Consider the following 922,746-nt stretch of genomic DNA (forward strand, 5'->3'; position numbering starts at 1 on the left):
TAATGTGGGTCATGGAGAGCTAGTGGAGACTCAGCATGGTGACTGGTGGATGTTCTGCTTGGCTTCACGAACCAGCGGTGGTTATTACCGCAATCTGGGACGTGAAACCTTCCTGACACCGGTAATCTGGGAGAACGAATGGCCTGTGGTCAATCCCGGCAAAGGGGTGCTGGAATTTGAGACGGAGGCTCCGGATTTGCCGGAGACAAAATGGCCGGAATTGCCTGCGCGCGATGAGTTTATAGGTTATGAGCTGGCACCGATCTGGAATTTCCTGCGGACACCGCGGGGTGAATTCTGGAGTCTCACCGACAAGCCTGGAGTTCTGCGGCTTCGCCTGAAGCCAGAACGGCTCTCGGAGATCACCAATCCATCTTATATCGGTAGACGCCAGCAGCATTTGAGCTTCAGAGCGGCGACGGACATGACGTTTAGTCCCGCTGCAGAAGGGGAAGTGGCTGGTCTTGTTCTCCTCCAAAATGCGGATCACCACTTCCGTTATGAACTGGGGCTGGAGGCAGGCGAACGCGTATTACAGCTGATTCATCGGATGGGGGGCAGCGAGCAGCTGCTGGCGTCAGTGCCATATCCACAGGATCAGGTACAGCTTAAGGTGGAAGCCAGAGGACAAGAGTACAGCTTCTATTACAGACCTTCTGAAGCCGCCAAGTGGACAGCCTTCTGCGAACGGACGGATGGCAGAGTGCTCAGCACCGATCTGGCCGGAGGGTTCACAGGAGCATACATCGGGATGTACACAAGCTCTCAAGGTGCAAAGAGCGAAAGCTATGCTGATTTCGACTGGTTTAGCTATGAAGGACTTGAGTAATAGGAGGAGGTGAAATTCAATGAGCAGCAATCTTGTAACCAATACGTATCCGATTCCCGAGCTTCCCCAGATTCCCGAGCGGACTTTTACAATCACGGATTATGGGGCGGAAGAGGGTGGATTAACGCTATGTACCTCTGCTATTCAGGCTGCACTGGACGCCTGCGCTGCAGCGGGAGGCGGAAAGGTTGTTATTCCCGCTGGTATCTGGCGCACAGGACCTCTTACTTTGCATAGTCGAATTAATCTGTATGTAGACAAGGGAGCATTGGTGCAGTTTGATCCTGATCATACCTTGTATCCGCTACTTTCTTCCCATTATGAGGGGAATGCCGGCTGGCGCTGTCAGGCTCCGCTCGATGGAGAAGGCTTAAGCGATGTGGCAATAACCGGTGAGGGAATATTCGACGGCAGCGGTGAAGGCTGGCGTCCAGTGAAGCGGTTTAAGATGACCGAGAAGCAATGGGAGCGTTTGATCGAATCTGGAGGAGTACTTGATCCCCAGGGCGAAGTATGGTGGCCTTCCCGGGAAGCCATGGAAGGTGAGGACTTCTGCCGGAAGCTGTGGGACAAGGGAGAAACTAGTATGGAGGCTTATCTGCCTGCTCGTACGTATCTGCGTCCGACGTTACTTAGCCTGCGCAACTGCCGGCGTGTGCTGCTGGAAGGGCCGACCTTCCAGAATTCACCTGCTTGGTGTCTTCATCCCATTGGTTGCGAACAGATTACCGTACGAAATGTTCAGGTACGTAATCCTTGGTATTCGCAGAACGGGGATGGCCTTGATTTGGAATCCTGCACGCATGCTCTAGTTGAGCACAGCAGCTTTGATGTGGGTGATGACGCCATCTGTCTCAAATCAGGCAAGGATGAGGAAGGCCGTAAGTGGGGAATGCCCTGCCAGTATATTACCATCCGGAATTGCACGGTATATCACGGACATGGAGGCGTTGTGATCGGCAGCGAGATGTCCGGAGGTGTACATGCAGTTCGAGTTAGTGACTGCCTGTTCATCGGCACGGACATCGGCCTGCGGTTCAAAAGCACCCGGGGAAGAGGCGGTGTGGTGGAGGATATTGTAATGGAGAATATCAACATGACCGGCATCATCCACGAGGCTGTATCCTTTCATATGTTCTATGCAGGGGTTGAAGGATCGGAAGGGTATGACGAGCAGTTATTTTCGGTTACAGAGGAAACTCCGCAATTTCGGAAGATTACCCTGAAGAACATTGTGTGCCATGGTGCGGCAACCGCTCTACTGGTTAACGGGCTGCCGGAGATGCCGCTTGCTGATCTAACCATTGAAAAATTCCACGCAGTGAGTGACCGGGGAATTGTGCTGCGGCATGCTACGGGGCTTAAGCTGGATCGTATCCGGTTGCAGACTTCGGAAATGCCGAAGATAACAGCGCATAGATGCAGCCACGTCACGCTCACTAATTCCGAAGATTTGACGATCACAGAGAGATAAAAAATTCTATGGATGATGGAAATCCGTCTTGAACTTCCGTGGGTGTGACCTTGCTTCTTTTCGGTATTGGAGCGGGGTCAGACCGGTTGATTTTTTGAATGTTTTATTGAAATGGGAAAGATGTTCAAATCCGACAGCGGAGGCGATCTCCTGGATTTTGCCTGTAGATCCGACAAGCAGGCGTTCGGCTTCCCTTACACGGACATGAACGATGTATTCCCGAAAGTGAAAACCCGTCAATCGGTGAAATACCCGGCTCAAGTATGAAGGACTAATGTAAAAATTACTTGCAGTTTCTTCCAGAGTAAGGGCCTCACGGTAGTGATCACGGATATAGGTGGCTACATCAGTTACTAGATGATGGAGCGGATGTTTCGTCCCTCCAGCTTGTGAGATACTCTCTGAACGCTGAAGGAGAATCATCAGCTCGGCGAATAAAGCGATTACGCTGGTTTCGTAATACGGTCGCTGTAACCGGCATTCTTCCAGCATCCGGTTCATTAGGATTTCCGCTTCGTCCTGCTCGCGCAGGGTCAGCTTGAACAAGCGGTACCCGCGGTCATGAAACCAGATGGCTTCATTCTGCAGGGAAGGCGGTAGAAGAGCAGGATCATAGTTGATCAGAATCCGCTCGAACTCGGCTACTTCCGAGCTTGCTGTGGAATGAAGCTCCCGGCCGGAGATAAGAATAAGCTCACCCTTATGAACCGTAATGACTCGGTCGTCCACAAAGTATACCCGCTCCCCTTGTATCAGATAGTACAGCTCGGCTAAGTCATGGCTGTGGGGACGTGGCATAGCAGTGATGCCTTTACGTTTCATATGTTGGATGCTGTAGCGGTCTTCTTCAATATGATATTTGTGATTGGGGCTAGTCAGGCTAGTCATAATTCTCCTCTTCTCTTACGAAGCGTTACGGTTATTATAGAATAAACTCAGGTTGATAGGAAAGGAGCCGCAGATGTTAATTACAGTCTCTAAGAGTGTCGACGAAGGATTCAGTAGTCTACAGGCAGCGTTGGATTCAATTCCACAGGAACACAAGGAAGAAGTGACGATCCGTATCAAACCCGGCATTTACGAGGAAAAAATTACAGTGAAACAGGGAACGCCTCCGGTTCTGCTATTGGGGGAAGACACGAATTCCACCATCATTACCTGGTCAGACAACGCCCATACTTTAGGTCCGGACGGAGAGCCGCTTGGTACGTTCAAATCCGGCACCTTGAATGTATTCGCTGAGCATTTCACGGCTGAAAATCTGACCATTCGAAATGCATCAGGTCCCGGCACTGGCCAGGCGGTGGCTGCTTTTGTTGATGCTGGTCATGCTGTATTCCGGCGTGTACGCCTGCTGGGTGATCAGGATACTTTGTATACAGGGCAAGGGAAGCAATATTATAACGAATGCTACATTGAAGGCGATGTGGATTATATTTTTGGCGCGGCTACGGCTTTGTTTGAACGTTGCCGGCTGCATAACAAGCGTTCCAGAGGATATATTACAGCCGCATCAACGCCTGAAGACGCATCGTTTGGTTATGTATTCCTCGATTGTGAAATTACTGGCGGTCAAGGTGTAAGTGAAGTGTATCTTGGCCGACCTTGGCGCCCTTATGCACATGTGGCTTTTATCCGCACCGTCATGGACAGTTCGATTATCGGGGAAGGCTGGCATAATTGGGGACAGCCGGACAGGGAGGAAACTAGCCGCTATGAAGAATATGGCAGCAGTGGACCGGGAGCTAATCCCGAAGCCAGAGCTGCATGGTCGCGGCAGCTGATTCCACAGGAAGCTGCGGAGTATAGGGTGCTGTCCGTGCTTGATGGCTGGCATCCTGAAGGATATTAAGGGAAGGAGCACTTCGGATGGAGCCTCTGGAACAATACATGAAAGAACTATCTGGTTCAGCTCAACGCAACTCGGCTTTCAGCAAAGATATACCCTTTCAGCAATGGCGCGATGAGCTTACCGCAGCATTTACGGAGCGATTAGGTGGCTTTCCAGAAATAGCTGAGGAGCTGCAACCGGTTCTGCTGGAACGTACAGTCTGCTCCGGGTATACCCGTGAACGTATAGAGATAACTACCTATGAAGGGTTGCGCATGCCGCTGTATCTTTTGATCCCGGATCAGCCGTTCTCTACCCCTGCCCCTGCCGTTCTTGCCATTCATGGACATGGCTATGGAAGCCGGGAGATCGTAGGCTTGAATCCGGACGGATCGGATCGGCAGGGAGATCCCGGGCTGCACAAGGACTTCGCTGTTTCACTGGTAAAACAGGGTTTTGTAGTGGCAGCTCCGGAGCTGTTCGGCTTTGGCGACAGACGACTGGAAGAAGACCTAACAAGCGGGGAGCCTGGACGTAATTCCTGCTTCCGCCTGTCATCAGCATTGTTGATGGTTGGGAAGACGATGGCCGGCTACCGTATCTACGAAACCATGCGGGCACTGGATTATTTGCAGACAAGAAAAGAGGTTGAGAGCGAACGGATTGGAATTATGGGTATTTCCGGTGGAGGACTGGTAGCTGGCTTCACAGCTGCACTTGACGAACGAATCGCTTGTGCGGTCGTAAGCGGGTATGCCAATACTTTCGTGGACAGTATTCTGACACGCAATCATTGCCTTGACAATTATATTCCAGGGATTTTGCTGGAAGCGGAGATGCCTGATCTACTGGGCCTCATTGCCCCACGTGGCCTGTTCCTCGAATCGGGAGATGCCGATCATCTGTTTGGCCCGCGCGGAACAAAATTTGCTTTAACCCAGTTGCAGACGATTTACAGGTCGGCGAATCATATCGGACAGGTAGAGGCGGACTTCTTCACCGGAGGTCATGAGATTCATGGTGAACCAGCCTTTGCCTGGCTGCGCAAGCAGCTCACCTGAGCATAAGATTAGACTTCATATGGATGACAAACGAAGGAGGAATAAGGATGTCTATAACTGAAGCAACAACCGTTCGCTTGTCCAGTAAAATTGCGAATACGATTCTTAGAGGGTGCAACAAGCAGGGAGAGCATGAATATGTGCTGGAAAGATGGGCGTATGTTCCGGGCATGTTGCTGATGGCAATGGCCCGGGCGGGTGTTCAGCTCCACCAGTCTGAGTATGTCTCCTTTATGGAGCGGCATATGGACACATTTATTGGAGATGATGGTTCCATCCGTACCTACAGGCTGGAAGAATATAATCTGGACCAGATTAACGAGGGGAAAAACCTGTTCCTGCTATACCAGAAAACCGGAGAAAAACGGTATGCTGAAGCAGCCCATTTGCTGGCCGCACAGCTTATTGGACATCCCCGCACCTCCGAAGGGGGATTCTGGCATAAGAAGGTATACCCTTTCCAGATGTGGCTGGACGGGCTGTACATGGCATCGCCATTCCTAGCGGAATACGGCAAGGTCTTTCAACGACCTGAACTGATTGACGAAGCGGCGCATCAGCTGCTGCTGGTTGAGCGACGGACCCGTGATCCACGGACCGGCCTGCTCTATCATGGCTGGGATGAATCCAAAGAGCAGGAATGGGCTGACTCGTCTACCGGATTGTCCTCTCATTTCTGGAGTCGGGCGATGGGATGGTATGCGATGGCTGTGGTTGATTGCCTGGAGCATTTTCCGCTCACTCATCCGCAGCGGGGGACGATCATTGGCATTTTCCAGCGGATGTGCGGCGCGCTTCTGGAGGTTCAAGACAAGGAGACTGGCCTCTGGTACCAGGTGTTAGATCAAGCGGGGAGAAAAGGCAATTATCTTGAAGCTTCCGGCTCGTGCATGTTTGTTTATGCGATGGCTAAGGGACTAAGATTAGGTTATCTGGAACCCTCTTTTATAGAGGCGATGTTGCAAGGATATGAAGGCATTCTGACGCATTTGACTGAAGAGGATGAACAAGGTGTTCACTTGCACCAGATTTGTCATGGAGCGGGTCTGAGCAAAGACCGTAATGGCTCATACGATTACTATATCTCTGAGGACGTACTGTCGGATGTGCCTATGGGCGTCGCTCCATTGTTATTAGCATCACTTGAAGTGGAACGGTACCAAGCTGAAAAATAACAGAAGCCCAATCATTCCCTAAGAAATGGAATGATTGGGCCTTTTTTTGCTGCCAGATATATATTTATTAGCGTTTCAGCAGATCCTCGCGGATTGGTGTAAAGACATCGAGCAGCGCGGAGTCTGCTTCCAATGCGGTTACACCGTGCTTTGCATCTGGCGGTATGGCAATACTTTGCCCCGCGGTTACCTTATGCTTCTCGCCGTCAATACGAAATTCAAAGCTTCCACGCAGACAGTAGCTCATCTGCTCGTGAGGATGGCTATGCTCATAGCCCTCGGCTCCCTTTTCGAAATGAACCTCCATCATCATCAGACTGGCTGCAGCATTCAAGATACAGCGTTTAACTCCCGGTTCTGCTGGTTCCCATACTCCAAGATTGCTCATGTTCTAATCTTCCTCCTTCTATATAGTTATCGGGGCATGGCGATGTGAATTTTGCCTGCCTCAATTCTTAATTGGGTTGGTTCAGGTTGCCCGGACGTTGACTCAGGTTCCCCGAGCAGCCTAAGCGGTCCGAGACCCGGAACAGTAACAAGGCGTTCCTCCTTGGTGCCGTTGATGGCGGCGATAAACCATTTTCCATCCGTACGGGATATCCTGTACAAGCGTACTCCTTCGACAGCCTCTTCATAATCAAGCTGTTCAAGCTGTAGTGAAGGAGCATCTTCTGTCCGGGGATGAAGCAGAATGACGTAGTCGCTTGTACCACCATAAACACGGAAATGTTGCTGCTCTGCCAGCGGATAATTCCCGGCTACAGCGCCTTCTCCCATTGTAATCACTGGAAGTTCTGGCTCGGCGATATAAGCGCTTAGGTGCTTGCCGTTCAGGCAAGCTGCATCAATGGATTGCTCCATTATACTTGCATCAGTACTGAGTGTATGCAGATTCCAGACGCTGTTCGATGCTCCCTCGATTCGATCCCATATCAAGTAGACGTTAAAGCCTGCTTTAATGAATAAGAAATTCCGCTCATATTCCCTGGCGTTAGCATCTGGAATAAGACTGCTGGCATGATCTAACTCTTCTGAGAAGCGTACTTCCTTGCAAGTGCTTTGCAGTGGCCCATTGGCAAAATTTCCGAATGAATCGGTAAATTGGACAACATTATGAGCTGCGCTGGATACATACCAATGCCGATCCCCGTTATAATAACCTCCCGTTCCAGAATCAAGGGTTACTGGAACACCATCTGCCCAGATGGAGAAGTGCCCTTCATCGTGATGAGCGTGATAAGTCAGCGGTGAAGCCTCGTAGATTGCATAATGCTGAAGGTTCTGTTCTCCGTTGCGGAAGATGACATAACCGATATCGGGATAATGTACGGAGTCGAGTGCAGGCCTTTGTTCTGCTAAATCGGGCTGTGGATATAACAGCGCGACCAGAGGCAGAGGAAATGCGCCACTATCCTCAATCGGTTCTCCGCCGTGCTTCCACGTCCAGAGCATTTCCCCGGCAAGCTGGGGGTCTTCGTCCATATAGAATGGGGCAGCGTATCCAAGCAGGCGAAACCATTGTTCCTGCACATTGGCATCGCCGACCGCTGGTGTAAGCAGGATGGGGGAGCCAGAAGAGCCTCCTTGAATAATATCGGGTGCAGTCACTGTGCCGATTAGGAAACGGTACACGCCCTTTACCTTTTCATGCTTGAAATAATCAATGCCCTTCAAACGCTTTAATAGGACGAAGAAGAGAAAATAGCGATGCAATACTGCGCCATGGTAACGAATATTTTCTGGCCACGCGCCGTCTGAATCCACCACTTCTGCCAGCTGCCAGTTGATGACAGAGAGGGCATGATCAAGATATGCCTCACTTTGTTTTTCATTGGGAAAGAGGAGGGCATATACACCCAGTCCGGTTGCCCGGTCGGCATTCCAATTACTGCGTTTTCCTCCCTTTTCATCTGGAAAGGTCTCCAGATCAAACCGGTAGTAGTGGGTATCCATCATCATGTCTGCGATATACCGGAAATGAGCGAGAAGTTCAGTTTCTTCACCAGTGAGGAATACACTGCTGCCAGCAATCTGATCGTAGATTACCGAAGCAGCAGCGAGCCCCCTCCCGATATGCACCGCGCCGTAAGTATCATCGTCATGCCAGCCGTCTCTACGGAAAATATCCATGCCTACCCGCATATCGGCAAGCATGTACTGGAGCTTTTGCTTGGCTCGAACCGCAAATTCACTTTCACCCGTGATCATATACATATTGGCGTCCGCTCCCGTAGCCTCCAGCAGGTAGGCCCAATTGGTAAGCGTCGGCCGATTAAAAAGCGGGGAGAGCAGCTCAGTTCCTAACGGCTGCCCCGCAGCATTTAGAAAATGGACCCCGATGCAGATTCCTTCGTCTAGAGGAACTTCCAGACTGAGTGCTGTCTGCACGCTGTAATGATCTCCTTCGTATACAGGTATGGTCTCTCCATAATGAAGGATTGTCAATCCCTTCACTTCCTCATTACTGATGCAGATACATTGCAAATCGTCTGCCAGACTAGCGCCAGATGGAGTCACACCAGATGGCTGAAGACCCTGCTGCCAGCTGGCCAATTTCTCTAGATATACTTTGCTTCCGTTTTCTCGGTCCTGACTCCACCCCAGCATCCCAGATTCTAGACCGCCATTCGCTAGTTCAACCGGCAAGCCAAGCTGCGAATGAGTCAGACGCAAGCCCCCGATGCGTGCCGTGCCCTTTCCCCGAATCTGTACAGAAAGCTTCAGGAAGGCCGTACTGGGAGGGGTTTTAAAAACAAAGGGTTCTACCCGGAACACGCCGAGTTTATGGAGTGGCGCAGCAGCTTCTCGGCTGGCAAATTGTTCAGATAGCTGCCGTTGTCTTTCGTACTCTTGCCGGACCTTGGGAAGCTGTTCGATTCTAAGGCGTATGCCCTCCAGCTCTCCTTCGGTATAACATCCGAAGGGGCGTGTACAGCCACCATATGCTGAAATCATCGGTAGTTCTAACCTCCTTTTAAACTTGTCATATTTCGTGGGTGAGCTTTCTCTTAATTAGTATAAACGTGGCTTTACGAAGGGCGGGATAGATAAACAAATGAAGGAAAGGGGACAAAGCAACTGAAAAAGTGAAATTCTCCCCCAAGCGCAGTCGCTTTCTCCCTAACCGTTACGAACGGATAGAATTATCATTAAGGACATAAGCTTAGTCCAATGGACAGGAGGAACAATAAATGAATTTATCAAAACGTCAAATTAACGCCTGGACCTTCGTTGCTCCCAGTTTGATTCTGACGCTGGTTTTTGGAGTATATCCGATCTTTTGGGCTCTGAAGTACATGTTCTATGATTACCAGGGCTTCGGCGAACCCCTGTTTATCGGACTGGAGAATTTCGAGCGCCTATTAAGGGATCAGGAATTCTGGAAATCAGTGGTCAACACCTTTATCTACGCTGGAGGGAAGCTGCTCATCACCTTGCCATTATCATTTTTACTGGCGGTTGTCCTCAATCGTGCTTTGAAAGGGCGGCAGCTGCTAAGAGCGATTTACTTTATGCCGACCGTAATCAGTGCTTCGGTTATGGCCATCGTATTCTACGTTATCTTTAATTCATACAATGGGATGGTTAACCAGCTATTGGTCGGCTCTGGAATTATTTCCGCTCCGATAGATTGGCTAGGGCCGAAATATGCCTTACTAACAGCTATTATGATTGCAATATGGGGGGCTATCGGTAACTATATGCTGCTCTTTATCGCTGGTTTACAGAACATTCCTGAGGATCTCTATGAGGCGGCTTCTATAGATGGAGCTGGACCCTTCAGAAAAATGTGGAACATCACCGTTCCCATGCTCGGACCTGTATTGCAAATGATCATTATGCTCGCTATTACCGCCTCCCTAAAAGGCTATGAGAGTATTATGGTGCTTACCGAAGGCGGTCCTTATGGCAAGACGGAAGTTATGTACCTGTACCTGTATAAGCTGTTCTTCCCTGTATCCAGTGGAGGTACAAGCATTCAGCAATTTGGCTACGGTAGTGCGGTTGGTTTTGCCACAGCAGTTATTGTAGGTCTGATTACCTTAGTCTACTTTTATGTATCTAAAAAGCTAAATGATATCTATTAAAAGAGAGGAGAATGAACAGTGAGTACATTACATGCGGAGACGAAGAATACTTCGGTCCAGCCTGTCCGATCCTTCAAGACCCGAGCGGTGCTGTCCCGGACCTTGCTGTGGATTTTTCTACTTATAGTGGCGGCTTTTGCATTGTTTCCGATTATTCTGGCTTTTTTCGGATCCCTTAAGACCAATCTGGAGTTGACGACAGGAACCACCTTGCTGCCTAAATCTTGGCAGATTGGAAACTACGCGCAGGCTTGGAATTCGGCTAACTTTGCCCGCTTTACATGGAACAGTGTGTTTATCAGTATCTTTACCACCTTAGGCACTCTATTAATTGGAACGATGGCCGCATATGCGGTAGCGAGAGTCGATTTTTATGGGAAACGCATATATGTTGTAATTCAGTCCTGCACGCTGTTCATCTCGATCGGTGCTGTGGTGCTTCGGCCACAATTTGACCTTATGGTAGCGCTTAATCTACAGAAATCGTTATGGGGTGTCATTATTATTCTGATTAGTGCGCATGCCACGGCATTTTTTATGTTGATTGGTTTTGTACGAGCGATTCCGAAGGATCTGGATGAGGCTGCTTTTATTGACGGCTGTAATTTCTATAGCGTATACTTTCGAGTTATCTTACCTCTTCTGACGCCCGCCCTTGGAGTCACGGCGCTCTGGACCTTCCGCGGAGCATGGAACGAATATATTCTGCCGCTGGTTTTTACTATGACACAGCCAAAATTACAGACACTCACCGTAGGATTGGCGGGGCTAAAATATGGTATCGGCGATGCGGCGCAACCTCAATTGATGCTCGCGGGTGCATGTCTGTCCATGTTGCCAATGATTGTTGTCTATATTTTCGCTAATAAATCGTTCATGCAGATGACAGCTGGCTCTGTAAAGGGCTAAATTCGGGGCGGGCTTCGGACAGCTATTCAAGAAGGATGTGAATACATGCTGAAGGCCTGGGTTTATCGTACCTCTTTGAAGAAAAGAATATGGCTATCTTTTACCGCACTGACGGTATTCTGTATTTCAGTCACCGGTTTATTGGCTTACTCCATTGCTTCTCGGGCGATGGAGCGTAACTCTGTCGAGTTAAATCAAAATGTGCTGAATCAGTCAATCAATGTCCTAGACCAGAAGTTAAAGCAAATCATTGTGGCTTCCTCCACGATGATGTTGAGCGAAGCTTATCAGCAGACCATCCGGGATATTAAAGCTCATAATATGGAACGTTTTTTTGCCAATTTTTCTATGCTGCAAGCGCCCTTCACGCAGGTAGAGTTGACGGAAAACTCTATTGAATCTATCTTGATCAGTACGCCAGACGGGGATTTCTACTCTACCAGCAATCAGCGCAGAACCTTGACCCCATTTCTAGAATCTTCGCTGTACCAACGGGTTAAGGAGAAACCTGAATCCAATTGGGTGGAGAGCCATCGGGACGAGCTATTTGCCGGGAAACATCATGTTATTTCCCTAGTTTTGCAGCCGCTTACAGACAATTATGTCCCTGATCTATTTTTGATCGTTAATGTAAAAGAGGACATTCTTGAAGATACTGTAAGTGGAGGCGGGAGCCTTGGCTCCGCGCGTTTTTTACTGATCAATAAAGAGGGAACAAGCGTCTTCGGAGACGGGGAACGCCCGGAATGGTCTCGGGACTCTGTGTTTTTAGACAAACTGAGGGAGGCGGACCGGGGTAATTTTGAATATTCCGCTGGTGACGGGACAATGCTGCTCAGCTATGCCAGTTCAGGGTATGCAAAAGACTGGGTGTTGGTCAGCTACCTGTCCAAAAAGGAACTGCTGCAACCTGTTCGGAGTATTCAATGGCTGGTGTTGATGATCATGGCGGCATGTATCGTCATCGCGCTTTTTCTTGCAAGGTATCTGTCCGCTTTGCTACTGGGACCGCTGCTGAAACTGCAACGGACGATGTCTCGTGTAGAGCAGGAGGATCTCAGTGCTCGCTTCCAGAGTCCTTTCCAGGATGAGATTGGGGAGGCAGGACGCAAATTTAACCAGATGTTAGACCGGATCGGCGAGTTGATTGTTGAAGTCAAGGATACAGAAAAAGAAAAGAGAAAAGCGGAGATCAAGGCGCTTCAGGCGCAGATCGAGCCTCATTTTTTATATAACACATTAAACACGATTTTCTGGAAATGTGAGATGGATGAATATGAGGACGTGAAACAGATGGTCATTTCGCTGTCTGCGCTGTTTCAGCTGGGACTGAACAACGGGCAGGAAATTACGACCTTAGGCAAGGAACTGGAACATGTCCGCCAGTATCTAAACCTTCAGCAGCAATGTTATGAAGGGTTGTTTGACTATACAATTGATGCCGGAGTGGAACTGCTGGAGCTTCCTGTGTTGAAAATTATTATTCAGCCCTTGGTAGAGAACTCTATCCTGCACGGTCTTAAGGAATTAAGGGGAGGGGGAGTGATCCGGATCTCCGTAGAAGTAGCCAAAAATACACTGCTCATCCGGGTTACCGATAACGGAACCGGCATGAATGCGGAGAAACTCAATGCCTGGCTGAAGGAGCCGAACGGCAGTGGAGGGTACGCTCTGTCTAATATATGTAGCCGATTGCAGCTGTACTACGGCAAAGAAGCCGGATTGGTCTTTCGAAGCAGTCCGCGTGTTGAAACCGAAGCTGTTCTATCCATTCCTGTGGAAGGGGGAATAAATCCTGAGCGCCCATTCAATTAAAATATGTATTGTTGATGATATTCCTGCAGTGGTCCGCGGATTGTCGCAGCGGATTCCTTGGGAGGAACATGGGATTGTGATCGCGGCCACCGCGGCAGACGGGGAAGAAGGTCTGGAGCAGATCCGCAAGCATCGTCCTGACATCGTATTGACGGATATCCGAATGCCTTTTAAGGATGGTTTAGAGATGATGCGGAGCCTTCAAGCGGAGCAGCCAGGCATCAAACTGATTTTTTTGACGGGTTATTCTGATTTCACTTATGCCCAGGAAGCTGTTAAGCTGGGTGCCTTTGATCTGATTGTAAAACCGTACACCAAGGTTCAAGTGCTTGAATCCGTGTTGAAGGCCAAGGAAGTGTTGGAACGGGAACGCAGTCAAGCTGAGCAGATGATGGGCATGGAACAAAAGCTGCGCGAGAGCTTACCCTATTTGCGTCAGGAATATATGCGTCTGCTCATCCGTTACGGAACTAGACAGCAGCATTTGAGCCAGCAGTGGGATTTTTACAATATCGAGATGAATAACCATAACTTTTGCGTGATGGTAGCGGAAGTGGATTTTTTTGTGGAACGTACATCAGAACTTACGGTTTCCGAGGTGGAGTTAATCCGCTTTGCCGTACAGAATATTTTGGAAAATACAATATCTGAATACACTCGGGGCATTGTGTTCCGGGAAAATGTGAATCAATTCGTTATTGTGATGAACCCTCTGGCGGAGCCGAATATGGAGCAACTTGCAGAGAAATGCCGGGAAAATGTACATCGGTATACGTACCAGACGGTGTCCATTGGACTGGGTGGAGAGGTAGAAGAGGTAGGGCAGCTTTCTGCTTCTTATGCGCAGGCACTGTCTGCACTTGCGAACACCTTTCTAAATGGTGGGAACAGCGTGTACACCTATGTTGAAGATGCAGTCGTGAATGCCGCGCTACCCAGATACTCATATGACAAGGAGAAAGAATTGCTTTATTGTCTGCGTTCGGCAAATTTGTCCAAAGCAGAGGAGCAGCTGGATAACATTTGGCATGATTGGATTACTGCACCGGCAACGCCTAACCCGTCCATCGTTAAGACACTCTGTCTTGAACTGGCTCATTCTATCCATCGGATTTTTTCGGAAAAAGCAACAGATTCGGAAGTTAAAACTCTGGAAAACAAACTTGCAGACATGAGCAGTGCAGTCTCTTTTGAAGATCTTAGCCGCCAGATTCGGGAATTTTGCCGTTTGGGCTGTACGTATTTGCAACAACGCCAATGCAGCGACGCGCGTATGCTTGTGGATCGGGCCATCACTCATATCAATGGCAATCTGCAGCGAAATCTATCCGTCGCCGACTGTGCACGGGAGGTGCATCTTAGTCCTAGCTACTTCTCCAATCTTTTTAAAAAGGAGACGGGGATGACACTCGCCCAATATATTATTGGGAGACGAATGGACAAAGCCAAGGAGCTGGTGCTGGAAGGCATACAGGTTCAGGATATTGCCATCTCTTTGGGCTATGAGGATCGACCCTATTTTACAGAGCAGTTCAAAAAATATACCGGAATGACGCCGACTGACTTTCGTGCAAAATATACCTTACCCAAAGTGGAGGGAAACAGTGATTTCGTCTCCCATTGACAGTTGTTTTCTCCTTCACTGATAAAAGGGCAGCGGAATTATAATTTTCTTAAGAAATGAATGCGATTTCAAAAGAAAAGGGAGGCATTTTAGATGAAAAGAAACAAATGGATATTAGCTGGAGTTTCGCTGATGCTGGCTGGCTCGTTGGCCGCCTGTTCATCATCCGAATCTAATACGGAGGTAAGCAGCAGCAATACAAACTCCGAAAAAACAAAATTGGTCTACTGGACCATTGATCGTCACGATTCTGATTTTATTGAACAAAAAATCAGTGAGTATGAAGGTCTTAATCCCAATATTGAGATTGAAATGAAGGTTATGGCAGAGAACTATACCCAGTCGGTGGATATTGCCTTCTCCAGCATGCAGGCGCCTGATATTCTCCGGGTGGATACTTATAACGTGCCAACCTGGGTCAAAAGAGGGTATCTGGAATCTTTTGATAGCTACATTTCACCAGAGATGAAGAGCCGGTTCGAGAACGTACTTATCAACGAGAAAAATACCGTTGACGGCAAAATATATAGCCTTCCCAATATTGGTCAGTTCTGGCGCCTCATCTATAACGTAGATTTGTTCGAGAAGGCTGGCATTACAGAGCCGCCTACCACACTCGCAGAGATGGTCGAGGATGCCAAGAAAATTACGGCAGCGGGAAAAGATATAGGCGCTTACGGCTTCGCGGGTAATTTCAAAAGTACCAGCGGATTTGAGCGTATCGCTTATCCAATAACAACACTTAGCAAGACTAAGGGCACAGAGGGCTTCGACTTCCAGACCGGGCAATTTGATTTTAGCGTGTATAAAGAGGTTGCTGAGGCGCTGCGGCAGATTAAGGTGGATGGAAGCATGATGCCAGGATCGGAATCGCTTGATATCGACCCGCTGCGTGCGCAATTTGCTCAAGGCAAGATCGGTATGTATTTCAACCATTCCGTTGAGCCGACGGTCTACAAAACCCAATTCCCAACTGAAATTCGCTGGGCAGCTGCGATTCCTCCAACTATTGACGGGGAGCAGAAGGGTGTCAGCCAAGTTATTGCAGGAAGTTATTTGGCTATGAGCAAGGATTCTAAGCATAAGGAAGAAGCTTGGAAGTTTATTGAATGGATGTACAGTGATGATGTGCAGATTGCTTATCAGGAAGCAGGGTACGGGGTTTCGGTTATTCCATCGGTTGCTACTGTTGCCAAGGCACCAGACATTGCAGGGATTGAAGATTTTCTGCCTACAAAGTTAGACGGGATTTATCCAGCGACTCCGATGGTCATTAGTGAGGGACGTCTGGAAGGACTAAAGAAGGTTGATGTCTTCAATAGATACATTTTTGGTGGTGGAGATTTAGATAAAGAGCTTCAGGACTTGAATACTCGCTATAATGCGGCACTTGAAAAAGCCAAAGCCGCAGGTGACACCGATATCGAAGCACAGCCGGACTTCGATGCAGGTTCCCTGCAGGGATCATTGGCCAAATAAATCGAAAAGACGCCCCTTCGGCTTCGTATTAATACGAGCTAGGGGCGTCTTTTTTTGATGACTATTAAGATAATTTTTATTCCTCAGTCGTTTTAGCTGTGCTGGGGGTTCCTTTGTTATTGTAGAGCCACAGCGCGTATTCCAGAGGGCGAATAAGGGCTTTGCGGTATGTGGTTCCGTCACCTGATCTTGCGAACACTTCACGGGCGGGCTTTGGATTAACCTCCAGCACGTAAATTTTCCCTTCGCGATCAATGGCGAGGTCCAATGCAAGCTCACATAAGGCTCCGTAACTTTCTTCCAGGAAGGCTGCGGCATCAAGGCCTAACCTCTCGGCAGTCTTCATGACCTTATCGGTTTTATCCTGACTACCCAGCCATTCCTTCAGCAGTGTTTCCGCTCGAACGGCATGACCACCGCCATGAAGATTGGAGGTTACACTCCGCGCTGCACCGACCCGTGCTGCCATACCTGTGAGTTCCCAGACACCTTGCCCATTCTTTTGAACGAGCATCCGGTAATCATGGAAACGTCCGCCCGGCAGACGTAATGGAATCCCTTGTTGGATAAGGAAACGTCCGCCGATGCACCATTGCCGTACGATGGAATCCAGCCGAGTAGAAGAGACTTTACGTGTGGGAATGATTCGGCGATCCTGGCGACGGCCTTGAATATCATATACCCCACGCCCATTCTTCATTCTCTCAATTCTGAGGATGCCACGTCCACCTGTGCCGTTTGCCGGCTTGATATAGACTACTGAATTGGTTTTCAGCATCCGGCGCAGGTCGGCAGAGGACTGATAGAGTAAAGTTTCTGGCATATGTTGCCGGAAACGGCTTTTTTGTGAGAATGTTTGGTGAATGGTCCATTTGTTGCGCAGTGGACGATTCAGAAATAACAGATGATTGTAGCGTTCTCGGAAACGAAGCAGTTGCTGAAAGCGTGAGCTGCGCTGAATACGGCAACGGTCATAAATCATGTTCGGAAAAGAACGCCATTTGCGTGACCATTTTCCGCTCTTGGGATCAAAGACAAGGGCATGGATCTGCTCTTTACTGGGATGAACATCCATGGGGGTGAAAACAAAGACATCCAAGCCAATTCGTTTGCCCTCGACGATCATTCTCCGGTACACGGCCTTTTCTTCAAGCTGCTTGGCTTCGTTAATATATAAAGTAAGAATGCCTAAGACGGGCTCTGGCACAGGAGTTCACCTTCTTGTGGAGAATTAGTAGTGCTGCCGGTATGATGGGGTGACCGGAGCAGTAATGTTGGCTTGCCGGTAGGACCAGTGGTAAGTGTGTCGGCAGCAAGGCCGATATTGAAGCACATCTTTAGGCTAGCTGTATTGTCACAGGCAACACTGCATTGCAGATGCCCGAGGCGTTTCAGCTGGGCAGCCATTAAGGCAGTGCCGGTGTGTCTATTCCGGTAGAAGGGGTGCACAGCGACAAGACAGGCTTCTGCACCGAAACCGGATACGAAGCTGACTCCTGCGAGCTGGCGCCCATTCTGACCGCGTACGGTGGCGACAAGCAGCGAGATACCCGGCTCTGACAACTGATCCGGTGTTAAACGGGCCAGTACTTTGCAAGCTTGGTTTGTGATTCGCTTCTCCCCATGCGCTCTTATAAACTCAAGCAGTCCAGCCAGCCGTGATTTCCACTGTTTGGCATTTGTGTCATAGATGGAGGATATCTGCATGCTGTGTCACATCCTTTTAATGATTTCTATTTAAACTGGCGCGCTAAGTGCTGGCCGTAGTGAAAGATTCGCTCTAGGGACAGCTTGCGGATCGCGGGTTCATCAAATTTCATCGGCCGGGAGTTGGCCTCAAAGAACCAGAGTCCCCCGTTCTCATCTACACCCAGATCCATCGACATCTCTCCGAGCATAGAGTCAGAAGCTCTTTCGATTTGTCTAGCGATAAGAAGGGCGGTTGTAGGCACGCTCTTCAGGATCATGGCTGCTCTTTCGGTTCCAAATGTACTTTCCAGCATGCTGGCAGGCTCTTCAATACTACCGCCGCGTGGTACATGTGTCGTTATACTTCGGGCACCGGCGAGGCGTGCGCCTATGCCGGTCACTCCCCAGCCGCCTCTGCTGTTTTTTTGCAGCAGCACCCGCAGATCAAACGGTCTTCCCCGATGAGTCGCCAGTTCAATAGCCTGCTGCACAATATAACGAGAGATTCCTTTTTCTTTTCCGATTCTTGCCCAGAGCCGGTCCATGGAAGCTGCTTTGTACGTCACATTTTTTTTGCCGCTTTGAATTTGAAGCCGGTAAGGCAAAGCGGTATCTGCACGATATTTCAGGCGCATAATTCCTTTTCCTGCTTTGCCGTTCTCTGGTTTAAGGTAGAGGCTGGTATGCTGGTTCAGCATGGCAGTAAGGGTGTTTGCACTGCGTAATCGTCTCGTTTTTGGAACATGCTTTGAGGTGGAGTGCGAACCCCTTAACCATTCGAATAGACTCCATTTATTGAAAAAATATGGATTATATAGCTTAATGCCTGGATGTTCCAGGCATTGAGCTATTTTACGTACCACAGCAGGTTTTTCCTCATCCTCACGGGTGGGAATTCGGTTATAAATGATTTGTGGAAGAGGTACAGGAATGCTGTACCAGATTTTACCGCTGGACGATGGGACATATCCGTTCACCATCCGTTCCTCAAGCTTGAGGTCACGGACAGTGACGACGTAGACAAGAAATCCCATTTCTTTGCCTGTGCGAATAATGTCCCGGAAGTTGCTGCGGTTGCCATTAAATTGCCGTACTTTATCGCTGGTGGTCAGTATGGCAATAACAGGTTTTGTATCTTCCGGATTATGGGTGCTCACATCTCATCCCTCCTGCGGAATTTGCTGAGGTATAGACAATGCTCCAGAATGTGCTCGATGGAAGCTTTGCCCTCAGCGCGCAGGGAAGGGTGACGGAAGATGGAACGACCTGGTTTGGCGTTGGCCTCGAACATCCAGATGTCTTCATCCTGATCAATTCCGAGATCAAAGCCAATTTCACCGAGCAAATGACGATGCTGGACTTCTAGTGATTCTGCCAGCTTGATGGCTGTAGTCTTTGCACGCTGCAGTACTTCGTCAGCTCTTGCGCCGAATACACGTCCGAGTGCTTGCTGAGGTGTAAGCAATGCTCCTCCATTTTTAAGGTGAGTGGTGACACTGCCACGGCCGGCTTTTTTAGCGCCTATGCCGACTACAATCCACTGATTACTGCCGTTTTTATGCATATGGAACCGGAAATCAATCGGGCAGCCATCTATTTCAATGAGGCGTATTCCCTGCTGAACTATATAATTTTGCAGATTTTGACCGTGACGCGAACGAAGCATACGCATAAGGGCTTCAAAGGTGGTAAAGCGTAAAAGAACGTTTTTTCCACCGCGGCGGTAGCGGGCAAAATACCCCTTTTTCGGGAGATAGGTAAGCCGATAAATTCCGTGACCCAGACTTCCCGCAGAAGGTTTATAGTATACAAAATGATGGTGATCCAGCATTTCTCTCATTTTTTCCGTGGACGGATTGCTGTGGGTTTCAGGTACGTAACGATTTGCCGCCCCATCATTTTCTAAAAGCTTATAGATATCGGATTTATTGAAAAAGCTCCAGTTAAAGTATGGAATTCTTTTCCGCATAAATCGTTCGCGAAGTTGGTTGATATAGGGTGAGGTCTCAGCTCTCCGACTGGGCAATCGATTATAGACAACATCAGGCAGAGGGACCATTTTTCGTTCAAACTTACCGCTTGAAGTCAAAAAATATCCATAGACCTGTTCCTGTTGCCAGTTGATGTCACGCGGCATAAAGGCAAATATATAACATTTGTTGCTGCCTTCCCGCAGTAATTGCTTGATGAACCCTGTGCGAGAACCGAAAGGCTGAGACGAGGAAGCAGGACCATCGGACAATATGCCAACTAAAGGTCCTAGCTGCACCTCGTCATTCTGTAGATTGCGTAAATAGACACCGCCTGATTTCGGAACCTTGATAGCGCTTTTTACGCCTGAGGCGAGATATAGGTGATTTCCGGCGCGCTTGATGGGCTTGATCATGGTCGGGGTGGCATCTTTACCGAGCCTTAAGCGTATATTTTTTTTCCCGGTTAACTTCAAGCTTTTCATCAGTGCACCTGATACATATACAACTCTTTGGGGCTGCTTAGTGAAATGCACATTGCAAAAAGTGAGACTCATTTATGAATCCTCCTTAGGAACCATTGTTATCATTCTCCCGTTTGTAACGGAGCTGTCCGTAGATAGGGATGGTATCCGTCGTTGTGTGAGCAGTAGATGGCGCGCATAAGACAGTGGATTCTCGGCGGCGAGCTTAGCAGCCCGGCGGTCGCCCGTCAGCCGGAATACCGTGCGCCCTGGCTTGGAATTTGCTTCTAGTAAATGAATCCGACCGCTCGAATCAATACCGAAATCAAGGCCGAGTTCTCCAAGCCTGCCGCATGCAGCCTCCAGTAGTGGAGGCAAGTATGCAGCTTCTGCAGCAAGCTCACGCATGATGTCTTTTCCACCCTGACCATATTCTGCAAGCAAAAAAGGCAGGGGAGAAACAGCTGTTCCGCCGCCATGCAGGTTCGAAGTCAGCGAACCTTGGTTACCCAGCCGTACGGCCATGCCGGTAAGAGTCCAGCGGCCAAGGCCATTCTTTTGCATCAATACACGCACATCGAACGGTTGCCCCTTACTATTAGTTAGGTGCAGGAAAGGCTGTATAATATAGCGGCGTGAGCCGATAAATTCATGAATCCAGTTCAGTCCTTCAGCCTGTGAGTCGAAAACATATTGAAATGGTGTATTTGTTCCGTCACGCCCTCGTACTCTCATGCCTCTGTTCTGCAGTATGGAATGTAATGTACGTTTGCCATGGGTGCCGGCCTTGGGCTTTAGAAAAACTCCATATTCTCTTTCAGCAAGCATTGTACTTAACCTGCGGGTACCGGTATAGAGTACAGTTTCCGGCAGTATTGCCGCTGCTCTCCGGTCGCGCTTCAATATCTCATGTACACCCCATTTATCTGGCAAACCTCGAGACCAAGGTAGAGAACGATGAAGAGAAGAAAGTGCAGCGGAAGCTTCTTTTCTTTCTTTCGGACCTTCGTGAAAACAGCGATTATAGACAATATCTGGCGGTGAAGAAGTGGTATTCTGCCAGCTTCCATCTTTCCAGGTATAGCCGGTAATGGAGGAACCGTCTGCCGCTACTCCGTCTGGATGAAATACGAGGACTTTTAGGCTGTATAGAGGAGCTGCCCGGCATAAATGACTGCAAAACTCTGGCTCGGCGATCGGTGGATTCCCGTTGCGGCGGCCTGTCATAATGCCGAGGAACCCCACTTCTTTTTCAGTCATCGTGTCCTCCTTATAAACCGGCCAAGTAGCGGCAATATAAAATCATTTGCTTGACGGACGGTCTTATTTTTTGATCGTTTAACGGTGTATTATCGTTCTTGGAGGGCTTGGAGTTAACCTCTAAGAGCCATATTCGTCCTGATTGATCCAGTGCCAGATCGATTCCGAGCTCTCCGAAATGAGCGGGGATAAAGGTTTCGACCCCTCTTGCAATGGCAAGTGCTGCTCTGGGCAGCTGAAGCTGAACGTTTTCTTTTGCGCCCGGAGGAAGACTGCTCTTGCTAATCGCTTCTTTCACTGTGCTGAGACTGCCACCTCTAGCTAAATTAGACACGAAGTGATTGCTTCCGGCGGTGCGGGCGACAATGGAGGTAACTCCCCATTTTCCGCTGCCATTCTTCTGAACAAGTGCCCGGAAATCTACAGGTCGCCTTCCTAGCTCCATCAAAGGCAATCCCTGCTGAATCTGGTATCGAGTGGTCTTCATTTTGGGAGCGATGGACTGGTACAATTTAGCGAGAGTGGTGTAGCTTTGCTTGCGTGTACCTATGGAGGTAGTAGACAATAGACGGTAACCTCCGCCTTCTTCTTTAGAGATACGAAGTATGCCTTTGCCGAGACTGCCTCGTACAGGTTTCAAAAATACACTTGGGTAATGGCTGCACATCTTCTTCATTACGGCAAAGCCGTTCAACGCATGCGATTCAGGTAAATACCGCTGCAGGGAAGGGTCTTGCGCTAAAGCTTCAAATACCTCTGTCTTGTCAAGAAATTTTTCGTTGAAGAAATGCGTTCCATATCGCGATTTTACATCCGCCAAAAAATGCTGTACGCTAGGTTTATTCTCCACCTTTCGCGTCGTTAACCGATTGTTGATTACATCGGCAATGGGCAGACTCATTTTTCTCCAACCCTCGTTGTATACCCAGCCCTGAATGGAAGAACTGCGTGTTTCCAGCGCTTCCGGGGTAAAGAAATATACATAGGCGCCTTGTGTGTGGCAGGCATTTGTCAATTCCCGGCAGAACATGGTAATGGGTCCAAACAACCTGTCGAGATTATCTGGATGGTCACGACTGACGAGCACGCCGATCAACGGTCCAAGCCGCAAGGTGCGGCTTACAGAGCTGTAAGAAACGTTGAGGGTTTGTCGGTGTTTCCATCCGGTCCGCCGCGCCAGTCCTTCGCTTACACGCAGGATGTCGGATTTGGGAGCCGAGATAATGGTAACCTCCTGCCGGAAAGAGCCGAATGCCAGCTGGAGTGTTCCGTGAGACGGGATTTTGAGTCTTTTCATGGATTTTTCGCCAAGCATTATAGCGTTTTCCTGCAGGATGCCCGAGTTGACCGTATGGACCGGGATCTTGAATTGGGACATCGTGGATCTCCTTCCGGTAGGCAGCATGATGCCGGCAATTTGGTAGCTAAGGGTTACATATCATTCATCATATGGAGACAGATGACCCTTGGTGATTGACCTAATCGCTAAAAACCTTGCCCAGTCATTTCATAAGCTCGGCCCAAGAAGCGAAACAAGTATGGAATGAGCGAATATTGGAAACTAAAGCAGCGTGGATTCAGGAAGCGGCTGCTAACAAAACTTAAGCGTATGTTTTCGGAGTGAGTTTTTAGAGCAGAGTAGATTCAGGAAGCAGCTGTTACAAAACCTAAGCGTAAGCTTCCGAAGTGAGTTTTGCACGAAGACGATCTGAGGAGTGTACGCTAACAAAACTTTTAGGAGGAATCATAATGAGCATTCACGACAAAGCACATGAACTGGCGAAAGCCATTAAAGAGAGCAGCGAGGTATCGGACATCAGAAATGCCATGAAGGTCGTAGAAACGGATCCTGAAGCGAAAGCGATGCTGGACAATTTCCGCCAAGGTCAGATGGAGCTGCAACAACGGATGATGAGCGGAGAAATGCCTCCACAAGAAGAAATGGAAAAGATGGAGAAGCTGTTCGAGGTGCTTAATTTGAATCTTGGCATTCGTCGTCTGTTCGATGCGGAACGCCGTCTGAGCGTTGTAATCGAGGATGTAAATAAAATTATCACCGAGAGTTTGTCCCAATTGTACGGTGAATAAATTTCAGCAATGAAAATCAAAAGAGGGTGTTCCCGAAGCCGATGGCTCTGGAAGCACCCTCTTTCTTGTGGCTGTGACTATATGGCTAGCCTAAGCTCAAGCTCGACCTCAACCTCAACCTCAACCTCAACTAATCTTGTTTACCTTCGACTGCGCAGAGAAGAATACCAGCTGCCAAACCTAAGCGGCGATCAAGCTTGCCTTTTCGATCCTCCGAGAAGTCAGCCATAATTTTGGTGACAAATGGATTGAAATTTTGCTTGAAGGCAGGGATCGTAGTATCATCCATCTCGATATTATATTTCTGCGGAATAATAGCGATGAAGCGGCGCAGTAAAGCCATCGCGGTGCTGTCTTCCTTGATTTTTCCGATTTCCTGATCATGACGGTCAAGAATAATCCATTCATCCTTCAAAATAGATTTGAGACCCTTACGGCGAAAAGCACCAATATGCTCACCGGACTCTGTATCGTGTACATCATAAGTAGCGCTAAAATCGACGACGCTACGGGCTTTTATGCGCAGAAGCTCCTTCTGCATAGATTCATCCGTATAAAGTGCAATGTCTTCTTTAAGCTTGAACGCTTTCATTTGTGAATAGAGCACAAGCTGCTCAGAGCTGTCAAAAATATGAAGTTTCGCACCCATGATCGAAAATACCTTTTTGCGAATTATGTATTCGGTATGATTATAAGCTGCATTCAATTCAAAAACGCCTCCCCTAAATGAAATCATCATCTCATATATAAGCGTCTCTTGCTATATAAATGCTAACCTTTTATACATAATTTTGAAAAGGTTATATTTTTTAATGGACTTGTCTCATATTACGGGCCTCATGTTCATAGAGTAGAGATATAGATTCAATCGAATATCCTGTCTACGAAGGAGCTGTTATTAATGAGAAAAAGAAACAAGTTCAAACACGGTGTCTATCTCTTGCTGGCGTTGGCCATGCTTTTGTATGCACTGCCGAAGCTTTCGCTTGCGAATGGACCGAGTTGGGTGTTTGGTTTTGGAGTCGTCTGGTCACTTTTTGCGTTTATGGTCATTGCGGCACATCTGCATTTTATTATCGGGGTTGATGAGGAAAAGACCAAACGTTTGGAAGCTGTGCGAAAAGAAAAGCTGGAGCAATGGCAGACAAAGTGGAATGAAGAAACTAGAGTTTCGCAAAGATAATAGAGTTGGGGTCGATTACTAAAAAAAGCTAGATTAGCTTCAGGTCTCTCGAAAAGCACGGCAGTCGTGCAAAGAGAGGCATAAGTGCCTTAGAATGTTGCGGAAAGCGCAGAAGTGCCGAAAAGAGAGGTATAAATACCGTAGAATGCCGCGGAAAGCGTAGAAGTAGCTAAAAGAGAAGTATAAATGCCTTAGAATGCCGCGCAAAACACCAAAGTAGCCAAAAGAAAGGTATAAATACCGTAGAATGCCGGGCAAAACGCAAAAGTCGTGAAAAGAGAAGTATAAATACCGTAGAATGCCGGGCAAAACACCAAAGTAGCCAAAAGAAAGGTATAAATACCGTAGAATGCCGGGCAAAACGCAAAAGACGTGAAAAGAGAAGTATAAATACCGTAGAATGTCGCACAAAACGCATAAGTAGCCAAAAGAGAAGTATAAATACCGTAGAATGCCGCACAAAACGCACAAGTACCCAAAAGAGAGGTATAAATACCGTAGAATGCCGCGGAAATCGCACAAGTAGCCAAAAGAGAGGTATAAATACCGTAGAATGCCGGGCAAAACACCAAAGTAGCCAAAAGAAAGGTATAAATACCGTAGAATGCCGGGCAAATCGTAAAAGTAGCCAAAAGAGAAGTATAAATACCGTAGAATGTCGCACAAAACGCATAAGTAGCCAAAAGAGAAGTATAAATACCTCAGAATGCCGAGCCAAGCGCAAAAGTCACACAAAGAGGCATACAAAAAAGACACACTCATACGAAAAAGCCCACTAGCCTAAGCAGTGGGCTTTAATATGCCCCCTGCATTGCTTGCAGGGGGTTAAATGTTATTTTTCACCCGTAAAAGGATTGATCTCATTGGTGAGATCTCTTCCAGCCTTCTTTTCTTCGGCAGATATCCGTTTACCAAGAGCCGCGTAATACCACACTGCAGGAACGAGGACCGCGAGTATAAAAAGAAATTGCATAAGCTCAGCTCCTTTCACGTCGATAGTATAAACTTTTTTCCTGATCGTAGAGAGGATGGACTTAATCCTACCATCATCCGACCATCATCCGACCATCATCCGACCATCCCATCCACGTGTTAAGCAAAAACAATCCGATTACTTTTTACTGACCGAGCATTGAACTTCAAATACATAACTGGCGCTTCCCTGAGGCCATCTTGCATGGATGATATATAGGTGTCTGCCGCTACCTGCTGCGAGTTTTGTCCACGGAAAGGGCTTCGTCTGGTCGTTCCCCACCAGGAAATGAAGCCATAACCTCCATCTCCTTGGGTGCATATGAGAATTCGAGTTCTACCTGATCACCGCTGATGGCTTTGGGATGTACCTTCTGTTTGGAAACCAGCTCATCGTAAGAAGCCATATCCACACATACGCCTTTGCCATTGTCGGTCCAGCAATAAGAGCCTTGAATAGCCTCGAACTGCTCACCGCCAACAGTAACTTGAACGCTTGGGGGCTGTGGGTTAACAGTGTCTTCTGATGAATTCTTATCTTCATTAAAAGTTGATTGAAACAAGTCCAATAGATCCTTTTTGCTGGTATCTGACAGGCGATAGTGGCCCATTTGTCCTGATTTAATGAGTAACCCATTGTTACTTCCGACGATCCAAAAAGAGAATTCATAACTTATGCCATCCTTCATGTTCACAGTGGTTCTGTAATCGCTGGGAGCAATATCTAGTTGTCCTCTATCATATTCAGCAGTAGTTATGGCTTGAACGAAACGTTCAAAGGAGGATGTATCAGAAATAGTCGTCGTTGGCTGTTTTCTTTCAATTAAGTTGATAGAAACTATATTATTTGCATCCAGCTCTATCTGGTCTGCTTGTTTTATTTCGTTTCCCGTATTTCCACAGCTGACCAGTCCTATGAAAAGCAAAGTAAGGGTAAGTAGTAATAAAGCGGTCTTGTTCATATCTTCAATGCTCCTTTACACATTCATTAATTCTCAGACTATAAAAAAGAGGAAAAGGTTGCTAAATAAAGGCAGCGAATTTTTAAGGTCAGCTTAAAACGCATCAGAGATATTCAGTTTCAAAAAATTCGATTTTAAGGTGGTTTTCAAACTTGCTATGTGGCAATACCTACCTTAATCGTAGATTGTGTAAGGAGAGTGAAATTCGAATCCGAAGCTTATGAATCGGTTGTACTGAGCCATTCTATCGTTGTATAATAGGTACAGTATAGTACAGATCGGAGCATGGGGGTGTAACAGTTGGAAGGTCAAGGCGATGCGATTACTAAACACGAGCAACTGCTGCAGCATATTGAAAGTCTTAAGGTAGGTACCAAAATATCTGTTCGCAAGCTCGCCAAAGAAATGTTAGTCAGCGAAGGGACTGCTTACCGTGCAGTGAAGGAAGCTGAGAATCTCGGGATAGTCATCACGAAGGAACGGATTGGTACAGTTCGTGTAGAAAAGAAACCTCGGAACATTTCAGAGCAGCTGACGTTTGGCGATGTAGTTGATATTGTTGAAGGGCATGTGCTTGGCGGGGCAAGTGGACTAAATAAACATCTGCATAAATACGTGATCGGGGCGATGAAGGTCGATGCGATGATCCGTTATATAGACGCTGACAGTCTGTTGATTGTGGGTAACCGTGATGATGTTCACTCTCTGGCGCTGGAGCAGGGTGCAGGGGTTCTGGTGACAGGGGGCTTCGGGACGAGCCGTGAAGTGAAGGCATTGGCAGACGAGCTGGATCTTCCCATTATTTCTTCGAGACATGACACGTTTACCGTCGCTTCAATGATTAACCGTGCTATTTTTGATAGATTGATAAAGAAAAAAATTATGCTGGTAGAGGATATTATCGACAGCAAACCGCGCCTGAATACGTTAAAAATCTCTAGCACCGTCGGCGAGCTACGACAGGTTTCTGAGGAAACTGGAGAGCAGCGCTTTCCCGTTACGGATGAATGGAACCGAGTCATTGGCATTATCGGTCGCCGTGATGTAGAGGAATTGACGGAAGGGCAGATCATTGAAAAAGCGATGATTCGCAGTCCGGTTACGGCTGCACTGCAAACCTCACTAGCCTCCGCGGCCCAGATCATGATGTGGGAAGGCGTGGATTTTCTGCCCATAGTGGACCGTAACCGCAAACTGGTAGGCTCCCTAACCCGTAAAGAAGTGCTGCAAAGCTTACGCGATGTTCGGAACCAACCTCAGCTGGGAGAGACTTTTGATCATCTCATTTGGAATGGTTTTGCGGATGAGCGGGACGAAGAGGGACGATTGTTCTTCCATGGCTTTATTACGCCGCAGATGGCCACGGATCTTGGGACGATTTCTGAAGGAATATTGTCTACGCTTATGACGCTTTCGGCATTTAAAGCAGCTAAGGATATCACAGGAAATGATTATGTACTAGATAATATGTCCACTTATTTTATCCGACCGGTACAGATCGAACACGCGATCATTGTAATGCCGAGACTGCTCGAAATCAGCCGCCGTACCTGTAAGCTTGAGATTGAGATCAGCCACTCGGATACTCTGGTAGCCAAAGCTGTTCTGATGCTGCAATCCATTGATCATGGCTAAAGAATGGTTTGCTAGCTGGATAGCATCCGGTAAATAGGATCGTATACATGCTAAATAGACTGCCCTCATCATTGATTGAGAGGGGAGTCTATTTTATTCTTTTCCTATTCCGTCAGAGCAGCAGCTAGGCTTTTGACTGGTGTTGTTCCTGGCTGCGGCTACGGCTGTAAAAACTATAGCTGCGTAGACCCGAGAAGATGTTGAACGCACCAATCAGCAGAAAGGCAGCTTCAACAATAATATTAACGGTAGAGCCGCGAAACAAAAACATGGATATCAAGGATAGCGTTACGAGCATAGCACCGAGCATCACATTCATGACGGAGCGTTTCAGCCCTTTATCTTGGGGATTTAAGGCACGGCGGGAGGATATGCTGAACACAGCGGCACCGATTACAAAGATCACCAGCAGGATAAACAATAAATACTTGATAAATAAAACCATGGACAGCCAGCTCCTTTATCGTGTCTTGCAGTAGCCAAGAAGTAATTTCCACGTCTGTCCATTATTGTATCACACGATGGCTGTCAGCTGCGCTTAAAAGGACTGATTTCTACCCAGATTTGCAGGACGCCTTCCATGACGAGCATGGTTCGGATTTTGACAGAGTATTCCTTGTCACGCACAATGTATAGCTTGCCATCCAACAGCAGTCTAACCAGTTTACTGTCTGTATCAATATCGAACATGCTGCGGCCGCGCATCGGTTCCAGATCTGAGCCCATTTGGCTTATGATTAATTTTACAGTTACGGGGTCAAGTGGGGTATCTTCTTTGGATTTGCTTTCCTCCGATCGAATTTTGATTTCTCTGATTACGGTTGAGGTATTATTGTATTTTTTGAGTGTCTGAATATCTTTTTGATATTGCTCGATCTGTACACGCAGATCTTGATTATGCAGCCATAATACGTTATATCCTACATGGTAAATAGCATTGTATATGACAGCTCCTACGACGATCCCTAGCATGAATATAGCGGAGATCTGGGTGAATCTGCGAAAACGACTGAATGGTGGAACTCTCACTGGCGTTACCCCCTGCCGCACACCCATTTTACTAGCTCACTGCCCATATGGGCTCCTAGAAAAGCGAAGGCAAGATACATGATTTGTTTGATGGCGGGGGAGAGGTTGCCTCCAATCATGTTGCTTTCAATGACCCGTAAGGGGTCCATAGTACCTCCTACAGCGGCTGCTAGTGCCCATATTTTAATCCGATCTGCCACATCCAGCATCGTTTGCGTCGGCGGTTGCAGGGATACAACGGCGCCGATTCCGCCGAGCATAGCTCCGCCAAGCACGATGCCGAAGGCGATAAAGAAGTCGAGGATAGCTTTGCTCATAAAAATGCTCATACAGGCCCCTTCCCGGACGAGGCATTTACAAGCTTTGCCTGTCCTTATGCTCTTAATCCATTGTATGGGCGGGTCCCCCTTTAATATGATAAAATAGTTTCATCTTATGTTTGATTTTTGCAGTAGAGAGGAAGTGGGGTTATGAGCCCTTTCGTGCATTTGCATGTGCACAGCGAATACAGTTTACTGGACGGGGCGGCGCGCATTACCGATCTCGTGCGCCGGGCCGGCGAATACGGCATGAAGTCGCTGGCGCTTACGGATCATGGAGTGATGTACGGGGCCATCCCCTTTTATAAAGCGTGTAAAGAGAATGGAATCAAGCCGATTATTGGCTGTGAAGCTTATTTAACCGCGGGTTCACGCCGTGAGCGGGGCAGTCGAAAAGATCAACCGATCTACCACTTGATTCTGCTCGTCAAGAATGAAACCGGCTACAAGAACCTGATGAAGCTGATCTCTATCGGCCATCTGGAAGGCCATCATTATAAACCCCGGATCGATATGGAAGTGTTGGCAGCTCATTCAGAGGGGATTATCTGCCTTAGTGCTTGTCTGGGCGGAGAAGTGCCGCAGCATCTGCTGCATGGTCGTGATGAGGAGGCGCGAAAGGCTGCGCTGCGATATAAGGCGATTTTTGGCGAAGATTTCTATCTGGAGCTCCAAGACCACGGGATCTCCGAGCAAAAGAGAGTGAATCCCAAGCTGATCGCCCTTGCCGGGGAATGTGAAATTCCACTTGTGGTGACGAATGATGTCCATTATTTGGCGAAGGAAGATGCTGAGGTTCAGGATGTGCTGATCTGCATCGGAACAGGCAAAACGGTGGATGATGAGGAACGTCTCAAGATCGGAACAGATCAGCTGTTTCTAAAAAGCAGCGAGCAAATGGCGGCATTGTTTCCGCATGTGCCGCAGGCTATCGCCAATACCTTATTGATCGCAGAAAAATGTAATTTGGAGCTTACCTTCGGCAATCATATTCTGCCTGCCTATTCTCCGCTCCCTGAAGGCATGGATTCCGCTGCTTATTTGCGTGAGCTGTGCTGGAAGGGGATGGAGGAACGATATATAGATACACCGCAATGGGCTACACCTGAGCAAAGAGAGACGGCTGAGAAGCGTCTCACCTATGAGCTGGGCGTTATCGAGAGTATGGGCTTCAGCGATTATTTTCTAATTGTGTGGGATTTTATTGCTTATTGTCATCGTCAGGGAATTGCTACGGGACCCGGACGGGGATCTTCCGCGGGTAGTCTCACCGCATACGCTTTGCGAATAACTGACGTGGACCCATTGAAATATAACTTGCTCTTTGAACGTTTTCTAAATCCAGAACGGATCACCATGCCGGATATTGATATCGATTTTAGCGATGAACGGCGTGATGAGGTTATTGGTTATGTAGTGGAGAAATACGGCAAAGAACATGTGGCGCAAATTATTACTTTCGGAACTATGGCTGCACGGGCTGCCGTTCGTGATGTAGGCAGGGTGCTGAACTTGCCTTATAACGAGGTAGACAAAGCTGCCAAGCTTATACCTGGTCAACTAGGGATCAGCCTTGCCAGGGCGCTGGAGAGTACACCAGATCTTAAAGCACTGTATGATAGCAATCCAAAGATTAAAGGGTTGCTGGATATGGCAATGAAGGTGGAGGGCATGCCCCGCCATGCTTCGACACATGCTGCTGGGGTTGTTATCTCGAAGGGTCCGTTGACCGATGCAGTCCCACTTCAGGAAGGTAATGAAAGTACGGCGTTAACCCAATACTCTATGGAGCATTTGGAGAGCGTCGGGCTGTTGAAAATGGATTTTCTGGGTTTGCGCACGTTGTCGATTATCGAACGCTGTATGAATTCGATTAAAGAAATGAGCGGAAGTGTTCCGGATTTCCGTGTCATCCCAGATCATGATCCAGCTACGTATGAAATGCTTGGGGCTGGTGAGACAACAGGGGTCTTCCAGCTGGAGTCGGCGGGCGTTAGACGAGTACTTAAAGATCTGAAGCCTAACGGCTTTGAAGATATTGTATCGGTTCTAGCGCTGTATCGTCCGGGTCCGATGGAATTTATCCCGAAATATATAGCAGGCAAACACGGTGAGATTGAAGTAGAGTATCCACATTCTGATTTGAAGGCTATTTTAGCGGACACCTATGGGATCATTGTGTATCAGGAACAGATCATGCAGATTGCTTCTCTGATGGCGGGCTTCTCGTTAGGAGAAGCGGATCTGCTCCGTCGAGCGGTCTCTAAGAAAAAACGTGAGACTCTGGATAAGGAACGGAGCCATTTTGTTCAAGGCAGCTTGCAGCAGGGGTATAATGAAACGGATGCGAATGCTGTTTATGATATGATCGTGCGCTTTGCCGATTACGGCTTCCCGCGTGCTCATGCCGCGGCTTACGGAGTGTTGGCTTTCCAGACAGCTTATCTCAAGGCACATTATCCGGTGCAGTTTATGGCGTCTATGTTGACCGCTGTAATGGGCACTCACCGCAAGGTAGCGGAGTATGTGCTGGACTGCCGCCGCACGGGCATCGGCGTGTTGCCGCCGGATGTGAACGAGAGCGGCGTATTGTTTACTCCGGTTCCAGGCGAAGGAACCGGAACGGGGCATATCCGCTTTGGACTCGCAGCCATTAAGAACGTCGGCACGCTGGCAGTGGAGAACATTATGGCAGTCCGCAAGGAGCGGCCGTTCGACAGTCTGCTAGATTTCTGTCGACGTGTGGACCTGCGGGTCTGCAATAAGCGGGTAGTGGAATCTTTGCTGCAGGCGGGAGCTTTTGACTGTCTGCCGGGTCACCGCGCCCAGCTGCTGGCTATGCTGGACGAGACGGTTGACGCTGCGCTGAAATGGCGCAAGGAGCGGGATGAGCTGCAAATCCAGCTGTTCGACGATTTGGTGGAGACACCGAACTGGGAAATCCGCTATCCGGATATCCCTAAGTTCACCATTGGCCAGCAGCTGGAGATGGAACGTGAGCTGCTGGGGTTATATCTTTCGGGCCATCCGCTTGATGATAGCGCGGAGCTGCTTGAGGAGCCCGGTATGCAGCGGCTGATGGATCTTGGTGAAGCCGCGGATGAGAGCCAGACGGTTACGGCCGGAATGGTCGTATCCGTTAAGGAAATTACGACGAAGCAAGGAAAATCGATGGCCTTCGTCGAATGGGAAGATCAGATCGAGCGCTGCGAGGTCGTGCTCTTCCCTGAGGTGTGGAAGCGAAGCCGCAGCTTGATTGCCAAGGGCGCGCTGCTGGCCTTGCGCGCCAAGGTGCAGCAGGAAGACGAAGGCTTCAAGCTGCTGGCCGAGGAAGTGGCGCTGCTGTCTGCGGAGGCTCTCCGCGGGCTATTGCAGCGCCGCAGTGCCGCCGCGTCCCGCTCGTACAGCGCGGGACGCTCGGCCTCAGCAGGAGCGCCGCCACGCGGCGCAGCTCCTGCTTCCCGGACCAGCGGTGCCGCCACTGGTCCGGCTGCCAGGCCAGCAGGCGGCACAACGCCGCCTGCAACACCTGCACAGGCCGCGCCAACAACAGCGGCGACCTCAGGCCAGCGTGTCTTTATCAAGATCACGCCGGCCTCAGAGAATGCAGCGTTGCTGTCGCGCCTGAAAGAGCTGCTGCAGAATCATCCCGGTCCAGCTGCGACGCTTCTGTTCTATGAACAGGATCAGAAGCTCCTAGCTCTTAGCGATAATTATCGAATTAAGCCGTCCGAGGAACTTTTCGCGGCGATCGAGGTTATGCTGGGTGCAGGTACGGTAAGAATAAAATAAGAACAATTCTCCCCTTTTCCGCATACATTAGGAAACCACAGGGCACATCCCTGTACGGAAAGGGGAGTCGCAGCATGTCCTATCAAATGGCAGTAGATCTGTTGGAACGCAGAGGTGTATCACTTTCCTCCATTGCTGAAATCGTATATATTTTACAATCGGTTTATTATCCTGGTTTAACCAAGGATGAATGTCTGTCCAGCGTCAAGTCTGTTTTGGGCAAAAGAGAAGTGCAGTATACTTTAATGACAGGTGTTGCTCTTGATGAATTAGCCGAGAAAAAACTGCTTCCACAGCCGCTGCAGGCGGTAATGGAGGCTGATGAATCCCTCTACGGAGCGGACGAGACTCTGGCGCTTGGTATTACGGGGGTATATGGGATGATCGGACTGACAGGTTTTGGGTATTTGGACAAAATAAAGCTTGGAATCATTGGTGAACTGAACGATGATAAAGGTAGGATTCATGTATTCTTGGATGACCTTGTTGCCGGCATTGCTGCCGCCGCTTCCGCCAGAATTGCTCATCGGCATGAAGGGGCAAAAGTATATCCTTTAGGCACGGACAAGGAATAATTGAGCCCCTTTATTTCGTTTGAACAAGTTCCTCAGTCTTGCTTCCTATGCCCTACTCCTGTTGCGGGAAAAAAGAAAACTGTGTTATCATAATTCCATTATACGGGATACGGCTGGGAATTAAGATTGGGGAGGCCTTGCAGGGCATGTGGACGGTAATATATATCGCGCCGACCGCCAGAGTGGCGGATATGATTAAGAGTAAGCTGACAGAAGAAGGTTTTTTGGTAGAATGCCGTCCAATCAATATGTCCAAGCAGCAGTTTGAGATATTGGTTCCTTCAGGTGAGCTGGAGGAAGTACAGGAAGTCCTTAATCTTATTCTGCATCCCTGAGTTTCTTACAAGACAAAAGTCATGACAGCGGCAAGCTGCATAACGCAAATAAACGGCTGAAGAGGTGCGGGTGTGTTCAAAGATTTATTTCAGAAGAAACGGAAGTACGCGACTATTCCTTCAGAACGTCTGGAGCGGAGCGGCGGGCCTGCGGAAGGCGAACGCCCCAAACGTGAAATCCCTGAAGGATTAATGAGCAAATGTAATAAATGCGGAACGATCCAGTATAGTAAGGAATTAGAGAAGAACCTAAAGGTATGTCCTACTTGTGGTCACCACATGCGCCTAAATGCTGTGGAGCGCATTGCGATGACATTAGACCCTGAGGGCTTTATTGAGTTTGACAGTGAAATGTATTCTATCGACCCGCTGAAATTTCCGGGTTACGCTTCCAAAGTGGAGCAACAGCAGCTGAAATCTGGACAAACTGAAGCCGTAATTACGGGTCAGGGTTCCATTGGTGGCCATCCAGTCATCGTAGCTGTGATGAATTTTGAATTTTTCTCAGGCAGTATGGGCTCTGTAGTAGGGGAGAAGATCACCCGTGCGATAGAAGAGGCCACGGAGCAACAGCTTCCACTCCTTATTTTCTCTACTTCAGGTGGAGCGAGAATGCAGGAGAGTATTCTTAGTCTAATGCAAATGGCGAAGACCAGCGCTGCGCTGGCTCGTTTTAACGAGGTTGGAGGTCTTTACATCTCGATAATTACGGATCCTACTACCGGTGGAGTATCTGCGAGTTTTGCCAGCCTTGGTGATATAATTATTGCAGAGCCTGGAGCGGTATTTGGTTTCGCAGGACGTATAGTCATTGAGCAGACCATTCGCCAGAAGCTTCCGGATGATTTCCAGACCGCTGAATTTAATCTTCAGCATGGGTTGCTTGATATGGTCGTGCACCGCAAAGAAATGCGCGCTACATTGACTAAAATTTTGGAGCTGCATGACGTGAAAGGGGGATTTTAGGTTGGCAGGAGAGTTGCCTTTTGAAATGCCTCTGGTAGAAATGCGCAAGAAGATTGCTGAACTGAAACAGTTTGGCGAAGAGAAGGGTATTGATTTTACGGACGAGGTAGCTAGGCTGGAAGAACGATACCGTGTGCTGGAGGAAGAGATATATTCTAATATTTCTCCTTCGCAAAAAATGCATTTGGCTAGACATCAAGGACGTCCGACTTCCCTTGATCTTATGGGGCAGATCTTCACAGATTTTATTGAGCTCCACGGTGATCGGATGTTTGGGGATGATCTTGCTATTGTAGGCGGCATCGGTAAACTAAATGGGTTGCCGGTTACAGTTATTGGCCAGCAGCGCGGTAAAGACACCAAAGAGAATATTTTACGATTCTTCGGCAGTGCACACCCTGAGGGCTTCCGTAAAGCGCTGCGTCTGATGCAGCAAGCGGACAAGTTCAAACGTCCCATTATTACCTTCGTGGATACGAAAGGTGCATACCCAGGCAACACAGCCGAGGAAAGAGGTCAATCCGAAGCGATTGCCCGTAATTTACGCGAGATGTCTCAGTTTGGTGTCCCTGTAATCTGTGTGGTCATCGGTGAAGGCGGAAGCGGTGGCGCCCTGGCATTGGCGGTTGGAAATAGAGTGCTCATGCTGGAACATGCCATTTATTCGGCGATATCTCCAAACGGAGCGGCCTCTATTCTGTGGAAGGATGCTTCGAAGGCTGATCAAGCGGCAGAAGCCATGAAGATAACGGCTGCTGATCTGCTTGAGATGGAAGTTATAGAAGAGATCGTACCAGAGCCTAAAGGCGGCGCTCATCGGGATTACGAAGCAACGGCAGCGGCGATTAAGGATGCATTATGGCGGCATCTGCAGGAGCTAACCCAGATGAACTCAGTGGAATTGAAGGATGATCGATACCGTAAATTCCGTAAAATTGGTGAGTTTGCAGAGGCTCAGCAGGAACAAATTTTCATTGAAGAAGAAGTGAAGTCAGAAGTGTAAAAGTGCAAAATCATTTGCACTTTAAGACATATAGCTATACTTAGTGGGTCTTTTGGATATAGTGTAAAATATACAATTTATTGGAATTAAAATAATCTCGATCCACTAACGGGATTATTTTAATTTTTTTTATGTTTACAGAAAATTCGACTTAAAGTTACACCCAAAAGTGCCTACAACATTGATTTTGTGTCTGGTTTGCAGTAATATTCATAAGGGCGTACTTAAAGGCACATGTGACAAAGTTCCTATTTTATTAGTTAGCCTTGTAGTAGATTTTGTAGTTGGAAAAAGTGAGACAGAGAGAACGAAAAAACGGAGGAAAACCTAATGCGGAAAAGTAAAATTGTATGTACGATCGGACCTGCGAGTGAATCGTTGGAGAATATCAAAAAATTGATTTTGGCTGGTATGAATGTGGCCCGTCTGAATTTCTCCCACGGCGATTTCGAAGAGCACGGTGCTCGGATCAATACGATCCGTCAAGCATCTAAGGAACTGAACAAAACAGTTGCTATCCTGCTCGATACTAAAGGACCGGAGATTCGCACAGGCAAGCTGGAAGTAGAACCGATTGAACTTGTTCAGGACGAGTACCTGACACTGACTACGGAAGAGATCCTTGGTAATCAAGATCGTATTTCCATCACGTACAGCGAACTTCCTAACGATGTTCAAGTAGGATCCACAATCCTTATTGATGACGGTCTGATTGGTTTGACAGTTGTCGACATTCAAGGTACAGAAATCAAGACCCGTATTGTAAACGGTGGTACGATTAAGAGCAAGAAGGGCGTTAACGTACCAGGAGTAAACATCTCCTTGCCGGGTATTACGGAAAAAGACACCAACGATATTCTTTTTGGTATCGAACAGGACATCGATTTTATCGCCGCTTCCTTCGTTCGCAAAGCTAGCGACGTTCAGGAAATTCGTGAGCTGCTTGAGAAAAACAACGCTTCTCACATCCAAATCATTTCCAAAATCGAAAACCAACAAGGTGTTGACAACCTTGATGAAATTTTAGAAGCTTCTGACGGCCTGATGGTTGCTCGTGGTGACCTTGGTGTTGAAATCCCAGCTGAAGATGTACCTTTGGCTCAAAAATTGATGATTCAAAAATGTAACGTTGCTGGTAAACCAGTTATCACAGCTACACAAATGTTGGATTCCATGCAACGCAACCCACGTCCTACTCGCGCTGAAGCAAGTGACGTAGCAAACGCTATTTTAGATGGAACAGATGCAATCATGCTTTCCGGAGAAACTGCTGCTGGTAAATATCCAGTAGAATCCGTACTTACAATGTCCCGCATTGCTGAGAAAGCGGAATCCGCTCTGAACCACCATGAAATCTTCATGAAACAACAAACTGCACAAGAAACTACAGTTACAGAAGCAATCAGCCAATCCGTTGCAATTTCTGCTTTGGATCTGAACGCTAAGGCTATCATTTCTTCGACAGTAACAGGTCATACTGCACGCGTTGTTTCCAAATACCGTCCTAAAGCACCAATCATTGCCGTTACAACACAAGAAAGAACTATGCGTCAATTGTCCCTCGTTTGGGGCGTAACGCCAGTGTTCGGACAAGTTGCATCTTCCACAGATGAGCTGCTGGAAACAGCAATCAAAGGTGGTAAGGATTCCGGTCTGGTTCAAACTGGTGACCTAGTTGTGATTACTGCAGGAATTCCACTTGGACGTTCTGGTTCCACTAACTTGGTAAAAGTAAGCACAATCGAGTAGTTTTCGACTGGCTTCACCTGTTTAACAGGTTCCATAGAGCTTAATTAAAGGGTTGTCTCAACTGTAGTGTAAATCTACAAGCGAGGCAGCCCTTTTTTCGTGTTTATCAACATATTCGATTGAAGATTATGTTAAATCCATTTATGCTGTTAGTAACAAATCTTGAATGACAGGTTCGAGAATTTTTATTTGGGGTATGTTCGTTTGACAGTAAAAGAATCCCCACGATGGTTTGGACAAGAAGGAACGGCGATAGTAGCGTTATTTTGCACCATGATTCCTCCCATATTTAGGGTAAGCCTCGGACTTTTGCCATTAATTCGACAGCAATAGAAGCAAGTAGGGGAGACGCGCGCCAGCTTTGCGATCGAGCCGTCTACCTCGGGAGCCTCCATAATCCATTCACCAGAGGTTTGTGGTCCGTTGTATCGCTGCAATGTTCGAAAAATCCAATTTCGGCTCAAATTGCGGAGCGTAATCGTCCATTTGTTGCGGCCTACCTTCGTGATGTTAGCTTTTATATGGTCTCCAGGGCTCACTGGAAGGGGAATTACCGTTTCAACATCAGGTAGGATTTCCCACCAAGCGTAATACCGGGCACGGCCATTTACGAATTCATGGCCTGTTCCCGTTTGGATCAGGCTGCTGTTCTTGAAACCGTCGATTCCAATCCAAGCAGAGGAATAGGAAGGTTTAGAGGTTGGTTTTACGGAGGGAACGATCCATTCGCCGGCAATGCGGTTAAAGGTCCCCTTTTTTCCAGTGATTGTATACCCGCTCCAGTTTGTTGAAGACCAGCCGAAGCCGGAGCTTTGAAATTTGTTCGCATTAGATTTGTCTTTTAGACATGGATGATTGACCCGAATAGAATTTTGTTTATCATTCAACTTGTCCACCGCCTTTATAGTACTGCTATATTAAATGCGGTGATTACATAGGAAGTACGGGTGTTCTGCTAAAATATAAGAGAGTGCAATGCTTGATTAAGAAGCTGGAGAGGATTTGTAGCTTAAAATGGAAAAATTATCGAAGCTGCGTGGCTTTTATCTGTTTTTAGGATTGGCCGGTGGTTCATTTGGCTCATATCTAACGCTGCTGCTTGTACACAATGGACTTGATAGCGGGCAAATAGGTATACTAATGGCAACAGGCACGCTAATTGCGATCACGATTCAGCCAATATGGGGAATTGTCTCGGATCGGTATAATCAGACACGTTTGGTACTAATCCTAAGTGTGGCGATACCGGCTTTATTAGCGGTCTTTTACCGTTCGGAATATTTTATAGTGTTACTGCTGGTGTATACCCTCTCAACAATCTTTTCCTCAACACAGGCGCCTATAGCCGATTCTTACGCGATTTCAGCGGCGAAGAGGGCTGGGGCTACTTATGGTAGTATAAGGCTTATGATGAGCATTGGAGCGGCAGTGGGAGCCTATTTAGGCGGATTGTATGTATCGTCCTTCTCTGTATCCACGATATGGCTGCCCTTTCTTATGTTTAATCTAATTGCGGTTCTTATTGCATTGACGCTGCCAAAGCAGGCAGAAGAGAATCATATGATGCGGCAATCGTTTTCTCAGGGGGTTAAAAAGCTGCTGGGGAATCGGGTGTTCCTAGCGTTTTTGGGTGGCAGTTTTCTTGTGAACCAGACGATGACTGCTTTTGGAACCTACTTCGTTATCGCGTTTCAGTCGGTTGGAGGTTCAACTCGTTATGCAGGAATTGCGCTTTTTCTCGCATCTGTAACGAACGTGCCCTCCATGCTGTTTGCTTCCAAGGTAATCAAAAAGCTGGGTCGCGAGCGGACGCTGCTCCTTGGTGCACTTATTTATGTCTTGCGGTGGGGCATTCAGGTGGCATTCCCTTATCCATCCGTAATGATTGGAGTGCAGGTACTGCATGGTCTGTCATTCGGGTTCTTTTATATTGCTGCCGTTGAATATGTATCTCAGATCACCTCTAACGAGATGCAGGCGACTGGGCAAAGTGTTTTTAATATGGTGTTCTCGGGTTTTGCCGGTGTTGTTGGCAATTTATTAAATGGATTCTTGCTCAATCAAGGCGGTGTAGAAGTGATGAACCTGTCTTGTATGTTGAGTTCAATCGCAGGAGCGATGCTGCTATTTTATGTCGCCAGAAGCTCCCGAAGCAAACTATCAACGACAAAGCTATCTTCAGACGGGGCCAGGGCATAAAGCTCTCCCTGCTGCCTATGCCGAAAGGAGTATTTATAAATGGAATTACAGCAAGACGGCTTGCGAAGCCGGTGGTATGAATCGACCCTGCGTGTTCGATACCAGGAAAGTGATCAGATGGGCGTTGTGTATCATGCGAATTATTTGAACTGGTTTGAGTCTGGCCGTACGGAGTTGTTACGTCAGCTTGGCTTTACTTATCGTGAGCTTGAGAATCAGGGAGTGCTGCTTCCTGTTACCTCAGCCGATTTGCAATTTAAAAGTCCGGCGCGATATGATGATCTTATCTCCGTGTATGCGCGAATGACTACCTTTTCGGCGTTAAGAGTCGCATTTGAGTATCAGGTGCGGAGGCTCTCGGAAGCAGAAGGTAGGAATTTAGAGGGTTCAGCGGCTACTTTGGGACAATTGCGGTCGATGGACCTCCCCGGGGAACTGCTGGTTACCGGCTCGACAAATCATGTTTGGGTGAATCGAGAATGGAAGCCTGCCAGGCTGGATAGAGCCCTTCCGGAGCTGTTTCACGCGATTAAAGGAGCGCTGCGGGAAGAAAGGGGTTCTGTATGATTAGAAGCAAATGGTTGTGGGCTGCATTATTTATCATTCCTGCCGTGGAATTATTCGGCTTTATCTTTGTAGCAGATCAGCTTGGAGCATTCAAAACGCTGCTGCTTATGTTGACCACCTCGGTTATTGGTTTATTGATGATGCGTTTCGAAGGGAATAAGGTGCTGCAAGACAGCAGAACACATATGCAGGAGGGACGCGTTCCTGGCCGGACGATGCTGGATGGCCTATGCATTTTTTTCGGGGGCTTACTGCTGATCTTACCTGGTTTCGTAACGGATATTGTAGGTTTCTCCTTGGTGTTTCCGTTGACTCGGCCTTTGTATCGTATATTTTTGCTGAAGTGGATTGAGAAAAAGATGAAAAACGGCACCTTCACTTTTTACCGCCGCTAGTTATAATCAAAACAAAAACAGAGCGGATCCCGGTCATTGATAGGGATCCGCTCTGTTTTGCTATTCTAGGAATTGTAGGGTATTGTTTATTATCTTAGTCTTCCGCTGACAATATAGCTGTGTAACGCGTGAAATACACCTGCTCGGTTAAAGGCTACAAGGATAACTAGAATAACGGGACCGATGATCAGCCCAAGCATGCCGAACAGCTGCAAACCTGCAAACATACCGACCAGCATAGCAAGGGGATCAAGCCCAATGCTGCTGGCGAGCACTTTCGGCTCAAGCACTTGGCGGGTTATAAGGATAACGGCATATAGGATAGTAAGTCCGATCCCCAGTGCCAGATTGTCTGTCATGTAAGAGTATAAAGCCCAGGGAATCATTACGATTCCAACCCCTAAATAAGGCAGCAGATCCACAAAACCAATCATTAAGCCAATAGCGAAAGCAGATTTTACACCCAAGAGCAGCAACCCGGTCACGACAATGACCGCTGTAATCGAGATGAGGATTAGCTGAGCCCGGAGATAGCCGAAGAGAGCTTTTCGCAGATCCCGCCAGATATCCGATACAGGCTTTAAGAACGGTGCTGGCAGCCAGCTTGTGAGTTTGGCATTATGTCTTTCCCAGCTAGTACTAATAAAAAAGGCAGCGAGAACGACCACGATAAGAATTGTACCCATACTGGGTAGAGCAGAGATCAGCTTTAAGATCACATTAAAAAATCCGGTCACCACTTGCGTAACTGCGTAACCAACTGTTTCCGTTGTTCTGCTGATATTGCTGTCAATGGTGGCGTGATAGTCAGGATTGTCGCGGTAGAACTGATTTATCTGGTTAATGATATTCTGTATGCTTGCATTCTGGCTCAAAGACAGCAGAAGCTCTCTCCATTGGTCCGTATGAAGATTAAAGGTCTGCAGCAATACGATCAATTCTTTCACTAGCCTTGTAATCATCGCGGTCAGTACTAGTGCGGTTCCGCCTATGTAAAATAGCAGCGAGAGCGACACTGCGAGCCACGCTGGGAGCTTAAGACCTTTAAGAATCAACACTAGTGGATGCATGATATAAGCGAGCAACCAAGCGAGCAGGAGGGGGTATAACAGCGGAAGCAATAAATAGATTGCCAGCAGGAGGATAGAGGTAGCCAGAACGACCCACAGGCCGCGCAGCAGTCTTTTTAATGCTAATCGGTCCATACGAAGATCTACACCTCCTTCATTCCTGCTGATGCAGGGGAATAAAAGCTCGTCTTCATATATATTCATAGAACGTATTTAAAGACTAGGAAACGGGATAAATATTGGGCTGAACCGGATGCTATAAACTAAAATCCCAACTGTGAATCAAGGGTTTAGAAGTTTTTTTCTATCTCTGTGATAAAATCATTTGATGCGCTGCAAAGCTTCCACATTGTTCACATAACCGACAAAATCCAGTATGATGAATAAAGATTCGATTACGAAAGTCAGACAACATCCTCGCCGGATATGTCCTTGAACTGCACTTATTAGATTTTTCAATGCTTTAAATTGGAAATGTTTTCATGAAACCGAGAATGCTTTTTATACCTTGTTGGCAAAGGAGAGATATGCTATGACAGCTACCAAAGGCTTGGAAGGTATCGTTGCAACAACTTCATCCATTAGCTCTATTGTGGATGGGGTACTCACTTACCGTGGTTATGATATTGATGATCTCGCAGAAAATGCTACCTTCGAAGAAACCGCTTATTTATTGTGGTTTGGCAGTCTACCAACAACACCAGAGCTGGAAGCGCTCAAACGGGATTTCAGTGCTTTCGCACGGATTCCTGAGCCAGTTATCGAGCAAATGAAGCTCTATCCAAAAGACACCAACACCATGGCAGCATTGCGGACTGCTGTATCAAGCCTTGCTCTCTATGATGAAGCGGCTGACGATATGAGTAGAGAAGCTAACGAGATTAAAGCAGTAAAACTACAGGCACAGCTCCCGACGGTTGTGGCAGCCCTATCGCGTATTCGCAAAGGTCTGGAACCTGTGGCTCCTAAAGAAGGCGTCTCGATTGCCGAGAACTTCCTGTATATGCTATGGGGAAAAGAGCCTGACAGTGTATCTGTTAAAGCGCTTGATACCGCACTTGTGCTTCATGCGGACCATGAGCTGAATGCTTCAACTTTTGCAGGCCGGGTTACGGTTGCAACCTTGTCCGATATTTATTCAGGCGTAACCTCTGCTATCGGTGCACTCAAGGGTCCACTTCACGGTGGGGCGAATGAAGCCGTTATGAAGATGCTTGAAGAGATCGGAAGTTTGGAAGCGGTTGAACCTTATATTCATAAGAAGCTGGATAACCGTGAGAAGATCATGGGCTTCGGCCATAGAGTATACAAGAATGGTGATCCACGTGCTAAACATCTGATGAAAATGTCACTTGAACTTGGCACAATGAAGAATGATACTACGCTGTATGATATGTCCGTAAATATCGAGGAATTGATTACCGGACAAAAGGGACTTAAACCAAATGTTGATTTCTATTCGGCATCAGTTTATACACAGCTGGGTATTGAACGTGAGCTGTTCACTCCTATCTTTGCAATTAGCCGGACTTCAGGCTGGACTGCGCATATTCTGGAGCAATATACAGATAACCGTATTATCCGGCCACGTGCAGAATACACAGGTATGATTGAACAGAAATACGTTCCAGTAGACGAAAGATAGAAGGGCAGCCTTGCAGGCTGCTCCTAAAGTTTAGTAGAATGAACCCTAGAATATATGCAATAATGCATATTCATACGTAGAGAGTTTTGTTCGAGGCTTGTCCATGAGAAATTAAATCCCACAAAACTTTAGGAGGAATACACTCAAATGTTGAAACTAGAAAAATTCGATCTGCCAACAGAAGGCGAACAAATCACAATTAAAGATGGTAAACTGCAGGTTCCTAATCATCCAATCATTCCTTTTATCGAGGGTGACGGCACAGGCCGTGATATTTGGAAGGCTTCCAAACGCGTACTTGATGCAGCAGTAACTAAAGCTTATGGCGGCACAAAGCAAATCGCTTGGTACGAAGTTTTTGCTGGCGAAAAAGCCTTCAATACATATGGCGAATGGCTGCCAAATGATACATTGGAGGCAATCCGTGAATATTTTGTAGCTATTAAAGGTCCGCTTACGACTCCAATCGGAGGCGGTATTCGTTCATTGAACGTAGCTTTGCGTCAAGAGTTGGATTTGTACGTATGTCTGCGTCCAGTTCGTTATTTCGAAGGGGTTCCTTCTCCTGTTAAACGTCCTGAGCTGGTGGATATGGTTATTTTCCGTGAGAATACGGAGGATATTTATGCAGGGATTGAATATCAAGAAGGTTCTGCTGAAGTGAAGAAAGTCATCGAATTCCTGCAAAAAGAGATGGGAGTTAACAAAATCCGTTTCCCTGAAACTTCTGGTATTGGTATCAAACCAGTATCCTCCGAAGGTTCGAAACGTTTGGTGCGCGCTGCGATTGAATATGCGATCAAACACGGACGCAAGAGCGTAACGCTTGTGCACAAAGGAAACATCATGAAGTTCACTGAAGGTGCCTTCAAAAACTGGGGTTATGAAGTTGCTGAGCAAGAGTTCGGAGGTAAGGTCTTCACTTGGAATCAATATGATGTGATTAAAGAACGTGAAGGTGAAGCTGCTGCCAATGCTGCTCAGAAGGATGCTGAAGCTGCAGGCAAAATCATCATCAAGGATGCCATTGCGGATATCGCATTGCAACAAGTTCTGACTCGTCCGACTGATTTTGATGTTATTGCTACCTTGAACCTGAACGGGGACTACCTGTCTGACGCGCTTGCTGCGCAAATCGGCGGTATCGGTATCGCTCCTGGAGCGAACATTAACTATATTTCTGGACATGCGATTTTTGAAGCCACTCATGGCACCGCACCTAAATATGCGGACAAAGATGTTGTGAACCCTGGTTCCGTGATTCTGTCCGGTGTAATGTTGCTGGAGCATCTGGGCTGGCAGGAAGCAGCAGATCTGATTTATAAAGGTATGGAAACAGCTATTAATAACAAGACCGTGACTTATGACTTTGCCCGCCTGATGGAAGGCGCAACTGAACTGAAATGCTCTGCATTTGCCGACGAGATTATTAATCACCTCTAAGAGACTGGCTCAACCAACTGAATATATTGAAGTTTAGCTAATACAAGCTATACCGACACCGTTCTAGGAGGAGAATCCTTGGCAATCAAACGTTATAAAATTACAGTTGTAGGTGCCGGTTTTACTGGTGCTACTACAGCTCTTATGCTTGCTCAAAAGGAGCTTGGTGACGTTGTGCTGCTTGATATCCCACAAATGGAGAACACTACCAAGGGGAAGGCACTAGATATGCTGGAAGCAGGTCCTGTACAGAAATTTGACAGTCAAATTACAGGAACCTCAAGCTATGAAGATGCTGCGGATTCAGATATTGTAATCATCACTGCAGGGATTGCCCGTAAACCTGGAATGAGTCGCGATGATCTCGTGAACACCAATGCAGGTATTGTGAAGTCGGTATGCGAGAACATAAAACGTGTAGCACCAGATTCCATTGTAATCATTCTGAGCAATCCAGTTGACGCTATGACCTATGCAGCATTTAATGCGCTGGGTTTTCCGAAGAGTCGCGTAATTGGACAATCCGGAGTGCTGGATACAGCCCGCTATAACACGTTTATTGCACAAGAGCTGAAGGTATCCGTTGAAGATGTACGTGGTTTCGTATTAGGCGGACATGGCGACGATATGGTACCCCTTGTAAGGTATTCCAGTGTCGGTGGCATTCCAATTGATACATTGATATCTGCGGAGCGTATTGATGAGATTGTGCAACGTACACGTGTGGGTGGCGGAGAGATTGTTAACCTCTTAGGAAATGGTAGTGCTTATTATGCACCAGCGGCTTCTTTAGTTCAGATGGCGGAAGCTATCTTGAAGGACAAAAAACGGATCATTCCGGTTATCGCCTTGCTCGAAGGAGAATATGGCTATGATAACCTGTTCATGGGTGTTCCGGCGTTACTTGGTGCCAATGGTATCGAGAAGATTTTTGAACTGGAGCTTACAGCTGAGGAAAAAGCGGCTTTGGATAAGTCTGCTGAGTCCGTGCGTAGCGTAACAGCTGTAATAACTGTATAGATTGTGACAGAGGTATGAAGAAACCCCCATTTTGTTTACTTAAAATGGGGGTTTCCTTTTCTTCTTAAGCAATAATGGGTATAATTAAATGTAACTATTATCACAGTTAAATCGGAGGAGATATGTTATGGATTGGAACGTTTTGTTTTTCTTACATATGATCGGAACCTTGGCACTTGGCTTCTACCTTGTGCTACCCTTCATTCTAGGACGTGCAGAGAAACTGTCGTCTGGGGCGAAAGAAGGAACTTTAAGTGCCGTAACCGGATTTAATCGTTTTGCGCAGTATGGATTGGTGATCCAACTCCTTACAGGCGGTTATATGATGACCAAAGGTGATTATTCAGTAGCGTGGATGATTATTGTTGTTGTGTTACTGCTAGCGATGTTTGCGCTTGGCGGTATTATGAGCAAGCCTTTGCGTCTTGCAGCAGCTGGAATTCGTGAGAACCGCGACGTTAGCGCAGAGACTGGCAAATTGCGCACACTTAGTGCACTGCTTACGGTGTCATTGCTATTGATGGTATTCTTCATGGTGTTTAACGACATAGTTTAACTTACAGCGAATTATACCCGCCTCCGTAATGGAGAGCGGGTTTTTCGTATGTTCCGGTGATTTATCTTCATAAACGTTAATCCCTGATAGGATTAGTATAAGATTTCGGCCGGTAGTTTAAGGGAGAAACACCCGTCCATCGCTTGAATTGTCGGCTGAAGTGGCTCTGGGAAGCAAACCCGAGTTGTTCAGAAATCATCTGTATTTTTAAATCGGTATGAAGCAGTAAATGTTTTGACTTCTTTAATCTTAGGTTAGTTATGTACTGCCTAGGAGATATCTTATACACCTTTGTAAACAACTTATGGCACTGCACCCGACTTAAGCAAAGCTGCTCAGCAATCAAATTAACCGTGAGCTCCGGTAAATGAATATTGGCTGCAATATATTTTTCGATCTGATGAGCAGTTTCCACCTCGTACAAAGAGTTTGCTTGTCTCGCTGTGTTGGAATTCTCTGAATTCGAGAGCTGTACATCAATGAGTTCAGTCAAAATCATCAGAATGATCGCTTGCAAACGAAGCCTTTCTTTTACAAGGATCATTTCTTCAATTTCCTCGGGAAATCCAGTGGATGCCGTCCTGGCGAGAATATTGTTCTTAATAAATTCATCCAAATGTTCCAACTGGTGATTTAATCCCGAACGCTGCATTTGTTGGTTATTCCATTTCTGTACAGCCTGAGATTGAAACCATTCACGAAACTTTAAATCGTCAATATCGAAATGAAAGGAGAGGTAGATATAGTTGCTCAGGCCTGAATTAACTACATAATGACGTAAGCCAGGCGGAATGATTAACCAATCCCCTTTACCAAAGGCGATGGAGCTTCCTTCTACATATTGATGGGAGTTGCCATCGTAGCAATACAATAGTTCGAAGATTTTGTGATGATGATCAGGGTATGCCCACCCAGATTCTGCTACACGATAATGAACACCGATCAACTGCAGTGTACTTATAATGTTCGGAAAGCTGACTTTGTAAGCGATAGGAGTTCTCCTCCTTAGGATCAATAGGGATGTTCTTAATTATATCAAGGATACCTATACATATGACCGTTTTGCAGTGTGAGCCGTTGATCAATTCCAAGTTTTACGTTACAAAAGGTCAAAAAAAAGAATGAAATCATCATTTGAATCACTTTAGAGAAAAGGGATAATGGAGGAACCTAGGTAAGTACTTCGAGAAACGGAAGGAAGTGTAATGAAGTGAGAAAGCTGTGTAGGGATATACTAATCTTATCTTCTTTACTTATGGCTTCATTGACTCTTACTCACGGTATAACAGAGGCAGCCCTTATTAAAGATGGGGTAGAGGGGCAACCTCCAATCCAAATTGCAAACGCATACAAGCTCAATTTTACAAACCAAGTTAAAACAGGGTATCAATCCGTTAGGTATGATCCTAATCGCGGTGCGCAATTGTATGACTCATCATTAGGTTATGGTTTTGTCCAAGAGACCAACGCTTTACCCGCTAGAGAAGTGCATACCGATTCAATTACATCCGATGGAACAGGTTTTTTCATCACAGAATCTTATTTTTTTGCTGAACCTAAATCTGAAAAGGATAATTATAATAACTACGGCATGGCGTTTCGAATGGATGCTTCCCCTGGAACCTACAACGTATATGTAAAAACGACTTCTGACGCAGAGGATGGGATCGTGTCAGTATCAGGAATGCAGACCAGCCGCTTGTTGAAAAGTGGACATTGGGACGCGGCAAAGCTTGTACCCGTCAAGCATACGGCTGTAGCCAAAGGGAAAGAGTGGACTTATACGTATGTAAACGGCCGTGACCATATAGATATTGAGATTGAACCGAACAAAGTGAACACAGCTGTGGGGATTGAGGAGATCATACTGGAACCGATTTTGCCACAGCATAGAGCAGCTGGAGCTCTTCCGAATTTATTTATACTTGGAGATTCCACGGTCAAGTCCTACACCTTCGACGAAGCGCCAATGAGTGGTTGGGGCCAGATTATTGGCAGTATGTTTAATCAACATAAAGTGAGTGTAACTAACTATTCCATGGGAGGACGCTCGTTTAAAAATGCCTATACAGAAGGTCGACTTAACGACATTTTACTGAGTGGCAGCATTGGGGATTATGTGTTTATTCAATTCGGACACAATGATGAGAGTGCAGATGAGTTCAGACGTTACGGCAGAGGTTCGACTGAGGCAATGTATGAAAACTACCTTAAAGAAGTTTATCTCCCTGCGATCCAAGCCCGGGGCATGATACCGGTACTGGTAACGCCAATGTCCAGAATTAAAGGGAATGCAAGTCCGGGATATATCTATGAGAATTCTTTTAAATCAAGAAAGTTTGTAGATATTCTTAAACGGGTTGCAGATGAATCTGGAGTTACACTTATTGACCTTAACTCGGAAAGTCTGAAATATTATAACGAGATCGGAGTAGAAGCGATAACAGCCCTCTTCATGTCAATTGAAGCCGGAGAAACGCCAGGCAAAACAAATGACGGAAGTTACGCTAACGGGCATCCTTCAAAGAAAATCGATGGGACTCATTTTAAAGAAGCGCTCGCCAAACAATTTTCGCGGATGATTGTTACGGAGCTTGTAGAGAAAGGTGCTACTGGCGATTCTACTGCTGCCTCCATTACTGCTTATCTTAAAGGGAACGTTAAGCATGCGGCACTAACAGGCAACTGGGATAAGGTTTTTCCGGAAATAACTAATGATACGACGACCGGGGAAGCTGCTTATTACCGCAATCAAATTGAAAAATTAATCCAGCTGGGAGTAATGGGCAAAGACCGTCAAGGGAATTTTAAGCCAGATACGGAGATGACAGTTGCTGAATTCACACGCAGTATTTCTAAGTTAATGAAAGTGGAAAGATCAGATCTTGCCTATTATCCGAAAGGTAAGCTGTCACGTGAAACGATGGGTGCTATTCTCTATGATGTTTACCAAGTAAAGTTTGCTAATAAACCTAAGTACATGACTGATTATAACGGCACAGCAGTAGTGCCAGGAGATCCTGGTTATGATTTCAATCTGGATCCAGGAGCTAGAGGAGCGATGTACTATCCACTTGTATCCTGGCAGCAGCTGGTTGATACGGCGGACATTTCTCCCTTTTTAATTTCAAAAGTGAAAAGTGCTTATGAATTAGGGCTTATTAGATCTGAAGTGGGGATTGCTAGAGGTCAAATGGTCAATGGGACAGAACTAGAACCTAAAGCCATAGTGACCCGGGAGAAAGCAGCTAAGGCTCTTTATTTTATGTGGGTACTGGAACATGAAGTGAATGCAGAAAATCATGTTTCTTCTTTGAAATAGTTAGGGTGAACAATTCAAGGCACAGCAGCGGTGCTGTGCCTTTTTGTATGCAGTGAAGTCCTCTCCACTTACAGCAGTTTACATCCACGGTTGTTTATTTCTACTTGCATTGTGGTAAGTAAGATTCGTAAAGCGATTTAAGAAAATGACAAACCCAGCGTATAAACGTGCATTGTTGTGCCATCCTAAGATGATCAGTTAACTATCAATTTGCTTAACGAGAGGAGATAGGGAAGATGTCAGGCAATAATAAACAAGCTACAAAAACCTTACCCCCACAGGAGCAGCATCATCAGCCAGGGATTGAGAGTGAAATGACGCCGCTGCCCAAATACGAGCCGGCAAATTATAAAGCAGCAGGTAAACTGCAAGACAAGGCGGCGTTGATTACCGGTGGAGACAGCGGAATTGGGCGTGCAGTTGCTGTGCTTTTTGCTAAAGAAGGTGCTGATGTGGTCATTTCATATCTTAATGAACACTCAGATGCAGAGGAAACTAAACGTCAGGTCGAGCAGGAAGGCCGCAAATGTATCCTAATTCCAGGTGATATCGGTGACGAGAAATTCTGTAAGGATCTTATTAAACAGACGGTAGAGGGCTTAGGAAAGCTTGATATTCTCATCAATAACGCGGCGGAGCAACATCCGCAAGCTAAGATCGAGGATATTACTTCCGAGCAGCTAGAGCGTACTTTCCGTACGAATATATTTGCGATGTTCTATTTAACAAAAGCAGCTATGCCTCATTTAAAAGCAGGATCTACAATTATAAATACAACTTCAATTACCGCTTATCGCGGAAGCCCGCAGCTGCTGGACTATTCATCAACTAAAGGAGCTATCCTGAGTTTCACACGATCTTTGTCCACGAATCTGGCGGAGAAGGGCATACGGGTAAACGGTGTAGCACCAGGTCCAATCTGGACACCGCTAATTCCCTCTACCTTTGATGCGAAGCAGGTTAGCGAGTTTGGAGGCACGCAGCCTATGAAACGGCCTGGACAACCAGAGGAGCTGGCGCCAGCCTATGTATATCTTGCCTCTGACGATTCCAGTTATGTGACTGGACAGGTTATTCATGTAAATGGTGGCGAGGTAGTAAACGGTTAGATTAGTACAGCTAATGTGAATAAATGGGTGTATTTCAATAAAAAAATATGTTACTATAAACCACGTTAGCATTTTAAAATTGTATATTTATGTCACTAGGGGTGCCGATTGGCTGAGACGGAATGGATTTCCGGACCCTTTGAACCTGATCTGGTTAAGACCAGCGTAGGGAAGTGGAGAACGAATTTCTGTTGTCGGGCTATTTGTAGTACCGTCTATTTACAGATTCTGACTGCCTTCCTTACGGGGGCAGTTTTTTTGTTTTTTACTGACCTACAGGGAAGTGAGAGAGAGGAGATCGCGAGTGGTACAAGCTGAGATCCATCTAATATCAGACGGCAAGCAGCAGTTGAGACAATTTGTTGAACTGGCTGTCACGGTGCAGACATGGGTCGATTATATTCACTTAAGAGAGAAGCAATGTCCAGCACGCGAACTGCTCTCTGCGGCACAGGAGCTGTTGGCTGCCGGTATACCCGCTACCAAACTGATAATCAATGACCGGATCGATGTAGCATTGGCAGCTGGTGCCGCGGGTGTTCAGTTGGCTGGGCACAGTCTGAGCCCGGTTACAGCCCGGCGAATTGCACCTCAGCTTTGGCTGGGGAGATCGGTTCATTCTCCGGAAGAAGCGGCGAATGCTTCAGAGCAGGGAGCTGATTATTGCTTGTTTGGCCATGTATTTCCCTCGGCGAGCAAGCTAGGGCTGCCCGCACGTGGGTTAGAGCTGCTTGCAGAAACGGTGAAGACTAGCTCTATTCCTGTAATTGCGATTGGCGGAATTGGTCCCGCTAATGCGGCGCAGATCATTAGGCAAGGTGCGGCAGGAGTTGCTGTGATGTCCGGTATTTGCGGAGCGGATGATCCTTATGAGGCCGCCAAAGCTATTCATAAGGCGGTTCATTCATAGCCGGGAGGTAAAAGCATGGGCGAAGGGGGGGATTCAGAATGAAGCTGTTGATTAACGGGAAATCCGCAGAGTGTTCTGGTGGTATTCAAACTATAGCTGATTTGATCAGTCTTCCTGAGTGGTCGGGTCGTCTGATGATCATTGAGCTGAATGGTGAAATTGTCAGTAAGGAGAATTATGAAAGTACTGCTCTGAGCGAGGATGATCGTTTGGAACTGGTGCACTTTGTTGGTGGGGGTTGAGATGGAGCGGTAAAGAATTTTGAGAAATTTATAAGAACCAAAGGGAGGTAATTTCATGCATGACCCGTTACATATTGGCGGCATCGAATTAACCAGTAGATTATTTATCGGAACCGGAAAATATAGCCGGAATACGCTGATCCCCGAAGTGATTGCTAGCTCTGGTTCTCAGGTAATTACTGTAGCGCTTCGCCGAGTGGACCCGCAAGGTGGAGCAGAAAATATCATGAACCACATTCCCGGCCATATGACTCTTCTGCCTAATACCTCAGGAGCGCGCACAGCGGAAGAGGCAGTCCGTATTGCGAGATTAGCAAGAGCTGCGGGACTGGGGAACTGGGTCAAGATCGAAGTGATCAATGATCAGAAATACCTGCTTCCAGATAATCTGGAGACCATACGAGCTACAGAGATTTTAGCAGCGGAGGGTTTTGTAGTATTGCCTTATATGAGTCCGGACCTTTCGGCTGCTTTACGTCTGAGAGATGCCGGTGCTGCTGCTGTGATGCCGCTTGGTGCGCCGATCGGGACGAATCGCGGCCTGCGCACCAAGGAGCTTGTGCGTATTCTTATTGAAGAAGTGAATTTGCCGATTATTGTAGATGCCGGAATTGGCAAGCCCTCGGAAGCGGCGGAAGCAATGGAGATGGGGGCCGCTGCTGTTCTGCTTAATACGGCTATCGCAACGGCACGTAATCCGCTCGTCATGGCGGAAGCGTTCCGCGAGGCGATATCCGCTGGCCGCAAAGCTTATTTGGCAGGACTCGGTCCTGTAGAAGAAGTTGCTTTTGCTTCGTCACCGTTGACTGGATTTCTGAACTGAATTTGACAGGTTCACCAAAGGAGGGAGGATTAGCATGAGCTTTTTTGACACACTGGCCCGCTTGGAGCAGTATCCTTATGAGCAGCTGTGGAAGGAGTTCCGGGAGGATGACGTTAAGCGGGCGCTTGGAAAAGGCAAGCTGAACGAAAATGATTTGCTGGCATTGCTCTCTCCGGCAGCAACGCCGCTGCTAGAGGAGATGGCGCAAGCTGCACAGCGACTGACCCGTGCACATTTTGGTTATTCAATGCAGCTGTTCACACCGATGTATCTTGCGGATTTTTGTGTGAATCATTGTACCTACTGCAGCTTCAGCTCCATTTATGATTTTCCGCGCAAAAAGCTGTCCTTGGAGGAGGTTCGCAGGGAGGCTGAGAAGATTGCAGCTACAGGTCTGCGGCATATCCTCATTTTGACTGGTGAATCGCGCCGGGAGAATCCTGTCTCATATATTAAGGATTGTGTAGATGTACTCAGGGAATTTTTTTCCTCCGTCAGTATTGAGATAAATCCTCTATCAACTGCAGAATATAAAGAGCTTCTTCAAGCAGGGGTGGATGGACTAACACTATACCAAGAGGTGTACCACCAGGAGACTTACAAAAAGCTGCATGTTAAAGGGCCTAAAAGAAACTACCGAAATCGCCTGGATGCACCTGAACGCGGCTGTCAGGCAGGTTTTCGTTCTGTGAATATTGGTACGTTGCTCGGGATGTACGATTGGCGGCAAGAGGCATTCCAAAGTGCCATGCATGCCCGCTATCTACAGGATCGGTATCCAGATTGCGAGATCAGCCTGTCACCCCCACGGTTTCGGCCTTATTTAGGGGAATTTAACCCAGAGTGCGATGTTACCGATCGATCACTAGTGCAGATTATTTTGGCATACCGGTTATTTTTACCCCGTTCGGGCATTACTTTATCTACAAGAGAGCCTGCCTCTCTACGCGATCATTTAATTCATCTAGGAATAACTAAGATGTCAGCCGGGGTCACTACTGAGGTGGGCGGTCACACTAATGCAGGGGGAACTCCGCAATTCGAAATATCCGATAGCCGCAGTGTGCAGGAGATTACGGAAATGCTATATACGAAGGGTTTGCAGCCGATTTTTAAAGACTGGGATATCCTGACTGAATCAGTAACGTAACGCTTGTATTTTTATTATTAATCACTAAAGGGACCCCTGCGAGATTCATGCGGAGGTCCTTTTTTCTATTGTGTAGATGGTGTTTAGTTTCCGGCAGAGAGCTCATCGAGAGACATTTCGAAGCTCGGTGCCATATGAGCCAGAAAATAATCCACTTCCTGCAGGCCAAGCCCACGAAGTTTTGCTGCTGTCTGCTCCTTCGCGGCGGCAAATTCTCGGTTGCCTGCAGCAACCTCCCATACGCATTTCAAATAAGCATCCAGCCGATCAGCGGCTTTCACATAGCTGTGCAGCAGAATGTCCTCCGAATCGGGAGGGCTGTCTTCCGGTCGTATGAGCTGAGTGTAGATGCTTTTTAGCTCTGATGGAATCATTCCAGTTAAGCGATCAGCCGCAACTTTTTCCATTTCGCGGAAGCTGGTGAGCAAGCGAGGATTGTTGTATTTTACCGGCGTGGCAATGTCGCCTGTGAATACTTCGCTGGCATCATGGAAAAGAGCTATGGTTGCTGCTCGTTCCGCGTTTAGTGAACGTCCAAAATGAACATTACCGATGGAACAGAGCATATGTGTGAGCAATGCAACATGAAAAGAATGCTCAGCGACGTTCTCCGGTGCGGTGCTGCGCATCAAGCTCCAGCGCTGAATATACTGAAGACGATATAGATAGGCAGAAAAATGGTAGCTCAATTTTAAAGTAACCCCTTTCATGCGGTGCTAGGTATGATATTATTATACTAATTGTATCAAACTTTAGATAACCTGGAACTGCCGAGAGGAGCTTGAATGAAGATGCAGCATTTTGAAGACAGTATTTATAACCTTATCGTAGAAACTTCCACGAATTTGCCGGGAGATGTACGCCGGGCAGTTGCAAAAGGTCGCGCGCTGGAAGACAGGGCTACCCGGTCCGGTCTTGCTTTAACCACGATTGCGCAAAATATCGGAATGGCTGAGCAGCAAGTGTCTCCGATCTGTCAGGATACGGGAATGCCTACATTTATCATTCACACCCCTGTGGGAATCAATCAGATTGAGATGAAAAAAGATATTCATAATGCCATTGTACGAGCGACCAAGAATGGTAAACTTCGTCCCAATTCTGTAGATTCATTAACAGGTGAGAATAGCGGAGATAACTTGGGTGCAGGCACACCAGTCATTCATTTCGAACAATGGGAAGAGGATAAAATAGACGTTAGACTTATTCTGAAGGGTGGAGGCTGCGAGAATAAAAATATTCAATACAGTCTCCCGGCAGAATTAGAAGGACTCGGCAAAGCGGGTCGGGATCTGGACGGAATCCGTAAATGTATTTTACACGCGGTATATCAGGCGCAGGGACAAGGCTGTAGTGCCGGTTTTATTGGCGTGGGTATCGGCGGTGACCGTACGACTGGCTACGAGCTGGCTAAGAAGCAGTTGTTCCGCAAAGTGGAGGATGTTAATCCGATAGAAGACCTTAGCAAGCTGGAAGACTATATTATGGAGAATGCTAACAAGCTTGGAATTGGCACGATGGGTTTTGGTGGTGAGGTATCGCTGCTGGGCTGTAAGATTGGCGTTATGAATCGTCTGCCAGCTAGCTTTTTCGTATCCGTTGCTTATAACTGTTGGGCCTTCCGCCGCCAAGGGGTGCTGGTTGATCCATCAACTGGCAATATAGAGGATTGGTTATATGAGAGCGGCACAGGGATATCTGTAGATGATGAAGGAGCACATGAATCTGAAGCGGTAATTGCTGAGGGAGCTAACAGCCCAACCTCTGAGTCGCGGGAAGTACGTCTTACAACGCCGGTAAGTGAAGAGGATATCCGTAGTCTGCGTGTTGGAGACGTGGTTATTTTATCCGGTGAAATGCATACAGGCCGTGATGCTCTGCACAAATATTTAATGGATCATGAGTCTCCGGTAGATCTGGAAGGGGCTGTGATTTATCATTGCGGTCCTGTGATGATGAAAGATGAGGAAGGCTGGCATGTAAAAGCTGCGGGCCCAACTACGAGCATTCGTGAAGAGCCTTATCAAGGCGATATCATCAAAAAATTTGGAATCCGTGCAGTCATCGGAAAAGGTGGTATGGGTCCAAAAACGTTAAAAGCCTTACAGGAGCACGGCGGGGTATACCTCAATGCGATTGGTGGAGCCGCCCAGTATTATGCAGAGTGCATCAAGAAGGTCAACGCTGTTGATTTTATGGAATTTGGTATTCCTGAGGCAATGTGGCATCTCGATGTGGAGGGTTTTGCAGCGATTGTGACGATGGATGCTCACGGCAACAGTCTGCATGCGGATGTGGAAAAAGATTCTGCAGCTAAATTGACTCAATTCAAGGAGCCAGTGTTTAAATAAATGGGGTTACAACCGGTGGATAAGTCATGAGGAGGGCAGATTCTCTGAATGGCTTTTCCATGGGTTTTAATCAAATTATAAGGATTTATATGTTCCAGACTATAAATTATCCTTAAGGAACGCCGAAGGCGTTTTTGCCTGTCTAAAGGAGGACAACGAATGGCACCACATTATATTAGAAATGGTTTTCTTAACGTTACGCCGTATTTTATTGCGGAAGATGCAGACCAATTGATAGATTTTGTTGTGCACTGCTTTGATGCCAAAATTATTGATATGCTGCGAAACGATGAGGGAAGGATTAGGCATGCCGAGGTCAGAATCGGTGATTCCATCATTGAGATTTCTGAAGCGAATGAAAAGTATTCACCGGTACAGCTTGCCATTCATCTTTATGTAAGAAATGTTGATGAGACCTACCGCAAGTGCCTGGATGCCGGGTCCTCTATTATTGAAGAACCACTGGATAAGTCCTATGGAGAAAGAGGAGCAGGGGTTAGAGACCGTCAGGGTAATCAGTGGTTTCTTGCCACCCGTACAGAATAAACTCATGTGTTTTTACAAAAGTAATACAAAGTAACAGTCCAGAGTTAATCAACTCGGGCTGTTATTTTTATATAATCTACTCTGGGGGGCTTATGTCACGGTCATAGTCGTACTGGTATTTTGGAGAAAATGAAGTTAGGATAAAAGATACAATGATAAAGGGAGAGGCACATTTCAGATGAAACCGTTTCGCGCTCGTCTTACGTTTATACTTATGGCCTTAATCGGTATTTCCATGATTGGTACTGGATTTACGATGGCTCATCTGTTTAAGAGCTCCCATATAACTGCTCTGGAAGAGAATATGTCCCGGGAAATAAGTTTGCTCTCAGGCACACTGGAATTTGTAGATATGAATTCTTCAAATGCGATCCCGTATTACACTGAACAGGCGGAGCATATTTCTAAACTTTTAGATTCTCGGATAACGTTTATTACAAAGTCGGGTAAAGTAATTGGCGATTCTGAGAAAAACCCCTTGGAAATGGACAACCACTCCAATCGTGAAGAAGAGATAGGGGCTGCGAAAGAGGGAACTGGACGGGCAATCCGTTACAGCGAAACTCTAAAGCATGAGATGTTATATGTGGCTGGAAAGGTAACTTCTGATCAAGGATTTGACGGCTATATTCGGGTCTCAATGGGACTTGATGCTGTTACTCAAGGTCTTAAGCATGCTTGGATGATCATGGCTGCAGGTCTTATTATCTTGTTCTTGTCAGCAACTATTGTGAGCTATAAAGTAGCTTCAAGCATGACTTCCCCGTTGGAGCAAATCACAAGAGTCGCCCGGCGGATTACCGATCTGGATTATGATGCCAGAGTTCATTTGAAGCGTAAAGATGAAGTTGGACAGCTGGCTACAGCGATTAATGCGATGGCAGACAGTCTTCAAGACCAGCTCAAGACGATTCGTGATAATGAGGATCTGCTGCAAAGCGTGCTGGATAATATGACTGGCGGCATCATAATGATCAATGCGGAAGAAGAGATTGCGCTGCTCAATCGGGCTTCAGAGCGAATGCTTGATGTCAGCAACAGTGAAATGGCGGGTCATTCGTACAAAGAGTTAAAACGGCATTATGAGCTAACCCGTCTGCTTGAAGAAGGGGTATTAAGCCGGGAGCCGATTCATGAAGAGCGAAGTATTTATAACCCAAGAGAGCGAATTGTACGGATGGACGCGGTTCCGATGATCCAGGATGGTACGTACAGAGGTATGCTTTTCCTATTGCAAGAGGTTACGGAAATTCGCCGTTTGGAGCGGATGCGCAGTGAATTTGTCGCTAACGTATCGCATGAACTAAAGACTCCGGTTGCAGCGGTCAAAGGGTTTGCCGAGACCTTACTGGGAGGCGGAGTTAAAGATGAGAAGACGGCGAGATCCTTCCTGCAAATTATATATGATGAGAATGAGCGTTTAAATCGCTTGATTGGAGATATTCTGGAATTATCTAAAATCGAATCTAAACGGGTGCAGCTCGATTGCTCACCGGTTCATATCATTGAATTCTTTGATTCCGTGCTGGGAACCATCAGTAAAGTCGCTGAGAAGAAAAACATTAGTCTTAATGTAGAGGTTCCTGAGGAGCTGTTCATTGAGGCGGATGAGGATAAGCTGCGTCAAATCTTTATGAATCTTTTCTCTAATGCGATTAATTACACACATGAAGGCGGAAACGTAAAGGTCTACGTTAAGAGTCTACTGAAACCAGACGGCTCCGAAAATGTTCAATTTACTGTTAGCGATACGGGTATGGGGATTCCTAAAAAAGATCTGCCGCGTATTTTTGAACGTTTTTACCGTGTGGATAAGGCAAGATCCAGAAGCTCCGGTGGAACGGGATTGGGGCTGTCTATTGTGAAGCATTTGGTAGATATGCACCATGGAGTGATTTCAGTTGAAAGTGATCTGGGAATCGGCAGTTCCTTTGTGATTGAATTGCCTTTGCTGCAGGAAGAAAAGACCGATTAGATTTTTGTAAATTCACTTTTTCAATTTTACACTAAGTTAACATTACGGTGATATGATGGTTTTGTTGCTGTTTTGTAAAAATCAAACTATATGGAAGACGGGGGAACCTATGGCTCAACGATTGCTTGTCATTGAAGACGAACCGACACTAGCCCGGCTGCTGTCCTATAACTTAACGCAGGAAGGTTACGAGGTGACGGTAGAGGATCATGGAACGGCAGGATATGATCGTGCGACGAGGGAACCTTTTGACTTGATCGTATTGGATCTGATGCTGCCAGGAATGAATGGCATTGACATCCTTGATAAATTGCGTGGACAAGGTATCCGCACACCTATTATCGTATTGACTGCTAAAAATGCTGAAGAAGATGTGGTTAGAGGGCTGAAATCCGGTGCTGATGATTATATAACCAAACCTTTTGGAGTATCCGAATTGCTTGCAAGAGTGAGCGCTGTATTACGGCGGATTTCCGGCCTTGCTGAGGAGGCTCCACAAGAGACACCTATATCTGCTTCAACGATCATTCTGGGACAACTAGAAATCTATCCTGAGCGGTATGAAGTTTCCTTAGGAGGACATAGCATCAACCTTCGACCTAAAGAGTTCGAGGTATTGTTATATTTGGCCCGTAAACCCGGGGTAGTGCTGACAAGAGATGATCTTATGAACGCTGTTTGGGGCTTTGATTATATTGGTGGACAGCGTACAGTTGATGTGCATGTAAGTTCACTCCGTAAAAAGCTTGAGCTAGATCCAGAATCCGTTCATATCGATTCCATTCGAGGTGTAGGTTATAAATTAGTTGTTAACAAAAAGAGAGCTCCGGTCATTTAGCATGACGGGAGTTTTCTTCTTTATCCCGTTCATAAACAAGATTCAGGTGAGATTACACGCCGAATTGTAGGGAATACTATCACGTGGACTAATTCATCTTCACCAATTTTACATTGCGTTAACATTTCTCTCCAACTGTATTTACATTAAAAGCTTATTATGGAGAACGAAGATGATGAGAAGGAGACGTAAATACTAATGAAATCCATCATTGACATAGAGAAACTTGATCTCTACTATGAGTCATTTCACGCACTGAAGAATGTGAATCTGCAAATTCCGGAGAAACAGGTTACTGCTTTTATCGGACCTTCCGGTTGCGGAAAATCCACTCTGTTGCGCACGCTGAATCGTATGAATGATATGATTCCTGGTACACGTATTGAAGGAACTGTAAACATCGGTGGCAAAAATATTTATAGTGACGAGGTAGAGGTAGAAAGCCTGCGTAAACAGGTCGGCATGGTATTCCAACAGCCAAATCCTTTTCCAAAGTCGATTTACGACAATGTAGCTTACGGTCCTCGCCTGCATGGCATTCGTTCAAAGAGCGAACTGGATGAGATTGTAGAGCAAAGTCTGCGTCATTCCGCGCTGTGGGAGGAAGTTAAAGATTTTCTGAAAAAATCTGCCCTTAGCTTGTCCGGCGGACAGCAGCAACGGCTGTGTATTGCCCGAGCTTTGGCAGTTCAGCCGGATATCCTGCTCATGGATGAAGCAACGTCTGCACTGGATCCTGTGTCTACGCTCAAGATAGAGGAGCTTGTACAGGAATTAAGAAGTAAGTATACAATCGTTATGGTTACTCATAACATGCATCAGGCGGCACGTGTATCTGGTCGAACCGTGTTTTTCTTGAATGGTGTAATTGTAGAGGCGGCGGATACAGAGGTGTTGTTCTCGACTCCTAAGGATTCCCGCACCGAAGATTATATTTCTGGACGTTTCGGCTGATACGGGCTACAAGGGCGCTCGTCCTTGGAAATGGCAAGCTGACCATACATTAATGAGGAGGATCGCTCTTACTATGATTCGCAGAAAAGAATTTGATAAAGATTTGGAAGAGCTGCGCAGTCTGCTGCAGCAGATGGGTGAACATGTAATAGATGCTCTTGGTGGAGCAATTGTTGCTTTACAGAATCTTGATACTGTACGCGCTCAGGAAATCATTAAAGCAGATTTGCAGCTGAATGCCATGGAAGATAAAATCATGGAAATTGGCTCACGGCTAATTATTACGCAGCAGCCTGTAGCAAAAGATTTGCGCCGCATTATCGTTGCTTTCAAAATATCTAGCGATTTGGAACGTATGGGTGACTTGGCTATTGATGTTGCGAAAGCAACTATGCGCATCCATGGACAGCAGCTGATCAAGCCGCTTGTAGACATTCCACGTATGGCGGAAATTGTGACGACCATGATTGATGAGGCTATCCAGTCTTATCTGGATGAGAACACGGATCTGGCTTATAGAATGGCACAAGATGATGATCAGGTCGATCAATTATATGGTTCGATGATCAATGAGCTATATAGTTATATGGTGGCAAAACCGGATTCTGTATCTCAAGCTATGTTATTAACGCTGGTAGGCCGTTATATTGAACGGATTGCCGATCATGCGACTAACATTGGTGAGAGTGTTGTTTATCTGGTCACAGGCAGCCGTCCGGACTTGAATCAGTAATTTGCACTTCCACAGCTTTTGTTATATCTTTAGTTAAACTAAGTAGCCGCCCTTTTAAAAGGGCGGCTACTTGTTGTATATCCTTAACATATCAGCTTATCCCACTGTTTAGGTTGGTAAAGCCGTTTCTACTTGTACAGGGCATATGGTAAGATGTAAGGAGTACGCATGAAAAAGGCGAGGTGCACTATGGACAAGTTGATACTTATAGATGGAAACAATATTATTTACCGTGCTTTTTTTGCGATGCCCCCGCTGACGAATACAGCAGGGCAACAGACAAATGCGGTGTACGGATTTACAACGATGCTGCTTCGATTAATTGAAGAACATAAACCGACACATATGATTGTCGCTTTCGATGCAGGGAAAGTTACTTTTCGGCATGAAGGTTATCAGGATTATAAGGGCGGCCGGCAAAAAACACCGCCCGAGCTCTCCGAGCAGTTCCCATTGCTGAAGGAATTGCTGACTAATTTAGGTGTACCGCAGTTTGAAATTGGCAATTATGAGGCTGATGATATTATTGGCACCATTTCGCGCCAGGCGGATGAAGCGGGACGGCAGGTTATGATCGTGTCGGGAGACAAGGATATGTTGCAGCTGGCCTCTGAGCATACGACCGTTGCTTTAATCCGCAAAGGGGTCACTGAAGTTGAGCTTTATGGGCCGGAACAAATCCGGGAGAAATATGACCTAACCCCAGAGCAGATCATTGATCTTAAAGGGCTGATGGGCGATGCGAGTGACAACATCCCGGGAGTACCCGGCGTAGGTGAGAAGACAGCTTTGAAGCTGCTGCATCAATTTGGATCGGTGGAAGGTGTCTTAGCTGGAACCGGTGAGCTAAAGGGTAAAATGAAAGAAAAACTGGAAACCCATGCGGAAGATGCGGTAATGAGTAAAAAATTAGCGACCATCTATCGCGAAGTGCCGCTTGAGCATTCGTGGGAAGACATGGTCTTTAATGGAATTTTAGCGGATACAGCCGGCCCAGCGCTTGCCAAGCTGGAATTTAAATCACTGTTGGAACGTTTGTCTCTTAGTGCTTATGCTCCTGTTGCCGAGGGAGAGGAAAGTGCTGCTGAAGTAGAAGCAGCTGCACTTGATATTACGATCGTAAGTGAAGAAGAACTTAAGGGGCTAAGTGAAGCCCTGGCTGGCATTTCGGCGCTGCATGTGGAATCGAATGGAGATAATCCGCATCGTGCCGAGGTAATCGGAATAGGATTGTCCTCTCTGGAGCGGCATTACTATGTGCCGTTTGAATTACTGCATAAACCGGCTGCTGCGAAGCTGCGTGATTGGCTAGGAGATGAAAAGGCTCCGAAAAGTGGATATGATCTTCACCGCGCTGATTTGGCTCTACACTGGCAGGGAATTGCTTTTGCAGGTGCAGCCCATGATGTGCAGCTGGCGGCTTATTTGCTTGATCCTACGGAGGCTAATCAGAATCTAAACGATCTCACTGCTAAATACGGCTTGCCGCGGCTCTCTCCTGATGAAGAGGTATTTGGTAAAGGTGCCAAATACAAAATCCCTGAGCTTGAAGTCTTAGGAAATCACGTTGCACGAAAGAGTGCAACGGTTCTTGGAATCGCACAGAAGCAACAGCAGGAGCTGGTGGAGACCGCGATGACAGGGCTATTCGAGGATCTGGAAATGCCTTTGTCACGGATTTTGGCGGATATGGAGAAACAGGGGATTGCAGTCAATGCTGGTGATCTTAAAGAGCTTGGAAAAGAATTTGAGGCGCAAATTTCCAAATTGGTCAGTGAAATATACGAGATTTGTGGCACTGAGTTTAATTTGAACTCACCAAAGCAGCTGGGTGAAATCTTGTTTGTAAAGCTAGGTCTGCCTGTCGTCAAGAAGACGAAGACGGGTTATTCCACGGATGCCGAAGTGCTTGAAAAACTGGCGCCATACCACGATGTGGTGCGTTTGATTTTGCAATATCGCACAATTGCGAAGCTTCAATCTACCTACGTAGAGGGGCTGCTTAAAGAAATTTCCCCGAACACAGGGAAGGTGCATACATTCTACCGGCAGACGATTGCCGCTACAGGACGGCTTAGCAGCCAATTCCCGAACTTGCAGAATATCCCGATTCGTCTAGAGGAAGGACGCAAAATCCGCAAGGTATTCGTTCCGTCCGAACCGGGCTGGTCCATCCTGGCAGCCGACTATTCGCAGATCGAACTGCGTGTGCTGGCGCATATTTCAGGTGATGAGCGGATGAAGGAAGCTTTTCTGCATGATATGGATATTCACACGAAGACAGCGATGGATGTGTTCGGTGTGACCGCGGAACAGGTGGACAGCAATATGCGCCGTGCCGCAAAAGCCGTAAACTTCGGGATCGTCTACGGGATCAGTGATTACGGCCTCTCGCAGAATTTGAATATTCCGCGTAAGGAAGCCGCTCAATTTATTGAGCAGTATTTCGAGGTATATCAGGGTGTGCGCCGCTATATGGACGATATCGTAGTAGAGGCGCGAAAGTATGGTTATGTGACCACGTTGCTCGAACGTCGCCGTTATCTACCGGAGATTAATGCGAAGAACTTTAATCTGCGCTCTTTTGCGGAGCGGACAGCAATGAATACACCTATACAGGGAACAGCAGCGGATATTATCAAGCTGGCGATGGTGCATATGGACAAGGCATTATTTGATCGTGGGCTTAAGAGCCGTATGCTGCTTCAAGTACACGATGAGCTTGTATTCGAGGTGCCAGAGGATGAAATGGAGCTTATGAAGACGCTTTTGCCGGAAGTAATGGGTGGAGCACTGAAGTTATCTGTGCCACTTAAGGCAGAGGTCAGCTTTGGAAGTAACTGGTACGAGGCGAAATAGACTCCCTTTAAGGTGTGCATATCAGCTATAATGTAGTTGAGGTGAAGACATCATGCCGGAATTACCGGAAGTAGAGACAGTCAAGAGAACACTTAATAAGTTAGTTAATGGAAAGCAGATAGAGAATGTAACCGTCCGGTTGGCGCGGATTATTCAGCGTCCGGATGATATTCAGGCTTTTGCCCACCTGCTGGCAGGTCATAGCATTGTTAAAGTTGAACGAAGAGGAAAGTTTTTGCGTATTGTGCTGGATGGTCTGGTGCTTGTGTCACATTTGCGGATGGAAGGCCGTTACGGACTTTTTTCAAATGATGACCCACTGGACAAGCATACACATGTGATTTTTCATTTTACGGATGGAACTGAGCTGCGTTACACGGATGTTCGCCAGTTCGGTACGATGCATCTTTTTCAGATGGGAGAAGATCTTCAGCTGCCGCCTTTAAACAAGCTGGGGCAGGAGCCGCTGGAGCCTTCTTTTACACCGGAGAGGTTTAAGCAGATCGTGTCAGGTAAAAGCACCAAAATTAAATCGCTGCTGCTTAATCAGGAATATATCGTCGGCATCGGCAATATTTATGTAGATGAGTCGTTGCACCGTGCGGGCATCCATCCTGAAGACAGCGCCAAATCGCTCACGGACAATCAATTGGACAAGCTGCATCATGCCATTGTAAGCACGCTGGCCGAAGCGGTTAACGCCGGAGGTTCATCTGTTAAGTCATATGTTAATGGCCAAGGTGAGAGCGGTACGTATCAGCAGCAGCTATTGATTTACGGTCGTAAGGATCAGCCGTGCAGTAACTGTGGAACGATGATTGAGAAGACGGTTGTAGGCGGTCGTGGCACGCATTATTGTCCAAATTGCCAGCGCCCGACTGTTAACTGAATTTGTTGAAATAATAAGGTTGGCACCCACTACTTGTCCCGCCCATATACTGTGTGAAGAATGCTTAATAGAGAACGGAAGCTGAAACGATAAACTTTTCAGTTTGCCGGTTCTTCACAGGAGGGATTGCGGGTGCTCAGCCCATTATTTTCACTGCTATTGCTAGCGTTTGCCTTGAGTTTGGACGGTTTTGGTGTAGGAATTACATATGGGCTGCGTAAAATGAAAATACCACTGCTCTCCGTTCTGATTATCTCGCTCTGTTCGGGGGTAGTTATCTGTGTATCGATGCAGGTTGGGGTTTTGCTTGCCAAGGTAGTGTCTCCGAATGCAGCTTCTATGGTTGGTGCGGTTATACTTGTGCTAATGGGGTGCTGGTCACTTGTTCAGATGCTGATGCAAAAAGAGAAAGATGCAGATGGCGGACGTAAAGCTGAAACGGTAGATGAGGGCTCATTTTCCGAGCAGGCTTGGGCAGAGGTAGCTGCTGATTCTGAAGCGGGTACAGAACCTGTTATGAATGATGAACCGTTGAAATCAGCTGTTTTTTCGCTTGAGCTACGCCGTTTGGGGATTGTAGTGCAGATCTTGCGTACCCCGTCTTCTGCGGATATGGATGCCTCAGGAAGCATCTCTTCGATGGAGGCGATGATACTTGGGATTGCGCTCTCTCTGGATGCTTTTGGGGCTGGACTTGGCGCAGCGCTGCTTGGCTTCAATCCGATATGGACATCACTTACAATAGCTTTATTTAGTGGTACATTTCTATTACTGGGTATGAAGACTGGACTTAGATTTGCCGGGAACTACTGGATGAAGCATGCTGCCGCATTACCAGCGTTATTATTAATTGCAATGGGAATACTGAAGCTATTATGAGGTGAGTACATGATTATAGGCTTAACCGGAGGAATCGCATCCGGAAAAAGCACAGTGTCTGCACTGCTTGTGAACAAGGGAGCGAGGCTGGTTGATGCCGATGTGATCGCCAGAGAAGTTATGCTTCCCGGGCATGAAGTGTTGGCTGCTGCTGCTAAGCAATTTGGAAAAGAGATCCTTTTTCCGGATGGAACACTGAATAGGGCCAAATTAGGTGAAATCGTCTTTCAAGATCCGGTGGCCCTGCAAACCTTGAACAATTTGACGCATCCTGCCATCCGGCAGGAAATCAAAAATCGTATGTACAGCATGGAGCAGGAAGAGCCGAAGCGGCTTATTATTGTGGATATTCCGCTTCTTTTTGAATCAGGGCTTGAATCCCTGTTCCATGAGATTGTAGTAGTCTACGTTCCCCGTGAAGTGCAAATTACTCGATTAATGGAACGTAACAGGCTCTCTTTAGAAGAAGCAGAAGCGCGATTGAATGCACAGATGGATATTGAACAGAAACGTAATAAAGCGGACTACATCATCGACAACAGTGGCGATCTTGCGTACACTGAGCAACAGGTTGCTGTTTTTTGGGACAGGCTGGGTTTATCATGAAATGGTTACGTAAAAAAAGAGTACTGCTTCTGCTATTTGTTGGTTTTACGGCAATATTGTTTCTGAGTACAAACTGGATGTCGTGGTTTTATCCCATCCATTTTAAAGACGAGATTCGCAAGCACAGCATCACTTATGAGATAGACCCGTTTCTTGTAACCGCGATTATTCGTGTAGAAACGAACTTTAAAACTGGACGAGAATCCAAAAAAGGCGCACTAGGGCTGATGCAGCTTATGCCGGATACCGCGAAGTGGGCGCTGGAAAAGGCCAAGCTTCCAAACGTATCTATGGAAGAACTCAAGCATGAGCCTTCGGCTAATATTGAACTGGGTACATGGTATCTTTCAACTTTATCCCGTCAGTTCGAAGGCAAACGTACAGCAATTATCGCAGCTTATAATGCTGGACCGGGAAAAGTTCAACGCTGGTTGGACGAAGGGATCTGGGATGGGACAGATGCAACCATTAAAGATATTCCCATTGGTGAAACCAGGCATTATGTACAGCGCGTTAATTATTACTATGATCAGTACACGGACATTTACAAAGAATTTTAATTTCTGCCGTGTTATGTATAAAAAGAAGTATTAAACGACTTGTAGGTCGTTTAATACTTCTTCAAAAAGCTTATGTTGGTCAGGTTATTTGTATTGACCTGCCAGTTGTTGTTCTGCCAGGGTTACAAGACGTTTAGTGATGTAACCACCGATCGAACCATTTTCATAAGAAGTTTTATTGCCTTGGTAACCATCTGGGGAAAGCGTGATTCCTAGTTCTTGGGCAACTTCGTATTTAAGTTGTTCCAAGGCACCGCGGGAATTTGGAGCTACAAGGTTATTGGAGTTGTTGCTTTGGCTCATTGCTGTTCACCTCCTCTGTTGGTAACTGTATTATGTGCCGGACTTGCCATTATCATTACAAGAAAAAAACGGTGATTTCTGGAAATAATAAAAAAGCCGTTCAAAAGCCGGATTTATAACATTCCGGGACCAATACCATTATGTAATAGGAAGTGATGAAGCTTATGAAATGCCCTTACTGCGATCACACAAATACTAAAGTGCTGGACTCGCGACCAGCGAATGAAAATAAGTCAATCCGTCGTAGGCGTGAATGTGAGCGTTGCAGCAAACGGTTCACTACTTTTGAAATGATTGAAGAGACGCCACTGATTGTAATTAAAAAAGACGGCAGCCGTGAGGAATTCAGTCGTGATAAAATACTCCGCGGTCTCATCCGTGCTTGTGAGAAACGGCCGGTTTCTGTGGAACGTCTAGAAAAGATCGTGTCCGAGGTTGAGAAATCTTTGCGCGGCATCGCCGTGGCTGAAGTGGAAAGCCAACAGATTGGTGAATTCGTAATGGAGCAGCTCTACCCAGTAGATGAAGTGGCTTACGTTCGTTTTGCGTCCGTATATCGCCAGTTCAAGGATATTAACATGTTCATGAAGGAACTCAAGGGGCTGCTGTCCAAGAGTACGGGAGAATTAGAGGGATTATAGGGTTTTGCCCAGTTAGGGCGTTACAGCCAGTCCTAGGGTCTGCTAGGAGTGCTTCTACTGGTTTGTTTCCTCTAAGTTCTCAGCGGGGAATTTGAGTGGAAAAATGAATTTTAAAAAAAGTGTTGACATAGAGGGCGATTTTTTATATTATATAGAAGTCGCCTACGACGCTTGAGTTTATCGGAACAACTCAATTACGACCAAACTAAAATTTAAAAATGTGTGATTACATACATCTGAAATTTCAGTTCGGGGCCATAGCTCAGCTGGGAGAGCGCATCGCTGGCAGCGATGAGGTCAGGGGTTCGATCCCCCTTGGCTCCACCAAACATCATATGGACTCTTAGCTCAGTTGGTAGAGCAGTAGACTCTTAATCTATTTGTCCAGGGTTCGAGCCCCTGAGAGTCCATCTTAAAGAAACGGCAGAAATGCCGTTTTTTTGCTGTTTGGGGAGTGAGTGACTTTTGATTTGGTTTTGATCGTGGTATAGTTTGGGTAGATAAAAGCGGCTTCGGAAGTTTAGTCAGGAAATAGACCGCATTCCTTTGCGAGAGGACGGTCTATTTCTTTTTGAGGTAGTTGAGCAGTGCAATAATGAACATGCCGAAGATGAACATCAGTGACAATTGTTGGCTCTAATTAAAGACAATCCATATCTAAAGAAACAGCAAGATGCTGTTTCTTTTTTTGTTTCCATTTATTAATTATCATTAAATCCATTAAACTCCTGAAGCATTTCGATAAATGTCTCAAGCTGTTGATTATCCCATTGGGCTATGCGCTCATAAAATATGAACTCCTTATCCTGTAACGCGTCAAAGGTTTTTTGCCGCCCAAGATCAGTGAGAGTAAGAAGTATAGCTCGACGATCGTTAGGGGAGTCTTCCCTTTTGATATAACCCAAATTCTCGAGTTGCTTGATGAGACGGCTGACTGAACTACGATCCATAGCCGTAGATTCTGCCAATACAGAGGCACTTGTTGGACCATAGGAGTACAGCCAACGAACTATATGGAAAGCAGCAGGTTGTACAGATGAATCGAAAGCGGCAGCAGTTCTGACATTTAGGGCATGCGAAGCGCTAATAAGGGCACTAATTTGTCCACCTAGCTTCAGTTCTAATTGTCCTCTCGACGTGTCTTTACGTTCAGTATTCATTGTTTTAACCACCTAACCTTGTATTTTAAAGTCATCAAACATCTATGTAGTTGACATATATCAATCATCGTCATATAGTTGATATATATCAATTATATGTTTTGGACAATACGCTGTCAAAATGAAATTGGCCCTTATGAATTCCTTATATAAAGGAGAATGTTGAAGATGACAAAGCCGATTATTGTAATTACTGGAGCTACAAGCGGTTTGGGACAACTCGTTGCACTTGAAATGGCTAAGCGAGGTGCCCATCTTGTTCTGACTGCAAGGAGTAATACGCGTTCGGAAGCAACTGAAAAAATGATAAAGGAGAGCGTACCAGCAGTCGAAATTAGTTTTTTTTACGGAGACTTATCCTCAATGAAGGATGTCACTAGGTTAGGACAAGAAATATCTAATGTTTTTCCGAAGATAGACGTGTTAATAAATAACGCAGGGCTTCATGGGTTTGAACAGCGGATAACTGCCGATGGATTCTCAGAAATGATGGCTGTGAACTATTTTGCACCATGGTTATTGACACATACCTTAGAGCATTCTTTGAGAGCAGCAGGAAGTGCAAAAATCATAAATGTTGCTTCAGAAGCTTCACGCCGGCATGGAGTGCTAAAGTTGCCAGAAGATTTGCTCAATACAGCTTCCTTTACTTACAGGGGATCATCTGAGATTTATGGGAAAACCAAACTGTTAAATATTATGTTTACCAGTGAGCTTGCACGTCGATGGGCGGGAACGGGAATTAGCGTTCATGCATTGAATCCGGGTTTTAACGTTACAGGTCTCGGGCGTGAACTTTGGTTTTCTTCGATGCTTAAGCACTTATTGAATTTCTTTCGTATTGGCGATCCTCGTAAAGGAGCTGAGATCATTATTCGTTTAATGACCGATCCTAAGTATCAAGAGAGCACCGGGGGATATTTTAACGTTGGGACAGGCAATCCCATTGTACCCGTACAACCGGGAGGAGATAAGGTAATGGAAAATAAATTATGGAACGATACGGGAGACATTTTGCAGCAGAAAGGTTTCGTTGGAAATTGATTTAATTAGTGAAACTGAGCTCCTGTCCGTTCGAATCACCCACTTATGATCCTGCGGACTGTATAGCTCTTGTTTTCTATATTCGGTGCAATTAGTCGGGTGATCGGACCGTAGCGCACTTATTTCCTCTCCAGTAGCAGTATTTTGCTTTGAAAAGACTAAATAAGTGCGTAGGAGTCCGATAGCTTGGGAAAACGCCCCATAATCAGAAAATAAGAGCACCTCGGTCCGTTGTATCTCAACCTTCCGCCAGGCCGACCTTTTATAGTACTACGAGCAGAAATAGACCGCATCTCTGGTGAGAGAGGGCGGTCTATTTTTCCATTACCGTTCCCGTTAGTTACGTATTCCTTGAAAAGCGTACCTCACCAACTGCTGCACATAAGCATCGTCTATGGGTTGGCCGGTCACCAGCAAGCGGTAGAATATCGGCCCGTAAATAAGATCGGTAATCACTTCAATATCGAGATTATCCTTCAATTCCCCGCGCTGAACACCCCGTTCCATAAGCAGCCGTGCCTCAAGCCGACGAGGCTGGAAATATCGGGTCCGATAAGCTTCCGCCAAGCCTGAATCCATCTGTCCTTCGCCAATGATCTCCGTAATGATTTTACCCTCTCGACTAATCAGGAACCGGGATAAGTTCGTTGCATGCATGAGAATATCATCAAATACTGAACCTGTGTCAGGTACTGGTAGTCTGTCCGCAGCGGAGGATAGGAATCCATCCATGACCACGGCAGCCTTGTTAGGCCACCATTTATATATCGTAGCTTTGCTGACCTTGGCACGATCCGCTATTTTTTCCACCGTAACTGCTCCAAAACCATTTTCCAATAACAAATCATAGGATGCGGTAAGAATAGACTTCTCCGTCTCAACATTACGCGGACGCCCTCGTTTACTCTCCATCTGAAATCACCCTTTCATTAATCTGTTTCCAATCAAAATATAAACTATACGTTCAGTATACTAAAAAAACCTAAAAAAATAAATGACTATCACCTATTTACAAAACGATACGTTCAGTATATTATTTAAACATGAATTAGTGAACTGAACGTACAGTATTTAAATTATTAAGATAATCTGAGGAGGATTCACATGCAAAAAGAACAAGCTTTGAAAGAGAACCACATTTCAAGTTGGATGATGTTTATGTTAGCAGCCGCATGCGGGCTTATCGTAGCCAATCTTTATTATGCTCAAACCCTTGTTGGACCTATCAGTGTCTCGACAGGACTTTCTTCTACAGCCGCAGGATTGATCGTCACTTTAACTCAAATCGGTTATGTTGTAGGTTTGTTATTTATCGTGCCGCTGAGTGACATTGTTGAGAATCGGCGCCTCACGGTAATCACGTTAATGGTTGCGGTGGGTGCATTGCTGGTTGCAGCTTTCGCAGCTAATGCGCCTTTGTTCCTGACAGCATCTTTGTTTATAGGAACCGGTTCTGTGGTAGCCCAAATCCTGGTGCCTTATGCCACCTATTTAGCGTCTGAAGAGCAGCGTGGCCGTGTGGTTGGTAATGTTATGAGTGGACTCTTGCTAGGCATTATGTTTGCCCGGCCAGTGGCAAGCTTTATCACCAGCATCTGGGGATGGCAAGCCGTGTTTATTTTTTCAGCGGTCGTCATCACGTTGTTAGCCATTCTGCTGTCGCGATTTCTTCCTGAACGTAAACCTGCACCTTCGGTAAGCTATGGTAAATTAATTGTCTCTTTAGGCACCCTTTTAAAACAAACGCCTATATTGCGCCGACGTGCCTTATATCAAGCTTGTTTATTTGGAGCTTTTAGTCTCTTTTGGACGGTGGTTCCGTTGCGGTTGGCGGATGATTTTGGAATGTCGCAGCAAGGTATCGCATGGTTTGCTTTAGTAGGTGTTGGTGGGGCTGTAGCCGCGCCGATTGCTGGAAGACTGGCAGATAAAGGTTGGAGCAAATGGTTAACCGGGCTGGCCATGATCATTGCCACCTTGTCTTTTTTACTAATTCATCTTTTCCATAGCCACTCAACTTTTGCTCTCATTCTGCTCTTTATTTCCGCGATTACATTGGATATGGCCGTATCCGGAAATCTTGTACTCGGACAGCGTGTGATTTATTCATTGGGTAGTGAAGCGAGGGGGCGTCTTAATGGGATCTTTATGGCGATTTTCTTCGTGGGTGGAGCCGTTGGATCATCTTTGGGTGGTTGGGCTTATGCCTATGGGGGATGGACCTTCGCCTCACTCATCGGAGTGATCCTGCCGCTATTGGCTTTGGTTTACTTTTTCACTGAAAAAAGATCAACTAAAGCTGTTGAATAAAGCCTTGCTTTAAGAGTGGGGGTTAGGTTTTACACGGCAGAATAGATCGCTACCTTTGGTTAGGGCGGTCTATTTCTTTTTGAGGTAATAACGCGCTTGATAAACGTTAGTTATGCTCCGCTAACTGCACCTCAAACCCGTCCGGGTCCAGGATATAAAAGAACCGCAGGTGGGGATTGGGGGCGATTGGTCCGCGCGCTACTGGGATACCTTGGCTTTTTAAACTCTCCATCGCTTCATCAAGTGACTCCACTTCGAAACCCACAGAAACGCCACATTCCGGTTTCAAAGCCGGGTCACTTCCCTGAATAAGCTCGATCTTGGGTTGCCCCTCCAGACCTAACATGACGATCTGTTTTCCACTGCTTTCAAATCTACGCTCAATGGGTAGCCCCAGTATCCGGTTATAAAAATGAAGGGAAGCCTCCAGATCGCGGACCCGAAGCGTAATCCAATTCATACTCAATTTCATGGTTTTATAGTCTCCTCTGATGAATATTCTATATCGTATATTATACGCTATCATCTTGCCCGGAAATAGGGAGAATGGGGAATCAAGAACGTTTAATGAGGATAAAAGCCCGCAAAATCAGCTGTGCAACCAGTGGTTGACAGTATGTAAGGGTAGATAGGTAGTCAATTACAGAACGTTATAATATGATGAGCATGAGGTGATGGCGAATGGACTTTGCAAATAAATTGCAAAGCTATAGGAAACAGAGAGGAATGTCCCAGGAGAACTTGGCGGAGGTGATTGGTGTTTCGCGGCAAGCCGTGTCTAAGTGGGAATCAGGTCAATCCTATCCCGAAATGGATAAGATGATTAGTTTAAGTGAATTATTTCACGTAAGTTTGGATCATCTGGTGAAGGATGCTTCAAGCGATACCAAAGCAGAGCATGTCGCAAGCCCCGTATATGTAGATCTGAATTCCTTGTTTCATTATGAGTACAAAAGTAAGAGAACATGCTTTGGAATTCCTCTGGTTCATATCCATATCGGACGGGGGCTATACGTTGCCAAAGGGGTTATTGCCATAGGTAATATTGCGATTGGTGCTGTATCTATTGGTATTGTTGCTTTGGGCGGATTATGTTTAGGTGCGCTTGCTTTAGGACTCATCAGTTTTGCAGGTCTGGCTCTAGGGCTTTTGTTAGCCGTTGGGGGCATTGCGGCGGGTACAATGGCCGTTGGTGGAATAGCATTGGGGATATTTGCTGTTGGAGGTTTAGCTGTAGGTATGTTCTCCTTGGGTGGTCTCTCTATCGCTTCCCATATTGCAATGGGTGGATATGCAAGCGGGCATATAGCTATAGGGGATACCGTAAAAGGTGCTTATACCTTTATTACTCAAGATAATAATTTCAACGACATCAAGGGGGAGGAGGTAAGAAAGTTAATTCAGCAAGAATATCCACATCTTTGGAAGCCCATTGTGCAGGGAATTATTTCAATCTTCAAATAGCTGATTAATTTGCGGAAATTTCTTAACGGTTGTTTCATATGGATATAATTTGGGTAATAAACGATTGGCGTTTGTCATATATGGATCCGGCAAAAATACTTGTTGCTCAGCAACAAGTATTTTGATTTTGTGTTGGATATTTGTGAAAATATAAAACCTGATATTAGATTTTTTGCTGAAAACCGAAATTTTTACAGAGGAGTATTTATTTGAAAAGCATTCATAAGCGCTTATTATTCTTGCTGCTTGTGTTTATAATTCTACCGTATTTTTTATCCGTGTTGTTGATCTATCGGCAGACGAAAGAGAATGTGGAACGACATGAACTTGAGAACAGCCAAGAGCAAATTCAGCAGGCGTCAGCCGATCTAGAGCAATATTTTGATGAAATCATTAATCTTCCATATATTTTATACCGAAATCCAGACTTATTCAGGGTGTTTGAAGAAGGGTTAGAAGAAGATTTTTATTTTAAGCAGCTTGAAATTAATAAGGGTATGACTAACTTCTATCTCATGAGGAGTGAAATTCGTCAGATCCGTTTATTCATAAACGAAGGGAAAAGCTCATTTACAGTTTATAATGCCATGTTAAGTTCCCGTAAAAGGAATCCGGATTTATTACAGCAAGCTTCCATTCAGAAGCTGATGAGCTCTAATAGCAATTATCTTATTGAAGCTCCGCATCTGATTGAGAACTATAACGATACCTCCATTATGCCTCCTTCGGATAAAACGATGGTCTTGACGGTTCATCACAAAATTGTGGATGTCCTAACGCAGGAATTTCTGGGCGTCATCACTATAGATATTGATTTGGACAAGATTGCTCATATCGCTAATCATTTTCTACAGAAAAATAAAGAGAGCGTGTGGCTTTCCGATGCGGAGGATCATGTCATTTACGCCAGTGATGAAACATGGATAGGCAAAACCGTTCCTGATGAACTGCAAAGGAAAATAAGTCCGGCACAGGCAGATACTAAATCTCCAGAAGGAGATATTGTGTTTACTAGAACATTGCAGGAACCGATAAAAGAGTGGCATTTTGCTAAGGTAACCCCGAGCTCTTTTTTATTTGAAGATGTAAGGAAAACCGCCTATACAAACATCATTGTAGGTGTGGTTGTAGGTGGACTGGGCTTGATAATGATAACAATCATTTCATATGGATTTACACGGCCGATAAAATTGCTTAGTCAAAAAGTCCAGCGCATCGAGGGGAGGAATATGAATGCCCCATTCGACGATATGCGGGAGGACGAAATCGGTATTCTAGAAAGACATATCAAGGAGATGATGAATCGGATCAACCGTCACATTGACCGGGAGTATAAGCTTGAGATAGAGAACAGGAAAAATCAGCATAGGGCGCTAAAGTCGCAGATCAATCCGCACTTTTTATTTAATTCTTTACAATCCATTGCAGCTGTTGCCCTACTCTCTGAATCTCCAAAAGTATATCAACTGATTACCTCTTTATCCAAAATGATGCGGTACTCGATTCGTGTGGATCAGAAGGCGACGGTTCAAAGCGAAGTGGATTATGTACAGGCTTATTTGAATCTTCAAGCGGAACGTTTTCAGACTGATTTTAGCTATTCCATTGATATACCTAAAGATATTTTTGATATTCCGGTTCCTAGTATGATCCTGCAGCCGCTCGTTGAGAACTTTTTTAAGCACTGTTATGACGAGGGCTATGAACAAGCTTACATCCATATTTATGGTGAAATACAAGGTGAATATTTGAATCTAGTCGTAGAAAATAACGGAAACAGCGTGACGGATGATGAACTTGAGGCATTAAAAAATAATCTCTACACACCGGTTAAAGAAGGCAATCCTTCTTTTGCACATATCGGGTTAAAAAACATTCATGATCGCTTGGTTCTTCATTTCGATCACACAGCGGGAATCAAACTAGATTCGATGCAGGGACAAGGGTTCACTGTACGGCTAGTAATTCCACTCTACCTAAAGGAGAAGTAACGTTTATGAAAGCTCTTATTGTAGATGATGAGTCTAATGTTAGAAAAATCATCCGTTTTTTGGGACGGTGGGAACAATACGGGATTACCGAAGTGCTGGAAGCCAGAAATGGTCTCGAGGCTAAGGCGTTGATTGAGCAGAAATCTCCAGAGATCATAATGACAGATGTCAAAATGCCCAAAAATAGCGGGATGGAGTTAATCGAGTGGTTGGCTGCTAAAGACTATCCGGGAAAAGTGATTATGATTTCTGGGTTTGACGATTATTGTTTCATGCGTAAAGCGTTTAAGCTGGGATGCTTTGATTATTTGATGAAGCCAATTGAAGAGAAAATGCTGAATGAAACTTTAGAAGGGGCGTTGAGAGCCTGGGAACAAGAAGAGGGAGACCGTCGCAATATGGAGTCCGGATTTTATGAAGAGGTAAAAATGTTTCGCTTAAACAGGGAGATTACTGCTGCTTGTAACGGTGAAGCTTTTGATGAAGGCGAAATTGCCTCGGCTCTCCCACAGGCAGACATATACGACTTTACTATGATGTATTTTTACCAATCTCACTATTCGGAGCCATACGTTCAGCTTTTGACCGAAGAACTGGCTACACGGGAGTGGGGAAATGCATTTACGCTTCAAAATGATCCTAATGTCTGTGTGATTCTGTCCCTTCATGGACAGTTTTTCCCGATAGAGGAATGGATTACCCAGCATTTTGATATACCTGTTCGTTTGGTTAGCGGCCCTTCCCTCCAATCGCTCGCAGAGATATCGTTATCTTTTCAATCTGCACAAAGGTCTATGGCTGAACAAAATTTTAGAGCAATCCATCGTTTGGCGGATTTAGATGATGTTAGGCGTATGAATGATATTGTCGCATTTGTTGATGAGCATTATATGGAAGAGTTAAGTTTGGACAAATTATCCACCCGTTTTTTTCTGAGCCGAGAACATATCTCGCGGAGATTTAAGCAAGAAGTAGGGATGACTCTTACTAACTACGTCATTCATTTACGAATAAATCAAGCGAAACAGTGGTTACTGGAATCGGATGAAAAGATGTACTCGATTGCCTTAAAGCTAGGGTATCAAGATGAGATTTATTTCTCTAAGCTGTTCAAAAAAAACGTCGGTATGACGCCTGCTGAATATCGTAATTCACAGGGAGCAAGAGAAATAGACGCGGAAGTCAGGATAGCCAATACATAAGTTCATTGTTGAATGCATCTGGGGGAATTATGAAAATAAAAAGGGTTCAAATGATTATCGTGGGGTTGATTACGCTAACGCTTTCTTCATGTGGTGCGCATACACGTCCACTGAAGGAAGCGGATTTGAAGGTACCGGATAAGACAGTCACTTTGGAGGTACTGAATCCTAAAGTGGAAATTTCTATAGAATTCGAGCAGATGGTTAAGGAATATGAAAAGGAAAACCCGAATATTAACGTGGAAATTCTAACCTTTGGCGGAGGAGCTAACTACCTTGATGAGCTAAAGGCGAGGTTTGCGGCCAATGTTGGTCCGGATATTTTTCCAAATGGCGGTTATGAAGAAGCGAGGGCATGGAGTAGATATCTTGAAGATTTATCGGATCAACCCTGGGTGGAACAGGCTTATGACGAGGCGCTAGAACCGATGAAGATGGACGGGAAAATATACGGGATGCCGATCAATTTTGAAGGCTACGGTTTTATTTATAATAAGGATTTATTCGCAAAGGCTGGGGTTGATCCTCTCCCAACAACGTTTACGGAATTAAAAGAGGCGGCGAAAAAGCTGAAGGCTATAGGTGTGACTCCTTTTTCTGTTGGTTATTCAGATCATTGGTTTTTTGTACTCCTGTTGAATATTGCTATTGCCCAACAGGAGGAGCCGGATGCTTTTATTCAAGGGTTAAACAACGGAACACAATCTTTTCGAGAGAATAAGGAAGTTAAAGATGTCATTCGGATGCTGGATTTGACCGTACAATATGGTAACGAAAATTTTTTGACAACAGATTATAATTCGGAAGTTGAGTTATTTGCAACAGGGAGAACGGCGATTCTTAAACAAGGGAATTGGGTTCAGTCTAAAATTGATCAAATATCGCCGAATATGAATATCGGTTTTTTACCCATGCCTATTAATGATGGTGCCGAAAACAATGCGTTGCCAGTAGGGATATCTAATAATTGGGCTGTTAATAAAGAATCTTCGCCAGAAAAGAAAAAGGAAGCCAAAAAGTTTTTGAACTGGATGGTTTCCTCGGAAACAGGGAAAAAGTTCATGAAGGATCGCTTTCATTTTATTTCAGCTTTTAAAAATATAGAGACGGACCGTTCGGGAGCGCTAGTAAAAGATCTTATGCGATACGTCGATGAACAGAAAACTTTATCTTGGAATTGGTTCAAATTCCCTTCCAGAGCAAGAGAGGAGTTTGGCTATCTTATGCAAGCATATGTAGGAGAGCAAATCAATCGGGATCAATTGCTTCAGGAGCTTCAAAAATCGTGGGATACCTATGTGAAGCAATAAAACCAAATCAATATAGCCCTGTAAATGCATCAATTCACGACATACTCATAACGTCTACTCTTCATTAGAATTTAAAAGGGGAACAGCACAAAGGAAGATCGAAACCCAAATTTAAAGTATAAGAGGAGTTAGATGATGAATTTCAAGAAAATGATTAAACAAACAACAATCCTAACCTTTACAGCTGCTTTAATGTTAGGTGGAGCTACTCAAACCTTTGCGAAAGGAAATAACAAGCCGAACAAGCCGGAGTACAATGACTACGGTTTCTCTCATATCACTCGCGCTGACATGTTGAAATTACCCAAACAACAAAATAGTAATCAATTCCAAGTCCCAAAATTTGATGCTTCAACGATTAAGAACATTCCTGCAGCCGTTAAGTTCGATGAGAATGGAAACAAAATTGAAATGGATGTTTGGGATACTTGGCCGCTGCAAAATGCAGATGGAACTGTAGCAAGTTATAAGGGGTATCAAATTGTTTTTGGTCTGGCGGGCGACCCTAATAATGGATCAGACACATTTATTTATTTGTTCTATAAGAAAGAAGGAGACAACTCTATCAGCAGCTGGAAGAATGCCGGCCGGGTGTTTAAGGATAGTGACAAACTTGTACCTGATGATTATGTTTTAAACAATCAAGCCGAAGAATGGTCCGGTTCAGCAACCATGACATCTGATGGCAAAGTTCGCTTGTTCTACACCAATCGTCATCCTTGGGATCCAGATCGCGGATTTTACGGGAAACAAACTTTAACTACAGCTCAAATTAATGTCTCTGCCCCGGATGGGGATACCCTTAAGATTGATGGCGTAGAAGATATGAAATCCATCTATGACGGTAATCAAGGTGAAATTTATCAAAGTCTTGATATCACCGGTTTCAGCAAAGGCGATTACGACGATAATCATACCTTAAGAGATCCTCACTATGTGGAGGATAAAGGCCACAAGTATCTTGTGTTTGAAGCAAATACAGGGACAACTACGGGTTACCAGGGTGAAGAATCTCTCTTTAACAAAGCTTATTATGGTAATAGCAATGCCTTCTTCCAAGCGGAGAAAAAGAAATTACTAAGCAGTGCTGACAAAACATCTGCGGAAACCGCGAATGGTGCGCTCGGTATCATTGAATTAAATAATGATTATACATTCAAAAAAGAAATGAAGCCGCTACTTGCCTCCAATACCGTGACAGATGAAATTGAACGTGCGAACATATTTAAATTGAATGGCAAGTGGTATCTGTTCACAAGCTCAAGAGGTTCTAAAATGTTCATTGATGGCATTGATGATGAAGACATCTACATGCTCGGGTACGTATCTAATTCTTTAAACGGACCGTATAAACCATTAAATGGTACAGGACTTGTCCTCCATCAAGATCTTAATCCTTATGATATTACCTGGACTTATGCTCACTTTGCGATTCCGCAAGTGAAAGGGAATAATGTAGTCATCACAAGTTACATGACGAATAGAGGTTACTTTGGGGATCATCATTCCACTTTTGCCCCAAGCTTTGTGCTGAATATTAAAGGCTCCAAGACTTCAGTTGTACCGAACAGCATTTTGGAACAAGGGCAATTGACACTTAAAGGTAACAAACCGTATTAATTATTTACAAAGTAAATGCCAATGTAGTTGGCGTTTACTTTTCTTTTTATAAGCTAAGATTAGCAATGTGAAAAAAGCGAGGTATATTTTGAATAAGAAAAAAATGATAGGAATCACTATATTAATCCTTTGTTTAATTTGTATTGTGACAATAGTATTAGTAACTTATGGCGCTGGAGAGAAGAATAAGCCGGGGACCGACGTTCCTGATCATAAACCTACCACTCGGGCTAGCTATCATTTCACTGTACCTGAGCATTGGAAAAACGATCCGCAAAAACCCATTTATTTTGATGGTAAATATCATTACTATTATCTCTATAATGCTGATTACCCGGATGGAAATGGTACAGAATGGAGACATGCCACATCAACGGATTTGGTGAGCTGGACAGATGAAGGCGTTGCGATTCCAAAATATACAACACCCAATGGTGATCCCTGGTCAGGATCTGTTGTTGTTGACGATAGCAATACAGCAGGTTTTGGCGAAGGGGCAATTGTGGCGATTTTAACACAGCCCTCTGCAGAGGCGGGGAAGCAAGAACAATATTTATGGTTCAGTACGGATCGTGGGCTGACGTTTAAATCTTATAGTGATGATCCTATTTTGCCAAATCCGGGCACAGAAGATTTCAGAGATCCGAAGATAATATGGGATCAACATTCTCATAAATGGGTGATGACACTAGCCGAAGGTACGAAAGTAGGCTTTTACGAGTCTGACAATTTAAAGGATTGGCACTACACAAGCGGCTTCGAAACAGAAAATATCGGAATTGTGGAGTGTCCTGACTTCTATATGATGCGGGCGAATGATGGCACTTATAAATGGGTTCTTGGGGTCAGTGCAAATGGTAAGTCGATAGGTAAACCCAACACGTATGCCTACTGGACTGGAGATTTTAATGGGAATGAATTTATCACGGATTATCATGAACCACAGTGGCTAGATTATGGATTTGATTGGTATGGCGCTGTAACGTTTGAAGAGGGAAAGGATAAGGATCAATACAATCATCGATATGCTTTGGCCTGGATGAATAATTGGGATTACCCTCATGTTACCCCCAATCTTAACGAAGGTTTTAACGGAATGGATTCAATCGTGCGTCAAATAAAATTAACACGAGATGAAGAGCAATCGTATCAGTTAGTATCACAGCCCATCGAAGCATTAGATCAAATGGTAACTTCAACGGATTCCTTGCAAAAAATAAAAGTGAACGGCTCGTCAACACTTGATATCACAGGTGAAAATTACCAGCTCGATGCAGATCTATCTTGGTCAGAGATTACCAATGTAGGCTTAAGACTTCGTGAATCAGCAGATAAGACGCGCCATGTGGATGTAGGAGTGTTTGTTGAAGGACAATATTCTTATGTTAACAGAGCCTTTACTGGACAACCTGATAAGAGTGACAGATATCTTGAAAGCAAGGCCCCCTTTGATGTGAACAAGAAAAAAGTGCATCTGAAGATCCTTGTGGATAGAACAAGTATTGAAGTTTTTATAGATGATGGTGAAATTGTATTTTCTAATGAAATTTTCCCGGAAATAAATGATCAAGGCATTACCTTGTTTTCTGAAGGTGGCACCGCGATTTTTAATAATGTTGTAATTAAGCATTTTGGCAAAGATTAGAATGATTAGTCAGAATTTTTCTAATTCTTGCGCAATAAGAGGGCACTCCAACCTAATTTGGGTGATGCTATAGATGTTAATGCTTTTGGTGATCTATTTTTGCATTGACATACCAAGCTGTTAACACTATGATATGAATGAAAAAATAATTATTCATTCACGGAGAGGCGAAAAGTGGAAGACAAAAAAACAAAGATATACGAATGCGCGAAAGAGCTATTTAGCAATAAAGGCTTTAAAGATACTAATGTTTCTGGCATTACCAAAATGGCTGGAATAGCTGTAGGAAGTTTTTACAACTATTATCCCTCTAAGGAAAAGCTTTTTATGGATATTTTTTTAGAGGAAAATGAAAAGCTCAAAAAAAGCTGTATGCAATCGCTCGATATGAGCCAAAGCCCACTGGCAGTAATACGGCAGATGATGGCGCTTAATTTGGAAGGTATGATAGCCAACCCCATTCTTAAGGAATGGTATAACAAAAGTGTTTTCGCAAAAATCGAACAGTTGTACCGGGAAGAAACCAACATTCAGGTAAACGACTTCTTGTATGATAGCTTCCATGAAATCATTAAGCAGTGGCAAGCCGATGGTAAAATGCGCAGCGATATGGATAGTAAAATGATTATGATGATTTTCGCCGCTATGATTAATGTGGAAACCCACAAGGAAGAAATCGGGCTGGAGCACTTTCCACAACTTCTGGACAATATGCTGGAACTAATCATGAAGGGTTTGACAGACTGCCCCTAATACACTTATGGTGCAGTTTTTTTTTCTTGTAAAATGAATGAATAATTAAATATTCATTCGAAATTGAAATCCAAAGGAAGGAGGCAAGCAGGTGAGTAAGAGAAGAGGAAAAAAGCGAAAATTCAATAAATGGATTATTGTTCTCAGCATTCTATGCGTGATTACAGTCATAGGTTGGATAGGTGGTATTCTCTTGACTGCTCCGGGAAGGCATGAGGTTCAGCAGCTTACTATCAACGTCATAGATATACAGAATCTGCGGGAGGGTACCTATGTGGGGGAATACATTGGCATCAAAGATCATTCCAGAGATACCAAGGTGAGGGCAATAATATCTGCTGAACGGCTGACAGATATAAAAATACTCAAAGGTGCCTTGGACAAAACAGGGAACCCTGCTGAACTGAAGGATGGTCTAGGCATTGGTGATTTGTTTAGTCATGTGATTGAATCGCAGTCTCTTCAGGTGGACGTTATCAGCGGGGCAACGCTTACCTCTAAAATACATCTTAAGGCACTCGAAAATGCCCTACAGCAGGCGGAGACGAAATAATTCATTTTAAGGAGAATTTATATGAACATTGCAGTCATTTCGTATTCATTCACAGGTAATAATGAAGCATTAGCAAGGAGTGTGGCGAATGCGTTGTCGGCTGAACATATCCGAATCTCGGAAGCCAAACCCCGAACACACGGTAGGATTACCTTCGATATGATTTTTGACAGGATACCGTTGGTTCAACCGAAGCCTGAGCAAATAGGAAAATATGATATTATCCTATTTTTTGGACCGGTTTGGATGGGGAAAGTGGCCACACCGCTCCGTGCCTATTTAAAGGATTTGAAGAAAAATCCGCAAAAGTATGGTTACCTTTCAATCAGTGGCGGAGCTGACGGTCCAAATCCGAAGGTGCCAGGGGAGCTCAGAAAAAGAACTGGAGCAGATCCTGTTGTATTCATCGAGCAGCATATCGCAGATCTGATATCGGCAGATCACAAACCTGCACGTAAAGATACCTCAGCTTATAAGTTAAATGAGGGGGATATTAATCAATTAACTGGTAAAATAGTGAAGAAAGTAAGGGATATGATCTAGCTATTGAGCTCCAGCGAGACGAACAGAGAAACGGCAAAGCTGCCGTTTTTTTGTTTTCTCTGCAATCTGGTAGAAATTGTTCTATTATAAAGTGTTCGTTCAATTCGCTAGATGGTATGATAGGTATGGGAGGGAATTATAAAATGAACAATGAGACGACTAATGAAAATGAAATAACAAATGAGAATGAGGAAGTAAATGATAATACAGAAATGTCTGAAGAGGATATGGCACAGCTGCTAAAGGCTGTTCACCATAACGGCCTTGTAGCATTGAGAGTACACTTTAAAGATGTTGAAGGACAAGTATTGAACATGGAAGCCTACGGCCCTGTGTTTGTTTTTCACGTGAAAACTGAATTAGATCAGGTGTATTCCTGCGGATTTTTTCTGCGCGAGTTAATTGCAAGATTCCAGTCGGGTAAGGATCCGGCAGCATGGATGGCCTCATTCTTCGTTGAGCTGATGAAGATTGAGGGAGGCAAAACACTTCCAAAACCACCAGCAAGTGAAGAAGAAGCAAAAGGGATCATTGACAATGTGTTAGTTCCGCTTTGTATTGAGGAAATTACCCAAGAATTTGCTCCAGAAAAAGTGCATGTCGGGCTAGCTTGGAACGAGAAATTGGGACCAGTCTTCGAGGCTGGATTTCCAGCGATCACCGATGGGAATAACGTATGTGCATTCCCGCTTCATCTGTTGCTGACCCATTTGCAATTGAACCGGGATCCATCTGAGCTGCTTGTTCAGGGTATGTATAACATCCGCAGAGAACATGGATTGGAGTAAAACAGGCTCTGAGCCCTGACCATCCATAACCCAAAGAAACGGCAGAAATGCCGTTTCTTTTTCTTTTGACATTCAAAGAGTAGATCCTTGCTCAATGAATTCATTCATATCTACTATAGGCTGAGAACCTGCTGCTTGAAGGTTTCGTTCACTTCATCTTCGGACTGTATAGCGCTTATCTTTGCTTTTTAGCTCTATTTACCGAACTCGCGGACCGTATAGCCCTTATTGTCTGTTTATTGCCTATAAAAGTAGGAGGATTAGCTAAATAGTTGCATCTCAGTCCGTTAACAGAAGAATTCTCTTGAAAATGAACCAATAACGTCTCCTTGGTCCGATAGGACTTGGTGTAGCTGGATTATATAAAGAAACTGTAAATACTTTTCAGATATTTTAGGATAAAATTTCATTTACTGAATACGTTTGCGGACGAAGCTATATGCACAGCACCACTATACTTTTTTAGAAAAATAAACGAAGGCGTGGTAACAAGATGAAATATCTAGTTTCAATACTACTAATTGCTGCAGTGATAGCATCTGGTTGTTCCAATACCACTCCAATCCCTCATCCAACTTCTAATCAGGAAACTTCTCCTTCTCCTAATCCTAATCCAAATACAAATTTGAATGCTGATACTGATTCTCCAGATAACCGCAGAGAAGATACTGTGTTCCTCAACAAAAATATAGGTTGGAAAGCAGTCTATCATTTTCAAGGGATGTCACGCGAAGATATGGAGCTTTATGCAACTAGTGATGGGGGAGAGACTTGGAAGGAGATTGGGGATAGCTTACAAGCAGGAAGTACTCTTCCTAGCGGGGTGAAATCGGGACTTACTTTTGTTAATGAAAAAGAAGGCTGGATTACAACGAATGCTCCATGGGAGGGAAAGGTTGGTTTATATAAAACAATGGATGGTGGAGTTACCTGGAGTGAACAGACAGTCACAGTGCCGGGTGAGTTAGTAAACTCGCAAATCTATGCTTATCCTCCCCTCTTTCTTACGAAGGATCAAGGAATCTTAATTACTCGGCTCGTTGAAAAAGAACATACATTGTTATTTATAACGATAGACGGAGGACAACATTGGAAATCATTCCTTGACGATCATATGGATCAGTATGTTGGTATAGCATGGACGCTCTCTGAGAGTATGGCGACGGTGAAATACGCAGAGAAAACCTGGACATTAAGCATGCAGAACTATGGAAAATGGTCCCTTTAATCGAAATGTTGGCATATTGCGTTTAGAAAAGACGTACACATCAAATGAAGCGAGGCGTTAACCTGACTCCGGCTGTTATAGCTGTTTATGGGATAACGTTTTGTTTTATCCAATATTCGAAACCGGTTTCAAATGTGCGAGCGCGCCGCGCAATGAAATCAGTAGGAGGAAAAGACGATGTTACGAAAAGGAAAAATGTTAAGTCTATTTCTGCTGTTCACCCTCTTAATTGCTTGGGTACCTACAGGGAGTTCAAGCGCGGCATCAAGCTGGAATCTGGCATGGAGCGATGAATTTGATGGGAATTCTCTGAACACTAATAATTGGTCGGCGGAAATAGGTACGGGTAGCGGAGGTTGGGGAAACAATGAGCTTCAGTATTATACCAGTCGCCCGCAGAACCTGCAGGTAACAGGTGGGAATTTAGTGATTACTGCACAAAAGGAGTCGTACGGGGGGATGAATTATACCTCTGCACGGATCAAAACACAGGGACTCAAAAGCTTCACCTACGGAAAAATCGAAGCTAGAATCAAATTGCCTTCAGGACAGGGACTCTGGCCAGCATTTTGGATGCTTGGGGCGAATATTGATTCAGTGGGTTGGCCGAAATCTGGGGAAACGGACATTATGGAGCGTGTAAACAATAATGCTTTTGTTAATGGGACGGTACATTGGGATGCCAATGGGCATGCCGAGTACGGTCAGGTGTCTGGTAACCTCGATTTCTCACAGTACCATGTGTACAGCGTGGAATGGGATGCGAATTATATAAGATGGTTTGTAGACGGCAACCCATTTAATGCTTTTTATATTGAGAACGGAACCGGAAATACGGAGGAGTTCCAGAAACCTTTCTTCATCCTGCTAAACCTTGCCGTGGGTGGAAATTGGCCGGGAAGTCCAAATGCTTCAACTGCTTTCCCAGCTCAAATGCTGGTTGATTACGTACGTGTGTATCAGGCTGCGCCTACCTCAAGCATTGTTAGTGGTGGGATTTACACTTTAGCTGACAAGGCTAGTGGTAAGGTTCTGGACGTAGTGGATGTATCCACAGCAAGCGGGGCGAAAATGCAGCAATGGACCAATTACACTGCCAATAATCAGAAATTTAAAGTGGAGAGTACAGGCGACGGTTATTACAAGCTTACGGCAGTGCATAGTGGAAAAGTGTTGGATGTGCCGAACTCATCGACCGCGAGCGGTGTACAGCTGCAGCAGTGGGATGACAATGGTACCAACGCTCAGCGATGGAGCATTATTGATGTCGGAGGGGGCTATTATAAGCTTATTTCAAAAGTGAGCGGATTAGCCATGGATGTATCCGGAGCATCAACAGCCGATGGCGCAGCTGTCCAGCAGTGGACAGATAACGGGAGTGATGCTCAGAAATGGTTTTTTACGAAAGTGAACTAAAGAATGCCGCCCCATATCAAATGGGGCTTTTTCTAATCGGTCTAATCGGTCTAATTTGTTTTAAATCGGATAAAAAAATAGGGGTTAAGTTCAACTGAACAATTTTTATTTTCTGCTTGTTTCTTTTTCGGGTGAGGTGTGGTTTTAAAGGGCTGCTTTTCCGTTTTCTTCGTCTGATTTTGGCTCTAGTGATTCTCCAAGGGGTTAGCTTTAGGAATTGCTGATATAGGGATGAACCCGCGGAATCTTTATTCCAGCATTTATCATCTCCGGCAAAATGGATGATTTTGTTAGTGAAATCATGGTCCGGAATGTTTGTGTTGAACGAATTAAAACGGATATCAAGGGGGAGGTAATTCCCACCAAAAACCGCATTCAGAACATCCTGATCTGGCATGGTGACATCAGGAAAGGTACGTAGGAAGGTTAGCATTTCTTCGTACCAGTTGGTATTCTGGCGGATATTATGCAAAGAAAATAAAATCACTCCGGAATTAAAATAAAGCTCAGGATTTAATCCCTTAGCGCTCACAATATGAGCAACCTCTCTAATCCCTTGGTCCCAAATTGCGGCCAAATACTTGTCATCCAGTTCAACCTGCCATAATTCAGTTATGTCCATATTCACTAATACATCGCAGTCCAGATAGATGATTTTGTCCACGGGTATTAGTGCAGGAAGAAGCAATCGATACATACATGCCTGCGTCCATACATTAATGGAGTTAACATTGGCTAACACCTGAGTTAGATCATCGGGCATAGTGATTGAATAAAAGCTAAGGGTATGATTATGTTTTGTAGTTAATGCGCTAAGCCTGCGCTTATTAGTTTCACTTAAAGAAACATCATGTAAAATATGAATATGAATTGGGGAACTCGTATGATGAAAAATTGACGCTAGAACGACTCCGGCATGTTCAGCATATTTCCCATCCTTATCTTGAAAAGCCAAGGCGATATCGATCATTTGATTTATCCTCTCTTCACGTTTGTGTACGAATGTACCACAGTATACGTTCGCCTTGATCAGAGGACAGAGACATTAAACCCAGAATATTCACCCAATTTGATGTGAGCACCAAAAAAACCAAGTGCTGAATCTCAGCAACTTGGTCGGCTAAGGACTTCAATCTTTATTTTCGCAGCTTAATTCGATCTACGTGATGATTGTTGTCCTTATGCATTATAAGATCCGCACGATTTCGGGTGGGCAGAATATTTTGCTGCAAATTAACGTAGTTTATTTCTTTCCAGATCCGCTTTGAGATTTCAATAGATTCCTCTAGAGACAGCTGTGCATATTTTTTGAAATAAGATTGTTCATCTTGGAAGGCAGTATCTCTGAGCTTAATAAACCGATCAATGTACCATGTCTCGATATCGTTCACATCAGCATCCACATAAATAGAAAAATCAAAGAAATCAGATACAAAATAGTTAGGCATATTATGATTATTTGTAATCGCAGTCTGAAGAACATTTAAGCCCTCAACAATTAGAATATCCGGATTCTCAATCGTAATATATTCATCTGGCACAATATCATAAGTTAAGTGAGAGTATACAGGGCTTTGGACCCGCGGCACCCCAGACTTCACATCCGTTAAAAAAGAAATTAAACTACGCGTGTCGTAGCTTTCAGGAAAGCCCTTTTTCGTCATTATACCGCGCTTTTCCAGCTCTGCGTTGGGATGTAGAAACCCATCAGTCGTAACTAAATCCACCTTTGGATGGGAAGGTAATTGTGAGAGAAGTTTTTGTAGGAGTCTGGCCGTAGTGCTTTTGCCAACAGCGACACTTCCCGCGATGCCTATGATAAATGGACCTTTTTTTACATCATTGTTCAGAAAGTGATTTATAGATTCATTAAATTTATGAGCAGATAGAAGTTGCAGATTTAGCAGATTGGACAGAGGAAGATAGACCTCGTTAACATCCTCGCTGGAGATTTTTTCATTAATACTTTGGACTTCCATAAGTTCTTCTTCTGATAATTGGATAGCGGTGAAATCGCTTAGTTTTTTCCAATCCTCACGTAAATAAAGTGTATATGCTGAATTATTCACCATTAAATTTTCCACATCCCTGAAGTTTTTAGAGATTTCTTATGCACTTAGGTATTATAACCGTTCATACAGCTTCATTCCATTCATTGTAATCGACATTATTATGGACATTAAGGAGATTGCATTTCAGTAAATGGGAAAATCAATTAAAATATAGAATATTAGGAAGAATGGGGTGGAGCAATGGAAGTTTTTCGAAAAGTTGAATTATTGAAGGATTACACACGCACGGAAACGTTCCAAGAAGAGTCAGAGGGAAGGAAAATAGTTATAAGTATTTATTATCCGGATACAGAGGGTGTATTAAATAAAAACGCATCTGCAATGAAGTATATGGAGCTTTTCGGGCCCTGTGAACAACAGGCGAGAGAGCTTCTACAAGATATTGGCATGAATATGGAAATCATAAATACATTATCTACCTCAATCAGCGATCGAACCTTTCAAAGCAAATCCAAACGCTCCTATCCAGTCATCATCTATTCACCTGCATTAGGTTTAGATAGAGATATGTATATTTATAATATAGAAGCGTTGGCCAAGCAAGGTTTCATAGTGGTAACGGTCAGTGCTGCGTACGAAGCTATGTTTACTGTTTGCCCTAGTGGTGGATTTATTAATCAATCCGAAGCCATGAGGCAAATAAAAGCTACGGATTATACCGATTTACATAACTTAATCTCCATTCGAAAAAAAGATATTCAATACGTTCTGGATCACCTGTCCACGCTTAATTCTATGGATAAAGATGTGAAGGGCTTATTTGATATGAATAAGATTGGTATTATCGGCCATTCCATCGGTGGTGCTACTGCATTAGATTTAACTATGGAAGACGATAGAATTAAAGCTGCTATTTTATTAGATGCAAGCATGCACTTATATATTGAGAATGAAGAGAAGAACAATACTGTGCCGCTTCTTGTATTAAGGCAAAAGGCCTCGACCTTAGAATCCTTAAGTAATATATTACAGGAGAAACTGGCAAATGATTTCATCAAAGGACAAGAGGCGCTTTTTCAGAATTGGAACGGATATAAATCTTTTCTAAAAATACGAAATGCTACACATATGTCATTTAGCGATCTGCCCCTTTTTGAGGAAGGAGAGACTTTAAAACAAAGAACCTGTGAAATTCATACTTGCTTAAATGAGCTTATAAGTAAGTTCCTTTTGGAACATCTTTTAGATCAGGGGCAAGGTTATTCGGCATTAATTAGTAGTGTTCATAAAGATTTTTGTGAGATCCATGGTAGTGGAGAAGAAATTCTGTAAATTAGCAATAAACTCTCCTTTGTTTATACCGATAAACATATATAAGGGAGGGAATTATGAATGCATTCTGCTCAGTCTAATGAGAAAATATGTAATCATATTGAAAAATACATAGGTGTTATTGATAATGTTTTTAAAGAAATTATTTCAGGTGTTCTGTCGATAGATATTCTAATTCTTGATCCGACGCCTGAGCGGAACTTCTATACTTTAATTACTTCTGGAATGAGCGAATTACCGATGACGGTGCCAGAAGGTGCAGAAGAATATCAATATGCTGAAATAATGATTTGTCTCCCTCCTACCTGGAAGCTGTCGGATGAGGCGTTTAAGGATGAACGGAATTATTGGCCGATTCGGGCCCTGAAAACAATGGCTAGGTTTCCGCATGAATATAATACATGGCTTTATATGGGGCATACGCTTGTGAACGGTAATCCCGCCCAGCCTTATAGTGAGGATACAGGATTTCAAGGGATGTTCGTTTGGGTTCCAGATGTAAAAGATAAAGCCGGTTTCTTTAATTTAGAAATGACCCGTGAGAAAGTGGTGCACTTTTATACGTTAATTCCGCTCTATGGGGAGGAGTTAGATTATAAAATCAAGCATAGCGAGGAAGAGTTACTACACAAGTTAAATAAGATTGGGGTTACGGATGTCTTGGATCCTTCCCGTAAAAATAGTTGTAAGAAGTTATGGGGACTCTTTTAAATACAAGAAAAAACGGCTGAGAGCCGTTTTTTTATTTTTTGATTCCAAAAGCAATCCAGCGACCATCTACATCTTCGATCACAAATTCTTTGTTATTATAATCGGTGTTTGATAAAGAACGAACAATATGAACACCGGCGGCTTCGAACTCCTTCTCCAACTCTTCTTGCTGCTTCGTAATAAAATAGGCATCGTATCCATAACCGTACAACTCTCGATTGGGAATGACCTTTTGTCCATGGGATTGCATAAGGATAATCTCTGTATCGTCGCGATACAAACAAAGATGTGGTTCTTGTGTATCTAAATAGGGCACAGCTTTAAAACCTAAGTACTGGCTGTAGAAGGCAGCAGTTTGCTCAATATTCAAGGTAGGGAAAATACTATGCGATTGTAAGAGCTTTTTGTCCACGAGTGAGGTCATCCTTTCAAAGAAAAATAGATATCCATATATTACCTCAAGGTAGAAGTTTCAACAATACATGGAGTTTCCATTAAGCAGAAGATTATTCACGGTTGACACCATCGCTCTTCTATAATAATATACATGCATGAGCATGCATTTATAAAAATATATAAGATGAACTTAGAAACTCATGTTCACTGGTAGCATTGATCATACTATACTTAGTTTTTTATAAAGAGGAGAGATATCATGAAGGACTTGTTCACCCCGTATGAATTGAAGGATTTGAAGCTGAAGAACCGCGTGGTTATGCCTCCGATGTGTCAATATTCAGTGTCTAACAAAGACGGAATTGCTACGGATTGGCATTATAATCATTACGTAAGTCGCGCCGTTGGCGGAACCGGATTAATTATTATTGAAATGACGGACGTGGAGCCTGATGGACGGATTACTGATTTTGATCTTGGCATTTGGTCTGATGAGCAAATTCCTGCACTGGCCAGAATCGTTGAAGCTTGTCATTCTTATGGCGCTAAAGTAGGTATTCAAATTGCACACGCCGGACGTAAAGCAGAAGATGCAGCAGTTCCTGTATCCTCATCTAACGTTCCTTTTGACGCTGACTCCAAAACACCACGTGCATTAACAACTGAAGAAGTGAAAGCTATGGTTGAGAAATTCCGGTTGGGCGTGAAGCGGGCGATACAAGCGGGATTTGATGTTATCGAGCTTCATGGAGCGCATGGTTACCTTATTCATCAGTTCCATTCCCCTCTAACCAATCAAAGAACAGATGAATACGGCAAGGATTTAACACTATTTGGTACAGAAGTCATTCGCGCAGCAAAAAGTGAAATGCCGGAAGGAATGCCATTGATTATGCGTATCTCCGCCCAAGAATATGTTGAGGGCGGGTACGGTATCAAAGAAAGCTTGGAATTTAGTAAAGCTTACAAAGAAGCAGGCGCAGATATTTTCCATATCAGTGCAGGTGGTGAAGGTCCTATCGCAGCTGCCGGGAAACCAGGGACGCATGCAGCTTATCAGGTTCCTTTGGCTAGAGAAATCAAGTATGGCTTGAATGTTCCGGTTATTGCGGTTGGCAGATTGGATGAGCCTGTACTTGCTAATGCCGTGATTGGGAATGAGGAAGCTGATCTTGTTGCCGTGGGCCGGGGCATGTTGAGAAATCCATACTGGACGCTGGAAGCTGGGGTTGAACTTCAGAAAGATGCCGGCATTCCTAGACAGTATACTTTCGGGTTTCCAAGAATTAATGGGTAAAGACTAATATAAATGGTATGAAGTCTGAAGTCCAAACAAAATAATTGTAAAGTGTGGAGGGGCCGGCTTCTTGGAGAAACGGTCTCTCCTCTTTTTTAAAATAAAATAAAGTATAAGTATCGAAGCTATACTTTATGTATGGTTGTGGATTGTAGTACTATTATATAGAAGGAAAAAATCATGAAAAGCCATACACCCGGGAGATGAATAATAAAATGGACGACATTCTTAACAATGACCTTATAACGAGTTGGTTGACGTTAACGCATATACAAATGAATGTGACGAATGAATTGGAAGCTAATCTACAAGCCAAACATGGCTTATCCTTAAAAGAATTTTATTTGCTGTTATTTTTATCGGAAGCGCCGGAGAAGAAACTGAAATTGCAGAAACTCGAAGCTATGGTGGGTTTAAGCCAGAGTGCAGTTTCCCGACTGGTTAGTCGGTTTGAGGCCAAAGGCTGTGGCGCTTTAGAAAGAAAAGCGTGTGATGCTGATCGCAGAAGTATCTATACTGCCTTGACTGCCATTGGCGAAGACAAGCTCCTTCGTGCACAAGATACCTTTCAAGAGACCCTGCTTGCAGCTTTTCCAGAAAAAGATGTGAAAGAGCTTTTGGATCAAATGCTTCGCATGAAGCATCAATCATGAATTCACAATAAAACCTCTGTTTTGGTAAATGGACCGAATCTCCATTTCCCATACAGAGGTTTTTTAGTGTAAGGCGCTATTTACATCATACCTGTTCATCCCACTGTTGCTGGGAAAGCCGGTAATAATTATAGTCTTCATGTTCAATTGTAATCTCGTCAAGAAGCTCGAAACCACATTTTTGAATGACTCTATTAGACGGGATATTGTGTTTCAGAGCAATGGTGTTTAATACATCGGTAGAGCTATTATCAAACAAATACTTAATTAATCCCTTGGCAGCTTGAGTAGTGTAGCCTTTACCGCGATGATCCTTGGATATGGCATACATAATCTCTCTGTTAGGAACGGGCAATTCCTCCTTAATTCCTGTACAACACCAACCAATAAACTCACCGGACACTTTTAAAATAATGCCTAAACGAAGACGAAGCTCTCCGATATCTCCGCCCGCTGAGATCACTTGAAGAAACTGCTGGTTCTCTTTTATTTCATAGTTTATTAACCAGTCCAACCGTTGTTCTTTAGGAACATTCCAATCTGGCAAGAATTCAATAATTTCAGGCTGTAGAGTAAGCGCATGAAACTCCTCTAAATCCTCCACACTATATTCCCGCAGAAAAATATCTTTACAATCAATCGTAAATAAATCACTAGAATTGGCCTTTTCATTCACAGCTTCGCTCAACTTTCACCACTCCTTTATTAACTAACAGATATTTTACCATGGAATAAATGATTGATTTGGTAATATTTGATTATAAAAATTGTTTTCTTTTATTTCACATAAATATTAATTGGTTAATATATTAATTGACTATAAAATATGTTATTATGTTTCGTATAAACGGCAATGAACTAGTATTGTTTGGTTTTTAAGATTTCTACTATAAAGATAACAGGTGATATTTTATGAAAAATGACAACGGTAACAAATTTATTAATGGTAGTCTAATTGCGCATTATAAGTTTGATAATCCAGAGGATGTAGGTCAAGATTTCTCGGGGAACGGCAATGATGGAACCGCTTCAGGTACGAAGCTGCCGGCTATTAAATCCGTAGCAGGTAGACAAGCTGTTTCGCTTGCTGGGGGAGAACATGGCACATCCTATATTTCATTACCTAACGATCTGCTTAAAGAGGTCAGTGACCATACAGGAATTACGATTTCGACCTGGATGTATGTAAGCAAAGCTTCAAGCTTATGGGAAAGAATCTTTGATTTTGGTAAAGGTGAAACAGGACCTTATATTTTCGTAACTCGCAATTTGCGGGGGACTTGTTTTGCAGGGGAAGACTTAATCGCAGATCCAGGGAAATCCTTTGCGACTGATGAATGGGTACATGTTTCCTTTGCAGTTACAGGTACAGAAGGTGGAACACTAAGCAGTGCAGGTCCTGTGATGTATGTAAATGGTGAAGTAGTTGCGGATGGAATGATCAGCCAAACCTCGAGTGGCACATATGCTAAGCTGCGTACATGGTTTGCTACTTTTGAAGATCAACAGAATTATAGCAATAATACAATCGGGAAATCCCAATACGCGGCAGATGTTGATTTTAGCGGCTATATTTCGGACTTCCGTGTATATAAAGCAGGCTTAACTCAAGATGAAGTGATTGAAATCATGTGCGAATCTTTGACGGATGAAGATATCGTAAAGCTTGCAAAAGATAAATACTTAACCTTCCCAAGCTCGATCATTACCAAAGATATTGAGTTGCCAGCTTCGCTGATGGGCGGAAAAGTTGACGTATCTTGGGTATCCAGCGATTCCAAAGTCATTTCTAATGAAGGTGTTGTGAATAAAGGAGTTCAATCTGCTCAAGGCGTAACGCTTACAGCGCTTTTGAAAAAAGGGGCTAGTACAGTAGAAAAGAGCTTCACGGTGTCTGTGCTTCCGGAAGATTTGCCACCATACACCTTAACTATTGATGGTAATCAGGAGATTTTGGATGTTAGCCAAATTCTATATGGTTTATTCTATGAGGACATTAACAACGCAGCAGACGGTGGGATCTATGCAGAGCTAGTGCAGAATCGCTCCTTCGAATCTTTTGCTTTTGACAGCTATTCGCATGTATGTGGTGTACATGGTGCTTCCACCGGAAGAAATTATACACCTCTTCACGCATGGTCTGGGGATACAGAGAAAATGACTGTCCATAATACAGGCGGATTAAACGATTTCTTCGGCATCGAAGATAAAGATATGAATGCTCATTATGTGACGGTAGCGGATGGCGCGACTATTAATAATAGAGGTTTTGCGGATTCCAATCAGCACTGCTCGATGTTTATTAAGGAAGATGCCAAGTACAACTTCACAATCTGGGCGAAGGCAGAAGCAGCAGGCACAATTACCTTGCAATTGCTCGACAAAGACGGTAAAGCCATCAGCGATACTGCAGTTGTTGAAGTAAACGGTGACGGCAACTGGAAGAAGTATGGTGTCGATTCTAAGCTAGTATTAACAGGGTCTGAAACTGTGCTTGGTCAGCTGGCGTTAACCTTTAACGGTGAGATCTCCATTGATATGGTATCCTTAATTCCTGATGACGTTTGGGGCGCTGGTGAAGAGGAACGTTCTGCTACAGCTCATGCTAACTATAAAGGAAATCCAAACTATAGATTAAGAAAAGACTTAGTGAATGCACTCGTTGATCTTCATCCTACATTCCTGCGTTTCCCTGGGGGTTGTATTTCTGAAGGTTCTCACATTTGGGAGAACGTGTACGATTGGAAAGAGTCCGTCAACGATATCGAATTGCGCAAAGAGAACTATAACGTATGGGGCTACATGATGACCATGGGTCTTGGATATATGGAGTATTTCCAATTAGCCGAGGATTTGAACGCAACACCACTTCCGGTTATGGCCTGCGGCGTACTCTGTCAAGCTCGTTCGGATTATGCGAATCCAGCTGGCGGTGCGTTAAGAGATTATTATGTGAAGAACTTTACGGATCTGATTGATTTTGCGATTAGCATGGATTTTGACAATAATGAGTGGGCTGCATTGCGTAAAAAGATGGGCCATGAAGCAGCGTTTGACCTGCGTTATTTGGGTGTGGGGAATGAAAACTGGGGTACAGAGTTTTTTGCCAACTTCGAATATTTTAAAACAGTGATTGATGAGTATATGGTGAAGAACTATCCTGATCATGAATTGACTATTCTCTCTACCGTGGGTGCACAGGCAGATGATGATGCTTACCAGCAAGGTTGGAAATTCCTAAGCGGAAATTTACAGGGCTCGGAAAAAATCAGCTTTACGGATGGTACATCGAGCATCGAAGAGACTGTTACCTGGTACGAAAAACAAAAGAACTACATGGATACCATTGCGGATGAGCATTACTACCGTTCCAATGAGTATTTGTTAGAGAATGCTGATCGTTACAACTACTATTACAGAGCCTATAAGGAAGACGGCAGCTTGGATGAGGCTGAAACTTCAAAGGTTTTTGTGGGTGAATATGCTTCCACAGATAAAAACACATTGGCAGGAGCTGTTGCTGAGGCAGCGATTATGTCCAGCTTCGAGAATAACTCTGATGTGATTAGATTGGCGGCAACGGCACCATTGTTCAACAAGGTTCTGACAGATGGCACCTATAGATGGACACCGGATTGCATCTGGTTCGATGATGAGACCGTATGGTACACACCGAACTATTATGTTCAGCAGCTGTATGCTAAATACCTGGGAACCAAAGTGGTTGGCACCTCATTTTCGACTTATCGCAACGGGGAGAAGGTAGACCTCATTCCTCATGGAGGAATTGAAGTGGCTGCCGGGAAATCAGCTGTGATCGTGAAACGGGTGAAAGTGACCTCGAATGTAGATGGCAGTGTTTGGTTGGATCAAGATTTCACGCAGCCGCTGAATGAAGCTTGGAAAGTGATTCCTGGCTCTGCCGGATATACGATTGATCCTTCCAAAGGTCTGGTATTGAAAGCGCAGAATGGCGGACTGAATGGATTGTATATCCTTAATGACGCGTGGACTAATTATAAAGTAGAGGTTGTAGCTGAAAAAGCTTCTGGCGAAGATGGCTTCTATGTAGGCGCAGGTCTGACAGAAATCTCACCGGAAAATAAAGATGTCATCGAATATGCGATTGGCTATAATGGTGATGCCACAGGAGTCAAGGTGTACAAGCAAGGGATTGAGGCTTATACTCTGGGCGATTATTCCTCTAGTACCGCTGCTGGTAACCTGAGAGCCAGTTGCTATGAAGAGCTTGCGGATCATACGGAATATACTATCACCGTTAATTATGGTGGAGCAGATGGCAAACATTTGATTTGCTCTTATACAGATGGCAAGGTAACAAGCAAAGTACTGGATTATAAGCTTGAGGCTTATAACAGAGAGGTATATAATTCCGTAACTAAAGATGATAAGCATCTTTATGTGAAGCTTGTAAATGCGGATGGTGTAGAAAAAGCAACGAAGCTTGATCTAAAAGGCTTAAAAGTAGCTGCTACTGGTAAACGGATTACCTTAACCGGAGACGCCTCGCTGGTTCACACACCTAATGTGAACAGAAAAAATGATGAGAAGGTTACACCAGTCGAAACAGAAATCGTAATTGATAAAGACACGGCAGTTGTGAAGCTAGCTGCCAATTCCGTAAATGTGATTGTTCTGGATCTGATTTAATAGAAAATATGCTTTCCAACACGCGCCGATCTTTTTGTTCGGCGCGTGTTGTTGTTTAACAAGCCTCTAAATCGGTTGATGATTATATAGAGAGAACTGTCCACTTGCTTGATGAATCTCAAAATCTATCTTACACTGGTGAAAGTACAATCACCGACTGACCCTCCAGCCCGCGATCCTCCCAGATGTTTTATCCACAGCTGCCCTTCATTACTCCAGAATACAGTGCATACCCTAGCCCCTAAAAAGGAGAACGATAAAATGATGAAATCATTCAAAACGGACTGGAAAGCAAATCTGAAAAATCCTCAAACGATTATGGCCTTGTTTACTTATCGTTATGGAAATTGGGTGTATTATCGAGTGAAGAATGGCATCGTGCGAAAACCTTTGTGGCTTTTATATCGAATAATGGATGTGCTTTTTGTCCGTATTCTTGCAAATGGAGAGCTTCACGCTCAAGCTCAAATTGGTGACGCGCTTCATTTACCGCATGGTTTAAATGGGATTATCATTAGTCCTAAAGCGGTGCTTGGAAGCCATGCTACTATTTTTCATCAAGTGACGATTGGCGGGAGAAATAACTTAGGAGAGCCTGTGATTGGAGACAGAGCTTTTATTGGAGTAGGCTCCAAGATTCTTGGACCGGTTGTCATTGGTAACGATGTTAATATCGGGGCCATGTCTGTAGTGGTAAAGGATGTGCCGGATAATGCTTCGGCAGTAGGTATTCCTGCTAAAAATATATTGCGGAGTGAACCGAAACCAGAGAATACAAGATAAAGACGTTAGGTTCTAGTACATAGGGTACGCGTGCGCTTTATTTTAATATCTTACAGGGTATAATTAAAGCATCCAAGTAATCTTGTAATAACCTTCTAGAGATCGGAGTAATGAAATGAAATATAGCAATTTAGAAGAGTGTGTTAATGATTTAGAGAAACACGGACATTTAGTTCGGATTCGTGAAGAAGTGGACCCTTATCTAGAGATGGCGGCGATTCACCTAAAGGTTTATGAGGCTGGTGGACCCGCATTATTATTTGAGAATGTAAAAGGCTCGAAGTTTCGGGCCGTATCTAACCTTTTTGGAACGCTAGAGCGCAGTAAGTTTATCTTTCGGCGGACTTGGGACTCCACACATAACGTAATTGCCCTTCGCAACGATCCCGTAAAAGCACTCAAAAATCCATTTAAATATGTTGGAACCGGATTATCCGCGAGAAAAGCATTGCCTATTAAAAAGCCAGGAGGTCTGCCAAGCGGTTTCCAGGAAATTAGTATCTCTGATCTTCCGCTAATCACACATTGGCCGGGAGATGGTGGTGCTTTTGTAACCTTGCCGCAGGTGTATTCAGAAGATCCGGATAAGCCGGGCATTATGAATTCCAATCTGGGAATGTACCGTGTGCAGCTGACTGGAAATGAGTATGAATTAAATAAAGAAGTGGGCATTCATTATCAAATTCATCGCGGCATTGGCGTACATCAGGAAAAAGCGAACCGCCAAGGACAACCGCTTAAAGTGAGTTGTTTTATCGGTGGGCCACCCGCTCACTCCTTATCGGCGGTTATGCCTTTGCCTGAGGGAATGAGTGAGATGATCGTTGCAGGTTTATTATCAGGACGCCATTTCAGCTATAGCTATGTGGATGGTTACTGTATCAGCAATGATGCGGACTTTGTGATAACAGGTGAAACTCACCCTGGTGAGACGAAGCCGGAGGGGCCATTTGGCGACCATTTAGGCTATTATAGCTTGGTTCACCCTTTCCCAGTAATGAGAGTACATAAAGTGTACGCCAGGAAAAATGCAATCTTTCCATTTACGGTTGTCGGCCGGCCGCCACAGGAGGATACCGCGTTTGGTGAGTTAATTCACGAGCTGACAGGTGGGGCTATCCGCCAAGAAATTCCGGGCGTCAAAGAAGTTCATGCAGTCGATGCTGCGGGTGTTCATCCCCTGCTGTTCGCCATTGGCAGTGAACGTTATACGCCTTATCAGCAAGTAAAGCAGCCGGCGGAAATTCTGACCATTGCTAACCGGATTTTAGGGACGGGTCAGCTTAGTTTAGCTAAGTTTTTGTTTATTACAGCAGAAGAAAATCAGCCTATCAGCACACATAATATCGAGGGTTTCTTGACGTATATCTTGGAGCGGATTAATCTTCGTAGAGATATTCATTTCTATACCAACACCACGATTGATACGCTTGATTATTCCGGCACAGGATTAAACAGCGGAAGTAAAGTGATCTTCGCAGCAGTAGGGGATAAGAAAAGAGAGCTATGTACAGAGGTACCGGGCATGCTTAAAGAATTACAGGGATTTGGACATGCACGAATGGTGATGCCTGGTCTTGTTGCCCTTCAAGGTGCTAAATTCACAAGCTACGCTGAAGCAGCATTGGAAATGAATAAGCTTAGTGAAGCTATTCAGGAGCAAGGGGCACTTCCTTCTTGTCCAATGATTATTTTGTGTGATGATAGCGAGTTTTTGAGTGAAAAGATCGACAATTTCCTATGGGCGACGTTTACCCGCAGTAATCCATCTCATGATATCTATGGAGTGAACAGTTCTACTGAGTATAAACATTGGTCCTGTGATAACGTGATTATTGATGCTCGGGTAAAACCCCATCAAGCCCCACCACTGATCCCAGACCCAACCGTTCAGAAGCATATCGAACGATTATTTGCGTCAGGTGGCAGTTTAAGCGGAGTTAAGATATAGAGAAACATTCATCAGCCTTCTTGGGAATCCAAGGAGGCCTATTTGCTGTTTGTGAAATGATTTTGCTCATATGAAATAAAAAAGGCATAGGGGTATTATGGGGTGTATGGTATATATTTACTATTAATATTGGGGAAGTGTTGTTCTGATGGAAATTATGGAAACCGAACGTTTATGGATTAGAAGGTTCTCAGCAGAGGATTGGAAAGACCTTCATGAATATTTGTCGCAAGAAAGTGTTGTGAAATATGAGCCCTATTCCTTGTTTAGTGCAGATGAATCTCGCACTGAGGCGCTCAGACGGTCATCGGACCGTGCTTTTTGGGCAGTCTGTCTTAAATCTACGACCAAAATGATCGGCAACTTATATTTTCAAGCGAGCGAACCAAAGGCTTTTGGCGTTTGGGAATTTGGATATGTTTTTAACCCTGATTTTCAGGGAAGCGGGTATGCTACAGAGGCTTGTAATCAATTGTTAAACTATGGCTTTGATAATCTGAAAATGAGACGTGTGATTGCGAACTGTGATCCCGAAAATACACGCTCATGGAAACTGCTTGAACGATTGAAGCTTCGTCGAGAAGGACATTTTTTGCAGACGGGTTATTTTAAATACGATAGTAATGGAGAGCCAATCTGGCATGATACTTATTCCTATGGATTGCTCAGAAGTGAATGGTTAAGGATGAAGGAATAGCAAAACTGTTGTCGTGATCTCAAAAGGCGGGTGTCCCCTCACTGATTCTTCTGTCCTAACTTCTTCCCAAATCGTAGGTTTTTATAACTATAGGCGAAGAAATTGAACGGTTTAGTGTATGATAAAATCTGTTTTTTAAATGTTCAGAGTGACACTTAGGTGGTAGTATCGTGTTGGATATGAGTGAAACTGGAATCATCTACCATCCAGCTGCCTGAGCAAAGAGGAGGGGATACGCGCACGAAGTGAACTTATATTTGAAGAACGAATGACAACGAAGCTTATTGTAAGCGTTTACTACAACGGGGCTAGATGCGTACTAAGTTCTTTCAATCATAAGAAAGCGGGTGAAGCACGGAAGATGAAGAGGAATAAACTTGGAAATAAAATATTTATGGTGTTATTGTCGTGGATCTTCATTTGTTCATCAATACTTCCATCTACAACATTTGGGGGGCAACAGGTCAGTGCAGCTTCAGGCCCAATAACCTTGCAATATGATTTTGGAACAGCAACAAGTCCTGTTATGAGTGGTTATACAGGCGTGCATGAATCTAAGTTATATACGAATGAGCTAGGGTATGGCTTAGATCAGGCGGTTGCTTCGAGGAATCGTTCGGGTGGAGACGATATGACTAACGATTTTGTATTGGGACTGTCCTATTCTTTTTTGGTGGATCTTCCTAATGGGGATTACGATGTGACTGTATACTCAGGAGATTTACTAGCGGGTACAAGTACAACCAAAACTACGATTACTTTGGAAGGTAGCACGGCTGGGTCGATAAGCAGTAAGCAAGCTGTAAATCAAGCTACCTATCGGACGACTGTTCAAGATGGACAACTGACCGTCGGCATTACGGGTACAGGAGTTGGCGGATATTTAAATGGACTAATTATTCAGCAGATTGTACCAGGTCCATTGAAAGCCCCTGAGGGATTAGTGACTCATAATATCACTCCCACTGAGGTATCTCTAGGGTGGAGTAGCGTGACAGAAGCAGTCTATTACAATATTTATCGAACGGTTCTTCCTAGTGGAACTCTTCAAGCCATAGGGCAAGCTGCTGCTAACAGCTACATGGATTCAGATGTAAATGAAGGCAGTGGCTACATTTATAATGTGTCAGCTGTAAATGGAAAGGGTGAGGAGTCTGCTTTGAGCGCATCTGTGACAGTAGACAAAATTCCGGGGGTAGAGGTTCCCGCAGCACCAACCGGTGTTTCAATTGTCAGTGTAGGTGTAAGTTCTGTTCAACTGAGTTGGAACAGTGTGGCTGGAGCAAAGCGCTATACGATCTTAAGGTCTGATTCAGCAGATGGAACATTCCATGAGATTGGCCAGTCAGAGAAGACGACATTTACGGATACCTCAGCGGATACCTCAAAACGGCAATATTATGGGGTGAAGGCAGCCAATGACCAAGGACAATCAGAGCTATCTGACAAGGTGGAAAGCGCTGTGTATATGCCTCCCGGAACTTTGCCAGAAGGGGATGTTTATTCCTTTGATTTTGGCCCGGGTGCTGTGACTGCAGGTTATCTTAAGGTAGATGCAGGAGTATCTTATTCCTCTGAGGTCAAATATGGATTTACAGATATATCGAAAGTAACTGGGGTAGACCGAGGAACCTCAGATCCTTTGCGATCAGATTTTGTGGTCCCTAAGGATGCAACTTTTAATGTGGATTTACCGAATGGCGACTATACAGTGTCACTTATCGCTGGTGACAGCGCCGGAGATACAGAGATTGGCATCAAAGTCGAATCCATTCAAAAAGTTCAACAGACGAGCAAAACAGCAGGCCAGTATTTGGAAATGAGCTTTGACATCGCTTTGGTGGACGGACAAATGAACTTGTTGTTCTCTGGTACTAAGCCTAATATCAATGCACTGGTGATTACTAAGCAGCCAGACCGTCCTGCTAATGAATTGCCAACGGTTTATATTGCGGGTGATTCAACGGTGCAGACTTATGATCCTTATTGGATACCACAAGCAGGCTGGGGACAAATGATTCCTGACTTCTTTAGTGAGGAAGTAACGTTTAAGAATCACGCTATCGGAGGTCGCAGTTCTAAGTCATTTATGGTCGAGGGAAGGTTGGATGAAGTACTGCGTAAGATCCAACCGGGTGACTATTTCCTTATCCAGTTTGGTCATAATGATGCAACGATTAGCGTTCCTGACCGATATGCTTCTCCAGCCGATTACAAAGTTTATTTAAAAACCTATATCAATGGAGCTAGGCAAAGAGGAGCAACTCCGATTCTGGTGACCCCCATGGGGCGCAGAGATTATAATGCTGTGAGCGAAAAATTCAATGTGAGCTTTCCAGAATATGTGCAGGCTATGAAAGAAGTAGCAAGTGAGTTGGATGTTGACTTGGTCGATCTTAGCGCACTCAGTGTAGCTTATTACAATTCTATCGGTTTTGCAGCTACACGCTCTGTATTCCTTCACCTCGATGCAGGGATATATGGTGCTTTCCCAAATGGCTCGACAGACGATACTCACTTTCAAGAGTACGGAGCCATTCAAATGGCCCGTTTGCTGGCCAAAGGAATAGGGGAATTAAATATTCCACTCTCCAGCTTTGTGCAGGACATCAAACAGCCAGAAACGGTGCCTGCGAAGCCTGAAGGTCTTGTAGCTGGGAGTATCAGTAATGCAGGTACAGTACTGAAATGGAATAAAGTAGAAGGTGCAGATATCTATAAAATTTATCGTAAGCTAGCGGCAGAAACCGAATCTGCTTATACATTAGCGGGAACTTCAACTGTCCCTTCATTGACATTAAGCGGGTTGGTTGAAGGTCAAAGCTACTCGGTAAGAGTGACTGCAGTGAACGGGCTAGGAGAGTCTGAGCCTTCAGATGAAGTGAAGCTGACTACGAAATCCGCTCAGTATCGTTATGATTTCGGACCTGTTGGTTCACCCGTTGCTGCGGGTTATACGGAAGTGAATGTGAATGTCCTATATACCCCAGAACGTGGATATGGTTTGACCTCGAGTGCAGGGATGATTGATCGGGATCGGGGAAATGCGACGGACGATCTGCGGAGAGATTTTGTGATTTATTTTGGAGGATCGTATGAATTCAAAGTTGATTTACCCAATGGTTATTATTCTGTTAAGACCTATACAGGAGATTGGATTGGATCTGCCAAGACGAATGTAGCCATTGAAGGCAAAGATTACGGAACAGTCTCCTCAGGTAAGGAAAATATTGCTGAGAAGCTGTATAACCAGATTGCTGTCAAAGACGGGCAGATGAATCTTGTCTTTAGTGGCACAACCGCTCATCTCAATGGGCTGGAGATCACACCGTTATTATTAGCCCCAACGAATCTGAACCTGGGTAGCCTGGATTTAAATAGTGAGCCTATTACAGCTAATCTTTCTTGGGACAGTATGGAGGGGGCGCTGAAATACCGTATATATCGTCAGGCTACGGTTGCGAATAGTGCAGAGCTGCTGGACGAGACAATAGAGCCGTTCTACACAGATACCACTGCGGATATTGGTATGGAATATATCTATACGGTAACTTCGGTGGACAGCACGGGACTGGAATCCGTAGGCTCTAATGCGCTAAAAGTGTCTATGATTGATCCCTCCGTAGCAAAAGCACCCGTACCTAGTGGTCTAGCTGTACAATCTACGAACAAAAATGATGTGACCTTTACTTGGAATGAGGTAACGGATGCACGGATGTTCAACATTTATCGTGCGAAATCCGCAGACGGTGAGTTCATCCTGATCGGCAAATCATTCGAAGCTTCGTACACAGACATGACCGTTCTGACTACCATTCCCTACTATTACAAAGTAGCCTCGGTAAATGCAGGCGGCATCTCTGATCTATCCGCTACGTTGGAAACCTCAGCGGTGACAGCTTTATACCGGAAGATGGAGGCGCTGGACCGTGCGCCTGTAGCGGTTAAGACAGATGAAGGTGTGTATATCAGCTGGCGGATGTTAGGTCTGGATCCGGAAACGATAGGATTCAATCTGTATTGTGGCGATAAAAAACTAAATGATTCGTTGATTACTCAAAACACGAACTATCTCGATATTACAGGCAGGGAGGATGCCAAATATAGAATCACATCAGTAATCAATGGAGTCGAGAAATCTGCTTCGGAACCATTCAGCGTATGGCAGAAGCAATATCTATCGATCCCTTTACAAAAGCCAGCAGATGATTACACCAAGGATGGTCAACCGTATACGTATAGTGCGGGAGATGCAAGTGTAGGTGATTTGGACGGTGATGGTGTATATGAAATCATCATGTTGTGGTCACCTTCGAACAGCAAGGATAACTCTCAAGCTGGGTATACTGGACTTGTCTATATGGACGCTTATAAATTAGATGGAACTCGCTTATGGCGGATTAATTTAGGGCCTAATATTCGTGCCGGTGCACACTATTCTCCATTCCTGGTATATGATCTGGATAGTGATGGACGTGCCGAAATTATGATCAAGACGGCAGATGGCACAGTGGACGGTCAAGGAAAAGTCATTGGCAATGCCAGTGCAGACTATCGTAACAGTTCGGGTTATGTGCTGCTGGGCAATGAATATTTAACGGTGTTCGAAGGGGCAACAGGCCGGGCATTGGATACCGTTGATTATGATCCGCCACGTGGAGATGTTGGCGCTTGGGGGGATACCTATGGTAACCGTGTAGACCGCTTTTTGGCAGCTGTAGCTTATTTAGACGGCGAGCAGCCAAGCGTGATTTTTAGCCGCGGTTATTATACTAGAACCGTACTTGCAGCTTACAATTATCGTGAGGGCAAGCTCGAGAAAGTATGGCGTTTCGATTCTAATGATGAAGGATATGGAGACTACGCTGGTCAAGGAAACCACAATCTTTCTGTAGGAGATGTGGACGGCGACGGCAAGGACGAAATAACCTTCGGCGCGATGGCAATCGACGATGACGGATTGCCGCTGTATAATACAAAGCTTGGCCATGGTGATGCAATTCATTTCGGGGACCTTGATCCTACCAGACCCGGGCTGGAAGTCTTTGATGTTCATGAGCATACCGATTCGAAGTATGGGATTGAAATGCGTGATGCAGCTACAGGAGAAATATTATGGGGTGTGTTCACGGGGATTGATACTGGACGGGGAATGTCAGCAGATATTGATCCGCGATATGCTGGCGAAGAGGTATGGGCTGCAACGATCACCAATGAGGAGCATATACCTGTTACGGGCCTGTACAGTGCGCAAGGTGAACTAATCACTAAAAAACTGCCTTCCTCCACGAATTTTGGTATTTGGTGGGATGGTGATCTTTTACGTGAATTACTGGATGCGAATCGAGTGGATAAGTGGGACTATACCAATCAGACAACGGTCAACTTATTGACGGCTGTAGGCGCTTCTTCAAATAATGGCACCAAGGCGAATCCAAGCTTGCAGGCAGATCTGTTCGGGGATTGGCGTGAAGAAGTGATTTGGCGGGCAACGGACAGTTCTGAACTACGGATCTACACAACAACGGATATGACAGATTATCGTATTCGCACATTGATGCATGATCCGATCTACCGCCTGGCAGTAGCTTGGCAAAATGTAGGCTATAATCAACCTCCGCACCCTGGATTCTTTCTTGGTGAAGGGATGGAACAACCAGCGGCTCCAAAAATTCAATATGTAGGCTCACCGGGAGAAACTGAAGATACTACACCACCTACGATTTCTGGTTTACCTTCTGCTCAAATGAGTGAAACGGATGTATTGAAGGTGCAGGTCGTAGCGGAAGATCCAGAGTCTGGTATTCGCAGTCTGGATATTACTTTTGATGGTAAACCTGTCGTTTATGGAGATGAGATTCCACTCACAGGACTTGCGGGAGCGCATACGTTCATCGCAACAGCCATTAATAACGCTGGACTCTCAACGACAGAACAAGTGATTGTGGTCGTAAGTGGACCTCAGAAGGCTACAGGTGTTCCGGGGCAATGGGTTCTATCCAATAATAATGGGCAGGATACAGGACTTTTGGACGGGGATTACCAAATCACAATGAATATGTGGTGGGGCAATAATGGTACGGTCTACAAGCTATATGAGAATGGTGCCTTAATCGACACGCAAACCTTACGTGATGATTCCCCAGCAGCACAGACTGCAGTGACTAATATTACCGGAAAAGAAAACGGAACCTACACCTATACGGCTGAGCTAACCAATTCTTTTGGCACAACGGTGTCTGCTGCTCATGTAGTTATCGTGAAGGATGCTGCACCAGCTAAGCCGGTGTTGTCTAATGACAACTGGGATGGCGATGGAGAGTATAAAGTGACTATGAATTTATGGTGGGGGATGAACGGCAAAGAGTATCGCTTGTATGAGAACGGAATACTGATCGATACTAAGACTTTAACAGCAGGCACCCCAAACGCACAAACGGCATCTACTTCTATTACTAACCGTTCTCCAGGCGTCTATGAATACCGGGCTGAGCTGTTGAATGATCAAGGGGTAAATGATAGTGCTATCATGAAAGTTACGGTAAAATAACTGAATATTTGTTAAAAAAACGCCTAAGTCGGTAATATCCGGCTAGGCGCTTTTTTTAGATTATCTAAGATTTAAAAGATTCTGCAAGACTAATTCTCCTATCTGCCTCATATGAATCTAAACAACGAATGATAGGGGGGATTGTAAATATGGATTTGACGCATATGATCTCAAAGCTTGTGGTAGTTATACATGTTATAGCATCCATAGTGGGAATTGGGCCAGCTTTTGTGCTGCCAATACTGACAAGCTCAGCCAAGACAGGCAGTCAGCTTCGTTTTGTATTTGGTCTTATGAAGAAAATAAACAGATTCCCTAAGACAGGTGGGGTCACCCTGATCGTTACAGGTATTTTGTTAATGATCATAGATAAAATGGGCTTGTCGGTGTTGTGGTTAAATCTGTCGTTATTATTTTTTATCGTGATCGAAGTGATTATTATTGGAATGGTTGAGCCCCGATTGAAAAAGCTAACCCAGCTCGTAATGACCAGCGAAGGGGAGGAAATCTCTGAGGGTTACACTACCGCTATGAACAAGATCGCTCCCCTAGAAGCGGCGGTTCATGTGCTTACTATCGTCATTATTATATTAATGGTAGTAAAGCCGGTATAAGATCATAACGTCTATTCTCAATGATCTCTTCATAATCGCGGATGAGTCCATCAAAAATATTCTCCCAAGAGCGGCCGAGTGCCAGCTGTCGACCTTCATGTCCCATAGCAGCTAGCTTTTGAGGGTGCTCTATACATGCACAAATCTCACGAATAAAAGCATCCGGGCAGCGGGGCTCGACAATCATTCCTGTGCGGCCGGGTGTGACCAGATCCTTCACCCCACCTTCATTTACTGCGAGGACAGGCAGTCCTGAGGCCATAGCCTCAAGGACAACATTACCGAAGGTTTCCGTACTGGAAGGGAAGACGAACAGATCTGCTGAGGCATATAATTGGGCAAGCTCATCACCATGTTTATAGCCTGTAAACGTGACATTATGGGGCGCCTGTGCCCGCATTTCCGGCAGAAGGGGGCCGTCTCCTACGACCAGCCAATGAACCTGAGATTGCATAGATTCGGGTAATTGCTGCATGGCGAGAGCAAGGGTGTTTATATCTTTTTCAGGGGCGATCCTTCCCACATATAGAAGCAGTAACGGTGCGGTAATTCCGTAGCGCTCACGGACCTCATGGCTGCGTTTTTTGGGGGTGTACTGCTGGCAGTCGATGCCTCTGGACCACAGCTTCAGGCGATGAAAGCCTTGAGCTTGGAGGGAATCGAGGGTTTCGTAGGATGGTGCAAAGGTGGCGTCGCAGGAGCGGTGGAACCACTTCATGTATTTCCAATAGAGCGGAGCGATTTTTTTCATCCGGTAATATTCAAGATAGCGGTCAAAATGGGTATGGTATGAGGCGACATGGGGCAAGTCATGTTTTCGCGCATAACGAAGGCCGCAGAGACCGATATTGAACGGAGTTGCCATATGAAGCAGATCGGGACGAAAAGCTTTCAGCTCTGATTGGATAGAGGACATATTGGGCAGTGCGAGTCTACATTCGGGGTATAAGAAAAAGGGGATGCTGGTAATGGGACGTATGGGATCGGCATAACTGTCTTCAGGAGCAGATTTCGGTGAGAAAAGCAGATGTTCAATACCACGCCCTTTCAAATGAGTGGTTAATCGTTGAAGCGTACGTGAAACTCCGTTGGTTTGCGGAAGAAATGTGTCCGTGAATAAAGCAAGACGCATGGAACCCCTCCCAGATACTCTTGATGCCCTGATCATAACAGGCGATTATTTGATGGAGGTCAAACGGATGTTAAACAGAATATAAAAATCCACTGCACCAAGTAAGGTAAAGAGGTGTGCAGTGGATTTATTAGTTTTAATGGGATGAAGCCCTACAGGGATTCGTATAACTGTTGCAAAAAGGTAATGCTTTCTCCTAAATGTGACTCAGGAGTGCTTTCCAGGATTCCTTGAATATGAGGACGTTCATATTTCATATAACGAAGAATCGGCTCAAACTCTAGCCACCCTTGACCTACAGGGACAATTTTTATAGCTCCATCTTGGACGATAAAGTCTTTTAAATGAATGATAGCAATTCGATTTCCTAAAAGCTTCAAAGCCTCCATAATAATAGCTTCTTGATGCAAGTAATTTGTAGGTGACATTAGATTTGCGCAATCCAATATGACCTGAAGATTGTTAGAAGGGACTTCATCCAGAAGTCGGCGGGTTAAGGGCGCGGTGTAAAGCGGATGATGAAGTCCTGCTTCGATTCCTACCGTCACACCAAAACGTTCGGCCTCCGCCACCATGGCCTTAACTGATGTCACCACCTCTTGGAAGGCTTCTTCTGTAAAATTATCTGTGGTATACCCAAGTCCCACACTTCCGGTTTCCGTACCTACCAGACTAGCGCCGAAATCCCTGGCCAAGCGCAGATGGGTATTAAACGCAGCTAACGCTTCTGCCCGTTTATGAGGATCGGTGTCTACAATATTTACATAGCAGCCCAGAACCGCAATCTGAATACCTGCCTGTCTAAAGGCATTGCCATAATAGCTGGCTGTTCCAGGGCTTATAGCCGTCAGGCTAGGGGCACTATCAGGAAAAGATTTCTTAAGTGCAAACTGGATATGAGTGAAATGATAGGACTTAATCTTCTCAATTAACTCTTGCAATGGAACTTGTGTGAAATCATGTGCTCGAACACCTAGATGAAGGGGAATGCTCATATGATCGATCGCTCCTATTAGTATTGTTGTTTGTGAGGTGCTAATTTGTCCCAGTCAAAGGTAACGCCAGTGCCCGTTACTTCAGGCGCTACTGCCATCCCATTGTCTTTGTTAATCACTAGCGGACGTGTAGTGTATTGATCGATAGGGAAGCTATGCATTTCGAGATAACCTGCATTTGGCATAGCTGCTAACAAACTAACGTGTAATTCCTGCATCCCATGTGTGGAAACGGAAAGGTTATAGGCTTGTGTTAAGTGAGCTACCTTTAACCAGCCCGTAATTCCGCCTATATTGGAAGCATCAGGTTGAGGGAAATCAACATGACCATATTGCAGCATGTGATGGAATTCGGTTAATGTGCGCAAGTTCTCTCCGCCTGCAACGGCCATTCCTGTTTCTTCAGCAATCCGTGCATAGCCGGCATAATCCTCCGGAATCGTTGGTTCTTCTAAGAAAAGAATGTCATATTTCAAAAATTCACGTGCGGCTTTTATCGCTTTTTCCACACTCCAGCTCATATTGGCATCGACCATAAAGGCTACATCCGGGCCGACCAATTGGCGTACCGCAGCCACTCGTTCCACATCTTCAGCTAATGTTTTTTGGCCTAGTTTAATTTTGACAGCCTGGAGGCCCATATCTAAGTATTTTTGATTGTTGCGCAGGAGCTTTTCTAATGGGAAATTCAAATCAATCGCTCCACCATAACATTTGACCTCATTGCTTGCGCCACCCAGAAGTTTGTAGAGAGGTTCATCTGCTTTCTTCGCACGTAAATCCCATAACGCAATGTCACATGCCGCAATGGCGAAGCTAGCCAGACCCCCGCGAGCAACATAATGTATTCCCCAGTTCATCTGCTCCCAGATACTTTCCACACAGCTGGCGTCTTTGCCAACTAAAATATGTGTTAATTCATTAGCAATTAGTGAACAGATCGCTTTGCCGCCAAATCCGCCAGTATAGGTATAACCTACACCTTCACGACCGTCATCCGTTCTAATTTTGACAATGGGTACTTCAAAATGAGTATGCAAGCCGTGTTTAGCATCCTCCATGATTTCTGGCAAAGGGATACGATAGTACTCTGTAATAACTTCTTTAATTATAGACATCTGTGATCACTCCTTATAAAAGTTGTTGTAAGTTTGATATAGGTGAGGCTGTATTTTGTTTAAGTGCTTGAACCACAAGTTTAGCAATTTGCTGGGCACCTTCATCCGAGAAATGAGTATCATCCGTAACTCCATTGGGGTAATTGGGATGTGTTTTCTCTGGTAAGTGCATGAATAACTTCTTGGATTCTTCTTCGCCTAATGAACGATAGAGCGCTTGCGAGGCTGCGAAAATATCAAGTAGCGGAGTGTGCGTTTCTTCAGCCACTTGTCTCATTACCTCGGGATAAGCACCTACAGCCAACGGGTCAAGCTCTCCATCGGCGTTAAAGCGGCGGCGACTTACAGAGGTTAACAGAACCGGCGTCCCACCTAGCTGCCTAACAGCATCTATATATTGAATTAGATTATGGCGATATTCGGTTTCAGGATCGGTGTAACGTAATGGATCATCTTTTTTCTCATCGTTATGTCCAAATTGAATAAACAGGTAGTCGCCGGGTTGAAAGTCTTTTTTGATGGCATCCAGGCGGCCGTCTGTTATGAACGATTTGGTACTTCGACCATTAATTGCGCGATTCTGGATTTGAATAGAAGTCCCAAAATAACTTTGCAGGTATTCTCCCCAGCCAGTCATAGGTTTTTCTCCAGCGCCTTTAATAGCCGCAGTGGAATCGCCTGCAATAAATAGTTGTTGTCTCATAAGGCCTTCTGCTCCTTTAACGTATTGATGTTCCCTTAGCCAGTTCTCAGCAAGGGAAAGCCATTGCTGGCAATGAGGGTGTTCTTTAGCAAGCCCTAAACCATGCCGCCCTTCTTCAAAGATATGTAATTCAAAAGGAATTCCCTGATTAGACAGGGCAGAGGCGAACAACAGACTATTCTCCACGGGAACGCTGGCATCGTTTGCTGTTGTCCAGATAAAGGTTGGAGGTGTGAGTGAATCCACCTGGGCTTCTGAGGAAAAGGAGTCAAGCTCCGCTTGTGATGGGTCGTCTCCAAGAAAATGTAGCCGGCTTCCCTTATGCGAATGGGACTCTTGGAAAGTGATTACAGGATAACCTAACAGAAGAAGATTTGGTTTCTCTGCTCTAGTGGTAGAAAAGATGGAAGCTAAGTGTCCTCCAGCCGAGAATCCAATCATCCCTACTTTGTCTGAGATCACATTCCAAGCTTTGGGTGCTTCCCTAATCCATTTGAGAGCTTCCTCAACATCATTTAACAAAGAAGAGACGTTGAAGTCTCCGACCTGATAATCTAGTACACCTGCATGAATACCTAGATTGTTTAGCCATTGAGCCACAGGTTCTCCTTCATGTTTGGCTAAGTGCTGATATCCTCCACCAGGCAATACCAATATAAAAGGACGGGGTTGATCCGTCTCGAGCGGATAGAGGGTGAGTAGTGAGGTTTTCTGAGAAATCTCATCTTGTTCCACACGGTTAGTATTTAGTCGAAAGTTCAACATTGCGTTCAAATTCCTCCCTAAATGGTTATATGCACACGTTAACATATTTTCCGAAAAAAAGAGAGACTCTTTTTTTTTAGATTCGACCTTGAACGATTATTTTGTGATTTTTACATAGATTCGTCAAATGTTGGTTTGGATTTAGTGCCTGTATTGTTATCCCGGTACTGTCCAGGGGTCATCCCTTCCTGTTTACGGAAAGATCGAATGAAATTCTGAGAATTGTTGTATCTTAATTTGGCTGCAATATCTTTGATCGGCATATCGGTTTCCTGCAGCCATTTTTTCGCCATTTTAAATCGGTACATCGTTAAATATTCGCTGAAATAGTATTGGGTCTCCTTACGGAAGACACTGCTGATATAGTTGGCGTTGTAATGCAGCCGAGAAGCGCATTCTTCCAAGGTTAGATCCGTATCATATTCATGTTGGATCAGATCAATGATTTTCTCAGAGATGTTTTGGTATTGGGCATTTTGCCTGCTGATAAAAATTTTGATCATCGGGTAAATGACCATGCTCCAGAACCAATCCTCAATCTCAGCCACGGTATGAAGGTCATGCAATTCCTCAAAAATAGAGCCATTAGCATGATAGATCTGATTTAAGCTAATGCCCGATTCCTGCATCATAATGAGCAAGTTATTGAGTAAGCGGGTCAACGGGATTTGATATTCCTGTGGTGAAAGCTCAAGGGCAAAAATAGATTTAAAAAGCAAATGAATCAGTTCCTTGGCTTTATCCGTTTCAGCCAGCTTGATAGCATCCATTAGATCGTTTTCTTTATGCGTAGGGTAGTTCAAGTTCAGATAATGTTTGCCGGAGTTAATGTTCTCATATTGAATAATAACCCCTTTGCCAAGCTTAATGCGATGTTTCAGTGCTTCTAGACCTTCTCTGTAGGCGATGGCTAGTTTATCGAAGGCGTTGAAGGGAAGGCTCAGCCCAATACTCACCTGCACCTTTAGATAATTATTTATTTCTTGCTGCAGCTTCTCCGTTAACGAATACAGTGTCTTATGAAAAGACTGGGTATCGCAGTCTGGACTGCCCAATAATACGACTACCGCATGGTCCATGATTACAGGAGCCAGCCGTTGTTCAGGACAGATTAACTCTTCGATCATATTGTGGGCAGCGAACAATAAGAGGCTGAGATCTTTTTTCTCATAGCTGGAATCCTCGGCATAATCAATAGACAACGTAATTACTGCCATGGTTTTCCATTCTTCAAGCTGTGTTTGGTAGCCGAATTGCCCTAATTCTTCGAGCAAATCACGTTTCTTAACATTTCCGTGGAAGGCATTGATCAGAAAAAACGTTCGCACCTGCTGAAAGTGTTGCCGGACTTCTTTTTCCAGCTGTGATTTGGATTGGAACAAAGAATGAACTTGTTCTCCTATAATCTGAAATTCATTGCGATGTCTCGATTTAATATCCGGTTTGCGTTGGCCCATCTGATTAAGCAGTCTTTCGATAGGGGTGTACATACGTCTGGAACCGATCCATGCCAGAAGAATGGAGAACAAGAGCATAATGGTGCACACGATTATCGTAAACATCCCGATTTTATTGGACTCCTTCGTCAAGCTTTCCATAGAAGTAACCGATAGATAAACCCAGCCATTTAACTGAGAACGCATGAAAGTGACGGAGTAATTCTTTTTATTGATCACAGTCTTGAACTGTCCGGATTGTTTAGAAGGATCAGAGATTAAAGGGACTTCTTTAAATCCGCCTTGCTCTTTAGGTTTTCCGATTAAGCTGGTATCCGGATGGAGCAGGAAGCGGCCAGCTTGATCCAGAACGATAATGTCATCGAGTGGCTGCACATCTGAATTAATGAAATCCTGAAGACTGCAGACCGGAATATTAGCTAGGGCAAGCCCATATTTTTGCAGCTTATTGGTGGGAAGCTTTTTGATAAGACTAATGCTGTAATTGCAGCCAGTGACGTTAATGCTCTCCTCGCTATAAAATAAGGACGACGGATTCAAAATCCATGAAGTATCGTCAGCTATATTCATTAGATTAGAGAGTTGCGCGTGGTTTTTGTATTCATTCAGACGGTAGACGCCTGAATTTTTGATCATCCAGTTCTGCTGCTGATTGAGCAGGATGACATCCTCCAGTTTCGTATCGAAGGATTGCATATTGCGGATTTCGTTTCTTAAATCATTATATAAAATGAAATCGGTTTCATTTAAAGGGTTATTTAGTGCTTTTTTTAATACACTAGAGTTGATCACTTGGTTTAATGTTTGATTGACAGTTGTTAACTTATGTTCTACATTTGAGGTGATTTGTAATATAAGTTCCATTTTACTGTTGTTTACGTTCTTTTGGATCTCATTAGATGATGTGAAATAGGAAAAAGAACCGATGAATATCACCGGCAACGTGCTAATTACAAAGGCAAAAATCGTTAATTTACTTAAAAAGCTTAATGGTCTCACGGGGCTCAGCACCTTTACTTATGTAGAAGTAGACACTTGTTCTTAGTGTATGAAACCTGGTGGAAAATAACAATAATCATCTCGTTCTGTAATAATCATTAACCCTAATTATGACTACAAAATGGAAAATCTTCAAGCTGTAGGGTGAAAATCCTTACAATACCTTAGGAGGCTGTAGAAATGTTTAGACAATTTTTGTGTAGAAGGGCAACGTTTTGTTTCTGCTTATTTTTCATGCTTGTTTTCCCTATGTTAAGCGCTTGCAGTGATGGAAAGTCAGCTGGTTCTGTACTGCAAGAAGCTCGCCCGAACATCTCGATCTTGGCACCCCTTCATTTTCCACAGCAGCCTTCAAAAAAGATTATAGCTGAGATTGAAAGATTAACAGGGGTGGAGCTTGATATCACGTGGGTGCCTGAGGGTGTTTATACCGATAAAATGAACACGGCGTTGACCACTAATTCCTTGGGAAAAGTCACCTTTGTGAAGTTCTCAGATTATAATCTGGTGAAAAACGCCATCCGTTCTGAAGCATTTTGGGAGATCGGCCCATATCTTCAGGAGTTCCCCAATCTTAAAGCACTGGACCCCGCTATTCTTAAACAGACCGCTGTAGATGGAAAGATCTACGGCCTATATACAGAACGCCCTTCCTCCAGACAGGGTGTCATTATACGTAAGGATTGGCTGGACAATCTTCATTTAAGCAATCCACAGACCTTAGATGATCTATATGAAGTAATGAGGCAATTTACATATAACGATCCGGATCAGAATGGCAAACAAGATACCCTTGGATTAGTCGATCGTAATGATCTTGTTTATGGTGTATTTAAGACACTAAGCTCTTATTTTGGCACACCAAATAATTGGAAGCTAGAGAATCATCAATTTGTTCCGGAATTCGTAACAGCGGAGTATATGAACACAATGAATTTTATGAAGAAATTATATGATGAAAAAATCATAAATCAGGACTTTGCTCTTACCAGTAAAGAGGTTCAACGCGATAAATTCATTAACGGAATCGCTGGTGTGTTTATTGGCAGCATGACTGATGTGCAGCGGTTGTCAATTGAAGCTCAAGCATACAATCCAAAGGCTGAACTTACCCTGATCAATCGTATCGAGGGGCCTGATGGATATAAAGTGTGGTCTATCCCCAATTACAACGGACTGTATCTCTTTTCCAAAAAGTCCATTGCCACAGAGGAGGAGCTTCGGCAGGTGCTTGGATTTTTTGATCGGACCATGGATAAAGATGTAGCCAATATAATGATGTATGGCTTTGAGGGGCGGCATTATAAGCTTGAAGGCGGCAAGATTATCCTTCCCGAGGAAACCTCACAACTGCGGGTACAGGAAGTGAATCCGCTATATGCTTTAATGATCGCGGACATTAGTAATAAAAACATTATGGAAGTGGCTCAGAAGGAGCAATTAACCTCTCTAGCAGATCAGCTGAGTAAAGATAATGAATCTTTTCTGGTCGATGACCCGACAGTTTCTCTGAGCTCATCTACTTTTGATGAGAAGAATATGGAGTTATCTACAATCATTGTGGATGCTACATATAACTATATATTAGGTAATATTACCGTCGAGGGATTCCAGCAAGAGGTTGAGAAATGGAGAGCTCGTGGAGGCAATCTTATTATTAAGGAATATGCTGAGGCTGAGTTTGGGACAGAAAAGTAAATAGGTTAAAAAGGTTTTGATCCACTGCGGATAATGCGGTGGATTTTTTTGTGCTGCGATATCACGATAATCATTTGCTCAGATCCCTTTCAGAACACGCCGTTATGGGGAAATGATTGTTTTCGTAACCTTGCCGACGATGTAACGTGGAACTCGTAACCAATACAAATTATGGAGGTCAAAATGGTATGAAGAAGAAATCCTTCACCATGTTGTTAACAGCACTGTTAACATTCAGCACATTGTTAGCTGGATGCGGTGGTAACAACAATAACAAAGAAGAAGCAGCAGCCCCAACTACAAGTGCAGAGAACACTACGAAGGTGGAAGAGACTGAAGCACCTAAAGAGGAACCTACAGAAATCAAAATCATGCTTCCATTGAATACATCAGAGACTCCGCCTGATACGATTAAGAATGAACTTGAGAAATTGACCAACACGAAGCTGACTTATCAATTTTTTCCGGCTGATACTTATGAAGAAAAACTGAATTCATCTTTTGCAACGGGTTCATTACCGCAAGTAACATATTTGAAGAATCAGACAACCTTCATTCAGATGAAAGAAGCGATAAAAGACGGACAATTCTGGGAAATCGGTCCACTATTAAGCGAATTTCCGAATTTGAGCAAATTGAAACCAGAAATTCTTAATAACACGAAAGTAGATGACAAGCTTTATACCCTATATATCGGGCGTCCACTTGCACGCCAAGGGATCATTTACCGCAAAGACTGGGCAGATAAATTAGGACTTGCTGCACCAGCTAATGTAGATGAATTATTTGAAATGGCTAAAGCCTTCACAGAACAAGATCCAGACGGTAATGGAAAGAAAGATACTACCGGTATTATTGACCGTAATGAGTTGACCTATGGAGCTTTCAAAACTGTTTCGTCTTGGTTCGGAACACCGAATACCTGGGGTGAGAAGGATGGCAAATTAGCGCCTGAATTTACCTTCGATGAATATTTCGACACAATGGATTTTTTCAAAAAAGCTCGTGATGGCGGATACATTAATCAAGATTTCGCTGCCACCAGTAAAACGGATGCAGTAAATATGTTTAAGGCTGGAAAGGGTGGACTCTATATTGGGGGCTCCATGCAAGATATTGATTCCCTCAATAAAGATACTATTAAGAATAACCCTGACGCTGTTTTGGATGCGCATAGTATGGTTGCAAGTCCAGATGGGAAATATGCTCAATGGATGATTCCAGGCTATAACAATGTTGTCTTGTTCCCGAAATCTGCTGTCAAGGATGAGGCAGAGCTGAAGAAGATTCTTGCTTTCTTTGATCAAATGATGACTCCAGAAGTAGCTAATTTGATGTATTGGGGAATTGAAGGTACTCACTATACCGTTGAAGACGGTAAAGCGAAAGCTGCAGACGACAAAGAATTGATTGAACGTGAAGTAAAGGGATATAAGGACAGCGTTATCGGCGAAGCTGAAACCAATGGAATGTACGAAAACTATAACACGCTGCCAGGAAGAATTCATGCAGATCAATTGGTTCTTGAGAATGTCAAAGTTGGTGTAGCGGATCCAACAGCTGCTATGGATTCGGCTACCTATACAGAAAAAGGCGTAGAGCTTCAACAGATTATTACAGATGCAACCTATAAATATATTTATGGTCAGATTGACAAGGCTGGATTTGAGAAGGAAGTAGAGAACTGGAAGAGCCGTGGTGGAGATAAGATTATTGAAGAATACAACGCGTTATACAAAAAATAGTAACCCGTACTGGAATAGTTAAGCGACAAATTGTAGCTGAAAAGGTTGTTGATCTTGTTTCAACAACCTTTTCTATTCCTCACTGGGTTCAGAAATATCGTGTTTGAATAAAGAAGGAGAAAGGAAGAATATCATGCAGGAAGTCACCGCACAGCCCAGCTCAGCTCCTCAAATGAATCCTAAGCCTGAAATTTATAAAAGCAGCAGCGAACTGAAAAAGCGGCTGTGGAGAAATAAATGGCTCTACGTCATGCTAACTCCGGGAGTACTGTATTTTCTGATTTTTAAATATCTTCCAATGTACGGATTAATTATCTCATTTCAGGATTACAAACCCTATCAAGGGATCAACGGTAGTGATTGGGTAGGGATGAAGCATTTCAGCAGGTTGTTCACAGAGCCGGATTTCTTAAATATATTAGTGAACACACTTATTCTTTTCGGATTAAATATTCTTATCTATTTCCCGATGCCGATTATTCTTGCCCTGATGTTAAATGAACTTCAAGGCAGCTTTTTCAAAAGAACCTTTCAGACGATCTTCTATTTGCCCCATTTTCTGTCATTGGTTATCATCGTCTCCATTTCTTATGTAATGGTCACGATGGATGGAGGGATTATCAACGAGCTGCTTGTCTATTTTGGCTTTGAACCAATCAATTTCCTGCTTAATCCAGGGTGGTTCAGGCCCATGTATATTATTCAGGTGATTTGGAGAGAAGCAGGTTGGGGAACGATTATTTATCTAGCTTCCATAGCTGCGATTGACCCAGGGCTTTATGAAGCATCGCGTATGGACGGAGCTGGAAGACTTAGACAAGTCTGGCATATCACTCTTCCAGCGATTAGAGGCGTAATTATTACATTATTTATTCTGAAAATTGGTTCCGTTCTTGATCTTGGATTTGAACATGTATATCTGCTACTTAACTCCATGAATCGAGAAGTTGCGGAAATTATCGATACGTATGTATATACTGCTGGTTTGAGACAAGGGCAGTTTAGTTACAGTACAGCTATTGGATTCTTTAAATCGATTGTAGGCTTTGTAATGGTGATGATGGTGAATAAATTATCCAAGAAAATGGGAGAAGAAGGCGTTTATTGATATTTTGTGGGAGGAATCGAAATGGTAGAAGATAAAACAATCAGTGGTAGAATCTTTTCTGCTATAAACTTTACGCTGCTTGCGATCATTGCTTTAATTACTGTGCTTCCCCTTGTTCACGTTGTAGCAGGCTCTTTCACAACGAGTGCAGAACTAGCTTCTAGCAAATTTGTACTGATTCCAAAGGTATGGAGTCTGGAAGCGTACAAGTTCATCTTTTCGACGAATACAATATTTAAAGCCATGGGTGTTTCCATTGGTGTCACGGCAATTGGTTCTATTTTTAGTTTGTTTATAACTTCTTTGATGGCCTACGCTCTTACCAGAAAAGATCTGGATGGTCGTAAAGTGGTTAACTTCATGGTCGTGTTCACCATGCTTTTTCATGGTGGGATGATTCCAACGTTCCTCGTGGTGAAGGAATTAGGACTAATTGACACGTACGCATCACTGATCCTACCGTCAGCGATTAGTGCCTTTAATATGATCATTTTGAGAAACTTTTTCCAAAATATACCTGAAGGTTTGGAGGAATCGGCCAAAATTGATGGTTGTAACGATTTTGGAATATTATTTCGGATTGTATTGCCACTATCCTTACCTGCGTTAGCGACTATCGGATTGTTCTATGCGGTAACGTATTGGAATACCTACATGAATGCGATTCTGTATTTGAATGATAGTGCGAAATGGCCAATACAGGTTCTGCTCAGACAAATTGTCGTCCTTGCCAGCGGTATGGATCACAGCGCTACACTGGATGCTGCTGTTCCACCGCCAGATCAATCAATTAAAATGGCTGTTATCGTTGTAGCTACCTTACCAATAGTTTGTGTGTATCCGTTCCTGCAAAAGCATTTTGCCAAAGGTGCCATGTTGGGTTCTATGAAGGGCTAGCAAGAAAGAGAGAGACTATACTTAGGGGAGGAGCTTCGAGATGACTGTACAGATACCTACAACGCCGATAGAGTGGGCAAAAAAAGCTTGCGATTCACTAATGGATACTTACAGGGCGGGAGAGCTTCCCCCCGCGCATCGATGGCACTATCATCAGGGTGTATTTCTGTGTGGCATGGAGCTTTTGTGGAATGCTTATCAAGAAGACCGTTATATCAACTATATTCAGGAATATGTAGATGATTTGGTGGATGAATACGGGAACTTTTATTTTGCACGTGATGAGCTGGATGCGGTTCAAGCAGGACAGCTACTATTCACTCTTTATGAACGGACAGGCAAACTTAAGTATCGTATTGCAGCAGAGAAGCTAAGAAATTTACTGCTCACACTAAATAAAACCTCTGAGGGCGGGTATTGGCACAAGGATAAGTACGCCAACCAAATGTGGTTGGATGGACTTTATATGGCAGGCGTATTCTCCTTGAAATATGCTAATGTCTACGATGAACCAAGCTTGCGTGAAACGGTCCTTCATCAGGAAATGTTAATGCGCAAGCATATGAAGGATGAGACAACGGGTTTGTTATACCATGCCTGGGATGAGAGCCGGCGGATGCCTTGGTCGAATCCGGAGACGGGTTGTTCACCGGAGTTCTGGAGCCGATCATTAGGATGGTATGGTCTCGCCTTATCGCAATTTCTGGATCTGTTACCTTCCCATGATTCAGCCCGGACAGAGCTGTCTACTACGCTGAGAGATTTTGTGGATGCACTTATTCGTTACCAAGATCAAAAAAGTGGACTTTGGTATCAAGTCGTAGATAAGGGACATGAGCCAGATAATTGGCTGGAGACTTCAGGGTCATGTTTGTTCGTCTATACGATTGCCAAAGCCGTGAAGCATGGCGTTGTAAGTGATGTGACTATCGCTACAGCTGCCGCTAAAAAAGGATATGAAGGGTTAACCAAAGTAATCCAGTGGGATGAGCATAACCGATTAGTTCTGCCGGACATTTGTATCGGTACCTCAGCTGGAGATTACGAGAGTTACGTGACTCGGCCTAAGGTTAAAAATGATCTGCATGGTGTGGGCGCATTGGTGATGGCTTGTGTTGAAATACAGTCAATGCTCCAAGACTGAATCGCTCCGTATCCTTACTAAACAATGACTTGATTCTCTGAGATTGCAGAGAATCAAGTCGTATTATTTTATGTACAAAGTAATCCTTAAATCGGGTGAACCTATTTATAGTTTTTGAGCTCTTAAATTTATAAATATTTTGGGGGTTGGGATGAAGAAATCACAGTGGGCAATTCAAACGGCAGACTCTATTATGGCGCGGACACCGAAGCTTTATGAAGATAAAGGCTACAAAGGAAGCTGGACCTACGATTATGGCGTGGTATTGAACGGTTTTGAATGGCTTTGGAAGCAGACCGGTGATTCGAAGTATCTGCAGTTCATTCAAGATAATATGGACTACTTTATTCAGGAAGATGGCAGTGTCAAGGGCTACCACCTAGAGGAGTATAACATCGATCATATTAACAACGGAAAATTATTATTGACTCTATATAAAGAAACGAAGCAGGAAAAATACAAAAAAGCGGCTGCTCTACTTAGAAAGCAACTTGAGACCCATCCGCGAACCTCGGAAGGTGCTTTTTGGCATAAAAATATATATCCCTATCAGATTTGGTTAGATGGACTTTATATGGGCGCTCCTTTTTATTTAGCCTACTTGCTAGCTTTTGAAGAAGGAAAGGGACTTGGGGATGTAACTAAACAATTTATCTTGTGTGAGAAGCATACGAAAGATCCGGTAACAGGTCTGCTATATCATGCATGGGATGAACAGCGTATTCAACCTTGGTGCGACCCTGAAACAGGACTTTCGCCTAACTTTTGGGCCCGTTCACTTGGCTGGTATCTCATGGCATTGGTTGATGTTCTGGAATTGCTGCCTAGTGAGCACTCAGATTATCCAGAGCTGGTACGAATACTAAATGATACCTTAACTGCGGTGAAGAAATATCAGGATAAGGAATCCGGGGTCTGGTATCAAGTGATTAATCTAGGGGAACGCAAAGGAAATTATCTTGAGGCCTCTGCTTCAAGTATGATCGTGTATGCCATGGCTAAAGGTATCCGATTAGGCGTGTTAAACGCTGGATGGTACGAAACATTAGATCTGGCTCAACAAGGACTTATCTCGGAGTTTGTACTAGAAACCAAAGAAGAATGGGTCAATTTAAATAAGAATTGCCAAGTAGCAGGATTAGGTGGAGTGGACCAACGTGACGGTACTTTCGCTTATTACATTAGCGAGCCTATTGTCACTAACGACCAAAAAGGTGTGGGTGCTTTCCTTCAGGCCTGTGTGGAATACGAACAATTAAGAGGCTGGATCTGATATAGAACAGGGAGGCTTATGAATGTTGATCTACAATATTGAGGATTTTGGAGCGCTTAAGAATAGTAAAAAGTTAGCGACAGAAGCGATAACGCGTGCAATTGAAGCGGCAAATAAAGCCGGTGGAGGAACCGTTTATGTGCCGGCTGGTACGTTCTTAACCGGTGCAATTCATATGAAAAGCAATATCGAATTGAATTTAAATCCTGGTGCCATTCTTTCATTCAGTACGAACCCGGAGGATTACCCTGCAGTGGAATGCAGATGGGAAGGAGTGAAGCAGCAGGTTCATTCACCTTGTATTTATGGAAGAGAGTTAGTTAATGTATCGATCACTGGCAGCGGAATGATTAACGGAAATGGTGAACTCTGGTGGGATAAGTTTCGGAACCGCCGGGAAGAGCTGCAGTATCCCCGGCCGACTCTAATCGGCTTGGACAGCTGTCAGCGGGTAACCCTTAAAGATATCGCGCTGGTCAATTCTCCAAGCTGGACCGTTAATCCGATAGGCTGTTACAATGTGACTATTGATAATATTTCCATTCTGAACCCGGCGGACTCTCCAAATACAGATGGTATTAATCCAGAGTCTTGCACCAATGTGCGAATTAGCAATTGCAATATTGATGTCGGTGATGACTGCATAGCGATCAAGGCAGGAACTGAGGATACCAAAGAACGAGTTCCTTGTGAGAATATTACGATCACCAACTGCACTATGGTACATGGACACGGGGGTGTCGTACTCGGTAGTGAAATGAGTGGAGATATTCGTAATGTCACGATTAGTAATTGTGTGTTTAAACAAACCGATCGTGGAATCCGGATGAAATCAAGACGGGGACGCGGGGGAGCGATTGAAGATATTCGGATCAGCAATATTGTAATGGAGGACGTTATTTGTCCGTTTACTCTAAATCTATATTATTTCTGTGGACCACGCGGAAAAGAAAAATATGTGTGGGATAAAAATCCTTATCCGATTACAGAGGAAACGCCGTGTTTTAGACGCATTCATTTTGCCAATATTACCGCACGTAATGTTCATGCCGCAGCGGGTTTCTTATACGGGCTTGCGGAGCAGTATGTATCCGAGATTACGTTTACTAATGTGGACATCTCCATGGCGACGAATGCAATTCCCGGCCATCCAGACATGATGACAGGGATCGAAAACATGAATAATCGCGGGTTTTTCCTCGGGAATGCAAGAGATGTCCAATTTCATCAGGTGACGATTGAGAACCATGAAGGGCCTGCTTTTTACATTGAAAATGGAGAAGCTGTAGAGATCATAAATTGTCGATCAAAAAACACGAAGAAGCCGGAAAAATTAGTAGAACAAGCTACAGTGTCACCTGAAGAACAGAATGTCTGTCCATAAGAGAGAGTCATCAATTTATTGAAAGGAAAAGAATCCACTATGCTTGTTGTAGGAAAAGAATCCTTTTGCGCTTATCACACGATTCAAGAGGCGATAGATTCACTAGAGCAGGGGCCATCCGGTCAAGCGGATACGCTTTATATTTTGTCAGGGGTCTATAAAGAGGCAGTGCGGATTTATCGTTCTAATCTTACGATCATAGGGATTGGCTACGTGGAGATTGTTATGAATCGTTACGCGAAAGAGCGTGATGAAGCGGGCGAAGAAATCAATACATTCTCTACACCAACGTTATTTCTGGGCGGCAGCCACCTGATCTTGGAGAATCTGGTGATTACCAATAATGCAGGGCAGGGTGAAAATATCGGGCAGGCGGTAGCCGTGTATGCTAATTGTGATCAAACCGTATTCAGAAATTGTACTTTAAAAGGGTATCAGGACACGTTGTTCACGGGACCTTTGCCACCTGCACCCAAAGAGCGATCTACGTTTGGAGGTATACCACTGAGAAAGCACCATGCCCAATATCGGCAGTTGTATCAGCATTGCTATATAGAGGGAACAGTGGACTTTATATTTGGTGGGGCTACGGCTTATTTTGACAGATGTGAAATTCGCAGCTTGCGTCATAGTGAGAATCAAGCAGGTTATATTACGGCAGCCTCCACACCCGTGGGACAATCGTATGGTTATATTTTTAAAAATTGCTTTTTAACAGCGGCTCCTGATATTGCTCCGGTGTTTCTGGGCCGTCCATGGCGTGAGTATGCTAAAACCGTATTTGTAGATTGTCAGCTGGGTGCACATATTCATCCACTTGGCTGGGATAACTGGAACAACACCGCTAATGAACAAACCGTTTGTTATCAGGAATATGGCGTGAAGGATGCAATTCTCCTGAGTAAGCAACGCGTTTCTTGGGCAGATTGCTTTGAAGATGGGGACGAGACGTTGGATAAAGAGTTTGTTTTTGCTGGTACGGATTTTTGGAAATAGATAATTTAATTAACGAGTACACAAATAAAAAACGGTAGTCTAGACGAGAAGCATAAAGTCTTAGACTGCCGTTTTATTTATGTGTTGTATCACTTTATTTTTAATATGATCTTTCCTTTAGCTCTGCCCGATTCGGAATACTCCATCGCTTTCTGCGCCTCTACAAAAGGAAACACTTGATCAATAACAGGTTTTATTTGTCCGGACCTTATCAAATGCTTCGGTTTTATAATTGATAATTTGATCGGCTCCAAGTGACTTGACCAATTCTGCTCCAGCATCGCTTGTAGTAGTAGCCACGTATATCCCCATCGCTTTGGCAAGTTGGATAGTAAAAAGTGCCAACACCGCCCGCTCCCGCTTGAATCAATACCTTTTGTCATCACCTATCTTGAATTTTATAACTTTTTTTCCTGCTTGGATGACAATCTCTGAAAAATCATTTCCTAAAACTAGGGGCATATCGTATTTCAACAGCGTACGAACTTTGCCATCCCGCACTTTGAAATCGATAGGATTAATACTTGCTGCATGGATCTCTGCCAATACATCATAATCACCCACTGCGGGTGTAGGGACGTCGGCTAGTTGAAGAGGATATTTTCCGTATTTTTTAATTATCATTGCTTTCATCCTAAAAACTCCAACTCATTAATTATTCATTTTTGCTGTTCCAGAAAAATAACTCATCTCAACGGGGGAGATGGTTTTTGGTTCCGATCGGTCTTCGCTTTTATCTGAGCAGTCTCGGCGATATTTCCCTTGTTCCAGCTTTATATCAATAAAATCGACAACCTGCTGCAGCGACGAGATTTGGCTGACGATGTTTTCTCGATGGTTCCTTAAATGCTCCACCAGTTCAGGATAATCCGCGGGATCAGCGTCGGCGGAGACCGCCAAAAATGGCTGCATATCCTGCAAGGGCATACCTGTTTTTTTGAGGCAGGATAGCAGCCGGATTGTATCTATGTCTTCCTGCCGGTAAACGCGATGCCCGTTGTCCTTCCGGTCCGCCCGGGGAAGCAGCGCAATCTTTTCGTAATAGCGGATCGTATCCTCGGATATTCCGGTTTGCACGGCGGTTTCTTTTATCGTAAACGTTTGCTCTGCCTTCATACTCTACCTCCTGGAGATTGCTTTGTGTGTGCATTATACAACTTGGAGCTGACTCCAAGTCAAGACCTTATCTCTGGGACAAAATCTTTTTATTACGCCTTGACTTGGAGTCGACTCCAATTAATAAAATGTGCGTTAGAAGAGGAAGATATCCCGAATTCAGGAGGAGATTTACAATGAGCACTCAGCAACGTGAAAATATCGCATTGATTACAGGCGCTAACGCCGGGATTGGATTGGAATTAACTCGAAAACTGCTAGCGGAGGATTGGCAGGTGATTGCTTTGAACCGTTCCGATTTTCCGGCCGACGATGTGAACATCCAAAAAGCCATCAAAAACGGCTGGCTTCGTATTTATAAAACAACCGATCTCGCGGATTTTGCCAGCTTGAGAGGGACGCTGGAAGAGATCAAAGGCAAGGAGCAGCGAATCGATATTTTGTTCAACAATGCCGGCGGGAGCTTCCCCGAACTAAGCTATTCGAAACAGGGGCGCGAAAAGCACTATGAATTGATGACCGTTGTTCCGTATATTATTTTAATGGAATTGAAGGATATCCTACAAAAAGGACGCTTAAAAACGGTGATCAACACCTCATCCTCAGCGCTTAATTATACGAAAGAGTTTACGATAGAAATCTTGGAGCATCCCATAACCTTCCGCAAGCTGCTTGGTCCTTACGCCACCTCAAAGCTGGCATTATCGTTATGGACACAGGCCGCCGCGCCGCAACTTGCTAACGAGGGCATCATGATTCGCAGTGTTGATCCGGGTAGCAATAACACATTGCGAAAAGGGAAAAATTCTGGACTGCCTCTTATAGTTAAACCGTTGATGAAGCTGTTTTTCTCTCCGCCAACCCACGGCGCCGGCCAATTGTATGAGGGTGCTCTGGGAGAACACCGTGAAGAGACAGGTATATTTCTTCGGAAAGGCCAGGTTGCGGATTTGAAATTTAAGGATCAAGCCCGGAATGTTTTGGAAAGGATTAATAATATCTACGAAAATGAGTATCTTCGTTGTTAATCTGATCTTTAGATCTCTAATTTTTTTTTGTAATTCCTCCAAACGTATGAGATAATAGAGTTTTTCCGTTGATTCTATTTTTCATGGCATGGTAGAGATGCCTGATCAAATATTGGAGGTAGGCTTGTTGGCGAAACAGTATCCTTTTGAATATGATCGGACCAAACCTTTTATGGAGCAAGTAGGGGAATGGGTCGGAGATGTATTCTATGAAATTCTTCCTGAGGCTGGATTTGAAGTACGTGATGAACAGATATACATGGCCTTTCAGGTAGAGCGAGCTTTTGCCGAGAAAAAGACGATTTTTTCTGAGGCAGGGGTCGGAACAGGCAAGACATTAGTGTATTTGTTGTATAGCATTTGTTACGCGCGTTATATGGGCAAACCTGCGATTATTGCATGTGCGGACGAGTCCTTGATTGAGCAGCTTGTGAAACCGGAAGGCGATATCGCCAAGCTTGCGAAGCATCTGAACATGAATATTGATGCCAGACTAGCGAAATCTCCGGATAAATATATGTGTCTGAAAAAGCTGGATCAGGCTCGGAACCATGATGATGAAAGCTTACCACTGGAGAGCTTGTACAGTACATTACCTGATTTTGTACATTCACATGCACCGATGCAGCAATTCCATGCTTATGGAGACCGCAGAGATTACCCTGATCTGAATGACGAACAATGGAACAAAATTAACTGGGATACGTTTCAGGACTGCTTTACTTGCGATATGCGTCACCGCTGCGGGCAGACCTTGTCCCGTGATCATTACCGGAAATCAAGTGATCTGATCATTTGTTCCCACGATTATTACATGGAGCATATTTGGACCTATGAAGCGCGTAAGCGGGAAGGGCAAATCCCTTTGCTTCCGGATCACTGTGCGGTTGTATTCGATGAAGGACATTTATTAGAATCAGCGGCCATGAAGGCGCTTGGCTATAAGATGAAGCATGTCGTCTTTGAAGAATTGATTTCTCGCCTGCTACAGAACGAGATTCGTGAAACGCTGGCCGTTCTGATTGATGAAGCGATCATGCAAAGTGAGCAAATGTTCAAAGCGATTCGCCGTCAATGCCGAAACATACCTGGATCAGATCGGAAAAGCATTGAGCTGAATGCTTCATTGATTCGTGAGGTACACCGGATGCGGAGTGTAATTGCTGCTATCGAAGAAGAATTAGTATTCGAAAGCGGACTCTACACGATTGATGAATACCAACTCCGAATTGTGGAGGAACGTTTGGAGACCATAGAGATCGCTTTGCGATTGTTTGAGGATTCAGGGGCTTTAATCTGCTGGGCGACAGAAGAAAGCGATGGTCTAACGCTGTCGGTCATGCCACGAAATGTCAAAGAGGTACTTCAAGACAGCCTGTTCACGCAAAAAATGCCAATCGTATTCTCATCGGCTACATTGTCTGTGGATAAATCATTCGAATACTTGAAGGACAGTCTTGGGATACAAGATTTTTTATCCTTCTCTGTAGACTCACCTTATGACTATGAGCACCAGATGAATGTCTATGTGCCAGAGCTTCAGAGTGGGGATTTTGCTGAGAAAATGGAAATTTCCCTGAAGCTTATTCAGCGGACTGAAGGTAGAGCACTGCTATTGTTCCGTACTCGTGAAGAGCTTCTGCAGTTCAAGCAGCTTAACTCGTTACGACCGGAAAGCAGTTCATATTCATTTTTATATGAAGGGGATCAAGAAATCAGCTATTTGATTTCGGCATTCCAACGGGATGAGCATAGCGTGTTATGTGCGGTCACCTTATGGGAAGGGCTGGACATCCCTGGACCTTCATTATCTAATGTGATCATATGGTCGTTGCCGTATCCTCCGCTTGATCCAGTGTTTATGGCAAAACGGGCGGAAACCTCCACTCCTTTTGAAGATGTGGATTTGCCTTACATGCTGTTAAGACTCAAACAAGGGATGGGGCGGCTGATTCGAACCGGTACAGATCAAGGAATTGTAACTGTACTTGCGGAAGAGGAAGGGCAACATCCAGTACACGAATATATAACTTCTGTACTTCCAAAAGGGACTCGACTACAGAAGCTGGAAGCTTAAATATCACTAACGATTATAATTGCTCCTTTGGTGAGGCAGATGCTACGGCATTTATGTTTCACTCGAAGGAGCTTTTTTTGTCTAAAATTAAGCATAAGTATTCCTAATTTTACGGATAGGATATTGGTATTTAACTTCCGAGCGATGTCGTATTATTGTTGAGCATGGGATGTATTTATACAGCATCATCTAGAGATTCATCAAGGAGTGTATACGACATGGGTCAATCAGAAGGTTTGTATCAACCAGATCACAACAAAAAGGTTGGGTTTGCATTAGGGATAGGGCTAACCTTAGTTATCGCATTATTGGCGAAATTTTTAGCGGGTTTTCCATTCCTATCTATTATGGGGCAATTGGTCATTGCCATCTTAATCGGGATTATTTGGCGAGCTACGATAGGAGTGCCAAATAGCATCACACATGGCACCGATTTTTCCAGTAAAAAACTGCTTCGTCTAGGGATTATCCTGCTCGGTATGCGGCTTAATCTAATGGATATCGTTGCTGCAGGACCCCGGGTATTTCTTTTGGCAGTCATCGTCATTATATTTGCGATCTCCGTTGTATACGGACTGGCTCGACTGTTCAAAGTAGATAAGCGCCTCAGTATCTTAACTGCCTGCGGAACTGCGATTTGCGGTGCGGCAGCGGTGGTTGCCATCGCTCCACAGATAAAAGCCAAAGATGACGAAACTGCCATTGGTGCAGCTATAGTAGCTATATTAGGCACAATATTTACACTGCTGTACACATTTTTATATCCTTTTCTCGGCTTATCAGATTTAGGTTATGGGGTATTCTCAGGAGCGACTTTACATGAAATTGCTCACGTTATCGCGGCTGCGGATGCTGGTGGAAATGCTGCCGTTGATATGGCGGTCATCGTTAAATTGACCCGGGTGGCCTTACTTGTGCCAGTGGCTATCTTAATTGGGATTTGGTCCAATCGTGAAGAAAGAAAAGTGCAAGGTGGAGCGGCTAAAGCTTCGTGGAAAAGCATTCCAATCCCTTGGTTTATTCTAGGATTTCTAGTCGTCAGTGGTGTGAATTCGTTAGGGATCGTCTCCGCATCAGTAGCCAATGGAATCGTTACGATTGCTTATATGTTAATCGCTATGGCGATGGCAGGGCTTGGGTTAAACGTTGATTTGGCGGCATTTAGACGGCTTGGAATGAAGTCTTTTGCAGCGGGACTTATAGGCTCGGTCATGTTATCTCTAGTTGGATTTATGTTAGTTCACTTACTTGCACTAGCGTAGTTAGCATGTACACCCTGAGTATGAAATGAGTTACTTCATATCCTAACAGCGTCTTTCTCTTTATCATTTAGTGTGGTAGGGTATGCATGAAATGAATGGAGGGACTTCAGGTGAAGTATTGCATAGGTGAATTTGCTTCCATTCTCGGGGTAACTGCGGATACGCTGAGATTATACGAGAAACATGATATTGTTAGGCCTACAAAAGATAACAGCAATAATTATAGATATTTTAATGATTTAGATGCAAGGGATCTGTTAATGAGCAGATGGTATCGCAGTATGGAAATTCCATTGCCCGAAGTGGCACTTTTGATGAAGGAGTCCTCTATTGAGCAAGTTATGGGAATGATGCAGCAGTCTCGGCAGAGTTTAGAAGAAGAGATTAAGCAAAAGACGATGCTGCTAAACAAGATGAATGAAATTCATAAAGAGCTTAAGGAAATAGAGTCCTCACTATATATATGTAAACTTAAACAGCTGCCAGGCATGTACAGGCTTAAGCAAACGGATAAAAATGCATTATTAAAAAATGATATCGTAAAAAGCCTCGTCAACACTTGGATGGATAGGCTTCCTTATGCGTTTTATTCTTTTAAGATTGAGGACGCGGGGGTGTTATCCGGTGATAATAACTTTGACTATAGCTGGGGGCTTACCTTACCAGAGGAGGAAGTGCAGAAATTTGCGATGGATATCGATGAATATGTAGAGTACATTAGCCCGAGTACCTGTATCTCTGCTATCATGTTATCTACGGATGGACATTATATCACGAAGAAATCCTTGCAGTTTATGATAGATTACATCGAAGCAAATGGATATACTATAGCGGGTGATGTGGTGGGTAAATTAATGCTTACTGAAAAAATAGAAGGCAATAACCGCTCGTATTTGGAAGTGAATATCCCAATTCTATAAGTGTATTTCTATAAACACCTGCTCTGAGAGCGGGTGTTTTTTCTTTTTGGACAAGAATTGGACATTGACCTTGGTGCTGCACCAATGTTTATACTTCGGTATATAGCTTGGCAACGTTCGGTAGATATGTATAGATATGAATGTGAAAAATATCACGTTATTGGCGAGCTATAAGATATTAGATACTGGGGGAGAAGAGAATGCGCAACAGAAATTTCACCAAGAAAATGCTCATGTTAACTTTTTGTATGGTGCTGATCGTTTCCATGCTGAGCGGATGCAAAGGAAATGGGGAGTCGGCAAATTCGTCATCATCATCTTTTAAAGCCGGTACATTCGCTGGGGAAGCGGAAGGCAAAGAAGGCGTGATTAAAGTAGAAGTCACTATGGATGAGCCAGATAAAATTAAAGATATCAAGATCGTAAGCCAGTCAGAAACGGGTGGTCTAGGCGATAGTGCACTTGAAAAAATAAAAGATCAAATTCTGGAAGGACAAACCTTGGCAGTAGATGCTGTTAGTGGTGCGAGTCTTTCCAGTGAAGCAATGCTCGCGGCCGTTGAAGATGCCGTAACCAAAGGTGGAGGAAATCTGGAAGTCCTCAAAGCCGGTGGCGTGCAAAAAGCGGGTGAAGGTAAAACGGAAAAGCTTGAATCAGACGTAGTGGTAGTAGGCGCCGGTGCATCTGGTGTGTCCGCAGCGGTAACCGCTGCTGATAAAGGTGCCAAGGTTATTATTATCGAAAAAACAGGAGTTATCGGGGGAGCAAGTAATCTATCCTGGGCTGGTAAGTTCTATAATTCTTCCGCAGCTACTGACAATAATCTTAAAGTAAATGTGGAAAAAGAAATTGCCGATTGGATTGTCAACAATCACTGGAGAGTTGACGCTGCAGCGATTAGACAATACGTAACGAAATCCGGTGAAACTTATGATTGGTTAGCAGAAAAAGGGTATAAAACCAGCTTCCTGAACTTCTTCGGAGAGCAGCTGCATGTACTGCCAGCTTATGAAACCCGTGAAGAGACCCTTCGGAAAATGTTGGCTGAATCGGTTGAACAAAAGGGTGGACAAGTGATCACGGAAACCACTGCCAAAAAGCTGATTACCAATGAAGCAGGAGAAGTTACAGGTATTGTGGCTGAGAAATCAGACGGGACTACTCTTGAAATCACAGCAAAAAGTGTCGTAATGGCAACAGGCGGTTATGCCGCAAATTCGGAAATGGTTAAAGAAGCTTTTGGCTTTGAAGGGGTTAACGGAGGACTAGGTCAGAACGTTGGGGAAGGTCTGAAGATGGCTTGGGAAGCAGGAGCCAAGGTTCCTGATAACTTCGGTGGACAGATGCTGCACCAAACATTAGCCAGAGCAACACAAGGACTAAAAGCACAATATGAGCCTTTTGAAGCAAGTTATCCGCTGATGTTGACGTATCTGCCTAACTTCATGAATGTAGGTTCTTCCGGAGCACGTTTCAGAGATGAAGCAGCGACATTAACATCGGTCGCCGCAGCTAATACGAGTGCATTTAATGGTGCTTATCATATGGTTATCGTATCAAAATCACAATTGGCTGCTCTTCAGTCCAAGGGGATGAAAGGTGTTAACGCACCAAGCCTGCCAGGAATGCCACCAGAATTTTATGCCGAATTTGCAGATCAATTCACGTTAGAGAATCCATGGGTAAATGCAGAAAAGGTCTTTGATTCTATGGTAGAAAACGGAGATGGCTTCAAAGGAAATACAATCGAAGAATTAGCAACAAATGCAGGTATGGATGTAGATGTGTTTGTAGAAAATTACAATAGTTATAAAGAAGCTACAAAAACTGGTGTGGATACTGAATTTGGTAAAGCTGCTGATTATTTAGAGCCAATGGGCGAAGAAGGACCATATTATGCCATCGTCGCTGAAATCAACAACTTGGGTTCTGTAGGTGGCTTGCTAGTAAACACTAAGTTCCAAGTGCTAAATGATAAACGTACACCAGTAAAAGGATTGTTTGCTGTAGGGCTTGAATCGGAAGGCGTATTATTCAACGATACCTATGTTGGCAATGGGGTTGGAATTGGTTATTCCTTTACCTCAGGTCGTCTAGGTGGAGAGAGCGCGGCAAACAGTGCTTTGAAAGCTAATTAACGACAATTTCCCGGAAAATAATTCAATCTTTTTAAAGACGCAGAGTAGACAACTCTGCGTCTTTTTTTGCTGGAGATTAGAGCCAATCTTCTTTTAGCAAAGATTTAAGAAGCTCTACATTTGTTACTCCTAGCTTGGCAGCGATCTGCTGCTCTAATTCAATTTTGGTGATCATCATTCTGTTATTGCATTCTATTCCCTTTGGAGTGAGGACAATATTTTTGTCACGCTGATTTCCTTCGACTTCAACGGCTTCGACATAACCACGGGATAACATGCCTTGAATGCTTTTATGCGTGCCCTGTCTTGAAATATGAATTATTCTACTGATTTCTGAGATCGATAACATTTCTCGGGCCTCAAGAACTGCAAGAATGTGGGATTCGGTCTTATTAATTTGATCCGGGTCTTTGTCTGTCACTATTTTACGTAAAGCTAGATGCTTCTCACTGAGTAAATCGATCAGGTTCATTTTTTGCAGCTGCTTATTCATTAGAACACTCCTAAATCATGGCTCGTTTACCCCAGTATAAGACATTTGCGAATATTGTCAACTTGGTTGACTTGATTTGAGAATTTGTGTTATTGTAATCCAAGTTGACAATATAGAGATAAAAGGAGCTTGAAGATGGGAAGAAACAAAAAAGAAGCATTTTTATTTACGTTCATCATGTGTTTTTTGATGGTGCTGGGTATGAGTATTTACAATGTAGCACTAATGGAGGGTTGGTCAGGCACGTTAGTTAAGGATGTGATTGTCGGCTACTTGCCTGCATTTATAGTTGCACTCATTCTAGATGTATTTGTTGTAGGCAAGGTTGCGAAGGGGATCGCGCATAAGCTGGTTAAAGAAAATGATCCGATGATCAAAAAAATCATGTTCATATCCTTTTTTATGGTGACAGGAATGGTATTGTTCATGTCCTTGTATGGCGCAGTTCTACATGTTGGATTTTCTGCTGAACTACCAAGAGCTTATCTGTCTGCCATAGGTAAAAATTTTATTTTTGCACTTCCACTGCAAATCATTTTAGTTGGGCCGCTTACACGATTTATTTTTGTGAAAATTACTCCAGCAGTGTCTGCGTAGGGAATAAATCAATAGAAGCAATGTACAACAAAACGCTCTCCGTCTGCCTGAATAAGCAGAAGAGAGTGTTTTGTATTTTAAAAGATTAGAAACGTTTATCTATGGCTCGCTCTCTTACGCAAGCGTGTGAACTCTCTTTTTTACAGGTTCGAGTAGATTTAGGGCATACTCATTTCCGCTACCTTTGGGACTATCGTTGCGGATATGCTCCTCCAGACATAATCTGGAATCGTGATCCGCTTGATAATCAGGATGATTATCCAGATACCCCATTAGGGCTTGCCATGAGCCGTAGATATCATCAGTGCTTTCTGTCAGAGCATAGAGGCCGCCGTCGAGCCGCATTTCCTTTAGGTTAGCTGGTATCTTCACATTTTCCGGTATTGAGGCACAGAATCCATATCCGTAAGGTTTATTCTCACCACTTGGATGCGGGTTCGTATTGCCGCCAAACAGCCGTGCTGTGCCTAATAGTTGACTAGCTTCCAACCATTCATTAACTGGGATCATAGCTTCGTCTTCTGGAGAGGTACTAACCGCAACATTGTAGGCAAATCTCATAGCTGGAAGAGTAATGAATCTTACATGAATAGGGGTAGAGTGATTAATAGTTGGCATAGATATAACCTCCTCAGTTTTAGTCATACCATCCGATGGATTGCATGACTTTTCGTTTAGTTCAGATAATAATTGATTTGTAATGGGTTCCTCGATATGGGCAGATATCCACTGTAAAAAGAGATGGATTTCACCTTGTCTATTCATTAGTTCTGTTTTTTGATTGTGAATAGAAGCCGCTTGCTGGCTGAGCGCTTCGTACATGGACTGAACGGACATATGTTTAAGCACAGTTCCAATATCCTTGATGCTAATATCCAGCTTTCTTAATAATGAGGTAACCCGAATGGCGAGTATTGCTTTCTCATCATAAATCCGCCAGCCAGAGCTGCTATCCCGCTTACTTTCAAACAATCCTTGAGCTTCCCAGTGACGCAGAGTCCGACTCGTCAGTCCGAATTGCGCAGAAAGCTTATCAATGGTAACAAATCCGCTCATAGACAACTCCCGTTTCATAGTTTGATAAGGCGCCTTATGTGGATTATTTTAGCATTTAACGTTACGTCAATTGCAAGGAGAATTAATGATTGGGTATTCGAGATAATTTACATTTCTCATACAAAACATTGTCCAGTATTTAACGTCCAGCTTCTACAATCAAGATATTGGTAGAATGTACCTATTGCAATATGAGGCTTTATACGGAGGATGATATTGTTGAAAGCTAGGTCTATGCATCTAACTATGAAATGGAAGTTGATTTTGAGTTTTTCCGCCGTTGTTCTTTTCTTTTTGGGAGTAGCGTTTTATCAAAACCATAAAATCAGCCAAGTGGAGATTTCTATGGAAACGCAAAAAGCTGAGATGGAAAAACGAATTACCGTGTCATTAATTACGCAGCTGCTGCAGGAAATGAATGCGGTAGAATCTTCGTTAGCGGGTTCGAGTGATTTGGAGTTCGTCCAACCCTTTAAGGACAAGCAAACAAAGCTGACTAAAGAGTTGGCGACGGTGGATTTTGCGGCAGATTCGCCGGCATTTAAAGAGTTAGAACAATTACATAGTCAGATTGGGGAATATACGGGATATTTTGACGAATTGGTAAAGACCATAGAAGATGAGCAGCTCGATCCCATGAGTGTGCTGGAACAAATCGATGAATTACATACGAAGGCTACAGCGTTGAGTGAAGTCATGCTAGTGACTAATGAAAAATTGTATACGGCAGCAGCAGAAAATGCAGAAAAAGCACAGGATTATTCTTTTGATCTGCTTAATCTAACCACCTCTATAGTTGCTTACGCAGCTGTGCTAGTGTTTATTTTCACATTAGTGATTGCGGTTATGCTCATACGTTCCTTCCTGAATCCTATTCATAAACTGCAATTGGCTCTGCGAAAAATTGCCGAAGGAGATTTGCGTCAGCAGATTAACTCACCTTACAACGATGAGTTGGGCAGTTTGAGTCATCATTTTGATCATATGGTGGAGCGGGTCCGGGAAATGCTTCAGCATACCCAGTCAGTAGCCTCTTCGCTGGCAACTTATTCGCATTCTTTTCAAGAATCTTCATCTATAACAGCGCATACGAATCAAGATATCGTAAGCACTATACAGGAAATTTCGGTAGGCGCAGAACAGCAGGCAGGACAATCCGAGCAGAGCGCTGGCCTGATTCAGGAGCTGGAACGTGAAGTGAACGAGATCACGGAGTATACCGAGGTTATGCTGGCTACCAGTCAAACGGCTAATCACAATACTCGTAAAGGATCTGAATCCGTCATCGCCCTCCGGGAGGTGTCTGAGCATTCGCGAGAATCTGTTAATAAAGTATATCTGGCTTTAACCAAACTGAGTGATCAATCAAAGGACATCTCGCGCATCACTAAATCCATAACAGATATTTCTAATCAGACCAATATCCTCTCACTTAACGCAGCAATTGAAGCAGCCCGCGCGGGTGCCTACGGAAAAGGGTTCGCTGTCATCGCTGATGAAGTAAGACAATTATCTGTGCAGACCAAAGAGTCCTCCGTACATATCAGTCAGATTATTAGCGAGCTGCAATCCGGGATGGATGAATTCCAGCAATATATGCTGGTGACCAAAGGAAATCTTGAGGAACAGGATCATAAAGTGGCCGAAACGTTGTCCTCTTTCGAAGCGATTGATCAATCTATTGTGGAGATTAGTAAACAGATTGGGCAAATTCACGACAAAGTGGATATGACTCAGACTATGAACCGTAGACTCGCAGAGTCTGTGCATGCCGTCGCGGCCATCGCCGAGGAAACTGCGGCAGGAGTGCAAGAGGTGAACGCCTCCAGCGTACAGCAGGATCATGCTATCCGTGATATAGCCCGTCAAGCCATTGAGATTAATGAAATTTCGCAGAATTTATTCAAAGAAATCAATATTTTTAAGATTGATTCAGATGGGGACGATGGGGTCAGCGATGAAGGGGACAGGGATACAAAGCATGCTGGCACTCCAGAAGCTGGGGACACATTAGGAGACGCATTAGGAGATGATACATTAGGTGCTGGCGATCCTCCAGATGATAGCGGTACTCCAAATGATGGTGGTACACCAAATGCAGACGCTTCTAAAGAGGGGTCTTATCTGACAATCTCTGCGTAGCTCAGCGGGAATTGGCATTCGTAGCGTAAGGTGGAATAGAGAATAGAGAATAGAAAATAGAGAATAGAGTAGGGAGTAGGGAGTAGGGAGTAGGGAGTAGGGATTAGAGTAGAGAGTAGAGAGTAGAGTCCAGAGATTAGAGTTTATAGAATAGAGTTTAGAGATGAGAGGCTAAAGTTTAGCGCTTAGTGAGGTTCTACCTGCCGTTTTGATTTTAAGTGTATTTTATACAACTAAAAAGGTTTGTATTTAGCTTGATTAGGGTTTAGTTGTATTTAGTGCAGCTATTTCGAGCTGAAAAGGGGATAGCGGCTGTTTAGTGGGGATTTAATTGCATGAAATACAACTAAAACCAGGTGGGAGTGCACATACCTGAAAATAGTTGTATAGAGTACAATTAACTCAACGCATAATTGTGTTTTGTTGCATAAAGAAGCTGGCTCCTTCGTGGGAGTATCCACGAAGGAGCCAGCTTTTTTATGTAGAAATATAATTAGTCCTCGTAAGTTTGATTTAGGGTGCTAACTAACTCTGGGAGCCAGTCGCTTAGAGTGAGAAACTTGTATCCCTCCGATTGAGCTTTAGCTGTATCCATAAACCAGGATTGTGTGATCCCGAATGGAGAATTATGCGCATCCGCTGTTTCGCTTTGAATGACGGCTTGTTTTCTGGTCTCTTTTTCAATCAGCGAGATAAGCTCCTTAATACTAACCGTACCGTCTGAGCAAGCGTTGAGAGGACCCGTCACCGTCGAGTTGCCAAGCCAATACAGAAAATCAGCGGCTTCGTCCGAACGGATAAAACAGATATTTGCATCTGGATTCGGAATCCCGATGGGCAGCTCGTTACGTACATGTTCGATATGAAAATGGAGTCTTCGTGTATAATCGTCAGTTCCCAGAACAATCGGAAAGCGGACAGCGGCTACAGGGAAGTTAGCTTGTTGGATAAGGACGGCTTCCGCCAGTCTTTTCCCCTCCTGATAGGTGAAGTCATTTCGTCCTCCATAACGAATAGGGTGCGTTTCAGGATCGAACACCTCTTCCGTCAGCGCTTGCTCACTGAAATCATAAACAGATAAACTTGAAGTCAGTATGTAACGTGTGGTTTTGCCGTCAAAAATACGGCGCGCCTGATCCGCTTCATCAGGTGAAAAACAAATATTATCGTAAACTACATCCCAACTCGTATCACCTAATGCTTGAGCGAAGGCCTCCGGTTGAGACCGATCCACCTGTATCCGGTGAATCAGATCGCCAAAAGGGTCGCTTGTTTCCCCGCGCGTTAATATGGTTACTTCGTTCTTAGAATCCTCAAGCAGACGCTCGACCAAACGTTTCCCAAAAAAGCGTGTGCCGCCTAAAATAAGAATCTTCCTCATCAACCTCACTCCTTGATTGCTATTAATGGTTATTAAAATGACTGTTTATTGGTTTATGTGAAGCTTCTGATTCATTGTAGAGAAGCGGCGGGATCAGCCAGATCAGCAGCAATGTATTGAGTTTTGAGTGATACAAATTGGACTAAAGGGAAAGAGTTAGTTTTGAGTGTACTTCGTGCAATAGAATTCGTATTAGAGTGGAGAAAATTTGAATCTATTGCACTCTATGCAATCAATGGATGAGTAAGTGGCATTAAACTAGCTTTTCACCAGAATCTATTGCAGAGATTGCAGCAGATTCAATTTTTGCGGCTAGGACGGCGGATTCTGTTGTACAATATGCAACGTTTGTAGCTAGTTACCACAAACAGCCCAAATGTTAATTACACATTAAGCACACTAATCACAATTATATCTGTTCGTTTTTAACGTAACGAGACACTTAGCTGCCCGAAATCGAGCTTAACGAAAAACTACGCCACCATACACATTCCTGGCTTGGTATAATTCCAGCTGTTTGAACTGAATCCACCAGCTTGGAAGGTCTGGAAGCCTTGCAAGCTTTGGCTCGATACCGCCATTACAGGTTCCTGACTTTCGTCCGCAAATACAAGCTCGATCAGCTCGGCAATTTCCCCATGTTCATACGCGGCTGTAAGGCGGCTCAAGACAATCTGCATGGCTGTGTCCTGTGGTAAGGAAGGACCATCGGCCTGAAGCAGCTCTTGTCTTACGAGAGGAAGGGCTTGCCGGGCTCGGTGCAGAGCGGCTTTTATTGCCCCTTCTGTGGTATCGAGAATCTCGGCAGCTTCCATTGCAGAGTGTCCCAACACATCTCGAAGCAGGAACACCGCCTGCTGCAGCGGAGATAAATGCTCCTGTAGTGCTTGAAAAGCAGCTTCAATCTCAAATGAACCATACTCCGCAGAGGCCTCAGTGGGGGACTGATCCAGCTCCAACACTCGTGACAAGGTGGCTTTTCGCCGCAAGATATCAATCCATGTGTTTCGGGCAATCCGAAAAAGCAATGCCTCAGGATTTGGGTGATTTGTAGAACTTGTATGATGAGTAGAATTTGTAGGAATCGTAGAATGCATTGCAGATTTTGCAGATCTTGTAGATGGTGCAGTCTTAGATGGCGTTACAGCCTTAGCAGACGTTGCAGCCTTAGAAAACGTATAGTTCATTTGATTAGTTTGATTAGTTTTAAGTTTTTCATTGGCTCCATTTGCTCCATTAGCCTTATCATTTTCAATGGTTTCTTTATTTTGTTTAACTTCATTCATTGGACTGTTCCCATTATTTGCGCTCGTTGAGTTCGAAGTCTTCATATAACCTAGAGCCTTGACCCATGTATCCTGAGCTAAATCATCGGCATCCCACGGGGATTGTGTCAATGCAAGACAATATCGCTTCAGAGCTATCTGCAAAGACCTGCTGTTACTTTCATCCGGCTCATCTCCGGTGCTAAGCTTCTCAAGGATGATCACTCTGCATAACTCCTTTTCCAGTAAGGTGATTTCGATTACTTCTAATAATAAACGAATGAGCAGGAAATTAAGATACGCAATTTTAAAAAATAAAAATTCTCACGCCTAACGTATCCTATCCCCATATTAATCCGTTTACAGGGTAGATTTCAAAACTCTAAAACAGATGGAGGTCGAATACGGATGGCGTACGTTCCTTATGTAGTCGAACAAACGAATCAAGGTGAAAGATCTTACGATATTTATTCGCGGCTGTTGAAGGACCGGATAGTGTTCGTAGGTGCGGAAATTGAGGATCAGCTGGCTAACAGTATTGTTGCCCAGTTATTGTTTTTATCAGCAGAAGATCCGGATAAAGATATACACATGTATATCAATTGTCCAGGTGGCTCTATCACCGCAGGCTTCAGTATTTATGACACGATGCAGCTTATTAAGCCTCCGGTGAATACCATTTGTACAGGAATGGCGGCTTCTTTTGGTTCTTTGTTGTTATTGGCTGGGGCCAAAGGGAAACGTTATGCCTTGCCGAATAGCGAGATTATGATTCATCAGCCGCATGGTGGGGCGCAGGGGCAAGCTAGTGACATTGCGATCAGTGCCAAACGTATTTTGAAGGCAAGGGAAGTGCTTGTGCAAATTACAGCGGACCGAACTGGGCAGACGGTAGAGAAGGTACTGCAAGATATGGATCGAGATTATTTCATGTCAGCCGATGAGGCGGTTGAATACGGAATTATCGATAAGGTCATCACAAATCTCTAAGACGAAGGAGTGAAGAAGGCTATGCTGGAGGTTTTGCAGGGAAAAGAGGTAACAATCTATTTTGTGGATGGCTCCAACGCTACAAAAGGAGTGCTGGAAACGGTAAGTGAAAATTTCGTCAAATATCGGACGGATTTTGAAGAGTTTTATATTCCAATCAGCTCGATCTGTTCTATCTCTCTAGATACCAAAACGCGTGAACGAGCCAAAGTAGGGTTCACACAATAACATCAACAACATCATCTGTATAAAAAAGGGTTAGGAGCTCCCCAGCTCCTAACCCGTACTTTCCCGAATAGCCAAATAATGAGCCACATTTGCATGATGCGGCACAACGGTCTCCCCTTTAATCAGCTTGATTAAGGTTCGGGTGGCGGTCATCCCAATCTCCGTTCCAGAGTATTCAACCGAGGAAAGCTTAGGTCGAACGATAGAGGCAATGAAGCTGTTATCAAAACCGAACACGGCGACATCAGCTGGCACCCGTAGACCGTTATCGGTTAAATGATTCATGGCTCCAACTGCCATCCAATCTGTAGAGCAAAACACCGCAGTAGGTAACTCCCCGCTATCCATAATTCGGCGCATGGCGTCGCTCCCATCTTCGACGGCCATCGCACTTTCTACTACCCATTCTTTCCTTAAGGTTATGCCTGCATCCATAAGGGCTTGTAGATAGCCTTTATACCGATCCCCACCCACCGCATTATCTCCCGAGCCGCGAATCATAGCGATTTTGCGATGACCTTTTTGAATCAGATAAGTAACAGCTTCATAGGAGGCAGTTATATTGTCCAGATGAACGGAAGGAATCATATCCACCTGCGATTGTTGCCCGACAAGCACGCAAGGTGTATTTGAGCTGCGGATGATCTCCAGATGTTCATGGTTTGGAATTGAACCCACAAATATATTTCCTTCCGTCCCAATACGCTGGAACATCTTCAAATAGTGTTGTTCACTTTCTGCACTGCCGTCCGTTAATCCGACCATAATGTCGTATCCATACAAATCCGCAAGATCGCGAATACCAACATTGAAGTCATCCAGTACAGTGTTGCTATTCTGCGGAATGATCACACCGATCAGCTGTGTATTAGCTTTGTCCGTTTCAAGGCCGATGACATTCGGACGGTAGTTGGTTTGTTTAATAGCTTCCAATACTCGTTTACGGACATCTTCGTTTACTGGTTTGCTGTTATTGATTACCCTGGACACCGTAGAAATCGAAACGTTCGCCATTTGGGCTATATCTTTTATCTTTACCTTCAAGAAGATCACCATAACTTTCCATATGATTCACTTGGTGTTTCAACTCTCGCAAGCATATCACGGATAGCTTCAAGAATCCAAAAGATTGTTGTTGACCTAGGAAATAAAAGGTCCTATAATGATCGCTGTAGGAAAATTATTTCCTTGAAAAAAGCTTTTTTTGAACGATAAAGTTGGATTTTTGCTAAAAACAATAACTGAATTATTAATTTTAATGAATTTAGGGAAAATATTTTCCTATGAAGGGTATATGAATACGAAGGAGCTGCATGCATTGAACAGAACATGGTGGAAAGAAGCCACGGCGTATCAAATTTACCCACGGAGCTTTATGGACAGCAATGGTGATGGTGTAGGGGATCTGCAAGGAGTCATTTCTAAACTTGATTATTTGCAGGAGCTTGGCATCAATGTCATTTGGATCTGTCCTATTTATAAATCCCCAAATGATGATAATGGTTATGATATTTCGGATTATCAGGATATTATGGCGGAGTTCGGCAGCATGGCCGACTTTGATCAGCTGCTGCACGAGGTTCATGCACGAGGCATGAAGCTGATTCTGGATCTAGTGATTAATCATACTTCGGACGAACATCCATGGTTTGTTGAAGCACGTTCAAGCAAGGATAATCCGAAGCGGGATTATTATATTTGGAGTGATCCTAAGGACGGGAAGGAGCCGAATAACTGGGAGAGTATTTTCAGCGGTTCGATTTGGGAGCTTGATCCCGCCACAGAGCAATATTTTATGCATGTATTTTCCAAAAGACAGCCAGACCTCAACTGGGAGAATCCTGAGGTGCGCCGTGAATTGTATAGCATGGTCAACTGGTGGCTGGACAAAGGAATCGACGGCTTCCGGGTGGATGCCATTTCACATATTAAAAAAATCACCGGACATCCCGATCTGCCGAATCCACAGAATCTTCCGTATGTTCCGTCTGGCGATGGTCACATGAACCGTGAAGGGATTCACGATTTCTTGCAGGAGCTCAAGCAGGAGACGTTTGACCGATATGACATCATGACGGTTGGCGAAGCGAGTGGTGTAAATGTTGATCAGGCGGAGTCGTGGGTGGGTGAAGAGCAAGGCAAATTTAATATGATTTTTCAATTCGAGCATTTAGCTCTTTGGAATAAGAGTGTGACAGGTGGATTGGATGTTCTGCAGCTAAAATCAGCTCTCTCCCGTTGGCAAAAAGGTCTTGAGGGCAGAGGCTGGAACGCATTGTTCATCGAAAATCACGACCAGCCGCGTTCAGTTTCTACTTGGGGAAATGATGGCCAGTATTGGAAAGAGTCAGCTAAATCGTTGGCTACGATGTATTTCCTGATGCAGGGAACACCATTTATTTATCAAGGTCAAGAAATTGGGATGACCAATGTAAGATTTGAATCAATGGATGATTACGATGATGTGGCGATGAAGAACTTGTATCGTTTGGAGACTGAAGCCGGTAAATCACATGAGGAAGTCATGGAGGTAATCTGGAAGAACGGTCGGGACAACTCTAGAACACCAATGCAATGGAGCGACTCTGAAAACGCTGGTTTCAGCAGCGGCAAGCCATGGATGAAGGTGAATCCGAATTATACGGAAATCAATGTGGAGCGGGCGAAGCAGGACCCTTATTCCATCTATCATCATTACAAAAAGCTTATCGCTCTTCGGGCTGCTAATCCCGTTACTGTTTACGGGACTTATGATCTCATTTTGCCTGAAGATGAACGTATTTATGCTTATACTAGGACGCTTGGAAATGAAAAACTGCTAGTCATGTCTAACCTGACAGCAGAGGAAGCGCTGTTTGACCTTCCATTTGAATTGGAGTTTGATACTAGTGAGTTGCTCTTGCATAACTATGAGGTTGATCCTGCGGAGCCGATTGAGACTGTCGCATTACGGCCTTACGAGTCCCGTGTGTATATGCTGGTTAACGCACCTGTAGAGCAAGAGGGGAGCAGTGAACTTGTACCTGCACAAGAGTTAAGTGAAGCTTCTTTTCCAGAAACAGTTTAATATATTATTGTAATTCAAAGCGCCCGGTTATCCGGGCGCTTTTTTTGTTGCGGTAGTGTAGGACTCTTGCACAAAATGAATACGCTTACCTAGGCAAGTCGTATAAAAATATTATTTTTTCTATTATTTTTGTTCCCAAAATTAATAGAATACTATATTATGTTATGAATACAGATTCATATAAGTGTATATTCATTCAATTTGGGGTGAAAGTAGACAAAATTATAGGAGGTAAAAAATGTCCAAGAGAATACTATCTTTATTACTAGCTTTTACACTTATGATGTCGGGTCTGCTTCCAGCTGCATATGCAGGTGAAGTTGCAACCGAAATTAACCCGCAGGCGGTTGTTGCTCCGGTTTCTACGGAGAACACAGCTGACCCAGCGGTGCTTTCTTCAGAACAAACTACGGTAGCGACTGCTGTCTATGAACAAATAGCGGCGACAGTTTCCACAGAAGTATACAAAGCTTCTATGACGGAAGCTAGAACATTAGAATTGACTTTAGATCTTCCTGATGGGGCATCGCCTCAAGATATCATCTGGAATTTTGGCAGAACGGCGGAAGAGATGAAGCCGCTGGCAGAGTGGAAAAAATGGAATAAAGATGCGAAAGATTATTCAGGTAATCCTTTCGTAACAGTGACATATGAGCCGATCTCAGGTTCAAAAGTAAAGGCTTTAATTCATTTTGATTTGCTGTACGGAGAGAATCTCTCACTAACGGGTATACGTGCAGAGTACGTCAAACGAGTGGGAATTTATAATCTAATCGGGACATTACCTGCTGGAGATGTGCTGGTAGAGCAGCAAGTCAAACTAAATCCATATGAAACCTATCATACATATGATGAGATTAAACCCGCGATCGATAGGATTACTGCTGAAAGCAATAATAAATATGATCGATATGTAGAGTATCAGCAAATTGGGACCTCAACTCAAGGTCGTGCCATTCATTTCTCTATTGTTGCTAAGGATAAGTCCTCAGTAGATCAATATTTGAACGAGACCTTACCGCTTATGATGAATGATCCTGAAGCCCTGCAAAAGAAAATTAACGACGGGGATCTGCAGAATTATAAGGTACCTATTTGGTTGAATAACATTCATGCCGATGAAGCCAATGGTGTCGATGTAATCATTAAGTTTTTGGATACGCTGATGACACAGCAAATTGTCACCTATGATACCACTGATGAGAATGGAAATCCGAAAAAGGTAGTTCTGAACATCGACGAAGCGCTTGACCATGTGATTTTCCTGCTTGATTATGTAGAGAATCCTGACGGTCGCGCGTTAAACACGCGTCAAACTTCAACGCTGCTTGATCCAAATCGGGACAACTCTTACCAGACCCAACCTGAGACACAAGCGGTAACTGCACAAATTGCTAAGTGGACGCCGCTTACCTTTTTGGACATGCATGGATTTGTAAGTGGCTTCTTGATTGAGCCTTGCACACCACCTCATGATCCTAACATTGAATATGATCTTGTAATGCCAAGTATGCTTGAGCAAGCAAATGCCATGGGTAAGGCGGGGATTGCTAATACAAAATATGATTCCTACCATATCCCTTATGAAGAATACGAAAAAACACAACAGGATCCGAACTATAAAGGAACGAATGCAACAGGTTGGGATGATGCTTCGCCAGCCTACACAGCTGTATATGCCATGCATCAAGGAGCACTTGGGCATACCATTGAAGTGCCTGAATTGAATGAAGATTCACTGGATGCCTTTTATTATGCGGCTTTGGGGGCCACCGATTATGTGATCAACAACAAGCAGGAACTGTTCCTGAATCAATTGGAAATCTTCAAACGGGGTATCCAAAATGAGAATACTAATGCTGCTGTTAAAGATTATCTAATCAATGCACAGAATGAGTCTATTGGACGTCCAGGGGTAGATGAGAATACGAATTTCTTCCCTGAGTATTACATTCTTCCGGTTGCAAAAGATTTGCAAAAAAATGATCTGGAAACCTACAAAATGGTTCAGTACCTACTGCGTAACAATGTGAAAGTAGAACGGACAACAGCCAGTGTAACTGTAGATTCTGTAGTCTATCCGGCTGGAACCTATGTGGTGAATATGCATCAAGCCAAAAGAGGTTATGCGAATCTTGTCTTGTATGATGGACTAGATGTCTCGGATTTTAATGAGATGTATTCCGATACGGTACAGAATTTCTCGGCTATGCGTGGTTTTGACCGATATATTAGCCGTTCTGTAGGAGCATTCACTGGGAAGACAGAAGAGGTTAGCGGTGTAACGATCCCTAGTACGAATCTGGATCAATCTCCGTTCGAGCAAAATTATGTGATTAAAAACAGCAACAATGATGCGATAAAAGCTGTGAATGAGCTGCTAGCCAACCATAAGGCAGTGACACTGCTGGAGAATGGGGGGACGGGTTACGAGAAGGGAAGTTTCCTTGTTTCCAGATCCAATCTTAGAACGGTATCGTCTAAATATCTGCTGGATATTGTGCCGTTTAGTGCTGCAGAGAACAGAACGGGTAAATTGCTTAAGGCTCCTAAGGTAGCTATTGCAGGAGCGACTGCATTTATGCTGAAGGATCTTGGGTTTAACGTAACTACGGATACAGTGGCAGCAGATGTTCTAATCAATTCGGGAACGAATCTGATTGCTACAGGTAAACCGTTTATCGGTTATGGAAGAACGATGCTAAAAACTGTTAAAGGGCTTAAGGTCCTCCCTGGACTGGACTATTCAACTCCGGTCAATAAGGATGGTAAAGAAGATGCTCATGAGGGATTGTTTAAGGCTGAGGTCTCTCAGGACAATGTAATTACAGCGCCTTATGCCGATAGCGAATACCTCTACACAGTTTCCGCGGCTTATATTACAAAAGTGCCTGAAGGCGCAGAGATCTTGGCGAAATACGGATCAGGAGCTGACTTTTTCAAAGCAGGCTGGTGGCCGAATAACGAGGCTGCACAAGACCAAGTATTGGCGCTTACTTACAATACAGACAACATCCATGTGACGTTATTTGCGAATGATCTGATGAATAAATATCATCCGCAAAATCAATTCAGATTGCTTGCCAATTCAATCTATGCTGCTGCTCCAGCGGCGACTAAAGAGGATGGTATGGATAACGGGGTGAATGAACCAGAGCCAACAACACCTTCGACACCGTGGCAGCCATCTGTAACATCAACACCTGCACCGACCGTGCAGCCGTCTGCAACACCAACGCCAGCTCCAACTCCAACTGTGCAGCCGTCTGCAACACCAAACCCAATAGGTTCTAACTTCACGGATCTAGGTAAGGTGGCGTGGGCAGTATCGGCAATTCAAGAGCTGGCGGCAAAAGGGATCCTGCAAGGAGTGAGCGATAATTCCTTTGCTCCGCTTAAAGAGGTGACGCGTGCCGAGTTTATTACCATGATCGTGCGAGCTTTTGATCTGCTTGATGTGAAATCAACCGCTGCCTTCAGTGACGTGAAAGCTTCTGACTGGTCTTACGGATACATTGCATCCGGGGTCAAGAACGGATTGATTAACGGTGTAGGCAATGGAAGGTTTGATCCTAACCGTGCGATTACACGCGAGGAAATGGCAATCATTGTATCCAATGCACTTAAGAAATTTAAAGGCAAGTCGGTAAGTGATACAAATGCCGCTTTGGCTAACTTTAAAGACCAGGCAACAATCGCTGCTTACGGTAAAGAAGCGGTGGCATTACTAACTCAGGAAGGTATTGTGCAAGGTCTGACTGCGGATACCTTCGGTCCTAAAAACATTGCCAACCGTGCTCAAGCAGCAGTGATTATTGATAGGATGTTGAAGCTTAATTAAGTTTTAGATACTTATAAAATAATACAAGAATGCCCCTCAGCTATTTGGCTGAGGGGCATTCTTTTTATAGTTACTCTGCATTATCCGTAGATGGTAAATCCGGCAGTTGTTGAATGTAGCTGTTAGACATATTTAGAAGCCGCTGAACGGCGTCAAATTGTTCTTTTGTCGAACCGCCCTCTGTTTCAGAGCCATCGATTAGATTAAAGTTGTCTCCATCATCGTAATCGACACCAGTCAAATACATGCTTGTGTCATTAATGAAAGAGCCGGTAGGCAAAAAGTGTCTGACAGGGAGCATGTTGGTCTGTTGGTTCATCAGATCTTCTCCGAAGTAGAGCTGATCTTTCATTGAAATCCCTAACAGGTTAGCTACAGTTGGCATAATGTCGATCTGGCCGCCAGTTTGGCTGTAGACCGTAGGTTGACCTACCCCTGGCGCATGTACGATGAAAGGAACGTTGAACATATCGGTATAACTATATTCGTGACCGACCATTTCTTCCATTAACGATTTCTCGTTGCCATCAAGGGAATATAGCGATACACCCTGATGGTCCCCGTAAAAGACAATGACGCTATCATCCCATAGACCACTGGACTTTAATTGATCCAGAAATTGTCCCATTGCATAATCTGCGTAATTTTGAGCTAGAATATAGTTGCCAACTAGGGTACCTTCATACCGTTTAGGCAGCGTCATTTTATTTTTTGACTCTGGCATTTTATAAGGGTGATGAGCACTCATAGAAATGACCATTGCATAAAAAGGATCATCTTTAGCATCCATTTTGACTAATTCAGGCACAGTCTTGGCATAGAGTACCTCATCAGAAGCACCGAATGCGATATGATCACCATCCCCATAGAACGCTTGATCGTAATACTTATCAAAGTCTAGGACTTTGTATAGAGTTTTGCGGTTCCAGAATTCTACGCTATTGGTGTGAAAGGTTGCTGTATTATATCCATTAGCTTTCATCAGCTTAGGCAGGCTCGGAAGCGCCTTATCCATATAATTGGATGAAGTGGCTACCTCGTGATGAGGAACGTACAACGAAGTATTCACCACAAATTCAGCATCCGAAGTTGTTCCTTGCCCGGCATTAGTATAGAAGTTATTGAAATAATGTTCGCTTTTCAAAAGCTTATTTAGATTGGGTGTTACTTCCTGTCCGTCAATGCTCAGGTCCAGCAAAAAGTTCTGAAAAGATTCCATTTGTACCACGATTAGATTTTTACCTTGAGCTGCCGCCCAGTACTTCGGTGAGACAGGCTCTGTAATTCCTTTGGTCTCGTTAATGGATGGTTGCGTGATTTCTTTGCTGTCGATTATTTCTTCTGTTTCCCTTGTATCGGCAAAAATAGTATAGACCTCGTAATTAAGAATCCCCATACTCTCCGCTTTTTTGTTCTCGTTCATACTGGCATGATTCGGCCAAACATTAAAGACACAAACTGCTAAGGAAACACTGATGATCCCAAACAAAGCGGTCCGGTTCATGCGGCGGTTCATACCTCTTTCTTTCCAGATCGCAATATATTTCGGACGGAACATAAAAAACATGAACACTACAATATCCACAAAAATGAACAAATAGTAAGGGTCCAGCAACGAGTATGTGCTTTCTCCCACCTTAGTTACTTTATCTGCTTGTTCCAAGGCATGATAAGTAGCAATTACACCGTAATATTTGTAATACATTAGGACGGCGAAATATATGACTGAAATCAATAGGTTGGCTATCATGTAATACAGAAATTTTCGTTTGGAAGCCATCCATTCAATAAGTCCAAATACGATAAAGAAAAATGGGATCTCTGTCAGCAGCATGCTCCAGATAGGACCGTCGCTAAAAACTACGAACCAGGCCACTGCGCATTTTAGCAGCAGGACGAAGCTAAAGACTAGGAAGGGTTTGTTTTTTATATCAAAATCTTTTTTCACTCGTTATCATCCTCTCTGATGCAATTACACCAAGGTCCTGCATATACCTGTATTTCATGGAAATCCGTTGCAATATGCCGAAGCTTATTATGCTCCCGAAGTTATCAAGTGTCAAAAGGTGGACGAGAGTCCTAGAGTGAAGCAACAAGCGATTTATGCCGCATAAGCAGGTAAAATCAACGCCAATCCCAAACTACAGGGTCCTATGCGTATAAAATGATTTTAATAATTTCCAGTTTCCCGCAACTTTGTATAATATTCCTCAGTCTAAATATAGAGGAGTGATTAGAGAGGCGGGAATTAGATGACCCAGCGGCAGTTCATAACGATGGTAACGATTTGTTTTCTTGTGCTCTTAAATTCAGGTTGTAATCAAGGGGAGAACTCCATTGGTGTGGAGCCTTCTGGCTCTATAGCTTCAACGTCTGTACCACAGGTTCCCGAAGACTTTTTGCTAACACTGGATTATAAAGTTCAGAACCATCCGGATACATTTGCAGTTGAGGTACCACAGAACTGGGAGGTTAAGCTGGGGGAGTATCCAGTGGGACTTTACTGGCGATTAGCGAATGAGTTCTCTAAAGATGCCGGATTGGATTTGACCCTCCTGAAGGGTGCCACGGTAGAGGTACAGCGGTATTCCTTAGTCGATGGTTTACCTGGTTCTGGCGAACAAAAAGAATTTTCTTATCCCTCGAATCTCGTTTTGCTTGTGCAATCAGGGAATACCGTTGGTGCGTGGCTGGAATTTAATATTCAAAGTATCGGCCCGTCTATTAAGAAGCGTAGCTTGACCGACATTACAGGACTTACATTTGAGGAGTGGACGGAGAGAGAAGGTTTGTTTGATGAGGAAGGTGAGAATGGTGACTTAGCCTCATTAGACCATTTCGAGCTGCTGGATGCTTTTTTTCAGGCTATTCAGGACGGTAATCATACCCGTGCCCGCGCATGTTTGAATCCTAATGCCTTACTCACTGCATTGACGGTTAACCGTCAAGCACATCAACTCTATAACCCGGGTTTTGGTGGTGAAAATGCTCTCAGTGAAAGTATTGTTGAGGCTAAGCCTACCTCTTATAAAGTGATGGATTATGATACTGGCTCTGAAATCAAAGACATCGGCGATCGCACAACGTTAAATATTGTGGTCGATCTGTATATGAAATCACTAAATCCTGTCTTTAATACCCCAGATGGCCGGGAAACTCGCTTTGCAGTGTTGACCAAACACGCTAACGGCTGGAAGATTGGAGGTTTTGGGACGGGACCGTGAGTTGTTGCGTTATCTATTTTTTAATAAAAAGGAGTGATCTCAAGTGTTTAAACAAAGCTTGATGTCAAAAGTGCAGGTAAGTCGGATTTGTAGAGTTGTTGTTGGGACTGTTCTTAGCTTGGCAATGGTTTCACCCTTAGTGGCAGCAGCAGATAGTGTTGTGAACCCAACTGAAGAAAAGAAATTATTGTCTGGCATCACCCAACTGGACGCTGGTGACAGAAGTGCCTATGCCATCACTGCGGATGGAACAGCCTGGGTGTGGGGTGGTGGGTACGGCTCTATTGGTAATGGGGCGACCACACCAGCGTATACTCCCGTCAAAATGCATATCGATCATGTAAAGCAAATCTCAGGTGGTTATCGCCATAACTTGATGTTGAAGGACGATGGAACAGTGTGGGCAGTAGGGGGGAACGAGCATGGACAACTTGGCATTGGAACACAGTCCTCTAAGATTCTTGTAGAGCCTGTTCAAGTGCAAGGGCTAACAGATGTGAAAGCTGTTTCTGCGGGGGGCACCTTTAGCTTAGCTCTTCTTAAAGATGGAACGGTCTGGGCGTGGGGAGGCAATGAACAAGGTGAACTCGGTGACGATTCGCGGAAAAACAAGCTAACCCCGGTGCAGGTGAAGGGACTACCCTCCGTCCTGTCTATAGCAGCGGGATCGAATAATTCAGTGGCTCTTGGTAATGGTGGAGAGGTATGGGTGTGGGGATCGCAGCAACCGCTGGGAACGCAAAAAGGCGTAATCTTAAAGCCTACGCTTATTAAAGGAAGCGGAGAATATAGAGCGGTTGATATGGATGGAGCCTATGGACTTTATGGGGCGGCATTGAGATGGGATGGTACAGTATGGATTTGGAATAATTACATAGATCCATATCTGGGAGAAGCTCTAAAGACTGTTCAGGTTCCAGGACTTACAGACGTCATTTCGCTGACAACAGATTCCGCAGTGAAGGCGGATGGGACCGTGTGGCAGTGGACGGTTGGCGATAAGAACAAGATTAATGTTACACAGTCTAAGGGTATTCAGAATGCAGTTTCCATTTCTAAAGGGAGCAGAAATCATTATGTACTCTTAAAAGATGGTCATGTCCTTGCCTGGGGAGCAAATGAATTTGGGCAGACGGGTCTGGGGGTCAGAGAGATCGAGGTGAATACGCCTCAGCTCGTGAAGAAATCTATTCAAGTATTGTTGAATGGGAATGAAATGGAACTGACTATGCCGCCACTACTAATTAATAATTCGACATATGTTCCTTTAAGAGGAGTCTTCGAGCAGATGGGAGTTAATGTTCGTTGGGATGTTCCATCGAGAGCTGTGGTCGCTGTAAAGGGATCTACAACTCTGATCTTGAATTCGGTAACTGGACAAACGACTGTTAATGGAAAGGTAATAGCAACAGATCAAAAACCGGTCTTCATTAATGATAGCGTTTATGTACCCCTCAGATTGATAAGCGAAATGCTGGGGGCGCAGGTAGAATGGGATGCAGATGCTTATGCAGTTCGAATAAATTCCAATAAATAAGTTGACTATTTATTAGAAGCTTTAGGCTGAATTCTCCTTCTGGGGAGTTCAGCTTTTTGCGTGGAAGGCAGAAGATTTAGAGGGAAATGCAATAACGGTAAACAAAGCGTACGCGATTTTGAAGAATGTGTGCGGGAATCTTTTCGAGGATTCTTTATACGGATGATGATGAATATTGGAAAAATGGGACAACTTATAATTATCCCAATGGTCGTTCAATTCTGGTCACGAAACGGATGGGCATAGCAACAACGATTAATATTGCGACAAAAACGGGTAAGAGTATATATTACGGCCTCTTTGTATTTGTTGCAGTGCTGTTGATCGGAATGGGTGGGAACTGTACGTCTTTACGCGGAGTTGAAAGGATGGTGAGGTTTTTCATTGATTTTAAAATAAATCGTATGAAGTATAACCCTCTTGTGATAGAATAATCTAGTTGCTCTAGTTTCTGAAAATCCACTCTGTTCCAGCAAAACACCTGATCTATACACGTGGATAATCGAGGAAATATGAGCATTTAAGAGTATTAACAAGATTTCTTAGAGATTTTACACAAAACACATCATTTTTTGTCGGTTTTTATTGATTTATTCAAAAATATTATGTATAATCAGCCTTGTTGATTTTGCAAATGGAATTTTAGGAGGTTTTTATTTTGGGAAAAGCGTTAATTATTGGCGCTGGCGGCGTAGCAAGTGTTGTTGTTCATAAATGCTGCCAGAACCCGGATGTATTTGAAGAGATCTGCATTGCCAGCAGAACTGTCGCGAAATGTGACGCTCTGAAAGATAAATTAGCCGGAGGCCGCACGAAGATTTCTACTGCTCAGCTCGATGCAGATAACACGGACGAAGTCATTGAACTGATCAAGAGCTTTGAGCCGGATGTCGTTATTAATGTCGCTCTCCCATATCAGGACCTGACGATCATGGATGCGTGCCTGGCAACAGGAGTGCACTATGTGGATACTGCCAATTATGAACCACAAGATACAGCGAAATTCGAATATTCCTGGCAGTGGGCTTACAAAGAAAGATTTGAGAAAGCTGGCCTTACCGCTTTGCTCGGCAGTGGATTTGACCCAGGTGTAACTGGCGTGTTCACGGCTTACGCGCAAAAACACTATTTTGACGAGATCCATACCATTGATATTGTAGACGCCAACGCTGGCGATCATGGATATCCATTCGCTACAAACTTTAATCCTGAAATCAATATTCGTGAAATTACAGCTAATGGCCGTTATTTCGAGAATGGCGAGTGGATTGAAACCGCACCACTTTCTGAGAAGAAGGTTTACGATCTTCCGGAAATCGGACCTAAAGATATTTATCTTTTGTACCATGAAGAGTTGGAATCCTTGGCTGTTAATATCAAGGGCGTGAAGAAGATCCGTTTCTGGATGACTTTCTCGCAGAACTACCTGACTCACTTGAAAGTGCTTGAGAATGTGGGTATGACTTCTATCGAGCCTATCATGTACGAAGGCAAAGAGATCGTTCCTTTGCAATTCTTGAAGGCAATGCTGCCTGACCCGGCTTCCCTGGGACCAAGAACAAAAGGTAAAACTAACATTGGATGTATCATCCAAGGTACTAAAGACGGTAAGCCAAAAACTTATTATGTATACAACGTTTGCGATCATGAAGAATGTTATGCAGAGGTTGGCTCCCAAGCCATTTCCTATACTACAGGCGTTCCTGCAATGATCGGAGCAATGTTAATTATAAAAGGAATCTGGAAGAAACCAGGCGTGTACAACGTAGAAGAGTTCGATCCAGATCCATTCATGGAAGCTTTGAATAAACATGGTCTGCCTTGGCAAGAAGATTTCTCGCCAACGCTGCTAGATTAAGGCGCGATTGATGGATATTGATATCAGCGTTGTCCCGTCACCATGTTACCTTGTAGATGAAAGATTGCTTACCCGCAATCTTGAGATTATGAATTCTGTACAAGAACGTACAGGAGCTAAGATTTTGCTCGCGCAAAAAGGCTTCTCAATGCACTCCTTGTATCCGCTAGTTGGCAAGTACTTGCATGGCGTAACTTCCAGCTCCTTATTCGAAGCCAGACTTGGCTATGAAAAAATGGGCAAAGAGGTTCATGTCTACGCACCAGCTTATGTGGAAAGTGAATTCGATGAGCTTCTTGAATACTCGGATCACATTGTGTTCAATTCTTTTGACCAGTGGAATCGATTCAAGGATCGTGTGAAAAATGCACCGAAGCATATCAGCTGCGGCATTCGGGTGAATCCGGAGTATTCCGAGATCGAAGTTCCGCTGTATGATCCATGCTACAATTATTCCAGAATGGGAGTAACTCTCCCTAACTTTAGACCTGAAGAGCTTGAGGGAATTGATGGATTACACTTCCATACCATGTGCGAACAAAATTCAGACACACTGGAGCGTACGCTCAAAGTAGTCGAAGAGAAGTTCGGACCTTATCTCAAAGGGATGAAATGGCTTAATTTTGGTGGCGGTCATCATATTACACGTCCCGATTATGATCTGGAGACCCTTGTCCGCTGCATTTTGCATATGAAAGAGACTTACGGTGTGGAAATCTATCTGGAGCCAGGTGAGGCCGTTGCGCTTAATACTGGATATTTGGTAGCTACCGTTCTGGATGTTATGCATAACGGTATGGACATTGCGATTCTTGATACTTCGGCTGAATGCCACATGCCAGATGTACTGGCTATGCCATACCGTCCGAACATTATCGATGCTGGACAACCTGGGGAATATCCTTATACGTACAGATTAGGTGGAATGACTTGCCTAGCCGGAGATGTTATTGGAGATTATTCCTTCAAGGAGCCTTTGAAATACGGCGATAGACTCGTATTCCTAGATATGGCGCATTATTCTATGGTGAAGAACCATATGTTTAACGGCGTGAATCTGCCAGCTATCGTCAGCTACAATGACGAAGAGGGAATTAAAGTAATCAAACAGTTCGCTTTCGAAGATTTCAGCGGACGTTTATCTTAATAGAATGATCTAAAAAGGTGTCCCTTCAGGGACACCTTTTTTGCTATGGTTCCAGTCCTTTGAATGCGCGATGACATCTAGGAAAAGAGGAGTGATCCTAAAGGACCGTATGGCAACTATTGTTGTTTATTAGCTCATTTAGCTAAGGTTATGGACTGTATAGCTCTTATTGGTCGGATAGTGACTATTATTAGGGCGCATTTGGTAGAATAGCTGCAACTGAGTCCGATTGTATGCTGAAACAGCCGATTTTTCGGAAATAGAGTCTCCTCGGTCCGATTCATCCTCGTGGGGAGAAGATAGATGTCGAACCGATTTTTCAGAGGAATAACTCTCTTATATATGCGTTTATCTTACAGTTGGACACTTGTATTACTGGAAAAGTTTCTTCATAATTAGCCGCTCACAAGTAAGGTCTCATGTGATACAATAATTTAGTCTGTTTTTTAAAATTAGTTATTGAAGGGTCCGTATCTGAGGAGGAAGTCAGCATCAATGGAACATGCACCGTTTATTGCAGTGGAAGGCCCGATCGGGGCTGGAAAAACAACATTAGCTTCGATGCTTGCAGAGGAATTAAACTTACCGATTATTAAGGAGATTGTGGATGAGAATCCGTTTCTGGCTAAATTTTATCAGAACATGGATGACTGGAGCTTTCAACTGGAGATGTTTTTTCTCTGTAATCGGTACAAGCAGCTTGAAGATACAGTAACTCAGTACATAGATAAAGGTAAACCGGTGATCTCGGATTATCATATTTATAAGAACCTTATCTTTGGGGAACGAACGCTGAAGGGAACGAAACGAGAAAAGTATCGACAAATCTATCATGTGCTGACGGATGACCTGCCGAAGCCAAATATTATTCTCTATATAAAAGCAGATCTCGATACCTTGTTAAAAAGAATCGCCAAACGCGGACGCCCTTTTGAAGGGGATATGGATACTGCGTATTTGCAGCAATTGATAGAAGATTATGATGATGCGATGGGCTCTCTAGCGATTCAAGAGCCGTCTACCGTTATTATTACCATAGATGGAAATGCAGTCGATTTCGTGGAGAACCCAGAACACTTCGTCGAAATTGCCTCTCACATAAAGGAGCTAATGAAATGAATCCATATAACATCCCAGCTAACGCCATAATTACCGTGGCAGGAACCGTGGGGGTGGGGAAATCCACTTTAACAGGTGCTTTGGCTAAAAGGTTAGATTTTCAAACCTCGCTGGAGCAAGTTGATCATAATCCTTATCTTGAAAAGTTCTATCATGATTTTGAGAGATGGAGTTTTCATCTACAGATTTATTTCCTAGCCGAACGTTTTAAAGAACAGAAGAAAATGTTCGAAATGGGCGGTGGTTTTGTTCAAGATCGCTCGATTTATGAGGACACTGGTATTTTTGCTAAAATGCATGCGGATCAAGGCACGATGTCCAAGACAGACTATGAAACCTATACAAGCTTGTATGAAGCCATGGTCATGACACCCTATTTCCCGCACCCTGATGTGCTGATTTATATTGAAGGCAGTCTTCCTTCTATTTTAGCGCGAATTAATGAACGCGGCCGCGAGATGGAAATTCAAACGGACGTATCCTACTGGGAGCATATGCATGGCAGATATTCGAAATGGATCAATGAGTTTACAGCTTGCCCAGTGCTTCGTCTGAACATTGATGATTATGACGTAAATGACTCGGCATCAATGGCGGATATTCTCACGAAGGTAGGCAACACCATTCGTAAGCCTGTTGATAAAATATAATAGTTGATGATTAGCAGCTCCCGTGGTTTGGGGGTTGTTTTTTTATGTGCTCATAAAAAAACCCAAATCTATGATTTGGGCCTAATAGGGAAGTGTCAGTTGTCCTAATCATAAAATACGAAAAGAAAATAAAATGGTGTGGACATTGTAATGTACTTAAGGGCCACCTCCTACTTTATTAGCCCTTTTTTATGAAAATAGGTTCCAGTCTAATAGAAACTAGTTATTGGTCCATGTCTAAAATTAGTAAGATGCGTACACTGAACTATATTTATAGGGAGGTGTACGCATTGAGTTGTCCAGACGATAAAAAGTGTCATAAGAAAAAAGTCGCCACTGTATTTCCTTCGAAAAGAAAAAGAAAAGAACATCGTCGAAAAGTTATTAAGAAGATTGTAAAAGTCACTTGTCCTCCACCAGAAGTGAATGTTACTACACCGACAGTCGTTGGTGCTACAGGACCGCAAGGGCCGCAAGGAGCACAAGGACTCCAAGGAATACAAGGGGCCCAAGGCGTTCCCGGAGCTCAAGGAGCACGAGGACTCCAAGGAGCTGAAGGACCTCCAGGACCCGCCGGCGGACCTCCAGGACCCCAAGGACCTCAAGGTGAACCAGGGCCAGCGGGAGCGATTGGTCCACAGGGTGTAGCGGGACCCGTTGGTCCTCAGGGTGCCCAAGGCGTGCCGGGTGCCCAAGGAGTTGTAGGTCCTCAGGGATCGCAAGGTTTACCTGGTCCTGCAGGAGCTATAGGACCACAAGGTTTTGTAGGAGCACCGGGAGCACCGGGAGCAACAGGAGCAACAGGAGCACCAGGAGCGCCAGGAGCGCCAGGAGCACCAGGAGTAGCTGGAGCAACCGGAGCACCGGGAGCGGCCGGAGCACCGGGAGCAGCAGGAGCACCGGGAGCAACCGGAGCGCCGGGAGCAGCTGGAGCACCGGGGGCAACCGGAGCACCAGGAGGTGTATTAGGTTTTGCTGATTTTTTTGCCCTAATGCCTCCTGATAATGCAGCAACTGTAGCACCGGGCACAGACGTAAGTTTTCCTCAAAACGGACCTACCAGCGGGACGACAATTGCACGAACGGGTCCTAGTTCTTTTAATTTAGCAGCAATAGGGACTTATCAGGTGTTGTTTCAGGTTAGTGTAACCGAAGCAGGACAACTCATCTTGACTCTTAATGGCGCGGATCTCGCCTATACTGTAGTTGGACGCGCAACAGGTACATCACAAATCGTAGAAATGGCTATAGTGCAAACAACGGTTATTAACACCATCCTGACCGTTCGGAATCCTGCTGGTAACTCTACTGCACTTACTATTACTCCTCTCGCTGGAGGAACAAGATCTGTTTCAGCACATCTCGTTATTACACAATTAGCGTAATAAGGTGTATTTCGTATAGATAAGTTGGTCACCTTAATATTGGTGATTTTACTTATGATTATTGTAAAGAGGAGGACGAACGAAGGTCCTCCTCTTTATTCAGAGTATTTACTATTAACATTCTATTGTTTTTCTATCGTCTAACGACTTGAAATTAATCATCTATTTATGTGAATTCTTTTGATTCTATCTTAAGATGCCATATCGCTTTCCTCATGATACAATAAAAGATAAGTTTATAAGGATGAGGTGACTTTAGTTGAAGTATGATTTCGATCGCGTAATTGACCGCCGTAATACTAGCTCTTACAAATGGGACCAATCCGAGAAGTTGTTTGGTGAGAAGGATATTATGCCGCTTTGGGTGGCAGACATGGATTTTGAAAGTCCTCCCGCAGTGAAGGAAGCCATTCTGCGCCGCGCAGAACAAGGAGTTTACGGTTACAGTGTACCTAGTGATACTTATAAAGAAGCCATCACGTCATGGTTTAAAAGACGGCATGATTGGCAGATCAAACCGGAGTGGATTTCAGATTCTCCCGGAATTGTAACTTCCTTAAGCCTCTCTGTTGAACTTTTTACTGAGCCTGGGGACGAGGTTATTTTACAATCGCCAGTTTATTATCCCTTCTATGATGTCATCCAGATGAATGACCGGAAGGTTGCCAAGAATCCGCTTATCGTCCGTAATGGGCGCTTTGAGATGGATTATGAGCAGTTGGAAGGGCTGATGTTGGGTGGAGCTAAGCTGCTGCTGTTATGCAGTCCGCATAATCCAGGCGGTAGAGTATGGGAAAGAGAAGAACTGTTGAAGCTCGGTGAACTGTGCTTGCGCCACGGAGTGACAGTTATCTCTGATGAGATCCATTGTGATTTGGCGCTTCCAGGGTATGAGCATATTCCTTTTGCATCTTTGTCTGAGGAAATTGCCAATATTACGTTAACCACACTTGCCGCGACCAAAACCTTCAATCTTCCGGGGCTTCAATCCTCTTTTATCGTGTCCTCGAATCCGGAATTGAAACGTAAATTTGATCAAAAAATGAAAGCCTTGAGCTTACATATGGCTAGTTTCTTCGCGCAAGGAGCAGTACAAGCCGCTTACAACGACGGAGAAGAATGGCTGGATGAGCTGTTACAATATGTATCAGATAATGTGGATTATACTATTAGCTATTTGTCGGAGCATTTACCACAGGTTCATGTGATGCAGCCGCAAGGAACCTACCTGTTATGGGTAGATTGCCGCGAACTGAACTTGGAAATAGACGGTCTGAAGCAGCTGATGCACAAAGAGGCTAAAGTTGCTTTTAATGAAGGTTCTGTTTTTGGAACAGAGGGCAAAGGCCATCTGCGGATCAATCTGGCTTGTCCGAGATCTACGTTAGTTGAGGCATTGGAACGCTTTTGCAAGGCAGCCGCAGCTTATACAAAGAAATAAACGGTGATTACTGAAGCTTGATGATTCCGCTAATGGGGTCGTTAAGCTTCTTTATTTTGCAATAGGGTAAAAAGAATAATAAAATGGAGTCCATTACGACAAGCAGGAGGACTGCAAATGAAATGGGTAGCCCAGCTTCCGTATTATAAGATACAACGAGAAATTAGGGATGGAGAACAACGAAGTGTTGCTTCCAATCGGCTAATGTATCTATATCAAGATAGAATTGTAACTCGTCATCGGGAATTCCCGCTAAAAGATATTTTCGATATGTCTTATCGTTCAATGGGGGATATGGGCGGCATGTTCTATCTGCACACGAGTAAGGGTGTGTATGCTTATTTGATAGAGTGTGATCCCGAGCGGTTTATTGAAGCCTTTAAAGAACAGGAATTGAATAAGAATTGAGCGATCCTCGTTGGCCGTGATATGATAACTTTTATGAAAAAAGCATAATGGGAGAGAACATAAATGAGCAAAACACGAATTATTATTGATGCAGACACAGGTATTGACGATGCACTGGCGATTCTATATGCCTTACGCGCTCCAAACGTAATTGTAGAAGGAATTACAACCGTTTTTGGGAATATTGATGTCGAAAAGGCGGCGGACAATTCACTGCGGCTAATTGAGCTTGCTAAGCCTGGTTATGAGATTCCTGTAGCGATCGGAGCATCCAAGGCACTTGTTCGTGAGCACTCAGGCTACGCCACTCATGTGCATGGTGAGAACGGTATTGGTAATGTGGAAATTGCTCCAGCCAGCCAGCGTCCCATTAGCGAAACTGCATCTGAGTTTATTGTTCGGATGGCTAATGAGAATCCCGGAGAGATTGTATTAGTCACACTGGCACATCTAACTAACCTTTCTATGGCGCTTGACATGGACCCTGGTATTAAGAATACTTTGAAAAAAGTAGTGGTGATGGGCGGTACGATCTTCAATCCCGGCAATAGAACACCGGTTGCGGAAGCGAATATTGCTGGGGATCCGGAAGCTGCTGATCATGTATTTACATCTGGACTTCCTGTTATGATGGTGGGTCTAGACGTTACGCTTAAGACGCGGATTACCCAAGAGCATATCGATTTATTAAACCGTTTTGGACGTGAAGAAAATAAAGCGATCATTTCGTTCATGGAACAATCGCTTACTCATTATTTTAATTTCTATCGTGAAGCGAACTTTTTGATCAACAGCGCACCGCTGCATGATCCACTCGCACTTATGGTTGCGCTGCAACCAGATCTAGTAACCTACAAAGAGATGAATGTTCGTGTGGAGCACAAAGGTGAGTTTACATCGGGAATGGTCGTAGCGGACTTGCGGGCTCAGCCAAAAGTAGGTAAACCTATACAAGTTGCAGTGGATGTAGATGTTGAACGAGCAGTGGGAACCTTTTTGAGCGTGTTTATGTAATTTTGCCGACCTCTTCTAATATGAAAAATAATTTCGAAGCTCATAGATGACAATCTATTAATTTTACAATTGGATAATCTTTGGTAAAATGGTAGAGGACATATAAGAGTTTACAAGATTAGACTTCATATCATAGAAGAGGGAGACTTATCATTCATGAACAAGCGAATCGGTAAATTAGTATTATGTTTGGCTATTTCGCTAGGAGGCACCACGGCTTTATTCCACAATACCACACAGGCAGCCACAGCTGGTGGAGTTAGTATTGTGCTGGATGGTTATCCACTACCCTTTCCAGTAGAACCTGTTGTGATGAGCGGAACAACGATGGTGCCATTCCGAGCTATATCTGAAGCTTTGGGAATTAATGTCGAGTGGAATCAAGCGCAGAAGAAAATTACGGCTACCAAAACAGATACTGCAGGGACCAAAGTGGTAACCCTGACCCTTGGCAGCAAAAATGCAGGTGTTAACGGCGCGGTTGTGAAGTTAGGAGTTGCTCCGCAGACGATCCGGGATACAACGATGATTCCCCTTAGCTTCTTCGGCCAGCAGTTTGGTGCGGGTGTAGCTTGGAATCAATCTACGAAGACCGTATCTATTACTTCGCCGAAGACTGAGCTGTACACTCTTGGTTTCTATGCTCTGAGTTCTTATAGTGAGATTTCCTTACTTCCTAATTTTGATGCTGTGGCCTTTGGTTGGAGTGGGATTGATAAAAGCGGGCAATTCACCACAACGGGGACTGATTTCAAATGGCCTCAAGCGGCTGGTGACGTAACGCCAGAATCGATTGTCACGAATGCAGCGGCAGGTGGAACAGCTCCTTATCTGATGGTCTTCTCTGGAGATACCGCATCAGAGTTAACTAAGAACCTGGAAGATAAGCAGCTTCAAGAACAGACGATTACTGGAATCGTAGATCTTGCAACGCAAAAAGGATTCCAAGGCATTACCCTGGATCTGGAGGGCCTAGGTCTAACAGGTGATAAGGCGAAGGTGCAAGCAGATTACAATGCTTTTGTTAAAAACCTATCACAAAAAGCACATGCAGCAGGACTTAAACTTACCGTTATTCTTCATCCATTAAATAGTTCTTATAAAGGATATGATTACAAAACTTTAGGAACACTTGCAGATGATTTGGTCATTATGGCGTACGATTATTTACAAGAGAAAAAAGTTCCAGAGCCGATGAGTTTAGTTGATGAAGGCATCCGGCTTGCGCTTCAGCAAGTGAGTAAGGATAAGCTGATCCTCGGGATCTCTGTGTATAGCGAAAACGAATCTTCAGTGAATTCGAAGGTAGGACTTGCTAAACGTTATGGTCTTAAAGGAATTGCGATCTGGCGTTTAGGTCTGATCGGACAGCCTGTCTGGAACGAAATGGGTAAGTCAGTAGAGCTGTAAGTGGAATTTGTATTGACAGGGAATAATTTCTAAATATATACTAGGTCAAAATACAATACGGAATAAACGTAATGATTGGGAGTATTAAGGAATAACTACTGCCCAGAGAGCTGCCGGTTGGTGCAAGACAGCGGAGTAGGTTCCCCAACTCACCCATGAGCGGTAAGATCGAACCTCAGTAGATCTTAACGGCTAACCCTCCGTAATCGGGTTCTAAGATTCGTTGTTTATTATAAGCAATACGCAACGATCAAAAAGAGTGGTACCGCGAAGGTTAAACCTATCGCCTCTTTGGAGGCGATAGGTTTTTTCTGTTCTCTACAGTAAAAAATACAATTGAAGGTCGGTGTTTTGGTAATGGGCAATATTATTGAATATTACTCCCAATTTGATGAGTGGGGAAGATTGGATAGGGAGCCGCTGGAGTTCATCATTAATCTGCATTATATAAAACAGTATTTAACTACCGCACAATCTATACTGGATAATGGTGCTGGGCCCGGTAAATATGCCATGGAGCTGGCGAAGCTGGGCTATAACGTAACGTTATCGGATCTTACCCCTAAGTTAGTTGAAATAGCTCAGCAGAAGGTTAATGAATTAGGATTAACTGAGCAATTTAAAGGTTTTCATGTGCTGAATGCAACTAGTTTAGAGGGAGTATCTGACGAAAGCTTTGATGCTTCTCTGATGTTAGGCCCTTTATATCATTTGCAAGAAGAAGAGGATCGGATTTTAGCAGTTAAGGAATTGTTTCGTGTGACAAGGAAGAATGGCATCGTATTTGTAGCCTTTCAAAGTCGGATGAGAATGACTCTTACATCCTTACAGTTCCCACAACATTGGAAGCCTAATGACAACATGGATTCAATACAAGAGTTTTATGATAGCGGGATTTTTAATCATAAAGATGAAGGTAGGTTTACGGGAGCTTATTACTTCAATATTGAGGATATAAAACCTTTCATGGAGGAGAATGGATTTCGAACCATTGATTTAATTGGTTCTTCTAGCCTCGGAGCATTACTGACAAATGAGCAGAAACAATACTGGACAGACCGGGGTGAGCATGAGGAGCTCTTTGAATTTCTCATTAACGCAGCAAAGGATCCATCCATTTTGGGGATTTCCTCTCATCTGTTGTATATAGGGCGAAGAAAATAAATAAGGAAAAATCATTTTATCATCACGGGATTGAGGTAGGTCTAGTGAACAATGATTACAGGGTGCGTATTCAGACGGTTCTTCATTTTATCGAGGACAACTTAGATCAAGAGATAAATCTAGAAACGCTAGCTGAAGTTTCTAATTTTTCTAAGTATCATTTTTCTAGAGTTTTTTCTGCAATTACAAATAAAACACCAATGACCTATCTGACGGAAAGACGTCTACATCACGCGGTTACCTATCTTGAAACAACCAATAAAACCATGCTAGATATCTCAATTCTATGCGGTTTTAGTTCCATCTCAAGTTTTAATTCATCCTTTAGGAAACTGTTTAAGACAACCCCAAGCGAGATGAGAAGGTCAATGCAAGAACATAGCAATTATCAGTTAATGTCCAGCAATAATCAGGAAGAATTGTCTCCTTCTAAAAATTATGATGTGAGTATCAACATAAATAATAATTTTTTAAGGAGAGTATGGGAAATGAACATTGAGGTAAAAGAACTTCCAAGTTATCAAGTGGCATACGTAAGGCATGTTGGCAGCTATCTTGAAACGTATAAGGCATGGGGAACACTCAGCAAGTGGGTTGAGAAAAATGATTTACCCTCAACAGAATACTTCATTGGTATTTCTTTAGATGATCCCAGCGTGACTGACGAATACTCTTGTAGATATGATGCCTGCATAACCATTCCAGAAGAGTTTGTTAAAGAGGGTGATTCGAGCGTAGAGTTCAAAACTTTATCTGGTGGTCTTTATGCCTTATATCCGTTTTATGATACGATCGACAAATTGGCTATTGCCTATCAAAGTGTGTACGGTCAATGGCTACCTAATAGTGATTATGAACCGGATGATCGGTATGCGCTCGAATTTTGTATGAATGATCCATATACAGACCCTGAAGGTAAAGCAAAAGTTGATCTTTATATCCCTATAAAAAGTGTCGGTGGACATTAAAAACAAACTCTACTACTCGATTACAGTTCCATTCTCGATGGACGAAATGGTAGTAAAGCCCATAACCCCAGGTTTTATAGGTTTCACCAGTTTGAAGATAACCTGTAACATATATGCCTGAATGCGTATCGGTTTATCCATCACTCCACGAGGCTTCCGGACTCGGATGACGTTATTTGTATGTTATCAGCTATCAAAACATGATTTCGGACTCCGCTGACGCTATTCATTGCAAAAGGCACTTATTGGGCGTTTTTTCGGTCAATAGGTGCACTGGAGTCCGTTACAGGTTACTACGCGTATCTGAAAGTGATTACGCATGCGCTTCCGACTACGATTATGGTGAAAATTTGAGTGTTGTTCAATGGACTCGTTTATCAAGTGAGATCATAGAAATCTGGAAATAAGCAGCGGCAGATCAGTATTCGTTAATCAAACCGTACACTCGAATGTTATAAAACTCACATTAACCTAAGCTATAAACCTATATAATCTCTAAGGTTGAACTTTTGAACTAAATTCATTATTTTTCAGGAGGACTTTAGAGTATGAGATATAAAGCATTAGAGCTCGACAAACCGCTTACTTATGAGCTGGAAGGGTTAGAAATAGGGGTAACTTCGAACTGTAATTTCCGCTGCGATTATTGCTGTGCATATAATAGAAATGATGGACAAAGCATCAAAGCCAAAGAGGTCATCCGCATTCTGGACGAACTTCCAGGCCTTAAAAGAGTACGTTTATCAGGTGGAGAAGTGACGCTGAAGTTCGATGACTGTGTGGAAATTGTAACCTACTGCGCATCCAGAGGGATTCAGACACAACTGAATTCCAACGGCAGTCTTTTAAATGCTGAACGAATTGGCCAATTGGTTTCCGCAGGATTAACGACCATACATATTTCCTTCAATTTTACTACTGCGGAAGCTTTCTCAAAATATTATAATATTCATCCAAGCATTTATGAGAAAATAAGAGAAAATATTACCCTGTTCGCCGCAACAAGTGTAGATACTGTGCTGGAGACGCTGCTGTTCAGTGAAACCCAGGATAATATGAAGGAGATCAGCGATCATGTCTACGCAATGGGCGTGCGCACACATGAAATTCAGAACAGTATTATCATGGATCATACAGGGTGGAAGTCGATTGCTGCGCGGGAACAATTAAAGAATGCAGTGAGTGAGCTGATCGCACGGAAGAAAGAAGATACGATTCTGTATTTCACCTGCATGGACCGCTTTATGGACGCCCTTGGGTTCGAAGAGCAGCCGGGTGTGTATTTTCCTCACTGTATAGAGGGGAAGAAGCAGCTTCATTTGCATGGAAATGGCGACATTTTGATTTCAGAGCTTTGCCATCCGGTGATTATCGGCAACATTTATCAAGGAACTTCACTAAAAGATTTATACAATAATATGCCAGCGCCATTGGCACAGTTTTTGGATAAGCAACCTTGCCCAGCGCTGGATGCATTGTTTCCACAAGGCATAGAAGTTTAACACTCTATATAGATTACTTCGAGGGACCAATTTAAGAATTGGTTCCTATTTTTTATGGTAGACTTAATAAAAAACACAGATAAGGAATGTATGAGCTTCATACATAAGGTGTACTGCCAAGTGTTTGCTAATATAAGAAATGGACTTATCAAATCTAATGTTGTTCTAGAAAAGATTATGCCGTTATTAACACCCACAGCCATCGTGGTCGGTGTGCTTAACGAAAGCAGACTGCTGCCGTTCACAGGTCTCGTGCCCTGGATTTTCGCTGTAATGACGCTGATCGGTAGCTTGAAGTCCAACCTAAAGGACCTGCTAGGGGTACTTCTGAAACCCCAGAAGCTGATTATTCTAATGGTAATTTTACATATTGTAATGCCGCTGATCGGCTGGCTTGCAGCCATGGCTTTTTTTCCGGGAGATCCATATACAGTGACTGGTTATGTATTGCTGTTCGCGATTCCTACAGGTGTTGTAAGTGTGGTATGGGTGTCGATGTACGGAGGAAATATTGCATTGACATTAGCCCTTATTCTGATTGATACGCTCTTGTCGCCAATTGTTGTCCCGGGTACCTTATATTTGCTGATGGGAGCGAGTGTGGAAATTCAGCTAGGTGATATGATGAAAGGGCTGCTATGGATGGTAGTCATTCCTTCTGTAGTTGGGATGCTGCTGAATCAATGGACAAAAGGGAAAGTCAATACGGTATGTGGACCGCCGCTTGCTCCATTTGTTAAAGTCGGATTATTTGTAGTTGTTTCTATTAATGGGGCCAGCATTGCCCGTTATCTGAAACATCCGGATGGCAAATTAGCGATCATAATTGGAGTGACCTTCATAACCGTTGTGCTTGGCTATGTAATCGGAGCTTTGGTGTCACGCCGTTTCCGCTTTAGTTATGAAGATTCCGTGGCGGTGCAGTTTAATTCGGGTATGCGGAATTTAAGTGCGGGAGCTGTATTAGCAGTGAAATATTTTCCTCCTGCTGTCGCGCTTCCAGTAATTTCGGGGATGTTGTTCCAACAAATACTCGCTGCGATGTCTGGTCTATTTTTACGTAGTAGAACTAAACGACTGTTAAGTGAGGGTGCATTAATGCAAGTGAATACTGCCTCTCAGATAGAACCCTCTGCTTCTTCTAGGACAGATGATAGGTCTTGTTAGCCGGTTTGTGAAGGATATATGACCTAAAAGCTGTGATATTTTATTCATTTACATGAAAATTTTCGACATTTTATGATATATTTCTTATTTTTGCGCGATTTATATTCACTATTCAACTTTGCCACCCGATAGTAATTGTATTATTTACAATTTCATTGTTCGCAAATGAACAAGGAGTCGGAAGGATGAAAAGAATATGAAGATTCGCCTAAAGTTATCACTTGTTATGATAGGTGTGACCCTTTTATGTATTTCTGTAATGGGGATATTTACGTATTTGAAATCAACTCAGGCGATTGTGAATCTTACTGAGAATTCTATGAAGCAGGTCAATACGAACAAAGCTCAGACCATATCAGCCATGATAGCAAAAGAGCAGAGAAGCACAGAGCTTATTGCGAGCCGCTCGGAAATTGTTGATCTACTGCTGCAAGCTGGGAATGGTGGAGTTAGCAAAGGTGATAAGCTTCAGAATGAGGTGAACGCCAGTCTTCAAAGCATTGTGGAGGAAGCAGGGAACCTTGAGCACATTCTTGTCAGTGATATGAAAGGTATTAGTGTGGCTGACAGTGATACTAAGCTTATAGGGACAGATTTTAGTGAAAGAGATTATACGAAAAGAGTAATGGAGACGGCTGAGCCTGTGATCAGTGAAACGCTGAAATCAAAATCTACAGGAGCTTATGTAGTGGCTTTTGTACAGCCCGTAAAGAGTAATGGAAAGATGATTGGATTTATTGCTTCAGCTGTTTCCGCAGATAGTATGATTAAGTATTTGGCCGATACCAAAGTGGTAAACACGACGAGCTCTTACGCTTATTTACTGGATGAGAACGGCAATAAATTATATTATCCGGATAAAACACAAATTGGTCAGCCTATTGAGAATACGCAGATCGCAGCTGTTATGGAGCGTGTGAAATCTGGTGAGAAGGTAGCGGATGGCCTGCTAAATAATACATATAATGGTGTGGAAAAAAAATCTACCTATACAGTTTTGCCTGAGACGCACTGGTTGCTTGTATTAACCGCAGACCTTGATGAAATCGTGAAACCTGTCACTGATATGAGAAATTTCAACTTATTTCTTGGTGTGGGAAGTTTGATTATTGCCTTGCTGATTGCTCTTTATTTTGCTAAAAAAATCTCTTCTCCGATTGTTAAACTAACGGACATGATTAATAAAACGGCAGAATTGAATTTGACGCATGACTCAGAGTATGAGTATTTGACTAAAAACAAAGATGAAACAGGGACGATCGCCAAAGCGATGTTCCGCACCCGGGCTACACTTCGTGAGATGGCTGGAAGCTTAATTACGATCTCGTCCAAAGTGCTTGAAAATGCAGAAACGCTGGAGAAGCTGTCTATAGATGTGCGGGAAAATGCCCACGATAATTCAGCGACTACGCAGCAGCTATCGGCAGGTATGGAAGAGACCGCAGCCTCCACAGAGGAAATGACAGCAGCAATTACTGAAATTGATAACAATGTATCCGGGATCACCAATAATGTGAAGGAAGGCGCTGCCGTTTCTAGACAAATTAGTGAGCGGGCGCTGACTCTCCAAGATGAGGCAACAGAATCTACGACGAATGCTAAACAAATTTATGAATCCGTGCGAATCGATATGGAAAAAGCGATTGAGCAGTCGAGCGCGATTGCAGAGATTAATGTACTGACAGATACGATTCTATCCATTGCCAGTCAGACCAATCTGCTGGCCCTGAATGCAGCTATAGAAGCGGCAAGAGCGGGTGAGGCAGGTAAAGGTTTTGCGGTTGTAGCTGGTGAGATTCGGAAGTTGGCTGAGAAATCGTCTAAGATTGCGGCTGGAATTCAAGGTGTGGTAACAGGTGTATATTCCTCTGTTGAATCCATGAAGGAGAATTCTGAGGCATTACTTTCTTTTATTGACCAGAATGTTCTAGCAGATTATGAACGATTAACTGAGGTAAGTCAGCAATACAACAGTGATGCTGCTACTGTAAATACGCTGTTAAAACAATTCGAGAGCGCAGCCGATCATTTGAGTATGGCCATATCAAGTATTAATGTTGCCGTTAATGAAGTAGCTGCTACAGTAAACGAAGGAGCTATAGGGATTCAGGATATCGCGGTGAAAACGGCGGATATCGTGGAAAAAACATTCCTGGAGGTTACTATGGCCGATGAAAATACTCAAAGTGCCAAAGAGCTTCAGGGGTTAGTAGATAAGTTTAAGATCTAAGGGTTTGAAAAGAATTAAGGGAATCCTTATCTCTTTTTCATAAAATATTAAGCTTGCAGGGTTATAGTACATGTATAACCTCCCTTATATATAGACTTTACCCCGCCGGTCGCCGGCGGGGTCTTTTTTTTATGCGAATCTTTCTAAAAGAATATCAGGCAGTAGTTTAGCCAGTAATAAGGTAGATGGCTTCATCTAATGGAACTATAACCTCTGTTTGTTCCTTCATATCCTTCAGCCGCACCTTATCCACACTGGATTCACTCTCGCCGATCAGAATAACGTAACGGATTTTTTTGGATGAGGCTGTGGCGAGTTGCTTTTTAAGTTTTCTTTTACCGGATACCAGAGTGGTTCGGATAGAACAGGCACGGAGCTCGGCGGCTGCAATTAAAGCCTGTGGGAGCGTCTCGCCAATCGGAATGACCATAACTTCTGCTGTCTTGTGCTCTTGGATAGGACGTTCTGCAAGGAGCGCCATGATAGACTCCATACCAAAAGATAAGCCAACCGTAGGATATTGAATATCCTCTCTGCCCACCAGCTGTCCGATGATAGCGTCATATCTGCCTCCACCACCCAAGCTTGAGGTAAAGGAGCCGGATGCATCAAAGATCTCGTAGACGGTTCCAGTGTAGAAAGAAAGCCCGCGGGACAAAAAAGGATCGAAACGACAAGTCTGTTGCAGCTGAATGTCTTGGAGCAGCTTTTGCAGGACAAGAACCTCCATCGCTCCCGGTTGTCCGGTAAGACTATATTTTTCGCATAACTGCTCAAAGCTTGGATTGTCCGTTTCGATAAGCTCTAGGATAGCAGTGATGGTTGTAGGTTTGATTTCCTTGCTGATCAATTCATTTTTCACGCCGCTGAGGGTGATTTTTTCTAATTTATCCAAGGTTAGCATAACGGACAGCTGGTCCTCAGCAGGTACACCAATCGATTCCAGAATCTCACCGAGAAAACGTCTGTTGTTCCATTTTAGGATGATCGGGATATCCAGCTTGCGAAAAGCTTCTGTGGCCAGCTGCATCAATTCAGCTTCCGCCTCAGGTCCTGAAATACCAACGACATCAACATCGCATTGCAGAAATTCACGCAGGCGCCCACGTTTCACGGGACCATCACGGAATACTTTTCCGATCTCATAACGCTTGAAGGGAAACTCTATTCCAGGATTTAAAGCGATCACTTTGGCAAAAGGGATGGTCAGATCATATCGTAAGCCCAGCTTGCGGTTGCCTTGATCGGTGAGTTGGTACATCTCCTTGAGAATTTCATCCCCACCTGCATATTTCGAGGTTAATAAATCCAGTTCATTTAATAATGTGGTGTCCATGGATTCAAAATCATAGAGTTCGAACAAATCCTGCAGCGTATTTTGAATGTTCTTTCTGAGCGCCTGCTCTTTTCCGAAGTAATCATAAGTTCCTTTAATGTTTTGCATCATTAGTAGCTCCTTTGAATTGGCATAGTTTAGAGAATAAAAAAACGCGCAGGACCTCATGGTCCTGCGCGTGATCTATGCCGCAGGGAGGCCAACGCGAGTAGCGTTAGCCTCCCTGAGAAATTCAGGGTTGCTAACGCTGTTTGTGATAATAATGAAGTTGATTCAGCATGATTGTTATGGTGTTCATCAGAATCAATTCCCTTCGACATTTTGATTACTGCCGATTATAGCGGATCATTTGGAGTCGTGCAAGTAAGAATTTGTTATAACGAAGATTTTTAGTAGGCGAATGGACAGGCAATCAGCTATAATAGGGCTTCGATATTTCATAGGCGAAGGGAGCTTGTTGACGATGAATCAACCTTTAATAATAGCCCGGGCGGAAGAATTTGTTAAAGAACAACTGGGACAAGATACTACGGGTCATGACTGGTGGCACACCCATCGGGTCCGCAGCACGGCATGTGAAATTGCTGAGATCGAGCGTGCGGATGTGTTTATCTGTACGATGGCAGCCTTGCTGCATGATGTTGCAGACGAGAAGCTTAATCCGTCAAAAGAAGCAGGTCTGCTTAAAGTCCACACTTGGCTCACGGCAAACCTTACAGAGGAGGAGCAAATTCGTCATATCATGCTGATCGTTGAAACGATGTCCTTTAGTGGTGGTGGAGGAGAACCTATGCAGACTCTGGAAGGTCAAGTGGTGCAGGATGCAGATCGACTAGATGCACTTGGCGCGATTGGCATTGCCAGAACCTTTATTTTCTCAGGTGCAAAGGGACGTCCGGCTTATGATCCAGAAGTGGCTCCACGCGAGGAGTCGCTGCAGAAGGAATACAGGGATTATAGCAAGGGGACGGCTGTGAATCATTTTTATGAGAAGCTGTTGAAACTAAAATTCTTAATGAATACGGCTTATGGACGCAAGTTAGCGGAAGAACGGCATGATTTCATGTTGAATTTTCTGGACCAGTTCTATAAGGAATGGAATCAAGGACGCCAATAACTGTTATAATGATAAGTATGCACAAGATGGAAGGATCGCGGAGTTTCCGCTTTAACCAGAACAATCGGCATAGAAGAGGTTGAACGATGAGTGAATTGCAATTTAGAGATTATGAGTTAGACGAAGAGATAATTAAAGCACTGGATGTTCTGAAATTTATGACACCTACGGAGGTACAGAGCAAGGTAATTCCTGTGGCTTTGCAGCAAAAGGATCTGATTGTGAAATCGCAAACAGGCAGTGGCAAGACCGGAGCTTATGGTATTCCGCTTTGCGATCTGGTGGATTGGGTGGAGAATAAGCCGCAGGCTTTGATTCTTACGCCAACTCGAGAGCTTGCGATGCAGGTGAAAGAGGATATTACGAACATCGGACGTTTTAAACGGATTAAGGCAGTTGCTCTTTTCGGCAAGCAGCCCTTTGCCCCCCAAAAGATAGAGCTTACGCAAAAAACACATGTTGTCGTAGGTACGCCTGGACGCGTATTTGACCATATTGAAAGAGGCACACTTCCGCTAAATCGAATCAAATATTTGATCATCGATGAAGCTGACGAAATGCTGAGCATGGGCTTTATTGAGCAGATCGAGAAGATCATCAAGCAGCTGCCCAAAGAACGAGTAACCATGTTATTCTCAGCTACCTTACCCGAAGTCATTAAGAATTTGTGCCGAAAATATATGAACGATCCAACGGATATCGAGATTCAGGCAAGTGGAATTACGACGGCTACGATTGAACATGCGTTGATTGAAGTGAGACAAGCTGCCAAATTCTCTTTGCTAAGCGATATCATAACGGTGGAGAATCCGGATAGCTGTATTATTTTTTGCCGTACGCAGGAGCAGGTGAATGCTGTATTCAGAGGACTGGCGGATCTGGAATATCCTTGTGATAAGATCCATGGGGGTATGGAGCAGGATGAGCGCTTTGAGGTCATGAATGCTTTTAAAAGAGGGCAATTCCGCTATTTAATCGCTACCGATGTGGCGGCTAGAGGGATTGATATCGAGAATATCACCCATGTGATTAATTACGATATTCCACTGGAAAAAGAAAGCTACGTGCATCGTACAGGCAGAACCGCGCGTGCAGGCAAGACGGGTAAAGCGATCACTTTTGTCACTCCGAATGAGCAGAAGTGGGTAACTGAAATTGAAAGCTATATTGGCTTCAGCATTCCGCATATGAAAGCTCCTTCGGACGACGCAGTTGCCTACGCAAAGGAAGCGTTCGAGCAGAAGATCAATAAGCAGCCTGTCCGCAAAAAGGACAAAAGCGAAAGCTTAAACAAAGAGATTATGAAGCTATACTTCAACGGCGGCAAGAAAAAGAAGCTAAGAGCCGTGGATTTTGTCGGCACAATAGCAAAGCTTGAAGGTATTTCCGCCGAAGATATCGGGATTATCTCGATTCAGGACAATGTGACCTACGTGGATATTTTGAACGGTAAAGGCGCAATGGTGCTGCAAGCGATGAGAGAGACCACCGTAAAGGGCAAGCAGCTGAAGGTTCATATTGCGAAAAAATAAATCAAGGATGACAGCTTATTGCTAAGCTCCTTGCAAATATGCCGCTACTGATGCGGTTTATAGGAAGAGGGAGTCGTGTTCACTACACGGCTCCTTCTTTAATTTGTTGTTTTATCTCAGCATTTCTATGTTTTCGTTGTGAAATTATAGAAATTAGAATATAACTTGTGAGAGGTGATAGATTGAAAGCTGAATCTAGAAGCACAAGGATGAAAGCAATCCTACAAGTTACCATTGTTATTTTCTTACATTTAATAATTATCTACCTTTTGGGAATGAAAACGGGGAAGTTGGAAGTAGAAGTAGTAAAACAAATGTTTATAATGTATGCAGCACCAATAATTCTTCTGAATGTGTCTTGCAAGATAGCTTTAAAGACGCAAAAGCTTAGGTACAACATTTCTTGGTTAGTTATTAGTATTGTTCCTAGCACGAGAATTCTATTTTATTTAAAAGAATTACAAGGAAAAGAGTCTAGAGGTTCAGGGGTTGTTGATTTAAGGTTTTTTGATATGAAGCCTGACTTTGATCAGATAAGTCTTATTTATTTTTTCCCTATAATATATTTAGGTATTCAACTAGTTTTGATTTTTTTACTATTGATCATGATAGTAACGAAAGAAAAATCAATAGCTGACTAGCATAATTTTCTTGTACATACTAGGAATGCCGAAATGAACGGTAGAACTCCCGTACAATGCGCTGATCCAGCTGGAAGTGGCGAAATGAACGGTATAACTCCCGTACAATGTGCTGATCCAGCTGGAAACGCCGAAATGAACGGTATAACTCCCGTACAATGAGCTGATCCAGCTGGAAGTGGCGAAATGAACGGTATAACTCCCGTACAATGCGCTGATCCAGCTGGAATCGCCGAAATGAACGGTAGAACTCCCGTACAATGAGCTGATCCAGCTGGAAGTGGCGAAATGAACGGTATAACTCCCGTACAATGAGCTGATCCAGCTGGAAATGGCGAAATGAACGGTAGAACTCCCGTACAATGAGCTGATCCAGCTGGAAGTGGCGAAATGAACGGTAGAAATCCCGTACAATGCGTTGATCCAGCTGGAAACGCCGAAATGAACGGTAGAACTCCCGTACATTCAGCCAGCATATTATGTAACCCAAGATACAACACCATAATGGTGTCGTCTCTTGGGTTTTTTCGACGCTAAACGGATCTGATAACGCAGATCCGTTCAGCTTAAGTAAAATAAGATCGAAAATAATTAATTTTAGTTCCATAAATGGAAACAAATGTGATATTATGGCGATATAGAGCCCATACTTCACGGATGACCTGCCTAGCTTGGTTCCTCCTGAGGATAGGCTCTGATTTTTTTATGAGGAAGGTGGTGTGGCCCGAGCGGTATCGGGGACAGGAAGAAACGAAGCAATAAGGTTCGAACCTAATTCAGAAGGGAGAATCGAAGCGATGAAAAAAGGAACTTTTTTGAAAGCGCTTAATTTTGTTTTGGTTTTATGTTTGCTTGTACCTGTGTATTGGGCTGCACCCGCACATGCGGAGAACACGCTTATTCAGCAAAGCGATTTTGAAGATGGTACTGTTCAGGGCTGGAGTGGACGTGGGGAAGTTGAGGTGCTTACGGCCAAAACAGATGCGGCACGCAGCGGCACATATGGCCTGGAGGTAAGCGGCCGAACAAAAACGTGGCATGGACCTTCACTGGATGTGACTAGCCAGCTAGAAGTGGGACAAACTTATGTGTTTATTGGATGGGTGAAGCTGCCTGCCGGATCATCTAACGCGAATATCTATATGTCATTGCAGCGGACATTACCTTCTACCATTCATTATGACAATTTGACCTTTGGTGCAGTGACAGCGAACGGTTGGGTGAAGCTTCAGGCGCAGTACAAGCTATTGGAGCCGGCAGATCAACTTTCTATTTATTTTGAAGTGCCGGGTAGCGCGACAACTTCTTTTTATTTGGATGATTTTCGATTGGAAAAGCTACCGGATCTCGGTCCAATTGTCATCGAGGATGCGATTCCTTCGCTGAAGGATGTGTTTGCAAACAAATTTCTGATCGGCTCGGCTTTTACGAATAGTGAGCTGCTGACAGCTCCGGATCGGCAATTGTTATCCAAGCATTTTGATAGTGTAACGCCAGGAAATGTTCTGAAATGGGACAGCACGGAGCCGCAGGAAGGTGTGTTTAATTTCGCTGACGCTGACACGGCAGTAGCTTTTGCTACCGCAAATGGGCAGCAGGTACGTGGACATACCCTGGTCTGGCATTCGCAGACACCGGATTGGGTGTTCCGTGACGCCAGTGGTAATTTGGTCTCCAAAACGGTGTTATATGAGCGGATGAAGAGTCATATTAAGACCGTTATGGAACGTTATAAAGGTGAAATCTATGCTTGGGATGTCGTCAACGAAGTGATTGACACTTCGCAATCTGATGGCATGCGCCGCAGCCTGTGGTACCAGATCGCGGGTGAAGAGTATATTGAGAAGGCGTTCCAGTTCGCTCATGAAGCTGATCCTAACGCAAAACTGTTCATCAATGACTACAATACGCATGAGCCAGCCAAAAGCCAAGCACTATACAATCTGATTGTACGACTTCAGGCTAAAGGGGTTCCTATTGACGGAGTAGGGCATCAAACGCACATCAGCTTGTATTATCCTTCGCTCTCTGAAATCGAAAATTCGATTATCAAGTTCAAGGCTTTAGGGCTGGAAACTCATATTACTGAGCTGGATATTAGTGTGTATTCTGATAATTCTCAAGCCTATGAGACCTTCCCTGATCATTTGAAGCAGCGCCAAGCGGCTTTATACAAATCATTATTTGAGATCTTCCTGAGGCACACGGATACGGTCACGAATGTCACTCTCTGGGGGAAGGATGACAGTAATACTTGGCTGCGCACTTATCCGGTAGCCCGCAACAATTGGCCTTTATTATTTGATGAGCGCCTTCAATCTAAGCCGGCCTACTGGTCCGTATTGGAGACAGTGGCAGCTCCCGTAGTTCCAGCTGCTCCTGCTAACTTGAATGCAGCTGCAGGCAATGGGCTCGTGAATCTTAGCTGGAGCACCTCGGCGGGCGCAACTTCCTATACGGTGAAACGGTCACTTACGAGTGGTGGCCCTTATACCACTCTGACTACGGCTACCGGGACGAGCTATAGCGATGCGGCCGTTAGCAACGGAACGACTTATTATTATGTTGTGAATGCTGTCAATAGTGCGGGTACGAGCAGCAATTCTGTACAAGCGATGGCTACACCGCAAGGCTCGGGGCCTGTCGAACCGGTCACCGGGCTTGCAGTGGCGTATCGGACAGCGGATACTAACCCAAATGACAACCAGATGAAGCCCTATTTTAATATTAAAAATAACGGCACAACTGCAGTCGATCTTAGCGAGCTGAGCATCCGTTACTGGTATACGATCGATGGAGACAAGGCGCAATCCTTTTTCTGCGATTATGCCCAGATCGGCAACAGCAAGGTAGCAGGCAGTTTTGTAAAGCTGGACACGCCTCGAACGGGAGCAGATTACTACTTGGAAGTACAATTCAACGCAGGTGCGGGCATGCTTGCAGCTGGAGGTGCTTCCGGGGATATTCAGACCCGGATACACAAGACAGATTGGAGCAATTTTAACGAGGCCAATGATTATTCGTTTAATTCACTTCAGACCGCTTATGCGGATTGGAACAAGGTGACCCTTTATCGGAACGGAGTGCTGGTATGGGGAACAGAGCCGCAATAGCGAAACTAGGGGAACTGAGCTTTAATTGTGCCGTTTTTAATTTTTAGGGAAAACCTCCCTGAAAATAGCTGATTTATGCTGGTTACTTAGCTTATCAGGGAAATCCTCCCTAAATATCGCCTGAATTCCACTATTATGAGCAAATTGGGGTGAATCTGCGGGAGGTTTTCCCTGATTGCAAGGATTAGAGCAATAAACCAAAGAAAATCAGGGAGGAATTCCTTAATCAAGCATCACGTTTGCTGCAAATAGAGGAGTTACGCGAAAAAGCAAGCCTAGTCGCCAAAAACATGGTGACTAGGCTTGCTTCATTTTTGCCCAGCTGTGGCAAATTACTTTTTAAAAGTTATATTGCGCCTGATGCAGACGGCTGTAAATTCCACCAGCATGGACTAATTCTTCATGTCTGCCTTGTTCAGCGATTCCTTCTTCATTCACGACCATAATCCGGTCGGCATTTTTGATCGTCGTCAAACGGTGAGCGATGACGAGTGTGGTTCTGCCTACGGATAGATCAGCCAGGGATTGCTGAATCGCGGCTTCGGTCTCTGTGTCCAGCGCGGAAGTAGCTTCATCCAGAATCAGAATCGGCGGATTCTTGAGGAACATGCGAGCGATAGCCAGGCGCTGCTTTTGTCCACCGGACAGCTTCACACCGCGCTCCCCGATGACTGTCTCCATTCCATCTGGCAGATTCTGAATGAGCTCCTCCAGATGAGCACGTCGCGCGGCTTCCCAGATTTCAGGCAGCTTTGCATCCAGTTTCCCATAGGCGATATTCTCGCGAATTGTCCCGGAGAACAGGAAAACATCCTGCTGCACGATCCCGATTTGTTTGCGCAGCGATTCCAGCTTCATGTCACGGATATCGATGCCATCAATCGTGATGGCCCCGGCTGTGACATCATAGAAGCGCGGAAGCAGGCTGCAGATTGTTGTTTTACCTGCGCCGGACGGTCCAACAAAGGCAATGGTTTCGCCAGCCTTTACGTTAAGGCTTATATTTTGCAGAACCGGACGATTCTCTTCGTATCCAAAAGATACATCCTGGAATGTAATATCACCGCGCAAAGCGTTGATCTCCACGGCATCCGGTTTGTCACTGATGTCAGGTTCCGTGTCAATGATCTCCAGATAACGTCTGAAGCCGGCAATTCCTTTAGGATAACTTTCGATCACTGCATTGATTTTCTCGATAGGGCGGAAGAAGATATTCGACAACAAGATAAACGCCACAAATTCACCGATTTGCAGCTCGCCATTGATGAAGAACCATGCGCCGCAGATCATCACCAGGATGGTAATGAGGCGGGTCATCATATAGCTGACGGACAAGCTTCTAGCCATGATTTTATAAGCCAGAAGTTTTGTTTTGCGGAACATTTGATTATCTACTGCGAATAGTTCTTGTTCATGCTGCTCATTGGCAAAAGATTGCACGACCCGAATCCCACCGACATTGTCTTCGATACGGGCATTGAAACTGCCTACATTTCCAAATAGCTGACGATAAGTGGAAGTCATATTGCGCCCGAAGTAGATGATTACCCAAGCCATAATTGGAACGATAATAAAAGTAATGATCGCCAGCTTCAGATTAATATCAGCCATTAGGAGAAAGGCTCCGACAAGGGTCATGATTGCAATAAATACATCCTCAGGACCGTGATGCGCAACTTCGCCGATATCATTTAAGTCATTGGTGATTCGTCCGATTAGATGGCCTGTTTTATTATTATCAAAGAATCGGAACGAGAGTTTCTGAATATGGTCAAACATTTTTTTGCGCATATCAGTTTCGATATTTATGCCCAGCATGTGACCCCAGTAAGTGACAATATACTGCATCACTGTATTTAAGGCGTAAATCGCCAGCAGCGCAACACAAGCGATAAGAATAAGCGGCCAATCTTGACCAGGAAGTAAATCATCAATAAATTTATTGACGGCTACCGGAAAAGCCAGTTCTAGCAGTCCCGCAAAAACAGCGCAGGAGAAATCCAATATAAATAGTTTTCTATACGGACGATAGTAGGAAAAAAACCTTCGAAGCATTCTGTTCACTCTTTTCTGTGGTTTAAATATGAGTCCAATTGAAATTAATTCTCAACTACCCGATGATATGGATACTAAAGATGGCCAGCGGTTTTGTCAATAATTCGGGTATAAAATTACTTAAGGGTTGTAACTTCTAATAGAATAGTAGATGATGGTTCATAGTGTTTAAATATTTCAGATCCTTGACAAGCTTTCTGCTTGGCGGGGTTATTTGTTTGTAATTTAGGAGGATACACGATGAAAGCATCACAACGCGAAGGACAGATTCAGAATAATAGCTTAATGGATAGCAAATATGATCGCTGGCTGCTTGTGCTGGGAATTATTTTTATCGCTGCAGCGCTGCGGGCTCCATTTACTTCTGTGGGTCCATTAATACAATTGATTCAGGATGACCTCGGCTTATCCAATACTTTAGCGGGAGCTATTACTACTTTACCATTATTAGCTTTTGCCATCTTGTCCCCGTTTGCTCCAAAGCTGGCCCGCCGTTTTGGTTTGGCTAATGTGTTATTAGTTGCCATGGTCATGCTGGCTATGGGAATTCTAATTCGCTCGGGATCTGGAGCAGGTCTGTTGTTCACAGGTACTGCTATACTTGGATTATCTATTGCCGTGTGTAATGTCCTGCTTCCAGGTCTTATTAAGGGGAAGTTTCCTCACAAAATCGGGCTAATGACAGGTATCTACACGGTTTCTATGAATTTATGCGCAGCTATTGCCTCAGGAATTAGTGTACCGCTGGCAACGAATGCTGGATTCGGTTGGAGAGGGACCTTGGCCATCTGGTTTATGATCGCAGCTCTAGCAACAGTGTTCTGGATTCCGCAAATGCGTAAGCTTAATCAAGGAACCGGCTCTAAGAGTGCAGCCTCAAGCAAAAATATGTGGCGTTCATCTCTTGCTTGGAAAGTCACGATCTTTATGGGCTTACAGTCACTGCTTTATTACGTCTTTATTGCCTGGTTTTCGGTTCTCCTCGGTGAACGGGGAATGTCGTCGAGTAATGCGGGTTGGTTTCTCTCGCTCATGCAATTGGCACAGCTACCCTTTACTTTCTTCGTACCGCTGTGGGCAGGCCGGATGAAAAACCAACGTATTCTAGTTATAATCACTGCTGTTCTTTATTTCATCGCATTAGGTGGCATCTGGCAAGGCAGCGGCGCTTTAATGGCTGTATGGGCGATATGCTTTGGTATTGCCGGGGGATTTGCCTTCGGTCTTGCGATGATGTTCTTCAGTCTAAGAACAAGAAGCACGCAAGAAGCGGCGGAGCTGTCAGGAATGGCCCAATCTGTGGGTTATGTACTGGCAGCAATGGGACCGGCATTATTCGGCTGGCTGCATGATGTAACGAACAGCTGGACGGTGCCATTGATTTTACTGCTGGGTGCAAGTGTGCTGTTGATGGTTGTCGGACTTGGTGCTGGCAGTGATCGGTACGTTGGAGATAGAAAATAGGATCCCGTGTAAAAAGAGTGTACTAACGCGTACTAAGCGCCAGTGCACTCTTTTTTTGATTATTGAACATGGGCAGTAATTCTCATCTATATTAGCTTCGTTTGTAAGCAACAACCCGGATTCTACGATAGTCCATTACCCAGCGGCCGTCCTGATATAGCGTGGGTTTCAGTTTCTGTTCCATAGAAGAGAGAACTTCTGCGCGTTCAATGGGTGTGAGCACACTTAAGATTCCATCGGCAAAAGTATTCAACCACCGCTGAAATCCTTGCTCCAAGCCTTCCAGTGGTGTTGGCCGGTCAAAACAAAGAGCGAGGTCCACGGTCAGTCCGTGCTTCTCTAGTAGAGTTGCGTACTCGCCAATGCTGGGGAAGTACCAGGGCAAATGCAGCTTATGACTACAGCCAATGGCTGCAAAAGCTTGTGGAAGTGTAGCGACGATGGAAGCAATATTGCCCAGTCCACCGAACTCGGCCACGAAACGGCCGCCTACCCGCAAGCTGGCAACGATGGACGCCGCCGCTCCGTTTGCGTCTGTTAGCCAGTGAAGGGCAGCGTTGCTGAACACAGCATCGACTGGCTGTTCCGCGACATAAGTTTGCCCATCAGCTAAGACAAAGCTTAGATGGGGATGTTTGTCACGGGCTGTCTGAATCATTTCGGCAGAGGCATCAATACCTGTCACAGTGGCGCCTCTAGCAGCAATGGCTGCCGCCAAATCTCCGGTTCCACAGCCCCAATCGATAATCTGTTCGCCAGGCTGTGGGCGAAGCAGCTTAATCAAAGACTCTCCAAACTGAGACACAAAGGCCATATCAGTATCATAGGTTTGGGTATTCCACTGCTGGTTCATAAGTATTCATCCTTTCTATTGATAGATTATTCAGACATCTCCGTCATAACGCCATACTTTATCTATGTTGTACCATATGAGATCTTATAATAGAAATATATAAACTGAATAATATTGATTGGTTGTGCCTATGAGGTCTATATATAGCCCAATTCAATAATACAAAAACCTTGCGTTTTATATGCAAAGGGAGTATAGTATTATGTACAGGCGGTTTTGGTCGCCAGTTACATAATACGCGGTCATGGCGGAATTGGCAGACGCGCTGGCTTCAGGTGCCAGTGGTAGCAATATCGTGGAGGTTCGAGTCCTCTTGACCGCATCATAGCTTAATAGAAAGCCCCTAAATTCGCTCCTATGGTGATTTGGGGGCTTTTTTATTTGCAATTATCATATAGCTAAATTAGCAATTATGTAGCTGAGCAGCAGTCATGTAGATCAATAGCATCCAACTGATGAATCTCAGCGTTCTCAAACAAATTAACGAAACTATCTCTAAATACAGTCACCGCCAGAGCGCATGGTGTTCTTTAGGTCCATAAACGGAACCTAGGTGAACGGTGTTAAACTAACGGACCGTATGGTCGTTATTATTGATATTTGGCACATTTTACAGGGGTTTCGGACTGCATAGCTCTTATTGCTAAGGAATCGTGTGAAAAGCGAGTGTTTGGAGACGAATACTGCATCTGAGTCCGAATGTAAGCTGAAACTCGCTATTTTTCAGAAATAGCGGCATCTCAGTCTCATACATCATAATGAGGAAGGAATAGTTGGCACGGTGGGAGTATCTAGCTGCTGAGTAGCGGTCATCCAGATGAGCGGCAGTCAAGTAGATGAATCAGTCTTGCATGCAAATAAATTAGTTTTCGTGCAAATAAACAGCGTCGATCTAATCAGCAGCATTCATGCGGAGACCATCCATCCGTCAAATAGCAACGCCCCCAAATCCGTCCTTAGCTAAGTGCTGGGCGGTTTTTTTGTTGCGCTCATAATCGCTGCGAAGAATAAAATGGGTGTTTTTGTATTGACAATTATATCGGCTTCCGTAATAATGGTATTACGGAAGCCGATATATCGACAACAGTAATAGAATGGGGATGAAATGATGCCTGAAAGCACAGAAAGAGGCGCATTAACTGAAGCTGTATTTTATATCTTATTGTCTCTATATACAGCAATGCACGGATACGCAATTATGCAGAATGTGAAGGACTTAAGTAACGGTCGGGTTGATCTGGGCGCGGGCACTTTATACGGAGCACTTAACACTTTACTGGAAAAAGGCTGGATAAAAGCAGTGGAAGGGGAGCAAGGTTCCCGTCGAAAAGAATACGAAATTACCGACTTAGGAAAGTCAGTGATTCAGGGAGAGATTATCCGTCTGGAAGAATTGATAGCGAATGGGAAGAGAATAGCTGGAGGTGAGTCCAAATGAAACATGTGGTTCGCAAGCTGATTTGGGATTATGAGAAGGAAGAAAAGTGGCTTAATGAAATGTCTGCGAAGGGGATGGCTCTATCAGAATTATCTTGGTGCAAATATGTGTTTACAGAGACCCCCAATAATGAGTACACGTATAGAATTGAGCTTTTAGATAACATGCCTGATCATCCGGATAGCATCAAATATCTCAAGTTTTTAGAGGAAAACGGTATAGATTGTGTTAGTACTTACATGCGCTGGGTTTACCTTAGAAAGAAGTCGGGAGAAGGTCCGTTTGATATTTACACAGATCTGGAATCCAGAATAAAACACTATAAGCGAATCAACAGGTTATGGAAATCTGTAATGTGGCTAGAGTTGATTTTAGGTCTATTTAATGTGATGATTGGTGTAATAAATTATTCTTTTTCATCACAGGATCTCAGTATAGTAAACGTAATAATGGGCGGAATGTTGATTTTGTTAGGTCTTGTTTTTTTAATTATTGGTGCACCTATCCGTAAGAAAATTAAGAAGCTTCAGCTGGAAAATTTGATAATAGAATAGGACTTTAGAGTTGTAACATGCACACACGGCAAGTTTCCTTTTCAAAGGGAGACTTGCTGTTTATTTTTGCGCAGTTTTACTGCGAAATTTACCAGTCTATCATTTAGGACTCAACTATCAAGCTTATTTACCGAAAAAAAGGTATACTGAAATTATTACAAGTTTGTTAATATAGTCCCCCATTTTCAAAAGAGGAGGCTTACAGGTGTCTGATTTTCTTTTTAAGCAGCTATACTTACGGTCTTCTATCGGGATTGCGGTAGTCTCTCCGAAGGATGGGACGTTATTACAATCGAATCCTGCGCTATGCCAAATGTTTGGTTATGCAGAAGAAGATCTTTTGAATATAAATTATCTGGATCTTGTGTATCCGGAAGATAAAACTAATAACGATCATTCCGTTATCCTGAACGATCTGCTAGCTGAGCCTGGGACTGCATTGGAGAAAGAACGGCGGTTTTTGCGTAAGGATGGCGAAATCATCTGGGTAGCCCAACATATATTTTTAATCTATCAGGAGAATTCCAGTGAACCCTATGTCCTGATTTCTGAGTTAACGGATATCACTGACCGAAAACTTGCTGAACAGAAGATTCAGGAAGATGAGCATTTATATAATTTGATCACGCAAAATACACCGGATATGATTTCTTTTGGCGATCCTGACGGAACACTGCACTACGTATCTCCCTCAGTGGAGCTGCTGTTAGGTTATTCTGCACAAGAAATGATAGGTACCAAAAGACCCGAGTATTATCACGTAGATGATGCTCTTGAGATGATTGAACAAGGCAAGCTATATTCGGATACGGACGTATTTACTCGTAGAGCCCGTCATAAAGATGGACATTATTTGTGGATCGAGAGTTCTTCCCAAGTGGTACGTGATGAGCAGGGGAACATTAAACAGATATTAACCATTGGTCGCGATATTACTCAGCGCAAGAAATACGAGGATATGCTGGCTAAAGCTCAACACCTTGCGAAGATGGGATCCTGGGAATGGGATATGACAAAATCACGGCTGACGGTTTCCAGAGAGATGCGTAATATTTTTGGCTTTTTGGAAGATGAGAGCAATCATTCTTATTTTGATTACAGACGTGTTTTTGCTTGCATTGATCCTGACGATTTCATCAGACTTGAACAGTTAGTACATCAATCCATGGAGAATGGGACTAATGGCGAAGCAACGGTCCGTATTCATAGTGCGGATGGAGAGCTGAAGTTTCTGGATGTGCACTGGGAAGTGATTACAGATGAAGAAGGAAGACTGCTGCAGATCAGCGGGATAGCCCAGGATGTGACCGAACGTCAACGAATGGAAGAACAACTGCGGGAAAGTGAGCAGAACTATCGTCTGATCTCAGAAAATTCTATGGACTTCATTTCACGTAATGCAGCGGACGGGAGCTTTACCTATCTGTATGCCTCACCCATCTGCCAGACTATGTTTGGCTATGCACCAGAAGAAATGTGCGGAACTAGAGGGATTGATTACATACATCCGGAGGACAGAATCAAATTAACTTCATATCTCAGCAATTGTATGGAAGGGAAGAAGCTTGAGCCTGTTATTCTCCGGTTTTTTTGCAAAGACGGAACCTTTATTTGGACAGAAACGACTCTGCGGTATATTTACTCTGAGACCTGCGGGAATCAGGAGCTTGTCTGTGTAACTCGCGACATTGGGGAACGTACGCGTCATTTTGAAGAAATACAGAAATTAAGTAACGAGTATGCGCTGATCTTGAATTCGGTCTCTGAAGGCATATTTGGGATGAACCTTGAAGGCAACACGATGTTCATTAATCCAGCAGCCATTACTATGTTGGGATTCGATCCTACTGAGTGGGGAAACAGCAAATTTCATGCGATTCACCAAACCTGGCTGGATAACGAGTCTTTTACAGGAATTCAGAAGACGCTGCTTCCTTCACGCTCCAGTAATCTCACTATTGAAGATAGGGAGGGTGTGTTTTGGAGGCAGGATGGTTCAAGCTTTTTAGTCAGATATCGAATGACCCCACTGTTTGATGGTGATGAACGGATTGGGGCGGTTGTCGTCTTTCGAGATATTACGGAGGAGAAGGAGATTGTGCGGGCGAAGGAGTCTGCCGAGGAAGCGGACCGGGCAAAATCGGAGTTTCTAGCGATCATGAGCCATGAGCTGCGCACGCCTATGAACGGCATTATTGGGATGGCTGATCTTTTATCTGGGACGGAGCTGGATGAAGAGCAAAGCTACTACACACAGATCATTAACAAAAGCGGTGAGGCATTGCTTCATATTCTGAATGAAGTGCTGGATTTCAGCAAAATTGAAGCAGGCATGATGACGCTTGAACTACAAATGGTGGATTTGCATGAAGTGATACAGAACGTTTGTGAACTGTTTTATCCGAAGGTTAAGGAGAAAGGGCTTTTACTTACTAGCGAGCTATCTCCTGAGCTTCCAGCCGTCATCATGACTGATGGGGCGAGATTGCGTCAAATTCTCGTAAATCTGGTTGGGAACGCAGTGAAATTTACGGAGACAGGTGAAATCAGTATCTCTGTTATGTTAGAAGCTTCAGAGGCATCCGGAAATCTTATCGTGAAATTTATCGTAAAAGATACAGGATTGGGGATTCCAGTTTCCAGCCAAGGTTTATTATTTCAATCCTTCTCGCAATTGCATCCGTCGATCAATCGTAAATATGGTGGAACTGGGCTTGGACTTGCCATAAGTAAAAAGCTGGCCGAGCTTCTTGGCGGATCTATCGGTGTCAATAGCTGTGAGGATGAAGGCTCGGAGTTTTATTTTACAGTGGAGGTCTCTCTACCCAAAGAGGAATGGGATCAGAAAGTGACCGTTAACGCCTCAACAGATGTGGTCAGAAATGATAAATCTGCTGTTAAAGAGTTAACTACTGGTGAGTATGGACCGATGTCCATTCTTATTGCTGAAGATCATCCTGTGAATCAGCAGCTTATGCAGGCTTATCTGAAAAAGAGGGGATATGTTCCTGACATCGCTTTAAATGGTGAGGAAGCGGTTCGGGCTGTGCTTTCCAATCATTATGATCTGGTATTTATGGATATTCAGATGCCTATTATGGATGGAATTGAAGCAACGGGAATCATACGTGAGAAGCTTGGGCTGACTCCAATTATCATTGCGGCTACAGCTTTTGCAAGAGATGAAGATAAGATGATGTGTCTTAGTGCTGGAATGCAGGATTTCATTTCTAAACCCATCTCGATTAAAGAGCTCGACCGGGTATTAAGAGAATGGTCTGCCCAAATTCGTTTAGGTGAGCATCATTGACAAATAGGGTTATGATTAATATATTGATATTAATCGTAATCATTACGTATATTATTTGTCATGAAAGGACTCTTACCTTGTTAACAATGAAGCGCGGGGATATTTTAATTATTGTGATAGCCTTGTTAGCTGCGGGCTTGATTTATGGCATGAAGTGGTGGGACAGCAGCAATGAGCAGTATCAGCAAGGGGATTTGAAAGCTATAATTACGGTGGACGGTAAAGAGTACAAAACCGTTTCTTTGACTAAAGAAGAACAAATTATAGATATTCAAACGAAATTCGGCCACAATACGCTAAAGGTGTTTGATTATGGAATCCAAATGACCTATTCTGATGCTCCCCTAAGAATTGCTTTGGAAATGGGGTTCATCTCAAGACCCAAACAGCAAATTATTTGTATTCCAGCCCGTATTATGGTAGAAGTATTTAATCCTAATAAGTCTGAGAATGATGAGGATGAGCTAGATGCGATTATTTAGTAATCTTAGTTGAACCTTCTAACTCTTTCCATGCGGTGATAGAGTCAGGACTGGTGTAAATGTAAGGTGTTGCGGGTTGTTTGATAGGTGTAATAGACTCAGCACTAATTTGCATAATTTCTTGACCTTTATAGGGAACAACTTGAAGCTTGCCCCGGACCTCTATCCAGGTATCGGTAGGCAGGCTTTTTAGTTTGCCGGAATCCACTAATATCCCAAAGGGTGTAGCATCGGCAGTGCAGCATTGGACCAGAAATCTACCTATGGCAAAAGAATTCTCTGAATGTTCACCTTGATCACGATATAAAAAGCCGGAAATAGTAATTTCTTTGCCTGCAAATTGTTGTTTGTACATCTCAAGGGCACCTAAGGTTTCGGAGAAAATCGCTGAATAAACTGGGACCACAGGTTGTGCATAAAGGATCTTGGCCAGCTCGGTAAGCTCCTCATGGTAAGGATCAATGGACTCGAATCTCGCGGAATTTTTAGCTTCAGTGGGCAAGGAGGATAGGGAGATTCCTTTTTTAGCAGCGGCCATACTTCCCAAAGCGCGATCCGGAAGGAGAAATCCGAGCAGCAGTGGAAAAAGGAATAATCCATATAGCGCTGTACTTTTGAAAAAAGAATGTGGAAGCCGATGCTCGCAGTCACAGAGAACACTACCCTTGCCAAATAAAGCCTGTACGGCCAGACTGAGCGCCATAAGTGTCAGCGGGATTGGACATAATTGAACCCAGCGTGCCAGCTTGGGCGCTACATAATAATGCAAAGCGTCCTGCTGTACCAGATGCCCGATATAGAGGGCGAAAGCGAGCAGAATGACCGCCCTTAACAAATAGTGAAACCGGATGCTTCGAGAGTCATTCATGCTCTATCCTCCTACCCATGTTGTAAGCAACAGCTTACCACCTCTATGAATTACAGCCACAAGGACATGAATACCGCCCCAATAAACACGCTTGCGAAGATCAGAAAGAACAAATAAAGAGCGAATTTGGTCTTAAACAGTGAGAGCAACATCAATGAATTTTTGAAATCCAGCATCGGTCCGAATACCATAAAAGCGAGCAGAGCACCAGATGGAAAAGAATGTACGAAGGTGGAAGCTACAAAGGCATCTGAGGTGGAGCAAAGTGAGAGCACAAATGCCAGTCCCATCATGAAAAAATATGAACCCAGCGGCTTGGCTCCGATCGCAGCCAGACTGTCTTGAACCATAAATGTCTGAATGCCAGCGGTTAATAAGCAACCGATAATTAAATATTTTCCCATCTCAAAAAACTCATCTGAGGTATGGACGAAGACAGCGGCTATTTTTCCCCCACGAGAATTATTGTGATGAGCTTCCCCTGTTTCACGTTGAACATTTAGGCGGATGGGAGATTTTTTAACCGTTGCGTAGATTATCAAACCTATGAGACAGGCTACAACAAAAGCCAGACCCATACGGGCATAGGCCAGCTCCGAGTGGCTGCGAAATGCTGTCATGGTCGCCCCATAGACGACAGGATTTAGGATCGGTCCGGACAAAATAAACACGATAGCCACGTAAACAGGCATACCTTTATGGATAAGTCGGCGGACGAGCGGGATCATTCCACATTCGCAGACCGGAAAAATAATTCCGAGCAGACATGCGAACAGAATGGCCGGAAGAGGTCGCCGCGGAATCCACCGGGAAATCATTTCATCCGGGATAAAGACGCGAAGCAGTGAAGATAACAATGCTCCTGCTAATACAAACGGCAAGGCTTCCAGCAATATGCCGATAAAAGCGGTTTTGAAGGTGTCGATGTATGCATTATCTAGCAGCTCCAGATGATTCGGCAGCCATACAAAGCCAATGATAATCAGGAACGAGATCGGGAGGAGCAACGGCAGTATTTTTAATGGTGAAAAGGTAGTCAAAACTCGAATAAGGCGGACCACCGATCTGCCAGCTGTTCTTCATCTATATTCATCCCGATGAACACCACATAAGGCATACCAGGATAACGAGAGGCTTCCCAGGTAGTACGCATCCCCGCATATTGAACAAGCTGAACCGGCTCCTGTTCGGACAAAAGAATATGCCCCTTGGCACGTAATAGATTGTCACCCCATTCTTGGAAGAAGGCCTCTAGGCGTTCTTTAGAAGGCATAGTTGTCCTTACCTGCGGAATGGTTAACGTGATGGCTGTTACCTGCGAGAAAGAAGCGTGCTGCTCCTCATGCAGCTCTTTTACAGCGGTTCCCCCATGCTCTGAATGCATTTGTTTCAGTGATGCTCCTTTGAAGGTTTGAGGCGCTCGCTGTGGAGCCGGAGCTATAATTTTACGTGGGATTATTCCTGACAATATCGGAGACAGGTTGATTTCACTGTAATGGGTGTATACAATTTCAGCCTCCGTATTTTGTTTACGAACTCCCTTTTCAATTCTCCATAAGGTTTCCGGCTCTACGAGATCGCTTTTATTAACGACAATAAGATCAGCTGTGGAGAGCTGCTTACGCAGGGTCCGAACGAGCTGTTTGTCAGAGGAGAGTCTGCTGTTATATTCCAGAGCATTTTCCGCATCTAACAGAGTGATGGTATAGTGCAGCTCCACCAGATCCTGTAGAGGGGTTTCCTGCAACGTTTTGGCGATTTCTTCAGGATCGGCGACGCCGGTCAACTCCATGTAAATGGCATCTGGACGTCCTCTCAGCAGCACCATCAGGCTATCTGCCAAATCCTCTTTACGGCTACAACATACGCATCCGTCCAGCAGTTTAGTTACAGCTGTACCGGTATGCTCCTGCAGAATATACCCGTCCACATCCCGTTTGCCCAGTTCATTCATTACTACTCCTGGATTCAGCCCTCTTACCTTGCTTTCTTTCAGCAGGGACAACAGCAGAGTTGTCTTCCCGCTCCCCAGAAACCCGCTCAAAATAATTACTGGTATCTTCATGATCTCCACTCCTGCCTGATTCTCTAGGAATTACAAGAATCATATTTTTTATAATTCCATCTATACGTAATTTGTCCACCAGAAAGACCACAAAATTAAGAGAGTTGAAATTTTTACAAGATCATAGTTGACAGATTGTGAATAAACCGTGTACGATGTGTTAATCGTAATTATTACGATTTAACCAAAAGGAGATGGAAACGATGAGAGTAATCATTACTTTGGCATGTACGGAGACAGGAGATCGCAACTATACCACTACCAAGAATAAGCGAAATCATCCAGGGCGTATGGAAATGAAAAAATATTGTCCACGCCTAAAGAGAGTAACCTTACATCGCGAAACCCGTTAAGGGCGGAGGCTTTTAATCTTGATTTTATAAACGATAGGAGTGGTATAGATGAAAAAGCTCCCTGTTACCGTGCTCAGTGGATATTTGGGCTCTGGGAAAACAACGCTGCTGAATCATATTCTGCACAACCGTGACGGGCTTAAAGTAGCTGTTATTGTAAATGACATGAGTGAAGTCAATGTGGATGCGAATCTGGTGAAGTCCGGAAATACGCTTTCTAGAACAGAAGAGAAATTAGTTGAGATGTCTAATGGTTGCATCTGTTGTACGCTTCGTGATGATTTGATTGTCGAAGTACAAAAGCTGGCTGCGGAAGGGCGATTTGATTACATCCTGATTGAATCCTCAGGCATTAGCGAACCTGTACCAGTGGCACAGACCTTTACCTATGCCAATCCCGAGTTGGATATTGATTTGACTTCGCTTGCTCAATTAGACACGATGGTGACTGTTGTGGATGCTGGGCGTTTCTGGCATGACTTCTCTTCTGGTGATAGTCTGATGGACCGCAACCAAACGGCTGGCGAAGGAGATTTCCGCGATATTGTGGATCTGCTTATTGATCAGATCGAAACTTGTGATGTCTTGCTGCTTAATAAGTGTGATCTGTTGAAAGAAGATGAACTCAACAAGCTTGAAGCTGTGCTCCGTAAGCTTCAACCGTCTGCCAAGCTGATCCGCACGATTAACGGCGTAGTAGATCCGAAGGAAATTCTGAATACCGGATTGTTTGATTTTGAGAAAACAAGCTTATCCTCTGGTTGGATCGCGGAGCTGAATAAAGAGACCCATACCCCTGAAACGGAGGAATACGGAATTTCTTCCTTTGTTTATCGCCGGAGAACACCTTTCCACCCGCAAAGATTAAGTTTTTTCTTTAGCAACTGGCCGGAAGAGGTCGTTCGGGCAAAAGGTGTGGCATGGGTAGCTGCAAAAGGTGATCTTGCAGCTACTATAAGTCAGGCAGGACCTTCTATTCAGTTCGGACCTGCTGGCTACTGGTTGGCTACAATGCCTAAGGATCAGCAGCTGGAGGTACTGGAAAGCGAACCTGAGCTGCAGGCGAAATGGGACGAGCAGTGGGGCGATAGAATAAATGAAATCGTATTTATCGGTGTAAATATAGATCAGGCACAACTCGAAGCCAGATTGGACAGATGTTTGCTGACGGTGGAGGAGCTGAAGCAGGATTGGACAAAGTTCAACAATCCACTTCCGTGGCCTGTTGAAGAACTCCTTGCGGCTGCTGAGGAATAGATACTTAGTAAATTAGCGATGGAAATCCGGAATCCAGAAGGTGGGATTCCGGATTTTTGCTGTATGAAAAAGAGGTCTAATAGTTATTATTACGATTAATTTTTAATTTTGGGTTTACAAATCGTAATGATTACGATATTATCAAATTTGTTAAATCGTAATACTTACGATTTAATCCGAGATGGACATAACATCAGTCAGAAGGGAGGCGAGGCACGATGATCCTATCATCCATGCGGAATGTAGTGTTCGGGTATGGGGATGAAGCTGTCCTTGATAACATTTCATTAGATATTCATACCGGACAGTTTATTGGTATAACGGGACCCAATGGAGCTGCTAAGACCACCCTGCTGAAGCTAATGCTCGGCCTGCTTCGTCCATGGAGTGGAACGGTTCAGTTGAATAAAGAGTTATCAGATAACGGAAAGATGGTTATCGGCTATGTTCCACAGCAGGTAGCTTCTTTTAACGCAGGATTCCCAAGTAAGGTGATCGAACTGGTTCGCTCGGGTTGTTATCCAAGGCTGGGATTATTTAGACGCTTTACACCTGAGCAGGACGAGATCGTCGAGCAAAGTTTAAAGCAGGTGGATATGTGGCATTTGCGAGACCGGAAGATAGGAGAACTGTCAGGCGGCCAGAAGCAGCGGATTTGCATCGCTCGAGCATTGGCACAACAGCCGCAGATATTGGTTCTCGATGAACCTACTACGGGAATGGATCTGGACAGTCGCATTGGGTTCTATAAGCTGATGCGCCATGATGTCAGTGAACACGGCCGGACCGTAATCATGGTGACGCATGGCCTGGAAGAGACCAGTTCCTATCTGGATACGTTGATCAGCCTGGAACGAAAGGAGAATGAGGGTTGGCAATGTTTAGTTACGAATTCATGCAACGTGCATTTTGGGCCGGTGGTTTAATTGGCATTATTGGTCCGCTGCTCGGGGTATATCTCATGCTTCGCCGTCAGGTCCTAATGGCGGATACCCTCTCTCATGTTTCGCTTGCAGGAGTAGCACTAGGCTCAATACTTCAGCTTAATCCGGCACTAAGTGGTTTCATGGTGGCGATTCTCGGTGGTATTGTCATCGAACAGCTTCGACGTTCTTATCGTACATATAGCGAGCTTCCGGTAGCTATTATTATGACCTCTGGATTAGCATTGGCAGTTGTACTTATGAGCTTAAAGCAGAATTTAAGTAAAAGCTTCAGTTCCTATCTGTTTGGTTCCATCGTTGCGGTCAGCGACACTCAACTAAAGATTATCGCTGCGGTTGCTGTAATCGGTCTGGTCTATTTTATTGTGTTACGCAGATCTTTATATAATCTGACCTTTGATGAAGAGACCGCTAGTATTAGTGGAGTTCATGTGGGCTGGTTATCATTTTCGTTTGCTGTACTAACTGGAATGACAGTAGCTGCTGCGATGCCAGTTGTTGGAGTGCTGTTAGTCTCAGCGCTTATTGTTTTGCCAGCTTCGATTGCCTTGCGTATAGCGTCTGGTTTCACGACAGCTATATTGATATCAATTGGCGTAGGGTTACTCGGCGTTTTTAGTGGCCTAAGTGCCTCGTATTACATCAATACACCGCCTGGTGGGACGATTGCTCTTATACTGCTATCGTTTTTATTAATCGCAATTTTGGTACAGAAGCTGATCCGACTTAGAAATCGTCGGCGAATTCATAAATCTATTTCCAGAAAAGGAGTTACAACTCTCAATGAAATTTAGAATCCATCATTTAGCCATTTTGTCCCTGTCCGCGTTACTTATTGCCGCAGGTTGCGGTAATAATAATGCCAGTAATTCTTCTACTACTACGAATGCTTCTGGAGCCGCAGAAGCCACAGCCCTTCCAGAGTCATCTAAACTAAATATTAAAGTCAGTTTCTATCCAATTTACGAGTTTACCAAAAATGTGGCAGGAGATCTGGCGGACGTGGAAGCACTCATACCGGCAGGAATCGAACCCCATGATTGGGAACCGACTGCACAAGATATGGCAGAAATCTCAGATGCGGATATGCTGATCTATAATGGCGCAGGAATGGAAGGCTGGGTAGACCAGGTGCTGGAAAGTGTATCTGGCACTCCGTTAATTACTGTAGAAGCGAGCAAGGGTCTGGACATCATGGAAGGCACGGAAGAGGAAGAAGCTGACCACCACCATGAAGAAGGAGAACATGCTCATGAAGAAGGGGAGCACGCTCATGAAGAAGGGGAGCATGCTCATGAAGAAGGAGAACATGCGCATGAAGAAGGAGAACATGCTCATGAAGAGCATTCGCATGATCACGGTGGATTAGATCCGCATGTGTGGCTCAATCCTACACTAGCCATTCAAGAAGTGCGTAACATTGAAGCAGCTTTAGCTGCTGCCGCACCTGAACATGCCGAGGATTTTAAGACAAATGCAGAGGCTTATGTAGCTAAGCTGGAGCAACTGGATCAAGAATTTAAGGACGGTCTTAAGGATACTAAACGCAAGGATTTTATCACTCAGCATGCGGCTTTTGGTTACCTTGCCAAGCAGTATGGATTAACTCAGGTCCCGATTGCCGGACTATCTCCGGAGCAGGAGCCTTCTGCCGCAAATATGAGTAAGATTGTGGAGTTTGCGAAAGAGCATAAAGTGAAGACGATTTTCTTCGAGACACTTGTATCCTCCAGTGTGGCAGACACAATAGCAAAAGAGATTGGTGCCAAAGCAGCCGTTCTAAACCCAATTGAAGGATTAACAGAGGAAGATCGCAGTCAAAACCTGGATTATTTAGGAATCATGCGTCAGAACCTGGAAGCCTTGAAGAGTGCATTGAACGAGTAGATTTAAAGGATGGAAGGAGAATGAACATGGCCAAGAAATCTAAAGTTGTGAAAGAATTGAAGAGACAAGCACTAGTCGCCAAATACGCTGTTAAAAGAAAAGAACTAAAGGAACAAGGGGACTATATGGCTTTGCAAAAGCTGCCACGTGATTCCTCCGCAACTCGTCAAAAAAATAGATGCCAAGTGTCTGGCAGACCTCGAGGTTATTTGCGCAAATTTAATGTTTCCCGAATTGTATTCCGCGAATTGGCGCATAAAGGCCAGATTCCGGGTATTACCAAGTCGAGTTGGTAAATGAGAACGGCCAATCCTCCGTAGTTTAGAGGATTGGCCGTTTTTGCTGCTCATCCATCATGGACTTTAGAAAATTCGGCTATGCTAAGAATAGGAAAATGATTTATCATAGAAGGAATATATTTCTATTTAATATGGAGGTGATGCAAATGAGCTATACCGATACTTTTATTCGTGTAGCAGAGGACTGCCCTGAGGAAATCGGAGTTCCTCCGATGTCTTGCCGAACGCTCCCGCCTGCACATGTGATTCAATATGAACTGTTAATTAATGAGCCCTACAAATACAATCATGAAGAACTTCTGTACGAGGTTCATGTGCGCCATAAACAAATTCCACAGGAAGAACGTTTGGCCCGTAAGGAACAAATATGGAACGAGCTATTTTCCAAAAATCATCCTTGTCTAAGGGCTTCACTGCTGCCGAAGCGGTTTGGTTGGGGTGTTCACTATAACGGTGAGGGTAAAATAGCTCTTTATGGCAAAGAGTCTCCCGAATATGACTATTTCACTTCCCAAGAGGAGGGAACTGTGAAATTACTGCCTGCGATGCGTAACAAACGTGCTTCAAGAGGAGAGGAATAAGCTGTATAAATTCATAGAAGAAATCACACTTAATACTTGGCCTGCGGAGCAGAGCGTTCTCCTGCAGGGCTGGATTCTACGTACGGCAGCTGGTTATACAAAAAGGGCCAATTCGGTCAATCCATTATACGGGGCTGACAGCTCTCAGGTTGATCTCGCAGAACAAATCAAGCTTGCGGAGCGGTATTATGAGCATGCTGGACTACAGCCAGTGTTCAAAATAACCCCCTATATCCAGCCGGCAAAGCTTGATGAGATGCTTGCGGATCGCGGTTATACAATTGTCGAGCCTTCATCGGTAAGGCTTCTTGATCTGGGGGGCTTAGCGAGCCCCGATCTGTGTTATACGGTTCAGATGCAGGAGAGCTTGACTGAAGAGTGGCTGCACGCCTTCAGTGAGCTTACCGGGTTGTCTGGCAAGAACCGGGAAACCTTAACTAGAATGTTGTCTGCATCACATTTGCAGCAGGGTTATGTCCTGTTGTTTAATCATGGTGTTCCTGCCGCCTGCGGACTTGGTGTGATTCAGAATGGATACTTGGGTCTGTATGATATTGTCACTTCCCCTGCTCATCGTAGAAAGGGAATGGCGGAACAGCTGCTGCTAGCGTTGCTTAATTGGGGTAGAGCAAAGGGAGCAACAACTTCCTTTCTGCAAGTTGTGCAAGCGAATACGCGGGCTTCAGCCTTGTATGACAAGCTGGGTTTTAAGGAGATTTATCAGTATTGGTATAGAGTGAAAAACTAGCTGAGGAGGGGATGCGGTGAGAAAATTAGGATTAAATCTCCTGATCATTAGTGTGTACTGTTTTCCATTTGTATATTTCGCGATGGATAAAGATTTCAATAATGGTTCAATGGTTGGTTATTTAATGATGATCGTCATAACATCGCTAATAGCTTTTTTGGGAAAATGGTCTAATAATATAATTGCTGTAGTCATTGGGAATATCGCTTCTGCGTTTGTTTCGTATTATTTTATTAGCAAATTGTCAGGAGAAGGCGGTTGGGACGGGACGTTTTTCAAACCACTTGGACCTACAGGATCGTTTTTATTTTTTAGTATGCTAAACCTGATCCCTCAATTCCTTGCGATGAAATTAGCGAATAAATTTAAAAAGAAGGTCTAATCTATGTCCGAATACTGGAGTCGAAGATTTGCTCAGGAAGGCATGATCTGGGGGAGTGAACCTAGTCCTACAGCCCAGGCAGCAAGGGAGATATTTCGGCAATATGACGTGAAATCAGTTTTAGTCCCGGGTGCGGGATACGGAAGAAATACGAAGGTGTTCTCAGATGAGTTTAAGACCTTAGGCGTTGAGTTAAGCGAGGATGCGTTAAGGATGGCGGCAGAATGGGATCCCAAGAGCCATTTTATCTCAGGTTCCGTATTAGATACTATTTCTGAAGTACAGGTTGATGCTGTCTACTGCTATGACGTGTTGCATTTATTTCTCGAAGAGGATCGCCGCAGGCTCGTAGCTAATTGTCTGGAACAGCTGCGGCCGGATGGCTTGCTCTATTTTACCAGTTTTTCCGATGAGGATGCGAACAACGGCTGTGGAACACTTTTGGAACCGGGAACCTACGAATACAAAGAGGGAAAATATGCCCATTTTTTTAGTGATGAAGATTTAAGACAACATTTTGCAGGTACGAAAATAATTACGACCGGCTCATGTGTGGAGACTTTATGTGGGCCGCTTGGAAAAAACCATCAATACATACTGAGATATATAGTCGCACGTAAATCTGCACTTAGCAAATAATATAGGGAGGAACTCCCTATAATTTCGTTGAATATCCGTAGAATCGGCTATATCAAATGAATTATAGGGACTTTTTCCCTAGACCTCTGCTCGATGATCAGGAATACCTTATTTACACAAATTTACCTTGACCCGGTAGCGCCATTTCTTTGAAATTTTTGCATAAATGAGCAAGCTGGGTAGACAGCTCCTCACCTTCCATGGGTACTCCATGTCCCGAAAGAACAAGATGTGGATTCAGCAAGGCAAGGGTACGGACTGATTTCTCGGCATCTTCCCAGTCTGTCGTGAAATAAGAGGGTGGGCCATGCACCACCTGATGCTGCGTAGCCACTGCAAATACGGATTCCTGTTTGACCGTAAGGAACGTATCACCAGCGATCAGGACTCTATCCTCAGGCCTGAACAGGGAGATATGCCCGGGACTATGTCCAGGGGTATGGATCCATTCCCAGCCCTTCGCACCAGGGACAGTCCCGTCTTCCGGCAAGGGGTGAACGGCTGAACCAAGATCAATGCCATGATGTGAAAATAAAGGGGATATCATGCTCATAAGCCCGCCGCCTACGGCCGGATCGGCTGGAGGGTAATCTTCTTTACCTGTCAGAAAAGGTAGTTCTAGCGGATGAGCATATACAGGCACGTTCCATTCCTCAACAAGCCTTTTCACACCCCCAATATGGTCAAAATGCCCATGCGTCAGGATAATTGCCACCGGAGGCTTATCATAATGCTCCGTAGCAAAATCAATAATATTGCCTGTATATGAGCTAAGACCAGTATCTACAAGAACCCAATCCGAAGAGGGCTGGCCAATTAATGCGACATTTACAAACATAGTGCGAAGTCCAATGACACCAGGGGCCACATTCCAAGTATCGGTATAGCCCTTTGACAGTATTCCGTTAAGTTTCATCTTGCGCCTCCTGACCCGTTCTTTAGTACTACACAATGTATCTACATACAGTAGTATGACCTCTTTTTAAGAAAAAAAGGTATGGCAAATAACCCTTCTCATGATTTCTTGAAGAAGGGCTGTGTTAAACGTGTTCTGTGAGAGGATTGTATTAGAGCGTTCCGCAGTCTGCAAATAGAATATGGCGTGGAATCCGAAAGAAAGCTTCGGCTTTTTCCTGCAGAGCAGGGGTCGGCAGATGGCTGTTGTGGAGCCATTTCCGAAACGTTCCGGGATGGACGCCTATCCAAATACTTACATCCGTTACTGAGAAATCGTAAACCATACAAAGTCCGGTCAGGATAACATTGCTGCGCGGTGAACTGGTAATACTTCTTTTCATAAATCGTGAGGGTGTAGGCTGACATACAATGGGGCTTTGACGAATCAATGCTTCATTGAACAGAATGTGGGGTGGGTACCCCAATAGGCGGCAGGTCTTGTCAATGTTATTGTTGGAAGGGATACGACCTTCGTATACCCAAGCGCTTACACTGCGTGAGGATATACCAAGCTCTTCTGCGAGTCGTGACAGCTTGATATCCTTAGCCATCAATACAGCAAGCAGCACACGGTTTCTAATCTGGCTGCGCTTTGGACGGCGAAATCTTTTGACTCGAACGCCTTGTCCAAGGTATTTGCGATTGATCAGAGACCACGCCTGGATATTATGAGTTTCTTGTTGGTTATTAGGCATAATTCCTCCGATTTTTTAAAAATATACTACAACACTTTCTGGTATATCGGCAATGGTTAATGCTGCTATTTCTGACAACACTGTTTAAGTTTCTTTCAGAACAGCTACGCTTATGATATATTTTTAATATCTAATTACAATATTACATTAGGGAGCGATATAGAATGATCAAACATATTGTGTTTTTCAAATTAAAAGATCGGTCCGAAGAAAGCGTAGCGGCAACGGTAGCGGTATTGCGTAATATGGAAGGCAAGATTCCGCAGCTTCTCTCCATCGAGGTGGGTGCTGACATCATTCATTCCGATCGTTCCTTTGATATTGCTCTAGTCACAGAAGTGGCTTCTCTAGAGGATTTACAGGCGTATCAGGTTCATCCGGCTCATAAAGAAGTTATTGCTCACATTAATGAAGTCAAAGAGCTCTCAATTGCTGTAGATTACGAAATTTAAGCTGCTGCTTGAATATAGTATCATCATTTTATACCGGAAGCGGTGACAGGAATGCGTGAGCTTGAGTATCCAATGGAAGCGTTAACTTATTTAGTCGTTTTTCTCGGAGCATGTTTCGTAATGTTCTTCTGGCTGAAACGCCGTGGCAAACGCGGTAAGTAGAGATTAGGACGATTCTCTAACTATTATCGATATGGGGGTATTGCTGTGTATTATGTCAACCGCAATCAAATCGAAACCATTCTTGCTCAAATCCCTGATATTACCGCTGGTCTTCGGACTGTAGCAGCTTCCTGGGATGGTACAACACTAACCGGACTAATACAGGAACGCAGCCTCCATCTGGCAATAGAGGTTGTAACAGACGTTGGTAGCTGTCTCATTGACGGGTTTATTATGCGTGATGCTGGAAGTTATGAGGATATAATTTCTATTATTCATGAAGAGAAAGTGCTAGGTCAAAGTGAGATTTATGAAAGATTGATAGAATTAGTTGCTCTGCGTAAGCCACTCGTTCAGGATTATTATGCCTGGGAGAGAGGTGATCTGCATCCACTTACCCCCATTCTTTCGGAAGTGCTTGAGCAGTTTGCCGTTGAGGTACGGAAATATTTGGACCAGGAGCTTGGAGCCAGTGTACCGCTATAATAGCATAGGATAGAATCACATAGAATAGGCGATAGCCGTGAAAGAGAGGGGTTCCTTTATGATGAAGATGGGGCAGGAAAACGGATCGACAAGACAAATGATTATGACGCTCCTGAAGACGAAAGGAACACTGACCATCGGCGCGCTGGCAGAAGAGTTGGGAATTACAGAGATGGGTGTCCGTCGTCATGTGCTTCAGCTGGAGCAAGAAGGACTTGCAAAGACAAAAGTGGTCCGGCAAGCGATGGGGCGGCCTTTACATATGTACTCATTAACGGAGAGAGCCGAAGAATATTTTCCAAAAAGTTATCACAACTTGGCTTTGGAGCTTCTGCGTGAATTGGATTACGGCAGTGGACTGGATGCTGTTAATACATTATTTGAAGGCCGCCGCCGCCGGATGCTCGCTCAGTATGCTCCGATGATGGAACGGCGCAATTTGGAAGAACGCGTCGCCGAATTATCTTCTATCCAAAATGCCGGTGGATATATGGCAGAATGGAACCGTGAAGAGGATGGCTCATATGTCATAAGGGAGTACAATTGCCCGATTCGCCAAGTGGCTACCCAGTATCGTAAGGCTTGCCAATGTGAGCATAGTCTTTTCGAAGAACTGCTGGATGCTAAGGTAACACGTAATGAATGTATGGCAGAGGGCGGCCATTGCTGCCGCTACGCTATCGTACCCAAAAATGTTACAGACAAAACTTCTGAAAAGTTATAATAATTAGTCACAAGACAATCCCCTGCTGCTTATGATATAGCAGATATAGGCATTAGCCCGGTAGAGCGGGGAGCAATGAATTTAAAGGAGAGATGAAACGATGAAAAAGGACACCAAAGGTTTATTATGGGGCGCTTTAGTCGGCAGTGTGGTTGGATCGGTGACAGCATTGCTGTTCGCGCCTAAACCAGGTAAAGAGCTGCGCAAGGATATTGCAGAAGGAACTACCGCTGGTATTGAAAAGGTTCAAGAACTTGCCGTTCAAGCGGGAGATAAGAGCATTGAGATTTATGACAAGGCAAAAGATTCGATTGGGCATGTAGTGCATGAAGTTCGGGAATGGAGCAAATCATGTGCGAATGCTGTTGATGAAGAAGAAAAAATTACAGTAACTGTCAGCGGCATCGCTACAGAAGAAGCTGTAGAAGCAGTTGACGCTGTAGAAGCTGTTGAAGAGGCTGCTGCCACTTTGGAAGTGGAAACTGAGTTGGTTGAGGCCACTATAAGTGAAGATGTAAGTGAAGAAGCCAGCTTTGAAGAAGTCGTTCAAGATGACAAGGTTAATAAAGAAATTCTATAATGGAACCGTGGTTTAAATCCTCTGTTTCAGTGGTAAAAGAGTACTCATTCTCTTATAATAGAGCCGCTTTTTCGCATTGGGCGGAGGGTGGCTTTTTTAATTAGTTTGCACCCGCTTGTTAAATGATGGAAGAAGACTAGTCTTGAACTCAGAGGGCAAAAGGAGTAATATCTGCAATTGGGGCTGAAAGCCAGGTACATTTTGTTTTCACCTTACATAAGCTACACAAAACAAGTAGAAGGAAGCGGTGTGTTCGTGCAGCAAGCTATAGCAATATTAGACTCAGGTGTGGGAGGGTTAACAGTTGTCAAAGAAGTGATGAGGCAACTCCCGCGGGAGAAGATCATTTATTTCGGAGATACTGCCCGAGCTCCGTACGGACCCCGTTCGACCGAGGAAGTACAACTGTTTACTGAACAAATTGTAGATTATTTGATCCAGTTTAATCCTAAAATGATCGTTATCGCTTGTAATACCGCAACAGCTGCGGCACTCGATTATATCTCAGCTAAGGTCTCCATCCCTGTAATTGGGGTGATTCATCCCGGAGCCCGCGCAGCAATTAGCGCAACCAAAAGCGGACATGTCGGCGTGATCGGTACGGTAGGAACTATCAACAGCGGTGCTTATACTAACGCATTAAAGCAGTTGTCCCCTTTTGTTGAGGTTGTAAGTCAAGCCTGTCCAGCGCTTGTCCCACTCGTCGAGCAAGGCAAGTTCCGCTCAGAGAAAAGTTACGATATCGTAGAAGAGGCACTAGAAGGCATTAAAGACACTAACATCGATACTTTAATTTTAGGATGCACTCATTATCCATTTCTTGTAGAACCCATTGGTGAGACTATGGGATCGGGAGTCAAGCTGATCAGTTCTGCAGATGAGACCGCTCGTGAGATCAGCACAATTTTATATGATAAAGGCAAGCTGTCCATCGGGGATGAAAGTCCAATTCACCAGTTTTTCTGCAGCGGTGATGCTGAGATGTTTCAAAGCATCGCGCGAGACTGGCTTGGAGAACAAATTAGACGCACCCCAGTAGTGTGGCAAGTATCCACGTTATAAGCAGGAGCAATGTTGAATTGAATAGGGACAAACTCCATGGGAGTGTAAAAGAAAAACAGACTGGGAAAGCACATTTCCCAGTCTGTTTTTTTGAAATATAAGCACTTATATGCTGCGGAACTGTAATATCCTTATTTTTCATGAGAAACGGTTGCCATCTATAAAGGGCGATGACGTTGTTTTTTCTTGTGATTCATTTCTCCTTCATGCCGGGTAGTGGCGCTTGCATACAATAGAGTTAAGTGCTGTATGCCGCTGTTTTTGTATTGCTGTATCAGCAATTTAAGGCCGAGAGGATGAGACCTAATGCGACAATATATTGCAAACAGGGGAGATACCGTAAGCCGAATTGCCGCTCTACATGGATTAACTCCTGAGCATGTTATTCAAGGTAATCCATGGGTTGGGAGACAATCTTATTTATACCCAGGTCAGGTTTTATTTCTGCCATCTTCGCCGCGTAAAAGGTATGCTGTGCAGGAAGGGGACACTCCAGAACGGATAACCTCATTATTTAAGGTGAATTTAGAGGATTTGGAGAAGCTTAATCCTGGTGTGACCTCAGGGCGCTGCTGTACACCTGGAAAAATACTTGTCATTCCACCCCCAATTCCAGACCGCGTGGTGTTTCTGCGCGGGGAGTACGGTCCGGCTGAGGTTGAGAGCGACATTGACAGCTTGCTTGTCCAATACCCGTTTATACAAGCAGCCACAATAGGCACGAGCGTGCTCGGCAAGCCGCTCCATGTACTCAAGATCGGGAATGGCACTCGTCATCTGCATGTTAACGCCGCTTTGCATGCCAATGAATGGCTGACTTCGCCATGCTTGATGTCCTTCATAGAGGAGTATGCAACAGCTTATGCTGAAGGCTTGGAATGGAATGGACACAGTCCTGAGGTTTGGTTCCAAAACTGGACATTATGGGTCGTGCCTATGGCTAATCCAGATGGCGTGGAGCTGGTTCAGGAAGGGGTTTTGCCAGACCATCCGTTTTATGATGACCTCATGAAATGGAATGGTGGACGAAGCAGCTTCCGGCATTGGAAAGCTAACATCCGCGGTGTGGATCTTGGGGATCAATTTCCCGCTCATTGGGAAGAGGAGCGGGAACGTCGGGGAGTAAGGCTGCCCTCACCGCGGGATTACAGCGGCCCTGAGCCGCTGAGTGAGCCAGAAGCAGCCGCTCTGGCTGCCCTGGCTGAGGCAGCGCCTGGCGAAGCTGCAGTGTCTCTGCATAGCCAAGGAGGAGAGATTTATTGGAACTACCGGGGGTATGAACCTCCCGAGAGCCGTGAATTAGCCGCGCAGCTGGCAGTTGCGAGCAGTTACCGGGCAGTGGAGCTGACTGGAAGTGATGCCGGATATAAGGATTGGTTTATTCAGACCTTCCGCAAACCTGGATTTACGGTGGAGCTGGGGATCGGCAAAAATCCGCTGCCACTAGCAGATTTTGAAGATATGGCCTTGGAAACAGGACTTATATTGGCAACGCTCCTTTCTAATGTGAAATAATTATGAAACATTTGCAGTAAACTTGCGTAAAATAAAACATGGGGTATGGCCGCTGTCGTCACTACACGTTATCCGCGGCTGTATCCTTTTTACTTGGGAGGAGGGTCACCATGAAACTGAAAAAAATACTGTCACTAAAACAATGGTCCCATATCTTCAGTAGCTCCTGGCAATACATCCGCTCCCCTAAAGTAGCAATGGGGGACAAGCTGTTATTTACAATTCCAGTACTGCTCTATTGGGTCTTGCCGGACTTCATGCCATTTATTCCGATCGATGATATTGGAGTGACCATGCTGCTAATGGGCTGGTTCGGGTCACGAATGGGGCGGAAATATCCTACACTTCAGCAGGGTGAATAGGATCGCACCACACATTTTCGACAAGAACTTCAGAGCTAATTAGCTAATATAGTTGCTTTTAGATGTCATTTACCTTTAAAATAAGTAATTGAGTATTTAATTTTCGGACTAGGAGATGGAATATAGATGAAGGTCAAAATTACCCGCAATGCGGCTAAAGTGATAAAGAAACAAATGGAGCTTGAAGGAAACAGCGAGTTGAAGCTGCGCGTAGCAATTACACATGCACACGGTGATCATGCTCACTACGGACTGGACTTGGACACGCCTAAAGAGAACGATGTTGTAGTGTCGACAGATAAGGAAATCGATGTTATTCTTGATCCGAGTCAACCACTCCTTGATGGTGTGGTCGTTGATTATTTGTATCTTCCACAAGAAGGTTTTGTCATTACGAATCCCTCTAAAGGTAATCACGGCGATCACTAAACACTCGCCTGTAAATTTCGAACACAAAGAAGGGTTGCTCCATGGCTAACGAAATACAAGTGTGCGATGAATGTAATTTCATGAAGTTGAAAAGTATTATCCCTAAGCTGCAAAAAATGGCACCTGATGCCGAGATCAAGGTCGGCTGCAAGTCGTACTGCGGTCCATGTGGCAAACGGGCTTTTGTTTATGTGAATGGTCGTTATGTGAGTGCTCCAACGGAGGATGAAGTGTTGAAGAAAGCAGAAGCTTTTATCAAACAGCCCTCCGTTCAGAAATAATACTGAGTTCTTATCAACTAAGATAATAGGGTCGATCCCTCTTCATTCTCAGTAAAAGTAAACAGAGCAGCGATTCTCCTGTTATTGGAGGATCGCTGCTCTGCGTTTTCTGGTCATTGACGGCTTTCTTCAATCGTGTCCATCATCCCATCATCTCATCATTTCTCCATCCCACCATCCCACCATCTCACAGGGGTTACGGACTCAGATGACGTTATTTGCGTGTTTTTAGCTGTTAATGCAAGATTTCGGACCCCAGGGACGCTATTCCTCAGAAAAGAGGCTCATATCGGCGTTTTTCAGGCTAATAGCTGCTCTGGAGTCCGTTAGCATTCCAAATCTCGGATATTGCTGGGTTTAAGGTCAGCTGTGTCCGTTAGTGAGATACTTCGCGTATCTAAGTCGGAAAACCCAACGTGCTTCCAACAACGATCAGGAGTTAGTGTCCAACATAGAGAGGATGTCGCAGCAGCCCTTTTCGATAGTTTTGTGGACAGTCTCTTCATTTACCGGGATATAAGCTTAAGGTGCAGATTGTGTATTCTTAAGCTTTTTGATTCCATCATATTTCATGATATCGTCGGAGATCTGTAGGCGGAGCTTGCTGGTCTCATACCCGATGCTGCACTCCCCTACGTCCACGGCTTCGCGGCTTTCGAGACTATAACAGGTTCCGCTGGCAAATTGCCCATTCTCGCTGGGGAGATAAGACAGCTTTGCATCGGCATAGGCGCCGGATCGCAGCGTTACAAGACGCTCATGCCCGCTAAACAGATTATTGCCCATGAGATAATAAGGATCACGTGAGATCCCGAGCAAATGGAGCAAGGAAGGTGTAAGATCCAACTGACCAGCTGGAGCTGAATCTAGGACAGAGGCGTTAGAGCCTGGAAGATGAATGAGCAAGGGAACCTGATGCATTATTTGCTGCATATCGAGTGCGCTAAGGCTTTTGCCGAGAAATTGTTCGTAATAAGCGATCTCCTGGATCGAATTATCATGATCTCCATAGAAAGCAACAATGGTATTATCCCACAGCCCACGCTGCTTCATCTCTTTGACCATTTCCCCTAAAGCTTCATCCGTATAGTGAACAGCCTGCAAATAATCTCCTAAGATCGTGCCCTTGAACTCTCCAGTATCAAGCCCTTGTTTATCTGCAGGGAGAGAATAAGGATGATGGCTGGATAGTGTAGTCAAAAATGAATAAAAGGGCTGCTGTATCGTTTCTGAAGTGTCCATAATATCGAGGGATTGCCGCAAAAAAGAATTGTCACCCAGAGACCAGCCTAGAGGTTCGTCTATTGTATAGTCTTTTTTGTTATAAAAATGGTCATAACCCATCGCGTTATACATAATCTGCCGATTCCAGAAGCTACCTTCGTACGCATGAAAAGCATTGGTACTGTAGCCCTTTGATTTCAAAATAGCAGGCAGCGTGTCAAACTGATGATCCGGGTAACGGACAAATACCGAGCCGGAGACCAGCGGGTACAGGGAAGCGTTGGACGTGAAATCCGCATCGGAAGTTCGGCCTTGTGAGGTCTGATGGTAGTAATTGCTGAAATAGGTGTTTTCTTTGATTAGAGCGTTCAGATTAGGCGTGATCTCCTGGCCGGATATTGAGCGTCCAACTACAAAGTTCATAAAAGCTTCAGCTTGAATAACAACAATGTTGCTTCCGCTGTATTCTCCAAAGCTGTCATTATTGGCACTTTGCTCAGTGTTTTGTTCATTGAACCAGAGCTGCATCGAGGTGGCTTCTTCTTGTGAAAGCTCGGGCTGCGGACCAAGATGATCTTTAGCATATAAGTAAATATCATAACCGTGAAAACCGATTAGTCCGGTTACGTTATACATGGCGAGACTCCACCAGTTGCCAGTGAATAGATCTTTAGCCCAGGTAGTAGCGTAGGTGTGGATAGGTCCAAAGGTCAGCACGCAACCTAGCACCAGAGCAACGATCCCATTCACGCTTCTTTTTAGCGTCCTGCTTAGGCGTGAAGAGCGGCGGGAATAACCGGTTTGAGAATAAGAGTGAGATTGCCCATAACGGCGAGGGACGGCATTAGACAAGTATGTATGGGATTTGCGGCGGTATAATCCTACGCCGATTCCGTATGCAATAAGAAATAGCCAGTCAGCGAACAAATAAAGATCGGAAGGACGCAGTAGGGCGAAGATACTTCCACCAAGCGCATCCATCTGTCCAGCCTGAAACAATACGGGTACCGTGATAAAATCCTTAAAATAACGATAGTAGACGATATCCGAATAAATAAGCAGCGTCAGAAGCAAGTTTATACTTAACAACGTTATCGTCTGTCCCCGGCGGGGAAGCCACAGGGTCCAAAAAGACAATAACATGACTGAACCTACAGCGATCCATTTGTCCTGCTGGTTCATATCTATATTGGGAGCATGCAGCCCACTATGCAGAAATAATAACTTGGCCAGCATGATGCCAAGAAAAAGGAGATAACCGATATATCGGGAGCGAATCACAGAAGCTATTGTACTTGTTACGGTTGTGCTGCTCCGACTTGATGGAAAAACTGACATTTTGAAGCCTCCTAGCACAGAAAATAAATAAAACGAGAAGAAACAACGTTGTTGTCTTTTTTAGATGACAAACGTTTCTCTTAGAAATATAAGAGCGTAAAGGATGGGTGTTAAACTAAAACTGTCTTATACTCGGAGAAAAACGGACACCCTCCTCATACGATACGAGGTAGATGTCCGTTCTGCATTCAAACCAATGGTGATCCTAATTATTTCGGATTTCTAGGTGGAAGTGGACCCAAGTATTGATAATATTGACACTCGATACGTCCGTTATACAGTTTGCGGCGTTTGTCTGCCTTACGACCGTAAAATTGTTCGAATTCCTTGTAAGGGCTAATCGCAAAAAATGACCATGTTGGCAGATATATCATCATTTCACCAAACTGGCGGGTCAGCTTCTCCACTTCTTTGTCATTACTGATCCGTTCACCATATGGAGGGTTGGTGATGATACAACCATATTCTCCTTCAGGTCTTGCTTTGGCGGCAGCCATCACTTTGAAGGTGATTTCTCCGGACAGTCCAGCACTCTTGGCGGCGGCTTCAGCAATTTCAATTGCTTCTGGATCGATGTCCGTACCCGTTAATTGCAAAGGATAATCGTCGCGCACAGCATCGAAAGCTTCTTCGCGAGCCTCTTCCCAAAGATGTTTCGGAATGACTGGCCAATGTTCAGATGGAAATGAGCGGCGTAGTCCTGGTGCAATATTCCAAGCGATCATGGCGGCTTCAATTAACAGTGTTCCCGAACCACAACATGGATCGAACAGCGGCCGATGGCCATTCCAGCGGCTAAGCTGGATTAGTGCAGCAGCCATTGTTTCCTTCAGTGGAGCCTCTGTTGCATGTCTGCGGTAACCACGTTTGTGAAGTGCGGGTCCTGTGGTATCTAATGTGATCAAAGCGATGTCATTTAATAAAATCACTTCGATCACATATCGAGGACCGTTCTCCGGGAACCAGTCTGTATGATACGAAAGCTTCAGCTTCTCGACGATGGCTTTTTTGACAATCCCTTGGCAAGCGGGTACACTCGTTAGTTGTGATTTATGGGACCGTCCTTCAACCGGGAATTCTCCATTCTCTGGAATCCAGTCTTCCCAAGGCAAAGCTTTAACCCCTTCGAATAACTCGTCAAAGGTTTTAGCAGGGAATTGGCCCATTTTAACCAATACGCGGTCAGATGTACGCAGCCACAAGTTACAGCGACAGATATCGATGTAATCACCGCTGAATAATACTCGTCCGTTCTCGACCTTGGTCTCATAACCCAGTTCGTTTAATTCGCGCGCTACCACAGCTTCTAAACCCATAGGGGCAGTAGCGATTAATTGTAATTTGCTCAAATACTCTCAACTCCGTTTAACTTGTAGATAAATACAAAAAGCCAGTACAATAAGAAGAGACGACATTGTCGTCCTTTAAAGCATCCATACAAGTATAGGGGAATGTGGGACACTTCACAATGCCCGGCATTCCATAAATCATAAAATGTTCCCCGTCATCCCTTACTATGAGCAAACGGGGGATCCTCAAAGGAGAATCTTTATGCTTACGCAAGAAGAATACAGTGAACAACTTTATACAGAGGACGAAATTCTGCTTCAAGTAAAAGAAGCAATCGTCCAAGCAGGCATGCCGCCGGTGTCTGTCGAGCCGGGGTACGGAAGACTGCTCACCATGCTAGTTAGACTGTCTCGCTCTAAGCGTATTTTGGAAATTGGCGCACTTGGCGGTTACAGCGGAATTTGCTTGTCCCGCGGTTTCTCTGAAGGTGGCACACTGACATCGCTAGAGCTGAGAGCCGACTATGCCGAGCTTGCCCGACGTAATTTAGAGCTGGCAGGCTTCGGCGATACTACGGAGTATAGAATAGGACCCGCAATGGACAGCCTGAAGGCACTGGAAGCAGAGGGCGCTAGGTTCGATTTCTTTTTCATTGACGCAGATAAGTTGAACTACACTAACTACTTGGAATATGCCATCAAGCTGGCCAATCCAGGAGCGATCATTGCGGGTGATAATATTTTTCTCCGTGGACGGACCTTAAATACAGATAGAAATGGTCCTGCCATCCTGGCTGTGCGCCACTTCAATGAGATGATCGCCACGGATGAACGTCTTATCAGTACATGTCTGCCTGCCTATGATGGATTGGCGCTAGCGATGGTGAAATAGCTGATTAGCGAAATAACCGCGGTGTTGTTACTTTGTACAGCTTCAATCGAACCCAAATCGTATTAACCAGCAGCAAGCAGCCGGATATAATGAAAAGCCCCTCAATTCCGATGTAACCTGATAGAAAGCCGCCCAAGATAGCTCCCAGCATATTGCCTAGCGCCAATGTACTGCTGTTGAAGCCGAATGCGCGGCTTTCTTTTCCGTCAGGGGTATAGGAGCGGATAAGCGCATTAACGCTGGGCAACAGTCCACCCATGAAGACTCCCATTAGGAAACGGACTATAATCAGCTGCCAGACACTAGTTACGAATGCCTGCGGAATTAGGAATAGTGAAGCGCCAATTAACGCATAGGTCAGAATACGATGTGCGCCGACTTTGTCACTTAGCTTACCAAGCAAGGGAGAAGCCAGCATATTGGAGATCCCTGTAACGGCACTGACCATTCCGGCCAAGAAGGCTATATTCTCGGCGGGTCCATTTAATTTTTCTACATAAAGTGGCAACAAGGCCATAGGACTAATCATTGCAAATTGCAGCAGAAAGGTTACACCGAATAGAGCTGGCAGCTGAGGGATTTTGATTAATTCCTTCAAACCTGCGAGTACAGAAACCTGCGGCTCCTGTGCAGCTTCGGCGCGGTCGAATTTTTCCTTAACAAGAAATAATGCCAGGAGAGAGGCGATAAAGAGCAAGGCCCCAACGACATAAAAAATCGGCCGAAATCCGATTAAATCGGCAAGTAAGCCACCAATCAGTGGCCCTAGAATTGTTCCTGCTACAGATCCTGATTGCATTAATCCCATGGAGAAGCCCATACGTTCTTTGGGGGTAGTACCTGACACCAGTGCGATGGAGGCGGGATTGAAGCCAGAGATTGTACCGTTTAAGAGACGGAGCAGGAGCAGCTGTAAAGGGGATTGTGCGAAGCCCATTAATACCATGACAATAGCCATCCCAAAGCTGGAACGCAGCAACATGATCTTACGGCCATACTTGTCTGCAAGCTTGCCCCATAATGGCTGGAATATGAAAGAGGTTAAGAAGTTTGCGGCAAAAATAAGTCCCGCCCAGATTCCAATTTCATGTTCACCCTGGACACCAAGATCCTTCGCAAGGTACAAGGTCAGGAAGGGTGTAATCATTGTCATTCCAGCATTCACCAAAAATTGCCCGAACCAAAGCACTAAGAGGTTGACCTTCCAGGTCTCCCATTTCTTCATAGTGCTTTCACATCCTTTCAAAGAATTTCAGAGAATATATGATTCACGGAAAAAATGCCATTTTATCAGTATATCATTTTTTGCAGCTTAATGTGTGCAACACATGTCATAGTAATGTCATAGGATTGTCATTCCAAACTCTTCGTATTAGTTGTTACAAGCTTTTAAAAAGGGCATAATAGTAGATATGCCGATTAAAAAAATCTAATAAAATATAATGGAGATCTTATCATGACCTACAATGACACTTTTATCCGCGCCTGTAGAAAGCAGGACACGGAGCACGTTCCCGTATGGTACATGCGGCAGGCCGGCCGTTATGATCCCGAGTACCGTAAAATCAAGGAAAAGTATTCGTTGCTTGAAATCTGCAAGCAGCCTGAGCTGGCGGCAGAAGTAACCATGATGCCCGTTCGCAAGCTGGGTGTGGATGCGGCCATTTTGTATTCCGACATTATGAATCCAGTTGCTTCAATCGGAGTGAAATTCGATATCGTTAAGGATATCGGTCCAGTGATTGAGAATCCGATCCGTAGTGCAGCTGATGTGGAGAGACTAAAACCCATTGATGTGGAGGGTGATCTGAGCCACATTTTGGAAACGATTGCTATTCTCGATAAGGAACTGGACGTTCCTTTGATCACTTTTGCAGGCGCGCCGTTTACAATTGCCAGCTATTTGATCGAAGGTAGACCTTCCAAAGGATATATCCGTACGAAAGAGCTAATGTACAGTGAACCCCGTGTCTGGGAAATGCTGATGGACAAGCTGGGCGATATGATTATCACGTACCTCCGAAGTCATGTGCGGAGTGGAGGAAAGGCCTTCCAATTGTTCGACAGTTGGGTTGGTGCGCTTGCTCCACGCGATTTTGAAACGTATGTGCTGCCGACGGTTTCTCGTATTTTTTCCGAATTATCTGATCTTGATGTACCTAAAATATACTTTCCTGGCGTAAGCTCTGGAGAATTGCTGCCAAGTCTTACGAAGCTTCAAGCAGACGTAATCGGGCTGGATTGGCGAGTTAGCTTGACTGAAGGTCGACGCAGAATAGGCAATAAATTTGCGATTCAAGGAAATCTTGATCCATATTTGCTTACAGCTCCGATGGACCTCTTGAAGGAACGCGCGAAAGCACTGATCGATGAAGGTGTACTTGAGCCAGGTTATATCTTCAATCTGGGCCATGGATTATTCCCGGAGGCCTCATTAGACAAACTTAGAGAATTGACGGAGTATATTCACGCTTATTCTCAGGAAGTATTACAAAAAACGGCTAAGCAACGTTCGTAAAAAATATAAGAATTTATATGTTCCACGCTATTAAATTGTAAAGGGGACGGAATCCGTGACAGTAAAAATAGGTGTTCTCGTCATGTCGTATGGCACTCCTAAGAGCCTAGAAGATGTTAAAGCTTATTACACGCATATTAGACGGGGGAATCCGCCAACAGCGGAGCAGCTTAAAGAGTTAACCGACCGTTATGAAGCAATCGTCGGGGGGGTATTCCCACTGCGGGAGAATACAGACCGGCAAGTAGAAGCTTTACAAGCAGCATTAAATGCGGATAAAGCGGGAGCAGATGTTGAATTTGTCTGCTATCAAGGCTTGAAGCATGCCAGTCCCTTTATTGAGGACGGCGTGGAGGCTATGGCGAAGGATGGCATTACTCAAGCAGTGGGTATTGTTTTGGCGCCACACTATTCCAGTATGAGTGTGGGGAGCTACATCAAGCGTGCACAGGAAAAGGCTGATGCATGCAAGATTGACATGGGTTTTGTAGAGAGTTACCATATGCATCCTGAATTGATCGATGTGTTAAGCCAAAGAGTGTCGGCGAAGCTGGATCAATATATTGAAGCAGGTGCGACCCGTGATGAGATTCGCGTATTATTCAGCGCTCATAGTCTTCCAGAACGTATTCTGGCTATGGGTGATCCATATCGGGATCAACTGCTGGAAACTTCGCAAGCAATTGCAGCTCAGGCAGGCGTAACCAACTGGCAGTTTACTTGGCAAAGTGCTGGTCGCACAGCTGAACCGTGGCTCGGTCCGGATATTCTGGACACGCTGCAACAGCTTAGTAAAGAACAGGTGGAATACGTATTGGTGGCCCCTATCGGATTCGTATCCGATCATTTAGAGGTACTGTACGATCTCGACATAGAGGCAACAGCCGTAGCTTCGGAGCTTGATATGCGTCTTATGCGGATCGACTCACTGAATAGTGATCCCGCATATATGTCTGTATTGAGCGATGTAATTCGTAAACGACTGGAGCAGATGAAGGCCGCTCAATCATGATTGGCCCCACAAGAAAAATTGTTATCATAGGCGGAGGGCTGAGTGGACTCAGCGCCGCCTTTTATATTCGTAAATTTTATAAAGAAGCGGGTATTAAGCCTGATATAGTCTTGCTTGAGAAAGAGAAAAACCTCGGTGGAAAGATTGAAACCTTACATCGCGATGGTTTTGTGATTGAAAAGGGACCAGATTCATTTCTAGCGGAAAGGGCGGAGATGTGCGAGCTGGCTAAGGAATTGGAATTGGATCACGAGCTGGTATCCTCCAACCTTCTTGCTAAGAAGCGATATATCTTGCAGCGGGACAAGCTTAATCCTCTGCCAACCGGTCTTGTACTCGGTATCCCTACCGAACTGAAACCTTTTTTATCAAGTGGGTTAGTTTCGTTTGGGGGCAAAATACGTGCGATGATGGATTTTATTCTTCCTCCGCGGCGTAATGATGAGGACGAATCGCTTGGTGAGCTTATTGCGCGACGTCTAGGATCTGAAGTGCTGGAGAATTTAACTGAGCCACTCCTCTCTGGCATGTACGGCGGAGATATACAAAAGATTAGCCTGCAAGCTACATTTCCGCAATTTGGAGAATTAGAGCAGCAGTATGGGAGCCTTATTCGTGGAATGCGCACAGGGCGAAAGAATAAAAAGGCACAGGAAGGTACTACACAGAGTACCTTCCTCACGTTCCGCAAAGGGCTGCAAAGTCTCGTGCATAGTCTGATTTATGAGCTGCATGATGTAGAACAACGGACGGAGTCTAACGTAGTTTCTATTCAGGCTGCTGGGAGTCCTTCAATCTATGAGGTAGAGCTGGAGAATGGCGAACGGTTGCTTGCGGATGATGTATATATCACTGCGCCTAATTTTTCGGCTGCTGACTTACTTCGTCCCCATATGGATGTTACAGCGCTGGAAGCGGTGGATTATGTTTCAGTAGCGAATCTAGTCATGGCTTTTAACAAAAAGGATATTGTTAACGAATATGATGGATCGGGTTTTTTTGTGCCTCGTAAAGAAGGGCGAAATATTACTGCCTGCACATGGACATCTACGAAATGGCCGCATACGGCTCCTGATGATAAGGTGCTTTTACGCTGTTATGTGGGTCGTTCTGATGATGAACAGAATGTTCAGCTGCCTGATGAGGCTTTGACGGAGCTTGTACTTAAAGATTTGCGAGAGATCATGGGCATTACTGCGAATCCAATATTTACGGAAATCACCCGCTTAGAGCATTCCATGCCGCAGTATCCTATAGGACATCTTGATAATATTACCGAATTCCGCAAAGAATTAGCAGCTTCGCTTCCGGGTGTGTATGTCATTGGCGCCGGATTTAATGGCATAGCAATGCCGGATTGCATCAAGCAGTCCAAGCTTATTGCGGAAAGCGTTGCTAAACAGCTAATGAATGAAATGTGAGTACGATGACTAAATAAAACAGTGAAGCGAAGCATGAGGCGCTTCACTGTTTTTCTTTAGTTAGTAAAATTTTCTATTTCTATCGACTCTCTTATTTGTAGGGTGCTGTGATAGATATGCTATAATAAAAACAATTTGAGAGTAGAGGAGATCACAGAAACCATGTATCCGCCGCGATCGCGTTCTAGACAAAAGAACAAACATAAGAGCAAACGCAAGCGCAGAACGGCCTGGGCTTGGATCAATGCAGGTCTTCTTTTGATGATTACCGTGTTATTGACTTATAGCTTTACGAATGACCCTGGCAAGAAAAGCGCCTCACCGCCTCCGGTAGCAGAAGCGACAGCTACGCCTATACCAGAGAGTAGTGATCAGCCTCAGACAGCACCTCCGGTGGTTGCAGTTGCAACGCCTGAAGCTACAGAGATGCCAAGCCCTTCTCCTACGGCAACTCCAGAGCCAACGCCTACACCGCAGGAGAAGCCCGAAGAGATCATTGAAACACAAGCTCCTGAAGCGACAGCGACCCCTGCGAAGGATGAGGACAGCTCGGAAGCAGCAAATAATGATCCAGTGTCTGGTCTGCCGTCAGATGATAACGCGTCTGGTAAGACGGTGACTTTGAATTTTGGTGGAGATGTTATATTTTCCGGGAAAGCTGGAGAACTGCTGGAGAAGAAAGGTTATGATTATTCGTATGCCGCATTGGAGGGTCTGTTCAAGAAAGATGATCTTACGATCTTGAATCTGGAAACTCCAGTGACCACAGGTGGCGTAAGTGCCACTAATAAGCAATTTGTATTCAAAGGATCACCACTCGCTCTGGATGCGCTTAAGTCAGCTGGTGTGGACGCAGTAAATATGGCGAATAATCACACGCTTGATCAAGGAGAGCAAGGCTTGCGGGATACCCTTAACCACCTTGCTGAAAGAGGAATTCCTTATGTGGGTGCGGGGCTTAACAGTAAAGAAGCATATTCGGCGCAATATTTTGAACGTAAGGGCATTAAGATCGCTTTGCTGGGATTCACCCGGGTGATTCCTGCGTCGGATTGGATGGCAGGAAAAAATAAGCCGGGACTTGCCTCCGTATACGATAGTGCAGAAGGACTGAAGGCTATTGCTGCAGCCAAAAAGAAAGCCGATTTGGTGGTCGTAGTTGTCCATTGGGGTAAAGAACGGGTAGAACAATATGATAAAACGCAACAGTCGCTGGGCCATAGCTTTATCGATGCAGGAGCCGATCTTGTCATTGGCGGCCATCCACACGTGCTACAAGGCGTGGAGCCATATAAGGGCAAATGGATTGCCTACAGCACCGGGAATTTTATTTTTACGAGATCTACAGTGCCTGCCACTTGGGAAACTGCGGTTTTTCAGGCGGAATGTAGTGTAAAAGGTCAATGTTCCCTAAAGCTGAAGCCTATGAAAGCCGAGCTAGCACAGCCTGTACCGATGAACGAAGTGGATGGACAACTTTTGTTAAAAAGAGTAGAAGCTCTATCCGCAGGACGGGTAAAGATCGGCAGCGACGGTAAAGTCACTCAAGTTACCAAATAGGGTTCCTGGGAGGTCCTTATGATGAACAATTTGTGTGTAGCCCATCGAGGGTTTTCCGGTAAAGCTCCAGAGAATACATTGGCAGCCATTCGGATGGCGATTGCCATGCCCTATGTGCACTGGATGGAAATTGATGTCCAGCTCTCCAAAGACGGCGTTCCTGTTGTCATTCATGATTATACGTTGGACCGGACGACCAATGGTCATGGCAAGGTGAAGAACATGGACTGGGAATATATCCGGCGTCTGGATGCGGGGAGCTGGAAAGGGCGTTCTTTTCAGGGCGAGCGGGTGCCTTCTTTGGAAGAGGTGCTGTCACTAGCCTCCGGAAGATTGCGTCTGAATATTGAACTGAAAACAGTGGGAGATATGTATCCTGGCATTGAGAAGACGGTGACGGATCTTATTTCTGCAAAAGGTATGCGGGACGACGTGATCTTGACCTCTTTTGATACTGGAGCATTAAAAAAAGTCAAGGAAATTGATTCCCGTTTTCGCACCGGATTGATCTTTGATTCCAGATTTGGCAATCCTGCACGCAGGCTGCATGAACTGGATTGCTCTTTACTTTCGATTAGCTTCTCGCGTCTGAATCCTAGACTGGCCAAGCTTTTGTCCGAGCGAGGGGTGGAAATTATGGCTTGGACTGTGAACAAAGCGAAAGAGATGCGTCGCTTAGCCGACATGCATTCTGATATAATGATCTGTACAAACCGCCCGGATATATGGGGCGACACCTTTCTGAAGGTATAAATAATCCAAATCGATGGGAAAGAGAGCTGACTGTTTATGTGCGCTGCTGTTAATAATCTTTATTGTGTTGGACGCAACTACAAGCTACACGCGGAGGAATTGGGTAACAATGTGCCAGTGGAGCCGCTCATTTTCATGAAGCCCTCACATGCGGCTGTTTCCCTCGATAAAGCAGTAATTAAGCTGCCAAAGGATGCGGGTCAGATTCATTATGAAGGTGAACTTGTACTGCGTATTGCACGTGATTATACACCAGGCATGAGCGTGGAGGATCTGGTAGATGTAATGGCACTGGGACTGGATTTCACGCTGCGTGATGTGCATAATGATCTGCAGAAGAAAGGTTTGCCATGGACGCCAGCTAAAGGCTTTAAAAATGCCGCACCACTCACCCCTTACATAGCGTTTCCAGATAAGGAAGAGCTGGAGGGAACTGATTTTACAGTGGTGAAAAATGGGGTGGAAGTACAACGCGGCAATGTTAAAAACATGATTTTTTCACTTCAAAAAATTGTTGATTTTATCGCCGAGCGCTACGGGTTAGGGAAAGACGATGTGATATTTACAGGTACTCCGGCAGGCGTGGGTCCTACTGTAGCTGGAGACGCTTTCGAGCTGTACTGGGGCGACAAGCTGATGGGGACTTGCCTGATCGGTTAATAGATCTGTTGGAGATGAATCTATGCAGTGGGTTATTGGCGCTTTAGGCGCTTTGATTGTTGCGGGAGCGGCATATTGGAAGCAGTCTTTAAGTCTCTCTGGCATGATTGCCGCGGTAGTGATGGGCACTATTTATTTTGGTGCCGGAAATGCTTTTTGGTTTGGGATATTGCTGATCTTCTTCATCACTTCAAGCCTGCTGTCCAAACTTCATCATGATAATAAAGCAGAATTAGAGCTGACGTATGCTAAGACGGGCCGCCGCGATGCCGGGCAGGTCTTTGCTAACGGTGGACTTGGCATGGTTCTGGTTCTCCTGAATGCGATCTTCCCGCAGGAGCTGTGGGGGTTCCTATTTATTGGTGTAATGGCTACAGTAACCTCGGATACATGGGCTACGGAGATCGGAACACTGAGCAAGAAACCGCCTCGTTCTGTCCTTACGGGTAAAGTTCTTGCTGCCGGAGCTTCGGGAGGTGTATCCAGCTTGGGTACGCTGGCGGCAGCAGCAGGAGGCGCACTCATCGGTGCGTCAGCTTGGCTGCTGCGAATGATATCCGGCATGCCGGATCACTCTTTCGTGCTGCTTACCCTAGCAGGACTTGCCGGAGGACTAGTCGGCGCCTTTGCCGACTCTATCCTTGGTGCAACCGTGCAGCAGATGAACCGCTGTACCGTATGCGGCCGCGAAGTGGAAGGCTCACAGCATTGTGGGGCTCCAGCTGTACACGCAAGAGGCTTGAAGTGGATGAGCAATGATGCAGTCAATGCCATCAGCTCTATCCTCGGCGGTGCAGCTGCCTTACTGCTGAGCATGATCATTTAGCATTTGAATTTAAGCTTTGAACGGGAGGGACCGATGAGTAGCGCATTCAATCAAAAACATACTGCTATTCTGGATGCCGCATACGAGCTCTTCGGTTCAGGTGGATTTTACGAAACGAAGATGTCGGAAGTGGCGGAGCAAGCCGGGATAGCAAAGGGCACCGTTTATTTATACTTCAAGAGCAAGGAAGATTTATTCATGGCAGTGACGCGCCGCGATTGTGAGGGATTTCTCCTGCAATTACAGGAAAGGCTGAAGGCTAGTGATACTTTAGCCGGTAAACTGTCGATCATTGCTAAACATCACCTGAATTATTATTATGAACGCAAGCGGCATACGAAGCTTTTTTTCCGTGCCCCTAACAATAATCCTGAATTAGTGGCATATATGACACAATTTATGGAGCAATACATGCAAGATGTGGTCAAGGTATTATTAGAAGGTGGAGCATCCGAGCCGGAGCTTATGGCACAGTCCTACATAGGGATGCTGGATCGTTTGAAGATGGATATTTTATTTGATCCGTCATTTACGGAGGAGGACGCGTATAAACGCGCTGATTTCGCTGCTGGTCTTTTTATTAGAGGGGCCATGATCACCTGAATTTTGGATAGGATGATAGACCGGATAAATAGCATTGGTTAGATGCGGCCGGTTTTATGAAAATATAAGGCAAGCGAGGAAATAGCATGAATATTATGACCGTGGAACATCTTTCCAAGAGTTATGGCGAGAAAGTACTCTTTAGCGACGCTTCATTTGGTATGGACGATCGGGATAAAATTGGCTTGATCGGTGTGAATGGAACGGGTAAATCAACCTTTTTACGGATTATTGCCGGTCTGGATACTCCGGATGGTGGGCAAATTGCCATCGGGAATAATGTAAGAGTACAATATTTGGCGCAGAATCCTCCTTATGATCCTATGAATACAGTTTTGCAGCAAGTGTTCGCCGGGGATGATCCAGACCTTGCTACCATGCGTGAGTATATGGAGACTATGTCTCTACTTGAACAGCAGCCTGGTAATGCTGAACTGGAAGGAAAACTAGTAAAGATTGGGCAGGCGATCGACGCTGCGGGAACATGGCATTTGGAGAGTGAAGCCAAAAGTGTGCTTACCAAGCTAGGCATCTTAAAGTTTGATGCGCTAATGGACACACTTTCTGGTGGACAACGTAAACGTGTAGCTCTGGCAGCTGCACTGATTACCCCCTCTGAACTGCTGATTCTTGATGAGCCTACCAACCATATTGATACGGATTCCGTGGCTTGGCTGGAGCAATATTTGCAGAAACGGCGCGGCGCTCTTTTGATGGTGACGCATGATCGTTACTTCCTGGAGCGTGTGGCTAGTGTCATGCTAGAGCTAGATGGTGGCCAGCTTTATCGTTATGAAGCTAACTATTCACGGTTTCTAGAGCTTAAAGCCGATCGCGAAGAACGAGAAGCCTCTGCCGAACAGAAGCGTAAGAACCTGCTGCGTACAGAGCTGGCTTGGATTCGTCGCGGTGCCAAAGCCCGTTCAACAAAACAGAAGGCAAGAATCGACCGCTTCGAAAAGCTGAAAGAGAGTACAGGAAGCAGCTCGAACGGTTCATTGGATATTTCTGTGGCTTCTACACGTTTAGGTCGCAAGATCATTGAAATTAATGACCTGTCGAAAGCGTTGGATGGTCGACAGCTAATCAAAGATCTCAGCTATATCGCTGTACCCCAGGATAGAGTGGGCATCGTCGGCCCGAACGGCAGCGGCAAATCAACACTCTTAAATATGATTGCAGGTCAGCTGCAACCCGATAAAGGTGAAGTTCAGCTTGGCGCTACGGTTAAGCTTGGTTACTTTACACAAGAGCATCAGGATATGGATGACAGTATGCGTGCCATTGAATACGTGAAGGAAGAAGCAGAAGTGATACGGACAGCAGACGGCAGTGTGATTACGGCGGGTCAAATGCTGGAACGCTTCTTGTTCCCTCCTGCGATGCAATGGACACCGATCTCGAAGCTGTCCGGGGGCGAAAAAAGACGCTTGTATCTGCTTCGTGTATTGATGGGAGCACCTAACGTATTGCTTTTGGATGAACCTACGAACGATTTGGATATCGGCACATTGGCTGTATTGGAAGATTATCTGGATGAATTTCCGGGTGTCGTCTTTACCGTATCCCATGACCGTTATTTCTTGGACCGTACGATAGATAAGCTGATTGCTTTTGAAAATGGCGATATCCGGATTCACGTTGGCGATTATACGGAATATGAAGAATGGCTGGCCAAAAATGTACCGTCACGCATTGGAGAATCGAACAAAGAAGATGGAAGCTCAAAGCGAAAAGAGGCCGCGGACACTGGCAGCAACCCTGCATCTTCAACGGCTCCCAAAACAAAACTCAAATTCAGCTTCAAGGAACAGCGTGAATATGAGGGCATTGATGAGCAAATTGAGCTTGCAGAGCAACGTTTGACGGATATTAGTGTACAGATGGAGGCGGCTTTTGCTGACTCTGGAAGGCTGCAGGAGCTAGTAGAGGAGCAACGCCTAGCCGAAGCAGAGCTGGAGCGTCTTATGGAACGCTGGACCTATCTGAACGAGCTTGCGGAGAAAATCGCTGGTAAGGCTTAAACCCGTTGGATGGCTTTTAATGAAAATAGGGGAGGGCTCTGTGTGGAAGATAAACTTAAAGCTGCCGTAGCCCTACGCAACGCTGGTAAAGCGGAAGAAGCCAAAATGATGTTGTTTGAGCTATATGAGCAGAATAGAATGCTGGGGACGCTGAACTTCTATATCAATTGGCCTGGACGCATGATGTGCTGGGTTTGGAGCGGGCGGCAGTACCCTTTTATGAGAAAAGCTTGGCGTTAGGATTACCCTCTGAGCAGAGAGTTGGCGCTCTATTGGGACTGGGCAGCACCTACCGGACACTCGGAGAATACGAGAAGTCAAAAGGTCTTCTGATGCAGGCTGTTCAGGAGTACCCGGAGAATAAGGAATTTCCGGCGTTCCTAGCCATGACCTTGCACAATCTTGGAGAGCATAGTCAAGCGATGGAGCTGCTGCTTAAGCTGTTGGCAGAAACCTCTGCGGATGAAGGGATAAGAAGTTACAGTAAGGCCATTTCTTATTATTCAGATAAGCTGGAGCAAGTCTGGGATTGATGCTAGCTTTTAGATTGCATTAATACTTACGAAGTACTATCCGGACACCACTGACCTTAAACGCAGCATTATTGCACATTTGGAATGTTTACGGACTCCGCAGTCACTATTAGCACAAAAAGCTCCTAATACGTAGCTTTTCAAGCTAATAACGTCAATGGGGTCCGAAACAGTGCCCCATAGGCTGAAAATTGGCGAATAACATCATCTGGGTCCGTAAGCACCAGGCGAAAGTGATGACCACCGGAAATTCCGGCAATGTCTGTTGAAGAACAAGCGAACCACCAATAAAAAAAGAGTAGGGTCCTCCAGTAATTGGAGAATTCTACTCTTTTATTTTTCTACTCTTTTATTTCGTTCCGTCCACAGCAATCATTTGCACTACAGACCGAGAATCGCCGGGTACAATGATTTCCTTCGCATTCATCTGGGAAGAGCCATCTCCGTCCAAGAAGATACCCTCCAGACCCTTGGCAGGAACTGTCTGGAGGATCGCTGAGCGGAAATCTGCCGCTGTTGAGAGCGTTGGGGTAACAATCAGCCAGAGCTTTCCTGTGTTGTCATACACCATGCCTGAACGCAGGCGTTTCTCATCAGCATAAGGAAGATGCTCTTCAGCTACTGCCGCTTCCCATAAGTCTTCGTGTCCCAGATTCATACTAATGCCACCTTGCGCAAAATAATGCTGGCGATCAGTAATCTTCAATTCTTCTCCAGAAGAGACAACCTGTACGGAGAAGCTACGGGTGGCACCATCCCAGACAAGAGTTCCACGTGCGTATTTAGCATTGAACCAGCCAGACCCATAACCCTTCTGGGCTCCGTTGACTGGAGTATCATTCATGATAGCCATGGATAAAAGCGCATCTTGATAGAAAAAACCACCGTTAATCCCATATGCATTAACTTGCCGTAAAGGGACACCCGCGGCCCTGAGCTTAATATCCTCAGGTGAAAGTGACATCATATAGAGCTGCACGTTATCTGTACTCACTGTTTCCAAAAAGCTATAGGCGTGAGGAAGACCTTTAAAGGGATCTTCCTTATGATTTCTAAATACCAGAAACAACGATAGCGCTAACCCCACTATCAATAACACCAGAAGTGAGACGATAAGTCCCTGTCTGCGCCTCCAGAGCTGGTTCAGCTTGCCAGAGCTACCCTCAGTTTGTCCCCACATAAGCAGCGAGAAGCTTAGCAGTGTTCACTACAGCTTGCTTATGCGTACGTTCCATGGAGTGAGAGGCATGTACACCTGGGCCAATCAATGCTGCACGGATATTGTTTCCGCCTCTGAGCGCTGCGGAAGCATCGGAGCCGTACATAGGATAAATATCAACGGCATAAGGAATTGCTAGTGCTTCTGCCAGTTCAATCAAACGACCTGTCATAACATAATCGTAAGGGCCGGAAGAGTCTTTAGCACAGATGGATACATCGGTTTCTTTACAGCTGAGATCATCACCCATGGCACCCATATCGACAGCAATCATTTCATTGATTTCACCAGGAATCCAAGCTGTACCATGTCCCACTTCCTCGTAGTTAGAGATGAGGAAAGAAAGGTTGTGGAGAGGTTTCCAGCCTTCACGTTTAATACTTTCCAGCAATCCGAGAAGGGCAGCCACGCTTGCCTTGTCATCTAAATGACGGGATTTAATGTAGCCGCTAGGCGTAATCACTGCACGTGCATCGAAAGAAATGAAATCTCCGACGGAAATGCCAAGCTTGAGTACGTCTTCTTTAGAAGATACCAGCTCATCAATACGTACTTCCATGTTCTCCTCTGATCGTTTGAAGTCACGAGCGTCTGGATATACGTGAACAGATGGATGGCTGGTTAAGATGGTTCCTGTATAAGTTTTGCCGCTACGGGTATGGATCGTGCAGTATTCATTCTCAATGCTGTGCATGGCGAAGCCACCCACAGAGGTCAGACGCAGTGTACCATTAGCTTTAATCGAGCGGACCATGGCACCAAGTGTATCCACGTGAGCGCTGATGCCAATAGTACGAGAGGGATCTAGGCCCGGGACGTTAAGAATTACGCCGCCTTTTTCATTCCAGCTTAAAGGTATGTTCAGCGCAGCTGCTTCTTCAGCAACTAGTGTCATTACCTGTGCGGTGAAACCGCTTGGGCTGGGGGTATCGAGTAATTTTTTTAGGATGGAAAGTATGTAGTCTTCATTAGGTTGAATGGTAATCATTAGTTAAGCCCTCCTGTTAAGCCATCATTGTCTGTGTTAAAAGAATCCAGTGAAGTGTCGGCATCACGAAGCTTGGTAAGCTCAGCAGTTAAGCTTTTAATTTGCTTTTGTAGTTTGTATTGACGAAAAATGCCGTAAGAGCCCACGATGATTCCGCCAATTAACGCGCAGCCAAGAATAACGAGTATAAGTGGTATATTAACCACATCAAAACCGAAATTGACTTGAACGGGATCAACGTTGATGACTGCGAATATGGCGGTTAGCAGCGCGAAGATTAGACCCGCAATTAGTGACCATTGAATTCTCATTGAATTCTTCCTCCTCAGGGGGATATAACAATATAAAATCCCCTGCCCAGATAGGGCAAGGGATTAATGTAATACTAAGCTCTCTGCCTTATTTGGTCAACTGTTCCATTTGCGCGATAACACTTTCGAACACACTCATCGCTTCGCGAATCGGCTCAGGAGACGACATGTCAACGCCTGCTTTTGACAAAATATTGATGGAGTAATCACTGCCACCGCTCTTCAGGAAGCCGAGGTAACGATCTACCGCCGGTTTACCTTCTTCAAGGATTTGTTTGGCAAAGCTAGTCGCTGCCGAGAAGCCTGTTGCATATTTGTAAACATAGAAGCTGTTATAGAAATGCGGAATTCGTGCCCATTCCATCTCGATATCCTGATCTACAACCATTTCTTTGCCGTAGTATTTGACATTCAGGTCGTAGTAGATACTCGAAAGATCTTGTGGGGTAAGCGAATCGCCCTCTTCAACACGCTGATGAATGATCTTTTCGAATTCTGCGAACATCGTTTGCCGGAAAATCGTTGTCCGGAACTGATCGGCATAGTAGGTGAGCAGATACATTTTTTCCTTAGGATCTGTAGACTTTTTGAGTAGATAATCCATAAGCAAAGCTTCATTGGTAGTCGAGGCAACCTCTGCAAGGAAAATGGTATACTGTGCATCCCGATAGTTCAGAGCGTTGTCTGAAAAATAAGAGTGTAGAGCATGACCCATCTCATGTGCCAGAGTAAACATACTGTTCAGATTATCGTTATGGTTCAGCAGGACGTATGGGTGTGTGCCATAAGGGCCCCAGCTGTAAGCTCCAGAGCGTTTATTCTCGTTCTCATAGACATCAATCCAGCCATTGTCGTAGCCTTTTTGCAGCACATTCAGATAATCTTCACCCAGCGGTTTGAGGCCTTCTTTGGTAATTTTCTTCGCTTCTTCGTACGTGATATCTAGCTTATATTCATCTACTAGTGGTGCAAATAGGTCATACATATGTAACTCATCCACACCAAGCAGCTTTTGACGCAACTTCATGTAACGGTGCATTAAAGGAAGACTCTCATGAATCGTATCGATCAGGTTGGTATATACCTCTTTTGGAATGTTATCACCGTAAAGAGACATTTCCATTACAGATGGATACTTGCGGACGTGTGAGAAAAAGACGTTTTTGTTCACATTGGCGCTAAGCGTTGCTGCGATGGTGTTTTTTTGCTTACGATAGGTGTCATAGACTGCTTTAAAAGCATTTCGGCGAACCTCGCGATCGGAGCTTTCCAAGAACTTGATATAGTTGCCGTGAGTCAGCTCGACCTCTTTGCCATCTTCATCTTTAATCTTAGGGAATTTCAGATCTGCGTTGTTCAGCATACTAAAAATGTTCTGAGGCGCTTGTGCTAGGTTTCCAACTTGGGCAAGCAGAGCTTCCTCAGCCTTGGACAATACATGCGCTTTCTCACGTTTCATCTCTTTTAAAGTGAAGGTGTAAGCGGACAGTTCAGGATCAGCAATAAATTGATCCAGCTTCTCAATAGGCAGTGCCAAGATTTCTGGGGTTACAAAAGAAAAGGCTTCGCCTGCTTCGATCCCAAGCTTCTTCGCTTTGGAGGACAAAGCTTGATATTCAGGATTAGCAGTGTCTTCATCCTGACGCATATGAGCATAGACAAAGAGTCGCTCAGTGGAGACGGACAGCTTGTCATCCAGCTCAAAACATTGTTTCACAGCTTCTGCGGAATCAAGTTTACCTTGGAAATCAGCAGCTTTTTTGATCAGTGATTTAGCTTCAGCATATTCTGCATCCCAATCCTTCTGAGAGGCAAATATATCTTCAAGCTTCCAACGATTCTCAGCAGGTACTTCACTTCTCTTCAATAATTGTTCCATAGAAACCCTCCTAGAATGATGAGATGTAGTAGGCATAATCTCCCTCGGCAATACTGTGGATGATATTTCACCCGGTAGCAAGCTGAGCACAAGTAGAAGAGGGATGGACTTGAGTGTAATAGGCATGACGTCCTCCTCTTTGAAAAGTAGAGTCAGCTTATTATGTCCTGCTAAGTCCTGATTATTAATATTTAGTCTTCTTTATATGGTAGTTATGCCAACAAGCTATAAATAACAAAGATGAAAGCAAACAGAATCATTACGACCGCAGCCATGGCCATGCCCCGCTTTAATTTCGGCGGGACACGATCCTTGGTCATAATTAATACTGCGCCTAGACAGAGGACTAGGACAACATAAATCGTGAGATTTTCGTTATTCATTTCCTGTTATACCTGTTTGAAAGCTGCAATGATGTTTTTGTACTCTTCTTCATTGTCTTTATAAGATTCTTTGTTGAAGCGGTTATTCACCCATTGCATCATCGCTGGACGACTCAGGAAGGTATGTGTTTCTTCTCCCCATTGATCGGAAATTTCGCGGAGTACAATGTAGCGGCCTTGAACTTCTACCGTCATCATATTCCATTTGTCTGTTTTGTATATTTCATGTTTTTTGATCATTATCATTACCACCCTGGCGATTTTTGGCTTTTGGCTCAATGATAACGCACTGGAGAAGGGAAAAGCAAATTAAATCATATATTAAGGGTTGGGTTTGATTGATTTGAACAGAAGATTGCAGTATACTATAGTTATACGCCATATATGGCGGTTATTTTTAGGAGGTTGTTCAATTGAAAGGTACAGTAAAATGGTTTAACGCAGAAAAAGGTTATGGTTTTCTTCAAGTAGAAGGCGGCGAAGATGTATTCGTACACTTCTCAGCAATTCAAGGTGAAGGATTCAAGACTTTGGACGAAGGTCAAGAAGTAGAATTCGACATCACTGATGGTAGTCGTGGACCGCAAGCTGAAAACGTAGTAAAATTATAAGAAACAGCAGGACAGTTAAGCTGTCTGCTACAAATATATAATTTACTTGGCAAGCCCTTGCAAGAGTGGTTACCAACTTACAGAACACAGTTCTTTCGGGAACTGTGTTTTTTTACGCCCACTATAGAAGTTATCCAAAATGAAAAAGGTCGTTACACTCCAGTGAAGGGGAGTGCAACGACCTTTTTGTATTATGAAATAATACCAACCCTAATTATAGGGAGGCTTTTTTGTTCTTTTTTCTGAAATAATTGATCGGATCCAGGTTGGATTTCAATAAATGCTGTCCCAGAAACCCTGCAAAAGCGAGTAAGCTGAAACCCGTAGCCACTATATAAAAAATATAACGCCCCGCCTCTTGATAAATAATGCCGCCAAAGGTACCGCTAAGCAGCCCAGACGCACTTGACCAAACGACGGTGAAAATGGCAAGACCTGTTGCCCGAAGGCGATCCGGAATAATCCGGGTGATATAACGGACAGATGTTACATAAAAAACACCAAATGATATACTGTGCATGGCTTGAATGGCAATCATTGAGCCCGGATGATCCGCTAGGGACATCAAAAGAAAACGCAGAGCATACATCAGACTCCCCAAGGCCAGCAAGGGCAATTCTTTGAATTTGTCGCCGTATCTGCTGAGGATAAATAATACAGGGATCTCACTAAGAGCTGACGCGAGCAGTGCCCAGCCAATGATTTCCTCACCAGCGCCTAGTTGTTTTAGACTGATCGTCAGAAAGGCTTCGTTCATTCTATGGCCTAACGCGAGTACAAACACACAGCCGAAGAACCACAGCACCTCTTTTTGCAACAATATATCTTTAAGTCCATTTTTGCTATTATCAGCTTCAGCTGTGTCCTTATCTTGATTCGTTGTTTCTATAACAGCAGGTTTTTTAACATCCTTAAGTCCTAGGGTAATTAAAAGTGCAGCAATAATGATGATGATACATAGGGTCAAGCTCCAAGTAGAGCCCAATGCTCTTAATGCATAGCCAACGGTTAGAGCAAAGAAAGAATAGCCTAAGGAGCCAAAAACGCGAATGGTAATGAAGTTCCGTCCGTGTCTTTCGGCAACTTTGATAGCCATTGTATCGGCAAGCGGAAAAACTGGGTAATAGAAGAAGTAGAAGAAGGACAAAATAAGCATGACAGATGAAAATTCCGTCGCTCTGGCTAATAGAAGACCAGTTACTAATTGACCCGCAAGTAATATGAACATGATCTTTCGAATGGTGCCTAACTTATCGCTTATCATACTCCAGAATAGATTGGATAGGATGGAGATAAGGGGGCCGAGGGAATACAAGTAGCCTATCTGAGAACTGCTAAACCCTAAATGTGTGTAGAATAAAGGAAAGTAGGATACTACAAGGACGCTGGTACCATATATGGTAAAGAGAAAGGAACGCAGCCAGTTTTGATCGCTGTAAAGGCTGCCGGTCCGTTTTGAAAACATGGATTGCACTCCTCCGAAATTGAAATATGCCTAGTATAGCATAAAGCAATGGGGAGATGTTTTTAAAAACTGCTGTATTTCTGAATCTTTCATGATTTTACGAAAGTGATTTTGTTGTTTGTACAAATACGCCTGATCATATTATAATAAGTGGTGATTTGGATAAGGAGACAACAATGTGGAGGCACTGTCATTGAGTGAATTAGAGCAAGGCCGTTACCTTAGCCCGCGTGGTCCACTGGGACTTATGAACAGGGTCTATAAGTACGTGCTGCCGGAAGTGAGAGAATGTCTCCATTTCTGGCGCCAAGATGCGAACGGGATTCCCGATCCCGAGCTCCGGAAGCAAGCACTTGCCAGCATTGAAACTAAAGAGTTTCATTGCATAGGCGGTGGTATTTATGCCGCCGGCAATTTATCGATGAAACATATACTGATTCCGCTAATTGTTGCTTATCAAACTATCAGTGATTATCTGGACAACTTATGTGATCGCAGTACTTCGCTTGATCCTGCAGATTTCAGGCTGCTGCATCAATCTATGCTGGATGCTATTGATCCAAATGCTGAGCCAGGTAATTATTATGCGCTTCGAAGTGAACAGAATGACGGCGGATATTTGTACAGGCTGGTTCGCAAATGCCAAGAGATGATTTCTTTGTTGCCAGGTTATTCCGCTGCTGCAGCGGAGATTCGAGAACTGGCTGTGCTCTATACAGATTTACAAGTGTATAAGCACATCCGCCCGGAACTCAGGGAAACAGCCCTGAAGGAGTGGTGGGAGGAACAGGGCAGTCGAGCACCACATCTGCAATGGAATGAATTTTCGGCTGCAACGGGATCAACGCTAGGTGTATTTATGTTATTTCTATCCGCATGTGATCCGAAGCTGAACCAAGCTTCTGCGGCTTCGATTCGAGCCGCGTATTTTCCGCATGTATGTGGTCTGCACATTATGCTGGATTATCTGATTGATCAGGAAGAGGACCGAGCAGGCGGTGATCTTAATTTCTGCAATTATTATGATGACACGGATACCATGCTGAGTCGGATCGCTGCAATGGTTGAGTGGGCCCGTAAGGATGTTCGTAATCTTCCAGAGTCTTCGATGCATCGTATGGTGATTGAGGGATTGCTGGCACTTTATTTATCTGATCCGAAAGTTAGCGAACAGCGGGAAGTTCGCTCTGTATCTAAAAGCCTGATGAAAGGCAGTCCGCTTACAAGACTGTTCTTCTTCGCTAACAGCCGTTGGATACGCAAACGCTTTTTGTAACCATGTCGCGAAGTTATTTTTATAAGAAGTATCAGGCTTCGCACAATTTTAAGGAGGAACAACAGAATGTCTAAAATTCAAAAAATCGCAGTATTGACTAGTGGTGGAGATTCACAGGGAATGAACGCCGCTGTTCGTGCGGTTGTAAGAAGCGCACTTTATTTCGGTATTGAGGTATTTGGGGTGCAACGTGGTTATCAAGGTCTGCTGAATCGCGATATCTTCCCAATGGATCTTCGCAGTGTAGGAGATATTATTCAACGTGGCGGTACTGTTCTGCAGTCTGCAAGATGTCTGGAGTTCACGAAACCGGAAGGACAGCAAAAAGGTGCGGATATCCTTAATGAACTGGGTATCGATGGTCTAGTAGTTATCGGTGGAGATGGTTCCTATAAAGGAGCTAACAAATTAAGTAAACTCGGTATCAAGACTATGGCTTTGCCAGGTACGATTGATAACGATATCTCCTTCACAGACTACACTATCGGGTTTGATACAGCGGTTGGCGTTGTTGTAGACGCTATTAACAAGTTGCGTGACACTATGTCCTCCCATGAACGTTCTTCGATTGTAGAGGTTATGGGACGCCACTGTGGCGATATCGCGCTGCATGCTGGACTGGCTTCCGGAGCAGAAACAATTCTTGTGCCGGAAATGCCATATGATTTGAATGAAGTTGCTGACCGGATGCGCGATAATTTTATCAGAGGTAAACGCCACAGTATCGTAATTGTTGCCGAAGGCGTTGGCAAAGGTGAAGATGTGGCTCAAGCTCTGAAAGACCGTCATGCTTCTCTGGATGCACGTGTTACTGTACTCGGACATATCCAACGTGGTGGAACACCAACTCCTGGAGACCGGAATTTGGCTAGCCGTCTTGGCGATTTTGCCGTACGTAAGCTAATCGAAGGTGAATCCGACAAGGCTTGTGGTATCATCAAAGGTGAATTAACCCTTACGGATATTGATCTCGTAGTAAATACGAAAAAGGGCTTTGACCTGGAGCTGTACGAGCTGGCTTCCCGTCTTTCCCAATAATTAGCGACCCTATATATAAAAAGGAACAGCTGCGAGATTCGCACTGTTCCTTTTTTGTGTAATATGGATCGTTAACTCTGAAGTTGTTCCTGTGCGTATTGTGCGGCATAACGCCGTTGAACTTTGATAAGCCGAGACAATAGCAGGGTCGCACCGATGGCAAGACCGGTAATAAGACCAATCCAGTAGCCGAATGCTCCTAGATCTGTGTAAGTTGCAAGTACATAACCTGTAGGTAAGCCAATTACCCAATAGGCAATAAAACAAATGATAAAGGCTGGGTTAACATCCTTATATCCGCGAAGCGCACCTTGAGTAGGTGTAGCAATCGCATCTGAGATTTGAAAAAAGATTGCATAGATCAGGAAATGCTGAATTAACGAGATGACATCGGGTTCATCTGAATATAGACCAGCTACATGATTTCCGGCAAACAAGAGTAATAAAGCTGTGGCCAGTGAAAGGATTGCCGCCAGTCCGATACCCATTATGGCATATTGGCGTGCATCCTTTTGTCTGCCAGACCCGGTCTCGAAGCCGACGAGGATGGTAAGGCTGATGCAAATACTGAGCGGAATCATATAAAGTGTTGTTGCAAAATTGATTGCTGCCTGATGCGCGGCAATTGTTACGGTATCAAATCGGCTCATTAACAAGGTTACAGCGGAAAAGACAGCTGTTTCGAAAAAAATTGAGAAACCGATGGGTACTCCGATTTTGAGCAAATCTTTAATGCTGTTTAACGATATAAAATAGAACTTACGGAATAATCTGAGATTTACAAAGGCCTGAGAACGATATATGAACAGTAGAGCAACGGCAAATATAACCCAATAGGTAATAGCTGAAGCGACCCCAGCACCAACGCCCCCGAGACGAGGGAATCCGAAGTTCCCGAAGATGAGCAAATAGTTCAAACCTACATTTACAGGCAAAGCTATTAGTGTAATACACATGGATACGCGTGTTTGCCCTAAAGCGTCTATACAGCTACGAAGTACCGTATATCCAAACAGGGGGATAATTCCGAACGAAATAGCACTGAGAAAGCGGAAAGCAACATCTCTTACACCAGACTCCAAGTTCATAAAATTAAGAATAGGTGACAAGGCAAAGCTGCCAATCAGCAAGACGATGATCGAAACAATCAGTGACAGCCAAATACCTTGTGTGACTTGAAAGGCAACATCCTTATCCTTTTTGCTCCCGATGAGCTGTGAAACAATAGGTGTGATCCCCATAAGAATACCGCTGAGACCGGTTTGGATTGGAATCCAAAGACTAGTTCCTATCGCAACTCCTGCCAGATCGACGGTTCCGAATTTACCGGACATATTAGTATCAAAGAAGGTGATCGCGGATAAAGCAATTTGTGTAACAAGGATTGGGAATAAAATATGAAAAAATTGTCCTGCCTTTTGTTTTAAAGAGGTGGTCTGTATCATAATTCTGTGCCTCATTCTTTATGATTTTTCAAGGAATAGGTTAAATAGTTCAATAAGTTTCCGTTAAAAGACCCGGCAGACGCCGGGTCTTTAGCATACATATATCAGATCAGCTATAAATAATAAGGGCTGTATTCATTGTTTTTCGTAATCAACATCGGCAGTATAGCGATTGTTGGCGTTCCAGAGAAGGAACTCATCCACGTTCTCATCTTTTAAAGCGCGGATTTGATCTTCCACCTGTTTTTTACCATATTTCACATAATGACCACTTCCGAGCCAGCTTGCTGTAAAGTCTTGAATCCAAGGTCGAATAACGGGTTTATAGCTGCCCAGTGGATCAAGCTTCTTATGTGTATCAACCATGGAACCTTTGATTGTAGCGTAAGGATCTAAGTCGGGCTCTTTCACGCCAAACCATCCCGTTGAATAGTGGCTTGGATAAACCATTGGACTGATAACATCCACATTCTTGGATATTTTAACAAAGTCCTGGCCGATACCCTCAGCAGGGGCAGATGCGGCATATCCAAAAATATCTACGGACACACGGACACCAAGTGGAGCTAGCTCTGCTTTGGCATATTTAACAAAATTAGATACGATTTCTACGCGTGAGTCAGTGGTTTTAGTGTATTTAAGGGTATCAGCACGTTTTTCGAATCCTTCCGGAAAACGAACATAGTCGAACTGAATTTCTTTGAAGCCGAGCTTAACAGCTTCCTTGGCGATATCCACATTGTATTTCCACACATCTTCATTATAAGGATTAACAAAGCTGTCGCCGCCCTTATTCTTCCATACAGTGCCGTCAGTATTAACAAAAGACATCTGCGGGTTCTTTTTGGCAAGAATGGAGTCTTTAAAAACAACAATCCGGGCGATAGGATAGACATCATGTTTCTTCAAACGTTCCATTAACTTATTGATATCTCCAATAAAAGGCTGAGGGTTACCGAGCTTCTGGAGGTCGGTATTATCGGTCTTATACGTGATATAACCCGCATCGTCCTTAATGTCTATTACCATTGAGTTAAGTTCGGTTTGGTCAAGCAATGTAAGCAGCTTTTCCATTCGTTCCCCACCAGCACTGTAGGCGGTAACATAAATGCCTTTTACTTTGGGTGCGTCTGGTTGTGGATCGGTGTGTAACATACTTTCTGAGTTTGTTGCTTCAGGTGAAGCGCTTGGAGCTGGAGTTGCTACATTCGAATTGTTGTTTTGTTGTGCAATGATGGGGGGATTTATGGCGGACTTCAAAGCGATCGCCACTTCAGCGTCATGTTGGTTCTGTTGTACGCCTACGCTTCCCAAGGCCATCATCAGTAGAGCCCAGGTGATGTTCATTCGTTTTTCTCTCCCTTTATGTACTTTCCCCTAAATTATATAGGAACGGTTGCTCCCAAAAAGAACAGTGTTGTAACAATATTAGCTCAGATTGGGAATAAAAAACCGCCTTTGTTGTTTATAAACGAGATGTATGGATTCGAAACGGTATGAAAAAAGTAAATGCCGCCTTAAATCGGCAACAGGGCCGAACCCAAGGCGGCAACTATCAAGACTTCTCTTGCGGCTTGCTCATTGAAGATACGCAGAATTCTGATGTTCACAGATGCTGTAATGGATAATATCCATGGCATCTGCAGGTTCCAGAATACTTAGCCCGTCTCGCAGAACGATTACTGAATTTAATTCGTCCTGTTTGAGAAACGGCATCATATCAGGATACCACCTCATGACGATTGCTGACAGTTTTACCGTTTCCATTTCCACAAAAATCACCCTTTCCTTTTTCGATAGTTCTGAATAGATTCAGTGTTCATCGGAAAACGAAGTGCTTTGGAAAAAAGAGGGGTAAATCTCAATCTTTATGAAATTGTTAGGGTTCTGCGTGTGTATAATATATCATAATTCTGAGATTGGTGCATTTTCCAATACTAGGAATTTTTATTTCCTCATTTTGTCTTTCCGGAAGGAACCCATAACACCAACTGTTTCAACAATATTTACAAAAGCTTGAGGATCTGTCGTGCGGATGATACGTTGCAGCTCTGCAAGTTCGTAGCGGGTTGTTACCGTCATTAGCATGTCCTTTTCAACGTGAGAATAAGCACCTTCTGTTTTAATCTTTGTGACACCTCGTTGAAGGCCTATTAGATGTTGCAGTAATTCATCTGTACGGTTTGTTACAATATATACAGTCACCTTTAAGTGGCTGATATGAATCATATCCAACACTTTACCTGTTACATATATAGATACCATTGATGAAAGTGCTAAATTCCAGTTCTGGTCAAGATAAGCGGCCGCCAGGATAACAAGTCCATTTAAACTTACTACTACATTGCCGACCGGGAAATCTCGGTATTTAGTGATAATTGAACCCAAGATGTCAAAACCTCCGGAAGAACCTCCTGCACGGAAGGAGATACCACAGCCAATCCCAACGAGAACTCCGCCAAACACAGAGGACAGCAGCATATCTGTAGCCACCAGATGCTCGGGAATCACTGTTAAGAACCAGGTTGTAAACACAACGGACAACATGCTCATAATAATAAATCTCCGGCCTAACTGGAACCAGCCTGCAGCCAGCAGAGGAATATTAAAGAGCAAGTATAGGAGGCTTATGTTTAATGGAGTGAAATAACCCACTAACATGGAAAGCCCAGATACACCACCACTTAGTAAACGGTGTGGAATTAAAAATAGATTAAATCCACTGGCGATCAGTGCTGCCCCTAAAAAAACAACCAAACAATTCAAAATCTGTCTTAACAAGTAAATCCACCCTTATATATATATTTAAAAAAATAAAACATGAAAGCAATGAAAAGAAAGGAACCCACTGGTATTCTCACATGTGTTTGTGATATAATGTATAGGATATTCTTGAGTAGAACGTTACAATGGTATTTTTGCATTGCATCGGATGTAAAGCTACAGTTGCTCAGGTACAACAAGGTACCTGATGATTAGGGAGGCTTTTCGTCCCAAAAGCGCTATATCATGCAGAAAATAGAGCATGATTGGACAGCCTATAAATGTGTTTACCGCTACTTAAGAATACAGACAAGCATGTGGAATGTCCACTGTATAGAAGGAGCATGAATAATTTGAAAACATTCGCAGAATTTGGCTTGGAGCCAAAAGTGCTACAAGCAATCACAGAGTTAGGATTTGAGGAGGCAACACCGATACAGGAACAGTCGATCCCATTAGCATTGACTGGGTCGGATCTGATCGGTCAAGCTCAGACTGGTACAGGTAAGACTGCTGCTTTTGGTATCCCCCTCATTTCGAAGATTAACCGTGAAGACGAAAAAATCTTGGCCCTTATTATGGCACCAACACGTGAGTTGGCCATCCAAGTGTCAGAAGAAATTGGCAAACTAAGCCGTTTCAAAGGTCTTCGCTCGTTGGCGATTTATGGCGGACAGGATATTGGACGTCAAATCCGTGGATTGAAAAAGAAACCACAAATCATTATTGGTACACCTGGTCGTTTGCTCGATCACATCAACCGTAAAACGATCCGTTTGGATGATGTTCAAACCGTTGTATTGGATGAAGCAGATGAAATGCTGGATATGGGCTTTATGGAAGATATTCAGACTATCCTGAAGCTCGTTCCTGTAGAACGTCAAACCATGTTGTTCTCTGCTACAATGCCACCAAACATTCAACGCCTAGCTCAACAATTTCTTAACAACCCGCAACATGTCTCCGTTATTCCGAAACAAATCAGTGCCCCACTGATTGATCAAGCTTATGTGGAAGTGCCTGAGCGTCAAAAGTTTGAAGCTCTTAGTCGTTTGATTGATATGGAATCACCTGAATTAGCTATCGTATTCGGACGTACTAAGCGCCGGGTTGATGAGCTTGCTGAAGCTTTGCAAAAACGCGGATATTCTGCTGATGGATTGCATGGTGACTTGTCACAGAACCAACGTGATGCTGTAATGCGTAAATTCCGTGATGGCAGCATTGACGTGCTGGTAGCTACTGACGTAGCGGCACGTGGTCTGGACGTATCCGGCGTAACTCACGTAATTAACTTTGACTTGCCACAAGATCCTGAAAGCTATGTACACCGTATTGGTCGTACAGGACGCGCAGGTAAAGAAGGTACGGCTTGGTCATTCGTTACTCCACGCGAAATTGATCACCTGCATTTGATCGAACGTGTTACTCGTCACCGGATTACTCGTAAACCTTTGCCAACAATGGCTGAAGCTATTGAAGGTAAACAACGCGTTACTGCTGAGCGTTTGCTTGAAGTGGTAGAAAGCGGAGAGTTGAACGAGTACAAAGGAATTTCTATTCAATTGCTTGAGCAATATGATTCCGTACAATTGTTGTCCGCAGCTATGAAGCTTCTCACTGGCGACAAGAAGGATTCCGCAATTGAATTGACTCCTGAAGATCCAATTCGTGCTAAACGTCGTGGTGGCAAAAACGATATCCGCAGTGGTCGTAAACCTAATGGTGGTTATGGCGGAAACCGTGGTACTTCCGGTGGCAGCGGTAGCGGTGGCGGATACCGTGGTAACCGTGATAATAACGGTGGCGGTAGTCGTGGTGGCTATAGCAGCGGTGGCAGCAACTACGGTAGCGGCAGTGGCGGCTATGGCGGTGGCTATAAAGGCAACCGTGATGGCGCACCAGCTCGTGACGGTAGTGCAAACCGCAGCGCAGAGCGTAAACCATACACTCGTCCAAGCAGCACGAGCACTCGTCCTGCAAAACGTGAAGATTTCGATAATTAATACTTCGTCAAGATACCAAAGAAGACGAGATGCCGCATTGCGGTTCTCGTCTTCTTTTTGCTGAAATATAAGGATGTTTGGTGAATTGTTATGTCCTTAGTAGGGCGCGAATTTGTTTTGTGTGATATTAGTATCCGAATGTACGAGTGATGATAACGAGCAAGATAAACAATACGAGGATCGTGCCTGTAGAAGTCCAACCGCCGAAGCCAACAGGTGTAGACATGAGATAACCTCCTTTAGAATGTGGGGATTTTGGTATTTCTTATGGTTACAATCCTAATATATGGACTATAAAGGCTTTACGTATAGACGATAGTCTATAATTCAGAAAGTTGGGCTATGGAAATGAGGAGGTCAAATGAGGTATAGTTAAGATATGTAGTATGTAAGAGACAGAGGAGGAAGGGAATTGGAGTTTAAAGGAGCAATGGGCGGCTTATACCGCGTGACAGAATGGATTTCACGTATCGCAGGCAGTAATATCTTATGGGCACTATGTTCCGCCCCGTTTTTGTTTTTTGGTGTTTTAAAGATGATTATGTTAGGGACAGGCGCAGGTGGAGCGAACGAGCAAATTACATTGAACTGGGCAATGGGGATTTTAGCGCCCTTTACGGTGTTTCCAGCTTCAGCCGCTTTATTTACCGTAGTGCGTAAATGGGTAATGGGGAATACGGATGTAGGAACTTTTCGTACATTTTTTCAGGGGTATAAAGAAAATTATGTAAAAAGTATGCTCGGAGGAGTTATCTATACATTGATGTTCGTTGTTATGTACGTTGATGTAACAGTTTACATGACACAAATGCCTAACTTTAGAATTGTTGGTATTTTGATGTTGGTGCTGATGATACTTTTGTCGGTATCCATGTTTAACTTCTTTTCCATTGTGGTTCATTACCAAATGGGCTTCAAGCAAGTGATGACCAATTCTATATTGCTGACTATAGCACGCCCAATTCGTGTGTTCTCTACATTGATTGCAGCCGCAGTTCTTGTTTATATCGGTCTTAGATATCCGGCTCTTTATTTCATTTGTATTCCAACGTTGATTGCAATGGCAGCCTTCTTTAACTTCTACGCTACTTATAATAAGCTACAGCTGCAAGTAGAAAAGAAGAAACTGAAAGAGCAGGAAGAAGCAGAAGCAGCAGCATTGAACAATCGGAATGAATATGACGACGATGACGACGATGATGATGACTACGAGGATGAAATTGATGAAAAGGACACCAAACGCATTTAACAAAAAACTGGATTAGCGTTGGATATTTCCAGGTAATTAATTCCTGTGTAAAAATAAAGCGCATACAGGTTTACTTTTTCGTTAAAACGCAATATAATAATAACAAATCCTGCGATGTACGTTACGGTTACTCGTTGTTTTGAACCAATGATAATGTCTTGGGAGATCTACACGAAGCGCAGCTGAACCGCCCTGTCTATATGACTTGGGGAATTCAAAAACGTTTTCTGCGATCACCCACCTGCTCTAGCAGGTTCAGAAGACACTGTAGCCGGACGGCATAAGCGGGTTTTCTCTTGTTTAAGCCAAGGCGCCCTGTTTCCCCTGAATAATGGGAGCGGGCGCTTTTTTGTATGTCTGGAATAAAGGGAAAGTGAGTTATACCCTTTTGTTCCTGAGACAAGAGTGTTACACTTAGAATAATGAACTTGGGATTTGTAGAGGGGGAAGAATTTTGTCGTTAAAAAGAACCTTGGTTGGCTTATTCCGCAGTCATGATGGAACAAGCGACCGCGCCAAAGATCCGACATTAAAAACGCGTTATTACAATCTAACTAAAGACAAAGCATGGGAAGAAGTTTCATCGACTTTAAAGAAAGTTCCTGGATTTAAGGTGCTTCACGAAGTGGAGTCTGTAGGTGAGATTACTCTTGAGAAGAGAACGGCATTTGGCCGTACGCTGGACATTACGGTATCGGTGCTTAATACGACGCCTGTTCGTTGTGGTGTAGATATGTATTCTGCATCTAGAGGTTCACTTGGTGATCTCGGGGCGAATTACCGTGTGATTCAACGCTTGTATGCATCTTTGGACAAAAAATTAGGAAAATACAAAGCAGACTGATTTTTAGAGGCCCGTCAAACCCTTCTTGCTTAGGGATAGTATGAATGCGTTTACGTAAACGGTGAGCTGCTCAGTGTGTTATCGATAAATCTTTCTATTACAAAAAAAGCGGGAGAAGGATGGACCTTCTGCCGCTTTTTTAACAGAGATTATTAAGTATTGTTGTAATAACCGCTACTGATTGGAGAATTAGAGCAGCTTCTTCACAGCAGCAATAGCATCTTCATAGTTAGGGTGCTCGGTCATTTCACTCAAATATTCAACATATACGATCTTGTCGTTCTTATCCAGAACAAAAATGGAGCGCATATCTAAGCGGAATTCTTTAATCAGCACACCATAGGCTTGTCCGAATGAGGTTGCTTTGTGATCGGATAGAGTAATAACTCGATCGATGCCAGCAGCACCGCACCAACGAGCTTGGGCAAACGGCAGGTCCGTGCTTACAGTGAGAATTACCACATCGTCACCAAGCTCTGCGGCTTCACTGTTGAACCGGCGGGTCTGTGCGTCACATACCCCGGTATCAAGAGAAGGGACAACACTGATCAGCTTGATTTTACCGGCATAATCACTTAGAGACACGTCTTCCAGGAGATTCTTGCTCAGAACAAAATCGGGTGCAGGATCACCAGTTGTTAGCTTAGGTCCTACGAGAGTGATGGGGTTGCCTTTAAAAGTAGCTACGCCTGTTTTTTCTTGCGTCATATCCTTGTTTTCCTCCTCGAATTATAATATTGGATTCTTACTGCCACAATAAATTATAATCTTAATAGCAGGAAGATGTCCAACCGGACAAGATATATATGTAAAGGGATGGGTGTTATGATATTTATTCGGTACGAAAATTGGAAAAGTTATGTCCGGTATTATCCGGTAACCTGTCTGCTCATATTGGCCAATGTGATCATGTTTATCCTGATGGCAGTTAACGGAGGATCAACAAATATTCAAACGCTTGTTGATTTTGGTGCTATAGTTGATGTGAGTCCGTACAAAGAGGAACTGTGGCGCTATCTGGCCGCTATTTTTTTACATAATGGGTTTTCCCATCTGTTCTTTAATTGCTTCGCTCTCCTGGTGTTTGCACCGCCTCTGGAGCGATTGCTGGGCTGGTGGCGTTATGCGCTGCTCTATCTGGCGGGCGGATTTCTGGCAAATGTGCTTACAATTGCGATTAGTGCTCGCTCAGTAGTAGAGTTTGGTACGGTCTCGGTTGGTGCTTCTGGAGCAATCTACGCCATTTATGGTGCATTTTTATACATTGCAGTTATTCAACGGGCCATGATGGATGAGGGCTCGCGTAAAACTTTATATGGATTGTTAATAATCGGGATCATTATGTCGTTTGCTACACCAAATGTGAATTGGGTTGCGCATCTCGGAGGTTTGGTTTCTGGCTTTTTCGTATATGGGCTAATTATTCGTATATTCAAAAAAAGCCTAAGACAGGGGCGATGATGGAGTGGAGCTAAGACAGCTGCAATATTTTTTAAAGGTAGCTCAAAAAGAACACGTAACAAGAGCGGCAGAAGAGCTTCATGTAGCGCAGTCTGCGGTAAGCCGTCAGATTCATCAGCTGGAGCAAGAGCTTGGGGTTGATCTATTCATGCAAAAAGGGCGCAATCTGCAGCTTACGCCTGTTGGACAGCTCTTTTGCAAGAAGGTTGAGAGTATCCTTAAGGAGCTGGAGCATTCGGTAAATGAGGTGCATGAATTTCTGGATCCTGAGCGTGGAGAGATTCGGATCGGATTCCCGCATAGTCTTGGTACACATCTCATCCCGACTATCGTTGCAGATTTTCGTAAATATTATCCTCATGTCAAATTTCGTTTTAAACAAGGATCTTACCCTTCTTTGATAAAAGACGTATTGTCTGGAGAAGTGGACTTAACTTTCATTTCGCCTTTTCCGGAGAATGATGAGCATGTCTCGGGGGATATTGTAATGACTGAAGAGTTGTTTGCGATTCTTCCTCAGAATCACAGGTTGGCAGGAGAGTCTGAGATCCGGTTGGAACAGCTGCAAAAAGAGAAGTTTGTTCTATTCAGCCAAGGCTATTCGTTAAGACCTATCGTTTGGCAAGCTTGCTTGCAGGCGGGATTTCAACCGCAGATTGCATTTGAAGGCGGAGAGACCGATACCATTCGTGGTTTGGTGGCCGCAGGGATGGGTGTAAGCCTGCTTCCGGAGATGGCGTTCTATCAGACGAATCCTCTTCAACCAGCTCAGGTGAGGGTTGTGGAGCCTGCGGTGACGAGAACGGTTGGCTTGATCTACCGTACAGATAGTAAATTGCCGCTGGTGGCACGTTCCTTTCGGACTTTTTTAATCTCCTACTTTAAAGCTAGACAAAATAATACCCCGGTCGGCTCTTAGCCTTCCGGGGTTTTTGTTGTTTAGAGGTATGCGATATTAGTCGCGGTTGCCTAAAAAGACGGTGATTAAGCGAAGCAGTTCAAGCAAGGATACTAGAGCAGCGGCAACATAAGTTAATGCAGCGGCGTTGAGAACCTTTGCTACTCCGCGTTCTTCTTCGTTACGGATGAAACCTTGTTCTACCATGACCTGACGAGCCCGGTTACTGGCGTTGAATTCTACAGGCAGGGTTACGAGCTGGAATGCAACAGCAGCTGAGAAGAAAATGATACCCAAGCCTATAAGATTAAAGTAACCGAAGATGAAACCTGCCATCAGCATGAAAGGCGCGACACCTGATGCGAAATTAACTACCGGGAACATCCGGTGACGAAGTGTCAACATAGGGTAACTTACTTTATGCTGAATCGCGTGGCCTACTTCGTGACAAGCGACAGAGATTGCAGAGATGGAGCTTTCATAATACACAGGCTCTGATAAGCGTACAACCCTGTGGATGGGGTCATAATGGTCTGAAAGTGTGCCTCTTACAGGTTCAATCGGAACATCGTGTAAGCCATTGGCGTCGAGCATACGTCTAGCTGCTTCATATCCAGTCAGGCCGTTCGAATTAGCTACCTTCGACCATTTGCTGAAGGTTCCTTTAACTCTAAACTGTGCCCACAATGAGAAAAGAAAGGCAATAATTACTAACAGGTACATAAACATAGGTGCATTCCTCCACTGTATTGTAAATATGGTATTTACATTGGCGGTCCTTGCGTAAGCAATAGCCGGATCGCTTCCATGCAGGCTAATCCCTGAGGGAGCAGATTTGAAAGTACGCGACTGGCCTGTCCTGGCTTCAAACCACTTATAAGAGGTTCAAGGGCTTTTACTTCCCGTTCTAGCCGCTGCATTTGCTGCTCTAACTCGACTAATTTATCAGAGACGTCGGTTTCTGGTGTTGCCTCATTCCATTTGCCTAGCATAGATTTGATTTCTTCCAATGAATACTTGTCATGCTTTAATTGAGTAATACGTTCTAAAGCAGCCAAGGTTTCATGGCTGTATAGCCGATAATTTTTGGTGCTTCTAGATTCCGGGGAGATTAATCCCAGTTTCGTGTAATAATCAATAGTTCGTTCACTAATGTGAGCAGCCTTAGCTAATTCTCCAATTCGATACAAAATCATATCCCCATTTAATCTCGCCTCACTAATTGAATACGACTGCCGATAAGTGGCGGTCATCTTCTAAATTGATGGTTTCTTATGCTATCTGTAATGATAACAAACTGGAAACCATACAGTCAAACGTCATACTTTCATAAAGTATATGCAGCAAAGAAGGGTTAATTCATGAACGGTGATCTGTAGTTTCTATACAATACACTCAAACTCAAAGGGATATCAAATTTGAAGAATGATTGGGGATGAAAACTATAAGTTACCCCAATACATAACATTAAATGTTATGTATTTTGTGATTTTGGTAAAAGATGCGTTCAATAATTAGGTAATATAAATGAGATTGTACACGTAGTTATTTTAATGAAAATGCAGCTAGAATCAGGCCTTTTGGACCTCTAGTCCATTAGTACTGTGAAAATTTCGTGTGCTCAAATAAAATAAAATAAAAACATTCCCAAAATAGTCTTGTCAATTTACCTGACTTCTGATTATAATGACATTAAGAGTTTCACGCTTTGTTAGAAAATATAACATTGGGGAGTGGGGTAAAAATGAAAAAGAAATGGTTGATGATGTTACTGGCCATGATTACACTGATGATTTATCCGGTAAGTGCTTTTGCAGCGGATGGTCCGACGAACGTTGACTTACAAGTCGGATTGGACACAGCGTTTACCTTCCTGGCATTCATTTTAGTATTCTTTATGCAAGCAGGGTTTGCAATGCTCGAAGCGGGTTCGGTTCGGATGAAGAATGCAGGGCACGTAGCAGGTAAGACAGTACTTACCCTGGCTATCGCAAGTCTTTGCTTCTGGGCTATCGGCTTTGGACTTGGTTTCGGTAACGGCAATGGCTTCTTCGGTACTACAGGCTTCTTGTACGGAGGAGATTCAACCGCAGCTTCTTTTGAATCACTTGCATTTTCTGATGTTACTTTAAATGTTAAATTCTTATTCCAAATGGCCTTTGCAGCAGTTTCCTTGGCTATCGTATCTGGTGGTATGGCAGAACGTGCGAAGCTAAGTGTGTATATCATTTTCGGAATTTTGTTCTCCGTCGTAATTTATCCAGTTGTAGCTCACTGGGTATGGGGCGGTGGCTGGTTGGCTGAGCTGGGAATGCAAGATTATGCAGGTTCCACAGTTGTCCATCTTACAGGTGCAACGGCAGCAGTGGTAGCAACCATATTGCTTAAGCCTCGGCTTGGTAAGTTTAATAAAGAAGGAAAACCAGTGATTATTCCAGGTCATAACCAAGTATTTACTGTACTCGGTGTTATTATCCTCTGGTTTGGTTGGTTCGGATTCAATCCAGGTAGTGCTTTGTCCCCAATGGGCGGTTTCTTCGGTCACGTAGCCCTAACAACGAACATCGCAGCAGCAGCAGGTGGTTTGGCGGCATTGATTGCTTCTTGGTTGTACTTTGGTAAGTCTGATATTCCAGCAATGCTGAATGGTGTTCTGGCTGCATTGGTTGCAATCACAGGAGCGTGTGCTTTCGTTGATCCATGGGCAGCAATCATTATTGGTTTTGTAGCCGGTGCTTTTACATTCATGACTTCCCAATGGCTGGAACGTGCAGGGCTTGATGATCCAATCTATGCTTTCTCGGTGCATGGTATTGCGGGGATGTGGGGTGCAGTTTCAACGGGTCTGTTCGCTGTACCTGAGCTTATTACTAAAGGCGGCTTGGTAGGTGAAGCTGGGTTGTTCTACGGTGGCGGTTTCCATCAACTAGGGGTTCAAGTGCTGGGTGTGGTAGGAACATTTGTTTTCGTAGCCGTTCTTTCTTTCATCATCTTATATGTAATGAAGGTAACTATCGGACTTCGTGTTACAGAAGAAGAAGAATTGATGGGTCTGGATATCAGTGAGCATGGTACTTACGGATACCCTGAACAAATGAAATTGATCGCAGATTCGGAATCCAAAACCCTTAAACAATAATATTTCACCTCGGACAGGGAGGCGGACCGTGTGGCATCGATGGAGTTAACAGATGAGTATAATGAAGAAAGCTTTAGGACCATCGTATTGGCCGGTTCGTCAGAGGAGCTTAGGGAGAGGCGTGTTGCCTGTCAAAAAGTACTTCTCGAACAGTTGAATGTTATTCCTATAGAGGAATGGATGTTCCGTGTGAATACTATGCATGATCTTATTGCCCAAACCGCAGTACTCATATGTGAGGCGCAGATGAAAGAGGCGGGCTATGGCCCGCCTCCCTGTGCTTATTCCTTTATTGTGTTTGGCAGCAGTGGGAGACAGGAGGCAACGCTTTGGAGCGATCAGGATAATGGCCTGATAGTCGAAGGAGAGCCTGATGGGGAAAAAAATCGCTATTTCGAATTTTTCGGAACTTTGTTATCCGATATGCTTGAAGAAGTAGGGTATGAGAGATGTGCGGGGAAGGTGATGTGCTCCCAAGTTATGTGGCGTAAGACATTATCTGAATGGATAGAGCAGCTTGATAGCTGGAGAAATCAGTTGGAATGGGAGCCGATCCGGTATCTTATTATCTCTTCTGATATGCGTCATGTGGCAGGAAGCGTGGAGTTATCAGCGAAGTGGCAAGAAGCTTTCTATGAAGGCTTTGCGGACAATGAGCAGCTGTCTAATGCTGTTCTTCGCAATACAGTACGCCATAAAGCGACTTTGAATTTACTGGGACAGGTGTTAACAGAACGGTTTGGTGATTATGCAGGCGGATTTGATGTTAAGTATGGGGTCTATATTCCGTTAGTGAACATTGTTAGACGGTTGTCCTTACTACATGGCATTAGAGCTGGCTCGACATTAGAGCGGATTGAAGCGCTTGATAGGCTTGGGAAATATCAACATTTAGAGGATATTCGCAGAGCTTTCTTGTTAGCAATGCGGTTGCGAGTGAACACGCCATATAGTGTTCAGGACGGATTGTTAATCAGCAGTGATTATGTAGCTGAGAGTGAATTGAAGAATAAGCAGCTGCTGTCTGAGCTGCGTGAAAGCCTGCTGCTTGTCAGACGCCTTCATCGGGCGCTGCAGCGTCAGCTCCGCTCAGCGGAAAGGTGGCGGTCATGAGGGAGCCGAACAAAAGCGGAGGATTCTGGAGTAATCTAAGACAAGGTGGAATGCCCTCGGCTATCGCTTCGATGAGAGGTGGGGAAACTGCGCAACAGACTGCGCAGCAAATGGCCTTTATTCGATCTTTGATGCGAGAGAAGCGGCGTCCTGAGGTCCTGCATACCCCATTGTCTGAACTAGAGACAGTGATCTTTGATTTAGAGACGACAGGCTTTTCCCATCAGCATGGGGATGAGATTATGTCTTTTGGAGCCGTCAAGGTTGTTGGAGAGCAGATTAAAGAAGAAGAATGCTTTTATACACTGGTGAACTGTCAGACGGCTATTCCGGAGGATATTACAAGGCTGACTGGGATTACGGAAGAAATGACACAATCCGCTCCCTCCTTAATGGATGGTCTTCATAATTTTATGTCCTTTGTAGGTCAGAATGTGCTGGTGGCACATGCAAGCTCACATGATAAGGCTTTTCTTAATGCTGCTTTATGGAAAACCTCTAAAGTTCAGCTTACACACCGTGTGCTGGACACGATGATGTTAGCGCGTTGGCTTGAGCCACAACGAAGTAATTATTCGCTGGATGAGCTGCTATATGTGCACGAAATTCCGATTCATGGCCGTCATCATGCCTTGGAAGACGCAAAGATGACAGCGCAGCTGTGGGTGATCTACCTTCGGGAAATTTCGGAGCGCGGCCAAGTGGATACCTTGGGAGATCTCTATGCTTATTTAAGTAGAACGTGAAGCGGGGCTTGGGATAAACCGCGGGACAAATTACCGTGGTCATCAGGCAAACGCTCAATATAAAATCCGTTCAGAATTGGATTGCCGCTGTCTTTGGTGTTGGGAGAACCTATAAGATAGAGGGCAAACTCAGGTCCTAGTGCTGTTAATCCTTTATAATCGGCAACTGAAGGGATAGGTGCTGAATGTGGGTGGGAATGAAATAGACCGATGATTGTCGGTTCGTTGTAAAGAACATTAATCCACTCTTCGGGGTGGGGAGTGAAGGTGTGCAGCGGGTCTGGCGCTACGTTGCGCAAGGGTACGTAAGTATCAATGAGCATGCCACCCGCTGCGGCAGCACCCAGCAGGACTCCGCATGCTTCATGCGGATAACAGGACAGCAGGTGCTTCCCCAGTGCTTGCTGTACGGAATATTTCAGTCTTATTGGCTGGACATTTCCCTGGAATGCTGCCATTTGTTCACCCCTCTCTCTTCTTTAGGGTTTCGTCGTAGACGAAACCCTCTTTTTTATTATAAAAGTATATATTATTGTGTAAAATATGAATGGTTTGAAATTTAACCTAATGAGGGTACAATAGTAGAAAACTATTCCAATTGTAAAGGAACAGATGACTATGAAAGCAAGTAACAAATTAAATATAACAGTATTGCTCATAGTTGTATGTGTTGCTGCGTTTGCGGTGTGGCATAATCGTGAGCCAAAAGCAGAAGCTGTGCTTGCGCAGCAAAATGAGCTGCCGATGAAGAGTGGACCTAAGGCTGGACTGCGTGCACCTTCGTTTTCACTTCAGGGAACAGATGGGACTACCTATGTTGTTGATGGCCCCAGAGATAAAGCGGTAATCCTTAATTTCTGGGCTTCATGGTGTGATCCCTGCCAGCAGGAAGCTCCTGAACTTAATACCATGGCCACTAAGTATAAGGATGTTCTAGATATTTACGGTATTAATGTGAGCAGTCAGGATTATAAACCCAATGCTGAACGTTTTATCAAGAAATACGGTCTTGTGTTTCCGGTTATGTTTGATGTAAAAGATGAGGTGTACAGCAAATATAATGGAGCTGTTTTTCCCACCAATGTGCTCATAGATAAGAATGGAGTGATCTCCGAGATTATTTTAGGTATTCTTAGCCCTGAAGAGTTGGAAAAGAAAATAATCAAGCTTACCGAATCATGAAGCGGGCTGTCCATATAAGAGACAGATCTGCTTTTTCTCCAAACAGCAAAAGTCTAAAGATCAGCGATTCTTCTTATTGGAGGATCGCTGATCTGCGTTTTTGGTCATACGCGATTTGCTTTAGTGGACCACAAGCATTAATTTCACTATACCGTGGAGCAGAAATGGCTGGAACCCCGAAGAAAGCCGCGTTAGAACAATTAGGGAATTTCTCCCCATAAATTTGAGATATCGGGTCATTCAACGAATAATTAGGGAAAATATCCCTCTAATTTAGCTGTTTTGGAAAAAAATAATGAAATCACCCTAATTTTTAGGGAGGAATTCCCTATTTCTGTTCATTTATAGCGAATATCGGCTACTTTCAGGGAGTTTTTCCCTAATTACTCTACCGCACCCGCACCCGCACCCGCACCCGCACTCCGCGCACCCCGCGCATCCGTACATCCCGCGCCGCCCACTGCCCACCACCCATAGTTTATGGGCTAAAGTAATAGTCCGTTATATAGCCTATTTAATAAAAAAGAAGCTGCCCTATAAGTAGAATTCTACTTTTGGGAAGCTTCTTTTTTTGTCTTACAAAAGTCTATAAGTGATCAATTAATGATTGACCAGGCCTCTAGGTTCATTGCTGGTTGTCTTCTCATTCTCCAAAGAGAGCTCATTGAGAAGCGCGTAGCGCATACTGTCAACAAGTGCCTCCCAGCTGGCTTCAATTACGTTACTGGAGACACCAACCGTACTCCAGGTGTCTGTGAAGTTCTTGGATTCAATCAATACCCTTACCTTCGCTGCAGTCTGATCCTGTTCATCTATTACACGGACTTTATAGTCGGATAGATGCATTTCCTTTAATTGTGGGAAATAGGTCTGTAATGCTTTACGAAGCGCGTTATCGAGTGCGTTGACTGGACCGTTACCTTCAGCAGCAGTATAAAGATTCTCACTGCCAACTTTCAGTTTAACGAACGCTTCAGATACTACTGGATGTTCTGCGGTTTTCTCAACTAACATCTTGAAGGATTCAAAGGTAAAGGTTTCATTCATCTCGCCGGTAGCTTCCCGAAGGAGTAGCTCCAGTGAGGCATCGGCACCTTCAAATTGATAACCTTGATGTTCCATCGTTTTAATCTTCTCGATCACCCGGCGAGCCTGCTCGCTGCTTGGATCCAGATTTAAACCCATATCCTGCGCTTTGGAGAGTACATTGCTCTGTCCAGCCAGTTCGGAGACCAGCACACGCTGCTTGTTCCCGACAAGCTCAGGAGCGATATGCTCATAGGTCCGTGAATCACGCATGATGGCGGAGACATGGATTCCACCTTTGTGGGCGAAAGCTGCATTTCCGACATAAGGCTGATTTACCGGCAGATTAACATTGGCCACTTCACTAATATAGCGGGCAGTGTTGGTAAGCTGTGATAATGAATCGCCTGGAATACAGTGATAACCCATTTTGATCTGTAGTGTAGGAATAATAGAACATAGGTTGGCGTTGCCACACCGTTCACCGTAACCATTAATGGTACCTTGTACTTGCCGTGCTCCAGCTCCGATGGCGCTAAGTGCATTGGCAACCGCCAGCTCACAGTCATTATGAGTGTGAATTCCGAGATTGGCTCCGGGTAATTGTTGATTTAGAGCGGTAACAATCTCATGAATTTCATAAGGTAAGGTTCCACCGTTGGTATCGCACATTACAAGCCAATCTGCTCCGGCTTCCCGGGCTTTGGACAGAACAGCTGCTGCATATTCAGGATTATTCTTGTATCCGTCGAAGAAATGCTCGGCATCAAAAATCACTTCAAGGCCTTGGCGTTTCAAGTAGGATATGGAGTCGCCGATCATGGCGAGGTTCTCCTCAAGCGTAGTCTGTAATGCAGTGTGTACATGGAAATCCCAAGATTTTCCGACGAGTGTAGCAGCAGGAACCCCTGCGTCAATCATACGTTTTAAATTGTCATCGTTTTCGGCCAAGGAATTCTTACGCCGAGTGCTGCCGAACGCTGTAATTTTGGCGTTCAGATGAAGCTCCTTGACTCTTTTGAAAAATTCAATGTCTTTATTGTTGCTTCCCGGGATGCCACCTTCAATATAGTGCACACCCAGATCATCGAGTTTCTTGGCAATCTTCAGTTTGTCGTCAGCCGACAGACTGATGCCTTCACCTTGGGTGCCGTCGCGTAATGTAGTATCGAAGATGGAGATGGACTTAGACATGAGAGTCCTCCTTATAGGGAAATGAATTTATATATTATAGCATTTTTACGCGGGAATGTAACAAAGAACTTTACAACCTCTTAAGTTGACCTAACCGCAGCGGAGAGTTATTCTAAATTGGACAATATAAAACCTGAGGATAAGAAGGTAGATATTGTGCAGAATGTTGATCAGTATTATCCAACGAGCGGCAGGGTTATCCTGCATGTCGATATGAATGCTTTTTACTGCTCTGTGCATGAGGCAGAGGACCCTGACCAATATAGAGGCAAAGCTACTGCGGTTGCGGGTAGTGTTGAATTGCGGAAAGGGATCATAGTGACTTGTTCCTACGTCGCCCGCAGAATGGGGATTTCGACGGGAATGCAAGTTCAGAAGGCGCTTCGTATTTGTCCATCGCTTATCGTTATTAAACCGGACTTCCATTTATACCGCAAATATTCTAATGCTTTTATGCAGATTGCATATAGCTATACTCCGTTACTGGAAGCAGTGTCCATCGATGAATGTTACCTTGATATAACTGGCTCCAGACAATTCGGTACACCCATGGAAATAGCGGAGATGATTCAGCGCCGTATAATGGAAGAATTGGGCTTGCCATGCTCAGTGGGGATCGCTCCCAATAAGCTGCTTGCGAAGATGGCTTCCGATTTAAAAAAGCCAAACGGCATTTCGGTGCTGCGGCTGCGGGATGTGCCTAAGATTTTATGGGACAAGCCCTGTAATGAAATGTTCGGCATTGGTGGAAAAACAGCAGAAAAGCTCCGCAAACTGGGCATTTACAGTATTGGTCAATTAGCAGCGGCTGATGAAAATATGCTGGTTGAGAATTTCGGAGTTATGGGCTCATGGCTAAAGCGTGCCGGCAACGGTATTGATCATGGGATCGTTAACCCTGAGCGGGAGCAGAGTAAGTCGATTGGGCACACCACAACATTGCCGCGGGATGTCGTAGGTCTTGCTGAGGTACGACCGATTTTGCTGAATTTAAGTGATCAGGTAGCTCGGCGATTGCGTAAGCAAGGTCTTGTTGCCTCAGGGGTACAGCTGACTATTCGGACGCCCGATATGAAGACTATAACCCGCTCGCGTCAGCTAGAGGCTCCTTCGGAGAGTGGGGAGGATATCTACAAGTCCGTCTGCGATCTATATGTTCGTCATTGGAATGGGGAGAAGCCTGTGCGGTTGCTGGGTGTGACCCTGCAGGGCTTGATTGCTAAAGAGGATTCCGCCATTCAGCTTGATTTGTTCGATTACGAACGTCAGCCTAAGAAAGAGTCTCTTAACAAGACTATGGATATGCTGCGTAATAAATTCGGTGAAAATGCAGTGTTAACTGCCGGGATGTTAAGCGATTCTCACTCTGCAAGGCTCCGCAATCATAAAGAACGGGGCACTTCACTGCAAAAGGATAATCTTCTATCTGTCGAGTCTGATAAAGAGTGACAAGAACATTCTATGACATGTCAAAATAGGTGTCGTAGAATGCGTCAGAAATGCAAACGTATTGAAAATCGATTGAAATTGTATTCTTTTTATATTAATATGAGAAAAATAAGACGCTGGTACAACAGCGCTGTATTGCTCAACGGGAGGCAGAGATAAAATGGCTAAGTACACTTGGGTCGAAAAAGACACTTGTATCGCTTGCGGTGCATGTGGCGCAACGGCTCCTGATATTTTTGATTACGATGATGAAGGTTTGGCAGAAGTTATTTATGAAAATGACGGAAACCACGGCATCACAGCGATTCCGGATGATTTGTTTGATGATCTCCAGGATTCTTGTGATGGATGCCCAACCGATTCTATTAAAATTGCGGATGAGCCTTTTAACAAAGAGGGCTAATTAACCGGGATTTTGTAACTTCCAGCACAACATAAAGACATCTCCTGCGAACTTTTGTTCAGCTAGGGATGTCTTTTTTGCGATGTCTGACCGATATTAATGTAGGAAGGAATTATAAAATTTCGGAGGTTCCGATGAAAAATTCTCAGCACCTCAAAGCATATGTACAGATGCATCCAGACAATAAGATGGCATGGTACTTGCTGGGTAAGGAATACTATAAGAACGGTCAACAGGGGAAAGCTAACTATTGCTTCAATCAGGCTGGAGAAGTATATGAAGCTTTCGAGCATAGTAAGGTGCCTGCGGAAACGCTGCGGGAATATGAGGAAGGGCTGCTTCAGGCAAGCCGCCAGCGGGATCGAAGGCAGCAAAGATTCCGCTACATTATGCTTGGGCTGATGCTTCTATTACTGGTTATGGTGCCATCGGCTGTGGCTCCGGGTCTAGATATTGCGGGAGATCAGGATACGGTCCAAGACACGGTTACTTCTGAAGTTAAAGATCCGCTTGATCAAAAAGATATTGAGAAGGAACCCGTTCTAGAGGCACGAAAAATGATGTATACAGCGCAAGAGAGTGGAGCTTCGGCTTCGTCAGGGAAGCTGATGGCAACTATGCTAATGCGCAAGGAACCGTTTCAAGCTGCTATTTTGGGCATGGAGCGGGAAGGGAAGTGGCTGCTGTGGAAAGAGAAGCTTCCGCTGAATTCCACATTGCAGAAGAATGGGAATGGACGGTTGGTATACCAATCCTATGATTCAGCGGCATGTGCATGCGAACCGCCAGAGCAAGGGGAACTTGCGGTGGATGCAGCTAAGTGGCAGGGTGATCAAGAGGAGCTAGCTACATTATGGAGTGCAATGAGGGCTTATCAGAATCATAAAGGCAAGCTTCCGGTTTCCTTGGCGGAATTGACTAGACCTTTTCCGGAGAATTGGATTGGCGGGACGACACCAGTCATGAAGCGTGATTTTAATTCTCTAAAGGAAGTAGCAACTGCTAAGGCACTTGGGATACCAGAAGTTGCGGAGGAGCCTCCAAGCTCAATTGTTGAGGCGGGAATGGGCATACCGACGGCGTTAAGCGAGAGTGGAAGTAATGGAAAGGGCGTTCCCTTTTTTGACCAGCCGCTTAGAGTGATTGTGGATAAACAAAAACACCGCTTGGCAGTAGTCAGCGGCTCTGTTATTCTGCGGAATTATGAGGTAGGTCTTGGGGGAGACAAGACTCCAGAAGGCAACTTCATCATTACAGATAAAGTGGTCAATCCAAACGGTCATGATAATGGGGAGTTCGGAAGCCGCGGACTACAACTTTCAGATAGTAATTACGCTATTCATGGCACCAATGAGCCAGAAAGTGTCGGCAAGGATGAATCCCTTGGCTGTATTCGGATGAGTCGAGAAGATGTGGAAGAACTATTCGCTATGATTCCAAAAGGAACAAAAGTGGTGATCAGTAAAGGGGTTCTGCCTGAAAAGCAGCTGCTGCCGGCGAAACGCTTCAACCCTGCTGCTCCGTATGATCAGACCAACCCCCACAAAGTATATCACTGGCTGAATTAGTTCCCGGCAACTATAAACAGAACGATGATGAGAAGAATTAGTAAAGTTAAACTTACGCCGATCCACATTAGCGCTTTACGATTAACTTCTTCTTTCTTTTGCTGCAAAGTTGGTGGTTTACGTTTAGTTGACATCCAGCATACCTTCTTTCTCTCTTAATCGCTGATTACCCCTATATTGTAATGCGTTTACAAGAAAATTACTATACTTTGGGTTAAGCTCTCTGCACACTTACAGGGTAAAATGCTTTTCTTTTGTTCAAGAAAAGGCTAAAATTAAGAAGAAACCTACAGAATCGGGTAGACACGTGGATTAGTGAAGTACCCCTTAAGGAGCGAGAACGGTGTTGTATCGTAATTTTGGTAAACCAATTTTCTTTAAGCTGGACCCTGAGAAGGCTCACCATCTCGTCATAGGTGGATTGGATAAATCATCATCAGTTCCAGGGGGAAGCGCGGCATTGCGTTTAATGTATGGCGTTCCTGAAACGGCAGATTTAGCAGTTGATCTGTTTGGCATACATTTTCCGACTCCAGTTGGACTGGCAGCAGGCTTGGATAAGAATGCCGAGGCCGTTTCTGGATTCTCTTCGATCGGATTCGGATTTATGGAAGTGGGGACGGTTACCCCTAAGGGTCAACCGGGAAATGATAGCCCGCGTTTGTTCCGTCTTCCCTCTGATGAAGCTCTGATCAATCGTATGGGCTTCAATAACGAAGGGGCTGACGCTATGGCAGAGCGTCTAAAAAAATTAAAAAATCGCAGAGTTCCAATAGCAGTAAATATTGGACGGAATAAAATAACTAGTAATGAAGCGGCTCATGAAGATTATCGTCAGTGTATCCGTACGCTTTATCCGTACGGTGATTTTTTTGTGGTCAATATCAGCTCACCAAATACACCGGGGCTGCGCAGTCTCCAGCATGGCAGCGAATTAGCGTTCCTACTAGCACAAGTAAAGGAAGAAATGGAGATTCAGCGTAAAGCCACCGGCATGAATAAGAGCTTGTTGGTTAAGATTGCTCCAGATGTAAGTGATTCTGAATTGGAGTATATGGTTCAATCACTGACAGAAGCTGGTATGGATGGTATTATTGCTACGAATACTACATTGAACCGGGATGGACTTAGTCATGAAAAGGCTAATGAGACAGGTGGATTAAGCGGTAAGCCACTTCGTGACCGGTCAACGGAAATTATTCGTAGGATTTATCGCCAGACTGAAGGGAAGATGCCGATCATAGGTTCAGGGGGCATATTCACCAGTCAGGATGCGTATTACAAGATAAGAGCAGGCGCAAGTCTGGTCGAAATTTATACAGCACTTATCTACGAAGGACCGGAGGTTAACCGCAGGCTGCATGCCGGATTACGGCAGCTCTTACGGCGGGACGGATTCAGTCATATCTCTGAAGCAGTGGGTGCTGATCATCACTGATTGAAGGAGTCGAAAGGACAGGAGGACGAAGGCGATGGACGGCAGGGACTGGGGAACTTTTTTGCTTCCATATGAACAGACAGTGGAAGAATTGAAAGTTAAATTCAAAACAATGCGTTCGGAGTTGAAGAAAAGAGAGGAATACACGCCGATTGAATTCGTAACTGGTCGTGTAAAGCGGCTGTCAAGCATTTTGGAGAAGGCTAAGCGCCTGAATGTGAAGATGGAAGATCTGGAGACGGGCATTGAAGATATAGCCGGGATCCGGATTATGTGCCAGTTCGTGGAGGATATCCGCAGAGTGGCTGAATATATCCGGGCTCGTAAGGATCTTGAAGTCCTGTATGAGAAGGATTATATCACCAATTATAAAGAGAGCGGCTATCGCAGCTTTCATATGATTATTAAATATCCTGTGCAGACAGCTCTGGGACAAAAAATAGTGCTCGCAGAGATCCAAATTCGTACACTAGCTATGAATTTCTGGGCAACCATAGAGCACTCTCTGAATTATAAATATCGGGAAAGCTTGCCGGATGAAATGCGAGTGCGCCTGAAAACCGCAGCTGAAGCAGCCTCCATCTTGGACAGCGAAATGTCCAGTATTCGTGATGAAATTCTGGAAGCGCAAAAGACCTTCGAGGAAAACTCGAATATGACGACTCAAATTCTCAAATCTATTCATCAATTGTATTTCTATCATTTGGTGAATGAGGCTATAGATACTCAGGCTCGATTTAACGAAATATGGCAGGCTCAGGACATGGAAGCGATGAAGGAGCTTCTGGATCATGTACGGGGACTTCTCTCCGCAGCTAAAAAGGATAGTTTGCCGGATGGCTTATGATCCGTTGTACTTGGCTTATCTAGTGTACTTTAATCGTGACCGGGATTATTTCGAATGTCACGAGGTGCTCGAAGAGCTATGGCTTGCCAAGCAACGCGACCCATTGTACAAAGCACTTCTCCAAGTAGCTGTTGGGTTGTACCATTGCCGCAATAATAATATGCGTGGTGCAACGATTATGCTAAGTGGGGCTGCTGCCAAGCTGGAAGAATATTCAGCAGTGACACTTGGCATTAATTTGGCTAAGCTAGTGGTGGAAGTGAAGGATTATGTTCGCCGCTTGGAGTCGTGTGAGCAGCAGCCATTTTCTTATTATGATCTGACTATAGAAATCATTGATCAAGGTCTTGCGGACGAAGTGAACTCTGCGGCTATGGCGATCACACCGAATAATCCTCAACGACGAGGTCCTCAGAGACCGACCTCTTCTCATCGTAAATAATGATCCTCTATAAATGAGTATTGCCAAAGGGACACCCGTAAGGGTGTTCCTTGAATCTTTAAACACCTAAATTTTAGCAGTACTATCAGGAGGACGGCATCATGGCGGCACAACTGCCCAGTTCTTTCAGCGAGCGTATGATGGACTTGCTGGGAACGGATTATAATCAATTTGCGGATTCGTACAAGGAGACCCCTAACGGAGGCGTTCGTGTTAATACATTGAAAATTTCAGTGGAGAAATTGCAAGCTCTTTCCACTTTAGAGCTGGAACCCATTCCGTGGTGTCCAACCGGATTCTATACAGAGGATGGGGCCAGACCAGGTAAACATCCACATTATCACGCGGGATTGTATTACATTCAAGAGCCAAGCGCTATGGCACCTGTGGAACTGCTTGATGTACAGCCAGGAGATCGTGTCCTTGATTTATGCGCTGCACCTGGGGGCAAATCCACACAGATTTCTGCCAAGCTCTCAGGAGAAGGCTTGTTGGTTACCAATGATCTTCATCCAGAACGCACGAAAGCCTTAGCCAAAAATCTAGAGCTGTATGGGGTGCGCAACGGTATCGTATTAAACGAAAGTCCAGATCATATTGCAGCGGCATTCCCGCTTTATTTTGACAAAATCTTGATTGATGCTCCATGCTCAGGTGAAGGGATGTTCCGTAAAGACGAAGACATGGTGAAGCAGTGGGATTCAGGTACACCTGCCAAATATGCTGCCATGCAGCGGGATATTTTACGTTCTGCTGCAACAGCGTTGGCACCGGGAGGTACACTTGTCTATTCCACCTGTACATTTGCTACAGAAGAAAATGAGGAAATTATAGCGGAGTTTATTTCTGAACATCCACAGTTTTCGGTGATTACAGTTGGAGGCACCGGCTCGTTTGCTCCAGGTTTTGGAGAATTATCAGGGACGGCAAGACTATGGCCGCATAAAGTAAAAGGTGAAGGACATTTCATGGCTGTGCTGCAGCATGTAGGGCCAAAGGTATCTGCGGAGGAACGTGATCAAGCCGAAGTTAAGTTGAGCGCAGTTACACGGAATACGAATAAAAAAGGCACTGCTCATGTTAAATCCTCAAACAAACCAGAAGCCAGACGAGGGAAAGAAGGTAAGTTCTCTAATAAATCTGCTGCTGGCGCTGAACGTGGCCGTCAAGGTTCAGGAGAAGAGCAAGCATTGGCTGCATATGGAGATTTTATAAAAGATCAGCTTGGCTGGGAGCCAAAAGGGTATCCGATTTTCTTCGGTGATCATCTGTACATCTCCCCACTACCTAAGGAAAGATTAAATGGATTAAAGGCGATTCGTCCAGGATGGTATGTAGGACATGTCCGTAACGGCAGATTTATCCCAGGACATCCAATGGCTACCGCGTTACACCCTGAAGAGAGCTGCCGAAGTGTCTCACTTTCCAGTACGAGTAATGAAGCTATTTCCTATCTTAAAGGAGAGACATTGTTGATTAGTCAAGAACGTCTCTCTATTAAAATAGGAACTACCCAAAAAGGATACGTGCTGGTCTGCATAGATGGTTATAGTGCAGGCTGGGGGAAGTGGCAGGACGGTGTGCTCAAGAATGAATATCCCGCAGGCTGGAGGTGGATGTAAGAATGAGCCTATCAGGGAAAACTGCAAAAAAGCAGCGTTTAGATAAAGTATTGTCCCATATGGGGGTAGGATCACGCAGCGATATTCGTAAACAAGCCAAGCAAGGTTTAATTACCGTGAATGGTGCAGTCGTCAAGGATAGTGGATTTCATGTAGACCCTTATCACGATAAAATTGTGGTTGGCGGCGAGCTTGTTACCTATCGTGAATTTATTTATCTTATGATGAATAAGCCACCGGGAGTTCTGTCGGCAACAGAGGACAAGCGGGATCGGACTGTTCTGGATCTTTTAAAGCAGGAATATGTACAGTTTGAACCTTTTCCTGTAGGAAGGTTAGATAAGGACACAGTAGGGCTGCTTCTGCTCACCAATGATGGAAAGCTTGCCCACGAACTACTATCGCCACGCAAGCATGTCCCTAAGACTTATGAAGCTACAGTTGAGGGAGACGTAGATGCAGACGATGTAGCGGCTTTTGCGGCAGGTGTCGAGCTGGAAGATGGATATGTTACTTTACCTGCACAGCTAACTATATTGGGAAGAGAACGTGGCAGTAAAGTAATCTCACATATTTCGCTGATCATCACAGAAGGAAAGTTTCACCAGGTGAAGCGAATGTTCCAAGCTGTCGGCAAAAAAGTCACTTTTCTGAAACGAGTATCTATGGGAGAATTGAGGCTGGACGAAAGTCTGCCACTGGGAGCTAGCCGGGAACTTACGCTAGAGGAACTGGCACTCTTAAGTACAGAAGCACCAGAACAATAATATATAGAAAAAATGGTATATAAATTGAATTTGGAAACTTGGGATAAGGGAATGGAGTGACGGAGGGGAAATTTGGAACTGTAAGAGCGATAGCGACCGCCTTTGTTTCCGGATTTCAACCACTATTAAACGGTATAAATCAAGAAATCTGGAAACAACAGCGGCTGGAAGTCCAAATATTCACCGCAGTTGCGACTGAAACTTAACTCAAATAGCCAGGTTCAATATATATAGAAAAAGAAAGACAAGGATGGTGGGAGTATGAGATACAAACTGATTGCACTAGATGTGGATGGTACACTGTTGAATGATGATCACCACTTGAGCACTGAGAATAAAGAAGCCATTGCTGAGGTTACGCGTCTTGGCGGGCAAATCGTGTTATGTACCGGCCGCAGTCCGCAGAACTCGATTCCTTTTATGGAGGAAATGGGGTTGTCTGGTTATGTGCTGGGTCATAACGGAGCTGCTACAGTTCGTGTGAAAGATCGGGAAGTACTTCATCAATATGGTATGGATGCTCGTGGTCTTGACCCTTATATTGATTATTGTAGAAAGCATGATATTCATTATGATGTGAATACGGCTTTTGATATGTATGTAGATAATGTAGAAAACCTCACCAAAGAAGCTAATTATATGTATGAACACTTCCGTATTGCACCGGCTACACTGCCAGCATGGGAAGATTTCCGTGAACCGGTTGTTAAGTTTACTGTATTTACACAACCAGAAATCCTTGACGAAGCTGAACGTGAATGGCGTACTTGGACCCATGAGTACAATATTTTGCGGAGTGGTGAATTTTTCGTTGACTTGATGCATCCGGAAGCCTCCAAGGGCAACGCCTTAAAGAATCTGGCTGTGAAGCTGGGAATTCCGCAAGAGGAAGTTCTTTCGATTGGTAATTATTTTAATGATATTTCTATGCTTACATACGCGGGTATGGGCGTTGCTATGGATAATTCTCCGGTTGAAGTCAAAGCGGCAGCGAATGCTGTCACGGGGTCAAACAACGAGCATGGTGTGCGAGATGCGCTGGTTAAATATTGTTTATCTTAAGTTTTTAGGATTTGTAAAATAAATGTAAAAGGAAAGCATAAAGCGGACTTGAATCCGTTTTATGCTTTTTTTACGTAATATACTTTAACTCAGGCTTTTTTGGCGATAATTTTTTTTAACTTTATTTCGGACTTCTTCCCGGTTGAAGGTCCAACTTGTTTGATGAAGAAGGAAAGTAGTAAACCAAGGATGCCAATTCCTACAATAACGAGGTAGGCATCATTGATGCCCTGGATGGTAGCTTCCATCATCATGTGATCCTGTGTTGCACTCTTTGCGACATTTGTCGCCATCAGCTGCTGCATATGAGTCGCGGTACGGCTCATCATGATAGTTACAAGCAAAGAAGTACCTATAGCGCCGGCGACTTGTTTTACGGTATTGGAAATGGCGGTTCCGTGTGCATTAAGCTTAGCCGGCAATTGATTTAATCCTGCAGTTTGTATAGGCATAAGGAACATTGCCATTCCGATCTGCCGGCCTGTTGACATGAAAACCAGATAGATGTAGCTAGTTGAGTCCGTTAAGTTAATAAAGCTTAGAGTCGTGGAGATTGTTATTAGCAGACCGATGATGGCAAGCCATTTTGCCCCGAACCGGTCGAACAGCTTTCCGGTGACTGGCATGAGTAGTCCCATCACAAGCGAGCCGGGAAGCAGAAGCAAGCCCGACTCCATAGCCGAATAGCCGCGGGCACTCTGAAGGTACAGAGGAAGCAAAATCATATCTGCATACATCACGATTGTAACTGCGATGCTTATAACGGTGGTTAAGGAGAACATATTGTATTTGAAGGCCCGGAGATCAAGAAGCGGGTTGTGAGAAGCCAGCTGCCGCCAAATAAATAAACCAAGGGATAGGGTGCCCGCACCAAGAGCCAAGAGCACCTCCGCACTCGTCCACCCCGCGCTGCCAGCCCGGCTGAACCCATAAAGCAAAGATCCAAATCCGATAGTGGATAGGGCGACACTAATCATATCAAGCTTGGGATAGGAGCGTTTCGATACATTTTTCAAATATATAAATCCGCAGACAATAACAACGACAGTGGGTGGAATTATTCCATAGAACATGGTTTCCCAACTGTAATGTTCCAAAACATATCCGGCCAGAGTAGGTCCGATCGCAGGGGCAAAAATGATGGCCAATCCGACCGTGCCCATGGCAGCACCTCTTTTTTCAGGAGGGAATAGCGTTAAAATGACATTGATGAGCAGTGGCATGATAATCCCTGCGCCGGTTGCCTGAATCAAACGTCCTGTCAACAGAACCGGGAAGCTTGCCGCGATGGCCGCAACGATCGTTCCAGTCAGGAAAATGAACATGGAAGTCTGGAAAAGCTGGCGGGTAGTGAAACGCTGCATTAAATAAGCTGTAATCGGGATCAACACACCGTTCACCAGCATGTAACCAGTTGTTAGCCACTGAGCGGTTGCAGCAGAAATATTGAAATCATTCATTAATTCTGGCATGGCAACACCCATTACCGTCTGATTCAACGTCGCAAGAAAGGCGCCGAAAATCATTACGAACAAAATGGGTCCTTTTCTTAAGGTACTGATGTTTACTTCTCTCTCTCTACTCACTCCACTACATCCTTTCAAATCTTTATTTACAATCAGTTGCTGGTCCTCTTATAGGCATAACGCCACCAATTCTGTGTCGCAACTTCTCAAGCAACATCCTCAGTGTGTACTTAAAATGTTGCTGAGTTGTTAGGCACTTGTTAATGAGATATTAATTCTAATAACCACGACTTGTTTAACATTTATTTAACATCTGTAAAAGATAATAGAGCAGCATCAGATAAACAGACTACAGCACAGAATGCTTGGAGGAATGTTAATGAATGATAGTTTTTTGAAGGCCTACGCAGCAAAAGTCAACAAAATTATTGTAAGTATTTTATGGTTTGCTTTGATCGGATTTTGTTTTTTTCTTGGTGGCGATCAGGTAAGAGTGGAGGTGGTTTTCTCACTTTTGCTGGAACTGCTGTTTGTCACATTTTTTATTTTCAAAAAGAAATATCAGCTTCAGACCACAGTCATTTTAGTAGTTGCCATTTTGACATGTACCATTCCATACATAGAATCGCCCGGTGCGGGAATGTTGATCGTGGTTGTACTCTGCGTGGTTTCCTTGTATTTAAACAAAGCTTTGCTTTATGGTTTTGGCGGGATGTATAATCTTTCGTATTTCGTAATCTATTATTCAGAACATCATCAATTCGATACAACCTTCTTTATGACCATAGGTTTTATTGAACTGACTATTGTGGCTTTATACTTTGTTTGTAAACGAAGTTCCGATTTGATCCAGTTATCTCTTCGCAAAGAGGCCGAAGCCCAAGAGCTTTTGGCGGCGATGGATAAAATGGTCAGTGTTATTCATGAAAACACATCCGGGTTAAATGTCGATATCGCGCATTGCAATAACGATATCGGAGTTTTAAAGGATATCAGCGATACGATAACTGCGAATATCCAGGAAGTAGCGGAAGGAATTATAGACCAGTCGGAAAGCATCACTCATATCAGCGGAATGATGCATGAGGCAGATAGGAAGATGTCCGAAATCAACCAGTTGTCCCAAAGTCTGGCCGGCACCTCGGAAGCTACTGGTCAAGTAGTCCGCCAAAGCTCAGACAGGATTCATCAAATGGGCGAACAAATGAACATTATCAACACAGCGGTAACGGACTCATTGACCACAGTCGAGGAATTAAACCAAAGCATGGATGATGTAAATACTTTCCTGGGTGCGATCAACCAGATTTCTGATCAAACTAATCTGCTAGCTTTAAACGCTAATATTGAAGCCGCAAGGGCTGGAGATGCCGGTGCGGGGTTTGCTGTCGTAGCCAAAGAAATCCAAAAACTAGCTCAGCAATGCTTAAATACAGTTAAGCAAATCGACGGAATTATTAACAATATCAAAAGTAAGACGCAGCTTGTAGTTGAGAAGGCGAATAATGGTATTATCGCTGTTAAAGAAGGAGAGACGATCAGCGGGCAAGTACTCGAAAGCTTCGACAGCATTAAGACTGCATTTGAGCGTATTGATCGATTCATAGCAAACGAACTGGATATGACCGATCATGTGAGTGTAATCTTTTCACAAGTGAGCGTACAAGTTGAGAATATCTCTGATATCTCCCAAAAGCATGCTGCGGCAACGGAAGAGATGCTGGCAACGACTCAGGAACAGGAGAAAAATATCGATATCATTTACGAATTTATCGGCAGTATCAACAGCTCAAGTATTCGGTTGCAGCAACTGATTGAGAATAGGTCGAAGTAGAACTATTTAAGGTAGCTATAAACTGTGGCCGTTTCTCGGTATTTTACCAAGGAACGGTTTTTTCTCGATTTCCCAGCAGAAATTGCAGGCCTCCTCACTTAGTGAAGGCTTCCGTTTCACTGTAAACAAATAAACAACTCATTAATAAACGAGTTGTTTTTCTTACACAGATATTAATTATTAGCAATCACAAAGGTTGCAAACACTAGGCATGATTAAAGTACTCTCTGAGGATGAGATAGCCAACAAACAGGACAATAAACTCTCTAACCATTCCTTATTCACTCCTCATGTGAGGCTCAGTCTCACTAATCATTGTCTCACTGATCATTTTTGGGGTTTCAATTTCACGTTACTTCACTTTGTTGTACACCCTCTGGAAGTGGAATCTTTTTCTTTTTTAGCAGCATGTAAATCCCTAGAAGAAAAAATAAAACACTGCATCCCATCCCGAACAATGCGCTGGAGCTGATTGCATTAGCGGATTTTTCCATCAAAAGCAGAGTGTATTGAGTCACCACAATGGAAACCATTGCATCTATAAAGCTAATTATTTTCAGCGTAGAGACAATAGGACCTTTCAGATGCCGGTTAGCCATAGTTCCGTAAATGGCAAACCCAAGCTTGGAGAAAGCAATAGTTGCTACCAGATAAACAATGTAACCTCTGAATATTATCACATCACCGACAAAGTACATCCTCATACAGACTAACAGATAAGTGATTCCTAGAAGACAAAGGAAAGCACCACTTCGCTGATAGACATGAAATTCTATATTATATCTTTGTTCGGGGTCCTCGGTATTCTTGGCCACTGTATATTTATACAGTGCCTGACCTCTTGCGGCACAAAGGATTAAGTAATACAACGCGTTTATGATGAACCATCCGGAAAGGAGATAGAGACCGAGGATCAACTTGCCGATGCCCATCAAAGCATTAATAATAAGTGAAGCAACGTTTGTTACGGCAGCTCGGTCTTGATAATCTAACAGGTTGCGGTCAAGTAAATCCTTAATATTTATCTCCTCCCTTCATGTTGTAATGGGTCTTCAGAATCTCGTATCAGTGTCTTACTTTCCTAGTAGAGCATTAGCTTTTTCACACACCTCGTAAATCTTGTCAAACTTCTGATCGATCAGAGGCGCTACCTTGTTCGTTTTTTTCTTGCTGATACTGCTGAAGAGAAAATATGGGATGATCCAGCCTACGAAACCGGGGACTGCTAGAATTATAGAAAGCGGCAGCATGTCAGCTTGATTAGCAAATACAGAACCAGCCATAAACGATGTTCCAATAACACCAATAACATAGGCAACCACAGAAGCACCGATGACTTTGGAACTCTCCAGTGTCTCAATTTCGGCAACAGCGGCGTCAAACTGGCGTTGCAGGCGGGTCAGTTCAACTTTATTACGGATCTTGCGGTCCCGCTTGAACTTTATGGTTACGGAACCAACATTCTGAACTGAGGTTGAAGTACCTTCCAGCGCCCAGCCAAAATTGTTATATCCGTCTGTATATACCGACTCCATTTTGCGTTTTACTGTAATATCTTTGTACTCATAGCCGATAAAATTAGATTCATTTCTTGTGATCTCACTCATGATAATTTCTCCTTTATTTTAAAAAGTTAATTTGTCGAACAATTGCTGCCTCACCTGATGTGATCATTTTACCGTCGATATATTTATGAATTGCTTGCAAATTGTTTATAAAATATTAATTGAAGAATCGTAATGAACTGGAATTGAGGTGTATTTCTGTTTAATGAAAAAAGCAGTCTGAATTCGTTTTGCGAATTCAGACTGCTTTTTTTGATCTTATCAAGATAATGAATTATGGTTTAAGGGAATTACTTATTTCTCAGCTTTTAATTGGACTGTGAATGTCGTGCCCTTGCGTAGCTCACTCTTAACAGATATGGTTCCACCGACTAGTTCAATAACACGCAGTGAAAGAGCAAGACCAAGGCCGTTACCCTCCCCGGAGTGAGAAGTATCGCCTTGATAGAATTTATCGAAAATATGTTTCATCGTCTCCTCGTCCATTCCGCAGCCAGTATCTGATACCATAACCGTAATTGTATCTTCATCTGAAGTCTGCGATAAGGTGATGCTACCGCCAGGGGGTGTGAATTTCAAAGCATTGGAGAGGAGATTAAGCCATACGATCTCTAGCATGCTTTCGTCGGCATGAATGATAGCACGGTCCTCTATATCCGCCACAAATTCGATGTTCTTTTCTTCCCAATAATTTTCAAAAGTAAGGGCGCAGTCGCATAGCTGCCTGCACAGATCATAGGGCTCTGCAACGTGATTAATCTCCTGATTGTCCAATTTGTTTAGCTTCAGAATATTGATCACCAGTGTCGTTAATTTTTGGGAGGCCGAAATGATAGTTTCAGTATATTCCGTTCGAAGTTTTGGCGACAAATCAACAGTTTGCAATGCCATTGCGTAACTATGAATGACGGATAATGGTGTTTTAATCTCATGGGATACATTCGATATAAAATCATTTTTGAGGGTTTCAATACTGCCCAGTTCTTCAACCATCTTATTAAAATCCTCGAACATCACGTCTACATAATCCTTTTTATCCGCTCTGTGAAGCGGCTCAAGATAGACTGAAAAATCTCCCTCTGCTACCTGGTTTGCCGCCTCGCTGAGTTTACGCATGGGTTTATCAAAGGCGATGTACTTTTGCCGTGCGGTGACAAGGCAAAAAATGAAGGCAACAATGATCCAATATCCAGTGATTCCAAAGATGTATTGAGTTGGAACGCGTTCTACTGAAATGTAGGCGTCGTATATAAGTGCTTGACCTGCTGTTAGCGTGGACAGCACAATAAAGGTCCACAAAAACTCTTTCCATGAAAAACGCTTGGACTTGAACCGGGCATGCTGCTCCTGCCTCTTACTCATTGCAGCACTGCCTTGTAGCCAAGCCCATGCACTGTCATGATCTTGAAGTCCACACAACAAGAGAACTTGTCGCGAAGTTTGACGATGTATACATCTACGGCACGCAGGCTGGTTTCGCTGCCAATGCCCCAGAACTCGTCCATTAGCTGGGCACGGGAAAAGGTATGTTTGGGGTAGGAAAGCATTTTGTAGAGTATGTTGAATTCCCGTACCGTCACAGGGATTTCCTCATCGTTTACCGTTGCTGTCATATCATCCGCGTCCATCATAAGACTTCCTACCCTCAGTTTTTTTTCGTGGGCAATATTTGCACGTCGAAGTAAAGCGCCCACACGCATTACCAGTTCGTCCATATTGACCGGTTTGACCATGTAATCATCAATTCCAGCGCGAAACCCTTTTTGTTTTGAGGAAATATCATCACGAGCGGTAACAAAAAGAAGGGGGATCGTTTTGTTAATAGCCCTAACCGTTTCCGCAAATTCAAAGCCGTCAATCTCTGGCATCATAACGTCTGAGATGATAAGGTCATACAGGCTGTTATACATCAAATCATATGCTTCTCGTGGGTTTAAACACCCTTTAGCGTCGTATCCATTATTGCAAAGATAGGTGCAGATAATTTGATTAAGCTTTATATCATCCTCGACAACAAGGATATTAACCATGAAAATCATCCTTTCTAAGAAAACTAAAATAATTATAAGAGTTATATATTAAGAAAATGTTTGGATGGATAGAGAAACTAAAAAACATACTTATCATAGCATAGTGATATACCGAAACGGATTGATAGTATAACTCAGCTGAACCTCAGATATCTGGAAAACTTGGACGAATTGGAAAAATGCAAAACTTTAGTATTTCTTCTGAGTATCATAGCGAATTCGAATGGAAGATAAGTCGTTTACAGGTAATTATAACCATGATAAAATTAGCGGTGGGACATGCGTCCCTAATCTATTAAAACTAATTGAATGTCCGCGTTAAAGGTAAAATCATCGAAAGATGATGACACAAAGCCATGGGTCTAAAGCCTTTCGACAGAAGGAAATGATCGCCAGGCCGCCATAGGGATGTCTTATGAAGCATAAAGGATAGCTCTAAGAATATGTAGTCTATTTTGAGCTCTTTTATTATTTCGACCTATACGGCGTTACATTATCGCAAGGGGCCGAAAGGGGAAGTACATGAACAGTTTTTTCAAAACAATAGGTACTAGTTTGGCAGTAGGTGCTTTATTGCTGTCCGGAACGATCGGATGGATGTCTAATCCAGGAGTAGTGTCTGCAGCTACCTCAACAGTAGTAACCGCGGATCAGATGATCAGCAAAGTAACGGCAGCCTCCAAAGCAATAAAGAATTTCCATCTGGATGTGACCAAAAAACAGGATATTCAAAGCGGCGGGGTGCGTATCAGCAACACCAACACTCTGAAGCTGGATATCAACCGTCTGCCGAATTTTGCCGCAGCAGGCACTGTCGCTAGTAGTCTTTTAGAAACATCGTACAGTCTATATGCCAATGACAAGGAGTTTTACTATCTTGTAGACGGAAGTGAACTGATCGATGAATCTGAAGATGAAGGTTACGACGATGACGGGGAGCCGATCGATCCTGATGCACAGTATTGGCTTGGACTGGAGAAAACGGAATGGGATGCCTTTTACTCTAAAGGCCAATACGATCCTGTTTCCATGCTTGATTCGGTCAAAAGTTATAAAAAATCCATGAAAGTCAGCACGGCTGGCGCACAAACGGTCTTACAATTCACGGTAACCGATCCGACAGCAGCTAAGGGGATAATCAAACTCTATGACCAGGAGAACCTCTGGGATGGTGAGACAGTTCAACCCAAAAGCGTAACGTGGAAATTATTCGTCAATACTAAGACCTGGCAAACGGAAAAGCTGACAGTCGATCTGAGTTATGTGCTGGTAAGTGACGGAGCCAAAGATACATACACCACGAAAATCGAAGCTAAATATTCCAAGAATAATAAAGGTACAGCCATTGTAAAACCGGCCGAACTAGAATAATAAGGACGATTCATATCGAGCAAAAAGCGCTGTTCCGCTGAACAGCGCTTTTTGTTGTATTCAACAGCAGTTCTTTATTAGTTGACAAGAATAAATCATTGCTGTAATTTATATGTATGCGCATGTATATAATATTTTATCTAAATATAATTTAATGAAAGTTGGGAAAAAGATGATAGCACTAGACACAGCATTAACTTTTCGCAGAGGACTGACATTAAAAAACCGAGTGGTTATGGCTCCAATGACCACCCGAATGAGCTTTTATGACGGTGTAGTAACACAAGATGAATTGAAATACTATTCGCTAAGAACGGGCGAAGTAGGTGCGGTCATCACTGCGGCAGCAAATGTACAGGAGGGTGGAAAAGGATGGGAAGGTGAACTTAGTGTTTCCTCCGATCAATTTATTCCTAGCCTTAGCCGATTAGCATCTACTATTAAACGAAATGGAACAAAAGCTATTTTACAGCTTTTCCATGCAGGAAGAATGACAGATTCAAAAATATTGCGTGGCGTACAACCCGTTTCCTCCAGCGCCATTGCTGCCGAACGTCTGAATGCAGAAATTCCAAGAGCATTAACAGAAGATGAAATTTTCGGTGTAATTGAGGATTTTAAAAAAGCGACTCAACGTGCTATTCAAGCTGGATTCGATGGGGTAGAAATTCATGGAGCAAACACATATTTAGTCCAACAATTCTTCTCTCCACACTCCAACCGTCGTGAAGATCAATGGGGCGGAAGCTTAGAGAAAAGATTTAATTTCATTAACCAATTAGTGGATGCAGTTATTGCTGTCGTTGACAATTCAAAGGTTAAGGATTTTATTGTCGGTTATCGTTTTTCTCCAGAAGAATATGAAGAGCCTGGCATTAAAATCACAGACACCTTTTATCTTATTGATAAATTAGCTGATAAAAAGCTGGATTATCTGCATATTTCATTAGGGGATTTTAAAAAAGTATCTGCATCAGAAGATTTTAAAGAAAAATCAATCCTGCAATATGTACATGAGAAAATCAATGGCCGTGTACCTTTAATTGGGGTCGGAGATATCCGTACCAAACAGGACGCAGAGGACACGTTGACAAATGCTGAATTAGTAGCAGTAGGACGTTCTCTTATCATTGATCCTCATTGGACAAGTAAAGTGCTGGAGGGTAATGAAGATATCATCAGAAGAGTACTTGCTGATCAAGATAGAGAAGAACTCGTAGTAGAGAATGGTATTCTAGAATTCCTTAAATTAATGATGCCTGATCGTTTACGCTAAACCCAAACACGGTTTTGAGCGCTAAATCTATAACGTTCCGCGGTAATTCCGCGGAACGTTATTTTTCTGTAACGACTCTATTCCCTCTTTAAGATTGTTGTCGTATGTTTCAACATTCGATTCATGAGATTTCGCCGTTCTGTTTTTATGTCGGTGTCGCTTTTCTTTAATGCGTCGCGGATGGGGATGATCTCTGTAATTTTCCTGCCGCTTTTTATTCTTCGATCTACACAAGTCGGGATGTAACCTACGTTAGTTATACTCGTGTGTCCTTTTTCATCCTTCTTTATTTTAAGCGTAAGAATGATACCGCTTTGTGTATAAGGAATATTCATTAGTTTAGTCGAAACAAAATTCCCCAATGAGTAAATAACGAATTGTTTTTTTCCACGAAGCGCTAACGGTTGTAGAACATGTGGGTGAGACCCCAGTATGATGTCGGCGCCATTTTTAAAGAAGAGATTGACCAGCTCTTTTTGCCTCTTGTTTGGAGTGTAACGGTATTCGCTTCCGAAATGCAGATAAAGCAAGACTAGATCGACTTTCTTTTTTAAATCTCGAATCTCCCGAATGATTTTGGGCGTAGATATCCGGTTAACCAGCCATGGCTTACTCACTGGTACAGGAATTCGGTTGGTTCCTGCTGTGTAGGAGAGGATGCCGATCGTAATTCCTTTGACGTTTTTAATAAGCGTTCTCTTGGATTCTTCTAATGATTTAGCTGTTCCCGTGTGGTCGATTCCATTACGGTCTAGAACTCGTAACGTCCGAACCAGACCCGGGGCACCATAATCCATGCAATGATTGTTGGCCGTTACTAATACGTCGAATCCGGCTTGCTTAAGTGCAGGGGCCAGTTCGTCTGGACATTTGAATATCGGACCGCCTGAACGTGGGCTTTTCCGGCATTCGGGGCCACTTCCAGCAAAGGTAGTTTCGAGATTGCCAATTGTCAAATCAGCCTGTTTTAGATAAGGAGCTACTTTTGCAAACAGGGGGCTGAACGAATAGGTTCCGTCAGGCTGCTTAGCATCCGAAATAATATAACGTTTGATCATTAGATCTCCCACAGCAGCTATTTGTATTTCAGTCATGGATATCCACCTTTTTATTATTTTCATTAGGATATGGCATAAAGTTGTTATGGGTTATTCTTTCTTTAAGGCGAAGTGCAAACATTTTTGTGGCTTTTTATTTAAAATGTGACCCAACGCATAATCACTTTATTTAGATCGTCTAAATTTAAGGTATTCATTTTTTTTCAAACTTTTATAATTTGATTCAAATCCTCTTTTTTGTTTGGCAACCATAATAAAATAAGGTTGTTGATAAACATTATCAATCAAACATTGGAGGTTAAAGAAATGAGTACACAATTCAAAAAAATCGCCGAGGATACTTACTGGATAGGCAAAATCGATAACCGCCAGGTTCCATTTCACCGCCTGATTCTGGCAAAAGGAACTACCTATAATTCTTATTTATTAAAAACAGGTAAGCCAACTGTCATTGATACCGTAGATATGGAATTCGGACGTGAATATGCCGAGTGCCTGGGTGAAATGATTGATCTTCTAGATATTCATTACATTGTAATTAATCATACAGAGCCTGATCACTCTGGTGGACTGGCAGCTCTCGCTGCCAAGGCTGCAAATGCCACGATCGTATGCACCGAGATTGCTGTTCCAGAATTGCAGGAAATGTACAAGCTTCATAGCCGGAACTTCCTGGTGGTTAAAGACGGAGACAAGCTGGATATTGGCGGGAAAACGCTGCTGTTTAAAGAAACACCGTATCTCCATACCGCCGAAACGATGATAACCTATTGTATCGAAGATCAAATCTTATTTCCTTGTGATATTTTCAGCACGCATGTTGCGGTGGAGAATCTATTCAGCGATGAAGCCGGGTTTGATATTACGGAAGATTTCCAGGGCTATTACGCAGCTATTATACATCCTCATAGAAGATATGTAAGAACACTGTTAGAGGCTGTTAAGGATCTTGAGATCCGGATGATCGCTCCTTCCCATGGGTTTGTGATCCGGGAGGACATACGTAAATATATCGAGATGTACGCCACATTGAGCCGCGAAACGACGCAAGGAAAAAAGGCAACCATCGTTTATACCACCATCAAAAACAGTACCAAGAAGATGGCCAAAATTATACAGGATTGCTTGCAGGAAAATAATATTGAGACAGAGGTCTGGGATGCAGATACAAGCAGTGCCACCGATATTCTGAACAGCATAACGTCAGCTGACGCGGTCTTTATTGGCAGCTCCACTAAATACGCGGACATGATTGGGAATCTGGAGAACATTCTGAAAGAATTGCACAATATGAATCTGGAAGGCAAACTTGCTGCAGCCTTTGGCTCCTACGGTTGGAGTGGTGAAGCCATTGAAGTCATTCAGGATTATCTGAATGGAACAAACATGACGGTGCAAAGCACATCTGAGGTTATTAAATCCACGGGGATGACACATGTAGAGTTCCCTGTACGAATCAGGTTTTCCCCGAAAGAGCCTGAGAAAGTTCAAAAAATTAAAAATGCGGCTGAATTTGTATCGGATTTGCTGCTGAGTTCATTTTAGGGAGGGGAGCATAGGATGACAAAACATTACGTTATTGTTGGCGGCGGAGTAGCCGCCGTCCATGCCGCCAAAGCCATCCGTGATCAAGACGCAGATTCGGAAATTTCGATCCTCGGGGAGGAAAGCCAACTGCCCTATAACCGGATTAAGCTGACTAAAGGGCTGTTTACCGACCTGCACAGTGAGAAGGTGCTGATTAAAAAGGAAAAGTGGTACCGCGATAACCGTATATCCGTAAAAACCTCGACCCGAATCCGTTCTGTCCACCCGGACCGGCAAATTGTTGTGACAGAAGATGGGCAGAGTGTTTCTTATCATAAGCTTTTACTGTGTATGGGAGCGAAGAATCGTGAACTTTCCCTTGAGGGCTCCGGCCTGAACAATGTCCATACCCTCCGGGACATGAACGACGCGGACAGATTGAAAGAAAACCTGCAGGATGGCAGCCATGTAGCCGTAATCGGTGGTGGAGTGCAGGGAATCGAAACCGCTTGGGCGCTGCATGTAGCTGGATATCAGGTAACGGTGAGCGAAGCTTTTCACCGGTTGATGGGCAGACAGCTTGATGAGAAATCCTCACAGCTACTTAAGGAGAACCTTGAACAAGCAGGTGTGAAGGTTATTCTTCAAGCAGATGTGGCGTCTATTACAGGAACAGAGTTTGTTACCGGAATTACGCTGGACGACCAATCTCATTTTTCCTGTGACCATGTGGTCTACTCCATTGGTATTGTACCGAATACGGAACTGGTAAGTGGCTCGAGTATTCAAGTCCGGCAGGGCATTATCGTAAATGAACAAATGCAAACAAATGATCCACATGTGTACGCAGCCGGAGATGTGGCTGAAGTTAACGGGCATGTGGAAGGACTGTGGGGCGGAGCGATTGAGCAGGGCCGGATTGCCGGCAGTAATATGGTTGCCAATCTGACTGCGTATCGTAGAGCTGTTCCGGTTACCTTATTTAACGCCTTTGGCATCTCTTTATTTTCGATAGGCAACGTGGATGAACGGTATTGCGATACGGTGGTAAGCGGAGAAGAAAATGGGGCGTATACGCGAATCTATGTGAAAGATAACACAATGATTGGTGCGATATCCTGGCAAGGAGCAGCTGCTTCACTGGGGTATAAAACCGCTGTAGAGCAAGGCATCCCCCTTGAGGGGATCGTTGTTAACGGGAGCAGCATCGAGGAGATTATGGCTGAAGTACAAACCAGGTTGAACTAAACTATTAACTTTTTAGGAGATGATAAAGATGAAAAAATACATTTGTCTACCCTGTGGTTATATCTATGATCCGGCATTAGGCGATCCCGATGAGGATGTTGTTGCAGGCACCGCATTTGAAGACTTGCCTGAAGATTGGGTCTGTCCGGTATGCGGTGAAGATACCAGTCATTTTGCAGCGGTTGAAGACAAAAAAACTTTTGTATCCTAAAGGAAAGTAAAAGTTGTACAAAAAAAATGAACAACAGGGGGGACAGTTATGAAGGAGTATTCTTGCCAATACGCTGCTGAACCTTGTACCCGCAAGGTGCCTATTTTTGCTGCGTTAAGCGATGACGATCTCTCCCGGATCAGTGCTATGATCAAGCATCGTAAGTTTACTAAAGGTCAACCTTTAATTCTGGAAGGGGCGCCGTCAGATACGTTGTACATTATTCAGCGAGGGCATGTTAAATTATCTAAAACAACTCCTGAGGGCAAGGAACAAATTTTGCACATCTTGACGAATGGAGACTTTTTCGGGGAACTGAGCATTTTTAACAGCGATGAGCTGAGTAACTTCAGTGCTTATGCTCTGAAAGACACTAACATTTGCATGCTGACCCGAACGGATATGGAGCAGCTGATGAGGGATAATCCGGATATTTCGCTCAGGCTACTGAAGAGTGTGACCAAAAGACTAGCCCATACGGAAAATCTGGCGCAAAGCCTGGCGACCAAAGATCCCGAAATACGAATTGCTTATATGATCATGGAACTCAGCGACAAATATGGTAAGCAGCGTGGCGCTCATATTCATATTGACCTTCCGTTGTCTCGTGAAGAGCTGGCCAGTTATGTTGGGGTCACCCGCGAAACTATTAGCAGAAAATTCTCAAGGTTCGAAGATTCAGGTCTTATTGAGCTAATCGGAAACAAGCAAATGATCATTATAGATCCAGCCGGTTTGGAGAGTTATATGGGGTATTAAGAGGATTACGGTGTATTGACTGTCCTGTATGACACCGTTGGTGCAGAACATACGCTATATGGGGCCAGACTCCGAATACTTGTCGTTCCCAAAGGATTTCAGTATGATGAATACTATATAAACTTGTCCCTATGGGCTCGATTAATCGGAAGATGGCGAGGAAACCCAATGCAGAAAAGGAATAGCAGAAAATTTTTCAGGATTAGGCTAGAGGAAATGATTCAAACCTTGCGACATGAAATTCGTTCGGGAAGTATAGCGATCGGCAGTTATCTTCCTTCAGAAAGCGACTTAGAGGTGCGTTTCGGACTTAGTAACGCTTCTGTGCGCAACGGGCTCAAGGTGCTGGTGGATGAAGGCTTAATTGAGAAAATTCCGCGTGTTGGCAATCGGGTCATCCCTCCGGTAGAGGAAGGCAGAACGACGATCAAGTTCGGATATGTGAACACCATCCCCAAGCTTGTAGAGATGCAAGAGTTACTGAATGAGTTCGGCAAACGCTATCCGCATATCGACGTTCAGCCGCTCGAGTTGTCTTCAGGAAACTACTCAACATCTTTGAAAGAATATTTGCAATCGGAAATCATGGATGTCGTACTGTTGAATAATAACAATTACCAGGATTTTTTGGAGCAAGGCTGTACAGAGCTGCTGGAGCCGATGGAGGAACAGCCGGACACGTATCGTTTTCTTTCCGACCCGTTCCGGTACGGTGACCGTAATCGCGTTCGCCCCTTCATTTATTCTCCAGTTGTGCTTTGTTATAATAAACAGCACTTTAAGGAAGCCGGCGTATCACCACCCGACAGTAGCTGGACCTGGGACGATTTGTTCGCTAATGGTCGAAAGGTAGCAGAAGGTCATGACTGGTACGGTTTTTATTTTTATTTGCCTTCTCGTAACCGGTGGCCGTTGTTCCTGCTTCAAAGCGGCACAACGTTTGCGGCAGAACAGGATGACGAAGGCAAATACCGGTTCAGTGGCTCAAAGCTACTCGACAGTTTAGGAACCATCCGAAAGCTGATAGGCATGAAGGATGTATTTCCAGCCGTATTGTCCGAGAGCGATGCGGATGCGGAAGCCTTGTTCTTGCAAGGCAAAGTGTCCATGATAATGACGACCTATTATTTCTTGAATCAATTGCGTCAATCCGATTTGGCATTCGATATTGCTCCATTGCCTCGGCTGCAAAATGCTGATACGCTGCTGATTATAAATGGACTGGCGGTTAACAGCAAATCACAGAACAAGGATGCATCCATGCTACTCGTTGATTTTCTCACCTCACACGAGGCGCAACTGATCATTAGGCGCAAGACACTGAATATTGCAGCCAACCGTTTGGTGATGGATTGGGAAGGTGAGGAAGTGGGTTATCGTCCGGCCCGTTTTCAGCTTTACCGTGAGATCTTCCCTACCTATCGTCTGGTTACAGAGCTGGGTTTAAGCAACCTCCAGTTGAAAGAGATTCAACGCGATATCATGATGTTTGTATCAGGCCTACTGGACAACGACGAGTTATGCCGCAGGCTTGAGGAGATATTGAATACGGTAAATCAGGAGACTCAGCACTCTTGAGGGCTGAAAGTTTTTTCGAAAATTCCGGCACAGGTTCAATTCTGAACCTGTGCTTTTTGTTATGCTGAAGTATTTGTTTGTCGCACAATAATTGACTCATATATGACTCATAAAAACATGTTGACTATACTTTTATTATTATTATATGATGCAATAGAAGTCAGATATGAGTTAACACGAACTCATTATTATTAAGGTGGTGTAGCTGCAAAGATGGAAAAGGAAGGCGTTTATTTTCACAATGTTTCGGAGCTGGTTCATAAACCCTATCAATCTGGATTGCATCTCCAGCGTTTTCCACAGCATGTGCGCAATGGCTTGTCAGAGAAAGGAAGAACCAAAGCTATACAATCGAACGGCTGCGAATTGCGGTTTGTCACCGAATCCAAGCATGTTAGGGTCACTGTCGGATCGAATGATAGTAACGGCCGAGTTGTGGTATGCAGAGGGGATTTTTTTCATTCTCAGCATTTTTTGCAGGCGGGTACGGTAACCACTCTGCACTTGGAGGAGCCGGAACGTTTTACAGAGGTATCAAGTAAGCGGCTGAATCAGTCTGGATTTTCCTCTAACGTATGGCGTTTGCATTTTGATCGTTTCGGAGCTGTTTTCTACGATGTGGATGCTTTTGGTTGTGAAGCACGTGCGCCTAGACCGGATGAGGTACCGAAGCTTACGATGCTCGCCTATGGATCTTCCATCAGCCAGAGCGCGGGATCCACGCATCATTTCAATGGTTACTTACAGCAGACAGCGCGCAGACTTGGTGTGGATGTGCTAAATCTTGCGCTTAGCGGATCTTGTTATTGCGAGGACGTAGTTGCCGATCATCTGGCTGAACGTGAGGATTGGGATTTTCTGTTTCTGGAACTTGGTGTCAATATGCGTGCTGTAGTGTCTCCCGAGGAATTCAAGCGTAGAGTGTCTTACATGCTGGACCGGGTTATCGAAAATCATCCTGACAAACCTGTGTTTGTTACTACGATTTATCCGAATCGTGCAACGTATTTTCTTGATGCAGGCCATCTTCTTCATGTCCAAGAGGGGATTTTTAACGAAGTGCTGCTTCGTTACTGTGAGAGCAATAAACATCCACAACTACATCTGCTGGATGGCGCATCAGTCATGCGCGATCTTACCTCGCTGACCTCCGATCTGATTCATCCTTCCGATTATGGACACACGCTAATGAGCGAGCATTTAGCAAAACTGTTGCGGCCCATGATCGAGCCCCTCCGAACTTCTAGTCATTCTAGTGCCGTGTCCCAAATTTTGTAATAGGGAGTTGATGGAAATGAAGCGTTGGATGCTTACCATGGTGGGAGTTTCATTATTAGCCGCCTCTATGAATGGATGTTCCTCTTCTAATAAGGGGGGAGAAGAGCAAGCTGGGGAGAGTCCAGAAAAAACCACTGCTTTCTCCATATCGTTCCGGAGCGGAAACATTTCGTATGCAGACAATCATCCGAATATCAATGATGACAAATGGGTCAAAAAGCTGGAGGAACTTACAAGTACAGATCTTAACATCCGTTTGATGCAGCAGAAAAATTTTGATTCCCAAATGATCCAAATGTTCGCGATCAACGACATTCCGGATGTCGTGCAAGCAAGCTCTGGGCTGACGAACCCTCAGTTGGCAGGTTCCGTGGAGGCCGGAGTATTCATGCCCCTAAATGAATTGCTTGAGCAGTATGGGCAAGATCTTCTCAAGAAAGTTCCGAAGGAGGCATGGGACAAGGAGACCGATGCAAAAGGTAATATCTACGCGATTCCGGAATGGCTGTCCAATCCGTCACGCCGGGCAACTTGGATTCGTGCGGATCTTTTGGAACAAACAGGGCTGCCAGAGCCTAAAACAGTCGATGACTTCCTGAATGTCATGCGTGCTTTTAAGAAGATGGGTGTGGAGAATCCTTATATGGGCCGGGAGGACTTTGTATATTCGGATATGTTCTTCGGATCTTACGATACCTTTGCCAATTTCTTTATGAAACAAGGGGATCAAATTGTCCCGAAATTTATGAATATCGAAAATATGCAAAAGACGATCCAAACGTACAAGACAATGTTCGACGAAGGACTGATAAACAAAGAGTTCGTCACAATTAATCCCACGAAATTCAAGAACGATATTCTTGCAGGCAAGGCGGGTATCTGGAACATGAATGCCAACCTGTTGATCCAATGGGATCAGCAGCTAAGAGAACAGGTGCCTACTGGTAAAATGAAGCTGATCGCCTCGCCCACAGGACCTGACGGTAAGGGGGGACTTCGTCTTGTCGGTACGGTGCCGCGAGCGTATTTAATTAACAAGGATGCGAAAGATCCTGCCGGGATCGTCAAGTTTTTCAACTGGATGGTTAGTGACGAAGCGGAAAAGTTTTTTACCTTCGGAATTGAAGGGGAAAACTACACTGTAGAGAACGGAAATATTAACTATAACAGACCGAAAACAGCCGATGAAGCTGATGAGGAAACGTTCCGTCAAATCCTGCTGTGGTTCGTACAGGATACTACCTACAATAAAGGCGCGCTTAGTCTCACACCCGAAGGAAAAGATTTGATGAAGCTCTACGACACAGTACTTGCGAATGAGGGACGCGACGGGATTCAATTTGAACCGCAAGTAAAAGGCTATCAGAAAAACCCGGACATCACTCCAGGTGGAGATAAATTGCCGCCTGTTATATTGACGCATGTGATCAATATGGTATACGGCAAAAAGCCGATCTCAGACTATCCGAAGGTGGTGGAGGAATGGCTGCAGAAAGGGGGAAGTGACGTCGTCAAGGAAGCAACAGAACGTTATAACAATAACGACGGTGTAATTTTGTCCCGACATTAATAAGCTGCATCTCAAAAGAGGTTTGAACTCCATAATGCTTGTGATTACCTATACCATGTCAGGGAGGAATTCATTTGAGAAACGGACTATATAGGAAAGCTTTTCGAGTGGGCATTAGAGTACTGTTGGCGTTGGCTTTGTTATATTCGCCTTTAGAAATGCAAGCGCTTACCAAAGTTTATGCAGACGGAATAAACGATGACTATGTTACGCTCTACGAGGAAAACTTCGATGACCCTGACAATTTTGGATCGACCGGTGGCGTTACCATTCCGGGGCCTTGGCTGCAGGAAGGTGAAGGAAACAGCATGGCGAAAACTTCGGTTTCGTCCACGGCCCCGTCCGTACCGAATCTGGTGAAAATCGATGGCAAGGATGCATTGGCGCTGCCAGTGAATTCGACGGGGTACCGCAATCTTCAATTGAGTTATTATACACGGGCATCCTCCTACATCGGAGGAAGCGTCATCGTAGAATGGTCAGGTGACGGAGGGATAAATTGGACAACGTTGGAGGAATTTAAGCTGCCCCCAGGGACGCTGGAACAAAAGAACAGTGAGCCGAACCAACTCAAAGTCCAAAACTTGGGCAGCGGAGCTGACAACAACCCGAACGTCAAGATCCGGGTCCGTGTGGGGGAATTGATGAGCGCGAATATGTACATCGATAGTGTCGCCCTCAAAGCTCAAGCGATTCCTGGAATACCACCCGCAGAGACACCGGTGCCAATCCCTACACCGGTTGAACCTAAGCCGTTTGTGGTTCCTGAAGGCGTTAAGCTGTATGAAGATGTGCTGATTGGGAACGCTGGAACGCGGCCGATTTATACTTCGATTGCCGTACCTAAGATCCCGCCTCATGCACCGATGCCAGTGATGGTATACATTCATGGCGGAGGTTGGAACCATGGGGACCGGAAGCAAGCCCTTGCCAGTATCTGCAACTATGTAACCAAGCGAGGATATATCGGAGTATCGCTGGATTACCGCCTAACCCCGGAAGCGCCATTCCCGGCGCAAATTCAGGATGTGAAGCTTGCTATCCGTTACTTGCGCGCGCATTCGGCAGAATACCATTTGGACCCGAGTCGGATCGGTGTATGGGGTTCGTCGTCAGGGGGGCATCTGGCCTCACTGCTCGGTACCACTGGGGACATCAAGTCAGGCGAGACAATCACATTGGATACTGGACATACCGTAAACGTTCCGGATTTGGAGGGGAATGGCGGTTGGCAGCAATATTCTGATCAAGTGCAAGCCGTTGTCGATCTGTACGGTCCAGCGGATTTTACAACAAATTTCGCTAATAGCTATAAATCCGTGAAAGCGCTTTTAGGCGGGAACGACGCGTTCTCTGTGCCAGACCAGGCAAGGTTGGCCATGCCTGGCACTTATGCATCACCGGACGATCCGCCTTTTTTCATCCGCCATGGGGATGTGGATGCAACGATCCCATACACGGACAGTATTACGTTCTCCAGTCAATTGAAGGATGCAGGCGTGAAAGTGGTCGATGTCAAAATTGTACCTAAACAAGGTCACGGTTTTATAGGCGAAGCGGCTGAGCAAGCAAGCGCCGAGGCTTGGGCTTTTATGGATCAATATGTAAAGAATCGAACGGCAACAACATCTGATGATGAGGTTGTATACCGCGATCTAGCCAGTCTGACACCGAGCGACGATGCAGTCATCGACAGCAGCAAGCCCACTGTAAACTTCAATAGCGCGACGGGCAGCAGCAATGGATTGTTCAGTATTTCTTCTGGCGCCGAGAACAAGAAATATGTGTATTTTAAATTTGATGTCTCTTCATATAGCAATCCTGCAAACAGGTATATTTTTAATGTTGCTGCCAAAAAGGGTTCATCCAATGCGGACCTCGAACTTTCGTTATTCGGCCTAAAGGATACAAATTGGACTGAATCGGAGCTGACTTGGAGCAATGCGCCTGTCACGGATCTGACCATTGCTTCGTTAAGTGGGAAATTTACCGTAACGGCAGACAAATCAGGAGCTCCACAGGTTTACAGCATCGATGTGTCCGAGTTTGTCAGAGACAGATTGTCCGCATCGGGCGGTAATATCGCTTTTCTGCTTGGTGATACGGCAAGCACTGGAATTTCCCTCAATGTCTATTCGAAAGAAGCTAATGGCAACAGCAACCCCCGTCCACAGCTTGTTGTTCAAGAAGCGGTTGAACCTTCAAGTGACCTTGAGAAACCTTCCTGGCCGGATGGAAGTTCTCTGAAGGCTGTCAATATAGGTACAGAGTTCATTCAACTTTCATGGCCGGCCGCCAGCGATAATCAAGGTATCGCCTCCTATCGCGTATACCGGGATAACACCCTGTTATCCAATGTTAACGATGCAACGTATACAGTCGTTGGGCTTAGCCCTAGCACGGCGTACAGCTTTAAGGTTGAAGCGGTGGATCAGTCGGGCAATACATCCGTACCGCTTGCTTTTACCCGGTCAACGCTTACAGAACCCATCATTCCTTATGCGATTGCAAACGTGACAGCTAGCGACAGCGATGGCAATATCGCAACGAATACCATCGATAATAACTTGTTCACCCGTTGGTCCGCTGCAGGTAAAAGCCCGTGGATCCAATACGATTTAGGCGAAGAGAAGCAGATCAGTTATTTAGGTATTGCCGTTTATAAAGGTGATACGCGCACGGCTCAATTGAGTATCGAAACTTCAAATGACGGTTTGGCTTGGACTACGATATGGACTGGTGCAAGTATGTTCAGGACGATAGAGATGCAACCTTTCGATCTTCCTGACACAGAAGCAAGATATGTGCGCATCGTAGGTCTTGGAAATTCTGATGGCAGCGCGTTTACAAGTTTATCGGAGGTAAACATCTATGCGCCGTTCGCAAATGGAGATACACCTGTAGCCAGCATTCCGAATTACACGCCTAATCCACCCCGGGAACCGATCCCATTCACAGCTCCCGGATTAACTGAACCTGATGGTACGGTGCATCCGGTTCATTCCTCACCTACTACCACTGGGCGCCTCTTGAATGTGCTGGACTATAATGCTGATCTCGCCGATAACGACACAGATGACGGTATTGCTATTCAAGCTGCCATAAACAGTGCTGAGCCCGGCGATGAGGTCTATTTGCCGTCTGGGGTTTATAATTTGAACTCAACATTGGATACCCTTGTCAATTTGAAGCTCAAGTCAGGTGTAAACCTTCGCGGTGAGGATCAATCAACAACCATCCTCAAGACATCTCTCAATAAGGTAAAAAACAGCACCTTGATGAAAGTATCCGGACAGCATGATCTGTCCATATCCAACCTCACATTGACTTCTACCTGGAACGGTGTCTACACGACGGATCATAAAGTGAACAACCCGGACGCAGGTGGTCCCGACAGCATGATTACCATTGCAAATTTTGGTGAGGTTCCGTCATACAACATCACGGTTGATGGGGTTACTGTAGAGAAGTATTCACGTATGGGTGTGCGTATCGACAACAGCCGTGATATTGTCGTACGCCGCAGCACGTTCCGAAATGCGACAGATGTAGGTCCGGGCGGTGCTGGCTATGGTGTGTCGATTCAGGGCATGGCCAAACAGGACCGCAACGGGTATGAGAACGACACGGTTTGGAATGTTGTGGAGGACTCCCATTTCGAAGGCCCTTATTTGCGGCATGGGGCGCTGATCCAATTTGTTGCCCATAACAATGTTCTGCGAAACAATCAGTTTATGAATACAAAGCTGGATGCCATCGATCTGCATGGAGAACTCGAATATTTGAACGAGATATACGGCAATGTGATTAGTGACATTCCCTACGGCGCGGCGATCGGGCTGGGAAACACCGGGGGTACAGCACCCAGCAATCACAGTAAGTCAGGACCGCGCAACTATATCCATGACAATACGATTCGTAATACAAGAGAAGGAATCAATGTAACTATGGGCACTCCGGATACAGTCATCGAGCGAAATGTGATTGAAAATACAACTCATATAGAGGACGCCAAAGGCATTCAGATTTTGAACGGGCCAGGTACAATCATTAAGGAGAATATCATTCGCAACAATACTGCGTCGAATTATTGGGCTGTATCCCTTGAGCATGATCCCGGCGACAGCAAAGCAAATGATATCGGAGCGGGCGACCCGCAGGACGTTCAATTGATCGGAAATTCGCTGATTGGCAATACGAACGGCATTCGACTTCTTGCTGGAAAAGGGATCATCCTGCAGGGGAATCTTATTGACAGTATAAGTCGCAATTATTTCAAAAATGATCATGTGGGAGTAGAGGGTTGGCCGTTACCGAATATACCCTAAAGAAAACACAAGCTCACTCATAGAAACTCCATATTGCAAGCGCTTTATTGTAGGTAGAATGAGGTTAGATTCATTCACTATTCAAGGAAATGGAGGAAGGCCGATGCCACATATTGAGATTAGGATGTACGAAGGCCGAACGAGTGAGCAAAAGGAGGAGATAGTCACCGTATTCACGCGGGAGTTATCCCGAATTATTGAACGGGATGAACGATTTATTACCGTCGAATTTCAAGAAATTCCCCTGGATGAGAATGCTCCGGCGAACCTGCTGAAAACAGGATCTATAGGAAACGGTTATGAAAGCTAAGTTAACTGGGGTTGACCTTATTAACTACAAAGCCGACACGAAAAGATCCTTGCTTTTAAACATGTGGAAATTCAGAGCACTCTATGTGATAGCGATTCCCGGGATCTTGTATTTCATCATTTTCAAGTACTTGCCGTTGGCTGGTTCAGTTATTGCATTTCAAAACTACAACATTTTTAAAGGCTTTACAGGCAGTGAATGGGTGGGACTTGAGCACTTTAGGACGATGTTTCAATACCAGGATTTCGGAAGAATCTTGAGCAATACAATTCTTCTAGGCTTGTATGATCTTATATTCGCCTTTCCGGCTCCAATATTGCTTGCACTTCTGCTGAATGAAATTCGGCTTGTGTTTTACAAACGGTTTTTGCAAACGGTGGTTTATATGCCCCATTTCCTGTCTTGGGTAATTGTCAGCGGTATCGCCTTGGGTATCCTCTCCCCAGGAACAGGGATTGTGAATCAGGTTTTACAAGCCTTCGGCTTTGAACCAATTTATTTTCTTGGTGAAAATTCATACATTCGCACGATTTTGATCAGTTCCGGTATCTGGAGGGATTCCGGGTACGGTACGATCATTTATCTGGCCGCGTTGGCAGGAATAAACCCAGATCTTTATGAGGCTGCTGAAGTAGACGGAGCCGGGCGCTGGAAACAAACCTTAGCCATTACACTGCCGTCTCTGATACCGACGATTATGATTTTGTTCCTTCTCCATATCGGGAGATTTCTTGATCTTGGCTTCGAGCGGGTATGGGTATTCCTGAACGCGCTTAATACCGGGAACGGGGAGATTCTGGACACTTATATCTATAAGGCGGGGCTGCTGTCTCAGCAATACAGCTATACAACAGCAGTGGGGCTATTCAAGTCGGTAGTTGGACTCATTCTGGTGCTCATCGGCAACATTTTGAGCAAAAAAACAACCGGTGAATCGCTGTATTAATCGCTCTTTATGGAGGTAGGGATGATGAGAGTACGCTATACTCGCGGCCAGAATCTATTTAATGTGTTCAATCTTTTGTTTCTGACCGCTCTCGCTTTGGCTATGTTTCTGCCGTTTCTGAATGTGATTGCCCAGTCCTTTAGCAGCTCTGAAGCAATTATTAATGGCAGGGTAGGTTTGCTGCCAAAGGAATTTACCGCGATCAATTATCAGTACGTTTTCAGCGATCATTCCATTTGGCGGGCGTTCGGTGTCTCCGTCTATATTACGGTACTGGGCACCGCAATTAATCTGATTGCGACAGCGTCTCTCGCTTATCCGGTGTCGCGGCCGGAATTCCTAGGACGTAAATACATCGTCATGATGGTATTGTTCACTATGGTATTCAGCGCCCCTCTTATTCCAAATTTTATCCTGATAAAAAATTTGGGGCTTATGAACTCCTTATGGGCACTTATGATTCCGGGAGCCATCAGCGCTTTTAACTTTTTCGTGATGAGAAGCTTCTTCATGCAGCTGCCTCAGGAGCTGATAGATTCCTCTAGAATCGATGGGTGTGGCGAGCTGCGGATCATTGTCAACATGGTACTGCCGTTGTCCAAACCGGTAATGGCCTCATTGGGGATTTTCTACGCCGTCGGGCACTGGAATACGTACATGAGCGCTCTGTATTATATCAACAAGCCGTCTTTATGGCCTCTGCAGGTGATGTTGAAGAAGCTCTTCGAGACGGACGATATCAGCATTGATCCGGCTTCCTCAGTGTATAGCTCTTTGGCCCACACCTCACCTGAGGGCATTAAAATGGCTGTTATCATTGTCGCTACTATTCCGATTATCATGATTTACCCGTTTCTTCAACGCCATTTCGTTAAAGGAATGATGGTCGGATCCGTCAAATCCTGATCTATCATAGTGTGGTAGAATAGGAACGCGTTAAGCGAGACGAATCGGAAGGTGGTATCCATGGATGAGATGTGTATTAATCGTAGACGACGAGCCCATGATTCGAAAGGGACTTTCTATCATGATCCAGCAATGCGGCGAGCATCCGTATAACATTAAGCTGGCCCAGAATGGCGAAGAGGCAATTCAGCTCATTATGGAGGAGCAGCCGGATTTTCTTTTTACAGATATCCGTATGCCCAAGGTAGACGGACTGGAGCTGTGCCGGCGGCTGTCGGAGATGGAGACGGATATTCAGACTGTTGTCATCTCGGGTTATGGGGATTTTGAATACGCCCGCCAATGCGTGTCCTATGGAGTGAAAGAATATCTCCTGAAACCCGTGAGCAAAGGGAACCTTCAAAATGTGATCGCCAAACTGGAAGCGCATAGAGAGAAGTTAGAGAGTTTTGTCTCTGTCGCTAAGCTCGATGAATGGATCGTGCGTATGGATGATGCCATCTGGACCTTGGATAAAGAGAGGCTGTACCTTGTACTGAAGGAATGGGAAACTGACTTCCTCCAGCGCAAGATGAGCCGAAGTCAGCAAAAAGAGCTTCTGGAAGAGGGCTACGCTTTGCTCGTGAAGAAGCTGCTTGTCAATTCAGTTACACCCGGTAAAAGCGTATTAGACTTGTCCGCAGCAGCTGGATCTGAGCAGTTATTCCACTGTTTCGCAGAAGCGTCAGCAGCTATATTGGAAGAGCTTCGTAGAAAGCGCAAGGGTAAAGCGAAGGATCCGATAGAGGAAGCTAAAGCATTTATAGAAAAGCATCTCGCTCAGGAAGTATCGCTGGAAGAAGTGGCGGAAGTGCTTGGACTAAATGCCTCTTATTTCAGCCAGATGTTTAAGCACTCAACGGGAGAGACCTTTGTACATTACCGCATAAAACGCAGGATGGAGAAGGCCAAAAGATTGCTTGCCGATGCAAGCTATCGGATCACCGATATTTCCTATGAGGTCGGGTATGCAGACCATCCTCATTTTACGAAAACGTTCAAAAAGTTCACCGGGCTGGCTCCTTCCGAGTATCGCAACCAGCTGGGGATCGATTGATGAGAAAGAGTCTGTCGAACAAGCTGTTCGCCTCCTTTCTCACCGTCATTCTTCTATCCTTGTCCATGGTTGGATTTATCTCCTATTTTCAGGCTTCGGCTGAGCTGGATAAGTCTTCAGAGAAGTCCATTGCCCAAGTTATCAGAAGTGCGTCTTATCAAACGGATCTGTATTTGCAAAATTATGAAAAGGCTAGCGATTCCATCCTGTCCTACAATCAAGTCAAGGAGTTCCTGGATATGGACCCGGAGGATAGCTTCTCCTACTATCAATATACGAATGACATTCAGAAGTATTTGTTTCGTTCTTTGTTTATTCTGTATCCTCAGATTAATCTGATGTACATCATCGGTGAACACGGCAAGGCCATTAGCGATGATAACTCCTATCAGGCGCATAGCCTGCAGTTTCATCCTCAGGAACGCTACCGTTTCTTAAGCGAACATACGCCGGAGAGCGGCCGCATCACCATTCTCAACACGAATGTGATGAATGAAGGGGATAAGAACATTATTACGATGGTCCGACGAATCAGAGGGGTCTCTTCCTATCGTCCTAAAGGTATAGTGGCCATTGAATTTAAGGCAGAGGATCTGGCCCGCATATGGGAACCTCTTGATCTGGGACAGGGCGGGTCCTACTTTATCATGGACGAATTCGGCAAACTCCTCTATCGGGCGGAAGGGAATAATAACCACCCTGGGTTATCTGCTGAGCACATTCAGAACGTATTTCAACACCCAAATGACTCTGTGGTGGAAAAAGTAGACGGGAAAGAGTATTTGTTCGTGTCGAGAAAATCCGAATATTCCAAATGGCAGCTTGTAGTATCCATACCCGTTGGTGAGCTGCGCAAGCCTATTTCTACCATTCGTACGACCACGCTGGTGGTGGGAGTTCTCACGCTTGTAGGCACACTGCTCCTTGCAACCTGGTTCGGACGATCCATCACGAAGCCCATCCTGATTCTTAAGGAGGGCATGAGGGAGACGGAAAAAGGCAAGTGGCGCAGGCTTGAGATGAACGGCCGTCAGGATGAGCTGGGGGGATTGATGCGCAGCTACAACCTCATGGTGACCCGGCTGTCCGAAATGATTGAGCGGGTATACGAAGCGGAGCTTACCACCCAGAAGGAGGCTCTGGAGCGTCATCAAGCTGAATTCCAGGCACTCCAGCTGCAGATTAATCCGCACTATCTATATAACACATTAGAGACTATCAAATGTTACGCGGTCGTTCAGGATTCGGATGAAATCACAGAAATAGTGGAGGCCATGGCATTCATGCTTCGCTACTCCATCCAAACTAATCTGGAGGAAATTACGATTGCCAATGAGCTTAATCATGTACTGAGCTACATGACGATTCTCAAGCACCGGATCGGCAGAGAGTTCGAAATTGACGTAGTGATTCCGCCGACGCTGCTACTGGCTAAGATGGTCAGGCTGACACTTCAGCCCTTGATCGAAAATATTTTTCAGCATGCGTTTCCCGAGGGAATTGAAGACAAGCACTATATTCGAATCGACGCCAGAATAGAGGGAGACCGTTTTCTAGTTCTTGTAGAGGATAACGGCGCAGGGATGTCCCGCGAACGGCTTGATAAGCTTCGTGAGAAGCTGAATCTGAATCAGCTGGCGGATACGGAAGGAGATTCCCTCTATCATAGAGGTGGAATCGGGCTCATGAACGTGCACCGGAGAATTCAAATGGTGTTCGGTGAACAATACGGGTTAAGTGTCGAAAGCGTGGAGAATGAGGGAACCCGGCTGATCTTATCTATGCCTGCGGAGTGAGAAGATAGATGTTTTCAGAAAAAACTACTACTAGGAGGAAATATGCAATGAAAATTGATTTGACTGGTAAAATTGCGCTTGTTACAGGGTCCAATGCAGGGATAGGCCGACAAATCTTGGAGACTTTGGCTGCTTCCGGCGCCAAAGTGGCGGTAAACTATTTGTTTGGTTCTGCGGAGGAGACGGTTGACGCGATCCGTCAGGCCGGAGGAGAAGCTTATGCTTTTCAGGCAGACGCAACAAGTCCTGCCCAATTGGACAATATGGTAAAGGAAATAGAGGAGCATTTCGGCGGAACCATCGATATTCTCGTCAACAATGCAGGCGGTATGATCAATAGGGTTCCAAATACTGAAATGAACGAAGAGCATTACAACAAGGTGATGGACGTCAATTTTAAATCATGCGTGTTTGCCTGCAAAGCCGTAGCAGCAGGAATGATTGCCAAGAAAAGCGGTAAAATCATCAATGTATCTTCCCTTGCGGCCCATGACGGCGGCGGACCGGGGGCTTCCATTTATGCAGCGGGTAAAGCTGCGGTATGGTCTTATACCAAGGGACTTGCCAAAGAGCTGAGTCCTCATGGAATTAATGTAAACGCTATCTCTCCCGGATTTATCGGTCAGACCGCTTTCCATGCTACCTTTACTGCGGATGCGGCAAGACAGGCAACGATTGCAAAGATTCCGCTGGGCCGGGAAGGTGCTCCACAGGATGTGAGCAATGTGGCACTCTTCCTCGCTTCAGAGCTGTCGGATTATCTGACAGGCGAAATTATTGAAATTAACGGAGGCTTGTTCATGCGATGATGAACCTTAAGGAGAAAGCAGATACTTTTTCCTGGGTTGGTCTTGAGGTGGATAAATTGAAAATGGAGCTGGATCCCTTCCGGAGAGAAGAGATTCTGCTCCCGTCAGAACCTGGTGGCTGGTGGCACCAATATGTATGTCCCCAGCATCATACTGAGCTAATCTTCGATGTTATGGAGCAAGATGCGTTTGTTTTTTCTTGCCCGAAGGGCTGCAAGCTGGAAGGTGAACCCTACCGGGGAGCATGGCTGGTATACCGGCATCAGGCGATGACGCGATACGCCCTGCAAGCTGCCGCGGTATTCGCCGCAGACGGAGAAGAATTCTATAGCAGCTTAGCCCGGAAGATTCTTGTCGGTTATGCAGAGCAGTTCCCCTTGTATCCGGTTCATCCCGATGCCCAACCCTGGATGCTTAGTGGCCGTGCCTTTCATCAGGCGCTGACAGAGGCTATCTGGTCCACCACGCTTATTCGGGCCTATCTGCTTCTTGTGGACTATGGAGTAACGTTCACTGAGGAAGAAGAGTTGAGGCTTCAAACATTCTTCACGATGCTGGAGGAGAGCATGGAGCAATACCGCCACATCCTCATTTACGAGAAGAAGAATGCAGAGAACAATTATACCGCATGGCTGAACGCTAGCCTGGCTTGTGTATATGCCGCCAAAGGCACCAGAGAAAAGCTTGCTTCTTTGCTGGAGGGAGAAGGCGGATTCTATCATCATCTGTCCATTGGCGTGAAGCCAGATGGCTTTGAATTTGAAGGCAGCACGTACTACCACATTTTTGTATTGCGGGCTTATCTCATAGCAGCCGAGATGTCCGGGCGCTTTGGGGTTGACCTCTATGCTGCCAAAGGAGATCAGGGACAATCCATCCGTGGCATGTTTCAGTTACTGGTAGAGCTTAGCGGCGATAACGGGGAGCTTCCAGCCGTGCATGATGGTCCTTATGCGCGCGTTCCTTTCGCCCGAGAAATTGCTGAAGTATTCGAAATAGGTATTGCGGTTTACAAAGACCCGAGTCTCCAGCCAATACTGGCGAATGCTTATAGGTATCTATATGGACAGGAATTAAGGACTGGTCTGGAGGCAGTGCTGTATGGAGCAGGTGAGAGTAAGGAACTTCAGACCAGTTACAGGGTGAGAGACTCTGTTCTACTGCCGGATTCCGGATTCGCCGTGCTCCGCCACCCGGGCAATCCGTTGTCCGTTCTGGCGGATTTCGGAGAGCATGGCGGATCACATGGGCATTTTGATAAGCTTCATATCACGATTATGCACCGATGGGGGGAGGTTGCTCCCGAGCTGGGCATGGTTCCTTATGGATCTGTTTTGCGGAAGGAATGGTATTCCGAAACCGCGAGCCATAACACGGTTACCATCGGAGGGCGCTCCCAAGCTCAACATACCGGAAGGTGCTGTCAATTCCGTCAGGAAGGCAATGCTACGTACTTATGGATTCGCTCAGACGGCGCCTATGAAGGAGCTGTTCTAGACCGGCATCTTGTATTGGCCGGCGGTTGGCTGCTGGATTGGTTTCATGTTGAGCAGGTGACGGAGCGGGATCAGGAAGTGGACTTATGGTTTCATCCGACGGGACATTTGCTGTTACCGTTCGACCTTCACCGTGTCCAGACGGACTCTCCGGCAGTCCTTGGTCTGGAAGCAGGTTATGGCTCAGTTGAAGTACTGTCCGCAATGAAAAATGAGACGGATTGTCCGTTAAATACGGAGTGGAATATCCGTTATGATGGAGTGAGCACCGGCCGGGAGTATGAAGTATCCACGAGTACTCTACTGGCGCCCGGCTCCACTATGTATGAAATCCGCACACCGGGTAATGCCGAAGACCCGAGTAGATTGCTACGAGGTATTATGCTTCGGCACAAAGGACCGTCGGTTAATTTTATTACGGTTTATCGGGACGGTCACGAACCTGCTGTACTGAAGCTAGTGAGTCAGGTGGGCGAACCGCCCCGAATCCAAATAGCAACAACTGGGCAAGTAGTGGTCTATTGCCTTGACCCTAAAGCGGGACTGATTCAGGAAAAGTCCCGGAATACGGAGGAGTAGAGATGTTAGAACCTTTATTTCAACCTACCAGCGGCGTACTCGACCTGTCATATGGGCCAGATGAACATACAGATGTTGGAGAGAATCCTCCGCGGTTTACTTGGATGCCTGCATGTCTAGAAGAGAGTATGTATGAGCTGCAGATCTCCTCAAACACTGGATTTGAGCCGGAAGGTACGTTGACCTACAGTAGAATTCCCTATAATTTGTTTACCCCGGATAAGCCGTTGGCGCCCGGCTCGTATTATTGGCGATACAGTCTTATCGGGGAGAATGATATCCGTTCCGAGTGGAGTAAAGTAAGAGCTTTTGTGGTGGAGGATGAACTGCCGCTAACACCACTGCCTTCCCGTACAGAACGATATTCAACTGCTTCCGCCCACCATCCGCGGCTATGGCTTCAAGCGGAGCAACTTCCGTCTTACCGGGAAGTTGTCCGCCAAGACCCCATTTCCACTGGCTGGGATGACTTCCTGAAGCATTCCGTTTTACCCTGGACAAAGCGCGAGCTTATTCCCGAGCCTGCACCGTATCCAGATAATAAGCGTGTCGCCACACTATGGCGGCAGATGTATATGGACTGCCAGGAAGTTTTCTATGCTGTCCGGCATCTTGCTATAGCTGGAGTTGTGTTGGAGGACGAGGCGCTTATCGCCAAAGCTAAAGAGTGGCTGCTTCATGCGGCAAGCTGGAACACGGATGGTACCACCAGCCGGGATTACAATGATGAATGCTCCTTTCGCATAGCCGGAGCGTTGGCATGGGGCTATGATTGGCTTCACGGCTCTCTGGTGGAAGAAGAACGCCTTAAGGTAAGGCAGGCGCTACTGCGAAGAACCGGGCAGATCGCATTCCATGTCATCGAACGTTCCCGCATCCATCAAGTTCCTTATGACAGCCATGCGATCCGCTCTTTATCCTCTGTACTCGTACCGTGTTGTATTTCCATGTTGGGTGAGGAGGAGAAGGCGCAGGAATGGCTTGATTATACGCTGGAATACTTCTCCGCCATGTATACTCCATGGGGTGGCAAAGATGGCGGGTGGGCCGAAGGTCCGATGTATTGGACCACTCAGATGGCATTCGTTACGGAGGCGCTCAATCTAATTCGCAAATACATGGCAATCAATTTCTATGACCGTCCTTTCTTTCGCAAAACCGGTGACTTTCCGCTCTATTGCTTCAGTCCGGATACCGTGAGGGCCAGCTTCGGCGATCAATCGTCACTGGGAGATCCGGTCAATCTCAAAACGGGCTTCAATATCCGCCAATTTGCCGGTTTAACCGGGAATGGCCAGTACCAATGGTATTTTGAGCAAACTAAGGAACTGAACCCTGACACCCAGATGATCTTCTATAACTACGGCTGGTGGGATTTCCGGTTCGATGAAATGGTTTATCGCACAGATTATCCGCAGATTTCTTCAGAGCCACCGGTGGCTGCAGAACCTCTGAAGTGGTTTCAGGATGTGGGATGGGTCGCCATGCATCATCGGATGGAGGATCCGCAGGAACATATCATGCTGTTGACCAAGAGCAGCCGTTACGGCTCTGTGAGCCATAGCCATGGGGATCAAAACGCCTTCCTGCTGCATGCCTTCGGCGAGCCTTTGGCTATTGAAAGCGGCTATTACGTTGCATTCAACAGTACGATGCATATGCAGTGGCGCAGGCAGACCCGCTCCAAGAACGCAATTCTTATTGACGGCATAGGCCAATATGCTGGCACGGACAAGTCGAAGAACATGGCAGCCTACGGCAAGGTGTTGAAGGCGTATAGTACGCACGGAATCAACTACACGCAAATGGATGCCACCGAAGCCTACCGCGAGAATGTACCCTATATCAAGCGGTATGTGCGGGAAATATTTTTCTTTGATAGCGCTTACTTTGTTATCGCAGACAGTGTCGAGCTGGAACGTCCGGGAAAATTGGATTGGCTGTTTCATACACTGTATCCCATGAAGTTGAAGGAACAATCTTTTAAAGTAAATGGTAAAAAAGCTCAGATGGAGGGCAGATTTGTCTATAGTTCCTCGGGAGAAATGACACTTAGCCAAAGCAATCAATTTACAGATGTAGATCCGAAAGAATGGGAAGGGCTGCCCGAGCATTGGCATTTGACTGCCTCTACCCAAGAGGCTGTAAGCCATCGGATCGTCACTCTTCTGATTCCCCAAAAAGCAGGAAGCCGGGATTACGTATCGTACTTTATGGACGATCAGGACCATGGGGTTCATGTCTACTTTACGAATCAGGGAATTACCCACCGGGTTGAGATCCCAAAAGCTTATTAGACTTAAGATATCTTCATTTTACGTATACACCCCATTGTACAAGGAGAGGGTTATATTATGAAAAAATGGATTGGCATCTGTCTGGCTACCGTAATGGGTGCTACCGTTATTGCAGGTTGCTCGAACAAGGACAAAGAAGAGACTGCCGGAGGTTCGTCAAATACGCCGCAGAAAACTGAATTCTCGATCTCGATGCGGACGCTGGCTTTTAACTATGTTGAGAAATCACCCGACTTGAATAAGGACAAATGGGTGAAAAAGCTGGAGGAGATGACAAACACAGACTTGGATATTGTGTTGGTTCCTCATAAAGAGTTCGAACAGAAAATGGTGCAGATGTTCGCCACTAATGATATTCCGGATGTCGTTCAAGGCTCGGGCGGCGTAAATGGCAAGGAAATGGCTGGTTCCGTTGAAGCTGGTGTGTTCATGCCCTTGGATGATCTGCTGCAGCAAAACGGCCAGAACCTTTTGAAAGTAATCCCGAAGGAAGCTTGGGAGAACGTCACCTATCAGGGAAAAATTTATGCAATACCGGAGTTTCTGTCCAATCCCTCCCGACGGGCGACTTGGATTCGCAAGGACCTGCTGGATCAGACCGGCTTGCAGGTTCCAAAAACGGTCGATGAGTACTTGACTGTGTTGCGTGCCTTCAAAAAGCTGGGGATAGAGAACCCGTACATGGGTCGTCAAGACTTCAAATATGCGGATGCTTTCTTTGGCGCTTATGATGTTTTTCCGTATCTGACTATGTTCGAGGAAGTAAACGGCCAGGTTCAGCCGAAGTTTATGGATAGCGAAAATATGATGAAGGCGTTACAGACCTACAACACCATGTATACAGAGGGTTTGATCAACAAGGAATTTGCCACCATTAACCCGACCAACTACAAAAATGCGATTCTCTCAGGCAAAGCGGGCATGTGGACGATGAATGCCAACGAGCTTCTGCAGTGGGAGCAACAATTGAAGGCTACGACGCCATCCGCCAAGCTGGAGATTATTCCTTCGCCAGTGGGACCTGATGGAAAAGGAGGCTCCTACTTGTACGGCTCCGCCACGCGCACCTACTTTATCAAGGAAGGTACGAAAAATGCTGCGGATATCGTGAAATTTTTTGACTGGATGTTGAGCGAAGAGGCTGAGACCTTCTTTACCTTTGGGATCAAGGACGAAACCTATAAGGAAGAGAACGGCAAAATCGTATACACTTCTCCTGCGGATTCCGCTGCTATAGATGAGGAGCGCTACCGCCAGTCTTTCCTCTGGATGGTGCAGGATACTACTTATAATAAGGGTGTCCTTAACATGACAGAAGAAGGCAGAAGCTTGATCAATGTATATGATACTATTCTGGCTAACGAAGGCCGTGACGGAATTCAGTTCGACCCGCGGCTAGATGCCTTGGTGAAGAATCCAGACATTGCACCTAACTCGGACACGGCTCCTCCGGTACTGCTGACGCACATGGTAAAGATGGTATATGGCAAGGAACCTATCAGCGACTGGCCGAAGGTTGTGGAAGAGTGGCTTTCCAAGGGCGGCAACGATGTCATCAAGGAAGCTACGGAAAAATATAATAACAAAGTTGGCGTCACCATGCCACGCAGATAAACTTATCCTCCAGGGGGTTGGAATTCAATTTAAGGGCTGCCGGGAGGTAGCCTTTTTAGTTAGGGCCAGTTTACTTTAATGCAATATCCAAAGTATGGATTATATGGTAAGTTAAATAGAGACATTCTAATGAATCATATAAAAGAAATGGAGTGATTTCATAAAGATGCGGCATTCAAAATTTTTATATTATCTTGTCTGGATCATAGTGGGGGCGCTCTTATTACATTATGGCAACTCGCTAATTAGCCATTACACTGAAGAGGCACAAAAGAACTATCAATTAGAAAATACTGTGTGGATCACGGCTATTGTCCCGTTTGTCTATGGGATCTATCTGGCGTTGTTAGAAGGATTACCTAAAGCTTTTATTGTTAATTGGCCGCTGTTGTTTATTGTGTTTCTTCCAAGTTTTCTTCTGCTTATGTATCCGATTTTAGTAATGTATTTTAACATTTCGAACATAGAGATTTACAAATTTGCAAGCATACATGATGGGGTAGTATTTGGTCTGGTTAGTGGAATGGCACTAGTTAAATCTCTAACGACAAACCGTTAACGAGATTACAGCATTGCTGTTACAGAATTATTGGAGCAGTATAAAATAGTTATATGCAAAATCACCCTTTCAATTATTTGGGTTTTATTGCAAGATATTTATGCATCATGTATTTTATTGAATAATAAGGGGGAGTGCGAATAATGTTATCATCCACAGAGCTTAGCAAGCTGAACGAAGTGAATTACAGGGAGGACCGATTAGAGGCACTTAATCATTTTTATGAGGATCTCTGTAATAAGAAAGTAGCCGATGGCTATATTTATTCTCTTAGTCGTTATGGAAAAATATTTGCTAATGGAGCGGGGGGACGCTTCAGTTACGAAGAAGATAGCGACCAAGAATTGAAAACGGATACAATTTTTCGAATCGCTTCTATTACCAAGCTGTTTACGGCAACAGCGATCTGGCAGCTTGCAGATGATGGAAAAATTTTTATGGGACAACCAGTTAGTTCTATTCTTCCAGAGTTTGATGCCGACCCTTTTAAGCCGATTACAATTGCTCATTTACTGACTCATACCTCCGGCATCGCACCTGATCATGGAACTATAAGTGATACTTACTATAAAAGTGCATGGTGGTATATTTATGAATCAGAGCTTGGAAAAGAAAACTGGATTAAAGCTGGACTTTCCTATGGCATTCGTTTTCCGGTAGGGACTCAATGGATGTATTCCTCGTTTGGATACGTGGTTCTTGGTGCAATTATTGAGAAAATAACAGGTGTTTTTGCAGAAGATTACATAATGGACCACATTGTAAAACCGTTAGGCATGACAGATACTTTCTTTGATATACCGCCTGAGAAAGCTGGTAGGATCGCTATTCGTTCGGAAGAAGCCAAGGAATATCTTCAGAAGCTGCAAAACGGGGAAATTACGGATGAAGAACAAAGGTCTGAGGAAGAAATCAAGACTCCCGGAACTGGTGGGGGACTGTATTCAACCGTTAATGATCTACAAAAGTTCGGAATCATGCTGCTTAACCATGGGGAATACGAAGGGGGTCATGTCTTAAGTCGGATGGCTGTTCAGAGAATGACCAAGCGGTTCAATTCTGAAAAAATTCCAAACTACGCATGGGGAGATGGAGGAGCGGATAGACCATACGGTCTTGGGCCAGACCTTCGATATAATGAAAGTACATCTTATTCTGAAGGCACTTTTTTTCACGAAGGATGGGGGTCTTGTTCTTTGGTCGTTGATCCGGTAGAAAAGCTGATTGCCGTTTGGTATATCCCTTTTCATAAAAATATATGGGACGGTAGAGGGATTTTCGGTACAAACAATGTGATCTGGTCCGGACTCGAATAAGAAAAAGACTTTTTTTATGTGATATCTATAGATAGGCAGGATGTGACTTATGTTTGAGATGATAAAGCACCGCTTTCGCATTATGAGGGCGGTTGCTTTTGTTACTTATAAGGAATGGAGTGCGTACAGGACGCATTCGATGGTTTCTATTTTTGTAGGCCCAGTGTACTTTTTAGTGCAGTATTATATATGGAGCGCTGTTTATAGCGGGGAATCTTACATCAACGGGATGTCACTCTCCCAAATGCTTTCCTATTTTTGTGCTACGATGTTGATCAACTATCTGACTATGGATTTTGCCGATTGGAATTTACAAATGCTTATTCGTACCGGGAAATTCATTACGTTTTCGTTAAGACCGCTAAATCATATGTTCTTTGCTTTATCTCAGAAGGCAGGGCATAGGGTACTTGGGCTTTTGTTTGAATTTTTACCTTGCTTTATGATCTTTTTCTTTATTTTTCATATTGATGTCTTACCCGCAAATTTACTATACGCGATTCTTTCAATAGCTATGGCGTTTATGATGAATTTTTTCATTCATTATAGTATTGGAATGGTCGCCTTTTGGATGGTGCAATCCTCTAGTATTCGTAATTTTTTTAATCTCTGCGAAGGGATATTTTCAGGATCGCTGATTCCATTAGTATTTTTCCCAAAATCCTTACAAATGGCATCCTTTTTCTTACCCTTTCAATATACGGCCTTTCTTCCAGCAATGGTCTATACAGGTAGCTATACTTTAGCTGATATAAGCTTACCTATTCCTCAAGTGTTATTGCTGCAGCTCATAGCCGTAATTATTGCCGGAGTTGTCTGCCGGGTGCTGTATGCGGTGTCGCTTAAGCATTTTACGGGGGTGGGCGCATGAAACGTATGTATCAAATATATAAAACCTGCATGAAGGCGAATATTGCTTCTGCTATCACTTATCGTGTTAACTTTATTTTTAATAGTCTTATCATGCTCATAGGGAATGTGCTGTTTCCTCTAGTAACGGTATTTATTTATAATTCGAATGCTTCATTTGCAGGATGGACCTTTAAAGAGGCGCTGTTAATTCAATCCGTTTTTATTCTGTCTACGGCTTGTGCCGGGATTTTTTTTAACGGAATTATGTGGAATACGATGTCTCATGTTGTAGAAGGGACTTTGGAAGTGGTATTAATTAAACCGACCTCGAGCCTTTTTCTGCTGTTGGCCAGATCTTTTGAGTTCGAAAGTATCGGGCTTTTAGGTGGAGGAGTAATCATGTTCGTATACGCACTTAGCGGAATCGATGGGATGACCATAGGCTCTTGGTTATTGTTCCTGTTGTTGTTTGGTGCAGGGCTGCTTGTTATGTTCGGTGTGGCGCTTATTGTGGCAGCGATTTCCTTCAAATGGGTGGCGAATTCCCGCTTGCCGGAGATGTTTGAGAGCATTAAGTCTTTTGGACGTTATCCAGGGACGATTTTTCCTAAGGCAGTCGTAGCTGTGAGTTCTTTTCTGTTTCCGGTCTCCATGATTGCCTACTTTCCAGCATCTACACTGATTGGCCGATGGGAACCCTATTTTTTTATAGCGATTATTCCTTGTGTATTATTTGCTGCCTTCGGAATTTGGCTCTATACATATATGCTTCGCAGTTACAAAAGCGCCGGAGGATAAAAGATTAGTTAAGATCTAAGAAGGAGAATTTCACTTGGACATTATTACCGTCAAGAACTTAACCAAGCAATATGAAACCTATCACCGTGGACAAGATGCAAAAAGTGTATTTAAAAGTCTGTTTCACCGTGAAAAATCGATAATTACCTCTGTAGAAGATCTTTCGTTTAGTGTTGGAAAAGGAGAAATCATTGGCATTCTGGGTCCAAACGGTGCAGGGAAATCTACGACTATTAAAATGCTGACAGGCGTTCTCTATCCTACCTCGGGCGAAATAAATGTTCTAGGGTACAACCCTCATAAGCAGAAAAATCAATATGTAAAACAAATCGGGGTATTGTTCGGACAGAAATCGCAGTTAATATGGGACATTCCCCCTTTGGATAGCTTTTATATGAACAAGGAAATCTATGATATTCCTACGAACGACTTTCGTACAAGACTAGACCAATTTGTAAACATGTTTGAGATTGGCGATATTATTACTAAGCCCACGCGCACCCTTTCCCTGGGAGAACGAATGAAATGCGAGTTTATTATGGCGATGCTTCATTCACCACCTGTGGTTTTTTTAGATGAGCCAACGATCGGGCTGGATGTAATAGCTAAACAAAGAATCAGAGAATTCATTAAGCAAATGAATCAGGAAGGCACCACATTTATTCTGACAACACATGACTTGGAAGATGTAGAGCGTTTGGTTCAAAGAGTACTTATAATTCATCAAGGGAAAAAAGTATATGACGACAAGTTCTCTGAACTTCGACTGCATCTGGGTGCCCAAAAAGTAGTTAGGCTTTCAGCCGCCACAACTATTGGAAATATTGATCTGCCTGGCACTCAGATATCGGAAAGAATATCGGATTACGAAGTGGAGCTGCTGATCGATACCGAGCAATGTAAAATGGGCGAGTTTCTGCATATTCTTAGCGAAAAGGTAGAGATCCTTGATATATCCATTAAGGAGATTCCCATTGAAAAAATTATCAGCTCCATTTATGAGATGGATATGGGAGAACATATTCAAGCTTGAGAACGGATCATCTGCAGATTTAGATCGAGCATGGACCATAACTTTTCAGTGATTTCTTTTGCAGAGCAAGGATTACTATGGGTAAACCACCATTCAATCACTCCGACAGTCGCCGAACTTAAAAATTGCACAGATATATCTTTACTCAGCTCATCGAGATTAAAATTGTTTTCTAAAAATTGTACCTTAATCTGCTCATTTATCATTTCTTGTAATTGGTTTCTAAAGGAGAGCAGAGCTTTGTTTCTTAATAAAGTCTTATAAAAAAGAGCATTCTCCTCCAATTGTTCCAGCGTGCGGAGCAATGACGCCTTCGAGGGATTGGGTTCGGTTTCATCCTCCACTGCGGAGCAGCTTTCGATTAGTTGCTGGAGCTGAGCCTCCAGGCATTTATCCATCAGATCGTATTTGTCCGCATAATGGGAATAAATCGTTCCGCGGTTTACATCAGCACGCTCTGCGATTTCGTTGATCGTTATTTTTTCAAAATCTTTTTCAGCCATCAGTTGAATTAATGCATTCATGATGGCTGTTTGGTTTTTTTTAATTCTTCTATCCATGATAAGACTCCCTTTTTATTAAACAATGTATTGTATTTTGTTGAAAAATCAACAAAACCAGTCAAACTAACGATTGAACCCTACCGGAGATGTGATAATCTGATTTTATCGAACAGTTGATCAAAATTCAACAAATGTCTAAAAAGGGATAGAGGAGCTAAATATGAGAGTTTTAGTTTTTGGAGCGGGAGTATTAGGCAGCTATCTTGCGCATGTTCTAGTGCGTGGGGGAAATGATGTCACCATGCTTGCCAGAGGAAAGCGAGCAGAGCAATTGACGAAAGACGGACTTGTGCTTCGCCATTATTTTCAAATTAAAAACACTGTGGATACAGTAAAGGTCATCTCTACGCTTCGATTCGATGATCTCTATGATCTTATTTTTGTTGTTATGAAATATAATGATTTTCCATCTGTGTTACCTATTCTAGCTGAGAATCAGAGTCTGAATATAATTCTTGTGGGGAACAATGGCGATGCTCTTGGCATGCAAAAGGATCTCCAGGAAATGAGCAATGTGAGGAAAAATATACTCTTCGGATTTCAACTTAGTGCAGGAATTCGGGAAACGAGCGGTCGCGTTATTAAAATACACGCAGGAGGGCAAATGGTACTTGGCAGTTTAGACGGTGAGATTCCAATAAAACACTTACTGGAAAAAGCGTTTGAGAACGCTAAGTATAAGCTAACTTATCATGAGGATATGGATGCTTGGCTCAAAAGTCATATCGTGCCAATAGTGGCTTTGAACTCCCTTAGTTATCTGCATGACGGGGATTTGAAAAAGGTATCTAAAGATAAGAAGCTATTAAAACAAGCCATTTCAGTAATGGACGAGGGGTTTCAAATCATGGAGCAATTAAGCTATACTGTTACTCCAGCAGGTCAAGTTAACTTTGTTCGAAAGCACAAGCAGGCTGTATATTATGGTCTGGCAATAATTCATAAATTACCGTTTATGAAATTAGTGGACGGTTCTTTCAGCGAAATAGCGGCTTTGTTTAATTCATTTGATATTTTGAAGCAACAAGCAAACATTGCAACGCCCAATTGGGATCAACTTAAAAAACAAGCGTTTTCGAAGTTTAATGCAAATGTATAACAATCTTGTTCAGGAGGTATACAATCGATGGCTATATATTTTATAAGGCATGGAATAGATGATGAAGGCTTTCGTGGGGGTTGGAGTCAACGTGGACTTGTAGTAGAGGGATATAGACAAGCCGAACGTCTTGGATATTATCTTAAGGAAAATCAATCTAGCTTTAACATAACCCGTATTCTTTGTAGTGATTTGCAACGTGCGTTAGATACAGCAAATGAGATCGCCAGAGAGCTTGATTTGCCTGTTGAAAGCAGCCAGTATTGGAGAGAAACGAACAATGGTGTAATCGCTGGAATGCCTCATGAAATCGTAAATGAACGATACCCGGGTCTTTATTTCTCGGCTTTAAGAATGGATGAGAGATTTCCAGGAGGAGAAAGTCCTCAGGAATTTTTTACGCGAATAAGTTCAAGTTTCTCAAAACTATGTAATGAACTGGAGAGTACTGATCCAAATGAAAATGTAATTGTGGTCACTCATGGTGGCGTAATTAATGTTATATACCATATTTTAAAAGGGCTAACGTGGACGAATAAGAATGCTCATTTCCCGACTTCATATACTAGTATTCATAAAATAGAGTATCAAGTAGATAAGTGGGCAGTTACAGCAGAAAATCTTACGGAACATATATCAAGTGATCAGGCTGCTGGTATGGCCAATTGATTGGGAGGTACAAATATGGGTTTATTGAATGCGCTGATTGAGCAAGCCAAGAATCCTAGAGGGTTCGTAGGAAATATCATGATCAAAATCATGAATCAGGCACATACCAACATCACAACATGGGGACTTAGAAAAATAGAAATTAAGAGCGGCGATCCTATCCTGGACATAGGCTGTGGTGGCGGTCAAACTATACATACGTTAGCAAAACAAAATAAACAACATGAAATTTACGGCATAGATTACTCAGAACAAGCTGTAGAGACATCTATTCAAAAAAACAATAAGGCTGTAATCGCTGGTAAGGTGAAAATTAGTCAGGGAGATGTGTCAGCGTTACCGTTCAACGATGGATTTTTTGGGACGATCACAGCGATTCAGACACATTATTTCTGGCCGGACCTCGAACACGATATAAGTGAAGCATTTAGGGTGCTGATGGCAGGCGGTACATTTGTTATTATTTCTGAGATCTATAAAATCAATTATCATATGAAGCAATTCACTAAGAACGAAGAGATGGAGCAGTTATTTCGGAAATCGGGCTTTCAGACGGTAAATATTCACGAGAATAACAAATGGAGATGTTATGTTGGAAAGAAATAAAGCGGCCGCACCGCCCCAAAAAGGACGACACAGCCGCTTCGTTTCACCAGCTATTTAAGCCGGGAAGGTATTAAACAAACAACGAACGGGAAATGATGACCAGCAAGATGAAAAGTACCAAAATCGCTCCGGTCGAAGTGAAGGCTCCTCCATGAAATTCACCCATGATTTATTCCTCCTCAACTTATGTCTTCTTCTCAATTGCTGTGACTGATGTCGCAGCTTTCTGAGATAATGACATCATATGCCGAAGAGGGCCTGTTGTACTGGTCTATGGCCTATTGCTCGTCAATATGGGCTTTTAGGATACGTAATCCTTTAGGAAGATGATTTTTAAGCTGCCCTAAACTCGCTTTGCCCCAACTAATCGGCAAACCATCTAAAGTTACAAGTGTCCATCCATGTAATTCGCTGGGGACAGGCAGGCTTTCACCACGTAGCCAAGCATGTATTTCCGGGCCATCACTGCTGAGATTAAAGCTTCGTGAAGCTTGTATGGGCTGTAGTGCCATAGCTAATGCATGAGCAGGTTCAATCCGATTTTTCTTCAAATGGGCGATATGTAGTCCAGCTCGTGGAATACGCAGTCCGTCCAGCAGCCCGGTATGGAGATTGCCATTAAAGGATTCTGGCAGCAAATAAAGGGATTCGCCGAAGAGCAGTGGCACACCTTGGCATGAAAGACCAGGCAGTTCTACCGCAGCCCAGTCTTGAAAAAGCTGGTAGGCATCGCGTACAGAAGAATTAGTTTTTGGGTTGTTTTTACTTCGGCGTTTTTTGGCGTTGCGGTTGGCATCATCATTCACGGATGCAGTGTCAATTTGCTTACGCAGGAGTGCTACAAAGTGACCTTCGCCCTTTTCTAAATGCGGCCAAAGGCGTTTGCAGGTGAGTAGTTCCATATCGGGGTAACTAGCCGTCAATCGAGCAATGGTTTCTTCATTCTCTTGACGGTTAAAGGTGCAGGTAGAGTAGGCTAAAGTACCCCCTGGTTTAAGCATAATGTAGGCGTCTTGCAGGATATCCCATTGTCTCGCTGCGCACATAACTACATGAGCAGGAGACCACTCTTGAATGGCTTTTGGATCTTTTCGGAACATGCCTTCTCCAGAACAAGGAGCATCCAGCATAATTCGGTCAAAAGCTTGCGGGAAACGCGCAGATAGCTGTTCTGGTGTTGCACAGGTTACGAGGGTATTCTTAATGCCCAGACGTTCAACGTTCTCTGCTAGAATTTTTGCGCGTTCCGGATGAATCTCATTAGAGATTAAGAGGCCTTGTCCCTGCATTAAACCAGCGATATGCGTAGTTTTACCTCCAGGGGCTGCTGCAAGATCGAGGACGGTTTCACCGGGTTCAGGTGCCAGCAGTTCAGCTGCGGACATTGCGGAAGGCTCCTGAATATAATATAGTCCAGCGGCATGGTAAGGATGCCTGCCTGGTCGAGCGGGCTCATCATAATAAAACCCGCCCTGGCACCATGGGATAGGTTTCAAATTAAATTGTGAGACTGTACGGTCCACCGCAACTTGGCCTATGGCTGAGGTGCTTTTTAGCGGATTAAAGCGCAGTCCTTGAGTTCGTGGTGCTGAATAACTTTCTAGAAAAGCATCTGCCTCTTGCCCCAGCATTTCTTTAATAGATGCGGTGTAAGAGGCAGGCAGCTGTTCTTCCTTCATAGCTCATTCTCCTTTTTCTTAGTTGCTGTTTCATGTTTATACCGATAAAATCAAGGTATGGGGAACGTAATCGTACCTGAAATTCTACATATATTCAACTATATCATAATTGCCAAGTCTTACAGTACACAGGGCAATTGTAAAGGGGATGTACCATATGAATTTGCTGCAAGCGCTCTTCTTCCCGCCGGAGCAACCCGGTGGTGTATCATCTATGATCCCTTATCTTCAGGAAAGATTCCGTTCAAGCCGTTGGGAGATGGATTTGTTTTGGCTGCCTAAGCGGATTCGCAATAAGGGGCATGAGGAAGTAATATTCGAGACGTTTGATTGGACGCAGTATGGAGAAAGTCCGATCGTTCAGAAATATATTCAGACCTATCGTGATTATTTATGGTGGACTAAACTGCGGATGAGTAAGCCCTATGATCTTATTCATTCTCATCATCCGATTGCGGGCTTAGCAATGAAAAAAGTGTTCCCTGATACTCCGTTAATTCATACCCTGCATTCCAGTTACGAGCGGGAATTGATTCTAAATGGAGCGATTTCCGAGGATGGCTTGGAGCATCGTTTTCTAGTCTCACTTTATCGTGAGCTTGAGCATGTTAGTGATCGATTAATGACGGTGTCGCGATCTTTTGCAGATTATGTGGCCCCTTATATTATTGATCCTTCTAATATAGGTGTTATTCCGAATGGTTTTGATGAAAAAAGATTTAAGCCTGTTCCGCATGATAATGCTATTCCGCAGCTAGTGACCGTGACACGTCTGGTTCCGGCTAAAGGAATAGATATATTACTCAAAGCTTGCGCGGAGCTTAAAAATCGCGGCCATGAGTATGTACTGCATATTATTGGCGATGGTCCTTCACGTGCGGATCTGGAAAAGATGGCCCAACATTTAGGGATCTATAATGAAACGATTTTTTACGGATATACGCTGCACCCTGAAGAATTCATGCCATTTTTTGATATTTTCGTATTGCCCTCTCGGGCGGAGGCGTTCGGTTCAGTGTTTGCGGAAGCGGCACTTAGCTGCCTGGCTTTAGTGGGGACAAATGTGGGCGGAATACCGGAGCAGATTGAAGATGGTGTGAATGGTTTATTGGTCAGTCCTGATGATGAGATTGCTCTTGCTGACGCATTAGAGAAGGTGATATCTGATCCGGCTTATCGTTATGAGCTTTCACGTTCCGCTTGGGATAAAGCAAAAAGCCTATATTCGTTGACACGAGTTGCTAATGAACTTAAAAAAACCTATTTACAGTATCCCTCAGGAACGAAAGGGTGAGCAGCTATGATTCCATTTCGCTTTCTGCATACTGCTGATTTACATCTGGATAGCCGTTTTGCCGGGCTGGCGCATATTTCGCCAGCCATTCGTGCTTATTTACGTGAGTCTACCTTTGCCGCCCTCGGGCGGCTTGTCCGCGTTGCGATCCAAGAGAATGTTGATTTTATTGTCATTAGTGGAGATGTGTACGATGTTTCAGATGCTTCATTACAGGGACAGCTGCGATTTCAGGAAGCGCTCAAAGAACTCGGTGAGCACGGGATTAACGTGTTCCTGATTCATGGCAACCACGATCCGCTTGACGGACTGCGTCTGACAACGGAAATGCCAAAGCATGTTATCGTATTTGGCGGAGAGAAGCCAGAACACGCTACAGCTTACCGCCGTATAGATGGCCAAGAAGTTGCCATCGTTAGTGGAATCTCTTATCCAACGGCGAAAGTGACGAACAACACAGCTGTAACCTTTTCTCGTATACCTGGCAGCCGCCTGTTTCATATTGCGATGCTGCATGGCAATGTAGACGGTGATTTGCTGCATGAGACCTATTCTCCTTGCAGTCGCAGGGACCTTATCGAACGGGGTTTTGATTATTGGGCGCTTGGACATATTCATAAACGGAGTGTACTGCATGAGAAGCCTGTGATTGTGTATCCAGGCAATATACAAGGGCGCAGCATTAAGGAAACCGGTGCTAAAGGCTGTTATATTGTGGATGTAGATGAGGCTGGAAGATCCGCTCTGCAATTTCATGAACTGGATTTCGTTCGCTGGCAGGTTAGAGACCTATCTATAGAAGGATTAAGCAATGAAGCAGAATGGATACAGAAAGTGGAGCAGGTTATTGAAGACATCCGCGCGGAGCTCCCGGAGCTCATGTCGGTGGTCAGATTTCGTCTGATTGGACGAGGGGACGTACATAAAGTATTGGCTGAAAAAGGGGCGGCAGAGGATCTGCTGTCTGAACTCCAGCGCCGTGAGGCGATTAGGGCTGAGCGTAAAGATTACAAAGGGCTTGTCTGGACCGAAGGGTTCGCCATCGAGTCCGGCTTAGCTATTGATCGCCAACGCTTATTGGAAGAAGATAGTTTTCTTGGAGAAATGCTGCGCATTGCAGAGCATACGGAACATTCTCCAGAAGCGCTCGAAGAACTATTAAATAGTGCGCTTAAACCGCTATTGGAGAATCAGGAGCTGCGTAAGCTGTTGTCTATGACTAGTCAAGAAGAGAAGTTGAGCTGGCTACGTGGTGCAGCAGAGCAGGGAATCACGATGCTTGGTGGGATGGATGATACTGTTGAAGCGGCGGAAAGTCTTTCGTATCAACAAGCCGGAGGGCAAAACGATGAAAATTGAACATTTGCATATCAATGGCTTCGGGCGTCTTCACAATCGAGAGATTCATTTAACGCAGGGAGTGACCGTACTTTATGGGCGTAATGAAGCAGGAAAAAGTACGACACTGCAATTCATACGCTCTATGCTGTTTGGAATTCCAAGCCGTGGAAATCCCTTGGAAAGGTATGAACCTATGCAAGGTGGATTGCATGGGGGGACCCTGAAGATACGTGACTGTAATGATGGTTTGTGGACCATTCGCCGTTTTGCTTCAGGTGCTGAGGGATCAGGAAGAAATGAAAAGCTGAACATTACAGTAAATCATCCAAATGAAACGACTCAAGAGCTAGGACAAGCTGAAATGGAACGACATTTACTTGGGGGGATCTCTAGGAGTATGTTCCAGCAATTGTTCGCAGTTTCACTGGACGAGCTGCAGGAGCTTGCTGCCCTTCAATCTGAGGAGATGAGCAGCTTTCTTTTTCATGCAGGTATGGGCGGGGGAGGTGCAATCATGCGTGCGGAACGCCGTTTGGTGCAGGAAGCTGAGAAGCTGTACAAACCTCGTGGCAAGCTGCAAGAAGCAGCAAAAGTTGTGCAAGCCATTGAAAAGCTTGAGCGCCAAATGGTTGAGAGCCGTTCTTATCTCCCGCGATATAACGATAATATAGTGGCATTGAGGGCAACGGAGTCGGAGCTAGATGAATTGGAGCAACAGCGTAAGCTCACTGGAGAGCAGCTAGTGATGTTTCGAAAAGCACAGGAAGTCCGTGAGCTGTGGTTAAAGTGGAGCGAGGCTCAGCTAGAGCTGCAAGGATTGCCATTGATTTTAGCCTTTCCTGAAGAAGGGGCAACTCGTTTTCAGGCATTTGAAGGAGAAATTCGTAATGCACAGGGATCAGTAGTACGTTATGAACGTCTTCTAAGCGAGCTTACTATTGAACTGGCAAAGAACCCTCCAGATGAAGTATTAGCAGCGCAGGGGCCTGCTTTGGAGCGGCTGGACCGGCATCGGAGCAGTTATGAGAACCGTAGAACGGAAAGACAGCGGCTTGAGGGAGAATTAACGGCGCTGAATGAGCATTTGCGGCGAATTCTGCGCGGCATTGATGTGAGCTGGGGCCCTGCAGAGCTGACTTCATTCTCCGGTGCAGCGGCAGATCGTGAAGCTGCACGGAAGTTTGCGGCGGCGTTCGCTAGTTATGACCGCCGCATGGAGGCGGAGGGTGCAACGCGGCAGTCGTTGCGATCCCGTTTGGCCGCTGCCTCAGCGTCGCTCCAAGCGGCAGAACGGGCGCTGGCGCGTGAGCACGCTACCGGCGCGGAAGCTTTTGCGCAGCTGGCTCCGCGCAGCGCCCGTGAAGTGCTGCAGCTGTGGGACGAGCTGCAGCAGGCGGCCGAACGCTGGCGCGAAGCGCAGCTCAGCGAAGGGCCAGCGCGCGGCGCCGCAAGTGACGGCCTTGGCGCGAAGCGCATGGCCGCGCTCTACCGGCGCCTGCTGTGGGCTGGGGCAGCACTAACCGTGCTGCTGCCCGCAGCGCTGTGGCTGACCGGTGCTCCGCCGGCCAGCGCCGTGCTTGCAATCTGCCTGCTGGGCGCGGCCGATCTGGCCCTTTGGGCCGGCTTGCGCGGAGCGCGCCGGCCGGAATCGTCCCCGCCAGAGCATGGCGGGGACGTCAGCGCAGCCGCAGCCGAGATGCTGCGGCTGCGGGGGCAGCTGCTCTCCGGGGCGGAGCCGGAGAGCGTTGTGCCGGGGCGGCGGACGGCCGCCCCGGGGTCCAGCCCTGACGCAGGCGGGCTGGAGGCCTCCATGAGGGAGCTTCGCAGGCTGATGGAGGCTTGGTCAGCTTGGCGGCAGCGTATCGAACGCTATGCCGCGGAGCGTGATGCCTGCCGCACGGAGCTGGAGACGCTGGCAGGCCAAGAGAAGCTGCTCGCTGAAGAAATGCACCGGGCGGAGGCGGCATTTACGGAAACTGCTGAGCAATATGAAGAATGGCTTCGCCAACGCAGGCTGCCTGAAGGGTTATCCCCTGAAGGACTGCCGGATATTTTTGCTATGGTTGAACAAGGGAATGAGCTGCTGCGCCAAGAGAATAAACTCTCCTTACGATTGAAGGAGCTGGAAGCAGAATGTAACATGTTTGAGGAGGAGCTGCTCACACTTATCTATGAGTCGGGTGCTGATCTTGGCGACGAGTCTGGTGTAGCGGCAGCTGGTTTTGAAATAGATCCGCAAGAGGGGAAACGAATATCTGCGTTATCCTTACTAAGCTGGCTGGAACTGCGAAAAAGAGCGTGGGATGATCTGAAAAAGGACTTGATTCGCCGGGAAACTATGCAGTCAAGATTGCAAGATGTGGATGAAGAACTCAAGGAGAGCCACAGGATATTAGGTGAGCTGAGAGAACAGCGTGAGCTTCTGATACAAGAAGGTGGGGCGACTGGTGGAGAAGACTTCTTACGCAGGTCAGCAGCTGTGCAGCGGCGCAGTGATCTGAATAAATCGATTCGCCAGTGGGAGCTTGTTATGTTCGGTGGTTGGGAGGAAGAGCGAGTTACTGCTCTGCTGGAATTATTAAATCATCATGATGCGGAAGCATTGCAGCTGAAGCGGTCATTGGCTGAAGAGTTGATGGAACGGCAGGAAGAGGGTTGGAACACCCTGCTGGAGCAGCGAGGCAAGCTGCTTCAGGAAAGGGAGTATCTGAAGGAGCGCTGCGTGGAGGATTCCGATATTCAGCAACTGGAAGAGCAGAGAGCAGCCTTGCGGATCGTGGCTGATAAATATGCAGTGGCAGCGATAACTGCCGAACTAATCGGGCGAACTCGTCGTGTGTATGAGCAGGAGAAGCAGCCACAGGTATTACTGCTTGCCTCAGATTATTTCTCCAAGCTGACGGAAGGGGAATATAAAAGGGTTGTTATGACACTGGGGCATAAAGAGCTGAAAGCTGAACATAAGAATGGGGGATTACTAGACAGCGGACTGCTCAGCCGAGGGACGGCAGAACAGCTGTATCTTGCCATCCGGTTGGCATTGGCAGAGACCATGTCACGGCAAGTATCGCTGCCGCTGTTATTCGATGATCTCTTCGTTAACTTTGATGAGTCTCGTCTTCATGCTGCGCTTGGACTTCTTGGAGAACTGTCGATCTCCCGCCAGATTGTGATGATGACCTGTCACAAGCATGTGGCGGAAGCGGCAGCACGTATGATTCCTACAGCAGCGGTTATTTCCGTGTAGTTCGGGTGATTGGTTTTACGGATACGAGACTGTTCCCCTTCTCCTTTGAGTTCGATGAAGTATTACTACCTGGTGGAGAGGACCATGGCGTGCGCAGCAGCTTGACAGCCCAGACCAATGATAAACCTCCGAAGATTGGGTAGAACACGGAGAGCAGTGAACTAAAGCCAAACTGGCTCAGTAAATAGCAGACCAACATCAGAAGTGGTGTAATCAATGCGGTTGATAGGGGAAGCCGTTGCTTAAGCTGTACAGCTACTCCATAAATATCGGCGACAAAAGTGCTGAAGATCTCCAAAAAGATCAGCAGGAGATATATAGTTTGCACTACAGTACCCAACCGGACGGCGATGCTGCCCATCGGAATTTCAAATTTGAGAATCCCTGGCATCTGTGAGCTCATTGCGAAATGTGCGGCGATCAACATAAAACCAATCCCGGTACCCCCAATAATACCGCCCCATACAAGGGATTTTTCTTCCTCTGTGTGACGAGCCATAGGGACTAAAACAGCTTGTGCCATCCCTAAATTAAAGGCGGTGTAGAGCAGCGGTGACATCCATGCGCCAAAGAGAGAGCGATCGTTATCAAGGAACAGGAACCGTCCAGCTCCCGGAATTTGAAAAGTATTAAAAATAATGATAAGTGACAGAGTAAGCATTAAAGGTACAACAATACTGTTCATTTGCAGAATACCGGAAATCCCTCGTTTTAGCAGAAAGTATGAACCAAGCAACGTGATAATTAGTCCAGTCTGATAATGAAGTCCGAGATGCTCCTGAAAAATAGCGCCGGCCCCTGCAAGCATAATACTATTTACTCCGATCAGGACGACCATCGTGAACAAACTGATGGTGCTTCCGACCTGTTCCCCGAAGAGGTGGCGGTTAAAGTCTTCATAGGATTCCGCTTCTATTCGCCGAGCAATGACCATCATTTTTGTACCCAGCCATATGAACAATATAGTTGAGAGCAGGATGGTCAGGACTGCCCAGTGCCCGTAACGTGTGAAAAATTTTAATATTTCCTGTCCGGTGGCGAATCCGGCTCCTACAATGGTGCCAATATAAGTGAAAGCGATCTGTAATGTTCGGACATGTGATTTCATGGCTCCCCTCCTAATAGTTTTACGAAGCTAAAGAAAAATCATAACGAGTGCTATGCAGGATAACCTTGTGTACTCTGTATAGTACAGGTTATGATGAGGATCAGTAGGACATGACTTCCGTCGTAATTGCTTTATGATGAGTGATTAATTTGTACGGAATGTCTGCGATTATAAAGGGTATTGGAGGTTCAAAGTCATGGAAGTGTTGAAACAGCGGATTTTGGAAGAAGGTGTCGTCGTTTCGGATGAAGTACTGAAGCTGGATGCACTGCTAAATCATCAGGTTGATCCACAGCTTACGATGGAAATGGGACGGGAGTTTGCCGGGAGGTTTGCGGACTCAGGAATTACACGTATTGTGACCGTTGAATCCTCGGGCATTGCCGTGGCATTTGCCACCGCGTATGAATTAAAGGTGCCGCTAGTTTTTGCACGCCGCAAAAAAACTCTGTTAGCTGATCCAGATGCGCTTTGCGAAAGAGTTCCGTCTTTTACAAAAGGTATCGTTACTGATATTATGTTGTCTCGCCAATTTATCTCTCCAGAGGATAAAATCCTCTTTATCGATGATATTATTGCCAATGGTGATGCAGCGCGTGGGTTGATTAAGATCATTCAACGTTCTGGCGCTGAGCTAGTTGGTCTTGGTGTTGTAGTTGAAAAAAGCTTTCAGGCAGGGGCTCGGACGATCAGAGAGCAAGGCATTCGTCTGGAGTCACTCGTAAGAATTACCTCTCTAAATGGAGGCACCATCGAATTTGGGGAATAACCTAATTGGCAATAAGAACAGGCCTATTTTTTAAACAACTGCTTTTCACCCTATGGATTTTCCTTTATAATAAAAATTAGACATAGGGAGGAGGCGTCACAATGGGGAAAGAACCGGTGACTGAACAATTTTTTATTGATAAATTAACCGAGGCCAAGGATCATTTCGAGCGTGCGCTGGACTGCAAACACACGGAATTCGACGATCTGTATCCCTATATGATTGAACATCCTCAGTTTTTTTGGTACAAACGCTATGTAGCCTGGTCAGAGCTTCTGACAATCAAAGGTTTGTGTGAAGAGTTATCCTTTCCTTGGAGGGAAAAATTCACTACTAACCAAGTGGAGTATCTGGAGCAACGTGTGATGTCCGCTAAAGTTCTTGACTTCTGGTTTGAGAAGAATGAAGCGCTGATATAAGAATGCTTTAGTAGACATGCAAGTCGTTAATTGCCTACATGAGACCCAGATGATTTATCATTTGGGTCTTTTTTCTGAGACTAAATAGGACAAGCTATGACAGGAGGGATTAATGATGATTAGCGATGAGCAATTGGATGCTTACCGGATTTCCGGTGAGAAAATTCGTGTAGTGCGCGATGGCTTGGAAAGTAACGACGTAAAAGGGATAGTTCTTGCATGGGATGATTCTCAGGTGATGATACGTCGTCAGAATAGACGAGTAGTGAAGCTGGATCGCAATTATTTATTCCAGCCATTTAGTGAACCAAGACAAGATCCGGATAATATATAATTTTTACAGTAATAATATCCGCAGTAATAATCTTCATAATACAAAACAGCTCCTCGCCCTACTGGGCGGGAGCTATTTCTGTAATGTCATTTGGGACTATATAGTTAGAGCAAGTTCAGACGCATTCTCTTCTCTGGAGAGTATGGAGAGTTCTGTGGACAGTCCAAGATACGCGCGCATGCGCAGCATCATTTCTCTACGGAAGCCTGGCCATAATATATTCATCTCTCCTTGAAATCCTCTGCAGGAATATAATGCTTCGACTCCTCGCTGATCTTGGCGAACGGTAGTAATCTTCAAATCATGGGAGCTCAGCTCGCGCGTAACCTCTTGAAGCATTAGTGACGTCTTCTTAGTGGCACCAGATACGAGCTCCATATATAGCTGAGGGGTCTTAAACAGGCCGCTTCTACTGATTACACGGCAGTCGCGTTCGAAAACTTTATGAATAAACGTTAGCAGCAAATAGCTTCTGACCAGGGACAGTTCTTCTTTAGTTACTTCTTCATCAATAATGGATGTGTTTAGCTTCGTAGTCGCCATTATAAATCACCTCATTTATATTATGCGAACTTTTGTTCTCATTATACCTTATATTCGGCAACAAAAGCAATAATTATCCATAAATTAATGAATGATAAGAAAATGACGGAAATATATTGACGTTGGATTCTCAGCGTGGTATGATCTATCTTGTGACCGCAATAAGCGAGTCATTATAATACGCGGTCATGGCGGAATTGGCAGACGCGCTGGCTTCAGGTGCCAGTGGTAGCAATATCGTGGAGGTTCGAGTCCTCTTGACCGCATAGCTAAGAAGGATTATAGAACTGCTCTAGCAGCAGTTCTATAATCCTTTTTTTATGCTTTTCAGCAGACGGTAGTGCTTAAGCGAAAGAAATCTTTAAGAAACATCTCCTGAGGCTTACGGACCCAGATGAAGCTATTTGCTCATTTATCGCTTTTTGAGCATAGTATCGGACCCCAGTGCAGCTATCGCATAGGAAAAGGATCGAACTTGGCGTTTTTTATACCAATAGCGACTGTGGGGTCCGATAGGAATCTAAATGTGCTCTAAAGCTGCGAATAAGGTCAGCTGAGTCCGATAGCACTTTCGTACGCGCAGATTGGAGAAATACTAATTTGTGTTTTGCTTCTAAGCTAATCGCCCCGCGGAATCATCATCACCTAAGGCTTACGGACCCAGCTGACGTTATTTGCTCATTTATCACCTATTGAGCAAAGTATCGGACCCCAGTGCAGCTATTGCATGGAAAAAGGATCGAATTTGGCATTTTTTATGCCAATAGCGACTGTGGGGTCCGATAGGAATCCAAATGTGCTCTAAAGCTGCGAATAAGGTCAGCGGGGTCCGATAGCACTTTCGTACGCGCAGATTGGGAAATACTAATCTGTGTTTTGGTCCTTCGCTATCTGCAATAGAGGCACTACGTTCTGCTTTAAGCTACTCGCCCCGCTGAGTCCGATAGCGCCTTCGTACGCGCAGATTGGCGAAATACTAATCTGTGTTTTGGTCCTTCGCTATCTGCAATAGTGACACTGAATTTTGCTTCTACGCTACTTAACCCGCTGAGTCCCATAGCAACTTCGCGCGCGCAACTATGCTTGAATCCAATGAAGTTTGTTGTCTAGATCAAAGTCTAAGACCCGAAATAAAACAGGTGCATCCAGCAACCATTGCATTGCAATTGGGACACACCTGTTTTTTTATAGGATAATGAATTACACGGTTGCTCTACGCAGCATCAAAAACGATAAAAGAGCGTACACGACTGTCAGAGGCATGGACCACAAGGCAAGTTCAAATGCGGTATATCCAGCAAACCAGTTAAAGAGGTCTACCCACCACTGATTATAGGTCATTAACAATACGCCGAGACTGCACAGGATAAACGTAACCCCTGAGAAAATGAACAAACCGCTTCGGCCAAATCTCCGGAAGATGCTGGATATCATTAGCCCCAGAAAAAACATATGCAGAAAGAGCGCAAAATACATCCATAGCTGTTCGAGGGCATTACCATCATTTAAATAGGGCAAATGAAAATAATGTAGTTCCAAACCCCAGCCACCTGTCAGTTTGCTTTCAATGATGGAGAGCAGGTAGAGGAGAATTGAGTAGACGGCGCTAGTTATAATAGCCATTAAGGAAGTGCCTATGAAATAATCCGTTCTTCGTTGGCTTAAGCCCAGAGCAAAGGGGAAGGTCTGCACCAAAATGAGTATACCGGTGATTAACATATAAATGAAGATAGAAACCAGACCGCCGGTATAAATCGGTTCTTGGAGGAAAGAAGCGACGATGACATTTACCAAGAAGCTGGATAACAAGATTACCCAAGGCGTATACAACCATAACCACTTATCTCTGAAATGCATTTTTAACATACCTGCCGTAGGATTCATTACACGGTCACTTCCTTTCCTAGAGATTTTTTATTTGTGAGATGAACAATTAATTGCTGTAAAGATACAGGTGAGATTTCTAAGCCTAACTTTTCAGCATGTGCTTGATCCTTCACGTTGAAGCCGATAATGGTGGCTGTAAGCAATCCGCCAAAAGACTCGCGGGAAATGACTTGTTTGCCAGCGATAAAATCTTCGATCTTTGCTGTCGCGCCGATTACCGTAACAGCTTGCCCGCGAAGGGCTTCAGCATCTTCGTTAATAATTAGCTTGCCGTTGTCGATGACGATAACATGCTCTAAAAGCTGACTTACTTCATCGATCAAATGGGTGGACAAAACAACCGTACGTGGATTTTCAGCATAATCTTCAATTAGGCGATCGTAAAATAGGCTTCTAGCTACTGCATCAAGACCTAAATAGGGTTCGTCAAAAATGGTAAGTGGAGCACGGCTGGCTAGACCTACTACAATTCCTACAGCCGAGAGCATACCTCGGGACAGCTTTTTTATTCTTCTTTTTAATGGCAGATTGAAATCCTTGATTAAAGAGTGAGCATATTCCCGATCAAAGTTTGGGAAAAATAATTCGGATACCTCCAGTACATCGATGATTCGGTACGTGTCCGGATACCTTTGGCTTTCCTTAATGAAGCAAATCTGCCTGAGAACCCGGTTATTCTCGTACGGATGTTCACCAAATACGTTCAGGACACCACTTGTAGGGAAAAGCTGAGCTGTGATCATATGCATTATTGTGGTTTTTCCTGCACCGTTTCTGCCGAGTAGCCCGTATATCTTATTTTTCTCCAAAGAAAAACTGAGTTCATGGATGGCAGTGACATTTCCGTATGACTTAGTCAATCCTTTGATTTCAACGACTTCATTCATGACTTGTTGTCTCCCCTCTGAATCATAATTGTTAATTGATCCAACGTAATTCCTAATTTTTCAGCTTCACGGATCATGGTTACTACATACTGTTCATAGAATTGTTCTTTTCTCTTCTCCATCAATACTGCACGCGCTCCAGAAGCTACAAACATACCGATTCCTCGTTTTTTGTACAATATCCCTTGATCCACAAGCAAATTCACACCTTTCGCAGCCGTAGCCGGATTGATCTGGTAGAAAACAGCAAACTGATTTGTCGAAGGAACTTGTGACTCCTCCAGCAGTGTTTCTTCGATGATGTCATTTTCTATTCGTTCGGCGATCTGCATAAATATCGGTCGTGTATCATCCATTAAGTTTCCCATGTATTCACCGCCAACTCCATTGGTTAGTTAGTTATGTAATTAACCATATATGCAACGAAGTTAATTGTCAATATTTTTTAATTGTTTTGGGCTGTATCCACATAAATAAAGGCTGCCCAGAATGCTCTGGATAGCCTTTTATTTGCATTACATAAATGCTATGATTTTGTCCTTGGTAAAAAAGAAGGGGGAGTTCAGCTATGAATGATTATGGTCCGGATCTGTTCAAAGATACTGCAAGCTATTACACCAGATATCGCCCGCTATATCCGTCCTCACTGATTCGATATCTAGTGAACAAATTCTCACTTAACGGAGAGGGCCGGTTGCTAGACTTAGGTTGTGGTACTGGGCAGTTAGCGCAAAGGTTTACGGATTGGTTCGAAAAAATTGTTGGCGTAGATACTGAACTAGAGATGCTAGAAGAAGCAAAGCTGTTATCAAAGTACAACAGGGTTGAGAATGTTAGCTGGCAACAGGGTAGAGCGGAAGAACTATCCAATGACTGGGGTTTCTTTCGTCTCATCATGATGGCTAAGGCGTTTCACTGGATGGACCGAGAATCCATTCTTGAAATTCTCTATCACAGTTTAGATGATAACGGCGGTATTGCTGTAATTGATACTTTTAATGAACAACAAGAACCGTTACCTTGGCAACAAAAGGTAGATGAAGTAGTGAAACGCTGGTTGGGTGACGAAAGAATAGCCGGGAACAGTACATATAGACATCCACAAGAAAGACATGAGGATGTTGTAAGGCGATCCAGTTTTACAGATGTTGAAAGACAGGTGTTATCGAGTTATTCCATCACTTGGACTGTTGATTCTATTCTAGGAAATTTGTATTCTACGTCTTATGCCTCTAAGCGATTATTTAGAGATAACTTAGAACGTTTTGAAGATGATATGAAATCAGCTTTATTAGAAATAGAGCCAACAGGTATATTTACAGAGGAATTGTCGGTTTCAATCATTACTGCCTTTAAAAAAGAAGCGGATTTACGATAAGAACCGCGCATTGATCTCACCGCATCCTGCTGTGTTAGGACTTAGTTTAAGGCGAAATGTGTTCTTTTTTAGTATGGATTTTACTTGCTTAGGCGTAAGAGAAGGGTTCATCTGGAGTAGTTGCGCGATCACACCCGAGACGATAGGTGTTGAGACACTGGTACCGGACAGCACAAAGTAATCTTTAGCTATCCGCAAATAAGGAAGCTCGCGATCCAGCTTGGATCGTGGGGCACGAAGGGAGATGATCGTTTCGCCTGGAGCAACGAGATCCGGTTTCTTCCTTCCTCCCGGTGCGGGTCCACGACTGGAGAACCAAGTGATTCGGTCGTCCGCTTGCGTGAGCGTGCGACGGTCATCCACTGCACCGACAGTAATTGCTGAAGGACTAATCCCTGGAGATTCGATCGTACTGCGTCCCGGTCCGCTGTTTCCAGCTGCTATTACAACGTTCAGTCCGGCTTTAATTGCTTTTTCTACAGCTTGGCAGAGCGGATCATCTGAACAAGGAAGATTCACCTTACCCCCGAATGACATCGAAAGAATACGAAGATTAAGTCTTCTCCGATTCGCAATACACCATTCAATTCCTTTAATGATTGTGGAATCATATCCATCGCCATTTTTATCGAGTACTTTGACACCTACTATCCCTGCCTCTGGAGCAGGGCTTTTGTATTTTCCTTTACTCATCCAACCGTTGCCTGCTGCATCCCCTGCGATATGAGTTCCATGGCCGTTATCGTCATAGGGCTGTGTTCTATGATTGATAAAATCTTTAAAAGCAACTATGCGGTTAACAGGGCGAAACAGGTCAGGGTGCCGATACACCCCTGTATCAAGAATAGCAATATTAATCCCTTTTCCGGTAAGCCGCTTTTTCTTTTGGGCAGCTGTGGAACCAATGGATGGTGTCGCTATATTAAGGGATGTTTTTTTGACTTGATCCAAATAAATTTTTTCGATACCATCCCAGCGGCACATCCGGTTCAGGCAGTTCTTTGAAACTTTGGATGATATCGAATTGAGCAGGTGAAGATGATGTCTGATCGGAAGGTCGTGGGATTTTAAATGGTTTTGTAAAGACTGTAGCTGGGCTGTAGTTATTTTTTGTTTGAATTTAATGATAACTGGAATGGAATTTGCCTTATGTGCTGGAAGATAGGAACGTTGAACTCTTTTTCTCAAAGAATGGTGCATTTTCGAATGATATTGCTCTAGCCATTTTTGACCGTTCATTAGTAATGAATCACCTCTTGAAGGTATTATATGCACTGCAGAGCTAGTGGACACGAAACTATGAAACTAGGATTTAACACATTTTCAGATTTGTAGGTGAAAGAGAGGTCAAACATTACGATTCTTGCATTTACTAACGTATCCTAAAAAGAAAGTGGTGAATTAAATGACAATTATTAAAAAACCAGTTAACAAGAAAGCAGTTATGGCTAGCAAAGTTCTCGCGGCTAAAAAAGCGAAAGCAGCTCCTACGAGAAAGAAACGTAGAATTAGACAGACTCTGGATAGATTTATTGTTGTTGCTATTGGTACAAATGCAACGGGTACACCTAAAGATACTACGGGGTGGTCAGCTTCATTGAGAGCTGGAACTACAACGGTAACTGCTGATTTTGACGAATTTGGTGTAGTTAGATTCCCAACAATTAGTACCTTAACATCAGTACCTTATCTTCTCACTTTAAGAGATGAGAGTGGAGCTACTATAAGAAGTTTTAACGTTCCCGCAGACCGCGAATTTTTTGTGGCTAGATTCTAGTTTGGACAAGCCAGGTCAAGTAAACAGCATGTGTCGATTTTATATCGATGCGTGCTTTTTTTTATGTATTTTTCTAACTTTGATTCAAGTGAGTGATTTGTTACAGACAAACAGAATGGGGAGATGCCATACTTTCAGCATCGTATTTTTGGGAATATAGTACAAAAATGGATATAGGGCGGGTGAGAGGTTTCGTGAAAGAAAAAGGGAATATATCAGGTATTCAATATTTTTTATTAGGACTGCTTGTATTTTTAATGTTAGGAATGGATATGTTCATCATGGGATTAGATCAATGGTTATGGGGGGATTTGTTTAATATAGACGACTTTTTTGTCAGCCCTTGGTACGTACTAGTTGTTCATTGGAGCATAGTCACCATATTGTGGACAGTTGGAGCTATGATATTTCTACTTTGGTTCAGGAAGAGGAAGTTGATTGAAAAGGTTATATCTTTGCGTTGGCGCTCTAAGGTCATTCCTTTGTTAATTGTAGCTTTTATGTCAAGCTTTTTGTTCGCTGTGTTGGAATTTTGGATTAATGGGGAGAGCATTCCACAGATTTATAGAGAATATGAAAACTTCAAGTTAGAACATGGTTTTATGGGCATATGGGTTGCCTTGGTTCAAAACATATATTACATTGTGGAAGCTGTACTAGTTGTACTATTGGTTGCGCTAATGCAGTCTGCAGGAGAAGTATGGTTTAAGAATCCTTCTCTTCCTTATGGCGGAATAGGTTTAATGCTGACTTGGGGATTAGGTCATTTGACACATGGTCTGCAAAGCGGCTTGTATATTACTGCTTTTTCTTTGGTGTTTGGCTGGCTGTTTGTGAAAGCGGGTAAGCAGTGGTGGCCAAGTTTTCTGTTTATCTGGCTTGTATTTGTTTTATAATATTTAGTTTAACGGGGGGATACCATTGTACAATCCAGAGAAGAGAACAATTACTACTGAAAGATTGATTTTAAGACCTTTTGCATTGTCTGAAGCACAGCGTGTCAGTGAGCTCTGCAATAATTATAATGTTTACAAAAGTACATTAACTCTACCTTATCCATACCCCATTGAATGTGCGTTATCATGGATTGAAACACATGAAGATGAGTTCAATAATGATAATTCATATGAATTCGCTATTACTGATAAAAATACAAACGAGCTGTATGGTGCTATAGGACTGAGAAATAACCGGACACACAGAAACGGCGAGCTTGGATATTGGATAGGTGAGGAACACTGGGGTAATGGATATGCTACAGAAGCAACAAAAGCGGTCATTAATTTTGCTTTTACAGAAAAACATTATCACAAAGTGTATGCCAGATTCTTTGCTACAAATCCTGGTTCGGGACGGGTTATGCAAAAATCTGGCATGCTGAAAGAAGGCGTTTTGTTACAGCATATTTATAAAGAAAATGAGTTTGTAGACCTTATTCATTATGGGATTTTAAATACGAGAGCTACTGACTAACGCTTGGATTTCATACACCACTATTTGAAGTCACGCCCATTGGGCGTGGCTTTTTTTATTAGAAATGCTAGTCCGCTTCAACGGACAATAATGAAATCCCTTCTTATTTAAAATTAAAATAAAATTCTTGACACTTCTCATTGATAACGATTATCATAGGAAGCGATTAGTGAAAATGAAAATCATTATCACTACATGAAACGTATAAATATACATATTCGGAGGGATAGATTTTGAAAAAATTATTAGTACTCCTGGTTGTTGCAGCGGTTACTGCAATGACTGCTTGTTCGTCTACTAATACAACGGACAATCGAAAAAATGAAGCAGTAACGAATACAACTGCTAATGAATCGAAAGAAGCGAATGCAGCAAATACAACAGAAGTAGCGAATACAGCGGAAGCTGCCGGCAAGGTGTACAGTCTGGAGAATGATGGTGTGGATGAAACGTTGTTCAACGAAGCCTTAAGCCAATTCCCTTCTACAGTACCGGAGCGTATTGTAACAACTTCTGTACCGTTAACAGAAATGCTTTATTTGCTCGGCATAACACCGGTAGGTGTACCTACTTCAACGAATCCAATCCCTGCTGATTTCGAAACAATTGATCGTATTGGATCTCCTATGGCACCGGATCTGGAAGTAGTGACAAAACTTGAACCAGACTTGCTGCTGGGAGCGGAATCACTTCGCAGCACATTAGACAAATCGCTAGAAGGAATCGACCTACAAAAAGCATATTTGAGAACAGAATCATTCGAGGATTTAAAGCTTAGCCTCAAAGTTTTAGGCACTTATTTTAATAAAAAAGATGAAATGAATGCTGCTTTAACTAAGATTTTGGACAAAGAAAATGAGCTGAGTCAATTAGCCGAAGGCAAAGAGCTGCCAAGCGTGCTGCTCGTAATCGGAACCGCGGATTCTTTTATGGTCATGAGTGAGAAATCTTATTTAGGTAGCTTGGTGAAAAAGCTTGGTGCTGATAACATCGCAACTTCTGTATTGCAAGTTACTGACACTTACTCACCTATTAATATGGAGAACATTGTAGCCGCTGATCCAGACATCATTCTCGTACTCGCTTCAGGCGACCACGGAGCGACAGAGGATAAGTTCAAAAAAGAAATAGAGAAAAATGAAACTTGGACAAAGCTCTCAGCTTATGCAAATAACAAAATCAACATTCTAGATTACAGCGTATTCGGTGTTACTTCGATCCTTAACGCCGAGACAGCCTTAACCGAAATTGCAAAATACTTCTATGAATAATTAAAGGAGACAGCAAGTGATAAATACATCTCGTAGCAGAATTATTGTTATTGTAACGTTAGCACTTGCGCTCGTTGCCGCCATAATTGCGATTGGACTAGGCTCAGTATACATCCCCATACCAGACATCCTAAGCACAATCTTTGGGTCAGCGGCAAAAGCGGTGAATGCCACCATCATATGGGATATTCGTTTGCCGCGTGTATTACTGGCGATGATCATTGGGGCAAATATCGCGGTTTCAGGCGCTCTGCTGCAAGCTGTGATGGGCAACCCACTTGCTGATCCAGGATTGACCGGTGTAACGAGTGGGGCGGCTGCATGTGTGCTTGTCATTATGCTTGCAGCACCACAATATACGGAGTTTATTCCAATTGCGGCTTTTGTTGGTGGACTAATCGCTGCAGGGATTGTATATGCATTAGCGTGGAGAAGAACCGGCATTTCGCCGATCACTATTATTTTATCAGGAGTTGCTGTGAATGCTCTTTGCGGGGGATTAATAGGACTCCTGACCATCATGTACAGCGACAGACTTCCGGCAGCAGTCCAATGGTTGAACGGCAGTTTGGCTGCAAAAGGGAACAATGCCTTGATGATGGTTTTCCGTATGCCATTGCAGGCTGGATCTTATCCTTTTTCGCGATCCGCAAGGCGAATATTATACGTTTAGGCGATCAGGTGGCTTCGAATTTAGGTGAAAATGTGGATCGAATTCGTATTCTTCTTTCCTTGCTGGCAGTATTTCTAGCGGCTATCTCTGTAGCGGCTATAGGGATGATTGGCTTTGTTGGACTTGTTGTGCCACATATGGCTCGATTGTTGGTGGGTTCAGACTATAAATTTCTTTTGCCGATGAGTATGGGACTTGGAGCATTGGTATTGTTGATAGCAGATACAGGTGGACGTACCTTATTTGCACCTTTAGATATTCCTGCGGGTATCCTTATGGCGGTGATCGGTGGACCATATTTTCTATACCTGATGAGAAAGAAGGCGTTCTAACATGTTTACTGTCGACTCTATTTCGATTCGGTATGAGCAGAAAAACATTATTAACAACTTCTCTTTTTCCGTAAAAAAGGGTGAAATCGTCTCGATTATAGGACCAAACGGTTCAGGTAAATCTACATTACTTAAGGCGGTATCACGACTAATTCCATATCATACGGGTGCGGTCACACTCGATGGTACGGATCTAAAGTCCATGACTGCCAAACAAGTGGCTCGAAAAATGTGCATGCTGAGCCAGAAGAACCTAGCGCCTAATGATATGACCGTGATCGATCTCGTCTCCTATGGAAGGTATCCTCATAAAAAATGGTTCGAAAAATTAAATCATGAGGATATGGAGATTGTCCACTGGGCACTGGAAAAGACACATTTAAAGGATTATAAGGATCGAGCAGTTTCCTCGTTATCCGGTGGTGAATCACAGCGTGCTTGGATTGCTATGGCCTTGGCGCAGCGCCCTTTGGTTATGTTGCTTGACGAACCGACCACTTACTTGGATATTTCGCATCAGCATGAAGTTCTTGAGCTAGTACGTGAGCTAAATCAAGACATGGGGATGACCGTCGTGATGGTGTTGCATGACCTCAATCAAGCCTCTACCTATAGTGACAGTATTGTTGTGGTGCAGGCGGGTGAAAAAGCGATGTATGGGACACCAAATGAAGTTATGACAACCGATATGATCCGGAATATATACCGAATAGATGCCGAAGTTCAATATGTTCCTGCAGAGACGAAACCTCGTATTCATTTGCTAAGTACCGTTCGCTAGATTCGTGGCTAGAGTACATAACCTATTAATGGAGGGATTTTATAATGAAGAAGCCTGTAGATGTAGAGAAAAATAAAGAAAACTATTTGCAATTTATTGCGAATCGTAAAAATCTGATTTTGAGCTTAATAGATGACGAAGGAAAACCTTTTATCAGCTATGCTCCTTTTGTTAAGCATGAAGGCAAACTTTATATTTACATTAGTAAGATCGCCGAACATTACAGATATATGGAAAATAACGAGTTTGTAGATGCGCTTCTAATTGCAGATGAGTCTGCGACGAATAATAAATTTGCAACGGAACGTGTGCGGTGGAATTGCACAGCAAGCAATATCGGGAATGACGGGCATGAGGAGATCTTTGAATTGTTTAATGCTGATCATGGGGCGGCAATGGTGAATTTGCTGCGTGGATTGGATTTTTCATTGTTTGAATTGACCCCTCTCCAAGGGCGCTATGTTGTTGGTTTTGGCTTGGCCTTTGACATCGATGTAGATGCGAACCTGTTCAACCATGTGGTGATCGACAAGAAAAGAGACGAAGAAGCCACTGTACAAGGGAGCAAATAATCTATGACTTTCACTTTAGTGTTGCCAATCTGGCAAGCGGTGCAAACGCGATTTCATAAAATGGTGAAGGCATTGCCGGAAGAGGATCTTAACCTTAAGCTAGGGAACTCTACGATTGGGGGATTAATTCAGCATAATGCGGAAGTTGAGTTTATGTTCGCAGAGTGGTTTTTTGCAAGACCTAATCCTCAAGGCGACAAGGCGGCATATTCTACATTGAATGAACTCGTTGATCTGCTGACTGTTTCCAATGAGAATCTAACTGCTGCGATGCAGGAATTTCCGGAAGAAGCGTGGCATGTGAGTGTGGAGTCGGCTTTTGGCACATCTACACCGCTTGAAGCGATAGGCAGGCTTATGTATCATACAGGCATTCATGCCGGACAGATTTCGCTTATACAGAAAAATGCAGTCCGAAGTGAAGTGAGTAAATTGGGAAATGATTGATGAGAAAACGGCAGAAATGTCGTTTTTTTTGTGCGTAAATAAGGAGTTTTTAAAAGGGAGCTTGGTTACTTGTTGACGTTCTTTTGATGTCCCTTGATGTCCTTTTGATGTCCTCTGCTGCCTCTGAATTTGGTATAATGTAGGGGATTATAAGGGGGCGCTGATTATGACAGAATACTTGCGAGGCCAAATTGCTAAAATGGCGAATGTGAATATGGAGACGTTAAGGTATTATGAAGAGCTCGGATTAATTAGCACTCCCTTACGTTCAGAAGCTGGTTATCGTCTTTATTCGGATGAGGTGCTTAGCCGACTTGTTTTTATACATAATGCTAAACTGTGTGGTTTCACTTTAAAGGAAATCAAGAAGGCACTCACTAAATCTGAAAGCAGCGGCATTAGCATAGATGATTTTGTAACTGTTGTGGATAAGAAAATGGATCGAGTTCGTGGCGAAATTGCAAAACAGGAAATAAAACTAACAGCCCTCGCAGATTTGAGAAAAAATTTGTTAGCCACAGATAAACATCCAGGCGTACAGTCCACGCTCGAAATCCTAAAAATGGATTCTTAACTTGACCTTGTAGTCTCCTACAGACTTTACAATCTGAGTTGAAAAGAATTGTAGGAGGGATTAACGATATGGAAAAGTCAAGTACAGAGCAGCTTGCAGCGATCAAAGATTATCTGCGACAAAGCAAGCGATTGGATAGCAAGTCTATCGGGCAAATACGGCAGGAGATGGCCGCGACGGCTGCGAACATGCCCATTCCTACGGATGTTATCGTCGAACGGGTCATGATTGGGCCCGTAAGTGGAGAGTGGATTATTCCTGTGAAATCTGCTCCACCCGCTGATGAAGTGATCCTTTATTTCCATGGTGGGGGTTTTATTTCTGGGACTTGTGAATTTTATCGAGATTTGGTTACACGAATTGCAAAAGCTAGTGGTAAGAAAATCCTAATCATTGAGTATCGCTTGGCACCAGAATTTACTTATCCGGCTGCTAACGAAGATTGTATAGACGCTTATCTGTGGCTGCTCGCGAATGGATATTCTGCCGGGAATGTCGTGCTTGGAGGGGATTCTGTTGGAGCCAGCCTTGCGCTGATGACGTTGATTACTTTACGGGATGCGGGTGTGGAATTGCCGGCGGGTGCTTTTTTAATCTCGCCGCATACAGATCTCGTCCATTTGGATGGTGAATCGTATCTGAGTCGAGCGGAGTTTGATCCAACAGGCAGCATAGAAGGAAATATACGAATAATTGATGTTTATCTAGGTGCTCGGACAGAACTAGCTCCTATATTATCTCCCTTAAGGTTGGATTTGCAGGGATTACCTGATTTACTTGTTCAAGTAGGCGACCACGAGGTATTGTTAAGCGATGCAACGAGGTTGTCTGAACGAGCACAAGCCGCGGATGTTCATGTAGAACTGGAAATATGGGAGAACATGTGGAGCGTCTTTCACTTTTTAGCTTATATGCTGCCAGAGGCGCAGGAAGCGATCGCGAATATCGGTAAGTTTGTTAGAACGAGGCTAGATCGAATTGAGGAAAAAAGCAGCTGATATTACCCGCCTTCTTGAGAGATCAAGGAGGTTTTTTGGCGAAATCGTTAGGTTCGCAGAAGGTGGATTGCTAGATGCTGGGCTTCTTCATCGTAACGGACCGTATTGCAGCTACTTGCTCAATTTAGCGTGTTTGGCTAACTTTTCGGACTGCATAGCTCTTATTTGCACATTAGAACGCCAAAAAGGAGGGGATTTGGGAGAATAGCTGCATTGGAGTCCGATAGCATGATGAATTACGGTGATTTTTGAAAATAAGGGCTCCTCAGTCCGAATTCATGTAGAACAGGGGCTACGGAGAATTAGAAACCAAACTGGGGCCTTAGTTTAATAATTGGGCGCGAGTATATACTGATAATGATTTAACGAATGACAAACTGGTAATATTGTCAGTTCGTTTTTGAACATGATATGCTATGATAATTACCACCAGAGATAGAGCGAGGGGAATACATATGTCGAATGATCTTCCATTATCAAAAGAGAACATTTTGGATGCGGCTGAACAAGTGCTCCGGCGTTTTGGCCCGGACAAGACTTCTGTTGTTGATGTAGCGAAGGTGCTTAAAGTAAGTCATGGTACGCTTTATAGACATTTTTCCAGTAAATCTGCTTTGCGAGAAGCAGTAACCGAAAGATGGTTGCAGCATAATATTTCAGAGCCTTTAAAGAATATTTCAGAGCATTTTGATGGGCATGCCAAAGAGCAGCTCCGATTATGGATGGATACGTTGATTCGTAGTAAACGCACCTATGCTGTGGATGATGCCGAAATGTTTGCTATGTATGCAGCTGTAACTTTAGAAGCGGTGGATATGATTACCCTACACGTAGATCAATTAATTGGGCAAATCGCAGGCATTATTGAAAAAGGCATACAATCCAAAGAGTATAGAGTGGTGGAACCAATGGTAACGGCTAGAGCAATTTTTAATGCTACTTCGCGGTATCATCATCCAGCACATGCTATAGAGTGGCAGTCGGCTACGATTGATCAGGATTTCGCCTTTGTTTGGGATTTGCTCCTTTCCGGGATTTCTTTGTAGCATCTAATTAAAACCTTCTGATGTTCAGGAGGTTTTTTTGTGTCTTAAAGGGGTATAAATCCCGTAGATTAGTCTGAATCGAGCGACTTGCAGCGAATGAGCGGTATAAATCCCGTAGATTAGTCTGAATCGAGCGACTAGCAGCAGATGAACGGTATAAATCCCGTAGATTAGGCTGAATCGAGCGACTAGCAGCAGATGAACGGTATAAATCCCGTAGATTAGTCTGAATCGAGCGACTAGCAGCAGATGAACGGTATAAATCCCGTAGATTAGGCTGAATTGAGCGACTAGCAGCAGATGAACGGTATAAATCCCGTAGATTAGTCTGAATCGAGCGACTTGCAGCGAATGAACGGTATAAATCCCGTAGATTAGGCTGAATCGAGCGACTTGCAGCAGATGAACGGTATAAATCCCGTAGATTAGGCTGAATCGAGCGACTGTTGCAAAATATGTGAAAAGCGAATTAGAATGACAAATATTAAAAAATGTCACTTGTAATTTGTAATCGATCGATTTATAATCAGACCAACAAGAAGGACAAAGTAATAGGAGGAATAAATATGAACCACAATTTAGCTGGAAAAGTAGCATTAGTAACAGGTGCATCGAGAGGCATGGGCCGGGAGATTGCGGAGAACTTGGCACAACAAGGTGTGAAGGTGGTCGTTAACTATTCGAGTAACCCCGGCAAAGCCGAGGAAGTCGTAACCGGTATTAAGCAAAAGGGTGGAGAGGCCGTCGCTATTCGGGCAGACATCAGCCAGGTGGCAGAACTTGAACAGTTATTCCAAACCACACTAGAAGCCTATGGACAACTCGACATTCTCGTCAATAACGCTGGTATTATGATCACGAAGCCGATTCTAAATATGACAGAAGAGGATTTCGACAAGCAGTTTGCGATTAATGTGAAAGGCACCTTTTTTGCTTGCCAGCAAGCAGCTAAATATATGAATGATAACGGACGGATTATCAATTTTTCAACTTCCGTTACGGGTCAAATGTTCCCGACCTACAGCGTCTATGCAGGAACTAAGGGAGCAGTGGAACAAATCACTCGTCAGCTGGCCAAAGAATTTGGACGAAAAGGAATCACTATCAATGCTGTTTCACCGGGACCTGTGAATACGGAGTTATTTACCGTAGGGAAATCAGCGGAAGAGATTGCAACCGTGGGAAATATGAATTCCTTTGGACGTTTAGGCGAGCCTGAGGATATCTCAAACATTGTGTTGTTCTTAGCCAGCAAGGAATCACAGTGGGTTACAGGGCAAACGATCCGTGTGAATGGTGGATTTATTTAAGCTGGTGGCTAAAGGGATCTTTTTAATAGCTGAATGTGGTCAATCCTTCTAATATGAATGTAAATAAAAGGAGGAGTGAACCATGACGCAGATCATCTGCTCACCAACTAAATATATACAAGGACATGGTGAAATTCGTAAGCTGGGAGATTATTGTTCGCAGCTTGGAGCGACAAGAGCTTATGCCATTATTGATCCTTATATTTTCTCTGTGTACAAAAAAGAGATCACATACAGTTTTGAAATGAACGAAATGCCACTAGTGATGACTGAATTCAAGGGCGAGTGCAGCAGTAATCAGGTTAATGAGATAGTTGCAGCACTTGGCTTGAAGGATGCGGAAGTCATTATAGGGATTGGTGGCGGCAAGACCCTGGATACGGCAAAAGCAGTAAGCCACATGAGTAACCTCCCGGTAGTTATTGTACCCACAGTGGCTTCAACGGATGCACCTTGCAGCGCTTTATCAGTGTTGTATACGGATGAAGGAGACTTTGACTGTTATCTTCCATTAAAAAGAAATCCCGATCTGGTTATCGTAGACGTCGATATCATTGCCAAAGCTCCTGCAAGATTGCTTGTTGCTGGAATGGGTGACGCGTTGTCTACTTTTTATGAAGCAAGAGCTTGCCGAGAATCTGGGGCTATTACCCATGCAGGTGGGACTAGCACAATTGCAGCCCTTTCATTAGCTCGTGCCTGTCTGGATACCCTTCTAGCAGAGGGTGAAACGGCATTAAAAGATGTTAAGCAAGGCATTACCTCTCCTGCGGTGGAACACATTATTGAAGCCAATATTTACTTAAGTGGCATTGGGTTTGAAAGCGGCGGACTTGCTGCGGCGCATGCGATTCATAATGGATTGACGCTGCATGAGGAATGCAGGAATACTCTTCATGGTGAAAAGGTTGCTTTTGCTACGATCGTTCAGCTTGTACTGGAGAAAACACCATATGAAGAGATTGATCAGGTGATTGATTTCTGCAAAAAAATCGGCCTTCCCGTTACTCTCAAAGATCTTGGGATTACCAATAAGGATATCGATCAGTTGATGACTGTAGCTGAAGCTAGCTGTTCTAAGGATAGCCCCATCTGGAATATGCCAATTGAAATTCAAGCACTGGATGTGCTGGAAGCTATTCTTGCCGCAGACGCACGGGGACAATAGAAAAAACTCGACTGTAAATTATTGCGAACCTTCCTCGTACATATTTAACCTTCGTGAACCAAACAATGAGAACAATTGTTTAAGACGAAGGAGGCGTTCCTCTTGATGAAGGACAGTCGAAGTTTCAAACGTTATTTACTGATTTGGATTGCTGTTGCTGCTCTAATGGTTACTTTAATCGGTTCCGTGGTACCGTCTGTTTCAGCTGCCGAGTCCAGAGACAACCCTACAAACACACCAAGTGAAGAGAAGGCATCTCGACGTAATAAGGTCGTAATTATTATTGACGATTTCGGCAATGACATGAAGGGGACGGATGAAATGTTTTCACTGCCGATTAAGCTTACGGTGGCGGTCATGCCCTTTTTGCCTACATCTGTGAAGGATGCCACACGCGCGCATGAACGCGGAGATGATGTTCTTCTCCACTTACCGATGGAGCCGCGCCAAGGTAATCCTAAATGGCTTGGACCAGGAGCTGTACTGGCCAAGATGTCTGATGAGGAAGTCCGTCAAAAAGTAGAGGCAGCACTCGATAATGTGCCTTATGCTATCGGCATAAATAACCACATGGGCTCTAAGATTACCGGGGACGAACGGATTATGGGTGTGATCTTATCCGTGTGCAAAGAGCGGGGATTGTTTTTTGTGGACAGTAAAACCAACTACCGTTCTGTTGCTGGCAATATGGCTTATCGAATGGGGCTGCCGCGTGTAGAGAATCATATCTTTTTGGATGATACACACACAGCCAATCATGTCCTGAAACAAATGGGCCTCGTAAATAACCTGGCGAAGGATCAACGATTCTGCGTAACCATTGGTCATGTTGGTGTATATGGAAAAGAAACCGCCGCAGGCATCCGCAGCGGTGTTGAGCAAATAAAAGATGATGTTGAATTTATAGGCATTTCTGATCTAGTCAAAAACGAAATGAACTGGAACTTCGAATCCTACACTTCCATAAGATAAGCTACTATGCCGCCAGCAATCGCTTCTGCAATTTCTTGTTGCCCTTTAGGGGTGCATAGCTTTTCGCGATCTGTCGGACTGCTTACAAAACCCGCCTCAACAATTACAGTTGTGGCGGTTATTTTGTTGAGTAAATAAAAGGGCTTACCCGGTCTTGTCTCAGCACGGATATTATAGAGACTGTTTAATTGTTGCTGAATGGTCTGGGCAAGGATAAAGCTGCGGCCTTCTTGGCGATATAATACAAGCGGACCATGTTTGGAAGGAGAAGGTGCCCAGTTAACATGGATGCTGACCACTACGGTAGCTGGTAATGTCTCAGCCAGTTCTTTACGCTGGGCAAGATCGCGCAGATGTCGGGATTTACTGCGCAGCCAGCGGTTCTCATCACTTGGGGCATAATCTCCATTACGATTTAAGGCAACATCAAATCCATCGCTGCGCAGCAGCAGAAATAATCGGCGTGAGATATCTAATGTAATATCCTTCTCAAGAATATTTCCGTAGGAAGTTCCTCCGTCGATCCCCCCATGTCCTGCATCAATTAAGATCATACGGTGGCCGTGGCTTAAGAGATGCTGACGTTCATCATTCACTACGGGTTTGGATGGAGTTGCAGAAGCATATGCACTCCCCACAAACAGCATTAGAAGTCCAACTGTAGTTAAAGTAATACGTAAGCCGCATATTGCAGCTGCTGTCTTGGAATAAGCTTTATTTCTCCCATTGTTCAAATGAACTCCTCCTTGCATGTGAATAACCTCGTGCCCTAGATTCTTTGTTAGATTGTGCTTTAATAGGTAAACCTATTCGAACAATCCGGGACAAGAGTTTAGATATATGCTCGCTGGTGCACACTAAGAGCATGGAACGACGCTGGTTATCTTAATTCACTTATAATGTAGGAGGTGTTACAAATGGCTTCCGGCGGCGATGAGCTTGTAAAGTATATCACTGAGAAGGTAGTTGTTTATATCGAGGATCCGCGTGCCATTCATGCTCGAAGAGCGGCTACTAAGCAGCCGTGGTCACAGAAATGGTTCGGTATGCTTCCGCTTGGTTGGTCGATCTGGCGAAGCAAATGGAGCCACAGTGATAAGGATTGAATATCACAAATAACAAATAACAAATAACCTTCCAGTGCCTAATCGAGGGTGGCAGCGGAAGGTTATTTGTTATGTTTATTTATAGATATTTTTGTCGGGCAGCTTGTGCAGTGTTCCGATAGCCTGCAAGGCAGTGAGTGGCAAATACCGTCTTCCTTCTGGCCCTGATGCTGCGTAAATGGTAGGCATGTTGTTTATTGCTTGTGTTTTATTCGAAGCAGGCAACCAGTTTTGATAACCTGTAATCATAAAAGGGGCCCCTACGATATCATTTCGACCAGCGGCTTGATAAGCGATACTTTCCTTGGGACGAATCAGTGCGGCGATATTGTCACCGCCTACAGCAAGCAGTTTTGGGGAGGTCAACCACATGATATCTTTATAAGGATCATCTGTTCCCCCGCTTTGATAGGCAGAAAGCGGCGACAGGTCAGTAGTTAAGTTAGTGATTACATCCGTTTCTGTCTGCTGCCCTTTAAGCACTTCTTCCGCTTTACTGAGCGTCCATGGTAAAACTTGGGGTACGGAAGCATTGATAAAAATCGTCTTATCGTCAATGGAGATTTTCCATACGGGTAGAAGTGGTGCATATAAGGCTGTAAGTTTTATTTTGCCTGTAAAAGATGAAGGTATAAGTCCTTCCTGCACCAAAAATTGGCGCAGTTCTAATAAACTATAGGGGAGACCGTAAGTGCCAGCTCCATATTCGCTAAGCATATAACCACCTTGATCCGTAGCCGAAATGATCATGTAACCGATCCGCTGTTCACCTTTCATAACGTTGACAAGCCAGCTATGAGTACCTGGACCCAGAGGATAATATTCTATTCCTGCGTCCTTCCAGGCTGTAAATGGAGCTTCTGCTGCGAGCTTGTTCAGTGTACTCTTGGCAAATTCTTGGACCGTACCGGGTGAAGGTAAGGTATCCATCTGCAGTACAGGTATCAAATCCTGTGTGACTGAATCAACTACACTTACTCTGGAAGCGGCAAGCGCAGAAGAGGAACCGGAGCTCGTTGCGATGAGTCCGATGCATAGAAGCAGGAGGAAGCAGCTTTGACCTGCAAGAAGCAGCCTCCGCCGTATACTTATTTTCATGGCGTCGTTCACCTTTCTTTGTTATGAAATATCAGAAAGTATAAGCTTCCTTTTTATTGTAGAGGACAAGCTATAAAAAGGCTGTTGCTTGCTGTCGCGCCGGAAGGCGGAAGTTCTCTTGTTTTTTTGCCTGCTTTTAGCGAGTAGGGTCGCATTCTATAGGCTCCGCAGATGAAACAGTCCATAGGTTACCGCAGAAACTGCGATTTGCGGCTCATATTGCCAAATGGTCTCTTGGCGACGACGGTTATACTGTTCTTGTGTCGCTAGGCGTTTTTCTTCATCAGGCTCCTTCAACAGCTCTCCATAATAGACATCAATGATGTCCAGCTCAACCCTTAGCCGCTCACGCGCCTGTTCTGCCCAAGTATAGTCCAGTTCGGCTAGCTGAGCGGTTAGATGAGTTTCCAATAGTTCGGTAGCGGCTGCTACTGTCATTTCATAAGGCTGGATATGCACATTTTCCGGCAAGCGTGGCATCATCTCTTTTGTGGAAACTTTTGCATTAAAGTCATCAATGATGGTTCCCTTTGTTAGAGAGATGCCAAGATAATGGAGCTCTTCCCGTTTCAAATCGCAGCTCATCTCCACTTTATAGCAGACACTTAGCCATGGTTCGTAAGCGGCAGAGAACAGCGTGTTCCGCTGTCTGCTACCCGGGTCCTCAAATAAGTAAAGGCATTTACCTTCGTCCCGAGCGGCGTTCCAAATTTGTTGCAATCGCTTGCTTCCGTAAATAATATCCTCTCTGCGGATCATCCCGGGTCCAATTCGTGGGAGTGCCGGCACAATGCCGAAGTAGCGAGCTAGAATACTTTCCTCCGGGTCAGTAGATGGAGCATTCACTGCTTCTGAGCCCGGGGAGGCAGATTCGAGTAAGTCAGCGCTGGCCTCTGCATCGTTTGTTACACCTGTAGTTAGGCTTCCGGTGACAACTTGATTCAAAATGCCAGCACTACGATTTGCAATGGGGGGAACCTCTACAGCAGCTTGACTGTCGTATTTTTCCGGATCAAAAACAAAGGTGAAAGAAAGGGTCTCAGGATCTACACCTGTGCGCTCCACGAATCCCCAATAATACGGCCGGTCGGTGAGCATTTTGTCAGCTCTAGGTGATAATTTCACAGTTACGTGAAGGGGCGAAGCCTCAATGATGGAGCATTCAGTGGCTTCAAGATAGTCCATCACATGCTTGCGTACTTCCTGTGCGGTGAGGGTCATGTCGCAGTCTCACTTTCTTTTTTAATACCCTGTGTCAATTCACTGAGGGATTCACCAATATGGTCCAGCTCATGCCGCAATTCTTCGTCGGAGCGGGATTCGAGCATGATTTTGTATAAACTTTTCTCCAGCGATTCCTTCTTTTCAAAACGTTCCAGGATTACATCCAGCCCGCCAATCACCATTTCAAACATATTGATTTTCTCATGCAGCAGATGCAGGATATGTTCTTCAATCGTGCCTTGAGTAGACAAGTTGTAGATCACTACGTCATTTTCTTGCCCTAACCGGTGGACACGGCCGATACGCTGCTCCACGCGCATGGGATTCCAGGGCAGGTCAAAGTTGATCATATGGTGGCAAAATTGCAGGTTTATCCCTTCTCCGCCGGCTTCCGTAGCAATCATAACTTGAGCCCGGCCGCGGAAAAGATCCATCATCCAATCTTTTTTGCCACGGTTCATTCCGCCGGAATAAGAGACACACATCAGCCCATGTTCACGGAAATACTGCAGTAAATATTCTTGAGTTGCGCGATATTCCGTGAAGACGATGACCTTTTCATTCATTTCTTGAATGAGGGCTAAGGTTGTTTCAGCTTTAGTGTTTGTTTTAACGGTACGGAGGGTTTGTAGTAGCTCCATCATCCGGTCTCTTTTTGGTGAATCCGCAGGCAGCTTTTTGATCAAATTAACTAAAGTGATAAAGACGGCATCCCGGCTGCTGCACACCTCACGTTGAAGGGTTACCAGAGAAAGCATGCTGCTAAGATTGCCACCGGATTCCTGATACTGGTCTTTGACAAAGGAAGTAACACTGTTATACAAATCTTTCTCTTCTTGGGAGAGAACTAAGGGAATATTACGGACTTTTCGTTTCGTGAAATTAACTGGACCTTCACCACGGCGATTGCGGATCATGACCTTCGAAAGCTCGTCCCGCAGTTGACCTTCATTCTTGGGCTGGCGTTTATCAACCACGAAATTCGAGGCAAAATCGCCCTGATTTCCAAGTTGCCCCGGCTTCAGTATAGTGATCAGATTAAAGAGTTCGCCCAGATCATTCTGAACGGGAGTCGCGGTGAGCAGCAGGCAATATTTTTTGCGTAATTGCTGTACAAATAGATAATTGGTCGATTTTTTATTCTTCAGCTTGTGAGCTTCATCAATGATCAACATATCGTATTCATTTTCCAGCAGGATTTCCTTATGCGGATCGCGTTTGGCAGTATCCATCGATGCGACGACTATGGCGTTGCCCCAGGAATAGGCTTTTTTCTGAGCGACAGCAGTGATGCCGAATTTCGCATTCAGCTCACGAACCCATTGCAATACTAGAGAAGCAGGTACGAGAATAAGCACTTTGGAGACAAGACCGCGTACGAGATATTCTTTGAGCACCAGTCCTGCTTCAATGGTCTTGCCCAGTCCAACCTCATCTGCAAGAATCGCGCGGCCTGACATTTCGAACAGAACCTTATGCGCTGTATCCAGCTGATGGGGAAGAGGGGACAAGCCGGATAAATGCTTCATACATTGCAGCTCATCGAAGCTCGTTACTAGACCTGTTTCCTCTCCTTGTACGGCAAGCTTAGATAAACGGTAGTCTCCCCATGGGCCGCCCTTTTCCAGTTTGAGCTCCAGATCTTGCAACCAATTACGGTCAAAAGAAAGAGGAACAGGCAGTATCGGCGCGGGTGTTCCCCCTTGCTGGGGTAGAGAATTACGGAATAATTGCGTCATAATGCAGCCTCCTCAAGCTCGGATTTATATCACCATTCGTAAGAGTAGTATGCTCGTAAACGAGAGAATTCATAACCTCTTATTTTTCACGATAGCCTTTAAAAAAGAGAGCAAGAGCGAGAAAAAGCAGCAACGTTTGCGATAATTCGGCAACTTGACTCTATTTTCGAATAAGACCTTCGATACAATATGTGGTATAGTTTAAAAGCTGATGCACACAATATATTGTGACAAAAGCTTGAATATGTATTTTTTATAGAGTGCTTAGCTGGTATTTGTTATTGACAAGATGAGCTTCCTACATACACCTGTTAAGCAGCGGAGGATGGTAAGGGAGTTTTTGTTGTGGGCCCATACCTTGGACCGGAAACTAATATCTACTACACATGCGGGAGGTTTTTTTATTGAGTAAAGTGGAACGTAAGCAACGCCTTGAAGGGCTAAGTGAAAAAATATTTTTGGATCGTTATGCTTGGAAGGATGCAGACAACAACAATGCTAAAGTAGGCGATGTTGTATTGGTGCTGACCAAAGATGATCCGAAGTTTCCAACTAAGGAAGTCGGAGAAATTGTGGAGCGCAGTGGGCGAATCGTAACTGTAAAGACACGCAGTGGCGAGCTTGTGAAATCGGATGTTGAGAAGTTGACCCTTAATATAGAAAAAACTCCTGAGGAAATGTGGGACCGTCTATCCACAGCGATGGCTTCTGTAGAGAAGACACCTGAGCTTCAAGCAGAATGGGCAGGCAAATTCCGTTCAATCCTGGATGATTGGAAGCTTGTACCGGGTGGACGTATTGCGGCTGGTGCAGGTGCTAGTGAAGAATTAACATTGTTCAACTGTTATGTGATTCCCTCTCCAAAAGACAGCCGTGGCGGCATCATGCAGACATTGTCTGAAATGACGGAGATTATGGCCCGTGGTGGCGGTGTGGGCATTAACCTGTCTTCATTGCGTCCTCGTCGTGCGATTGTTAGAGGGGTTAATGGTTCATCCAGTGGTTCCGTATCTTGGGGCGGTTTGTTTAGTTATACTACGGGGCTTATTGAGCAAGGCGGCAGCCGTCGTGGTGCGCTCATGCTAATGATTAATGACTGGCATCCCGATGTTGAGGACTTCATTACCGTGAAGCAAACGATGGGCCAAGTCACTAATGCTAACCTTTCGGTATGTGTGAGCAATGGTTTTATGAAGGCTGTAAAAGAAGATCTGGACTGGGATCTCGTATTCCCGGATACAACCGATCCTGAATATAACGAAATGTGGGATGGCGATCTCGACAAGTGGAAAGCTGCCGGCAAAAACGTTATCCATTATCGCACCGTAAAAGCGCGTGACGTGTGGCGTACGATCATTGAATCGGCATGGAAATCCGCTGAGCCGGGCGTCGTATTCATGGAATACTATAACCAGATGTCTAATAGCTGGTATTTCAACCCGATTATTTGTACAAATCCGTGTGGTGAACAAGGCCTGCCTGGCTGGGGAGTCTGCAATCTGTCTGCGGTGAACCTGTCCAAGTTCTACGATGAGAAAAATCATGATGTGGATTGGGAAGATCTTGCGACTACCACACGTTATTCCGTCCGTTTTCTGGACAATGTAATTGATAAAACACCTTATCATTTCCCGGAAAATGAAGCGAATCAGAAAAAGGAACGCCGCGTGGGTCTCGGAACCATGGGATTGGCGGAGCTGATGATTAAATTGAACATCCGTTACGGCAGCCCGGAATCGTTGGAGTTTCTGGACAAGCTATACGGCTTTATGGCTCGTGAAGCCTACCTTGCTTCGGCAGAAATTGCTGGAGAGAAGGGTTCCTTCCTAGCTTTTGATACTGAGAAATATCTAATGAGCGGCTTTATGAAAAATATAGTCGAAGCGTATCCAGAGGTTGGCGAAGCGATTCGTGAACATGGTATGCGTAACGTTACAGTGATTACACAAGCACCTACAGGTAGTACAGGTACAATGGTAGGTACTTCTACGGGAATTGAGCCTTATTTTGCCTTTAAATATTTCCGTCAAAGTCGTCTTGGCTATGATGAACAGTTTGTTCCAATCGCTCAAGAGTGGCTGGAAGCTCATCCGGGTGAAGAGCTACCGGACTACTTTGTAACTTCGATGGATCTGTCAGCTAAAGATCATATCCGTGCGCAAGCAGCGATCCAACGCTGGGTAGATAGCTCTATTTCCAAAACAGCGAACTGCCCGTCTGACTTTACGGTTGAGGAGACGGCTGAGCTATATGAAATGGCCTTTGATCTAGGTTGTAAGGGTGTTACGATCTACCGCGATGGAAGCCGTGACGTTCAAGTCCTGGAAACCACGAAGAAGGAAGACAAAAAAGAAGCCGCTCCGGTTGCGGCAGAAGAAGCTACAACTACTGTAGAAGCGAGTACAAGTGTTGTAGCAGCAAGTCCAGCGCCTCAAGTGACTACAAAAGAGGCGGATAAACAATACAAAAAACGTCCGCAGGTTCTGCGCGGCGCTACCTATAAAATCAACACACCATTTGGGATGGCATATATTACGATCAATGACCTTGATGGAATACCGGCTGAAATCTTCCTGAATGTAGGTAAAGCGGGTTCTGACGTCTTTGCTATGGCTGAAGCATTAGGCCGTGTCTGCTCCTTGTTCCTCCGTTACGGAGATCATGGTGAGAAAGTGGAGCTGTTGATTAAACATCTGAAAGGCATTGGCGGATCAGGTGCTATCGGCTTCGGCGCGAACCGGGTTGAATCCATTGCTGACGCTGTAGCTAAGGCACTGGAATCACATGTGCTGAACAATGCTCATGATGATCATGTACCTGCTCCGATTGCAGCAACTTTGGAGCTGGAGGATTTCAATGAAGCGTTAAATGCGGAGATAAAATCGAGCGTTCCGTCAGCTACGGAAGATGGACATGGTGGCCATCATGGACATAACCACTCTACGGCTTCCCGTGACCTTTGCCCATCCTGCGGCAGCGCCTCGCTGATTAATATTGAGGGCTGTAAGACTTGTGGCAATTGCGGGTATAGTCGTTGCGGGTAAACGTTAGAGCCAATAAGTGTTTTATGGGAAAACTAGAAATGTGACTATGCATAGCTACTAAAAGCAAGCGATCATCGAGAGGAAGTGTTAATCTTTTATCTCAATGAATCGCTTGTTTTTTTATTATTGATGATGTTCATTAAGAGGTTTTAACTATATGAGTTTGATAATTAGTGTAATTCAAAAGGGAAGTATAATTGTAGAAAAAGATAAGGTTGGAATTGCGATTTGGTAAGTAACAACGTATTTACGCGGTGTGTCTGGTCTGTGAACTCGTGTCTAGCTAAGCTTTTTAACACAAAAAACACGCGTACTTGTCTAACACAGGTACGCGTGTTTTTTGTTATTCTACTACGAGAGGAATTATTTTTACATCTCTAAATTTTTGAATGCGTAAGGCAATAAATCCCTTAAACTCAGCTCTAAGATTTCTTTTTTCTCATTAGTTAAATAGACAGGCATGTCGGGCAAACAGAATTCCGATAATACTTGTCTGCAGATACTGCATGGCGGCAGAAAATCCATTGTGTCACCTGCTACAGCTATAGCCTGAAAATCACCTTTAGTATAGCCCTTTGTAATAGCCGTGAAGATTGCTGTTCTCTCAGCACAATTAGTAGCGCCAAAAGATACATTTTCTACGTTTACTCCATTAATAACATTTCCATCTTTAAGTAATAAGGCTGCTCCAACTGGAAATTTAGAATAAGGGGCATAAGCAGCTTTCTTTGTGTTACGTGCGCTTTCCATTAATTCTTCTTTATTCATAATACTCACCCTTTTTAAATAAGAATGAACCTTTCGGTCCCCTTATCGCCAACTAAGGTTGGCAGGACTTCTAATATTATAGTCACATCAAATGGTTGTCAACATGTACTACTCGATAAGTATCATTAGGGAATCATAGTTTTAAAATATAACTAGATATAGCAAATAGAAGTTACACATATTAAGCCTGCCATGGTAACCTTATCTTAAAAGCGACGAGTAGAGGGGTTTTATAATTTGGGAGCGGCAGAGAATACATTTAAACAAAAAATATTGAGCAAAAAACCGGGTATTATAACATATGGGATGACACCACCGAAGGCAAGCCACGCCCCAGAAAAGGTCTCGGAAATCGCCCAGAAACAGGTTGAAAGACTTAAAAACCTTGATTTAGATGCGTTAATTCTGTACGACGTTCAAGAAGAAGTAGATAGAGTGGATCATGAAAGACCATATCCCTATTTACCAACGATTGATCCGGCTGTCTATGGTGATAAATATCTAAGACAGGTGGAGGTCCCAAAGATAATTTACCGGTGCGTCGGTAATGATACAAGAGCCCAGTTCGAGGATTGGGTTAAAACTGACGAAAATGAAGATAGATTTTCAGTATATGTGGGCGCTTCATCAAGTAAACAAGAGGTGAAATTGAATTTACCAGATGCTTATGAGCTAAGCAAACAGTTAAATAGTAATTTAACTTTTGGTGGGGTTGTCATTCCGGAAAGACATATAAAAAAGAATGATGAGCATATACGGGTTGTCGAAAAGACCAACAATGGGTGCAACTTTTTTATCACTCAGGCAACTTATAATGTAGAGGCATCTAAGAATTTATTGTCTGATTTATATTATTACTATACAAATAACGGTTTTGAGATGGTTCCTATTTTATTTAATCTTGCACCATGCGGCACAGCGAAAACATTACACTTTATGAAGTGGTTAGGGATCAGTATCCCGGGATGGTTAGAAAACGAGTTAAAATACTCGAATGATATTTTGGATAAATCAATCCAGCTATCGCAAAAAATCTTTGAAGAATTACTTGATTTCGGGCTGGAGAAGGGGATTCCAATTGGTTGCAGTATTGAAAGTGTTTCAACAAGTAAATTGGAGATTGAAGCGTCCGTACAGCTTGTTAAAGATGTGAAGGCCATTTTAGATAAAAAGCTGCCTACCAAATAGAAAAAGTTTCCTCAAATTATTGAGAAACCCAGGTCATTTATAGACCATGGGTTTCTTTTTAGGTTATATGCCACTAGGTCAACTCATTAAACATTATAGCCGAAGCCCAGTATAGTAAAAGACTTGTCCTGATCTTCCGGCACCATTCTGATTTCTATCTGATGCTCCCCGCTAGCCTCATTTTGATAAAGAATTACCGGATTGCAATGTGTCCAGTTATTCTCATGTGGATCAGCGGTGACTACAAGACAACCATCGACGTAAATGTTCGCCTTGCCGAATTCGCTGCTGCCAGAATCCTTGTATACGAGGATGAGATTTTTGCTTGTTATCGTCAGCTTGAAGCTGTGTTCCCCAGACGACGCTGAATGCATCCAATTTTGAGGGAATTCCGGAGTTCCGAAAGAATTGGCATCCATTTCTACCCGCTGCAAATCGGTATCGATCCCCGAAAATCCGCCTACCTCAATCCTGCCTGCGTCAATATGGCTTTTGCGGTCCAGCAGGAGGGTTCCCGCAAAATCATTCCCGATGACCGGATGCTGATCCAATAGGAGATCATCTTCGTCCATTAGCGTTTTGTGGGTTTCGGAGAATAAATAAGCCAGACAATCAGCCATCACCCGGTGACCCTCATTAGTAGGATGATAGATATCATAGAAAAATTGCCGTTTCGAGAGGATGTTCCCCTCATTTTTGCTTAGGCGGAACTGCCCGGATACCGCATCCTTTACACTAACCATAGGAAGATTATAAGCTCGGCCAATGGGGGAGAGCCGTTCCTGCAGGTTCCAGTCATTCATAAACACGCTGAACAGGAGAACTACTGCCGGTCTATTATCGGCGGAAAGTATTTTTAGGCATAAGCTTTCAAAACAGTTGCCTTTCGTTTCATCCCCTTCGTCGTTTACCGCAAATTCCACCACCACGATATCCGGTGTTACAGAACCTTCCCGGAGAATATCCCTTTCATAACGGATGACCCCAAGCTCGGATGGTGTTCCACCTACCCCAGCCTTCACAAAATGGATGTTCCCGCCACCATTCGTACCGAATAATTCCTTAAATCTCAGATACGATTGGTAGGCATAACATTCTGTATGGATCGGTTTAGCGCCTGCTCCCTGAGTAATGGAACCCCCAATATAAGCAATCGTGACATCCTCACCTTTTATAGCCTTATGGATGGCAGTTTTTAATCTTTTATTATTGCCCGGATGAAGCAAGGATTGGGTAATGATCTCCCGGTATTCGTTAGAATCAAACGCTACAGGCGGTTCAATGACTAGCTCTGGTACAGAATAACCGTCATGCAAATAAAAAATTATACTCGCAATGGCCAGTTCGCCTTCATGTTTAAATTCAAAGGCGAATTTGCCGAGCACTGCATCCTCTTCAGACCATTCCAAATCCTCCAACTTCAAGAGAATCTCAGAACCGTCGGAGGGACAGGGCACACGTATGCTGCTGCCTGTTTCGTATTTGCTGGTTTTGCCCCAGTTCTGCAATAGAAAAGAGATGGGTTCGTTCTGCTCAGGATCCCTTCTCACAGACACTCCAATACTATGAACCAATTTGCGAAATCCAACGCAGTTTCCTAGCAGCTCCAGTATTGTCTCATCAGTGACGCCGCCAATATATCTGGCCTTGTCGATTAGATAGTTACCTTCCAGATAAACTTCCTGTGAAGGTGGACCTTCGGCCCGGGCTGTCGCCTCAATCGCGGTTTCGTAGAGCACAAAAAAACCGTTCCTGCGTTCAGCCGGATCCTTGGGTGCCTTTGGACCTTCAATCTTGCCTCCTGTAATGATCCCGTTATTGTTTTTCATATTGATCATCCTCGCTTTTTGTATAAGCTTTTCTTGTTATGGATGCGCTTGCAAAAAACATATTTTTATTTGAAGGAATACCTGTTAACAGTAACACCAAATATCCAGATTGTTCAACCGATAAACAAAGTTTCGTTTAATAATTACAAAAAGTTGCTAGTTTACACATGGATGTTGAAATCGCTTACTTATATAATGTGCCTAGTCATACGAAAATAGGATGCTTAAGGGGAGAATTATCATGCCTACGAAGGAATTGCACCTTGTGAAGCAGGGAAGTGCTGCCAAGATTTACGTAGACCCCATGGGGGAAGATTATGAGGGATTACGCCGGGTGGCACAGTCTTTTGCAGCAGATGTTAAACAGGTAACAGAGGTAGAGCCTGAGATATATACACAATTGAACGAATTGGATGGAACAGTCATAATCGCTGGGTCGATAGGGAGTAATGATTTTATCGATGATTTAATCGCGGAGGGAACCGTTGATGTATCGGCCATCCAAGGTAAAAGAGAATGTTATAAAATTCAGGTGGTTGAACAACCCACAGCGGAAGTGGACAAGGCGCTCGTCATTGTAGGAAGTGATAAACGGGGGACGATTTACGGGTTGTATTCGATCTCCGAAAAGATTGGAGTTAGTCCTTGGGTGTACTGGGCGGATATTGTGCCGGAGAAGAAGCCGGCATTGTCCATTCCTGATAACCAGCTTCATGTGATCTCCAAGGAGCCTTCGGTTAAATATAGAGGTATTTTTTTGAATGACGACTGGCCGTCTTTAGGTTCTTGGGTAACTCAAAGCTTTGGTGACTTTAATGAAGATTTCTATGACAAGGTATTTGAACTCATTCTTCGCTTGAAGGGGAATTATTTATGGCCGGCGATGTGGAGCGCCGAATTCAGCCTGAATGGTAAAAGCAGCCCGATTGCCAACGCCAAGCATGCACAAGAATACGGAATTATTATGGGGACCTCCCATCATGAACCCTTATTCCGGGCAGGCAGTGAATGGCAGAAGGTATACAGCCAATACGGAACAAGTAACCTATGGGATTTCGCCCGTAATAAACAGGCGATTACAGATTTCTGGGAAGACGGAATCAAGCGCAATCAGGCCTTTGATAACTTGATTACCCTAGGCATGCGGGGGGAAAGTGACTCTGCGCTGGAGGGCTCCGACCAGGAGAATATTGATCTGCTGAAGGATATTATACTTACGCAAAAAGAACTATTGAAGAAATACAATCTTGAACATGCACCGCAAATTTTGGCCGTTTATAAGGAAGTTGAGAAGTACTGGTATGGCACTGCCGGGGTGGAAGGGTTGAAGGACTGGGATGTTCTGAATGACGTTACGATCCTGCTTGCTGACGATAACTTTGGCAATCTCCGCAAAATCCCGACGAAAAACGAACGTAACCGCAGCGCAGGATGGGGGATATATTATCATTTTGACTATCATGGTGGTCCGCATTCCTATGAATGGTTAAATACGACCCCGCTTGAAAAAGTCTGGGAGCAAATGTGTATGGCATTCGACTATGGCATCCGTGATGTATGGATTGTGAACGTCGGAGATTTGAAGCCTATGGAATTGCCCATTTCCTACTTTTTGGATTTGGCCTACGATTTTGAGGCTTGGGGGACAGGTGCAATCAATCGGATTGTGGAATACACCAACCGTTGGGTAGAGCAGCAATTCGGATATGCGCTGGAACAAGAGACATGTCTGGGAATCGCACAATTGTTAGGTGATTATACCCGGATGAACGGTCGGCGCAAGCCTGAAATTATTTATCCGTCCACCTTCAGTCCTATCCATTACAATGAGGCGCACAGAGTTCTGGAGCAAGCGGTGATGATCGAGAGGGCTGCCAACAAATACGATGAGCTAATCCCGGAACAACTAAAGGATGCTTACTTCCAGCTCGTATATTTCCCTGCTGTTGCCTCGGCCAATGTGGTCAAAATGCAAATTTATGCAGGACTGAACCATCTATACGCTAAACGAAATAGTATGTTGGCAAATACTTACGCTGCTCTGACCTGCGAAACCATCGAAAGGGATAAGCATCTGGAGCTGGTTTATAATAGCGGAATTTCGGATGGGAAATGGCAGGGAATGATGAGTTCCCCTCATGTAGGGTATATACATTGGAATGCAGAAGGGTGGAAATATCCGGATGTAAACACCCTGACTCCCGCCAGAGGTTCTTTAATGATTGTCGATGTGGAAGGAACGGAACAAGCGTATGTTTCCGGCACAGCTAATCTTCCGGTAATTACAAATCTTCAAAAAGAAAACTATCGCATCACAATCAGTAACGGTGGAGAAGCGGGTTTTGAATATCAGGTGCGGAGCAGCGTGGATTGGATCAAGCTTGAGAAAATACGCGGCTGGATTGAGGCAGGGGAGACGCTTCAGGTTTCCGTAGATTGGGAGAAGGTCAAAGAAGCATCGACGGGCGAAATTACGATCTCCGGTGCCGGGAATATAGTTAAGGTGAAGGCAGCCGTGGATTGGATAGACATTCCGGATGTGCCACCGATGACTTTCATCGAGACCCATAATATTGTGTCCATTGAAGCGGAGCATACCATAACTCGTGTTTCGAAATCAGGGGTGGTATGGAAGACCATTGACAGCTATGGACGTTCTTTATCCTCGGTTAAAATGTATCCGGATGCTGTATCTTTTGAACAACCGGAGGATGCACCTTATCTGGAATATCGGATTATAGTGCAGCAGGACACTGATTATAGCTTAACCGCGTATATTGCGCCGACAAACAATCTGTCACAAACTAGTGGGTTGAAATATGCGATAGGTTTCGATGATCAGGCACCCGTGATTAAGGATGCTTTACCAACGAACTTTGAAGGCGGTAATCATGATAATGAACCGTGGTGCCGCGCGGTTATGGACAATATTCATGCTGTGACCACCAGCCATGCTTTAACAAAGGGTCTTCATACCCTCCGCTTTTACGGATTGGATGCGGGTCTGGTTCTGCAAAAGCTTGTATTGTCCGCTGCCCAGCTTCCTTATTCCTATTTAGGGCCGGAGGAGAGCTTTTATACTAGCGGGACGGCGTCCATTCTTAGTTAGGTTGAATTAAAAGGGCGAACAACTGGGTTGTTGCTTCGAATCCTCCGTTATTTCAGGGCAGATGACGGAGGATAACCCTTTATATTTTTGAAAACGTTGCTGAAGTAGGCGACATCTTGATAACCACAGTGCGCTGCCACTTCGGACACATTAAAACCACCTGCCGATAGAATCATCTCAGCATTGTTCACCCGCACCTTGTTTATAAATTCTTTATAGGTGGAGCCAGTGTTCTGCTTAAATAGCTTACCAAGATATACGGGATTTAGGGCAACCAAATCTGCCAGCTCCTTGATCGTAACTTCCTCCGAATAATGATCCATAATATAGGTCATCACTTTTTGGATTCTTAGATCTATCAGAGGTGTTTCTTGATGGTGGGCGATACTTAATAAGCGGTACACTATCAGTTGAAAGATGGCCCGGGCCTTCATTTTGTAGAAAGGTTGTTTGCCCATCCAGACATGTGAGAATTCTTTAATATCCTCTAGAATCTCTTTAGTTCTCCAATTCCTAGTTACAGTCTCAAAAGGGAGCTGCACATGATTGTCCTCCCCCTCCCAGAAGAAATTAAACGCAAAAGAACGCATGGGTGCCTCCTTAAAGGTCTGAGCTTCCCGAATGCTGCCAGAAGGGGCATAGAGCATATCTCCGGCTTCAACCGTGAATTTCTCTCCATTAATAAAATAGTCAGACTTCCCTTCTACGATGAAGGTAAGATCATGGAAATCGATTTTACTCCTCGTAATCTCCCAATCCGGGAAGGATCGGCGATCAACAAACAAAAAAACACGGGGAACAAGATTTTCATATTTGGTAATGTCCATTTCTACCACCCCTCCTTCCTAATAAATAGAGCCGCGCTAATGCCGATTGGTATATTATACAAAAATGAAACCGATTAAGAAATGGGATTGTAAATTGACTTTGCGCAATCAGAAGAATACAATAGTTTTATGACTATCGAACAATATTCCTTAAAAGATGATGAAAAGCGAGTGAAGATTTTTAAAGCATTAGCAGAAGTGAAACGAATTGAAATGATTCGTTATCTTCATCTCCATAAGGAGAACAATACATGTGGGTCCATTGGTGAATCTATGGGAATGGACAAATCTAATGTGTCGTACCATCTGAAGATTTTGTATGAAGCTGATTTAGTAAGTGTCACACGTATGGGGCAGAATAAGATTAGCCAGCTTCGAGAGGATACGTTTAGCGAATTATTACCGGGTTTCTTGGACAGTTTATAATATGTCCGGAAACCTATAATTTTTTCTTGATAGTTTGATAGTTTTATAACTATTTGATAATCATGTACAGGGTTTGGTTAATAGTTATAGGTAGCAGCAAAAATAAATATTAATGGAGTAGTGATCTATGAATCAGTTGAAAAATAAACAGGTCCTGTTAATTTCACGTCCTGTAGGCATGCCAACCCAGCAAAATTTCGAGTTCAAAGATATTCCTGTAGTTGAAGCAAAAGAAGGACAAGTTGTTGTACGTACGTTGTATTTGTCAGTGGATCCTTATATGCGCGGAAGAATGAATGATGCTAAATCGTATGTTCCTCCGTATCAGCTTAATGAAGTCATCGCTGGAGGACTTGTGGGAGAGATCGTAGACTCCAAATCGGAGCTATTCAAAGCTGGAGATAAAGTCATCGGTATGCTGGGCTGGCAGTTATATAATACTGTAGATGCTAAAGCAGTAACCAAAATCGATGATTCGATTGCACCTGTATCGGCTTACTTAAGTGTTCTTGGTTTGACAGGGCTCACTGCATATTTCGGTTTACTTGATATCGGTCAGCCGAAAGAAGGAGAGACTGTCGTAGTGTCTGGGGCAGCGGGTTCAGTGGGGATGTTTGTTGGACAGATTGCCAAAATCAAAGGCGCTCGTGTCGTTGGGATCGCAGGTAGCGATGATAAATGCGACTATTTGAAAAATGAACTTGGCTTTGATGCAACCATTAATTATAAAACAACGGAAAATTTAGGCCAGGCTTTGGAAGAAGCATGTCCAAATGGTGTTGATGTTTATTTTGACAACGTGGGTGGAGCGATTTCAGATGCTGTGATGAGTTTGCTTAATGATTATGCACGTATTCCACTATGTGGCGCTATTTCTTCCTATAACAGTACAGATGGAGATATGGGTCCCCGTATTCAGAGCAGATTGATCAAAACCCGCTCCCTTATCAAAGGATTCGTTCTTAGTGATTACGCAGCCCGCCAGTCAGAAGGCCTTCAAGAGCTTGGAAAATGGCTAACAGAAGGTAAATTAAAATATGAAGAAACAGTTGTTGAAGGATTCGACAATGTGGTGGAAGCATTCCTGCAATTGTTCCAAGGTGCGAACCTAGGGAAGATGCTTGTTAAGGTGAGCGACTCCGAATTCTAAAACAACACAAACAGCCCTGGTAGAGACTTCTATATATCAGGGCTGTTTGTATTATCACCAATCTAATTCGTTCAGACCATACCCTGTTTGGACTTCATGCATTTAAGATTGTATGTGCGGCCATAGGCTTTCGCATATTTGACGATTCGCTCAATCATGCTGGTGTCATTCAGTTTGGTAAATGGGCACGGATCGGGGGCTGTATTTACTTCCAAGATCCATGGTTTAAGGCGTCGATCCAAGGCAATATCCACACCGATTTCCTGCAGGCCGGGATAGGCTGTGCTTAGCTGTCTGGCGGAGTTCACTCCAATTTGTTGCATGGACCGGATCAACGCGCTACTATTCTCTACGTTTGTGTAGGATTCTAATAATGCCTCTACCGGATAAATCGTTCCCCCTTGGCTCCCATTCGTAACCACTTTGCGAGGATGAGCAACGCGACCCGCAATGCCTGTAGCTTCCCACCCGCCCTTAAGATTTCTTTGCACCATTACCCGGATATCAAATGGCCTTCCTTCATAAACCAAAAGCCAAATCCCCTTTTGCACCAAATAGGACTTTCCTTGGGTCTCGTTAAAGATTGCCCGATAAGCCATCTCGTAATCAGAAAATGTATGTTTATGCGTACCGGACTGATAGCTGTAGGCTGGTCGTTTTTTGGCGGAATGATCTTGTGATCTTTCAATCCGAATTACACCCTGTCCCAAAGATCCACAGCAGGGCTTAATGTACACCATTTTATGTTTTTGCAACATCTCATAGAGTACGTTTTTATTCATTTTTTTCGTTACCGGGATATACTTCCTTAGCTCTTGTTTTCTAAGCAGTACCCTTGTTTTCGTCAGCTTATTGGATATCCGCCGTATTGGCTCCTTCATTTTGTTCCTCCGTTCTATATATCTATAGGCTATATTACGGGAATACGCAGTTTTTGCTTGGGCAACCACAGAAGAATAGAACACATGCAAAGAATTCTACATATGAATATTGGAGGCATTTATTAAACTTGGGCTGCAGCATGCGGTCAACGGGAGGCGGCTATGATGCTGCTCGGGAAATTGCAGAATAAGGTGCAAGAAGTAATGGACGAATACCCTTGGTACAAGGGGTTGATCGATGGGGAGAAAACGAATTATAACCTGCAGAACTTACCTCTTATGTCTTCGAAAACACTTGAAACTTTCTATTATAACCAACCCATCGATCCTTCTTGGACTGTTTATAGGACGTCTGGTACAAGCTCAGGCCGTAGAAAAGCAATCCTCTACTCTGAGGAAGATGACAAACACTATGTGGATATTAAAACGAAGCTATTCGGCGAGCTTATTGCGGGAAGCGGATGTAACAGAGCGTTGGCGGATATGGGCACTGGACATGCAGCAAATACTGCGCTGACCATTTTTGAAAGGTTAGGATTGGAAAAAAGTTCAATCCCCTTTGAACTGCCAATCGAACAGCATATTGAACAGCTTAAAGCTTTTAAACCTGACTTGCTCTATACGATGCCGTCCATCCTTGACCATATCGTATATGCTGCCGGAAACCCGCGTGAATTCGGAATTCGCAAGATTATTTTGGTAGGGGAAATTGCTCCGCCTGAGTGGCAGCGGAACATGGCTGGCATGTTCGGTATTGAGCCTAGAGACATCATCGATACTTACGGCTCCATTGAAATCGGTACGATCGCTTATTACTCCCATGATCATGGCAGGTACATTTTTGCCGACGGAATTTTTGCGGAAGGAATCGGGGTTCATGAGTTAGACGAAGAAGTAAGGCCACTTCGGAACAATGAAAGTATTCTGGTGCTTACCTCAACTGTCCGCAAGATGCTGCCAGCTCTTCGTTTTGTTACTTATGACGTTGTAAGGGATTTTAGGCCTGTGATGATAGACGGGGTTGAACAACAAAGCTTTGAGTCTATTGTAAAAAGAGTGGGTCAGGAACTGAAGCACGGTGAGAAAATCAGCCTGTACGATATCGAGCAGGTCGTATACCGTCATATTGAAGATGCGATCATTCGGGTCAAGGTAAAAAACAATGCGCTCTCTATTTATATCAAGAGTAAATCTGTGAAGCACTCTATTATTCCGGTAATCAAAGAGGAAATCAGGGAGTGTATTCCGGAAATCGGGATGATGATTCGCAACCATCTGCTTGATGATATTGAGATCATTATAGTAGCTAAAGGGGAGCCGCTGGCCAGCGGGCAGGTCAAGAACAAGAAGTTATATTATCAGAAGGACAAAGCTAAGGTGGACATAAATATCCAAGACGGTATCTTATCGACTATCGGAAAAACACCATTAATCAAGCTGGATAATCTGTTCCAGAACAGTGAGTTCGAAGTCTACGCAAAAATGGAACTGCTAAATCCGGGAGGAAGTGCGAAAGACCGTCCAGCTCTGCGGATGATCCATGAGGCATGGAAGGAAGGGAAAATCGGGCCGGGAACTACTATTATTGAGTCGAGTTCGGGAAATATGGCGATTAGCTTGGCGATGATTTGCCAATATTTAGGGCTGCGATTTATTAGTGTGGTTGATCCAAGAACTACCACAACAAATCTGCAGATTCTGAAAGCATTAACTGCAAAAATTGACTTTGTTAGCGAACCCGATCCCGAGACCGGTGAATATCTGCCTGCTAGACTGAATCGAGTGCAGCGACTCTTGGAGGAAATACCGGGCAGCTACTGGCCGAATCAATATGCAAACGCAAATAACTATTTGTCCCACTACCATACGACCATGAAAGAAATCGTGACTGAGCTTGGCGAAGTGGATTATTTGTTTTGCAGCGTAAGTACATGCGGCACGATTCGTGGCCTCGCGGAATATGTAAGGGATCATGGTCTGAAGACTAAGATTGTTGCCGTCGATGCGGAGGGAAGTAGTATTTTTGGTGGCAACAAAGAGAAACGGCGGTTCCCGGGACTGGGTGCTGGCATCGTACCCCCTTTCTGCAGAACGGATTTAATCGACCGTATTGTGCATGTCTCAGACTTGGATATCGTAAAAGGATGCCGAGCACTCGCCCAGAATGAATCGATTCTGGCCGGTGCATCCTCGGGGGCTAACCTTGCCGCTGTTAGGCGTATGGAGCAAGAAATGGCTCCAGGATCTGTCTGTGCGGTGATTCTGCATGACAAAGGGGAGCGTTACCTCGATACAGTATACTCTGACCCATGGATTCAGAATGAATTTGGGCAGGAATTCTCGCCTGACGGTGGAGATGTTCTTGCTTAACGAACGGAAAAAGGAGGTTGTGGAATGCTGTATTTAAACGATCGGGACATCCGGGAGGTGGGGCTTGATTGGCCTTCTCTCGTGGAATCGATAGAAACTACGGTGCGCATACTTGATTCTGGAGATTACGCGCAGCCCGTAAAACCTTACCTAAGGTATAAGAATCCTCAAAATCGTATTATTGCAATGCCCGCATACGTAGGGGGGAACGTGAACGCAGCAGGGATCAAATGGATTTCCAGCTTCCCGGATAATATCCAGGTTGGTCTTCCCCGCGCGCATAGCATCATTGTCTTGAATGATCCCATTACGGGCGAGCCTATATCCGTCCTAAGCTCTCCGCTCCCCAGCATCGTAAGGACAGCTTCCATCAGTGGACTGATGATTGGTCACTTTTTGCAGGCTCGTTCACTTGAACGGATTCATCTTGGCATTATCGGCTGGGGACCAATCGGGCAATATCATTTTCAAATGGTTATGGCATTGTACGGAGATCGAGTTGAACGTATCCGCATCTTTGATATAAGGGAAGTAGATTTGTCAGACATCTCATCTATATATAAGGATAGGATAGAAGTGGAGGAGACGTGGGCGGGCGTTTATCGAAAGTCCAATATCTTTATCACCTGTACCGTATCCAATCATAGATATATCGATATGCTTCCGGCGGAAGGTAGTCTTCTATTGAATATTTCACTGCGTGATTATAAGCCTGAGGCATTAGCTTCGGTGAAGGCCATAATCGTCGACGACTGGGATGAGGTGTGCCGCGAGAATACTGACATACAGCAGCTCCATCTGAAACATGGGTTAACTCGTGCCGATACCCGAATGATTACCGATGTTGTCTCGCGCCATTGCCTGAATGAACTCAGAGCAGATGAGCCGATTTTCTTTTGTCCGATGGGGATGGCGGTTTTTGATATCGCAACAGCGGTATACTTCGTGAAAAAGGCGAGAGAAAAAGGGATCGGGACTGAGCTACAGTAAGGTGGTAGGCATACGTTCGCTATGGGATTTTTTATAGGTTTTTGTGATGTAACTAGACTATGATCCGTCACTTTTAAGGGTGGATTGCTGTCTAGTTTTTTTATTGTCTTGTTAACGTTCCATTCATAATACTCTGATAATCTCTATAAGTGTTAGGCGGATGATCATCCACCCCAATAAATGATGACTCGGAGGATAATAATGTTAACACCTATGAAAAAAAGGCTGATCGCTGGTCTGACTCTATTGGCTATAATTAGTGCCGGCTTAGGCGCAAGCTTGGTATTTCCCGGGAAACAGGCCTCGGCTGAGACCAAAATGGGTCAAACCGCGCTACCGGCAGCTCAAATTGAAGCATCTGCCAAGCTCGATGATACCGCAGGACTGACTAGCTTCGTTGATGGAATTATGGAAAAAGATATGAACCGGCTGCAAATTCCGGGAGCGGTTATCTCCATTGTAAAAGACGGCAAGATTATTTTAGCCAAAGGTTATGGCAGTTCCAATCTGGAAGAAGCGGCACCGGTTGATCCGACAACCAGCATGTTTCGAATCGCTTCAACAACAAAGCTGTTCACCTGGACAGCGGTGATGCAACTGGTCGAACAAGGCAAGATAGATCTGGACACTGATATTAACACCTACCTGAAATCAGTGAAGATCCCTGCTACTTATCCTGAGCCGATCACGATGCGCCATTTGATGACACATACAGCGGGGTTTGAAGAGGGTGGAGTGGGTTATCAAATCACTACCGACCCTGCCAAATTGCCGGGATCAATCTCGGAAGCACTCAATAAGCATATGCTGGCACGGGTAAGCCCCCCCCCCCGGCAGCGCCCACCCAGCAGTTCCCACAGATAAGCGGATGGCCCACTTTTCCGGAGGCGTCATCGCCTTGATCTTGCGTCTGTAGAAACGAAGTTATCCGAACTGCCAACCCAACAGGTTCCAATAGTAGAAAAACAGAGTCATCACTACAGCCGAAAGTGCCACTAGTGTATAATGCACACGCTTGAAAGCTGTCCAGTATTTAGGACGAAATAGGGGAACTGACACAAAGCTATGTGGAGATGGCCAGGGAGCTGAAGCAGCTGGAACAGATGAGGCAGGATTTCGTATCCAACGTGTCTCATGAAATTCAGACACCGCTTACGTCTATTTCCGGCTTTGCTAAGGCATTGCAGAACAATGATCTAATCATGGAAGAGGAACGTTCTGAATATCTTGATATCATCATTGCTGAGAGTGAGCGTCTGTCGAGGTTAAGTGATAATTTGCTGAAGCTCGCTTCCCTGGATTCTGAACATCATCCTTTTAACGCAGATTCCTTCAATCTTGACGAGCAGATTAGAACCATCGTTGTGACCTGTGAGCCACAATGGTCAGCCAAAGGCATCGTTATCGATCTTGAGCTGCCGGAAGCTGTCAAAATTAAGGGTGATGAAGATCAGCTGAAGCAAGTATGGATGAATTTGCTTAGCAACAGCATCAAGTTCACACCGGAAGGCGGGAACATCCGCATCAGTATAGATGACAGTGCAGCAGATGTATCGGTCACCGTCAGTGATAACGGGATCGGGATTTCCCCGGAAGAGTTCAACACCGTATTCCAAAGATTTTATAAAATAGACAAGTCACGGAATGGAAACAACAATGGCAATGGCTTGGGACTTGCAATCGTTAAAAAAATTGTCTCCCTGCATCAGGGAAACATAGAAGTGGACGGTGCGGTTGGAGCGGGAACGACGATTATCGTCAGGTTGCCCCATAAGTGAAATTAAGGGTTTGTCTCATTCTTGGATTGCCGTACGCCAAACATAATGAAATCCTTGAATTGCCGGTCCATAACCCGATCTTCCTCCGTAACCACACCCCCCCGCTGATGAGTAATAATGACGGCTTTTTGTAAATACATGAAATACAGGTGGGTGGACTTGTGCAGAATGTCCAGCCACTTATTTTTTTCCTCCGGAGCGACTGAAATTGTCTCAAGGAGAATTAACCGTGAATACCAGCCTTCCATAGCCTGCTTAAAGTCAGGAAGTTCCGCGGGATTTTTGGAAAGCGTGCTGTAGTAAACTCCAAAAATGGCATCATAGTAGATCAGGGCTTCCTGATGATCTCTTAACGCCAGATATTTATCGAGAATGTTCTCCAATGACTGTACAGGGTGTTCAAAATCAAAATCAAACAGCAGCTGTCCAAACATTCGCTCCAGATTAAGGGCATAAATTTGAGCGGCTAATTCTTCTTTGTCCTTATAATGATGATACAAAGTACGCCGGGAGATGCCGGCTTGTTCCGCAATCTGTGCCATATCCGTGCGCTCAATACCTTGAGCACAGAATAAGCTAAGCGCTGTATCCTTAATGATCTCCCTTGTCATTTGCATTTGCTTTTCCCGCAAATTCATTGATATTCTCTCCTGTCTTGTTGCAACTCTTCCGCTGCTTCTAGCACTATTTCTGAGCTGGCTTCGAATTCATGAGGAATTTGCTGCCCACTGAATAGGGGTTCTGCCGGTTGATCGCATCACCTAACCAATTCAGAAGCTTCACACTATCCTGTTCAGCCTGAAAGAAGGTCTCTCTGGTGGCAAAAGTGTGCGGAGTTGTACCCGTCTTAGCGTTCAGTCCATAGTCGGTGAGATAGTAATAATAATTAGGTAAAGTGGCTGCCAAAGAAGAAACAGATTGCCGCATTTCCTGTGACCACTCATTAATGATGCTTTGATCTCTTGGCCCCTTGTAATCGTTGATGTTGTTCTGAAAGTGGATTAGAATCTCGTCAAATACCGAGTAGGATTGCAATATTATCGCATTTGCAGGAAGTAGATGGCCGTTCGCTTTAAAAGCTGCCCCGATGATATCCGCTTCAGGGGCATATCCGAAGTTCTTCCCGAAGTCTGCTTGCCATTCCTGATTCACAACATTTGGCCACTTGTCTGATTTCAGGAAGGAACTGTCTGAATATTGGAAGATCTCAGAGTCCTTGTAATGAGAGGCGATCTCAGGAGCCCAAAAAGCGGATCCGAATCCACCAGCACTTTCGCCAGCAATCAGTAGTTTGCCGGGTTTATCCACGTTGGCATATATCCAATCGAGGCTGCTTCGCACATTATTGCTGCCGTTATAACGCATAGTAAAGGGGCTGCCGTCCTCTTTTTTATATTCAACTGTGCGGTTGCCGATATGGAAGTCACCGGTCGAATAGGGAAGGTAGACCACATTCCAGCCATGAAATGGATTGGCAGGGTTATCCGTATCCATCATGCCTCTCAGCAATGTAAGCATATAGAAGGGGATGTTGGGGAAATAGTTGCCTGTATCTCCACCTTTAATAAAGTTCATAAGCTTGATGGGGTGTGCGGCACTTTGGGCATCCCAGCTGGCCCCGCCCCCGGAAAAGAAGATGATCCAGTTATTATTTTCACCCTTTTTATTCCACAAAAAATACTCTGATCCATCACTTGATATGACATTTCCGTCTAGCGTGACTTTATTCCACTTGTAAGGCTTCACATCCGCGATTACGGGGGTGGTAGTCGCCGGTCTTTTGATTACAAAAGCGCTGATTGCAAACATGGCAATCAAAACAAGGCTGAATAACCCAATACCTGTGAATATTGTGATTTTCCTCATTTTTCTCATATCCATCTCTCCCTTACTCGGAGTATACGTCAAGATTACTCATTGCACAAGGTGTATACTTAAAAGCATAAGAAACAATCGTGAGAAAATATATAAAGAGGTGTCCTCGCAGCCTTTGATCCATGGCTACAGAGACACCTCGATTTTTGTATGTTACTTTATTTTTTGTGTATTACTTTATTAATTTCTCTGCTTCGATTTCAAATGTTTTTAGTTCGTAAGGTTCAAGTATAAAAGTAATGACAGGTTCAGTGTGGACTTCCCCTTCAGGACGCTCCATTAGATTACACTCTTGCCACGAAATAATATTCAAGTCGCTAGTCATATCAATTTGCTGGCGGCTTCCGGAATAGTCGTGCACACGTACGATTAATTTTTGACCATCCTCAGACTTCTTAATCGCAGAAACCATAACCGTTTGAGTAGAAAGGCGAATAAGCGACTTGGTTGCTACTTCTGCTTGACCCATGGTGCTCCGTAGAGGGTTGTTGACGGACCAAGCTTGACGGACGGTGTCACCCTGTAGCCAATCCCCAGTATGAGGCAGGATAGAGTAGGTGAAAGTATGTTCGCCTTGATCCGCTTCAGGGTCAGGGTGCGTTGCCGATTTGATTAAGGATAGACGCATCACATTATCCTTGATGTCATAACCGTATTTGCAGTCGTTCAGCAAGCTAACGCCATAACCACGATCTGATAAATCCGCCCACTGATGCCCCACAGTCTCGAATCTAGCGTAATCCCAGCTAGTGTTCCAATGTGTTGGACGCGTAACATTACCGAACTGGATATCATAAGTGGCTTCGGTAGCTCGTATCGCAACAGGGAAAGCTACTTTCATTAGCTGTTGTCGCTCATGCCAGTCTACCTTCGTCACGAAATCGATACGACGATGGTGTGCATGTAAGATCATTTGCTGCTTAATCGTGGAATCCATATAACTCCATGTGAATTGTACAACACATCGCAGTGAACCCTTTTCTATGACTTCAATGCTGCGGCAGTCGGTGACTTCACGTTTCTTTTGCTGATAGTAGATGTCAATGTCCCAAGCTTCATGGGCTAGGGGTTTATCTTCAAACACTTGGAACACGTTACCGTGACTTCCGTTTGCTAATACTTGTCTTTGTTCATTTATATCATAGATGGATACTAATTGACCTTGTTCGTTCCATTCAATTTCGAAGTGAGGCGTTGAAATTCCTGATTCATTTAGCTTGAATGGAGCGCTTAGAGACTCGGAATTCACATCTTCTACGAAGGAAATGGTTGTGTATCCGAGAGAAGGAATGTTAGATACTTCAACGATCCAGCGGTCACCTTCACGTTGAGCTTGTAGTTGTTTTCCTTCTGAGCTTATCCAATGTCCTGTTTCCATCCCGGCTTCAACAGTAATTTCTACGAGTTCTGTCAGCTCCCAAGCAGCATTGTTCCAGATCGTATATTTACCGGCTTCATTTCCGCTCACAAGTGCCTTACTGGATTGCTCCCAGACAGACTGACCTATTGCTTCTGCTTGTGCATATTCAATCGTACTGTCTTCATATACTTCACGAATCGAAGAGCCCGGAATAATATCATGGAATTGGTTGCGCAAAATAATTCTCCAGCCCTCGTCTAAATCGGTCTGACGATAGTTCGACCAGTCACCTGTCATCACACTTTGCAGTGTATTTAGCCATTCCGCCTCACGGTATAGCAGTTCAAGCTTACGGTTCATCCGCTTATTGTAGGCTTGGCTTGTGTAGGTGCCGCGGTGATATTCTAAGTAAAGCTCGCCATCCCATACATGGACATAACGATCCGTATTTGCAACAGTTTCTTGCAAGTTACGGAAGTAGTCTCCCGCTGTTCCTGTTTCAATCTTCGGCAGACCGGGAAGATCGTTTAGCCGACGGCGCATCTCTAGCATTTCACGGTTCACACCCCCGCCACCATCGCCATATCCGTAAGAAAGTAACAGATTGCGATTCACTTCTTTATCCCGATAGGTATCCCAAATTCCTTTTACAGTCTTAGGAATAATCCGGCCATTATAAGTGTAGAACCAAGAATCTTCTTCGGACCAAGGCTCTGGCGTTGTAATAAAATGTGTTAACACCTCTGTGCCATCAATCCCACGCCATTGAAAGGTATCATGTGGCATCCGGTTATATTGATTCCAGCTAATTTTTGTGGTCATGAAGGTATTAATTCCTGATTTTTTTAGGATTTGTGGCAAGGACCAGCTGTAGCCAAATACGTCCGGCAGCCATAAATAGTCACATTCAACCCCAAATTCATTACGTAAGAAGCGAGTTCCATACAGTAATTGACGGACTAGAGACTCTCCTGAGGTCAAGTTGCAATCTGCTTCAAGCCACATGCCGCCGCCAGCTTCCCAGCGTCCTTCAGCCACACGTTCACGAATATTTTCGTAGATTTCTGGATAGTCATTTTTGATATATTCATAGAGTTGCGGCTGAGTCTGTAAAAAGGTATAGTCCGGGAACATTTCCATCAGACGTAGTACGGTTGAGAAGGAACGCGCACATTTCTCACGGGTGTGTTTCAATTGCCACAACCAAGCCACATCAATATGGGTATGGCCAATACAGGTAACGGTGACGGGTGAGGACTTCTCCATTTTATTAATTTCATCACGCAAATAATTGCGGGCTTCCCCGATCGAAGCGTAGAAGTTGTCTGAACCTGGGCGAGACCAGTCGATCAGAAGAAAGGAGCGGTCCACTGTACTCATAAGTTGTGTATATTCTGGAGTTTTGGCATCGAGTACGTTCAGCGTCTCAACTACAGCAAGCGCGGTAAAATAGAAATCATCCGTTGGTTCATCCAGCCAACAAATTTCAGCCATGCGAATGCCATGTGTCTGATCCTTTTTAGGGCCGCCTCCTTCGAGTCCCGACCATAACCGGAAGGTCAGTGGAAGCTGAGTGCCTACCGTTTCATTTGGCAAGAACACTTCGGTATGATTGGAATCTACACCTTGATAGGGTTTGCCGTTGAAAAAGAATAAGGATTCAAATCCGGAGTTGTTTCCAGCACCCGTCTCGCCAAAATCAAATCGACCCAGTACTCTACGGCCTGCCCAAGTGGCGGGTACGTCTATATTTGTCGTTAGCCATAAATACAAATCGCGGCCTTTCCAGGTATCGCCAACTCGTAGCTCAGACCATTCTCCATCCACGGGCGGTTCGGCTGCAATTTCACCTTGTTCGTCAATCATTGAGTTGAAAAAAGGAATGTGTATACGATCCCGGTAACGATATTCGGAAATTTCGTTTAGTTGGGAGTTGAGTTTGCGTTTGGTTAGAAACATGAGTAATAGCCCCTCCAATATGTTGATGGGGGACGAGGAAATTAAGATCTATTTGGGTTATTATAGGTTTGTTTGGGGGGTAGAAATCAACTATAGACGATTTTTTGTGAGTTGTAAACTCTCGGTGGAGAGAAAAGTTGGAGCGCTAGAATTTATAAATAAAAAATGCATGCGCTTCCATTGCAGAAAAAGAAGTGTGATGTTAAGCTTCTAATCCTAAAGGTGATATTCAGAAAGAAGGTGGCTTTGTTGAATGTAAAGAAATTTTATCAAAACCATTTGCAGAAAAAACTGTTCAATAAAATATTAGCTATATACTCTTCAATCATCATAATTACGTTAATAGCCTCTTCCATTACCGTATATAAATACTATGAACAGACGATCACTCGCCAACATGTAGATGCCAATCGGGAGGTGCTGGATTATGTAAGTTTGTATATGAATCAGCAGTACGAAAGCATCCAAGTGGCTATCCAGCAAATATATAGCGATGCCTCTGTCAGTGAGGATTTATCCTACTTTTTGCAAAATGATTATGGGGATTATCTTAAATACCGTTTAGATCAATATGCAGACATAGGGAGCTCCGTTCCTCATACGTTCGATACGTATTTCAAAACCTATTTGAATCAGAAAAATGGGATTTATGACGTTATTTTGTACAGCACAGAGAAAGAATTTTATTATTTATATAAAAATAATACCCGACAATTCTATTTGAGCGACATGGACGGTCCTAAGCAAAAATTATCCTTACCGAAGAATGGCTGGGTCTCGCATGAAACCAAATTAGTGCTTAAGGAAATAAGAGAAGACAATAACAATTTGTATACAATGACTAGGGAGATTAAAGATCCGATTACACTGAAAACGATCGGTATGCTCATAGTAGATTTTGACGCGGAACTTATTTCAAAATGGCTTGGCACAAAAGTTACAGAAAATAATGGTCAATTGTTGGTCTTAACCCCAAGCGGTGACGTTATATATGATTCATTGGGAAGGTATATGGGACAGCGATATCCACATATCGATGCGCTTCATACGGATGGCTGGACAACACTGGATGAGATCTCCAAGGTTAACTTAAATACAACGAACAGCTCAGGTCTTATTATGGCAGGGATCATTCAGAAGTCACAGGTCAACAACGAAATGAAAACGGTTCGAACTTGGATTATCGGGATTACCACAGCGCTTATTATTACTGCAATGTCTTTTACATACGGAATTATTTTACGTTTTTCTAAAAAAGTGAAGATCATTGTCAAATCTATGAAGCGCTTACAGGAAGGTGATTTGAGCACACGTATTCACCTTAATCGAGAAGATGAATTGCAGCTAATTGCCAACAATTTTAACTATATGTGTGAAAGACTAGAACTCTATATTAACAAAGTGTATATTTCGGAGCTTACCCAGAAAAATGCTGAGCTAGTTGCACTTCAATCACAGATTAATCCACATTTTTTATATAACACACTTGAGGCGATTAGGATGCGGGCAATTACGCAAGGAGCGAAGGATGTAGGTCAGATGATTTACATTTTATCGACATTATTTCGAACGATGATTAAGAAAAGCATGGTCGTTACAATATCTGATGAGATTGAATATTGTAATTTGTATCTGGAGTTGTTCCAGATTAGACATAAAGATAGGCTCCAAATCGAATCACAAATAAGTCCAGCTGCCATGAATTGTTCTATCGTTAAATTGCTTATTCAACCGGTTATTGAAAATTATATTGTTCACGGATTTAGACCTGACCGTTTTGGCAATCTCATCCGTATTGAAGTTACTGAATCTGGCGGGGAAATTCAAATTGCTATAAGTGATAACGGAAATGGAATTACTCCCAGCAAGCTAACAGAGCTACAGCAAATGCTTCAAGTCAGTATGAGAATGGATGAACCTCCTTCTTCGGTAGGCCTATGTAATGTGAATGAACGAATTAAACTTTATTATGGGACTGAATATGGATTGACGATCGCTAGTGAAGTAAATAAAGGAACAATAGTCATCATGAATATACCAGTCGTAAGGGAGAGTACTAATAATGCACAATATACTTATCGTGGATGATGAACCTCTTATTCTTGAAGGATTACGTTCAGTGATTGAATGGGAAAAATATGGATTGAGAATCGCGGGACAAGCGTCTAATGGGGAAGAAGCTTTAGAATTTCTACGCAATCATGATGAAGGGATCGACATATTAATTACTGACATTACGATGCCAAAACTTACGGGACTTGAACTGATTCAACAAATAAAGGTTTTTGATTCAAAAATGAGATTTATTATCTTGAGCGGCTATGAGCAATTTGAGTATTTAAAAGCTGGAATGAGTCTAGGCATTGAAAATTATATTCTCAAACCCATTAATATAAATGAATTGGAATCAACCATTGAACAAATTGTTGAAGTGCTGAATCAAGAGGATGTTGAACAATTTCATGCTAAAGAGGATTGGCAAGTTCTGCGCAACAATATTCTAAACCGCTGGGTAACTGGCAATATAGGTAGGCAGGAGCTACAGCACCGTTCAAAAGTCTTAAATATCTCACTGGACTGTTCATTTTTTACGGTGGCTGCGATTCGGCTTATCACCGAACAGGATGACGATGAGGGGCAGGATAAACTCCACAGGAATCAGCTTATGGATGCATGTTATCGTATCGCTGTGAAGTCATTAGAGCAACTTGGAACCGTTATTGTATTTATAGATATGGAAGGTGATCTTGTTCTTATTATTGCTGAGCGGGCTGAAGCTGAGAACAAAGAAGAGCTTTATTGTGTACTGGAACGAGTACAATATGAGATTATGCATGAGTTGGAGAAGTCTGTCTGGATAACGATAGGAAGTAAGGAGCATGCTTTTCAGGAAGTCCCAAAAAGTTATAAAAAAGCGAAGAGTTTATATGTTGATCATCTAATGCTACCTGGTTACCCGATTATAGATGCGGAACAACTGTCAAAGATGGTTCTGCACGAGGAGAAGCTCGAAATTGATTATGAGGAATTCACCAAATTATTATTATCTGGAGATAGTGAAGCTACGAACCAGTTTATCGCAGAAACGTTCGAAAAGCTGTTTGGCTGTGGCATGATTACCCGTATTGATAATTACAACGTAGCGATTGAGTTAATGTTGATTGCCAAGAAAATGGAGAAAAACTCTAATTTTAGTGCCGTGTTTAATCCATTGCTGCGCATACATACTATTGAGCAATTGGTGCACCATGTGCAGGAAAGTGTGAAAGAAACACTGGACCAATTATCGTTAGTAAGTGATGAGCTCAGTCCGAATATGAGATATATGGTTGATCAAGTAAGCAAACACTATAGAGAAGAGCTATCCCTGAAAACGCTCAGTCAGCGTATGGAAATGCATCCTAATTACTTGGGACAGCTATTTCAGAAGGAAATGGGCCGTAGTTTCTCTGATTATGTTAATCAATTTCGAATTGAAAAGGCAAGACAATTGCTGCTACAAACTACGTTACTAACCAACGAAATTGCAGCTGAAGTAGGGTATCCGGATCCAGCATATTTCTATCGCCAGTTCAAAAAATCAGTAGGTGTATCGCCGACAGAGCTTCGGAATATGTACAAAAAAGCAAAATCCTAAAATAAAGGAAATGTTCCTGGCTATCCACGTTCAAGTACGGGTTTCATGGACGCTGATAACGAGAATGTTTCCTTTTTTTTGCTCAAATTTAAGGGGAAATAGACTTTTTAAATGTCCTTTCTGCTGTGGATCTTTAATTTTTACATCTGATTCTGGAGTTTTTCAACTTTATGAAACCGCTTTTATAGCGCAGAATTAAGGGTAGTTAAAGGGGCGAGGGAAAAAGATCGAAGGGATATATAGGGGTTGTTTGGGGATAGAGAGAAGGGGGATGTGGAATAATGCCTGCATTTTTCAAAAGTCTAATTAAGGATAAAGTACTCTGGTTTATGGTATTACCAGGGACATTATGGTTCCTGATCTTTTGCTACTTACCGATGTTTGGAACAGTAATTGCATTCAAGGATTTCAAGATTCATCGGGATGGATTCTTTGCAAGCGTTTTAAATAGTAAGTGGGTTGGCCTTGAAAATTTCAACTTTTTGTTCTCGACGGAGGACGCCTATATCATTACAAGAAATACGATTCTTTATAACTTGGCGTTGATCTCTCTCGGTTTATTTCTTGCGGTGGGCATTGCGATCACCTTGAATGAACTTGTGAATAAACGGACGGCTAAAGTTTATCAAACGGCGATGTTTATGCCTTACTTCCTTTCTTGGGTCATTATTAGTTTCTTTACCTTCAGCTTTCTGAGTGTAGATAAAGGAATATTGAATCAAGTGGTTGTTTACTTCGGAGGCGATCCTATTTCCTGGTATGGGGATACTCGCTTTTGGCCATATATCCTAATTTTCATGGGGATTTGGAAATCAATTGGTTATTCAAGTGTTGTTTACTTAGCGGCTATAGCGGGTATCGACAAGTCCTACTATGAAGCGGCTATGATTGATGGGGCCAGCAAATGGCAGCAGATTAAGTTTATTACACTTCCTTTGCTTAAACCTTTAATGGTAACGCTAACGATTTTAGCGATTGGTGGTATTTTTAGATCAGACTTCGGTTTATTCTATCAAATCCCTCGGGATTCAGGTGTTCTATACTCCGTAACGAATGTTATCGATACTTATATTTATCGAAGCATGAGTACGACAGGTAATCTAGGAATGAGTACAGCGGCGGGTCTATATCAATCGATTGTTGGATTTATCATGGTGCTTGTAACGAATTCTATTGTGAAAAAGATCAGCAAAGAGAATGCGATATTCTAGAAAGGAGTTAGTGACGTTATGGCAGTATTCAAACGTAAGCCAAAAGAAATCGACAACAACGCCATTACTCCTTTATGGAATGTGGTACTCAATATTATAATTGGCATCTTCGCTTTTACTTGTGTGTTTCCGTTCTTGTTTGTCATAGCCATTTCTTTTACAGATGAGAAAGTACTTGCTCTAAATGGATTTAGCTTGTTACCCGAAAAATATAGTTTAGCAGCTTATCAGTTTGTTTTTAACACAGGTGATCAATTACTTCGTTCCTTTGGAGTTACTTTGATGGTTACTGTACTAGGTACGCTCATTAGTTTATTTCTAATAACAACTTATGCGTATGTTCTCTCTCGAAGATCATTTCGCTATCGTAATTATTTCAGCTTCTTCGCCTTCTTCACGATGTTATTCTCAGGCGGAATGGTTCCCAACTATATCGTGGCTACGCAGTTTTTACATTTGTACAACACGATATGGGCTTTGATATTGCCAATCGCGATGAATGCATTCTTTATTCTAGTAATGCGGACCTTCTTCCAGACTAGCGTACCTGATGCACTCATTGAGGCTGCCAAAATTGATGGATCTGGTGAGTTTCGGACCTTCCTGCAAATTGTACTTCCAATCTCTTTACCGGGGATTGCAACGATTGGATTGTTCTGTACGCTGGGATATTGGAATGATTGGTTTAATGCCCTGCTGTATATAGATGATGCTAGTCTTGTTCCACTCCAAGCGATGCTGATGCGAATTCAGAATAATATGGAGTTTGTCATTCAGAACAGTATGCAGATGGGATCAAGCTTTGAGATTGCTGCAACCTTGCCAACAGAAACCGTTCGTATGGCGATGGTTGTACTGGCAACCTTGCCTATAGCACTAGCGTATCCGTTCTTCCAAAAGTATTTTGTACAAGGTTTAACCGTGGGCTCTTTAAAGGAGTAACACTACTAAGATGTATTTATTCGAATCGCTAGGATAGGAATCGATATAAATAAAGCGTTCATTAATCTAAAGGGGGAAAATAGAAATGAAAATGAAAAAAGGCTTAACACTCGCTCTTGCAGGGACAATGCTTTTTTCTGGCCTTCTAGCTGGATGTGGTTCGAATAATAATACAAATGCTGCTAAAGAAACAAACAATTCAGCGGCAGCAGGGAATTCAGCAGGGAACACATCAGAATTAAAGCCATATGAGCTGAAGATGTATTTAATTGGTGGACCTCAAAAGGATTTGGATCTTGTCTTAAAAGAAGTTAATAAATATACCCAAGAAAAAATTAACGCGACGTTGAACATTACGATGTTCGATTGGGGCGATTACGATAAGAAGATGCAAGTCATCACCGCTTCTGGTGAGCCTTATGATATTGCCTTTACCTCTTCTTGGACAAATGACTTCCGTCGTAACGCTGCTAATGGTACGTTCTTGGGTCTGAATGATCTGCTAGATAAGTATGGTAAGGAAACGAAAGAAGTTTTGGACCCTCGTTTCTTAGAAGGAACTAAGATTAAAGGTGAGATCTATGGTGTTCCTGTAAATAAGGAGCTTGGACAGCAATGGGTATGGCGCTTCAATAAGAAATATGTTGATAAATACAACATGGACATTTCCAATATCCGTACATTGGATGATCTAGAGCCACTTCTTAAAACGATTAAAGAGAACGAGCCGGGTGATATTACACCGCTAGCTGTTCCTAAAGGCTTTAAACCATTTATGCCATTTGACTATGTACTAGGTGATGAGTTACCTATCGGGGTCTATATGGATTCCACAGATGGCAAGGTTGTTAATATTCTGGAGACACCTGAACTTGCAACATCGTTAGATACGATGCGTAGACTTTACACAGCAGGTTACTTACGCCCAGACGTTGCGACACTTGAAGGTATTGATAACATTAAGACGGGTAAATGGTTTGCCGATCGCGAAATTACACAACCTTATGCAGAAAAAGGTTGGTCTCGTTCAGCAGGTTATGAAATTGTAACTTCGCCTATGCATGAGCCTTATGTATATACACAGTCCGCCGCAGGTTCGATGCACGCGATTTCCGTAACCTCAGGTGATCCTGAACGGGCTATGATGTTCTTGAATCTTTTGAATACAGATAAGTACTTACGCAATTTGCTCAACTATGGTATTGAAGGCACTCATTATAAGAAAATCTCCGACAATGTCATTGAAGATCTGCCAGCTATGCAAGATAGCTATGCAATGCCAGGCTTCACACTTGGAAACATGTTACTGACTTATCTGCATGCTGATGACCCTGCTGATAAATGGGATGCTTTTAAGAAGTTTAATGATTCTTCAAAAGAAGCCCCTACCTTCGGTTTTGCATTTGATCCTACACCTGTGAAAACAGAAGTAGCGGCCATCAACAACGTAACTAAAGAATTTATGCCAGCGCTGTACACAGGTTCTGTTGATCCTAAAACATATCTGCCAAAAGCAGCGAAGAAATTTAAAGAAGCTGGATTGGATAAAGTCATTGCAGAAGTTCAAAAGCAACTTGATGAGTGGAACCAGACAAAGAAATAAGCTAATGAACGTAACACGCCTAAGATTAATCACTAAAGGTAACACAAATAGGATTAGTGGAGACGGGCAGCTATGCTGCCCGTCTCTCTATCTATCCCCATTTATTATGAAGGAGTGAGAATATGGAACAATTCCGACTTCCCACCATCTCTATGCCGAAGCTGACGCTTCCTCAAGCGGTTCAAGAAGTATTAAACGAAGCAGAGGAGAAGTTAGCTCATCGGCCGAAGCTATTGCAGCTCTTTAAGAATTGTTTCCCTAATACGCTTGAGACAACGACTAAGCTTATGGATGATGGAACAACGTTTGTGATTACAGGAGATATCCCGGCTTCTTGGTTGCGAGACTCTGTGGAGCAGGTTATGCATTACGTGCCCTTTGCTAAAAACGATCCCGATCTTCAGCGGATTATTGGCGGGTTAATTAAACGTCATATCGAGTATATTCATATCGATCCGTACGCCAATGCGTTTAATGAGACGGCGAATGATTGGCATTGGAGCACTAGCGATATTACGGAAATGTCCCCCTGGGTGTGGGAACGTAAATTCGAGATCGATTCTCTTTGTTTTTCCATGCGTCTGGCTTATGCCTATTGGAAAGAAACCGGAAAGGCTGATATATTCGACGCCGGATTTAAGGCAGCAATGGTCAAAATATTCAACCTGTTCAAAACTGAACAGCGCCATAGTGAATTATCTCCATACCGCTTTACGCGTAACAATGGGATTCCTGAAGATACACTGCGTAATAACGGCCTGGGTATGCCTGTTAATTACACGGGCATGGTCTGGTCCGGGTTCCGCTCGAGCGATGATGCTTGCGACTTCCATTACAACATTCCGGGGAATATGTTCGCTGTTGTTGCATTACGTCATATGCAGGAATTCGCTGAATGGGTATTCCGTGATCTTGAATTTCTGGAACAGCTTAAAGCATTAGAAGCTGAGATTGATCACGGAATTCAATTGTATGGTATTTATCGTCATCCAAAATTCGGTCCAATCTACGCCTACGAGACCGATGGCTATGGCAACTACTGCTTGATGGATGATGCGGGAACACCAGGACTCATGTCGATTCCTTATCTCGGCTATGTTACCGCAGAGGATGAAATTTATCAGAATACGAGACGATTTGCTCTGAGCAAGGAGAATCCTTTTTATTTTGAAGGAACCGCAGCGAAGGGAATCGGCAGTCCGCATACTCCCAAAGACTACATCTGGCATATGGCATTATCGATGCAAGGTTTGACGGCTTCCACTAAGGAGGAAAAGCTGGAGATGCTTGCGATGTTAGAAGCTACAGATGCGGATACTGGCTTTATGCATGAGGGATTCCATGTTGATGATCCGAATACGTTCACTAGAAAATGGTTCGCCTGGTCCAATAGCCTGTTCTCCCAACTTGTCTATAAAACGATGAAGGAAGGACTACTATGAGCAGCCCGAGCAGACCTGTAATCATATTTTATGATTCTGATTTTCCAATTTCCAGTCCCATTCCTAGCGATGCGATTACATCCATGAGTGAGTTCGGATCTATTGTAAATGAGAATCAGCTTGCAGAAACGCTTCGCGAAACGGAAGGCGGCTGTTTCATCAATCTGCATGCACCCTATTTCCCGAAAACGGCCTGGATAGCCATTCTTGAATACCTGCAAAGAGGAGGCGGGCTGATTAGCATTGGAGGCGCACCCTTCAAACAACCTGTTCGTTGGGAAAATGGCCAATGGCATGTGGAAGCGGAGCAGACTTCCTATCATCAGGAGCTGTATATTCATGAGGCACTTCATGTTGAATGCTCACGCAACCATTCATTGCTTGCCTCGGATGTCATTCCTCTGCTTAAGGGTCAAGAATCTCTTTTTCTAACGAGTGCGAATACATGGAACCTCGTGCCACATACGACAAAGACGAGTGATTTACCACATCAAATGGGCTCTGCAGGTCCAATGAGCACACGGATTTGCCCGCTATTAAAAGGAGTTACACTCGAGGGTCGGGAAATTTCTGCGCCAGTAGTTCTTTGGGAGAATACGAGCGGTTTATTTGCAGGCTCACGCTGGCTGTTCGTAAATACACCTGCAACAGCTTCTTTTTGGGAGCAAAAAGGTCCTTTCGCGATATCCAATTGGGCTCGTTTCTGCAGCAAGGGTGTAACGGAAATGTGGGTTAAGCCCAATTACGCGTCTTATGAATTAGGAGAACGTGCTTCCCTAACCCTTCAGATTCAGCAGCTTGAACGAGTGAGACCTTCTATGCGTAATGAAGATACATGGAATTTCACAATTCATGTAGAGCATGAATCAGATACCTCTTTGAAGTGGTCTCAGAGTTTGGAAATGAAGGCGAATGCTGAACTAAACATGGTGCGTCTGCCTATTCCTTTGGAGATAAGTAGGGGCCTCTACCAGATTGTCTGTGAAGCAGAAGCCAGTGATGGTGAGGTTCGCATTCTGCGCCAAGGGTTCTGGGGTTATGCTCCTGAGCTGCTGGCAGCAGGCAATCCGGTAACGAGCGGCAGAGATTATTTTATAAAAGATGGGCGTCCGCTACCAGTGGTCGGCATGACTTATATGGCGAGTGATGTGGCGCGGAAATTTCTATTTCTACCGAACGTGGGAGTTTGGGACCGTGATATGGGCCAGATGCGGAAGGCCGGGATTAACTGGATCCGTACAGGGATCTGGACAGCTTATCGCAATGTGATGCAAGACGATGGACATGTCTCGGAAGAAGTATTGCGGGCGATCGACGCCTTCATCATGACGGCAAAGAAGCATGATCTTCAAGTGACTTTCACGTTCTTCTCCTTCACACCGGAAACGTGGGGAGGGGTAAATCCTTATCTGGACCCACAAAGTGTGGAAGCTCAGAAGCGGTTCATTTGGTCTATTGTATCTCGTCATAAAGATTCTTCGAATGTAGATTGGGATCTTATTAATGAACCGTCGATGTTTGATCCGGCACGTATTTTTTCGGACGGCCCGAGTTCATGCCATGATCGTTTTGAGCGACAAGCCTTTATGGAATGGCTACAAGAAAGACATGGTGTAATCGACGTGCTGCAGGAACGCTGGAATATGACACCTGCACAGCTTCCGAACTTTGCATCTGCAGGGCTGCCAGAAGCAAAAGAGATTAACTTCGACGTACAAGACATGCACAGTGCTAAGAGGGGAACACGCTGGTTGGATTATTGTTTGTTCTCTATGGAGATGCATAACCGTTGGGTGAAACAATTATACGACGCCATTAAGGAGCAATGTCCAGCTCAGATGGTTACGGTTGGTCAGGATGAGGGACTAGGAGCGCAGCGACCTTCGCCGTTCTTCTACGAGGAGGCGGTGGATTACACCACTGTTCATTCCTGGTGGTTTAATGATTATCTGGTGTGGGATGGCATCTTTGCCAAGACGCCTAATAAGCCAAACCTAATTCAGGAGACTGGCGTCATGTATGTAGAAACTCCAGATGGCCGAGCCAAACGTTCAGAACAAGAGCTGCAGAATTTGCTGGAACGCAAGTATGCTTACGCTTTTGGAACGGCAGGTGCGGGGGCTGTTCACTGGATCTGGAATACGAATTTCTATATGGATAATGCGAATGAGTCCCATATCGGAGCACTGAGAGCAGATGGAACCGAGAAGCCTGAGGCAGGCGTATCTTATGATTTCGGGAAGTTTATAGAAGGTATCCGTGATATATTTGGTGATCGGAAATTGGAAGAGATTGCGGTGGTGTTCCCTTATTCGAATGATTTCTCTAATCGGAAGTTGGCTTTTGCTGCTACAACAGAGCTTACCCGCATTCTGTCTTATGAGCTCAAGATGTCTTTTCGGGGGGCTTCCGAATACCATCTAGATGATTTGGAGAAGAACCCTGCGAAACTGATTATACTGCCAAGCGCGCATAACTTCGCTGATGCAGCAATGGAACGGTTGTTACACATTGTTGAAGAGACAGGAGCGGTATTGCTTGCCACTGGACCGTTAGGCATTGATGCCTATTGGCGTTCTTCGGATCGGTTGAGTGATATCCTTGGCAAACGTGAATTGCGTAATGTGCGCCGCGAAGAAGTGCTTATGCTTCAAGGTCAAGTCCTGCCTGTCTCTTTCGGCCACCGCCGGATAGCTGAGGTGACAAAGGAAACGATCATTCAAGAAACTGGTGGAAGTTCAACTATAGAGACTGTCGTGAACCTTCCGCTTGGCAAGGGTCGACTCCTATGGAGCCCACTGCCAGTTGAATTGAGTGAGCGTAGGGATACTACGGCTGCACTTTACCGCTACGCGGTTAATGCTGCTTTTGTGGAATGTGATTTGGAATGGATTAGTGGTGGGGACTTAGCGGGTATCTACGGACGGAAATTGAGCTTTGCTACGGGTGCGCTTTTTACCTTCGTGTCGGAATATGCCCAAGATGCAAAGATCGAGGTGAAGGATTCAGCCACTGGCCGAACCTATTCGTTCGTGTTAGAACAGGAACGTTCTGTTCTCTTTGCTACGGATAGTAAAGGAGACTTGCTTGGTGTTTATCGCCCGCAGGAAGTCGAGATCCATGTAAATTAACCACATCTTCTACATTAAGCATCTTGGTAGAGAGAACGCATTGCATATAAGGAGGTCTTCACTTTGGAAAGTTCAAATCAATCTATTAAACCTCAGACTGCCCATATCATTTCCCATACACACTGGGATCGGGAATGGTATCTTCCCTATGAGAAACATCATGTACGCTTAGTAAAACTGGTTGATGAATTACTGAACCGGTTGGATGAGGATAACGAATTTAAGAGTTTCTATCTGGATGGACAGACGATTATTCTGGATGATTATCTTCAGGTACGTCCCGAAAATCAAGAGCGGCTACAGAAATATATTACGGAAGGTCGCCTTCTAATAGGACCTTGGTATATTTTGCAAGATGCGTTCCTTACTAGTGGGGAGGCCAATGTTCGTAATATGCAGATTGGCCATCAGGATTCGAAGCGTTACGGGGAACCCTCCAAAATCGGTTATTTTCCGGACACCTTTGGTCTAGTCGGCCAGACTCCACAATTAATGCGGCAATCCGGCATCAATAATGCCTTTTTTGGAAGAGGTGTGAAGCCCACTGGATTCAATAATACGGTGTCAGATGGAGGTTACGAATCCTCATTCTCGGAGCTGATTTGGGAAGGTCCTGACGGATCAAAAGTGCTCGGCATCCTATTTGCCAATTGGTATTCTAACGGAAACGAAGTGCCTGTAAATGAAGCAGAAGCCAAAGTGTTCTGGGAGAAAAAGCTGGCAGATGCGCGGAAGTTTGCCTCCACAGGTGAGCTGCTGTTCATGAATGGTTGCGATCATCAGCCGGCTCAACTGGATTTGCCAGAGGCTATCGAAACTGCGAAGCGGTTGTATCCAGATATAGAGTTCATTCATTCGAACTTTCCTGATTACCTTAAGGCCGTAGAGGGTGTAATGGATCGCAGCAATCTGTCGACTGTAAAGGGCGAACTGCGGAGCCAGCATACTGATGGATGGGGTACGTTAGTGAATACCGCGTCTGCGCGTGTCTATTTGAAACAGATGAATCAGGAAGGGCAAATCTTGCTTGAAAAGGTGGCCGAGCCACTTGCTTCGTTCGCACATTTACTGGGCAAAGAGTACCCCCATCATCTGTTCAACTATGCATGGAAGACATTAATGCAGAATCATCCGCATGATAGTATTTGTGGATGCAGCGTGGATGAGGTACACCGTGAGATGGTCACCCGTTTTGACAAAAGCCGTCATGTGGCAGAGACCATTGTTGAGGGTAGTAAACGAGTGATTGCAGAAGCTGTGGATACGACCGGGTTTACAGCATATGGTGAAGACGTGCTTCCACTAGTTGCGATGAATATGACGGGTTGGAGTCGCACGGGTACTGTGAGCGTAGAACTTGATGTGGCGCGTCTATATTTGCGAGAAGGGTTCTCTCTGGAAGAAACGGCTAGCCGTATGACCGGAATTGACTTGCACGATCGTGTGTTAGTAGACGATCAAGGGAATGATATTGCCTGCCAGATGGAGGACTTAGGTCTTCAGTTTGGTTATGATTTGCCAGATGACAAGTTCCGTCAGCCGTATATGTGCCGCCGGGTAAGACTTACCTTTGAAGCCGTAGAAGTTCCTGCGCTGGGTCTTCGTTCATATGCTTGGGTTCGCCGGGCAGATGCAGAACTGCCAATAGCCGCTGAATCTTTGCTACAAGGAGATCGGGTGCTGGAAAATGACGTTATCAAGGTAGTTATTAATGATGATGGTTCGTTTATGCTAAGTGACAAAACTAGTGGCGTGACCTATCAAGATCTTGGCGTATATGAAAACACCGGGGATATCGGCAATGAATATATGTACAAACAGCCAGAGGCCGAACAAGCTCTGACGACTAAAGGACTAAAGGCTAATATTTGTGTACTGGAAAATACATCGTTTCGCGCCACTATAGAAATTAAGCATGACTGGGAGATTCCAGCTTCGGCAGATGATAAACTGGATGAGGAGCAGCGTGCACTGGTTTACTATCCGGAGCGCAAAGCTCAGCGCAGTAGTGACACAGTCATTCTAAAACTTCGTACTGTAATCACCTTGGAGCGGGGCGGAAAGGGATTGCATATCGAAACGACAATAGATAACCAGGCCAAAGATCACCGGATTCGTATACTGTTTCCGACAGATCTGAATGCTGTCACGCATCGTGTAGATTCGATGTTCGAGGTTGCTGAGCGGAATATTGAACCAGCTACAGAATGGAAGAATCCGAGTAACACGCAACATCAGCAAGCCTTTGTTGATATTAGTGATGGGAAGGCGGGTCTAACCGTCGCTAATTTTGGATTAAATGAATATGAAGTGCTGCGAGATGGGCGTAACACTATTGCGATTACACTGCTACGTTCTGTTGGTGAACTTGGTGACTGGGGGCTATTCCCTACTCCAGAAGCGCAGTGTCTTGGAGAGCACATTGTTCGTATGGAGCTAATCCCACACACAGGTGAGGGTATAACTTCTGGTGCTTATGCTGAAGCTTACCAATTCCAGGTTCCGTGGATTGTATGTCAGACAGATGTACATGCAGGCGTGGTTGCGCCGGTGTATACTCCATTCGATTGGGAGAGTAAGGAACTTGCATTTTCTTCACTAAAAATGAACAAGCAGACTGGAGACTTGCTGCTGCGTTGGTATAACATGAGTCAGCAGAACACCAACCTGTCCTTCCGTTCAAGTATTCCACAGCAGTATTTCTATAAAACGACGATCCTAGAAGAGGCGAGCCACCCAGTCTCTAGTGATGAGAAAGAGAAAGGAAGCTTTGACTTACAGATCGGTCCATGCGAAATTGTAACGATTGGTATTAGAAAATAAATGAAAAAGGACGGTATCCAGAGAGTCGTATGACTTTTGGATATCGTCCTTTTTTGTATAAATACGTATCTTAGGAAGAAGATTTGCCGCGCGCAGTGGATCCAAGATGATCAATCTGCTCTTCTAGAACCGCACTTGCTTTGCCTAAAAACTGCGAAATAAGGGCGAGCTCTTCATCCGTATAAGAAGCTGCGAGCTTAACCATGGCGGTATGGAGCGGTTGGTACGTATTAATGACATCATCTTTATTCTCATATAATGGCACAATAATCACTTTACGGCGGTCATTCGGGTCATTTTGTCTGCGGACATAGCCATTTTTTTCGAGCCGGTCTATTAATGCTGTAACACTTCCGGTGGTCAGACCGGTTAATTTAGACAGTTCTCCGGCAGTGATCGGACCTTTCTCCCGTAGAATATCTATAGATAAGAAATCATTATTGTATAACCCAAGTGAGGCGGCTACATTTTGTTGGTACAATACCGTTCGGTTTCCCAAACTGCGCATAAGCAAGGTGAATTGTTCCTGCTCTGGTGTAGGTTGTTCGTGGCTTGACAAAAGATAACGCTCCTTTTAAAATAATTATATCTTGATAGTCAAGATATTAGATTATAAAGTTATTTGAAAATTTTGTGATTTATCAAATACATTCTATCGAAATTAGAAATGTTTTGCAAAATAATTGCAATACAACAACTTTGGGCAACCATATGGATAGAAGATATAACTACGAACTAGTGGGTTGAATTGAGAGGGGAATAGATGTGAAAGAGACTATTGTTATTAAAGGTGCAAGAGAGAATAATCTGAAAAATGTCTCGCTCACGATTCCTAAGTATAAGCTAGTTGTCCTGACAGGACCTTCGGGATCAGGCAAATCGACGCTAGCTATGGATACACTACAGCGGGAATGCCAAAGACAGTATTTGGATTCCATGGGCATGACGTCAGATACGATCAGTAAACCAAAGGTGGAGTCTATTATTGGACTGTCTCCGTCCATTAGTGTTGGACAACATGTCACCAATCGTAATCCCCGTTCGACAGTCGGGACTGTCACTGACATCTATACGTTTGTCCGGTTTATCTTTTCCAGATTAGGCGAGCAGGTTTGCCCTTCCTGTAGTGGCAGCATCCCACCTTCTTTTGAAGCGAGGGGATTGCTGATCGAGGAAGACGAGGAAATGGATGGTCAGACGATGGGTTGTCCACATTGCGGAGCAGAGCTTGAGAAGCTGGGTATGTCCCACTTCTCTTTTAATAAACCGGAGGGAGCTTGTGAAGCCTGCGGTGGTGTTGGATCTGTGGCAACAATAAATGAAGCGGCGGTGTTTAATCCAGAGCTTAGTATGCGTGAGGGTGGGGTTGCCTCGCTGAATGGTGTTCATCGTGATATACAGATGCGTATATTATTGGCCGCTGGCAAGCATTTTGGCTTTGAGTTTGACCCGGATCAGCCCTTAAAAGATTACGGTGAAATTCAGCGCGACTTGTTGTATTACGGAGTGGAAAGTGAGGCGTTTAAGCGCCATTTTCCCAATGTTAAGCCGATTCAAGGCACCAAATTTGAAGGCGTCATTCCTGGTTTGTGGCGGCGTTACAAGGAGAAGGAAGGAGAAGCTGGTACACAGGAAAAAGACGGCGGATTTTTTCATGAGCAGCAATGCCCGGAATGTCTTGGCGCTCGTCTGAAAAAAGAAGTTCGTCTCGTACGGGTAGCTGGCGTATCGATTACGGAGGTATCGGATTGGTCATTAAGCGATATTTACGAGTGGACGAAAGGCTTAGAGGCGGCTTTGCCCGCCGAGGGACTTCATCTGCTTGAACCCATCCTTCACGATATGCCTACCCGACTAAAACGGATTATCGATGTTGGTCTAGGTTATCTTTCTATGAACCGTCAGACGGTCTCCCTATCTGGTGGAGAGGCACAGCGGCTGCGCCTTGCCTCATTGCTGGGGTCAGGTCTGACTGGAGTGTTATACATTCTAGATGAACCGACGACCGGGCTTCATCCGCGGGATACTGTTGGCCTCATTCGTGTGCTTCAGGAGTTACGCGATTTGGGGAATACGGTGCTCGTTATCGAGCATGATATTGAGATGATGCGCGCTGCCGATCATATTATTGATATGGGTCCGGGTGCTGGTCTGGACGGCGGGCAAGTTGTTGGCGAGGGCAGCATTGAGGACTTGATGGCAAGCGAGACTTCTGTTACGGGAGCCTATCTTAGAGAAGAGCGTCATAAGACTGCTGCATATGTTCGCCGGAAAGGTGACGGAAAACAGATCACCATCCGACAGGCTCAATACCGGAACATTGAGATCCCGGAGGTTACATTTCCTCTAGGTTGTCTAGTTTCTGTAACTGGGGTTTCGGGTTCAGGCAAGTCGACGCTAGTCTTTGATATTCTTGCGCAAGGTAGTGCGAAAGAACATGAGCAAACAGGCTGTGCGGAGATTGCAGGCTTAGATCAGGTTGGAAATATAGTGATTTTTGACCAATCGCCCATGGGGAGGATGTTGCGTTCTAATGTAGCGACATATACAGATGTTTTCACACATCTGCGCCAGCTGTTTGCTGCATTGCCGGAGGCGAAAAAAAGAAAACTGACCTCCAAGCATTTTTCCTTTAACACACCGGGTGGACGCTGCGAAACCTGTCAGGGTCTTGGGGTGCTGACTGTAGACATGAATTTCTTACCCGATTTGGAGGTTAAATGCCACGTTTGCAAGGGGAGAAGATTTACGGATGAGGTTCTCCAGGTGAAATATGATGGATATTCCATCTCGGATCTGCTGGACATGTCCGTGCAGGAAAGCTTGCCAATTCTTAAGTCGGAAGCCAAAATGGCGGGGATAATCGAGACGTTGTGTGAGGTGGGTCTCGGTTACCTTAAATGGGGACAATCTGTCAAAACCTTATCTGGTGGTGAAGGGCAACGGATTAGACTGGCTAAAGAGTTGAGCAAACCTTCCAAAAACCATACCCTCTATCTGCTCGACGAACCAACAACAGGCCTTCATCCGTCAGACATCAGGCAGCTCCATACCTTATTGAGCAAATTGGTTGATACGGGAAATACGGTCGTGGTTGTGGAGCACAGCTTAGAGTTGATTCGGGAGTCCGACTGGGTGATTGACATTGGCCCTGAAGGTGGCGTTGTGGGTGGTAAGCTTGTAGCTGAAGGCACACCGGAGCAGGTTGCTGAAGTGCGGGAATCCTACACAGGGATGTTCCTGAAACGGATTCTGGCTGAGGGGATGTAATCAAAAAAAGGAGGTGTCCAAAAGCCATGAAAATGGCTAGGACACCTCCTTTTTTGAACTTAAACCAACCACTGCTCTCAACTCTAAACTTCGTCTGAACGTTTGAACCGATCCCATTCACGCGTACTTAACACTTTCGGAATAACAGATGATCATGAGTCGATGGTGTATGATCCGCAGATGATTAGGATACGGTAGCATTAGACAGCGAAAGACTATGCTTCGGCGTATCGGACTCAGCGGACCTTAAATGCAGGAAAATCCGCCATTTGGAGTATTATCGGACCGCATAGCTCCTATTGGCGAAAAAAACGCCTTATAAGAGCCTGTTTCTAAGAAATAGCTGCACTGGAGTCCGATGGATTGCTGAAAAGGCGATAAATTAGTAAATAGCATCATTGGAGTCCGAAAGCCTCAGCAGGAGATCATGGTGTCAGCAGCAGTAGCAATAGCAGTTGACCCAGGGAATGACCATGCTTCGGCGGTATCGGACTCAGCAGACCAGTGAATGACCATGCTTCGGCGGTGTCGGACTCAGGAGTCCAGCAAATGATCATTCTTCGGCGTATCGGACTCAGCAGACCTTAAATGCAGGAAAATCCGCCATTTGGAGTATTATCGGACCGCATAGCCCCTATTGGCGAAAAAAACGCCTTATAAGAGCCAGTTTCTAAGGAATAGCTGCGCTGGAGTCCGAGCTGAAGAGGCGATAAATTAGTAAATAGCGTCATTGGAGTCCGAAAGCCTCAGCAGGAGATCATGCATCTAGCGCAGCTTAATAATCTAGCAGACGTCCATTATCATGCCATTGCCCGTACATTTTATTTTCTTTAGTGTTTGTTATGAATTTGTCTAATTTACTCTTAAATAAATCTGGCTGATGTTTATTGCTTTGGATCGTGTCGATCCGAACTCTTTTATAAAGGGGGGGAAAGGCCCGGAAATTCTCATATACTTGCCTGTCCTCTTTTAGCCTTTGCTCTATAATCATATCTACTATAAAAGAATCAGGGTTCATATCAGGAAGTATCCGTTTTCCTTCAGCACTCATTAACCCCAGCTTTTCGAGGCGGCGGACCCGTTCTTTGTTCAATTCAGTCCAAGAGCTTTTTTTACTTCGGGGAGAGAGTCTTTGCGCCAGCTCTGTTTCCGAAATTTTCTTTTTCACTCCATCGATCCATCCAAAACACAAACATTCCTCAACTACGTCCAAATATAGCAACGTTTCTGGGTTTGGCGTCATACTAACGAGTACCCAACAAGATTTTTCATTCTTACAATTCTCCTGCAGCCAAACTCTTAAATCTTCTCTCGTTTTTACTGTAATTAGATTTTCAATCTCCATAATTAAAATACAATTTCCTTTCTAGGTATGGAGTGGGGTAGATTGCCCATTAGTGTTTAAATAGCTTCCGCTGTTACCTGATACCAAAAAAGAGAATAGTCATTCATGGTGGAAGCGTGGCCTAACTGCCGTAACATAGTAGATATATTACCTCTATGATAAGTCCCGTGATTGACGACTTGCAACACAATTTCTGATAGGCGTGTTTGGCGGATTCCGGCGAATGGATTGTCAAGCAGAATGGTTTGCTCCAAATCGGATTGGTTGTGTAACCATTCTTTGTATTGTTCCGATAGCTGTGCAAAGATATTTACGTACTCATCCACAGAATCTAGAATGCTCAAATTTAGCGGGATACTTTGTTGAAAAGCCTCAGGCATAGCAGTGCCTGTTAAAACAAGATACCACATCGTATCAACCGCATAGATATGGCTAAGGGCATGAGCGATGGTGGGAAACGAGCTGTTCACTTCTTGACTTAGCACAGAGGATGGGAGTTCCTTGATTCTCCCCAGGATAGTTTGGTTTGCCCAAGTGTGGTATTTAAACATTTCTACTGGATAATTTGTCATTCGTATGGTCTCCTTTTGAATTGTCATGGATTTGTTTTTGTTACTGTAGTTAATATAAAAGAAGAAGTATGACATCAGACTGTCATACTTCTTCATAAAGTTTGAGTGTGTTTTGAAGCTGCTCTTTTAAAATACCTCGCAATGCAGAGGGTTCGAGGACTTCGGCCCCGCTGCCGAAACTCAGCAGAATGGACCAAAGCCAACGTGCTTCCAATGGCTTATACACAGGGATTCGCATCGTCATGCTTTTATCGGAATGAAATTCCTTATCGACTTGGTGAAACTGATCCAACGCTTCTGCCAAAGCCTCAGGTCCCACCCGTATCACTACTTCCTCGACCTGATCTGCCCTGTTTGAACAGCCAGCCTCTTTGGGTACCTCATGTTGTGATTGAAAGGTATCCTGCGTCAGGAACAAATTCAGCATCCGGGAAAGACGAAACTCCCGATAGTCCTGCCGTGCCCGGCAATAACCATAGATGTACCAGTTGCTATATTTAAAATGAAGCTTTACTGGTTCCATTTCACGGGTTGTACGTTCATTTTTTACATTGATGTAATCAAAACGGACGACAATTCGTTCCGCTATAGCCGCACGTAAAAGAGGAAGTGCGTCAGGATCCGTACGCCGGGTTTCAAGATCCACCGCGAGACTAGAAGTCTGTGGCTCCGTTCCTATCGTTTGCAGCCGTTCAATGGTTCCTTGCGTATGCTCATCTTCAAACACGGAAGAGAGACTGTTAAGTACAGTAATCAGAGAAGTGACATCATACGAACGGAGCAGGCTTTTATCCATTTTATATCCGTCCATAATGCCATATCCACCTTTAGTTCCCTGATATGATACGACCGGGATACCAGCGGCACAAATCACATCGATATCCCTATAGATCGTCCGCTGGGAAACCTGAAACTCTTCAGCCAGCTTGGAGGCAGATAAAACTTCGTGGTTCAATAGCTTGTAGATCATAGAAATCAATCTTTCCAATTTCATGTGTGCATTCCCACCCATTAGTCCATTTCGTGTTACAGCGTGATTATATCATAGATTTTTTCGGGCTAATTTTGGGAGGGAGGAGTTTTGTTGTTGGTGATGAAGAAATATCCTATGACAGAGTCTGACAGAGCCGATTAATTTATTTACAGATTAAATCCGCAGGCTCTGATAAATCATTAACAGAAATAATAGCATCGTTTTTTTTCACAGGTGGGGTCCAATATTGCTCATTCCCAGGCAGGTCATCGAACCATTCGGCGTCCTTTGGACAATCTAGAATCATGAATTTTCCGTATTCCTGATCTCTGGATTGATGGTATTTGAGATAGGCTTTCCCGTTATCAATGGCGAGAATTTCTATTTTTCCTGAGGTGTGGCTCATGGATAAGCGTACTCTTTTGCCAAGTCCTGAGGTTCTAGCTTTGGCTTCTTCTACAATTTGATAGACTTGCTCGAGCGGTAATACGAAATCCCGGTTTCCGGCAACGGGCCGGTTCACAAAGAAGTAGTAGGGTGTAACGCCAGCCCATGAAAGTCGGTCCAGTAGTTCCCCTAAAATAATGGGATCATCGTTGATGCCTTTGAGGATGGGAGTCTGATTTACGACAATTGCCCCTGCGTTGTGGAGAGCTTTAAATGCTTTTTTGGCTTCAGGTGTGATTTCACGAGGATGATTGATGTGCGCCATAACATAGATTCGTTTGTCTTCGGTAGAGTAAGTACGAATCAGCTCCAGCAGCTCTTCGTCTTCAGAGATCCGCATCGGATTAAATACGGGAATTTTGGAACCTAGTCTAATGATCTTAACATGCTCAATGCTTCTTAGATTTTCAATAATGGATCTTAGCTTCGGTGTGGAGAGAATTAAACTGTCCCCGCCCGTAAGAAGTACGTTGTTAATCTCCGGATTCTTTGCGATATACTCCAAGCCCGGAGAGACATCAGCCATCGCCTCTTTCACGTCATTTCGGAACAGACGCTTACGGAAACAGTAGCGGCAATAAGCCCCGCAGACCTCGGATACAATCAGTAGTGCAGTGGTTCTATACTTGTGCTGACAACCAGGTACCACATAATTCGTGTCCTCATCGGAGGCGTCCCAGCGCCCATACTCCAGCAGTTCACCTTCGTTAGGAATAACCAGCTTACGGATGGGATCATCTGGATCATCCCAGTTAATCAAAGACAGATAGTAGTCATTTACACGAAAAACAAATTTGTCTGTAATTTCTTTCAGATTCTCTTTTTCCAGCTCAGACAACATAGCTATTTTGTTAATATCCGTGAAGTACTTTACCTTTTGCACGTACATCTCTCCTTTGTCTCGTAGTGTGAGAAATGAGGGAGCCTTAGTGTCAAAGGCCAATCTACTGCCAGCAGGGTCCAAAAAAAGCACAAAAAGAGACCCTTAGCAAGGGTCTCTGGTTATGTAAATAACATGAAAAGCAGACCCATCCACTGCTGACGAGGTTAGCTGACGGACTCGGGTAAGATGGTACCCTACATTCTAATACTCAATGATTCGCCCCAATTAACTGGTTCCCCCGCTTTTCAACTGTAAAAGTTGGAAATTAAGCGTAGATAAAGTATACCCTATGAAGTTTTGAAAAGTCAAAAGAGAATCCTAGATTCACCTTCAATTGCTAGCGCTACTTCCGCCGAGTAGTTTAGGCAGCAGCGTTAGTAGCTTCTCCCGGGTTAACGCATCACTGGAGTTCCATTTGCTTCCATCGAGCAGATAAACATGTCCCTGACGTACTGCCGGAAGAGTGTTCCAAAGTGAACTGTCTAGTAATCGTTCCATCGCAGCTCGCGAGTCTTTGCGTTCCGGAATGAACATGAAGATATGATCTCCGGCGTAGGCAGGCAGTCGTGTTGGATCAACTTCGGCGAACCCTAACTCTTCGTCCAATATGGCTTGGATCTCTTCGGTCGGTTGTAAACCACATGGGGCATAAAGCGCAGTGGAGAATCCGGACATTCCCATAGCATATAGATGATCTCCATGATCATAGACCAAAGCAGAGGCGGTTTCTCCAACTTGGAGAGTTGTCGAGTAAAGCTGCTGCCACATGGCAGCGTTTTTGATTGTGAATGACTCCAGCCATGCTTCGGCTTCGCGCTGTTTACCTAGCCAACTGCCTAATGTCCGCATTCGGTTGTCGAGAGGCGCAAATGAATCAAAGGTGAGTGTCGGAGCGATACCAGAAACTGCTCTGTAGGCTCTTTCATCACTATTTGCCAAAATGATCAAATCTGGGTTTAGGGAAGCGGTCAACTGCGGGTCCAGTGGAAACCCGACGTTGGCGAGCTTCTTAAGCCGATGTTTATAGACGCTGTTCCGGGCGAATGCTTCATCTCCACCGATAGGCTTTACACCTAACGCGAGAAGGTCGCCAAGTGTCTCGCCATGATAGACAATACGTTTCGCTCGTTCAGGAATTTCCACCTCATGACCCGTCCAATCCTTGACGGTAAGCTTACGACCTTGCTGATGTGCATATTGTCCGGGTGTAACTCCGGTTTTTTGCCGAAAGCGGCGGCTGAAATAGTATTCATCCGAGAAGCCGACCAGTCTGGCGATTTCCCGCAGTGGTTCAGTCGATTCCTGCAGGAATCGTTTGGAATGATTAATACGCAGATCCGTCAGGTATTCAAGCGGCTTTTTACCCGTAAGCTGCTGAAAGATCGGTGTATATTGCCAGATTGATATTCCCGCCAATTCAGCTAACTGCTTCACGGTGATACTCTCTGTATAATGCTCCTGAATGAATGTTATGGTCTTTTCTACGGATTCCGTAGGACTTGGCAGGTGTTTGGAAGGGTAATTATGCTCAAAAAGTAACAGCAGCAATTCTTGGAATTTTAATTGTTGCTTGAATTGTTGTACATCATCGGTGTTATTCCTGTTCATGAGCAGGTCTTCGACTAGCCGGATTACCTTGGTGAACGGGTGCACAATTAACTCCCGCCTGCCGGAAAGCAGCTCTCCAGAATATCGTTTAGGAAGCTTGGTTGTATAAATTGCTGTAAAGGTGATGAGGTAATAATACAACGTCAGCTCCTGGTTGTTCGTACTATAGGAGATTCCAGGAGATAGTAGATAACATTTATCCGTACTTAGTATCACGCTTTGATCATCGAGGTTCAATTGTCCGTTCCCTCCAGTAAATATGAGAAGGGTATAGTCCTGGGTTGTACGCGTTATAGAGCTTGAATCGGCAGCTTGAATCATCAGTTCGGCCTCGTTTAGCTGAAATAGCAGAGAGTGGAGTGGGGGGCAGGACGATGATGTATGCAGCATGGGTTCAGCCTCCGTTCATTTGGTGAGAATGATTATCAATGAATTCATTGTATATAAAAAAAAGAAGCATATCAACAGCCGTTGACATGCTTCTTGCAGTTTTTTATCAGCCTTGTGTTAAACTCTTCATCACAGAAGGTTATTTCATATTCAATAGCTGTGGAATTTCGCCAAGCAGCCATTCTCTTGTTGTTGCATCACTTGAAGTCTTCATGATGTCTTGTGTATAGACATATCCGTTCTTGACGGCAGGAAGGCTCTTCCAGATAGGGCTCTTTAATAGATTCTCTGTGGATTGTTTTGCTTCTTCTGCCACTGGAGTCAAGATGAATATCCGGTCTCCGGCATATTCTTTCAGGACTTCCATGGATACTTCCTGGAACCCTTTACCTTCATCAAGTATCTTCTGAATAGCTGGAGTTGCATTGAAGCCATTCTCCCCATAGAGTACCTGTGAAAGTCCGGTTGCTGCCATTATAAACAATCTGTCTCCTGGATAATAAGTGAAGACCGCAGCCGTTTCGCCCTCTTTCATGCCTGCGGATTTCAATTGCTTCCACATGTTCTCTTCAGCGGTTTTATACTGGGCTAGCCATGCTTCTGCTTCAGTCGTTTTACCAACAATTCCACCAATGTCCAGCATACGTTCCTGGAGTGGGGCAAAGGTATTAAATATTATCGTTGGTGCAATTTTGGAGAGCTGCTCGAAATCAGCTTCATCTGTGCCCGCATAGATGATCAAGTCAGGTTGAAGCTCCAATGTTTTTTCCAGATTGATAGGGAAGCCTACATCCTCCACACCTTGCAATTGATCTTCAAAAATCTGGCCTTCCCCCATAGAAAGAGGATAACCTACCGCCTGCACACCAAGTGCGAGCAAATCGCCATAAGTTTCTCCAGAATAGATAATTCGCTGCGGATTCACTGGAATCTCTACAGTATGTCCTATGTAATCTGTATAGGAGCGGGTAGTCGCTGCAGCTTCATCTGTACTGCTATCTGAGGGTTCTGCTGAAGGTGCCGCGGTTGCAGCGGAAGAGTTCCCGGTTGCGTTTGCCGTACTATTGGCAGAGGATTGTTCCTTTGAGTTTCCGCACGCCAGTAGCAATGTACTCAGCAAAAATAGTACACATACCACAGCGAAGGACTGTCTTACCTTGTTCATATCTTATTGCCTCCCTATTATATGTAACGACCACCAATAATGATAATCATTCTCGATTAAAATATATCATAAATTAAAGCCTCTTTTTACTCAATGGACAAAAAATAACCCCGTAATTTGATTTGTACAATCAAGTAAAAAGGATGTGGTTGAAATTATTTTAAATTATTTTTAGCTGCTTGGAAAAATACTCTAAATAACAGCAATGGAGAGAAAGAGAGGGAGCTTGCCTTCATAACAAACTTGGCAGAAGGAATCCCTTGAAGCACATAGGATTGTGGTGTTTTTTGAATCTGATTATTGTTATGTATTAAGATGTTCAGGTGATGCAAAAATTCAGGGTTGTCCGCATTGATTGTAATCGTTATCATTACGTGGCATGTTATCTACCGTGCTTGACGTCAGTAGAAGGGCTTTGTTATGGTTTTTATAGTCAAACGCAAGCCGAAATAGCTTTTTGTAGAATATGCAGAAGGTTTTGCGTAAGATATTCTAACCAAACATAATACGAGGGAGATGGTTGATTGTGATCAAAGGAATTATTTTTGATTTTGACGGAACGATTATCGACACGGAGACTGCTTGGTACACCGCATTTAACGAGGCTTATGCAGAATATGGAGTGGACCTGACGCTTGAACAATATTCCACCTGCATCGGCACGAGCTTGAACAGTTTTAATCCTTATGAATATTTGATGACTGATCTTAAGCTCGCAATTGACAAAGAAGAGTTCAGCAAGGCTGTTAAACAGAGACACAGCAAACTTATGGAGCTTGAAACAATAAGACCAGGTATTCAGCATTATCTTGATTCTGCCAAGGCAGCTGGACTGCGCATAGGGCTGGCCTCAAGTTCTTCCCTGGAATGGGTGGAAAAATATCTGAATCAATTGGGTATTCGCGAGTATTTCGAATGTGTTCGGACTGCCGACCATGTGGCAAAAGTGAAACCAGATCCGGAGCTATATAACCAAACGTTAGCTTGTCTTGGAATCACAGCTGATGAGGCGGTTGCTATCGAGGATTCACCGAATGGATCTAAGGCAGCGGCAGCAGCTGGCATCCGTTGCATTGTGACGCCTAACGAAATTACTAATTTTCTTGAATTCGATAAGCAGCACCATAAAATTGATAATCTAAGTCTTCTTGAATTTGATCATGTAGTTACTCAACGTTGCTTCGTATAGAGAAACCGAGAAACTGAGTTCAAATTAAAGGGGGATACCAAATTGAGAGCCGTACACTTTGGAGCGGGCAATATTGGCAGAGGATTTATTGGGCCTATGTTGTCGGACTCCGGTTACAATGTTTGTTTCGTCGGAAGAAATAAGAGTAAAATTGCCCAATTGCAAAAACGTGGGCAATATCCTGTCACCCTAGCTAACAAGAACCGGGACAGCTTTATCGTTGATAATGTTACTGCGATCAATCTGAATGATACTGAGGACGTTACTAGAGCTATAGCAGAGGCTGAAATTGTGACAACTGCAGTCGGAATATCCGCTTTACAAGATATTGCTGAGACCATTGCGCAGGGCATCGAACGAAGGCTTGAAAATAGCAGAAATCTCAACCCTCTTCATATCATTGCCTGTGAGAATGGGATTGGAAGCAGTCAGAAGTTGAAAAAATCAGTTTATCGGCATATGAAGCAATCCTTCAAGGAACTTGCTGACCGCAATGTCGCTTTTCCCAATGCGATGGTTGACCGGATTGTACCTATGCAGAAAAATACAGATTCACTTGAAATCCTCGTTGAACCCTTCAGTGAGTGGGTTATTCCCCGCAGTGGAATGATTGGTAACTACAATGAAATTAAAGGCGTCCATTATGTAGATTCGCTGGCGCCATACCTCGAACGGAAGCTATTTACTGTGAATACAGGTCATTGCAGTGCAGCCTATTTTGGATACCTGGAAGGTTATACTAGCATTCAAGAAGCGATGTCTGATCCCGAAATCAGAGCTCGTGTTCACGGGGTGCTTAAGGAAACAGGGACCTTATTGGTGCATTTATATGGCTTCAAGCCCATAGAACATGACCGGTATATAGAAAAGATGATGGAACGATTCACTAACCCCAACTTTAACGATAAAATTACACGTGTCGCCCGCTCCCCGCTTCGCAAGCTTTCACCTAATGATCGACTCGTAAAACCGGCAATGCTTGCTCATGAACTTGGTTTTGAGACCTCACATTTAGTCTCAGCTATTGTTTCTGCACTTTATTTTGATTATGAAAAAGATCCAGAAGCCTTACAGCTTCAAGCGGACATCCGAAACCACGGGCTAAGTGAAGTCATTGCTACACAACTAAAAATCCCTACGGAGCATCCGCTTCATGGTCGCATTATTTTGGAGTCCAACAAATTACGCGCGAGATATCCTCATAGGACTAGAATGAAGACAGTAAACGTCAGGGTACCCTACTTTTAATATAAATTGATGGTTATAAAACTATAAAAGAGTGTTCTCTGCTGGATGGGCAAGAACACTCTTTTTATAGGTTTTGAAGTTCTGTAAGTGTCCCTAATCCAATTCAATCCGCAGAACAACCGGAGTCTCACTGCGAACCGAGGTTGTTTTTATAATCAGGGCTTCATCGGTTCTTTCCCATGCAGGTTGTTCCTCAAAACCTAAGATTTTGATCTGTTTAATCATCCCATGGAAGTGAGCAGAGTTTTCTTTAAGGGATTTGATTTGCACTATACCGTTGTTTGGATAGACAAGAACAGTAGCATAAAGATAACTGCCTTTTACCGTAAAGCGGATATCTTCATTGGTGAAAATCTTCGTGATCCCATCTGTAAACTGACCTTCAACGATCTCTGTAGGGCCTTCCCCGAAGGTGCGCCAGTAGGTCGTATCATAGATTGCTTCACCATTCACCTTTAGCCATTCTCCGATGCCAAGCAGAATCTCCTGATCCTGAGCTGGAATGCTGCCGTCCGCTTTAGGGCCTATATTCAGCAGCAAGTTGCCGTTTTTGCTTACGATATCTACTAAATCTCTGATAATTTCTACGGCAGATTTATAATCATTTTCCGGTGTATAACACCATGAATTTTTAGCTACTGCTGTATCCGTTTGCCAGAAATAAGGTTTAAGCCCGGAGAAATGACCTCTCTCAATATCTGGGATCGCTGAGCCAAACATGAAGGCATCATGCTTATAATTGATTGCAACCGGAGTTCCCCATTCCTCTCCCTTGTTGTAATAGTAAGCAGCGAACTTTTTGAGATAGGGTTTGAAGGCGGCTGTGTGAATCCACCAGTCAAAGTAAAAGATTTTCGGCTGATAATTGTCTACCAGCTCGCAGCAGCGAATCAACCAATCCTCCAGAAATTCTTGATTGGGTGGGGAGCCGAATAAATCCTGATGATCGGGTTCGGGCATAGATGGCCAATAGAGATCTCCACATACAAGCGGTTCATGGATATCGGAATCAAATTCCTTGCCATGAGACAGGAAGAACCAGTGCTCAGCTCTATGGGAAGATACACAAAACTCTAATCCCTGCTGCTCAAAAGCGTCTTTCATTTCCCCGACTAAATCCCGCTTGGGACCCATCTCATATGTGTTATAGTGGGAGTAAGCGCTCTTATACATTTGAAAGCCGTCATGGTGCTCTGCAACAGGCATCACGTATTTGGCTCCAGATAATTTAAAGAGATTGGCCCATTCCTCAGCATTGAAATGCTCAGCCTTGAACAAGGGGATGAAGTCTTTATAACCAAAGGTTTTATGCTCGCCATAGGTAGCAAGATGATGTTCATATTCCCGTGAACCCTGGATATACATATTTCGGGGATACCACTCATTGGCGAAAGCCGGAATAGAATAAAGACCCCAATGAATGAAAATACCAAACTTAGCGTTCTCATACCACGTAGGCACTTGAAATTGACTTAGTGAATCCCAATCGGCTTTGAATCTTCCAGTTACGATCGTATCTTCGATTACTTTTAAATAGTTGCTTTTATCCACCATTTTGCAATCATCCTTTCAAACGTTTATTTCTTCTTCATTGTAGTGAATGGATGTGGGAATCAAAATGTAGGACATTAACTTTTAGATGTACAAAACTAACCTGATAAGGCGGAGTAAGGGATGGATAACCATGTTTTGCTTACTAATTATTTATCCAATTTAAAGGTTGATTTATTTATGGCTGATTACAATCTTTGTGGCCGTGACTGGAGAGATCTCGACTATACGCCTGACTATAGTAAATTTTATTTTATTTGCGATGGGGAGGGTTGGTTAAAGATCGGGGATCGAGAATATTATCCGAAGCCTGGTCAGCTTTTTTTGATGCCTGAGGGAGTTAAGCAATCTTATTCTTGCATAAGTGATCAACCCTTTGAGAAGTATTGGTGCCATTTCAGCGCAAAAGTCGGAGACATTAATCTATTCAAAATGTTAGAGTTAAGTCATGTATGCAGAGAAGTAGATCCTCATGTAATCCAAGAGATTTTCAGCAGCCTAACGAGTCATATGAAATCTGATGCGGTGTATGCTCATTTATTAGCCAAAAGTAAGTTAATGGAGTTATTTTCTTATTTTATTATGAACATAGATGTAGACGAAATCACTTTTAAGAATCTAAGCTCGATCGAAAAATTAACGAAAATATTAACGTACATAGACGCCCATATCGAGCGTAATATCACCATACAGGAGCTTGCCGAGATTGCGTACATGCATCCCAACTATTTTATCCGGCTATTTAAACAGCAAATCGGAGTTCCACCCATTCAGTATATCACCAGAAAAAAGATAACTAAGGCCAAGGAGCTATTGAGGGGGACGCAAAGTTCTGTCGGTGAGATTGCCCATGATCTTGGTTTTAGCGATCTCTATTATTTCTCCAAACAGTTCAAAAAAAATGTGGGTTTAAGCCCTTCGGAATTCAGACAAGGAACAGTAGCAGTGAAATAAATAAAAGAAGACCGTCCTGTGTGGTAGAAACCAACCAGAGACGGCCTTTTTTATAAGTGGAAGAGATTAGAGCAGTGAGACAGTGAAACGGAAGATGTACGGGCGATTAGCCGGCAGAGTGAACTCTTCGTGGGTTGGTGCGCCCCAGCTGTCGTCACCGCCAACACCCATTTGCTTGTAGTTAACTCTTAGTACGCTTTTGTTCGAGACTGGCAATTTATAGACGTGATCATGGGCTTCCAATTCCTCAGGTTTCCAAGGCAGGGCATTAATCTCTATAGGCGTTGCACTTTCAAAATAGAGCCCTGATCCATCCTTGCTCTCTGTAATTGAAGCAAATCTGACATCTGTCTTGTTGCCGCACTCCTGAGGTTTGAGATAAGGCGTGAATTGTTCACTGACCTTGCCTGTATAACGTCCGAGTGGTGCCCCTGTTTGTCTATCCCAATAATTCTCATGAGGCCCGCGGCCGTACCATGATAGGGTATCAAGACTTCCATCTAGAACGAACATCATTCCGAACTCAGGGATTTCTGGCAGAACGCTGCTGCCCGGACTCAGTTCTTGCGTGATCTCTAAAGTCCCGTCAGCGCGAATCACATACTGAACCCGAAGCGTGGAGTCCGGACTTGTAGCCAGAAGGTAGCTGGCAGAGACGAGACAGAGAGAGCCTTCGGTTCTAAATGTAAAGCTGATTAAGTGTTGTTTATGCGATGCCTGCTTCCATACTGCACACCGCTGTGGCAATTTATTACCGCAATCATTATCTGTGACTGCTCTCCAGAAGTTAGGTCTTACAGGCTCAAGCAGACGTTCTTTGCCTGAGGAACGATAAGAGTTCAGAGCACCCGTAGTGGTACTAAAGCTCAGTTCGAAATTATCACCTTGTACGTTCAAAACATTCTCAAGCTCGCTGACACGCAGTGTTTCTGTGGTTCTCTTTGAGGTATTGGTTACGAAACGAGGTGACAGAATGAACTGTTCCCAAGCGATTTCGTGATTGGCTTCTGCCCATATAGTTGCTGAAGGCTGAATAAAGGAAAGATTCAGAACTGCCTCATGATTGCCACGCAGTGAATCCAGCTCGTAAGGAACTTTGCATGAAGTGCTCTCACCTGGTGCACATGAGATCTTCAGTAAGCCTTCTTGCGCAGTTACTCCGTCTAAACGAACTTCCCATTTGAGATCGTATTCCTTTAAGTTGGTAAATAAGAAGGAATTGCGAATCTGGAAGAGTCCTTCTAGGATATTTTCAGTCGTTACTTTAATATTCTGATAACATTTTTTGACCTCAAAGAGCTTAGGAGTAACCGTACGATCAGCAAAAAGCAATCCGTTGCCACTAAAATTGCCGTCATGAGGCGATTCACCAAAGTCCCCGCCATAAGCGAGATATTCAATTCCCTCGGAGGTGTGGGTCCGAATGGCTTGATCTACCCAATCCCAAATGAATGCACCTTGAACAATGTCATATTTGTCGAACAAGTCACAGTATAAGTGCAGCCCACCGCATGAATTGCCCATGGCATGACTGTATTCGCAGAGGATATAAGGCTTCTTCGGATTATTAAGCGCATATTTTTCAACATCCTGCGGTTTAATGTACATAGTAGATTCTATGTCACTTGCTGCTTCCGATTCTCTACAGTGAAAGATTCCCTCATAATGAACCGGCCGCGAAGGATCGGTTTCTCTCAGGTAGTCGTGCATAGCGATAAAATTGTCGCCTCCGAAAGATTCATTGCCGAGAGACCATATGATGACTGAAGGGTGGTTTTTGTCCCTTTGCATCATGGAGTTGCAGCGGTCAATGACATTGGCCCGCCATTCCGGTTTGCTTCCAGGAACATTCCCGTCATTCAATCCTTCTTGGCTGTATGCCCAAGTGCCGTGCGTTTCCAGATTGGTTTCGTCAATTACATATAATCCGTATTCATCACATAACTCGTACCAGACAGACTGATTCGGGTAATGGGAGGTTCGAACGGCATTAATATTATGTGTTTTCATTAATTGGATGTCGCGCAGCATATCTTCTTTGGCTAAAGCACGACCTGTGTCACAAGAGAACTCGTGGCGATTGACGCCCTTAAGCACGATTCTTTTGCCGTTGATCTTCATAAGTCCGTCTCTAATCTCAAACTTGCGGAATCCAACCTTACAGCTGACCGTTTCTTGTGTATGCCCGTTGTCGTCATTTATAGACAGGACTAAGGTATAAAGATAAGGGGTTTCAGCACTCCATTTAAATGGCTGCTCAACCGGGGCAGAAAGCTTGAGTTGCTGGACGCCTTCTTGCTCAAAGGAACCAGTAGTGGAGATAGGAGTCTCCCAAACAGGCTGGCCCTCTTTATTGTAAAGCTGCATTTGCAGTGTATATGGGCTTTGCTCGTTAAAGTAATTTTCCACCTTGATATCTACATTTAAATCCGCATGTACGAAGTTTTCATCCAGGTCGGTGTGGACGAAGTAATCAGCAATATGAACGGAAGGCGCCGAATAAAGATAGACTTCCCGAAAAATACCGCTAAGGCGCCAGAAATCCTGATCCTCTAGCCAGCTGGCATCACACCAACGATAAACCTCGACAGCTAGTTTGTTGTCCCCTGCAACTAAATATGGGGTGATATCGAACTCTGATGGAGTAAATGTATCTTCACAGTACCCGACAAGTTCACCGTTTACCCAGACGTAGAAAGCGGATTCAACTCCCTGAAAGCTTAGGTACACCGGTTGACCATTCCAAGACTCAGGTACAGTAAAGGTTCGTAGATAAGAGCCTACTGGATTATATTTTGTTGGGGCAAAGGGGGCTTTAAGCTCTGGCTCGGATTCCGCCCAAGGATACCGGAGATTTGTATATTGTGGATAGTCGTAACCTTGGAACTGCCAGTGGGACGGTACAGGAATTGTATCCCAAGTACTGCAATCAAAATCTGCTTTATAGAAATCCACAATTCGTTGATCCGGTGTTTCGGAAAAAGCGAATTTCCAAAGCCCATTGAGGGTTTGGTAGAAAGGTGAGGTTTCTTTATCGTTAGTTAGCGCTTGGGATAAACTACGGTAAGGGATCATGGAGGCATGTGCATCCAATCGATTCAATTCAAAAGTCTCTGGGTTGTTATTCCATTCCGGATAACCGTTAGCAGGTGGCTGGTAGACAAACTTTGCTCGCATGAGTTGATCTCCTTTATAATCATTGTAATGTTATTATATTCATATTATAAGTTGAAGTAATGTTAGGATAAATAAAAGAATTTTAGTCCCAGATAACAAAATATGAAACGAGGACTTATTTATGGAGAGCAAAATTATTTTTTGCCAAACAGAAGATGTAAGCATGCTGCCGCTTTATGCTACAACCCTTGGATTTTGGGAGCATCAGCCAGAAACTATACGTCCTGCAGGCTTTCCAGACTATCAAATACATCAGATTCACGAAGGTAAGGGTGAGCTTATCATTCATGAGAGCCGATATCTCGTGGGTCCAGGGGATGTGTTCTTTTTGTTCCCGGATATTCCTCATTCGTATGCCCCTATCAGTGGGAAGGAGTGGAAGGTATCATGGGTCTCGTTCAATGGCAGAGAGGTTGGTCAAATGCTGCTCTATGCGGGCATCCGCGAGTCTGGTCCTGCTAGATTAAAAGAAGATCAATGGCTCAATCCTCTAAAGCAAATCCTTATGCTGCCAGATAGCAATGAGCTGGAAACCAATTTAGCACGATCAAAACATCTTTACGCATTGCTTCTGGATTTAAAAAGAAAGCTAGTATCGCCTCTGAATGAGGCACATGAATTGGAGCGAATCAAACCGGTGCTGCGTTATATAGAGAGCAATCTGCATAGGACGCTTCCTTTAAAGGAGCTGGCGGAGATTATTTCTGTATCGCCACAGTATTTATGCAGGCTTTTTCAAAAAACAATTCATGATCGACCTGTAACCTATATCAATAAGCAACGTATCAATTTGAGTAAACAGCTTATGTTTAATGGACGCGATAAAAAAATGTATGAAATTGCCCAGCTAGTGGGCTTTGATAATGCTAGTTACTTTTGTTTGGTGTTTAAAAGATTGACAGGGATGAGTCCTGAGCAATTTAAGCAGCTGCATGGTTTGGATTAGATAAACGCTTACTTGTTACCGTCTAGCACAACATGATATAGTTTACTTGAGTTCCTGCGATGTTTTTTTTACTGCTTAGCCCATACTTTTACTGCCACAAGAATTCAATACATAGAACCAAATTAACGATCTGAAATGACGAAAAGCATCAGGAAGGAGACATCATTTTGAATGAGAAGCTAAAGCAAGCCTATGAGCGTTTGAACTTGCCTGAAGACGTTACCCGGGAGGAATTGAACAAAAGGTTAGATATTCATTTGAAACGCCGTCGATCGAATTCGACTGAAGATGAGGTCGCAGCTTATGAAGAGGAATTCCGCGCTTACAAAACCATCCTAGATGGCTTGGATCAGAAGGAGATTCAGGAAGCGGAGGACAAGCGCCTGGAGAAGTGGGGAGCCATGTCCGGCGTAGCACGTAAATCGGAGAATTTCTTTCGGCTCTACAAAACGCACACTATTATTTCTATTATCGTGCTGCTAGTAGTTATCTTTGGGGGGAAAGCGCTCTATGATCAGTGGCAGGAAAGAAAATATGAAGCTACGCTCCCACCGGTAGATGTTCGAATCATGTTCCTAGGCAACTATGAATCTCAGGACTCGTCAGGTAAGAATGAAGAGCTAAAACAAGAGATTATCAAACGTTACCCGACCTGGAAGAGAGTGGAGGCAGAAATCGTTTATCTACCCTCAACAGGTGGGACGGATGGTGGAGTCTTGGATATGAGCTATATGCAGCGGGCTATGGCGATGCTGGCAGCCGACCATCCGGATATCCTGATTATGGATCATGCTACTTTTGAATGGATTGGCCAGCAGTCGGGACTGCAAAATCTGGAGTCGTTTATTAAATCCGCAGGACTTCCTCTGGACGATAACCGTTTGAAACGTATGACTAACCCGGAGAGTGGTCAAGAGCTGATTACTGGCATAGATATCACAGATACGGATTTTGCTACAGAACTCCCTATCCATTCAAACCAGATGATCATCGGAACGTTAGGGCAAGATGACAGTAAGACTAAATCAACTGATTTTGTTGAGTTTTTACTTAAACAGATCACTAATCAATAAATTAATAGGGCCGATGTTGTATGGATGTTCATACGACATCGGCTTTTTTATGATCTGTAGAGCTTGCGGTACGCGATGGGTGTCTGGCCGACTATTTTTTTGAATACAGCGTTAAAGGAGTCGATGTCACGGTAACCAACTAGCTCGGCAATCGTATTAATTTTATGTCCAGAAGTACGCAGCAATTCACAGCTTTTATGCATTCGCAGATTCTTCAAGTAGGTCCCAAAGGACTGGCCAGTATGCTTGTGGAACATACGCTGAAGATGCCTGCTGCTCCACTGTGAAATACGGGCTAATTCGGCAAGTGTAATCTTCTCTGACAGATTATGCTCTAGGTATTGAATGACTTGCGTGAAGTCTGCCATATCCATCGTAGATTTGTCATCTTCTCCGTATTTTTGCCTGTACACTGCTATGATTAATTGACTCAGCAGGGTGTAAAGCATTGTTTTGGAGCCCATACCGGATACCGACATTTCATGATATAAATTCAGCATTAAGCGCTCGATAGAGCCATCTCGATCTGAGACGGAAAAGTAAGATGAGCTGCTACTCCCAAGAGTGGCTAGGTGCTCCCGGATAGATGGCTCTTGAAGGACGATATTTAATTGCTCCACCATTTGCATATCAAAAAGGCAATTATAGACGATCAGGCGATTCCCTAAAGTATCAGAAGTTGCTGGACGGAACACATGGGGAGCACCTACAGGAATCACGAACAGCATTCCTTTTCTAACGGGAAAGATCTCATTTTCAAGGTGATGAAAACCTCTTCCTTCAGCTACATAGCAATACTCAATAAATTCATGTGCATGAAAAGGGGCATGGAAGTTCTCAGAATAGCGGTTAACCAGCAGATGCAGATCGTTTTGAAAAAAGACTTCACTTTTGAACAACTCGGTGGTTCGTTGCATGTATAATTTCCCTTCCAAATTTATGGCATGATTGCAGGGGTATGATGTCCTTTTTACCGGGTGATGAAAGCGGTAACGCAGCTATAATTATAGGGCAAAGACTAATTTGTAGCTATAGAGGGAGGTTTTTATCTATATGTTCGCAATCACTAAGCTTCGTTGTGAGTACAAAGAAAATCCGCTAGGAATTGATGTGATCAGACCTAGAATCAGTTGGCAGTTAGTTTCAGATGACAGGGACTGCATGCAGTCTGCTTATCAAATTCAAGTGGCTGAGAATATGCTTTTTCAAGGCAAGCTATGGGATACAGAGGAAGTAAAGTCTTCTCAATCGATCCATGTTGAGCTTGAAGGTCTGCTGCTGGAAGCTCGCACGCGTTATTATTATCGGGTTCGGGCATGGAATCAGAATGCAACAGACTCGGGTTGGTCTGAGGTTGCATTTTTTGAAACCGGACTATTAGATGCAGGGAATTGGCAGGCGGAGTGGATCAGCGCTCCTACAGCCTCTTTTTCACAAGATTCTGAGATTTGCCCACAGCTTCGTACATTCGTGGATGTAAAAGGTCCAGTGGAAAGTGCAAGGATTTATGTTACTGCTTTGGGCTTGTATGAACTGCAGCTGAACGGAAGTCGGGTGGGAGATCATTATTTTACTCCAGGCTGGACCAGTTACAGTAAACGGCTGCAATATCAAACTTATGATGTCACAAAGCTTCTGCATGAAGGTGCGAATGCGTTAGGCGCACTGTTAGGCAATGGCTGGTACAGAGGGTATTTGGGCTGGGATAATCAAAAGGAGATTTATGGATCAAAGACTTCACTTCTGCTGGAGCTTCATATCCGGTACGCAGACGGTTCAAATGAGCTTATTAGCTCAGATCAGAATTGGCAGGCTGCAAAAAGCGCAATTATGATGTCTGAAATTTATAATGGTGAAACCTATGATGCTCGGCTGGAGCTGGATATCACCGATCCTTCATCAGAAGGTTGGCATCCAGTGGAGATTATTAACTATTCCAAAGCGATTATCGTTGCCCAGGAAAATGTGCCAGTGACACAAGTTGAAACCTTGAAGCCGATTGCACTGCTGACTACCCCGCAGGGAGATAGAGTGCTGGACATGGGCCAGAACATGGTAGGGTGGTTAAAATTTAATGTGAAAGGTCAATCTGGTCAGGCGGTAGAACTTCAGCATGCTGAAATATTAGACCGGGACGGAAATTTCTACACGGAGAATATGCGTAAAGCGAAACAGTGCATCCGCTATACTCTGAAAGGTGGAGAGCAAGAGACGTATGAACCACACTTCACTTTCCAAGGTTTTCGGTATGTGAAGCTTAGTGGGTTCTCAGCAGATCTTCAACTAGAGGATTTCACAGGAATTGTGATGCACTCCAATATGGAACGTACGGGTGATTTTCAGTGCTCAGATCCACTTGTGAATCAACTGCATCACAATATCCTGTGGGGGCAAAAAGGGAATTTCCTCGATGTGCCCACTGATTGTCCACAGCGTGATGAGCGGCTCGGCTGGACGGGGGATGCTCAGATGTTTGTCCGCACAGCCTCTTATTTGATGAATACGGCACCATTCTTTACGAAATGGCTGCGGGATTTGAAGGCAGACCAAACCCCTGAGGGCGGCATTCCGTTTTTTATTCCAGAGCTGAGAGCAGCTCCTCCTGGCGACGGAGATACTAACCATTCTTCTGCGGCCTGGGGAGATGCAGCTACGATCTGTCCATGGACAATCTATGAAATGTATGGCGACAAAAGGCTGCTTGCAGAGCAATACGAGAGCATGAAGCAATGGATTTCTTATATTTATGCACAGGGAAGCAATCCTTATCTATGGAATACTGGGTTTCATTTCGGCGATTGGCTAGCGCTTGATTCCAAGCCAGACAGCTATGTAGGGGCTACAGATCGGGATTATGTCGCCACCGCTTTTTATGCCTATTCTGTTTCTCTGACTTTGAAAGCGGCAATAGCCTTAGAAAAATCGGAGGACGTGGACTATTATAGTGAGCTGCACGCCAAAATTATAAAAGCATTCAGTGATGAGTTCATAACACCTGCGGGCAGGTTATCCGTCTCTACACAGACTGCACAGATATTAGCCTTACGTTTCGATCTTGTAGAAGGGGTCGCCAAAGAACGTGCAATTCAGAAGCTCACTGAGCTGCTTGCTGAAGCTAAGGATCATCTGACTACTGGATTCGTGGGCACACCTTATCTGAATCCTGTGCTCAGCGAGATTGGAAATAACGAACTCGCGTATAAGCTTCTTTTTCAAAAGGATTATCCATCCTGGCTGTATCAGGTGACGAAAGGTGCGACGACGATTTGGGAGCATTGGGATGGGATCAAGGAGGACGGCAGCTTCTGGAGTGCAGATATGAATTCTTTCAATCATTACGCCTATGGCGCAATAGGTGAATGGTTGTATCGTTACGTTGCAGGAATTGGAACAGATGAGTTGGAGCCTGGCTTCAAAATCGTTCATATCAAGCCACAGCCAGGCCCCGGTCTGGATTATGCAGAAGCTAGTCTTGAAACCATGTACGGAAAAGTGGAGTCAGCGTGGCGGCGATCAGAGGATAATGGAATGGTGATCCACGTTACGATTCCTGCCAATACCAACGGTATTGTCGTTCTGCCTGGAGCCAATCAACTAGGGTTATTAGAAAATGGAGTCCCTGTGAAGCAGTCCAGAGGCGTGCACAGCATCAGCTTGGTCGATAACGGAGTGAGACTCGAAATAGGTTCGGGCAGCTATCAATTTACGTATTCTTTATAACCTATACTAGGGGGCTTCCTAGTGTGAACTGACATCGAGGGGTATTCGGTGTCAGTTTTTCGTTTTCGAATTGACGAATGTAGAGAGGAGTTATTATAATGATTTATATTGATATGAACTAAGTAATATAAATATAAATCAAATTGGAATTCACAAGGAGGAAGACAAAAGAATGAAGACAGAAGGAAAATTGACGATACATACGCAGCAGCGGGGGGCGGAGTTAGGCGATCTATTCGGTATTTTCTTCGAGGATTTGAATCATGCGGCCGATGGTGGGCTTTACGCTGAGCTAGTTCAGAACCGATCTTTTGAATTCGACCCGATTGACCGGGCAGATTATCATGCGCTGATGGCTTGGGAGCCTGTAGAACGTGGAGATGGAAAGGTGAATATCTCTGTAGAAGACAGCAAGCCCTTAAATGATCGTAACCAACATTATGTTGCCATCGATATTGTGGCTGAAGGTGACGGCGTTGGCCTGATGAATCTAGGCTTTAACAGTGGTATTCCGGTAAAAGAAGGCGAGAATTATAACTTCTCGGTGTATGCCCGCCGGGAGACAAGCTTTGATGTGCCGCTTACCGTAAACATCGAAAGCACAGACGGCACCATTCTTGGTGAAGTGGAAATAGCCGTTAGCAGCTCGGAATGGAACCGATATGAAGCCGTTATCACAGCTAATAGCACTGACACAAGCAGTCGTCTTGTAATCGTTACCAAAGGTAGCGGGAAGGTATATCTGGATATGGTTTCTCTGTTTCCTGAGAAGACCTTTAAGAATAGACCCGGAGGCATGCGTGAAGATATTTCGCTGCTGCTCGCTGATTTAAAACCTAAATTTATGCGGTTCCCAGGAGGATGTCTGGTGCATGACGGTTCCTTGGATCCAGATGACAGAGACTCCTTGTACAGATGGAAGAATACGATTGGGGATGTTGCACAAAGACCGGCAAGACGCAATAACTGGTCATATAATCAGACGCTTGGGTTAGGTTATTATGAATATTTTCAGTTCTGTGAGGATATTGGAGCTAAGCCGATCCCCGTTCTTCCGGGCGGCTATGACCCGCATCATAAACGGATGGTCCCGCTGGATGAATTAACGCCTTGGATTGAGGATGCTTTGGATTTAATTGAATTCGCCAAGGGGGATTCTTCCACGAAGTGGGGAGGCATTCGTGCAGAACTGGGTCACCCCGAGCCTTTTGGGCTGGAGTATGTCGGCATTGGGAACGAAGAGGTAGGTACACCCTTTTTCGAGAGATATCCTTACTTTCATCAAGCCATCAAAGCAAAATATCCGGAAATCAAGGTCATTAATTCTAGTGGCCCGTTCTCTGCCGGTCAGGAATATGAACGGGGCTGGACGTCGGCAAAAGAGAATAAGTCTGACCTCGTAGACGAGCATTATTACTGTACACCTGAATGGTTCCTGGCTAATCATCATCGTTATGATGACTTCAAAGCGGATGAGCCAAAGGTATTCCTCGGTGAATATGCTTCATGGGGCAATACCTATTACAATGCATTAGTAGAAGCAGCATTTATGACAGGTCTGCAAAATAATGCTCATGCCGTTGGCTTAGCTTGTTATGCTCCAATGCTCTGTAATGTGGATTATATCAACTGGAAGCCGGACCTGATCTGGTTCAATAATCATGAAGTGTACGGAACGGCAAACTATTATGTGCAAAAGCTATTCATGAACCATCAGGGAGATCATTTGCTGAAGATGGAAGCAGATGGCTTCACGGCAACGAAGGAAAGCAGAAAGGAAGCGATCACTGGAGCCGTCAGTTTCGGTGTGGATGCCTCTGCTGCTCGTTTCTCCGAGATCACATTAGTCAACAATCTTACGGGAGAAGTGAAGACGTATTCTGACTTATCAGAGGAGGTTTCAAATCTGCCTGACCCTGCTCAGAACAGAACGGCTAAACGGACACTAGAGCTTGGTGAGACAGAGTGGGAAAACTATACTTTGCATTTTAAGGCTACACGAACCGCAGGGAATAAAGGGTTTATCTTCTATTTTGGTAAAGCAGATGATCAGAATCATTTGTACTGGGAGCTTGGTGGCTGGCAGAATCAGGATTCGATTGTGGCCTCAATTATCAACGGAAGAAATTCTGTTCTGACGCATGCTATGTTTACTGTTGAAACAGACGTAGAATACGATCTTAAGCTAGAAGTAGTGGGCAGACATATCCGTACTTTTATTAACGGAGAACTGGTGAATGAGACAGAAGATAAACTTCCGGTCATTGAACCGCTGTATTACACGGCAAGTGTGGAAGATTTAACGGGGGATATTATCCTCAAGACAGTAAATGTACAAGAGAACAGTGTTTCTGCAGAGGTTGTACTGGAATCTTTGGTAAAAGAAGCACTGACCATCGAAGTCTATGAAATGTCGGGATACCAGCTTGAGGACGAAAATAACTTTGAGAATAAGCAGCGGGTCTCTCCGAAACAAACCAGCTTTAAGACAGAAGGAAGCAGCTATACTTATGAATTTCCGAAGCAATCCGTGACAATTTTCAGAATAAAATAACGAAGACGCCCCCATGAATCTCTGGCTTATTAAAGATTCATGGGGGCGTTTCTATGACTATTACAAGTTAACTTAGCCGTTCACACGCAGTCGAATCACATTCCAGGAAGCTTTTGCGAGAAGGGCTTTTACATGTCCACCCTCAACAATGGCTTTGCCTTGGCTAGGCATCACATTATGTGGATTGGATTTGGTATTTACAGCTTTAATATCTTCATGTTCCAGTACAATATGCTCAATAATGTTTACGGAACTGAAGCTGCGCAGATCCACGTCGAGCTCTAGTCCTTCGGATAAATGGCGGTTTACAGCGAAGACGGTTACTTCATTCAGCTCCTCGTTGTATACACTAATGGCTTCCAAATAAGGCACATCAGTGAAATCTTTGGAATCGTATTTAGGGCTGGAAATCAGCGGGTGAAGTACGGTTCCACGACCATAAAGGGAAGCATGCAGGTACGGATAATAAGTAGTCTGCAGCCAAAGCGGTCCGCCATTTTCAGTCATAATTGGGGCGATAACATTGATCAGCTGCGCTAAGCAGGCCATTTTCACACGATCAGCATGCTTCAATAATGAAATAAGACAGCAGCCCACAACAAGTGCATCTTCAAGTGTGTACACATCTTCGAATTCTGGCGGTGCGATCTGCCAGTGTTGTTCGGCACGGCTGCTGCCTTGTGATTTCCATACATTCCATTCATCGAGCGACAGATTTATTTTCTTTTTGCTCTTTTTCTTCGCTTGAACATAATCACAGGTGGCAGCCACACTGCTGATGAAATGATCCAAATCCATGGAGCGGGCTAGGAAGTTAGGCGTGTCGTCATTGTTGTTATTGTAGTACGTATGCAGTGATAAATAATCCACATTATCATAAGAAAGATCAAGCACGGTAGCTTCCCACTCGGCAAAAGTGTCCATACCGCTGCCGGAGCTGCCACAAGCCACAAGCTCAAGCGTTGGATCGACCCAGCGCATAGCTTTTGCAGTTTCGTTCGCTAACCGGCCATATTCGACCGCGGTTTTAGCTCCAATCTGCCACGGACCATCCATTTCATTTCCGAGGCACCAGGTCTTAAAAGCGTGGGGCTCTTTATACCCATGAGAGATCCGCAGGTCACTGTAGTAGGAACCGGAAGGATGATTGCAGTACTCTACTAGATTTCTAGCTGCATCGATGCCGCGTGTTCCAAGGTTAACTGCCATCATGACTTCGCTGCCTACGAGCTTAGCCCAATCTGCAAATTCGTTGGTACCCACTTGATTGGTTTCTGTGGTCCACCAAGCTAATTCAAGAGATTGCTTGCGTTCATGCTTGGGTCCAACCCCATCTTCCCAATTGTAACCGGATACAAAGTTTCCTCCAGGATAACGGATGATAGGAACGTTTAGGGCACGAATAGCTTCGATGGCATCGTTCCGAAAACCATTCTGATCCGCAGTAGGGTGACCCGGGTCATAAATCCCACCGTAAACTGCTCTTCCTAAATGTTCGATAAATGAGCCGTAGATCCGCGGGTCTACTTCAGCTAGTCTGAAATCTTTGTCAATAATCATTGTCGATTTAATCGGCATGAGTGTACAGCTCCCTCTAGTTGAATTAATGATTTCACTAATTAAGTAATTGTTTTATGATTATATGATACTGATTTTAGCTTATAATAAGCAATGAATTAATTTAGGATTCGTTAAAATACTAATTCAATAAGCATAGGAGACGTTGAAATGTACTTAACCACAGATTCTGAATCTTTGCAGGTGTATGAAGCACTGGCAAGTGAAGTTAGGCTGCGAATTATTGAACTTCTGGACCGCAGAGAGATGCACATCAAAGAGCTGGCAGCGGAGCTCTATCTTAGTAGTGCAATTGTTAGTACTCATGTAGCAAAGCTGCAAAAAGCAGGCCTGATCAGTTCTAAAATGAGACGAGTAAATGGAGGGACCTATAAATATTGTTCTTTGTCTGCGAATTACCTGCAGATTAAATTATCGGGCTCCCGTGGAGTTGCCAGAAAGGTGGTTGAGGTGTCTATCCCTGTAGGGCAATATACCGATATTCAGGCTTCACCTACCTGCGGGATTGCTACTACTGAGAAACTGATCGGCTATTATGATGATCCACGTTATTTTCTGGACCCGGAACGGGTGAATGCCGGCATTGTATGGTTTGCGAAAGGTTCTATCGAGTACAAGATTCCAAATTATCTATTTCAAGATCAAGTGGTGCAAGAGATTGAGATTTCACTGGAAATAGGTTCCGAAGCTCCACATGTAAATGAGAAGTGGCCGTCGGATATCGGCTTTATGATGAATGGACAGGATTTAGGGAAATGGACTAGTCCGGGCGACTTTGGCCTCACTAGAGGACGATTAAATCCCATTTGGTGGCGTTCGGATGTTAACCAATATGGTTTGCTTAAGGTTCTGCGGATTAATGCAGGTGGAACCTTTGTGGATGGGCAGCAAATCTCAGATATTACCTTGGAGGATGTACGAGTAGAGCAGGATCAGTGGACCTTTCGTTTAACGGCAGAGAATAGCGGACGGAGAAGAGGCGGACTAACCATATATGGCCGTGGATTTGGGAACTACGAGCAAGACATTATGTTTAGAGTGTATTACGAATGATTTCGAGTTTGCAGGTAAAGTGTTTATAAGATTCTGTAGAAAATTTAAGCTTGTGTACCAATTATTACCTCTGATAAAATAAAAATAAAAAATATATTGTAATGAAAACGTTTTTATGTTAATTTAAATCTATAAAAACGTTTTTATTCGTAAAGGAAGATTGAATCATTATGGAAAAGGTAACGATCAAAGATGTTGCCAGAGAGGCTGGAGTCTCCATTTCTACGGTTTCCAACGCGTTAAATGACGTAGATGTATTGAACCCGGAGACGAAATCACATGTTCTTAAGGTTGCGAAGCGATTAAACTATGTTCCTAACCTGAACGGTAAGCTCCTTAGGAACGGGAAAACCAAAATGCTGGGTTTTTTCACAACAAGTGTGTCGGGTCCATACTTCTATAAGCTGGTTGAGTCCATGTCGCGTGAATGTGATCGGCTAGGTTACGGGCTGAATGTATTTGTTACCAAGGATAAACAAGTGATTATGAGCAATATTCTAGGCCGGCGAGTGGATGGTGTCATTATCTACGAGGAGCTGAGAATAGACGAAGAAGAAATTGCTGCAATGGTGAAAGACAAGATTAAGGCTGTATTTTTAGATCGACCGCTTAAGAACGACACGATGGGAAGCGTGATTTTTGATTCCTTTGAAGCGGGGTTTGAAGCGACCAAATATTTAATCAGTCTAGGGCATAAAAAGATTGCTTACATATCTGGTGTGGATGAGATGTACGACAGTGTTCAGCGGAGAGAAGGATACTTAGCTGCTTTGCGTCAGTATCAGCTACCCACTCATGAAGAGTATATTATACAAGGGTATTTTGAAGAAGAAAGCACTTACAACGCTATAAAATCTTTTCTTCATTATAGTCCTGATAAAATACCTGATGCCTTCTTGGCAGGGAACGACTTGAGTGCGATTGGATGTATTCAAGCTTTGAAATCGCATGGATACGAAGTTCCGCTAGATGTTAGCGTTATGGGGTTTGATGATATTGATATTGCGCAGTATTTCTCACCACCTTTAACTACGGTAAGAAATCAAATTGCTAGACAGGGTATTTTGGCTATTAATCACCTAGTTCGCATGATCCAGAAGAAGGAACAGGGCGAGATGATGAAATTGGCGGGTGAATTAGTCGTAAGAGGTTCTAGTCAAGTAAAGATTGGTCGGTAAGAACACATATATGTAATGGGTTCAAGATTTCACCCGATCATTTTTTATAATTTTGTTGTTTTGGGAGGGTTTTTTTTTCAAAAAAATAAAAACGTTTTTATTGTGTGGGGATCATGATTTGGAGGGGAGAAGAAAAAGTGGATAAATTAGCCGTAGTGCCAGCAAACGGAAAGAATCCAATGAGCGGGAAAAAGCCTATGGGGCAGAGGGTCAAAGAATTTGTAATTGATTACAAGAGACAATGGGAAATTCAATCCATGGTCATCCCGGGAATTATTTTTATGATTATCTTTTGTTTTATTCCGATTTACGGATTGACGATTGCTTTTAAAAGCTACACCGTAATTGATACGCTCGATTCTGCACCTTGGGTAGGGCTCGATAATTTCAGAATTATTTTATCTGATAAATATTTTTGGGACGCTGTAGTCAATACATTAGGGATCAGCTTTCTGAAATTAGCCATAGGGTTTGTTATTCCTATTATTTTATCCGTTATGATTTACGAATTAAGTGGCGGACGCTTTAAAAAGATAGTGCAAACCATCTCTTATTTACCACACTTTTTGTCCTGGATCGTTCTCGGCGGGATGCTGATTGCCTGGTTTTCCTCATCCGGTATGTTTAATGAGATTATGCTCAGTTTGGGACTGATTTCGAAACCGGTAAATATTTTGCTTGATGCGAATAAATACTGGTGGATTGCAACGTTATCCGATATTTGGAAAGAGGCTGGTTGGGGAACGATTCTCTACTTAGCCATTATGTCGAAAATAGATCCTACTTATTATGAGGCTGCCAAAATAGATGGCGCAAGTCGTATGAGACAAATTTGGAATATTACGCTTCCTAATATGAAGCCGATTATCAGTTTAAATCTGATTCTCACTGTAAGCGGTTTATTAGGATCAAATCTGGATCAAACCCTGGTATTGATGAATTCTCAGAACCGCGTTAAGGCGGAGGTCATTAATTCTTATGTGTATCGTATGGGTATGACGCAAGGTGACTTCTCTTATGCTACTGCTGTTGGTTTAGGTGTCTCCATCGTTTCAGTCATCCTACTGATTAGCGCCAACAAAGTATCCAGTAAATTAAATGATAATCAATCAGTTCTGTAGAAGGAGGCATTTCTGTGAATCGTACGGTGGCTAAAGAAGATCTCGATAGTCGAATCTTTAATACCTTAAATATTATCCTGCTCTGTATTTGTACAATCATTATTGTCGTTCCTTTATGGAATGTAGTCATATCCTCTTTAAGCTCGGGCAAGGCGCTTGCGGAAGGCGGATTCATATTTTGGTCTCCAGAGTTCTCCTTGGAAAATTATCGTGCTGTATTTCAAGATGAGACCATTGGTTTAGCATTCGTAGTATCGCTTGCCAAAACATTTATTGGTGTCATTACCCACGTATTCTTTTGTGCCATGATCGGTTATGGCTTGAGTAAGAAATACATACGTGGACGTAAGCTGTATGTTGCCATGGGTGTAATCACCATGTTTTTCTCAGGTGGAATGATCCCTACGTATTTATTGATTAAATCATTAGGCCTCTTAAACAGCTTCTGGGTTTATATTATCCCGGCCTTGTTCAGTTATTATGATGTAGTTATTCTAATGAACTTCTTCAGAAATGTACCGGATTCACTTGAAGAGTCAGCCAAAATTGATGGTGCAGGTGACTGGCGCATTTTCCTAAAAATCTTTATCCCTCTTTCCATGCCGGCTATGGCCACCATTGCGTTATTTAACGGGGTCGGGCAGTGGAACGACTTTATGACCACCAAGTTATATATTACCGATCAATCGCTCTACCCGCTGCAGATGAAGCTCTATGAAATCATTGTTCAGTCGCAAACACAATCCATGCAAAATGTGGGTGGATCGGCGATTATCGAAACTACGACTAAAGGGGTTCAACTAGCAACAATTGTCATTACAACTTTGCCGATTGTTGTGATGTATCCAATATTACAGAGGTACTTTATCTCAGGCATGATGATGGGGGCGGTGAAGGAATAGTAAGTAAATTTCCAAGTAGTGAATACTTACAAAACATTTTAGGGGGAAATAAAAGATGAACAAAGCATTTGGGAAAAAAGGACTCAAACTTTGTACGGCACTTATGGCTGTTGTATTAGTATTTACAGGTTGTGGATCGAAAGGTAATTCTGACAGCTCCAGTAAAGAGTTAAGCTCCATTGAAGGCCGTTATACTATAGATCCGGAAACACCGGCATGGAAGCTGGATACAAAAAAAGAGACAACAGATCTGACTTGGTACGTGAATGCAGACTGGTGGAATACTGATTTCGGAAAAGACCTTGTCACCAAGAAAATTAAAGAGGATTTAAACATCAACATTAAATTCATTACAGGCGATGACACTAAGCTGAATACGATTTTTGCCGGCGGTGAAATGCCAGACCTGTTGACTATTTTTGATTCCAACTCTCCAGTCGTACAAAAAGCTGCTACATGGGCATTGCCTTTAAATGATCTGGCAGATAAATATGATCCGTATTTCAATAAAGTTGCAGAAAAAGATACGATGAACTGGTTCCAGTTAGCAGATGGCAAGACCTATGGATACCCTAACTATTCCAATACGCAAAACGATTATGATAGCGGTAACATCCCTGCTAAAACAGCCTTTGTCATCCGTAAGGATGTTTACGAGGCCATTGGAAAACCAAGCTTTGGAACTCCTGAAGAATTCAAGAGCGTTATGCAACAAATCAAAAAACAATTCCCGGACATGATTCCTTTTGGTTTTAACTCCATTGGTTCAGGCACTGGTTCTTTGGGAGATGTATTGGAGGACTTCATCGGAGTGCCGATGGAAACTGAAAATGGCGAATTCTACAACCGTAACCTGGATGAGGATTACTTGACGTGGTTGAAAACGTTAAATGAAGTCTACAGAAATGGTGACATCAGTGATGACAGCTTTGCTGATGACGGTACTGCCTTTGAAGAAAAAGTGAAATCCGGTAAATATGCAACAATACTTTTGGATGGAACACCGCAACAAAGTGGTAACCTGCAAATCTTCATGACAGAAAATCCAGGCAAGGAATATATCGCTATTGATGGCCCACAAAGTACTGTTGGACATGAACCAACGTTGAATCAATCAGGAATTACAGGTTGGATGATTAGCTATGTTACTAAAAAGGCTAAGGACCCTGCCAAAGCGATTCAAATTTACACTTATTTGCTCAGCGATGAAGGACAAAAGCTCATGAACTACGGTATTGAAGGAGAAACCTATAAAGTTAACGACAGCGGTAAAATTGAATTCTTGCCTGAAATCAAAGACCTGCAATTAAATAATGCCGATAAATTCAAAAAGGATTACCGGATGGGTGAATTTATGTTCTTTGGACATGACCGTGATAAGGCGCTAAGTAACGACGCATTCGCAGATTCCATTAAACAAATGCAAGAGTGGGGCAAAGGAAAGCTAAAACCACACTTTATTCTTGAAAACATTAACCCGGCTCAAGGAACGCCTGAAGCTCGCAGTCTTACTGCAATTGATACTACTTGGAACACTACGCTTGTAAGTATGATCCGCGCTAAAGACGATGCTACATTCGACAGCACCTTAGCTGCTTACAAAACATTTTTAAATGATAACAACTGGGATAAGATTGTAGAAGTTCGTTCTGAAAAAATGAAAAACAACAAAGAAAAATTAGGCCTTAAATAAGTTAGAAAATAGAATGTGGCCCCTTCACTGGGGCCTCTTCATAGAAAGATGGAGGGAAACAACATGCCAGAGCTTAAAATTTATCAATCCACCGGGGAGAATACATTGTTTGTAGAGCAAAGTCTGCAACAATTAACTCCAATTGCTGACGCAGAGGCGACCACTACTGTAACTATTGACGAGAATCAAACCTTTCAGGAAATGGATGGCTTTGGAGCATCTTTTACGGATTCATCCGCTTATTTGATTAATCAAGTCCTGGACAACGAGCAGAAAAAGGAAGTCATGAGCAAGCTTTTTGACGCACAAGATGGAATTGGTTTGTCCGTATTAAGAAATCCAATGGGGGCATCGGATTATGCTAGAGATATTTATAGCTATGATGATAGACCTGCACAGGAAACGGATACGGAATTAACCCACTTCTCTATCGCACATGATGAAGCAGACATTATCCCTTTGTTGCAACAAGCTCTGGAAATTAACCCTGAGATCAAACTGATGGCTTCTCCATGGAGTGCACCAGGTTGGATGAAGACTAGCGGATCGATGATTGCTGGAGAACTTAAACAAGAATATTATCAGGCTTATGCCGATTATTTTGTTCGATATATTCAAGCTTTTGAAGGGCACGGATTGCCAACTTATGCTGTAACACCACAGAACGAGCCTTTATTTGAACCCAAACACTACCCTAGTATGTTAATGTTGCCTGAGGCGCAAAAAGATTTCATTAAAAACTACCTGAAGCCGAGCTTTGTTAAGCATAACATCGCTACAAAAATTCTCTGCTACGACCACAACTGGGATCGTCCAGATTATCCGTTAACCGTGCTCGATTATGCAAAAGATGAAGTGGATGGTGTAGCTTGGCACTGGTATGGTGGCAATGCGTCAGCGCAATCAGAGGTTCTGAAAGCTTTTGCTGATAAAGAAGTGCATTTTACAGAAGGTTCTGGTGGAGAATGGATTCCTCCGTTTGAACAAGCCTTCTCCAATGTAATGAGGACAGGGATTGATATTCTTAGAAATCATAGTAAATCCTTTGTGTTATGGAATATGGCCTTAGATGAAAAGAACGGCCCAACCGTACCGGGTTTTGGCAAAAGTACTTGTCGTGGTGTTGTGACAGTCAACCAAGAGACCAAGGAGCTTACGTATACGCTCGACTATTATGCGCTGGCCCATTTCAGTAAATTTATTCGTCCGAAGGCAGTGCGTATTGACGCTTCCACCAATCAAGAAGAGATTCGTTCCGTAGCTTTTAAGAATACAGATAACTCTATTGCAGTTGTTCTGTTCAACGATAGCGAAAAGGCTGAGAATGTTGCTTTGAACTTGCCGGGAGCGGATGAATTATCTTTCCGTTTGGCGTCAAAAAGTGCTTTATCCATTTTGATAAAATAATTAGAGGACGTAGCTCAGAAGCACTCGAATCTTGATTCGGGTGCTTTTTTTATGAAAATAATCGTATAAAAAATCTATGTTCGGTAAGCATAGTTTTGAATTTACGGATTTTCAATAATAGTAAATAAAAATGGCAGTCCAGAGCTGATGTTCAGCGTCTGGACTGCCATTTATTTTTTTGTGTAATTGGATTGCGAGTTCTAACGTTCTAAACGGTAACCACCGTGAAATACAGGACCCACATATTCATTAAACGCAAATCCATTACGAATGGCTGCGGAGACAAAATCTTTAGCCTTTGCAACAGCTTCATGAACCGTTAAGCCATTAGCTAGACCGCCTGTAATTGCTGCGGCAAAAGTACATCCAGCTCCATGATTGTGAGCGGGTTCGATTTTGGCTGTTTGGAATACAGTGTACTCAGAACCGTCGAAGAAGATATCAATCGCTTGATCGCCGCCGAGTGCTTTGCCGCCTTTAACCACGACATTACGTGCACCGAGCTTATGAATCAGACGGGCAGCTTCTTTCATTTCCTCAAGGGTAGTAAGTTTGCCAAGACCTGAAAGAACACCTGCTTCAAACAAGTTTGGGGTGACCACAGTTGCTAGTGGTAGCAATAAGTCACGAATAGCCTCAGCGCTGTCAGGGTTCAAGACTTCATCTTCACCCTTGCACACCATAACTGGATCAATAACTACATTAGTCTGAAGATTTTCTTTGATCGCTTGCTCTGCAACGCGCACAATTTCAACACTTCCAAGCATACCTGTCTTCATGGCATTAACCGGGCCACCAGCGAAAATAGTTTTTAACTGCTCAGCAACAATGGAGGCATCAATTGGATAAACATTATGGTGCCAGCCGTTGTCCGGGTCCATAGTAACGATAGTGGTCAAGGCACTAAAGCCGTAGGTACCATACTCTTCAAATGTTTTTAGATCCGCTTGGATGCCTGCGCCACCACTGGAGTCGCTGCCTGCAATAGTTAGAGTTTTAATAATTTGAGTCATGGTTACGTCCCCTTTATATATGTCTGAATTCATAAACAACGCATTGCATTGATTATAACAAAAAATAGCACCTACGTCTTTCTAAAAGCAAGAGCAAGGTTGAAAATACCTTCCTCTAAAAATTCCCACCCTTAGTCCAGCTTCTCTGCGTTTGGGTCAGCAATGAAGAGCGGTCCATGATTATCTGTAAAGAACTTCATGAGGGTCTCCACTACTTCCTGCTGTGGGGATGTTTGAGCTTGATGTATTCCGATACTGCGGAATAAATAACCCCATTCTCCCTTATCGTAATAGGCAGCACCCTCGTCCTGATAGCCATTCGCGTCTGCTTGAAGCGTATATCTGACCGTTCTGGCTTCAGCTCCTGCAGTACCTAAAATATGCTGTTCGCTAAACTTAAGCGGATTATTAATGGTAAATCCCAACGCGTCAGCCCATTCGGCTTTTTCCGGGAAATAGGCTCCGATTGCAGTGATAGCACAGCCTATACAAGTCCAAGCCGTATCTGAATAGTTCATGTTTTGTTCCGGATGGTTCGGATCCTGAAAGGTAACTCCATAAGAACCGTTAGCGCCGACAACCGCGGTAGCCTGCCATCCGGCAGGAGCGAGTAGAAGATAACCTCCACCGATATCAGGGCGGTAGACCAGCGTTGCTTCTACTTGGTTTTTCATGTCTTGAGATAAAGCAAAGGTCATTTCAGGTATGGGGGGGATTTCTGTGTTTACATATTCGCTGCCACTATCAATATTTAGCTGCGCGAGCGTGGTATGCAGTGGAATGATGACCTGCCCATTATCGGGATCACTGCTAGGAAATTCGAGCATTTTTTGAGTGGAGCTGGGTTCGTTATCTGCTTCCTTATTAGTTTGTGCGTTGGTGGACGGGGGTGGAGTGGTGGGCGTTCCCCAGTCAAGCCCTTTATATCCAATCAGCAGTACTAGTACAATTACGACGCACGATATTGAAGTTAAGATCCAGCCATTTCTAACGCTTTTTCGTTTGGATTTCATATATGCTGTACCTCCTTTGATCTTACTTATATAGACCTAAGAATGGAGTGGAAAGTTTCTTACATAATCTTTATATTTCTGAAGTTCTTCATGATATGGCGGGATAGAGCGGGAGTCCGTTTCTTAAACCCTGCATATCAATATAGAAAGAATTTCAAACAAAGCGTGTAGGAGGGCGAGTATGGTTACGATTAGTTTATGTATGATAGTACGAAATGAAGAAAAAAGCTTGCACCGATGTTTATCTACCATTGCAAGTCTCGTAGATGAAATTGTTATCGTGGATACAGGCTCGACGGATAAAACGAAAGAGATTGCGTTGTCCTTCGGAGCTGTAATTTATGATTTCGAATGGATTGATAATTTTAGTGCCGCACGTAATTTTGCCTTTAGCAAAGCTACTCAGGAGTACATTTTGTGGCTGGATGCGGATGATTATATAAAGGAAGAGGATCAGATTCTTTTTAAAAAACTAAAAGAAATCCTGCCGGGACATATTCACAGTGTGAACATGCAATATAATCTGGCTTTTGACGAAGCGGGAAATGTCACAGCTAGTTTACGCCGCAACAGGCTGGTTCGGCGCAGCTGCAACTTTCAGTGGATCGGGCCTGTTCATGAGTATTTAGAGGTAAGTGGTCCTTCTTTTAGTAGTGATGTCTGCATCACACATGAGAAGGATAAGGAATACACAGATCGTAATTTGCGGATTTATCAAAAACGTGTTGCACAGGGTGAAGTATTTTCGCCGAGAGACCAGTATTATTATGCGAATGAATTAAGAGATCATGCTATTAATGAAGAGGCTTGCAAATACTATGAGATTTTCTTAGCGGGTAGGCAGGGCTGGATTGAAGATAATTTCCAGGCTTGCCTAAAGCTTGCCGAATGCCGGGAACGGCTGGGGGATAAAGAAGGTGCTTTTGAAGCGTTATGTAAAACCTTGCAGTATGATAAACCACGTTCAGAGTTTTGTTGCCGACTGGGGGCACTTCTGCTGGAAAAAGGCCAGTTGCAACCAGCCGCATACTGGTATGAGCTAGCGATTCAACTACCGCGGGATTACGATTCGATGGGGATGAAGAATGGGATCTTTTATACCTGGCTGCCGCATCTTCAATTGGCACTCTGTTATGATCGTCTCGGCCAACACGAGAAAGCGAATCATCACAATGAAACGGCGTTGAGTTTTTATCCATCCCATCCTAGTATGTTATATAATCGCACCTATTTCAAAAATCTGCTTGGCGATAAGTATGTAACGCTTCAGGCTTAATTTAGTAAAAGAGATGCCCCAGCCGTTCTGATTATGACTGCTGGGGCATTTATGTGTTTTTTGGAGCTTGCAAGATTACTGGCGGTGGGGAACCTTCCCGTGATCCCCGGCAAGCTTCGCAGATTCGATTAGATTTCCGCGTACGAAGTAGCTATCGGACTCAGCTGACCTTAAACGCTGCTTTATGCCACATTTGGAATTCTAACGGACCGCATAGTCGCTATTGACCTGAAACACACTCGATTTGGAGCAATATCACAGTAATAGTTGCACTGGAGTCCGAAACTGTGCTCAAAAGGCGATAAATGAGCAAATAGCGTCATCTGGGTCCGGAAGCAGGGGGACATGGTGGATGGTTACTGGATGTAAGAGTAAAGTCAGGGGTGTAAGATTCCCGGCAGAGTAGGCGTAAAGGTGTGGCGGATGATTACTGTGTGTAAGAGTAAGCTCGTAGGTGGATCATTATCAGCAGCGTAGGAGTAAAGGTAGACAGTAATTAATATGCAGAAGATATCCCAAAGAGGGTAACCCAGCATCCATGAACTAGATGCTGGGTTACCCTCTTTTAGTAAGCTGGATTGTATTGTATTGTTGTTCCTTTTTATAATCGTTTGGAGGGAGACCTACCTCTTGTTTGAAAAGCTTGGAGAAATAGGAGTAGTTGCTATAGCCAACTTTGTTCGCGACGGTATATACAGACATATTTGTGGTTTCCAATAGATGTTTTGCAGCCGCGATTCGGACGTGGATGACATAACTGCCTAATGAAACCCCAGTTTCTCGTTTGAATATCCTTGCCAGGTAATCAGGATTGAGATAGACAATTTCAGCCAAATCATTTCGGGTCAGGTCATCGCCGTAATGTGAATGAATGTATTGTTTGATTTCTTCTGCGACGGACTTAGGCTGGGCAGCAAAATCACGATATTTCATGGCTGTAGTGACAAGGTATTTAAGATATTCTTCCATATCCTCGATTGAATCCAAAGAGTGCATAGATAATTTATCATTAGTTTTGCCAGAGTATAATTTGTGTGATCTTATCCCTTTCAGGTTGAGAAATGAATAGACTAGCTGTACTACATCTAAACGGAACAAGCTAAGGACAGAGGTCTCAAGTGTTCTATTGTTAAGCATGACCTTTAAATATTGTGTAACTTCTTCAAGAAAAGCAGTGAATTTATTCTGATTCAGCAGTTCTTCCAAATAGGCAAGATCCGGTGGCGTATAGCCCGGTTTATTTTGATGCAGATAAGCCTCCACCAAAAAGGTCTGATTTCTGCATCTCGTAATTTCTTCATCCATAGTCAGGGATTGTTTTAGAACATTCCCCACATTACTCAGTTTATCGTTTAAACCAATATTGCAGCAGACATCACATTTTAAATAAGGATTCGCCTTTTGAATAAAAGAAGCACATAATGCTTCAAGCAGTTGCGTATCTGGAGCCTGGTTCCATTTTAATATGGCGATCCAGTTATAATCTTTGTATTCCAGAATGCTTTCGATGGTAAAACAAGGGTGCTGAAACAATTCGTACAATACATTTAGCAGGGCAAAATCAAACAGATCCTTTTCTTCTTTTCCCATACTGCCATTGTAAGGGAATAAGTTAAATATCAAAGGCTGTAGGGTATCACTCATTTGATAGGAGAGATTTTGTTCTTCAATGGCATGTGTGATGTCTGACAATTTAATGGGAAATGATGTACTGCCACTAACTAGCTTCCGCCAAAAATGCTCAAGAATCTTCGCCTGATTTTTTTGCCAAAAGTAACCGCCCTGAATGGCTTTTTCGTTTTTTTGCTGCTCTTTTGCTTGGGTAACCGCCTTATGGATGATCAACATCAGCTTGTCAAATTCAATGGGCTTAAGGAAATATTCAAAGCTCTGCAATTCGATTGCTTTCTGCGCATAGTTGAAATCTGCATAATTGGTAAGAAGAATAGTCTGAATACTATAATTTCCCTCGCGAATCCATGCTAGTAATTCCAGTCCGCTGCCCTGTGGCATTTCAATATCTGAAATCAGAATTTGAACAGAATGCTTTTCTATTATTTCACGTGCTTGAGCGACATTATTAGCCGTATAAACAGTATCAATGTGTAGTGATTCCCAATCAATTTTCTTTTGCAATGCGGCAATAACATAAAAGTCATCATCAACAAGCAGTACATTCATAGTTTGCTCTCCATTCATTTAGATTTATTAGGAAGCTTCGGAAGATATAAGATTACACTAGCGCCGCCGCCCTCCAAATTGGAGAAGGTAACGGTTGCTCTTTTTAAATATAGGTACTCTAGTCTTTTAAGCGTATTCATAATGCCGATTTGTGTACCTTTACTTTGATCCAAAGGCTCTCCAAGATTAAGTTTCTCTAACACCTGAGATGGAAAACCGGGACCGGTGTCGGTGAGCTGGATAACGAGCATTTCTTCTTCCTGATCCATCTGTAATCGTTGTACTGTAAGCCTGATCTCGGCTTCATGTTCGCGTGAAATCGCATATTTAATTGAATTTTCGATAAAGGTTTGCAGCACTAACGGTGGAATTTCCACACTGCCTGCCTGATCCTCTTGTTCGATGTAATAAATAAATGCGTCCTGATAACGTTGCTTTTGAATTTCCATGTAGGTTCGGACATGCTCGATTTCATCCTCCAGCCGGACAAAATTCTCGCCATTCTGAAAAATGTAACGGAAATACTTAGAGGTAGACAACGTCATATTTTCAATTTCTTTATACATATGAATTTGCGCCATGCTATAGATGCTAGTCAGACAGTTTAAGAAAAAGTGTGGTTTAATCTGTAGCTTCATATAGTCCAGCTGTATTCTTTGTTTCTCCAGTTCCTGTTCGTACATAGCGATTTTAAAGGTTTTGATTTGTTCAACCAAGCCTTTAAACTGAGTGTTAGCCTGTTCCAGCTCTATAATCTCACTGCTTTTGAAATCTGCGGGTTGCCCAGACTCATTAATGAAAGCAAGGTTATCGGAGAAACTTTGAATCGGACCTAACACTCTTTTTTTGAAAAAGAGCAGAACAATGCATAACGTGGAGGTCACAATGAAGAACAATAACATAATAAGCAGCTGGGCAATCATGATTTTTTCGAATATGCCATATTTAATGACCATTTTGGTGCTGAAGGTGGTGTCTGAGAATGCGCTGTTGATTGTTGTACGCGATTGCAAAAGATTAGAGAATCCCCCATTTTCCGTTATTAGCTTTCCGCTATTGGAGATCGGACTAGTTAAAGGCTGTTCATTCTCATCTACTAGAGAAACATAACCATTGGCGCCAAGATTAATTTGGCGTAGCGGCCGGATCAGATTATCTGCGGAGATCAGTCCAATTAAATAGCGATTGTAATAGGGTACGATATTAATCACATAATAATGGTTGTTTACTAGAATAGGCGTCCATTTGGAATAAAACTTCTCATACATCTCCTTATCATCAATATAAGAAATAATCTTCTTTTTCAGCTCCCTGTAATCCGTATAGGTTACGCTGATCGGTGCGCAATTCAAAAAATAGGTCTCATTTTTCAAATAGTAGAAGAAGTTATACTCATGCCCGTAGTTTTTTTGCAGCTCGGTAAAGCGTTTAAACAGATTATCATTTGCCTTTAAGAACTCGATACTGTTGACCCCGTAAGTATTCATCGTTAGTAAGCTCTCATCGTTCCCAAGCGTCCAGCCCATATAGTGATTAATGTAGGCAAAATCATGATTAATACGATTGATGTAAAGCGCCGCAGTATCCTGCAAATTTCGAGTGGACTGCTGCTTAACGATGGAAATGGAAGCGATGCTGATTCCTAAATCCAGAATAAGGACTGTGAATGAAACCAACATCATGACTTTTATATAATGGCGAATGGGGTAGGTTTTGTGGTTCGCTGTTTTTTTGATCATAAAGTCATTATAAAACCTCTGCGTGAAAAAAACATAAGAACTCGCTAGGGATTTCCCTCAAAGTCCGGATAGCACATACAGAAGTCGGGATACTGTTATTAAATCTCCCCAAGTAGAGCATTTAGCTTTTGCATTTTTTGTAAGCGAATTCAAAGGTCTGGATAACCGTCTTAATGTGTCCGGAATACGAAAAAATAAGAAGTTATTATAAAGCTATTCAGATGCATTTTGATAAATTGAAATGGGGGATTAAGAGATGAGTCAACACAGTAAGAAAAAAACTGCAAAGAAATGGACTGTGGGTCTGCTGGCGGCTGCGATGGTATTTGGAATTGCTGGCTGCGGCGGTAACAACGGGAATAATGCAGCGACAAATGAAACGAGCAGCTATAACAAAGAAGGTCTGCCGATTGTGAATGAGCCTGTGACACTTAAAGTGCTGACTGTCCGTTGGGGGAGTATGGGGGACACCTTTACGCAAAACCAATGGCTGAAGGATCTGGAGAAAAATACGAATGTCAAAATCGATTGGCAAGTAATGTCCTCCAATGACTGGGGTGAGCAGAAGTCGATTATGCTGGCGAGTGGCACGCTTCCGGATATCGTTTTGGGAGATCAAACCTTTGGGGATGCCGATATCGTAAATAATCTGAGCTTTTTCCGGCCGCTTGATGATTATATAGAGCAAAATATGCCTAATCTCAAAGCAGCTATGGAAGAAACCCCAGAAATGAAAAAAATCAGCACATTTCCTGACGGGAAAATCTACTCCCTGCCAACAAGACTTCCTGCACGTCCAAAAAGCTCACGTCAGCCTGTGATTAACAAGACCTGGCTGGACAAATTGGGCTTGAAGGTGCCTGAAACGCTTGATGAGCTATATAACGTGCTCAAAGCTTTTAAAGAACAAGATCCGAATGGGAATGGAAAACCAGATGAGATTCCTTTTATTGAAATTGGTAATGACTTGATCAGTCCTTTCGGAATTGCCGATTTGAATAACAATAATATGATCATCAAGGACGGAAAAGCGATATATTTCCCTGTTTCAGAGGAGTTCAAAGAAGGTCTCAAATGGGAAAATAAATTGTATGCGGAAGGCTTGCTAGATAAAGAGGTATTCACTCAGGACGATACGATGAGATCGGCTAAGTTCCAGAATCCGGATGCTCCAATTGTAGGCTTTACGTACCAGTGGACTCCAGACGCCGTGTTTGGAAAATGGAGCGATCAATATGTGACGATTCCACCGATTGCCGGACCAGATGGTAAACGTTATACGATCGGGAATCCGATTGGGATGAATCTTAACCGTAATGAGCTGCTGATTACCACATCTTGCAAATATCCTGAGGTTGCTGCACGTTGGGCAGATCAGTTCTACACTGACGAAGCGAGCATTCAGAATTTCTGGGGTGCGATTGGAACGGTTATTAAGAAAAACGATGATAGCACTTATACATTGATGGATCCACCAGCTGGAACCAGCGCAGATGCTTGGTATTGGGATCAATCTCTACGTGATTTTGGACCGAAATATGTGAGCCCATCCTTTGAATCGAAAATCGTCCTGAACCCTGAAAGTGGAGATGGACTGAAGCTGCAACTGGATAAGCTGGGCAGTGAATATGTAACAACACCTTTCCCTAACGTAATGTACACTTCTGAGGAGTTCGAGGAGCTGCCAACCTTGACTACGGATATCGACAGCTATGTGAATACTATGCGGGCGCAATTTATTAGCAAAGGCGGAATTGACGAGGGCTGGGATGCTTATGTGAGCAAGCTTAATAAAATGGGACTTGAAAAGTTAGTTAAGATTCGCACGGATGCTTACAGCCGTTATATGAACGTGAAATAACCTATTCGTCTTTCGAAAAAGGTGCTGCCCTACAGGATAGCTGTGGGGTAGCATTCTCTATTTTAAATAAGGAGGGGATGTCATGAAATCTGGTCCACTTCATTTCGGGCGGAAATTCGGACAAATCAAACAAAATTGGGGTCTCTATCTATTGCTTTTTCCTGCTGTAGTTCTGACGTTATTATTCGCGTACAAGCCAATGTACGGGGTGCTGATTGCCTTCAAGGATTATAGTCCGGCGTTGGGAATTGGGGGCAGCCCATGGGCTGGATTCAAATACTTCGAGAAATTCTTTCATTCCTATCAATTTTCATCAACGATTAAAAACACATTGATCATCAGTGTGTACAGTCTGATTACCTTTCCGATTCCAATTATACTGGCGTTGATGGTTAACCAGATGAGACCTAACCGGTTTAGACGTTTTTTCCAGACGGTGTCCTATATGCCGCACTTTATCTCCACGGTAGTAATGGTGGGTTTAATGATGATTTTGTTCTCACCTAGCACCGGACTGCTGGGCAATATATATAGTCTTTTTGGAAAAGAGGCTCCTGATCTGATTGGCTCCGCTGGATTATTCAGCAGTGTATATGTTTGGTCGGATGTGTGGCAGCATGTCGGCTGGGACAGCATTATCTTTATCGCTGCGCTCTCCGCAGTTGATCCTAGCTTGTACGAGGCGGCAACCGTAGACGGAGCAAGCCGGATGCACAAAATTCGTTATATCGATATTCCGATGCTGATGCCAACCGCGATAACCTTGCTTATTTTGCGGGTCGGTGGATTGCTTGGGGTTGGTTTTGAAAAAGTGTACCTAATGCAAAATGACTTGAACATCACTTCAAGTGAAATTCTTTCTACTTATGTCTACAAAATTGGCTTGCTCAGCAGTCAATACAGCTTTTCCTCGGCGATCAACCTATTCAACACCGTTATTAATTTTATTTTATTGATCATGGTCAATCAGATATCTAAAAAACTAAGCGAAAATAGCTTGTGGTAGAAGGGAGGAGAATTGAAATGGGAGGTTTAGAGACAGTTACTAAAGGGAATGTGGGGAAAATAAAGAAGAATCGTTCTTCGGATACTATAATGGAAATAGTGATGTATGTTATATCAGCACTTTTTCTAATTATCCTGATCTATCCGCTGTATTTTATCGTCATTGCTTCGTTCAGTGATCCTTCCGCGGTGGCGGGGGGGCAGGTTTGGTTATTTCCTAAAGGGTTCACCTTCGATGGTTACAAAGAGCTGCTGCGTCATGAAAATATTTGGATCGGTTACTGGAATACCATCATGTATACGGTGGTAGGGACGGCAATCGGTTTAATTGTAAATATTTCTGCGGCCTATGCGTTGTCCAGAAAGGATCTTGTGGGACGAAAATATCTTTCCCTGTTTTTCATCTTTACGATGTTTTTTAATGGGGGGTTAATTCCGACTTTTCTAACGATCCGTGATTTCCATCTGTACGATACATTTCTGGTGATGGTACTGCCTTTCTCCGTTGGTGTGTTTAACATAATCGTTGCCCGCACCTTTTTTCAGTCGAGTATTCCGGGAGATTTATGGGAAGCTGCACAGATCGATGGTTGTGGAAATCTTCGTTATTTTCTACAGATCGTTTTACCACTGTCGAAGGCGATTATTGCCGTGCTGGGTCTATGGATCGCCGTTGGTTACTGGAATTCATATTTTAATGCCTTGATCTATCTGAAAAATCCTAATATGTATCCTTTGCAGCTGATCCTGCGAAATATTTTGATTACCAATCAGATGCAGTCGGGGATGGGAACCGGGGAAGCTGCGCAAATCGCACTACGACTCGCCAATATGATGCGGTATTCTGTTATTATCGTGGCAACGGTTCCGATCATGTGCGTGTACCCTTTTGTACAAAAATACTTTAACCAAGGGGTAATGATCGGCGCAGTGAAGGAATAGTACATTCAGCTATTCTACTAACATTCGTAAGGGAGCAAGAACGTTATGAAAAAGCAACAAAAAAACAGGATATATAGAACAATCACCGTCATTCTTTTAGTGACAACGTTGCTTGCTAGCCTTACAGCTTGTAAAGGGAACAGTGGGATTAATTCTGTTGAAACTGAACCGGGTGAATTTAACAAAGAAGGATTGCCGATAGTGGATAAGCCGGTGACGTTGAAAGTACTCACTGTCCGGTGGGTCAGCATGGGAGATTCTTTTACCGAGAATCAATGGCTCAAGGATTTGGAGAAGAACACGAATGTCAAAATTGAGTGGCAGGTGATGTCCTCCAATGATTGGAGTGAACGGAAGTCTATTATGCTGGCCAGCGGCACACTTCCAGATATCATTTTAGGGAGTCAGACCTTCGGAGATGCGGATATCGTCAATAATTTAAGCTTATTTCGGCCGTTAGATGACTATATTGAGCACAACATGCCTAATCTCAAAGCAGCTATGGAAGAAACACCGGAAATGAAAAAAATCAGCACCTTTCCTGACGGGAAAATCTACTCGCTGCCTGCAAGATTACCCTCACGTCCTAAAAGCTCACGTCAGCCTGTGATTAACAAAACCTGGCTGGACAAATTGGGTTTGAAGGTACCGGATACGATAGACGATCTTTATAACGTGCTAAAAGCATTCAAAGAACAAGATCCGAATGGAAACGGAAAACAGGATGAGATTCCTTTTATCGAATTAAGTAATGATCTAATCAGTCCCTTCGGAATCGCAGATTTGAATAATAACTTCATGGTGGTCAAGGACGGAAATGCGGTTTATTACCCGATTTCAGAAGAGTACAAAGAAGGGCTCAAATGGGAGAGCAAATTATTTAAAGACGGATTACTTGATAAAGAAGTATTCACTCAAGACGAAACGATGAGATCGGCAAAGTTTCTAAATCCGGATGCCCCAATCGTAGGCTTCTCTTATCAGTGGACGCCAGACGCTATGTTTGGCAAATGGAGTGATCAATATGTGACCATTCCGCCAATTGCTGGACCAGACGGGAAGCGCTACACCGTTGGGAACCCGTATGGGATGAATCTGGAACGCAACGAGCTGTTGATCACCATATCCTGCAAGTATCCAGAAATTGCAGCACGCTGGGCGGATCAGTTCTATACCAATGAAGCCAGCATTCAGAATTTCTGGGGTGCCATTGGAACGGTGATTAAGAAAAATGACAACGGTACGTATACATTGATGGACCCTCCAACCGGCACCAGTGCAGATGCTTGGTATTGGGAACAGTCACTCCGGGATTTCGGGCCGAAATATGTGAGCCCAGCTTTTGAAAAGACCATCTTTCTAAATCCCAAAACCGGAGATGGGCTGAAGCTACAACTCGATAAGCTGGGAAGTGACTACACAACACCACCTTTCCCTAACGTAATGTACACTGCAGAAGAGTTTCAGGAGCTGCCGACCTTGACCACCGATATTGATAGTTACGTCAATACAATGCGTGCTCAATTTATAATCTCAGGTGATATTGACGAGCAGTGGGATGACTATGTGAAGCAGCTGCGGGGGATGGGCCTCGAAAAGATGGTGAAAATTCGGACAGATGCTTTCAGCCGTTATATCGGCGTTGAATAACAAGAAATGGGGTTTTTACTTGATGGGAAATACGATGAAAGAGCCAACCCCTTTGGCGACCCAATTAAAGCTGCGTTCTGAACCAGGCAGTAATGCTGACGCGATTATTCAGGGGGAGTGCTATCGGTTCACTGTCTTAACTCCGGAGCTTATCCGGATGGAATATAGTGAGGAAGGATATTTCGAAGATCGGGCGTCACAGACCGTTGTGAATCGCAATTTTCCGGTTCCAGAGTTCCGCGTAATGGATCTGGGGAATAAACTTGAGTTGATTACGGAGCGCCTGCATTTAACTTATGACAAGCAGCCTTTCTCCCGGCATGGTCTCAATGTTCGGGTGAGAAACGAAGCGGGTCACCTAATGAGTGTCTGGAATTATGGAGATACAGTCCAAGATTTGGGAGGGACAGCACGTACACTGGATAATGCAGATGGCGCCATTCCGCTGGAGCACGGACTGCTTTCACGTGCGGGGTATACGTTAGTTGATGATAGCACCTCCCTAGTACTGGAAGAGGATGGACGGGTAGAGCTACGGGCAATGGCTGGCCTCGATGTTTATTTTTTTGGATACGGTCATGATTATTTGCACTGCTTGAAGGATTTCTATCACCTTTGCGGTCGTACGCCCCTATTGCCACGTTATGCCCTTGGCAACTGGTGGAGCCGTTATTACCGATATTCAGAAGAAGAATACAAAGCGCTAATGGAGCGGTTTGAGCTCGAGCGAATTCCGTTTTCCGTCGCTGTTATAGATATGGATTGGCATCTCGTCGATATTGATCCGCAGTACGGCAGTGGTTGGACGGGTTATACCTGGAACCGGGAACTGTTTCCGGAGCCTCAAAGATTTTTGGCATGGCTGCATGAAAAAGGACTTCGAGTAACGCTCAACGTACATCCAGCAGACGGTGTACGAGCGTTTGAAGATCCTTATCTAGCCATTGCTGCGGAGATGGGTATGGACCCGGAAAAGGGTGATGCTGTAGAATTTGATATTACGGATCCGAATTTTTTGCGAGCATACTTTAAGTTTCTGCATCATCCGCTAGAGAATGAAGGTGTGGACTTCTGGTGGATTGATTGGCAGCAGGGTGGAGTGACTAAAGTACCGGGACTAGATCCGCTTTGGATGCTGAACCATTATCACTATCTGGATAGCGGCCGGCGAGGCAACCGGCAGATTACTTTTTCCCGTTATGCAGGTCTTGGCAGCCATCGTTATCCTGTGGGCTTCTCTGGAGATACCATTGTCACTTGGGAGTCGCTGGATTTCCAGCCTTACTTCACAGCCAACGCCGCTAACGTGGGATATGGTTGGTGGAGCCATGATATCGGGGGCCATATGAATGGTTATTTAGATGATGAGTTAGCAATGCGCTGGGTGCAATTCGGTGTGTTTTCGCCTATTCTGCGGTTACATAGTTCTGCTAGTGCCTTTAACAGCAAGGAGCCATGGCGATTCAATAAGATTGCGGAAGATGTGATGAAGGATTGCCTGCGTTTGCGGCATAGTTTACTTCCCTATCTGTACACGATGAATCGCTATGCCAGCCGCGATAGTCTTCCGCTAATCCGACCGATGTATTATCATCATGCGTTGTCGAATGAAGCCTATGAAGTGCCCAATGAATATTATTTCGGAACGGAACTTATTGCCTGTCCGATTACACAGCCGGTCAACCCAAAGGTAGGCGTTGCCGAATTTAAGGCTTGGTTACCTGAAGGGATTTGGATAGATTTTTTTAACGGAAGAGTGTACGACGGTGGCAGAAAGCTTTCTCTTTATCGCAATCTTGAGAATATCCCTGTATTAGCTAAAGCGGGTGCTATCGTGCCTATGGCAGATCTGACGCAATATACCTCTTCAGTGGATAATCCGGGGCATATGGAGGTCCGTGTATTTGCGGGAGGAAGGGGTCATTTTCATCTCTGGGAGGATGAGGGCGATACTGCGGAGGATCAGGATGATCAATGGTGTGATACAGAAATGATCCTGGAAATGGGGGATAGAGCCAGCTTCAAGATTCTCTCTGCTAAGGGAAATACAAAGGTTGTGCCTGAGCGGCGATCATGGAAGTTGTCCTTTGTCGGTTTTGCTGATACGAAGGTACAGGTATTCGCTGGCGGCACAGAAATCGAAGCAAACATGGACTATGATGAGGCTACACATACGCTTACGATCATGATTTCGGATCAAGCGGTAGAGCATTCATTGGAAGTAACGTTCACAAATGCCCGGATTGCGGTGAATTCGGTAGATGATGAGGTGTTCAGCCTTCTGAACCGTGCGCAAATTCTTTTCCAATTGAAAGAGCAAATTTACCATGTAGTCAAAGCAGCAGTAACGCCGATGGCGGCCCTGGCTTCTCTTGCCTCGTTGGATCTTGAACATACACTGTATGGAGCGTTATGTGAAATACTGTCGGCAAGACTTTAAGCACTATTTCATTTAATTTAATAAAAAAGGAGGTTCTCTCTGTGCGCTGGCAACAAGAGAACCTCTTTTTTATTAGGAATGAACCGCTTCTACTTAATTAGCAGCGTTTGAATGGCATGAGCCGGAATCATGTTCTCAGCCAGTTCGTCATGGAAGCGCAGGGTGAATGGAAGCTCTTGCTCTGTGCGGTTCATAACGATAACAGCAATAGTGCCATCAGGGTTGCGGAAAGCTGTTGTTTCAAGCTTATCTGTATATTTGGAGAAACCAATGCGTTTAGCACCCGGACGAATATATTTACTGAAGTGCCCGATGTAATAGAATGAGCTCTCAAAAGTAATTTCATCGTTTTTGGTATCTCCGATAATTGGAGCGTCGCAGTAATTTCCTACATGATTAGGTCCACCTTGCTCATCCAAGACAATGTTCCAGTCTGTCCAGCTCGACATCCAGTTGTTCAGATTGCCGATGATATCATGTCCGTAACGTTCACCGGTGTTCCATGAGCCGAGATGAACGCCACCTTCTTGGCAGCCTTCGCTGAAGAACAGCTTTTTATCAGGGAAACGATCATGTACAGCAGAGAGGGCTTCGAAGTGATCACCGGAATACCAGTGAAAGCAGATTCCCCATATGTATTTGGACGCTGCTTGATCTTCAAAAGCAACCTTAGCACGGTCATACACCCGTTCTTTATTATGATCCCAGATCATAACCTTTACATGGCCCAAGCCCGCTTGTTCCAGAGCAGGTCCCAAGTAGTCACGCACAAAATCCTTTTCTTCTTCGGCGGTATACAGGCAGGAATCCCATCTTTGTACAGCTTTGGCTTCATTCTGAACACTGACAGCCCAGATATCAATCCCTTCTGCAGTGTACGCCTCAATATATTTAACGAACATGTTAGCCCAAGCCTTACGATATTCAGGCTTAAGAGCTCCGCCTCCGTTCATTTGCCCGTTAGTCTTCATGAACGCTGGAGGACTCCATGGGGAAGAGAACAGACGGAAATCTTCACCTACTGCTGCGGCAGCATTTTTTATGAGGGGGATAACCGACTCGTGATCTCTGGAAATATCGAACGAACGTAGCTCCGCATCGCCTTCCTCTACATAAGCATAGTTGCCCAGTGAGAAGTCGCAGCTTTGGATATGTGAGCGGCAAAGGGTATATCCAATGCCGTGCTCAGGATGAAAATAAGCGTCGATGATTTCTTTTTGTTTAGCTGCACTAAGCTTAGCGATAGTAACGGCAGAGGACTCCGTAAGAGCTCCACCAAAGCCTTCAATTTCTTGATACTCCAGATCATCATAGATATTGATTAGCTCTGATTCGACTCCTGACGTATCGGGAAGGAAAATCAGAGGGTCCTTTTCTGTTAAACGATCCGTGGTTTCTTTAGCGGTTTGAATGACGCGAATAGTTTTACTCATAATGCTTGATAACCTCCTACATATGAATTCTGTCTTTATTATAGAAGGAGATTCACTGCACTTTGAAGAAACTATATGGCTAAGAACCTCAACAATCTGGTCATCGACTATTATAGAATGAGGAGCATATGCGATGGAAACAAACAGCGTTCAAATTAGTCTGTGTGGATTTATCCGCCATACTCAGCCTTTTCGGCAACTATATCGCAGTGGGTTGGATACCTATATCATCAGGCTGCAAGCAGAAGGGGAATGTGAAGTCCTCATCGATGGAGAAATGACTGCCGTAGTGCCGGGGGATCTATTGTTATTTAAGCCCTACGATATATATGATCTGAGAATCGGTGAAAAGAAAAGTCCTTTGGGACATAGTGTGGACTATTTTGTAATGTGTACAGGGGAATGGGTGGACCACTGGTGGAACCTGCGTGAGCGACCCAAAAAGGTTAGAATTGCGGATGATGGTAAGCTGCAAAGTATATGGCAACAGCTTGATCTGGAGAATAGAAGACTAGACGGGGGTAGCCCTGAAATACTTGAAGCACTATTTAAAGCTTTATGTTTGTTGTTAGATCGGGCTATGGAAGAGGCACCTGCATCATCTTCGGCTTCGCTTCTACACGGACTTAAAATGAAGAGTTATGTGGAGGAGCATGCTACTTCAGAGATCAGACTAAAGGACGTAGCTGCTCATGCTGGAATTAGTGTGACAAGGGCCGTACATTTATTCAAGATCCAATTCGGTTATTCTATTATGCAATATGCGGGGCAAATCCGGCTTGCGATGGCACTGAGATTAATGGACAATACCAATTACACCTTAGAGCGTATAGCAGAGGAGACGGGGTTTGGAAGTTACACCTATTTTCACAGGGTGTTTCGGGAGCGTTATGGTGTCTCGCCAGGTATCTATCGAAAGAGAGAGTAGAAGGTTTATCGGTAAAAAGAAGCTGCCCCATAAATCACAGAGTAGGACTCAGGGGCAACTCCTCGATTAGACGTTAATTATAGTAAGGCCAGCCAGCAGAATCCCATTCGAGATCACTGATTAACAATTTGGGTGCGCCATTCTCAGCGACACTGTAAGCATGGCGGACGATAACGTTGGTTCCGTATATATCCTGTCCACCAGGACCCGCCCAAAAACTGTTGCCGCTATCGATGACCGTAGCACCGCCATTTTTCATATCGGTACCGTCCTTCGCATAGAAAGGCCCCAGTACGCTGGTTGAGCGTCCCACTGCAATTTTATAGGTGCTGTTTACGCCTGAGCAGCATTGGCCAATGGATACGAATAGATAATAATATCCGGTATTTGGATTGTAAACCATACTGGAGCCTTCAATCCCCCCGGATTTAGTGGCAATGCGATACGAGTTGCCCGTTGGCTTCATGGTTGTTTTGTTGATGGAGGTAATGTAAATCCCGTTGCTCCAGGAACCGAAGGTCATCCATAGGTTTCCGTTAGCATCTGCCGTAATGTTAGGATCAATGGCGTTATAATTGGAGGCGTCATTAGACGAGATAACGACACCTTGGTCCGTCCATTTTCCCCCGGAGATCGATTTAGTAGTTACTAAACCAATAGCAGACACTCTTGAGCCGAATGTAGAGATAGAATAATAGAGGTAATAGGTACCGTTATAGTAGAAAATTTCTGGGGCCCATACATCTAGCCCTTCTTGATTGGGAACGTAAGAGCTCCACCAGGAGGGTTTCGAGGTATAAATCGGGAGGGAGCGAATATAGTTAGTTCCATCGTTTGAGAACATCACTTGGAGACCTGATCCCGTGCTGAATACCCAATGTGTGTTCCCCTCTTTGATATATGAAGGGTCGTGTACGTTGGTATCTCCAGTCAGATTCCAGGTTGCTGCATAAGCTTGCGATCCTCCTGAGAAAACAGTTGTAAAAAGCATTAAAAAAGACAACAATAACAACCGATAACCTTGCCTACCTTTTTTCGCCATATTCCTTCTCCTTTTAGTTTAGATTTCCCTAAAGTGTTTCATTATTTTGCAATTGATAACGCTTACATAATATCTTGTATTATTTCTCTAGTCAATGATTCTTTTGGATCAATAAAAAAGCAAATCTCAGCCATTGGAGACTTGCTTTTTTATATTTTTATAATAAATCTGTGATCGCTTGTTCAAATAATCTGACACTATTTTCCCAAGTCCATTTGCGCGAATATCTTTCCCCCTGCTCCGCTAATTTAGTTCTTAAGTTGGGATCACGTATTAAGCGGATGACATCTTCACCGAGCCGGTTCTCATATCGATAAGAGAGCAAACAGTTTTTCTTGTGATGGGCGTATTCCATATTCCCACCCGAATATACACAGACTAACGCTGCTCCACAACGCATGGCCTCAAGTCCCGGTAAAGAACCTGTATCAAAAATACTTGAGCTAACAAAAATATCCGCACCGTTATAGTGATAGCAGAGCTCCTCATCATTTGCTGGCGTAAAGAACCGATATTTGCCAGTAGCTTTCATTCTTTGGAGAATTTCTGAGGTGTTGAACTCGTCAGGCGGACTGATGAAGTTAATATTTACATCGGGATATTGGCTTTTTACGTAATCCAGCTGTTCTATAAGGTAATCTTGCTCGCGGTGCCAGGAGAAACCGCGTTCTGTTTTTCTTAATATAGCTGTTATGTTTAAAGGCTCTTGAAGACTGTGACGGATATTCATATTTTTAAAAGAGGAGCTAATGCCAATGGGCACGATACTGCCGGTGATGCCATGATTTAAAAAGATCAGCTCCTGCTGCCAACGTGATAAAACGATTAGATGCTCAGTGATGTGATAGGAGGGGAAGGAGCGTCCGTTATCCGGTAAAAAAGGAGGCTCATAACATAAAGATAAACGTACATGAACCCCTTTTCCTTGTTTGCTTGCTGCTTGGGCGATGGGGACAGTTGTATAATAATTAGAAACAATGACGTCTCCGGGAGGAAAGTCATGCTCGTGAATATTCATATGTGAGGAGCGGATTACGTTTGCGCGCACATCATAAGAAATAGCGCCATCCACAGGCAAGAGGAGGTTGACCTGATGGCCCAAATCTGTCAGCCCATTGGTGAGCTCTACCAGCATACGTTGTGCTCCGCCATGAGATAAGGTCAGAATAGGGAATGTGAATCTCATTGATAATCCCGTCCCTTCCAAGTTAGAGCTGTAATAGTGAAACAATATGATTCAATCGTTATGTTTCTTATTTTATTCAGCTCCTATAGAAAAGTACCATTTAACAAGTTTACAAACAAAAGTAGAAGGAAGAGGGATTAGTATGAGTGAAATCATTATCGAATGTATGAGAAGGCTCGATCAATCCTTGGGGTATGTGGAGCAAATTTTTGACCAGAGGCGGTTATTCATCACAGGAATTATTGCAGTATATGCTGAAGGTCAGGGAAGAAAGCCGTGCGGTGGTGGGCAATTTGACGAAGGCTGATCTAGAACGGGAGGTCACCATTAGTTTCCCTGAGGGGGCTGGAATGGAGAATTATACTTGGAGTATTCAAAAGATTATGATCGGAGCGGTAGAACATTATTCCTATCATACAGGTCAAATCGTATATGCCTCCAAATTGCTGCAGGCAGAGGATGATCATCTGCTCAATAACTGGAAACACTATTTTTGAGCATAGATAAAGCTGGGATAGATGCGCAGCTGCTGCTAACACCTATCCTCAGAAGTGGGTTTTTATTGTGTTATAGGAGCAAGCTTCTTCAGTAAAGCAACGGTATCATTAACCTCCAGATCCTTGATATCTTCTAATGACACATCGATCATTGGCTTATATTCTTGGAGTTTGCGCAGGAAAGCTTCGGTATGGAATAATCCGCTGCCTGCTTTGCCGTGGTATGCTTTTTCACCATCTTGATAGATATCTTTTAAATGCGCCAGAATGATACGGTCGCCGAATAATCTGAAGGAATCATCGACAATTTGATCCTGCAAATGCGCAGCCGTGCTAATAAAATTACAAGGGTCCAATACAACACCTATACAGCTTGATGGGACTTCATCTAAGATGCGGCGCATCTTGTCTGGTGTAGAAAGTGTATGTGTGCAGACCCCCTCTAGTCCTAGAAAAACGCCCCATTTTTCAGCTTCCTCTGCAAGTTCTTCTATAGTTGCCCTTAACGTATCCCAGCCGATAGCTTCGTAATGGACCGGATCTTGTGCTTGAAAAGTAGTCAGCGCACCGGTCTCTGTTGCCACCATAGGTGCGCCGAATTGGCGGGCATAACGAAGATGCTCTTTAAAACGATTGATCTCAGCTCTCCGGATGACAGGATCCGGATGAACAGGGTTGATGTAACAGCCCAAAACACCGATGCGTATTCCTGCTTTATCAAATTGTTCGCCAATATAGCTGGCAAGACCTGGACTTAGTTTACCGGTAGAAGTGTCGATGTCCTGAATGGCTTTGGATAATGCAAGCTGAACAAAATCGATATCATAATTCTGAAGGGTTGCAGTTAACGACTTGAGCGGCAGGCAGCCAAATGTGTGGGCTAGAGTTCCGTATCTGATGGGTAACCTCTCCTTTAATAGAGTAAGTATGAGTAATAACCTTCATAATAGTAACGCTTTCATAAGGATGCAAGTGATGTATCATTATCGCCGGTCAGGAAATTGATGATTTCAGTGTTGACTCTATCCGGTTGCTCATGATTAATGCCGTGTCCCGCACGGGGGATGACTTGGTAATGAAACTTTCCGTCCTCTAAAATATCTATGAAATCCTTTGATTGTTTTAATGCGTGTTCTCCTACTAAAAAATAGAGCTTATCTCTGACGGCAACTGCGGCGTTTCTATCGTATTTTTGAAGCTTATGAACAAACATAGCTTGTTGATTATGAGTGCGCATTAAAAGGATTAGATGAGCAGCTACTTCTGGGTGATTGTCAAATAAAGGGGAGTCAGGCGCACTTAACTTCTTCAGCACTTTCAGTAAATTGCGATCCGTGGGAACCAGAATCTCTGGGAACATCATCATTAGCGTTTGCAGCATGGCTTTGATTGGTGTGGTGACCATTCCGCCTTCCAAACAAATCACACGGTTCACTTTGTCCGGTTGCTTGGTCGCATAATTAAAAGCAATATAGGCGCCATTTGACACCCCTGCAATATTAAAGATGTCAATGCTCAGATGTTTGGCTATTTCATTAATCCATTCCACCTGCTCAAACTTTTGTTTATTAAAGTACGCATTAGGAATGCTTTTTCCGGGTCCGCCCAGAGTATCAATAGCGATGCAGTAAAAATGCCGCGATAATTCCTCGATGTTAAGGAGCCACATGACCGCCGAGTTATCACCAACGCCATGAAATAGAAATAAGGGGGGATTACTCTTTTGCCCGGTAAGGATACAATGCGTCAGCCCATATGTGGTTGGGAGATCGAGTTCTTCAAGAGGAACAGGCCACTGATCAACTAGCTGTTGGTAGGACTGCCACACTTGTTCTTGCGCCTTGGCATTCTTAAAGCTATTCACCATCACAAACCTCCTTAGTGAAAAATACAACATCTGTATCTTATTCCAATAAGTATACTACGAGAGTGCGGAAGGAGGGGCGAGAAATAGAAACATTCCTGTGAAAAGTGGGGGAGCAGAAGGTGATTAGAGGGTGAGTAGATGGTGATTAGATTAGATAGATTAGATAGATTAGATAGATTAGATTAGATTAGATAGATTAGTTTAGATACCTGTTGCTTGATCACCTAGTAGTCACAAGGAGCCAGATAAGTGTATTTCATACAACTAAATTGCTACTTTACTCTCACTTCGGTGATATAGATGTACTTTGTACAACTATATCTCTCGTAATTAGCTGATTTAGCTAAATTGGGCGAATTTAATTGCACAAAGTACACTTAATACATTAGGCGTGAGCATTGAAGTACATTTTAGTTGTAGATTGTGCAATTAAATAATGCATGCCGGTCTTTTTTGCGGTAAATTTTTGATAGGGAAGTTATTAATAACGTTCTAGGGGGGGATTATTATGCTTGTTGAGCTAAAGGAAGCTAGCATTTCAGATGGACGCGATATTTTTGAGATGATTGTGGAGATAGGTCCGGGGGAGAATGGATTCGTCAACAATGGATTTGATCTGGCTTACAGTCAATTTCCTGATTTCATCCGGGAGAGGATAGCACTTTCACAAGGTGATAATCTTCCACCACAGTATGTAGCACAGACCAACTACTGGCTACTGATTGACTCCTATCCCGTTGGTGTCGGAAAATTAAGACATTCCTTAAATGATCAATTGAGGAAGTCAGGTGGACACATTGGCTATAGTATCAGACCCAGTGAGAGAGGAAGAGGTTATGGTACGATTTTTTTGGCAGAGCTGTTAAAAAAAGCTGCGGACATGGGGATTGATAAGGTCATGCTGACTTGTGAGCCGGACAATATATCTTCGAGAAAGGTTATTGAAGCGAACAAAGGAAAACTACATGGCATTAAGGATGAAAAATGTAACTACTGGATCACCCTTTAAGCTGGTTTAAAAAATAGTGGAGGAGTTGCCAAGAGGCAGCTTTTTTTTGTTATTCACGAGGTTTTTGTAGTTCATCCAATGTAGATTCGTCTAAAATGTGAAAATAATTTAAAATTTCGTTGAAAGCGCTCTATTCAAACACAAACAAATAGTTTAAAATCAAAACAAACAAAAATAAACAAAAAAACAAACATTCAAAAACGGAGGTATTCACAAATGGTACAAAACTTACGGGATTCATCTCGGGCAACGAAATTAAACGGGGGATTGGATGCTTTAGTGTTCCGCTCTAATCTGCTGGGCGAAGATCGCAGAGTCTGTAACTTTGGCGGAGGGAATACCTCCAGCAAAACGATAGAATTGGATTTTCGCGGGCGTGAGGTAGAAGTAATGTGGGTGAAGGGCAGTGGTTCTGACCTTGCTACAATGAAAGCAGGCAATTTTACCGGACTAAGGCTTCAGGATATTGCCCCGTTATTTGAACGTGATGAAATGCCAGATGAAGAGATGGTAGCTTATCTCGCAAATTGTATGATTGACCCTAAACATCCGCGTGCTTCCATCGAGACGTTGCTGCATGCGTTTTTACCTTTCAAACATGTGGATCATACGCATCCAGATGCCATTATCAGCTTATGCTGTGCGCATAACGGTAAGGAAATTGCCCGTGAGATTTATGGGGATCGTTTCGTATGGGTGCCTTACATCCGTCCAGGCTTCACTTTATCCAAAATGATTGCCGAAGGTGTGCTCGCAAACCCGAAAGCTGAATTAGTGCTGATGGAGAAACACGGTCTCGTGACTTGGGGGGATACACCTGAATCTTGTTATGACAAAACAATCTCCATAATTAACGAAGCGGAAAGTTATATTGAAGAAAGAATTGAAGACCAGAACCTATTTGGCGGCCGCAAATCAGAAGCACTTCCAGAAGCAGAGCGACGGGCTGTAGCGGCCGCAGTGATGCCACTGATCAGAGGCGCAGTTAGCGATGAGCGTAAAATGATTTTGACCTTCGATGATGCGGAGGATGTGCTGCGTTTCGTAGGAGGGGCTGACTCGGAGAAGTTATCTGATGTAGGCGCAGCTTGTCCGGATCATTTGGTACATACCAAAATGAAGCCGCTTTTTGTTGCGTGGGAGCCAAACACCAATGATATCGATGGCTTGAAGGCGAAGCTGAGCGAAGCGATTAGCGCTTATAAGGAGCAGTACAAAGCATACTTCGACCGTAATAAACATGAGGGCGATGTAATGTTCGAGGCTGCGCCACGTGTGATCCTGATTCCTGGCGTGGGCATGATCAACACAGGTAAAAGCTGGAGCAATGCTAAGATCAGCGGAGCCTTGTATCACCGGGCGATTGCTGTTATGCGCGGAGCTACTGCACTGGGAGATTTCGTCTCTCTTAGTGAGAATGAATCGTACAATGTGGAATATTGGCCCTTGGAATTATATAAATTATCACTGGCTCCGGCAGAAGCGGAGTTCTCCCGTAAAGTTGCCTTTATTACAGGTGGTGCCGGGGGAATTGGGAGTGAGACGGCTCGTCGTTTAGTATCAGAAGGAGCGCATGTTGTATTGGCAGACCTCAATCTGGAGGGTGCACAAAAAGTAGCAGAAGAGATTAACGCTAAGTATGGTGAAAATCGTGCATTCGCCGTTAAAATGGACGTAACTCAGGAAGAGCAGGTAACCGCAGCATATGCGGAGACAGCACTTTTTTATGGCGGGGTCGACATTATCGTTAATAATGCTGGGCTTGCAACCTCCAGTCCGTTTGATGAGACTTCATTAAAAGAGTGGAACTTGAATATTTCTGTACTGGGCACAGGATATTTCCTCGTTGCGCGCGAAGCTTTTAAGGTGATGAAGGAGCAAAAAATCGGTGGCAGCATGGTGTTCATCGGCTCCAAAAATTCTATTTTTGCAGGAAAAAGCGTCTCGGCTTACAGTTCTGCCAAGGCGCTCGAAGCCCATCTGGCCCGCTGTATAGCAGCTGAAGGCGGAGAGTTTGGCATCCGTGCCAATACGATTCTGCCCGATGCAATTTTACAGGGATCAGCCATCTGGAATTCGAACTGGCGTAATGAACGGGCGGCTGCTTACGGGATTGAGCCGGATCAATTAGAGGAGCATTACCGTAAACGCACGACGCTGCTAGTTAATATTTATCCGCGTGATATTGCCGAAGGCGTTGCTTTTTTTGCTTCTTCCAAGTCAGAGAAAACTACGGGTTGTATGCTGACAATCGACGGTGGAGTGCCAGCAGCTTTTACTAGATAAGAGGTAGCTTGAATATAGATAGGGATAACGGAGGAAAATCATGCTGATTGCAGACAGATATGAACGAATCGTAGAACTAGTGAATGAACGCGGCAGCATCCGTGTCTCAGAATTGAGTACATTATGCCAAGTGACGGAAGAAACCATTCGCCGCGATCTGGATCGATTGGAAAAAGCGGGGCGGTTGCTGCGTTCGCATGGCGGAGCAGTTAGCCTGCGTGACCGGCAACCGGAGACCCCTTATGCCGAACGAGAAATCATGAATGCAGCGGAGAAACAGCGGATTGCCCGTGAGGCGGTAATGATGATTAAGCCGGGCGATCGAATTCTGCTGGATGCCAGTACAACGGCTTGGTATATGGCTTCGCATTTGCCGGATATGCCGCTTACTGTGTTGACCAATTCTACTAGAGTGGCAGCAGAGTTAAGCGGGAAGGAGCGGATCGAGGTCTTTTCTACAGGCGGACAGCTGAGCCGCAGATCAATGTCCTATGTTGGTCATTTAGCAGAACGTTCGCTTGAATTGTATCACGTGGATAAGATGTTTTTTTCCTGCAAAGGATTTCATCTCGAACGTGGCGCTAGTGAATCAAATGAGCTGCAAGCTATGGTGAAACGAAAGATGATTTCTATAGCGGAGCAAGTGATCTTATTATGTGATTCCAGTAAATTTGGAATACAAGCGTTCACACATTTTGCGGCACCTAGTGATGTGGATGTCCTAATAACGGATTACAGCCCTGTTGAAGAACAAATGAAGCAGTTGCAGAAGCTGAACATCGCAATAACGACAGTGTAGTAAATAGTTGTGCAGGAGGTGAAGGCATGAAGGTATCGATGTTTATAACTTGCGTCAGCGATGCCGTGTTCCCGAAGGTCGGGGAAGCCATGGCTCGTCTGCTAGCCAGGTATGGCGTACAGCTGGAGTTCCCGGAGGTGCAGACTTGCTGCGGACAGCCTGCGTACAACAGTGGATATTGGAATGAAGCGCGGCAAGCTGCACTTACGATTCTACAGGCTTTTGATGACAGTGATTTTGTCATTGCACCTTCCGGATCCTGTACGGGGATGCTTCATCATTACCCTAAGCTGTTTCAGGATGATCCGGTTAATCTGGTCAAGGCGCAGAATTTGCAACGCAAATCCTATGAATTTAGCCAGTTTATGGTGCAGGTACTTGGCGTAACTGATCTAGGAGCAGTCTTTCCGCATAAGGTTACCTATCATCCTTCCTGTCATGGCACAAGGATTCTAGGGATTCGCGACGAACCTATGCAGCTTATGCAAAATGTGAAGGCGATGGAGCTGGTGCCACTGCCTTTTGCTGAGGACTGCTGTGGGTTTGGTGGAACCTTTGCCGTGAAAATGTCTGATATCTCCGGGGCAATGGTCACTGAGAAATCAGATCATGTGCTGGAGACGGAAGCAGAAATCCTAACGGGTCTGGATATGGGTTGTCTGATGAATATTGCCGGGAATCTGCGTTACCGCCGCGAACCCGTTCGAGTTATGCATTTAGCAGAACTGCTGTATGAGGGGGTGACTGATAAATGAGCCAAGCCACCACCAATCCTACGGCGGGTTCAGAGAATGGAAAGCCAGCTACGGTAAAAGAACGTGCAGACTTGGCGCTGAATAATGACTTTTTACGCAAGGCTGTTCGTTTTACCACGGAGAGACTGCGTGATGGAAAACAGAAAGCGGCTAACGATCATGGCCACTGGGAAGAGTGGCGTGAACGTGGGCGGCAAATCCGTCTACACACGATCGCCCATCTTGATTACTATCTGAATCTTTTTGCAGACAAGGCAAGAGTAAACGGCACACATATTCATTTTGCAGCAACGGGTGAAGAGGCTGTGAAGATTGCCCTTGAAATCGCGCAGCGAAAACAGGCAGCTTCTGTGGTCAAATCCAAATCAATGGTTACAGAGGAGCTGCATTTAAATAAGGCGCTGGAATCCATTGGTGTGGAGACCATAGAGACGGATCTGGGGGAGTATATTATCCAGCTTGCCGGGGAAACCCCGTCACATATCATTATTCCGGCGATTCATAAGAACCGCTACCAGATTGCCGAGCTGTTGTCCAAAGAGGCAGGAGAGGAGCTTTTGCCCGAAACTACTATCCTTGCTGGATTTGTAAGGCGTAAGCTGAGAGAGAAGTTCCTTGATGCGGATATCGGAATGACTGGCTGTAACTTTGCTATTGCAGAGACGGGTTCGATGGTGCTGTTCGAGAATGAAGGTAACGCTCGTATGGTCACCACTTTACCGAAAACGCAAATTACCCTGATGGGGATGGAGCGGATTATTCCTTCGTGGAGTGATCTTGAAGTGATGGCTACATTATTGCCTCGTTCGGCAACAGGGCAGAAGTTAACGGTATATATGTCGGGTATTTCTGGTCCCCGCAGGGATAATGACGGTGATGGGCCGGAAGAGCAACATATTATTATTCTTGATAATGGTCGATCTGAGCAGCTAGGCGATCCTGAGTTTCAGGAGCTGCTGAACTGCATCCGCTGTGGAGCTTGTCTGAATGCTTGTCCTGTCTACCGTCATATTGGCGGTCATGCATATGGAGGAACGTATAGCGGACCTATAGGAGCGGTGTTGACTCCGGCGTTGAATAAAAATGTAGATCAATGGGATGACATCGCCTCAGCCTCTAGCCTGTGCGGAGCATGTTATGAAGCCTGTCCGGTCAAAATCCCTCTGCATGATATGCTCATCTATTTACGGCGGCGTAAGGTAGAACGTGGTTATGGGGATAAGGCAGAAGGTCTCGGCATGAAGGGTTTTGGGGCGATCATGGCGAAGTCACAGCGATTTAGTAATGTGATGAAGGTAGGTAGAATCGGGCAAAAGCTGCTCGTACGAGACGGAGGAATTCCGTCGAAACTGGGCCCGCTGAAAGGTTGGAACAATTATCGGATCGCCCCGAAGCTGGCAGATCAATCCTTCCGTGAGAGCTGGAAGGGGCTGCAACAGGAGCTAGATAAGAACAGTCGCGAAATGGACCCTGTGATACAGAAGCGAATGGAAGATTTACTAGCGAAGCGGAAGCGGGAAGAGCTGGAAGGAGGGGCCGGGCATGACTGAAGAGACGCACAGTAACTGGTTGGAACGTATGGAGCAGGATTCACGTGAACAGCAGCAGGCATTCATGAATGATATCGCTCGCCGCCTGAAGCGGCCGAGAATTACTGAAGCTCCTGCACATCCTTTTCGCGGCGCACCGCAGTACTGGCAGCAATTCCAGTGGAGTCCGGAGGAAAGGATTGAACAATTTACGGCGAATTTTCAAAGCGCCGGTGGTCATGTATTTCGTGTGCAGGATATGGATGAAGCCAAGGCTTTCATCGTCAGCAAAGTCAATGAGATGCTCGCACGGTATATTCTCCGGCAAAATGTCACCGAGCTAGCAGTACTTCGACTAGAGGAGGAACTCACAGATACACGGGTCTCTGTCTGGAATACAGATGATCAGGAGGCATGGAAAGCTAGGGCGGCAGAGGCTGATATTGGAATTGTGATTGCGGATTATGCCGTTGCTTATACAGGCTCCATTTCTGTGCTGTCCTCTGAGAATAAAGGCCGTTCAGTCAGCTTATTGCCTACCGCATTAATTGCCATCGTTCCATTGGAGCGGCTGAAGACTCGTCTCGGTGAGGTGCTTATTGATTTTGATGAAGCTGGGCCATCGGGGCTGCCGGCGGGCATTCATTTTATCTCCGGACCTAGCCGTTCAGCGGATATTGAGAATGATCTGACGATAGGCGTGCATGGTCCAGGAATCGTATTCGCTTTGCTAGTAGGCTGATAGGAGATAAGGAGTGTTGTATAGGGATGAATACACAAGCTCATAATCAAATTCAGAATCATATTGCTGTTGATATCGGAGCCTCTAGTGGGAGAGTGGTCTGCGGAACCTTGCAGCAGCCGGTAGGAACCCTGTTTATAGAAGAAATTCATCGCTTCAGTAATGGATTCGCTGAACAAAATGGTAATCTATATTGGGATATAGATTATTTAGTTGCTGAAATCGTCAAGGGCTTACAGCAGGCCAAGGCTAGAGGGATCGAGCGCTGCACCGTGGGCATCGATACTTGGGGTGTCGATTATGTACTTCTCGATCAGGAGGGAGCGCGGATCCATGAGGTTTTTTCTTATCGTGACTCCCGAACGGATGGAGCGATAGAGAGGCTGCATCGCAATATCTCAACTGAAAGCGTTTACGAAAAGGTGGGGATACAATATCTCCCGATTAATACATTGTATCAGCTGTTTGTGCATGATCAGGCGGAGCTGGAAGCAGCACATTCCATCCTGCTGGTCCCTGATTATCTTTATTATCGGCTTACGGGTCGCAAGATTAGTGAAGTGACGATAGGTTCCACCTCTGGGATGCTGAATCTTCACACTCGTGATTACGATGAGGATCTTCTGTCGGTGCTTGGTCTTTCAAAAGAGCAATTCCCTCCCTTAACAGAACCTGGGGAACCCGTTGGGAGGTTGACGGAGGACTTGGCGGCTCGCGGTGATCTTCCAGATTGCGAGTTCATAGCAGTAGCCTCTCATGATACAGCATCAGCTGTATTAGGGGTTCCGGCAAACAGCGAGAACTGGGGATTTCTCAGTAGTGGTACTTGGTCACTCATCGGGGTGGAACGGGGTTCAGCCATCACAAGTCCAGAGGCAATGTTACGCAACTATACGAATGAATGGGGAGCCTACGGCTCATTCCGGTTTCTTAAGAATATTATGGGCATGTGGTTGATTCAAAAGGTTCGTGAGGAGTACGGCGGACAATACAGCTTCGGCGAGCTGGTAGAGCTGGCAGCACAAGAAATCCCTTTTAGATCAATCATTTATTGCAATGATGAACGATTCATGAATCCACAGAGCATGATTGACGAGATCCGCAGCTATTGTGTGGAAGCAGGACAGTTGGTTCCTCAAACGCCTGGGGAAATGGCTCGATGTGTATTTGATAGTCTTGCTTTATCTTATTATTTCTACATTCAGGATCTCCAGCAATTGACGGGTGACAACTTAGAGAGGCTGCATATCGTTGGCGGAGGTGCGAATAACGGTCTGTTGTGCCAGATTACGGCAGATCTGCTGGAGATGGAAATTCACGCCGGACCAACGGAATCTACGGCTTTAGGCAATCTAGTGGTGCAGATGATCAGCACGGGTGCTGTAAATGATCTTCAAGAGGCGAGAGAAATTATAAGTCGTTCATTCCAAGTTACATCTTATATACCGAAGGGGATGGACCCCACGACCAAAAAGGCGGCTTTGGCACAGTTCGCCCGGCTGCAGGCCGTTAATTAGTAGCTAAGTTAAGAGGCACGCGAGCCAAAGAGAGGCAAAAGTGCCTCACCTAAAACACACTAAGCTAAAAATCAGGAGGCTCAATCATGGAGCAGAGTAAAGAGAGCTTACAGAGCATTCAGAACAGCTACAATGAAGCGAAAAAGCTTTACGCACAGCATGGGATCGACGTAGATAAGGTGTTGCAGCAGCTAGCGGAAATTAAGATTTCTTTGCATTGTTGGCAAGGTGATGATGTGAAGGGATTTTTGAATAAGGAAAAAGAACTGAGCGGCGGGATCGCAGTCACTGGAAGTTACCCGGGGAGGGCCGGGAATCCGGAGGAGCTGCGCCGTGATTTGGAACAGGCCCTTGCACTCATCCCAGGCCAACATAAAATAAATTTACATGCTATTTATGCGGATACAGAAGAGACTGTAGATCTCGATGCTTTAGAGCCTAAGCATTTTGAGCGATGGGTGAGCTGGGCCAAAGAGCGGGGACTCGGATTGGATTTCAATCCTACCTGTTTTTCTCATGAAAAAGCAAACGATGGCTTCACACTGAGCCACCCAGATCCTGAAATCCGCAACTTCTGGATCGCTCATTGCAAGGCCTCACGTCGAATCGCCGAGTCCTTTGGCCAGGCATTAGGTCAGCCTTGTGTGACTAATTTTTGGGTTCCAGATGGTTATAAAGATACGCCGATCGACCGTTTGTCACCAAGGGTACGGCTTCAGCAGTCACTCGATGAAATCTTCAGCGAGGAAATCGATCAGCAATATAACATTGATGCTGTAGAAAGTAAGCTGTTTGGTATTGGTTCGGAAAGTTACGTGGTTGGCTCACATGAATTCTATATGGGTTATGCGCTAAGCCGGGGCAAGGCGGTGTGCTTCGATGCTGGGCATTTCCATCCAACCGAGACGATTTCGAATAAGCTGTCTTCCTGGCTGCTGTTTGGGGATCAATTGCTGCTGCATGTTAGCCGTCCAGTACGCTGGGATAGTGATCATGTGGTAACTATGGACGATGAGCTGCTCGAGATTGCCCGTGAACTGGTTCGTGGCCAGTTTCTGGACAGAACGCATATTGGATTAGATTTTTTTGACGGAAGCATCAATCATGTTGCTGCTTGGGTGATCGGAACACGAAATACATTAAAAGCTTTGCTTCGTGCCATGCTGGAGCCAATCGAGCAATTGAAGCAAATTGAGCTGGATGGAGATTACACTTCAAGGCTTGCCTTGGTCGAGGAATTTAAATCGTATCCGTTTGGAGCCATTTGGGATTATTATTGTGCGAAGAATGGCGTACCGGTCCGGGAAAGCTGGCTAAATGAAGTGAAACAGTATGAGGCTGAGGTTTTATCGAAAAGATAGAGGTAGAAGTAGAAGTGAAGTAGAACGAACTTTAACAATATAAGTAGATAAAAGATAGGCGGTTACCGGCAGGTAGCCGCTTTTTTATGTTTATGAATCGTACATGATTTGAATTCAGCTCTGATCTCTGCTATGTTTTATCCAAAAGAGAGCGAGGCGTAAACTATGAAACAATATGGACCGAACCCGAATACGCTCTATCCCAATGAACAAATTAAAAGTATCTGCTATATAAAAAATGCGATTACAAGAGACAATATCATTGTTGGCGATTATACCTATTATGATGATATAAACGGTGCAGAGAAGTTTGAGGAACGTGTGACTCATCATTATGATTTTATTGGCGACAAGCTTATTATTGGAAAATTCTGCGCGATTGCCAAAGGCATTGAATTTGTCATGAATGGTGCCAACCACCGGATGAATTCGGTTTCGACCTATCCGTTTAATATCATGGCACATGGCTGGGAACAGGCGGTCCCGGATTTAAAAGATCTGCCGCTAAAAGGTGATACAGTCATCGGAAACGATGTTTGGATTGGACAAAATGTTACGATTATGCCAGGTGTGCATATTGGAAACGGAGCAGTTATCGCAGCCAATTCTACAGTTGTAAAGGATATCCCGGCGTATAGTGTAGCTGGAGGAAATCCCTGCAAAGTGATTAGACAACGTTTTGATGATGAAATGATCGAATATCTTGAAGCGCTGAAGTGGTGGGATTGGGATGCAGAGCGAATCTTTAATAATCTTGAAGTGTTATGCAGCAGCGATTTAACGAAAATCAAAGCGATCGATTAATCGTAAGTAGGTTCAGGATACGGACTTTAGTTTATCTTAAAGATATAAACCTCAATTGAGGGAATACTTTAGGTATGTACGTCATATGAACCTTTCGGAGGGAACCGGCAATGAAGAAAGATAAGGTCAAGAATAGCATGGAGCTCACTGCAGAGGAATTTCCATATAGCAAAGAAAATGAGGAAATGGTAACGCAAAATTTTTGGACGAAAACTAAAAAGTTTGCAGGCAAAATTCCATTTACTAAAGATGCTATCGCGATGTATTATTGTGCCGTCGACGCTAAGACACCTTTATGGGCGAAAGGAATTGCTTTCGGTGCATTGGCTTATTTTATTTCTCCTATAGATGCTATACCCGATGCGATTCTAGGCCTTGGATTTACAGATGATGCAGCGATTATCGCAGCAGGCATTAAAGCGATATCCGGTCAGGTAACCAACGAACATAAGGAAAAGGCGGAAGCGTTTTTTAATGGGGAAAAATAAAAGGTGCAGCATTAAGCTACACCGTTATATCTGTACTTTCAGGACAGCTTTCTGCGGAAAGCTGTTTTGTTTTGTACACCTCGCCCCAATCTTTCATGAGTTTAATAATAGGAATCAGTGTCTTGCCGAATTCAGTTAAAGAGTATTCGACTTTTGGGGGAACCTGATGGTAGACCTCACGGTGTACAACCCCATCCTCTTCCAACTCTCTTAGTTGCAGGGTCAGCATACGTTGGGTAATTCCCGGGCAGATCCGGCGGAATTCGTTAAAACGTTTCGTGCCATCAATCAAGTGATAGATGAGAATTCCTTTCCATTTGCCTCCTATAACGTCCAGTGTGAATTCTACAGGGCAAGCTTCTTTATTGCTTTCCGGGAAATTTCCGAAGCCACCTTTTCGGTCACGCATAGCTGTTCAACTCCCATGGTATCATTTTGTATACTACATAACATTATTGTGCGTACTTTTAAAGAAGTGATATATACACTAATATTAAGCATGTGATCGGCAAACAGTCAAATGCCCGTCGATTCTAATCAAGTAAAGGGAGTGTTACTCATGGATACTTTATCGTTAAACAAGAATGAAATCCTGTCTGCATATCAGTTCAGACATGCAACTAAAGAATTCGATAGCCATAAAAAAATTAGTGAATCGGACTTTCAATTTATATTGGAAACTGGACGATTGTCACCAAGTTCATTTGGATTCGAGCCTTGGCGTTTTGTGGTAGTGCAAAGTCCGGAAGTACGTGAGAAATTACGTCCTAATGCATGGGGAGCACAAAAGCAATTGGCAACTGCAAGCCATTTTGTGCTTATTCTCTCACGTCTTCCTAAAGATATGGCTGCTGACTCCGATTATATTAAAGGGATCATGGAGAATGTGCAGGAGTTGCCTCCGCAAGTAATGGAAGGAAAACGTAAAGTTTTTGATAAGTTCTTGAAGGTTGATTTCGGACTGATGGCGAATGAGCGGGCGATGTTCGAATGGAGCTGCCGGCAGACTTATCTGGCACTTGGGAATATGCTGACATCAGCTGCGTTAATTGGGATCGACTCCTGCCCAATAGAAGGTTTCGATAAAGCAAAGGTTGAGCAGATATTGGCAGAAGAAGGTATTATGGACGCTGAGCATTTTGGAATCTCTTGTATGGCAGCTTTCGGATATCGCCTGAATGAACCACGTGGTAAGACGCGTCAAGGTGCAGAGCAAGTAATTCAGTGGGTTTAACGAAATTGAATTTTAATCTTTGAGCCTGTAAAGTCTCTGTATTCTGGGGATTTTGCAGGTTTTTTTGCGATATTTCTTATAAGATTCAAAAAGTAATTGAAAGTTTCATGAAAACTCTGATACCCTTATGAAGGTGACTCAATATTAGCGCTATCGCTTTAACTTAATAATGAAGGGATCCTGCATCATGAAAATCATTCGCATTATTATCCAAGTGTTCCTGCTATATTTGTTCTACTTGGCTGGGGACTATCTGCAAAAGCAACTGCATCTCCCCGTGTCCGGGAGTATCGTAGGATTACTGTTACTTTTTGTTCTATTGCTATTCAGGGTCGTGCCTGTGAAGTGGATTGAAGAGGGTGCAACAACGATATTAGCTTATCTTCCGTTATTTTTTATTCCAGCGACAGCTGGGATCGTGAATCATATGGATATCTTTAGTGGTAGAGGTTTACTATTAATCCTAATCCTTATCGTTAGCAGTGTTCTCACGATTGCCGCAGCTGCACATTCTAGCCAATGGCTTACTAGTGTAAACAACAAGCTGAAAGCGGGTTGGAGCGGCAAGAGACTAAGCGAAAAGGGGAAGGAAATATAATGTTTTTTATCGCAACAGGTATTGTACTGCTTAACGTAGCTATTTATTTGATGATGTCAGTAGTATATAGACGATTTCGTATTCCTGTACTTATTCCCGCGCTTACAGCAACAGTGATTGTTGTAACTTTACTGCTATATTTTCATATTCCGTATGATACATATATGATAGGCGGCCAATGGATTAATCAGCTGCTCGGTCCTGCTGTAGTCTCGTTAGCCTACCCATTATATAAACAACGTAATGTGTTGATTGAGAATCTCCCGGCGATTCTGGGCGGAGCGATTGTGGGACTGCTTATAGGGATGTTTAGTGGACTGCTTTTGGCGGCAGGTCTAGGATTCTCTAAATTATATGTTTTATCTTTATTACCTAAATCGATCACTACACCTGTAGCGATACAGATCTCGAACAGCTTAGGTGGGGACTCTTCTTTAACTTCCGTATTTGTTATGATTGCTGGATTTACTGGTGCGATTGGCGGACCTTTTATCATCAAGCTGTTTAGAATTCGTAGTGAGGTTGGAATCGGAATTGGTCTCGGAACTGCTTCTCATGCTCTAGGAACAGCAAAGGCCTTGGAATATGGTGAACAATCCGTTTCGATGAGCTCGGTTGCGATGACTGTATGCGCGATAGTTGGTTCTTGTATCGGCCCACTTGTAGCGTGGATGATGTACCCTTAAATTATTCTTTTAATTGGACTATGTTTGCAAAACACTCCATCGGGTAACTATAACTAAGGAACAAAAAAAGCAAAGCACCTGAGGAGGATTTCACATGTCCGATCACACACAAGATGAAGCGGAAATCCGCAACAAGGAAAATAAAGAAGGCGATTCATTAGCTGAAATTAAGAAGATGGAGAACGGTGTAGACATCGAGCCAGAGGCAGATGAGTGGGTAGCCAAACCTGCTGAATCCTCACACCCAGATCCGCTTCCCGATAATTTGGAGTAAATGATTCGGAAGACAGGCTGTCCTTTAGGGGACAGTCTGTTTTTGTTGATGATTGTAGTAAGTATTGTATAATAAATAAAAGTACAACCTCATCAGAGTGTTTTCTCCAAGTTCGTCTTAGCTTTTCGCAAATTTCACAGATCTTTGCCAATGGGGAGGAAATGGAATGCGTAGTCGAAATGAGAACAGCCGTTACCGGCAAAAACGTGGTGAGGCTCTCGCAGGAAACTTTGAGAAAAAGTACGGTTCAAACTTTGGCGTACGCAGTGAGCTTAAGATGGATGCACTGAAGAAACAAAACGACGATCAGTTGCTGACGACACCTCATGAAGAAGAGCATAAATAATTAGAAAATAACGAGTGGGAGACTTTTACTCCTGGAATTCTGGAATGAAGGCATAACCTTTTGGGTTATGTCTTTTTTGTGCGCATATTTCCTGAACGATCAAGACATAATAGGGCCGGATGGGCAACTAAGAAAATAATGACAACGAGAGGCGGGATTAGGTCATGATTATTCCTATATTTTCGTTAAGTGAAGATATAGCAGTTACTGTGGTGGGCCAATACTTTTTTTATTTTATGGTCTATTCCTTTTTAGGCTGGGTATTGGAAGGGACCTATAATCTATACAGTAATGGAAGCTTTCGCAAAGAAGGATTTCTAAAAGGTCCATTTAAGCCGATGTATGGCTTTGCTCCACTATTGCTATTGATTGCTAGAGATTTGACGCTGCCACTTCCGCTTTTCCTATTTCTTGCGCTAATCATTCCTTCTGCTGTTGAATTTATAAGCGGTTGGCTGTTAAAAACGGTATTCCATAAGCAATGGTGGGATTACTCAGGAATGTCTTATCAACTGCAAGGGCATATTTGCCTGCGTTTTTCTCTATATTGGTGGGGGCTTTCAGTAGCTAGTGTGTATGTAATTCAGCCGCTTATGGAGCTTTTATATTCGGGTGTTCAGCCTATTTGGAAATTCGTGCTTCCGATCGTGGGGTTCTACTTTATGGCGGATTTATTATGGACCTGCTGGAGCCGATATCGGATGGAGAAAACCCCTCAATATCAGAAATAATGGTTTCCTATATGTATACAATGAGTCTTCTTTTGTGTATCAAGCACAAACATTTCGTGGACAGGCATTTCGATATTGCATATCCGTTTCTAGTCATAAATAATATAGCAATATATTAAATACTAGACGGACTGGTGGCGATAACGATGACAGGGAAGATTCTAGTGAGCGCATGTTTGTTAGGGCATAAAGTACGTTATGATAATGGCGATGTTCCGTGTCTCGATGCCCGATTCCTAAAGTGGTATGAGGAAGGGCGTTTTGTCCATATTTGTCCAGAGGTAGTGGGCGGTTTGCCAACCCCTCGTCCTGACGCACAGCGGCAAGGAGATCGGGTAGTGACGGGGGCAGGCACGGATGTTACCGAGCCATTTATGAAGGGGGCTCAAGCCACACTAAAGCTGGCTAGGGAGCATCAGGTTGCATTAGCTATTTTAAAACAAGACAGTCCTTCATGCGGAAGCCTGTATATTTATGATGGAACCTTTAAAGATACGAAAGCACCGGGAGAGGGCACCACTACGGAGCTGTTGAGGAAAAATGGGTTTAAAGTATTTGGCGAAGATCAGCTGGACGAAGTCGAGCAGGAACTCGCACGTATGGACGGGCAGGTTATTCTTTAAGTAATAAATAGGTTGCAGGATACATAGTGTGTATAAGGGGAACGAAGCAGTGTCCTTGGGAGAGGAAATGCCGTCCGATGAGCCATCCTTCATTTGGGATAGGAGGCGGACGCAGATGAGTATTGATCAGCTCATTGCTTTGCTCGTTCTTGTCATTATGATCGTACAGCTTGCTGGCACAAAAGGTAAACACTAAGTCTCACCTCATTGTAACTGCTTCCGGAGCTCAGGATTTTTTGAGTTCGGAAGCTTTTTTTGTCCCTGGCTATGCATATTGTGAAATCTAAAGGATTCCTTCATAGTGATGTCTAATATACATATAGTGGGTTTTTGGGAAGTCCAAGGAAAGAAATTAGGGGGAACTATGAAATTTAGAACATGGATAATCATTGTTCAGTTGTTTATGATTGCTGTGCTTGTAGGCGTTTTGGCGGCCGATCTAGGTAAGCCAGGCTCAGATGAGTCTAAACATGATGATATTTTAATACATTTTGATCAAAAAGATTTAAACAGGATAAAAGAAACGGTTCAAAGGTTTAGTGAAGGTAAAGGGGATAACCTGATGTTGATTGAGCCAACCACGGATAGTGGACGGTTAATTCATGATTTCTATTCTAATGGTAAAGAGCTTCATTGGGTAAAGGATGATACAAGAGATGCATGGAGTAATAGTCCTGGGAAGATCGAATATGTATGCAAGGCGATTGAACTAATAGAGACAGGTGAGCGGTTTAATGTCGAGTTATCCCAATGTAATGTTCAGCCAGACGGTGAGAAAATAAATGTGATCAGCTTTTTAAAAGAAAGATTATAAACCCATTTACGGAGAGGATGGATGATCAATATGCCGATGTCTGAGTACTATCAAGGAATTCGAGGGAAAGTGGGCTCAGAATTATTAATGATGCCTTCCGTAGCTGCAGTAATAAGAAATAAAGAGGATGAGATTCTATTCATCCGCAAGCCAGGAGAATCTTTGTGGGGATTGCCTGCGGGAGCGATTGAGCCAGGGGAGCGTCCTGGAAGAACCTTACGCAGAGAGGTATATGAAGAGACAGGGTTGATGGTTCATCCTATGTCTATTTTAGGTGTTTTTGGTGGAGCGAAATATAGATACGAATATAGTAATGGCGATCAGGTAGAATATACGGTTATTGTATTTGAGTGCTCTATCATCAGAGGAACGCTTAGAGCTATAGATGGGGAGATCGAAGAATTTAAATTTTTCAAAGAGAACGAGCTGCCAGAGATTGCAATTCTATATCCTAGAGAGATTTTTATAAAAGACCGAGAGAAGACTGCAACGATATTTGAGTGACTGAGAGGAGTGCCTCATGAAGACCTACATTTATATGGTTAGACATGCAGTGTCACCTTTTGTATTAGGGAATGAGCGGGAACGGGGATTATCCGAAAAAGGGCACGCAGACGCTTATAGAATCAAAGAGCTTTTGGCGGAGGAGAAAATTACACATTTTGTCTCCAGTCCATATAGACGAGCCGTAGAGACGATCAAGTATTTGGCAGAAGCTTCGAACCAAGAGATTGAACTGTATGAAGAACTCAGAGAACGAGCAATCGGAAGTGTCGAGATTGAAATTAATGAAGATGACTTTCTGCAGGGCATTCGGACATCATTTAGCGACAAGCATTATAAAATGCCGGATGGAGAGAGTACTCAGGAAGCACAAGAGCGTGCAATTCCTGCTATCAAGCAATTAATTAAACAGCATAAAGGCGGCAAAATCGCTTTAGGTACGCACGGGAATATCATGACCATTATCCTGAATTACTTCGATAAGAAGTATGGATATGAGTTCTTTGAACAGACGTCCAAACCGGATATTTATAAGCTGGAATTTGAAGAATTGGAGCTTACCCATGTGGAGCGGCTGTGGGACTCCGAAGTGCTGAACAGATGAAATATTTTATAAAGCTGAATGCACTAAGCGTACTTTATGCCTTTATGTTATTTATTGTAATAGAGCTGCCATTGAATATTTATCGAATCAGCAGAATTTCAGGCTTGGTGGTTCCCAATCACAGAACCTGCAGATCAACCTGCACCGGTAACAGGACTGATCATAATAGGGGCCATGATTATTTATCCGTTTTATATCGCAATGATTAGTATTATCGCAAGCATCACTTTTAAGTCAGACGCTGGATAGAGGTTGGAAATGAGGATCAATGATTTGAAAGAAAGACTTTTTTATACTTGTATCTGCCTCGTTGTTATTGTATTGGGGTTAAGCTCTAGAGTATTCACGAATCAGCTGCCTTTGTTTGTATCTAGACATTTCGGAGATGCGCTTTGGGGCAGTATGGTTTATTTTATGTTTCGGGTCCTACTGGTAAATCAAAAGCTAAGGCTCGCCTTTGTATGGAGTTTGGTGTTTAGCTTCGGCATAGAATTTAGCCAGCTGTATCAAGCGGAGTGGATCAACAGCATCCGATCTACAGTATTGGGTGGTCTAATTCTCGGAAAAGGATTCCTATGGATCGACCTCGTTAGATATTTGGTTGGCATTACCCTTTGTTATGGATTGGATCAATACTTTCACCAAAAGGTGCACCGAAATGATAAATAGTGTTTATTGGAGAGGAACCTTTAAATGGTAAATAGTTTGATTGTGGTATGCTTGCTTACGATGATTATTCACACGGCAGAAACCTTATCGTATTCGGTACGATATGCCGGAGTGAAGCTGAACAAGATAGCCATTGCGTTATCTCTCACAGGCATTATTGTTCTCGTCTCAAGAACTGCAAATATGATCCAAGCTCCACTGACGGCTAAATTCGTAGATTATGCCAAAATACATTCTGATTTTCCGCTTCTAAATTACTTGAGAATTATATTATTGGCTTCTTCCTTAGGGACATTAATTGCCATTGCTGTTTTTCCTACCTTTGTCGGCTTGTTTGGGAGAATCATCTCTAAGCTTGAAATTGAGGGTTCTATCCCAAAACTGCTTACCAGTGTAACGATCGGGCAACTAAAGAACACAAGAAAATACATAAGAAAACCAAAAGTGAATCTATATAACTTCAGATACCTGGGGATTCCTAAACGATTTATTGTGATGAATGTTTTTGTTACAGCCTTTTACACCGTAGGTGTCATATCATCTTTGTATGCTGCTCATCTAATGCCTCAATATAGCACGACTGCTTCTCAAGCTTCCGGACTGATTAACGGTATGGCGACTATTCTGCTGACCATATTTATCGACCCACAGCTTGGTCTTATTACCCATAAGGCTACTGAAAATGTAGAATACCGTGATCAGCTAGGAAAAATATATGTGGTATTGATGGGTTCTCGATTTGTAGGCACTATATTTGCTCAGCTCCTGATTGTGCCCGCAGCCCAGCTAATTAGTATGTTAGTGAAGCTGATTTGAGCCAGTGGGGCTAATCATTAGCGAAGTTTAGATTCTGCTGCTCTTAGAGCTAGCGAGATCTTCTGCTCCCAGCTGTAAATATTCTGCTGAATGGAATGAATTCGTTTCATTTGCTCATAGGATGATTTCAATTCTGTAGCGGCTCTAACTGCATCACCTTGCTTAACAGCTGCTTTATATTGTTTGTCAGCATCCGCGCGTACTTTCTGCGTGACAGTGAGATTCTTACTTTCGGCAGTTATTTGTTTCTTTAAAGCAGTGATGGGTGCCAACGCATCTTTGACGGGTTTAAGCTTAGCAGCGGTTTGCTTGCGAGCGGCTGCCAAAGCGGTTGTCTTCGTTTTAATTTCGGCTCGGGCCAGGGTTACAGCAGCTTTTAATTTATTGCGCTTCAGGTCTAGCAATGTGACTGTTTTCAAGTCTTTAGCTTTCTTGGCTGCGGTAGACTGTTTACCGAGTGTGCTGTATTGTTCCAGAAGGGGAGCGTGTTTCTTCTGAACTGAGGTTGCTTCTGAAAATAAGCGGCTTAACAGTGCTTGATCTGTTGACTGTATGACGGAACGAATAGATTTCAGAGCGTCATTATTCTGCTTGCGTAACTTCTGAATTTCTGAGTTATCTGTCTTGAGGGTGGCTTGAAGCGCGGTATAATTACCATGAAGACTGTTAATGTCATCCAGCGCGGCATCCCAGCCAGTAGCAGCAGACACAAGTGTAAGGTTACAGGTTAGGAAAGCTGCTACCAGCACTAATTGAGCCACCCATTTTAAATCCCTAATTCTGAAAATGTTCTTTCTACATCTGACGGTACCTTTTGGTTTAAACATTCATCTCAGCTCCTTAATGAATTAGTTAATATACGCAAAAAAGCACCTCCAAGATAGGCATTGACGCCTGTCTTGCGAGGTGCTTCTCCCGCACAGAAATATAAAAGATGCTCTTACTATAACTTGAAATTAATGGATAGTCAATGGACAATAGAACGTTTGTTTGCTTGTTTTTATAATTGTGAAATACAAAGGGGAGTAAATATGAGTTCACATCTAGAGTATGGGCACGATCGAGTGGCCCTGATTACCGGAACCTCCAGTGGATTTGGATTGCTGACAGCGCTCAAATTGGCTGGACAGGGGTTTAAGGTGATAGCAACCATGCGTGATTTAAGCCGTAAAGCCGAGCTGGTGCAGCAGGCAGAGCAGGCAGGAATTTTAAAGCAGCTTCATTTAATGACCATGGATGTCACCGACAGCGATTCTATAGAGACAGCAATATCTTCAGTACACGAAACATTTGGAAGAATTGATGTTCTAGTCAATAATGCAGGTTTTGCCATTGGCGGTTTCATAGAAGAAATATCTATGGAGGAATGGCGGCGGCAAATGGAGACGAACTTTTTTGGATTAGTGGCTGTGACAACAGCTGTGCTGCCCATTATGCGAGAACAGCAGAGCGGCACGATTATTAATGTGGGAAGTGTAAGCGGATTATCCGGATTTCCAGGTTATGCGCCTTATGCAGCTTCTAAATTTGCTGTTGAAGGTTTCAGCGAAAGCCTGCGTCATGAAATGTCCCCTTATGGAATACGGGTGGTATTAATTGAACCGGGCTCCTTCCGTACACCGATATGGGGAAAAGGCATGGAGCAAATTCGACGTAAGGAGGATTCTCCGTATAAAGAACGTCTTGACGCTGTGCTACGATATTCCAAACATACTGCTGAGACAGCGCCTGACCCTAGTCAAGTGGCTAATCTTATCGGTCGTATTACCGAAATGAAAGCACCACGGCTACGTTATCCTATCGGCAAAGGCACGCGAATCTTAATCTTAGGCAAAACGCTGCTTCCATGGAAATGGCTGGAGAGAATTATTGCGAAAGAATTGAGGGGATAGGATGGAGTCATCCATAAATTTAACAATCATTAAACTAATAGGTTATATGTCCAGTTTGATGACCGTTTTTTTATGGCTAATTTTTATATTCATCAATCCATATGCTGAGATTACGAATCGCTCCACTCTTGTAATTAGTATAATTATGTTGTTATTACCGGCGGGGTTATTAGCAATAGGTGTCTTTTTAAACAGAAGTCGGCTAATGCTGCTTGCATTTATCTGGAGTTTTCCCTACAGTTTATATATGTTATTAACGCCCGGAATCTTTAGGTTGTTCGGGATTACGAGCCTAATGTATTTACTTTGTTTTGTGTTATTTAGAATGAACAAGATTAGATATTGAACAAGGATAGAGGTGTGCCGATGCTAGAATCGTCCGGAATCCATATCTGCTTCAACGCAGATGGCCGTGAAATAGAAATCCTCGATGTTACTCCATTTGGCAAAGATAAATTTCGAATTGAAGAGACACCGATTTTTAATCCGGCTGTTACAATGGGAGATATTATACAGGTGAAGGAAGAAAATGGAGTCTATTATTACCAAGAGACCGTCCAGAAATCTCCTTTCAAAAGATACGCTTGGCTGCTTAGCAAAGAGGCTGTTGATTCAACGGCCATTGCAGATTTTAAACATAGAATTATAGAGAATGAAGGCAAATGTGAGTTGATCTTTGGCGGTTTGTTCGTCATTCATATTCCTAAGAATACTTCGATTGATGTTGATGGGGAAATGAATCGAATTATTGAGCGGTTCGAGATTTGAATACTAAGAAAAAAAATGCTGCGTCATGAAATGCAAGGAAACTTGCACACGATGACTGCAGCATGGAGAATAGAAGAAACGCTTTTTATTTTATTTCTTCCATAAATGTCTTGAAATTTTCAGTGATTTCTTTTGATTTGGTATGGTGCAGATAATGTCCTGCATCAAGTTTTACCAATTTTCCTTGTTTAGCATTTTTGACTTGCTCTTCATGCAATGATATCCAATCTTTTAAGAGAGTATCATCCCCTTGTACAAAGAGCAAAAGGGGAAGATCCTTTGGAAAAGTTGAATTTAGAGCCCCTTTATAATTAGAAGACATATGTTCCACTTCATTTAAGTGAGTGTAATTATAAGTGTTTCTAAGTGTAAATAATCTCAATTGTTCTTTAGTTTCATCATCAAACGGCAATCCAACATAGGGGTTTCCACTTGTTTTAAATAACAATCTGCCCAAGCCTGAGTTTCTAAGTAGTTTTAATTTTCCTGTTGGTATTTTAACATTTGTTCTGTCTTCTGTTGCAATACTGTTATCAATCCCGACAAATGCACTCACTTCGTTTGGATATTTGTTCACATAATTCAAACTGTACATACCGGAAATAGAGTGTGCCATTAGAATATAACGGTCAATATTAAGCTGCTTTACAGCTTCATGAATTTCACTTACAATATTTTCCGTGGTTCGTTCTTTTTCAGTTCTATCACTTAATCCATAACCGAAAGGCTCAATCGCGACAACTTTGTAAAATGGAGATAGTTCATCTATCAGCAGTTTAAAATCAAGTCCCGGTGCCACCGTTCCATAACCAGGTAAGAGTACGACCGTCTCTTCGCCATTTCCTTGAATCAAAACATTCATATTTTTACCGTCGACGCTTACAGACTGACCATAGGGTTTTATTTTAGCTTGGTCCGATTTATTAAGGAAAATATTAGCGACAAAAACAGTCACTAGAAAAAGTACTATTGCAGTAGCTAAAGCCCCTAAGGAAATAAGTATAATTTTCAGCGGTTTATTCATCCTTTTTTTTATAACCTCTTCTTCTGGTTTCACTCGCATCTTCTCCTGTTCTAATCGCTTTATTCTAGCTACCTTAACGAGTCGCTAAAGGAAGCTTACCCGATGAAGATGAACTATACATGACGACAATATGAACTGAATATGAACCAGCTGAAAAAGTTTGACTCATTAAAATGAATGCGAGGTGAGCAATAATGTTGAAATTTATGAAGCAATGGTTGCCGAGTATTATGATCGCAGTGGTTATTTCTTTGTTTATTAGAACCTATGTTGCTGAAGCCATGCGAGTTCCAACGGGCTCTATGATCCCAACGATTCAAATCAATGATCGCTTAATTGTTGAGAAAATGTTATGGATGACCACACTGGAGCATGGAGATATTGTTGTATTTACGCCACCTGTAGCTGGTGATGAGAATAAAAGATATGTAAAAAGGCTAATGGGGCTGCCTGGAGATACCTTGGAAATTAAAGATGGCGAACTTTACCGAAACGGAGCGATGGTTAACGAACCTTACCTCAATGAACAGATGGATTACACTTTTGGACCGGTTACGGTACCCGCCGATCATTATTTTTTTCTTGGAGATAACCGGAATATAAGCTATGATGCTCATCTGTGGGATACTCCATTTGTGTCGAAGGATAAGCTGATTGGGAAAGTGATCGCTGAATTTAGCAATCCCTTTTAGGTAGTGTGTAAGACGGATAAATGTAAGGCTTAATCTCTAAAAATAGATTTAGGGGTGCTGAAGTCGCGGGGGTCTTTTGAACTAACCGAGTGGTTTAATGAGACTTTAACCATATTGTTACTTTGGAAGAATTTAGCTATCCTTAAGGTAAAATATACCTACATATAGTAAGGGGTGCTGAATTTTGAAAGCTCATGTCACAGATCTCAAACATGGCGATTGTCTAATAGCAGATACATTCAATAGTGTTGGCCTACACGTGCTTCCGAAGGGGACAGTGGTCTACGGAGAAGAAATCACCATCCTGATGAGGCATCAGATTGATTATGTCGATATTGAACCACGCATGATGGCGCTGGATAATGAAGAAATGAATGTGGCACAAGGGATAGATGGTAATTTTGATCAAGCCATCCAAAACTATGAATCTATATTTCTGGAAGCACTCAGCAAGGGTAGCTTTACGCAGTCGGATGTTGATAATACGCTGCAGCCATTGCTGGAGAAATTGGATGAACAAAAGGATGTCGTTTCTTTATTATTGCTGCTTGAACGTGATGATATCAGTACATACAATCATTCATTGCAGGTCGGACTGTTATCCTTTTACATAGCGACTTGGTTAGGTCATACAAAAGCCGAAAGATTTGAGATTAGTAGAGCCGGTTATTTGCACGATATCGGAAAAAGCCAGATTGCTCCACATATCTTAAATAAGACGGATAACTTAACTCCTGAAGAATCAGAAGAACTAAAACGTCATACTACGTATGGATACGACATTATCCTTAAATCGATGAATGACGAAAAGACCGCACTAGTGGCGCTTCAGCATCATGAATTCGAGGATGGTACAGGTTATCCTAACAATCTCCGTAAACAGGACTTGCACCCGTATACGCAGATTGTTGCTGTCGCAAATACTTATGTAGGCATGACCTTAGGAAGAGCGAATCAACCGAAACAAGGCCTGATTAACGTTCTTCGCAAGGTACATGAACTTGGATTTGGCAAGCTGAATGGAAATGCGGTACAAGCTCTGATCGGACATTTATTGCCGAATTTTGTGGGTAAGAGCGTTCAGCTTAGCAATGGTGAGCAAGGTACGATTATTATGAATAATCCGTTGGATATTTTCAAACCTCTGGTAAAAATAAATGAGACTACGTTCAGAGACTTATCTAAAGAGCGTAATTTGACTGTTGAAGAAGTATTTATTTAACGAATATTTTTGTGGCGAAAAATAGTAAGGCTATCTCCTTGATCCGTAAAATCAGGGGATAGCTTTTTTGTGTTATAATCGGAATTGGGTTAAAAACCCTTCAATATGGAATAGGAGAGTGCTTATCGTGATTATCAAATTCATTCGTTTACGTTAATTTGAGGTGCAATTCAATGATGACATCATCCATTTTTTTGAAAATGTATTGAGTCTTATTTAACTGTGCATTCATTGATAAAATTCGAATGAAATGAGGAATGAACAATGAGCGAAAAAATAGTAAAAGTAAACGGAATTGATATATGCTCGGAAAGTTTTGGAGATCCTAGCAATCCTGCGATATTGCTGATTATGGGTGCCACATGTTCTATGGTTTATTGGGATGAAGAGTTCTGTCAGCGATTAGCAGATACCGGACGTTACGTTATTCGTTATGATAACCGGGATGTCGGACGTTCCGTTGTTTATGAGTCTGGGAGTTCCAATTATACCGTGATAGATATGGCTAATGATGCCGCTGGGTTACTAGACGCCTATAATATTGAACAGGCAAATATCGTTGGGATGTCCTTAGGCGGAATGATTGCACAAGTCCTTGCTACACGTCATCCGCAAAAAGTTCTAACCTTAACCTTGATCGCATCAAGTTTTTTCGAATCTGATGATAATGATCGGAACTTGCCTCCTATGGATGAGCGGATCCTCGCATTCCATGCAGATGGAGCAACACTGGATTGGTCTAATGAGGAAGCGGTAGCCAATTATTTGGTTTCAGGTTCCGGCATACTCTGTGGTTCAAAACATAAATTCGATGAGAAAAGAGCGTATAAACAAGTAAGGATGGAAATAAAACGTGCCAACAACTTGCTTAGCATGTTTAATCATTCTCTCCTTACAGGGGATGACGACTACGAGGGCAAGGCAAAAAATATCATGGTTCCTACCTTGGTTATCCACGGCACAGAAGACACGGTGCTTCCTATAGAGCATGGCTTGGCACTTGCTGCGGAAATTCCTAATGCGTCGCTTCTAACCCTGGAAGGAACGGGCCACGAAGTCCACCCGGATGATTGGGAAACCATAATCAAAGCGATTTCGAATCATACATTAGGCGGTAAAGCTTAACAGGGCTTAAAGAGTAAATTAAAGAAGGGCTACAATTCGGTGTTGCCGATTGTAGTCCTATTTTTTTCAGGATTACTTTGTCCCTAGGAATTAAACCGCTTCACTAATTTGTCTTTATGTGCAGTAAAAGCCTCTTCTAAAGTGATGCCATATAAGTCGGCTAACAATGCGATATTTCCGAGAACATCCCCGATTTCCTCAATCAAGTCGTTTTTCAGTTGCTCTGGAGTGCGAGTCGATTCATCCGGTCGATCTCTGCCGATTTCATAGGAGCGTACAGCTCGTGCTACTTCACCTGTCTCTTCCATTAAGAATCCCACTCTTATAAAAGGACCATAAGTAGTCCAGCCTCGTTCTCCATAAAAATGATTAATCCATTTCTGCACATCATTAATTTCCATATTATGTAGCACTCCTTAATCTTTCACATGATTTATACTCCAACATATAGTATATTAGATAGCGGACATTATCAATATATAGTTTGGAGATGGGATTTTGAAATCAATATGTGTTTTCGCAGGATCGAATTTAGGGGGACATGAGGATTATAAAGCTAAAGCTGTTGAACTTGGTAACTACATGGCTATGAATAATTATCGTTTAATTTACGGTGGCTCAAAAATCGGATTAATGGGTGAAGTCGCTAATGCTGTTTTGAATGGTGGAGGCGAGGTAATCGGGGTAATGCCTAGAGGATTATTTAATGGGGAAATGGTACATAGAGAATTAACGGAGTTGATAGAAGTAGAAGATATGCATGGCCGTAAAGCAAAAATGGGAGAATTGGCAGATGGCTTCATTGCTTTACCTGGAGGGTTTGGAACGTATGAGGAGCTTTTTGAGGTTTTGTGCTGGTCACAAATTGGCATACACAAGAAGCCGGTAGGGGTTCTAAATATCAGGAATTATTTTGATCCTCTGCTGAATCTGATTCATAACAGTATCCAAGAAGGCTTCTCTAATTCTTCGCATCTCAGTCTGCTAAACGTATCCAACGAGCCGTTGGAACTCTTAACTCTATTGAAGGAGTATGTTCCGCAAACGCTAGAGCAAAAGTGGAAACAGCTCAACTAGAAAAAGGAGAACTTACATGAATTCAGAATTTGCATTTACTGATTTCCCTGTGTTACAAACTGAACGATGTACACTACGTAAAGCAACAGAAAATGATCGCTATGATATATTTGAACTTTATTCCCAAGAAGCCGTTGTGAAATATATGCCATTTACACCCTTCATTTCGGTCGAGGATGCGATAGATGAAATGGAATGGTATGACAAAATTTTTAAGGAACAATCCGGTTTACGGTGGATGATTGAAGATCGTGAGACTCAAAAAGTGATTGGAACCTGCGGATTTCTGAATTATGAGCAAGATCATCATCGTGTGGAAATTGGGTATGACTTAATGCCTGCTTTTTGGGGAAAGGGGATTATGACAGAGGTAGTGAACCGTGTTATGCAGTTTGGCTTTTTGAACATGAGACTAAATAAAATTGAAGCAAGAGTGGAACCGAAAAATGAGGCGTCACTTATATTGATGAATAAGCTCGGCTTCTACAAAGAAGGGGTCTTAAGGCAACATGAGTTCGAAAAAGGTCGGTATGTGGATCTTGCTGTCTTCTCTAAATTGAAAAGTGAATACCGCTGAATTTGAATTTCACTAGTGGATTGGCTATGATAAATATAGAGAAACGCTACAAGAGGAGAAATGAGATAATGACCCCCGAGAATCAAATTGAACAATTTAAGAAGCTTAAGCACGATATCACTCGTTTCATGTTGATTTATAAATTTGCATTGGATGAGATGGAAACAAAGATTGAGATCCTAAAACAGGAGTTTCAGTCTCTGCATGATTACAGCCCAATTGAACATACCAAATCGCGTATTAAGTCACCAGAGAGTATCATGAACAAAATGCTGCGCAAAAATGGTGAATTATCGCTGAATTCAGTGAAAAATTGTATTAAAGACATCGCTGGTCTGCGGATCACCTGTTCTTTTATCTCTGATATCTATCATGTTAGTGAGATGCTTCAGAAGCAGGATGATCTAACGGTTCTTGAGGTGAAGGATTATATTAAGAATCCTAAACCTAACGGATATCAGAGTCTTCATTTGCTGATTCAAGTCCCTGTTTTTATGTCCGATCGCCAGGAGCTTGTCTGTGTAGAAGTTCAAATTCGTACCATTGCTATGGATTTCTGGGCAAGCCTCGAACATAAAATCTTTTATAAATATAATAAATCAGTACCTGAGAGCATGACTCGTGAGCTGAAAAATGCGGCGGATGCCGCCCATGCTCTTGATCTGCAAATGGAGCGTCTGCACCGAGATATAAAAGAAATTAAAGACGATGATGAAGATGATCTTAGCTCTTTCGAGGAGGAGCTTCGCCGTATAGTGGTTCATAATAAGCAGTTCACACTTCCAGCTAACTTTATTAAACTGCTTGACGATAAATAAGCTGTTTTGTCCGCCTAGAGTTATCCGTTTCGTTTCGGGTGACTCTAGGTTTTTTCTTGTATACATCATTGCCATAGATAACTAGAATAGAGTATTCTCAACTAGAAGAGAAAGGTTACTTCAGCTTCATCATTTTTACATAAAAGGAGAATGAAGATGAGCGAGCGTACACTTCGCGCCATTACTGTGAATCAAATCGGATATCCGCTGGATGGAGAAAAAATCGCAGTATTTACAGGTGCTGAGCATGATTTTCAGGTAGTTGATATTGATAGCGGGACTATTGTGTTCAAAGGTAGTTCAGATGCTGGAAGATTTGATAAAGCCAGTGGAGTAACTTTGCACACAGGTGATTTCTCGGAGGTCAAGGCTGAGGGAAGATATCGGATTGAGCAGGGCGAGGGTGTAGCTTCGGCATCCTTTACAATCTCAGATCAGCCTTATCATGAGCTTCAACAGGGCTTGCTGAAAGCTTTCTATTATTATCGCTGTGGCGTTGAATTGACTGAAGAATATGCTGAAGATTGGAAGCACAAGGCGTGTCATACCGCAAAAGGGATTGTATATGGGCAACCGGATCTTCAACTAGACTGTTCGGGTGGCTGGCATGATGCAGGTGATTATGGAAAATATAGCGGTCCCGGAGCGAAAGCTATCGCGGATATGCTGCTTGCATATGAATTATATCCCTCGGCTTTTGTAAGCGCTATCCCATTGCCTGAAAGTGATGGATCTACGCCAGATGTGCTGCTGGAATGCAAGGTGGAGCTCGATTGGTTGTTTAAAATGCAAGACTCCGCAACAGGTGGTGTATACCATAAACTGACTACGCTAAGCTTTCCTGGACTGGATGTTATGCCTGAGGACGATACAGCGGATCTGTACTTCTCACCAATATCTGCTACTGCTACTGGAGATTTTGCTGGGGTTATGGCTATGGCTGCAAGAGTGTACGAGTCTTTTGATGCTGCTTATGCGCGGAAATGTCTGGATGCTGCAGGGGCAGCATGGGAATGGCTTGTTCAGCATCCAGATGTACCCGGTTTTACGAATCCGCCTGAGATTAGCACTGGAGAATACGGGGATGGAGTCGATAAGGACGAGCGGTATTGGGCAGCGGCGGAGCTGTATCGTACGACAGGGAAAGAGGAGTATCATCAAGCTGTTCTCCAGCTAGTGCAGCTGGCTTTTCCAAAATACAGTTTAGGCTGGGGTGATATGGGGGGTTATGGCACTATTGCTTATCTGTTAAATGGTGAGGAGCAAGCAGAACGTGCTTTATATGTCTCGTTAAAAGAAGGGCTTGTTGCTGAGGCGCAACGATTAGTGGAACAGAGTCGTGAGGAGGGCTATAGGATCTCTTTAAAAGAGGAGGACTATATCTGGGGCAGCAATATGCTTGTAATGAACAATGCAATACTGCTGCTGGCGGCTGAATATTTTAGTGGAGACTCCGGTTTTGCGGACTGTGCCTTAGATCATCTACATTATCTGATGGGGCGTAACGTATTGGATATCAGCTATGTTACCGGATTTGGGGATCATGCCGTGATGAATCCGCATCATCGCCCTTCTGTAGGTGACCAAGTGGCTGATCCGGTGCCAGGATTGGTGTCAGGGGGGCCAGATCGTGGGCTGCATGATGAATATGTAGTTGAGCATTTACAGGGAAAACCAGCTGCGCAGTGCTTTGTCGATCATGAGCTTAGCTATTCTACGAATGAAGTGACGATCTATTGGAATTCACCTGCGGTGTTTGTTGTGGCCCGGTTTAATCAATAAAAAGCAATAGTTCGAATAGGGAAAGGCGTCCTGGATCTGGATGTCTTTCTCTTTTTTATAGTTGAAATGCGATATTCACGCGGGATCTAAGGCTCAAGCAAATGGTTGAGCAAGGTTAAGCCTATTTCTCACAAGCGATTCCGTCTTTGTCACGGTCGCTTTTTTTATTGGCATTATAGAGTTCTTTCGATACATAGGGTTTATTTTTCGTTTTGCCGCCTTTGTTCTTGGTTGAGCTGGAAATAGCAACTCCACCTTTGTAATCTTTGTTTAGCTCCGAGCAGTTTTTGTAGGTTTTGACCTTGGATTCTGCGCTTGCTGTATTTAAGGTACCGACGGATAGAGTGAGTAGCAGGCCTGATGCTAGACAAATGTTTAAGATTTTTTTCATGAGAACATCTCCTATAAAAATCTAATGGAATTGATGATTGCGTAGTATCGTATGTATTTTATATTACCAGTTTAATTCATTGAGGTATACATTATTGGTGGATTTGGAAACAGTGTACATATTTATGAGTGAAGTGGGGGAATAATTAGATTCAATTCACATGTAGTGAACAGGCTACGAATGAGGTGATTCTAATTAGCAAAAAGAAAATAGCGACTGCTCTAATTGCAGGGTTGTTGCTTCTGCCGGGAATGGCCTTGGGTGCATCAGCCCCCGTTACTATGACTCGCGTTAATGGAGAACTGCTATCGGCTATGCCCAAGCCAGCTCCGGAGTCCAAGCGCATTATATTACCTTCTGCAATTCAAGCATCAGAGCTATACGGGTTCGGATTACAGCATCGGAATGCCTCGATTCAATATTCGATCTTCTCTAAAGAATTCAAAAAGATTATGTATCCGCGGTTTGTTGAACTAAACTGGGTAACGGGTGTCTCCAGCCCCTGGATCACGAACTACGAGGTCACTAAAGAAACGATAATTAACAAGAACTCAGAGGTCATAGAAATGCGTTTGGATACTGCGACTTCAAGTGGACCAGCACCTTCTATATTTTTGACAATCTCACTTGTGCAAGAGAAGAATAGCTGGGTGATTACCGGAGTGACATCGGACCCTGAGCTGCCGCGTGGCGGATTGCCTAGGAAGTAGGTATGTTATGGATAAAAAGAGCAAGCGTATTAGGGGATTCCCATACGCTTGCTCTTTTTTTGATTCGAAAGCACAATCGTTTAGTTCACGCGGCCTGTGTCTCCACAAATCATCAGTGACAATGTTCAGCCCAGAGTGGCAATGCCAGCTCGAGTCACAAATCATCAGCCTACGTTGGTGATTAATTAAGAGACCTCGCGTCAGACATCGTTACGGACCGTATTGCAGCTATTTTGGCATTATGATCGTTCTGGCGAGAGTTTCGGACTGTATGGCTCTTATTCCCCTGAAATCACGCATTATAGGAGTACTTTTGGGTGAATAGCTGCATCTGAGTCCGATAGCATGGCTAAATCGCCGAAATTGTGAAAATAAGAGCTCCTCGGTCCGATCCCCGCTAAGCTCTAGTGTATTTAGAGTCGCAATGTTCAGCCCAGAGTGGCAATACCAGCTCGAGTCACAAATCATCAGCCTACGTTGCTGATTAATTAAGAGACCTCGCGTCAGACATCGTTACGGACCGTATTGCAGCTATTTTGGCATTATGATCGTTCTGGCGAGAGTTTCGGACTGTATGGCTCTTATTCCCCTGAAATCACGCATTATAGGAGTACTTTTGGGTGAATAGCTGCATCTGAGTCCGATAGCATGGCTAAATCGCCGAAATTGTGAAAATAAGAGCTCCTCGGTCCGATCACCGCCAAGCTCCAGTGGATTTGGAGTCGCAATGTTCAGCCCAGAGTGGAAGGCCAACTCAGCATCACAAAGCCCAGCTTGCATTATAGAGTGTAGCATACGTCACCAGCCCAGCTCATATCATACAGCGCAACTGACGTCGCATAGCCCAGCCCGCATTACACAGCGCAACTCACATCGCATAGCTCAGCTCACTTCACAAAGTGCAGCTCGAGCCACCAGCCCAGCTCGAGCCACCAGCCCAGCTCACGTCACCAGCCCAGCTCGCGAACCCCAGCTCAAGCCACAACAGCTACTAGACTATCCAGCTGTTAGGCGACTAATCTCTTCCCGCCTTCACCATCAATTCCGCCAGCATTTTGGGTTCGGTTCGAACGGTGGTCATGTGATCTCCTTTGCCCTCGATGAAGCGGAAGACGCCTAAATGACTGGATTGTGTAGGATGGAATCCGTATGGACCTTGCGGTATCGCGGTGTCCTCCGTTAGATAAAGATAACTTTTGGGGATCTGGAGACTGTAGAATTTCTTGAGATCAAGCTTTTCGAAAAGTGGACTTGCTGGCTCAGGAGGAGCTTTTTTATAAAAAGCTTGCGCTTCCGCAAGACTGGCGGTGTTGACGAATGTATCCCGGAAGAGAGGAAAGGGGAGCGTTATGGTGTTATTGCCGGAAGTATCTCTTAGCTGTTCAAAGTACTTAAGCGAATCAGCTGGAAATTGGTCCGCCAGACTTTGCCCATCCAGCGGTACGAAGGCATCGAAGAATACCAGACGTTTGATCCGATCCGGTACTTGCTGAGAGACGGTTTGGATCACCGATCCACCAAAGCTATGTCCGAGCAGAATGATATCCTTTAAGTCTTTTTGCTTGATAAAGTCGACAACAGATTGTGTAATTTGCGCATGCGTTACATTATTGTTTTTGTCCCCGCCATGACCGGCATATTCCGGAGTATAGACGGTGTGTCCTAAGCTGCGAAGTGCGGCGGCCGTTTGATCCCAAAAACCAGCAGTAGCCCAAGACCCATGAACTAGAACAAATGTAAGAGGCGCCTGTTTCGATGATGTTTTGTTATTGGCGGCCTCAACCGTGGAGCTGAGATTCATAGGCTGGAAACCCATAATTGTAAAGAGAGTGATACATAACGCTAACACTATTTTTGTGTGAATGGATTTCATACTATGCCTCCTATGTGGGGTGAGAGTGTAATACTTAGAGGATGCCCCGTTTAGAAAAGAAAGATGAATTTTTATCAGGAGTAGTGAATCTCCGCACCTAGGCATAGGCAAACGCATATCTTGTGTTTAGGGAAAGCAAAAATTTATAGCAACAGAAAGGCAGGAAAAAAAGTGACTTCATACATGGACTATACGTCCCCCAATACAGAGTTTACTTTTGATGTGAACACCAATACACTTTTTAAAAAAGATGCCAACAACTTCATTAACTTGCTGTCGATTAAACAATTGAACACGCTTGAGAACATATCGCTGCTGGATATTTTTCTTAGCAAATCAAATGTTGTGGAACCTCATTATCATCAAAATGCTGCAGAGCTTGTATATTGTATCTGCGGTTCAGCGGTAGTGTCTTTAATCAATCCGTTCACAAATGAACTTCTGCATTTTCCGATTTGTCCGGGTCAAGTGGCAAACGTGCCGCAAGGCTGGTGGCATTATGAGGTAGCTACTGTGGATAATACACATCTGCTCGCGATTTTTGACGCACCTATTCCTGAGGTCATTTTAGGTTCGGATATTCTTAGCAAAACCCCAGCAAATGTATTAGCCCATACTTACTGCTTAAATGAAGCTAAGGTAAAAGAAGCTCTTGCTCCAATCAAGCCGGGAACCTTCATCGGCCCTCCTGCTGACTGCTGCGAAGAAGATAAAGTAATGGGCAGCAGCAATATGGCTCCTAATATGGCCCCTAACATGGTCCCAAATATGCAAGCCAATGTTAAACCAAATATGCATCCTAATATGCAGCCAAATATGAATCCATACGCTCATATGCAGGCACAACCCATCCCGATATCTTCACAAATGCCTCCAGCTACACAAGCCTTTAATTATCAGCCTTACCCGATGCAAGGGTACTATACGCAGGGTTATGATCAGCATTATCGCCAACAACCCTATGTACAGCAGCAGCCGCATTACCAGTATCCAAATAACCAAGAGTAAACTAAAAAAACCTCCCGGAACTCTAGATTCCGGGAGGTTTCGTTGTTAAACCTAGGATAAACGGACAAGTACTCTTCCTCTAAGGTTTCCTTGCAGAATATCTTCCAATGCTTGCGGTAGCTCGTTTAACGTGACTTCACGATCCACGAGGTTCTCCAGTTGACTTGGCTTCAGATCGCTCGCCATCCGTTTCCAAGCCTTCTGGCGAAGGTCGGCAGGACATTCAACGGAATCTATGCCGAGAAGGTTAACACCCCGAAGAATAAACGGAAGTACTGTAGTTGGAACTGAAGTGCCTCCGGTTAAGCCACTTGCAGCTACAGAACCTCTGTAGGTGATTTTACTCAAAACTGCGGCAAGGGTGTCACCACCCACCGAATCTACTGCGCCTTGCCATAATTGTTTGTCCAAGGGTTTGCTGGCGCCGCCAATGACCTCTTCACGTGAGATCACGTCTTCGGCTCCTATACCTCTAAGGTAATCGGTAGCTTTGGCGTTACCTGTGCTTGCCACTACGCTATACCCTTTTGCGCCAAGCATGGCAATAGCAGATCCACCTACACCGCCGGTAGCGCCTGTTACAAGTACTTTGCCTTTGTCCGGGGAAACGTCATGATCTTCCAGGGCTAGTATGGACAAGGCAGCTGTCAGTCCTGCAGTACCGTAGATCATAGCTTCTTTAAGCGTCAGGCCTTCGGGAAGGGGAGTGATCCAACCTGCGGGAATCCGAGCGTATTCGCTAAAGCCGCCAAAGTGTGATACGCCAACACCATATCCTGTCGCAATGACTTGCTGCCCTTTATGAAACCGCTCATCTGTGGAAGATACCACAACACCGGATAAATCTATCCCTGGAATAAAGGGATATGTTCTTAGAATTTTACCGTTTGGAATACTGGCTAAACCGTCTTTATAGTTTACACTGGAGTAAGCAACCTTAATTACAACCTCTCCAGCTGGCAGATCCTCTAGGGTAACCGGCTTAACAGCTACGGAGAAGGATGATTCTGTTTTGTCGACAACTAACGCCTGAAATGATTCTGTCATAAGTGTGAGCTCCTTCAACTACGTTATAGGTAAGACATGTATATAATATTTATTCTGCCCGGTCAACTTGTGATTGTCTATGATATAGCGCAATTGTTTATTAAGGTTCCGTTAAATCTTGTGATAGAGGGTGAAGCTTATGAAATGGAAAAATTTAATGGGTACAGTCTTAGCGGGTATCACATTAGTCTCACTTGGCTTTAATGGATATTCTTTTTATAACAAGCCACCAAAAGAGACTAACCAAACTACCAAGGAGCTTGTTCAAACTATAGGCGAGATTTCAATCCAATCTAACTCTGAGAGTGGAGTGCAGGGTGAAAGCGTGGAGGAACTGAAAAAAATTATTTATAACTTACCTCAAGTGGAGAAAAAATTAGCTTTTATAAAGGGAGTAATCACAGAAGGGAACTCGGTTTATCTGGATCTGGATGAGGTGGAATGGTTCGGTGGAGAGGCGGCAGAAATTGCGGCTAAAGAAGATGGTATACAAGAACCCGAATCATTGCCTAATGGATTCTATATCCGAAATGCAAGCGATGAAATCGAACGACTTAAGCTTGAGACTGATGTAACTATAGCTGAACTAAATGGGGCGAGACCTCAGCAAGTTGACTATACGAATTTTATTAGCGAAGAGCTTGTGGATAGATTATTCCATCTGACATTTGTAGAAGGTAAGGCTGTTTTGCTAGAAGAGCAGTACAGACCTTAGTGAGGGAGAGCAACTGAAAGTGCCAGCGGAGAAAAGAATCGGCGGGATGCTCTACAGCATGCAGTGAAGGTAATGAAGAGTAGAAGAGCTTACGGTTTGTTTATGCTTACATACACTTAAGATTATGATGAAATTAATTTTCACGGGAAAAATGGCTCTGTGTCCGTAGCTGCCATACCTGATGTATTTGGACCGGGTGCGGATGGGAATACTGTATGAAGAAAAATTTTTCGTTGATCTAGTTAATAGGCGGAAGATATGTTTAAATGGGAAAGTATAGTATTTTTTAAATAATAGGATTGAAGAAAGAGAGGCTAATTCATGTCGATTGCGACTACAATGATTATCAGGCTCGAAATTCGGAAATCGGTTGCATCTTTTGGCGATGTTGCTTCAGGAATTGCCGCAGCTGGCGGAGATATTGTTGCTATTGACGTGATACGTGCAGGGAAGGATGTCACTACCCGAGATATAACAGTGAATGTGCAAGACGCAGCTAATGGAGAAATTATCTCAATATTATCGAAGATGCCGGGAATTAAAATAATCAACGTGTCGGATCGGACGTTTCTGGCTCATCTTGGCGGAAAAATCGAAATCACACCTAAAATGCCGATTAAAAATCGGGAGGATTTATCCTTAGTGTATACGCCGGGGGTAGCCCGAGTGTGTACGGCGATTGCCGAAGATCCCAGAAAAGCTTATTCTCTGACGATGAAAAGAAATACAGTTGCAGTCGTTTCGGACGGCACTGCTGTGCTTGGACTAGGGGATATCGGCCCGGAAGCAGCTATGCCTGTCATGGAAGGTAAGGCGATGCTGTTTAAGCAATTGGCGAACATTGATGCTTTTCCGCTATGCTTAAATACCAAAGATCCGGAAGAAATTATCAATATCGTAAAAGCAGTTTCTCCTGGCTTTGGAGGGATAAACTTAGAGGATATAAGTTCACCACGCTGCTTTGAAATCGAACGGCGGCTTGCGGAAGAGCTGGACATTCCGGTATTCCATGATGATCAGCACGGAACTTCCGTGGTGGCTTTTGCAGGACTTTTGAATGCGCTTAAAGTTGTTAATAAATCTATTGAAAATGCGCGGATTGTTGTTGTGGGTATAGGGGCGGCTGGGGTGTCCATATGTAATCTGCTGCTGGCAGCGGGCGCGCGTTATATTTATGCGGTTGATCGTGAAGGCGTTCTCAGAAAAGATCTCCAGTATGATAATCCGGAATGGCAGAAGCTTGCTGCCGCAACCAATCCTGAGGGAATTGAGGGTGGAATAACGGAGGTTATACGAGGGGCAGATGTCTTTATTGGGGTGTCCCGTGGGGGGATTCTGACCGTGGAGCATCTTAAAAGCATGGCCAGTGATAACATCGTTTTTGCGATGGCTAATCCTACACCGGAGATTGAACCGGATTTGGCAGAACCTTTTGTTCGCGTTCTAGCGACAGGCAGAAGTGATTATCCGAACCAGATCAACAATGTGTTATGTTTTCCGGGTATTTTCCGTGGCGCACTTGATTGCCGGGCTAGAACTGTGAATCTGGAAATGAAGCTGGCTGCGGCAAAAGCCATTGCATCGGTCGTTCATCCCGATGAACTCAATGAGCAATATATCATCCCAAGTATTTTTAACGAAAAAGTAGTTGAACAGGTCCGCCTGGCAGTAATCCAAGCGGCTATATCCACGGATGCAGCACGCCGGATTCCTAAAGACGTAGCAGCTATAACGGAATAAGAGCTATACGATAAATGGACTGCTTTGCTTACTTAGAGAGCAGTCTATTTGTTTTTATATTTGGAGGGAAATTGCCCGAATTGCAACTTTAAATCCACTTAAAGGTGAGGGAATGTATGAGAAAAATTCATATTATGGGAGCCTCAGGCGTAGGAACGAGTACATTAGGTTACGAATTAGCTAAAGTGTTGCCACATGTCCAGTTAGACAGTGACGACTATTTTTGGGAGCATAAATTCACTAAGCAACGTGAGGTCAATGAGCGATTAGCAAGACTTACAAGAGATTTGACTCATAAGGAACCTTGGATTCTGAGCGGTGCGGTATGTGGCTGGGGAGACGGCCTTCGACCATTATTCGATTTGGTTATTTTTCTAGGACTTCCACCGGAAATTCGTTTAGATAGATTAAGAGCCAGAGAGTACGAGAGATATGGTGATCATATTTTGCCTGGAGGAAGTAAATATGAAGCGTATCAGAGCTTTATGGAGTGGGCGGCATTATATGATGTAGCTGGAGTTGAAGTCAGGAGCAAAGTGCTGCATGAGGAATGGATGTCCGCACTGGAATGTCCTATTTTACGAATAGAGGAAGATTTATCGGTTGGAGATCGTGTTGAGATCGTGCTGAGATATTTACAAATGGTATAGGAGGAACTTTTGGTCGGCGGAATATATTCAACAGGCTACAGAAGAATTCAGCAATAATGTTGAGGGAGTCAACGGCGAGTTAAAGTCCGTACATTCTGGGATTGGTGCGTAGAGTGGGATGGACAGATGGATGAATTCGAGTTGATAGTTCGTAAATAATGGGGCTATGAAGAAGATTAAGCTGCATCCATTTTATGTGGCTAGTGCTGGGGCGGATGGCTTGGTATTATGGGCATTCTTCTTTTATGAAGATGTTGGCACAGCAGTTGGTCCAAAGAGGTTATAATTGAAAGCGTATATCTCATCCACGGAATGGTGGACTGTATGTGTATGAGCAGGGCTGTTAATTTAAAAGAAAGCAGGATGAACAATCATGGTTGATATTAAAGAAATAGAAATGGAATCTCTTCCTGAACTGGGGAATTTATATCAAGAGCTGATGAATAAACCGTCTGACCTTAATAAGCTTGAAGAAGTGTTTAAAGTGGTTAAGGCGGATAACCGGTACATTCTATTGGGTGCTTTTGTAGAGGGGGAGTTACTAGGGTCTTTGATGGGCATCGTGTGTCAGGACTTAGTGGGGGACTGCAAACCGTTTATGGTGATTGAGAATGTGGTCGTTTCAGCGCGGGCACGCCGTCAAGGCGTCGGCAAAAAACTTATGAACGCCATTGAACAAGCGGCCCGGGAAAGAGACTGCTATTATATTATTTTAGTCTCCGGTGAGCAGCGGAAGGAAGCGCATGTGTTCTATGAATCGTTAGGTTATAGAGATGAAAAGGTAGAAGGATACCGAAAACATTTAAGTTCCCATTAAAAAGTACAACAACTTTCTAGGAGGTTTTTATTTGCAGACATTTTTTCAATATAACTGGATGGTCCGCGAACAATGGTATGAGTGGTGTGCAAATATTTCTGAGGAGGAGCTGCTTGCAATACGTATAGGTGGTGTAGGCAGTATACTCAAGACGCTTTTTCACATTGTGGATGTGGAGTGGAGCTGGATTCAAGTATTGCAAGGAAAACCGGATTTCCAAGAGGATTTTGAGCAGTACAAGACTTTGCAGCATGTACGAGAATTGGATGCAAAATTCCACACAGAGGTGGAACCCTTTGTAACGGCTTGGCATGAGGGGCTGGAGCAGAGGATTTTTGAGGATCACCTTCCGGATGGCAGGATCGTGACCGATGCCTGGGGTGAGGTAATGCGCCATGTGATTGCTCATGAGATTCATCATGTCGGGCAATTATCTGTCTGGGCCAGAGAGATCGGAAAACCGCCGGTTTCAGCTAAACTGATTGGCAAAGGGCTGATAAACAGCCTGCCTGGCAAAGCGTAGACAAGCTATTCAGCGTATACTCAGATTCATATTTTACAATCTCCTTGAACTGCGAAAACATAAATCTGTACTTCAAGGAGGATTACACATGGTGAAGAAGAAAAATTTGCTGAGAAAGTTTATGGCAGTTACACTAAGTCTTGCTATCGTCTCAACAGCGTTTGGAGTTGCTGGAAACACGCCCGTAGTTAGTGCGGCGGATGCAGGTGTAACGAAAGCGTATGAATCCCTGTTCGCGGGTGACAGAATCATTGATGTTAAAGTAACGATTGATGATGCGGATTGGAAAAGTATATTAGCAAGTCCCCTCGAAAAAGAATACAAAAAAGTTAAGGTTGAAGTTGACGGGAATGTTGTTGAAAATGTTGGATTTTCTACTAAAGGGAATCTGACGTTAAAATCGGTAGCCAGTATGACAGACTCGGACAGATACAGCTTCCGGCTGAAATTTGATAAATATGATAAGAAGCAAACGTTACTTGGTCTTGATAAAATGGTACTGAACAACAATTTTTCGGACCCTTCGTATATTCGTGAATATTTACATTACGAAGCGCTCCGTTCTGTTGGTGTGGATGCACCTTTGACTGTGTTCACCAACCTGTATATCAACGGAGAATTATATGGGTTTTATGTAGGTGTGGAAGCGATAGATGACAGCTATCTAGAACGTACCTATGGAGAAACTTATGACGAAGGTGTTCTGTATGATACAGAAGAAAAAAGTTATCTGCAGTACAAAGAAGACAGTGACTACGAAACGATAACTTATGATACAGGTAAAGAAGATGATAAAGCTTCGTTAAAGAACTTCATCAAGGTACTGAATGAGATGCCTGCCGGTGAGAAGGGTTCTATTGAAAGTGTGCTAGATGTGGATTCGGCCCTGAAGTATATCGCCGCTAATGCTGTATTGGGTAACTATGACAGCTATAACGGGGATAAAGGTCATAATTATATGTTGTACGGGGATGCATCCGGTAAATTTAGTGTACTTCCATGGGATATGAACATGTCCTTTAACGGGTATTCTGGTGGCGGAGGCGGCAGAGCAGGTACAACAGCTGCTGCGGGCACAACATCTACATCGGCAACAACCATTGCAGCCAATACCAACGCAGTAACTGCATCGATTGATAATCCTACACTTGGGATAAGTTTAGATCAGGTCCCAATGATTGCTAATCTGTTGGAAGTGCCTGAATATAAGACTAAATACTTGAAATATGTATCTGAGCTGGTAGATTATTTGGAAGGAATTCAGAGCAGAATCACTGAATTGGCTACCTTGATTAAACCTTACGTTCAAGCAGACCCAACCAAATTTTATACCATGGAACAATTTGAAAGTAATGTTACTTATTCAGCAACAGGTGAGACGGGTGGTAGTGGAGGAATGACTCCACCAGCTGGGATGGAAGGCATGACACCTCCTGAAGGGATGGAGGGCATGACACCTCCGGATGGAACGACACCGCCAGCACGTCCTGATAATACAGGGACTGCGACTGATGGTAATCCTACACCTCCAACAGGTAACGCTGGAGGCGGGGGACAAGGTATGGGCACAATGGCTGCAGGTTCGATTATGACCTTTGCGCTGAACAGACTTGCTAATCTGCAAGGCCAGCTAGGACTTAACGTCACACCTCTACCCTCTGTAACTACAACACCATCAACAACTAATCCGAACACGACGGGCACTAACGGAATATCCGTACTTTTAAACGGAACAGCGGTCAGCTTTGCAGATCAGCTTCCTGTGAATAAGGATGGTCGGGTGCTTGTGCCAGTGAATGCAATCTTTAATGCTCTGGGTGCTACAGTAACCATGGATCAAACGACTAAGAAAATCACTGCAGTAAAAGACAATACAACGATCGTAATGGCCATTGGCAGCAAGACTGCTTACATCAATGGAAAAGCGCTCACACTCGACGTTCCTCCGCAAATTATCGGAAATCGGACATTAGTTCCGGTTAGATTTATTTCCGAGGGATTGAATATGGATGTGAAGTGGGATGCGGGGACTTCTACAGTTACAGCTACGACTAAAACAGCAGCTTAATAATTAGCTTTATCGCGTATGCGGAAATCCGGGGCAAGCTCTGGATTTCCGCATTTTTTAATTCAAGCAGATCAACTCGTGCTGCTGCTAGAGAGCAGTGGCGGAAACCAGACATGACGAAGATCGACCCAACCCTGGCTATTGAAGCTAACCCCGCGGACAGAGGGGAGATAAGCTGTCTGAGTGGGCTTTTCATACAAAATATGTAGGTGGTGCTCTTTAATCAGACGGTTCTCGATGATACTGAAACTTTCCGCTCGGGCCACCGGATTAGGTTCGCGCGCGATGGTATACAGCCAGCCTTCTATATCCGCCCGGGTATACGGTTCAATATGCTGGGAGAGCGTAAGGTATAGATCAAATAAACGAAGTTGTTCATCCTCGTCACGGAATAATGAGAAAACAATCAGGTCAGATTCCAGCCGAATCGGACCTTTAAATTCCTCTGGAGACACGGAAATGACATTGCATTTATAACCTTGTTGCTCTAGTCTAGTGGCAATAAAATCAGCATCGCCAGCATATTGTGGAATCGTAGAGATTTGCAACGTGATTTCTTGATCTTTTATCGCTTCTTGCTCGATGGACGCTGAATCGTCTTTTAAACAGGAGACTATTTTTGCCCGAAGCAGGGGATCGCTTAGCGGTCCCTTTTTTTGCGTATTGCAGGTGACGAATTTCCGGATGGAAGACTCCGAATGAATTCGGCTCCAGGTCGAAGAACTGGCGGATGAGGGATTCTGAATCACGTGAAAAGCAGAACCCGTATCAGAGGATGACGTTTCGGTATCCCACGGGACATAAAGGATTTCAACCCGATCTAAATGAGCCCGTCCTTGAAAATAATAAGGAAAAACCTCCAGCACACAAGTGTCCTCGGTCATGTCCACAACCTTAAAGGGGCCAGTCCCCACGGGTCTACGGCCAAAGCTCTGCTCATCTATTCCTTCTAAATCACGCGGTACAATTGCGGCTCTGCTCGTGCACAAAAATGGCAGAAATAGTTCATTAGGCTGCTTAAGCGTAATTTGAACGGTAGATGGATTTAATGCGGTGACCCGCTGGATTTCTTTGAAAATATAGCTATAGAGTGTCCGTTTAGAGGTTCGCATCAACCGTCCCAGGGAATAGACTACATCCTTGGCTGTAAGCACTTTTCCATGATGGAATAACACCTCTTTGCGCAGAAAAAAAGTCCAGAGCGTCCGGCTCTCATCGACTTCCCAGGCGTGAGCCAGACAGGGAACAATTTTGTCCCGTTCACCGCTTCTTTTCACTAACCCGTCGAAAACATGGCTGGAAACAAATGACTCTGCCAGCAAATTCATATATAACGGATCGAAGGTATGTAGCTGCTGGGTAATGGGCAGGCGGAGAGTATCAATTTGTTTGTCACTACGAATTTCAGAATGATGCCCAAAATAGGTCAGCAGCCAACCCTGTAGTGTATCCTGCAGTGAGGTGGAGCTGGCATGGGTTTTGATGCCTTCTATAGCGTGGTGGACATCTTTGCGGCTAATCGCCTGCATCATGGATTGAAGGGCAATTTCTTCGGAGGGAACAAGAAATTGCAGCAAAGAGCGGCTTCCCCGCCCACGCTTAGGCGTCCATTTGATCCATTCCTGCAACATCATTTTATTCACAATATGCATGGCATTGCGGTGTGTACAGCCGAAAATCAATGCCAACTCATCCATCGTCACTGAGATTTCTGTGGCTCCCCCAAAATGAGATTGCAGCTTTAAAAATTGGCTATGCAGCTTCATTGTTTTGGTTCCTTTCGGAAAATAGGAAATTATAAATAAATTCTTTCTCTTTTTTTTCTTATTTTATCACGTAAAATAAGGATGAGAAAGTAAGAAAATGGGGGTAATTACCATGACCGAGGAAATGGAAACGGGAACGGGACTTAGGCTTAATCGATCGCTTGCTGCTTTGCTTGCTGCGTTCTTACTGGCAATAGTTCATCAGTATTTATTTTATGGAAAGCTGGCGGGCCTATCGTATCCAATCTTTGTGTGTCTGTTCTATGCGTTCATGCTTTATTATGCCAAGGCTAAAATCCGCAAGCTCAACAAATTCAGTTACTTCTGGTTTGGAGCGATTTTTCTACTTTCATTAACCTATTTATTCTTTCATAATTTTTTCTTCTTTGGGCTGAACCTGCTGGTGATCCCGGTGTTGATTTTATTACATATGACTTATTTGCTTAGTGATAAACGGCCGGCTTGGAGCCGGCTTGGATTAGTGGGGAACACGCTGGAGCATGTGCTTCCACAGAATTTCCGCCATTGGAGCACTGTGTTTACGATCATTAAAAGGACTGGCGGCAGTAAAATGAAGGACGAGCGTAAGCAGGTCATGGGGAAAGTGCTGATAGGACTTGCGATCTCTTTTCCAATATTGCTGGTTGTGGTTACTTTGCTGTCCTCAGCGGACGGAGTATTTCATCATGTACTGCTGGAGCTGCCGAATGTGCTGGATCGGATTTCATTTGGGGAAGGTTTTGTGCGGGTGCTGTGGATTATCCTGCTGGGCATGGGCTTTTTCGGCTTAGTGTGGGGGTATGTGGATTCGAAAATCTATGACTGGAATATGCAGCCTAAGGAATATGGTCCAGTACTGGCGCCTGTAAGCTTTAAAATGGATCCGATAATTATGACGACGATTCTTATAGTCATTAACACGGTATATGTATTGTTTGTTTTCGTACAGTTTTCTTACTTGTTTGGAGCATGGGAAGGGATTTTACCAGAGGGCAGCTCATATGCTGATTACGCACGTAGTGGATTTTTTGAGCTGATTATGGTGGCTGCGATTAATTTCGTGATTTTGCTGCTGGCTTTGGTATCGGAAGGAAAAAGAAGTGGAGGGCTGCAAAAATTTATTAATGTCCTGCTCTACATTCTGGTTGGTTGCTCGACAGTGATGCTATATTCCGCCTATACCCGTCTGACTCTATATGAAGAGGTGTACGGCTATACCACGACTCGGTTTTTAGTGCATGCATTTATGATATTTATGGGCTTATTGTTGGTGGTTGCAGCCTTACGGATAGCTGTTCAACGTGTGCCATTGGCGAAATGTTATATTGTGCTGGGCTTGATCTCCTACGTCGTCATGAACTATATCGGGATGGATGTTATTATCGCTAATAAAAATATGGATCGTTATGCGGCAAGTGGTAAATTGGACGCCAATTATTTGGTCCGTTTATCTCCGGAGGTCATCCCTTCTCTGATAAGGTTTAGTGAACAGGAAGATGGGATGCTGGATGATTTTTTAAAAAATGAATGGAGAGAACTCAATAAGCGTGAGCGGGCCTGGCAGTCGTTCAATTTCCCGCAATATCTGGCGCAGCGTGAGCTGGCTGAATATTTTGCACAGTAAAGGTAAGAAGAAGGTGTGAGGTCAGTGAGGAAGAAGCCATTTAAAAGAGGCTGGTCATTTATCATCATTTTTATTACGGTAGGTTTAAGTTACGGGATCTATCATATCTATTTATACAATGCGCCCAAACAAAATCATTACTCGCGTGTTTCCAGCACCAATCTTGAACAGGAAAGTCTGGGCGGCATTCAGCTGCTTCAAAGCCTTGATTCAATTGCTAGGGAACCTAAGCCAAATAATGATATAGAGCGGTATCAGTATTATGATCTGGGCCACGAGACAACAATAGCCACAGCACGTGGTGATGATAAAATAATTCTAATCAGCGTCTATTCCGATCATACGATGAGTACGGCAAGAGATATTCATGTTGGAGCTTCAGCGGACGAAGTGATCAAGGCTTATGGCACTTCTTATTATAAAAGAGGGGAGCAAGGGGCTGAGATTATCGGATACGTGGATAAAATCAACCATCGGAGTATTGAATTTTGGCTGCAGGATCAGAAGGTAGATATGATTCGTTATTGTGTGGATTCTGTTGTAATGTAAAGTGTCATAGGAAAACCTCATTAAAAAGGACATATGTCCTTTTTTTGTGGGGTATTCTAAATTACACTGGAGCAAACAATAGAGGGGGCACTACATGCAGACGATAAATGACCGTGAGGCTGTCCGTGCCTTGGCAGTGAAGAACGGTCTGGACGGAATATTTAGCCCGCTGGTAACGCATAAAATGGAGTTGAGACGTTACGCGGATGAAGAAAAGCTGTGTTTGGTTGGCGATCAATTGGATGGAATGTTCATATTGGTTGAGGGCAAGCTCAAAATTCAGACCTTGCTGCCAAATGGCAAATCTATGCTGGTGCGGTTTACAAATCCGATATCTGTTATTGGGGATGTAGAGCTGCTTCACCGGTTCCCTGTTAAGAATCAAGTGGAGTCTGTGGGTGAGAGCTTGATTCTTTTTGCAGGTAGAAGACTACTCCTGAGAGAGCTTGAGGAAAATACAGCGTTGTTACGTTTTCTCGTCGGAGAACTTAGTCACAAATTGCATACGCTCGGTCAAGCCTCCGCACTTAACCTGTTGTATCCTGTGGAGAATCGATTTGCCAGTTATTTAATGTCTTTGTTCGCAGATAAAAACGGTGACCGGCGAGTGGAGGAGATTCGGACCTCAAGTCTTATTGAAACAGCAGAATTGCTTGGCACAAGCTATCGGCATCTTAATCGAATCGTACGTCGTTTTATTGATGAAGGAATCATTACACGAAATCGTGGACGCTTAAGTGTACTGGATGAATCGAAGCTGGCAGAGCTGGCTAACGGAAATTTATACGAATAAAAAGATCTCAAAAGACCATTAGTTCCTGCCCTCGGCCGGAAATAGGGGTCTTTTTGTTTTTTTAAGCAAACATTCAGTTCAAATTCAGAGAGGCTTAAGGGAGAGCTAGTAGGATAAAAGTACCAAATAGACCTACATACATATAGAGATGAGGAAAAACGATGGTGAAAAGTATCCGTGGGAAAATAGTCTTAGGATTTACTGCTGTGATTATAGTCTTTCTAGTGGCGATAGCCGGAAACACATTGTTTCAGGGGAAGGTTACCCAATTGACAGATCAGGTTAATCGTAACTGGGACAAGCTGTCACTTGTTCAAGGCTTAACGGATAAGATTCGTACCGCAGATGAGCTGGGTGCTCGTTATGTGATGAGCAACACAGATGATGAGCGGAATTCCTATCTGGCGCAGTATGAAGAAATGCTCCCATTGATTGAAAATGCTATTACAGAGCTGGAGAGTGCCCGATTAATTGAAGCTGAGTTAAAGGGTGTAACTGAGCTGAAGAGCAAATGGAATGATTATTTGATCGTTCTGAAGGAAGCTTTTGCTTTAGCTAAGGAAGGCAACTTCCCGGAAGCGCAAAAGAAATTCACGGACCTATCATTAGACGCTATGATAGAATCTCAGATTGTGTTTCAGAACATGCTCATGGAGGAAATAGAGAATGGACAAAGCCTGGCAAATTCGCATCGTAATAACGCTTTGATTACTAGCTTTGGTGTGACCGGATTGTCGGTAGTGCTCGCGGTGATCCTTGCGCTGCTAATTTCTGGACGGATTATTAAACCGCTTCGTGATGTGAACACGCAGTTGAAGGAAATTGCAGATGGGGATGCCGATCTTACGCGCAAATTAAGTGTTCGTTCTAAAGATGAGATTGGTGAACTGGCGTTTAACTTTAATAAAATGACAGATAATCTGGGCACGATGATTGAACAGGTGAAGTTATCGGCAAATAGTCTCGCGAATTCCTCTACAAAGCTTAGGTCAGATAGTGGAGTGACGGCAGGCGCCACAGAACGAATATCGGATTTTATGGGTGAAATCGCTACCGGAACAGCCAAACAGATGAATGATTTGCAGACCAATACGATTACAATCTCAGAAATATCACTAGGAATCGGCCAAATTGCTGCCAGTGTCCAGGACATCTCGGAAGCCTCCCATCGCTCTGCGGCATTTGCCATTACAGGAGATGAATCCCTTCAGGCCGCAGGGCAGCAAATGGAATCGATTAATCACTCCATACAATCTTTATCACAGCAGGTCCAAGGTTTTGTGAATCGATCTCAGGAGATTGGCAGTATTGTAGGAGTCATAAAAGGAATCGCTTCGCAGACGAATATGCTGGCCCTAAATGCGACGATTGAGGCAGCTCGTGCTGGTGAGCAAGGTAGAGGTTTCGCTGTGGTTGCCGATCAGGTCCGCAAGCTGGCAGAGCAGTCCGCGGAATCCGCCAATCAAATTGCAGAAATGGCGACTGGGATCCAAAGTGAAGCAGATGACGCGATGAAGGTGATGATGAGCAGCATGCGTGAAGTAAAGGGAGGTACGGAGATTATTGAGGAAGCGGGACGATCCTTCGGTGAGATTCGATTATCTATAGATTCACTCGCCGAACAGGTTCAGGAAGTATCTGGAGCCGTGGAGGAGATTACGGCGGCTGCGGATGAGATTGTAGAGTCAATTCGTAACGTTACGCAAATCTCGGAAACAACCGCTGCGAGTACTCAGCATGTGTCAGCAGCCTCACAAGAGCAAATGGCTTCGGTTGAACAAATTGCATCCTCTGCAAGTGAATTAAGTACAATGGCGCATGGACTGCAAGGGTTGGTAGCTAGATTTAATGTATAACACGAAGCTTCGGAGAGTTAAGGGGCAATATAGTCCCCTTGTCCTCTCTGGGGCTTTTTTGTTGAACGTAATATCCCACATACAAAGCATAGAAATTGCCATCGACGGCCATCTACCTATAACTTATATTATTAGCGTTATTAGTTAGCTTGTATCCGTAATCCATCATTTCAAATGTAGGAGGCGAATGTCTATAAAACTACTGTTTTGAAAGCGCATCCTTTCTGCTGTATAGCTCCACAAAATTTTGGAAGGTGGTTATTCAATGATAGCAGCTTCTAAAAGATTTACCGGGAAGACGGCAGTACTTTATTGTTTGATTGTTATATTATTTGTAGGTCAGTTAGGATTATATCCCTCGGTGAGTTTAGCTGCGGGGAATTTAGCCCAAGGGAAGACTATTACTTCAAGCTCGTTCGGTGATGTATACGTAGCAGCCAATGCTAATGACGGCAGCCAAGGAACGTATTGGGAGAGCGCAAGCGGTGTTTTTCCGCAATGGATTAAAGTGGATTTAGGGGCAGCAAGCAGCGTGAATCAGGTTGTGTTAAAGCTGCCTACGAATTGGGAAACAAGAACTCAAACGTTAGCGGTGCAAGGGAGTACAGATGATGCAGCTTACAATAACTTAGTAGATTCCGCCAATTATACATTTAATCCAACGAGTGATTCCAATACAGTGACCATCAGCTTTACAGCTGCGAATGTCAGATATGTTAAACTGAATTTCACATCCAATACGGTCTGGCCAGCAGCACAGTTAGCGGAATTTGAGGTTCATGGTAATACAACTACAACTCCATCCTCAGGATATGAAGCGGAGAATGCCGCATTATCCGGTGGTGCCAAGGTTAACACGGATCATACAGGTTATACAGGTACAGGATTTGTTGATGGTTACCTAAATCAAGGTGCTGCAACTGCATTTAGCGTTAATATGGCTTCTGCTGGTAACTATGATGCTACATTAAGATTTTCAAATGCATCAGGCAGTACAAAAACCATTAGTGTTTATGTGAATGGAACTAAAATTAAGCAAACCTCACTTGCGAATCTGGCCAATTGGAATACGTGGTCAACAAAGATTGAGACGCTGGCTCTGAATGCTGGCACTAACACGATTACTTATAAGTACGATACAGGAGACACTGGAAATGTGAATCTAGATAATTTGAACGTCACTCCAGCTTCTGCTACAACACCAACTCCGACGGCAACTCCAACACCAACGGCAACTCCAACACCAACGGCAACACCTACCTCAACTCCAACGGTAACACCAACACCGACACCGACGGTAACTCCTACGCCAACACCGACAGTAACACCTACACCAACTCCAACGGTAACACCGACCCAGACACCAACAGTTACACCAACGCCTGGGGCGGGTTCCAATCTGGCTTTGAACAAAAGCATCAACGCTTCCTCTTCCGTCTTTACCTTTGTTCCTGCAAATGCGAATGACGGTGATGTAACTACTTACTGGGAAGGAGCAGGAGGAAGTTATCCCAATACATTATCTGTAAACCTGGGTAGTAATGCCGATATTACATCCATTGTCCTCAAACTGAATCCATCATCAGCCTGGTCCACACGTACTCAGACTATTCAAGTGCTTGGGCATAATCAGAATACAACAGCCTTTACTAGTCTTGTGCCAGCAACCGTGTATACTTTTAATCCGGCAACCGGCAATACGGTCACTATTCCGGTAACGGCCACGGCTAGTGAAGTACAGTTGAAGATTACCACCAATACTGGTTCAACCGCTGGACAAATCGCTGAATTCCAAGTGATGGGTGCACCAGCTGCTAATCCGGATTTGGCGATAACCGGTCTTACATGGTCACCTTCAGCTCCAGTAGAGACCAATGCCATTACTTTAAATGCAACGGTAAAAAATATTGGAACATTAGCTTCCACAGCGACTAATGTAAATTTCTACTTGGGCAGCACACTTGTAGGTACTAGCCCAGTGGGGGCATTAGCGGCTGGCGCATCTACGAACGTCACTTTAAATATGGGCGTAAAGGATGCAGCTACCTATACTTTAACTGCAAAGGTTGACGAGAATAATACGGTTATTGAATTGAACGAAGGCAATAACAGCTTCACTAGTCCAAATTCTCTTATTATTGCTCCCGTATCCAGTTCTGATCTAGTAGCTTCCCCAGTTAGCTGGACACCAAGCAATCCAGCAGGCGGCAATGTGGTCAGCTTCTCGGTGGCAATCAAGAATCAAGGGACGGCAGCATCCGCAGGGGGTGCGCATAACATAACCCTGAAGGTTCTGGATGCTACTACGAATGCTGTACTCCAAACCTTAACTGGAACCTATAACGGCGTGATTGGCAGTGGAGTAACAGCGCCTCCTGTTAGCCTTGGCACTTGGACAGCAGCTAATGGCAAATATACTGTGAAGACCGAAATTGCCGTAGACACTAATGAGCTGCCAGTTAAACAAGCCAACAATATTCAAACACAGTCTCTTTTTGTAGGTCGTGGAGCCAATATGCCTTACGACATGTATGAGGCTGAGGAGGGCGTGATTGGTGGCGGGGCTGTGAAGCTTACTGCTAATCGGACCATTGGAGATCTTGCGGGTGAGGCTTCAGGCAGAAGAGCAGTTACACTGAATACTACAGGCAGTTATGTAGAATTCACTACTAAGGCTGACACTAATACACTGGTCACCCGCTTCTCGATTCCAGATTCGGCGAGTGGAGACGGTACGAATGCTACACTGAACATCTATGTGAACGGAGTTTATACCAAGGCGATTAATCTGACCTCTAAATATGCATGGCTGTACGGTTCAGAGATAAGTCCCGGCAATTCACCAAGCGCGGGCTCTCCGCGGCATATTTATGATGAAGCCAACATTATGTTCGACAGCACGATTCCGAAAGGTAGTACGATTCGACTGCAAAAGGATGTGGCAAATACCTCGCAGTATGCCATTGATTTCATCAGTCTGGAGCAGGTTTCACCAATTGCCAATCCAGATCCGGCCAAATATACGGTCCCAGCCGGCTTTACACATCAGGATGTGCAAAATGCGCTAGATAAAGTACGCATGGATACGACCGGAAATCTCGTAGGTGTGTATTTGCCAGCAGGTAACTATCAGACCTCCAGTAAATTTCAGGTCTATGGAAAAGCAGTGAAGATCATTGGTGCAGGCCCATGGTATACGAGATTCTACGCTCCAACGAATCAGGAGAATACGGATATCGGTTTCCGGGCAAGCGATACTGCTAATGGCTCTACTTTTGCGAATTTTGCTTACTTTGGGAACTACACATCACGTATTGATGGTCCGGGTAAAGTATTTGATTTCTCCAATGTGGCAAATATTACGATCGATAACATCTGGACCGAACATCAGGTGTGTATGTACTGGGGAGCTAATACGGATTACATGGTGATCAAAAACTCCCGTATCCGCAACACCTTCGCTGACGGCATCAATATGACGAATGGCAGCACGAATAATCTCGTATCCAATATTGAGGCACGGGCTACAGGGGATGATAGCTTTGCATTGTTTTCGGCTATTGATTCCGGTGGTGCAGATATGAAGGATAATATTTATGAGAATCTCACTTCAATCTTAACCTGGCGGGCAGCAGGTGTAGCCGTCTATGGCGGATATGCCAATACCTTCCGCAACATTTATATTGCCGACACGCTTTGCTATTCTGGAATTACGATCAGCTCACTTGACTTCGGGTATCCAATGAACGGCTTTGGCGCTTCACCGACAACGAATTTTGAGAATATTTCCATTGTTCGTGCAGGTGGACATTTCTGGGGGGCACAGACCTTCCCGGCAATCTGGGTATTCTCAGCCTCTAAGGTATTCCAAGGCATTCGTGTCAGTGATGTGGATATCATTGATCCAACCTATCATGGTATCATGTTCCAGACCAACTATGTCGGCTCCGCGCCGCAGTTCCCAGTGACAGATACCATCTTCACGAATGTCACAATTTCCGGTGCGCAAAAGAGTGGAGATGCTTTTGACAGCAAATCCGGAGTGGGCATCTGGGTAAATGAAGCGGCTGAGGCTGGGCAAGGTCCTGCCAGAGGGTCAGCCACCTTTAACAATCTGAAAATTACCAACACGGTAACGAATATTAAAAATAATACGTCTACTTTTACGATTAACGTTAATCCGTAAAAATAAAGCTGCCAATACTGAACAGCCGTCTCCCGCTTTCGTGGGGGGCGGTTGTTTTCAGGTTGCAGAAACCAAGGGTTCTGAATCGACAGGAGGTGCTGCTCACGTTACAATAATGGAAGGTACAGAAATGAAGGAGGCTCTAAAATGACATCCTTAGTGGTTAACAATATAACAGAGCTGATTGGGAATACACCGGTTGTAAGATTAAATCGGCTGACTAGCCCCCAAGATGCAGAACTATATGTGAAGCTGGAGCTTTTTAATCCAAGTGGCAGTGTAAAAGACCGGGCAGCTTATAATCTAATCCTGCAAGCCGAGCTAGCAGGTTTGTTGAAGCCGGGCGGGACGATCATTGAGCCGACTAGTGGAAATACAGGGATAGGATTAGCGATGAATGCCGCGGCAAAAGGGTATAAAGCGATTCTTGTCATGCCTGATAATATGACCAAGGAACGAATCAATATTCTAAAGGCTTATGGTGCGGATGTTGTGCTGACGCCGGCAGCAGAACGGATGCCGGGAGCTATAGCAAAAGCGATTGAGCTGGGAAAAGAAGTGGAGAACAGTTTTATTCCACAGCAATTCGAGAACAAAGCCAACCCTGATATTCACCGGACAACGACCGCTCTGGAAATCTTGGAGCAAATGGAAGGTAAGCTGGATGTGTTTGTTGCTTCATCAGGAACTGGGGGCACGATAACTGGAACCGGTGAGGTTTTGCGTGAGCATCTACCTGATATCCGGATTCTTGTGGTTGAGCCGCAAGGCTCGCCCGTATTATCTGGAGGAAAGCCAGGACCACATAAGCTGGTAGGAACGAGTCCGGGCTTTGTGCCCGCAATTTTGAATACACAGGTCTACGATGACATCGTTCAGGTCGCGGATGAAGCTGCCTTGGAGACGGTAAGAAGGCTGGCTGCAAAAGAAGGAATTCTGCTGGGTCCATCCGGTGGTGCCACTGTATGGGCGGCGTTGCAGGAAGCGCGTCGTCTTGGGGCTGGCAAACGCGTGCTTTGCATTGCACCTGACACAGGGGAACGGTATCTTAGTATGGGAATATTTTAGTTTCGTCTGGAGGAATGGGAATGAATAAGCTCAGTGTGAGTTTTCTTATTGTTCTACTGCTGGCGGGCTGCTCAGGCTCTAACAAGCCAACCCCTTCTCCAAGTGCAGAGCCAACACCAACGGCAAGCATGCAGCAGCCAGCAACTTATCTGGAAGCTGGAAAGCTGAAGGCGAATTTTGGTTTTGCAGATGAGTCTGGCAAGAGCATCTTAGTCACCGGGCAGGAAAAAGGGCTGGATGCGCAAATGCAACAATTGAATGAGGCGATCGGCGATCATGGGCAAGTGCTAAAAGTGAAGTTGAATAAATGGCAGGAGGGTACGGAGAACAGTAATGGCCGGGAGATGGCTCACAATTTTGTGAATCTGCCAGGGTATCTTTATACGGTTGAAGAGGGGAATGCGACTCCTGATGAGACCTATTACCTGACGGATCAGGCAGAGTTTAATACGAATGCGCTAATCTCTGTTAAGCCTACGGAGGTTAAGCAAGCCTCGCTAAATGTTGCAGAAAATGTGCGGCAGAATATTGTTTCTGCAAAAAATCGTGAAGTAGAGCATATTTGGAAACTTGCTGACCTGTCTGGTGAACGGCAGCTGTATCTCGTTCAATTCATTAGGCAGGATCAGGATATGTTATTCAGTCTCGTGCTGGAAGACAAGGTCGGGCTTACCTTTATGGATTATCCGGCTGTCATTCAAGGCGATGAATTTTCCGTCTGGAGAGTGGATGATGGTGGGGAAGTCATACCAGAGATGTTCTCTATTCTTTTTGCGGCGGAAACCGCTGAAGGCCCATTACTCGGTATGGAGTGGTGGGGAGCGGAAGGCGTAAATACATTTTTCCTGAAAAAAGAGGGAGATGTTTTTAAAGAAATGGACATTCAATACGGACGCTACACATCACCACTATAACTGGGATGCAGATACATCGAAGGATGTATCTTTTTTTTGCTACAATATAAGAAAGTATAAATTTTCACTATATATTGCTTATAATATTATGAAGGATAGCATTAATTTTTTAAAATACTTAAATTTGTAACAATAAGAACTTTAAATAGCCCGATCGAGTCATGTAGCAGAATTGTGACGGTGATATTGTTAATCATAAGATGTACGGGAGGGGACAGCAACGTATAACCGAATCAAGTACATGATCCTGTTACTGCCAACGCTAATGGTAGGGATCTGGGAGGTCGTGCGCCATCAGTTTCTAATGCCTTATATTTCGATGGATCTGGGGAATTATTTGACACCTGTTCTCGTATTTTTGTTCACTCTTGTATTGCTCGTCCCTATGTTTTCGCTTATGGAGCGGAATCAGCGGGAGCTGGAGCAGGAACGTGCGCTCAAAGAGGCAATGAAAGCCCGGGAAGGGCTAGCTAAGGAACTGCATGATGGGATGGCGCAATCTTTATTTCTTTTATCTGTCAAAATAGATCGTTTGGAAGCAAGCCGCAGGAATGGGGAAGTCAGCGAAGAAAATGTGGATCAGATCAAAAAGACCGTCCACGAGGTGAACCGTTATGTTCGGCAGGCGATCGCTAATCTGAAGGTACCAGTGTCTGAGCAGCACTCTTTTTCATTGGAACAGTCGGTTAAAGATCAGCTTGCTCAAATGGCTAACGAGATTATGATTGAAGTTTCCTTGGATTGGAGTCTACAGGATGAAGCCCTCTCTCCTTCGGAAAAAGCAGAGCTACTATCTTGTATCCGAGAGGCTATTATTAATGTGCGTAAGCATACAAGAGCGGCGAAGGTTTCTATCACGGGTGCAGGCACTGAGAAAAACTGGAGCGTGGCGATTGTCGACAATGGCGAAGGATTTCAGCAAGACCCTTTTGAGGTAAACGGAAGTTACGGCCTTCAGATCATGAAGGAACGTGTCGAAGGAATGGGTTGGAAGCTTCAGGTGAGCTCCGGCAATACGGGGACAAATGTGGAAATTACGAAAGGAGGGGGAAGTTTATGAGCCGGTACCGGGTTTTGGTTGTGGATGATCATGCGCATGCGCGTGAGGCGATGTGTGAGATTTTGTCCATGGATGATAGTTTTGAGGTCATTGGTGTAGTGGAGAGTGGTCCTGAGGCGATCGCGTTCACGGCCCAGTGGATGCCTGATCTCATTCTTATCGACATTCAGATGCCGGAGATGGACGGGCTGGAGACTACTCGCCGGATCAAGCAGGAATATCCCTATGTCAAAATCGTTATCGTTACGGTATCGGACGAAATTTCCCACCTCCTCGAAGCGCTGAAGCAAGGTGCACAAGGGTACTTATTGAAGAATCTGGCACCTTCCACCTGGATTGAATATTTGCAAGCCATTGTGAATGAAGAAGCACCGCTAAGCCGGGAGCTGGCTTTTCAAATCCTGAAAGAATTTACCGTTCCTTCAGTAACGGACGAAGGAGAGTCATTGACGGCAAGGGAGAAGGAGATTTTAAGCTGTGTGTCTTCCGGATCGACGAATAAAGAGATTGCCATAAGCCTGTCGATTTCGGAGCATACCGTAAAAAACCATCTGAAAAACATCCTTCAAAAGCTTCAACTCCAAAATCGTACGCAGCTGACGCGTTATGCTCTGGAGCAGGGGCTTGCTTCACGTAAACGTGATTTTCCGCGGTAATTATGAGGATAGAGATGAAAGTGAAAAATGATAAAATTACTTAAGGAAAGAGGCACTCTAACTATGAACAGATTATCTCGCAAAATAATGACACTATTCGCACCAGCCGCTGCAACACTTCTGTTGTTCGCAGCCGTGGCAAGCGCACACGTAACCGTGGCACCAGCACAATCCAGTACCGGAGCATGGGAGACTTACACACTTAAAGTCCCTTCAGAAAAAGATGTAGCGACTGTACAAGTTGATCTACGTATCCCGGCAGGTGCCGAGTTCAAGCAATATGAGGCTACACCGGGCTGGGATGTTACCATTGAGGGGAACAAAGTTAGCTGGATAGCTAATGGAGAAGGAATTAAAGCAGGACAATTCCAACGTTTCTATTTCACAGCGAAGAACCCTGATACTGCAGGTGACATTGCTTGGGATGCTTATCAGCATTATGCCGATGGCAGCTTGGTGCAGTGGTCTGGTGAGGCAGGAACAGAAAGTCCGCATTCTATTACTTCGATTGTGCAAGCCTCCGGTGGGAATGAACATTCTCACGGTTCCAGTGACAATGGCATGAGTATGGAAGAACATAATGCCATCATGGAAAGCGAGAACAACTCAACCAGTGTCAACCCAATGGTCTATATCGCATTAGGGATCTCTTTACTAGCCTTTTTAATAGCAACCATAAGTATATTGCGCGGGCGGAAAGAGTAAGCGGGAACTAGTTGTGATACAAGAATATAGTGTTCATGCAAGAAGCCTCCGTCAATAAACGACGGAGGCTTCTTGCATGAATTATTTGTTGATGAGGATACTTTTTACTGCTCTACAGCCGTTTGCGTTTGTAGTAGGTTACGAAAGCAGCGGTTAGTATTAGGAGAAGGATGGCGACGCCAGTGGTGATGGCTTCACTCGTGCTGCCTTTTTGCTGCATAGTACCAGCACCACCAAAGTCGCCACCGCCCATACCACCAGGCATACCGCCACCAAAGCCACCGCCGCCCATGCCGCCACCACCAGGACCATTTCCGCCGCCTTCAGGGAAAGCGGGTCCGCCCATAGCTCCAGGCTCACCACCCGCGCCGCCGTCAAATCCACCTTGAGCAGCTTGGCCGTTAGTGTTGTTTTGTCCGTCTTGAGCAGTTTGCCCTGTTTGTGTAGTCTGCCCACCCGCAGTTGCTTGTGAGTTACTGCCAGGACCATCGCCGGCATTAGGGACAGCCGGTCCGCCCATGGCACCAGGCTCACCACCTGCACCACCCTGAGCAGTCTGTCCATCCGTAGCCGCTTGCCCTCCGGTATTTGCTGCAGCTGCGTTTGCGCCAGTATTACCAGTAGCGCCATCCGCACCTGTGGCCTGCCCAGCACCCGCAGCGCCTTGAGCTGCACCATTTTTAGCGCCGCCACCAAAGCCACCGCCGCCCATGCCACCACCCATGCCGCCACCACTTCCTGATCCGTCACCGGATGAAGGAATGGTGCCGTCGAGCTGCTGCTGGATACTTGTGGCCATGTTCGACATGAAGGTCTCAACAGCCTTTATCCCATTTTCATACTGTTCGAAAGTGTAGAAGGCGGATGGATCCGCTTTGACATAGCTGGAAATCATCGTGTTCAGCTCATCAATCCGAGCCTGGAACGTATCGTCCGCTAGATAGCCAGTAATCATCTCACTAACAATTTCGTGATATTTCGTTTTGTATTCCTCATTAGCGAGTAGTTTCGCAATCAGCGGGCGTTCTGCCAACGCACCTTGGGTAGGCTCGTCAATTAACACATCTGCGCTTCCCATGCCGCCAAAAGCCATATTATAATCCCACGGTAGAATCGAGAAGACTCCATCGTCTTCATATAAGTAATAATTCTGCTTATTTCCACCTAAATAACTGTCCATATTACCCGTGACCGCATTTAGAGCGATATACTTCAGCGATTCCTCTACGTCGATGTATTTTTCATAATCGGTGCCGTTATTTAGCTCATTCAGCATGTCGACAAGAATATCATCGTTGGACTTATCGGATTTCATTTCTAGTCCAGTATAGAGGGCTGGATCATCGCCCAGCCAAGTCAAATCACTGCCCTGACCGGTCATTATGCCTTTATAAAGTGCACCATAAGTGTTGCCGAAATTGCGTTCCAGATAAGCATCACCGATCTGTTCTACTGCAAGATAGAAACCCTTCAGTTCATCGTTTACATACACATTGACGAAGGAATATTTCGGCGTCGGGAGACCGACACTTTCAGCGAGCTCATAGGTCAGAAATTCACGCATATAAGAAGCATCGCTGTAATTATTATTAAGATTGATTTTAGTAATGCCGAATAAATTCTGGTTAACATACTCATCAAAAGAAATTTTGAAGCTGTAGCGGTCAGAGTCTGTCATCTGTACTACGCTTCTGAGACTGAGATTTCCTTTGGTCCGTACAGCTACATTATCGTATTTCATACCGTTGTACTCTACGGAAGCCATTTTATATTCTTCTGCACTGGCATTATCCAGCATATCCTGAAAATCGTCCGGGTCCAAAGTGATTTTGACATCCACTACCTTATCTTTTGGAAAGACCTGCTCGTCTAGCTTTTTCTCATCGCTCGAAATGACCTTGTCTTGAGCATCAGACGTTGGATTATTTGTTGCAGACGGACTTGCGTTCTGACACCCGGCTACGGCGATGACCAGCAGCAGGCAGCAAAAACTCAGCAGGATTGACTTACCTCTGGTTTTCATCTGGGGCACCGCCTTTCATCTCGTTGTAATTAAGATACATAGTCACCGCTATAGCTGATCAAGAGTGCATTTTTGACACCTTTTAGGTCAGAGACTGTGTTGACAAAGCCGCCTACTTTATCATCCAGACGAAGCTCCAGCGTCAATTCAATATTGTTTGCGGAGACTGTTTTTTGCTTCACATTGTAACGTTTTACGGATTTGGTGATATGGCTGTGTACTTCACGTTCACTTTCATCACTGTCGCAGTTAATGACCAGTAAGTATGGCGTTTCGATAGAAGAGTGTTTGATGAACAGGAACAAAATGAGGCCGATAATGATCGAACCGATAATAGCCAAGGTGAAAAATCCTGCGCCTGTTACAATCCCTGCTACAGCTGCCCAGAACAAGAAGATCAGATCAGTTGGATCTTTGATTGGTGTTCTGAAACGAACGATGGACAATGCGCCGACCATACCGAGGGACAGCACAAGGTTAGAGTTAATCGCAATAATGACAGTAGCTGTAATCATGGTCATGCCCATAAGTGAGACGTTAAAGCTTTTGGAATATAAAACACCGCTAAAGACACGTTTGTAGAGCAGGTAAATGAAGTATCCGATCAGAAAAGCTACGCCCAAGGTAATCAGCATCTTGGAGATACTAATATCAGATACAAAATTGTCGATCACCGAGTTTTTAATAATGTCCGAAAAATTATTTGTAGTATCTGTAGTCGTTGTTGTAGCTGCTAGCGGTGCTAGTGATGCATTCATAATCAATAATCCTCCCAAGTGTTAGTTTTTAAGAATTTGCGGCAGATCACGTATTTCGAAGCGGACTGCCTATTCAGTCCCTCAAGCTGCAACGCGATTTTAATGTACTCCGGAATGTACTCATCAAATTTCACTTCAAAAATTATGAAGTTCTCATCAATCGCCCGAATCGGATGCAAATCCTTATCGAAAATATCCGTAGAATGCAGGCCCGTACGTAATTCTTTATCGAACGTTATTCGCACATTGCCGTTGTGGCAAACATAAGGCTCGCGAACATAATCCACGATGACCTTGGGTCGCAGCAGGTTATGGCGCATCTGATCGTATAACTCCATGAACAGCGGACTGTCCGGGACGTTCAGCACTTCGTAGTTGCCCGCCATAATCTCGTCGTACATTTGCCGTGTTAGCGGTTCTTTGATTTTGGCGATATAATCGTCCATTTTAATTTTTTTCTCAAAGTGAATGATGTTGTCTTGGATGTTGTAAATGCGAATCCGGTATTTGGCCCGCTCTCTGAGACCGCCGAGCTTGTCTGCAAGTGCCGTGTTGTTGATATCGTCAAAATACAAACTCCGAATGTGGTATTCTCCACTCTCATTAGCGTGTTGATCTTTATCAATCAAGCTTTGCAATCGCTGGCGTAATATAAGGTATTGATGATAGTTAATGAAAAATTTAAGTTCATGCCGGAATTGAAGCTTCTTATTCATTTTCACACCTCGTTTCTCTCTCTATCTCTGGCTAACCTTCCTGCTTGACTAATTCTAGGAGACAGACCTTATGCTTAACTTAAAATAGACTGAATGTTTGCTGAATGTTTTACACTGCGTTAACAAAAGTCTGTATAAAGAATCGTGTGCAGATTTGACTTCTGACTTTGTAGGGGGCTATCTTATTTAGAAGGCTAGAGAGAAATTTTCATAAGGAGGTACCGTGATGAGAGACTATAAATTTGCCATCATCCTAGGAGTGCTTGTGATTGTGGTTATTTTAGTGGCTTATGGGTTGGAACGATCGAAAAGCGGAAGTGATGCAAATTCACCAGCACCGTATGATCTCGTGACTACCTTTAAGGGAGCCGCGAGCACAAGCCGCGCGTTTACTTGGTATACAAGTGATTCTAGTGCAGCAGGCATTCTGGAGATTGTAAAGGGACAGGTGTCCTCTTTTGCAAATACGGATGTACAAAGGGTAGAAGCGAAAAGCAGTTCCATCAAAACAGACAATGGCACCAAAGGTGTTCATAAAGTGGAAGCTACGGGTCTTGAACCCGGGACGTTATATACTTATAGAGTGGGTAGTGGCGTTGAAGGGGAATGGAGTCCGGCAGCGGAATTTACAACGGAAGAAGATGGACTGGACAGTGTGTCTTTTATCAACGTAACGGATTCTCAAGGGGAAACGGAAGAGGATTTTAAGCTGTGGGGGAATACACTGAACAAGGCTTTTCAGACATTTCCTGAAGCCAAATTTATTGTGCATAACGGCGATTTGACGGAGGATCCGGAGGATTCGGCAGGCTGGGATGATTTTTTTGGCAATGTGCAGGGCTGGATTTCAGGGATTCCGTTAATGCCGGTAACAGGCAATCATGATGAGGTGGATGAGGATGCAACGTATTATACTTCACACTTCAACCTGCCGGATAATGGGGCGAAGGGTTCAATTGCAGGTACCTCGTATTCCTTCGATTATGGACCTGTGCATGTAACGGTACTGAATACAGAGAGCAATCTAAAAAAGCAAACGGAATGGCTGAAGGAAGATCTGAAGAACACAGACAAGAAATGGAAAATCGTTGCGATGCACCGTCCGGCTTACGGGGGGAACTCCTATAAGAAAGTTGAAGATTGGACGGATATTTTTGATACGTATCAGGTTGACTTAGTGCTGCAGGGTCATAATCATGAATATTCCAGATCCTACCCGTTACGTGGCGGAAAAATAGTTCTAGAAGGTGAGATTTCCAAAGGTGCTAAACGAGGGACAGTCTATGTTGTGACTAACGCTTCTGGAGGGAAATTTAACGAGAAAAAAGAAGATCAGTTCTATCATGCGGTGCATTTTCAGAACAATAAGCAAATGTTTGCCGGCATTAACGTTACCGGGGATACATTAACCTATCAGGCCTATGATGTGGATGGAGAGCTGCTGGATGAGTTTGTGCTGACACATTGAGCTAAGGGAATTGGTAATATTACTAAAATACCTTCTCAGCTGTAAAGGCGGGGGAGGTATTTTTTTGATTTGCATCAAAGCACCAAACCCGGCGCAACTGTACACCTTAAGACGCTTTTTCACATGTCTACCTTTTCCGTCATATAAGCTGTTAGCTTTATAATGATAAAATAGATTTAGTTATATTTGGATTTCATTTGAAGTGAAGGGGAAGTAATATGTTTATCAGAAAAGCGGTTTTTATCGGTATCATTTGTATGTTAGGTTTGACAGGTTGTGCAACGAACACTAAATCGGGTGCTGAAGGAGGGGGAGATAAGCGTGCAGAGGAGCTGCTCAGCATGTCTCGGAGTGAACTGGCTAAGCAGGAGAGCTACACTATAGAAATGGAGAAACAAGAAGAAACATCAAGCAAATCGGAAAAAAGTGAAGATAAACATTGGTCGAGCGCTGTCTCATTTCATGTCGACTATGTTAGAAATCCTTATACCGTATATCTAAAATCGGAGACTGCGGAAGGGAAGGAACGAGAAGAGTACATATCAGATACTGAATATCATACAAAGGTAATGGATGATTTATTTATCAAGCAAGACGATTATATTCCAGTGAAAGAAAAACAAATGGTACAAAGATTTATTGATCCGTACGATTATATAGACACGTACCAGATAGATTCTCAGGAGATCGTTGTTACTGAAGAGGAACAAGAATACATACTTTCGATGGAGATATCGTCTAATGATGCGAGTAAGGAAACACTCAAATTGATGAAACAGAATTTAACAGACAAAATTAAACTAAGATATACGCTGGATAAAACTACACATTTGCCGCAAAAAGTGGAAGCGGAAATATTCACTTCATTGAAATCAGAAAACTTAGATTCAGAATCAGTGCTCACTTTGCAAACAAATATCAGCCATTTTAATGGTATAAAAGAGATTGTTATGCCTGCAGATACTAGTGAAGAATAGTTATATTAGAAAGCCTCTGGGATTTATTCCGGAGGTTTTCTTTATCAACAGAATTATTTTTGATCAAAATTTAGTGAAATTGTATCCTGAAGTGTGAAAATGGTACGATTTTTAGAGACAATCTTCTGCAAAATATAACCATTTTCTCTCGATAATGAAAAACCTTACCATTATAATGAAAGCGTTATCAGAAAATGGATTCTAAGTTCTAAAGGTATGGATTAAGGGGGAGGGAGGAGCAGGGATATAGAGTAAGAAGAAGGCATAAACAAACCAATTATATCGTAGGAGGCGTAAAACGTGATTCGTAACCGTATCCGGAAAACAGGACTTTTGGTCCTGCTTGGCGCGATGGTAGGCTCTTTATTCTCTGCATTCCCAGCTACTACCCATGCAGCCTCAAGTGAACCTTACACCTGGAAAAGCGTTGTAACGGGAGCTGGCGGGGGCTTTGTACCCGGAATTATTTTTAATCAAACTGAACCGAATCTGATTTATGCCAGAACAGATATTGGCGGTGCCTATCGCTGGAATCAAGCTACATCCAGTTGGGTCTCAATTAGTGACTCGGTAGGCTGGGTAGATTGGAACAAGAATGGCGTAGATGCTCTGGCTACAGACCCAATTGATCCTAATAAAGTCTACATGGCAACGGGTACGTATACTAATCATTGGGATAATAATGGCCAGATTATGCGCTCTAATGACCGGGGGAACACCTGGCAAACTACTCCACTGCCTTTTAAAGTAGGTGGCAATATGCCGGGCCGTTCCGCTGGTGAACGCCTAGTCATCGACCCCAATAAGAACAACATTCTCTACTTTGGAGCTAGAAGTGGTAACGGTCTCTGGAAGAGTATTGACTCTGGTGTAACTTGGTCAAAGGTAACCTCTTTTCCAAATGTAGGCACGTATATTCAGAATCCGACACTTGATTATGGGAATGATCTCGTCGGATTGTCTTGGATCACTTTCGATAAGAGTACAGGTACACTTGGCAACGCTACTCAAACGATCTATGTCGGTGTAGCCGACACGGCTAGCAGCGTATATCGGAGTACAGATGGTGGAGTAACCTGGACAGCTCTGGCTGGACAACCTACGGGTTTCTTGCCACATCACGGCGAGCTGTCATCCACAGGCGACCTCTATATTACTTATAGTAATGGTGTAGGACCGTATGATGGTAGTAAGGGTGAAGTATGGAAATACAACAAAACTAGTGGAGCTTGGACCAATATCAGTCCTACGACTGGTACAGATAATTGGTACGGCTTTGGTGGATTGGCACTGGATGCTCAGCACCCTAATACATTGATGGTATCCAGCTTAAACGCTTGGTGGCCTGATGAAGTCATTTTCCGCAGTACCAACGGTGGCGCTACTTGGAGTCGCATTTGGGATTGGGGCAATTATCCAGAACGGACTTATAAGTTCAGCATGGATATCACCGCCGCTCCATGGCTCGATCATGGAACCACTTCAACATCCCTGGATCCTTCACCCAAGCTAGGCTGGATGATGGGTGATTTGGAAATTGATCCATTTAACTCGAATCGAATGATGTACGGCACTGGAGCAACAATTTATGGCTCGAACAATTTGACCTCATGGGATACCGGTGGCAAGGTAAATATCTCTGTCATGGCAAAAGGTGTGGAGGAAACTGCAGTGCTGGGGCTAATTAGCCCGCCAACTGGAACTTCCCATTTGATCACTGCACTTGGTGACGTTTCCGGTTTCCGTCATGAGGATTTGTCGGTAGCACCAACCAAATTCCAGACCAGTCCTTCATGGGCAACAACGATGAGTATTGACTACGCTGAATTGAGTCCGTCCTATATGGTGCGGGTAGGCAGTGCAGATAAAGAAAAAACGCCAAGCATGAAGTCTATTGGTATCTCTAACGATGGTGGAGTGAACTGGTATATGCCAAACTCCGAGCCTTCAAATGGAACCAAAACAACGGTGGGCCATGGACAAGTGGCAGTCTCTGCAAGTGGTAATTCCATTCTGTGGAGCACCTCAGATATTGGGGTGTATTATTCCAAAACCTCAGGCAATTCTTGGACAGCAAGTGCAGGATTACCGGCAGGGGCGAAGATAGCGTCTGATCGCGTGAATCCTAACAAATATTATGGATTCTATGCAGGAACTTTCTATGTAAGTGTGGATGGTGGAGCTACATTTACTGCCACCGGAGCTTCGGGCTTCCCGACCAATAATGTGGCTGGATTACAGCCGAATGAAGCCCAAATCAGTATGAAGGCAGTTCCAGGTATTGAAGGCGACATTTGGTTCGCCGGAGGGAATACGGTTGAGAATAAATATGGTCTATGGCACTCCACTAATTCAGGTGCGAGCTTCACGAAGTTAACGAATGTAGAAGAAGCTGATCTTATTGGTTATGGTAAGGCTGCTCCGGGCCAAACTTATATGTCATTGTACACCGTAGCGAAGATTGATGGTGTAAGGGGCGTTTTCCGTTCCGATGATGTTGGCGCAACTTGGGTACGTATTAATGACGATGCTCACCAATACGCTAAGATCAATATGGCGATTACTGGGGATCCAAGAATCTATGGACGTGTATATCTCGGTACGAATGGCCGAGGCACCTTGTATGCTGATCCTGTAAATCCACCAGCTACAGGCTCGACCATTACGCCAATAACTGCAAGCTTTGATAAGAAAACAGCGAATCAGGTAGACGTCGCAGTAACTATGACGTTGAACGGAAATACACTGAGCACGATCAAAAATGGAACGGCAACCCTCGTAGCCGGAACGGATTATACGGTAAGTGGATCAACAGTGACGATTAAAAAAGCGTATTTAGCGACGCAAGCGGTAGGAACGACTACGCTGACATTCAGCTTTAGCGCTGGAGCTACACAATCTTTGGCGGTAGCGGTAACGGATACTACAACACCAGTATCCAACTCGACCATCACCCCAAGCAGCGCAGGTTTTGATAAGAAAACAGCAAATCAAGCAGACGTTGCAGTAACTATGACGTTGAACGGAAATACGCTGAGCACGATCAAGAACGGAACGGCAACCCTTGTAGCCGGAACGGATTATACGGTAAGTGGATCAACAGTGACGATTAAAAAAGCGTATTTAGCGACACAAGCGGTAGGAACGACAACGCTGACGTTCAGCTTTAGCGCTGGAGCCACACAATCCTTGGCGGTAGCGGTAACGGATACTACAACACCAGTATCCAACTCCACGATAACGCCAACAAGCGCCGGATTTGATAAGAAGACAGCGAATCAGACAGACGTCGCCGTAACTATGACGTTGAACGGAAATACGCTGAGTGCGATCAAAAATGGAACGGCAACCCTCGTAGCTGGAACGGATTATACGGTAAGTGGATCAACAGTCACTCTCAAGAAGGAGTATCTGGCAACTCAAGCCGTAGGAACGACAACGCTGACCTTTGAGTTTAGTGCCGGAGCCGCACAATCCTTGGTTGTCACTATCTCAGATACGTCAGTAGCTCCTACAGTAGCACTGAAAGTGCAGATGTATAACGGTACAGTGACTGCTTCCGGAAATACACTAAATCCAAAGTTTAAGCTGGTGAATACAAGCACAAGTGCTGTTGCACTTTCTGATGTGAAATTAAGATATTATTACACAATTGACGGTGAGCAGGCACAAAGCTTCTTCTGCGATTGGTCACAGGCTGGAAGTGCGAATGTAACGGGCACGTTTGTGAAGCTGCCAACGGCTAAAGCAGATGCGGATTATTATCTGGAGCTTGGATTCTCGAGTGCAGCAGGTTCACTTGCTGCGGGTGCGAGCATCGATATCCAAGTGCGAGTGGCTAAAGAGGATTGGTCAAATTACACTCAAACCGGAGATTACTCCTTTAATGCGGTTGATACCAATTTTGTAGATTGGACAAAAGCGCCAGCCTACATCTCGGGTAATCTGATCTGGGGTAGTGAACCTAACTAAGAATCTCCATTAATAGTTATGCTGAAAAGGCTGTCCTAAAAGTAGAAAATTCTACTTTTGGGGCAGCTTCTTACTTTAACCCACAGGCTATAGGAGGTATGTTATATGTGCTATACGCTATGTGCTATGTACTACGTTCTATGAGGCATGTGGTATATGCTATGTGCTACGTTCTATGAGTCATGCGATATGTGATATATCGGATGGCTTCGTTCTATGAATCATGTGGTATGTGGTACGTGCTATGAGGAGGTGTGTGGTATACGTTATGTGGTATGTCGGATGCATTTATGGTTCCTACAGTGTTGGCTATATAGTATTTAGGGAAAACCTCCCTGAAAATAGCCGATATTTGCTTTAAATGAACGAAATCAGGGAATACCTCCCTAAAAATCAGGCGAATTCGTTATTTGCCAGTAAATTAGCTAATAATTAGGGAGGTTTTCCCTAATTATTGGTTGGATGGCCAGAAAACTCAGAATTTTAGGGAGAAATTCCCCAATTATTCTATTAACGCTTCACTTCCTCCTGTACGGTACGTAAGAACCAGCTAATGATACTTAAAAGTAGTTCTGACATACCATTAGCTGTTTTGACTGTTACAATGTTTGTCCGCTATCTATGGTAATGATCTGTCCAGTCATTGCTTCCTGTTCTAGCGCAGCGCAGACAAACTGGGCGATATCTTCGGCGGTTGAAATATGCTGAAGCAGCAGATTAGGGGCTAGTTTATACATCTGTTCTTCTCGTCCAGCCCACCATCTAGTAGCAACGGCGCCCGGTGCTACACAGTTAACTCTAATATTTGGAGCCAGCGCGTGTGCCAGCGATTTCGTAAGACCGTGGACAGCCGCTTTGGAGACGGCATAAGGAAGGGAGGAGCCTAAGCCTGTCTGTCCAGCGATGCTGCCGAGATTGATGATGGCTCCTGAATTTTTATGATTCATATATGGTGCAACCGCTCTGGCGCAGAAAAACATTCCTTTCACATTTACATCATATAGCTCATCCCATACTTCCTCGGTTGCCTTTTCCAGATCTCCGAGAGCAATATGTTTAGTTATACTGGCATTATTCACTAGCAGATCTATTGTCCCGAAATGCTGAATAATCGAATCCACCATACTCTGCACTTCTTGATCTTTAGAAACGTTGGCTTGTATTGCTATAGCCTGCCCCCCTTGATTCAGAATTGTCTTTACGGTTTCAATGGCTTCATCCTCAGATCTAGAATAGTTCACTACGACGTGAGCCCCGCGTTTGGATAGTTCCAAGCTTACAGCTTTGCCAATTCCAGTCCCTCCACCAGTTACTAATGCGACTTTATCGTTGAGATCCATCCTCATGCACTCCTTAAGTTGGCGTATGTTGTTGATATAAAGTATTCTATAGAGAAAAGTGGATTTCGTATAATTGAATATAATGAAGGTTTGGTTCAATTTATTTGAATTGAACACTGGAGGACACTAAGATGGATCTAAAAACAATAAAAACCTTTCAAACGATCGTAACTTCCGGAAGCTTTAATCGTGCCGCAGAAGAATTGAACTATGCCCAATCTACAGTTACTATGCAGATGCAAAGGCTTGAATCCGATCTGGGATGTCAATTGCTTGAGCGGGGTAAGCAGATTAGCTTAACAGAAGCAGGCAGATTGTTTTATGAAGAGAGCTTACATATCGTTAAAGATATGGAACGACTAGAGAGCCGTTTGGCTGATTTAAAAATAGGAGAAGCTGGCAACGTGCGATTAGGAGTAACGGACCCGACGGCGAGCTATCGTTTGCCGCAGCTTTTAAGTAGGTTTATGGTGCAATTTCCTAAAGTGAAGGTCTCCGTGGATATTGCGGGAACCGCCGCACTTAGTGAACTACTCCTGAGTGGTGAAATTGATTTGGCAGTGTGTTCGGCACCAGAGCTCGGTAAGGAGCTTTATTTTGAACCGTTATTTGCGGAGGAATTTGTGTTACTTTTGCCAGAAGAGCATCCGCTAGCATCCAAGGAGAGTATCACCCCAGAGGATATACAGGCTCATCGCTTATTGATTACGGCAGCGAATTGTCCTTATCGCAAAAAATTAGAAAGTGTGCTGCAGGAATCAGGCGGGCCGCCACTAGATACAATGGAGATTGGGAGTATGACAGCGCTGAAATATTTTGTGGGAAGTGGTTTAGGCGTGGCACTTGTTCCTGAGATTGTGCTGAATCCAGCCCCAGCAGGAACTATAGTACGGAAGCTGGAGGGAAAGGTTATTGATATGACCTGTGGGATCCTATGTAAACTTTCAGATTATCCGCTCAAGCTAGCGAGCTCCAGATTGTATCATTTTTTAAAACAGGAACTAACCGTGACAAGGATATTTTGAATTTTAAACGAATTGTTAAGAAATAGAAAAAATAGAAAGGGCGGTGTTTGATGTTTTTTAGGAGGAAATTCAGTTTCTGGCTTTCGATTATAAGTATCATCATCTGTCTGAGTGACTATCTGGGAGTGGGGATCTCGAATATTATTCTTGTACGATTGAACCCTATTATAGATACACTGATCTTTACAGAACCTTTTGAAAGCTTCATGGTTGATGTAAATAATCCGAGATGGGGAACCAATAGTGCGTTAATCAGCGTCAGATTCCCAACTTATATTATTCATTTTGGAACGTTTTTGATTTTGGGGATTCTAATTGATTACCTTATTCGTATATTAAAACAGAAGTAGAAGTGTAAATGAGCCTAGAAGAGGAAAGGTGAGCTGAGATGAGCGGAGCAAAGGGAAAGCTTGATTTGGAGAGAATTGTTTTTATTGGCAGGACCTATGAGGAATATTTACGTATGTTTGATCTGCTGGAATCAGATCTCATCGGCCAGAGAATTCTGGATTGTCCTGCGGGTGCTTGTTCTTTTACAGCAATAGCGAATCAGTTGGGTGGTGCTGTAACGGCTGCCGATATTGCTTACTATTACTCTGAAGATGAGCTGGCAGACAAAGGGGTTCAAGATATTGCGCATGCGATGTCCGGAATGGAAAAAGTACAGGATAACTTCGTTTGGAACTACTTTAAATCAATCGAGGGCCTGACCGAAGCTAGGAACGCAGCTTTAACCGCCAGCACTAAAGATCGAAGACAAACCCCGGAGCGTTATGTTCCTGTGGTACTTCCGGATCTGCCATTTGCGGATGAAGCATTTGATCTGACATTATCTGCTCACTTTCTATTTATGTACAGCGATCGGCTGGACTATGGATTTCATCTAAAGACTATTAAGAAACTAATGCGGGTGACGAGAGGCGAGCTTCGAATCTTTCCACTAGTCGACCTTTCTTGTAAAAGGTATGAGCATTTAGACCGCCTTATTGATGATTTGGTGAGGCAAGGATTTACTGCAGAGGAACTAGAGGTTCCTTATGAATTTCAAAAAGGTGCAAAGCAGATGTTGAAGATTAGAAGAGCAGAATTGTTCCTCTGAAATATAAAACGAGGGTGCCTCAAGCCATGATGACTTTGGGAGCGCCCTCGTTTTTTGTATAAATATCTATAAAGCTTACGCTACAGTTTCTTTCCGTTCTGCTACAAAACAAGCTATGCCTAATACCAGACCAAGACCCACTAGAACCGCACCGACCCAAGGAAGCGAAGTGATCGCTAAATGAGAAATGACCCAACCGCCAATAAAGGCACCCGTTGCGTTACCGAGATTCCCGGCGGAGTGGCTGGTCGTTGAGGCAAGTGCAGGGGCTGCCTGAGCCAGACTCATAATCCGTATTTGCAGACCCGGCATGACCGCAAAGGACACCATACCCCAGAAAAATATTGTGATTACCGCAGCTATTGGGCTATGCATCGTGAAGGAAAAGATCGTTAGAATCATACTGACTGCAAAATAAAGTCCCACGATAGAAGGCATCAGCTTCCAATCCGCAAGCTTTCCGCCAACGATGTTCCCGATGGTCACCCCACAGCCGAATAAGACTAGAATCCAAGTCACACTATGTTCAGCAAAACCAGTCACTTCTTCAAGCAGTGGAGTAATATATGTGAACACGGTGAACAAGCTGGCGTTCCCTAACGCCCCGATCAATAAGAATAGTAGCAGCTTTGGATTAGCCAGCGCAGCAATCTGCTGGATAACACTCGCTGGTTTCTCTTGTTTAAGCTTTGGAATAAAAATGAGAATACCGATCAGCGCGGCGACTCCCATGACAGCAATCGCTGCAAATGAGGCCCGCCAGCCCATACTTTGTCCAATAAATGTCCCTAGAGGAACTCCGACAATATTGGCTATCGTTAAACCTGCCATCATAATAGATACGGCTCCGGCCCGCTTATTGGGTTGTACAAGATTGGATGCGATGACTGCGCCAACCCCAAAAAAAGTACCATGAGTTAAAGCTGTAATTATACGAGCTACCATGAGAACGGTATAGTTGGGTGCAAACACAGAGATTCCGTTGCCCAGTATAAAAAGAATCATGAGAAGACATAACAGTTTCTTTTGTGGAATGCGTTGCGTGAGAATGGTCAGGATGGGTGCGCCAACGGCCACTCCAAGTGCGTACATTGTAATGAGTTGGCCAGCAGTCGAAATACTAACCTGTAAATCGTTGGCGACATTTGGTAAAATACCCATAATAACAAACTCAGTCATACCAATCGCAAAAGCGCCTACCGTAAGAGAAAGTATAGAGATGGGAAAGGGCTCTTTCCCTGCTCGTTCTTTGCGTGTTTGTGCCTTGTTGAGGTTTGGAATTGCATTCATGATGCCGATGTTCAACCTTTCTTCTGCCTGTAATGAAGCTCCACCTTGGTTAAGATGATAGATCCGACATGTAAGTATTGCCTTTCTATTATTTAGTTTTCTGAAAATATTTTCAAGATAAATATTTTTTCAGATAGTTTTCATTTTTATAGATCATTGAAGGGATGGTTATTTATGAATGTTGAAGGCCAAGTCCAAGTGCTTGAATTGCCGGAAATGAAGCAAGAATTTAATAACAGTTTGCAGAGTAATGATCTTGGATTGGATATAGAAATCTATCAAATTGCGAACCCTTCCTGGCCCGATGAGGCTGAAGTGTTCCTTCCTTTGCGATGAGAAAAAATTATAAGCAGGCAGCTTTAATAGCGCTTCAGAACTTTGACCTGGATTGGACGCAGATTCGTTTTAACCAGCTATCGGATAACTGTACCTTTGTAATCGAAACTAATAAAGAGGGAACTTTTTTACTGCGCCTTCATTCGGGGAGATCTAAAGAGGAAATTAACTCCGAAATCGCGTGGCTGGAGCTTTTAAGGAGCAAAATTGATGTCTCCCTGCCAAAAGGTGTTCATGATCGCACGGGTGCTGTAACGTTCAAAGTGGAACAGGGAAATGGAGAAGGCGTGTATGCCTCTTTAATGCGTTGGGTTGAAGGGGAACATGCGAATGAAAATCTTACCGAAGAACAAATTTACAAAGAAGGCGTTCTATTAGCCAAGCTACATAAGGCGGCACAGGAGCTGGAGTTACCCCCTGGCTTTAATCGTCCTGTTTGGGATGAACATAGCTTTCGAAAAGCAATGCTTCGTTTAAAGCTGCATTATCATTGTTTTCTTACGGATGATGAGTTTGTGCTGTATCAGTCGGCAGCTGAAAAATTATACAACTGGTTAAGCAAGCAGCATAAAAATAAGAACAGAAGGTCTTATGGCGTTATCCATGGAGATTTACATCAAGGCAACATCATATTTAAAGAGGGCGAACCTCGGCCGATTGATTTTGGAAGATGTGGTTGGGGTTATTATCTTTATGACGTGGCACATACCCTTCTTGGACTGTATCCATTGCAAAGAGAAGGGGTCATTAAGGGGTACGAAAGTATCGCCAAGCTCGATGGGGAGTGGGTTCAGACTTTAGAGAATTTTACGGTCATGGTTATGATCGAAAATTATTGCCATCACGTATCCGATCCTAGGGAAACTGAGGGTCTAAAAGCAGAACAGCCCTATGCGCTAGCGATCCTGAAAAATTATCTTAAGGGAGAACCCTTTCTTTTTGACAGGATTGAGATTTAACGTATAAAAATAGGGTCTCTTTGGGGAATTTATATAAAGTTCCCTAAGGAGGCTATTGTGATGAAAAAAAGCTGGATTACTCCCCTTCTTGTCGCAGTGATGCTTGTTCTGACGCCACAACCTTGCTCCGCTAATAGGTTAATTCAACCTCAATCTATAACGCCCTCCAGGTCTGATTCGGGACTTCAACTGCCAGATCAAGATTCTCGCGAACTTAAGTTTCAAGACATTCTGATGTTATTTCTTTTACCCCATATTGAGAAAAAAATTGCAGATATTTATTCACCGCTTCTGCGAGAATCGCCAATGGTTTATCCTTACTTTGTGGATGTGACTGAGGTGAAGCGGCTCAATGGTTTCCGTGGGTTTGATTTCTTGATTACACTTAACGTATATCCTACAGTAGGTCCACATATTTCAGTTGGAGAAGATACCATGACTTTTAGGATCTCTCCTGGTCCTAAGGTGAAGCTTGAATCGTTCAAGCATCTAAAAGACCCCAAAAAGTCAGACTTCCCACCAAATTATCAGAACATCCTGAGATAGTGTAGTTTCGGTAAGGCAGGCGGAAGAGTAGATGTTAATATGTGCCGCGTGTTGAGTTATGAGGCGAGCTATTTTTACATGAGTAGGGAGTTCTGCGGCAAAGGTGATGGGTTGAGTAGGGAAGGGAGTCTTAGGAGATGGTGAGTGAGAGGGGAGGAAGGTTGGGCTAGTGGCGTGATGAGGGTGAGTGGAGGGGAGGAAGGTTGGGCTAGTGGCATGATGAGGGTGAGTGAGAGGGGAGGAAGATTGGGTTAGTGGCATGATGAGGGTGTGCGTGAGGGGATAGAAGTTGGGTTAGTGGCGTGATGAGGGTGTGTGAGAGGGAATGAAGGTTGGGCTAGTGGCGTGATGAGGGTGAGTGCGTGTGTCCGGGAGCGGGCAAACGGGATAGTTGCAGTTTATACACTTATTTGCAGGAGATAAGAAGCTTAGTCACTTTTAGTTGCATTTGGTGCAGTTAAAAGAAGTCTTTTCACACTAATTTGTTAATATCGTTGAATTTAGTTGCAGAGAATACACTTATTTCGCTCGGGCAGCACTATGTATTGTTTATAGTTGTATAAAGTGCAATTAACTCATACATTCACAAAAAAATTTAAGCAAAATAAAAAATCCATGGGTTAACGTTGCAATACCCAACTCATACCCAACTCATACCAAACTCATGCCCAGCCCACCACACACACTCCGATCTTTGGGGTGTTTTTTTGTGGTTAGAATTGTGGTGGATTAATGGCGATTATGGTATTATGAAATTAGTGAATATATTGATTTAAGTTACTAAATTCAAATATGGAGGTGTGAGGGATTGGGTGATCATAAATTCGAAGGCGAACACAAGGGGAGCAGTATTAGCGAAATTAAAGATAAAGTCACTAGCGATAGCGCAAGTAACAACGAGGATAAAGTCAAAGTAGGTGTAGCTACTAAAGATGGGCAGTTGGGGTTTCTTTTTACAAGGGGAGGTCTTCGGGAGGGTGCGGGTAGAAAAAGCACTGGTGTAACTAAAAAGGTATCTTTGACGTTATCTGAGGACGTTTGGCAGGAGATAGAGCAGGCTTGTGCGGATCAGAACGCATCTCGCTCTCAAGTATTTCGGAACATTATTGAGGCGCATTTTGTAAAGGAATCTAAGGAGAGTTAGGTGAAGTCTTTGCTAATCCATGTATTAAAAGATTCTCTGAGTACCGCTTTACAGGCAGCATTAAAAGCCATATCCGCGAATAGTTCCTCACGTGTTCTATCTGGAATACTTATTCAAGCGCAAACTCAGGGTCTGATATTAACAGCCAGCAATATAAGAATGACCATTGAATATAAGCTCCCTGTAAAAATGGATTCGGTGGTTGTGCACAACACAGGTGAGATCGTAGTTCCCGCACGTTATTTTTATGAGATCATTCGTAAGCTTGATCCTGGACTAATTAGGCTGGAAATCGTAGAGTCATTGATATTAAATATTCAATCAGGGAACACTCAATTTCGTTTATGTGGAATGGATGCAGCAGAGTTTCCGAGAATCCAATACATAGATCATCCAAATATTCAAAGGATAAGCATGAAGAACATTCTCTTGAAGCAAATATTTAAAAGAGTGGTTTTTGCGGTCTCTTCATCGGAAACCAGACCTGTGCTCACAGGAGTTTTGCTTCAAATAGATAAGCGAAATATTCGTGTAGTCGCCACTGATGGCATCCGCTTCGCCCAGCATATTGTTGAAAGCATAGAAGATTACGGTGCAATTCCTTTAGATGTTGTAATCCCGGGCAGCAGCCTGGAGGATCTTTTAAAAATATTAAGCGATGATGCAGACAGCAGCACCGATTTAGAAATAGGCCCCAAGCAGATCAGATTTATTTCTAATGGATTGAGGGTTCAGTCTGCCCTTTTAGAAGGAACTTATCCCTCTGTCAATAATTTAATCCCAAAAGCGTATCTCTCCGAAGTGATTGTTAAGACAGACCGTTTGTTACATGTGGTTGAACGTATTTCTATATTGGCTGGTGAGAGTGTTATGCTCAGCGTACTTCCTTCTAACACGCTAAGTTTAGTGTCCAAGACTGCAGAAATTGGGGATGTAAAAGAAGAGATTCCTTTGGATCATCTAGAGGGTGATCATTTTCGAGTAGCCTTTAACGGAAAATATTTCAGGGACATCCTTCGGGCGATAGATAGTGAGACGCTTAGAATAAGGTTCGCGGGAAAAGAAAGGCCGCTGGTGATCCTGCCTGTAGACGCATCTTCGTCCACACTTTTTTTAATTACTCCTGTGAGGACGCATGATTGAGGATATGTTAATTGCAGTATTTGAGTAGATTTGGGTGAATAGCTGCAACTGAGTCCGAGCAATTGCTGAAAAGAACGCCACCTGCCAAATCTGCTCCTAAACGTGCTAACCAGTGCTTAAACTAACTGTCTATGGCTCAACTTATCTACTCCGTGCGCGGAATTAGCTGCCTATTGCTCAACCTATCTACACCGTGCGGAATTAGCTACCTATAGCTCAACCTATCTACTCCGTGCACGAAATTAGTTACCTATAGCACAATCTATCCGCCTACGTCTCGAAACCAGTTACCTTTTGCTCGATCTAGATCGTAGCGGACCGTACTGCAGCTATTTCAGCATATGGGTTTATTTTGCGAAGGTTTCGGACTGTATAGCACCTATTGCCCTTGATTTACTCAGAAAAGGAGTACATTTGAGCGAATAGCTGCAACTGAGTCCGATAGTGTGGCAAAACGAGCGAAATTATAGAAATAAGAGCAACTGAGTCCGAAATAGCCCAAACCCACTTCAGCATCACAGCTTTCCCAGACGGGAATGAGGTATATTTGATCTGGGAGGGGATGGAATGCATAATGCAAAGACGGCCATATTTTATTTCTCAGGTACTGGCAATACGGAGATTATTGCTAAGCAATTTGCTGAAAGGCTAAGAAGTAAAGGGCAAGACGTAGATTTGTTTAGAGTGGAAGATATTATTAAAGGCACTCGTTCTGTAGAATATGAAGCCTATGATCTTATAGGTATTGGTCATCCGGTTCTAGGCTTTGGCGCTTCCGGTTTTGTTGAACATTTTGCAGATCAGCTGCCTGAATGTAATGGAACCCCGGCATTTGTATTCAAAACGGCATCCTCTCCACACTATATCAATAACGGTGCTTCGAATACGGTTCTTCGTTCTTTGCGTGGGAAGGGATATATCCCTTTTCACAATTCCATTTTGGCGATGCCATGTAATTTTTATATCAAATATGATGACAGGTTGAATAAGCAGTTGTACCAAGCCGCACAGCGTAAGGTGGAATTGTTTGCAGAGGAAATCGTAAACCGAACACCACGAAATCTGCCGATTCACCCTGTGTTGGAGCGGGTTCTGAGAACAGTATATTATTGTGAGGAACACCAAGGGGGAAAATACTTCGCAAAAGGATTGCGTACAACGGACGCTTGCACACTATGTTTAAAATGTGTCAGCAACTGTCCAACATCCAATATTAGTAGCGGCGTAGAAGGAATTGTTTTCAGTCAAAATTGTTTATTATGTATGCGTTGTGTTTATTCTTGTCCTCAGAAGGCAATCCAAGCGACAAGACTGAAGGCTAGCGTAGTAGATCCCTATACTGGAGGTCCGAATCTTCATAAACTAATGAAGGATTCTGCGAATGATGGACGGTTTGTTACTCCCAAATCCAAGGGCTACTATAAGCATTTTATTAAGTATTTGGAGGAATGACATATGAATCTGTTTCGGATGGGATCTAAGCCACTGGGGATTGAGCGGATCAGCACATTTTTGGAGGATAATTATGTGAGTATCGGCTACCCCGGAATAGGGGATCTGGAGAATCTAAGCATAGAGGAACTTCGTGATCGATTAATCGGTACTTACCAATATAGTGAGCCGGAGCTTATGCAACATCTGCAAGCCCTTCAGCTATTTGTACATACGATGCAAGATGGAGATTATGTGCTGGTGGCCGATGGAGATTGGGTACATCTCGGAGACCTCGGAGATTATTTTTACAACGAGTTAAATGATAATGTTGACGAGGGTACATGCCATCGGCGTGGTGTAACGTGGTTGAAAAGTCTGCCGATTTCTGAACTAAACACAGGCGTGCGGGAGTTATTTAACCAAAGTGCACCGGTTGTACAATATAAGGGTCCAAAACCAAGTGCTCGCTTGGATCTGTGGATTACAGGTGTTTCTGCTAATGAACAAGAAGTGAATAGTCCGCTGCAATTGGATGAGGAGATGCTCTCTAAGGCGCTTAATATTTTGAAAGAAGCTTTGATTTGTGATGACTCCGAACGACGGGAACGAGCAGCGATTGCCATTTTACAATATGCGAAGTAAAACTTCTTCTGTATAACGAGCGCATGGTCGACTATCTTCATGATGAGTTTCAATTAAAAAACGTTCCACCCGCTACTTGCCTCGGATGGAACGTTTTGCTGTATCTATAATCAGATGAACTCAACGAATTCGTTGACTGGCTTACGGTAGCCGCGGGGTCTGATTTTATGTTTTTTGTCTTTGCCGATCGTGATCAGCATAACAGGTACCATATGATCCGGCAGATTCAAGGTGGATTGGATAACATCAGCATCGAAGCCGATCATCGGGCAGGTATCCCAGCCTTTATCTTTGGCGATCAGCATAAAGTGCATGGCCGAGAGAGAGGCATTACGTATTGCTTCATCTCTTTGAAAAGCATCCTTATCAATGTAAGCATTGTTAATCATCTCTATTTGCTCATCATATTCCTCTTGTGACATCGCTCCTAAAGCTTTAAGCCCGCCATAGATTTCTGGAGCCTGCTGATAAGCATGCTTATCTCCTAGCACTACAATAACTGCTGAAGCAGTATGGATTTTATATTGGCCGTAAGCCGCTTCGCGAATTTCTTCTTTTAAGCTCTCGTTAGATATCACTTTGTAATTTGTATGCTGTAGATTATAGGCCGATGGTGCCAATCTGGCGTAAGAGAACATTTCCTCTAATTCATTTTGAGGGATGGTGACCCCTTCCACAAAATTCATAGCGGATCTGCGGGACTGAATCAAGTCTGTAAAAGCGCTCATAAGTATTCCTCCGTTGTGTATGTATTCGGTTGTAAAATATAAACACCTGATATTTGTAAATGTACTAACTAAATGTTACTAACTAAAAATAACACAGCCTATAAAATTCGTCAATGATAAAATTTATTGAAGTTAATCTTGAATACCCTGTTGTCAAAAAATAGGACATAAATTAGGATATTAGGATATGTAAAAACACGGTGAATGAAAGGGTGGATAAATTGATTAATAGTAGAGAACGATTGATGATAGATTTACAAAGAATCGAAGAGAATGACTACGAGCTTAGAAGTGGACAGGACATAAAGGATTATGTGAAGTTGATGCTTGAGCATTTAGGAGATCCCGAGCCTGTGCTGCGTGATGAATTGATTTATTCCACATTCTACAAATGGATTAATGAGAAACATTGGTTTAATGATGCGGAGCTTCGTGAACTGCTGTGGATACTCCTTGACGAGCAGCATCTATTTTATCACATTGGGAACAAAGAAGATCAGACGGTGTATACAAGAACATTTTCTGTATTGGTTGTTGCTCTTATTCTCCAGCGGAATAGGGAAAAGGCTATATTGGATAGCTCTGAATTTACAAAGGTGAAGCAGGGTTTAATTCGTTATTATAAGGAAGAACGGGATTTAAGAGGTTATATGGAAAAAGAAGGCTGGGCACACGCAGCAGCCCATGGCGCAGACGCCTTGGATGAGCTGGTTTTATGCTCGGAGAGTGATGCCGAGGTGCGGGAAGAGGTTCTGACAGTTGTTCAAAAGATGCTTTATAACGATCAATACATATTCAGGGAGGAAGAAGATGAACGGATTGCTACTATTATAGTTACAATCATCGATCATCATTTACTTCCACAGCAGTCTATAACCGAGTGGATTCTCAACTTGGCGCAATGTGGCAGTTGGCCTAGAAGCCACAGCCAGTATGTTACTCGAATAAATACAAAGAACTTCCTGCGTTCTCTTTATTTCAGGTTACTTCTAATAGAGAAGAATATGGACATTGTGGATGTTTTGTTGAAAACTGAGAAGAATTTGAATGAATTTGTACATTAATTCACTCAAACGGTTTTAATTAACACTGGTAATTTAAATAATTTATTATAATGTAATAAAAATCACAAAATTTTATGGAAATTCAAAAACTTTGTGACATTTATAACTTGATAAGTGCTATAATAGAAATATGGCGTTAAAAGTTCTTATGTTTTTCATTACTATTAAGCAGCAAAGCTTATTGCAGAGGAGATTTGGATATGTCAGAATCAATCACTCAAACACAACCTGAACAAGAATCACCAAAAGTAGCTGTTAGCAAGGAACAAATGGATGTTCTAGAGCAGCTCTTGAAACCAGAAGTTCAGGAATCATTAACAGTCTTGGTGGAACAGCTGCCAAAATTAACTGAGCTTGTTGGCGTGCTTACAAAGTCCTATGACTTTGTGCAAACTGTCGCAGCGGATGATGTCTTGAAAAGTGATACGGTAAGTGCAATTAAAGAACTTGCTGAACCTGTAGTGCATTCCGCGAAGAATATGGCAGCTACAGTGATCGAAGCAAAAGATCGTGCGAATGAAAGTAACGAAGTTATTGGTCTTTTTGGTCTTATGAAGTTGTTGAAAGATCCACAAGCACAAAAGCTTTTCCGTTTCGTAAATGCATACCTTCAAGTTGCTGGAGAACGCAGTAAGCAGAAATAATCATTTTCATATCTTATTCGTAAGGGACGGAGGAAACATCATGTCTAAACATATTGTCATTCTAGGAGCAGGTTATGGTGGTCTACTAAGCGCCTTAACCGTACGCAAGTATCTCAAAAAAGATGAAGCTAAAATTACTGTAGTTAATCAGTATCCTACCCACCAAATCATCACAGAATTGCATCGTCTTGCAGCAGGTAGTGTTGCAGAGGGTGCTGTTGCTATGCCTCTAACTAAGCTTTTCGCAGGTAAAGATATTGACCTGAAAATCGCGAAGGTTAATTCATTTTCTGTGGAGAACAAACAAATTGTTCTTTCTGATGGTGTGACACTTACTTATGATGCGCTTGTTGTAGGTCTTGGCAGCACTACAGCTTATTTTGGCATTCCAGGGCTTGAACAATACAGTATGGTATTGAAATCAGCTGCAGATGCTAACAAAATTCATCAACATATTGAAGATCGTATTCGTGAATATGCGAAATCGAAAAATGAAGCAGATGCAAACATCCTGATCGGTGGCGGCGGCTTAACCGGCGTTGAGCTTGTTGGTGAAATCGCGGATGTATTGCCTACACTTACTAAAAAATATGGCGTTGATCCTAAAGAAATTAAGCTTATGCTCGTTGAAGCAGGTCCTAAAATCCTTCCAGTATTGCCAGATGCATTGATCGAACGTGCTGTAGCAAGCTTGGAAAAACGTGGTGTACAATTCTTGACAGGTCTTCCTGTTACGAATGTAGAAGGCAATGCGATTGACTTGAAAGACGGTCAAAAAATTATTGCTAACACGTTTGTATGGACTGGTGGCGTACAAGGAAATCCACTCATCGGCGAATCCGGTCTTGAAGTTAACCGCGGTCGTGCAACGGTGAATGAGTTCTTGCAATCCACTTCTCACAAAGATGTATTCGTTGCTGGTGACAGCGCGGTGGTCTTTGCAGAAGATGGACGTCCATACCCTCCAACTGCTCAAATCGCTTGGCAAATGGGTGAATTGATCGGATACAATCTGTATGCCTTCTTGAAAAATAAATCGTTTGAAAGCTTTAGCCCAATCAACTCTGGTACGCTTGCTAGCTTAGGCCGTAAAGACGGTGTAGCCATCGTTGGTGCAAGTTCTACTCCGTTAAAAGGCTTGCCTGCAACTCTGATGAAGGAAGCAAGTAATATTCGTTACTTGTCCCACATTAAAGGATTGTTCAGCCTAGCTTACTAATATAGTTTAACCCTAAACCCTGCTCGAATCTGAGCGGGGTTTTTGTTATTGTTTTTTTAGTGAAATGTTTGCATTATTGATGTTTCGTAGTAGGCTGTATTCATTGTATTTGATATAATAGATTGGGTTATATTAACAGAGGTAGTTAGAGGAGGATTTCATTTATGATATTCCAACAAAACGATGTCATTCTGTTTCAAGGTGACAGCATAACAGACTGGGGACGTAATCATGAAGACGCTTCATCGCTTGGAGTGGGTTATGCAATGATGGTCGCCGCTCGTCTGGGGTATTTATATCCAGAGAAGAATCTTACTTTTATTAACCGTGGCATTGGTGGCAACCGTATTGTTGATTTACAGGGGCGTTGGGATAAGGATTGCCTGGATTTGAAGCCGACTTGGGTGTCCATTTATATTGGAATTAACGACACTTGGCGCCGTTTTGATTCTGGTGAAGAAACCACTCCCAAGCAGTTTGAAGCTTCATATCGGGACCTGATTAAACGCACTCAGAAATCTTTGGATGCTAAATTAGTGCTTATAGAGCCTTTTGTTTTGCCTGTACCGGAAGATCGTAGAACTTGGCGTCAGGATCTTGATCCTAAAATTCATATTGTCCGCGAGCTGGCACGTGAATATGGGGCGCCGCTGGTTCCGCTAGATGGACTTTTTGCAGCGGCCTCCGTAAAAGCAGAACCGGCTTACTGGGCATATGATGGAGTACATCCTACTCCTGCAGGTCATGCACTTATTGCGGATGCTTGGCTCAAAACGATGGGAGCAATCTAATCAATTGTCATTTTAAGACTAGAACCACGCTTTAATAATGAACTGTGACCGTATTTGTGGAAAGTTGAAAAAAGAAGACCTTTAAGAAGCAATTAATAGGTGACTCCTGAATTCATCGGGAGTCATCTTTTTTAATGTCCATTGATATCGCTCGGAGTTATAGTAGGCGATATAGTCATCAACCTTTGTTCGTAATTCCAAGAGAGTCATACATGTCTTGTACTCCAAATCATCCTTCAGATGGCCAAAAAAGCTCTCCATGGCGGCGTTATCCCAGCAGTTCCCTTTCCGTGACATGGACTGTGTAAACCCAGCTTCGCGTACGAGAAGGCGGAATCTAGGGTGAGTATAGTGCATTCCTTGATCCGAATGCAAAAGGGCTTCTGGATGAATATTGCCATCCAGTCGTTCAAGTAGTTTCTCCAGTGTTCGTTCTACAATTGGCATAGCCAATGAAGAAGAGAGGTAGTGAGCTAAAATTTGTCTCGTAGCCCCGTCTTTCACCACGGATAAATAAGCACATTGTCCATTACCATAATGCATATAGGTAATATCCGTCAGCAGCACTTTCTCAGGCTCTCCTTGGTCAAACTGGCGCTTGAGTAGGTTGGGACATGTTTGGTGCTCTTGTGTGGCTTTTGCCATCTTGCGATAGGGATTTGCTTGCCGGATCGTAGCAACAAGCTTATATTTTCGCATTAATCTTCGAATCTTTTTATGATTCATGATGATACCATTCTCCCGTTCCAGCCACATCTTCACGACCAATGCTCCAGCTTTACCATTCAAAGCGTCATAGTGTTTCTTGATAAGGAAAGCGTCTCGTTCGTCTGCCTTCTCTCGCAACTGTCTTGCTTCCTCAGCGACTTGCCAACGGTAATATCCGCTTAAGCTCACACAAGCTAGCTTACACAAATAACGCGTCATTCGCTGCAGACCGTGCTTACGTATCGTTTGGTTAATAATTTCGTAGCGCTCGGAGGGGGTCAACGTTTCCTCTGCATCTTCTGCTTTTCGAGCGCCTCCAGCTTTTTTAAGAAGTCGTTCTCCATCTCCAGAAGCTTGATTCGTGCTTCTGCACGTTTTAACTTTTCCTCGGTAGAAAGTTCCCCTGTCGGTCGTCTGCCCGGGGATCCTTTTCCTCGTTGTTCCTCTAGTAGTCCAGCCTCTCCCAGAGCATTATATGTATTACGCCAACGGGTTAGGCAATGCTTAGGCTTCTTGCGACCGATAATATCTAGGTTAAATCCTGCGCTAAGGAAGATCTCCATTGGGGCTTGGCCTTCCTTATAGGCCTTAACCGCAGCCAACTTAAACGTTGGTGAATAGGTAATACTCTTTTCCGTCACGTTCTCTACATTTGGATTGTTCTCTAGTTGTTTGATCTCATTTTCGTTGAATATCCTTGAGCTTCCTCTTGTTTTGTTATTCATGAAGGCTTCCTCCGTTATTTCGATATTTCGATTAAAACACAAAATGACCCGTAAGAGGGTCACTTTTTTCAAAGTTTCCATCTTACGGGTCACAGTTCATAAGCAGGTTGTAGTCTTTTTTTAATCGCGTGTTAGTAAAGTCGTTTTTATATATTTATAGACACTGTTATAATTGGAATATGCTTATGTATTGGAGGCGATTCGCATTAGGCGGTTAATATGGATAGCACCTTTGTTATTGGTCGTAGTGTTAAGCGGATGTAAAAGTGATTTGGGCTTCATCAATGCCAGATGGATCGAAGGCGTGTCGTTGACACCCGTGGCAACTAGTGATCAGAAACAAGCGGATCGTCCTTTGCACTCAGAGAGCTTAACGCTAAAGGATTCTGTTTTGATCAAGACGCTTGCGGAGGCTATGAACAAGAGTAAAAAATTTTCTGATGATCTGGATTGGGGTCCGGAATTTGAAATGAAGCTTGTTTATGGGGACGGCTATTCGGAAGACTATTACATAGCGCTTGGAGATCAACTTGGACATGAAGGGATGTTTACTACAGCGGAGAACAGCAGTCAGGGCTACACGATTCCTGTAAAAAACTCTGACCAGTTAAGAAAGCTCATTTATGGAACAATCGATACGGAGAACATTGAACAGGCAGACCCTGTGGAGACTTCTGTCGAGGTAAAAGGTCCAGTAACCCTATCACATAATGAACTGTCTCCGGTCACAGGCAGAGCGGGATTTTTAAATCTGCAACTGCTAGAGGGGACATATAGCGAAGATTGGACTACACCCAGTCCGTTAACGGGAAGAAACTGGAGTGGCCGATTTAGGCTAGTAGTGACTGATGAGCGTGGAAAAACGCTGAGTAGCTATCCGTTAAATGATCAATTTGCCCAGACCTTTAATGATTTTTTCCAGCTTCAGTTTGAGGATTATAATGGAGATGGTGATCCCGATTTTACGATCGGACAATATGGAACGAGTAACGGTTATTTCTATAAGCTTTTTACACTCAGAAGAAATAACGTGATAGAAGAACTGCCTATTAAACCTGAAAATCAGTTGTTTATCAGCAGTCCTGAGCGGTATTCCATAAAGCTGGATAAAGTTGATGAGCATAGCTTCAAGAGAAGTTACTACGATAACGCAGCAGGCAAACAAGTGGAAGATACTTTTCAGTGGGTAGGGAGTGCATTTCAGAGGCTGGATAATTGATTAATTCATGAAGTGAGAGGAATGTGTGTTGGATGACAAGTGATACGGTACAAGATTTAGAAGGGTTAAAAGCTATTGGAAAAGTGGTGGGCCACACCATCGCCGAGATGAAAAAGAAAGTAACCCCTGGGATGACGACTGCGGAGTTGGATCTTATTGGAGCTGAGATTCTGGAAAGCTTCGGAGCATCCTCAGCCCCGAAGATAACTTATAATTTCCCGGGCAGCACCTGCATCAGTGTGAACGAAGAGGTTGCTCATGGTATTCCGGGTCCGAGAGTGATTAATGCTGGCGATTTGATCAACATTGATGTCTCTGCTGAGCTGAATGGGTATTATGGGGATGCTGGCGTTTCTTTTCAACTGCCGCCCTATAACGATGATATTCTGCGTTTATGCACGAGTACTGAGGAAACCATGATGAGTGTGATCAATCATCTGCGGGCAGGGATGAAGGTTAACGAGATCGGCAGAATGATGGAACTTGAAGCTCGCAAACGCGGTTATAGAGTGGTGCGTAATCTGTGCAGCCATGGAATTGGCAAATCACTGCATGAGAAGCCTTTTGAAATTCTACCCTTCTATAATCCAAGAGTGACCACAGTACTGAAGGAAGGACAAGTAATTACAGTAGAGCCTTTCCTCTCGACTGGAGCGGACTATGTGGAGCAGCAATCGGATGGCTGGACGCTAAGTGTTGTAGATAACGGTCGGGTAGCGCAGTTTGAACATACGATTATCGTGACTAAAGGTGAGCCTATTATTCTGACTAGTGTGTAAGCCCGAATAGCGACTTAAAGGGGTGGAGGATGGAGGGGGATATGAGCAAAAGCCCTTACCCGGACCCTCCGTTCCTTCCATGTCGTTAGCGAAGATGTTATTAGCCGTGATAAGTGGCAATGCGGTAAATGCTTTAAAGAGACCTGTCTATTTGACAAGTCTCTTTTTTTCTAGGATGAGGCGTTACGCTTATATCCTATATTTGGCATAAATTATCGATGTTTTTTTCAATGGAATGATAAAACAGGTCTTCCGCATGAAGGACATAGGCCATGTATTCTTCCATCTGGTCAGTAAGTGTAAATTCATTCATGATATACTGCCTGGTCATAACATTCCTTAAAAGTTCCCATTGTTCGATGCTTTGCCGAGCACAATGAATGACATCGCTGAGAGCATTAGGATTTGCTAAGGAATTCAGCAGCAACAGCAATACTTTTTTTCGATCTGAATGACGGGTGAGCGTCGTCCGGGTTAAAGAGTAAAGGTCATGGGGGCGGTTTGAAATCTTTGTATTGAGGATGAAACGTCCACTTGCAAACAGATTGTTCAGTTCCTGGATGGCTGATCGTCCGATATATTCCAGGCGTCCTTCGGTACAAGAGGGCGGCTTATAATAATTCGATAGTGCGGTTCTTAAAATGAGCGAGGCTCGGGCTGGCAATTCAGCAAGCTCATCTTGATTAGGATGCACTGTGAAACAGGAAAACTGCCGATTGTAGGCATCCATAAACGAAGTTTTGGCATCTTGACCGATATTTTTGTTATGCGGATAAGGCTTGAAATACTCTTTGTTGTAATTTATATAATTGTCCAAGAAATAAAAATCAGTTGCCGTCTGCCCTAGGATCAAAAATATATGCCCATCCACAATATGATCTGTTTCCAGAGCCGGGTTTAATTCAAATGTTCTATAAAAGGGGACTCGTTTCATTAACGTATTGACAAATACGACTTCGTTATTTGCTAACAGTGTCTCTATCGTCTGGATGGCTGCCTCTGCATTGTTGCTAAAAGTATGTTTATTAGCGACTGTTATATAATCCTCGGGATCTTTGATCTCGTTCAAGCTTAATTCAAACTGGTCACTGTCAGTATGGGTAACTAATTTCAGATTAAAATCATCTAAAAACATCTTGTACAATACGCTAGAGTCATTGACATACCTCTTTAGCATGAAAAAAATATTACGGGTATAGCAGTTTCCCAGTGACTGTACCTCTGCAATAGGCTCCCCTGCAGAATTATAGTAATATTCCATTTCTAACGTCTGCAACGTCTGCATAATTGTCCCTCCAACTGCTGCTAATTCTCCAATTCATCCCTTGGAGCCGAGCGCGCTTATTATTTCGCCCAATAATTTGGTTTCGTCTGTTTGTATGGTCAACAGAGAATGTTTGAGTGCGTCTAGCACCTTGGGGTCCATGGACAGATTATACCGAAGCACCATATTTCTGTTCAGAAGAGAGCGTTCTTCAAGCTCAGTACAACGCTCAATCCATCGGTCGCTTTGCAGCAGGAGTTTTATTTGTTGGAGATATTTAAGTCTTAAAACCATAAGCTTCTTATGCTCCCACAGCAAATGATAGGCTCTAATGTCAAGCTCAGGGTCATCTTCTTTAGGATGCTCCATTTGATAAATGAGGTGTTGGTACACACTTTGTCCATAGATGCTGGTAGTGGTATGGTTAATAAAATCGAATGAGCGCTTGGAGGATAGATATCGCTGCAAGCTGTCGACAATCTGTTCGACGTTTAAGTCAAATTCTGCATCGATTTTGCTAAGCAAAGTTACACGCGTAATAAAATTTTCTTCCCCGGACAGATAGTCAAAGGCGGATTCCAGTTCGGAAAAGGTGCATTGAGCGGTCATAAATTTACCGCCCGTAATATTGTCCCGAATGCAGACTGTTTGGCGATCAAGATCGTAGCCGTAAATTAATGTCTCGTGAAAACGGTGCTCTTGGCCGAACTCCTGATATGCAGATATAAAGTACCGGTCGAGATGGCACCATACATAGCAATCGCCGTTGATAGAGTCTACTACAAAATCCGTAAAGGAAGACCACTTGGAAATGATGGTTCTAGGCAATATGAACTTATTGAGAAATGGGCAATAATCAACAAGAAGCTCATGATTGTCAAAAAAGTAAGTTTCCCAATCCGTTACATATCTCAGCTGAATGAAGTTGGAATAAACCCAGGGCCATATGCGGTTATCCGAAGAAATAATAGAAAACAAAGTCCCATAGGCGTTGGAAGTATTTATTAGTGGATCGGAAACGGGTAAAGTAATTTTACTCAATTTACACCTCCATATTCCCCTTATATGTAAATGAAAATGAAATAAATGACATTATTATACTATAATAATTGTTCATTCCAATTATGTGATGATAATCATATTATGATAATAAAGGGAAATGGTAATCTGGCGAAGAATAGTACTTTTGGAAACATTTTGACATACGTTTCTCTGATAAAAAAGCAGCAGAATGTGATGGGAGGAGCGATATATTGCGAATAGTGGTTTGTTTAAAGTTTATTGCACACGTGAACAAAGGCGATGTGCGTGGCATTGCTGATGGCCGTAAGATCTCGGCCTCACCGCCACCGAAGGCAACCTTTGAGCTAAACTATCCGGACCGGCAAGCCATCCATGTGGCATTGGAGCTGAAGAATAGCTGTAATGCTAATGTAACTCTTATTTCCATGGCCCCTCCCGGTTGTAAAACGGCTCTGCAGGAGTTTATGGGTTATGGAATCGATGAGGCAGTCCTGCTCAGCGACGCTTCTTTTGCCGGTTCGGATACATTGGCGACATCGCTGGTACTGGCTCGTGCTGTTGAGAAGCTTGGTGGATGTGATCTGGTTCTGACCGGCAGCCATTCAACCGACAGTGATACCGGTCAGGTAGGTCCGGGAATCGGCGAGTATCTAGATATCCCCCACGCGATAAATGTAACACGGTTTGAGGATATTTCGACCGATGAGGTATTGTTCCACCGCCAGCATGACGAAGGGGTAACAACCAGACAGTCTTGCCGGCTTCCGGCAGTATTGAGTATTGGTGGAATGACAGCCGTCTCTGAGTTGAAACCGCTAACAATTGCTGCCAAATTGCATGCCAGAACCAAGGATATTCTGGTATGGTCCTGTCATGACCTTGGCCTTGACCCACAGACGGTTGGTTTGGCAGGCTCGGCTACTGAAGTAGTTTCAGTGTACGAACAGCACTCCGAAAGAAAGGGGATTTTGCTAGAAAGCGATGAATATCTACGGGTATTGGAGCCGATAATCAGCAAAATCAGCGAGGTTAGAAATGGATGATTAGGATTGATCAGGAACAATGCACATATTGCCTCCTGTGTTTAAAACGCTGTCCCGCCGCTGCAATCAAGGATGAGGATGAGGGCTTGCGTATCGACGTTGCGGCATGTACTTATTGCTCAGTCTGCACGTCTTGCTGTCCTAACCAAGCCATTATAATGAAAGACAGGGCACAGGAGACCAGACAACCGTACCCTGAGCATGAGGGTATTTGCCTTGTTGTGGAACATGCTGAAGGCGCTCTCTCCTCATATTTTCCGGAACTGGTTACCGCAGCAAAACAGCTGCAGGCTATGAGAGCCCAGCGCATTTACGCTTTGGTGGTCGGAGAGCGTATAGAAGACCTAGCCCAGCGTCTGCTTCAGTGGGGAGTAGATGAGGTGTGGATGGTGAACAAACCGGGAATACAGCGTTACGCCGAAGATATTCATTATAATTTGATTTCTGCGGTGCTCCGGGATCAAAGACCGTCTGTCGTACTAGGTATGGCTACCGCATGGGGGAGGTCTATTTTCCCCAGAGTCGCAGTTCGCCTGCGGACGGGGCTATGCGCCGATTGCATCGATTTGAAGATGGGACCGGATCACGGGGATTTTATTATCACCAGACCGACGCAAATGGGCGAGCAATTCGCTGAGATAAAAATACCGGCAAGACGGCCGCAAATGGCAACTGTAAAAACCAATTTTTATTCCGCTGCTGAGACCGCACACGTCGCGCAGGGCAAGATTGTTGATCTAAGCTCCCTGTATTCTTGCTCTTCCTCAGTCCTGCAGTTTATGGGAGTAATTGAAGAAGCCGCGGGCAAGGAGAACATCGAGACTACAGAAATTATTGTTGCTGCCGGGAGAGGCATTCAAAACGCAGACAATCTTCGTTTAATCTATGCGCTCGCCGATGCGCTTGGGGGGAAAGTAGCGGTTACCAGACCGCTTGTAGAATGTGGATGGATGGATAGTATGCATCAAGTCGGACTGACAGGTAAAATGGTCAAGCCCAAACTGTACATCGCCTGCGGAGTGTCTGGGGCAGTGCAGCATAAGGTTGGGATGCATCATTCGGAGACGATAATTGCAATAAATACGGATCGCAATGCACCTATCTTTGATTACTCCACATATGGGATCGTAGGCGATCTTTTTACAGTCATACCTGAAATATTGTCGGCATTGAACACAGTACAGGAGGTTGGGCGATGATTGAGAAGGAGCTATTAAGACAACAAACGCTGCATACGATTGGCGTCATGCTCGATGAGCACTTGCTTCAGAAGGAGGATATGTTCAGGTTTCAAAGTGATGTCCACGACACATATTCTCCGGAATACATCCGGAGCGAGATGGAGAATTGGTACAGAACATTAGGAATCGAATATATCATCCAGCGAAAATTTTCACTTCGGATGCCGCAGTTTACTAGAGAAGAATTAGAAGAAGCGGACCGAAGAAACGAGATCATTTTATGTGTTCCCCAAGGCGTCAGTCGCAAGCAATTAGGCTGCTTGTTTAATATCCGCAATTGGGCGCTGGAGAGTGGACTGGTCGCAGCAACTCCGGAAATTGAGGATTTCTGGTTCACCGTTCCGCGGACAACCGAACCGGATATGCTGGATCGGACGGCTGTGGAAATACAGCGTACATACAAGAAAACCGGAAAATTGGGAATGAGTCTGGAGCGGTATCTGGTATTTGTCGCCCGCATGAGGCATCTGACAGGACAAACACCGGATATAAGGACAAAGATGTGGATTACCAACGGCAAATATGAAGGAAAGGCGATGCTTGTGGTTGGTTTCGACTCGGCTGGCGAGTTTACAGCACATGGCTGGATGCCGAATTTCCACTCGCCTATGGTGGGCGGACGTTATACCTGGATACCTGACCATATATAAACAGTAAGGAGACGGTTATTTCGGCTATGTACAATAAGTTCACTGAATCGGGGCCTCAGCCTAGTGTACACTTCACCGCTGCTCGCAAGGCGGAACCGGGTCCTAATGAATTGTTCATTACCAACCGTTTTACTTTAACGGGAACGGTAAAGGACCCATCCTGCTTGCAGCTTTTTCATGGGGCATGCCATTTACCAGGGCATTATCCTTACTCCAGTGTCGGAGTAGTGACTAAAGCGGGGCTTGGAGCAGAGCATCGCGTAGGCCAAGCTCTTGTGTTTTCTCCTCATTATACAAAGGATGTATGTGTCCCTCTGCACAGTGGGGTGGATGGTCAGATCTTTATTTCCAACGACTTAGACCCTGTGACAGCTGCGTTTGTTCCTATGTTTTGTGTGGCACTAAATGTGTGTGAAGAGCTGGCAGATGAAGGCATTAAAACGGTGGAACTGTGGGGAATGGGACTGCTAGGAAAGCTTTTATTAAGGTTGCTTAAGCAGGATGAAGATTTGAGCTTCAGTGTTGAAAAGAAGGAGGCCAAGGATGAGATTTGGGCCGGGTTAAACAGCGGTGTGTGGGACTGCGAGGAGAGAGCCATTGTTGCACTTGATTCGGACCTGCTCTCGCAGGTTCAACGGCATTCGGCTTTAAAAAACCATCCACCAGACCAGCACATACAATTTATTGATCTGACAAGACCTGGAATACTTAAGGAATCCATAACGCATGACCGTATTCAGGAAATCTCTCGCAGAATTGGGAAGCAAGAGCTTGAAGTAACCAGCCTAATTGCCCAACATATTCATGCGGAACATATGGAGCAATTTATCAGGCAAGCGGCGGAAGGCTTTTTTGAAGGGAAAACTGTAGTCTATGACTGGTAGAGGAGGTTCGTCATGCAGTTGACACAAGGTGTTATGGATGTACCCGCACTCGATATTGCATTTTCTGAGCAGGAGCGGCGTATCATTATGGAGCGAATTGATGATTGTCTGTCGAGAGGAGCGTTGAGTCAGGGTAGGTATGTACAGGAGCTGGAGGAACGTTTTGCCCGGTATGTAGGAGTTACTCATGCCATTGCGGTTAATTCGGGTACAAGTGCGATTGAAGCGGTAATGAGAGTGCTCGAAGTAAAGGGGCAGGAAGTGCTGGTTCCGGCAAATACGTTTATTGCCACGGCTTCCAGTGTCCTGTTTGCCGGAGGGCATGTTCGCCTTGTTGATATTGATCCCCGTACATTTTCGGTGTCGCTGGCTGAAATAAAGAAGCAGGCCACGAGTCGTACCCGAGGGGTTATTATCGTACATATTGGCGGAATTGTTACACCGGAGATTGAAGAAATCAGGCAATGGTGCGATGAGCAGGGGCTCTGGTTATTTGAAGATGCCGCTCATGCACATGGCAGCAGGATGGCCGGAAAAGGTGCGGGAGCTTTCGGAATTGCCGGAAGTTATTCCTTTTTTGCCACGAAAATCATTACCTCGGGGGAAGGAGGGATCATTGTCACAAACGATCATTCAATGGCTGAGAAGCTAAGAATGTTCCGCAATCATGGCAAGCCCCAACCTTGGGAGACTTACCACACCTCGCTTGGCAACAATTATCGAATGAGTGATATCACAGCAACGATAGCGCTTACCCAGTTTGAGCGGCTCGACGCGATCATTGAACAACGGGAAGCGATCGCCAACCGTTATACTTCCTTCTTTACGAAAAATCTTCCTGATTTCGAGATTGTGATGCCGCAGGACAGATGCAGTTGGTATAAGTACATTGTTATAGTGCCTTTAGACGTTGACAGTTCCGATTTGAAGGACAGACTCAAGGAGAAAGGCGTTTCGCTCCAAGGGGAGGTATATGCAACGCCGCTTCATAGGCAGCCGATCGCTGCTTCCCTACAGTTCAGTGGGGAATATCCGCTAGCGGATGATTATTGTCGGCGTCATATCTGCTTGCCGATTTATCCCAATTTGACTGATCAGCAGATCGATTATGTTTTGGCTGTATTCTTAAGTGTGGTCGCAGAGTTAAGGGGGCAGCAATGAACGAGGGCATTATTATTGATAATCTGAGAAAGGTCTATCGCGTCCCTGTAAGAGAACATGGGTTAAAGCATGCGTTCAAAAGTCTGATCAAAATGGAATACAACGAAGTTGAGGCGGTAAAAGGTATCGACCTCAGGGTTGAGCCGGGAGAAATTGTCGGGTTCATCGGACCTAACGGCGCGGGAAAGACAACCACGCTGAAGATGCTCTCCGGTATCCTGTATCCGACATCAGGCAACATTTCCGTCTATGGCTTCAAACCGTGGGAACGCCAACATAAGTTTCTGCGCAACATCAGTATGGTAATGGGGAACAAATCGACGTTAACCTGGGATATTACGGTCGAGGACTCTTTCTTTGTGATGAAGGAAATATACGGAGTCTCTGATGCTGATTTTAAACAAAGACTCAACGAGCTAAAAGAACTACTGGATATAGGGCATCTGCTTAAGAATCAGGCACGGAATCTCTCTTTGGGAGAACGCTCCAAGTGTGAATTAACAGCAGCGTTGTTACATCAGCCACGTGTATTGTTTTTGGATGAGCCTACTTTGGGGCTGGATGTTAGCATGCAGCTGCGGCTTCGCAGTTTTATCAAGGAGTATAACCAAAAACATGAGACAACCATCCTGCTTACCAGTCACTATATGGAGGATATTTCTTCCCTTTGTAAACGGGTTGTGCTGATCAATCAAGGCAAGCTGTTATACGACGGATCTCTGGAGCAGCTGAGCGGTAAAATAGCTCCCTACCGCATTCTCAAAGTCAGTTTTATGGATGAAGACGTAACGGGCACAATTGAAGAGCTAAAGGAGAAGTTTACTGACAGCTTGCAGGTCATGGAGCTTGCGGAAAGCTACGTATTGTTTAAGATTCAGAAGGAAGCTGTACCTGAGATTGTTTCAGAAATCTTTAATAGCTATTGCATTGGAAATGTAACAATCAATGATGCTCCAATCGATTCGGTAATTGATGAAGTGTATCGAGAGGGGAGGCTCCTTTGAATTTTCGCGGAGGCTTTGCGCTGATACGTAGGACTATGTTCGGGTTTATGGCTGAGAAAGGTTTCTTCTGGACATTGACGCTTGGTTGGATGATGGGACCTATCATCTATATGTTTGTTTGGACCGTTGCTGCGGGAGATGGAAGCATAACCGGGTTCACTCAGCAGGATTTTGTGAGGTATTATATTCTGTTAATTCTTGTGAACCAGCTGACCTACCCTACATCACACTGGACGGTCGGCGATCAAATCTATGGCGGCAAGATGTCGATTGTATTATTGAGGCCGATATCGCCTTTTTACGATGTGGTTGCATCAGATTTGGCTGTCAAAATCGTCTGTATGCCTTTTGTTATATTTGTTGCCGGTGTGGCTGCCATTTTTTTGAACTTCAGACTGGCTATATCCGGTCTGGACTTGCTGGTGGCCGTTTATCTTCTTCTCATGGCTCAAATAATCAGATTTATGCTGGCCTATACACTTTCCCTGTTTGCATTTTTCACCAATAAAATCAAGTCCTTGCTTTCTATTAATGACACCCTGGTATTTTTGCTGGCCGGACAGGTAGCGCCTTCGTCGTTGCTTCCGGGATTTATGCAGGATATCTCGGATTATTTGCCTTTTCAATATATGATCAGCTTTCCGATAGAGTTTTCCCTTGGAAAGTTGGATCATTCACAGCTTGTTTTTGGCATAATTGTTCAATTCATTTGGGCGGTCGTTATCATATTATGTAACCGTTTAGTGTGGAAAAAAGGGATTCGTGCATACATGGCCGTGGGAGGGTAGGGAACATGCTGAGATATATGCGTTTGCTGAGATTGTTTTTCTCTACAGCGCTTCTAAAGGAAGCGTCATTCCGCGGTGACTTTCTAATCAAAATTTTGTATACCGCAATTAATTTAACCGGGACGATTGGCGGGATCGCGATCCTCTTTTCCAACACAAATTCGCTTAACAGTTGGACTTTTGCGGATACGCTGGCATTATCGGGCGTGTACTATTTTATTTTGGCAATGAAAAATCTATTTGTTGGTCCAAGCCTTGGCTCATTAGCCGGGATGGAAGGGGAGCTATGGACTGGAGGATTTGATTTAACGCTGCTCAAACCGATTGAGACCCAGTTTTATGTGAGCACGAGATACTGGTCTCCGCTTAATCTGTTTGATGTTATGGTGGGAGTAGCGGTGATGGTGCTGGGCGTTTCTCAAATGCAAGAAGCGATAGGAATATCCACTTGTCTGATGTTTGTATGGGCCATTTGCAATGCTTTACTGCTGTTGTACTCAATACTGCTGTTATTAAGCTCTTTGGCGTTTTGGTATGCCGGAAGTCCGATGTTGAGTATATTCGACAGTATCATGCAGATGGGTAGATTTCCGGTCAATGTATATCAGAAACCAATCCAATTGGCGCTTACCTGGATCGTTCCTGTCGCCTTTATCGTTTCCATTCCTGCAGAAGCATTAGTGGGCAGGGTAAGCCTGTCCTATTTATTCGGAGGCAGCTTGCTAGCTGCGGTTTTGCTAATGTTAGCCAGTGCGTTTTTTAAACGAGCAGTGAAAAAATATGCAAGTGCTTCTAGCTGAGGAGGATTCTAAGTGAACACTTCTTCCATATTGGATTTGATCTATTTCAATTGCTCGAATAATCCAGGGCTTACGGCCATTGATTATGAAGGATCAACGATCACTTATGAAGAGCTACGGCAGGAACTGGAGCACAGTAGTGAGAAGCTGGATCTCGCGGGGATCCGGCCCGGGCACAGAGTTGCCTTAGCCGTTGCAGACAAATCTGCTTTTATCATGCTGTGGCTTGCATGCTGGCATACGGGAGCCGTTCCGATCCCATTTGAACCTGTGAAGAACTTACCGGAACTGGAGAGAATGCACTCGTCAAGCCATTGTCAGTATTTAATTTGCGATCTAATTGATTCGGAGGGCAGCAGTCAGCTTGAGCTCGTACTCAGAGTACCGATGTTTATTTTTAGGACTGCAACGCTTTTTTTACAGGCAGATAAGCAGTCTGATGAAGATATTGCTTTGAATTTTTATACCTCAGGAACGACTGGACCGCCTAAATGCGTACAGTTTAGCCATCGGGCCATCTACAATAATGTAATGGCCATCTGTAGAGGGCTTGAAATTACTGCAAACGACAAGCTGTTCACACCGATTTCGCCGTGGCTGCCCGCGACGCTAACCACTGTAGTCCTACCGGCCCTCTGTGCCGGTGCTACATTAATCATGTCGAAGGGAACAATGCCTGCTAGAATTTGCGAGCAGATCAATCGCAAAGAGGTAACGATTCTTTTTGCGGTTCCCTATATGTATGCCTTGCTTAATGAGTCAGTCGTGTCATCGTCAAGTGTAGCTTGGGATAAAGTGAGACTGTGCATCAGCTGCTCTGCTCATCTGGACGCAGCGACTTTTAAGGACTTTTATAAGCTGTCGGGCAAGTCTATCCGTTCATTGTTCTGTTCATCCGAAGGTGGGGCAATTGCCTATAATCCTTCAAATGAGCAAGAACTGATCAGAGATTCGGTGGGACAGCCACATCTGGGAGTTTCTATTCGGCTGCTTGACCCGGAGGGGCACGAGGTTGCTCATGGAGAGGAAGGAGAGATATGGGTCAGCGGCGCTCATATATCGTGCGGGTATTACGGGCAGCCCGAGTTGCAGGCAGAGGTCTTTCAACAGGGTTGGGTACGTACGGGTGATCTGGGAAGGTTGGATGAGGCTGGGTATCTGTATTTGTCGGGACGGCTTTCTGATAACATCAATGTCGGCGGACATTTGGTAAATCCGGCAGAGATTGAACAAGTCCTGCTGCTCCATAACGGCATTAAAGAAGCACTTGTATATGGTGTTTCCGATAAATACTATGGCAGCAAGCTGATTGCGGAGATCGTGCCGCTGGATGCCCAGGTATCAGCCGATGATATTATCAGATTCTGTTCAGCGAGACTTGCGGCATATAAGGTGCCGAGAGTAATCAAGTGGACGGATAACATTCCCAAGGGTCGCTATGGGAAGAAGCTGAGAAATCAGAATCAAGCAGCCAGTCACATCCTGACGCCATGAGGTTTCTTGTGACAGGTTGCAGCGGTTTTATCGGGAGCAGGTTAACAAGCAGTTTACTGGAACAGGGACATGCTGTCAGAGGGCTTGTATTGCCGAAGGAAAAAGGCGTTGGCGAAACACTTGCAGAATTGGGTATGGAACTGTGGGTAGGCGACGTTCTGAACCCTGAAACGATGGATGGCATAGGGGAGGATATTGATGTCGTCTATCATCTTGCCGGCAAACATTCTGGTTCTGTGTCCCGGATGAGGCAGCTGTATGTAGAGGGGACGCGGAATCTGCTGGACCAACTTTTGCGCAGCGGAACGTATGGCAAGTTCATTGTGGCAAGTAATGGGGCTGTATATGGAAGCGACAACGTTTGTGTGGCCGATGAATCTGCACTGTGCCATCCCGTTCATCCATTTGGAAGAATTACACTCGAAATGGAGCGGCTGGTCCAGCAATACTGCACCCATGCGAAATTTTCTTATATCATTCTCAGGATCGCTGAAGTGTACGGCCCGCTTGAGCATAATTATATCCGGCAATTAATGCGCTGCACTCAGATGCTGGGGAACGGGCGCAGTTATTCATCTAAAGTGCATATTGATGATGTTATTTCAATGATGCAGTTGGCCTGGAGTAATCTTGCTGTTCAAGAGATTTATAACGTGAGTGATGATCTTCCTCTAACACAGGAGGAATTGATAAAAGAGGTTCGGAAATATGCTCAACTGTCTGAAATACAATGGATTTCTCCTGAGGCTGTCACTGATCGTATCAGACTAAGTATACATGGTTTACGCGCCCTTTCCGTACGTATGGGAAACGAAAAGATAAAAAAGAATGCCGATGTACGGCTGGCATACCCTACTTACGCCCATGCGATTCCTTATTTAATCGAAGAAATGTCCAATAGAAGCGAGGTGAATAGTTTGTGAGTCCGCCAAGAATTATGCTTCTTCCAAGCCCCCCTAGCTCCGGTTCTGTAGGATCAGTGAGCAAAACGCTGGGCATTGCCAAGGTTCTGCAAAGCCAAGGTTGCACGGTCAGCTTTGTGATTGGCGGCAAGCTTGCTGACTTTGTCCGAGCCAACGGCTTTCAGGTTTATGACTATCCGATTCCGCTTCCTTCAGGGAATTCCGGAGATGTTCGCAGTGCTGCCGATTATGTAGAGTGGACAGGGATGGCAGAATCGGGCTTTATTCGTCAAGCGGTTGAGGCTGAACTGAAGGCGATACAGGCTTTTAAACCCAACGCCATATTTGCCGAGTCTCGTCCGAGTGCTTCCATTTCAGCTGCCGTGGCCCAGATTCCCGCTTTGATGATTGCGAGCTGGCCAAGCCATCCAGCCTTCCCGGCCAACCTACAGTATCCGGGATCTGCCAAAGCTATCGCCGCTTTTAATGAGGTGTTGGCGGATTATTCACTGGATTCTGTTTCCAATCTGGCTGAATTATTATTTTCAAGAGCAACAATTAAAATGGCACCGACACTACCGGAACTGGAGCCGGAGCTGGCTGGGTTGAAGGAGTGCGATTTCGCCGGTTACATTCTGGATTTGGAGGCAAGACAATCTTCAAATCTGCAGTGGCATCCGGACTGGCAGGGCAAGCCGCTAATTTTTATTTATTTAAGCGTTAGTGCCATTCCCCCTTTAATTTATATTGAGCTGGTCAAAGAGATCTTTGACAAGCAACCCTACCGTGTTGCCTGTTTATGCGGATTTCATTATGAGCTTAAGGTGCTTCCTGACCATACCGACAATATTCAATTCCATTGGTTTATCCCGGCTGCTGAAATTATGCCGGAAGCAGCTCTGGTAATCTTTCATGGCGGACAAGATACTATGCTTACGACAATGCTTCATGGACTTCCGAGCATAACCGTTCCCGGTCAACATTTTGAACGGGACTATAATTGTACGCAGCTCCAAAATCTTGGTCTCACTTATAAGCTACCCGTTCAAGCATTCAGACCAAGCCGTATCCGTAAGATTGTTGAGACAGCGTTGAACGATAATTTGGCTGAGCTTCGCGGGCATTATAGGTCCAAGCTGAGGACTTTAAGCGGAACTGAGAATTGCTGTGCTGCATTGATCGCACTGGCACAAAAAAATAGCTGGCAGGTGTAATTTATGAAGATATCTGTTCCATATAACGGCGATATCCAGCTTATTGACGAGCTGGGCGGATACGAATATATCAGCTGCTTCTTCGGTGGTTCTTCTCAGGAGGGCTGTGGAAGCGGAAGATCGGCTGCGGCAATGCCGATAAGTACGCGGAGCGATATTGAACAAGCGGTTAAGCGGGCCCATATGTACAACAAAGAGTTTAACTATTTGATGAACAGTTCCTGTCTCGGCAACAGGGAATATGAGGATGAAGGCTACCGACAAATTGTAGATCAAATGGATTGGGCCGCTGAAATAGGTGTGGACTGGATCACCTTAGCCAATCAGCTGCTTGTGGACATTTGCAGGAGAAGACATCCTGAGATCAAAGTGAGCTTGTCCTCCTTTGCGGTGGTCGAAAGTGTGGAACGGGCAAAATACTTTGATTCAATGGGCGTCAAAGAGATCACAGTAAGAGAAAACATAGCCAGAGATTTCAGGCTGCTTGAACGTATACAGAACAGCGTTGAATGTGAAATCCAGGTCATTGTCAATCAGACCTGTCTCTATGAATGTCCAATGCAGGTCTATCATGACAATGTAATGAGCCATGGCTCATCCAACCGTGGAACGGATAACCAAAGCTTTATGGATTATTGCTCCGTCAAATGCACTTACGAGAAATTTAATGATCCAGGGAATATCATGAAGGCGCGCTGGATCAGGCCGGAGGATTTGGCGGAATATGAGAAGATAGGCATACACCGTTTTAAGCTGACGGACCGGTCAAAATCTACTGCCTGGCTGTTGCAGGCGGCAAAAGCCTATCATGATAGGCAGTATCCGGGGAACTTGGCTGATATTTTGAACATCGTTCACACCAACCATCGCAGAACGGCCGGTGCGGTTACACGAGAAAAGGCGTTTTTTTCCCGGCAAACGCAGCAGAGCCGCCAGAGCATCCGTGCCCTGACCTTATTGGATGTTTATATTGACAATTCTAAGCTGCAAGGTTTTATTGATTTTTTCAAAGAAGTCGATTGCCGGTCACTGGATTGTGCGGTATGCGGGTATTGTGATCAATTTGCCGTTGAAGTCCTTTCGTTTCCTGATCCTTCCGCCCGGACCAAGAGCTTAAACATGCTGCAGCAGCTGGTACAAGATACGGCAGAGCGGCAACCAAAGGTTTTCTGAGAGGAGATATAAGCATGCAGAACAAGGAGATTCTGGGTAAGCTGGCCGCTATTTTTTCAGAGGTCTTGAGCAAGGAGGTTACAATGGAGGAACTGGATGCGCAAGCGGATTTACTTGAAGCGTTCCATATGGATTCACTGATTGCTTTGCAGATTATCGTTAAGATTGAACAACAGCTTGGAATCGTCATTGAAGATGATGACCTGGCACTGGAACTATTAAATGATACCGGAAAATTGACGGCATATATTGAGGGACAGTCGGAAAGGGTGAGCAGCTGACGATGAATCTTTTGTTTCTTTCTGAAGGTGCTTATTTTGCCTATTATCAAGGGGCCGTCAAGGCTAACCGTGCAGTATTCGAGTCCCTGGCTGCCAGGGGACATCAATGTAGAGTAGTCCATCTGGTAGACCAGGAAGATTCTCTGTTACAGGTGGAGGAACAGCTGCAGGAGCATGGGGTAAACAATATTATTCGTTCCGCGCATAGTCTTCAGGGGACAGTAAATGGTGTAGAATGCCATTTCACCACGAGTGTTATGCTGTTATACAGAACAGCAGGGGATTTGATGAAAAAAGGCAATCCGGACGTGGTTCTTGTGAATATGGCTTACCACACCATGGTTGCTGCGGGAATAAAGCTCGTGGCTGGAAGCGCAACAAAATTGGTTGTGATTTGTCATGATGTGATCACTCTCCCTTTTGGGCCGCATAGCTGGATCGAAAATCCGCTGCTCCGACAGGAACTTGCCCAGGTCTCCGGCTTTATTGGTGACAGTGATTTCGTAGCTCATAATATCACCGAATGGGGTGGTTATACCAATGCTGTTTCGCTACGTTTCCCAATTTATGGGGATGGTATTTTTCCAACCTTTCATAATTTCAACAGAGGATACATCGCGATATGCAACCCTACAGAGATAAAGGGTTTATCCATTTTTCTGAAGCTGGCTCAAGCTTTTCCGGACTATCCTTTTGCTGCGGTAATTACATGGGGCGATTTGAAGCAGGAGGAACAATCCGCTTTACGTGCTCTGCCTAATGTGACACTGCTTGAACCGGAGCGCGAGATGAATTTGATTTTTGAACAGGTACGAGTGTGGCTTCATCCTTCCATCTGCGCTGAAGCTTTTGGGCAGACAGTAATTGAAGCGATGCTAAGAGGTATTCCTGTTATTGCAAGCGACCAAGGCGGCCTCATGCAATCGAAATGCAAGGTTGACTATAATCTTCCGGTGACGCCGATTACGGAAACTTACAAGGATGAAGCAACAGGACATACAATGCCGGTTATTCCCGAACAGGATACTGCCATATGGGTGGAGACTTTGCAACGGCTGCTGACGGACAGGACACTCTACGAATCCATTTCTGCAACCTCTAAAGCTGCCGCGCAGGAATTTATAACGGAGGCCCAGCCTGAAAAATTCGAACTGTATCTGGAGAATATGCTGCAATCCGAAATGTCAGCAAGGTGAGGTGAAGAGTGTGGAAAAGACATTGGATACATCCGCCATTTCCGTTACATTGCTCGACTGTCTTCATCGTGCTTTAACAACAGGAGATATTGAACTTTGGCTGGAGACCCAGTATTTCGAAGATGAAATGGAAGCTGAATCACAGCGGGCATGGTTCCATGGGTATTTACAAAAAACAGTTCCGACTTGCATAGAATTTAACGTACGAAATGTCAGAATAAGTCTTGCTGAAATTGTTGCTGCTTGTACTTTGACCTTTACTTATGAACAGTTTGACCAGCTAAAGGATGAGCATATTTATACTATGCGCTATGTTGAAGACAAAAAAGAATGGAAGGTTGTAACGATCGAGAAAAGCTGGCTACCGTTTGGTTCGGCCGAAGCCGATCTAATTCATTACGATACTTATTCCATGACTGATCTCTTCTGGTGGACCAATGAAGCGGAATTGGAGATTGTTAGAAACAGCAACGATCCTCTGCCGGCGAATTTATACGCTCGGGCAATTCCACGAAATATACGTTCCCGGGAAGTGCACTCTGAATTGGAATGTGCGGCCATTCTATCCAATATGCTGTCTTTGCGCGTAGCTGATCTGGCAGCATTGCTGTTTCAGCCAACCGCTCTAGGGACGCTGGAGTCCTTATATCATTTTGCAAGTGAAAATATCAATTTCCAGATTGAGCGGCCTGATCGTAACAGCAGCTGGTCAAGCAAATTTACTGCTCCAACGTTTAGTTATGATGAACTGTTGACCTTGGCTGAAGATCACTTTCCATTAACCGCTAATTGTACGCCGCTTATGTCATTTTATTTTGCGGTGCTCCGATTATGCGGCTTGGCGGCGTCGGATATCGTCCAGCTCCGTTTAGTTAATTACGATTGTTTGCTCGTCTCCATCACTGGAGAGGCATACCTGTTTTTCACAGACCGGATTGTTAAATTAAATGCAGGTACTTACTATTATCAGACCGAAATCAGCAAGCTGTTCAATGAGAGGGAGTATTGGTCTGCTGCCGGAAGTTCGAATTTATCAGGCCGGACGGTGGAGCGATTAAATAACTGGTTCAAGGATGGCATTGTGTTTAAATTCTCGCGTCCGCTAACAACGGGAATTAGCTATATGGATGAATGCCCAATGCCCAGTTTAAAAGAATGTGCTGACCCGCTGCACCTTCATCGGTTGCTGCGTCAAACGATGCTGAGATACAGCTGCAATCTGCCGGATTCTGTATATACGTACGCCAAATATGCTTATCAGACACTATTAGTAACAAAACCGCAGGCTTATGTTCTCGCATCTATGAATAGTCCGCTTATTCGTCAGTTTCTGAGCGATTATAATACGAAACAGCATTTTTTTGAGTATGTGGATTTATTGAAGAAGAAATCCATATTTCGGGAACACGACCGACTGATGACTGCAGACCAAGTAATACGTCACGGTACCGCCGATCCGGCTTCCCTTACAGTGTTGGTGTATGTCTGGTTAAATCAAAGCCACCAGTCTCAAGGCGGGGTTTGTATAACTGATGAAGATAGCTATTGTTTTTTTGAAGGAGAAATATGGAGCGGCAAAAAACGAAAACCAGCATCAAAGATGCAAGGAAATCTGTTAGTAGCTTTTAACCATGAATCATGCTTCAGTGAGCTGATGAATATTTCTGAAGCGAAGACCGAATGGATAACATTCATACGGCAGCATATGACGATGTCTCATGAAGGAGCCGATCACATTGAATGACTGGATTAAAATTCAAGGTGCGAGAGAAAACAATCTGAAAAATATATCTCTGTCTATCCCCCGAAACAAACTAGTGGTGTTAACTGGATTGTCTGGTTCCGGCAAATCAACGCTTGCCATGAATACCTTGCAGCAGGAATGTCAGAGGCAATACATGGATTCGCTCGGTATGATAAGTGATTTTATCCACAAACCTAAGGTTGATTCTATTGAAGGGTTGTCGCCTTCCATCTGTATTGACCAGCGCCACACTAACCGAAATCCCCGGTCAACCGTTGGAACTACAACGGATTTGTACACCTTGCTTCGTATATTGTTTACCAAAAGCGGAGAAAGAGCTTGTCCTAATTGCGGAAGCCAAGTCAAGGGTTCAAGTAGTGCTGACATCTGGCAGGAAAACTATGAGTCGATCGAAACAGAGATTCAAGATCTTCCTATGTCCTATTCCGATGAGGGCAAAGCCGTGTGCCCAGAGTGCAGCCATGAGCTTAGAGCATTGACCATGTCCCATTTCTCTTTCAATAAACCTGAAGGCGCATGTCCGGTTTGTATGGGCTTGGGGGTTGAACGAAAACCGAATTTACAAGAAATTTTCGATGACAGCCTCAGCTTGAAGCAGTGTGCACTTAAGGGGAGCAATCCTCATGGAGCACAGTTAATGGCCGATAATTTGGTTGCAGCCGGTAACTATTACGGATTTGTGTTTGATCCTGATAAACCCTTGAGAGATTTGGGCACGGTCGAACGGGATCTGCTGTATTTCGGTGTATACAGCCAGCGATTTATCAGGCATTTTTCTGGGAAGACCCCTCCAACTTATGCTGCAGAGGGAAGATTCGAGGGGATTCTGACCAACCTGGAACGCAGATACAAGGAACGTGGACACGAATCGGACTATCGAGAGAAGATTGAAAAATTCTTTCATCTGCAAGAGTGTTCGGATTGTCACGGTACGAAGCTGAACGCAGACAGTCGAGCGGTTACGCTAGCCGGGAAAAGTATCACCGAAGCATCTGCAATGCCGCTCTTCCATTTGCTTGGCTGGTTGCGTAAAGTGTCCGCTCAACAGCTAGGGGGAAGTCAGGATCCGCTTATGAACATCGTTTCCGAAATGGAAAAAAAGCTGGCTCGCTTGATTGAAGTGGGTGTCGGCTACTTAAGCTTGGACCGCTCCACCGTTTCTTTATCTCTGGGAGAAATGCAGAGGCTTAAGCTCGTCTCATTAATCGGAGCTAGCTTAACAGGAGTTTTGTATATTCTCGATGAACCGACAATTGGCCTTCACCCGATAGATACCGAAGGTCTGCTCCGGGTGCTCCGGCAGTTGCGTGATCTTGGAAATACGGTTCTAGTTATCGAGCATGACCCGGATGTTATGCGGGCGGCCGATTACCTTATTGATATCGGACCGGGTGCGGGCAAGCAAGGGGGAGAAGTGGTTGCGGCTGGCTCCGTGCAGCAGCTGATTCAGTGCAGCAGATCATGGACCGGGCAGTATTTCGCTGGTAAAGATACGGTGGTTCTTCCTGAACAGCGCCGCAGAGGGAACGGGAAATGCATTGAGATTACAAATGCGAATCGCCATAACCTTAAGGATGTAAGTGTGAATATCCCGTTGGGCAAGCTCGTTGTGCTGACCGGGGTATCAGGGTCGGGGAAATCGACTCTTATGTTCGACGTCCTGGCTCGATCCGCACAGCTTCATTTTACCCAAAGCACCGAGACTGATGCCTATGCAGATGTTAAGGGCTGGGAGAATGTGCATAAGGTCATTAGCTTCGATCAATCCCCTATCGGTCAGACTGCAAGATCAAACGCGGCAACTTACACAGATGTGTACACGGCGATAAGGAATATTTTTGCTGCGCTGCCTGAAGCGAAAATGCGTAATCTCCAGGCCAAACACTTTTCTTGCAACGTCCCCGGCGGCCGATGCGAACGCTGTCAGGGAGCAGGGCTTGTGCAAGTGAATTTGCAATTCCTACCGTCGGTTGAGACCCCATGTCCTGTATGCCGGACCAAACGATTTAAGCCGGAGATTCTGGATGTAAAGTATAAAAACCATAGCATTTCAGATGTATTGGCTTGCTCTGTAAAAGAAGGGATGGAACTGTTCGCGGATGAACCATCCGTATATAACAAGCTGGATGTGATGTGCCGTATTGGACTGGATTATTTAATTCTGGGCCAGCCGGCAACCACTTTGTCTGGCGGGGAGGCACAACGGGTAAAGTTGGCCAGAGAGCTCTCCAAAAGCAGTAGACACCACACCTTGTACTTGCTTGATGAACCAACAACAGGCCTGCATCCGCATGATGTGATTAAGCTGATTGATATGCTTGGGCAGTTGGTCGACTCGGGTAATTCTGTCGTTGTGATAGAACATAATACCGATGTCTTAGTCATGGCGGACTGGATTATTGACATGGGGCCGGAGGGAGGCCTTGAGGGGGGACAAGTCTTGGGTGAAAGCACACCAGAGAACATCGCGGAAATCAAGAATTCCAAAACAGGTCGAATTGTAAATCAGCTTCTCAATCAATATCAACAAAACTTAGAGGGGGAGTATACGTGTTAATTCTTGGTTTAAGCGGTGGGCTAGGACATGATTCAGCGGCATGTTTGGTTCATGATGGCGTTTTGGTGGCCTATGCTGAGGAGGAGCGTTTTTGCCGAAAAAAACATGCTTACGGAGAGCCCCCGGTTTTGTCGCTCCTCAATTGTCTGTCACAAGCGGGCGTTGCTTTTGAAGATATCGATCTGATTGCTTTATCATGGGACCCGCAAAAAGCGGAAGAATTGGGGATATTGGAGAAATTCAAGAAGCACCCGGTATTATCAGGCAAAAAAATGCCCACTATCATTTCGGTCAGCCACCATTTATGCCATGCGGCAAGTGCCTACTATTTATCCGGGTTCGATGATGCGGTGATTTTGGTCATGGACGGACAAGGTGACGATATTTCAACCACAGTAGCCTATGGGAAGAATGAGCATATTGAGGTTAAGCAAGAATACGGGATTTCACAATCGCTTGGATTTTTTTATTCCATCGTCAGTGATTATTTACAGCTTGGAGCATCGGGAGAAGGAAAGCTGATGGGATTAGCCTCTTATGGAGAGTCAGTCTATGACTTTTCTGTACGGTTGACGGAAGACGGGTACGAGATTCCTATCGGAGAACCTGATAGTTCGCTTGGTTTGGAGGATAAGTATAACAAGCTGACCCGAATATGGATGAAGGAAATGTATCGTAAATTCGGTGATCCTCCAAAGCGTATCTATAGCAATAATACACTGTATGGCGGGCTCAATTATACGGTCGAATACAGCAAGAAGCACAAAGATATTGCCGCATCGGCGCAGCAGGCGCTGGAAGACACTATTGTGCATCTTTGCCAGCAGACCATCCGGCAAGGCAACAGTAAAAATTTGGTGATAGGCGGAGGTGTTGCTCTCAATTGTACGACGAATGGAAGGCTGGAACGCCTCGGAATTTTCGATGAAATCTTCGTATTACCGGCAACCAATGATGCTGGGGGCTGTATCGGAGCTGCCATGATTGCCTCTAAAGAACGTTCCGTTCTCCCTGTAAAGGGCAGACTGAAGACTCCTTACTGGGGAATTTCCTATGATGACAACCATATATCGGAGGTATTAAACAAGCTTGGTTTGAAGTATAACTATTCATCCGATATTTGCCGGCAGACGGCAGAACTGATTGATAGAGGTAAAGTCATTGGCTGGTTCCAAGGCGCAGCCGAGATGGGGCCAAGGGCATTGGGCAATCGTTCCATAACAGCCAGTCCTGCAAGTTATGATTCATATGTAAAAGTCAATCAAAAAATCAAATTCAGAGAATCCTGGAGACCGCTGGCGCCAAGTATTATGGATGAACATGCGGATTGGTTGGTGGAGGAGGCGCAGTATTCGCCGTATATGCTGAAAGCCTACACAGTCAAAGAAGAGAGAATGCAGGCTGTTCCTGCCATCGTGCATGTAGATGGATCTACTAGACCGCAAACGGTTCGAAGCGAGGTGAATCCGGTCTGGCATCAGCTTATTGCCGAGCATTATAAGTTGTCTGGAATTCCGCTGATAATGAACACATCGCTTAACACACGAGGAGAACCGGTGTGTGAGACTCCATACGACGCCATCAAAACCTTCTATACCTCCGCTATGGATGCGCTGGCGGTCGGCAATTTCTTAATCGAAAAATAATACGGGAAACGAGGGGATTTGACCGTTATGAACAGAGATGAGGAATATATCCAAGCGACAGTGATGGAACTAATCCGCAAAAATGGAGCCTTACCCTCAGTAGAGCAGAAAGAGACGCTGCAGGCTGCTGATTTGAACAGAACTTTAACCGAATGGGGAGTTAATTCGTTCCGGGCTTTATATCTTCTGTACGATTTGGAGGAGGTCTTCCGGGTTCAGATTCCAGACAACTGTCTCACTCCAGAGACCTTTGAGTCTCCCTTGACGATTATTAACTGTCTTAAAGTGTTGCTCAATGATAAGGCAATTTCCTGATGCATGATTTTTAATTCCAAGAATCGGGAGGATGAAGTATGACTCGAGGTTTATCAAATTGGGAAGCGCTGCTGCAGGCCGAGCGAATGCATAGAAGTCTCCCTCCTATCCGTGCTGATTCCGATTTAACCGATATTCCGCTGAGCGGCGCTCAGCGCAGATTATGGTTTTTGCATCAATTGAACCCTGCCAGCTCCGCTTACAATATGACGATACAATACCGCTTGAAGGGTTGTCTGAATTATAAACACTTGACTGAATGTCTGGGTATATTGAAGGAAAGGCATCGAATTTTAGACACTGTATTTTACGAAAAAGACGGGGAGCCTTACCAAAAGACGGTTCCACAGCCCGCAGCGGTCAGGATTGAGCGGCTGAATTGTCTTGAGTCAGAGATGGAGAGACAGGCGCTGGATTGGTTGGCAATGGAGATTAATAAACCGTTCGAATTAAATGGAGGCTCTTTATTTGAGACGGTACTGGTGCAGATGAGCCCAACCGAGCATTTACTGATATTTCGTTTCCATCACAGCATTTCAGATGCGTTGTCTCTGGATATTTTCACAAATGAATTCAGGGAGATCTACAACGCTTTGGAAGAAGGCAGGGTGGCACGCTTGCCTGAATTGCCGGTACAGTATTCTGCTTATGCGGTCTGGGAACAAAAATATATTGCAAATGCCGGCAATCCAACACTAATGGATTATTGGAGCAACAAGTTAGCTTCGGCAGATACACGGCTTGATTTAAACCTTGCGGCAATGCCTGAAGCTGCTGGGCCAACCGATTCGGAGTGCAATTATGGGGGAGAGTTGCCGCAGGATGCCTATAATGAAATGCTGGATTTTATAAAACGTCACCCCGAATTCACGGTCTATAACGTTATGCTCGCAGCCTACCGGGTCCTGATGTTTAGATATACCGGCCAGTCTAACCTGATTATCGGCTCAACCATGGCTAACCGTAACCGCATTGAAGTAAGGAATCTTATCGGTTTTTTTGCCAATACTTTGCCACTCACCACCAATGTGCAGACTGAAGACAGCTTCTTTGAAGTATTGAATAAAGAGAAAGAAACAATTAATGAGGGCATTGCCTATCAACAAGTCTCTTTCGACAAGCTGGTCAGTATTATGCATCCAGATCGCAGGCCAGGGGAAAATCCGCTGTTTCAAACGATGTTTACTTATGTGCAGAGCGGCAAAACGGATTTGGAGTTATCCAACCTAACTGTTGAAGCGTTAAAGGCAGATAAAAGCTCTTCGGCCTTTGACCTCACGATTGGGCTTAATGATACCGGAAGCGGAGTGCAACTATTTTACGAATACAACAATGATAAATGGTACGCGGCCTCATTGAGGCAATTCCATTACCACTACATTAACATTCTCCAGCAGCTGCTGCAGCGACCGGAGGCTACGGTTAGCAGCCACATGTTTTTGACCGCGGAAGAAATCAATAAAGTGATCTACGAATGGAATGATACTTGTACGGATTTCGGCTGTCTGGACAGCCGAAGGTTCATAAGCCAGATCAAAAAACAAGCTGCGAAGCATAGTCATCTGCGGGCTGTATTTTTGAGCGAAGAAGACAACATGAGTTATGAGGAGCTTGATCTGGCCTCAGATATGCTTGCTTCGAGGCTGATGCAATTGGGGATCGGGCGTGGCAGCCTTGTTGGGTTGGGCTTGGAGAGATCTGTTGAGCTAGTCACCTCAATTCTGGCGGTAATTAAATGCGGCGGGGCATTTATGCCGCTTGATCCACAGCTACCCTCCAAACGTCTGGCCCATATGATTTGTGAGTCGTCGTGTGCACTGATCATCACCCAGGAACAATATGCGGCTCTGTTTAAACCGATGCATAAGGTGGTCCTCGTCGGGATTAGCTCTTATTCAGCTGACTTAAGGTGTGAAATTGTGCACAATGAGCCGGTCGAACCCAGCGATTTAGCCTATGTTATCTATACTTCCGGTTCAACCGGAACCCCGAAGGGCGCGATGAACAGCTATGAGGGATTATACAACCGGCTTCTTTGGATGCAGCAGCAGTTTGGTTTGGATGAGACCGATAAAGTGCTGCAGAAGACACCGCTCACTTTTGATGTGGCAGTATGGGAGCTGCTGTGGCCATTACTGCATGGAGCGGAATTGGTATTAGCCCGACCGGATAAACCGCATGATCCTGAATATATTGGGAATGTGATTGTCGAGAGGCATATTACGACGATTCATTTTGTTCCGGCGTTACTGCAGCAGTTTATGGACTCCTTTCCAATAGAAAGCTGCATTTCACTTAAAAATGTCATTTGCAGTGGAGAAGAGCTGAGTACCACATTACGTGATTCTTTTTTCTCAAAATCCGCTGCGCATTTGTTCAACTTGTACGGGCCCGCTGAGGCGGCCATTGATGTAACCTGCTGGGACTGTGCGGAGAGCCGAGGCCATTCAAGTGTTCCGATCGGCAAACCGATTTCCAATCTCCGAATTTACATTCTGGATAAATATCTTCTGCCGGTTCCCGTTGGGGTTTACGGAGAAATATGCATTGGTGGAATAGGAGTGGGCCTAGGATACATCGGAAATGAAGAGCTGACCAACCGCAGTTTTGTACCCAATCCTTACTCCAGACATCCTGCTGCTGAACGTCTGTACCGCACAGGAGACATGGGCAAATTCCTCGAAGACGGCACGATTATTTATGGGGGAAGAACAGATCAACAAATCAAGCTCAACGGTGCGCGGATAGAGCTGGGTGAAATCGAGGCCGTATTTCGCCGTTACAACCGGATCAAAGAGACTCTTGTCCATCCGCTCAAGCAGAATAACGGGGGGCAGCTTATGATTGCCTATTATGTGAGCGATAAAGAGATTGCCGCTGCGGAGCTGCGAAACTATGCGAGAGCTTATTTGCCGGCCTATATGATTCCTGGCATCTTTATGAGACTTGAGAGATTTCCGTTAAATCGAAATGGTAAGGTTGATCGCCAGGCGCTTCCGCTGCCTGATGTTAGATTTAAAGAAGCGAGCAGCGCTCTACTTCCTAAAAATGAGTTTCAGGCAGAGATAGAATCTATCTGGCAAGAGTTGTTGAGTTTGGAGGGCCGTGCGATCGGCATTGCCGAGAATTTTTTTGATCTGGGCGGCCATTCGTTATTAGCTCTAAAGCTAGTTAGTATTGTCAACAAAAGATTCAATACAAACATAACTATTATGGAGTTGTACCTAGGCGAATTTACGATTGCAAGAATGGCGGACATGCTTGCTGAACCGTCCTCTGCTGCAGCCCAGGGACAGCTGACGAAATCAGTGTTATCTCAATTAGGAATGTCATTGGAAGAAATTTTGCAAGTAGGCGAAGGAACATTAGGCCAGAGATAAATGATGGACAGGGAGGATATGATGGACCAAATACAACAGCGGGTGGAGGTATTGCTGCGCCTATTTGTAAAGTGTGATATTTCCTTGGAGCCCGAAAGTGTGTTCACAGATCTGGAAATGGATTCGCTTACTTACATCAAATTTATTGTTGAAGTTGAGCGGGCGTTGCAATTGGACTTTGATCCTTACCTTTTGGTAGCAGGACATTTTCCTACGGTTGGAGATTTAACGGCATATCTCTGGAGTAAAAATGGTGAAGGATGTGCCACAGATGCCTAACCTGCCGATCAAGTACCCTATGGTGAACAGCAGCATGAACAGCTCTCATCTGCTCAGTGTAGTGGAAGTCTGCTCTAGAAAGATGGATTGGCTGCATAACCATTATATTCATTTATATCTTGGAGCGAATATGGATGTGATGGATCTTGAATTTCTGTCACCCGAGCAATCTTTGGGGCATTTCCCCTATCTGAATTTGAAAGAGATCAGGCTTGGTCCTGAACGTGTTGCTGTAAAACAGATCTTGGATTGTCTGGCCGAGAAGGAGTATGTCGAAGTAAGCTTGGATGAATTTTATATAGAAGGTAAGCACTATTTTAATAAGGTTCATTTCGAAAGGAATTTTATGATATACGGCTATGATGATCTTAGTCATACATTTAGTATTGCTGGCTCGGATTACGATAAAATCTTCGAGTTTCATGAGCTTCCCGCCGATCAGATCATATCATCGCTGCGCGCTCATGCATTCGAACGGCGTTCGATTCGCTCTGTCCGGCTAAATGAAGCTGATAAGATGCATTTTGAGCCAACTACACTGATCGCAAGCCTAGCGGATTATTACTATTCACGCCAGCCAGAAACCATGGTAACCTGCCCGGGAACAGATGGAGGTTCGTGTTGGGGAATGAAGGTGTATGGAGCGCTGCTAGACTATTTAGATAGGTTGGCGCGTAACGAAATTTTCTATTGTGTTCGTCCGTTTCATTTACTCTGGGAGCACAAAAAATGCATGGTTAACAGGCTTGGATATTTATCTCAATGTGGATATAACCTTTCTGATTTCATTATGAAAGGCTATGAGGATATATACGAAACCACTCTTATTCTCAGAAACATTTTGGTGAAATATCATCTTGAGCCTGACCTTAACCTGTTGCGGATCGCTGCACGCACAGTGGAGAGTATCGATGTGCAAGAGCGCGCGCTTCTGTCAGCGCTTTTGAAAGAATTTAGTACTGTAACCAGCAAAATAGAAGAAAAGGAGAATTCTCGGTGATACCCGATAAATGTGAAGTTGTTATTATTGGATCTGGGGCAGTCGGGGCGTGTACAGCCTACTATTTAGCCAAAAAAGGAATAACTGATGTGGTAGTGCTTGAGAAAAGCGAAAGTTTAGGCGGAGCAACCACATCTATCTGCGCAGGCGGGATGCGAAGTCAGTTTACAACGGAGATAAATATTGAATTGTCCAAGTTAAGTTTTCGATTGCTGGAGCAGCTTGATTCGTATAACCTTGTTCAGGATGAAATGGACCAGTGCGGATATATGTTTATTTTCACGGCACAAGATAATCTTTCTGAGTTTTATGATGCGATGCTTTTGCAGCAAAGGTTGGGTGTGCAAACGGAATGGATGGAGCCTAAGCAGATTCAAAAGAAGCTGCCGATGCTGGTTCTAGAGGATGTAACCGGTGCAACTTACAATAAGCAGGATGGATTGATCGATCCCAATAAGATTACAAGCACGTATATTCGGCTCTCCAGAGAGCTGGGTGTCAAATATTATCCTGGAGTCGCTGTAACGGACTTTATTACTGACGGTTCCGCGATACAGCAAGTGGTAACGTCAGAAGGAGCGATAACTTCGCGAGTTGTTGTAAATGCTACGGGCCCCTGGTCCAAATTTGTGGCTGCTAAAGCCGGAATTGAGTTGCCGGTAATCCCCTGCCATCAGCAGTTGTTGGTTACAGATGTGCTCCCATGGCTGCCCGCCGATTTTCCCGTTATTGTGTTCCCCGGGGAAGGTCTGGGCTTACATAAGGAGACAGGCGGTCTGTTAACGGGCTTAAATAAGCCCTTTGTTGCAGGGGGATGCGAAGATCCGGATTATAGCTACTCAGACCCGGAATGGGAATATAAACATCTGGAAGCTGCTCTTCGTCGGCTGCCTCGTCTCCAGGAAGCAACCATCAAATCCTGCTGGGGAGGGTATTATGATGACACGCCGGACTCCCATCCGGTGCTGGGCGCTGATAACAAAATCCAAGGGTTTTACCATGCGTCAGGATTCAGCGGACATGGTTTTATGCACAGCCCGGCCGCCGGACTCCTAATCAGTGAAGAAATAGCCGGGAATTCGGCACAAACATTAGACATATCATCATTGCGGTCCAATCGCTGGCTAACTGCAGCAGGCAGAAAAATTAATGAATACTACAAGATTTAGAAGTATAGGAGGTTTATTGAAATGGAGAACTCTAAGAACCAAATGTTAAGGCTTATAGATAATATGCTAAACGCAAATGTGCTTCAGCGGACGGATCTCAAACGGTTTACCGCAAACCTTGAGCATTCACCGGATGATCCCGAAATGCTGCGTCTGGAGCTTGAATCCTGGTATCGTGGGATGGGGGTAGATCAGATCATTGGCAGAAAATTCGAACTATCGCCTTGTCCTTTTACAAGCGAAGAGATTCGTTCATCGAGAGAAAATGGAGAAATTATTTTGTGCTTTCCCAAGGGAATTACACGGGAACAGATTGGTGAGCTTACAAGAATTTCAAGCTGGGCCTTAAAAGATCCACTTGTGACAGCCGCAACGGAGCAGGAAGATTGCTGGATTCGAACAGCGGCTGCGCTGTCGCCTTCATTAATGAAACACACAGGGCTAGAGGTTGCACACTTAGTGGAAGACAGCGGGCATCTTAACTTTAGTTTGGAAAGGTATCTTCTTTTCGTGGCTAGAGTGAGATTCTTGACAGGTAATACCCCGGATTCGGAATACTGGATTTGGCTTCCAAGAGGGAGATACGACCGTTCGGGAATGTTAATTGCCGGTTTTGACCGAAATGGCTGCTTTAATGTGCATGGCTGGATGCCCCAATTCTCTGCCAGTTTTTTGGGTGCCAGATTTGGAACACTTCCCGGTTCCGCTGCCAAAGTCGGTTCTTCCATCGTCTCAGATTCAGACCTCAGTTTCACTAAAATTTAACAATGGAGGCCGAAATCAATGGCAGATCGTCAGAGTAAAAGAGTAGCCTGTGTTATTCCCCCGTTTTACCGGCTTATTGAGTCGAAAAACAATAGGATCAGTCCTGCTATGCATTACATAGCGGAGATATTGCATCGTAGGGGTCATGCAGTCACGTTAATTAATGGCGATAATGCTCCAGATGATCATGATTATACAGAGCGGTACAGTATGACTATGAACAGCTGGCTTATGCAGGAACGTTGTACTCGGGGGCATGAAAGCTTTGATATGGTAATAAATGAGCTAGAGCGCTTTCAGCCTGATTATGTGTTTATTGGTGTTGGCGATGTTCTAATGCCTACTGTCGAGCTTGGAAGTACTCAGTCCTGTGCATACCTTGCAAAAGAGATAAAGAAGAGATGGGGAGATAAGGTTACCTGTATTGGTTATGGACATTTGCTTAAACATGCCAAGCTGAAGGACACGGCTGATTTGGATACGATCATTGTTGGAGAAGGCGAGGATCTTGCGGTTTCTGTAGTAGAGGGGAATGCAAGGGGAATGCTGCCTGTTAAATGGGCCCAGCAATTAAACGATCTTCCGATACTGACAGATTCATATTTAGCGCAGAAAAATAAGCCGGAAGACTGGGACTACATTATGTCTATGCGCGGGTGCCCCAAACGCTGTACATTCTGTTATCAGCCCTCGCTGCGCGGCTGCAATGTCTCCTTTATGTCTCCCGAACGTTTTGTTAGCGAAATCCGCTACCGCATTGAACATATGCATGTATTTGGATTTTATTTCTCAGATATGATCTTTCTGCCGGGCTTAGGCAAACGCACCTCAGAAATGCTTAGATTGCTGATTGAACTAAAAGAGGAGTACCCTGAGTTTCACTGGTGGGCAGAGGCGCGCGTGGACATTTGTGTGAGACAGAATATCCTTGATAAGATGAAGCAGTCGGGGTGCGTGCATTTGAAATTTGGTGTGGAAATGGCCAACCAAAGGATGCTGCAAGTGGTGAATAAAGGAATTAGATTGACGGAAGTCGAGGAAGCTTTCCGCATGGCAGCGGAGGCGGGAATCAAACGGACAGCCTATATTTTACTGGGATGCCCTGGATTCAATGACCAAGATTATATAGAGATGTTACCTTTTTTTAAAGCCTTAAAGGCTGATAATTATGTGATAAATATCAATGTTCCTTATGTTGGCACACAGCTATATGAACAGGTGAAGGAACAGCTTTTTGATTTTGGAATTTATAAAGATGGTGAAGAAAGCTACATGCATACTTCCTTGGTGATGCAAAAATTCTGGGGAATTTCTGATGAAACACGGGATAGTTTTTTTGCACTTCAAGGAGAGAAAGATGATGCAAAAGTAAGGAATTATAAGCGGAAAATTGTAGAGAAAGCTGCTTTTATAGAGAATGACGTGTTGTCCTTTCATGAATAGGATTCGCAAGTACTTATGAGCTGAAGGAGTAGCGATGAGCGATGGAGATTTTCGGGGTGAAGGTGGCTGAGCTAATATCTGAACCTGCGTTAGAAACATTAATGTGGCGCATCCCCCAACAAAAGAGAGAGCGGCTTAAACGCTTTAAAAGAGTGGAAGCGTTGCAGCATTCTCTTATTGCTGAATTGCTGGTTCGTGTAAGCTTAAATAAACGGTTAAAAGTGAACAACCGCGATATCGAGTTTGTTACAAATGTCTACGGAAAACCCTCCCTAAAAAAAAGGGGGGGTACTGTAGAGTTTAACATTTCGCATTCAGGAGAATGGGTGGTTTGCGCATTGGATGAATTGCCGATCGGTATTGACATTGAGCAGATTCAGCAAGCCGATCTTAATATTGCTAAGCGTTTTTTTTCGCAAGATGAATATGTCCAATTGACGGAATGTGAAGAGATGGGCCGGATGAGTCTGTTCTTTGACCTTTGGACACTTAAAGAAAGCTATATCAAAGCGATAGGGAAGGGATTATCTCTTCCATTGAACTCGTTTTCGTTTCGTTTAAACAACGGAATTCAATTGGAGAACCATGACGCAATCGGATTGTATCACTTTAAGCAGTATCATATTGATGAGAAATATAAATTAGCCGTATGTGCGCAAAACCCCTTATTTCCCGGGGAGGTTTCAGTGGTAAACCAATGCCAATTTCACCAGGATTGCATGCAACTATTGGATGCTTTTTAACGATCTAAGCCTAGGTGATATTGAACTTGTTACAGAGAAGCGGCTTATCTACAGATAAGTTGCTTTTTGTCTTGCACGTTTTCGCTTTATCTAGATTTGAAGTTTTCTGCCAAGGTGTTAATATTCCCTCATCGGTTATATGCATAAGCCATTGATGTGATGTAAAATGTCCATGAGTGATTAATGCTGGAGATTTGATCAAATATTGATGGAACAGGAAACTCGCATACGCGATGCAAGGAATCGTTCGAATCTGAAGATAACTATCGGAGGGACCAGAGATGGCTGAGCAAAAGATGATTGAAGTGCCGTTTCAGCAATGGGTAAACGATAAGGAGCTGTGGGTACAGCTTAATGATTTGATGATGCAGGAGAGTAAACTCCCAGGACCACGAGTGAATTTGGAGCTCTCAGACCATTTCGCCAAACAATTCGCGCATCCTAATCTAACAGATACAGGCTGGGAGCTGCTCGTCTCTTGGACTAATATTACTGAAGCTGAAGCTGGGGTGAATGATCCCCGTGAGTTTCTGCCGTTTTGTGCGATTAGGGCGTTCGGTGCTTATTACAGTTACGGTGGAGAAGAGCAGCAAGTAGTGATTCAAAACATCATTAAGACAGCTATGAATGACTCGCGATGGAGGGTACGTGAAGCATCTGCTATGGCGCTGCAAAGTATAGGGGAGGATGATTTCACCCTACTTAGACAGCTGATCGACATGTGGGAGAAAGGTGCGAACAGGCTTGAACAACGGGCTTTTGTAGCGGCATTAGCGCATCCTCCTCTTTTAAAAAAGAAAGAAAATACGCTATATTGTCTTCAGTTGGCTGCCCGAATCATGGAGAGTATAGATGGTGGGGGAGCGCAACATGAGGACGCTGAGCATTTTCGTGTATTATCTAAGGGACTTGAATACAGCTTGAGTGTATTTGTGGCGAATGAGCCTGAAGAAGGCTTTGTTATGCTGGAGAGATTTGCAAAGAGCCGAGATGCCCGAATCATTAAGATTGTGAAGAGTAATCTTGGCAAATCGCGTCTGAGTAAAAAATATGCTGCCCAGGTGGCTGAGATTCTAAAGGAATTCGATCACATAGGAAAAGATACTTAGGATACGAGTGCCATTTGGCAGTTGTATTTAATCATTTTTTTGTTTTTACTTATATTAGACTTAACAATTAAAGAAACAAAGAGAATTAATATAATCAAAGAAAACCATTCTATGGATTGTTCGAATATTAAACTGTAAGTTATATTAATAAATTCAAAGACAACTGTTATTATTAAAAATATTGCCCAGCGATCTTTTTTCATGAAAATATACCATCCTAATCTATATGGAGAATATTGATAGATTTTAAGTTGTTCATATCCTCAAAAGTTTGACAAACGCATGAAATGTAACTATTATAGTTGCATCTGAATGATGTTTTGCAGCAAGGCAGAAGGAGAGATTTCTATGAATATTAGCACCCGATTTGCGGTAGCCATTCATATATTAACGTTGATTGACAGCAATAAAGAAGGCAAAAGCACTTCGGAGTGGATAGCTGGTAGCGTAAACACAAACCCTGTAGTTATCCGTCGGCTTACGAGTATGCTGCAAAAAGCAGGACTAGTAAATGCCCGCCCCGGAGTCGCAGGCGCTTCGCTTACACGTAGCGCATCCGAGATTACGCTGCTGGAGATTTATAAGGCAGTTAATGCGGTGGAAGAGGACTCGTTGTTTTCTGTCCATGAGCATCCTAATCCCGATTGTCCTGTTGGTAAGAATATAGCCAGTGCAATTGTACCTGTGTTCTCACTCGCCCAAAAAGCAATGGAGAATGTTCTCCAGGAGGTTACATTGGAGCAGATTGTGAATGAAATGCCTGAATTATGATTACTCCATATCATAGCTTAGAAGGAAGGCCAGAACATGTGAAAACGTGATTCTGGTCTTTTTTTGCTTAATTAGGTTTATGGACAAAGAAGGGAAGTAAGAGGGAATATAGAATCTGTATTTAGAAGCCGGATTAAAGATAATATACATACATACATTGAGGGAGAGCTAAAGAATGTTAAAGAAATTACTGCCTATACTACTAATTATGGTAATGATTACCGGATGTAATGAATCAAGGGATACCACTAAATACGAGGATGCGAATTTTGGAATCACCTTTAACTATCCGGATCATTGGGTTGTAACTGAGAAGTATGGAGCGCCATTATGGTTGATAGTCTCTACGACTGATTATAAACCTGCTGAGGGACTTAAAGGTCCAGGAGTAATGCTCTTTGGATTTAAGCCTAAGGATATGGAGCTTGTCAACAAATGGCTCGGGGATGCCCAAACGAATTACAACAACGGGGCGGAGCTGACAAAAAGTAAAGCTAGTTTAGGCGAGTTAGAGTCCATAAAGTACGAAACTGAAGTATTCGAAGAGGAAGGGAGTAAAGGGAAAGCTATCTATTACGTTATTGAGGAACCGGAAATGTCATTTATGGTGCAGTTCCCTTACAGTGTGGATGAAGTACATAAAGAAGACATGAAGAGGATAGAGGATATTTTACAATCCATAAAGTTTACAAAAGATTAAGTGGGACTAGAACAAGATAGCTGGAATGATGAAATGTACGGTATAAATGCCGTTAAAATGGGCTGAAGTTGCTGGAATGGTGGAATGTACGGTATAAATGCCTTAGAAATGGGCTGAAGTAGCTGAAATGGTGAAATGTACGGTATAAATGCCGTTGAAATGTGCGGAAGTGGCTGGAATGGTGGAATGTACGGTATAAATGCCGTTGAAATGGGCTGAAGTGGCTGGAATGGTGGAATGTACGGTATAAATGCCGTTGAAATGGGCTGAAGTGGCTGGAATGGTGGAATGTACGGTATAAATGCCTTAGAAATGGGCTGAAGTGGCTGAAATGGTGAAATGTACGGTATAAATGCCGTTGAAATGGGCTGAAGTCGCTGGAATGATGAAATGTACGGTATAAATGCCTCAGATTTGGCTGAAATCATCCAAAGTAGCAAAATGAGAAGCAAAAATGCCCTATAAATGAGCCACAGTCGCTGATGCAGTACAATTAGAATTAGGATAAGTAACTTTTTTAAAGATCAATATATACGGAGGTTCTACAGTGGAGCAAATTGCAATAATCTCAGACATTCATGGAAATATACCGGCCCTTACGGCCGTTTTAGATGACATCCAGCAGCGGGGAATCAGCAGAGTCTTTTGTTTAGGCGATATTGTTGGAAAAGGACCGAACTCAGATCTAGCCGTTGATATCATAAAAAAGAATTGTGAAATCAGTGTTATGGGGAACTGGGATGATTTAATGAATCAGGATGTTGATTTTGAGATGGCTCGGTGGTGCCGCGGGTTATTAGGTCAAGAACGTCTTGATTATTTAAGCACGTTGCCGTTTTCGGTTGAGTTTATGATGAGTGGTAAATTTGTGCGATTATTTCATGCTTCGCCACGAAGCCTGTATGAACGTGTTCAACCTTGGGATGATTATGAAAAGCGATTATCTTTGTTTGATTATTCTGATCTCTGCCAGGAGAAACGACAAGCGGATATCGTAGGTTACGGGGATATTCATAATGCTTTTATTCAACATTTAGAAGGCAAGACTTTATTTAATGTAGGCAGTGTGGGGAATCCGCTTGATTTAACCCAGGCATCTTATGTGATTATGGAGGGAGAATACATGGGAGGGTCAGCAGCTCCTTTAAATATGCAATTTGTAAGAGTGCCTTATGACATCGAGTTAGCCGTTCAACAGGCCGTTGAGGCAGATATGCCAGCTGCAGAGCCTTATATTCGTGAGCTTAGAACCGCGCAGTACAGGGGAAGTGTCCGGGGATAATAAAGGAAAGGATAATAAAGGAAAGGATAATAAAGGAAACAAAAAATCAAACTGCAACCTTAATCCAAGCCATCAAAAAGTAATGGAGGGAACAAATTGAAGCTTAGTCACGTATTTGAGCAATTCCCTACTTTGGAATCCGAGCAATTATTACTGAAAAAGATTGAAGTCAGCAACCTTAATGAGGTATTTGGGATATATAGCAATGATCAAGTGTTTGAGTACTGTGGGATTATTCCGAAACATAATAAAGATACAGTCAAGAATATGATCGGCCATTTCGAACGTGATTTTACCAAAGGGGTGAGAGTGAAATGGGGGATTTTCCTCAAAAATAACCCTTACATACTGCTAGGTATCATCGAAGTTATGGATTTTAATCAAAAGGTGGATATGGTGACGATCGGTTACTTTTTGGCGGAACCTTATTGGGGCAAAGGGATTGCAGCTCAGGCCATTCAGTTAGTGGTGAAATATTTATTTGAGACTGCAGAAGTCAATCGAATTCAAGCTGAGGTTATGCCCTTTAATGAACGATCGAAGCGGGTGCTTTTGAAAAATGGCTTTACGAAAGAAGGCACGTTAAGGCAGGCGCATGTATGGTCAGGTAAAGGGCTGGTGGATCTGGAGATTTACAGCATTTTGGCAGAGGAATATTTTGCAAGCATCGGTAAGCCAAGAGTAAGCAATAGGATGTAATCCTAGTGAAAGAAGGGGAAAACATGGGCACTATCGTAGTTATTGGCGGGGGAGAGTTAATCGAGCTTGAAACGCTGGAAATTGATCGTGAAGTTGTGCAGCTAACTCAAAAGGCTAAGCCGAAGGCGTTATTTATTCCAACAGCCAGTAGTGATGCGCCGGGGTATTGTGATACTTTTAGCAAAGTATATGGCGATATTCTCGGATGTGAAACAAGTCACTTATTGCTTGTGAGCCAAACCTACACTCAGGATGAGATTACAGATTTAATTACAGCTGCTGATTTGATTTATGTTGGTGGAGGCAATACCCGAAAGATGCTGGAGATTTGGAAAAATACAGGGGTAGATACGCTTTTGAAAGAAGCTTATTCCTCTGGAACCGTATTGGCCGGGCTTAGCGCAGGTTCCATCTGTTGGTTTGAATATGGGCATAGTGACTCTGAAGCGTTCGACGACCAGGGTGAATGGCAGTATATCAAGCTTGCAGCCATGGGGATTCTGCCGGGCATTCATTGTCCGCATTATAATGAGGATATTCGGGTTGAAGATTTTACACGCATGGTTAAAGGTGGAGGTCTGCCGGGAATCGCGGTGGATAACAATTGTGCAATCATCTATAAAGATAATGAATATAAAGTGATGTCGACCAGAGAAGTAGCTAAAGCCTACCGTGTGATTGACTCCGAGCAAGGTGTTGTCGTAACGGAAATAGAAGAACATCCAAGCTACAGACCTCTTTATGAACTGTATGGCGCGTTATGATTATTTTTGAAAAGCAAGAGATCAGACTGAGAACACTTGAGTTAAACGATGCCGCATTACTTGTAAAATGGCTCTCAGATCCCGTTGTACTGGAGTTCTATGAAGGCCGTGATCGCCCGCATGATTTGGAGCTGGTGAGGGAGCATTTTTACGACGAGCAAGCAGAAGTCACGCGGTGTATAGTGCAATACAAGGAGCGGGATATAGGTTATCTCCAGTTCTATCTTATAGATGATGAAGAATTAGAAGTGTACGGCTACGTGGGATTCAAAGGTCAAATCTTTGGGATGGACCAGTTCATTGGCGAGCCTGTTTTATGGAATCAAGGAATTGGTTCACGGCTCATTAAAGAAACGGTTAAGTATCTTATCGAAATAAAACAAGCGGACAAAATTGTCATGGACCCGCAAGCCTGGAATAAGAGAGCCCTTAGAGTATATGAGAAGATTGGCTTTGTGAAGAAGAAATACCTTGAACAGCACGAGCAACATGAAGGAGAGCTAAGAGATTGTTGGTTGATTGAATACACGAAGCAGGCGAGACAATAAATATCTTTTTAACAATCGGATAAGGAAGGTGCACTTATTAAACTACTGTTTGTCTGCAGCCAGAATCGCTGGCGGAGTCTAACTGCGGAGAAGATCTTTCAAGGAATTGATGGTCATGAAGTGAGATCTGCAGGGACTGAAGATCATGCCAGAATCAAAATTTCTGAAGGGCATTTGGGTTGGGCGGATGTGATTTTTGTTGATGGAGAAGAAACATGTTCGAAGAATTCAAGATAAATTTAGAGGTTGTGTAATTGGCAAAAAAATAATTTGCCTGAACATAGCTGATGACTATAAGTATATGGATGAAGATTTGATCGGCCTTCTGGAATCCAGTGTATCCGAATATTTTCTGGAATGGAGCAACAAAAATGAGAATTAGAACAGAAACTGTGGCAGACTATAATGGAGTATTTCAAGTGAATGTTAAGGCTTTTGGTGATCGGGAAGATGAAGCGCGGTTGGTCGAAAACATTAGAAATTCGCAGGGGTTTATCCCGGAGCTCTCGATTGTAGCGGAAAAGGATAATGAGATTGTAGGACATCTACTGTTAAGTAAGGCTGTAGTTCAAGATGGGGAGAAGTTATCTGATGTGATTGCGTTAGCCCCATTAGCTGTTCTGCCGAACGTTCAGAAGCAAGGAATCGGCAAGGCGCTGATCCAAGAAGGGTTAGAAAGATGTAGAACGCTTGGATATGAGCTTGTTTTTTTGATCGGGCATCCCGAATATTACCCAAGATTCGGATTTCAACCCGCAGGGCCACATGGGCTCGAGTTGAAGCAGTTTGAGGTACCGGAGAGAGTCTTTATGGTCTGTGAGCTGAAGGAAGGCGTATTGCAGAGGATTAAGGGAGAGTTGAAATACCCGGAAACCTTTTTTTGAATTACTTCTTATATGTTCTTGTGAATCATGTTTGGCTGTGAACCAGTCGACATGATTTTTTATAGGTAATTGACAAACATATAGAAGGTAACTATACTAAAGATAGTTAATTTGTAACTATAACAGTTACAGCGCGATTAGGAGGAATTTATAATGAAGACTAAAACAATACTTCAACCAGACACTCAGATCGGTCTGGTGCAGATTAGAGTAAGCAATTTGGAGCGTTCGCTCACCTTTTATCAGAATGTTGTGGGATTAAGCGTTTTACGGCAGACTGGCCGCGAAGTTGAAATGACCGCTGACGGTCAGAATGTGTTATTGATTTTGCGGGAGATTGAAAATGCGCGGGTGATCCGTCCTAATTCTGTGGCTGGGTTGTATCATTTTGCTATCCTTGTTCCAGATCGTCCCAGCCTTGGATTGGTTGTGCGTAATTTGATCTCTTCGGGGATTGAGGTGGGGCAGGGCGATCATCTGGTCAGTGAAGCACTGTATATTCAGGACCCAGACAATAATGGGATTGAAATTTATCGAGATCGACCTAAGAGTGAATGGAAATATGATGCGGAAGGGCATGTAATGATGTCCACTGATCCAGTGGATGTAGATGGACTACTGGCAGCTTCTGAAGGTTTATCATGGAACGGGCTGCCAGCAGGAACAGTGATAGGGCATGTACACTTTCATGTGGGGAATTTAAATAAGGCGAAAGCCTTCTACGTCGATTTGCTTGGTTTTGAACTAACAGCCAATTATGGAAGTGCTGCTATGTTTATCTCTGCTGGTGGCTATCATCACCATATCGGGCTGAATGTTTGGGCCGGACAGGGCGCACCTGCGGCTCCAGCTGATACTGTAGGGATTGATTATTTTACCTTAATTCTTGCGAATGAAGAGGAACGTAACGCTGTGGTGGAGCGAGTTCGGCAGGCTGGTTACGCAGTTACAGAAGTGAATGGAAATCCTACATTCCAAGATCCATGGAACATTGGAATCAGACTTGTTTTAGAAAGATAAATCTATATCCATTTTCGTCCATTTATTTTATAATATTGGAAATAGGTGGGCGGAAGGGTGAAGTTTGTTGGAAGCATTCAAAATGGCGTATATAATTCTCTGTCATAAAAATCCGGAGCAGATCAATATGCTAATCGATAGTTTAACTAACGAGTCCGTAGAGTTTTTCCTGCATGTCGATCAGAAAAGTAATATTGAGGCTGATATTATTCATCGTAACGATATTCATTTTGTGGAAAAGCCTATTGATGTGCAGTGGGGGCATTACAGCCAGATTGAATGCATTTTGAAGTGCTTTTCGCTGATCAAAGAACATGGGGATTTCAATTATATTCACATCTTAAGCGGTCAGGATCTGCCTCTAGCTTCAAATGAAGTGATTCTAGATTTCTTTAAGATGAATGAGGGTAAGGAATTTGTGAAGTATTTGCAGCTGCCTAATGCAGCGGAAACTTGGGGATGTTACGAGCGGGTCTCAGTTTATTATCCTAGGTTCCTCATCTCAAGGACCCGGCGTATGACAGCGATCAGAATGAGGTACATTAAACTAATTATGAGCGTTCCGTTTCTGCAAAGAAAATTAGGTGCTTTGCCGAAAGGTTTATATAAAGGCTCGAACTGGATGTCAATTACAGGTGAATGTATGGAATACATCTTGGATTTTACAAAAAGCTCTCCGGAATACGTCAGATTTTTTAGGAACACTTTATGTGGAGATGAAATCTTTTTCCATACGATAATTTTGAATAGCGTTTATAAGATGCATGTACTGAATGAAATTAAGCGGTATACAGATTGGGAAACAGGACCGGATTATCCTAGAACACTAACGATAGAAGACTATGATCGGATCACTCAACGGGGCACGGAATGCTTTTGGGGGAGAAAATTTGATCTCGATATCGATAGAACCATCGTTCAGGAGCTTCTTGATATAAATACTAAAGCGAAAACATCGTAAACTCAGGAGGACAATCATATGAAAATCGCAGTTGTTGGAGCAAGTGGAAAAGCTGGAAGTCGAATTACGCAGGAAGCGTTGGATAGAGGTCATGAAGTTACAGCGATTGTACGGGATGCATCTAAAGTAACAAATAGGAAAGCGAATGTCATCGAAAAGGATGTATTTGCGCTTACCACTGAAGATTTGCAGGGGTTCGACGTGGTTGTGAATGCTTTTGGTGCGCCGTTTGGACAAGAACATCTGCATGTGGATGCCGGGAATGTGCTTATTGAAGCTTTGAAGGCTTCACCCGATACAAGATTGATTGTAGTTGGCGGTGCAGGAAGTCTTTATGTAGATGAAGCCAAAACGCTTAAAGTAGCGGATACGAATGACTTTCCTGACTTTATTAAGCCAACAGCGACGAATCAAGCTAAGAATTTGGAGATACTACAAGGAACAGATTCACTCTCTTGGACCTTTGTTAGTCCATCTGCTAATTTTGCCATTGGCACAAGAACGGGCTCTTATGTAAAAGGTAAGGATAATCTTCTGGTGAACTCCAAAGGTGAGAGTTATGTCAGCTACGAAGACTATGCCGTTGCTATTGTTGATGAAATCGAACAGCCGCAGCATATTCGTGAACGGTTTACGGTGGGTTCAGAGTCTTAAGTGATAATTAAGAATAGCGATCATATATGAAAAAAGAAGACAGAGCCGGATTTCAGGCTCTGTCTTCTTTTGTACAATTACAGCTTTCCTTTTCCTTCTGCTAGTTCAGCAATACGTCTGTTTGCATCTCCGCGGTAGCGTCCGCCGTGATAACAAATGACCGTATCGATCTCATACTCAGAGAACTTGGTCAGAGAGGACAAAGCCAGCTCCATGTCAGGTGTGGCGGAAGGAGTGGGACCCTGTAGCTCGCCATTCTGAACGGTCAAGGCATCGGCAGCAATAAGTGTACGGCTATCATGATGGTAAAGACTGAGATGCCCAGGGCTATGGCCTGGGGTATGGATCACCGTAATTCCACCGGCAAAAGGTAACTTTTCTCCATCCACAAGTGTTTGATCCACTTTTCCTTTAGGAGGATGGGCTAATACAGAGAGGAAGGCACGCCGCCACTCCTCAGGTACATGAGCTGGGATCATAGCCGCTGCCACCGCTAATGCTTCGGGAGTGTGCTTAAGGAGCATTCGCTCTCCTTGAATATAGGGCTGCTCAATTTCATGAGCCAGAACAGTAAGCTCTAGATCTTCTTCAGCCAATAGGGCAGGGAGGCAACCAATATGGTCTAAATCCTGATGCGTGATAATAAGGGTGCGGAGCTTCTGCCAAGGCACATCCGCTTCTTTTAGAGCCTCTTTGAAATTAGAGAGTAGACCCGGGAATCCGGTATCGACGAGTACGGCGGCATGTCCATCCCAGAGTAGCGTGGGGTAAATCGTGTCTTTTCCACCCATAACCTGCGCTGTAATCTCGAGCATTTCTATTCCTTGAGCAATGTACATAATATCCCTCCGTGATTGATAATAAGAGCGACGCCGTGAGGCTAATGCATATATTACTCAAAACTAGAAACGAACACAATAGGTAAACATTTTATTATAACACAAATAAATATTTATGTCAATATATATCTGATGGAATTTTTGTGGAATTTGTAGGGGGTTTTATTATTGAGAATCTTTTGCTAGATTTTGCCCTTGCCTAAAGCTTTGCGATATAATAATCAAATAAAAAAAAGGGAGTTGATGTGGTTTGGAGACATTTCTAGTTGTACTCGTCCTACTTGGGCTTATCGCAATATCCAACATCATAAACCGATTCATTCCCTTCGTGCCGATACCCTTAATACAAATTGGCTTGGGTGTAGTGGTCGTACTATTGCCTTTGGGAATACATATGTCACTGGAGCCAGAGTTGTTTTTCGTGTTATTTATTGCGCCGCTTTTGTTCAATGACGGAAAGCGAACACCAAGAAATGAGTTATGGAACCTGCGTGCTCCAATCTTAATGCTGGCACTAGGCTTGGTATTTGCTACAGTGCTTATCGCTGGATATTCCATTAACTGGATGATCCCCACCATTCCACTCGCAGCTGCTTTTGCGCTGGCAGCGATCTTATCGCCGACAGATGCTGTGGCGGTAAGCGCAATCGCTGGGAGAGTACATCTTCCCAAGAGTATTCATCGTATTCTAGAGGGTGAATCATTGATGAATGATGCCTCTGGTCTTGTTGCGTTTAACTTCGCTATTGCAGCAGCTGTTACAGGCATATTTTCTTTGCCGAAAGCCTCTATTAGCTTTGTGATTATTGCTCTAGGTGGACTAATTGTCGGAGCAATACTCGCGTTCCTCCTGATTCGGTTCAGCGTATTTATTCGCAGACTGGGGATGGAGGACATCACAGTGCATGTGCTGCTGCAAATCCTGACTCCTTTCATTGTGTATCTGATTAGTGAAGAAATAGGGGTATCCGGTATTTTAGCTGTGGTTGCAGCAGGCATAATTCATGCTGTCGAGAAGGACCGTGCAGTTTCGCCACAGTATAAGCTACAGCTGGTGTCCGCCAGCACATGGTCTGTGCTGCTCTACATCTTGAATGGCTTGGTCTTCCTTATTCTCGGGTTGTCGATTCCAGATGTTATTGAAGTGATCTACCGGGATACAGCTGTGGACAATCTTATGGTGATTGGTTATGTATTAGCGATAACGTTGCTGCTTTTTGTGCTGCGTTTTATATGGGTGTATGTGTTCTCCCTGGCTGGCGCCGGCCTGCAAAAAATGGAAAAGTCGTCTATTAAGTCTATGCTAATCCTGACAATTTCAGGAGTGCGAGGCGCGGTTACTTTAGCCGGTGCCTTCTCGATTCCTTTTGTGTTAGGGGATGGCTCACCTTTTCCTGAACGTGATCTAATTATCTTTATCGCTGCGGGTGTGATTCTGATGTCACTGCTGATCGCTAGTATCTTTTTACCAATTCTCGCAGGTAAAGAAGAGCCGGTTGCTGAACCGGGTGATACTGAGGTTGAGCAGGCGGCCAAATCTAAGGTTGTTGCCGCCGGGATAACCTTGCTTCAAAGTATGATGACAGAAGAGAGCAAGGAATCTGCATTGCCAGCTTTGAGTGAGTTTAAAGAAAAAGTTTATAGTCTTAACCGCGAAGATCAGGCGAATGACCCCGCATTGGAGAACTTCCGCCGACTTGGGGTTGAAGCAAGGATTGTGGGTCTGCATGCCGAACGCAAAGAGCTGAGCCAATTGCTGGCCAACAATGAGATTCCTGCCTCAGTGGCGCTGAAGATGGAAGAATTCTTGGATCATAGTGAAGTCTTTCTAGCCAGAAGTCTAAACTCTCAGATCAGAATCTCCATTACAGAGATTAGACGGCTGTTTGCGGGGATGTTCTCTGGCCAGAATGAAGGGGAAGCTAGTCAACTGATGCTGCAACAGGCTGAGTGTGCCAGAAAAGCTAAGATCTCTATGTCCCATGCAGCGATTGCTGCTATTAATGCAAGTAAGAATGAGAACAACCGTAAAGCAGCTGAGAAGGTCGCAGACAGTTACGAGAAGCTGATCTCACGCCTCCAGCAGGGACAAGGCTGGACTAAAGATGGTCTTGTTGATGATCAAAAGCTTGAATTGAAACTGAAAGCTATTCAGGAGCAACGGGATAAGGTCCAGCAAATGTACCAGGATGGAACCATTAACCGCAAGCTAGCCGGTAAATTACGCAAGTTCGTCGATCATTTGGAAACATCCATTTGGGAGGATTAGCTGTGTTGAACAAAGTAATGGGAGAAAGTTTGTTATTCACTGAAATTCGCGAAGAGCATCTGTCGGATGTACTCGATATTTATAACTATTACGTGCTGAACACTACGGTTTCTTTTCATACCGAGCCTTTAAGTTTGGACGAAATGCGGCAATCAGTGATGAATGATGATCCGCGGTTCAAATCATACGTTATATTATCCTGGGACAATGTTATTCAGGGCTATGTTCTGATTGCTAGACATAAAAGTAAGCCGGCTTATGATAGCTCTGGGGAGATTAGTGTGTATTTGAAACCGGCTTGTGTGGGTAAAAGAATAGGACAGCATGCCTTACGCTTTATTGAAGAGAGAGCTGCCGAACTGGATTTCCATGTGTTAGTAGCTACCGTTTGCGCAGAGAATGAACGCAGTCGCCAGCTTTTCTCAAAGAATGGATATGAACAATGCGCCTACTTCAAGGAGATTGGCTGTAAATTTGGTCGAAGACTGGATATCGCCAGCTATCAGAAAATCTTAGGGGGAACTCAAATATGAAACTTGCGGAAGCATTAGTGAACCGAAGTGATCTTACTCGTAAAATCGCGCAGCTAAAGCAGCGGCTCGATCGGGTCGTTAAGGTGCAGGAAGGGGAAGAACCGGCAGAACAGCCGGAGGCTCTTTTGCGTGAGCTGGAAATAGCTGTTAACGAGCAGACGATTTTGATTCGAGCAATTAATCGAACGAATTCATCTGTGGCCTTCAATGAGAAGTGGAGTATTGCCGATGCCCTAGCCGAACGGGATAAAATGCTTCAGCTGCGGAAGCTTTTTAGCGATTTGCTTGAGCAAGCATCGATCACTCAGGATCGGTACAGCCGCTCTGAGGTTCGTTTCCAGAGAACGGTGGATGTCGCCCAGATTCAGAAGCAGATTGATGAGCTGTCTAAGTCTTATCGGGAGTTGGATTTTAAAATTCAGGAGAAAAACTGGACGGTAGACTTACTTACACCGTAATAAGCTAAGCTTTATCACAGCAGAAGGTAACTGATCTTCATAAAGGCGAGCGCAACCCGCCAACAGGGAAAGTTGGACAAATTGACAGATGCCGGGCCAAATCTGACCAAATCATAACTTAGCCCCGTACTGTAACAACTGTAAAGAGTACCTATTAATGTAACTACCAAGCGCTGATTTATGTAAGAACGGTGAGGGCGGGGACGGGGATATTTTTGCTGTGATTAGGCTTTTACATAACATGAAGTGGCTCTATTAGGATAGGTATATTCGTCATACATAATGTGAAATAATGTCGAATAAAGTTGAAAAAAGATGAATAAAATTTGCATTATCGTCCTGTTTTGCCTATCTTATCGCTCGTTATCTTGTATAATTTACGAATACGTACGAGGACTTCCTAAACCGCTGGTCTATTCGTATGTTGATTGTACAGGATGAGAGAGTGATTCATTGGCCGAGAAGGTTTAGTGGCCCTTGTCTCTTCAAACATTCTACTATTCCTTTCATGAAAGAGAGAAGTGACAAGTGACCATGAAATCAATTGCCTGGGTAACCGACAGTACATGTACAATCGATCCTGAGTTCGCCAAGAACAACCATGTGTATATTGTTCCTTTACGTCTGATTATTAACAACGAGTGTTATAAAGAAAATATAGATATTACGATCGATGAGTTCTATGAGAAAATGCGTCAGCATGATCAAGTAGGCAGCTCACAGCCGCCAATCGGTGAGTTTATCGAGTTATACGAACGGTTGAAGGAAGAATATGATGAGATTATTGCTGTGCATCTTTCGACAGGGCTTAGCGGAACATACAATGCTTCCATGCAAGGTGCTGAAATAGCGGAAGCTAATGTCATTGGAATTGATTCTAAGGTTGGCGCTTATCCGATACGGGAAATGATCACGCGAGGTATTCATTGGCACAAGATGGGCTTTACTGGCCTAGAGATTAAAGAAAAGATAGAGAATATCATTCAAAATATGTCCTTCTACTTAATTCCTGCAAGCTTGTCCCAGCTTCACCGTAGTGGGCGTGTTTCTGGTACACAAGTAGTGCTTAGTCAATTATTGCGGATAAATTTGCTGCTGCGTTTTGACGAGGGGAAGGTCATTGTTGTGGAAAAAATCCGTACGATGAAGAAGACGAAGCAGGCGCTGTTAGATATCTTTAAACAGGATGCTGGACTTGTTAGCGATGTGTGCATCATGCATTCCAATAATTTAGAAATGGCGCTGAAGCTAGAAGAAGACATCAAAGAGATGGCACCTGATTTACGTACGGAGATTATGACTTACATTCCTGCCGTGGCTGTTCATGCGGGTGAGGGTACCGTAGGACTTTCTTGGATTAAAAATAACCGGATCAATAGTATTGATTCGGAGGTCGAACCTGTAGCAGTACTTGTGTAGATAGGACAGTAAACAAAGAAATCGCTTCTTGGAAGAGGGACGGATGATCCTCATTATACCAAGAGACGATTTCTTTTTTTTGAATCTATGAGATGACGTTGGTTGTATGAAGATTATGCTTTGCTTGCACGCCGGCGGAACATTTGTCCGATAACTTCACTCAGTACAAGTCCAGCTGCAATTGCGCCAGAGAGCATTAATGCCCGAACAGCGATTTCTACAGCCAGATTATAGTTTTCTTCCACAAATCTGCGCATAGCATCGTAAGCAAGGCCACCCGGAACAAGTGGGATAATGCCGCCTACACTAAAAATAATAACCGGCATTTTGAAGGATCGTGCAAACAACTGGCTGACGATGCCCACAACTACAGTAGCTGCAAACGTAGCAACAACAGGCCCACACTCTACATCAAGGATCACATACACCATCCAGCCTACCATTCCAGCAAAACCACACTGCAGTAGAGCGCGCTTAGGCGCATTAAATAAAATACAGAAGGTTGCCGCGGCGATAAAACTGGTTATAAGTTGCAAAATCATGAAGGGCTAACCTCTTTCACATGGAGAATTAAAATAGTGATAGTACAAGCCCAATGCCTGTACCGATCGCAAAAGCAGTTAGAAAGGCATCGGCTCCTTTGGATATGCCTGAGACCAGATGACCGGCCATCAGATCACGAACGGCATTTGTAATGAGTAGACCGGGTACTAGAGGCATCACGGAGCCGATGATGATTTTGTCCATTTCTTGACCTATACCCAGCTTTACAGAATAGAAGGCTAGAAGTCCGATCAGGAAGGAAGCAGAGAACTCTGCAAAAAATCTAGTCTGCACAAGACGATGCAGGTAGATAACCGCAGCATAACCTAACCCGGAAATCGGCAATGCGGGGAGAGCATCCCACAAGCTGCCTTTAAACATAACGGTGAAGCAAGCGCCGGTAAGTGCCGCAGCTATGATTTGCAGCCATACCGGATACGCATGTGCGGCATCATCGACCTCTCCTAATCGTGTCCGAGCTTCCTCGGCTGTAATCTGACGCTCGTTCAGACGCCGCGAGATATCATTAACCTCCGAGACTTTCTGCAGATCTGTGGTTCGCTCGGCAATCCGATATAACTTAACGGGTTCCGTTCTATTTGTGGTGAACATAATAACGGTTGGCGTCACATAACTGTGTGCCCCTGGAAAACCGAGAGAAGCAGCCATACGTGTCATTGTATCTTCTACTCTGTAGGTTTCTGCACCGTTTTGCAGCATGATCTTGCCAGCAAGAAGACAGAGATCAACGATTTCATAATAGGTAGTGTTAGTGTTGCTCGTGCTTTCCAACTTCTCCGGTCCTCCCCTGGAATGTTACATATCTATGTGTATATACTTATGATTGTCGCTTCATTGTGTGAAAATAACAACCTCAATATAGCATTATAAACGATATGGGATATATTTTAATATAGTTTAAGAAATAAAATGTATAAAGATGCACTGTTTATTTATAGTGCCCGCCAATTTTTCCGGATCTGTCCTTAAGTTGTCCGGCATCTGTGAACGATGCGGCGCGTCCAATGATCGATTCTCCGTATTTATTCTTCAGCGCATCAGTGGCCCGTTCGAGCTCGCGGTAGCGGGGGCGCGACTCAAATAAGGTTAGCTGATATTGGCTTTCGTCAGACAGATTGGACAGGCTTAGATGAATTCGGCGCACAGGCTGACCTTCCCAATGCTGTTTGAAAAGAGCGAGGGCGGCCTCGTATACCAGCTGGGTTGCATTCGTAGGATCGCTCATCGTAGTCTGTCTCGAGAAGCCGCTGGGGTCATCAAAGCTGGCGCCTTGGCAGCCAACAGACACGACTGCACCATGCACCTTTAGTTTGCGGCTGCGCCTGCACACCAGCTCTGAGAGTTCCAGAATGATAGTCTTGATCTCTTGCAGTGTATAGTAGTCCCGTGGCAGCGTCATTTGGTGCCCGACGCTCTTGGGTGCAACTTCATAGGTAGCCGGACTTACAGGGCTATCGTCGATGCCATTGGCAATTCGCCAATATAGCTCGGCATCGATATCGCATTTTTTATGGAATTTCTCCCGCATGCGCCATTTCAGCTCGCTTATCGGCATCTCTGCCAAATGGCCAATCGTTGTGAGGCCCATGCTTTGGAAGTGCGCAGACATGCGGCGGCCTACCATAAACAACTCACTAATGGGCAGCGGCCAAAGTACATCTGGAAGCTCTTCCTGAGTGAGGGTAAATAGACCCTCCGGGTTCTTCTTGGCCCACAGGTCGCAAGCCATTTTGGCGGTAACCTTGGAATAACCTATACCGATACGTGCGCGCACACCTGTATTTCTGCGGATCAGGTCCTGAATGGTCGTAGCGATCTGTCTTGGGCTGCCGAATAAGCCGAGGCTGCCGGTGATATCAATAAACTGCTCATCGATGGAATAAGGTTCTACGAGGTCACTGAATTTGCGTAGAATGTCCGTGATTTGGGAGGAAACATCGATATATTGCTGCATATGCGGTCTGACGACGATTACTTCGGGGCATTTCGCGAGTGCTTCCTTCAAGGTCTCGGCGGTAGTAATGCCAAAAGATTTGGCTAACGGACAAGCGGCAAGCACAATCCCGCTTCGTCTAGCCGGATCTCCGGCGACAATAAGCGGTTTGTTGCTGTATTGCGGATTAGAGGCCTTCTCCACGGAGGCGTAAAAGCTCTGACAATCGGATAACAAAATAACACGCTCTTTATTCATAGATTCACACTCTCCAGGTGAGGTAGAGATACGGTAGATGATTTTCTTATTATTATAATACGAACATATGATCGTGTATATTCATATTTTTTTCCATTTCTCTTCAGTCTCCAAGGTGCAGAGACCTGTGGCCACACCCCCAGCGATAATCGTGAGGATGGAGTGGAAGAAGGTTTCTTTGGAAATCAGGAGTCCCCCCGCGCCGATAATTATGAAATCTGTCAAAAAAATGATGAGTCCAAGATTAAGCGGGAGATACCTTTTGATATATTGAGCAAGCAGATCCGTTCCGCCTGTACTGGCTTTGAACCGCAGCATAAGCCCAAGACCCGTTCCCATTAAAAAACCGCCAATAATGGCGCTGGAAATGGAGCCGAACTCAAAATAATACAGAAAGTGGTACTGCAAAGGACCGAGAAGCTCAATCAGAAACGATGAGGTCAATAAACCTAATACACTATTGAAAAAGATATCGCGTTCCTTCAGCCAGGCTAACAGGAAAATCGGAAAGCTGCAGAGAAGGACAGCTATACCGATTTTGGCATCGGATAAATAATTGATGATGAGGGCTATTCCTATTATTCCCCCATCTAGGATTTTATATGGGACAAGAAAAAAATTAGTTGCTGCTGCAATGAGCAAGCTTCCGATCAGGATGATCGCGTATCTTAATAATGACTGCATATTTAACATCTCCACATTAAAGGCATGTCTTATAAATATGCTTGTCACTTCCAAAAAATTGCAGTGAAGCAAAAAAACTGATTTCGGGCCTAATCATGCGGACCCAGGAGACCCTATTAGGTAGATTCAAGGCATTTTTTCGAGCTAACGGACCCAGTTGCAGCTATTCCCTCAAATATGGTTCAATTGCGGGCAAATTATGGGCAATAAGAGTTATGCAGTCCGAAACTTCCGCATAATAGGTGGAAAATCACAAATAGGTGCAGTGTGGTCCGATACGATCAAGATCGAGCAAAGGTAGCTGATTTCGAGACGTAGACAGCTAGGTTATGCAACAGGTAACAAATTCTGCGCACGGAGTAGCTAGATTAAGCCATAGGTAGCTAATTCCGCACGGTGTAGATAGGTTGAACCCCAGACAGCTAGTTTAAACAATGGCTAGCACGTTTAGGAGCAAATTTGGCAGGCGGCGTTCTTTTCAGCAACTGTTCGGACTCAGTTGCCCTTATTTCCATGATTCCGCTCGTTTTGTCACACTATCGGACTCAGTTGCAGCTATTCGCTCAAATGCGCTCCTTTTCTGCGCAAATCAAGGGTAATAAGAGTCGTACAGTCCGAAACTGCCGCAAAATGGGCCGAAAATCACAAATAGGTGCAATACGGTCCGATACGATCAAGATCGAGCAAAAGGTAGCTGATTTCGAGACGTAGACAGCTAGGTTATGCAACAGGTAACAAATTCTGCGCACGGAGTAGCTAGGTTAAGCCATAGGTAGCTAATTCCGCACGGTGTAGATAGGTTGAGCAACAGGTAACTAATTTCTCGCACGGAGTAGATAGGTTGAGCCCTAGACAGCTAGTTTAAACAATGGGTAGCACGTTTAGGATCAAATGCGCAGGCAGTGTTCTTTTTAGCAACTGTTCGGACTCAGTTGCCCTTATTTCCATGATTCCGCTCGTTTTGTCACACTATCGGACTCAGTTGCAGCTATTCCTACAAATGTGGTCCAATTGCGGGCAAATTATGGGCAATAAGAGCTATACAGTCCGAAACTTCCGCAAAATGGACGGAAAATCACAAATAGGTGCAATCCGGTCCGCAACGGGGAATGCTATGAATGAATGATTAAGCTGACGCGTCTCCGGGGGATACAGAGAGTAGTGTGATGGCTGTGCGGTGAGTTACTTGCTGATAAGCTTTGGAGGGTCGAGCCGCATAATCAGCGTTGACCTATGGTAAGTATGAGTGCGCCACGCCTAGGAAGGTAAACTGGTAAAATTATTGCAAGAAGCAAGAAGCAAGAAGCAAGAAGCAAGAAGCAAGAAGCAAGAAGCAAGAAGTACGAAGTAAGAGCAGCAGAAGGATTTAGGACGGATCACGGGTACACAATAAATGTGCCAATCGGAGTACTGCTCCATCACAATAGTTACCTAAGTTTCTCCGAGCTAGAGGAGCATCTCGCGTCCAATTAATCCAAAGCTGATCACGTAAGCCAGCAGCACAGAAGAAAGCCAGCCTCCCACAAGAAAGCTACAGGATCGCATTAACAACGAAAACAGCACGCCTCCATTATGAGACGTGCTGTTTTTGCTGTTATCGGGAATACCGCTTGCGGAAGCGAAGCGGAGAGATTCCGATCTGGTGAGTAAAGCGACGAGAGAAGTAGGCGGTGCTCTCGAAACCGATACGTTCTGCGATCGCAGCTATAGGCATCTCTGTCTTAAGCAGAAGCAGCTTGGCCTGTTCCAAACGGTAATCCGTTAAATACTCCATCGGAGTCAGTCCATATACGCGTTTCATGCAGCGGGCAAGGTAGTTATAATGAAAATGCAGCGCATCCGCCAGAGAGGCATTGGAGAGAGGCTCCGCATAATGATTGCGGATATAAGTCTCCGTCTTCTCGGCAATCTCTACCGCATGACTTTCTGAAGTATCATGCTGCGCTAGATCCATCATCCGCAGCATTTCTTCAAAAATCCTTTGCTGCTCCCAAACTGCACTGGAACGTCTTCCAGTGGACAGCTGTAAAAGCTTCTCAGCTTGTCCACTCCGTTTAAAGGGATCAGGAAGGGGACCAAACTGCGGGATGCGAATGGTATATGGATGAGTAAGAAACTGCCGGAAATGTGTCTCTCGGTTGATATACACAGGCTCGCCTTCAGAGCTTGACCAATCTGCGAGGGTATGAAAATGAATCCAAATAAACGAAGTCAGCTCCTCGCAAGACTTAACGGAATAATGATAGCGGTCAGGCAGCAGAAGCAGCGTATGCCCAGCCGCAACCTCCCATTGATTATGCTCTTCACCGATAAATAGGCAACCTTGCTCTACAATAATCAGATCAAATAAGCCGATATGGCTTCTATTTGGATGCTGCTCTCCGGGTTGATAAACAGTGTGATTGCATTCCAGAAAATATGGAAAAGGCGGCGCTGCGAAATGTACATAGGAAGGACTCACTGTGTTCTACCTCTCTTTTTATCGTAGTCCGAGCTCAAATTGTCCTTGGAAATAGGAGTGTGAAATAGTACAAAAAAGGGGTTGCTTCTGATTATATTTTTTATCTATTGTACGCTCTATAATTGTAATTAGCGAGTATAAAATAAGGCTAAGGGGAAGATGATGATGAATAAAACGATCCAGGATCAGCAAGTTGTAAAAGATCAATCCGTTAGCATTAAAGATGATTTCTGGGGAAGTTATATAAAGCTGGTACAGGATGTTGTAATCCCGTATCAATATGAGGCATTGCACGACAAAGCAGCGGGAGCTGAGCCCAGTCATGCCATTGCTAACTTTGAGATTGCTGCGGGCCGGAAGAGCGGCGAATTTTACGGCTGGGTTTTTCAAGACAGTGATGTAGCCAAGTGGCTGGAGGCCGTAGGTTATTCCTTAAGCATCAAACGTGATCCCGAGCTGGAGCGTCAAGCGGATGAAGTGATTGACCTCGTTGGAGAAGCGCAGCAGGAAGACGGGTACTTAAATACTTATTTTACGATAAAAGAACCCGGCAAACGCTGGACTAATCTGAATGATTGCCACGAGCTGTACTGTGCTGGGCATTTCATTGAAGCCGCCGTTTCTTACTATGAAGCTACAGGCAAAAGAAAACTGCTCGACATCATGTGCCGAATGGTTGATCATATCGATTCTGTGTTTGGTCCGGAAGAAGGGAAAATGCGGGGATATGATGGTCATCAGGAGATTGAGCTTGCGCTCGTTAAGCTGTATCGGCTCACAGGTGAGGAGCGGTATTTGAAGCTCAGCAGCTTTTTTATTAATGAGCGAGGTCAACAGCCGAATTTCTTAAAGCAACAATGGGATAGTCTGGGGAGTATCAATTTTTTCACAGGTCAGAAGGAGAATTTAGATTTAAAATATTACCAAAGTCATCTTCCGGTAAGAGAACAGGAAGTGGCTGTAGGACACGCTGTGCGTGCGGTTTATATGTATACTGCTATGGCTGATCTAGCTGCACTTACGGGAGATGATACCCTTCGCGAAGCATGCGAGAAGCTGTGGAATAACATCACTACTAAGCAAATGTACATTACTGGTGGGATCGGATCTACGCATCGGGGTGAAGCATTCACCTTCGATTATGATCTGCCTAATGATTCGGTGTACGCAGAGACTTGTGCTTCTATTGGGTTGATCTTTTTTGCACAACGGATGCTGAGAATATCGCCGGATGCACGTTATGCCGATGTCATGGAGCGGGCGCTTTATAACAATGTGTTGGGTTCGATGGCACAGGATGGTAAGCACTATTTTTATGTAAATCCACTGGAAGTATGGCCTAAGGCATGCAGCTGCAACCCAGATAAACATCATGTGAAGTCCGAGCGTCAAGGCTGGTTTGGCTGCGCTTGCTGTCCTCCGAATGTGGCGCGTCTGCTGACTTCGCTTAATCAATATATCTATACGATCCATGGTGATACGCTCTATACGAATTTGTATATTGGCAGTGAGCTGACAACAAAGCTGGGTGGAACAGATGTTGCGATACAGCAAGAGAGTAACTATCCATGGGAAGGTACAGTCTCGATGAAGATTAATCCCGCAGTGGAAGCAGAGTTTGGAATTGCCTTGCGGATTCCATCTTGGAGCCAAGGAATGGAGATCAGAGTCAACGGTGAAGTAATGAATACTGCTGAGAACATCGAGCAGGGATACCTCGTTATCCGGAGACTGTGGAGAGCAGGAGATGTAATCGAAGTGCATGACCCTATGGAGGCACATCGTATCTACGCACATCCGAATTTGCGTGCAGATGCTCAAAAAGTAACGATTCAGCGTGGACCTCTTGTGTATTGCCTTGAAAGTATAGATAATGGTGAGCCTTTAAGCTCAATTTCTTTAAAAGAAGGCAGTGAACTTACTGCGGCTTTTGATGAGACATTGCTCGGCGGCGCTGTTGTTGTCGAGGCAGAGGGGCTGCGTGTAGATAAAGAGGGCTGGAATGGTGAGCTTTACAGCAGAGTAAAAGCACCAGTTCAAACCGTTAAGGTTAAGGCGGTTCCGTATTACTTATGGGGAAATCGTGGCAGTGGTGAAATGAAGGTATGGATTCCGGAAGCCAGCGTTTAAGTTATCGGTAGACATAGATCTCGGGAATGACTGTGTTTTATCAGTATTTTCCAAGGGGGACAGCTGTAATTTACAGTCTGTCCTTTTCTTTTTGCAAAAAGGAGAACACACGCGAAATGGCGAAATTAGAAGAAACATAGAAATATTCTTAAATCCTATAACAGTGGAGGCGGGCAATATTTATAATCATGCTCCAGAGGGTTATACTTGTCCCTTTTGTTTGTTGGTTTCGGGCATTGAAAATGAACATGTGCGTTCTAAGCAAGCGGATATTATTTATAAAGATCATTACATAACGGCTTTTATTGCTTCTCATTGGTATCCGAATAATGAAGGGCATGTTCTAATCATCCCTAATCAGCATATCGAGAATATTTACACATTGGATGTTGAGATCTCAAACCGGATACATGAGCTGGAAATTGAAATTGCTAAAGGTCTTAAAGAAGTTTATAAATGTGATGGCGTTTCTTCTAGACAACATAATGAGCCGGATGGCAGCCAAGATGTATGGCATTATCATTTACATGTGTTTCCAAGATATCATGCGGATAATCTGTATGGCACTTATGGGAAGTTATCGGATGAGACAGCAAGAAAAAATTTCGCCCAATTATTAAGACGATATTTGAGCAACAATAAGAATATTGGGGCTTATTAAGTTGAAAGAGGGAGAAGTATGAAGCCAAACTTTTTCGAAAAAGTTATAGAGTCAGAAGAAGAGTTACGGTCTTTATTTGGGTACCCAAGCGAATTGGTTAACAACAAAACCATAACTTTTATAGATCATCATTGCCGTGATTATATCTCAAAATCCCCAATGCTTTTTATGGCTACAAGCGGTTCGTCCGGTGCTTGTGATGTCTCTCCGCGCGGGGACGCAGAGGGTTTTGTTCACGTGTTGGATGATAAACATTTAGTGATCCCTGAACGCCCTGGGAACAGACGGTTTGATTCTTTGCGGAATATACTTGAGAACCCAAAAGTCGGTTTGATATTCATCATTCCCGGACTTGAAGAAACATTAAGAATAAATGGGCACGCGAGTATAGTTAAGGATGAAGAAATATTGAAACCTATGGAAGCGCATGGTAAAGTCCCGGTCATTGGAATAGGCGTGGAAGTTGAAGAATGTTATATGCATTGTGCAAAAGCCTTTAAGCGGTCACATTTGTGGGATGACGATTATTGGCTTGCGAAAGAAGTATTGCCTAATCCATCAAAAATACTGGCGCAGCATGCCCGCAAACTTGGAGTTACTCCAGAGGATATCTCGAAATCACTAAAAGAAAGCTATGAAAAACGGCTATATTAACATTTTTGACTTAGAAATGGAATGGGATTTGCCCTTCATTGTATGCTATATTTGATCTGGATAAGGCAACTGATCATTTTACAGATAATATTGGAGGCATCACAATGAGTAAACGTTATCGAATGACAAGAGCAATGCAGAATGATGGAGATTCAGCACCAACCCTATCTTTAGAAGAGTGTAAGCAATATTTCGCATCCAAACCTGATTTCACCTATACATCAGTTTTTACAGTAACAGGTGCCACTACCATGTCCATTGAGGGAGATTTCTTTATGTGGAGCTATGGTGATACAACAATCCCATTTAGACATTATCAGGGTGATATTTATGTTTCTGGCGCCAATGAAGCCGTGATTCCTAGAATGCTTGAGGTTGCGAGTGAATTAAAAGCAGATATTGTGGAAGGGTAAAAAAAGATGACCCCTGAATTCTTCAGGGGTCATCTACTGTTAATTTTTGATCCGCTCAATCGTTCAAACGAACGGTTGAGCGGATTTTTTTGTATTAACCCAGTTCTACAACTACTTGGTGTACAGCACCGTCTCCAACAGGAGTGATGATGTTACCTTCTACAGCTGCGCCATCCAAGGTAAGACTAGCTACACCTTTGGATACATGGTTCGGGTTCTTGATTTGAATCACATAAGTATCTCCACGGAATACACGGGTGATTTCAAAGCTGTCCCACTCTGTAGGAATACAAGGATCGATCTTCAGACCATTGAAGTCCGCTTGAATACCAAGGATAGATTGTGTAATCGCTACATAGTTCCAAGCAGCAGTACCAGTCAACCAGGAGTTTTTAGCTTCCCCGTGGCGAACGGCATCTTTACCTGCGATCATTTGCGAGTATACATAAGGTTCAGTACGGTGAATTTCGCTGATATCCTCCAAGTAAGCAGGAGCAATTTTAGCGTAAATTTCAAACGCTCTGTCGCCATGTCCAAGTACAGTTTCAGCGATCATGATCCAAGGGTTATTGTGGCAGAAAATACCAGCATTTTCTTTGTAGCCCGGAGGGTACGTAGAAATTTCACCCAGGTTCAGATAGTACTTGGAATATGGTGGCTGTTGCAATACGATACCGTATTTAGTATCCAAATGCTCTTGCACGGAAGTCAGAGCTTTTTCAGCTTGACCATCTTCCACACCGATACCGGCCATAACACAGATACCTTGTGGTTCGATGAAAATTTTACCTTCTTCGTTTTCTTTGGAACCGATCTTGTCGCCATAGTGGTCATAAGCGCGCAGGAACCAGTCACCATCGAAACCGTGAGTCAGTGTGATTTCACGCATGTTGTCAATCTTAGCTTCTGCATCCGTAGCTACATCATTAAGTCCGCGCATCCGGCAGATTTCTGCATAGTCCGGTCCAACGAAGACGAACAGACCCGCGATAAATACGGATTCCGCTACGCGGCCTTCGATGTTGGCAGTAGTTTGGAAAGATTCGCCCGGCTCTGTAGAGAAGCAGTTCAGGTTCAAGCAGTCATTCCAGTCTGCACGACCGATCAGCGGCAAGCCGTGAGGTCCGAGATTGTTAGTTACATGCTCGAAGGAGCGTTTCAAGTGCTCAAACAGAGTAGCCGTGTTATCCGGATTGCTGTCAAAAGGAACCTGCTCATCGAGAATCGAAGTATCGCCAGTTTCTTTGATGTAAGCAGCTGTGCCAAGGATCAACCAAAGCGGGTCATCATTAAAGCCGGTACCGACTTCATTGTTACCTTTTTTAGTGAGTGGTTGGTATTGGTGATAGGCACTGCCGTCTTCAAATTGTGTAGCGGCAATATCGAGAATACGTTCTTTAGCACGTTCAGGGATTTGGTGCACAAATCCGAGCAAGTCTTGGTTAGAATCCCGGAAGCCCATACCACGGCCAATACCGGATTCAAAGTAAGAAGCGGAGCGGGACATGTTGAAGGTAACCATACATTGATATGGATTCCAGATGTTAACCATACGGTTCAACTTGTCGTCGCCACTTTGGATTTGATATTTGGACAACAGGTTATCCCAGTGTGCAGCCAGTGCAGCCAAAGCGGCGTCCACTTGAGCGTCTGTAGCAAATTGCTCGATCATAGCCTCTGCTGGTTTTTTGTTGATTACGTTCAGAGATTCCCATTTGTCTTCTTCTGGGTTTTCAATGTAACCAAGGACAAAGATGAAGCTTTGCTCTTCGCCTGGCTCCAGAGTAATGTTCAGGGCGTGCGATCCGATAGGGGACCAGCCGCTCGCTACGGAGTTAGTTGGTTCACCTGCAGCAACAGCTTGCGGGCTTTCCAGACCATTGTACATCCCTACGAAAGCTTCGCGGTCAGTATCAAAGCCGGCGATTTCTTTGTTAACAGAGTAGAAAGCGTAGTGGTTTCTGCGCTCACGGTATTCTGTTTTGTGATAGATAACAGAACCCTTCACTTCAACCTCACCAGTGCTGAGATTGCGTTGGAAGTTAGTCATATCATCTTGTGCATTCCAAAGACAGAATTCTGCAAAAGAGAATAGCTTAACGGATTTCTTCGCGGAACCCGTGTTTTTCACTACAAGACGATGTACCTCAGCATTATGACCCATAGGTACAAAAGCAAGCTGGTTTACAGAGATGCCGTTGCGTTCACCAGTAATGGAAGTGTAGCCAAGACCGTGACGGCATTCGTAGAAGTCCAGATCACGTTTTACTGGCATCCAGCCTGGAGTCCAGAAATCACCATCATCATAAAGATAGTAGTAACGGCCGCCAGCATCCATTGGGATATTGTTGTAACGGTAACGGGTCAATCTTCTGAGACGAGCGTCTCTATAGAAGGTATAGCCACCAGCAGTATTAGAAATAAGTCCGAAAAATTGTTCATTACCAAGGTAGTTAATCCAAGGGTAAGGTGTTTTTGGTGTGTTAATTACATACTCTTTACGAGTGTCGTCAAAGGTACCGAATTTCATGTGAGAAAGTCTCCTTTCGATTGTGAACGCGCGTTTATAAGTTTCAGGAAAAATTCCCTCGAGGGAAGGGATTCTTTCCGTTGTTTCTAAAAGATAGTATTAGGCAGTGATTTCGAGAACCAATGATAGCAGCTTCACAGAAAAATATGTATTCTTCAGTGAATGATGAATCTGTGCTACTTCTTCGGCGGTTGACAGGAATCTCTCTCCACTAAACGAGCTGGAAAGCTGATCGTGCTGAAAGTCGGCTGCTGCGAATCACACAGCTCGATTACTTTTTCCACTGCAGCCTTGGACATTTCATAAATCGGCAAGCGTACAGAGGTCAGCTTGGGCTGAATACGGGATGCCAGCTGAATGTCATCAAAACCAGCAATGGAGATATCCTCAGGGACAATGATTCCGTGTTCGGAGAACGCTTCCATCGCTGAAATAGCCATGTCATCGTTGGAAGAGAAGAAGGCAGTCGGCAAAGGTTCACCAGAAGCAAGCAGCTTCTTGACCTCTTCATAAGCCGTCTCTTTCAGAAAATCACCCTTTAGGATAAACTTCTCATTCATTGGCAGACCATGTTTTTTTAGCGTATCCTCATAGGCCGTGTAGCGTTCTCGACCAGAGTACGTATTCATTTGCCCGCAGATGATGCCGATCTCTTGATGGCCTAGGGAGATTAAATGTTCAATCACTTCTGTGGTGCCCTCGTAATCTTTGGAGTTCACAATGGCCAGATGATTGCGGTCAAGATGCTCCGACATAATCTCTGAGATATCATAATCAATCAGTACAAGCGGAGAATCGAGTCCCACCATTTCGCGGACGATATTAATATCCTTCTGAGTGCCGACAATTATACCACCGTCAATCCGTTTTTGCAGAAAAGCTTGTTTTACCTTCAGAAAATCGTCCGGAGAGTATACCGTATGAATCAGAACGTAACATCCGCGGGCATTCGACGTGTCGACTACGGCATCGACGAATGGTGCAAAGTAATTGTTCTGATAAATTCGGGTAGTGTTCTCTTTCTCGTTCATACTGATGGCAAACAATCCGATGGTATCGGTTTTCTTACCGGCCAGAGCCCGTGCAAAGCTGTTCGGTTCGTACTGATGTTGCTCAATCACCCGCAGCACTTTAGCCCGGGTTTCTTCAGGAACATTGGAATAGTTGTTGATCACGCGGGATACCGTACTTCGGGAAACCCCGGCCAACTTAGCAATATCTTCGCTGCGCATGTTTCCCCTCTTTTCATAAACGCGCGTTTATGAGTTTATTGTAAGCGAAAGCATCGTATAAATCAATCGTAAAAAAAGAAATTTTGCGATCAAGTTAATAAAGGGTGACCTATTTTAAATAGAAGAAGAATCCTACCAAATAATGATAGAGCAGAATAACTAGAAATAGTTTGTATAAGTTTTTTGCGGAGAAAGTGCATTGAAAGCTATGAAAGTCATGCTACTATTGTGATAAAGGTTATTGAGAATGATAATCAATGACAATAAAGCATAGGAGTGAAGGGATCAATGGCAAGATGGGGTCAGAAGTTTTTGTGGGCAGCGGTACTTATAATGGCAATCACCGCGCTGGCAGCATGCGGAACGAATAACAATACTGCGAAAGAAAACGTTGCTAAGACAGAGAATGCAGAGGAATCTACCTCAGCGAGCACTAGCGCACCAACTGAAGGAAGTGGAAATGCCGCAGAAGAGGGTGCAACCCGGACGATTGCCGGGGAATTCGGGGATGTTGAAATTCCAGTTAAACCGCAACGGGTAGCCGGGATCTATGTAGAAGATTATTTGAAGGCATTGGGCATTACCCCGGTGGTTCAGTGGTATCATCCAAGCTGGGGCAAACAGGATTATTTAAATCTGGATGTGCCAGAATTCGATATCACGGGTAGCGTGGAGGCATTATTGGAAAAAGACCCCGATTTGATTATTGTGGACGGAGGCGCTGATGCGGCGAGGTATGAACTATATTCCAAGATAGCACCAACTTATCGTCTACCTGAGTCGGTGTTGCAAGACTCAAGACAAATGCTTACAGCTATTGCAGATGCCCTTGGTATTCCGGAGAAGGCGGAATCCGTCCTTGCAGCGTATGATCAGAAGGTGGCAGAGGGGAAAGCTAAGCTGCAACAGGCCCTGGGTCAGGAAAAAGTAGCGGTGATCCGGCTTAACGTAGCGGATAAAACCTTTGCTCTATTTGGTGTTAAAAACCGCTATACCGGTGTGATTTATGATCAATTTGGGCTGACACCCGTGCCTATGGCGGCAGAAATGACCGAATTTCAATCTGTTATTTCTGAAGAGCTTATTCCTCAGCTCGACGCGGATCATATTATTGTGTTCCCTGATAATGGGGGCTGGGATACTGAAGGGAATCAGGAAGCGATTCAAATACTTGAGGGTCCATTGTGGAAGAGTCTGCTTGCGGTGAAGAACGGGAATGTCTATAGAATGGAACGTTCCCACTGGCAGTCCGGTGCCATCACAGCCAATTCGATGAAGCTTGATGACTTGCTGAAAGCTATGGTGAAATAAAACGGTAGCCGTCGTAAGGAATAGCATAAAGAAGGTCTATCAGCATAGTTGATAGACCTTCTTTTTTATTCTAAACTATAGTAAAGTGAATGAAAATGGTTCTCAATTGGAGGGCGCTAGAATGGCAGAAGATTTACAAGACAGCAATAAAAAGAGGCTATTCTATAGCTTGATTAACATAGAAGCCCAATCCTTATCGGTGAACGGACAGACCTTAGTGTTTCAAGATCATACCCTGATCATTGTATCGGAAGGACAGGGATGGTTAGAAGCCGAGAAGAAGCGTTTTCCCCTGGAAAAAGGTGTCGGGTTCTTGTTCGAACCGGGGCTTATAAGCAGAATCAATGCCGAGGAGCGAGGACTTAGCTTTTATAGGCTTACTTTTGAAGTAATCGAAACCGGGGGAAGTAAGCAGAGTGGAATGGAAAAGGGGACTAGAGAAGGAATTCTCCGGTCTGGTCCGCTAAGCTGCAGACCTTTTTCACAATGTGCACTACTGCTTGAGGCTATCTATCATAGTCGCAGAAGTACGGAAGAGATTGAATGGTTCGCAGGCCATACCCGCTTTCAAGAGTTACTGCTGCTGATCATGCGGGCAAATTCCTCTGTCATCCAGATGAAAGGAGCCCATGAGGCGGTGCAGCGTTCCATCCGCTATATGCAGGAACATTATAATCACGCCATAACCGTCGATCAATTGGCTGAAGTGGCAGGCGTTACACGTGCACGCTACACACAGATTTTTAAAGAAGTGACAGGGCGGATTCCCTTAGAGCATTTGAACGGACTTCGTATTGAAAGGGCCCAGCAGCAGTTGCTGCTTACGAATGACCGTATGCATGATATCGCGTTATCCGTAGGATATAGCAATGAGTATTATTTTAACCGGCGTTTCAAAAGATCGGTGGGCGTTACGCCCGGCCAATACAGAAGCTTCCATCAGGAAGGGCTGCGGGTGTTCGCTCCTTTTCTGGAAGACTATCTGCTGGCTCTGGATATTACACCGGTGGCGCAATATTCTCATGCTCAGTGGGGGAAGCAGGAGTATCTGTCCCTCAACGATGTGCCTGCGGTTGATATTTCAACTGGCGATTGGCAGGAGCTCTCCCAGTACATGCCCGAACTGATCCTGCTGGATGATGGCTTTCAGCGTTGGCACCTGGATGAGTGCAGCCAAATTGCTCCGTTGTTCAAGCTGCCTTTTCATCAGGAGGATTGGCGTGCCACGTTATTTTCTGCAGCAGCCGTCTTTGGCAGAACGGACCGTGTCCAGGAAGTGATCGGCAATTATGAGCATCGGGCGCAGCAAGCTAAACGAGTGCTAAACCGTTCTGTCCAAGGGCAGACTGTAGCATGCTTAAGAATATCTTCCTACGGAATCAATCTCTATGGATGCGGGCAATTGGGTTATACAGGTAGCGTACTCCATCATGATTTAGGTTTGCAGCCCCATGAATTGGTTCCGAAGTTGACCCGTGGACAGAAGCGGGTGAGCCTAACAAGAGAAGAGCTTGCGAGCCTGACTGCAGATCATTTGTTCATTACCTTTGATCGACAGGAAGGAGAAGGACGGGAACTGCTGGATACACCGCTTTGGCGCAGTCTGCCCGCTGTGCGTAGTCGCTGTGTATATGAGGTGGATTTTATGGCCTGGATGAATTACGGGGTATTGTCGCATCAGCGCAAGATTGAAGATGTGCTAAGAGCGTTAGGGTAAGTCAGAAACTAGTCCAGATAAAAACGAGGATAATAAGTGCCACTATACTGCTGAGGCGAGTCATTAATAAATAGGCATCACTGGGCTCAACATCGCCTTTCATCATCCAGCCATAGCGCATGTACCATCCCAAATGAGGAAAGAAGATATTAAGCAATGCTAACAGTACAAAGAGGAATATAAAAATGCCCATGATTTATCACTCCTTTATCTAATGTATACGCCAGACTATACGGAGCGTTCCCCAACTAACGAGTGAGCTTCCATATATTTATTTAAGCTATCGTAATGAGAACAACGGGATTCTTTTTAGGCGGGGGATACCCTAGCCACCTTGACAGGTGGTTGGGGTATTTTTGCGGCACTATTTAAGGCTGTGTTATCGAAGGTGAATGTTTAGAGGCGTGCTTGTTGTGTTTACATAACAAAGAGTTCGGAAAATATAAAAATGTATTTCTAAAAATAAAGGAGGAATTGATCGATGTCTAACCAATATACGATGCAAGATCCTACCACTCAGTACACTAAGGCTGGACCGGAATTTCAGCAGCAACAAGAGGAGCCGGGTTTGCAGAAGAAAATGAATCCAGTACCTGATACAGGAGAAGATACCTATAAAGGAACCGGGCGTCTGACCGGACGTAAAGCGTTAGTTACGGGAGCGGACAGCGGTATAGGTCGTGCTGTTGCTATTGCTTTTGCGCGCGAAGGTGCAGATGTTGTTCTATCTTATATGCCTGAGGAAGAGGAAGATGCAAAGCAGGTGCTCAAGCTAGTGCAGGAAGCGGGTCGTACTGCAATCGCCATTCCAGGTGATCTGAAGGATGAGGCATACTGTGAACAACTCGTCGATACTACGGTTAAGGAGCTAGGTGGAATTGATATTTTAGCCAATATCGCGGGCAAACAGCAATTCGTCCCAGACATCGCTGATCTCACTACGAAGCATTTTGACGACACATTTAAGACGAACGTGTATGCCATGTTCTGGCTGTGCAAAGCTGCAGTGAAGCATATGCAACCGGGCAGCACCATTATTAACACTTCTTCTATTCAAGCTTATAATCCCTCGCCGATCCTTTTGGACTACGCGACTACCAAGGCGGCTATTAATACATTCAGTAAGTCTCTCGCTCAGCAAGTAGCTGATAAGGGAATTCGCGTCAATGTAGTGGCGCCAGGTCCTGTATGGACACCTCTTCAAGTTGTGGGTGGGCAACCGGAGGAAGTGCTGAAGGAGTTCGGTGCGAGCACACCACTAGGTCGTCCGGGACAGCCTGCGGAGATGGCTCCGGCATATGTATTCCTGGCTAGCCAGGAATCTAGCTATATCAGTGGCGAAACACTGAATGCGAACGGCGGAACACCAACTCCATAAGCCGCTCAGCGGAATGTTGATATTGTAAATACGGCGAATCATTCAAAAGTACCCTGCTAATTTTAGTGCGGGGTGCTTTTGTTTTTATATATAGAAAGGAGTATTATCGAATTCGAGGCTTTTTCTCCCATTATTTTCATAGAATATGATCTATACTGATCAAGATTGTCGAATACATAGGTTTCCTGCGATTACCCAAGAAATAATTTGAACGGCTCTAAGTTTTAGGGGAGACCACAGAAAGAATTAGGAGATGTATGATGCGAAAAAAGAAACTAGCAATCCTCACAATTTGCTGTGTCTTATTCATGGCGTGTTTTCAATCGGGATCTGTCCTTGCGGATAAAGGAAACGGAACAGTAGTAGATAGTGGAACCAAGGAAAGGCTGATGGAGAAGTATGATCTTGTAGAGCCTGAACCCGCAAATCCAGCAGCGCATGGGAGTCAATACGATTTTGGAATCAGTAACCCTATTTCTTTATTGGTCAGCATCAGTAGGCTGTATTTGTATCCATATGTTTTTGCAGCACAGGAAATAATTAATCATTTGATCGATCAAAGCGAAATTAGTTATTAGTTACTTGTATGTCCTTCAAAATATAATCCCAGCTATCATAATCGTTCATATCCTCAGGAACTTCTAACACACAAATATTATTAATATTCCAACTTAATTCTTGTACCGAGGTTGCTTCACGAACGGGATTAAGAATAAGAATAATAAATTCGTTCGGTTTTAATAAACCAGATAAAATCGATTGTAGCTCTACAGCCTGTTCATATGAGGCGGACCATCTAATGAATAAAGTTTTTTTACTGGTGATTAACTTGTCCCAAAATCTATTAATTCGTAATTCCAGCTTCGCTTTATACGAAGGATAGGTTGTAGACCAGTGTTTACCTTGGTGGATTGGAAAATCATGAACGGAGATAATGTTATATAAAGTATCCTGAATAAAATAGGATTTCACTAATGCATTTTTGTTCCAATTAGGATAGACTGGTATTCCATCCTCCAGAAAAAAATGTGTTTCATCAAGGATTTGCAGATTTATTAATTCCATGAAATTTTGAAATCTATTCTTATACAGTCTATTTACATCAGCCAATGAATAAGAAACCATCCAGTCGAGTGGCATGGAGAATTTCCTCAAGCTATTTCTTTGCAGATTTATAGCAGGAGCACAAGACATCCCTAAGCTTACTATTAAATCATAGCTTTTTTTCACAGCTTGTAATTTCATGGACGCACCCATTTTCAATCAGATTCAATTCCTAATAAATTATATACACCATTTTCTAGGAATGATTGGACTTTAAGTGTAATGAGAAACACAGAAAAAAGAGAGCAGCAATTTCACTGCCCCCTAAACCTATTAGTTACGTTGTAACAAAATATATCCGCTAATGTTTGAAGTCTTTTTACGAAAGACTACTTTAAAACCAACATCGTTGTCTAATAAGCAAGCCAAAGCGGTGTTAAGCAATCCATTGGGTCTCAAGCTAGGTCTGCAAGGCACGGCATTTCCAATAACACGGGCGGCAATAATCCTACGTGCTGATCCAGCAACCAAAGGATTTCTGCTCCAACTGATCAACACTAAATCAGGCTGACGAGTAGCCATGGAAGATCTACCCCTTTCTATTAAGTTTCTTTATATAAAATGCACCATAGATTTTAATGTGCTAAACCATAGCGGAGTAAGGAATACATAGGATCGAGTAGGGAGAGGGGCGAATAATATGGACAAGGTGTTACATAAGATAGCTAATTTGATTAGCGGTGAGGCTAATAGAATCATCATTGGGATTTCGGGTCATGGTGCATCTGGAAAAACAACATTTGCTCATAATCTTTTAAAGCTTTTGCAGCAGGATGATGTGAATTATATTAATACAGACCCCTATATTGTTGAATCTAGTCTTAGAAAATACACTTCTATCGACTATGAATATAAGAATGAACATTACCACGATAAAGTGACAGCTTGTCATCCTGCTGCTCATTATATATCTGCTTTAGAGAGAGATATTCATATGTTGAGGGATGGGTTGGATTTTTACACCATTGGCACGGACTATACAAAAAGTATGTTCATATCTTCACAAAACAAGATAAATATTGTAGAAGGCATGAGCGTTGCTTTTACTGACCCAAATTTGTATGATCTGAAAATCTACTTATATACGGATGGAGAAACCGAGTTGGTGAGAAGGAGTATACGTGATGTTTCTGAAAGAGGAACGGATATAAATTATTTAAGAAAATCCCATGAACAGCGCAGGATGCAATATGAGTTGTTTATGCATTCTTATCATCATAAATTTGATATCGTTTTAAAAAACTCCAATGAAGAGTATGTTCTTGAAAAGGGAACGTTGTAAAGTCAACTTCATTCTCGTGGAGTAAAAACAGTGAACAGCGAATCAGGCAATATATTGTGTTGGTCCAGTCGGATATCAATAAAAACACGGAAGCCGCTTTACTGGCTTCCGTGTTTTTGGAACTGTGTAGATGAACAGACGCTATTTATTTACCGCTGAGTCACCTATTGGAGTGAATGTATTCTCCACAGTAATGTTAGAGAACTTAGCATAGTTCAGTTGTTCAATCTTATTGGCAACATCATTACTGTCAACGGCAAATCCGACATATACCGAACCATCCATAGCAATAGTTCGCTCGCCAATTAGCTTCCAGTCTTTTCCGTCCGTTGATCCGTAAGCATAAAAAACATCTCCCTTACGGCCAAGTTTGAGCCAATACCCTTGCTCCACACCATTTATTTTGAACGGAATATCTGGAACAAGTTGAATGCCAGCTTTTTCAGCAGCTGATACGCTGTCTAAAGTTTCAGTTAATTCATCAAATCCTCCGCTCTTAATGTTTCTGCCCGTCAGATAAGATGACCAGCTGGTTTCTTTGGACAACTTCACATAGGAGATACCAAGGGCCGCCGCGGCACTGTCTTTATTCAAGTCATCGCGGATCATTAGCCCGGTGAAGGCATGGTTGTCAACGGCCCCGATTTCTTCGAGCTTCGCGGTAAATTCCATATCTCCGTTCATTTCTTTATACACGAAGTGGAAGTCATCTTTGGTTGCATTGTTCGCTTCAGAACGTTCTGTGCCACCTTCACTTTTTCCAAGCTTTCCGTTGCCTTTAACGGTAAGCACATCATTTGTCATACTTCCGGAACCCTTAATGTACGGATCACCGATATCTGCTGTAGTCCAACTCTTTCCAGCCAGGGAAGAGGTAGCGGTATTGACATGAATGTTAGCAGCTGTGGTCTGCGTCTCATTTCCTTGGGTATCGGTCACTCTTGCAGAGATATAGTATGAAGCATCCGTTAAATTCTTGAGGGTATACGTATATGTGTTGCCTTTTTTGACTGCTTCCCCAAGATATTTAGAGCCATTATATACAGCAACTTTTTTTATTTTGTTTCCGGATTTAGGGGAAGCGTTAATTTTAACTTCGACCTCTTTCCCGGTAACAAATTGTGCATTGTTTTCTGGCGCCAAAAGCTTAGCAGCGGGGTTGTCGGCGACGTGTTTCATATCAACTAGACCGTTAATATAAAGCTCAAGCCAGGTGTAACCATTTTTAGTAACCGTTTTGTATGCATCCTTGATGCCCCAGATTTTATTTTTCTTTTCCCACTTGTCGTCTATTCCGTTTTTATTAGTGTCAAATTGCTTATCATATTGTGCCTCAATGACGCCAAAGTCTGAAATGTAACCCCCGACTTCATGTTCAGTGTTGATATATCTTCCCGAGTTCTGCTCGACTTCTGCCACAATTCTTGCATCGATAGCATCGCGACGCGGATAGGTAGCTCCCGCTTGTTGCAGAATGCTTTTTAATAGTGATTCATTCGCTTGCTTTACGCCGGACTTAACATAATTATCAAATGCTTTATTGGTAATACCATGGTTAACTCCAGTACTGTCCGCGGAAAGATATGGTGTGGCTGCAAGGGTCGTCTTTTGTTCACCACTCTGTACACCGGAAAATTTCACATAATCTGAAGAATCATTCAGTAAGCCTGTGAGCTTGCCGTTAATTCTGTTTCCAGCGATGTAGAAACCGCCCAGCTTGGTAGCTTCACCGGCATCAATGACTCTGTTAGTTACATTATCTCTTGTACCTGGACCGGCAATTTCGATATTGTTCATAAAGTTAGTAAAAGTAAAACCTCCGCCATAAGTGCCGTTAAAGCCCCAATTGTAAATTACATTGTTCGAGAACTGAACAACCGCCACATGATCAGCATCTGCAGCACCTGCGTAACCGCCGCCTAGTCTTGGGTTTCGCGAGGTATGGTTCGCATACAGATTGTGATGGAATGTTGTTTTGTCTCCGCCTGAAATACCACCGTAGCCATGTCTTCCTTTGGAATGCCCGGATAGAGTCAGACTTTCGGAAATAATGGACCACTGGATCGTGCCATTTTCGCCTCTATATAAAGATAGAGTTTCATCTGTGTTCCAACTGAAGGAACAATGGTCAATGAGGAAGTAGCTGTTGTCTCTCCCCCAAAGCGCATCCATTGAATCGCTGCCATTATACACATTAGTGGCACCCGGACGGAAAGAGGTGTAGCGTATGATGATATTCTCTGAATTGCTGATATTGGTATCCCAACCTGCAATGGTAATTCCGTTGCCTGGAGCGGTTTGCCCAGCGATGGTCAGGTTTTTAATATTATTGAGACTTAACGTGCTCTTCAGTTCAATCGTTCCGGAAACATGAAAAACAATTGTACGACCCTCTTTAGGAGTAGATAAAATCCCATAGCGAAGGGAGCCTGCAATCGGTTTGTCTTTTACAGCGTAATCTTCAAGGGTAGTTACGATGTATACATCGCCTCCTCGACCACCGCTCGTATAGGCGCCGCCACCTTCCGCGCCAGGAAAAGCAAGAATAGAGGCACCCGCAAAACTTTTGTCTCCGTCTGTCTGCCCTGAAGCTGCAAGTGTGTGACCTCCTAAAAATGAAAACGCTACCGAAAAACTCAATAAGACACCCATAACCTTACCTGATTTTTTACTCTTCCATTTCATCTTTTTGACGTATAACATGGATACAGTCTTATCGCTGAATGCTGTTCCTGTTATACTTCCTCCTCTCAGTGAAATGTTACTGGTCTGCGACAAGCAGCTTACTGGTAATACTTTAAAACTTTTAGGGCGTATTTACCTGCCAAAAAAATCTTTTTTTGTGCCAACTATTGCTCTTTGGTTCTTGCGCAAACGAACAAATTCATATTATGTTCTTAGTATTACAGCAGCTATAGTGCTTGGCATTCCATGACGATAGGGAGAAAAACATGAATATTAAATATCAGCATCGTGACCAGGCGTTTCACTCCTTTATTTCTACCAATAACACTTATCCTCTTCATCTACACAAAAATGTAGAGATAACAATGGTTTTGTCCGGCAAAATCAATATCAACATCAATGGAAAAGAGTATGATTTGTCTGAAGGAGACATAGCGATTATTTTTTCCAATCAACCTCACAGCTACAAAACCATAGAGAAAAGCCAGATCCTGCTGTTCTTTTTTGACGCCACGTTTCCGGGGGATTTTGCGGGGGATTTGCTTAATCATGTTCCGGATAACCCTATAGTTTCGAAACAAAAGGTGCTTCAAGATCTGCTGGCAACCTTGTATAAACTATATAAAGAACAATGTGATGTTCGTCTGCTCAAGGCTTATACCTCTGTAGTATTAGGGCACGCTCTGCCGTTACTGCTAATGAAAAAAGTAGACTACAAAAAAGAAATGGATCTCGTCCCCAAAATCCTTGCTTACATCGACATGCATTTTTTAGATCACATAAATCTGGATACGCTTTCAAGAGAGCTTGGCATTAGTAAATTTATCATTTCCCGAATCTTTTCGGAGCAGTTTCATATTTCATTTCGTGATTACATCAATGGCCAACGGGTAGCCTTTGCTCATATGCTGCTGTTATCCACTACCCATCCGGTCACGGATATTGCGTTTGATTCCGGATTCAACAGTTTGCGCTCTTTCTATCGTGTTTTTAAAAATGAATACGGGATAACCCCCAATGAATTTCGCCGAAAAGTATCGAAGGAGTGTGTAGAATGAAAATGCTGAAGATGGCTTATATTCTATTTGACGGAATGACTACGTTAGATTTTGTTGGTTTTTACGATGCGGTTACCCGGATGGGAGTTCTAAAGGCGATAGAAAATGTATCGTGGGATTTTTGTTCCAACAAGGAAGAAGTCACGGATGATCGAGGATTGACGTTGAAAATAAACCAGGTTTCCCCTGATCTGTCAGCCTATGATTTGATATTTATCCCTGGAGGGTTATCCACTCGACAACTTAGATTCGATACTGATTTTATAACATGGATTCAGACTGCTCGAGAGGTTGAATACAAGGTGTCAGTGTGTACAGGGGCTTTGATTTTGGGAGCTGCCGGTTTCTTAAATCAGAAGAAGGCGACTACCAACCCTTCTGCATATGAACTATTAGCACCTTATTGTTCCGAAGTAGTTAAGGAACGGTTCGTAAGGGATGGAAATGTTTTTACTGGGGGAGGAGTAGCAGCTTCGATTGATCTGGGTTTATATTTCATAGAATCGCTTACTAATGAAAATGTAGTTCGAGAAATTCAAGAGAAGATGGATTACCCATATTACAAGCCAATTAACCCTTCCAAAGGGAAATCATAACTATAATATATGGGAATTAATGATATAATATCCAAAGTGAAATAATTAAGGTGATGAATAGAGGTGTAAGTATGTTGGACACAAACTGCCAGTTTTTCCTTTTCTATTTATTTCGATAAAAAGTCAAAAGGAAAAGTATAAACTTGAAGTACTAGATGATAGTGTAGTAATTGGTGAAACAAATATTACGTGTGGTTCCTTGAAAAAAATTGTGATTCATAATCCTATTTCAATATTTTTTCATATGATTCCGGCTCAAAAAAAGAAAAAAATAATTACGATACAGGTAAATAAGGATGAAGCAAAGGATCGAAAAACAATATTAGAAGAGCCACTTAGTCCCAGAAGAGATGTTGAAGATATGAGGTGTCACGATGAAGATAGGGAAACCGATTAGAAAGAAGATATACGGATTTATTTTGCAAGACAATGAAGTTGGAGAAAAGACCTTATTAGTCTATCTTAATGAACCAGAAGTACCCTTTAGATTAGTAGGTGGAAATATCGATGCCGGGGAAACAGAAGAAGAAGCGTTATTCAGGGAAATTCAAGAAGAAAGTGGACTTAAACAATTTAAATTAGTAAAGAAAATAGGCACACAATATTATTATAAGGATTTTATAGATGCGAATGTCGAAAGACATGACTACCTTCTAATTCCAGAAACGAGATTACCTGAAAAGTGGAGCTTCACTGGAGAAGGAGAAGGTGAAGACTATGGGACTATTTTTAACTACCAATGGATAAATCAAGATGAAATATACTTATTAGACAAAGAGTTTAGAGAATACATGACGGAAGATTACATGCAAGAATTATTCAGCAAGGTAAAAAGGTAATCCATCTAAACCAAGTGCGAAATGATAATTTAAAAAAATCGGCTGTAAGTATAAAAAGCATAAAGATGGTGGGATTATTTTGCGTGCAGTTAAGCCTATAATGTTATGGTTTATTTCGACGATTTTATTCACCCTGGCAGCCTTTGGATTGGAGCTTTGGGAAGGAACTAAAATAAGTACAACAGAATATTACGGTTTTCAAAACATTGGGTTTGCTTTTATTTTTCTGATGTTCCTTTTTTCAGTTCTTCTTTACCCGGTTATACTGCTTCCTTTATCATGGGTTATTCGAAAGATAGTTAATCCTTTAATAAGCCGCATAATGATATTCTTATTGAGTGGTATTGCGGGATATGGTTTCTTTTACGAGGTGTACGATGAACGCTATACGGGAATACCATTTGAATAGTAGTACAGCTATTATTTTTTTCGGAATTGCTGGTTTCATTTATGTTCTGGTGGATTACTATTTTGAGCGGCAAGCCATTAAAGCCGAACAAAATCCCTGCTAACCGTGGCGGCCGGCAGGGACTTTATTTTTTAATCTAAGTATTAGGTAATTTGTCAACCTCATCAGTAAAAGCTTCCAAGTACTGGGTGAATATTCCTGTATCTATTTTGGTGTTTGCATCATTTGCAATAGGAGGCGTATCTTGGATTTGTTTGTACATACGATCCATCTCACCCGTGAGCTTAGCCCAGATGCTTTTAATTGAATCATATTTTGCATCAAGGTTGTTGATATAATTATCGTACTCCATTTTTTGGTTCATCGCTTTTGCTAATTGCTCGATTGTAAAATCTATATCTATTGTTTGACCCGTAGAGCCAGTTCCTGAACCTGCATACCAGCTGATATCAACAAATCCATCATTCCAAATATCTGAAACGACAAAATTACTGATTTCTTTAAGCGTCGCTTCAGGAGACTGTTCAGTTGTACCTGCATTACCTGAATCTGAAGTATTAATTACAGGTTCCTTAAAGAGTTTCCTCACTTCGTTAAATGCATCCTTGTCCTTGTCATTAGACGAATATCCCCAACCAACTTTATCATCCTTAATAAAAATGATAAGTTCGCTATTGGAGGAAGACTTCTCACCTTGGATAAGCACGAGTTTATCTTTTCCGCCATCTTTGTCCGTATAATCAGCTGTTTCAATTACTGTAGGATTCTTAAGTTTATTATTCTCGGGTGTCTCAGTAGATTCAGCCATTTGGAAAATGGGTTGTACATCTGGAAGTATATTTTCGGATACGAATTTCTTTTTCGCTTCGATATCTGAACCATTGAGGAAAATCTCCACATAGTTGAGAGCCAGTTTCTCGGAAGCTGTAAGTTTCTTTTTTGGCTCAGGAGTGGGCTCTGAAGGGCTGGCTGTTGCTTCGGACGGTGTAACTCCTGTAGACGTTGTATTTTTTTTCTCTGAATTTGTTGTGGAACTACCACATCCTGAAAGGATTACAATAGTTGCCACGATACATAAAAAAGCTTTTTTGTTCAATCTTATATCCCCCTAAATCTGCTAATAATTGCTAGTTGATTCTACCAGATATAGGAATAGTAATCTATGAATTTTAATTTATGACGGAACCAATATATTAGATTAGCGTGCTTTATTTTTCGGAGGTGAACATTTTGCTGAAAGTACTAAGGGTGTGCGGTATTTTATTCAGTGCAGCAACAATCATTCTGGGAATCACATTTTTCCGCGGTCAGGATCAAGTGATAATCTCTTGGACTATGCTGGGGATGTGCGGAGCTTTAATATTTAATGGAGCGGCATTGTATTTGAAAACTAAAGATAAAATGGCTGTGCTATCCTCGATTGTTGGGATTGTACTGTTAATAGTCAGTCTCGCTTACTCAGTTTCCTTTTTGAAAATTAAAAACAACCTCGTCAACCTTAATGGGTCGGTGGGGCTGTTTTACGTTATTTTCCTTTATATTTATTTCTTTTTCTTCTTTGTGGGTCCGATCTGGCGTCTTACCTTATCGTTCTCATCTACCTCAATAATATAAATCTCCTTCACTGTACCGGAGAGAGTAAACCATTCACGCATAGCTTCAACCTCGGTCATCGGTCCTAATATTCGTTTCCCCCTATAACATATAAAAAACACTCATACTCCTTAGTTTGTTTGCGGAAATGCAATAAATGCTTATAAAACAAATTATAAACCTGAGCGATGACTTTGTATGTAATAATTCATGCCTGGCGGGATATTTTTACATTGATTAACGAACGTACGTTTGGTTATAATACAAACAAATGTTCTTATCCTTGGAAGGTGAGTAATTATGCAAATAAGAATCGGTCAAACCATTGAAATAGTGTACCAAGATAAATCAGGTAAGATATCTCAACGTAAAATTGAAGTGAAAGGGATTCGTGGAGAATATATTCGCGCAACTTGCTTATCAACCGGAGCTCCGCGCGTATTTCTGGAGGCTAATATTCTTGCTTGGCAGCCTGTGCAAATGAAGCGACATGCTTAGTGACACCGCCCGAAAGCTACTAATGATCATGCGCCACTCTGCCGTGCATCATGCTCATATGCCAACTTTACAGGAGTTAGAAATCAAGAGTGGACGGACACCAAGTAAGATCATTAGTGGGCTTAGGGAATTAGTTAACGAAAAATATATAGAATGGACCCCGCACACTCCACCAGAGAGCGCCCGAATTATTGAAGGCTGGGAAAGGATTGACCCTAGGTTTAAAAAGAGAAAGTCAGAGCCACAAGAGCTCCAGTGGGGGATAGATGGTAGTAAAACGAATTACTGGACGGACTATTAGGAGGGCAACTTCATGATGAAAAAATTAGAGAACGTATGGGAGTGTAGCAGAATGATATTGCCCGAACATAAAAACCGGATTATAGATGACAATAATGAGCAGGAACGTCGTGAAAAACCCACTCTAGATCTACAGGAGATAGAGCGCTTCGAAAAATTGTTATATCGTTCTATGGAAGAGCACAGCCCGATTACACTCACTCTGTTTGATCCCATGGAGAATATATTAAAACGAGGTATCGTGATGAAACTGGATAAACAACAGGGAATTAAACTCCGCTGGTCGGAGGATGAGTGGGATTGGTTCAAGATGGAGGATGTTATTGCAATAACTACATAATTCACTTAATAAAAAACAGGTTAGGAGCAATCTCCTAACCCGCGCTGTACTTCTGATATTAATGTTCTGCTCCGTGGAATAAGACCACTGGTGAGGTACTTGGCAGTGCTGGCGCAATGCTGACGATAGTGAGGACCAACAATAAAGAGACGGCAAATTTTTTCACAGAGACTCAACCCTTTCTTTGAAATTTATTATTTTCTCTTCAAAATCTTTAATCTGAGTAGCATCAGCACATGAACGTAATGATTCGAAGTATACTACTGCTTGTTTAAAGATTTTATCAGAGTTTGTGACCTCTGCAGAATCTAATAATTTCATGCTATATTTGATAGCTGTATTATAATCTTGAATTTTTGTTTTATATCTGATCATATTAATAAAAAAAGTTTCTTGGTAGGAATTTATTATAATTTCATCAGCAGCGGTATCCTCAAATTTTGAAATTCTATTAGAGAAAAGAGCTAAATGAGATTCAATGTTTAAATCAAAATTAGTAGCTGCCTTTAACAAAGTTATTAGTCCTGGTAGAACTTCTTTAGAGTTGGATAAAAGGAACGAAACATAGCGATCTATGAATTGAATATTTCCAGAAAGCACTTCTACTTCTAAAAGATTTGGTTCTGATATGTACTTATAATAGGCTACCTCATTTAATCCTTCAGCATCTAATCCCTTGAACCAACTCAAATCGCTATAAGCTTTAATGTAAGTTCGAGCTTTATCATAATTTTCAATTTCTTTGTGGGCTAGTCCCAACATAAGCAAGCTGTATCCATAATAATAAATTAAAGGTCGTTGGTGTTTTAGTTCCAGTTCATTATTGTGTGTGTAATTATTATAAATTTGAGTTATTCGGTTGAAAAAGGTATCTGCTAGTTTTAGAAGATTGGGCCAGCTTTCAAAAGAATATATCATTTTAAGAACTTTTACGGCTGGATCAAGATCTAGAAGATTTATATCTAAATCTAAATCGATATTTCCATCCAACAGCCTCACCTGCCTTTATTTTACATAATATACCTGTATTATACAATGTAATCAATAGATGGTCAATTAAGTGCTCCATATAAAAAATAGATGATTAATAGGGACCAATAAAGTAAATCTATCCATTATTGCGCCATGATGTGTGCCTGGGTAAGCTTTGGCCCGATGGCACTGACACGTACTGCGTATGGCTAGGTTTATTAAGGGAAGTGAGACGTTCGGGGTAAATCTACTGTCTAGTGAATATTTCGTCAGTAAGCGAGAGCCCGCGACCCAAGCGGTCGCGCTCCCGTATTTCCGAGTTATTTTCGTCGAGGTATTGAAGTAACGGAAACGGAACGCTGGGCTGGTGAGGTATGGTAGTAGTAGAATTACCGCTCTAGATGACCACATAAAAAGTCATATAGATTATGTAATGCCTCAAGAATAGCAGCAGCTACGACATAAACTAAAAGGTTGCTATTGATTAAATCATTTACCGTATTATGTTTTGTGAGTACAAACTGAAAGAATGTGTACATCGCAATTGTTGCATATGCCGCAACCTTGGAAATATTAAATAACTTATCAAAGATCATTAACAGTGCGTCCACCTCCTTAAGGAATAAATATTATCAATAAATACCTAATTTGAATATCTGTAAACAGAAGCCCAGAGCTGCTGGCAGAAGGCGGTTAAGCTCGATCCGGAATCGGCTGTGTCGAGATTTTATCTAGCTATCTTTTCGGTAAAGAGGTGTTAATTTACTGGTTTCAAAAAAAGAGGCTAGGAGAGTCTGTCTAGCCCTCTACGTTTGGAAGATGTGACAACAGTTGCTCTACTTAATACACAGTACGCATTTAGTTGAGCAACGTGAAGTAAATAAAAGGCCTACACCATAAAAATGTAGGCCCACCCATTAAAAGTTACTCTGTTACTAATTTTGAGAAAATGCTTAAATCAATAAACTTTCCTTTGGACTTTTCGCACTTTCTCATTGTTCCTTCGAATGTATAGTTTAACTTTTGCAAAACTCTTATGGAATTATTGTTTTCGGGTTCGACTTTTGCTTCTATCCTGTTGAAATTTAAAGTGTTGAACGCATAATCCATCAGAGATTGAATGGCCTCAGGAGCATATCCCTTGCCCCAATAATCTTTACTAATATCGTATCCAATCTCTGCTTTAGCGTTTGAAGAATCTATAGAATTATAACCGCAGGAACCAATTATGCGATTTGATTCTAACTCGATTATGGAATAACGAATAGCTTTGCTTTCCAAAGACAGGTTATTAAGAATTTTAATCATTTCTACTGCTTGGCTTTCCTCAGTGAAACTATTGATATTCATAAACTTTGTAACCTCAGGATCAGACCAAATGTTAAACAAACTAGCAGAGTCAGATAATTTCATTTTTCTTAATTTTAGTCTTTTGGTTTGTATTTCTGTAATCAATATATTACCTCCATTATCTATTTATTTTGGGGTTAAGATATCGATATCTGCGCATAGTTCAGTCCCTTCAATATTTAATTCAACACTATTATAACGTAAGAGTTTTTTTATGTCACAGTACGAAGATACAGATCATTAAAGGAGTAGGAGTATCTTTCCAAAGGTTATGACGAAGTAGAAGCCTATTGCGCATCAGGGAAGAGAAGGTCGTCGTTTTGATAACGAAATGATGTTTTTATCCTTATCATCACCATGGTCCGCATTTTCTTCTATCTCTTTTTTCTCATCGTGAAACTCAACAGGAGATTGGGCCGTGATGTAGTCAAATGGAGTGTAATTATTATTTGGTAATTTTCTTGTAAGGATTACCTTTACAATGATGATTCCTAATGAGAGATAGAAAATCGCGCCTACTCCAGCCAACATGAATAGTACTAATCTCATTGTTAACACCGCCTTTGTTTGATTTTATAATCAAATGTTAATATTTACAAGAATCAGGCTGCTGAGTACTATTCATTCGACTGAGATTTGATGCACAGTAGGAAATGCTTGGGCCACTAGATTTTACAAATGGTGGAACCTTCGAACATACGGATGAAGTGTAGCACAATAGTCATACCTACAATAAATATTAATTACTTTAAAGCATCACAGAAAGGTTGTTTTACAGACACCATACTCATATGGATATCCGATCTCATCTTTAAATGTAACCTCTGCACCATATCGACAGATACTGCTCTTAGAGACAGAACCTTTAATGTTGTATATTTCATCTACTGTGCTTCTTGGTAATAAGATAGGTTTTTAGATATATCAGTTTCTAACGGTAAGACCAATTTTTATGTAGTTACTACATTGAATAATAATGGAAAGTTAAGTTTCAAACGAAGCATCAGCTACCCCTCAGAAGGCAGATCAACCTGAACCAGAACCATCTGATGTTCGCGCAATACTCACAATTACATTAATAACTGGTCTTGAAAAAGTCAGTGTGGCGGCGGTGCCCCGACTGCTGTATTTCTGTAACGTTTCCGCTTAATTGGCTTTGTCAGAAGCTTCATAGATTAGGCAACGAAGGGTCTGATCGGGATAGCGGAACTCCGCGATATAGCTACTTCCATCTTCCAACAACAGTTTAACATCCACCATTCCGCGTTTGTTGTTAAACTCGGTGTCGGTTAGATAAGCTTTGACAATGGTTCTTGTTTCTCCCTGTTTGTCCGTGATGACCTGCACGGCTTTATTAATCCAACTGGCATCCTTCTGGATGGTGCCGGCTGCGTCGTCGTCGATGGGAGTTCTCTTCAGTGCCAAATTAATGGCTGTCGTATCCTCTACGACACCGGTTGTTGCATTAATCAACACATCATATTCCCAGAATACCTCGCCTGATCCGAGCAGGGTAAGATTCTTGTAAGGAGCAAAATGAACTGTCCAGGTTGGACGTTTGTTTAGTCCCAGCTCAATCAGCATTCCCGATGTTTTTAGCTTGGACACGTCGGCATCGAACAGCTTGCGCACACTGTCAGAGGCCAGTGCCTCAGCTTCAACCTGGCTGATTTTCTGAGGCTGAAGCTGAGGCACAGTCGGATTTCGTTTGGACACGAAGTAATTCACCCGGTAGTACCAGTCAATCAGCTGTAACAGTTCCTCATCAGTCATACTCCTCTCCGGGTAGGTGTACGTATTGGTTTCTAAATCTAGATACATATCTGCTTGTCCAGCCTTTAACGGCAGCTGCTGCTTGGGGCGGAGGCCGTCATACACATACTTATCGTCCAACACTTGTCTGCGGTTGATTTCGGATTCGGTTTGTTCCCGACCTGAAATATGGGGATCTTCTGCCTTGTCTATAAAGTCATAGATTTGCTGGATTTGCGCCGCTGTCATCTGTTGATACAGGTCTTGTTGTATGGTGGATACCGGCGCCGGCGCCTCCACCTTTAGCACGGGTATCGTGCTTTCGCTCAAAGCCAGCCGGTTACTGCCCTGAATTGACGAACTGTTCTTGGCGAAAACTACGGAATTCATCAGGCTAGGGACGATCAGAGCACTGGCTGCAAGCACACCAGCTGAAAACACGATAACAACTAATGTAGCGAACCGCTTTTTCTTGTTCAATCGGATTACCTCCATTGGGATCTAAGATGATGAATCTTTATACATCTTAACACCAAGTTATTATAGAATTAGGAGGATAGTTGTTATGGAGTTGTAAAAAGATCGGATACTTCCCCTTCACCAAGGACAGTCAGGAGTTAATCTCAATTTTGTCCACGTTCTTCTTCAAGAGCCACAGCTACAATGCAAGAAGTGTCTTTACAATAAAGATGTGCCAGAAGCGGGAAGTGTTTACTTAGTGTCGTATTTACATCGATGTGATTAGTCATAACTTTTCACCTAATTGGAAGTATGATTCGTGGGATAATTACATGAACAACAATAAAGTTATTAAGAAGGACTTTAAAGCAGAAAAACGATTGGTTGCGAAGAAATAGATAGTTCGGAGAACAAGCAGTTTTTGTACTGATGAACAATAAAGATTTTCAATACAGAGAGACATACTTTATTGTGGGGAATCCAGCAACTCTATGGATACTCATACTTGGATTGGTTTCGTTTGGAACAAGATCCAATAGGTCATCTTATGGATTATGGTGGGATTGTAGAGGGGGATACACCGGATCTATTAAACTAGCTGGATCTCATTTTGTTTGGGAGTGATTTGAATTTAGAGCATGCATTAAATAACCTACGATATCACACTTCTTTAATCCGTTTGATCGCCCAAGAAGGAAAAGAAAATAAACCACTCTTAGTTCTTATTGTGAAGTAACCTGAAGAGTCGCTCTCCTGACAAAAACCAACATATGTCTCTCCACTGACTAAATGTATTTGTAGTTGTAATTCTGTTTCAATTGCGTGAAAAATCAGTGTGAGATTCATATTAAAGCCCCCTTGCATAAGATGATTATATTCATAAAATACCCACTTCATTGTTAATGAACGCAAAATAGTTGACAATTGACAATGTTGTAATATTTTAAGCGTGATTTTGGCATAAGCATGTCTATAACAAATACCCCGTCAATCACTTAAGGTTGATGGGGTATTTGTTATATTGATGAAAACTAACGATCCTTACCAGTGTTATAGAGCAGCATATATACTTCCCAATGAATTATATTAAGTTTATACAGTGAATTTTAATTCCTTTAGAATGATATTCAGGTGATTCCTAACGGATTTGTTTAATGGTTGTAAAGGCAAGGGAAGACTAGGACTTTTATTAAGCCAATTATTTCAGCAGCTGCTGAAATCACTCGAAGGCTACCGTAGCTATTGAATAACTTCCAGATCGGTTCTAGTAATGTTGAAAGGTGTTGTGCTTCTTCTAAATGGCCACTTTGAGTCATTCTTGTGATATCTAGACATAACCTCGGAAATAAACCACCTAGCACTGAGTACCATAAGTCACAACCTGCACTCAAGCCTGGATATGCGGATGGATTCCCGCTTATTCCAAACGTAACATGGAGTGGAATGACAGCTCTGAGTTTTTCTACACGTAACTTGGCTTTATCAGATTCTGACGGTATGCGGGAATCTTAATGGAACAAACATTAGGTAACCTAGCAATTTTGCTGGGCAGCTCATCACTGAAATGGAAATGTGAAGTGCCGGGATTATCATAAACACAAAGTGGAATGGAGAGTGAACTTGTCACCTGTTCGTATACAAAAAACACTTCTTCATCTGTTAGCGCCTGATAGGAGATAGGAGCCAAGAGTACTGCACTTGCCCCAGCTTGTTGTGCATCTTCCGCTAATCGAAGTACTTCTGAAGTTCGAATCGCACTTATGCTTGTCATCACGGGAATCCCTTCAGCAGAACTAACAGCAAGCTCAAGGACACGCAAACGCTCCCCTCTACTAAGATGCGCATAGTTTCCAGTTGATCCCAGTACACCAATTGAGTCTACTCCTGCCTTTACCAATTCTTTAATAAAAAAAGGGACCAATTTTAGAGGCTAGGTGTTGTTAAAAAATATGAGTTGCCACGTTTGTCCCGTAGCGATTTAGATTCAGAACAAACATAAAATAACCTGTTAAGCTTATGCCTGAAGGGTCTATTAGTGCTTATACGATAAACTCTGTAAATACTGGGCTTCGAAGCATGCCAGATTTGGTCCAGTTCCTCATTCTTACCTTTGCTTGTAGCCGGGACTCCAGATGTACAAACTCCGTATCCTTACCTTTGTATATCAAGATATCAAAGATGGCGTAATACGCTGGGAGTGTCCCAGTGAGTTGAGTTATTTTATCAGTTCGTCTCGCTTGAAATCGGCTCATAACAGATTCAAAATCGGATACTCACAGTACGAAGATACATGGACAGAGAGGGTTAATAGCCCTCCTCTCACAAAGGTTATGACGTAGTAGATACATATTGCGACATGAAAAAAGATAAAAATGCTTATGCATCCTTATCTTTTTCAAGTAATTCTATTATTCTGTCTAATTTTTTCTCTATGCTACTAGTTTTATCTGAAACCTTGTTTTTGGTTCCATAATCACCTTTTAACAGTAAAACCAAGGGAATTGCCAAAACAAATGCCAACGGTATTAAAAAAAAATATTGCAAGATAACACCTCATTAAAAGTTTTTATTTAAGTATAACAAATTTCAAAAAAAAGACTCTCTCCCACAAGGAGGATATAAGAGATAGTTTGGCTGTACTGAACTTATAAAGGGGATGGATAATCTTTATTTCTTACCCATTAAAGATATACCATAGTAATCCATAAGCTATTCCGAAGTAAGCAATCACACCCAGTAAAGAGATGGATAAAAGAATAGTGATAACTTTCTTACCGTTCATAAAATTCACCTCTTATTTAATATATCACGGAATGAGGGAGGAACTGACGTCAACGTGGATTGAAATTATTTTTGCTTTTATCGCTATCCTATCTTTTATTTCAGCAGCTGACAAAGAATCTATTCTTTACAAGCAACGTGGCATGCACATGGCAGCAATATGTGTTGCTTCAATTATTGCACTAGCTGCAGACGTTATTTTTTCATAAAACCCAAATTTGAGAGGAGTAATTATAAATGAAAGTTCAGATAGCAGCACATTTCAATAAGCAAACGAAGGATTCCAAAAAGGAACTTTTATAGTTCCACGTAAAAGGTGATACATCCTCTGAAAACTCCTATGAATTCTATCGGAAGGCAGGATCAGATGTAATCTTGGAAATCGCTGAATCTCAAATGAGTATTGAAGAGTTCCGAGGTGATGACGATGAAGAGGATCGTGAGGAGTCAAGAGAAGGCGTACGAGGAAAGGTTAATCCAGACGGTACGATTGAATTGGAAGACAAGGATCAACTCACTCTGGAGGAGGTAGCTGCTGCAGGAGATAAGAATGATCCGGTAATCCTTGAAAATGATGATAATCTGCCGTTTTAAGATGCTACACGCTCCGGCTTCGGTCGGGGGATTCTTTTACAGTGAGGTGATAGCAGGTGCAACAAAGCTTCCTGCCAGAGATAGATAGAGTACGGACGCAAGCTGCGGTTGAAGCGGCTTTTGATAAGTATCGAGAGAATAAATTCCTAACTTTTGAGGAACGCGAAGCAGCCACGACAGCAGCATGGTCAACTACTCCGAGAAGCGACACGGGAACAACTTCGGACCAAACCGCGAATATTGCCATACACAATGTTGATAGTTTAGCAGCACGTAAGGAGTACTGTGAGAGAATTGAAAGGATTGTAAATAGGCTTCCACGAATGGAATCATTTTTGATTAAAGAAAGATATATAATAACCGAATATGATTACATCACGGATCAGAAGATATAGGCAAAGCTTCCCGATGACACTCCGCCCAAAGCATGTAAAGGAAATAATGAAATTGAGTCAAGCTAAGTTATATGAGTTTTTAGGGGACGCACCATTTCATGTTGCAAAAGCAGGAAGGGAATTATATATCAATAAAGCGGTATTTAGGAATTGGCTAGAGGGTAGAAGTGATGATATTTTCCCGGAGGACCTAGCGAACTGATATGAAAAGCAAATAACGATTTGTATCAAATTCGTATCATGAAGGATTTCAATAGAATGATAAGTGAATAGAAAACAAAAAAAGCCTTGAATATCAAGGCTTTCACGTATAGGACGGATGGGGTTCGAACCCATGATCCCTACCCTGTCAAGATCACGGCGCGTACTTTCCTTAACTTCCTCAAACCTCCGAACCCTTACTGTTGTGCGGTTTATTAGTGTTCGTATACCGTTCGATTCTTCCTCTAAAATCCTCATTTTACCTCTTTTGCGGCACCAATAATGGCACCAGTTTTTTTGAAGAAAACACTACCAAAGAGATCGGCGGTCTCTTGTTGCATATCAGGCATTACATGGGCATACCGATCTATCATTTTTACACTTGACCAGCCTAATCGATCCGCAATTCGTTTGTTATTTTCCCTAGCTTTCAACAGCATGACTACGTGAGTATGGCGTAAGTCATGAAATCTGATTTTTTTGACCTCAGCTTTTTCAACCAGATTACTGAATGAACGGTTAAGGTTACGGGGAGACACTGGAGTACCTAAAGCTGTACATATTACCAAATCATTATCCTGGTAAATATGCTTGTCTCCGATCTTCTCCTCATTACATCGATGCTTAAGCGTCCTCAGAGCTGTAACGGTCGTAATATCGATACCGATGGACCGTGTGCCAGCATCCGTTTTAGCTCCCGTTTGAAAAGTTTTTCCATCATGGCTTAGAATCTGCACGACAGAGATAGTCCGCTTATCCAGGTCAACATCCTTCCAGCGTAGGCCAAGAACTTCACCTTGCCGCATGCCGGTAGTCAATGCAAGTAGAAAGGCGTAATAATATCGGTCATTGGCTCTGACTGGAGAAACTTATGTGATTCTTCCTCAGACCAATAAAGCATTTCTTTTTTCTCTGCTTTCGGGCGTTTTACTGCCAAAGCAGGATTCTTAATAATCATGTCGTGTCCAGCAGCTTTATTTAGAGATTCGTTGATGATGGAGTGGACCTTCTGAATATTCTCATCGGAGAGTTTCCCAGATTCAAAGAGTTTATTGTATAAATTTTGAATATGGCGTGGCTTGATCTCTCCAAGTTCTAAATCGCCTAGAGTTGGTAGAATATGATTGTTTACCAAGGCTTTGTACATCTTAAGAGTACTCTCTTTGACACTGGTCTTCTTGTCGTTTAAATGATCCTCCATGAAATTGCTATACAGTGTTTTAGAAGCTTTTAAATCAAGGCCACCCTTCAACTGGTTGAGTAGCTCACGTTCAGCTTCTTCAGCGTCTTGCTTGCGCTTGAACCCTCTACGTTTAATACGCTTGCGATCTTTGCCCACACCATCTTCAATGACAAAATACCATTTGTTTTTCTTCAACGAATCATCTTTGAATGCTGTCATATCTTCGTTTCAACCTCCTGTCGAAACTCTATAATTTCACTTAGACTCTCGCATTCTAAAGCTTTGCATAGTTTATCTAAAGTCTCCAAATCCACTCGTTTAGCACGACCATGATAGAGCTCAGCTACCGTATTACGAGCTAAGCCGGATTTCTCAATAACTTCGGATATCTTTAGACGCTTACGTCCCATTACCTCACTTAATTTATTTTCGATCACGGAATCACTCTCCTAATGATCAATATCATATAGAAGTTTATGGAAATGATCAAGAAGTTAATCATAAGAAATATTACATAGCTATATCAAGGGAACTCATAGTAATATTTACCTATTACATAATTTAGGGGATGAGTTTGTGAAATCAATGTTACCAGAGATAACAAAAAAAGATTTGGGATATTGGATACTTATTTTAGTTTTAGCTATAATAACGATCTTAACTTGGAGGTTAGGTGATAACCCGGATGTTATAGGTTATTTGGGTTTTGGGGGGACCATTGCGAGTATTTTATTGGCTGTAGTTGCATTAATTTATTCTTTTTTTCAGACCGCTGCAAGTGGGAATACGACCGCGATCTTAGAGGATTCAGCTAAGAAGATTGAAAGTGTAACAGATAGTCTAAAAAGAGTTGATAAAATTGTGGAGATTGCCGATAAACTTGAAAGCTCTCTAACTATATTAGAATCATTAGAAAACAATGTGACGGCTGCAACTGGAATATTTGAAGAGGGAGCGAGAAAATTTGAATTCTTTTATAGCGACAAAATTAACGGTTCTGAATTTACCCAAAATATAAAAGCATCTGATGATGAATCATCAAATACTAATGATCAATCCTTATTTGTTATTGAAAAGCTTAAAATAAAAAGATTTGTTAAAATGGAATTGTTAGTTTTATACTCACTGATTTTAGTGAATGATACTGATAATTTTTTTAACTTGAATAAGTTCTCAAAATATGTAACCTCAAACGTATTTAAGTTGGCACCGAATGAGGTTGATGAAATTGCATATATGATATCTGGTTTTTTTCATGCTATTTCCCTTCAATATACTAGAAGTGATTTATTTAAATTGGTTGGAGATTCTAATATTGGGCTCCAAGTAACTAAATTTGATTCTGATTTAATGAGAATTATTCTTGAAAGATCACATCTAGACGAAAATGATCCGAGCGATTTTCCGAAAATTGAAGATATCGCAGACATTGCAAAATAATTCGAAATTATTTTCAGAATAATAAGATAACCTTATCGGTCATTAGGTTTTTGATCTGATATATTTATAGCATAGGAAATCAAGAAAGAGCAGCACCCGACACTAACCAGTACCTGTTTGACGGCGGTAGGTAGCCAAGAGCGTAAATCCTACAGAGAGTCTCAAGGGTATCATTTGCGGGATAGCTGTTCTTTTTTATTTCAAAATCTTAAGCTATGATTAGCACCTTTATATTGGTATTCTATCTTTAGATATCTATACAGGGGGTGTTTGGTTCGGTGAAAGTAATTGTAAATGGCGATGGATTAACTATTAATAGGAAGCCTGATGAATGTCCATTTTGTAAAAGAAATATTGAAGTTGCGCCTATAGGTTCGTATTCAACTAGGTACAGAAAAATTTTAGTTTTCAATTGTCCTAGACAAGTATGTTCTGAAATTTTTCTATCATATTACAGTTTTAAAAAAGGAGTTTCTGGCGCAGAAAATATGTGGATTTATGAGGAAAGCAAACCATACTCCTACGTCACAAAAGTCTTTAGTGATGACATTATACGAATATCACCTTTATTTTCAGAAATATATAATCAAGCATTTAAAGCTGAAAGTGAAGGTTTGGGTCATATCTGTGGACCTGGATACCGAAAAGCATTAGAATTTTTGATTAAAGATTATCTAATAGAGGGATCACCTGAACGTTCAGATGAGATAAAAACTATGTTGCTAGGTAAATGTATTGATGCCCTTGTTACAGACAGCAACATTAAACTATGTGCCAAAAGAGCAACATGGTTAGGAAACGATGAAACTCACTATGTAAGAAAGTGGGAGGACAAAGATATTACAAACATGAAGGAGTTAATTGATCTGACAATACATTGGATTTCATCAGAAATAATCACTAAGCGTTATTTGCAAGAAATGCCTTGAATAATAAACAGTACATAAAGCCATCCATAACCGGGTGGCTTTTTCATACTTATACCTATGAATACTTATACACTATATACATACATCATGAATGCTCTTGGGGGAGAGTTGTCCTCCACTAAGCATATACATCCTTGGTGGAGAGTTCTCCACCACCATGGGGTATGATTCTCCACCATTAGTGGGGGAGAGTTCTCCCCCTAAGATAACTAAAAGAAACATTAAAGAAAGTAATATATAAAGATATATAAGAGACACATATTCTTATGGATATACAACCTCATAAAACATGTATAAAGGCTGCTCATAAAAGAGTGGCCTTTGTGTATTTCATAGAGAAAGGAGTGATCTGATTGGTCAATGTATCTAAGTTAAAGATAGATGCACTGGATATTCAAGATAAAATGAATACGGTCAGATGGATAAAGCGTAGGCGATTGAGAAGAAAGCTTATGACACTTCTTGATGAGATTGAAAATGAGGAAGGCAGACTAAAGTATGCGAATTGACCGTATAGCTTCCCACCAGCAATCTTGCCTACAAGAGATCCGCTTAAGGATAAACCTATGAGTCATGGACTGTTGTGTAGGTGTGGTTGCTGGAAAGACAAGCGAGCACAGTACATTGGGATATAAGAAAGGGTGCTCCTGCTGCCCCTTATCGCTGCAGGACTCGTCAGAGCTGAGCAGTGATGATGCCCGTTGCAATAGCAGCAGATTCATAGGGGCGGAACTGATAGCACAAGTAGCAAGTAGATGTTGCGGCGGTCTGATGCGGGGGATGAGAGTTTAATCACACTCTCAACGCGCTCCGCCTGAGCGCGTTATGAGCATCCGGCACATTGGGATGGAAGTACGGGCTTTAAGAATTAAAGATATTAAACTGCTTCTCTTTTATCAAAGAAGAAAGTTCTGTGATAGTTGAATCAACATTGCCCATCTTTAACGCTAGTTGCGATTTGACAACCGAACGCAAATTTTCATCTTCTATTGAGTTTATTAGCTCAATTGAAAGGTTTTGCACATTATCTTCTCTTAGTCTGTCATACAACTCAGTTGCTCTTTGTCGCGTTTGTTCTGCTTGTTTAAAGAACAAGGCAGCGATCCCTTCAGTAATAACAACTGGTATTGAACTAAGGGCTTTCTCGTCTGCCGGAGAATGTGAAAGCAGTGTATAACTCAGAAGAATCAATCCAGTAACAGCGGCGGCTACGCTAAAATAAAATTGAACATTTGCTTGAGTTAAGGCCTGTTTATGATAATTCTTAACAAGGGTCTCGACAAGTTTCCACCCAGGGTCATCCTGCGTTTGAGTGCTATTAAGTTGGTCAATTACTTTGTTAATTTGAGAATCGTCGGGAGGTCCATATAAAACATTTCCTTTTTCAGGGACAGTTATAGATGCACTTAAATCATTCGTTGAATAACGTGCATTTAAATACTCTTTTACTGTTTTTCTTGTTTCCTCATCTTCTAGCTTCTTTTTATTCAAAATCTCAGCAATTTCATTAACTTCGAAGTTTGTGTGTTTTTCAATTTTTTTAGTAGTTACGAAGTAAGCAAATGTAGTTAAACTGGCTACTGCGGTAAGGGCTACACCCGATATTAATGACATCCAAGCTGAAGACAAGCAAAGCACTCCTTTTATGTGTTCTCAGAATTACATAATTCGGCTTTAAAGTAGTTTATTCCTCCTATAAAGTCAATTTTTTATCGTAATAATATGGCCTCATGGTTCAGGTAGGTTCGAATCCTACAAGGCCGATAGTCTCAAGCATTTGGGGATTTTAATTAAAAAAGGAAAACATCACCTTTCTGTCGAAACATGTAACTCCAAGGGGGTGGAAATAATGAAATTTAAATTAGCCTATAAAATGAATGATGGGTTAACGTATACAACCCAAGAGTTTGCTGATAACGAATTGCATAGCGATGCAGATTTTTTGACCGTAAGCATTAACGGGAAGAAAAATAATTCAACTCTAAATTTCGATGGCAAGGTATACCGATACGATCAATTGACTTCAATTGAAATCATTTTTGTTTAAAATCTAGAGATTTTAGGGGTCGCTGAGAAGCGGCTCTTTTTAAATTTCGACAACAACTATTATAGACTTATCGGAAAATGTATAGGAAGATAGTGGTATATCGTAATGTAAGGAGGTGGGAAACTTGGTTGTAGAACTGGAATTTCTGAATTCAGGAATAAGAGTACATGATGAGGATATGATTTATGAAAATGGAACTCTTGCTTACCCAAATGTAGGGGATAAAGTAATGATTGATCTGAAGTTTTATTTAGTAACGTTGCGTGAATTTTTTTATCTAAAAGGTGCTTCAGGTATAGATTTAAAAATATCTTTTTGGTGCGAGGAAGTATAACCTCAAACTTGATAAAGAAGGGAGCGGCTATTATGAAAAGGAAAATGCAAGTCGAGCTTTTTTCAGGAACAGGAATCAATGAATTACAAAAAGAAGTGAATGAATTCCTTTCTGGTCTGCCTGCGGAGGAAATAGTTGATGTGAAATTCACTTGTTCGAACGAATCGTGGGATGTTCTGGTCTGCTATACCAAATAACAACTGTTTCGTTTCGATAATTCGCTAAAAGTCTGATCATTAGATCGGGCTTTTTTTGTTGTACATCTATAGGAAAGGGTGAAGGAAATGTTCAGGCGAAAGACCAAAGAGAATGTTGAGAGAAAAAGCGAACTGAACGGGCGAGGTTCAGTTCGACAACAGAGTTTACCAGTGCGAGACAGTAAAACTATAAATCACGCCGAAGTTTTTTCTTTATCACAGGATCATTACGATCTTTTGGTATCTTCGGATAAGCTAAGAAATCTGCAGCTATTCCAAACTGACAAGCCTTCCTATATAGCTGGGTTTCATCTTCACCCAAATCTAGTATTTGCTCATGTTGAATCTCGAGCTCGTATTCAATGTTTGTTATCGTCCAAAGATAACTAGTGATGTAATCCATTGCCTGTAGCTTGGCATTCTCCTTATCTTTTGAAATGACCCAAACGTGAACCCTTGCACCAGCGATGTCTTCACAGTCTTTATTAGTCGGCGCAGGAATAGCATCAATTACAAACATATATGGATTCAATCAATCTCCTCCTCCCTAGTGATGGTAAGACTGGATAACTACCAATATTCGACGGCTAATGAGGAGATTCCTACAGAATTACGCCGAAATCTTAGACTTTGGGTCCTTCCCAGGGAGGGGGAGGGGTGCGGGTGCGCGTGAGCCCGATTTCTGTTCAGTTTTTATATTGAAAATTTACTTCCGTTTCCGCTTTTTAGGAGGTTATGCGGCTCATGGTGGGATTTTTCTTCATTATATGACTCCTAATAGGGTCTGGATTATATTGCCTTGAAACGGAAGCTAGGGGGGTATACGATGGCGGAAGCCAAAAAGGTAAAAGTAGATTTAACTGAAGCGGAAGTATCAACGAGCGATTTAGCCGCCATCGTGGGTAAAACCTCCCGATGGATCCGGCAATTGACTGCTGAAAAGGTGTTGAATCAGTCTGGAAGGGGCAGATATATCCTGTCCGAAGCAGTTCAAGCGTACATTTTACACGTTTCTGGTGGCGCCAAAGACGATGGAAAGCCCACATACACCGACCATAAGACGGAGCATGAGCGTATTAAATCGGAAAAGGCTGCTCTAGAATTGGCTGAATTGCAGGGGAATATGCATACATCGGACGATGTGAAGGCCATCATGGGTAATATGATCATCACAGCGAAGACCAAGCTTCTTGCAATTCCTACTAGAATCAGCCCGCAATTAGATGGAGAGCCGACAGCGGTTATAGAAAAGGCGCTTGAGCGTGAGATCTCCAGCGTGCTGAAAGGCTTGACGGAGTACAACCCCGCATTATTTAGCCGAAAGGCGGGTGATGGGGATGATATCGAAGAAGACTGAGGTACTATTTAAACAGATCGCTCAGATGTGGGAACCTAAACCGCCTATGACTGTTTCGGAGTGGGCAGAAGAACATCGGGTACTGAGTAAAGAAGCTAGCGCCGAGCCGGGTCCGTGGAGGACAGACAGATCTCCTTATACCAAAGAAATAATGAACTGCATGAATGATCCATCTGTTGAAGAGGTCGCAATCATGGCCTCGGCCCAGGTAGGTAAATCCGAAATCCTGCTGAACATAGCGGGATTTTTTGCTGACCAAGAACCTTACCCAATGATTTACATGCTACCAGATAAACAGCTGATCAAGTCGGTATCTCAGGAACGGATCACACCGATGATTAACGCTAGTCCACGGCTAAGGAGTGTGTTTGCTGCCGCAAAAGGTAGGTCAGCCAGTAACACGATTGCTAAAAAAAGTTTTCCTGGTGGATACCTTCAGCTAGTTGGGGCCAATTCTCCAGCGCAACTATCCTCTCGTTCTGTGCGAGTGATACTTGCAGATGAGGTGGATCGCTTTCCGGTATCTGCTGGTACTGAGGGCGATCCGGTAGAACTTGTTAAAAAGCGGACCACAACCTTTTACAACCGGAAGCATTTATTTGTATCAACGCCTCTGGTGGAGGAAACATCTCGTATCAACCGACTCTACCAAGACAGCACTCAAGAGCAGTGGCGCTTACCGTGTCCATGTTGCGGCGAGTTGGAAGCTTTGGGTTTCGGGAACTTGAAATTTACTAGGGACGATGCAGGAGAGGTGCTGAATGTAGAAGCAGCCTGTCGGGCTTGTGGTGGGATATCTTCGGAGAAGAATTGGAAGTCTGGAACAGGCCAGTGGGTTGCGAGACAGCAGCATCCATTCCGCAGAGGTTTTCACCTTTCGCAGATCGTCAGTCCTTGGGTAACTTGGAAGAAAATTGTCTCAGGCTTCCTTGAAGCAAAAGACGATCCGGAAATGCTTCAGGTTTGGACGAACACTGTCATGGGCGAAACATGGCGAGTCACTGGTGAGAAGCTAGATGAAAACGAACTGATGCAACGCGGCGAAGAGTATGAAGCGGATGTACCGGACGGTGTGAAGATTCTTACGGCTACTGTGGATACTCAGGACAACCGTTTTGAAATCGAAGTGAAGGGTTGGGGGGCTGGTCGCGAGTCTTGGGGAATCCGATTCCATGTCATTCATGGAGATTTAGAGCAATCTAAGGTATGGGATGAGCTAGACGAATTTTTAAAACGGAAATGGAAAGACAAACACGGGCGATCCTTTGGGATTGTTGGGGCGTTTATTGACTCCGGGGGTCACTACACAGGAAGTGTATATAAGTTCTGTGCGGCGCGTCTTGGTCGCCGGATATATGCGATAAAGGGTGAAGGTAAGGAAAACGGCGGCTACGTGCCGTTGTACAACGGTTACACCAACAACAATCGTTACAAAGCAACAGTAATACGTATTGGGGTTGACGAGGGAAAGTACCGCGTTTCAAATGACCTGAAGCGTAAGCGTTATGGACCGGGATACTGTCACTACCCAGTGAATCAATCCGGTCATGATAACCGTGGATACAACGAAGAGTATTTTTTGGGTCTTACTGCTGAGACACTTGTCACTAAAAAGAAGATGGGTGTCACATATCAGATATGGCAGCCGATCCGAAAACGTAACGAGCCCTTTGACTTGCATGTCTATCAACTTGCACTCATTGAGTTGCTTAGTCCAAATCTGGATGAGATGTTACCGATCGCTGTCGGTGAAGGCACACAAACCAAAGCGGCTCCTAAAGCAGGTCGCCGCCGACCACCTTAAGAAGGGGCATTACATCTCCCATGATGCAGGCTTGCCATTTGCTTATCAAGTTCGTTCTGAGACGGTCGGGCAATATATCGGCCGTCCTGACGAGAAAGGTAAAGATCAAGACGATCTGCCGTTCTAAGATGATATACGCCCCGGCTTCGGTCGGGGGATTCTTTACAAAGGGGTGATTGCCCAGTGCAACAGAGCTTTTTACCAGAGATAGACCGGGAGCGTACTCAGGCGGCAGTGGAGGCTGCTCTATATAAATACAGGGAAAATAAATTTCTGACCTTTGATGAACGTGAGGCAACAACAACTGCTGCGTGGTCAGATTCCCCTAAGGGATTTACAGGAGTTACCACAGACCAAACTTCTAATATTGCCATTCATAATGTAGATACTCAAGCACACCGAAAGAACTTTTGTGAACGGATAGAACGAGTGGTGAATCGCATGCCAAAGATGGAAGGGTTCTTGATTAAAGAACGATATATGACAACAGAGCATGATTATATTACTCATGAGAAAGTGTATAATTTTAAATTTCAGCCGCCGATTAGCTCGGGAACATATAGCAAGATACGTTGGAAGGCTTTTTATAAGCTGGCTTTGGATTTGAATCTAGTGATCGAGAAGGAGGAAGAAAAAGATGGTTGAACAAATGTATAAGACTACTTCTGATTATCCCTCTGTACTTACAGCGAAGGAAATACAACAAATACTTGGTATAGGTGAGCGTCAAACATATGAACTATTAAACTCGGGTCAATTTCATATCGTGCGGGTAGGTAAGATGATAAAAGTCTCAAAAGATGTATTTCTTAAATGGTTACAAGGATAAAAAAAGTGGTGCCGATTATGGCACCACTTTTGCTTTAGTCAACTACAGGGCACCATAATGGCACCAATTCGTATTTTACTCAAAACCTAAACATCCCTATACTGAAAAAGCCTTATATAATAAGGCTTTTTCAGTATAGGACGGATGGGGTTCGAACCCATGACCCCTACCCTGTCAAGATAGTGCTCTCCCGCTGAGCTACCGTCCTGCGACGAAATTTATAATACCATATGAGAGAGTAGGATGGCAATTCTTTTTTATAATCAATATAGATGTAGAGTGGTGTTTTCTCTTATCTCCTCCGACTAAGTAGTTAATAGCTAGAAAGGGGATGACCCATCATCCCCCTGCACCGAGTCAGATAAAAAACGGGAGTAGAAATAGACTGCTTATTCCGAAAAAAGGGATACGGCGTGGATAGAAGCGGCGTCTTGGGTAAAAGCCGGGCTGGAACCCGAATTGTCTATAGTTCGACTGCTCGGCAGGCATTCCGTTCATACGATCGACCATTTCATTGCTGGGAACCGCAAGGGTGATATAGTTCTGGTCCACGTGAGCGATGAAGCCGTCAAAGGATTGACCATCAGTCGTTACTATACCTACATATTTATTCATGCAATTCCAAGCGACCTGTTGATGAAAATTTGTATTTGATTCCATGGATATCCTCCTCGAATGTTTCAATCCTGATAACAGTCTATGGTCCTTAGCCTACAACGTTCACGGCGTTTGCCTATATGTAGGAAGGTTAATTTTCAGGGATAATCCCTGAGGAGGATTCGATTAGTTCTTTAATCAATACACATGCTTGTACTGTACTTTCTAATCAGTATTATTCTTGGAGTTATTGGAATGAGCTTCAATGGAGTAGATAACTTCTTTTTTGCCAGTAAGAGGGGAGTCATTTATAAAATACAGTTTGTCACCGCTCCGCTTTATGAATTTCAAAGTATCTCCTTTAAAAGGAACATCGTTATTTTCCGCGTATTCCTGATCCTTTGCTGTGAGTAGCTCCTTATACAAAAGGGTTCGCTCGCCTGTTTGGCGGTCGATTAAGGTAAGCAATCCATTCTGATTTCCACGAAGCAGTATGATTTCTTTATCAATGCCTTCTACATAGTAAGCATCTTCCTCGCCACCCAGCTTTACAAGATCAAGAGTATCTATTACATTGCCCGTGCCGTCTTGGATGAAACGTAAGGTATTACCATCATGCAAGATTAGGTTGCCATCATAAGGTTTGAAATCCGCATCTCCTCTGAACTGGTAGGCGAATGTGGCCTTGCGTAGTAATGCACCATTTTTGAATATGAGTGTGATTTCGCGTGTATTAATATGAGGCTCTCCATAGGAATCAATAATCTTAATGACTAGCAGCCCCCCCGCCGTTTTCTCGATCTTCATTCCTGCCCAGTCAAAGTTTGTTTGGAGTGAAGTGAGTTTTATCACCGTATCCTTGCCTTGTGAGACATATAAATCACCATTAGCTTTGACCAACGTATAGGTGCGCCCTCCAGAGGATTCTGTGAAAACATTGAAGGTTTTCAGATCATCTGCTAAAAGTGTGTTCGTTGTGGAGTCCAGACGGAGATGGCTGCCTTCGAAAGCCTTAACGATAAAACGCGCCGGCACATATATCCCATCTTCTTTGGATTTAAAAGGTATTCCTCCTAGATCTACCGCTTTCCCGTCAAGGACTCCAGTTTGACTCCCGATTCGAACAGCAAAACTTTTAGTCCAGCCTTTGAACAGAGCACGTTTGCCGGATTTATCCCAGTCCATTTTTAAGCCAGCTTGCTCAGCGATCCCCCGAACATCTACGTAGATTACACCATTTTTGAGCAGCGCAGGTCCGCCAATGTTTCCGCCTGGAACGCCAAATTGGTAGTATACTTGCGAAGTATTAGCAAAGGAAGCTTGGGCGAGCGCAGGCGACTCCGATACAGTTAATGAAGAGCTTGCTGACACGGTGGCAGGGAGTAGAAGTGTTGAGAGCATTAAGACGGATAACCAAGCTTTGGAGTGAAAAGAGAGCATATGAACCAACCCTTTCTTTATCTGGCAGTAAAATTTATCCAAGATAGTTGGTTTGACGCTGAAACGTTTCTAAAAGTTGCATCGTATACATTCGGAAGGACTCTTTGTTGAAATACTAGTAGTTTTTTTAAAATTGAAAGATAAAGGAGCTTGTGATCTTGCCGCAAATGCAAAATGAGCAGAAAAAGAATACTTCTACTCCGCTGAAATGGTTGGGGGGCGGAGCCGCTATGCTCCTGTTAAAAGGAAAGGCGATTTTGTCTCTGCTGAAAATAGGTAAAATTGCCGGGCCGTTAATTTCCATGATGGTTTCGATAGGGGCATATGCTTTAATTTATCCGTGGGGGTTTGCCATAGGTATCGTCCTGCTTTTGCTTGTTCATGAATTGGGACATGTTATAGCCGCTAAGCGCATCGGGCTACCCGTCAGCGCTCCGCTATTTATTCCTTTTTTAGGCGCGTTAATTACTATGAAAAAACATCCGCTGGATGCGAAGACAGAAGCGTATGTAGCTTTTGGCGGACCGATTCTGGGTACTATTGGGTCTACTGCTGTTTTTGGAGCGGCATATTATATGGATAGTCCGCTTCTTTATTCCCTGGCTTATATAGGCTTTTTGCTTAATTTGATTAACCTGCTGCCAATCCATCCGCTAGACGGTGGACGTATCGCTACCGCGGTTACGCGCTGGCTGTGGCTTGTGGGTCTGGTCGGTGGCTTAGCTATAATCGTTTACTTGCGTTCGATTTTGTTCTTTATCATCTGGGCAATGTTTGCTTACGATCTGTATAACAAATTTGTGAAAAGACGTAACAACAACCGGCCGCAGTCTGTGACTAAGGGTTTCTTAATTCCAGTGGAGCCCTTGAGAGAGGCGGGTTACATGATTCCAGGAGCTGAGCATCGCCGGGATTTACCTTTTACCACCTACAGTGATCTAGAGAGACAGCAGTATGTTGTGGTGAGATGGGATCAGCTGAATTATTATGGCAAAGCTACACTGCCACAGCAATGTATTATTGAAAAGGTAAGAATTTCGCAGCTGGAGCAAGTAACGTTAGAGAATGGTCTTCATTTAAAAATGCATTGTGACATCAGCTATACAGTCCATGATAATGATAAGTATTACGATGTACCAGCCAGTACACGTTGGAAATATGGGACAGCTTATTTTGTTTTAGCAGGCTTTCTGGTTGGGATGATGTATTTAGTCCATTTGGTTGGAAACGTCAATCTCTAAGAGGGCAACTGGAATGAATAGCTCCTATTGTTTATAAAGCTCCTGAATCGTCAAAGCTGTAGTGAGTATAACTGCAGCTGCGGTGAAAGGAGCTTTTTTAATGTCTAAAATTGTGAAATGGGAAGTCGGCGTTTGCCTAGTGTTACTACTGGGTGTAGTGGGTTGTTCTACGGCGAAACCCACAAAAGTTATGGAAATCAATGAGATGACCAATCTGGATGGCAAATCTAAAAGTCAGTATCCTCCGTTATCACCTGTGATGAAAGACGTATATAACCGTTCGATCCCTGAAGAAGTATATTCTGTGGATTAGTCTACTGAGAGGTTACGGATTCCATATGTAGGCTTTTCTTTCTAGTCATTATTTTATATAATAGACAACTATCGTTGGCTACATAGAGAGAGGAGTTTGCAACTAACATGGCGGCAGAAATCTTACGGGTAACTACAGAGGAACAGCTTCAGATGGGGCTGGATATCCGCACTAAAGTATTTGTTGAGGAACAAAAGGTACCGGCCGAGGAAGAAATTGACGAATACGATGCCATCAGTCCGAATGCGCACCATATTCTGATTATAGATGAAGGGGTACCTGTAGCAACGGGGAGATTGATCTATTACAAAGCAGGTACTGCTAAAATGCAGCGCATCGCCGTATTGAAAGACTATCGGGTCAAAGGATACGGACGTGTCTTGTTGCTGGCTATGGAAGAGCTTGCTCGGGAGCTTGGACTGGAAGCTTCAATTTTAGATGCTCAGTGTCAGGCAGAGAATTTCTATAAGAAACTCGGCTATGAAGTTATTTCTACGGAGCCATTCTATGATGCAGGTATATTACATGTACGGATGCAAAAAATGCTTTAAAGATTGGCGCACATAATTATTGGACTCTTTACGCAAGCTAGGATGTGCCGAATGATGGCAAATCCAAGTGCAAGGGGCGAGCTAAAGTGCCAAATAACGAACGAGAATCTTTCGTAGCTGTTCAAAAAAATGGGGATGGCGATTTGACAAGCTTCCAGACCTCTACAGGACGTGTGCTGGCGTATGACCAAGCCCTGCAAGAAGTACAGGCCGGAAATATTGCCGGAGTGAACGCTTTTAAAGGTAAGGATGGAGAAACTTATATCCGCGGAGATGCGGATGGAGATCCGACTAACAATCTGGATAATTTGCCGACATTTTCATAGTTCAACACGAAAAGCCGTACATACGTCAACAGACGTTTATGTACGGCTTTTTTTATATGCAAAGATCAGAACTTATAATTCACATGCTGCTCTAAAAATTCCATCTCCCCTGTAAGTCCGACGAAATCTGGTTGTTCATCGCTATAATGCATGAGCTTGATCCGTTCGCGAACATCTTTAGGCAGAGACATCAGCTCTTCCAGCGTAGTGTGAACAACGCCTGTTCCGCCTAATTGGCAGTCATGCAGGATGATCCGGATCCCGCGCTCCCGCACAAGGCTAATCAGTAGATCCGGCTGAAAGGTCATGTCCGCACTATAAAAAATCTCGTTATTTATTAGAAGGGAATAACTATTTTTGCCGGGAATATGCGGTGTTTGTACGATCTCTATTGAAAGAGTAGGAGAGAGGTTGTAGGTAATTTCAGGCTGCAAGGGCTTAACTTCGAAGATATCAGATAAGGAAGATACAGCATCTTCTTGGTACAAGCCTCCCTTTAATGTATTGTTCCACAAGGGCTCTATAAGTGTCTCAGGAAGCAGCAAGGTCATTTTTTTACCGTGCACATGCTTTAAGGTTAGCGCAAGCTCTTCCAGCCCTCCAACGTGATCCGCATGAATATGTGTAATGAGCGTAGCATTTACGTCATTGAAGGATTTTCCAAGTCTATGCATGGCAAGCGGGGCTGTTATCCCGCAATCAATCAGCAGGGTGTAATTTTCATCTAGCAGCAAGCCATTGTTGTTAAAATATTTTTTCGCAAAAGCATTGCCTGTTCCTAGCATTTGTAGGCTTAGACTCATAAGAAAGAACCCTCCTGAAATCGGTTATAGCTAATGTTTCTGCTTCGAATAAGACCATAATATCATTTTTCGCAAGATCAATGAAATATTTACCTAAAATTAGCGCAACTTGCTGAAACAAAGTAAGTATATATTAACAGCATGAATTATCTGGAGGGTCTCAAATGAATAGATGGAAAAAAATCACTTTGTGCGTGTTTGCTTTTTCCTTAATGGGTGGCTCATTATTATTCGCCGATTCCGTTAATCAGAAAATTAGAGTATGGAGCAACGGAAAAGAAATTGTAGACGGCGGTTATCTAATTGATGGAAAAACGTACATTCCTGCTAGAGAAACAGGCGGGGTTGTCACTTGGGACGGTTCTGGGAAAGTTACGATTCTTAAACCTAATGTCCATATTGTACTTTTTAAAGGGGATACGGTTTTTGGCAATGTCAACGTAGGCAAGCTGAAAATTAAGATATTAACACAGGTAGATAGCCTGACTGAAGAGATTTCAGCTGTGAAAGTAGCCATGACAGATCCGTCTGGTAACGTTAAGGATATTCAGTCGCAGGTGCTTGAAGGCTCACAGAAGGATAATTTCTGGTTTCCAACCTCTGAGTTTACTTATGACTTTAAAGAAGCGGGCAAATATCGGGTAGGCTTCTATATTAAGCCATCCAAAAATGCAGATTACGTACTTGTGTCGGAGAAGGTAATTACAGCGTTAAATTAGGTGTTCTAAATTGACCTGAACTAATCTAACGTGGTACGATACCAGATGTAGGATAATACAATTCAAAGTGAGGTATTACAATGAGCGATCACAAACATGAGCATGGTGAAGCATGCGGTTGCGGGCATGATCACGACCATGAGCACGAGGAGTTTGTGCTGACCTTGACGAACGAGCAGGGCGAAGATGTGGAAATGGTGCTTGTAGAAACGTTCGACATAGGCGAGAAATTATATGCTCTGTTGTTAGAGCGCGAGAATCCAGAAGCAGACGGCATTATTCTGCGTATGGAAGAAGAAGACGAAGAAATGGTATTGTATAATATCGAAGATGAAGAAGAATGGAAAGCTGTTGAAGAAGCTTACAACAATCTGCTTGCTCAGCAAGAATAGATTCTAGCGACTAAACTTAAGCTGTTCTATGTGAATGGGACAGTTGATGCTTATATACAGAAACCCGATACTCATTATGGTATCGGGTTTTTGTATAAATGATTGAAGTTTTTTAGGAAAAGATGGATCTTAGGATATAGGATCGGCTTCAACAATCACCTTAACATTAGTGATACTGCGGTCCTCAGGACCTTTAACCGGCAGACCGATTTCGACGTGGTCGATAATGTAGTCGATATTATCCTGAGTAATGACTTCGCCAGGGAGGAGAATCGGTATCCCCGGTGGATATACATAGATAAACTCTGCAATGATGTACCCGGCAGATTCGCGGAACGGAACTAACTGAGTGTCAGCATAAAAAGCATCTCTTGGAATCAAAGCAAGCTGCGGGATTTCTGGAACCTGAACCTTCAGTTCATAGATTTCACCCTTGCTATAATGGATGGCGGACAACACCCGCAAAGCAGCTAATAATTTATCTACTGATTCTTGAGTATCACCTGGGGTAATAAGGCAAAGAATATTATACATGTCACTCAGTTCAACTTCGATGTTGTATTTCTCACGCAGCCAGTTTTCGGTTTCGTAACCTGTGATCCCTAAATGGCGAACATGAATGTTAAGTTTGGTTGGATCTAGATCGAAAGTTGCTTCAGTTCCAAGTATTTCTTTACCAAAACTGTACAAGCCTTCGATAGTGTTAATGGTCTCGCGTGCGTAGTTGGACAATTGGATCGTTCTTTCCGCCATTTCATGTCCGTTCAGCGCGAGATTACGTCTAGATGTATCGAGAGACGCCAATAAAATATATGAGGTTGATGTTGTTGTCAGCATGCTCATAATGGTCTGCACCCGTTGTGGGTTAATCAGCCCAGTCTTCGCATTTAGATTCAGTACCGAGCTTTGCGTCATGGAACCACCAAGCTTATGCACACTAGTGGCAGCTATGTCCGCACCGGCCTGCATGGCCGATACCGGCAGATCCTCATGAAAATGAATCAGTACTCCATGTGCCTCGTCCACCAGTACGGGTACCCCGTAACGGTGAGCCAGGTCGACAATCGAACGCAGGTCGGCACATACGCCGAAGTACGTTGGATTGATAACTAGAACTCCTTTAGCGTCTGGATGACGCTTTAACGCTCGTTCCAGCGCACTGGTGGTTATGCCGTGATCTATCCCGAGATTCTCATCCTGTACAGGCGAGACGAACACAGGCTTGGCTCCGGAGAAGATAATGGCCGACATTACGGATTTATGAATGTTACGCGGCACAATTATTTTTTCACCCGGTGAGCAGACAGAGAGGATCATCGTCATGATGGCATTGCTCGTGCCCTGTACGCTAAAATACGTATAGTCGGCGCCGAAAGCCTTCGCAGCCAGCTTTTGAGCCTCCTGGATTACGCCAGTTGGCTGATGTAGATCATCAAGCGGTGCGATGTTGATTAGATCTATGGATAGAGCGTTATCGCCGATAAACTCACGGAATTCGGCATCGGTTCCTAGCCCCTTCTTATGCCCGGGAATATGAAATTGAACTGGATTGCCGGCGGCATGCTTTTTTAGAGCTGTGAAGAGGGGAGTACGGTGTTGATTCATTTAATGCTGTCACAACCTTTCGCGAATAGTTAATTTTTAAGGCAAGCATCAGTATAACAAAACAATCTTCAGAATACTAGGATTTGGATGTGATAGAATGTCCACGAAAGCTGAACAACGGATGAATATTAGTTTAGCATCACCATTTATTGTGGAGATGTGGGTAATTATTTTTTTAGTTGAATTTGTTAAAGGTTCGCTGCTTGTTGCCTTGTTGCCGGTGTATATGGAGAATATACTGGGCCTGTCGGTGACAGTAGTGGGATTCGCTTTTGCCCTACAGTATTTGGGGGACAACGTCTTCCGCAGCCCTTCAGGCTGGGTTATGGAGCGCATAGGGTTCCGCTGGACGATGACAGGTGCATTGTTGCTGATTCTAGTAGCCATTGGCTTGATAATCTATGCCAAAACGGCCGTTGCGTTATCCATCGCCTGTCTCATTCTTGGGATCGGGACATCTCCGCTTTGGCCATGTGTGATGACCGGAATTACCGAACTCGCCGGATCAACCAAAAGCGGCAGCAGTGGTGCGGCCATGGGCGCTGTTGAGATGGCCTCTCTCGCAGGAACAGGAATCGGTCCAATTGTTGTGAATTTTTTAATGGATCAGGGTGGACAGAGTTATCATGTGGCTTTTCTGGTCTTGTTAGGTTGTGCTGCCGCTGTAGTTGTAGTAGCCCTTTTCTTACCTAAACGAATCTCTTCCAGCGGGTCTCATGCTGTCGTGAGGGACATGCATGGACTTGGCGGAGCAATGGATCGTAAAAAGCTTAGTCCGATAGAAAGTATAAAAAGAACGCTGCATCAGGTGAGAACTACCCTGAAAGTCAGCAGATGGCTGTACCCGGCGTTGTTCCTACAAGCCTTCGCCATTGGCTTGATGACGCCTGTAGTTACCTTGTTTGCACGTACAGAGCTGCATGTTAGTCCCAATCAATTCAGTTTGCTCCTCATCGCAGGGGGAGGGATTACAGTTCTTGCACTTATTCCCGCAGGCAAGCTGGTGGACCGCATAGGGACAACGGTGTTTCTGAATATAGGTTTTTTGTTAGCTGCCTTTTCACTGGCCTTTTTCTCTCAGGTTCGCTGGCTGCCACTTGCCTTTATCGCGGTGGCACTGGTCGGTATAAGCTACGCGCTTATCCTCCCGGCATGGAATGCCTTTCTGGCTAAGCAAGTACCTAAGGGAGAACGAGGGACGGTCTGGGGGTTGTTCCTGACACTCCAAGGATCAGGAATGGTAGCGGGGCCAGTTTTGTCAGGAAGATTATGGGATCATGTAGGACATGGTGTCCCATTCCTGGCAAGTGCCATTGTAATGCTGCTGCTCTTCGGGCTGCATCTGCTTATTGTGCATAGAACGAAACAGAAATTTAAGACTAGCTGAGGAAAATAAAGAGCCGCTGATAACCGAAGAATGATCCGGTATATCAGCGGTTTTTTTAGAAAATTAGAAGGATATAAGATATAACGGAAGTAAGTTTCGAAGGTCTTCTGTATGACACTGTGCAGCTGAAGGACTAGAACGTCTATGCTCCAAAAGGACTAAAAGGCATTAAAATTCTCGCTCAGCGTTTGGAGAAAGGCTGTTGCGGGTAAAAATAGTCAATAAACCAAGTTACCGCTACATAAACTGAAGTATAAAATAAGATTAAGACGAACGCAAAAAGGAAGTTAACTCAAGAAGAGGTCCGGCAGCCATGATTACTCTGGAATTGAACTAATGAAGGCTGGCTTTACAGATGTGAAGCTGTTAGGGGGGAGTGCCGTGAACAAAAACGACGAGGTGGAATATTGTAACCTGGAACTGCGGTTCGACAGACAGCATATCCAGGACCTGATCAAGGATTTGATTCAAGAAGGTTATTCCCTATATTGGAGCGAGAATGAACAGGTCTTTGTGATTTCGGTCCGTACGGGTCGTAAGTTAGTGAAATTGCGGTTTCAAAGGATTAAGGACGGCTATAAGCTTGTGGGCGATTATATGATCCGTGATGCTCGCTTGTCAGAGTGGATGGAGAAATTAATTGGGGATATGCGCGGGCATGCTATCGTTAAGCGTTTCCGGGATCGGCAGATTATTATTGAAAATATTCTGTTTGGCGAAGTGATTCGCCTGGTTGAAATTTCTGGTTATCAGCAGCGTGTGTTATATCAGAAGGGACCTATGCTCACAGATGAGGAGCTGACAAGACTCTTTTATTCTATTGAAGGGGAAGAACGGGTTCGCCAGCGGAGAATTGAAGTGGATGAACAGTTGGATCGGTTAAATGATGCATTAAAGGCTGGAGATACGGTTCGCGCGGACAAATGTCGAGCTGAGCTTGCCTTTTTGACCAAGGAATTGTTTATGTTAGAATGGTAAGCAAGTGCCGGGCAAATGTTCTTTCAAGGCACCCTGTTCATCGGGGTGTCTTATATTTGTATTGGAACTTGCAGACAGGGGTTCACTTCTGACGTTAAAAACGTTAAAATAGTCATTGTGATCATTTCTTGGTCTGAATTTGTCAATGAAATTGATCTCTATTCGCAGGGCAGGCTTTGCTGTCTCTGATAAAGGGTGGTATTCTTATACTGCGAGAAATGGATTTCACAAAAATATAGGGTGCAAAGGGTGGAGGACCAGATGGCAAAACAACAAATCGGCGTTATTGGCTTGGCGGTAATGGGCAAGAATTTGGCTCTAAATATCGAAAGCAAAGGTTTTTCCGTATCCGTATTCAACCGCTCCCCGGAGAAGACACATGATCTTCTTGCTGAAGCGGAAGGTAAAAACCTCGTAGGCACATTTTCTGTTGAGGAATTTGTAGCTTCGCTGGAAACACCGCGCAAAATTCTGATCATGGTTCAAGCTGGTAAAGCTACTGATGCTACCATCGAGCAACTGCTGCCGCATCTTGATCAAGGCGACATCATTATCGACGGAGGGAATGCTTACTTCCCTGATACAGTTCGTCGCAGTAAAGAGCTGGAAGAAAAAGGTTTCCGCTTTATCGGTACTGGAGTTTCTGGTGGTGAAGAAGGTGCTCTTAAAGGTCCTTCGATTATGCCAGGTGGTCAAGAAAGTGCGTATAAACTTGTAGAGCCTATCCTAACGGCAATCTCAGCCAAAGTGGACGGAGAGCCTTGCTGTACATATATCGGACCTGACGGTGCAGGACACTATGTTAAAATGGTGCACAACGGTATCGAATATGGTGATATGCAATTGATCTGTGAAGCTTATCAGTTGTTGAAAGATGTTCTAGGTCTGGATGCAAAAGAACTTCACAATATTTTCAAAGAGTGGAACAGCGGCGAGCTCGACAGCTACCTGATCGAGATCACTACTGATATCTTTGCTCAATATGACGAAGAAACCGGCAAACCTATGGTTGACGTTATCCTTGATTCCGCTGGCCAAAAGGGTACTGGTAAATGGACAAGCCAAAGCTCACTAGATCTTGGTGTACCTCTGTCCATGATTACCGAATCCGTATTCTCCCGCTTCCTGTCTGCTATGAAGGATGAGCGCGTAGAAGCAAGCAAAGTGCTTAACGGACCAGAAGCAACAACTTTTGAAGGCGACAAAGCCGAATTCATCGAGAACGTGCGTAAAGCATTGTTCGCGAGCAAAATCGTATCCTACGCGCAAGGTTTCGCTCAACTTCGCGTAGCTTCCGACGAATATGGATGGGATCTGAAATATGGCGAGCTGGCTAAAATCTGGCGCGGCGGCTGCATTATCCGTTCCCGTTTCCTACAAAACATCACAGATGCTTATGAGAACAATGCAGAGCTTAAGAATCTGCTTCTTGATCCTTTCTTCAAGAATGTTATGGATAATTACCAATCTGCATGGCGTAAAGTCATTGCTTCTGCGGTAACTTTGGGTGTTCCAGTCCCTGGATTCTCCAGCGCATTGGCTTACTATGACAGCTACCGTACAGAACGTTTGCCTGCTAACTTGCTTCAGGCTCAACGTGATTACTTTGGCGCTCACACCTTCAAACGTGTGGACAAAGAAGGCGTCTTCCACCACAACTGGATGGCAGCAGAATAATCTAATTGACTGAATGACAAGCGGCCCGGACGGCTTCACCAGAAATGGGGAGCCTTTCGGGTCTTTTTTTACTGGAAGAAGCGGATTGTCTAATGTTTTGACCCTGTGTTATGATATGACAAATATCGCGGTTGGAGGATAGTCATGGCTGGGGATACAGAAGAACTAAAAACGATGAGTCAGGAAGATAAGAACAAAAACATTATTTTAGTAGGGATGATGGCGACTGGTAAGTCAACTGTTGGTGCTATTTTGGCCGAGGAGCTGGGCTATGAGCTGGTTGATTTGGATCATGTCATTATTGAGACTGAAGGCAGAAGCATTGCAGAAATCTTCGCAGAAGATGGTGAGGAATACTTTCGAAGCGTAGAAACTGCGGTTCTTAAGCAAATGCTAGAGTCTGAGAATAAATTAATATCCACTGGTGGTGGCGCGGTATTGGCGCCGGGGAATACAGCCTTAATGCTGAGTAAAGGGCATGTGGTTGCGCTAACGGCAACTGAGGAAGAGATTATTGCACGTGTTAGCGGGGATCAGAATCGTCCGCTGCTCGCCGGCAATGCAGAAGAACGGGTCAGACGAATCATGGAAGATCGCCAGGATGCATACCTATTCGCGCATTACACGGTCGATACAACGGGACTGACTGCGGCAGAAGTGTCGCAACATATTTTAATGCATTACCGCGGTTGAGCTTTTAAGAGAGTGTCTCATTCCATTCAATCATACCACCGCTGAGGTTCGCAGCGTTATAACCAAACTGCTGTAGATATTCGCAGACACGTTGGCTGCGGGCACCGGAACGGCAAATGAAGATCACTTTGGCGTCGCTTGGAATATCCTCAGTACGGTGTGGAATTTCTCCCATAGGGATATGTTGTGCACCTGGAATCATCCCAGAGGCCACCTCTTCGTCTTCGCGAACATCGATGAGTACAAGGTCTTCACCTGTCTCTATACACTGCCGTAATTCTTGCGGTGTGATTTGTGGTACATTATGCATGGGTTTGACCTCTTTTCATCAGAAGAATGGTTTAATGATAACACAAGAACAGAATACCCTGTCAAACGAGCATTACATACCCACTACATCTACTAAGGAGAGTTTATATTATGGACGTTATTGTTAGGCCAACGCCATCTCTGCAAGGAGAATTTGGAGCCCTCTCTTCCAAAAACTATACGACACGTTATCTGCTGGTTGCGGCATTGTCTGAAGGAGTAAGTACGATTTATCATCCTGCACATAGTGAGGATAGCGACGCGATCCGTCGCTGCATAGCAGATTTGGGTGCTGTGCTTACAGAGGATGAGGAAAAGATTGTGATTCAAGGCTTCGGACGTCATCCAAAAGACGTTAAAGAACTTAATGTAGGAAATGCCGGAGCGGTGCTGCGTTTTCTTATGGCTGTGGCCGCGTTAAGTCCTGAGGTTACTTTTGTAAATACGTATCCAGACTCATTGGGCAAACGTCCGCATGACGACTTGATTGTGGCGCTGGAACAGCTAGGTGTTCAGGTGGAGCATAATGAAGGGAAATTGCCAATCACGATCCGTGGGGGTAAACCGGTTGGAGGCAGAATTACTGTCTCTGGTGCAGTAAGCTCCCAGTTCTTAAGTGCTCTATTATTCCTGACACCATTGCTTGAAGAAGATAGTGAAATTATTGTCCTCGATGATTTGAAATCGAAGGTTGTCGTGGGCCAGACCTTGGAAGTGTTGGAGCAGGCAGGTATTGTGGTGCACGCTGCGGATGATTACATGTCCTTTAAAGTTCCAGGTCGTCAAGCTTATGCAGCTAAGTCATATACTGTTCAAGGTGACTACCCAGGCTCTGCGGCAATCCTTGCGGCGGCTGCCGTTACAAAGTCGGATGTGAAAATCCACCGTCTTGCAGAACAAAGTAAACAAGGTGAAAGAGCCATTGTTGATGTGCTGCGGATGATGGAAGTTCCTCTTACTCATGAAGAGGGCACAGTACATGTCCAAGGGAACGGTATCCTAAAAGCTGTTGAATTTGATGGAGATGCTGCAACCGATGCGGTATTGGCCATGGTGGCTGCCGCAGTATTTGCAGAAGGCACCTCCCGATTCTACAATGTTGAGAATTTGCGTTATAAGGAATGCGATCGCATTACCGATTACTTAGCAGAATTAACCCGTGCCGGAGCTAAGGTAGAAGAACGCCGCGATGAGATAATTGTTCACGGTATGCCTGAAGGTGTCGAAGGCGGAGTCACCATTAATGCGCATTATGACCACCGCGTAATTATGGCACTATCCGTAGTGGGCCTGCGTGCGCGTAAACCTCTTTTGATTAAGGATGCACATCATGTGGCAAAATCTTATCCGCAATATTTTGATCACTTGCGTGCGCTTGGTGCGAATGTGGAGTGGGTACAATAGGAATGAGGGAGCTAGCGTATCTAGCTTCAGTTAAACAAGGATCATTAAGTGTAACTATGGAAAGGGGCACTACTTATGAGCTTTGAGAATCCAAGTCGGGAGCAGATCGGAGATATCCTTGCTTCCGCAGGTAACATTGCTGTTGTCGGCTTGTCAGACAAAACAGACCGAACCTCTTATATGGTCGCGGGCGCCATGCAAAGCCGGGGATATCGGATCATTCCCGTTAACCCAACGGTGGATGGTGAGATCCTGGGAGAAAAGTGTTATCACACTTTAGCAGAAATTCCGGAGCCAGTGGACATCGTCAATGTATTCCGTCGAAGCGAACACTGCGCAAAGGTCGCGCAGGAGGTTGCTGACATTGGCGCACGTGTGCTGTGGCTCCAGCAGGGTATAGTTAGCGCAGAAGCCGCTGAAATCGCCGCTGAGCACGGTATGATCGCCATTATGGACCGCTGCATCAAGGTCGAAGAAGCGATCACAATGCATGGGCGTAGCCGGCAGTAGGGTTGGTCATATACTGTTGAACTGAACACTGAGTTAAGTGTGTGGTGATTACAGTTATCGTTGACCAACGGACGTAACAAGGAACTGACGAATAACGAACTAGCTGGTGAAGAATGAACTAGCTGATGAAGAACGAGCTAGCTGGCGAAGAACGGACTAACTGGTGAAGAATGAACTAGCTGGCGAAGAATGAACTAGCTGGTGAAGAACGAACTAGCTGGTGAAGAACGAACTAGCTGTTATGAATGAGCAAAAGTGCAATAAACTAACTAGGTTTAAATTTATGACGCTGAGGTTATAGCAAACTTAGATGATGGAGATCAGCCAAAGTAAGAGGTATTGTGTAACAAAAGGTGCGATTTTTAATGTAACTCGCCTGTTGAGCTAGTTATAATGAGATTAGACGAAGAACGTCCTTTAACCGCTTTTTGCGGTGAAGGGCGTTTTTTTATTTTGTAGGGGAGGCTATAGGTTATGGAGTTTGAAGAAGCGCATGGTTTGTTTATCGACCAACATATGAAATCAAGAACAGGTGAAAGAAGAGGGAGGCTGGTTAGAGGCAATAATTTTGCGGAAAAGCTATTTTTGCAGAATGTATGGTGGCCTATGTTTGAGTCCCTAGACGATTTGCATCCAGAATACGAAGTATATGACTGGAATCGCAAATCACAATTCTTGGACTTTGCTTTTCTTCCGCAGACGGGCAGCAGCTTTGGGATCGAGTGTGATGGATATCAAAGCCATGTGAAAGATATGGACCGCGAAAAATTCAACTATTCAGTAAATAGGGACACTTTTTTGACTGGGATGGGCTGGAGGATGATTCATTTTTCTTTTGATGATATCCAGCAACGTCCCGAGGTCTGCCGCATGCTGTTGCAACTGGTGCTGGCGCCTTACTTGGCTCGTAATTTTGCTAGCGTAGCTATTTTGTCTGAGGAAAAAGAGGTTCTGCGTTTCGCTTGGCGTCTCGGTAGACCGGTTCGTCCAAAGGATGTGGCCACGCATTTCTGCATTAATTTCCGTACGGCGCGTCGATTGCTGCAATCATTAAGTGAGAAGGGGTTGCTGAAGCCGGTTAATCAGGGAGAAAGAATTCGGTATTATGAGGTGAAGGCTCTCAGACCAGATCAAATGTGGTAAGAGGATCTTTAGAGTCTGCGCAAGGGAATAATTGCACTTTGTACAACTAAATCGCCGGAATAGTTATCTAAATGCGAAATAGTTGTACTTTGTACACTTAAAACGCATCAAAGATTAGATTAGGTGGGAAATCATTAAAAATAGTTGTATGAAGTGCAGTTAAAAAAGTGCTCAGAGTAACGTCGATATGAATAGTTGTACAAAGTACACTTAAACTCAGGTGGAATTCCTAACTGTGAGTTTAGGGTGTTGGAGATAGCTAATGGGGGGAGAAAAGTTCGATGTTATGAAGCGAATGCTCTGGGATCAGATCAGTTCAGACCAGACTAGACCAGACCAGACCAGACCAGATCAAATCCAATCCAATCCAATCAATCAAATCAGGTATGCGAGGGATATCTTTACGATAGCTGCGCAAGGGAATAATTGCACTTTATACAGCTAAATCGCCGAAATAACTATCTATATGCGAAATAGTTGTACTTTGTACACTTAAAATACATCAAAGATTAGATTAGGTGGGAAATCACTAAAAATAGTTGTATGAAGTGCAGTTAAAAAAGCGCTCAGAGTAACGCCGATATGAATAGTTGCACAAAGTACACTTAAACTCAGGTGGAATTCCTAACTGTGAGTTTAGGGTGTTGGAGATAGCTAATGGGGGGAGAAAAGTTCGATGTTATGAAGCGAATGCTCTGAGACCAGTTCAGATCAGATCAGACCAGATCAAAACAAATCAAATCCAATCCAATCAGGTATGCGAGGGACATCTATACGATAGCTGCGCAAGGGAATAATTGCACTTTGTACAACTAAATCGCCGGAATAGTTATCTAAATGCGAAATAGTTGTACTTTGTACACTTAGAACGCATCAAAGATTAGGTTAAGTGGGAAATCACTAAAAATAGTTGTATGAAGTGCAGTTAAAAAGGTGCTTAGAGTAACGTCGATAGGAATAGTTGCACAAAGTACACTTAAACTCAGGTGGAATTCCTAACTGTGAGTTTAGGGTGTTGGAGATAGCTAATGGGGGGAGAAAAGTTCGATGTTATGAATCGAATGCTCTGGGATCAGATCAGTTCAGACCAGACTAGACCAGACCAGACCAGACCAGACCAAATCAAATCAAATCCAATCCAATCAGGTATGCTAGGGACATCTATAGGACAGCTGCGCAAGGGAATAATTGCACTTTGTACAACTAAATCGCCGGAATAGTTATCTAAATGCGAAATAGTTGTACTTTGTACACTTAAAACGCATCAAAGATTAGATTAGGTGGGAAATCATTAAAAATAGTTGTATGAAGTGCAGTTAAAAAAGTGCTCAGAGTAACGTCGATATGAATAGTTGTACAAAGTACACTTAAACTCAGGTGGAATTCCAAACTGTGAGTTTAGGGTATTGGAGCTAATGGGGGGAGAAAAGTTCGATGTTATGAAGCGAGGGCTCTGAGATCAGATCAGTTCAGACCAAACCAGACCGGATCAGACCAAATCAAATCCAATCCAATCCAATCAGGTATGCTAGGGACATCTATACGATAGCTGCGCAAGGGAATAATTGCACTTTATACAGCTAAATAACTATCTAAATGCGAAATAGTTGTACTTTGTACACTTAAAACGCATCAACGATTAGGTTAAGTGGAAAATCTCTAAAAATAGTTGTATGAAGTGCAGTTAAAAAGGTGCTCAGAGTAACATCGATAGGAATAGTTGCACAAAGTACACTTAAACTCGATTCTGACTCTGTAATATTAATAGTCCCACGTAAATACCAGCCGTTCTATGGATTCTAATGAATAAATGTTTAGTGGAAAGTGAGAATATTTGTTTTAAAAATGTAACGTGAAGATCTCATGAGTTTCTTTTGACAAAAATCCCCGCAGCGCTTACCATTCAATATAGAAAGAAAGGAGAGGGTAGCCTTGAATTGGCTCGGATCATTGCAGCAATTGGGCAGAGCCATAATGCTTCCTACCATGGTACTGCCGGCGGCAGCCATTTTGCTGAGTTTGGGCAGCTTACCTTGGTCTGCATGGGGACTTTCTTCGGTGTCTGAAGTGGCTACTTACGCGGGGCAGGCAATATTTTATTATATGCCTTATTTGTTCGCTGTAGGTGTAGCATGGGGGTTATCCAATCAAGCCGGAACGGCGGGTCTTGCAGCGCTGGCTGGGATGTTCACTTACGACCGAATTGTCACCCAAATGGGAGACGGGCTTGTACAACCTGCAACACTAATCGGAATTTTGCTGGGGATCGTTGCCGGTGTCGCGCAAAACCGGTTTAAAAATATTAAGCTTCCAGAGGCGATCCAGTTTTTTGGAGGGTCGCGTTTTGTTTTGCTGTTCATGGGCTTATTTTCTGCCGGGTTCGCGTGGGTAATGTTAGGAATATCTCCGCTGCTGCAGATTGGGCTGGATAATCTTTTTCAGGGAATATTGCAGACGGGCGGGTTTGGCGTTTTTATCTATGGGGTCCTATATAGGGTTCTGACCGCTTTTGGACTACATCATATTCTTAATAATGTGTTTTGGTTTCAATTTGGGAATTTTACGACTCCTGATGGTAGTGCTGTGGTTCAAGGGGATTTGCCGCGTTTTTTTGCAGGCGATCCTACGGCGGGGATTTTTATGGCGGGGTTGTTTCCGATTATGATGTTTGCGCTGCCTGCCATTGCTTTTGCAATTATTCAGGAAGCGCGCGAGGATTTGAAGCCCAAGATTAAAAAGACTTTTGTGCGTGCGGCGTTGGTTTGTTTTCTGACCGGGGTTTCGGAGCAGATCGAATTTGCATTTTTATTTGCTTCTCCGTATTTGTTCGCGGTACATACTGTAATGTCCGGTCTCGCAATGGTACTGACCTACATGCTGGGAATCCATCACGGGTTCTCCTATTCGGCTGGAGCCATTGATTTCTTCTTGAACATGCATTTGTCACAGAGGGCTTGGCTGCTGATTCCGATTGGTATCGGCTATGGGATTGTATACTATAATTTATTTCGCTGGGCGATTCGCCGTTTTCAGATCCCGACACCGGGGCGTGAAGAAGGTTCAGAGCTTGGGGATTGGGCCGGCAATATCCCTTATCAGGCACCGCTAATCTTAGAGGCGCTTGGGGGCAAGGAGAATATTGTACAAGTGCAGTCCTGTATCACCCGTCTGCGGCTTACGGTTCATAATGACCGATATATAGATACTGGAGCGCTTAAAGGTTTGGGTTCCGCAGGGATTATCAAGCTGGGTGGCGGAAATGTCCAGGTAGTATTTGGCACGTATTCTGAACTGATCCGCGAGGAGATTAACAAGCTTATGCTTCGTGATTTGCCGCAGGTGCTGTTCAGTTCGCCAATGCAGGGCAGAATGATGCCTATCGAGGAAGTGCCTGATCACATTTTTGCAGCTAAGCTAGTGGGCGATGGGGTTGCATTTTTGCCGGAAAAAGGGGAACTTACTTCACCCGTATTCGGGAAAGTTATGCACGTCTATCCTACAATGCATGCCGTGGGTATTTCGACGCCGGAAGGGCTGGAAGTACTCATGCATATAGGGATCGACACTTCACAGCTCAAGGGACCCTTTGAGGCGGTTGTAAAAGAAGGCGACAGCGTGGAGCCAGGTCAATTGCTTGTTAAATTCGACCTCGCTTATTTGCGTGAACATGCGGCCTCATTGGCTACACCGATGGTGATCACGAATCCTGATCGGGTCAAATCATGGAGCTATGCTCCATTTAAAAATGTTAAAAAGGGGCAATCATCAGTAATGTCCGTAGTCTTACACGAAAGTAACGTTGGAGGGATTGAAGGATGATACAAGGCATAGGCGCAGCAGCAGGTGTAGCTATCGGGAAGGCCTTTGTCTTGCCGAACTGGGAATGGAGCTTACCGGATACACAAGTGAACCCAGTGGATCTAGCTAAGGAGTTTGAGCGTTTATACGAAGGTATCCGTACCTCTAAGGACGAGATTGAATTCATCAAAAAAGAGTTCAGAGAAGTGGTAGGTCCGGAGGAATCGAGTATTTTTGATGCTCATCTGGCGATCTTAGATGATCCTGTGTTCATGAGTGAAATCCGCGGGATCATTGAACGCCAGTACAAAGCGGCAGAAGTAGCTGTGAAAGAAGCGATTGATCATTTTGTAGCGATGTTTGATCTGCTAGACGATGAGTACATGAAGGAGCGGGCGGTTGATATCAAGGATGTCGGAAACCGTCTTTTAAAACATCTTTTAGGCGCTCCAGAGGTTACGTTACCATCGGATACACAGCCATATATTCTTGTTGCGAAGGAGTTGTCTCCTTCCCAGCTAGCTCACTTGAATCCAACTTATGTTCTAGGTATTGTCACCATGATGGGCGGTAAAACCTCACATTCCTCCATTATGGCTCGTGCGCTAGGCATTCCGCTTGTAGCGGGCTTGGAGAATAATCTGTCTAATCCTATTCAGACCGGGGACATGCTTGTGATCGACGGCGATACCGGATCTGTACAAATCCACCCAGATGAACTTACGATAAATGAATATGTAGCGATTCGGGATAAACAGCATAAAAAGAAAGAGCAGCTGGAACTGCTCGCCACCGTGGAGGCTGTCACCAAGGATGGTGTGAACCTGCGACTTGCCGGCAATATCAGTTCAGTTAAAGAACTCAACATAGCACTTAAGTATGGTGCTGAAGGTGTAGGCCTGTTCCGTACCGAGTTTCTTTATATGGATCGCAGATCTTTTCCAACTGAGGATGAACAATTTGAAGTGTATAAACAGGTTGTCGAGAAGGTGGGCAACAACACTGTAGTGATTCGTACGCTGGATATTGGCGGGGACAAGCAGTTGGATTATATCCAGCTGCCTGAAGAACAGAATCCTTTCCTTGGTTATCGGGCGATTCGCATCAGCTTGGATCGATTGGATATGTTCAAAACCCAGCTAAGTGCCATTTTGCGGGCAAGTGCATACGGGAATGTAAAGTTAATGTTTCCGATGATTTCTTCCGTAGAGGAAGTGCAGGCGGCAAAAGCTGTTTTAGAAGAAGTGAAAGCTGAGCTGGAGCAACGAGATATCCCTTTTAACCGGAATCTTCCCGTGGGTATTATGATTGAAGTTCCGGCGGCGGTTATGATTGCGGATTTATTGGCTGAGGAAGTTGACTTTTTCAGTATCGGCACTAATGATTTGGTTCAATATGTGTTAGCGGTAGACCGTATGAATGAACAAATTGCTCATATGTATCATCCGTACCATCCAGCGGTTCTGCGAATGATCCGTATGACGGTAGAAGCGGCACGTAATGCCAAGATTGATATCAGTGTATGTGGTGAAATGGCGGCGGATGAGCGTTCTTTGCCTCTTTGGCTGGAGCTGGGAATTAGAGATCTCAGCATGTCGCCGCAGGCGCTGCTGAAGGTTAAACACCGCACACTGAACACATTGGCCAAGGATGCCAAAAGAATTGCCAAAGCGTGTTTCCATCATCGTACAAGCTCAGAGACGGAAGAAATGTTAACTGCGTTTGCGCAAAAAAGTGGCCTTACGCTTGGATCAAGCGGAGAACTACAGGAGAAAGCCTCATCCTAAAGTTACTGTAACTTTTATTCAATTCATATCAAGGTTCGGCATTCTTGCCGAGCCTTTTTCTATATTTATGACATACTTTTAAAAAAACAAAACCGTTTACCCTGCAGCGCAGTCAATACATAGAGAGAGTTACACAGAACCGATTTAGGAATAAAGGCAAGGGGGGAGGCAGGCCGAAAATGGATCACATTATAAATGATGAAATGGAAATGGCCGCTACGGACGAAGAGCTGTTTTATGAGCAAGTGGCTGGACAGAAAAGAAAACTTTATAGCATTGCCTACAGCTATTTGCGAAATGAAGCGGATTCGCTGGAGGTTTTGCAGGAGGCAACCTGCCGCGCATGGATTAAACGAAAGAGCTTAAAAGACGCGGAGCGGTTCGCTCCTTGGTTAACACGTATTTTGATTAATTGCTGTAATGATGAGCTGAAGCGCCGAAAGAGGAACACAGTCGCAGAAGCTGCTCGAAGTGATGAGGGAATCATGGAGATGAAAAGTGACCGCAGACTGGACATGGAACAAGCGCTGGATGGAGTGAAACCCAAATATCGCCAAGTGCTGGTGCTCAAATATTACAAGGATATGACCCTTGCCGAAATTGCAGAGGTGCTGGATAAACCAGAGGGCACAGTGAAGACATGGCTGAATAAAGGATTAAAACAATTGCGTGACAAAATGAAGCGGAAGGGGGAGCTATTTTATGGCTGAGTCTGAAGAAAAGCTGCTTAAGGATTATTTTCAGAAAATCGATGCGGAGGCAGAAGAAATTTTGGATGTAAAACTGGACACTGCGATCCGCAGGGGGATGCAGCAAGGGAACCGTACACGTTTGTCTTTTAGTAAAAGGTACGCTGTTGTTGTATTGGTGGTCTTGGCATTCGCCTTACTTATAATTGTGCCTTGGGCAAATCAGATGATAAATCCCGTACGTGCACAATTACCTCCAAAAAGCTGGGGCCAGCTTGAATTGTTTAGACCCGTTATTGCTAATAATCTGACGATTAAATCAGCACTTGATGCAGGGATGATGAAGGAGGTAAGTATCTCTTCTTCTGAGGTGGATGGGATAACATGGACTGTTAACGGAATCATTGCAGATCGAAGAGGCATTGCAGTGCTTTATACAATCCAGAATAATACGGATCAGAAGATGCGTCTTTTTGGCTTGTCTTTGAAAAAGACTCCAGAGGATAAATACCACCTTAGTGGATACAGCGGGTTTAGCACTTCTAATGCACAAGAGGTTGGGTCCCCTGGGACGACTCGTATGTATGAGCAAATCGTCTGGGATAAATATCAGGATGAGATACCAGAGGAGTTGAATATCACATTATCGCTTTTTCCAGATGCTCTTAGTCAAGTTTTTAATAACAAGGATATAAAAGAAATGGGTGTCAAAATTCCACTGGAAGCCGATAACAATTATTTTCAAGGAGAACTTGTTGATTTGAAGGATAGTCTGTCTATCGGTGGACAGAAAATTATAATGGACCAGGTTTATATTGGACCTACGGGTATTTATATGCGGGAAACCTTTGGCAGAGAGAATACAATGAGGATTTTTAGTTTGCTTTCACCTAAGCTTGTCCTCGGAAAAGGGGGTCATCAAGAGGAACTAATGCGGGCAAGTGGATCGAATATTTATCACAATGACAATATGAGACCTAATGATCCAATCAAACTTGAAGTTGAAGGAATCTCTGCTCTAGATCAATCAGAGGTCGAGCTTGTGATTAACACGGAAACGCAGCAGATTTTAAAGGCACCGGATAACTCTCTCTCGATTTCCAAACGGACCGCGGACGAAGAGCAGGGGATTATAGTATTGGATTTATTGATTCCCAAAAAAGTTGAGGAATTGCATGAAGCAACCGATTTTGGGATAGACGATAATTTCGTGGATAGCACTGGAAGCGGACATTGGCTTGTACATGATAATTACTCCGGATATAGAGAGTATAGAGAGGATGCAAAAGGAACTACAATAACTTATTTTCTTAACGTGGGTCAAGAAAAGCTGCCTCAACCTTTGACCTTTAGGTTTACAAATTATCCAAATATGATCATGGAGACGGATTCTATGCGGATCAGGTAATAATTTGGAATTTTAAACGCCTCAAATCAAAAGCCCTGCTCCTCAAATTGTGAGAAACAGGGCTTGTTTGATTTTAAACTATATACCTACTGTTTATTCCCCAGCAAGTGCATCGCAAAAGGCTTTGCCGTATGGAGGAAGATCTGGCGGGCGGCGAGCGGAGATGATATGTCCATCCGTAACTACAGCCTCATCCTTCCAGATGGCTCCGGCATTCTCCATGTCATCACGGATGCCCGGCGTGGAGGTGACGGTTACACCTTCCAGAATTTTAGCAGAAATTAATACCCAGCCTGCATGGCAGATCTGCCCAATTGGTTTTTTAGCCGCATTAAAATCCTGTACGAGCTTTAGAACGGCACTGTATCTACGGATTTTATCAGGAGCCCAGCCGCCTGGAACCAAAATCCCATCATAATCTGCGGCATTAAGCTCGTCCCAGGAGTATTCTGCTTTAGCAGGTACGCCATATTTACCGATGTATGTCTTATTTTTTTCCAGACCTGCCAAGTGAACCTCGGCACCTTCTTCTCTCACCCGATACACGGGATACCAGAGCTCCAAATCTTCAAATTCATCGTCTACGAGTGCTATCACCTTTTTACCGGCTAGTCTCATTTAGTTAAGCTCCTTTCGATTCCCAAGATTCTTTCATTATTCTATCAAATTTAAAATATGAAGTCATCTTTAGGGATGTAAATTATAGACAAATTGCCAATTTAATCATTATATGCAATAAAGGAGGGTTTTAATCGAGTGGAGTCGAATATAGAAGTTGAAAAAGTCAAACTTTGTGCTTTATTAATTTTGTGCAAGAGGTGTAGAAGATGTATAAAGATAATTTGATGGAGAAGTTGTGCAGTTGTGGTGGCCTCATGAACTTACATATGCATTCTTTGATTTTTAATACGAAGATGAAGATTACGCATGTTCCTGTCTATACCTGCCCAGAATGCGCTAGTTATGAACCTTTGCAGTTTATTAAAGCAGATCTAGGCAAATTAGTAAAAGAACTCAGTGGAGATGATCCGGGAAAAGATTTTTTGTTTACGGAGAGAAATGAATTGGCCAGTGTATTAAAAGAATCCTTGTCAGAAACTATAATAGGGGGAATATCAGAACTAGAGACGATAATCCGAGAGAGGATTCAGACCCGAGTCGATATGCTTCTCGATATCTATCGTTTAGCTGAGAAGCTGTCAGACCAGCATTGGATGGAAGAAACTAGTCGAAGATTGTCTCAATTATCCTTCCAAATGACTGAAAATGAAGATTATAAAAAAATTGTGTGAAAATAATGAAAATTTTTCACGGAATGTTGGATTTTTCACTCACTTTTTGTTACGATAGATAGAAGTTACATTATTGATGCTCTTGGACAGGTTAACCAGCACTGGTCACAATTTTAATCCAGGGTGACGTTTTCAGCCTTGAAAGAAATTTTGAAAGGAAAATGAAGCGTTATCATTGCACAAATGTACAAAGTGTCGTATCATATTTTTAATTAGTCGAACGATAAAATTTATCGCAATGGAGAGAGTAATTTGACGGTAACCATTTACGATGTAGCTCGAGAAGCAGGCGTATCTATGGCTACGGTATCACGGGTTGTGAATAATAACCCTAACGTGAAACCGCAGACCCGGAAGAAAGTTTTTGAAGCGATTGAACGTTTGGGATATCGTCCCAATGCCGTGGCAAGAGGTCTTGCCAGTAAGAAAACGACAACCGTTGGGGTTGTCATCCCTGATATTTCAAACTCGATTTTTGCAGAAATTGCACGCGGGATTGAAGATATCGCGAACATGTATCATTACAATATCATATTGTGTAACGCGGATAAGCGTAAAGAGAAAGAAATTCGTGTCATTAATACCCTTTTGGAGAAACAGGTCGATGGTCTGCTCTTCATGGGGGGTACAGTAACTGACGAACATATTCAAGCTTTCCAGACTTCTGCAGTTCCGATTGTTCTATGTGCTACACGGGATGAGAAGGGAACTTATCCTTCCGTTGACATCGATCATGAAACCGCTGCTTTTGATGCTGTGAACACATTGATTCGTCACGGTCATCGTGAGATTGCTATGATCAGTGGCACACTGCAGGATCCTGCAAATGGATATGCACGTTTCCATGGTTACAAGAAAGCACTGGAACAGGCAGGAATCGAGTACCAAGAGGATTTGGTACGCATCGGTAACTACCGCTATGAATCTGGTGTAGAAGCAATGAAGTATTTCCTTGGACTCAAGAAGAAACCAACCGCTATTTTTGCGGCAACGGATGAAATGGCTATTGGCGCCATTCACAGTATTCAAGATGAAGGTCTGAAGGTACCGGATGATTTCTCCATCATTAGTGTGGATAACATTCGTATGGCTTCGATGGTTCGTCCTTTGCTGACAACTGTAGCTCAGCCTATGTACGATTTGGGCGCGGTTGCGATGAGACTTTTGACCAAGCTTATGAAGAAAGAAACCGTTGAGAATCCGCGGGTTATCCTGCCTCATGAAACGATTCTCCGCTTGTCGGTTAATCATCTGAATAAGTAATTTAAGAACTGAACAGTTATTCCGTAAAAAGCTCCTTATGGAGCTTTTTATGTTTTTATTTATTAAACAAATCATCAAAGGAGGCATTTGCTGTGAGTGAAATCATCGGATTAATCGGAGCGATGGATGAAGAAATTAAGCTGCTTCTAGAAGGCATGGAGGACAAGCGGACAAAAGTTAAAGCAGGTATACAATATTACATAGGAAATATATTAGGCAAATCCGTAGTGCTCTGTAAATCTGGGGTGGGTAAAGTAAATGCAGCAGTTACGACTCAGCTTCTAATTGATAATTTTGGCGTATCCCGTGTGCTGTTTACGGGGGTTGCTGGTGCTGTACATCCTGAATTGAATATTGGAGATATTGTTATATCGTCTACATGTGTACAACATGACATGGATGCTACGGGGCTTGGGTTCGCAAGAGGCGAAATTCCTTATCAGGAGACTTCCGTCTTCCAGGCAGACCCTGCGTTAGTACAGCTTGCTGAGAAGGCATGCAATGAGTTAGGTCAAAAGTACTTGATAGGCAAAGTGTTATCTGGTGATCAATTCATTTCTAATGCGGAGATGGTAGCTGAATTAAGAGAGCAAATGGATGGAGCTTGTGTGGAAATGGAAGGGGCGGCGGTTGCCCAAGTCTGTCATATGAACGCCACGCCCTTTGTCATCATTCGCTCGATGTCAGATAAGTCTGATGGATCAGCTGAGGTGAATTTCAGAGAATTTACAGTACAATCTTCACAACGCTCGCATTCCATATTAGAATTTATGCTGCAGCATATTTAATGCTCAATACATGAAACGTTGTCTAAAACGTACTCTGTCAAAGGTCTCCTGAGAGGACATGGGCACCTCTTGTCCAATGCGAACCATTAGGCAGTTAGCGGGATGTGAGCAGATTTCCGGATCATCCGTAGCATACCAAACCATATTAACGGTCTTCATCAGGCGTTCCATCATTTGGCGATAGGCCCACACGTCCAGCCCACTGCCTTTTAAATCCCAGTGCCAATAATACTCTGTTGTAAAAACAATACAATTCTCTAATTGCTCCCGTTCAAAAGCAGTAGAAATCAGCAGCCGGCCTAGTCCGGCCCCTCTATAATCATTACTCACCTCTATCGCTCCAAGCTCAATAAGATCCTCCATCCCACCCTGTGACCATAACTCCATTTCATCTGGATAATGGAAGGTCACATAGCCCACTATGACATCATTCTCTACCGCAGTAATCACACGGCCTTCTGGCAAGCTGGCGATCTCTACGAGCGCCTCTTGCTGCTCTAATGGCCTGCGAAAAGCATCTAGATCCTGATGCATATGCAGGGCTTCAAGGTCCTCAGGAGATCGGGGTCCGCTCACAGTTATCGTTCTACCCATATAGGAGAGAGTATGGGAAATAGGGATTTTGCGATGCTCCATGACAGTGCTCCTTTCAGATCAAAAAAATGGTATGTAAACGCTTGCTATGGTATACTAATTCAGACATAAAAAATTCACATTCACTGCATTGACATCATTATTTAAAACATGAGTCTTACCCTTAAAGCTTAAATCAAACGAGTGAGGGAGGCAAGAGTGATGGGTCAAGTCCATAGCGAAATTTTGCCGGGTCGTGTGCAGAGCTCCAATATGTCTGATTATGCGGAGGCAGTAGCCAATTTTGAGTGGGAGGATGTTGAACGTAATTTCTCATGGTATGAAACCGGCAAGGTTAATATGGCCTATGAAGCCGTTGATCGCCATGTTGATGAAGGGCGGGGAGCGGCAACGGCCCTACTCTACAGTGACACTGTACGGGAAGAATCCTATACATTTACCGATCTGCAGGAACGGTCGAATCGGTTCGGAAATGTATTGCGTAAATATGGCATCGGTAAAGGAGATAGGGTATTTATTTTTATGCCTCGCCAACCGGAACTGTATTTCAGTCTGCTAGGTATTCTCAAAATCGGAGCCATAGCAGGACCCTTGTTCGAAGCCTTCATGGAAACAGCAGTTAAGGATCGTTTGGAGGATAGTGGAGCCGTTGCGCTGGTAACTACGCCTGAATTGCTGCATCGGGTCAAGCGAGAAGAGCTTCCGGAGCTTCGTCATATTTTTCTAGTAGGTGGAGCAACAGATATTGAGCAAGGAAACTTAGGGTTCGCAGAAGAGATGGCTAACGTTTCTGCTGATCTTAATTTAGAATGGCTTGATTTGAATGACGGCCTTATTATGCATTATACATCTGGTTCTACAGGAAAGCCCAAAGGCGTTTATCATGTGCATAGAGCAATGATTCAACATTATTATACAGGCAGAGTAGTGCTAGATCTACGTCAAGACGATATATACTGGTGTACGGCAGATCCTGGCTGGGTGACCGGAACTTCATACGGCATATTTGCCCCTTGGTTAAACGGGGTGACCAATGTAGTTAGAGGTGGCCGCTTTAGTCCTCAGGATTGGTATAAGACAATCGAACGGAATAAGGTATCTGTATGGTACAGCGCACCTACAGCTTTTCGTATGTTGATGGGTGCAGGGGAGCACTCCTTACAGGGGATTGATTTAAGCAGCTTGCGCCATGTTCTATCGGTTGGTGAACCGTTAAATCCGGAAGTGGTGCGGTGGGGAGATAAATTTTACAATCAGCGTATACATGATACTTGGTGGATGACTGAAACAGGGGCACAATTGATTTGTAATTATCCGGCAATGGATATCAAACCAGGCTCAATGGGCCGTCCGTTACCGGGGATTGAAGCAGCGATTCTGGATGATCGGGGAAATGTTCTTCCACCGTTCTCTATGGGGAATCTTGCGATAAAAACTCCGTGGCCGTCCATGATGAAAACGATCTGGAACAATCAGACGAAGTATGAGGAATATTTCCGGATTCCTGGCTGGTACATTTCTGGCGATTCCGCTTATATGGATGACGAAGGATATTTCTGGTTTCAGGGACGAATTGATGATGTTATCAACTCTTCTGGTGAGCGTATTGGGCCATTTGAAGTGGAGAGCAAATTAGTGGAACATCCGGCAGTGGCAGAAGCGGGTGTAATCGGCAAACCGGATCTTGTGCGGGGTGAGATTATTAAGGCTTTTATCTCGCTTAGAGAAGGTTATACTCCAACTGCTGCTCTGAAAGAGGAGATCGCCGCTTTTGTCAAAGCGGGCCTGTCTGCACATGCTGCGCCGCGAGAAATCGAGTTTAAGGATAAACTACCGAAGACACGATCAGGTAAAATCATGCGGCGTGTACTGAAGGCATGGGAGCTGCATCTTCCGACAGGAGATCTATCCACGATTGAGGATTAGAATGAATTGTAAAAAAACACCGTTCCCGGATGAATCCATGGGAACGGTGTTTTGCTGTGTAAAGTTATTTATTAATCTTTGGGCTAACGTGTCCCTGCATTATTACCTGCTGTGGGATTATTACTGCCCCCAGTACTGTTACCTCCACCGGCTGGTGTTTCCGTCGGTAGCGGGAGAATGTTACCTGGATCCTCAATAATGTCTCCTGGTGTCGTCTCAGGCTCTGTAGGCGGCTCTGTGCCAGGTTGTTGATCAGGTGTAGGAGTTGCTTCTGGTGTTGGTGTAATCCCTCCAGCAACGCTGCCAGAAGCCGTCTCATTACCTGCAACATCCACGGCGGTTACATAGAAGGTTGCATTAGCACTTGCCGGTGTACCCGGCGTGAATACCTTGTTCTCATCTGCCATGAGTATAGATTGCTTTTGGAAAGAACCTCCATTTAATGAACGATATAAGCGGTATCCCACAACATCTGCCGAGCTGCTAGCGGAGAAGCTGATGACCGCTTTACCAGTGCTATAAGAGACGTTAACATTTCCAGGAGCAGCAGGGGAAGCCCCGTCGTCCACTCGTGGATCAACTTCTGTTGGAAAATCCGTCTTGGCATCGGCTGGCATATAATACTCCAGTGATTTATGATCCTTCATCTTAGGGAAGGCAGCCAGGAGTTCTTTGACGAGTTCCTGTATCGGCTTCTCACGTTTAACGACGATTTTTTCCTTTAGGAACTCCTCTGGAGTACCTTCCAACGGGATATAATTGACGCCTTTGTAAGTAATATACTTGGCTTTGGAAATCCCGTCGTCGCTCTCTTTTGGCACATATTTTGTATTAAATATATCCGTTGTGAATTTATCAGTCAGAGATGTTGGCAGTTTGCCGCTATATGCTGAAACTGTCTTTTTGATAATTCCTTCAGGCTGTGCAAATTTGTCTGTGACGAATAGTTCCGGCTGCTTATCAATGACAGCATTCAATACTTTTGCCCATAATGTTTGGGCTTGACGTTTTTGTGTATCTCCCGTAAGGGTGTTGATTTGCTCTTTGTAACCGACCCACATTCCCAATGTGACATCAGGAGTGTAGCCCATAAACCATACGTCCCCATAATTCTGGGTAGATCCAGTCTTACCGACAATCGGAATTTCTTTAGAGTGTTTGTATGCTCTTTTTACGGTGCTGGCTGTACCCTCTGTAATTACAGTTCGCAGCATATCTGTCATTAGGTAAGCTGTTTGCTTAGAGAATACTTGCTCAGGATTAACCTTGTGCTGATAGATAATTTTGCCCTCTGAATTGACGATTTTCTCAATCATGTAGGCATCATTAAAGGCTCCCTGGTTGCCGATAGCGGAATAGGCATTGGTTAACTCTTCTACGGATACACCGTATTTGAGACCGCCTATAACCCCAGTCTGCGCGCTGTAATCATCATCTGTGAGGGTGGTGATCCCCAGCTTTTTAGTAAAGGCCCAAGATTTCTCTATTCCGACCTTTTCATTAAACAGCTTAAGCGCAGGCAAGTTGAGCGATTTGTTAAGTGCGTAACGGGCAGTGACCAGACCTTGATAGCGGTTATTGGCATTCTTGGGAATATGGAATCCTTTTCCGCCGTCTTTTAGAATAATTGGCGCGTCATCCACAATCCCGGCAGGCTGAATCAGCCCTGCATCTAAGGCTGGTAAATAAGCTGAAATTGGCTTCATAGTCGATCCGGGCTGACGGATCATTTGGGTAGCATAATTCATCTGCTCAATATTGAAGTCGCGGCCCTCAATCATGCCGAGAATGGCTCCCGTTTTGTTATCAATTAACATGCCAGCCGTCTGTTCCATACCTTTGGTTTTGCTGTCTTTAGTAAAATTATTGCTGTCTTCTGAGACACTATGCATTGCATTGTAAACTTTTTTATCAATAGTTGTGTAGACTCGATAACCGCCGGTCATGAGCTGCTGTCTTGCTTCTTCAAGTAACACGGCATTGTCAGTAGTGCTATTGGCATCCGTTGTGCCATTTTTCTCTTCATTCAATGATAGAAGGATCTCGGATGCTTTACGCTCAGTCTCCATCATCAGGTATGGATATGTAGCATAGGCTTTTTTGGTATGTGGCGCCAGAGAACTCTTGATATCAAATTTAAGGGCTTCATCATATTGAGAGGTAGTGATCTTATTCTCCTCAAGCATACGACGAAGTACAAGATGTTGACGGTCCATAGCTCTGTTGAAAGCTTTTTCGTTGAATTCACCTATGCCATTAAATGCAGAATAAGCAGAAGGGAGCTGCGGAAGACCAGCCAAATACGCTGCTTGAGCGACATTCAATTTGTCCAGATCGTCTAGACCGAATATCCCCTTGGCTGCTGCTTTAATCCCGAAAACATTGTAGCCATTCGAACCATTGCCGAAAGGAACCTTATTTAGATAAGCCGTTAATATTTCTTGCTTGGTCAAGAAGCGTTCCAATCTAAGAGAAAGTAGAATTTCTTTTACTTTACGATCTTCTGTCCGATCCAGATTCAGGAATACACGTCTTGCGAGCTGCTGGGTGAGTGTACTGCCTCCGGTCTGAACGGATTCATTGAGAAGCTTTTGTTTGACGGCACGCAAGGTGCCTTTGAAATCCACGCCATTATGCTCATTAAAATTATTGTCCTCTATTGCGAGAACTGCATCGATAATAAGCTGGGGGATATCGTTGAATTCAATGAGCCTTCGGTCTTCTTCTGTCCGAAGCTGGCCGATCGGTGCGCCGTCTCGGAAATAAGCGAATCCGGTGATCGCATTTTGACTGACCTGCTGCTGAATCATTTCTTCGGAGCGAACAGGTTCATCCTTCACAATGGAAGCGACATAGCCTGCTACAGCACCACCGGCAAATAGAACGCCTATTATTCCAAGAATAAACATCCACTTAACTACAGAACCGAACCTGCTTAGGGCGGATCTGCGGGGTGAAGGCTTCTTAGCGTTTTTTTTCTTGTTCTCTTGAGCCATCGACGATAATTCCTCCTTTTAACGGAATTATTATAGCATAAATTGGCGTTTTTGAATGCGCTTCTACCTGATTCTCATGGTCTTAAGATTCGACTTTTGTGCAAAAATTATAAATAAAGTAATTTAGGGTATGATTTGCGAAAGCGTAATAGGCAACAAACGGCTTGGAATTTAGAATATAGACATAACAAAAAGCCCCCGGATTAATCCGGAGGCTTCGGTCATACCCGCTAAAAGCGAGATATTAACGGTTGTAGAACTCGACGATTTGTTTCTCATCGATATCCTGGGAAAGCTCGGAACGTTCTGGCAAACGGATATATTTACCTTCGAAAGATCCTTCAGCATATTCCAGGTAAGCTGGAAGGTGGTTACGGTTAGCAAGAGCTTCTTTGATGGAAGCCATGCCTTGGCTCTTCTCGCGAAGACCGATAACGTCGCCCAAGCTTACACGGTAAGAAGCGATGTCGACTTTTTTGCCGTTTACAGTTACGTGTCCGTGGGATACCAACTGACGTGCTCCAGCACGGGAGTTAGCAAATCCAAGACGGTAAACTAGGTTGTCCAAGCGGCTTTCAAGCAAGAACATGAAGTTTTCGCCCGCAAGACCTGGAAGTTTTTGTGCTTTAGCGAAGAGAGTACGGAATTGTTTCTCTCCCAAGCCGTACATGTGACGCAGTTTTTGTTTTTCCAAAAGCTGCATTCCGTAGTTACTTACTTTTCTGCGTTGGTTAGCGCCGTGTTGTCCTGGTGGGAAAGGGCGTTTCAGGTCTTTGCCTGTACCGCTAAGGGAAATGCCCAGACGGCGGCTGAGTTTGAATTTAGGTCCGGTGTAACGTGCCATGTTATAGTAGACTCCTTTATATTTGAAATTTCAGGTTAGGGCTCTATTTGCGCCGCATTTCGTATCCGTGATTAGCATTATTGGCTTCCACACTACCAGGGAAGTTCAGCCGCTGCCCTGGCAGTAACGAAATGCGTGAGGGTGACACAACGTTACGCCCAAGTAAGACTTGTTACAGTCTTGTTCAACAATAAATATTATATGAAAGTAGTATATAAAGTCAAGCGCATATTAAAAGAGTTTTTGTCATTCTTTGTCGTTAGTTCTTTGGTCCTAAAAAAAATCCCGGAAATAAGGAAAATATAATGCAATACACAAAGAAAGGGAGTAAAATATAGTTAATTAGATGTTAATTGGGAAGGTTTTTTTTCTTAATTGAGAAGCAAAGGGGATCTTCGTTATGTCAGAACAGAAAGCATACGCTTATAAAGACAGTCGTATGCTGATACAGGACAAATTGCACGCTAGTAGAGATTCCGAAGATCCCACCGCCTGGCTTAGGGAAACGGAAATAGTGTCCCATGACTTCCCATATTTGGCCAATCTGATTGCAGACAGCTTCGAGGAATGGATCGATGGGCTAGAGGCTCTACCGTTCGCTAAATCATGGGATTGGTGTGTACTGAATTTTGAAGGCAGATATTTTGCTAATATTGCCGATCAGCAAGAACGATGGAGGCACCAATGGGAGCAGGCGGCGGCAGCTAGTTTACTTTCCGGCACAACCTCATCTGTTCAACTGACGGTGCAAGGTCAGGATATGAGCTTTTTTACTATACCGCTCATCACTCGCGTTGACAAAGAAATTTTTGCTTGCCTGGGCTGTGCTATGCCGACACAACAATATTTAATGGGTGGACGAGATACTGCTGAGGCTATATCGTTGCAGTACCGGACCATTTTCTATCATAAGTTTGAACATATTTTTGTAACTGATCTTGCGAGTGTTCATCTACATGCTGAACGTGAGAGCAATCGCCGCTCCTTGTTATTTCAGATCGTTCAGCGGATGCATGACAATATTGATGTGAACGCCGTGCTTACGGAGGTTATAGATAGCATTTCTGCAATGTACCCTGGTGCCAGGCTTGAGCTGTTTATGTCGCAAGATCACCGCAGCACTCATCCGCAGGTCAAACCTTTACCGTTTCAGATGTCCAGTGATGATGTCTGCGCTAGAGCATTTAAAGACGGCCGTGTTGCTCTGAACACCAATACTGAAGATCAACACATTGTAGAAATTGGTCTTCCGCTAGGTGGCAAGCAGGGGGTTTATGGGGTATTCCACATGGTGATGGATAACTCAATCTTTATGGATGTAGATTTACGGTTTCTCTCGATGGTGGCAGATACCGCAGGTACTGCTTTTGAGAATGCCAAGCTGTATGAACGCTCCAATCAGCTCATTCGTGAGCTGCGTATGAGTAACGAACTTACACAGCGTCTGAATCAAAGCTTGCGCTTAGGAGATATTTTCCAATTTGCGTTTGAAGAGCTGCTTGAGATGTTTGGTGCAGACTACTGCTGTATTTTACATATGAACGAAGAAAAGGGCGGGCTAGAGGTTATAGCTTGCAATCATTCCTCCTTGCAAAATGAGATTTTAGAAGTAGGACAAGGTTTAGGCGGGAAGGTCTATACTACTGGGGAATCATTAATCATGTCTAACTACATAGATAATCCTAATACTACTTCTCGTTTAATGAATGCTACCGGGTCGCAGTCGCTGATTGCCACACCTTTAAGTGTAGGTGGTGAAGTGCGTGGTGCCATCATGTTGGCGCATCGCGATGCCCATTATTTCTCTTATGACAATTACAGATTGCTTCAGGCGATGGCGGGGCATATTGGACTTGCTGTAGGGAACGCAAGGCTGCATGCCGAAGTTAGACGTCTAGCGAACAGAGATAGCCTAACTGGACTTTATGCTCGTCATTATCTGGACGAAGAAATAAAGGAACGGCAGTCTACAGATTTTTGCGGTTGCTTAATCGTTGTGGATATCGATCAGTTCAAGATGGTGAATGATACCTATGGTCATCAAAAGGGTGACAAGATTTTAAAAGAGGTCAGTGAAATTGTGAAGTCCTCCATCCGACAAGGTGATATTGCTGCGAGGTGGGGCGGAGAAGAACTGTCGGTCTATTTACCATTAATGGGAGTAGAACAGGCAGTAAATGTGGCTGAGCGTATTCGCAAGCGGGTGATGAACGAAACCGAACCTAATGTAACAGTGTCCTGCGGTATAGCAGAATGGAGCTGGATGGACGAACGTGTAAGCGTGGAATCCCTGTTCTATCGAGCGGATATGGCACTGTATAAAGCTAAGAACAATGGGCGTAACCAGGTGATCGTTGACACTAAAGAGAATGGCAGTGGTGTGAAGGGATTGCCTCATAAGTAAAAAAAGATAGCAGAGCAGCGGTTCTCCCCTTATTGGAGAGTCGCTGCTTTTTGTTTTGGCAGATGGCTGGCTGCTTCGACTATGTATCTATCATCCTGCTGCGATGCATCGGACTCAGATGACGTTATTTGCGTGATTTTAGCTTTTTAAGCATGTTTTCGGACTCCGGAGACGCTATTCCTTAATAAGAGGGGCATATCGGACGCATTTCGGATCAATAGCTGCAATGGAGTCCGTTGGCATACGAAATATCGCAAAATACTGTAATTAAGGTCAGCTGTGTCCGAAAGCGACAACGGTGCGGCGACTGGCAGCGGTAACTTCGTGAGTCTGAAGGTGGTATGTACTGACATTCGAAAGCAAGCGACGAACGCGCATAAGTTAGAGCAATGTATGGAAAACGATAGCAGCAACGTATTTGCATCTGTATAAGGCGCGCAGGAAGGGAGAACCCTATAGTGGGCTGTAAAGTAAAATACTCCAAGAAAGGCCTGATGACCGTGAGAAAGTCATTGTTACTAAAGGGGTTAGTTCTTATGATTTTTACCTTGTCCTGCGTGTTCAACAGCGGTTGCAGCGTTATTAGAGACAAACCAGCCAAGAAAGATCTAAGTTTGGTGTTAGCGGGTATAACGGGCAGCGATGGGGTTACTTTTAAAGGGTCAACCATGCTTACAAAAGGTGGAAAGACCGTTCCGGAATCCATGATATTTTACGAAGGCACAGTACAGGACCATAAGAAGGTCAATCTGTATACACTGCTTCCTGATAAATCCTCATCCACAAAAAAAGCAGCTAATAGCGCTAAAGATTTAAAAAGCGGCATCACTTCTATGAAAGCTCTCCATAGTCAGCTAGAGAAAAAAGAGGGGGAATGGGTAGCGTTGACCACTGAAGGTTCATCTGAGGACGGAAATCCGCTTGCTTTGCTTAATCCGTTAAAACAGCTGGAGGAGCTGCAATCCATGGAGGCTAATGTGACTGAAGATGCGGGTGCAGGCAGAGGGACAAATGTGCTGCGGATCGAGCTGACGCCTGCTGAGGCCAGAAAGCAACTGACTGCTGAATTAGAAAAAGAGATGCAAGACCTTCGACCTGAAACACCTGATTCGGCTGGGAAAATAACAAAGAACGATCAGGCGGTTACGCAAGCTTTAGTGGAACTGTGGGAGAAGAAAAATAATGAATTACAGCAAAAGCTGAAACAAGCTAATGTTGAGACTGTCTACCATTTAACCGTTGATACAAAACATAATCTGCCGAGAAAGCTCACCTTAAATCGTAAGGTTACCTACTTGGAAGCGGGGAATAATTCTGATAATGAAACTTATGTATCACAGGTGAATTTTTCAGGCTTTCGTTGATTTTCACATTATCCTACAGGTCTTGCGCTCCATACAGGGCGTGCTACAATAGAAAAGCTTGCTTATTTTTTAGACAGAGGAAGGAAGAATACACAATGAAAGATCCCAGAATTCAAAAGCTGGCGGCTAACCTAGTCGGTTATTCCGTAAATGTCCAGCCAGGCGAGAACGTGCTCGTCGAAATGATTGGCAATGAAAGAGATTTAATTAAAGCAGTTGTAGAGGAAATCGGCAAGGCCGGCGGTCATGCTTTTGTACAATTAACAGATCGTACAGTCCTGCGCAGCATGCTTAAATACGCAACTCGTGAGAGTCTTCAGACATGGGCTGAAATTGACTTGAACCGGATGAAGCAAATGGATTGTTATATCGGGATTCGTGCAGGTGAGAATGTGAATGACCTGTCTGATGTTCCTGAAGAAAATATGAAATTGTATAACTCGTTGTACTCTCATCCAGTGCATAGCGAACAACGTGTGAAGCATACGAAGTGGGTAGTACTGCGTTATCCGAATGCGAGCATGGCTCAGCTTGCGAATATTAGCACTGAAGCGTTTGAGGACTTTTATTTCGAAGTGTGTAATTTGGATTACGCCAAGATGGACAAGGCTCAGGATGCTTTAGCTGATCTCATGCGCAGAACGGATAAGGTACATATTTTGAGTGCTGGGACAGATCTTAAGTTCTCGATTAAAGGAATCGGTGCAGAGAAATGCTCCGGGCAAAAAAATATTCCGGATGGCGAGGTTTACAGCGCCCCAGTTCGCGATTCTGTAAATGGAACGATCAGCTATAATGCACCGTCAGTATATAATGGAGTGACCTTTGAAAATATCAAATTCAAATTCGAGAACGGAAAAATTGTTGAAGCCACCAGCAATGACTCCGCCCGTTTGAACGAGATTTTGAATTCAGATGACGGCGCACGTCATATTGGCGAATTCGCTATCGGGTTTAACCCTTACATTCTTCACCCGATGAATGATATTCTTTTTGACGAAAAAATCGCAGGCAGCCTGCACTTTACGCCAGGACAAGCATATGATGTTACAGATAACGGTAACCGCTCCTCCATTCACTGGGATCTTGTGTTGATCCAACGTCCAGATTATGGCGGCGGAGAAATTTATTTTGACGATGTATTGATCCGTAAGGATGGAATTTTTGTGTTGCCGGAACTCGAAGGTCTGAATCCTGAAAACTTGAAATAAAATGTAATAACAAGAAAACTCCTTGCACAAGTAAGCGGATTCAATGTATCATAAGAAATGATAACAAAAGACTAAAGTTTTATAATCAAGTTGCGGAGGGATTTCTATGTCCAGTAACAATGCGGCAATTGTCGATATTGCCCAAACGGCAGGCCAGTTCAACTCTTCAATCGTTCTTCAAGCGGACAACAAGTACATTGATGTTAAAAGTATCCTTGGTTTGTTCACTACTTTGGTATCCAGCCAAAGCTATGAGCTTCATGTTCATGGGGCAGATGCTGAAGAAGCTAAGAAGGCAATGACTGAAGTGTTTGCAAAACACGGTTTGAAATTCACAGTTGTTGCTGAGTAATAGTCGTGCTAAAAACGTCCTACCGGTTTTCGGTGGGGCGTTTTTTCTAGAAGTAGATATGAAACTTGATAGGATAACGCAGCAGGTTCTTTTAAATATATGGTTAGTATAAACTGAATTGTTGTATTGATACCGGATTTCGTCTAATATTAAGTAAAATAGTAAAAGCAGCTTAACTTTTGGACATGGGGGGGATAGAGGCATGACTTCATCGGAATTACAGGAACAGTATAATCTTAAAGCAATCAATCTTCTACAAGAAGATGCCGATAAAATTCAGCAACTTATAGAAGTGCAGATGGAGAATCTGGCAACACGCTACTGCCCTCTCTATGAGGAAGTGCTGGATACCCAGATGTACGGTTTCTCCAGAGAAGTGGATTTTGCGGTTAGAGCAGGTTTGGTCCCAGAAATTACTGGTAAGATGGTACTAAGTAAGCTGGAGCGTAACTTAGCAGTACTCTACGAGGCTTTGAACAACAAAGCGAAAGAAGAATAAATATCGGTTTCTTAAGTATTTATAGAAGCGCACATGAGGACGAATCGCTCATGTGCGCTTTTTGTTGTGTACAATGGTTAATAATAATTATACGAGATAGAAGGAGACTCCTAAAATCAGGTAAACAGTTAATAACAAGAGGCCCTCATACCAGTTAGTCGAGCCGTCCTGGGTAATTGATTTGGCAATAAAGACGGCTACACCGATGGCGACAATCTCAATGGTCGTAAAAACAATGTCCATTGTATCACCCATGAAATAACTGGCGAAGATTAGGACAGGTGCTACGAACAGGGCGATTTGGAGACTGCTTCCAACTGCAATTTCTACGGCTGCACCGATTTTGTTCTTCATGGCCAGCATAATGGCTGCACTATGCTCTGCGGCATTACCGATGATGGCTACGAGGAACGCACCTACAAACAGCTCGCTGAATCCGAAACGTTCTGTTAAAGTCTCTAACGTCCCTACCAGCCACTCACTCACGAAGGCTACCATTACGGTGGCAAGCACTAGATAAAGGATGGATTTGTTTCTGGACCATGCAGGGGCATGCTCATGGGCTAACTCTTCTTTACCCTCTTCTGTAACGTCCTCTAGATGTTTCTTATGCGTGATCATGGAGAAGATTAGCCAAGCAATGTACGAAGCGATGAGCAGTCCGGCAACGATTAAACTGAGCACATCTGTATCCTTCTCCGTAATAGAGTGGGTGGTAAAGAACATAGCGGGAACAAATAAGGCAATGACGGCAACGATCATCAAGGAGCCATTCATTCCGGCAAGGGTTACGTTAAAGTTCTGAACTTTGAACTTCATCCCGCCGGCGAAAATACTCAATCCTAGAACAAGCAACAGGTTGCCGATAATAGAACCGGTAAGACTGGCTTTGACCATGTCGAACAATCCTTCCTTGACCAGGAAGAAGGCAATGATTAGCTCAGCAGCATTGCCGAAGGTGGCGTTAAGGAAGCCGCCCAGTCGCTGTCCGGCATAATGAGCTACACTTTCAGTAGCCCGGCCGAGAAATCCAGCCACAAACACCACAGCGATTGCTGAGAGAATGAACTGCAGGGTATGATCCCAATCGGCATAATGGCCGATTGCACTAAGGATAAAGGTGATACCCATCAGTGATGGTGAAATCCATTTTTTCAATGTAAAGGACACTCCTATCTATGTATTTAGATTGAATTCATAATCAATATACCCAAATTGTTCCTAGGTGTAAACGAGAAAGCGATAAAGTGATTTGCTTTTTAGCCTGTTTTGGAATTACAATAATTGATAATGAGTGTAGGGGGGATATGGCATGGCAGAACAACTTCAACTGGAAATGGGAAATATACGAATTTCAAATGACGTCGTCTCAAAAATTGCCGGTTTGGCTGCCTTGGAGACTCCGGGAATTGCAGCCATGTCTGGTGGCCTGTCAGAAGGCTGGGCGAAACGTCTAAGCGGTAAGAACGTTCAGAAGGGCGTTACCGTTGAAGTAGGACAGCTGGAAGCAGCAGTAGATCTACGAATTATCGTTCTCTATGAAACACCGATCCACGAAGTGTGCCGGATGCTTCAGCAGAACGTACGTGAAGCTGTGGAGAGCATGACTGGACTTCATATTGTTGAGGTAAATGTCAAAGTTGAAGGCGTAGCTTTCAAGAATGATGAAATCTCTTAAAAAACTTGTACACAAAAAAGCAGTCCAAGGTTAATTCCCTGGGCTGCTTTTTTATGTGTATATCCCCTAACCTCCGGCTTTATAAATCTTACCGGGAACGAACCTGTCTAACCGTTGTTACAGATTTCGTTACTTCCTCTTTGGCAGGAAGGTTGGTTTCTCTTGAGATGCTTAGCATAATTCCCATGCACAGCATGCTGACAAGGAGTGAAGAGCCCCCGTAGCTGATAAACGGCAAGGTAACGCCGGTAAGAGGGATTGTATTGGTTACACCGCCGATATTGACAAAGGCCTGAATGGCTATGAGGCCCATAATCCCAATTCCGACGAGCGTACCAAAGGGATCCTTACACCTTAAAGCGATTAGAATACCCCGCCAGATAAAATACAGATATAACATCAAAAATATGGAGGTCCCTAGAAAGCCGAACTCTTCACCAATTACGGGGAAGATAAAGTCCGTATAAGGGTATTTTAGATAGTCCAGCTTTTGAATGCTTTTGCCGAAGCCGGAACCACTTACTCCACCTTGGCCAAGAGCGGTTAAGGATTGAATAATGTTATAACCATCACCCTCAGCAACCTGATAAGGATCTAAAAAGGCAACGATACGACCTTTTCTATAATCCTGAGTGTCAGTGGCTTTATCGGATGGAGATAAGGAATCAATCGCTGCTTTGGCGCCTATAACTAGTCCTACACCCAGCACTAGCAGTGCTATAGAGCCCAGAATATGCTTCATGCTGGCACCACCGGCATAAATAACAAGTCCGCTGGTAGCTACGAGAATGAGGCAAGAACCTAAATCCGGTTGCATCATTATAAGTCCGGCAACAATACCCACGATAACCATTACAGGGATATATCCTGTACGGAAATCTCTAAACCGTTCACCTTTTTTGGTGATGAGTGCTGAGATATACAGGATAATCGATATTTTGGCTAATTCGGTGGGTTGAATTCCAAGTTTCCCGATACTAAGCCAGCTCTTGGCACCATTAATTTTTTCAGAGAAGGCTACCACGAGCAGAAGAATAACGGTGATGATAAAAATAGGTACATACCACTTCTTAAACTTACTGTAGTGAATGTTCATAGCTATAAACATAACAACGGTTCCGAGTACGATCCAGATCACTTGGCGTTTAATGAAATATAGAGGGTCATTACCGAACTTCGAGCTTGCTAATGTTAAGCTTGAGCTAGCACTGAAGACCATGACTAGACCGAAACCCACAAGTAGTAGTGTTAAGATAAGTAGTTGGAAATCGGGTGTTCCTCTTTTGGGCAGGCTGACATTTTGTTTCGTCGTTCCCTTTCTGTTACTCAAGCCTCTAACAGCTGCTTTAATTCAAGAATCCGCTTAGCAGCAGTGTCCAATACTGGTTTTGGCACCGGAGATTCATATTCCAGGCCATGAGGGAAGGTTGCTTTTCCTAAGTATACGGCTTCAATTGCAAGTACGGCATCAGACTTCTCTAGCTTTCCCTCGACAGCGCGAGTGTTAATGCGTAGGAAGTATTCGCCACCATCCTGTGGGTCTTCAATTTTGCAGTCGTAAGTGGCACGATAGTATTCCCATTGCCAGCGGATGAAGCCAGCTTTTGTGGCACTCTCGTCCAGATAGAGAAGATCACTCTTCAATCCTACGAGGCCCGTGTTCTCAAAAATCATAGCACGCATATCCCCCTTATGAAGTATAATGATGAATTTCTGATCCGATTGCTGATGTTCTACCTCATGATAGTATGTTTCTAAAGGTTGTGCAAGAGTAGGCAGTGCCTAACAATACCCAGTTTTTTGCGTTTCTGCTACAATAAAAGAATTATAGTCGTTCGCGGCTGGAACAAAGTGAACAGGACTGCTATCGCTTGCTATGGATGCGGGTTTATCGAGAAGGGGATGGAGAACTTATGAAGAGCTTAGCGGTTGATTCGCTCATGCCGGAGATCGTGGAATGGAGACGCCATTTGCATCGTCATCCGGAGTTGTCTTTTCATGAAAAGGAAACGTCAGCATTTATAGCAGATAAGTTAGCCAAATTCGGAATTGAAGTCAGAAAAAGCGGGACAGGGTATGGTGTGCTTGGTATATTACGGGGGAAGCGGCCGGGGAAAACCGTTGTTCTTCGCGCGGATATGGACGCCCTACCTATTAAAGAGGAGAACAAGAAGGATTACGTTTCGCAAAATGAAGGGGTAATGCATGCCTGTGGACATGATGGCCACACTTCCATACTGCTCGGTGTAGCCTCTTACTACAGCAGTCGGCTTGAGGAGCTGGAAGGGGAGCTGCGTTTTCTTTTTCAGCCCGCAGAGGAAGTATGCCCAGGAGGGGCGCAGGGGATGATCGCCGAAGGCATGTTAGAAGGAGCGGATGCGGTGTATGGTCTGCATCTGTGGACTCCATTGCCTATGGGAACTGTAGGGAGTGCTCCGGGACCGTTGATGGCGTCTGCGGACGAGTTTTTTATAGATATCATTGGCAAAGGCGGACACGGCGGCATGCCGAACCGTACCATTGATAGCATCGTGGCGGGAGCGGCGCTGGTGACCCAGCTCCAGAGCATTGTAAGCCGCTCTGTGAACCCGCTGGAGCCTGCTGTACTCAGTGTAGGAACCATTCAAGGGGGATTCGCCCAGAATGTCATTGCCGAGCAATGCCGGATCACAGGGACAGTGCGGGCATTCGACGAGGAGACACGGCATTTGATACGCCAGCGAATCGAAGAAATGAGCGTTTCTATTGCCAGCGCTTACGGGGCAGAAGCTAAGATAGATTACGTAATGGGATATCCTCCCCTCGTAAATCACGATGGTGAAGTTCAGCGGTTTTTCGAGGTGGCCTCAGCGGCTTTAGGAGAATCTGTTGAGGTGATTCGGATGGAAAAGCTGATGCCAGCTGAGGATTTTGCCTATTATGTTAAGGAGATTCCAGGCTGCTTTATGTTTGTGGGTGCAGGAAATCCGGATAAAGAGGCTGACTATCCACATCACCATAGCAAATTTGATTTTGACGAAGATGCCATGCTGCACGGAATGAAGCTGCTCATTGCTATGGCGAATTCCTGTATGCGTGAGAACACAATCGTATAATTTCGTTTCATAGAGGAGAACCTATTCCCATAACATGGAGATCATGATTAGGAGGGTTCATTCTTGAAGACAGTGAAAGAGGTTATGACGAAGGAGCCTGCAACGGTTACGCTGCAAGATAATGTGTATGAAGTTGCCGTGAAAATGCGAGATTATGACACTGGATTTATACCTGTTGTTGATAATGAAGAACATAAGACACTGATCGGCGTAATTACTGACCGCGATCTCGTGATTAGAGGTTATGCGGCTAAACATCCTGGTTCAACCTCAGTGGAAACTGTAATGAGTAAAGAGATTCAGACCGTCTCGGAGAATACTTCAGTAGATGAGGCTGCAGAGTTAATGGCTGGCTGGCAAATCCGCAGGCTGGCGGTGACACGTGACCAGAAGCTGGTGGGCGTAGTGTCGATTGGAGATCTGGCTGTGCGCGACATTTTTGCGGATGAAGCTGGTGAAGCACTCCATGATATTTCGCAGCAGCATTTACATTAAATAGTCAGATAGGGAAGCTCATGACCGTTATGCGGGGATGGGCTTTTTCCTGTTATATGAAAATAAACAAAATTACATAGCGCAAGCTTAAATTACATGAACACTAGGGAGGAAAAACTATGAATGGATCAGGAGCTTGCATCGTGCGCAGGGACCGGACAATTTTACTGGAATGTGCTCATCCGGATTTTGAGGTGGCAAGGAAAAAGCTAGGGACCTTCGCGGAGCTGATAAAAAGTCCTCCTGCTTACCATACCTACCGAATTACCCCGTTATCTCTTTGGAATGCGGCTGCGCTTAATTATACTGCTGAGGAGATTATCACTAACCTGCATCACCTTGCACGCTGGGGTGTTCCCACAGGACTGGAGGAGGAAATCGAAACTCTTTTGTCCAGATATGGAAAGCTGACTCTTCATGGCCAAGAGACTCGGAATGAGGTCGTTATGTTAAGAGCGGATGCTCCTGAGCTTTTGGATGAATTGAGTGATGAACAAGGTCTAAAAGCGTTGGGTCTACTGAGAATAAATCCTCTGGAATGCTCGTGTCCTGCGGAGAATAGAGGGCTTTTGAAACAAGAGCTGATGAGATTGGGTTATCCAGTTCTCGACTACGCCGGATATCATGAAGGACAAGCGCTTAGCTTGACCTGGAAGGAGAATCTCGATGCCTGCAAGGCTGATACGGCAAACGATTCATTTGGCTTACGTGAATACCAGCAGGAGGCCGTTCAGCTGTTTCAAGGGACAGAAGGACAAGGGGGAAGCGGTGTGGTGGTGCTGCCTTGTGGCGCAGGAAAGACAATTGTAGGAGTAGCAGTACTTGAAAGTCTCCAATGTGAAACCTTAATTTTAACTTCAAATACAACATCCGTAAGGCAATGGATGGATGAATTGCTGGAGCGAACAGATTTGGCCGGGGAAGCAGTGGGTGAATATTCCGGTGAAAAAAGAGAAGTGCGGCCAGTTACCATTGCCACCTATCAAATATTAACCCATCGTTCGTCCAAAGACGGTCCGTTTCTCCATATGAAGCTGTTTAACGAACGCAATTGGGGCTTGATTATATATGATGAGGTTCACCTGCTTCCAGCGCCTGTATTTCGGGCTACAGCAGACATTCAAGCTACACGTCGACTGGGGCTAACAGCCACTTTGGTTAGAGAAGACGGGAAGGAAGGGGATGTGTTCTCTTTAATCGGACCGAAACGCTACGATCTGCCTTGGAAGGAGCTGGAGCAGCAGGGCTGGATCGCTGAAGTGGAATGTGTAGAGATCATTGTGCCCATGAATCCGGAGCTTAAACAAGAATATATGTACGCGGCGGCAAAAGAAAAATTTCGTATGGCTTCATGCAATCCTGCCAAAGCTGAGATTGTAGCCAAGCTTCTAAAGGTCCATGCAGGCTCTTCGGTACTGGTTATTGGACAATATCTCGACCAGTTAAGTGAACTGGCTGACAGGATCGGGGCACCTTTAATTACCGGCAAAACGAAGCAGCGTGAAAGAGACGAGCTATATGCGGCTTTTAACGAGGGAGATATACAGGTACTGGTGGTGTCGAAAGTAGCGAATTTCGCGGTGAATTTACCTGACGCGTCGATTGCTATTGAAGTCTCGGGAGCTTATGGATCACGGCAGGAGGAAGCTCAGCGACTAGGTCGAATCCTCCGTCCAAAAGCGGGAGAGAATAAAGCCTATTTTTATACACTGGTATCTGAAGATAGCCGGGAACAGGATTTCGCTTTGCGCCGCCGGATGTTTTTGACTGAGCAGGGTTATGAATATGTCGTTAAAAAGATACCGAGTGGAGAGGAGCGAACCATTCATTGAACCAGCTATCAACAGAAGCATTAGAGGTCTTAAAGCGGTTATGTGCAGCTTATGCTGCCCAGCCGTTTGAAGAAGGGAAAGAAGAACGATTGCGCCCTGTGGCGCTTTGTCGTGCTGAGCAAAAGCTTGCAATGAACGAATTGCGCCGCGAGGGGCTGTTAACTGCAAGGCATAAAATTTTGGGCGAAAAGCTGTATCAGATTCCTGTTGATCAGCTGCCGGCAATTGAACAAGAATTTTTCCCGTATCAGCCGCAATACGTTGCCGGGCATTTAGTGAGTCTTACCATGGAGGCGGGGGCCGGACTGGCGATAGATCTGTTTCGGGCTTTGCTGTTCACCGCTTGGGAAGGATTGCCGCTGACAGCCAAGGGGATTATTCATAAAAAGCATCTAAACCGCTTAGCGGCGCAGCTCTCTTTTGGCGAGGAGCATTTGCAATGGCTCTCCGTGGGTTCTCTTTTAGAGGAACAGAAAACTCTTTCTGTCATTGCGACGGTGGATATCCTGCTGTGTCTTGGACTTATTCGCAGGCAGAGCGCCGGGTACACGCTTGATATGGAGCTATTGGATCGTTGGCTGCAGCTTCCTGAAGCGACGATGAGTGACATTCTCTATGGAATTGTAATTAATCGCTGCGGATGCGTGGGACCTGCCGATCAACATTTTCGTTATATAATCTCAAATGCAGATTTTATCCCCGGGAAATGGATAATGCTGCCCGCGCTATTAGACTGGATGATGGATGCTAATCTCACAGGTACCGTTGCCCGTAATGAGCTTGAACAATCAAGCTTGAACTGGTTACGTTGTTTAACAGGCTTTGGCTGGTGCGAGCTGGGAGAAACCGCTGAGGGTATGTTGTGTTTTTGCTGGACCGCTGCTAAGCCAATGTTATCTGCTGAGAGGGGATCATTCGCTGCTGTTGGGTCTGGAGATACACAGGAACAGTTTATTGTGCAGCCGGATTTCGAGGTGCTGGTTCCACCGGAGGTCCCCTATTCTGTACGATGGACACTGGCGGGCTTCGCTGAGCTCCAGCAAAGTGATACGATATGGAGCTTCCGGCTGACGAAAGAGAGGTTGGAACTTGCAGCTGAGCGTGGAATGTCACCGGATGACATCATCTCATGGATAAGTGAGCATGCACTAGGAGGACTTCCTTCGGTGGTTCAAATGTCTCTTGAGCAATGGGCAAAAAGCATTGGCCGTACCTCACTCTCCCAAGTAATTATTTTGACCTGTCAGACGGAAGCAGATGGAGCTGCTATCGCAGCTCACCCGCGTTTACAGGAGAACCTTGAACGTATCGGTCCTTTACATTTCATAGTGGACCCGCAATGTATGGAACAGATACGAAAAGAGCTGTACTCCGCGGGGTTAGCGCCTTCCAGAATCATTGGAGGACAGGTAGAGGAAACAAACCTAGGGTGGTGTTTGTTTCCTCATGAAACAGGAAACCCCGAAGCAATGTATGTTCTTCCAGAGCTGAATGTAGAACTAGGATTGCTGTCCAAAGGGAATCCTTTTCTTAACCTGCCGGTTATTGCTCCTGAACAGGAGGAAGAGATTCTCTTCGGTGGAGAAAATGTACCGCAGATCTGGAGCAAAGAATGGCGGCATTATCATAGCTCGACTGCACAAAAGGTGATGGAGCAAGGGTTAAGATGGGGAGTCAAGGTGCGTTTTGCACTAAAGGATCAGATGTTAGATTTTATCCCTTCACGCATAAGTGGGAATCCATGGAGAGTTTCCGGACAACTGCTCTTTCATGATGGTGAAACGGTTGAAGATATAGAGCTCACTCCGGAAGACTGGAAGGAAATGAAGTTAGTTATTCCCAATGGACGAAGAAATTCCTCTTCTGCTCAAGCGAGTGATTATGGTATGATAGAAAAGTCTACTGAATCGGTAGATCATTAACGAAGAAAAGAGCTGAGTTCATGAGCGTAGCTGAAATAAATACGGTCGATATGGCTGAAGTACTGACATACGCCTATGAATTAGGCGATATGATTAATCAATCCGCCGAGGTGTCGGATTACTTATACTGGAAAGGGCGGGTTGATACGAACCCCGAAATTCAGGCCATGGTCAAACGACTTCAGACTAAGAAGGAGCTGTTTGAAGAAACACAGCGTTTCGGACATTTCCACCCGAATTATCATTCAGCAAAGGATGAGGTTTCGGCAGTAGAAGCGGAACTGGAGCAGTTCGAAGAAGTTGTTCGTTTCAAGCTGGCAGAGAAGACCCTTGACGACATTCTGCATTCCATGTCGGAAGCGATTGCTTTTTCAGTATCAGATAGCATTAAAGTACCAAGTAATGATCCTTCCCCTAAAGGTGGATGCGGCAGCGGGGGAAAATGCTCCTGCGGATAAGCTTCCCTTAGGATTTAGAGAGAGAAAGGCGGTTTAGCTTATGTTTGCGGAACGGACAGGATACATCATTTGGGTAAGTGACGTTAAAGCGGCACGTAACCTTGAGAAATACGGAACATTACATTATGTTTCTCGGAAAATGCATTATGCAGTTATGTATGTAAATGCAGAACGGGCCGAGGAAGTTATGAAGAATGTCCGCAGACTCTCCTATGTACGAAAGATTGAAAGATCTTATCGTAACGAAATTAAGACAGAGTATACTAGTAATGGACCGGACAAGTCCCGTAATTACAGTATGTGATTCCAGGAGATAAACAGGCGCTTAAACAACGCCTGTTTTTTTTATGCTTATTTACAAAAAAAAGCCATTACTCTCAAGGGGAGAAACTTGTACAAGTTTCGGCAATGAGGTAAGATGACAACATTAAGTGCATACTAAGACCCTTATGGTGGAGTGTGATGATGATGCGCAACAAGGGGATGGATTGGCCCAGCACTTATGAGCCCTTCCACATCATGCTGAACGATTACAGGGTCGCCGACATCGTTATAACAAATCATGCGAAGAGCCGTTATATGGACCGCATCAGCAATGGTGCAAGCAATGCCGAAGAGGTCGCTGCATGGATGTGGCAGTGCCTAATGCAGAATCGGATCAAGCCCTTTTCAAGCAGTGATTATAACGCATATTTAATTGACGATGACTCTGTAGTAATCGCTGAGTTTACGGAATTGACAGGTGAGAGAGATCTCTCAGGCCAGCCATTATATTCTATGATCATCGTTTCGTTTCTTGGTAGAATCTCGGTGATGCCACAGCTGAGAGATTTAAAGACCTATTTTTCACTGCTGCGTAATTCTCACCGTACAAAGCTGTCGAAGAAGAAGCGAAGACGCAAATAGTCTATAAAGAAACGGGCAAGAGGCATGCGGCGAGTCTGCATGTCCTTTTTGAAAATATAAGAATTTATATACTGCACAATTATAATATTCTTAGATTTCTACGGGAAACGACTGTCGTCTTTAAAGGACGGCAACGACGTTTCTTCTTGTAATATAAGGAGTTGCGAAGCATGAACTTTCACCAGCTGCATATTTTTTATACGGTCTCCGAGCGGGGAAGCTTCTCGGCGGCGGCGCAGACTTTACATATGACTCAACCAGCTGTGACCATGCAGGTACAGGCGCTGGAGGATTATTTTGGCACCAAATTGTTTAATCGTTCCACCAAAAAAATCGTACTCTCTGAGGCAGGGCACACTCTAATGCCATACGCGCTACGCAGTATTCAGCTGATGCGAGAGACGGATCAAGCCATGTCAGCATTCACACATATGCTGGAAGGGAGATTGCAGCTTGGGGCGAGTCTTACGATAGGAGAATACGTGCTGCCACGTCTGTTAGGCCCTTTCGGAAAGCAATATCCAAACATTTCAATTATGATGAAAGTGATGAACACCTCGCAAATTATGGAGGAAATTCTCAAGCATCAACTGAATTTTGGTTTAATTGAAGCCCCGGTCACACATCCGGACATGGAGATCGAGCCCGTGATGGGGGATGAGCTGAAGTTGATCGTGCCATATGATCATCCACTTGCGGAGCAGCAAGAGGTTACCTTGGAGCAAGTGCTTCAGCATCCTTTTGTATTGCGGGAGCAGGGCTCAGGAACGCGGCGTGTGATGGAAGAGCAGCTGTTCTCCAAGGGACTTGATCCGGGAACAATGAAGATCGTGATGGAGCTTGGAAGTACGGGAGCTGTGAAATCAGCGGTGGAAGCAGGTCTTGGCATAACGATCATATCGACCTCTTCGGTTAAGCATGAAGTTGCGCTTGGACTGTTGAAAATTGTGAATATCTCCGATGCCTCTTTTAAAAGACAATTCTACGCCATTCATTTAAAATCAACATTGCTGCCAATTTCTGCAGTAACCTTCCTGACTTATTTGCGTGAGCATTCGAATGAAATCTGATAGTTAAAGCGGGGGATATCACAATGTCAATTGTTCTACGTGGAGAAAAGCTAGTATTGCGCGATATTACAGAGGCTGATTTTCAGAAGCTTTATTATCACTATCATGAAGCTGAAGACCGTGAACACTTGAAATGGGATGGTCCTTATAAATCTTTGGCACATCAAAGATTCGAAAAGTTTACCGAGGACTACATAGGTCATTTGGCGTTAGTTGAGACGGAAACCCCGCGTAACCTGTTGATCATAGAAATAGACGGCAAGGTAAAGGGGAAAGTAGGACGCTACTGGATATCGCAAGAAACCAACTGGATGGAGATTGGTATAGTAATCTTTGATTCTAGTTATTGGTCAGGTGGTTACGGTACGGAAGCGTTTAAGATGTGGATAGATTATTTATTTAATTCTCTTGATACAGTCCGTCTTGGAATAGGCACCTGGTCAGGGAATAAAAGAATGATCGGGTTGGCAGCGAAATGTGGCATGGTGGAGGAAGCTCGCGTCCGTAAAGCACGAATCGTGCGAGGAGAATACTACGATGCCATAAAAATGGGGATTCTGCGGGAAGAGTGGGAGAATGCAGGCAACCTACCTGCGAAGGATGTATGCGACCTCCATACCCATACTCAAGCCTCTGACGGCATGCAGCCACCAGCGGAGAATGTACGACTTGCTAAGGAGAAGGGGCTAAGCGCTGTTGCCATTACGGATCATGATACAGTGGCTGGCGTGAAGGAAGCCTGTGAAGCAGGGGATAAGTACGGAATAACCGTTGTGCCTGGTGTAGAGATCAGTACGCGTGCTGGTGGCAAAGACATTCATGTGCTGGGCTATTATGTTGATCCTGAGAATGAACAATTTCTCTCACGTTTGGAAGGGCTAAGAGATACCCGGGCACTTAGAAATGAAGCGATAATTACCAAGCTGCAAGACCTTGGTATTGCGATTACCTTGGAACAGGTTATAGCGGGGATCGGGCGGGAATTGAAGCCTGATGAAAGCATCGGCCGGCCACATATTGCCGACGAGCTGGTTCGGCTTGGGGCAGCTACCGATATGAGAGATGCCTTCAACAAGTATTTGGCCGAGGGTGCAGCGGCCTATGTGTCACCTCCTAGAATCACACCGGAGGAAGCTTGCGAGTGGATCATTGAGGCAGGAGGGTCTCCAGTATTAGCCCATCCGGGTTTGTACGGGGATGACCTTCTGGTGCGAGATATTCTGGAGCAAGGCGCTTTTAAAGGGATTGAGGTCTATCACTCTGATCATGGACCTGCGGAAGAAGAACGTTATCAAGTTATGGCTGAGGATTATAATCTGTTAATAACCGGAGGTTCTGACTTTCATGGTGCCCGTCAAGGCGTGATTTTTCACGGGGATATCGGCAGTGTTACGGTTTCTACAGAAGTACTGAAGTATTTAAACAAAAAGGCATGAAATTAGTCAATTTGCGGAGCGAATCATAAAAACCTCCAGCTTTAGATGTTCAACATCTGCAGCTGGAGGTTTCTTTATATCTAGTATTTAGCTTCTCAAAGTATTTGGAAGACTCTTAATTCTTTCCTCATTGGGTGTGACGAACAGTGTCTTTTGATGATCATAGATTACAAATCCCGGCTTGGAACCGCTTGGTTTACGTACATAGCGGATCAATGTACAGTCCACAGGCACACTGCTGGACTGTTTGGCTTGGCTGAAATAAGCGGCAAGCTGAGCGGCTTCTTCCAGCGTTGCATCTCCAAATTGCTCACTTCGGATGACCACGTGTGATCCGGGGATGTCCTTGGTATGCAGCCAAGTATCATTCGGAGAAGCCAGTCGATTGGTGACGTATTCGTTCTGCAAATTATTTTTGCCGACATAAATATCGATTCCTTCTGAAGAGGTGAAGACCTGTAATGTGGGTCTGGTGGCCTTTTTCTTCTTTTTGCCCTTTTTGCTCCGGTCTCGCAGATAACCTTGGCTTACAAGCTCGTCGCGGATCTCCTCAATATCGTTGAGGGAAGCGTGGGCAAGTTGCTGCAGCAGACTCTCCATATACAGAATTTCCTCATGCGTCTTCAAAAGCTGTTCATTAATGACAAGCAGGCTGTTTTTATATTTGTTGTATTTTTTGAAATAACGTTGTGCATTGTCCGAAGGATTTAATAACGGATCGAGCGGAACCACCATTTCCGCCTGATTTTCATCATAATAATTGACCAAGGAGACTTCTTTATCCCCTTTGGATACCGCGTGTAATGAAGCGAAAAGCAACTCACCCCAAATGCGGTAACGATCCGCATCCTGAGCTTCGTCGAGATCCTTCTGCAAATTAGCGAGTTTCTTAACGTTTTTGCTCCGTTCATTGCTGAGGAAGCGGATCAAATCACTCACCCGTTGCTTTACAGTATCGCGCTCGGCTTTATCCCCGTAATAATCCTCCATACATTCACTGATGGAGTTGTAATGTTTCGCACTCTCACCCAGAAGTGTTAAGGGGATCGCAGAAAAAATCATCTTACCTTTTGCGTTTGCACCTGCAACAGGAGAAAATTCGTTATCGCGTACGGATCCCATTACAGAATGGAAGGCAACCCATAATTGTGTCGGAAATGCTGCTTCGGATTCTGTGACTTCGCCTTTATCCAGGGTGTTTCTCAGACGAAGAGCAATTTCACCAGCAATCAGTGGGCTCATTCCGCTGAAAGCATGTACCATCCAGCCCACGGGGTCAGCTGAGGGAGAAGGACCGCCAGAGCCGTCAGGTTTTTGCTCTACTGCATCTTTTGTGATCAGATTAGCAAGCTCACCCTCAATGATTTCTTCTGGCTCAGTCTCCTCCTCAACATCCTCTATCAGTGCAGCTTCTTCAGCAGCCGAGATTAAATTGAGAAATTGCTCCTGACCAATCTCCAAAGGGTTCAGCTTATGTTGCTGTGGCGGCTCTGTATAGGCGATGCCGGGCATCACAATCCGATAGCTGCTGATCGATGGAGTTACATGATGAATGCCGTCTATGATCGTTCCAGAGCTGAGATCAGTAAGAATGATGTTACTGTGTCGACCCATGAGTTCTATGATGATCTTTTTGGCAAAGACGTCACCAAGCTCATCTCTAGTCTTGACGTTTATGTGAATAATTCGTTCCATACCTACCTGCGTAATACTTTCAATGGTCCCTCCCTCACAATGCTTCCGCATAAGCATGCAGAACATGGGTGCTTCCGAAGGATTAATGCTGTTTCTTTCGGTAAAATGCACCCGAGGATACGTTGGATTAGCAGAGAGCAGCAGCTTGCCGCCGCCACCTGCGCCGCGCAGGTTAAAAATTAAATCGTGATTGTTCGGTTGATATATTTTTCCTATACGTGCACCTATGAATGATTGCAATTCGTGCACGATAGCTCGGGTAACAATGCCGTCTAATGCCATGATAAAGCTCTCCTGTCGCCGTGAAATGAATTTCTTAAATATAAGAAAGTAAAAGTTTCACACAATACTTATATCTTATATTTCTCGCTCAAACGCTTACCTGTCCTTATAAGGACGCCGAAGACGTCTATGCTCACCTCTCTATGATGCCATACTTTAGGACATTCGCGCAAAAGGGGAATTGGATAGGGGTGATATTATTGGACGACCTTGAATACATTTGTCATGAACAGGTGGAAAAGCTGTGCGCCGCCGGAAGTAAAGAAACGACCGGGAGGGAAAGAAAAGTCATGGAACAAAACAGTTGGCACCGTCTCGGTGCAGAAGAGCTGCAGAAAATGTTCAATGTCCAGCCAAGGACGGGCCTCAGTGATGAGGAAGCCGCGGAGAGACGAAAGGAGAACGGGTACAACGAGCTGTCGGAAGGAAAGACAGTATCTCCGTTTACCCTGCTGTTGAACCAGTTCAAGGATTTCATGGTGCTTGTGCTCATGGGTGCAACGCTTGTATCCGGGTTGCTAGGCGAATACTTGGATGCCATCACGATCATCGCGATTATCCTACTGAATGGAGCGCTTGGATTTGTTCAGGAGTTTCGCGCCGAACGTTCGCTAAGAGCTTTAAAGCAACTCTCCGCACCTTCTGCCAAAGTGCTACGTGGAGGGAATAGCGAGATTATCCCAGCCAAGATGTTGGTGCCAGGTGATATTGTCTTGCTGGAGAGTGGAGATCGGATTCCTGCCGATGTACGTTGGTTGGAATGCAGTGCTCTATATGTGGAAGAATCCGCACTTACTGGGGAATCATTGCCTGTCTCGAAGCATTCGGAAGCGATCCGTGCAGAAGAGATTCCGCTTGGTGATCAGAAGAATTTAGGCTTCATGGGCACTATGGTGACCAGAGGAACAGGGCGAGCTGTTGTAATCCGTACCGGTATGAACACGGAAATGGGTAAGATAGCGGATCTAATCCAAAATACGGATTCTCAGGAAACACCTTTACAGCATCGGCTTGAGCAGCTAGGAAAGATTCTGATCTACGTATCTCTGGGATTGACAATTGTAGTTGTGGTAGCAGGTATTCTGCATGGACAGCCTGCCACCTCCATGTTCTTAGCTGGTGTGAGCTTGGCAGTTGCCGCGATTCCGGAAGGTCTCCCCGCTATTGTAACTATTGCGCTTGCGCTAGGCGTGCAGCGGATGATCAAACGCAAGGCTATCGTTCGTAAATTGCCGTCAGTGGAAACGTTGGGCTGTGCCTCGGTAATCTGTTCAGACAAGACAGGAACATTAACGCAAAATAAAATGACGGTGACCCGATTATGGACGGGTGGACGTGGTCTTGAGGTAACAGGTGAAGGGTATGCTCCAAATGGACAGGTTCTGGAGAAAGGCAAAGCAGTGGATCTAAAACATGATCAAAGCTTACGGCGGATGTTGCAGGTTGGCGCATTATGCAGCAACGCGGAAATTATTGAGACCTTCCAGTCTGAAGTGCGGGGCAAACGAAAAGGGAAGGATAAGGATGCTGTTCTTGAAAAGTCTGCAGACAACACTTCCGTTTGGGAACTGAAGGGCGACCCGACAGAAGGAGCGCTCGTGGCACTGTCAGGAAAGATGGGACTGACCGCTCAGACGCTTGCCGTAACCTACACTCGTGAACAGGAATTTCCGTTTGATTCTGAGCGGAAGCTGATGTCTGTGATCGTAGGCCATCCGGGAGGACGGATGGTATGTACCAAAGGTGCGCCCGATGTATTGCTGAATCGCTGCGCATATATGCTTTGGGAGGGCGGTGTTGTGCCTTGTACGCCAACTTTGCGGCAGAAGGTGCTTGATGCCAATGAGCAAATGGCTTCAGGAGCCCTTCGTGTGCTAGGTATGGCTTACCGGGATATGCGTCCAAATGAACATGTGAATAGTGAAAAGGATGCGGAGAATCAATTAGTCTTTATTGGCTTGGCAGGAATGATCGATCCGCCACGTCGTGAAGTCCGCGATGCCATCAGTGTCACACGCCGGGCAGGGATTAAGACGGTTATGATTACTGGTGATCATGGAACAACTGCCGAGGCAATTGCTCACCAGCTGGGAATTCTGCAGCGTGGTGGAACGGTGCTGACAGGCGCTCAGTTAACCCGGATGGATGATGATGAGCTGGATAAGATATCGGACAATGTGTTTGTATTCGCCCGCGTATCTCCAGAACATAAGCTTCGGATCGTTAAATCTCTACAACGTCACGGTCACGTAGTGGCTATGACCGGAGATGGAGTGAACGACGCTCCAGCCATTAAGGCTGCAGATATCGGGATATCCATGGGGATCACAGGTACAGATGTGACCAAGGAAGCATCGTCACTTGTTCTCGGGGATGATAACTTCTCAACGATTGTTGCTGCCATCGAAGAAGGCAGAAATATCTATGAGAATATTCGTAAATTCATTCGTTATCTGTTGGCATCCAATGTGGGAGAGATTCTGACTATGTTTTTTGCCATGATGCTGGGTCTGCCTTTACCACTCGTTCCGATCCAAATTCTTTGGGTCAATCTAGTGACGGACGGACTGCCAGCGATGGCACTTGGAGTGGATCAGCCCGAGAAGGATTTGATGGAGCATAAACCTCGTGGTGCGAAAGAAAATATTTTTGCCCGCCGCTTAGGCTGGAAAATTATAAGCCGTGGATTCTTGATTGGTTTATGTACGCTAGGAGCATTTTGGCTAACCTTACGTATAACACCAGAGAATCCTGCACAATTGATTCGGGCACAGTCCGTTGCTTTTGCAACACTAGTTATGGCACAGTTGATCCATGTTTTCGATTGCCGCAGTTCGCGTTCAGTGTTCCACCGCAATCCGTTCCAGAATAAGTATCTAGTGCTTGCCGTGTTGTCATCAGTCTTACTGATGCTGGCCGTAATGTACGTGCCTGTGCTCCAGCCTGTCTTCAAAACAGTGCCGCTCAATTTCCGCGAATGGTGTCTGGTGTTTGTAACAGCGGGGATCCCGACCTTCTTGATGGGTGCCGGCAGTGTTTGGGGTGGCAAACGTAATCGTGGACGCAGCGGCAGTAATCCGATGATAAAAAGTACAAAAATTTCAGCATAAAGTCAATACTAATGCTCCATTCCTAAAGGTATACTTGTTGCAGTTAACCGCTCATATGCTTGCGAAATGCTCAATTACACAGAACTTTAAGCTTAAGCGAATGCTAACATAACATAACCTTTAGGAGTGGACTTTTAATGGAATTCACAAAAATGCACGGCCTCGGTAATGACTTCATCGTTGTTTTCGGCGAGCAAGAGCTGCCAAGTAATGCAGCGGAGCTTGCTGTAACCCTATGCAACCGGTTCTTTGGAATCGGTGCTGACGGACTGGTATATATCCTGCCTTCTGAGCGTGGCGATTTCAAGATGCGTATTATGAATTCTGATGGTTCGGAGGCGGAGCAGTGCGGAAATGCCATTCGCTGTGTCTCTAAATATGTATATGACCACGGACTGGTAAGCTCAGAGCAGATTGTAATAGAAACGATTGGTGCCGGAGAACAAAAGGTTACTTTAAACGTGAAAGACGGTGTTGTGGAGACTGTAACCGTAGATATGGGCGAACCTGTATTGTCCGGTCTGCAAATTCCAGTATCTATTGATGCAGAGCCAGTGCTCGCTCAGCCGATTGAAGCGGACGGAACCGAATTTAAGTTCACAGCGGTATCCATGGGAAATCCTCATTGCGTGATTTACGTAGAAGATGCAGTGAATTTTGATCTTGCCACATGGGGACCTAAGCTTGAGGTACATCCTTTGTTCCCGAGAAAAGTAAACGTTGAATTCGCAACGGTACTGGATCGGGGCAGAGTGGATATGCGTGTCTGGGAACGTGGGGCAGGACCTACGCTTGCCTGTGGCACTGGAGCCTGTGCAACCCTTGTCTCCTCTGTACTGAATGATCTTACAGACCGGGCAGCTTGGATTAGTCTAAAGGGCGGCGATCTCTATATTGAATGGAATGAAGAGGATAATCATGTGTATATGACTGGACCTGCTGAGGTCGTATTCACGGGCAGTGTAGCAATATAGAAAAATAATAAAAAGGCAGTCCAAGAGCACATTCTTGGACTGCCTTTTTTGTGTTTCTAACCTGAGGTGACTTTAAGCAGCCGAATAATGGAAGGAGTAACCGAGAATAATACTACAATGTTTATGAAAAAAAGGAGGGGAGCTTGTTGAACATCAACGGGTTAACTAAAAAAAATAAATCCGGTAAGGGACAGCAAGCTGACCCGGCAGGTCCAGGTTCTGGAGTGAGATTAACCATTCATCTGGAGCAGACGCTAAACAATATCATAACCGAGCTGGGAGATAGTCCGGATCTTAGAATCCGCCAGGTAAAGCTTGGTGAGGAATCCGTTGTTGAGGCTGCTGCGGTACATCTTAATGGTCTAGCTAAGACAGAAACCGTGAATCAATTTGTAATGGGTTCATTGCTCTCCATAACAGATGAGATGCTTAAGGAAAGTAATACTGCAGCAAATAATAATCTGAATGACCTCATTTTAAACCGTGCCCTGGAAATAGGTGAAGCGCAGCTGCAGGAGGATTGGAACGAGGTGCTGCTCGGAATTCTTTCTGGGAAGACACTGATTCTCATTGAAGGTTATGACAGTGGCATCATGTGTGAGACTGAAGGAGGGGAAGCTCGTTCTGTCACTGAACCCTCCACTCAGCTAGTTGTGCGTGGTCCAAAGGATAGCTTTGTTGAATCTTTGGCTACGAATGTCTCATTAATACGCAGAAGAATAAGATCACCCAAACTAAGACTCGAGCATGTGAAGATCGGGGCGGTAACTCAGACCGATGTGGTTTTTATGTACATCAAGGATACTGCGGACGAGAAGCTGGTTGAAGAAGTTAGAAAACGGCTGCAGCAGATTAATGTAGATGCCATCATGGAATCCGGTTATATCGAAGAGCTGATTCAGGATAAGACCTTTACCCCTTTTCCGACCATCAATAACAGCGAGCGGCCAGACGTTGCTGCAACGAATCTGTTAGAAGGGAGGGTAGTGATTGTCGTTGATGGTACCCCCTTTGTATTGATTTTGCCTGCAGTTTTCACTCTTTTTTTTCAGTCAGCTTCGGATTATGCGCAAAGGTTCGATATTGCAATTCTGATGCGAATTATTCGGTATATCAGTTTTATCGTGCTTATTCTAGGGCCTTCCGTGTATATAGCTTTGACGACGTTTCATTATGAGATGATCCCTACGACTTTGCTGATCAACCTTTTATCGCAACGGGAAAATGTGCCTTTCCCCGCTTTTGTCGAAGCTATTCTAATGGAAGGTGCGTTTGAGATCATCCGGGAAGCGGGAGTAAGAATGCCGCGTGCAGTTGGGCAGACCGTATCTGTAGTAGGTGCTCTGATTCTTGGTCAGGCTGTGGTAGAGGCTGGAATTATTACGCCCGTTATGGTGATTGTGGTCGCGTTGACCGGGATTGCGAGCTTTGCCATTCCAGCGTATAACATGGCGATTGCGGGCAGAATTATCCGCTTTGGTTTTTTGATATTGGCTGGTATGTTTGGTTTTTACGGGATTACACTGGGTTTAATCGTACTGGTTGCACATATGAACAGTCTGCGGACTTTTGGCGTTCCTTATTTGTCTCCAATAGTGCCTTTGTCATCCAGAGGTCAGAAGGATGCCGTCTTAAGGCTGCCTTTGTGGGCGCTTGGCACAGCAGAACCAGCTCCTGCTACTGCGCAGCAAGGGAACATTTCAGAAGGGAAGGAGATCACAACCGGACATGAACAGAACCTATCTCCAAAAATTCTTGATAAGACTAAAGGGACACAGCCGCATAAGAAAGGAAAGCAAGATTCTGAGTAAATGCAATTTTTTCTTAGCAGGACTTTTACCTTGCGTATTGATCTGTCTTAGTCTCACAGGCTGCTGGGATAGTGTGGAATTAAACAGAAGAGCCATCGTTTCCGGTGTGTCCATAGATAGAGGACCTACAGAAGAAGAGAAATATGTATTATCCTTTCAGGTTATCGTTGCTGACGAAATCTCTGGGAAGAACGCTAGAGGGACTTCACCTGTTTCGGTTTATAAAGGTAGCGGCCGCACTATGTTTGAAGCATTAGCTAATGCCTCGCGTCAGACTGCACGTTTTTTGTCTTTAGGACATATTAGGGTGGTCATCATTTCCGAGAAGTTCGCTCAAGAAGGCATCAAGGATATCATGGATGTGCTGGAAAGGGAAAGCGAAACCCGGCTGACAAGCCTGATTTTTATTTCCAAGGGACAGCCTGCAAGTGAATGTATGACGACTATGACCGTGTTCGGAAGGATTCCAGCCAATGATTTGGTGGAGAAGCTGCAGACAACCTCTAAACAATTCGGATATAACTATCGGATGGAAGTGGATGATATTATCCGGGGGATTCAGGTTCCTGGTGGGGGGCCTGTGATCAATGGCGTGCTAGTGACTGGAGATTTGGACCAGAGGGAGAGCAACGATAATTTAAAGAACATAAGTCCGAAGACCATAATAAAGGTTACCGGTCTTGCAGCTTTTAAAGAAGACAAGCTTAAAGGATGGCTGCTCGGCGAAGAGGCGATCGGTACCGTTCTACTTAAGAATAAAATATCTCAGATGCCGGTATTGGTCTCGATAGGGGAGAAGGACTATATATCGTTTAATGTGTATTTATCACAGGTACATATCCACGCTGATGCGAAAGATATAGAGCATCCTATCTTCACGGTTAATGTCACTCAGCAGGCTGGATTAAAGGAATCGCCCAATGGCTTGGATCTAACAGATCCAACAGTGTTAAACGATCTTTCGAAGCTTTTGGAAAAGAATATTCAAGAACAGATCCGCGCTGCCATAGCAACTGCCCGTTCATTAAAAAGTGATTATCTAGGTTTCGGTGAAGCAGTAGAAAGAGCTAATCCACGTGGCTGGAAACAAGTAAAAGATCATTGGGAGAGTATATTTGAAACCTGCCAGATTAATATCGAGGCTGATGCTGTGATCAGGCATACGGATATGCGAAGTGATTCCTTTCAATCCAAGAATAAGTAATGACAATAAAGGAGGGGCAGCTATGGGAAAGATAAAAATAGGACTACTCCAATTTTTCACGTTGACTTTGTTGTTTGAGCTGGGAACAGCGCTGGTAGTGAATCTTGGGATGGAGTCTGGTAAAGATGCGTGGATTTCCATACTCCTCGGAAATTTGATCGGTTTGATTGTATTTTCGGGGTACACTTATTTGTACAGAAAGTTTCCGGATCTCCCCTTAACGGCTTATACCCGCAAGCTATTGGGAAAATCCTTAGGTACGGTGATTTCCGTTCTCTACATTACCCTATTCCTCAATTTAGCGGGTCGTGATTTACGGGATGGCAGTTCCATGCTGGTTATGGCTACTATGCACCGCACACCTTTGTTTATTATTTCAACGTTGATGATCTTATCTTCTGCGTATGTTTTGCATAAAGGAGTAGAGGTATTATCCCGAACTTCATTGGTATTCGCAACTCTTGTAATGCTGATAGGAATATTTTGCTCGATCATGCTGATGTTATCGGGCTCAATTAATTTGAATCGATTACTTCCTATTTTTGAGAATGGGTTCCAGCCTGTGATTGATTCTGTTATTCGCCAGAACTATATGTTCCCTTTTGGTGAAATGATTTGTTTTACCATGCTAATGCCCTATCTGAACAATGTTAAAAAAGGTCCTTGGGTCATCGCCGCGGGGATATTTGTTTCAGGTTTGCTCTTAAGTCTGACTATGATGCTGAATATTTCCGTGCTTGGCACAGATATAGTGAAACGGTCACCCCTCCCTCTGATGCCCACGATTAGCAAGATTTCAATCTCCGATTTTATTCAACGTGTGGATATTCTAATTGTTATGGTGCTGATTATCGGCGTTTTTTTCAAAATGTCTGTGTTTTTTGCGGCCGCACTTATAGGAATTTCGGAATTGTTCAAGATTCCTTACCGGAGAATGGTCTATCCCTGTGCTCTGATCATTCTGTTCAGCTCGATGTTGAATGCGCGGAGCTTTACTGAACATATTAATGAGGGGGGGAGATTGTTATATACGATTTTCCCCTTCTTTATGGTGTTGATCCCTGTAATTCTTATCATCGTTGCGGCGATAAGAAGTCATCTTTCCCCGCCACGTTCTGGTTGATGTCCTGTTTTCCAGTAATAGATATCGGGGATGAACAAGCAGAGCAGCAAAATACAAGCAGTAGCTTTCTCAGAGGCGGTATAGAATAGATAGTTAAGGATATACCCGACGTTACCCAGCCCATAGCCATACAGCCAATCTAGCAAATAAATATACAGCAAGCAGAGAGTGGCTAGCAGTAAAGTTACAGCGTATTTTCGGATCAGAAACTTTCTTGTTTTTTTCTTCAAAGTATTCTCTCCTTTATGGAAATAACGGCATTAACGTTAGTATGAAGCTTTTTACATATGAACATGCATGGTGATATTTTGGTCTAAATGCTTTTCTTTTGTAAAGCTTATCATCCATACCGATTTATGTTACATTAGTATGAAACTAAAGTTAGAAACTAATGTGGCAGGGGAGGATCTTGTTGTGAAGCCGGATTTACGTTCCGCATGGGGAAATAAAGTATTAGTCGGAGACGGAGCGATGGGGACCTACTTATATCAGAAGGGTTTCCCGGTCGGCATTTCCTATGAAGAATTAAATTTGACCTCTCCGGGGGTAATCGAAGATGTTCATCGCAGCTATATTGAGGCAGGGGCAGTGCTGCTGGAAAGCAACACCTTCTCGGCGAACTATGACAGGCTGTCCAAATATGGTCTAGAATCCAAGGTTGAGGAAATAAATCGAGCCGGGGTTAGAATCGCTCGCCAGGCTGCTGGAGATCATGGGTATGTATTAGGAGCTGTAGGATCTATTCGTGCGGGCAAACGTGCGAATCTCTCTTCCACAGAGCTGAAAAAATATTTTACACAGCAGATTGCTGCATTGCTAGAAGAGGACGTAGATGGCATTATGCTGGAAACCTTTTACGATGTTGAGGAACTGCATTTAGCTCTAAGAACGCTCCGCAAGATCAGCTCGCTTCCTGTAGTTTGCCAATTAGCTGTCGATGAAACGGCACGCACATTAGATGGATTAACTTTGCCAGAAGCCTTTCGTATTCTGGAAGGCGATGGCGCTGATGTTATCGGATTTAACTGTAACACAGGCCCGAACGGAATGAAGCGAGCGCTCAAAGCTGTACAAGGGAATCTGGTTCTGCCAGCCTCTGTGTATCCAAATGCGGGTGTGGCGGATTATGTAGACGGAGAATACCGGTACGGGGCTTCACCAGAATATTTTGGCCAAATGGCACAGACTTTCGCGGAGATGGGCTGCCGGATAATCGGTGGTTGCTGTGGTACAACTCCGCAGCATATCGCAGAAATCTCCTCTGCACTGAAGAATTATGTACCGCAACCGCTTCCTAAACCGTTGCCACCTGCAGTGGAGCGTGTATCGCTGCAAGAGAATTTTGGCGATGAGGATAGAGATGGTAGAGAGCCGAACCTGGTTGATCTGGTAAAGGAACGACATACGGTTATTGTTGAGCTTGATCCACCTCGTGAATTGGATATTGCAAAGTTTATGCAGGGCGCAGAAGTTTTGAGAAGAGCAGGCGCGGATGCGCTGACACTCGCCGACAACTCCCTGGCTGTCACACGGATGAGCAACATGGCTTTGGGACATTTGGTGCACGCTAAAACTGGACTTCGTCCGCTAGTGCATATTGCTTGCCGGGATCGTAATTTGATTGGTACTCAATCCCATTTGATGGGTTTTGATGCGCTTGGAATTGATCATGTGCTGGCTGTAACAGGTGATCCTGCGAAATTTGGAGATCTTCCCGGCTCAAGCTCGGTTTATGATTTAACCTCTTTTGAGATTATTAGAATGATCAAGCAGCTGAATGACGGGGTTTCCTTCTCAGGTAAACCTTTGAAACAGAAAGCGAATTTTGTAATCGGAGCTGCATTTAACCCGAATGTTAAACATTTGGATAAGGCAGTGCAACGTCTGGAGAAGAAAATTGCCTCTGGTGCCGACTATATTATGACCCAGCCTGTCTATGATCAGGAACTTATCGTGAAGATAGCTGAGGCAACAGCACATCTGGAAATCCCCGTATTCATTGGTGTTATGCCACTGGCAAGCGGACGTAATGCAGAGTTTCTACATAATGAGGTTCCCGGTATTCAGCTTACGGACGATGTCCGCAACCGCATGAAGGGACTTGAAGGGGAAGCTGGAAGAGCAGAAGGTGTCGCTATCGCTAAGGAACTGTTAGATGTTGCTACTGCCCATTTTAATGGAATCTATCTGATGACTCCGTTCATGTTCTATGATATGAGCGCACAGCTAATGGAGTATGTGTGGGAGAAATCAGGACGCAAATTGTCCCCCTTGTTTCGCTAGTAATAATCAATTACAATAGTGTAATGGATGTGATTCCGTTGTCATTTAGCATGACCGGATACGGTCAATCGTCCCTGCAATTCGGCGGCTACAAGATTATGTTCGAAGTGAAATCGGTGAATCACCGGTACTGCGAAGTTGTACTGCGGATGCCCCGGGATTGGACGGGTTATGAGGATGTGTTGAGAAGAAAGGTTCAACAGCACATCAAACGGGGAAGAATAGATGTTACCATCAATAGAGAGCACGATGAGTCGACAGTTAGACCGGTTCTGAATCACTCTGCTGTAATGACCTATCTAAAGGCAGCAGAGCAGCTTAAGAACGAATATGGTTTGACTGGTGAGTTGACTTTACGTGATATACTTTCTATACCCGGTATTATGGACAGCAAAGACGAGGCTGCGGGTGCCGTGTCTGCGACATTAGAAGACTACTCCGAAGTATTGGAGGCGGGACTTGAGCAGTGTTTGCAGTCTCTGCTGGAGATGCGCGCCCGTGAAGGCAGTTATCTAGCCGCAGATATTGAACAGCGCCTGAACCATCTTGAGAACATGCATGCTGAAATGGTTGAACTTGCACCTGTCGTAATCATTGAATATCGTGAGAAACTTCGACATCGATTGAATGAACTAAATGATGGGACGTTCGCTTTTGATGAGCATAAATTCGGGATGGAGATCGCTATTTTTGCAGATCGCTGTAATATTGATGAAGAGTTGACCCGGTTGTATAGTCATTTCGAGCAATGCAGAGCCCTCCTGAAGGGGAAAGGACCGGTAGGACGCAAACTGGATTTTCTCATTCAGGAGATGAACCGTGAGACGAATACAATCGGATCGAAATGCAATCATCTAACTCTCGTGGGTCTTGTGCTAGATATGAAAGCAGAACTGGAGAAGATTCGAGAACAAGCTGCGAACATAGAGTAATCGGGAATAGGTAATAGCATAGAACTTTATGGGGGGAACTACCGGAACATGGCAATCAAACTTATTAACATTGGCTTTGGAAATATTGTGTCTGCCAACCGCATTATTTCTATCGTCAGTCCGGAATCTGCACCAATCAAACGTATTATCCAGGAGGCACGTGATCGGCATATGTTGATCGACGCCACCTATGGCCGACGGACTCGTGCCGTAATCATTACAGATAGTGATCATGTCATCCTATCGGCTGTACAGCCGGAGACTGTGGCGCATCGCTTATCCAGTAAAGATGACGACAACGACGAATAACAACTAAATGGAGTGTATTATGTCAAAAGGATTGCTCATCATATTATCCGGACCTTCCGGCGTGGGTAAAGGTACTGTTTGTACTGCACTACGTCCGAAGATGCCCGAACTTGTCTACTCAGTTTCTGCTACTACTCGCAGTCCGCGTGCGGGTGAGGAAGATGGCGTCAACTATTTTTTCAAAAGCAAAGAGGAATTTATGACAATGATCGAAGCCGATCAATTGCTTGAATACGCGGAGTACGTAGGTAATTATTACGGTACTCCCCGTGATTTTGTAGAGAGAACTCTCAATAGCGGCAAAGACATTATTCTCGAAATTGAGGTTCAAGGAGCTCTCAAAGTCAAAGAGAAATTTCCTGAAGGGATTTTTGTGTTCCTTCTTCCTCCATCCATGGACGAGTTGAAGGACCGCATTCGCGGACGGGGTACTGAGCATCCAGATGTGATCGATCACCGCATGACTGTAGCGGAAGATGAGATCAACTTAATGCAGCATTATGATTATGCTGTTGTGAATGATGAGATTGATCTGGCTTGTAAGAGAATAGAAAGCATTATTATCGCCGAACATTGTAAAGTCAGATAATTTATGCTGAAGGTCAAATGGTATTAACAGTAAACTATGAAGAGGTGTCCCAGTGCTATATCCATCCATTGATGAAATGATGACTAAGGTTGACAGTAAGTATTCGCTCGTTGTCGCTGCTGCACGTCGTGCTAGACAATTGCGTGAGGGTGGCAAGACAGATGTGAAGAATCCTAGATCGCATAAATTTGTTGGTGTTGCTCTTGAGGAAATTTACGAAGATCGCATTACTCTAACCCGCGGTGAAGAGTAGTCTCAAGCATAAGTAATAATGACCTATTGTAGAAACGGATGCCGCCTATTTGTTTTGAGGCGCTGCCGTTTCTTCTTGGGTTATGGAGCATTTACGGGTCTTAAATTTATGATGAAAGCCCAGAACCGGGCTCTTTATGACAACCGGAAGGTTGTTATTTTTTTCTCGTCGTAAAGATAGCCATTCGTTGTAAGAGTAGGGAACAGGGGGGAGATCATGTTGAAGAGCTTGAAGGGGAAGACTATTTTACTTGGGATCACAGGAGGAATTGCTGCTTATAAAGCGGCGTCCTTGACCAGTAAGCTTGTCCAAAAAGGAGCCGAGGTTCATGTCATTATGACAGCTTCGGCGAAGCAGTTCATTACAGAATTAACTCTACAGTCACTATCGAAGCAACGAGTATATAGCGATACATTCCAGGAGAGAGATCCATCCTCCATTTCACATATTGATCTGGCAGATGCTGCGGATCTTGTGCTGGTAGCACCCGCAACCGCAAATATAATTGCCAAAATGGCACACGGTATCGCCGATGATATGTTATCTACTACACTGCTTGCTACTACGGCTCCTATTATGGTTGCACCAGCTATGAATGTTCATATGTATCAGCATCCAGCTGTACTTAATAATTTGAATATTCTCGCTAGCCGAGGCATTCATTTTATTGAGCCTGGTGAAGGACTGCTGGCATGTGGATACGTTGGCAAAGGTCGGCTAGAAGAGCCAGAGGCTATTGTGAGTGTGGTTGAGAATTTTTTTGCACACCAAGCTAGCGTCGCATCCAAACCTCTTGCGGGTAAAAAAATCGTCATCACAGCGGGTGGAACGGTAGAACGGATTGATCCAGTGCGTTATATCTCCAATGATTCATCCGGTAAAATGGGCTTCGCGCTAGCACGTGCTGCACGTGCAATGGGTGCTGAGGTAACGTTGATTGCTGCGCGTACAGATGAGGCTCCTCCACAGGAACCAGAGATTTCAGTCATTCGTGTTCAATCTGCACAGGAAATGTATGAAGCAGTTACCGCACTGTGGGACAGCTGCGACATTATGATCAAGGCGGCTGCTGTATCGGATTACCGTCCGAAGCATAGTGAGCCTTCCAAGATTAAAAAAAGCGGAGAGACGATGACGCTTGAGCTTGTGAAGACAACGGATATTCTGGAAACACTCGGTAAGACCAAAAACAAGCAGTTTTTGGTCGGCTTTGCTGCGGAAACGGGCAATACGGAATTTTATGCTAAGGACAAGCTGGTCCGCAAAAACTGCGATCTCATCGTTGCTAACAATGTAGCGGCTGCAGGAGCCGGATTTGGAGCGGATACGAATATCGTTTCGATATATGATGTGAATGGATTGGTGCTTGAATTGCCACAATTGTCGAAGGATGAGGTTGCTCGTCATTTGCTGACGCTCGTGGCAGAGCGGATTACTGGAGCTTCATTATAATGGATATCGCCAAGGTCATTGTGGATGTGCCTGTACGCAGCACTGACCGGCCATTTGATTATAGTATTCCAGAATCCCTGAAGTTATGGATTGAAGTGGGCAGTCGGGTAGCCGTTCCGTTTGGGCACCGGACAGTCCAAGGTTTTGTAGTATCTTTAGAATCAGGCGAGACCCTAGTGAGTCCTAGCCTGAAGCCTATTCAAGAAGTGTTGGATTTGCTTCCGCCTTTATCTCCTGAATTAGTTGAGCTTGCGGACTGGATGAGTAAAAGATATGCATGTAGACGAATTTCAGCACTGCAGGCGATGTTGCCCACCGCTCTAAAAGGGAAGGCAGAACGGCTGATTTCACTTGGAGATGTGCAGGAAGAGACAGCATTTCCAGAGGATGAATTGTTCCCAATGTTTGCCGACACAGGGGATGAGGAACGACTAATCACAGAATTTATTGGACGTAGTGGCGAAGTTTCCATGAAGCAGCTTACTCGTGCATTTCCTGAGGCTGCTGAGACGGTGAAGTTCATGCTGCGGCGTGGAGTACTTATAGAGAGTCAATCCATTAAGGATAAAATGGGTAAGAAAAAGCTCAAGGCAGTCGATCTGGCGATAGGTGTCACTGCTGCCCGTGAGGCATTGAACAAATTCCCGAAAAAATCCGCACGCCAGAAGGAAGTTCTGAGCTTTTTAGTTGATATGGAAGCTACACTCCCTATGGCCCTTAAAGAAGTTTTGTCTGCACTCCAAGTAACGGCAAGTACTGTAAAGGCCTTGGAGGAAAAAGGTTTTATCGAGATCAGTGAAATTGAAGTCTATCGCGATCCTTATCAAGGACGAGATTTTAAACCTACCACACCTCTACCGCTTACAGCGGAACAAGAGGTCGTATATACAAGAATTTCTCGAACCTTAGAGGAGCAGCTTCACGAAGTATTTCTGCTTCATGGAGTTACGGGTAGTGGTAAGACAGAGATCTATTTGCAATGTATTAAACGCTGTTTAGATCAGGGCAGACAGGCTGTTGTTCTTGTGCCAGAGATTGCTTTAACACCACAAATGGTGGAGCGGTTTAAGGGGCGGTTCGGCAGCGGGGTCGCGGTTATGCATAGCCGGCTGTCTGTTGGTGAGCGATACGATGAGTGGCGTAAAATCCGTGAAGGAAAGGCCACAGTCGCTGTAGGCGCAAGATCGGCCGTGTTTGCTCCTTTCTCCAACCTAGGGTTGATTATTATGGATGAAGAACATGAGACCTCTTATAAACAGGAGGAGAATCCGAAATATCATGCCCGTGATGCTGCTATTCGTAGAGCAGAGCAGTGTGGGGCAGCTGTGATTCTTGGATCTGCCACGCCTTCGCTGGAAAGCTATCATGCTGCAAGATCGCAGAGTGATATTCATTTTTCACCGGTACTGCTGGAGATGCCTACCCGTGCGCTTGGAAATGAACTTCCAAAGGTGAACGTAGTAGACATGCGGGAAGAGCTTAAAGAAGGCAACCGTTCGATGTTCAGCCGAAAGCTTCATTCAGCACTGGAAGAGAGGCTGGAACGCGGAGAACAGACGGTGCTGCTGCTTAACCGTAGAGGTTTCTCAACCTTTGTCATGTGTCGTAGCTGTGGTTACGTAGCCGGTTGTCCAGAATGTGATATCTCACTAACGTATCATAGCCGTAGTGACAATTTGCGTTGTCATTATTGCGGACATGCTGAACCAGCACCTAAGCTTTGTCCGGAGTGTGGTAGTGAGCATATCCGGTTTTTCGGAACGGGTACACAGCGGGTGGAGGAAGAGCTTGGTAAGCTATTCCCAGGCATACGAGTGATTCGTATGGATGTGGACACAACAACAGAAAAGGGCTCGCATGAGAAGCTGCTGAACCAATTTAGAGACAAAAAAGCGGATGTTCTCCTGGGCACTCAGATGGTAGCAAAGGGACTGGATTTTCCAGATGTCACTCTTGTTGGTGTAATCACAGCAGATTCAGCTTTGAACCTGCCCGATTTTCGCGCAGCAGAGAAGACATTCCAATTGCTTACACAAGTTGCAGGCAGAGCAGGCCGGCACCAGCTTCCAGGCGAAGTGGTCGTTCAGTCCTATACGCCAGAGCATTATTCTATTATTCATGCCAGCGGACATGACTATCTCTCTTTTGTACGTGAAGAGCTGAAGCATCGCAGAGGCCTCCATTATCCGCCATATTGCAGACTCATCCTGGTCACATTGTCTCATGAACAGCTGCCGCTTCTACTGCGGATGGCAGAGAATTATGCTCTGAATCTTCAGGGAAAGGCCAGACAGCTAAGGTGGTATGGAAGTCTCGATAAGCTAACCAGCGATGTGTTAGATCTGTTGGGTCCTGTGGCATCACCTATCCCTCGATTAAAGGGTAGATATAGATTCCAGTGTATGATAAAATGGCGCGGCGCCATCGATGTGATTGGACTTGTCCGCCAAGTGGCTGAAGAGTTAGAGGATTCTGTGCGGGATACCGGTCTTCAGATCAGCATTGATGTGGATCCGCAGATGTTGATGTAAATCCGTATCATGTTACAATGTAAAAAAAGAGCTTTATCAATTGACTTTAAATATAGAAATGTTCAGAACGGGAAGGTGTTTTGTAATGGCTATACGTTTGATCGTTAAAGAACCAGATGAAGTATTGCACAAAAAAGCTAAAGAAGTAGCTGTAGTTACTCCTAATGTTAAAAAATTGCTGGATGATATGGCACATACGATGTATGACGCTGAAGGAGTAGGGCTGGCGGCACCCCAAGTCGGAATTTTGAAACGTCTAATTGTGGTGGATGCGGATGAAGAGCATGGATTGATCAAAATGATTAACCCTGAAATCATCAGCATGGAAGGTGAACAGCTAGGACCAGAAGGATGTCTTAGTATTCCTGGCTTGAATGGTGATGTTCGCCGTGCGGAGACTGTAACTGTACGTGGCCTTAACCGTGAGGGAAAAGAGATTACGATAACCGGCAGTGGTTTACTTGCCCGGGCTTTTCAGCATGAGATTGACCATTTGAATGGAGTTCTATTTACAGATATCGCTGAAAAAGTATACGAGATGACTGCTAACGAGACTGAGGAGTGAGGAATATGAAGATTGTATTCATGGGAACTCCAGCTTTTGCGGTGCCAAGCTTGCAAATGCTGGTAGATGAAGGCTATGAAGTTGTAGCTGTCATCACCCAACCAGATCGTCCGCAGGGGAGAAAAAAGATCTTGGCTCCTTCACCAGTTAAGGAAGCCGCATTAGCTCTCGGATTACCTGTGCTTCAGCCAGAACGCATGCGTCGTCCTGAGGCAGTCGCCGAGCTGGCAGCATATGAGCCGGATTTGATCGTCACGGCTGCTTATGGTCAAATTTTGCCTAAAGCTGTGTTGGACTTACCGCGGAATGGTTGTGTGAATGTACACGGTTCGTTGCTTCCTAAATATCGGGGAGGTGCTCCGATTCAGCGCAGTATCATCAATGGTGAGAAAGTGACCGGCGTTACTTTGATGTATATGGCTGAGGGGCTGGATACCGGTGACATGATCTCTCGTGTCGAAGTGGCTATTGAGGATGGGGATACCTCTGGAACTCTTTTTGAGAAGCTGAGCCTGGCTGGACGAGATCTGTTAAAGTCTGAAATGCCACGTTTAGTAAGCGGAAAAGTTCAAGCTGTTCAGCAAGACGATAGTGAGGCAACTTATGCCCCTAACCTTAATCGCGAGGATGAACGCTTGGATTGGAACGCTAGCTCACGTGACAACTATAATCGAATTCGTGGATTAGTTCCTTTTTCCGGCGCATTTACGCTCTGGAATGGTGAGACCTTTAAAGCTTGGGCTTCTAAGCTGCCTGAAGCGCAGAAAGCAAGTGATAGTGCTCCAGGAACGGTGCTTTCTGTAACTGAACGAGGTGTCGAAGTGAAGACAGGTGACGGAAGTCTGCTGCTGACAACGGTTCAACCTGCTGGCAAAAAAGCAATGAGTGCGGCCGATTTTAGCCGTGGTGCTGTTATGAAGCCAGGGACGGTGTTAGGTTGAGCGGCGGTGGAAATGGTGTTGGCCGATCAGCAGTAAATCCTAGCGCTGGTAAGAGACAGGGGAATAACTCTAAAGCAGTTGGCAACAACGGCAGAGCTGGCAACAAGGGTAAGGTTACCCCTGCTTCTGCCCGGGAAATCGCGCTTGATATAATGGTTAAAGTTGAGCAGCAAGGTGCATATAGCAATTTGCTGCTCAACAGCAGTCTACAGAAGGCAACGCTTAGCAGAGAAGATGCCGGACTGGTCACAGAACTTGTCTATGGCTCTATTTCGCGGATGAACACCCTGGATTATGTGCTTGAAGGATTTGTTAGTAAAGGGATAGCCAAACTACAGCCATGGGTCCGTAATTTACTGCGGTTTAGTTTATATCAAATTATGTATCTCGATCGTATACCGTCCCATGCAGCTGTAAATGAGGCTGTTAATATAGCGAAGAAAAAAGGCCACCAGGGAATCTCAGGGATGGTTAACGGCGTGCTGCGCAGTGTATTGCGTGCTGGTGATCTGCCAGTTCTGCCTGAGGGGCTAAGTCAAGCGCAGCGGATATCGATATTATATTCACATCCGTTGTGGTTAGTGGAACGTTGGATTACCGAGTACGGTGTCGACACGGCGGAAGCGATTTGTGCATCTAATAATGAGCCGCCTGCGGTCAGCGTACGTGTGAATACAACGATGATCAGTCGTGAAGCTCTGCTGAACCAGATGATTGAACAAGGTCTGCAAGCTTCAGCATCTGAGGTTAGTCCTTATGGCATTGTTGTGAAAGGCGGCGGAAACCTGGCGCTCACCTCCTGGTATCGTGATGGATATCTCTCCGTTCAGGATGAGAGTTCTATGCTAGTAGCTGAAGCGGTAGCTCCGGAGCCTGGCATGAGGGTGCTTGACTGCTGCGCTGCTCCTGGGGGCAAAACAGCACATATGGGCGAGCTCATGAAAGATGAAGGATCGATTTACGCTAATGATCTGCATTTGCATAAAGCGAAATTGATCTCAGATCAAGCAGAACGTTTAGGTCTTGATTGTGTATCTACAGGTAGTGCAGACGCGCTGGAGCTGGAGCAAACGTTAGAGCATCAATCCTTTGATAGAATTCTTCTCGACGCACCTTGCTCTGGACTCGGCGTAATTCGCCGTAAGCCAGACCTCAAATGGCGTAAGCAGCCGGAAGATGTGGCTAGTGTAGCATCATTGCAGCGGGAGTTGCTGCAGTCGGTCTCTAAACTGTTGAAACCGGGTGGCATTCTGGTATATAGTACCTGTACGACTGAACAAGCGGAAAATAGTGAAGTAGTAGCTGACTTTTTGAAGCAGAATCCTGATTTCACCGCAGTGACCTTTGCTTCACCGTTGTGGGACAGGCTGGAGGGTACCGCGCTGGCTGAGGGTGATGGAATTCAACTGCTGCCCCATCATTATGGGAGCGACGGGTTCTATATTTCCAAGCTCCAGAGAGTCTTGTAATATAGCAAATTTTCTGACAATTGTAGTATCCTCCGCCCGCCGGGCTACCGTACGGCGGGCGTTTTCTTTTACCGTCTCTGAAATTTGTGTTAAAATAGGAAGAATGAGAAATAATACGCATATCCTTATGAAAGAACAGGTGTAGATAATAATGAAACCTTTAATATATGATTTTTCTTTAGAAGAGTTACAACAGTGGGCGAAAGACAATGGTGAGCCTGCTTTTCGTGGTGGACAAATTTTTGATTGGCTGTATGTAAAACGTGTGAATGACTTCGAAGCAATGAGCAATTTGTCCAAAGGGCTTCGCCAGAAGCTGAATGAACAATTCTCTATTGCAGCACTAACTGAAATTACTAAAATGGAATCTAAAGATGGAACTGTAAAATTCCTGTTTGGATTGCATGACGATCATGCTATCGAAACAGTTATCATGAAACATAATTATGGCAATAGCGTTTGCGTAACAACCCAAGTAGGATGCCGAATCGGCTGTACTTTCTGTGCTTCCACACTCGGTGGATTAAAACGGGATTTGACAGCGGGAGAAATTGTAGCTCAGGTTGTACGTTCCCAACAAATCCTGGATGCGCGCGGCGAACGTGTCAGCAGCATTGTTATCATGGGTACTGGTGAACCGTTTGAGAACTATGATGCAACAATGAGATTCCTGCGTCTTATGATTCATGAGAAGGGCTTAAATATCGGACAACGGCATATTACTGTTTCCACCAGCGGTATTGTACCGAGCATTTATAAATTTGCAGAAGAAGATACCCAGATTAATCTGGCGATTTCGATTCATGCGCCTAACGACGCCTTGCGTTCAAAGCTAATGCCTGTTAACCGCCGTTTTCCGTTTGATGATGTAATTGAATCATTGCGTTATTATCAAGCTAAGACGGGACGACGTGTCAGCTTTGAATATGCCTTGATCGGCGGGGTAAATGACCAACCGGAGCATGCTGAGGAATTGGCTGGGGTGCTTAAGAGCATGCTGTGCCACGTCAATTTGATTCCGGTAAACCATGTGCCTGAGCGAAAATATGTACGTACTTCACGCAATGATATCTTTGAGTTTCAACGTATTTTGGCTGATAACGGGGTGAATGTTACTATTCGCCGTGAGCAAGGCCATGATATCGCGGCCGCATGCGGACAGCTGCGTGCCAAACATATGGAGTTGGGGTGAGGATATTTGATCAGAACAGTTCATGCCAGCGATATTGGCCGAGTGCGCGCTGTCAATGAGGATTCGGTCTGGATCGGCGCGACGCGCCACGGTTATACACTCGGTATTATTGCCGATGGGATGGGTGGACATCAGGCTGGTGAAACCGCAAGCAGGCTCGCTTTGGAGACAATGAGGAATAACCTAGACGGGTTAGAGTCTGGCCTTCAAGACGAAGCTCTGCGTGATGCGTTGTCAGCTGCTATTTTGGAAGCTAACAGCACTGTGTTCAGGGAGGCTTCCGGTGACGATAAGTATCATAATATGGGTACTACTGTCGTTGCTGTTCTTTTGAATGGATCAAACGGATATATTGGCCATATCGGAGACAGCAGAGCCTATTTAATAAAAGACAGTGCGGCAGTTCAACTAACCGAGGATCATACGCTAGTCAATGAGCTGTTCAAGAACGGTCAGATCAGTGTGGAGGAATTGGATAATCATCCGCGTCGTAATGTGCTGACGAGGGCACTTGGAACAGATGCTGAGGTTGAAGTTGATATGGCGCCTATAGCTCTGCTACCTGGGGAAATTTTGCTTCTATGCAGCGATGGTTTAAGCAACTTTGTCACAAATGAGCATTTAGGCAAAGTAGCAGGTATACATGAGATATCGTTAGAGGAAAGAGCGGACCGTTTACTTCAGCTGGCACTGCTCGCCGGCGGTGGCGATAATATTAGCGTCGCTTTGTTAGAACATCATGGAGAGGCCGCTGTGCCCGAAACAAAGGAGTGGGATTGATGATCGGTCACGAATTGGGCGGCCGTTACCAAGTCATCGAACGGATCGGCGGAGGTGGAATGGCGCTCGTCTATAGAGCACATGACATTCTTTTAAACCGAAATGTCGCCATCAAAGTATTGCGCAATCAGTTTGTGCATGACGAGGAATTTATTCGCCGTTTTAGGCGTGAGGCGCAATCTGCCGCATCTTTGTCTCATCCGAATGTCGTCAGCATATACGATGTAGGACAAGAAGACGAAATTCATTACATTGTCATGGAGTATATTGAGGGTCAGAATCTTAATGAAATTATAAAAGAACGAGCGCCATTACAGGTTGATGAATCCGTACGGATCGCTTCACAAATCTGTGATGCCCTAGATCATGCGCATCAGAATCAAATTATTCATCGTGATATAAAACCACATAATATCCTGATCGGACGCAACGGCCGGGTGAAAGTAACCGACTTTGGGATTGCCCGCGCAGTTACGTCAACAACCATTACACAGACCGGTTCTGTGGTTGGTTCAGTACATTATTTCTCGCCAGAGCATGCCAAAGGTGTCTCTACAGGAGAAAAGTCTGACTTGTATTCATTAGGTATTGTACTTTATCAAATGCTTACCGGAAGCCTGCCCTTCTTGGGAGAGAGTCCGATTAGTGTAGCTTTAAAACATCTGCAAGAAGAGTTTGAAGAACCAAAACTTCTGAATCCACTCATTCCGCAAAGCGTTGAGAATGTAATTCTGAGATCAATGCGTAAAAATCCGGAAGAGCGGTACGACTCTGCCAAAGAAATGTTGCAGGATTTGGAAACATGCTTATTGCCGGAGCGCCGCAGTGAGGCGAAGATTCTGTTCAACGATGAAGAAGATGAGGATCGTACGCGGGTTATCCCGGCGATAAAACCGATTCAAAGAAGCAATGGTAATCGTAATCATCGTGAGGAACGGATGGTTCGTGATGAAGATGATGAACCGGTGCCTTCAAGCAAAGGTAAAAAACAATGGGCAAAACCCACATTATGGATTGGGCTTACCTTGCTGTTGCTGTTGGCTATGGCCAGTCTCGTATGGTACGTTAAATCACAGCTAGTTGTTCCTGAGGTTTCCGTTCCTTATGTAGTAGGTAAACAGATAGAACAAGCACAAACTGAGCTTGAGGATTTGGGGCTTGAGGTTGCTGATCCTATTCTGTATGACTACAGTCCGAATTTTGAAGAGAATGTGGTCATTAAGCAAAGTAGGGAAAAGGATGCCAAAGTGAAAAAAGGAGCGTCCCTAATACTCACTGTGAATACGGCTAAGCCACTACCTAAGATGCCAGATGTAGTTAACAAGAGCTTTGATGATGCGGTTAAAGCATTGATGGCGCTGGGTGTAGCCCAGGACCGGATTGATAATAAACCTCTCTATGACGAAAATACAGATGAAGGTCTCATTGTAAAATCTGACCCTGCATTAAATACAGAATTCGATCCTGAGACGGTTCAAATCACCCTTTACGTTAGTAAAGGAGAAGAAAGTGTACTGTTGCCAGATCTCATCGGTAAGACGGAGAGTGAGGCAAAGGCGCTGCTGGAAGGTGCCAAGCTTGTTCTTGGAGAAGTTAAACAAGAATCCAGCTTCAGCATTGAAGAAGGTAAAGTAACAAAGACTTGGGCATTTGATAAGGGGACAGGTACTTCTGTTCCACCTGGAACAGCGATTACGATTTACTTAAGTACAGGTTATCCACCTGAAGCCCTGAATTATACCTTTAATGTGCCAGTCGCTCCTGCTCAGGATGGGAAAAAGAGCAAGATTCGTATCGAATTCGTGGATGCGCGCAATAATGGAGAGAAGCAGGATTGGGGAACACGTACCATTGGAAAGAGCCAAGTGTTATCTGTGAATCTAGTATTGGCTCCTAATAAAGATGGTTCAGTTATTGTTACCCGTGACGGTGTACTTTTGGATACTTATGTAATTCCTTATATCGATGCTAAGAACGGAACCGTTCAGGAGCCTGAACCACCAGTTATAGCAACACCACAGCCAACTCCAACACCTTCTGCTGAACCTACGCCTACAATTGAACCTACGATTGAACCGGAGATCTTGCCAGGTTCAGGTTCAGAGAATGACGGAGGGAATAACGGGGCGGTGAATCAGACAGGGTTCGTAAACAATAGTTCTATAAATAGTGAATCGACTAATAATGGCAATAATAAGCACAACAATAAAGGCAAGGATAAATCTAAAGATAAAAACAACAACTAAACAGGGTTTAACCTGAACGGTTGGCGTAGCGAAATGACCCGGGGATATCAGACTTGGGTCATTTTCGCAAAATCAGGAGAGGAAGGCTCACTATGTATGCCTGAAGGTATAATTGTTAAGGCGTTAAGCGGTTATTATTATGTGAAACCGCTCCGCGAAGGATTAATTGCGACTGAAGAGCATTCTGTTCAATGCAGAGGCCGAGGAATTCTCAAGAAAAAAGGGATCGCTCCGCTAGTTGGAGATCGGGTTATTTATATACTTACTGAGCATGGAGAAGGAATGGTGGATGAACTTCTACCTAGAGAATCTGAACTGATTCGTCCACCTGTAGCGAATGTTAAGCTCGCAGTCCTTTTATTCTCCGTTCGAGAGCCCGATATGAACCTGAATCTGTTGGACAAGTTTCTAGTTCATATTGAGCATTCGGGTCTGGAACCCCTAATTGTTCTGACTAAACAGGATTTGGCGGATGATGATGGTGAAGCTACTCGTTATGTTAAAGAACTTTATGAGGATATCGGATATGAAGTGATGGTCACAAGTTCACTTACTGGTGCCGGAAGCGATGAGCTAAGACAACGGCTTACTGGTGGTATTAGCGTTTTTGCGGGTCAATCGGGGGTTGGTAAGTCCACCTTGTTGAATCGTATTGTTCCAGGGCTTAAACTGGAGACTGGAGAGATCAGTTTACGATTGGGACGTGGTCGCCATACGACCCGTCATGTGGAGCTGATGGATATTGGTGGTGGAGGTTTTGTTGCAGATACCCCAGGTTTTAGTCAGCTTGATTTCTTAGAGCTTGGTGTAGAAGAGCTGTCCACTTGTTTTCGTGAATTTGCTCAATATGCATCCGATTGTAAGTTCCGGGGCTGCAGTCATCAGCATGAACCAGGCTGCCGTGTAATAGAGGCTTGGAAAGCAGGGAAAATTGCGGATAGTCGCTATGATCATTACAAACTGTTTTTTAATGAAATGAAAGATAAAAAGCGGAGGTACTAACATCATGATACGAATAGCACCATCTTTATTGTCGGCGGATTTCGCGCGTTTAGGTCCAGAAGTAGCAGAGGCGGAAGCCAGTGGTGGAGATTGGATACATGTGGATGTAATGGACGGTCATTTTGTGCCGAATATCACATTGGGTCCACCTATTGTAAAAGCTGTATCGTTACATACCAAGCTGCCACTTGATGTTCACTTGATGATTGAGTCGCCAGAACGTTATATCCCTGATTTTGCTGCAGCAGGTGCAAGTGTGATCACCGTTCACGCTGAGGCATGCGTACATTTGCATCGTGTGGTTCATCAGATCAAGGAGCTGGGGCTGAAGGCAAGTGTAGCAATTAATCCGGGTACTCCGGCTTCAGCGGTGCGTGAGGTGCTGGAGGATGTGGATATGATTCTGGTGATGACCGTTAATCCAGGCTTTGGTGGTCAAGCATTCATTCCTAACACTTTGCGCAAAATCATTCAAATTCGAGAATGGGCGAATGAAGTGAATCCAGATTTATTGATCGAAGTAGATGGTGGAGTCTCGGAAGAGACAGCACCCTTAGTTGTGGCAGCTGGAGCCGATGTTTTGGTAGCGGGGAATGCAGTTTTTGGCCGGAGTGATCGTGCTGCGGCGATCCGCGGAATTCGAGAAGCAGCCGAATCTGCACTGCGTTAAAAAAATAGGCTATTGAGACTAGAGGTATAGGCCAAGTCCTCGGTGCATAAATATGGTTACATGAGCAGAAATCTCATGTAGCCTTTTTTGTTTTGGCAGGGAGGACTGCAGTTCGTTTCCGTTATTGACAAGAGGAAAGTCTCCTGCGTACGGCATGAATTGATGGGAGGGTAAATCATGAAATTTTACACGTTTAAGCTGCCAAGGTTTTTGGGAGGTTTTGTTAAAGCAATATTGAACACATTTCAGAAGAGTTAAGCCGCTAACAGAAAAGAAAACATGAAAAAAAGCACCTTACAAATGTAAAGGGTGCTTTTTGCTTCATATAAGTTATCGTTCGGTCTTAAAATTGCTAAAGACTAAACGCGTTCAACTTTACCGGCTTTCAAAGCACGGGTGCTGACGTACACGCGTTTTGGTTTACCGTTCACGAGGATACGGACCTTCTGAACGTTAACTCCCCAAGAACGACGGTTGCGGTTATTAGCGTGAGACACGTGGTTGCCGCTGCTCGGTTTCTTGCCTGTTACTGCACATTTGCGGGACATAGATTACACCTCCTTATTCCTAACACCTGCATAAACAATACTTATCTATAATATCACAGCAAATTTTGCTACGTCAACCGATTCAAAAACATTTATTTCTTTTAATACTTATAGTACAATGTAAATTAGTGCATTATGTCCTGTTAATCATAGAATGATTAGGCATGAAGTTAGGAAGGGGAATTCTCAATTGAGTAAGCGTTCTATAAACGGAACAGATTTTACCGCTATGGTATTGGCTGGAGCGGATAAGCTGCAACAGCATGCAGAACACGTCAATTCCCTAAATGTTTTTCCGGTCCCAGATGGAGATACCGGCACAAACATGAATTTGACGATGACCGCAGGTGCGAATGAATTAAAGAAAAATAACACCACTTCTGTGGGCCAATGTGCAGGTGTACTCTCCAAGGGCTTATTAATGGGAGCTCGTGGGAATTCCGGCGTTATTTTGTCCCAGTTATTCAGAGGGTTTAGCAGGTATGCGGCTCAACATGATGAGCTTAATACACAGCAGTTCGCTGCTGCGCTGCAAACCGGAGTGGACGCTGCGTATAAAGCAGTTGTAAAGCCCGTAGAGGGAACTATTCTTACTGTAGCTAAAGAGGCTGCAAGACATGCTGTTTATTATGCCCGCCGTACTACTGACGTTGTGGAGCTGATGACAGAGGTATTAGCCAAAGCAAAAGAAGCCTTAGCTTATACGCCTGAGCAATTGCCTGTATTGAAGCAAGTCGGTGTTGTAGATTCTGGCGGCCAAGGTTTGGTCTACATTTATGAAGGGTTTCACCAGCATCTGACGAATGGAAGTACTACCGGTCTGTCTGAATCTGTGCAAGGACAAACCCACACACCAGTTGCACCAGCGCCTAAACCCGTATTAACGAAACCTGAAAGTGAACTGTTTTCTGTACAGTCTTCTGCGCAGTCACAGCTATCTACTGAAGATATAGAATTTCTATATGATATGGAGTTTTTCATTAATCGCCAGTTAGGCGTTAACGTGAGAACCAATTTTGATGAGGAAGCTTTTAGGAAAGCGTTGTCAGTTAATGGCGACTCCATTATTGTTATTTCGGATGATGAGACGATTAAAGTGCATGTGCACTCTAAGGCTCCAGGTGAAGTGATGAACTTGGCTCTTCTTTATGGGGAGATCACGCAGATTCACATTCTTAATATGCGAGAGCAGCATCGTGACCTGCTGACTGCGGGCATGGATATTGCACCAATGCCTGATGTATTCGCTGATATGCCGAATGAGAAGAGCGCAGTGCAAATGTCTCCTGCTGAACCACCGGCCGATGATTTGGCGCCTTACGGCTTCATCGCGGTATCATCTGGCGCAGGTATTGCTGACATTTTCAAAAGCCTTGGAGTGGACGTAGTCCTAGCTGGCGGTCAGACAATGAATCCTAGCACTGAGGATTTCGTGAACGCGATTTCTTCCATATCTGCGAAGCATGTTTATATTTTGCCAAATAACTCGAACATTGTTCTTGCCGCTCAACAAGCTAAAGATCTTCTAGAGGGCGAACGTGAGATTACGGTGATTCCAAGTAAAAGTATTCCGCAGGGAATAGCAGCAGCTTTTGCGTTCCAAGAGGAAGATGCAGTGGAGACTAATTCTGAGAATATGCTGGAAGCAATCTCTCATGTGAAGTCCGGACAGGTGACGAACGCTGTGCGTGATACAAGCTTTGATGAGCTGGAGATTAAATCGGGCCAATTTATTGGGATTTCTAATTCCAAAATTGTTGCTGCTGCAGATGATCTTTTGGCTGCAAGTCAGGCGCTGTTATCCAATATGCTGGAGAATGGCGACGAAATCGTTACGATCCTTATTGGTGCAGAAACAGAATCCGAGGCTACTGATTCTTTGAGTGAGTGGCTGGAAGAGACTTATCCGAATGTGGAAGTTGAGATTCATGAGGGTGGCCAACCCCTGTATTATTATCTGTTCTCTGTAGAGCCATAGGTAGGAATTAATGGTTCTTTAACAATGGAGTAGAAATTTGTTATTGCGTAGTTGGCAAAATTATAGCTTGGGGGAGAAAATCCATGAATCGTACCATTATCGTCACCGACAGCACTTCAGATATCCCGCCAGCAATGGCGGAAACGTACGGAATTGAGGTAGTACCGTTGACCTTAATGTTCGGCGAAGAGGCTTTTAGGGACAATCTGGATATGACTCCGGAGCAGTTCTATGAGCGTCTTCCCCGTACCTCACAGCTGCCGACTACTTCTCAACCCTCACCGGTTGAATATATGAATGTGTACCGCAGTATTCTGGAGCGTAACCCGGGCTGTTCTATCCTTTCCTTTCATATTTCTTCTGGACTGAGCGGGACTTATCAATCTGCATTGCTGGCTAAATCGATGCTGGAGGAAGAGGGAGAAGGGATCACTGTTGTGGATTCTCTCTCCGCTTCTTATGGTTTTGGATTTATGGTAGTGGAAGCTGCCAGAATGTCTGCTGAAGGCAAAGGACCTGAAGAGATACTTGAGGCTGTAGAAAGCCTACGTCAATCGCGTAAGCTTTACTTCTTAGTAGATACACTTGAATATTTACAAAAAGGCGGGAGAATTGGAAAAGCCTCCGCTATTCTGGGGACACTTCTGAATATTAAGCCGATATTGTCCATTGATGCAGAAGGTATTATTTATGCGGTGGAGAAAGTTAGAGGCCGTAAGAAGGCTGTCGCCCGTATGATTGAACTGTTCAAGCGGGATCTGCAGGGTGTAAACAAAATCAATGTGGCCGTGGGTCATACGGCTGAACCGGCTTCCGGCGAAGAATTCTTGAATGAGCTTGCGGGACACTTCACCTTGGAAGAAAAAGTGCTGACGAACGTCGGCCCTGTCGTGGGCAGCCATGTCGGTAACGGTACATTAGCTGTGTTCATTTGGCCTGCAAAATGAGGGATAAATATGACACTGGCATTAAATCAAATTGAAGTAAAAAACATAACTGGCGTGAGTGCTCAAAAGCAAAGCGAGCTTCACGCCTTTGGCGTCTTTACAGTAAAGGATTTATTAGAGTATTATCCGTTCCGCTACGAGGATTATCGGCCCCGCTCGCTGAGTGAGACTAAACACGGGGATAAAGTGACCGTTGAGGCAAAAGTAATCGGTATCCCTGTACTGCAGCGTTTTGGCGGCAAGTCACGTCTTAGCTGTAAGATGGTTGCAGAGCCATGGATGTTCACAGCAACCTGGTTTAACCGCCATTATGTAAGAGAGCAACTCACTGTGGGACGGGAAATTGTGCTGACCGGGAAATGGGATCAGAAGCGCAATCAGATTACAGTGACTGATTATGAATTTCCGGATCGTGGTGAAGGGAAGACGGGAACACTGCAGCCAGTCTATTCGGTAGGTGGTAAGATCACTCAGTCCTGGATCAGGAAGGTTATTAATCAGGGACTTCAGCAGTATGGGGATCTGATTCCAGAGATTTTACCGCATTCTATTATGAGGGAATATGACTTCATGCCGCGTAAACGGGCCATTGCCACTATCCATAGGCCTGAGGACACTCGTGAGGGGCAGCAGGGGCGCCGTAGGATGGTATATGAGGAACTATTCCTGTTCCAGTTGAAGATGCAAGCGTTCAGGGTTCTGAACCGCGGGCGGATGGATGGGGTAGTCCACACAGTGGATAACGCGACGGTACGCCAGTTCGTGCGCAGTCTGCCCTTTGAGCTTACAGATGCACAGAAACGTGTAGAGCTGGAGATTTTACATGATCTGCGTTCACCATATTGCATGAATCGTCTGCTGCAAGGAGATGTTGGCTCGGGTAAAACAGTGCTTGCGGCTGTGGCGCTTTTTGCTACGGTAAGATCTGGTTTTCAGGGCGCACTAATGGTGCCCACAGAGATTTTAGCAGAACAGCATATGCGTTCACTTACCAGGATGTTTGAGCCGTTTGGGATTACTGTAGGACTCCTGACGGGCAGTGTGACTGGCCGAAAACGTAAAGAGTTATTGGCCTCGTTGCAAATGGGGATGCTTGATATCGTGGTAGGAACACATGCTTTGATTCAGGAGGATGTATTTTTCCGTGATCTGGGTCTTGTGGTAACTGATGAGCAGCATCGTTTTGGTGTGAATCAGCGTGGTGTATTGCGGCGAAAAGGATATAATCCGGATGTACTGACGATGACTGCGACGCCTATTCCACGTACACTTGCGATCTCTGTTTTTGGCGATATGGATGTATCTACTTTATCTGAAAGGCCGAAAGGCCGAGTTCCTATAACTAGTTATTGGGTAAAACATGATCTCATGGATCGTGTGCTGAATCTGATTAAGCGTGAAATTGATCTGGGTCGTCAGGCTTATTTGATCTGTCCGCTCATTGAAGAGTCAGAGAAGCTGGATGTGCAGAATGCTATTGATTTGCATATTCAGATGAGCCAAGCTTTCCCTAGCTATAAAGTTGGGCTTTTGCATGGGAAAATGACTCCCGCTGAAAAAGATGAAGTGATGCGGGCGTTTTATAACAATGAGCTGCAGCTGCTTGTGTCCACTACGGTGGTGGAGGTTGGTGTAGACGTTCCTAATGCTACATTGATGATCATTATGGATGCGGATCGTTTTGGTCTGTCACAGCTGCATCAGTTACGTGGACGGGTAGGAAGAGGGCAGCATGCCTCTTTTTGTGTGTTGGTAGCTGATCCAAAATCTGAAATCGGACGTGAGCGAATGACTGCCATGACCGATACGGATGACGGATTTGAGATTTCCCGAAGGGATTTGGAGCTGCGTGGACCGGGGGATTTTTTTGGGACAAAGCAGAGTGGATTACCGGAGTTTCGGCTGGCAGATATGACGGCTGACTTTGAAATTCTGGAGCAGGCGCGGGATGATGTCGCAGAGCTGCTTAAGGATGAAGCTTTTTGGACATCACCTGAATATGCATCTCTTCGGCATTATTTACAGAGTGAACAGATCTTCCAAGGAGAATTAATTGACTAACTAGGCACATGTAGCACCGAAGGCTCATATACTGTGAAAGATTGGATATGACGGGAGGTGCTACACTTGGGTTATCAACAATTCGGAATTAGCCCTCAGTTGGTGGATCGCATCAAGCTGAAGATGAAAAACTCGACTGTGAAGGATCGTATCAAAAGTATGATTGAGGGCATCTCGAAACAGGAGCTGCAGGATCCTGCGGTTGTTCGCAGATTGGTACGGAAAGCGTCAGGTGTATTGAACGAGAAACTGACCTCGACACAGGAAGAACAAATTGTAAAGTTTATCATCGCGCAGAAAATCGATCCGAACAACACCTTTCATTTAATCCGCTTGTGGGGAATGTTCCGTTAAGTAGCGGATTAAATGAAAAGTAGGGGTTGTCCATGGGTGTTTTTTTCATCGTATGAGACAGTCTGCAAGCAGCGATCCTCCTATTACTGGAGGATCGCTGCTTTGCGTTTTTGGCCGTAGTTACGGCATGCTGCAATATGTCTCTAATCCGGATAAACCGATGCCACCGAACATAGTCATTCGTCGTCCGGTAACGCCTAATCATAGTCAACCGCCGTCTGATGTCACTGAATCATAGCTCCGCTTATCCGATACCGCTGAATCACATTCAACCATCTTCGGACGCTACCGAATCATGGTCATCTGTCGTCCGATCCCGGCGAATCACATCCATCCATCGTCGATGCCCCCGAATTACATACCTCCATCGTCCGATACCACCGAATCATGTTCATCCACTGTCCGATACCGCCGAATCACATTTACCCATCGTCCGATCCCACCGAATCATGTACATCCGCTGAAGCTTTCGGACTCCAATGACGTTATTCGCAAATATATCGCCTTTGGAGCAAGTTTTCGGACCCCAGTGCAGCTATTCATAAGAAATAGGCTCGTAGTTGGCGTTTTTTGTGCCAATAGGGGCTATGCGGTCCGATGTCATCCAAAATTCGGGATAATTCCGCATTTAAGGTCCGCTGTGTCCGATACCACCGAATCATAGTCAACCGCCGTCTGATGCCACCGAATCATAGCTCTCCGCTTATCCGATACCGCTGAATCACTTTCATCCATCGTCCGATGTCACCGAATCACATTCATCCGCCGTCCGATGACGCCGAAATATGATCATCCGCTGAGGTATTCGGACTCCAATGACGTTATTCGCAAATATATCGCCTTTGGAGCAAGGTTTCGGACCCCAGTGCAGCTATTCATAAGAAATAGGCTCGTAGTTGGCGTTTTTTGTGCCAATAGGGGCTATGCGGTCCGATGTCATCCAAAATTCGGGATAATTCCGCATTTAAGGTCCGCTGTGTCCGATAGCTGTCTCATGCGCGTAAACGTCTTCGAATAATGCGAAATTTGAGTTCTCGCAAGAAGTTTGGGGTCTCGAACAAGAAGTTTGAGGCCTCGCTCAGAAAAATTGGTTGCGATCAAAGGCTAAATTCAAAAAGAAGGGAGCGCTCCAGCCATTTTCATGGCTTAAGGGCGCTCCCTTTTTTTATTCGTGTAAGCGTGTTTGTCTATGATCTTTAGTGGCTGATCTGAACACGATTTGGCTCTCTGAATCACACTGTAGAACGATTGCCCGAAGATGATCTTCTTCCATTCTGTTTGTCAGACAAAACAACGTGCTAACCTCTCCATCTTGCCCTGAACCTTCGGCAATCGCAGCTTCTCGGTTTAGAGAGGTTGCGATTGCTTGCTGAATGTCCAAACATCGGCTGCTGGTAATCCAAGCAGTGCGGGAGTGGGATAATCCCCGTAGTGAGATACGAACACCTTCGAAAGCCAGCAGGTAGGCAATAATAGAATACATTGCTTGCTCCCAACCGAACAATGTACCTGCAAAAAGCAGAATTGCACAGTTCAGGATCATAATGACGACTTCCGTTGATTTTGGAGGTCCGCCGCTCAGCAGAGAATACCCCTGGTCACTGGCTTGTTTATTTACACCGCCGAATCTCACAGATATTCCAATACCTACTCCAAGACAGATGCCTCCTGCCATTGCGGCAGGTAAAGGATCGCTAATCACAGCAGGAAAACGATGCAGCGCAAGAGACGCGATGGTTAGGCAGGTTAATCCCAAAACAGTGTAAAGAGCAAAGCGGAGATTTACTTGTTTTCGCGACATAAATATAAAGGGCAGATTGAATAGAAATAGAAACAATCCAAGCTGCATTTCAGTAGTATGAGCGAATAATGCGGATAAGCCTGTAATCCCGCCGACAACAAGGCCATGTGGCATTAAAAATAATTCCAATCCTACAGCAGCAAGCAATGCGCCGGCAATGACGGTAAGAACTCGGAAGGTAGAGCTTCTTTGTAGCTGTTGACGTTGATTTATTTTGTTCTGCATAGTTTTTCCTCCTTCAACAGGGGAAACGACCTTACTCATTTTCAGTGGCTATGGCAGATTTTTTGGATATTCGTGCATCATGTCGTTTCTCAAAGTTGAATACTTTATCCATTATTTATAAATCTATTTAGATTCCTTCGTCAGACAATGTCCAAGGAGAACAAGGATCAGCACGTAAATGGCTGCAAATGGTTGCAAGTGGCTGCGAATGGCTACAAATAGTGAAGAATAGCCAGCACTTCGCAATGCTTTACCCAAATTGGCCCATAATTATTGAAAATTCATCCCGCGGGGCTATGGGCAACCAATGTTGGATGAAGCATGAAGGCTGTGACCAACGCCACGTCCGGCCAGCAAGCCTGCAACAAAGTTGCCAATTAGCGTAACGATAACTGCTGCAAGGGAGTACCAGAGCGCCTCACCGCCTAAGGTGAGTGGATCTATGTCAGTCCGAAGCTGAAGCAGAAGATGACACTGAAGAAATCACGAAATGGGATCACAAGCTGTTCAATCGGTTTCACATGTTCGGTTTCAGCGAGGACAAGTCCACTAGTAGCGCGCCAATAACTTCTGTCTGTTAGATGAATGGTCTCGGTGAATCCAGCAATCAGGAATAGTGCTGCGAATATTACTAATGCAAAAAGCTCACCGGAAGAGATATTCAGGACACGTTTCAGCCAAAATACTTGCTTTCTTCCGGTGGAGGATGAGCAATGCGAGCATGTATACCAACCGGTAAATCCGCTTCTCTATAATTCATGAATCATAAGATTATTTATCAATCGAAGTTCTAAAATCCCTTCAGCAGACATTCATTTAGGGCAGAGGTGAACTTCGCTAGGGGAGTGATATTAGAAAATGAGAAGTGAATTTTAACAGGTACAGCCGAAGTCGAAGCAGGAATTTATAAATCACTGGGCGGAACAGTAAAGAAAGTACAGGGAGTATTGCAGCTACCGCAATAGACTTCGTTCCCCACTGTTCAGCTATTTTGATGGCTCCTACCTGAGGGGTTATTTGAGGTGCAATCCTTACGGGAGGTGTAAATTTTCGCTCGTAGCGTTCATTTTCGGATGTCGTTGATTCTTGCTCCGTAGTGAATGATCCTCCAGACCAGGCAGGTGGAAAAGAAAATATCATCCCCAGAATTAGGACTATACGAAGAAACCAAAGTAATGACAAACGCGCTATATATTGCACCGAAATAACACCTCCCAACTGCATGTAGTATAAAAAGCATACCATACCTTTTCCTTTGAATCCAAATTGTTTTGTGAAAAAAATTCATATATAGATGATGAAAACATGAAACCGAACGGGAAAAATGACGTATTTCGCAGCATAGATAACTTTTATTATCTTGTTTCAGTCAGGAGGGATAAATTTGAGCGAATGGCAGGATTTTAACGGTTTTGATGAGCGCAGCTTTTTCGGAAGTTTCATTCATGAGATGCCACTGTTTTTTAAATTATTTGCTTTGCTTTTTCTTGGCCTTTTTGTTTTTATAATTGTTAAATCAGTGAGAATCTGGATATCCAATAACGCAAGTCCTTTGATAAAAGCAAACTGCACAGCGGTCACCAAACGAACCGAGGTATGGGGGGGATCCGGTGAATCGAGAGCAAATACTAGCTATTTTGTTACGTTTGAGTTTGCCGATGGCTCTCGATTGGAGTTGCAGGTAAGAGATCAGGATTTTGGTCTGATTGTAGAGGGGGATCGAGGCGAACTCCTGTATCATGGGACCAGGTTTAAAAGCTTCAATCGCGATTTGAAGAAAGAACATCTAAATTTCTAAAAAAGTACATACCATTCAAGAATCACCATGCCTATTTTGGGTAAAACTCATATGAGAGGTTTTACCAGATCTCAATTCTGGAAGGAGGCTATGGTTTGAATTCAAATAATCCACAATCGCAAGGGCTGGTACCCTTCCATACACTGAGCGAGGAAGAAGTGCTGAATAGGCTGGAAACTCGGAAAGAGGGTTTATCTTCCGATGAAGCGACTAAACTTGTGGAGCGATATGGGAAGAACGTACTTCAAGAAGCGAAGACCAAATCGCTATTAGGAAAGTTTATCGAACAATTTAAAAATGTAATGATCTTTATTTTGCTAGTAGCAGCTGTATTGTCAGGAGTCTTGGGGGAATGGACGGATACGATCATTATTTTGCTTGTAGTCATTTTGAACGCGGTGCTTGGAGTTATTCAGGAAAATAAGGCTGAGCAAGCACTCGATGCGCTAAAAAGTATGTCCTCTCCACACGCCAGAGTAAGACGTTCCGGCCAGGTTACTGAGATAAAAAGTGAAGACCTTGTGCCCGGGGATATCGTATTGCTGGAAGCTGGAAATGTAGTTCCGGCGGATATAAGACTTTTGGAAGCCGCTTCGTTGAAGACGGAGGAAGCCGCGCTTACCGGAGAATCATTGCCCTCTGAAAAGCGGGCCGGTGTGCTTGAGGGTAGCGACATTGTAATCGGCGACCGCACCAATATGGCTTATATGAGCAGCAGTGTAACTTATGGCCGAGCAATTGGTGTAGTTACAGCTACAGGAATGCAGACGGAGGTCGGTAGAATTGCCGGTTATATCTCGGAAGAAGATACAGATGTAACACCGCTGCAAAAAAAGCTGGATGAGCTAGGTAAATATTTTACCTTTATTATTCTTGGCGTCTGCGTGATTATCTTTGCCGTTGGGATCTTCGAAGGAAGAGAGCTGCTGGATATGCTACTTACCTCGATCTCACTCGCGGTAGCGGCTATCCCGGAAGGGCTGCCAGCAATTGTTACGATCATTCTCGCGCTTGGTGTGCAGCGAATGGCGGGACGAAAAGCGATTATTCGCAAGCTTCCCGCCGTGGAGACACTTGGAAGTACAGAGATTATATGCTCCGATAAGACAGGTACTTTAACATTAAATAAAATGACTGTCGAAAAAGTGCATGTCAACGGAAAGACCACTGATTCCAGTGCAGGGCTTGAAGGGATTCCTGGTGGCGAGTTATTGCTTCAAGCTATGACGCTTTGTAATGACTCCAGTATTGACGAAGGAAAGACTCCTAGTGAACCTGAAGCAAAAGCTGGAGCTAAGGACCCACAAACCAAGAGCGGAAAAGCAATCATCGGCGATCCGACGGAGACTGCGTTAGTCGATTATGCGCTTAGTATAGGCACTGACAAAAGGGAGCTGGAAAAGAAATACCCACGTAAAAATGAGCTGCCTTTTGACTCCGATCGCAAGCTGATGACAACGGTTCATGAGGTCGAAGCTGGACGTTATCGTGTGCTGACAAAGGGTGCACCAGATGTACTTTTGTCCAAATGCAGCCATATCTATGTGGATGGAGAAATTGTAACTCTACAAGACGAACATAAGCGGAATATCATGGAAAGTAATAAATTACTTGCGAATGATGCACTTCGAGTGTTGGCATTTGCTTTCCGAGATGAGGAGCAGCTGCCGACCGATCTCTCACCAGATACCACGGAGAAAGAGTTAGTATTTATTGGTTTGGTCGGTATGATTGACCCGCCGCGTGAGGAAGTACGGGATGCGGTAGCTATCTGCCGTAAAGCGGGAATTAGACCTGTAATGATTACAGGCGATCATCGTGATACAGCAGCGGCTATTGCCAAAAGATTAGGGATTATTGAAGATGAATCAGGTGTATTAACGGGTAGTGAGCTGGATAAATTTTGCGAAGAGGAATTTGCGGAGAAGGTTACCGATTATTCGGTTTATGCACGCGTCTCTCCTGAACACAAGGTTCGTATCGTTAAGGCTTGGCGACAAAAAGGAAAAATTGTGGCTATGACCGGAGATGGTGTAAATGATGCTCCTGCACTTAAATCATCCGATATCGGCGTGGGCATGGGAATAACCGGAACGGATGTTGCCAAGGGTGTATCAGATATGGTGCTTGCCGACGATAACTTTACGACTATAGTTGTTGCCGTAGAAGAAGGACGGAAGGTTTACAGCAATATCCGCAAGGCTATCCAGTTCCTTCTCTCCGCTAATCTTGGGGAAGTGCTGACATTATTTATTGCCACTATGATTGGCTGGCGTATTCTAGAGCCGATCCATATTCTGTGGATTAATCTCGTTACGGATACCTTACCTGCACTTGCCCTCGGACTTGAGAAAGCCGGCGAGGATGTAATGGCGAAGAAGCCGCGTAAAGCAAGCAGTAGCATCTTTGCGGGCGGCGTGGGGATCGGGATTATATATCAAGGGATTATAGAAGCGGCGCTTACGTTGATCGTGTATCAATGGGCGCATACGCATTACAATGAAGGTATTGCGGTTACAATGGCCTTTGGTACATTAGGATTACTGCAAATCGCTCATGCTTTTAACGTCAGATCCAATAAAAAATCGCTATTCCAGATCGGTTGGTTCAGCAATCGCTATATGTTATGGGCTTCGCTGATCTCTATACTAATGCTTGTGCTTGTGATCATCATCCCGGGCTTAAACGACTGGTTTGGTGTTTCACATTTAAGTGGATTACAGTGGGGAATAGTATGTGCAGCGGCCGTAGCGATTATTGTTATAGTTGAACTTGTAAAGCTGTTTGTCCGGATGAGCGGAAGGGGCAAGAGCTGGGATTAAGAAACTGGATAAAAGTTATAGTCAAAAAGCCTGAACCCCATCAATAGGGATTCAGGCTTTTTGAATGATTTCTTTTAAAGTATGGGAAGCTTATAAAACACGTTGCATATGGAGGATTACATTACTCCAATAACCTGAGTCGAGGTCACTGATCTGAACTCCGGGTTCACCCCAGGTGTGGATAAACTTTCCGTCTCCAATGTAGATACCGACATGACCAGGTATAGCATCACTTTCAAATCGACCGGGAACGGTAAAGAAGATAAGATCTCCTACATCCAGTTCGCTTCGACTTACACGGGTACCTAAATTGTCCTGATCTTTAGCTAAACGAGGTAAGCTGACTCCGAATTTTTTGAATACATGCCTTGTAAAAGAAGAGCAATCAAATTTTTTGGTTTCTTCATAAGATCCAGCGCCAAAGTCGTAGGGAACACTCAAGAAATTTTTGGCAAAAGAGATTAACTCCTTTTTATCCGCTTCAGAAATACTTTGAATGCGTAAAGATTTAGATTCACTCGTGGATTCGACCGTCGATAATTTTTCTATAGTCTTACGTTCGGACGGTGTAGCAATGTTTATCTCACCCGACTGGGGATTCCAGCCTACTTCTGTTTGCAAAAATTTGGACAAGGCTAAAGGGGTGATATAGATTTGCCCTTCTTGCCGTCTAGGGGCTTGTGGCAGTGTGATTTTTTCCCCAAGTGAGAATACCTGTGGAGAGCCAGGGCGCAGCATATACATAACATCGCTATAACCGATTTTAGTGTATCCATCACTAGAACCATCATCCTTCATCCGATATCCGAGCGAAGTAACCGCAGGCTTGAGTGGAATCCAGTACTTTCCCTGAGCGTCAGTAATTGCAGATTGTTCATAATAACTGGAGGCATTTTTACCATCAGGAGTTAGCGCGTTAACCTTAGGTTTTTGCGATTGAGAAGAATAACCGCAGGATGAACTCGTTAAAGCGACAGCAAGCAATACAGTAGCGGTGGTTAGTAGTCTTTTGTGATTATTAGCCATTTAACACGCTCCATCTTCAAACTGTAAATTAAGTTTGTGCAGGGGGATTTTTTTTATGTAAAAGAAACGAAGGCAATCGCTGTAAGAGACAACCAAGCATTACCTCTTTTGATGTCATATATTCTTCAGAATTTGAAATCTATGGAAATATGATAAGTGATTGACGGATAAACAACCTCCATATAATATAGGTTTAATAGATTTCTATCATTAATGTGAGGTACGTGTAAGCTTATGCTTTAATGCTTTTATCGATAAAAGTGATAATGCTGAGTCGCTCACCTTGATGTATGCGTTAATAAACTAATGAAATGGGGTACTTTGATGAAAAAGAGAAACATTTTGGCGGGATTAAGCTTATGCTTCATGCTCGTAGCAGCTGGTTGTGGCAACAATAACACCGCTGAAAACTCAGGAAATGCAGCGAATTCCGGTAATTCCCCTACGAATGCAGGAGCAGCAGATTCAAAAACGTACAAAATTGCGATCTCGCAATATGTGGAGCACCCCTCACTCGATGCTACACGCGAAGGAATTCTCGCTGCTTTGAAGGATGCGGGAATCGTTGAAGGCGAGAACCTGAAGGTTGACCTTGAAAATGCTCAGGCTGACCAAGCGAATAACTTGTCCATTGCTCAAAAGATTGCCGCTGACTCAAATGATTTGGTATTAGCAATTGCAACGCCTTCCGCTCAATCAATTGTTCAAGCACTCAGCAAAGCAAGTAAGGATACACCGATTTTGTTCGCAGCAGTAACTGACCCACTCGACGCAAAGATTGTCACGGATCTGGAGCATCCAGGTGGAAATGTATCAGGTGTATCGGACACCAATCCCGAAGCGATTAACAGATTAATGCAATTTATAGCTACCCAATTTCCTAACGTGAAAAAGCTGGGCATCGTTATTAATGAAGGTGAACCCAATGCAGTAATTATGGCTGAGATTGCTAAAAAAGAATTGGATAAGCATGGAATCGAGCTAGTGAAGGCTGCCATCACGAATACCTCTGAAGTCAAACAAGCTGCGGAATCACTTGTGGGTCGTGTAGATGCATTCTACATTACTTTGGATAACACAGTCGTAAGTGCAGTGGATACCATTATTCAAACGGCTAATGACAAGAAAATCCCGTTCTTCTCCAGTGACCGTGATACGGTTGAAAAGGGCGCTTTTGCCACCGTTGGTTTTAAATATTTCGATCATGGTTATCAAGTGGGTCAAATGGCCGTGGATATCTTGAAAAATGGTAAAAAGCCAGCTGATATGAAAGTAACCATGCAAGAAAAACTTGATCTCATTCTTAACCTGAAATCTGCAGCAGCACAAGGCATAGAAGTGACTGATGCAATGAAGGCAGAAGTTGCCGATCAAGCTACCAATATTATTCAATAAGCCATTATATAGGGGCGATTTCGTGAGAACGCCCCTTTCCGCTCGAAGGAGGAAGTCATCTATGTTAAATTCGATGCTCGGGGCCGTTGAAATGGGTTTGCTTTACGCATTTATGGCTTTAGGTGTATACATTACCTTTCGTATTCTTGATTTCCCTGATTTGACTGTAGATGGGAGCTTTACCACTGGTGGCGCCATTGCCGCTGTTATGATTACTAACGGTTATGCACCATGGCTTGCTACCTTGGCCGCTATTGCTGGTGGAATGCTGGCAGGAATGTGCACGGGCCTATTACATACGAAAGGCAAGATTAATGGACTGTTATCCGGTATTTTGATGATGATTGCACTTTATTCCATTAATCTGCGGATATTTGGTGGCAAACCCAACTGGTCTTTAATGGGCGACACTACCTTGTTCACTTCCATTGATCCTCTGCTCGTACTGCCGTTTGTAGTTATTTTTGTGAAAATAGTAATGGATTTATTCCTGCGTACGGATCTTGGACTTGCGCTGCGGGCTACCGGAGATAATGCAAGAATGATCCGTAGTCTGGGTGTAAACACGGATAATACCACTATTCTTGGTGTCAGTTTATCCAATGGAATGGTGGCGCTCTCGGGAGCGTTAATTACTCAGTATTCTACTTTTGCGGATTCCTCGATGGGTATTGGGATGATTGTAATCGGTTTAGCTTCGGTCATCATCGGTGAAGCCATATTTGGTGCCAAAAATGTATTTCGGGCCACATTGGCTGTTGTGCTCGGATCCATAGTTTACCGGATCGTAGTTGCACTTGCCTTGCGGGTACCGTGGCTGAAAGCTTCGGATCTTAAGCTGATCACAGCAATTATCGTTATTTTCGCTCTTGTATTCCCGTCGATTCAGCGTTTCCTGAAGCAGAAGAATATGGCGCGGAGGCGTTCCGTTGAATTAGCTGAGCAAGCGCTAAGCAGCAAGAGAGGAGGCACCATCGATGCTTAAACTGGAGAACGTATCTAAGCTGTTCAATCCCGGAACACCAGATGAGAAAATAGCGCTGCTCGGCATTGACTTGGAGCTTCTTCCCGGTGATTTTGTCACCATCATTGGAAGTAATGGAGCTGGTAAATCTACGTTGATGAACATTATTTCCGGTGTCATGAAGCCGGATCTGGGTACAGCCAGCATTGAAGGAAATTCAATCAGCCATTTGGCGGAATTTCAACGGAGTCGCTGGATCGGCCGGGTCTTTCAGGACCCAATGGCGGGTACGGCTCCACATATGACGATTGAAGAAAATTTAGCTATGGCTTATAAAAGAGGCAAAAGCAGAGGGTTAACCTTTGGAGTAAATAAAGCAAAAAGAGCTTTATTTCGCGACGAGCTAAGCCGTCTGGGGATTGGGCTGGAGGATCGCCTGCGGGCAAAAGTAGGGTTGTTGTCAGGTGGAGAGAGACAAGCGCTAAGTCTGCTAATGGCGACATTTACTCAACCGCAAATTTTGCTTTTAGATGAACATACAGCAGCCCTTGACCCTTCTCGTGCGGAGCTGATTACTAAACTGACAGAGTCCATTGTCCGTGAGATGAAGTTAACCACCCTAATGGTTACCCATAACATGGAGCAGGCCATTCGTCTTGGCAATCGTCTAATCATGATGGATAAGGGCCGTATTATTTTGGATATCGACGAGGTTCGTAAAAAAGATCTTACCGTAGAACGGCTGCTCGGAGAATTCGAGACAATCAGCGGACATAAATTGGCAGATGACCGAATGATGCTTGGTTAGTCTGTTGTAGGTGTGAAGGTAGCTCAATATAAGGGCTTGAAGTGAACTCTGATTCTGGATTTCATTTCGAGCCCTTTTTTACATAGGATTTTTTTCGCCGAGCCATTATACTATCCTTATCTTTCAGTTCACGTAAATTTACCCAAATGGAACATTATGGTTTATAATGGAATTATAGTGATAATAAATGAAAATTATCATATTTAGGGAGCGGAGAATGCAGATGATTTGGAAAAATGTTAGCGCTTACAGAAGTTCGGGCATTTTCAACAAAATGATACTGATTATTTCCTTTTTGCTTCTACTTTCCTTTTTATTCTCGTTGACCGTTTTGCAATATGTGTATCGTATCTATGACAAGCAAATTTATGAAAAGGCCTCTGAGGTACTGGGGATGTCCTCTATAAGCATCGAAAATGCCCTAAGAGAATTGGATCAGCTTTCTTTTACAGTGGTGTCTGATGAGCAAATCCAAGAATGCCTGCGCCAATTGCAGAATGATCCACAGCCTTATGAAAGACAAGTTCTACATAACAAGATCATAAACAGGCTGGTTGCTTTTGCAGGGGCAGAGAAATACGTTTATTCCATGATGCTGATGGATACGAGTGGCGGAGTAATGACTGCGGGCAATCGTGAAGGGGTATCCCAGGATCTGCAGGATCAGTTAAAGCCATTAGCTGCGGAAGCTAGCGGGAGTATAGTGTGGTATCCGCAAGGAAACAGAAATTCACTTTTGGCGGTTCGGCAGATTAAATCTTATACAGGGTCAACGTTTACGCTGGATGATCTGGGAACACTCGTGATCCGTATTCGGATCGATCTAATCATTGCGGATAGTACGAGCGATACCGACCAATTAATAGCTGTTGATGCCACGACGGGACAGGCGATCTATCCTGAAGCACCGATTCTTTTGCCAGAAGAGCTTAAAGAAGAGACAGAACGTCCGGAGCTATATCGCACGGCCAAATATCAAGAAGGTACTTATTTTATAACCAAGACGAAATCATCTTATATAGATTGGATCTACATCAATGCAACTCCATTTAATGAGATGTTCAAACATATTACTTTTGTCAAAAAGCTGGTCGTCATCATATTCGCACTAATCTTATTAATTGGTCTCCTTTTAGGCTACAGGCTTGCTCGTAGTATTGTACGTCCGATCTCTAAGCTGACCAAAAAAATGAAGCAAATCGAGAAGGGCGATCTGGACAATCTGGAGGAACAGTCATTAGGTGTGGTTTCACAGACTGCGCAGGACGAGGTTAGTCAGCTAAACCGGACTTTTAAAATGATGATCCGCAGGATCAGAGAGCTTATTGATGAGAACTATGCGAAGCAGCTGATTATTAGAGAGACCGAGCTGAAAGCATTACAGGCACAGATTAATCCGCATTTTTTGTACAATACACTGGAATCGATCAATTGGTTAGCCAAAATGAACAAACAAGCCAAAATCTCAGAAATGGTAGAAGCGCTCGGTTACTTGTTCCGCAGCTCTATTGGTCTCAAGGATCCGCTAATTACACTTGAAAAAGAGATCACTATCGTGCGAAATTATGTCATTATCCAGAAAACACGGTTTGATGAGAGGCTTGATTTCCGGATGGATGTACCTGAAAATCTGCATGATGCATTAATTCCGAAGCTGACCTTGCAGCCTTTAATCGAAAATGCTATTCGCTATGCGCTAGAGCCTAATATTGAGCCGTGCACCATTTCTATAACAGTTAGTGAAGAAGATCAGGGCCTCGATATCAAAGTCAGTGATAATGGACCGGGGATGAGCGCTGAATTTATCAAAGATTTACAGATGGGGAGAGTTAAGACACGTGGAGAAGGCATCGGCTTAGCTAACATCGCGGAGCGTATTCAAATCGTCTTCGGCCCTGAATGGGGCACAGTCATAGAAAGTGAGCCGGGTCAAGGAACAACTATACATGTGCGTATACCTTACTTAAAAGGAGTGCTAGAGAATGTATAAACTGCTGCTGGTGGATGATGAACGCTTGATTCTGGAAGGGATATCGCAGGTTGTGGACTGGGGACGAGCGGGAACAGAGCTTGTAGGCACGGCACGGAACGGGATTGAAGCTTTGGTGAAAATTGAGGAGCTTAACCCTGAAATTGTGATCACGGATATTTCTATGCCTGGTCTAGATGGCCTGGGACTGGTGCAAAAATGCAGTGAACGATTTCCAGACGTGAAATTCGTTATGCTGACTGGTTATAAGGATTTTGATTATGCTTGTATTGCTATGCAGAACGGGGTCAAACATTATCTTTTAAAGCCGTGCAATGAGAATCAGATCCATGAAGCACTGATTGAGCTGGTAGCGGAACTCGATGAGCAGAAGAGCAGAGGCGAATTCGTAAATCGTATGAAACAACGTCTTCAGAAGGTATTGCCCCATGTGAAAGAACAATTTTTGAAGGAATGGATCTCTAATAAAACTTATGGAAGTCAGGATCTAGAGTATTATCAGGAACTATTCGGCATTGAACTTAATGACAAAACGGTGCGCTTGCTCCTGTTCCGACTAGAAGGTTCTTACGAATATGAGCAATTGTTCGCTCTGCAAAATATTGCCCAGGACGTACTTCAGGAAACACTCCTGAGTGCGACGATAGGCGGTCATTTATTAATTTTACTGGAAGACGAAGGAAATACGGTGCAGAATAGCCCCCTGCTTAAACGTATCGCTGAAGTAAGAGAGGTATTCTGCAAGTTTTATAAAATGGATGTGACAATCGCGATTAGTGATGCTGACCTTATGATTCATTCCCGGAGATTGTATCGTCAGACCTTGCAGTGCCTGAACCATCGTTTTTATTTGGAGGCGGGCGGTTTGATTACCGGGAGTGATATCCCAAGTGATGAGCTAAGTGGAAGAAATGATATCGAGCTGGATGAAGAGCATATTTGTCTACTTATAAAAGCAGGCGATCAAAATACGGTTGAGCTGGAATTGGAACGATTATTCAACTTGCTCGCAGATGAGCGGTTAGATATTAACGTGACGCGTTCTTATGTTTTACAGTTATATTCCGCTATGATTCGTTTAGCAGTCCCTGATGAAAGAAATAGCTTCACATCGGGCTTGGCGGAGCTTGCCGAAATTAGAACCTTGGGAGGTTTAAAAGCATACGTCAAAGAGGCAGCGGTTCGCTTAACAGCGATGTATGACCGACATTTTAGTTCCCGGCAATCACTTATTGTAGACAAAATGATCAAAATTATCGCAGAGGATTACAAGAATGCAGAGCTGTCGCTTAGCTCGGTCGCTGCTGAAATGTTATATATGAATCCCGACTATCTAGGCAAAATATTCAAGAAAATTACCGGGGAGAAATTCTCGAATTACGTAACCAATTACCGGATTGCTAAAGCATCGGAGCATATTTTGAGAAGTGGGGATGTAAGAGTATTTGAGCTGGCTGAAATGTTCGGCTTCGGTGGAAATGCACAATATTTCAGTCAGGTATTTAAAAAAGTAACCGGCCAGACCCCTACAGATTTCATGAAACCCCCTCAAGCGAACTGATTATTGAACAAACAAGACGGTTTTTTGTATTCAATAATCACGGAATATTTGAGAAAATTTAACCAATGAAAGCGCTACCTAAAGGGATCAGAGCCTTTACACTATCATAGGAAAAGGGGACATGAAATTGAAAAAGAGATTCGCTTTACTAGCCGTACCATTATTGCTGTCGTCGATGTTAGCTGGTTGCGGTGGAGGTAACAACAATAACAATGCTGCCGCTACGGATTCCGCTACAAATACTCCTTCGGAAACGAAACCTGCGGCTACGACCTCAGCAGAACCAGTAACCCTGCGAATCGCATGGTGGGGTGGAGATACAAGACATTCTTATACACAACAAGTTATTGATATGTATGAAGCCAAATATCCGAATGTAACCATTGAGCCTGAATATGCATCCTTTGATGATTACTGGAAAAAGCTTGCTCCGCAAGCCGCTGCAAATAGGCTTCCTGATATCGTTCAAATGGATATTTCTTATATCAATCAATATGGATCTAACGGACAGCTCGAAGACTTGAAACCTTATTTGAACTCTCAGATTCAAGTCGGCGATGTGAATGAGAACGTGCTGAGTACTGGAGTGATCGGTGAGAAGCAATACGGAATTCCGTTAGGGGTTAACGTACTTGGTTTTCAATATGATCCAGAATTGCTGAAAAAGGCAGGTGTTGATTCTATCCCAGAGAACTGGACTTGGGATCAATACAAGGAAATCGCCGCAAAAGCTAAGTCGGCTGGACTGTACATGGATGGTTCCATGGCAGCAGACGTATTCTTCAACTATTATCTGCGTACAAAAGGGCTGGCACTCTATAACAATGATGGTTCCGCACTTGGTTATGAGGACGATGCATTGTTTACTGACTTTTTCGGAATGTTGTCTGGTCTGATTAAAGATGGAGCGGTCCCTTCACAAGACAAACTAAGCCAAAATAAAGGGGTTATTGAAGAGTCGGATATTGTTAAAGGGACAGGTATCGGTGTATGGCAATGGTCGAACCAATACGTTGCTTTGCAAATCGCTGTAAATCGTCCTATGGAGCTGGCACAAATGCCTGGTCCAGATATGGATAAAGGGCTTTACATGCAGCCAAGTATGTACTGGTCAATTACTTCTAACTCTAAAGTGAAGGAAGAAGCAGCGAAGTTCGTTGATTTCTGGATTAATGATGTGGAAGCTAACAACCTGATCAAAGGCGAACGCGGAGTACCGATTTCAAGCAAAATCAAAGAATCTGTAGCTACACAATTAACTGATTCCGGTAAGCAAGTATTTAAGTTTGTTGCTGATATGGAGCCTACTACTTCACCTATGAGTCCACCGGTAGGATCCCCAGAGGTTGTAGCCCTGCTTACAGACCTTGCTGAACAAATGAACTTCGGAAAAATCGACCCAGCAGCAGCAGCGGCACAGTTCCGAAAAGAAGCGAACTCTATTCTCTCCAGCCGTTAAACGTAGGGTAACAGATAACTATACTGCGTCTCACATGGGAAACGGCATGCCATTTCGCTAGGCGGCATCCCGTTTCCCATATTATTCACATAAAAAGGAGTTGGAGACCCTTGGCCTTAACGAATCCCCTACCTTCGAATCCATTGGCTGTTAAGAAAAATAAGTTGACCGGCCGGCGGTTACGAAGCAACCTTACAGGATATGCCTTCATCAGTCCGTTCGTCATTGGCTTCCTTTGCTTCACACTGATCCCAATGATCATTTCGCTGTATCTCTCTTTTACTAAATACAATTTATTCGCTCCACCTAAGTGGATTGGATTTGATAATTACATCAAAATGTTCTCAAATGACCCGAAATATTTGCATTCACTAAAGGTAACCCTGCTTTACGTATTTATCGGTGTGCCTTTACGTCTAACCTTCGCATTATTTGTGGCTATGATTCTAAATACGAAATCGCGTATGGTAGGAGCTTATCGGACAACTTATTATTTACCTTCTATTATAGGTGGCAGTGTGGCGGTCTCCATCATGTGGCGTAATATTTTTAGTGATACTGGAATTATTAACGGCATGCTTGGCTTTTTCGGGATTGGTCCGGTAAGTTGGTTTGGCAATCCGAACGCTGCGCTTATTATGTTGATAACTTTATCTGTGTGGCAGTTTGGCTCATCCATGTTAATCTTTCTGGCAGGTCTCAAAAATATTCCTGGTGAAATGTATGAGGCAGCTAGTGTAGATGGAGCCGGATTCTTCAGAAAGTTCTTTAAGATTACTATGCCACTCTTAAGTTCTGTAATTCTGTTTAACCTCGTTATGCAGACGATCAGCGCATTTATGACCTTTGTTCCTGCTTATATTATCTCTAAAGGTGAAGGCGGACCTATGGACGGCACTATGTTGTATTCTCTCTATTTATTCCGTCAGGCTTTTATGTTTAATAATATGGGTTATGCTTCGGCTATGGCTTGGGTGATGTTGTTGCTTGTCGGCATCATGACCGGAATCTTGTTCAAGACATCCAAATCGTGGGTCTTCTACGAGTCGGAAGGAGGAAAATAATCCATGGCGAAAATTAAACTGAAATGGCCGCTTTATCACATCCTTATAGGTGGCCTCGCTATCGTTATGCTGTATCCGATTCTGTGGATGATCATGAGTTCTTTTAAAGAGAGCCGGCTTGTGTTTGTTACAGCTCAACACCTTATACCTGATCCATGGGAATGGGGGAACTATGCTAAAGGCTGGGAAGGTATTGCAGGTTACTCTTTTGGTGTCTTCATCAAGAACTCTTTCGTAATTGTCATTGTCGCAACACTGGGCGCAGTCATTTCATCTTCACTGGTTGCCTTTGGTTTTGCCCGCAATAAATTTGTAGGCCATGGCTTATGGTTCGGAATCATGATGATGACCCTGATGCTTCCTTCCGATGTGGTGCTCGTCCCTCAATACATTATCTATGCCAAATTGGAATGGCTCGACAGTATCAAACCGATCGTTGTTCCACAGTTCTTCGGTGTCCCGTTTTTCATTTTCCTAATGCTGCAGTTTATTCGGACCATTCCTGTTGAACTTGATGAAGCGGCTACCATCGATGGTTGTGGGAAATTTGGACTTTATTTCAGAATTATACTTCCGCTTATCCGTCCTTCTATGGCTACTGCGGCAATCTTTTCCTTCTATTGGCGTTGGGAAGACTTGCTTGGACCGGTATTGTACTTGAACTCACCTTCTAAATATACAGTTTCGATGGGGCTGAAAATGTTCCTGGACAGTGAGTCCGTATCCAACTGGGGTCCAATGTTCGCCATGTCTGTTCTAAGTTTGGCACCAGTCATGATTATCTTCTTTATCTTCCAAAAGCAGATTGTAGAAGGAATCAGCACCAGTGGTTTGAAAGGTTGATTTCAGCAAATGAATATAAATGTTTTGAATCTCTAATTAAGAAAGGTGCGGCTGAATTTGGATAGCTATCGTTTTGATTTTGGGATTAAGGAAGCTGAGCCTGGCTACACCAAAATTCGGCCGGACACATCTTATTCTAAGGAAATAGGGTATGGTTTCACTTCTGATTCCACCGTCTTTGGTCGTTTCAGAGGGGGAACAGATATACTGCGAAGTGATTGCTGCATCCCACAGAAAGCAGTTTTTCTTCTGGATCTCCCGAATGGGATCTACCGTGTTACGCTGCTGTTGGGTGATGCTCTGGCAGAGACCAGCACATTTATCAAAGCTGGAGAAGGCAAGTTCGTATTGGACACTCTAAATGTGCCTGCGGGCCAATATTTACGCGAATCCTTTGCAATTAGAATTAAGGATGGGCAGCTAAAGCTATCGTTCTCGGGTGCGGCACCGCGTATTAACGCCTTGGATATTCAGATGGACAATGAAGCGCTAGTCTTGTTTCTGGCGGGAGATTCCACGGTGACCGATCAAGGGGAAGAAGGTTATCCCTATGCGGGGTGGGGTCAACTGCTGCCACGCTGCTTCAAAGCGGGAATAGTTGTTGATAACCGAGCACTTTCTGGACGCAGTTCCAAGAGTTTTATTGAGGAAGGGCATTTGGAGGGCATTGCCGCAGATATCAGACCCAGAGATTATCTGTTCATCCAGTTTGGACATAATGATTCCAAAACTGATGATTTAAGACATACCGAGCCCTTTACTACATATAAAGAACATTTGCTCCGGTTGATTACAGTCGCCCGAGAAGCGGGGGCCTATCCGGTTCTTGTGAGCTCTGTACATCGGCGAAGATTTGATAGTGAAGAAGCAATTGTAGACACGCATGGAGATTATTTAATCGCCATACGGGAACTCGCAGATACCGAGCAGGTTTCACTGATTGATTTAGCCGAGAAGAGCCGCAAGCTCTTTGAAGCTTATGGCTCAGAGGGCTCAAAAGATTTATTCATGTGGAGCTATCCAGGAGAATTTATTGCGCATCCAGGTGGCGTGCAGGATAATACACATTTTCAGATTTTAGGGGCTCGTCTTCTAGCTGAGCTTATAGTGGAAGGGATCCGGGAAGCCGGATTAAACGATCTCATCATTCATCTTCGTCAGGGAGAATAATAATCCTAAAGGAAAAGTAAATATCTGTCGGTTCAACTTCTGTATGCAAGGTTAAGGTTAAGGAAAGAACTTAACTGGAAGACTTGCATGATAAGAAGGAGGATATCACGATATGGCAGATAAAAAGCTTGTAGGTAAGGTTGCAGTTGTAACCGGAGGCGGCTCAGGAATTGGCCGGGCAACCGTGCTTGAGTTCGCACGTAACGGAGCCAAAGTTGTATTATTGGACAGAACTGTGGAGAACGCTGAAAAGGTTAGACAGCAAGTGGAGAAAGAGGGCGGAGAAGCCCTAGTTATCGAATGTGATGTTGCTGAACCACCACAAGTGGAAGCGGCGATAAACAAGGCGGCCGCGAAATGGGGTCGTCTTGATGTTGTTTTTGCCAACGCAGGGATTAATGGGGCGATGACGCCTATTGAAACGATGGATATTGAATCTTGGGATCAGACCATTCATATTAACCTGCGTGGAACCTTCGCGACTGTAAAATATGCGATACCGCATCTAAAAGAAAGCGGAGGCAGCATCCTGATCAACAGCTCCATTAACGGAAATCGTGTGTTTTCCAATGTTGGTTTTTCTGCTTACAGCACGACTAAGGCAGGACAGGTTGCTTTTATGAAAATGGCGGCACTGGAACTGGCTCAATTTCAAATCCGCGTAAATGCGATCTGTCCTGGGGCTATAAAGACCAATATAGATGACAACACTTTTCCATCAGAGGATCTGAAAGAAGTGAAAATCCCAGTAGAATTTCCTGAGGGAGATCAACCGCTGGAAGAAGGTCCGGGGCGACCTGATCAAGTAGCGAAGCTGGCTCTGTTTCTGGCGTCGGAAGATTCAGATCATATTACGGGGACGGAAATTTATTGTGACGGTGCAGAGTCGCTTCTGCATGGTTAATTTTCCAACATAATCTTGACCTCTCATAACGGATTCCATCCTCGTCGCTATGCCGGACCACACGGGTCGAAAGAGCATATGCGCTGAGGATGGTTATACCGTTTTTTGTTGTAAAATAAAGCTAATCATTATCTCCAATTTCCGTTATAATGGAGTATCTCTGGAGAAAGGAGATTGCGATATGGATTTTCAATTGGAATCATTAATGAAGTTACTAGTGGCCATGCTGTTCGGGCTGTTCATCGGGATTGACCGACAGATCAAGCAGAAACCGCTGGGGATACGGACCAGTATGGTCATAAGCATTGCGAGCTGTCTTGTCACAGTGGTGTCTATCCATGCCTTTGACAAGTTCGCAGGGCCAGAGCATCCAAACATGGACCCAATGAGGCTTGCGGCTCAGATTGTCAGCGGGATTGGTTTTTTGGGTGCGGGTGTTATTCTGCGTAGAGGCGGAGATGCCATTTCGGGCCTTACTTCGGCAGCACTCATCTGGACAGCTTCTGGAATTGGTATAGCTGTGGGTGCGGGATTCTATATTGAAGCAGCATATGCGGTTATTCTGCTGATGTTTGCTGTGAATTTAGTTCCTCATTTAATCCGCTCGCTAGGACCAGAAGTACTGAATAAACATGAAGTTTCAGTGAGGATCATTATGGAAGCTAATTTCGTGCTTACAGAAGTGATCCAAAAAATCGAGCGGCCTCAGGTCAGCTCGCAGCGTAGTACTAGAGGTCCATCCCGAGCGATTCGAAGAATGAAAATTAAAGATTTGGAAGATGGCAGACAAATGATCGATATGGTGATCTCAGCCCCGGATCGAGATTACGCAACAGAAATTTATTACGATGTGAAGAAAATTGAACATGTAATGAGCGTAGAAGTGGAGCAATTGTAAAAAGAGCATGTCACCTCATGACTAGATGTGGTAATCTATCAAGTGGAGACAATTATCAGACACTGGAAGGGAGAACAATATATTATGTCAATCACAGCGTATGAAGGACAATATGAAGGAGAAGCAGCTATCTGGTTGAAAGCCGGTCGTTATGAGGCAGCTATTCTGCCAGGCATTGGCGGCAACCTGATCTGTTTCCGTGATACCGAAAACGGATATCGCTTCCTGCATGAGCCTGGAGCTGAAGAAATGGAAGCCTTCAAGGCAAGTCCGGGGATTCACGGAATTCCTGTATTATTTCCTCCAAATCGTTATGAGGATGGTAAATTTCCATGGAATGGTCAAACTTATCAATTCCCCGTAAATGAAGTTGCAACGGGCAACCATTTACACGGATTTTTACATACTGCAGCTTGGGAAGTCGAAGAATTTGGCAGCGGTAAGACTGAAAGCTTCGTAACCGTATTCATCAAGGTGGATGAGAATCATCCTTCTTATCAATATTTGCCACATAAGTATACGATCAAATTGCGTTATACCCTCGGCGAAGGAGGATTATCTCAACAGGTGCTGGTACACAATGATGGAGATGACGTGATGCCTTGCTTGCTGGCATTCCACACTGCCATTAACGCACCATTCGCACCAGGAAGCTCGGCACAAGATTACCGCGTAAAAGCTACTATTGGCGAGCGCTGGGAGCTTAACGACCGCATGCTGCCAACAGGCAAATTCCAGGCGTTGGAGCCAGGAGAAGTTCAGCTTCGTGAAGAAGGTGTGAATCCATATTTTGCATCGATGGACAATCACTACACGGCTGTACCTCAGAACGGACGCAACCGGATGGAGCTTACCGATAGCAAAGCTGGAGTAACCTTGGTGTACGATGTAGGGACTTCGTACAAACAATGGATGATCTGGAATAACGGTGCTACAGAACAGTTCTTCTGCCCTGAGCCACAAATTAACTTGGTGAATGCGCCAATGGTAGACCTTCCTGCTGATGATATCGGCTTGTTCAGCCTGAAACCAGGCGAATATTGGGAAGAAAGCAGCCGCCTGTACGTAAAATAGAGTTCATGTGAATATGAATAGGTTATAAAGAAGGGGCTGTCTCAAACGTAGTTTTTCTACGATTAGACAGCCCCTTAAATTTATCTCTTACTAATAATCTCTTCATTAATCTGTTTAATGATGTCTTGGATACTCTTCGAACCAAGATCACCTTCACCACGTTTTCTTACAGAGACAGTGTCGGAATTTTTTTCGTTCTCCCCCAGTACGAGCATGTAAGGTGCTTTTTCAAGCTGAGCTTCACGAATTTTGTAGCCTAACTTCTCATTTCGAATATCTACTTCGACACGAATGCCAGCCTTCTCCATTTGATGCTTCACTTGCAGTGCATAGTCAACATAGTTCTCAGAGACTGGCAATAACTTCGCATGAACAGGTGCGAGCCACAGTGGGAAAGCCCCAGCGAAATGCTCAGTAATGATCCCCATAAAACGATCGATCGACCCATACACAGCGCGATGGATTACGACCGGGCGATGTTTAAGATTATCTTCCCCGATGTAAGTAAGATCGAATTTCTCTGGCATTTGCCAATCTAGTTGGATTGTTCCACATTGCCAGCTTCGTTTTAGCGCATCTAGGATATGGAAATCAATCTTAGGTCCATAGAACGCGCCATCCCCTTCATTCACACGATATTCGATCCCGAGATTGTCTAATACATTTTGTAAAGATTGTTCAGCCTGATCCCATAACTCTTCAGACCCCATATAATCTGCCGGCCGAGTAGATAATTCAATCTTATACTCAAAGCCGAACACTTGATAAATATGGTCAATCAGTGAGATTACCCGTCTTATTTCATCCTCGATTTGCTCTGGCAAAACGAAGAGGTGAGCATCATCCTGGCAGAAAGTGCGGACTCTCATCATCCCGTTAAGTGCTCCAGAATATTCATGGCGATGCACTTGACCGAATTCCGAGATACGGATAGGCAGTTCCCGGTAGGAATGCAGATTGTTTTTGAAAATTAGCATATGCCCAGGGCAGTTCATCGGCTTAAGGGCAAATTTTGTTTCATCTACATTTGTGAAATACATATTGTCCTTGTAGTGATCCCAGTGCCCCGACTGCTCCCAAAGCCGATTGTTCATCATCAGCGGTGTACGAACTTCATCGTAATCTCTCTGTCTTTGTAATTCCCGGGCAAAGTTCTCAAGCTCTGTACGGATTGTCATTCCCTTGGGAAGATAGAAGGGCATGCCTGGCGCTTCTTCAGAGAACATGAACAACTCAAGTTCTTTGCCGAGCTTACGGTGGTCACGTTTTTTAGCTTCTTCAAGAAACAGTAAATGTTCCTCTAACTGCGCTTTTTTAGGAAAGGCAGTTCCATAAATACGTTGCAGCATTTTGTTATTGGAATCTCCACGCCAGTAGGCACCCGCTACATTCAACAGCTTAAAGGCTTTGACCAAGCCAGTTGAGGGAAGATGTGGTCCACGGCAAAGATCGGAGAATTCACCTTGATCATAAATAGTTAATACTGTGTCTGCCGGCAGATCATGAATAAGCTCCAGCTTTAAAGGCTCATTCAACTCTTCAAAAAGTTTAATGGCCTCTGCGCGGCTCACCACACGGCGGACAATCTGGTGATTCTCTTGGATGATTTTCGCCATTTCTTGTTCGATTGCAGCAAGATCATCAGTGGATAGAGGTTTCTCAATATCAATGTCATAATAGAAGCCGTCTTCGATAACAGGACCTATGCCTAGCTGGACAGCTTTATCTCCATATATACGTTTTATGGCCTGCGCCATGATATGTGCAGTACTGTGTCTATAAACCTCAAGACCGTCTTTGCTATCCAACGTAACAATATCGAGCCGGCAATCATGTTCGATCGCTTGGTTTAGATCAACAGATTTTCCATCAATTTTTCCAGCTACAGCATTTTTTTTCAGACTGGTACTTATGGCACCTGCTGCTTCTTTAATCGTTGTTCCTTGCAGTACCTCTCTAATTGTTCCATCTTGCAGTGTTACCTTGATCTTCATGATTTTAGCCTCCGTTTCTCAAATATTGTTAGTTGTGAACGCAAAAAAACGCATCTCTCCCAGAAAGGGACGAGTGCGTTCAGCTCGTGGTTCCACCCTAATTCGACCTGTCACATGGACAGGACCTCATTGGTATCCGATATCGGGGATAAATCGGTGCCGCATACTACCGAAAAACAAAGTTCTACGGATTCAGCGTCACGGCTACAAAGGGGTAACTTCACAACCGGTAACTGGAGAAGCTTGCAGCCTGGACTTCTCTCTCTGGACAGTTCGTGTAGGAAATCATGTCTTTGATCATTGCCATATTCTGTTGCTAGTTAATATTACTCAATAGTATTCGATAAAGTCAAGGGGGGAGGTGCACAGAAAGCGGATGATCGTTTCTCCGCGTTCTTCATTTGCTTATTGGTAAAGGAAATGAGGAAGGGCTTGGCGAATTTATATTTCAACATGCTTAAGGAGGATTGTAATGCAGATTATTGCCATGCTGACGATGCTAATCGACCATATTGGCTATATCTTTTTCCCGGAGAATCTTGCTTGGAGATATGTAGGGAGAATAGCTTTTCCGATTTATTGTTATGGGCTTGTGCAGGGACATATCCATACTTCATCCAGACCTAAATATTTATTACGGTTGCTCTTGATAGCGATTATTGCTCAGATTCCCTATAATTTAGCGCTAAATTCTGGTGGCTGGAACGTGGTGTTTACGTTATTGCTGTCGGCAATCGTACTGGTTATTTTGGACAAACTGCCTTCACTATGGCTAGGTATACCTGTGGTAATTGCTGCTATAGTGTTAATGGATTATTACCCTATAGATTATAACGCGTACGGTTTGCTCTTAGTATTGATTTTTCGTTATACGAAATCGTACTGGCTTGTTGGAGCCCATTTGGCACTGAATCTATTCTATATGTTTTATAATTATTGGGTTGTACAGATGCTAAGTATTTTACCTACCTTGCTGATTGCTTTTACGCCTTTGATTTGGAATCGCTTGGAGCGGCATCGGGTTCCGCGCTGGGTGTGGTGGTCATTTTATCCTGCACATTTACTGATGTTGGCAATAGTTAAGGCTGTAATTTACAAGGAATGGGCTCAGATCGAATGGCGAAGTTTGTTGAATATTTAAACATTTTACAATAAAAGGAACTTTGATTTACAAAACTTACCTTAGCTGAGATAATGGATTGATTTCACAAAATAAGATGAAGGAGACATGCTATGAGTAGAGTTAAAGCAAAAATGAAGTGGTTTTTGCCTTTTGTCGCACTGATGCTAGTTCTTGCCGGCTGTCAGTCGGTAGGGGGGTTCGATGTTAATAAGGCGTTGATTGGGGATGTTGATGTTAAATCATCAGAATCCAGTATGACTTTTTCCATGAATGCTGAGCCCATAGAGGGAATTAGCGCGGAAGATAAGGAAATGGTTGATCTTATTAATTCTTTTTCCTTGAATATTAGTAAAGCTAAGTTACAAGATAATGGGAGTTTATCGGCCCAAGGAACTGTTGGTTATAAACAATTGGATATTCCATTCACCTTGTTTATGGACAAACAAACACTTGCTTTTACAGTTGAAGGAGCAAAACAACCGTTCTACTTCCCTGTACAAGGATACGATGAAATCTTAGGTGAAGTAGGCTTGGATACGGCAAAAGCTGAAGATGTCAGTAAGCTGTTGACGAAATTCGTTGTTAAGAATCTTCCTAATCCTGGCGTAATCAACATTACACCGGTTAGTGATGCTGTGTATGGCGAGCAGTTGAACATGACGAAGCTGCATGCAGAAGTGACTGGTGATGAGCTTCCTGCACTGTTAAAAGGCTTCCTGAAGTCTGTCTCCAAAGACACAGAAGGTTTTACTGAATTGGTAGGTGGTCTTTACGACTATCTGTACCCTGTGATCAAAGCTATGGATGAAGACGGTTCTGGCGATATTTTCAATCTTGGATTCGGAGATATTCCACTGGATGATAAAGAAGCTGTCGTAACTGTATTGCATGATGCTGCCAAATTGGCTGTTGATGCATTGCTGCTAGTATATGACAATCAAGTGGACAGTCTTTACAAATCAACTCCTGAGATTAAGACTGTGTTGAGTAAGGATACGAAGTTATCTGTTGATATTTTCGTTGATAGTGCTCTGCATGTGCGTAAACAGAATGTTGATCTGAAAGTGGCGCTTCCGGGTACCGAGGATTTCCCACTGAAGAGTCTCTCGCTTAAAGCTTCCAGTCAGGTTTGGAACATTGGCGGTGCTGTAACTGCTGATCCAATCAGCACTGAAGGTGCACTTGATATTTCTTCCGGGCTTACACCTGGAGAGACTTTGAGAAACTTTGCCCCAGATTCTGATGTATATCGTATATTGAAGGATGATCTGGGCATTACGAAGAGAACCATTGTTATCGAACCTGATGACGAATATTATTACCCGATTGTAGACAAGAACACTACTTATATCCCACTGCGTTATTTGGCAGAAGATTTAGATGCTACTGTAGAATGGGATACTGTCAATCGTGCAATTAACGTTACTGATGGTGTGTACGGAGATAAACTGGTGTTCAAAATCGGTTCTTCCGAAGCCTTGATTAACGGCACGGCTGTAAAGCTTGCCCAACCTGTATTTGTTGACGAGTATGGCGATGCATATGTATCCTTGCGTCTGCTTGCTGAAGCGCTTCATGCTACTGTGTCGGTAGATGAAGATGGTTGGATTACTATTGTACGGAACTAGTTGCATCTTAACGATCAATTAACACAATAAACCCAGCTTCCATCTGACGCATAAATGCGAGTGGAGGCTGGGTTTTTTATATGAAATACATAAACCAGTTATTGCTTCGTTAATACCACCTCTAAAGCTATATTACTAAGCTCTTTATTCTCTGTCATACTTTGGATGTATCCACCTAAGAAACCTTCTTGTAGGCCTTCCCAAAGCTTGTAACCTGGCATCGCTTTAATATCTTCTGAGGAGCTGCCGGCTGTCCCCGCGAAGTATCTTACATTTAGCTTGGCCATTACCTCAGCCATCGATGCCTTTTCAGACTGCGTAAAGGAACTCTCCTTTAGACCATCCATAGCTTTGTTATAAGAGTTTGTAGCAAAAATATCCTCAGCATAGGTCTTAAAGTTTAAAAGATTCTGATCTGTAATGCCATTAGCTTTAGCCCATCCTTCTACATTTATGGGCATTGCTTCATAATTAACGGTTCTGCTCAGAGGATCGAAGGTCATCGCTCCATATTGATGTGGATAAACAGCCATTGCACTTGTTGCGATATCATAAATTGGCATTTCTTCCGAAGAAGTTGCCGGGTCTACCCGGATGTCCTGCATATGGATATGGCCTGACAAGACTAAATTAAGTTCATTTTCACGAAGTAACTTTATTGTTTCCTGACTGTTGTTAAGCTTAAAGCCTGAAACAGACATAGAGGTGTGGCTTAGTAGGTTGTGGTGCATAACCGTGAGGACAGAAGCATGCTCCTTGGCTGCCAGTTTAACTGAATTATCTATCCATGATAGGGTAGAGGCGGTCAGGCGTCCGTCCGTTTGGGGGAAACCGTATTTCTGATTGTTATGATATTGGCTGCTGTCAATCATAAGGAGCCATAAATTTGGAGCTGCTTTAACGATGTAACTTAGCGATTCTTTATCACGTGATACAGCCTCTTTGTAGCCGAAATTCTCATACATCTTGGTAAAGTCTTTGTCTGTAATAGAATCCGTAACGAGCTGCTTATCCCCGCTGAAGGATCTGGCCCAAGGATTAAATAAATCATGGTTGCCTGGAATGACATAAACAGAGGTTCCCTGCGCTTCAATTCGCTTTAGTTTTTGGGTTAGCTCCTGATGGCTGCTGCGTTCTCCGTTATTTGTTAAATCTCCACTGAGGATGAGAAAATCAGGCTTCTGCTGCTCAGTATCATAAACCAAGGTTTCAAGGATTTCATCACTGTAAGGCAGCATTTTTCCATCACCGCCAGTTACATATTTCTGAAAAGCTGTACCGCCATCCTGAAGCTTCTTATCTAAGAAGTGAGTATCCGTTGCCACCCAGAAAGTGAGGGGGTGAAGATCAGTCGGATCTAGTTCTGTAAAGGTCAAATTAGACGAATTTGTGTCTTTACAGCTAGTTAGAGCCAAGCTCAGGAAAAGGAGCAGCAACAAAGAGGTAAAGACTGATTTTTTATGTCGAACAAGGGCTTTCTTGCTCAGAAAATTCATGATTATAACCTTCCTTCTATACATTTGCTGCACTATTGTAGCGCATTTTAGCTCGTAGTGTATATCGGAAAAGGAAGAGGGCAGTTTCTAGCCCGCATGAATTGATTAATGATTAATAGATCAGGTGCATAATTAAGCCCATAAATGCGACAATAAGAGTTGGCAACGAATATATCCGACAAAATAAGTTGTGAATAACTGTTGTGTTTTCAGAAAAAAGGTGCTAAGATATACAAAAGTAAGTTACTTAAATTAATGGAGGTAGTTATTTTATGTCTAACAATTTCTTTGAAGCAGTAAAAGGAAGACGTTCCATATATGCCATCAGTAAAGAAACTACGATTTCGGATGCACAAATTGTAGAAATCGTTGAACAAGCGGTGCTACATAGCCCAACTTCATTCAACTCTCAAAGCTCAAGAGCCGTTGTTCTTCTTGGTGAACAACATGATAAGCTATGGGATATCACTACAGAAACATTGCGTAAAATCGTTCCTGCCGAACAATTTGAAGGAACAGCGCAAAAATTAGCGTCTTTCAAAGCAGGTTACGGTTCCGTACTATTCTTCGAAGATCAAACGGTAGTGAAGAGCCTGCAAGAGAACTTCGCTCTATATGCTGAGAACTTCCCAATTTGGGCTAACCAATCCTCTGGTATTCTGCAATTTGTAGTATGGACAGCACTTTCTGAAGCAGGTGTAGGTGCATCCTTGCAGCATTATAATCCACTGATTGATGATGAAGTAAAAGAAGCATGGGGCATCCCGCAAGAATGGAAATTGATTGCTCAATTGCCATTTGGTAAAACCGTTACTCCTGCTGGTGAGAAACAATTCCAACCGGTTGAAGATCGTGTGAAAGTCTTTAAATAAGTGAGATAAGCGTTTGAAACCTCCTTAACCAGGCTAAGTATGTATATAGACTGGTTAAGGAGGTTTTTTGTATGCCATGGAACAAAGAGGATTATCCAGAATCATTAAAGAACTTCACAGCACCTGTTCGCAATAAGGCAATCGATATTGCGAATGCGCTCCTCGAAGATGGTTATGAGGAGGGGCGGGCGATTTCAATTGCCACAGCGCAGGCGAAAGAGTGGGGGGAGAACCACGATAAACAAATCCGTAAAAAAGGCCATTAATGCTTAATCAAAGGCCTGAGCATAGAAATAAAAAAAGCAGGACAGCGTTTATTAACGCTTGTCCTGCTTTTTGACGGGCACAATTATTTAGTAGATTCATTTCCTGCTGCTGCGCTTGCAGTTGGCTCAGCTGTTGCAGCTGCATCTTCTTTAGCGTCAGTAAGTGTGTTCGTAATTTTTGCTTTTTCAGTTGTTTCTGACAACCAAGTGGAGGACAGAGTGGAAACCTTTTGCGAAACTAGAGTTTTACGAATTTCATCTTTCTTTTCTTCCAGTGTATAGTCTTTAGCATCTTTATGGTCGGTTACTTTAATGATGTGATAACCATAATCGGATTTCACAGCATCACTGGTTTCACCAACTTTTAGCTTAAAGGCTACATCAGAGAATTCAGCTACCATATCGCCACGTTTGAAGAAGTCTAGATCTCCGCCATTATCCTTGGAACCCGTATCAGAGGATTTTTCCTTGGCAAGAGTAGCGAAATCTGCGCCTTCTTTCAGTTGTTTCAGAATTGCATCTGCTTCTTCTTTAGTCTCAACGAGAATGTGGGAAGCGCGAACTTGTTCTTCTTCACTGAAAGTAGCTTTATTTGTGTCATAGTATTCTTTGATTTCATCATCCGTTACAGTGACTTGTGGCTCAAGGATTTTACGCAGCTTTACTTGCAGCGGCATTTGCTTTTTCAAGTCGTCTACAGTCATTGAGCTTTGGGACAAAGCAGCATTAAAGGCAGCCTCTCCGCCGAATTGTGCTTTAAGATCTTCAAGTTCAGTGTTGATGTCTTCATCTGTAACAGTTACGTTGGCTTTTTTAGCCTCTTGATCAACAAGCTCAGTAGTAATCATAGATTGCAGCGTGCTTTCTCCGCCTGCTTCGATCAATTTATCATAAAGTTGTTCTTTTGTAATTTTTGTTCCGTTTACTGTTGCAACAGCTTTTTTGCTGTCGTCTTTTTGGACGACCAGAACAATGATTAGTGCTGCAGCTAATACGATAGAGGCAATCATCCAAGCTTTATTGCTTCTAGGAGCAGTCGGAGGTGTAGGTGGCGTAGCGTTGTTCGCACCGACTTTGTTCATTACTGGAATACTGTCTGCTTTTGTTGTATTCACAGGTTCCTCAGCAGCTGCTTGCGCTACTTCAACCTCTTCATTGATAATCTCGGAAGTGTTCAAATCTTCTTCCGTGGTTCCGTTGTTTTCTAAGTTCTCATTTCCATTCAGATCTTTTTTGTCCATTATTAGTAATGACTCCCTTCAATATAGGTGTTGCTTGTCTATTTACAACTTTAACAGAAATCCTAATCCTAAACCTTAAGAAAGTATAAAAAAAGGCAGGATCTTTTTAAGTTTCTATTAATAAAAAGCAAAAAGCCGGAAATGGCATCAGTAACATGCCCTTCCGGCTAATGGGAATAAGATGTCTACTTCAGTCCTTTCAGAAGATGACGAATGCTTTCTTGTTTTCGTCTTGGGACACGTACGTTTTTAGCATACAGGCCCATTTCACCGAAATAAATGCAGTCATCTGCGATAGAGCTGATCTTGTTCAGGTTGACATAACAGCCACCGTACACATGATAATAACTTGAATTGGACAACAATCGATTTAATTGCTCGGCAGTCATTCTCTTTTTTATGTTATAGTTTCTGCCGTGAAAAATGACCAAATCATGGTCCCCGACCTTAAAGAACAGAATGTCTGTCTCCACCTCGAAGTCCTCGTACACATTTCTGGCTTCCAGCAGGATGCTACTCATTCATGTTCCCCCTTTATACGGAATAAAAGACTAATGTTAGCGCTTTCATTATATCACAACAGTTAATCGTTGGAAAGACCCATTTTTGAATTGTTTCGTACATTTCTAACTTTATCGTTTGTAATTAACGTTTAAAAATTGTAGATTATATAGATGATCACATCTAATGAGTGTGAAGTAGCAATACTTTGAGGAGGAATATAGAGATGAATGAGCAGAATAAGTTATTGCTGTTTACAGGTTCTTATGCAAGTGCCGCAGAAAGCGGAGTGCAGGTATTTGAATTCGATGGAGCTGCAGGTGGTACGCTAAAGCTGCTGGATTCGGTGCAGGGCTTAACTAATCCTACCTTTGTTAATGTAGATGCCGCAGAGAAACGTCTATACGCTATAGGAGAAAAACCGAATGGTGAGGGTGGAAAAGAAGGCGAGGTTATTTCCTTTGCTATTGATCTAAAGGACGGGAAATTGAGTGAACTGAAACGCATTCCCTCCATGCCTGCCTCTGGCAATCGTCAAACAACCACCTGCCATATCAATAGAGATTTGAATGATGAATACGTGGTTGTATGTAGTTATCATGGTGGAAGTGTTGGCTTGATCAAATTAAATGAAGATAAAGCTGCAGATCAATTAGTTGATGTGGCCGTACATTCAGGTCATGGCCAACATCCTGAACGGCAGGACCGCCCTCATCCCCATTCCGCTATTTTCAGTCCGGACGGGCAGTATGTGTTTGTATCTGATCTTGGGCTTGATTTAATTCGGGCCTATAGAATCAATAGAGAAACCAACAAACTAGAGGTACATGGTGATACGGCGTTGCATCCAGGAGCGGGACCACGCCACTTCACTTTCCATCCAGACGGAAAGTCTGCTTATGTAATTAACGAGGTGGATTCCACCATTACATCGTTTACATATGACAGTGCCGCAGGCACTCTGCACACTGTAGATACAGTGCCGACACTGCCTGATGATTTTGACGAAGAGAATACATGCGCTGAAATCGCTATTTCCAAGGATGGGAAATATCTGTACGCTTCAAACCGTGGGGCTGATAATATTGCCGTGTATGCGGTGGATAATGCTTCTGCTAAGCTTACACATCTTGAATATGTATCTACTCGTGGAGGACATCCACGTCACTTCGCATTGACACCAGATGGAGCTTATCTTATAGTAGCGAATCGTGATGCGAATAACCTGGTTGTATTTTCGATAGAAGCGGCTAGTGGCCGACTCGAATTTACTGGAAATACAGCTGAAGTATCCAAACCGGTATGTGTGAAGCCCGTAATTGTTCCTGCATAAAGTTACTCCGCTTGAAGAGTGAATAAGTGATCTTGGGAAATGCTAAAGGGAACACCGGATATAAAGTCCGGTGTTCCCTTTTTTTGAAAATAAAAGCCTGTGATTATCTGGTTGATGAGGTGAATGAGGGAGAAGACTATTTGAGCGAAACGGGCTTAAGAGGTACAATAGTGGATACTGCAGATTTGAATAGCACATTTTGCCTGCCATCACCTTGACCTTGTAAAGTGATTGTGAAAGCATCGTACGAGGTTACGAGCCCTTGCATTTTCACACCATTCGTCGTAAAAATCGTCACAGGCACCTTTGTGGAAATGAACTGGTTCAACAATCGTTCTTGCAATTTTAAACTCTCCACTTTGGCAGCACTCCATCTTCTGTGAATTTTTTTCTCTCAATAATTATAACATGGGTTAGTCCCTCACTGGAAATGAGATCAACAGTCACTAGAATAGACATGGAGGTATTTATGCTTTATTATCAGAACTGGTCTAGAGCTTTTCGCTTTTTTTTAGGTTTTGCTGCGTGTTTCGCCGTTATAGCTGTCCTTGTAAGTATGAATAAGGTATCAACCTTTGATAACTATATTATTGATTGGGTACAATCAGCGGAATCACCGGGGTTGACCTCATTCGCCAAAGGTTTATCTCTAATTGGTTCCTCTAAGATCGCTATTGGCATATCTATCGTTACCATGGCACTGCTCTATTTTTTGCTGAAACACCGGTTTGAATTAATCTTGTTCCTATGGGTTGGATTAGGCTCACAGCTCTTGAATACAATAATGAAGTTATGTTTTCACAGAGAACGTCCGAATTTACATCGTATTGTCGAAGAGATTGGTTATAGTTTTCCGAGCGGGCACTCAATGGCAGCCTTCTCTTTGTACGGCGTTATTGCCTTTATACTGTGGCGTCATCTGCGGCGGAGGCATGAACGGGTCTTATTAATAATGTTCGCTGTATTCATGACCGTGGGGATTGGCTGGAGTCGTATCTATTTGGGTGTTCATTATCCGAGTGACGTTATTGGGGGATATATGGCTAGTGGCGCTTGGTTGATGTTGTCCATTTGTTTATTTCAAATCTACAAGAGCTCGCGTACGAATTAGGATAGATACAAAAACGGATATCTTTCATAGTGCATGAAGATATCCGTCTTTATGTGGAAGAAGATTGGTTAAGGGGTCGTCACGTGTTGTTCAGATGTTTTGCGATCCTGGAATTGTCCCATTTTGCTTATTCTTTGCTTCAGCATCGCAGGAAGTCCTGCTTTAAGCTTTTGGGCTTCGTCTTTTGTCAGACGTCCTTCGGTGATGGCTTGATCCAGCCGTTGGTTTGCCGATTCGCAGAGCTTCTGAATATATTGATCTTCCGTCCAGCCTTTTTTCTCAAGAGCAAGCTGCGGGAGCGTTTTGCCTGCTTTCAGGCTATTGATTAGCTCTGTACGATCCATTTCCAGCAGTTTAGCCGTTTCAAAAATAATGAAATGTCCACCAGCCCTAACCTTTCCGTCTTTTCCTGGATGGTGACCGTGACCTTTCTCTGAAGGGTGGGCACCAGGTGCGGTGGCTGTGGGGGTTACTTTCTCAGCAGAAGCACTTCCAATTGGCGCAAGAGCTGGAGACAGGCTGAGAAAAATAACGGTTGTGAAAGTCATTAATCTTTTGATATGGTTATTCATTCACTCACCTCGTATGTTATGTGATAGGCACTACTCGGATTAGTATTCCCTTAAAGCTGAAAGAAACATGAGTGAGAGCTTAAATGTTCTTAAAATTCATCATCTCCAGGCTGGGGTAATTAGAAGTACGAGGGTTCGCTGATGTTCATATTGTAGCGTGGGCTAATTTTTAGGAGGGATAGGTTTGGCTTTAGGAGCTCGCATATTTAAAACAGGTTTGGCCGTTACGCTAGCCCTATATTTAGCTGTAATGCTTCAATTTCCTTCTGCCGTGGGTGCAGGGATTGCAGCGATTTTCGCTATGCAGCCCTCTATTTATCGCTCTTGGCGTTATTTTCTTGACCAGCTCACGACTAGTACAATGGGGGCCGTTCTGGCTTTACTCGGAGGGATGCTGTTATCCAATAGCCCAATAGCAGTCGGTTTGGTCTGTATTCTAGTCATTATGATCAGTATGAAAATCAACCGGGCGGATACGATAAGTCTTACGTTAGTTACTGTAATAACAGTGATGGAGGCTTCGGGTGAATGGCAATTCGCACTTAATCGCTTTTTATTAACTTTGACAGGTATTGTTTCTGCATTTCTAATCAATATTATTGTCGTTCCTCCAAAACCTCGTAAGCAATACATTAAGCAAATTGAGAATGTTTTTTCAAGCCTCTCTTTATTGCTGAGAACAGCGGTTTCTCATGAGATGAAGGAAAGTGTATTTCGTGATGAAAAAAATGCCTTACATTCATCCATAAAATCGTTGGCGGATAAGTATGCATTGTTTGAGGAGGAGCAGAAGCAGTTAAAACGGGCCAAGTATAGCCAGACTAGACAAATGGTTGTGTATAAGAACCTGTTAGCTTCTTTGCAAAAAGGTTACGATGTTCTCGAGGCTGTAGATCGGCATTATTTCCAGGCGGATCGGACCGAACATACAGATGCTCTATTTGATAATCATTTGGAACATTTAATCAAATATCATCAGCACATCTTACTTAAGTTTGAAGACAAATTAAAGCCCAATGCCAATGATTCCGAACCCTTGGGAGAAGACAATGATGATTTTCTGAATACCGCGATTTTGGGGTATAATGCAGAGAAAATAGGTCAGCTGCGTTTATATGTTGTGGCAGCGGCGATTTATGATTACGGATATCAATTGGAGCGCTTAGATAAAGTGGCCGATCAGATGAATCGTATAGCAGAGGAGAAAGAATCTGTGCACGAAGCCTAAACATAACCTTGTGAAGAGCAACATATAAGCTTTGTAACAGTAAAAAAATCCGGTTCCTTAGGGACCGGATCATCTATTTAAGAGAATACTTGAAATCTCAACTTGTAATTGCTAAAATGAGAAGATATCGAATAAACATGCATTTAAAAACATAAATATGCAAATTTATCATATCACGATTCAAATGGAATGTCAACCTTCCAAAAGGGGATGAAATGTAGTGGATAACAATGAAAGTCAGTGGAAAGAGGAACAGCAACGGGTTGACGGAGTAACCAAACTTCTGTCAGCCCATATTCGCCATTTATCAGAGGAGCTTGGACTTCATCGCAGTGATGTAGTGGATATGCGGAAAGACTTCTGGGAAGAGGTAACCGTAAACTTCAGTAGCCCGGATGATTTGGGAGAAACCTCAACAAGTCTTCGCCAACAGTCCCAAATCCTAAATGAACGGGAACGTCATCATTTGCAATCAAGCAAAGCGCTGAAAAAATATAAAAAGCTGGTTGTCTCTCCTTACTTTGGCCGAATTGATTTCACCGAGGAACCAACTGGCGGGCTGGAAAAGATTTATCTAGGAATTGGATCATTGATGGAGGATGATGGTACCTTTTTGATTTATGACTGGCGCGCGCCTATTTCCAGTCTGTATTATGACGGAGCCCCTGGTCCCGCTGCTTATGAAACACCTGGAGGATTAGTCTCCGGAACAATGAACCTTAAACGCCAGTTTGTTATTGCTGACGGTGTAATTGAAGTTATGTTTGACACTGGGGTTACGATCGGGGATGAGCTGCTGCAGCAGGTGCTAAGTCATAGCGCTGACGATCGGATGAAAAGTATTGTTGCTACAATTCAGAAAGAGCAAAATGCGATTATCCGCAACGACAAAAGCAGGATGCTAGTTGTGCAAGGAGCAGCGGGAAGCGGGAAAACGTCTGCTGCATTGCAGCGGGTAGCTTATCTTCTATATAAATACCGTGAAGTATTATCAGCAGATCAAATGCTGCTGTTCTCACCGAATCCGCTGTTTAACAGCTATGTATCTACAGTGCTCCCGGAGCTAGGCGAAGAAAATATGCAGCAAACAACGTTTCAAATGTATTTGGAACATCGTCTTGGCCATGAATTCCAGCTCGAAGATGTCTTTAGTCAGACCGAAAGTCTACTAAATGCTCCTGATGGTCCTGAGGTGGCTATACGCAGAGAAGGCATTGCCTATAAATCGTCTGTACCTTTCCTAGATGTGATTCGGCGATATGCTACGTTGCTGGAACAGGAGGGCATGCTTTTTAAACCTTTAATGTTTCAAGGGAAAGCAGTGGTCAGTAAAGAAGAAATGGAACGCCAATTCTACGCGTACGATCCTGCCATAAAGCTTGCGAATCGTGTGGATTTGATGATCCGCTGGCTGCTTAAGAAGATCGCAGATTTTACCCATGAGGAAAGAAATGCACAGTGGGTTGAAGATCAGATCGAGCTGCTGGATTCCAGCGATTATCACCGTGCGTATCAGATGTTGCGCCGGAAGAAGAAAGCTTCGCAGGATAGCTTTGACGATTTTGATACCGAAAAAGAAGTGTTATCTCGTTATGTAGTCAGCCAGCGGCTCAAACCACTGCGTGGTTGGACTAAACGGGGTCGATTTGTGGACGTTAAGGGCTTGTACAGCACGTTATTTACAGATCGCGAACTTATGGAGCGCCTCAATGGTGATTATCCTTTACCAGAGGTGTGGGATGATATCTGTGAGCAGACATTGGAATCTATTGGAGTGAACGAGCTTGCTTATGAAGACGCTACGCCATTCCTTTATCTGAAGGAGTTAAGCCAAGGCTTCCGGACCAACACACTGATCCGCCATGTGATTGTAGATGAAGTACAAGACTACTCTCCATTTCAATTAGAGTTCATGCGCCGTTTATTTCCAAGAGCAAAAATGACCGTATTAGGCGACCTGAACCAGGCCATTTATGCACAAGGTGAGGTACTGGGGGATTTGTCTAGTCTCGTAAGTATATATGGTGAAGAAAACACAGAAGTGATTTCGTTAACCCAAAGCTACCGTTCAACTTATGAGATCGTGGAGTTTACGCGGTCAATGATCCCTGGAGGAGAACGGATCGTACCGTTTAATCGGCGGGGAGAAGAACCCCAGCTAAGTGTGGTATCCAGCGAGAAGGAGCTTCTGAATGCTGTAGAACAGGATATCCGGAAGCTGCATTCTGAGGGATATCATTATGTAGCTGTCATCTGCAAAACAGCGGAGGAAAGCGCAAGGGTTCATGCTGAACTGAATCGTAGCCTGCCGGTAAGACTTGTTACAAAGGAAACGCCGAATTTTCAGAAGGGGACACTGGTTCTGCCTGCTTATTTAGCAAAAGGTGTGGAGTTTGATGCGGTCGTCATCTTTGATGGCTCGGCTGAACAATATGGCAGAGAAAGTGAACGCAAATTGTTTTATACGGCTTGCACTCGGGCTATGCACTTACTGCATATTTTTAGCCTGGGTGAACCTAGTCATTTTATTCCGTCCGCTAATGTGGCATCTTTAAGCGCCGGATCGCTGTAACCATAGATCTCTTCATTTTAAGATCGTCCTTTTCGCAGCAGCGGAGGGACGGTTTTTTTGTTTTCATGAATAAAGAAGGGCGAACAAACCACAATAAAGAATGTTGTACACAATGACAAAGGTGGTCAGTTCATGAAGGAAAGAAAATGGGATCTGCTTGCCTTAGCATCAATCCCACTAATAATGACCCTCGGTAACTCCATGCTGCTGCCTATTCTGCCGCAGATCTCCAAAGAACTAGGCATTAGTGCTTTTCAAGTCAGTATGCTGATTACCGTGTATGGATTGATGGCAATTGTAATGATCCCTATTGCAGGTTATCTGTCAGACCGTTTTGGGCGAAAGAAGGTTATTCTTCCTAGTTTAATCATTGCCGCAATTGGTGGTGCCGTCTGCGTGGTAGCTGCTTGGTTTATGAAGGGGGTTAGCGCTTATTGGGTGATCTTAGCGGGGCGTCTGTTGCAAGGAATTGGTGCAGCGGGTGCTTTTCCAATTGTAATACCCTTTGTAGGCGATTTGTTCAAGGAAGAAGAGGATGTGAGCAAAAGTCTGGGAATCATTGAGACCTCCAATACGTTTGGTAAAGTTCTCAGTCCAATTCTTGGTGCCTATCTTGGGATATGGCTCTGGTTTGCTCCTTTTATTGCAATTCCCATTCTATGTCTAATTTCATTTTTTTTAGTTTTATTTCTCGTCCGAAAGCCCGAAGCGAAGGATGAACCTGAGAAACAGGAAATCCGAGCGTTTTTAGCTGGAATTGTGAGTGTTTTACGTAAAAAAGGGCGTTGGCTGTATGCTATTTTTGCCATAGGCGGCATTTGTATGTTTGTGACCTTTGGTGTTCAATTCTATTTATCAGAAATGCTGGAAACTAAATATAAAATGCACGGGGCGACGAAGGGGTTTGTGCTGGCGATACCGCTTGCCCTCTTATGTCTGTCCTCCTATGGCACAGGAAAGATCATTGGTCAGAATAAAACGCTAATGAAATGGCTGGGCTTTGGAGGAATGGTGTTACTGACTGCGGCCATGATTTGTGCGGGATTCAACAAAGGCATTTATTTTTTAGTAGGATTTATGGGTTTAGGCTGTGTTGGAATCGGGATTGTACTTCCTTGTATGGACGCTTTAATCACGGAGGGGATTGAGAAGGAGAACAGCGGCACGATAACCGCTCTTTATAGTAGTATGAGGTTTATAGGGGTAGCGTTGGGACCGCCGGTGGTATCGCTGCTGTTAAGCAGTGGGCATTGGGTATTGTTCGCGTTGATGGCTACAGTAGGGGCAATTGGTGGATTGCTGACCTTATTTGCGGTAACTCCGAGTAAGGGGGAAAAGGGAGAACCAGGCGTTAAAGATACAGAGAAGATAATTCCTCCGATCTGGCCGAAACGTGTTCGCCAAACCTCTGCAATGTCTCTGGATGGAAAAAAGGGCTATCCCTAAGCTGCGTTGCCGCAGCTTGTGGGATAGCCCTCTTGATAAAAGAATAAAAGATATTCTTAGGCTTGTGGAACGGATTCCCAATCCTTCAAGAAACGTTCAATACCGTTATCTGTCAGCGGGTGCTTCCAGAGGGTTGGCAGAAGTGAGCCTGGGATTGTAGCGATGTGAGCACCAGCAATAGCTGCTTGCTCAACATGTGCAATGTTGCGGATACTTGCTGCAATGATCTCGGATTTCAAGTTGTAGTTAGTCAGGATAGTCTTCAGATCCTTGATCAGCTTCATTCCATCAACACCGATATCATCCAGACGACCTACGAAAGGAGAGATATAAGTTGCGCCTGCTTTAGCAGCCATCAACCCTTGAGCCGCGGAGAATACTAGTGTAACGTTAGTTTTGATGCCTTTTTTAGTAAGCTCATAACAAGCTTCCAAGCCATCTTCAGTCATAGGGAGTTTAATTACAACGTTTGGAGCCCATTCAGCAATTTCGTATGCTTCTTTAAGCATTTCTTCTGCTGTAAGTCCGATTACTTCTGCGCTTACAGGTCCTGGAACGATTGCAACGATTTCTTTGATAACATCCTTGAACAATCTTCCTTCTTTAGCGATCAGCGAAGGGTTAGTCGTTACGCCATCCACTAGTCCCAGGCGAGTAATACGTTTGATTTCTTCAATGTTTCCGGTATCCAAGAAAAACTTCATTTTAAATTTCCTCCCTTGATTTCCATATGGATTGACAAGCAACATTCATATTTACATTATGAGACATGCAAATCAAAGTTTCAACTGTTATTTTGAATATTTCAAAATAACTTTATAGAACCAGTATTACCTGTATGCGCTGAATTTCAGATAATATAAGATTGGCTTAGGCCTCCCTCCATGATAATATATAACCGGAATTGTTATTTTGGAGTGGGGGGTGGGGATGGGATGATGTATGCGATATTGCTTATTTTACTTGTGCTTGTGCTGGCAGCAGCGGGATTCCTTGCCTACCAGAACAGCAAGTTGGTGTCTAATCAGAAGAAACTCGGTACTGCATCAAGTGATCCTTCCCTTATGTATTCTATCTTTGACCAATCTAGTGCAGCTGGTGTTGAAGAACCTGAGGCCATTCCGTTATTTCAATACACTGTATTTGCGCGGTCGAATGGAGCGGTTGTTGGGAACAAGCCTGTAGCTATGATTATTCTGTGCAGAGTTGCTGCGGGTAAAGGTGATTACTTACTGGCCGATGTTGAGCGTAATATGCTTGACAAGATTAGTAGGCCAATGCCTTTGAATGCGTATTCTGAGCATAAAGCCTACTTACACAGGACGGCTAATCACACAGAAAAAGAGATGGTTCTCAATCTAGAGGATGCAGTGAATTTACAATATACATAGAGTAGGTTGAAAGATATTGATTTTTTGCTCTGCGCAAAGCATAATACAAATTTGGATATAAAAAAGAATCAAACAGCCGGAAGCAATCGCGTTTTATGTTAAACACAGCTACCGCGGCACATTGATTGGTAAAATAATGGATGCCAGTCAGCACTTAGGCATGATATCTCCCTACGGGTGCATTAAGCACCCATTCCAGCATCATGATCATATCTTCTACTCTAGTGAGCTGAGTTTGTAGGTTATCTTGCTGTGGACTGTCTTCTGTTAATGAAGCTAATCTTGATTCCAGAGATCTGCGCTGCAGTGTCAATTCGTTGATTTTAGATTGAATTTGGTTTTCGGTTCTCATCCGGAATCCTCCTGAACAATAGGTGATTTCAACATCATCATAGATCATTATAACGGATAACATGGGGGTAATAAAATGAGTATCAATGTTAAACAATTAGCCGCGGAAAAAGCAGTGGAATTTGTAAAAGATGGCATGAAGATCGGCCTTGGCACTGGATCTACTGCCTATTGGGCGATCAACAAGCTTGGTGAGCGCGTCAGTGAAGGTCTAAAGATTACCGCTGTAGCAACCTCCCGTGCTTCCGAAGAACAGGCGCGTGAACTTGGGATTCCAATCGTAGCTTTTGGAGATATTGATAGTCTGGACCTGACCATTGACGGAGCGGACGAGCTGGATAGTAGTCTACAGCTTATTAAAGGCGGCGGCGGCGCGCTGCTTCGGGAGAAGATTGTTGCGAGTAACAGTACTCGTATGATCGTTATCGCCGATGAGAGTAAAGTGGTAAATACACTCGGCAAATTCCCGCTGCCTGTAGAAATTGTTCCTTTTGCATGGGAATGGACTGTGGCTGAACTTGCCAAGCTGGGTTGCAATCCTGAATTGCGTCGTAGTGGAGAAGAGCTGTACAAGACAGATAACGGCAATTACATCGCAGACTGCCGGTTCGAAGCGATTGAGTCCGCACCGAAGCTGGCACTGGCCATCCAAAGTATTCCGGGAGTTGTAGAACACGGCCTATTTATCGAAATTGCAGCTATGGCTATTGTGGGTAAAAAAGATGGAAGCATTGAAATTATAGAAGTTAAACCGGGCAATTGATCGTTCGTAGATCTAGAGAATCTAGCAGTTTACGGAAGCTGAGAGCATTGACACGGATAGGGCTGACTCTGTATAGTGCTACTGTTATCTATTGGATGTTCATCGGTTTTGGGCGTGAGATTCATACAGGTGGCCCGCTTCAGTACAATTTGATCCCATTACGTACGGTGTCACTTTATTTCGACATGAATAACGGGTTATCGCTGATCAGCCGGTTTGTGAATCTGCTTGGAAATGTTGTTGTGTTTATTCCATTTGGTATACTAATTCCACTTGCAAAGACACGGCCAATTTCTTGGATAAGAATCTCTTTATATGCTGTTCCTTGCATCCTGCTTTTGGAGTCTCTGCAAATGCTGCTGCATGTGGGAAGCTTTGATATTGATGATTTATTGTTAAACATGTTAGGGATATGGACAGGTTACGGTATGTTTCGAATCGGGTACAGAAGCAACAGAGAAGGAGGAATGTGAACAATGTTGGTAGATCTTAAATCCCTTATTGGTTCGCCTGAGGTGAACGAGCTGTTGACGTATGCGGTCATTGATGACCCCAACGCTTTGGAGCAGACTTCGTCTGAGTACAACGAACAAGCCGGGCTGAAGTTATATGGCTGGGAAGAAGAAGAACTCCTGCTTGGTCTTGTAGGCTTCGAAGAAACCGAAGACGGTTCTTTGGACATTCGGCATATTGCCGTCTTGCCAGAGAATAGAGGGAAAGGTTATGCACGGGGGATGATTCTGGAGCTGCTCGCTACTCGTCAGCCGCGTTATCTGGTAGCTGAGACTGAGGATGAAATCGCCGCAGATTTTTATCGCAGTCTAGGGTTCATGGTGTACAGCTTAGGAGAGAATGAAGCCGGAATTGAAATGTTAAGATGTGTATACGAAGTTGAAGAGACCGAGGATGAGGACTAAAAAGTCTTTGGAGGTCATAAAATGGCAGGTCGAGAGAAATCTCGGCCTGTTTTTTTGTGCATTTCGCCTTTAAATGCCCGAAAAAAAGCCAATTGACTTTTATAAAAGCAGGTATTATAGTTTGACAATGAAACTGTTCGACAGTTGAACTATATTTTGGAGGTAGGAAGCTTTGGATAACGAAGTGCAACATTGGATCAATCGCTACATGGATGCTTATTTGATTGTGACCAGACAAGTAGCAGCAAGAATTAAAGATAGTATTGCTGCGGAGACAACGAATGATCAGTATCAAATTCTTCGGTTGATTAATGCTCAGGAACAATGTACGTCTACATATCTTGCTGAATCTTTTTGCGTGGGTAAAAGCTCCATTACTGCAATCATTAACAGATTGGTGCAAGCGGGTATAATCGAGCGAACTCGTGACGAGAATGATCGCCGCCAGGTGTATTTGTCGATGTCTGAGCATGGAAAAAAAGTTTTTGAAGCAGCGGAGACGCAGGTACATGAAGTGATTTCCCCGTATTTGTTTCATTTTGAAGAGAAGGATATTGAAATGTTCGTCATGATGTTCGAGAAGCTGGCGAATTTAATTCAGAATGATGATGGAGGGAAGAATCCATGAAGACGATTCTAAAAGCAAGATGGGCGGTTATCGCAATCTGGCTCGCTGTGGCCGTAGTTTTGGTCATGACGGCCCCTTCGTTCTCTGATCTTGTACGTGAGAAGGGGCAGGTTACTGTACCTGATGGCTATTCCTCATCTAGAGCGGCAGAGATCTTAAAGGAAGCGGCGAATGACAAGGGCGGAGAGACACTGCATCAGGTAGCTCTTGTATTCAATAATCCAGAGGGAATCGGAGCCGATGAAACAGCTAGTATCCAGCAGGGCGTTGAGAAGTTGGCTGCGAATAAGGAGACGCTGCGGATCGATTCCATCACCGATCCTTTTTCACAAAGTGAACTTAAGGATACGTTGATTGCCAAGGATGGCAAGACGATAATGGTGGCGTTGTCTATAAAGGGCGGAGGAGAGTCTGTCACCGCACTTCCTGATAAAGTGGATGAATTACTCTCAGATGTTAAGGCGGATCATTATTTAACCAGTGAGGGTCTGATTACTGAGGATATGATTGCTAGCTCGGAAGCCGGGCTTAAGAAATCGGAATATATTACGGTAGTATTTATTTTACTTATCCTGTTCGTGGTGTTCCGTTCGTTCGTGGCACCGTTTGTTCCGCTACTGACCGTAGGACTCAGCTATATTGTTTCTCAGTCTGTTGTGGCTTTTTTAGTAGACCGTTATGATTTTCCATTATCTACGTTTACTCAAATCTTTATGGTTGCGGTCATGTTCGGGATTGGTACGGATTATTGTATCCTGTTGATCAGTCGTTTTAAAGAAGAAATGATGACAGCAGAAGATACCAAAAGTGCTATTATTGCAACCTATCGTAAGGCTGGTGGGACGGTGTTCTATTCCGGACTTGCGGTATTCGTAGGTTTTGTAGCGATTGGATTATCCAAATTCATTCTGTATCGCTCGGCGGTAGCCGTTGCCGTGGGGATTGCGGTTATGCTGCTGGCGCTTGTAACCATTGTTCCATTCTTTATGGCGGTACTTGGCAAAAAGCTCTTCTGGCCTTCACGCGGCAAGCTGGAGCACAGTGAGAGCCGTATTTGGGGAGCAGCAGGTTCTTTTTCCTTAAAAAGACCATGGGCCGCGCTGCTAATTGTTGCAGTAATCGTAGCTCCGTTCCTTGTTACCTATAGCGGAAAGCTGTCCTTCAACAGCTTGGAGGAAATTGGCTCAGAATATGCCTCGGTAAAAGGATTTAACATCATTTCGGATAGTTTCGGGCCGGGTGAATCCATGCCTGGCAAGATCGTAATCAAAAATGATGACCGGATGGATACTTCAGAATATCTTGGACTTGCAGAAAAAATCAGCCGCGAGCTGGAAAAAGTGGACAGCGTAAAATCGGTGCGCAGCATGTCTCGTCCAACGGGAGAGCTGATCAGTGATTTTTTAATCCCGAATCAGGTGGGGACTTTATCTGACGGTCTGGATCAGACCAGTGAGGGACTGACCAAGATTCAAACGGGATTGTCTGAAGCAAGTAAACAGCTGAGTGAAAATGCACCTAAGCTTACAGAGGCTGCTCAAGGCAGCGCTAAGCTGACGGAAGGCACAGCAGAGCTGAAAGATGGTATCGTCGCGTTAGGTGATGGGCTGGCACGTATTGAGAACGGAATAAAAACCGGCTCAGCAGGTGCAGGAGAGATCAAAGCAGGACTTCAACAGGCAGCTGCTAGTGCTAAGCAGCTTGCGGATGCCAATACGAAGCTGCTGGAGGGCTATAAAAAAATCGGCAGCGGTTTAACTGCGTTGGATCAAGGGCTTGGGCAGCTTCCGCAGCAGCTGCAAGGTGTGGCAGAAGCATTGAAGGGACTGGATGGTTCTTTTACGGGTCTTGAGAGCAGTTATCCGGAAATTCTGCAGGATGTTAATTACCTGACGATTAAAGGCACCGTAACGCAGAGTGGTACTGGGGCAGCGCAGCTGGCGGCGGGTCTCGGGCAGATCTCAGAGCAGCTTAAAGGAGCAGCAGCAGGCTTAAACGAGGCGAATGCTGGTTATGCCAAAGCTTCGGCAGGGCAAAGCGCACTCGCACAAGGTTTAGCTAAGCTCGTTGCGGGCATCGGTCAGCTGCAATCTGGGCTGGAGCAGGCCGCAACAGGCCAAGGACAGATCGTAGATAAAATTCCATCCATTACTAGTGGCCTAGATCAATTGCAAGGTGGACAGCAGCAGCTTGCGGATGGTTTTGGTCAATTAACAGGGCAGATAGGAGCCTTAACTACTGGATTAAGCGACAGTGCAAACGGCTTGAAACAAATTACCAGTGGGCTGGTTTCCGCACAAGATTATTTGAATCAGATTCAAGCGGCTAAGGATGATGAGCTGAGTGGATTCTTTGTACCGGCTGAGGCTCTTGAAGCTGAAGGTATAGAGCAGGTATTCGATACCTACTTGTCTGATGACCGTAAGGTGATGACGCTGGATGTGGTATTCACTGAGAATCCATATAGTTCAGAAGCTATCGACAGTGTTGATGATATTCAAGCAGCAGTAGATCGTGCAGTGAAAGGAACGAAGCTGGAAAATGCGGAGTCTGCAATCAGCGGGGTTACAAGCAGTCAGAACGATTTGCGTAATATTTCCAACGAAGACTACACACGTACAGTAATCTTAATGCTGGGTGGGATCTTCATCATCTTGGTGTTGCTGCTTCGTTCAATCGTAATGCCGATTTACCTTATTATTTCTCTTTTGATTACTTATTTTTCGGCATTGGGTGTTACAGAGGCTATATTCGTTCACCTTCTGCACTTTGAAGGGATTACCTGGACAACGCCATTCTTCAGCTTTGTTATGCTGATTGCGCTTGGTGTAGATTATAGTATTTTCTTAATGGCCCGCTTTAACGAATATAAAACATGGGATGTTCGAGAAGCGATCCTGCATGCCATGCGCAATATGGGAACAGTCATTCTTTCAGCGGTAGTTATTTTGGGCGGCACCTTCGCATCGATGTATCCTTCAGGCGTATTGTCGATGATGCAGATTGCAACAGTGGTGCTCGTAGGGTTGGCCTTGTATGCGCTAATCTTCTTGCCATTTTTTGTCCCTGTTATGGTACGGATCTTCGGCCGTGGGAACTGGTGGCCATTTGCGGTCAAACAAAGTGAAGAACCCACTAAACAAGATGTAAACATGTAATCACTCTACACAGCAAAAAACCTCTAGTGTTCGCCTAAATAAATAGGCGGCTAGAGATTTTTTGGTTGAAATATAAGTGCAAAGGTTATTTCATCTTGGCAAAAAAGCTACGTAACGCCCAGCCGCGTTCTTGCCGTTTTTTATATTTGGGTAGCGAACGGTAGATGGCGGTGGATTCGTCGAAAGCACGTTTAGCATCCTCGGTTCTGCCCAATGCTTTGTACATGGAGCCGGCTAAATAATAGGCTTCACTAGAGGAAGACTGAATCTCTTGAAATTGAGTAACGTAATGCAACGCTTTATCGTGATCTGTATGGCGAAAGGTTTCCGCTAACCGAAGATATGGCTGACCATATTGGGCCTTTCGGTTGATTTCTAGACCACGAAGCATCTGATCTTCGCCTTCTTCAAAAGCGCCCAGCTTAAGATTCACATGACCCAGCTCTACCCAATATTCGGCAGACTGTTCGTAACGGTCTTCGATCTGTAGCAGAATATCTTTGGCTTCCTTATACTTTTTACGTTCTGACAGATTCCGGGCTAAATCAAATTTAGCAGAAACATCATTTGGATTCAAAGATACCGTTGTGCGCAGCTTGGAGATTTGCCGCACTCGTTTGAAGGGCTTTGTAATACTAGGGAAGATCCCCACGTATCGCCGATCTAAGAAATACAAGATAACAAGCAGGATGAATAAAGCCAGAAAAGGGTTGCCCACTAATCTGAAAAGCATCATAATACCTATAAATTTAAGCATGATTTCCCTCCATGATCATTTGGTTCCGGTATTGCGGTTGAATAAGAGCAGATCTAAGGCAGCGTAATTATATCATAATTCAAACCAATCTGAATCCCGGGATTTAAGATAAAGTACAACTTTTGTCAGCTTTATAGCGTCTTAGTGTAATAGAAATAATAATTACAATAATATCATAAGAAGGGAAAATCAAGATGCACTTATTTGCAAGGAAGCTAAGGCTGCTTAGTTTGTTGGTTTGTTCAACTCTGGTGACTGCATTGTCTGTCCCTCAAGTTATAAGTGCAGCTCCATCACCTGCGAAGTTGAGTGGGATTAAGGAGATTGTTGCTTCGCCAGGTTTCTGGGGTGGAAGCTCCTTCGCAGTGAGAACTGATGGAACTGTTTGGTCATGGGGGAGTAATGTTTTTGGTCAATTTGCTAATGGTGCCGCCGGGCCTGAGGGTTGGACGATTACTCCCCATAAAATAGCTGGGCTTGAACATACGAAACAGCTGGCGATCGGCGAAGCGTACTATGTAGCGCTGAACGAAGACGGCACGGTTAAGGCTTGGGGAGATTATCGGGATAAGAGTGTTGCAGAAGCTGGCAATGGGGCAAGTGCTAAACAACACAAGGTTCTGCTTCCTCAAGGGATCTCTGGAATGACAGATGTGGTTAGTATAACGTCAGGATTGCATAGTGCATTAGCTTTGAGAAACGATGGAAGCCTTCTCCAGTGGAATCCTCCAGAAGCTTCAGATGTGGGCTATACAGAGCTGCCTGCTGCCACTAAGGTACAGGGTTTAAGCGAAGTGAAGTGGATCGGAAGCAGTATTTATCATGCCGCCATTCGAACTAACGGTACCCTGTGGATTTGGAGTGCTATCCCGCAAACAGAGAACACGAACGTGATGAAGAAACCGACCCCAGTTAAGGATTTATACCATGTGAAGTCTGTTTCCATGAGCGATCGCAGTATACTGGCTTTAACCGAGAGCGGGAGCATCTGGGGAACAATTGACAGCAATAATTATAACGAAGTCACGATGAGCAAGATGCCAGGTCTTACGGATATTGTATCTGTCCAGACGAAAAACGGGTTCAACCTTGTTGCCAATAAAAAAGGAGAATACTGGGTATGGAAAGCTGGTACCTCACTACAAGGTCTGCAAAAGATTACAGCCGTAAAATCGATCTCGAAACTTACGCTGGATTTAGGCAACTTTGTAGCTGTTAAAAAAGATGGCACCGTGTGGACTTGGAGTACCCAACCTACAACCGACAACCGTTTGGTTTTTACGCAGCCTAAGTTAATAAAAGGACTAAGTGATCCTGTTTCTTTTGCCAAGGGTGAGAATAGTAAGTATGCAGTCCTGAAGGATGGTACAGCTGTGGCTTGGGGAACGAATATGTTTGGTCAACTCGGAATTAGTGCTGTTGATTCACGTCCTTTTGCTATATCTCCTATTTTAAAGCCTGTTACTGTAATTGTAGATGGTCAAAAAATTGACTCCGTACAGTCCGCTATTTTTAAGGATGGTAGTGTAAAAGTACCGATTAGGGATGTAGCAGAAAGTCTGGGATATACCCTCTCTTTGGAGGGGGAACTGACGTTGACGAAAGCTGGGAAGAAAATTTCATTACCGTCAGCAGAATCCATAAAAGTAAGCTATACTTCGCTAGTTCCAGCAGCAGCTTTGGCTAAAGCTCTAGGTCTTTCTGCGGAGTGGAATAGTACGCTGTACCAATTAACATTACAGACAAAAAGATGACTTTCATTTAACACCTATATTAATATTCTGAGGTACAATAAGTGAATTAATCTCAATTGCACCATAATAACCAGTCTGGAGTGATAGGAATGGCTTTTACAATATGCGTGTTTGCCGGATCGAATCCAGGTCTTAACTCTGAATATACGGAAATGGCTAGGGAATTAGGTTATCATATAGCGGCACAAGGCTGTAGGTTGGTCTATGGAGGTTCGCGGAATGGCCTTATGGGACAGGTTGCGGACGGGGTACTTGCGAATGGCGGCGAAGCTGTAGGAATTATGCCAGTGGATCTTTTTCAAGATGAAATCAGACACTCCGGATTGACGAATTTGATTGAGGTCTCCAGTATGCATGAACGTAAGGCGGTAATGAGCGGTATGGCGGATGCTTTTATTGCTTTGCCGGGAGGTCTTGGAACCTTTGATGAGCTGTTTGAAATTCTGTGCTGGATGCAGATTGGTATTCATCAGAAGCCTATAGGGCTGCTGAATGTTCGAGGTTATTTTAATCCACTGCAAGCCTTGATTTCACATAGTGTGGCTGAAGGTTTTGCACCAAAAACTGCACTCCAAATGCTGCATACGAACTCAGATCCCGAATATTTGCTTGAACTGATGCGCGGTCGGATTGATCATAGTAATGAAACGAATGGGAAAGCAAGGTTCCCGTCACAACGCTAGATTCAAGGTTTCCACTGCTCTAAGGTGCGAATAATTGGTTTAACACACTATTCACAATAAGGACGCAAACACTTCACGGTGTCTACGTCCTTATTTTTTATTTTCTTTTTGTTAAATCATTCAGTAATAGGGGGAAGGTTTATGATTCGAAAATTAGGCTTTGCGGCTGACGACCGTCTGTTAATAATTAATGCCGACGATTTCGGAATAACTAAAGGAACTAATGAAGCTATTGTTAACTTATTTGAAGGAAAAGCTATAACATCTACATCTATTATGATGCCTTGCACAGAATCAAGTGACGCTATGAAGATAATTAATTGGAAAGGAATAAAGAATATTGGAATTCATCTAACGCTAACGAGCGGCGAGAAATATCCGTATCAACCAGTATTCAAAGAAAAAATCTTGAGTAGCTTAATTACGGATGAAGGGTATTTTCATCAAGATGCCACTCTTCTGGAAAGAAACGCTGCTGATGACGAGATTAGAATAGAGTTAGAATCGCAAATCCAAAGTGCAATCGTACAAGACATTGATCCAACTCATCTGGATAGTCATGGGGGGAGTATTATGGGGTTATACACTGGGCGAGATTTTTTAGAAATAATATTTGATTTGTGTGAAAAGTACCGCTTACCCTTTAATTTACCTATTAGGATATTAGAACAACCCTTTTTTAATAATGATCAGTTGAGATTGTTTCAAAAAAGAATTTCTTCAGCAAAAGAAAGGGGGATTTTCTTAATCGATGATATAATTTCTCTTCCTTACTGTTTTTACCCTGCTGCGGAATATAGCAAAATGAAAATGAGATTAACTGAATTGTTAAAGAATTTAAAACCTGGAATAACACAGTTAACTATACATCCATCTAAAATAACAGATCAATTAATAGCAATGACGAAATGTTATACAGAAAGAGAATTGGAATATCTTCTTCTAAATGATATTGAAATTAAGCAATTGATTATCAATGAGGAGATTAAACTTATTTCGTGGAAAGACATACGTGATTTACAAAGATGTATTTAGCATATTGTAAAGAGTGCACTTTTTCATTTTTTAATATGAATCTGATAAAACTGTTTAAATTTTGGCGAAGCTGGGTAAATAAGCCGTAAGTAATTAAGCAGAAATGCAAAATTCAGGAACATCACGGAAGGAGGTTGAAATCCAATGAATGTGATCGTACATAATCTTATGGCTTACAATCATCAGTTTTTTAGACCTCAACCCGTGGTCAATCCCAAGCAAGGGAAAGCAGACAAGAAGAGAATGAGTTTCCAGGAAGTTCTGAATGAGAAAATGAAAGTGTACAGCACCTACAACAAAAATTAAGTATGAAAGCTATAACCTATGTTTGTTAAAGAAAGCCGGAACGCGATGATCTTAGAGATCATTGCATTCCGGCTTTCTTTAGGGTCTGACCTCAAAAAATTCGCAGCTCTTGCGAGAGTAGTAAGTCAGATCACTAACTCTAGATTGAATAACAACATCGAAATCAGTGAAGCGGACAACGGTAGCTCCTGAATTTACTAAATGATCGTCCTGAAATACACGAACAGGTAATTTGCGGTCAACGGCTTCTTGGAAATCGCTGTCGGTTAGCAGCGGGCGATTAATTGGCATGGGGAATAACTCCTTTGATCATGTAATGAAGTAAGAAATAAAAATAGTATACCTGCGGAAGCACAAGAAATCCAATTTAAGATGAAGTACATGTATCCTGTGAGGAACATAATTGGACAAAATTCTATACTCCCTCCTTAGCAGGTATAGGCCTGTACGAAATATTTGTTTGAGCTTTTCCGCGTTTCGTAATTATTTCCACCATAAATCGGAAGTTTACCTCCTCAAAAAAAGAATTTAAACCCTGTACACTAATTCTTGTAAGAGAAACCTTTGAAAGGGGTACAGGGGAATGAATAAAGTAAAACACTTGGCGCTATCGTTAGTCGCTATCATGCTCGTAGGTTCACTGGCAGCATGCGGAGGCAACAACGCCGAGAACAACAACACATCGAACAAAAATACAGGTAACAACGCAGCAAGCACTAGTGAACCCACTAAAGATGAGGGTACAGAACCGGCTGAGAAAATCGAACTTTCTTTCTGGACGCTGGGCAACGTGAACTACGAGGATTTAGCGAAGGAGTACACTAAGGAACATCCAAACATTACGATAAAAGTACAAAATACCGGTGACCAAACCGCTCACCATAATAATTTGACCACTGCTTTGTCGGCCGGATCGGGTGCACCTGATATTTTCCAACTTGAAATCGGTTTCATGGAACGTTTCATCAACGCTCAGGACAAGTTCTATAACCTGAATGATCTGGGTGCCAAAGATATTCAAGCCAACTATCTGGATTGGAAATGGAAACAAGCATCTTCCGTAGATGGCAGCTTCCAGCTGGGTCTTCCAACAGATATCGGCCCAACGGTCGTATATTACCGCACAGATTTGGCTGAAGAGGCTGGACTGCCAAGTGATTCCGAAGGATTCGGCGCTGCTATTGATACTTGGGATAAGTTCGCAGCTGTTGCCAAAGCTTTCAAAGAAAAAACAGGCAAACCATTTGTAGACCTTACGGATCTTACCTTTAATGCTTTGCGTGACCAATCTGCTGATGAAATCTATTTCAGCAAAGCTGATGGCAGCTTTATTGGAAATACCAATCCGCAAGTCAAAAAAGCTTATGATTTCACGGTTAAAGGTATTCAAGAAGGCTGGATCAGCAATGTTATGCTCTGGTCTCCTGAATGGGGTCAAGGTATGAACGACGGTTCATTTGCAGTAGTTATGGGACCAGCTTGGATGGCAGGAAATGTTAAGAGTAATGCTCCAGACTCCTCTGGGAAATGGAAAATTGCTCAGCTCCCTGAAGGTGCTGGTAACTGGGGTGGCTCGTTCCTGACGCTGCCAAAAGAAGGCAAACACTCGAAAGAAGCTTATGACTTTATCGCATGGATGGATAACAAGGAAAACCAACTGGAATCTTTCAAAACCAAAGGACTTATGCCTTCCATTCCTGCCCTGTATGAAGATCCTGCATTCGTAGATTTCAAAGATGATTTCTTCGGTGGACAACAAACCGCTGTAGAATTCGGTAAAGCAGCAAACCGGGTAAAACCTGTATACTACGGTCCGCTTCATGACCAAACCGATACTTTCTTCAAAAACGCATTGAAAAATGTGTTGGAGAAAAAAGCAGATCCGACCAAAGAATGGAACGAAGCAGTAAAACAAGCGAAAACATTGGCTGAACGCAGCTAAGATTTCAAGCTTTTGAAATTCAATTTCTAGAAGGTCCGGATTCATAGAGTGAAACATTCTCTGTGAATTCGGATTTACACGTTAGATTACCTGGAGGTGTGACATGGCACAACCTGTTATTTCAAGTCCGCATGCCGAGAGCAAGCGCCGCTTTTTAACTGAACAAAGAAGGAGCCGCATCACTGCGTACACATTTATTTCGCCCTTTTTTATTCTGTTCTCGATATTTGGACTATATCCGATCTTTTTCACGATCTATCTCTCGTTCTTTAAATGGGATGCCCTGAATCCTATGAAATTTGTAGGGTGGAAAAACTATGATCTGGTCACAAGTGATCCGACTTTCTGGATTTCTTTTAGCAACACCTTAATTATGGGGCTTATGGGTACTGTTCCACAGATATTACTAGCTCTATTGATTGCTGTTTTGCTGAATTCAGCGATGACTCGCTTTAAGAAGACTTTCCGGGTTTTATTTTTTATGCCTAATATTACGTCTATCGTTGCGGTTACGCTCGTGTTCAGTACACTGTTTGGCAACAACGGAATGATCAACTGGATTCTAAACGGCTTGGGATTAGATAGTATGGCCTTCAACTCTGGTTGGTGGGGCGTTAAAATCGCGATTTCTACGATGGTAATGTGGCGCTGGACGGGGTATAATGCCATTATTTTTCTATCAGGATTGCAAAGCATCCCTACGGATCTATATGAAGCGGCTCGTATTGATGGTGCGAACAGAAGACAACAGCTAACCTTTATAACGTTACCGCTATTGAAGCCATTCATTGTATTTGTTACCTTGCTTTCTACTATAGGTGCCTTGCAGCTGTTCACTGAGCCTTATGTATTTTTGGGCCAAGCGGGAACTGGATCTACACGTCAGGAAGGAATCACTATGGTTACTTATTTGTATAGCGAAGCATTCCGCAACGGATTTTTTGGTACGGCAGCAGCTACGGCAGTCTTGCTGTTCCTGGTCACGATTATTTTCTCTGTCCTCAATATGCTGGTCTCAAATCGCATGGGTGGAGATACGGGAGGGGGTAAAGCGTGAGTACGCTGCGTGTATTTAAAAAAGATCCGGATGATCTAGGGATCATCGGCAAGTTAGGATTTTATCTATTGCTGATTGTTGGTGCGCTCGTGTCCATCTTTCCTTTTTACTGGATGTTTGTAGTTGGCACTAATGACAGAGGCGCAGTATTCCATGTGCCACCTTTACTTACGGTTGGAGACCAATTTTTTGAGAATTTCCAGCGGGTACTGGACAAAACAGACTTCTTTCAAGCCTTGGGCAACTCTTTATTTGTCTCATCTATGGTTACAATATCAGTCGTGTTTTTCTGTACACTGGCAGGTTATGCCTTTGCCAAATATGAATTTCCGTTTAAAAATTTTCTGTTCTACTTTGTAATTGCTACATTATTTGTGCCTCAGCAGCTTGGTGTATTACCTACTTACGTAATTATGGCCAAGCTCCACTGGATTGACTCTTTCAAGGCACTTATTGTCCCAGCGATGGTTAATGCCTTCGGGATCTTCTGGATGCGGCAGTATATCACTACAGCTGTACATACGGAATTGATTGAAGCAGGTCGGATCGATGGCGGCGGACATTTCCGGATCTTCTGGAACATCGCTATCCCGGTCATTACTCCAGCTATGGCAACACTAGGTATACTGAATTTTATGACCGTTTGGAATGACTTCTTCTGGCCTTTAGTGGTACTGAAGAATCAAGAGCATTTCACAATTCAAATTGCGCTCCAGCAGCTGTTCTCCAATCGCGATGGTCTAGACTACGGAATGATCATGTCAGCAACATTTACGGCAACCTTGCCACTGCTGATTGTATTCCTGTTATTTAGCCGCTGGGTGATTGCTGGACTTACTTCTGGAGCTATTAAGAGCTGATCTTACTTTTTGATCTTTACAGGGAATAGGCGGTTTTGTGAAGAATACTAGAGGACAGAGACAGCAGGGGGAAGGGGAATATCATGAAACTCCGCCGTAAAATCTTGTTCGCTATTATTCTTCTCGTCTTTATTCCGGTTATTCTGATGGGGATCGTCACTTACGTTAATTTTTCTAATGCAATGGAGAAAAAATCAAGCAACTTCTACTGGATTTCACTGCTTGAAACGGATCGAAAGCTTAAATTCGCGCTTAGTGAAATCACCTCGATCACGAATTCAAAAATTACGCAGCCGGTTGTTCAGCAATCACTGAAGCAGAAGAACTTTGTAATCACTTATGATCGAAAGCAGGAGCTTAGCAGTTATCTTATTGATCATCCGATGATTACTTCATTTAGTTTTTATAGTAAAGATCGTTTAATTTATCAATACAATGCATCGATGTCCTTTGAGGACTTGAAGAGACAAAGCTGGTTTGACGCGATGGAGGGCGCCGAAGGGCGGCCCGTGTGGTCAGGACCGGGAGAAAATGGCTCGGAGATCTCCGGCAATCCGGTACTTGTACAAGCAAGAGTAATCAAAGATTCATATTCTCTCGAAGATATCGGATATCTGGTTGTTAATGTAAAACCTGATTTATTGGATCAGATTTTCTGGGAAGCAGCAACCCTCAAGAAGGGAGATATTTTGCTGGTCAACAAGCTAGGAAATATTGTTTTTAATAAATCCGGTGAACATATTGGACAACGCACAGATTTCCCCTTTTTACAAAATGATTATGCTAAAGAACATGACTATTACATCGACAACTATCAGGGGGAAAAATCACTTATAACCTTCCTACCTTCTCATAATGCAGCCTGGTATTTAGTAGCCATTACACCTATGAATCTAATCTCGTCAGAATCTGTATCCATCCGGAATATTGCGATTATTTTAAGTACTGTTTCGCTGTTGTCCGCCATTTTGTTCGACCGCTATTTCGTACGGAGGCTCGTTCATAGTATTAATAGTGCGGTTAACGGGATGAAGCGGGTGAAGCAGGGGATATTTACACCGATCACTACACCCTATCGTGCTGATGATGAAAGTGATTTGCTGATTGATGGCTTTAATCGGATGAGCACGCAGATCAATGAGCTGCTTGTGCAGGTGGAGACTGAGCAGGGACGTAAGAAGGAAGCAGAAATGCAAGCGCTAATGGCGCAGATTAACCCTCATTTTATTTATAATTCACTTGAATCGATTAATTCGATGGCAGTGCTGCAAGGCAATAAAGATATTAGCAAAATGGTCATCTCACTCGGCAAGCTGCTGCGAATCAGCATCAGTCAGAATCAGGAGCTGATTCCGCTGCATATGGAGTTCGAGCATGTCCGTCATTATTTGGATATCCAGAAGTTTCGTTTTGAAGATAAATTCTCGTATATCATAGATCTTTCGGATGGTCTTAAGACGTTCATGACACAAAAGCTGATCGTTCAGCCGATTGTAGAGAATGCGCTGTATCATGCGATTGAGCAGATGGAGGACCCAGGGATCATTGAGATTACGGCCTATGAAATGGGCACGGATATGATCATTATCGTAAAAGATAACGGCCCCGGCTTTGACCTTGCCAAGATGATGAGTCTTTGGGATAACGAGGGAAGTGCTCAGAAGAAATACAGTGATAGCGGCGTGGGGCTTAAAAATGTGCATGAACGCTTGAATATTCGATTCGGCAGTCCATACGGCATACTAGTGTGTTCTTCCCCCGGCTTTGGTTCAACCATCCGAATCCGAATACCAAAAATACTGCCGTAATCGACCGTGCGGAAAGAAGGGGGAGATTGTTATCAAAAAATGGTTATTGAAATGGGGCTGGATGTGGTTATATCTAGTGCTGATTTCGGGTGCTGTTTTATTTATAACTTTAGGAAAGCAAGAACCCATTGAAGATGATTCACCAGAAAAAATCACATTAACTTTCCGTCATTTCTGGATTAAAGAGCATGATCGGCCACTGTTGACTATTTATGAAGATATCGTGGACAAATATCAATCAGAACATCCAAATGTGAAAGTTAACTTTGAAGGTTTAGATCAGACGTTGCACCGTGATCAAAAGCTGAAGAACGAGATGGTTACTGGCACCCCGCCAGATATGTTTGTTTTGTTCGGTGGAGCGGAAATTGAGCCATATGTGCGCTCTAAGCGCCTGATTGATCTGACTGATTTCGTCAGGGAGAATGCGCTGACCAATCAATTCAAGGATCTGGATCTCTGGACCTTTGACAACCATATTTATGGCTTGCCTATTGAAGGGAATGCTGAACCCTTATATTTTAATAAAACCATATTCGAAAAGCTGGGTTTGAAGCCGCCAGAAACGCTGCAAGAGCTTGATGCTGCCATACTAAAGCTGAAGTCGGCTGGGTATATTCCATTTGCACTTGGCAACGAGGATCGTTGGCCCGCAGGGATTTTTGCACATTATTTAATGGATCGTTATGCCGGCGCCGACTTGATCGAGAAGCTAATTACTGGTGAAGATCAAGCCAGCTTTCAGAATGAGGTCTATTTAAAGGCTTTTCAGCACTTGGAGCAATGGATTAAAGAAGGTGCCTTCAGCACGAAATCAAATGTGTTATCCACAGAAAATGCGGTGGGACTATTTACGAGCGGCAAGGCTGCGATGTATCTAAACGGAAACTGGGATATCAATTTATTTGCCGGCGCAGCAGCTCCTACGGATTTTCAAAATGAGGTAGGTGTTATTCCGTTTCCCACATTGAAGAAGGGGGAACAACCTTCGATAGCCGGCGGTTATACATTTGGCATCGGCCTTTCCTCCGAACTAAGCGGAGCGAAGCGGGAGGCTGCGCTCGATCTCATGAAAGCTTTTTACACCCAGGAGGTTCAGACACGGATTGTATATGAAGGGTTGAGAATTCCGTCCATGCGCATCGCCTTTGATCCTGAGAAGACAGGACCCGTATTCGCGCAAGTCATGAATATGATGGAAGTTAACCGCAAGAGCTTTGTCCCTTATGATAATGTATTGTCACCAGAAGTGAAAAAAACGTTCCTGAGTGTTATAGAACAGATGATTAATGGAGAAATGTCTGCTGAGCAAGCGTTAAAGCAAGTGCAGGCATCCTCCATTCAATATTGGAATTTGATCCAAAGCTCAAGTGTACAATGATCCTGGAGGTGCAGGGAATGGATGAGTTACAAGAGAAATATAAAGTAATAATCGTGGATGATGAGCCGATTATTCTTCGTAGCTTAAAAGCAGCCATTCCATGGAATGATCTTCAGATGGAGATTGTGGGAGAGGCACGAAATGGAGAATTAGCTCTTCGCTTAATAGAAGACACTTCACCACATATCGTGATTAGTGATATTCGCATGCCCGTAATTGACGGGATTACGTTGATGAAGGAAGTATTGTCTAAAAATCCGAAGCTGGTGTTTATTTTTATAAGCGGGTACGGAGAGTTCGAATATGCAAGAGAAGCATTACGTCAAGGCGCATTTGATTATTTATTGAAGCCGATCGATCATGATGAACTGGTTGAAATGTTAAACCGCGCGAGAACCAAGCTGGATGAACAGAAGCAAAATGATCAGCTGATTCATTCTGTGCAGATGCTGTCACTGCTTGCACGTGAACGTCTGTTTGCAGAAATCACTTTGGGAAATGCAAGGCCGCTTGAGCATCTGAAATGGCTGGAGAACAGTGAACTGGAGAGCGGTTATTTCATGGCTGTTGTCCAGTTAGATGATTACTCCACACTGAGCAATCAATGGAGTGTAGAAGAAAAACGGCTATGGCTGTTTGCAATCCGCAATATTGTGGAAGAATGGTCACTGGAACATGGAGTGCTGACGGTTTTCCCGTTTCATAATGGAGAGTGGATACTACTGTTCCCTGGATCTTTAAGCGCCAGCAGAAGAGAACTTGGTGAACATTTGATAGCGGGGATCAAGAGATACTCTAAGCAGTCTTGTTCCGTAGGCATCAGCCGCACCACACAAGGCATTGATCAATTAAGTACGGTTTACCCTCTGGCTGCGAAGGCCTTATATCAACGGTTCTATTCGGGTCTTGCCGGGGTCTTTATTGATGAAGAGATATCGTTCCCTAGCAGTAAAGAGGTGAAATACCCAAAAGAGCTGGAAACCGCGCTGATTGAAAGTATACGTACCTTAAATAGAGACCGGATGTGGTCTTTATTTGATGAGCTTGCTTTATTTATTGAGTCACAAGCTGTTCCTAAGGATATGGCTGAACGTCTTCTTGTTGAAATGATCGTTGTTTTGTACAGAAATTATGAGTATTTGAATATAAATTCAGATTGGTCTTTACATGGATTGCTTAGTAAGATGCACAATCTTGGCACTTTAAATGAAGTGATCTCTGCTCTGAAAGAAGAGTTTGGTGTGCGATTGGAGCAAGGGAACAAGCCTGTGAATCGCGAGGATACGCGTAGCGCCATCGAGAAAGCGAAACGTTATATTGAGAGTAATTACCATAAAGATTTGAGTATTGAGGAAGTAGCGGAGCTGGCTGATCTCAGTATCAGTCATTTCTGTACTTTATATAAACAAATAACGGGCTATACCTTTTTGGAGTATGTTACACACTGCCGGATGGAGAGGGCGAAGTATATTTTGCAGAGCAGCAACGTAAAAGTGTATCAGATAGCTCCTCTCGTCGGTTATCAGGACCCGCGTTATTTTACACAGGTTTTTAAAAAGGCTAGTGGTCAAACACCAACAGAATACCGAGAAGAGCATACTAAGCAGATCCATTAACAAGGAGGTAAGGGATGGAATTTCATTTGGAGATGATTGTTAAGTGTTTAACGAACCATAAGCTGCAGAAATATTGGAAAGGATTCGAGGCTGTTTCTTTTGCATTTTATAATAAGGATAACGTGTATCTGTACAATCATCCCAAATTTAAAACGGTAGGATATCATCCACATTTGCTTCCTTGGAGTAATGAATTCTCAGGAGATACAATCATTTTATATGAGGATCACCCTACAGCCATCGTTAATCTGGAATTACATGAAGAATTCGAAGACTTGTACGCCATTTGTGTACACGAATTATTTCACGGTTATCAATTCCTAATGGGAGATGAACGTTATGCAGATGAATTATTGATGATTACCTACCCTTTATCCCTCGAAAATATGGAATTGCGGATTCAAGAAAGACATCATTTATATCTTAGTGTAATGGCAGCTACTATTGAAGAGCGTAATCAAGCAATGTACAGATTTATTGCCTTACGTCAACAAAGAGAACAGCTGCTCGGGGAGTACGTGCTAAATGAATATCTTATTGAAACGATGGAAGGACCCGCTTGGTATGTTGAATTAAATGCCTATGCCGAGAAATCCACACTTCCTAATGAGGAGGTATTGCAGAAGTTCAGTTCGTATTTAATAGATGAACTTGAATCATCGGCAAATATTAGAAGAAGCTGCTATGGTTCTGGACTGTTTATATGTTTGCTGCTGGATGAGCTTCGCACCGATTGGAAAGAAGAGTTTATGAAGTCGGAGTTAAGTTTATATGCGTTTTTTAAGCAATTTGTGGATCAAGTCATCATTCCCTTCGAGGAGATATCCATCAGCAAAGAAACGGAAGAAATTATGCAATCGGTCAAAACAATCAGGGAGAAGGAATTCATTGATTTTATCAGCCTTGAAGGGTACCACCTGTATATTGAAGGAGATATAAAATCTACGGGTTTTAATCCTATGGGTATTATTGGTGGAGATGAGAAATGTATTCATAAGAATAATTTACGAATCCAAATCAATGATGCGGAGTATTTTCTGGAAAAGCCAGTGATTAGCTACTATAAAGCTGACCTTCGAAATATTAATAAACTGCACTTAGTATTAGATGAACCTCCAACTTTTAATAAAGATTCGTTAATCCTTAATGGAATTGGTGAGATCAAAGGTCAATATGAAGTGAAGGAAGATGGATGTTGGCTGCAATGCTGACGGAAATTGATTAGAATGAGAGTATGACATTTGTCATACTCTCTACTTGATGTTTATGACTTATAGGATGATACTTCATCGCCTATACTTAGAGTAGATGAAAAGATCCTTAGCCGGACACATCAAGGAGGAAACGATATAGATGACTACAAAACAGACATCACAGCTCTCCAGCCTTAAAAAGAGTGTAGCCCCTTACGAGAAAAATGACCGCAACGCAAGTATAAGACAGCTCATCAATACTTTAGGACCACTTGTGCTGTTATGGGGCGGAGCTTATTTCTCTTTATCCGTTTCCTATTGGCTCACCCTTCTGTTAGCTATTCCTGCAGCAGGATTTGTAATTCGAACTTTTATTATTTTTCATGATTGCACACATGGATCGTTTTTTAAGAATCGTAAAGCGAATGATATTATCGGAACGATCACAGGTGTACTGACACTGGTTCCTTATCGGCAGTGGAAACATAGTCATTCCATTCACCACGCCAGCTCCAGTAATCTCGATAAAAGAGGGATCGGCGATATTTGGATTATGACGGTCGATGAATACGCAGCAGCTTCCTTCTGGAAACGTCTATATTACCGGATTTACCGCAATCCCATCGTGATGTTTGGTCTTGGACCGATTGCTGTTTTTATGATTCAGTATCGTTTTAATGTTAAAGGTGCTAGACGCAAAGAGCGGATGAATACCTATTTGACGAATATTTCAATCGCAGCCCTTTATGGCTTGCTGATATGGGCTATTGGCTGGCAGGCATTTCTTATGGTGCAGCTGCCTGTAGCATTTGTATCAGGGTTTCTCGGCATATGGTTGTTCTACGTCCAACATCAGTTTGAAGACTCTTATTTCGAGAATGAATCCGAATGGAGTTATGTGATGGCCGCGGTTGAAGGCAGCTCATATTATAAGCTGCCGAAGGTGCTGCAATGGATTACGGGCAACATCGGCTTCCACCATGTGCATCATTTAAGTCCAAAGGTGCCAAACTATAATTTGGAAAAAGCGCATAACGCGACTCCACCGCTACAAAAAGCAACAACGATTACGATTGGTACCAGCTTGAAGGCTCTTCACTTCCGTCTTTGGGATGAGGAAAATAAACGTTTCATCAGTTTCAAAGAGATGAAGTCCATATTAAATAAACCTAAAACAGCAGGCGAGGTCCTGCAAGTTCATAAGCCCAGACTCCAGGGAGAATAATGGTCCACATTGTAATCAAATAGCAGCAAAATGGAAGGTTAGAGCCGGAGAACTCATTCGCGCTCTAATCTTTTTTCTCTTTATCGTTGTGGTTCACCGGATTTTACCGGATTTATGCTAGAATAGGGTGAGTGGCATATGGCAAAAAGGAGAGCGAACATGCAGAAGTGGCATCATATTTTTCATAAAAGTACAGGTCTTAGCCCTTATGTATGGGTCGTATTTTATATTCTACCGTTTTATTTCATCTTTCGGTCCTCCTCTCCCTACCAGGTAGTTTCGGGAATCTTGATGATCGCTGTGTTTTTTGTTTGTTATGTGCTTTCTTTTGTCTCCAAGGGTTGGTTAGTTTATTTTTGGACGAGCGTGCAGATACTTGTCTCTATAACGATGACGTTGTTGTTTGGATATATGTATTTTGCGCTTTTTTTAGCCTTTTTTATTGGGAATATCCAGAATCGAGTAGGGTTTTTCACCCTATACTCCATTCATTTGCTGACTACGATTATTACGATCAATTATGAGCTGCTGTCGCGTAATCCCGTATTTATCAGCCAGCTTCCGTTTGTGCTTGTCAGTATGATTGCAGTGATCCTGCTGCCAATCAGTACCTATAACCGCAATAATCAAGGGAAGCTGCAAGACCAATTGGAGGATGCTAATAAGCGAATCTCTGAATTGGTTAAGCTCGAGGAACGCCAGCGGATTTCACGTGATCTACACGATACATTAGGTCAGAAGCTTTCGTTAATTGGTCTGAAAAGTGATTTGGCAGGAAAGCTTATCGACAGTAATCCGACGCAAGCAAAAGCCGAGATCAATGATGTACGCCAGACGGCGAGAAGTGCACTGAAAGAGGTCCGGGAGATGATTACGCGAATGCGTGGCATTCGCCTTGAAGACGAGCTCGTTCATATTCAGCAGTTTCTTGCGGCTGCGGAGATCGATTATGTTTTGCAAGGCAATCCTAAACTTTCTAACACTTCATTGATTACGGAGAATGTGCTCAGCATGTGTATTAAGGAAGCTGTCACAAATGTTGTGAAGCATAGTAATGCACAGTCCTGCTCAATTATCATCGAACCTACGCGTACAGATCTGATCATTAAAGTGAAAGATGATGGAACCGGCATCCCGGGCAATGATCTTTATTTTAAAGGACATGGGCTGCAAGGCATGCGGGAACGTCTTGAATTTGTGAATGGCTGTATGGATATCGTGCAAGATGGGGGAACTACGATCGTGATTAAGGTCCCTAATGCATTTAAGCATCCGGAACAGGAGGTAACCTTATAATGATTAAGATTGTAATCGCTGAGGATCAGCGGATGCTCCTTGGAGCGCTGGCATCTTTGTTGGATTTAGAAGAGGATATGAAGGTAGTGGGCCGGGCAAGCAACGGGGAAGAAGCTGTAGCGATGGTTCAGCAGCATAAGCCGGATATCTGTATTATGGATATTGAGATGCCAGCGATGAGTGGTCTCGACGCTGCGGAAGCGCTGAAGAATAGCGGCTGCAAAACGATGATATTAACCACCTTTGCCCGTGCGGGATATTTCGAACGTGCGCTCAAGGCGGGAGTTCATGCTTATTTGCTGAAAGACAGTCCAAGTGAAGAACTGGCACTTTCGATACGTAATGTGATGGCAGGCAGACGCATGTATGCACCGGAGCTAATGGATGAAGCCTACAGCGGTGAAGTTAATCCTCTGACTCAGCGGGAGAAGGAAGTACTTGGACTCATTGCCGACGGTAAAAATACAAAAGAGATCGCCAGCCAATTGTACATTACCACGGGAACAGTCCGGAATTACATCTCTGTTATACTAGATAAGCTGGATGTAGGTAACCGCATCGAGGCAATCACTCGATTTAAGGAAAAAGGTTGGTTTAAATGAGCGTGGGTAAGAAACGATTAGTTGGCAGAAGCAGCTTGTAAACGTGAATAGCTAATCGCTGATCGCTAATCGCTGATCGCTGTTTATACTCACCAATCGCAAATAGATGTATTTCCTACAACTATATGCTATAAAATGCTCTGCAGATGCGATTTAGTTGCATTTCTTACATCTAAAAGTTCGCTTAGAGGGCATTTCCATTATTTTTCGGGGAAATAGTTGTAGAGAATGCAGTTAAAGAGTTGTCTAAGCAGAAAATATACTTATAATTGTACTGAGTGCAGCTATTTCTTTTATTCGCATTAATGAAATTCAATATAATCTGCTAAAAATAAAATTTTTAATGTTATTTTGATGTTAACACTCGCCAAATGTTCCCGCGCCGTATATCATTAATTATCGGCCTATTATTCACAATAGGACAGTTAATCAAAAGGAAGTGTATTTTCTGATGTCAAGAAAGCTAAGAGCCGGCATAGTTGGCGGCACAGGTATGGTAGGACAACGTTTTATTGCCCTTCTAGAGAATCATCCTTGGTTTGAAGTAACTGCGATTGCTGCCAGTGCTAGATCTGCTGGAAAAACGTATGAAGAATCGGCCAAGGGCAGATGGAAGTTATCTACTCCAATGCCTGAGAACGTAAAGAATATTATGGTCCAAGACGCTTCTAAGGTAGAGGAAGTAGCTGCGGATGTAGATTTGATCTTTTGTGCTGTAGACATGAAAAAAGATGAGATTAAAGCGCTCGAAGAGGCTTATGCTCGCACCGGAACGCCAGTAATCTCCAATAACTCAGCGCATCGCTGGACGCCTGACGTGCCTATGGTCATTCCTGAGATTAATCCGGAGCATCTTGAGGTTATTGCACAGCAAAGAAAACGTCTGGGAACAGAGACAGGGTTCATTGCAGTTAAACCTAACTGCTCCATTCAAAGTTATGTGCCTGCACTTCATGCGCTCAAAGACTTCAATCCATCTAAAGTGGTGGTCACTACCTACCAAGCTATTTCTGGTGCAGGAAAGACTTTTGCGGACTGGCCAGAAATGCTGGACAACGTGATTCCTTACATCGGTGGCGAAGAAGAGAAGAGTGAGCAAGAGCCTTTGCGGATCTGGGGAAGCGTTGAAGAAGAGGGTATCGTAAAGAGTGAAGCGCCAACGATTACTTCGCAGTGTATCCGTGTGCCTGTAGCGGATGGACATATGGCTGCTGTATTTGTTTCTTTTGAGAAGAAACCGTCCAAAGAAGAGATTCTGAATCTCTGGAAGAGCTTTAAAGGACGTCCTCAGGAGCTTGAACTGCCTAGCGCACCTAAACAGTTCATTACCTATTTTGAAGAGGACAATCGTCCACAGACCAAGCTGGATCGTGATATTGAGAACGGAATGGGCGTATCGACAGGCAGACTTCGCGAAGATGCCCTCTATGATTACAAATTCGTAGGTCTATCTCATAACACCCTGCGCGGAGCGGCTGGCGGTGCTGTGTTGATCGCTGAGCTTCTGAAAGCAGAAGGTTATATTCAACCGAAATAAGTCTATACATGAGCTGCAAAGCTGATGTGAATAGACGCCTCATCAAAGCTTAGTCTTTGGTGGGGTGTTTTTATTTTAATTTTACATTTGGTAAAATAAGTTATGGAAGGAGAGGATACCTTTGAATAAATATTTATTAGCTTTTATTTGGTTACCATTAATCCTGTTTACAAGCGGTTGTACATCGTCAGCTCAAGAGGAACAAGAGTATGGAGTGTCATCTATAAATGCCGAAATTCCAATTCCGAAGAATGCCAAAGAAATCGAAGTGATAACAAATTCAAATAACCCTAATATAAAAATTGGAGCAAAGTACGAGTTGGATAATATAGGGGGAGAACAAGGTCTTTATCGGCCTGACAGCTATTTTAATAAATTAAGCGATGATGGATGGATAGAGCTGGAGGACAAGCGGTTAGGGCATGTGCAATTTTTTGAAAAAAAGGACACCGTCATCGCCATCGAAATACATGAGGATAGCTTTGATATTCATGAAATGAATAAAGATGCTAAATTCTAAACAGTGGCTAGTTAGATGAAGCATTTGTTATTACTTAAACAGAAAGGTTGAGAGTGTGGTAAGATAGGTAAAGTGTATAAACTATACGAATTCTGAATGACTGACGGAGTGATATAATGGGTGCAAAAAGTAAAGGTGGCGGCACAGGCAGAGGTACGGGGAGTAAAGGCTGGACACGCTGGAACAAAACAGCAAAACCAGTTAAACCTGCTAAAGGTGACCCAACGACGGGTCCAGGTGCTAAAGGTGCAAGTGGAAGCAAGGGCAGTAACGTGAAAAAAAGCGGAAGCACCAAATAGCTCCAATAAACTGGGTTATTCCTGAAGGTTAACATCTGATTTTGATCGTTAAAATCAGGTGTTTTTTTATGACCAGATGTAAGTATATAGAGAGAAAGTAGGATCAGCAGTGAGAATCGATAAATATATAAGCGAAACAGGCTTTTGTTCCAGAAGGGAAACCAAACGATTAATTGCTGCAGGTCGAATCGCTGTGAATGGTATCGTCTGTGATGCGAACATTCTTATAGAGCCAGAGGATATCGTATGGATCGATGGGGAGCCGATAACAAGCAGTAAAGGGGAGCCAGTGTATCTCGCTTTGAATAAGCCGATAGGCATTACCTGTACAGCAGCCCCACATGTAGTTGGGAACATTATTGATTTTGTAGGGTATCCTTCACGGATCTTTGCGATCGGCAGATTAGATAAAAACTCGGAAGGCCTCATTTTGTTAACCAACGATGGAGAGATCGTAAATAAAATGATGCGTTCCGAGAATGGGCATGAAAAAGAATATGTAGTTAATGTAGACAAACCGGTTACATCAGAATTCTTACAAGCGATGTCTAGCGGCGTGAACATTCTTGGAATCACAACGAAACCTTGTGAGGTCTATCGGATCACAGAATGTCAGTTTAGAATTATCCTAACTCAAGGTCTTAATCTGCAAATACGCAGAATGAGCAAGGAGTTAGGATATAGAGTACTAAAGCTGGAGCGCATAAGAATTATGAATATTACATTAGACGGCTTGGAGCTAGGACAATGGCGGCATTTAAGCAGTGAAGAGCTGAATGAGCTTATGTCCCGCTTAAACTAACTTTGTCAACAAAGCCTCTGGCAGTTGGGGTAATGTCTACAGCTCCGGTAATCGCTGAGATAACAGAGATCCCATCCGCACCGGCTGCTAATACAGGTGCAACATTTTGCAGCGTGATTCCCCCAATGCCAACCAAAGGGATGGTAATGCCTTTATTTCTTAGTTCTTCAATAATCGCAGTGCCTTGAACAGCTTTGGCATCCTCCTTGGATGACGTAGGATAAATGGGACCCACGCCCAGATAGTCGGCTCCATCGGCAATCGCTTGCTGAGCTTCAACGAAAGAGTGAGCGGATACACCAATGATTTTATTCTCTCCAAGTAGCTGGCGGATTGCCAATGCAGGTGTATCCTCCTGTCCTACATGAATTCCGTCCGCATCAAGCGCGATCGCTAAATCAATGTCGTCATTCACGATAAAGGGCACGCCATTGGCATGACAAATCTTTTGAAGTCGTCTCCCAAGATTAAGTCGAGCCTTATCGCTTAAGGAACCGGTACCCTTTTCACGGAATTGAAACATGGTTATGCCCCCAGCAACCGCTTCCTGCAGCACCTTAACTGGAGCTTTACGGCAATTTACGCTGCCCATAATGAAATAGACTTTTAATAGATCTCGCAGATGTTCACTGTTCATTCGTTGCACTGTTTATCCCTCGCAGTCTGTTCTGATAAGCAAAATGATTGGTTGGTCCATGCCCAGCCCCTATGCTCAGCTCGTCCTCGATCGCCGCTTGTATAAATGCTTTGGCAGTTTGAATGGCCTCTGCTACGGATTTGCCTTTGGCTAGCTCGGCGGTGACTGCTGCTGAATAGGTGCAGCCTGTACCATGCGTATGTCTGGTCTGAATCCGGCTACTCTCCAATAAGGTATATTCGTCGCCATCATATAGAAGATCGGTTACGGCTGTGGTCGAGGTATCATGTCCCCCTTTTAGCACTACATATTTGGAGCCCATGCCATGAATGATTTTGGCTGCTTTTTTGCGTTCTTCGATGGTGGAGATCGTCATCTTTGTGATCATTTCGGCTTCGGGAATATTGGGTGTCGTCACCAATGCTAAGGGCAGCAGATGGCTGATTAAGGATTGAACCGCCTCCTGCAGCAGCAGTGTGGACCCTCCTTTAGCGACCATCACAGGATCAATTACAAGATTAGACCAGCCGTAATACTTAATTTTATCTGCCACAATGCGGATGATGTCACTGTTAAATAACATCCCGGTCTTTACGGCATCTGGTTGCAGGTCAAGTCCTATAGAATCAAGCTGCTGAATTATGGCGTCCAGAGTCACTGGATAAACCCCTTGGACACCAAGCGTATTCTGCGCTGTCACAGCTGTGAGGACGGACATGCCGTAGACAGAAAGCTCCTGAAAGGTTTTTAGATCGGCCTGAATGCCAGCACCACCGCCGCTATCGGAGCCGGCAATGGTTAGAGCTTTGGATATAATCATCGAATTCACTCCTTTGAGGGTCATTAACTGAGCTGTTTGATGCTGGATCTTTCTAGGAAGACTTCTGGTGTGACCCATGTCAGTTGATTTAGAAACTCAACCTGAAAGCTTCCCGGCCCTTGACCAGTTGTTAGTTCAGCGGCGATTTCAGCTGCTACTCCATAGAAGGAGAGGGCTTCCACTGCGGCCTCCAACGAGTCACCGCCACTTACCGCGAGAAATGCCCCCACAACAGCGCTGAGCAAGCAGCCAGTTCCTGTAACCTTCGTGAGAATAGGGTGACCGTTGCTAGCAATATAGGTGTTTTTTCCATTCGTGATCACATCGTCTTTTCCAGTTATGATGACCACACAGCTTAACTTCCTCGCAGCAGCTTCAGCCAAAAGGACTACATCGCCTTCACCTTCGCCAGCATCCACCCCTTTAATGGACCAACTCTCTCCAATGACATTAGCGACTTCAGCCACATTCCCCCGCAGTGCGGTGATTTGCATCTCATTCACTAGCTTTTGAGTGACAGCGGTCCGATAAGAAGTTGCGCCTGCACCTACCGGGTCAAGCACTAGGGGAACCCTGTGTTTATTAGCGGATTTACCAGCAAGCAACATAGATTGAATGGCGTAATCATTGAGTGTGCCGATATTTAGAACTACAGCAGACGACATAGCGGCGATGTCGATCACTTCTTCGTGGGCATCCGCCATAAAGGGAGAGGCGCCAAGCGCCAACAGACCGTTGGCTGAGAAATTGGCTACCACAATATTAGTGATGTTGTGGATCAACGGGTTGGATTCCCGTACTTTGGCTAAATAACTCATCATAATTCCTCCTCAAGCTTGTATGAACAACTAACTAAACATTACAGATTGATAAAAGCTTCCTGTGCTTTAATATCCTCTGGTAGAAGATTGTTGGTGGATAACCACTGCTGAACCTTTTCCCAAGATGTCGGGTCTTGATATCCAAAAGATTGATCGCCAGCATTCATCAGCGGCAGCAGAATCTCAAGACTTTTTTTCTCAATCTCCTTGTCGAGCGGTGAAGTTGCATCTTCATGTGCAACCAGTAAATCCAGGGCTTGTTCAGGATTCTGCTCCACAAATTCCTGTCCTTTTGTAATGGCATTTAGAAATTTTTTAAAGTAGGCTTCAGAATTTTGCAATCCTTGTTCGCTGGCCACCAGCACAAGCTCATAATAGTCAGGCACTCCGTAATCCGTTGGATTAAGCGAAGTGACCGGATGTCCCTCTTTTTCAAGGATTAGTTGTTCATGGTTGATGAACCCGCCCATTATTGCGTCTACTTGTCCAGTAGAGATCGCAGGGATGAGGTCAAAACCTACGTCAATCAGCTTGGCGGATGAAGGATCGCCTCCATCACTCTGGATCATTGTCCGAATCATCGCTTCATAGAGCGGAATGGAGGAATAGCCGATTTGTTTTCCCGCGAGCTCTTTTGGACTATGAATACTGCCAGCCTGAGGAACCATCAGATGATTCAGTGGATGCCGCACGATTGCTGCAATCGAACGTACAGGGATTTTCTCGCCGCGTGCCATAAGTACCTGAGGCTGATAACTGAGCGCTAGATCAATTTGATTCGCTGCAACAAGCTTTAGGGAATCATTGCTGTCTGCAGGCATTTTGATCTCGACATCCAAACCTTCCTCTTGGAAAAAACCTTGCTGTTGCGCAGCGTATAGAAAGGAATGAACGGCATTGGGATACCAATCAAGCATAATCGTCAGCTTGTGTGACTGCTTATTTTCGGTATTGGAGGGATCGGTTTGGGAGTTGTTATTTATCTTGTCTGCCTTCCCGCAGCTGCTTAAGAGCAAAAGTGTGCATACTAGAAATACAGAAATAAGTCCTCGTTGTGGGGATTTTAAATGATTCATTGGTTTGATCCTCTTTTCTTTAAAAATAATTGTTCGAGTAAAGCTATCGCCAGAAAAAGCACCACACCAAGCGCGGACAGCAGAAATACAGCCGCGAACATTTCATCGCTCTGCATATTTCCGGCCATTCTGCGGCTGAAGTAACCGAGTCCTTTACTGCCGCCGAGCCATTCCCCGATAGTAGCTCCGATGACGCAGTATACAATGGACAGCTTTAAGCCAGAGAAAAAAGCAGGCAACGCCAGTGGAATTTGGGTTTTGACAAGCAGCTGCCAGCGGTTTGCACCAAATGTTAATAATAAGTCCTTGTAAGTCTGGCCACTTGTACGAAGTCCATCATATGTACTCACTACGACTGGAAAAAAAGCCGTCAAAAACACCACAGCCACTTTGCTCCACAGCGAATATCCGAACCACATAATAAAAATGGGGGATAGCGCAATTAATGGGATCGTCTGGCTAATGATAAGAAAGGGATAGATGGCCTTTTCTATGGGGCGATACAGGAACATTCCAGTGCCCAGCAATACACCACAAATAACAGAAAGGACAAAACCCACCAGTATCTCCTGTAACGTTGCCAATAAATGCTGTCCGAATAATAATTGCCTGTGCTCGATCAATGCGATTCCAATAGAGGAAGGTGCAGGGAGAATAAAGGCTGGAATCATGTGAAGGCGAACAGCCGACTCCCAGATTACAAGAATGAGCAGTACCAGAAGAAGGAAGGGACCATAGTTGTCTAGATATTTTTTAAAAGGTATAGGTTGCATGCAATCTTCGCTCCAACTCTTCCCGTAGTGCTATAAACCGGGGTTCATAGTTCATCTTATAATGTCTTGGCCTTGGTAGATCCACAACGATCTCCTGTAATTCGCTGTGCGCACCGCCAGATAATAAATAAATCCGGTCACTGAGCAATAGTGCTTCTTCCAGATCATGAGTGATGAGCATAATCGTCTGATTCAATTCACCCCATAACTCCAACAGCCAACGGTGTATCTCGCGTTTGGTCATGGCATCGAGAGCGCCAAAGGGCTCATCCAGCAGCATCAGACCAGTTCCGCCTCCAGCCACTAAGGTGCGCAGAAATGCGACTCGCTGTTTCATTCCACCCGAAAGTTCATGGGGATAAGCCTTCTCTACATCTGCTAAGCCGAAGCGGGTCAACATTTCCCGAATCTGAGTGATCGTTTCTTGTTTATTGAATCTGGGCTTGATCTCCCAAGGCAAAAGGCAGTTGTCGAGCACTGTCCTCCAAGGCAGCAATAAATCCTGCTGAGGCATATAAGCGATCTGACCTAAACGACTAGCGGTTGACGGGTGCGTAGAGAGTTTTATTTTTCCGTGAGTAGGTTCGAGTAAACCGGCAATCGTTTTGAAAAATGTACTTTTCCCGCATCCGCTAGCACCTACTACGGAGACGAATTCCCCTTGCCTGATATCCATAGATAGATCTGCGAATACAGGGGGGTGCTCAGATTCCGGAAAAGAGTAGGTTAGGCCTTGAATAGATAAAATGGTCGTGATGATCTAACCTCCTAAAATTTTTGTGGAGCGCCTAAACAAATAAAGACCCATCCATTTCCAGAGGAAATGAATGGGTCAAAAAGTTCATTCTGCATAATAACACTTAACATGCTTGATGAAAATTCTGCTCCACTTCCCTCCGCTGGTATGATCCAGATCAGGTTCCAAGGGTCCGGAGCTTGAAGCTCCGTCTCAGTCGGCCGACTCCCCTAGTGAAATAACAGGTCCATATTAATTTGTTTATAAATATACCATATCTTTCTGAGAAGTAAAGAGAGAAAGAAGTGAAGGATTAATCCAAGATTGGGTAAGATATAGGTAGGAATCTAGTTAATATTATAATTCCGATGTATATAATCGGAAAAAAGTATTGACGATCATGTGATGGCAGTGTACTATTCAATTTACCGGAAAAAAACCGGATAGAGAGAGGGGATTTAATAATGAAAAAATGGAGTTTAACTATTATATTGGCGTTAACCGTGGTCCTTGTAGCGGCTTGCGGCAATAATTCGAATACCAATACGGCTGCTGAACCTACAGCTGGAACGAATGGTGGAGCAGCATCTTCAGCGCAAAACAGTTTGGAGGCTGTGAAAGCCAGCGGCAAATTGCGGATAGGTACAGAAGGGACTTATGCGCCTTTTACTTATCATGACACTGCGGGGAAATTGACTGGTTTTGACGTGGAAATTGCTGAAGAAGTAGCAAAGCGTTTAGGTGTTAAAGCTGAATTTTTTGAAACTCAGTGGGATGGTATTTTCGCTGGAATGGATGCGAAACGGTTTGATGTAATCTTTAATGAAGTTTCCATTAACGAAGATCGCAAAGTGAAATATGATTTCTCTGAACCCTATATCGTATCCAAAGCAGTATTGATTGTGAGCGAAGACAATGAGGATATTAAGACCTTTGCCGATCTTAAGGGTAAAAAAGCCGGACAATCCCTGACAAGTAACTTATCCGACATCGCTCGTGAGAACGGTGCTGAAATCGTAGCTACGGACGGTTTCAATCAAGCGATGGACCTGCTGACTTCGGGACGTATTGATGCAACTGTGAATGATGGCTTGTCTTATCTGGATCTGAAAAAACAAAAACCAGATGCAAAAATTAAAGTGGTTGATGAGATTCCTGAAGGATCACAAAGTGCCGCGGTATTCCTGAAAGGTAATGATGAGCTGGTGAAAGCGGTCAGTGATGCGATTACAGAGATGAAGAGTGATGGAACGTACTTGAAAATTTCCGAGAAATACTTTGGAGCTGACGTTTCAAAATAATACAAGGCTAGCAAGGCTAATTAAGCCTGGAAGCTAAAAAGGATGTCTGAATAATGGATGACCGCAAAATACAAATTTTCTTAGACACACTGCTACCCCTGCTAAAAGCCGGGGTGGCTTTTACCATTCCGTTGGCGCTACTTTCCTTTGTGCTTGGATTGATTTTGGCGATCCTAACCGCGCTGGCACGTCTTTCACCGTGGGTAATTCCGAAGCTAATCGCCCGTTTTTATGTGTGGGTTATTCGAGGAACCCCATTGTTAGTGCAGCTATTTATTATATTTTATGGTTTGCCGGCTGTTGGTATTGTACTCGACCCCTTCATTGCCGCCACCATTGGATTTACCCTTAGCGTAGGGGCTTATTCATCGGAAATCGTACGCGCTGCTATCCTGTCGATACATAAAGGCCAATGGGAAGCTGCCTTCTCAGTCGGGATGACTCGTGGGCAGGCTCTGCGCCGCGTAATTCTGCCACAAGCTGCGCGCGTTTCTGTACCGCCGTTGTCCAATTCCTTTATTAGCTTGGTTAAAGATACTTCGCTTGCAGCGATCATCACCTATACGGAGATGTTTAGAACCGCACAGCAGGTAGCCTCTACCACTTATGAGCCTCTGCTGGTATACTCCGAAGCAGGATTGTTTTATTTAGTGTTCTGTTCTGTGCTGTCGGCGCTGCAAAATTACTTGGAGAAACGACTCGATCGTTACTCTGCGACCTAAAGGAGAGATACTTGTGATTGAAATCATTAATTTGCATAAATCCTTCGGCGCACTCCAAGTGTTAAAGGGTATTGATCTGAAAATGGAGCATGGAAAGGTACTTGTCATTATTGGGCCATCTGGCTCCGGGAAGACTACACTGCTGCGCTGTTTTAATCTGTTGGAAATCCCGGATCAAGGCAGCCTGTCGCTCAGTGATATCACCATCAATTTTACAGATCATAAGAAAATTCCTCAGAATTCCGTATTGGCCCTTCGTCAGAAAACAGGGATGGTCTTTCAATCGTATAATTTATTTCCGCATATGACTGCGCTTGGCAATGTGATGGAGGGACAGGTAACTGTCCTGAAACGATCCAAGGAAGAAGCGCGCAAGCGGGGGCTTCAGCTGCTGGCTAAGGTGGGTTTGGCAGATAAAGCTGATAACTATCCACATCAGCTGTCAGGTGGACAGCAGCAGAGAGTGGCCATCGCCCGGGCTATGGCAGTAGATCCAGAAGTGTTATTGTTTGATGAGCCCACTTCGGCGCTCGATCCTGAGCTGGTAGGGGAAGTGCTTAAGGTTATCAAACAATTAGCGGCAGAAGGTATGACTATGGTGATTGTGACCCACGAGATGAAATTTGCCGCCGATGTAGCGGACCGGATCATTTTGATGGATGGTGGTCATATCTTAGAGCAAGGGACTCCGCAAGAAGTGCTGGAGCATCCGAAGAATCCCCGGGCTCTGCAATTTCTGAACAGACTGAATGGTGAAGAAGAGTAGAAAGACAATATACACGAAAAAGCGGCTCGGGAATCATCCGGAGCTGCTTTTTCATGTGTAGATTATTCAAATGAGAAGAGTATCTGAAATTTGGCTTATACTCCAGTTTTCAGAAATTCCAAAGCGTTGTAGAGCATAATCGCTGCTTCGGCGCGGGTGAGTTCGCTTTTTGGATTAAACTTTCCGTTAGCATCCAGGCTATTGATCTTGTATTTCAGGGAGCGCTGAATACTGCCTTGATACGCAGGAGTCAGAGAAGCTTCATCAGCGATATCTACTGGAACGATATTGATCATCGGCAGATTGCCAACGCCTTCGATCGCTTGCACTAGATAGTTAGTGAATTGCTCTTTGGTCATAATGAGGTTAGGATCAATGTCTTTAGGAAGCTTAACTTCATTGTAATAAGCATTGATAAAGGCTTCAGCGTACCAGGCTTTGTCTTTTACTTTTGTGAACAAGCCGCTGGCAACAGGAGCTTTGTTAAAATCAATGGCCGCGAGGCTAAGCTGGAGACCGCCGGAGATAAACTGAATCCCTTGGGCTGTAGTTACCTTAGAGCCAGGGAGAAATTGAGATTCGCTGACACCTTTAATTAACCCTTGATTTTTTAAAGAAATGATTTTTTCTTTGCCGTTTATGTTATCAATATCCTTAAAGGTGTTCCCAGCTGCAAACATCTGACCACCTAAAGAAAAGGAGAAAATGGCTACGGTTGTGATCGCTGCTAGTGTGCTTTTTTTCATGTTCATGTCTTTTCACCTCGTTGTATGGATAGGCTCCTTAGCCTTTGTCACTCCTTTAACGTTGTAAATTATGGAAAGGTTGCGGTCTAATCTGTATTATTTCACGAAAAAGTAGATTTTAATAGAAATATGGGCCAGATTGGGGTGTAGTACTTTGGATAAGTGGCATGAAATGATATAATGATGTCAGGCTCTTTTCATTCGTGGTTAATTTTGTTATGATTATATCGTAACGATTACTATTTATGGTTTGTCCAAACTGCATAAATAGGAGCGTCTCAGAGGGTACGGATGTTAAATCGTTCCGGGAAGGTAGGAGACCAAATGGATCAAATATCAAATATCAGTCAATTGTTTGCGGCGCAAAAATATAAATTAACGCCTCAGCGTGAAGCTATAGTGAACGTTCTGCTCGACAATGAGAAGGATCATCTAAGCGTAGAAGAAGTATATATGCTTGTTAAGAACAGCTATCCACATCTGGGCCTGGCAACGGTATACCGTACACTTGAGCTTTTATGTGAGCTACACATTGTAGAGAAGATGAACTTCGGAGACGGAGTTGCCCGTTACGATTTGCGCGGGAACGATCATTCGCATATGCATCATCATTTGATATGCAGCGTATGCGGTCGGTTGGAGGAAATTAAGGACGACTGGCTTGTGGAGCTGGAGAGAAGAGTGGAACGTGAATATGGCTTTAACGTCACGGATCATCGCCTTGATTTCAAGGGTACTTATGGAACATGTAAACGTACAGGCTGCAAAAAAGCAAAAGCAGAAGCAGATAAAGCAGTCTCGTAAGATCGCTTTCTAACCTAAAGACACAGGGTCCAAGCCTGTGTCTTTTTTGATTACTGCGTTTTAGGAAGTCTAGCTTCGAGTAGGTACAAAGGATTTGATCCACGTTCCGAAGCTGCCAGGGTTACGGCTCTGAACGAGAATTACACCTTCTCCACGAAAGCGGCACACAAGTGCTTCACCACTGGTTATGCTGTTTAGCCAGCCAGAGGCTGCCTTTTCTACCTTATAGTCCATATAATCTGGCCATGCTACGAGGTGTCCGTTATCGATAATCATTTCTTCACCAGGTCCTAAATTAATCGCATGGATAGCACCGAAGGAAGACAGGAACACCGTTCCTCTGCCACTGATTTCTACAATGAAGAAGCCTTCACCGGAGAAGAGCCCTCTGGTTAAATTCTGCATTTTGGTATTTACTTGAATGCCTTCAGTTCCGGCGAGAAATCCGTCTTTTTGAACTAACAGTTTATACGATCCGTCTAATTCTATCGCCTGAATATCGCCGAGTGAGCCAGGTGACAGCAATACCTCACTTTGACCACGGGTCGCTCTAAGTTCTTGAAAGAAGAATTTCTCACCGCTCAGCATTCTCCCGAGACCGCGCATTAAACCACCATCCACGGTTCCTTTTAATTCTACGTTAGGTGACATCGCGACCATTGCGCCCATTTCAGCCTTTACGCTTTCACCGGGATTTAGTTGGACCTTTAACATAGCAAAAGCACCTTCATACAAAACCTGGTAATTCATCCTTTAAACCTCCGCATCTATTTAGATAAGATAGAATACTAGCTTTGCTCTAAGTGTAACGGAATTCTTGCTTCGCTCATAGTCTGGAATATGTTAAAATGAAGTTGTCTTATAGATGTAAGATCAATAATCATTCACCCATGAATAGGAGAGTGGTGTCACATGGCACGAACCAAGACACAAAAAGCCTTGCGTAAGGCAGAGCGCTCCGGAGCCTGGTGCGCAGCACAGAGTCGTAGATCGAATAGTGATTATGGAGCCATTTCACAGCATGTACGGTTAACACCAAGCAAGCAGGAACAATTGAATAAGAATAGATATAAGGGGCAGATCTTCCAAGATGATGCTCCTTTTTTATTGGCTATTTGATAAGAGGACGTCGCTCAGCGTATAGTAATTGAAGAAATAATATATAGGAGATGTATCCCAGATGAAACAAAATAAATATGACGATTCGAATTTCTTCTCAGCTTACCAACAAATGCCTCGATCTATCGGAGGGCTTGCAGCAGCAGGAGAATGGCATGTATTAAAGGCACTTCTTCCAGACTTACATAATAAAAGTGTGCTTGATCTAGGCTGCGGCTTCGGCTGGCATTGCCTATATGCCCGTGAGCAGCAGGCGAGTTCAGTTATAGGTGTGGATATCTCTGAAAAAATGCTGCAACAGGCGCGTGAAAAAACGAACGATCCTGCTATAACTTATATCCAGCTGCCGATTGAGGACATTGATTTTACGAGCGAGCAATTTGATGTGGTCCTCAGTTCATTGGCTTTCCACTATATTGAATCTTTTACAGCCATCTGCCGCAAAGTCCATGCGTTTCTTAAGCCTGGTGGGAGTTTTATTTTTTCAGTGGAGCATCCTATCTTTACTTCACGGGAAGAGCAAGACTGGTATACCGATGAACAAGGTAACCACCTGCATTGGCCCGTAGATCATTATCAATCAGAAGGACTTCGTGAAACTAAATTCTTAACAGAAAATGTGATTAAATACCATCGCACGATTTCCACCTACTTTAATGACCTGATTGAAGCTGGCTTTACTATTAAAGCGGTTAAAGAACCAAAGCCTTTAGAAGAAATGAGTAATGATCCATGGATGAAGGATGAGGAGCGTAGACCGATGTTCCTGATCATTTCGGCTGTAAAAGAATAATTTCATTCTCATGTTTCTTCATTTACACCTGTTCTCTGCTGTGCACACGATATTCTCTTGGTGACATACCAAAACGGCTTCGGAAGACGCGGTGAAAATAGGTATAGTTCGCAAAACCACAAGTTTCTGCTACTTGCTCCAGCGGCATGGGACTGAAGGTTATCCGTTCTCTGGCCATTTCCAGTCGGACATCGTTTACATATTTAATAATACTGGTCCCAAAGGCTTCTTTAAATAAATGAACGGCTCGCGAGACGGATATACCCACAAAACCTGCTACATCCTCCAATAGAAAGGGTACGGTTGCGTGCTCCTCAACATATTGCTTCATTCGGTATGCCAAATAACCTTTTGGAGTAATTGCTGGCTGGTCTGTAATTAGCCGGTCGATTTCCATACATAGAATTTGCAGATAGCAGGCAGATATTTCTGGAGAGAAGTCGGAAAGTCGACGGTGCTCCAGAATTAACTGGCGAAACAAGCCAAGAAAATTCTCACTAAGCGGCACACTTAGGCGAGTGGGTCTTTGTGAACGTTGCCACCATTCATCAATCCATGTTCCCCCACAAAAAATATGATAATCTCCGCTTTCAATTCGTGGCTTGCCTACAGGGTACTCTTCTTTATCTATGATCAAATAGTAAGGATCATTTGGAGCGAATAACATAATATCCCCGCTTTCCACAGGTGACATCACACCATCGATCAATGCACGGCTTCTTCCTTCCGTTTGCAGACGTATAAGAAAGTTCTGGTTCCCTTGACTTTGAGACATATGAAAAGGCTTGCGATGAAAAGAAAATCCGGCTGATAATACGTGACAGGTAGCAGAATGAGTCATAGGTCCTCCTAGGTGTATTGAAATGATAAGCAGATTGTTCATGTTTTAATCATATTCTTCATTTTAATATATACGCTTTCATATTACTATGTAGCTAAGCAATAAAGAAAGAAATCGACCATCAACGCTAGAAACAGTCGGTATTAGCTGTGCTTACAAGAATGACAGTTTAAGGAAACTGATGAGAATCAGATTAGTCAATTCTGTTACAGCATTATTGTTCAAGTGATTATCACTACAGAAAGCTAACTTTAAATCCAATTGGAGTGATTCGAAAATGCTGAAGATAGGCCTGCAATTGTATACGCTCAGAGAAGAACTGGAACAGGATTTTGAAGGGACACTGCGTAAAGTGGCAGCCCTTGGTTATAAAGGCGTGGAGTTTTTCCATTACTTCGGCCGTAGCGCAGCAGAAGTCAAACAACTGCTTGATGAACTAGGATTAGTTGCGCTGGGCGCACACCGTCCCTATGACGCGTTGTTAAATGATACAGAGGCAGAGATTGCGTACAACCTAGAGATTGGAAATCATAATCTGATTGTGCCGTATCTGTCAGAAGAACAACGTAACTATGAAGAAGTTGCTGCGAATCTGAAGATCATTGGAGAAAAGTGCAAGGCGCGTGGAGCGGTTCTTTTGTACCATAATCATGACTTTGAGCTAACTGATCGATATGGTGACCGTACAGCGTTTGACGGTTTGTTTGAAGAAGTGCCAGCTGATTTGCTGCAAGTTGAAATGGATACATGCTGGGTACATCACGCAGGTTATGATGCCGTAGAATATATCAACAAATACGCTGGCCGGTTGCCGATCATCCATCTGAAAGATTTGAAGAAACATGAGGATGGTTCACCAGAAACGGTTGTTCTAGGCGAAGGAGAAGTAAACCTTACAGCAATTCTTGATGCGGCTGTACAGGCAAAGGTAGAGTGGGCGGTAGTGGAGCAGGATTATTGCAGCCGTTCACCATTAGAAAGTGTAGAAGATAGTTTGAAATGGGTAAAAGCATACGCTAATCAAGGGGGAAATGTTCATGTCTAAAAAGTTGAGAATTGCTATTGTCGGTTGCGGTGGAATTGCTAATGGAAAACATATGCCAAGTTTGTCACGTCAAGCAGATGCTGAAATGGTAGCCTTCTGTGATATCGTCGAAGAACGTGCACAGGAAGCAGCAAAAACCTATGGTGCTGAAGGCGCGGCTGTATATACAGATTATCAAGAGCTTTTGAAAGCCGGAGGATTCGATATCGTGCATGTATGTACACCGAATGACAGTCACTCCGTGATCACAATCGCAGCATTGGAAGCTGGCAATCATGTAATGTGTGAGAAGCCTATGGCGAAGACTACAGCTCAAGCACAGGAAATGTTAGAGGCTGCTAAACGTACAGGCATGAAATTGTCTGTAGCTTATCAAAACCGTTATCGTGCGGATAGTGAATACCTTAAAGACGTTTGCGAAAACGGTGAGCTTGGTGAAATCTATTATGCAAAAGCGATCGCAGTACGTCGTCGTGCGGTTCCTACATGGGGCGTATTCCTGGATGAAGAAAAGCAAGGTGGGGGTCCACTGATCGATATCGGTACGCATGCGCTTGATCTAACATTATGGATGATGGACAATTATAAACCGCGTAGTGTTATGGGCTCGACTTTTCATAAGCTAGGTAACCGTAAAAACGGCGGAAATGCCTTTGGTCCATGGGACCCTGAACAATTTAAAGTAGAAGATTCAGCATTTGGATTTATTACCATGGAAAATGGTGCTACAATTGTACTGGAATCAAGCTGGGCTCTTAATGTATCGGAATTTGGAGAAGCGAAGACGCTCCTCGCAGGTACAGAGGGTGGCGCAGATATGAAGGACGGGTTACGCTTAAATGGTGACCGTGGTGGCCGTCTATACGAGACTAAAATTGACTTGTCCGCAGGGGGAGTAGCTTTCTTTAACGGAGGACAAGAGAGTGAATCCGATCGTGAAGCTCGCTTGTGGCTTGAGGCAGTTAGGGAAGATAAAGAACCAGTAGTTAAACCTGAACAAGCCCTTGTCGTTACCCAAATTTTGGAGGCTATTTACGAATCTTCCCGTACAGGTCGTGCTGTGTATTTTGACGGAACATCAGATAACTAAACGAGAAGCAGGTGTGAAGTTCATGAGTTCAAACAGACATTCTGTAGTCATTGTTGGTTTTGGAGGAATGGGAAGTTATCACGCAGGATTGATAAAAGAGACCTCTACCTTAATCGTAGTTGGAACGTACGATGTGCTTGAAGCACGTCGTACCAATTCCAACGACGCTGGCTACAAGGCGTACCAAAGTTATGAAGAAGTATTGGCAGATTCTTCGGTCGAAATTATTCTAATTGCCACACCGAACGATGTGCACAAAGAAATTGCGATTCGTGCATTACAAGCTGGCAAACATGTCATTTGTGAGAAGCCAGTTACTCTATCGAAGGTTGAATTTCAAGAAATACTGGCAGCCGCTGATGAAGCTGGACGTGTGTTTATGGTGCATCAGAACAGACGTTGGGATGAAGATTTTTTAACCATCAAAAAAATGTACGATGAGGAGACGATTGGATCCCTATTCCAGATCGAATCCCGCGTGCATGGAGCGAACGGAATTCCTGGAGACTGGCGTCATGTTAAGGCACAAGGCGGAGGGATGCTGCTGGATTGGGGCGTTCACTTATTGGACCAGCTATTATTCATGATTGATAGCAAAATCACCAGTGTGAGCAGTAGTCTAAGCTTTATTTTAGGAAACGATGTCGATGACGGCTTTGAAGCTATTCTGCAATTTGAGAATGGAATTAAAGCGATCGTAGAGGTTGGGACGACTAACTTTATTACATTGCCAAGATGGTATGTGAAGGGTATCGAAGGCACTGGAATTATTGAAGACTGGTCATTAACCGGAAGATTGGTGACAAGAAATAACGCAGGTGAAAAAATCGAACCGAAGCCGATTCGTGCAGGTGTAGGACTAACTAAAACTATGGCACCTCCATCGGAGGGGGCAACGATCACTGAGGAATTACCTCAGCCGTCGGAGTTAAGCTCTAGCTTTTATGATAATTTCGCTGCTGTCATTGAGGGTACTGCAGAACCTATCGTTAAGAACGCTGAGGTTATGCGGGTACAGAATTTGATTGAAGTTATTTTTGAAGCTGCTGAGAGTAATCAAGTGGTGAAGAATTTTGATATCTACGGTAAATAATAAGTAAACTATTTCCAAGAGGAGGTGGCCTACAATGAAACTTGGAGTATTTATGGTCTTGTTTGGAGGTCGTAAGCTGGAGGATGCTCTTGATTATGTAGTATCCAAAGGGCTAAAGGCGGTAGAAATCGGTACGGGAGGCAATCCTGGCAACAGCCACTGCGACCCTAAAATGCTGCTGGAGAATGAAACAGCCTTACAAGAATTCAAACATGCTGTGGAATCTCGCGGACTTACAATCAGTGCTTTGAGCTGCCACGGTAACCCATTGCACCCGCAAAAAGAACTTGCTCAAAAGGATCATGAGGATTTCGTAAACTCGGTCAAATTGGCGCAGAAGCTAGGGGTTCCGGTTGTGAATACCTTCTCTGGATGTCCTGGAGATCATGAGGGTGCTAAATATCCGAACTGGCCTGTAGCTCCATGGCCAAATGATTATCAAGAAATTCTGGACTGGCAATGGGAGAACAAGGTTATTCCTTATTGGAAAGAATGGGGTGCCTTTGCCGCTCAGCATGATGTAAAGGTAGGTCTTGAGCTGCATGGCGGATTCTCTGTTCACACACCAGGTACTCTGCTACGGCTGAGAGAAGCAGCAGGTGAAGTGATCGGTGCGAACCTTGATCCGAGTCACATGTGGTGGCAAGGAATTGATCCTGTGCAAGCGATTCATATTTTGGGACGCCAAGGTGCAATCCATCACTTCCATGCGAAGGATACCGTTATCGATCCTGTGAATGTCAATATGCACGGATTAACTGATATGCAGTCGTATACCAAGATGCTTGACCGTGCTTGGCAGTTCCGTTCTGTCGGCTTTGGACATGATCTTAAGACTTGGGCTGACATTATTAGTGCACTTCGTTTGGTTGGGTATGACTATGTGGTTAGTATCGAGCATGAAGACGGGCTGATGTCTGTTGAAGAGGGTTTCTCCAAAGCTGTAAGTAATCTTCAACAAGTATTGATTGAGGAGCCACTGACAGAAATGTGGTGGGTTTAAACGAAATGGAGAGCTTCACGAAAGTTAAATTAAATGATGAACAGCTGGATATTTTGGTGAAAGCGGTTTTCGGTTCAGAAACTGTGATTAACCTAAGTTCAGAGCTTACGGGAGGCTTTTTTAATACAGCCTATGATTTGGAACTCAGCACTGGGAAATCTGTCATTCTAAAGGTTGCCCCTGCTGTAGAGACAGATACGTTAAGTTACGAGAAGAACATTATGCGAACTGAAGTGGAAGCTCTCCGAATGGTTGCAGATAAGGGTGTCGTGCCCGTACCTGCCGTCTACCATTATGATGAAAGTCTGCTGCTCATTCCTATTCCGTATTTCTTTATGGAGAAGGTGGAGGGCCAGCCCTACAGTGACGTGAAGGAGAGTCTTTCACTTCCGGAGAGAGACGCTATCGAAACTGAGCTGGGGCGTTACAATCGCATAATCAATGAGCTACGCGGAGAACGTTTTGGCATTTTTGGAACGGATTCAGAGGAGCCAAGAGCCTCGTGGAGAGAGACCTTTTCATGCCTGATGGAAAGTGTACTTGCTGATGCCAAGAGGCTGAATGCACAGCTCCCTGCGTCCAGTGAAGAGATTATGCAGGAGGTTTCCAAGTATCTCCCTGCATTAGATGCTGTAACCGAGCCACGACTGGTGCATTGGGATTTATGGAATGGGAATGTATTTGTGAAGGATGGAGTCATCGTATCGCTGATTGACTGGGAGAGAGCCCTATGGGGTGATGTGCTGATGGAGTATTATTTTAGGCATTTTGAGAATTCTTCCAGTTTCTATAAGGGGTACGGAACAACCTACGACAGTCCGAACGAGATTCAGCGGAAGAAGCTGTATGATCTTTATCTTGATCTTATTCTTGCTATCGAATGTTATTCACGCAAATATGCAGACGAAGGTTATGTCCGTTGGACGCATGATAACTTGACTGAGGGTTGGAACCGTTTTAAAAGCAGCAGTGAATGAAGGTTATAGGTGTAAAAAATGACGTGCGAAAGCACGTCATTTTCCTATATCTAATTAGATTGGAGGATTACTATGCAGCCGTTAAAAATACCGAGAGAACATAAGCTTCAGATTACAGCTAGTATTCAAGAATATTTTGATACAGAGCTGTCCAGTGAAATTGGGCAATTAGCCAGCGAGAACCTTCTCGATTTTATGCTTAAAGAACTTTCACCTTATATTTACAATCAAGCGTTGGCAGATGCACGTAAAATGATTGAGCAAAAGATGATTTCTCTGGAAGAGGAAATGTATGCTCTCGAACAACCCTTATCCTCAGGCAGAAGATAATCTAAAAACACGATAATTTTTAGCGCAGATTTATAACAGTTACATCTGGATCAGTGTCAGCTTCGTAATCTACACCTTCTGTCTCGAATCCAAATAGCTGGAAGAATTCCTGTTTATAGCTATGCAGATCCGTTAGGGCGTAGATATTGTCTGAAGTGAGCTGGTCCCAGATTTCGATAACTTCTTGCTGGACTGCCGGAGACAATTCCCAATCATCTATACGGATACGACCTTCTTCATCCACAGGAGTTCCTTTCGCTGCATAGAGATGTTCAGCAAACAACCGATAGGTCTGCTCAATACAACCTTCATGAAGACTGTGCTCTTTCATGACTTTGTAAAGGGCGGAAATATAGAGGGGCACTACAGGAATCGCCGAGCTGGACTGTGTGACAAGACCTTTTGTGACCGCTACATAAGCTCTACCGTGAGTAACAGATAACGCTTCGTTAAGTGTTCTCGCCGTAGCTTCAAGATGGTCTTTAGCAAGTCCAATGGTTCCCTGGCGATATACCGCTTGAGTAAGCTCTGATCCGATATACGAATAAGCAATAGTGGTTGCGTGATCTGCTAATACTCCGGCTTGCTGGAGTGCTTCTATCCATAGCTGCCAATCATCACCGCCCATCACCCGTACGGTATCATGAACTTCCTTATCGGTCGCGGGTTCAATGGAGATTTGACTTACCTCACCGGTGTGAAAATTTACAGTTTTGTTGGTAAAGGTGTCGCCAATAGGTTTGAGAACAGAGTTATATACTTCACCTGTCTCCGGATCTGTACGGCGCCCAGAAGCAACACTGTAGATGACCAAATCGACTTGTCCTAATTCGCTGCGGATCAGCTGAATCGTTTTTTCTTTGGTCTCTTTGGAGTATGCATCTCCGGTAACGCTGTAGGATTGCAGGCCTGCAGACTCCGCAAGTTGTTCGAAGGCTGCAGAATTGTACCACCCAGCAGAGGCTGTACGGGTTCCATTGCTGCTGCTCGGCCGATATACGCCTACTGTGCTGGCTCCAGCCCCAAAGGCGGCTGTAATCCGTGAGGCGAGGCCGTAGCCTGTGGATGCGCCAATGACTAGCACCTTCTGTGGTCCTTTGATCTCGGGTTGTGCCTTAATATACTCAATTTGCCGCTCGACTTGACGAGCGCAGCCTTGCGGATGTGCGGTTGTACATATAAAGCCACGTGTTCTAGGTTTTATGATCATAATAATAGTTTCCTCTCTTTCATGAAAAGCAGCTAATGATACGTGTTATTTCTAATTTTAACAATTTTCATTCCAATGGAGAAGGATTGTTTATCTTTCTTGTATCAAATACAATAAATCCTGGGCTTTTAAAAGGTTGGATTTTTGCATTTTTACTTAACTCTGTATGGTGGTGAAGTCTTGGAAAGTCAGACTAAAACAAAATTGACGGTTGAGCAGCAGGACATCCTGGTGGGTGCTGCTTTTGGAAGCCATGTGAAAATCATTCAAAGTACGGAATTGACGGGAGGTTATTTCAACGCAGCTTATGACCTTCTATTGTCAGATGGCAGGGCTACGATTCTTAAGATATCGCCATCTGATGAGACAGACACGCTAAGTTACGAGCACGATATCATGGCTACAGAGGTTGCGGCAATGCAGCTAATGAAGTCTAAAGGAACGGTACCTGTGCCTGAGGTATACGCTTATGATAACAGCAGAAATTTAATATCGAGTGACTTTTTTTTCATGGAGAAAATAATCGGCCAGCCCTATAATGAAATTAAGGAAGAGCTTAGTCCGCAGCAAAGAAGTTGTATTGAGGAAGAATTAGGTCGTTATAGCCGGATTATTAATGAAATTCAAGGGGATCATTTCGGATTATTTAATGTATCCTCGAAGATAAAGGGGACTTCTTGGCGGGAAACCTTTCAAAATTTAATTGGCAACCTCCTTGATGATGCTCGGCGATTAGATGCAAAGATGCCCATTCCTTTAGAAACGATTGAGGCGGAGATCAACAGCCGTATACATGTGATGGATGTGGTGACTGAGCCACGTTTAGTTCACTGGGATCTATGGGATGGGAATGTGTTTGTACGAGAGGGAAGCATTGTTGCTTTAATCGATTGGGAACGGGCGTTATGGGGCGATCACCTTATGGAATATTATTTTCGCTATATTGAGAATTCTGAGTATTTCTGTAGAGGTTATGGGGACAGCTTTGATAGCCCTAATGAATGTGCACGCAAAAAGCTCTACGACTTATATATCGATTTAATTTATTTCATTGAGTGTTATTCGCGTAAATACGATAGCCAAGGCCATTTCCAGTGGGCACATGATAATCTGCTGGAAGGTTGGGACCGTTTCATGGGTTAGGACATTTTCAGCAAGATCACAACATGAGAAGGTAAGGAGGCTGAGTAGGAGAAGGGAGAGGATTCACATGTTTGAGTGGCTAAGTGTACATATAGATATCGTAAGTTTGCTGTGGCTGTTGCCGATCCTATTTATGTTTCATGATTTTGAAGAAATATTAACGATTGAAGCATGGGGTGCAAAGTATAGAACCAAGTTAGAGGCTGCAATTCCTTCGTTTATGCGCAAGACATATCATTCGATGTTACAAATGACTACACGTAATTTTGCAATGGACGTATTATTCGTGTATATTTTGATAGTGACGGTAACTTGTATTGCAGTTTTCTTTTCTAATTATTTATTGTACCTGGCAGTGCTTGCGGTATTTTTCTTACATGTATTTACTCATCTAGGACAGACGATATATTTAAAGGTATATGCACCAGGGGTAGTTACAGCAGTACTAGTAGTTCTTCCCTATTCTCTTTATGCGTATTATCGACTATTGAATGACAACTTGGTATCCCTTGGAGATATCGGATGGTCTCTACTGTTAGTTCTTTTGCTGCTTCCGCCAATATTGTGGTTGTTAGTGAAGAATAGAGCTCGCATTAAACAGAACTAGTACATAAGGCTGCTGCTGGCCATATCTTTTTCAGAAAAATCTTGACTAGAACCCTTAGAACTAGATAAAATAATACTTATTGCTTACAACTTGGTGAGAATCATTATCATAATTGACGAGGAAATGAGAGGGTGACAAGATGGAGCGCCTTTTAGAGGTAAAAGATCTAGCGATATCATTCAAAACACACGGTGGAGAAGTACAAGCGATCCGTGGTGTTAGCTTCCATGTAGATAAAGGTGAAACTCTAGCGATTGTTGGGGAATCCGGTTCCGGTAAAAGTGTAACTTCACAAGCGGTAATGAAGCTAGTTCCAACGCCGCCAGGAGAATATAAACGTGGACAAATTTTATTTGATGGACAAGATTTGATCGGTAAGACTGAAAAGCAAATGCAGAAGATTCGTGGTAAAGAGATCGGTATGATTTTTCAGGATCCGATGACTTCCTTGAACCCGATGATGAAGGTCGGCAGACAAATAACTGAAGTACTGCACAAACATGAGAAAATCTCCAAAGAAGCTGCAAATAAACGTGGGATTGAGCTGCTTACGCTAGTAGGTATTCCTTCACCAGAGCGCCGCTTCAATCAATATCCACATGAGTTCAGTGGCGGTATGCGTCAACGTGTCGTTATCGCAATGGCACTTGCAGCAAACCCAAAGCTTCTGATTGCGGATGAGCCAACTACAGCGCTCGACGTAACCATTCAGGCACAGATTCTTGACCTGATGAAGGAATTACAGAAGAAGATTGATACGGCGATTATTTTTATCACCCATGATCTTGGTGTTGTAGCAAGAATGGCGGATCGTGTAGCGGTAATGTATGCCGGACAAATTGTTGAAATGGGAACTGCAGAAGAGATCTTCTACGATCCAAGACATCCTTACACTTGGGGATTACTTGCATCCATGCCAAGTCTTGAGAGCAAAGGTTCTTTGCTTACCGCGATTCCTGGTACACCTCCAGATTTGATCAAACCGCCTAAGGGTGATGCCTTCGCACTTCGCAGCACCTATGCTATGCAAATAGATATGGAGAAAGAGCCTCCAATGTATAAGGTTTCGGATACCCATATGGTGAAATCTTGGCTAATGCATCCGATGGCTCCTAAGGTGGAACCACCAACAGTTGTTAAGAATAGACAACGTGTGCTTAAGAACGCTTATCCAGAGCCTGTTTTAGTGCAAGAAGGCGCTAAGTAAGCAACTTGTTTTAACTAAATAATAAGAGGAAACGTTAGGCCATTTAGTTGGCTTAGCGTTTTTTTTATTTTCTAAAATGTTCACTATTATTTAAATAAGTATGAATTAATACGAACTTAATTAAATAAAAGGGTTGACTATTTATCGTTTTCATCTCAAAATGAAAAGGCATACATAGGGGGTATAACGATGAAGAAGATAATTATTACTACTTTACTTAGTATTTCATTATTAGCTGTAACCGCATGCAACAACGACACGGCTAACTCTGGCAACACAAACAGCGGACCTGAGCCTGTTCAGCCTGTCTTTAAAAATGTTTCTGTACATGATCCATCCATTATTTTGGCTGATAATAAGTACTATGTGTTTGGCTCTCATTTGGCTTCTGCTAAATCCGACGACCTGATGTCCTGGACTCAATTGTCCTCTGGAGTTGTTGATGGAAACGTACTCATCCCGAATGTCAAAGAGGAATTAAAAGAGGCCTTAACCTGGGGAAAGACGGACACCTTATGGGCTCCGGATGTCATTCAATTGGCGGATGGCAAATATTATATGTATTACAACGCTTGTAAAGGCGATTCCCCATTATCAGCACTCGGTATAGCCGTGTCAGACCATATTGAAGGACCTTATAAGAACAAAGGGATCTTTCTGAAGTCCGGTATGGTGGGCGCAGGGGATGACGGAGAAACTTATGATGCCACACAAAAGCCGAATGTTGTAGATCCGGATGTGTTCTTTGATAAAGAAGGCAGATTGTGGATGGTGTATGGTTCTTATTCTGGTGGTATTTTTATTATGGAACTGGATACAAGCACAGGATTCCCACTGCCAGACCAAGGTTATGGCAAAAAGCTTCTAGGCGCAAATCATGCGCGGATAGAAGCTCCCTATATGCTGTACAGTCCTGAGACGGATTACTACTATCTGTTCTTATCCTACGGAGGTCTGGCTGCAGATGGCGGATATAACATCCGTGTAGCTCGCTCGAAGACACCTGATGGACCTTTTGAAGATTCTGAGGGCCAGGATATGATCCATTCACAGGGCACAGCTGGCGTATTGTTTGATGATCCTGCTTATGCTCCTTACGGAGTTAAACTCATGGGGAATTTCGAATTCCTGAATAATGACGATGAGCTCCCAGTAAGTGGGGAAGGATATGTATCACCAGGACATAACTCCGCATTTTACGATGAAGAGACTGGCAAGTATTATTTGATCTTCCATACACGGTTCCCGAATCGTGGTGAAAAGCATGAGGTTAGAGTACATCAAATGTTCATGAACGCTGATGGCTGGCCGGTGGTCGCACCACACCGTTATGGCGGCGAGACCATTGATAAATATACGAAAGAGCAAATCGCAGGCGAATACAAATATGTAAATCATAATAAAGAGATTACGGCTGATATCGTGCAATCAGAGCTAATTCAATTGACGAAGAGTGGTAAAATCAAAGGCGCGGTTAAGGGCAAGTGGAAGCTTATCGACGATCATACTGCGGAGTTAACAATAGGTGGTTCTACTTATAAGGGTGTGTTCCTGAAAGAGTGGAATGAAGCTACAGCCAGTAATGTTATGACGTTTACTGCGGTTTCTAATGAAGGAATCTCTATCTGGGGAAGTCATGTATCACCTTCGGAATAAGCTTTTGTAAAGGATTAACAGCAGAAGGGGTTTCAACTAGTCGTGTTAAATGGCTAAGTTGAAACCCCTGTTATAATGTAAGATCAGTCTTCAAACTTACGGATTACAATAACAGCATTATGGCCACCGAAACCAAATGAATTGGAGATGCCTATTTCGAGATTAGCTTTTCGTGCAATGTTAGGTACGTAATCCAAATCACAGATGGAATCAGGCGTGTCCTGATTGATGGTAGGAGGAATGATCCCTTCTTGGATACTCTTAACTAACGCAATGGCTTCTAAGCCGCCAGCGGCCCCCAAAGCATGTCCAGTCATGGACTTATTAGCGGTTACGGGGATGTGGTACGCATGCTCGCCAAATAATTTTTTAATCGCTAGTGTTTCAGAGTGGTCTCCTACTACTGTACTTGTCGCGTGTGCGCTGATTACATCTACATTGTGAGGCTGGAGATTAGCTTCATTTAGCGCTAACTTCATAGCTTGATAGGCACCAATTCCCTCTGGATGAGTGGCAACCATATGATAAGCATCAGAGCTAGCACCATACCCGATCACTTCGCCGTGAATCTTGGCGTTTCTACGCTGAGCATGGGAGAGTGACTCTAGAATGACTATGCCGCCGCCTTCACCGATTACAAAGCCATCCCGTTCTCCATCGAAAGGACGACTCGCTTTCGTAGGCTCCTCATTTCGTGTAGATAAAGAGGTGGCATTCCCAAAGCTGGCCAGCGAGATGCCAGTAATAGCAGCTTCAGAACCCCCGGCTATAACGATATCCGCACCGCCATAACGAATTAAACGGAAAGCCTCGCCAATCGCAGTATTGCCAATAGAACAAGCTGTTACTGGAGACATGGTCGGGCCGAGAGCTCCAAATTTAATGCTGATCATTGCCGCAGCCATATTGGAGATCATCATGGGAATTAAGGTAGGGCTAACTCGATCAGGACCACGATCCTTCAGGACCGTACCTTGATCCATCAAGGTCTGAATTCCTCCAACGCCAGATCCTACATAAACGCCAAGTCTCTCCTTGTCAATCTTATCAAGCTGGAGATCAGAATGTTTCCAAGCCTCTTCAGTAGCTGCGAGGGCAAACTGACTGAATCTGTCCATTCGGCGTGCCTCTTTACGGCCAAATCTGCCCTCTGCATCGAAATCACGTACTTCGCCAGCAATCCTCGTCTTAAAACCTGTTGTATCAAATGAAGTAATCGGGGATATACCCGACTCACCAGAAATTAGCCGATCCCAAAATTGCCCGATTGTATTCCCAAGTGGTGAGATTAAGCCCATGCCTGTAATCACTACGCGTTCCATAATGAACCTCCTCAGCTAGTGTATACTAGTATTTTTTCATTTTATTTATCCTATTACAAGTTATCGTTTATCCTAGTATAATTTGTACTATACTAAAGGAACAGGAATCCCAAAGTGGAGGTAGCTTATGGCTAATCAAACAAGATTACAAGCATTATCCGATTTTTTGAAAGCACGTCGTGCGGCCATTTCACCAAGCTCTGTAGGCTTGCCGGAAGGCGCACGCAGAAGAACGCCAGGACTCCGCAGGGAAGAGGTTGCACAGCTTGCAGGGGTAAGCAGCACCTGGTATACGTGGCTTGAACAAGGCAGAGATATAAAAGTCTCGTCATCTGTTTTGGACTGTATTGCCACTGCACTTAGGCTGACTAAAGATGAGCGGAAGTATCTTTTTGCACTGGCTTTAGAAACTGGAACTGGAACCACACCCTACCCGCAAGATGAATCTTCTGTAATTAGTCCTTCGCTGCAGAAAATTTTACAGGAACTCAAATATTGTCCTACGATAATTTCTGATAGACGTTGCGGGATCGTCGGTTGGAATGATGCTGCCGCGCATGTTTTTCTTGATTTCTCAAAGCTGCCCATCGAAGAGCGGAATATGATCCGATTGTTATTTGTTCGTAAGGAGTTCAGACGCTTAGCGGTGAATTGGGAACAGTTCGTCAGCGGTTATCTTTCTATCTTCAGAGCGTATTACGGACAGTATGTAGAGGATTATTGGTATGATGAATTTATAGAGGAATTGAAAGAATTGCATCCGGCTTTTAATGAGATGTGGGAGCAAAGTCGGGTTAGTTCGGCCCCGGATGTGTTACTAGAATTCAGACATGCCAAGGCGGGGAAAATGTTATTTCATCTTACCTCTTTGCAGGTTCATGGCAGTGCCGATTTACGATGCAGCATCTATACTCCTGCGGGAGATTCGAATACTGAAACCAAGCTAAAGCAGCTTATGGAGCAGCATACAATAGAAGGATTAAGCTAGATTCACATAGAGAAGCATCCCTAGCTGAACTTTCAGCTAGAGATGCTTAATACTACACTATTAGAAATCTGATGTTGAAATTTCAATAGTTCCGAATGTGGTGCCAGCAGGAGTGCTTAAGAGTGCAGCTACCAAAAGGGCATGAACTGCAAGCGTAAGGCTATTGAACGCTGGAATCGTGTATGTGATAACTGGAGCATTCACACGAGTGATTACTAAATCTACTGGGAAGTTGGAGTTATTGTTCACAGTAACAGCAGCGTTAATACCACCTGCAAGGTTTTCATAATAAGATTTACCAATGACAGGGGCTAAATTGAAATATTGAATCGGTAATACGATGGCCATAGTAACGACCTCCTTTTCGTTTGATAGGATATTCTATGTTGAAAATCTATTAATGCTAGAGCGAATGCCATGGTGAATTAGCACTTTTTGATAGAAAAAACCGGGGATGTCCTATAGCCATTTAGAAAGTGGCTGGGACAACCCCGGTTTATTTTGGTACACTTAATTCGTTTTTTTTCGATAAAACAGATACAGTATCAATCCGAACAGCATGCCGACAAACGACATCGCGGAGATCGTTAAGTAAAGAGCTTTACCCCCAAAGGCATCATATAATGCCCCGCCAGCATAAGAAGCCAGGATACCTGATACACCGAAGAACAACAGTGCAAGTACGGTCTGGCCTGTAGCACGCCATTCCTCGGGTACAATACTGTACAGGTATTGAATAGCAGCCGAGTAGAACACAGGGAAGGTAAGAATTTGTAGAATCTGCAAATAGGCTAATAAGTGTGGATCAGTGATCCAAGCTGAAATAAAGAAACGAAGGAAATAGAAGCCTCCGGAAATCGATATGATGATCAGTTCTTTTCCTTTACGCAACCACCAGAAGCTTAATGCAAAGACAATGATTTCACTTATTGCCGCGAGGAAAAACGATTGGCCTACCAATTGAGGACTGCCACCAAGCTCACGAATATAAACTCCAATAAATGTATCGTTCATTCGTGCGGGTACAGAGCTAATAAATATGAGCACCAGAAACATCAATGTCTTTTTGTTGCCAAAAAAGTGCTTGAGGCTATCCAGCGTGACCGGCTTACCTGTGACGGGGGCATCTGGCATGTTCCAGCTTACTATAAAGCTTATAAGGCAAATGGCAACAAACAGAAGAGCAATTCCATGAGAGCCGAAAAAACCAAGCACATAGCCAGTAATCAAAGCCATTACACCATAACCTAGCGCACCATATGTACGGATAGAACCATAGCTAATTCCAGCCGCCTCAGAGACTCGGAAATTCAAGCTTTCTGTCAGCGGATCAATGGGCATCAAGAAGAAATACAGCAGCATAGCAAAAAGAATGAGAACAGCATAACTGCTGGAATCGAACAAAAAGTATCCGGTCACCGCTGAGCATAACAGCAGAGCTAACAGCACTTTGCGGATGGTTTTTGTTTTATCACTAATCATCCCCCATAAAGGTTGAGCAATGATGGTAACAAAACCACCAGTTCCAATAATTAAGCCGATTTGTGATGGGCTTAGACCTTGTTCACTTAGATAGACTGGCAGAAAGGGAATAAACATGGCCAGCAGAGCAAAATACAAAAAGTTAAACCCTCGTAAAAGATTTGGTGCATTCATAAGTTTTTTTACCTCACGTGTTAGAAAATTTGTATAGAGTCAATTTTGCTATTGTATCATGGATAGTAAATGATTAGGATATAAATCTATTCGCGGAATTGCTCAAGATGACCCTAATCCTCTATAAATTTCTGGTCGTTATATGATAAACTGGTTACTATCAAAGCAAAATGCAAGGAGAAACGTTAATGATAAATTTGGTATCATGGAATGTGAATGGCCTTCGGGCCTGTGTGAAAAAAGGGTTTGATGAATATTTTAAGGAAGTAGAAGCAGATATTTTCTGTGTTCAGGAGACAAAGCTGCAAGAAGGGCAGATTGTTCTGGAACAGGGTGAAGAATACAATCAATATTGGAATTATGCAGTGAAAAAAGGGTATTCAGGCACAGCTATATTCACCAAAATCAAGCCGATCTCTGCGAGATACGGAATGGAAGAGGATGAAGAAGCGGAAGGCCGGATTATTACGCTGGAGTTCGAACATTTTTATCTAGTGAATGTGTATACACCAAATGCCAAACGAGATCTGGCTAGATTGGATTACAGAATGGAATGGGAGGACCGCTTCCGCAATTACCTTCTGGAACTGGACAAGCTAAAACCAGTCGTTGTATGCGGCGATATGAACGTAGCCCATCAGGATATTGATATCAAAAATGCTAAAGCTAACCGCGGAAACTCTGGCTTTACCGATGAAGAAAGAGGAAAAATGAGTACGCTGCTGGAGTCCGGCTTCATAGATACCTTTAGATATTTTCATCCAGAGCTTGAAGGCGTTTATTCATGGTGGTCTTATATGCCGAAGGTGAGAGAACGGAATGTAGGCTGGCGGATTGATTATTTCCTAGCTTCTTCTAGACTTGCACCTAATCTGCTGGATGCCCAAATTGATTGCCACATTATGGGGAGCGATCATTGCCCGGTCATCCTCAAGCTTGCTGATTTCACTGACTAGGATCGAATATTTAAAAGGCCGCTAAGTCTCTTTAAAGGACGAAGCGGCCTTTTTTATTCATTAAGAATTATAGTCTGCCAATGATCTCAGGGAATTCAGTCGGTCCCATATTCACATTAAACTTTTGTTTAAGAATTAGCTGCTTCTCTAGTAAGATTATTTCAAGAGTTATGCAAAAAGGCATTTCAATAAACAATAAAGTGAGCTGCAGCTGATCATCAGCAACCCAAGTAAAGCTGGACATGATTCGGTTCAAGGAAGCATCAATGATCTGTGCGAAGCTTTCGAGCCATTCCCCTCGACCAAGACAGATCACAGAATCCTCTCCAGTCTTAAATTGTAAAGTAACTGCAGCTTCGTTGTTATTGAAAGAGATAGAGAAGGTGTCCAAGGCAAATTGGTTGTCATCGAGCTTATAGGTTAAGCTGTTTATTCGTTCTTCTTGTGATGAAGATGGCTGCAGTTGTGGCGGTTGGATAGATAAATACTTTAATTGTTCAACCAAGTGGGCAGAAGCAGCAGGCTCTAATGGCAAGGGTGCTTGCTCCATCGCGGGAAGCAGATGTTCCCACACAGCATTCAACATTCCTTGTATACTGTCTGATGCAGCAGTAGTAATAATTACGGCATCTTGCTCCGGAAGCACGACACAGAGTTGACCGAAGGCGCCATCTGCCCGGTAGGCACCGTGCTGGCATTGCCAGAACTGATACCCATATCCCATTGCCCAGTCATGATCGCCTTCGCCATTGGAAATATGTTTGGAAGTAGCCTCATTAATCCACTTTTCAGGCAGAACCCGTTGATTATTCCAGATTCCTTTTTGTAAGTATAGCTGGCCGAATTTAGCGATATCCTCGGTTGTAATGTTTAAGCCAAATCCCCCTGTGTTAATTCCGCGTGGACAAGACTCCCACGTTGCGCCGTGAATGCCCAGAGGAACGAAGAGGCGTGGTTCTAAATATTCTAGCAGTGTTTGGCCAGTAACCCGTTGAAGGATCGCGGCCAGCATGTAAGTAGCACCGGTATTATATAGGAAATGTGTACCTGGTTGTTTCTCGACCGGGACGGAGAAGAAAGCCTTCACCCAATTCCCGTCTGCACTTTTGCGAAGTGTGTCCATAGTATCCACGACATGTCCGGTACCCATCATCAATAGATGTCTGATTGTCATATTGGTTAGATTGTCTGTGATTGGATCAGGAGCATCTTCAGGGAAAAAGGATAGGACAGAATCATCGAGGGTGACGAGTTTCTCTGTAACAGCAAACCCGATTGCGGTTGAGGTGAAACTTTTGCTAAGTGAAAATAACATATGCGGAAGATCGGACCTGTAAGGGGCCCACCAGCCTTCAGAGACCACATAACCATGTCGAAGTAGCATAAAGCTGTGCAGGCCTAAATTTTGTTCCTCTACTGCACTAATAAAGCTGGATATTGCGGTTGATGAAATGCCCTGTTCTTCTGGAAGACTTCTAGATAACCGCAAGCTGCTTGTAGTTTCCATACGCTCATCTCCTAAATTTTGAGAATGCTCACCTCCTAATTCTATAATAATTTCCAATGTTAAAATACCCTTTAAAAAATAACTAGTTTAGCTTTCTACAGGGCTGTTGCTGGATACATCAGATTGGAGCCGTTTCTCTGGCCAAGAAATAACATGAGAAGTTTGACTTAGTTTCTCATATATTAGCTGAGTTTCTTTTTTGAATATACTAATGACTAAATGAATAAAGAAAGCCAAGTCTATCAATAGAACAAACAGATGAATAAGCATATTCCATACGGAGGAAAGATGCCCTAGAAGGGCGGAATCAAGCAAAAGAGAGTGAATCCCAAGCAGCAACCAATATAGCAGGCCATATCTGAGCATCAGAGCCCAGAAAAAAGCATGATTCCCGCTGCTCTTCACCCGAATCCGCACCATCCATTTCCCTAAGGTCCGTCCGCCCGTGAGAGCCGGAACAAGCATGAAGTAAATACCAGTTACAATCCAGAAGGCAGCTTTTATATCGAATCCGAAGAGTACCCCAAACCCGATGCTCCACACCATACTATCGATTAGAAAAGCTATTCCTCTGCGGGTATAGGAGACTCTTTTGGCAGAGCGGTTAATGTTTGTATCCAGTTGTTCTATACGTGGCAATAGCCCGGAGATCCAAATGGAAATTCGAAATCCAAAGATTCCTCCGATTGTGTTGGTAATGAGATCATCGACATCAAAAAGACGGTAAGGATGATCGAAGAAACCGTAAATCCCTGTAATCTGCGTGATCTCAAAGGACAGGGAAAAGGCAAAGGATAGTAGAATGCACACGACCCAGCGTGTACGAAAATAATAGCCCAGAAACATTCCAAACGGTACGGTCAATGCAACGTTAAAAATGACCTGTAAAAATGCAGGCTCACGCAGTAATGACCAGTAGGTAGAGATTTGATCAGGGATGATCGTCGATCCATCCACAATATCCTGAATAAATTGAAGGGGAATGAATTGGACGATACTCCCAGAAGGTGCAGCATTGTGCCGGGAGGATGGAAAAGGAAGCAAGACTAGAAAATAAGCGTTCATCAGATAGAGCAGCAGCAGATATAGGATTAAAGCTCTAAGCTTATGTATATAGCCATGTCTGCGGTATTGTACGATAAGAAAAGGAAGTGTGAAGAACAGCGCTGCTATTGGAAACATCATGAACGCATACGAAATTGGAAAAAAGTACGAATGAAACATAAGTCACCTGCCGTGGAATTGTTTTTATAAGAAATTTGACTCTACTTGGAAATTAGCTATCCCCGGCTCATTATAAGTTTTTATGATAGGGAACTCAACTAATTTATCGAACGTTTCCGGCATACATATGTCTATGAAGGAGCGTGAAGTGGATGGAGAAAAAGGTTCAGCAGTATTATCGGCTCAAGCAAAAGCAAAAAGATATTGAAAAAGAATTGGCCGAGCTTCGTCAGGATATTTTAAATTATTGTAGTGAGCAGGAAACCACCGAGACTGAAATTGGCAGCTATAAAGTGAAGCTGGTCGTGCAAAACCGCAAAGAATATGATGATGCAAAGTTATATGAGACCTTATCGGACCCTGAAGTGTGGCGTTTGCTCTCCAAATCAGATCCGGCAAAGGTGGCAAGCTTGACCAAGTTGAATGTAATTTCAGAGGATAAAATCATGCATACTTATGCTTTGAAGACCGTAACACTGCTACAGGTGGATAAAAAATAGTGATTCAAGTGAGCGGTTCCTTGTGGGAGCCGCTTTATTTGGCTGATAACTGTCCAGATTAAGGAAATATGTTACAGTATTAGGGTAGAAGGGAGGTTGAATAGTGAAAAAAATAATCATCGGAGGCGTCATGGGCTTAACGATTTTACTTTTTTTCTTCTTTATTTTGCAGCATAATAATCAATCACTTGAGGTGAAACCGGAAGTTCTGTTCCCAACAGCGGAATACAGGGTGACTGATAGTAGTGCTCCAGGATTACCTATGCTTATAACTGCTGAAGGGGCGAATGTTATTAAGATACAGGCTACGTCCGGCAATTTATTGTTATGGAACCCCCCTGACTACAAGGTGCATAACAAAGGTCTTGAGCTGAAAATCAAATCTGGAGATCAAATTTATTGGAGTCCAATGGATGGAAAGAATAAACAAATAAATGAGCCTCAGGATACCAAGATCATAGTGATTGCTTACCATAATGATAAGCAGATCGGAACGTCCATTGTAGAGATTCATAAGAATGCTCTAGGTGTCTATACAGGGGAAATACCTGAAGTGAAGTAACTGAGAATCTAAATCGAATCGCAACTATCCTCGTTTTGCGTTAAAATAAGAAGTGAAGCTGACCGAGTGCTTATAGCAACCCTAGAGATGGAGGAAGAGAATTCATGAAAGATTTTGAAGTAATGCTGGAGAAATACGCGAACCTAGTTGTAAAAGTAGGAGTAAATGTACAGCCTGGACAAGTCCTTATGGTACATGCACCGATAGAAACCGCAGAACTTACTCGCTTGATTGTAGCGAAAGCCTATGAAGCGGGAGCAAAATATGTAATTGTTGACTGGGACGATGAAGCAACTACACGGATCCGTTATGAAAAAGCCCCAGAGGATTCTTTCGATTACTATCCACAGTGGCAGGCTGAGATGATGGAGAAATTCGCGGAAGAAAATGGTGCCATCTTACATATTAAAGTACCTGATCCGGAACTGTTTAATGGCATTGATTCTTCTAAGGTATCTAGAGCAGTCAAAGCAGCAGCTGTTGCTCGCAAGAACTACTCCAAATATACTCGGAACAGCAAAATCAGCTGGTCTCTGGTCAAAGCGCCAACACGTGCTTGGGCGAACAAGGTTTTTGCCGATCTTCCTGAAGAAGAGCGGGTAGAGGCGATGTGGGAAGCTGTATTCCAGATGAATCGTGTGGGCAGCGATGATCCGGTAGCTGCTTGGAGAGAGCATATTGGTCAGTTGAAAGAAAGTCAGGATAGAATGAACGCTAAACGTTATAAAAGCCTGCATTACCGTGCTCCGGGAACGGATCTGCATGTAGAGCTTCCGGAAGGCCATTTATGGCGCGGGGGTGGCGGTGAGAATGATAAAGGTGTTTATTTTGTTGCTAATATGCCAACAGAAGAGATTTATTCCATGCCCCATCGTACTGGAGTGAATGGCACAGTTAGAAGCACGCTCCCTCTTAATTTGAATGGACGTTTAGTTGAAGGACTTTCATTCACTTTTGAAAAGGGGAAAGTCGTAGCTTATGAAGCTGAATCCGGACGCGAGCATTTAACCTCACTGCTGGCAACGGATGAAGGTGCATCTTATCTAGGAGAAGTAGCCTTAGTGCAGCATGATTCTCCAATCTCTCGCTTGAACCGCATTTTTTACAATACAGGGATTGATGAGAATGCCTCCTGCCATTTCGCGTTAGGAAGTGCTTATCCTGTAAATATTGAAGGCGGCACAAAGCTTACGAACGAAGAGCTTGTGGCTAGAGGAGCTAATGTCAGCTTAACTCATGTCGATTTTATGATCGGTTCAGCAGAGCTGGATATTGACGGAGAGCTGGCGGACGGCACGATTGAACCCGTATTCCGTAAGGGAAATTGGGTGTTGTAAGGAGAAGAAAAAAGCCGGATCTCTTCCAATGAGCTTCCGGCTTTTTTGAGTACCTATAAATATCATTTTTAGATTGAAAAATAGTTAAGACTCATAGCCTCACGTACTTCGGCCATTGTTTCCTGAGCAATGCTGCGGGCATGCTGTGTTCCAGAGATTAAGATTTCCTGCACAAGCTTGGGCTTAGTAGCATAATAGGAACGCCGCTCTCGCATCGGTTCTATAAGCTGATCTAGAGCTGTCGAAATCAACTGTTTGCAAGCAGAACAACCCATGGTACCCCGCTCACAGCCTTCACGAATTTCGGTTACCCCCGCTGAGCGAAAAGCACCATGATAAGCAAAAATAGGACAGATATCTGGATGTCCAGGATCATTTTTATGCACACGCGCAGGATCGGTTGTGGCTTTTCTTATCTTGAAGGTGATTTCTTCCTTAGTGGAGTCCAGCTCGATGGCATTGCCAAGGCTTTTACTCATTTTAGCGTTGCCATCCGTACCCACAAGTCTCGGCGTCTCACTGATCAGCGCTTTGGGTTCCACCAGTATCGGGCTGTACAGCTCGTTGAATCTGCGGACGATTTTGCGGGTTAATTCCAGATGGGGGAGCTGGTCTTCTCCTACAGGAATGATCGTTGCTTTACAAAAAGTTATGTCAGCAGTCTGACTAACTGGATAACCTAGAAAACCGTAATACAATTCATCTAAGCTGGAATTTTTTGATTCGGCTTTAATCGTGGGATTATGCCGTAAAGAATTCACAGTAACAAACATAGAGAACAAGATGGTCAGCTCTGCGATTTCAGGGATCATCGATTGAATAAATATAGTTGTTTTTTCCGGATTTATACCTGCAGATAAATAGTCCAGTGTGATCTCATGCAGATGTTGACCCAGCAGCTGCGGACGATCAAAATGGGTCGTTAGGGCTTGAATATCCGCTAAAAACACAAAAGTTTCATATTGCTCCTGAAGGGCTACTCGGGTCTGCAAGCTGCCGGCGTAATGGCCAAGGTGAAGCTTTCCAGTCACTCGATCTCCAGTTAAGACACGTTCGTTCATCATATAAAAATTCCTCCTGTTATTTAGCATTTGGTTACACTCGAGTCGCCACCACCAGCCATCATCCATGGCCATCACCTCCTTTAAATGACAAAAAAACCTCATCCAATAAGGACGAAGTTGTCGTGGTACCACCTTAAATGATCGTGTCACCTTACGATTCTTGGCTTCCGATCTTCTCTTACCTGTACGGAGAGGTTGAATTAATTCTCGATACAGGTCCCTTGATAACGGCGGGAACCCCGGTTTTCCCTACTGCATCCATTAAGATAGTTCGGAAAAACAACTATAAAGGCCATTCGAGCATACGCTGGTCACCGGTTCGCACCTACCACCGGCTCTCTGAAGACCATGTTCGTCTGTCTACTTACCCTTTGTCATCGTTGTTCATGATATGTGAATTATTGTAATTCTGAACAGGGGTGTTGTCAATGAGTGGAAATCGTATGGTGATTGACAAGGTAACTAGGTTTATTTGATCTAGCAAAGTATACCTTAAATGTATATAATCATCAGGAATTTAGTCCAATCTATCATTGCGGATTCACAATATACTACTCTATAACCTTGAAATGGAGTGATGATAAATGGCGACAATAATAAGTTATGGGTCACAGGCAAAAATCCCGTTAGATCCGTTTACTACAGCTATAACGGTTGCAGGGATTCCTGGAGCTGGAGCGGGTCTAGCCACAGCGCAAGTAAATATTAGTCCGGCTAATCCGGCTTCTTTCTCCAGTAGAGTCGAGTTAAATGGTAGTTTTAGTCTTACTGCACTTGCTAATAGCCAATTTCTTGTTATCATCCGACGAGCTGGAGTCGATATTTATAGATCCTTTTATCGTTTTACTACTATTACTGATATTCAATTAAGTGCTCAGTGGGTTGATGGTGCTTATATTGGAGTCCACAACTATGAATTGGTAATTCAGAATGATAGCAACTTGCCTATAAATCTATTTGGACCCATATCATTCACAGCAACTGCTATTGGAGGAGAGGGCGTAATTTAAGTTATGTTCCTATGCGCCATTCAAGGGACGGGTGAATCAAAGCTTTGGACAGTTGAATCGATCTGATTCAGCTGTCCTTTTTTCATGAACGTATAATTGAAGTGCAACTCTCGCAGCATAAATATCCAACCATACCCTTGATAGAGCGGTTTATTTATTTAAAATGTTATCCTCTAAAACAGCGTATTTATCGCCGAATTGCTTAATGATATGTTGTTCTCCCCAATTACATAATGCAGTCAAAATATCGCTTAAACTATCACCATATTCACTAAGCTCGTATTCTACTTTTGGTGGAACCTGATTATAAACAATTCGGTTGATGATTCCATCTGCCTCAAGCTCGCGTAGCTGCTGGGTTAACATTTTTTGAGTAATGCCGGGCATCAACTGTTTTAACTCGGAGGTGCGTTTTTTGCCATGAGTTAAATGACATAGAATTACGCATTTCCATTTCCCTCCGATGACCTCTAGTGTGGCTTCAACAGAAATATTGTATTTTTTCTTGACAGTTGTTGTTGGTGTTGTTGTCATGATAACCTCCATGGTATGGGTACTTTTTAGTACCTATGGCACTTTTAAGTGCGTACTATTGATTATGTCCAATTTAACCTATCATAACATTTTTCGTTCAATTTTTATAGAATGCTATAATTTAGAGAGCTTTTGGCAAAAAAGTTAAACGAAACAAAAACCGTTTCTATACCTCCCCCGTCTTAATCTATGAAAGGTTGAAGAGGGGAGGCTAAGGAAGGACATGACGATGACTAATGCAGAAATGAAAAAAGTAACGATTCTTGATACTCGGAGCGAGACGGATTTTTACGATTCGATATTGGTACATAGAGAACAACTGTACAGTATTGCTTATAGTTACTTGCGGAACCGAAACGATGCGCTGGAAGCGATGCAGGAAATGACTTGCCGGGCCTGGATTAAAAGAAAAACATTAAAGGACCCCAAAGCATTCAAATCATGGATTATTCGAATTCTAATTTATGTCTGTATAGATGAACAAAGACGAAGAAAACGTTCCATGCCGCTGGTAGATGAAAGAATAGGAGAACAGGTCACACATATTGGCCATCATCGGATGGAAATGTTGTGGGCACTTGAGCAGGTTAAGCCCAAGTATCGCCATGTGCTGCTGCTAAAATACTACAACGATATGACCTTGACTGAGATCGCTAACATTATGAATAAACCCGAGGGAACGGTTAAGACTTGGCAGCATAAAGGGCTCAAGCAGTTGCGAACCATCATAAAGAATCGGGGTGAATGGAACAATGAGTAGTCAAGAGGAGCTTGCCATGTTAAGCGATGCCGAACGTATCCCACAAGAACAAAAAATAGAGAATGCAGCCGCTCAAATCTATGCGATCCAAGCAGGCTTGGAATTAGGCAAGAAACGTGGCAGAAGGTTAATGTTCACAAAAAGCGCGATGTCTGTGCTGGCGGCTGCAATGATGATAGCGGGCCTGCTGTTCTTCAATCCAACCCAGCTGATGCCACAGCAAGGGACTTCGAGTGCTGAAACGTTCGATTGGGGCGTATTGGAGCCTTTTAAAACATTGGCTGCAGCTGATATTGATGCTCTTACTTTAGAGTCTGCAATCCGGAATGATTATGTACAAATCGTTAATAAGAGTGCTGAATCAAATGGATATAAAATTACTCTGAATGCTGTGCTTGCTGATGAAAACAAAATCATGCTGCTGTATACAGGAACAACAAGTGATGGTCAGGAAGTGTACAGTGTAAATAGTGTGAAGCTGACAGATGCTGAAACTGGACGAGATGTAATGGAGGAGAATGGGAATAGAGGCGGAATGGGAGCACACGCAGAGGGAACCATATATACTTGGCTCGGCAAAACTGCATTTTCACTGGACCGAAATAAACCAAGACCAACAGACGTAGTGGCGGATTTTCAGATTGCCTCTGTAGACCCGGGAATGTTAAGTAAACCGAAAACAGGAACGGTTTTATCTGACATGCGGTATTCTGATCGTTTAAAAGTAAACTTCTCTATTGATCCTAAGTTTTGGGAGCTGAAGACGGAGACGTTAGTTGTGGACCACCCTTTCAAAATTGACGGACAGGAAGTAAAACTAGCCGAAGTCGAGCTTTCTCCGTTAAGCATAGCGCTCAAATTTACGATAAATGAGGAATTGAAAACGGATTGGATCGTCCGAAATGAACTGTTTCAAAAGCTCCCCTATGAATTAACTGCGCAGGTTGGGAAGCACGACATTAAAATTAATCCGAATTCTGGTAGTGGAGCTGATGATGGATTTATAAGTTACTTCAGCAGCAATGTGTTGGATCACCCGAAGTCACTGCGTTTGAAGCTTAGTGCGGGGGCAGATCGAGAGAAAGAAGAGTATATTGATATTCTGAAAAAATGAGCGGTAAGCGATATTAGTGAATATGCGTTGGAAGTCGTAATATAGAAAAAGGCCGCTGGTTGCGGCCTTTTTGTTATTGTTGGGACATTATACTAACTTTGTGAACGACCATTAACACCAAATTCGTCACTTGTTAATGAGGACAAACTCCTAATGCTCCTATCGGGACTGTATGTGCATAATGCTCTTCAGGGGCTACAGGCTCTTTATGTTCCTCAGGCTTCTCACGTTTCACAGGCTTCTCACGTTTCACAGGCTCTTCATGTTCTCAGGCTCCACATGTTTCACAGGTTTCTCATGTTCCTCATGTTTCTCACGCGCGTAACACTCCTAACGGACTGTATTGCAACTATTTTGGCTTTTTTGACCATTTTGCTGAGTTTTCGGACTGCATAGCTCTTATTGGTCTAAATCCACACCAAAATTAAGCATATTGGGTTGAATAGCTGCATCTGAGTCCGATAGCACTGCGAAATGCCCGGATTTTTCGAAATAAGGGCTCCTGAGTCCGAACCATCTGGCCTCGTAAATACTGCACTGTAAACTGTAAACTCGCCATCTGACCTCGTAAATACTGCACAGTAAACTGTAAAACACCGTCTGAGCGTCTTAGATATTTCGGCAGAACAAAAGTGGCGTTAGTGCGGTACAAAAGTGTTGCTAAGTGGCAATTAAGTTAATAACGCTCCTCACTTTTCTCATGTTCCTCATGTTTCTCACGCGCGTAACACTCCTAACGGACTGTATTGCAACTATTTTGGCTTTTTTGACCATTTTGCTGAGTTTTCGGACTGCATAGCTCTTATTGGTCTAAATCCACACCAAAATTAAGCATATTGGGTTGAATAGCTGCATCTGAGTCCGATAGCACTGCGAAATGCCCGGATTTTTCGAAATAAGGGCTCCTGAGTCCGAACCATCTGGCCTCGTAAATACTGCACTGTAAACTGTAAACTCGCCATCTGACCTCGTAAATACTGCACAGTAAACTGTAAAACACCGTCTGAGCGTCTTAGATATTTCGGCGGAACAAAAGTGGCGTTAGTGCGGAACAAAAGTGGTGCTAATGTGGTGTTAATATGGCGCTAATATGGCGCTAATTTGGTGCAAAGGTGGCGCTAATGTGGCAACTAAGTTAGTAACTTTTCTCGTTGTAGTTATGGGAGTATGTGTTCAGTGATTAGTTAGTCGCATTAGTCGCATTAGTCGAATTAGTTACTGTAACTTGTTTTCAACCATTCCTCGTTTGACCAGGACAATTTGCCAGCCCCTGAACCGTCAACAGCGGTAAGTCTAGATTTTAGACTAACTGGGTCATCTGAAGTGTAGCTATAAGGTAGTGTTGTGAATCCGTTCCATGCAAATGCTTTAACGGCAGCGGGTGCAGGGGAGAGAGGGCTGTTCTTAGATGTACTGTCTCCTCTGAATGTTGCTCCATCTAGTGAATAGATCGTATCTAAAGCTGCGATTGCACCCGTATATTTGCTATTACTCGCATCCGCTTGATTGTTGCGAAGTGGATTCACTACATCAATGATTACAGAACTTTCAAGTAATACAGCTCCTCCTTCTGTCGAGATTGCTCCGTTACTTGTAACCCCGAAATGATACCCCTTGCTTGAGATCGCTTTTTCCATAGCGGAGGTTAGACGTTTTTTAGCCAATCTGGTATCTTCGTTGTCCATTACAATGTTATAGGCATGCGCATTACCACTACGAAGGCGGGGCATGCGGTCTTGTATATCTTTATAGTAGTTGTGATGGAGCGTCACAGAAAGAAGCGCATTATCAGCTGCAAATTCTGTTGCGCCTATTAAATGGCCCTTTTTTTGACTAGCGGCAATCGCAATGATGTCGTCTTTACTTAGGCCAACTGAGCTGCTTCTTAAATAAGCGTACATGGGATAAGCAGCCTTGTTGGCTTCCATAGCATTAATTTGCTGAGTAACCCAGCTGTTTGCGTTTCTATCATCCCCTAAGAAGGAAGACCATGAAATGGTGACGCCGTTGCTGCCTTTTTTAACATCGACAACTCCGTCATAAGATTTATTGAAGGTGCAGTGGTCGATCCATACGTTGTTGCTATTCTCAATGGTGATGTAGTCCCAGTCGTTTTTATCGTAATTTCCTTTGGTTGCTTCATCCCATTCCCACAGCTCATCAAATTCAAGGTTGCGGATGATGACGTTAGAGCTTCTTTTAAAAGTAAAAGCGGCATGTTTAAGGGTTGCACCCTTAGCAGAGAAAATGGTCAAACCGTCGAAGTTGTCTATAGACACTTTGCTGACACCAGTCTCTATTAATACGGGATGTGTTAAAGCACTGTTATGAGCGCTAAATGGGGAGATCTTTGCCGCATCAGAAATTTCATTCCATCCCAGATCCAAGTCGTTCATAATTTCAATAACCTTTATTTTGGATCCTTTTCTCAGTGCAGTGGCAAGATCTTCTGCGCTATATACCTTTTTATAGAGTGGACTGGTTTCTTGGATATTTCCACCACCTGTTGTTCCTGTGGCAAACCCAGCCAAATCATATTCACTAACCTGTACCGGTGTAGGCGTTGGTGAAACAGTTGGTATCGGCGTAGCAGTAGGTGTTGGTGTAGCAGTCGGAGTCGGTATTGCAGTCGGTATCGGCGTAGCAGTAGGTGTTGGTGTAGCAGTCGGAGTCGGTATTGCAGTCGGTATCGGTGCAGCAGTAGGTGTTGGTGTAGCAGTAGGTGTCGGTGAAGCAGTTGGTGTCTGTGAAGCAGTCGGAGTCGGTATTGTAGTTGGTGTTGGTATAGCAGTCGGAGTCGGTATAGCAGTTGGTGACGGCGTGACAGTCGGTGTCGGTGTAGTGCCATTGGTGTCAGAAACGGTCACGTTGTCGAACATCGTAATTGTCTTAAAGGTAACGAGCCCTGCTGTACCTTTTTTTAATTTGGAATCGGAAGCTGAGAGCTCCAGCGTATCATTTACATACATGTTGATGGTATTTCCGCTCATTTCAAGTTTTACATTATACCAAACTCCTGTTTGCAGAGTGTAGGGTTTGCTGGTCAAAGTTGTAGTAGATCCAGAAACCTTTTTTCTGATTTCCAGCATGCCATCATTATTATTATACAAAGAAGCTGCATAAAAATTATTTCCATCTATGTATCTGCCTGCAACATAAGTTCTGTTTGAGCCATTAAAATCAACTACTTTTACATCCGCTTCCACAGTGTAATCGCTCCAGGCTGAATCACCTGCAGAAGTACGTCCTTCTTTTGTGGCAGACTGGTAATATACGCTGTTGCCTTCGTCCTCAACAATAGTCCAATTCCCACTAGTGGATGTCCATAGATTACCGCCCTCTTCAAAGCGGTCTTGGAAGAAGGTAGAAGCACTTGCCGGATACACAATAAAAAGAGAAAAGAGCAGGGTTATGCACATAGTAACACTCACATTTTTCTTGATTGATTTTAGCAAACTCATTGTAATCCTCCTTATGTATTTATAAATTTATATTAATATAAATACATATATCGGAAATAAATATAAGTAATAATATGATTATAAAGTCCTTTTTTTAATTAGTGCTATAATAGCTTTTTGGGTATTCAACGATGAATTCTGATCTATACGAACTAGGAGTGATAGACTTGAGCGTAATCCGAATGGAGAACGTAACTAAGAAATATGAGAATACATTGATCTTTCGAGATATTTATTTTCGTGTGAGCAAGGGTGAACGTATTGGCTTAATCGGACGAAATGGAGCAGGTAAATCTACTGTTTTTAAGCTAATAATGGGAAAAGAGGAGCCAACGGCAGGAAAAGTAGAATTAGATCCCAATGTGAAGATCAGCTACTTCTCTCAATTTTCGGAGCTTTCCGGGTCTTTGTCTGTACAACAAGAGTTAGAACTTTGCTTCGAAGAGGTAGCACGCATTGAACAGGAGCTTAACCAAATAGGAGAACAGCTTGGGCAGGTGTCGGATGATGTCCAGATGAATGTACTTTTAGAGCGCCAAGCTGAGCTTTTTGGACAAATGGAGCATTTGGATGGCTGGAATGTATCTGTGGAAATCAATACGGTGCTGACTAAATTAGGATTCGATGAGAGATCGCGGCATCAACCTGTAGAGGAGTTATCCGGAGGCTGGAGGAACCGCGCGGCACTGGCTAAAGTCTTAATTGAAGGGCCTGATGTTGTATTGCTCGATGAGCCTACTAACTTTTTGGATATGGAAGGGATCGTATGGTTGGAGCAGTGGCTGCACCGTTTCAATGGGGCGATGCTTCTGGTCTCTCATGATCGGCAATTTATTGACAGAGTGGTCACGCGGACGATAGAAATCGAGAACTATCATTTCCAGGAATATGAAGGGAATTATACCGATTACGTTCGTAAAAAGAAGATGCGCAAAAAAGTGCTCGATCGGCAATTTGAGTGGGAAGAAGAACTTCTCCTTATGGAGTCTGAGGCCATTGAAAACCGCGGTAGTAAGAAGTCCTCTAAGGATCGTCTTTCGCGTAAGCTAACGGATATGAAAAAACGAGTGGAACCTCATCCAGTTAACGTATTAATCACTGATATTTATAGTAATTTACGTTTTCCTGACAAGCTGGGGGAAGTGAAGCGGATTGGACAAAGTTATGATGGCCGCTCCATCTTCCAGAACATTAGCTTCGATATTCAAAAGGAAGACCGGATAGCAATCGTGGGTCCGAACGGCAGCGGAAAGTCGACACTCATCAAAGTATTGACTGGACAAGAAGCACCGGAATCGGGGGAAGTGACTTGGGAACGCGGGGTCAGCTATGCGTACTTTAATCAGATGTGGGATGAGCTGGATCATAAAGATACTGTCAGCCATGCCGTAAATGTTTATGGACTGGGACTGGACGCACCGCGGAAAAAGGTGAATAAATTTCTATCGATGCTGCAATTCTCGGAAATGGATCTGAGCAAAACGATTGGCAGCCTTTCAGGCGGACAGCAGGCCAGAGTGGCTTTAGCGAAATGCCTTCTCTCCGGAGCTGCTGTCATTATTTTAGATGAGCCCACTAACCATTTGGATTTAACTAGTATTCAGGTGATGGAGCAGGCGTTGATTCATTTTCCTGGCGCTGTAGTAACAGTTAGTCATGATCGGTTTTTTATTGATAAAATAGCGACGAAAATGCTCACCTTTGATCCTAAATTAGGCATTACTGAGCAAAATGTCTAGGATTACGCGGGAAGACGGATGATCACTGTCGTTCCTTCACCTACGTGACTGGAAATTTCAATTCCATATTTTTCGCCAAAATGAAATTGAATACGATCATGAACATTTTTAATGCCAATATGTTCCTCATCTAAGGTATCTGAGGGTTGAGAGAGACGGAAACGAAGCTGTTTAAGTTTCTCTTCCTCGATTCCAATGCCGTTATCTTTAACGATAATCAGCATATCATCCCCCGATATCACCGAGGATACCTCAAGCAGACCTGGTTCACTGCGACTTTCTAGGCCGTGTACGATAGCATTCTCTACTATGGGCTGCAAGGAGAAGTGCATGACCTTAACGATCTCGCATTGCGGATCTAGCTGTTCCATATACTGTAATTTATCCCCAAAACGTAACTGCTGAATTTTCACATATAGCCGGACATGCTCAAGTTCTTCGCGCAAGGTAACGGTGATTTTCCCAGTCTGAATATGAATCCGAAACAATCTGCCCACGATTCCCACCATCTCGCCAATCTCTCTTTGCCCATTGATGATGGCTTTCATTTGAATTGATTCAAGGACATTTGCCAGAAAATGAGGATTGATTTGGCTTTTGAGCGCACCATACTGGGCTACCTTTTGTTGAGCCTTGGCCATCGATGATCGCTCAATATAGTTTTGCAAATCTTTTACCATTTTACGAATTCCATTATATAGAACCCCAAATTCATCTTGGCGGTTACTGTACAAATCCACATCGAAATTACCCATCCCCACCAGCTTCACCTTCCGGCTTAACAGAATAATAGGTTTGGTTACACGTTCCGAGAGGATATACATAAATAAGAGTGCAGTGACAAGCGATAAGAGCGCCAAAGTTAAAATGATTTTGCCAAGAAAAGAAGCCTGCTTAGTCATCTCTTTTTCATCAATATATTGAATGACCTTCCAGTTGGAGTAAGGAGAAGTAACAAAATTAATGTACGAATCCTTGTCATCAAAAGTACCATATAAGCTCCCGGCGTCATTGTTCATAAAAGTGTTAAGCGCCTGTTTGTCGATGGGGATAGGCTCTAAAGGACTCGTCTCCAATGAATCTGAGCTATAAACGTTGCCTCCTTTATCGTCTAAAATAATGAATTTCCGCTTGCTATTCTCGGACAGCTTTAAGATTTCACGTAATGAATCCAGCCGGATATCAATTAACATGACACCTAAGGGCTGCTTGCTTCCTTTTTTATTAATGACTCTGGCGATGGAGATGACGGATTGTTTAGAATTGGTGCGATAGAAGGGGAGATGACTTCCAAATAGGATTACACCACCCTTTTTTTGTTGCGTCTGTAAATACCAATCCTCTTGGGTGTAGTCCTTCACATCATAATCCGCACGATTGAAATTGGCGGAGTAGAATACACGTGACCCCGCGAAAATCTGCACACTGTCGACATTTTTAATCGTCATTTCAATCCCGCTGATGAACTGTTCAATCGTGTTTCCATACTGAATACTTAGATCATTCCCGATATTATCTTTGTTGATAGTCCAATGCTCGAGGGCGGTTTGTAATTGACTATCTACTTGGGCATTAAGGGTCCCTTTTTCAATACTTTGCAGATACTGGTCGATGTTGAAAGAAAGATTATTAAGGATGAGATTAGAGCTGCTTTGATATTCATTTTTGACGGCTTGATTTGAAAAAATATAGATAATCGCGGATATAATCAGCAAAGGAATGGTAATGGTCAGGATCATCAGCACAAAAATCTGCCTATTGACATGCCGCATCCGATAACGCTTTTTTGGCTGGTTTATTTGCATCATTTTGCTTACCACCCCGATTGTTTTCTATAGTCTGATGGGGTCATGTTGGTAAAAATCCGGAACGTTTTAACGAAATGCTTATAGCTTTTGTAACCACACATTGTGCAGACATCGGTCACCAGAATCTCCGGTTTTTTTAAGCATTCCTGCGCGTATTCCATACGGATTTCGGTTACAAATCGCATATAGTTCTTATCGAGTTTTCTTTTGAACAGACGGCTTAAATAAGAAGGGTTATAGAAGAATCGATCCGCTACCATTTGTAGAGTAATATCTTGATCAATATTAGCTCTAATGAAGGATTTAATATGTTCAAAGATAATCACATCCTGCTGATGGTTATCCGTCAGACCTTCGGTATAAATGTTTCCCAAATGAACCATCCAATTCCCCAGCCACTCGAACATGACCTCAAGGGAGTGGAAATCCTCTACAAAAGTGAGGTTTAAGAGTTTATCGCTGTACACACCATCCATATGAATCTGATTTTTATTAGCGAAGCGGATAATGACACTTATAATTTCTTGTAAATACGCAAGCCATAGATCAGTAGAAGAGCCATCTGTTTTATGCGAAATATCTTGTGCCAATCGTTGCGTTAATTGCAATATCTCTTGTTTATTGGCGTTTTCGATGCAGGAGATTATTCGTTTCTTATCGTTGTCATCTAGTTGAATAAGCGTTGGTTTAGTAGCTGTGGCGCCTGCCTTTATGGATGAGATATGGAATATATTGCGCTCTTTCTGATAGAAGCGCTGATATAACAGCTTTTCAGACTCGTGAAGTAATGAAGTGATTTGAGATAGTTCGTTCGTTACTGTGCCTATAGCAAGATAAAGGGCAAAATGATGTTCTAGTGTAAGCTTGTTCAAATGCTGATCGAGTTCAGTAAGTACTTGTGTCTCAAAAGGGATAGTGCTCGTTGCAGTCTGTGATCCCATGACTATTAGCCCGTATAGTTTGGATTTAGCAGAATATGTAAAAATAGATCGTGGCAGATCTGCCGGGAGATAGGCCTCCGTAGCAAGATGTATAAACTTAGTAGCCTGTTCTCTCATCCACAAGGTGGATTGTAAAGGAGTTTCTCTGATAAGGAAACCTGCCAAAACAAAAGGGAGATACAAATAATGTTTACTTTTGAAACTACATAATTCAGCGATTAAATTAGTGTCCATTGCAGGTTGTTCTTCTTCCAGTAGTAGCTTTATAAGTTGTGAGCCTTCCAGAGTAGAACGTTTTCTTTGTTCTTGTTGTTTAAGTTGCAGCTTGTTCATGCATTCTTGAATCACGGTTAGACTTTCTTCATATTCCAAAGGTTTGAGCAAAAAAGCATGTACACTCCCAAGTTTGATGGCTCGTTGAGCGTATTCGAAATCATTAAATCCCGTCAAAATGATAAACAAAGTATCAGGAAGGAATTGGCGAAGCTCTTCGATCATCTGAAGACCATCCATTTCGGGCATGCGAATATCAGTGATCACTAAATCTGGCTGCTCACGCAGTGCGGTAACGAAGCCTTCTTTTCCATTCTCCGCTTCAACAATACTCTGAACACCAAGCTCCTGCCACGAAAAGTAATGTTTTAATCCCGTCCGTATTAACGGTTCATCCTCTACAATCATAAGCTTGTACATGAAATCCCTCCGGAAGACTAGATTTATAGTGGATTATTCAACATCGATACCATCAAATGTAAGTTATAAGCTAAAAATTAAAATAATTATAGGTGAATATGTAATGTATTATAACATTGAAGAGGGACTGAAAGAAGGTATAGGTCAGAATACGACCCTAAATGTAAAAGGAGTGGGATTCTCCTAAATTTATAATTGATTTATGATTAGCGCAAGGAATGATAAAGTATTTTATTCCACAAAAATAATAGGGGGTAGCACATGAGAGCAATGAAAAAAGGGCTAATGAGCATTGTTGGTGTCGCACTTTTAGGTACACAGTTAGTTGCATGCGGAAATACGAATACAGCGAATTCCGCCAATGAACCAAGTAATAATACTGATAAGAGTGAGCCCGCGGCCACTGAGACTGCTGCTAAACCAGCAGAAATAACATGGTGGAATTTTCCGAGCTTTCAAGCTTTAGATGGTGAAGTTGGCAAATATGAGAAGGAAATCATTGCAGCTTTTAATGAGAAGAATCCGGAAATTAAAGTCAACCTTGAGATGATCACATTTGAAGGCGGCCCTGAAAAACTGAATGTGGCGATTGCTTCGAATACCGCACCTGATGTAATTTATGATGCTCCTGGACGGATTATTGACTGGGGTAAAAAGGACTTATTAGCACCTCTTAATGATATGGTGACCGATGAAGTGAAAAATGATATTTCGGAAGCCTTTTGGAAGCAGTCTAGTGTTGGCGATGAGACCTTTATGTACCCGATCAATACAGCTCCTTTTATGATGGCGGTAAACAAGACCGTTTTTGAGAAGATTGGCGCGCTAGATTTGCTTCCTCTGGATAAGGAAGATCGAACTTGGACGTTTGAAGAATATAAGAAAGCGCTGGAAGCAGTTAAAGAAAAAGCACCTGATGTTATCCCTACCGGATTCTTCGCGAAGAGCCAAGCTGGAGATCAAGGAACTCGTGCATATCTTGCTAACTTAGGTGTATCCAGATTTCTAAATGAAGATAATTCGGCAGTCGCTATCAATACTGATAATGCTGCAAAAGCGTTGGATTGGATCGTTCAAGCTACAAAAGATAAACTTAGCGTTTCTGGTGCGGCTTCCCTTGCGGCTGCTGACGTGAACGACTTATTTTTACAAGGGAAATTAGCCTTTACACTCAACTATTCTGCAGTACTTAAAGCTCAGAACGTATCTAAAAAAATGGTTGAATTCGAAGATGTTCTGCTTCCATTCCCTACTTTAGATGGATCGGAACCTAAGCTTGAACCTTACCTCGGCGGTATGGCTGTATTCAATAATGGTGATGAAGCTAAGATTACAGCTTCTAAGAAGCTGATTGATTTTATTGCTAATGATCCTGTATGGGGGAAGAAAAACTTGATTCAAACAGGTGGTCTGTCTGTTCGTAATTCGATTACAGGCCTCTATGATGATGCAGAGTACAAATACGCTGAGTATGCTCGTAAATTCACAACAGATGCACCTACCATTGCCGATGGATATGCTGATATTCGTACTTTCTGGTTCCCTGAATTACAACGTGCTTTAACTGGAGGAGCAACCGGTAAAGAAGCTTTGGACAGCTTTGCTGCAAAAGCAAACGAAGCGATTACGAAAGCAAAGGCTGCAATGAAATAAAAAAAGTGAATGGTGTCTAAAAGAATAGAGTGCGGCAAGCACTCTTTTCTTTTTAAATCATTGAAGAAATGGGGAAGGACTGTGGGGACAACGGTTCGCAAAATAAAAGGTTATGTGATTCGTGACTGGATGATGAGTTATCTCTTTTTAGTGCCGGCATTTGGGTTTTTCCTGCTTTTTGTGGCTTATCCGATGGTGAAAGGGGTCTATATTAGTTTCTTTGATTACTCCTTGAGAGATTTCAGCTTTATTGGCCTCGATAATTATATCTCCTTAATAAAAGATGATAACTTCAGGAAGTCGATGGGAAATACATTATTGCTTGTACTCATCACTGTACCCATCGTTATTATTTTCTCGTTATTTATCTCTATGAATATTTATAAGAAAAAAGAGTTTGCCAGATCGTTTTTCCGTGGAGTGTTCTATTTGCCGGCTGTATCCTCGGTTGTAAGCATCACAGTCGTTTGGGGCTGGATTTATCATCCGAACTATGGGATTCTAAATTATTTGACCAGCTTTTTGGGAATGGAGCCTATATCCTGGTTAGGAGATACGAGGACTGCACTGCTTGCAATTATCGTGGTTCTGATAACGACCTCTGTTGGGCAGCCGATCATTTTATATGTGGCATCTATTGGGAACATTCCTACTTCTTACATAGAAGCAGCTGAGATTGATCGAGCGACGCCTTGGCAGATTTTCCGGAAAATATTATGGCCAATGCTAATGCCAACGAACTTATATATTATCGTGATTACCACGATCAACACCTTTCAATGTTTTGCGCTAATTCAGTTGCTCACCTCGGGTGGACCTGTGTATAGCACATCGACTGTTATGTATGGCGTTTACGAACAAGCCTTTATGCTCGGTCATTTTGGATATGCCTCGGCGATGGGTGTCATCCTTGCGATTGTGATCGGGATCATTTCTATCATTCAATTCAAATACTTTGGCAGTGATGTTGAGTATTAAGGAGGGGACATCATGAATTCTACGAATCCGTTAGAACTGACAGCACCTATTGGCCAATCTAAGAAAGTAAGCAAATGGAAAAAAGAATTGACGATTCCAAAAATATTAGCGACCTTCCTGTTGATTCTAGCAACGTTGTTTTTTATCTTCCCTTTTTATTGGGTGGTTTCAGGGGCATTTAAGCTTCAGACTGTGGCAACAACGATCCCCCCGGAATGGTTTCCGGCTAAGCCGACTCTGCAAAACTGGACCGAGTTATTTAAGAATCCCGTTGAGCGCTGGATGTTTAACAGTTTCATCATTGCTTTTTGTGAAATGGCAGCGATTTGTATCGTTTCTTCCTGTGCTGGATATGTGCTAGCCAAAAAGTCTTTTCCTGGCCGAGGGATTATCTTTACGATGTTTGTTGCCGCTATGGCATTGCCTAAGCAAGTTATTCTTGTCCCGCTGTTTACGATGCTTGCAGATTTTGGGTGGGTCAACACGTATAAAGGGCTTATTTTACCAGCGATTGGCTGGCCATTTGGAGTCTTCCTAATGAAGCAGTTCGCGCAGACGATTCCAGGAGAATTAATTGAAGCAGCCAAAATAGATGGCAGCTCTGAGATTCGTTTGTTCGGAACCATCATTTTACCTTTGTTAAAGCCTGCAATAGGGGCACTGGCAATCTTTACCTTCATCACTTCTTGGAATGATTATTTCAGTCAGCTGATCATGACCAGATCGACTTCAATGATGACATTACCACTTGGGGTAGCGACTCTTCGGGGTGAATTCACAACAAACTATGGACTGCTTATGGCGGGTGCTGCGTTAGCCTCTATTCCTATGATTGCAATTTTTCTAATGTTCCAAAAAGCCTTTACCCAAGGGATTACTATGGGGGCTGTAAAAGGTTAATTATTCTTATAACAACGAAAATTAGTAGTATGAATTAAACGATGGAGGCTGTAATTTATGAAATCATATGATCTTGAATCCTTTAAAGGCATTATTATTGCTATGTACTCCAGTTATGATGCTGAGGGGGAAATCGATAAAGAAGCAGCCCGAAAATTAGCTCGTCAGTATGCTTCTACGGGAGTAAAAGGTCTTTATGTTGGCGGAAGCTCTGGCGAAGGTATGCTGCAATCTGTAGAAGAACGCAAACAAATGCTCGAGGCAGTTATAGCAGAGGTTGGAAAAGAGCTTACAATCATTGCTCACGTGGGTGCCCCATCTACAAGAGACAGTGTTGAACTAGCTATCCATGCTGAGAAAGTTGGCGCACATGCCGTATCGGCTGTTCCAGCGATCTATTATCGTCTGTCACCGGAAAGTGTTGAAAGTCATTGGCAGGCGATTATTGATAGTACGGCGCTTCCATTTATTATCTATCACATCCCGCAAACTACAGGCTTTCAATTATCGAAAAGCTTGCTGATTAAGATGGCAGCTCAGGATAAAGTAATCGGGGTGAAAATTTCGGCGGAGAGCACGTTTGAGCTTCAGCAATTTAAAGCCGCAGGCGGGAAGGATTTTCTAGTCTTAAATGGACCAGATGAGCAGTATTTGGCGGGCCGCAGTATTGGGGCAGATGGCGGGATTGGTGGAACTTATGGGGTGATGCCCGAGTTATTCCTAAAAGTGGAACAATGTTATGTGCAAGGAGAGATGGCTGAGGCGCAGAAATGGCAGTTTATCATCAATGATCTCATTGTTGAATTGCTTTCCTTTCCTTCATTATATGGTGCGTGTAAAGCGATCCTTAGTGTGCGCGGATTTGAAACAGGTCAGCCAAGAATGCCGCTTTTACCGATTAAGGATTCCGATCAGGAGCGGGTGGAAGCTCTGAACAATAGAATATTAGATTATATTCTTGAAGCGAAGGGATAGGGTTAATAATGACTCGAATAAGTGATATCTTTCCGGTGAAAGGTCTGATTGTTTCCTGTCAGGCACTTGAGCATGAGCCGCTTCATGGTGGGGATACAATGGCTAAAATGGCAAGAGCAGCGGTTCAATCAGGAGCTATAGGAATCCGGACAAATGGTGTTCCAGATATTGTAGCTATCAAAAAAGAAGTAAATGTACCGGTCATTGGACTTATTAAACGGGATATTCCCGGATCAGCCATATTTATAACACCAACCTTAGATGAAGTGAAGGCGATTGTTTCTGCAAAAGCAGAGATTGTTGCGCTTGATGTAACGAATCGGGAAGAACGCTTAGAGTCAGTAAAGCCATTAATAGAATATGCACATCTGAGAGGTGTGCTGGTTATGGCGGATATTTCGACATTTGAGGAAGGGCTTGCCGCTGAGAAATTAGGTGTGGATTTCATCGGTACCACGCTTTCAGGCTACACCCCATACAGTACACAGCAAGAAGGACCGGACCTTGTCTTAATTCAACAATTAAGCAAATTAGTGAACATTCCTGTTGTTGCGGAAGGACGGATATGGACACCGGAAGACGCAGCAAAAGCTAAGAATGCGGGGGCATCCTATGTTGTTGTAGGAAGTGCAATTACTAGGCCACAATTGATCACTTCGAGATATGTTAAGGCCGTGAGCAATTTCAATGACTGACGGAGGTGAGTCCGCGATGGAAGGGTATGATCCTCATATAGAATATGCGATCGGAGTAGATATTGGCGGCACGAAAATTAATGCCGGACTCGTCTCTTCACAAGGGGACGTTTTACATACTGTAAGCCTAAGCACATTGGCTGGACAGACGAAAACAATAGATCGCATTATACTAGCTATTCGGACATTAATGGATGAAATAACAGCACAACAAGCGGGAATTCAACTCCAAGGAATTGGCGTAGGATCAGCAGGGCAAATGGATTGGGAGGCGGGACGTGTCCGTTCCGCTTCGGAGCTTATCCCTGGCTATGCTGGCACAGCTTTGAAGGATTTGCTTCAGACACAGTTTCATCTTCCGGTAATCGTTGATAATGACGTGAATGTATTAGCATTAACAGAGAAATATTTAGGCTCAGGCAAAGAGGTAAAAGACTTTATCTGTCTTGCCCTTGGTACGGGCGTGGGTGGAGCGATAGTCGTAGACGGCCATCTTGTCCACGGTTCTTGGGGTGGGGCTGGAGAGTTAGGGCATATGTCCGTAGATTTCAAAGGACCTGCATGCGTTTGTGGTGGAACAGGCTGTTTGGAGCAGTATGCTTCAGGCACAAGTATCGCACGTCGCATGCGCGACAAGCTTTTATTACATAACCAGTCCCCAGAGAATGTAGACTCACGGGAAGTGATAGCGAGATGGCGGGCAGGTGACTCTCTGGCTACAGCGTTAATGGAAGACACGATTGCTGCGCTCGGATCCGCGATTGCTTCATTAATCCATATTTTTAACCCTAAAGTCATCGTCATTGGCGGTGGAGTTGCTGAAGCAGGCGAACTTTTGTTTGAAGGCATTAGAAGGGAAGTAAAGGGCAGAGTAATGCCATCGATGCTGGAAAATGTTCGTATTGAAGCAGCCTATCATGGTAATTTATGTGGAATGATCGGTGCGGGGCTGCAGATGTGGGAGTATAGTCCCGATAAAGTAAAGAGAGCAGAGCTATAAGGGTCTATTCACCATCTATCTGTATAGAAAGTCACGGGGAGCAATACGTAGAAGCATTTAATTGTAATTCGTACAACTATATTTCTCGAATCCCTCAAGCCGATGGATATAAGTGTATTTTGTACAGCTATTTTCTTGATTTACAGCCTTAGTGGTGGCTTCTCGTGTTTTTAGTTGTATAAAATGCAACTAAAGTCAAAATGATTGCATTTGCCTACGAAATAACTGTATAGAATACATTTATTCCATTCCTCAGATTCCCCTGAGATCCGGTGTAATTGAGCCATTGAAGATTGATTAGTGTTTTGGGATTGATTAATTTTTTAAATAATTAAGTTAGAACCACATGTGAATAATACTCCATGTGGTTTCTTTTATTAGTTATAGCCCACCCCAGTACCCAATGCCGAATGAACCCTTCGTTCAACCATCAACACAATTAACCTATGTTATAGAGAGCAGTTTTTCGCTTTTTACGTTGAATTTATGATGGTGATTCATTAATGTGAGTATATCACACGATATCGCTACGACGAATTCAATGTGTCCAAAGACTCGGGGAAATTCGACCTTAACTGGTCCGGCTCGGATAAACTTGTTTGACCAAACCAGCCTAGCTAAGATTTTAATTAGGCTTAAGAAATACAAGATATCCAATTTGTATCCCTTAACTTATATAACAAAGGATGGGCAAACTATGGTCGATTATAATAACAACGAAGGAATAGGCGGTTTTCAACAAGGTAGCTATCGTCCATTAGCCATTCATCCCATTGATGCGAATTGGACCAGACAATCCCGATTCAGAGCTCCAACATCGCTTTCAGTTTTGAAGCGAGTTGTTGACTCGGGGCGGCCGGATTTTTCATATGGATTAAGCTCGTTTACAGTGGATGAACAAGGGAGAGCCATTTTAGCTGTGGGGCAGGGTGATTTCGAGCTTAATCATCAATACGGCAAACCATATTTACCTGTGTACATATGAAGATGAGTCACAAATTATTGGGAGACTCTATGCTTTTGACGCGGATGGAACCATAAGATGGGTTTACAAGTGCTCGTCCATATTTTGGTGCGATCCGGTTATTTCCCGTGAAGGAATCATATATGTTGGTCAAAATGTGAATTCCAAACTTTATGCTTTTAGTCCTGATGGAGAGTTGTTGTGGGAGAAACGGATGGGTCAAGGAGAAGGGCACCGTCCCCCTGTCATAGATCAGGATGGGGTTATGTATTGGTGTCTTTCTAGCCAGTTATATGCCATTGCTCCGGATGGCGAAGTGAAATGGATATACCAACCGGAGGAAAGTTACGGTGACACCAGCCCTTCCCTGGGCGCAGACGGTAATTTATACGTAAATTTGACCGGCGGGGAATTCATTTGTTAGGTGGTTGAATAATGGGAACTTCATTTGCTAATCTCCACGTGTTTACAAACGATAAGGAAGCCGTGCTGAAGAGCTTGAAACGGCTAAGACCTAAAGGAAGCTACTACATCGGGCAGTCCCAAGGCTGGACAACAGTACTGGGGGAGAAGTTCAACTGGGAAACGATTGGTGAAAGCGCCAGATCTTTGTCTAACTTGATCTCTTCCCTTGTACTTGCTATAGGATACTTTGATGATGAAGTGTTGGAAATTTTCATTTATCAGAATGGGGAAATGCTGGACAGATATGCTGGAGGTGATGTTCTAGAAGAATATGAAATGGAGCCGGAGACTTTTGACTACGCTGCAGTCGTCGAACGTTTGGGGTTGACCGTTTCGCCCGATTCTTTGGGTGTCATGTTCCAGAATGATGATGTCCGGGAGATTGTAGAGCAACTGGAGACTGTTGTGCCTGCTCCGCTTATTCTGAAATATGACTGGGTAGAGGACGATGAGTCGTTTGGTGGGGAATTTGTTCACGTCCGCAGAGACCTTCAAACTATCAAAGCCTAAGAGGATTTGCTCCGGCACAGTGAATTATATAGTCCTAATTAGAAAAGTATTTTTTTTATAAAATGCTATAGATATGATAGGGAAAGCTAAATGAAAGGGAATTTTTCTTTTATAGTTCGTGATGAAAATATAGATTTTGAGGAAATAAGTAAAAGGTTAGATCTATCACCAACTTCAATTATTAAAAAGGGGCAATACATTAGAGATGGTGGGAGAACAAAAGCGCTGTAGCTCAAATCATAATTCGATTTTGATGGAAGGAGCATTAATATTAAGAAAACCACCTTGTCATCCATAATTCTTGCTGTAGTAATGTGTACAGTAGCAGCTTGTACTAACAAGGAGCCAACATTTGAAAACCACATAAACGAAACTAAGCCAATCGAAAATCAACACAGCATTTCTTATGAATTATCTCCGGAGTTATATACTTACAATGAACAAATTAATATTAACTATCCGCAAATATCTATTTTTGGAAAACCGAATGAACAAGAGAAGTTAAATGAAATGATCAAGGAACGTGCTTATAGTTATTTGGATAATTACTCTCCGGAGGAAAAAGAGACCTTTAGTTTAGATATGGATTATTCTGTATCTTTAGAAAATGAAGGCTTACTAAGTATTCAGTTTTCAGGATACAGTTATGTTGAAGGTGCTGCTCATCCTGTAGATATTTTTGATACTATAAATATTGATATGAAGAAATTTGAACCCCTACAATTAACTGATATCGTGACCATCGATGCGGAATTTTTGAAGGAGCTGAAGGAAAGTGAACTTCAATCCGATATTATTGAGCAAAAGAATATTCTTACTGAAAGATCAGATGAGGAATGGCTGACTTCACTTCAGCACGCAGATACTAGTGGAGCGGATATAAGATGGTACTTGACGGAGAATACGCTGGGGATAAGTGTGCAGATTTCTCATGCTATCGGAGATCATGCTGAGTTTGAAATCAAGTATGACAAACTGAAGCCTAAGCTGAATACTTTTTTCTTCCAGAAATAATAGAGCCTATTAAATTCCCTTGATTTAATAGAATAATTTACCGATAATGTTAATGGGGAACCCAGAATCAAATCCGTCATGAAGCAGGAGGCACTATCGGACAATGATGACTTTAATGAACATGGTGCGGGGAACGGAGAACGATCTTCCTGCTAAAGAAATGATTAAGTATTGGAATCATGAGCCTGGAACTTTAAAGATGGTAAGGGCCAGTAGCAATTTTATTTATACCTTTCAGTGGAATGGTAAACGCTTTTATTTAAGGTTTACTCATGAAGAGGATAATTCTGCAGACAATATCCAGGCAGAGCTGGATTTTATGATGTATTTATTAGAGCAAGGTTATGAGACCGTCGCTCCTGTGCGTTCTAAGTCTGGCAATTGGATTGAAACGTTGTTAACGAATCACGGGCGATACCACGGGGTAGTTTTTGAACAGGCCCAGGGTGAATATGTTTCACTTGATGAGATGAAGGAACCTCATTTTTATCAATGGGGCCAATCGCTTGCACGTCTGCATAATTTTTCGGAAACCTATGCACCGAGCACGCCTTATCGCAAAAGCTGGGTCGATTCATTGAATTTTATTTATTCCGTATTGAGCAGGCATCCTGAGGAGCATAAGGCGCTTAAGGAATATGAGCGGATTGAAGCTTGGTTATCAGAGCTCCCTTTTGGAGTGGGGCATACTGGGCTCGTACATTATGATTTTGAGATGGATAATATCTTTTATATGCAAGAAGAATCCCGCTACAGTGCCATCGATTTTGATGACTCTATGTATCACTGGTTTGCGATGGATATTACATCGGCGTTAAGAGACCTGACGGAATCGGATGATGATAAAAGTAGAAGAAACATTGACCATTTTATTAGTGGATATAGATCGGTTAAGCAGCTAGATGATGAGTATATTAAGTTGATACCTGAATTTCAAAGATTTGCAGACTTATACAGTTTTGCTAGATTACTTCGGTGTATGGAGAATTCGGATGATTCTATTTTCCCGGATTGGGCGCAACAGCTTAAACTGAAATTAGAAAGAGTTTGTGACCGATTACGAACCGGCTTTCAACCACATATAGTGCTGAAGGATATCACTGAAAAAAACTGGTACGCTTGTACTCAATTAGAAGTATCGGATGAGCAAAAGGCTATTTTTCCTGTACCGGTGGTCTATTGGTTAGCAGAAGCAGCTTATTGTGGTATGACCCCGCTCGCTTTATACGCAGATGAAGAATTGGTAGGTTTCTCTGTGTATAGCGTAGATCCTGAGGACGGAAGTTATTGGATTATGGCTTTTATGATTGACCAGAGATACCAGAACAGGGGTTTAGGCAGAACGGGTATGGATACCTTAATTCGTTATATTAAAGCAGAACATCATTGCGACAAAATCGTTATTGGCCATCGGATCGAGAACGAACGTGCTTCGAATTTATATACATCACTCGGGTTCGTTGAAGTCAGTAGGGACGAGGTTGAAGTTATACGAGGGTTGGTAGTGTAGAAAGGGAGAAGCCGCCAAAGGTTTGGCGGCTCTTTTTTTATATAAGGAAATAAGATTAATCTACAGAGCCGGTAGTCAGCAGCTGATCAAAAGAGACAGGGAATAGTGGCTCAATCAGCGATAAAATTGCTTTTGCATACTCCTGAATTTCTTTCTGAGCGTCATGCTCCAGTCTTTGATTTAAAAAATGAGCTACAGATTGAACTGAAGCTGTCCAGTACCAACGAACGAATAATCCATAAGCAGGTAGAAACAGTCTTGCTTGTTCAGCACATATGCCATCTGCTAAAGCTGCTTCATACTTAGATAATCCTAACTCGGTGTATTCTTGAAGCTCGCGGGTGTATTTTTCACCAAGCTCCCATGCAATGATGTCGCCACTGCCTTGTTTGGAATTCTCTGGTTTGGATCTCCATTCTCCCGCAGCAGGTTGATAAAAGACGGGTTCTTCTGTAATGTATCTTCTGCTGGATTCGTTCCAGGCTTCCAAGCTATCCCCAGTACCTTCGTAATGAGCAGAACCGACTACGTATTTCCACCACTGTCTCGCAACCATTAATGGGGCATAAACCTCAAATTGAGTGATGGCATGGCGGAAAGGAGAGGTATGTCCTTCACGGGCAAGGAATTTTATTAGTTTAATATCCCGATCACTAAGCTCAAAAGATTGTTTAGCATAAGATACACGCGCAGCGTTAGCAACCGTTAAATCTGAGCCCATATGATCTACTAATCTTACATAACCTTCATTTAAAACTTTGATTGTTGTCAATTTAATGTAGCCTCCTTTTCTAGAGCAGAGTAAATGAACTCGTCACACCATTGTTGATTGCAAAATCTAGTCTCTCTGAGGATTCCATCTCTAATCATTCCTGCTCTAATCATAACTTTTTCAGATTGAAGATTCTCTGCATTGGCATATGCAACGACTCTATGGGCATTAAGAGAGCTAAAGGCGTAACCTATCAGTGTTTTGACGGCTTCAGTCGCATAGCCCATTTTCCAGTATTCCGGCAGTAGGACCCAGCCAATCTCCCATTCTCTGATCTCTTCCTAATTTAACTTTATACTTACGTTACCTATGGGTGTTCTATTTTGCTTAGTACATACTGCTAAATCATAATGCTCACGCGGATCGCTGGTAGTCTGAGTCAGAATCGACAGGAAGTTCTCTTTAATTTGTTTGGCATCTGGTGCGGTATTTTCATATTTGTGAGACAAAGGATTAAGTTCCAGTTCTTCATAAAAAGAAAAATCATCGCTTGTATAATCTCTTAATATCAATCTGTCGGCTATTATCTCCACGGGCTAACACCTCCTAATCCATGATTATAATGGAAGACTCTGTAATTATCACGGAGTAAATTCACTAGAAATACAAAAAAATATTTCTGTAAATTTTTCTCTAGTAAAATTGTGGAATTGTGATACAGTAATTAAGGTTTATATATTTAGAGGGGGATCTAAGGAAAATGAAAGCTATTAAATGGAGCATCACTGCAGCATTAGCAGTATCTATGTTGGGTCCAATACATACAGTGAAGGCGGCAGATTCGCGTAACGTCGATTACGATCAAGGTAGTATTTTACGGAGTGCCAGTTCAGTTTCGTCATCATACAATGAAGGCAATCAGCAGGTTGAAGATTTGATATTTCAGATGGATGCTACGGAAATCACTGTTGGGGATAATGTTCCGGTACAAATCTATGCTAAAGATGCCGATGGCATATCCGAACGCGTCCCGTTAGCTCAAGCAAATGTCGTAATTGAAAAGCCTTATTTGCTGCAAAAGCAAGCCGATGGCACAATGAAAGCCTTAGCGGTAGGAGAAACGAACGTAACGGTCATTTCAGGATCAGATACCAAAACAATAAAAGTTTCGATCAGTGCGGACCATGATATTGATCAAGGTGCCTTTGTTAATGGAACAATGTATTTGCCGGTTCAATCGGTTTTTCAAACGTTGGGAGCAACAGTCCAAGTTAATACAGCAACTAAAACCTTTAGCATTCGTCTAGGTGATTTGCCAATACAGCTTCAACTCGGAAGCGATATTGCAATGGTGAATGGTGCGAAGGTCAAAATGAGTGGTAAAGTGCAAAAGATCGACGGATCTACAGTTTTTCCTGCCACGCTTTTAAAGACTGCACTGTCAGCAGAGTTAATTTGGGATGGAAATTATCAGACGATGGAGATCTACTTCGGCAAAGCAGAGTTGTTCGCCTATACGAAACAAACCGCGCAGATTTTTAAGAAGGAAGAACAAGGAAACCTCGTTAAGTTCATTGGAAAAACATATTGGCTCAATCAATTCGACTCCGATTATAAGTTCCAAAAAGTCACTATTGTAGATATTCTACCTGATTATGAAGGTGAATTCGCCATTTCATTTAAGGTTTTATCGACGGGGCAAATTCTTAACTCTTATAAAATGTCGGGAGATGAGTTGATCCGTACATTAGGAAATAAAGAATATTTCTTAACAACGGATCCATTTAAGACCTATAAGTGGTCGGATGCGATTTGGACTAAGATTAAAAAGAGCATAGTTGCTACTGGGATGACCAAGCAGCAAGTGGAGTTTAGTTGGGGTAAGCCAATAAGTAAATCTACACTATCAGGTAGTGGCATTCAAGTGGAGACCTGGCAGTATGGTAATTATAACTATGTTACCTTTACGAACGGTGTTGTCTCCATGATCTATACGAATTAATTCTTCCTTATTTCTGCGTTACTTTAGTCATAGAGCCTGTCTTTGCGACATATCATTTTGGAGAAGCACTTTCAGAATTAAAGTGTTGACTATTGTTGTTCGAAATGAGGGGTTTATTCATGGCAAAGTCAAAACGTGGACATGCACTTTGGAATTTACCATCAAGGGGCAGAGGGACTTGTCCAATCTGTCAGAACACCCGTATTAAGCTGCTTTATCCCAAGAAAAAAACGGATGGAGCAGTCGTTAAGGTCTGTAAACGCTGTGACAAGGCTCCGCAGACAAAAGTAGATGCCGTGTTGATTTAAAAAGAGTACACAAAAAAGAGGCTGTCTCAAAAGTGGATTTTTCTACGTATGAGGCAGCCCTTCTCATGAATAAAACAAAGAAGCGCTTCTCTAATAAGAGAGGCGCTTCTTTTAAATTCTACAGAGATTTAATACGTATATGATTATTTCGTTATCCGATTAATGACCTGTTCGCGTCTAGGACCCACGGAAATCGTAGTAATACGCGTGCCAATAGAGGTTTCAATAAAATCAATGTAAAGCTTAGCTTGTTCTGGCAGATCTTCGAAGTCGGTGATCTGAGAGATATCACTGTTCCAGCCAGATAAATGCGTGAATATCGGTTTTGCAGAGTTCAGTTTATTCGTAGCCGGGAACTTGTCGGTGATCTCTCCATTTTCAAGCTCATAAGCCACACAAACCGGAATCTCATCCAAATAACCAAGTACGTCAAGATTAGTTAACACGACTTCAGTGGCACCCTGCATTTGGCAACCGTAACGAGTAGCTACAGCATCAAACCAGCCCATACGTCTAGGACGGCCAGTCGTAGCCCCGAATTCCCCGGCATCGCCACCTCTTGTACGAAGTTCATCCGCTACGGGTCCTTCTAATTCCGTAACAAAAGGTCCAGCGCCGACACAACTGGAATAGGCCTTGGTTACAGCGATGACATTCGTGATAGCTGCTGCAGGAAGACCAGCACCGACAGGTGCAAACCCGGCAAGTGTTGAAGAGGAGGTGGAGTAAGGATAAATACCGTGATCAGGATCACGCAGAGCCCCAAGCTGACCTTCAAGTAAAATAGTCTCTCCCTTGGCATAAGCCTCTTGCAGTAAGTCTGTTGTATTGGCTACATAAAGCGCTAGCTGTGCAGCTTCTTCTTGCAGCTGAACCATTAATTCCGAGATTTGGATAGGCGTTTTCTTATATAAATGCTCAAGTAATATATTTTTGGAAGCGAGTAATTGTTCAAGACGTTTCTCAAGTCGAGCAGGATCAAATAAATCCGCTACCTGTATGCCTAGCTTTGCATATTTATCTGCGTAAAATGGTGCGATTCCTCGCTTTGTTGAACCGAATCCTTGAGATCCCAGACGTTCCTCTTCTAGTTCATCAAACAAACGATGGATTGGAAGCACGATTTGCGCCCGTTCGGATACGAATAACCTAGGTTTTGGCACGCCTCTATCCGTTAAAGCTTTCAGTTCTCTTATTAATACTTCTGTATCAAGTGCTGTTCCTGGTCCAATAATGTTTGTAACGGAAGGATAAAATACCCCAGATGGCAGCATATGCAATGAAAATTTTCCATATTGGTTTATGATGGTATGCCCAGCATTACTACCACCTTGAAAACGAACGACAAAGGAAGATTGTGCAGCTAGCACATCCGTCATTTTTCCTTTTCCTTCGTCGCCCCAGTTTGCTCCTACAATTGCAATTACGGTCACGCGTTTTCGCCTCCCAAGCTTGTTTTTGGCTACAGGACTAAGTATAATGCTAGTTAAATCATTAGAAAAATTGATATAAGTTATATCTATTATAAGGTGGAGTAATGACGTGGGGATGGACATTAATTTGGAGTGGTATCGCTCTTTTTATTGGGTAGCAAATACAGGGAGCTTAACTGCTGCGGCAGAACGACTCAATATTACACAACCGGCAGTAAGTCACACGATTAAACAATTAGAAGAGAAAATGGGCGGCCCGTTATTTTTTCGCACTTCTCGCGGGGTCGATCTAACAACAGAAGGAAAAGTACTGCTTAGCTTTATTGAGCAAGCCTTTCATCATGTAGACATGGGCGAAAGAGCGATCGCAGATATGAACAATCTGAACAGCGGCGAGATTCATATCGGAGCAAGTGACACCTTATGCAAATATTATCTGTTGCCTTTTTTGGAGCAATTTCACGAACAATTTCCCAATATCCGCATTCATATTACGAATCGTACGACACCAGAAACACTTACGCTTTTAAAAGAAGGGAAAATTGATTTTGGTATCGTCAGCTTGCCGACATCTGATAAACAGATTGATTTTCGCAAAAGTACTCAGCTTCAAGATTGCCTTGTAGGAGGCAAAGGTTTTCGTCATTTAGCGGACAAGACCATGCCGCTTGCAGACATTCAGCAGTATCCGTTGTTATGCTTAGAAGCGGGTGGGAGCACCAGAAAGTATATGGATCAGTTTTTAGCTTCTAATCATTTGACGATTACACCTGAATTTGAACTGGGCAGTGTGGATTTGCTTGTTCAGTTTGCGAAACGTGGTTTTGGCCTAGCTTTTGTTATTCGTGATTACGTAACCGAAGAATTGAAGAAAGGTGAGCTTGTCGAGATTCCTCTGGACCCACCTTTGCCAGAACGTAACATAGGAATTGCTACCCTGCGTGGAGTTCCTCTTACAGCTGCTTCAAAGTCTTTTCTAACATTATTAGAGTAGAATCAGGATAAAGAGCTATTTGAGCATACCTAGTGAAGAGGAGGAAAGGTAATGAATTCTTTACTGGCTCGGCTGCGTAAGGGATACGGGAAAAAGCTTCGGGAGCTTCATACCTGGAATGGCTGGCTGATTGTGTTGCTCACACTCACAGGACTTGTACTTGTAGGTGGCTTCTGGCGTGGCTTCTTAGGGGAAGGCAGAGTATGGATCAAAGGGCTTCATATCGTGGTCGGTGTCGCTTCGATTATTCCGGTTATTTATTATTTGCTGCTGGCAGGGAAACATTGGAAACAATTGAAGGAGCGGCCTTGGCAACGTTTTAATGTAATCGTTGTACTTTCATTGCTGCTAGGCTGGTTCGTCTCAGGAGTGCTACTTTGGCAATTCCGCGTGGTGGGTCCACATGTATCGAACGTTGCTCTGGTCGTCCATGACTTATTGACCTGGATAGGTCTTCCTTATATTATTTATCATTCTTTGACTCGGGTAAAATGGCTTAAAGAACCGAACCGGCGGGTAGTGAAAAGCGGCATTGAGACAGGTAGCCCTTCGAATCATCGGGAAACCCCACAGCCGGTTTATACACGTAGAGCTTTCATACGCGGATCGATTGGTGTTGGGCTTGCGGTAACTATAGGCCCATCGTTTATAAAATGGCTCGGCAGTTCAATTGGAAATATCGGGGGCAGCGAAACGATTGATAAGCTGATCGAAAGTGATCGCAATCAGTTGTTGCCTGCACCCCAGCCACTGGCAGCATCCTCACCCCCTCTCGGAGGAGGGGCGCAAGGACAATTCCGTGTTTACACAGTCACTCCGATTCCGGAGTTTACGAACAACAATTGGTCTTTTACGATAGATGGGCTTGTGGAGCAGAATTTCAAGTGGAACTGGGAACAGTTCGTAAAGCTGAAGCGGACCGTTCAGGTGAGTGATTTTCACTGTGTGACAGGCTGGTCAGTCTATAAGAATACCTGGGAAGGCATCAAGCTAAAAGATCTTTTGAGTCAGGCCGGTGTGAAGCCCACAGCTAAGACTGTGAAATTCTATTCGGGTGATGGTGTATACACGGATACGCTCACATTGGAACAAGCCGACATGGATGATGTGCTGGTCGCGGTAATGCATGATGGAAGGCCGATTCCTAGCGATCTCGGCGGTCCTGTACGGTTAATCGTTCCGAAGATGTTCGCATACAAGTCTGTGAAGTGGCTGAACCGGATTGAGCTGATCGAAGGCGATCATACGGGATATTGGGAGCAACGCGGGTATTCAAATGATGCGTGGGTATAAAATAGTGATTGTTAACCTTAATGGGCTTATTGCCTGTTAAGGTTTTTTTGTTGATTAATTCCTTATTTTTTTAACATATAGCAAATGAAGAGACGTAATAACAGAAATTGCTCCATACAATAGAAGTGACTGGATGCAGGAGGTGGTTGTGATGAACGGGGTTAGAGCCATAAAGCTGTTGGGACTTATTCTCGGTGTGGTACTACTGAACATTATCGTGTTGTCACCAGGTTTATTAGGGGTGGAAATCGGAGGAACCAGTGTATTTGAAACCGCTTTGGGTGTGACATTGTTGTTTGTTAGTCTACTTGTTGTTCTTTATGGAAGTTATATTTTATTGTTTAAACCTTCATCTATCCCTGCTGTGAAAACACTGAAATCTTATGAGGATTATATAGCCGCGCTTACTCAATACAAAAATGTCAAAGTACTGAAAAAAGACATTGCGCTTGCTCTAGATCAGATATCCCGGATGGAAAAGAAGAGAAGTACCTTGTTAGATGTTTTAGGTCAGAGATTCGAATCCACTGAACTTAGCTTCAAAAAATTTAATGCAGTCAGTTATGAAGTAGCGAAGCTTTTTTACCTGAACATTCGAGGGATTCTGAATAAACTCAGTGTATTTGATGCCTCAGAGTTCACCCTTTTCTCCAGCCGGCATAGACCCTCACAGTTCTCAGATAAATTGGTGCAGAAAAAGACAGCTTTGTACAATGAATATTTGGCCTACGTAACAGGGTATCTTGGGGCAAATGAAGAGATTCTGCTGAAGCTGGATAAGCTGCTGCTGGAAATATCGCTACTCGACAGTACAGATTATACAGATGTTGAAGAGATGCCTTGTATGAAGGAAATCGATGAGTTGATCAAGCAGACGAAATTTTATAAGCAATGAAGGGGAGATGTGTATGGCTAATAAAGGAAAAACAGTAGCAGTTTTAGGGACCATTACGGTGGTAGTTTTTGCTCTCGTGTATTTTGGAATCACCTTAACCTCTAATATAGGAAAAACCGAAACCCAGATTTCTTCCGAAGATGCGGGGAAGCAGCTAGAGAAGCTATACAAGAACATAAACGTGACTACGGCTGAGCAAATCAAAGGCCAGATTGACCTGGATCCTGTTGCGATTGGGGATTCATTACCAGATATCTCAAAGTTTCCTGTATCCGTAGACAATACAACAGATAGCTTTGTAGAGATATTCTCTTCTACTGAAAAATCAGGAACAGGTAATGACGGGTGGCTGAATGAAGTTGCTACAGATTTTAACAACTCTAATATTGAGGTGAACGGGAGTCACGTTTCTGTGAAAATCCGTAATATTGCTTCAGGTACAGCGACAGATTACATAAGATCTGGGAAGTATGTGCCAGATGCCTTTACCCCTTCAAATGAGTTGTGGGGCGAAATGGTAAAAGCAAACGGGATGAACACGCAGCTAATCACTAAACGCCTTATAGGTAATGTAGCTGGTATTGTTACCAGTAAGGCGAAATATGATGAACTAATAGAGAAATACGGTTCTTTAAACGTGAAGACGGTTACAGACGCCATAGCAAATAATGAATTATCAATGGGTTATACCGATCCTTTTGCCAGTTCTACGGGTTTGAATTTTCTGGTAACAGCGCTTGGGACGTTTGGCGGTGCAGATTTACTTGGTGAGCAAGCAGTGCAGGGCTTTGAGAAATTCCAAGCAAATGTTCCCTTTATTGCCTCAACCACTTTACAGATGCGAGAGGCTGCAAAAACCGGTAAGCTTGATGCTTTTGTCTTAGAATACCAGATCTTTGTGAATGCAACAGATTTGAAAGGGGGGTATGTATTCACTCCTTTTGGTGTAAGACATGACAGCCCGCTTTATGCTTTGGGTGATCTTCCTCAGGAAAAACTCGATATTATTAAGAAGTTTGCTGAGTTTGTTGAACTGGATAAATACCAGGAACTGGGTGAGAAAAAAGGCTTCAATGGTCTTAATGATTACCAATCAGAGCTTAGTACAGTGGATGGTAGTCTCATATCCTCAGCTCAGAAGCTGTGGAAAGAGAAGAAAAATGGTAATAAACCTATCGCCGCAGTATTTGTAGCAGATGTCTCAGGAAGTATGAACGGGGAACCCTTGAACCGTTTAAAGCAATCTTTATTAACAGGCCAGAAGTACTTGGGCAAGGATAACAGCATTGGTTTTGTCTCTTACTCTGATAACGTTACAATCAATCTTCCGATTGGAAAATATGACACGAACCAGCAGTCCATGTTTGTTGGTGCGATTGACAGCCTCCAAGCAAATGGGGGGACGGCTACTTTTGACGGAATCGCGGTAGCCATTCATATGCTTCAAACGGAATTACAGCTAAATCCGGATCTGAAGCCGTTGATCTTTGTATTAAGTGATGGGGAGACCAATGCAGGGCATTCCTTGAATGATATCAGAGGTCTGATTGAAACCTACAAAATCCCGATTTACACGATTGGCTACAATGCGAATATCAAGGCGCTTGAGAGTATTTCGAGTATAAATGAAGCGGCCAACATCAATGCAGATACAGAGGATGTAGTCTATAAAATCGGCAACCTGCTCAATGTTCAAATGTAAGCTATATTTTATAGGAGGGGTTCTATGTCGTTTACTATGGAAGTCGTAAGTCAGGAAAAGCTGAAATCAGTAATTGAGGAGCAGGTCAAACCTGAGCCCGAGGAAGTATCACAACTCAAAGCACTGGCAGTAAACAATGTCTCCGCCATTCTGGATCTGAATTTAGAGTCACTGGATAAGCGAAAAGGGGTGCTGCAATCCATTGATAGCTTCGGTATGGAAACGATGAGATCCTCTTCGGACAAAAACTCCCTGTTGCAGATTTCTGTGGGGAATTTATCAAAAACAGGAGATGAAGGCGGCCAAGTAGCAAAAGGTTTGACGGAGCTTAATCTCCAGCTGAAGGATTTGGATCCCAGTGCAGTAGATTTTGCCAAGACGGGTTTTCTAGGTAAGTTCTTTAATCCATTACGTAGTTATTTTGCTAAATATCAAAAGGCGGATGCTGTGATTTCAGATATTATAATTTCTTTAGATAAGGGTAAGACCGTTTTGAAGAACGACAATACTACGCTGGAATTCGAGCAACAGGCCCTTCGGGAACTCACAAAAAAGCTACAAAAAGAGATTCAGCTCGGCATGTTGATGGATCAGGAGATAGAGACGCAACTGGAAGCGGCTAAGCTGCGTGATGAGGATGAGGAGAAAGTTCGGTTCATTACAGAAGAAGTGCTGTTTCCGTTGCGGCAGCGTGTTATGGATTTGCAACAGATGCTTGTAGTGAATCAACAAGGAATTATGGCCATAGAAGTAGTTATTCGAAATAATAAAGAGCTGATCAGAGGGGTGGACAGAGCTAGAAATGTTACCGTGTCTGCCTTGAAAATATCGGTTACGGTAGCTAGTGCGCTGTATAATCAAAGAATTGTTTTGAAAAAGATCGAACTTCTAAATCAAACCACCGATAGCCTGATCAGCGGTACCTCAAAAATGTTGAAAAACCAAGGGGCGGAAATCCATAAACAGTCGTTAGAATCAAGTATTTCAGTGGATACATTAAAGCAAGCTTTTACAGATGTGCTATCCGCTCTCGATTCCATCAGTACTTATAAGCAGGAAGCTCTCCCCAAAATGCGTGAAACCATTAATCAGTTCAGAGAGCTGGCAGATAATGGCGAACAGCAGATTGTGCGGCTGGAAAAGGGAAATAAGTTGGGACTGTAGCCTAGCAAAATCATAAAACCGGTCAATTATGCGCCTTGAAGCGATAAATCCTAGCCTTTAGTCTGGTATGACTCCAGCCCCAAGACTGTTTTGAGCCTTCTCTTTCCCACGTATAATGAGATTAATTGAAAAACGTGAGAGGAAGGACAATAGAAATGAATGATAAGTTATACTCTATGCCGATGGGAGCTCTTGATTCCATGCATATTCCAGCAGAATCCCAACCCCAATCTAAAACGCGCAAACGTGGAGCAAGTCCAAAGACATATCGGAGTATTTTATACTTCTTAATCTCTTTGCCGCTTACGATTGTATATTTCGTGTTTATGGTGACAGGGCTGACGTTATCCATTGCGTTAACCCCAATATTCATCGGAATTCCTTTGTTTTTTGCAGTAGCTAAGGGATTGAATTACATCGTACAATTTGAACAAGAGCTGGTCAGATCATTGTTAGATATTCCTAGACCTAGTGAAGAGGCCAGATCGGAAATGCAGCTGGAGGGAGCGGGCTTCCTGCAACGAATGAAGTTAGGTTTTCATGGAGCGAAGTTTGCCCGTAACGTCATGCTGATTATGGGTCGATTCGTATCCAGCATTATATTCTTTTCAATAACAGTAACTGTAGTAGCGGCTGCATTGGGCCTGATTACACTACCTGTGCTGCACCAGATTTTCTTGCAAACCATGGATTTGAACATTTTAGAGAATAGTGTGTTTGCTTTGTTCCAGATCGACTGGACATTATCCCAACAATATATCTCCTATGTAGTAGCTGGATTTGTTGTTGCCTTGTTAGCAAGTTGGGTGATTCGTATGCTTATGGATGTGCAACGTAGAATGCTGTTCGTATCCTACGAGGAAAGACAACAGTACTAATTGGAAAGAAGAGATTGTCTCAAAACAACAACCCTTTCTGAATCTGAATAAAACACCAGACAGTGATCCTTCAGTTCGTGGAGAATCACTGTCTGGTGTTTTTTAGTCTACGGGGAGGTTTGCTTTTGCAAATGATGAGCTAGTGGAGGTTGTCTGATTGCTTCTTTGATTTTTTCGTCGGGTTGTTGGTGTGGGAAGTAGAAGGAATCTGCGAAATAGCTGTACTTTGTGCAGTTATTTCGAGTGCCAAAAGAATAATCCTGACTTTAACTGCACTTTATACAACTAAAAACTAGAGAATCCACTTATAAGGGAGTAATTTCAGAAAATAGCTGCACGAAATACACTTATATCCAGTGATCGAGCGTTCTGTTTGATTATAGTTGTATGAAATACAATTAAACTCGAACGCTTTTACACATTGCCCCCCCGTCAACTCAACTCTCCATGCATCACTTGTCGCTGGAGTGTAATCGCACAAATTATATAGATTTATATGTTCATTCATAAGCGCGTGTATCAGGTTAGAGATCAGTTAGTCTTCAACAATCATCTCTTTGGGAACTCCAAGCAGGCTTTTCCTATTCCTTTATGCCTTTGAATGATGTTATAAAAATATGCCCTATTCCTGCCTGCTATGGCAATGCTACAAATTGTAGCCCTCACGGAGCGATCCGTAAACCGTTCTTTCGGGTTGTTTGGACGTTGTCGGAGTTGGTTTGTATGTCCCAGGATGTACTTGGTTTAGAGCTTACTATAATGCTCCTCCAACATGTGAAAAAATGTTCATAATCCCATATAAATCCTGTATAATAAGAGTTGTGAAAACGTTTGAACAAAAATCAGGAGGGGTTCTATGCATTCAAATGGATTATTTAGATGGAGGTTTTGGGGATTTGCAGTATTAGTTTTGTTAGCGCTTTCGGGATGTTCTAGTAATGGAAATGTAACTGAAAAAAATGCGGCATCATCAACTCCCAATCCAACTAAAAGTAATACTTCAAAAGCTTCGGAGAATCCAACCAATAAGGAGATAGCAAAAGGTACTGTGCACATAGAGAATCTAGGTGAGCGGAGAATATTTGTTTATTTACCTGCAGGGTATGAAGCTGACAGTGAGCGTTATCCTGTTGTGTATATGCACGATGGGCAGAATATTTTTAACACAAATACCAGCTCTTTAGGCAAAGAATGGAGAGTTGAGGAGATCATTGATCAGCTTGTTGCTGATGGAACCATGGAGAAGGTTATCGTGATAGGAGTCGCTTCAAGTGATGGATCAGAACGGGGAATGGAGTATGTTCCATTTCCGGATCAGTCTATTCCTTCGGATGGAGCGAGTGCAGCCGAATTTACCCAATATTTTATCAATACAGTTATTCCCTATGTGGATGGCGCTTACCGGACCATTCCCGATCGGGATCACCGGATGATCATGGGATCGTCATTCGGTGCTGTTCAGGCATTATGGATGGGGTATCAGCACCCGGAGACCTTCTCAGCGATAGGGGCTTTATCCCCTGCCACTTGGGTAAGCAATGGGCGTATATTGGATGAGTTGGCGAAAGAGTCCGGGAAGCCTGCATTGAAGATTTGGCTCGACATGGGTGTAACCGAAGGAATGCCAATTGATCCGCTTGTGACGGTACTAAAGTCGAAGGGATTTGTATTAGGGAAGGACCTATTCTTTCAGATGGACCCTTTGGGTACACATGAAGAGAAGTCATGGAATAGACGTGTACATAGTCCATTGATTATGTTCGCCGGGAAAGAGGCTGGACAAACGATCAAGCATGAAGTTAGCGACTATCTGACATTAATCGGACCAGAAGCTATCGATGTGCGTCTTAATTTACTAGTTACTATGGATAATGGGATGGATTTTACAATCCTTGACGGAGTTGAATATCAAGTGTTGAATCCTGAAGTAGGGCAGTTAGACAAGGCAGGTAAGGTGAGCTTCCTGAAGCCGGAATCCTTGAAAGTAAATGTTTCATTTCAAGGTGTTACTGAAGAACATTTAGTTAACTATGAGCATTATGTAAAGGTATTTAAAGTTTATGTGAAATCTCTTGATGTTGACGAGCATGGGGAGGAGTTCTCCATTAATCTGAAGCCCTCTGCTCGGAAATTAAATTCAACTCCTGAGTATATCTCAGCGCTAGTGAGCGCTGCTGAAAAAATCGGTATATATACAATTAAGGAGATTCAGGAGGATTCCATAAGTATAACCTTTAATACGAAGTAGTCATTGGAGTTCATAATCAAATGAGGTTATGCTCCTTATTTGAATTTACTATGATCTTAACTAAGGGAAACGGATCCCCTGGCTGATAATCAAGGAATTCTTCCCTAATTCTTTAAACTAAAAGAAGCTGACTCAATAAGTAGAAATTCTTACTTATTGAGTCAGCTGTTTTTTATCGCAAAATATATCCCCCATCCGGAAATAAAGTACTTCCTGTTGTATAGCCATTGGTCATCAAATAAATCGTTGTATGTGCTGCTTCGTCGGCATGGCCAACCCTGCCAAGGAGATTGATATTCGTATATTCGTCGTAAGCCTTGTCTCTAGTTTCCTGTTCTGCGCCTTCCCAATTAAAGTTGGTATGGATGGTTCCAGGGGAAATAACATTTACCCGAATCGGAGCCAATTCTACTGCTAATGCTTTTCCCAGACTTTCAATTGCGCCGTTACAAGCTGCATAGGAGGCACCGTCTGCAAGTGGACGTTGGCTGAATGCGCCGGACATAAGAACAATGGAGCCTGTAGGGTTGATAAAAGGGATAGCATGCTTTACAGCATTATATTGCGGCCAGAACTTTGCATTAAAGCAATTGTGAGCAACCTCTAAGCTCGAAGTTATCGGTCCTCTAACATAGGAGGCTCCCAGAGTGAACAAATGGTCAAATGCGCCGATTTTTTCAAAGAAAGCTTTCAAGTCCTGTTCATTTTGATTATCTAGTGAATATATTTCAACAGAATCGAAATCTAAAAACTGTTGAGCTTTCTCTAATTTATCTTGTGAACGCCCAGCGATTATGACAGCTGCGCCTTGTTCAACCGCTTGTTTGGCAGTCGCAAGCCCTATTCCGGAGCTTCCTCCGATAATGACGATACGCTGGTTTTTTAATGAAATAGTGGACATATTTATCTTCTCCGTTCATAGTTAATTGGACTTATTAAGTTCTGTTTTTTATTATTGGCTATAAAATATAACCTGCACAGTACGCACTTTTTTCGTACTAGGTACGATTTTTCGTACTAGCTGGTTCGAACATATAGTTATATAACTATCGAAAGAGGGGATCACATGGATTTGCTGGAGCCGAGATTGACTGGGGTTCTTACAACACTTGAAAAGATCGGTGGAAAGTGGAAGCCGCTCATTTTATTTATTTTATTGATAGATGGCACAAAAAGATTTGGGGAACTTAGACGGATCATCCCTGATGTTTCCCAAGGTACGTTAGCTAAACAATTACGTGAGCTTGAAGAGGATCAGCTTATCGACCGGGTGAGTTATCATGAGCTTCCTTTGAGGGTAGAATATAGTATTTCAGAACATGGAAAATCGCTAATTACAGTGTTGGATAGCATGTGTGGCTGGGGTAGGATGCATAAAGAATATTTGAATAATACAAATAAGTAGAGGGGGGACATTATTATTCATACTATTTTGCAGGAACCAACGGGTCAGACCTACAAGACGCTGGTACAGGTAGCTATGGAAGTATGTGATGAATTTATTCTAGTAAAACGTGATCAGATGGAGTTGGAGCCAGAAGGAGTTGAACTGCTTGAACAGCTGCAACCTTTTCTCAAAAAGGTCATAAAAGATGACTATTGGCCGGGGACTCGGCTTATGGGGCATTATGCAGATGTTTATTTTTTTCATTGTTCACCTGAAGCGGTCGATATTCTTTTATCCTATTCCACCAGCTTGTACTCGTGGGTACAGACCAGGCTGCCTGATGATCTTTGTTTTCTAAAACAAGGACAACCGTGGCTAATCAATACAGCCCATGAGAGAGAAAGCAATTTGATCACTGATGTGAATGAGGAACTTAATAGACTAGAGGAGTGCGGATTGTTGTTCCGTGACTTATCTGAGTTTTATAACGTTGATTAAAAATTTAACTCATATTTAGTGCAGAAGAACCCGCATTTGGTGCGGGTTCTTCTGCATGCTCATTAATATTTCTACGCATCTGTTAAACTACAAGATTTCATATATTCAAAGAAAAGTATTGATAATTATTCTCATATGATTTAATATGATAACGATTCTCATTATCATTACTTTGGTTTGAAGAATGATAAATAAAATATAGATGGGGAGATTGAATATGAATCAGAAAAAATATTTATTAGCTGGGGTATCAGCAGTTTTAGCTTTGAGTTTGGCAGCTTGCGGTAACAATGAGAAGGATAAGACAGCTTCAGAAAAAAGCACAAATAATGCTGCAGTAGCAGCAGAAGGAACAGCAAATAACAAAGGAAATGCGGCTCAGGAGGCAGTTGCCACTGAACAAACCGTTACATATTTGGGCAAGGATTATGTCGTGCCTGCAGAGATTAATAATATTGTAGCAGCAAGTCTCGAATCTATGGAGGATGCTGCCATACTGGGAGTGAAACCTGTAGGTGTACTTGCAATAGCTGATGCTATTCCAGGTTATCTGTCAACTGAGCTAGCGGGTGCATCCTTAGTGGGGGATAAATTTGCTCCAAGTAATGAAGCGATTCTGCAGCTGGATCCAGATGTTATCTTAGGGTCTTCCAAGTTTGGGGAAGATGTAGCCGGCGCACTTAATAAAATTCAAACGATGATTCCTTATTCACATATTTCAACGAACTGGAAAGATAACTTGCTCTTATTAGGTCAATTATCCGGTAAGACGGCAGATGCGGAAAAGATTATTAGCGATTATGAATCTAAAGCCGCTGATGCTAAGGCTGAAATCGGAGAAAAGCTGAAAGATCAATCCATTCTAGTCATTCGTATTCGTCAAGGCAGTATGTGTGTATATCCTGCTGGCGTTTATTTGAATCCGGTTATTTATGAAGATCTGGGCGCTGCCATTCCTGAGGTGATCTCCTCTACAGAGGCACAAGCGGAGCTTTCATTAGAAGCTTTGGCGGATATTAATCCGGACTATATTTTCTTGCAGTTTGAGACTAGTGAGAATACTGATAATGCAACAGCACTTGATGATTTGCTCAAGAATCCGATCTTCAAAAGCGTTACTGCTGTCAAAAATAATCATGTGTTTGTAAATGCAATTGATCCGTTGGCACAAGGTGGAACGGCTTGGTCTAAAGTAAGATTCCTGGATTCAGCAATTGAAAACCTGTTGAAGTAAAACCAAAGGTGCGATGAATAAAATGAATACAAAAAATTGGAAAGTTATATTGATCCTATCAACTTCTCCATTATTCATCGTATTAGCAATTGTTGTATCCGTCTTATATGGTGTTAAAGATATTGGAATATTGACAATATGGCAGGCGATTACACACTTCGATGCTAATAATGTGGACCACAACATTATTATGACATCTAGATTTCCGCGTGTAATCGCCGCTTTATTAGTTGGAGCGGCTCTGTCTGTTTCAGGGGCGTTAATGCAGGGGGTTACACGTAACTATCTTGCATCACCATCGATTATGGGAGTAAATGACGGATCGGCATTTGTTATTACGTTGGCTATGGTGTTTTATCCGGGATTATCGAATGTTCAGATGATTATTTTATCCATGGTGGGTTCAGCCATCGGAGCGGGTTTGGTTTTCGGATTTGGTTCATTGGTCAAAAACGGTTTATCACCAGTCAGGTTAGCTATTATTGGGACTGTAATTGGTACTTTTTTAAGTAGTATCGCCTCAGCAGTAGCGATGTTTTTTCAAGTCTCACAAAATGTTAGCGTTTGGTATAGCTCGAAAATACATACCGTTAATCCAGATATGCTAATATTATCGATTCCTTTTATAATCGTTGGACTGCTCTTGGCGGTTAGTATTTCTAAATCAGTAATGGTTGCTTCCCTAGGGGATGAAACGGCGATTAGCTTGGGTCAACGAACAAAATGGGTGAAAATTGTCAGTATTATATCTGTTATATGTCTGACCGGGACAGCAGTAGCTTTAGTTGGCAAGATAGCCTTTGTGGGCCTAATCATTCCTCATATTACACGTTTTATCGTAGGTATAGACTATCGCTTTATCATTCCTTGCTCAGCGGTGATTGGAGCTGTTTTTTTAGCGTTATGCGATGTCTTAAGCCGTTATATTAACTTTCCGTTTGAGACGCCAATCGGTGTTGTAACAGCCTTTATTGGAATCCCGTTCTTCCTTTATTTAATTCGGGTTAAAGGGGGAGAGCAGCGTGGATAGAAGTAAAATACAGTTTAGCCGCTATATGCTGACACTATTAGTTTTTATCCTGTTAACCCTTGTGGCGGGGTATTTTCATCTTACGAATGGCGTGTTTGATATGTCTGTAATGGATGTGATAAAAACGCTGCTGCGAATAGATCCTGACCCTAAATTTGATCTGGTTATTTTTCAGTTTCGGTTACCACGGATCATTATTGCTTCTTTAGTAGGAATAGGTCTGGGGATGGCGGGAACTGTCATTCAAGGAATTACCCGTAACGGGCTGGCTGATCCAGGGATCCTTGGGATTAATGCAGGCGCTGGAGCTGCCATCGTCGCGTTTATGTTTTTCTTTCAGATGTCGGGAGTTACTTTTTTCAAAGAAAGCTGGTTCTCGATACTAGCCATGCCGCTGTTTGGTTTTGTAGGTGGGCTTGCCGCAGTTGTGATTATCTTTATTTTCTCTTGGCGGAATGGTGCACTCGATATGCAACGCTTGATTTTGACAGGGATCGCGATTAGTAGTGGTTTTGGTGCGTTGTCGTTGTATATTTCTCTGAAAATGAATGCAAGTGATTATGAAATGGCTGCGGTTTGGAGTGTCGGAAGTATTTATAGCGCGAACTGGACTTATATCATTATGATCGCACCTTGGGTGCTTATTTTAGGATTTGTAATGTATCGAAAAAGCTATTTACTCAATTATTTTCAATTGGAGGATTCCAGTACAAAAAGCTTGGGGATCTCCGTAGAAAAAGAAAAGCTGATCTTTCTGTTATGCAGTGTGGGGATTATAAGTGTTTGTGTATCTGTATCCGGTTCTATAAGTTTTATAGGCTTGATGGCTCCTCATATCGCCAGACGATTAGTAGGAATTAATCACCGCTATATTATGTTATCCAGTGCAGTGGTTGGGATGTTTTTGCTGGTGATCTCAGATTATTTTGCCAAAACAATATTTCAGCCGGCAGAGTTACCCGTGGGTATAGTCGTTTCGATTATTGGTATTCCATATTTCTTATATTTATTAGCCAAGTCAAGAGTGTAGGGGAGAGTGTACAGAAAAAATGACAACACAAGTAGAGCTCGAACACACAGAATCATGGAAACTTGAATCTCAGTATATGGGTTACACGTACGATATAAAGGTTTCTCTTCCCAGAGAAGCAGCACCAGAAAAGGGCTTTCCAGTATATTACATGCTCGATGGTAATTCATATTTTCAATTAGGTCGGGATGTCGTAAAACTGCAGTCAAGAAATGCCCCAAAAACTTTTATTGCACCAGCAATTGTGATTGGAATTGGACATTATGGTACAGATGAAGAGGTCTCTAAAAGAAGATTTTATGATTTCACACCTCCTGCGAGGTTGTATGTATATCCGGATCGATTGAAAAATGCTGACATAGGACCACATGGTGGGGCTGAGAAGTTTTTAGCTTTTTTAGAATTAGAGTTAATGCCAGCAATCAACAAGAAATATAATGTGGATCAGCATAAACAAGCCTTGTTTGGTCACTCTCTCAGCGGTTTATTTGTCCTCTGGACGTTATTCACTCGTGCGAAGCTATTCCAGTATTATTTGGCCTCTAGTCCATCCATTTGGTGGAATGATCATGAAATCCTGACGTATGCGGAGCGGTTCTATAACAATGGTCAAGTGAAGATGACCGATAAACAAAAGTTATTGATTACCGTAGGGAGTGAAGAGTCGTTTATGGTCGATGACGCAGCATTATTATTTTCAAAAATGAATGAATATGCTCTGCGTAATTTAGAGGTTGAGCACTATGTCGCACCCAATGAAAATCACGCTTCTGTAGTGCCAACGATTATGAGTAGAGCGTTTCGAGTGCTGAACTGTTAAGGAGTGGGGATATGACGCAAATGAGGGCAGGCGAGCTTGTGCTTTTTGAACATATAGATCGTCAGATTACCGTGTATTTACCGAAAGAATATCATCTATTTCCGGAGCGGATATTTCCAGCGGTTTTCTTACAGGATGGAGATTTTTTGTTCAAAGAGGCGATTATAGCTATAGAGAAAGATGTGGAAGAGGGAGTAACAGAGCCGGTTATTTTTATCGGGATTGATTCTCAACTGCGGAATGATGAATATACACCTTGGGAAATGCCTGCTCTTTTTAAGGATTGGTCCTTTGGGGGCAAGGGCGATGATTATTTGAATTACGTCTATCAGGATCTTGTACCCTATATCAAAAGCTCCTATCGCATCTCTAACGAGCCGAAGAAATTGGCTTTGGGTGGTGTTTCACTAGGTGGATTAATAAGTCTGTACGCAATGTACAAGACTGAAGCTATTTTTGGAAATTTTATATTCATATCTGCGTCTGTATGGTTTAAAGATTTCATTCATTACATGGAAGCTTCAAGACTAGATAGGGAATGCAGAATTTATATGTATGTTGGTGAACAGGAAGGTATCCACAAGACAAATGTCCAGAAGGACATGGTGCCTAACAGCAAACGTGCTTATGATATTTTAAAAGAGAAGATTGATGAAGCTGATCAGCGTGTGAAGTTTGAGACGGATCCGCTGGGCACGCATAATGACATGTTTTTCCTGCAATATTTTCCGAATAGTATCAGGTTCTTATTTCCTGCAAAATAAACATAATAGGACGAGCGGGAGAGAGTAGCCTTGCTTCGTCCTATTTATCGATGAAAAGGGTCATGGCTAGCACATAGCTGCTCTAGTTATTCTTCTGTAAATTCTCGAGATGGGCATCCAAATTGTCGAAGGTTTGGGAAATCCCCTCTAACATCCCCATATCAATAACTTGTTGCAAGGCTTCCGGAGAAGAGTATTTACCGGTATTCACCAGCTTCGTTTGACCATCCAGGTCGATAAAATCTAGTTGGACAAGCGTCTCAGGCAAATCTTTTGAAATATTCCCCTCTGCATCTGAGAACCCATCTGTATAAATGACTTGTTCTGGGACTGTAATTTCCTTATACAATGCCTTGCCCCAAGACTCCATACCGTAGAAATCACCTTGATTCTTATCCTCGCACTTCATGCAATAATGCCAAGTACCCCCTGGACGGAAATCGACATTACATACGGGAAGCGTCCAACCTTTTGGACCCCACCAGTGCTTCAAATGCTCAGCCTCAGAAAAAGCTTTGAATACAAGTTCACGTGGAGCTTGGAATACGCGCTCTAATACTAATGTGTTGCCATCAACAATTTTGGATACCACTTGGTTGGACGGGTTAGAATTTGTCATGGGATAGATCCTCCTCAAATTTGTATGCTTCCTGCCAATTTCAGCCTGAGACTATGATTTTTTATTGTTTTCATTGCTCTGTAGCTTTTGCAAATAATCATCCAGTCGATCATATCGTTCTTCCCATATATGGCGGTAGGAGTCTAACCAATCGTCTATTTCCTTAAATGGATCAGGACGTAGCTTGCAAATGCGCTTGTTAGCAACAGCTTGAACTTCAATTAAGCCCGCTTCACTAAGGACGCGCAAATGCTTGGACGCTTGAGGCTGCCGTAGCTGAAGACTTTCTGCAATCTCCCCAACGGTTAAGGGATTAACCCGTAATAGTTCAACGATCTGCATGCGGTGGGGCTCAGCTAAGGCACTCATAACGTTAGTATTCATAAACGAGGATCACTTCGATTCATTAAATTCATTCGCTCTATTATGACGCACCATGGTTAAACGGCTCTATAGCGCCTCCTTTTTGTTATTTCCTGTTTGTAATAATAATTTTAATATACCATGACAGGAATATTCCTGTAAAGGAATGTATAAAATGCATTGAATGACACCTGCAAAAGAAGGGCATGATACAAGCATTAAAAAGAAATATGTTCCATGATAACCATCAAACTTTACAAAAAACATAGGAATAGATATAATTAAGTATAACTTATCGGGTTTTAGTAATACGCAAGGGGCCTAACGCCAGTGGGCTCCTTTTGTATTTCTTGGCCATGTTACAGGAGGGTGAAGGTCATACACAATGAAAAGATTATGGTTTGTGTTCATTATGGTCCGCATGGGGAGCGTTTAATCCGGCGTGGTGTCCAACTATCTGAAATTATAGGGGCGCCATTGTTTGTATTAAATGTCGATAGTTCGGATATTGATGAATATAATCAGAGCAAAGAAATGTATATGACGGTCTGGAAACGTCTTGCCGATGAAGCTGGCGCAGAGTTTATCATTCGGAAACGTGAAGGCCGAAAAACAACAGATATTATTGTAGAAGTTGCTGAAGAAAATGAGGTCACACAGATCGTCATTGGACAATCTGCTCAAACTCGGTGGCAGGAGCTTACCAAACGTAATTTCATCAATGAACTCATTGGTAAAATGAAAATGATGGATCTGCATGTCGTGGCTGTGCAGCGGATGCGCGCCGGGTTGGAAGAAACCCATGAGGAAGGCGTTATCGCCTACCTGGTCAAAAACGGGGCTGAATATCAGCTCAGTGATGAACCTCAGGGAGAGTATTCGCTTAAGGGAAAGTTCTTTCACGAACTACACACAGAATTTGAGAACGGTTTATTCAGAATTGAGCAGGAAGATGGAAAGGCTAGATATCTGCATATTTGTGATGGCACATTGACCGATTCTTTATAATCGGGCTTGCCCTTATCAACATTGGGGCCTTGTATATAAGGCCCTACCAATCATATGATCTTTGGCTTTTGGTGAAAAAGTAAGTACTAAAGTTCACAACTTGATAAGCTCAAGTGGAAAAGGAGGACTGCCTTTGCTGCATGTAATCATACTTGTTCCGTTTCTAATGGCCTTAGTAATCGCACTTTTGTCCAAGAGAGCACCCAACCTTCATAGAGGATGGCTTGTTTTCCCTGGTTCACTCGTTTTGTTTGTTTATTTCTTAACCCGGATTCCCGTTATTAAGGGTGGGGATTTGGGATATGAAACCATTTCATGGATTCCTTCACTAGGAATTGATTTGGTTTTCCATCTGGATGGATTAAGTTTGTTGTTTGCTTTGCTAATCACTGGGATGGGTAGTCTTGTAATTATCTATTCAATTTATTATCTTGACCGGCGAAAAGAAGCGTTAACCCCTTTTTATATTTATCTAATGTTGTTTATGGGGGCGATGCTTGGCGTTGTGCTCTCGGATAACTTGATGGTGTTATACGGCTTTTGGGAATTAACAAGTGTTTCGTCATTTCTGTTAATTGCCTTTTGGCATCGGCGGCAAAAATCGCGGTATGGTGCTCTCAAATCTATGTTGATTACCGTATTTGGTGGTTTAGCGATGTTTGCCGGCTTTTTAATGCTTTATGTAATGACAGGCACCTTTAGTATCCGGGAAATTTGGAGTGAGGTTGGCGATATTAGCGGGCATGCTTTATTTATTCCGGCGATGCTACTAATTCTTTTAGGCGCCTTCACCAAATCAGCGCAGTTCCCGTTTCATATCTGGCTGCCAGATGCCATGGAGGCACCTACACCCGTTAGCGCCTATCTTCACTCGGCAACGATGGTTAAAGCTGGATTGTATCTTGTCGCCCGTTTCAGCCCTGTTTTTGCGGGGCAATATGAGTGGTTCTGGGTTGTGTCAGGCGTCGGTTTGATCACCTTGATTTATGGCTCTATCCAGGCGATGAAGCAGACGGACCTGAAGGCTCTATTAGCCTATTCAACGATTAGTCAACTTGGACTGATTATGGGATTGCTGGGAATGGGATCGGCAGCGGCATTTTATGTAGGGGGAGATTCAGTCTTTTACACTGCTGCAACAACAGCGGCTATCTTTCACCTTATTAACCATGCCATCTTTAAAGGCTCTTTGTTTATGATGGTCGGTATAGTTGACCATGAGACGGGTACCCGCGACCTGCGGAAGTTGGGCGGACTGATTTCCATTATGCCGGTTACCTTTACGGTAGCGATGATCGGCAGTTTCTCGATGGCTGGTTTGCCGCCATTTTCCGGGTTTTTAAGTAAAGAAATGTTTTTTACAGCTGTTCTGAATATCCGAAACCTGGATATATTGTCTGTTCCCTCGTTGTTTACGCTCTTCCCGGTTTTGGCCTGGATTGCCAGCGTGTTTACTTTTGCATACAGTATGATTTTGGTTTTTCACACCTTTTTCGGAAAATATCAGCCTGAGAAGCTGGACAAAAAACCGCATGAAGCCCCATTTGGACTTCTGCTTGCCCCGTGCCTGCTAGCAGTGCTGTCTATATTTATCGGTTTTTTCCCGAATATATTATCCAATACACTTATTATCCCTGCAATGAATGCTATTCACCCAATCTTGCAGACCGGAGAACCCTTTGTTGTGAATATTCATTTCTGGCACGGCTTTACACCAGAAATATGGATGACACTTGGTGTTGTGATTCTTGGTATTATTGTATACCGAATCTATGGCCGCTGGAGTCTGGTCGATAAAGAATGGGGCAGTGGCTACACTTTAAATCAAGTCTATGACGGAGTAATCCGGCTGGTCGAGAAATCGTCTAGGGCGTTGACTGGCACCTATATGACAGGTTCCATGCGCCATTACTTGATGTATATCTTCGCTTTCCTGATCGTAGCCATTGGTGGAGCCGTGTGGTATACCGATGGAATTACGCTTGGGACAACTGAATATGCTCCGTTTTCGTTGTTTGAAGTTATTGTTGTTATGGTTATGCTTGTGGGCGCTTTGGCTATCCCATTTGTACGTTCCAGAATCACAGCCATTTTGTTAACAGGAATGGTTGGTTATATGGTTACTTTACTCTTTGTTCTGTTCCGGGCACCTGATCTGGCGCTTACGCAGATGATTGTCGAAGTAGTATCCGTTACATTGTTCCTGCTATGTTTTCGGCATTTGCCTAAGCTGGAGAAAGAACCGTTCAAACTTCGGTCCCGCTTGCCTAAGCTAATTATTTCCATCGGGATGGGAATAACCATGACATTGGTTGCACTTGCTGCTTTAGGCAGTAGTCCGTTCGAATCCATCTCGAAATATTATGTGGAGAATAGCTATACCTTGGGTGGCGGTAAAAATATTGTTAATGTTCTGCTCGTTGATTTCCGCGGCTTTGATACCATGTTTGAAATTACAGTGCTTGGCCTTGCCTCACTTGCTATTTATTCCATGATCAAACTGCAGTTGGATACAGATGGAACTATTGCCCCACTGAAGCGGGCTGTGAAGGATAATAAACCACGTTCTTCTGTAAGTGATGATGTGTTACTACAAGCGGTAGCTAAAGTAGCCTTCGTTATGATACTAATATTTTCGCTTTATCTGTTTTTCGCCGGACATAATAATCCGGGAGGCGGATTTATTGGAGCATTGATGGCATCAGCCGCATTGGTACTACTCGCCATTACTTTTGGGATTGATATGGTTGAGAAGGTATTGCCTATCGACTATCGTAAGTTAATCGCGATAGGGGTATCTGTAGCTTTTCTTACAGGAATAGGTTCGTTTTTATTCGATGTACCTTTTCTGAGCCAAGCGTTTGGCTATTTCCAACTGCCACTTATGGGCAAAACAGAACTGACCACAGCAATGTTCTTTGATCTCGGTGTTTTCTTAGCTGTTATTGGTGTCACTATGAATATCATATTTACGATCGGGAGGGATAGCTAATGGAGCTTATTATTGCCCTGGCGATCGGTGTACTGTTTTCCGTAGGTGTTTATCTAGTTCTTTCCAAAAGCTTGCTGCGTATCCTTCTGGGAACCACTTTAATAACGCACGGCGTTCATTTGTTGTTACTGACAATGTCTGGCCTCAAGACAGGTGCTGCACCATTGCTGGGTGAGGAAGCGGAAGCTTATGTCGATCCTTTGCCGCAGGCGCTCATTTTGACCTCTATTGTAATTAGCTTTGGAGTAACAGCATTTTTTATTGTTTTGGCATACCGGACTTACCGCTCGACGGGTACCGATGATGTGGAAGGAACCAAGGAGGAGAGACGATGAACAACTTGTTAGTGCTGCCTCTGCTGATTCCGGCCATTACGGCAGTTATACTCATTTTTCTGAAAGAACGAGTACGTCTGCAACGAATCATAAGTGCCGTCAGTGTGTTTTTAAATATCTTTGTTGCAGGATTCATTGTGTATCAGGTAAATATAAACGGTATCCAGACCTTATATATGGGGGGATGGCGTCCACCTTATGGCATTGTGTTTGTTGCCGATATGTTTTCGGCATTGCTCGTGTTGACAGCGGCCATTGTTGGTGCGGCTTGTCTGTTTTTTTCCTTCGCTAGCATTGGGGAAGACAGAGAACGGTTTTATTACTACCCGTTTTTCCATTTTTTATTAACCGGGGTTTTTGGCTCTTTCCTCACCGGGGACCTGTTTAACTTGTTTGTCTGCTTTGAGGTGCTGTTAGTTGCTTCTTACGCTTTGATCGTACTTGGTGGGTCCAAGGGTCAACTGCGAGAGACATTAAAGTATGTATTAATTAATGTGATTTCCTCTTCCTTGTTTGTGGCGACGATTGCTTATTTATATGCTGCGACAGGCACACTGAATATGGCGCATTTATCTATGCGTGTAGCAGAGGCGGGACAAGGCGGTGTAATGAACGTCATTGCGGTCCTGCTGCTAATTGTATTTTCGATTAAGGCAGGTTTGCTGCTCTTTTTCTGGCTTCCCGATTCCTATAGTGCACCGCCATTGGCTGTTAGAGCCCTGTTTGGGGCTTTGTTAACCAAGGTCGGATTGTATGCAATTACACGTACCTTTACTTTGATTTTTATTCAAGAACCGGGACTCACCCATACATTGATTGCCTGGATGGCGGGGGCGACAATGATACTTGGGGCAATCGGGGCATTGGCTTACAACGATCTGGGCCGAATATTTAATTATAATATCATCATCAGTGTAGGATTTATTGCTTTTGGGATCTCTGTCGCGACTCAGGATTCGTTAAATGGTGTAGTGTTTTATTTAATGCATGACATGGTTGCCAAAGCATTATTATTTTTCCTGGGTGGGATGATTATCTCAGCTTCGGGCACCGACCGATTAAAAGAAATGGGTGGTTTGATCCGACGTTATCCGTGGACCGGCTGGATGTTTTTTGTACTGACTTTGGCATTGGTTGGTGTTCCACCCCTTAGTGGTTTCGCTGGAAAAGTGATGATGGTGCGTAGTGGATTTGGAGAGAATCACGTGGCTCTGGCGCTGATTGCACTTGCATCCAGCTTTGTAGTGTTATATTCCTTGATCAAGGTATTCCAGCAAGTATTCTGGGGTGGCGAGAAAAGGGAAGAACAAGTCAAACCGCTTCATTATAAAGCCATGATGGCACCGGCGGCTGTTCTGTTCGTGATTGTAATTCTGATGGGTGTAGGTGCGGAGACGGTAAACGGTTTTGTGAGTCAAGCCGGAGCCGTACTGGCTGATCCAGCACTATACATTAACGCTGTCATGAAGGAGTGATACTATGGCTTTTCAACTATTATTGAATTTCATGATAGCATTCCTGTGGATGTTCCTGCACAATGACTGGACTGGGCCACGTTTCGTCATTGGTTTCTTGATCGGTATCCTCATTCTGCTCGGAATGCGACGTTTTTGGCCCAAATTATATCTAGGAAAAGTGTGGGCAATTATTAAGCTAATCCTTTTACTGCTGCGGGAACTGGTCGTTTCAAGTTATGTAGTGGTAAAAGCCGTTCTGAGACCGGAGCTTAATATACGTCCAGCAATCTTGAAATATACTACAGAGCTGAAATCGGATTGGGAAGTGGCTACTTTGATCACATTGCTCTGCCTTACTCCCGGATCTGTGGTACTTGAAGTATCGGATGATAACCGGACTTTGTATATTCATGCCATGGATGTTGATGATCCCGCACAGTTCAGAGCGAATATCCGTGACACCTTTGAGCGTGCGATATTGGAGGTGACCCGTTAATGATCCATTTTATTCTTATGCTCTCGCTTACGATTATGGCGCTGGCGATTGGTGTATGCGCCTGGCGTTTGTTGAAGGGACCTTCTTTGCCTGACCGGGTAGCAGCACTGGATACGATTGGAATTAATCTGTTAGCCATGGTAGCCGTTCTTTCTGTTTTACTCCGAACGCAGGCTTTTATCGAAATTATTTTGTTAATAGGCATTCTTTCCTTTATCGGCACGACGGCATTTGCCAGATACATCGAAAGGGGAGTGGTGCTAGAACATGGAAACGATCAAGACAGTCGGTGAATTGCTGTTTGCTTTGTTAATTCTGATGGGGGCATTGCTTAGTGCTGTAAGTGCTTATGGACTGATTCGGCTGCCTGATGTTTATCTGAGATCGCATGCCGCTGCTAAAAGTGCAACCCTTGGTGTTTTATGTGTTCTGAGCGGGGCCTTTCTATATTTTGCATTTTTTCTAGATCATATAAGTGCTAAGCTGCTACTGGGGATTGTCTTTGTATTTATGACCTCACCTTTATCTGCGCATTTGACAGGTAGAGCTGCTTATCGCTCAGGGGTTCCCTTATGGAATCGCAGAATTCAGGATGATTTAAGAGAGGTACTGGAGAAAGAAAAAGCTGTAGCAGCATCCCCTGAACGGGATGTGCCTCAAGAATAAAATTCAGGAAATGTTAGTCTGTAATTTCGGATTACAACAATAAGTTTGGATCGCAATAGCTAAAAAGCAACAACCCTGCATGAAAACGCGGGGTTGTTGCTTTTTTAGATTAAAACTACTCTTTTTTTGTTATCTTAACGAACTAATATTTTGCCTTCTCCAGCAAGTATGCGAAGTACCCTTGGGAGTCGTTCACCGTCATTCTCAGGGATGTCCAACTGAATGCCGTAGTGGAAACTGCCTTGTTGTTCTTTGTTCCATTTCAATATTCCTTCTATGTACATAGATTCATCCGTAAGATTCATTTCCATGCCAATGCGTACTAGGTTATTTTCTGGGTTGATATTGAGGGGTAACGATAAGTGGCAACCCGATCGACTGATGTCGAACAATACAGCCCTTACAGGCTTGGAAGGAACCTGGATGCCGTTAATAGTAAGAATATGAAGATCAAATGTTACAGGTTCTTTAAGGGTATATCGAAAAGGTTCGGTTCTGCGATTAGTGTTCATATGCTCCTCCATACTTTTCCATGTATTATAAATTATCGACATAAAAGTAGGATTAGTGAAGAGCTGATTCTATTTTTGATTTATTTCACTACTTGAGCAGTCTCGTAGGTAAGGCAGCGCAGACTTTGATCAGGATAACGCATTTCTGCCGTGTAGCTGCTGCCATCTTCCAGCATCATCTGAACAGCGACCATGCCGCGTTTATCATTGGTTTCAGTGTTGATTAGTGTTGCTGTAACAATTTTTCGGCTTTCTTTTTGTTTATCTGTAAGGATAGTAATGGCCGTATTGATCCAACTAGCATCTTTATAGATGGCGCTGGCAGCAGAAGCGCTAATTGGTGTTCTTTTCAGAGAATTATTAATCGCGGTCGTATTCACTACCATACCGTTTATGGGATCAATTAGTACATCGTATTCCCAGAATTCCTTACCTTGCCCTTCTAGGGTCTTGGCGTTATATGGACTGAAATGTACAGCCCATGTCCACGGCAGCGAGGTTCGGGTATCACTCAGAATAACCCGCATCTGCAGCTTTCCCATGTCCACTTCGAATAATTTGCGAACGCTTGAAGCAGCGAGAGCAACGGTATCGCTTTGACTCAAATGCCCTACAGCAGGCGGTGTAACAGTGTTCCGTTTGGATACAGAAGTCTCATTACCAGCCATGTCTATGAAATTGTTAATTTGTTGTATTTCTTTAGGGCTCGTCTGCTGTTGTAGATCGTCATTCTCTGTGGACACCCGCGTGGGTGCTTCCAACTTCACCCCTGGGGTTTTGATGCTGGTTAAAGCTAAATGGGTGGTGTTTTGAATGACTGCACTGACGATTAGCAGACTCCCCGAGAACAGGAGTACAGCTAAAGCAGTGGGGAATTTTTTGTTATTCACTTGAATAACCTCCATTTGCTTCGGATGATGCTGAATCTTCCTAACCTTAAACTATAGATGTTATAGAGTAGGTGAACAGATGTTATGGAGTTGTAAAAAAATGCGGATACTTGTTCCTTGACCTAAAGTAGAATTCAGTGAAATTCTGGCTTGATGTGCATCTGCGATTTGCTTGCATAAAGATAAACCAAGACCCGCACCCCCGTATTCGCGTGTGCGCGATTTTTCACCTCGATAAAAGGGTTCAAAAACACGCGCGCTCTGTTCCGGGGTCATCCCAAATCCCGAATCACATACTTCCAATATGGCTTCATTTTGCAATGCATAGGCAAGCAAGCGGATGGTGCTCCCTTGCGGAGATGCATGAATGGAATTTTCGACAAGGTTAACCAAGAAGGAAGTTAGCAGATCATGATCACCCCAAACCGCAGGGATCGAATAATCCATTTCTAGTTTGATGCCTGCTTCGTCCAATTTAAGCTGCACAATCTGTTTAACCGATTTGAACAAATCTGATATGTCTACTTGTTTCAGAGTCAGAGGATGATGCCGTAGGACGGACAAATCCAGCAGTTTGAAGGCAAAATTCTTCAGGCGTAAGGTTTCACTAAGGATATATTGACCAGCCATCTGCTGTTCTTCCTGGCCTATATTCGCGGAAGTCAGAAATTCAGCAAATCCCTGCATACTGGTTAAAGGTGTGCGCAGTTCGTGGGCGAGGTTATCTACCATTCTCTGCTTTTCATCGGCCATATTAGACAGTTCGATCACGTGCTGTTCCACTGCGTTTGCCATTCGGTTAAAGTTCAGGGCTAACTCACCAAATTCATCTTTACTGCGCAACTGCACACGCTCGGTATATTTGCCTTCAGCGATCGTTTTTGTAGTCTTTGAAAGCTGTTTAAGTGGTTTGGTCAACTGCCGGATCAGCAAGTAGAGTAATAGGAGCAGAATTGGACCGATAATCCAGTTAATCATTACAAAAAAACGGTTCAGCTCATGCTGCTTAGCATACAGGTCACTGATATCACGTTGATAAACGATCGTCAAAGCTTGATAGGGAGCAGGGAGCTCAGTAGAGAGTTGAATAGAATGTGATTCCGGCGTTGAGACGGATGGGACTCCGGCATTCGGATAAACCAGCTGGTCATTCTCCCAGAGCTGTAGTCCGATTCCCTGCTTATGATAAAATTCACCATAGGATTGAGCCACGCTGGAGATTAAAGTAGAGGTAAGTGTGGCCCCACGGGTCTGAATCGATTCAAGATTTTCATAAATGTTGTTTGCAATTAATAGCTGTTCGCTTGAAGCACGCTGCATTTCGCTGTCCATGTTCAGCTGCCAGCTTTTTTTCATAATCATTATTACACTCACATCTAGGGCGACGATGAAGAAGGCGAGGACTGACAGCAGAATTTTATGCCAGAATCTCATACTAGACCTGAACTTCCAAGCGGTAACCAAGCTTAAATACGGTTTTAATTCGTTCTTCCCAGCCTAGTTTTTTGCGCAGCTGCCTGATGTGGACATCTACGGTACGGGTATCTCCTTCAAAATCATAGCCCCAGGCTAATTCCAGCAACTTTTCCCTTGATAAAGCAATGTTTCTGTTGCGGATAAGGACTTCAAGAAGCTCAAATTCCCTAGCGGTTAAATCTACGGGTAGTTGATCCACCATGACAAGCCTCTCAAGATAACGTACCTCAACGTTTTCACAAAGAAAATTGGAAGTGCCTTTTTCGCTCCTGCGTAACACCACATTGATTCTTGCCAACAATTCAAGGATTTCAAAAGGTTTAATAATATAATCATCGGCGCCCAGCTCAAAGCCCTTGATGCGATCAGCCAGTGAATCTTTAGCGGTGATTAGAATCACCGGAATTTGTAAGTGAGCAATCCGCTGCATGATCTCAAAACCATCCAGTTCGGGCAGCATTATATCGAGCAGAATTAAATCGGCCTTTTCACGTTCCAGCAGTTCAATAACCTCCAGCCCGCGATAAGCCTTGCTATAGGTATGTCCGACTAATTTTAGATTCATAGTAATTAAGTCACTGATTGCACGTTCATCTTCTACGACTATGATATGGCCCATAGTTCATTGTTCCCTCCTAAGCTAGCAAATCACTTACTAATGCTAATAAACTATAAACAACTTATTACAGAATTGTCCAGTGAAGGTATGAAAAAGCATCTAGTTCTTCATAATTTTGATTGTGAATAGAGCTCAAAAAGGACTGAAAGAGAACGAAAGCAGTCTCTTAATCAATCCTAAAACACATCATTATAAGCCTTTGCAACTCTTTATTAATTGGAAATTCCATCCGTTGTTGACTTAGGCAAGGGGGGATCGGGGGCAATAAAATCGTGAACGATTTGACGGAAATATTCGTGATTATCATAGCTGTTGTACATACGCCAGGCCACCGTTTGGGAGTTGCCGAAAAATAACCGCTCGAACTGGGTTTGACGACCTCCGAATGCACCCGCTCCTAGTTCCCACGCCAGCCGGAATAAGGCATTTCGATACCATGCATCCGAGACATTCCCCTTCAAATACTCATAAAGATAAGAACCAGCGCTTGATGTAAAGTCGGCTTCAGAGGGGATCATGATGAGACCGCTTGAACTGAGGTTTTGAACCATTTCAACCATTTCTGGATAAAACTCTGAAAAGTGAATGGTTGAAGCCAATAGTGGTCCCTTGTCTGGAACGAGATATCCAAATTTGTCGAGCGAAGCCCCTATTTCCGCTGCAAGTCTTAAGGCTTTGAATGTTTCTAAATAGGTTAATATTCTGGAAATAGGCAGAATCGTGTAGGACTCAAGGACAGCGTTTTGTTCTTCAGCCAAAGACTCTAGCATACCAAGAAAAAACTCGGTTTTTGCAATATAGCGGGTGACAATTTGGTGGGCCATATGCGTATGAAAATTACTCTCGCCGAATAATCGGGAACAGTACATCTCATCGCCATAATAAAATATACGATCATGAGGGATAAGTATACGGTCAAAGATAACAAGGGTATCCATTTCTTCATATCTTGAACTTAACGGATGGTCGTAAGTAGATGAGGCAGCGTAGCTTTCACGGCAAAAAAAAGTCATTCCAGGCAGATCATTAGGCACCGCAAAGGCAAACGCAAAGGGATTATCATCATCCACAAGTGAGGGTGAGGGAGTCGGGAATACAAGCATTTCATCGCAGGTAGCTCCCTGTGTTGCCATCATAAAAGCACCGGTAACAATCATCCCCTCATCATTGATTTCTACGACTTTAGCAGCGATAGAATCCTCTGTAGCATCAATCTGGCCGGATATTTTGCTGGCTTGAGGCTGGATGAAGGCATGGGATAAGGTAATGTCATAATCACGACAGTAGGCATAGTATTTTCTGAGGTTCTCAGCATATTTCGGATTAAGGTCCTCAAGGATATCAGCAGCTGTGAAGAGAGACATAATGGCTGTATTCATATAATCGGGGGAGCGTCCTAAAAATCCATGATGTCTATTGGACCAGAGTTCAATCATTTTTCTCCGGCGTTCTAAATCTTCAGCATTTTTGGGTGGAAGAAAAGATAAACCAACAGGATCTCCAGTATCAGGTGAAGGAAAGGTCATCTGCGCCAAATAACGTTCATCACACTGCATGTTATACATTTCAGCTTGTGTTTGTATGAGACCCTGAAAGGCAGGGTGTTTGGATAAAGGACCTTCAATACGTGTTCCTCTGTACCAGATATTGATCTTTTGCCGGTCGATTCGTTCGATGTATTGATTACCTGTTTTTATAGGCATAGGTTCCACCTCATTGAAGTCATCTTTGACTAATAAGCCGTATTATTGCTATTAATGTACGTGACCATGAATCTACGTGTACATTGTCCATATACCGTGTGTGAACAGGGAGTTTGGGGTTGACATAAACGAAGCTGACTTGTATATTTTGGATATTGGATTACAAATGTAGTCATGCCAGGAAAGAATGGTGGATAGTATTATGTCTAAGGAAACTCCAAGGATTTCGGATGCCGAGTGGGAAGTGATGAAGGTGCTGTGGGCAAGTGCCCCGCGCACTGCAGGTGAGATTGTTGAAGCACTAGAAGGCAGCAGGGACTGGAACCCAAAGACGGTACGGACGTTGATTAAGCGTCTGACAGAGAAGCGGGCTATTGGTTATAACCAGACAGGTAGGGTGTATTCATATTATCCGCTGGTGAGGGAAGAGGAATGTGTCCAATCGGAGACACGATCCTTTCTGAAGCGGATCTACGGTGGAACTCTGCGCCCGATGTTGGTCAATTTTTTGCAGGATGAAAAGTTGTCCCGGGAAGATATTGAAGAATTGAAGAGAATTTTGGATGAACGAAAGGACTGAGCCGCTTGTTGGAAGCTGCATACAATCTGTTCGTCAAGGTATTGTCGCTGTCTGCCATGGCGAGCGTGCTGGCTCTGCTGATCTTATTGACCCGGTTCCTGTTCAAGGATCGTCTAAAACCTACCTGGACGTATCTTCTGTGGATACCACTGATCGTGAGGCTGGCAATACCTTGGGCACCAGAAAGCACATTTAGTATTTTTAATCTGTTGCCGCTGGAGAAAGAAGCGGCGCAGAGTACCATTTTTCCGTCAGTACAGTCGGAAATCGGCTTTACTTATATGCCCGGGTTGACCGGAGAGGAAGAGGAAGCAGCGTCAGTTACTGGAATTGCAGAAACTGGACCTTTGCCGGGAGCATCAGCATCGGATGATGTGGCACAAGTCAATCCGCAAATAGACAGTTCTTCCAGGGCGACCGATTCAGGGTGGGAGCCTCTACATTTACTGGTTTTGGTGTGGCTTGGCGGAGCCGCGGTGGTACTGGGCTTGTCAGTTCGAGTACAACTTCGATTTACCGCACGGGTTCGAAGGGAACCAGAGATTCATTCCTTAGAAATCCAACGGTTGTTCCGAACCTGTCAGCAGGAGATGCAGGTACGGCGCCCAGTCAAGCTGATCGAGACGAAGCAGATTGCCGTACCGACACTACTTGGCGTTATAAGGCCCATGTTGCTGCTGCCCACCTCTACCTTACACACTCTGGAGACGAACGGGCTCCGTCATATATTCCTTCATGAGCTGGCGCATGTGAAGCGCCGTGATATTTTGCTAAATCTGCTGACAGGTCTGCTGCTGGCCATGCATTGGTTTAATCCTCTGTTGTGGTATGCCGTACGCCAAATGAAAGAGGATCAAGAGGTTGCCTGTGATGCTCTGGCCTTGAAGCATCTTGAACCAGCGTGCCACAGAAGTTATGCCCTGACACTTCTCAAATTGTTAGAAACCTTACCCGACCCGATCCGGTTGGCAGGTACAGCTGGCATTTCGAGCAGTAAAAAGGAAATGGAAAGAAGGATTATCATGATTACCAGACACAAAAAATTTACGGCAAAAAACTCACTGCTGGGCCTAGCTGTAATTATGATCTTAAGTGGCTGTACCCTGACAGGGGCAAAGCTGAATTCTGCATCAGCCCCGGCAAAGAGCGCTCCTGCTACTTTTCGGGCAGAAGCGCAGGATAAAGAGAGCACGGCTTCCAGCGTTAAAGGCACTCTATTGGCGGAAAAAAACGGAATCACGGTATCTGCTAATCCCACTGGGGAGAATGCACTTTTGCATAAAGTCACGGTAGATGTGCGTGGTGAAGTAAGCCGTACGTTCTTGTGGAATGCCGGGGAAGATGAAACTCGGCCTCCATTGATTGAAGAAGCAGATGTGAACGGGGATGGGACTAAAGAAATCTTCATACGCATTACGACCGGCACAGGTACCGGACTTTCTATGAGTGAGATTCATGTGCTCCAGCCTGTTACCTTGGAAGAGCTTGTGGTCGAAGATCCGATCGAAACGTTGAATCAGAGGCTGAAATCCTCCATTACACACCGAAATAACCATACCTATGTATCTGCTGAACTGGACGGAAAGCATTTGACCAAAGTATATGATTACACTGAGGGAGCTTGGGGAGAGAAGGTCGGATTTGGCTCAATAGTTTCATACGAGCTGATAGATGACCAAATTATAGCCCACTTGGCTGGTGCAGCCTCTATGTCTGAGTTTCCGCTCGAAGTTATTGCCGTTTACGGGAAGAATCTGACCATTGAGAGCGCACAGATGTACTATGGTTCGTTTATATCTCCACCGCTCAGTGAACAGGACATCAAGTCCATGATGGAAAAACAGCTTCCGGCAAGCGGTTGGACCTTTAGCAAAGACGGAGATCAATATAGGGTGGATATAGATCCACTGAATGGCGAAGGGGAAGGCAACAGCTACAAAATTAATCCGCTTACCGGAACGGTTCATGACGTAACTTCTGGCAGTCCACTGAGAAGTCTTGTAAACCGAGAAGCGATAGATCTGTGGGATATCTCTAACGGTACAGAATACCAGAAGGAACTGTATAAGTTACTCCAACCTATCTTTGATACAGAGGGTTTCAAGCCAACAGGTACGGACTGGATTTCAGGGTTTATCGGGGATGGTTATTTGTTCAGTGATGTTAGGCAAGGAAGCAGGGAATTCACGATTAAAGTAGATGTCTTTACTGGTCAGTGGGAGGAAATTCCTTACCCGTATAAATAGTTAATTATCATAGGTCTGTACCGTACGATTGAAGAGACCATTACTAGCGAATTGAAACTAAAAGCAGCCAGTGCGCGCCGATGGATTATCGGCATGCACTGGCTGCTTAATTTTTCTAGAAGGGAGGATAGTCTCATGACTGCGTAACTTACGGATGACTAGAGGGCTATTCGACCTGGAACTGGTTTAATTCGTCCTGAAGCTTTTTGGACAACTGGTTAAGCTGCTGGGATAGCTCGGCAACCTGTTCAATGCTGTCCAATTGTTCCTGCGTGCTTGCGCTAACTTCTTCCGTCGAAGCGGAATTCTCTTCTGTAGTTGAAGAAATGATTTCGAGTGCCTGTAGGATTTCATCTTTGTGCTTATGGACTTTGGAGGTGTTGCTGCTGATTTGAATCATACGTAATCTCAAAGCCTCCAAATCGCTGTTGATGCTAAAGAATACCTGTTTCGTAGCCTCCACGGATTTTGCATTTTCTTCGGCAATTTCAAGTCCTTGGGCTGTGTATTCCACGGATGCTCTAGTTTTTTCCTCGATTTCATGAACCTTTCTGCCAATCTCCTGTGTGGCCTGTGCGGTCTGCTCCGCCAACTTGCGAACCTCTCCGGCAACAACGGCAAATCCGCGCCCCTGTTCTCCCGCACGTGCTGCTTCAATGGAAGCATTTAGCGCCAGCAGATTGGTTTGCGTAGCGATTTGATGTACCGTGTCCACGATACTTGAAATTTCATGACGGCTTTGATCAATATCATGAATGGCAGACGATATCGAATGAGTGGAGTTGTGATTTTCTTCTGCCCATTTCGATAACTGATTCAATACACCTAACCCCAGTTCGCTCTGGTCGGCAGAAGCCTGCACCATCGTCTCTATGGCTATGGCATCATTTGCGATTTCGTCAATTTGACCAGATAATGATCCGGTTTTTTGCAAAATCGTATCCGTTTCAATCGACTGGTAGTTGGTCGCATTCGCAATCTCATTAATGGCCGTTGCTGTATCGTTCATCGTTATAGCTGTACGGGAAGAAATGGATTGCAGATCTTTTGAGGACTGGTTTAATACCTGAGCGGAGGTACCCACTATTTGAAGCATCCCTTGAATTTTCTGGACCATGTTGAATATTCCGTTGGAGATCTGTCCAATTTCGTTGTTGGAATAGGCATCAAATTGAACAGTCAAATCCCCATTTTCCACCCGTTTGATTTTGGTGAGCAGCTTCGGTATGGATCTGAGCAGATAACGGAGTGTGATATACGAAAATAGAACGAGCAGAATCGCCGCTGCCACAAACCCGCCAATCGTTATCCAGGTGAACTTTTTTAATTCGGAGAGCACTTCACGCTCTGAAATAGTTAAACCTACGGACCAGCCGGTATCTTTACTTGTAGCATAGCCGATGTAACGGCGTTCTCCGTTGTCATTAATCAGATGTACGCCGGATTCACCAGCGATCATTTTCTTGCCGATCCCCCCAAGATCACCTGGCAGCTCATTAATCCTTTCCTTTGTGACCTTAGACTGGTCTGGGTGATACAGTATATCACCTGTTTTGGAGGCGAGAATGGAATAACCAGTGCTGCCTAGCTTATAGCTTTCCATTATCTCAGGGATATTTTTAGACGCTATATCAACCGCGACAAAACCGATTAATGTATTGTTGTCATTTTTTATCGGATAAAAAATACCCATCAGCATATCGCCTGTAGTGATGTCAATATAAGGATCGGAGTAGTACAGGCCGTCTGCTTCGATTGCTGGCTTATAATACGGCCGTTCTTTAATGTTAAAAGCAGCATCTGATGTCGTACCATTGTTGAGGATGTAAAAACCTTTGCCGGCAGTACTAGCAATCCATGCATCTGCAAAAGTGGGTTCCACCTTTACAATGGCAGCTAGTGTCTTTGCTACTTCAGCGGCATGCGGTGAAGTCTTGGCCATTTCTGGAGATTTGGTGGTTTCGATGTATTGTTTGAATAAGTTATTCGTTGACATTTGCTTGACCAGTGAACCCTTTTCCTTAAATAGTGCATCAAATTGACTGACAAGTGCCTGTGTTTTGGTCTGAAGCATAGATTCTTGTTGTTTCACAAGTATGCTGCGAGTGCTGGAAAACATAAAGGTTCCCAAGATTGAGAAGACGACAACAATAATAACTAAAAGTACAATGGACAAAGTATTTGCTATGCTTGATGAACCGAACCGCCTTTTTTTTAGTTGTTTTAACATGCTACCATCTCCCCCAAGTTGTCTCTGAGCAAATAGCTCATAAGAACATATCGGAAGATTGTGAGATTTTCGAAATAGTAATTTTGAGAATAAAAAAATTAAATTAAAATGGATAACGCACAGGATAAACCCTTGACTGGTGCGGGATTTCAAGATGGTGGGGGGCGAGGGAGATCTTAACAATTAGTCTGTTGACTTGGCACATTGAAGTTACCGATTAGAGGCGAATTGTTATTTTTTTAGATGATGCTTAACTGCTTTTTTCGGACTTCTTGTTTGTATATTGCTTCCAGCTCTTGCGGTTGATAATGATTATCAATTATACTTCCGATAGGAAGGAGGCGAGTAAAGATTTTAAATACTGATGATAATTTGATGCTCTGGGATTATGCACATATCCGGCTGGTTGATATTCGCCATATGTGGTTTAAGGCCGGCGACAAGCTGACCTCCTATAGGTTCCCGGCTGCAGGTTTTTTATATATGGTTCGCGGCAACGCAGGTTTTCGGCTCAATGGAAATAAACATGCTGCAGAACGTTTTCATATCCTACACAGCGGAAAGGGAGGGCAACTGGATATTGATTGGGTCAGGGAGGAAATGGAGTTTTATTTTATTTTCTATAAAGCTTCGCTTTCGCTAACGTCCGGATCAGGTGTACGTAGACTTTTTGAAAGAAACAGTCCTTTTCAAAAACAATATGAATTTGCTCCGGATGCTCCAGTGGTTTTACTGTCTCAAGTAAAGGAGATGCACCGAAAATGGCTGGACTCAAGTTCACTTGAACGGATTCAGATCAAAGCAATGCTTTATCAATTTGTCTACGAAGTTGAGCGGCAGAGACAGGCATATGGAGTCTATCCCGTCAAGCCGGATCTGGTGGAGCAAGCCGTTCGATACATACGGGAATATTACAGTCAGCCTATTACCTTATCCTCTATTGCAGAGCAGCTTAATTATAGTGTGACCTATGTGGCGAAGCGGTTCAAAAGCAAGACGGGTACCAGTCTGATTGATTTTCTTATTCGGACGCGAATAGATAAGGCGCAGGAACTGCTGCTAAATACCGATGCATCATTGCAGGAGGTTGCCGCCGGAGTGGGGTACACGGACCTGTCCTATTTCATCCGTATTTTCAAGAAAACAACCGGTGTGACTCCGGGTAATTTTAAGTCATTGGCCCAAGACTCTGCCAAAGGATCAGATCGTCCTAAAATCAGGCTAAGATTGTCTAATGCAGGATGGGCTGAGCCAAGTTATATTGATAATGATCATGATAATCATTATCAATATAGAGGAAAAGGGGATTTACTGATGGTTAGAAATACAAAAATGTCAATGGGAGCAGCGATGCTGTTATGTCTGGTTTTAATGCTTAGTGCTTGCTCTTCAGGGAACAGTCCTGTTAATTCTGCGAATGCTGGCCCTAGTCCGGTATCCTCTGTGCAAACAGAGACAAGTCCACCGGACTCAGCCACCAATTCAAAATCTACAAGAGTATATAAAGACAGTCAGGGGCATGAGGTTGATATTCCAGAGCGTCCACAGCGGATTGTGCTGCAGGGTAATTCGATCGGTGACCTGCTGGCACTCGGGATTCAGCCGGTCGGTGTCGACCGCCGGTTTATTGAAGAATCAGTCTATTTGGACAAGGAGACAACCCCGGCACAGGATATCGGATTTCCTACAAATCTGGAACTTGTTTTGGATCTGGAACCGGATTTAACAATGCTAGGTTATGTGATGGACAAACAATATGAAGAAGTGTCCAAAATATCACCTACTGTTGTATTTGACCAGAGTAAACCCTTGTCTGAGCGTCTGCCTGTCATTGGTGAGATAGTGGGTAAAAAGGCTGAAGCAGAGCAACTGTTGTCCGAATATAATCGCAAGGCCGAGAATATGTGGAGCGGATTGCGTCAGGAAGGCAAACTTGCCGAAGGAGAAACAGCGGTAGTGCTGATTTATTATTGGAACAAGACAATGTATTTGATGAAAACTGGTGGCATTCCTGCACTGCTGTATCAGCCGCAGGGCTACAAAATGTCAGAAGCAGTGAAGGAAATTGAGCCGGCAGAAGGCGCGCCTTATATTGAGGTCTCACCTGAGCTAATGCATAAGATGCTTATTGGTGACCATTTGTTTGTCATTTATCCGGCCAATGCTGATGCGGAAAATTCCTTTAATGATTTAATGAAAACTGCGTTGTGGAGCTCGCTCCCTGCTGTTAAGAGCGGAAAAGTTACTTTTGTGGAGACCAAATGGAATTATGACGATATGCTGACCAGCAGCATGCTGCTGGATGAGTTCCCTAAACTGCTGGCTAAATAAATGAGATCTCAGGTTAACCCTTGACGTGAAGTTTAATGACCGTTTTGAATGAGAGAAGTAAGATTCAACAAAGAAGCAGTGAAGTAACTCGCTGCTTCTTTGTTTTGCTTATAAAGTAGAGGGTGTTGAATATAGGAAAGTAATCGGCTCATTGATTTTTGTTGATTAGCTAGACGCTAAGAGTAGCATCGATTAATCTGAAGAAGTGGAATGCGGGTTATGCTTGAATCGTGGACACAGATAAACGGAGGCTGACTATGACTTACTCACAGATTTGGAACAACTCAGGAAATGAAGCCGATATTCTCTATTTGGAACAGCAGATTGAAACCGTTAAAAAAGAAATAAAACGAGCAGAAGCTGCAGAGCTTCAGGAAATATTGGATCAAGCGAATCGTAAGCTGGCTGAACTGGAAGCGAAGCTGGACGAGCTAGAGTATTAGGGGCAAGACGTCCATCGTACCACCCATAGAGTGGCTTTTCTGCGCTAGTTTAGGAACAAAACAGCTTGGGGGCTGACTTGACTTAAGTATTTCCTTCTGACCCCTGGCTCGTGTGCTATGTAGAAGTTAAAATAAGCAGATTTGCACCGATGTCTTTATAGTTTTATAATTGTAGCTTACAGAATCGTATTACTGGGAGGAATGGGAAATGGATAAAAATAGAAAATACATGCTTGTCGGTGCGCTTCTGACAGGGGGAGGTGTCTCTTTGATGGCCTATACAGCAAGCCGCTATACTTCGTTTAAACGAATCGTAGCCAATACCATCCGATTGGAAGAAATCGCCTCTCTAGAAATCTCGCGATTGTCTTCAGTTCCCGGTGAAAAGAAAGACATCATTATTACTGATCCTGCTGTTATTGAGCGGATCTTTACTGATTTCTCTCATGTTCAATTAATGAAATCGGCCCGAAATGTCAGTTCTGACAAAAAATTCAGCTATTATATTACGATAGTTCAGGCTGATCGCAAGCAACGATTTGATATTATTCTAAAAAGCAGACAGCATATGATCATCTATGACAATGATTTAAGCAATCCTCACTTGAATGCATATAAAATTATCAGTCCTTATAATCCGCAAGCACTGGAACAGGTTTTTGACTGATTATATAGAAGTGCGCAATGAAGTAATATCGTAGCCCATTTCCTGCATAGCATCCAATCCATATATGATTTCTATTGTCCGGGTGCCGTCCCAGCCTTTAGCCGTTCCATATTCGATCCATTCGCGGATACGCTGTGGATGGTTTAGATTATAGACAACATCAAACCCTTTTTTATGGTTTTGCAGCAGATAGCCTGTATTCAGCGGACATCCGGCAATCGGATCATCCCATGTTAGGATTTGGATGCGTAGCGGATGGAGCTTTACATTTTTATGATAAACCTTTAATTCAAGCAGACTCCGTTTGTCATGGATTCGCATGCCCAGTATGTAGCTGTATTCCAGTCCCCTGAGCGTGATAGAACGCAGCTTTTTTTTCATAATAATCGCCTCTCATCCCAATAATTTTGTTATCATAGCAAGCATAGGGATATTTTTCAAGCAATCAACAGGGAGGATGTTCATATGAAGTATGAATTTGGGATCATGGCATCCATTACAGAATTGGTGGAGTACCCGGATGAGCAGAATGATGCCTACATTGCGCACCCGAATTTTCAGATCATCATGGATCAATTGGGCATTACAGTACCCGTTGCGGAGATTTATGAACATTTTTTTGCCAACCCTGTTCACAACGGACATGTGCTTGTTTACAGTAATCCAGTGCAGCCAAACGCTTGTATTGTCCTCGACACTTACCGTGATCCGCTGGACCAGCTAGATATGATTTATTTCGGATGGCGCTGTTCGTCCGAGATAGACTTGATCCGCGAGCTGTCCCGGCGTTTTTATGATGAATGTGAATTTGCGGTCCGTTATGAAGAAGGTCAATCCGTACTTTACAAGTTGTTGAAGGAGGATGCCTATCCGCGAAAATTTTACTACAATACCGTGTTTGAGCAGCAGTTGAAGCGATACCCGGCAAAATAGGCGATAGAAATACATAACCGAATAACTTAGCAAAAAAGCGCGAGTTCAGGGCAGTGCTACCCGGGCTCGCGTTTTCTATATACTTGATTTTGAAATGTTCTGCTTCATTCAGGCAATTACTGCGCCGTCAGCAGCTGCTCCAGAATTTCGGAGGGAGCAGCGGATTTGGGCGAACTTTCATTTTTTTGTTGCGAACAGGCACTTAACACAGCAAACTGAGACACAAGGCATAAACAGATTTAGCTTTCATCGTGAGTTCCTTTCAAGCGGTTATTTTGACTTCTAGAAGGTAATATCGATGAATTATATTGATAATCATTCTCAACGTCAGCGGAAATAAAAACCTATCATAAGACATGATAGGCCTGCGCACAACTATTGTTTGCTGCTGCAAACGGCAATATAATTCAGATCTTTACCCGTCGTATTAAAAAAGGTATACATCTTTTTGAACTGTTCCCGGTTCTCTTTCTTGAGCCCGTTTTTCACAATACGCAGCGCCCCGATAACCCCTTCATCACGAATGAGTCCATTGATACTCATCAAGGACATGGGACCGGTAGCATTGTCTACTTGTTTAAAGCCTGCGGAGTGGAACAATCCCGCCCAATGCCCAACAGACAGTGGCTCGACATTGATGTGAATGGTGCGGCGCAGCTCGGCCAGATGTTCTTCCGTATTTTCCTTGGCAAAGGTAATATCATGGGTAAGCAGAATGCCGCCAGGTTTCAGTACCCGATAGTATTCGGCGACTGCCTTTTCCTTCGCAGGCTGGTTAAGCATCGTGAGCATGGCTTCATTAATGACAACGTCAAAGCTCTCATTCTCAAAAGGTAGCTTCAGTGCATTTCCTTGCCGGACACGGATATAGTTTTCCAAGTTGGCATTTTTGATATTTCGGTTTGCTTTTTCCAGCGCCCGCGGGTCCATATCAATACCGGTAATTTGACAGTGATATTTACCGGCCAGTTGAATGGAGGTGGTGCACATATTGCAGGCTACCTCCAATACCTGGTTGTCCGTACTCAGATTGGCTTGCTGGATCAGCCAGTTGGTTGCTGCAACGCCGCCGGGCCGCAAACGTTTTTTTCCCAGCCGCGCCAAAAAATTATGGCCTACTTCCTTTTTCATCGCATTCACCCCATTACTTATCCGGCTTGACTACAACCAGAAGCATCTGAAACGCCACTGTTGCGTGTAGGGCATGCGGAATATTGGCCGGCATAACGAGGGTCTCCCCGGCATGAACAGTGTACTTGTCTTCTCCAATTGTAATTTCCGCTTGCCCGGACAAAATGTTGACCATGGCATCACCCGGGGAAGAATGTCCCCCAATCGACGAGCCTTTGTCCAGCGAAAGAAGGGTCATTGCCAGATTTGGCCGCTGTACAAGGGTCAGACTGGAAACCTGCTGTTCCTCTATTGTGATGATGTCCTTCAAATCAATGACTGCGGATTGCGGCAGTTTTTTAATGAATAAACCTGTTTCCATTTTGAATACCTCCGTTTTATATACTAATTTGCAGAAATTTGCAGCTGCTGCGGGCGGAATAATCATGCCAAGTGCCCGCTGGGACGATAACGGATGCGCCGGCTGTCAATTGATAGGGCTCTTCCGCCACCAGCAGATGAAGCTCGCCTTCCAGCACATGGATGATTTTAGATTTGGGGGAGGTCTCTGAACTGATGGTCTCCTCCTGATCCATGGCATACAATACCCATTCCGGTTGTGCCGCTGTTTCGGCTGCAGATACGGGCAATGCCAGCACTCGGCTCGCAATCCGGTGTGGCTTAACGCTGATCATATCTGTTAAAAAAAATACCTTGCCTGCTGTAATTCCACTCATACGATCCCCCCTGTTCAAAGTACAGCATTTTGTTTATTTCCAAATTGCTTGATTGAATGATTCCTGCAATTTGATATAATGAGAATGACCAATGAGAATTATTCTCATTTATTTTATTGTAGCAGAGTATTTATCATGACTCTGTTGCCATGGCAACAGGAGGCTGAGAAAATTGCAGAAATATCTGAGCAGGATACAGAGCACTATTTTGTTTAAGGGGTTCGCGGAGCGGGAGGTGCAGCAAGCGCTGAGCTGTTTGCAGGGCACAATCAAGGATTTTGCGCGGAAGGAGGTTATTTTTAGAAAAGACGATATTCTGGATTCGGCGGGCATTATTATCCATGGCAATGTTCTGCTGTGCAAAGATAATATCTCAGGCATGAGATTTATTTTCTCGGAGCTCGGGGATGGGGAAATCTTTGGCGAAACGGCGCTTCGCCTTGTCCAAGAACACAGCGGCTATGAAGCGGTGGCGGGTTCGGAATGCCGGATTCTGTTTGTCAAAATAAATAAAATTGTCCGGCCCGGCCAGGACACTTGCCATTTAAGGGGCCGGATCATTGAGAATATGCTGGCCCTGCTGCTTGAGAACAACCGGTCCATCTATCAAAAGCTGGATCTGGTCTCCCACAAATCGCTGCGGGACCGTATTCTGCATTATTTAGCCCTCCAGACCAAAAAAAACAATTCCGCCTGTTTTGAAATTCCGTTTACCCGCAGCGACCTGGCTGATTATTTGACTGTTGACCGCAGCGCCTTGTCCAGAGAGCTGCAGCGGATGGCGCAGGACGGGCTGATCCGGTTTAATCGAAATCAATTTGAGCTGTTGGACGCGGAGAATCAGCTGCGGATCAGCGATTTTTAGAATAATTCCTCCAAACCTTGAAAAGAGTACGCAGCTAGAAAATGCACTAGAAAAGTATTTGACCGATCTAAACAGCATAAAAGAGGTAGTTGAAGTTAGTTAACTGTTGACTTGAGTTTTGATTTGTTGATTTTAGCTATCTATCGGAGTTACTCATAAATACAAGAGCCCGCGTCGGACGCGGGCTTTTGTATGTTACTCTCCTCCAGTAGCCACCGGGTTCTCCTCATATGAAATCCAATTACTCCGACTACCCGCATACAACTTCCTTTATAGTCTTCCAATTGCCACGATCAACGCCAGAACTACAAAAAAGATATTTACGCCGAGCTCCCGGTACTCTTTTCGCCCAATATGAAACAGCATCCCGAGCAGTGCAACCGCAGCCAAAGCGATCGCGGCGATCAGCGTTAGCAACGGAGCTATGTTCAGTGCCCACGGCAAAACAAGGCCCAGCGCTCCGAGTAGCTCCGCGATTCCGATCAGAACAACTAGTCTTTTCGGCACATCATTTACCCAGGCCCATGTCTTTTTTGACGACTCAATACGAACGGTTTTCATCCATCCCGAATATACGAAGCCTGCCGCCAATACGATATGTACGATGCTGTACGGTGAAGAAGACGAAGCAGAGGCAAACGTATCCGACCTTCGGAAAATCGATTTCTTGCCGTAAACGTTTCGGTATATAGCGCAAGCTAAAAAAGCCCGCAAAGATTGCGGGCTTTTCCTTTTCTTAAATATACAAATAAAAACGAACGCTTAACCCTCTCCCGTAGCCACCGGATTCTCCTCATATGAAATCCAATCACTCCAGCTTCCCGCATACAGCTTAACATTCTTGTACCCGGCTTTGCCTAGCGCGAGCACATTAGGGCAAGCACTTACACCTGAACCGCAGTACACAATAACCTCTTGCTCAGGATCAATTCCTTCATAATGCTCTTTCAGCACCTCAGTTGATTTCCAGCGCCCTTGCTCATCGAGAACATCCTTCCAGAACTTATTGATCGCCCCAGGAATATGACCTGCCTTCGGATCAATCGGTTCTTCCAAACCTTCATAGCGACGGGACTCGCGGGAATCAATCAATAGTGCGCCACCGGCGTTAACTACATTTTGCACATCTTCCATGCTAGCAAGCATCTTCTTCTGAACATCTGCTTCATACTGGCTAGGAATCCGAACCGCTTGATGATCACTGACGGGGAAGGATGCTTTTTTCCAAGCAGAGTAGCCTTCATCCATTACAAACACACGTTCATGCCCCAAATATTTAAGCATCCACCACAGACGGGAAGCGTAGGCACCACCTTGATCATCATAAGCAACAACAATACTATCTCTGTTAATACCAACCTTACTAAGTGCGGCAGTTAGCTTTGAAATTTCTGGCAGTGGGTGGCGTCCCCCGTGTGAGCTTACAGGAGCGGAGAGTTGTTCTTCCAGATGTAGATAAACTGCGCCGGGAATATGATCTTCTGTATAGGCTTTACGTCCAGCTTCCGGGTCAGTAAGTAAAAAACGGCAATCAACTATAACAAGTTCAGGCTCGTATAACCGAGCAAGCAGCCATCGAGTAGAAACGATCGGTTCCATAAAGTAGCCTTCTTTCCTGTTTAATATGTATGGAGACATTATAGCGGAAAATAAAAGAGGGCGCACCTTAAGCTTATGGCTTAAACTGCGTCCTCTAAAAATTAGATCAAACGATATCCCGAAGGCAAGTTACCGCTGCTGCGGATATTACGGATTTGTTCGAGGGTTAAGCGTTGGTTAGTAGAAATAATGGACTCCACGTCATTACCTGAAATGAAATCATCCAGATCCCTAATGTTGCGGTTCCCGCGAAGTACACGGAAGTTCCCTCTAAACCGTGTTCTAGTGAAAAGTACCAGTGTAGCATTGCTGCTAGTAGAGAAGAACCGAAGGCTCTCAATACCATCGAGGATGTTGTCCGTATTACGAATACCCAGGTTGCCAGTATATATTCTACGGCGTCCATTGAAGTTTTCTTCATCGTACACGGTCAAGCGAGGGTAAGTCTGCGATACATGAACTTCTTTTTTCATTTGTAATTCCTCCTTTGTTATCTAATCTATGTTCATATAAATTTTTTGCTTGGCTAATAGTCTAATAGAAAGCCCTTATTTGCATTAACTTATCATTTTGGGCTTTACTTCAATAACATATTAGTGTACTATTCAACTATAACACTGACACAATAAAACGAATGAACAATACATTAGTTGGCAGGGAGGATCCGCATGAAACAGGGGAGTGGTGTAGAGATGAAAGATTCAGTCGTTCTGCAAATGAATGAGGTAAGTAAGATTATCAAAGGAAGACCGATTGTGGATAAGCTGACATTTGATATCCGTAAGGGTGAAATTGTTGGGTTGTTAGGTCCAAACGGTGCAGGTAAGACCACAACGATTCGAATGATGACGGGTTTAATACGGATGAGTGAAGGCGATGTGATTATCCAAGGTCACAGTGTAAGGAATGATTTTAAGCAGGCGATTGGCCATATCGGTGCGATAATTGAGAATCCAGAGTTTTATCCGTATATGACTGGACTTGATAATCTGAAGCAGTACCAAAGAATGACGGATAATATTGAGGCTGGCAGAATAGATGAGGTTGTAGAACTGGTAGGACTTCAAGAAGCGATGAATAAAAAAGTAAAGGCTTATTCGCTGGGCATGCGCCAACGTCTAGGGATTGCTCAGGCGCTACTCAATCGGCCCAAGTTATTGATTTTAGATGAGCCTACGAACGGACTTGATCCGGCTGGAATACGGGAAATGCGTGATTATATGCGTACCATCGCCGAAGTGGAAGGCATCTCTATTCTAATTTCCAGCCACTTGCTCACTGAAATTGAACAAATATGCCATCGGGCTATCGTAATCCAGAATGGTAAGCTGGTAACCGTAACTGCGATTGGTGAAGAGCAGGAAGCAACCGCACAAGTAAAGCTAACCATCCGTGTAGGATCGGTTGAAGCGGCGATAAACCTCTTGGAGCGTTTAGATTATGCGGAATTGGCCTCCATGGACAGCGCTCGTTCTGAAGTGATAGTAAGTCTGCTTGATAGCAGAGTACCGGAGCTTGTATCTGCTTTTAGTGATGAAGGTGTGGGAATTTTCCGGATTACGGAGAATAAACAGAGTCTTGAGGAAGATTTCTTGAAATGGACAGGAGGAAACCGCATTGCGTAACTTCAATAATCTTATTGTTAATGAATGGCTCAAGATTTCAAAGAAACGCACATTTATTGTGCCATATGTGATATTAATTCTATTATCCCTGCTATTAGGTTATATTGTTCATTCTGTTTCACCTGACATGTTTGAATCAGCTTATGATTTTTCAGCTATGATGCTGCTTTCCCAAGGGATTGGCCAAGTGATTACAATTCTTGCGATCATCGGAACAGCAGGTATTGTCTCAAAAGAGTATAGTCAAGGAACCATTAAGTTCCTGCTTATCCGCGCCAGAAGCCGTACAGCAATCCTCGCATCCAAATATGTGGTTGTACTGTTGTATGCTTTGACTTTGACCGTCATCGGAGGCATAGCCGTTTTTGGAACAGGAGCTTTGTGGTTTGGACTAAGTGGTGGAGAAGCGGGTATGAGTGAGATGCTTACAAACCTATTGTATAATCTCGTTAGTACGGTTGTGTATGGAACACTTGCTTTTATGCTGGGGGTATTAACCACTTCAACTGGGGTAACGATTGGGGCTACTATGTTTGCGCTAATGATAGACAAATTGATTATTTCTCGTGATTTTTACAAATATGTTCTGTTTCCTAACTTAAATTTAGCTGCTTATGAAGGTGGAGGAGCACCTATGCCTGGAATGACGCTGACCTTTTCCATCGTGATGCTTGCCTTATACACAGTTGTCTTTCTTCTCATAGGTTTCTCCGTCTTTAGACGAAGGGATGTTGCTTAATCATGACAATCGAATTCGATAACAACCTGCCGATTTATATCCAGATCATGAATTACATCAAAGGTGAAATCGTCACAGGCAAGCTGAAACCGGGTGATAAAATTCTCTCGGTACGAGAACTTGCCAGTGAACTGCAGATTAATCCGAATACGGTGCAAAGAACTTTTCAGGAACTGGAGCGTGAAGAAATCGTGGAAACCCGGCGTGGAATGGGAAGATACGTCACAAGTAATGAAGGTACTATCCTGACTATCAAAAAAGAAATGGCAAAAGATGTGCTGGATCGTTTCATTCGTGGTATGCAGGATCTTGGCTTTCAAGGCGAAGATATTTTAGCGGCGGTGGCGGAGAATATCCGCAATAAGGATGGAGAATAGGGGGATACGCAAGTTGGAAAATATACTTGAGGTTCATGAAGTTACAAAAAAATATAGTTCCAAGCATGCCCTCCGCGAGGTATCCTTTAATCTGAGTGCGGGTAAGATCACGGGACTGTTAGGCAGTAACGGCAGCGGCAAAAGTACACTTATGAAAATCATCGCCGGGCTGTCACAGCCTACGACCGGTCGTGTATCGGTCATTGGGGGTTCTGTAGGAACAGAAAGTAAAGCGGTGGTATCGTTTATGCCTGATAAGCCGCTTACAGAATCTTGGATGAGTGTTTCTGATGCTCTAAAGTTCCAAACTGACTTCTATCCTGATTTTGATCTGACTAAAGCCTCGCGAATGTTGGAGTTTATGAAGCTAAGTCCGCAAGATAAGGTAAAGGATCTGTCCAAAGGGATGAATGAACGTTTACAGCTTACACTTGCTCTATCACGCCGAGCTAGCCTTTATTTGTTGGATGAACCCATTGGTGGTGTGGATCCGGTAGCTAGAACAAAAATTCTTAATGCATTGGTAGAGTTTTATGAAGAGGATAGTACCATTCTCTTATCAACCCATTTAGTATCGGATATTGAGCGGATCTTTGATGATGTGATTTTTATAAAAGAGGGAGAAATTGTGATGCATACGGCGGTAGAGGATATCCGGCTTCGCCAAGGCAAAAGCATAGATGAACTGTTCAGAGAGGTGTACGCAGAATGCTAAAGCTAGTGAAGTACGATTTTAGACGAGATAGGGATAAGTTCCTTGCTGTTTTTGTAATCATAATTCTGGCGCAGATCGGGTTGGGGTTCACTAAATTACATGACTATGAAAGGTTTATTTTGAACGGATTAACTTATGTCATCGCAGGGCTGATCTTTCTTGTCATGGCAGCACGAACCTTTTTTAACAATATAAATTCCTATAATCGTCGCCTATTGCCCGTAAGAACCCTGAACACAGTCCTTTCTCCGTTAGTACTTTTTTTAGCTCTGCTGCTGGGTATTATTTTAATAGCTTTGATGCATTTAGGCGTGTATCTCTCGATGTATTCCACATTAGTTCTTCCAGAGAATTTCTGGACAGTGGGATTGTTAGTTCTTTTGCAGGCATATTGGTTTGCCGGTTATATCATGCTTACCTTGATGGTCTCCATTACGGTTGCGCGAAGTATGAAATTTAAGGGGCGAGTATGGATTGGGCTGGCCACTGCGTATTTGTTACAGAATGGAATATCCTATTTGGAATATTTGATTTTCAATAGTAACTTCACTGCTTGGGAAAGTGTATTCCAGTTCGAGGTCATAGCTGAGACCGATACCCGAAGTGGGATACAGCTTACACAGGGTCATTTGAATCTAGCTCCTCTTCTATTTGAAGCGGTGATAGCAGTTCTCCTTATAGCAGTCATCATCAAGCTCGTTAAAAAAAGAGTGGACGCCTAACCACATGGCGGAATAGTTTTTAGAACGGAGGCAGAGCGATTTAGCTTTGTCTTCGTTTTTGTGCAAAAAAAAGACGTCCTTCTAAGTGAAGGGCATCTGTTATGGTAAGTTCTACAGACCTTCAACCCGAAGGGTGGCGGTCCATGTCTCAAGCTCTCTTATTAGGTGGTCTTCCTCATTTTCGTCCAAGCGGAATTTAACTCCATATTGATATTGGCCAAGTCCAAACATCCAACCCCAACGGGCGCTGCATAAGAGCTGAAGCTTCTCTTCATTTAATCGAAGATGAATAATAAGCCTGGTATCTCTTGCCGTGAATCGAAGATTCAAAGGGGTGCGTACTTTACAACCCGAACGGCTAAGATCGAGTAATACAGCCTCTGTTAACTTTCCAGCACCTGGACCGGAATTGTTAAGCGGAACTTCAATCCAGCATTCAAGCGGATGGTTCATAACATAACGGAATGGTTCTTTCCTGCTGGACACATCCATAATTTACCTCCCCATTGTTTATTTGCTATTATATCGAAAGGGAATGTTGAGAACAATCTACTAAAGTGCTATTTTTAATTAAGAATTAATTTTTTTAATACTGATGAAGGTGATGAGACTTATATGTACCAATACCTTAATGAAACGTTCCGTAATCACAATTTTGACCAAGGAAGCTTGCAGGATGGTGAGTTAAATAACTGCACATTCGAGCAATGCTCCTTCAAAGGCACTTCTATGGAAGAGATGAACTCTATTGGCTGTCGATTTATTGATTGTGATTTTACAGGAGCCATGCTTAATGCGTCTCACCATAAAGGTTCAGCTTTTACCAATTGTAAATTTACGGGAGCGAACCTGTTTGTATCTAAATTTGAAGATTGCAAGATGGTAGGATCGGATTTCTCAAACGCTTATTTGGACGGAATCTCGCTGCTTGGAGGGGACTGGTCGTACACGAACCTTAGACATACCAATCTAAGCAGACAGGATCTGCGGGGGATTCGATTTACAGAAGCGGATTTAATGGGCTGTAATTTGCAAAAAAGTGACTTGCGTGGAGCGGATTTGAGCCGTGTACAATTGTCTCAATGCAAGCTTAAGGGAGCGGATATGCGGGAAGCGATTGTTGAAGGCATTGATTTAAAGAGTCTGGATCTACAGGGAGTGCGGATGGATATGGAACAGGCGGTACTCTTGGCACGTTCATTTGGGGCAAAAGTAGGGAATTAGTAAATAGGGGCATCAGTTGCTAGTACTTTAGCGATGGGTGCTCTTTTTAATTGAATTTGAAGGATTTCATCAGGAAAGATGCCTAAAGACCTCCGCTAGCAAACCAATGCTTAGAGCGGAGGTGGTGGCAAACGCAGATTATTATAATTAACTCACTGCTGAACCTATGTATTATTGCATATGAAATATTATGCGTTAACGTAACCGTTTTCTGGGTTTTGCCCACCATTTGATCCATAAGAATCCATCATCATCACGAAAAAACTTTATACCTACCCAGCGTAAGGGTGTCCATACTTCTTTAAAATAATATGAAGGCATAGTCTGTTAGACCCTCCTATATAGTAAATTATTACTATATATTACGCTAATTCTACGGGATTCACAAGCTAGATTTACTAATAATTACATATTGTCCGGGTAAAATGAGGTGAAAATGCATTATGCAGGACCTAAGGCACCGCTTGTGCTACCGAGAAGTGCACCCCTCCATTTCACATATACGCTCCAAGCTTCACCATTATCCAATAAGCTTTTGCAGGTATACAGCCCTTCCTCGATAGAGTTGACCTTTCCAGCTAGATGTAATCTTGCTGCACCGTTCAGCAGAGTTTGATTATAGAAAGCCATGTGACCGCCGCCCTGTAGAACTGCCTCAGCTGTCATTAGCTGTTGATGTGGTGTCCAATGGACTTCAGGAACAATTGTATCCAAACCAAATCCTTCCGGATCAATAATATCAAGTGCCGCCACACCGTTCTCGACAGTGTAAACGCGGGTAGGTCGGTCGATGAAAAGATCCTCGGAGCCTTCCACCCCTTGGACAATTAACGCCTTTTGATAACCAAGCTTTATGAGTAATCTAGATAATCGGTCAAAGACTGTATTATGGTATATCCCGAAGATAATAAAAGGAGAGCAGGCGTAGTCAATCAGCTTCTCGGCGGTGTTGAATAAGGTTCTCATACCAATTTCCTCACGGATGCTGCGAAGGTCGCCTAGAGGAGGGCACCATTCTTCAGCATCGGCAAATAGTACATTACTCTTGTTAGCAGCTGCAATGGCTTTTGTACGTTCTAGCGCAGTTTTCTCAATCCCAGATTGATAGATGATATCTTGTAAAGTGATTCCCCATTTAGGAGGCAGAGAAGCAGTACCGTGTAGTGTGACTGGCAGTCCGGCCGCGGACAATAGAAATGCAGTGGGAAAAGTTGCGATGAATGAGGATTTTCTACCATCATAGGGTCCGGCGCAATCAAGACCTTCCGCAAAAAGGGGTTCGCGATGCGCATATTTACGTAAAACGTAGACGAAAGCTTCAAGTTCTTCTACGCTTTCTAGCTTAATCCGCTCAGCAGCCAGAAAGGCTCCAATCTGAGCAGGAGATGCTGTTCGTCCGAGTATAGATTCTGCGGCATATGTAGACTCTTCATAATTTAAATCTCGGGCGCCTCTTTTGCCTCGGGCGACTTCTTTTAAAATGTTGATCATAGGTATATTCCCCCCTTAGGTTTGATCTTGCAGTAATTGATAGACTCTAACGATTGAAGTAGCTACATCAACCATACGTTTACGTTCATTCATTGCTTGTTTACGGAGAAGATCATAAGCTTCAGATTCGGAAATATTCTTGACCTTGGACAGGATACCTTTAGCCATATCAATCCATTTCCGTTCTTCGATTCGAGCATGCAGCTGTTCTCGCTCTTTACGCCATTGTTGTCTTTCGAAACATTGCTTGGCACTGAAATGAAGGATCCAATGGATCTCCTGTGAGAGCATGGAAGGCGATAATACACCATCCACCATGATATTATCTTCACATGCAGCAAGTGAAAGTGTGGCTGTTTCGTCAGTACACCACCAAAGGATTGGTGCAATCTTATGACTCATTAGTAAAGTACCCCAGCTATTGATCTCTGTGATGGGTAAATGGAGTATGGAAGCATCAGCGTCTTTGATCCGTGCCACAGCTTCTTCTTGTGTAACGGCTACTGTGACAATATATCCGGAGGAACGGAGAATGGCATCCGTTTTACTATTTGAGCGCTCGGCTGTGTCCTTCTCTGTCGTGCTATTCTGAATAATCAACAGGGAATGCATAGTTCGACGCCCTTTCTTAATCGTTATGTTATTTTATATAACACAGAAACGATGGGTTGTCGACGAATTTAAGATTTTTAAATTTTATATGTCATAATTGTTGACGTTCTCTGATTCCTGTTGTATAGTCGGTTTAACAAATTAATCATTCACGAATACAACGGTGTATTCGACTGAAGCGGCAATGGTGCCTGCTTTCACTTATCGCAATGGAAATGTAAGTTTCCGTGTGGAGTGGAGCGGGCTTTTTGGGTTTTCCAAACGGAGAGGAGAGATATAGATGATAGCTGCGCGCAAGAAACTGGTGTTAGTCGGCAATGGAATGGCGGGGGTTCGTACGATTGAACATTTGCTCAAATTAAATCCTGAGGGGTATGAGATTACCATCTTTGGTTCGGAACCTTATCCTAACTATAACCGGATCATGTTATCTTCCGTTCTTGCTGGTGGAGCGAATATGAGTGAGATCATCATCAATGATCTGGAGTGGTATCACAGCCAAGGTATTAAGTTGTATATGGGACATACGGTGACTTCAATAGACAGTGAGAGTCGAAAGGTATATTCCGATAAGGGGATCACTGCCGAATACGATGAGTTAATCCTAGCTACAGGATCGAATCCCTTTATGTTGCCTATACCGGGTGCGGATAAAGAAGGGGTCATTGCTTTTCGTGATATTAAGGATTGCCAGATCATGCAGGAGACTGCAGGATCTTATAAAAAGGCGATTGTCATCGGTGCAGGCCTGCTAGGGCTGGAAGCGGCTAGAGGTCTGTTACATCTGGGAATGGAAGTCACTGTAGTGCATATCCACGATTATATTATGGAGCGCCAGCTGGACGAAGCTGCATCAGTAATGCTCAGAAGAGAGCTGGAAGCGCAAGGAATGAGATTTCTGCTCCATAAGCAGTCCGAGGGGATTTTAGGTAAGAAGAGAGTAAGAGGTTTACTATTCACAGATGGTAGCACAGCCGATGCGGATCTTATTGTCATGGCAGTTGGGATTAAACCAAATGTTGAATTGGCAAAGAAAAGTGGTGTGCAGATCAACCGCGGAATTATCGTAAATGATTATATGGAGACGAATATCCCCGGTATCTTTGCTCTGGGGGAATGTGCCGAGCACCGAGGAATCGCTTATGGTCTGGTAGCTCCTTTATATGAACAAGGTGCCGTATTAGCAAAAAGGCTGGCTGGAGTTAAGGTTGAAGGATACATGGGTTCTGTAACTTCTACCAAGCTGAAAGTATCTGGTGTTGATGTATTCTCAGCAGGACAATTCACCGAGCCGGACGGATCCAGGGCGCTGCGATATCAGGATGAAATAGAAGGAGTCTACAAAAAGCTAGTTATACAAGATGACATGTTAATCGGGGCAGTACTATTTGGTGATACCAGCGACGGTGCTCACTTGTTCTCGATAATTAAGAATAAAGAAAATATTAGTGGAAGAGAAAAGGAACTGTTATTAGGAATCTCAGCGGATGTGTTCTCATCGACGCAAGGGAATCGGTTGGAAGTTATGCCGGAAGATGAAATCATTTGTGGATGTAATGGTGTTTCGAAGGGGACTATTGCTGAAGCGATTGAGTCTGGAGGCTGTACCAGCGTAGGGCAAATTAAGGCGTGCACCAAAGCATCCGCTTCCTGTGGGGGCTGTAAACCACTTGTAGAAGGGTTATTGCAACTCTATGCAGGTGATGCGGTCACCGTAGTTAAAGAAGGAATATGTGGCTGTACAACGCTGAACCGTGATGAAATTGTTTCTGAGATAAAAAGAATGAAGCTAATGACAGTTAAAGAAGTGATGAATGTTCTGGAGTGGAGTCAGGAGGAAGGTTGTGCGAAATGCCGCCCGTCGCTGAACTATTATCTGGGCATGTTGTGGCCTGAGGAATATATAGACGAGAAAGAGTCTCGTTATACAAACGAGCGATATCACGCCAACATTCAGAAGGACGGGACTTACTCTGTGGTTCCGCGAATCTATGGGGGGGTAACTTCACCTGCAGAATTGAAGAAGATTGCAGAGGTTGCCGAGAAATTTGCTGTTCCTATGGTGAAGTTTACTGGAGGACAAAGACTAGATTTGCTTGGCGTTAAGAAGGAAGACTTGCCTAAGATGTGGGAGGAGCTTGATATGCCTTCCGGGCATGCTTATGGCAAAACGTTACGTACAGTGAAGACCTGTGTGGGGTCTACCTTCTGCCGATTTGGCACTCAGGATGCGATCAGTATGGGGATTACACTGGAAAAACAATTCGAACGCCTGAATACGCCGGGTAAAGTGAAACTTGCAGTTTCCGGATGCCCTCGTAATTGTGCGGAAGCGACGATTAAAGATTTTGGTGTTGTGGCGATAGATGGTGGATGGGAACTGCATATTGGTGGGAATGGAGGGGTACATGTGCGGGCCACGGATCTTCTATGTGTGGTGAAGACTGAAGAAGAGGTAGTCGAATGGGCAAGTGCGTTCTTACAATATTACCGTGAGCAGGCCGGCTGGAATGAGAGAACTGCACACTGGGTCGAACGAGTAGGGGTAGACAATATAAAGAAAGCTCTTGAAAGTCAGGAGGAGCGCTTGGCGCTCAAAGAACGAATTGAGACAGTGCTGGGGCTCACTACTGATCCTTGGAAACAAATTGTGAATGAGCCAGAACTACGTAAGAATTTCGAAGCTATTGCACAAATAGAGAGTGTTTAAAGGGGGCTAATGATGACTATAACCAAAATGCTCGTTGGTAAAGTAACTGATATTGATACAAGGGGTTCACGAACTTTTAGGGTCAATGACATGGAGATCGCGTTATTTCGACTTTCAGATGGTGAGGTTCTTGCGGTAGAGAATAAATGTCCTCATAAAGGTGGCGCATTATCCGAAGGGATGGTATGTGGTACGAAGGTTCACTGTCCTCTGCACGACTGGAAGATTGACCTGCATAGTGGAGTTGCTATGGAGCCGGATAAAGGCTGTGTTGTTACATTTGATGTAGAAATTGATCCTAATAGTGGTTCGATCTATGTAACCATTTAAAGAAAAGACCGTTGAAGGGGGATTAATCATGGATTATATCAAACCACGTGAAGTGCTGAACGCTATGATTGAAAGCGGCAAGAACAAAGCAGAGTTATCTATCCTGCAGTTATTGGTGAGAGGTAGTCTGGGTGGAGCGATTCTGGCTTGTGCTACTACACTTGCATTTACAGCTGCGGCGCAGACCGGGATTCCTATGGTAGGAGCTATTATTTTTCCGGTAGGGTTCGTAATGATTATTCTACTTGGTCTAGAGCTAGTGACAGGCAGTTTTGCGCTGATCCCTCTGGCGGTTCTGGAAAAGAAGACAACAACGAAGCGGATGTTGAACAACTATTTATGGGTTATATTCGGACATCTGCTCGGTTGTGCGGTATACGCTGTTCTTTATGGCCTTACGATTACAAAAATGGGCACAGATATGAGTCATCCAATGATTCAAACCCTCATTAATACAAGTGAGGCCAAGACCATTGCCTATAAAAATATGGGTGGAGACGGAATGCTGTTAGTTATTATTAAAGCCATGCTCTGTAACTGGATGGTTACCTTAGGGGCTGTTATGGCTATGACTTCGAGCTCTACCTCCGGTAAAATCATTGCCATGTGGCTGCCAATCCTAACTTTTTTTGGACAGGGGTTTGAGCACACCGTCGTAAATATGTTCGTGATCCCTGCAGGGATGATGCTGGGAGCGAGTGTTAGCTTTGGTGACTGGTGGTTATGGAACGGCATTCCTGTTCTCCTTGGAAATTTTATTGGAGGTGTTATGTTTACTGGAATTCTATTCTATCTCTCTCAAAAAAGTTTCAAGGGCAGTCGCTTAACTCCTGCGTCTGATGTATCGACGGGTCGCGGAGATTCTGTTGTGCTGGAACAGGTTGTGTTGGAGAAAACGATATGAAGCCGGGATGCGTAGCTATAGTTGGAGCGGGACCGGGAGATCCAGAACTTATAACGATAAAAGCGATGCGGCGAATCCAAGAAGCAGACGTTATTTTATATGATCGCTTGGTAAATGAAGAATTGCTTAACTATGCCAAAGCCGGAGTAGTAGTAATCTATTGTGGTAAATCTCCAGGCCAGCATTCAATGTCACAGGAGAAAATTAACGGGCTGCTCATTCAATATGCTAGCGAAGGCCGTAGAGTCGTCCGACTCAAGGGTGGAGACCCCTTCGTATTCGGCAGAGGCGGGGAAGAAGCACTGGCTGTCGTGCAAGCTGGTATTCCTTATGAAGTCATTCCGGGTATAACTTCCGCAATCGGTGTAGCCGCTTCCGCTGGAATTCCCCTGACACATCGTGGTATTGCAGCGTCTTTTGCCGTCGTCACGGGTAGTCGCTGCCCTGAGCATGTTGCCCCTATACAATGGAACCGGTTAGCACATAGTGTAGATACTCTTGTTATTTATATGGGAGTTAGTCAATTAAGCCATATTCGTGAACAACTCTTAATACACGGAAAAGATGCCCAAACACCGATTGCGTTGATTGAGAATGGTACATTTGCTTGCCAACGAACAGTGACAGGCACGCTGGAGAATATCGATAAGCTGGCAGTGGCCACAAAGATTAAAAATCCTGCTCTTATTATAGTAGGGGAAGTTGTGAAGGTGAGAGAGCAGCTGATACATTTACAGGGATTAGTGAGATCGGAAATTAGCTAAACACGGGAAAAGTGTTCGATCACAGTGGATAGCAGATGTCGATGTCATGAAAAGATAAAGGAGCAGCGGTTCTCCAATAATAGGAGAACCGCTGCTCCTTTTTTAGAGCGTTGTTTGGCTGTTTTTACACCGCCGAGTCATATTCAGTCTGCTTAAGCTTAAGGACCCGGATGACGTTATTAGCATGTATTTAACCATTTGAGCATGGTTTCGGACCCCAGTGACACTATTCCATATGAAGAGCTTGATATTGAGTGATTTTGGTGCCAATTGCGGCTATGGAGTCCGTTAACATTCCAAATGTGAGCTAATGCTGCGTATAAGGTCAGCTGAGTCCTATAGCGGAAACGAATCTAGTAAAAACACAATGTTAGTAGGGGATAAGCACAGTCATTTTATGATGCCTCGCATTTAATAAATGGAGAGGATGTGATGAGATGACAGAAGGCGAGTTTATAGCGAAGATTGCAAATTTTGCTGTAAAGGACATGCAGCTCACTAAGGTTCCCGCTTCGTTAACCATTGCTCAAGCGGCTCTGGAGTCAGGCTGGGGCAGCAGTGGATTGACTGTGAAAGCGAATAATTTGTTTGGGATCAAAGGAAGTGGACCTGCTGGCAGCATTACTGTACAAACTACTGAATATATTAACGGTAAAGCTGTTAAAGTTAATGCCCCTTTTCGAGCCTACAACAACTGGGGAGAATCTATCGCGGATCACTCCGAATTGATTGTGAATGGAGTCTCATGGAATCGCAACCTTTACAGCAAGGTTCTCGGTGCGAGTGGCAAGGCGGCCGCACAAGAGATTGCCGCAGCTGGCTACGCTACTGATCCGAACTATGCAGCTAAGCTGATTCAAATTATGAATACCTATAATCTGTATCAATATGACGACAAATCCATGGGAGGAGATGATGAGATGTCCGCAGAGGATAAGCAAAAGCTTGTTAGTCTAGAATCGGAAGTAAAGGAACTGCGTGCCCTTATTGCAGTTCTTACAGCTAGCAGGGATACGCTGAAAACAGGTGTGCAAGAACAGGGGCAGTCGATCACTAAGCTTACAGATCGGGTGGCATTAATTGAAAATCGAGCAGTCATGAATGTCCCTGCATGGGCTGAGGCGGCTGTGAAAACAGCGACTGCGGCAGGACTTCTCGATACTCCATCGGGTGGCAGTTACGATTTCTATCGCATATTAACGGTGCTGAACCGTGCAGGTTTACTTGTAACAGAAAGTAAAAAATGAAATAAGGAGGATTAAAAAACATGTATAACGATGCTCTCAACAGTGTGCTTGCCTTTGCTTCAGTCCTAGCTGTTTTTGTAATGGCACTAGTACAACTTGTGAAGAATAGCATTGAACTTCCGCGGAACATTGTGCCAGTTGTGGGGTTGGGTATTGGCTTGCTGGTTGGAGCAGTTGCCTATCCGTTCACTGATATGAATCTGATTCTGCGACTCTGGGCGGGGGGGCTTGCGGGACTATCAGCGACCGGGTTGTTTGAACTGGCGTTTAATAAAAGGGATGGGACGAAAAAAGATGATAAATAGATTTTGCCTATGAGTTTTATAAAACAATCGTTTTACACTGGTAATGTGGCTATGCATTCTATCGAGAACACTAATATATTATGGTATGCCAATATATAAAGGGGGTGCAACGATGGGAACTTACCTTGATGCAAGAACATCTCAAAATGCCAGCCTCGCCAACTCTATATCTATTCCTATTACGGTACTTAACACGCCGCAGCTCTTTGGACAGATTGGGTTGTTAACGGCTGGAGTGACTACCAATCCACGCGTTCTTCTTAAAGGAACGATATCTGTAACGCTTCCGTTAGCTTTAGTAGGTATCACAATTACGATTGTAAGAGGAACCTTGGCTACTGATCCAAAAGTGTATTCTGCTACTTCTACTTTTTCTCTTAGTCTTCTGGCTCCGCAAGTAATAACCTTTTCAGCAGCGGATTTCTTACCAGCCATTACACCTCAGCTCACTTATACAGCATTTGTATCTTCTAATCTTCTCGGTACAGTACGTGTGGGTCCGGAAAGCTTTGATGGTATTTTAGTTTCTGATTAGATGTTGAGCTCATAACCTCGCTGGTAGCCCAGTGGAGGTCTTTTTTTTTAACCGTACGCCCAATCTTCTAGGGGGATAAATACATATTATATATTGTATTCTAAATACGGAGGAGGTCTTCTCATGGGTGCTGAATATGGTCAGGTTGGTGGCGCTTTTACTTCTACAGGCGCAATCTTAGTATTGTTCATCTTATTAGTAATTATTACAAGTGCATGTATGTTCTAAATTTCTAAAATAGCAGGGCTCCATGTTGGCATTTTGCCGACTTGGGGCTTTTTTTTGTAAATGTTGTGTCCATTAAAGCTATATAAATTAATAAATTAAAAGAATACTAATCACGTAGTGAATAACATGAGTTTACAATACTGTGATTTTGAATATTCAAATATACATGGTATCTTAGTCTGATAACATAGATTAATACTGTTAAATTTTATTTAGGAGAGAGCTAGTTTGAAGAAAAAAATGATGATCGGAATTTCTTCTGTTATTGTACTTTTAATCATTGTTGTGACTGTGGGAAGTTTTTATTTCTATCATGTTGCTATTGCACGTGCTTCAAAGGATTTCTTAAATGAAAGCCCTGACCTGCAGTCCAGTCCAGAGGTAGAACAATCTAAAGATACCTCGAAGGCAGACCAAGAGTGGTGGGATACCCAGAGCTTTGATAGATGGGAGATAGATTCTGATGACGGAATACAGCTTAAAGCGTACTATTTAGCTGCCCCTGAACATTCCGATAAGACAGTGATTGTTGCTCATGGGTATGCTGGAAATGCAACTCAAATGAGTGGATATGCCAGAATGTATTATGAGAGACTTGGATATAATATTTTGCTGCCGGATGCCAGAGGACATGGTGAAAGTGGCGGTGACTATATCGGATTTGGATGGCCTGAACGTAAGGATTACCTGAAGTGGATTCAGAGTGCCCTAAAAGCAAATGGTGAGGATACACAGATCATCCTGCACGGTGTTTCCATGGGGGGAGCTACCGTTATGATGACAAGCGGAGAGGATTTACCAGCTAATGTTAAAGCAATTGTGGAAGATTGCGGTTATACCTCAGTGAAGGACGAGCTTACCTTTCAATTAAAAAGAATGTACCATCTCCCCGCCTTTCCAATTGTAGATACGACCAGTATGCTAACAAAGATTCGGGCAGGTTATTCCTTTAGTGAAGCCTCGGCTTTAGAACAGGTGAAGAAATCTAAAACGCCGACCCTGTTTATTCATGGCGATAATGATACTTTTGTTCCTACGGAAATGGTTCATACCGTATATGAAAATAGTCCGGTCGAGAAGGAGCTTTACATCGTTCCTAATGCGGGCCACGGAGAAGCTTTCCGCATGGACCCGGTTAAGTATGAGAGCGTAGTTACTGAGTTTGTCGGAAGATTTGTGAAATAGTTGCTGCTGAAAAGGCTGCCGAAAGGGTAGTCTTTTTGTGTTTATAAAACCGTTAAACATAAATTCGGGGCCCTATCTCTAGGGCCCCTTTCATGGGAGAGGAGAAACCGGACGAAGAGCTTATGGGGAAACGTAAGCCTGCTCCGCGGTTGTCTACGACATTTGTGGTGTCGATAATTACATGATGTCCCTGGAAGTCCAATCTTATACATTAAGATGACTTATTTCTCTGAATAAGCTGTTTCGCCTTCTTATTTCATATCTAGACAAATTTTTTATTTCATCGCGCAAATGTGTTACGATAGGCGTGGACTTATGCCCTTTTGGGCATAACAAACAGAGATATAGAGCGGGTGAATAACAGTGAGAGTGGTATCGGGAAGTGCAAAAGGAAGGCCGCTGAAGAGTGTTCCGGGAAGTGGGACAAGGCCTACGACCGATAAGGTGAAGGAAGCTGTATTTAGCATGGTAGGCCCATATTTCGAAGGTGGAGCGGTGCTGGATTTGTTCGCCGGTACTGGTGGTTTGGGGATCGAAGCCTTAAGCAGAGGGATGGAAAGCGGTGTATTTGTTGATATGGATCCTAAAAGTATCGACACGATCCGCGCCAATCTGAAGGCTACCAAGCTGGAAGAACAAGCGCAGGTCTACCGTAATGAAGCTGGAAGGGCGCTAGGTGCGCTGGAGAAGCGGGGAAAAGTTTTTGATTTGGTCTTTTTGGACCCTCCCTATCGCTTGAAGCACGGGGATGAACTTATGCTTATGATGGTCGAAAAAGGAATGCTGCAAGAGGACGCGATTATTGTTCTGGAGCATGAATCAAGTTATGCCTATCCTGAAGATATTCCAGGATTTTATAGGCTGCGTCAGGCCGTATACGGAGAAACGACAATTTCTATTTACCAGTATGAAGCTAATCCTACAGAGGAAAGTGAAGCTGGTGAGGAGGTAGAGAATGAGTCAGCAAATTAGAAAAGAACGTGTTGCCATTTATCCAGGTACCTTTGATCCCGTGACTATGGGACATATGGATATTATTCGGCGCGCATCCAAGCAATTCGACCGTTTGATTGTAACGGTGCTTAATAATTTGAGTAAAAACCCGCTGTTTACTGTAGATGAACGGACAGAGCTATTAAGACAGGCAACCGCTGATATTCCCAATGTGGAAATTGACAGCTTCCGTGATCTGTTAGTGAATTATGTTCGTCAAAAAGATGCTCAGGTCATAGTTCGGGGTATCCGTACCGTTACTGACTTTGAATATGAGCTGCAAAACGCATCGATCAACCATAGCCTGGATCCCGATGCGGAAACGATTTTTATGATGACTAATCCGAAATATTCCTACTTAAGTTCCAGTGTTGTTAAAGAGATCGCCCATTTCGGCGGGAATGTGACTGATTTTGTGACGCCTGAGGTTGAACAAGCGATGAAGCGTAAATTTAACCGAGTCGATGGCGAATAGTACTTACCAGATAAGTTCCAGCAGATAATCCCAACAGTATGATGAGCAGAAGTGCTTGCAGACTTAGCAGCTGTGGAAAAGAGCTCCATATGTCCGTAACATTCATGGTGCCGGTTGGAGTCGGGCGTGAGTCTGCAAGTGCTGGTAAAGCAGCTTTACGGATAGCCAGCAATGGTTTCCAGAGCAATAAAGTTAACAGAAAAGCATAAAGTCCATGCATCAGACGAACCGTAGCGTAGGGTAGAAATCTGACTCTGGCTTGTTTGAGCATGGTCAGCACCTGTAGTTGTGCACATAGTCCGCTCCAGCCCAGTGCAGCAGACAGCAAAGCTATCCCGAGCATACTAGAGGGACCTGTTCCAATGCTTTCCAGCCCTTTGCTGATTGCGTCGGCGCCTAAATGAATTTCCAGTAGGCTTGCTGGCAGAGCAGCTGGCAATGCGGGAAGTACAGTAGTGATGATATTGATGACTACAGCGAACATAATCATGTAACCGCCCACGACCATCAGACTTTGCACGGCATTAGCTACGGACTCACCGAGAAGCTTGCCGAAGCTGCGACCGTCTTTTGCTCTGGCATCTGTTGCTGCAAGCTGAACACGACTATATAAAGAAGGACGTTTGGTGTCCGCAGAAATCTTATCAACTGGTTTCGTGTTCGCTGACCGTCCCTTTAACAGAGCATCGGTATAGCTGGCTAGAAGTCCAGAGATCCAATGGATGGCCAGCAGGAAATAACCTGCTGAATTACTGTGTAGAAAAGCTATGCCAATTACTATAAGCATGGTTACTGGGCTGGCGAAGTGTGTAAGTGCTGCAAGTCGAGCGGCTTCCTTGTCAGAGATGCTGTTCTGCTTGTGTAGCTGCATGACCCCTCCAGCTCCACCGGGGAATCCGGCTGTGATTCCGAGTGCCAAGGTCCAGCCGCTGGCACCGGGCAGACGAAAGACCTTTTTCATCAATGGCTCCAGAAGCACTCCAAAACCATGCACGAAACCCGAAGCGGTAAGCATCTCTGACAGCATCAGGAAGGGGAGCAGGGCAGGGAATACGAGTGTCCACCAAAGCTTCAATCCTTGGAGTGAAGCCTCAAAGGAGCTCTCTGGTGAGATAATAATTGCAATGGCTATCAGGATTGCCATAATCCCGGGTATAAATGGTGTGGAGCGTGTAGCTAGTCGGCGTATTTGAATATTTTTCATTTCTCAGATCACCTCTTCATAACTTAAGGCATGGACGATGTGTTATCAATTTATGCAGAGTAGACAACCATCATGCCAAACCACTAGTCGAAGCGGTAATGAAGTTCAATCATTCATATCCTAAATGTGCCGCGGGAAAGAAGGGAAGAGCAGTGAAGCAACTGAAGCATCGGCCGGGTTTCCGCGCCACAGCTTATCTGTTTACGTTTGTAGTTATCGTGTATGTATTTGTTTTTATGAACACCCCGTACATCGTATATCAGCCAGGCAGTGCATCTGAAGTTGCCCCTATGATTAAGGTGGAGAATGCCGATCCGGCTGAAGAAGGAACGTTTATGATGACTACGGTGTCTGCTAGTTATGCTAATGTGGCCTTATTGGTCGCCTCTGCTTTTAATTCCAATTCAGAGGTTGTGCGAAAAGAAACCCGGCTAGGGGATAAGTCAGAAGACGAATATGCTGCGGAGCAGGTTTTTTATATGAATAGCTCACAGTCTTATTCTGTTCAGGCCGCTTATCATGCAGCGGGAATTCCATATGAGGATGTAGTGGATTATCTCTACGTCTTTTCGGTTCCTGTAGAAAGTAATAAAGGACAATTTCTGCCGGGTGATAAAATCATTAGCGTAGAAGGACAAAAAGTGCCCGATCCTGAAGCACTGTCTAAACTGCTCTCCACTAAAAAAATCGGAGATCAAGTCGCTGTTGTTTTGCAAAGAAATGGCAAGGAAGTTAAAGAACGAGTGACGCTGGTTGAAATAAAGGATAAAGAGGGCGCGGCCGTTCGACCTGGTTTTGGAGTCACTATTGCCGCCGTTCAAAAAGTAAAACCAAAAGAAGCAGGGAAAGCTGTCAGTTTTGTAGATACAAATGTTGGCGGACCTTCGGCAGGGCTAATGTTCACTATGGAAATTTACAATCGCCTTACTTCTGGTGATTTAACTAAAGGCCATAGGGTTGCAGGGACGGGTACGATTAACGCTGAGGGTGTGGTAGGTGCTATCGGTGGAGTGAAACACAAGATCGTGGCTGCGGACCGAGAAGGGGCGGAGATTTTTTTCGTGCCTGTTAAGAATTATGACGAAGCCAAAGCAAAAGCTGATAAAATCGGCACATCTATGAAGCTGGTGCCTGTATCTACGCTGGATGAGGCGCTGAAGTATATGGAGGAACTGCCGGTCAAACCATGACCGGAGGTTCCAAATAATCGCGGTACATATCAATTCTGCGGGGTTCCTTAAAAGCTCCCGCGAAAGCGGAAGCGGCTTGAAGATCTCGCTCAAGCTGCGGATGGGAACAAAGGGACGGGCGCATGACGATGGGCAACGTAGCTTTTTGTTTCATCTCTTTAAGCAGTGCTCGTCCGCTTTCTCTAAAACCAAGAATGCGAATATATCCGGGCCCCTCTGCTAGTATGGAAGGGGTCATTTCTTTTTTAGAATGATTTAACAGAACATGTAGCAGCAGCCGTTGGAGCCGTGTATGCGTGTAGCGCTTACTCTTAAGGGTGTGAAGCAGGCCTGAAACAGAGAATTGCTCCAACTCAGGTAAAAGCCGCAGTATCCGGTTTTCCAAGCCTTCATTCATATCGTGGATTGCTTGTAACTCGGCAGCGGTATGGGTAGACAGCAGATGGCGGAGAGGGATATTGAAGCTCTCTAAGCTCAGAGGACCCCTTCCGGCTGCATGCTCTCTTTCCAAAATGGACACGCTATAATCCGGCATATAAGCAGCAGGAGAGCCACCTTCTTGCAGCAGCTTGCGGATGGCCGTCGCACTTGCAATAGAAGAGTCGGCTTGTAATGGATCATGGAAGCCTGCTGCCGTGCGCGGAACGGTTAGTGGCATTATCTTGCTGTGCAGCCGCTGCAAGGCGATAAGATAATGCAGGCCAAGGCTGTTATTCGGCTGGCGTAGCAGCTCGCCTGCATCTCCGGGACTCTCCGTTTCCGGGAGAGTCCCTTCAAAGGCCACCGCCGCCGCTGCGCTGTAGGCGGCGGGAAAGCTTGCTCCGAGCGCCATGCGGCGGCGGATCTCGCTCTGAAGCTCGCTACTTTCCTCAGCCAGATATCTGGCCAGCGGGAGCAGCGAGCCCAAAGTGCCGGCTTCGGAGCCGAAGCACAAGCTGTCCACGACCCCGGTCGCTTCCAGCAGTGCAACTGCTCCGAACGCGAACCACTCGGCTGGCTGGACGGCATAGGCCACCGGCAGCTCAATGACGAGGTCGGCGCCCATATGCAGCGCCATCTCTGTCCGGGCCTGCTTGCTAACCGCCGCCGGCTCGCCGCGCTGGGTAAAGGGACCACTCATGACGACGATGGTGCGCTCTGCGCCGGAGAGTCTTTTGGCTTCCGTGAAGTGATGCACGTGTCCGTTATGTAAGGGATTGTATTCTGCGATGATTCCAACCGTTGTCACTGTGGCTTCCCTCCGATAAGTAAGGTATATTTATTGAGTTTAGTAGGGTAGATTTCTAGAGATACTGTTAGCACAAGCTGATCTTTTGATTTACACTAATAGTTATATCATAATTCACCGCATTTTCTGAAACAATATAAAGGGAAAATGGTTGACAAAGGTATAGAATACTAGGTATAATAAATTTTGTTTGTTTGGGAGTGATAAGTATGCAGATTCACTTTCGCAAATTAGCGAATGCCGACGAACCGTTACATATTCACGATGTTGTGGATGTCAGCGAGGTAGTCAAAGGGCGCAAGGATATTCTAACTGTTGCTCCGCTCTCAGTAGACCTTAAAGCGCTGCCCGCGGGAACCGATTGTGTGAACGTGGTGGGGAAACTGAGTGGAGATGTGGACATGTTATGTTCACGTTGTCTCACGGAGGTCAAAAGTGATTTGAACATTCCTTTTGCTGAGACTTTCAAGTGGCTTAAGCAGCCAGTTCTTCCAGATGATGACGAAGATGAGGATCTCATTTACGTCAAGGATGAGGTTGTGGATCTTATCCCGTATGTGGAAGAAAATTTCGTACTGCACTTACCGGATTCGGTATTGTGCAAGGCAGACTGTCTTGGTCTTTGTCAGAAATGCGGACAGAACTTGAACGAAGGCACCTGCAGTTGCGACAACACAGTGATCGATCCTCGACTCGCTGGGTTGAAAGACTTTTTCAAATGAAACATTACAACAAAACACATCCTGCTCTGAGGAGCAGGCTGACAGAAATATCACGAGGAGGTGGAACACATGGCAGTACCACAACGTAGAACGTCTAAAACACGCCGTGACAAACGTCGCACCCACTTTAAGTTGGTTGTGCCGGGCATGGTGAAATGTGAACAATGCGGAGAGTTGAAACTAGCTCACCACGTATGCAAAGTTTGCGGAACTTACAAAGCAAGAGAAATCATCAAACAATAGTTTCAGAATAAGTAGTACTTCACTTCGGTGAGGTACTATTTTTTTGCTTAAATATAATAAAGATAGGGTTTGCACCTGTACTTTATGTTCCGCTCAGAAGTCAATGCTTTATTTTTGGTGCGGCATGCTTTATACTACATATTAGTACCTGGTTCTAAATAATATTTATGATTGTTTGACCTAATATAACAGCGGCCATTCAAGAGGCCGGATGCTTTCTTTAAAATATAAGGAAGTATAAGTTATGCACCTATACTTTATGTCTTATATTTCTCGCTTAAACGCTTACCGTCCTTATTAGGACGCCGAAGGCGTTTACGCTTGGCATGTGCCAGGAGGTGAGCCGCTATCGAGCGGATGTCCAAGAAAGAACGTCAGCAACAGCTGCTACATATAATTGCAGGCAATCCTTTTGTGACTGATCGGGAGTTGACTCGTCAGCTGAAGGTGAGCATTCAGACGATTCGGTTAGACCGGATGGAGCTGGGAATACCAGAACTGCGTGAAAGAATGAAACAAATGGCAGAGCATTCCTATGATCAGGTGCGCTCTTTGCCTGCGGATGAAGTGATCGGAGATATTGTGGATTTACAGCTCGATAAGAGCGGGATTTCGATCTTTGAAATTCGTGAGGATCATGTCTTTTCCAGAAATGGGATCGCCCGTGGCCACTACGTGTTTGCTCAAGCCAACTCGCTTGCGGTTGCTGTGATTAACGATGAAATTGCCTTGACTGCTTCAGCCGACATACGCTTTGTTCGTATGGTTCTGCTTGGTGAGAAGTGCATTGCTAAAGCTCAAGTGCGGTCACTTGCAGGCAGAGGCGGCAAAGCAGAGGTGGACGTATTCACCTATGTCGGAGAAGAATTGGTATTTCAAGGCCACTTTATAGTGTATCGTTCCGCTAATGAAGAGTATAGTGAAGGGGGTAACCGTAGTGCTGATCGCCATTGATGCCATGGGCGGGGACAACGCTCCTGAATGTAATGTCGAGGGGGCGTTGTCCGCGGCCGCGGAATGGAAAGATACGCAGATTGTGCTCGTAGGTGACGAAGCCAGACTAGAGCCGCTGCTGAAGGACAAGCCGTCCAACCTTAGTGTGCGGCATGCAGGAGATGTTATTGGTTCTGATGAAGAGCCGGTTAAGGCGGTTCGCCGCAAAAAAGATTCATCCATGGTTGTAGCTGGACGTATGGTGCGTGAGGGCGAAGCAGATGCTATGATTTCATCAGGTAACACAGGGGCGCTTATGACTACAGGGTTACTCGTAGTGGGCCGTATGCAGGGGATTGAACGTCCTGCGCTGGCACCTATGATTCCGACACTTGATGATGTTGGCGTGCTTGCGCTTGATCTTGGTGCTAACATGGATGCGAAACCTGAACATCTGGTGCAATATGCGCTGATGGGCAGCATTTATCGGAATAAAGTGCACGGTATTGCTAAGCCGCGGGTTGGACTTCTAAATGTAGGAACGGAGCCTGGAAAAGGCAACGAGCTGACCAAAGAAGCCTATCCACTGCTGGAGAACTTGCCAGGCATTCATTTTATCGGTAATGTTGAGGCACGCGACGTACTGACAGGAAACTGCGATGTGCTTGTCTGCGATGGATTTGCTGGTAATATCCTATTGAAGTCGCTTGAGGGTACAGCAGGTGCATTGTTCTCTTTGCTGAAGGAGCAATTCAGTCGTTCTCTGAAAACTAAGCTTGGAGCGGCTATGCTGATGCCGGAGCTTAGAGCCCTGAAGGGCAAGATGGATTACAAAGAGCATGGTGGTGCACCGCTGCTTGGTCTTAGCGGATTGGTAGTTAAGGGGCACGGATCTTCAGACGGAAATGCGGTTAAAAATGCGGTAAGACAAGCGCGGATTGCTCTGCAAGCCGATCTTGTGCCAAGTATATCCAAGGAAATTAGCGGGAAGTGAGTGACGAAATGAAACAGTTGCGGCCGGTTGGGATTATCGGTACGGGTAAATATGTACCTGAGAAAATTTTAACAAACAGTGATCTAGAAAAAATAGTGGAGACTAACGATGAATGGATCGTCAGTCGGACAGGGATCCGTGAAAGACATATCGCTGCACCACATGAGGCAACTTCTGATTTAGCCTATGAAGCTGCACTTAAAGCTTTGGATTCTGCAGGCATGAAAGCTGAAGATCTGGATCTTATTATTATTGCAACGGTAACCCCTGATAGCTCCTTTCCTTCCACAGCCTGCATTTTGCAGGATAAACTTGGAGCTAAAGGTGCTGCGGCATTTGACTTGTCAGCAGCCTGCTCTGGTTTTGTATACAGCCTAGCTACTGCGGTTGGCTTTATTCAGAACGGAATGTACAATAATGCACTCATAATTGGTGCGGACACTTTATCCCGCATCACTGATTATACGGATCGTAACACCTGTGTACTGTTTGGCGATGGTGCAGGAGCAGTAATCATCGGTGAGGTTCCAGAGGGACGCGGTTTCCAATCCTTCGATCTGGGTGCTGAAGGTTCTGGAGGAAACTTGCTTAAGCTGGAAGCTGGGGGCTCGCGCTTGCCTGCATCTCAGCAGACGGTTGAAGACAAGAAACATTTCATTTATATGAATGGCCGTGAAGTGTTTAAGTTTGCCGTTCGTGTTATGGGCTCAGCTACAGAACGTGTGCTTACCAAAGCAGGATTAGGTAAAGAAGATATTGATTTGTTCGTGCCGCATCAAGCGAATATTCGTATCATTCAATCCGCTATGCAGCGGCTTGACCTGCCACCGGAGAAATGTGTAATCAATGTTGATAAATATGCTAATACATCAGCAGCTTCTATTCCTCTAGCTCTAGTGGAAGCGGCGGAAGAAGGACGCATGAAGGAAGGCGACACGGTTCTGATGGTTGGATTCGGCGGTGGCTTGACTTGGGGCGCGTCCGTATTGATCTGGTAATAGAGGAAGGAGTTCTTACTTATGAGTAAAATCGCATTTGTCTTTCCCGGTCAGGGTGCACAGGCAGTTGGAATGGGTAGAGATGTATATGAAGCTCTTCCGCACAGCCGCGCGGTATTCGAAAAAGGTGATGAGGTCCTCGGATTTTCACTGAGCCAGCTGATTTTTGAAGGACCTGACAGTGATTTGAAACAGACCGTAAATACGCAACCAGCTCTGCTAACAGCAAGTGTGGCTTATCTGGAAGCATTACGTGATCAAGGGATGAAGCCGGATTATGTAGCTGGTCATAGCCTAGGAGAATACAGCGCACTGGTTGCGGCAGGCGTATTGTCCTATGAAGATGCTGTAAGACTTGTGCGTTTACGCGGTCGTTTTATGGAGGAAGCTGTTCCAGGTGGACAGGGAGCTATGGCTGCAGTGCTTGGTGCGGAGCGGGATGCTCTGGCAGAATTATGCCGGAGCGTATCCGAGGAGAGCGGCGTGGTAGAACTGGCGAATGTGAACTGCCCGGGACAGATTGTTGTTTCTGGTTCACAAGCCGGGGTTAACGGTGTTGTGCAGCGTGTTAAGGAAGCAGGCGGAAAGCGGGCTATTCCGCTGGAAGTAAGTGGACCTTTTCACTCTTCGATGATGAAGGCTGCGGCAGACCGCTTGGCAGACGAGCTGAAGAGTGTTACTTTTAATGCTCCGGCTGTACCTGTTATTGTCAATGTTACCGCAGCACCTGTAACGGATCCTGAAGAAATCCGTGAACTGCTTGTCCGCCAGGTGTACTCCCCTGTGCTCTGGCAAGACAGTATTGAATGGCTGATTGCTGATGGTGTGGATACTTTTGTGGAAATTGGTTCTGGCAGTGTTCTGGCAGGTCTGATCCGCAAAATAGACAAAACGGTCAAAGTAATCAACATTAACACGCTAGAAAGTGTGCAAGCTGTCTTGTAAGATACGTTCAAACATTGTTTATCAATAGCAATATGATCGAAGGGGGAATAAATGATGTTCTCAGTATTGCGGGGTCAAACGGCCCTTGTAACTGGTGGCTCTCGCGGCATCGGCCGCAGTATTGCACTTGCTCTCGCGGAACATGGCGTGAAGGTGGCCGTGAACTATGCGGGCAGTGAAGCAGCCGCACAAGAGACCGTAGCTCGGATTGTCGAGCTTGGCTCGGAGGGTATTGCCCTTCGTGGCGATGTCGGCAATAGTGAACAGGCCGAGAACCTTGTCAAAGAGGTTCTGAATACCTGGGGACGTATTGACATTGTTGTCAATAATGCCGGCATTACCAGAGACAACCTGATTATGCGCATGAAAGAAGAAGAGTTCGATCAAGTGATCGAAACGAATCTAAAAGGGGTGTTTAACTGCCTAAAGGCAGCTACACGCCCTATGATGAAGCAACGCTACGGGCGAATTATCAATATTTCTTCCGTAGTAGGTGTAACAGGAAATCCTGGACAAGCTAATTACTCCGCAGCTAAGGCAGGTGTCATCGGTTTAACGAAGGCATCGGCTCGTGAGCTTTCCTCACGGGGGATCACGGTGAACTGTATCGCTCCTGGCTTCATTGATACAGATATGACGCGTGAGCTCTCTGAGGAAGTGCGCAGTGAGCTTGAGAAGGGCATTCCACTTGCTCGTCTGGGGCGCCCTGAAGAGATTGCTATGGCTGTAGTCTTCCTGGCCTCTGAAGGCGCTGCGTATATGACCGGCCAGACACTACACGTGGATGGCGGGATGTATATGTAACTCTCCGTCAAGGAGAAATTACACTGTTTTAATGCTGAAATGTGAGGGATAAAGAAAGCGTTTTTGACGCTCTATGGTATTTTGAACTCATATCTCGTATAATACCAAAAGAGGAGGTGAACCGGATGTCCGATGTATTAGAGCGTGTAAAACGCATTGTCATCGACCGCTTAGGTGCCGATGAAGCTGAGGTAACATTAGAAGCGTCTTTCAAAGATGATTTAGGTGCTGATTCTCTTGATGTAGTAGAATTGGTTATGGAATTGGAAGATGAATTCGATATGGAAATCTCTGATGAAGATGCAGAGACGATTACGACCGTGGGTGAAGTTGTGAAGTACATACAATCTCATACCTAGAGTCATATGATTGAGAGTCCCGTTCCTGCTAGGGCGGGACTTCTCCTCATTTATAGAGCATTAAAGAGGAATCAAAGGTTGCCTTGAGCAACTATATAAGGGATATAACAGAACCGCAGGATGGTTATTGATGCGGTTATCGCTGTTCATATAGTAGCAACAGAAAGTATATAAGTTCTGAATATAATGTATACAACCTATAGATGGGGTGATTGTGTTTGAGTCATAGAGTGGTTGTTACCGGGATGGGCGTAGTTACATCATTGGGCAAAGATTTGGAGACGTTCTGGGATAATCTTATGAGCGGCAAATCCGGTGTATCACAGGTTGAGACCTTTGATGTCAGTGAGTATACTACGCAAATAGCATCCTCTGTTAAAGATTTTGATCCAGAGGCACTTTTTGGTCGTAAGGAAGCCCGCAAAATGGACCGTTTTGTACAATTTGCAGTGGCTGCCGGTGAGGACGCGTTGCGAGATAGCGGACTTAAGATCGGTGAAGATATTGATGCCGAAAGAATAGGTGTATCTGTAGGATCAGGTATTGGTGGTCTTGGAACTTGGGAAGACAATCATAACTTGTTGCTTGAAAAAGGACCGAAGCGGGTTAGTCCGTTCTTCATTCCGATGATGATCGCTAACATGGGTTCTGGACAGTTGTCCATTAACCTTGGAGCAAAGGGTCCTAATACGACGACAGTAACTGCTTGTGCTACAGGAAGTCACTCCATTGGGGAATCCTTCCGCTTGATTCAACGTGGAGACGCAGATGCAATGATCTGCGGTGGTTCCGAAGCGACCATTCGTCCAACAGGTATGGCTGGTTTTTGTGCAATGAGAGCAATGTCCACTCGCAATGATGAGCCTGAGAAGGCAAGTCGTCCGTTTGATGTGGATCGCGATGGTTTTGTTATGGGTGAAGGCGCCGGGATTCTTATTCTGGAATCACTCGAACATGCTGAAAAGCGCGGAGCGAAGATCTATGCTGAGGTTATCGGTTATGGTCTAAGCGCAGATGCTCATCATATGACTGAGCCTGATCCAGATGGTGCAGCTCGCTGCATGAAGATGGCAATCCGGGATGCTGGTATCTCTCCTGAAGATATTGATTATATCAATGCTCATGGTACTTCAACGCCTGTAGGAGATAGATCAGAAACTGCTGCTGTTAAGAAAGCATTGGGTGATCATGCATATAAAGTGGCAATCAGTTCAACGAAATCCATGACAGGTCACCTTCTGGGTGCCGCTGGTGGAGTAGAAGCTATTATTTGTGGCCTTTCCTTGCAAAAAGGGATGATTGCGCCAACGATTAATTTGGACAACCAAGACCCGGAATGTGATCTGGATTATGTACCAAATGTGCCACGTAAAGCTGATCTTGATATTGTAATGTCGAATTCGTTCGGCTTCGGGGGACATAACGCAACAGTTATTCTAAAAAAATATAATTAGTAAGGGGACAGTGCGGTGAAAGGAGAACTGAAGCAGTTACAACAGCAACTTCAAATCCAATTTCACGATTCTGTGCTTCTGAAGCAGGCCTTTACCCATGCATCCTATGTGAATGAACACCGTTTCAATCAGCATCAGGACAATGAGCGTCTCGAATTTCTTGGGGATGCAGTTCTGGAGTTAACGGTTTCTGAATATTTGTACAATCTATTGCCAGACCGACCTGAGGGAGAGTTGACCAAGCTGCGGGCCGCTATTGTATGCGAGCCTTCACTGGTCAAATTTGCGGAGAGTTTAGGTTTTGGCCGTTATGTACTGTTGGGCAAAGGGGAAGAACTTACGGGCGGACGTACTCGCCCGGCCCTGCTGGCTGATGTATTCGAATCCTTCGTGGGAGCGCTTTATCTCGACCAAGGACTGGAAACGGTGCGAAGTTTTCTTGATAATCACGTATTTCCTCTGGTGGAAACGGATGGGAAATTGCAAATGCAGATGACCGATTATAAGACGGAACTGCAAGAGCTAATTCAGCAGCACAATATGGGTACATTGGAATATCGAATTATAGAAGAACGGGGACCCGCACATGAGCGTGAATTCGTCTCAGAGGTGTATATGGCTAACCGTTCACTTGGTAAAGGAAGCGGCCGGTCCAAGAAGGAAGCAGAGCAGCAGGCAGCGGCAGCTGCACTCTTGCATCTGAAAGAGGACGGTGCCTGAGTTTTGCATCAAGGGGACAAGCGGAGGAGAGCAGCAAAGGTCTGAATACCGGCGTTTAGGCGGAGCTCAGACCGTTGCTGCTCTTTTTCGACAATATAAGAACTTATATGTCCACGTTATAAAGTAGCCTTCTATTTCTCGCTTAGACACTTGCCGTCCTTATAGGGAAGTTAAGCGAAAGCGTTTATGCTTGAAGGATAGAATAAGCTGCATCTTAATGGTTTTTTAGGGTACAAACGCTATGGTATAATGGGTCAGAGGTGATTGGCAAGTATGTTTTTGAAACGGATAGAATTAGCTGGTTTTAAATCATTTGCCGACAAAACAGAAATGGAGTTTGTGCGCGGTATAACGGCTGTAGTTGGCCCGAACGGAAGCGGCAAAAGCAATATTTCTGACGGCATACGCTGGGTACTCGGCGAACAGAGTGCTAAATCACTGCGTGGCGGCAAGATGGAGGATATCATTTTTGCTGGAAGTGATGCGCGTAAAGCCGTGAATTATGGCGAAGTATCACTTACGCTTGATAATGAAGATCACACACTTCCGCTGGATTTTAGCGAAGTTACAGTGACTCGGAGAGTTCATCGCAGTGGAGATAGTGAATATTTAATTAATAAGCAATCCTGCCGTCTGAAGGATATCACAGAGCTGTTTATGGATACCGGTATCGGACGTGAAGCCTATTCGATTATCGGGCAGGGTAGGATTGAAGAAATTCTAAGTACTCGTTCCGAAGATCGGCGAGGCATCTTTGAAGAAGCATCAGGTATTGTAAAATATAAATCGCGCAAGAAAGACGCAAGTCGAAAGCTGGATGATACCGAGCAGAACCTGCTTCGTATTCATGATTTGATCAGTGAGCTTGAGGATCAGATTGGGCCACTTAAGGATCAGTCCGAGAAAGCTATCCGCTTTAAGGAACTTCGCGAACAATTAAAACATCAGGAAATTTCAGTATACGTACACCAGATTGAAGGCATTCATACCGCTTGGCAGGAAGGTAACGCAAAGCTTGAAACGTTGAAGGACGAGCAGCTGGAGCTGTCTACCGTTGTTTCGGCTCATGATGCCAAGCTGGAGAGCGGACGCTCTGAACTGCGCACACTCGAAGCACAGATCGAGAAGCAGCAAGAGCAATTGCTGCGTTATAGCGAAGCATTTGAGAAGAGCGAAGGTTACGGTGAAGTGCTGAGGGAACGCAAGCGAAATCTGGAAAGCAATCGTGAGCAGTTAATGCTCACGTTAGGTTCGGTTGGCGAGCGTTCTGCAGATCGTCAGCGTGAAGTCGTGGATCTGGAGCTTAAGCTTGAACAATCGCGGCTTAAGCTTGTGGATCTTCGGAAACAGATCGAAGATGAAGAGACAAGGCTTGAAGGTGTGGCAGACGGGATTAGCCAGAGCCAGGAAGAAAAGCTCAAAAGTGCTCTTTTGGAGTTAATGAACCTTATGGCGAATGCACGTAACGAAATTCGTTACGCGGATCAACAGAAGGAGAATCTGGAACGTCGTATGAGCCGCAGTGAAGAAGAAAGCGGCAAATGGACAGCCCGGCATGAAGAGTTGTCTGCCAACCAGAAAGGGCTGAAGGACAAGATTGCCCAGCTAGGGAAGGAGCTTAGCAATCTTCGCGGGGCTTACATCACTGAAAGTGAACAGCTCAGTAAACGTCAGAAGCTGATTGAAGAAACACAGTCCGGTCTTCGGAAGTGGGAACAGAAGCGGGAAGCGCAAGTCTCTCGTCATGAGACCATGAAAGAGATGCAGGATGATTTCGATGGCTTCATGCTTGGGGTTAAAGAAGTGCTCAAGGGCGCCCGCAAAGGACAGCTCAACGGAGTGCATGGTGCGGTTGCAGAGCTGATCTCCGTTCCGGAGAAGCTGGAAATGGCGATTGAGACTGCTCTAGGTGCATCACTTCAGCATGTGGTCATGGATAATGAGACTGTGTCCCGCCAAGCGATATCATTTCTAAAGCAGCGTCAGCTGGGACGAGCTACCTTTCTTCCGCTAGATGTTATCCGGCCGCGCCAGATTTCTGGCAGTGACCGTGGTATGGTGGGTGATGCTGACGGATTTGTTGGAATTGGTTCCGAACTCGTTGGTTACGATGATAAATATACTAGCATTATCGGCAGTTTGCTCGGCAATGTGGTTATTGCGGAGAGCTTGGAGCAAGCGAACCGCATTGCCGCTAGATGCCAATATCGTTATCGGGTAGTTACACTGGAAGGCGATGTAGTTAATGCCGGCGGTTCGATGACCGGGGGTAGCCAGCATAAGAAGAACAATAGCTTGCTTAGCCGCAAACGTCAGCTGGATCAATTAAGCAGTGAAATTGAAGAAAGCGAACGTCAAATAGTGAAGCTGAAGCAAGGCATTGCCAGACTTCGTGAGGAGCAGGAGAACGCTAGCGTGAAGCTGGAGGACCTGCGCCGTGATGGTGACGAGAAGAGACTGGAAGAGCAAAGAGTCTCCGGTGATTTGAAGCAGCTCGAGCATGAGCTTCGGCATGTGCAGGAGCAAGTGGAGAGCACAGGTGCGGAACGCAGCGGCTTTGAGAGTGAAGTACGTGCGCTTGAAGAGACGCGGAAACAAGCCACTGCTGAGCTTGAACGCCTTGAAAAGGAAGAAAAGGAAGCCCATGAGGGTATCCGTAACGCTGAATCTGCGCGTAAAGCGAATGAATCAGCTAAGGAAGAGCTGCAAGGCAAGTTGACCAGTATGAAAGTCTCGGAAGGCAAGCTTGATCAGGAGATATTCTCCCTGGAGGAGCAGTTACGTCGCCTTAGACAAGATGTGGGTTCACAGGACAAGGAGCTGCGCCAGAATCGAAATCTGTTACATACGATAGAACAAGATCTGGCTAACAATGCTTTGGAAGCTGTGAAGCAGAAGGAAGATTTGAACAGTTACCGGTTGAAGAAGGAAGAGACGACTGGAACTTTGGATTTTGCCCGGGCTGAGCGTACAGCGTTAACCCGTAAGCTGGAACTTGAGGAAGGCAAAACTAAAGACCAACGTCAGGCCCTTAAAGTAGTGGAGGACAAGCTGCGTGCCACTGAAGTTTCTGTTGGTCGACTCGATGTGGAGCTGGATAATATTCTACGCAAGCTGAGTGATGACTACGAGCTAAGTTATGAATTAGCGAAACAGAGATATCCGGTGCCTGAAGATGTACCTGCCGCACAAGCCGATGTACAACGTTTGAAACGCAGTATTTCTGCGCTAGGTGAGGTTAACTTAGGGGCGATCGAAGAATATCAGCGGGTCCATGAACGGTATACGTTCCTCAGTGGACAAAAAGATGATCTAGTCGAAGCTAAGACTACTCTGTATCAGGTAATCCGTGAGATGGAAGATGAAATGTCCAAGCGTTTCAAACAGACCTTTGATGCGATCCGTAAACAGTTCGGGACCGTGTTCTCAAAGCTGTTCGGAGGCGGGCGAGCTGATCTTATGCTGCTGGATCCGGAACATATGCTGGAAACAGGTATAGATATCGTAGCCCAACCACCGGGTAAAAAATTGCAAAATCTGCAGCTCTTATCCGGCGGCGAACGCGCTCTAACTGCGATGGCGTTATTGTTTGCTATCCTGCAAGTGAAGCCAGTTCCGTTCTGCGTATTGGATGAGGTTGAGGCTGCACTCGACGAAGCAAACGTTGTTCGTTTTGCACAGTACTTACGCGAGTTCTCTGAACAAACTCAGTTCATCGTCGTTACCCACCGCAAAGGAACGATGGAAGAGGCGGACGTGTTATACGGAGTAACGATGGAAGAGGGCGGCGTCTCCAAGCTCGTCTCAGTACGTTTAGAGGATGAAGAAGCTGAGATTGCTTAAATTCATCAAAGAAGAGAAACTTTTAGGAGGAACCAAATGAGCTTTTTTAGAAAATTAAAAGAAAGCATTTCCGGCAAAACGGAGAGTGTAACGAAACAATTCCGCGACGGATTAGAGAAAACCCGTAAAGGTTTTGTAGAGAAGGTCTCCGACCTTATCATCCGCCGCAAAAAGATAGATGAAGAGTTCTACGAAGAGCTGGAAGAGATTTTAATTGGTGCAGACGTGGGTGTAAACACTGTTATGACCCTTGTCGAGGATTTGCGTGCCGAAGTGAAGCAAAATCGGATTGAAGATGCTGCCGAGCTGAAGCCGATTTTGTCCCGTAAGCTTATGGAGCTGCTGCGCGGAGATGATGATAACAGCCTGAAGGAAAATCCGAATGGAATTACAGTTATTTTGTTCGTTGGGGTTAATGGCGTGGGCAAGACGACTACCATCGGCAAGCTGGCTCATCGTTACAAACAAGAAGGTAAAAAAGTTCTTTTGGCTGCAGGGGATACGTTCCGTGCCGGAGCGATTGAGCAGCTTGAGGTTTGGGGCCAACGCGCAGGCGTAGATGTCATTAAACAACAAGCAGGCTCTGACCCGGCGGCTGTAATGTACGATGCGGTGCAAGCGGCTAAACAGCGCAATGTGGATATCTTAATCTGCGATACTGCTGGCAGACTGCAGAATAAAAGCAATCTGATGGAAGAGCTCAACAAAATCTTCCGCGTTATTCAAAGAGAAATCCCAAGTGCTCCACATGAGGTACTGATGGTGCTAGATGCTACGACAGGTCAAAATGCACTTACACAAGCCAAGTTATTTGGTGAAAAGAGTGGCGTCACTGGCTTGGTCTTGACGAAGCTGGACGGTACGGCTAAAGGCGGAATCGTTGTAGCGATTCGTCAGGAAATGAATTTGCCGGTGAAGTTTGTAGGTCTTGGAGAAAAAATGGAAGACCTGCAGCCATTTGATTCGCAGCAGTTCGTACATGCTCTTTTTGCTGGATTAATTGCCGAGGAAGAAGAGTCAGAAGAATCGGAAGAGCAAGTGTAATCAACAGCACAATATAATCATAAAGAAGTCATATTTACAAGGAATGCCCTCGAAGCTATATTTAGTTTAGGAGGGCATTCCTTTTCTTTTTTATAAAGGGTTTGTCCGTCATTTTGTAGCAACTGCTAAGCGACTCTTAGAAAGTATAAATGCATCGCGTAAGGGATCCCTTTAAATAACAGCTTTCCCTCACTAACTAGCCTCCAGAAGCGATATTCTATGAATGAGGTACTGATATACAAATTCCATTGCCCTATAATTGTGCCTACAATCAGACCTGCATTTACGTAGCCATCTCGATCCTCATACTGTTGAAGTTGCAGAATTAAAGAAAGAATTTCTTCGTCATAGTAACTCTCGGGAACATTCATAAGCTGGCCATCAACCCAAACTCTAAGCATATCCTCGGTGTTGCTGATTTTTTGCCACTCTAGTTCATACTGTTTTCTTTGAGCGGAGGTGACAGGGGATGTGTTTTCGGTGATTTTTATAATTTTATGCACAGCTTCGTTTGGGAGCTGACTAAGTGCTCTGGGATATAATCCGATTTCAAATGGAGCGGCAATCTCCCTATAAGCCTTGACGGGATCAATAACATGAATAGGTTGCGTCCTCTCATTAAGAATAGAAAGCGCAAATCGTAAACCTGTCTGATCATGGGAGTTGTCTCCGCACCAAATAGTGATTTTTTTGTCCTCGGGAATTTCTTTTAAGGTCTGTATCACGGCTTCCAGTTTGTGCTGGGGATTGAGATGATAACCATGATCCGGAAATCGTTCCTGAAACCATAACTCACGGGTATGATAGCCTTCATTATTATGTAATTCACGCAACGGTCCAGCAGAGAATGTCTCATTAAATGAAAGTACTCGTATTAAATGGCGATAACCCAAATGACTAAGGGCTACCTTCATTGACCCCGCTTCCGATAGACCAAATAACAGATAAATGTGATTCCGCCTAAGCTCTTCCTGCTCAATTGACATAGTATATTTGTGCTCCATAGGTCACTCTCCCATCGCAACAAATTATACCATACTCAATGAATCCACATCCGCAGGCAACTATATAAAAAATACATTATATGAAAAATTCATAATAGTAATGCTTGTCACACTTCCTGCATACAATTCAATGATGAATGTACATTTCATCTCCGGCAACCTATATAAGAGAGAAAGGAAGCGATTCCAAAAAATACAAATACCTCTGGAATCACATTTCTCTGTTATATATGTTGACATGAACAAGTAGATTTACGTATTATGAGAATATAAACCAATATTTTCATGGATGTTTTCTGAAATGAAAGTATAAGTTGTTAACAAAGATTACATCTATCGAAAGGAGTCGGGCTCATGTCCAAATTAGATCCTCTGCCAGGTCTGTCTCCGTATCCATTACAGCATTTTTTCGATGAAATGTATGCTGATAAGAGGAATGTCCGGCCGCACTACAGACATGTGAACCGCATGTTTTCCGGAATGAGCTCCGAAGAGCTGCAAGGGAAGCAAAATTTAATGCAGCGTAGGATGATGGAAGAAGGAATTACCTTTACGCTTTACAATCCGGCTCAAGATCATCCTATGGAGCGAACGATCCCCTTCGATATGATTCCACGTATAATCCCTAAGAATGAGTGGGAGAGGCTAGAAGCTGGAATAATTCAGCGTATCACAGCTTTGAATTTGTTCATTCATGACATCTACCATGAGCAATACATTGTTAAAGATGGCATCGTCCCTAGGCGTATGATTATTTCCAACTGTTACTTCCGGCCAGAAATGTCAGGTCTGCGCGTGCCCGGTGGAGCTTACATCACCACCTCAGGAATCGATCTGATCCGCCATCACGATGGGCATTATTATGTACTTGAAGACAACCTGCGAACACCCTCCGGCTTTTCCTATCTTTTTAAAGGCAGAACACTTATGAATCAATTGTTTCCTGAATTGTCCTTTGCCAGCTCCATCCGAGATGTAGATCATAGCTTAAATCGCTTCTTATCCGTGCTTCGTAGTCTATCTCCATCAAGGAGGTCAGATCCGGTTATAGCACTCCTAACGCCTGGAGAATACAATTCTGCATATTATGAACATGCTTTTTTGGCACAGCAGATGGGTATACATTTGGTCGAAGGACGAGATTTGGTAACAAAGGATCACAAAATATATCTGAAAGAAATGAACGGACTACGTAGAGTGGATGTGCTGTATCGTCGGTTGGACGATGATTACATTGACCCGCTAGCCTTTCAACCTGATTCTTTACTGGGTGTAGCAGGACTTATGAATGCTTATAGGGCAGGCAACATAGCGATTGCTAATGCTCCGGGAACCGGTGTTGCAGATGATAAAGCGATGTATGTCTATGTACCGGATATGATTCGTTATTATCTGAATGAAGAGCCGATCCTTGGCAATGTGCCGACGTATTTGTTGTCCAGACCCGATGAACGCCTGTATGTTCTTGAGAACCTATCCGAAATGGTTGTTAAGGAAACCTCATTATCCGGTGGATATGGGATGTTGATCGGAAGCGAGGCAACCAAAGAAGAATTAGCCGAGTTCCGAATGAAAATTATTGCTGATCCAGATCGTTATGTGGCACAGCCAATTATGTCCTTGTCTAGAGCACCTGTATTGTCGGGAGGCACTATGGCACCCCGGCATATCGACCTTCGGGCTTTTGTATTAATGGGTGCAGACCGGAAGCCGCATGTCATACCTGGCGGATTAACCCGAGTGGCTATGAAAGAAGGTTCATTGGTTGTGAATTCCTCGCAAGGTGGTGGCGTAAAGGATACTTGGGTTATGGCGTGATCTATTATCTTGTAAGCCTTGATTGTGAATCAAAAATATGCAGCATCAATTTGGAGGATAAAGGAGTGGCTAAAGATGCTGAATCGAAATGCGGAGGCTTTATTCTGGATCGGCCGATATATTGAAAGGGCAGAGAATCATGCGCGGCTAATCAATGTACATTATCATATCCAGCAGGAAGAGGATTTTCAGGAAGAAGGACATAAATGGTCGAGGCTTATCGATGCATTAGGGGTTCGAAGTGAATATTTACAGCAGTTCGAAACCTTTTCTGAACAGGACGTGTTATCCTTTATTACACTTGATTTAGGCAATTCGAATTCATTATTCTCTTGCGTACATCATGCCAGAAATAATCTTCGCACACTGCGTCAGCATCTTCCAAGTGAGCTATGGGATGTCGTCAACAGCTTTAATCTATGGCTTGGTGAGCGGTCAGTTGCTGATATTATGAGTGGTCCACATCATTTCTACCAGCAGGTGAAGGAACGTGCAGCTATGTTTCTAGGAGCAGAACAATCCGTAATGCTTAGAGGGAATGAATGGCACTTTATAGAGAGCGGCCGTTTTTTGGAACGGGCCGAGAATACGACGCGTATTTTGCAGGCAGTTATAGCCTCTTGCCGTTTCAAAGAGCTTAATGCAATCTATATTCAGTTACAGGCTGTGCTGAAATCCGTAAGTGGGTATCAGGCGTTTCGCCGTTATTATGCAGATGCCATGTCACCGGAGAGCATTTTAGATTTTTTGATCGCGAATCCCAAATTTCCACGTTCGATCCGCTTTTCTTTTCACCAGCTGGAAGAACATTTAGCTAGACTTGAACTGGATTCCTCAGAAAAAGGCTCAGGTCATGAGAAGGTCATCCGTCAAGCAGGAAAGCTGAAGGCAGAGCTGGATTATATGGAAAAAGAAGAAATGTCCGGTGAGCTGGTGGAAGATGTACTGCAATCACTCGTAATATCTTGCCAGAGACTGGGCAAAACGATGGAGGGCGCCTTTTTTCGGCGAGAAGGAGTATCTGTATGAAGATTCAAATCAATCACACCACCACATACAGTTATCCAGAGCCAGTTACGGACAGTGTCAATGAAATCAGACTCACCCCTCGCACCAACTATCGGCAATCCTGTTATCACCACGAGGTTGAAGTATATCCGGCAGCTAATCTATTAACGTATGAGGATTTCTTTGGTAATCGGGTGCATGCCTATTCAGTTAATAAGCCACATACGGAAATGGTAATCCATACGAAAGCTACTGTAGTAACATTGGATAAATCTCAAGGTACCGATCTTCCGCGAACCAGCCTTGAAGAGCAAGTTAAACTGCTAAATGATGAGAAGTTTCAGAACCGGTACATTGAGTTTATTTTGCCGACCCGTTATACCGAGGTGACTCCTGAATTGGTAGAGTTCGCCTCACAGTACCCTTTTAGTGAAGCTGAAGATATGTATCAATGGATTCTGAGGTTATCTTCGACGATTTATGAACAGTTCACCTATGATCCTGAGGCAACAAGCGTAAATACAACGGTAAAAAAAGCCCTGAAGCTCAAGCGGGGTGTCTGTCAGGATTATGCTCATCTTATGATCGCTGTCTGCCGCAGTGTGGGTCTGCCTTCCAGATATGTTAGTGGATATCATTTTGTCGGTGATCTACAGAGCAGCAATGCCAATTTCGAGCAGGCTTCACATGCTTGGGTGGAGACCCATATTCCGGGTACGGGCTGGCTTGGTTTTGATCCGACGAATAATGTTGAAGTGAACTGGCGTTATATCAAGCTGGGTCATGGACGGGATTATAAAGATATAGTACCTGTAAAAGGGGTATATCGCGGCGGAGCAGGCACACTGACTGTAAAAGTGGACGTACGCAAGCTGGACAATTGAATTGAAATAATCGAAACATCGAACATCGAACATCGAAACAATCAAAAAAATCAAAATATTCGAAACAAACTCTCCGCTCATCTTATTGAATGGGGAGATTTTTTTGTGCGGCGTGCTTAAATTATGAAGATTTATGAACGAGATGATTCCATTACAGGTTTATTTGGGTAATCTTGATCCATAGTACTTATCTTACAGACATTAGAGGAGAGATTACATATGAGCCCAAACATATCTAAGAAACAAAGATTTATTGGAAAAACAGCGATTATAACCGGAGCGGGCTCGGGAATTGGCCGTGCTACCGCTATTAAGCTGGCGCGGGAAGGTGCAAATGTAGCATTGTTTGATTTAAATCTTGAAAGAACCTCTTCCTTGGCAGAAAAGCTTAATAAGCTTCGAAAAGATTGCGCGCTGGCCATAGAGGTAGATACTTCGGATGAGAAAAAGATGGAGGAAGCCGTACGTTGTACGGTGGAACAATTCGGAGGCGTGGATGTAGTATTCGCTAACGCGGGAATTAATGGCGCTGTGGGTCCGATAGAAGAACTAAGCTTGAGCGACTGGGAGCGTACGATGTCGGTGAACTTGACGGGGACTTTTTTGACTCTAAAATATACTATTCCTCATCTGAAAGATAAAGGGAAGGGCAGTATTATTATTACTAGTTCCATTAATGGGAACACTAGATTTGCCAGCTTTGGGTGGTCTACTTATAGCACTACCAAAGCTGGACAGGTGGCTTTTGCCAAAATGGCAGCTCTCGAGCTTGCTAAGTTTAAGATTCGTGTGAATGTGATCTGCCCTGGGGCTATTGCTACGAATATAGATGAAACCACTGAAATGAGCGAGGATGTTGAAGCAATCGTCATTCCGATTGAATTCCCTGATGGAGCGCAACCCTTGGCAGATGGACCGGGCAAGCCGGATAATGTCGCTGATCTCGTTGCTTTTCTGGCTTCGGATGAATCTATCCATATTACAGGTGCGCAAATCGTGATTGACGGCGCGGAGTCCTTGTTATCCTAATTTCGAGATCGCTTCCCGGTATTGCTCGTACCATTTATTCCATTCGTCTTTCCGTGACTCCAGCGTCGTGCCTTCCAAAAGATGCTGGATCACTTCTAGACAAACATGCCAGCCAGCGAGATCACGTGGTGTATGCGGGGTAAGCGTTTGTAGTGTTTCGTTCAAGATGAGTAAACAGCCTTCTGAATTAGGGTATAACTCAAAACGAACAAGATCCTCAGCCCATGTAAACTCAAAAATAGATTGATGCTGTAGCGCGGTAATTTCCATATCCAAAAACGTTCCGTTTTGCATATCAAACTTTATAAGTCCGCCTTCACGCAGGTCCTCGATTTTTAATTCAGAGAACCATAAGGCAAGCTTCTCATTTTCGGTCAAATAGGACCAAATCTCAGTTGCGGAATGCTTTAACTGGCGTTCGAAACGAGCGACATAATGTTGATCTTCTTTTTGGATGTTAGCTAACATTTATATTTCTCCTTTGGACTACTGCGGTAGTCCTTTTTTTATTGAGTTGAGGCTCATTAGAAAGAGTATAGCAATCGCCTGTGTTAATTGCACGATGGGGCTGAAGACTAACTTATAGGGTATCGAGGGCGATAGTATAGTGGAAGAAATACGGTCACGAAACTGATTTACGTACGGCGCGAAGAAGTGTTGGCGGACATAAGTGAGTGATGAGGGTGAAAAGTGAGTGAAGACTGGGGTAAGTGTGTGTTGAAGGGCGGAAGTAAACAGTAGCATTTTCGGTGGCGAGGATGCATCGGCGTTGCGGACTGTATTGCAGCTATTTGGCGTTTGTGGTGTGTTTTTTGAACGTATCGGACTGTATAGCTCTTATCGCCGCGACTTTGAACAAAAGTAGGGTGTGTTTGAGCGAATAGTTGCATCTGAGTCCGAAAGTAGAGCAAAAAGGCATGAATTTGCGAAATAAGGGCTTCTGGGTCCGAACGATCAATGGAGACGAAGATGTAATGAATGTATAACAAAGGATGTAGTATACGAGCAAAAGCTCCAGGGTCCGAACGTTTTACGGTGGCGAGTGTGCGCTAATGTATCGGACTGTATTGCAGCTATTTGGTGTTTTTCGTGTGTTTATTAGCAGTATCGGACTGCATAGCTCTTATCGCTGTGATTTTGATTAAAAGTAGGGCACATATGAGCGAATAGCTGCAACTAGGTCCGATAGTACAGCGAAATGGACTGAATTTGTGAAATAAGGTCATCTGAGTCCGAACGATTCACGGTGGCGAGTGTGTGCTAATGAATGGGACTGTATTGCAGCTATTTGGTGTATTTCGTGTGTTTATTAGCAGTATCGGACTGCATAGCTCTTATCGTTGCGATTTTGAACAAAAGTAGGGTGTGTTTGAGCGAATAGCTGAATCTGAGTCCGATAGCAGAGCAAAAAAGCATGAATTTGCAAAATAAGGGCTACTGGGTCCGAACGCTGCGACGAGGATGTAACGAAGGCGTAAAGGATGTAGTATACGAGCAAGAGCTGCTGAGTCCGATCGATTTGTAGAGGAGAGTTTGCGCTGACGTTGCGGACTGTATTGCAGCTATTTGGTGTTTTTCGTGTGTTTATTAGCAGTATCGGACTGCATAGCTCTTATCGCTGTGATTTTGATTAAAAGTAGGGCACATATGAGCGAATAGCTGCAACTAGGTCCGATAGTACAGCGAAATGGACTGAATTTGTGAAATAAGGTCATCTGAGTCCGAACGTTTCCCTGAGGCGAGTGTGCTCTAACGTTACGGTTATGGACTTAGAATATACTTAGCATACGATAGTTACAGAGTCCGAGCTGCTCAACTGTGCGACGAGGGGCAAGGAGCATTTGAGTGAATAGCTCGCCACACCTATAGTTAACGTATAGGCAAAATCTGAGAAAGCATCCCGGTAGCTTGATGCAAATCCTAAGTCTTTTATGCTAAAATTAACGCAATTCCGTAAAATATACTTTTGATTAGGCAGGGTTGATAATAGTGTGGCATTGGTGAAGGAGGCTGCGTATATGGGGATGATGTCTTGGTTAGCTGAGCAGCGGATTCAGGAGTCTATGCGTAACGGGGAATTTCGAGATTTACCTGGGCATGGCAAGCCGCTGGAGCTTGAGGATTTATCAGGTGTGCCAGAAGAATTACGGATGTCTTTTAAAATCATGAAGAACTCCGGACTTGTGCCTGAGGAAATCTCTCTGCGAGCTGAATGTGTTACGTTGGAAGGATTGCTAGCGGCGTGTCATAATAGCGGAGGTGCAGAAACCAGTGAGGGCAAGGCTCTGCGGTCAAAACTGTCTATGAAAAGACTGCGTCTACAGGAGTTATTGCGTGAACGCGGCTTGGATAGTAACCCTGCTTTTATGCAATACAGTGCTCAAATACACGGACAGATGATAAAGGAAGAGGATTAATGCTGGTTAGGTTACTGCCTAAATACCTACGGTCATTTGGACATCAGAATAAATAGTGTAAAATAAAAAGGCATCTCTTGGTCGTTTTAGACAGAAGAGCTGCCTTTTTGCTTGTTGTGTGTAACTAATCATGTATGCTCATCTAATTTGTTTGAAATAAACCCATTCCGGGTCGCCATCATCTAAATTCTCAATGACTCCGCTTTTAACAAACCCTTGAGAAAGACATAGTTGCTGCATGATCGTATTGGATTCATTGGTGGAGGTGAAAAGCTTGGGGGTTGGGCATTGTTCCTCGATGTAGCTAAGGAGTGTTTTGGCTATGCCTAGGCGTCTGAACTCAGGATCCACAATGACCAGCTGAATAAAACAACATTCGAAAAAGGTGGTATCGTAGCAAGCAAATCCTACAAGCGTTCCATTATGCGATGCTACGTAACACTGCTCATGATTGATATATTTTTCAATCTTCGATTTGCGGCTTTCATTGCCAATGATCTTGCTGTCTACTTTGGTTAGCATGGGTAGATCTGAAATTGTAGCTTTTGTTACGAATATCATAGTAAGTCTCCTTATTAATATTATAGAGGGTATGAATGGTAAGTCTTGATCTTTAAGGTTTTTTCACACATGATGAAGATGATCTAAGATAACTTCTAGGAAAATTATAACATATGATTATAGACGATGGAGAGATAGAATGAAACAGCTTCCGATTATACAGGTGCTTCCTGACCTGAAAAACATACTTAACACTGCGCAGGCAGCAGTACTTATCGCTGAACCGGGTGCAGGCAAAACAACTGGAACGCCTCCGGCGTTTTTGGACGAACCCTGGATGGCGGGTAAAAGCATTTTAATGTTAGAGCCTAGAAGGCTTGCTGCTAGATCTGCCGCCACTTACATGGCATCCTGCCTTGGAGAAAGTGTTGGACAGACGGTAGGTTATCGGATGCGGAATGACACTAAAGTAGGCAAAAATACGCGGATTGTTGTAGTCACTGAAGGAGTATTAACGAGAATGCTGCAAAGCGATCCTTCTTTGGGTGATGTGGGTTTAGTTATTTTTGATGAGTTCCATGAGCGCAGTCTTCATGCGGATTTGGGACTTGCCCTTGCACTGGAAGCACAGGCTGTGTTGCGGGAGGATCTAAGGATTCTTATCATGTCAGCTACCTTGGACAGTGAGCGGGTGTCTGCTTTACTAGGGGATGCGCCTGTAGTAAATTGTCCGGGCAGAACCTATCCTGTAGAAACAATCTATGTGCCAACTACTGGGAATCTTCCACTGGAAAAAACTGCTGCAGCTGCTGTGAGACATGCGCTTGCTGAACAACCCGGAGATATTCTCGTCTTTTTACCGGGGGAAAGAGAAATACGCAGAACTCAAAGTGAGTTGGAAAATGGGAGCTTGCCAGTTCCGGCAATTATTCGCCCTTTATATGGTCAGCTGCCACAAAATATCCAAGATGCAGCCGTGGCTGCATCTGTTCAAGGTGAACGAAAAGTAGTGCTTGCGACTTCTATAGCTGAGACAAGTCTAACGATTGAAGGCGTGCGAACGGTGATTGATACAGGGCAACGCCGTACACAGGTATTCTCACCACGCACAGGAATGCCGAGTCTTACGACGGTCCCGGTATCAAAAGCCTCCGCGGATCAACGGCGGGGACGTGCCGGACGGACAGCCCCAGGCGTGTGCTACAGGCTGTGGAGTCAGGAGGAGCATAATCGACTTCCGGATGACAATGTGCCGGAGATTATGCAGACGGACCTTGCGCAGCTTGCTTTGGAGCTGGCGCTGTGGGGCGTGCGCGATCCTGCCGCGCTATCTTGGCTTGACGCGCCGCCCGCTGCGCCTTATGCGCAGGGCACCGCGCTGCTGCGCCAGCTCGGCGCGCTGGACGCCGGCGGCGCCATTACGCCGCACGGCCACAGCATGGCCGCGCTTGGCGCGCACCCGCGAGCCGCGCATATGCTGCTGCGCGCGGCAGAGCTTGGCGCAGCACCGCTCGCCTGCCGGCTGGCGGCGCTGCTGCAAGAGCGGGACCTTTTCAAGGGTCCCGCGGCCCTAGGTTGCGACCTCACGCTCCGCGTTGAGGCGCTGCTCCGGTTCGAGCGCTCCGCTGATAGCGGCGGAGCGGACCCGGCGGCTCTGCGCGCTGTGCAGCGCGAGAGCCGCCTTTTCCTGGCGCAGCTGCAAGCCGCGCCGGGCGAGAACGTGAACGACATCAGCCGCTGCGGGCTGCTTCTGTCGTTCGCCTATCCCGACCGGATCGGGCAGAAACGCGGCGATGGCGCGTTTCTGCTCTCCTCCGGTCGGGGGGCGGCCATGCGGGAAGGACAACCGCTGGCCCGGTCACCTTATATCGTAGCTGCTTCGATCGATGATCGCGCTACACAGGGCGCAATTATGCTGGCAGCTGAGATAGAAGAAAGACAACTGCTTACCTATCATGCAGACCGCATCACAGAAGAAGCGGATGTGTATTGGGATAAAGAAAGTGGGAGTGTGAAGAAACGTCGTCGCACAATGCTCGGCGCGTTGGTCTTAAAAGAAACTTCACATGAAAGACCCTCCGCGGAAGAAACGGCAAACGTACTGTTAAGTGTCATCGCTACAGATGGCATTGAAACTCTACCGTGGGAGAAGGGAACCTTACAGCTTCGCGAACGTTTGATGTTTATGCATGCCTTACGTTCAGATTGGCCGGATGTATCAGATGTTGCTTTAATTGCTACGTTGGAGGAATGGCTTTTGCCATATCTGCAAGGTATGAGGAACCTCCGTGACCTTCAGCGTGTACCGTTAGCACGGGCGCTTGAGGGGATGTTGGACTGGAATCAGCGACAGATGCTGGAAAAGGAAGCACCTACACATATATCTGTTCCCAGTGGCTCGCGTGTGCCCGTAGATTATACTAATTCTGCTGCCCCGGTATTGGCAGTAAGATTGCAAGAGATGTTTGGACAGCTGGACACACCTCGAATTGGAGGGGGAAAGGTGCCGGTATTGCTGCATCTTTTGTCACCAGCTAGACGGCCTGTGCAGGTAACCTCTGATCTAGCAAGTTTTTGGCGGGGGACCTATTTTGAGGTCAAAAAAGATCTGAAAGGACGGTACCCGAAGCACTATTGGCCAGATGACCCATTACAGGCTATTCCGACTAATCGTACACGTCCCGTAAAATAATTTATGGTACATATGCTCTTGAAATTTTTCCTTAGATGTTTGGTCTCCCGTTTAAAGGGTAATTACTAGCGAAGACAATTACTAAGGAGGGCTTCAAGTGACTAAAAAAATCGTAGGTATTTTCGACACAGAACAAGAAGCAACCAGAGCAATTGAAGGACTTCACAATCAAGGATTTAGTAATGATGAAATATCAGTAATCACACGTGATCGTGATGAGCTTAGAAACATCTCAGAGGATACAGGCACAAAAGCTCCAGAAGGAGTAGCAACAGGCGCTGCTACAGGTGGTGTAGTTGGCGGCGTTGCCGGACTATTAGCAGGGATCGGAGCATTGGCGATTCCGGGGATTGGACCGATCCTGGCGGCAGGGCCTATAGTTGCTACCCTTACAGGTGCAGCAGTTGGTGCAGGCGCAGGTGGATTAGTAGGTGGCTTGATCGGACTCGGTATTCCTGAGGATGAGGCTAAAGAGTACGAAGGGTATGTGGAAAGCGGCAAAATCCTTGTACTAGTCGATGATAATGGACGCGGCTATCAAGCGCATGATGTGTTCCGCGGCAACCGTTCGCTGAATACTCAGCGTTACGAAGGCGTCTATAACGAAGACACTAGATTAGGAAATTCGATGGCTAACAGAGCGGATCGGACGGCTGAAGTCTACAACCGCGATAAAATATAATCATTATAATAACCTGCTTTAAAAGCGGTAAAAGGTTACAAGGAGCGATTCTCCGATTAATGGAGAATCGCTCCTTTGCGTTTTTAGTCCATCGCGTCTCATGGAATCACCCATAACTCATCCACTTTTGAGGCATAGGGACCCAGAGGACGCTATTGGCTAATTTTTAGCCTTTGCAGCAGGATTTCGGACTCCATGGACGCTATTCTATAGAATGAGGCTCTTATTTGCTGTTTTTTTTGCCAATAGCTGCAATGGGGTCCGATAGGGCTCCAAATATTGAATAATATTGCGTTTAAGGTCCCCTGTGTCCTTTGCTAATACGTACCTGCATCGTTTCGGAGTGTCCCTATGCTGCTACGCCACGTGCTGTCTTTGTACTGCTACGTACACGCCCGATCACTGTGTCCTTTCCCACTACGTACCTGCATCGTTTCGGAGTGTCCTTATGCTGCTACGCACGTGCTGTCCTTGTATTGCTACGTAAGCGCACCCGGTCACGTGTCCTTATGCTACAGAGTATTCGCATCGGATTGCAACTCCGAACGTGCCCCATTTCGCAGTGTCCCTATACTGCTACGCACGTGCTGTCATTGTACTGCTATGTATGCGTACCCGATCACTGTGTCCTTATGCTGGAGGTGCATCGTTCCGCTGTGTCCTAATGCTGTTACGTACATGCAGGGTTCCCTAGAGTCCTTATGCTGCTACGCACGTGTTGTCTTTGTACTGCTATGTATGCGCACCCGATCACTGTGTCCTTTTGCTATACATACGTGCATCGTTCCACTGTGTCCTTATATTGCTACGTAAGCGCACCCGGACTCTGTGTCCTTATCCTACTGAGCATACGCCCCCGGTTTGCAGCTACGAAATCGCCCCGTTCCGCAGCGTCCTTATGGTTGCTAAGCATATGCCCCGTTCCGCAGTGTCCATATGTGCTGCTACGTGCACGATCTTAATCAAGGATACGAAGCATGCGGACGAAAGAATCAGCTGCTACGGATAACCTCATATCGCGATGGATTGCGAATCCTATATTCCGGGGTGGAGGCGGATCATCTAATTGCAGCTCGAAAAGTTCTCCTTTTTGAATCTCCTCAATTACAAAAGAACGGCTAATAAACGCTACCCCGTAACCAAGTCTTGCGAATTCAGAGAGTAAATCGATGCTGCCCAGCTCTATATCTGGTTTAACGGACAAACCCTTACCAGCAAACCAATAATCAACAAACAGTCTGGTACTGCTTTCTGGGGATAATAAAATAAAAGGTAACTCTGCAAGTTCTTTCGCCGTAAGCGAACGGTTTGCCAGTTGCTGAAAGGCTCGTCCCACTACAAAACAATCTTCAAGGGTGGCAAGCGTCTGAATATTTAATTGTGGATCGTCAATAGGCATATGGACGAGCGCACAGTCTATTTCGCCTTCTTTCAAACGTTTGGTGATCTCATGCGTTTTTCCGTGTGATAGCCGAATTCGTATACCGGGATATTGTTTGTGGAATGCGTTCAATTGTGGAAGCAATAGATTTTTAATAAGGGAATCACTCGCTCCAATCCGAACTTCTCCTTCGTTTAACTGCTTTAGATTGTGAAGATGCTTTTGTGCAGAATCCAGCATGACTAAAGAGGGCTCAACATATTCCAATAACGCCAGTCCTTCCTCAGTTAGCTCTACACCTTTAGATAAACGATGAAATAATTTGAGTCCTAAAGAATCCTCCATTTGTTTAATGGCATAACTTACGGATGGCTGTGTAATATGCAATTCATTTGCAGCCTTTGTTAGATTTTTGTAACGAGCCGTATATAAAAAAATGCGATACCATTCAAGATTAAAGAATTTGATATAGATCACCTCTATGACAGTCTATTGAAAATGTGATTTCATTAATTGCAACAATCTTATTATAATTTGGATAGATAAATAATAAAAGAGTCGGCAATGGAGGTTTGAATATTATGGCAGGTAACACATTTGGGGAAGTATTTAAGATTACTACCTTTGGAGAGTCACATGGTGCAGCGGTTGGGGTCATAGTGGATGGAGTTACACCTAATGTTGAAATTGATGAAGCATATATCCAGAAACAGATGGATAGAAGGAAACCAGGCCAGTCCTCAGTAACTTCACCGCGTAAGGAATATGATGTTGTGCAAATACAATCAGGAGTATTCGAAGGGAAAACAACCGGAACTCCACTCTTTGTGGTCCTGTACAACAAAGATATGAAACCGGAGGCCTATAACGATATTCAGCATTCATTTAGACCCGGCCATGCGGATTATACTTTTTTGCAGAAATACGGAATTCGCGATCATAGAGGCAGTGGGCGGGCATCAGGTAGGGAAACAGCGGCAAGAGTAGCTGGCGGAGCGATCGCTCGGAAACTGCTTGAAAGAAGAGGAGTTGAGGTACTGGCCTACACGCAAGAGGTCGGAGGGATTAAGTGCCAAACCTTTGATGAAGATGTCATTGAACAAAATGCAGTCCGCGCCTGCGATGCTAAGGCAGGAGCTGAAATGATTAAAAAAATTGAACACTTAGCTTCGATTGGAGACAGCTGTGGAGGTATCGTGGAGTGTCGGATTAGAGGGGTTATTCCGGGTCTTGGAGAACCCGTATTTGATAAATTGGATGCAGAGTTAGCTAAAGCGATGTTATCTATCGGTGCTGTAAAGGGAATAGAGTTTGGAGCTGGATTCGAAGCGGCCTCTATGCTTGGAAGTGAACATAATGACGCGATGAATAAGGATGGATTTCTTAGTAACCATTCCGGTGGGATTATAGGCGGAATTAGCACAGGAGAAGAAATTATTTTTCGAATAAGTGTAAAACCTACATCATCGATTTCTGTTACTCAACAGACCATAAACACGAATGGTGAAGAAGTAGAGATTAAAACGGAGGGCAGACATGATCCATGTATCTGTCCGAGAATCGTGCCGGTTGTTGAAGCAATGGCTTGCTTGGTATTGGAAGATCTTTATAAAAGACAAGCTGCTATTTTTGGATAAAAACACTTTATGATAATGATTCAACTCAAAGATTGCACCTCTTAGCCTGCTGTGAGGTGCAGTCTTTTTTGCATATGTGGTATCATATGGATAATCATTCAAATTATGCTTTAACTCTAGCTATGCCATAAGATACGGTACAGCAAAAAGGAGGGAATAGATGAAAATCTTTGTTGCAGGTGCTGCAGGTGTGATTGGACGGCTATTGCTTCCTAAGTTACTTCAAGCGGGGCATGAGGTTATCGGTCTGACCCATAAAGAAGAAAACAAAACAATCCTTGAGAGCATTGGGGCACAAGCGGTAATCGCGGATGTGTATGAGCGTGAGTCTATATTTGCGGCTATTCGCGCAGCTCAACCTGAAGTGGTGATTCATCAGCTGACTTCACTAAGTCAGCGGAATTTTGCAGATAATTCAAGGATAAGAATAGAAGGAACACGAAATATTGTCGATGCTTCATTGGCATCCGGGGTTGAACAGATCATTGCCCAAAGTATCTCTTGGGCATATGAAGCTGGTGAGGGACCTGCCACGGAGAATACTCCATTAGATACTAATGCTTCTGAATCACGGATGAGAACCATTGAGGGTATCCGCTCCCTTGAAAAAGCAGTCGCTGAGATTCCTAATCATGTGATTTTGCGGTACGGAATGTTGTACGGCCAAGGGACTTGGTATGATTCTGCAGGATTAATGACAGAAGAAATTCGGCATGGAAGACTGACAGCAACAGAAGCAGTTACGTCATTCCTTCATGTGGAGGATGCAGCTAACGCGGCGGCGCTTGCTCTGAACTGGCCTTCTGGTCCAGTCAATATTGTGGACAATGAACCTGCGCGAGGAATAGATTGGATGCCTGTTTTTTCAGAACTCTTGGGAGCTCCTGGACCTGCTTCGCAAATGGGCAGAGAAGGCTGGGAACGGGGGGCGTCCAATACAAAAGCTCGAATGGATTACGGATGGAGCCCATCTTACCCGTCATGGAGGTCAGGTTTTGCTCAGAGCTTGAAGGGTTAGAGAGATGAATCCTTACATGTAGAAGGAGAGATGACATGAGTAAATTAAAGAATTTTTCTTTAGTAGTCGTGAATTTAATTGCTGATCTATGGTTTGGAATTGTTCGAAAACCAGAGTTTTATGATAAGCACGCCGTTACTAGAACAAAGAAAGGGTATGTCCTGTTTGTAACTATGGCAGGCATTCTCGCAGTGGGTTCTGCTTTTTGGTTATGCTCGAGAATATATTAGAAAAAAGACTGCCAATTGGCGGTCTTTTTTTTAGATATTGGACGTCAGAAAGCTACAATGTTATGTTAGTATTTAATAGATGGTTAAAAATTGAATTTTTTAAAAAGAGGAAGGTTCCAATGAATTCTCCTACACCGAACTAACGGGCGCTCACTTATTCTCAACAATCTATAATTGCCTCACGAGTCACCATTCCAAAGCAGGCTCCTTATTATGTTCAGCGCATAAGATTAATGTCCAAACTCATGGATGAAAACCGTGCTAAAGTAACGCTTATTGCCGCCTCAGCTGGATTTGGAAAAACGACACTTGCGGCTGAATGGGCTCGCACTCATTCCGATGAGGTTGCATGGTTGTCACTGGAACTTGCAGATAACCATCTTGTACGGTTCTGGTTAAGTTTGCATACCGCAATTGAGAGAATCTTTCAGCCCTATGCTAATCGTTGAGGTTAAAAACCGGGTACAAGCCGTTTCTAAAATAAAAGAAAAGCATTTGCTTTAAATCGGCAAAAGATTAATATAACAGTTTATTACCAAACATTTACTTTAAGAAGTGATACTATGGAATACAGAAGGTGATAGGACTAGCGAGGAGGAAATGTAAATGCAATTAATGGCATGGTCTGAATACGAGATTTCATATGACTTAAATAATGATTATTCTATTCGTATGGCAGACTCGGAAGAATGGGGACTGTACTGTTCCATTTATTATAATATGCAATATAATGGTTTTTTTAAAGAAGAAGGGTTCAATTCTGCCCAAAGAAACGCTTTTTGGATCTATAGAGGGGAGTCAAAAATAGGTGGAGTAAGGATGTCGCCTAATCGGATATATCATTTATTTGTTATTCCACCTTTTAACGATACATTTGTGGTGCTGAAGCTATTAAAAAAGCTTTTGATTTATTGGTCAGATAGCACAAAACCTATAAAAACCTTCGAGGTTCTGCCAGACCAGGTTCAATTATTTGCGCGGGCAGGGTTTTGGCCTGATGAGTTCAGATGCCGTTGGATGCACCGTCCTACAGATCATTTTGAGGTCGAATGGAACGAAGAGTTAAGGATTGAAAGTCCTCAGATCGAAGATAATGGTATGGGCGCTAAACGATTTATTCTTGAAGAGCAGATCGCCGAATGTAACTATGCGAGCTTTGATGGAAGTCTTGAGGCAACAAGAAGAAAGAAATTCTCTTATGAAGATTTTATCCCAAGTGAAGAACCTAATTATACAAATGAAGTATTACTTACAGCGTCCACGCTTGTGTATGATAAGAAATCGGGACAGCTAATTGCGAATTGTCTCTTGGGTTTACAAGATGATTACGCAGCAGTTTACAGTATTGGTGTAATACCTGCTTACAGAGGAAAAGGGATTGCTACACGGATGTTGAAAAGAGGACTTAAT

846 protein-coding genes, 5 tRNA genes, 1 other RNA gene, 12 pseudogenes, 4 riboswitches and 2 other annotated features (2 of these 870 running past the window's edge) are annotated in these 922,746 nt (G+C 44.1%); of the genes and pseudogenes, 622 read left to right on the forward strand and 242 right to left on the reverse strand.

Annotated features, from left to right (window positions below):
* Together PODO_RS08960 and PODO_RS08965 are read left to right on the forward strand one after the other, a co-directional pair.
* Positions 1–829, forward strand: the 3' portion of a protein-coding gene (locus tag PODO_RS08960) for a glycoside hydrolase family 43 protein (RefSeq protein WP_038569642.1). Its footprint begins 737 nt before the window's first position; only the last 829 of its 1,566 coding nucleotides appear in the window; its start codon lies beyond the left edge, outside the window; its stop codon occupies positions 827–829.
* A 19-nt stretch (positions 830–848) separates the two neighbouring features.
* Positions 849–2,303: a glycoside hydrolase family 28 protein gene (locus PODO_RS08965; protein WP_038569644.1), complete on the forward strand. Its 1,455-nt coding sequence runs from the start codon at positions 849–851 to the stop codon at positions 2,301–2,303.
* 6 nt (positions 2,304–2,309) lie between these two features.
* On the opposite strand, the gene PODO_RS08970 is transcribed toward PODO_RS08965, so the two are convergent.
* On the reverse strand, positions 2,310–3,191 hold the full coding sequence (locus tag PODO_RS08970) for a helix-turn-helix transcriptional regulator (protein WP_038569646.1): 882 nt from the start codon (positions 3,189–3,191) through the stop codon (positions 2,310–2,312).
* A gap of 73 nt (positions 3,192–3,264) precedes the next feature.
* Here PODO_RS08970 and PODO_RS08975 point away from each other — a divergent pair, with 73 nt between their 5' ends.
* Genes PODO_RS08975 through PODO_RS08985 form a run of 3 tightly spaced genes read left to right on the forward strand, consistent with a single transcriptional unit; the run spans position 3,265 to position 6,370 of the window.
* The gene (locus tag PODO_RS08975) at positions 3,265–4,155 is read left to right on the forward strand and encodes a pectinesterase family protein (protein ID WP_036683998.1); all 891 of its coding nucleotides are present in this window, start codon (positions 3,265–3,267) and stop codon (positions 4,153–4,155) included.
* A 38-nt stretch (positions 4,156–4,193) separates the two neighbouring features.
* Positions 4,194–5,195 carry an alpha/beta hydrolase family protein gene (locus tag PODO_RS08980; protein WP_244886449.1) on the forward strand — a complete coding sequence of 334 codons (1,002 nt, stop codon included), beginning with the start codon at positions 4,194–4,196 and terminating at the stop codon, positions 5,193–5,195.
* 47 nt (positions 5,196–5,242) lie between these two features.
* On the forward strand, positions 5,243–6,370 hold the full coding sequence (locus tag PODO_RS08985; protein ID WP_038569650.1) for a glycoside hydrolase family 88/105 protein: 1,128 nt from the start codon (positions 5,243–5,245) through the stop codon (positions 6,368–6,370).
* A 67-nt stretch (positions 6,371–6,437) separates the two neighbouring features.
* Here the strand turns inward: PODO_RS08985 and PODO_RS08990 are convergent, their stop codons facing one another.
* Positions 6,438–6,758, reverse strand: coding sequence for a cupin domain-containing protein (locus PODO_RS08990; RefSeq protein WP_036683993.1), 321 nt, complete (start codon positions 6,756–6,758; stop codon positions 6,438–6,440).
* Between the two features lie 26 nt (positions 6,759–6,784).
* Positions 6,785–9,325 (reverse strand): heparinase II/III domain-containing protein, encoded by a 2,541-nt coding sequence (locus tag PODO_RS08995; RefSeq protein WP_038569652.1) that lies wholly within the window; start codon positions 9,323–9,325, stop codon positions 6,785–6,787.
* A gap of 236 nt (positions 9,326–9,561) precedes the next feature.
* Between PODO_RS08995 and PODO_RS09000 the strand changes: the two genes are divergently transcribed.
* The 5 genes from PODO_RS09000 (at position 9,562) to PODO_RS09020 (ending at position 16,285) form a co-directional block, all read left to right on the forward strand.
* Positions 9,562–10,458: a carbohydrate ABC transporter permease gene (locus PODO_RS09000; protein WP_038569654.1), complete on the forward strand. Its 897-nt coding sequence runs from the start codon at positions 9,562–9,564 to the stop codon at positions 10,456–10,458.
* Positions 10,459–10,548: 90 nt separating this feature from the next.
* Positions 10,549–11,367 (forward strand): carbohydrate ABC transporter permease, encoded by an 819-nt coding sequence (locus PODO_RS09005; RefSeq protein ID WP_036684144.1) that lies wholly within the window; start codon positions 10,549–10,551, stop codon positions 11,365–11,367.
* A 45-nt stretch (positions 11,368–11,412) separates the two neighbouring features.
* Complete coding sequence (locus tag PODO_RS09010) at positions 11,413–13,182, forward strand: cache domain-containing sensor histidine kinase (protein ID WP_036683988.1); 1,770 nt, start codon at positions 11,413–11,415, stop codon at positions 13,180–13,182.
* 7 nt (positions 13,183–13,189) lie between these two features.
* The gene (locus tag PODO_RS09015; RefSeq protein ID WP_256718470.1) at positions 13,190–14,806 is read left to right on the forward strand and encodes a response regulator; all 1,617 of its coding nucleotides are present in this window, start codon (positions 13,190–13,192) and stop codon (positions 14,804–14,806) included.
* A gap of 93 nt (positions 14,807–14,899) precedes the next feature.
* Entirely contained in the window at positions 14,900–16,285 is a 1,386-nt protein-coding gene (locus PODO_RS09020) for an ABC transporter substrate-binding protein (RefSeq protein ID WP_038569657.1), read from the forward strand.
* A 76-nt stretch (positions 16,286–16,361) separates the two neighbouring features.
* On the opposite strand, the gene PODO_RS09025 is transcribed toward PODO_RS09020, so the two are convergent.
* Genes PODO_RS09025 through PODO_RS09050 form a run of 6 tightly spaced genes read right to left on the reverse strand, consistent with a single transcriptional unit; the run spans position 16,362 to position 23,046 of the window.
* Positions 16,362–17,492, reverse strand: a complete 1,131-nt coding sequence (locus PODO_RS09025) for a YheC/YheD family endospore coat-associated protein (protein WP_036683982.1) — start codon at positions 17,490–17,492, stop codon at positions 16,362–16,364.
* Positions 17,474–17,992 carry a GNAT family N-acetyltransferase gene (locus PODO_RS09030; protein WP_036683981.1) on the reverse strand — a complete coding sequence of 173 codons (519 nt, stop codon included), beginning with the start codon at positions 17,990–17,992 and terminating at the stop codon, positions 17,474–17,476. The genes PODO_RS09025 and PODO_RS09030 overlap by 19 nt, the downstream gene beginning before the upstream one ends.
* Positions 17,993–18,018: 26 nt before the next feature.
* Positions 18,019–19,131 (reverse strand): YheC/YheD family endospore coat-associated protein, encoded by a 1,113-nt coding sequence (locus PODO_RS09035; protein WP_036683979.1) that lies wholly within the window; start codon positions 19,129–19,131, stop codon positions 18,019–18,021.
* Positions 19,128–20,501: a YheC/YheD family endospore coat-associated protein gene (locus PODO_RS09040; RefSeq protein WP_036683976.1), complete on the reverse strand. Its 1,374-nt coding sequence runs from the start codon at positions 20,499–20,501 to the stop codon at positions 19,128–19,130. The genes PODO_RS09035 and PODO_RS09040 overlap by 4 nt, the downstream gene beginning before the upstream one ends.
* On the reverse strand, positions 20,502–21,668 hold the full coding sequence (locus tag PODO_RS09045) for a YheC/YheD family endospore coat-associated protein (RefSeq protein ID WP_052096916.1): 1,167 nt from the start codon (positions 21,666–21,668) through the stop codon (positions 20,502–20,504).
* Between the two features lie 10 nt (positions 21,669–21,678).
* Positions 21,679–23,046: a YheC/YheD family endospore coat-associated protein gene (locus PODO_RS09050; RefSeq protein WP_038569658.1), complete on the reverse strand. Its 1,368-nt coding sequence runs from the start codon at positions 23,044–23,046 to the stop codon at positions 21,679–21,681.
* Positions 23,047–23,417: 371 nt separating this feature from the next.
* Here PODO_RS09050 and PODO_RS09055 point away from each other — a divergent pair, with 371 nt between their 5' ends.
* Positions 23,418–23,756, forward strand: a complete 339-nt coding sequence (locus PODO_RS09055) for a YlbF/YmcA family competence regulator (RefSeq protein WP_036683973.1) — start codon at positions 23,418–23,420, stop codon at positions 23,754–23,756.
* Positions 23,757–23,886: 130 nt separating this feature from the next.
* Here the strand turns inward: PODO_RS09055 and PODO_RS09060 are convergent, their stop codons facing one another.
* Positions 23,887–24,462, reverse strand: coding sequence for an LURP-one-related family protein (locus PODO_RS09060; RefSeq protein ID WP_036683971.1), 576 nt, complete (start codon positions 24,460–24,462; stop codon positions 23,887–23,889).
* A 195-nt stretch (positions 24,463–24,657) separates the two neighbouring features.
* Between PODO_RS09060 and PODO_RS09065 the strand changes: the two genes are divergently transcribed.
* Positions 24,658–24,939, forward strand: coding sequence for a hypothetical protein (locus PODO_RS09065; RefSeq protein ID WP_038569660.1), 282 nt, complete (start codon positions 24,658–24,660; stop codon positions 24,937–24,939).
* 191 nt (positions 24,940–25,130) lie between these two features.
* On the opposite strand, the gene PODO_RS31005 is transcribed toward PODO_RS09065, so the two are convergent.
* From PODO_RS31005 to PODO_RS09070, 3 genes are all read right to left on the reverse strand, one after another.
* On the reverse strand, positions 25,131–25,622 hold the full coding sequence (locus tag PODO_RS31005; RefSeq protein ID WP_155288111.1) for a hypothetical protein: 492 nt from the start codon (positions 25,620–25,622) through the stop codon (positions 25,131–25,133).
* Between the two features lie 149 nt (positions 25,623–25,771).
* Positions 25,772–25,912 (reverse strand): hypothetical protein, encoded by a 141-nt coding sequence (locus PODO_RS31460; RefSeq protein WP_169744755.1) that lies wholly within the window; start codon positions 25,910–25,912, stop codon positions 25,772–25,774.
* Between the two features lie 229 nt (positions 25,913–26,141).
* Positions 26,142–26,873 carry a YhfM domain-containing protein gene (locus PODO_RS09070; RefSeq protein WP_038569661.1) on the reverse strand — a complete coding sequence of 244 codons (732 nt, stop codon included), beginning with the start codon at positions 26,871–26,873 and terminating at the stop codon, positions 26,142–26,144.
* Positions 26,874–27,173: 300 nt separating this feature from the next.
* Between PODO_RS09070 and PODO_RS09075 the strand changes: the two genes are divergently transcribed.
* The gene (locus PODO_RS09075) at positions 27,174–28,508 is read left to right on the forward strand and encodes a DRTGG domain-containing protein (RefSeq protein WP_036678878.1); all 1,335 of its coding nucleotides are present in this window, start codon (positions 27,174–27,176) and stop codon (positions 28,506–28,508) included.
* A gap of 124 nt (positions 28,509–28,632) precedes the next feature.
* On the opposite strand, the gene PODO_RS09080 is transcribed toward PODO_RS09075, so the two are convergent.
* From PODO_RS09080 to PODO_RS09090, 3 genes are all read right to left on the reverse strand, one after another.
* A complete protein-coding gene (locus PODO_RS09080; protein ID WP_036678880.1) occupies positions 28,633–28,953 on the reverse strand; it encodes a YtpI family protein in 321 nt (106 codons plus the stop codon).
* Positions 28,954–29,036: 83 nt separating this feature from the next.
* Positions 29,037–29,537, reverse strand: a complete 501-nt coding sequence (locus PODO_RS09085; protein ID WP_038569663.1) for a sporulation membrane protein YtrI — start codon at positions 29,535–29,537, stop codon at positions 29,037–29,039.
* A 5-nt stretch (positions 29,538–29,542) separates the two neighbouring features.
* Positions 29,543–29,866 (reverse strand): YtrH family sporulation protein, encoded by a 324-nt coding sequence (locus tag PODO_RS09090; protein WP_036678886.1) that lies wholly within the window; start codon positions 29,864–29,866, stop codon positions 29,543–29,545.
* A gap of 141 nt (positions 29,867–30,007) precedes the next feature.
* Between PODO_RS09090 and PODO_RS09095 the strand changes: the two genes are divergently transcribed.
* The 6 genes from PODO_RS09095 (at position 30,008) to pyk (ending at position 38,277) form a co-directional block, all read left to right on the forward strand.
* A complete protein-coding gene (locus PODO_RS09095) occupies positions 30,008–33,649 on the forward strand; it encodes a DNA polymerase III subunit alpha (RefSeq protein WP_038569664.1) in 3,642 nt (1,213 codons plus the stop codon).
* Between the two features lie 74 nt (positions 33,650–33,723).
* Entirely contained in the window at positions 33,724–34,224 is a 501-nt protein-coding gene (locus PODO_RS09100) for a phosphatidylglycerophosphatase A family protein (protein ID WP_036678892.1), read from the forward strand.
* A gap of 146 nt (positions 34,225–34,370) precedes the next feature.
* On the forward strand, positions 34,371–34,559 hold the full coding sequence (locus PODO_RS09105) for a hypothetical protein (protein ID WP_036678895.1): 189 nt from the start codon (positions 34,371–34,373) through the stop codon (positions 34,557–34,559).
* Between the two features lie 72 nt (positions 34,560–34,631).
* A complete protein-coding gene (accD, locus tag PODO_RS09110) occupies positions 34,632–35,525 on the forward strand; it encodes an acetyl-CoA carboxylase, carboxyltransferase subunit beta (protein ID WP_036678897.1) in 894 nt (297 codons plus the stop codon).
* Between the two features lies 1 nt (position 35,526).
* Positions 35,527–36,528 carry an acetyl-CoA carboxylase carboxyltransferase subunit alpha gene (locus PODO_RS09115; protein ID WP_036678900.1) on the forward strand — a complete coding sequence of 334 codons (1,002 nt, stop codon included), beginning with the start codon at positions 35,527–35,529 and terminating at the stop codon, positions 36,526–36,528.
* Positions 36,529–36,858: 330 nt separating this feature from the next.
* Positions 36,859–38,277 carry a pyruvate kinase gene (pyk, locus tag PODO_RS09120; RefSeq protein ID WP_038569666.1) on the forward strand — a complete coding sequence of 473 codons (1,419 nt, stop codon included), beginning with the start codon at positions 36,859–36,861 and terminating at the stop codon, positions 38,275–38,277.
* A 185-nt stretch (positions 38,278–38,462) separates the two neighbouring features.
* On the opposite strand, the gene PODO_RS09125 is transcribed toward pyk, so the two are convergent.
* Entirely contained in the window at positions 38,463–39,164 is a 702-nt protein-coding gene (locus tag PODO_RS09125; protein WP_244886450.1) for a G1 family glutamic endopeptidase, read from the reverse strand.
* 127 nt (positions 39,165–39,291) lie between these two features.
* Here PODO_RS09125 and PODO_RS09130 point away from each other — a divergent pair, with 127 nt between their 5' ends.
* From PODO_RS09130 to PODO_RS09140, 3 genes are read left to right on the forward strand one after another with little or no spacing between them, the layout of a single operon-like run.
* On the forward strand, positions 39,292–40,476 hold the full coding sequence (locus tag PODO_RS09130; protein WP_036678905.1) for an MFS transporter: 1,185 nt from the start codon (positions 39,292–39,294) through the stop codon (positions 40,474–40,476).
* Between the two features lie 39 nt (positions 40,477–40,515).
* Positions 40,516–41,043 (forward strand): acyl-CoA thioesterase, encoded by a 528-nt coding sequence (locus tag PODO_RS09135; RefSeq protein WP_038569667.1) that lies wholly within the window; start codon positions 40,516–40,518, stop codon positions 41,041–41,043.
* Positions 41,040–41,438 carry an FxsA family protein gene (locus PODO_RS09140; protein ID WP_036678910.1) on the forward strand — a complete coding sequence of 133 codons (399 nt, stop codon included), beginning with the start codon at positions 41,040–41,042 and terminating at the stop codon, positions 41,436–41,438. The genes PODO_RS09135 and PODO_RS09140 overlap by 4 nt, the downstream gene beginning before the upstream one ends.
* 89 nt (positions 41,439–41,527) lie before the next feature.
* On the opposite strand, the gene ytvI is transcribed toward PODO_RS09140, so the two are convergent.
* Positions 41,528–42,643 carry a sporulation integral membrane protein YtvI gene (gene ytvI, locus PODO_RS09145; RefSeq protein ID WP_038569669.1) on the reverse strand — a complete coding sequence of 372 codons (1,116 nt, stop codon included), beginning with the start codon at positions 42,641–42,643 and terminating at the stop codon, positions 41,528–41,530.
* Positions 42,644–43,040: 397 nt separating this feature from the next.
* Here ytvI and citZ point away from each other — a divergent pair, with 397 nt between their 5' ends.
* The 4 genes from citZ to PODO_RS09165 all read left to right on the forward strand — a co-directional run bounded on the left by citZ (position 43,041) and on the right by PODO_RS09165 (position 47,172).
* Positions 43,041–44,153 (forward strand): citrate synthase, encoded by a 1,113-nt coding sequence (citZ, locus tag PODO_RS09150; RefSeq protein ID WP_038569670.1) that lies wholly within the window; start codon positions 43,041–43,043, stop codon positions 44,151–44,153.
* Between the two features lie 147 nt (positions 44,154–44,300).
* The gene (gene icd, locus PODO_RS09155) at positions 44,301–45,596 is read left to right on the forward strand and encodes an NADP-dependent isocitrate dehydrogenase (protein ID WP_038569672.1); all 1,296 of its coding nucleotides are present in this window, start codon (positions 44,301–44,303) and stop codon (positions 45,594–45,596) included.
* A 78-nt stretch (positions 45,597–45,674) separates the two neighbouring features.
* Positions 45,675–46,616 carry a malate dehydrogenase gene (mdh, locus tag PODO_RS09160; protein ID WP_038569673.1) on the forward strand — a complete coding sequence of 314 codons (942 nt, stop codon included), beginning with the start codon at positions 45,675–45,677 and terminating at the stop codon, positions 46,614–46,616.
* 127 nt (positions 46,617–46,743) lie between these two features.
* Positions 46,744–47,172: a hypothetical protein gene (locus tag PODO_RS09165; RefSeq protein ID WP_036678923.1), complete on the forward strand. Its 429-nt coding sequence runs from the start codon at positions 46,744–46,746 to the stop codon at positions 47,170–47,172.
* A 76-nt stretch (positions 47,173–47,248) separates the two neighbouring features.
* Here the strand turns inward: PODO_RS09165 and PODO_RS09170 are convergent, their stop codons facing one another.
* Positions 47,249–48,118: an AraC family transcriptional regulator gene (locus PODO_RS09170; RefSeq protein WP_038569675.1), complete on the reverse strand. Its 870-nt coding sequence runs from the start codon at positions 48,116–48,118 to the stop codon at positions 47,249–47,251.
* A 309-nt stretch (positions 48,119–48,427) separates the two neighbouring features.
* On the opposite strand from PODO_RS09170, the gene PODO_RS09175 reads away from it, so the two are divergent.
* From PODO_RS09175 to thiH, 6 genes are all read left to right on the forward strand, one after another.
* Entirely contained in the window at positions 48,428–50,494 is a 2,067-nt protein-coding gene (locus PODO_RS09175) for a GDSL-type esterase/lipase family protein (protein ID WP_244886451.1), read from the forward strand.
* A 236-nt stretch (positions 50,495–50,730) separates the two neighbouring features.
* A complete protein-coding gene (locus PODO_RS09180) occupies positions 50,731–51,603 on the forward strand; it encodes an SDR family oxidoreductase (protein ID WP_038569678.1) in 873 nt (290 codons plus the stop codon).
* A gap of 87 nt (positions 51,604–51,690) precedes the next feature.
* A riboswitch (TPP riboswitch) is annotated at positions 51,691–51,792 on the forward strand.
* Between the two features lie 115 nt (positions 51,793–51,907).
* A complete protein-coding gene (locus PODO_RS09190) occupies positions 51,908–52,513 on the forward strand; it encodes a thiamine phosphate synthase (RefSeq protein ID WP_038569680.1) in 606 nt (201 codons plus the stop codon).
* A 38-nt stretch (positions 52,514–52,551) separates the two neighbouring features.
* Complete coding sequence (gene thiS, locus PODO_RS09195) at positions 52,552–52,755, forward strand: sulfur carrier protein ThiS (RefSeq protein WP_038569682.1); 204 nt, start codon at positions 52,552–52,554, stop codon at positions 52,753–52,755.
* A 55-nt stretch (positions 52,756–52,810) separates the two neighbouring features.
* Positions 52,811–53,578 carry a thiazole synthase gene (locus PODO_RS09200; protein WP_038569684.1) on the forward strand — a complete coding sequence of 256 codons (768 nt, stop codon included), beginning with the start codon at positions 52,811–52,813 and terminating at the stop codon, positions 53,576–53,578.
* Between the two features lie 34 nt (positions 53,579–53,612).
* Complete coding sequence (gene thiH / locus PODO_RS09205) at positions 53,613–54,728, forward strand: 2-iminoacetate synthase ThiH (RefSeq protein WP_038569686.1); 1,116 nt, start codon at positions 53,613–53,615, stop codon at positions 54,726–54,728.
* 83 nt (positions 54,729–54,811) lie between these two features.
* On the opposite strand, the gene yfbR is transcribed toward thiH, so the two are convergent.
* Positions 54,812–55,417: a 5'-deoxynucleotidase gene (gene yfbR / locus PODO_RS09210; RefSeq protein WP_155288112.1), complete on the reverse strand. Its 606-nt coding sequence runs from the start codon at positions 55,415–55,417 to the stop codon at positions 54,812–54,814.
* A 102-nt stretch (positions 55,418–55,519) separates the two neighbouring features.
* On the opposite strand from yfbR, the gene PODO_RS09215 reads away from it, so the two are divergent.
* From PODO_RS09215 to PODO_RS09265, 11 genes are all read left to right on the forward strand, one after another.
* Entirely contained in the window at positions 55,520–57,079 is a 1,560-nt protein-coding gene (locus PODO_RS09215; RefSeq protein ID WP_038574309.1) for a fumarate hydratase, read from the forward strand.
* A gap of 159 nt (positions 57,080–57,238) precedes the next feature.
* Positions 57,239–57,625: a VOC family protein gene (locus PODO_RS09220; protein WP_080742452.1), complete on the forward strand. Its 387-nt coding sequence runs from the start codon at positions 57,239–57,241 to the stop codon at positions 57,623–57,625.
* Between the two features lie 178 nt (positions 57,626–57,803).
* Complete coding sequence (gene pnpS / locus PODO_RS09225) at positions 57,804–59,600, forward strand: two-component system histidine kinase PnpS (RefSeq protein ID WP_036678948.1); 1,797 nt, start codon at positions 57,804–57,806, stop codon at positions 59,598–59,600.
* Between the two features lie 109 nt (positions 59,601–59,709).
* Positions 59,710–60,438: a response regulator transcription factor gene (locus PODO_RS09230; RefSeq protein ID WP_036678951.1), complete on the forward strand. Its 729-nt coding sequence runs from the start codon at positions 59,710–59,712 to the stop codon at positions 60,436–60,438.
* Positions 60,439–60,636: 198 nt separating this feature from the next.
* The gene (gene pstB / locus PODO_RS09235) at positions 60,637–61,392 is read left to right on the forward strand and encodes a phosphate ABC transporter ATP-binding protein PstB (RefSeq protein WP_036678954.1); all 756 of its coding nucleotides are present in this window, start codon (positions 60,637–60,639) and stop codon (positions 61,390–61,392) included.
* Positions 61,393–61,465: 73 nt separating this feature from the next.
* The gene (gene phoU, locus PODO_RS09240; RefSeq protein WP_036678957.1) at positions 61,466–62,125 is read left to right on the forward strand and encodes a phosphate signaling complex protein PhoU; all 660 of its coding nucleotides are present in this window, start codon (positions 61,466–61,468) and stop codon (positions 62,123–62,125) included.
* 189 nt (positions 62,126–62,314) lie between these two features.
* On the forward strand, positions 62,315–64,984 hold the full coding sequence (polA, locus tag PODO_RS09245; RefSeq protein WP_036678960.1) for a DNA polymerase I: 2,670 nt from the start codon (positions 62,315–62,317) through the stop codon (positions 64,982–64,984).
* Positions 64,985–65,036: 52 nt separating this feature from the next.
* Entirely contained in the window at positions 65,037–65,873 is an 837-nt protein-coding gene (gene mutM / locus PODO_RS09250) for a DNA-formamidopyrimidine glycosylase (protein ID WP_038569690.1), read from the forward strand.
* Positions 65,874–66,005: 132 nt separating this feature from the next.
* Positions 66,006–66,752, forward strand: a complete 747-nt coding sequence (locus PODO_RS09255) for a manganese efflux pump (RefSeq protein ID WP_036678965.1) — start codon at positions 66,006–66,008, stop codon at positions 66,750–66,752.
* Between the two features lie 9 nt (positions 66,753–66,761).
* On the forward strand, positions 66,762–67,358 hold the full coding sequence (coaE, locus tag PODO_RS09260; protein WP_038569693.1) for a dephospho-CoA kinase: 597 nt from the start codon (positions 66,762–66,764) through the stop codon (positions 67,356–67,358).
* Entirely contained in the window at positions 67,355–67,918 is a 564-nt protein-coding gene (locus tag PODO_RS09265) for a lytic transglycosylase domain-containing protein (protein WP_036678971.1), read from the forward strand. Before coaE ends, PODO_RS09265 begins: the two co-directional genes overlap by 4 nt.
* A gap of 84 nt (positions 67,919–68,002) precedes the next feature.
* Here the strand turns inward: PODO_RS09265 and PODO_RS09270 are convergent, their stop codons facing one another.
* Positions 68,003–68,221 carry an alpha/beta-type small acid-soluble spore protein gene (locus tag PODO_RS09270; RefSeq protein WP_036678974.1) on the reverse strand — a complete coding sequence of 73 codons (219 nt, stop codon included), beginning with the start codon at positions 68,219–68,221 and terminating at the stop codon, positions 68,003–68,005.
* A 164-nt stretch (positions 68,222–68,385) separates the two neighbouring features.
* Between PODO_RS09270 and nrdR the strand changes: the two genes are divergently transcribed.
* From nrdR to PODO_RS09285, 3 genes are all read left to right on the forward strand, one after another.
* A complete protein-coding gene (nrdR, locus tag PODO_RS09275; protein ID WP_036678976.1) occupies positions 68,386–68,862 on the forward strand; it encodes a transcriptional regulator NrdR in 477 nt (158 codons plus the stop codon).
* Between the two features lie 251 nt (positions 68,863–69,113).
* Positions 69,114–69,189, forward strand: a tRNA-Ala gene (locus PODO_RS09280).
* 10 nt (positions 69,190–69,199) lie between these two features.
* Positions 69,200–69,272: transfer RNA gene (locus PODO_RS09285), tRNA-Lys, on the forward strand.
* Between the two features lie 151 nt (positions 69,273–69,423).
* Here the strand turns inward: PODO_RS09285 and PODO_RS32295 are convergent.
* Both PODO_RS32295 and PODO_RS09290 read right to left on the reverse strand, forming a co-directional pair.
* Positions 69,424–69,489, reverse strand: a complete 66-nt coding sequence (locus PODO_RS32295) for a putative holin-like toxin (protein WP_368665214.1) — start codon at positions 69,487–69,489, stop codon at positions 69,424–69,426.
* 74 nt (positions 69,490–69,563) lie between these two features.
* On the reverse strand, positions 69,564–70,022 hold the full coding sequence (locus PODO_RS09290) for a MarR family winged helix-turn-helix transcriptional regulator (RefSeq protein ID WP_038569696.1): 459 nt from the start codon (positions 70,020–70,022) through the stop codon (positions 69,564–69,566).
* A gap of 168 nt (positions 70,023–70,190) precedes the next feature.
* On the opposite strand from PODO_RS09290, the gene PODO_RS09295 reads away from it, so the two are divergent.
* Positions 70,191–71,066 carry an SDR family NAD(P)-dependent oxidoreductase gene (locus tag PODO_RS09295; RefSeq protein WP_038569697.1) on the forward strand — a complete coding sequence of 292 codons (876 nt, stop codon included), beginning with the start codon at positions 70,191–70,193 and terminating at the stop codon, positions 71,064–71,066.
* A gap of 336 nt (positions 71,067–71,402) precedes the next feature.
* On the opposite strand, the gene PODO_RS09300 is transcribed toward PODO_RS09295, so the two are convergent.
* Entirely contained in the window at positions 71,403–71,978 is a 576-nt protein-coding gene (locus PODO_RS09300) for a TetR/AcrR family transcriptional regulator (protein ID WP_038569699.1), read from the reverse strand.
* 192 nt (positions 71,979–72,170) lie between these two features.
* Here PODO_RS09300 and PODO_RS09305 point away from each other — a divergent pair, with 192 nt between their 5' ends.
* Positions 72,171–73,376, forward strand: a complete 1,206-nt coding sequence (locus PODO_RS09305; protein WP_038569701.1) for an MFS transporter — start codon at positions 72,171–72,173, stop codon at positions 73,374–73,376.
* A 106-nt stretch (positions 73,377–73,482) separates the two neighbouring features.
* Here PODO_RS09305 and PODO_RS09310 read toward each other — a convergent pair whose 3' ends face one another.
* Positions 73,483–73,848: a VOC family protein gene (locus PODO_RS09310; RefSeq protein WP_051491055.1), complete on the reverse strand. Its 366-nt coding sequence runs from the start codon at positions 73,846–73,848 to the stop codon at positions 73,483–73,485.
* A 209-nt stretch (positions 73,849–74,057) separates the two neighbouring features.
* Here PODO_RS09310 and PODO_RS09315 point away from each other — a divergent pair, with 209 nt between their 5' ends.
* The 12 genes from PODO_RS09315 (at position 74,058) to PODO_RS09370 (ending at position 87,889) form a co-directional block, all read left to right on the forward strand.
* A complete protein-coding gene (locus PODO_RS09315) occupies positions 74,058–74,840 on the forward strand; it encodes a helix-turn-helix domain-containing protein (RefSeq protein ID WP_038569704.1) in 783 nt (260 codons plus the stop codon).
* Between the two features lie 248 nt (positions 74,841–75,088).
* A complete protein-coding gene (locus PODO_RS09320; protein ID WP_244886452.1) occupies positions 75,089–76,831 on the forward strand; it encodes a cache domain-containing sensor histidine kinase in 1,743 nt (580 codons plus the stop codon).
* Between the two features lie 5 nt (positions 76,832–76,836).
* Positions 76,837–78,033 carry a response regulator transcription factor gene (locus tag PODO_RS09325; protein ID WP_038569708.1) on the forward strand — a complete coding sequence of 399 codons (1,197 nt, stop codon included), beginning with the start codon at positions 76,837–76,839 and terminating at the stop codon, positions 78,031–78,033.
* A 29-nt stretch (positions 78,034–78,062) separates the two neighbouring features.
* Complete coding sequence (locus PODO_RS09330) at positions 78,063–79,343, forward strand: ABC transporter substrate-binding protein (RefSeq protein ID WP_052096917.1); 1,281 nt, start codon at positions 78,063–78,065, stop codon at positions 79,341–79,343.
* A 135-nt stretch (positions 79,344–79,478) separates the two neighbouring features.
* Positions 79,479–80,963: a glycoside hydrolase family 68 protein gene (locus PODO_RS09335; RefSeq protein ID WP_036679414.1), complete on the forward strand. Its 1,485-nt coding sequence runs from the start codon at positions 79,479–79,481 to the stop codon at positions 80,961–80,963.
* A 103-nt stretch (positions 80,964–81,066) separates the two neighbouring features.
* Positions 81,067–82,608, forward strand: coding sequence for a glycoside hydrolase family 32 protein (locus PODO_RS09340; RefSeq protein WP_038574312.1), 1,542 nt, complete (start codon positions 81,067–81,069; stop codon positions 82,606–82,608).
* Between the two features lie 174 nt (positions 82,609–82,782).
* Positions 82,783–83,361 carry a TetR/AcrR family transcriptional regulator gene (locus PODO_RS09345; protein WP_038569710.1) on the forward strand — a complete coding sequence of 193 codons (579 nt, stop codon included), beginning with the start codon at positions 82,783–82,785 and terminating at the stop codon, positions 83,359–83,361.
* A gap of 91 nt (positions 83,362–83,452) precedes the next feature.
* Positions 83,453–83,914: an FMN-binding protein gene (locus tag PODO_RS09350; RefSeq protein ID WP_036679218.1), complete on the forward strand. Its 462-nt coding sequence runs from the start codon at positions 83,453–83,455 to the stop codon at positions 83,912–83,914.
* Positions 83,915–83,935: 21 nt separating this feature from the next.
* A complete protein-coding gene (locus tag PODO_RS09355; protein WP_052096919.1) occupies positions 83,936–84,457 on the forward strand; it encodes a flavodoxin family protein in 522 nt (173 codons plus the stop codon).
* A 143-nt stretch (positions 84,458–84,600) separates the two neighbouring features.
* Positions 84,601–85,245, forward strand: coding sequence for a hypothetical protein (locus PODO_RS09360; RefSeq protein WP_036679224.1), 645 nt, complete (start codon positions 84,601–84,603; stop codon positions 85,243–85,245).
* 493 nt (positions 85,246–85,738) lie between these two features.
* The gene (locus PODO_RS09365; RefSeq protein ID WP_036679227.1) at positions 85,739–86,473 is read left to right on the forward strand and encodes a WD40/YVTN/BNR-like repeat-containing protein; all 735 of its coding nucleotides are present in this window, start codon (positions 85,739–85,741) and stop codon (positions 86,471–86,473) included.
* Positions 86,474–86,650: 177 nt separating this feature from the next.
* A complete protein-coding gene (locus tag PODO_RS09370) occupies positions 86,651–87,889 on the forward strand; it encodes an RICIN domain-containing protein (RefSeq protein WP_036679228.1) in 1,239 nt (412 codons plus the stop codon).
* 16 nt (positions 87,890–87,905) lie between these two features.
* Here PODO_RS09370 and PODO_RS29960 read toward each other — a convergent pair whose 3' ends face one another.
* Both PODO_RS29960 and coaA read right to left on the reverse strand, forming a co-directional pair.
* On the reverse strand, positions 87,906–88,859 hold the full coding sequence (locus PODO_RS29960; RefSeq protein WP_052096920.1) for a glycosyltransferase family 8 protein: 954 nt from the start codon (positions 88,857–88,859) through the stop codon (positions 87,906–87,908).
* A gap of 166 nt (positions 88,860–89,025) precedes the next feature.
* Entirely contained in the window at positions 89,026–89,961 is a 936-nt protein-coding gene (gene coaA, locus PODO_RS09380; RefSeq protein WP_036679230.1) for a type I pantothenate kinase, read from the reverse strand.
* A 180-nt stretch (positions 89,962–90,141) separates the two neighbouring features.
* Between coaA and PODO_RS09385 the strand changes: the two genes are divergently transcribed.
* Both PODO_RS09385 and PODO_RS09390 read left to right on the forward strand, forming a co-directional pair.
* Positions 90,142–91,233 (forward strand): alpha/beta hydrolase family protein, encoded by a 1,092-nt coding sequence (locus PODO_RS09385; protein WP_038569715.1) that lies wholly within the window; start codon positions 90,142–90,144, stop codon positions 91,231–91,233.
* Positions 91,234–91,293: 60 nt separating this feature from the next.
* Positions 91,294–91,944, forward strand: coding sequence for a suppressor of fused domain protein (locus PODO_RS09390; protein WP_038569717.1), 651 nt, complete (start codon positions 91,294–91,296; stop codon positions 91,942–91,944).
* 31 nt (positions 91,945–91,975) lie between these two features.
* On the opposite strand, the gene PODO_RS09395 is transcribed toward PODO_RS09390, so the two are convergent.
* Positions 91,976–92,356 (reverse strand): VOC family protein, encoded by a 381-nt coding sequence (locus PODO_RS09395; RefSeq protein WP_038569719.1) that lies wholly within the window; start codon positions 92,354–92,356, stop codon positions 91,976–91,978.
* 243 nt (positions 92,357–92,599) lie between these two features.
* Between PODO_RS09395 and PODO_RS09400 the strand changes: the two genes are divergently transcribed.
* Positions 92,600–93,637, forward strand: a complete 1,038-nt coding sequence (locus PODO_RS09400; protein ID WP_036679236.1) for an NADH:flavin oxidoreductase/NADH oxidase — start codon at positions 92,600–92,602, stop codon at positions 93,635–93,637.
* 203 nt (positions 93,638–93,840) lie between these two features.
* On the forward strand, positions 93,841–94,290 hold the full coding sequence (locus PODO_RS09405) for a MarR family winged helix-turn-helix transcriptional regulator (RefSeq protein ID WP_244886453.1): 450 nt from the start codon (positions 93,841–93,843) through the stop codon (positions 94,288–94,290).
* 85 nt (positions 94,291–94,375) lie between these two features.
* Here the strand turns inward: PODO_RS09405 and PODO_RS09410 are convergent, their stop codons facing one another.
* Positions 94,376–94,978, reverse strand: coding sequence for a GNAT family N-acetyltransferase (locus tag PODO_RS09410; protein WP_244886454.1), 603 nt, complete (start codon positions 94,976–94,978; stop codon positions 94,376–94,378).
* 224 nt (positions 94,979–95,202) lie between these two features.
* Between PODO_RS09410 and PODO_RS09415 the strand changes: the two genes are divergently transcribed.
* From PODO_RS09415 to PODO_RS09440, 6 genes are all read left to right on the forward strand, one after another.
* Positions 95,203–98,961 (forward strand): alpha-L-arabinofuranosidase C-terminal domain-containing protein, encoded by a 3,759-nt coding sequence (locus PODO_RS09415; protein ID WP_038569721.1) that lies wholly within the window; start codon positions 95,203–95,205, stop codon positions 98,959–98,961.
* 261 nt (positions 98,962–99,222) lie between these two features.
* Positions 99,223–99,744 (forward strand): serine O-acetyltransferase, encoded by a 522-nt coding sequence (locus PODO_RS09420; RefSeq protein ID WP_036679239.1) that lies wholly within the window; start codon positions 99,223–99,225, stop codon positions 99,742–99,744.
* 115 nt (positions 99,745–99,859) lie between these two features.
* Positions 99,860–101,695 carry a UbiD family decarboxylase gene (locus tag PODO_RS09425; RefSeq protein ID WP_038569723.1) on the forward strand — a complete coding sequence of 612 codons (1,836 nt, stop codon included), beginning with the start codon at positions 99,860–99,862 and terminating at the stop codon, positions 101,693–101,695.
* A gap of 148 nt (positions 101,696–101,843) precedes the next feature.
* A complete protein-coding gene (locus PODO_RS09430) occupies positions 101,844–102,392 on the forward strand; it encodes a GNAT family N-acetyltransferase (protein ID WP_174890035.1) in 549 nt (182 codons plus the stop codon).
* 361 nt (positions 102,393–102,753) lie between these two features.
* Positions 102,754–108,942: a rhamnogalacturonan lyase family protein gene (locus tag PODO_RS32140; protein ID WP_280513460.1), complete on the forward strand. Its 6,189-nt coding sequence runs from the start codon at positions 102,754–102,756 to the stop codon at positions 108,940–108,942.
* Between the two features lie 149 nt (positions 108,943–109,091).
* On the forward strand, positions 109,092–109,556 hold the full coding sequence (locus PODO_RS09440) for a DUF2269 family protein (RefSeq protein ID WP_244886455.1): 465 nt from the start codon (positions 109,092–109,094) through the stop codon (positions 109,554–109,556).
* Here the strand turns inward: PODO_RS09440 and PODO_RS09445 are convergent.
* The 5 genes from PODO_RS09445 to PODO_RS09465 all read right to left on the reverse strand — a co-directional run bounded on the left by PODO_RS09445 (position 109,528) and on the right by PODO_RS09465 (position 116,725).
* The gene (locus tag PODO_RS09445; protein ID WP_038569725.1) at positions 109,528–110,688 is read right to left on the reverse strand and encodes a glycosyltransferase family 4 protein; all 1,161 of its coding nucleotides are present in this window, start codon (positions 110,686–110,688) and stop codon (positions 109,528–109,530) included. The two genes, PODO_RS09440 and PODO_RS09445, sit on opposite strands and share 29 nt — an antisense overlap.
* 152 nt (positions 110,689–110,840) lie before the next feature.
* Positions 110,841–111,683, reverse strand: coding sequence for a sugar phosphate isomerase/epimerase family protein (locus PODO_RS09450; RefSeq protein WP_038569727.1), 843 nt, complete (start codon positions 111,681–111,683; stop codon positions 110,841–110,843).
* Positions 111,684–111,700: 17 nt separating this feature from the next.
* Positions 111,701–112,801: a mandelate racemase/muconate lactonizing enzyme family protein gene (locus PODO_RS09455; RefSeq protein WP_038569729.1), complete on the reverse strand. Its 1,101-nt coding sequence runs from the start codon at positions 112,799–112,801 to the stop codon at positions 111,701–111,703.
* Between the two features lie 13 nt (positions 112,802–112,814).
* Entirely contained in the window at positions 112,815–114,269 is a 1,455-nt protein-coding gene (locus PODO_RS09460; protein ID WP_038574322.1) for a GDSL-type esterase/lipase family protein, read from the reverse strand.
* A 110-nt stretch (positions 114,270–114,379) separates the two neighbouring features.
* Positions 114,380–116,725, reverse strand: a complete 2,346-nt coding sequence (locus PODO_RS09465) for a helix-turn-helix domain-containing protein (protein WP_038569731.1) — start codon at positions 116,723–116,725, stop codon at positions 114,380–114,382.
* A gap of 180 nt (positions 116,726–116,905) precedes the next feature.
* Between PODO_RS09465 and PODO_RS09470 the strand changes: the two genes are divergently transcribed.
* The 8 genes from PODO_RS09470 (at position 116,906) to PODO_RS09505 (ending at position 126,970) form a co-directional block, all read left to right on the forward strand.
* A complete protein-coding gene (locus PODO_RS09470; protein WP_052096924.1) occupies positions 116,906–118,423 on the forward strand; it encodes an extracellular solute-binding protein in 1,518 nt (505 codons plus the stop codon).
* A 188-nt stretch (positions 118,424–118,611) separates the two neighbouring features.
* On the forward strand, positions 118,612–120,168 hold the full coding sequence (locus PODO_RS09475; protein ID WP_036679248.1) for an extracellular solute-binding protein: 1,557 nt from the start codon (positions 118,612–118,614) through the stop codon (positions 120,166–120,168).
* 133 nt (positions 120,169–120,301) lie between these two features.
* Positions 120,302–121,276 (forward strand): ABC transporter permease, encoded by a 975-nt coding sequence (locus tag PODO_RS09480; protein WP_036679252.1) that lies wholly within the window; start codon positions 120,302–120,304, stop codon positions 121,274–121,276.
* Positions 121,277–121,297: 21 nt separating this feature from the next.
* A complete protein-coding gene (locus tag PODO_RS09485; protein ID WP_036679255.1) occupies positions 121,298–122,173 on the forward strand; it encodes a carbohydrate ABC transporter permease in 876 nt (291 codons plus the stop codon).
* A 40-nt stretch (positions 122,174–122,213) separates the two neighbouring features.
* Positions 122,214–123,317, forward strand: a complete 1,104-nt coding sequence (locus PODO_RS09490) for a glycoside hydrolase family 88/105 protein (RefSeq protein WP_036679257.1) — start codon at positions 122,214–122,216, stop codon at positions 123,315–123,317.
* A 151-nt stretch (positions 123,318–123,468) separates the two neighbouring features.
* Positions 123,469–124,590: a glycoside hydrolase family 88/105 protein gene (locus tag PODO_RS09495; RefSeq protein WP_036679258.1), complete on the forward strand. Its 1,122-nt coding sequence runs from the start codon at positions 123,469–123,471 to the stop codon at positions 124,588–124,590.
* A gap of 22 nt (positions 124,591–124,612) precedes the next feature.
* Positions 124,613–125,974: a glycoside hydrolase family 28 protein gene (locus tag PODO_RS09500; protein ID WP_038569737.1), complete on the forward strand. Its 1,362-nt coding sequence runs from the start codon at positions 124,613–124,615 to the stop codon at positions 125,972–125,974.
* A 39-nt stretch (positions 125,975–126,013) separates the two neighbouring features.
* A complete protein-coding gene (locus tag PODO_RS09505) occupies positions 126,014–126,970 on the forward strand; it encodes a pectinesterase family protein (RefSeq protein WP_036679262.1) in 957 nt (318 codons plus the stop codon).
* A gap of 89 nt (positions 126,971–127,059) precedes the next feature.
* Here PODO_RS09505 and PODO_RS30500 read toward each other — a convergent pair.
* Together PODO_RS30500 and PODO_RS09515 are read right to left on the reverse strand one after the other, a co-directional pair.
* Positions 127,060–127,603: pseudogene (locus tag PODO_RS30500) on the reverse strand (zinc-binding dehydrogenase).
* A gap of 18 nt (positions 127,604–127,621) precedes the next feature.
* Positions 127,622–128,086 carry a MerR family transcriptional regulator gene (locus PODO_RS09515; RefSeq protein ID WP_038569741.1) on the reverse strand — a complete coding sequence of 155 codons (465 nt, stop codon included), beginning with the start codon at positions 128,084–128,086 and terminating at the stop codon, positions 127,622–127,624.
* Positions 128,087–128,262: 176 nt separating this feature from the next.
* On the opposite strand from PODO_RS09515, the gene PODO_RS09520 reads away from it, so the two are divergent.
* From PODO_RS09520 to PODO_RS09540, 5 genes are all read left to right on the forward strand, one after another.
* Positions 128,263–129,114, forward strand: coding sequence for an SDR family NAD(P)-dependent oxidoreductase (locus PODO_RS09520; RefSeq protein WP_038569743.1), 852 nt, complete (start codon positions 128,263–128,265; stop codon positions 129,112–129,114).
* 172 nt (positions 129,115–129,286) lie between these two features.
* A complete protein-coding gene (locus PODO_RS09525) occupies positions 129,287–131,191 on the forward strand; it encodes an ATP-dependent DNA helicase (protein ID WP_425311689.1) in 1,905 nt (634 codons plus the stop codon).
* 218 nt (positions 131,192–131,409) lie between these two features.
* Positions 131,410–132,453 (forward strand): YeiH family protein, encoded by a 1,044-nt coding sequence (locus tag PODO_RS09530; protein ID WP_038569746.1) that lies wholly within the window; start codon positions 131,410–131,412, stop codon positions 132,451–132,453.
* Positions 132,454–132,563: 110 nt separating this feature from the next.
* Positions 132,564–133,373 carry a MerR family transcriptional regulator gene (locus PODO_RS09535; protein ID WP_036679284.1) on the forward strand — a complete coding sequence of 270 codons (810 nt, stop codon included), beginning with the start codon at positions 132,564–132,566 and terminating at the stop codon, positions 133,371–133,373.
* Positions 133,374–133,573: 200 nt separating this feature from the next.
* Complete coding sequence (locus PODO_RS09540; RefSeq protein ID WP_038569748.1) at positions 133,574–135,511, forward strand: FAD-dependent oxidoreductase; 1,938 nt, start codon at positions 133,574–133,576, stop codon at positions 135,509–135,511.
* A gap of 76 nt (positions 135,512–135,587) precedes the next feature.
* On the opposite strand, the gene PODO_RS09545 is transcribed toward PODO_RS09540, so the two are convergent.
* Positions 135,588–136,004, reverse strand: coding sequence for a MarR family winged helix-turn-helix transcriptional regulator (locus PODO_RS09545; RefSeq protein ID WP_038569750.1), 417 nt, complete (start codon positions 136,002–136,004; stop codon positions 135,588–135,590).
* 135 nt (positions 136,005–136,139) lie between these two features.
* Here PODO_RS09545 and PODO_RS09550 point away from each other — a divergent pair, with 135 nt between their 5' ends.
* Positions 136,140–136,601 carry a DUF2798 domain-containing protein gene (locus PODO_RS09550; protein WP_038569752.1) on the forward strand — a complete coding sequence of 154 codons (462 nt, stop codon included), beginning with the start codon at positions 136,140–136,142 and terminating at the stop codon, positions 136,599–136,601.
* A 114-nt stretch (positions 136,602–136,715) separates the two neighbouring features.
* Here PODO_RS09550 and PODO_RS09555 read toward each other — a convergent pair whose 3' ends face one another.
* Complete coding sequence (locus tag PODO_RS09555; protein WP_038569754.1) at positions 136,716–137,657, reverse strand: MerR family transcriptional regulator; 942 nt, start codon at positions 137,655–137,657, stop codon at positions 136,716–136,718.
* A 345-nt stretch (positions 137,658–138,002) separates the two neighbouring features.
* On the opposite strand from PODO_RS09555, the gene PODO_RS09560 reads away from it, so the two are divergent.
* On the forward strand, positions 138,003–139,799 hold the full coding sequence (locus PODO_RS09560; protein WP_169744756.1) for a methyl-accepting chemotaxis protein: 1,797 nt from the start codon (positions 138,003–138,005) through the stop codon (positions 139,797–139,799).
* Between the two features lie 493 nt (positions 139,800–140,292).
* Here the strand turns inward: PODO_RS09560 and PODO_RS09565 are convergent, their stop codons facing one another.
* The 3 genes and pseudogenes from PODO_RS09565 to PODO_RS32300 form a co-directional block, all read right to left on the reverse strand.
* Positions 140,293–141,180, reverse strand: coding sequence for an NAD-dependent epimerase/dehydratase family protein (locus PODO_RS09565; protein ID WP_038569756.1), 888 nt, complete (start codon positions 141,178–141,180; stop codon positions 140,293–140,295).
* A gap of 473 nt (positions 141,181–141,653) precedes the next feature.
* Positions 141,654–142,511, reverse strand: coding sequence for a sigma factor-like helix-turn-helix DNA-binding protein (locus PODO_RS29965; RefSeq protein WP_411831224.1), 858 nt, complete (start codon positions 142,509–142,511; stop codon positions 141,654–141,656).
* Positions 142,509–142,610: pseudogene (locus tag PODO_RS32300) on the reverse strand (sigma factor); the annotation flags it as partial. The pseudogene PODO_RS32300 and the gene PODO_RS29965, both read right to left, overlap by 3 nt.
* 243 nt (positions 142,611–142,853) lie before the next feature.
* On the opposite strand from PODO_RS32300, the gene clpP reads away from it, so the two are divergent.
* Together clpP and PODO_RS09580 are read left to right on the forward strand one after the other, a co-directional pair.
* Positions 142,854–143,435, forward strand: coding sequence for an ATP-dependent Clp endopeptidase proteolytic subunit ClpP (gene clpP, locus PODO_RS09575; protein WP_036679301.1), 582 nt, complete (start codon positions 142,854–142,856; stop codon positions 143,433–143,435).
* Positions 143,436–143,456: 21 nt separating this feature from the next.
* Positions 143,457–143,663: a hypothetical protein gene (locus PODO_RS09580; protein WP_036679303.1), complete on the forward strand. Its 207-nt coding sequence runs from the start codon at positions 143,457–143,459 to the stop codon at positions 143,661–143,663.
* A gap of 48 nt (positions 143,664–143,711) precedes the next feature.
* On the opposite strand, the gene PODO_RS09585 is transcribed toward PODO_RS09580, so the two are convergent.
* Positions 143,712–144,719, reverse strand: a complete 1,008-nt coding sequence (locus tag PODO_RS09585; RefSeq protein ID WP_076107495.1) for a LacI family DNA-binding transcriptional regulator — start codon at positions 144,717–144,719, stop codon at positions 143,712–143,714.
* Positions 144,720–144,981: 262 nt separating this feature from the next.
* Between PODO_RS09585 and PODO_RS09590 the strand changes: the two genes are divergently transcribed.
* Together PODO_RS09590 and PODO_RS09595 are read left to right on the forward strand one after the other, a co-directional pair.
* Positions 144,982–146,730 carry a glycoside hydrolase family 13 protein gene (locus tag PODO_RS09590; protein ID WP_080742684.1) on the forward strand — a complete coding sequence of 583 codons (1,749 nt, stop codon included), beginning with the start codon at positions 144,982–144,984 and terminating at the stop codon, positions 146,728–146,730.
* A 238-nt stretch (positions 146,731–146,968) separates the two neighbouring features.
* A complete protein-coding gene (locus PODO_RS09595; RefSeq protein ID WP_052096929.1) occupies positions 146,969–150,571 on the forward strand; it encodes a M14 family metallopeptidase in 3,603 nt (1,200 codons plus the stop codon).
* Positions 150,572–150,641: 70 nt separating this feature from the next.
* Here the strand turns inward: PODO_RS09595 and PODO_RS09600 are convergent, their stop codons facing one another.
* Positions 150,642–152,519: an LTA synthase family protein gene (locus PODO_RS09600; protein WP_038569758.1), complete on the reverse strand. Its 1,878-nt coding sequence runs from the start codon at positions 152,517–152,519 to the stop codon at positions 150,642–150,644.
* Between the two features lie 304 nt (positions 152,520–152,823).
* Here PODO_RS09600 and PODO_RS09605 point away from each other — a divergent pair, with 304 nt between their 5' ends.
* The 16 genes from PODO_RS09605 to PODO_RS09685 all read left to right on the forward strand — a co-directional run bounded on the left by PODO_RS09605 (position 152,824) and on the right by PODO_RS09685 (position 172,795).
* On the forward strand, positions 152,824–153,795 hold the full coding sequence (locus PODO_RS09605) for a DUF4830 domain-containing protein (protein ID WP_036679308.1): 972 nt from the start codon (positions 152,824–152,826) through the stop codon (positions 153,793–153,795).
* Between the two features lie 43 nt (positions 153,796–153,838).
* Positions 153,839–155,332 carry a stalk domain-containing protein gene (locus PODO_RS29970; protein WP_051491064.1) on the forward strand — a complete coding sequence of 498 codons (1,494 nt, stop codon included), beginning with the start codon at positions 153,839–153,841 and terminating at the stop codon, positions 155,330–155,332.
* 658 nt (positions 155,333–155,990) lie between these two features.
* Positions 155,991–157,190, forward strand: coding sequence for a saccharopine dehydrogenase family protein (locus PODO_RS09620; protein WP_036679313.1), 1,200 nt, complete (start codon positions 155,991–155,993; stop codon positions 157,188–157,190).
* 10 nt (positions 157,191–157,200) lie between these two features.
* Positions 157,201–158,337, forward strand: coding sequence for a carboxynorspermidine decarboxylase (gene nspC, locus PODO_RS09625; RefSeq protein ID WP_036679316.1), 1,137 nt, complete (start codon positions 157,201–157,203; stop codon positions 158,335–158,337).
* 495 nt (positions 158,338–158,832) lie between these two features.
* Entirely contained in the window at positions 158,833–159,456 is a 624-nt protein-coding gene (locus PODO_RS09630; RefSeq protein WP_036679318.1) for a deoxynucleoside kinase, read from the forward strand.
* Positions 159,453–160,106 (forward strand): deoxynucleoside kinase, encoded by a 654-nt coding sequence (locus PODO_RS09635; protein ID WP_036679320.1) that lies wholly within the window; start codon positions 159,453–159,455, stop codon positions 160,104–160,106. Before PODO_RS09630 ends, PODO_RS09635 begins: the two co-directional genes overlap by 4 nt.
* A 281-nt stretch (positions 160,107–160,387) precedes the next feature.
* Positions 160,388–161,491 (forward strand): collagen-like protein, encoded by a 1,104-nt coding sequence (locus PODO_RS09640; RefSeq protein ID WP_244886502.1) that lies wholly within the window; start codon positions 160,388–160,390, stop codon positions 161,489–161,491.
* A gap of 259 nt (positions 161,492–161,750) precedes the next feature.
* Positions 161,751–162,932 carry a MalY/PatB family protein gene (locus tag PODO_RS09645; protein ID WP_036679326.1) on the forward strand — a complete coding sequence of 394 codons (1,182 nt, stop codon included), beginning with the start codon at positions 161,751–161,753 and terminating at the stop codon, positions 162,930–162,932.
* Positions 162,933–163,049: 117 nt separating this feature from the next.
* Positions 163,050–163,340, forward strand: coding sequence for a hypothetical protein (locus PODO_RS09650; protein WP_036679330.1), 291 nt, complete (start codon positions 163,050–163,052; stop codon positions 163,338–163,340).
* Positions 163,341–163,403: 63 nt separating this feature from the next.
* Positions 163,404–164,354 carry a nucleoside hydrolase gene (locus PODO_RS09655; RefSeq protein ID WP_036679333.1) on the forward strand — a complete coding sequence of 317 codons (951 nt, stop codon included), beginning with the start codon at positions 163,404–163,406 and terminating at the stop codon, positions 164,352–164,354.
* A 156-nt stretch (positions 164,355–164,510) separates the two neighbouring features.
* A complete protein-coding gene (locus PODO_RS09660) occupies positions 164,511–165,764 on the forward strand; it encodes a stalk domain-containing protein (protein ID WP_036679335.1) in 1,254 nt (417 codons plus the stop codon).
* A gap of 62 nt (positions 165,765–165,826) precedes the next feature.
* Positions 165,827–166,058, forward strand: a binding site (T-box leader).
* Between the two features lie 63 nt (positions 166,059–166,121).
* The gene (locus PODO_RS09665; protein WP_036679449.1) at positions 166,122–166,928 is read left to right on the forward strand and encodes a class I SAM-dependent methyltransferase; all 807 of its coding nucleotides are present in this window, start codon (positions 166,122–166,124) and stop codon (positions 166,926–166,928) included.
* 44 nt (positions 166,929–166,972) lie between these two features.
* Positions 166,973–167,896: an AraC family transcriptional regulator gene (locus PODO_RS30505; RefSeq protein ID WP_080742455.1), complete on the forward strand. Its 924-nt coding sequence runs from the start codon at positions 166,973–166,975 to the stop codon at positions 167,894–167,896.
* Between the two features lie 548 nt (positions 167,897–168,444).
* On the forward strand, positions 168,445–169,398 hold the full coding sequence (locus tag PODO_RS09675) for a radical SAM protein (RefSeq protein ID WP_038569765.1): 954 nt from the start codon (positions 168,445–168,447) through the stop codon (positions 169,396–169,398).
* Positions 169,399–169,575: 177 nt separating this feature from the next.
* Entirely contained in the window at positions 169,576–170,565 is a 990-nt protein-coding gene (locus PODO_RS09680; protein ID WP_052097453.1) for a bile acid:sodium symporter family protein, read from the forward strand.
* Positions 170,566–170,761: 196 nt separating this feature from the next.
* Positions 170,762–172,795, forward strand: coding sequence for a methyl-accepting chemotaxis protein (locus PODO_RS09685; protein ID WP_038569767.1), 2,034 nt, complete (start codon positions 170,762–170,764; stop codon positions 172,793–172,795).
* 166 nt (positions 172,796–172,961) lie between these two features.
* Here PODO_RS09685 and PODO_RS09690 read toward each other — a convergent pair whose 3' ends face one another.
* Positions 172,962–174,242, reverse strand: a complete 1,281-nt coding sequence (locus PODO_RS09690) for a histidine--tRNA ligase (RefSeq protein ID WP_305953504.1) — start codon at positions 174,240–174,242, stop codon at positions 172,962–172,964.
* A gap of 352 nt (positions 174,243–174,594) precedes the next feature.
* On the opposite strand from PODO_RS09690, the gene PODO_RS09695 reads away from it, so the two are divergent.
* From PODO_RS09695 to PODO_RS09705, 3 genes are all read left to right on the forward strand, one after another.
* A complete protein-coding gene (locus PODO_RS09695; protein ID WP_036679342.1) occupies positions 174,595–175,248 on the forward strand; it encodes an HD domain-containing protein in 654 nt (217 codons plus the stop codon).
* 86 nt (positions 175,249–175,334) lie between these two features.
* Positions 175,335–176,780 (forward strand): DEAD/DEAH box helicase, encoded by a 1,446-nt coding sequence (locus PODO_RS09700; protein ID WP_036679344.1) that lies wholly within the window; start codon positions 175,335–175,337, stop codon positions 176,778–176,780.
* Positions 176,781–176,989: 209 nt separating this feature from the next.
* Positions 176,990–177,421 carry a hypothetical protein gene (locus PODO_RS09705; protein ID WP_143760477.1) on the forward strand — a complete coding sequence of 144 codons (432 nt, stop codon included), beginning with the start codon at positions 176,990–176,992 and terminating at the stop codon, positions 177,419–177,421.
* 19 nt (positions 177,422–177,440) lie between these two features.
* On the opposite strand, the gene PODO_RS09710 is transcribed toward PODO_RS09705, so the two are convergent.
* Positions 177,441–178,028 (reverse strand): hypothetical protein, encoded by a 588-nt coding sequence (locus PODO_RS09710; protein WP_143758563.1) that lies wholly within the window; start codon positions 178,026–178,028, stop codon positions 177,441–177,443.
* A 190-nt stretch (positions 178,029–178,218) separates the two neighbouring features.
* Between PODO_RS09710 and PODO_RS09715 the strand changes: the two genes are divergently transcribed.
* Positions 178,219–180,534 carry an endo-1,4-beta-xylanase gene (locus tag PODO_RS09715; RefSeq protein WP_052096931.1) on the forward strand — a complete coding sequence of 772 codons (2,316 nt, stop codon included), beginning with the start codon at positions 178,219–178,221 and terminating at the stop codon, positions 180,532–180,534.
* 339 nt (positions 180,535–180,873) lie between these two features.
* Here the strand turns inward: PODO_RS09715 and PODO_RS09720 are convergent, their stop codons facing one another.
* Positions 180,874–182,589, reverse strand: coding sequence for an ABC transporter ATP-binding protein (locus PODO_RS09720; protein ID WP_036679350.1), 1,716 nt, complete (start codon positions 182,587–182,589; stop codon positions 180,874–180,876).
* A gap of 285 nt (positions 182,590–182,874) precedes the next feature.
* Here PODO_RS09720 and PODO_RS09725 point away from each other — a divergent pair, with 285 nt between their 5' ends.
* The gene (locus tag PODO_RS09725) at positions 182,875–184,053 is read left to right on the forward strand and encodes a CynX/NimT family MFS transporter (protein ID WP_244886503.1); all 1,179 of its coding nucleotides are present in this window, start codon (positions 182,875–182,877) and stop codon (positions 184,051–184,053) included.
* A 91-nt stretch (positions 184,054–184,144) separates the two neighbouring features.
* Here PODO_RS09725 and PODO_RS09730 read toward each other — a convergent pair whose 3' ends face one another.
* Positions 184,145–184,906 (reverse strand): methyltransferase domain-containing protein, encoded by a 762-nt coding sequence (locus tag PODO_RS09730; protein WP_038569774.1) that lies wholly within the window; start codon positions 184,904–184,906, stop codon positions 184,145–184,147.
* A gap of 238 nt (positions 184,907–185,144) precedes the next feature.
* Between PODO_RS09730 and PODO_RS09735 the strand changes: the two genes are divergently transcribed.
* The 5 genes from PODO_RS09735 to PODO_RS09755 all read left to right on the forward strand — a co-directional run bounded on the left by PODO_RS09735 (position 185,145) and on the right by PODO_RS09755 (position 190,690).
* Positions 185,145–185,228: transfer RNA gene (locus PODO_RS09735), tRNA-Leu, on the forward strand.
* Positions 185,229–186,014: 786 nt separating this feature from the next.
* Positions 186,015–186,344 carry a PadR family transcriptional regulator gene (locus tag PODO_RS09740; RefSeq protein WP_036679357.1) on the forward strand — a complete coding sequence of 110 codons (330 nt, stop codon included), beginning with the start codon at positions 186,015–186,017 and terminating at the stop codon, positions 186,342–186,344.
* Complete coding sequence (locus PODO_RS09745; protein WP_036679361.1) at positions 186,341–186,898, forward strand: DUF2812 domain-containing protein; 558 nt, start codon at positions 186,341–186,343, stop codon at positions 186,896–186,898. The genes PODO_RS09740 and PODO_RS09745 overlap by 4 nt, the downstream gene beginning before the upstream one ends.
* Positions 186,899–187,103: 205 nt before the next feature.
* A complete protein-coding gene (locus PODO_RS09750; protein WP_038569776.1) occupies positions 187,104–190,208 on the forward strand; it encodes a PAS domain-containing hybrid sensor histidine kinase/response regulator in 3,105 nt (1,034 codons plus the stop codon).
* 11 nt (positions 190,209–190,219) lie between these two features.
* Positions 190,220–190,690: a NusG domain II-containing protein gene (locus PODO_RS09755; RefSeq protein WP_244886456.1), complete on the forward strand. Its 471-nt coding sequence runs from the start codon at positions 190,220–190,222 to the stop codon at positions 190,688–190,690.
* On the opposite strand, the gene PODO_RS09760 is transcribed toward PODO_RS09755, so the two are convergent.
* From PODO_RS09760 to PODO_RS09770, 3 genes are read right to left on the reverse strand one after another with little or no spacing between them, the layout of a single operon-like run.
* Positions 190,683–191,558 carry a TIGR03943 family putative permease subunit gene (locus tag PODO_RS09760; RefSeq protein ID WP_038569778.1) on the reverse strand — a complete coding sequence of 292 codons (876 nt, stop codon included), beginning with the start codon at positions 191,556–191,558 and terminating at the stop codon, positions 190,683–190,685. The two genes, PODO_RS09755 and PODO_RS09760, sit on opposite strands and share 8 nt — an antisense overlap.
* Positions 191,559–191,608: 50 nt before the next feature.
* Positions 191,609–192,598, reverse strand: coding sequence for a permease (locus tag PODO_RS09765; RefSeq protein WP_038569780.1), 990 nt, complete (start codon positions 192,596–192,598; stop codon positions 191,609–191,611).
* Entirely contained in the window at positions 192,595–193,623 is a 1,029-nt protein-coding gene (locus PODO_RS09770) for a CobW family GTP-binding protein (protein ID WP_036679372.1), read from the reverse strand. Before PODO_RS09770 ends, PODO_RS09765 begins: the two co-directional genes overlap by 4 nt.
* Before the next feature lie 203 nt (positions 193,624–193,826).
* Here PODO_RS09770 and rpmG point away from each other — a divergent pair, with 203 nt between their 5' ends.
* From rpmG to PODO_RS09815, 10 genes are all read left to right on the forward strand, one after another.
* Positions 193,827–193,976, forward strand: coding sequence for a 50S ribosomal protein L33 (rpmG, locus tag PODO_RS30510; RefSeq protein ID WP_076098468.1), 150 nt, complete (start codon positions 193,827–193,829; stop codon positions 193,974–193,976).
* A 48-nt stretch (positions 193,977–194,024) separates the two neighbouring features.
* Entirely contained in the window at positions 194,025–195,233 is a 1,209-nt protein-coding gene (locus PODO_RS09775) for a GTP-binding protein (protein ID WP_036679375.1), read from the forward strand.
* 218 nt (positions 195,234–195,451) lie between these two features.
* Positions 195,452–196,159, forward strand: a complete 708-nt coding sequence (locus tag PODO_RS09780) for a metal ABC transporter ATP-binding protein (protein WP_038569783.1) — start codon at positions 195,452–195,454, stop codon at positions 196,157–196,159.
* Entirely contained in the window at positions 196,105–196,971 is an 867-nt protein-coding gene (locus PODO_RS09785) for a metal ABC transporter permease (protein ID WP_036679378.1), read from the forward strand. Before PODO_RS09780 ends, PODO_RS09785 begins: the two co-directional genes overlap by 55 nt.
* Positions 196,961–198,064 carry a metal ABC transporter substrate-binding protein gene (locus tag PODO_RS09790; RefSeq protein ID WP_038569785.1) on the forward strand — a complete coding sequence of 368 codons (1,104 nt, stop codon included), beginning with the start codon at positions 196,961–196,963 and terminating at the stop codon, positions 198,062–198,064. Before PODO_RS09785 ends, PODO_RS09790 begins: the two co-directional genes overlap by 11 nt.
* 26 nt (positions 198,065–198,090) lie before the next feature.
* The gene (gene rpsN, locus PODO_RS09795) at positions 198,091–198,360 is read left to right on the forward strand and encodes a 30S ribosomal protein S14 (RefSeq protein ID WP_038569786.1); all 270 of its coding nucleotides are present in this window, start codon (positions 198,091–198,093) and stop codon (positions 198,358–198,360) included.
* Positions 198,361–198,509: 149 nt separating this feature from the next.
* The gene (locus PODO_RS09800) at positions 198,510–198,944 is read left to right on the forward strand and encodes a DUF6157 family protein (RefSeq protein WP_080742457.1); all 435 of its coding nucleotides are present in this window, start codon (positions 198,510–198,512) and stop codon (positions 198,942–198,944) included.
* A complete protein-coding gene (locus PODO_RS09805) occupies positions 198,922–199,692 on the forward strand; it encodes a GNAT family N-acetyltransferase (RefSeq protein ID WP_080742458.1) in 771 nt (256 codons plus the stop codon). The genes PODO_RS09800 and PODO_RS09805 overlap by 23 nt, the downstream gene beginning before the upstream one ends.
* A gap of 16 nt (positions 199,693–199,708) precedes the next feature.
* Positions 199,709–200,074: a hypothetical protein gene (locus PODO_RS09810; RefSeq protein WP_038569788.1), complete on the forward strand. Its 366-nt coding sequence runs from the start codon at positions 199,709–199,711 to the stop codon at positions 200,072–200,074.
* A gap of 3 nt (positions 200,075–200,077) precedes the next feature.
* Positions 200,078–200,713: a class I SAM-dependent methyltransferase gene (locus tag PODO_RS09815; RefSeq protein WP_038569790.1), complete on the forward strand. Its 636-nt coding sequence runs from the start codon at positions 200,078–200,080 to the stop codon at positions 200,711–200,713.
* A gap of 112 nt (positions 200,714–200,825) precedes the next feature.
* Here PODO_RS09815 and PODO_RS09820 read toward each other — a convergent pair whose 3' ends face one another.
* Positions 200,826–201,629, reverse strand: a complete 804-nt coding sequence (locus PODO_RS09820; protein ID WP_038569792.1) for an MBL fold metallo-hydrolase — start codon at positions 201,627–201,629, stop codon at positions 200,826–200,828.
* Positions 201,630–201,780: 151 nt separating this feature from the next.
* Positions 201,781–202,365 carry a helix-turn-helix domain-containing protein gene (locus PODO_RS09825; protein ID WP_036679391.1) on the reverse strand — a complete coding sequence of 195 codons (585 nt, stop codon included), beginning with the start codon at positions 202,363–202,365 and terminating at the stop codon, positions 201,781–201,783.
* 164 nt (positions 202,366–202,529) lie between these two features.
* On the opposite strand from PODO_RS09825, the gene PODO_RS09830 reads away from it, so the two are divergent.
* The 9 genes from PODO_RS09830 (at position 202,530) to PODO_RS09870 (ending at position 208,418) form a co-directional block, all read left to right on the forward strand.
* Positions 202,530–202,817: a Dabb family protein gene (locus PODO_RS09830; RefSeq protein ID WP_036689213.1), complete on the forward strand. Its 288-nt coding sequence runs from the start codon at positions 202,530–202,532 to the stop codon at positions 202,815–202,817.
* A gap of 207 nt (positions 202,818–203,024) precedes the next feature.
* On the forward strand, positions 203,025–203,465 hold the full coding sequence (locus tag PODO_RS09835) for a DUF86 domain-containing protein (RefSeq protein ID WP_038569794.1): 441 nt from the start codon (positions 203,025–203,027) through the stop codon (positions 203,463–203,465).
* A gap of 58 nt (positions 203,466–203,523) precedes the next feature.
* Complete coding sequence (locus PODO_RS09840) at positions 203,524–204,189, forward strand: helix-turn-helix transcriptional regulator (protein ID WP_038569796.1); 666 nt, start codon at positions 203,524–203,526, stop codon at positions 204,187–204,189.
* A 100-nt stretch (positions 204,190–204,289) separates the two neighbouring features.
* Entirely contained in the window at positions 204,290–204,769 is a 480-nt protein-coding gene (locus tag PODO_RS29975) for a YtxH domain-containing protein (RefSeq protein WP_051491605.1), read from the forward strand.
* Positions 204,770–205,024: 255 nt separating this feature from the next.
* Positions 205,025–205,831 (forward strand): glutamate racemase, encoded by an 807-nt coding sequence (racE, locus tag PODO_RS09850; protein ID WP_036689641.1) that lies wholly within the window; start codon positions 205,025–205,027, stop codon positions 205,829–205,831.
* 306 nt (positions 205,832–206,137) lie between these two features.
* The gene (locus PODO_RS09855; protein ID WP_036689219.1) at positions 206,138–207,346 is read left to right on the forward strand and encodes a M14 family metallopeptidase; all 1,209 of its coding nucleotides are present in this window, start codon (positions 206,138–206,140) and stop codon (positions 207,344–207,346) included.
* A gap of 110 nt (positions 207,347–207,456) precedes the next feature.
* Complete coding sequence (locus PODO_RS09860) at positions 207,457–207,708, forward strand: hypothetical protein (RefSeq protein WP_038569798.1); 252 nt, start codon at positions 207,457–207,459, stop codon at positions 207,706–207,708.
* Positions 207,709–207,834: 126 nt separating this feature from the next.
* Entirely contained in the window at positions 207,835–208,137 is a 303-nt protein-coding gene (locus PODO_RS09865; protein ID WP_036689223.1) for a HesB/IscA family protein, read from the forward strand.
* A gap of 41 nt (positions 208,138–208,178) precedes the next feature.
* A complete protein-coding gene (locus tag PODO_RS09870) occupies positions 208,179–208,418 on the forward strand; it encodes a YuzB family protein (RefSeq protein WP_036689224.1) in 240 nt (79 codons plus the stop codon).
* Positions 208,419–208,940: 522 nt separating this feature from the next.
* On the opposite strand, the gene PODO_RS09875 is transcribed toward PODO_RS09870, so the two are convergent.
* Both PODO_RS09875 and PODO_RS09880 read right to left on the reverse strand, forming a co-directional pair.
* Positions 208,941–210,980 (reverse strand): LTA synthase family protein, encoded by a 2,040-nt coding sequence (locus PODO_RS09875; RefSeq protein WP_038569800.1) that lies wholly within the window; start codon positions 210,978–210,980, stop codon positions 208,941–208,943.
* A 209-nt stretch (positions 210,981–211,189) separates the two neighbouring features.
* Positions 211,190–212,329: a THUMP domain-containing class I SAM-dependent RNA methyltransferase gene (locus tag PODO_RS09880; RefSeq protein ID WP_036689227.1), complete on the reverse strand. Its 1,140-nt coding sequence runs from the start codon at positions 212,327–212,329 to the stop codon at positions 211,190–211,192.
* A 202-nt stretch (positions 212,330–212,531) separates the two neighbouring features.
* On the opposite strand from PODO_RS09880, the gene PODO_RS09885 reads away from it, so the two are divergent.
* Positions 212,532–213,161 carry an O-methyltransferase gene (locus tag PODO_RS09885; protein ID WP_036689230.1) on the forward strand — a complete coding sequence of 210 codons (630 nt, stop codon included), beginning with the start codon at positions 212,532–212,534 and terminating at the stop codon, positions 213,159–213,161.
* 4 nt (positions 213,162–213,165) lie between these two features.
* Here the strand turns inward: PODO_RS09885 and PODO_RS09890 are convergent, their stop codons facing one another.
* Entirely contained in the window at positions 213,166–214,386 is a 1,221-nt protein-coding gene (locus tag PODO_RS09890) for an MFS transporter (RefSeq protein ID WP_038569803.1), read from the reverse strand.
* A gap of 231 nt (positions 214,387–214,617) precedes the next feature.
* Between PODO_RS09890 and hemE the strand changes: the two genes are divergently transcribed.
* From hemE to PODO_RS09940, 11 genes are all read left to right on the forward strand, one after another.
* Entirely contained in the window at positions 214,618–215,679 is a 1,062-nt protein-coding gene (gene hemE, locus PODO_RS09895) for a uroporphyrinogen decarboxylase (RefSeq protein ID WP_038569805.1), read from the forward strand.
* 55 nt (positions 215,680–215,734) lie between these two features.
* Entirely contained in the window at positions 215,735–216,691 is a 957-nt protein-coding gene (gene hemH, locus PODO_RS09900; RefSeq protein ID WP_076098411.1) for a ferrochelatase, read from the forward strand.
* A complete protein-coding gene (hemG, locus tag PODO_RS09905) occupies positions 216,688–218,112 on the forward strand; it encodes a protoporphyrinogen oxidase (protein WP_038569806.1) in 1,425 nt (474 codons plus the stop codon). Before hemH ends, hemG begins: the two co-directional genes overlap by 4 nt.
* A 162-nt stretch (positions 218,113–218,274) precedes the next feature.
* Complete coding sequence (locus tag PODO_RS09910; RefSeq protein ID WP_038569809.1) at positions 218,275–219,672, forward strand: CapA family protein; 1,398 nt, start codon at positions 218,275–218,277, stop codon at positions 219,670–219,672.
* Between the two features lie 21 nt (positions 219,673–219,693).
* The gene (locus PODO_RS09915) at positions 219,694–220,425 is read left to right on the forward strand and encodes a glycerophosphodiester phosphodiesterase (protein ID WP_038569810.1); all 732 of its coding nucleotides are present in this window, start codon (positions 219,694–219,696) and stop codon (positions 220,423–220,425) included.
* 36 nt (positions 220,426–220,461) lie between these two features.
* Entirely contained in the window at positions 220,462–221,085 is a 624-nt protein-coding gene (locus tag PODO_RS09920; RefSeq protein ID WP_036689251.1) for a fumarylacetoacetate hydrolase family protein, read from the forward strand.
* A gap of 22 nt (positions 221,086–221,107) precedes the next feature.
* Positions 221,108–221,911 (forward strand): DUF92 domain-containing protein, encoded by an 804-nt coding sequence (locus PODO_RS09925; protein WP_038569812.1) that lies wholly within the window; start codon positions 221,108–221,110, stop codon positions 221,909–221,911.
* A 33-nt stretch (positions 221,912–221,944) separates the two neighbouring features.
* On the forward strand, positions 221,945–222,514 hold the full coding sequence (locus PODO_RS09930; protein ID WP_038569814.1) for a TetR/AcrR family transcriptional regulator: 570 nt from the start codon (positions 221,945–221,947) through the stop codon (positions 222,512–222,514).
* Positions 222,515–222,600: 86 nt separating this feature from the next.
* Positions 222,601–224,538, forward strand: coding sequence for an ABC-F family ATP-binding cassette domain-containing protein (locus PODO_RS09935; RefSeq protein WP_038569816.1), 1,938 nt, complete (start codon positions 222,601–222,603; stop codon positions 224,536–224,538).
* Positions 224,539–224,580: 42 nt separating this feature from the next.
* Positions 224,581–224,778, forward strand: a complete 198-nt coding sequence (locus PODO_RS32200) for a hypothetical protein (protein ID WP_342342241.1) — start codon at positions 224,581–224,583, stop codon at positions 224,776–224,778.
* Positions 224,724–225,071 carry a tetratricopeptide repeat protein gene (locus PODO_RS09940; RefSeq protein WP_342342258.1) on the forward strand — a complete coding sequence of 116 codons (348 nt, stop codon included), beginning with the start codon at positions 224,724–224,726 and terminating at the stop codon, positions 225,069–225,071. Before PODO_RS32200 ends, PODO_RS09940 begins: the two co-directional genes overlap by 55 nt.
* 349 nt (positions 225,072–225,420) lie before the next feature.
* Here PODO_RS09940 and PODO_RS09945 read toward each other — a convergent pair whose 3' ends face one another.
* The 6 genes from PODO_RS09945 to PODO_RS09970 all read right to left on the reverse strand — a co-directional run bounded on the left by PODO_RS09945 (position 225,421) and on the right by PODO_RS09970 (position 230,091).
* Positions 225,421–226,251: a hypothetical protein gene (locus PODO_RS09945; RefSeq protein ID WP_052096933.1), complete on the reverse strand. Its 831-nt coding sequence runs from the start codon at positions 226,249–226,251 to the stop codon at positions 225,421–225,423.
* Entirely contained in the window at positions 226,235–227,275 is a 1,041-nt protein-coding gene (locus PODO_RS09950) for a M42 family metallopeptidase (RefSeq protein ID WP_036689645.1), read from the reverse strand. The genes PODO_RS09945 and PODO_RS09950 overlap by 17 nt, the downstream gene beginning before the upstream one ends.
* Before the next feature lie 2 nt (positions 227,276–227,277).
* Positions 227,278–227,589, reverse strand: coding sequence for a LapA family protein (locus PODO_RS09955; protein WP_042126298.1), 312 nt, complete (start codon positions 227,587–227,589; stop codon positions 227,278–227,280).
* An 88-nt stretch (positions 227,590–227,677) separates the two neighbouring features.
* Positions 227,678–229,468: an oligoendopeptidase F gene (gene pepF, locus PODO_RS09960; protein ID WP_036689265.1), complete on the reverse strand. Its 1,791-nt coding sequence runs from the start codon at positions 229,466–229,468 to the stop codon at positions 227,678–227,680.
* Between the two features lie 212 nt (positions 229,469–229,680).
* The gene (locus PODO_RS31465; protein ID WP_036689267.1) at positions 229,681–229,851 is read right to left on the reverse strand and encodes a hypothetical protein; all 171 of its coding nucleotides are present in this window, start codon (positions 229,849–229,851) and stop codon (positions 229,681–229,683) included.
* A 6-nt stretch (positions 229,852–229,857) separates the two neighbouring features.
* The gene (locus PODO_RS09970) at positions 229,858–230,091 is read right to left on the reverse strand and encodes a hypothetical protein (RefSeq protein WP_036689271.1); all 234 of its coding nucleotides are present in this window, start codon (positions 230,089–230,091) and stop codon (positions 229,858–229,860) included.
* Positions 230,092–230,264: 173 nt separating this feature from the next.
* Between PODO_RS09970 and PODO_RS09975 the strand changes: the two genes are divergently transcribed.
* Positions 230,265–230,462 (forward strand): cold shock domain-containing protein, encoded by a 198-nt coding sequence (locus PODO_RS09975; protein WP_036689272.1) that lies wholly within the window; start codon positions 230,265–230,267, stop codon positions 230,460–230,462.
* A gap of 214 nt (positions 230,463–230,676) precedes the next feature.
* Here the strand turns inward: PODO_RS09975 and PODO_RS09980 are convergent, their stop codons facing one another.
* Positions 230,677–231,927: an MFS transporter gene (locus PODO_RS09980; RefSeq protein ID WP_036689275.1), complete on the reverse strand. Its 1,251-nt coding sequence runs from the start codon at positions 231,925–231,927 to the stop codon at positions 230,677–230,679.
* 193 nt (positions 231,928–232,120) lie between these two features.
* Here PODO_RS09980 and PODO_RS09985 point away from each other — a divergent pair, with 193 nt between their 5' ends.
* Both PODO_RS09985 and pfkA read left to right on the forward strand, forming a co-directional pair.
* Positions 232,121–233,203: a tetraprenyl-beta-curcumene synthase family protein gene (locus tag PODO_RS09985; protein WP_036689648.1), complete on the forward strand. Its 1,083-nt coding sequence runs from the start codon at positions 232,121–232,123 to the stop codon at positions 233,201–233,203.
* 66 nt (positions 233,204–233,269) lie between these two features.
* Positions 233,270–234,241 (forward strand): 6-phosphofructokinase, encoded by a 972-nt coding sequence (gene pfkA / locus PODO_RS09990; RefSeq protein WP_036689277.1) that lies wholly within the window; start codon positions 233,270–233,272, stop codon positions 234,239–234,241.
* 71 nt (positions 234,242–234,312) lie between these two features.
* Here the strand turns inward: pfkA and PODO_RS09995 are convergent, their stop codons facing one another.
* The 4 genes from PODO_RS09995 to PODO_RS10010 all read right to left on the reverse strand — a co-directional run bounded on the left by PODO_RS09995 (position 234,313) and on the right by PODO_RS10010 (position 238,467).
* Entirely contained in the window at positions 234,313–235,686 is a 1,374-nt protein-coding gene (locus PODO_RS09995; protein ID WP_038569819.1) for an MATE family efflux transporter, read from the reverse strand.
* Positions 235,687–235,821: 135 nt separating this feature from the next.
* Positions 235,822–237,033, reverse strand: a complete 1,212-nt coding sequence (locus tag PODO_RS10000) for a putative glycoside hydrolase (RefSeq protein WP_038569821.1) — start codon at positions 237,031–237,033, stop codon at positions 235,822–235,824.
* A 231-nt stretch (positions 237,034–237,264) separates the two neighbouring features.
* Positions 237,265–237,453, reverse strand: a complete 189-nt coding sequence (locus tag PODO_RS10005; RefSeq protein ID WP_036689649.1) for a hypothetical protein — start codon at positions 237,451–237,453, stop codon at positions 237,265–237,267.
* Between the two features lie 180 nt (positions 237,454–237,633).
* Positions 237,634–238,467 (reverse strand): YitT family protein, encoded by an 834-nt coding sequence (locus PODO_RS10010; RefSeq protein WP_036689285.1) that lies wholly within the window; start codon positions 238,465–238,467, stop codon positions 237,634–237,636.
* Between the two features lie 335 nt (positions 238,468–238,802).
* Here PODO_RS10010 and cshA point away from each other — a divergent pair, with 335 nt between their 5' ends.
* Positions 238,803–240,455, forward strand: a complete 1,653-nt coding sequence (gene cshA, locus PODO_RS10015) for a degradosome RNA helicase CshA (RefSeq protein ID WP_038569823.1) — start codon at positions 238,803–238,805, stop codon at positions 240,453–240,455.
* 127 nt (positions 240,456–240,582) lie between these two features.
* On the opposite strand, the gene PODO_RS10020 is transcribed toward cshA, so the two are convergent.
* On the reverse strand, positions 240,583–240,681 hold the full coding sequence (locus PODO_RS10020; protein ID WP_036689290.1) for a hypothetical protein: 99 nt from the start codon (positions 240,679–240,681) through the stop codon (positions 240,583–240,585).
* A gap of 186 nt (positions 240,682–240,867) precedes the next feature.
* Between PODO_RS10020 and PODO_RS10025 the strand changes: the two genes are divergently transcribed.
* From PODO_RS10025 to PODO_RS10030, 3 genes are all read left to right on the forward strand, one after another.
* The gene (locus PODO_RS10025; RefSeq protein WP_036689293.1) at positions 240,868–241,704 is read left to right on the forward strand and encodes a YesL family protein; all 837 of its coding nucleotides are present in this window, start codon (positions 240,868–240,870) and stop codon (positions 241,702–241,704) included.
* A 103-nt stretch (positions 241,705–241,807) separates the two neighbouring features.
* A non-coding RNA gene (gene ssrS / locus PODO_RS30515) (6S RNA) lies at positions 241,808–241,999 on the forward strand.
* A gap of 159 nt (positions 242,000–242,158) precedes the next feature.
* Complete coding sequence (locus PODO_RS10030; RefSeq protein ID WP_036689295.1) at positions 242,159–242,548, forward strand: DUF1499 domain-containing protein; 390 nt, start codon at positions 242,159–242,161, stop codon at positions 242,546–242,548.
* A gap of 189 nt (positions 242,549–242,737) precedes the next feature.
* Here the strand turns inward: PODO_RS10030 and tpx are convergent, their stop codons facing one another.
* Positions 242,738–243,256: a thiol peroxidase gene (gene tpx / locus PODO_RS10035; protein WP_038569826.1), complete on the reverse strand. Its 519-nt coding sequence runs from the start codon at positions 243,254–243,256 to the stop codon at positions 242,738–242,740.
* A gap of 117 nt (positions 243,257–243,373) precedes the next feature.
* Here tpx and PODO_RS10040 point away from each other — a divergent pair, with 117 nt between their 5' ends.
* Together PODO_RS10040 and gltC are read left to right on the forward strand one after the other, a co-directional pair.
* Positions 243,374–244,009, forward strand: a complete 636-nt coding sequence (locus PODO_RS10040; RefSeq protein ID WP_038574339.1) for a rhomboid family intramembrane serine protease — start codon at positions 243,374–243,376, stop codon at positions 244,007–244,009.
* Between the two features lie 4 nt (positions 244,010–244,013).
* A complete protein-coding gene (gltC, locus tag PODO_RS10045; protein ID WP_036689300.1) occupies positions 244,014–244,928 on the forward strand; it encodes a glutamate biosynthesis transcriptional regulator GltC in 915 nt (304 codons plus the stop codon).
* Between the two features lie 36 nt (positions 244,929–244,964).
* Here the strand turns inward: gltC and PODO_RS10050 are convergent, their stop codons facing one another.
* Together PODO_RS10050 and PODO_RS10055 are read right to left on the reverse strand one after the other, a co-directional pair.
* Positions 244,965–245,636, reverse strand: a complete 672-nt coding sequence (locus PODO_RS10050; RefSeq protein WP_036689302.1) for a zinc metallopeptidase — start codon at positions 245,634–245,636, stop codon at positions 244,965–244,967.
* 35 nt (positions 245,637–245,671) lie between these two features.
* Positions 245,672–246,103, reverse strand: coding sequence for a MerR family transcriptional regulator (locus PODO_RS10055; RefSeq protein ID WP_036689305.1), 432 nt, complete (start codon positions 246,101–246,103; stop codon positions 245,672–245,674).
* Between the two features lie 548 nt (positions 246,104–246,651).
* On the opposite strand from PODO_RS10055, the gene PODO_RS10060 reads away from it, so the two are divergent.
* The 3 genes from PODO_RS10060 to PODO_RS10070 are packed head-to-tail and all read left to right on the forward strand — an operon-like array spanning position 246,652 to position 249,905.
* Positions 246,652–248,046, forward strand: coding sequence for an ammonium transporter (locus PODO_RS10060; RefSeq protein WP_036689307.1), 1,395 nt, complete (start codon positions 246,652–246,654; stop codon positions 248,044–248,046).
* Positions 248,047–248,085: 39 nt separating this feature from the next.
* Positions 248,086–249,159: a DUF294 nucleotidyltransferase-like domain-containing protein gene (locus PODO_RS10065; RefSeq protein WP_038574340.1), complete on the forward strand. Its 1,074-nt coding sequence runs from the start codon at positions 248,086–248,088 to the stop codon at positions 249,157–249,159.
* Entirely contained in the window at positions 249,156–249,905 is a 750-nt protein-coding gene (locus tag PODO_RS10070; RefSeq protein WP_038569828.1) for an exonuclease domain-containing protein, read from the forward strand. Before PODO_RS10065 ends, PODO_RS10070 begins: the two co-directional genes overlap by 4 nt.
* Here the strand turns inward: PODO_RS10070 and PODO_RS29980 are convergent.
* Positions 249,887–250,363, reverse strand: coding sequence for a M67 family metallopeptidase (locus PODO_RS29980; protein ID WP_051491608.1), 477 nt, complete (start codon positions 250,361–250,363; stop codon positions 249,887–249,889). The two genes, PODO_RS10070 and PODO_RS29980, sit on opposite strands and share 19 nt — an antisense overlap.
* Before the next feature lie 154 nt (positions 250,364–250,517).
* On the opposite strand from PODO_RS29980, the gene PODO_RS10080 reads away from it, so the two are divergent.
* The gene (locus PODO_RS10080; protein ID WP_244886459.1) at positions 250,518–251,087 is read left to right on the forward strand and encodes a TlpA family protein disulfide reductase; all 570 of its coding nucleotides are present in this window, start codon (positions 250,518–250,520) and stop codon (positions 251,085–251,087) included.
* A gap of 600 nt (positions 251,088–251,687) precedes the next feature.
* Here the strand turns inward: PODO_RS10080 and cimA are convergent.
* Positions 251,688–253,307 (reverse strand): citramalate synthase, encoded by a 1,620-nt coding sequence (cimA, locus tag PODO_RS10085; protein WP_036689313.1) that lies wholly within the window; start codon positions 253,305–253,307, stop codon positions 251,688–251,690.
* 117 nt (positions 253,308–253,424) lie between these two features.
* Here cimA and PODO_RS10090 point away from each other — a divergent pair, with 117 nt between their 5' ends.
* From PODO_RS10090 to PODO_RS10100, 3 genes are all read left to right on the forward strand, one after another.
* On the forward strand, positions 253,425–254,756 hold the full coding sequence (locus PODO_RS10090; protein ID WP_370511701.1) for a DNA polymerase IV: 1,332 nt from the start codon (positions 253,425–253,427) through the stop codon (positions 254,754–254,756).
* 160 nt (positions 254,757–254,916) lie between these two features.
* Positions 254,917–255,159 (forward strand): ferredoxin, encoded by a 243-nt coding sequence (locus tag PODO_RS10095; RefSeq protein ID WP_036689316.1) that lies wholly within the window; start codon positions 254,917–254,919, stop codon positions 255,157–255,159.
* Positions 255,160–255,293: 134 nt separating this feature from the next.
* On the forward strand, positions 255,294–256,727 hold the full coding sequence (locus tag PODO_RS10100) for a L,D-transpeptidase (RefSeq protein ID WP_038569833.1): 1,434 nt from the start codon (positions 255,294–255,296) through the stop codon (positions 256,725–256,727).
* On the opposite strand, the gene PODO_RS31470 is transcribed toward PODO_RS10100, so the two are convergent.
* The gene (locus tag PODO_RS31470) at positions 256,724–256,861 is read right to left on the reverse strand and encodes a hypothetical protein (protein WP_167348489.1); all 138 of its coding nucleotides are present in this window, start codon (positions 256,859–256,861) and stop codon (positions 256,724–256,726) included. The two genes, PODO_RS10100 and PODO_RS31470, sit on opposite strands and share 4 nt — an antisense overlap.
* Positions 256,862–257,070: 209 nt before the next feature.
* Here PODO_RS31470 and PODO_RS10105 point away from each other — a divergent pair, with 209 nt between their 5' ends.
* The 6 genes from PODO_RS10105 (at position 257,071) to PODO_RS10130 (ending at position 262,905) form a co-directional block, all read left to right on the forward strand.
* Positions 257,071–258,165: a quinone-dependent dihydroorotate dehydrogenase gene (locus PODO_RS10105; RefSeq protein WP_038569835.1), complete on the forward strand. Its 1,095-nt coding sequence runs from the start codon at positions 257,071–257,073 to the stop codon at positions 258,163–258,165.
* Between the two features lie 34 nt (positions 258,166–258,199).
* Positions 258,200–259,012 carry a GTP diphosphokinase gene (yjbM, locus tag PODO_RS10110; RefSeq protein ID WP_036689325.1) on the forward strand — a complete coding sequence of 271 codons (813 nt, stop codon included), beginning with the start codon at positions 258,200–258,202 and terminating at the stop codon, positions 259,010–259,012.
* Positions 259,002–259,454, forward strand: a complete 453-nt coding sequence (locus PODO_RS10115; protein WP_036689328.1) for a DUF309 domain-containing protein — start codon at positions 259,002–259,004, stop codon at positions 259,452–259,454. Before yjbM ends, PODO_RS10115 begins: the two co-directional genes overlap by 11 nt.
* Positions 259,455–259,555: 101 nt before the next feature.
* Positions 259,556–261,076, forward strand: a complete 1,521-nt coding sequence (locus PODO_RS10120) for an RsmB/NOP family class I SAM-dependent RNA methyltransferase (protein WP_036689330.1) — start codon at positions 259,556–259,558, stop codon at positions 261,074–261,076.
* A gap of 2 nt (positions 261,077–261,078) precedes the next feature.
* A complete protein-coding gene (locus PODO_RS10125; RefSeq protein ID WP_038569838.1) occupies positions 261,079–261,843 on the forward strand; it encodes a pseudouridine synthase in 765 nt (254 codons plus the stop codon).
* Positions 261,844–262,104: 261 nt separating this feature from the next.
* The gene (locus PODO_RS10130) at positions 262,105–262,905 is read left to right on the forward strand and encodes a Cof-type HAD-IIB family hydrolase (RefSeq protein ID WP_038569839.1); all 801 of its coding nucleotides are present in this window, start codon (positions 262,105–262,107) and stop codon (positions 262,903–262,905) included.
* Between the two features lie 89 nt (positions 262,906–262,994).
* Here the strand turns inward: PODO_RS10130 and PODO_RS10135 are convergent, their stop codons facing one another.
* Complete coding sequence (locus PODO_RS10135; protein ID WP_143763719.1) at positions 262,995–264,431, reverse strand: DHA2 family efflux MFS transporter permease subunit; 1,437 nt, start codon at positions 264,429–264,431, stop codon at positions 262,995–262,997.
* 319 nt (positions 264,432–264,750) lie between these two features.
* Between PODO_RS10135 and PODO_RS10140 the strand changes: the two genes are divergently transcribed.
* Positions 264,751–266,205, forward strand: a complete 1,455-nt coding sequence (locus PODO_RS10140; protein ID WP_038569844.1) for a methyl-accepting chemotaxis protein — start codon at positions 264,751–264,753, stop codon at positions 266,203–266,205.
* 347 nt (positions 266,206–266,552) lie between these two features.
* Here the strand turns inward: PODO_RS10140 and PODO_RS29985 are convergent, their stop codons facing one another.
* From PODO_RS29985 to PODO_RS10160, 4 genes are all read right to left on the reverse strand, one after another.
* Positions 266,553–267,137, reverse strand: coding sequence for a hypothetical protein (locus tag PODO_RS29985; protein ID WP_052096935.1), 585 nt, complete (start codon positions 267,135–267,137; stop codon positions 266,553–266,555).
* 141 nt (positions 267,138–267,278) lie between these two features.
* Positions 267,279–267,812, reverse strand: a complete 534-nt coding sequence (locus tag PODO_RS10150) for a hypothetical protein (protein ID WP_038569845.1) — start codon at positions 267,810–267,812, stop codon at positions 267,279–267,281.
* 252 nt (positions 267,813–268,064) lie between these two features.
* Complete coding sequence (locus PODO_RS10155) at positions 268,065–269,132, reverse strand: HAMP domain-containing sensor histidine kinase (protein ID WP_038569848.1); 1,068 nt, start codon at positions 269,130–269,132, stop codon at positions 268,065–268,067.
* Positions 269,129–269,800: a response regulator transcription factor gene (locus PODO_RS10160; protein WP_038569850.1), complete on the reverse strand. Its 672-nt coding sequence runs from the start codon at positions 269,798–269,800 to the stop codon at positions 269,129–269,131. Before PODO_RS10160 ends, PODO_RS10155 begins: the two co-directional genes overlap by 4 nt.
* A 313-nt stretch (positions 269,801–270,113) precedes the next feature.
* Positions 270,114–270,205, forward strand: a riboswitch (cyclic di-GMP riboswitch).
* Positions 270,206–270,322: 117 nt separating this feature from the next.
* Between PODO_RS10160 and PODO_RS10165 the strand changes: the two genes are divergently transcribed.
* Together PODO_RS10165 and PODO_RS10170 are read left to right on the forward strand one after the other, a co-directional pair.
* Entirely contained in the window at positions 270,323–271,171 is an 849-nt protein-coding gene (locus tag PODO_RS10165) for a DUF6612 family protein (RefSeq protein ID WP_036689342.1), read from the forward strand.
* A gap of 112 nt (positions 271,172–271,283) precedes the next feature.
* A complete protein-coding gene (locus PODO_RS10170; RefSeq protein ID WP_244886460.1) occupies positions 271,284–272,447 on the forward strand; it encodes an NADH-dependent flavin oxidoreductase in 1,164 nt (387 codons plus the stop codon).
* Between the two features lie 77 nt (positions 272,448–272,524).
* Here the strand turns inward: PODO_RS10170 and PODO_RS10175 are convergent, their stop codons facing one another.
* Complete coding sequence (locus PODO_RS10175) at positions 272,525–273,541, reverse strand: CapA family protein (protein WP_052096937.1); 1,017 nt, start codon at positions 273,539–273,541, stop codon at positions 272,525–272,527.
* Between the two features lie 270 nt (positions 273,542–273,811).
* Between PODO_RS10175 and PODO_RS10180 the strand changes: the two genes are divergently transcribed.
* The 22 genes from PODO_RS10180 to PODO_RS10285 all read left to right on the forward strand — a co-directional run bounded on the left by PODO_RS10180 (position 273,812) and on the right by PODO_RS10285 (position 302,411).
* Positions 273,812–275,050 (forward strand): FprA family A-type flavoprotein, encoded by a 1,239-nt coding sequence (locus PODO_RS10180; protein ID WP_038569852.1) that lies wholly within the window; start codon positions 273,812–273,814, stop codon positions 275,048–275,050.
* A gap of 15 nt (positions 275,051–275,065) precedes the next feature.
* Positions 275,066–276,280: an NAD(P)/FAD-dependent oxidoreductase gene (locus tag PODO_RS10185; RefSeq protein ID WP_038569855.1), complete on the forward strand. Its 1,215-nt coding sequence runs from the start codon at positions 275,066–275,068 to the stop codon at positions 276,278–276,280.
* 28 nt (positions 276,281–276,308) lie between these two features.
* Entirely contained in the window at positions 276,309–276,491 is a 183-nt protein-coding gene (rd, locus tag PODO_RS10190; RefSeq protein WP_038569857.1) for a rubredoxin, read from the forward strand.
* A 48-nt stretch (positions 276,492–276,539) separates the two neighbouring features.
* On the forward strand, positions 276,540–277,250 hold the full coding sequence (locus PODO_RS10195) for a Crp/Fnr family transcriptional regulator (protein ID WP_052096938.1): 711 nt from the start codon (positions 276,540–276,542) through the stop codon (positions 277,248–277,250).
* Between the two features lie 216 nt (positions 277,251–277,466).
* The gene (locus PODO_RS10200; protein WP_052096940.1) at positions 277,467–278,828 is read left to right on the forward strand and encodes an extracellular solute-binding protein; all 1,362 of its coding nucleotides are present in this window, start codon (positions 277,467–277,469) and stop codon (positions 278,826–278,828) included.
* 213 nt (positions 278,829–279,041) lie between these two features.
* Positions 279,042–280,106: an SGNH/GDSL hydrolase family protein gene (locus tag PODO_RS10205; protein ID WP_038569861.1), complete on the forward strand. Its 1,065-nt coding sequence runs from the start codon at positions 279,042–279,044 to the stop codon at positions 280,104–280,106.
* 16 nt (positions 280,107–280,122) lie between these two features.
* The gene (locus PODO_RS10210) at positions 280,123–281,676 is read left to right on the forward strand and encodes an extracellular solute-binding protein (RefSeq protein WP_038569863.1); all 1,554 of its coding nucleotides are present in this window, start codon (positions 280,123–280,125) and stop codon (positions 281,674–281,676) included.
* Between the two features lie 74 nt (positions 281,677–281,750).
* Positions 281,751–286,004 (forward strand): alpha/beta hydrolase fold domain-containing protein, encoded by a 4,254-nt coding sequence (locus PODO_RS29990; protein WP_052096942.1) that lies wholly within the window; start codon positions 281,751–281,753, stop codon positions 286,002–286,004.
* A gap of 103 nt (positions 286,005–286,107) precedes the next feature.
* Entirely contained in the window at positions 286,108–286,314 is a 207-nt protein-coding gene (locus tag PODO_RS10220; protein WP_051491612.1) for a tautomerase family protein, read from the forward strand.
* Positions 286,304–287,260, forward strand: coding sequence for an ABC transporter permease (locus tag PODO_RS10225; protein WP_036689353.1), 957 nt, complete (start codon positions 286,304–286,306; stop codon positions 287,258–287,260). Before PODO_RS10220 ends, PODO_RS10225 begins: the two co-directional genes overlap by 11 nt.
* Positions 287,261–287,281: 21 nt before the next feature.
* A complete protein-coding gene (locus tag PODO_RS10230; RefSeq protein ID WP_094902792.1) occupies positions 287,282–288,166 on the forward strand; it encodes a carbohydrate ABC transporter permease in 885 nt (294 codons plus the stop codon).
* Positions 288,167–288,230: 64 nt separating this feature from the next.
* Positions 288,231–289,262 (forward strand): response regulator transcription factor, encoded by a 1,032-nt coding sequence (locus PODO_RS10235; RefSeq protein WP_038569866.1) that lies wholly within the window; start codon positions 288,231–288,233, stop codon positions 289,260–289,262.
* Positions 289,262–291,058 carry a sensor histidine kinase gene (locus tag PODO_RS10240; RefSeq protein ID WP_076104619.1) on the forward strand — a complete coding sequence of 599 codons (1,797 nt, stop codon included), beginning with the start codon at positions 289,262–289,264 and terminating at the stop codon, positions 291,056–291,058. The genes PODO_RS10235 and PODO_RS10240 overlap by 1 nt, the downstream gene beginning before the upstream one ends.
* 47 nt (positions 291,059–291,105) lie before the next feature.
* Positions 291,106–291,867, forward strand: a complete 762-nt coding sequence (locus tag PODO_RS10245; RefSeq protein WP_036689358.1) for an SDR family NAD(P)-dependent oxidoreductase — start codon at positions 291,106–291,108, stop codon at positions 291,865–291,867.
* Complete coding sequence (locus PODO_RS10250; RefSeq protein WP_052096944.1) at positions 291,864–293,942, forward strand: heparinase II/III domain-containing protein; 2,079 nt, start codon at positions 291,864–291,866, stop codon at positions 293,940–293,942. The genes PODO_RS10245 and PODO_RS10250 overlap by 4 nt, the downstream gene beginning before the upstream one ends.
* A gap of 2 nt (positions 293,943–293,944) precedes the next feature.
* Positions 293,945–296,239 carry a heparinase II/III domain-containing protein gene (locus PODO_RS10255; protein WP_038569870.1) on the forward strand — a complete coding sequence of 765 codons (2,295 nt, stop codon included), beginning with the start codon at positions 293,945–293,947 and terminating at the stop codon, positions 296,237–296,239.
* Positions 296,240–296,296: 57 nt separating this feature from the next.
* Positions 296,297–297,853, forward strand: coding sequence for an extracellular solute-binding protein (locus PODO_RS10260; protein ID WP_038569874.1), 1,557 nt, complete (start codon positions 296,297–296,299; stop codon positions 297,851–297,853).
* Between the two features lie 166 nt (positions 297,854–298,019).
* Positions 298,020–298,412, forward strand: a complete 393-nt coding sequence (locus PODO_RS10265; RefSeq protein ID WP_038569876.1) for a hypothetical protein — start codon at positions 298,020–298,022, stop codon at positions 298,410–298,412.
* Positions 298,413–298,555: 143 nt separating this feature from the next.
* Entirely contained in the window at positions 298,556–299,728 is a 1,173-nt protein-coding gene (locus PODO_RS10270; RefSeq protein ID WP_038569878.1) for a serine hydrolase domain-containing protein, read from the forward strand.
* Between the two features lie 139 nt (positions 299,729–299,867).
* Positions 299,868–300,599, forward strand: coding sequence for an ABC transporter permease (locus PODO_RS10275; RefSeq protein WP_256717035.1), 732 nt, complete (start codon positions 299,868–299,870; stop codon positions 300,597–300,599).
* On the forward strand, positions 300,596–301,378 hold the full coding sequence (locus PODO_RS10280) for an ABC transporter permease (RefSeq protein WP_038569881.1): 783 nt from the start codon (positions 300,596–300,598) through the stop codon (positions 301,376–301,378). Before PODO_RS10275 ends, PODO_RS10280 begins: the two co-directional genes overlap by 4 nt.
* Before the next feature lie 34 nt (positions 301,379–301,412).
* Positions 301,413–302,411, forward strand: coding sequence for an ABC transporter ATP-binding protein (locus tag PODO_RS10285; protein ID WP_244886461.1), 999 nt, complete (start codon positions 301,413–301,415; stop codon positions 302,409–302,411).
* Here PODO_RS10285 and PODO_RS10290 read toward each other — a convergent pair.
* Positions 302,402–302,971: a TetR/AcrR family transcriptional regulator gene (locus PODO_RS10290; protein WP_036689376.1), complete on the reverse strand. Its 570-nt coding sequence runs from the start codon at positions 302,969–302,971 to the stop codon at positions 302,402–302,404. The two genes, PODO_RS10285 and PODO_RS10290, sit on opposite strands and share 10 nt — an antisense overlap.
* A gap of 163 nt (positions 302,972–303,134) precedes the next feature.
* Here PODO_RS10290 and PODO_RS10295 point away from each other — a divergent pair, with 163 nt between their 5' ends.
* Genes PODO_RS10295 through PODO_RS10305 form a run of 3 tightly spaced genes read left to right on the forward strand, consistent with a single transcriptional unit; the run spans position 303,135 to position 305,348 of the window.
* The gene (locus PODO_RS10295; protein ID WP_038569884.1) at positions 303,135–304,073 is read left to right on the forward strand and encodes a ketopantoate reductase family protein; all 939 of its coding nucleotides are present in this window, start codon (positions 303,135–303,137) and stop codon (positions 304,071–304,073) included.
* A 27-nt stretch (positions 304,074–304,100) separates the two neighbouring features.
* Positions 304,101–304,742 (forward strand): histidine phosphatase family protein, encoded by a 642-nt coding sequence (locus PODO_RS10300; protein WP_036689381.1) that lies wholly within the window; start codon positions 304,101–304,103, stop codon positions 304,740–304,742.
* A gap of 15 nt (positions 304,743–304,757) precedes the next feature.
* Positions 304,758–305,348: a class I SAM-dependent methyltransferase gene (locus PODO_RS10305; protein WP_038569886.1), complete on the forward strand. Its 591-nt coding sequence runs from the start codon at positions 304,758–304,760 to the stop codon at positions 305,346–305,348.
* Positions 305,349–305,418: 70 nt separating this feature from the next.
* On the opposite strand, the gene PODO_RS31680 is transcribed toward PODO_RS10305, so the two are convergent.
* Positions 305,419–305,514: a sporulation protein YjcZ gene (locus PODO_RS31680; protein ID WP_197069771.1), complete on the reverse strand. Its 96-nt coding sequence runs from the start codon at positions 305,512–305,514 to the stop codon at positions 305,419–305,421.
* Between the two features lie 112 nt (positions 305,515–305,626).
* On the reverse strand, positions 305,627–307,027 hold the full coding sequence (locus PODO_RS10310) for an RsmB/NOP family class I SAM-dependent RNA methyltransferase (protein WP_038569888.1): 1,401 nt from the start codon (positions 307,025–307,027) through the stop codon (positions 305,627–305,629).
* A 157-nt stretch (positions 307,028–307,184) separates the two neighbouring features.
* Here PODO_RS10310 and PODO_RS10315 point away from each other — a divergent pair, with 157 nt between their 5' ends.
* From PODO_RS10315 to PODO_RS10325, 3 genes are read left to right on the forward strand one after another with little or no spacing between them, the layout of a single operon-like run.
* Entirely contained in the window at positions 307,185–308,321 is a 1,137-nt protein-coding gene (locus tag PODO_RS10315) for a glycosyltransferase family 4 protein (protein WP_036689393.1), read from the forward strand.
* A gap of 6 nt (positions 308,322–308,327) precedes the next feature.
* A complete protein-coding gene (locus PODO_RS10320; protein ID WP_038569890.1) occupies positions 308,328–309,680 on the forward strand; it encodes a metallophosphoesterase family protein in 1,353 nt (450 codons plus the stop codon).
* Positions 309,670–312,909 (forward strand): AAA family ATPase, encoded by a 3,240-nt coding sequence (locus tag PODO_RS10325; RefSeq protein WP_038569892.1) that lies wholly within the window; start codon positions 309,670–309,672, stop codon positions 312,907–312,909. The genes PODO_RS10320 and PODO_RS10325 overlap by 11 nt, the downstream gene beginning before the upstream one ends.
* On the opposite strand, the gene PODO_RS10330 is transcribed toward PODO_RS10325, so the two are convergent.
* Complete coding sequence (locus PODO_RS10330) at positions 312,896–314,017, reverse strand: YkvI family membrane protein (RefSeq protein ID WP_038569894.1); 1,122 nt, start codon at positions 314,015–314,017, stop codon at positions 312,896–312,898. The two genes, PODO_RS10325 and PODO_RS10330, sit on opposite strands and share 14 nt — an antisense overlap.
* Positions 314,018–314,213: 196 nt before the next feature.
* Between PODO_RS10330 and PODO_RS10335 the strand changes: the two genes are divergently transcribed.
* The 3 genes from PODO_RS10335 to PODO_RS10345 all read left to right on the forward strand — a co-directional run bounded on the left by PODO_RS10335 (position 314,214) and on the right by PODO_RS10345 (position 315,539).
* The gene (locus PODO_RS10335) at positions 314,214–314,786 is read left to right on the forward strand and encodes a xanthine phosphoribosyltransferase (protein ID WP_038569895.1); all 573 of its coding nucleotides are present in this window, start codon (positions 314,214–314,216) and stop codon (positions 314,784–314,786) included.
* A 101-nt stretch (positions 314,787–314,887) separates the two neighbouring features.
* Positions 314,888–315,205: a hypothetical protein gene (locus PODO_RS10340; protein ID WP_036689410.1), complete on the forward strand. Its 318-nt coding sequence runs from the start codon at positions 314,888–314,890 to the stop codon at positions 315,203–315,205.
* Positions 315,206–315,320: 115 nt separating this feature from the next.
* On the forward strand, positions 315,321–315,539 hold the full coding sequence (locus PODO_RS10345) for a hypothetical protein (protein WP_036689413.1): 219 nt from the start codon (positions 315,321–315,323) through the stop codon (positions 315,537–315,539).
* A gap of 96 nt (positions 315,540–315,635) precedes the next feature.
* On the opposite strand, the gene PODO_RS10350 is transcribed toward PODO_RS10345, so the two are convergent.
* The gene (locus tag PODO_RS10350; protein WP_051491615.1) at positions 315,636–316,082 is read right to left on the reverse strand and encodes a YhjD family protein; all 447 of its coding nucleotides are present in this window, start codon (positions 316,080–316,082) and stop codon (positions 315,636–315,638) included.
* 182 nt (positions 316,083–316,264) lie between these two features.
* Between PODO_RS10350 and PODO_RS10355 the strand changes: the two genes are divergently transcribed.
* Positions 316,265–316,348 (forward strand) — tRNA-Leu (locus PODO_RS10355).
* 934 nt (positions 316,349–317,282) lie between these two features.
* Here PODO_RS10355 and PODO_RS10360 read toward each other — a convergent pair.
* Genes PODO_RS10360 through PODO_RS10370 form a run of 3 tightly spaced genes read right to left on the reverse strand, consistent with a single transcriptional unit; the run spans position 317,283 to position 319,224 of the window.
* The gene (locus tag PODO_RS10360; protein ID WP_038569897.1) at positions 317,283–317,966 is read right to left on the reverse strand and encodes a hypothetical protein; all 684 of its coding nucleotides are present in this window, start codon (positions 317,964–317,966) and stop codon (positions 317,283–317,285) included.
* On the reverse strand, positions 317,966–318,856 hold the full coding sequence (locus PODO_RS10365) for an ABC transporter ATP-binding protein (RefSeq protein WP_038569899.1): 891 nt from the start codon (positions 318,854–318,856) through the stop codon (positions 317,966–317,968). Before PODO_RS10365 ends, PODO_RS10360 begins: the two co-directional genes overlap by 1 nt.
* A complete protein-coding gene (locus tag PODO_RS10370; protein ID WP_036689422.1) occupies positions 318,853–319,224 on the reverse strand; it encodes a GntR family transcriptional regulator in 372 nt (123 codons plus the stop codon). Before PODO_RS10370 ends, PODO_RS10365 begins: the two co-directional genes overlap by 4 nt.
* A gap of 200 nt (positions 319,225–319,424) precedes the next feature.
* Here PODO_RS10370 and PODO_RS10375 point away from each other — a divergent pair, with 200 nt between their 5' ends.
* Positions 319,425–320,234, forward strand: a complete 810-nt coding sequence (locus tag PODO_RS10375) for a class I SAM-dependent methyltransferase (protein ID WP_038569905.1) — start codon at positions 319,425–319,427, stop codon at positions 320,232–320,234.
* On the opposite strand, the gene PODO_RS10380 is transcribed toward PODO_RS10375, so the two are convergent.
* A complete protein-coding gene (locus PODO_RS10380; RefSeq protein WP_038569907.1) occupies positions 320,226–321,473 on the reverse strand; it encodes a S8 family peptidase in 1,248 nt (415 codons plus the stop codon). The genes PODO_RS10375 and PODO_RS10380 overlap by 9 nt on opposite strands.
* Positions 321,474–321,639: 166 nt before the next feature.
* Between PODO_RS10380 and PODO_RS10385 the strand changes: the two genes are divergently transcribed.
* The 11 genes and pseudogenes from PODO_RS10385 to PODO_RS10435 all read left to right on the forward strand — a co-directional run bounded on the left by PODO_RS10385 (position 321,640) and on the right by PODO_RS10435 (position 330,178).
* A complete protein-coding gene (locus PODO_RS10385; RefSeq protein WP_052096946.1) occupies positions 321,640–322,011 on the forward strand; it encodes a hypothetical protein in 372 nt (123 codons plus the stop codon).
* A gap of 194 nt (positions 322,012–322,205) precedes the next feature.
* Complete coding sequence (locus PODO_RS10390; protein ID WP_038569908.1) at positions 322,206–322,907, forward strand: hypothetical protein; 702 nt, start codon at positions 322,206–322,208, stop codon at positions 322,905–322,907.
* 25 nt (positions 322,908–322,932) lie between these two features.
* Entirely contained in the window at positions 322,933–323,484 is a 552-nt protein-coding gene (locus PODO_RS10395) for a GNAT family N-acetyltransferase (RefSeq protein ID WP_038569910.1), read from the forward strand.
* Positions 323,485–323,717: 233 nt separating this feature from the next.
* A complete protein-coding gene (locus PODO_RS10400; RefSeq protein ID WP_051491617.1) occupies positions 323,718–324,755 on the forward strand; it encodes an ABC transporter substrate-binding protein in 1,038 nt (345 codons plus the stop codon).
* A 16-nt stretch (positions 324,756–324,771) separates the two neighbouring features.
* Positions 324,772–325,760, forward strand: a pseudogene (locus tag PODO_RS10405) (FecCD family ABC transporter permease).
* Position 325,761: 1 nt separating this feature from the next.
* Entirely contained in the window at positions 325,762–326,541 is a 780-nt protein-coding gene (locus PODO_RS10410; RefSeq protein ID WP_038569912.1) for an ABC transporter ATP-binding protein, read from the forward strand.
* 44 nt (positions 326,542–326,585) lie between these two features.
* Complete coding sequence (locus PODO_RS10415; protein WP_038569918.1) at positions 326,586–327,113, forward strand: HugZ family pyridoxamine 5'-phosphate oxidase; 528 nt, start codon at positions 326,586–326,588, stop codon at positions 327,111–327,113.
* Between the two features lie 3 nt (positions 327,114–327,116).
* On the forward strand, positions 327,117–327,560 hold the full coding sequence (locus tag PODO_RS10420; RefSeq protein WP_038569920.1) for a DinB family protein: 444 nt from the start codon (positions 327,117–327,119) through the stop codon (positions 327,558–327,560).
* Between the two features lie 166 nt (positions 327,561–327,726).
* Positions 327,727–328,134, forward strand: coding sequence for a MerR family transcriptional regulator (locus PODO_RS10425; protein WP_051491619.1), 408 nt, complete (start codon positions 327,727–327,729; stop codon positions 328,132–328,134).
* Between the two features lie 68 nt (positions 328,135–328,202).
* Complete coding sequence (locus tag PODO_RS10430; RefSeq protein WP_038569922.1) at positions 328,203–329,132, forward strand: alpha/beta hydrolase; 930 nt, start codon at positions 328,203–328,205, stop codon at positions 329,130–329,132.
* A 455-nt stretch (positions 329,133–329,587) separates the two neighbouring features.
* Positions 329,588–330,178, forward strand: coding sequence for a TetR/AcrR family transcriptional regulator (locus tag PODO_RS10435; RefSeq protein ID WP_038569924.1), 591 nt, complete (start codon positions 329,588–329,590; stop codon positions 330,176–330,178).
* A 24-nt stretch (positions 330,179–330,202) separates the two neighbouring features.
* On the opposite strand, the gene PODO_RS31010 is transcribed toward PODO_RS10435, so the two are convergent.
* Positions 330,203–330,676, reverse strand: a complete 474-nt coding sequence (locus PODO_RS31010; RefSeq protein WP_155288114.1) for a hypothetical protein — start codon at positions 330,674–330,676, stop codon at positions 330,203–330,205.
* A gap of 68 nt (positions 330,677–330,744) precedes the next feature.
* On the opposite strand from PODO_RS31010, the gene PODO_RS10440 reads away from it, so the two are divergent.
* The 3 genes from PODO_RS10440 (at position 330,745) to PODO_RS10450 (ending at position 333,628) form a co-directional block, all read left to right on the forward strand.
* A complete protein-coding gene (locus PODO_RS10440) occupies positions 330,745–331,488 on the forward strand; it encodes an SDR family oxidoreductase (RefSeq protein WP_038569926.1) in 744 nt (247 codons plus the stop codon).
* Between the two features lie 82 nt (positions 331,489–331,570).
* The gene (locus PODO_RS10445; protein ID WP_036689444.1) at positions 331,571–332,656 is read left to right on the forward strand and encodes a glycerol dehydrogenase; all 1,086 of its coding nucleotides are present in this window, start codon (positions 331,571–331,573) and stop codon (positions 332,654–332,656) included.
* A gap of 105 nt (positions 332,657–332,761) precedes the next feature.
* Positions 332,762–333,628, forward strand: coding sequence for a divergent polysaccharide deacetylase family protein (locus tag PODO_RS10450; protein WP_080742461.1), 867 nt, complete (start codon positions 332,762–332,764; stop codon positions 333,626–333,628).
* Here the strand turns inward: PODO_RS10450 and PODO_RS10455 are convergent.
* Complete coding sequence (locus PODO_RS10455) at positions 333,610–334,362, reverse strand: N-acetylmuramoyl-L-alanine amidase (RefSeq protein WP_235219580.1); 753 nt, start codon at positions 334,360–334,362, stop codon at positions 333,610–333,612. The genes PODO_RS10450 and PODO_RS10455 overlap by 19 nt on opposite strands.
* Before the next feature lie 183 nt (positions 334,363–334,545).
* Here PODO_RS10455 and PODO_RS10460 point away from each other — a divergent pair, with 183 nt between their 5' ends.
* Positions 334,546–334,734, forward strand: coding sequence for a YqzE family protein (locus PODO_RS10460; RefSeq protein ID WP_036689445.1), 189 nt, complete (start codon positions 334,546–334,548; stop codon positions 334,732–334,734).
* Positions 334,735–334,809: 75 nt separating this feature from the next.
* On the opposite strand, the gene PODO_RS10465 is transcribed toward PODO_RS10460, so the two are convergent.
* The 3 genes from PODO_RS10465 to PODO_RS10475 form a co-directional block, all read right to left on the reverse strand.
* The gene (locus tag PODO_RS10465) at positions 334,810–335,832 is read right to left on the reverse strand and encodes a hypothetical protein (RefSeq protein WP_038569928.1); all 1,023 of its coding nucleotides are present in this window, start codon (positions 335,830–335,832) and stop codon (positions 334,810–334,812) included.
* A 156-nt stretch (positions 335,833–335,988) separates the two neighbouring features.
* Positions 335,989–337,053 (reverse strand): YqhG family protein, encoded by a 1,065-nt coding sequence (locus PODO_RS10470; protein WP_036689447.1) that lies wholly within the window; start codon positions 337,051–337,053, stop codon positions 335,989–335,991.
* A complete protein-coding gene (locus PODO_RS10475) occupies positions 337,050–338,795 on the reverse strand; it encodes a DEAD/DEAH box helicase (RefSeq protein ID WP_038569930.1) in 1,746 nt (581 codons plus the stop codon). Before PODO_RS10475 ends, PODO_RS10470 begins: the two co-directional genes overlap by 4 nt.
* Positions 338,796–339,199: 404 nt before the next feature.
* Here PODO_RS10475 and PODO_RS10480 point away from each other — a divergent pair, with 404 nt between their 5' ends.
* On the forward strand, positions 339,200–341,839 hold the full coding sequence (locus PODO_RS10480; protein WP_425311671.1) for an adenosylcobalamin-dependent ribonucleoside-diphosphate reductase: 2,640 nt from the start codon (positions 339,200–339,202) through the stop codon (positions 341,837–341,839).
* Between the two features lie 369 nt (positions 341,840–342,208).
* On the opposite strand, the gene PODO_RS10485 is transcribed toward PODO_RS10480, so the two are convergent.
* Entirely contained in the window at positions 342,209–342,607 is a 399-nt protein-coding gene (locus tag PODO_RS10485) for a cytidine deaminase (RefSeq protein WP_038569934.1), read from the reverse strand.
* A gap of 237 nt (positions 342,608–342,844) precedes the next feature.
* Between PODO_RS10485 and PODO_RS10490 the strand changes: the two genes are divergently transcribed.
* Positions 342,845–343,795 (forward strand): methylenetetrahydrofolate reductase, encoded by a 951-nt coding sequence (locus tag PODO_RS10490; protein ID WP_038569936.1) that lies wholly within the window; start codon positions 342,845–342,847, stop codon positions 343,793–343,795.
* Between the two features lie 86 nt (positions 343,796–343,881).
* Here PODO_RS10490 and PODO_RS10495 read toward each other — a convergent pair whose 3' ends face one another.
* Positions 343,882–345,624 (reverse strand): SGNH/GDSL hydrolase family protein, encoded by a 1,743-nt coding sequence (locus PODO_RS10495; protein WP_052096947.1) that lies wholly within the window; start codon positions 345,622–345,624, stop codon positions 343,882–343,884.
* Positions 345,625–345,865: 241 nt separating this feature from the next.
* Here PODO_RS10495 and PODO_RS10500 point away from each other — a divergent pair, with 241 nt between their 5' ends.
* The gene (locus PODO_RS10500; protein ID WP_038569938.1) at positions 345,866–348,733 is read left to right on the forward strand and encodes a glycosyl hydrolase 115 family protein; all 2,868 of its coding nucleotides are present in this window, start codon (positions 345,866–345,868) and stop codon (positions 348,731–348,733) included.
* Between the two features lie 47 nt (positions 348,734–348,780).
* Here PODO_RS10500 and PODO_RS10505 read toward each other — a convergent pair whose 3' ends face one another.
* Complete coding sequence (locus PODO_RS10505) at positions 348,781–349,560, reverse strand: helix-turn-helix domain-containing protein (RefSeq protein ID WP_051491630.1); 780 nt, start codon at positions 349,558–349,560, stop codon at positions 348,781–348,783.
* A gap of 129 nt (positions 349,561–349,689) precedes the next feature.
* Here PODO_RS10505 and PODO_RS10510 point away from each other — a divergent pair, with 129 nt between their 5' ends.
* Positions 349,690–349,986 (forward strand): ArsR/SmtB family transcription factor, encoded by a 297-nt coding sequence (locus PODO_RS10510; protein WP_038569940.1) that lies wholly within the window; start codon positions 349,690–349,692, stop codon positions 349,984–349,986.
* 127 nt (positions 349,987–350,113) lie between these two features.
* Complete coding sequence (locus tag PODO_RS10515) at positions 350,114–351,136, forward strand: NADP-dependent oxidoreductase (protein ID WP_038569942.1); 1,023 nt, start codon at positions 350,114–350,116, stop codon at positions 351,134–351,136.
* Positions 351,137–351,207: 71 nt separating this feature from the next.
* On the opposite strand, the gene PODO_RS10520 is transcribed toward PODO_RS10515, so the two are convergent.
* Complete coding sequence (locus PODO_RS10520; RefSeq protein ID WP_038569944.1) at positions 351,208–352,017, reverse strand: YheC/YheD family protein; 810 nt, start codon at positions 352,015–352,017, stop codon at positions 351,208–351,210.
* 162 nt (positions 352,018–352,179) lie between these two features.
* On the opposite strand from PODO_RS10520, the gene sbnA reads away from it, so the two are divergent.
* The 4 genes from sbnA (at position 352,180) to PODO_RS10545 (ending at position 357,155) form a co-directional block, all read left to right on the forward strand.
* Positions 352,180–354,387: a 2,3-diaminopropionate biosynthesis protein SbnA gene (sbnA, locus tag PODO_RS32205; RefSeq protein ID WP_341120999.1), complete on the forward strand. Its 2,208-nt coding sequence runs from the start codon at positions 352,180–352,182 to the stop codon at positions 354,385–354,387.
* A 24-nt stretch (positions 354,388–354,411) separates the two neighbouring features.
* Complete coding sequence (locus PODO_RS10535; protein ID WP_038569946.1) at positions 354,412–355,377, forward strand: ornithine cyclodeaminase; 966 nt, start codon at positions 354,412–354,414, stop codon at positions 355,375–355,377.
* 201 nt (positions 355,378–355,578) lie between these two features.
* Positions 355,579–356,241, forward strand: coding sequence for a serine hydrolase domain-containing protein (locus tag PODO_RS10540; protein WP_038569948.1), 663 nt, complete (start codon positions 355,579–355,581; stop codon positions 356,239–356,241).
* Between the two features lie 209 nt (positions 356,242–356,450).
* On the forward strand, positions 356,451–357,155 hold the full coding sequence (locus tag PODO_RS10545; protein ID WP_052096949.1) for a sensor histidine kinase: 705 nt from the start codon (positions 356,451–356,453) through the stop codon (positions 357,153–357,155).
* 2 nt (positions 357,156–357,157) lie between these two features.
* Here the strand turns inward: PODO_RS10545 and PODO_RS29995 are convergent, their stop codons facing one another.
* The 3 genes from PODO_RS29995 to PODO_RS10560 all read right to left on the reverse strand — a co-directional run bounded on the left by PODO_RS29995 (position 357,158) and on the right by PODO_RS10560 (position 362,349).
* Entirely contained in the window at positions 357,158–357,793 is a 636-nt protein-coding gene (locus PODO_RS29995; RefSeq protein ID WP_051491631.1) for a TetR/AcrR family transcriptional regulator, read from the reverse strand.
* A 46-nt stretch (positions 357,794–357,839) separates the two neighbouring features.
* Entirely contained in the window at positions 357,840–359,030 is a 1,191-nt protein-coding gene (locus PODO_RS10555; protein WP_169744757.1) for a pectin acetylesterase-family hydrolase, read from the reverse strand.
* Positions 359,031–359,202: 172 nt separating this feature from the next.
* Positions 359,203–362,349 (reverse strand): alpha-mannosidase, encoded by a 3,147-nt coding sequence (locus tag PODO_RS10560; RefSeq protein ID WP_038569952.1) that lies wholly within the window; start codon positions 362,347–362,349, stop codon positions 359,203–359,205.
* 249 nt (positions 362,350–362,598) lie between these two features.
* Here PODO_RS10560 and PODO_RS10565 point away from each other — a divergent pair, with 249 nt between their 5' ends.
* The 8 genes from PODO_RS10565 to PODO_RS10600 all read left to right on the forward strand — a co-directional run bounded on the left by PODO_RS10565 (position 362,599) and on the right by PODO_RS10600 (position 377,138).
* On the forward strand, positions 362,599–364,437 hold the full coding sequence (locus PODO_RS10565) for a cache domain-containing sensor histidine kinase (RefSeq protein WP_169744758.1): 1,839 nt from the start codon (positions 362,599–362,601) through the stop codon (positions 364,435–364,437).
* Complete coding sequence (locus tag PODO_RS10570; RefSeq protein ID WP_038569953.1) at positions 364,412–365,986, forward strand: response regulator transcription factor; 1,575 nt, start codon at positions 364,412–364,414, stop codon at positions 365,984–365,986. The genes PODO_RS10565 and PODO_RS10570 overlap by 26 nt, the downstream gene beginning before the upstream one ends.
* Positions 365,987–366,267: 281 nt before the next feature.
* The gene (locus PODO_RS10575; RefSeq protein WP_038569955.1) at positions 366,268–367,197 is read left to right on the forward strand and encodes an ABC transporter permease; all 930 of its coding nucleotides are present in this window, start codon (positions 366,268–366,270) and stop codon (positions 367,195–367,197) included.
* Between the two features lie 18 nt (positions 367,198–367,215).
* Positions 367,216–368,139: a carbohydrate ABC transporter permease gene (locus PODO_RS10580; RefSeq protein ID WP_038569957.1), complete on the forward strand. Its 924-nt coding sequence runs from the start codon at positions 367,216–367,218 to the stop codon at positions 368,137–368,139.
* Between the two features lie 85 nt (positions 368,140–368,224).
* The gene (locus PODO_RS10585; RefSeq protein WP_038569959.1) at positions 368,225–369,742 is read left to right on the forward strand and encodes an ABC transporter substrate-binding protein; all 1,518 of its coding nucleotides are present in this window, start codon (positions 368,225–368,227) and stop codon (positions 369,740–369,742) included.
* Between the two features lie 122 nt (positions 369,743–369,864).
* Positions 369,865–371,184, forward strand: a complete 1,320-nt coding sequence (locus tag PODO_RS10590) for a glycoside hydrolase family 125 protein (protein WP_038569961.1) — start codon at positions 369,865–369,867, stop codon at positions 371,182–371,184.
* Positions 371,181–374,315, forward strand: coding sequence for a beta-galactosidase (locus PODO_RS10595; RefSeq protein WP_038569963.1), 3,135 nt, complete (start codon positions 371,181–371,183; stop codon positions 374,313–374,315). The genes PODO_RS10590 and PODO_RS10595 overlap by 4 nt, the downstream gene beginning before the upstream one ends.
* 63 nt (positions 374,316–374,378) lie before the next feature.
* Positions 374,379–377,138, forward strand: a complete 2,760-nt coding sequence (locus PODO_RS10600; protein ID WP_038569965.1) for an alpha-mannosidase — start codon at positions 374,379–374,381, stop codon at positions 377,136–377,138.
* A gap of 70 nt (positions 377,139–377,208) precedes the next feature.
* Here PODO_RS10600 and PODO_RS10605 read toward each other — a convergent pair whose 3' ends face one another.
* The gene (locus PODO_RS10605; RefSeq protein WP_038569967.1) at positions 377,209–377,697 is read right to left on the reverse strand and encodes a MarR family winged helix-turn-helix transcriptional regulator; all 489 of its coding nucleotides are present in this window, start codon (positions 377,695–377,697) and stop codon (positions 377,209–377,211) included.
* Between the two features lie 206 nt (positions 377,698–377,903).
* On the opposite strand from PODO_RS10605, the gene uvrA (PODO_RS10610) reads away from it, so the two are divergent.
* On the forward strand, positions 377,904–380,408 hold the full coding sequence (gene uvrA / locus PODO_RS10610) for an excinuclease ABC subunit UvrA (RefSeq protein WP_038569969.1): 2,505 nt from the start codon (positions 377,904–377,906) through the stop codon (positions 380,406–380,408).
* Between the two features lie 775 nt (positions 380,409–381,183).
* Here the strand turns inward: uvrA (PODO_RS10610) and PODO_RS10615 are convergent.
* From PODO_RS10615 to PODO_RS10640, 6 genes are all read right to left on the reverse strand, one after another.
* Entirely contained in the window at positions 381,184–381,753 is a 570-nt protein-coding gene (locus PODO_RS10615) for a YdeI/OmpD-associated family protein (RefSeq protein WP_038569971.1), read from the reverse strand.
* 56 nt (positions 381,754–381,809) lie between these two features.
* Positions 381,810–382,325, reverse strand: coding sequence for a DinB family protein (locus PODO_RS10620; protein WP_036689713.1), 516 nt, complete (start codon positions 382,323–382,325; stop codon positions 381,810–381,812).
* 82 nt (positions 382,326–382,407) lie between these two features.
* Complete coding sequence (locus tag PODO_RS10625) at positions 382,408–383,319, reverse strand: helix-turn-helix transcriptional regulator (protein ID WP_038569972.1); 912 nt, start codon at positions 383,317–383,319, stop codon at positions 382,408–382,410.
* Positions 383,320–383,461: 142 nt separating this feature from the next.
* Complete coding sequence (locus tag PODO_RS10630; protein WP_370510928.1) at positions 383,462–384,634, reverse strand: KamA family radical SAM protein; 1,173 nt, start codon at positions 384,632–384,634, stop codon at positions 383,462–383,464.
* Positions 384,635–384,766: 132 nt separating this feature from the next.
* Positions 384,767–384,910: riboswitch (cyclic di-AMP (ydaO/yuaA leader) on the reverse strand.
* Positions 384,911–384,958: 48 nt separating this feature from the next.
* Positions 384,959–386,626 carry a helix-turn-helix domain-containing protein gene (locus tag PODO_RS10635; protein WP_038569974.1) on the reverse strand — a complete coding sequence of 556 codons (1,668 nt, stop codon included), beginning with the start codon at positions 386,624–386,626 and terminating at the stop codon, positions 384,959–384,961.
* A gap of 139 nt (positions 386,627–386,765) precedes the next feature.
* Entirely contained in the window at positions 386,766–387,791 is a 1,026-nt protein-coding gene (locus tag PODO_RS10640) for an ABC transporter substrate-binding protein (RefSeq protein WP_038569976.1), read from the reverse strand.
* A gap of 526 nt (positions 387,792–388,317) precedes the next feature.
* On the opposite strand from PODO_RS10640, the gene PODO_RS10645 reads away from it, so the two are divergent.
* Together PODO_RS10645 and PODO_RS10650 are read left to right on the forward strand one after the other, a co-directional pair.
* Entirely contained in the window at positions 388,318–388,980 is a 663-nt protein-coding gene (locus PODO_RS10645; protein ID WP_036689719.1) for an HAD family hydrolase, read from the forward strand.
* Positions 388,981–389,022: 42 nt separating this feature from the next.
* Complete coding sequence (locus PODO_RS10650; RefSeq protein WP_052096953.1) at positions 389,023–390,228, forward strand: mannitol-1-phosphate 5-dehydrogenase; 1,206 nt, start codon at positions 389,023–389,025, stop codon at positions 390,226–390,228.
* 93 nt (positions 390,229–390,321) lie between these two features.
* On the opposite strand, the gene PODO_RS10655 is transcribed toward PODO_RS10650, so the two are convergent.
* The gene (locus PODO_RS10655; RefSeq protein WP_038569981.1) at positions 390,322–391,782 is read right to left on the reverse strand and encodes an alpha-L-fucosidase; all 1,461 of its coding nucleotides are present in this window, start codon (positions 391,780–391,782) and stop codon (positions 390,322–390,324) included.
* Positions 391,783–391,902: 120 nt separating this feature from the next.
* Here PODO_RS10655 and PODO_RS10660 point away from each other — a divergent pair, with 120 nt between their 5' ends.
* The gene (locus tag PODO_RS10660) at positions 391,903–392,733 is read left to right on the forward strand and encodes an AraC family transcriptional regulator (protein ID WP_038569983.1); all 831 of its coding nucleotides are present in this window, start codon (positions 391,903–391,905) and stop codon (positions 392,731–392,733) included.
* Positions 392,734–392,799: 66 nt separating this feature from the next.
* Here PODO_RS10660 and lacZ read toward each other — a convergent pair whose 3' ends face one another.
* Positions 392,800–395,910 carry a beta-galactosidase, LacZ type gene (lacZ, locus tag PODO_RS10665; RefSeq protein WP_038569985.1) on the reverse strand — a complete coding sequence of 1,037 codons (3,111 nt, stop codon included), beginning with the start codon at positions 395,908–395,910 and terminating at the stop codon, positions 392,800–392,802.
* A gap of 121 nt (positions 395,911–396,031) precedes the next feature.
* Here lacZ and PODO_RS10670 point away from each other — a divergent pair, with 121 nt between their 5' ends.
* Together PODO_RS10670 and PODO_RS10675 are read left to right on the forward strand one after the other, a co-directional pair.
* The gene (locus PODO_RS10670; protein ID WP_036689725.1) at positions 396,032–396,856 is read left to right on the forward strand and encodes an AraC family transcriptional regulator; all 825 of its coding nucleotides are present in this window, start codon (positions 396,032–396,034) and stop codon (positions 396,854–396,856) included.
* Positions 396,857–397,023: 167 nt separating this feature from the next.
* A complete protein-coding gene (locus tag PODO_RS10675) occupies positions 397,024–397,929 on the forward strand; it encodes a hypothetical protein (protein ID WP_038569987.1) in 906 nt (301 codons plus the stop codon).
* 47 nt (positions 397,930–397,976) lie between these two features.
* Here the strand turns inward: PODO_RS10675 and PODO_RS10680 are convergent, their stop codons facing one another.
* On the reverse strand, positions 397,977–398,846 hold the full coding sequence (locus tag PODO_RS10680; RefSeq protein ID WP_038569989.1) for an AraC family transcriptional regulator: 870 nt from the start codon (positions 398,844–398,846) through the stop codon (positions 397,977–397,979).
* A 136-nt stretch (positions 398,847–398,982) separates the two neighbouring features.
* On the opposite strand from PODO_RS10680, the gene PODO_RS10685 reads away from it, so the two are divergent.
* Positions 398,983–401,649, forward strand: coding sequence for a family 78 glycoside hydrolase catalytic domain (locus tag PODO_RS10685; protein WP_038569991.1), 2,667 nt, complete (start codon positions 398,983–398,985; stop codon positions 401,647–401,649).
* Between the two features lie 172 nt (positions 401,650–401,821).
* Positions 401,822–404,203 (forward strand): alpha-L-arabinofuranosidase C-terminal domain-containing protein, encoded by a 2,382-nt coding sequence (locus PODO_RS10690; protein ID WP_038569993.1) that lies wholly within the window; start codon positions 401,822–401,824, stop codon positions 404,201–404,203.
* Between the two features lie 72 nt (positions 404,204–404,275).
* Here the strand turns inward: PODO_RS10690 and arfA are convergent, their stop codons facing one another.
* The gene (gene arfA / locus PODO_RS10695; protein WP_036689733.1) at positions 404,276–405,781 is read right to left on the reverse strand and encodes an arabinosylfuranosidase ArfA; all 1,506 of its coding nucleotides are present in this window, start codon (positions 405,779–405,781) and stop codon (positions 404,276–404,278) included.
* Between the two features lie 150 nt (positions 405,782–405,931).
* Here arfA and PODO_RS10700 point away from each other — a divergent pair, with 150 nt between their 5' ends.
* The 6 genes from PODO_RS10700 to PODO_RS10725 all read left to right on the forward strand — a co-directional run bounded on the left by PODO_RS10700 (position 405,932) and on the right by PODO_RS10725 (position 413,135).
* A complete protein-coding gene (locus PODO_RS10700; protein WP_036689735.1) occupies positions 405,932–406,834 on the forward strand; it encodes an ArsR/SmtB family transcription factor in 903 nt (300 codons plus the stop codon).
* A gap of 170 nt (positions 406,835–407,004) precedes the next feature.
* Positions 407,005–408,012, forward strand: coding sequence for a LacI family DNA-binding transcriptional regulator (locus tag PODO_RS10705; RefSeq protein WP_036689737.1), 1,008 nt, complete (start codon positions 407,005–407,007; stop codon positions 408,010–408,012).
* Positions 408,013–408,191: 179 nt separating this feature from the next.
* A complete protein-coding gene (locus tag PODO_RS10710) occupies positions 408,192–409,133 on the forward strand; it encodes an ABC transporter permease (RefSeq protein WP_036689816.1) in 942 nt (313 codons plus the stop codon).
* Positions 409,134–409,147: 14 nt separating this feature from the next.
* Entirely contained in the window at positions 409,148–410,035 is an 888-nt protein-coding gene (locus tag PODO_RS10715; protein ID WP_036689738.1) for a carbohydrate ABC transporter permease, read from the forward strand.
* 55 nt (positions 410,036–410,090) lie between these two features.
* On the forward strand, positions 410,091–411,728 hold the full coding sequence (locus tag PODO_RS10720) for a type 2 periplasmic-binding domain-containing protein (protein ID WP_038569996.1): 1,638 nt from the start codon (positions 410,091–410,093) through the stop codon (positions 411,726–411,728).
* Positions 411,729–411,791: 63 nt separating this feature from the next.
* On the forward strand, positions 411,792–413,135 hold the full coding sequence (locus PODO_RS10725; RefSeq protein WP_038569998.1) for a glycoside hydrolase family 30 protein: 1,344 nt from the start codon (positions 411,792–411,794) through the stop codon (positions 413,133–413,135).
* A 200-nt stretch (positions 413,136–413,335) separates the two neighbouring features.
* Here the strand turns inward: PODO_RS10725 and thiD (PODO_RS10730) are convergent, their stop codons facing one another.
* Together thiD (PODO_RS10730) and PODO_RS10735 are read right to left on the reverse strand one after the other, a co-directional pair.
* Positions 413,336–414,148 carry a bifunctional hydroxymethylpyrimidine kinase/phosphomethylpyrimidine kinase gene (thiD, locus tag PODO_RS10730; protein WP_038570000.1) on the reverse strand — a complete coding sequence of 271 codons (813 nt, stop codon included), beginning with the start codon at positions 414,146–414,148 and terminating at the stop codon, positions 413,336–413,338.
* A gap of 131 nt (positions 414,149–414,279) precedes the next feature.
* Complete coding sequence (locus PODO_RS10735) at positions 414,280–415,161, reverse strand: DUF4850 domain-containing protein (protein WP_038570002.1); 882 nt, start codon at positions 415,159–415,161, stop codon at positions 414,280–414,282.
* A 181-nt stretch (positions 415,162–415,342) separates the two neighbouring features.
* Here PODO_RS10735 and PODO_RS10740 point away from each other — a divergent pair, with 181 nt between their 5' ends.
* Positions 415,343–416,437, forward strand: coding sequence for a glycosyltransferase family 2 protein (locus PODO_RS10740; protein WP_038570004.1), 1,095 nt, complete (start codon positions 415,343–415,345; stop codon positions 416,435–416,437).
* Positions 416,438–416,992: 555 nt separating this feature from the next.
* On the opposite strand, the gene PODO_RS10745 is transcribed toward PODO_RS10740, so the two are convergent.
* Together PODO_RS10745 and PODO_RS10750 are read right to left on the reverse strand one after the other, a co-directional pair.
* Positions 416,993–418,618, reverse strand: a complete 1,626-nt coding sequence (locus PODO_RS10745; protein WP_038570006.1) for a response regulator transcription factor — start codon at positions 418,616–418,618, stop codon at positions 416,993–416,995.
* A gap of 14 nt (positions 418,619–418,632) precedes the next feature.
* Entirely contained in the window at positions 418,633–420,357 is a 1,725-nt protein-coding gene (locus PODO_RS10750; RefSeq protein ID WP_244886462.1) for a cache domain-containing sensor histidine kinase, read from the reverse strand.
* A gap of 256 nt (positions 420,358–420,613) precedes the next feature.
* Between PODO_RS10750 and PODO_RS10755 the strand changes: the two genes are divergently transcribed.
* From PODO_RS10755 to PODO_RS10775, 5 genes are all read left to right on the forward strand, one after another.
* A complete protein-coding gene (locus PODO_RS10755) occupies positions 420,614–422,218 on the forward strand; it encodes an extracellular solute-binding protein (protein WP_038570008.1) in 1,605 nt (534 codons plus the stop codon).
* Between the two features lie 82 nt (positions 422,219–422,300).
* Positions 422,301–423,224 (forward strand): ABC transporter permease, encoded by a 924-nt coding sequence (locus PODO_RS10760; protein WP_036689753.1) that lies wholly within the window; start codon positions 422,301–422,303, stop codon positions 423,222–423,224.
* A 17-nt stretch (positions 423,225–423,241) separates the two neighbouring features.
* Complete coding sequence (locus tag PODO_RS10765; RefSeq protein ID WP_051491641.1) at positions 423,242–424,165, forward strand: carbohydrate ABC transporter permease; 924 nt, start codon at positions 423,242–423,244, stop codon at positions 424,163–424,165.
* 45 nt (positions 424,166–424,210) lie between these two features.
* The gene (locus PODO_RS10770) at positions 424,211–425,815 is read left to right on the forward strand and encodes an extracellular solute-binding protein (protein ID WP_051491642.1); all 1,605 of its coding nucleotides are present in this window, start codon (positions 424,211–424,213) and stop codon (positions 425,813–425,815) included.
* A 22-nt stretch (positions 425,816–425,837) separates the two neighbouring features.
* Positions 425,838–428,255 carry a glycoside hydrolase family 31 protein gene (locus PODO_RS10775; RefSeq protein ID WP_235219593.1) on the forward strand — a complete coding sequence of 806 codons (2,418 nt, stop codon included), beginning with the start codon at positions 425,838–425,840 and terminating at the stop codon, positions 428,253–428,255.
* Between the two features lie 89 nt (positions 428,256–428,344).
* Here PODO_RS10775 and PODO_RS10780 read toward each other — a convergent pair whose 3' ends face one another.
* Complete coding sequence (locus PODO_RS10780) at positions 428,345–429,688, reverse strand: glycoside hydrolase family 30 protein (RefSeq protein WP_038570011.1); 1,344 nt, start codon at positions 429,686–429,688, stop codon at positions 428,345–428,347.
* A gap of 133 nt (positions 429,689–429,821) precedes the next feature.
* Between PODO_RS10780 and PODO_RS10785 the strand changes: the two genes are divergently transcribed.
* Positions 429,822–430,616: an AraC family transcriptional regulator gene (locus PODO_RS10785; RefSeq protein WP_036689756.1), complete on the forward strand. Its 795-nt coding sequence runs from the start codon at positions 429,822–429,824 to the stop codon at positions 430,614–430,616.
* A 73-nt stretch (positions 430,617–430,689) separates the two neighbouring features.
* Here PODO_RS10785 and PODO_RS10790 read toward each other — a convergent pair whose 3' ends face one another.
* Positions 430,690–431,658, reverse strand: coding sequence for a glycoside hydrolase family 43 protein (locus tag PODO_RS10790; protein WP_036689758.1), 969 nt, complete (start codon positions 431,656–431,658; stop codon positions 430,690–430,692).
* A 157-nt stretch (positions 431,659–431,815) separates the two neighbouring features.
* Positions 431,816–432,844, reverse strand: coding sequence for a glycosyltransferase family 4 protein (locus PODO_RS10795; RefSeq protein ID WP_036689759.1), 1,029 nt, complete (start codon positions 432,842–432,844; stop codon positions 431,816–431,818).
* 194 nt (positions 432,845–433,038) lie between these two features.
* Here PODO_RS10795 and PODO_RS10800 point away from each other — a divergent pair, with 194 nt between their 5' ends.
* Positions 433,039–433,341 (forward strand): DinB family protein, encoded by a 303-nt coding sequence (locus tag PODO_RS10800; RefSeq protein ID WP_036689761.1) that lies wholly within the window; start codon positions 433,039–433,041, stop codon positions 433,339–433,341.
* A 62-nt stretch (positions 433,342–433,403) separates the two neighbouring features.
* Here the strand turns inward: PODO_RS10800 and PODO_RS10805 are convergent, their stop codons facing one another.
* Both PODO_RS10805 and PODO_RS10810 read right to left on the reverse strand, forming a co-directional pair.
* The gene (locus tag PODO_RS10805) at positions 433,404–434,270 is read right to left on the reverse strand and encodes a sugar phosphate isomerase/epimerase family protein (RefSeq protein ID WP_341122452.1); all 867 of its coding nucleotides are present in this window, start codon (positions 434,268–434,270) and stop codon (positions 433,404–433,406) included.
* A 29-nt stretch (positions 434,271–434,299) separates the two neighbouring features.
* A complete protein-coding gene (locus PODO_RS10810; protein ID WP_052096955.1) occupies positions 434,300–435,208 on the reverse strand; it encodes an alpha/beta fold hydrolase in 909 nt (302 codons plus the stop codon).
* 508 nt (positions 435,209–435,716) lie between these two features.
* On the opposite strand from PODO_RS10810, the gene PODO_RS10815 reads away from it, so the two are divergent.
* From PODO_RS10815 to PODO_RS10860, 10 genes are all read left to right on the forward strand, one after another.
* Positions 435,717–436,217, forward strand: coding sequence for a GNAT family N-acetyltransferase (locus PODO_RS10815; RefSeq protein WP_038570015.1), 501 nt, complete (start codon positions 435,717–435,719; stop codon positions 436,215–436,217).
* Between the two features lie 216 nt (positions 436,218–436,433).
* Positions 436,434–438,503: a bifunctional rhamnulose-1-phosphate aldolase/short-chain dehydrogenase gene (locus PODO_RS10820; protein ID WP_038570017.1), complete on the forward strand. Its 2,070-nt coding sequence runs from the start codon at positions 436,434–436,436 to the stop codon at positions 438,501–438,503.
* A 40-nt stretch (positions 438,504–438,543) separates the two neighbouring features.
* Entirely contained in the window at positions 438,544–439,302 is a 759-nt protein-coding gene (locus tag PODO_RS10825) for a DeoR/GlpR family DNA-binding transcription regulator (RefSeq protein ID WP_036689767.1), read from the forward strand.
* A gap of 26 nt (positions 439,303–439,328) precedes the next feature.
* On the forward strand, positions 439,329–440,057 hold the full coding sequence (locus PODO_RS10830; protein ID WP_036689769.1) for a (Fe-S)-binding protein: 729 nt from the start codon (positions 439,329–439,331) through the stop codon (positions 440,055–440,057).
* Complete coding sequence (locus PODO_RS10835; RefSeq protein WP_038570019.1) at positions 440,054–441,607, forward strand: LutB/LldF family L-lactate oxidation iron-sulfur protein; 1,554 nt, start codon at positions 440,054–440,056, stop codon at positions 441,605–441,607. The genes PODO_RS10830 and PODO_RS10835 overlap by 4 nt, the downstream gene beginning before the upstream one ends.
* Complete coding sequence (locus tag PODO_RS10840; RefSeq protein ID WP_038570021.1) at positions 441,600–442,328, forward strand: LutC/YkgG family protein; 729 nt, start codon at positions 441,600–441,602, stop codon at positions 442,326–442,328. The genes PODO_RS10835 and PODO_RS10840 overlap by 8 nt, the downstream gene beginning before the upstream one ends.
* 26 nt (positions 442,329–442,354) lie before the next feature.
* Positions 442,355–443,845, forward strand: a complete 1,491-nt coding sequence (gene rhaB / locus PODO_RS10845; protein ID WP_244886463.1) for a rhamnulokinase — start codon at positions 442,355–442,357, stop codon at positions 443,843–443,845.
* An 86-nt stretch (positions 443,846–443,931) separates the two neighbouring features.
* Positions 443,932–445,206: an L-rhamnose isomerase gene (rhaA, locus tag PODO_RS10850; protein ID WP_038570023.1), complete on the forward strand. Its 1,275-nt coding sequence runs from the start codon at positions 443,932–443,934 to the stop codon at positions 445,204–445,206.
* A 165-nt stretch (positions 445,207–445,371) separates the two neighbouring features.
* Positions 445,372–446,010, forward strand: a complete 639-nt coding sequence (locus PODO_RS10855) for a Vat family streptogramin A O-acetyltransferase (RefSeq protein WP_038570025.1) — start codon at positions 445,372–445,374, stop codon at positions 446,008–446,010.
* A 110-nt stretch (positions 446,011–446,120) separates the two neighbouring features.
* Positions 446,121–446,498: a YkvA family protein gene (locus PODO_RS10860; protein WP_080742463.1), complete on the forward strand. Its 378-nt coding sequence runs from the start codon at positions 446,121–446,123 to the stop codon at positions 446,496–446,498.
* Positions 446,499–446,514: 16 nt separating this feature from the next.
* Here the strand turns inward: PODO_RS10860 and PODO_RS10865 are convergent, their stop codons facing one another.
* Positions 446,515–446,907: a winged helix-turn-helix transcriptional regulator gene (locus tag PODO_RS10865; RefSeq protein ID WP_036689775.1), complete on the reverse strand. Its 393-nt coding sequence runs from the start codon at positions 446,905–446,907 to the stop codon at positions 446,515–446,517.
* Positions 446,908–447,057: 150 nt separating this feature from the next.
* Between PODO_RS10865 and PODO_RS10870 the strand changes: the two genes are divergently transcribed.
* The 13 genes from PODO_RS10870 (at position 447,058) to PODO_RS10925 (ending at position 454,397) form a co-directional block, all read left to right on the forward strand.
* Positions 447,058–447,732: an NAD(P)H-dependent oxidoreductase gene (locus PODO_RS10870; RefSeq protein ID WP_036689777.1), complete on the forward strand. Its 675-nt coding sequence runs from the start codon at positions 447,058–447,060 to the stop codon at positions 447,730–447,732.
* Positions 447,733–447,919: 187 nt separating this feature from the next.
* On the forward strand, positions 447,920–448,330 hold the full coding sequence (locus PODO_RS10875) for a CidA/LrgA family holin-like protein (RefSeq protein WP_036689778.1): 411 nt from the start codon (positions 447,920–447,922) through the stop codon (positions 448,328–448,330).
* A complete protein-coding gene (locus PODO_RS10880; RefSeq protein WP_036689780.1) occupies positions 448,330–449,016 on the forward strand; it encodes an LrgB family protein in 687 nt (228 codons plus the stop codon). Before PODO_RS10875 ends, PODO_RS10880 begins: the two co-directional genes overlap by 1 nt.
* Before the next feature lie 94 nt (positions 449,017–449,110).
* The gene (locus PODO_RS10885) at positions 449,111–449,290 is read left to right on the forward strand and encodes a hypothetical protein (protein ID WP_036689781.1); all 180 of its coding nucleotides are present in this window, start codon (positions 449,111–449,113) and stop codon (positions 449,288–449,290) included.
* 166 nt (positions 449,291–449,456) lie between these two features.
* A complete protein-coding gene (locus tag PODO_RS10890) occupies positions 449,457–449,636 on the forward strand; it encodes a hypothetical protein (protein ID WP_038570027.1) in 180 nt (59 codons plus the stop codon).
* Between the two features lie 164 nt (positions 449,637–449,800).
* The gene (locus tag PODO_RS10895) at positions 449,801–450,367 is read left to right on the forward strand and encodes a putative ABC transporter permease (RefSeq protein ID WP_052096957.1); all 567 of its coding nucleotides are present in this window, start codon (positions 449,801–449,803) and stop codon (positions 450,365–450,367) included.
* 146 nt (positions 450,368–450,513) lie between these two features.
* Complete coding sequence (locus PODO_RS10900; protein ID WP_036689786.1) at positions 450,514–450,990, forward strand: 2-thiouracil desulfurase family protein; 477 nt, start codon at positions 450,514–450,516, stop codon at positions 450,988–450,990.
* Between the two features lie 49 nt (positions 450,991–451,039).
* Positions 451,040–451,186: a hypothetical protein gene (locus tag PODO_RS31020; RefSeq protein ID WP_155288116.1), complete on the forward strand. Its 147-nt coding sequence runs from the start codon at positions 451,040–451,042 to the stop codon at positions 451,184–451,186.
* Positions 451,187–451,354: 168 nt separating this feature from the next.
* Positions 451,355–451,804 (forward strand): DUF4362 domain-containing protein, encoded by a 450-nt coding sequence (locus PODO_RS10905; RefSeq protein WP_036689788.1) that lies wholly within the window; start codon positions 451,355–451,357, stop codon positions 451,802–451,804.
* A 30-nt stretch (positions 451,805–451,834) separates the two neighbouring features.
* Positions 451,835–452,308: an NUDIX domain-containing protein gene (locus tag PODO_RS10910; protein WP_038574363.1), complete on the forward strand. Its 474-nt coding sequence runs from the start codon at positions 451,835–451,837 to the stop codon at positions 452,306–452,308.
* A 16-nt stretch (positions 452,309–452,324) separates the two neighbouring features.
* Positions 452,325–452,912: a histidine phosphatase family protein gene (locus tag PODO_RS10915; protein WP_038570028.1), complete on the forward strand. Its 588-nt coding sequence runs from the start codon at positions 452,325–452,327 to the stop codon at positions 452,910–452,912.
* Positions 452,913–453,185: 273 nt separating this feature from the next.
* Complete coding sequence (locus PODO_RS10920; RefSeq protein WP_036689831.1) at positions 453,186–453,581, forward strand: ribosomal maturation YjgA family protein; 396 nt, start codon at positions 453,186–453,188, stop codon at positions 453,579–453,581.
* Between the two features lie 24 nt (positions 453,582–453,605).
* Positions 453,606–454,397, forward strand: coding sequence for a lipid II flippase Amj family protein (locus tag PODO_RS10925; protein WP_036689792.1), 792 nt, complete (start codon positions 453,606–453,608; stop codon positions 454,395–454,397).
* A 17-nt stretch (positions 454,398–454,414) separates the two neighbouring features.
* Here PODO_RS10925 and PODO_RS10930 read toward each other — a convergent pair whose 3' ends face one another.
* Complete coding sequence (locus PODO_RS10930; protein WP_155288117.1) at positions 454,415–455,224, reverse strand: hypothetical protein; 810 nt, start codon at positions 455,222–455,224, stop codon at positions 454,415–454,417.
* A gap of 204 nt (positions 455,225–455,428) precedes the next feature.
* Between PODO_RS10930 and PODO_RS10935 the strand changes: the two genes are divergently transcribed.
* Complete coding sequence (locus tag PODO_RS10935; RefSeq protein WP_038570030.1) at positions 455,429–456,289, forward strand: SDR family oxidoreductase; 861 nt, start codon at positions 455,429–455,431, stop codon at positions 456,287–456,289.
* Positions 456,290–456,655: 366 nt separating this feature from the next.
* Positions 456,656–457,057, forward strand: coding sequence for a DUF4265 domain-containing protein (locus tag PODO_RS10945; RefSeq protein ID WP_036689795.1), 402 nt, complete (start codon positions 456,656–456,658; stop codon positions 457,055–457,057).
* Positions 457,058–457,142: 85 nt separating this feature from the next.
* Here PODO_RS10945 and PODO_RS10950 read toward each other — a convergent pair whose 3' ends face one another.
* A complete protein-coding gene (locus PODO_RS10950; RefSeq protein ID WP_038570034.1) occupies positions 457,143–458,120 on the reverse strand; it encodes an alpha/beta hydrolase in 978 nt (325 codons plus the stop codon).
* A gap of 155 nt (positions 458,121–458,275) precedes the next feature.
* On the opposite strand from PODO_RS10950, the gene lepB reads away from it, so the two are divergent.
* The 3 genes from lepB to mle all read left to right on the forward strand — a co-directional run bounded on the left by lepB (position 458,276) and on the right by mle (position 461,120).
* Positions 458,276–458,773, forward strand: a complete 498-nt coding sequence (gene lepB, locus PODO_RS10955) for a signal peptidase I (RefSeq protein ID WP_038570036.1) — start codon at positions 458,276–458,278, stop codon at positions 458,771–458,773.
* A gap of 184 nt (positions 458,774–458,957) precedes the next feature.
* Positions 458,958–459,995 (forward strand): HD-GYP domain-containing protein, encoded by a 1,038-nt coding sequence (locus PODO_RS10960; protein ID WP_036689800.1) that lies wholly within the window; start codon positions 458,958–458,960, stop codon positions 459,993–459,995.
* A 264-nt stretch (positions 459,996–460,259) separates the two neighbouring features.
* Positions 460,260–461,120 carry an alpha/beta fold macrolide esterase gene (mle, locus tag PODO_RS10965; RefSeq protein WP_038570037.1) on the forward strand — a complete coding sequence of 287 codons (861 nt, stop codon included), beginning with the start codon at positions 460,260–460,262 and terminating at the stop codon, positions 461,118–461,120.
* A gap of 83 nt (positions 461,121–461,203) precedes the next feature.
* Here mle and PODO_RS10970 read toward each other — a convergent pair whose 3' ends face one another.
* Positions 461,204–461,521, reverse strand: a complete 318-nt coding sequence (locus tag PODO_RS10970; protein WP_036689803.1) for a MazG nucleotide pyrophosphohydrolase domain-containing protein — start codon at positions 461,519–461,521, stop codon at positions 461,204–461,206.
* A 97-nt stretch (positions 461,522–461,618) separates the two neighbouring features.
* Here PODO_RS10970 and PODO_RS10975 point away from each other — a divergent pair, with 97 nt between their 5' ends.
* The 4 genes from PODO_RS10975 to PODO_RS10990 all read left to right on the forward strand — a co-directional run bounded on the left by PODO_RS10975 (position 461,619) and on the right by PODO_RS10990 (position 465,374).
* A complete protein-coding gene (locus PODO_RS10975; RefSeq protein WP_036689805.1) occupies positions 461,619–462,197 on the forward strand; it encodes an LOG family protein in 579 nt (192 codons plus the stop codon).
* 16 nt (positions 462,198–462,213) lie between these two features.
* Positions 462,214–462,774 (forward strand): GNAT family N-acetyltransferase, encoded by a 561-nt coding sequence (locus tag PODO_RS10980; protein ID WP_038570040.1) that lies wholly within the window; start codon positions 462,214–462,216, stop codon positions 462,772–462,774.
* 68 nt (positions 462,775–462,842) lie between these two features.
* Positions 462,843–463,592 (forward strand): GTP pyrophosphokinase, encoded by a 750-nt coding sequence (locus tag PODO_RS10985; protein ID WP_036689808.1) that lies wholly within the window; start codon positions 462,843–462,845, stop codon positions 463,590–463,592.
* Positions 463,593–463,748: 156 nt separating this feature from the next.
* The gene (locus tag PODO_RS10990; protein ID WP_038570041.1) at positions 463,749–465,374 is read left to right on the forward strand and encodes a glycoside hydrolase family 9 protein; all 1,626 of its coding nucleotides are present in this window, start codon (positions 463,749–463,751) and stop codon (positions 465,372–465,374) included.
* A 121-nt stretch (positions 465,375–465,495) separates the two neighbouring features.
* Here PODO_RS10990 and PODO_RS10995 read toward each other — a convergent pair whose 3' ends face one another.
* A complete protein-coding gene (locus PODO_RS10995) occupies positions 465,496–465,765 on the reverse strand; it encodes an excalibur calcium-binding domain-containing protein (protein WP_038570042.1) in 270 nt (89 codons plus the stop codon).
* Between the two features lie 185 nt (positions 465,766–465,950).
* Here PODO_RS10995 and PODO_RS11000 point away from each other — a divergent pair, with 185 nt between their 5' ends.
* Positions 465,951–466,475 carry a hypothetical protein gene (locus PODO_RS11000; RefSeq protein ID WP_038570043.1) on the forward strand — a complete coding sequence of 175 codons (525 nt, stop codon included), beginning with the start codon at positions 465,951–465,953 and terminating at the stop codon, positions 466,473–466,475.
* Between the two features lie 1,015 nt (positions 466,476–467,490).
* Here PODO_RS11000 and PODO_RS11005 read toward each other — a convergent pair.
* Positions 467,491–468,348 (reverse strand): alpha/beta hydrolase, encoded by an 858-nt coding sequence (locus tag PODO_RS11005; protein WP_038570045.1) that lies wholly within the window; start codon positions 468,346–468,348, stop codon positions 467,491–467,493.
* Between the two features lie 171 nt (positions 468,349–468,519).
* On the opposite strand from PODO_RS11005, the pseudogene PODO_RS30000 reads away from it, so the two are divergent.
* Positions 468,520–469,107: pseudogene (locus PODO_RS30000) on the forward strand (cupin domain-containing protein); the annotation flags it as partial.
* Between the two features lie 300 nt (positions 469,108–469,407).
* Here PODO_RS30000 and PODO_RS11015 read toward each other — a convergent pair.
* Complete coding sequence (locus tag PODO_RS11015; protein ID WP_036683447.1) at positions 469,408–470,403, reverse strand: acrylyl-CoA reductase family protein; 996 nt, start codon at positions 470,401–470,403, stop codon at positions 469,408–469,410.
* Positions 470,404–470,542: 139 nt separating this feature from the next.
* Here PODO_RS11015 and PODO_RS11020 point away from each other — a divergent pair, with 139 nt between their 5' ends.
* From PODO_RS11020 to PODO_RS11045, 6 genes are all read left to right on the forward strand, one after another.
* The gene (locus tag PODO_RS11020) at positions 470,543–471,118 is read left to right on the forward strand and encodes a hypothetical protein (protein WP_036683450.1); all 576 of its coding nucleotides are present in this window, start codon (positions 470,543–470,545) and stop codon (positions 471,116–471,118) included.
* A gap of 321 nt (positions 471,119–471,439) precedes the next feature.
* Entirely contained in the window at positions 471,440–472,858 is a 1,419-nt protein-coding gene (locus PODO_RS11025; RefSeq protein ID WP_036683453.1) for an NAD-dependent malic enzyme, read from the forward strand.
* 116 nt (positions 472,859–472,974) lie between these two features.
* Positions 472,975–473,508, forward strand: a complete 534-nt coding sequence (locus tag PODO_RS11030) for an AAA family ATPase (RefSeq protein ID WP_036683456.1) — start codon at positions 472,975–472,977, stop codon at positions 473,506–473,508.
* Positions 473,509–473,881: 373 nt separating this feature from the next.
* Positions 473,882–474,325 carry a GNAT family N-acetyltransferase gene (locus tag PODO_RS11035; RefSeq protein WP_036683459.1) on the forward strand — a complete coding sequence of 148 codons (444 nt, stop codon included), beginning with the start codon at positions 473,882–473,884 and terminating at the stop codon, positions 474,323–474,325.
* Between the two features lie 31 nt (positions 474,326–474,356).
* A complete protein-coding gene (locus tag PODO_RS11040; RefSeq protein WP_038570047.1) occupies positions 474,357–474,848 on the forward strand; it encodes a DinB family protein in 492 nt (163 codons plus the stop codon).
* Between the two features lie 88 nt (positions 474,849–474,936).
* Positions 474,937–476,916, forward strand: a complete 1,980-nt coding sequence (locus tag PODO_RS11045; RefSeq protein ID WP_038570049.1) for a CotH kinase family protein — start codon at positions 474,937–474,939, stop codon at positions 476,914–476,916.
* Between the two features lie 71 nt (positions 476,917–476,987).
* On the opposite strand, the gene PODO_RS11050 is transcribed toward PODO_RS11045, so the two are convergent.
* The gene (locus tag PODO_RS11050; protein WP_036683466.1) at positions 476,988–478,682 is read right to left on the reverse strand and encodes an ABC transporter substrate-binding protein; all 1,695 of its coding nucleotides are present in this window, start codon (positions 478,680–478,682) and stop codon (positions 476,988–476,990) included.
* A gap of 112 nt (positions 478,683–478,794) precedes the next feature.
* Here PODO_RS11050 and PODO_RS11055 point away from each other — a divergent pair, with 112 nt between their 5' ends.
* The 10 genes from PODO_RS11055 to PODO_RS11100 all read left to right on the forward strand — a co-directional run bounded on the left by PODO_RS11055 (position 478,795) and on the right by PODO_RS11100 (position 492,093).
* Positions 478,795–480,306, forward strand: coding sequence for a DUF4153 domain-containing protein (locus tag PODO_RS11055; RefSeq protein WP_036683468.1), 1,512 nt, complete (start codon positions 478,795–478,797; stop codon positions 480,304–480,306).
* 24 nt (positions 480,307–480,330) lie between these two features.
* A complete protein-coding gene (locus PODO_RS11060; protein ID WP_036683471.1) occupies positions 480,331–480,855 on the forward strand; it encodes a hypothetical protein in 525 nt (174 codons plus the stop codon).
* A 94-nt stretch (positions 480,856–480,949) separates the two neighbouring features.
* A complete protein-coding gene (locus PODO_RS11065) occupies positions 480,950–481,648 on the forward strand; it encodes a Crp/Fnr family transcriptional regulator (RefSeq protein WP_036683474.1) in 699 nt (232 codons plus the stop codon).
* Between the two features lie 161 nt (positions 481,649–481,809).
* Positions 481,810–483,504: a methyl-accepting chemotaxis protein gene (locus tag PODO_RS11070; RefSeq protein ID WP_051491290.1), complete on the forward strand. Its 1,695-nt coding sequence runs from the start codon at positions 481,810–481,812 to the stop codon at positions 483,502–483,504.
* 265 nt (positions 483,505–483,769) lie between these two features.
* Positions 483,770–487,690, forward strand: coding sequence for a galactose-binding domain-containing protein (locus PODO_RS11075; protein WP_080742466.1), 3,921 nt, complete (start codon positions 483,770–483,772; stop codon positions 487,688–487,690).
* A gap of 147 nt (positions 487,691–487,837) precedes the next feature.
* A complete protein-coding gene (gene cysK, locus PODO_RS11080; RefSeq protein ID WP_038570052.1) occupies positions 487,838–488,758 on the forward strand; it encodes a cysteine synthase A in 921 nt (306 codons plus the stop codon).
* A 20-nt stretch (positions 488,759–488,778) separates the two neighbouring features.
* Complete coding sequence (locus PODO_RS11085) at positions 488,779–489,672, forward strand: hypothetical protein (RefSeq protein ID WP_051491291.1); 894 nt, start codon at positions 488,779–488,781, stop codon at positions 489,670–489,672.
* Positions 489,673–489,913: 241 nt separating this feature from the next.
* Positions 489,914–490,732 (forward strand): sensor histidine kinase, encoded by an 819-nt coding sequence (locus PODO_RS11090; protein ID WP_038570055.1) that lies wholly within the window; start codon positions 489,914–489,916, stop codon positions 490,730–490,732.
* Positions 490,729–491,388: a response regulator gene (locus tag PODO_RS11095; protein ID WP_038570057.1), complete on the forward strand. Its 660-nt coding sequence runs from the start codon at positions 490,729–490,731 to the stop codon at positions 491,386–491,388. Before PODO_RS11090 ends, PODO_RS11095 begins: the two co-directional genes overlap by 4 nt.
* A 63-nt stretch (positions 491,389–491,451) precedes the next feature.
* Positions 491,452–492,093 (forward strand): DUF1775 domain-containing protein, encoded by a 642-nt coding sequence (locus PODO_RS11100; protein WP_051491292.1) that lies wholly within the window; start codon positions 491,452–491,454, stop codon positions 492,091–492,093.
* A 112-nt stretch (positions 492,094–492,205) separates the two neighbouring features.
* Here PODO_RS11100 and PODO_RS11105 read toward each other — a convergent pair whose 3' ends face one another.
* Genes PODO_RS11105 through PODO_RS11115 form a run of 3 tightly spaced genes read right to left on the reverse strand, consistent with a single transcriptional unit; the run spans position 492,206 to position 495,590 of the window.
* Positions 492,206–494,116, reverse strand: a complete 1,911-nt coding sequence (locus PODO_RS11105) for a CotH kinase family protein (protein WP_038570060.1) — start codon at positions 494,114–494,116, stop codon at positions 492,206–492,208.
* Between the two features lie 29 nt (positions 494,117–494,145).
* The gene (locus tag PODO_RS11110) at positions 494,146–494,874 is read right to left on the reverse strand and encodes a DUF4956 domain-containing protein (RefSeq protein ID WP_036683492.1); all 729 of its coding nucleotides are present in this window, start codon (positions 494,872–494,874) and stop codon (positions 494,146–494,148) included.
* Positions 494,875–494,876: 2 nt separating this feature from the next.
* Positions 494,877–495,590 (reverse strand): polyphosphate polymerase domain-containing protein, encoded by a 714-nt coding sequence (locus PODO_RS11115; protein ID WP_036683495.1) that lies wholly within the window; start codon positions 495,588–495,590, stop codon positions 494,877–494,879.
* Between the two features lie 226 nt (positions 495,591–495,816).
* Here PODO_RS11115 and PODO_RS11120 point away from each other — a divergent pair, with 226 nt between their 5' ends.
* From PODO_RS11120 to PODO_RS32385, 4 genes and pseudogenes are all read left to right on the forward strand, one after another.
* Positions 495,817–497,058, forward strand: a complete 1,242-nt coding sequence (locus PODO_RS11120) for a purple acid phosphatase family protein (protein WP_038570063.1) — start codon at positions 495,817–495,819, stop codon at positions 497,056–497,058.
* A gap of 218 nt (positions 497,059–497,276) precedes the next feature.
* A complete protein-coding gene (locus PODO_RS11125; protein WP_038570065.1) occupies positions 497,277–498,035 on the forward strand; it encodes a DUF6612 family protein in 759 nt (252 codons plus the stop codon).
* A gap of 351 nt (positions 498,036–498,386) precedes the next feature.
* Positions 498,387–501,506, forward strand: a pseudogene (locus tag PODO_RS11130) (X2-like carbohydrate binding domain-containing protein); the annotation flags it as partial.
* 69 nt (positions 501,507–501,575) lie between these two features.
* Positions 501,576–502,007 (forward strand): annotated as a pseudogene (locus PODO_RS32385) (cellulose binding domain-containing protein); the annotation flags it as partial.
* Between the two features lie 599 nt (positions 502,008–502,606).
* Here the strand turns inward: PODO_RS32385 and PODO_RS11135 are convergent.
* On the reverse strand, positions 502,607–503,347 hold the full coding sequence (locus PODO_RS11135) for an SDR family NAD(P)-dependent oxidoreductase (RefSeq protein ID WP_036685870.1): 741 nt from the start codon (positions 503,345–503,347) through the stop codon (positions 502,607–502,609).
* 131 nt (positions 503,348–503,478) lie between these two features.
* Here PODO_RS11135 and PODO_RS11140 point away from each other — a divergent pair, with 131 nt between their 5' ends.
* The 3 genes from PODO_RS11140 to PODO_RS11150 all read left to right on the forward strand — a co-directional run bounded on the left by PODO_RS11140 (position 503,479) and on the right by PODO_RS11150 (position 505,471).
* Positions 503,479–504,372, forward strand: a complete 894-nt coding sequence (locus tag PODO_RS11140; RefSeq protein WP_038570070.1) for a LysR family transcriptional regulator — start codon at positions 503,479–503,481, stop codon at positions 504,370–504,372.
* A 125-nt stretch (positions 504,373–504,497) separates the two neighbouring features.
* Positions 504,498–504,722: a hypothetical protein gene (locus tag PODO_RS31690; protein WP_218918670.1), complete on the forward strand. Its 225-nt coding sequence runs from the start codon at positions 504,498–504,500 to the stop codon at positions 504,720–504,722.
* A gap of 38 nt (positions 504,723–504,760) precedes the next feature.
* Positions 504,761–505,471 (forward strand): class I SAM-dependent methyltransferase, encoded by a 711-nt coding sequence (locus PODO_RS11150; RefSeq protein ID WP_038570073.1) that lies wholly within the window; start codon positions 504,761–504,763, stop codon positions 505,469–505,471.
* A 75-nt stretch (positions 505,472–505,546) separates the two neighbouring features.
* Here the strand turns inward: PODO_RS11150 and PODO_RS11155 are convergent, their stop codons facing one another.
* Complete coding sequence (locus PODO_RS11155; RefSeq protein ID WP_038574369.1) at positions 505,547–506,761, reverse strand: MFS transporter; 1,215 nt, start codon at positions 506,759–506,761, stop codon at positions 505,547–505,549.
* A gap of 174 nt (positions 506,762–506,935) precedes the next feature.
* On the opposite strand from PODO_RS11155, the gene PODO_RS31025 reads away from it, so the two are divergent.
* The 7 genes from PODO_RS31025 to PODO_RS30005 all read left to right on the forward strand — a co-directional run bounded on the left by PODO_RS31025 (position 506,936) and on the right by PODO_RS30005 (position 512,965).
* On the forward strand, positions 506,936–507,097 hold the full coding sequence (locus PODO_RS31025; RefSeq protein ID WP_155288118.1) for a hypothetical protein: 162 nt from the start codon (positions 506,936–506,938) through the stop codon (positions 507,095–507,097).
* Positions 507,094–508,056 carry a phosphotransferase enzyme family protein gene (locus tag PODO_RS11160; protein ID WP_052096960.1) on the forward strand — a complete coding sequence of 321 codons (963 nt, stop codon included), beginning with the start codon at positions 507,094–507,096 and terminating at the stop codon, positions 508,054–508,056. The genes PODO_RS31025 and PODO_RS11160 overlap by 4 nt, the downstream gene beginning before the upstream one ends.
* Positions 508,057–508,116: 60 nt before the next feature.
* Positions 508,117–508,602, forward strand: a complete 486-nt coding sequence (locus PODO_RS11165) for a DUF3888 domain-containing protein (protein ID WP_038570075.1) — start codon at positions 508,117–508,119, stop codon at positions 508,600–508,602.
* Between the two features lie 808 nt (positions 508,603–509,410).
* A complete protein-coding gene (locus PODO_RS31870; RefSeq protein WP_244886465.1) occupies positions 509,411–509,746 on the forward strand; it encodes a hypothetical protein in 336 nt (111 codons plus the stop codon).
* The gene (gene dnaN, locus PODO_RS11175; protein ID WP_038570077.1) at positions 509,747–510,889 is read left to right on the forward strand and encodes a DNA polymerase III subunit beta; all 1,143 of its coding nucleotides are present in this window, start codon (positions 509,747–509,749) and stop codon (positions 510,887–510,889) included.
* A 567-nt stretch (positions 510,890–511,456) separates the two neighbouring features.
* Positions 511,457–512,341: an EFR1 family ferrodoxin gene (locus tag PODO_RS11180; RefSeq protein WP_038570079.1), complete on the forward strand. Its 885-nt coding sequence runs from the start codon at positions 511,457–511,459 to the stop codon at positions 512,339–512,341.
* Between the two features lie 3 nt (positions 512,342–512,344).
* Positions 512,345–512,965 (forward strand): hypothetical protein, encoded by a 621-nt coding sequence (locus PODO_RS30005; RefSeq protein WP_052096962.1) that lies wholly within the window; start codon positions 512,345–512,347, stop codon positions 512,963–512,965.
* Between the two features lie 110 nt (positions 512,966–513,075).
* On the opposite strand, the gene PODO_RS11190 is transcribed toward PODO_RS30005, so the two are convergent.
* Positions 513,076–513,693 (reverse strand): nitroreductase family protein, encoded by a 618-nt coding sequence (locus PODO_RS11190; protein ID WP_036685885.1) that lies wholly within the window; start codon positions 513,691–513,693, stop codon positions 513,076–513,078.
* Positions 513,694–513,938: 245 nt separating this feature from the next.
* Between PODO_RS11190 and PODO_RS11195 the strand changes: the two genes are divergently transcribed.
* From PODO_RS11195 to PODO_RS11210, 4 genes are all read left to right on the forward strand, one after another.
* Positions 513,939–514,757, forward strand: a complete 819-nt coding sequence (locus PODO_RS11195; protein ID WP_244886466.1) for a DUF2785 domain-containing protein — start codon at positions 513,939–513,941, stop codon at positions 514,755–514,757.
* A 200-nt stretch (positions 514,758–514,957) separates the two neighbouring features.
* Positions 514,958–515,401 carry a helical membrane plugin domain-containing protein gene (locus tag PODO_RS11200; protein ID WP_036685888.1) on the forward strand — a complete coding sequence of 148 codons (444 nt, stop codon included), beginning with the start codon at positions 514,958–514,960 and terminating at the stop codon, positions 515,399–515,401.
* Positions 515,402–515,441: 40 nt separating this feature from the next.
* Entirely contained in the window at positions 515,442–516,620 is a 1,179-nt protein-coding gene (locus PODO_RS11205; RefSeq protein WP_036685891.1) for an NAD(P)/FAD-dependent oxidoreductase, read from the forward strand.
* A gap of 164 nt (positions 516,621–516,784) precedes the next feature.
* Positions 516,785–517,411: an SGNH/GDSL hydrolase family protein gene (locus PODO_RS11210; RefSeq protein WP_038570083.1), complete on the forward strand. Its 627-nt coding sequence runs from the start codon at positions 516,785–516,787 to the stop codon at positions 517,409–517,411.
* An 81-nt stretch (positions 517,412–517,492) separates the two neighbouring features.
* On the opposite strand, the gene PODO_RS30525 is transcribed toward PODO_RS11210, so the two are convergent.
* Positions 517,493–518,844, reverse strand: a protein-coding gene (locus tag PODO_RS30525; protein ID WP_141118633.1) for an IS3 family transposase whose coding sequence is annotated in 2 segments (ribosomal slippage) — positions 517,493–518,457 and positions 518,457–518,844 — 1,353 coding nt in all. Because the reading frame shifts where the segments join, the coding sequence is not laid out codon by codon here.
* Between the two features lie 232 nt (positions 518,845–519,076).
* Here PODO_RS30525 and PODO_RS11225 point away from each other — a divergent pair.
* On the forward strand, positions 519,077–520,063 hold the full coding sequence (locus tag PODO_RS11225) for a YhfM domain-containing protein (protein ID WP_155288119.1): 987 nt from the start codon (positions 519,077–519,079) through the stop codon (positions 520,061–520,063).
* Between the two features lie 32 nt (positions 520,064–520,095).
* Entirely contained in the window at positions 520,096–520,842 is a 747-nt protein-coding gene (gene map / locus PODO_RS11230; protein WP_038570087.1) for a type I methionyl aminopeptidase, read from the forward strand.
* A 196-nt stretch (positions 520,843–521,038) separates the two neighbouring features.
* Here the strand turns inward: map and PODO_RS11235 are convergent, their stop codons facing one another.
* Entirely contained in the window at positions 521,039–522,127 is a 1,089-nt protein-coding gene (locus PODO_RS11235; RefSeq protein WP_036685899.1) for a hypothetical protein, read from the reverse strand.
* A gap of 33 nt (positions 522,128–522,160) precedes the next feature.
* A complete protein-coding gene (locus PODO_RS11240; RefSeq protein WP_038570088.1) occupies positions 522,161–523,147 on the reverse strand; it encodes a hypothetical protein in 987 nt (328 codons plus the stop codon).
* 221 nt (positions 523,148–523,368) lie between these two features.
* On the opposite strand from PODO_RS11240, the gene PODO_RS11245 reads away from it, so the two are divergent.
* The 38 genes and pseudogenes from PODO_RS11245 to PODO_RS11430 all read left to right on the forward strand — a co-directional run bounded on the left by PODO_RS11245 (position 523,369) and on the right by PODO_RS11430 (position 561,414).
* A complete protein-coding gene (locus PODO_RS11245; protein WP_235219536.1) occupies positions 523,369–524,172 on the forward strand; it encodes an electron transfer flavoprotein subunit beta/FixA family protein in 804 nt (267 codons plus the stop codon).
* Positions 524,169–524,255 (forward strand): annotated as a pseudogene (locus PODO_RS32305) (4Fe-4S binding protein); the annotation flags it as partial. The gene PODO_RS11245 and the pseudogene PODO_RS32305, both read left to right, overlap by 4 nt.
* A gap of 75 nt (positions 524,256–524,330) precedes the next feature.
* Positions 524,331–525,371: an electron transfer flavoprotein subunit alpha/FixB family protein gene (locus PODO_RS11250; RefSeq protein WP_244886467.1), complete on the forward strand. Its 1,041-nt coding sequence runs from the start codon at positions 524,331–524,333 to the stop codon at positions 525,369–525,371.
* Positions 525,368–526,063, forward strand: a complete 696-nt coding sequence (locus tag PODO_RS11255; protein WP_038570092.1) for a hypothetical protein — start codon at positions 525,368–525,370, stop codon at positions 526,061–526,063. The genes PODO_RS11250 and PODO_RS11255 overlap by 4 nt, the downstream gene beginning before the upstream one ends.
* 26 nt (positions 526,064–526,089) lie before the next feature.
* Positions 526,090–526,947, forward strand: coding sequence for a hypothetical protein (locus PODO_RS11260; protein WP_038570095.1), 858 nt, complete (start codon positions 526,090–526,092; stop codon positions 526,945–526,947).
* A gap of 12 nt (positions 526,948–526,959) precedes the next feature.
* Positions 526,960–528,108: a DegT/DnrJ/EryC1/StrS family aminotransferase gene (locus tag PODO_RS11265; protein ID WP_052096964.1), complete on the forward strand. Its 1,149-nt coding sequence runs from the start codon at positions 526,960–526,962 to the stop codon at positions 528,106–528,108.
* A complete protein-coding gene (locus PODO_RS11270) occupies positions 528,105–529,112 on the forward strand; it encodes an ABC transporter ATP-binding protein (protein ID WP_036685909.1) in 1,008 nt (335 codons plus the stop codon). Before PODO_RS11265 ends, PODO_RS11270 begins: the two co-directional genes overlap by 4 nt.
* Positions 529,109–529,900, forward strand: a complete 792-nt coding sequence (locus PODO_RS11275; protein ID WP_038570104.1) for an ABC transporter permease — start codon at positions 529,109–529,111, stop codon at positions 529,898–529,900. The genes PODO_RS11270 and PODO_RS11275 overlap by 4 nt, the downstream gene beginning before the upstream one ends.
* Positions 529,901–529,905: 5 nt before the next feature.
* The gene (locus PODO_RS11280; protein WP_036685913.1) at positions 529,906–530,700 is read left to right on the forward strand and encodes an ABC transporter permease; all 795 of its coding nucleotides are present in this window, start codon (positions 529,906–529,908) and stop codon (positions 530,698–530,700) included.
* A 12-nt stretch (positions 530,701–530,712) separates the two neighbouring features.
* The gene (locus tag PODO_RS11285) at positions 530,713–532,194 is read left to right on the forward strand and encodes a class I adenylate-forming enzyme family protein (RefSeq protein WP_038570107.1); all 1,482 of its coding nucleotides are present in this window, start codon (positions 530,713–530,715) and stop codon (positions 532,192–532,194) included.
* An 8-nt stretch (positions 532,195–532,202) separates the two neighbouring features.
* On the forward strand, positions 532,203–533,117 hold the full coding sequence (locus PODO_RS11290; protein WP_038570110.1) for an NAD-dependent epimerase/dehydratase family protein: 915 nt from the start codon (positions 532,203–532,205) through the stop codon (positions 533,115–533,117).
* Complete coding sequence (locus PODO_RS11295) at positions 533,114–534,310, forward strand: glycosyltransferase (RefSeq protein ID WP_038570121.1); 1,197 nt, start codon at positions 533,114–533,116, stop codon at positions 534,308–534,310. The genes PODO_RS11290 and PODO_RS11295 overlap by 4 nt, the downstream gene beginning before the upstream one ends.
* A gap of 3 nt (positions 534,311–534,313) precedes the next feature.
* Positions 534,314–535,483, forward strand: a complete 1,170-nt coding sequence (locus PODO_RS11300) for a peptidase U32 family protein (protein WP_038570123.1) — start codon at positions 534,314–534,316, stop codon at positions 535,481–535,483.
* A 14-nt stretch (positions 535,484–535,497) separates the two neighbouring features.
* The gene (locus tag PODO_RS11305; protein ID WP_036685924.1) at positions 535,498–535,764 is read left to right on the forward strand and encodes an acyl carrier protein; all 267 of its coding nucleotides are present in this window, start codon (positions 535,498–535,500) and stop codon (positions 535,762–535,764) included.
* Positions 535,765–535,766: 2 nt separating this feature from the next.
* Complete coding sequence (locus tag PODO_RS11310) at positions 535,767–536,960, forward strand: glycosyltransferase (RefSeq protein ID WP_038570126.1); 1,194 nt, start codon at positions 535,767–535,769, stop codon at positions 536,958–536,960.
* Between the two features lie 10 nt (positions 536,961–536,970).
* Entirely contained in the window at positions 536,971–538,704 is a 1,734-nt protein-coding gene (locus PODO_RS11315) for a hypothetical protein (protein WP_155288121.1), read from the forward strand.
* Complete coding sequence (gene uvrA, locus PODO_RS11320) at positions 538,697–541,282, forward strand: excinuclease ABC subunit UvrA (RefSeq protein ID WP_052096966.1); 2,586 nt, start codon at positions 538,697–538,699, stop codon at positions 541,280–541,282. Before PODO_RS11315 ends, uvrA (PODO_RS11320) begins: the two co-directional genes overlap by 8 nt.
* Positions 541,276–542,928: a carbamoyltransferase family protein gene (locus PODO_RS11325; protein WP_038570132.1), complete on the forward strand. Its 1,653-nt coding sequence runs from the start codon at positions 541,276–541,278 to the stop codon at positions 542,926–542,928. Before uvrA (PODO_RS11320) ends, PODO_RS11325 begins: the two co-directional genes overlap by 7 nt.
* Before the next feature lie 27 nt (positions 542,929–542,955).
* A complete protein-coding gene (locus tag PODO_RS11330) occupies positions 542,956–543,243 on the forward strand; it encodes an acyl carrier protein (RefSeq protein ID WP_036685933.1) in 288 nt (95 codons plus the stop codon).
* A 38-nt stretch (positions 543,244–543,281) separates the two neighbouring features.
* Complete coding sequence (locus tag PODO_RS11335; protein WP_038570134.1) at positions 543,282–546,623, forward strand: non-ribosomal peptide synthetase; 3,342 nt, start codon at positions 543,282–543,284, stop codon at positions 546,621–546,623.
* Positions 546,624–546,641: 18 nt separating this feature from the next.
* The gene (locus tag PODO_RS11340) at positions 546,642–546,902 is read left to right on the forward strand and encodes an acyl carrier protein (protein ID WP_162164283.1); all 261 of its coding nucleotides are present in this window, start codon (positions 546,642–546,644) and stop codon (positions 546,900–546,902) included.
* Positions 546,895–547,902, forward strand: coding sequence for a hypothetical protein (locus PODO_RS11345; RefSeq protein WP_036685938.1), 1,008 nt, complete (start codon positions 546,895–546,897; stop codon positions 547,900–547,902). Before PODO_RS11340 ends, PODO_RS11345 begins: the two co-directional genes overlap by 8 nt.
* Entirely contained in the window at positions 547,899–549,071 is a 1,173-nt protein-coding gene (locus PODO_RS11350) for an NAD(P)/FAD-dependent oxidoreductase (protein WP_036685941.1), read from the forward strand. The genes PODO_RS11345 and PODO_RS11350 overlap by 4 nt, the downstream gene beginning before the upstream one ends.
* Positions 549,072–549,092: 21 nt before the next feature.
* Complete coding sequence (locus PODO_RS11355) at positions 549,093–549,836, forward strand: hypothetical protein (RefSeq protein ID WP_038570138.1); 744 nt, start codon at positions 549,093–549,095, stop codon at positions 549,834–549,836.
* An 18-nt stretch (positions 549,837–549,854) separates the two neighbouring features.
* Positions 549,855–551,279, forward strand: coding sequence for a B12-binding domain-containing radical SAM protein (locus PODO_RS11360; RefSeq protein WP_036685945.1), 1,425 nt, complete (start codon positions 549,855–549,857; stop codon positions 551,277–551,279).
* Between the two features lie 56 nt (positions 551,280–551,335).
* Positions 551,336–551,926: pseudogene (locus PODO_RS11365) on the forward strand (4'-phosphopantetheinyl transferase family protein); the annotation flags it as partial.
* Between the two features lie 377 nt (positions 551,927–552,303).
* Positions 552,304–553,131, forward strand: coding sequence for a hypothetical protein (locus PODO_RS11370; RefSeq protein WP_051491424.1), 828 nt, complete (start codon positions 552,304–552,306; stop codon positions 553,129–553,131).
* Positions 553,132–553,479: 348 nt separating this feature from the next.
* Positions 553,480–553,902 (forward strand): Rrf2 family transcriptional regulator, encoded by a 423-nt coding sequence (locus tag PODO_RS11380; protein WP_036685950.1) that lies wholly within the window; start codon positions 553,480–553,482, stop codon positions 553,900–553,902.
* A 175-nt stretch (positions 553,903–554,077) separates the two neighbouring features.
* On the forward strand, positions 554,078–554,602 hold the full coding sequence (locus PODO_RS11385; RefSeq protein WP_036685952.1) for a hypothetical protein: 525 nt from the start codon (positions 554,078–554,080) through the stop codon (positions 554,600–554,602).
* Between the two features lie 547 nt (positions 554,603–555,149).
* Entirely contained in the window at positions 555,150–555,884 is a 735-nt protein-coding gene (locus PODO_RS11390; RefSeq protein WP_038570142.1) for a metallophosphoesterase family protein, read from the forward strand.
* A 96-nt stretch (positions 555,885–555,980) separates the two neighbouring features.
* Entirely contained in the window at positions 555,981–556,583 is a 603-nt protein-coding gene (locus PODO_RS11395; protein WP_051491425.1) for a GNAT family N-acetyltransferase, read from the forward strand.
* Between the two features lie 5 nt (positions 556,584–556,588).
* Complete coding sequence (locus PODO_RS11400; protein WP_141240364.1) at positions 556,589–557,347, forward strand: Type 1 glutamine amidotransferase-like domain-containing protein; 759 nt, start codon at positions 556,589–556,591, stop codon at positions 557,345–557,347.
* Positions 557,344–557,895, forward strand: coding sequence for a GNAT family N-acetyltransferase (locus PODO_RS11405; protein WP_036685956.1), 552 nt, complete (start codon positions 557,344–557,346; stop codon positions 557,893–557,895). The genes PODO_RS11400 and PODO_RS11405 overlap by 4 nt, the downstream gene beginning before the upstream one ends.
* 36 nt (positions 557,896–557,931) lie before the next feature.
* Positions 557,932–558,277: pseudogene (locus tag PODO_RS11410) on the forward strand (low molecular weight protein tyrosine phosphatase family protein).
* The gene (locus PODO_RS11415) at positions 558,267–558,779 is read left to right on the forward strand and encodes a GNAT family N-acetyltransferase (RefSeq protein ID WP_036685959.1); all 513 of its coding nucleotides are present in this window, start codon (positions 558,267–558,269) and stop codon (positions 558,777–558,779) included. Before PODO_RS11410 ends, PODO_RS11415 begins: the two are co-directional and overlap by 11 nt.
* A 153-nt stretch (positions 558,780–558,932) precedes the next feature.
* Complete coding sequence (locus PODO_RS11420; RefSeq protein WP_036685961.1) at positions 558,933–559,799, forward strand: VOC family protein; 867 nt, start codon at positions 558,933–558,935, stop codon at positions 559,797–559,799.
* A gap of 82 nt (positions 559,800–559,881) precedes the next feature.
* Positions 559,882–560,760 (forward strand): beta-1,6-N-acetylglucosaminyltransferase, encoded by an 879-nt coding sequence (locus PODO_RS11425; protein WP_036686534.1) that lies wholly within the window; start codon positions 559,882–559,884, stop codon positions 560,758–560,760.
* Between the two features lie 18 nt (positions 560,761–560,778).
* The gene (locus PODO_RS11430; protein WP_036685963.1) at positions 560,779–561,414 is read left to right on the forward strand and encodes an NAD(P)-dependent oxidoreductase; all 636 of its coding nucleotides are present in this window, start codon (positions 560,779–560,781) and stop codon (positions 561,412–561,414) included.
* 77 nt (positions 561,415–561,491) lie between these two features.
* Here PODO_RS11430 and PODO_RS11435 read toward each other — a convergent pair whose 3' ends face one another.
* On the reverse strand, positions 561,492–562,253 hold the full coding sequence (locus tag PODO_RS11435) for an MBL fold metallo-hydrolase (RefSeq protein ID WP_036685965.1): 762 nt from the start codon (positions 562,251–562,253) through the stop codon (positions 561,492–561,494).
* Between the two features lie 250 nt (positions 562,254–562,503).
* On the opposite strand from PODO_RS11435, the gene PODO_RS11440 reads away from it, so the two are divergent.
* The 4 genes from PODO_RS11440 (at position 562,504) to PODO_RS11455 (ending at position 566,932) form a co-directional block, all read left to right on the forward strand.
* Positions 562,504–564,522 (forward strand): Na+/H+ antiporter, encoded by a 2,019-nt coding sequence (locus PODO_RS11440; RefSeq protein ID WP_036685967.1) that lies wholly within the window; start codon positions 562,504–562,506, stop codon positions 564,520–564,522.
* Positions 564,523–564,524: 2 nt separating this feature from the next.
* Positions 564,525–565,055 (forward strand): GNAT family N-acetyltransferase, encoded by a 531-nt coding sequence (locus PODO_RS11445; protein ID WP_244886468.1) that lies wholly within the window; start codon positions 564,525–564,527, stop codon positions 565,053–565,055.
* The gene (locus PODO_RS11450) at positions 565,052–565,513 is read left to right on the forward strand and encodes a DIP1984 family protein (RefSeq protein WP_038570144.1); all 462 of its coding nucleotides are present in this window, start codon (positions 565,052–565,054) and stop codon (positions 565,511–565,513) included. The genes PODO_RS11445 and PODO_RS11450 overlap by 4 nt, the downstream gene beginning before the upstream one ends.
* 534 nt (positions 565,514–566,047) lie before the next feature.
* Positions 566,048–566,932: a DegV family protein gene (locus tag PODO_RS11455; RefSeq protein ID WP_038574380.1), complete on the forward strand. Its 885-nt coding sequence runs from the start codon at positions 566,048–566,050 to the stop codon at positions 566,930–566,932.
* Positions 566,933–567,045: 113 nt separating this feature from the next.
* On the opposite strand, the gene PODO_RS11460 is transcribed toward PODO_RS11455, so the two are convergent.
* The 5 genes from PODO_RS11460 to PODO_RS11485 all read right to left on the reverse strand — a co-directional run bounded on the left by PODO_RS11460 (position 567,046) and on the right by PODO_RS11485 (position 572,832).
* The gene (locus PODO_RS11460; protein WP_036685970.1) at positions 567,046–567,474 is read right to left on the reverse strand and encodes a threonine/serine exporter family protein; all 429 of its coding nucleotides are present in this window, start codon (positions 567,472–567,474) and stop codon (positions 567,046–567,048) included.
* Between the two features lie 28 nt (positions 567,475–567,502).
* A complete protein-coding gene (locus PODO_RS11465; RefSeq protein ID WP_051491428.1) occupies positions 567,503–568,267 on the reverse strand; it encodes a threonine/serine exporter family protein in 765 nt (254 codons plus the stop codon).
* 157 nt (positions 568,268–568,424) lie between these two features.
* Complete coding sequence (locus tag PODO_RS11470; protein WP_038570147.1) at positions 568,425–569,687, reverse strand: DNA polymerase IV; 1,263 nt, start codon at positions 569,685–569,687, stop codon at positions 568,425–568,427.
* 81 nt (positions 569,688–569,768) lie between these two features.
* Complete coding sequence (locus tag PODO_RS11475; RefSeq protein WP_038570150.1) at positions 569,769–570,371, reverse strand: YitT family protein; 603 nt, start codon at positions 570,369–570,371, stop codon at positions 569,769–569,771.
* Between the two features lie 1,594 nt (positions 570,372–571,965).
* Positions 571,966–572,832, reverse strand: coding sequence for a helix-turn-helix transcriptional regulator (locus tag PODO_RS11485; protein WP_038570156.1), 867 nt, complete (start codon positions 572,830–572,832; stop codon positions 571,966–571,968).
* A 162-nt stretch (positions 572,833–572,994) separates the two neighbouring features.
* Between PODO_RS11485 and PODO_RS11490 the strand changes: the two genes are divergently transcribed.
* The 4 genes from PODO_RS11490 to PODO_RS11505 all read left to right on the forward strand — a co-directional run bounded on the left by PODO_RS11490 (position 572,995) and on the right by PODO_RS11505 (position 576,690).
* Complete coding sequence (locus PODO_RS11490) at positions 572,995–574,962, forward strand: glycoside hydrolase family 127 protein (protein WP_244886511.1); 1,968 nt, start codon at positions 572,995–572,997, stop codon at positions 574,960–574,962.
* A gap of 91 nt (positions 574,963–575,053) precedes the next feature.
* Positions 575,054–575,623 carry an HIT family protein gene (locus PODO_RS11495; protein WP_244886469.1) on the forward strand — a complete coding sequence of 190 codons (570 nt, stop codon included), beginning with the start codon at positions 575,054–575,056 and terminating at the stop codon, positions 575,621–575,623.
* Positions 575,624–575,641: 18 nt separating this feature from the next.
* Positions 575,642–576,277 (forward strand): pyridoxamine 5'-phosphate oxidase family protein, encoded by a 636-nt coding sequence (locus PODO_RS11500; protein ID WP_036685984.1) that lies wholly within the window; start codon positions 575,642–575,644, stop codon positions 576,275–576,277.
* 104 nt (positions 576,278–576,381) lie between these two features.
* Positions 576,382–576,690 (forward strand): hypothetical protein, encoded by a 309-nt coding sequence (locus PODO_RS11505; protein WP_038570163.1) that lies wholly within the window; start codon positions 576,382–576,384, stop codon positions 576,688–576,690.
* 94 nt (positions 576,691–576,784) lie between these two features.
* Here the strand turns inward: PODO_RS11505 and PODO_RS11510 are convergent, their stop codons facing one another.
* A complete protein-coding gene (locus PODO_RS11510) occupies positions 576,785–579,220 on the reverse strand; it encodes a glycoside hydrolase family 94 protein (RefSeq protein WP_036685988.1) in 2,436 nt (811 codons plus the stop codon).
* Positions 579,221–579,396: 176 nt separating this feature from the next.
* The gene (locus PODO_RS11515; RefSeq protein WP_036685989.1) at positions 579,397–580,452 is read right to left on the reverse strand and encodes a LacI family DNA-binding transcriptional regulator; all 1,056 of its coding nucleotides are present in this window, start codon (positions 580,450–580,452) and stop codon (positions 579,397–579,399) included.
* Positions 580,453–580,740: 288 nt separating this feature from the next.
* Between PODO_RS11515 and PODO_RS11520 the strand changes: the two genes are divergently transcribed.
* Positions 580,741–581,763, forward strand: coding sequence for an ABC transporter substrate-binding protein (locus tag PODO_RS11520; RefSeq protein ID WP_038570166.1), 1,023 nt, complete (start codon positions 580,741–580,743; stop codon positions 581,761–581,763).
* 121 nt (positions 581,764–581,884) lie between these two features.
* Positions 581,885–583,480: a helix-turn-helix domain-containing protein gene (locus tag PODO_RS11525; protein WP_052096969.1), complete on the forward strand. Its 1,596-nt coding sequence runs from the start codon at positions 581,885–581,887 to the stop codon at positions 583,478–583,480.
* A gap of 1 nt (position 583,481) precedes the next feature.
* Here the strand turns inward: PODO_RS11525 and PODO_RS11530 are convergent, their stop codons facing one another.
* Positions 583,482–583,673 (reverse strand): DUF6199 family natural product biosynthesis protein, encoded by a 192-nt coding sequence (locus PODO_RS11530; RefSeq protein WP_036685995.1) that lies wholly within the window; start codon positions 583,671–583,673, stop codon positions 583,482–583,484.
* 288 nt (positions 583,674–583,961) lie between these two features.
* On the opposite strand from PODO_RS11530, the gene PODO_RS11535 reads away from it, so the two are divergent.
* Together PODO_RS11535 and PODO_RS11540 are read left to right on the forward strand one after the other, a co-directional pair.
* Positions 583,962–584,858: an SDR family oxidoreductase gene (locus PODO_RS11535; RefSeq protein WP_038570168.1), complete on the forward strand. Its 897-nt coding sequence runs from the start codon at positions 583,962–583,964 to the stop codon at positions 584,856–584,858.
* A 308-nt stretch (positions 584,859–585,166) separates the two neighbouring features.
* Entirely contained in the window at positions 585,167–585,436 is a 270-nt protein-coding gene (locus PODO_RS11540) for a hypothetical protein (RefSeq protein WP_141240302.1), read from the forward strand.
* On the opposite strand, the gene PODO_RS11545 is transcribed toward PODO_RS11540, so the two are convergent.
* Positions 585,426–586,103, reverse strand: coding sequence for a DUF1796 family putative cysteine peptidase (locus tag PODO_RS11545; RefSeq protein ID WP_038574383.1), 678 nt, complete (start codon positions 586,101–586,103; stop codon positions 585,426–585,428). The two genes, PODO_RS11540 and PODO_RS11545, sit on opposite strands and share 11 nt — an antisense overlap.
* Positions 586,104–586,311: 208 nt before the next feature.
* Here PODO_RS11545 and PODO_RS31030 point away from each other — a divergent pair, with 208 nt between their 5' ends.
* Entirely contained in the window at positions 586,312–586,473 is a 162-nt protein-coding gene (locus PODO_RS31030; protein ID WP_155288122.1) for a hypothetical protein, read from the forward strand.
* Between the two features lie 129 nt (positions 586,474–586,602).
* Complete coding sequence (locus PODO_RS11555; RefSeq protein WP_038570174.1) at positions 586,603–587,244, forward strand: uridine kinase family protein; 642 nt, start codon at positions 586,603–586,605, stop codon at positions 587,242–587,244.
* 141 nt (positions 587,245–587,385) lie between these two features.
* Here PODO_RS11555 and PODO_RS11560 read toward each other — a convergent pair whose 3' ends face one another.
* Positions 587,386–590,022: an Ig-like domain-containing protein gene (locus tag PODO_RS11560; protein WP_218918671.1), complete on the reverse strand. Its 2,637-nt coding sequence runs from the start codon at positions 590,020–590,022 to the stop codon at positions 587,386–587,388.
* 173 nt (positions 590,023–590,195) lie between these two features.
* On the opposite strand from PODO_RS11560, the gene PODO_RS11565 reads away from it, so the two are divergent.
* From PODO_RS11565 to PODO_RS11580, 5 genes are all read left to right on the forward strand, one after another.
* The gene (locus tag PODO_RS11565; protein ID WP_036686005.1) at positions 590,196–590,987 is read left to right on the forward strand and encodes an AraC family transcriptional regulator; all 792 of its coding nucleotides are present in this window, start codon (positions 590,196–590,198) and stop codon (positions 590,985–590,987) included.
* A gap of 5 nt (positions 590,988–590,992) precedes the next feature.
* Positions 590,993–591,583, forward strand: coding sequence for a DJ-1/PfpI family protein (locus PODO_RS11570; RefSeq protein ID WP_038574385.1), 591 nt, complete (start codon positions 590,993–590,995; stop codon positions 591,581–591,583).
* Between the two features lie 199 nt (positions 591,584–591,782).
* Positions 591,783–591,980 (forward strand): hypothetical protein, encoded by a 198-nt coding sequence (locus tag PODO_RS31035; protein WP_155288123.1) that lies wholly within the window; start codon positions 591,783–591,785, stop codon positions 591,978–591,980.
* Positions 591,958–592,422, forward strand: coding sequence for an NUDIX domain-containing protein (locus PODO_RS30010; protein WP_052096973.1), 465 nt, complete (start codon positions 591,958–591,960; stop codon positions 592,420–592,422). Before PODO_RS31035 ends, PODO_RS30010 begins: the two co-directional genes overlap by 23 nt.
* Positions 592,423–592,501: 79 nt before the next feature.
* A complete protein-coding gene (locus PODO_RS11580) occupies positions 592,502–592,831 on the forward strand; it encodes a hypothetical protein (RefSeq protein WP_038570177.1) in 330 nt (109 codons plus the stop codon).
* Positions 592,832–592,967: 136 nt separating this feature from the next.
* Here PODO_RS11580 and PODO_RS30015 read toward each other — a convergent pair whose 3' ends face one another.
* Both PODO_RS30015 and PODO_RS32145 read right to left on the reverse strand, forming a co-directional pair.
* Entirely contained in the window at positions 592,968–593,927 is a 960-nt protein-coding gene (locus tag PODO_RS30015; protein WP_052096976.1) for a hypothetical protein, read from the reverse strand.
* A 445-nt stretch (positions 593,928–594,372) separates the two neighbouring features.
* Positions 594,373–594,504: a hypothetical protein gene (locus PODO_RS32145; RefSeq protein ID WP_256717407.1), complete on the reverse strand. Its 132-nt coding sequence runs from the start codon at positions 594,502–594,504 to the stop codon at positions 594,373–594,375.
* 220 nt (positions 594,505–594,724) lie between these two features.
* Here PODO_RS32145 and PODO_RS11595 point away from each other — a divergent pair, with 220 nt between their 5' ends.
* Genes PODO_RS11595 through PODO_RS11605 form a run of 3 tightly spaced genes read left to right on the forward strand, consistent with a single transcriptional unit; the run spans position 594,725 to position 595,562 of the window.
* Entirely contained in the window at positions 594,725–594,922 is a 198-nt protein-coding gene (locus PODO_RS11595) for a hypothetical protein (protein WP_370510578.1), read from the forward strand.
* Between the two features lie 58 nt (positions 594,923–594,980).
* Entirely contained in the window at positions 594,981–595,223 is a 243-nt protein-coding gene (locus tag PODO_RS31480) for a hypothetical protein (RefSeq protein WP_143759041.1), read from the forward strand.
* A gap of 12 nt (positions 595,224–595,235) precedes the next feature.
* Positions 595,236–595,562, forward strand: a complete 327-nt coding sequence (locus PODO_RS11605; RefSeq protein WP_036686011.1) for a YolD-like family protein — start codon at positions 595,236–595,238, stop codon at positions 595,560–595,562.
* 162 nt (positions 595,563–595,724) lie between these two features.
* On the opposite strand, the gene PODO_RS11610 is transcribed toward PODO_RS11605, so the two are convergent.
* The 9 genes and pseudogenes from PODO_RS11610 to PODO_RS31040 all read right to left on the reverse strand — a co-directional run bounded on the left by PODO_RS11610 (position 595,725) and on the right by PODO_RS31040 (position 602,639).
* Complete coding sequence (locus tag PODO_RS11610) at positions 595,725–596,552, reverse strand: hypothetical protein (protein ID WP_038570183.1); 828 nt, start codon at positions 596,550–596,552, stop codon at positions 595,725–595,727.
* A 371-nt stretch (positions 596,553–596,923) separates the two neighbouring features.
* Positions 596,924–597,145 (reverse strand): hypothetical protein, encoded by a 222-nt coding sequence (locus tag PODO_RS11615; RefSeq protein ID WP_141240305.1) that lies wholly within the window; start codon positions 597,143–597,145, stop codon positions 596,924–596,926.
* Between the two features lie 313 nt (positions 597,146–597,458).
* Complete coding sequence (locus tag PODO_RS11620; protein ID WP_038570187.1) at positions 597,459–597,989, reverse strand: GNAT family N-acetyltransferase; 531 nt, start codon at positions 597,987–597,989, stop codon at positions 597,459–597,461.
* A gap of 192 nt (positions 597,990–598,181) precedes the next feature.
* Complete coding sequence (locus PODO_RS11625) at positions 598,182–598,433, reverse strand: DUF3951 domain-containing protein (RefSeq protein ID WP_036686019.1); 252 nt, start codon at positions 598,431–598,433, stop codon at positions 598,182–598,184.
* A 597-nt stretch (positions 598,434–599,030) separates the two neighbouring features.
* Positions 599,031–600,116 (reverse strand): hypothetical protein, encoded by a 1,086-nt coding sequence (locus tag PODO_RS11630; RefSeq protein ID WP_038570195.1) that lies wholly within the window; start codon positions 600,114–600,116, stop codon positions 599,031–599,033.
* Between the two features lie 143 nt (positions 600,117–600,259).
* The gene (locus PODO_RS32150) at positions 600,260–600,385 is read right to left on the reverse strand and encodes a hypothetical protein (protein WP_256717697.1); all 126 of its coding nucleotides are present in this window, start codon (positions 600,383–600,385) and stop codon (positions 600,260–600,262) included.
* Positions 600,386–600,755: 370 nt separating this feature from the next.
* The gene (locus PODO_RS11635; protein ID WP_038570197.1) at positions 600,756–600,941 is read right to left on the reverse strand and encodes a hypothetical protein; all 186 of its coding nucleotides are present in this window, start codon (positions 600,939–600,941) and stop codon (positions 600,756–600,758) included.
* Positions 600,942–601,187: 246 nt separating this feature from the next.
* Positions 601,188–602,001: pseudogene (locus tag PODO_RS32210) on the reverse strand (dihydrodipicolinate synthase family protein); the annotation flags it as partial.
* Positions 602,002–602,471: 470 nt separating this feature from the next.
* The gene (locus PODO_RS31040; protein ID WP_155288124.1) at positions 602,472–602,639 is read right to left on the reverse strand and encodes a hypothetical protein; all 168 of its coding nucleotides are present in this window, start codon (positions 602,637–602,639) and stop codon (positions 602,472–602,474) included.
* 200 nt (positions 602,640–602,839) lie between these two features.
* Between PODO_RS31040 and PODO_RS31045 the strand changes: the two genes are divergently transcribed.
* The 3 genes from PODO_RS31045 to PODO_RS11650 all read left to right on the forward strand — a co-directional run bounded on the left by PODO_RS31045 (position 602,840) and on the right by PODO_RS11650 (position 603,865).
* Positions 602,840–603,085 carry a hypothetical protein gene (locus PODO_RS31045; RefSeq protein ID WP_169744760.1) on the forward strand — a complete coding sequence of 82 codons (246 nt, stop codon included), beginning with the start codon at positions 602,840–602,842 and terminating at the stop codon, positions 603,083–603,085.
* A 166-nt stretch (positions 603,086–603,251) separates the two neighbouring features.
* On the forward strand, positions 603,252–603,470 hold the full coding sequence (locus tag PODO_RS11645; protein ID WP_036686024.1) for a hypothetical protein: 219 nt from the start codon (positions 603,252–603,254) through the stop codon (positions 603,468–603,470).
* Positions 603,471–603,526: 56 nt separating this feature from the next.
* The gene (locus PODO_RS11650) at positions 603,527–603,865 is read left to right on the forward strand and encodes an ArpU family phage packaging/lysis transcriptional regulator (protein ID WP_052096980.1); all 339 of its coding nucleotides are present in this window, start codon (positions 603,527–603,529) and stop codon (positions 603,863–603,865) included.
* A gap of 455 nt (positions 603,866–604,320) precedes the next feature.
* On the opposite strand, the gene PODO_RS31050 is transcribed toward PODO_RS11650, so the two are convergent.
* The 3 genes from PODO_RS31050 to PODO_RS11660 are packed head-to-tail and all read right to left on the reverse strand — an operon-like array spanning position 604,321 to position 605,686.
* On the reverse strand, positions 604,321–604,884 hold the full coding sequence (locus PODO_RS31050) for a tyrosine-type recombinase/integrase (protein ID WP_052096981.1): 564 nt from the start codon (positions 604,882–604,884) through the stop codon (positions 604,321–604,323).
* Positions 604,881–605,468, reverse strand: coding sequence for a tyrosine-type recombinase/integrase (locus tag PODO_RS31055; protein WP_052096983.1), 588 nt, complete (start codon positions 605,466–605,468; stop codon positions 604,881–604,883). Before PODO_RS31055 ends, PODO_RS31050 begins: the two co-directional genes overlap by 4 nt.
* Positions 605,465–605,686 carry a helix-turn-helix domain-containing protein gene (locus PODO_RS11660; RefSeq protein ID WP_038570199.1) on the reverse strand — a complete coding sequence of 74 codons (222 nt, stop codon included), beginning with the start codon at positions 605,684–605,686 and terminating at the stop codon, positions 605,465–605,467. Before PODO_RS11660 ends, PODO_RS31055 begins: the two co-directional genes overlap by 4 nt.
* A gap of 139 nt (positions 605,687–605,825) precedes the next feature.
* Here PODO_RS11660 and PODO_RS11665 point away from each other — a divergent pair, with 139 nt between their 5' ends.
* The 3 genes from PODO_RS11665 to PODO_RS31060 all read left to right on the forward strand — a co-directional run bounded on the left by PODO_RS11665 (position 605,826) and on the right by PODO_RS31060 (position 608,127).
* Complete coding sequence (locus PODO_RS11665; RefSeq protein WP_038570201.1) at positions 605,826–606,689, forward strand: hypothetical protein; 864 nt, start codon at positions 605,826–605,828, stop codon at positions 606,687–606,689.
* 278 nt (positions 606,690–606,967) lie between these two features.
* A complete protein-coding gene (locus PODO_RS11670) occupies positions 606,968–607,618 on the forward strand; it encodes a DUF4145 domain-containing protein (RefSeq protein ID WP_038570204.1) in 651 nt (216 codons plus the stop codon).
* 353 nt (positions 607,619–607,971) lie between these two features.
* Complete coding sequence (locus tag PODO_RS31060; RefSeq protein ID WP_155288126.1) at positions 607,972–608,127, forward strand: hypothetical protein; 156 nt, start codon at positions 607,972–607,974, stop codon at positions 608,125–608,127.
* Positions 608,128–608,479: 352 nt separating this feature from the next.
* On the opposite strand, the gene PODO_RS11675 is transcribed toward PODO_RS31060, so the two are convergent.
* The gene (locus PODO_RS11675; RefSeq protein ID WP_038570207.1) at positions 608,480–609,247 is read right to left on the reverse strand and encodes a TRADD-N-associated membrane domain-containing protein; all 768 of its coding nucleotides are present in this window, start codon (positions 609,245–609,247) and stop codon (positions 608,480–608,482) included.
* Between the two features lie 244 nt (positions 609,248–609,491).
* Here PODO_RS11675 and PODO_RS11680 point away from each other — a divergent pair, with 244 nt between their 5' ends.
* From PODO_RS11680 to PODO_RS31065, 3 genes are all read left to right on the forward strand, one after another.
* On the forward strand, positions 609,492–609,665 hold the full coding sequence (locus tag PODO_RS11680) for a hypothetical protein (RefSeq protein ID WP_169744761.1): 174 nt from the start codon (positions 609,492–609,494) through the stop codon (positions 609,663–609,665).
* Positions 609,666–609,789: 124 nt separating this feature from the next.
* On the forward strand, positions 609,790–609,999 hold the full coding sequence (locus PODO_RS11685; RefSeq protein WP_038570219.1) for a hypothetical protein: 210 nt from the start codon (positions 609,790–609,792) through the stop codon (positions 609,997–609,999).
* Between the two features lie 32 nt (positions 610,000–610,031).
* On the forward strand, positions 610,032–610,196 hold the full coding sequence (locus PODO_RS31065) for a sporulation protein Cse60 (RefSeq protein WP_155288127.1): 165 nt from the start codon (positions 610,032–610,034) through the stop codon (positions 610,194–610,196).
* Positions 610,197–610,383: 187 nt separating this feature from the next.
* Here PODO_RS31065 and PODO_RS11690 read toward each other — a convergent pair whose 3' ends face one another.
* Positions 610,384–610,728 carry a hypothetical protein gene (locus PODO_RS11690; protein WP_038570222.1) on the reverse strand — a complete coding sequence of 115 codons (345 nt, stop codon included), beginning with the start codon at positions 610,726–610,728 and terminating at the stop codon, positions 610,384–610,386.
* 267 nt (positions 610,729–610,995) lie between these two features.
* Here PODO_RS11690 and PODO_RS11695 point away from each other — a divergent pair, with 267 nt between their 5' ends.
* The 4 genes from PODO_RS11695 to PODO_RS11710 all read left to right on the forward strand — a co-directional run bounded on the left by PODO_RS11695 (position 610,996) and on the right by PODO_RS11710 (position 614,186).
* The gene (locus tag PODO_RS11695) at positions 610,996–611,553 is read left to right on the forward strand and encodes a lyase family protein (RefSeq protein WP_244886471.1); all 558 of its coding nucleotides are present in this window, start codon (positions 610,996–610,998) and stop codon (positions 611,551–611,553) included.
* Positions 611,534–613,357 carry a phage terminase large subunit family protein gene (locus PODO_RS11700; RefSeq protein ID WP_038570231.1) on the forward strand — a complete coding sequence of 608 codons (1,824 nt, stop codon included), beginning with the start codon at positions 611,534–611,536 and terminating at the stop codon, positions 613,355–613,357. The genes PODO_RS11695 and PODO_RS11700 overlap by 20 nt, the downstream gene beginning before the upstream one ends.
* A 183-nt stretch (positions 613,358–613,540) precedes the next feature.
* Entirely contained in the window at positions 613,541–614,002 is a 462-nt protein-coding gene (locus PODO_RS11705) for an ArpU family phage packaging/lysis transcriptional regulator (protein WP_038570240.1), read from the forward strand.
* Positions 613,995–614,186, forward strand: a complete 192-nt coding sequence (locus tag PODO_RS11710) for a helix-turn-helix domain-containing protein (RefSeq protein WP_038570242.1) — start codon at positions 613,995–613,997, stop codon at positions 614,184–614,186. Before PODO_RS11705 ends, PODO_RS11710 begins: the two co-directional genes overlap by 8 nt.
* 136 nt (positions 614,187–614,322) lie before the next feature.
* Here the strand turns inward: PODO_RS11710 and PODO_RS11715 are convergent.
* From PODO_RS11715 to PODO_RS11725, 3 genes are all read right to left on the reverse strand, one after another.
* A tRNA-Val gene (locus tag PODO_RS11715) sits at positions 614,323–614,394 on the reverse strand.
* 149 nt (positions 614,395–614,543) lie between these two features.
* Positions 614,544–614,846 carry a hypothetical protein gene (locus PODO_RS11720; RefSeq protein WP_036686108.1) on the reverse strand — a complete coding sequence of 101 codons (303 nt, stop codon included), beginning with the start codon at positions 614,844–614,846 and terminating at the stop codon, positions 614,544–614,546.
* Positions 614,847–615,008: 162 nt separating this feature from the next.
* Positions 615,009–616,265 (reverse strand): copper amine oxidase N-terminal domain-containing protein, encoded by a 1,257-nt coding sequence (locus PODO_RS11725; RefSeq protein WP_155288129.1) that lies wholly within the window; start codon positions 616,263–616,265, stop codon positions 615,009–615,011.
* 125 nt (positions 616,266–616,390) lie between these two features.
* On the opposite strand from PODO_RS11725, the gene PODO_RS11730 reads away from it, so the two are divergent.
* The 4 genes from PODO_RS11730 to PODO_RS11745 all read left to right on the forward strand — a co-directional run bounded on the left by PODO_RS11730 (position 616,391) and on the right by PODO_RS11745 (position 618,654).
* Complete coding sequence (locus tag PODO_RS11730) at positions 616,391–617,464, forward strand: site-2 protease family protein (RefSeq protein ID WP_036686564.1); 1,074 nt, start codon at positions 616,391–616,393, stop codon at positions 617,462–617,464.
* Between the two features lie 100 nt (positions 617,465–617,564).
* On the forward strand, positions 617,565–617,777 hold the full coding sequence (locus tag PODO_RS11735; protein WP_036686109.1) for a hypothetical protein: 213 nt from the start codon (positions 617,565–617,567) through the stop codon (positions 617,775–617,777).
* Between the two features lie 107 nt (positions 617,778–617,884).
* Positions 617,885–618,328 carry a GNAT family N-acetyltransferase gene (locus PODO_RS11740; protein WP_036686111.1) on the forward strand — a complete coding sequence of 148 codons (444 nt, stop codon included), beginning with the start codon at positions 617,885–617,887 and terminating at the stop codon, positions 618,326–618,328.
* Between the two features lie 86 nt (positions 618,329–618,414).
* Entirely contained in the window at positions 618,415–618,654 is a 240-nt protein-coding gene (locus PODO_RS11745) for a DUF3892 domain-containing protein (protein ID WP_036686113.1), read from the forward strand.
* Positions 618,655–618,719: 65 nt separating this feature from the next.
* Here the strand turns inward: PODO_RS11745 and PODO_RS11750 are convergent, their stop codons facing one another.
* Complete coding sequence (locus PODO_RS11750; RefSeq protein WP_038570244.1) at positions 618,720–619,457, reverse strand: MBL fold metallo-hydrolase; 738 nt, start codon at positions 619,455–619,457, stop codon at positions 618,720–618,722.
* Between the two features lie 164 nt (positions 619,458–619,621).
* Here PODO_RS11750 and PODO_RS11755 point away from each other — a divergent pair, with 164 nt between their 5' ends.
* Entirely contained in the window at positions 619,622–620,176 is a 555-nt protein-coding gene (locus tag PODO_RS11755) for a copper amine oxidase (RefSeq protein WP_036686116.1), read from the forward strand.
* 80 nt (positions 620,177–620,256) lie between these two features.
* Positions 620,257–620,568: a DUF1292 domain-containing protein gene (locus PODO_RS11760; RefSeq protein WP_036686118.1), complete on the forward strand. Its 312-nt coding sequence runs from the start codon at positions 620,257–620,259 to the stop codon at positions 620,566–620,568.
* A gap of 129 nt (positions 620,569–620,697) precedes the next feature.
* Here PODO_RS11760 and PODO_RS11765 read toward each other — a convergent pair whose 3' ends face one another.
* Complete coding sequence (locus PODO_RS11765) at positions 620,698–622,173, reverse strand: aminotransferase class I/II-fold pyridoxal phosphate-dependent enzyme (protein ID WP_036686120.1); 1,476 nt, start codon at positions 622,171–622,173, stop codon at positions 620,698–620,700.
* 97 nt (positions 622,174–622,270) lie between these two features.
* Between PODO_RS11765 and PODO_RS11770 the strand changes: the two genes are divergently transcribed.
* From PODO_RS11770 to PODO_RS11785, 4 genes are all read left to right on the forward strand, one after another.
* Positions 622,271–623,560 (forward strand): MFS transporter, encoded by a 1,290-nt coding sequence (locus PODO_RS11770; protein WP_036686122.1) that lies wholly within the window; start codon positions 622,271–622,273, stop codon positions 623,558–623,560.
* A 381-nt stretch (positions 623,561–623,941) separates the two neighbouring features.
* A complete protein-coding gene (locus tag PODO_RS11775; RefSeq protein ID WP_036686566.1) occupies positions 623,942–624,538 on the forward strand; it encodes a hypothetical protein in 597 nt (198 codons plus the stop codon).
* 261 nt (positions 624,539–624,799) lie between these two features.
* On the forward strand, positions 624,800–626,215 hold the full coding sequence (gene gndA / locus PODO_RS11780) for an NADP-dependent phosphogluconate dehydrogenase (protein ID WP_038570246.1): 1,416 nt from the start codon (positions 624,800–624,802) through the stop codon (positions 626,213–626,215).
* A gap of 144 nt (positions 626,216–626,359) precedes the next feature.
* Entirely contained in the window at positions 626,360–626,908 is a 549-nt protein-coding gene (locus tag PODO_RS11785) for a shikimate kinase (RefSeq protein ID WP_244886472.1), read from the forward strand.
* A 4-nt stretch (positions 626,909–626,912) separates the two neighbouring features.
* Here the strand turns inward: PODO_RS11785 and PODO_RS11790 are convergent, their stop codons facing one another.
* Positions 626,913–627,218, reverse strand: coding sequence for a rhodanese-like domain-containing protein (locus PODO_RS11790; protein ID WP_038570249.1), 306 nt, complete (start codon positions 627,216–627,218; stop codon positions 626,913–626,915).
* Between the two features lie 110 nt (positions 627,219–627,328).
* On the opposite strand from PODO_RS11790, the gene aroA reads away from it, so the two are divergent.
* The 9 genes from aroA to PODO_RS31485 all read left to right on the forward strand — a co-directional run bounded on the left by aroA (position 627,329) and on the right by PODO_RS31485 (position 637,956).
* A complete protein-coding gene (aroA, locus tag PODO_RS11795) occupies positions 627,329–628,621 on the forward strand; it encodes a 3-phosphoshikimate 1-carboxyvinyltransferase (RefSeq protein WP_036686127.1) in 1,293 nt (430 codons plus the stop codon).
* Between the two features lie 75 nt (positions 628,622–628,696).
* Positions 628,697–629,131 (forward strand): CoA-binding protein, encoded by a 435-nt coding sequence (locus PODO_RS11800; RefSeq protein ID WP_038570252.1) that lies wholly within the window; start codon positions 628,697–628,699, stop codon positions 629,129–629,131.
* A gap of 474 nt (positions 629,132–629,605) precedes the next feature.
* Positions 629,606–630,274: a hypothetical protein gene (locus tag PODO_RS11805; RefSeq protein WP_038570261.1), complete on the forward strand. Its 669-nt coding sequence runs from the start codon at positions 629,606–629,608 to the stop codon at positions 630,272–630,274.
* A 262-nt stretch (positions 630,275–630,536) separates the two neighbouring features.
* Complete coding sequence (locus tag PODO_RS11810; RefSeq protein ID WP_038570264.1) at positions 630,537–630,719, forward strand: hypothetical protein; 183 nt, start codon at positions 630,537–630,539, stop codon at positions 630,717–630,719.
* A 583-nt stretch (positions 630,720–631,302) separates the two neighbouring features.
* Positions 631,303–631,494 (forward strand): hypothetical protein, encoded by a 192-nt coding sequence (locus PODO_RS11815; protein WP_038570267.1) that lies wholly within the window; start codon positions 631,303–631,305, stop codon positions 631,492–631,494.
* 712 nt (positions 631,495–632,206) lie between these two features.
* Positions 632,207–634,093 carry a glucose PTS transporter subunit IIA gene (locus tag PODO_RS11820; protein ID WP_036686132.1) on the forward strand — a complete coding sequence of 629 codons (1,887 nt, stop codon included), beginning with the start codon at positions 632,207–632,209 and terminating at the stop codon, positions 634,091–634,093.
* The gene (gene ptsP / locus PODO_RS11825) at positions 634,090–635,859 is read left to right on the forward strand and encodes a phosphoenolpyruvate--protein phosphotransferase (RefSeq protein ID WP_036686134.1); all 1,770 of its coding nucleotides are present in this window, start codon (positions 634,090–634,092) and stop codon (positions 635,857–635,859) included. Before PODO_RS11820 ends, ptsP begins: the two co-directional genes overlap by 4 nt.
* A gap of 179 nt (positions 635,860–636,038) precedes the next feature.
* A complete protein-coding gene (locus tag PODO_RS11830) occupies positions 636,039–636,569 on the forward strand; it encodes a sigma-70 family RNA polymerase sigma factor (RefSeq protein WP_094902125.1) in 531 nt (176 codons plus the stop codon).
* On the forward strand, positions 636,562–637,956 hold the full coding sequence (locus PODO_RS31485; protein WP_038570271.1) for a DUF4179 domain-containing protein: 1,395 nt from the start codon (positions 636,562–636,564) through the stop codon (positions 637,954–637,956). Before PODO_RS11830 ends, PODO_RS31485 begins: the two co-directional genes overlap by 8 nt.
* 93 nt (positions 637,957–638,049) lie before the next feature.
* Here PODO_RS31485 and PODO_RS11840 read toward each other — a convergent pair whose 3' ends face one another.
* Complete coding sequence (locus PODO_RS11840) at positions 638,050–638,574, reverse strand: type 1 glutamine amidotransferase domain-containing protein (protein ID WP_038570273.1); 525 nt, start codon at positions 638,572–638,574, stop codon at positions 638,050–638,052.
* Between the two features lie 257 nt (positions 638,575–638,831).
* Here PODO_RS11840 and PODO_RS11845 point away from each other — a divergent pair, with 257 nt between their 5' ends.
* The 3 genes from PODO_RS11845 to PODO_RS11855 all read left to right on the forward strand — a co-directional run bounded on the left by PODO_RS11845 (position 638,832) and on the right by PODO_RS11855 (position 641,299).
* On the forward strand, positions 638,832–639,248 hold the full coding sequence (locus tag PODO_RS11845) for a hypothetical protein (RefSeq protein ID WP_169744762.1): 417 nt from the start codon (positions 638,832–638,834) through the stop codon (positions 639,246–639,248).
* A 252-nt stretch (positions 639,249–639,500) separates the two neighbouring features.
* On the forward strand, positions 639,501–640,511 hold the full coding sequence (gene ccpA, locus PODO_RS11850; RefSeq protein ID WP_036686140.1) for a catabolite control protein A: 1,011 nt from the start codon (positions 639,501–639,503) through the stop codon (positions 640,509–640,511).
* 92 nt (positions 640,512–640,603) lie between these two features.
* Positions 640,604–641,299, forward strand: a complete 696-nt coding sequence (locus tag PODO_RS11855; protein WP_036686141.1) for a 5'-methylthioadenosine/adenosylhomocysteine nucleosidase — start codon at positions 640,604–640,606, stop codon at positions 641,297–641,299.
* 3 nt (positions 641,300–641,302) lie between these two features.
* Here the strand turns inward: PODO_RS11855 and PODO_RS11860 are convergent, their stop codons facing one another.
* Positions 641,303–641,935, reverse strand: a complete 633-nt coding sequence (locus PODO_RS11860; RefSeq protein WP_036686143.1) for a GNAT family N-acetyltransferase — start codon at positions 641,933–641,935, stop codon at positions 641,303–641,305.
* 159 nt (positions 641,936–642,094) lie between these two features.
* Between PODO_RS11860 and acsA the strand changes: the two genes are divergently transcribed.
* Positions 642,095–643,819: an acetate--CoA ligase gene (gene acsA, locus PODO_RS11865; protein ID WP_038570278.1), complete on the forward strand. Its 1,725-nt coding sequence runs from the start codon at positions 642,095–642,097 to the stop codon at positions 643,817–643,819.
* An 83-nt stretch (positions 643,820–643,902) separates the two neighbouring features.
* On the opposite strand, the gene PODO_RS11870 is transcribed toward acsA, so the two are convergent.
* Together PODO_RS11870 and rpsD are read right to left on the reverse strand one after the other, a co-directional pair.
* Positions 643,903–646,815: a transglycosylase domain-containing protein gene (locus PODO_RS11870; RefSeq protein ID WP_051491442.1), complete on the reverse strand. Its 2,913-nt coding sequence runs from the start codon at positions 646,813–646,815 to the stop codon at positions 643,903–643,905.
* 244 nt (positions 646,816–647,059) lie between these two features.
* Positions 647,060–647,659, reverse strand: coding sequence for a 30S ribosomal protein S4 (gene rpsD, locus PODO_RS11875; protein WP_036686147.1), 600 nt, complete (start codon positions 647,657–647,659; stop codon positions 647,060–647,062).
* Between the two features lie 400 nt (positions 647,660–648,059).
* On the opposite strand from rpsD, the gene PODO_RS11880 reads away from it, so the two are divergent.
* The 6 genes from PODO_RS11880 (at position 648,060) to PODO_RS11900 (ending at position 653,489) form a co-directional block, all read left to right on the forward strand.
* Positions 648,060–650,063 carry a sensor domain-containing diguanylate cyclase gene (locus PODO_RS11880; protein ID WP_038570281.1) on the forward strand — a complete coding sequence of 668 codons (2,004 nt, stop codon included), beginning with the start codon at positions 648,060–648,062 and terminating at the stop codon, positions 650,061–650,063.
* Positions 650,064–650,342: 279 nt separating this feature from the next.
* Positions 650,343–650,495, forward strand: a complete 153-nt coding sequence (locus PODO_RS31695; RefSeq protein ID WP_170914251.1) for a hypothetical protein — start codon at positions 650,343–650,345, stop codon at positions 650,493–650,495.
* 104 nt (positions 650,496–650,599) lie between these two features.
* Complete coding sequence (locus PODO_RS11885; RefSeq protein WP_038570284.1) at positions 650,600–651,427, forward strand: hypothetical protein; 828 nt, start codon at positions 650,600–650,602, stop codon at positions 651,425–651,427.
* Positions 651,428–651,522: 95 nt separating this feature from the next.
* Positions 651,523–652,638 (forward strand): aminopeptidase, encoded by a 1,116-nt coding sequence (locus PODO_RS11890; RefSeq protein ID WP_036686152.1) that lies wholly within the window; start codon positions 651,523–651,525, stop codon positions 652,636–652,638.
* 106 nt (positions 652,639–652,744) lie between these two features.
* A complete protein-coding gene (locus PODO_RS11895) occupies positions 652,745–652,990 on the forward strand; it encodes an HPr family phosphocarrier protein (protein ID WP_036686154.1) in 246 nt (81 codons plus the stop codon).
* Between the two features lie 202 nt (positions 652,991–653,192).
* Positions 653,193–653,489, forward strand: a complete 297-nt coding sequence (locus PODO_RS11900) for an Fpa/YlaN family protein (RefSeq protein WP_036686156.1) — start codon at positions 653,193–653,195, stop codon at positions 653,487–653,489.
* Positions 653,490–653,576: 87 nt separating this feature from the next.
* Here the strand turns inward: PODO_RS11900 and cax are convergent, their stop codons facing one another.
* A complete protein-coding gene (cax, locus tag PODO_RS11905; protein ID WP_038570286.1) occupies positions 653,577–654,647 on the reverse strand; it encodes a calcium/proton exchanger in 1,071 nt (356 codons plus the stop codon).
* A 154-nt stretch (positions 654,648–654,801) separates the two neighbouring features.
* On the opposite strand from cax, the gene PODO_RS11910 reads away from it, so the two are divergent.
* Complete coding sequence (locus PODO_RS11910; protein ID WP_019911482.1) at positions 654,802–655,167, forward strand: Asp23/Gls24 family envelope stress response protein; 366 nt, start codon at positions 654,802–654,804, stop codon at positions 655,165–655,167.
* A gap of 88 nt (positions 655,168–655,255) precedes the next feature.
* Here the strand turns inward: PODO_RS11910 and ftsW are convergent, their stop codons facing one another.
* The gene (gene ftsW, locus PODO_RS11915; RefSeq protein WP_080742469.1) at positions 655,256–656,497 is read right to left on the reverse strand and encodes a putative lipid II flippase FtsW; all 1,242 of its coding nucleotides are present in this window, start codon (positions 656,495–656,497) and stop codon (positions 655,256–655,258) included.
* The gene (locus PODO_RS11920) at positions 656,494–656,841 is read right to left on the reverse strand and encodes a YugN family protein (protein WP_036686159.1); all 348 of its coding nucleotides are present in this window, start codon (positions 656,839–656,841) and stop codon (positions 656,494–656,496) included. Before PODO_RS11920 ends, ftsW begins: the two co-directional genes overlap by 4 nt.
* A gap of 239 nt (positions 656,842–657,080) precedes the next feature.
* Here PODO_RS11920 and PODO_RS11925 point away from each other — a divergent pair, with 239 nt between their 5' ends.
* From PODO_RS11925 to PODO_RS31700, 10 genes and pseudogenes are all read left to right on the forward strand, one after another.
* A complete protein-coding gene (locus tag PODO_RS11925) occupies positions 657,081–658,262 on the forward strand; it encodes a M20 family metallopeptidase (protein WP_038570290.1) in 1,182 nt (393 codons plus the stop codon).
* A gap of 63 nt (positions 658,263–658,325) precedes the next feature.
* Positions 658,326–658,757, forward strand: coding sequence for a CBS domain-containing protein (locus PODO_RS11930; RefSeq protein ID WP_036686162.1), 432 nt, complete (start codon positions 658,326–658,328; stop codon positions 658,755–658,757).
* Between the two features lie 119 nt (positions 658,758–658,876).
* Positions 658,877–660,589, forward strand: coding sequence for a DNA repair helicase XPB (locus tag PODO_RS11935; RefSeq protein ID WP_038570293.1), 1,713 nt, complete (start codon positions 658,877–658,879; stop codon positions 660,587–660,589).
* On the forward strand, positions 660,586–662,511 hold the full coding sequence (locus PODO_RS11940; protein ID WP_038570295.1) for a helicase-associated domain-containing protein: 1,926 nt from the start codon (positions 660,586–660,588) through the stop codon (positions 662,509–662,511). The genes PODO_RS11935 and PODO_RS11940 overlap by 4 nt, the downstream gene beginning before the upstream one ends.
* Before the next feature lie 20 nt (positions 662,512–662,531).
* Complete coding sequence (locus PODO_RS11945; RefSeq protein ID WP_036686168.1) at positions 662,532–662,969, forward strand: YlbF/YmcA family competence regulator; 438 nt, start codon at positions 662,532–662,534, stop codon at positions 662,967–662,969.
* A 40-nt stretch (positions 662,970–663,009) separates the two neighbouring features.
* Positions 663,010–663,273 (forward strand): YlbG family protein, encoded by a 264-nt coding sequence (locus tag PODO_RS11950; protein ID WP_036686170.1) that lies wholly within the window; start codon positions 663,010–663,012, stop codon positions 663,271–663,273.
* 164 nt (positions 663,274–663,437) lie between these two features.
* The gene (locus tag PODO_RS11955; protein ID WP_036686574.1) at positions 663,438–663,875 is read left to right on the forward strand and encodes a hypothetical protein; all 438 of its coding nucleotides are present in this window, start codon (positions 663,438–663,440) and stop codon (positions 663,873–663,875) included.
* Positions 663,876–664,045: 170 nt separating this feature from the next.
* A complete protein-coding gene (locus PODO_RS11960) occupies positions 664,046–664,945 on the forward strand; it encodes a selenium metabolism-associated LysR family transcriptional regulator (protein ID WP_038570298.1) in 900 nt (299 codons plus the stop codon).
* A gap of 23 nt (positions 664,946–664,968) precedes the next feature.
* Positions 664,969–665,421: pseudogene (locus tag PODO_RS31880) on the forward strand (GNAT family N-acetyltransferase); the annotation flags it as partial.
* Positions 665,422–665,493: 72 nt separating this feature from the next.
* Positions 665,494–666,381, forward strand: coding sequence for a PHP domain-containing protein (locus PODO_RS31700; protein ID WP_051491464.1), 888 nt, complete (start codon positions 665,494–665,496; stop codon positions 666,379–666,381).
* 87 nt (positions 666,382–666,468) lie between these two features.
* On the opposite strand, the gene PODO_RS11970 is transcribed toward PODO_RS31700, so the two are convergent.
* A complete protein-coding gene (locus PODO_RS11970; RefSeq protein WP_038570301.1) occupies positions 666,469–668,358 on the reverse strand; it encodes an Rqc2 family fibronectin-binding protein in 1,890 nt (629 codons plus the stop codon).
* Between the two features lie 290 nt (positions 668,359–668,648).
* Between PODO_RS11970 and PODO_RS11975 the strand changes: the two genes are divergently transcribed.
* From PODO_RS11975 to PODO_RS11995, 5 genes are all read left to right on the forward strand, one after another.
* Positions 668,649–671,468: a calcium-translocating P-type ATPase, SERCA-type gene (locus tag PODO_RS11975; RefSeq protein WP_038570304.1), complete on the forward strand. Its 2,820-nt coding sequence runs from the start codon at positions 668,649–668,651 to the stop codon at positions 671,466–671,468.
* Between the two features lie 137 nt (positions 671,469–671,605).
* Positions 671,606–672,442 (forward strand): diaminopimelate epimerase, encoded by an 837-nt coding sequence (dapF, locus tag PODO_RS11980; protein ID WP_038570307.1) that lies wholly within the window; start codon positions 671,606–671,608, stop codon positions 672,440–672,442.
* 146 nt (positions 672,443–672,588) lie between these two features.
* The gene (locus PODO_RS11985; protein WP_076104793.1) at positions 672,589–674,253 is read left to right on the forward strand and encodes a spore germination protein; all 1,665 of its coding nucleotides are present in this window, start codon (positions 672,589–672,591) and stop codon (positions 674,251–674,253) included.
* Entirely contained in the window at positions 674,171–675,457 is a 1,287-nt protein-coding gene (locus PODO_RS11990; protein ID WP_080742471.1) for a Ger(x)C family spore germination protein, read from the forward strand. The genes PODO_RS11985 and PODO_RS11990 overlap by 83 nt, the downstream gene beginning before the upstream one ends.
* A gap of 22 nt (positions 675,458–675,479) precedes the next feature.
* Complete coding sequence (locus PODO_RS11995) at positions 675,480–676,580, forward strand: GerAB/ArcD/ProY family transporter (RefSeq protein ID WP_036686178.1); 1,101 nt, start codon at positions 675,480–675,482, stop codon at positions 676,578–676,580.
* Here PODO_RS11995 and PODO_RS12000 read toward each other — a convergent pair.
* On the reverse strand, positions 676,553–676,810 hold the full coding sequence (locus tag PODO_RS12000) for a YczF family membrane protein (protein ID WP_036686181.1): 258 nt from the start codon (positions 676,808–676,810) through the stop codon (positions 676,553–676,555). The genes PODO_RS11995 and PODO_RS12000 overlap by 28 nt on opposite strands.
* A gap of 184 nt (positions 676,811–676,994) precedes the next feature.
* On the opposite strand from PODO_RS12000, the gene PODO_RS12005 reads away from it, so the two are divergent.
* From PODO_RS12005 to spoVM, 16 genes are all read left to right on the forward strand, one after another.
* The gene (locus PODO_RS12005; protein WP_038570311.1) at positions 676,995–678,863 is read left to right on the forward strand and encodes a bifunctional homocysteine S-methyltransferase/methylenetetrahydrofolate reductase; all 1,869 of its coding nucleotides are present in this window, start codon (positions 676,995–676,997) and stop codon (positions 678,861–678,863) included.
* Positions 678,864–678,901: 38 nt separating this feature from the next.
* Positions 678,902–679,795: a YicC/YloC family endoribonuclease gene (locus PODO_RS12010; RefSeq protein ID WP_036686185.1), complete on the forward strand. Its 894-nt coding sequence runs from the start codon at positions 678,902–678,904 to the stop codon at positions 679,793–679,795.
* Between the two features lie 48 nt (positions 679,796–679,843).
* Positions 679,844–680,104: an extracellular matrix/biofilm regulator RemA gene (remA, locus tag PODO_RS12015; protein ID WP_006209218.1), complete on the forward strand. Its 261-nt coding sequence runs from the start codon at positions 679,844–679,846 to the stop codon at positions 680,102–680,104.
* A gap of 19 nt (positions 680,105–680,123) precedes the next feature.
* Positions 680,124–680,693 (forward strand): guanylate kinase, encoded by a 570-nt coding sequence (gmk, locus tag PODO_RS12020; protein ID WP_036686186.1) that lies wholly within the window; start codon positions 680,124–680,126, stop codon positions 680,691–680,693.
* Positions 680,694–680,745: 52 nt separating this feature from the next.
* Positions 680,746–680,946 (forward strand): DNA-directed RNA polymerase subunit omega, encoded by a 201-nt coding sequence (gene rpoZ / locus PODO_RS12025; RefSeq protein WP_036686188.1) that lies wholly within the window; start codon positions 680,746–680,748, stop codon positions 680,944–680,946.
* A gap of 216 nt (positions 680,947–681,162) precedes the next feature.
* On the forward strand, positions 681,163–682,398 hold the full coding sequence (gene coaBC, locus PODO_RS12030; RefSeq protein ID WP_038570318.1) for a bifunctional phosphopantothenoylcysteine decarboxylase/phosphopantothenate--cysteine ligase CoaBC: 1,236 nt from the start codon (positions 681,163–681,165) through the stop codon (positions 682,396–682,398).
* On the forward strand, positions 682,398–684,929 hold the full coding sequence (priA, locus tag PODO_RS12035; RefSeq protein ID WP_036686191.1) for a primosomal protein N': 2,532 nt from the start codon (positions 682,398–682,400) through the stop codon (positions 684,927–684,929). Before coaBC ends, priA begins: the two co-directional genes overlap by 1 nt.
* Before the next feature lie 85 nt (positions 684,930–685,014).
* Entirely contained in the window at positions 685,015–685,494 is a 480-nt protein-coding gene (def, locus tag PODO_RS12040; protein WP_036686193.1) for a peptide deformylase, read from the forward strand.
* Between the two features lie 5 nt (positions 685,495–685,499).
* Positions 685,500–686,435, forward strand: a complete 936-nt coding sequence (fmt, locus tag PODO_RS12045; RefSeq protein ID WP_036686194.1) for a methionyl-tRNA formyltransferase — start codon at positions 685,500–685,502, stop codon at positions 686,433–686,435.
* A gap of 152 nt (positions 686,436–686,587) precedes the next feature.
* A complete protein-coding gene (rsmB, locus tag PODO_RS12050) occupies positions 686,588–687,904 on the forward strand; it encodes a 16S rRNA (cytosine(967)-C(5))-methyltransferase RsmB (protein WP_036686580.1) in 1,317 nt (438 codons plus the stop codon).
* Positions 687,905–688,055: 151 nt separating this feature from the next.
* A complete protein-coding gene (gene rlmN, locus PODO_RS12055) occupies positions 688,056–689,096 on the forward strand; it encodes a dual-specificity RNA methyltransferase RlmN (RefSeq protein WP_036686196.1) in 1,041 nt (346 codons plus the stop codon).
* A 6-nt stretch (positions 689,097–689,102) separates the two neighbouring features.
* Positions 689,103–689,876, forward strand: coding sequence for a Stp1/IreP family PP2C-type Ser/Thr phosphatase (locus tag PODO_RS12060; RefSeq protein ID WP_036686197.1), 774 nt, complete (start codon positions 689,103–689,105; stop codon positions 689,874–689,876).
* Positions 689,876–692,122, forward strand: coding sequence for a Stk1 family PASTA domain-containing Ser/Thr kinase (gene pknB / locus PODO_RS12065; RefSeq protein WP_036686199.1), 2,247 nt, complete (start codon positions 689,876–689,878; stop codon positions 692,120–692,122). Before PODO_RS12060 ends, pknB begins: the two co-directional genes overlap by 1 nt.
* A 96-nt stretch (positions 692,123–692,218) precedes the next feature.
* Positions 692,219–693,124 carry a ribosome small subunit-dependent GTPase A gene (gene rsgA, locus PODO_RS12070; protein WP_036686201.1) on the forward strand — a complete coding sequence of 302 codons (906 nt, stop codon included), beginning with the start codon at positions 692,219–692,221 and terminating at the stop codon, positions 693,122–693,124.
* A 4-nt stretch (positions 693,125–693,128) separates the two neighbouring features.
* The gene (rpe, locus tag PODO_RS12075; protein ID WP_036686202.1) at positions 693,129–693,794 is read left to right on the forward strand and encodes a ribulose-phosphate 3-epimerase; all 666 of its coding nucleotides are present in this window, start codon (positions 693,129–693,131) and stop codon (positions 693,792–693,794) included.
* Between the two features lie 177 nt (positions 693,795–693,971).
* Positions 693,972–694,052: a stage V sporulation protein SpoVM gene (gene spoVM, locus PODO_RS12080; protein WP_020431362.1), complete on the forward strand. Its 81-nt coding sequence runs from the start codon at positions 693,972–693,974 to the stop codon at positions 694,050–694,052.
* A 101-nt stretch (positions 694,053–694,153) separates the two neighbouring features.
* Here spoVM and rpmB read toward each other — a convergent pair whose 3' ends face one another.
* Entirely contained in the window at positions 694,154–694,342 is a 189-nt protein-coding gene (gene rpmB, locus PODO_RS12085; protein WP_036686205.1) for a 50S ribosomal protein L28, read from the reverse strand.
* Positions 694,343–694,532: 190 nt separating this feature from the next.
* On the opposite strand from rpmB, the gene PODO_RS12090 reads away from it, so the two are divergent.
* From PODO_RS12090 to PODO_RS31075, 5 genes are all read left to right on the forward strand, one after another.
* Positions 694,533–696,320, forward strand: a complete 1,788-nt coding sequence (locus PODO_RS12090; RefSeq protein ID WP_038570325.1) for a DAK2 domain-containing protein — start codon at positions 694,533–694,535, stop codon at positions 696,318–696,320.
* 83 nt (positions 696,321–696,403) lie between these two features.
* Positions 696,404–697,267, forward strand: coding sequence for a DegV family protein (locus PODO_RS12095; RefSeq protein WP_036686209.1), 864 nt, complete (start codon positions 696,404–696,406; stop codon positions 697,265–697,267).
* Between the two features lie 9 nt (positions 697,268–697,276).
* The gene (recG, locus tag PODO_RS12100) at positions 697,277–699,328 is read left to right on the forward strand and encodes an ATP-dependent DNA helicase RecG (RefSeq protein ID WP_036686210.1); all 2,052 of its coding nucleotides are present in this window, start codon (positions 697,277–697,279) and stop codon (positions 699,326–699,328) included.
* Positions 699,329–699,394: 66 nt separating this feature from the next.
* Positions 699,395–699,682: a stage VI sporulation protein F gene (locus tag PODO_RS12105; RefSeq protein ID WP_036686212.1), complete on the forward strand. Its 288-nt coding sequence runs from the start codon at positions 699,395–699,397 to the stop codon at positions 699,680–699,682.
* A gap of 52 nt (positions 699,683–699,734) precedes the next feature.
* Entirely contained in the window at positions 699,735–699,920 is a 186-nt protein-coding gene (locus PODO_RS31075; protein ID WP_141118525.1) for a hypothetical protein, read from the forward strand.
* A 927-nt stretch (positions 699,921–700,847) separates the two neighbouring features.
* On the opposite strand, the gene PODO_RS12110 is transcribed toward PODO_RS31075, so the two are convergent.
* Both PODO_RS12110 and PODO_RS32310 read right to left on the reverse strand, forming a co-directional pair.
* Positions 700,848–701,708 carry a YitT family protein gene (locus tag PODO_RS12110; protein ID WP_051491444.1) on the reverse strand — a complete coding sequence of 287 codons (861 nt, stop codon included), beginning with the start codon at positions 701,706–701,708 and terminating at the stop codon, positions 700,848–700,850.
* A gap of 126 nt (positions 701,709–701,834) precedes the next feature.
* Positions 701,835–702,406 (reverse strand): annotated as a pseudogene (locus PODO_RS32310) (cation:proton antiporter domain-containing protein); the annotation flags it as partial.
* A 686-nt stretch (positions 702,407–703,092) separates the two neighbouring features.
* Between PODO_RS32310 and PODO_RS12120 the strand changes: the two are divergent.
* Both PODO_RS12120 and PODO_RS12125 read left to right on the forward strand, forming a co-directional pair.
* Complete coding sequence (locus PODO_RS12120; RefSeq protein ID WP_244886473.1) at positions 703,093–703,506, forward strand: DUF2500 domain-containing protein; 414 nt, start codon at positions 703,093–703,095, stop codon at positions 703,504–703,506.
* Positions 703,507–703,631: 125 nt separating this feature from the next.
* Entirely contained in the window at positions 703,632–706,328 is a 2,697-nt protein-coding gene (locus PODO_RS12125) for a cation-translocating P-type ATPase (RefSeq protein WP_038574394.1), read from the forward strand.
* A gap of 90 nt (positions 706,329–706,418) precedes the next feature.
* Here the strand turns inward: PODO_RS12125 and PODO_RS12130 are convergent, their stop codons facing one another.
* Positions 706,419–707,354: a C40 family peptidase gene (locus PODO_RS12130; RefSeq protein WP_038570331.1), complete on the reverse strand. Its 936-nt coding sequence runs from the start codon at positions 707,352–707,354 to the stop codon at positions 706,419–706,421.
* 324 nt (positions 707,355–707,678) lie between these two features.
* Here PODO_RS12130 and PODO_RS12135 point away from each other — a divergent pair, with 324 nt between their 5' ends.
* From PODO_RS12135 to PODO_RS12190, 12 genes are all read left to right on the forward strand, one after another.
* The gene (locus PODO_RS12135; RefSeq protein ID WP_038570335.1) at positions 707,679–708,749 is read left to right on the forward strand and encodes an ABC transporter substrate-binding protein; all 1,071 of its coding nucleotides are present in this window, start codon (positions 707,679–707,681) and stop codon (positions 708,747–708,749) included.
* Positions 708,750–708,810: 61 nt separating this feature from the next.
* Positions 708,811–709,734, forward strand: a complete 924-nt coding sequence (locus PODO_RS12140) for an ABC transporter permease (RefSeq protein ID WP_036686219.1) — start codon at positions 708,811–708,813, stop codon at positions 709,732–709,734.
* Positions 709,727–710,521 (forward strand): ABC transporter ATP-binding protein, encoded by a 795-nt coding sequence (locus tag PODO_RS12145; RefSeq protein WP_036686220.1) that lies wholly within the window; start codon positions 709,727–709,729, stop codon positions 710,519–710,521. Before PODO_RS12140 ends, PODO_RS12145 begins: the two co-directional genes overlap by 8 nt.
* 223 nt (positions 710,522–710,744) lie before the next feature.
* Positions 710,745–712,511 (forward strand): sensor histidine kinase, encoded by a 1,767-nt coding sequence (locus PODO_RS12150; RefSeq protein WP_038574396.1) that lies wholly within the window; start codon positions 710,745–710,747, stop codon positions 712,509–712,511.
* Positions 712,504–714,072: a response regulator gene (locus PODO_RS12155; RefSeq protein WP_038570338.1), complete on the forward strand. Its 1,569-nt coding sequence runs from the start codon at positions 712,504–712,506 to the stop codon at positions 714,070–714,072. Before PODO_RS12150 ends, PODO_RS12155 begins: the two co-directional genes overlap by 8 nt.
* A 121-nt stretch (positions 714,073–714,193) precedes the next feature.
* Positions 714,194–715,531, forward strand: a complete 1,338-nt coding sequence (locus PODO_RS12160) for an extracellular solute-binding protein (RefSeq protein ID WP_036686225.1) — start codon at positions 714,194–714,196, stop codon at positions 715,529–715,531.
* Positions 715,532–715,695: 164 nt separating this feature from the next.
* Positions 715,696–716,595, forward strand: a complete 900-nt coding sequence (locus PODO_RS12165) for a carbohydrate ABC transporter permease (protein ID WP_036686586.1) — start codon at positions 715,696–715,698, stop codon at positions 716,593–716,595.
* 3 nt (positions 716,596–716,598) lie between these two features.
* Positions 716,599–717,438, forward strand: coding sequence for a carbohydrate ABC transporter permease (locus PODO_RS12170; protein WP_038570347.1), 840 nt, complete (start codon positions 716,599–716,601; stop codon positions 717,436–717,438).
* A gap of 57 nt (positions 717,439–717,495) precedes the next feature.
* The gene (locus PODO_RS12175; protein WP_038570350.1) at positions 717,496–718,608 is read left to right on the forward strand and encodes a rhamnogalacturonan acetylesterase; all 1,113 of its coding nucleotides are present in this window, start codon (positions 717,496–717,498) and stop codon (positions 718,606–718,608) included.
* Between the two features lie 112 nt (positions 718,609–718,720).
* Positions 718,721–719,512, forward strand: a complete 792-nt coding sequence (locus tag PODO_RS12180; RefSeq protein ID WP_036686230.1) for an SDR family oxidoreductase — start codon at positions 718,721–718,723, stop codon at positions 719,510–719,512.
* A 181-nt stretch (positions 719,513–719,693) separates the two neighbouring features.
* Positions 719,694–720,410 (forward strand): MgtC/SapB family protein, encoded by a 717-nt coding sequence (locus PODO_RS12185; protein ID WP_036686231.1) that lies wholly within the window; start codon positions 719,694–719,696, stop codon positions 720,408–720,410.
* An 84-nt stretch (positions 720,411–720,494) separates the two neighbouring features.
* The gene (locus PODO_RS12190) at positions 720,495–721,484 is read left to right on the forward strand and encodes an aldose 1-epimerase (protein WP_036686233.1); all 990 of its coding nucleotides are present in this window, start codon (positions 720,495–720,497) and stop codon (positions 721,482–721,484) included.
* Between the two features lie 80 nt (positions 721,485–721,564).
* On the opposite strand, the gene thrS is transcribed toward PODO_RS12190, so the two are convergent.
* Positions 721,565–723,478 carry a threonine--tRNA ligase gene (thrS, locus tag PODO_RS12195; protein WP_038570353.1) on the reverse strand — a complete coding sequence of 638 codons (1,914 nt, stop codon included), beginning with the start codon at positions 723,476–723,478 and terminating at the stop codon, positions 721,565–721,567.
* Between the two features lie 472 nt (positions 723,479–723,950).
* Between thrS and PODO_RS12200 the strand changes: the two genes are divergently transcribed.
* Positions 723,951–724,619 (forward strand): TraX family protein, encoded by a 669-nt coding sequence (locus tag PODO_RS12200; RefSeq protein WP_036686237.1) that lies wholly within the window; start codon positions 723,951–723,953, stop codon positions 724,617–724,619.
* Between the two features lie 92 nt (positions 724,620–724,711).
* The gene (locus PODO_RS12205; protein WP_051491446.1) at positions 724,712–726,229 is read left to right on the forward strand and encodes a copper amine oxidase N-terminal domain-containing protein; all 1,518 of its coding nucleotides are present in this window, start codon (positions 724,712–724,714) and stop codon (positions 726,227–726,229) included.
* A gap of 98 nt (positions 726,230–726,327) precedes the next feature.
* Here the strand turns inward: PODO_RS12205 and PODO_RS12210 are convergent, their stop codons facing one another.
* A complete protein-coding gene (locus tag PODO_RS12210; RefSeq protein WP_051491447.1) occupies positions 726,328–727,725 on the reverse strand; it encodes a metallophosphoesterase in 1,398 nt (465 codons plus the stop codon).
* Positions 727,726–727,997: 272 nt separating this feature from the next.
* On the opposite strand from PODO_RS12210, the gene PODO_RS12215 reads away from it, so the two are divergent.
* Both PODO_RS12215 and PODO_RS12220 read left to right on the forward strand, forming a co-directional pair.
* Positions 727,998–728,597 carry a nitroreductase family protein gene (locus tag PODO_RS12215; protein WP_038570356.1) on the forward strand — a complete coding sequence of 200 codons (600 nt, stop codon included), beginning with the start codon at positions 727,998–728,000 and terminating at the stop codon, positions 728,595–728,597.
* Between the two features lie 71 nt (positions 728,598–728,668).
* Positions 728,669–728,863, forward strand: a complete 195-nt coding sequence (locus PODO_RS12220; protein WP_036686240.1) for a DUF2188 domain-containing protein — start codon at positions 728,669–728,671, stop codon at positions 728,861–728,863.
* Between the two features lie 83 nt (positions 728,864–728,946).
* Here the strand turns inward: PODO_RS12220 and PODO_RS12225 are convergent, their stop codons facing one another.
* Positions 728,947–730,104 (reverse strand): peptidylprolyl isomerase, encoded by a 1,158-nt coding sequence (locus PODO_RS12225; RefSeq protein WP_038570359.1) that lies wholly within the window; start codon positions 730,102–730,104, stop codon positions 728,947–728,949.
* Between the two features lie 185 nt (positions 730,105–730,289).
* Positions 730,290–730,625 carry a LytTR family transcriptional regulator DNA-binding domain-containing protein gene (locus PODO_RS12230; RefSeq protein ID WP_036686243.1) on the reverse strand — a complete coding sequence of 112 codons (336 nt, stop codon included), beginning with the start codon at positions 730,623–730,625 and terminating at the stop codon, positions 730,290–730,292.
* A 206-nt stretch (positions 730,626–730,831) separates the two neighbouring features.
* On the opposite strand from PODO_RS12230, the gene PODO_RS12235 reads away from it, so the two are divergent.
* Positions 730,832–731,938 carry a lactonase family protein gene (locus PODO_RS12235; protein ID WP_038570362.1) on the forward strand — a complete coding sequence of 369 codons (1,107 nt, stop codon included), beginning with the start codon at positions 730,832–730,834 and terminating at the stop codon, positions 731,936–731,938.
* Between the two features lie 136 nt (positions 731,939–732,074).
* Here PODO_RS12235 and hfq read toward each other — a convergent pair whose 3' ends face one another.
* Positions 732,075–732,296: an RNA chaperone Hfq gene (gene hfq, locus PODO_RS12240; RefSeq protein ID WP_036686247.1), complete on the reverse strand. Its 222-nt coding sequence runs from the start codon at positions 732,294–732,296 to the stop codon at positions 732,075–732,077.
* A 99-nt stretch (positions 732,297–732,395) separates the two neighbouring features.
* Here hfq and PODO_RS12245 point away from each other — a divergent pair, with 99 nt between their 5' ends.
* Positions 732,396–733,049 carry a phosphatase PAP2 family protein gene (locus PODO_RS12245; RefSeq protein WP_244886474.1) on the forward strand — a complete coding sequence of 218 codons (654 nt, stop codon included), beginning with the start codon at positions 732,396–732,398 and terminating at the stop codon, positions 733,047–733,049.
* A gap of 68 nt (positions 733,050–733,117) precedes the next feature.
* Here PODO_RS12245 and PODO_RS12250 read toward each other — a convergent pair whose 3' ends face one another.
* Positions 733,118–733,621, reverse strand: a complete 504-nt coding sequence (locus PODO_RS12250) for a hypothetical protein (protein ID WP_036686251.1) — start codon at positions 733,619–733,621, stop codon at positions 733,118–733,120.
* A 184-nt stretch (positions 733,622–733,805) separates the two neighbouring features.
* Between PODO_RS12250 and PODO_RS12255 the strand changes: the two genes are divergently transcribed.
* The 3 genes from PODO_RS12255 to bcbE all read left to right on the forward strand — a co-directional run bounded on the left by PODO_RS12255 (position 733,806) and on the right by bcbE (position 738,867).
* Entirely contained in the window at positions 733,806–734,849 is a 1,044-nt protein-coding gene (locus tag PODO_RS12255) for an FUSC family protein (RefSeq protein WP_038570371.1), read from the forward strand.
* A gap of 220 nt (positions 734,850–735,069) precedes the next feature.
* Complete coding sequence (gene helD, locus PODO_RS12260) at positions 735,070–737,421, forward strand: RNA polymerase recycling motor HelD (RefSeq protein ID WP_038570373.1); 2,352 nt, start codon at positions 735,070–735,072, stop codon at positions 737,419–737,421.
* A 132-nt stretch (positions 737,422–737,553) separates the two neighbouring features.
* Complete coding sequence (gene bcbE, locus PODO_RS12265; RefSeq protein ID WP_080742475.1) at positions 737,554–738,867, forward strand: bacillibactin exporter BcbE; 1,314 nt, start codon at positions 737,554–737,556, stop codon at positions 738,865–738,867.
* 56 nt (positions 738,868–738,923) lie between these two features.
* On the opposite strand, the gene fsa is transcribed toward bcbE, so the two are convergent.
* A complete protein-coding gene (fsa, locus tag PODO_RS12270) occupies positions 738,924–739,571 on the reverse strand; it encodes a fructose-6-phosphate aldolase (protein ID WP_036686257.1) in 648 nt (215 codons plus the stop codon).
* Between the two features lie 231 nt (positions 739,572–739,802).
* Between fsa and PODO_RS12275 the strand changes: the two genes are divergently transcribed.
* Complete coding sequence (locus PODO_RS12275) at positions 739,803–740,258, forward strand: hypothetical protein (protein WP_038570375.1); 456 nt, start codon at positions 739,803–739,805, stop codon at positions 740,256–740,258.
* 154 nt (positions 740,259–740,412) lie between these two features.
* Here the strand turns inward: PODO_RS12275 and PODO_RS12280 are convergent, their stop codons facing one another.
* Positions 740,413–740,610 carry a hypothetical protein gene (locus PODO_RS12280; protein ID WP_036686261.1) on the reverse strand — a complete coding sequence of 66 codons (198 nt, stop codon included), beginning with the start codon at positions 740,608–740,610 and terminating at the stop codon, positions 740,413–740,415.
* 81 nt (positions 740,611–740,691) lie between these two features.
* Between PODO_RS12280 and rpiA the strand changes: the two genes are divergently transcribed.
* The 5 genes from rpiA (at position 740,692) to PODO_RS12305 (ending at position 746,075) form a co-directional block, all read left to right on the forward strand.
* Positions 740,692–741,372 (forward strand): ribose-5-phosphate isomerase RpiA, encoded by a 681-nt coding sequence (rpiA, locus tag PODO_RS12285; RefSeq protein WP_143760539.1) that lies wholly within the window; start codon positions 740,692–740,694, stop codon positions 741,370–741,372.
* On the forward strand, positions 741,369–741,845 hold the full coding sequence (locus PODO_RS12290) for a VanZ family protein (RefSeq protein WP_141118495.1): 477 nt from the start codon (positions 741,369–741,371) through the stop codon (positions 741,843–741,845). The genes rpiA and PODO_RS12290 overlap by 4 nt, the downstream gene beginning before the upstream one ends.
* 3 nt (positions 741,846–741,848) lie before the next feature.
* A complete protein-coding gene (locus PODO_RS12295; RefSeq protein ID WP_038570379.1) occupies positions 741,849–742,289 on the forward strand; it encodes a GNAT family N-acetyltransferase in 441 nt (146 codons plus the stop codon).
* A gap of 172 nt (positions 742,290–742,461) precedes the next feature.
* The gene (locus tag PODO_RS12300; protein ID WP_038570382.1) at positions 742,462–742,917 is read left to right on the forward strand and encodes a MarR family winged helix-turn-helix transcriptional regulator; all 456 of its coding nucleotides are present in this window, start codon (positions 742,462–742,464) and stop codon (positions 742,915–742,917) included.
* Complete coding sequence (locus PODO_RS12305; RefSeq protein WP_038570385.1) at positions 742,914–746,075, forward strand: MMPL family transporter; 3,162 nt, start codon at positions 742,914–742,916, stop codon at positions 746,073–746,075. Before PODO_RS12300 ends, PODO_RS12305 begins: the two co-directional genes overlap by 4 nt.
* Before the next feature lie 85 nt (positions 746,076–746,160).
* Here the strand turns inward: PODO_RS12305 and PODO_RS12310 are convergent, their stop codons facing one another.
* Positions 746,161–746,832: a tetratricopeptide repeat protein gene (locus tag PODO_RS12310; RefSeq protein WP_038570388.1), complete on the reverse strand. Its 672-nt coding sequence runs from the start codon at positions 746,830–746,832 to the stop codon at positions 746,161–746,163.
* Between the two features lie 194 nt (positions 746,833–747,026).
* On the opposite strand from PODO_RS12310, the gene PODO_RS12315 reads away from it, so the two are divergent.
* The 4 genes from PODO_RS12315 (at position 747,027) to PODO_RS31490 (ending at position 750,610) form a co-directional block, all read left to right on the forward strand.
* Positions 747,027–748,586, forward strand: a complete 1,560-nt coding sequence (locus PODO_RS12315; protein WP_038570392.1) for a hypothetical protein — start codon at positions 747,027–747,029, stop codon at positions 748,584–748,586.
* A gap of 89 nt (positions 748,587–748,675) precedes the next feature.
* Complete coding sequence (locus PODO_RS12320) at positions 748,676–749,269, forward strand: LOG family protein (RefSeq protein ID WP_052096989.1); 594 nt, start codon at positions 748,676–748,678, stop codon at positions 749,267–749,269.
* Positions 749,270–749,410: 141 nt separating this feature from the next.
* A complete protein-coding gene (locus PODO_RS12325; RefSeq protein ID WP_038570396.1) occupies positions 749,411–750,304 on the forward strand; it encodes a polysaccharide deacetylase family protein in 894 nt (297 codons plus the stop codon).
* A gap of 144 nt (positions 750,305–750,448) precedes the next feature.
* On the forward strand, positions 750,449–750,610 hold the full coding sequence (locus PODO_RS31490) for a hypothetical protein (RefSeq protein ID WP_169744764.1): 162 nt from the start codon (positions 750,449–750,451) through the stop codon (positions 750,608–750,610).
* Between the two features lie 78 nt (positions 750,611–750,688).
* Here the strand turns inward: PODO_RS31490 and PODO_RS12330 are convergent, their stop codons facing one another.
* On the reverse strand, positions 750,689–750,901 hold the full coding sequence (locus PODO_RS12330; protein ID WP_036686275.1) for a hypothetical protein: 213 nt from the start codon (positions 750,899–750,901) through the stop codon (positions 750,689–750,691).
* 292 nt (positions 750,902–751,193) lie between these two features.
* On the opposite strand from PODO_RS12330, the gene PODO_RS12335 reads away from it, so the two are divergent.
* From PODO_RS12335 to PODO_RS12400, 14 genes are all read left to right on the forward strand, one after another.
* The gene (locus PODO_RS12335; RefSeq protein ID WP_038570400.1) at positions 751,194–752,552 is read left to right on the forward strand and encodes an ABC transporter substrate-binding protein; all 1,359 of its coding nucleotides are present in this window, start codon (positions 751,194–751,196) and stop codon (positions 752,550–752,552) included.
* Positions 752,553–752,655: 103 nt separating this feature from the next.
* Complete coding sequence (locus PODO_RS12340; protein ID WP_036686279.1) at positions 752,656–753,609, forward strand: carbohydrate ABC transporter permease; 954 nt, start codon at positions 752,656–752,658, stop codon at positions 753,607–753,609.
* Positions 753,606–754,469 (forward strand): carbohydrate ABC transporter permease, encoded by an 864-nt coding sequence (locus PODO_RS12345; protein ID WP_038570403.1) that lies wholly within the window; start codon positions 753,606–753,608, stop codon positions 754,467–754,469. Before PODO_RS12340 ends, PODO_RS12345 begins: the two co-directional genes overlap by 4 nt.
* Positions 754,470–754,552: 83 nt before the next feature.
* Positions 754,553–756,277, forward strand: a complete 1,725-nt coding sequence (locus tag PODO_RS12350; RefSeq protein ID WP_036686283.1) for a cache domain-containing sensor histidine kinase — start codon at positions 754,553–754,555, stop codon at positions 756,275–756,277.
* 61 nt (positions 756,278–756,338) lie between these two features.
* Positions 756,339–757,658 carry an ABC transporter substrate-binding protein gene (locus PODO_RS12355; RefSeq protein WP_038574400.1) on the forward strand — a complete coding sequence of 440 codons (1,320 nt, stop codon included), beginning with the start codon at positions 756,339–756,341 and terminating at the stop codon, positions 757,656–757,658.
* Positions 757,659–757,675: 17 nt separating this feature from the next.
* A complete protein-coding gene (locus PODO_RS12360) occupies positions 757,676–759,274 on the forward strand; it encodes a response regulator (protein WP_036686284.1) in 1,599 nt (532 codons plus the stop codon).
* Between the two features lie 14 nt (positions 759,275–759,288).
* Positions 759,289–760,485, forward strand: a complete 1,197-nt coding sequence (locus PODO_RS12365; protein WP_038570407.1) for a hypothetical protein — start codon at positions 759,289–759,291, stop codon at positions 760,483–760,485.
* 142 nt (positions 760,486–760,627) lie between these two features.
* A complete protein-coding gene (gene desA, locus PODO_RS12370; protein WP_036686288.1) occupies positions 760,628–761,692 on the forward strand; it encodes a Delta(5) desaturase DesA in 1,065 nt (354 codons plus the stop codon).
* Between the two features lie 159 nt (positions 761,693–761,851).
* Entirely contained in the window at positions 761,852–762,988 is a 1,137-nt protein-coding gene (locus PODO_RS12375; RefSeq protein WP_036686290.1) for a sensor histidine kinase, read from the forward strand.
* Positions 762,988–763,590, forward strand: a complete 603-nt coding sequence (locus tag PODO_RS12380) for a response regulator transcription factor (RefSeq protein ID WP_036686291.1) — start codon at positions 762,988–762,990, stop codon at positions 763,588–763,590. The genes PODO_RS12375 and PODO_RS12380 overlap by 1 nt, the downstream gene beginning before the upstream one ends.
* A gap of 451 nt (positions 763,591–764,041) precedes the next feature.
* Entirely contained in the window at positions 764,042–765,127 is a 1,086-nt protein-coding gene (gene asd / locus PODO_RS12385; protein ID WP_038570412.1) for an aspartate-semialdehyde dehydrogenase, read from the forward strand.
* A 121-nt stretch (positions 765,128–765,248) separates the two neighbouring features.
* Entirely contained in the window at positions 765,249–765,647 is a 399-nt protein-coding gene (locus PODO_RS12390) for a hypothetical protein (RefSeq protein WP_038570415.1), read from the forward strand.
* 116 nt (positions 765,648–765,763) lie between these two features.
* Entirely contained in the window at positions 765,764–765,946 is a 183-nt protein-coding gene (locus PODO_RS12395) for a DUF3934 family protein (RefSeq protein ID WP_038570418.1), read from the forward strand.
* Positions 765,947–766,055: 109 nt separating this feature from the next.
* Complete coding sequence (locus PODO_RS12400; protein WP_038570422.1) at positions 766,056–766,748, forward strand: pseudouridine synthase; 693 nt, start codon at positions 766,056–766,058, stop codon at positions 766,746–766,748.
* On the opposite strand, the gene thiE is transcribed toward PODO_RS12400, so the two are convergent.
* From thiE to PODO_RS12430, 6 genes are read right to left on the reverse strand one after another with little or no spacing between them, the layout of a single operon-like run.
* Entirely contained in the window at positions 766,729–767,385 is a 657-nt protein-coding gene (gene thiE / locus PODO_RS12405; RefSeq protein ID WP_038570424.1) for a thiamine phosphate synthase, read from the reverse strand. The genes PODO_RS12400 and thiE overlap by 20 nt on opposite strands.
* Positions 767,375–768,205, reverse strand: a complete 831-nt coding sequence (thiD, locus tag PODO_RS12410; RefSeq protein WP_170914225.1) for a bifunctional hydroxymethylpyrimidine kinase/phosphomethylpyrimidine kinase — start codon at positions 768,203–768,205, stop codon at positions 767,375–767,377. The genes thiE and thiD (PODO_RS12410) overlap by 11 nt, the downstream gene beginning before the upstream one ends.
* A gap of 23 nt (positions 768,206–768,228) precedes the next feature.
* Complete coding sequence (thiM, locus tag PODO_RS12415) at positions 768,229–769,023, reverse strand: hydroxyethylthiazole kinase (RefSeq protein ID WP_038570426.1); 795 nt, start codon at positions 769,021–769,023, stop codon at positions 768,229–768,231.
* A 41-nt stretch (positions 769,024–769,064) separates the two neighbouring features.
* Positions 769,065–770,102 (reverse strand): ABC transporter substrate-binding protein, encoded by a 1,038-nt coding sequence (locus tag PODO_RS12420; RefSeq protein ID WP_038570429.1) that lies wholly within the window; start codon positions 770,100–770,102, stop codon positions 769,065–769,067.
* The gene (locus tag PODO_RS12425; RefSeq protein ID WP_080742476.1) at positions 770,099–770,875 is read right to left on the reverse strand and encodes an ABC transporter permease; all 777 of its coding nucleotides are present in this window, start codon (positions 770,873–770,875) and stop codon (positions 770,099–770,101) included. The genes PODO_RS12420 and PODO_RS12425 overlap by 4 nt, the downstream gene beginning before the upstream one ends.
* Positions 770,856–771,551: an ABC transporter ATP-binding protein gene (locus PODO_RS12430; protein WP_169744765.1), complete on the reverse strand. Its 696-nt coding sequence runs from the start codon at positions 771,549–771,551 to the stop codon at positions 770,856–770,858. Before PODO_RS12430 ends, PODO_RS12425 begins: the two co-directional genes overlap by 20 nt.
* Before the next feature lie 198 nt (positions 771,552–771,749).
* Positions 771,750–771,853: riboswitch (TPP riboswitch) on the reverse strand.
* Between the two features lie 222 nt (positions 771,854–772,075).
* Between PODO_RS12430 and PODO_RS12435 the strand changes: the two genes are divergently transcribed.
* Genes PODO_RS12435 through PODO_RS12445 form a run of 3 tightly spaced genes read left to right on the forward strand, consistent with a single transcriptional unit; the run spans position 772,076 to position 774,400 of the window.
* Entirely contained in the window at positions 772,076–772,912 is an 837-nt protein-coding gene (locus PODO_RS12435) for an amino acid ABC transporter substrate-binding protein (protein WP_038570435.1), read from the forward strand.
* 53 nt (positions 772,913–772,965) lie between these two features.
* On the forward strand, positions 772,966–773,634 hold the full coding sequence (locus PODO_RS12440) for an amino acid ABC transporter permease (protein ID WP_036686309.1): 669 nt from the start codon (positions 772,966–772,968) through the stop codon (positions 773,632–773,634).
* A gap of 13 nt (positions 773,635–773,647) precedes the next feature.
* Positions 773,648–774,400 (forward strand): amino acid ABC transporter ATP-binding protein, encoded by a 753-nt coding sequence (locus PODO_RS12445; protein ID WP_036686311.1) that lies wholly within the window; start codon positions 773,648–773,650, stop codon positions 774,398–774,400.
* A gap of 95 nt (positions 774,401–774,495) precedes the next feature.
* Here the strand turns inward: PODO_RS12445 and PODO_RS12450 are convergent, their stop codons facing one another.
* A complete protein-coding gene (locus tag PODO_RS12450; RefSeq protein ID WP_038570438.1) occupies positions 774,496–775,152 on the reverse strand; it encodes an S-layer homology domain-containing protein in 657 nt (218 codons plus the stop codon).
* A gap of 318 nt (positions 775,153–775,470) precedes the next feature.
* Here PODO_RS12450 and PODO_RS12455 point away from each other — a divergent pair, with 318 nt between their 5' ends.
* Complete coding sequence (locus tag PODO_RS12455; RefSeq protein ID WP_036686314.1) at positions 775,471–775,950, forward strand: Fur family transcriptional regulator; 480 nt, start codon at positions 775,471–775,473, stop codon at positions 775,948–775,950.
* A 69-nt stretch (positions 775,951–776,019) separates the two neighbouring features.
* Here PODO_RS12455 and PODO_RS12460 read toward each other — a convergent pair whose 3' ends face one another.
* On the reverse strand, positions 776,020–776,700 hold the full coding sequence (locus tag PODO_RS12460; protein ID WP_036686316.1) for a TIGR00266 family protein: 681 nt from the start codon (positions 776,698–776,700) through the stop codon (positions 776,020–776,022).
* 162 nt (positions 776,701–776,862) lie between these two features.
* Between PODO_RS12460 and PODO_RS12465 the strand changes: the two genes are divergently transcribed.
* Together PODO_RS12465 and PODO_RS12470 are read left to right on the forward strand one after the other, a co-directional pair.
* Positions 776,863–777,069 (forward strand): hypothetical protein, encoded by a 207-nt coding sequence (locus PODO_RS12465; RefSeq protein ID WP_036686317.1) that lies wholly within the window; start codon positions 776,863–776,865, stop codon positions 777,067–777,069.
* A gap of 61 nt (positions 777,070–777,130) precedes the next feature.
* A complete protein-coding gene (locus PODO_RS12470; RefSeq protein ID WP_038570441.1) occupies positions 777,131–777,862 on the forward strand; it encodes a class I SAM-dependent methyltransferase in 732 nt (243 codons plus the stop codon).
* A gap of 22 nt (positions 777,863–777,884) precedes the next feature.
* Here PODO_RS12470 and PODO_RS12475 read toward each other — a convergent pair whose 3' ends face one another.
* Positions 777,885–778,703: an AraC family transcriptional regulator gene (locus PODO_RS12475; protein WP_036686319.1), complete on the reverse strand. Its 819-nt coding sequence runs from the start codon at positions 778,701–778,703 to the stop codon at positions 777,885–777,887.
* A 277-nt stretch (positions 778,704–778,980) separates the two neighbouring features.
* Here PODO_RS12475 and PODO_RS12480 point away from each other — a divergent pair, with 277 nt between their 5' ends.
* From PODO_RS12480 to PODO_RS12505, 6 genes are all read left to right on the forward strand, one after another.
* Positions 778,981–779,748 (forward strand): sugar phosphate isomerase/epimerase family protein, encoded by a 768-nt coding sequence (locus PODO_RS12480; RefSeq protein WP_036686321.1) that lies wholly within the window; start codon positions 778,981–778,983, stop codon positions 779,746–779,748.
* Entirely contained in the window at positions 779,741–780,838 is a 1,098-nt protein-coding gene (locus PODO_RS12485; RefSeq protein WP_036686323.1) for a Gfo/Idh/MocA family protein, read from the forward strand. Before PODO_RS12480 ends, PODO_RS12485 begins: the two co-directional genes overlap by 8 nt.
* A gap of 22 nt (positions 780,839–780,860) precedes the next feature.
* Entirely contained in the window at positions 780,861–781,931 is a 1,071-nt protein-coding gene (locus PODO_RS12490) for a Gfo/Idh/MocA family protein (RefSeq protein WP_038570443.1), read from the forward strand.
* A 34-nt stretch (positions 781,932–781,965) separates the two neighbouring features.
* The gene (locus tag PODO_RS12495; protein ID WP_038570445.1) at positions 781,966–782,934 is read left to right on the forward strand and encodes a sugar phosphate isomerase/epimerase family protein; all 969 of its coding nucleotides are present in this window, start codon (positions 781,966–781,968) and stop codon (positions 782,932–782,934) included.
* A complete protein-coding gene (locus PODO_RS12500) occupies positions 782,922–783,911 on the forward strand; it encodes a phosphotransferase family protein (protein WP_052096991.1) in 990 nt (329 codons plus the stop codon). The genes PODO_RS12495 and PODO_RS12500 overlap by 13 nt, the downstream gene beginning before the upstream one ends.
* A 72-nt stretch (positions 783,912–783,983) precedes the next feature.
* Positions 783,984–784,241, forward strand: coding sequence for a DUF2164 domain-containing protein (locus tag PODO_RS12505; RefSeq protein WP_036686326.1), 258 nt, complete (start codon positions 783,984–783,986; stop codon positions 784,239–784,241).
* Positions 784,242–784,260: 19 nt separating this feature from the next.
* On the opposite strand, the gene fabV is transcribed toward PODO_RS12505, so the two are convergent.
* Complete coding sequence (fabV, locus tag PODO_RS12510) at positions 784,261–785,451, reverse strand: enoyl-ACP reductase FabV (protein ID WP_038570448.1); 1,191 nt, start codon at positions 785,449–785,451, stop codon at positions 784,261–784,263.
* A gap of 180 nt (positions 785,452–785,631) precedes the next feature.
* Between fabV and PODO_RS12515 the strand changes: the two genes are divergently transcribed.
* The 4 genes from PODO_RS12515 to abnB all read left to right on the forward strand — a co-directional run bounded on the left by PODO_RS12515 (position 785,632) and on the right by abnB (position 790,064).
* Positions 785,632–786,594 carry a phosphotransferase family protein gene (locus tag PODO_RS12515; RefSeq protein ID WP_052096993.1) on the forward strand — a complete coding sequence of 321 codons (963 nt, stop codon included), beginning with the start codon at positions 785,632–785,634 and terminating at the stop codon, positions 786,592–786,594.
* A gap of 67 nt (positions 786,595–786,661) precedes the next feature.
* Positions 786,662–787,201: an HXXEE domain-containing protein gene (locus PODO_RS12520; protein ID WP_036686330.1), complete on the forward strand. Its 540-nt coding sequence runs from the start codon at positions 786,662–786,664 to the stop codon at positions 787,199–787,201.
* A 139-nt stretch (positions 787,202–787,340) separates the two neighbouring features.
* A complete protein-coding gene (locus PODO_RS12525) occupies positions 787,341–788,408 on the forward strand; it encodes an ABC transporter ATP-binding protein (RefSeq protein WP_036686331.1) in 1,068 nt (355 codons plus the stop codon).
* A gap of 183 nt (positions 788,409–788,591) precedes the next feature.
* Positions 788,592–790,064 carry an arabinan endo-1,5-alpha-L-arabinosidase AbnB gene (abnB, locus tag PODO_RS12530; protein ID WP_425311690.1) on the forward strand — a complete coding sequence of 491 codons (1,473 nt, stop codon included), beginning with the start codon at positions 788,592–788,594 and terminating at the stop codon, positions 790,062–790,064.
* A gap of 83 nt (positions 790,065–790,147) precedes the next feature.
* On the opposite strand, the gene fabF (PODO_RS12535) is transcribed toward abnB, so the two are convergent.
* Positions 790,148–791,386: a beta-ketoacyl-ACP synthase II gene (fabF, locus tag PODO_RS12535; protein ID WP_038570454.1), complete on the reverse strand. Its 1,239-nt coding sequence runs from the start codon at positions 791,384–791,386 to the stop codon at positions 790,148–790,150.
* A 127-nt stretch (positions 791,387–791,513) separates the two neighbouring features.
* On the opposite strand from fabF (PODO_RS12535), the gene PODO_RS12540 reads away from it, so the two are divergent.
* On the forward strand, positions 791,514–792,374 hold the full coding sequence (locus PODO_RS12540; protein ID WP_038570458.1) for a helix-turn-helix transcriptional regulator: 861 nt from the start codon (positions 791,514–791,516) through the stop codon (positions 792,372–792,374).
* Positions 792,375–792,434: 60 nt separating this feature from the next.
* On the opposite strand, the gene PODO_RS12545 is transcribed toward PODO_RS12540, so the two are convergent.
* Positions 792,435–792,722: a hypothetical protein gene (locus PODO_RS12545; protein ID WP_036686338.1), complete on the reverse strand. Its 288-nt coding sequence runs from the start codon at positions 792,720–792,722 to the stop codon at positions 792,435–792,437.
* Between the two features lie 162 nt (positions 792,723–792,884).
* A complete protein-coding gene (locus PODO_RS12550) occupies positions 792,885–794,030 on the reverse strand; it encodes an MFS transporter (protein WP_038570461.1) in 1,146 nt (381 codons plus the stop codon).
* Positions 794,031–794,221: 191 nt separating this feature from the next.
* On the opposite strand from PODO_RS12550, the gene PODO_RS12555 reads away from it, so the two are divergent.
* The gene (locus PODO_RS12555; RefSeq protein WP_038574405.1) at positions 794,222–794,986 is read left to right on the forward strand and encodes an exodeoxyribonuclease III; all 765 of its coding nucleotides are present in this window, start codon (positions 794,222–794,224) and stop codon (positions 794,984–794,986) included.
* A 67-nt stretch (positions 794,987–795,053) separates the two neighbouring features.
* On the opposite strand, the gene PODO_RS12560 is transcribed toward PODO_RS12555, so the two are convergent.
* A complete protein-coding gene (locus PODO_RS12560) occupies positions 795,054–796,493 on the reverse strand; it encodes a serine hydrolase domain-containing protein (protein WP_052096995.1) in 1,440 nt (479 codons plus the stop codon).
* A gap of 87 nt (positions 796,494–796,580) precedes the next feature.
* Positions 796,581–797,678, reverse strand: a complete 1,098-nt coding sequence (locus tag PODO_RS12565) for a VanZ family protein (protein WP_244886475.1) — start codon at positions 797,676–797,678, stop codon at positions 796,581–796,583.
* 191 nt (positions 797,679–797,869) lie between these two features.
* On the opposite strand from PODO_RS12565, the gene PODO_RS12570 reads away from it, so the two are divergent.
* The 3 genes from PODO_RS12570 (at position 797,870) to PODO_RS12580 (ending at position 800,116) form a co-directional block, all read left to right on the forward strand.
* Entirely contained in the window at positions 797,870–798,217 is a 348-nt protein-coding gene (locus PODO_RS12570; protein WP_038570468.1) for a hypothetical protein, read from the forward strand.
* A gap of 103 nt (positions 798,218–798,320) precedes the next feature.
* Positions 798,321–798,779, forward strand: coding sequence for a hypothetical protein (locus tag PODO_RS12575; RefSeq protein ID WP_038570471.1), 459 nt, complete (start codon positions 798,321–798,323; stop codon positions 798,777–798,779).
* Between the two features lie 104 nt (positions 798,780–798,883).
* Entirely contained in the window at positions 798,884–800,116 is a 1,233-nt protein-coding gene (locus PODO_RS12580; RefSeq protein ID WP_038570474.1) for an aminopeptidase, read from the forward strand.
* Between the two features lie 68 nt (positions 800,117–800,184).
* On the opposite strand, the gene trpS is transcribed toward PODO_RS12580, so the two are convergent.
* Complete coding sequence (gene trpS / locus PODO_RS12585; protein ID WP_038570477.1) at positions 800,185–801,180, reverse strand: tryptophan--tRNA ligase; 996 nt, start codon at positions 801,178–801,180, stop codon at positions 800,185–800,187.
* A gap of 104 nt (positions 801,181–801,284) precedes the next feature.
* Positions 801,285–801,567 (reverse strand) — a binding site (T-box leader).
* A gap of 197 nt (positions 801,568–801,764) precedes the next feature.
* Here trpS and PODO_RS12590 point away from each other — a divergent pair.
* The gene (locus PODO_RS12590) at positions 801,765–802,190 is read left to right on the forward strand and encodes a hypothetical protein (protein WP_036686349.1); all 426 of its coding nucleotides are present in this window, start codon (positions 801,765–801,767) and stop codon (positions 802,188–802,190) included.
* A gap of 150 nt (positions 802,191–802,340) precedes the next feature.
* Here PODO_RS12590 and PODO_RS12595 read toward each other — a convergent pair whose 3' ends face one another.
* Positions 802,341–802,724, reverse strand: a complete 384-nt coding sequence (locus PODO_RS12595) for a winged helix-turn-helix transcriptional regulator (protein WP_036686351.1) — start codon at positions 802,722–802,724, stop codon at positions 802,341–802,343.
* Positions 802,725–802,947: 223 nt separating this feature from the next.
* On the opposite strand from PODO_RS12595, the gene PODO_RS12600 reads away from it, so the two are divergent.
* A complete protein-coding gene (locus PODO_RS12600; protein WP_036686352.1) occupies positions 802,948–803,484 on the forward strand; it encodes a sigma-70 family RNA polymerase sigma factor in 537 nt (178 codons plus the stop codon).
* The gene (locus tag PODO_RS12605; protein ID WP_038570480.1) at positions 803,477–804,598 is read left to right on the forward strand and encodes a DUF4179 domain-containing protein; all 1,122 of its coding nucleotides are present in this window, start codon (positions 803,477–803,479) and stop codon (positions 804,596–804,598) included. Before PODO_RS12600 ends, PODO_RS12605 begins: the two co-directional genes overlap by 8 nt.
* A 1,211-nt stretch (positions 804,599–805,809) precedes the next feature.
* On the opposite strand, the gene PODO_RS12615 is transcribed toward PODO_RS12605, so the two are convergent.
* Positions 805,810–808,059, reverse strand: a complete 2,250-nt coding sequence (locus tag PODO_RS12615; protein WP_244886476.1) for a pectate lyase family protein — start codon at positions 808,057–808,059, stop codon at positions 805,810–805,812.
* 167 nt (positions 808,060–808,226) lie between these two features.
* Between PODO_RS12615 and PODO_RS12620 the strand changes: the two genes are divergently transcribed.
* Positions 808,227–809,798, forward strand: a complete 1,572-nt coding sequence (locus PODO_RS12620) for an ABC-F family ATP-binding cassette domain-containing protein (RefSeq protein WP_038570486.1) — start codon at positions 808,227–808,229, stop codon at positions 809,796–809,798.
* A gap of 2 nt (positions 809,799–809,800) precedes the next feature.
* Here PODO_RS12620 and PODO_RS12625 read toward each other — a convergent pair whose 3' ends face one another.
* Positions 809,801–811,606 (reverse strand): cache domain-containing sensor histidine kinase, encoded by a 1,806-nt coding sequence (locus tag PODO_RS12625; protein WP_036686357.1) that lies wholly within the window; start codon positions 811,604–811,606, stop codon positions 809,801–809,803.
* Positions 811,607–811,611: 5 nt separating this feature from the next.
* A complete protein-coding gene (locus PODO_RS12630) occupies positions 811,612–813,240 on the reverse strand; it encodes a response regulator transcription factor (protein ID WP_038570489.1) in 1,629 nt (542 codons plus the stop codon).
* Positions 813,241–813,501: 261 nt separating this feature from the next.
* On the opposite strand from PODO_RS12630, the gene PODO_RS12635 reads away from it, so the two are divergent.
* The 11 genes from PODO_RS12635 to PODO_RS30540 all read left to right on the forward strand — a co-directional run bounded on the left by PODO_RS12635 (position 813,502) and on the right by PODO_RS30540 (position 823,904).
* A complete protein-coding gene (locus PODO_RS12635; protein ID WP_038570491.1) occupies positions 813,502–814,893 on the forward strand; it encodes an ABC transporter substrate-binding protein in 1,392 nt (463 codons plus the stop codon).
* A 60-nt stretch (positions 814,894–814,953) separates the two neighbouring features.
* A complete protein-coding gene (locus tag PODO_RS12640; protein ID WP_425311679.1) occupies positions 814,954–815,871 on the forward strand; it encodes a carbohydrate ABC transporter permease in 918 nt (305 codons plus the stop codon).
* Positions 815,872–815,883: 12 nt separating this feature from the next.
* The gene (locus PODO_RS12645) at positions 815,884–816,771 is read left to right on the forward strand and encodes a carbohydrate ABC transporter permease (RefSeq protein WP_052096997.1); all 888 of its coding nucleotides are present in this window, start codon (positions 815,884–815,886) and stop codon (positions 816,769–816,771) included.
* Positions 816,772–816,828: 57 nt separating this feature from the next.
* Complete coding sequence (locus PODO_RS12650; RefSeq protein ID WP_038570494.1) at positions 816,829–817,746, forward strand: dihydrodipicolinate synthase family protein; 918 nt, start codon at positions 816,829–816,831, stop codon at positions 817,744–817,746.
* Between the two features lie 8 nt (positions 817,747–817,754).
* The gene (locus PODO_RS12655) at positions 817,755–818,441 is read left to right on the forward strand and encodes an N-acetylmannosamine-6-phosphate 2-epimerase (RefSeq protein WP_038570497.1); all 687 of its coding nucleotides are present in this window, start codon (positions 817,755–817,757) and stop codon (positions 818,439–818,441) included.
* A 16-nt stretch (positions 818,442–818,457) separates the two neighbouring features.
* Entirely contained in the window at positions 818,458–819,441 is a 984-nt protein-coding gene (locus tag PODO_RS12660) for an ROK family protein (protein ID WP_038570499.1), read from the forward strand.
* Positions 819,442–820,138: 697 nt separating this feature from the next.
* Positions 820,139–820,426, forward strand: a complete 288-nt coding sequence (locus PODO_RS31080) for a hypothetical protein (RefSeq protein ID WP_038570504.1) — start codon at positions 820,139–820,141, stop codon at positions 820,424–820,426.
* Positions 820,371–820,829, forward strand: coding sequence for an outer membrane protein assembly factor BamB family protein (locus tag PODO_RS31885; RefSeq protein WP_076101723.1), 459 nt, complete (start codon positions 820,371–820,373; stop codon positions 820,827–820,829). The genes PODO_RS31080 and PODO_RS31885 overlap by 56 nt, the downstream gene beginning before the upstream one ends.
* Before the next feature lie 11 nt (positions 820,830–820,840).
* Positions 820,841–821,380 (forward strand): hypothetical protein, encoded by a 540-nt coding sequence (locus PODO_RS12675; RefSeq protein ID WP_038570510.1) that lies wholly within the window; start codon positions 820,841–820,843, stop codon positions 821,378–821,380.
* Positions 821,381–821,665: 285 nt separating this feature from the next.
* Complete coding sequence (locus PODO_RS12680; RefSeq protein WP_038570513.1) at positions 821,666–822,394, forward strand: DUF4163 domain-containing protein; 729 nt, start codon at positions 821,666–821,668, stop codon at positions 822,392–822,394.
* 103 nt (positions 822,395–822,497) lie between these two features.
* Positions 822,498–823,904: a GNAT family N-acetyltransferase gene (locus PODO_RS30540; RefSeq protein WP_080742481.1), complete on the forward strand. Its 1,407-nt coding sequence runs from the start codon at positions 822,498–822,500 to the stop codon at positions 823,902–823,904.
* Positions 823,905–823,959: 55 nt separating this feature from the next.
* Here PODO_RS30540 and thyX read toward each other — a convergent pair whose 3' ends face one another.
* The 3 genes from thyX to PODO_RS12705 are packed head-to-tail and all read right to left on the reverse strand — an operon-like array spanning position 823,960 to position 825,209.
* Entirely contained in the window at positions 823,960–824,676 is a 717-nt protein-coding gene (gene thyX, locus PODO_RS12695) for an FAD-dependent thymidylate synthase (RefSeq protein ID WP_038570515.1), read from the reverse strand.
* Positions 824,673–824,951, reverse strand: coding sequence for a GNAT family N-acetyltransferase (locus PODO_RS32315; protein ID WP_425311691.1), 279 nt, complete (start codon positions 824,949–824,951; stop codon positions 824,673–824,675). Before PODO_RS32315 ends, thyX begins: the two co-directional genes overlap by 4 nt.
* A gap of 6 nt (positions 824,952–824,957) precedes the next feature.
* Positions 824,958–825,209: a GNAT family N-acetyltransferase gene (locus PODO_RS12705; protein WP_038570520.1), complete on the reverse strand. Its 252-nt coding sequence runs from the start codon at positions 825,207–825,209 to the stop codon at positions 824,958–824,960.
* A 167-nt stretch (positions 825,210–825,376) separates the two neighbouring features.
* Here PODO_RS12705 and PODO_RS12710 point away from each other — a divergent pair, with 167 nt between their 5' ends.
* Both PODO_RS12710 and PODO_RS12715 read left to right on the forward strand, forming a co-directional pair.
* Complete coding sequence (locus PODO_RS12710; RefSeq protein WP_038570522.1) at positions 825,377–826,618, forward strand: stalk domain-containing protein; 1,242 nt, start codon at positions 825,377–825,379, stop codon at positions 826,616–826,618.
* A 119-nt stretch (positions 826,619–826,737) separates the two neighbouring features.
* Positions 826,738–826,926 carry a hypothetical protein gene (locus PODO_RS12715; protein ID WP_036686376.1) on the forward strand — a complete coding sequence of 63 codons (189 nt, stop codon included), beginning with the start codon at positions 826,738–826,740 and terminating at the stop codon, positions 826,924–826,926.
* 143 nt (positions 826,927–827,069) lie between these two features.
* Here the strand turns inward: PODO_RS12715 and PODO_RS12720 are convergent, their stop codons facing one another.
* Positions 827,070–828,359, reverse strand: coding sequence for an adenylosuccinate synthase (locus PODO_RS12720; RefSeq protein WP_038570525.1), 1,290 nt, complete (start codon positions 828,357–828,359; stop codon positions 827,070–827,072).
* 115 nt (positions 828,360–828,474) lie between these two features.
* On the opposite strand from PODO_RS12720, the gene PODO_RS12725 reads away from it, so the two are divergent.
* The 7 genes from PODO_RS12725 to PODO_RS12755 all read left to right on the forward strand — a co-directional run bounded on the left by PODO_RS12725 (position 828,475) and on the right by PODO_RS12755 (position 837,533).
* Positions 828,475–829,353 carry a LysR family transcriptional regulator gene (locus tag PODO_RS12725; RefSeq protein WP_036686616.1) on the forward strand — a complete coding sequence of 293 codons (879 nt, stop codon included), beginning with the start codon at positions 828,475–828,477 and terminating at the stop codon, positions 829,351–829,353.
* A 51-nt stretch (positions 829,354–829,404) separates the two neighbouring features.
* Positions 829,405–830,646 carry a molybdopterin-dependent oxidoreductase gene (locus PODO_RS12730; protein ID WP_038570527.1) on the forward strand — a complete coding sequence of 414 codons (1,242 nt, stop codon included), beginning with the start codon at positions 829,405–829,407 and terminating at the stop codon, positions 830,644–830,646.
* A gap of 151 nt (positions 830,647–830,797) precedes the next feature.
* Entirely contained in the window at positions 830,798–831,541 is a 744-nt protein-coding gene (locus tag PODO_RS12735) for a hypothetical protein (protein ID WP_038570529.1), read from the forward strand.
* 13 nt (positions 831,542–831,554) lie between these two features.
* Positions 831,555–833,243, forward strand: a complete 1,689-nt coding sequence (locus PODO_RS12740) for a VWA domain-containing protein (protein WP_038570531.1) — start codon at positions 831,555–831,557, stop codon at positions 833,241–833,243.
* Positions 833,244–833,267: 24 nt separating this feature from the next.
* Entirely contained in the window at positions 833,268–834,407 is a 1,140-nt protein-coding gene (locus tag PODO_RS12745) for a toxic anion resistance protein (protein ID WP_038570533.1), read from the forward strand.
* A 155-nt stretch (positions 834,408–834,562) separates the two neighbouring features.
* Positions 834,563–835,285, forward strand: a complete 723-nt coding sequence (locus tag PODO_RS12750; protein WP_052096999.1) for a sensor domain-containing protein — start codon at positions 834,563–834,565, stop codon at positions 835,283–835,285.
* An 856-nt stretch (positions 835,286–836,141) separates the two neighbouring features.
* The gene (locus tag PODO_RS12755; protein ID WP_038570535.1) at positions 836,142–837,533 is read left to right on the forward strand and encodes an alpha/beta hydrolase; all 1,392 of its coding nucleotides are present in this window, start codon (positions 836,142–836,144) and stop codon (positions 837,531–837,533) included.
* A gap of 172 nt (positions 837,534–837,705) precedes the next feature.
* Here PODO_RS12755 and PODO_RS12760 read toward each other — a convergent pair whose 3' ends face one another.
* Positions 837,706–838,434: an SDR family oxidoreductase gene (locus PODO_RS12760; protein ID WP_038570537.1), complete on the reverse strand. Its 729-nt coding sequence runs from the start codon at positions 838,432–838,434 to the stop codon at positions 837,706–837,708.
* A 165-nt stretch (positions 838,435–838,599) separates the two neighbouring features.
* Between PODO_RS12760 and PODO_RS12765 the strand changes: the two genes are divergently transcribed.
* The 7 genes from PODO_RS12765 (at position 838,600) to PODO_RS12795 (ending at position 844,296) form a co-directional block, all read left to right on the forward strand.
* The gene (locus tag PODO_RS12765) at positions 838,600–838,938 is read left to right on the forward strand and encodes a winged helix-turn-helix transcriptional regulator (RefSeq protein ID WP_036686390.1); all 339 of its coding nucleotides are present in this window, start codon (positions 838,600–838,602) and stop codon (positions 838,936–838,938) included.
* A 27-nt stretch (positions 838,939–838,965) separates the two neighbouring features.
* A complete protein-coding gene (locus tag PODO_RS12770) occupies positions 838,966–839,418 on the forward strand; it encodes a hypothetical protein (RefSeq protein WP_051491456.1) in 453 nt (150 codons plus the stop codon).
* 217 nt (positions 839,419–839,635) lie between these two features.
* The gene (locus PODO_RS12775) at positions 839,636–840,652 is read left to right on the forward strand and encodes an ABC transporter substrate-binding protein (protein ID WP_036686393.1); all 1,017 of its coding nucleotides are present in this window, start codon (positions 839,636–839,638) and stop codon (positions 840,650–840,652) included.
* A 13-nt stretch (positions 840,653–840,665) separates the two neighbouring features.
* Positions 840,666–841,682, forward strand: a complete 1,017-nt coding sequence (locus tag PODO_RS12780) for a FecCD family ABC transporter permease (RefSeq protein WP_038570539.1) — start codon at positions 840,666–840,668, stop codon at positions 841,680–841,682.
* 25 nt (positions 841,683–841,707) lie between these two features.
* A complete protein-coding gene (locus PODO_RS12785; protein ID WP_038574413.1) occupies positions 841,708–842,712 on the forward strand; it encodes a FecCD family ABC transporter permease in 1,005 nt (334 codons plus the stop codon).
* Positions 842,713–842,731: 19 nt separating this feature from the next.
* Positions 842,732–843,532: an alpha/beta hydrolase gene (locus PODO_RS12790; protein ID WP_038570541.1), complete on the forward strand. Its 801-nt coding sequence runs from the start codon at positions 842,732–842,734 to the stop codon at positions 843,530–843,532.
* 11 nt (positions 843,533–843,543) lie between these two features.
* Positions 843,544–844,296, forward strand: coding sequence for an alpha/beta hydrolase (locus PODO_RS12795; RefSeq protein ID WP_051491457.1), 753 nt, complete (start codon positions 843,544–843,546; stop codon positions 844,294–844,296).
* An 82-nt stretch (positions 844,297–844,378) separates the two neighbouring features.
* On the opposite strand, the gene PODO_RS12800 is transcribed toward PODO_RS12795, so the two are convergent.
* Complete coding sequence (locus PODO_RS12800) at positions 844,379–844,915, reverse strand: SRPBCC domain-containing protein (RefSeq protein WP_038570543.1); 537 nt, start codon at positions 844,913–844,915, stop codon at positions 844,379–844,381.
* A 51-nt stretch (positions 844,916–844,966) separates the two neighbouring features.
* Entirely contained in the window at positions 844,967–845,299 is a 333-nt protein-coding gene (locus PODO_RS12805; protein ID WP_036686399.1) for an ArsR/SmtB family transcription factor, read from the reverse strand.
* A 348-nt stretch (positions 845,300–845,647) separates the two neighbouring features.
* Here PODO_RS12805 and PODO_RS12810 point away from each other — a divergent pair, with 348 nt between their 5' ends.
* The 7 genes from PODO_RS12810 to mnhG all read left to right on the forward strand — a co-directional run bounded on the left by PODO_RS12810 (position 845,648) and on the right by mnhG (position 852,232).
* A complete protein-coding gene (locus PODO_RS12810) occupies positions 845,648–846,286 on the forward strand; it encodes a universal stress protein (RefSeq protein ID WP_232061321.1) in 639 nt (212 codons plus the stop codon).
* A gap of 127 nt (positions 846,287–846,413) precedes the next feature.
* Entirely contained in the window at positions 846,414–849,278 is a 2,865-nt protein-coding gene (locus PODO_RS12815; protein WP_038574415.1) for a Na+/H+ antiporter subunit A, read from the forward strand.
* Complete coding sequence (locus PODO_RS12820; protein WP_036686402.1) at positions 849,278–849,613, forward strand: Na(+)/H(+) antiporter subunit C; 336 nt, start codon at positions 849,278–849,280, stop codon at positions 849,611–849,613. The genes PODO_RS12815 and PODO_RS12820 overlap by 1 nt, the downstream gene beginning before the upstream one ends.
* Positions 849,610–851,088 carry a Na+/H+ antiporter subunit D gene (locus tag PODO_RS12825; protein WP_036686404.1) on the forward strand — a complete coding sequence of 493 codons (1,479 nt, stop codon included), beginning with the start codon at positions 849,610–849,612 and terminating at the stop codon, positions 851,086–851,088. Before PODO_RS12820 ends, PODO_RS12825 begins: the two co-directional genes overlap by 4 nt.
* Before the next feature lie 4 nt (positions 851,089–851,092).
* Complete coding sequence (locus PODO_RS12830; RefSeq protein ID WP_036686405.1) at positions 851,093–851,566, forward strand: Na+/H+ antiporter subunit E; 474 nt, start codon at positions 851,093–851,095, stop codon at positions 851,564–851,566.
* Positions 851,566–851,859: a Na(+)/H(+) antiporter subunit F1 gene (locus PODO_RS12835; protein WP_036686407.1), complete on the forward strand. Its 294-nt coding sequence runs from the start codon at positions 851,566–851,568 to the stop codon at positions 851,857–851,859. The genes PODO_RS12830 and PODO_RS12835 overlap by 1 nt, the downstream gene beginning before the upstream one ends.
* Positions 851,834–852,232, forward strand: coding sequence for a monovalent cation/H(+) antiporter subunit G (mnhG, locus tag PODO_RS12840; protein WP_036686408.1), 399 nt, complete (start codon positions 851,834–851,836; stop codon positions 852,230–852,232). The genes PODO_RS12835 and mnhG overlap by 26 nt, the downstream gene beginning before the upstream one ends.
* Before the next feature lie 134 nt (positions 852,233–852,366).
* Here the strand turns inward: mnhG and PODO_RS12845 are convergent, their stop codons facing one another.
* From PODO_RS12845 to PODO_RS12865, 5 genes are all read right to left on the reverse strand, one after another.
* A complete protein-coding gene (locus PODO_RS12845; RefSeq protein ID WP_036686410.1) occupies positions 852,367–852,744 on the reverse strand; it encodes a PilZ domain-containing protein in 378 nt (125 codons plus the stop codon).
* An 80-nt stretch (positions 852,745–852,824) separates the two neighbouring features.
* Positions 852,825–853,634, reverse strand: a complete 810-nt coding sequence (locus PODO_RS30030; protein ID WP_051491458.1) for a hypothetical protein — start codon at positions 853,632–853,634, stop codon at positions 852,825–852,827.
* A gap of 60 nt (positions 853,635–853,694) precedes the next feature.
* Positions 853,695–855,068, reverse strand: coding sequence for a sensor histidine kinase (locus PODO_RS12855; RefSeq protein WP_038570547.1), 1,374 nt, complete (start codon positions 855,066–855,068; stop codon positions 853,695–853,697).
* Position 855,069: 1 nt separating this feature from the next.
* Positions 855,070–855,729: a response regulator transcription factor gene (locus PODO_RS12860; RefSeq protein ID WP_036686413.1), complete on the reverse strand. Its 660-nt coding sequence runs from the start codon at positions 855,727–855,729 to the stop codon at positions 855,070–855,072.
* Between the two features lie 212 nt (positions 855,730–855,941).
* Positions 855,942–857,432 (reverse strand): 4-hydroxyphenylacetate 3-hydroxylase family protein, encoded by a 1,491-nt coding sequence (locus PODO_RS12865; RefSeq protein ID WP_052097002.1) that lies wholly within the window; start codon positions 857,430–857,432, stop codon positions 855,942–855,944.
* A gap of 202 nt (positions 857,433–857,634) precedes the next feature.
* On the opposite strand from PODO_RS12865, the gene PODO_RS12870 reads away from it, so the two are divergent.
* Together PODO_RS12870 and PODO_RS12875 are read left to right on the forward strand one after the other, a co-directional pair.
* A complete protein-coding gene (locus PODO_RS12870) occupies positions 857,635–858,012 on the forward strand; it encodes a BlaI/MecI/CopY family transcriptional regulator (protein ID WP_038570550.1) in 378 nt (125 codons plus the stop codon).
* A gap of 5 nt (positions 858,013–858,017) precedes the next feature.
* Positions 858,018–860,258: a M56 family metallopeptidase gene (locus PODO_RS12875; protein WP_218918672.1), complete on the forward strand. Its 2,241-nt coding sequence runs from the start codon at positions 858,018–858,020 to the stop codon at positions 860,256–860,258.
* A gap of 166 nt (positions 860,259–860,424) precedes the next feature.
* Here the strand turns inward: PODO_RS12875 and PODO_RS12880 are convergent, their stop codons facing one another.
* A complete protein-coding gene (locus PODO_RS12880) occupies positions 860,425–862,488 on the reverse strand; it encodes a methyl-accepting chemotaxis protein (RefSeq protein WP_038570556.1) in 2,064 nt (687 codons plus the stop codon).
* 375 nt (positions 862,489–862,863) lie between these two features.
* On the opposite strand from PODO_RS12880, the gene PODO_RS12885 reads away from it, so the two are divergent.
* The 3 genes from PODO_RS12885 (at position 862,864) to PODO_RS12895 (ending at position 865,929) form a co-directional block, all read left to right on the forward strand.
* Complete coding sequence (locus PODO_RS12885) at positions 862,864–864,819, forward strand: helix-turn-helix domain-containing protein (protein WP_038570559.1); 1,956 nt, start codon at positions 862,864–862,866, stop codon at positions 864,817–864,819.
* Between the two features lie 257 nt (positions 864,820–865,076).
* Positions 865,077–865,262, forward strand: a complete 186-nt coding sequence (locus PODO_RS12890; protein WP_038570562.1) for a hypothetical protein — start codon at positions 865,077–865,079, stop codon at positions 865,260–865,262.
* 208 nt (positions 865,263–865,470) lie between these two features.
* Positions 865,471–865,929 (forward strand): hypothetical protein, encoded by a 459-nt coding sequence (locus tag PODO_RS12895; RefSeq protein ID WP_038570565.1) that lies wholly within the window; start codon positions 865,471–865,473, stop codon positions 865,927–865,929.
* Here the strand turns inward: PODO_RS12895 and PODO_RS12900 are convergent, their stop codons facing one another.
* Positions 865,930–866,310: a hypothetical protein gene (locus PODO_RS12900; RefSeq protein WP_036686425.1), complete on the reverse strand. Its 381-nt coding sequence runs from the start codon at positions 866,308–866,310 to the stop codon at positions 865,930–865,932.
* Between the two features lie 84 nt (positions 866,311–866,394).
* Between PODO_RS12900 and PODO_RS12905 the strand changes: the two genes are divergently transcribed.
* Positions 866,395–866,862: a hypothetical protein gene (locus PODO_RS12905; protein WP_038570569.1), complete on the forward strand. Its 468-nt coding sequence runs from the start codon at positions 866,395–866,397 to the stop codon at positions 866,860–866,862.
* 375 nt (positions 866,863–867,237) lie between these two features.
* Here PODO_RS12905 and PODO_RS12910 read toward each other — a convergent pair whose 3' ends face one another.
* Genes PODO_RS12910 through PODO_RS12920 form a run of 3 tightly spaced genes read right to left on the reverse strand, consistent with a single transcriptional unit; the run spans position 867,238 to position 868,709 of the window.
* The gene (locus tag PODO_RS12910) at positions 867,238–867,993 is read right to left on the reverse strand and encodes a class I SAM-dependent methyltransferase (RefSeq protein WP_038570572.1); all 756 of its coding nucleotides are present in this window, start codon (positions 867,991–867,993) and stop codon (positions 867,238–867,240) included.
* A 13-nt stretch (positions 867,994–868,006) separates the two neighbouring features.
* The gene (locus PODO_RS12915) at positions 868,007–868,354 is read right to left on the reverse strand and encodes a cupin domain-containing protein (RefSeq protein WP_038570575.1); all 348 of its coding nucleotides are present in this window, start codon (positions 868,352–868,354) and stop codon (positions 868,007–868,009) included.
* A gap of 16 nt (positions 868,355–868,370) precedes the next feature.
* Positions 868,371–868,709, reverse strand: a complete 339-nt coding sequence (locus PODO_RS12920) for a cupin domain-containing protein (RefSeq protein WP_036686432.1) — start codon at positions 868,707–868,709, stop codon at positions 868,371–868,373.
* Between the two features lie 172 nt (positions 868,710–868,881).
* On the opposite strand from PODO_RS12920, the gene PODO_RS12925 reads away from it, so the two are divergent.
* Positions 868,882–869,574 (forward strand): Crp/Fnr family transcriptional regulator, encoded by a 693-nt coding sequence (locus PODO_RS12925; protein ID WP_036686434.1) that lies wholly within the window; start codon positions 868,882–868,884, stop codon positions 869,572–869,574.
* Positions 869,575–869,844: 270 nt separating this feature from the next.
* On the opposite strand, the gene PODO_RS12930 is transcribed toward PODO_RS12925, so the two are convergent.
* The 3 genes from PODO_RS12930 to PODO_RS12940 all read right to left on the reverse strand — a co-directional run bounded on the left by PODO_RS12930 (position 869,845) and on the right by PODO_RS12940 (position 871,646).
* Entirely contained in the window at positions 869,845–870,288 is a 444-nt protein-coding gene (locus PODO_RS12930; RefSeq protein WP_235219534.1) for a DoxX family protein, read from the reverse strand.
* 48 nt (positions 870,289–870,336) lie between these two features.
* Positions 870,337–871,173, reverse strand: a complete 837-nt coding sequence (locus PODO_RS12935; protein WP_036686437.1) for a sulfurtransferase — start codon at positions 871,171–871,173, stop codon at positions 870,337–870,339.
* 101 nt (positions 871,174–871,274) lie between these two features.
* Positions 871,275–871,646: a hypothetical protein gene (locus PODO_RS12940; protein ID WP_036686439.1), complete on the reverse strand. Its 372-nt coding sequence runs from the start codon at positions 871,644–871,646 to the stop codon at positions 871,275–871,277.
* A 195-nt stretch (positions 871,647–871,841) separates the two neighbouring features.
* Between PODO_RS12940 and PODO_RS12945 the strand changes: the two genes are divergently transcribed.
* Genes PODO_RS12945 through PODO_RS12965 form a run of 5 tightly spaced genes read left to right on the forward strand, consistent with a single transcriptional unit; the run spans position 871,842 to position 875,351 of the window.
* Positions 871,842–872,798: an ABC transporter ATP-binding protein gene (locus PODO_RS12945; protein WP_235219535.1), complete on the forward strand. Its 957-nt coding sequence runs from the start codon at positions 871,842–871,844 to the stop codon at positions 872,796–872,798.
* Positions 872,791–873,537, forward strand: a complete 747-nt coding sequence (locus PODO_RS12950; RefSeq protein ID WP_038570578.1) for an ABC transporter permease — start codon at positions 872,791–872,793, stop codon at positions 873,535–873,537. Before PODO_RS12945 ends, PODO_RS12950 begins: the two co-directional genes overlap by 8 nt.
* Before the next feature lie 2 nt (positions 873,538–873,539).
* On the forward strand, positions 873,540–873,914 hold the full coding sequence (locus tag PODO_RS12955) for a GntR family transcriptional regulator (RefSeq protein ID WP_036686443.1): 375 nt from the start codon (positions 873,540–873,542) through the stop codon (positions 873,912–873,914).
* A 13-nt stretch (positions 873,915–873,927) separates the two neighbouring features.
* Positions 873,928–874,629 carry an ABC transporter ATP-binding protein gene (locus tag PODO_RS12960; protein WP_170914223.1) on the forward strand — a complete coding sequence of 234 codons (702 nt, stop codon included), beginning with the start codon at positions 873,928–873,930 and terminating at the stop codon, positions 874,627–874,629.
* Complete coding sequence (locus tag PODO_RS12965) at positions 874,623–875,351, forward strand: hypothetical protein (protein WP_036686447.1); 729 nt, start codon at positions 874,623–874,625, stop codon at positions 875,349–875,351. Before PODO_RS12960 ends, PODO_RS12965 begins: the two co-directional genes overlap by 7 nt.
* 111 nt (positions 875,352–875,462) lie before the next feature.
* Here PODO_RS12965 and PODO_RS12970 read toward each other — a convergent pair whose 3' ends face one another.
* Entirely contained in the window at positions 875,463–875,843 is a 381-nt protein-coding gene (locus PODO_RS12970) for a PilZ domain-containing protein (protein WP_038570581.1), read from the reverse strand.
* Between the two features lie 123 nt (positions 875,844–875,966).
* On the opposite strand from PODO_RS12970, the gene PODO_RS12975 reads away from it, so the two are divergent.
* Entirely contained in the window at positions 875,967–876,575 is a 609-nt protein-coding gene (locus tag PODO_RS12975) for a pentapeptide repeat-containing protein (RefSeq protein ID WP_036686451.1), read from the forward strand.
* A 441-nt stretch (positions 876,576–877,016) separates the two neighbouring features.
* On the opposite strand, the gene PODO_RS12980 is transcribed toward PODO_RS12975, so the two are convergent.
* A complete protein-coding gene (locus tag PODO_RS12980; RefSeq protein WP_038570583.1) occupies positions 877,017–878,072 on the reverse strand; it encodes an anthranilate phosphoribosyltransferase in 1,056 nt (351 codons plus the stop codon).
* A gap of 9 nt (positions 878,073–878,081) precedes the next feature.
* The gene (locus tag PODO_RS12985; protein ID WP_036686455.1) at positions 878,082–878,678 is read right to left on the reverse strand and encodes an ANTAR domain-containing response regulator; all 597 of its coding nucleotides are present in this window, start codon (positions 878,676–878,678) and stop codon (positions 878,082–878,084) included.
* Between the two features lie 280 nt (positions 878,679–878,958).
* On the opposite strand from PODO_RS12985, the gene nirB reads away from it, so the two are divergent.
* The 11 genes from nirB to coaD all read left to right on the forward strand — a co-directional run bounded on the left by nirB (position 878,959) and on the right by coaD (position 888,354).
* Positions 878,959–881,388, forward strand: a complete 2,430-nt coding sequence (gene nirB / locus PODO_RS12990; RefSeq protein WP_038570585.1) for a nitrite reductase large subunit NirB — start codon at positions 878,959–878,961, stop codon at positions 881,386–881,388.
* A gap of 9 nt (positions 881,389–881,397) precedes the next feature.
* Entirely contained in the window at positions 881,398–881,718 is a 321-nt protein-coding gene (gene nirD / locus PODO_RS12995) for a nitrite reductase small subunit NirD (protein ID WP_036686460.1), read from the forward strand.
* A 28-nt stretch (positions 881,719–881,746) separates the two neighbouring features.
* On the forward strand, positions 881,747–882,622 hold the full coding sequence (locus PODO_RS13000; RefSeq protein WP_038570586.1) for a formate/nitrite transporter family protein: 876 nt from the start codon (positions 881,747–881,749) through the stop codon (positions 882,620–882,622).
* Positions 882,619–883,386, forward strand: coding sequence for a uroporphyrinogen-III C-methyltransferase (gene cobA, locus PODO_RS13005; protein WP_038570588.1), 768 nt, complete (start codon positions 882,619–882,621; stop codon positions 883,384–883,386). Before PODO_RS13000 ends, cobA begins: the two co-directional genes overlap by 4 nt.
* 437 nt (positions 883,387–883,823) lie before the next feature.
* Entirely contained in the window at positions 883,824–884,633 is an 810-nt protein-coding gene (locus PODO_RS13010; RefSeq protein WP_038570590.1) for a glycoside hydrolase family 73 protein, read from the forward strand.
* A 20-nt stretch (positions 884,634–884,653) separates the two neighbouring features.
* Entirely contained in the window at positions 884,654–884,938 is a 285-nt protein-coding gene (locus PODO_RS13015) for a holin (protein ID WP_036686468.1), read from the forward strand.
* A gap of 112 nt (positions 884,939–885,050) precedes the next feature.
* Entirely contained in the window at positions 885,051–885,473 is a 423-nt protein-coding gene (locus PODO_RS13020; RefSeq protein ID WP_036686469.1) for a hypothetical protein, read from the forward strand.
* A 123-nt stretch (positions 885,474–885,596) separates the two neighbouring features.
* Positions 885,597–885,701, forward strand: coding sequence for a sporulation protein YjcZ (locus tag PODO_RS30545; RefSeq protein WP_080742482.1), 105 nt, complete (start codon positions 885,597–885,599; stop codon positions 885,699–885,701).
* Positions 885,702–885,929: 228 nt separating this feature from the next.
* Positions 885,930–886,886, forward strand: coding sequence for an alpha/beta hydrolase (locus PODO_RS13025; RefSeq protein ID WP_038570592.1), 957 nt, complete (start codon positions 885,930–885,932; stop codon positions 886,884–886,886).
* A gap of 363 nt (positions 886,887–887,249) precedes the next feature.
* Complete coding sequence (gene rsmD / locus PODO_RS13030) at positions 887,250–887,858, forward strand: 16S rRNA (guanine(966)-N(2))-methyltransferase RsmD (RefSeq protein WP_036686473.1); 609 nt, start codon at positions 887,250–887,252, stop codon at positions 887,856–887,858.
* A complete protein-coding gene (gene coaD, locus PODO_RS13035; protein ID WP_036686476.1) occupies positions 887,842–888,354 on the forward strand; it encodes a pantetheine-phosphate adenylyltransferase in 513 nt (170 codons plus the stop codon). The genes rsmD and coaD overlap by 17 nt, the downstream gene beginning before the upstream one ends.
* Here the strand turns inward: coaD and PODO_RS13040 are convergent.
* Entirely contained in the window at positions 888,332–889,558 is a 1,227-nt protein-coding gene (locus PODO_RS13040) for a nucleoside recognition domain-containing protein (RefSeq protein ID WP_051491461.1), read from the reverse strand. The genes coaD and PODO_RS13040 overlap by 23 nt on opposite strands.
* A 152-nt stretch (positions 889,559–889,710) precedes the next feature.
* Between PODO_RS13040 and PODO_RS13045 the strand changes: the two genes are divergently transcribed.
* Positions 889,711–890,748 (forward strand): SepM family pheromone-processing serine protease, encoded by a 1,038-nt coding sequence (locus tag PODO_RS13045; protein WP_038570595.1) that lies wholly within the window; start codon positions 889,711–889,713, stop codon positions 890,746–890,748.
* Here the strand turns inward: PODO_RS13045 and PODO_RS13050 are convergent.
* On the reverse strand, positions 890,738–891,976 hold the full coding sequence (locus tag PODO_RS13050; RefSeq protein WP_036686480.1) for a nucleotidyltransferase: 1,239 nt from the start codon (positions 891,974–891,976) through the stop codon (positions 890,738–890,740). The two genes, PODO_RS13045 and PODO_RS13050, sit on opposite strands and share 11 nt — an antisense overlap.
* A gap of 209 nt (positions 891,977–892,185) precedes the next feature.
* Between PODO_RS13050 and PODO_RS13055 the strand changes: the two genes are divergently transcribed.
* The 12 genes from PODO_RS13055 to ftsY all read left to right on the forward strand — a co-directional run bounded on the left by PODO_RS13055 (position 892,186) and on the right by ftsY (position 905,035).
* Positions 892,186–892,698 carry a YceD family protein gene (locus tag PODO_RS13055; protein WP_036686482.1) on the forward strand — a complete coding sequence of 171 codons (513 nt, stop codon included), beginning with the start codon at positions 892,186–892,188 and terminating at the stop codon, positions 892,696–892,698.
* A 69-nt stretch (positions 892,699–892,767) separates the two neighbouring features.
* Complete coding sequence (rpmF, locus tag PODO_RS13060) at positions 892,768–892,941, forward strand: 50S ribosomal protein L32 (protein ID WP_019911234.1); 174 nt, start codon at positions 892,768–892,770, stop codon at positions 892,939–892,941.
* A gap of 357 nt (positions 892,942–893,298) precedes the next feature.
* Positions 893,299–893,895: a transcription factor FapR gene (fapR, locus tag PODO_RS13065; protein WP_036686484.1), complete on the forward strand. Its 597-nt coding sequence runs from the start codon at positions 893,299–893,301 to the stop codon at positions 893,893–893,895.
* Positions 893,879–894,868 (forward strand): phosphate acyltransferase PlsX, encoded by a 990-nt coding sequence (plsX, locus tag PODO_RS13070; RefSeq protein ID WP_038570599.1) that lies wholly within the window; start codon positions 893,879–893,881, stop codon positions 894,866–894,868. The genes fapR and plsX overlap by 17 nt, the downstream gene beginning before the upstream one ends.
* Before the next feature lie 8 nt (positions 894,869–894,876).
* Complete coding sequence (locus PODO_RS13075; protein WP_139329841.1) at positions 894,877–895,866, forward strand: beta-ketoacyl-ACP synthase III; 990 nt, start codon at positions 894,877–894,879, stop codon at positions 895,864–895,866.
* A 21-nt stretch (positions 895,867–895,887) separates the two neighbouring features.
* Positions 895,888–896,811 carry an ACP S-malonyltransferase gene (fabD, locus tag PODO_RS13080; RefSeq protein ID WP_036686490.1) on the forward strand — a complete coding sequence of 308 codons (924 nt, stop codon included), beginning with the start codon at positions 895,888–895,890 and terminating at the stop codon, positions 896,809–896,811.
* 54 nt (positions 896,812–896,865) lie between these two features.
* Positions 896,866–897,615 carry a 3-oxoacyl-[acyl-carrier-protein] reductase gene (gene fabG, locus PODO_RS13085; protein WP_038570603.1) on the forward strand — a complete coding sequence of 250 codons (750 nt, stop codon included), beginning with the start codon at positions 896,866–896,868 and terminating at the stop codon, positions 897,613–897,615.
* A gap of 125 nt (positions 897,616–897,740) precedes the next feature.
* The gene (locus PODO_RS13090) at positions 897,741–897,974 is read left to right on the forward strand and encodes an acyl carrier protein (RefSeq protein ID WP_036686493.1); all 234 of its coding nucleotides are present in this window, start codon (positions 897,741–897,743) and stop codon (positions 897,972–897,974) included.
* A gap of 218 nt (positions 897,975–898,192) precedes the next feature.
* Positions 898,193–899,428 carry a beta-ketoacyl-ACP synthase II gene (gene fabF / locus PODO_RS13095; RefSeq protein WP_076101782.1) on the forward strand — a complete coding sequence of 412 codons (1,236 nt, stop codon included), beginning with the start codon at positions 898,193–898,195 and terminating at the stop codon, positions 899,426–899,428.
* A 15-nt stretch (positions 899,429–899,443) separates the two neighbouring features.
* On the forward strand, positions 899,444–900,148 hold the full coding sequence (gene rnc, locus PODO_RS13100; protein ID WP_038570606.1) for a ribonuclease III: 705 nt from the start codon (positions 899,444–899,446) through the stop codon (positions 900,146–900,148).
* A gap of 273 nt (positions 900,149–900,421) precedes the next feature.
* Positions 900,422–903,991, forward strand: coding sequence for a chromosome segregation protein SMC (gene smc / locus PODO_RS13105; RefSeq protein WP_036686496.1), 3,570 nt, complete (start codon positions 900,422–900,424; stop codon positions 903,989–903,991).
* A gap of 36 nt (positions 903,992–904,027) precedes the next feature.
* Positions 904,028–905,035: a signal recognition particle-docking protein FtsY gene (gene ftsY / locus PODO_RS13110; protein WP_036686498.1), complete on the forward strand. Its 1,008-nt coding sequence runs from the start codon at positions 904,028–904,030 to the stop codon at positions 905,033–905,035.
* 125 nt (positions 905,036–905,160) lie between these two features.
* On the opposite strand, the gene PODO_RS13115 is transcribed toward ftsY, so the two are convergent.
* Positions 905,161–906,039, reverse strand: a complete 879-nt coding sequence (locus PODO_RS13115) for a DUF1835 domain-containing protein (RefSeq protein WP_038570609.1) — start codon at positions 906,037–906,039, stop codon at positions 905,161–905,163.
* Between the two features lie 354 nt (positions 906,040–906,393).
* Between PODO_RS13115 and PODO_RS13120 the strand changes: the two genes are divergently transcribed.
* From PODO_RS13120 to PODO_RS13135, 4 genes are all read left to right on the forward strand, one after another.
* On the forward strand, positions 906,394–907,857 hold the full coding sequence (locus tag PODO_RS13120) for a circularly permuted type 2 ATP-grasp protein (protein WP_036686502.1): 1,464 nt from the start codon (positions 906,394–906,396) through the stop codon (positions 907,855–907,857).
* A gap of 75 nt (positions 907,858–907,932) precedes the next feature.
* Complete coding sequence (locus PODO_RS13125) at positions 907,933–908,886, forward strand: alpha-E domain-containing protein (RefSeq protein WP_036686637.1); 954 nt, start codon at positions 907,933–907,935, stop codon at positions 908,884–908,886.
* On the forward strand, positions 908,883–909,749 hold the full coding sequence (locus PODO_RS13130; protein WP_036686503.1) for a transglutaminase family protein: 867 nt from the start codon (positions 908,883–908,885) through the stop codon (positions 909,747–909,749). Before PODO_RS13125 ends, PODO_RS13130 begins: the two co-directional genes overlap by 4 nt.
* A 219-nt stretch (positions 909,750–909,968) precedes the next feature.
* On the forward strand, positions 909,969–910,778 hold the full coding sequence (locus PODO_RS13135) for an SDR family oxidoreductase (protein ID WP_036686506.1): 810 nt from the start codon (positions 909,969–909,971) through the stop codon (positions 910,776–910,778).
* Here the strand turns inward: PODO_RS13135 and PODO_RS13140 are convergent.
* Entirely contained in the window at positions 910,770–911,246 is a 477-nt protein-coding gene (locus tag PODO_RS13140) for an SRPBCC family protein (RefSeq protein WP_038570612.1), read from the reverse strand. The two genes, PODO_RS13135 and PODO_RS13140, sit on opposite strands and share 9 nt — an antisense overlap.
* 1,550 nt (positions 911,247–912,796) lie before the next feature.
* Between PODO_RS13140 and PODO_RS13145 the strand changes: the two genes are divergently transcribed.
* Positions 912,797–913,195, forward strand: coding sequence for a DnaJ family domain-containing protein (locus PODO_RS13145; RefSeq protein WP_038570613.1), 399 nt, complete (start codon positions 912,797–912,799; stop codon positions 913,193–913,195).
* Positions 913,196–913,333: 138 nt separating this feature from the next.
* Here the strand turns inward: PODO_RS13145 and PODO_RS13150 are convergent, their stop codons facing one another.
* The gene (locus PODO_RS13150; RefSeq protein WP_036686651.1) at positions 913,334–913,756 is read right to left on the reverse strand and encodes a GNAT family N-acetyltransferase; all 423 of its coding nucleotides are present in this window, start codon (positions 913,754–913,756) and stop codon (positions 913,334–913,336) included.
* A gap of 139 nt (positions 913,757–913,895) precedes the next feature.
* Between PODO_RS13150 and hrpB the strand changes: the two genes are divergently transcribed.
* A complete protein-coding gene (hrpB, locus tag PODO_RS13155; protein ID WP_038570614.1) occupies positions 913,896–916,388 on the forward strand; it encodes an ATP-dependent helicase HrpB in 2,493 nt (830 codons plus the stop codon).
* A 97-nt stretch (positions 916,389–916,485) separates the two neighbouring features.
* Positions 916,486–917,070: a general stress protein gene (locus tag PODO_RS13160; RefSeq protein WP_051491471.1), complete on the forward strand. Its 585-nt coding sequence runs from the start codon at positions 916,486–916,488 to the stop codon at positions 917,068–917,070.
* 958 nt (positions 917,071–918,028) lie between these two features.
* On the opposite strand, the gene PODO_RS13165 is transcribed toward PODO_RS13160, so the two are convergent.
* Entirely contained in the window at positions 918,029–918,928 is a 900-nt protein-coding gene (locus PODO_RS13165) for a LysR family transcriptional regulator (RefSeq protein ID WP_244886478.1), read from the reverse strand.
* A 104-nt stretch (positions 918,929–919,032) separates the two neighbouring features.
* Here PODO_RS13165 and aroC point away from each other — a divergent pair, with 104 nt between their 5' ends.
* The 5 genes from aroC to PODO_RS13190 all read left to right on the forward strand — a co-directional run.
* Positions 919,033–920,088, forward strand: a complete 1,056-nt coding sequence (gene aroC, locus PODO_RS13170) for a chorismate synthase (RefSeq protein WP_036686655.1) — start codon at positions 919,033–919,035, stop codon at positions 920,086–920,088.
* A gap of 160 nt (positions 920,089–920,248) precedes the next feature.
* Positions 920,249–921,106 (forward strand): NAD-dependent epimerase/dehydratase family protein, encoded by an 858-nt coding sequence (locus PODO_RS13175; RefSeq protein WP_038570616.1) that lies wholly within the window; start codon positions 920,249–920,251, stop codon positions 921,104–921,106.
* Between the two features lie 35 nt (positions 921,107–921,141).
* Entirely contained in the window at positions 921,142–921,336 is a 195-nt protein-coding gene (locus PODO_RS13180) for a hypothetical protein (RefSeq protein WP_036686658.1), read from the forward strand.
* A 233-nt stretch (positions 921,337–921,569) separates the two neighbouring features.
* Positions 921,570–921,785 carry a DnaB-like helicase C-terminal domain-containing protein gene (locus PODO_RS13185; RefSeq protein ID WP_038570619.1) on the forward strand — a complete coding sequence of 72 codons (216 nt, stop codon included), beginning with the start codon at positions 921,570–921,572 and terminating at the stop codon, positions 921,783–921,785.
* 157 nt (positions 921,786–921,942) lie between these two features.
* A protein-coding gene (locus tag PODO_RS13190) for a GNAT family N-acetyltransferase (RefSeq protein ID WP_038570621.1) crosses the window boundary here: on the forward strand, positions 921,943–922,746 show its 5' portion. The gene runs 135 nt beyond the window's last position; the window shows 804 of its 939 coding nt (coding positions 1–804); its start codon is at positions 921,943–921,945; its stop codon lies off the right edge, out of view.

The organism is Paenibacillus odorifer (assembly GCF_000758725.1).
In the GTDB taxonomy this organism is placed as follows: domain Bacteria; phylum Bacillota; class Bacilli; order Paenibacillales; family Paenibacillaceae; genus Paenibacillus_AQ; species Paenibacillus_AQ odorifer.

Bases quoted from the DNA above. Each gene is read 5' to 3' on its own strand.
- PODO_RS12330 (WP_036686275.1), bottom strand. From the start codon at position 750,901: ATGCCAATTAATCGCCCGCTGCTAACCGACAGCGATTTCCAAGAAGCC.
- PODO_RS12975 (WP_036686451.1), top strand. From the start codon at position 875,967: ATGTACCAATACCTTAATGAAACGTTCCGTAATCACAATTTTGACCAA.
- PODO_RS10120 (WP_036689330.1), top strand. From the start codon at position 259,556: ATGGCGGCACAACTGCCCAGTTCTTTCAGCGAGCGTATGATGGACTTG.
- PODO_RS11210 (WP_038570083.1), top strand. From the start codon at position 516,785: ATGATATTCCAACAAAACGATGTCATTCTGTTTCAAGGTGACAGCATA.
- PODO_RS10440 (WP_038569926.1), top strand. From the start codon at position 330,745: ATGAACCACAATTTAGCTGGAAAAGTAGCATTAGTAACAGGTGCATCG.
- PODO_RS32150 (WP_256717697.1), bottom strand. From the start codon at position 600,385: ATGACTAATCACATCGATGTAAATACGACACTAAGTAAACACTTCCCG.
- PODO_RS11895 (WP_036686154.1), top strand. From the start codon at position 652,745: ATGTCCAGTAACAATGCGGCAATTGTCGATATTGCCCAAACGGCAGGC.
- PODO_RS10180 (WP_038569852.1), top strand. From the start codon at position 273,812: ATGAGTACACAATTCAAAAAAATCGCCGAGGATACTTACTGGATAGGC.
- PODO_RS08990 (WP_036683993.1), bottom strand. From the start codon at position 6,758: ATGAGCAATCTTGGAGTATGGGAACCAGCAGAACCGGGAGTTAAACGC.
- PODO_RS12935 (WP_036686437.1), bottom strand. From the start codon at position 871,173: ATGGAACCGATCGTTTCTACTCGATGGCTGCTTGCTCGGTTATACGAG.
- PODO_RS09770 (WP_036679372.1), bottom strand. From the start codon at position 193,623: ATGAAGATACCAGTAATTATTTTGAGCGGGTTTCTGGGGAGCGGGAAG.
- PODO_RS11140 (WP_038570070.1), top strand. From the start codon at position 503,479: ATGGATCTAAAAACAATAAAAACCTTTCAAACGATCGTAACTTCCGGA.
- PODO_RS10055 (WP_036689305.1), bottom strand. From the start codon at position 246,103: ATGATTTTGTATCGAATTGGAGAATTAGCTAAGGCTGCTCACATTAGT.
- PODO_RS11100 (WP_051491292.1), top strand. From the start codon at position 491,452: ATGAACAGATTATCTCGCAAAATAATGACACTATTCGCACCAGCCGCT.
- PODO_RS12355 (WP_038574400.1), top strand. From the start codon at position 756,339: ATGTGGTTATATCTAGTGCTGATTTCGGGTGCTGTTTTATTTATAACT.
- PODO_RS10170 (WP_244886460.1), top strand. From the start codon at position 271,284: ATGTATGCGCATGTATATAATATTTTATCTAAATATAATTTAATGAAA.
- PODO_RS09500 (WP_038569737.1), top strand. From the start codon at position 124,613: ATGTTGATCTACAATATTGAGGATTTTGGAGCGCTTAAGAATAGTAAA.
- PODO_RS11800 (WP_038570252.1), top strand. From the start codon at position 628,697: ATGAGCTTTGAGAATCCAAGTCGGGAGCAGATCGGAGATATCCTTGCT.
- PODO_RS11730 (WP_036686564.1), top strand. From the start codon at position 616,391: ATGCAAAATGAGCAGAAAAAGAATACTTCTACTCCGCTGAAATGGTTG.
- PODO_RS08985 (WP_038569650.1), top strand. From the start codon at position 5,243: ATGTCTATAACTGAAGCAACAACCGTTCGCTTGTCCAGTAAAATTGCG.
- PODO_RS11355 (WP_038570138.1), top strand. From the start codon at position 549,093: ATGGAGAACTCTAAGAACCAAATGTTAAGGCTTATAGATAATATGCTA.
- PODO_RS10710 (WP_036689816.1), top strand. From the start codon at position 408,192: ATGAGCGGGAAAAAGCCTATGGGGCAGAGGGTCAAAGAATTTGTAATT.
- nspC (WP_036679316.1), top strand. From the start codon at position 157,201: ATGGATATTGATATCAGCGTTGTCCCGTCACCATGTTACCTTGTAGAT.
- coaD (WP_036686476.1), top strand. From the start codon at position 887,842: ATGAGTCAGCAAATTAGAAAAGAACGTGTTGCCATTTATCCAGGTACC.
- PODO_RS10415 (WP_038569918.1), top strand. From the start codon at position 326,586: ATGAAGAAGCCTGTAGATGTAGAGAAAAATAAAGAAAACTATTTGCAA.
- PODO_RS12095 (WP_036686209.1), top strand. From the start codon at position 696,404: ATGAATCGTACCATTATCGTCACCGACAGCACTTCAGATATCCCGCCA.
- PODO_RS09220 (WP_080742452.1), top strand. From the start codon at position 57,239: ATGGCACCACATTATATTAGAAATGGTTTTCTTAACGTTACGCCGTAT.
- PODO_RS11490 (WP_244886511.1), top strand. From the start codon at position 572,995: ATGATGAATAAAACGATCCAGGATCAGCAAGTTGTAAAAGATCAATCC.
- PODO_RS31480 (WP_143759041.1), top strand. From the start codon at position 594,981: ATGCCAACTTTACAGGAGTTAGAAATCAAGAGTGGACGGACACCAAGT.
- rpe (WP_036686202.1), top strand. From the start codon at position 693,129: ATGATACGAATAGCACCATCTTTATTGTCGGCGGATTTCGCGCGTTTA.
- PODO_RS11195 (WP_244886466.1), top strand. From the start codon at position 513,939: ATGATAGATTTACAAAGAATCGAAGAGAATGACTACGAGCTTAGAAGT.
- PODO_RS11880 (WP_038570281.1), top strand. From the start codon at position 648,060: ATGTCAGAACAGAAAGCATACGCTTATAAAGACAGTCGTATGCTGATA.
- PODO_RS13055 (WP_036686482.1), top strand. From the start codon at position 892,186: ATGCAGATTCACTTTCGCAAATTAGCGAATGCCGACGAACCGTTACAT.
- PODO_RS09725 (WP_244886503.1), top strand. From the start codon at position 182,875: ATGGATAGCAAATATGATCGCTGGCTGCTTGTGCTGGGAATTATTTTT.
- PODO_RS12710 (WP_038570522.1), top strand. From the start codon at position 825,377: ATGAAAGCTATTAAATGGAGCATCACTGCAGCATTAGCAGTATCTATG.
- hrpB (WP_038570614.1), top strand. From the start codon at position 913,896: ATGAAACAGCTTCCGATTATACAGGTGCTTCCTGACCTGAAAAACATA.
- PODO_RS12425 (WP_080742476.1), bottom strand. From the start codon at position 770,875: ATGCAACCTATACCTTTTAAAAAATATCTAGACAACTATGGTCCCTTC.
- PODO_RS09135 (WP_038569667.1), top strand. From the start codon at position 40,516: ATGGAATTACAGCAAGACGGCTTGCGAAGCCGGTGGTATGAATCGACC.
- PODO_RS10855 (WP_038570025.1), top strand. From the start codon at position 445,372: ATGAAACAATATGGACCGAACCCGAATACGCTCTATCCCAATGAACAA.
- PODO_RS09365 (WP_036679227.1), top strand. From the start codon at position 85,739: ATGAAATATCTAGTTTCAATACTACTAATTGCTGCAGTGATAGCATCT.
- PODO_RS13120 (WP_036686502.1), top strand. From the start codon at position 906,394: ATGTCCAAATTAGATCCTCTGCCAGGTCTGTCTCCGTATCCATTACAG.
- PODO_RS12650 (WP_038570494.1), top strand. From the start codon at position 816,829: ATGAAATCATATGATCTTGAATCCTTTAAAGGCATTATTATTGCTATG.
- PODO_RS12225 (WP_038570359.1), bottom strand. From the start codon at position 730,104: ATGGACAAAAAAGATCTGAATGGAAATGAGAACTTAGAAAACAACGGA.
- PODO_RS12340 (WP_036686279.1), top strand. From the start codon at position 752,656: ATGGCACAACCTGTTATTTCAAGTCCGCATGCCGAGAGCAAGCGCCGC.
- PODO_RS13075 (WP_139329841.1), top strand. From the start codon at position 894,877: ATGAAACAGTTGCGGCCGGTTGGGATTATCGGTACGGGTAAATATGTA.
- PODO_RS11115 (WP_036683495.1), bottom strand. From the start codon at position 495,590: ATGAATAAGAAGCTTCAATTCCGGCATGAACTTAAATTTTTCATTAAC.
- PODO_RS10270 (WP_038569878.1), top strand. From the start codon at position 298,556: ATGTTATCATCCACAGAGCTTAGCAAGCTGAACGAAGTGAATTACAGG.
- PODO_RS12580 (WP_038570474.1), top strand. From the start codon at position 798,884: ATGAAAGATTTTGAAGTAATGCTGGAGAAATACGCGAACCTAGTTGTA.
- PODO_RS12595 (WP_036686351.1), bottom strand. From the start codon at position 802,724: ATGACAACAACACCAACAACAACTGTCAAGAAAAAATACAATATTTCT.
- pnpS (WP_036678948.1), top strand. From the start codon at position 57,804: ATGAAACCGTTTCGCGCTCGTCTTACGTTTATACTTATGGCCTTAATC.
- PODO_RS10750 (WP_244886462.1), bottom strand. From the start codon at position 420,357: ATGATCAAAAAAACAGCGAACCACAAAACCTACCCCATTCGCCATTAT.
- PODO_RS10865 (WP_036689775.1), bottom strand. From the start codon at position 446,907: ATGCGTGACCGAAAAGGTGGCTTCGGAAATTTCCCGGAAAGCAATAAA.
- PODO_RS09515 (WP_038569741.1), bottom strand. From the start codon at position 128,086: ATGAAGGCAGAGCAAACGTTTACGATAAAAGAAACCGCCGTGCAAACC.
- PODO_RS10305 (WP_038569886.1), top strand. From the start codon at position 304,758: ATGGGTTTATTGAATGCGCTGATTGAGCAAGCCAAGAATCCTAGAGGG.
- clpP (WP_036679301.1), top strand. From the start codon at position 142,854: ATGGCGTACGTTCCTTATGTAGTCGAACAAACGAATCAAGGTGAAAGA.
- gmk (WP_036686186.1), top strand. From the start codon at position 680,124: ATGTCAAAAGGATTGCTCATCATATTATCCGGACCTTCCGGCGTGGGT.
- PODO_RS11760 (WP_036686118.1), top strand. From the start codon at position 620,257: ATGAGCGATCACAAACATGAGCATGGTGAAGCATGCGGTTGCGGGCAT.
- PODO_RS10265 (WP_038569876.1), top strand. From the start codon at position 298,020: ATGCGGCATTCAAAATTTTTATATTATCTTGTCTGGATCATAGTGGGG.
- PODO_RS12625 (WP_036686357.1), bottom strand. From the start codon at position 811,606: ATGATGCAAATAAACCAGCCAAAAAAGCGTTATCGGATGCGGCATGTC.
- PODO_RS11090 (WP_038570055.1), top strand. From the start codon at position 489,914: ATGATCCTGTTACTGCCAACGCTAATGGTAGGGATCTGGGAGGTCGTG.
- PODO_RS11425 (WP_036686534.1), top strand. From the start codon at position 559,882: ATGGCGTATATAATTCTCTGTCATAAAAATCCGGAGCAGATCAATATG.
- PODO_RS12940 (WP_036686439.1), bottom strand. From the start codon at position 871,646: ATGAAAAAAGAAGTTCATGTATCGCAGACTTACCCTCGCTTGACCGTG.
- PODO_RS12565 (WP_244886475.1), bottom strand. From the start codon at position 797,678: ATGATGTTTCCAATAGCAGCGCTGTTCTTCACACTTCCTTTTCTTATC.
- PODO_RS10820 (WP_038570017.1), top strand. From the start codon at position 436,434: ATGGTACAAAACTTACGGGATTCATCTCGGGCAACGAAATTAAACGGG.
- PODO_RS12795 (WP_051491457.1), top strand. From the start codon at position 843,544: ATGACGCAAATGAGGGCAGGCGAGCTTGTGCTTTTTGAACATATAGAT.
- PODO_RS09675 (WP_038569765.1), top strand. From the start codon at position 168,445: ATGAGATATAAAGCATTAGAGCTCGACAAACCGCTTACTTATGAGCTG.
- PODO_RS31470 (WP_167348489.1), bottom strand. From the start codon at position 256,861: ATGTCAACTAAACGTAAACCACCAACTTTGCAGCAAAAGAAAGAAGAA.
- PODO_RS10375 (WP_038569905.1), top strand. From the start codon at position 319,425: ATGAATGATTATGGTCCGGATCTGTTCAAAGATACTGCAAGCTATTAC.
- fsa (WP_036686257.1), bottom strand. From the start codon at position 739,571: ATGAAGTTTTTCTTGGATACCGGAAACATTGAAGAAATCAAACGTATT.
- PODO_RS10365 (WP_038569899.1), bottom strand. From the start codon at position 318,856: ATGAATGAAGTCGTTGAAATCAAAGGATTGACTAAGTCATACGGAAAT.
- PODO_RS09565 (WP_038569756.1), bottom strand. From the start codon at position 141,180: ATGAGGAAGATTCTTATTTTAGGCGGCACACGCTTTTTTGGGAAACGT.
- PODO_RS09270 (WP_036678974.1), bottom strand. From the start codon at position 68,221: ATGAGCCAAAGCAACAACTCCAATAACCTTGTAGCTCCAAATTCCCGC.
- PODO_RS10995 (WP_038570042.1), bottom strand. From the start codon at position 465,765: ATGAAAAAAATCTTAAACATTTGTCTAGCATCAGGCCTGCTACTCACT.
- lepB (WP_038570036.1), top strand. From the start codon at position 458,276: ATGTTGAAATTTATGAAGCAATGGTTGCCGAGTATTATGATCGCAGTG.
- PODO_RS12315 (WP_038570392.1), top strand. From the start codon at position 747,027: ATGCACTTATTTGCAAGGAAGCTAAGGCTGCTTAGTTTGTTGGTTTGT.
- PODO_RS09920 (WP_036689251.1), top strand. From the start codon at position 220,462: ATGTGCGCTGCTGTTAATAATCTTTATTGTGTTGGACGCAACTACAAG.
- PODO_RS10540 (WP_038569948.1), top strand. From the start codon at position 355,579: ATGTTAACACCTATGAAAAAAAGGCTGATCGCTGGTCTGACTCTATTG.
- PODO_RS09415 (WP_038569721.1), top strand. From the start codon at position 95,203: ATGAAAAATGACAACGGTAACAAATTTATTAATGGTAGTCTAATTGCG.
- PODO_RS12765 (WP_036686390.1), top strand. From the start codon at position 838,600: ATGGATTTGCTGGAGCCGAGATTGACTGGGGTTCTTACAACACTTGAA.
- PODO_RS11565 (WP_036686005.1), top strand. From the start codon at position 590,196: ATGAATATTAAATATCAGCATCGTGACCAGGCGTTTCACTCCTTTATT.
- PODO_RS09050 (WP_038569658.1), bottom strand. From the start codon at position 23,046: ATGTCCCAATTCAAGATCCCGGTCCATACGGTCAACTCGGGCATCCTG.
- PODO_RS10670 (WP_036689725.1), top strand. From the start codon at position 396,032: ATGGAGAGCAAAATTATTTTTTGCCAAACAGAAGATGTAAGCATGCTG.
- PODO_RS09855 (WP_036689219.1), top strand. From the start codon at position 206,138: ATGCGACAATATATTGCAAACAGGGGAGATACCGTAAGCCGAATTGCC.
- PODO_RS31065 (WP_155288127.1), top strand. From the start codon at position 610,032: ATGAAAAGGAAAATGCAAGTCGAGCTTTTTTCAGGAACAGGAATCAAT.
- PODO_RS12470 (WP_038570441.1), top strand. From the start codon at position 777,131: ATGAAACAAAATAAATATGACGATTCGAATTTCTTCTCAGCTTACCAA.
- PODO_RS11830 (WP_094902125.1), top strand. From the start codon at position 636,039: ATGGATCACATTATAAATGATGAAATGGAAATGGCCGCTACGGACGAA.
- PODO_RS10070 (WP_038569828.1), top strand. From the start codon at position 249,156: ATGAGGGAGCCGAACAAAAGCGGAGGATTCTGGAGTAATCTAAGACAA.
- PODO_RS10130 (WP_038569839.1), top strand. From the start codon at position 262,105: ATGAGATACAAACTGATTGCACTAGATGTGGATGGTACACTGTTGAAT.
- nrdR (WP_036678976.1), top strand. From the start codon at position 68,386: ATGAAATGCCCTTACTGCGATCACACAAATACTAAAGTGCTGGACTCG.
- PODO_RS12275 (WP_038570375.1), top strand. From the start codon at position 739,803: ATGATGTATGCGATATTGCTTATTTTACTTGTGCTTGTGCTGGCAGCA.
- PODO_RS11785 (WP_244886472.1), top strand. From the start codon at position 626,360: ATGGCTGGGGATACAGAAGAACTAAAAACGATGAGTCAGGAAGATAAG.
- PODO_RS09525 (WP_425311689.1), top strand. From the start codon at position 129,287: ATGGAGCAAGTAGGGGAATGGGTCGGAGATGTATTCTATGAAATTCTT.
- PODO_RS10095 (WP_036689316.1), top strand. From the start codon at position 254,917: ATGGCTAAGTACACTTGGGTCGAAAAAGACACTTGTATCGCTTGCGGT.
- PODO_RS11165 (WP_038570075.1), top strand. From the start codon at position 508,117: ATGAAAAAAAGCTGGATTACTCCCCTTCTTGTCGCAGTGATGCTTGTT.
- PODO_RS12495 (WP_038570445.1), top strand. From the start codon at position 781,966: ATGAAACTTGGAGTATTTATGGTCTTGTTTGGAGGTCGTAAGCTGGAG.
- PODO_RS10580 (WP_038569957.1), top strand. From the start codon at position 367,216: ATGGCAGTATTCAAACGTAAGCCAAAAGAAATCGACAACAACGCCATT.
- rpmB (WP_036686205.1), bottom strand. From the start codon at position 694,342: ATGTCCCGCAAATGTGCAGTAACAGGCAAGAAACCGAGCAGCGGCAAC.
- PODO_RS12820 (WP_036686402.1), top strand. From the start codon at position 849,278: ATGGAGCTTATTATTGCCCTGGCGATCGGTGTACTGTTTTCCGTAGGT.
- acsA (WP_038570278.1), top strand. From the start codon at position 642,095: ATGGGTCAAGTCCATAGCGAAATTTTGCCGGGTCGTGTGCAGAGCTCC.
- PODO_RS12965 (WP_036686447.1), top strand. From the start codon at position 874,623: ATGCTAAAGCTAGTGAAGTACGATTTTAGACGAGATAGGGATAAGTTC.
- PODO_RS12110 (WP_051491444.1), bottom strand. From the start codon at position 701,708: ATGCAGAACAAAATAAATCAACGTCAACAGCTACAAAGAAGCTCTACC.
- PODO_RS12215 (WP_038570356.1), top strand. From the start codon at position 727,998: ATGTCTAACAATTTCTTTGAAGCAGTAAAAGGAAGACGTTCCATATAT.
- PODO_RS11310 (WP_038570126.1), top strand. From the start codon at position 535,767: ATGAATCTTTTGTTTCTTTCTGAAGGTGCTTATTTTGCCTATTATCAA.
- PODO_RS11970 (WP_038570301.1), bottom strand. From the start codon at position 668,358: ATGGCATTAGACGGCATTGTTACCCGAGCTATCGTGCACGAATTGCAA.
- PODO_RS09630 (WP_036679318.1), top strand. From the start codon at position 158,833: ATGGAACATGCACCGTTTATTGCAGTGGAAGGCCCGATCGGGGCTGGA.
- PODO_RS09980 (WP_036689275.1), bottom strand. From the start codon at position 231,927: ATGTTTTCAAAACGGACCGGCAGCCTTTACAGCGATCAAAACTGGCTG.
- PODO_RS11260 (WP_038570095.1), top strand. From the start codon at position 526,090: ATGTACAATAAGTTCACTGAATCGGGGCCTCAGCCTAGTGTACACTTC.
- PODO_RS12185 (WP_036686231.1), top strand. From the start codon at position 719,694: ATGGATTTTCAATTGGAATCATTAATGAAGTTACTAGTGGCCATGCTG.
- PODO_RS10340 (WP_036689410.1), top strand. From the start codon at position 314,888: ATGGGGAAAGAACCGGTGACTGAACAATTTTTTATTGATAAATTAACC.
- PODO_RS12775 (WP_036686393.1), top strand. From the start codon at position 839,636: ATGAATCAGAAAAAATATTTATTAGCTGGGGTATCAGCAGTTTTAGCT.
- PODO_RS12435 (WP_038570435.1), top strand. From the start codon at position 772,076: ATGAAAAAATGGAGTTTAACTATTATATTGGCGTTAACCGTGGTCCTT.
- PODO_RS10970 (WP_036689803.1), bottom strand. From the start codon at position 461,521: ATGGAAATTAATGATGTGCAGAAATGGATTAATCATTTTTATGGAGAA.
- PODO_RS12140 (WP_036686219.1), top strand. From the start codon at position 708,811: ATGTTAAATTCGATGCTCGGGGCCGTTGAAATGGGTTTGCTTTACGCA.
- PODO_RS10255 (WP_038569870.1), top strand. From the start codon at position 293,945: ATGTTAGAACCTTTATTTCAACCTACCAGCGGCGTACTCGACCTGTCA.
- PODO_RS09655 (WP_036679333.1), top strand. From the start codon at position 163,404: ATGAGCAAAACACGAATTATTATTGATGCAGACACAGGTATTGACGAT.
- pepF (WP_036689265.1), bottom strand. From the start codon at position 229,468: ATGGAACAATTATTGAAGAGAAGTGAAGTACCTGCTGAGAATCGTTGG.
- PODO_RS09325 (WP_038569708.1), top strand. From the start codon at position 76,837: ATGAAAGCTCTTATTGTAGATGATGAGTCTAATGTTAGAAAAATCATC.
- PODO_RS10450 (WP_080742461.1), top strand. From the start codon at position 332,762: ATGAAGGACAGTCGAAGTTTCAAACGTTATTTACTGATTTGGATTGCT.
- PODO_RS11200 (WP_036685888.1), top strand. From the start codon at position 514,958: ATGTCAGAATCAATCACTCAAACACAACCTGAACAAGAATCACCAAAA.
- PODO_RS10370 (WP_036689422.1), bottom strand. From the start codon at position 319,224: ATGGGAAACTTAATGGATGATACACGACCGATATTTATGCAGATCGCC.
- PODO_RS12440 (WP_036686309.1), top strand. From the start codon at position 772,966: ATGGATGACCGCAAAATACAAATTTTCTTAGACACACTGCTACCCCTG.
- PODO_RS10470 (WP_036689447.1), bottom strand. From the start codon at position 337,053: ATGACCCTCACCGCACAGGAAGTACGCAAGCATGTGATGGACTATCTT.
- PODO_RS09180 (WP_038569678.1), top strand. From the start codon at position 50,731: ATGTCAGGCAATAATAAACAAGCTACAAAAACCTTACCCCCACAGGAG.
- PODO_RS10980 (WP_038570040.1), top strand. From the start codon at position 462,214: ATGAATTCAGAATTTGCATTTACTGATTTCCCTGTGTTACAAACTGAA.
- PODO_RS11995 (WP_036686178.1), top strand. From the start codon at position 675,480: ATGGGAAAGATAAAAATAGGACTACTCCAATTTTTCACGTTGACTTTG.
- PODO_RS10625 (WP_038569972.1), bottom strand. From the start codon at position 383,319: ATGAAATTGGAAAGATTGATTTCTATGATCTACAAGCTATTGAACCAC.
- PODO_RS10125 (WP_038569838.1), top strand. From the start codon at position 261,079: ATGAGCCTATCAGGGAAAACTGCAAAAAAGCAGCGTTTAGATAAAGTA.
- PODO_RS09955 (WP_042126298.1), bottom strand. From the start codon at position 227,589: ATGAGAATTCAATGGTCACTAATTGCGGGTCTAATCTTCGCGCTGCTA.
- PODO_RS11605 (WP_036686011.1), top strand. From the start codon at position 595,236: ATGATGAAAAAATTAGAGAACGTATGGGAGTGTAGCAGAATGATATTG.
- PODO_RS12900 (WP_036686425.1), bottom strand. From the start codon at position 866,310: ATGAAAAAAAAGCTGCGTTCTATCACGCTCAGGGGACTGGAATACAGC.
- PODO_RS10825 (WP_036689767.1), top strand. From the start codon at position 438,544: ATGCTGATTGCAGACAGATATGAACGAATCGTAGAACTAGTGAATGAA.
- PODO_RS09130 (WP_036678905.1), top strand. From the start codon at position 39,292: ATGGAAAAATTATCGAAGCTGCGTGGCTTTTATCTGTTTTTAGGATTG.
- PODO_RS12955 (WP_036686443.1), top strand. From the start codon at position 873,540: ATGACAATCGAATTCGATAACAACCTGCCGATTTATATCCAGATCATG.
- smc (WP_036686496.1), top strand. From the start codon at position 900,422: ATGTTTTTGAAACGGATAGAATTAGCTGGTTTTAAATCATTTGCCGAC.
- PODO_RS11840 (WP_038570273.1), bottom strand. From the start codon at position 638,574: ATGAGACTAGCCGGTAAAAAGGTGATAGCACTCGTAGACGATGAATTT.
- PODO_RS10560 (WP_038569952.1), bottom strand. From the start codon at position 362,349: ATGTTTCTAACCAAACGCAAACTCAACTCCCAACTAAACGAAATTTCC.
- PODO_RS11860 (WP_036686143.1), bottom strand. From the start codon at position 641,935: ATGGAGCATCGCAAAATCCCTATTTCCCATACTCTCTCCTATATGGGT.
- PODO_RS12550 (WP_038570461.1), bottom strand. From the start codon at position 794,030: ATGAATGCACCAAATCTTTTACGAGGGTTTAACTTTTTGTATTTTGCT.
- PODO_RS11750 (WP_038570244.1), bottom strand. From the start codon at position 619,457: ATGAGTCTAAGCCTACAAATGCTAGGAACAGGCAATGCTTTTGCGAAA.
- PODO_RS10815 (WP_038570015.1), top strand. From the start codon at position 435,717: ATGCTTGTTGAGCTAAAGGAAGCTAGCATTTCAGATGGACGCGATATT.
- PODO_RS32140 (WP_280513460.1), top strand. From the start codon at position 102,754: ATGAAGAGGAATAAACTTGGAAATAAAATATTTATGGTGTTATTGTCG.
- PODO_RS11205 (WP_036685891.1), top strand. From the start codon at position 515,442: ATGTCTAAACATATTGTCATTCTAGGAGCAGGTTATGGTGGTCTACTA.
- PODO_RS09390 (WP_038569717.1), top strand. From the start codon at position 91,294: ATGCATTCTGCTCAGTCTAATGAGAAAATATGTAATCATATTGAAAAA.
- PODO_RS10700 (WP_036689735.1), top strand. From the start codon at position 405,932: ATGTACTTAACCACAGATTCTGAATCTTTGCAGGTGTATGAAGCACTG.
- PODO_RS29960 (WP_052096920.1), bottom strand. From the start codon at position 88,859: ATGATCGATATCGCCTTGGCTTTTCAAGATAAGGATGGGAAATATGCT.
- PODO_RS10065 (WP_038574340.1), top strand. From the start codon at position 248,086: ATGGAGTTAACAGATGAGTATAATGAAGAAAGCTTTAGGACCATCGTA.
- PODO_RS31490 (WP_169744764.1), top strand. From the start codon at position 750,449: ATGAATGTGATCGTACATAATCTTATGGCTTACAATCATCAGTTTTTT.
- PODO_RS10985 (WP_036689808.1), top strand. From the start codon at position 462,843: ATGACCCCCGAGAATCAAATTGAACAATTTAAGAAGCTTAAGCACGAT.
- PODO_RS09430 (WP_174890035.1), top strand. From the start codon at position 101,844: ATGGAAATTATGGAAACCGAACGTTTATGGATTAGAAGGTTCTCAGCA.
- PODO_RS10115 (WP_036689328.1), top strand. From the start codon at position 259,002: ATGGCTTATGATCCGTTGTACTTGGCTTATCTAGTGTACTTTAATCGT.
- PODO_RS11120 (WP_038570063.1), top strand. From the start codon at position 495,817: ATGAGAGACTATAAATTTGCCATCATCCTAGGAGTGCTTGTGATTGTG.
- PODO_RS11955 (WP_036686574.1), top strand. From the start codon at position 663,438: ATGCGCAACAAGGGGATGGATTGGCCCAGCACTTATGAGCCCTTCCAC.
- rd (WP_038569857.1), top strand. From the start codon at position 276,309: ATGAAAAAATACATTTGTCTACCCTGTGGTTATATCTATGATCCGGCA.
- rpsD (WP_036686147.1), bottom strand. From the start codon at position 647,659: ATGGCACGTTACACCGGACCTAAATTCAAACTCAGCCGCCGTCTGGGC.
- PODO_RS10290 (WP_036689376.1), bottom strand. From the start codon at position 302,971: ATGGATAGAAGAATTAAAAAAAACCAAACAGCCATCATGAATGCATTA.
- PODO_RS13010 (WP_038570590.1), top strand. From the start codon at position 883,824: ATGACAGAAGGCGAGTTTATAGCGAAGATTGCAAATTTTGCTGTAAAG.
- PODO_RS10000 (WP_038569821.1), bottom strand. From the start codon at position 237,033: ATGAACATCACCTGGGCTCTACTGATGATGGCCTTGGGAAGCGTAGGC.
- PODO_RS12885 (WP_038570559.1), top strand. From the start codon at position 862,864: ATGCTCTGGGATTATGCACATATCCGGCTGGTTGATATTCGCCATATG.
- PODO_RS10590 (WP_038569961.1), top strand. From the start codon at position 369,865: ATGGAACAATTCCGACTTCCCACCATCTCTATGCCGAAGCTGACGCTT.
- PODO_RS09970 (WP_036689271.1), bottom strand. From the start codon at position 230,091: ATGATCAAAAAACATGAAATATACAAAACAGACAAATGGAATATGATG.
- PODO_RS10220 (WP_051491612.1), top strand. From the start codon at position 286,108: ATGCCACATATTGAGATTAGGATGTACGAAGGCCGAACGAGTGAGCAA.
- PODO_RS11180 (WP_038570079.1), top strand. From the start codon at position 511,457: ATGCATAATGCAAAGACGGCCATATTTTATTTCTCAGGTACTGGCAAT.
- PODO_RS10020 (WP_036689290.1), bottom strand. From the start codon at position 240,681: ATGTCTACACCTGTTGGCTTCGGCGGTTGGACTTCTACAGGCACGATC.
- PODO_RS12635 (WP_038570491.1), top strand. From the start codon at position 813,502: ATGAGAGCAATGAAAAAAGGGCTAATGAGCATTGTTGGTGTCGCACTT.
- PODO_RS11740 (WP_036686111.1), top strand. From the start codon at position 617,885: ATGGCGGCAGAAATCTTACGGGTAACTACAGAGGAACAGCTTCAGATG.
- PODO_RS12160 (WP_036686225.1), top strand. From the start codon at position 714,194: ATGAAATTGAAAAAGAGATTCGCTTTACTAGCCGTACCATTATTGCTG.
- PODO_RS11345 (WP_036685938.1), top strand. From the start codon at position 546,895: ATGCCTAACCTGCCGATCAAGTACCCTATGGTGAACAGCAGCATGAAC.
- PODO_RS12600 (WP_036686352.1), top strand. From the start codon at position 802,948: ATGACGATGACTAATGCAGAAATGAAAAAAGTAACGATTCTTGATACT.
- PODO_RS12615 (WP_244886476.1), bottom strand. From the start codon at position 808,059: ATGAGTTTGCTAAAATCAATCAAGAAAAATGTGAGTGTTACTATGTGC.
- PODO_RS10990 (WP_038570041.1), top strand. From the start codon at position 463,749: ATGAGCGAGCGTACACTTCGCGCCATTACTGTGAATCAAATCGGATAT.
- thiS (WP_038569682.1), top strand. From the start codon at position 52,552: ATGAAGCTGTTGATTAACGGGAAATCCGCAGAGTGTTCTGGTGGTATT.
- rhaA (WP_038570023.1), top strand. From the start codon at position 443,932: ATGGAGCAGAGTAAAGAGAGCTTACAGAGCATTCAGAACAGCTACAAT.
- PODO_RS10140 (WP_038569844.1), top strand. From the start codon at position 264,751: ATGAATGATAGTTTTTTGAAGGCCTACGCAGCAAAAGTCAACAAAATT.
- PODO_RS09505 (WP_036679262.1), top strand. From the start codon at position 126,014: ATGCTTGTTGTAGGAAAAGAATCCTTTTGCGCTTATCACACGATTCAA.
- PODO_RS11455 (WP_038574380.1), top strand. From the start codon at position 566,048: ATGAAATCAATTGCCTGGGTAACCGACAGTACATGTACAATCGATCCT.
- PODO_RS10885 (WP_036689781.1), top strand. From the start codon at position 449,111: ATGTCCGATCACACACAAGATGAAGCGGAAATCCGCAACAAGGAAAAT.
- PODO_RS11520 (WP_038570166.1), top strand. From the start codon at position 580,741: ATGGCAAGATGGGGTCAGAAGTTTTTGTGGGCAGCGGTACTTATAATG.
- PODO_RS10460 (WP_036689445.1), top strand. From the start codon at position 334,546: ATGGCTTCCGGCGGCGATGAGCTTGTAAAGTATATCACTGAGAAGGTA.
- PODO_RS09800 (WP_080742457.1), top strand. From the start codon at position 198,510: ATGAGCTATACCGATACTTTTATTCGTGTAGCAGAGGACTGCCCTGAG.
- PODO_RS09385 (WP_038569715.1), top strand. From the start codon at position 90,142: ATGGAAGTTTTTCGAAAAGTTGAATTATTGAAGGATTACACACGCACG.
- PODO_RS12135 (WP_038570335.1), top strand. From the start codon at position 707,679: ATGAAAAAGAGAAACATTTTGGCGGGATTAAGCTTATGCTTCATGCTC.
- PODO_RS10595 (WP_038569963.1), top strand. From the start codon at position 371,181: ATGAGCAGCCCGAGCAGACCTGTAATCATATTTTATGATTCTGATTTT.
- PODO_RS09885 (WP_036689230.1), top strand. From the start codon at position 212,532: ATGCTTACGCAAGAAGAATACAGTGAACAACTTTATACAGAGGACGAA.
- desA (WP_036686288.1), top strand. From the start codon at position 760,628: ATGACTACAAAACAGACATCACAGCTCTCCAGCCTTAAAAAGAGTGTA.
- PODO_RS13135 (WP_036686506.1), top strand. From the start codon at position 909,969: ATGAGCCCAAACATATCTAAGAAACAAAGATTTATTGGAAAAACAGCG.
- PODO_RS09080 (WP_036678880.1), bottom strand. From the start codon at position 28,953: ATGGTTTTATTTATCAAGTATTTATTGTTTATCCTGCTGGTGATCTTT.
- PODO_RS11910 (WP_019911482.1), top strand. From the start codon at position 654,802: ATGGCAGAACAACTTCAACTGGAAATGGGAAATATACGAATTTCAAAT.
- PODO_RS13015 (WP_036686468.1), top strand. From the start codon at position 884,654: ATGTATAACGATGCTCTCAACAGTGTGCTTGCCTTTGCTTCAGTCCTA.
- mnhG (WP_036686408.1), top strand. From the start codon at position 851,834: ATGGAAACGATCAAGACAGTCGGTGAATTGCTGTTTGCTTTGTTAATT.
- PODO_RS11975 (WP_038570304.1), top strand. From the start codon at position 668,649: ATGGAACAAAACAGTTGGCACCGTCTCGGTGCAGAAGAGCTGCAGAAA.
- PODO_RS11385 (WP_036685952.1), top strand. From the start codon at position 554,078: ATGTTAAAGAAATTACTGCCTATACTACTAATTATGGTAATGATTACC.
- PODO_RS31055 (WP_052096983.1), bottom strand. From the start codon at position 605,468: ATGACAGCATTCAAAGATGATTCGTTGAAGAAAAACAAATGGTATTTT.
- PODO_RS12170 (WP_038570347.1), top strand. From the start codon at position 716,599: ATGGCGAAAATTAAACTGAAATGGCCGCTTTATCACATCCTTATAGGT.
- PODO_RS12505 (WP_036686326.1), top strand. From the start codon at position 783,984: ATGCAGCCGTTAAAAATACCGAGAGAACATAAGCTTCAGATTACAGCT.
- PODO_RS10350 (WP_051491615.1), bottom strand. From the start codon at position 316,082: ATGGCGACTACGAAGCTAAACACATCCATTATTGATGAAGAAGTAACT.
- PODO_RS09935 (WP_038569816.1), top strand. From the start codon at position 222,601: ATGAATATTATGACCGTGGAACATCTTTCCAAGAGTTATGGCGAGAAA.
- cobA (WP_038570588.1), top strand. From the start codon at position 882,619: ATGAAGCCGGGATGCGTAGCTATAGTTGGAGCGGGACCGGGAGATCCA.
- PODO_RS10160 (WP_038569850.1), bottom strand. From the start codon at position 269,800: ATGGTTAATATCCTTGTTGTCGAGGATGATATAAAGCTTAATCAAATT.
- remA (WP_006209218.1), top strand. From the start codon at position 679,844: ATGGCAATCAAACTTATTAACATTGGCTTTGGAAATATTGTGTCTGCC.
- PODO_RS10795 (WP_036689759.1), bottom strand. From the start codon at position 432,844: ATGAGATTCACATTCCCTATTCTGACCTTATCTCATGGCGGAGCACAA.
- PODO_RS11510 (WP_036685988.1), bottom strand. From the start codon at position 579,220: ATGAAATTCGGTACCTTTGACGACACTCGTAAAGAGTATGTAATTAAC.
- PODO_RS10495 (WP_052096947.1), bottom strand. From the start codon at position 345,624: ATGAAAAACAATAACGGGATCATTACAGGAGGCAAGATTGAAGGTCCA.
- rlmN (WP_036686196.1), top strand. From the start codon at position 688,056: ATGAAACCTTTAATATATGATTTTTCTTTAGAAGAGTTACAACAGTGG.
- PODO_RS12880 (WP_038570556.1), bottom strand. From the start codon at position 862,488: ATGTTAAAACAACTAAAAAAAAGGCGGTTCGGTTCATCAAGCATAGCA.
- PODO_RS12490 (WP_038570443.1), top strand. From the start codon at position 780,861: ATGAGTTCAAACAGACATTCTGTAGTCATTGTTGGTTTTGGAGGAATG.
- PODO_RS09945 (WP_052096933.1), bottom strand. From the start codon at position 226,251: ATGTGGGGACAAACTGAGGGTAGCTCTGGCAAGCTGAACCAGCTCTGG.
- PODO_RS10500 (WP_038569938.1), top strand. From the start codon at position 345,866: ATGCCTACGAAGGAATTGCACCTTGTGAAGCAGGGAAGTGCTGCCAAG.
- PODO_RS10195 (WP_052096938.1), top strand. From the start codon at position 276,540: ATGAAGGAGTATTCTTGCCAATACGCTGCTGAACCTTGTACCCGCAAG.
- PODO_RS10720 (WP_038569996.1), top strand. From the start codon at position 410,091: ATGAACAAAGCATTTGGGAAAAAAGGACTCAAACTTTGTACGGCACTT.
- icd (WP_038569672.1), top strand. From the start codon at position 44,301: ATGTTGAAACTAGAAAAATTCGATCTGCCAACAGAAGGCGAACAAATC.
- PODO_RS12190 (WP_036686233.1), top strand. From the start codon at position 720,495: ATGTCAATCACAGCGTATGAAGGACAATATGAAGGAGAAGCAGCTATC.
- PODO_RS12825 (WP_036686404.1), top strand. From the start codon at position 849,610: ATGAACAACTTGTTAGTGCTGCCTCTGCTGATTCCGGCCATTACGGCA.
- PODO_RS09860 (WP_038569798.1), top strand. From the start codon at position 207,457: ATGAAACTGAAAAAAATACTGTCACTAAAACAATGGTCCCATATCTTC.
- PODO_RS09315 (WP_038569704.1), top strand. From the start codon at position 74,058: ATGGACTTTGCAAATAAATTGCAAAGCTATAGGAAACAGAGAGGAATG.
- PODO_RS11545 (WP_038574383.1), bottom strand. From the start codon at position 586,103: ATGAAATTACAAGCTGTGAAAAAAAGCTATGATTTAATAGTAAGCTTA.
- PODO_RS11155 (WP_038574369.1), bottom strand. From the start codon at position 506,761: ATGAATGCAATTCCAAACCTCAACAAGGCACAAACACGCAAAGAACGA.
- nirD (WP_036686460.1), top strand. From the start codon at position 881,398: ATGATGACTATAACCAAAATGCTCGTTGGTAAAGTAACTGATATTGAT.
- PODO_RS09030 (WP_036683981.1), bottom strand. From the start codon at position 17,992: ATGCAGATATCCTCCATCTATGACACAAATGCCAAACAGTGGAAATCA.
- PODO_RS09070 (WP_038569661.1), bottom strand. From the start codon at position 26,873: ATGAACAAGACCGCTTTATTACTACTTACCCTTACTTTGCTTTTCATA.
- PODO_RS11430 (WP_036685963.1), top strand. From the start codon at position 560,779: ATGAAAATCGCAGTTGTTGGAGCAAGTGGAAAAGCTGGAAGTCGAATT.
- PODO_RS10725 (WP_038569998.1), top strand. From the start codon at position 411,792: ATGCCAGAGCTTAAAATTTATCAATCCACCGGGGAGAATACATTGTTT.
- PODO_RS09330 (WP_052096917.1), top strand. From the start codon at position 78,063: ATGAAAATAAAAAGGGTTCAAATGATTATCGTGGGGTTGATTACGCTA.
- PODO_RS09780 (WP_038569783.1), top strand. From the start codon at position 195,452: ATGATCCTATCATCCATGCGGAATGTAGTGTTCGGGTATGGGGATGAA.
- PODO_RS10765 (WP_051491641.1), top strand. From the start codon at position 423,242: ATGGGAGGTTTAGAGACAGTTACTAAAGGGAATGTGGGGAAAATAAAG.
- PODO_RS12365 (WP_038570407.1), top strand. From the start codon at position 759,289: ATGGAATTTCATTTGGAGATGATTGTTAAGTGTTTAACGAACCATAAG.
- PODO_RS10635 (WP_038569974.1), bottom strand. From the start codon at position 386,626: ATGCTGCATACATCATCGTCCTGCCCCCCACTCCACTCTCTGCTATTT.
- PODO_RS10655 (WP_038569981.1), bottom strand. From the start codon at position 391,782: ATGGTGGATAAAAGCAACTATTTAAAAGTAATCGAAGATACGATCGTA.
- PODO_RS09720 (WP_036679350.1), bottom strand. From the start codon at position 182,589: ATGCTTCGAAGGTTTTTTTCCTACTATCGTCCGTATAGAAAACTATTT.
- PODO_RS09445 (WP_038569725.1), bottom strand. From the start codon at position 110,688: ATGCGTCTTGCTTTATTCACGGACACATTTCTTCCGCAAACCAACGGA.
- PODO_RS12235 (WP_038570362.1), top strand. From the start codon at position 730,832: ATGAATGAGCAGAATAAGTTATTGCTGTTTACAGGTTCTTATGCAAGT.
- PODO_RS09865 (WP_036689223.1), top strand. From the start codon at position 207,835: ATGAAGGTCAAAATTACCCGCAATGCGGCTAAAGTGATAAAGAAACAA.
- PODO_RS12970 (WP_038570581.1), bottom strand. From the start codon at position 875,843: ATGGATGTGTCCAGCAGGAAAGAACCATTCCGTTATGTTATGAACCAT.
- PODO_RS13020 (WP_036686469.1), top strand. From the start codon at position 885,051: ATGGGAACTTACCTTGATGCAAGAACATCTCAAAATGCCAGCCTCGCC.
- PODO_RS08980 (WP_244886449.1), top strand. From the start codon at position 4,194: ATGAAAGAACTATCTGGTTCAGCTCAACGCAACTCGGCTTTCAGCAAA.
- PODO_RS09475 (WP_036679248.1), top strand. From the start codon at position 118,612: ATGAAGAAGAAATCCTTCACCATGTTGTTAACAGCACTGTTAACATTC.
- pyk (WP_038569666.1), top strand. From the start codon at position 36,859: ATGCGGAAAAGTAAAATTGTATGTACGATCGGACCTGCGAGTGAATCG.
- PODO_RS10680 (WP_038569989.1), bottom strand. From the start codon at position 398,846: ATGCAACGAACCACCGAGTTGTTCAAAAGTGAAGTCTTTTTTCAAAAC.
- trpS (WP_038570477.1), bottom strand. From the start codon at position 801,180: ATGATGAACGAACGTGTCTTAACTGGAGATCGAGTGACTGGAAAGCTT.
- PODO_RS09690 (WP_305953504.1), bottom strand. From the start codon at position 174,242: ATGATGCAAAACATTAAAGGAACTTATGATTACTTCGGAAAAGAGCAG.
- PODO_RS10345 (WP_036689413.1), top strand. From the start codon at position 315,321: ATGATTAGCGATGAGCAATTGGATGCTTACCGGATTTCCGGTGAGAAA.
- PODO_RS11235 (WP_036685899.1), bottom strand. From the start codon at position 522,127: ATGCAGACGTTGCAGACGTTAGAAATGGAATATTACTATAATTCTGCA.
- cysK (WP_038570052.1), top strand. From the start codon at position 487,838: ATGACATCCTTAGTGGTTAACAATATAACAGAGCTGATTGGGAATACA.
- PODO_RS09300 (WP_038569699.1), bottom strand. From the start codon at position 71,978: ATGGAGAGTAAACGAGGGCGTCCGCGTAATGTTGAGACGGAGAAGTCT.
- PODO_RS11935 (WP_038570293.1), top strand. From the start codon at position 658,877: ATGAATGGATCAGGAGCTTGCATCGTGCGCAGGGACCGGACAATTTTA.
- PODO_RS12630 (WP_038570489.1), bottom strand. From the start codon at position 813,240: ATGTACAAGCTTATGATTGTAGAGGATGAACCGTTAATACGGACGGGA.
- PODO_RS10770 (WP_051491642.1), top strand. From the start codon at position 424,211: ATGAAAAAGCAACAAAAAAACAGGATATATAGAACAATCACCGTCATT.
- PODO_RS09265 (WP_036678971.1), top strand. From the start codon at position 67,355: ATGAAATGGTTACGTAAAAAAAGAGTACTGCTTCTGCTATTTGTTGGT.
- PODO_RS12335 (WP_038570400.1), top strand. From the start codon at position 751,194: ATGAATAAAGTAAAACACTTGGCGCTATCGTTAGTCGCTATCATGCTC.
- PODO_RS11125 (WP_038570065.1), top strand. From the start codon at position 497,277: ATGTTTATCAGAAAAGCGGTTTTTATCGGTATCATTTGTATGTTAGGT.
- PODO_RS09105 (WP_036678895.1), top strand. From the start codon at position 34,371: ATGTGGACGGTAATATATATCGCGCCGACCGCCAGAGTGGCGGATATG.
- PODO_RS09915 (WP_038569810.1), top strand. From the start codon at position 219,694: ATGAACAATTTGTGTGTAGCCCATCGAGGGTTTTCCGGTAAAGCTCCA.
- thiE (WP_038570424.1), bottom strand. From the start codon at position 767,385: ATGAACAGTGAACATCTGCGAGATCTATTAAAAGTCTATTTCATTATG.
- PODO_RS12205 (WP_051491446.1), top strand. From the start codon at position 724,712: ATGAGTAGAGTTAAAGCAAAAATGAAGTGGTTTTTGCCTTTTGTCGCA.
- thiH (WP_038569686.1), top strand. From the start codon at position 53,613: ATGAGCTTTTTTGACACACTGGCCCGCTTGGAGCAGTATCCTTATGAG.
- PODO_RS12745 (WP_038570533.1), top strand. From the start codon at position 833,268: ATGTCGTTTACTATGGAAGTCGTAAGTCAGGAAAAGCTGAAATCAGTA.
- PODO_RS12865 (WP_052097002.1), bottom strand. From the start codon at position 857,432: ATGCCTATAAAAACAGGTAATCAATACATCGAACGAATCGACCGGCAA.
- PODO_RS09010 (WP_036683988.1), top strand. From the start codon at position 11,413: ATGCTGAAGGCCTGGGTTTATCGTACCTCTTTGAAGAAAAGAATATGG.
- PODO_RS13040 (WP_051491461.1), bottom strand. From the start codon at position 889,558: ATGAAAAATATTCAAATACGCCGACTAGCTACACGCTCCACACCATTT.
- rpmF (WP_019911234.1), top strand. From the start codon at position 892,768: ATGGCAGTACCACAACGTAGAACGTCTAAAACACGCCGTGACAAACGT.
- PODO_RS31025 (WP_155288118.1), top strand. From the start codon at position 506,936: ATGAATGTTGAAGGCCAAGTCCAAGTGCTTGAATTGCCGGAAATGAAG.
- PODO_RS11925 (WP_038570290.1), top strand. From the start codon at position 657,081: ATGAAGAGCTTAGCGGTTGATTCGCTCATGCCGGAGATCGTGGAATGG.
- PODO_RS10210 (WP_038569863.1), top strand. From the start codon at position 280,123: ATGAAGCGTTGGATGCTTACCATGGTGGGAGTTTCATTATTAGCCGCC.
- PODO_RS11415 (WP_036685959.1), top strand. From the start codon at position 558,267: ATGAGAATTAGAACAGAAACTGTGGCAGACTATAATGGAGTATTTCAA.
- PODO_RS11960 (WP_038570298.1), top strand. From the start codon at position 664,046: ATGAACTTTCACCAGCTGCATATTTTTTATACGGTCTCCGAGCGGGGA.
- PODO_RS10135 (WP_143763719.1), bottom strand. From the start codon at position 264,431: ATGATTTTCGGCGCCTTTCTTGCGACGTTGAATCAGACGGTAATGGGT.
- PODO_RS10380 (WP_038569907.1), bottom strand. From the start codon at position 321,473: ATGAACGGTCAAAAATGGCTAGAGCAATATCATTCGAAAATGCACCAT.
- PODO_RS12605 (WP_038570480.1), top strand. From the start codon at position 803,477: ATGAGTAGTCAAGAGGAGCTTGCCATGTTAAGCGATGCCGAACGTATC.
- thiM (WP_038570426.1), bottom strand. From the start codon at position 769,023: ATGAGTTATTTAGCCAAAGTACGGGAATCCAACCCGTTGATCCACAAC.
- PODO_RS10485 (WP_038569934.1), bottom strand. From the start codon at position 342,607: ATGAATAAAGAAGAATTAATGGAAAGCGCACGTAACACAAAGAAAGCT.
- PODO_RS10260 (WP_038569874.1), top strand. From the start codon at position 296,297: ATGAAAAAATGGATTGGCATCTGTCTGGCTACCGTAATGGGTGCTACC.
- PODO_RS11950 (WP_036686170.1), top strand. From the start codon at position 663,010: ATGTTTGCGGAACGGACAGGATACATCATTTGGGTAAGTGACGTTAAA.
- PODO_RS09055 (WP_036683973.1), top strand. From the start codon at position 23,418: ATGAGCATTCACGACAAAGCACATGAACTGGCGAAAGCCATTAAAGAG.
- lacZ (WP_038569985.1), bottom strand. From the start codon at position 395,910: ATGCGAGCAAAGTTTGTCTACCAGCCACCTGCTAACGGTTATCCGGAA.
- PODO_RS09705 (WP_143760477.1), top strand. From the start codon at position 176,990: ATGAAAGCAATCCTACAAGTTACCATTGTTATTTTCTTACATTTAATA.
- PODO_RS08965 (WP_038569644.1), top strand. From the start codon at position 849: ATGAGCAGCAATCTTGTAACCAATACGTATCCGATTCCCGAGCTTCCC.
- PODO_RS09710 (WP_143758563.1), bottom strand. From the start codon at position 178,028: ATGGAACTAAAATTAATTATTTTCGATCTTATTTTACTTAAGCTGAAC.
- rpsN (WP_038569786.1), top strand. From the start codon at position 198,091: ATGGCCAAGAAATCTAAAGTTGTGAAAGAATTGAAGAGACAAGCACTA.
- asd (WP_038570412.1), top strand. From the start codon at position 764,042: ATGTCAAGAAAGCTAAGAGCCGGCATAGTTGGCGGCACAGGTATGGTA.
- PODO_RS08975 (WP_036683998.1), top strand. From the start codon at position 3,265: ATGTTAATTACAGTCTCTAAGAGTGTCGACGAAGGATTCAGTAGTCTA.
- PODO_RS11270 (WP_036685909.1), top strand. From the start codon at position 528,105: ATGAACGAGGGCATTATTATTGATAATCTGAGAAAGGTCTATCGCGTC.
- PODO_RS12660 (WP_038570499.1), top strand. From the start codon at position 818,458: ATGGAAGGGTATGATCCTCATATAGAATATGCGATCGGAGTAGATATT.
- PODO_RS12845 (WP_036686410.1), bottom strand. From the start codon at position 852,744: ATGAACACTAATCGCAGAACCGAACCTTTTCGATATACCCTTAAAGAA.
- PODO_RS10315 (WP_036689393.1), top strand. From the start codon at position 307,185: ATGAATTTGCTGCAAGCGCTCTTCTTCCCGCCGGAGCAACCCGGTGGT.
- ftsY (WP_036686498.1), top strand. From the start codon at position 904,028: ATGAGCTTTTTTAGAAAATTAAAAGAAAGCATTTCCGGCAAAACGGAG.
- PODO_RS10915 (WP_038570028.1), top strand. From the start codon at position 452,325: ATGAAGACCTACATTTATATGGTTAGACATGCAGTGTCACCTTTTGTA.
- PODO_RS09045 (WP_052096916.1), bottom strand. From the start codon at position 21,668: ATGACTGAAAAAGAAGTGGGGTTCCTCGGCATTATGACAGGCCGCCGC.
- PODO_RS10660 (WP_038569983.1), top strand. From the start codon at position 391,903: ATGGATAACCATGTTTTGCTTACTAATTATTTATCCAATTTAAAGGTT.
- PODO_RS10050 (WP_036689302.1), bottom strand. From the start codon at position 245,636: ATGTTTATGTACCTGTTAGTAATTATTGCCTTTCTTTTCTCATTGTGG.
- PODO_RS10060 (WP_036689307.1), top strand. From the start codon at position 246,652: ATGAAAAAGAAATGGTTGATGATGTTACTGGCCATGATTACACTGATG.
- PODO_RS10740 (WP_038570004.1), top strand. From the start codon at position 415,343: ATGGTTACGATTAGTTTATGTATGATAGTACGAAATGAAGAAAAAAGC.
- PODO_RS12305 (WP_038570385.1), top strand. From the start codon at position 742,914: ATGAAGACGATTCTAAAAGCAAGATGGGCGGTTATCGCAATCTGGCTC.
- PODO_RS12890 (WP_038570562.1), top strand. From the start codon at position 865,077: ATGACTTACTCACAGATTTGGAACAACTCAGGAAATGAAGCCGATATT.
- PODO_RS09485 (WP_036679255.1), top strand. From the start codon at position 121,298: ATGGTAGAAGATAAAACAATCAGTGGTAGAATCTTTTCTGCTATAAAC.
- PODO_RS10835 (WP_038570019.1), top strand. From the start codon at position 440,054: ATGAGCCAAGCCACCACCAATCCTACGGCGGGTTCAGAGAATGGAAAG.
- PODO_RS12835 (WP_036686407.1), top strand. From the start codon at position 851,566: ATGATCCATTTTATTCTTATGCTCTCGCTTACGATTATGGCGCTGGCG.
- PODO_RS11360 (WP_036685945.1), top strand. From the start codon at position 549,855: ATGGCAGATCGTCAGAGTAAAAGAGTAGCCTGTGTTATTCCCCCGTTT.
- PODO_RS12360 (WP_036686284.1), top strand. From the start codon at position 757,676: ATGGATGAGTTACAAGAGAAATATAAAGTAATAATCGTGGATGATGAG.
- PODO_RS09450 (WP_038569727.1), bottom strand. From the start codon at position 111,683: ATGAGCATTCCCCTTCATCTAGGTGTTCGAGCACATGATTTCACACAA.
- PODO_RS09460 (WP_038574322.1), bottom strand. From the start codon at position 114,269: ATGTTGAACTTTCGACTAAATACTAACCGTGTGGAACAAGATGAGATT.
- PODO_RS11085 (WP_051491291.1), top strand. From the start codon at position 488,779: ATGAATAAGCTCAGTGTGAGTTTTCTTATTGTTCTACTGCTGGCGGGC.
- sbnA (WP_341120999.1), top strand. From the start codon at position 352,180: ATGATGCTGCTCGGGAAATTGCAGAATAAGGTGCAAGAAGTAATGGAC.
- PODO_RS13000 (WP_038570586.1), top strand. From the start codon at position 881,747: ATGGATTATATCAAACCACGTGAAGTGCTGAACGCTATGATTGAAAGC.
- PODO_RS10425 (WP_051491619.1), top strand. From the start codon at position 327,727: ATGACAGAATACTTGCGAGGCCAAATTGCTAAAATGGCGAATGTGAAT.
- cimA (WP_036689313.1), bottom strand. From the start codon at position 253,307: ATGTCTAAGTCCATCTCCATCTTCGATACTACATTACGCGACGGCACC.
- PODO_RS09470 (WP_052096924.1), top strand. From the start codon at position 116,906: ATGTTTAGACAATTTTTGTGTAGAAGGGCAACGTTTTGTTTCTGCTTA.
- PODO_RS10165 (WP_036689342.1), top strand. From the start codon at position 270,323: ATGAACAGTTTTTTCAAAACAATAGGTACTAGTTTGGCAGTAGGTGCT.
- PODO_RS10100 (WP_038569833.1), top strand. From the start codon at position 255,294: ATGAAAAATTCTCAGCACCTCAAAGCATATGTACAGATGCATCCAGAC.
- PODO_RS11710 (WP_038570242.1), top strand. From the start codon at position 613,995: ATGGTTGAACAAATGTATAAGACTACTTCTGATTATCCCTCTGTACTT.
- PODO_RS11470 (WP_038570147.1), bottom strand. From the start codon at position 569,687: ATGAATAAAGAGCGTGTTATTTTGTTATCCGATTGTCAGAGCTTTTAC.
- PODO_RS10230 (WP_094902792.1), top strand. From the start codon at position 287,282: ATGATGAGAGTACGCTATACTCGCGGCCAGAATCTATTTAATGTGTTC.
- PODO_RS11890 (WP_036686152.1), top strand. From the start codon at position 651,523: ATGAAAGATCCCAGAATTCAAAAGCTGGCGGCTAACCTAGTCGGTTAT.
- PODO_RS09175 (WP_244886451.1), top strand. From the start codon at position 48,428: ATGGCTTCATTGACTCTTACTCACGGTATAACAGAGGCAGCCCTTATT.
- PODO_RS10200 (WP_052096940.1), top strand. From the start codon at position 277,467: ATGATTCAAACCTTGCGACATGAAATTCGTTCGGGAAGTATAGCGATC.
- PODO_RS10760 (WP_036689753.1), top strand. From the start codon at position 422,301: ATGAAATCTGGTCCACTTCATTTCGGGCGGAAATTCGGACAAATCAAA.
- PODO_RS09400 (WP_036679236.1), top strand. From the start codon at position 92,600: ATGAAGGACTTGTTCACCCCGTATGAATTGAAGGATTTGAAGCTGAAG.
- PODO_RS12230 (WP_036686243.1), bottom strand. From the start codon at position 730,625: ATGAGTAGCATCCTGCTGGAAGCCAGAAATGTGTACGAGGACTTCGAG.
- PODO_RS10250 (WP_052096944.1), top strand. From the start codon at position 291,864: ATGATGAACCTTAAGGAGAAAGCAGATACTTTTTCCTGGGTTGGTCTT.
- PODO_RS11035 (WP_036683459.1), top strand. From the start codon at position 473,882: ATGGTTGATATTAAAGAAATAGAAATGGAATCTCTTCCTGAACTGGGG.
- PODO_RS09925 (WP_038569812.1), top strand. From the start codon at position 221,108: ATGCAGTGGGTTATTGGCGCTTTAGGCGCTTTGATTGTTGCGGGAGCG.
- def (WP_036686193.1), top strand. From the start codon at position 685,015: ATGGCTATACGTTTGATCGTTAAAGAACCAGATGAAGTATTGCACAAA.
- PODO_RS09065 (WP_038569660.1), top strand. From the start codon at position 24,658: ATGAGAAAAAGAAACAAGTTCAAACACGGTGTCTATCTCTTGCTGGCG.
- PODO_RS09560 (WP_169744756.1), top strand. From the start codon at position 138,003: ATGGAAACGCAAAAAGCTGAGATGGAAAAACGAATTACCGTGTCATTA.
- PODO_RS10510 (WP_038569940.1), top strand. From the start codon at position 349,690: ATGACTATCGAACAATATTCCTTAAAAGATGATGAAAAGCGAGTGAAG.
- recG (WP_036686210.1), top strand. From the start codon at position 697,277: ATGACACTGGCATTAAATCAAATTGAAGTAAAAAACATAACTGGCGTG.
- coaBC (WP_038570318.1), top strand. From the start codon at position 681,163: ATGTTGAAGAGCTTGAAGGGGAAGACTATTTTACTTGGGATCACAGGA.
- PODO_RS12560 (WP_052096995.1), bottom strand. From the start codon at position 796,493: ATGGAAACTACAAGCAGCTTGCGGTTATCTAGAAGTCTTCCAGAAGAA.
- PODO_RS09740 (WP_036679357.1), top strand. From the start codon at position 186,015: ATGCCTGAAAGCACAGAAAGAGGCGCATTAACTGAAGCTGTATTTTAT.
- PODO_RS11300 (WP_038570123.1), top strand. From the start codon at position 534,314: ATGAAGATATCTGTTCCATATAACGGCGATATCCAGCTTATTGACGAG.
- PODO_RS11420 (WP_036685961.1), top strand. From the start codon at position 558,933: ATGAAGACTAAAACAATACTTCAACCAGACACTCAGATCGGTCTGGTG.
- PODO_RS11160 (WP_052096960.1), top strand. From the start codon at position 507,094: ATGAGAAAAAATTATAAGCAGGCAGCTTTAATAGCGCTTCAGAACTTT.
- PODO_RS12715 (WP_036686376.1), top strand. From the start codon at position 826,738: ATGGCAAAGTCAAAACGTGGACATGCACTTTGGAATTTACCATCAAGG.
- PODO_RS12985 (WP_036686455.1), bottom strand. From the start codon at position 878,678: ATGCATTCCCTGTTGATTATTCAGAATAGCACGACAGAGAAGGACACA.
- PODO_RS10870 (WP_036689777.1), top strand. From the start codon at position 447,058: ATGGATACTTTATCGTTAAACAAGAATGAAATCCTGTCTGCATATCAG.
- PODO_RS10040 (WP_038574339.1), top strand. From the start codon at position 243,374: ATGATATTTATTCGGTACGAAAATTGGAAAAGTTATGTCCGGTATTAT.
- PODO_RS11190 (WP_036685885.1), bottom strand. From the start codon at position 513,693: ATGAGCGCTTTTACAGACTTGATTCAGTCCCGCAGATCCGCTATGAAT.
- PODO_RS09550 (WP_038569752.1), top strand. From the start codon at position 136,140: ATGGGAAGAAACAAAAAAGAAGCATTTTTATTTACGTTCATCATGTGT.
- PODO_RS12910 (WP_038570572.1), bottom strand. From the start codon at position 867,993: ATGAAAAAGGAAGTAGGCCATAATTTTTTGGCGCGGCTGGGAAAAAAA.
- PODO_RS12430 (WP_169744765.1), bottom strand. From the start codon at position 771,551: ATGGATATCAGGCAAGGGGAATTCGTCTCCGTAGTAGGTGCTAGCGGA.
- PODO_RS31680 (WP_197069771.1), bottom strand. From the start codon at position 305,514: ATGGGTGAATTTCATGGAGGAGCCTTCACTTCGACCGGAGCGATTTTG.
- hemE (WP_038569805.1), top strand. From the start codon at position 214,618: ATGACCTACAATGACACTTTTATCCGCGCCTGTAGAAAGCAGGACACG.
- PODO_RS10895 (WP_052096957.1), top strand. From the start codon at position 449,801: ATGATTATTCCTATATTTTCGTTAAGTGAAGATATAGCAGTTACTGTG.
- PODO_RS10175 (WP_052096937.1), bottom strand. From the start codon at position 273,541: ATGACTGAAATACAAATAGCTGCTGTGGGAGATCTAATGATCAAACGT.
- coaA (WP_036679230.1), bottom strand. From the start codon at position 89,961: ATGGTGAATAATTCAGCATATACACTTTATTTACGTGAGGATTGGAAA.
- PODO_RS12755 (WP_038570535.1), top strand. From the start codon at position 836,142: ATGCATTCAAATGGATTATTTAGATGGAGGTTTTGGGGATTTGCAGTA.
- PODO_RS09090 (WP_036678886.1), bottom strand. From the start codon at position 29,866: ATGAGCATTTTTATGAGCAAAGCTATCCTCGACTTCTTTATCGCCTTC.
- PODO_RS13130 (WP_036686503.1), top strand. From the start codon at position 908,883: ATGAAGATTCAAATCAATCACACCACCACATACAGTTATCCAGAGCCA.
- PODO_RS11045 (WP_038570049.1), top strand. From the start codon at position 474,937: ATGGTGAAGAAGAAAAATTTGCTGAGAAAGTTTATGGCAGTTACACTA.
- PODO_RS09165 (WP_036678923.1), top strand. From the start codon at position 46,744: ATGGATTGGAACGTTTTGTTTTTCTTACATATGATCGGAACCTTGGCA.
- PODO_RS09680 (WP_052097453.1), top strand. From the start codon at position 169,576: ATGCCGTTATTAACACCCACAGCCATCGTGGTCGGTGTGCTTAACGAA.
- PODO_RS10575 (WP_038569955.1), top strand. From the start codon at position 366,268: ATGCCTGCATTTTTCAAAAGTCTAATTAAGGATAAAGTACTCTGGTTT.
- PODO_RS31080 (WP_038570504.1), top strand. From the start codon at position 820,139: ATGGTCGATTATAATAACAACGAAGGAATAGGCGGTTTTCAACAAGGT.
- PODO_RS29995 (WP_051491631.1), bottom strand. From the start codon at position 357,793: ATGAATTTGCGGGAAAAGCAAATGCAAATGACAAGGGAGATCATTAAG.
- PODO_RS09440 (WP_244886455.1), top strand. From the start codon at position 109,092: ATGGATTTGACGCATATGATCTCAAAGCTTGTGGTAGTTATACATGTT.
- PODO_RS10225 (WP_036689353.1), top strand. From the start codon at position 286,304: ATGAAAGCTAAGTTAACTGGGGTTGACCTTATTAACTACAAAGCCGAC.
- PODO_RS10685 (WP_038569991.1), top strand. From the start codon at position 398,983: ATGTTCGCAATCACTAAGCTTCGTTGTGAGTACAAAGAAAATCCGCTA.
- rsmB (WP_036686580.1), top strand. From the start codon at position 686,588: ATGGTTAAAGTTGAGCAGCAAGGTGCATATAGCAATTTGCTGCTCAAC.
- PODO_RS10515 (WP_038569942.1), top strand. From the start codon at position 350,114: ATGAATCAGTTGAAAAATAAACAGGTCCTGTTAATTTCACGTCCTGTA.
- PODO_RS31700 (WP_051491464.1), top strand. From the start codon at position 665,494: ATGGGGATTCTGCGGGAAGAGTGGGAGAATGCAGGCAACCTACCTGCG.
- PODO_RS10360 (WP_038569897.1), bottom strand. From the start codon at position 317,966: ATGAATCCTACGGCAGGTATGTTAAAAATGCATTTCAGAGATAAGTGG.
- PODO_RS12325 (WP_038570396.1), top strand. From the start codon at position 749,411: ATGATTCGAAAATTAGGCTTTGCGGCTGACGACCGTCTGTTAATAATT.
- PODO_RS09480 (WP_036679252.1), top strand. From the start codon at position 120,302: ATGCAGGAAGTCACCGCACAGCCCAGCTCAGCTCCTCAAATGAATCCT.
- spoVM (WP_020431362.1), top strand. From the start codon at position 693,972: ATGAAATTTTACACGTTTAAGCTGCCAAGGTTTTTGGGAGGTTTTGTT.
- PODO_RS13125 (WP_036686637.1), top strand. From the start codon at position 907,933: ATGCTGAATCGAAATGCGGAGGCTTTATTCTGGATCGGCCGATATATT.
- PODO_RS11280 (WP_036685913.1), top strand. From the start codon at position 529,906: ATGCTGAGATATATGCGTTTGCTGAGATTGTTTTTCTCTACAGCGCTT.
- PODO_RS11105 (WP_038570060.1), bottom strand. From the start codon at position 494,116: ATGAAAACCAGAGGTAAGTCAATCCTGCTGAGTTTTTGCTGCCTGCTG.
- PODO_RS09665 (WP_036679449.1), top strand. From the start codon at position 166,122: ATGGGCAATATTATTGAATATTACTCCCAATTTGATGAGTGGGGAAGA.
- PODO_RS10640 (WP_038569976.1), bottom strand. From the start codon at position 387,791: ATGAACAAGGTAAGACAGTCCTTCGCTGTGGTATGTGTACTATTTTTG.
- PODO_RS11765 (WP_036686120.1), bottom strand. From the start codon at position 622,173: ATGAATCAACACCGTACTCCCCTCTTCACAGCTCTAAAAAAGCATGCC.
- PODO_RS09890 (WP_038569803.1), bottom strand. From the start codon at position 214,386: ATGAAGAAATGGGAGACCTGGAAGGTCAACCTCTTAGTGCTTTGGTTC.
- PODO_RS11370 (WP_051491424.1), top strand. From the start codon at position 552,304: ATGGCTGAGCAAAAGATGATTGAAGTGCCGTTTCAGCAATGGGTAAAC.
- PODO_RS12155 (WP_038570338.1), top strand. From the start codon at position 712,504: ATGTATAAACTGCTGCTGGTGGATGATGAACGCTTGATTCTGGAAGGG.
- aroC (WP_036686655.1), top strand. From the start codon at position 919,033: ATGGCAGGTAACACATTTGGGGAAGTATTTAAGATTACTACCTTTGGA.
- PODO_RS12310 (WP_038570388.1), bottom strand. From the start codon at position 746,832: ATGCTTAAATTTATAGGTATTATGATGCTTTTCAGATTAGTGGGCAAC.
- PODO_RS12915 (WP_038570575.1), bottom strand. From the start codon at position 868,354: ATGGAAACAGGTTTATTCATTAAAAAACTGCCGCAATCCGCAGTCATT.
- PODO_RS10185 (WP_038569855.1), top strand. From the start codon at position 275,066: ATGACAAAACATTACGTTATTGTTGGCGGCGGAGTAGCCGCCGTCCAT.
- aroA (WP_036686127.1), top strand. From the start codon at position 627,329: ATGGACGTTATTGTTAGGCCAACGCCATCTCTGCAAGGAGAATTTGGA.
- fabF (WP_038570454.1), bottom strand. From the start codon at position 791,386: ATGGAACGCGTAGTGATTACAGGCATGGGCTTAATCTCACCACTTGGG.
- PODO_RS31465 (WP_036689267.1), bottom strand. From the start codon at position 229,851: ATGAATAACGAAAATCTCACGATTTATGTTGTCCTAGTCCTCTGTCTA.
- PODO_RS10910 (WP_038574363.1), top strand. From the start codon at position 451,835: ATGCCGATGTCTGAGTACTATCAAGGAATTCGAGGGAAAGTGGGCTCA.
- PODO_RS12450 (WP_038570438.1), bottom strand. From the start codon at position 775,152: ATGAACATGAAAAAAAGCACACTAGCAGCGATCACAACCGTAGCCATT.
- PODO_RS11305 (WP_036685924.1), top strand. From the start codon at position 535,498: ATGCAGAACAAGGAGATTCTGGGTAAGCTGGCCGCTATTTTTTCAGAG.
- ytvI (WP_038569669.1), bottom strand. From the start codon at position 42,643: ATGGACCGATTAGCATTAAAAAGACTGCTGCGCGGCCTGTGGGTCGTT.
- PODO_RS12750 (WP_052096999.1), top strand. From the start codon at position 834,563: ATGAATGATAAGTTATACTCTATGCCGATGGGAGCTCTTGATTCCATG.
- PODO_RS09660 (WP_036679335.1), top strand. From the start codon at position 164,511: ATGAACAAGCGAATCGGTAAATTAGTATTATGTTTGGCTATTTCGCTA.
- PODO_RS12895 (WP_038570565.1), top strand. From the start codon at position 865,471: ATGGATAAAAATAGAAAATACATGCTTGTCGGTGCGCTTCTGACAGGG.
- PODO_RS10150 (WP_038569845.1), bottom strand. From the start codon at position 267,812: ATGAGTGAGATCACAAGAAATGAATCTAATTTTATCGGCTATGAGTAC.
- PODO_RS10830 (WP_036689769.1), top strand. From the start codon at position 439,329: ATGAAGGTATCGATGTTTATAACTTGCGTCAGCGATGCCGTGTTCCCG.
- PODO_RS10755 (WP_038570008.1), top strand. From the start codon at position 420,614: ATGAGTCAACACAGTAAGAAAAAAACTGCAAAGAAATGGACTGTGGGT.
- PODO_RS12725 (WP_036686616.1), top strand. From the start codon at position 828,475: ATGGACATTAATTTGGAGTGGTATCGCTCTTTTTATTGGGTAGCAAAT.
- PODO_RS11065 (WP_036683474.1), top strand. From the start codon at position 480,950: ATGCAGACGATAAATGACCGTGAGGCTGTCCGTGCCTTGGCAGTGAAG.
- PODO_RS09775 (WP_036679375.1), top strand. From the start codon at position 194,025: ATGAAAAAGCTCCCTGTTACCGTGCTCAGTGGATATTTGGGCTCTGGG.
- PODO_RS10840 (WP_038570021.1), top strand. From the start codon at position 441,600: ATGACTGAAGAGACGCACAGTAACTGGTTGGAACGTATGGAGCAGGAT.
- PODO_RS10875 (WP_036689778.1), top strand. From the start codon at position 447,920: ATGAAAATCATTCGCATTATTATCCAAGTGTTCCTGCTATATTTGTTC.
- PODO_RS12350 (WP_036686283.1), top strand. From the start codon at position 754,553: ATGAAACTCCGCCGTAAAATCTTGTTCGCTATTATTCTTCTCGTCTTT.
- PODO_RS11525 (WP_052096969.1), top strand. From the start codon at position 581,885: ATGGCAGAAGATTTACAAGACAGCAATAAAAAGAGGCTATTCTATAGC.
- PODO_RS13145 (WP_038570613.1), top strand. From the start codon at position 912,797: ATGGGGATGATGTCTTGGTTAGCTGAGCAGCGGATTCAGGAGTCTATG.
- PODO_RS09200 (WP_038569684.1), top strand. From the start codon at position 52,811: ATGCATGACCCGTTACATATTGGCGGCATCGAATTAACCAGTAGATTA.
- PODO_RS10320 (WP_038569890.1), top strand. From the start codon at position 308,328: ATGATTCCATTTCGCTTTCTGCATACTGCTGATTTACATCTGGATAGC.
- PODO_RS11770 (WP_036686122.1), top strand. From the start codon at position 622,271: ATGTCCACGAAAGCTGAACAACGGATGAATATTAGTTTAGCATCACCA.
- PODO_RS09760 (WP_038569778.1), bottom strand. From the start codon at position 191,558: ATGAATGACTCTCGAAGCATCCGGTTTCACTATTTGTTAAGGGCGGTC.
- PODO_RS09580 (WP_036679303.1), top strand. From the start codon at position 143,457: ATGCTGGAGGTTTTGCAGGGAAAAGAGGTAACAATCTATTTTGTGGAT.
- PODO_RS09685 (WP_038569767.1), top strand. From the start codon at position 170,762: ATGAAGATTCGCCTAAAGTTATCACTTGTTATGATAGGTGTGACCCTT.
- PODO_RS10295 (WP_038569884.1), top strand. From the start codon at position 303,135: ATGAGAGTTTTAGTTTTTGGAGCGGGAGTATTAGGCAGCTATCTTGCG.
- PODO_RS09520 (WP_038569743.1), top strand. From the start codon at position 128,263: ATGAGCACTCAGCAACGTGAAAATATCGCATTGATTACAGGCGCTAAC.
- PODO_RS11050 (WP_036683466.1), bottom strand. From the start codon at position 478,682: ATGAAGCTGCATAGCCAATTTTTAAAGCTGCAATCTCATTTTGGGGGA.
- PODO_RS11435 (WP_036685965.1), bottom strand. From the start codon at position 562,253: ATGTACATTGCTCAAGGAATAGAAATGCTCGAGATTACAGCGCAGGTT.
- PODO_RS12380 (WP_036686291.1), top strand. From the start codon at position 762,988: ATGATTAAGATTGTAATCGCTGAGGATCAGCGGATGCTCCTTGGAGCG.
- PODO_RS10900 (WP_036689786.1), top strand. From the start codon at position 450,514: ATGACAGGGAAGATTCTAGTGAGCGCATGTTTGTTAGGGCATAAAGTA.
- PODO_RS32145 (WP_256717407.1), bottom strand. From the start codon at position 594,504: ATGACCGAGGTTGAAGCTATGCGTGAATGGTTTACTCTCTCCGGTACA.
- PODO_RS10155 (WP_038569848.1), bottom strand. From the start codon at position 269,132: ATGAGTAAGAGGCAGGAGCAGCATGCCCGGTTCAAGTCCAAGCGTTTT.
- PODO_RS11110 (WP_036683492.1), bottom strand. From the start codon at position 494,874: ATGAATGCATCACTAGCACCGCTAGCAGCTACAACAACGACTACAGAT.
- PODO_RS10280 (WP_038569881.1), top strand. From the start codon at position 300,596: ATGAAACGTATGTATCAAATATATAAAACCTGCATGAAGGCGAATATT.
- gndA (WP_038570246.1), top strand. From the start codon at position 624,800: ATGGCAAAACAACAAATCGGCGTTATTGGCTTGGCGGTAATGGGCAAG.
- PODO_RS09930 (WP_038569814.1), top strand. From the start codon at position 221,945: ATGAGTAGCGCATTCAATCAAAAACATACTGCTATTCTGGATGCCGCA.
- PODO_RS10505 (WP_051491630.1), bottom strand. From the start codon at position 349,560: ATGGACATTACCAAATATGAAAATCTTGTTCCCCGTGTTTTTTTGTTT.
- PODO_RS10275 (WP_256717035.1), top strand. From the start codon at position 299,868: ATGGTTTCTATTTTTGTAGGCCCAGTGTACTTTTTAGTGCAGTATTAT.
- PODO_RS11845 (WP_169744762.1), top strand. From the start codon at position 638,832: ATGAACTTACATATGCATTCTTTGATTTTTAATACGAAGATGAAGATT.
- PODO_RS10545 (WP_052096949.1), top strand. From the start codon at position 356,451: ATGGCCAGGGAGCTGAAGCAGCTGGAACAGATGAGGCAGGATTTCGTA.
- PODO_RS12485 (WP_036686323.1), top strand. From the start codon at position 779,741: ATGTCTAAAAAGTTGAGAATTGCTATTGTCGGTTGCGGTGGAATTGCT.
- PODO_RS11095 (WP_038570057.1), top strand. From the start codon at position 490,729: ATGAGCCGGTACCGGGTTTTGGTTGTGGATGATCATGCGCATGCGCGT.
- PODO_RS13115 (WP_038570609.1), bottom strand. From the start codon at position 906,039: ATGGAGCACAAATATACTATGTCAATTGAGCAGGAAGAGCTTAGGCGG.
- PODO_RS12730 (WP_038570527.1), top strand. From the start codon at position 829,405: ATGAATTCTTTACTGGCTCGGCTGCGTAAGGGATACGGGAAAAAGCTT.
- PODO_RS12870 (WP_038570550.1), top strand. From the start codon at position 857,635: ATGTCTAAGGAAACTCCAAGGATTTCGGATGCCGAGTGGGAAGTGATG.
- PODO_RS09635 (WP_036679320.1), top strand. From the start codon at position 159,453: ATGAATCCATATAACATCCCAGCTAACGCCATAATTACCGTGGCAGGA.
- PODO_RS12785 (WP_038574413.1), top strand. From the start codon at position 841,708: ATGCTGACACTATTAGTTTTTATCCTGTTAACCCTTGTGGCGGGGTAT.
- PODO_RS09605 (WP_036679308.1), top strand. From the start codon at position 152,824: ATGACCCAGCGGCAGTTCATAACGATGGTAACGATTTGTTTTCTTGTG.
- rhaB (WP_244886463.1), top strand. From the start codon at position 442,355: ATGAATACACAAGCTCATAATCAAATTCAGAATCATATTGCTGTTGAT.
- PODO_RS11015 (WP_036683447.1), bottom strand. From the start codon at position 470,403: ATGACAGAATCATTTCAGGCGTTAGTTGTCGACAAAACAGAATCATCC.
- PODO_RS12830 (WP_036686405.1), top strand. From the start codon at position 851,093: ATGGCTTTTCAACTATTATTGAATTTCATGATAGCATTCCTGTGGATG.
- PODO_RS11700 (WP_038570231.1), top strand. From the start codon at position 611,534: ATGATATCGAAGAAGACTGAGGTACTATTTAAACAGATCGCTCAGATG.
- polA (WP_036678960.1), top strand. From the start codon at position 62,315: ATGGACAAGTTGATACTTATAGATGGAAACAATATTATTTACCGTGCT.
- PODO_RS12590 (WP_036686349.1), top strand. From the start codon at position 801,765: ATGGCGACAATAATAAGTTATGGGTCACAGGCAAAAATCCCGTTAGAT.
- PODO_RS10880 (WP_036689780.1), top strand. From the start codon at position 448,330: ATGTTTTTTATCGCAACAGGTATTGTACTGCTTAACGTAGCTATTTAT.
- PODO_RS12735 (WP_038570529.1), top strand. From the start codon at position 830,798: ATGAACGGGGTTAGAGCCATAAAGCTGTTGGGACTTATTCTCGGTGTG.
- PODO_RS30540 (WP_080742481.1), top strand. From the start codon at position 822,498: ATGATGACTTTAATGAACATGGTGCGGGGAACGGAGAACGATCTTCCT.
- PODO_RS09540 (WP_038569748.1), top strand. From the start codon at position 133,574: ATGCGCAACAGAAATTTCACCAAGAAAATGCTCATGTTAACTTTTTGT.
- PODO_RS10775 (WP_235219593.1), top strand. From the start codon at position 425,838: ATGGGAAATACGATGAAAGAGCCAACCCCTTTGGCGACCCAATTAAAG.
- dapF (WP_038570307.1), top strand. From the start codon at position 671,606: ATGGAATTCACAAAAATGCACGGCCTCGGTAATGACTTCATCGTTGTT.
- PODO_RS11075 (WP_080742466.1), top strand. From the start codon at position 483,770: ATGATAGCAGCTTCTAAAAGATTTACCGGGAAGACGGCAGTACTTTAT.
- tpx (WP_038569826.1), bottom strand. From the start codon at position 243,256: ATGACGCAAGAAAAAACAGGCGTAGCTACTTTTAAAGGCAACCCCATC.
- pstB (WP_036678954.1), top strand. From the start codon at position 60,637: ATGAAATCCATCATTGACATAGAGAAACTTGATCTCTACTATGAGTCA.
- PODO_RS10810 (WP_052096955.1), bottom strand. From the start codon at position 435,208: ATGGTGAATAGCTTTAAGAATGCCAAGGCGCAAGAACAAGTGTGGCAG.
- PODO_RS11805 (WP_038570261.1), top strand. From the start codon at position 629,606: ATGGAGTTTGAAGAAGCGCATGGTTTGTTTATCGACCAACATATGAAA.
- PODO_RS11755 (WP_036686116.1), top strand. From the start codon at position 619,622: ATGAATAGATGGAAAAAAATCACTTTGTGCGTGTTTGCTTTTTCCTTA.
- PODO_RS13150 (WP_036686651.1), bottom strand. From the start codon at position 913,756: ATGATATTCGTAACAAAAGCTACAATTTCAGATCTACCCATGCTAACC.
- PODO_RS11735 (WP_036686109.1), top strand. From the start codon at position 617,565: ATGTCTAAAATTGTGAAATGGGAAGTCGGCGTTTGCCTAGTGTTACTA.
- PODO_RS09420 (WP_036679239.1), top strand. From the start codon at position 99,223: ATGATGAAATCATTCAAAACGGACTGGAAAGCAAATCTGAAAAATCCT.
- PODO_RS30545 (WP_080742482.1), top strand. From the start codon at position 885,597: ATGGGTGCTGAATATGGTCAGGTTGGTGGCGCTTTTACTTCTACAGGC.
- PODO_RS12780 (WP_038570539.1), top strand. From the start codon at position 840,666: ATGAATAAAATGAATACAAAAAATTGGAAAGTTATATTGATCCTATCA.
- PODO_RS29975 (WP_051491605.1), top strand. From the start codon at position 204,290: ATGAAAAAGGACACCAAAGGTTTATTATGGGGCGCTTTAGTCGGCAGT.
- PODO_RS11810 (WP_038570264.1), top strand. From the start codon at position 630,537: ATGGGGGGAGAAAAGTTCGATGTTATGAAGCGAATGCTCTGGGATCAG.
- PODO_RS09310 (WP_051491055.1), bottom strand. From the start codon at position 73,848: ATGAAATTGAGTATGAATTGGATTACGCTTCGGGTCCGCGATCTGGAG.
- arfA (WP_036689733.1), bottom strand. From the start codon at position 405,781: ATGCCGATTAAATCGACAATGATTATTGACAAAGATTTCAGACTAGCT.
- PODO_RS12280 (WP_036686261.1), bottom strand. From the start codon at position 740,610: ATGAGAACCGAAAACCAAATTCAATCTAAAATCAACGAATTGACACTG.
- PODO_RS12805 (WP_036686399.1), bottom strand. From the start codon at position 845,299: ATGAATACTAACGTTATGAGTGCCTTAGCTGAGCCCCACCGCATGCAG.
- PODO_RS09455 (WP_038569729.1), bottom strand. From the start codon at position 112,801: ATGTCTATAATTAAAGAAGTTATTACAGAGTACTATCGTATCCCTTTG.
- PODO_RS09695 (WP_036679342.1), top strand. From the start codon at position 174,595: ATGAATCAACCTTTAATAATAGCCCGGGCGGAAGAATTTGTTAAAGAA.
- PODO_RS10310 (WP_038569888.1), bottom strand. From the start codon at position 307,027: ATGAAGGAAGAACAGCTGCCTGCCTCTTACACCGCATCTATTAAAGAA.
- PODO_RS09425 (WP_038569723.1), top strand. From the start codon at position 99,860: ATGAAATATAGCAATTTAGAAGAGTGTGTTAATGATTTAGAGAAACAC.
- fabG (WP_038570603.1), top strand. From the start codon at position 896,866: ATGTTCTCAGTATTGCGGGGTCAAACGGCCCTTGTAACTGGTGGCTCT.
- PODO_RS12420 (WP_038570429.1), bottom strand. From the start codon at position 770,102: ATGAATCATTTAAAATCCCCACAACGAGGACTTATTTCTGTATTTCTA.
- pknB (WP_036686199.1), top strand. From the start codon at position 689,876: ATGATCGGTCACGAATTGGGCGGCCGTTACCAAGTCATCGAACGGATC.
- PODO_RS09230 (WP_036678951.1), top strand. From the start codon at position 59,710: ATGGCTCAACGATTGCTTGTCATTGAAGACGAACCGACACTAGCCCGG.
- PODO_RS11265 (WP_052096964.1), top strand. From the start codon at position 526,960: ATGCAGTTGACACAAGGTGTTATGGATGTACCCGCACTCGATATTGCA.
- PODO_RS10780 (WP_038570011.1), bottom strand. From the start codon at position 429,688: ATGAGTAAAACTATTCGCGTCATTCAAACCGCTAAAGAAACCACGGAT.
- PODO_RS12525 (WP_036686331.1), top strand. From the start codon at position 787,341: ATGGAGCGCCTTTTAGAGGTAAAAGATCTAGCGATATCATTCAAAACA.
- thiD (WP_170914225.1), bottom strand. From the start codon at position 768,205: ATGATTATATCCAAAGCTCTAACCATTGCCGGCTCCGATAGCGGCGGT.
- PODO_RS11500 (WP_036685984.1), top strand. From the start codon at position 575,642: ATGAAGCCAAACTTTTTCGAAAAAGTTATAGAGTCAGAAGAAGAGTTA.
- rsgA (WP_036686201.1), top strand. From the start codon at position 692,219: ATGCCTGAAGGTATAATTGTTAAGGCGTTAAGCGGTTATTATTATGTG.
- bcbE (WP_080742475.1), top strand. From the start codon at position 737,554: ATGAAGGAAAGAAAATGGGATCTGCTTGCCTTAGCATCAATCCCACTA.
- PODO_RS09355 (WP_052096919.1), top strand. From the start codon at position 83,936: ATGAACATTGCAGTCATTTCGTATTCATTCACAGGTAATAATGAAGCA.
- PODO_RS09530 (WP_038569746.1), top strand. From the start codon at position 131,410: ATGGGTCAATCAGAAGGTTTGTATCAACCAGATCACAACAAAAAGGTT.
- phoU (WP_036678957.1), top strand. From the start codon at position 61,466: ATGATTCGCAGAAAAGAATTTGATAAAGATTTGGAAGAGCTGCGCAGT.
- PODO_RS09910 (WP_038569809.1), top strand. From the start codon at position 218,275: ATGTATCCGCCGCGATCGCGTTCTAGACAAAAGAACAAACATAAGAGC.
- PODO_RS10535 (WP_038569946.1), top strand. From the start codon at position 354,412: ATGCTGTATTTAAACGATCGGGACATCCGGGAGGTGGGGCTTGATTGG.
- PODO_RS09335 (WP_036679414.1), top strand. From the start codon at position 79,479: ATGAATTTCAAGAAAATGATTAAACAAACAACAATCCTAACCTTTACA.
- PODO_RS10325 (WP_038569892.1), top strand. From the start codon at position 309,670: ATGAAAATTGAACATTTGCATATCAATGGCTTCGGGCGTCTTCACAAT.
- fmt (WP_036686194.1), top strand. From the start codon at position 685,500: ATGAAGATTGTATTCATGGGAACTCCAGCTTTTGCGGTGCCAAGCTTG.
- PODO_RS11720 (WP_036686108.1), bottom strand. From the start codon at position 614,846: ATGGAATCAAATACAAATTTTCATCAACAGGTCGCTTGGAATTGCATG.
- PODO_RS12375 (WP_036686290.1), top strand. From the start codon at position 761,852: ATGCAGAAGTGGCATCATATTTTTCATAAAAGTACAGGTCTTAGCCCT.
- PODO_RS10890 (WP_038570027.1), top strand. From the start codon at position 449,457: ATGCGTAGTCGAAATGAGAACAGCCGTTACCGGCAAAAACGTGGTGAG.
- PODO_RS12645 (WP_052096997.1), top strand. From the start codon at position 815,884: ATGAATTCTACGAATCCGTTAGAACTGACAGCACCTATTGGCCAATCT.
- ptsP (WP_036686134.1), top strand. From the start codon at position 634,090: ATGATACAAGGCATAGGCGCAGCAGCAGGTGTAGCTATCGGGAAGGCC.
- PODO_RS10410 (WP_038569912.1), top strand. From the start codon at position 325,762: ATGTTTACTGTCGACTCTATTTCGATTCGGTATGAGCAGAAAAACATT.
- PODO_RS11815 (WP_038570267.1), top strand. From the start codon at position 631,303: ATGGGGGGAGAAAAGTTCGATGTTATGAATCGAATGCTCTGGGATCAG.
- PODO_RS11405 (WP_036685956.1), top strand. From the start codon at position 557,344: ATGATTATTTTTGAAAAGCAAGAGATCAGACTGAGAACACTTGAGTTA.
- PODO_RS12480 (WP_036686321.1), top strand. From the start codon at position 778,981: ATGCTGAAGATAGGCCTGCAATTGTATACGCTCAGAGAAGAACTGGAA.
- PODO_RS12675 (WP_038570510.1), top strand. From the start codon at position 820,841: ATGGGAACTTCATTTGCTAATCTCCACGTGTTTACAAACGATAAGGAA.
- PODO_RS11450 (WP_038570144.1), top strand. From the start codon at position 565,052: ATGAAACTTGCGGAAGCATTAGTGAACCGAAGTGATCTTACTCGTAAA.
- PODO_RS12210 (WP_051491447.1), bottom strand. From the start codon at position 727,725: ATGAATTTTCTGAGCAAGAAAGCCCTTGTTCGACATAAAAAATCAGTC.
- PODO_RS10300 (WP_036689381.1), top strand. From the start codon at position 304,101: ATGGCTATATATTTTATAAGGCATGGAATAGATGATGAAGGCTTTCGT.
- PODO_RS09820 (WP_038569792.1), bottom strand. From the start codon at position 201,629: ATGAAACTTAACGGAATACTGTCAAAGGGCTATACCGATACTTGGAAT.
- mle (WP_038570037.1), top strand. From the start codon at position 460,260: ATGAGCGAAAAAATAGTAAAAGTAAACGGAATTGATATATGCTCGGAA.
- PODO_RS10735 (WP_038570002.1), bottom strand. From the start codon at position 415,161: ATGAAATCCAAACGAAAAAGCGTTAGAAATGGCTGGATCTTAACTTCA.
- PODO_RS12465 (WP_036686317.1), top strand. From the start codon at position 776,863: ATGGCACGAACCAAGACACAAAAAGCCTTGCGTAAGGCAGAGCGCTCC.
- PODO_RS09755 (WP_244886456.1), top strand. From the start codon at position 190,220: ATGATTAATATATTGATATTAATCGTAATCATTACGTATATTATTTGT.
- PODO_RS09730 (WP_038569774.1), bottom strand. From the start codon at position 184,906: ATGAACCAGCAGTGGAATACCCAAACCTATGATACTGATATGGCCTTT.
- PODO_RS29980 (WP_051491608.1), bottom strand. From the start codon at position 250,363: ATGGCAGCATTCCAGGGAAATGTCCAGCCAATAAGACTGAAATATTCC.
- PODO_RS10630 (WP_370510928.1), bottom strand. From the start codon at position 384,634: ATGTACGTGCAAAAGGTAAAGTACTTCACGGATATTAACAAAATAGCT.
- PODO_RS12760 (WP_038570537.1), bottom strand. From the start codon at position 838,434: ATGTCCACTATTTCATTAAAAAACCAGCGTATCGTCATTATCGGAGGA.
- PODO_RS09040 (WP_036683976.1), bottom strand. From the start codon at position 20,501: ATGAGTCTCACTTTTTGCAATGTGCATTTCACTAAGCAGCCCCAAAGA.
- PODO_RS11380 (WP_036685950.1), top strand. From the start codon at position 553,480: ATGAATATTAGCACCCGATTTGCGGTAGCCATTCATATATTAACGTTG.
- PODO_RS12145 (WP_036686220.1), top strand. From the start codon at position 709,727: ATGCTTAAACTGGAGAACGTATCTAAGCTGTTCAATCCCGGAACACCA.
- PODO_RS11055 (WP_036683468.1), top strand. From the start codon at position 478,795: ATGACCGAGGAAATGGAAACGGGAACGGGACTTAGGCTTAATCGATCG.
- PODO_RS09140 (WP_036678910.1), top strand. From the start codon at position 41,040: ATGATTAGAAGCAAATGGTTGTGGGCTGCATTATTTATCATTCCTGCC.
- PODO_RS31485 (WP_038570271.1), top strand. From the start codon at position 636,562: ATGGCTGAGTCTGAAGAAAAGCTGCTTAAGGATTATTTTCAGAAAATC.
- PODO_RS10615 (WP_038569971.1), bottom strand. From the start codon at position 381,753: ATGGAGATTGAAAATCTAATTACAGTAAAAACGAGAGAAGATTTAAGA.
- PODO_RS10705 (WP_036689737.1), top strand. From the start codon at position 407,005: ATGGAAAAGGTAACGATCAAAGATGTTGCCAGAGAGGCTGGAGTCTCC.
- PODO_RS09830 (WP_036689213.1), top strand. From the start codon at position 202,530: ATGATCAAACATATTGTGTTTTTCAAATTAAAAGATCGGTCCGAAGAA.
- PODO_RS09715 (WP_052096931.1), top strand. From the start codon at position 178,219: ATGAAAAAAGGAACTTTTTTGAAAGCGCTTAATTTTGTTTTGGTTTTA.
- PODO_RS12905 (WP_038570569.1), top strand. From the start codon at position 866,395: ATGAAGTATGAATTTGGGATCATGGCATCCATTACAGAATTGGTGGAG.
- PODO_RS12130 (WP_038570331.1), bottom strand. From the start codon at position 707,354: ATGGCTAATAATCACAAAAGACTACTAACCACCGCTACTGTATTGCTT.
- PODO_RS09370 (WP_036679228.1), top strand. From the start codon at position 86,651: ATGTTACGAAAAGGAAAAATGTTAAGTCTATTTCTGCTGTTCACCCTC.
- PODO_RS11070 (WP_051491290.1), top strand. From the start codon at position 481,810: ATGGTGAAAAGTATCCGTGGGAAAATAGTCTTAGGATTTACTGCTGTG.
- PODO_RS11475 (WP_038570150.1), bottom strand. From the start codon at position 570,371: ATGCAGTCATTATTAAGATACGCGATCATCCTGATCGGAAGCTTGCTC.
- PODO_RS09650 (WP_036679330.1), top strand. From the start codon at position 163,050: ATGAAATGGGTAGCCCAGCTTCCGTATTATAAGATACAACGAGAAATT.
- PODO_RS10690 (WP_038569993.1), top strand. From the start codon at position 401,822: ATGAAGACAGAAGGAAAATTGACGATACATACGCAGCAGCGGGGGGCG.
- PODO_RS11020 (WP_036683450.1), top strand. From the start codon at position 470,543: ATGAAATGGAAAAATTTAATGGGTACAGTCTTAGCGGGTATCACATTA.
- PODO_RS09825 (WP_036679391.1), bottom strand. From the start codon at position 202,365: ATGCCTAATAACCAACAAGAAACTCATAATATCCAGGCGTGGTCTCTG.
- PODO_RS10935 (WP_038570030.1), top strand. From the start codon at position 455,429: ATGAGTTCACATCTAGAGTATGGGCACGATCGAGTGGCCCTGATTACC.
- mutM (WP_038569690.1), top strand. From the start codon at position 65,037: ATGCCGGAATTACCGGAAGTAGAGACAGTCAAGAGAACACTTAATAAG.
- PODO_RS11945 (WP_036686168.1), top strand. From the start codon at position 662,532: ATGAGCGTAGCTGAAATAAATACGGTCGATATGGCTGAAGTACTGACA.
- PODO_RS09360 (WP_036679224.1), top strand. From the start codon at position 84,601: ATGAACAATGAGACGACTAATGAAAATGAAATAACAAATGAGAATGAG.
- PODO_RS09405 (WP_244886453.1), top strand. From the start codon at position 93,841: ATGAATAATAAAATGGACGACATTCTTAACAATGACCTTATAACGAGT.
- PODO_RS11515 (WP_036685989.1), bottom strand. From the start codon at position 580,452: ATGCGCAGCGAAGATATTGCTAAGTTGGCCGGGGTTTCCCGAAGTACG.
- PODO_RS11540 (WP_141240302.1), top strand. From the start codon at position 585,167: ATGGCGTGTTTTCAATCGGGATCTGTCCTTGCGGATAAAGGAAACGGA.
- PODO_RS13140 (WP_038570612.1), bottom strand. From the start codon at position 911,246: ATGTTAGCTAACATCCAAAAAGAAGATCAACATTATGTCGCTCGTTTC.
- PODO_RS31075 (WP_141118525.1), top strand. From the start codon at position 699,735: ATGAGACAGTCTGCAAGCAGCGATCCTCCTATTACTGGAGGATCGCTG.
- map (WP_038570087.1), top strand. From the start codon at position 520,096: ATGACAAGTGATACGGTACAAGATTTAGAAGGGTTAAAAGCTATTGGA.
- PODO_RS11625 (WP_036686019.1), bottom strand. From the start codon at position 598,433: ATGAGATTAGTACTATTCATGTTGGCTGGAGTAGGCGCGATTTTCTAT.
- PODO_RS09020 (WP_038569657.1), top strand. From the start codon at position 14,900: ATGAAAAGAAACAAATGGATATTAGCTGGAGTTTCGCTGATGCTGGCT.
- PODO_RS12540 (WP_038570458.1), top strand. From the start codon at position 791,514: ATGGCTAATCAAACAAGATTACAAGCATTATCCGATTTTTTGAAAGCA.
- PODO_RS10235 (WP_038569866.1), top strand. From the start codon at position 288,231: ATGAGATGTGTATTAATCGTAGACGACGAGCCCATGATTCGAAAGGGA.
- PODO_RS10445 (WP_036689444.1), top strand. From the start codon at position 331,571: ATGACGCAGATCATCTGCTCACCAACTAAATATATACAAGGACATGGT.
- PODO_RS12320 (WP_052096989.1), top strand. From the start codon at position 748,676: ATGGCTTTTACAATATGCGTGTTTGCCGGATCGAATCCAGGTCTTAAC.
- PODO_RS09000 (WP_038569654.1), top strand. From the start codon at position 9,562: ATGAATTTATCAAAACGTCAAATTAACGCCTGGACCTTCGTTGCTCCC.
- PODO_RS11330 (WP_036685933.1), top strand. From the start codon at position 542,956: ATGAACAGAGATGAGGAATATATCCAAGCGACAGTGATGGAACTAATC.
- PODO_RS12855 (WP_038570547.1), bottom strand. From the start codon at position 855,068: ATGAGATTCTGGCATAAAATTCTGCTGTCAGTCCTCGCCTTCTTCATC.
- PODO_RS12800 (WP_038570543.1), bottom strand. From the start codon at position 844,915: ATGACAAATTCTAACCCGTCCAACCAAGTGGTATCCAAAATTGTTGAT.
- PODO_RS11680 (WP_169744761.1), top strand. From the start codon at position 609,492: ATGAATGATGGGTTAACGTATACAACCCAAGAGTTTGCTGATAACGAA.
- PODO_RS11920 (WP_036686159.1), bottom strand. From the start codon at position 656,841: ATGATTTTTGAGAACACGGGCCTCGTAGGATTGAAGAGTGATCTTCTC.
- PODO_RS11595 (WP_370510578.1), top strand. From the start codon at position 594,725: ATGCAAATAAGAATCGGTCAAACCATTGAAATAGTGTACCAAGATAAA.
- PODO_RS09290 (WP_038569696.1), bottom strand. From the start codon at position 70,022: ATGAATACTGAACGTAAAGACACGTCGAGAGGACAATTAGAACTGAAG.
- PODO_RS11885 (WP_038570284.1), top strand. From the start codon at position 650,600: ATGATTTTTACCTTGTCCTGCGTGTTCAACAGCGGTTGCAGCGTTATT.
- PODO_RS12200 (WP_036686237.1), top strand. From the start codon at position 723,951: ATGCAGATTATTGCCATGCTGACGATGCTAATCGACCATATTGGCTAT.
- PODO_RS11870 (WP_051491442.1), bottom strand. From the start codon at position 646,815: ATGGCTCAAGAGAACAAGAAAAAAAACGCTAAGAAGCCTTCACCCCGC.
- PODO_RS29985 (WP_052096935.1), bottom strand. From the start codon at position 267,137: ATGGGCATCGGCAAGTTGATCCTCGGTCTCTATCTCCTTTCCGGATGG.
- PODO_RS09995 (WP_038569819.1), bottom strand. From the start codon at position 235,686: ATGATACAGACCACCTCTTTAAAACAAAAGGCAGGACAATTTTTTCAT.
- fabD (WP_036686490.1), top strand. From the start codon at position 895,888: ATGAGTAAAATCGCATTTGTCTTTCCCGGTCAGGGTGCACAGGCAGTT.
- PODO_RS09305 (WP_038569701.1), top strand. From the start codon at position 72,171: ATGCAAAAAGAACAAGCTTTGAAAGAGAACCACATTTCAAGTTGGATG.
- PODO_RS12920 (WP_036686432.1), bottom strand. From the start codon at position 868,709: ATGAGTGGAATTACAGCAGGCAAGGTATTTTTTTTAACAGATATGATC.
- PODO_RS11025 (WP_036683453.1), top strand. From the start codon at position 471,440: ATGTCGATTGCGACTACAATGATTATCAGGCTCGAAATTCGGAAATCG.
- PODO_RS12395 (WP_038570418.1), top strand. From the start codon at position 765,764: ATGGGTGCAAAAAGTAAAGGTGGCGGCACAGGCAGAGGTACGGGGAGT.
- PODO_RS08995 (WP_038569652.1), bottom strand. From the start codon at position 9,325: ATGATTTCAGCATATGGTGGCTGTACACGCCCCTTCGGATGTTATACC.
- PODO_RS11340 (WP_162164283.1), top strand. From the start codon at position 546,642: ATGATGGACCAAATACAACAGCGGGTGGAGGTATTGCTGCGCCTATTT.
- yjbM (WP_036689325.1), top strand. From the start codon at position 258,200: ATGGACGGCAGGGACTGGGGAACTTTTTTGCTTCCATATGAACAGACA.
- PODO_RS11635 (WP_038570197.1), bottom strand. From the start codon at position 600,941: ATGAATCTCACACTGATTTTTCACGCAATTGAAACAGAATTACAACTA.
- PODO_RS12860 (WP_036686413.1), bottom strand. From the start codon at position 855,729: ATGGGCCATATCATAGTCGTAGAAGATGAACGTGCAATCAGTGACTTA.
- PODO_RS10800 (WP_036689761.1), top strand. From the start codon at position 433,039: ATGTGGAGCAAATTTTTGACCAGAGGCGGTTATTCATCACAGGAATTA.
- PODO_RS12655 (WP_038570497.1), top strand. From the start codon at position 817,755: ATGACTCGAATAAGTGATATCTTTCCGGTGAAAGGTCTGATTGTTTCC.
- PODO_RS09100 (WP_036678892.1), top strand. From the start codon at position 33,724: ATGTCCTATCAAATGGCAGTAGATCTGTTGGAACGCAGAGGTGTATCA.
- PODO_RS11900 (WP_036686156.1), top strand. From the start codon at position 653,193: ATGACTTCATCGGAATTACAGGAACAGTATAATCTTAAAGCAATCAAT.
- PODO_RS10005 (WP_036689649.1), bottom strand. From the start codon at position 237,453: ATGGAAACGGTAAAACTGTCAGCAATCGTCATGAGGTGGTATCCTGAT.
- PODO_RS10475 (WP_038569930.1), bottom strand. From the start codon at position 338,795: ATGACGCAATTATTCCGTAATTCTCTACCCCAGCAAGGGGGAACACCC.
- PODO_RS10245 (WP_036689358.1), top strand. From the start codon at position 291,106: ATGAAAATTGATTTGACTGGTAAAATTGCGCTTGTTACAGGGTCCAAT.
- PODO_RS09585 (WP_076107495.1), bottom strand. From the start codon at position 144,719: ATGGTGATCTTCTTGAAGGTAAAGATAAAAGATATAGCCCAAATGGCG.
- PODO_RS10385 (WP_052096946.1), top strand. From the start codon at position 321,640: ATGACAATTATTAAAAAACCAGTTAACAAGAAAGCAGTTATGGCTAGC.
- PODO_RS10465 (WP_038569928.1), bottom strand. From the start codon at position 335,832: ATGAAAATAAGTATACGGCGGAGGCTGCTTCTTGCAGGTCAAAGCTGC.
- PODO_RS31460 (WP_169744755.1), bottom strand. From the start codon at position 25,912: ATGCAATTTCTTTTTATACTCGCGGTCCTCGTTCCTGCAGTGTGGTAT.
- PODO_RS30010 (WP_052096973.1), top strand. From the start codon at position 591,958: ATGAAGATAGGGAAACCGATTAGAAAGAAGATATACGGATTTATTTTG.
- thiD (WP_038570000.1), bottom strand. From the start codon at position 414,148: ATGACTCAAATTATTAAAACTCTAACTATTGCAGGCAGCGACTCCAGT.
- PODO_RS29965 (WP_411831224.1), bottom strand. From the start codon at position 142,511: ATGAAGACTTCGAACTCAACGAGCGCAAATAATGGGAACAGTCCAATG.
- PODO_RS12740 (WP_038570531.1), top strand. From the start codon at position 831,555: ATGGCTAATAAAGGAAAAACAGTAGCAGTTTTAGGGACCATTACGGTG.
- PODO_RS09340 (WP_038574312.1), top strand. From the start codon at position 81,067: ATGATAGGAATCACTATATTAATCCTTTGTTTAATTTGTATTGTGACA.
- PODO_RS10930 (WP_155288117.1), bottom strand. From the start codon at position 455,224: ATGTTTAAACCAAAAGGTACCGTCAGATGTAGAAAGAACATTTTCAGA.
- PODO_RS12455 (WP_036686314.1), top strand. From the start codon at position 775,471: ATGGATCAAATATCAAATATCAGTCAATTGTTTGCGGCGCAAAAATAT.
- PODO_RS10335 (WP_038569895.1), top strand. From the start codon at position 314,214: ATGGAAGTGTTGAAACAGCGGATTTTGGAAGAAGGTGTCGTCGTTTCG.
- PODO_RS11530 (WP_036685995.1), bottom strand. From the start codon at position 583,673: ATGGGCATTTTTATATTCCTCTTTGTACTGTTAGCATTGCTTAATATC.
- PODO_RS12945 (WP_235219535.1), top strand. From the start codon at position 871,842: ATGAAACAGGGGAGTGGTGTAGAGATGAAAGATTCAGTCGTTCTGCAA.
- PODO_RS12250 (WP_036686251.1), bottom strand. From the start codon at position 733,621: ATGAATAACCATATCAAAAGATTAATGACTTTCACAACCGTTATTTTT.
- PODO_RS09870 (WP_036689224.1), top strand. From the start codon at position 208,179: ATGGCTAACGAAATACAAGTGTGCGATGAATGTAATTTCATGAAGTTG.
- PODO_RS11990 (WP_080742471.1), top strand. From the start codon at position 674,171: ATGAACAGAACCTATCTCCAAAAATTCTTGATAAGACTAAAGGGACAC.
- PODO_RS30005 (WP_052096962.1), top strand. From the start codon at position 512,345: ATGAATCTGTTTCGGATGGGATCTAAGCCACTGGGGATTGAGCGGATC.
- PODO_RS13180 (WP_036686658.1), top strand. From the start codon at position 921,142: ATGAGTAAATTAAAGAATTTTTCTTTAGTAGTCGTGAATTTAATTGCT.
- PODO_RS09700 (WP_036679344.1), top strand. From the start codon at position 175,335: ATGAGTGAATTGCAATTTAGAGATTATGAGTTAGACGAAGAGATAATT.
- nirB (WP_038570585.1), top strand. From the start codon at position 878,959: ATGATAGCTGCGCGCAAGAAACTGGTGTTAGTCGGCAATGGAATGGCG.
- PODO_RS09215 (WP_038574309.1), top strand. From the start codon at position 55,520: ATGCAGCATTTTGAAGACAGTATTTATAACCTTATCGTAGAAACTTCC.
- PODO_RS11255 (WP_038570092.1), top strand. From the start codon at position 525,368: ATGATTGAGAAGGAGCTATTAAGACAACAAACGCTGCATACGATTGGC.
- coaE (WP_038569693.1), top strand. From the start codon at position 66,762: ATGATTATAGGCTTAACCGGAGGAATCGCATCCGGAAAAAGCACAGTG.
- PODO_RS10555 (WP_169744757.1), bottom strand. From the start codon at position 359,030: ATGAGAAAAATGAGGAAAATCACAATATTCACAGGTATTGGGTTATTC.
- PODO_RS10520 (WP_038569944.1), bottom strand. From the start codon at position 352,017: ATGAAGGAGCCAATACGGCGGATATCCAATAAGCTGACGAAAACAAGG.
- PODO_RS10205 (WP_038569861.1), top strand. From the start codon at position 279,042: ATGGAAAAGGAAGGCGTTTATTTTCACAATGTTTCGGAGCTGGTTCAT.
- PODO_RS10925 (WP_036689792.1), top strand. From the start codon at position 453,606: ATGGTAAATAGTTTGATTGTGGTATGCTTGCTTACGATGATTATTCAC.
- PODO_RS09490 (WP_036679257.1), top strand. From the start codon at position 122,214: ATGACTGTACAGATACCTACAACGCCGATAGAGTGGGCAAAAAAAGCT.
- PODO_RS11150 (WP_038570073.1), top strand. From the start codon at position 504,761: ATGAGCGGAGCAAAGGGAAAGCTTGATTTGGAGAGAATTGTTTTTATT.
- PODO_RS10330 (WP_038569894.1), bottom strand. From the start codon at position 314,017: ATGAAATCACATGTCCGAACATTACAGATCGCTTTCACTTATATTGGC.
- PODO_RS11005 (WP_038570045.1), bottom strand. From the start codon at position 468,348: ATGAAATCCATTCACACAAAAATAGTGTTAGCGTTATGTATCACTCTC.
- PODO_RS11460 (WP_036685970.1), bottom strand. From the start codon at position 567,474: ATGATTTTGCAACTTATAACCAGTTTTATCGCCGCGGCAACCTTCTGT.
- thrS (WP_038570353.1), bottom strand. From the start codon at position 723,478: ATGAAGATCAAGGTAACACTGCAAGATGGAACAATTAGAGAGGTACTG.
- PODO_RS13090 (WP_036686493.1), top strand. From the start codon at position 897,741: ATGTCCGATGTATTAGAGCGTGTAAAACGCATTGTCATCGACCGCTTA.
- PODO_RS12295 (WP_038570379.1), top strand. From the start codon at position 741,849: ATGTTGGTAGATCTTAAATCCCTTATTGGTTCGCCTGAGGTGAACGAG.
- fapR (WP_036686484.1), top strand. From the start codon at position 893,299: ATGTCCAAGAAAGAACGTCAGCAACAGCTGCTACATATAATTGCAGGC.
- PODO_RS11505 (WP_038570163.1), top strand. From the start codon at position 576,382: ATGAGTAAACGTTATCGAATGACAAGAGCAATGCAGAATGATGGAGAT.
- PODO_RS09875 (WP_038569800.1), bottom strand. From the start codon at position 210,980: ATGTCAGTTTTTCCATCAAGTCGGAGCAGCACAACCGTAACAAGTACA.
- PODO_RS09745 (WP_036679361.1), top strand. From the start codon at position 186,341: ATGAAACATGTGGTTCGCAAGCTGATTTGGGATTATGAGAAGGAAGAA.
- PODO_RS09555 (WP_038569754.1), bottom strand. From the start codon at position 137,657: ATGAGCGGATTTGTTACCATTGATAAGCTTTCTGCGCAATTCGGACTG.
- PODO_RS09815 (WP_038569790.1), top strand. From the start codon at position 200,078: ATGTCCGAATACTGGAGTCGAAGATTTGCTCAGGAAGGCATGATCTGG.
- PODO_RS10430 (WP_038569922.1), top strand. From the start codon at position 328,203: ATGGAAAAGTCAAGTACAGAGCAGCTTGCAGCGATCAAAGATTATCTG.
- PODO_RS09840 (WP_038569796.1), top strand. From the start codon at position 203,524: ATGATGAAGATGGGGCAGGAAAACGGATCGACAAGACAAATGATTATG.
- PODO_RS12520 (WP_036686330.1), top strand. From the start codon at position 786,662: ATGTTTGAGTGGCTAAGTGTACATATAGATATCGTAAGTTTGCTGTGG.
- PODO_RS13175 (WP_038570616.1), top strand. From the start codon at position 920,249: ATGAAAATCTTTGTTGCAGGTGCTGCAGGTGTGATTGGACGGCTATTG.
- priA (WP_036686191.1), top strand. From the start codon at position 682,398: ATGGATATCGCCAAGGTCATTGTGGATGTGCCTGTACGCAGCACTGAC.
- PODO_RS11030 (WP_036683456.1), top strand. From the start codon at position 472,975: ATGAGAAAAATTCATATTATGGGAGCCTCAGGCGTAGGAACGAGTACA.
- PODO_RS10435 (WP_038569924.1), top strand. From the start codon at position 329,588: ATGTCGAATGATCTTCCATTATCAAAAGAGAACATTTTGGATGCGGCT.
- PODO_RS10860 (WP_080742463.1), top strand. From the start codon at position 446,121: ATGAAGAAAGATAAGGTCAAGAATAGCATGGAGCTCACTGCAGAGGAA.
- PODO_RS10080 (WP_244886459.1), top strand. From the start codon at position 250,518: ATGACTATGAAAGCAAGTAACAAATTAAATATAACAGTATTGCTCATA.
- PODO_RS08970 (WP_038569646.1), bottom strand. From the start codon at position 3,191: ATGACTAGCCTGACTAGCCCCAATCACAAATATCATATTGAAGAAGAC.
- PODO_RS11335 (WP_038570134.1), top strand. From the start codon at position 543,282: ATGACTCGAGGTTTATCAAATTGGGAAGCGCTGCTGCAGGCCGAGCGA.
- PODO_RS09095 (WP_038569664.1), top strand. From the start codon at position 30,008: ATGAGCCCTTTCGTGCATTTGCATGTGCACAGCGAATACAGTTTACTG.
- PODO_RS10420 (WP_038569920.1), top strand. From the start codon at position 327,117: ATGACTTTCACTTTAGTGTTGCCAATCTGGCAAGCGGTGCAAACGCGA.
- PODO_RS10745 (WP_038570006.1), bottom strand. From the start codon at position 418,618: ATGAATGTACTGCTTGTTGATGATGACTTTTATGTTATTGCCGCATTG.
- PODO_RS09495 (WP_036679258.1), top strand. From the start codon at position 123,469: ATGAAGAAATCACAGTGGGCAATTCAAACGGCAGACTCTATTATGGCG.
- PODO_RS12220 (WP_036686240.1), top strand. From the start codon at position 728,669: ATGCCATGGAACAAAGAGGATTATCCAGAATCATTAAAGAACTTCACA.
- rpmG (WP_076098468.1), top strand. From the start codon at position 193,827: ATGAGAGTAATCATTACTTTGGCATGTACGGAGACAGGAGATCGCAAC.
- PODO_RS12245 (WP_244886474.1), top strand. From the start codon at position 732,396: ATGGAGGTATTTATGCTTTATTATCAGAACTGGTCTAGAGCTTTTCGC.
- PODO_RS10950 (WP_038570034.1), bottom strand. From the start codon at position 458,120: ATGCGAGTGAAACCAGAAGAAGAGGTTATAAAAAAAAGGATGAATAAA.
- PODO_RS10945 (WP_036689795.1), top strand. From the start codon at position 456,656: ATGCTAGAATCGTCCGGAATCCATATCTGCTTCAACGCAGATGGCCGT.
- PODO_RS12150 (WP_038574396.1), top strand. From the start codon at position 710,745: ATGATTTGGAAAAATGTTAGCGCTTACAGAAGTTCGGGCATTTTCAAC.
- hemG (WP_038569806.1), top strand. From the start codon at position 216,688: ATGATTGGCCCCACAAGAAAAATTGTTATCATAGGCGGAGGGCTGAGT.
- PODO_RS12475 (WP_036686319.1), bottom strand. From the start codon at position 778,703: ATGACTCATTCTGCTACCTGTCACGTATTATCAGCCGGATTTTCTTTT.
- PODO_RS09295 (WP_038569697.1), top strand. From the start codon at position 70,191: ATGACAAAGCCGATTATTGTAATTACTGGAGCTACAAGCGGTTTGGGA.
- PODO_RS12570 (WP_038570468.1), top strand. From the start codon at position 797,870: ATGGAGAAAAAGGTTCAGCAGTATTATCGGCTCAAGCAAAAGCAAAAA.
- PODO_RS12545 (WP_036686338.1), bottom strand. From the start codon at position 792,722: ATGGCCATCGTATTACCGATTCAATATTTCAATTTAGCCCCTGTCATT.
- PODO_RS12790 (WP_038570541.1), top strand. From the start codon at position 842,732: ATGACAACACAAGTAGAGCTCGAACACACAGAATCATGGAAACTTGAA.
- PODO_RS12180 (WP_036686230.1), top strand. From the start codon at position 718,721: ATGGCAGATAAAAAGCTTGTAGGTAAGGTTGCAGTTGTAACCGGAGGC.
- PODO_RS11555 (WP_038570174.1), top strand. From the start codon at position 586,603: ATGGACAAGGTGTTACATAAGATAGCTAATTTGATTAGCGGTGAGGCT.
- PODO_RS10785 (WP_036689756.1), top strand. From the start codon at position 429,822: ATGGAAACAAACAGCGTTCAAATTAGTCTGTGTGGATTTATCCGCCAT.
- PODO_RS10240 (WP_076104619.1), top strand. From the start codon at position 289,262: ATGAGAAAGAGTCTGTCGAACAAGCTGTTCGCCTCCTTTCTCACCGTC.
- PODO_RS10905 (WP_036689788.1), top strand. From the start codon at position 451,355: ATGAAATTTAGAACATGGATAATCATTGTTCAGTTGTTTATGATTGCT.
- fabV (WP_038570448.1), bottom strand. From the start codon at position 785,451: ATGATCATAAAACCTAGAACACGTGGCTTTATATGTACAACCGCACAT.
- PODO_RS13185 (WP_038570619.1), top strand. From the start codon at position 921,570: ATGTCCAAACTCATGGATGAAAACCGTGCTAAAGTAACGCTTATTGCC.
- PODO_RS11535 (WP_038570168.1), top strand. From the start codon at position 583,962: ATGTCTAACCAATATACGATGCAAGATCCTACCACTCAGTACACTAAG.
- PODO_RS09545 (WP_038569750.1), bottom strand. From the start codon at position 136,004: ATGAATAAGCAGCTGCAAAAAATGAACCTGATCGATTTACTCAGTGAG.
- PODO_RS11790 (WP_038570249.1), bottom strand. From the start codon at position 627,218: ATGCATAATGTACCACAAATCACACCGCAAGAATTACGGCAGTGTATA.
- PODO_RS10790 (WP_036689758.1), bottom strand. From the start codon at position 431,658: ATGGCGAAAAAAGGTAGGCAAGGTTATCGGTTGTTATTGTTGTCTTTT.
- PODO_RS12460 (WP_036686316.1), bottom strand. From the start codon at position 776,700: ATGAATTACCAGGTTTTGTATGAAGGTGCTTTTGCTATGTTAAAGGTC.
- PODO_RS31045 (WP_169744760.1), top strand. From the start codon at position 602,840: ATGGATAAAAGAATAGTGATAACTTTCTTACCGTTCATAAAATTCACC.
- pfkA (WP_036689277.1), top strand. From the start codon at position 233,270: ATGTCTAAAATTCAAAAAATCGCAGTATTGACTAGTGGTGGAGATTCA.
- PODO_RS11135 (WP_036685870.1), bottom strand. From the start codon at position 503,347: ATGGATCTCAACGATAAAGTCGCATTAGTAACTGGTGGAGGGACTGGA.
- citZ (WP_038569670.1), top strand. From the start codon at position 43,041: ATGACAGCTACCAAAGGCTTGGAAGGTATCGTTGCAACAACTTCATCC.
- PODO_RS11250 (WP_244886467.1), top strand. From the start codon at position 524,331: ATGAAAGACAGGGCACAGGAGACCAGACAACCGTACCCTGAGCATGAG.
- PODO_RS09595 (WP_052096929.1), top strand. From the start codon at position 146,969: ATGTCCAAGAGAATACTATCTTTATTACTAGCTTTTACACTTATGATG.
- PODO_RS10585 (WP_038569959.1), top strand. From the start codon at position 368,225: ATGAAAATGAAAAAAGGCTTAACACTCGCTCTTGCAGGGACAATGCTT.
- PODO_RS10620 (WP_036689713.1), bottom strand. From the start codon at position 382,325: ATGACAAATTATCCAGTAGAAATGTTTAAATACCACACTTGGGCAAAC.
- PODO_RS10570 (WP_038569953.1), top strand. From the start codon at position 364,412: ATGCACAATATACTTATCGTGGATGATGAACCTCTTATTCTTGAAGGA.
- PODO_RS09790 (WP_038569785.1), top strand. From the start codon at position 196,961: ATGAAATTTAGAATCCATCATTTAGCCATTTTGTCCCTGTCCGCGTTA.